Below are 922,746 nucleotides of genomic sequence, written 5' to 3'. Positions count from 1 at the left end.
AACTGAAAGAACGCTTCGCTAAGGCAGAAAAAGAGCTTAAATACGCTCCACAATTTGATATTATACTCAAAAATTACGATCTTGAAACGGCCTGCACAGAGGCAGAGGATTTAGTGAGCGCGTTTATTGGATGACCGTTGGCAGTTGCCTGTTTGCAGTTGGCAGTTTTTAAATGGGAAATTATAAAGATTTACTGCTTTACAAAAAGAGCTTCTCTTTAGCTATGGAGATCTATACGATAACAAAACGATTTCCAAGAGAAGAAATGTTTTCGCTAACTGATCAAATCAGAAGATCATCCCGTTCTGTAAACATTTGTACCATCGAAGCTTACCGCAAACGACGTTTTCCTAATCATTTTGTAAGTAAACTTACAGACGTTGATATGGAAAACAGCGAAACTCAAGGCTGGCTGGAATTTTCGTTGGCTTGCGAATATATCACAAAAGAGGTTTACGATAGATTGTATTTACTATCTGACGAAATAGGAAGACTCGCTCAATATATGATTGATAACCCTGGGAAATTTGGAGCAGGGCTATAGGTTCTTTTCTTATACTTATGATAATAGTTGCCGTTGCCCAACTGCAAACTATCAACTGAAAACTGCTGACTGAAATGAAAATAGGCTTACTGTTTGGTTCGTTTAATCCTATACACATAGGGCATTTGATAATTGCTAATTATATGGCAAACCATACCTCGCTTGATAAGGTATGGCTGGTGGTATCACCCCAAAATCCGCTAAAAAAATATGGCGACCTGATCAACACTTACGACAGGTTGGAAATGGCTCGGTTAGCTACGGATAACGCAACCAATATTACCGTAAGCGATGTGGAACTGAAACTGCCACAGCCATCATATACCATTGATACCCTTGCCCATTTAAAGGAAAAATATCCGGAACACGAGTTTGCCCTGATAATGGGGTCTGACAATCTGGGCACGTTACATAAATGGAAAAACTATAAGCTTATCCTACGCGATTACCGCATTTTTGTATATCCGCGCCCAGGCTACGAAAATGCCGAACTGGCCGATCATCCATCAGTTACCATTACCATGACGCCGCTCATGGAGCTGTCGGCAACATTCATCCGCAAATCCCTCGCCGAAAAAAAGAATGTACAATATTTTGTACCTGACCCGGTGTTGAAATTTATTGAGAGTAAGAGTTTGTACAGGTAGTCGAAGTACATTATCTATAAAATATCCCAGCATCCGTGTCCTCACGGGCGCTTTTTATTACATACAAGTTGACCGTGAGGACACGGCCAAGCGGAGAACGAAAAGCGTCATTGCGAGGTACGAAGCAATCGCGAACTGTACTCATCAACCCATCATTGCGAGGTACGAAACAATCGCGAACTGCACAGGGACACATGCATAGCCGCTCTGTAAAGTCGGGGATTGCTTCGTATCTCGCAATGACGAGTGTATAGAAATACGAAGTAATTTCTTAATCCACAAAGTGATATAAAAACACAACATCGCCGCTAAAGGCAGGTTTACGCTGGTCTTTTATTTCCATTTCGATGCTCATGGTAGCTTTGATCACGCCACGCAGGTTTAACAAACCAGCCAGCTTTACTTTCAGGCGCACCTCACTATCAACTAATACCGGCTGGGCAAAACGCAGGTTTTCGATCCCATAGTTAATTTCCATTTTTAGGTTGCCTATAGTTACGATTTCTTTCCACAGGTGAGGAATGAGCGAAAGCGTAAGATAGCCATGTGCTATGGTTGATTTAAAAGGACTTTCAGTTTTAGCCCTTTCAGGGTCGGTGTGAATCCATTGATGATCAAGCGTAGCATCAGCAAATTTATTGATCTGCTCCTGCGTAATAGTATGCCATGATGATACACCAAGGTCATTGCCTACCTGCTGTTCAAACTCCTGAAAATTATTAATTACAATCATACTGGTTTAATGATAGTTAGGGTGTTCTGTTTTGAAGCCGCAAAGGTATAAAATCTAACCAGTTATTCGCCCAGTAAAGCTTTCAGACTTTCAAGTGTATCGGCTTCTTCTTTGGGCTTATCATGCCGCCATCGCAAGATCCTCGGAAAACGCAACGCTATTCCCGATTTATGCCGGGTTGATTTATTAATCCCTTCAAAACCTATCTCAAACACCAGTTCGGGTTTTACGGTACGTACAGGGCCAAATTTTTCGATGGTGTTGCGTTTGATAAAATAATCAACTTTGTTGATCTCTGCGTCGGTAAGCCCAGAATAGGCCTTAGCGAAAGGCACCAGCTTATCCCCATCCCAAACGGCAAAAGTATAATCGGTATACAGATCGGCCCGGCGGCCGTGCCCTTTTTGAGCATAGATCATTACGGCATCAACCGATAGTGGGTCGATCTTCCATTTCCACCAGTCGCCCCGTTTACGGCCAACCTGGTAAGCAGCACTTTTGCGTTTTAGCATAATCCCTTCGGCTATCATAGCACGCGACTGTTCCCTGATACTGCCCAACTGCTCCCAGGTTTCAAAGCTAATCAACGCGGAAATCCGGAATATTTCGGGGTATTGTGTTTCGGCCTGCAATCTTTCCAAAATCTCCCGCCTTTCAGCTTGGGATTTGTAGCGGATATCTTCTCCATTATACTCCAGACAATCATAAGCGATTACGGCGACGGGGCTTTCCTCCAATATCTTTTTACTCAGGTTTTTCCGACCGATACGGGTTTGCAGCACATTAAAAGGCATAGGTAAACCGTTCTGAAAACTGAGGATTTCTCCGTCAATCACTGTACCATCGGGCAGCGCGTTCAGGAAAGGATGCAGTTCAGGAAACTTTTCGGTGGCGAGATCTTCGCCCCGACTCCAGATAAAAATTTCATCGCCCCGCTTTATCATTTGCGCCCGGATGCCATCCCATTTCCATTCGGCCTGCCAGTCGGCGGCATCGCCAAGGGCAATACCTACTTCCGCGGGCGTTTTTTGTTTTTCTGAGGTTTCCTGTATTGGATAGGCTAAAAAGAATGGGTAGGGGCGTGAAATATTTGCCGCGGCATCCTGCTCTTCCATCAGCTGCGAAAACGGGTAGGTTTCGGGCAGCCAACTGCCCATTACACGATGGGTAAGTACAGCGGGCTCCAACCCGGAGATATCAGCCAGCGCCTTGATCACCAGATTTTGCGATACGCCAACCCTAAAACTTCCGGTGAGCAGTTTATTAAATACAAAGCGCTCCTGGCTATCCAGCATAGCCCACGACTCCATGAGCCACTCCTTTTTTTGCTCCTCTGTTTTATCGTTAAGGGCATTGATCTCGGCTATCCATTCGGTGAGGGTTTTGCTGCTGCTTGTGTTGCTTTGCGGCATCAATAGGGCCATGGTTTCGGCCAGATCACCTACTACATGATAGCTTTCCTCAAAAAGCCAGGCCGGAATATGCGATGCCTCAATAGCCCAGTTACGTACAAGTGTTGAATTGATCTGCCGCTTTGGTCGCCTACCGGTAAAGAGGGCGAGCATGTGCATTTTATCGGTATCTGGCACGGTATTAAAATAGTCTTTTAATACTTTAACCTTTTCATTGGTTTTGTTGGTTTCGTCAAGCGATAAAAAGAGTTGCGCGAATGCTTTCATGAGATACCTCCTACCCCCTCTAAATCTCCCCCGAGAGGGGAGACTTCACTTGAAGATTTATCATAGGTTTCAGGCTCCCTTTCTTCTGATGAAGGTTGAGGTGAGGTATCTTCCTCTTCGCCACCATAAAGCGTATGCACCTCACGTGCGTTAAAACCTATCTCACTTAAATATCTTGAAAAAGTGGCGGTGTAGCCGTGGGTAAGATAAACACACTCACAGCCCGTGGCGTCAATAGCACTGATGAGGCCATCCCAGTCAGCGTGGTCAGAGAGTACGAATCCCCTATCGGCAGCACGGCGGCGTTTGGCTCCACGAATAGCCATCCAACCCGAGCAATAGCCAAAACTATAAGGCTGAAACTTGCGCATCCATGTCGTGCCCACCGATGAGGGCGGCGCTATAATAATGCCTTTCCTCACTTCTTCCTTCGAGCTCTCCTGTGTGATCCGTTCTGTTGGATTTAACAGCACACCATTGCGGCGCAAAGCTTCATTGGTATTTTCGATAACACCATGGGTATAAACCTTGCCGTTAAACAGATCGAGGTTTTGCAAGATTCGCTGCGCTTTCCCTAATGAGTAACCAACCAATACTGTAGCTAATCCGTTATCAAGGTTTTGGCGCCACCAGCTATTAATCTCGCTAAATGTTTGTACCTGCGGTTTCCATTGATAAACCGGCATACCGAACGTACACTCGGAAATAAAGTGATGGCATTTAACCGGTTCAAAAGGTGTGGAGATGCCATCGTTTTCTACCTTGTAATCACCGGAAACCACCCAAACCTCACCTTTATATTCAACCCGGATCTGTGCCGAACCAATTACATGCCCTGCAGGATACAATGATATGCTTACACCATTCTTTAGTACGGTTTCACCATACTCAACCGTTTGAAGATTGATTTCGCCAAGGCGATACAACAACACCTCACGTGAAAGGTGGTGCGCTAAATAGTGTTTATGCCCCCAATAAGCATGATCGGCATGGGCATGGGTTATCACGGCATCATCAACCGGCTTCCAGGGATCGATGTAAAATTTGCCTTGCGCACAGTAAATTCCTCTGTCAGTAAATTCAAGCAGCGGTTTTTTGGCCATGATGTATAAACTACTGATAAGCAAATTGGTTTGCCCCCAGCCCCTAAAGGGGAGTTTAAAAACTCAAAAACGATGTCATTTCGATAGAGCTGCGGGCGGGAGAACGAGCGCCGGGGCGAAAGAGAAATCTTATACGCTTTGCAGGCCACCGTACTTGGCGTATAAGATTTCTCCTCACGCCGTTACACACAACCCTCCCGTTCGTCGAAATGACATTTTTTTAAAGACTGCTTGAGGCTTACTTAAACCACAACCTCGCCTGCTTTTCATCTACCTGCAAGCCAACCTCGCGTCCTAATACTAAACTATTATTATCCGGGATATGCCCTGCCGAGAAATCAAAACATACCGGGTAATCATAGCCTTTTACAATATCCATCACTATCTGTGGCACAGATTGGCCGAAGGGGATATCATTATCTTTAATATCTGTAAAACCGCCCACTACCAAACCGGCAAGGCTTTTTAATTTACCGGCCCTGTCCAACATCCGCAGCATTCTATCTACCGAATAAAGGTATTCGCCCACATCTTCTATAAACAGAATTTTTCCGACATAGTCTAAATCAGATACTGAACCCGCAGATGCTACCAATAAGGATAAATTACCGCCGATTATAATGCCTGTAGCCTCGCCGGGCTTGTTGGTATCGTGTGTTGTAAATTCATAGCTTAACTCTTCGCCAAAGAGGGCCCGCCTTAAAGTATCTATCGAATGTTTGGATGCGTCGGGAATATTAACCGGCATTTGCCCGTGGATGGTTTGCGCTCCATAGTTGGTAAACAGATGAGAATGCAGAATTGTGATATCGCTAAAACCAATGAGCCATTTAGGATTTTGTGCAAAGCGACTGAAATCAACTTTGTCAATCATCCTAACCGTTCCGTAGCCGCCACGAGCCGCTATAATGGCTTTGATACTGTCATCATCAACAAAACGCTGCATATCGGCCGCCCTGAAATCATCATCCCCTGCAAATTGGTGAAACGAAGCTTCCACCGTATCGCCTAATACAACTTCTAATCCCCAGCTTTGCAACAGCGCAATGGCATCTGTCATAGGATTAGGCAGCTTTTTTGCCGGGCAGGTAATGGCAATTTTATCGCCTTTTTTAAGGTAAGGTGGGTGAGTTTGAACCATGATTTTAAAGATTGAACGATTACCTTGATAATAAGAGACAAAAAATCAGGAAATCCTTAAATCATGAGCATCACGGTTCGGGCATTTTTCCCACTTAAATCAATTATCTTTGCACACTATTTACCAAGGCGATATTTAATGTCACAACTCAACAAATATAAACGATTCACCATTACATCGGCCCTGCCTTATGCCAACGGCCCCTTACATATTGGTCACCTTGCCGGTGCATATCTTCCGGCAGATATTTTTGTGCGGTATTTAAGGCTAAAAAAGAAGGATGTAGTGTATATATGCGGCTCGGATGAGCATGGCGCGGCCATTACCATCAAAGCCAAAAAAGAAGATACTACCCCACAGGCTATTATTGACAAATATCACAAGCAAATAAAAGAGAGTTTTGAAGAGTTCGGGATCGCTTTTGATATTTATCATCGTACCTCGTCGCCTATTCATCATGAACTGAGCCAGGAGTTTTTCCTGAACCTGTACGAAAAGGATGAGTTTGTTGAGAAATTTTCTGATCAGTATTTTGATGAGGATTTCCAGCAGTTTTTGGCCGACCGTTATATCATAGGTACCTGCCCAAATTGCGGCAATGAAAATGCCTATGGCGACCAATGCGAACGTTGTGGTACCTCCCTTAACCCAACCGACCTGATCAACCCGATATCAACCCTGAGCGGTAAGACCCCGGTATTGAAATCGACCAAGCACTGGTACCTGCCGTTAGATAAATACCAGCCATGGTTGGAGCAATGGATTGACGAGAAGGAAGGCAGCTGGAAAGTGAATGTTTTTGGCCAGTGTAAATCATGGCTAAAATCGGGCCTGCAACCACGCTCCATGACCCGTGACCTTGACTGGGGTATTGATGTACCCTTAGCCGAAGCTAAAGGTAAAAAGCTTTACGTGTGGATGGATGCACCTATCGGCTACATTTCGGCCACCAAGCAATGGGCTATTGATAATAAAAAAGACTGGAAATTATACTGGAAAAAGCAGGCTGACGAGCAGGATGATGCTTGTCTGCTGCATTTTATCGGCAAGGATAACATCGTTTTCCACTGTATTATTTTCCCTTCTATATTGCACGCTCACGGCGAATATATTTTGCCTCAAAACGTGCCGGCCAACGAGTTTTTGAATTTGGAAGGTGATAAACTTTCTACCTCGCGTAACCACGCCGTTTGGCTGCATGAATACCTGGAAGAGTTTCCGGGCAAACAGGATGAACTGCGCTATGTGCTGACATCAATCCTGCCCGAAACCAGCGACAGCGAATTTACCTGGAAAGATTACCAGGCCCGTGTAAATAATGAACTGGTGGCTATTCTGGGTAACTTCGTGAACAGGGTAATGATACTGATGCACAAGTTTTACGACGGTAAAATTGAGGCGGATGCCGACAGGATTGAATTTACCGACGAAAGCCTCAGCACCGGAATTGGCGAATATTACGATGAGATAGAGAAGAACCTTGAAGCTTACCGTTACCGCCAGGCGTTGCAGGCCGTAATGGATATGGCCCGCTTAGGTAACCGCTACCTGACCGAAAAAGAGCCATGGAAAACTATCAAAACAGATCCTGCCGCCGCCAAAGAAGCGCTGCACAACTGTTTGGTGCTGATTGGTCATTTAGCTACTGCAGCACAGGCGTTTTTACCGGCTACAGCTAAAAAGATCATCACCATGCTTAATCTGCCTAACGAGCCGATAGCTTATGATCAGGAAATGTATTTCAACAATGGTCACCAGTTAAACCCTGCGGCTTTGTTGTTTGAAAAGGTAGAGGATGATGTGATTGAAGCTCAGCTTAAAAAACTATCAGATAAAAAAGCCGCTGCCGTTCCGCCAAAATCGGCAGATGTGCAGCCTGCAAAGGAAAACGTTAATTACGAAACCTTTGCTACCATGGATATCCGTACCGGTACTATTTTAGCCGCTGAGAAAGTTGCAAAAACCAAAAAGCTGCTGAAACTGACCATTGACACCGGCATTGACGAGCGCACCGTAGTATCGGGCATTGCCGAATACTACGAACCGGAAAACATCATCGGGCAAAAAGTGAGTATCCTGGTAAACCTGGAGCCAAGGGAGATCAAAGGCATTGTATCGCAAGGTATGATCCTGATGGCCGAAAACAGCGAAGGCAAACTTAGCTTTGTTGCCCCAACCGAAGATTTCCACAACGGCGCGGTAATTCGCTAAATGTGCAGGTTTCAAATGTGCAGATGTGCAAATGAAGTCTGTTTTAAATTTTGAATTTTAAGGTGTGATTTTTCAATGAAAAATTGCACCTTTGCAAACTAAATAAAAGATCAGCCTTTTTAAGGTTGATCTTTAAACGGTCCCGTAGTTCAACGGATAGAATAGGAGTTTCCTAAACTCTAGATATGAGTTCGATTCTCGTCGGGACCACATTTTAAGTCAAAAGCCTTTAGACGGAAGTCTGAAGGCTTTTTTGTGAAAATATTATTGGTTTTTTCGTTTGCATGGGAAGAAAGCAACTCTTAAATTGCTTTGAAATATCTATATAATTGGCTATTTTTAAGTTAAAACACTTTATTGGACAGAATAAGCTACAGATATTCTTGTATTAGAATTGAAGAAATGCTATGATTAGTTTCTTTAATGAGTCCATATTTTTTAGTTCGCACTCCCATAAGATAAGGACTTTCCAGCCATCCTGTTCGAGCAGTTTGAGTGCTAGATTATCACGGGATCTATTTTTTTCAATTTTTTGAACCCAGTATTCTGTGTTGCTGGCAGGTATCCTATTACCCCCTGCACAATAATGACCATGCCAAAACATCCATGAATAAATATCACTTTTTTCCTTTTGGTAAATATGATATCCGGCTTGCCTGGTAAACTGACGTTATGGAGGCGATATCTATAGCCCAGTTTGTAAATAAGTTTCCTGACAAGTATTTCTGGGGCAGTGTTTTTAGATTTGACCGCCCGCATGATGCGACTTCTTTTTTCCTTCGTTTCCTTCACTTATTGAAGTTCGATAAGCAAACTTGGATCAGTTTCAAATTGCATAACAATCTCGTTATACTTGCCTACAAGATCACTAACCGCAATAGTTCTACCTCGCTCATCAAACTTCGCAAACTCATAAAGATTAAGTGCAATAAATTGTTCGATTTCAAAAACATCAATCCTGGCAGCCAGATTCGCGTTTTCTGCAAGTCCCTCGGCTAAGGTTATTCCTCTTTTGGTAGTCACTATTATAGGACGATGTCCCCTTTCTAAGTTATCCTGACAGCGAGAAATGATCGATTCTGTAGGAGAAGTTGTTACATGTAAAGCGACATTGCCAATAAAGAAATCACCATTTCTTCCGGTCTGCGCATCCGAAGTGGAAAAACTGTTATGAGAAAAATGCCCGATACCTAAAGCACAATCTAATTTTGCTCCAACAAGGTGTTGCAAAATAGCACCCACATAATATACACCCTGCGAATCTTTTTGACGAGATTCCGCCTGTTGAATTAGATCCCTAATCATACTTCTCAAGCTTTGAGAATTGTCTAGTCTAATCTTGAGAGGTTTACCTGAGAAAAATATTTTTACCTTTTCGATCCAAAAACGTTCGATAACCTCGAGTTCATTCTCCGAAAATGTGTTCAGAAACCCTACATATTCACGCATATTGCCAATACTACCACGGCTGGTTCGGCCTCCCTCTTGCGCCAATACTTTATCGATACCATGTCTTGCCAATATACTTTGAACCGCACCTTTTCCTAATCCGTAAACCTGTCCCCCTCCTTCTGTCAATAGCAATTCTGCATCTAATGGTAGCCCTCTTTTTTTTGCATGCTCTGTTATCACCAAAGCGACGCTAAGTTTTCCTTTGGAATTAAATTTATGATCTACGTAAAACCTATCCAATTCGCTATTTAGTGTTGACATGCTCAAGCTGCTTTTTGGGATTTCTTAAGGTTTAAAAGAATCGGTTCTAAAACATGTCGACTTAAAAAACTAACAACAGGTACAACCACACCGTCACCTGTTAAATGATAAGCGTCATTATATTTTGGGGGAAGCCTATAGTCATCCGGCAATCCCATTAACCTTGCAGTTTCTCTTGCCGAAATTAACCTAGATTGAACAGATTCGTTATCAACAAAGATCATTATTTGGCGACTAGACCCACCTGAGGGTGTTCTCAAGCATCCCGAAATATTATCAAATCTTACTTCAGCACGTTGTACTTTATTCCCGTTCTCGTCTTTTCTTGTGCGCTTATATATAGTCCCTATTTTGGGCTTTCCAAATTCTTTAACCTTTTGCAGCTTAGATAGGTTAGCGCGGCTCATTAAACTAATCAATCGTTGTGTTTCCGCAGGAGAATGCCACTTAACACTTTCAGGGTTTTCTTCTATGCAATCTAATAAAGTGCTTTTTCTCTTTGTAGGATAAGGAATATTCCACCAAATCCATGATTTTTTTGCAGCCTCTTCCAATTTTTTTTGTGCGTTAATTAGCGCTTTTGTATGCCATTTCGAATCAGGCTCTGTCCTTGTCAGAAATGAAACATCAATCAAATCTTTTTGTACGCCTATAAAGAACAATCTAGGCCTTGACTGTGGCAGAAAGTCAACTGCGTCTACGACCACAGCCCCAAAAAGATAATTTTCTTTTTGCATAGCACTGCAAATTGCGGAGAAGTCTTTACCCTCATGTGAAGTTAAAGCTCCACAAACATTTTCTAAAACTACGATTTTGGGCACTCTGTTCTCCAGACGCAATTTTTTAATAAGATTCCAAAAAGGCCAGAATGTTCCAGACCTAGCACCTTCGAGACCAGCCCCAGCACCAGCAGAAGATAAATCCTGACAGGGAAAAGACGCCCATGTCAGGTCAGCCAGATTACTTAGATTCTCTGTTTTTATATTTGCTATATCGTCAATTTTTATTTCACCCTCGCCCCAATTAGCTTTATAAGTTTCGGCTTTTTTTTCATCAATATCATTAGCAAAAACGCATTCCCAGTTATCTCCTAAGCCAGCCCTTGCCATCCCTCCGCCGCAAAAAAACTCATAAAATTTGAAAGGTTGATCCATATATCTTTTTAAAGCTTGAAAATATTGATATTAGGATAATAAATATCCAAAGAATAATGTGGTAAATTTAGATAATTCTATTCATTTTACTTTACACCACGCTGTGTTTCTATTGACATATCGTCAAATTGGGGAGCGTTTCTGCTATAATGCTTACCACGGGCTAAACGGTACCATAGTTCAGCGAATAGAATCGGTGTTTCCGAAACTATAGATCTCTATTCGATTCTCGTCGGAAGTACTAAAAGACAAAAAGCCTGCAAATATTTGCAGGCTTTTCTTTTTCACGCGAAATGCACTTATCTTACCCCTGCTCAATCTGCTTCAAGCTATCCATCTTTTTATAAGCTAAAAATCCTTTGATATCCTCAAAATGTTCGCGGACGCGTTTATTGCCAAACTCAAATACTTTTTGTACCAGACCGTCAAGGAAATCACGGTCGTGGGATACCAGGATCAGCGTTCCATCAAAATCTCTTAGGGCATCTTTGATGATATCTTTGGTTTTCATGTCCAAATGGTTGGTTGGCTCATCCAGGATCAGCACGTTTACAGGTTCCAACAGCAGCTTGATCATGGCCAAACGGGTTTTCTCACCTCCTGAAAGTACTTTTACTTTTTTGGTAGTATCATCGCCGCTGAACATAAACGCGCCCAAAAGATCTTTGATCTTTACTGTGCCATCACTCAATGGGATCTGGTCGATGGTATCAAATACGGTTAAATTCTCATCTAACAACGATGCCTGGTTTTGGGCAAAGTACCCAATCTTGGCATTGTGACCAACTTTTAGGCTACCTTCAAAATCTATTTCGCCCATGATGGCTTTGATCATGGTCGATTTACCTTCACCATTTTTACCTACAAAAGCCACTTTTTCGCCGCGCTCAATCACCATGGCCGCGTTCTTGAACACCACGTGATCGCCGTAGGTTTTTGTCAGGTCTTCAACCATTACCGGGTATTGGCCGGAACGTGGCGATGGCGGAAATTTCAATCGCAATGCCGAAGTATCAACTTCATCAATCTCGATGACCTCAAGTTTTTCAAGCATTTTCACGCGCGATTGTACCTGCAAAGTTTTTGAGTAAGTACCCCTGAAGCGGTCTATAAACTCCTGGTTATCGGCTATAAAACGTTGCTGCTCCTCGTAGGCTTTCAATTGGTGTACCCTACGCTCGGCACGCAATTGGAGATAATGTGTGTATTTGGCCTTATAATCATAGATCCGGCCCATGGTTACCTCAATGGTACGATTGGTGATATTATCAACAAAAGTACGGTCGTGGGAGATAACCATTACTGCCCTGGCCGAGTTAACCAGGAAATCTTCCAGCCATTGTATACTCTCAATATCCATGTGGTTGGTGGGCTCATCCAGCAAGATCAGATCCGGTTTCTTTAACAGAATTTTGGCTAGCTCAATGCGCATGCGCCAACCGCCCGAAAACTCGGAAGTTTGGCGGGTAAAGTCTTTACGTTCAAAACCTAAACCTTTCAATACCTTTTCTACCTCTGCATCATAATTCACTTCTTCCTGCGAATAAACTTTCTCGCTCAGTTCCGATACCTTTTCAATCAGCTTCATGTAGTCGTCACTGTCATAATCGGTGCGAATGTTGAGTTGCTCATTTACTTCGTCCAGCTCCTTTTGCATCTGGTTGGCCTCATCAAAAGCTTTCATCGTTTCCTCAAAAACGCTTACGTTATCGTGAGTAAGCAAATGTTGTGGCAAATACGCAATTACGGCATCCTTAGGGCCGGTTACGTTGCCGGTAGTAGGTTTAGCCGCACCGGCAATAATCTTGAGGATGGTAGACTTGCCGGCGCCATTTTTACCCATCAGGGCTATCTTATCATTCTCGTTTATTGAGAAGGTTACGTCGCTAAATAGGGTGGTTCCGCCAAATGAAACGGAGATGTTATTAACATTAATCACTGTATTGTAATATTGAATTTTTCGCAAAGATAAGTGAAAGACACAGAATTACGGCAGGAGAATGAAGGGATGCGATATGAGAGCGTTAGAGGAAACAACGAGGGAATATTTAACTCTGGTTCTCCAATTTCAAATAGTTATATGTAAGGAAGAATAGCAATAAAAATATGAGGTAATATCTATAAAGAACAGGAATATGCTAATTCTCTCCTTCAAAAGATTTTATCTGTTTTAATGCTTGCTTAGCGGCCGACATAAATCCTTTTGATGAGAAATGAATTCTTTGCCAATCTCCTTGTAAACCACCGTAATCAGTTACGCCTTCTTCAATTAAAAGTACTAATTTTTTATTTGAGGCTAATGCAACACCTTTTTCTTCAAGAAGCCAGGGGCTGGTAGTAAATGTACCATCTTTTTTTTCTTGATGTTTTGTCATTAGGCATAAAAAGAATTCACATTGTTTTATTCTGGCAATTATCGCGTCACTGATATATTGATTCGATTCCATTCCTGTTACCACAGAATATCCATTTTCTATCAAATGATCAGCCAAATCCTTCTTATATTCAATTTCAGTAAATCTATATGAAATAAATATTGATTTTTTTGTTACAGTTTCTGCTTTGGGTGTTGTTTGTCTTCGGAGCTGATCTAATTGATCTCTCAATTCTTCTAAAACTTTAGGAATTTCGCTTTCTGAATTAGGGTTTTTATTTATCAAATCTTCAGATTGCTGAATGAGTGTTTTAATGTTTTGATCCGACATTCTCCATCTCAAATCACTTTGTATTTTTTGAAATATATAAACCATCTCATCTTGAAAGTTTTCAATTGGCGTTTGCTTATTCAGTTTATAATAATGAGTGAATCTGCTTCTTTGTCCTCTATAAAATTCAGAGGACCTTTGTTCCGCTTTGAAGTAATTATAAAATAAAACGAAAACAATTTCAGGTAGCGTCCCTCGTACATTAAAAATAAATTTTGAAGCCTCATCTAAATCAAAAGACAATGGATCAATAAAAACAACATTTATATGCTTTGAATTTAATTCGATTTTTGCGTTTTTAATTGAAGTTGATACGTAAGTTTTTAATACATCCTTATTCAATTGCAACCGATTTTTTAACAACTCAACAGTATCGGTTTCTGCATCAATGATGAGAATGTTTAAGGGGATGTTTTCTTTCATTTTTAGATTGTCCGTTAGTATACCACCATATGCAACATAAAAACAAAATACTGTTTTTCAAACACATAGCATAAATATACTCGCGATTTTTGCACAAATGAAATCTATCTGAAAAATTAACTTCCAACGTCCGGAGTAAGGAAAAACAAGCATAACGGAAATCACGCTCTGGTATAAGGAAAGACTCAATAACTTCAAACGTTCGGAATAAGAAATTATTAAGTTTTTTGCCGAAATACTCAGTCAAAGCGATTTTCAGAGCAGCTTCAACTTCATCGTCCTCAAACTAAAATTTAATTTTTTTTGTATTTTGCCAAATGGTCTACATGCCGCCAATCCCGGCCTGCCCGTACAAGAAATAATCAGCGGTTTACAACTATCTCGACATTAAAAAATTAAGCGCTTTTTGGTTTGAGCTAACGGGAGAAACGTCAAGTTTCAGTTTAGAGAGCAGGATATTTCATTCTATAAGTATCTGTGCTATAGTTTTGGCTTGCTTTTATATACCTTATAATATTTTCGCAGGGTTGTATGTTGCAGCGCTATCCTGTTTGGTAATTGCCTGCTTCTTTTTCTATCAATATTACTATTCCCGGTATCACGGTAAAAAGCATAACAATATTGTATTTGGCTTAACTGGTCTGCTTCTTTTTTCTGTTAATTATTTTGCCAATTCGGGCATCAATGGCTCTACCGATTTAATATGGCCTGCTTATTTGTTGATGCTATTCGCCATTTCGCCTTACAGGCACTATTTAACCTGGTTAGTGATCTATATAGCGGCCTTCGTGATACTGCACATGGTGGAATACCAATATCCCGCTTTGGTTCAATATCCCTTTACTGCAGGCAAAGGCCAGTTTATCGACAGGATTACCGCATTTCCGTTACCTGTAATTGCCATTTATTTCATCATCAGCTTCATTAAGCGCAGTTATGATAAAGAAAGGGTTATTGTTGAATTAAAAAACAACGAGATCCTGCTACAAAAAGGCTTGCTGGAACAAAGTAACGCGGAGAAGAACAAACTGATGTCGATCATTTCGCATGATATGCGGGCACCACTTATTAATATACAGGGTTACCTGGAATTGCTTAACGAACACGAGCTTGACAATACTCAACGAGTGGTATTAGAAAAAGATTTGCTTGCCGCCACCAACAATACCATGCAAATGCTTACCAATCTGCTCTATTGGACAAAATCGCAAATGGAATACCCTACGGTAAACTTACAGGAGGTAAACCTTGCTTCGGTATTAAAGAGTACGCTTGACCTGGAAAAAATGCTGGCGATAAAAAAGGGTATAACTTTGACTTACGATATTAATGAAAAAATAATTGTAATTGCCGATACCGATATGCTGCAACTGGTGGTACGCAACCTCGTGAATAACGCCATCAAGTTCACCCCAAAAGGGGGCAACATCACTATAAGCGCTCAGGCATTAGCCCATAAAGTTAAATTGACTGTTAGCGATAATGGAAAAGGTATAGCCGAGGCTGAACAACAGCATATTTTCCGCGTAACATCAGATCCTTCATTTGGCACCAACAATGAGAAAGGTGTTGGCCTGGGTTTATTGTTGTGTAAAGAATTTATAGAACGCCAGGGCGGTAGTATTGGCTTTGGAAGCACATTTGGACAGGGCTCCAGCTTTTTTATTTTTATTCCGGCGAAGGTGGAATAATTTAATCGTATACAATATAAATTAAGAAGAGCTTAGCAGCATAATTTCATAAGATACCTCTAAATCTCTTCTTCAGAAGATACAAACTATATTGGATGATGTAATTAACTATACTTCTATGGACACGCTGAATAATCACACAATAAATATAATACAATGTTATAATTGCTCTAATGAGGCAAAGCGTTAGCCCTCTTCAACTCTCTATCTAATTCATTACTCCCCAATCGCTTATACAAACTCAAGAAATACTGTGAATTCCTGGCCCTGGTATTTAAAAGCTTAATACCCGCTTTTTTATTGATAGTATCTCGTTTTTGAATATGGATAAACACAGAAGTAAAATCCTTGCTTCTCCCATTGTCTAAAAACGTTTCGGGGCCGACCGAATTATATACTATTTTTAAATCCGCAGTTCTTCTTACCCTCATCGATAAAGAATCCTTATCTCCTCGTCTTAAGTACGCTATGCAATCAGAATTTGGATTAAACCGAAAAAAATATTTTCCATAAATAGTTGTATTTTTTATACGTGACGGATCGGCTATCAATTTGTCTACTTCAGTATATTTACCGGTTTTTAGATCAGTCAAAAATAACAGAGCGCTTGTATCAGGTAAGCTTTTAGTTGCGTTTTCAATAGGATATCCTGAACTCGGCGCAACTTTTTTGTCATCGATTCGCTCTTTAACGAATAGAATATATTTTCCATCATCTGATATATCATATATTGAATCTGTAAAAAAAGTTATTGGCTTGGCCGTTTCGGCAATTCTATCAACGAGATATATTTGTTTGCTATTGGCCCGAACAATACATTTTTCATAATCCTTACTAATCGAAAACTTGTCAATAACCTGATCTTTTAAAATTTCATAAATATGTTTATCTCCTATTCTGTAAAACGCCAAGTGGGCATATTTACCAGCCACAACCTTTTTCAACTTATCGGTATATGGCGTTTTCAAAAGTAATATATTGTTCGACACCTCGTTAATTTGCGTATAATTTGAAAGGTCTGCTTTCAATAAAAGCTCTTGCTTATTGTTTTCAAGATTTTTAATCTCAAGCCCATTTTTGGTAAGAAATATAATTGAGTCTTTGTTAATAGAGCACCATCCTATTGCGCTACTTTTGAGGATGCCATTTACATCTAATTCCATAATGCCCTTTCTATTCTTCACCCAACGGGCCAGGTAATTTTCTATCTTGCCATAGATAACGCTGTCTGACATATAAATTATGTCTTTTACATCGCTTATACTGGTTTTATAAAAGGATTGATCGAATCTGTATTTTTTTGATTTTAGGCTATCAGTAAGGGCGTACACCCATACAATGCTATCTCTTATACAGCTAAAGTAATCAGAGTTATACGAAAATCCGAAACCAATATCTTTGGAGATACTCTTTAGCAAAATAGAATGATGGTTTGTTTGTGCATCATATAGATTTATTTTCTGACCGGATAAGATGCCTACATAACGCCGATTTGGAGATAGTGCCATTAAACGTTTGTTGTGTATAACACATGAACGTGAGATACTGTCCTCTAATCCTATTTTCCAAATTTGGGCCGTCTTGCCGGAATCAAGTATTGAAAGGATACGATTATTGCTTAAAGCATATATAGGATTTCCGGGTAAATCTGTATAATTCAGCCTTTTAGTTTTATCATCTATCTGCTTTTTAAAATAATCGTTACTGTTATAAATATAGCCATATATACCATATGCTTTTTCAAGGTCTCCATTGTCGAGGTAACTATTTGCAACATTTAACTTAATGAAATCCTTTATCATGTTTTGCTGGCTATCACTCTTCCACAGATATAGCGCTATGAAGATACCGGCAGCAACCGTAATCAGGGCACCTATTTGGATTCGCCTTTTCTGATGAACTTTGGCTTTTTCTTCGTCTTCTTTGTTTTTTCTTGCCCGATAGCTTTTAGCGACTGCGTCGACATATTTATCTTCGCTGATTTCTAAAGCACCATCCTTCAACAGTAAAAACTCCTCTTTTATGAGATATTGTATGGCATCTTCTCTCATATGTGGCAGTTGCAATACCTTTGAATAATCTATGGCAACCCGAATAAGATTATTTAGTAACAGTTCTTCAACAAGCACCTCTATCGCCCGGGTTTCTTTATTAGTCAACTCATATGTATCAACAGCATTTCTAAGTAATTTACTATAAAGTTGGTTGGCCTTTTCTAAATCCTCCTCATCTTTCTGCTGTTTATAAAATTCTAATATTGGTTTCACAAGCCTGTCATGGCTAAGCTCATAGTATTTACCTTCATAGGCACTATGATCTTCCCTGATCAAACCTTCCTGTACAAGGGCTTTTAAAACCAGGGGATGTAGAAAATTATTTTCATATGTTTTGATTCGTATTTTGTTATCCTGATCGATAAGCTTTTCTGCTAATATTTTTTTATAAAGCGGAACATTTTCCAAAAAACCTGACGGAACAGAAGACCATACGTTATCAAAATACTCCTTTTCTATTATGCCTTTTTGCGGGATGTCTTCCTTATCAATTAAAACTTTGCCCTTCATGGCCAAAGAACGCTCAATATAACTACAGCTTAATTGAATCGTATAAGGATCAAACGTATTATCGTCCTCTACCAGTATTTGCAATAACTGCTCTATCCCTTCCGCTGTAAAATCAAACTTAGGCGACAAAAAGGCACCTTCTGCGCAAGCCGGCAACAAGATTGCTTCCCTGGCTTCCGTTTCTTCAAGAGGTTTTAAACGGTAAGTGTTTTTTAAAATATCAGGAAAGAAATCCGAGAATAAGTCAAAATAACCAAATTTGTCTTCTCTTATAACGAATAAAATTTTAACATTAAGCTGTTTATAAATAAAATCAAGATCGCTATCAATTTTATCGGTCTCCGCCACATCACCTGACTGGTCGTTATAACTACTTAAATAACTGGTGATTCTTTTATTTAGATAAGAAGGTAGGTGATTGGATAAGATCGTGTAAAGCTGTTCTTTAAAAAAATCTATCTGTCTTTGACTGTATGTAAAAAGTTCCTCAGCCTGGTCAAATATCAGTAGCAGTTTAAAATTGTTCATCTGGAATTTTTTAGCCTCATGCCATAGATCAGACCGATCTGCGTCTGCAAAAGGCAATATTATAGATGCCAGTGATTTGTTTGCTTCATTTAACTGCGCTACCGTTTTTAGCAATAGTACTCTTTCATCCTCACCTAATTTGTTTGCAATTCTATTTTCATTGGCCAAAAACCTTACTTTCACCGGAAAATAACTCTCCTTGTTTGAGGATTGGAACAACGGTATAAGCCCGGCATTGATTAGGGAGCTTTTACCTAAGCCTGACTCCGAATAAAACACAATCATGCTTTTTTTTTGCAGCAGGTCATAAAGTCGGTGAATACTTTTTTTACGGCCTTCAAATATATCCTGGTCTGTTAAGCTAAACGGTTTCGTCCCGGGAAACCTATACCTTTGAATTGTCATTACTCTTCTGTCAATTTTTCTAAAACAGTATCTATATAACCCTTAAATATTTCTTCATTAGCCAGCTGATGTTCTTCTATATTATTTAATATACGCGGCCAAATTCTATCTGTCAGAATATTTAAGAATTGGTTTATAAACAATAGGATGTAAAAATTATTCTTGCTGGCTGTCATGAACTGGTCGAAAGCCAGATAGTCATTATGAAAATCATTTTCAAGTTTATTTCTAATGGTATTTGTTTTAGATTGCCAATACTCAATGTACTTCTCTTTGTTTGTAAAATCCACATCTGGCAAAATCAATATAAAGGCCCTGTCCAAAAAGTTGTCATTTTTAAAAATGCTCCAGGCCTCATACATACAATATTCAGAAAATAAATATTTTTCGCTAACTACTATAGAAATTACCCGGCCTTGCCCTATTCGGTTCATAAAAGCCTGAATGCTGTCTTGTATAGTCAGGACACTTTTATCTCGTGAAAACTTTACTCCTGCGTTTCTAAATCGCCTATCGATTCGATCTACCCAATATTCACGCCCAGGATCCTGAGCGTCTTCCCAGGCGTAAGAAAGATATGCCGAAGTAGAAGTTTTAATTGTGGAGGTCCGCAGATGCTCAGGATAAGCTTGCAGCGCTTTATATATTTTACTAATAAACTCAAGGGAGTTAGACTTTGTAAAATTTATCCTGAAATACTTATCCATTATACTAACAGTCTCATCATCGATATCTTTCGGGGCTCCAAGTTTTATAGACTCTGATATTTCTATGTCAAAAATACTTAGCAACAATTGATAATACCAGGTTTCAAAACGCATTCCTAAAAAGATAAAGCATCTGGCCTGCTTTATTGTATTCACTATATTTTCGGGAATGGTATCCTCCTGCATTAGATTTTTAATTGTCTTAAAAAGCTCCTCATGAGTGAGTATGATAGATTGCGGCTCTTCAATGCTGCCAAATATGTTGTAAATGACGGGGCGCGCAGTTGTTGGCTTTTCTACGCCGGAAAAGGAAGGGTCTGGATAGTAACCTGGGCGAACGGAGAAATTATTCTTGGTAAAAATCTTATTGATGGCATTATCGGGCGCTACATTAATAATTAGCGGAAATGGAAGTTGCGAAATCAGATTCAAGATTACATCGTCTCCACCTGTTTCGTAAAACTGTTTTATCTCATTTCTAATCTTGGTTTCAAACAGGATATTCCCAACATGACTATTTGACTTTTGGAATGCAAATACATTATCCCTTGAAAAATATTTATAAATAAATTTCGGATATTTTTTTGCTATCTCTTTAAAATAGACCTTATAGTGCTTTTCCTCAGAATCATTAATCAACAATTCGGGCCCCAGAAACAGGATACATTTACCTCCTATTAGGGAGTCTACAATGAAATCAATCGTTTCCTGATCAATATTCTGATAAACAGGCTCTTCTGCAAAATTTTCCATAACATCACTTTTCCTGATTTTTAAATTGGTTATTTATTAATTCAGATTTATATGGGTGTTAAAATTTATTTTTAGTCACATTTTAAAGCACAATAAAAGAGCAATAATATTCCTATTGGTTTTGAAGTTAAATTAATAATATCTGATTTGCAACACATTACGAATAATTTATCAATAAAACATTTACAGTTTGACAAATACTAATTTCTATTAACTAATAGTATTGGTAGAATGATTTTTTTCAATTTTCAAGAATTAATATTTGTTGATCAAAATATTATTCTGCTTAAAAGAACAACTATTACCCTCTTCTTTCTTAAACTAAATCCCTGTAAATTAGATAACCAATTTCACCGAGTATTAAGAACCCTCTTCCTGGCACCACCACTTATAAACCGATAATTTTAAGAAAATGGAACAGCAACCTAACCAACCATCACCAGAAAATATTATGAAAATCGGCACCGGCTTTTGGGCCTCAAAAATCTTGTTAACTGCCGTTAGCTTTCAATTATTTACTACTCTTGCCCAAAAGAAATCCATGACGGCCAAAAACGTTAAAGACCTTTTAGGGCTTAAATGTACCGACAGAAATGTTTATGATTTTATGGATGCCCTAACCGCGTTTGGTTTTTTAAAGCGCGAAGGTATTTTGGATGCTGCCACTTACTCGAACACTATAGATACGGATACATTTTTGGATAAAAACAAGCCATCTTATATCGGAGGCATTCTTGAAATGGCTAATAATCGCCTATATACATTTTGGGGAAGCCTGGGTGAAGGGCTCCTTACCGGATTGCCGCAAAACGAGGCGAAAAGGAGTGAAGACTTTTTTGGTTTGATATACCAGGATCCCGAAAAACTAAAAGAATTTACGGGCGCTATGAGCGGCATCCAGATGGGCAACTTTATGGCATTTGCTCAAAAGTTTGATTTCTCCCAATATAAAACACTGATTGATGTGGGCGGTTCGGCCGGGTTGCTTTCAATTATGGTTGCCAAGCATAATGAACACATGCACTGTACAACTTTCGATCTGCCGCCTGTTGAACCCGTGGCAAGTGCTTCTATACAGAAATTTGGGTTGGAAGACAGGGTAAATACCGCCAGTGGCGATTTCTTTAGCATGCCAATACCCAGCGCCGATGTGGTTGTAATGGGAAATATCCTGCATGACTGGGACGAAGAAAACAAAATAGCCTTAATGCGAAAAGCATATGACGCGCTCCCTGCCGGAGGTGCGTTTGTAGCCATCGAGAACGTTATAGATAACGAAAGGAAACAAAACGTTTTTGGGTTGATGATGAGTTTGAACATGCTTATTGAAACCGGAACCGGGTTTGACTACACCTTTGCCGATTTTAATAAGTGGGCGAATATTGCCGGGTTTAAATCAACAACACTACTACCCTTAACCGGACCATCAAGCGCGGCTATCGCTTATAAATAATATCGCGTAAGCACGTTTTACAATTCGTAAACATGCTTCATGTTTACTGTTTAATCTATTTGGTTAGCTTTGCTCACCATGTTTGATGTCTTCGAAAAGTACTTACGCCAATGGGTTTCTATTTCTGACGAAGAGCTGGAGTTGATCCGTGCTGCAAGTATGGAAAGAAAGTTACGTAAATGGCAATCTATCCTGCACGAAGGCGAAGTTTGGAAAATCACATGCTTTATTACTACCGGTTGTTTTCGCCTGTATAGGTTTAGTGCCGATGGAACAGACCATACGCTTAGATTCGGAGTAGAGAATTGGTGGATTAGCGACCAGGAGAGCTACAATCATGAAAAACCTTCTGAATACAACATTGAAGCATTAACTGCCAGTACTGTTATCATCTGGACTAAAGAGAAATGGGAAGAGCTAAGAGAAACCATTCCCGCGGTAAAATTATTTAATGAGAAGCTTTTAGCACGTGGTTACGAAACCAGTCAGCAGCGCATATTTTCATTGATCAGCAATTCGGCAGAAGAAAAATATCTCGAGTTCCAAAAAACATATCCCAAAGTGTTTAACAGCGTTCCCCTGCATATGGTTGCCTCTTACCTGGGAATCTCGCGCGAAACCTTGAGCCGCATTCGAAAAGACTTTACACGCCGCGATTAAATAAGGGACTATTCTCCCCCAAACATTCTCTTTCTGTTGCAAAAAGCGTGACAAATGTCAACGCCATTTTGCGTCATATGGCTTCTTTTCCGAAGGCCATTACCTCTCACCTTTGTTTTGTAGCCCGGTAGTTCGGGCAAATAATTCAAACATTTTTTTTTATCATGAAAACTAATATCGAATACACTGCATCAACTGTTCCTACTCAGTTTATATCTATAAATGGCACTTCGTTCGCTTACCGTCGTTTCGGCAACAAAGCGGGCTTGCCGCTGGTGCATTTGCAGCACTTTACCGGCACCATGGAAAACTGGGACCCCAGGGTACTGGACGCCCTGGCGCGGGACCGTGAGATCATCATTTTTAATAACAGGGGAGTAGCGAGCACCGGCGGAGAAACACCCGACAATATAGCGGCCATAGCTAAAGACGCGGAAGCATTTATTGACGCGCTTGGTTTGGAAAAGATAGACCTGCTGGGTTTCTCTATGGGGCGCATGGTAGCTCAACAATTTACGCTTGATAGGCCCGAGCTCGTTAATAAATTGATCTTACTGGGTACGGCTCCACGTGGAGGACACGAGATTGATGATTTTACGCCTGAAGTTTGGGCCATTTTTGCCAAAGAATTTCCTTCAGAATATGAGATCTTACTGGAAACCCTGTTTTCACCAACAACAACCAGTCAGCAAGCCGCTTATAAATTTCTGAACCGCGTAAAAAATGGCAGAGTTGAAAATCGCGACAGCAAGATCAGCGAACAGGTAGCACCTGCACAGTCGGCCGCAATTAAAGGCTGGGCCAATATCAACCCTGGCGATTATACTTATTTAAAGGCCATTAAGCAGCCTGTGTTTGTGTTAACCGGCCACAATGACATTATATTCCCAACGGTCAACTCCTTTTTGCTGCAACAAAATCTGCCCGACGCGCAGCTGATTATTTATCCGGATTCAAACCATGGAGCACAATATCAGTTCCCCGACCTGTTTGTTAAACAGCTAACTGACTTTCTTAATGGCGTAAAATAATTGCGAACATCAATTTAGCCTTTTACAAGGCCACATTCTGTTGCAATTGCTTTTGAAAGCAATAATTCTATGACCATCCCGGGGCCTTCAGATTAATTCTAAAGGCCCTTTTTTGTGGGGACGATACTACCAATGTCAACAAAGAAATTTGCCTAATATTTCATTAAAGGTTTCTGGCTTTTCCATCATCGGCGCATGCCCACATTCGGGAATCATAACAAGTTTTGAATTGAGTAAATGGGTGTTAAATTCATTTGCGACATGAGGCGGGGTAATTTGATCGTCCTCGCCCCATATCAATAAAACAGGTACCCATATTTCAGGAAGACGCGAAAGCACATTATCTCTTTGAGCCGACCTGGCAGTTCTGACAGCGCACTGGCATTTCAACGGATCTGTAGTGATTTGCATCACCTCAGACACAAGCTCATCGGTTGCAATGGTAGGATCATAAAATGTAGCAGCCACTCTTTCCTTAATATATGTATGATTTCCCCGTTTAAGGTAACTGCCCACCTGGGTGTTTTCATAAAGTCCGGAACTGCCGGTCAATATCAATTTAGCTACGTTATCAGGGTGACGATGAGTATAAAGTATAGCAATATGTCCACCAAGTGAATTACCTACCAGGATAACATTTTTCAGGTCTGCCGATGCGATCATCGTTTCAAGAAAATTAAGGAGATGCTCCAGGTTGTTTTTAGGGTTTTCGTATATAGGCAGTTTGGGTATATAAATATCAAATCTATCTTCAAAATGCTTAACAACTCTTGTCCAGTTGCTTAGGCCTCCAAATAACCCATGGAGTAATATCATGCTTTGCTTCATCTGTTTTTTAGACAAAGCTATTCCCCATAATAAACCTATTTTGTGATTCTGGTCACAAAAGCCGCCAGGTTATTTTAGTAGGTATAACCTTGCCCGGCTTAAGGCTTCCCGGCTGATATAGAGGTAGCGGGCAATATTGGTAAGCGAAATTTTTTGTATAATGGCAGGGCGGCGCTCCAGCAGGTACCGGTAACGCCTCGCAGGGCTTTTTAACGACAGGATATGCTCGTGCTCTGATTGCTGTTCAAGTATCTCCTGGTATAACTGCAAGTTTACATGCAGCAGGTTTATATGCAGATCATAAAGAGGCTGCATTTTTTTGATATTGATCTTCAAGATCACCGCGTCTTCAAGTGCCGTAATACTTACCGCAGAAGGGGCCTTTTTATTATAGCTTTCACAATTTGCCAGAAAATCATCGGGGAATCCGAATTTGATGATCTTCTCGTTACCGTCGTCATCAAGAATAGAGAATTTAAACAACCCGGATATAACAAAGGCCGAAAAGCGGGCCACCTTCCCGTACTTTAAAAACGAATCGCCTTTTTTAATATGTTTAACAACAGCCATTGAATGCAGTAACTGCCATTCCTGGTCGGTTACTATTGGATATTTTTTCTTGAGCTGCCCATACCATTGTGGTAATTCGAGTTTCATTAAAATATGTTTCCGTTAATATGCTAAAAAATAAACAGACACTTTGTACCTGTTACATAAATTCCCGTAAAAAGCATCCTGCTTCATTCTACAAATCAAGTATAAAACAATTATTGTTTTGTAGTTTCAGCGCCATAATTATTCTTTACAATCACTGAATATTTTGAGATGTATGTTAAATGTCTAATTTGGCCGTATACAGAAATGATTATGACAAAAGAAAAACCCGAATTTTGGGAGAAAAGCTTTGTGGAAAAGCAGGAAATGTGGGGATTTGAACCATCAAAGTCTGCTGTATTGACAAAAGAGTTTTTTGTTGAGAAATCTGTAAAAAACATGCTCATCCCCGGCATTGGTTATGGCCGGAATGCACAGATCTTCAGAGAGAACGGCATTAACGTGACCGGAATTGAAATATCAAAAACAGCCATTGAAATGGCCAGAAAGCATTATAGAACTGATATGGCTATCTATCATGGCTCCGTAACCGATATGCCATTTGATCATAATCAATACGATGGGATATTTTGTTATGCTTTAATTCATTTACTTGACAGCGACGAACGAAAGAAACTGATAGCCGACTGCTATAATCAGTTAACTGATAATGGCTACATGGTTTTCACGGCGATATCAAAGGAAGCCCCAACCTATGGACAAGGAAAACTGATCAGCGATGATCGTTACGAGATTTTTGAAGGAGTCAGGATGTTCTTTTACGACCGTGAATCAATCGCTGCCGAATTCGGTGGAGCCGGTTTGTTTGAGATTGTGGAAGTAATCGAAAACTTCCCCTTCTTTTTAATTAAATGCCGCAAGAACAAATAATAGATATTATCTATACAAAAGCCCCCACAATATAAGCGGAGGCTTTTTCCCAATCAATCCGCAATATCAAATACCTATTTCGGTGGTTACAAAAACCTCACGGCTCTCCAATAGCGGAACAATTTGCCCTACAACAATGGTTTGAAAGTGTACTGATCCGCGATGATCCGCAACAGCCGCTTCATCTTTATAAGCTTCAAATAATAGCAGCGTATTGGCATCGGTAGTGCTTTGGTTGATTTTATAAAACAGGTTGCCTTCTTCTGCCCGGCTTTGTTTGGCAACCCCGGCAAGTAAGTCGAGCACTGTGTTTAACTTCCCTTCTTTAACTTGCCATTTGGCAAAAACATTAATGGTTTGCTGGTTCATTTTTTTATGTTTTAAAATATCTTCTCCTTTTATCTAAAATAAAAGGAGCGGGCTTAATTATGCTTCTAAAATTTTAATTACGCTTTCGGCTACACCTTTTGCCGATGCCGGGTTTTGGCCGGTAACCAAACGCCCGTCGGTAACTACATAAGCCTGCCATGGGGCGGTAGCACTGTAATTAGCACCACGCTGTTTCAGGGCATCCTCCAATTCAAACGGAACATCTTCTTTGGCGTAGTTTTCTTCTTCGGCTTTGCTGAAACCGGTAACATTTTTACCGTCAATCAGGTAGCTGCCATTGTTCAATTTCACGTTGATCAACGCCACCGGACCGTGACAAACTGCGCTTACTACACCACCTTTTTCGTACATACCCGATAAAATGTTTTGCACTGCAACATTCTCAGGCATATCTACTACAGGAGCTAAACCGCCGGGAACAAATACCGCGTCATAACCGGCTATTGACACCTGGTCTATTTTTTTTGTATTTCTCATAGCATCGGCACCCTCTCCGTTCAGGAAAGCAACGTTCAGTTCATCGTCCAGTTCAACCATATCTATCGGGGCTTCGCCGCCATTAACGCTGTATACATCAATATCGTAGCCCTGCTTTTTAAACGTTTGGTAAGGGTTGGCAACTTCGGTAAGTAAATTTCCGGTAGCGCGGTTGTGTGGACCAATTACACTTGCACTTGATACTACAAATAAGATTCTCTTTTTCATGGCTTTAAAATTTAAGTTGTTAATAATGGATGTTTGTTTTGTTGTTTGATTTACATAACAAATGTCCAAAATTGGGGAGCCCCGATACAAGGAAGCAAGTCACAGAAAAAGTGTGATCCGGATCACACTTTCGAGAGACCTACGCAGGCAACAACAACTTAAAATATTTATTAACAGATAATTAAATACAGAATCCAACAAAATCGAATCGCATGGCCGCTATTAAACTTTACTGTTGGAATAAAGCCTGCTTAAAGTTTCGCGGCTAACACCGAGATACTCGGCTATATACTTTTTAGGGATCCTTTGCATCAGGTGTGGATAAAGCCTGCCGAACTCTTCATACCGTTGTTGCGGCGAGCTGGAAAGCAATGATATGATCCTTCGCTGCAACGCTACATAACCATTTGTAAGCTTTACCCTAAAAAAATGTTCCATTTTGTGCGATTCGACGGAGAGGGTTTCACGGCCGTGCAGGGTGAGGCAGAGTACCTCGGCATCTTCCATACATACAATGTTGAGCGTGGCTTTTTTATCTTTAAAATAAGCCTGGTAATCTGCCATCCACCAGTTTTCGCCGGCAAATTGCACAATGTACTCCTTGCCGTCGTTATCCAGGTAAAACATCCTGAAAACGCCCGATAGGATCAGGTATTCAAATGTAACGGTATCGCCCTCCTGGGTAAGGTATTGATGTTTCTTTACTCTTTTATAAGTAAAAAAAGGTTTTACAAATTCAAACTCCTCATCACTGATCGCGATTATTGCTTCGATATGCTTGCGGAGTTTATCCATTAGTGAGGTAGTTCTATAAATATTGCCTATGATGTATCGCTGCCCGACGCAAGGGATTTAAATATAGGCAAATTCAGGCATTTGGGCACATCGGCACCCACAATTACAGATCAAGCAATTGGCACGCTTACCCCTTTGTTTTGCTTAACCTTCTTCTAAACCTGGAGGCCAGCGATTCCAAATCCCGTTTTTGAATATCCTCAGGCCTGTTAAATTGAGATAAAACAAGAGTTCTGGAAAGTTGAATGGAGCCGTTAGTGGTTCTAACCAGAACCTCATCCCCACGTTCGGTATGGTTCTTATAATTTCCGATTTGAGCGTTAATACCGGCAAGACGCATCAATAATTCAACTATAGCATAGAGCGGCAGTTTGCTTTGCGACATATATTACCAATGTTGTTTAATACTAAGTTAAGTATATTTTAACAATTAGTAAATACCGAAGCTTACAATGCTATAATTTAACATAAAATTTATATGGCTCCGAAAAATGGAAAGTCCTTGTTGTTATTCTTTATAATCGGCAAAATAAAAGATGTTGCCATTGTTATCCACAACAGCAAATTGCCGCAAACCCCAGGGCATCATTCGCAACGGGCCGTTTGGATGGATGAGGCCCAGTTGCTGATATTCCTCATAAAGCTGCTCGATATCGGTCACATAAATATAACAGCCCATATTACGGCAAGCTTCCTTATCATCGCAGGGGAATAAATGCACATTAATACCATCCCGGGTAAATATTAAATATCCGTTATGGCTATCACTAAAGGTAAAGCCTAACTTTTCAGTATAAAAATCAATTGTTTTAGCTTCATCCAGCGAGGCCAATATAGGTGTCGAGCGTTTAAACATTACCGTAGCTTTCGAATTACACAGCCCAATTTACAACTCTCACAGCAATCAACCAATAATCTCTAAATGATGCTTCCTATACCCCAAGGGGCTCTTACCTGTAGATAGCTTAAATATCTTATGGAATGATGCCACATCGCTAAACCCCGAATCAAAACTGATTTGGGTAGCGTTTTTATCTGTTGATATCAACTGCTGCATGGCATATTGCAGCCGGTAGTAGGTAATGGCTTCGGTCAGTGTTTTTCCGGTTGTTTTTTTATAAAATTTGCAGAACGCGTTTTTGGTCATGCTGCCTACCTCGGCTACTTCATCAAGGCTTATCTTACTCCTGAAATTATCAATAATAAAACTTTGCACAAGTTTTAGCCGCTGATGCTCTATCCCCTGCGGGCTGTAAATCACCGGCTCGGCATTTAAGTACCGGTACGATGCATGGCCGGTTAAATTATCAAGAATATTTAGCAACAGGATAAGCTTTTTAAACGGATCATCCACCTTAACGAGCGCCAGCATCAGATCAATAATTGCCGTTGTGTCCTCGCCACTAAAGTGGATGCCGTGAAAACTTTTATTGAGCAACTGCACAACCTTCCAGGCCGATTGGTTCTCAAAGAAATTGACCCCTAAAAAATCGATATTGAACTGGATCACTACCGATTTCGCGTTGATCTCCTCGTTATGTAAAGTCGTTTTCCAGCAATGCGGCACATTGCTGCCAATCAGCACCAGGTCGCCCTGTTGATAGGCCGACATGTTATTGCCCACAAACCGGTTGCCTTCGCCTTTCAGAATAGCCGTTAACTCATATTCGGGATGAAAATGATAGGGTGACTCAAACTCATGTTGCTCAAACAACCTGGCCAGAAACGTGTTTTTGTCATGACTGTTTAGAGCTTCTAAAGTAGGCTTGATCATCGGTGCCGGATAATTTTGATATACAAAGTAACCAAATTATCCTATTTGTGCTGATGTTCACTGATATATTCGGCGCTTTTGGATCTGTCGATGAACAACTTTAACGAGTCAATTTCGGCGGATTTGTATGGTTTAAAATCACCACTGTAAAGGTCATGCTGCCATAGTTTTTGCTCCGGATCGCCGGGGCGGTGGCCCCATGGTAAATTAGTTTGCGTTTTGCCGTTAACCAGTCCCCACAGGTTACATCCTACCTTATACTGATAAAACACTGGTACAATTTCGCTCACGGTAGATTTCCATGGCCGGTTCATCCACTCGGTATTGATCATAGGGCGATTGTATTGCTTAAGCTCTTCTATGGTTTTGGTAACATGTTCCTTATCGCCATAGTCATGAAAAGTGATCAGGTCTACATTGTCGGTAATGATCTTGTTCAATCGTGGATTTTGATCAAAAATGCCAATGGTTAGCGGCTGCGAAGGATTTACTGCCCTTGCCCAAACAATAGTTTTTTTAAGCAGGGGAAAGGTAGCTGTGCCTAAACCACCGTTTGTAGGTTCATTATACAAGTCCCACATTAAAATGCGTTTGTCGTTTTTAAACCTTGCAATTACCTCGGTTACATATTTCTTGAGCTTTGGATGTGTGGCAGAATCAACCACCATGCTATGCCCCGGGCTTGGCGACCAGGCCCAGGCATACCAACCCATCAATGGCTCGGGCTGTTTGCCTGTTTTAGGATCGTTGGTAATACCGAATGAACAATCATCAAACAAAGCCGGGATAAATTTGATATGATGTTTATCGCATATCGCCATAAATTTATCTAAAGTGTTTATGAAATATTTAGGATCATCGGCGTATACGGCATATTGCAGCACGGCCCTTAACGAGTTCATACCCGATTTTTCGGCCAGTGCCAGCTCCTTATCAATAGCCGCTTCATTAAAAGTTGTTTTATCCCACATGGCGGTATAATTGATGGCATAAGCCGGGATATAATTAAAGCCGCAATACCAGGGCTGCTGGTTGTACCAGGCCCAGATACGGGCTTCCGGCCAGCGTCTATCCGGGCTTTGTGCAAAGCAGTTTGAAATGCAAACGATTAATATTATCTGTAAAAAAAGCTTTTTTATCATTTTAAAACGGTGATCAGGTTTATCAGTAAGCTAAAGGGTTTAAGTGTGACTGGGCTGCGTCGCCTGCGTTTAAGCCGCCGAGCCAGCGATGCCGGTCGTTTTCCTGGTGTTTGTTTTGCGGCTCGGTTACGTGAGCACCATCGGCATAATAAATAATGGTCATCACCTCGCGGGTGGTATCTTCAGAACTATTACCCGGCGCGTTATGTAAAGTCCAGCCGTAATGCCAGGTAGCATCGCCGGCCTGCATGGTTTCGGCGCGGGTAATAGGATAGTTCTTCTCCCTGATGTGTTTTTGCAGCGATGTTTCAGATTCATCCGAGATCGGAATATTTTCTGCAAAGCCATTTAGGTGCGATCCTGAGGCGAAAGTGAGCATGCCCAGCTCAACATCAATATCCATTAGCGGCATCCACATGGTAACCGTTTTACTGGTATCCAGCGGCCAGTAATACTGATCCTGATGCCATGGTGTAAAGCCACCGCCTGCCTCTTTAAACAAAGCCTGGTCATGATAAATACGCACATGTTCAACACCCAACAAATCCGCGGCAATTTTTGCAAAGCGTTTGGCGAGGGTAAATTCCTTCACGTTATCATCAACTTCCCACAGGTTCATGATCTGGAGGAAAGCTTTGCCATAAGTATCCCTGTCTTGCATGGCCCGGGTTTCGGTATTATAGCGGTTTACAGCCTTGTTAATCACGTCGCGGTAATGGGCTACCTCATCGGCCTGTAATATGTTTTTGATAAGCACATGCCCCTGCTGCCTGAAATCATTAATGAGCTCCGCATCCACATTAATAGTGCCGTTAAGCATCGGTTTTTCTGTCTGGATCATGGGAATAAATTAGGTTATAATTGGTTAGCGTGACTGATACCAAGAATCAGCATGACAAAAAAAGCGGATTTAATGCGGTAGGGATATGTTTAAATTATTCAATCAGTATTGAATATTATCCAACATTCATTTTTGATTGATTTTTCAGGCTAATATCAATAACTATGTAGTGTAATTATAAACCAGCGATTTCATAAACCGGCAATCCGGCTAAGTAATAAAACCATGAGAAAAATATATCAGGCTATAACGTCAATCATGTTATGCGGCTTAATGCCCAACACGGCATCGGCACAAACAGGTTATGTGGTGAAAGATAAAGTAGCCAAACAGGTAAGCCAGTTTAATTTGAGTGATGTGCGGCTACTTGATGGCCCCTTTAAACATGCCATGGAGAAGGATGGGGAATGGCTGCTTAGCCTTGAGCCAGACCGTTTTTTACACCGCTTCAGGGAAAATGCCGGACTAAAACCCAAAGGCGAGATTTATGGCGGCTGGGAGTCAAGGGGCGTATCTGGTCATTCACTGGGGCACTACCTGTCGGCTTGTTCCATGATGTATGCAGCCACCGGCGATGTAAGGTTTAAACAAAAAACCGACTATATAGTTACCGAGCTTGCCGAGTGTCAAAGGGTGCGTAAAACAGGATACGTGGGCGCTATACCCGGTGAAGATAAACTTTTTGACGAGATAGCCGCGGGGGATATCCGTTCGCCGGGCTTTGACCTTAATGGTGCCTGGGTGCCGTGGTATACCGAGCATAAAATATTAGCAGGTTTGGTTGATTCCTATTTATATACAGGCAATCAGCAGGCTAAACAGGTAGCCATTAAATTTTGTGACTGGATAGATACCAAGTTTAAAGACCTTACCGAAGCGCAATTTCAATTGATGCTGGATTGTGAGCACGGCGGCATGAATGAAGCGCTGGCCAACGTTTATGCCATTACCGGCGATAAAAAATATCTCGATCTATCAAACCGTTTTCATCACAAACGCATCCTTGATCCGTTGGCGCAACAGCAGGATGATCTGGCAGGCCTTCATGCCAATACCCAGATCCCTAAAATAATTGGCTGTGCCCGCCAATACGAGCTTACCGGCAACCCGGCCGACCATGCCATTGCCGATTTCTTTTGGAATACTGTAGTACATCATTACAGTTACGTTATCGGTGGCAACAGTGATCATGAACGTTTCAGCGATAAGCCCGACTATTTATCAGTTCATTTAAGCTCTACCACTACCGAAACCTGTAACAGTTACAACATGCTGAAGCTTACTGATCATTTGTTTGGCCTTGATCCGAAAGCTGTTTATATGGATTATTATGAGCGCGTGCTTTATAACCATATCCTGGCTTCGCAAAACCCCGAAAATGGCATGGTGCTGTATTACCTGACACTGGCATCAGGTACGCAAAAGCAGTTTGGTACACCTGATGATTCCTTTTGGTGCTGCACCGGTACCGGGATGGAAAATCACAGTAAGTATGGTATGGATATTTATGATAAAGACAATAATGGAGGCCTATACCTTAACCTCTTTATCCCATCTACCTTAAACTGGAAAGAGAAGGGAATGCTATGGACCATGGAAACAAGTTATCCCGAAAGCGGAACCATTAACTTTACCCTTACACAATCTGCCCGGAACCAGCAAATACCGCTGCACATCCGCTATCCTAAATGGGCGGTTAACGGCGTAAAATTATCTGTTAATGGGAAAGCCATTGCAGTAACCGCCAAACCGGGGAGCTATATTACCGTTAACCGCACGTGGCGAAAGGGAGATAAAGTTAAACTCGTTTATCCTATGAGCCTGTACACCGAAAGCATGCCCGATAACGCCAATATGAAAGCTTTCCTGTATGGCCCACTGGTTTTGGCGGGGCAGTTGGGTAAAGCGGATATTAAAAAACGCGACATCCCGGTATTTGTGGCCTCCGATCCAGATTTAAACCAATGGATTAAACCGGTTGCCAATAAACCAACCATATTTTATGCCAGTAACCAGGGCAAACAGGTAATGCTTGAACCACTTTACAAAGTATATGATCAGAAACAGGCTGTTTACTGGGACTTTTTCAACAATGACGAATGGAAGTTAAAACAGCAACAGTTTGATGCCGAACGCAAGGCCGAAGATGAACTGGCCGCCAACACACTCGACCTGATCCGCGTAGGTGAAATGCAACCCGAACGCGATCATAACTTTAAAGGTGAACATACCAACACCGGCGAAATTGACGGAACCCATTGGCGCGATGCCACAGATGGCGGCTGGTTTTCTTTCCAACTGGATACCAAAGGAATTACAACCGCTCAACTTCAATGCCGGTATTTTGGCGCGGATGGAGAAGGCCGGGAGTTTGAAATCTTGGTAGACGGGCAAAAGATAGCTACAGAAAAACTGGTTAAAAAAGCCGCTCCTGAACTTTATTCAGTAAACTATACTATACCGCCAGCTTTGCTTGTGGGTAAGCAAGGCATCGCTGTAAAATTTCAGGCTTTACCAGGAAAAACAGCGGGCGGCATATTTGGATGCAGATTATTGAAGGTGAAATAGGGGTATTAAACGGTTTATGACGGTCAGCATAATGAAAACTATTTAAGCGTGGGTGTCATGTTCTATTATCATAAATTTACCGCCATGAAAAAACTAACCTTTTTAACCTTATTTGTCCTGCTCAGCAAATTTGGTTTAGCGCAAAATTTAAACAGTATGCAATGGTACAGTAAACCCCAAAAATCATCAATAGAAGGCAGTACGCTACACATGACCGTTGACCCGGCAACCGATTACTGGCGGGTAACACATTATGGCTTTATCAGGGATAACGGCCCTTTCTATTTTACCGAACAGGATGGCGATTTTGAGGCAAGCGTAAAAATTACCGGTGCCTACAAGGAGCTGTTTCATCAGGCCGGCCTAATGGTGCGGATAGATAACAAAAACTGGATAAAAACCGGGATAGAATATGTTGACGGTGTTCAAAACGTAAGCGCAGTAGTTACCCGCGAAGTATCAGACTGGTCGGTAGTGCCAAGGCATGACAGTCCTAAATCTGTTTGGCTGAAGTTGTTACGCAAAGGCGATTTTGTGGAGATCAAATATTCCTTTGATGGCGAAAAATATGACATGCTCCGCCTGGCTTATTTCCCGTCAAATGTAAAAGCGATGATAGGCATGGTTGCAGCAGCACCCGGCAAACAAAGCTTCGATGTTAAATTTGAAGATTTTAAAGTGGAGAAGGTAACGAAGTAGTTTAAAAAAACAAGATGTTTTATCCTTTTTAAGCAGGAGGCTCCTATGGAGCCTTTTTGCCGTTATGTATTGGGACTATAAACATGGTACTCCTACGGAGTTGTAAAATTCAAATAAACTCCATAGGAGTACCATGTTTGTAGCAATAAAGCACATAGTAAAAAACGGCTCCAGCGGAGCCTCCTATCAGCTATCTAATTGATTTTCGTAATCAAGGAAACTAAATTTGATATAAAATACTACCTTTGCCCCGGTAACCAACCACTCCCTCTATGTGATAAATAATTTCTTTCAGGACAAATAAACCAGTGCCGTTGCTACAACGCCCCGCTGTAATTATTCACCTTTTTCAAGAAAGAAATTATGCTTATTCTTCACGATATTACCTATATACACTCTAACCGTGATCTTTTATTTGCCGGTATTGATCTCGTAGTTAACAAACATGATAAAATAGCCCTGATAGGCAACAACGGCACCGGAAAATCAACCCTGCTTAAAATCCTGGCCGGAAATTTAAAACCAGCCACCGGCGTGGTTAAAACTGATTCGCGACCTTACTTTGTTCCGCAGATCTTCGGGCAGTATAACGACTTTACCGTTGCCGAAGCACTGCAAATAGCTGATAAGCTGCATGCCTTGCAACAGATCCTCGACGGTAATGTAACCGACGAGAACATGATCATCCTCAATGATGACTGGGCCATTGAAGAACGCTGCACCGAAGCGTTTATTCATTGGCAGCTTACCGATATTGATCTGGCGCAGAAAATGGGTTCGCTTAGTGGCGGGCAAAAAACAAAGGTATTTTTGGCAGGTATAGCCATTCATCGTCCGGAAATAGTTTTACTGGACGAGCCAAGCAATCACCTGGATAGTGCCGCGCGTGAGCTGCTTTATAACTACATCCAAACAACAAATAACACACTGCTGGTGGTTAGCCACGACCGTACCCTGCTTAACCTGCTCAATACCGTTTGCGAACTCAGCAAACGCGGTATAACCGTTTATGGCGGCAACTATGATTTTTATGCAGAGCAAAAAGATATCGAAAGCGAAGCCCTGAACCAGGATGTAAAAAGCAAGGAAAAAGCGCTTCGTAAAGCCAAAGAAACAGAGCGGGAATCTATGGAGCGGCAGCAGAAACTGGACGCCCGGGGCAAAAAGAAGCAGGAAAAAGCAGGTGTGCCCACCATCATGATGAAAACCCTGAAAAACAGCGCTGAAAAAAGCACATCAAAAATGCAGGGAGTGCACGCCGAAAAAACCGGTACTATAGCACAGGAACTGAGCCAACTGCGTACCCGCCTGCCCGATATCGATAAAATGAAGATGGACTTTGATAATTCCGCTCTTCATAAAGGAAAAGTACTAATAACCGCAAAGGACCTGAATTTTGGATATGCAGGTGAAGTGCTGTGGAATCCGCCGCTCAGCTTTCAGATCACCAGTGGTGAAAGATTAGTGATCAGAGGGGCAAACGGTTCGGGCAAAACTACGCTCATAAAAATGCTGCTGGGCCAGCTGGAACCACAATCCGGCATGATGGAACGGGCAAAAGTTAAGGCCATTTATATCGATCAGGATTACTCGCTGATCAATAATAAATTCAGCGTTTACCAACAAGCCGAAGAATTTAATTCCGGCGCACTGCAGGAGCATGATATCAAAATCCGCCTCAACCGGTTCCTGTTTACCCGCGAGGATTGGGATAAACCATGCAGCGCCCTTAGCGGCGGCGAAAAAATGAGGCTGATGCTTTGCTCGCTAACCATCGGCAACCAGGCCCCTGATATGATCATCCTGGATGAGCCTACCAATAACCTCGATATTCAAAATATCGAGATATTAACCGCGGCTATTAGTGACTATCGCGGTACGCTGATCGTAGTATCTCACGATGAATATTTTTTAAAGCAGGTAAATGTGGAGCGGGAGATTTTGATAGGGTGATAAAAAAAGGAGGGCTTGTGCGATTCCCCTCTTGAGAGGGGCGGAGGGGTGTGTTTTCGCGCTGATAATTCAATCGCACAAACACACCCCTGCTACCTCTCTTTCCTTCGCTCCCCCTCTCAAGAGGGGATTTGAAAGTTGTGGTTCAATTATTAAATTTTCCTAATTAATCACCGCGCCATCCTTAATCTCATCACTGGCGTTCTTAAGGATGGTATCATTAGCTTTCAAATTACCGAACACCTCGGTCGAGTCATGCCTTGTAAGCCCTTCCTTGATATCGGTTAAAACGGCTTTGCCATTTTTTACGGCGACCACATATTCCCGCTCGGTAGAGCGGATGATAGCATTATTGGGAACCAACAGTGATTTTGCACCCGACAACATCGGGATCTTTACTTCGGCGTACATGCCCGGTTTTAATATCCCCTGATGGTTTTGCACATCTATTTCAATAGCTTCGGAACGCATACTTCCAAGGGCATTGGCCGAGCGACTGATCTTTGCGGTTTGTTCCTGTCCGGGCATGGCGTTAAAGGTAAATTTCACCTGTTGTTTCAGGTCTACTTTATCTACATAATCCTCGGGGATATAAACCTCCAAACGTAGTTTACGGGTATCCTGCAAAATAAGCATAGGCAGGTCTGTACCCTTACCTGGAGCTACCAAAGCACCCGGCGATACGTTACGCTGAATGATCATGCCGTCAAACGGGGCACGAATGTTCAGGTAATCCTGCATGGTACGCACAGATGCTACGATAGAGCTTTCTGAACGGGCCATGGCATCATCAGCCTTCATTTTTGACAGCGCGTTATCGAGCTCAAGCGGCGATACCGAGCCAGGCTCTTTAGCGGCTTCTTTTAAGCGCTGATATTTTTCCTTGCTGGCAACGGCATTTTCCTTGGCCTGCATATACCTTGAGTCGGCAGCCTGCAGTTGTGATTCCATTTCCGGCGCCTCTAAAGTGACCAATAATTGTCCCTTTTTAACCAGTGTACCACGATCAACAAAAACAGTTTTAACAAACCCGTTTACTTTCGGGAACAGGTTAACTTCGTTATAAGGCTTTAACTGGCCGGGCAACCGGGCTTCGCTTGACAGCGCCTTTTCAGATACCTTCCCGGTTTCGTATTCAGTTGCTTTTGGAGTGGATTTTTTGTTTTCTGTAAGGTCCACCGGTTTTTGATTGCCTGCACATGCGGCCATCAGGCTGATACTGCTTAGCAGTATGATATATTTTAGTTTCATGATATTAGCTATTGGAAGTTTCAAGTTGTTGCGGTTGGTTAACGTTTACATCCTTTAACAGGGATGGAGAATCATAGGTAGTTTTTTGCTGAACCCAGGCAAATACCTGCGGCAGTATAAACAGTGCGGCCAGGGTTGAGGCAAACAAGCCACCTATTACAGCACGGCCTAACGGTGCGGTTTGCTCTCCGGCTTCGCCCATACCCGATGCCATCGGGACCATGCCGGCCATCATGGCCAAACTGGTCATGAGGATTGGCCTTAACCTGATAGAGGCACTGGTAATGGCCGCCCTTGTGGAGTCCCTGTAATCGAGCCTTAATGTTTCGGCATTGGTTACGATCAGGATGGCGTTTGCTACAGATACCCCTGTAGACATGATCATCCCCATATAACTCTGCAGGTTAAGCGTCGACCCGGTAAGCAGCAATGCTGTTAACGAGCCTAATATTACCGCAGGTACTGTTGATAATACCGTAAGCGATAATTTGAACGACTGGTAATTGGCAGCCAGTAGTAAAAAGATCACCAAAATGGCAAACATCAAACCGTTCTGCAAGCTGTCAAGTGTTTCTGTCAACAAGCTCGACATCCCTTTAACTTCTGCTATCAAACCTTTAGGAGGCGCACCAACCGATTTAATTACTTCCTGTACGGCCGCGGTAGCTGTACCCAAATCCTTCTTATAAATATTAGCGCTCACGGTTAAAAAACGGCGCGGACCTGTACGGTCATATTCGCCGGGAACATAGTTAACCTTAAAACTGGCAATATCACCAAGTACGGGTGTGCTTTGACCTTTTACCAGCGGGATCTCCTTCAGCTCATCCATGGTGTTCATCACATACTCCGGAATCTGAACCTGCACCTGGTAGGTATAGGCCGATTTATCATCAAGCCAAAGGTTCTTCTCGGTAAAACGACTTGATGAGGTACTGGCCGTAACCGAACGGGCAACATCTTTAATATCCAGTCCTAACTGGGCAGCTTTCAACCTGTCGAGCGTTATAGCCACTACCGGGAATTTTAATGGTTGGGTGATCTGCACGTCCCGCAGATAGTCTATCTTTTTAAGGCCAGCTAACACTTTATTCGCATAACCCTCTATCTGCGCCATATCTTTACCCGCTACCCTTATTTCGATAGGAGTAGAGGCACCCTGGCTCATGATCTTCTCCGTCATGTCTATAGGTTCAAACGTAACGCGGAGATCGGGGATCCTCGATGCTATATTTTTACGCAGGGCATCTTTAAGCTCATCCATATTGATGTGATAATCTTCATCAAGGTTAACCTGTAATACGGCTTCATGCGTACCGGTATTAAACACATAAAGGTTACTGGTACCGTAGCTACTGGGCACAATCCCCACGTATCCGGATGTAATAGCCACATGATGATTAACCGTACTATCAATGATTTGCAATACCTGTTTCAGTCCATCTTCGGTACGTTCAAGCCTTGTACCATCCGGCTCTTTGATCCTGATCTGGAACTGCCCGTTATTAAGTTTCGGCATCATATCCTTACCAATGGTAACAAAGCAAATACCGGCGAGGGCAAGCACCACAACAAGGTAAACAGGCACTATTATGCGTTTATTAGGCATCCATTTTTTGAGAATGTTCATGAAGCGCATTTTTATCTTTTCAAACAGGTCATTTTTTTCAGGATGCTCTTCTTCCTGCTGCAGGTGATGGTTCACCTGTCCTTCCTCTGGCCTATCCATAGCTTCGCCTGCATGGGCATGTAGTTTGCCATGCTCGTAATGCTGATAAGTTTCGGCTTTGATGAGCCAGTTGGACATGATGGGCACCAGCGTTTGCGCTATGATATATGATACGATCATGGTTAAGCCGATGGATAACGACAGCGGCAGGAACATGGCCTTGGGCACGCCGTTCATCATAAATGATGGCGCAAACACAGCCAGGATACAAAGTAGGATCAGCAACAGCGGGAACGAGATTTCCTCACAAGCATCAAAAATTGCCTGCGCCTTGCTTTTGCCCATTTCCAGGTGCTGATGAATATTCTCAATGGTCACGGTAGCCTGATCAACCAGGATACCGATAGCAAGTGCCAGACCGCTCAGGGTCATGATATTGATAGTTTGACCGAATAAGCCGAGTAACAATACCCCCAATAAGATAGATACCGGGATGGTGATCACCACAATCAAGCTGCTTCGCCAGTCGCGCAAAAACAGTAATACCATCAGGCCTGTAAGTAAGGCGCCTAAGCCACCCTCGGTTAACAAACTTTTTACGGCGTTTATTACGAATATAGATTGGTCAAACTCGTACGAGATCTTAACGTCATCAGGCAAAAGGCCCTGAATTTCCGGGATTTTCTTTTTCAGGGCCTGTACCACGCTCCAGGTACTGGCATCGGCGGTTTTTACCACCGGCAAATAAACGGAGCGTTTGCCATTGATCAGGGCATAGTCAACCGTAACGTCGGTAGCATCGGCAACACGGGCAACGTCTTTTACTAAAATGGGCACGCCGTTTTTGGTTACTACAGGTATGTTGCCAAACTCATCGGTTTGGTTAATCAGCGTGTTAACCGTAGTTACAAACATGGTGTTGCCTAACCTCAGGTTACCCGACGGCGACATCACGTTAAACTTAGCCAACGCGCTCACCACCTCATCGGGGGTAAGGCCATAACTTCTGAGTTTGTTAGGGTCAACGTTTAGGGTGATCGACCTTGCGTTTGAACCAAACGGCGGCGGAGCCGATAGCCCCGGAACTGTTGCAAACATTGGCCTCACCTTGGTGGCCGCCATATCGTAGATATCCTTCAAACTGCGATTGGGAGCAGATAGCACCAACTGACCTACAGGCAACGAGGAAGCATCAAACCTTACCACTTGCGGGGGCAATGCTCCTGGAGGGAAAAAGCTCATTACACGGCTTACCTGCAAGGCTACCTGGGCCTGTGCTTCGGCCATATCGGTGCTTTCGTAAAAGCTCAGCTTCACCATGGTTAAGCCCTGGATGTTTTTACTGGTGATGCTCTTGATACCGTTTACGTACAGAAACTGATCCTGCAAACGGGTAGAAAAGAAGCCCTCCATTTGCTGGGGCGACATGCCCCCGTATGATTCAATTACATAAATGGTGGGGAGGTTTAATTTCGGGAAAATATCTATTGGTATATTGATAGCACTAAGCACCGCGAAAATGAGCAGGCTCAAGGTAACCACCACCGTTGTGATGGGCCTTTTAAGTGCGGATGTGACCATTGACATAGCTAAATTATTTTAAAAGGTTTAATACAGAACTTACCTGGTTTTCGGTAATAGCTTTCTGGAACAGCGCGTTCGCGTAAGCATATTTAGCCTGTACATAATCTGTTTCGGCGCGGTAAAGGATGTTTAGCGCGGCATTGAGTTCGATAATATCGGTTAAGCCGTTTTTATACAACGACAGTTTTTGGCGATAGCCATCTGTCGCGGCTTTAAGCTGGTGGGGGATCTCCAGCAAACGTTCATGCGCAGTTTGCAGCTCAACATTTGATTGGTTGGCGCTCACTGCAAGCAGTTGTTTCTGCTCTTCCAGCTTTTTCCGGGTATAATCGGTATTGGCGCGTTGCGTTCGCAATTTTAGCTGACGGCGACGGATATCAAACAGATTATAGGAAACGCCTATACCTACCAGGTAATTGTTCCTGTCGAAACCCCAGCCGCTACTCAAACTGTTAAAATGATCGTTAGCATCGACGCTTGAACCACGACCCCAAACAGCGCCCTCCAACATTATTTTAGGGTTATAGCTTTTCTTCACCAGTTCCTCGCGTTGCAGGCTATTTTGGTATACAGATTTATAGTAGTTGATGAGCGGGTGGTTAGCTGTATCGACTTCTGAGGGTTGCAAACTATTTTCTGTACCGATGAGGGTCTGCTCAAAAGTAGTATCGGGTACAATGGTTTGATAGGGTAAGCCGCTGATAGCCGATAGCTGCAACTGAACCTGTTTTACCTGGTTATTGAGTTCGATATAGTTTAACCGGGCTTTTGACAGCTCGGCCTCCGCTATACTGGTATCAACTCCGGCACGTACACCGCTTTTGGCAAGCGATTGCACCGAGCGCCGGATTTCCTGATTGCGCCTGATATTGCGGGCCTGGATAGAAAGGAAATTTTCCAATCTTAACAACATCAGATAATTACCAATGGTGTATGCTTGCAGCTGATACTTTGAATCGGCAAACTGGTTTTGCTGTACCTGGATATCGGAATTGGCCACTCTATTCTGCGCGCCGTAAGCGCCAAAGTTATAGATCTCCCAATCGAGCGCGGCAACACCTACATTGGCCGATACCGTGGTGGTATTGCTTTCGGGCCGCACACCTCGCGAGTTTGAAGGGATAATACCAAAGCCAAAATACGGACCAGCAACGTTGTTGTTGGTGCCATAGTCGGCCTGGTAATTTAATTTAAGGTTGGGCAGCCAGCTGTTGCGGGTTTCGGTAGCCATCGCCCTTTTTATGGCTATCGCTGCCGAATCGGTTAGCAGGGTTGGAGCGTTTTGGCTTACGCTGTTGAGCAACGTTTTTAAGCTAACCGGAGTACTATTTTGCTGCTGCTGGGCATAACTGCATGCGGTTATAAACAAGCCCAGCAATAGGCAGCAACTTTTCTTTGAAATTAACATATATAAATTCCGAAAAATGCTTACCAACATTTACGGGTATAAGAGGCTAATTATAAATAATCAGCAAACCCATTACAGGCTGATACCAGTAAATGATGGAATGAATTAATTAAAAAATGAATAAGCAGGATGTAGCTATGGAAGGGATGTCCACCGCTTAATTACATCAGATCCGGAAATTACAAAGGGAAAGGTAAACGTATTGACGGTCTATCAGCAACCTAAGCGCCCTTACATAGGGTTTAGGACTTAGCTTCCATAACTGTAATATAAAAAACAGCAGGGTGAAAGACCCTATAACTGCGGTAAGCCAGTCGGCAGCTGATTTTTTTTCTTCAAAAGTGTATCTGTCAGGCCGCTGGATAGAGTTTCTTTCTGACAGGCTGCTGCGTAAGTTCTCGGTTTTACGCTTAAATATAGAGTTATAGCCGGGAGGCAGTTTAATAGCCGAATGTGTTAAACGCGGCACAAAAAAGATATGAGAGCAAGAGATAAGCAAATAAATAGCCGTTACCGATAAAATCAGCGCCGCTTTTAAATATGCAAGTTTGCTCTTTTTCAATTCTTTAACTATATACTATGCAAAAATGATAAAAAATGTGAATTTGTTTTGCAACACTATTGTTGCAATCAGCTTTTAAGGTTTAATCCTATTGTGCTAAAGCTTCCAGTTTTTTGATATCCCTATATAAAATATATAAAGGCATGATCCCGAAAATACCAAAACAGCAATCAATAAACCGCCAGTAAACAGGAATACCGCGGATAGGCCCGGCAATAAAGGCCAGCGGAAATACCATAACGCAGGCTATCATACCAAACTGTATGATCCAGATATTTTTAACCGGATCTTTCAGCGGACCAACAAACGCCATCGCGATTACCAGATGGCCAAAAGCCAGCCAGTCGGTACCATAGGCCAGGTAAGGATAGTTTTGATTGGTGACTTTTACAGCGAGATATACTTTGGTTATCCAATCCTGTAAAAATCCAGGAAATGCGGACGCGTGATTTGCCAGCCAGGCTAATTCGGTTTCAATAGGGAAGGCGGTTACGCCACTTAACACCAGGCCTATAATAAATACTACAACCCAGGTTTTTATTTTTTTGCGAAGTTCAGGTTCGGTTTTCATAAACGTAGCAAGGTAGGAAATTTATGGGAGGAGGGGGTAAGATCTCATTTGTATTGGGGCAATAAAAACCTTGTTTAAAATCATGCCTATTGCAAACGAGTGCAATTTAAAAACATGTCATTGCGAGGCACGAAGCAATCGCACGGAAGCAAGGCGGCCCTGTATAGCATGCGATTGCTTCGTCGTTCCTCCTCGCAATGACATAATTTTCTACGCTCAAAAAAGCTTCTTGCGCTCATTTATAATGAGTGCTTAAAATGGGCTTGCGTTTGTAACGCAAAGACGATGCAAAATCATTCCCCTTTAGGGGTTAGGGGCACAATACTTTTTAATAAAATTATCAGCCTTATCGCTGCCTATATTGCGGATAAAGTTCCAGTCGCGGCAAGCGCCTTCTTTATCGCCTTGTTTAAATTTTTCGTTGGCCTGGCTTAGCACGTCGGTTATAAAATCATCGTCATAGCCAAGCTGTTTTTTAAGGTTGATAATGATTGCCTCTTTAGTAGTATCGGCCTTACCTTTGTATTTGTTGCTGTAATAATTGGTTACCGCGTTTTCCAGTTCCTGCTGCGCTTTGTAGCTGGCAATGGCGCTTTGCATATCGCGGATGTTGGCTGGTCCGCAGCGTGCGGCATCAGGATCAAAACGAATGGGCTGAATAATATTGGTTGCCAAATTATACCCTGCCGGGATAACCCATTGCCCGGAGCTGAGTTTAATAACCCTTAAAGCTTCATCATCAAGGTCGATACCCGGGCCATCCTGTACTTTAGCGTCACGTACAGTACCATCTTTATCAACTTTAAACGAAACATGGATAGTACCCGAAATACAGTTTTGCCGGGAGTATTCCGGATAAATGATCTTTGCTTTCAGGAAATCATCAAGTGCCTGTGCTCCGCCTTTAAACGTGGGTTGCTGGGCAAGTACATTACCTGCCATAAAAATGAGCAATGCGATTTTGATGTACAGCGCTTTTAGCATAGTATAAATATCGACAATAAATTGGGGATTATGTTTGGCGGACTGTTTTACAATCCCTTTTTTGACATTTTCATAAAAAACAAACGCCCATAGCCCGGCAAAAACCAGGCTACGGGCGTTTCAATAATTTGAGTAAAAATTTATTCCAGCGTTATCTGCCTCCTGATACTTTCTTCAAGCGAGATGAAGGTTTCGGTACGTTGTATACCTCTTACACCCTGAATCTGCTCGTTCAAAACTTCGCGCAGGTGAGTGGTATCATGACATACTATTTTAGCAAAAATGCTCCACTCGCCGGTGGTGTAATGCAGCTCAACAATCTCTTTAATTGTTTTTAACTGCTTTACCGCTTCATTATACTGTGATCCTTTTTCAAGGTAGATGCCCAGGAACGCGGTGATATCGTATCCTAATTTTTGTGGATCTACCTCAAGGCTGGCCCCTTTTATTACACCCATCTCCTCTAACTTTTTCATCCGCACGTGTATGGTTCCGCCAGAAACAATCAACTCTTTTGCTATCTCGGTGTACGGAGTAGTAGCATTCTTCATTAATATTGATAAAATCTGGATGTCAAGATTATCAATTTCTAAATTTTGAGCTTTTCTGTGGGACATAAATTTGAATATCTATATTGAAATACAAGTTTAATTAAAATTCGATTAAAAATAAAATATTTTTGTTGAAATATTTGCAAGAAATGGATAGTCCTATTAAATTTGTATCAAGCAAAAGGGAAATGCTTAATGTTCTTTAAAAGAAAAAACAATGTTGGGTGGTGAAATTTTTGGCAGACACACCTCCTTGTCCCGGTGGCGGAGAACTTGGGAAACCCGTAAGGGCTAACCACTCTGTGAAGGTTCGAATCCTTCCCCAACAGCAAGTTTAAGATACGAAGCTTAAAGTGATAAGTTAAAAAAAAGACTTAGAACCGAAGACTTCAGACTTGAAACTTACAATACTGTAGGATGGTGAAATTTTTGGCAGACACACCTCCTTGTCGCGGTGGCGGAGAAATTGGGAAACTTTTAGCAATAAAAATAACCACTCCGTGAAGGTTCGACTCCTTCTCCTACAGCTCTTCTCATAATTTAGGTTTATAATTGGTTAGTAAAGGCCCCTGCCCATCAGGGGCTTTGCTGTTTTTATAGGTTTTCTGCATCAGCTCCCAAATTGAAATATCGTAAATTAGTGCACCAAACCAATCCACATGACACCATCCGGCTATATTCTTGAACAATCAGAAGAAAGAAAAACACTATTAACAAACCTTCACAGTATAATAATCGGCATCGATCATTCTATTGTGCCTGGTGTTGAAAGCATGATGAGCAAGGAAATGATCCTTTATAAAGAAAGGGGCATTATGAAATACGGGCTTGCGGCTGTTAAAAATTATATGTCTTTACATTGTATGCCTATTTACATGAACCCAGAGCTGCATGCCAAATACGCCAAGCTATTACCTGCGGCCAAATTCCAAAAAGGCTGCATCAACTTCAGCAGTTACGGAGAAGTCCCGCCTGATACAATTTCAGCATTGATCACAGACTGCTCCGGAATCAGTATTGCCGATATGCTCGAAAACCGAAAGAGGAAATAATCTTTCCTGTACCCATTCTCAAAAAACCGTCAAAATCACAGCAAAAAATATTGTGTCATTTTTACACATTGCATCTTGTTTCGTAAATATTTAGTTATAAATTTGGTTAGCAGCAATTTATTGCAATCGATTGAGTAGATTGCGGCTGAAACCCTGAATTCAATAACATTAAAACCAATTAACCCAAAACCCACAATAAGTCGATATGAAAAAAATCGTCCTGATGGTTCTTGTGGCAATTAGCTGCATTTACTTATCCTGTAACAAAACACGCCCCAATAAACCGCGGGTACTTATCTTTTCAAAAACCATGGGCTTCCACCACGCATCTATCGATGCCGGTATCGTAGCTATCAAAAAACTCGGAGAAGAGAATGGTTTTGATGTGGATACCACAAAAAACTCGGCCATGTTTAATGAAGATACCTTAAAAAAATACTCTACTGTTATTTTTTTAAGTACCACCGCCGACGTGCTTGATTACAGGCAGGAAGCAGCTTTTGAGCGTTATATACAAGCTGGAGGCGGTTTTGTAGGCATCCACGCTGCAGCGGATACCGAATATGATTGGGGCTGGTACGGCCGCCTGGTTGGCGCCTGGTTTTATGACCATCCCGGCATTCATGATAAAAACCCCAATGTACAACCAGGTACTTATAATATAGTTGATGCCAATAACGACGCGACTAAAGACCTGCCTAAAGTTTGGAAACGTACCGACGAGTTTTACAGTTTCCGCAAGCCATTGGCCAGCGATGTACATGTGTTGATAACGCTTGACGAAAGCACCTACAAAGGCGGTAAACGTATGGGGCTGCACCCGGCTACCTGGTATCATGACTTTGACGGCGGTCGCGCATTTTATACCGCTATGGGCCATACCGACGAAACATATAAAGAAGCCGGTTACCTGAAAATGCTGCTTGCCGGTATTAAATACGCCATAGGCGAAAACAAAGAACTGAATTACAGCAAGGCTAAAACCCAGCTGCCTCCGGATGAAGACCGCTTTAAGAAAACCCAGCTTTCAACAGGCGAGTTTTTTGAGCCTACCGAAATGACCATATTGCCCAACCTGGATATCATGGTTATCCAGCGCCGTGGCGAGATCATGTTATACAAACATGACACCCAAAAGGTAAAACAGGTTGGCTTTTTTGATGTGTACTGGAAAGCCCACGTACCAAACGTGAATGCAGAAGAGGGGATGCTTGGCCTCGCCAAAGACCCGCAGTTTGAAAAAAACAACTGGATCTATATTTACTATAGCCCTGCCGACAGTTCAGTTAACCGCCTTTCGAGGTTTACCTTTAAAAATGACACGCTGGATAAAAAAACCGAAAAAGTTATTTTGGAGGTGAAAGCCCAGCGTGATATCTGCTGCCATACCGGTGGTTCAATTGCCTTCGGCCCGGGACCGGATAAAACCCTCTTCTTCTCGGCCGGTGATAACTCTACACCGTTTGATGAAAAAGGTCAGAAATACGTAAGCAGCGGTTATGCTCCACTTGATGACCGACCAGGCCATTTACAATTTGACGCGCGCCGTTCAGCAGGTAATACCAATGACCTGCGTGGTAAGATTATGCGTATCAACCTTAAAGACGACGGTACATATGAAATCCCTGAGGGCAACTTGTTCCCGAAAGGTACACCAAAAACCCGCCCCGAAATTTATGTAATGGGCGACAGGAACCCGTACCGTATTTCGGTAGATCAAAAAAATGGTTACCTGTATTGGGGCGAAGTTGGCCCGGATGCCCATAATGACAGCCTGGACAACCGCGGTCCAATGGGTTATGATGAAGTTAACCAGGCTAAAAAAGCAGGTAACTTTGGCTGGCCATATTTTGTGGGCGATAACAAGCCGTACCATCTTTATGATTATGCCACAGGTAAATCAGGCCCGGCGTTTGATCCTAAGCACCCGGTTAATAATTCGCGCAATAATACCGGCTTAACCGATCTGCCACCGGCTCAACCGGCGTTTATCTGGTACCCTTATGGCCCATCTGCCGATTTCCCGCAGGTTGGTACAGGCGGTCGTAACGCTATGGCCGGTCCGGTTTATTATACCGACATGTTCCCGGAAGAAACCCGCCTGCCTGATTACTATAACGGCAAATTCTTAGCATACGACTGGATGCGCGGCTGGATAAAAGCCGTTAGCCTTACTCCAGAAGGCGACTTTGACAAAATGGAGCCCTTCTTCCCTAAACTGAAAGTAAACTCCATGATTGATATGGAAGTTGGCCCGGATGGCAGACTTTATGGTTTAGAGTATGGCAGCGGCTGGTTTTCGCATAACCCGGATGCCGGCTTGTTCCGCATAGATTATATTGGAGGAAACCGCCCGCCTGAAATTTCATCTTTCAAGGCTGATAAAACATCCGGCGTGTTACCGTTTACCGTTAAGCTTGCTGTTAAAGCTACCGATCCGGAAAAAGACAATGTATCCTATACCTGGAACCTGGGTAATGGCGTAACCAAGGAAACAACAACGCCATCACTTAGCTATACTTACACAACAATTGGCGATTACAAAATTACTGTTGAAGCAAAAGACGATAAAGGTGCATCGAGCAAGAGCGCACCGGTTAGCGTTTACGCAGGTAACGAGCAACCAACCGTTAGCATCAATATCAGCGGTGGTAATAAATCATTCTACCTGCCGGGCGTACCGTTCAAATACACGGTTAACGTAACCGACGGGCCGGATACCAAAGCAGTTGATCCAAAACGCATATATGTAGGCCTGGATTATATTGAAGGTTTTGACAAAGCCCAGTCTGCAGCACAGCACGAACAAGGCGAACCTGAAAACCGTGGTAAAACACTCATGCTTACCATGGATTGCAAAAGCTGCCACAAGGAAGATGGCAAATCAATAGGCCCATCATTTGTACAGGTTGCAGCCAAATACAAAAAAGACCCTAATGCAATGGCCAAGCTTACCCAAAAGGTAATCAAAGGTGGCGCCGGTGTTTGGGGCGAAACCGCGATGTCGGCACATCCAAACATTAAACAGGGTGATATTGACCAGATCATTAACTGGGTGCTTTCGCTTGATAACAGCGATCAAAAGCCATCGTTAGCAGCATCAGGTACTATCATGCCTGCTCCGCCAGAAAAACAACAGTCGGCAGCGCTGGTATTATCGGCCAAATACACCGATAATGGTGGCAACGACATCAAAAAACTAACCGGAAGCGCTATAGTATCATTAAACAGCAGCACATACCTGTTTAAAGGCACCGAGAAATTCAACCAGTTTACCGCCTTTAAATATAATGGCATGAACCTGATGATCTATCCTGGTGCTGATGGCTGGTTTGAACTGGAAAATATCGATTTAACCGGCGTACGCTCTATCAACCTAACCAACTTCTGGCAGGCTCCACCAACCGCTCCGCTTAATTTTGAGTTGAGGCTTGATTCAGAAACCGGCGCACTTGCAGGTAAAGGCAGTATGCCGGTGCCGGCCAAAGATGCCAAAGGCGGAGCTGTTCACATAGTACTTACACCGGTAACAGATGGCAAAATGCACAAACTGTTCTTTGTATATAAACCGGCAAGTAAAGCCGCTATGACAGCCGGGGTAACTTCGGTAGTATTTAGCGCGAAGTAGGTAAAATGTCATTGCGAGGAACGCAGCAATCCCCAAAAAGCAGAGAGGCTATGCAAGTAGCCCTGTATAGTTCGCGATTGCTTCGTTCCTCGCAATGACGAGTGAATGTAGATAAACAAAACGGCCCGGCAGGTTAACCTACCGGGCCGTTTTACTTTCCCCAAGTTCGTGTCCTCACGAACTTAAACTAATTATGTCACCACGAACTTCAAGCTTAGAAAATCTTAAAGCCTACGCTCAACGCCCAAAGGTTTTGGCGTTTGGCAAAGCTGTCGCTTACTTTGGTTAAGCCGCCTTCATAGCGCAGGTCTGCAGTAATGGAACCAATATCAACACCCGCGCCGGCCTGGAAACCAAGGTTGCTTTTATTAAAATCGGTTGCCGCGTTGCTGATGTTATTACCCAGACTGGTACTATGATCAAGTTCGTACGTATAAATAGGACCAGCCATGATCCGGAAATTCAGATCTTTTTCGCCAAATGATTTACCTATCAGCAAGGGTACGTTTAAGTTAGTGAACCTTACCTTACCACTAAAAGCGGTATTATTATCGTTCGATTCAAATTTACCACCGGTACCGCTCAGGTAAAGCTCCGGTTGCAAATAAACACTGTTACCTACACGGGCAAATAAACCAGCCTGGTAACCGGTGAGGTTTTTGTCGCTGAAATTATCGGAGCCGATCTTTGAAAAATTGACGCCACCTTTCACACCTAAAGAAAACTGTGCTTTGGTACTGATGCTTACTGCAATCAGTAATGCCACACTTAATAGATACTTTTTCATGTTTTTCGTTGTTAAATGTAAAGCCGTAACGCACGTAATCCTTAAAATTGTATACAGCTCTACGTTATTAATTTAGTTTGGTTTATAACCCGGCCTATATTAAGGCCGTAATAGGCAATATCAATACACGAGCCAAACATTTAAACAGTAGCAACTTGGTATTTTTTATATTTTTGCTGAAAATAAATTAAACATGGCTGAAATCAGTATTACAAACAAAGACTGGGAACGCGTAAAAATTAAAATTCAACGTAAATACAACCACCTTACAGACGAGCAGTTGAAATACAGCGAAGGACAGGAAGAAAGCCTGATTACCAAACTGATGGACCTTGTAAACCGGGATCGTAAGTATGTGGTTTTCACCCTAAAAAAGGCCCTGGTTAATATTGATACCAACCGACTGTAAAATAGACACTACGTTTATACAAACTGGATAGCTTTTTTGTATTTTTATTTTTTTCGAGGATAAATGATGAAACAGGGTTTAGTGTTCAAAAAAGGATACAAAAAAGCAGGCTTATTTGCAGGTATTGCATTGTTGGCCGCGGGCATAGTGGGTTTTAATGACGACCTGTTTCAGATCTCGAAGAACCTTGATGTTTTTGCCTCGGTTTATAAAGAGGTTAATGTTAACTATGTCGACGATATCAATTCGGCCAAACTGGTAAAAACAGGCGTCGATGCCATGCTCGATGGCCTTGACCCTTATACCGAGTTTGTACCCGAATCGGAAATTGAGGATTATAAGCTTCACTACGTAAGCACACAATACGGGGGCATTGGTGCCAGTATCTTTGTTCGTAATGGTAAAGTATTTGTATCCGAAGTTTTTGCTGGCTTCCCCGCCCAGAAAGGCGATGTACACCCTGGCGATCAGCTCCTAAAAATCAATGACGTTGACCTGAACGGTAAAGATAACGACCAGGTGAGCCAATTACTTAAAGGTTCTAAAGGCGCAGCTATCAAACTGTTTATCAAGCGCGACAATACCCCTCAACCTTTTGAGAAAAATCTTGTCCGCGATGAGATCAAACAACCCAACGTATCCTACTATGGAATGGTTGAGGGTAATATGGGCTATATCAAGCTCGATAAATTCCTCGAAAACTCGGCCGCTGAAGTTACTACCGCACTTACCGAACTAAAAAAGAAAAACCCGAACGGCATCATCCTCGATCTTCGGTCAAATGGCGGAGGCATTTTACAGGAAGCTGTTAAGATCGTGAACCTTTTTGTGCAGAAGGATGTAGAGATCGTATCGCAAAAGGGAAAAATAAAAGAAAAGAATTTTACCTACAGTACCATCAGTGCTCCGCTTGAGCCTAATTTACCATTGGTGGTATTGGTTAACAGCCATTCGGCATCGGCAAGTGAAATTGTTGCCGGCTCGCTGCAAGACCTTGACCGCGCGGTAATTATCGGCCAGCGCAGCTATGGCAAAGGACTGGTGCAGCAAACATTCAATTTACCGTACAACAGCCTGGTAAAAATCACCATTGCTAAATATTATGTACCATCGGGCCGTTGTATCCAGGAGCTGGATTATACCCACCGCAAGGATGATGGCAGCGTGGTGAAAGTAGCCGATTCGCTTATACACGAGTTCAAAACAAAAAATGGCCGCTCTGTTTATGATGGAAGTGGAATTTACCCGGATTTATTTATCAAACAGGAAAAATTTGCCAATGTTACCCAGGCACTGGTGGGCAAGCTGCTGATATTTGATTACGCTACTGTTTACCGGGATAAGCATTCCAAAATCAATGACGCCCGCTCATTCTCTCTATCAGACGGAGAATACAATGATTTTGTAAAATACCTGGCCGATAAAAACTACAGCTACACCACCGCGTCTGAAAAATTGTTGGACCGTTTAAAAACCGAAGCAACCAAGGATAAACAGTTCAATGATATCCAGGGCGAATACGAAGGCCTGAAGACCAAATTGATGGCCAGCAAAAAGAACGATCTTATCCAGCATAAAGACGAGATAAAGCAGGTACTTGAAAACGAGATAGCATCCCGCTATTATTATGAAAAAGGCCGCTACGAAACCAACTTTAAATACGACAAGGAACTTGCCCAAGCCGTAAAAACCATGCAGGATAAAGCCCAGCTGGCATCCATCCTTAAAGGCGAAGGCAGCTATAAAGTTATAGGCAAACCGGTATTGGCCATGGCAGGTAAAAAAGCCGCGGATAAAGATAGCGACGACGAATAAACTGAATATCAATCAGTTTAACATTTCACTCAACATTGTAACCAATTAGTTACCCGTTACAACATGTAACGGGCTAAACTTTTATGATTTGTTATTGTCATACTTGCAAACAAAACAATAACACAACATGAAAAAGATAATTTTAACTGCTGCCATTTTAGTAAGCAGTTTAACTGTAAAAATAGCCAGCGCTCAAATAAGCTTAAGTATTAACATTGGCAGTCAGCCTGAATGGGGTCCTGTAGGTTATGATCATGTGGATTACTACTACCTGCCGGATATTGATTCTTATTACGATATCAACGCTCATCAATATGTATATTTTGATAACAATGCCTGGGTACACGGTGCAATGTTGCCTCCACGCTTTGGAAACTATGACGTTTATCACAGTTACAAAGTAGTGGTTAATGAACGTAACCCTTGGGTTAGAAACGATGTTTACAAACGTAAATATGCTTCATACCGCGGCCGTCACGATCAAGTTGTAATTCGCGATAGCCATGACGAAAAATACCGCAATCATTACGTTGAACGTAAAACCGTACGCAGGGTTGATGTAGTAAAACATGATAACCGCGGCCATGGTCACGATGACCATGATCACGGCCGTGGCCACCGCGACTAAGTTTTTGTATTGTTATAATTTTGATTGTTTTTATGAAGGACTGTCCCCCAAAAAGGACAGTCCTTTTTGGCTTAAAATCCCTGCTATTTCGCTATGAGGGGTATTGACTTCCTTCGGCACAAAACTTGCCCACATATGTCACATTTAGGTTAACTTTTATAGTTTGTTTACTTAGGTTTAGCTATAAACAAACATTATATTCGTTACTTAGTTAACCGATTTATTGTTAAACGATTTAAATCAAATTACACTTATGAAATATCGAATATCCATTTTGGCGCTGCTCGTAGTAGCAGTATTAGGCCAAAGCTGTGTTAGCAGCAAAAAGTACAAAGAATTGGATGCTAATTACACTCAATTGCAAAACAGCACCAAAGACCTAAGCATTAAATACCAAACCAGCGAACAGGCACTTGCCGTGGCGCGCAGCCGCAACAAAAGCCTTGAAGAGCAAATTGATCAGCAAAAAGCAAACGTAACCGCTTTGCAGGACGCCTTGAACAAGTGTTTAAATTCAAGCAGCCAGGGCAATGTCAACATCTCAAAACTGGTTGATGAGATCAATAGCTCAAACCGCTATATTCAACAATTAGTTAATGCTAAAAACAAAAGCGACTCGCTTAATATGGTGTTAACCAACAACCTTACCCGCTCATTAACCCCTCAGGAAACTCAGGATGTTGATGTTAAAGTGTTAAAAGGTGTTGTTTACATCTCTCTGTCTGATAATATGCTGTACAAATCTGGCAGCTATGAAGTATCTGACAAAGCAGGTGCTACTTTAAGCAAAATAGCCAAAATTATCATGGACTACAGCACTTATGATGTGCTGATTGAAGGTAACACCGATAACGTGCCTATCTCACAGAAAAACATCCGTAATAACTGGGATTTAAGTGCTTTACGTGCCTCATCTGTAGTGCAGGCATTGCAGACTACTTACCAGGTTGATCCTAAACGTTTAACTGCCGGCGGCCGTGGTGAATACAACCCGATTGCCGATAATTCAACCCCAAGTGGTAAAGCCCAAAACAGGCGTACACAGATCATCATTACACCAAAACTTGATCAGTTCATGGACCTGATTGGTAAAGCACCGGCAGATCAGCCAGCTGCACCTAAACAATAATTTGATTAACCATCATATTCAGGCCACCTCTCTTCAGAGGTGGCTTTTTTTGTGCTGTTATTATTGTCTGTTTTTACATACAATCTGCAAAAGCTATTTTCTTGTCGCATGGGAACGGCACAATGATTTATCCAATCTTTTATTTCTAATTGCCGATCATAAAATACAGGTTTTTTAATTACCAGCGCCCTTCATTTAATTAATACAACAACAACCTGTAGTAACTAAATTATACCTACCTAAATTCAGTTCATTACACTAAGGCAGTGATGATAGTGGCATTTATTTTGAATAAATAGCGCAACAGGTATTGAAACAAGTTAAACCATGGGCTTTAACCATAGTCATACCTACATAACTTATTACACACATCATGAAAAAGATTATTTTATCGGCTGCTATATTATTAAGCTGCTTCACTGCGAAGATGGCTTCGGCACAGGTTAGTATTGGGTTAGGTATTAATATAGGCAGTCAGCCAGATTGGGGTCCGGTAGGTTACGATCACGTTGATTATTACTACATGCCAGATATCGATGCTTATTACGACGTACCAACTCACAATTATGTTTATTTTGAAAACAATGTGTGGGTACACCATAGATATTTACCGGTAAGATACCGGAATTATAACGTTTACAATGGCTACAAGGTTGTAGTTAACGAACGCAATCCATGGATCCGAAACGCTTACTACAGGGATCATTATGCCGGCTATCGCGGTCGTCATGACCAGGTTATTATCCGCAACAGCCGCGATGTAAGATACGCCAATCACTGGCGCGGAGGAGATCGTGGATGGCGTGGCGATAACGGCTGGCACGGTGGCAACCCAAACAGGGGAGGCTGGCATGGAGGTGGTGACCGCGGCGATCACGGTCATGGTGGCGAACACGGCCATGGTGAAGGTCACGGCGGAGGTCATGGACACCATTAATATACAATATATAAGTAAAGGACAGGCTTCCCCAAAAAGGAGGCCTGTTTGTTTTTTAACAGGTATTTACAATCAAATAGTAACGTTTAGCCGGTAACAGGCGTCCTGCTTTTGCTTATGTTTGTATTTTATCAAAGTAACCACTGATGTACACGCTTTCGGAAGAAAACTATTTAAAAGCTATTTATCGACTTGCTTCGCAGGGAAAAGATTTTAAAATAACACCTACCGCCATAGCCGATGCACTCAGCAATAACCCGGCATCGGTAGTGGATATGATCCGTAAGCTTACCGAAAAGCAACTTATTGAATACGATAAAAAGAAGGGCGTAAGGCTAACACCGCAGGGCTTAAAAGACGCTGTATTGATTGTGCGCAGGCACCGCCTCTGGGAAGTTTTTTTGCTGGAAAAATTGGGCTACCATTGGGATGAGATCCATGATATAGCCGAAGAACTGGAGCACATTAACGATGCCACCCTGGCCGATAGGTTAGAGAAATTCCTTGGTTTCCCCGAATACGACCCCCACGGCGATCCTATCCCCAAAGCCAATGGCAAAGTACCCAAATCATATTCTGTAACCTTATCTGAGCTTAAACCCGGCTCCCAAAGCAAGGTTGCCGCCGTACGTGATACCAGCAGCTCGTTTCTGCAATACCTGCAAAAACTGAATATCGGCATCGGCACAAAAATTCAGCTGATAGAAAAAATCCCCTATGATAACTCGCTGGTCATAAAAATTGAAGACCGGGAGGACACTACAGTTTCCCAAAAGTTTGGGGAGAATATATTAGTGGATTAATTGAGGTGAAAGGTGAAAGGTGAAAGGTTTTGCTTCGCAAAACGATAATGAAGCTACCTTTCACCTTTATCCTTTCGCCTTTTACCTCAATTAGGGTTTCCCTGTTACTCTTGATGATTCGGCAAGCTCTCCATCTACGTCTACGTCAAAGTAGAGACGATAGATCTCCCACTCGTTTTTAGGTTTGTAAAACATAAAGGTGATGCGCGCAGGTTGACTTTCGTGTTTAAGCAGGTAACTGTACAATACCAGGCTGTTTGAGGCTTTACGCTGCATGATGAGGTCTTTGCCAAGGTATTTGCCTATAACACTCCTCATAGAGTCTATTTTAACAATAAGCCCGGTTAGCCGGGTAGAATCCATCAGTTTATTGGTTTTAAAAATATCAATTACAGCGCGGGCTGTGCTTTGCTTATCGTATTCTTTAAAAAACTTATCAATATGAGTTTGTACCCCAGCAACAGCGGCCACGGGTGCCGCTGTAGTAGCGGCGGCAGGCTGAGCTTGAGCGGCGGCATTTCCCGCAATAATCAGGGCCGATACTATGAAAAATAACGGTTTAAATGCTTTAAAGTAGGTGTATTGCATGTTCAAAAAAGTTAATTTTTAAAAGTAGGTATTTTTACAAAAATATTTTTGGCGGCAACGTAAAATTTTAGTCAGGCAACACCATAGCGGCCTTTTCAAATTCAAGAAAAAAATAATCCTCCTTTAGTTTTTTATCAAGCACGGCTTTATCATTACTGAATGATGGGGCGCCCGATTCAAAATGCCATTTACCAAGATAAGTAAGTGTATTATTCTCAACTTTAAAAACAATCCGGTGAAGGTCTTCCATTTTGACAAGGCCACTGTCTATCTTATTTTTTACGTTAACCTCAAAATCAATTCCTCTAAAAACCGGTCTTGTATTATCCTCCGTTCCATACCATTTGGCTTTTGAATAGTAAAAGTTTACCACTTCATAAGTGCCTGGTTTTATAAAGAAACAGAATGGGTTCTCTTTTCTTGTTCTGGTTGCCGGTTTTACCTCAAATGAAAATAGCTCATTGGTTTCCAGGTTTCTGATCCTGATCCTTTGGTCGTAACCATTTTGCCAAAAGGTAAGGCGTTGAATAAAACTACCATAAATAATGGCCTGGTTTTCTTTTAAAATAGTACCGGCATCCACGTATTCTAATGGGGTTATTTTTTGCCCATAAGCCCACAAGCCTGTAAAAAGAAAAACACAGGCAATAAAATACTTCATATTGATAAGGCTGTTAAAGTTAGGTTTAGGGAATAGGTTAACGCTTTTTCAGAAATTCGGTCCTGAGTACTATGCTCATGCCGTCAACCTTGCAATCAACCTCTTCATCATTATCTGTAAGGCGTATCTTTTTAACAAGTGTACCTTGCTTAAGCGTAACACCTCCACCTTTTACTTTCAGGCTTTTTATTAGCGTAACCGAGTCGCCATCTTTCAGGATGTTACCGTTACTGTCTTTTACTATGAGTTCGTCCATTATTTTAGGGGGAATAGAAAAAAGAAAGAGCCCGATATTTTCATAGCGGGCTCAATTGATATTTTATTTAATAAAACGATTACTTGGTAACGTACATTACTTGTTTAACCGCTTTGATCACCCTTTCAGGGTTTGGCAGGTACTCCTGGATCAAAGTTGGAGCGTAAGGAAGCGGAACGTCGCCACCGGTAATACGCAGGATAGGAGCGTCAAGATAATCGAAAGCGTCTTTTTGTACCTTGAAAGCAACCTCGGTAGCAATTGAACCTAAAGGCCAGCTTTCTTCAATAATTACCAAACGGTTTGTTTTCTTAACAGATTCAATAACTGTAGCGTAATCAATAGGGCGTACAGTACGCAGGTCGATCACTTCGGCGTGGATACCTTCTTTTTCAAGTTCGGCAGCAGCAGCAACAACCACTTTCATGATCTTGCCAAAGCCAACTAAAGTAACATCGGTACCTTCTTTAACAACTTTTGCTTTACCCAGTGGGATATAGTATGTTTCTTCAGGAACTTCACCTTTATCGCCATACATTAATTCCGACTCCATGAAAATAACAGGATCCGGATCAAGGATAGCTGATTTTAATAAGCCTTTTGCATCATAAGGATTTGATGGAACAACCACTTTCAAGCCAGGGCAGTTAGCATACCAGTTTTCAAAACACTGACTGTGCTGTGAGCTAAGCATACCAGCGTTACCGGTAGGGCCGCGGAAAACGATTGGCACTGAGAACTGGCCACCGCTCATTGACATCATCTTGGCAGCGCCGTTGATGATCTGGTCGATAGCTACCAGCGAGAAGTTGAAAGTCATGAACTCGATGATAGGGCGTAAGCCGTTCATTGCCGAGCCGATGCCGATACCGGCAAAACCCAATTCAGAGATAGGCGTATCTATAACACGTTTTGCACCAAACTCGTCCAGCATTCCCTGGCTTACTTTGTATGCACCGTTATATTCGGCAACCTCTTCACCCATCAGGTATATATTCTCGTCGCTGCGCATTTCTTCGACCATAGCCTCTCTTAGCGCTTCTCTGAATTGTATTTCTCTCATTATCGTAAAATGATGTTTTTTTGCGAACGCAAATATAAACACTAATGTGTTAAATGCAATTAACCGTGGTATTGGTTTGATTTTTAATACATATATTTTACATTTTAAATCTCCAAAAACCTAATAGTGTCCATTTCATTCAAAAATTAACAATGGCTTATTCTAAAAATGGCAATCAAATAACGTTTTCCAACGGCAACAGCGTCGATTTTGAATATCCGGTCGACGAGATTTTTGAAATTGATGACATTTTAGTAGTTATATTGAGAATACCCAGCAATGTTCGTGATCGTCGTAATGTTTTTGCATTTAGCAGAACCGGCGATTTTTTATGGCAGATAAATGATGTGCCGCTATATCACAACGGCGATTTCTGCCCCTTCGTTGGAGCACTTATCAATAAGGAAAACGAATTTGTACTATTTAACTGGTGCGACACCGCTGTCATTATAGACCCACAAACCGGCGATGTAATGAGAAGATACCAAACAAAGTAACTTTGCTTAGATTTTGATCCGGATATTGATCTTATCAAGCAAACCGGTAAGCCATACCATTACAAACGCAAATACGATACATTTGATGAGCCCTCCGGTACCCTGGCTTAAGTATTCGGGGTAACCAATCCTGCTCATTTCATATATGGGATAAAACAAGAAAGGGACTATATAACAGGTAAATGTGTTGGTGCCCGCAGGCTCAATCACCTTAAACCAATTGTATTTATTTTTAACATCAACCAGGAAAATAAAGAAAGCATATACCACCAAACTTATACCGGTACAAATGAGCACCCATGATGGGGTATCGCGTTCTTTGGAAATACCGCCACTGAAATAGCGCACGATAAAGCCCAGGTTAAACAGGATAATGGCTATCAGGATCATGGCCACCCAAAGCATCTTCATTTCGTTATTGGCTTTGAGGCGCATGTACAATACCGAAATAAATACCCCTGCCATGGTGAAGGATTGCATGGCACCATTGCCGGCTATCCAGATATAGCCCTGCAGCCTGTCGATAAAATCAAGAAAACCGAAATGAACATCCAAATTAAAGAACATGAAGAACATCCATGCAGCCAACTGAATCCATAAGTGTCCCTCCGAATAATAGTAAATAAGGGCGCAAAGCATGTACGACCAGCCTATCAAACCTAATATGCCCCACCATGTAAAATGCAACCAGACATGCCCGGGGTCGCTGGTACGATAAAGGGCGGCCATACCGGCCAGTAACAATATGCCGAAGCCCTGCAATAAATAGCGCCTTCTTGGTGGCGTATCCTTGCTGTAATCTAAAAAGATAAAGAAAAAGCTGAATGTTACCAGGCTTTCCCAAACGGGCTTGGGCAGCAGGGTAGTGGCCTCGTTGTAGGTTTCCATATTGGCATGGAAAAACCCTATAAAAATGAGCGCGAACGAGCGGCTTACGATCCGCGACAGCAGCTTGAAATTATCGCCCTGCTTTAACCTGTTTTGAAAAGCAAACGGGATTGAAAGGCCTACGATAAACAAAAACGCGGGGAAAATAGTATCGGCCAAACCCAGCGCATCAACATTTGAGCCCGCGTGTTTTAGCCAGTTTGGGGTATTCGGAATGCCATCCAGGTCATTCACAAATATCATCAGAAACATTGTTACAGCACGGAAAGCATCAATTGAACGTATACGACTCAGAAAATTACTCATTCAGTCATGTAAATGCGCATAGCGCCGTAAATGTTTTAATTTAACGGCAATTAAATTGAAACATTACTATTACATACCTTTTTTTAGTCCCTGTCGCGGCTCAGCTTGCTAAATAAAAGTGGGTTTTCGTTAAGCTCCAGGCCCTCCCTGCGGTTTTTTACGATATGAATAGCAGTAAATAAAGCCTCGCGGAACGAGATCTCAGAAGCCTGATTTTTACCGGCAATATCATATGCGGTACCATGATCTGGCGAAGTGCGCACAAAGTTTAAACCGGCGGTAAAATTAACGCCCGATTCAAAGGCGATCTGCTTGAAAGGGATCAGGCCCTGGTCGTGATACATGGCCAGCACGGCATCAAACTGCAGGTAAGTACCATTGGCAAAAAAGCCATCGGCCGAGTATGGGCCAAATGCCAGGATATTATTTGAGCGGGCTTCTTCAATAGCCGGTATAATGATATCTTTTTCTTCGCTGCCTATCAGCCCATTATCGCCCGCATGTGGGTTAAGGCCCAATACCGCGATTTTTGGCTTGCGGATCCAGAAATCGGTTTGCAGGCTGTTGTTCATCAGCTTCAGCTTGGCCAGGATTTTTTCGGCTGTAATGCTTTCGGCAATTTTTGATACCGGGATATGGCCGGTAACCACGCCAACTCGTAAAGTATCGCTCACCAAAAACATCAGCGATTCGGCAGCGCCATCATATTGCTGCAAATATTCGGTATGTCCCGGAAACTGGAATTTTTCGTTCTGGATATTATCCTTGTTGATAGGTGCCGTCACCAGGGCGTCGATATAACCTTCTTTCAGGTCGTACACGGCACGCTCCAGCGATTTAAAGGCATATTTGCCACCTGCTTCGGTAACCTGGCCCAACTCTATTTTTACATCTTCTTCCCAGCAGTTGATCATGTTGGGCTTGCGAAAATGAGTTTGCGACGGATCATTGATCACTAAAAAATTAAGCTCATTAACCTGGGTTGCACGACGGTGAAATGAAGCCACTTTGGTATGCCCGTAAACAATAGGCGTACAATACTCATAAATTTTATTATCGGCCAAAGTTTTAATAATTATCTCTAAACCGATACCGTTCACATCGCCAATGCTGATCCCAATTTTTAATTTATCGCTCATTCTCTGTACTGATTCCACTGATAAGTTTTGATTTCACCCATTTATTGAGGCGATTCTATGAACTTTAACAGTGATGATTATTAATGATTTATAAAAGCTTAATGTTTAAAGCAAACCTTTTACCCTTAACCTTTGGCCTTTAACCTATCTTTGCACCTGCAAATAAAAGATTTTAAGCTTACAGTTCCTGATAAAAGCACAAATATGATTTAATTTGCTCAAATATTTGATTAATAATGACATTGGTAAGGGCAAAAAAACATTTAGGGCAACATTTTCTTACTGATAAAAACATAGCAGCAAAGATAGTTGACAGCCTGAAACCCGAGAGGCGTTTCGGTCATGTGCTTGAGGTAGGGCCGGGGATGGGTGTGCTGTCTGATTTCCTGCTGCAAAAAACCGAATACGAAACATCGCTCATTGATATCGATACCGAATCGTACGATTTCCTGAAAAAGAAATATCCGCAACTGGGCAACAGGCTCATCAATGCCGATTTCCTGGAACTTGATTTTAAAAGCATTTTCCCCGAAAGCTTTGCCATTATCGGTAACTTTCCCTATAATATCTCATCGCAGATCCTGTTTAAAGTACTTGACAACCGCCAGCAGGTGGTAGAAGTAGTGGGCATGTTTCAGAAAGAAGTTGCGGAACGCTGCGCGGCTAAAGCGGGCAGCAAGGAGTACGGTATCCTGAGCGTATTCTTACAGGCTTATTATAAAGTAGAATATTTGTTTACCGTAAAAGCGGGCGTGTTCAACCCACCGCCAAAAGTACTTTCGGCAGTGATCAGGCTTACGCGCAACGAAAAGCAAACCCTTGACTGTGATGAGAAGTTGTTTTGGCAAATTGTAAAAGCCGGCTTTAACCAGCGTCGCAAAACCTTGCGCAACGCCATCTCATCACTTATTAATAAAGAGAAATTAACCGACGAACCAATGCTCGAACTACGGGCTGAAAGGTTAAGCGTAGCAGATTTTGTAGCGCTTACCAACAAGGTATCGGCAACAAGGTAATTTTTTATATCTCTTTCTGCAAGGACGCATAATCGCCTCTTTACAAAATTCATCATCCGTAGATCTCTTTCAAATAAAAGAAAATGTCATTTCGATAGAGCTGCGGGCGGGAGAACGAGCGCCGGGGCGAAAGAGAAATCTTATACGCCATGCAGAATGCCCCTACACGGCGTATAAGATTTCTCCTCACCAGCCCCGCACGCCCCCAATCGGGTTCGTTCGAAATGACATGCGGTTGATTGATAATCATTAACAGGACAGCACTCCACATTATAGGCTATTTCCACCTCCCGCCTGACCAATAGCTCGAAGCTTTCTACCAACTCCCCAAAATTCCCGACCAACTCCCAAAACTTCGACCAATTGTGCCTTTTTAGCGTTTGCAGAGCACTTTCAGGGCTTTGTCTATTTATATCCATGGCTGGTATAACTCTTTTTAGCAGTCAAAATATATGTTGTTCATTTGATCATTGAAAACAACAACACAACATATTTAAAAACATTAAAACCTTAACGCCATGAAAACCTCAATAAAATTATCAGCCTTATTTGTATTATTAACTGCAGGAGTATTTGCTACCAAAGTAGCCAAAGCCGACGAAGGCAATGCCGATGTTAATCCTAAAGCAAAAGAAGTAGTAAGCTTTAAAGCCCTTGATCATGATCGCGGTTTAAAAATAAACTTTGCAAAATCTGAAAACGGAAAATCAGTTGTAAAGGTTTACAATAAAGACAATGAACTTTTATTGAAAGACATTGTGCCCAGCAAAACCGATGTGAGCAAAGGCTACGTGTTAAACGGTTTGGCCGATGGTGAATATACCATGGAGATCTACAGCAATAACCAGGTGGTTAAAAAATCAATCCACGTTTACCAGGATGGCGATCAAAAATCATTTTACATCGCTCAATAATAAAAATCACTAACTCAATATATAACAAATGCCCGGTTGATTGAACCGGGCATTTATTTTTTTATTAAAAGCTCAACTGCTACTGCAACTAAAACCTGCTACTAATTAAGTGAACCGGGCCTTTATTTTTTTTAAACAGCTCCGCTGCTACTGCAACTAAAACCTGCTACTAATTAAAATCAGTGTTTATTTCCAAACCCAAACTCCCTATAGGTATTCGGGGTATCGTCAGTATTGCTGAACGCGAAAGTGAAGGTAGCGGTCCAGTTTTCGTAATCGGCTTTTTTGTCCTGTGCCGGTTCAACGTGGGTTGAGCTGATCATATAAACCCCTTCGCGGCTTAGTTTAAAAAACACCAGGCCGTTATTATCACTTAAAAGCTTTTGCGGTATAATAGTACCATTCAGCGTACGTACGTATTGAATTACCGCGGCATCCTTCATCGGCTTGCCTTTAAACAGAATCTGTGCGGTAACATCATCTCCGTATGCCGACTTATAGGGATTCTGCTGTATCACAATCTCGTAATCTTCGCCCAGCGGTTTATCAAAGTCTTTTCCATTGGCCTTATCAACAGAGATCAGCGTTTTGGAGGATTGGTGATACCTTTCAACAAAGTATTGCTGACTGCTGGCACGGGCTTCTTCGGCCATTTTATCAAGGCCTTCGCTTTCAAGCGCCCTTATAAATTTATTCCTTTCCGATTCTGTTTCATCCTCCCTCACCAGTTCAAAAAGCGCAAGACCCGAGTTCTGAAGCTCATAGGTAAGTAAACTACTGTCGGCAGGATTGCTGCTTTTTGAAAGGTCTGTTTTTTTAGAGCCCTCATACAGCATAAACTTAGTTGCCTTTGCTTTAGCGTAAATAAATTCATTTTCAGGCTTAAACTCATTACCGCTCAGTAAATGCAGGTTCAGCTTATCGCCTTTATGCACGTAAAAATTATGTGGCAATAAGAAAAAATCCTGTGAGCTGGCCGCGAAACCGATCAGCAACAGTAACACCAAGAGTAAAATCCCCGTACGTTTCATAGTTTTTTGATAGTATCATCAAACATACAAAGTTTTAAAAACTTCAGTAGTTTTACGTTATGATTTTTGACAGGAAAAACCTCGATAATGATACTTTGCTGGCATTTTACAAAAAATTGCTATTCCCACGCATGGTTGAAGAAAAGATGCTGATCCTGCTGAGGCAGGGGCGCATTGGCAAATGGTTTTCGGGCATTGGCCAGGAAGCCATAGCAGTTGGCAGCGCCCTGGCCATGAATCCAGACGAATATATTTTGCCCATGCACCGCAACCTGGGTGTTTTTACATCCCGGGGTATTCCCTTATCAAGGTTAATGGCACAATGGCAGGGCAAACCTTCGGGCTTTACCAAGGGGCGCGACCGCTCTTTCCATTTCGGTACCCAGGAGTATAAGATCATCGGGATGATATCGCACCTTGGCCCGCAGCTTGCCCTGGCCGATGGAATTGCCCTGGCCGATGTATTATCGGGCAAAAAAAAATCGACACTTGTTTTTACCGGGGAAGGAGCTACCAGCGAAGGCGACTTTCATGAAGCCCTTAACATAGCTTCCGTTTGGAAATTACCGGTAATATTTTTAATCGAAAATAATGGCTACGCCCTTTCTACCCCAACCAACGAGCAATATAATTGCCGCGAACTGATTGATAAAGCCATAGGTTACGGCATGGAAGGTCGCCGGATTGATGGCAATAACCTGCTTGAGGTTTATAATACCATCACCACACTTAATAAAGCCATTCGTGAAAACCCACGCCCCATCTTGCTGGAATGCATGACCTTCAGGATGCGTGGCCACGAGGAGGCATCAGGTACCAAATACGTCCCCAATAATTTATTTGAATGGTGGGCAGGAAAAGATCCGGTTGCAAACTTTGAAAAGTACCTGCTTACCGAAGGGGTTTTGCTTAAAGATATGATCCCGGCTATCCGCAAGGAGTTCGCCGCCATCATCGAAACCGAAATTGAAAAAGTTTACGCCGAGGCAGATATTATACCTGATATTGCCACAGAAGTACAGGACATGTACAAGCCCTACAGCTTCCCGGCTGCAAAACCACAACCTGCAGCAGTTACTAACAAGCGCTATATAGATGCCATTAGCGACGGGCTTAAACAAGCTATGCGCAAACACCCTAATCTCGTAATCATGGGGCAGGATATTGCCGAATACGGCGGCGCTTTTAAAATTACCCAGGGCTTTGTGGAAGAGTTTGGCAAAGCCCGCATACGCAATACGCCCATCTGCGAATCGGCAATTGTAGGTGCAGGCATGGGGCTTGCCATTAATGGTTACAAAGCCGTGGTCGAAATGCAGTTTGCAGATTTTGTCACGTGTGGCTTTAACCAGGTTGTTAATAACCTGGCCAAAACGCATTACCGATGGGGGCAGGGCGTTGATGTGGTGATCCGGATGCCGACGGGCGCGGGCACCGGTGCAGGCCCCTTCCACTCGCAAAGTAACGAAGCCTGGTTTACCAAAACCCCCGGTTTAAAAGTGGTTTACCCGGCCACCCCAGCAGATGCCAAAGGCCTGCTGCTTGCCGCTATCGATGACCCCAATCCTGTAATTTATTTCGAACACAAATATCTTTACCGAAGCATTAGTGCCGATGTACCCGATAATGAGGTAATGATTGAGATTGGCAAAGCCAATGTCATTAAACAAGGCGAAAAGGCCAGCATTATTACATTTGGCCTCGGTGTACACTGGGCTTTAGAGTATGCAGATAAACATCCGGATCAATCCATCGAGATTATCGACCTCCGCAGCCTGCAACCCTGGGACCAGGAAGCAGTTGAAGCGAGCGTTAAAAAAACAGGCAGAGCGTTGATCTTACATGAAGATACCCTTACCAGTGGTTTCGGTGCTGAAATTGCAGCTCACATTGCCGAGCATTGTTTTAAATACCTCGACGCCCCGGTAATCCGTTGCGGCAGTCTGGATACTGCCATCCCCATGAATAAAGCTTTGGAAGATCAGTTTATGGCAAAGGCAAGGCTGGAGCAGACTATGGAGAGGTTGTTGGCTTATTAAAATAAACGGAATATTAAAAAAGCATCATTGCGAGGCACGAAGCAATCCCCGATTTGCAGGGCCGTCCTGTATAGTTTGGGATTGCTTTGTGCCTCGCAATGACATGATGAAGCGCTTTTCTATCAATTACTTAAAACCCAATTCGCTTCTTCATTCGCCGCTAACGTAATTACAGCATCCGGGCTTTCTATTCTCAACTTACCAGCCAATTTCAATTGCTTCCCTTTAAATACCGATGATAGATCCACAGCAAAACGCCTTGGCTTGTTGGACAGGTTCTTTAGCTTAAACCCTTTTGCAGTAATTGTATAACGAATATTGTATAGCGGATTTGTAAATTCAATTGTGCCATATCCGTTAACCTTGGGCTTAATGCTTAAATCGGCATTTAAGGTGTGCTGAATTCCTAAATAATTATCTATCAAAATGGATGTATAAACGCAGGGATATTCATAATACATATCTGCACCGTGCCAGTCTTTATTGTCAACGTAGTAAACATGGTTCATATCGTACCTTTCGCCCATGTAATAAGAATCTTTAACAGCCTCGGCAGCAACGGTTTTAAGTTGATTATACAGCATCTCGTTGTTGTTAAGCCATTTCCAGTATGAAGCATCCCACCACCAGTAACGTCCGGCGGCGCAAAGATCATAGGGGCCGCCATCGCCTATTTCATTTTTGTCATAGGCTGCTACATCTGCCGAGATAAAACTCGGGAACCGTTGAAATTCGGCCAGGTTTGAGTTAACCAGCTTGGCAACCGCCTGGGTTTGAGCTTCTGTCGTATAACCAAACATGGCAGGCAAAATATTGGCCAGTAAGTGAATGTGATTGTGTTTTACGCCGCTTCTGTCTACCCAATCCACAAACCGTTGTTCCTGCTCATCCCAAAAACCCTGTGGTAATGGCTGAACCAATTGATGGGCTATCTTTTTTGAAAATCCAGCATAGTAATCTGATTTATTTCCCCGGTTCAAAATGCTTTCCATTTGTGCCAGCAATTGAAAAGTATAAGCTGCCAACGCGCCCGACATTGTTTCCCGGCCATCTTTCATTACCTGGTCTTCATAATATACGTCAGACCATACACGCCCATACTGATCTGTGTTTGCAATAGTAAGCGCGGCGGCCTTTTCAAGGTTTTCGATGTTTTTACTGAGCCATGCAGAATCTTTGGTGGCTTCAAAATAATGGAATGCCTCTTCCTGAATTTCCATATTGCCGGTTAATAAAAACATATTGGCATTTACCTTATTATTTTGACTGTTCCTGCGGATATGATATTCGCGTTCGCCACTGGGCTGTACAGAACATGGATCTCTAAACAAACCTTCTGGGTCATCCTGCATCAATTTAAACTGAAGTTCCATCATGCGCCTTACTACGTCAATATCAAGATCAGAGGCAAAAGCCAGCCGCCCCTTTATCTGAAATTCGTGATCAACATCCGGGTATGAACCGGCATAAGCCTTAGGATTTAAGGTGCTGATAACATACCCACTTGAATAAGGATAATTTTTGGCCTTAGTTTTTTCAATTACCGATTGCAACATGGTTCCCCAGTAAAAACCGGCCAGGGTGTTTGCAAAAGCATCGCCGCCTTGTATGTTGAGGGCATAACGGTTATTAAAACAATCGCTATGCGGGCGGGCTTCGGCGGTATACAACTCAAATTTTTTGGAGTATACATTTACCTTTAACCGGTCGTTTTCAGAAACGGCCGTAACCGAGTCGCTTCCTGATAATTTGATCAAATATGAGTTGTCCTTGGAAAGCGCGTTCTGCGGCAGGATCCACAAATTTGTATTTGCGCTGATTTTACCAGAGGCGTCATTTAAAGGCAGAACGTACCATTTATTATCTTCCCGGCTCACGCCAACGCAAGTATGAGTTTGAAAAGTTAATTCAACCGGATGATTGCTATCTGAAGCAGATACTACCGAAAATTCCTTAGCGGTTTTGACCCGGGCATTTTTATCATTTAACAGAATACCCGAGGGCTTAATTTGAGCCTGACTTACAAAGCCATTTAACAAAAGGAACGCGATTAAAAGTTTTCTCATATGATTATAAATTGGGGGAGCATCTTAAAATTTGCACGTCATTTTAGACTCGCCAAATAATGCACAATCAGATAATGTCAGCTTTACAGTTATTTTACTGGTTAAAAAATAAGGCATAAGTACGCAACTTATTGCCTTTCTATTTCAGGTTTATTTGGTAACGAATATAAATGTTTATCTCTGTAAAGCAGCTTTTTGGGAAAGATTATGACAGCACCTATAGTTAAATGCTTTTACGCCGCATTAGAGATAAACTTCACCAAACTCCTTTTAGCCACAGGCAACAGCGTTTGCTCAAGTGGGAAAGTAATATCACTGTGTACATAATAAACAGCCGGGTTGGGTATAAATTTATTACGGTTAATGAGGTGCAATTTGATACTTTCGGGAGTATTGGCTATGCTTTGCTCATAGGTATCAACAAAAGATATATTGATGCCGCGGTATTTATCGTCCTTGCCCTCAAAAATAGTAATCTGGTATTCATATATCCGGTTGGTACTTTCCTTGCCGTTACGCAGCGAGAAATAGCCATGGTAAGGCATTAAAGGGATAATACCCACAGGATCGATATTAACATGCCTTTCAACAAAATCATAAATATCCCTGCCGGTTTTTATAGCCGGATCTATTTTGCCGAGAGCATAGGTAATGATATGCTCTATCTCCTGCATGCTCTGATCATCGGTGATGATCTTTTGATAGGTAAGCTTTACGGCATCAATATCGGCCTGGGATAAGCGTTGCGGAAAAGCCTGCTGTAACAGTGATTTATTCGTTTTGAAATCGATGAGGTTATTATAGTGGAAAATCAGGTCGGCCAGGTTAGGGTATAAGCGGCTGTTATCGAAATGGCTGTTAATTTCCTGCAGATAGCTTAACAGGATATATTTTTTGTATTCAAAATCAATATGACCTTCAATAAACCAATTTGCACCTAACTGTCTCATTTTTCCGCCTCCTTTTGATAGCTTAATTTAAACAAAAAACACCAACTTTGCAATATGCCCTATGGAACCCTTTATTTAATTCCCGTACCATTGGCCGATGACGCGGCCGCTAAATCATTTACGCCATACCTGGTTGATACCATAAACAGTATCAAAGAATACATTGTGGAGAACGAAAAAACCGCCCGCCGCTTTTTAAAAGAAGCCGGACTGAAAACCCCGCAAAGCGAACTCGTTATTCACGATTATGGCAAACATAACCGCGATATGGGCAACGCCGACTTTTTTAAAGGCCTGCAAGCCGGTAATGATGTCGGCCTGATGAGCGAAGCCGGCTGTCCTGGCGTAGCCGATCCGGGAGCTGAGATTGTGGATAAAGCCCATCGCATGGGTATTAAGGTTGTGCCTTTAGTTGGCCCAAGCTCCATTTTACTGGCGCTGATGGCTTCGGGCTTTAGCGGTCAAAGTTTCGCCTTTCATGGTTACCTGCCTATTGATAAAGTGCTTCGCGCCAAAAAAATCAAAGAACTGGAAAGTACGGCAATAAAGCTCGATCAAACCCAGATGTTTATTGAAACACCTTTCCGCAATAACCCTATGCTTGAGGAGATTCTGAAAAGCGGTAACCCTAAAACCAAACTCTGTATAGCCTGCGATCTTACAGCCGCTACCGAGTTGGTACAAACCAAAACCATTGCCGATTGGCAAAAGAAGGTGCCCGATCTGCATAAACGCCCAACCATCTTTTTACTCTATCACGGCAATAAATGACCATAAGCCAGCAGCATACCCCGGTTGTAATTGTAGGCGCCGGCCCATCGGGTTTGATGATGGCCGCCCAGCTTTTGCGCTATGGTGTGCAGCCGGTAATTATCGATAGCAGGCAGGGCCCAACTTCGCATTCAAAAGCGTTGGCAGTCCAGGCACGGTCTATGGAGATTTACAGGCAAATGGGCATTATAGATAAGGTGCTCATCGATGGCAAACGTGGTGGCGGTGTTCAATTTAACCAGGAAGGGGAAGAGGTAGCCGGTCTTTCACTTTCAAACGTTGGCGAAGCTCAAACAGCTTTTCCTTTTATCCAGATGTATCCACAGAGCAAAAACGAGCGGTTATTGCTGGATTTTATCACACTCAATTGCTGCCCCGTTTACTGGAATACTTCGCTGCTATCCTTAAATCAAAATACCGAAAAAGTAACCCTGCAGCTGCAAAGTGGCGAGGATAAACAAACCATTACCTGCGATTGGCTGATTGGCGCCGACGGCGCGCACAGCACCGTACGTAAGCAGCTGAACATTCCTTTTAACGGCGATACCTATCAGCACCAGTTTTATTTGGCCGATATCAAAATAGATGCAGATTTTGGCGATAAAGTAAACCTGTTCCTGTCAAAAAAAGGGTTCGCGGGCTTTTTCCCAATGCCCGATGAACGGAGTTATCGCGTGGTAGGTAACCTTCCCGATGCGTTTGATAAGAAAGATGAATTGCAAATTGAAGAAGCACTACCGCACCTGCGGGAAGTAACTAAACAACAGATCATTGTTGAGCAAACCAACTGGTTCACCACTTATCGCCTGCACCACCGCATGGCCGATAAATTCAGGGAGCAACGCTGCTTTTTAATTGGCGATGCCGCACATATCCATTCGCCGGTTGGCGGGCAGGGTATGAACACGGGCTTGCAGGATGCCTATAACCTGGCCTGGAAACTGGCCGGCATTGTTAATAACCAGCTTAAAGCATCGGTTTTAGATAGCTACGCGCAGGAAAGAATGCCGGTAGCTAAAGATCTGCTCAATACCACCGACCGTATTTTTAAAATGATCCTGTCGCGCAACTGGTTTATTAATTTGCTGAAGAAGTATTTACTGCCCGTAGTTTTAAAATGGGTATGGAGTAAACCTCATTTGCGCGAGGCATTTTTTAAACGCGTGTCACAAACCGGCATCGCCTATCGCGATAGCAGCATAAACCTTAACCTAAGCCATGCCAGCCAGATCAAAGCAGGCGACAGGCTGCCTTATCTCAAGGTTTTCGACGAAAAACGCCAGCTGGAAACCGATCTGCATGAATGGTGCAGCAAACCCGGCTTTACGCTCATTTGCTTAGGCAAACTCAAAGAGATCGACCTGTTTACCTTAGCCAAATGGATCACTCAGAACTACGGGGCCAGCCTCAACTTTTTTTACCTGCCCCCATCAACCAAAAACCAACACATTTTTGATGCTTTCGACGTCAAGGAAAATCAAAAGAAAGCACTCATCATCCGGCCCGATATGCACATTGGCTTTTTAAATGATGTAGTGGATATTGATATGATGGATAATTACCTGCTGAATGTAGCGGGGGTAGTTCATGGTTTATAGATCATGGTTCATGGTAATGGTCACCTTTGTTCACTTTGCAATTCGGCTGTTGACTATCAAGCTAAAAGCCATCCGCCCTGCAATTCAGCCATGAACTATGAACTATCATCCATGAACCAAAAATCACCTCATCACCATCACCCAGCCGCTCATCACATTGCCATTTTTTAAATCTATTACGTAATAGTATGTGCCCGATGGGATATCCTGACCGCTGTATTTGCCGTCCCAGGCTTTGGGGTAGCCGGTACTTTTAAATACCAGTCCGCCGTAGCGGTTAAATACTTGTGTAGTTGAAGTTGGATAGGTGTCCAATGCTTCAATGTTCCAGGTGTCGTTAACACCATCGCCATTGGGTGTAAAGGTATTTGGGATCACCACTTTTTTGTAAACACGCACAAATACTTCGTCGGTAGCTTCATCGCCGCAGCCGGAGTTTGATACCACGTGCAGAGTATAGGTAATGTCTTCAAGCGGTGACGCTGTTGGCTTCAGTTCAAGGCTGCTGCTCAGGTTATCGGTCGGGGTCCAGTAATAGCTTACATTTGTTCCCTTGGCACTGCCGTTTAACGTAACTGACTGTCCATGGGTAATGTGCCTGTCGGGACCCGCATTAGCTACCGGCTTTTTAAGTACGTTAACCTGAACCTGAGCGGTTGAAGTACAGGTTCCGTTACTTACGGTAACCGTATAAAGCGTGGTATCTGTGGGGCTTGCTACCGGATTGGCAATACCTGCATCAGAAAGACCTGTAGTGGGCGACCATGAATAGGTTGAGCCACCGCTGGCATTTAAGGTTACCGAACTGCCTTCGCATATTGGCTCAACCGGCGCTACAGCTGCAACAGGCTGGGCATTCACAATCACCGATAACGGAACTGTAACCTCGCATCCCGATGACGATTTAATGGTAACCGAATAATTTCCGGCAGCCGCGGCCGTCACATTATCGATGGTTGGGTTTTGAAGTACCGATGTAAAACCATTTGGCCCCGTCCATTTATAGCTTACTCCGGTTGATGCATTTAGCGACAATGTTGTGCCCGCGCATACCGGCGTATTGGCTGTTGCTGTTGATGAAGGCGGCGCCCCGACAGTCAGCGTAAGCACATTTGATGCCGACCTGCAAAGTGCCGAATTGATGTTCCCTGCCTGTGCCGTTACGGCGCGATAATAATAAGTTCCGGCCACTGTTGGTGATACGATCTGGTAGGTCGAACTGGTGCTATTTGTCCCGGTAAGATCTGTCCAGGCGCCATTGCCGTTTTTAGACTGCCATAAAACCGTATACCCGCTGGGGATAGTAGTGCTAAGCGTATAAGTTTGAGGAACATCAGAACAGGCCGCTGCGGTTAAGGTTGAGCTTGAACTGCTGAAACTTGCCGCTATGACCGGCCCGTAGGGGCGAAAAACGATATCGTCAATAGCCAGGTCGTTAGCCGGAGCACCTCCCGCGCTGTTATTGATCATCTTGATCACCACATCGCCAACACCTGCAGGCAGGGTAAAATTAAATGACTCCTGTACCCATTTATAAGTGCCACTGGTACGGGCAATGGTACCAGTATTATAACTTTGAATAGTTGTCCCATCGGTCTTTTCTATGGCGAACGTGATGTTTGGCGGACTGATATCATTGCTCCTCAACAGGTTCACCACCCAGGCCGAGAATTGGTAGGTGGTATTAGAGCATAACCCGGTAATCGTCCGTTTATAAAAATAATCGGTTAAGGATCTACTGGCATTTACTACCATCATGTACCCTCCTGTATTACCTGTATGATCTGTTGCCGACCACCAAACATTGCCCGCACCAGCAGTAGTATTTTCAATGGTATAATAACCATCACTCGGAAAATCGGCACTACTGTAAGGATAGCTCGTCGACCCAGAGTCGGCAGGCAACGCGCCAGAGTGTGTTGAGGTTCCGGAACCAAAAGTGATACTCACAACCGGATCGCCGAGGCTTTGCGCATTTGTTTTACGAACTAATAAGATGAGAAAAAAGCTGATTAGGGGGAGTAACTTTTTTGCTTCCAACGGAATACTGTTTTTAAAAAAGCGCCTGCATGTACTACTAACACACAGACGCTACTATCGCAACTATTATGAAAAGGGGTACTAATAAACCATTTATGGGGTTATAATTGGTTTATGACATAAATATGCGGGCATGGCAGCTATTCATCAATATTGTATCGATGAATCACAGTTTTGTATAGGCGAACTTAACGGGACTGATAATTTACCGGCAAATAAGGTAAACGCTCTGAAATACTTTCACTTCTGCTTTGCCCAGTTGCGCGCGAAATCGTTATAACTTTCGCTTATCGGCAACTCAACATCGGTTAGCTGAACTTTGCGGTTTTGGATGGAACGGATCTTGTTTACAGGTACGATATAGCTGCGGTGGATGCGCTGAAATTTGCTTGCGGGGAGTTTTTCCAATACCTTTTTCATAGGCATCAGTGTAAGGATGGTTTTCTCGTTGGTGATGTGGATCTTGATATAATCCTCCATGCTTTCTATATATTCAATAGTACCCAGATCTATCTTAACCATACGGTATTCGGAGTACACATACAGGCTTTCCTCCGCCGCTTCTTCGGCGGGCTTGCTTCTGTATTTGTAGTAATCGACAGCCTTTTCAACAGCTTTGGTGAAGCGCTTAATATCAATGGGCTTTAAAACATAATCAAGGGCTTCCAGTTCAAAGCCTTCATACGCGAAATTTTTATGGGCTGTGGTAAATATCACCATAGGCTTCACATCCAGCGAACGTACCAGGTCGATCCCGGTAATGTCGGGCATGTTGATATCAACAAAAAGCAGGTCTACCGGATTGTGCTTTAAAAATTCCGCGCCGGATATGGCGTCTTCAAAAGTATTAACCATTTGCAACGCCGGAAAACGGGACACATAATCGTTTATGAGCCTTAAGGCCAGCGGTTCGTCATCAATGGCTATACATTTAAGCACCATATCATTTAAGCTTGTAAAGTAAGTTGAACAATATACTCATTATTCAGACTGCTTATGCTTAATAAATGTTTGTTGGGGTATAAATGATCCAGACGCTTTTTTGTATTGTTGATGCCAATTCCCGTACGCTGATAATCGCTTTTTTGTACACCGAAGATGCGGTTTTTGCAGTAAAACGAGATTTTTACCCCCTGGATATCTACGCTGATATCAATATCAGATGGTTCATGTTTACTCACCCCGTATTTAAAAACATTTTCAACAAAGGTCATCATTACCAATGGGGCTATCTGTTTATGGTCGATATCGCCTTTAACTTCAAAATTAACTTTGGTGTTTTTGCCGATACGAAGACGCTGCAGCTCGATATAGTCGCTGATACAATCTATTTCGCTTTGCAGCGGAACAAAATCTTCGGCAACATCATCGGTAACATAACGCATAATGTTTGATAGCTTCATGATGCTATCTGCCGCGTTATCATCTTTAATAGCCGCAAGGGTATAGATATTATTCAAGGTGTTGAACAAAAAATGCGGATTGATCTGCGCTTTCAGAAACGACAGTTCGGCATTGGTTTTATCGGCCTCGGCCCGGGCCGCGCGTTGCTCCGTTAGTTGCCATTGCTGCACTGTTTTTATTGCCATGCTCAGCGCCATGATCATCAGGAAGATGAACAGGCTGGTGCTATCGAGCGGCCGCATGCGGTGCCGGCGCCACTGAGACTGCGCTTTAAAATAAGCTGAGTCAGAGCGGAAGGGCGGGCGGTCAAACGCGGCGGCGGTATCGTCCGGAGGAACACCAAAAGAGCCATTACCAAAACGCTCGCCACCAAACGGAGGGCGATGCCGCATCATCATGCCGTTCATCATTCGCCAGCCATCGGTACTGCGCATTAACTTGTCAAAAGGGCGAAGCAGGTAAACTCCGGCTAATAATACCACAACTATGACGCTGTAAATAGCATATTTCTTTTTCAGAAAAAACCTTGGAATGAAAACGTATGCGTTTGAATAAAAAAGCACCATATAGGTAACGCAAAACACCCAGTAGGCCGGCTTCTGTAAAAAAGTGGTAATGGAAGTATTGTAAAAAGCCCGGCTATTTAAAAACACCAGCGGAAAGGCCATGAATAGCAGCCATCCCGCAATATGTATCACAACCGAAAATGCTTTAAAACGCGACATTATGTAAAATAACGCATTATGTTACAGCAATAAAAGCAAGTGTCGGTATTTTACAGAATTGTGTGGATGAGTTTGGGGCTAACTAATAACAAGATAGGCACAAAACGTCATTGCGAGGAACGAAGCAATCCCCGATTTGCAGGTCATCCCTGTATGGTTAGGGATTGCTTCGTTCCTCGCAATGACGCATTTTTATTGAAACTTACCCATGAATGGTCTCGCCCTTGCCGTAATTCTGGATCACATGGGCTTCATACTCCAGGAATTGCTTCCAGCGGGCATCAACATCTATTTCTTCGGCGTATTTTTTGGCTAGGCGAATGAACATGGAGTAGTGGGTTGCTTCGCTTATCATCAGCTCGTGATAAAAGGCAGCTAATTGTTCATCATTAATATTCTCGGAGAGCACCTTAAAACGCTCACAGCTGCGGGCCTCAATCATGGCCGAAAACAACAGCCTGTCAATCAACTGAGCTTCGCGGCCACCACCCACAATAATAAATTTTCTGAGCTCGTTTACGTAGTTATCCTTACGCTCACGGCCAAGGATATAGCCACGCTCAAGTATAATATCATGCACGCGTTTAAAATGATCCATTTCTTCCTGCACCAGCAGCGCCATCTCCTGTACCAGCTCGCTCAGGTTAGGATTTTGGACAATAAGGGTAATAGCATTACTTGCCGCCTTTTGTTCGCAAAAAGCATGATCGGTCAAAATCTCTTCGATATTGCTCTCCACCACGTTCTTAACCCAAAGCGGATCGGTAGGCAGCTGCAGTTTTAAAATGGTTTTCTCGCTCACGGTACAAAGATAGTTGTTGGAGGCGAAAGGTTAAAGGCGAAAGGCAAAAGGTTGTCACTACGAAGGGTAAAAAAATAAAGGCCATCCTTTACGGATAGCCTTATTTCACTTTTTTATTGCTCTATTTTTTTGAGCTTGATATCAAAGATAACGATAGAGTTAGGCGGGATCTGGCTGGTGCCATATACGCCATACGCTAAGCGGGAAGGAGCAATAAGCAGGATCTCGCCTCCGGCAGCAATCATCGGGATACCGATTTGCCAGCCTGTGAGCAGCACATTGAGTTTATTGCTGTAATCTGTTTGCCCATTTATACTTACGCCACTAAGCAATTGCGCCGAGTAGTCGATAGTAACCGTTGCATTTGGCCCGGCATGAGTACCTGTTCCCGGTGTAATAATCTGATAATAAAGCCCTGAAGTATCCTTCGTCGCGCTGATTTCGGGATGTGCTGCAAGGTAAATTTTGATATTGCCGTCCTCGTTCAAAACGTTTTGCTGCGGATCGGCCGATTTATCTTTAAAACATGCAGACAGCACCAATAGCGGCGCCAATAACAACAGCAACAGGTTTTTTCTCATTTCAGGCTTTGGTAATTGAATTAGCTAAAACTAAGCAGATCAATTGTAAATATCAAAACCGAATTTGCAGGGATACCATCTTTAGCAGTGTTGCCATAGCCCTCCCTTGAAGGGATCACTAAAATTATGCGGCCGCCTGCTTTTAAGTAAGGCAGACCAGATTGCCAGCCAGCGATAAGGCCGCTGAGGCTTTGGTTGATAGTACCTGAATCAAATGTGGTTCCGGCCAATAGTTTCCCGGTATAGGTTACCTTAACTGTTGATGACGCGGTTGGCTTTGCGCCGGTGCCCTGTGTTACAATTTTATAATAAACACCAGAACCATCGGCGGTAGCATGAAAAGCAGTATCGGTACCGATGTAAGCTTTAATAGCGGCATCATCTGCAGCTGCCTGTTTTGAAGCGTCGAATTTGTCTTTTGAGCATGAAGCGAGGATCACCAGAGGGGCGAATACGAATAATAGAAATTTCTTCATTGAGTTAATAGTTCTGTTTTAGTTAATTTGACGGGTAAAAGCTACAGAACGCTACAACATTCAACTTATTTTGGCCGATTTACTTAAATTCTGTTAAATCTACAGTAAACACCAATACCGAGTTTTCAGGAATCCGGCCTACGCCATTAGCACCATAAGCAAGCCCCGAGGGTACAATGAGTAATATGGTACCGCCCTCTTTCACCAGCGGAATGCCTATTTGCCAGCCTTTAATTAAATGATCCAATGGACTTGAAAAGCCACTTGCCTTATCAACCACCATATCATTTAGTAAAGCCGCGGTATAATTTACCGTAACCATCGAGCTTTCGGTCGGGTGCTGGCCTTTACCTTCAGATAAAACCTGGAAGTAAATGCCCGACGAGTGTTTCTGCACTTTAAGCTGCGGATTAGCTTTCAGGTAAACGCGGATCAGCGAATCATCTGTTTTAGCCTGTTTTTCCTGATTCAGTTTAACGGAGTTATCGCATGACATCATCAGCGTAATGATAACCGCGCTTAGCAATAAAAGGTATTTTTTCATGATGGGTATCCAAATAAAAGCCCCCTTTGCAATAAAGGGGGCTTAGTTTATGTTTTGGGTTGATTAAACCGTTGTTTTAATTTTCAGCTCGGTCATTTGCGCTTCGGCAATAGTTGATGGCGAATCGATCATCACATCGCGGCCCGAATTGTTTTTAGGGAAGGCGATCACATCACGGATAGAATCCAGGCCGGCAAATATTGATGCCAGGCGGTCGAAACCAAACGCGATACCACCATGTGGAGGTGCGCCGTACTCAAAGGCATCCATCAGGAAGCCGAATTGTTTTTGTGCTTCCTCTGGCGAGAAACCAAGATGCTTGAACATCAGTGATTGCAAACCACGGTCATGGATACGGATAGAACCACCGCCAATTTCGGTACCATTGATCACCAGGTCGTATGCATTGGCGCGTACTGCTCCGGGTTCGGTATCCAGAAGATTAATATCCTCCGGCTTTGGCGACGTGAACGGGTGGTGCATGGCATGGTAACGGCCGCTCTCTTCATCCCATTCCAATAACGGGAAGTCAACTACCCATAGCGGAGCGAATGTGTTTTTATCTCGTAGGCCTAAACGGCTACCCATTTCCAGGCGAAGCTCGTTCAATTGCTTACGTACTTTATCAGCACCACCGGCCAAAATCAGCATTAAGTCGCCTTTTTCAGCACCGAATGCGGCTGCCCAGTTGGTTAGCTCATCTTCATTATAGAATTTATCTACTGACGATTTCAGGGTACCATCTTCATTGTAACGGCAATAGATCATGCCTGTTACGCCAATTTGAGGGCGTTTTAACCATTCGGTTAGTTCATCAACCTGTTTGCGGGTATAGCTTGCACAACCTTTTGCGTTGATACCAACAACCAGTTCAGCATTATCAAAAATGCTGAAGCCTTTGCCTTTTACAATATCGCTCAGCTCAACAAACTCCATCCCAAAACGCACGTCAGGTTTATCTGATCCGTACAGGCGCATCGCATCCGAATACAGCATACGCGGAACCTCGCCCAGGTCAATACCTTTTACAGTTTTGAACAGGTGACGGGTAAGGCCTTCAAAAATATTCAGGATATCTTCCTGGCTTACAAATGAAAGCTCACAGTCAATCTGGGTAAATTCAGGCTGACGGTCGGCACGTAAGTCCTCATCCCTGAAACATTTTACAATCTGAAAATAACGGTCGAAACCGCTTACCATTAGTAACTGTTTAAAAGTTTGAGGCGATTGCGGCAAAGCGTAAAACTCGCCCGCGTTCATGCGGCTTGGCACCACAAAGTCGCGCGCACCTTCCGGGGTCGACTTGATCAATACTGGGGTTTCAACCTCAATAAAATCAAGCTTATCTAAATATTTACGCACTTCCTGGGCCATTTTGTGGCGAAGTACCAGGTTGTTGCGGATAGGGTTACGACGCAGGTCGAGGTAACGATATTTAGCACGTAATTCCTCGCCGCCATCTGTTTCGTCTTCAATCAGGAAAGGAGGCAATTTGGCCGCGTTAAGCACTTCAATATCCGTAACAACAATTTCAATTTCGCCGGTTGGGATCTTGGTATTTTTACTGGCACGCTCAATTACATTACCGGTAACTTTGATCACAAACTCGCGACCAAGTTCACGGCTTTTTTCGCGCAGCGTAGCATCTGTATCTGTGTTAAATATCAATTGGGTTAAACCATAACGGTCGCGCACGTCGATAAAAGTAGTACCGCCCAAATCGCGCGATTTTTGTACCCAACCGCATAAAGTAACGGTTTGGCCTAAATGGCTGATATTTAATTCGCCGCAGGTATGAGTTCTAAGCATAGCAATGTTTTATAAAAGTTTGCTAAAGTAGGATTTTGATTTCGGATTTCGGATTTTGGATTTCGAATTTAGTAACCTGTTAATTTAAAAGTCAATAAAGCCTTATAAAACATATTTAGGCATAAAGAGATTAATAAGATTTGAAATTTTAGGAAATACTCAAATCGTAAGTTCTGAAATCATTTGAAAGCTACAGGCTAATTTACAAATTGAACTTTTTAGGGTCTCTTCGGCTATCTCTAACCGTTAAAATTTCGATATTTTCTGGAGTAATTCGATAGTAGACAATGTAATCACGAATGATTTTTATCCGGACATGCGGAAAGTCAGTAGGCCTTCCTATTTCGGGTGATGTTGCGATAATCGCGAAACTTGCTTTAAATAAATGGTCGAGCTTTAAGCTATATATGTTTGATTTATTTCTTTCTATCCAATATTCTAAAATTTCTACCCATTCCTGAATAGCTCTTGTTGACCATTTTATCTCCCTAAGCATTTATCAATCAAATTATTTGCTGCTTCATTTGTTAAAAAATTGCCGTTTTCAACTTGATCAATTCCTTCTTTAACTGCTTTAATTTCATCCGCACTCAATATGTAGATATCATTAGCTTCAGTATCAAGATTAATAACCCTTGAAATTTGATTTAATAACTCAACATCATCTGTATGATTGATTTTATCTATAAGCTTTTCCTTTAACTCAACTGCTGTCATTTTAATCCTCGCTTTTACCAAAAATACGCATATAGTTTCAATATTTTGAAACATTAAGTCCCAATTCCCGAAATCAAAACATATCTTTGCCCCAATACAATTCTCAAGGGGTGCCTTGCTTTGGTTGCAAAACAAACTACAGATTGTTTTACCAAACTGAAAGACGGGCTGAGATCATACCCAGGGAGTAAGTCATAAGTACTAAGTTCTAAGTTTTAAGTCAATCACGACTTCCGGCTAACAACTTCCGACTCACGACTTCCCCCCACACCTGATCCGGATAATGCCGGCGTAGGGATAAAGGTAAATAAGTTAAGTGTACTGCTGCTTCTCCCTGGCGTGCAGATGGTTTAACTCAAATTTTTGTTTTACACATTTTGAAAAATTTATTTGTGGCCATAATGGCCCTGCTGTCGCCTGTTTTGGCATCGGCCCAGCTTTCCATTTCGGGGAAAGTGACCAATCAATCAGGCGAAGCACTGCCCGGCGCTACTGTTACTATTTTAAATCCGCAGCAAAATAGCATTACAGATGCTGCCGGTAAGTATCGTTTCAATAATTTAAAAAACGGAAACTATACGCTAAAAGTCAGCTATATAGGATATAAACCCGTAACCATAACTGAAGCCGTCAATGCAAATAAAATTCTTGATTTTACATTAGGCTCAGGAACATTAACTACCGACGAAGTAACGGTAATTGCCACCCGTGCGGGCAAAAACTCACCAACGGCATTCACCAACCTCAGTAAAAAAGACCTGGAAAAGAACAATTTCGGCCAGGATTTGCCTTACCTGTTAAACCAAACGCCATCGGTTGTAGTTAGCTCAGATGCGGGTACAGGTATTGGCTATACAGGCATCCGGATCAGGGGTTCAGACGCGTCACGCATCAACGTAACCGTTAACGGCATTCCATTGAATGATGCTGAAAGCCAGGGCGCATTCTTTGTCGACCTGCCCGATTTTGCTTCTTCTATCAATAACCTGCAAATTCAGCGTGGCGTGGGTACTTCAACCAATGGCGCGGGTGCTTTTGGCGGTAGCATCAACGTACAAACAGCAACCCGCCGTGACACCGCCTATGCCCAGCTTGATAATTCAGCAGGTTCATACGGTTCGGTAAAAAACACAGTGAGTATGGGTACAGGTTTACTTGGCGGCAGGTTTAGTATTGATGGCCGCTTGTCGCGAATCCGTTCCGACGGCTATATCGCCCGTGCATCAGCCCAGTTAAAATCATTTTTTGTGAGTGGTGCCTATTATGGCGATAACAGTACTTTAAGGTTAAACGTATTCTCGGGCCATGAGCGCACCTACCAGGCCTGGAACGGCGTAGCCGATTATGTGATAGGCGATGATACCCGTTCGGATAACCGCACCTATAACGAATTGGGCTATATGGGCAACAACGCGTTTTATAAAGACGAAGTTGACGACTATCTGCAAAACCACTACCAGTTATTGTACGATAAAAAGTTTTCGGATAAACTATCATTCAGCGGGGCCTTACACTATACCCATGGCGAAGGCTACTATGAGGAATATAAAAAAGACGACGACGTAAGTAACTACGGCTTAACGCCTGTTATTTATGGCACCGATACCATTAAAACCACTAACCTTGTACGCCGCCAGTGGCTCAATAACGATTTTTATGGTGTTACCTATGCCTTAAAATATCAGCCTACCACAAAACTAAACTTCAACCTTGGCGGTGCTTATAACGAATACAAAGGTGCGCACTATGGCAATATTATTTCTGCCGAGGAAAGCATAGGTGTTGGCCCTAACTATCAATATTACCGTGATGATGCCAAAAAGAAAGACTTCAATATTTTTGGCAGGGCTGAATGGCATGTAGACAAGTTTTTGCTGTATGCCGATATGCAGTACCGCCATATTAATTATTCGTTTTTTGGTATCGACAAAAACCTTAACAACGCCCAGCAAACGGCGCAGTTAAACTTCTTTAACCCTAAAGCGGGCGTAACTTATCAGTTTAACGAACATAGCAATGTGTACGCATCCTTTGCGGTAGGTAACCACGAACCTAATCGTGACGACTATGTACAATCGCCTCCGCAAAACCGCCCGAAAGCTGAAAACCTGAAAGATTTTGAGGCCGGTTACCGTTTTAGCTCACCTGTTTTCAGCGGCGAGTTGAATGGTTTCTATATGTTATATAAAAATCAATTGGTATTAACCGGCTCGCTGAATGACGTAGGCAGCCCGGTGCGCACCAACGTAAAAGATAGCTACCGTGCCGGTTTAGAGTTTAGCGGAAAAGTGAAAATTACCAGCCAGTTAAACTGGGGCGTTACTGCTACTTTAAGCACCAACAAGATCAAAAACTATCAGCAGTTTTTCTCTAATTATGATAACGGGGCCCTTGTTGAAGAAACTTTTGCCAAAACAGACATTGCATATTCTCCATCGCTCACCGGGTCAAGCGTAATTAGCTACAGCCCTATCAAAGGCGGCGAGATCGCTTTTATCAGCAAATATGTAGGCAAGCAATACCTGGATAATACGATGAACCGCAATCCTGAAGGTTTTGGTATCGCACCGGATAATGCCGCTAACCCTTATGCTGCCAACCGCGTGTTGAATAGCTTTTTCGTAAACGACGTGAGGTTGAGGTACAGTTTCAGCGTACGCTCGGTTAAAAACATAACTGTCGGCCTGCAGGTTAATAATATCTTCAGCGAGAAGTATGAAAACAACGGTGCTACCTATCCGGATATTGAGGGCGGGCACGTAATTAACTATAACTATTACTTCCCTCAGGCGCCGCGAAACTTTATGGCTTCGTTAAGTTTAGGGTTTTAATTAAGCAACAATGAATCATTGGATAGACTTATTCATTGAACAAATAAAGGAAACTACCTGGCCGCAATGGCTTGCCGTGGCGCTGGGTGTTACCGAAGTGCTGCTTGCCCGCGTAAATAACATATGGCTGTACCCGGCAGGTATCCTGGGGACAGCCATATCCATATACCTGCTGATGGACGTTCACTTATATGCCGAATCGTTATTAAACGGATACTATATTGTGATGAGCGTTTACGGCTGGATCTACTGGATAAAAAAACGCAATGAGCCCCCGGTAAAAATCACTTACTCCACAAAAAACGAATGGATGATAAGTATAGCCATAAGCGTTATAGGCTGGGTGGTATTTTATTTCCTGATCAAAAACCTGCCTGCCAAATATTTCACACCTTCAAACGTACCGGTTTGGGATGCATTGGTATCTTCAACCGCATGGGCAGGCATGTGGCTATTGGCCCGCCGTAAAATGGAGAACTGGATTTTCCTGAACATTTCCAACTTTTTCGCTGTTCCGCTATTGTTTTATAAAAAACTACCCCTATTTGCCATGCTTACCATCTTCCTGTTTATTATAGCCATATGGGGATATTTTGAGTGGAAGAAACAGGTAGAGCAAGAGAGATTAGTGGTTGGAGATTAGAGGTTAGGCGGTCTACTTAAAAACAGGGATTTACAATGCATCCATCACAAAACTTAAAACCCGAATGGGTTGATATAATCAGGAAAGCAGCCCCGGCAGCCGAACAGGCAGGTAAGCTGCAGCCAGATCAGTTGGCGCTTATTTATGAGCAGGGTTGGTTTAAATTTTTAGTACCTCAGGCTTATTCCGGCTTGCAACTGGCTTTACCACAAATGGTACGATTGGAAGAAAGCCTGGCCTGGGCTAATGGCAGTTTGGGTTGGGTTGTAACCTTGTGTAGCGGAGCTGGCTGGTTCGGCGGTTTCCTTAATACTGATTTCGCGGCCGGGATCATGACTAACCCACAATTATGCTTTGCCGGGAGTGGCGCATCAACCGGAACAGCTACCATCAGCGGTGATGGTTACATCATCAATGGTACCTGGAAGTATGCCAGCGGCGCGCATCATGCAACTCATATTACCGCAAACTGCATCATCAAAAACGGCGATGAAACCGTTCTGAATGATGAGGGCGAGCCGCTGATATTACCTTTTGTTTTCGACAGGAAAGATGTGCGTGTTTTTCCGGCATGGAAGTATATCGGCATGATGGCCACCGGAAGCGATGCCTATGAGGTAACAGATCTTTACGTTGATAAAAACCGTTGTTTCAGGATCGATCCGGAGTATACGGTTGTCAACGAACCTTTATATCGTTACCCGTTTTTACAATTGGCCGAGGCAACACTGGCCGCCAACCTTTCGGGCCTGGCGGTTCATTTTCTTGACCTCTGCGCACCAGCCTTTGCTGAGCGCATAAAAAACCCAAGGTTAACCGATCCTCAAAAAGAATATATCCAACAATTACTGGCTGAACAAACCACATTGGTTAATGAAATCCGCGCCGCGTTTTATAAAGCTGTTGATAACTCATGGGACAACTTTGAATCTGTCGGTGGTGAAAATGGCTTGCAGGAGGTTAGTGTCATGAGCCGTAAACTGGCCAAAACATCAAGAGATAGCGTAGATAAACTTTATACTTATTGCGGATTATCGGCGGCGAACCCGGATACAGAGATCAACCAGGTATGGCGGGATCTTCATACGGCAGGGCAACATTCGTTGTTAACGTTTGAAGACTAAAGATATTCGCTCAGCACATTTCTTAAAATAGCTACCAGTTCGGGATCATTGAACTGGTAGTTATCTTCAATATCAAGCACAATTAGTTGTTTGCCATTTATGCTGAAGCGTTGTTTCAGTATTTCCTTATGCTTCTGTTCCATCACGAAGATCACATCAGCCCGGTCAATCATTTTTTGATTTATCCTCACGCGCGCTTTATCACTCGTACCCGCCGATGAAGCTTTGTGCTCAGGGTGGTTTCGGAATAAAGCCTCAGCCGTTGGGCTTCGCCACTGGTTTTTACTGCAAATGAAAAGGAGGTTGGGCATAGGGGATTAAATAAAAATGTCATTGCGAGGAGGAACGACGAAGCAATCGCACGGAAGCATATTCGCCCTGTATAGCATGCGATTGCCACGTCGCACCTCGGGCTCATCCCGTTTCGCTCCTCGCAATGACATGGGTTACTAAAGGACAATTAAAATACCCACATCGTTCAAAAGCTTTTTGCTTTGAGCCTTCGGCTTTCAGCTCACCTTCACCAACCTCTTAACCGTTTCAGTTACATGTGCCAGGTGGTGGTTACTGTGCCAGGCATACGTAGCAAGGCCTTTTTTTAGCGATATGGTTTCGCCCGAAGCCGGGTGTATAAATGTGCGGGGCCATTCGTTTTCGGTAAAACTTTCAAACAGGGCTACAAAATGCTGATGGATGCCCTCAAGCATCTTTAATGAGGGTTCAACCGGCAGGCGATAATCGGGCAGTAACGCCCAATCGGCCTCTTCATAGGGTTTTATGGTTGGGTTATCTTCGGTAAGGGCAAGCTTAAAACGGGTGATAGAATTCATATGACTATCGGCCAAATGGTGGATTACCTGGCGTATTGTCCAGCCCCCGGTACGGTATGGCGTATCCAGTTCCTGATAATTAAGACCGGTAATCGCGTGCCTTAACTTCCCCGGCAAGGTGGCTATATCTTCGATCCAACCGCGCATATCTTCGGCGGTGTATGAAGCCGGGGGCGCAAACTTCCCGATTGGGTATCTCATTTGTTCATCTGTCATCATAAATGTTAAAAAAATTTAAATTAGTTATTATTTTATAGTACCACAAGCTTTTGGCCTATTTTAGCGTTCTGTAGATTGTTTAATTTAACTGATGATAAAAAAGCTACTGGCTGTACTCTTAGTTTTTAACTGTACGCTATCCTTTGCACAAACCATTAAAACCGACATATTAGTAATAGGCGGAGGCGCAAGCGGTACAGCGGCGGCCATACAAGGCGCACGAAGCAAACTTAAAACCTTGCTGGTTGAACAAGGCCCCTGGCTTGGAGGCAGCATGACCGCGGGCGGCATGTGCATCGTTGAGGGCAACCGCAATTTACCAACAGGCATCTGGGGCGAATTCAGGCGCAGGGTAAGGGATTTCTACAGTAAAACACCAGGCTACGATACCGCTTATAACGCCACTTTAAGATTTGAGCCTTATACCGGCGCGGCCATCCTCAAAAAAATAACCGATACGGTAAAAAACCTCACCGTAAAATTAAACACTCCATTTACAGGCATAAAAAAAGACGGTACCGGCTGGGATGTGAGCATTTCGCTCGACGGAAAAACAACCACGGTAAAGGCCAAAGTTGTTATTGATGCCACCGAAACCGGCGATGTTGCGGCCAAAGCAGGCGAAACTTTTGTTTATGGCTTCGACAGCAAAAAACAAACTACCGAAGCCCTGGCACCAGATAATGAATCGGCACAATTACAGGATTTAACATGGATTGCCATTTTGAAAGATTTTGGCGCTTCGGCCGATAAAACTATTCCCCAGCCCGAAGGCTATGATGCCTCGGCTTATGCCTGCCTTAAAGGAAAAAATATTAAGCAAATGCTTACCGATGGCAGACTGCCCAATGATAAATACATGATCAAATGGGCCGAATGCGGGAACCAGTTCCCCGTTACTGCCGATAATTTAAAACCAGAAAACCGGGAAGCCTTTTATGTCAAAGCCCGCCTGCACACTTTGGGATTGATCTACTATCTGCAAACCGAACTCGGCTATAAAAACCTTGGAGTAGATGACGGTTTTACCACGCCCGATCATTTACCCTATATCCCGTATTTGCGCGAAGCCGGTCGTGTTACAAAAGGCCTGGTGCGGATGATGTTGGATGATGTGTACAAACCTTATAACCGCGAATCAAAACTTTATCGTACTGCAATTGCCGTTGGCGATGCTTATCCGGGCCAGCACTACACCGATGCAGGAGCTCCGAAAGTAAACTATCCGCCTTTCCCGGCTTATGGTGTGCCGCTTGGGGCTATTGTGTTAAAAGATCTCGACAATTTGCTGGTGACCGAAAAAGCCACGTCGGTAACGCATCTGGTAAATGCAAGCACCATGTACCCATCCGTACAGATGGCGATAGGGCAGGGGGCCGGTGCTACAGCAGCCTATTGCGCGTTTTTTAAAACCACTACTCAAAACTTAAACGTAAGGATAATCCAGGGCGAACTGCTCGACTTTAAAGCATGGCTTATACCTTTTACCGATATTAAGCCTAACGATCCCTATTTCAGGGCGATACAACAGGTGGGAGCGTCAGGATTATTAAAAGGAGTACAAAAAACAGAGGGTAATTCTACCCGGCTACTTTTCCAGCCCGATTCATTAGTTGCAACGGCCGAAATTAAACCTACACTGGAAGAAACCTATACCCGTGGCTTTCTATGGTTCAACAAAGAAAAGCCTGGCGCTGTATTTACTGTAGGCAACCTACTATCCTTCATCAGCGAAACCACGCTAACCGACCCGCACACGCTGGAAATTGCTATGCAAAAAGCCTGGAGAGAGCAGTATAAATTCAATTCACCTTTTGATATGAAACGCCCGGTAACCCGCCGCGAGTTTGCTATACTGGCTAACAGGTTTTTCAATCCGTTTGCACGATCGGTAGATATTGCAGGAAGAATGATGAATTAGAAGTATTTCCGAACAATTAAGCTTTTTTATTTCGCTTTGCCAGTTCAGTCTCAACATGAGCGTTAAAAGCTCTGCCTTGAGATGCCTTTTCCTTATCAAGGATATATTCCACAATCAAACGTCCCAGTTTTTGTTTACCTACAGTTGAAAGGTGGCCTGTATTACGGTATAGTATTTTATGCTTTTCGTAATCATCACATACAAGGTTAAATGGCACAACAATAGTAGAATCCTTCAGGTGGGTGTCTTTCAGCATTTTATTGGCCTGTTTACGGTATCCATCCAGGTTATGGGTGCTGCCATTATCAATAAGCAGTGAGGCAAGCTCATTACGTACTTTCTTCAAAATATCAAGGCTGTCCGTTTCTTCTTTAAAACCAAACTCGGGCATGGTTACAAAAACCGGCTCGATATTATTACGGGCCAGATCACTGATAATGAGCGAACAATAATAGGCATAAAACTTAGCGCCCATTTCGCCCTCTGCATCACTGGTGCCGGCCAAAACAATGCAATAGTCTAAGTTATGGTGCAGTATTTCGTTACTTGAAAATGGTTGACCGGGATTGGCGTACAGGTTATCGTAAATCTCTTTTGTTTTTGCTTCCGGCTGACCAAAGGCTATCACGTCTGTGTTGATGCCGCGTTTTTTAAATTCATCTCTGATAATGGTATCTATGGTAATGCCGGTGGCCCAGCTGTCGCCGATGATCCCAACACGTAAAGTATCGTTCTTATGCTTTTTTTCGGGCACAAGCACATGCCGTTTCTCAAGCGAATAACGTTGGTACAGGTAAAAACCAAAACCGGTTGTTACTATCAATAAAAATAGTAGCAGAAGCCTTAATTTTAATTTCATTCAGATATAAATTCCAATTATTGGGGGCGATAATGAAACCTCTTTTCAGAGCCACAGGATGTAAATCTACAGCTTTGAACTTTCACTTTCTACGATAAAAACAACTAAATGTTAGCTGAAAATCTCTATTTATCGCTTATATGCTTTTTCCTGTTTCTTCTTCAAATAAAGTTTCTTTTTAATGAGTATGTAAAAACATTTATACAAAATGTATGAACATTAAGTTTTTCATCCTATATTGAGCCCGGAAAATCGATTTGGGATACAAATATGTATTTGCAAATTGTAGTACAAATTACATAACTTTAATATCTGCTTAACCAATTTTAAACCCATGTACCGGAAGTTGTATTATGTGTGGCTCACAATAGCCATTTGCATGCTGTACACGCTTTACTCCTGCCATTCATCGGGCGGGGTGGCCGAAGAACAGGTTCCCGACACCATCAGCTACAACTTTAACATCCGGCCTATCCTTTCAGATAAATGTTTCAAATGCCACGGCCCCGACGCATCTCATCGCGAAGCAGATTTAAGACTGGACATTGCCGAAAGCGCTTATAAAGCTTTAAAAGATAATCCATCATCGCATGCCCTCGTTCCCGGCGAGCCCATGCAATCTGAGGTTTATCGCCGTATCTCAACTAAAGATACAACCGAGCAGATGCCCCCGGCGTCATCAAACTTGAAAAGGTTATCGCCTTACGAGGTTGAACTCATTCACAAATGGATAAAACAGGGCGCTAAATATGAAAAACACTGGGCTTTTGTTGCTCCGCACAATTACCCCGTTCCACAGGTAAAAAATACCACATGGCCTAAAAACGCCATCGATAATTTTGTGTTGCAAAAAATGGAGCGGGCTAACCTTGAACCTAATCCCGAAGCCGATAAAGAACGCTTGTTGAAACGTATCTCGCTTGATCTTACCGGTCTGCCGCCATCTATAGCATTAATGGATGAGTTTTTAGGCGATAAAAGTCCGAACGCTTATGAAAAAATGGTGGACAAGCTAATGGCAACCCCGCAATACGGAGAAAAAATGGCGCTGCACTGGCTGGATGTTGCCCGCTACGCGGACTCGCATGGCTACCAGGATGATAACTACCGCACCCAATGGCCATGGCGCGACTGGGTGATCCATGCTTACAACGAAAACCTCCCTTACGATAAATTTATTACCTGGCAGCTGGCCGGCGATCAATTGCCTAACGCTACCAAGGAGCAATTGCTGGCCACCGGCTTTAACCGCAATCATAAAATAACCGAAGAGGGGGGCGTAATTGATGAGGAATACCGTGTAAGCTATGTAACCGACCGCACCAATACATTTGGAAAGGCCATGCTGGGCGTTACGCTTGAATGCGCCCATTGTCATGATCATAAATATGATCCTTTTTCGCAAAAAGAATATTACCAGGTTTATGCCTTTTTTAACAACGTGAAAGAAGTTGGCCTGCAATCAACCGTGGGCGGGCCCGAAACCTACGCCAAAAATCCGATGATGCAGATCAGTAACGACGATGTTAAAAAGATCCTGACCTTCGTGAACAAGCGCGATACGGATAAGCTCATCGTATCTATCATGACCGATAGCGACAAGGTTAGGCCAACTTATATCCTTAAACGAGGCAACTATGATGCTCATGGCGACCAGGTAGAAGCCGGCACACCTAAGTCGATACTGCCATTTACCAATAACTATCCTAAAAACCGCTTAGGTTTGGCCGAGTGGCTGTTCAATAAAAACAATCCGCTTACCGCACGTGTGTTTGTAAACCAGATGTGGCAGGAGTTTTTTGGAAAGGGTATTGTAAAAAGCTCCGGCGATTTCGGCATGCAGGGTGATTTACCATCGCATCCCGAACTGCTGGATTGGCTTGCTATTGATTTCCGTGATCATGGCTGGAACATCAAACGACTGGTAAAACAGATCGTAATGTCGGCCACCTACCGGCAATCGGCAATTGTAACACCAGAAAAACAGAAAGAAGACCCTGATAATACCTTATTAGCCCGTGGCCCACGGGGTCGTTTGCCTGCAGAGTTTGTTCGCGATTTGGTTTTAGCCAGCAGTGGTTTGCTTAACCCAACCATTGGCGGGCCAAGTGTGAACCCTTATCAACCACCCGGTTTGTGGGAAAACGCCACATCGGGCAGGGGAATTTTGGCAAATTACAAGCAGGTGCATGGCCCTAACCTGTACCGCAGGGGGATGTATACCTTGATCAAACGTACGGTTCCACCGGCATCATTGGGTATTTTTGACGCCAGTAACCGCGACCAGTGCGAGGTAAAGCGCCTCCGCACCAATACGCCATTGCAGGCTTTGGTTATGCTCAACGACCCGACCGTATTGGAAAGTGCAAGGGTTTTGGCAGCCAAGTTGTTGCAGGATAAAAGCACATCGGCAGAAAAGATCACAAAAGCTTTCAGGCTTATCCTGAGCCGCCATCCGCAGCAAAAAGAACTGGCTATTTTAACTTCATACTATGCAGATGAGTTAAAAACCATGAAAAAGGCCGATGCTGAAAAACTACTGACTGTAGGCGAGTACCCGGTACCGCCCAATCTGGATAAAGTAACGCTGGCAGCCATGATGAAAGTGGTTGACACCATGTATAACCTGGAAGAAGCAATAACAAAAACCTGAGCTCATGGAAAAAGATTTTTTAGAAAACAGGCTTAACATTAACAGGCGCAGGTTCCTTTCAAGACTTAGTTTGGGTATTGGCAGCGTGGCATTGGGTTCGTTGCTCATCCCGGATCTGTTTAGCGGAAAAGGTGATGAAGCCGAGGCGGATTTTATCCCCGGCATACCCAACTTTGCGCCAAAAGCCAAACGGGTAATCTACCTGTTCCAGGATGGGGCACCATCGCAGTTAGAGTCATTTGATTATAAGCCCAAACTGCGCGAAATGATGGGACAGGAGTTACCGGCATCTGTCCGCGGCAACCAGATTCTCACCGGTATGACAGCCAAACAGGCTTCATTTCCACTGGTAGGTTCGTTTTATGATTTTAAACAATACGGTGAATCACGGGCCTGGATCAGCGACATGTTTCCGCATATAGGTAAAATTGCTGATGATATTTGCATCATTCGCTCGCTGAACACTGATGCCATCAATCATGATCCCGCGCTTACTTTTTTTCAGACAGGGGCGCAGCAGGGCAACCGCCCAAGCATGGGCTCGTGGGTAAGCTACGGCCTCGGCAGCGAGAATAAAAATTTACCTGCCTTTACGGTATTGCTATCTAAGGGAAAAGGAAACGGACAGGGGGTTTACTCCAAACTGTGGAGCAACGGCTTTTTAGATTCTATTCACCAGGGCGTACAGTTCAGCAGCGGCGAAGACCCAATATTGTACCTGAATGATCCTGAAGGGTTAAACCGCCACGAGCGCCGCAAAATGCTGGATAAACTGGCTGAACTTAACGACATGAACTACAAAGAGTTTGGCGACCCGGAAATAAACACCAAGGTGCAACAGTATGAAATGGCTTACCGCATGCAAACCGCCGTACCCGAAATTATGGATGTAAGCAAGGAGTCGGATGATATTGTGAAGATGTACGGGCCGGAGTGTCTCATTCCCGGCACCTATGCGGCTAACTGCCTACTGGCCCGTAAGCTATCTGAAAACGGAGTACGCTTTGTGCAGCTCTACCATCAGGGCTGGGACCAGCACAGTAACCTTCCGCAGGAAATGGCCGGACAAGCCAAAGATGTAGACCAGGCATCGGCAGCATTAGTTACCGATTTAAAACAAAGAGGCCTGTTGGATGAAACCTTAGTTATTTGGGGTGGCGAGTTCGGCCGCACCAATTACAGCCAGGGCAAACTGGAAAAAGCCAATTACGGCCGCGATCATCATCCGCGCTGCTTCAGCATCTGGATGGCCGGCGGCGGTATCAAACCCGGTATAGTTTACGGCGAAACAGATGAGTTTGGCTATAACATTGTAAAAGATCCGGTGCATGTTCATGACTTCCATGCCACCATTCTAAATCAATTAGGTATCGATCATAAAAAACTGACTTTTAAAAGCCAGGGCAGGAGGTACAGGCTAACAGATGTGGCGGGCAATGTGGTGAAGGGTATCATAGCGTAAGCCCCACCCAAACCCTCCGCTAAAGGGAGAGGGCTTTTAAAAAAATGACTGCCGCGGGATACGCTACGTCAATCCCGCGACAGCAATTAATAAGCAAAATATAAATTTAACCGTCATTGCGAGGTACGAAGCAATTCCCAAAAAGCAGAACAGCTAAGCAAATCCGCCCTGTAAAGTTCGCGATTGCTTCGTTCCTCGCAATGACATATTAGGGGTACAAATCAACGCAATCAGAAAATCAACGGTATGGAAAGAAGAGAATTTATCAAGCACACTTCAGTTTTATCAGCAGGCTTTTTTATAGCTAAAGACATGTTAGCAAAAGATAACGGGCCAATTTACGGTCATGGTAATATGCGCTACCGCATGGATAAAAACTGGAGCAAGGCCGATTCGCAGAAAAACCCGGTGAACGATTGCCACGAAATGGTGCAGGATTCAAAAGGCCGCATTTTACTGCTTACCAATGAAACCAAAAACAATGTACTTATCTACAATAAATCGGGCAAATTATTGACTACCTGGGGTCACGATTTTCCCGGCGCACATGGCCTAACCCTGTTTAATGAAAACGGCACCGAAGTATTGTTCATAACCGATACCGTAAAACACCAGGTTTATAAAACCACACTTGATGGCCGTATTTTAATGACCATTGATGTACCGCTGGAAACCGGCGTTTACAAAAAGGCCGAAGAATTTGTTCCTACCGAAACCACGATCGACAGCAATGGCGATATTTTTATTGCCGATGGTTACGGTGCGCAATACGTTACGCATTACGATAAAGATGGTAAGCTGAAAGGTTTCTTCGGTGGCAAAGGCGAGGGTGACGAGCACCTGGATAATGCGCACGGCATTGTGATTGACAGGCGTTATGATACTCCTACTTTGCTGGTCACTGACCGTACCCGCAACTGTTTTAAACGCTTCAGCATGGATGGCAAACTGCAGGAAGTGATCAAACTGCCGGGAGCATGCGTTTGTCGCCCGGTGATTAAGGGAGATCATTTGTATGCAGCCGTACTTCGTTCACCAGACCTGAGCAAGGAAAATACCGGCTTTACCACCATTTTAGATAAGAACAATAAAGTAGTATCAAACCTTGGCGGTACCGAACCCGTGTATACTGATGGCGTACTACAACCCATGAGCCAGGCCGAAAAGATTTTCCTGAACCCGCATGATGTATGTGTGGACAATGATGAGAATTTGTATGTAGCGCAATGGGCATCGGGTAAAGTGTACCCTTATAAATTCACAAGGGTTTAATTAACTGATACAGTCCGGCGTATATGAAAAGCAGCCATAAAGGTATTGCAGAGGGGGCATTGTTTGCCCTCAATATTTTCGTTATAGTACTACTCATAGCAGGCGACAGCCTGGTTGTGCCGCGCTGGCTGCAACCGGTTGGCCGCATGCACCCGCTTATCCTGCACTTTCCGATAGTGATACTGATGCTGGCTATGGTGATGGAATTTTTCCGTTACCGGGAAGAGTTTATTAATGAAAAACTGTACCAAACTTTTACAAGCTACCTGCTGCTTTTAGGTGCGCTGTTGTCGTCAATAACAGTGATCATGGGCCTGTTCCTCTCGAGAGAGCCGGGGTATGAGGGCGATACCTTGCAATGGCATAAATGGTTTGGCGTAAGCGTGGCTTTTGCCGGCTATGGCGTATATCTTATTCGTCATACCTCAAAGTATACCGTAAGGCTGGCTAAAGCCGGGGCGGTAATAACTGTTTTTTGCCTGATTATTGCCGGACACCTTGGCGGTAACCTTACCCACGGGCAGGATTTTGTTTTAGGGCCGGTGATGGATAACAGCAAAAATACCGTGCCTATTGATCAGGCGCTGGTATATAACGATGTCATTCGCCCCATATTTGAGGTAAAATGCCAGAGCTGCCATAATCCCGATAAAATGAAAGGCGGCTTAATGCTTACCGATTCGGCGGCCATTATGAAGGGCGGTAAAAATGGCAAGCTATTTATAGCCGGCGACCCGGCCATGAGCCTCTTGCTGCAACGTGTACACCTGCCCGAGACCGAAAAGAAACACATGCCACCAACCGGTAAAACCCAGCTTACCGACGATGAAAAAATGCTGCTTTACCTGTGGATAAAAAGCAAAGCCAGTTTCAGCAAAAAAGTGATTGACTTGCCAGCTGCCGATTCCTTACGGATGATAGCCGCTGCCCGCTTAAAACCCGCTGAAAGTACCGAAGAAGAATATGATTTCTCGGCTGCCAGTGAAAAAGACATCCAAAAGCTCAATAATAATTACCGCGCGGTGTATCCGTTGGCCAATGAATCACCGGCACTGGCGGTTAATATCTACAATAAAAGCACCTACAATGTTAAAGTGCTTGACGAATTAAGCCCGGTTAAAAAGCAGGTAGTTTCGCTTGACCTGAATAAGATGCCTGTAAAAGATGTCGATCTAAAAACGATCTCCAAGTTTGAAAATCTGCGCAGGCTAAATCTCAACTTCAGTGATGTTACCGGGAAGGGGTTAAAAGAACTATCCGGTTTAAAATACCTCAAAAGTATTTCGTTGGCAGGCGTTAAGCTTACTGCAGCCGAGGTAAAACAACTCATCGCCATAAAAAGCCTTAATGAGCTTGCTGTTTGGGATAGCGGCTTAAACCCGGTCGATCTGCAATCGCTTCAAAAACAAAACCCGAAACTCCGCTTGCTGACGGGCTTTAAGGATGATGGTAAAGTAATGAAGCTTACCAGTCCGCAGTTAAAAAATGCTTCGGTCATATTTAAGCAGAGCTACGCTTTGCAGCTTAGCAACCCTATAAAAGGGGCCGATATCCGTTATACTACTGATGGTTCTGCACCCGATAGTATCAAAGCAATCTCCTTTAAACCGGGCGTTGTATTTACCCAAAGCACGGTGATCAGGGCGAGGGCGTTTAAAGCCGGCTGGTTAGGTAGCGATACGGTACAGTTTAATGTTTACAAATGTGCTTACACGCCTGATAGCATCAGCTTTATCCAATATCCGGACAATAAATATAAAGGCGATGGTGCCAAAACAATTATTGATAAAGAATTAGGCGGCGGTAATTTCGGTAATGGCAAATGGGTTGCCTCACAAAAAGATCTGGCAGTTATCATGTGGTTCAATAAACCTATCGATCTGCAGTCGGTTAGTCTTAATGTAATGCGTAATATAGGTTCGCAGATATTTTTACCCGCAGCAGTTGAGGTTTGGGGTGGGGCAGATCAAAATCACTTAAAGCTACTCAGTACCCTCAAAACCGGGACGCCTGCCAAAACTGATCCGTTTGCGCTGATCCCGCTGGAGTGTAAACTAAAATCAGCTCAACAGGTATCCTGCATAAAATTGGTTGCACAACCACTTAAAATCGTACCTGACTGGCATCCGGCTAAAGGCAAGCCAGGCTGGGTGTTTTTGGATGAAGTGTTTTTGAATTGATACGGGACAGACTGTTTCCTTTCATTGGTTGAAGTTTAGCAGTAGATTTCTTCTTTATGTCATTGCGAGGCACGAAGCAATCGCACGGAAGCATAGCCGCTCTGTATAGCATGCGATTGCTTCGTCGTACCTCCTCGCAATGACATACTTTTTTTCTCCTCAAAAAAACATGTATGTCACATGCTTCAGCACCTGGCGCAATTTTTCAAGGGCAATGCTCATCTGGCGTTCAACGGTTTTTGGAGAGATATTTAACTGTACGGCAATCTCCCTGTACTTCATATCACTAAAACGGCTTAGCACAAAAATTTCGCGGCATTTTTCGGGCAGAGTGGCTATAGCAGCTTCTATTTGTAAGGCGAGCTCTTTTTCCTCAAGTCCGTTTTCAAGCGTATTACGCAACTCATCAAACAGGTTGTTTTTTTCCAGATAGTTAACGTAAAGGTTTTCTATTTTCTGGCGCTTGAGGTAATTAAGGCTCCGGTTTTGCACCATTTTGAAAAGGTAGGAACTTACCGATGCGCAAAAGGCAACCTCATGTCCGCGTTCCCACAGGTGAGTAAATACATCGGCAGTAATTTCTTCGGCAACGGTTAAATCATTTACAAAGCGGTTAGAAAACAAAGTTAACCGGGTATAATATAGCCTGAACAGGGTTTCAAACGCTTTCGCGTCACCCTGAGTAAATGAGGTTATAGGTAGTTTGTTTTCTTGGATCATTAATCCTGCCTTTAATTAATCCGAATACTTTTTAAAAAACTTTAACAAGTTACAAAAATTTTCGCTCCGTATCAAATTTAATATGGAAATAATAAAAAGCTAACCCTAAACATTCTGTAAAAAAACGGTTACGCGTAATATGAGGGGTGCATTTAGGCCGCTTACCGAATAAAATTGAAAAATATTTTATACGGTTTTGAGGGTATCTGTTTTTTCGATTGTCTTAACGATAATAATACAAATGGATAACGAAGAAGTAAAACTACTGTTGGTAAAATACATAACCGGCGAAGCAACTGTACAGGAGCTTGAGCAGGTTAAACAATGGATAAGTGCGCATCCCGAAAACGAACAGTATTTTGCACAACTGTACGAAACCTGGCACAACATGCTTTACCTGCAACCCGCGGTTGTAAATAAAGACAATGCCTTTAATAAGCTTTCAGCAGATATAGAGCCGAAGCAACCATCACGCTATGCAAGGCTCATAACCTGGGGTAAAGCGGCTGCGGCAATTGCGTTGCTAACGGCTGTTACTGCTACCTTATATACCAGGTATTCAAAAAATGTGGAGAGTGTAAGGCAGATAGCCGCCAATCCTGGCGCCATTAAAAAAATTGTTTTGAGCGATGGCACACAGGTTTGGCTTAACGCGGGCAGCAAGCTTAACTACACTGCCGATTTTGGCAAAACAACCCGCACCGTTTACCTTGAAGGAGAGGCCTTTTTTGATATCGCACCGGGCAAAAAGACGGTCCCATTTATTGTCAACACAAAAAACTATACCATACGGGACATCGGCACCAAATTTAACCTTAAGGCTTATGCCACCGATCCGTTTTTTGAAACTACGGTAGTAAAGGGGGAGGTATCTGTTGAGGGCAATATTGATAACAACGTCCACGAAATGAGCCGCATCTACGTAAAGCCGCGGCAGGTGCTCAGGATCTATTATCACCCTAAAAAAGAAAGCTACAGCTACACAGCGCCTGATACCAAAAACCTTAACGAGATCCAGGTATCGGAAATTGATTCGGCAAAGCTTGACCGCTACGACGGCTGGAAGGAAAACCTGCTGGTATTTGACGGCACTACCCTTAGCGACATAGCTAAAGTGCTTGAGCGAAGGTACAATGTAACCATAAACATGACCGATGCCGAATTAAGCAGTATCCGGTATTCTGGCAGTTTTAAAAACATTCCGAGTATTGAGAAAGTGCTGGCCATTATAAAAGCCAATACCGCCATCAATTATTCGGTAAGCGGCAATACGGTAAACATTACACGAAACAACAATAATGATTAATCTAACTAAAACAAAAAAGCAAACTATGATCAAAAACTAACATTCTCTTTTACATAAAAAACCCGGATGTGCTACCAACACGCCCGGGCCTAAAGCAATCAAAGCTAATACCCTACGCTTGGGGAAGCATCGTATTAACTGATTAACAAACAAATTTATGATTAATTTTTACAGAAAGTCCGCTCTGGCCGCCGGCCCGTGGCAAAAAACGATCAAAATTATGAAGCTGGTAACCGTTCTGCTCTTAACGGGCATTATGCAAATACACGCTGCCGCTTATTCACAAAACGTTTACAACTTTAGTGTAAACAATGTTTCTGTTAAGCAAATGTTTAAGCAGATTGAAAAAAGCAGTAAATACACTGTTTTTTACAGGCTTGACCAGGTTGACGTTGATAAGAAAATAAATGTGGACGTGCAGGATGCGCCTATTGAAACCGTAATGCAGAAGGTGCTGCAAAAACAGCCTTTAACTTTCCAGGTGGTTGATGATATCATTATCATAAAACCGACCGACGACAAACCGATTGTGACATTGACCGTAACAGGTGTGGTTAAAGACATTAACGGACAACCCTTACCGGGCGTAAGCGTAAAACTCAGGGGCAGTAACCTGGGCACAGTTACTGATGTAAATGGTAAGTATACCCTTACCATGCCCGACGGAAAAGGTACGCTTGAGTTTGGTTTCCTGGGCTTCACTGCGCAAGCCGTGCCGGTAAACGGACAAGCCACCATCAACATAACCTTGCTTGAAGAATCAAAAGCATTAAACGAGGTGGTTGTGGTTGGTTATACCACTCAGAAAAAGAAGGACCTTACCGGCGCCGTTGCCGTAGTTAACGTTAAAGACCTTAACAAACAGGCTTCATCATCAGTTATTAACCAGTTACAGGGCCAGGCATCGGGTGTTACCGTAACCGGTTCGGGCCAGCCGGGTGAAGAGCCACAGATCCACATTCGTGGTTTCAACACCTTCGGCATTAATACACCGCTGTATATTGTTGATGGTGTGGAAACAACCGATGTGAGCACCGTTAACCCTAATGATGTTGAGTCGTTCCAGGTGTTGAAAGATGCAAGCTCCGCTTCAATTTATGGTTCAAGGGCTGCCAATGGTGTTATCATCATCACTACCAAAAAAGGTAAAGGCAAAGTAAATATCCAGTATGATGCTTACTATGGCACGCAAAAACCTAAAGGCGGCAATGTTTGGGATATTTTAAGTCCGAAAGATATGGCGACCCTGAAAATGACCGCTCAGAAAAACTCCGGCATCACCGATTTCCAGGATGATCAGTACAATCCCGACGGAACCGGTTCAACTTATACACTGCCTGATTACATCACGCCGGCAGGTGCAAAAGAAGGCGATCCGGCTGTTGACCCGAAATTGTATTATGTGAACCCAAATTATACATCGCCTAACGACTATAACAGCTTTTACCGCATCACCAAAGCCAATAAAGCCGGTACCGACTGGTATCATGCCCTTTTTAAAAATGCGCCTATCACAAGTCATAACCTGTCTATCAGTGGCAGTACAGATCAGGCCAGCTATTTATTCTCTTTAAATTACTTTAACCAGCAGGGTACTTTGATAGATACCTATCAAAAACGCTACAGCCTGCGTTCAAATACAACCTTCAATTTAACAAAGCATATCCGCGTTGGTGAAAACCTGGCTTATACCATCACCAAAAACCCTAAGGTAAGCACCAACGATCCTGACGGTGTTATCACCATGGCTATTCGTGAGCAACCTATTATTCCGGTTTACGATATAAAAGGCAACTATGCGGGCAGTTACGGTTCTGGCCTGGGCGATGCCAATAACCCGGTTGCCATACAAAACCGTAGCGCTGTTAACGGTGCTATCGACTACAGGATCCTGGGAAATGTTTTTGCCGAAGCAGATATCATCAAGGGCCTTACTTTACGCACCAGTTTTGGTGGCGATATTGCTAACGGGCACGATCATTATTTCTCGTACCCAACCTACGAAAACGTTGAAAACTCGTTAACTAACAGCTACAGCGAAGATTCATACAGCAACTACAATTACCTGTGGACAAATACGCTGACTTACCAGCGCGAATTTGGCAAACATAGTCTCAAAGCGTTGGTAGGTACCGAAGCTGTTTCTTACTACAACTCAAGCCTTGGCGCAAACAGTAAAAACTATTTCTCGTTTGATCCCAACTATGTGAACCTTTCAACAGGTACACCGGGCAGCAATTACAGCAACAAAAGCTCTCACTCGCTTTTCTCTGAGTTTGCTCGTCTTGATTACGCTTATGATGATAAGTATTTGTTCAATGCAACAATCCGCCGGGATGGCGCTTCTGAATTTTCTGAAAGCAATAAATACGGTTATTTTCCGGCGCTTAGTGCAGGCTGGCGTATCTCGCAGGAAAGCTTCCTGAAAAATACCCAATGGATCACCGACTTGAAGATCAGGGGCGGCTGGGGTATTATGGGTAACCAGATCAATATCAATCCGGAAAACGCCTTCACTACATTTAACACCGCTATCGGCCAATCTTACTATCCAATAAACGGCGGACCGGATATTGTTCCTGGTTTCTTCCAGGCCCAGATAGCTAATCCTAACGCCAAATGGGAAAAAGATATCAATACCAACTTTGGCTTTGATGCCACATTATTTGCCGGAAAACTTTCTATCACTGCCGATTATTATCGTAAAGATATCCGCGACTTGTTATTTAACGCGCCCCAGTTAGGAACAGCGGGTAACGGAGCGGTACCGTTCATAAACGTGGGCAAAATGAAAACCGATGGTTTGGACATATCGGTAACAGGTAACTTTAAAGCCAGCAGCGACTTGAGCTTTACTACTACGGGTACATTTACCACTTACAGCAACAAAATTAAAACCGTATCAACCGGTGCCGATTATTTTTATGGTAGCCACTTAGGCAGGTTTGACAACTTTATTAGCCGTAACCAGGTTGGCCACTCATTAGGCGAGTTTTATGGTTACCAGATAGATGGCTTCTGGAATTCACAAGCCGAAATAGATGCAGCTAACGCATCTGCGCAAAAAATTACCGGTAACCCCGATGACGTTTACCAGAATGACGTAAAGGTTGGCCGTTTTAAATACAAAGATGTCAATGGCGACGGGCTCATCACCGATGCCGACCGAACTTTTATCGGTAACCCGAACCCTAAAGTTACTGCAGGCTTAAACCTGAGCGTTAACTATAAAAACTTTGATGCAAGTGTGTTCCTGTATGGTTCATTCGGAAACAAGATCTGGAACAGCGTAAAATACTGGACAGACTTTTACTCATCGTTTGAAACAGCTAAAAGCCATACCGCGCTGTATGATTCGTGGACACCAACCAACCACAATGCTAAAGCGCCTATCCAGGAGCTTGATGCCTCTACCAGCAGCGGCTCAACACCAAACTCATATTTTGTTGAAAACGGCACTTACGTACGTATGCGTAACGCGCAGATTGGCTATTCATTTAACCTGAACAGCCTTAAGAAAATAGGGGTACAAAAACTGAGGATCTATGCTTCGGCAACCAACTTGTTTACCATTACCGGATACAAGGGCGTTGACCCTGAACTTGGTGGCTCTACCAGCACTTTTGGTATTGATGAAGGCAGTTACGGCAGCGCCCGTACATTTTTATTCGGTGTTAACTTTTCATTATAACAGATTATTCAAGAAGGATTACGATGAAAGCATTAAAACATATTACAACGATACTGCTGGGGGCCTTAGCACTTAGCGCATGTAAAAAATCATATTTAGAGAAGCCGCTTACGGGTGCGCTTGAGCCGCAGTTTTTACAAACAGAGGCTGGCGCCAATGAGCTACTGATAGGAGCATACGCTGTTCTTGACGGACAACAGGGCGGTGACGCCGCTGTTGGCGGCGGTGGCGCGTGGGAAGCAGCACCAGATAACTGGATCTATGGCGGCGTAGCAGGTGGCGATGCATCTAAAGGAAGTGTAGCCGGTGACCAAACTCCGATTGAGCCCATCATGAAATACAACTCGGATGGTAGCAATGGCTTTTTTGATAGTAAATGGCGTGCCGATTATGAAGGTGTTTCGCGCTGCAATAACACCATCAAATCAATCATGAGCGTTCCTAAAATATCTGATGCCAATAAAGCTAACCTGCTTGCACAAACCCGTTTTTTAAGGGCGCATTATTATTTCGACCTGAAAAAAATGTTCAACAATGTGCCTTACCTTGATGAAACCACTACTGATATCAACCAGCCAAATTCAGGCGTTGATATCTGGGCCAAGATTGAGGATGATTTTAAATTTGCCTACGCCAACCTGCCAACTACACAGCCAGACGCTGGCCGTGCCAACAAGTGGGCAGCAGGTGCTTACTTGGCCAAAACATATCTTTTTGAGCACAAGTACACCGATGCCAAGCCAATTTTTGACGCGGTGATAGCTCAGGGGGTAACTGCCAAAGGGCAAAAATATGCCCTTAACGCTAAGTTTAATGATAACTTCCGTACGGCTACCAACAACAGCGCTGAATCTGTATTTGCGGTGCAGGCTGCTGCCAATGCCGATCCTAACGGACCATCACAAGCTAATAACGGCGATATGCTGAACTTCCCTTATGGCAACAGCAGTCCGTTCAGCTGCTGTGGTTTCTACCAGCCATCTGTTGATTTGGCAAACCACTTCCGTACTAATCCAACAACCGGCTTGCCTTACCTTGATGATTACAACAGCCATGCCATCAAAACCGATATGAACTTATCGTCGTCAAAAGATTTTACCCCTGATGACGGCACCATCGATCCGCGCTTAGACTGGACTGCCGGTCGCCGTGGTATTCCATATCTTGACTGGGGCTTACACCCGGGTGCGGACTGGATCCGCGACCAGGATTACGGCGGCCCGTACTCGCCGCTTAAAAACGTTTATGGCCAGGCCGAGCAGGAAACCAATGGTGATAATACTTCATGGGCCCCCGGTTCGGGCATCAACTACAACCTGATCCGTTATGCAGATGTACTGCTGATGGCTGCCGAAGTTGAGGTGCAGGTTGGTAGCCTGGATAAAGCAGAAAGCTATGTAAACATGGTACGTAACCGCGCCGCAAATCCGGAAGGCTTTGTACACAAATATGCAGATGACGGAAATCCAACCGGCGGCTTTACTGATGAGCCTGCTGCTAACTATAAAGTAAGCCCATATCCGGGAGGCGCCTTCGCCAGTAAGGATTTCGCTTTAAAGGCAATATACTTTGAGCGTAAAATTGAGCTGGCGATGGAAGGTCACCGCTTTTTCGACCTGGTACGCTGGGGAATTGCCGATACCGAGCTTAACGCTTATATCAGCTTTCAAAGCACCATTACCAATGATGTTAAGGGCGGTAAATTCCTGAAAGGTAAAAACGAATATTATCCTATACCTCAAAAAGAAATTGACCTGAGTGTAAAAGGTGGTTCGCCGGTATTGAAACAAAACCCGGGTTACCATTAATTAAATACCTCGCTATAAATAAACTTACCGGGCTATATGTTTCCCGGTAAGTTTATTATCTTGCCTTAACACCCCTGCTTTTGATAAGCTGATTATAAACTTTTTTAAACCCATTTATGGACAAATCATCATCGCGGTTTTTATCGCTGGATGTGTTTCGTGGCATGACTTTATGCTTCATGATCATTGTAAATACGCCCGGCAGTGGGGCAGCCCCTTTTTCGCCGCTTGAACATGCCGCATGGCATGGTTTCACCCCAACCGATCTTGTATTCCCTTCATTCCTGTTTGCTGTAGGCAATGCCATGAGTTTTTCAATGAAACGTTACCAGGAAATGGGTAACGCGGCAGTACTAAGCAAGATCTTCAGGCGTACGCTGCTCATATTTTTAATAGGTTACCTGATGTATTGGTTCCCTTTCTTTTCAACAAACGGAGGCTTTCATTTAAAACCTATTGCACATACCCGCATCATGGGCGTTTTACAACGCATCGCGTTATGTTACTGCTTTGCCTCGCTCATGATACATTTCCTGTCTAAACAAACGGTTTTTATTTTATCGGGACTGTTCTTAGTGATCTATTGGATCATTCTGCTCGTATACGGCAACCCGGCCGATCCGCTGAGCATGACCGGCAATGCAGGCATTTATCTCGACAAATTTTTATTCGGCCCTAATCATTTGTATCATGGCGAAGGCATTCCTTTTGATCCGGAAGGCGTATTGAGCACTTTACCTGCCATTGTCAACGTAGTGATTGGCTATTATGCCGGAAAATTCATCCAGCAAAAAGGGAAGGGCTATGACACCACTACCAAATTGCTGTTAACCGGCTGTCTGTTTATCTTTTTGGCCTTGTGCTGGAACATGGTTTTCCCAATCAACAAAAAACTGTGGACAAGCTCATTCGTACTGGTTACAACCGGTCTTGATCTTGTAATCCTATCGGCGCTGATCTACACCCTGGAGATCAACAATTGGAACAAAGGCAACTGGGCTAAATTTTTTACCACCATGGGTAAGAATCCGCTGCCAATCTATGTGCTTTCCGAAATATTACTGATCCCGGTAAGCATGATCATGATAGGCGGCACAAATGCCGTAGACTGGATAAACACGGCTTTTTACCAGGCCATAGCGCCCGGGCCAATAGGCTCATTGCTGTTTGCCATCAGCTTTATGCTGATCTGTTGGCTGGTTGCTTATATACTTGACAAGCGGAATGTTTATATCAGAGTGTAATGCGGAATGTCGAATTTCGAATATTCGATTTCGGATTTTTTTATCCTCCAGCGGCCGTGTCCTCACGGCCGCATGCTGGTGTTTTTGTCTGAACCCGAATTTTAAAGAATCAAGTAATTACCCAAATGCCCTGCAAATTCAAAAAATCCCAACAATCCCTTAAAATTCGGATTCAGACAATATCCTGCCTATCTTTAAATCATAAAAATCATGGTTTATAAATTACTTCTTAATATTATTTAAAAAGTTTAATTTGCGTACATCCAATTAAATAACAATTCTTTATGAAGAAATTATCCTTATTGCTTTGCGGCTGTATGGCGCACCTGCTTTCTGTAGCCCAAACAACCAAGCCTGCTCTCGCGCTTATCCCGCAGCCGGTAAAAGTAACCCAAACAACCGGCGAATTTGTATTGCCAAAAACCGTTGTTGTGGAGGCAAGTTCATCTGCCGATGTAGCCAATGTTACTGCCTATCTTAAACGCAAACTATCTACTGCTACAGGCGTATTCGTCACTGTAAAAAGCACCGCGCCAACGGCACCAATCAGGTTGGTTTTAAATAAAACAGCTGATACTCTCATTAAAACTGAAGGTTATAAACTATCGGTAACACCTAAAAAAGTAGTGATCCGCGCTAATGATGCTGCGGGTTTATTTTATGGTGTACAAACATTTTTCCAGTTGCTGCCTAAAGAAGTTGAAGGCTTAGAAGTAGCCAAAGGTGTAAAATGGGCTGCACCGGCAGTCGAAATTACCGACTACCCAAGGTTTGGATGGAGAGGTTTGATGTTTGACGTATCACGTCACTTTTTCACCAAAGCCGAGGTTAAGCAATACATCGACGCTATGGTTAAATACAAATTTAACCTACTGCATTTGCACTTAACTGATGATGAAGGCTGGCGTGTGGAAATCAAGAGCCTGCCAAGATTAACCGAGGTGGGATCGCACAATGTTAAAAAAGTAGGCCAGTTTGGTACGTTTACGCCACCAACCGCTGATGAGCCACGCACTTACGGTGGTTTTTATACCCAGGAAGATATCAAAGAACTGGTACAATACGCCAAAGACAGGTTTGTAAATATCCTGCCCGAAATTGATGTGCCGGGCCATAGCCTTGCCGCGGTGGTAGCTTATCCCGAACTTTCATGCACACCCGGCGCCGATAAATATGTAGTGAACTCGGGCGAGCCTTTCATGGATTGGAGCGGGCCGCATAACCGCGCTATTGTTGATAATACCCTTTGCCCGGCTAACGAAGCTGTTTATACCTTCATGGATAAAGTAATTACCGAAGTTGCTCAACTGTTCCCATTTGGCTATATCCATTTAGGCGGCGATGAGTGCGCTAAGAATTTCTGGGAGCAAAGCGATGCCATAAAGGGATTAATGGCTAAAGAAAACCTGAAAACCATGAGTGAGGTACAGGCTTATTTTGAAAAACGATTGGAAAAAATTGTTGAGTCAAAAGGCAAAAAATTTATGGGTTGGGATGAGATCATTGAAGGCGGTTTGGGCCCTAACGCGGCTGTAATGAGCTGGCGAGGCATTCAGGGTGGCATTACCGCTGCCAAGGCCGGTCACGAGGTTGTCATGAGCCCTACAACCTTCGCTTACCTTGACTATATGCAAAGCGACCGTGTGAATGAAACTAAAATTTATGCTTCTCTTCGTTTAAACAAAACCTACTCATGGGAGCCGGTTCCAGATAGTGTTGATGCTCACCTGATCAAAGGCGGACAGGCTAACTTATGGACAGAACAGGTATATAACATTCGCCAGGCCGAATATATGACCTGGCCACGTGGTATGGCCATTGCTGAGGATGTATGGTCGCCAAAGGGAACTAAAAACTGGGACGGATTTTTCAGCAGGGTAGAGAAACACTTCCCCCGCTTTGACGAAGCCGAGACTAAGATAGCACCAAGCGTATATGACCCGGGATTTGATGCTACGTTAAACGCGGACAGCACACTGAAAATCACTCTGACTAACGAAGTGAACGGGCTGGACACCTATTACAGCTTTGATAACTCGTTCCCCGACAGGTTTTACCCGAAATACACAGCGCCTATAGATGCCCCTAAGGATGCTACTACGTTAAGGGTGATCACCTATCGCGGTAAAAAATCAATCGGCCGTATGGTTACCATGCCATTAGCCGAGCTTAAAAGCAGGATCAAGAAATAAGATAATTATTAGTTAACCAAAGCCCTCCGGATTAAATTTCGGAGGGCTTTTTATTTCCCATAATTTAGAGGAGATACTTCAATCGCCTTAAAGATATTCCCTCCGCAGTTTTATAATTACGAGTCACCATCCTCCCGCCGAAGCTGCTGTGCACTTCTATCTTTTTTATCATCAAAGTGTTAAAAAATGTAAAAATCAGTCAATTACGTTAATCAAAAAGGCTTTTTCATCTCAATTTCATAAAGCGCCGCTACTTTAGTTTTTGTAAAGGAGTGATGTAGCGTAATTGATTTACTCTGCGTAAGGTAATTACAATACATTGTGTGTTCATTTTTAGATACTTAAAACTAATTTTATGCTGGCTATAAAAACTTTAACCGATAATTTAACAGTCTACAAACGTGAAGTACGTTTAATGGGCGATAAATTTGAGATTAGTGTGGTGGGTAACAACCCATTACTGGCCGATGAGCAAATTGACATTGCCATTGATGAGATTAACAGGGTTGAAAAACTGCTTTCGGCTTTTAGCGATGACAGCAGCATCAACCAGATAAACCGTAATGCAGGTATTGCCCCGGTTAAAGCCGACGGCGAAACCTTCAGGCTTATTGACCGGGCATTACAAATATCAGAACTTACTTACGGGGCTTTTGATATCACCTACCTGGCTGATAACGCGGTTAACGATGACGCCGCTGAATCAGCGTTGGTAAAAACAGCTAAACGTACACTGGCCCTTGCCAGCTACAAAAACATAGCGCTTGACGCTGCAAACCAAACCGTATTTCTGAGAGAAAAAGGAATGCGCATAGGTTTTGGCGCCAACGGTAAAGGATATGCTGCCGACAGGGCCAAATATGTATTGCAAATGAATGGCGTAAGCAGCGGCGTAATTAACTTTGGCGGCGACCTGCTTGCATGGGGCTTACAGCCCAACCTGCAGCCATGGACTGTGGCCGATGCCGATAGCACCCAGCAAAACCAGCCATTTGCCGATCTGGAGATCAGCAATCTTGCTTTTGCCACCTCGGTTAATGCCGAAAAATATGCAAGCATTAGCACAAAAAAATTCACCAGCGTATTTAACCCTAAAAAAGGTTTTCCGGTTAGCGGCATCACCAGCGTAAGCATTTTAAGCCCTACTGCCGAATTTGCTGACGCTTTGGCAACTCCAATACTCTCCATTGGTGTTAACGCGGGCCTGTACATGATCAATCAGCTTAACCAGGTTGCCTGTGTTATTATTGATGATCAAAACAGGGTTTATCCGTCAAAAGATATAGTTCTTTAATTTTTAGCAATTAAAGTTAATTCATAAACCTTTCATCATAATTTGTGAACCGTATTATTCAATTGCATCGGCATTTTTACAAGTGCCCCTGCAATTGAATTGTTATTATTGTACCTTTCTCATTTTGGTGTAAACATTTAATTTGACCGTTATTTGAGCCTTATTTTTACCTTTTCCTCTCCTCAATGATAAAGTGGTTTGCGTATATTGTCCTGTTTTTGATATTTGCAACACGTATATCATCTGCCAATGCCCTTACAAAAAACATTGATGTGCATGCCTGTACCGGTAACAACAAGCTGGTAATGTTGTCGTATACGCTATTAAAGACCGATACAACCAAAACAAAAAAGCAACAGGAGGAAGAAAAGAAAAAAATCAAAGAGATAGCCAAAGCAAAGCGGCAGGTTAAGCCGGCAACCGTTGATGACGACCAGGTGCCGCCTAAGCCCAAACCAAAAAGGCAGCGCCGGCCCGAAGGCATGGAGCGCCCGCCCGAAATACCGAGAAGGAATGGTAATTAAACAGGTTAAACAGTTAAATATATTGATGAAATACCTTTGCTTACTTTTATTTATAGCTGCAAGCAGTTCCGTATTTGCCGCGGATGCTGATTTGCACCTTTTTGCCGGTAAGCATTCTTTAGTAGCCGACTCAGATACCATTATCCGCAAACGCTCTGTTTCGGCAGGGGTGAGTTATGGCAGCGATGTGCTGTTTTTTGGCCGGACCGGGCCTGTGAAGTACCCTTTTGTAACAGCTGATTTGATCTATAATACTAAATCGGGCATATTTTTATATAGTTCGGCTTTCAAGGTTTTGGGCTATGCCCCTGTTGATGAAGTTGATGTGGGCGGCGGCTATTTTTATAAATTTTCAAAGGCTTTTTCAGGATCAGCAAGTTATACCCGGTTCTTTTTTGCCCGGGATGCGGCGCAGGTTATTAAATCGGCCTCATCAAACGATATCAATTTCAAAAACTCATACGATTGGAAATATCTGAAAACGAGCGCGGTAGTTGATTACCTTTTCGGTAAATCGAACGATATTTTCCTGACGGTTAGTAACTCCAAATACTGGGAAAGCAGCTGGAGCATTTTTGATGACCAGGATTTCCTGTCATTTAATCCATCGTTCAATTTTATCCTGGGTACACAAAACTTTGTGCAGCGTTATTCGCTCGATCATCATTTCAGGGACGAAGCTGCCAATATATCTATCGAGTATGATCCGCGTTACGCCAGCCGCAACCGCCGGTTCAATATGCTTAATTATAGCTTCAAAATCCCGGTGGCTTATAACCGGCCACATTACACGTTTGAATTTTCATATAAATACTCTATCCCCGTTAACGTAGAAGGAGTATTGCTCAATCGCCGGGAGTCGTTTTATAACTTAACTTTTTATTACGTTTTTTATTAACCATAATTCATGAATGTTTTAGTAATAGAAGACGAAGAAGCACTTGCCCACGAACTGAAGATCTTTCTTTCAAATTATAACTACATCTGCGAGGTTTGTTTTGATGGCACTTCGGCATCCGAAAAGATCGCTACCAACCTGTACGATTTTATATTGATCGACCTCGGTTTACCCGATTATGATGGTCTTGACCTGCTCCGCGAATCAAAAAAAACCAACTCGGAAGCAGCCTGCATCATATTAACTGCCCGTGCCGAAATCAACGACCGCATTAAAGGCCTTGACCTTGGTGCCGACGATTATCTGCCTAAGCCCTTCTCGCTGCTTGAGCTACAAAGCCGCATGCAGGCCATCATTAGGCGTAAATTCGGGGTTAAAAACAACATTGTTGAACTGGGTGGTTTCCTGATTGACCTTACCGCACGTACTATATCTTACTACAACAGCGTTGTTAATACCATCACCAAAAAGGAGTTCGACCTGATAGCTTATCTCATTTTACATAAAAACCGTACGCTTACCCGTATGCAATTGAGCGAGCACATCTGGGGCAGCGTGGTGAATAACGACTACGACAGCAATTACATCGACGCGCATATAAAAAACATCCGCAAAAAATTAAATGCTTATGCCCCGCCCGATTGGCTGGAAACGGTACGAGGTTTGGGCTATAAAATAAAGATCAACGCCTGAGTATTTGAAATTAGGAACAAAACTTACGCTTTTTAACGCCATCTCCAAGCTGGTTATCGTGATACTGTTTGTATTGCTTGTTCCTGTATTGATCAAAAACATCAGTCGAAATTATGTTGACAGCAAGCTCATCAAGCAAAAGAATAAGCTGCTGCAAATTGTAAAAAGCAAAGGCATTGAAACCTATATCGAAAACGGGGAAGCTTATGGCAGCTACCTGCCGCTAAAGGACGAATACATTAGTTTAGATGAGGTTGACCCTGATTATTTCCTGGATACTATAAAAAGAGGCAAGCGCCTTTTTAGTGAGGGCGATACCTTAGAGTATCGCATACTAAGCCACACCTTTAAAGTTAAAAACAAAAATTACCTGCTGGAGATAGGCAAAAGCGTGGACACCCTGGACGAAACCAGCGTGCCGCTGCAAAATATAGCCTTCCAGGTATTGCTGGGGATGATCCTGCTTACTGTACTGGCCGACCAGGTATATTCAACCTATGTACTTAAACCATTACGGCTTATTATCAAAACCAAGCTTGTAGGCCAAAAGTTCCCTAATTTTCATACCTATCGGCAGGTTCGCACCACCACATCCGACTTTCAGCATCTGGATATCAGTATCCACAACATGATTGAAACCATTGCCGATAAGTTTCATAAAGAGCGCGAATTTATCTCCAATGCTTCACATGAGCTCATGACGCCGATCTCAATCCTCCAGTCAAAAATTGAGAATATGTTTGAGGAGGAGGATATTAATGATGAGCTTAAAGTCCGGCTGCTGGAAATGCAAAAAATCCTGAACCGGCTAAAAAGCATCACCAAAACATTGCTGCTCATTTCCCAGATAGAAAACGAACAATTTTTAAAGGAAGACAGGGTTTCGGTATCCGAACTATTGCAGGAGGTTTACGACGAAATTTCGATCCGCCTGCAGGATAAAAATATAGAGTACGAAATGTCCATGCCCGAAAACTGGCATTTTGTCAATATCAATAAGTTTTTGCTCTTTAACCTGTTCTTCAACCTTATTAACAACGCCATTAAATATAATAATGAGGGTGGCAGTATCAGGGTAACCGGCGTAGCGGTGAATCATAAATACATGATCAGCATAACCGATACCGGGATAGGCATTGATGAAGACGCAATCCCGCTGATCTTTAACCGCTTCAAAAAATTCAGGCAATCGCTGCAGCAGGATAGCTTTGGACTGGGATTGCCTATTGTAAAATCAATCGCCGCCTTTCATGATATTGAAATTGATGTAACGTCTGAAAAAGATAAGGGAAGCACCTTCAAATTGATATTCCCAGCTACGCTGATTGTGGTAAGCTGAGGTGTGAAATTAGCTGTCAAATTGTACTGTATCAAAAATTTTACTACCGCTTTGTACTAAAAATCGGGCAGTAGCTAAAAAATCCTCAATTCAGCATTCTTTACTCCGTTGAAATTAACTTTACTAATCATTAAAAAAATGTTGCTCTGATTGATGGGGAACATTCTTTTAAAGAATGTGCTTATTAAAACTGCCATCGCCCTTTTTTGGCATCTGCTTTGTAAAATGCACGGTATACATAATTATATACAAGTACAATGAGAACGCTTAAATTAAAAGTAGCCACCCTTGGCATAGCATTAGCAACAGCAGGCATATTAGGCTCAGGATGTAATTCACTTACAAAAACACAAAAAGGAGCTGCCATTGGCGCAGGTGCCGGAGGTACAGTGGGTGCATTTATTGGTAAAGCCGCAGGTAATACTGCTTTGGGCGCTATCATTGGTGGTGCTGTTGGTGGTACCGCGGGCGCTTTTATTGGCCGTAATATGGACAGGCAGGCTGCCGAAATTAAACAAACGGTACCTGGCGCAACAGTAACCCGCGAGGGAGAGGGTATTTTGGTGAAATTTGATTCGGGTATTTTGTTTGATACCAATAAATCAGATCTGAAACCTGATGCGCAAACAAACCTGCAAAACCTTGCAGCTTCATTGCAAAAAAATCCGGAAACTAATATTAGCATCATCGGACATACCGATAATACCGGCCCCGATAGTTTCAATCAAACGCTTTCAGTAAAAAGAGCCGATGCTGTAAAATCATATTTAGCTGCAGGTAATGTGGCTTTATCACGCATGACAGTTACCGGAAAAGGCTCAAGCGAGCCAATTGCTGATAATACTACTGCGGATGGCCGCACAAAAAACCGCAGGGTTGAAATAACCATTACAGCTAATGATAAAATGAAGGAGCAGGCTAAGCAGGCTCAATAATTAAAGAAGATAATAAGATCAGTTAATAGTTTAATGAGGAAGTCCCCGGCGCAAGGCCGGGGCTTTTTTGTATATGCAAAAATCACTATTTGCACATTTGTTAAACTATCTGTTACCCAAACTGATAAAAACATTTTGTAATCAACAAGTTAATCGCCTATTTTTGCGATATGGTAAAAAGATCAGGAGCAATATTACTCACTATGCTGTACACAGTTACAGTGTTGGGCTTTGCTCTTAATTTCCATATCTGCGGCGACTATGTAGCATCGGTAAAAATTGATGCCCCGGCTGTTAATTGTAAAATGGACAAGCAGGGCGGCAAAATGAAATGCTGCAAAGACAAGCAGGTTGAAGTAAAGGTGAAGGACGCCCACCAGGGTGAAAGTACTTCATTTTTGGCAAAAATATTCGGGTTTGAACTGCCAAGCTGGTCGTTTGATAGCTTGTTCCCGGCATTGCCAACTTCTTCTTCCGACAAATTTTATCACCGCGGCCCGCCAGATCCTCCAGTGCAGGGCATTGCCTCATTTATCCGCAACTGTATCTTCCGTATTTGATCTGTTAATTGTTAACCCGATAAACCTTATCTTCAGTTTATTATCCAACAATTAATTATACGATCAACATGAAATCTTTAAAAATATTCATCCTTATATTTTCGCTTTCTGTAACCGCAGCAAAAGCTCAATTCACCAAAGCCGAACTACAGGTTAGCGGCCTTACCTGCGCCCTTTGCGCCAAATCAACAGAGAAAGCATTACGGGCATTGCCTTTTGTTGGTGATATCAAAACCGACCTGATCCGCAATACTTACCTCATTACCTTTAAAAATGATGTGCCCGTAAACTTTGAGCAGATCAGCAAAAAGGTTCAGGGTTCCGGATTTTCGGTTAACAGTTTAAAAGCCACTTTTAACTTCGCTAACACCAAGGTTGCCGAAAACACTTTCAACTATGGAGGCGATACCTACCGCCTGCTTAACGCTGCCGACAAATCATTTACCGGCGATGTAAACTTTACTGTAGTTGATAATGGCTTCGCTCCAAAATCAGTATCCAAAAAATATCTTGGCCAGGTTACCGATGCTGCCCCTGCAAGCGGTCGCGTTTATCATTTAGCTATATAAACTCTTCAGTTAACATCATTTTTTATGAAGAGGATAATATTGGCTATTTGCCTTATGGCAATGGCTTGCCCGCTATTTGCGCAGGAGCTGTATGTAAATACAGAGCCTGCCAGCAATATGGCAACCAGTTCGTTAGGCATTCGTGTTGAAAACCAGGGATATTTTTCGCCAACTTATAAAAACCGGAGCACAATTGAAGCCATGTACGGCGTTAGCCGCCACCTGATGGTTCACGGCTCAGTTTACATGTCTGATTATTACAGCAACAACCAGCATTTTGAAGGAGGCAGCGTGTACGCCAAGTACCGGTTTCTATCTATCGATACCGTTCAACGCCATTTCAGGGGAGCGTTTTTTGCCAAACTATCAAGCATCAACAATCCAATAGTTAACCGGGAAATTACTTTAGAGGGCGATAATAGCGGCGCGCAGGGTGGTGTAGTTTTCACGCAGCTGCTGCATAAACTGGCCCTTTCCGGGTCGGCAAGCTATTTGCGGGCTTTTAACAATAGTGGAAACTATGAGGTGCCAGTAGATAGGGTGCGTGATGCCGTGGCCTATACGCTATCGGGAGGGTATCTGCTACTGCCGCGAAATTACCGGGATTACAAGCAGGTAAACTTAAACCTGTATTGTGAGTTGCTTGGTAAAACTAACCCGGGGCATGGTGAAAGCTATCTGGATGTTGCCCCGGCCCTGCAGCTGATCTTCAACAGTGCCTGCCGCGTGGATTTCTCGTACCGTACGCCTATCTACAATGATATGCAGCGGAACACCAAAAACATGTACCTCATCAGACTGGAGTACAACTTTTTTAATCTGTAACCCCTACAACAACTATTACTATGAAAAAATATATTTTGTTCATCGCCATATTTTTGGCTGCTTTCAGCGTATCTGCTCAGCATCACCATGATATGCAAATGAGCGATACCACAAAGAAAAACCTGCGCATGAACAGCACCAAACCCATGGTTATGGACGGCATGGACATGAGCGGCATGAAAATGGATACCCCTATGCATCATCATATGATGATGACCAGCCAGTTCTCACGTGATCTACCCATGAACCGCGACGGCTCCGGAACTTCATGGGTACCGGATGAAACACCGATGTACGCCTACATGATCCATGGTAAAAAATGGATGAGTATGGTACACGGTAGTTTTTTCGCCCGGTATAATAACCAGGACCTGTTTAACTCCGGCAAACGCGGAGGCAGCAACAGGATTGATGTGCCTAACTGGCTCATGTTTATGACCCAACGCAAAGTTGGCAACAATGGCCTGTTCTCTATCAACACCATGTTCTCGTTCGATCCTTTTTTGGTAGGTAATGGCGGCTATCCGCTGCTGTACCAAACTGGTGAATCATACAAAGGGCGCAAACTGGTTGATAAACAACACCCGCACGACCTTTTTGCCGAACTGAGCGTAGCTTATACCCAGCGCGTAGCAAAGGATGCCGATATCTCCCTTTCGTTCGGATATCCGGGGGAGCCTGCTTTAGGTCCGCCGGTGTTTATGCACCGCCTTTCGGCCATAAATGATCCCGATGCCCCGCTTGGCCACCATTACCAGGATGCAACACACATCACCTTCGGGGTAGCTACCTTAGGCTTCCGCATCAAAAATGTAAAACTGGAGGGTTCGATATTTACCGGTCGTGAGCCCGACGAGCACCGTTATGATTTTGATAAGGCGAGGTTTGATTCATATTCGGCCCGGTTGTCCTATAACCCATCCAAAGAGTGGGCATTGCAGGTATCTGATGGGTGGATCCATAGTCCTGAAGAAGCCGAGCCCAGCCAAAACGTGAACAGGTTTACGGCATCCGCCATTCATACCAAAATGTTAGGCAAAAACAGTTATGTAGCAACCACGCTGGTTTATGGGCAAAATCATTATTCAGATAACAAAAAAACACAGCCCTCCGTTTTGCTGGAGAATACTTTCCAACTCAACAAAACAGCTGTTTACGGCAGATATGAATTTGTGCAGAAAGATGCCGAAGAGCTGGATATGCATGATGCCTATCCGCTTAACCCCAACTTTAATATCAATGCTTTAACATTAGGGGTTAACCATATTTTAAGCAGCTTTAAAAACACCAACGTAACAGGTGGGGTACAGGCTACACTCAATGTTTCACCATCGGCATTGAAACCTCTTTATGGCAGCGCTCCCGTGGGGTTTGAAGTTTATTTAAGGATAAGCCCGGTGCTGATGAGAATGTAATCGGCCGGTGTAAATTAGGCAGAATCTTATACGTCATCTCTGCTAATTGAAATGACGTATAAGATTTCGCTGATACTTTTTAAGCAGGCGTACATATTATTCTTATTTACCAAACATATTGCCAAGGCCGCCCAGGCCACCAAACATACTTTGGGTCATGGCAGCCATTTCACTTTGGCTAATGTTTTCTGCTTGTTCAATGGCTTTGTTAATGGCAACAACAAGCAATTCTTCCAGTTCTTCCTTATCTGCGTCAGCCAAAAAATCTGGATCTATCTGTACCGATTGAATTACTTTATTGGCATTAGCGTTAACAACTATTTTACCGCCTTCGGCCGCGCCTGATACACTGAAGGCATCAAGGCGTTTTTTCATTTCGCCAGCCTTTTGCTGGGCTTCCATTAATTTATCAAACATGATTTTTTGATTTCAGATTATAGATGTGCAAATATGCAGATGAGATTTCAATGTGCAAATTTCAAATGTGCAGATGATTGTTAATTCGTCTACCTAATAAGCCTCAATTTTCATTCCATCTTACTAATTTGCACATCTGCACATTTAAAATCTGCACATCGAACAAATTAATCATCACTGGTATCACCATTGCCGTTATATGCACTTTTACGTACAACGGGCATGCCAACTGTATTAAACAGATCGTCGAGCTTGAGCAAACTGCCATTGGCCAGGTTGGTAAGCAGCACAACGGTGATATCATTCTTCATATCGCGCAGGTAAATATGCCTGAACCCGTGCCACCAGCCAGTGTGATAAATCACTTCCTGCCCCGGGGCAGTAAAAGTCCGCCAGCCATAACCATAGCTAAAATGCCCGTGCACCATTGGGTTGCGCGGCACATAGGCCGAATCAAGCGTGGCGGGTTTTAACAATAAGCCGGCACGCAGGGCACGGTCAAACAGGAATAAATCGCCTACGGTGCTGTAAATACCTTTATCACCTACAGGACCATCCAAAAAGTTTTGCACTACCGAGTAGCGCCACTGGCCGCGATCATGACCAACAACATCAACCGGAATTTTATCATATACCGCTTTTGAGTAAACATGGGTATGCGCCATGCTGGCCGGCTTAAACACATTTTCCTGCATAAATTGGGCATAGCTCATTCCGCTCACTTTTTCAATGATAGAGCCCAGCACCATAAAGTTGGAGTTGTTATACAGGAAGCGCTTATTAGGCTCGTTGAAACGTGTCGGCTTATTATCGGCAATCATTTTCATGGCCTCGGCATTGGTAAGCCCTTTGCGCTGGTTCAAATGATTTTTTCGGTATATATCATCGATAAAATATACATAATTCATCATGCCCGACCGGTGTGTGAGCAACAGGCGAATAGTTACGCCATCGTAAGGAAAATCGGGAAAAAACTTTTTAACGTCGTCGTCGAGTTTGAGTTTGCCGCGCTCCATCAGCATCAAAATAGCTGTTGAAGTCATGGTTTTAGTAACTGAAGCCAGCTCAAACTGCGAGCCTATCTTCAGGCTATCCCGGTGCAGGTAATCGGCCCAGCCAATCGCTTTTTCATACACTATTTTACCTTTTTTTGCCACCAGCACATTGCCGTTAAAACCGCGGGTGCGGTGCAGTTCCTGCATTACGGCATCTATCTTTTTATCGGCATTTTTGGGATTATAGGCCAACAGCGCCGCGGTATCGAGCGGCTTGGCCGTAACCTGCGATTGCGCATGGTCTTTATTTTTATTTTTTGATGAACAGGATAACAGTAACAGGGGGGCAGTAAGCACTACCAGGCTTTTGTACACTAATCTCATAAAGCAATTTATCTCACACTAAACGAATGCGAAAATTAGAAATTATACAGCAGGTATTAATTAAAATTTTAAAATTTTCTGTTAGTTAGCACAATTAGTATGTTTAAGTATGATTTTGTTGAAAAAAGGATTGCTAATTATCGCTTTTATGCTTGCCGCCGGATTAACGCAGGCTCAAAATACTGACATAAACAGCATTATAAAAGAGGGTATAAAACTTAACAGCGAAAAAGATTATACCGGGGCTATCACAAAATATAACCAGGCCCTGGCTGCCGATCCTGAAAATGCCCAGGCCAATTACCAGATGGCCTACACCCTCAATGCTGCCGGAAAAGGGACAGAAGGTATACCTTACCTAAATAAAGTTATAAAAACCGGAGGCGACCTAACCGGCCCCGCCTATGAACTCATGGGCAGTATTTACGATGCCTCGCATCAGCCGCAGCAAGCCATTGAGGCGTACCAGCAGGGAATTAAGTTAAAACCTGATTATCAGCCCCTATATTTTAATTTAGGGATAGCCTATTTCCGTGCGCAAAAATATGCCGATGCAGAGCAGGCAGCCATTGAAGCCATTAAGCTTGATCCAAAGCACGCCAATAGTCAGCGCCTTTATGGACTGGTGACTTTCCATCAAAACAAAAGGGTACCGGCATTAATGGGCTTGTGCAGCTTCCTGCTCCTTGATCCCGAAGGCCCTCGCGCAGACGAAGCCTATACCAACCTGCAAAGTTTACTCAAAGGCGGCGACCTGAAAGCAGGAAAAGCAGATGCCGAAACGTTGCTGCTCAACAAAACCTTAAGTACTGCGGTTGCCGTGCCGGGCGGTCAATTGGAAACCCAATTGAAAAATATTTTTCTTACCGTTGGCAAACTCGGAGAAAAACCGGGCAGGCAGTCCTTTTTCTGGAATTACTATGCAGCCTTCTTTTATAAACTATCCCAATCGCCCAATTTTTCAACCGCTGTTAAGTTGATTAGCCTGAATGCCTATAAAGTGGGCGTTGTTAACTGGCTGCAAAACAATGCCGATAAACGTAAGGCCTTGGATGAATGGATGGCATCTGCCGAAAGAAAATTTTAGGTCGGTTATTGTTTTTTGCAAAACAGGTTTCGTAAATTTCGGTATGAAAACCTATCACAAAATCCTTTTGCTGTTTATAGCAGTCGCCTTGTCATTTAAAGTTAAAGCGCAAACCAACCAGGAAGCCGTTAATCTTGTAAAGCAGGGTGTTGCCCTTCACGATGAGGGTAAATATGCCGAGGCTATTGAAAAGTACCAGGCCGCGCTAAAGCTCGATCCTAATTATCCCACTGCCTATCACGAAATGTCATATACGCTGTTTAGCAGTGGCAAGGGAAAGGAGGCTATTCCTTACCTTGAAAAGTTAATGAAGCTGGATCCTAAAAGTGGCGGCGCGTATGATATGCTGGGCAGCATTTATGATGACGACAATCAACCCGAAAAAGCCATTGAGCTGTTTCAAAAAGGTATTTCGATAGATCCGGATTATCAGCGCCTCCATTATAATTTAGCCATAACCTATTACAGGGTAAAAAAATACAAGGAAAGTGAAGATGCCGCTGTAGATGCTATTAAGCTTCAGCCCAAACATGCCAGCAGCCAGCGGGCGTATGCGATGGCGCTTGCGATGGAAGGCAAACGGGGTTGTTCCCTGTTGGCTTGGTGCAGCTTTTTGATGCTCGAACCCCAAACTAAAAGATCGGCCGGGGCCTACCAAAGCATCCAGGCCATTTTACATTATGGCATTAAGAAAACCGGCGAGAAAAGCATTAATATGACGATTGATAAAAATGACCTCAATACCGGCAACCTGATTTTACCTATGGCCATCGTTAACGCAACATCGGGTAAAACTAATCTCTCTGTTACCGACTCGCTTAAATTTCAGCTTATTGAAGCATTTAAGGTTTCTTCCAGTTTTTATGGCGATCAGAAAAATGATTTCTATACCCGCTATATGGCCGATTATTTTAAACAACTTGGTCAAAGCGAAAACATGGACGCGTTTGCACACCTGGTATCATTAACGGCTAACCAGGAAGAAAATGCCAAATGGTTTAAGGAGAACGAAAAGCTACTAACCGCACTGGATACCTGGGTAACCAACACTAAACGCGAGTTTTAAAACGGACAAATATATTTCCGATAAATCATCACTATGACATATAGAAAATGATGATTGCATAATTTACATATCCATAATTGCGAAAACCAAAGTTTTACTATTTTTGAGCACACAAAATTTAACGACATGAATTTTCCAGCTGAATTAAAATACACCAAAGATCACGAGTGGATTAAGGTTGAAGGCAATGTAGCTACCGTAGGCATCACCGAATTTGCTCAGGGCGAGCTGGGCGACATTGTTTATGTTGATGTTACTTCATTAGGTAAAGAAGTTGCTAAAGACGAGGTTTTTGGCACTGTAGAGGCAGTAAAAACTGTATCTGACCTGTTTATGCCTGTTACCGGTACTGTAACCGAAGTTAACCCGGCCCTAAACAACCAACCCGACCTGGTAAATAGCGATCCATATGGCGAAGGCTGGATGGTAAAAATCACCATAGCTAATGCTGCAGACGTTGACGCACTTTTATCGGCTGACGATTATCAAGCGGTTATCGGCGCATAAAATGAAGCTGTTTTTAAAATATCATGGGCCCGCTATTTTGTGGGCCCTATTTGTTTTGGTTATTTGCTCGGTACATCTCGACTCGGTTGATAAATCGCCATTGTTTTTTGAAGGTTTTGATAAACTAACGCATTGCGGTTTGTTTTTTACGCTGATTGTACTGGTTTGCTTTGGCGTAATAAGGCAACAAAAACCCAGGCGGCTTACGTATACAGGCGTGTTCATCATTTGGATTGTCAGCATAATTTTTGGAGGGCTTATTGAAATACTGCAGATCTCCATTTTCACCTGGCGCACCGGCGATTGGAACGATCTTTTTTGTGATGTACTGGGTGCCTGTATGGGCGTTTTTAGTGTTATGCTGACTATTGAGGCGATTGGAAAAAATGAAAAAAAATAAACTGGTTATTTTATTAGGCGCAGTGCTGTTAATGGCAACATCATCATGCGGTATTTTTCATAAGGGATGCGGCTGTCCGCATTTTGGGAAAGTTAAAGCAGCAGATTCAAAAGGTACTGTGCAAATGATGGCGTAGATGTGCAGATGAGCAAATGATCGCTTAACCTACCGGCAAAGCACAATTACTATTCAATTTACAGGTGTTCAATTTTTTAAAGTGTAAACACTTGCAATTATTTTCAAGAAAAACATCACTGATAATCAGCGCCTTAATTCCAACAACGATCAGCAAATCATCAAACATGAACAAATTATAGCTGACAATCAAAGACTTGCATCTTTTTAGAAATTAAAAGTTGAACACTCGTTTTTAAAAAATTGAACACTGACGTGATCGTGTCAGTAAAAGCAGAAAAAGCAAAATCGATAGCATCAAAAAGTCATTTACACATTTGAAATCTGCACATCTGTAATCTGTCGCATTTCCCTCCAAACTTCACACTAAAGTCATTTGCACAGCTGCACATTTAAAATCTGCATATCATTACCCGTCTTATTTGGATTTAATATAAATAAGCTTACATTTGCTACGTTTTATATTATAAATGATGAAGCTGTCACAACTGGAAGTAGGCGAAACTGGTATCGTAAAGGAATTTACCGATCTCGAAATGTCGGTAAAACTGATGGAGATGGGTTGTTTACCCGGCGAAGAGGTGCGCATTTCGCGTATTGCCCCTCTTGGCGATCCTATTGCCATCAGCGTATCAGGCTATCAGCTTAGTTTACGCAGGTTTGAAGCGTCTACCATCATTTTGCAGTAGTTTTGTAAGCATTGAAAGCCGATATAAGAGTTGCACTTGTAGGAAATCCCAACACCGGTAAATCAACTCTCTTTAATATATTAACCGGGTTAAATCAAAAAATCGGAAACTTTCCGGGGGTTACTGTTGATAAAAAAACAGGCGTTTGCACCCTACCCGACGGTCGCATGGCCGAAATCATTGATCTTCCCGGTACCTATAGCATCTACCCAAAAAGTAAAGACGAATCCATTGTATTTTCGGTATTGGCCGATAAGTCAAAAGGTATGGTGCCCGATTTGGTGGTGGTGATCCTTGACGCGTCAAACCTTAAAAGAAACCTGCTGCTTTATACACAGATAGCCGATCTGAAGATCCCCGTTGTGGTGGCACTTAACATGATCGATGTATCTGAAAAAGCAGGCATCAAAATAAACATCGATCTTTTTGCCAAAAAGCTGGGCGTGCCGGTTGTGCCTATCTCTGCCAGGAAAAATACCGGCATTGATAAGCTCAAAAGTGCTATTGCCTTCGCCAACAAGGTAGCATTACAGCAGGATACCATTGATATTGAAAGCCTTGCCCCGGGCATAATAGCGCAGATAAAAGGGGAGATGCAGATTGAAAACCCTTATGTAGCCCTACAGCTTGCCCACCAGCATGAAACACTGAGCTATCTGTCAACAACTGAAAGCGACCGTATTGAGCAATTGGAGCAGGAGCACTCCTTTCACTCGCAAAAGGCGCAGGCTACAGAAACCATTGCCCGCTATAATTTTATTAATGACCTGCTTTACGATACGGTCACCAAGCCCGAAGCGGCCCATGATGAAACCATCAGCAACAAAATAGACAAGATCCTTACGCACAAAGTATTTGGCTTTGTGATCTTCTTCGCTATTTTATTGTTCATATTCCAGGCTATTTTTTCATGGTCGGCCTACCCGATGTCGCTCATCGAAGATCTGTTTATCTGGTTACAGGCCGGGGCTGCTAAAGTATTGCCTGCCGGACCGCTGAGTAGTTTGATCATTGATGGCGTGCTTGCAGGCCTGAGTGGGGTATTGGTATTTATACCGCAAATAGCCATCCTGTTTGCCCTTATCTCTATTTTGGAGGATACGGGCTACATGTCGCGTGTTACGTTCATGATGGATAAGGTAATGCGCAAGGTGGGATTGAACGGAAAATCGGTAGTGCCGCTTATCGGCGGTTTTGCCTGCGCGGTGCCATCTATCATGAGTACCCGCACCATCGAAAACTGGAAAGACAGGATGATCACCATCATGGTTACGCCATTGGTAGCCTGCTCTGCCCGCTTACCGGTTTACACGTTATTGATAGCGTTGGTTGTACCTAACCGCAACGTTTGGTGGATATTTAACCTGCAGGGCCTGGCGCTTACGGCCATGTATGTGCTTAGCATCTTTTCGGCTATCATCGTAGCCTTTGTGATGAAATTTATCCTGAAAGCCCGCGAGCGTGGTTACTTTATCATGGAGCTGCCTGTTTACCGAATGCCAAGGTGGAAAAACGTGATATTTACCATGTATGACCGCTCAAAAACCTTCGTACTGCAGGCCGGTAAAGTAATCATAGCTGTATCCGTGATATTATGGGTAATGAAATCATACGGCCCTGGCGACAGGTTTGCCCGGATAGATAAGCAATACGCCCAGCCTCAATACACCAAAACCATGACCCCGGACAGCCTGACCAAAGTCATCGCGTCAGAAAAACTGGAAAACTCTTATGCCGGTGTATTTGGTCATGTTATCGAACCCGTTATTAAGCCGCTTGGCTTCGACTGGAAGATAGGCATAGCACTCATCAGTTCATTTGCCGCGCGCGAGGTATTTGTGGGTACCATGGCTACCATTTACAGCGTTGAGGGCGATGCGGATAAGCTGCAATCGGTACAGGAAAAAATGCACGAGGCTAAAAATCCGCAAACGGGTCAACCTGTGTTTACACTGGCGGTGGCGTTTTCGCTCATGATGTTTTATGCCTTCGCCATGCAATGCGCCAGTACAGTAGCCGTTGTTTACCGTGAAACAAAAGACTGGCGATGGCCGGCTGCCCAGTTTGCCTATATGACGGCACTGGCGTATACAGCGTCTTTTATTGTATATCACTGGCTGAAGTAGCTTTTTGTTCATGGATCATAGTTGATGGTTCATGGTAGAAGCTTTTGGCATCCCCACTTAATTTTTTGCTTAAGTCATAGAACAATAACAAAAAAGCTATGAACCATGATCTATGAACTATACGCCACAAAAACCTTATATTTGTGTTGAGGTAAAAATTGGATAAAGTAAAAGTTTTAGAGAAATATTTACCGGCAGAAGCGGCCCCGCTTATTGCCCGGTGGATTGACTACTTCAAATGTGAATTTAAAATTTCGCGTAACCGCAACAGCAAATTTGGCGATTACCGTTCGCCTTACGGTGGTAAGGGTCACCGGATCTCGGTTAATTATGACCTTAACCCCTATGCTTTTTTGGTAACTACCGTGCACGAGTTTGCGCACCTGCATACCTGGAACGAGCATAAACAAAATGCCAAACCCCACGGAACCGAATGGAAAAATAATTTCAAAAAAATGATGCAGCCATTTTTTGAAAAGGAAATTTTTCCGCCTGATATTAAAAAGGCCATCGTAAACTACCTGGATAATCCGGCCGCGTCAAGCTGCTCGGATTTGAACCTATACCGTTCACTGCGCAAGTATGATCCGCCAAAAGAATCGGAAGCCATTTTAACGGTAGAAAAGGTCCCGCTTAAGGCATTATTTAAGCTGAAAGATGGCAGAGTGTTCCGCAAGGACGAAAAGCTGCGTAAGCGCTTTAAATGCACCGAAGTGGCTACCCGAAGGGTTTATCTGTTTAGTCCGGTAGCCGAGGTGGAGTTGATTGAAGGTGCAACGGCAGCGTAGTTATCGGAGCATTTATAAAAACGTCATTGCGAGGAACGAAGCAATCCCAAACTATACAGGGCGGACCTGCTTATAGGGGATTGCTTCGTTCCTCGCAATGACGTAGTGGAGGTGTCATTCCTCCTTCACAGATCTCTATTTTCTCCCACTCAGGATGACAAAAAAGCTAATGGCATTGTTCTCTTTTAGATATCCCGATCTTCTCTCACTCAACATGACGCTCGTTTAATCTCTCAATTTTTCATCCCCCAACACCCAATCAATTTATTCCGTACTTTTACCGCATGGCAAAAGTTATATCATTTGTAAATAACCCTTACCAGGAAAATACCTACATTTTGTACGATGAAACCGGCGAATGCGTGATCATTGACCCGGGCATGTACACAGCACCGGAGCAAAATACGGTGGTTAGTTTCATCAAAAACAACAATTTAAAGCCCGTTATGCTGCTCAATACCCATTGCCATGTTGACCATGTATTGGGCAATAAATTCGTATTTGACCAATACGGACTTAAACCCCGCTTCCACGTTGGTGAGTCAGAAACATTGGCCGCTGTTGTGGCTTATGCGCCATCTATGGGTTTCCGTTATGATGTATCACCTATGCCCGACGAGTTTTTGCCCGAAACAGGCACTATTCTGTTCGGCAATACAACGCTGCATTTGATCTTCGCGCCAGGCCATTCACCGGCCCACCTTTGTTTTTACGACAAGGAAGATAAAATCTTGATAGGCGGCGATGTATTGTTCAGAAACAGTATTGGCCGTACGGATTTACCGGGTGGTAACTTTAGCTTACTTATCGACAATATCGAAACCAAGCTGTTTACCCTGCCCGATGATGTTACCGTTTATCCTGGTCACGGCCCCGAAACAACTATCGGCTACGAAAAACAAAACAATCCGTTTTTAACTTAGTTAACAGCTTAATAACGTTTATCGACTAAAGCAAACCTGAACGCATAATCCCCCGCACAATTGAACACGTCCATTTACATAGCAAAACGTTACCTGTTTTCGGGTAAAAAGATGCATGCTATCAATATCATTTCGGGCATTTCTATGCTGGGGGTGCTTATTGGCAGCGCGGCTTTGCTCATCATCCTTTCGGTGTTCAATGGCTTTGAAAAAGTTATCCTTTCGTTATACAGCAACTTTACGCCCGAATTGAAGATAGAGGCCAAACTGGGCAAAACATTCGACCCTAATACGCCCTACTTCGCCTCATTGCATAAAGACGCCCGCGTTTTTTCTTTTACCGAAGTACTACAGGAAAAAGCCCTGATCAAATATGGCGACAACCCATTTTTGGGGACGGTAATGGGCGTGAGCGAAGATTTTTTAAAAAATCCACAGCTTGATAGTACCATTGCCAGCGGCTCGTTCACGCTTAAAAGCGGGAATCAAAACTTTGCGGTAATTGGCGCCACCATACAACGTACTTTAGGCATTAATGTACATGACGGGCTTACGCCGATACAGGTATTCTCGCCTCGTCGCGATGCCGAAAATTCGGCCAATCCGTTAAATGAGTTTGTTGTTCGCAGCATCAATCCATCGGGCGTATTTGCCATACAGCAGGAGTTTGATGATATAACCGTAACGCCTATCGAGTTTGCCCGCGACCTGCTCGATCAACCGGTAAATGTATCATCGCTCCAGATAAATTTTAAACGCGGCACCAATATCGATGCTGTTCAAAAAGACATTATTGATAAAATCGGCAAGGATTTTAACGTAAAAAACAGGAAGGAACAAAACAGCGAACTTTATAAAACCCTCAATTACGAAAGCTGGGCGGTTTACATGATCCTTACCTTTGTGCTTATTATCGCAATATTTAATATCATTGGCTCGTTAACCATGCTGGTTATCGACAAGCGAAAAGACATAGCCATTTTAAGCGGATTAGGCGCCAATAAAAACATGATCCAGGGAATCTTCTTTTTCGAAGGGATGATGATCACCGCCGTTGGCTGCGTTATCGGTATTATATTGGGCACCATTTTCTGTCTGTTGCAGCAACATTATGGCTGGATAAAAATGGGTGCTAAAATGTCGGTACTGGATGCGTACCCTATTGATATTAAGGTTAAGGATTTTGGCCTTGTGCTGTTAACCGTTGGTGGTATTTCGGTAATTGCGGCCGGTATAAGCGCCCGTTTAAGTATTAAAGGTTTGGATGAAATCAAACAGGATTTGTAAATTTGTTAAATGGGTATGAGGTACATCAAAGTTTCTATTTTCTTGCTTGTTGTTATTGCTGTTTATGCATGCAATAACGATGCCCATAAAAAGGATCAGGTTACGCTGTACAAAGGTTTATATAGCGCCGGCCCCGAAATAAAATCATTCAAAGATTGCGACAGCGGCCAGGAGTTTTGGGCTGTTGACAGTTCGGCCCAGTTGGAGCTCCAGTACTCACAGCTTAATTTCGAAAAACCTTACGAGCCCGTTTATGTAGAGGTGGAAGGCATCAAATCAAAATCGGGCAAAGCAGGAATGGGGTCTGAATATGACAGCACCCTTGTTGTAAAAAAAGTAGTAAAAATAACCAAAGAGATACCGCAGGACGTGTGTAATTAACACCTTGCCATCATTGTTAATAAAAGCCAAAAACAATAACTTAGGCTTTTGCATTAAGCATTAAACACTCATCTGCCTTATCGGCGTTAACTAATAACCAATGGAATCAAAACGTCAGCAAAAATTTGCCGGAGTAATACAGGAAGACCTTGCAGCTATTTTTCAGCGCGAAGGCATGAATTATTTGCCTAATACACTGGTAACCATAACTAAGGTGCGCGTAACGCCCGATTTGGCCATAGCCCGTATATTTTTAAGCTTTTTAGGTAATCCTAATGTGCAAACGGCTTTGCATACCATCAAATCGCACGCTTCAGAGATCAGGTATAAACTGGGTGCACGCATTAAAGATCAGGTGAGGATCATTCCGCAGCTTGAGTTTTTTGTTGATGATACCAGCGAGTACGTTGAACGCATGGACAAGATTTTTGATAAAATAAGCAAAGAAGAACGCCAGCCCGATACCGAAGAAAATTAATTGATGGACCGGCACGCGTTGTTAACAAACTTTATCAACAATCACCCGGAAGCCATTGGCAAAGTGGTTGATTTTGATCATGAACGCGACCACCTGTACCAGCTTGACCTTACTGCCGCCAACAATGAACTGACGGCAGAGGTCATTAATAATACCCCGCTATTCAGCAGCTGGGTTAATTCAAAGTTGCGCGATAATAATTGCCGCTATGGCATTGGAGGCTATATGGAGCACCGCACCATTTATGCTTTCAGCAGCCACTTTGATACCGATGATGAGCCCCGGCGCTTACATTTAGGTGTTGATATCTGGGGCGATGCCGGCACTCCGATTTATACCCCGCTTGATGGACTGGTGCACAGCTACCAGGACAATAACAACATTGGCGATTACGGCCCAACTATCATTTTACAACACGATTTAGACGGCTTAACCCTTTATAGCCTATATGGCCATTTAAGCCGTAAAAGTTTGGAAGGGCTTTTAGTTGGCATGCCTGTTTTTAAAGATCAGCAGATAGCAACCCTGGGGGATATTAACGAAAATGGCCAGTGGCCACCGCACCTGCATTTTCAACTCATGTTTGATATGGCAGGCAAACAAGGCGATTACCCCGGTGTTTGTAAATTTTCAGAAAAAGAGATCTGGCAAAAAAACATTCCTGATCCGGGGTTAATTTTGCGTTTTCCGGACGCGGTGAATGTGGAGTAACTTAATTTCCCAACACAGATAAATCATTATTAAACATAGCGAGAAAACTAAATGTTTCCCCGCTATGTCAAATTTATTCTGATTAAGCTTCTATTTCAGTTCCGGGAACTTAGCCGCTTCAAAAATACTTTTCTCGGTTGCTGCTTTTTCCACATCCTGCCATTTACGTGGCGCGTCGATAGATAGTATGGTACCACCATCTTTACCAATCTGCACATCATCTTCAATACGTACGCCGATATTCCACCATTTTTTATCACATGGGCTTCCGGCTGGGATATAGATGCCCGGTTCAACGGTGATTACCCAGTTCTCTTCCAAATTACTACGACCGCCCTTGTCATGCACATCAAGACCTAAGTGATGTGAACATCCGTGTGGATAATACCTGCGCACCTCCGAAGCGTTTTTGATGATACCCAGTTTAATCAATCCGTCGGCTAATACCTCTGCCGATTTTTGCTCAAGGCTGGCATACGGAACGCCTGCTTTACATAACTTAAAAATCTCCTCCTGGGCATCGTACACCAGTTGGTAAATAGCCTTTTGCTCTTCAGTAAATTTGCCGTTAGCCGGTACCGTACGGGTAACATCGGCAGAGTAACCATGATATTCGGCACCAACATCCATCAGCAACAACTGGTTATTGATTTTTGTGGCCGAATTTTCTTCATAATGCAGGATACAACCATTACCACCTGCGCCTACAATTGGCGGATAACCTTCGTCTTCCGCACCATATCTTTTGTGTACGTAGGTCATGATGCCTTCAACCTCGCGCTCGCTCATAGTTGGTTTCACCGACTTCATTACCTCTAAATGTGCAAGGCTTGATATTTGAACGGCTTTCTTTAATACAGCCAGTTCCTCGGTGGTTTTTACGCCGCGCAGTTTGCTTGTAAAAGTGCTGAAACCTACATTACCTCCTAAAGTATTGCCTATTTTGGCTTTAACCGCCATCAGTGTAACAGAATCGGGCTTGGCTAACAGTTCCTGTACCAACGGGCTTGCCTTTGTTATATCGTTATTATACCTGCTTTTAAAGAAGGTAACCATACGCGATAAGTTTTGCGGCGTTGTACGATTGGCAATCAGGTTCATATCGTTCACTGCCTGCCTGTCAACATCGGGGATACCGGCCTTTGCTTTAAAAGCAGCTATCAGTTTTTTTAATTCTCCTGTCGATCCATCACCCGTAACATCTTCGGGCAAGGTGTCATAATATACATTGGCAAACTTTTTAAAATCAACCGGAAACTTCGCGAAATCCTCGCTGTTATAAGCGCGTTTAAAGCCCAATTGTGATTTAGCTCCTTCAACGCCTAAACGCCTGCCTGTCCACTGTTCGCGGCCGGCATCCCGGTGGCGCACAAACAACACCTCGTTATAGCTGCTGTCGCCATCGGCCTGCGTATCTTTAAACACCAACAATACCGAATTTGGCTCTTTATATCCCGAAAAATAATACAGGTCGGGGTTAGGGTGATAAACGTAATTAACATCATTTGAAAACACCTGCTCTGGATAGGAGAAGATCACCGTTACCGAATTAGCGGGCATCAGGTCACGAAGCGCCTGTCGCCTGCCGGCATGAAATTCTTTACTTAAATAGTCGGTGGGTAGGTTTTCGGCGGCTTGCCCAAAACAGTGGCTGCTGCCGGCAAGGGCAAGTAAAAATACCAATGCCCGAAAAAATGATCGCGTCATAATGATAAAGGAATAAATGTCAGTCAAAAAAAACGGTTTAAGATACTAAATATCAGGAATTATCTAGCTCACCCTTTTAGGGGGAAATAAAGATTGATGTGCAGATGGCAAGATTTCAGATGTGCAGATTGAGAAACTTACGAAATTTTTGAAACTTCGTAAGTTTTGCCGGAAATTATATCAAAATATGTCATTGCGAGGAGCAGGCCAGGGATATCGGCAGGGGCGACGTGGCAATCTCGTAGCTGTGCATTTCGAAAATGCATTGGCTACGAGATTGCCACGCTATCGCTCGCAATGACATAAATTAAAAGTTTTTGAAACTTCATAAGTTTTCCGGGGAGTTACGTACACTGCAAACTCCCCCTTTAGGGGGCTGGGGGGCTATTTAATCTTCCTTGCCGTTACACCTTCGTTGGTGATTTTAACCGGCAGGATCTTGCCATCCTTGTCAAAATACATTTTGTCGATACAGGTTACACGGTGGTTGCCGTCTGTTTCGGTTAACGGGCGTCGGTGGTAAACGATGTACCATTCATCCTTACCCGGTACCTGGATCACCGAGTGATGACCTGCACCTGTTGCTATACTGGCATCCTGTTTTAATATTGTTCCAATGCGGTTAAACGGACCAAACGGCGAGTCGCCGATGGCGTAGGCCACGCGGTAATCCGGACCTGTCCAGCCGCCTTCGCTCCACATAAAATAGTATTTGCCTTTACGTTTAAACATTACCGGACCTTCAACATAATCTTTCGGAGTGATCAGCTTGTAGGTTTCGCCATCTTTAAACGGCTCGATGCCAGTAAAGTCGTTTTTTAACCTTACGATATTGCATTGGCCCCAGCCACCATAGATCATGTAGTACTGGCCATCGTCATCTTTAAAAACAAATTGATCAATAGGTTGAGCTTTATTGATGATCTGCCCGATAAGCGGTTTACCTAAAAGGTCTTTGAACGGACCCTCGGGTTTATCGCCAACAGCAACACCTATACCGCCAACTTCATTATTGTTCTGGATATCGTTAGCGCCAAAAAAGATATAGTATTTGCCATCTTTTTCGGTCACGGCCGGCGCCCACATAGCGCGCTTAGCCCATTTTACAGCGGCAGTATCAATAATGCGCGGATGCTTTGTCCAGTTAACCAAATCGGGCGATGAAAAGGCATCCATAAATACCTGGTCGTTATATTTAGCCGAGTAGGTAGGATATACCCAATACTGTTTGTTAAAGATCTTAGCTTCAGGGTCGGCATACCAACCTTCCACAATGGGATTGCCGGATGTTTTTTTCTCCTGCGCTACAGCCTTATTAGCTATTGATGACAATGCCAAACCAGCGCCCAGCAGGAACATGATTTTTCTTGAGATAAACATGGTGATACAGATTTTTGGTTCTAAAGATATAGAAATAGATAAAACGTTTTAGTTTATTTCAAAAAAACAACACCGGCCGTGTTGCTTATGCTTTTTGGTTACCGGTGTTTTGCTGCTTTGGTTTCTTTTTTCCCCAGCGGCGATTAGGTTTCTTTTTAGCATCGCCCTGTACGGGCTCTGGCTTAAGTGGTTGTATGGTGGCCAGTTCGTCAGGCAATACCATCAATTTGATAGGCTTTTCTATCAGCTTTTCAATGTTCTTAAGCTTACGTTCGTCGCGGTGGTTTACAAACGTAATAGCGGTGCCGGTTGTTGCTGCGCGGGCTGTACGGCCAATACGGTGGATATAATCTTCCGGATCGCCCGGAACATCGTAGTTGATCACCAGGTCTATACCTTCCACATCAATACCCCGCGAAAGGGCATCGGTACCAATAATAACCGGCAATTGTTTGTTTTTAAACTTAAGAAGGATTTCTTCACGCTCTTTCTGCTCCAGATCGGAGTGGAATGACATGGCGTTGATCTTGATGGCCTTAAGTTCTTTGTATAATGATTTAACTATCTCCTTGCGTGAGGCAAAGATGATGATGCTTGTAAATGCCGAATCTTTCAGGATATGTTGCACCAGCGGCGTTTTTTGCTGATCATGCACCCGGTAAACCTGCTGATCGATACCGACAGCCGGCTGCGAGATGGCGATATTGATCTGTTCAGGATCTTTCAAAATAGCTTTAGCCAATGAACGGATCCGCCCCGGCATAGTGGCCGAAAACAACAGTGTTTGCCGCTCTTTAGGCAGGTAGCTGATGATCTTCATAATATCATCCGAAAAACCCATGTCCAGCATACGGTCGGCCTCATCAAGTATCAGGTGGGTAAGGTGATTAAGCTTTAACACGCCTGAAGTAAGATGGGCTATAAGCCTGCCCGGAGTAGCCACAATGATGTTTACATTATTCTGGATACCACGACGCTGCTGTTCATAAACAATACCATCGCCACCGCCAAAAACGGCGATAGAGCTGATACCGGTAAAATAGGCAAGGCCTTCAACCTGCTGATCTATTTGCTGGGCAAGCTCGCGGGTAGGAGCAAGTATAAGGGCGCTGGTATGGTGTTTATTGGTTTTGCTGATGCTGTTTAAAACAGGCAGCAAATAGGCGCCGGTTTTGCCGGTACCAGTTTGAGCACAAGCTATCAGGTCGCGCCCCTCCATAATGGCCGGGATAGCCATAGATTGAATGGGGGTTGGGTTTACAAAACCCATACTCTCTACACCTTCAAATAATTGCTCGTTAAATTTAAAATCCTGGAAAGTCACTATATCTTATAAGTAAATTATGCAAGGTATGCATTTTTAATGGTAAATATTCTGTTTGGCCTTAAATGAACTACGGTTAAAGGCCGTGATAAAATCATCGTGTAAATACAGGAGGCACCTACGGAGCCAAAAGGATTTGTTTCATTTCTATAAACATGATACTCCTATGGAGTTTAAAAAGCATGCATAGAACTCCATAGGAGTATCATGTTTATAGTCAAAAAAAGGCAGATATTGAGGCTCCGTAGGTGCCTCCTATTACATTTCAAGACCGTGCGCCGCAAAATCGCCTGTGAAACTCATTAATTGACATATGTTTTACCTAAGTAATGTACAACACAGGTTCAAAAAATATATTTTTGAATACCTATGAATATTATCACTCAAACACCACGCTTGCTCATCCGTGAACTTACAGCCGAAGACGAAGAACTTTTGCTCACAATAGACGAAGACGACCGGCTTACCCAATATGTAAAGAAACGCACTCCGCAGGAGAGTAAGCAGGTTTTTAAAGATACTTTGAAAGAATACAAAAACGGTTCGGGCCTGGGCAGGTGGGGAATATTCAACATTGCCGACAATGATTTTATAGGTGTATGCGCCCTCAAACCCAGCGATTACGACAGGAGCCGGATTGAATTAGGCTACCGCCTGCACCTCAAATACTGGGGCCAGGGCGTTGCAACCGAATTGGCAGAGGCCTTGGTTAGCTACGGCTTAAATAAAATTGGCCTAAAAGAAGTTTGTGCCGTTACCCACCCGCAAAACGTGGCATCACAAAGGGTACTGATCAAAGCCGGGTTTGCAAAGGAAGGAATTGTATTCTGGTACGGCGAGGATGTGCCGTTTTTCAGGATTGAGCGGTAGAAAATAAAAGAGATGTCATTGCGAAGCGCGGCAATCGTATGCTATACAGGGCGGTTATGCTTCCGTGCGGTTGCCACGCTACGCTCGCAATGACATAGCTTGAATGTTTGATTAAACTTATCTCAAATCCTTGATAATGTCCTTACACCCGCTTTCAATCAGCTCAAAAACGGGCTCAAACTGGCTGTCATCATAATAAGGATCCGGCACTACTTTATCGCCTAACAGGAGTTTTACTTTTGCTGCCTGTTCTTCGTTACGGGCCATATCAAGCACATCGCTCAGGTTATTGCGATCCATTACAAAGATGTGGTCAAACTCGTCAAAATCACTGCGTTTAAACTGGCGGCAAACTTGTTTGCTGATATCAATGCCGTGGTTCCGCGCAGCACGGATGGAGCGTCTGTCTGGAGCTTCGCCTATATGCCATCTGCCCGTACCTGCCGAATCAACATCCCAGCCCAGGCCGTTTTCATCTGCCAAATGCTGCATAATTCCTTCGGCCAACGGCGAACGGCAGATATTGCCGAGACATACCATTAGTATTTTCATTTTGTTGAAGGTTAAAGGCAAAAGGTCAAAGCTGAGAAGGAGCCTTTTACCTTTCAGCTTTAACCTTTCGCCTCAAAAATTATCCAAAAATTTGATTCAATACACCAGCCAAACGAACGCCGGCTTTTACCATCTGGTCGTTTAGGATACCAATGTATTTGAAGTTGTATTTGTAGCTCAGGTTTTCACCTGGTTTAACATCTGTGTAGAGTTTTTCGGCAAGCTGGTTGCTTTCATACAGCCATTGGCTTATCGGGTCTTTCTGTAATTTGGCGCGCTGGGCAGCAGTAGTATGGTTAATCATGGTTGCATACTCTGTATAGCTCAACTGCTGAAAATCAATCAGCTGGCTATCCCAAACCGAGTGCAGGTTGCTGTCTTTTCCAAACCACTGAACTTTTACATCGTTACCGCCTTTATCGCTGGTATGGCCGGTATGAAGTGGCTGGTGTACGTCTTCAACGATGTGTATCAGCATCCGTAGGTAAAGCAGCTTGTTAGTTTTGGTGGTAGTTTTCTTTTTAAGTTCAGCAATCAAAAAGTTCATTTTAGTATAAGCATCAACAGCAGTATCCGCTTTTAAGTAGCCTTGCAGTTCGGGATAGGTGTAAGCTTTATCCAGATCAATAAAATGCCAGTTATACAGATAACCGTAAGCCGGATCTGATTTAATAAAATCGGCCCAGTTACTGGTGATCGCTACTGATTCATTTCCTAAAATAGCCTCTATGGCCTTGCGGGCTTTAGGTGTAAGGTAGCTGTCGGCAACCTGTCCGCAAATACGGTGACCGTTGGTGCCCCAGGCCATACTTTGCAGGGGGATATAAAATATAGCCACCAGCAGTAAAAGTTTCTTTAAAATTTGTGTTTTCATTACAATGGTTTTGGAATACAGCTTGTTCTTTTAATTAGATGCGCGTTGATAGGTATCACGTTGGATGTACTTACAAACCTGATGAGCGAATCGCCCGTGCGGTGAACTTTAAAATATTCTTCATAATCGCCAAACCTGAAACAGCCCTGTTCATTTTTATATGAGCCGTCGGCGTTACAAAACTGACCTTTAATGTGCAGCGTATCCTGTCTTTGCGAGTAAGTTCCCCGTACATATTCGGCCCAATGTCCTTTACTCATGCAGGTATCGGCACCGTAATTAACCTTGCTCACGGTACTAATCTTCAAAAGAAATGAATCGCAGCTGAATTTAATATCGTATAGCGAATATGTTACCAGGCTTTTTTGCGCCGGTACCGAATCCTGCCGCCACTCACCTTGCAGTTTACTATCTCCCGGCTCCTGCATATCAGGGTTCCTGCTGCAAGAAGCTACGATTAGGCAAAAGGCGAAAGGTAAAAGGCGAAAGGCTTTCTTTGAGCGAAAAGCGGGAAGCGGAAGGCTTAAAGCGAAAAGCCGAAAGCTGAAGGAAAAAAAGAGAAAGCTATAGCGTTTTTGCATAAGCGAAAATTAAAAAAGCCCCTCTCCAAAGGAGAGGGGTTGGGGTGAGGCTACTATTTTAAGCTGCCTATCATATTTTCAGGGCGTACCCACTCGTCAAACTGCTCGTTGGTTAGTAAACCTAAACCAATAGCTGCTTCGCGTAGTGAACTGCCGTTTTTAAGTGCTGTTTTAGCTATTTTAGCCGCGTTTTCATAACCGATATGCGGATTAAGCGCTGTCACCAGCATTAATGAATTTTCAAGGTGTTTTTTGATGCCTTCATAGTTTGGCTCAATGCCTACCGCGCAATGATCATTGAATGATACGCAGGCATCACCAATTAACCTTGCCGACTGCAGGAAGTTAGCAGCCATAACCGGTTTAAATACATTCAGCTCGTAGTGGCCGTTTGAGCCACCGATAGAAATAGCCACATCATTACCCATAACCTGTGCGGCTACCATGGTAACAGCCTCATTTTGGGTTGGGTTAACTTTACCCGGCATGATAGATGATCCCGGTTCGTTATCCGGAATATGGATCTCACCAATACCCGAACGCGGACCAGAAGCCAGCATCCTGATATCATTAGCAATTTTCATTAATGAAACCGCAATTTGTTTCAATGCGCCATGGCTTTCAACAATAGCATCGTGAGCGGCAAGGGCTTCAAATTTATTTTCGGCAGTGATGAACGGCAAGCCGGTGAACTGAGCGATATACTCAGCCACTTTTACATCATAACCTTTAGGTGTATTGATACCTGTACCTACTGCAGTACCACCAAGGGCAAGTTCCGACAGGTGGTCAAGCGTGTTACGTAATGCTTTTAAACCGTGGTTCAATTGTGAAACATAACCTGAAAACTCCTGACCTAAAGTAAGCGGGGTAGCATCCATCAGGTGGGTACGACCGATTTTTACTACCGATTTAAATGCCTCAACTTTAGCCTGCAAGGTATCGCGCAGTTTTTCGATACCCGGGATGGTTACATCAATCAGGATCTTGTATGCCGCGATGTGCATGGCAGTAGGGTAAGTATCATTTGATGATTGTGATTTGTTCACGTCATCATTGGGGTGGATGAAGGTTTTACCTTCGCCCAGTTTATTGCCTTGTAATACGTGCGCGCGGTTAGCAACAACCTCGTTCACGTTCATGTTTGACTGTGTGCCCGAGCCTGTTTGCCAGATCACCAGCGGAAACTCCGAAGCCAGCCCGCCAGCCAGGATCTCATCACACACCTGTGCAATCAAATCGCGTTTTTCTGCCGATAATACACCTAAATCGGTATTAGTAAAAGCGGCAGCCTTTTTCAGGTAAGCGAAAGCGTCGATAATTTCCTTTGGCATTGATGCTTCCGGACCAATTTTAAAATTATTGCGTGAGCGTTCGGTTTGCGCTCCCCAGTATTTGTCGGCAGGTACTTGTACCTCGCCCATGGTATCGTGTTCGGTTCTGAAACTCATGGTATTAAATTTTGCAGGGGCAAAGTTATGTTTTTATATGATGCGGGGGAACGCGGGGTGTAAACTTTTTGATAGGAATTGGATTGTTCGGAATAGGGAGTTATCTCCATTGTTGGTGACAGCAGCACAGTTGTTCGGAAAGTGACATTATACCTTTAAAAAAGTATGTCATGCGCAGCGTAGTGCGGCAATCTCGTAGCAATACAGGACGGAAATGCATAGCTACGAGATTACTTCGTCGTTCCTCCTCGTATGACATGTTTAAAAACGTCTGTCATCCTGAGCGAAAGCGAAGAATCTTCTTCAATATACAGAGCCGCCATGCAGGGCGAAGAAGATGCTTCGTTCCTCAGCATGACAAGCGATTAAAACCGGTTTTTCACAGCAGATCAGCTTCGGGTGAAAACGGGCAGAACAATGCGGGGAATGTGCGGCTGCAGGGGGCATAGCAAGTTTTTGCAGAAGCTGGGGATAGGGCGAATCGGGGCAAAATAATTGCAGCCCGTGGTTCTGTTCGTTTTGCAGGGCAAAGGCCGGGCGGTGGACTTAGGGTTGGATGTGCGCAAAGAAGCCTTTCTGCTGCAAGCCTTTTTGGGTACTTTTGTGGCGACAAAAGTACCTGGCCCGCGCGCGGCCAAGAGCGCGACGATGCAAGTTCATTACAACAATAGTCATTACCTGCCTCTGTGCGATTGCTTCGTGCCTCGCAATGACGTGGCGGATATGTCATTTGACCTTCACAGATTTCTATTTTCTTCCACTCAGCATAACAATTAGGGCTGATGTCATTTGACCTTCAAAGATTCCGATTCTCCCCACTACCACTTCACATCTTCAATTTTTACTACCTTATAATCAAAACCCAGTCTTTTGGCATTTTGTTCAACAGTTTGATCAAAGCCGGCTTGTTTACGGCGTTCGTTCACTTTAGCGGCATCTTTGATGGGCCAAACATAGTAACCCACTTTTTGACCGTTGCGTAATGGCTTTGATGTGGCCTGCGAACCATAGATCTGTTCTTTGCCCTCATACATCAACTGCCTGTCGAGCATCATGGCGTATAGCCTGAAAGGCATTTCTTTATTTTCCGCAGCGGTTTTTATAGCCGGAAGGTATTTATCTATTTTAGGCGAATGCTGCACCACCGACCATACAGCCTCATTGGTTGGCTCGCCAACAAGCGATTTACCGGGATAGCCGTATTTTGCAACTACGTTCTCAATAAAAACAAGATTGGTTGAATCGGCCTGGGTTTGCAATTTCCAATAGTAGCCTGTTGCTTCTTCAGGTTTAACGGGCAGCGTTTTCAGTATCGAATCCTTTTTACCCGGATCCATTAAATAAGTTAGTATTTCGCGGTATTTTTGATCAAGGGCCAGCACACTGTCAAGCTGCTTTTTTAAAACAGGATTAAACTTTTGCTGCGCAGATGCTGTGCAGGCCATCAAAAGCAACAGGGCGAGGATCAGGTTTTTCATAGTAAATAAGGTTTAAGCAAATAAACGCACAAACCTGTGTTACAAGTATAAGCTATCGGCCTTTTCAAACAATTTCCTGTTGCATTCCGTAGCGCCTAACGAGTAATTAAACCTTGATAAGGCATATAACAGCGGCAGTTTGGCCGGCGCTATCTCATTTTGCTGCAAATCGGTAAGCCAATCGGCACCGTCAAACTCGTTACGGTATTTTTTTTCAAGGCGTTCATAAATCCTGTAGGCGTCATCATGATCAAGCCATTCTGGCTTAATGTAAAGGCCGGTAAGGTCGCCCATCTTTTTACGCTCCTCGGCTTCTGCCGTATCAGCGCTACCAAAAACAAAATAAAAGTACAGCCATAACAATAAACCAGCCCCTCCAATTATAGAAGCGGTTGAGTCGCGCTCGATAAAAAACAATATAAAAGCTATAAAAGCGATGATCAGCGAAAACATGCGGGCATAACCGGCAATAATGCTTTGATAATTCAGCGGGATATTAAACCCGTTACGGCTTCGCCAGGCCGATCGGGTTACCAACATAGAACTGGTTGGGAACAGCGGAATGCCAATAACCACAAATTTGGTCTCTATCCACTGCCCATTTACTTCATGCACCTTGCCCAAAAACAATGATCCTATTAACATATCAGGTATAATTTAGTCGCGTTATTATAAACCTCAACTTATAAAAGTGCTTTTAAACAATTGTTAAATATTCATTAATATGTGAATAAGAGGGTTGAACAGCGCTTGGGCATTAGTTATTAAATTTTACAAATAAGAAAATCAAACTTAATTAACTATAAAGTGTTATAACTGACAAACAAACACAAAAAACACCTACTATGAAAAAGTTAAGTTTAATAGCGATGATGGCACTTGCGGCCTTATCGTTTCAGGCGTGTAATGGCGGTGCTAAAAATGGCGCCGCAGATAGTTCGGCAGCTGTAAAAGATACTGCCGACAGCGCTAACAAAGTTAAAGACACCACTACAACCGGCGCTACAGGCATCGCGGTTACTGCCGACGACGCCAAATTTGCTACCGGAGCAGCCAATGCAGGCTTAGCCGAAGTGGCAATCGGTCAGTTAGCCAGCGAAAAAGCCACCAATGCCAAAGTGAAAGACTTTGCCAAAATGATGGTTACCGACCATACCAAAGCCAATGACGAGCTAATGGCGCTTGCCAAAACTAAAAACATCAGCCTGCCAACTGAGCCGGATGCCGATCATCAGAAAAAGAAAACCGAGCTTGCCGCTAAATCAGGCGCCGACTTTGACAAAGCTTATGTTGATGCCATGGTTGACGGCCATAAAAAAGTAGCTTCAATGTTTGAAGATGCTTCAAAAAACTGCAAAGATCCTGACCTGAAAGCGTGGGCAGCCAAAACCTTGCCTACCATTCAGCACCACTTAGCCGAAATTGAGGCGATACAAAAAGGCATGAAATAATCAGCTATTGATTAATTCAGAACGGAAAAGGGAGATGTAACAATCTCCCTTTTTCTTTTTTATAACTTGTACGGGTGTAGCTAAAACGATACTTTTAACACAGTAAAATCTACTTTAAACATTATGTCGAAACCAATAGTAACCGGCCTCATGGCCTACGGAATGTCGGGACGGATTTTTCATGCCCCGTTTTTAACTACCAATCCCGGTTTTACTTTTAAGGCCGTGGTTGAGCGCCATGAAAAAAAGGCCGGTAAAAAATATCCGGATGTAATTAGCTACGATACTATCGATGAATTGCTTAATGATGATGAATTAGAACTTATCATTGTTAACACACCAAACAATACCCATTTTGATTATGCCGTACAGGCCCTGAACGCGGGCAAGCATGTTTTGATCGAAAAACCGGCTGCGGTAACTTCTCATGAGGTAAAAGCGCTGTATGATCTGGGCAAAAAGCTCGATCTGAAAGTGATGATTTACCAAAACCGCAGGTATGATAGTGGCTTCCTATCGGTAAAAGAAGTAATTGAAAGCGGCAGGTTAGGGGAGTTGATGGAGGTTCATTTCAGACTGGACAGGTACCGCATGGCCATAGGCGTTAAAAAATTCAAGGAAACCGCAGGCGTTCCGGGCGGTGGCCTTACTTATGACCTTGGCGCGCATTTGGTTGATAACGCAATCAGCATTTTTGGCCGGCCATTGAGCTATGAAAAAACCACAGCCGCATACCGGCCAGGCTCGCAGGTTGATGACTATTTTAACATTCACCTCAAATACCCTAACCAGCTTAATGTTTTCCTAACATCGGGCTTGCTGATTGCTGAGCATACCTACGGCTTTGTAGTTCATGGTACCTTAGGGAGCTTTGTTAAGATGCGCACCGATGTTCAGGAAGCTCAGCTTGATGCTGATATGATGCCTACCGACGAGGGCTTTGGTATTGAACCGGAAGGCAGCGACGGCAAACTGGTACTAATGGGTGCCGATGGACAAAAAACTGTAGAGTGGATAAAGTCACCAAAAGGTAATTATAACGGGATATTTGATGCCGTATATCATACCGTGCGCGAAAATGCGTTATTCCCGGTAGCCGAAGAGCATGTTGCCTGGCAAATTGAATTGCTTGAAAGCTAAAAATGTTGTAACTATGCTTATTAAACGCTAATTAAAATAATGAAGAAACTGTATTTACTGCTTTGTCTGATTATTGCCACCGGGTGCAGCCAGGCACAAACGCCACCTGCAAACTCGGGCTTACCGCCATATCACATCCTCACTACAGACAGTGTTTACGTTACTCCTGCAAACCTCAAAAAAAACAAGCCGGTAATGGTGATCTATTTTTCGCCTGATTGCAGCCATTGCCAGCACCTGATGTACGATCTTAAACCCGAACTGCCTAAATTAAAAGATGTGCAGATTGTGATGATCACCTTTATGCCTATGCTTAAAGGCATCCAAACTTTTCAGCGCGATTTTGACCTGGCCAAATACCATAACATCACCATTGGTACCGAGGGTTATACATACCTTGTGCAAAGGTTTTACGCCGTACAAACCACCCCATACATTGCTATTTATGATAAGTATGGTAAACTATTCCAGTCGTATCCCAAAGTGCCAAAAATTCCGGTGCTGATGGAAACGCTTAAAAAAGTATAAAGTATTTTAATGCTGATAGAAATCCGGTTAAACTTCGTGAAGTTTAACCGGATTTATTGTTTAATGAGCCATCAGGGTCTCTCGCTGAATACCCTGATGCATAAGCCCCGCAGATTCGCGGTTCTGAATATCTTGTTAGATGTTCAGAATGCTGTGGCGTCCAAACAATAAAGCGTCATTGCGAGGAACGAAGCAATCCCAAACTATACAGGGAGGATCTGCTAATTGGGGATTGCTTCGTACCTCGCAATGACGTGGAGTAGATATCATTTTACTTTCAGAGGTCACGATTTTACCCACTCGCAGCAATGACGATCTTATTTTTTCCATTTTTTATCAACATAATCAAAACCAATGAGGGGTACTGATTACGATTCAGAATAGTTACCTTTGCGGCCAATATTTAAGTTGACGATGAAGAATACCGCATTAACCGATATCCACGTAAAAACCGGTGCCAAAATGGTTCCATTTGCCGGTTATAACATGCCAGTTCAATACGCCGGAATTAACGCCGAGCACGAAACCGTACGCAAGGCTGTTGGCGTTTTTGACGTGAGCCACATGGGCGAATTCATTTTAAAAGGCGATAACGCGCTTGACCTGATCCAGCGTGTTACCAGCAACGATGCCGCGAAATTATACGATGGTAAAGTGCAGTATTCATGCCTGCCAAATGAAACCGGCGGTATTGTTGACGACCTGTTGGTTTACCGCATTGACGAGAAAACCTACATGCTGGTTGTTAATGCTTCAAACATTGAAAAAGACTGGGATTGGATCTCTAAATACAACACCAACGGCGTAGATATGAAAAACATATCTGATCGTACCTCGCTATTAGCAATCCAGGGACCAAAGGCAGCCGAAGCTTTACAAAGCCTTACCGAGGTGGATTTGGTGTCGATGGAATATTACACTTTCCAAAAAGGAACTTTTGCAGGTATTGATAACGTATTGATATCAGCTACAGGCTACACCGGAGCTGGTGGCTTCGAGATCTATTTTGAAAACCAATACGCAGAGCAGATTTGGGACGCCATTTTCAAAGCCGGCGAGCCATTCGGTATCAAACCAATTGGTTTAGGCGCACGCGATACCTTACGTTTGGAAATGGGTTTCTGCCTTTACGGTAATGATATTGATGATAACACCTCACCGCTTGAAGCCGGTTTAGGTTGGGTAACCAAATTCAACAAAGAATTCACCAATGCCGAAGCCTTACAGGCTCAAAAACAAGCAGGTGTAAGCCGCAAACTGGTTGGTTTTGAAATGATTGACCGCGGTATTCCACGTCATGATTACGCTATTGTTGATGCCGATGGTAACAATATTGGTAAAGTAACTTCGGGTACGCAGTCGCCATCATTACAAAAAGCTATTGGTATGGGCTATGTAGATACCGCTTTCGCTAAAGAAGGTACCGAAATCTACATCAGCATCAGGGACAATAAAATCAAAGCGCAGATTGTAAAACCTCCGTTTTATAAATAGTCATTCCTTCGGGTCATTGGGTCATTAAGTCATTTTATCAGCTTGCCCAATGACCCGTTTGGGTTAATGACACAATGACTTAATGATTTAATGAAAAAAGATTTACACGTTTGCCTTACCCCCGCATTGCTGCCACTTTTTAATGTGGAAGATTATATTGTAGTGGTTATTGATATTTTCAGGGCAACATCATCTATATGTTATGGTATTGAAAACGGTGCTGAGGCTATTATACCGGTATCACAAGTTGAGGAGTGTGCCGCGTATAGAGAGAAAGGGCTGGATTACCTTCTTGCCGCCGAGCGCGACGGATCGGTAGTTGATGGGTTTGATTTTGGCAACTCGCCATTTTCGTACACTAAAGAAAAAGTAGCCGGTAAAACAATAGTGCTAACTACCACCAATGGCACACATGCCCTGCATTTATCGCGCAGTGCAAAAAAAATTGTTATCGGTTCGTTCCTGAACCTTAATGCCTTAAGCAACTGGCTTAACACGCAAAACGAAAACATCCTGCTGGTATGTGCCGGCTGGAAAAACAATTTCAACCTGGAAGATACCCTGTTTGCAGGTGCTGTGGTTGACCAGTTAAAAGATAAAGGTTTTGTACTTGACGACGCCGCGATTGCTGCAAACGATCTTTTTCAGGCCGGTAAAAACGATATCAACGTTTATCTCAAGAAAACATCCCACGGCGAACGCCTTAAGAAATTAGGCATCGAAAAAGATATTGAGTTTTGCTTACAGATTGATTTTACTACGGCTATTCCTATTTTAGAAGGGGAGAAGCTGGTGAAATTGGCGGTGTAAAGAAATTATGTCATTGCGAGCGAAGCGTGGCAATCTCGTAGCCAATGCATATTTGATATGCTAAGCTACGAGATTGCTTCGTCGTTCCTCCTCGCAATGACATATTTATATGTATCAGGCGGTAAACGCTACAAGCGCCTTTTCAATCCTGCTGATGGTTTCTTCTTTACCAAGCAGGGCAACGATATCAAATACATGCGGGCCAAACTTACCGCCTACCAGCATAATGCGGAATGGCAGCATCACATCGCCCACCTTTAAGCCTTTTTGCTCACTAAGTGCTTTGAACTTAGCCTCCAGTTCATGCGCATCGATAGTAGATTCATTATTTAACAGGGCGATGAACTCACGATAAAACTCTGTTTTGGTATCAGTCCACTTAGGTTTTACCGCGTTAAGATCATACGCCGCCGGTTGCTCAAAAAAGAAGCCTGCCTGCTGATAAAAATCAGGTAATAGCACACAGCGATCTTTGATCAGGCCAACAACTTTTGCCAGGTACTCATCGTCGTTAACAGCAACTCCTTTATCAGCAAACACTTTCTTAACTGCCAGCTGCAAATCGCCTACTGCCAACTTCTTAATCCACTCGGCGTTGAACCATTTGGCTTTTTCAAAATCAAACTTAGCACCTGATTTATTAACACGCTCTATCGAGAATTTTTCAATCAGTTCGTCGAGCGTAAAAATTTCCTGCTCGGTACCGTCGTTCCAGCCTAAAGTAGCCAGCAGGTTCAGGAACGCTTCAGGCAAAAAGCCCAACTCGCGGAAACCCTGTGTTAATTCGCCCGATTTTGCATCAAACCAGTTCATAGCATAAACCGGGAAGCCCAACCGTGCGCCATCGCGCTTGCTCAGTTTGCCGTGCCCGTCTGGTTTTAATATCAGCGGTAAATGTGCCCACTGCGGCATATCAGCTTTCCAGCCCAAATACTCCCATAACAGCAAATGAACCGGGGCAGATGGCAACCATTCCTCCCCGCGGAAAGCGTGAGTGATCTTCATCAGGTAATCATCAACCACAACAGCCAAATGGTAAGTAGGCATACCATCGGCTTTTAACAATACTTTATCATCAACCTGGCTGGTTTCAAAGCTCACGTGGCCGCGGATCATGTCGTTAAAATTAACGGTTTCGCCCTCCGGCATTTTAATGCGGATCACGTGCGGTGTTCCGGCAGCAAGCAGTTCATCAACCTCGTGTTGAGGTAATGAAAGCGAGTTTCTTAAAGTATGACGATAAGCTAAGCCGTACTGAAAATTGGGAACTTCCTTACGGTTCTTGTCCAGCTCTTCGGCAGTATCAAAGGCATAATAAGCATGGCCTTCCATCACCAGGCGTTCGGCATATTCGCGGTAAAGCACTTTACGCTCGCTTTGGCGGTATGGCGCATACGGGCCTCCGGCAACCGGGCTTTCATCCGGGTGCAGACCGCACCATTTAAGGCAGTCTAAAATATATTCTTCCGCACCTTCCACATAACGGGTTTGGTCGGTATCCTCAATTCGTAAAACAAAATCGCCGCCATGTTTTTTGGCGAATAAATAGTTGAACAATACGGTGCGCACACCACCAAGGTGTAAACCACCGGTCGGGCTCGGCGCAAAACGGACTCTTACTTTTTTATCGGTCATGATGGGGGCAAAGATAGGTTATTAAGCGGAAAGCTTATAGTTCATAGATCATGGTTCATCGTATTATAGCAGAAATGGCGCAACTATGAACAATGAACCATCAACTATGAACCACTAACAAAAATTATATTTTACAAAGCAATTTTACGTTATTTGGGCTGTGCCCAGTATGAACCCATATCAACAGAAAAAACGTTGGAAATATTTACTCCTTACGTTTGCCGTAGTAATTGCAATTGGCTCATTGGTTTATACCCGTTACCTGGTAAAAAACATCGCCCGCTCCGAGCGTACACGCGCCCAGGTTTGGGCCATGACTATGAGGCAGTTACTCAATTCGGACGATGACGATTTTTTTAATTACGTAATTGCTGTACGCGATAGCTTAACGGTACCGGCTATTATTACCGACGAAAAAGGGGAGATCATTTTAAGTCGCGGATTGGACACCTCAAAAGCCTATACCAAGCTGGAAGCCGAGTATAAAAAGAAAAAATACGACCCGAGCTACTTTAAGGAAGAGCTTGCTTATATGAAGGAGCAGCATGCGCCTATCAAGTTTAAAGTTTTGGGCGACGACAATTATGTTTACTATAAAGATTCGGCCCTGCTCACGCAGCTTCGCTTGTTCCCCTACGTCCAGCTCACGGTAATTGCCATATTTTTATTGACGGCCTATACGGCTTTCAGTTCCTCGCGCAAATCGGAGCAAGACCAGGTTTGGGTTGGTTTGGCCAAGGAAACCGCTCATCAGTTGGGCACACCCATATCATCGCTCATTGCATGGATTGAGTTGATGAAGGAGAAATTTAACGCCGAAGACGATGTGCTGATAGCCGAGATGGAGAACGACGTAAAGCGTCTGGAAATTGTGGCAGATCGTTTTTCTAAAATAGGCTCCAAATCAGTTCTGGAAGAGCATGGCGTTTATGCCGTAGTGAAAGATTTTGTTGATTACTTTAAAGTCCGCGTAAGCAAAAATATCAGCTTTGAACTTACCGGTAACCCACACTTAAAAGCCGGACTTAACATTCCGCTGTTTGATTGGGTGATAGAAAACATATTAAAAAATGCCGTTAACGCCATTGAAGGCAAGGGCAGCATCAAGGTGGAGATCAGCGGAAACAAGGTAAAAAACCAGATCTTTATCGATATTACAGATACCGGCAAGGGGATTCCACGCTCTAAATTCGATACCGTTTTTCAACCCGGCTATACTACGCGCAAGCGGGGCTGGGGACTGGGCTTATCGCTTACCAAACGTATAGTGGAGAACTACCATAACGGGCAGATTTTTGTGAAGGATTCGGAAGTAGGGAAGGGAACAACTTTCAGGATAGTATTAAAAAACACGCGCAATGATAACAAAACCAAAACCAGGTGATTATTCGCCGTTTGCAGCGGGATATGTGGGGCTTGTTGGCGACAATAATGTAATTAACATGCTTGAACAGCAAATGGATACCAGCTACAAGCTGTTCAGCAATTTAACCAACGAGCAGGGTTTATATGCCTACGCTCCGGACAAATGGACAGTTAAACAGGCTTTGGGGCACATGATTGATACCGAGCGAACCTTTGCCTACCGCGCCCTGGTATTTTCACGCAACTATACCGAACTGCCTGGTTTTGATCAGGATGTATATGTTAACAATACCGACTTTAATAGCCAGGATATAAAAGACCTTGCCGAAGAGTTCCGGGCCTTACGCCAGGCTAACCTGTACATGGTTAAAGCTTTCACCGATGAACAATTAGCCCGTACCGGGATAGCCAGTAACCATCTGTTTACCGTTATATCATTTGTATATATGCTGGCCGGACACGAACGCCACCATTTAAATTTATTTAAAGAGCGGTACGGGATTGAGTAAAACACTCAAAACTCTTCGTATCCGGCAATCAGCAATCCGGTCTTTACAGCGATAATAGTCAACAAAAAAGCCCCTGTTTTGCAGGGGCTTCAATATTGCCAGGAGTGTTCGTTACTTTTCAAAAACCTTTTCTTCTTTATCCAGCACTTCCCTTTTTTCGATGCGGTATGATAAAAACAGACCGGCTCCTCCAAAAACAGCTATCAGCGATACATATAAAAAGAAAACATCGTCATCAAAACTATTGAATATACCACGGTTTAAAACATAGGCTAAAAACAAGCCGATACCTGAACCGATGAGCAGCAAGCCCCATTTTAAATTTTGATAAGGAGCCGATTGCGGTTTATAACTCCTTGGATCCATGTTTCTTTCGATCATTGCTAATTTCTCCCGTTTGTTTAAATAAACGATCCCGAAGATCATTGCGAATAAGCTGAGGGGTATTATTATTCCTGCTAATACACCCAATTCACCTGCGCCCATAATATTTGTTTTTTTAATTAAGTTAATATTGTTCTTTATCTCTGCAAATACCCCGTTGTGGTGTATTTGTAAACTATGACCACACGTTTTTTAAACAGGTTACACCCTAAATAAAAAAATATTTCCACTCCCCCTTTAGGGGGCCGGGGGGCTTGTGTACCTTTGCCTTAATGATTAGTGCGGCTACTTCTTTTAACCTGCTGGGGCAGGATCTTTTATTATTACCACAAAAAGCTATTTACTGGCAACAACAAAACGCCCTGATCATTGCAGATGTGCATTTGGGCAAGGTTGGGCATTTCCGAAAGGCGGGCATAGCAGTACCGCGCGATATGGAGCAAAGCGACCTGGCCGTACTGTCGGACCTGATCTACGAACACAGACCGGAGAAGTTAATTTTTCTGGGCGATCTGTTTCATAGCGATATGAATAATGATTGGGATTGGTTTATTCTCTGGAGAAGCCAGTTCCCGGCATTACAGATTGTGCTGATCCGGGGCAATCATGATATCATTGCAGATAAACATTACCACAACCTGAATATCGAACTACACGACGAACTATTGATTGGCCCTTTCCTGATGATGCACCATCCGCTGGCCAATGACCAGGAGGAAAAAGCCGGTTACGTTTTTTGCGGGCACATCCACCCCGGGGTAAACCTGAGCGGTAAGGCGCGTCAAAGTATAACCTTGCCTTGCTTTGCTTTTGGCGGCAAACAGGGGATCTTGCCATCCTTCGGGAAATTTACCGGCCGGGTTGCTATCCGCAGCGTTCAAACCGACAGGATCTTTGCCGTTTTAAAAGACAAAGTTGTGCCTATCGCTTAAGGATGCTTTTTTAAATACTGCTGAACCTCTAAATAAACCTGGCTAAAAGTAATGTCCCGCTCAATAATATGCCAATTGCCATCAACCAAATCATAGCGTGGCAGTCGGGTTAAGCTCCAGTTTTGAGTATTGGGCGAATCATCGCCTTTCAGGTCTGATACCTGTGTCCAGGTTATTTTATCTTCATCAACGGCGGTTGTCCACCAATCCCGTTTGGTATCCATCGATACGCTGATCACTTCAAAGCCACCTTTACCAAGGTCCTTAAGCATGGTTTTAATTTCGGCATGGTTGATCCGGGCAATCTGGTTTCCAGCCCTCCAAAAATCAATCAGGAAAATTTTCTTATGCATGCCTTTAGGATCAAACGGCTTGCCGCTTATCAATTTGCCGGCAATAGGCGGCGCTTCGTGGCCGGGTACCAATTTTATCAGTTTACTTAATTTATCACCAATCTCTTTGCCATCTTCGGTAGCTTTAACTACCGGGCTAAATTTCTGGTAAATCTTATTATAAAAAACAGGATCGCTTTCATAATCCTGTCTCAGCATAACATGCGCGCCAATGGTATTCTGTGGGTTTTCGGTTACATACTTTTCAAATGCCCGCTCCACTATACCATACTTTTTACCCTCCAGTTCAGATACCGAATTAAGCAGTGCATTAAACTGATCCTTGGGTAAGGCATCAGATGCTTTACTGTTAACTTTAGCGTTTAGCTCGGCCAGTTTTTGGTTCAGGTCGCCATTCATCTGGTCAACCATGGTATAAAATGCTGTTAACTGCTGTTGCGTAGCAGATGAGGGGGCGGTTATTTTGGGGTAATTTGCAAGCTTATCCGCTTCGGCCTCAATGGTATATTTCCCGTCTTCCAAATAAATCTCAAAGGGATTGTGCTGCTCCCGCGAATTGGCATCATCGGTTATATCCATCACATAATAGCCCGGCACTTCAAGCACCTTGCTTTCTATATGAAATTTGCCATCTTTAATATTTACCCCGTAAAGCGAGTTTTTTGAATGGTCTTTAACAATAAATACGCCGCTTTTAACCCCTTTAGCGGTTCCATCAAACTCAACATGAGCGTATTTGGTAGTGCATCCGCTGATGGCAAGGGCAAGTAAAACAACCGAAAAACTTTTCATAGATAAAATTTAGACAGCACTAATATAGTACAACAGGCATAATTGGCATAAAAAAAGAACGCATTGCTTTAGATTGATTCTAAATAGATTTTTGGTCTTCAATAAGCCAAAACCTCTTCTATGTTTTGTTATTTAATAAATACTTTTGCCTTATAAATCCAATTCATAATGAGCGAATTCAAACAAACCTTAAACTCGTCGCTGGGCAAAAAGCTGATCATGGCTTTAACAGGCTTGTTTCTGTGCACGTTTTTAATTGTGCACGTAGGCGGCAACCTGCTATTGTTTAACAACGATAACGGTTTCAGTTTTAACGTGTATGCCAACTTCCTTACGCATTTCCCGCCTATTGAAGTTATAGCATACCTGTTGTACCTTTCTATTTTGGTGCATGCACTATACGGCCTGATCCTGACTGTCAAAAACCGTAAAGCCCGCCCGGTACGCTATGCAGTAGCGGCAAAATCTGATGCCTCATGGTCATCAAAAAACATGGGCCTTTTAGGTTCAATCATGTTCCTGTTTATCGTTATCCACATGGGCGATTTCTGGTTTCGTTACCACAACGACAAAACCATGGGCTTTAAAGAGTACCGTACCGATCTGGCAACAGGCGAAACAAAAGTTAGTGATTATACTCCTGCTAACGCTGAATTCAGCCACTCGGTATCAACCGAAAACAATGTGGAAGTTGTTAGGGTAAAGGACTTGCACGCACGTGTTGCTTATAGCTTCAGCAACCTTATTTACGTTATATTTTACGTAATAGCTATGGGTGCTGTAGCATTTCACTTGTTACATGGTTTCCAGAGCGCGTTCCGTACGCTGGGCTGGGTACACCGTAAATATACTCCGGTAGTTTATTTTATTGGCACATGGCTGTTTGCGGTTATTATTCCGCTTGCTTTTGCCGCCATGCCGGTTTATTATTACTATTTATCAACCCAGGGAGCTCACTAAGTTTAGCTGGCCAAAAGCCATAAACATAAATACAAAGAAGAGATGACATTAGATGCTAAAATTCCTCAAGGCCCATTAGCCGAAAAATGGAGCAAGCATAAATTTGATCTGAAGCTGGTTAACCCCGCCAACAAGCGTAAATACGATATCATTATTGTAGGTACCGGTTTGGCCGGCGCTTCGGCAGCTGCCACCTTGGGCGAGCTGGGTTACAACGTTAAGGCATTTTGTTTTCAGGACAGTCCCCGCCGTGCGCACTCTATTGCTGCACAAGGTGGTATCAATGCCGCTAAAAACTACCAGAACGACGGCGACAGCGTTTTCCGTTTATTTTACGATACCATTAAAGGTGGCGATTACCGTGCCCGCGAATCAAACGTTCACCGTTTGGCCGAAGTTTCGGTAAACATTATTGACCAGTGCGTAGCACAAGGCGTACCTTTTGCCCGCGAATACGGCGGCTTGCTGGATAACCGTTCATTCGGTGGTTCACAGGTATCCCGTACTTTCTACGCAAGGGGCCAGACAGGACAGCAGCTTTTATTAGGCGCATACTCCGCCCTTAACCGCCAGATCCATGCCGGTAAAGTAAAAATGTACACCCGCCACGAAATGCTTGACGTGGTAACTATCGATGGCCATGCCAAAGGTATTGTTACCCGTAACATGCTAACCGGCGCTATTGATACCCATGCTGGTCATGCGGTATTGTTATGTACCGGTGGCTACAGCAACGTATTCTACCTGTCAACAAACGCTATTGGCTCAAACGTAACGGCAGCCTGGAGGGCACACAAACGCGGTGCTTTCTTCGGTAACCCTTGCTATACTCAAATTCACCCAACCTGTATCCCGGTAACCGGCGATCACCAGTCTAAGCTTACGCTGATGTCTGAGTCGCTGCGTAACGACGGTAGGGTATGGGCTCCTAAAACTGTTGAAATTGCCGAGCAATTACGTAAAGGCACATTGAAAGCAGACCAGGTTAAAGAGGACGATCGTGATTATTTCCTTGAGCGTAAATACCCGGCTTTCGGTAACCTTGTTCCGCGCGACGTGGCTTCACGTAACGCAAAGGAAATGGTTGAAGAAGGTAAAGGTGTAGGTGGATCTGGTTTCGCAGTATTCCTTGATTTTGCCGATGCTATTAAGCGTTTAGGCGAAGAAACCGTTAAAGCCAAATACGGTAACCTGTTTGATATGTACATCCAGATCACGGATGAAAACCCATATAAACAACCAATGCGTATTTACCCTGCGGTTCACTATACCATGGGCGGTCTTTGGGTTGATTATAACCTGAGCACTACAATCCCCGGCTTATATGCTTTGGGCGAGTGTAACTTCTCTGACCACGGTGCTAACCGCCTTGGTGCATCTGCACTGATGCAGGGTTTATCAGATGGCTACTTCGTGATCCCTTATACCCTTGGTGATTACCTGGCTAAGATCGGCCCTAAAAAGGTTGACACTAACCACCCAGCTTTTGCAGCCACCAAAAAAGACGTAGTTGACCACGTAAATAAATTACTGGCCCTTAAAGGCACTAAAACTACTAACGAGTACCACCGCGAGCTTGGCCACATTATGTGGGAATATTGCGGTATGGCCCGTACCGACGAAGGTTTGAGAAAAGCAAAAGGCCTGATCCAGGCATTGAAAGCTGATTTCTGGAAAAACGCTATCGTAACCGGCGAGAACGAAGAAGTAAACGCTTCGTTAGAAAGAGCTGGCCGCGTAGCCGATTTCATTGAACTTGGCGAGCTGATGATCGACGACGCTTTGATGCGTAAAGAATCATGCGGTGGCCACTTCAGGGTTGAATCACAAACTGCAGATGGTGAAGCATTACGTGATGACGAAAACTTCGCGTTTGTAGCTGCCTGGGAATTCAAAGGCGAAAATCAGCCGGAAGAATTACATAAAGAGCAATTGACATTTGAAGCAGTTCACCTGTCTCAAAGAAACTATGCTTAATCTTAGATATGAGATATTAGATGTGAGATTTGAGACAATAAATAGTTCTGGATCTCTCATCTAAAACCTCGATTTTAATATTTGAAGAACATGCACAATTTAAAAGAATTGAAAATTTGGCAAAAGGCCATTGATTTAGCGGTTTTGGTTTACAAGGCAACCGCAAATTATCCGCCCGATGAACGATTTGGCTTAACAAGTCAAATAAGACGTGCAGCTGTTTCAATTCCTTCAAATATTGCCGAAGGAGCAGGACGAAATTCAAACAAAGAGTTTTCCCGTTTTTTAGGCATTGCTAATGGTTCTTCATATGAGCTGCAAACACAATTAGTTATATCAAATAAATTAGGCCTTTTAAAAGACGACGTATTAAATGATCTACTTAAGCAGATCGAAGAATTGCAAAAAATGAACTATGCTTTTCAAAAAATGCTGTCAAACTAACTGATAAAAAGTCTCATGTCTCAAATCTCATATCTCAAATCTAAATAGAATGAACGGAAATATGAACCTGACGCTTAAAGTATGGCGTCAAAAAAATGCTCAAACCTCGGGTAAATTTGTAAGCTACAAAGCTGAAAATATTTCGCCTGACATGTCGTTCCTTGAAATGCTCGACGTGGTTAACGAAAGCCTTACCCATAAAGGTGACGAGCCAATTAACTTTGACCACGACTGCCGCGAAGGCATCTGCGGTATGTGTTCATTATATATCAACGGTCACCCACACGGACCAAAGCGCGGTATCACTACCTGCCAGCTGCACATGCGTACCTTCCACGATGGCGAAACTATCACCATTGAGCCATGGCGCGCCGAAGCATTCCCTATCGTAAAAGACTTGGCGGTTGACCGTTCAGCTTTCGACAGGATCCAGCAGGCAGGCGGTTACGTTTCGGTAAACACAGGTGGTGTACCTGATGGTAACGCAATCCCAATTCCTAAAGTTATTGCTGACGAGGCCTTCAACTCAGCTACCTGTATCGGTTGCGGAGCATGCGTTGCAGCTTGTAAAAATGCTTCGGCTATGCTGTTTGTATCTGCTAAGATCACCCAGTTAGGTTTATTACCACAAGGTCAGCCAGAGCGTTACCGTCGTGTGCAATCAATGGTTGCCCAGATGGATGAAGAAGGATTTGGTAGCTGTACCAACACCGGTGCCTGCGAAGCTGAGTGCCCTAAGGAAATTAAATTGACCAACATTGCCCGCATGAACAACGACTATTTCAGCGCGAAACTGTTCAGGGAAGATGAAGTACACGAACAAGGTCATTAATTGATCTTTTGTTTAAGATATAGTAACGGCCCGGTTTCACCGGGCCGTTTTTGTTTTAGGAGTGATATAACAGATAAAACCATGTCATTGCGAGGAACGAAGCAATCGCACGGGAGCATAGCCGCTCTGTATAGCATGCGATTGCCGCGCTACGCTCGCAATGACATAATTTTACCTTTCATCATTTTTATAATAACATTGTTAATCTTTTACTTACTTATGTTCCCAAAATCATAAATTTAATTCACGAAAATTACAAGCCCAGCCTCCACATGCAAATCGACCCTGAAAACCACGTTAACAAGCTTTGCGGGCAAGGAATGTTATTAGAAGGCGAAGGTAAACCAAATGAAGCATCGGCCCTGTTCCATCAGGCATGGGATGAAGCTACAAATGCTACTGAAAAGTTTATTGCAGCACACTATGTTGCCCGGCATCAGCAAAGTGTTGCCGATAAACTAAAATGGGATGAAACAGCTCTAAACCTTGCGCTTGGTATAGAAGGGGACGAGGTAAAACCGGTTTATCCCTCACTTTACCTTAACATAGCTAAATGCCATGAGGATCTGAAGAACCTTGACAAGGCGCTTGAAAACTATCAATTGGGATTAAGTTTCACCCAGTTTTTGCCCGATGATGGTTATGGCAATATGATCAGGGCAGGGATTAACAATGGGATAGAGCGGGTAAGCATCCTCTAAGAGGTTAAAAGCGATTCTAAAAATCACGTTATTTAAAAGACACGAAGCAGTTACGCAATGGACATGGCGTTTGTTTCAGTCCTTTTATTTTGTATATTTTTGCAGCATGACTAAAATCTACAATAGTCCCGCTATGCTAAGTTCAGTTAAGCATGCTTTTTATTTACGTCACAAAAGCTTGTCAACCAAAAATCAATCGCTTAATAACTTAGGATGAAGCCCTCTTTACGTCTTTTCGACTTTTCGCAAAAAATCAATTATAAAAACGAGATCCTGGCCGGATTAACGGTAGCCATGACCATGATGCCCGAATCATTATCGTTTGCTATCCTTGCCGGCTTTCCGCCGCTGATGGGATTGTATGCCGCCTTTATCATGGGCTTGATAACTTCTATATTTGGCGGCAGGCCGGGACTCGTATCCGGCGGGGCAGGGGCAACCGTTGTGGTACTTATCGCCCTCATGAAATCGCACGGGTTGGAGTATGTTTTCGCGGCGGTGGCCTTGGCTGGTGTAGTACAAATTCTGGTTGGCTTGTTTAAACTGGGCAAGTTTATCCTCCTGGTGCCGCAGCCGGTAATGTACGGCTTTGTTAACGGTCTCGCCGTTATCATTTTCATGGCCCAGCTGGAGCAATTTAAAACCGTAGTTAACGGACAGGAAACCTGGCTTAGCGGCACGCCGCTACTGATCATGGCCGGGTTGGTAGCTCTAACCATCGCCATAGTAATTATTTTACCTAAGTTCACCAAAGCTGTTCCTCCATCGCTTGTGGCTATTATTGTTGTGTTTGCACTGGTTTTGGGTTTCGGGATCCATACCAAAACAGTAAGAGATATCGCGGCAGTAAGCGGGGGCTTTCCTCCGTTTCATATCCCGGCTATCCCACTTAGTATCGATACATTAAAAATCATTTTCCCTTACGCACTCATCATGGCAGGAGTTGGCCTTACCGAAGGCTTGTTAACCTTAAACCTTGTTGATGAAATGACTGCTACCCGCGGCAACAGCAACCGCGAATGTATTGCCCAGGGAAGCGCAAACATCCTCAATGGTTTCTTTTCGGGCATGGGAGGCTGCCCAATGATTGCTCAGACGCTGGTTAACCTATCTGCGGGCTCACGGGCGAGGTTATCAGGTATCATAGCATCTCTGACTATCCTGTTCATTATATTCTTCGGTGCGCCGGTTATTGAAAAGTTACCTATGGCCGCGCTTACCGGGGTAATGATCATGGTGGCCATTAGTACTTTTGAATGGATCAGTTTCCGTATCATTAATAAGATGCCTAAACAGGATGTATTTGTTGGAATCCTGGTAGCACTAATTACGATATGGCTGCACAACCTTGCCCTTGCGGTATTGATAGGCGTTATTATTTCGGCGTTGGTTTTTGCATGGGAGAGCGCCAAACGTATCCGGGCGCGCAAATACATTGACGAAGCGGGCGTAAAGCATTATGAAATATACGGTCCATTGTTTTTTGGTTCGGTGATGGCTTTTAACGAAAAGTTTGACATCGCGGGTGATCCGGAAGCAGTAGTGATCGACTTTAAAGATAGCCGCATCGCGGATATGTCGGGCATTGAGGCGCTAAACAAACTCACCGAAAAATATCGCCAGGCCGGCAAGAAACTACAGCTAAAACACGTAAGCGAAGATTGCGTAACACTGCTTAAAAACGCCGAAGGGATCATCAACGTTAACATCCTCGAAGATCCCTCTTACCGGGTGGTGGTTGAAAAATAGCGACGATTTCTCCATAAAAAAGACCCGGAAAATCCGGGTCTTTTTAGTATAATCTATTTAAGATCGCAGGCAAATTATGCCTTTTCTCAATTTTATTTAGGCCCGTAAGTAACCACGGGTACAATCATTTCCTCTAACGAAATGCCTCCATGCTGGAAGGTTTCATTATAGAAATTAACAAAGTGGTTGTAGTTGTTCGGGTATACAAAATAGCTGTCTTCCTTAGCAAAAACAAAGCTTGAGCTAATGTGCAACCTTGGCAGCATAGCATCATGCGGGTTGCGGATATGGAACACCTCTTTGGCATTATAATTCAGGTTTTTACCTTGTTTATAACGCAGGTTAGTGTTGGTGTTCCTGTCGCCCACAATTTTGCTTGGATTTTTTACGCGGATGGTACCGTGATCGGTAGTGATCACTACACGTACCTGTTTCTGCGCTAAATATTTTAACAGATCAAACAATGGCGAATGCTCAAACCAAGATAGGGTTAATGAACGGTAAGCAGCGTCATCACTCGCCAGCTCGCGGATCATCTGCATGTCGGTACGGGCATGCGATAGCATATCCACAAAGTTATAAACGATCACGTTAAGCTCATTGTTCATGAGGTTATTTACCGACTCGTTCAGGGCACGGCCTTCGTCAATGTTCAGGATCTTGTGGTATGAATGTTTACAATCTTTACGTAATACACGCTTCAGGTGATCGGCCAAAAACTCGGCCTCGTAAAGGTTTTTACCACCTTCATCCTCATCGTTTTGCCACATGGATGGATAGCGTTTTTCCATATCCAAAGGCATCAGGCCAGAGAAGATGGAGTTACGCGCATATTGTGTTGCCGTTGGCAGGATACTGTAATAAGTATCTTCTTCCTCCAGCCTGAAATATTCAGAAATAATGGGGTTAATGATCTTAAACTGATCATACCTCAGGTTATCTATCAAAATAAAAAATAGGGGGCCCTTGCCATCCAGCTTAGGAAATACCTTCTTCTTAAATAGTTGAGGCGATGAGGTTGGCGCGAGGTCTGGATTTTTGATCCAGTTCAGGTAATTGCGCTCCACAAACTTGCAAAACTGCATATTGGCTTCGGCCTTTTGCAGCGTCAGGATTTCGTGCATGCCAGCATCTTCCAGCTTTTCAAGCTCAAGCTCCCAGTAAATAAGTTTCTTATAAACATCAACCCATTCCTGGTGGCTCAGGTTATCGTTAAGCGTCATGCCCAGTGTCCGGAAATCCATCTGGTAAGCCATGGTGGTCTTCTCGGTAACAAGGCGCTTGTTCTCGGTAAGCTTTTTAATGGTCAGCAATATCTGCTTAGGGTGTACCGGCTTAATCAGGTAGTCGTCTATCTTGGAGCCGATGGCATCTTCCATCAGGTATTCTTCCTCGTTTTTAGTGATCAGCACAATAGGTACATCATTATTGATGTTCTTGATCTGCTGCAGGGTTTCCAGGCCGGTAAGGCCGGGCATGTTTTCATCAAGAAAAACCAGGTCGAAATAGTTGCTCTTGAACGAGTCAACAGCATCGTAGCCATTGGTTACGGTAGTTACTTTATAGCCCTTTTCGCCCAGGAAAAGTATATGTGGTCTTAGCAGGTCAATTTCGTCATCGGCCCATAAAATGGTGGTGTCTTGCATGGTATGTATATTAAATATTCTGAATCAGAATTTACAGAATTCAAAAATTTTCAGAATACTTGAGTGTAAGGTTAAACGTATTCAAATATCGGCTTTTTTGCCGGGCATTCTGCAAATCCTAAAATTCTGTAAATTCTGATTCAGATAGTTTTTGTTCTGAAAGTAAACCCCAAAGAGATGTATTTGTTGTTGCACAGTAAAGGTATTAACAAAATTTAACAAACCTGACGCTCTTATTTTACCTTTGTTTTACATTTTTGCATTTACACAAGCAACATTGAATAAAAAGAAAATAATTAACGACCCGGTTTATGGTTTCATCAGTATCCCCACCGAACTGATATTTGACCTTATATCCCATCCATACTTTCAGCGGTTACGTTATATCAAACAATTGGGCATGACCCACCTGGTTTATCCCGGCGCGCTGCATACCCGTTTCCATCATGCATTAGGGGCAATGTACCTGATGGATACGGCACTCGAAACATTAAGAAGCAAAGGCCACCAGATCTCGGCCGAAGAGGAAGAAGCCGTAACGATTGCCATACTGCTGCATGATATAGGTCACGGCCCATTTTCGCACGCTTTGGAAAATACCATAATTGATGGCATAGCCCATGAGGATATTTCATCAATGCTGATGAATAAGCTTAACGCGAGGTTTGAAGGTAAGCTCACCATGGCTATTGATATTTTTAATGATACCTATCCGCGTAAATTTTTGCACCAATTGGTATCCAGCCAGCTGGATATGGACAGGTTGGATTACCTTAACCGCGATAGTTTCTTTACCGGGGTATCCGAAGGTGTGATCAGCTCCGAGCGTATCATCAAAATGCTTAATGTTAAAAACGACCACGTGGTGGTTGATGAAAAAGGCATTTATTCGATAGAAAAATTTCTGATTGCCCGCAGGCTGATGTACTGGCAGGTTTATCTGCATAAAACAGTAATAGCAGGAGAGGAGGTACTCACAAAAATTTTCAGGCGTGGCCGGGAGCTGATATCGCAGGGCGAAAACCTGTTCGCGACACCGGCGTTGATGCATTTTTTAAAGAACCGCATCAGCCTCGATGCTTTCATGAATGAAGATCGCCACCTGGAAACTTTTGCCTGTTTGGATGATACCGATATTATGGCCTCGGTAAAAGTGTGGGCCTATCATCCGGACCTGGTACTTTCCCAGCTCTGCAAAAACCTGGTACAGCGTAATCTCTTCAGGGTTGAAATCACTAATGATTGCCCGGACGAAGCCTTTGTTGAACAGCTTCGCCAAAAAGCGGTGCAAAAATATGGTATAAGTTATGAGGATGCCGCGGCGTACTTTGTGTTCACCACATCCATCCGTAATAATGCTTACAACCAGAACGATGGCAACATTTGCATATTAATGAAAAATGGCCAGGTAAAGGATATTGCCGAAGCCAGCGATAACTCAAACCTGGTTGCTTTAGCTAAAACAGTGAAAAAATATATTCTTTGCTATAATAAGGAGTTGCTTAACAGTTAGTTCATAGTCGGAAGTTAAAAGTCTTAGGTCAAAAATAAACGACGAGATTTAGACCTTACGACTTGTGGCCTGAGACTTCACAGATGAAGATATAATGAAAAATAAAACGCATTGACAGTCAAAACTTTTTAACGCGTGTTCATAACTCATTAATAATTTGTTGCTTCAATTTTAACATTTAAATTTGCCCGATGCAATTTACCGCTCATGATATAAGTTTACTGCTCAACGGAACTGTTGAAGGCGATTCTTCGGCAACTGTTAGCCAGCTTGCCAAGATAGAGGACGCCAGCCTAGGCAGTCTTTCTTTTTTGGCCAACCCTAAGTATGAGCAATTTTTGTACACTACCAATGCCTCCATTGTTATTGTTAATAACGATCAGCAATTAACAGGCCCGGTAAAGGCTACGCTTATCAGGGTTGAGAACGCGTACAGCTCATTCACCATTCTGCTTGAAAAGTATAACACCTTCAGGCTTGATAAAAAAGGTATTGAGCAGCCAAGCTTTATCCATCCAACCGCGCAGGTTGGGGCGGGGGCATATGTTGGCGCTTTTGCTTATATCGGCCAAAATGCAACCATCGGCGATAATTGCAAGATCTATCCTAACGTTAATGTTGGCGATAATGTAACCCTTGGCAATAATGTAACCCTGTTTGCAGGCGCTACAGTTTATTTTGACTGTGTAATCGGCAACAATGTGATTGTACACTCGGGCGCGGTAATTGGCAGCGATGGCTTTGGCTTTGCACCTAATCCGGATGGTACATATACCAAAATTGCACAGATTGGTAATGTAATTTTGGAGGATGATGTTGAAGTGGGTTCAAACACCACTATAGATAGGGCAACCATGGGCTCAACCATAGTACGCAAAGGTGCTAAAATTGACAACCTGATCCAGATAGCGCACAATGTTGAAATTGGCGCAAATACCGTAATTGCAGCGCAATCCGGCATATCGGGCAGTACTAAAATTGGCGAAAGAGTTGTTATAGGCGGCCAGGTAGGTTTTGCAGGGCATCTAAACATAGCCAACGGGTCTCAGTTTTCGGCCCAGACAGGCGTAAACGGCTCTATCACAGAAGAGGGTAAGGTATGGGGCGGTACACCATATATGCCATATAAAGACTACCTTCGTGCCCACGCTAAGCTGCGAAAGCTGCCGGAGCTTGACCGTAAGGTTTACGAGCTTGAAAAATTGATTGAAGAACTACGTAAAGGCAAGGCGAGCGAATAGCCTTAGCCTGTAATTTTAAATATGAACGTTAAACAAAGAACTATTAAAGCGCCGGTTTCGGTATCAGGAACAGGCTTGCACACCGGACAAAGCGTTACAATGACCTTTAATCCTGCCCCTGAAAACCACGGTTATAAATTCAGGAGGGTTGATATCCCCGGTGCTCCAATTATTGATGCCGATGTTGATAACGTAAGCGATACATCCCGCGGAACCTCTATCAGCCAAAACGGTGCTACTGTAAATACAGTTGAACACGTACTTGCCGCTTTGGTTGGCCTTGAAGTTGATAACGTACTGATTGACCTCGATGGCCCCGAAACACCGATCATGGATGGCAGCTCGATTCAGTTTGTTGACGTAATTACCGAAACAGGCCTTGTTGAACAGGATGCCGATCGTGAATATTACCACATCCCATATAACATTCACTACTCTGAAACCGACCGTAAAGTGGAAATGGTGGCTATGCCATTAGATGATTACCGCTTTACCTGTATGGTTGATTATAACTCGCAGGTGTTGGGTAGCCAGCATGCCAGCATCTCAACCATCAGCGAGTTCAAAAAAGAAATTGCCTCATGCCGTACCTTCTGCTTTTTGCATGAGTTGGAAATGTTGCTAAAGCACGACCTGATCAAAGGCGGTGATTTGAATAACGCCATCGTGGTTGTTGATAAGGATGTTGATGAAGAAGAACTTAATCACCTGGCCAAGCTGTTTAACCGTAAGGATATCAGCGTTGCCCCGCAGGGTATTTTAAATAACATTGAACTTCGCCATCAAAATGAGCCGGCACGCCACAAGCTACTGGATATGATTGGCGATTTGGCCTTAGTTGGTGTTCCGCTTAAAGGCCATATCATGGCTGCAAGGCCGGGCCACGCGGCTAACGTAGCCTTCGCTAAAAAAATCAAAGCTTTAATCAAGAAAGAAAAAAGCCGCAAGCAGGTTAAAACTTATGATCTGAATGCCAAACCTCTTTTTGATACCGTTGATATTATGGGGATGCTGCCTCACCGCCAACCGTTCCTGATGATCGACAAGATTCTGGAGCTTACCAAAAACCATGTTGTTGGCTGTAAAAACGTAACCATTAACGAAGAATTTTTCAAAGGGCACTTTCCAGGTGCACCAATTTTCCCGGGTGTATTGCAAATTGAAGGCATGGTTCAAACTGGCGGCATCCTGGTATTAAATACCGTTCCCGATCCGCAAAATTACCTTACCCTGTTCCTGAAAATTGAGAACGCGCGCTTTAAAAGCAAGGTTGTACCCGGCGATACCATTATTTACATATGTGATCTTACAGCCCCAATCCGCCGTGGTATAGCTACCATGAAAGGCGTTGGTATGGTAGGCGACCGTGTTGTTGTTGAAGCCGAACTGATGGCTCAAATTGTTAAAGTAAAAGAAACAGAAGCATGATCCAGCCATTAGCATATATCCACCCACAGGCTAAAATTGCCGACAATGTGGTAATTGAACCCTTCGTTACCATCCACAAGGATGTTGAAATTGGCGAAGGTACCTGGATCGGCTCCAACTCCGTAATTATGGACGGTGCCCGGATAGGTAAAAACTGCCGTATTTTCCCCGGCGCGGTAGTATCTGCACCGCCACAGGATTTAAAATACAAAGGCGAGCAAAGCACCGTAACCATAGGCGATAATACCACCATCCGCGAGTGTGTTACTCTTAACCGCGGTACCGCGCTTGATAAAAACACTACCACAATTGGCAGCAATTGCTTACTGATGGCTTATGTGCACGTAGCACACGATTGTGTTATTGGCGATAACGTTATTGTTGCCAACGCGGTGCAGCTGGCCGGTCATATTACAGTTTATGATTATGCGTTTATCGGTGGTTCATCTGCAGTACACCAGTTTGTTGAGATTGGAGCACACAGCATGATCTCGGGAGGCTCTCTGGTACGTAAAGATGTGCCTCCGTATACCAAGGCCGGTCGCGAGCCATTATCTTATGTAGGTATCAATTCTGTAGGTCTACGCCGCAGGGGCTTTTCGGCGGCTACAATAGCTGAGATCCAGGAGATCTACCGGATCATATTCCTTAAAAAATATAACGTAACCAAAGCGCTTGATATCATCGAGGCGGAGTTTACCCCAAGCGTGGAACGCGATGAGATCATCAACTTCCTGCAAAACTCGCAACGCGGTATCATGAAAGGTTTTGGGAATACTTAAATGGTTGATGGGTTATAGTTCATGGTTCATAGCCGGATGCTTGTCCGCTTTGTATATGACCATGAACTATAATTCCAAAACAGCATTCAACCATAAGCTATAAACAGGTTCTTCGGCTATGAACTATGAACCATCAACCATAAGCTCCCTATGATCATCACCCTCCAAAACATCGGCCGCCGCTTTAACCGCGACTGGATTTTCAAAGGGGTGGATTATACTTTTACCTCCGGCGAGTCTTATGCCATCCTTGGGCCCAATGGCTCCGGGAAATCAACTTTATTACAGGTTCTAAACGGCAGCCTTTCGCCTTCTGTTGGGAAGATTGATTTCGCCAATGATGGTAAAGCGGTTGAGATAGACACTGTATTTACTCATTTAAGCCTTGCTGCCCCTTATCTGGAGCTTATAGAGGAGTTTACCATGAGTGAGATGGTCGACTTCCATTTCAGGTTTAAAAGCTTTAAACAGGGGATGGATAAAGCCCAACTGATCGAACTGCTTAATTTGCCTAAAAGCACCAATAAACTTATTAAATACTTTTCGTCGGGTATGAAACAGCGCCTTAAGCTTGCCCTTGCTTTTTGTGCCGATACCCCCATGCTCATGCTTGATGAGCCAACCTCCAACCTGGATACCCAGGGTGTCGACTGGTACTTGGGTCTTGTCCAGCAATTTGCCGCCGGTCGCCTCACTATAGTATGCTCCAACCAGGAACATGAGTACGGCTTCTGTAATCACCGGCTGAGTATTGTGGATTATAAGGTTTAGATTTGAGATGTTAGATATGAGATTTGAGACCAAATAAATCGCATATCTGTTTTATACATAGTTCTTTAAACAACGGCTATAGCCAGAAAATCTCAAATCTAACATCTCAAATCTCAAATCAAATTCCTAAGTTTGCGCCTCAATATTATTTTATGGCTAAGGCATCAGATGTTAAAAATGGAAATGTACTTCGCTTCAATGGCGAATTAGTTCAGGTAGAAGAGTTTTTACACCGTACCCCGGGCAACTTACGCGCGTTTTATCAGGCCCGTATGCGCAACGTTAAATCAGGTAAATTGGTTGAATACCGTTTCCGTACAGATGAAGAGGTTGACATAGCCCGCGTTGAAACCAACGATTATCAGTATTTATATGACGAAGGTGATTCATTAGTAGTAATGGACAACGTTACCTACGATCAGCATAACGTGCCAAAAGCATTATTTGGCCCGGCAGTTAAATTTTTAAAAGAAGGAATGAACGTAATTGTTGCCTTTGAAAGCGAAGAGCCTATCATGGGTTCAATCCCAGGTTCTGCGGAATTGGAAATTACTTATACAGAACCAGCCGTTAAAGGCGATACTTCAAGCGGTGCCATGAAAAACGCTACAGTTGAAACCGGCGCGGAGATCCGTGTACCATTGTTCATCAATATTGGCGATAAGGTTAAGGTAGATACTGCTACCGGCGCTTACGTTGAGCGCGTGAAAGGTTAGCCCCCCGGCCCCTAAAGGGGAGGAATAAGCTCTTAAAACAAAAAGAGGTTTCGTTAATGAAACCTCTTTTGTTTTTTTACCATTTCAAACCGTCATTGCGAGGCACGAAGCAATCCCCGATTTGCAGAGCAGCTATGCAAGTCACGCTGTACAGTTAGGGATTGCTTCGTGCCTCGCAATGACGTGATGGAGAAATCGAGTCAAGGAAAATCCCGGTTAATCCTCTAATCCCCCCAAATCCCGGTTCAGTTTCGCCACAATCTCATCCGCGGTTAATTTTTCCTGTACACCGCTGGTCATATCTTTGAATGTCAATAAGCCGGTTTGCATTTCATCGCCGCCGACAACTACCACATAAGGGATGTTTTTGTTGTTGGCATATTCCATTTGCTTTTTGATTTTCGCGCCCGCCGGATAAAGCTCGGTGTTGATATTATTGCGGCGAAGCGCCTGTAATAGAGGCAGACTATAAAGTTCACCTTCTTCATCGAAATTACATATAAGCACCCGGGTAATTTGGTTGCTGCCCGCAGGGAACAGGTTAAGCTCCTCCAGTACATCATAAATCCTGTCGGCACCAAAGGAAATTCCCGCACCTGTAAGTCCTTTTAAACCAAACATACCTGTAAGATCATCATAACGACCGCCACCGCCGATGCTGCCCATATTCACTTCGTTAGTTTTCACCTCAAAGATAGCGCCGGTATAATAGTTCAAACCACGGGCAAGCGTAATATCTAATTCAAGCTTGGCAGTTTGCAGCGGGCAACGCTCTATATAGCCAAAAACAGTTTCTATTTCGTCACAGCCTTTTAAGCCGATCTCTGATTGAGCTAATGCCTCCCTAAGACTTGCCAGCTTTTCAGTATTATTACCTTCAAGTAGGATTACAGGTTTCAATTTATCGACATCCGCATCCGTAAAGCCTTTTTCAAGCAGCTCCTTAATCACACCATCAAGGCCTATCTTGTCCAGCTTGTCAATAGCTACGGTCAAATCAATAATATTATCAGCTTTGTCTATAACCTGCGCAATTCCGGATAGTATTTTTCTATTATTAATCTTAATGCTAAAATCTTTAAGGCCAAGATTGGTTAAAGCCTCGTCATAGATCATAATAAACTCCGCCTCGTTCAATAATGAATCGGAACCAACCACATCCGCATCGCACTGATAAAACTCGCGGTAACGGCCGCGCTGAGGCCTGTCGGCACGCCAAACCGGCTGCACCTGGAAACGTTTAAACGGAAAGGTGATCTCATTTTGGTGCTGCACTACATAACGTGCGAAGGGCACGGTAAGGTCGTAGCGCAGGGCTTTTTCAGAAATAGCAACCGCAACAGAATTTGAGTTACGCTCAATAAGTTTTTGCTCATCAACTTTGGCAAGATAATCACCACTGTTAAGCACTTTAAATATCAGTTTATCACCCTCTTCACCATATTTCCCCATTAAGGTTGATGAATTTTCCATGGTCGGTGTTTCTATCTGCTGATAGCCGTATTTGCGAAAAACAGATTTAATAGTATCAAAAATATAGTTGCGTTTCACCATTTCGGCCGGTGAAAAATCGCGGGTGCCTTTGGGTACAGATGGTTTAATGGATGCCATGCCGCAAATGTACAAAAAAGCGGGTTATGCGTGTTGGGATGAGCGGGGTTGCGTAATGTGTTACCTGACCTGCGGGCCACAAGCCACAGGCTTGCGGCAGCAATTAAAAAGTTATGTCATTGCGAGGAGGGACGACGAAGCAATCTCGTAGCTATGCAGATCGGCCATGCATTGGCTACGAGATTGCCACGCTGCGCTCGCAACGACATGGTTGTGATTTGTTTTTCCAGATAACTTTACTCTTTCCAACACTTGTAAGCTGGAACCGAGCAGCGGCGACGATTTAAAACAAAAAAAGAGGGTTCGAAAACGAACCCTCTTTTTTTGTAATCCTATTCAATGATGAGCGATAATACTACCGCTTATGCGCGTTAAAAGTCAAGCTACTTGCAAAGCCAATGGTAACATAACCATAGCTATCTTCAAAAAACTGGTTATAATCATCCTGACCACGATAGCCGCCGCCAATCATAAGGGCAGCATCGGGCATAAACGGAAACTGGTAGTAATATTTCAGGCTCACGTTTAAACGTTTCTTGAAATCAAAACTCGAGTAGTTATCATACTTATCGGCAATATATGTAAAGTCGAACCGGATCCGCTGCCAGTTTTGATAGATCTTTTTGCTTTTATCTGTCGGATCTTCATAGGCCTTGGCAAAGTTGTACATACGGCTGCCGTTAATGCGGATAAAGCCGTAATGATCTTTCAATCCTTCAGACAAGCCCAGGTTAAACAAACCGGCGTGAACCTCTAAGCCCAGGTTATCATAACGGTTAATGATCAGGTCTTTTTTATCGAAGCGCTTACCACTGTAATAAGTTAAAGTATAAAAGTTGGTGGTGAACTTTCCGCTATCGCGATTAAAGCTGCCATCAGGGTTAAGCGACGGGCCGCGTACCCCGTTAGAGTGGTGCGAGTATCCGAATGAGAAGAATTTTGGATTGTAGGTATCCTCGTTCACCCTGAAATACAGGGTAGCGCCCGGCATAAAGCTTGGCGATTTTACCGGTGCACCTTGCGAGGCCAGCAAACGGATCTTCACCCTTGCCGTAAACACAAAGAAGAAACGTGATTTTGGCGTACTGAATAAAACGAAGTTCGGTGCCAGATCGGCAGTGAGCTGTGTTTTTATTTTGTTAAAGTAATCGTTGCCACCTTCGGATACACGCAGGTTTTGCTCATAAATATGATCGAAAGCCTGGTTAATCAAGCGCTTTTTCATCAGCGTGCTATCGGCCAATGAGTCTGCCGGGGCAGGGGTGTTAATGCCGGCAACGGCCTTTGAGTTATCAATTGCGATAAAAATGAGCAGCGCACAAATTGCTTTTAACGCAAACGTGAAATTAGAACGGAGTGTTAAAGCGGACTTCTTAAAATCCGGTTTTATAAAATAAAAATTGATCAATGTAGTAAGTATTGTTTTACCGATAATGCCTGGGTTATAGCTGCTTATGGTTAACCCTATGTGTTAACATACGGTTAAGAATAACGGCGCAATATTACTTATTATAAGTTTTTGTACAATCAGGAATATGTCAGGCCTAAGTAAATGTATCTGCAGTTTGTTTCTTATGACATTAGCCGGAAATTATACACGTTTGTTGGCGGTTTATATGACTAAACGGAAATTGTAACCAAGCTTTTACCTCTGTTTTCGCCGGCTTATACTTTATTTTTGCGATAATCGTTTTAGCATTAAAAAAAAGCCAATATATTTATCGCAACCTAAAAAATGTTCGCTTAATTTGTAATTAAAACGTTTTATCAAAATATAGTTCTTAAACAGTTTTAAACTTTTTAAGTCACATACCTTGTACAGAGCAAATACTATGAAACCAACAGGAGCCGCTTCAACCAACCAAAGCTATTTACATGGCGGTTCCGATACTATAAAAAACAATTATAACTTATGAAAAAGATCATGCTTGGCCTTATGGCCATCCCAGCCTTTTGCCTGTCGGTATCGGCGCAGACCAAACTTTTCGACGGGAAAACCACCAAGGGCTGGCACACCTACTTAAAAAAAGAGGTAGTAGGCTGGAAAGTTGTTGACGGTGCTTTACAACTCGATCCTAAAGCAGCAGAAGGCCATGGCGACCTGGTTACCGACGGCGAATACGAAAACTACGAACTTACCTTAGAGTGGAACATCAGCAAAGAAGGTAACAGCGGTATCATTTTCGGCGTGCATGAAGACCCTCAATTTGGCGCAACCTACCTAACCGGTATGGAAATGCAGGTATTGGATAACAAAGAGGCCGAAGACAACAAAAAAGCAAACCACCTTGCAGGCTCATTATACGATATGATTGCCCCATCAAAAGATGTATGCAAACCTGCCGGCGAATGGAACAAAGTAAAGCTGCGCAAAAAAGATGGCCAGATTACTTTTTGGCTTAACGGCACCCAGATTGTTGATGTAAAAATTGGCAGCGACGAATGGAACAAAGTATTGGCTGACAGCAAATTCAAAAACTGGAAAGGTTTTGCTCAATATCCTAAAGGCCACATCGCTTTACAGGATCATGGTCACCTGGTTAGCTACCGTAACATTAAACTTAAAGAGCTTTAATATTTTTCATGAACAGGGCACGTTTATAGCGCCCTGTTCATATATTTATACCTTAACTTAAATTGTGTTTAACATGCCCAGGCATGTGTAATTTCCTCTCCATATAAGAATAGAAGGATACTTTGATATAATATGAGCGATCTGCAAATTAAAAAATCATCAGCCACCTATGACGTGGTGATTGTTGGTTCGGGTGCCGGTGGGGGTATGGCCGGTTACGTTTTGGCCAATGCCGGTATAAAAGTTTTAATGCTTGAGGCCGGTGCCTACTTTGACCCTGCTAAAGATTCACAACAATTAAAATGGCCATGGGAATCACCACGCCGCGGCGCGGGAACAACCCGTCCGTTTGGCGATTTTGACGCGGCCTTTGGCGGCTGGCAAATTGATGGTGAGCCTTACACCACTAAAGATAAAACCGAGTTTTTCTGGTTCCGCTCGCGTATGCTGGGCGGTCGTACCAATCACTGGGGCCGTATCTCATTAAGGATGGGCCCGCGCGATTTTCAGGCCAAAGATGGCCTTACCGACGATTGGCCAATCACCTATGACGATGTAAAACCTTATTATGATAAGGTTGACCGCATGATTGGTGTTTACGGTACCAAAGAAGGTTTGGAAAACGAGCCGGATGGTATCTTCTTACCTCCGCCAAAACCAAGACTTAATGAGCTGTACATTGTACAGGGTGCTCAAAAAGCAGGTGTTAAAATTATTCCGGGCCGTGGTTCGGTTTTAACAGAAGCTTTACCGGGCAATAAAGATCGTGGCGCCTGTTTCTTCTGCGGTCAGTGCGGTCGCAGTTGTAAGGTTTATGGCGATTTCTCGGCTTCTTCTTGCCTTGTTATCCCGGCTATTAAAACCGGTAACTTAAAAGTGATCACCAATGCCATGGTGCGCGAGGTGATAACCAATGCCGAAGGTTTGGCTGTTGGTGTATCATACATTAATAAAGAAGATTTGCAGGAATACCAGGTTAACGCCAAAACGGTTATCCTCGGTGCAAGCGCGGGCGAATCTGCCAGGATCCTGCTTAACTCAAAATCGGCTCAGCATCCGGGCGGTTTAGCTAACAGCAGCGGTGTTGTTGGCCGTTACCTGCATGACTCAACCGGTTCAAGTGCGGGCGGTTTCCTTCCGCAACTGGTAGACCGTAAACGTTACAACGAAGATGGTGTTGGTAGTGTGCATATCTACTCGCCATGGTGGCTGGATAATAAAAAACTGGACTTCCCTCGTGGTTACCATATTGAATACGGCGGTGGTTTACACATGCCATCATACGGTTTCAGCGGCGGTATCCAAAATATGAACGGTGTAGTGCCCGGTCGCGATGGTAAAATGAAAGATGGCGGTGGTTATGGTGCATCATTGAAAGACGATTATCGTCGTTTTTATGGTACCCAGTTTGGCATGGCCGGTCGTGGTACTGCCATTGCCCGTTATGATAACTATTGCGAAATTGATCCTAACGTGGTTGATAAATACGGTATCCCGGTATTGCGTTTCCATTATAAATGGGCTCCTGAAGAAATTAAACAGGCCAAGCACATGCAGGAAACCTTCCAGGAGATTATGCATAATATGGGTGGAGCCATTTACGGTCCGCCGCAAGGCCCGGAAACCAATTACGGTTTGGAAGCCCCAGGTAAGATCATCCACGAAGTTGGTACTATCCGTATGGGTAACGATCCTAAAAAATCGGCCCTTAACAAATGGTGCCAGGCGCATGATTGTAAAAACCTGTTTGTAGTTGATGCAGCTCCTTTTGTTCAACAGGGCGATAAAAACGCTACATGGACAATCCTTGCGTTATCAATGCGTACTGCAGAATACATTATTCAGGAAAGAAAAAAACTAAACGTTTAACAAGCACATCCATAAAATATCATGAACAGACGTGATTCCCTTAAAGCATTAGGCTTTACCACACTTTCGGCAGGATTATTACTGGAGGCCTGTAAAACCGATACCAAAAAAGGCGCTGAAGAAACAACCACCGCTGCAGCGGGTGACGAAACCGGTCGCCAGCCGTTTGAGGTTGAGCGTGACAAAAAACTGCACGCCGATAAATTCTTTACCGCCGCAGAAATGGCTACCATCACCGTACTTGCCGATATTATTATCCCTAAAGATGATAAATCGGGCAGTGCCTCTGATGCTAAAGTGCCCGATTTCATCGAGTTTATCGTAAAAGATATTCCGGATCATCAAACACCAATGCGCGGCGGCTTACGCTGGCTGGACTTGCAGTGCCTTAACCGCTTCGGCAAGCCATTTACCGACTGCACCAAAGATCAGCAGATTCAATTGGTTGATATGATCGCTTACCCAGCTAAAGCTAAGCCAGAAATGGCCCAGGGCGTAGCTTTCTTCAACCGCATGCGTGACCTTACCGCATCTGGCTTTTTCACCAGCGAAATTGGCGTAAAAGATATTGGTTATGCAGGTAACCAACCCGGCAAATGGACAGGTGTTCCTGAGGATATCCTGAAACATTACGGCATGGAAAACGTGAAAGCATCGGCTTCGATGTAGGCCACCACTCGTTTCAATAATGTCATTGCGAGGAGGAACGACGAAGCAACCGCATGCCATACAGGGCGGCTACGCTTCCGTGCGATTGCCACGCTTCGCTCGCAATGACATGAATAAACAAATAAAATGGGGCTTGAAGCCCCATTTTATTTTAGCTCCCAGGCCGCAACGCCAAAAGCAGGCAAAGTAACCGCCAGTTTTCCCTCTTTCAGCACCGGTCTAACATCGCCAATAATACTAACCGGGTTCCCACCGGCATCAACGCTTGCCCCGGTTTCTTTATCCGACAGATTTATGGCCACCAATATCGTTTGCCCGGCACCTTTTCTCATAAAAGTAAAAACATGGTCGTTATCATTACCGATGGTTTTGTAGCTGCCATCAACAAAGGCTGAGTTCGCTTTATGAATGGCGATCATCTTTTTGTAGTAATGCCATAATGAATTAGGATCCTGCTGTTCTTCCTCTAAAGAGATACCATCGTTAGGTTTATCGCCATTGAATTGATCTTTCCATGGGCCTGTTTGCTTATACCATAGCGCCATGCCTCTGCCGGTATCACTTTTATACCATTCAAAGGCTTGCCTGTCGGGAATTTCATTGGCATCGGTAGCGCCAAAATTTGCCGGAGTACCCGTCATGCCTAATTCCTGCCCATAGTAAATGGCCGGGATGCCGCCCATCAGCAGGTTAAAAGCACAGCCCACCTTCATCTTTGCCAAATCTCCCTTCACTGCATAGCTAAAGCGGGGAACGTCATGATTTTCGATAAAAACCACCTGCTGTTTTCCAGGCGGCAGCATAGCCAGCGTTGAATCGGCATTGGCTAAAAGCAACTTCTTATCAAACGACCGGATAGCGAAGCACAACCTCAGCCCAAACACCCGGTCAACGCCGCCATGTTCCAGGTATTCGTTACCCAGGCTAAACCAATTGGCTTGCTCGGCAACTATTTTTATTTTAGGGTTGATGGCCCTTAATTGAGCTAACATCGGGTTCCAAAACGTATCAAACAGGTGGGGGAGCCGACCTTTATTATCCAGATCGTCCATCATATGATCAAGCCGGAAACCATCTACACCATCATCAAATTTGCCGTCGCCATTAGGATCAATCCAGTAGCTGAACAATTTAAGATTATACGCCTTTGATGCCTCGCTATTGAGATTAGCCGTGGTTATTTTGCGCGTTATGCCGTCGTAGCCTTTCAATGCGGTGAGGTTATATACTATGGTCGATGGCTTTTGATTATCCTTATCATCCCATAAAATATAGTCGCTATATGGCGATTTTGGATTGCCGAAAGCTTCCTTCCACCAGCGGGAATCCTCAGTTACATACTGGGTTTCCATATCCATATAAAACTTCATTCCACGGCGGTGCAGTTCTTTAATCAGCTTAAGATAATCGGTAAGGGTACCGTACTTTGGATCGATATTTTCAAAATCGATAGCGAAATAGTTATGATAAAAAGCAGATTCATAAAGCGGGGTTAACAAGATAGAGGTCACCCCGAGGTCCTGCAAATAATCCAACTTTTGCCGGATGCCATTCAGGTCGCCATGATAATCGCCATTGCTGTCATAAAAACTTCGCTGAAATATATGATAAATGATTTCGTCGTTGTCTGCAGCCTTAGGCTTTGCGCTAATTGTGGTGAAAATTAACCCAAACAACAAATAGCTGAGGATAAATTGCCTGTTTAGTTTCATAAAAGTTACAATCGGTTTTTAAAGTAACGTAAAGCCCTGATAATTAACAATTACTATAAGTGAGAAAAAGTGGCATATTTTATCCTGTGCTATTTTAAACAAGTGGCAAAATTACCTAAAAACAAGGACAGGGATAAAATAAGCCACTTTTTGGACAATTTGCTAAAGTTTTAAAACCAAGTGTTAGTATATTTTTGTTCTAAAAGTTAAGCATATTTCAGCTACGCCGGTATGCTACTTTAATGACATCTATATTGTTTAGCGGGGCCAATGAAACAACCTCAATATATATCACGATTATGGCTATAACGTGCAAGGCTGCTATTGCCAATGGCAACGGCGGGTTTTCGATACAGGATATTGTGGTGAACGAGCCCAACGACGATGAAGTGCTGGTTAAGATAAAAGCGGCAGGGCTTTGCCATACCGATCACGATTCCCTGAATTGGGGGAAACAGCTTATTATAGGCCATGAAGGTGCCGGCATTGTGGTTTCTGTAGGGAAAAATGTTAGCAGTGTATCGGCCGGCGATAAGGTGATCCTGAACTGGGCTATGCATTGTGGCAAATGCTTTCAGTGCCTTGAAGATAATCAGCATTTGTGTGAAGTAGCCTCGCCGGTTGCAGCCGGCGGCAACGGCTACACTCCGGGCCATGCCGAACTTGAAGGCACAACATTAAACGGCGAACCTGTTTTAAGATCATTCAACATTGGCACTATAGCCGAATATACCCTGGTAAAAGAATCGGCAGTGGTAAAAAACACCTCCGATAGCATGTCGTTCCCGGCGGCAAGTATTATCAGCTGCGGGGTAATGACGGGCTATGGCTCTGTTATAAATGCCGCTAAACTAAAAAAAGGCTCATCGGCCGTAGTGTTGGGCACCGGCGGCGTGGGCCTTAATGTGATACAAGGCACAAAGGTTGCAGGCGCAGGAAAGATCATCGCTGTTGATATTAACCCAACACGGCTTGAAATGGCTGTTAAATTTGGCGCCACGCACACTGTTCTGGCCTCAAAAGATGATACCGGCCTGCTTAATGCAGCGCAGGAAGTAAAAAAACTTACTGATGGCCGCGGTGCCGATTATGCTTTTGAATGTACCGCCATCCCCGAGTTAGGAGCTGCACCGTTAGCTATGGTTCGCAACGCGGGTACGGCCGTGCAGGTAAGCGGCATTGAACAGGACATTACCATTGATATGCGTCTTTTTGAGTGGGATAAAATTTACATCAATCCACTTTACGGCAAATGCCGCCCGCAAATTGATTTCCCGGATATAGTACAACACTATACCAGCGGGCACTTATTACTTGAAGAAATGATTACACGTACATACCCTATTAACGAACTTGATAAGGCTTTTGACGACATGCTGAAAGGCAGGAACGCCAAAGGTGTTATCGTGTTCGACTGAACAAGCTCATGCCATTTAAAACCACAGAAATTTCCAACCCGCAATATGAAAGCAATCATCTACGGTTTATAACTGTAAAAACCCCAAACCTGAAGGGCAGGGGAGATATTTGCGTATACGTTCCGCCTGGGAACAATAAAAATGAAGTACTGCCCATTGTGATATTATTGCATGGCGTATACGGGAGTGCCTGGAGCTGGGCCATGAGTGCCGGCGTTCATTTAACAACCAACGAACTCATTAAAAAAGGCGAACTGCCAAAAATGATCCTCGCTATGCCGTCAGACGGGCTTTGGGGCGATGGCTCTGGCTATTTACCGCATAGCGGCTTCAATTTTGAACAATGGATAGCCGACGACGTGCCTACCGCAATAATGGAAAACATTCCCGGTGCAAAGCAAGATTCGCCTTTGTTTATTGCAGGCTTGTCTATGGGGGGATTTGGCGCTTTAAGGATAGGTGCAAAATACGGGCATAAGTTTAAAGCCATTTCGGGGCTTTCATCTATAACAAGCCTGCCACAGATCAAACTTTTTGCCGGAGAGCCATTGAAAACCTACGCGCAGGATATCATAGCCGACGAAGACGTATTTGCAACATTTAAAAAATATAGGGACCAACTGCCTCCCGTGAGGTTTGATTGCGGCACCAACGACCTGCTCATTAACTACAACCGCGACCTGCATAAAAAGCTGATTAAGGAAAAGATAGAGCATATTTATGAAGAAAATACGGGCGGGCATGAATGGCTGTACTGGGCAAAGCATATTGTATCAACCCTTAAGTTTTTTGCAGGCAAGCTGTAAGCGAGGCCTTTAATATAAACTAACAGTTGTATCATAATATGCGAATATCATTATTTTGTCAGATTTGATTAGTCGAACATACCATTATCACTATTAGTAACGTTTACCTACTTTGTAGGTTAACACCTGCAAATAGTGATAAGGTTTAGGTTTAAAGCCCCCAAGCAGCGAGTGCAAGGGGGCTTTTATTTTTTCCGGCCTGTTTCTCTGCCCATATGTATTGATCTTTTCTTCTATTTTAGTTTTTTGTTTGATATTGAAAATGGGCGATCTGAAGAAAGAATTACATCAACTATGTGTTAATCATGTACGCAAAATCATGGAAGCTGCCGAGCTTGCCATAGCCGACGCGCAAAAGGCATCAACCGATGATACCAAAAGCAGCGCGGGCGATAAATACGAAACCGGGCGCGAAATGATGCAACAGGAAACTAACCGCAATATGGCCCAGCTTAATGAAGCCAACAAGTTGTTGGTGGCCTTAAACCGCATTCCAACTACCGGTATATCAACACATGCCGAACCTGGCAGTGTGATAATTACCAACAACGGCAATTTTTATCTGGCCATAAGCGCGGGGAGCTTAGCGCACCAAGGCAAAACCTATTTCGCGGTATCGCCGGCATCACCGATAGGCAATATGCTTAACGGTAAAAAAGCAGGTGATGAGTTTACACTGAACGGAAAGCCTTATAAAATAGCGTCAGTTGCTTAATTTTTGCCGCCTGTTATGTCCGAAAAATAATTTTTTTGTTACGTTAATATTAAAAAAATATGGTTGCACGTGTTTTCCATATTTATTTTACAAAAACACCTTGTTTTTAAAACAAAATGCATATCCCTTTGTACTAATGGGTTGCCTAATGCCAATTAGGCGCTCAAAACCTGAAAAAAAATAATTTTTTTTAAAATAAAAGCACTCATTCACATAAACATGCAGTAATCATCAAATATCTATTACTATATTTGATGTTAACAAAACGTGGGTAATTAACAAGCATGCCCATTAAAAACTAAATATTAATGAACATATTCGTAGGAAGTCTTCCTTTTTCTTTAGGGGAAGCCGATTTAAAACAGCTTTTCGAAGCTTATGGTGAAGTTAACTCAGTAAAAATTATTATTGACAGGGAATCAGGAAGAAGCAAAGGGTTCGGATTCATTGAAATGGCAGATGATGAGGCAGCACAACAAGCTATAAGCGGCCTAAACGGTTCTGAAGTTAAAGGAAGGTCAATTGCAGTAAGCCAGGCAGAAGAGAAAAAACCAGGCGGCGATCGCAGAAGCAGCGGTGGCGGCTACGGCGGTGGTAACCGTGGTGGTGGCGGTTATGGTGGTGGCAACCGCGGCGGCGGTGGCGGCGGCTATTCAAGAGACAATCGTGGCGGCGGCGGCAAAAGCTGGTAAAAATATAACCTAAATTAAAATACCGGGTTCCTTTGATCCGGTATTTTAATTTAGATAATGCACTGTAAATCTACCTTTCCGGAAAACAATTTATTTAAGGATATTTTGCCTTACGCAAATCTCTATGTCCTGAAATTTCCATTTAGTTAGATTTTTATTATTGTATTTTTTGTGGCAGCCTTACTTCAAATACGGCTCCCTGGCCATGCTTTGAGTAAATATTTAGCGATCCTTTAAGCGTTTCAATAAGGTGTTTTACCAAAGCCAGTCCAAAGCCAAATCCGGCTTCGCCGGTTGTTCCTGTTGTTGAGGCGGCATTGCCTTTCAATATTTTCTCGATACCTTTTTCGTCAATGCCAACCCCGGTGTCTTTAACCAGGATCTGCAATATGCTGATGTGATCATTTACCTCAAGGCTCAGGTCAACATCAACAGTACCACCGGCAGGGGTAAATTTTATGGCATTTGAGATCAGGTTGCCGGCAATTTGCAGTAGTTTATTACGCGCAATGGGAATTTGTTCCGATTCGGACGAAGTTTTAACTGTAAGCAAAATGTTTTTGTTGCGGGCTTGCGGGATAAACAACCGCTCAATCTTATCCTTAAAAACAAGCAGATTGAAATCGGATCCGTTGGATATGGGTTTGTGATCTCTTTTATCGGCACTTAAAATCTCATCTGCAAGCTCCAGTATTGATCGCCCGCTTTTATGGATCAGGTTAATAAATTCCAAAACCTCTTCTATCTGGTTTGCCTCACCCTGTTCGCTGATCAGCTGGGCCAGACCTATAATACCACTTAACGGCCCGCGGATATCATGGGCAACCTTCTTTTGTGCCTCATTAGCTTCAGAAAGCTTATTTTTTAACTTGCCTATTACTTTCAGGTCTTTTAACCGGTTCACTATTTCATCGGCAATGATCCTTAAAAGCTCAACCTTTTCGGGCGAGAGCTCTTTAACGTTTTTATCGAGCACGCATAAAGCACCGATATTGTGATCATCGCTCGTTTTTAACGGAATCCCGTAATAATACCTCAGTTTCGGCTCATCCGTAACATAAAACTTATTCTTGAAGCGCTCATCCCTTTGCAGGTCTTCCACCTCAAAATATTCGCCGTTTATGATAGTATACTGGCAAACCGAGTCTTCACGGGGCATTTGTTCAATCTCGAGCCCATGGCCGCTAATACTCCATTGAGTATAGGAGTCAATCAGGTTTACTAACGAAATTTCGGTGCCGGCAACCTTGGCGGCCAGCTTGGCCAAATCTTTAAAACTGTCTTTATGTTCGGCATAATCAAGATCAAATTCCGACAGGCTAAAAAGCCTTTCCATTTCATTATCGGGAATTGGCGGGACAGGCATATTATATAATATATTGGTTATTATTATATACGTGTTTTTAATTCATAAGGTTCCATGAATAATAAACAGGTATGCATTAATTTTAGATAATTGTAGATTACATTATCATAAATTTATGCTGGCTAATTGCAGTGCCGTTGACAACCAAAACCGCGATACAGCCGTATTTGTTTTAAAACAAACCCCAGGCTTTAACTAACATTAAACTTTTACCCATGAAAAAACTATTTCTGTTAACATTATTTATTGGTTTAGCTGCCATAACTTTTGCTCAACGCAAAGTAGTTTGCTGCAGCAATCCATCGGCAACGCAACAGTTTGCCATGCTGGCCTCAAACCCTCAGTTTAAAATGTCGCACAAAAATCCTTTGCCATTTCGCTTTCAAAGCAGCATAGGGGAGACCATCACCTACAAAACATCAGATGGCAAACAGGCTTCGGCATTTTTTATGAAAGCCAAAAAGCCTACTAATAATTATTTACTGGTGATCCACGAGTGGTGGGGCCTTAATGACTATGTAAAAAAGGAGTCAGAAAAATTATATAACGACCTGGGCAACGTAAACATCATCGACCTTGATTTGTACGACGGCAAAGTAGCCACTACCCGCGAAGATGCCGGCAAATTTATGCAGGCCGTAAATGACGACAGGGCACGCGCCATCGTAAACGGAGCTATTGCCTATGCCGGTACTGGTGCACATATTGCGACTATTGGCTGGTGCTTCGGCGGCGGCTGGAGCCTGCAAACCAGCCTCCTTGCAGGTAAAAAGGCTGTAGCCTGCGTAATGTACTATGGCATGCCCGAGCAGGACATAAATAAATTAAAAACCTTAAACACCGATGTATTGGGCAACTTCGCCAATAAAGATCAATGGATCAATCCAAAAGTAGTAGCTAAGTTTGAGGCTGACATGAAAGCCGCCGGTAAAAAAGTTTACCTGCACCAGTACGATGCCGACCATGGCTTTGCTAATCCAAGCAATCCTATTTACAATAGCGAGGCTACAAAGGATGCTTATGCCAATACATTAACGTTTTTAAAAGCACGATTGAAGTAAACAAAACTAACCGTGTAGTGTTGTATGGGGCAAGTTAATCCTTGCCCCATTTTTTTGTAACATTGCATAAAATTTATCTACTTGACAGGTTCTACTAAAAAGGTTGTTTCTTATCTTCTTAAGGCTGGTATATTAATAATTGCGGGCTGGTTTATTTACCGGCAATTCAACAAAAAAAATAACGACCTAAAGCAGTTTGAACATTTTGCATCGCAAATAAGTACTACCCACGTTGTTATCGTGATGGGACTGGTAGTTTTATTGATGTTTTTGAACTGGTTTTTAGAAGCGCTGAAGTGGCGTTATGTAACCAAAACGCTTATTAATATTTCGTTGTGGGAAGCTGTTGAAGCCGTTTTTTGCGGACTTACATGGGCGGTAACCACACCTAACCGCCTGGGCGAATATGGTGGCCGGGTTATGTTTTTACCTCCCCGTAAACGCGTGCCGGGAATTTTTGCCATGGGCGTAGGCTCATTTAGCCAGGGTTCGGTAACCAATGTTTTAGGGGTAATAGCGATGGCCTGGTTTGTGGCCACCTACATTCATACCAATTTGGTATTGGCATGGAGCGTAACTGGCGTTTGTGCTATAATTGTCGGTATTCAGCTCATTTTTTACTTTAATATTAATTGGGCCGTAACCTTGCTCGACAGGGTTCCGTTCATCAAAAAGTACCATCGTTTTTTTGAAGTAATGGGGCGGTACCATACCCATGAACTTATAAAGATAATGGGGTTCAGCATAGCCCGTTACCTCACCTTTTCGTTCCAATATTTCCTGGTATTCCAGATGCTGGTACCTAATATGAATATTGGCCCCATGATGATGATGCTGACATTGTTTTTCCTGGTGTCGTCGGCTATACCATCGCTTGATCTTTTTGATATTGGCGTTCGTGGCTTTACCGCTTCGCATTTATTTGTGTATGTGACAGATCAAAATATCGCCGTAATAGCCGGGGTATCATCAATATGGCTTATTAATTTATTTATTCCTGCTATTTTAGGATCGTTATTCGTTTTAAAACTGAAATTCTTTGACCGCGCTGATTAGTATTATTTCGTTGTTTTCTATAGGGCTTTATGTGGTATTGCTGATTTATCTGCGGATAGGCTGGGCAAAGGTCACCACGCCGCCCATTGTTACTGATGCTGTCAGTACAAAAGTAACTGTGCTTGTCGCGGCGCGTAACGAGGAAGAAAAGATCAGCCTCACCATTAAAGATATTTTAGCCCAGGACTATCCCAAACACCTTGTCGAGATCATTATTGTTGATGATCACTCGACGGATAATACTGCCGCCATTATAAGCAGCTATGCGCCGCAGGGAGTAAAACTGCTGAAGCTTAGCCTTGGCGAAACGCTCAACTCCTACAAGAAAAAAGCTATAGCCGAAGCCATAAAACTTTCAACAGGTGATTTGATGGTGGCAACCGATGCCGATTGTCGTATGGGCAAACAGTGGTTACGCAACATAGTTGGCTTTTATGAGCAAAACGATTTGGTGATGATCTCATCGCCGGTAACTTACTTCCAGGAGCAATCGGTATTTGAGCGGATGCAAACGCTTGATTTTTCGTCGCTCATATGTATGGGAGGTTCGTTTTTAGGGCATGGCTTTGCGGCCACCTGCAACGGCGCAAATTTTGCCTACCGTAAAGATGTATTTTATGAAGTTGGAGGCTTTACCGGCATCGACGACCTGGCCTCGGGCGATGACGAACTTTTATTGCATAAAGTAGGGGAGCGCTACCCAGGCAGGATAGGCTTTTTAAAGCGTCGCGAAGCGATTGTATACACCCATGCTAAACCAAACTTAAAAGAGTTTATGCAGCAAAGGCGTCGTTGGGCATCAAAATCAACCAAGTACAAAAACAAAAAAATGGTGGCCTTTGCGCTTAGCATTTGGCTGTGCAATTTCATGTTGCTGTTTACAGCTGTGCTGGGGATTTTTAATATCTATTTTCTGAAACTGTTTTTGTTTACTATCGGGATTAAATACGCGATAGACCTATTTTACATGACCCCGATCATGAATTTTTTAAAACGGCGCGAACTGCTATTATATGTAAGCTTTGTTTTACCGCTTAACGTCCTCTATTTCGTGATCATTGGCTTTTTAGGAAAAAACAAAAAATACGCATGGAAAGGCCGTGTAGTTAGATAAGCTTGAGGCTGAAAGCGGAACGCTAAAAGCTAAAAGCCCAAAGTAGCAACTTCTTAAGCTTTAGGCCTTGCGCTTTAAGCTTTCAGCTATATAAATGTAAAGAAACCGCCCCTTATTGCTAATTGCACCTAATTAAGCGATATTTAGCCAATACACATGAACTATTAACACATTGGCCGAAATTACACCAGCAAAACGCACCTGGCGTGTTTTTAAGCGTAATAAAACTGCTATAGCCGGACTGGCATTTATCCTGCTTACCTTACTGGTTGCCATACTGGGCTATCTCATTATGCCCGACGATACCCCGTTGGCCAATAACATGATCATCCAGCTCAGTATCAAAAAACCCGGATCAACTTACTTGATGCTGAAACTCCGGAAAGCAGAACCTGTTGATACCGTAAATGTGTTTACTAAAATGCTGTACGGCCAGCCATCCTTCTATAAAGATGTCCCCATAACCGGCTACCGTTTTGTTAAAGATTCCATTTATGTAAACGGCTACATCGGCGATGAAGACAAACCCGAAAAAAAAGCATACAATATTTTTGAGGTATTATCCGGACAAAAGCCCGTTTATAAAAACGGTAATGTTACTTTCAATGATAATGGCCTGGTGACAACAGTACACGCTTCTGCCGCTATTTATCAAAAATATGATGCCCGGATCAGGGATGAGAACATTGGCTTTAAAACTTTTTGGCTTGGTACTGATGGCTATGGCCGGGATATGCTGAGCAGACTGCTCTTAGGTACCCGGATTTCGCTTGCGGTAGGCTTAATGTCGGTTATCATCAGCATGTTGCTGGGGGTAACCGTTGGGGCTGTTACGGGTTACTTCGGTGGCTGGGTTGATGCATCGTTAAGCTGGCTCATGAATATTTTGTGGGCGCTACCGGCGCTGTTGTTGGTAATTGCTATATCATTTGCATTGGGCAAGGGGCTTTGGCAAATATTTATAGCTGTTGGCCTATCCATGTGGGTTGAAGTTGCGCGCCTGGTGCGCGGGCAGGTAATGGGCCTTAAGCAGGTGGAATACATTGAGGCGGCAAGGGCCCTGGGCTTTAGCAACAAGCGCATTATAGCTAAACATATTTTACCCAATATCACCGGGCCAATACTGGTACTGGCATCATCAAACTTCGCATCGGCTATACTTCTGGAGGCCGGGCTTAGCTTTTTAGGCTTTGGCGCACAACCACCTACGCCAACCTGGGGCGGCATGATCAAGGAGCATTACGGTTATATTGTTATGGATTCGGCTTTTTTAGCTATAATTCCGGGAGTTGCCATTATGCTGCTGGTTTATGCTTTTAACCTGGTTACCGTTGGCCTGCGCGATGCCTTTGATATAAAATCACAAAGTACTCGTATTTAAAAATTATTTCTTCTATTTTAGTCAGCGGACTTATATCAATATGCTGAATATAGACGACGGTTCCGGCGAAGACGAATTGATCAGGCTTTTGCTCAAACGGCAGTCGGAATTAAATTCTTTATTGGAAATTACGCGGGCGATAAACAAAAACACCGCTACTCCTATCCTCATTCAAATGCTGGAGGTTATTCTGCAAAACTATTTGCAGGTAGGCAAGCTCCGTTTTTTGATTGAGAAGGATAATAAATTTGCCTGCATAGCCAAATATGGCGGTGATATTGAGTCGTCGGTAGTGCTTGCCCGTGCCTGCAAAAAACTAAGCAAGGTTAAGGCGCCAACTGCCATATCCGGCCATCACGATCCCATACTTAAAAAATACAACTATTTCATCCCGGTATATCATAAAAGTAAAGCGCTGGCCTACGCCCTCATAGGCGATTTCAACACCTCGGGCGAAATGCTTAACAACGATCTTAACTTCATCCAAACACTGATGAACGTGATCATTGTGGCGCTTGAAAACAAAAAGCTTTTCCGCGAGCGCTTACAATCCGAACGTTTTCAGCGTGAAATGGAGCTTGCGGTAGAGGTACAGAACATGCTGATCCCTATGCGCGAGCACAAGGACGATAGTGTGGAGATTGGCGCTAAATACCTTCCGCACCAAAACATCGGCGGCGATTATTTTGATTTTATCCGCCTTAATGAGCATGAATTTTTATGGTGCATTGCGGATGTATCAGGCAAAGGAATTTCGGCGGCATTACTGATGGCTAATTTCCAGGCCAGCCTGCATGCCTGGGCAGCCGTTGATGGCGATTTGACCAATATTGTTGACCGGTTAAATAAGATAGTGCTCAACAACACTAAGGGCGAGCGGTTTATTACCCTGTTCCTGGCGCGTTATAATCAAAAAACCCGCAGGCTTAACTATATCAACGCGGGGCATAATCCAACAATATTATATTCAGAAGGAGGGGCCATCCCCCTTAAGCTGGGCACTACGATGATTGGTGTTTTTGAAGATCTGCCTTTTTTAAACGAGGGCGAGGTTGATATTGAACCCGGCAGCCTGATCTTTAACTATACCGACGGGCTCATGGATTTTGAATCGCCAAGTTCCAAAATATGGAATGAGGACAAGCTGCTCGATTTTGTACTGGCCCACGGCGAGCTATCGCCCGATAATTTCAACCAGGCATTGATGGATTACCTGAGCAATGTGCATAAAAGCAAGCCCATCGACGATATTACATTGCTTACTCTTAAGATTTTTTAACGCCAAATAGAAGAAAACGCATGTGATGCGTCTCTACAAAAAACAATTCCGTTTAGGCCTTGCAGTCCTCTACTGTTGAAAAACGGATAATACTAATTACTTCACCAACCCGTTTATTACACTTATTATATTTGCAGGATGTTATCAGCCAGGTACCAGTACGAATTTTTGGAAGCAGGATGCGACGAAGCAGGACGTGGATGCTTGGCAGGGCCGGTATTTGCCGCGGCTGTTATTTTGCCGCCCGATTTTGACCATCACCTGCTGAACGATTCCAAACAGCTTACCGAAGAGGTGAGGTACCAGCTTCGTGCCGAAATTGAGGAGAAAGCTGTAGCTTTTGCTGTAGCCTCTGTTGATAACCTGGAGATAGATGAGATCAACATCCTCAATGCCTCTTTCCTGGCTATGCATCGTGCCATTGAAAAACTACACCTCGAACCACAGTTTTTGATCATAGATGGTAACCGCTTTAAAAAATATCGGAGTATTCCGCATGAGTGCATCATCAAGGGTGATGGAAAATATTTCAGCATAGCGGCTGCATCCATATTGGCTAAAACCTACCGGGATGATTATATGATGCAAATAGCGGCTGAACATCCGGAGTATGAATGGCATACCAATAAAGGCTACCCAACAACCAAGCATCGCCAAACGGTAATGAAAATTGGTTTTACGCCATATCACCGCCGCACGTTCAGGGTAACCGATCCGCAGTTAAGTATTTTTTAATGAAGTTTTGAATACCACCGTCAGGATGGTATTTTTGTTAAAAACCCAATCCACCGTTTGAAGATCCTAATTTTAACACATCGTGTACCATTTCCGCAAAATGGCGGCTATGCCATTGTGGTTTGCAATACCATTAAAGGGCTGATTGCTCTTGGGCACGAAGTTGCGCTGGTAGCTTTAAACGGAAAAAAATATCACGGCAGCGTACAAACTACCGAAGATGAGTTGTTGCAAAAAATCCAATACACATCCTACGATATCAACATCAACGTATCTGTACTTGATGCCATAGGCAACCTGTTCAGCAAAAAATCAAACGATGTCGACCGTTATTACGATGCCGAATTTGAAAAACTGCTGCTGCGCGAATTACGCCAAACCGCATATGATGTTATCCAGTTTGAAGGCCTGTTTGTAACGCCTTACCTGGCCGCTGTCCGTAAGCATGCCAAAGCCAGGTTGATTTACCGGTCGCACAATATTGAACACCAGGTGTGGATGCGCCTCGCCCAGCAAAAAAGCGACTTGTTTAAGAAATGGTACCTGCATTTGCTGGCCCGCAAGGTAAAGGACTACGAATTGCAACAACTCAATAAATTTGATGCCATAGCGGTATTTACCAATGAGGATAAAAAAACGCTGTTATCATACGGCGCCACTATCCCCGTTGAAATTTTTCCTGTTGGTATTTCCCTGCCCGATTACAAGCCCAACTACAACAAAACAGAATTTCCGAGCTTGTTTTTTCTTGGTTCATTGGATTGGATGCCGAATAGGGAAGGAATCGAGTGGTTTATTGAGAGCTTTTATAAAGACCTTACCGACGGCGACCTGCGCGTAAAGTTTTATGTTGCCGGCCATAACATCCCCGATAGTTTTGATGATTACGAGGTAATGGGTAAAATTTTTATCCAGGGCGAGGTTGACGATGCTTCGGAATTTGTAAACAGCAAAGCTATCATGGTGGTGCCACTGCTTTCGAGTGGAGGTATGCGTGTCAAGATAGTAGAAGGTATGGCCATGGAAAAATGTATCATCTCCACCTCATTAGGTGCCGAAGGCATAAACTTCACCAATGGTTCAAACATCCTAATTGCCAATAACCGGCAGGAGTTTTATGATGCCATTGAACGCTGCATTACCGACGAGGAATTTTGCCGCAACATAGGGCTCAACGCCCGTCGCCTGATTGAAGAACAACACGACGTGCATGTTGTAGCCCCCAAGCTGGTTGCTTTTTATCAGAGCGTGGAACCTTGATTGGCTTGATTTAAATTTCCCCTTGTCATTTCGACGAACCGGTAGAGGAACGCGAGAGGGGGTGAGGAGAAATCTTATACATCAAGCTTCTACGCCGTTGTTGGTGTTGTCACCAACAACTTTTTTTTCCTTTATTATTATAGGAACGACATTTCTATTTGTCGATGCATTGTATAGCGCAGAGTTGTTGGTGACAACACCAACAACGGCGAAGAATGACATCTTTTAAAAAACATCCTGCAAACTGCCACTGCCAACTGAAAACTGCTACTGCTACTGCTGCTGCTGTTGTTGCTGCTGAATGATCTCCATATATCGCTGATAGCTGTTTTTAGGGAACTCTGTTACCGCGTGCATAGCCGGCGCTTCATGGGTTTTATCTTCAAAAACAATGGTATCGGCATCATCTACAACAACTGATACTTCAAGCTTATGACCGTATGCGCCTTTGTAAACGCCTTTAACCGGCGAGCAATCGGAAAAATTACGACCTACAGCTAAACGCACATGGGTTTCATTAGCGATGCAATTGTTGGTTGGGTCGATGCCAAGCCAGCCGTAGTCGGGTACGTATACCTCGGCCCAGGCATGGGTAGCCCCTTCACCGCGCATGGCGCTGCTATGGGTACAGATATAGCCACTTACATACCTCGACGGGATTCTAAGCTGGCGAAGCATCACCATCAAAATATGGGCAAAGTCCTGGCAAACGCCGGCTTTGAGTTTCCAAACCTCATCAAGCGTGGTTTCAACTGTGGTTACGCCTTTGATGTATTCAAAATTATTGTACACCCAGCCACAAAAACGCAGGGCGACCTGAAAAGGAGTTTCATCCTTACGCCGCTCTTGTTCAACTATTTCCTGCAACTCGGGTAGGCCTTCAAAATATTCCTGTTTTAAAAAATCAATGTAAGGCACCATGTATTGCAGGCGCTTTAGGGCTTCCCACTGCTGCTCCGGAAAAATATCGTTCACGGGCAATGGACGTTGACGCGTAACAACAACCAGTTTTGAATTAATCACCAGCATGTTGTGCTGATCGCTATAAGTAAAACTGCCAACCTCATTGCCATAATAATCAATATGAGTATCAACCACTGGATTTCCGGTTATGGTCAGCTCTTGTTTTATCACCTCCTGGTATTCATCTTTTATCGGAAAAAGAATGATCTGGTTAGCGCTGTCACGAACAGGGCCCGCATAAGTGTATTTGGTGATGTGTTGGATCTTAAATTCAGGCATCTTTTTAATTGGTTAATTTATTGATTTGAAAATGACGTTGAGTGAACATCTTCAAATTTTCAAATCGACACATTTTCAAATCGTTTTTATGAATTAGCAAAATAGTGCTGATTCAATGAATTACCCACACCGTATAGCTCGCTCCTGATCTGGGTAAGAAACAGGTGCAAACCTTCCTGTTTAATGCTTTTTACCGAACTGTATTTAATACGGCTTTGCAGCCTGCCTATCTGGAACGACATCTCCCGGTAATCATCTGCATTACTGTCGTTTTTTAACCTGTCGAAATAACGCTGGATATTGTTTACCGAATAGATAACCGAGCGTGGAAAGTCGTTATTAAGCACAACCTGCTCCAGTACGTTTTCGGCCTCGAATCCTTCGCGGTAGGTTTTTAAATATAACTCATAACCACCAAGGGAAAGCAACAGGTGTTTCCAGTAGGTGGTATCTGTAAGCAGGTCGGGGTTATCACTTATCGAACTGAATTTGGTATCCAAAATATCAACCGACTGGATGGCCCGTTCCAAATACTTACCAATATTCATAAAGGCCCTGCCCTCGCCGCGCTCCATGGTTATTTCAACTGTGCCGTAATAAAGCATCACCTGTTTTATTAAAACATCGAGTACGCCTATCGGATCTTCCCGGTGCAGGGCGCGCTCCAAACGCACATCTTTTACGGTGTGGTAATATTCATTAAGGCATTGCCAAAGGTCTTTGGTGATGTGTTCCTGTACCCCCCGGGCATTTTCGCGCGCGAGCGTGATAATGTTGAGTATGGAATTGGGATTGCTCTTCCCCGTAACCATATACTTTAAAACCGACCGGCTGTCATTTTCCAGCTTTTCGGCCTCAACGGCATCCAGGCCTGCAAAAATCCTCATAACAGGCTCCCAAGTAAACTCCTGTACTGTATCCTGCGATGAGGCATAATTAATTTTGAGCATCCGCAGCATACCATCGCTGCGCTCAATGTAACGGCTTAACCAATAAAAACTTGCTGCAACCCTGCTTAACATAATGCCCCCTAACCCCCTAAAGGGGGAATGATTATGCCGGCGGTAAAATCGCCGGCCTTGTTAATTATACTTTTGTACTTTATTCAAAAAACGCGGACTTGTGCGATTCCCCTCTTGAGAGGGGTGTAGGGGTGTGTTTATGGTTGTAATAAACTCATCCCAGAAACACACCCCTGCTACCGCGCGGTCCTTCGCGCCCCCTCTCAAGAGGGGATTTTATTCGCTATTCCTTCCTCTTTCACCTCAGGCTAATACCCACGTATCTTTACTACCACCACCTTGCGAGCTGTTAACCACCAGCGAGCCTTCTTTTAAGGCCACACGGGTTAAACCGCCCGGTACTATTTCAATACCATCGGGACCATAAAGGGCGTAAGGCCTTAAATCAACCCGGCGGGGCTTTAACTCGCCCTGCATATAACATGGAGCTGCCGAAAGACTAATGGTTGGCTGCGCTATGAAATTACGGGGATCTTTAAGGATCTCTTTTTTATAATCATCTATCTCCTGATCACTTGCCGCGTGGCCCATCAGCATCCCGTAGCCTCCGCTGCCGTTGGTTTTTTTAACCACCATATTATTGAGGTTTTTAAACACCATTTCGCGCTCATCGGGGTTTCCCAACTGGTGGGTCGGTACGTTTTTGAGGATCGGTTCTTCATTCAGATAATAACGGATCATATCGGGCACATAGGCATAAACCGCCTTGTCGTCAGCCACACCTGTACCTGTCGCGTTTACAATGGCCACATTGCCTTTACGATAAGCCCCCATCAAACCCGCTACGCCCAGCATACTTTCCGGGTTAAACACCAGCGGATCAAGAAACTCATCGTCCACACGGCGGTATATCACATCAACCTGCTGCAGGCCGATTGTGGTTTTCATGTACACCTTATGATTATTCACTACCAGGTCGCGCCCCTCTACCAGTTCAACACCCATTAAACGGGCCAGCGTAGTATGTTCAAAATAGGCCGAATTATAAATGCCCGGCGTAAGTAAAACAATAGTTGGGTTATGGATTTGCCGTGGCGATAAGGCCAGCAGGTTTTTATATAGTATCGACGGATATTCGGTAACGCTGCGTACGCTGCATTGCGGCAGCAGATCGGGAAATAACCGCTTGGTGATCTCCCTGTTCTCGAGCATATAACTTACACCCGACGGGGTACGCAGGTTATCTTCCAGCACATAAAAAGTACCATCCTCATCGCGGATCAGATCGATACCCGAAATGTGCACATAAATATCATAAGGTACCTGGAGCTGGTACATCTCACGCAAAAAATGCGGGCACGAATAAATGATATCAATGGGTACTATACCGTCTTTTACAATAAACTGATTGTGGTAAATATCTTTCAGGAAAAGATTAAGCGCGTTAAGGCGCTGCTTAATGCCACGCTCAACAAATGCCCATTCGTCGGCAGTGATAATACGGGGGATGATATCAAAAGGGAAGATCTTTTCAATGCCTTCGCCGCTGTTGTAAACGGTAAAGGTAATGCCCTGGCTCATGAAAAGTCGTTTGGCAAGTTCTTCCTTTTTATTCAGATCGTCTGCCGATTCTTTTGAAATGTAGTCAATAACTTTACGATAATGCTCACGAACATTAGCATCAAGGCCATACATTTCGTCCCAAACATTGTCAATTGGGCTATATTTATCAAAATAAGCTGATTCTTCCATGAAAAATTACAATAGTTTAAAAATTGACAATCAGTTATCTTTAAGAATTGTAATTTATGAAGTGTTTTTGATAAAAAAGCAAATTATTTTGAAATTTTTGAATTTATTTTAATCAAATTTTCAATTTTATATAATTTTCGGAATAAAATCTGTGATTTCATAGACCGAAAGATGTAAAAAAACGATAAAAACCGCTAAATAGTAAAAGACGACTCACCCCCAATCTTTCTAAACTCAGAAGGATTGACATGCCGGTACTTTTTAAAAATTCGGTTCAGGTGGCTTTCATCGTTAAACCCAAGCTCATTGGCTATTTCAACCATGCGCATATTACTATGCAACAGGCGATTTTCAATCAATTTAAGTTTGCATTTAATAATGTATTGTTGCAGGGTTTCGTTAGTATGCTTTTTGAAATAACGGCCCGCATAGGTTTCTGAAACACCCATTTTATCGGCAATAACATCAACCCTGAGCTTTTCGGGGGAGTAGATATTGGTCTGGATATACTGCAGAATATCGAGTACTTTTTCTTCTGTATTTTCATCTACCTCGTCGGGCATGCTCATGGCCACGTTACGGGCAACTATTACAATAACTGTATTGATATATTGCTGCAAAAGCTCTTTACTGTAAAGGCCGTTTTTTTGATGTTCGCTGATGATGGCCTGCATAATGGGCTTTACAACAGCGCTATCTTCCTGGTTTTTTAACACACACCCTGGTGCCTGCGCGGCGTTTTTCAGGATAAACTCAAGGTGCTTAACCGCGTTACCGGGAAGCTTATAATCTTTAATATAAGCCATATTGAACCGGATAAACAGAAATTGCGTAAGGGTTGCAATTTCAAAATAGTGGGAGTCGTTAGGAGTAAGTAAAAACAGGTGGCCTGCCTTATAGGTAAACTTGCTGTTGTTGATACATTGCTTACCTGTTCCGCTAACGATGTAAATAAATTCAAAAAAGCTATGTGAATGTTCATTGCGGGGGCAAGCTTCGAGAGGTTCGCGCAATACGATCTCAAAGGGCTGGTATAAATTATCTTTAACCATAGTGTAAATGTACAATTATTACGAGGATTTGTACAAGAGACTCATCCTGTGGCCGGTATACCTTTGCATTGTAATTAAAACCAAGCAATACTATTATGAACACTCAAAATAAAACCATCATGCAAGCACTGATAGCTCCCGAGGCGAACGCCCCTTTTACCCTTACGGAAGTTGAACGCCCGGTAGCCGCCGCAGGCCAGGTACTGGTACGCATTATAGCCAGCGGCGTAAGCGTGCTCGATAATAAAATCCGTACCGGCAAAGGCGCTCATGCCAAACAACCACTACCGGCCATTTTAGGGATGGATTTTGCCGGCATTGTTGAAGCAATTGGCGATGGTGTTAACCGCTTTAAAATTGGTGATGAAGTATACGGACTTGCCGGTGGCATAGGTGGCCTGCAGGGCACCTACGCACAGTACGCTGCTTTCGACGCCGATCTGCTTGCCATAAAACCATCAAGCCTGAGTATGCGTCAATCAGCTTCTATGCCGCTTAATTTCATAACCGCCTGGGAAGGCCTGGTTGACAGGGCAAATGTGCACCAAGGTCGGAAAGTACTGGTTCACGGGGGGGCAGGGGGTGTTGGCCATCTTGCCGTGCAGATAGCAAAAGCTTTCGGAGCAGATGTTTATGCCACCGGAAGCGCGGCTCAACAACAATATATAGAAAACATTGGCGCTACATTTATTGATTACCGCGAAAAAACAGTTGAACAATATGTTAACGAGTATACCAATGGCGAAGGCTTTGATATTGTGTATGATACTTTAGGCGGCGCAACCTTAGATGCTTCTTTTACTGCTGCTAAATATTATACCGGCCACGTGGTAAGCTGTCTTGGCTGGGGCGAACACAAGCTGGCGCCACTATCATTCCGCGGGGCTACTTATTCCGGCGTGTTTACCTTAATGCCAATGATCACAGGCCGGGGCCGCAAACACCATGGTGAGATTATGCAGGAAGCAACCAAACTTGCTGAAGCTGGCAAGCTTGTACCACTGGTTGATGAACGCAAATTTACTTTAGCAACCGGTAGCCAGGCCCACGATATACTGGAAAACGGCAAAGCAAATGGAAAACTGGTGATTGATGTAGCGGAGTAATGCCGGACAAGAAACTTTAAGAGGATCGATCTTAGTTTAAAACAAGCGAGCCGGGGATACGCAATCTCCGGCTCGCTTGTTTATTTTATAAATTAACATTTTAAAACTCCAGTTCAAGTAACACCGGACAATGGTCAGAGTGTTTGGCCTCGGGCAATATTGCCGCGCGGCGGATCTTATCTTCAAGCGGTGTGCTGGCCATGGCGTAATCAATACGCCAGCCCAGGTTTTTACCGCGGGACCCGGCACGGAAACTCCACCAGGTATAATTATGAGGTTCTTTATTTACATGACGGAAAGTATCAATAAACCCGCCTTCAATAAAGTTCTCCATCCATTCGCGCTCTTCCGGTAAAAAGCCCGATGAGTTAGCGTTTGATTTTGGATTGTGGATATCAATAGGGCGATGGCAAATGTTATAATCACCGCATACTACCAGGTTTGGATACTCTACTTTAAGCAGGGTGAGGTATTTGCCAAACTCATCCAAAAAACGATATTTAAAAACCTGCCGCTCATCGCCGCTTGACCCGGATGGGAAATAAACACTCATTACCGATACCTCATCAAAATCTACACGGATACAACGCCCTTCACGGTCAAAATCAGGAATACCGCAGCCATATTCAATATGCTTAGGCAAAATTTTGGTAAAAATGGCTGTACCACTGTAGCCCTTTTTTTCGGCCGGAAACCAGTAATGCTGATAGCCCATCTGGTCAACCAAACCAAGGTCGGTCAGCACATCGGGAGTCGCCTTAATTTCCTGCAAACAAACAACATCAGCATCGGTAGCCTGCAACCAGGCCAGCCAGCCTTTGTTTATTGCCGAACGAATGCCGTTTACGTTATAGGTAAGTATTTTCATGTGAGATTTCGAATGTTCGATTTCGGATTTAATTTGAATTACGAAACTACGACAAAATTGTCATTTCGGCTGAGCTGGGGAAGGAAGAGGGAGGGAGAAACAGAAATCTTATACGAGCGGCATGCATAGCGAATTTGCATGTTGGCTGTGCGAGGCGTATAAGATTTCTCACTCGTCCCTCGTTCGAAATGACATTTTTTATGGATTCGCTTTCGGAAAAAGAATTTTATCTAACTGCTTACATTCCTTTTTACTCAGCAACTCAACCGTCATGGGTACATCTGCTGCCGGGCGATCATTTCCGTCTTTTTTAACGGCGGCGATGCGGTCTACCATATCGATACCCGATACTACTTCGCCAAAGGCGGTATAGTTTTGATCGAGGTGCGGAGAACCGCCAACCGATTTATACCACTCCCGTTGCGACACCGGAATCTTACGGCCTTTAAGCCGGGTATTTTCCAGCGTATCCAGCTTACCATCGGTGAAGCGCTTGCCCTCTACAATATAAAACTGACAACCGCTTGATTCTTTTTTAGGGTTATCGTCACGCGCCGCGGCAAGCACCCCGCGCTTATGAAAAATACTGTCACGAAATTCGGCCGGAATGGTATAACCAACATCACCGTTGCCCAATTCGGCACCCGGTTTGGCTTTTATCGGATCTTTCGAATCCGGATCGCCACCCTGGATCATGAAATTCTGGATCACCCGGTGAAACAGCGTACCATTATAAAACCCTTTTTTGGTAAGCTTGATAAAATTATCCCGGTGCAAAGGCGTTTCATTATACAGGCGAAGGATGCAATCGCCATAAGTAGTATGGATGCGTACATACTGATTTTTAGGCGGTCCGGCAAAGGCAGCCGTAAGGGTTAATAGCAGAACGCTTAAAGTAAAAAGTTTCTTCATAGACCGTTGATTGTTTTTGATTTCGCTGATTGCGTTGATTTTTTCCTGATTTCAATAACCCTTATTGTTAATATAGATAAATTATAGGTATTCGAATATTTTAAGTTCCCTCCCTCGGGAGGGGTGCGGCTGTCAAGTGTGTTGGCAGGGAGGGGTTTATACGCATTGCCAATTAACAAGTATAGTCGAGAAACCCCTCCCTACACCCTCCCAGGGGAGGGAATCGCACGTATCCCCAGCTCAAAAGTCTTTTACAAATACATTATCCGTCTCCAACCATTCACCTAATCAACCAATAAACCACTCACTAATTCTCTCCATCCATCTCCTCAAAGTAATTTACGATGAGCGATTTCATGAGCATTTCCTGCTCAAGCAGGGTATAATTAGGGATCACTTTTATGCGTTTCCAGTGCGGCCAGCCATCCTGGTCAAGGCCTTCAAGTTCGTAAAAGCCCATCATACTCATTAAGCGGCAGGTAGCAATATGCATCAGTTCTTCCTTTTGGCGCTTGCTAAACTTCCGCGGGCCTTGCCCCAACTCCTGGACCCCGATCAAAAAAAGCATCACTTTAATATCGGGCTTTTCGTTGTCAAAGTCCTCAGCTATCCGCTGCTGCAGCACATCCCATTTTTTATTGATCTCGGCAGGTGTCATAATTGGCAAAGATAGATTATTCATTGGGTCATTGCGTCATTAGGTCATTGGTTAATCGCAATACCGATACATGACCTACATCCCCTAAGCAAAAAATGACTTAATGACCAAATGAAACAATGATCAGACTATCATTATTGTTACAATGTTGCATTAATATTCCCGTTTTAATACTTACTTTTGCCGTATTCCGTTATATGGAATGTTGACTGTGAAAAAAAACCGCCTACATATTGTATTCGCGTGGCTGCTGCTTATCTGCTTTGTGGCCGGGCAATATATGGTTTATTCGCACCAGCATGCCCTCATTAAGGGAATCACCAAACACAACCACCTGGCAGAGGGCCGGCAAACCATTAAAGAAAAATGTTTAATGTGCGATGCCATGCACCATACCGATGCGGTGGCAGTTAGCAATACCTCATTTTTAATACCCCTCGTAACATCCGATCATGTTTTTAAGCCTGGCGATTATGACTTTATAAGCATTGCGCTTATTCTTTCGGCCGGGAGGGCACCTCCGGTTAGGGCATAACGCTGTCTTATATTTTTTTCTTAAAAACAACTCCGTTATCATTAAACGGTAATTATCGATTTTCTTAACTTTTCATCATGAAATTAAAGCTTATAAGCTTCATTATATTGTTGTTTGTGCAGATTTCTGCATTTGCTAACAAGTATACTACTACTATAAATAATAAAACCGAAGATGCAATCGGCAGTCTTTCGGGTACTATCACCGATAAAGCCGACGGCAAGCCGATCATCGGCGCTACAGTAAACATTCCGGATTTACGCAAAGGTGCTATTACCGACGTGAATGGTAAATATAGCTTTGGCAGTGTGCCTAAAGGCGTTTTCCTTGTTCAGGTAACTTATATCGGTTATTTAACCGTTAACCAACGGGTCGACTTTTCAAAAACGAGTGTATTTGATGTTAAAATGCAAACCTCATCGCTTGAAGCCGGTGAAGTTGTAATTACCGGTGTAAGCAAAGCCACCGAAATAAAGCGCAGCCCTGTACCAATGGTGGCCGTAGGCAAAACTTACCTTGAGCAGCGTGCGGCATCCGGCAATATTATTGACCAGATAGCTACATTGCCTGGTGTAAGCGCCGTTACTACCGGCCCTAACGTTTCAAAACCTTTCATTCACGGCCTGGGCTACAACAGGGTGATCACCCTGCAGGATGGCATACGCCAGGAAGGCCAGCAATGGGGCGATGAGCATGGTATAGAAGTAGATCAAAACTCTATCGACAGGGTTGAGGTAATTAAAGGCCCTGCAAGTTTAACCTATGGCTCGGATGCAATTGGCGGTGTAGTAAACCTGATATCACCGGCTCCGGTACCCGAAGGCAAGATCCTCGGCTCGGTTCAGGGATTATATGGGACCAATCAGGGACTGTATAACGGATCGTTCAGGCTACAGGGAAACCAAAACGGCCTTATTTGGGGTACCGTGATCTCGGCCAAAGGCAGCAAAGACTATCAGAATGAGCACGACGGCCGTGTATATGCTACCAATTATCGCGAAAAAGATGCCCGTGTAATGGTGGGCCTAAATAAATCGTGGGGATACTCATACCTGCATGCATCGGTGTTTGATGATGAGCAAGCTATTCCGGACGGTAGCCGCGACTCACTTACCCGCAAGTTTACCCGCCAAATTACCGAGGACGACGCTTTCAGGCCAATTGTTCCGCAGTCTGTTTTAAACTCGTATAGCATCCCTACTTTGCACCAGCATGTACAACTTTACCGCATTTACAACAACAGTAACTTTATTTTAGGCAACGGAAACCTGGCAGTTAACCTGGGATACCAATATAGTCACCGTCGTGAGTTTACTCACCCCGAAGCCGGTGACATTGCCGGGCTTAACCTGCACCTAACTACTTATACATATGATGTTAAGTATAATTTCAACATTGGTAACGAGTATGAAACAACCTTCGGCATTAACGGCCAGTACCAAAACAACACCATCGGCGACGCGACGGATTTCCCTATACCAGCTTACCACCAGTTTGATGTAGGCCCTTTCTTTGTAATAAAAAAGAGTTTCGGCAAACTTGACCTTTCGGCAGGCGCAAGGTACGATACCCGTTCGTTCAGCAATAGCGCGGCGTATGTTGACACCCTTGGCCGCAACGGATTCCCGCAGTTATATACCGGCAGCAATCCAGAAACAACTGCAAACGTGACCAAACAGTTTGACGCCTTTAACAAAAGGTTCAGCGGATTTTCAGGCAGTTTCGGAGCAACTTATAATGTGTCAGACGCGTTCCTGATCAAAGGAAATATTTCACGCGGATTCAGGGCACCAAGTATAGCTGAAATTTCGGCCAACGGCCCGGATCCCGGCTCACAGATCTACCACATTGGTGATAAAAATTTTAAACCGGAGTTCAGCTTACAGGAAGACATAGGTACTTTCCTTACCCTGCCTAATATTTCGGCAAGTGTTGAGGTATTTAACAACAACCTGTCAAACTATATTTACCAGCAACAGGTATTAGCCGCCGATGGCAGCCCGGTTTACACACAGGGTTATACCACGTTTACTTATGTACAAAGCAAAGCCCGCATTTATGGCGGCGAGGTAAATGTAGATCTGCACCCTATATCATGGCTGCATTTTGAAAACGCCTTAAGCTTAACCTATGGCGAAAACAAAGGCAATGGCGGCCCGGTTGCGGACAGTTTAAAATACCTGCCTTTTATACCTCCTTTGCACACACATTCCGAATTGCGGGGTACATTTAATGGGGGCTTTGGTAAAATCAAAAGCATTTATGCCTTTGTTGGGTTTGACCACTATAGCGCTCAAGACCGCTTTTTCGCTGCATACGGCACAGAAACCTATACAGCAGGCTACAACCTGTTAAGCGCAGGTTTTGGAGGCAACATTGTTAACAAAGCGGGTCAGCCGGTTATCAAACTTTTTGTTGAGGGCACCAACCTTGCCAATGTTAACTATCAATCAAACATGAGCAGACTTAAATATTTTGATAACCCTAACGTACCTGAAGGTGTACACCCGGGCATATTTAATATGGGCCGCAATATCAGCTTCAAGGTGGTTGTTCCTTTTGGCTTCAATAGCAATAAAAAATCCTGATAACATTTAAACTATTAACTGAAAGTCCTGCCGTTTGGCGGGACTTTTTTTGTTTACATACCGGACACCTTTTCCACTTTGTCATCCTGAGTGGAAGAAAATAGAGATCTGTGAAGGTCAAATGACATATCCGCCGCGTCATTGCGAGGCACGAAGCAATCGCACAGGGGCAGGTAACGACCATTGTTGTAATGAACTTACATCGTCGCGCTCCTGGCCGCGCGTGGCCAGGTACTTTTGTCGCCACAAAAGTACCCAAAAAGGCTTGCAGCAGAAAGGCTTCTTTGCGCACATCCAACCCTAAGTCCACCGCCCGGCCTTTGCCCTGCAAAACGAACAGAACCACGGGCTGCAATTATTTTGCCCCGATTCGCCCTATCCCCAGCTTCTGCAAAAACTTGCTATGCCCCTGCAGCCGCACGTTCCCCGCATTGTTCTGCCCGTATTCACCCGAAGCTGATCTGCTGCGAAAAACATCCGGTTTTTATTATGTCATGGGTAGGGACGAAGGATGACAAAAAGTTCAGCAATCGTCACCTCCAGGTCAAACTCCCTTTTTAGGCAGCAGGGGAGCAAACATTTAATTCTGTCTCCTGTATCTTCTATATGCGTAAAATACTGTTACTTCTCGCTCTCGTATTGGCAAACATTGTTGTAAAAGCTCAGTCCGATACCCTTTCAATCACACTCGAAAACGTAAAGTATCCATATCCGGTAAACTTTATGCCCATCAAAGTGGAAGGGCAGGATCTCCGCATGGCATATATGGATGTAAAACCGGCTGCCCCAAACGGTAAAACTGTTATGCTTTTTCACGGCAAAAACTTTGGTGGTTACTATTGGACGGATGTGATCAAGGTGCTAACCGGAAAAGGCTATCGAGTTATAGTCCCCGACCAGATAGGTTTTGGGAAATCCTCGAAAGCGTTTATTCATTATAGCTTTCACTTGTTGGCCCGGCTTAATAAAAACCTGCTGGATAGTTTAGGCATACAGAAAATCACACTAATGGGTCATTCCATGGGAGGGATGCTGGCTACCCGCTTTACGCTGATGTATCCCGACAGGGTGGAAAAACTACTGCTTGAAGATCCTATCGGCTTAGAAGACTATCGCACCTTTGTCCCTTATAACAGTGCCGAAGATGATTACAAAGCCGAGTTAAAAACCAGCTACGAAAGCGTTAAGAAATACTATCAAACATCCTACTTCACATCCTGGAAACCCGAGTATGAATACCTGGTTAACATTGGCGCTGGGGTGAGTAAAAGTGCCGATTTTCCGCGTTATGCTAAAGTAGCCGCGTTAACATTTGAGATGATCTACGAGCAACCTGTCTGTTACGAGCTTGGACTGATTAAAGTGCCTACTGTATTATTCATAGGGAAAGAGGATAAAACAATAGTTGGCAAAGCGTTGCTGAGCGACGAAGAGAAAGCTAAACATGGGCAGTATAAAATATTAGGCCCGGAAACCGCTAAAAAGATTCCCGGCTGCAAGCTGATTGAATTTGACAATTGCGGGCACATCCCGCATATTGAAGCTAAAGATGCCTTTTTTAAAGCACTTACGGCTAATTTATAATTTAGGGATTTTGAGTATTTTTGGATATAGAACAACATCATTACACGTGCAACTATCTGTAAATTCACTATCCCAGTTACCGCAGGCTGCCGAAGCCGTCCTGGCCAATTCGGCGGGGAACAAAATCTTTCTTTTTTATGGCGAAATGGGGGCCGGGAAAACCACGCTCATCAAAACCTTGTGCGAGCAGTTGGGGGTAACCGAACAGGCTACCAGTCCAACGTTTTCTATCGTTAACGAGTATATTGGCCGGGATAGCCGGATCTTTCACTTTGATTTCTATCGCCTTAAAAACCAAACCGAAGCACTGGATATGGGCTATGAAGAATATTTTTACAGTGATGCCTACTGCTTTATTGAGTGGCCCGAAAAAATTCCGGACCTGCTTCCCATCCATTATACCACTGTCAGGATCGAGGTATCAGACGCCAATTCGCGCCTCATCAGCATCGAAAATATTTAGTTTTATCATCCATCGTTTTTTATTATCTTCAACAGCCTTTAAAACAATACATCATGAGTTCAGGGATCTATAGCGGGTTTTCGGATATTGCCAAACAAGCAATGATGCAACCCCAGGAATCGTTGCTGGAGGTAAAAAGCAAAAAAAACAAGCTGTACATCGGCATTCCTAAAGAAGTATCCTTCCAGGAAAACCGGGTGCCTTTAACACCGCTGTCGGTAGCTTTATTGGTTAACAATGGGCACGATGTATTACTGGAAAGCAATGCGGGTCAGGCCGCTAATTTTTCGGACAAGGACTATAGCGAACAGGGGGCCCAGATAGTTTATGATACCAAAAAGGTTTACGAAGCCGATATCATCATCAAAATAGCCCCGCCAACCGCGCAGGAAATTGAAATGATGAAGCCGGGACAGCTCCTGATCTCCACCCTGCAAATGGCTACGCTCAAAGCCGAAAATATTCAAGCCCTCATGGCTAAAAAAATCACGGCCTTAAGCTTTGAACATCTTCGTGATGAAGGCAATATTTTGACCGTAGTAAGGGCCATGAGCGAAATTGTAGGCGCGACCTCTATCCTCATTGCTGCCGAATATTTGAGCAATGTTTTTGAAGGCAAGGGCCTGATGCTGGGCGGCATAACCGGTGTTCCACCTACAGAAATTGTGATTCTTGGCGCTGGTACAGTCGGGGAGTATGCCGCACGTACCGCCATATCACTTGGTGCAGAAGTTAAAGTGTTCGACCCCTCAATATACAAGCTTCGTCGCCTGCAAAACAATATTGGCAACCGGGTTTTCACCTCTGTTGTTCAGCCTATTGTATTGGAGAAAGCCATTACCACCTGCGATGTTGCCATTGGCGCGCTCCGTGCCGAAGACGGTCGCAGCCCATGTATTATCTCAGAGGCTACCGTTAGCCGTATGAAACGCGACTCGGTGATTATCGACGTAAGTATTGACCAGGGTGGCTGTTTTGAAACATCCGAGGTAACTAACCATACCCATCCGGTTTTCCGTAAGTATGATGTAATCCATTATTGTGTACCTAATATCGCTTCTCGGGTTGCACGCACGGCTACTTATGCGCTTACCAATATTTTTGCGCCTATTCTGCTTGATATCGGCGATATGGGCGGCATCAAAAACCTGATTTGGGAAAAATCCGGCGTGCGGAACGCGGTTTACATTTACCACGGCCAGCTCACCAATAAACACATCGGCGAGCGTTTCTCCATCCCATGTAAAGATCTTGACCTGCTGATCGTATCTCACAGATAATATGCTTCGCAGATATTTGATCTTATTGGTATTTGTCGCCGGCTCATTGCATGTTAGCGCGCAGCATTATAAGTATATCGACAGTACAAAAATATGCGGCGTTGCCCGTTATAAAGTACAGGTTAAGGCCAATCCAGATAAGCAGCTTGTCGAGATCAAAAAATATATTCCGGAAATAGTTTTAGACCTCCGGTATGCTACCAACAACAATTTCATGCACCGTCGCATGTATACTACCGCAAAGGCATTTGCACGGTTACCAGTAGTGAAAGCATTGCAGCAGGTGGAGGCCGAATTAAAAACACAGGGCCTTGGCCTTAAAATTTACGATGCATACAGGCCATACTCGGTAACCGTTAATTTTTATGAAATGGCACCGGATACCAATTTTGTAGCCGACCCGCGCAAGGGATCAAAGCATAACCGGGGCTGCGCTATCGATCTTTCTCTTATCAACCTTAAAACCAGGAAGGAACTGGATATGCCAACAGGTTTTGATAGTTTCAGCCGTAAGGCCGGTGCAAACTACATGGATTTACCGGCACGGCAAATTTCCAATCGTGAGCTGTTAAAAACCGTAATGGCCAAATATGGGTTCAAGGTGATATCAACCGAATGGTGGCATTATGATTTTACCGGCTGGCCCGAGTACGAATTGCTGGACATTCCGGTTCAGGCGCTGTAACGCTTTTGATACCTCCATTTAAAACTTACACCTTTTATTACAAACACCTTACAAAAGGCATCAATATTGTATAATCTTTCGCAAACAGATGTTAACCTTTAATCTACCGGCATGAAGTTTTTTAGCAAAGAACATTTTAAACAACTATGGAAGGTACTCCTGGCGTCCTTCACTGGCTTTTCAAAAGATAACGGCTTAAAATTAAGTGCTTCGTTGGCTTATTACACAGTATTTTCAATCGCCCCCTTATTAATCATTGTGATATCGGTAGCCGGGCTTGTTTTTGGGCAGGACGCGGCAACAGATCGTTTATATCCTGAAATTGTTCACTACGTTGGCAAAGGGCCGGCAGCTCAAATTCAGGACGCCCTAAAACACCTTGCATTGTCTGGAAAATCGGGCATTGCGGTTGTTATTGGCATTGTGACACTGTTATTAGGCGCGAGCAGCATTTTTATTGAGATCCAGGACTCGCTTAACATGATATGGCGGGTTAAGGCTAAACCCAAAAGCGGCTGGGTGCAATTGCTAAAAAATCGTTTCGTATCATTTTCACTGATCATCAGTCTCGGGTTTTTACTCCTCGCTACACTTATTATCAACATTGTGATAAGCGCCGTGCAGGACCAGATTCAACGCTTTTTCCCGCAGATAGATTCTATAACACAAATCCTTGTTAAAGGCATAAACCTGGGCATCACATTAGTGGTGATTACTACCCTGTTTGGTATCATATTTAAGTTTCTGCCCGATGTTAAGATCAAATGGCGCGATGTACGCAGCGGCGCGGTATTTACAGCTATCCTGTTTATGATCGGGCAATATCTCATTAGCCTTTATATCCAATACACAGCCCAGGGCTCGGCTTACGGAGCCGCGGGTTCCATCATCGTAATATTGGTGTGGATCTATTATACCTCGGCAATATTATATATCGGTGCCGAATTTACGCAGGTTTACGCCGAGGCCAGCGGGAGCCACATCGAGCCGGCTGATTATGCGGTTCATGTTCAGCAAACCGAAATTGAACACAGGGTAAAAACACTTCCAGCCCAAAACCCACAACTTGAAGGAAATTTAAAAAAGGACGGGGAAGGAAAAGGTTAAATACAGGCGGGGCACAAGTGAGCCCCGCACAATCCATCGCGCAACACTTGCGCCAGAAAGGGGAAGAAAAGGGATAGGAAACCCAAAAACAACATGCCATGCTGAACTTGTTTCAGCACCCCACTTGCTAAGTATTACCATGCTAAGCAAGACGCCAACTAATCACATGAGGGCCCGAAACAAATTCGGGATGACGAAATGATGTTTAAAACTCCTCATGAATATACGTCATAATCCTTACCATTTCATCTCTTATTTCGCGGGTTGAGCGGGTAAAGTTATTGTTCATGAACGCGAAAGCCAGGCGCTTGCCTTTGCGGGTAACAATGTAGCCGCTTTGGTTATGGTTATTACTTAACGATCCGGTTTTAGCCCACACAAACGGCTGCCCGTTATCGGTTTTATAAGCGCTTTTGATGGTACCGGCTACGCCGCCTATCGGCATCATACTGTGCAGCAGGTTTTCATCTTTCACCTCATCCTGAATTTTAAGCAGCAGGGCTACAATATCCCGTGGTGTAAACAAATTAAAGCGCGATAGGCCTGAGCCATCAACCCATTGCGGCACATCGGGCAAATCATTTAAAAAATGCGCTTTTGAATAATTGATCACCGAATCGGTGTTAAGGGTACTAAATTTTAATGATGAGCATACCAACAGCAATTGTTCGGCAATAAAATTATCGCTGGGCTGGAGCATCCGCCGGTAAACCGAATCGGCTTTGGTATTGTAAACAGTTTTGGCGTCGGCGGTCATGGGTTCCTGTAATAGGGTCACCTGCTTTTTCAGTGTATCCTGCAGTAATGCCATGGTTAGCTGCAAGCTCGTTTTCCATGGAATTTCCTGTTTATAATTTACCGGAATATCACCGGCGGGGTACACAAAATTATTGCTGATAACATCGCGCTTTACTTTAAACTGTTTGGGGCGATAGTTGATATCGGCATTCAAAAACCTTTTTAAATAATTAGGCCTTACCTGCATATTGCCGTCCTGATCTGCATAAAGCAGGGCGACGTTATCTTCAACGGGCAAGGCTGTAATTTCGGCCTGGTAATAGTCGTTATAATCATCCCAGGCCCAACCGGCGCCAAAAAGTTCGCCCGTATAATTCCCTGGCGAATAAAACAGCTGTTTATTGCTATTCTTTAAAAAGTTAAGCCCGTTAACCCCTTTTAAGTCACTATGTAAAAAAGAGGGATCGCCTGTACCCCAGAATATCAGCGAATCGCCGCGCGTTTGGTAGCGCAATGCAGGGATAGAATCACCGAGCATTTTCAAGCACGTATAAAAGGTAAAAAGCTTGGTATTAGATGCCGGCGTGAAGTATTTATCGGCATTTAATTCATATATCATTTTATGCTCGTCAAGATCATAAAGGGCAAACCCTGTAAAATGATCATTAACAATCTGCGAACGCTTAAACAGCTTTTTTACCTTTCTTTTTTTTATTGAACGGGCATAAATAGTATCATGACAAAGGGATAAAACACAAACAATTAACAGAAATGAAATTGTTGACTTTCGCATAATAAAATAATTATTTAACAAATAAATCTCGTAAATTTAATACACCAACTATAACCGATTTGTTACACAAGCTATATTATAATTTACGCCTCCCGGGGGCATTGTGGCTTGCATCCGTGTTAACATTTTGCTTTGCAACCACAGCCCGGGCTCAGTACTTTGATCTTGATGTGCATAAAAAAAAGGTGACTATTCCGTTTAAATTGGAGCGGAACCTGATGATCATCCCACTCAAAATCAACCATAAAGGGCCCTTTAATTTTATATTGGATACAGGCGTAGGCCTCATGATCATAACCGATCCTAAATTAGCCGATTCTATCAGCATTCCTAACAAACGTATATTAAAAATCCCCGGTCTTGGCGAGGGGGAGGATTCTGAAGCTTATGTAACCTCAACTTTAGATGTAGCTATACCGGGCCTTGTTAGTTACGATGTTGCCGCGGCTATTTTAAGGAAAGATATATTTAACCTTTCGGGTTATGCCGGCATGCCTATCCATGGCTTGCTTGGTTATGAATTTTTTAACAATCTCGCAGTGAAAATCAGTTTCCAGGACAGCACCCTTACCATTTGCAGGCCTAAAGACCTTAAGCCATTCCGGAAATCAAATAAGATCCCGATGTCGGTAGAAGACAGGAAAGCATATGTATATGCTAAGGCCTTTATGCCAGGCATCGCCCCCATAAAAACCAAACTGGTTGTTGACCTTGGTGCAGGTCACCCGGTATCCATTGAGCGTTATATCAAAAACTACGGGCTTCCGCAAAAATTTATTTCTTCAGCCAATCTTGGTATTGGTTTAAACGGCCCCATAAACGGCTTTATAAGCAGGATGGAGGAATTTGACCTCGGTAAATTCAGGATGAAAAAAGTAATAGCTTCTTTTCCGGACGATGGCAATAACCAAACCCACCTGGCTGTTCCGCGCGATGGAAACCTGGGCGTGGGCATTCTGAAACGCTTTACCGTTATTCTGGATTACCCTGATAGCGCCATGTATTTAAAGCCCAACTTTACCTATAATGATCCGTTTGAGCATGACATGAGCGGCCTTGAATATTATGCGGCAGGCGATCATTTGGAAAGGATCATCATCAGCCGGGTTGAACCGGGCTCGGCCGCCGACGAAATTGGTCTTGAACGTGATGATGAAATAATATCGGTAAATTTTAAGCCGGTTTCAAGAATGAGCCTCCAGGATATTGATGAACTTTTTAAATCAAAGGATGATAGGAGCCTGCTGCTTGAAGTTTATCATGATAAACGGGTTGATAAAGTTGTGCTAACCTTAAAACGCCGCATATAATCAATAATACTTGTAAATTATTAATGATAAAACGCTTTATCGGCAAAAAAAGACCTGCTTTTTATATAAATTTACGGTTAAAACTATTGTAATAAATGAAAAAACATTCGCTGCCGGGTATTTATTTACGCGGCTCAGTACTGGCACTTGCTGTTTTGGCTGGCTCATGCGCTACCAAAAAGCAAGCTGCAAACCAAAGCCTCACACTAAAAACCACTACTACAGCTAACGGAACTGTTGCTACCGCGACAACCGGTGCCCCCAAAAAAGAGGGAATTAAAAAATTCAGCGACCTTATTCCGGCAAAAACCAAGGCCGATAGCGGACTTTTTAATACTTATAAAGTTGATGGCAAATATTATTATGAAATACCCGATTCGTTAATTAACCGCGAAATGCTTGTGGTTACCCGCTTTGTAAAAACACCAGGCGGCTTAAAGACATTTGGCCAGCAGTACGGCGGCGAAGAAATTAACGACCAGGTTTGGAAATGGGAAAAGCACGATAAGCAGGTATTTATCCGGGTTCCAAGCTATTCGTTACGTGCCGATAGTACCAGCGATATGTATCAATCGGTTAAAAACTCCAACCTGGATGCAATATTGGCCTCTTTTGAAATAAAAGCTTTTAACAAAGATACCACCGGTGTTTTAATTGACGTTACCGATTTTTATAATGGCGATATCGCCGCTATCGGTCTGTCTGACGATATCAAGAAAGCCTACAAAACCATGGGCGTTGATAACTCTCGTTCATACATCGACACCATTAAAAGCTTCCCGATAAATATTGAAGCGCACACCTTAAAAACTTACCGCGCCGGCGAATCGCCAACCGATAACAGCATCGCCGCGGTAACATTTGAACTGAACACCTCCATGCTGCTGTTACCTAAAGTTCCGATGAAGTCCAGGATCATGGACCCGCGCGTAGGATTTTTTGGCCAGCGCCAAACGGATTATGGCACCAATGCACAAAAAGCCCTGGTTACTGCCTACATCCACCGCTGGAAACTGGAGCCAAAAGACCCAATTGCCTATGCAAAAGGTGAGCTGGTTGAGCCTAAAAAACAAATTGTATTTTATATTGACCCAGCCACCCCTAAAAAATGGGTGCCATATTTAATACAAGGTGTAAACGATTGGCAAAAAGCCTTTGAAGCAGCAGGTTTCAAGAATGCAATTACTGCTAAAGAAGCTCCAACAGCCAAGCAAGACCCTCAATTCAGTACCGAAGATGCCCGCTATAGCGTGATCAGGTATTTCGCATCGGACGTTGAAAACGCTTATGGCCCTCACGTAGCCGACCCACGTAGCGGCGAGATCCTGGAAAGCCACGTTGGCTGGTACCACAACGTAATGCAATTACTGCGCGACTGGTACCTGATCCAAACAGCGGCAGTAAATCCTAATGCCCGCCATGCACAATTTTCTGACGATCAAATGGGTGAACTAATCCGTTTTGTATCATCTCATGAGGTTGGCCACACCTTGGGCTTACCACATAACTTTGGTTCAAGTTATGCTTACCCGGTTGACTCGTTACGTTCAAAAACCTTTACCGACAAACACGGTACCGCGCCATCTATCATGGACTATGCCCGTTTTAACTACATTGCCCAACCCGGCGATGGCGTTACACACCTGTACCCACAAATAGGGGAGTATGATGACTGGTCGATTAAATGGGGATATACCTGGTTCCCGGGTAATAAAACTCCGGAGCAGGAAAAAGAAATATTAGCCGTATGGACCAACAAGAATGCAGGTAATCCAGTTTACTACTTCGGTCGCCAGGGCACTTCTATCGACCCTCGTTTACAAAACGAAGACCTGGGCGACAATGCCATGAAAGCCAGCGCTTACGGTATCGCCAACCTGAAACGCATTTTGCCGAACCTCGAAAAATGGTCGTACAAAAAAGATGAAGATTACAGTGACCTTAACGAATTATACAACGAGGTTTTAGGACAGTTTTATCGTTACATGGGCCATGTAACCACCAACATTGGCGGCATGAACGAAAACTTTAAAACCTATGATCAAAAAGGTGCTGTATATGATTTTGTCGGCAAAGCCCGTCAGCGTGAAGCTGCATTATTCTTAAATCAGCAATTATACGCTACACCGTCATGGCTTATCAACAAAACCGAACTGGCCAAATTTGATAACGGCGTTATCATAAACCGAATTAAAGCTATGCAGGTTTCATTATTAAGCAACGAGTTGAATCCGTCAAGGTTAGCACGCATGTATGATAACGAGGCTAAAAATGGTGCTAACGCATATACTGTAGCTCAACTATTAACAGACCTACACACCGGTATCTTTGGTACCGCTAAACCCGATGGCTATCAGCGTAACCTGCAAAGAGGGTACATTGAAAATCTGAAAAACCTGTTAAACACAGATGCAAGCTTTTCGTTCCCGGGTGTATCAAGCGCGCAACTGGCAAGCTGGGGCTTTACCCCAATCAACATTGTGCTGTCTGATATCAGGCCGATGGTACGTGCCGAGTTAAAGAAAATTGATACCGGTTTGCCAAAAGGCGGCGATGCGATAACAGCAGCTCATTATGCCGACCTTCACCTCAGGATAAAGGAAGCCCTTAACCCTACAAGACCGGTTGTAAATATCGGCGGAGGAATGGTTAGGGGTATAAATACCGCCAACCAGGATATACTGAATGAGAAAACAGGAAGTATGAATTGCTGGCCACGCACCAATGTTGAAAACTAATTTGAGGTAACCCTTCAAAAATCCTTCTTAAAATCCTGCCTTATTTTTAGGGCGGGATTTTTTATTTTAAGGGCATATTAAAAACCCCGCCAAATTGCTTAATACTATAAGGAATAGGTGTCAGAAAAGGCCCGCCTGCTATTTAAGCTGACTAATATTGTCAAAAAAGGCAACCTGCAAATCAAGCAACGACTTTACATTTATCTTTTCACCGTAAGCATCGAAGCACAAAAACTTAGTGGCCTCCGGTTTATTTTTCTTTGATTTTTCGAAAAAATTAAAGGTTTCAAAAAAATAATGATTGGTTGTAATATGACTTTTGCTGTTGGTTTGCGATGTGTTGAGCCGGAACCCGATCGTGTCTATCCATTTGTGCACTTTTGCGTGCAGCGTGTTTCCAATATTGTTCATAGGTTAATGTTTGGTTAAGTATTACGAAATACTGTGCCACAATGTTACTATTATATCAACGGATTTTAAACAATAGTTTATTTCTTGTGTGAATTACTTAAACGTATCAGGATCATTATTGGTATATCTCACAACAATTAATGAAACTAATTTTCCACATTTTCGTAATAATGCTTAAAGTCCGGAATCATTAAATCCCGGCTTTGCTCAAACCCGAATCTTATTACATGATTACGGTACACACTTAGGTTTTGCAACACTTAACCGGCTATAAAACTTAAAACACAACCGTATTCGCCCTCATTCCTGCCCGAAATTGACTGACTGATCTTAATAACAACCTCAAGGCCGGAAAATTCCGGCCTTTTTCATTTAATATTTTGTAACATTAATATGATTGATAGGCCTTTACGGGCTTTATGTGTAACAATAATATATTGATTTGACTTTATGTATATTTTAAGTTGAACATTTGTAGTTCATATTACGTCTATATACCCAAATACAACAATCGTACGCTGAAAAAACATTTATGAAACCCCTACTTCTTATCTTGAGTTTTATTCTTTTATCTGCCTTTGGCTCCTACGCCCAAACGGGGCGGGAGGTAAAGGGAACTGTCGTTGATTCTACAAAGCTATCCTTACCAGGGAGCAGTGTTAAGCTGGTTTCAAACGGCGGTGATAGCACCATCGCTATTGCCGATGCTGCCGGTAAATTTTCGTTCCCGGTGGTAAAGGGCAACAAACTAACCATTACCATTTCATCAATAGGTTTCACAGCCATAAAAAAACATTATTCGCTTGATGCCGGCACCCAACCGGTTGATCTTGGCGCGATAGTGTTAAAGGCCGAAACCAATATGCTTAACCAGGTTACCATTGTTGGTGTTAACCCGGTAATACTAAAAGAGGATACAACCGAATATAAGGTAAGCGCTTATCCCGTACGTGAAAACGCCCCGGTTGAAGACGTATTAAAAAAACTACCCGGTGTTGATGTGGATAAAGACGGCAACGTTACGGCCCAGGGTAAATCGGTTACCAAAGTGCGCGTTAACGGAAAGGATTTTTTTGGAGGCGATGTTAAAACCGCTACCAAAAACCTGCCTGCCGACGTAGTAGAAAGCATCCAGGTAATTGACGATTATGGCGATCAGGCCAACCTTACCGGTATTAAAACCGGTGAGCCCGACAAGATACTGAACATCACCATCCGTAAAGACAAAAACCACGGCTACTTTGGCCAGGCTACAGCAGGAGATGGCGAAGACTTTTTACCGAAAGACCAGGGCATAGCCAACGCCAACCGCTACATCGGCGACCTTAAGTTCTTCAACTTTAACAATGAGCAACAGATAGCCGTGTTGGGTACAATCAACAACACCAACGTAAATACGTTCACCTATGGCAGCGCAACATCCGGCGGTGGCGGAGGCGGTGGTTTTGGCGGCGGGGGCGGCGGCAGGGGCAACGCGTTGCGTGGTTCCAGCAGCTCAACTACCAGCGCAAACGGTATCACCAATGCACATGCCATCGGTGCCAACTTCCGCGACCAGTGGGGTAAAACCTTATCTGTTTATGGCAGCTACAGTTATACCGATAACACCACCAACACCCTTAGCTCGTCTATCCAAACCAACAACGTTCAAACGCCAAGTATCAGTACACAAAAAAGTGATCAAACCGATAACCCAATCAATCATCGCTTTAACTTTAATCTGGAGTGGAAACCTGATACAATTAACTATTTAAAGGTTGTACCAAACTTTACTTACTCAAGTACCAATACAAATGCAAACGAGTCGGTATCGTCAACCATTGGCGGGATAACAAACTCATCGTATACGTCATTGTCCCACAGCGATGGCACCACGCCAAGCTATGGTATTAATGCTTTGTATAATCACCGTTTTAACGGACATGGCCGTAATTTAAGCATTAACATCAGCGCCAATACATCAAAAACATCACAGTTCGATAATCCGACCTATGATTATGCCGATGGTGCGCCACGCCAGGCACCCGCAAATCAGCAAACCAATACTGATAGCCGTGTAACCACTTTTGGTACAAACCTCTCATACATTGAGCCAATAAGCAAACGGGGTTACCTGGAATTGAATTATGCTTTTAACCGATCAAACACCACAAGCGATAAGGAAACCGATACGCTTAGTACAGGCAATACATACGATCATTACGACAGGCTGAGCAACAACTATAAATACAATTTCACCACAAACCGGGTTGGCTTAAACTATCGCTTTATCGAGAAAAAATACAACCTTACCTTAGGGATTGGCGTACAGCCGGCTACCTTAAATGGCCTCAACCTTAAAAATGATTCGGCTACCCACGTAACCACCTTTAACGTAATACCAACTGCACGTTTCAGTTATAATTTCTCAAGGGGCAAGGCGTTAAACTTTTTATATAGTGGATCAAGCAACCAGCCTTCATTCACTCAGCTGCAGCCGGTAATTGATTTCTCAAACGCACTTTATCCGGTACAAGGTAATCCTAACCTGCAACCAGAGTTTGCCAACAATTTTTCGTTGAGATATAATAATTTCAGCTTCCAAACCGGCGATATTTTCTTTACTAATTTCAACTTTACGGCAACGCAAAATAAAATAGTACAAAACACTATTTCGTATCCCCGTAAATTTGACAAAGCCGTGTTAGCAGCAAATCCATCGCTAAAAAGCTTTGAAGGTACAAACCTTACCAACTATTTAAATGCAGGCGGCTATTATACCGGCGGTGCTAATGTGGTGTATGCTAAACCATGGGCCCAGCGTAAGTTTACCCTGCAATTTAATGGCGCCTTAACGTATACCAATGGCGTTGCATTCTCTAATACTATCGACAGTAACAATGTTGCCGCATCTGCCGCGCCTTTAAAAAACATCGCTAAAAACCTCAACTTTACTCCGGGCTTAAAATTCAGGGTAAATATTGTTGATATTATCGATGCAGAAGCCAGCAGCAGCTACGGTATCAATAAAACAACCAACTCTATCCACAGCACACTTATTGATGGCAGTTCAAACTTCCGCACATTGAATTTAGGCTTAGCCGGTAAAAACTATTTCTGGAAAGACTGGACCCTGAGCTACGACTTTACCCGTACCGTAAATTATGGTTATGACGCCAGCCTGGATATTAAAAACCCTAATATCCTGAATACTTATGTTGAGCGCAGGTTTTTGAAAGACCACCGTGCCACTATCCGCTTAGCAGCATATGATTTGTTTAACCAAAACACCGGTTATACCTCTGTTGTAAACGGAAACATCACCACGCAATCAACGGTAAACAGGCTTGGCCGTTATTACCTGTTAACATTCACACTTCGTTTACAAAAGTTTGCGGGCAAAGCTCCAAGTCAGGATCCTGGTCAACGCAGATTTAACCGCGATGGCGGAGGTCCCGGCGGGCCAGGCGGCGGCCCGGGTGGGGGTGGACCAGGCGGTCCTGGCTCTTTCTAACGTGTAGCTCCGGACTTAAAAGCATAAAAAAGGCTGATCGTAATAGATCAGCCTTTTTATTTAAGCCTGTTTTAAATCCAACCGCGTTTATCTTCCATATCGCAACGTGTACGGAATAGGTGTAATCTTCTTTTTAGCGATGTTATCCGGGGTTACATATACAAAATCAAGCTTCCTGCCACCTTCTTTTTGAAAATATTCTATCCGCAATGGATAAAACCCTTTTTTCAACGGAACGATGTATGAGCGCTCAATATCACCATCGTGCAAGCCATCCAGATCAATGATGACCTTATCATTCAGATACACTTTACAACCATCGTCCGATCCTAATCCAAAAATATAATAGCCATCCTGTTCAACTTTGAATAGCCCGTCTATAACTAAGCCAAAATTGTTTTGACGCGGAAGTTTATTAATATTGAAGAGGCTATCTTCGGTACCTTCTTTAACCGGTTTTATTGCCTTAAAGTCGGGCAGTTTATCCCATTGGCCTTCGTAGTAAGCATAATGAAAACCGCCGGGTTTATAGTTTTTCCTGAGTGATGATGCGGGCAGATAAGCCCCTCCTTTAAATTCTCCGCTGGAGGTTTTATCAAATTTAGGCCGACCGGCAATCTGCCGCATGGTAACCGTTGCAGGACCGGCTAATTCAATCTCGGGTTTTACAAATGGCGATGTCATTAACGGCAGCGAACCATCAAAAGTATAATGCACCTTAGTTGTATCATCAAAGTACCAGATCTTTATCGGCTTATTTTTTAGCACAATCCCCCGGGACGGGTGAAACTCCAATGGCTTGCCTCCATAATCATTATAGGCAAACCTCAGGCCATCATAAAAGTTTTTCAATCGTACCGTACCATGCGATTCTTTAGGGTACGCTTTAACCACCCATTCAAACCCGGCCGGCGCGTCTTTTTTTAAGAGGCTATCCATCGGGGTAATCCTCATTTCTTTCATACCCTGCCCCTCGCGGCCACCTATGTAAAGCGACTTTTGCAAGCCGGCAAGTGACGGCAATTTCTCTTTAACCTGCTTAAGCATAACACCGTTATCCCACCAATAACTCGGGTCGCCGGCAACGTAATTATTAAAAAGCTGCGGCTCGTTCAACAAGGCGTAAGTAACAAACACACCACCAAAGGAGTGGCCGAAAAGTGTGTTATCACCATCAGATGGATAGGTCTTATTGATATAAGGGATCAGCTCATCCTTAAAAAACTTCAGAAATTTATCGGCTCCGCCCGATGTTTTATTGCCACTGTTATGCGTTGGCAAAAAATCTTTGTCCCGGTCGGTATTTAACACGCCTACAATTATCATTGGCGGCATCGTGTGCTCGTCAAAAATAAAGTGCTGTATATCGCGCCCCAATTTTATATTCCAATCGTCAAGGATATACAACACATTGTATTTAGTTGTTGAGCCTGCTTTATAACCATCGGGCAGTATTACCTGTATCACACGTTTCTCATTCAATACAACCGAATTGATAGAGTCACGTTTACCGGGCATGTCCTGAGCATTTACACGGCCCAATAGGCCGAATGATAGCGCCATAGTAGCAGCTAAAAAAAGATAGGTCCTGGTTTTCATTATGATGGGCATTTTGGTTGTAAGTAAGACTACCCCTTAATCAAGATAGTTACAACAGCCTCTTAAAAAGTAAAGAGGCTGCATCTTTTAACTTTGATACAGCCTCCTTGCTTTTTACTTTAATATCAGTCTACTTTGTGCTCAGCTTATTAAACTTAATGCTGTAAGTAACCATAAAATAGCGTTTCAATGTATTGTTTTGCACGTCGTTAACCGAGTTGCTGTTGATGTAACGGTACACACTTACGTTTTGATTAAAGATATCATAAACAGAAAACTTCAACTCGCCCCTGTCTTTTTTAAGCATTTGCAGGGCCAGTGATGAGCTCACTACGTTAACGCCTTTTTTAAAGCCTGCCGCAACCTGGCCATTGTAATTAAAATCCTGCTTGGTTTCCCAGATTATCTTTTTAGGGAACCTCACCACCAGGCTATTGCTTATGTTATAGGTACCCACTCTTACGCTCCTGAAATCATCATAATGGTATTTGGTATTTGATTGATTAAAGCCCACGCCGGTATTCAGGTCAATTACATCTTTCCAGTTTACGCCAATGTTTTCATGTACCCCATACGAAACCGTGTTTTGCCAACCTTCAACATTATTAAGCAGGTTAAGGCTTTGGTAATAGTTACCATAAAAATTGGTTGATGTGTTAACCTGCCACTCTTTAACCTTTTTAAACCGTTTAAACACCCCAACCGAAAAATTATAGCTTGGCCGGCCATCGCGGTTAACCGTTGTATTGGTTTGCGCGCCATCTGAGCTAATGGCTTGCTGCGTAACCGCCATGTTTTTTTGCGAAGAGATGTTGCCGTATGAGTAAATCCCCAATTGGCTGTCATTAAAGTATTTAAAAAAGTTAATGTAATAGTTGTTGTTTATGCTGGGCACAAGGTTAGGATTACCCGTATAGCTATACAGCGGACTGTAAACTATAGTAATAGGCTGCAAATTTGATATCCCCGGCTGGTTAACCCGGCGCTCATAGCTAAAGGATATCCCATAAGCCTCGATACGGATAGTTGGCAGCAGGAAAAAATAATTTTGCATAAGCCTGCTGGTTACAAAGTTATTGTTGATTTGCTGCCATTGGGTATTAAGCCCTGCGATGATCTGTGTTTTTTTATTAAGCTGATAAGTAATACCCGGCTTAATGTTCTCCGTCCACTGATCACGCTTAAGGTCAGAACTTTGATTGCTGATCAGCGAATCGAGGCCCGTTTTACGATCATAGGTAAAAACCTGGTCACTGGTTTTGTTGTATATGCCCGATGTGGTTACATCAACAATAAGGTTTTTTGTTACCGGGTAGCGGTAACTAAAATCCAGATTGCCCGAAACATTATTTGATGTACGGACAGACAGCCTGTGCAAACTATCTGACAAGTCGGGCCGCTGGTAGTTAACCACATCATTATTGTTGAAATTGTTGCTGTGGTTAGGGTTAATACTCAGGTTATGTGATATGGTAAACGATTCCTTGCTTTTGTTTTTAGATCGCTTATGAAAGTAAAAGCTTTGATTAAACTGCGTTGAATGCCAATCGCCCAGGGAATTTGATACCGACTTGTTTACCGGCATATCAAAATTATTTGAAGTATTGCCCAACGCCGAGGAGCCGCTGTTATTAGAATTATAGCTTAACGATGGATTATAGCGCAGGTTTCGGACAGTATCCGGCTTCCACTCCACAAGCCCGCTAATAGTGTGTGTATGATTGTTTGCATACCTGTTGCTTGAGGCTCGTGTTAACAGGGTAGTATCTTTCAGAAACTGCTGCTGAAAATTGGCTGATTCAATTGTGTTGTTCCGCTGTGTATAAAAATATTGCAGGTTAAGTTTTAGTTTTTCGCCATAGTTCTGGTTAAGGTTAAAGCCTCCAGAGGTGATCTTCTCAATACCACCACCCCAGTTACGGCCACCGTTAAATGAGGTGTTGCCGCCACTGCGGTCAAACCCACCTTGCTGGTTAAGCTCCTCGCGCGAAAAACCCGTATGATTAAGGTTATTACTTAAGCCAATAAAACTCACCTGCAAAGTATCACGGAACATATTGAACAACCCTCCGGCTTCATACCTGTCGCGCGAACCAGCGCCGCCGAACACCTTACCGAAAATGCTCTTTTTAATGGCCTTTTTAAGTTTGATGTTGATAATCTTTTGTACCTGGGTTTCGCTCACCAAATGATCAGGATCGTTTTCGCGGTCATCATAAACCTGTACCTGGGCTACGATTGCCGCATCAAGGTTTTTGGTAGCGATTTTGGGATCGGAGCCAAAAAACTGCTTGCCATCTATTAAAAGTTTGCTGACCTGTTTGCCATTAACGGTAATTGTTCCGTCGCCATCAACCTGTACACCGGGAAGTTTTTTCAAAAGTTCTTCCACAGCGGCATTGGGCCGGGTTTTAAAAGCGGCGGCATCAAACTCAATGGTGTCCTTTTTTACTTTAATAGGCACCCGCTCGGCACGTACCACAACCTCGCTCAGCATTTTGCTGTTGAGCGCAACGGTGCCTAAATCAACGATATCGCCTTTTTTAAAATTAAACCGGCGGATATAACTTTTATATCCGGCAAACGAAATAACCAGGCGCACTTCTTTATCAACAGGCAGGCGCTGCAGTTCAAAGTCGCCATTTTTTTTACTGAGGGTATAAGCAATAAGCGAGGTATCCTTCAGATCAACCATCGCGACGGTACTTAATTCAAGAGGTTGCTTATTTAGTGAGTCGGTGACTTTGCCTTTAATAGCAGCCCGGTTTTGGGCAAAAGACGCCGAAAACAGGCATAGCAGGATCAGTGAAAGAAAAATTGTTTTCATCCAGGTTTAGGTGCAGATGTTATAAGGTTAGATTAATTTATAGGTAGAGATGTAGGGCCGTGGTACTGTTAGGAAACTTAATTCATGAGGTAGTATAGGGTTTAGATGTTAGTGCTCTGGTTAATTATTTTGTTGATAAACGCGCGTCCTGCAAATATCAACTGTAAAGGTTTAAAGCATAAAAAACCATTCCTCTACTTATCCACTACACTACAACCCTACACGGCTGCATTATATGCTATAAAGATGCCCTTATAACAGCAAATTAACGCAAATATTGCGTTGTCTGCGTTCAAAACAGCCTTTTGACGTCGTAATCCGGGATTTGTAACATTTGTTTTACCAAAAATTTCTCTTTTTTCATCAATACGGCAAAAAATAAGACTATTCCCTTCGGTACGATATTTTTTTGCGATATAAGCATCAAACCAAATAAATGAATACAAAAACGATAAAAATCAAACACAATCGCAATAAAATTTTGCCGATTCCGTTTTTAAACCAATATTGTGCAAGTAATATTATTTTGCACCGAATTAATTACCTAAAACCATAACATTATGAAAGCAGCAGAAACCTACAAATCCATTTATGTAACGTTTTACAGGTGGAATGTTAAAAACTTTGGTCACGGCGGATTGCCAAAAGCCAACGCGCTTTTTGGGGCGAGTTTTTTAATGATCATTTTGCTGGCCATTTTAGTAAGCGTGGCGCAATTATTTTTAAACGCCGGTTGGTTTCAGTTAAGCCCGCTATCTGGCCTAATGATATTAATGGGGGCGACAGGTGCGTTTATACTTAACTATTTTGTGTTGTTGAACAGCCGTTTTTTCAAAAAAATTAATACCGCGTTTGCCCGCATCAGCAAACACAACCCTAATACATGGTCAATAATGCTGATGGTTTGCGTAATAGTTTCCTGCACCATGCTATTGATTGTTTGTGAAGCAGGCGCATTTTTAAGATAGGATTGAATTATATGATTATAATAAAACCCGCCGGCACCGGCGGGTTTTTTGTTTTATACCCGAGGAAATCGCTTTAAACTACGAGCCACCTAACGGAGCCTTAAAATTAACTTGAGATTTGCTATAAACACGTTACCCCTCTGGTGTATTAATACTGCTCCCTTAGGAGCTCCTTGTTTATAGTCAAAAACCATGGCAAACTGGCGCGATCGGAGCCACGTATCAGCGATTCGTTTTGAAAGCGATTTCCCGGATTTTATACCGGCGCTGCTTTATCACCTCATCAAAATTCTATATCTTTCGCTTTAAATAAACTTTTATCACAGTGTTGGTTAAAACCTTTGGAAGCGCGGTTTATGGAATACAAGCTATTACCATAACAGTTGAAGTGAATATCAGTGGCGGCAAATTAGCTTATTTTGTTGTTGGGTTACCTGATAATGCAGTGCGCGAGTCTATGCAGCGTGTAGAGACCGCTTTACAAACCAATGGCTTTCGAATGCCTCGCCAGCGTATTGTAGTTAATATGGCCCCGGCAGATATCCGCAAAGAAGGTTCGGCATATGATCTTACTATTGCCGTTGCCATCATGGCGGCTTCAAACCAAATAGATATTGAAACCCTTGATAAATTCATCATCATGGGCGAGCTTTCGCTTGATGGAAGCCTGCAGCCGATAAAAGGTGCTTTACCTATAGCCATACAAGCCCGTAAAGATGGCTTTAAAGGCTTTATCCTCCCTAAACAAAACGCCCGTGAAGCAGCCATTGTAAATGATCTTGAGGTTTACGGCGTTGAAAGCATTAAAGATGTTGTTGAATTTTTTAACGGCACATCTCAACTAAAACCCGAAATAGTAAACACACGAGAAGAATTTTACGACAGCCTCTGTAATTACGACAGCGATTTCAGCGAAGTAAAAGGTCAGGAAAATATCAAGCGTGCACTGGAAATAGCCGCGGCAGGAGGTCATAATGTGATCCTGATCGGTCCGCCGGGGGCTGGCAAAACCATGCTGGCGCGCAGACTGCCATCTATTTTGCCACCTTTAAGTTTATATGAATCATTAGAAACCACCAAGATCCATTCGGTAGCAGGTAAACTTGCCGCCGCAGACGCGCTGGTGACTATCCGCCCGTTCAGAAGCCCTCACCATACCATCAGCGATGTGGCTTTGGTAGGAGGGGGAAGCAACCCTGCCCCCGGCGAGATTTCGCTGGCACACAACGGTGTTTTATTTTTGGATGAATTGCCTGAATTTAAACGCAGCGCGCTGGAAGTTATGCGTCAGCCATTGGAAGAGCGTCGCGTCACCATATCGCGCGCTAAGTTTACGGTTGATTACCCCAGCAGCTTTATGCTGGTAGCCAGTATGAACCCGTGCCCGTGCGGTTATTATAATCACCCCGAAAAAGAATGTATCTGCCCTCCCGGTATGGTACAAAAATACCTGAGCAAAATCTCGGGCCCGCTGCTGGACAGGATTGACCTGCACGTGGAGGTAACGCCCGTTAATTTCAGCGAACTATCATCTGACAGGGCGGCCGAAAAAAGCGAACTCATCCGTGAACGGGTGATCCGGGCAAGGGAAATCCAGGTAGAGCGCTTCGGAAACCGGCCCGACCTGCACGCCAACGCGCAAATGAGCTCCCAAATGGTTCGCGACCTTTGCAAAATTGATGCCGCCGGTCAAATGTTGCTTAAAAAGGCAATGGAAAAGCTCGGCCTCTCGGCCCGGGCTTACGACCGCATCCTCAAAGTGTCCCGCACTATCGCCGACCTTGCGGGAAGCGAGGAGATCAAATTGGAACATTTGGCAGAGGCCATACATTTCAGGAGTTTGGATAGAGAAGGCTGGGCCGGGTAAAAACCAATCGTACTTATGGGGCTTTTAATATTTGTTCCCTGGCGCAAGTATGATGGGCGAGCCATGTGTGTAAAGGCTACTTGTGCCAAATAGAACGCTATGAGTAACAAATATAAATTTCACGATCAGGACAAATTATACTTTGTAAGCTTTTCTGTTGTATACTGGATAGACCTTTTCATAAGAAACGAATACAAACAGATATTGCTTGAAAGCTGGAAACATTGCCAGAAACATAAAGGGCTCGAAATATATGGATGGTGTATCATGACCAGTCACGTTCACATGATTATTGGAAGTAATGGCGACAAAATGGAAGACATTTTGCGGGATATAAAAAGGCATTCTGCAGCCGCACTTAGACAGGCAATCGAAAATAACCCCTTTGAAAGCAGGAAGGAATGGATGCGGTGGATGATGAAGCGCGCCGGAACAAAAAATAGCAATAATGAAAGATTTCAATTGTGGCAGCAGGACAATCATCCTATTATGTTATTCAATCATAACGTATTACATCAAAAATTAGACTACATTCATAACAACCCGGTTGAAGCCGGCTTTGTAGAGAACCCTGAAGATTATCTATATAGCAGCGCCCGGAATTATTATGACTTACCCGGCCTGTTAGACATTATATTAGTTGATCCGCTGCTAGCCGAATAAATAGGCACAAGTAGCCATCGCTATATCCAACCCTTCATACTTGCGCCAGGGAAAGTAAAACAGCCTGTGCAGCATTATTTCTTCAGAATTTAATTTCTTTTAAATAATATTTTCAAAATTAAATTCTGATTCTGTTGTTTTTATGTATGCTAAATTCTAATTTAGCATACATCAGCCGGTGCAAACACGGTTTTAAAACCCAACCTATGAAAATCTTAAGCAAATCATTAATCCTCCCCCTGCTGTTATTTATACAGCTGTCTGTTCTCGCGCAAAACAATACTCAGGATAAAATCAAGCAAGTAGAGAACGGCTTGGTTGGCAATATCCAGATTGAAGGCGAACAGCCAGGTAATCTGTTAAACCGGATGGCTTACTATAAAATTCCGGGACTAAGTATAGCCATTATTCAAAACTATAAAATTGCCTGGGCCAAAGGTTATGGTATGGCAAACGATAGCGCCAAAATTCCGGTGACCGCAAAAACGCTTTTCCAGGCGGCATCTATCAGCAAATCCCTTAACTCGGTTGGGGTGCTTAAGCTGGTGCAGGATAAAAAACTCGATCTTAATACAGATATCAATGTTTATCTTAAAAGCTGGAAGTTTCCTTACGATAGCGTATCCAAAGGCAAAAAGATCACCATAGCAAACCTGTTAAGCCATAGCGCCGGTTTAACGGTGCACGGCTTTGGCGGATATGAACCGGGAGTTCCATTGCCTACCATTGTTCAAGTGCTTAATGGTGAAAACCCGGCCAATTCACCTGCCGTTAAATCTATGTTTGAGCCAGGGTTGCGCTATGAGTATTCGGGCGGCGGCACTACCATCACACAAATGATTGTGATGGACATAACCCATATGCCTTACGCCGATTATATGAAAAAAGAGGTGTTAAAACCGCTCGGCATGACAGGTAGTACATACGCTCAGCCGCCTTATGATGTGGATCAGAACCTGCTTGCTGTTGCCTACAGCCCTGATGGCAAACCTAAAAAGGGGAACTATCACATTTACCCGGAGCAAGCTGCGGCAGGCTTATGGACCAACCCAACCGACCTGGCAAAATACATTATTGAAACCCAGCTGGCCTATGAGGGTAAATCAGCAAAAGTTTTAAACCAGGAAACCACTAAGATCAGGCTATCTGTTCATGCTGGGAATGATGTGGGTTTTGGCGCATTTATAGATAAAAAGGATAGTGTTTTATATTTCAGCCATAGTGGGGTAAACGAGGGCTTCCGCTGCATTTATTATGGAAGTATGGAGGGCGGCAATGGCGTAGTCGTAATGGTTAACAGCGATAATGATAACGTTATCCCGGAACTGATCAACAGCGTGGCTAAGGTTTACAACTTTAAAGGATTGTTCCATTCCAACATCAAGAAAGTTGCATCGGTACCTGCTGAGGTTTTAAAAAGCTACGCCGGTAAATTTTATATCGGTCCGCCAAGAACTTTAACTATAAGCGAAGATGGGGGTAAACTTTATGCCCTGGCCGCCGGCGAGGGTAAGCGGGAACTTTATCCGCAATCAAACAATCGCTTTTTCATGAAAGATTTGCCTTACGAGCTGGAGTTTAACAAAGATGCCGATGGCAAAATTCACGTTACACTTATTGATGGTGGCAATAAGATGGAACTGAAACGGGCGGAGTAAAGCATCTAAGAAATTTTTCTTCCGACGCTTTTAAATATGAATAATTATGAAAGAAGCATCAACACATAGAGAAATGTGCCTGTTATTGGTTTCATTGTCGATTATATTGAGTGCTTGTCATTCATCTAACAAGAAAAATGACAGTGGGCGTGATAGCATAAAAACCGAACTACTTTCTAAGAAAAGGTTTCAGGATTCGATACAAAGAGGACTCACTCCCACAATAATCGATACTGCGCATTATTTTGATATGGATAAGATCCCGAATTCCAAACCCGATTCGAATCAGAAAATGCCAGTGGTTCGTATTGACTCATTAAATAAGTATTTATGAGATCTGCGGTTTGATAGCCTGTATGCAACAAGCAATCCTTATTTAATTCATTACAATTGGCTGGCGTGGTGTTACCAGCCTTACTTTATGGCTTATATATCCCTCCCTCTTCGTTTTTTCAACGATGTAAAAAATATATAACGTTTGTGCAGTTAAATCGGTAGTTGTTTTTGCAAGATCAATAAGTGAGCCGAGACTAATAAATTTGATCTTGGTTATTTGATCCTTATTTATCTTACGCCCCTGCTCCTTTACATCAAATAGAAATGTAGGATAATTATTAAATTTAAGACAAGGGCATTTAATTGTATAATATTTGTATTTCGATTCGATGCCAATATCCCACATACGATCATTTAGCGGCGTATTAGCAGTATCCAAAAGATAATTCACCGTATCGATATTGTTCACACCCTTTTGAGCATATGTCGTAAAGAAAGTGAAGCACAAACATATTATTAAGATGGCTTTCATGTTATTTTACGATGCAATTTATTTATAATATGTGCAAATGTTAAATATCTGCCCTCAAATGTTAAATCCAACACTCAGATATATCTTTTCCCCAGGTAAATACGTTTTCATGATTATCATTTAAACCTATACCATGTATCTGAAATATCTCTGTTTATGCTTAGTTATACTATTTTCCTACAAAAGTAGAGCGCAGGAAAAGCAAAACTTCGCCCAACCGCTTCACATAGCCGACTCCCTATTTGCAGCAAAGCAATACAAAAAAGCGGCCCCGGTTTATGCTAAGGTGCGTGAACTCAATTATGGCGTGTTGGATACCGCGCATTTGTATAAAGCGGCTGCCAGCTGGGCTAATATCGGTAAACGGGACAGCGCGTTTTTATACCTCGAATTTATAGCCGGCCGTGGTTTTGAAAATGAAAGGATGCTATCTGCCGATCCGCTTTTTATCAGATTACACCGCGATAGTCAATGGGAGACCATTGTGGCCGCTATTCATCAAAACAGGGTTAAACTAATTCCCTCGGTAGCGATGGAGCTATCTCAAATGCTTAAAAATTATAAGGAAGATTTTGAGCAATACCAGCAACTGGTTGATCAGCATGGTAAAACATCCAAAGAGGCAACATCATTTAAACTCCACCTCCGCGAAACGGATTCGGTTAATTATATCAAAATAACATCCATAGTTAACACTTATGGCTGGAAAGGCAAGGAATATTTTGGACCCGATGGGCCGGAGGCCCTGATCACAACCTTGCTACATGCCAATATTGCCAACCAGAAAAAATACTTTGCCATAGTGCGGATTGCCGCGCTCAACGGATCACTCCCGGCCGAAGGTTTTGCTATCCTGGCCGACAATATCGCGTTGTATGAAAATAATACACAAATCTATGGCACACATCTGCGGCTCAACAATGGGCAATACGAAGCTTATGCCATTGCCGACGAGACCGGCGTTGATACCCGGCGAAACCAGATTGGTTTATGTACGTTAGCGGTTTACCTGCAAAACTTTAGGTCTTACAGTGAATTGTACTATTACATAAAATAACCCGGCTAAACCGGGTTTAAAAAAAGCATGGCCCGCGGCTGCTGCCAATTGGAAACTTGTTAACCCTGCCGTGCTGGTGATCGCAATGCGTATGATCACGATACATTTTTTGATGCGGCGGCTGGCAATTTACGGATAATGGATGTGTAGTCTCAGTCTTATCAGGCTGACAAACTATGTTAGCTTGTTTTTTCATAACGAAATCCCCTGTTTACTGTTTAGATTATACTGATAATTGGTATAATAAATTTAACTATAAAAACAGTTAATTACAATAGCTTTTATAAGAAAAATAATATTATGCTTTTAGCTCCTCAAACGTTGTTACATTAGGTCAACGATACTTAAAAATGCAAACAGCCGGTACATTATTCTTTGCACCGGCTGTTCAATATTGTTTAGCGTTTAAATATTATTTGCCCTTCCAAAACTGCAGGTAATGCAGGTTATACCCGCCATTGTTGGCCAATACTTTTATTTTGTTTGTACCCGCTTTTAAAACAATGTTTTTAACGGCAATAACCTGCCATTTTTTTAATCCGCCGGTGTTAGGTACAGCCACTTCTTTTGCCTGGGTGGTGTTGTTAACCAGTATCGATAATTTACTATCATCAGTTGCCGCGGCTACTTTCAGGCTAATGGAATAAACGCCTGCTGTTTTAACCTGAACGGTGTATTGTGTCCACTCGCCGGTTTCAATATGATCTACATAGTAACTGTTATATTGGGTTGAATCCTTGCTGATATCAACGCCATCGTTGCGGTAAACATGCCCTTTGTTGCCTACACCTGGCTTTCCAGATGTATGATAGTCGGCAGTGTCGGTATCAAAATAAGCGTAACCATTGCGGCCAAGATCATAATCTACCGCGTTGATGGTAGTTCCGTTACCTATTTTATTGGCCTTAAACGGCTTGGTAACCGTGGTATGAGGCTGGCGGAAAATGGCATCTATCACATCATGATGAATGATGGTGTTTTCTAATTTGGCATAAGTGGCCAGCTCCAGGGTTCCGCTATACACGTTACTTTCTTTTGGTTTATGCCTGCCGGTATTCAGGTATTTGGCCACATCATCGTAGTTCAGGTTTGAAACAATTTCCATCGGGTTATTATTACCCAATTTTTTTAACGGCCATAACGACCAGCCAATGTTGTTTTTCTCCAACAAACCAATAGCCTCGGTTATCCAGGTATTGGAGTTTTCGCCGGTTTCGCCCAACCACACCGGGACGTTATACTGGTCGCGGACTTTTACGATGTGGTCAACAGACTTTTGATCATTAAAATTCCAGTATTTATGGAAGCTCAGCACCATGTTTTTATCCCACTGAGGTAAAATACCATTGTAGTTATTCCCCCAGCCGTTGCCTTCAATAATAATGATGTGTTTTTTATCTACCTCGCGGATAGCAGCGGTAATATCAACCATCAGTTTTCTTAACGGACCATTGGTTTTTTCCTTCAAACCATTCTTGTCATTCTGCGGATCGTCAAAGCCCCAGTTTGGCTCGTTGATGATATCGTAAGCACCAATGTTTGGCTCATTCTTATAGCGCTCGGCCAGTTTACGCCAAAGGGCGATGGTTTTTTGCTTATTGGCCTCGCTGTCCCAAAGCGACGGTTTATCGGGGTCACGATCGGAGATATTCAGGTCGTTTCCCTGCCCGCCGGGTGTAGCATGCAGGTCAAGGATCAGGAACATGTGGTTTGCTTTACACCAGGCCAGCAAATCATCGGTCATTTTAAAGCCTTTATCCAGCCAGGTGTTTTGCCCGGCTACCGGTTCTTTATCAACAGGAAGTGTATACAGGTTGTAATGCATCGGCAGGCGGATAGAGTTAAAACCCCAGCGTTTCATCGAGTCCACATCAATTTTGCGGGTATTGTTGGCCAGCCAGGTATCATAAAACTCTTTAGTTTCGGCGGGGCCCATCAATTCTTCCAGGCGTTCACGGATGCGGTACTGACGGCTGTCTTTATTAATGTGCAGCATATAGCCTTCCTGTAGCATCCATCCGCCCAAACCCATACCGCGCAGCAATACGTTCTGGCCTTTTTCATCAACTATTTTTTTGCCGTCGGCCTTTAAAAAGCCGGTTTGCGCATTACCTTGCAATGAAACAAATAGGGCAGGAGCCGCGGCCAGCAAGACTTTAATCCCTGATTTTAACTTTATATTTTTTATTAACGATGTTAACATGTTGTTGTGCGTTTAATTTTTCTGAACCTGTTTATACTACCAGATATATGTTCCTACCGAGCCTTTATCGAGCTTAACAGCCAATATTTTACCCTCGTATTTGATGTTGAAACCCTGCGTACCTTCGCCGGTATTAGCCACAATCAGCACTTTTTTGCCGTCGGGCGTTTTGAAAGCCACGTTAGGCAACGTCTCTGAACTGTTTGAAGCTATACGTACCGAGCCCGGACGCACAAATTTGGAAGCATGGGCAACTGAATAATAAGCCACATTTTTCTTAACCTCATTTTTATCAATAGTAACCGCACCCTGACACATCGGGCAGCCTCCTCGATCTGTATATGGTTTATATTCCGGATCGGCAGCAAGGTTCCACTCCAGTACATTGCGGCTCCAGTTGCGGGTAGCGCCAATTATCAGGCTTTTAACGGGCCATGCTATATTGATTGTGCTTTGGTTTTCCGGCTCAACGGTCATTTGTTCGGTGAAATAGATGTTTTTGTCAGGATGGGCATTATGCACATCGGTAAGGGCCGAAATATCACCACCGTACAGGTGGAAGCCTGAGCCATCCACGTATTTACGGGTTGCAGGATCATTCAGTATCGAGATAGGGTAGTCGGGCCTGTCGGCATTATGATCGTATAGAATGATCTTGGTTTTAATGCCTGCGGCTTTAAATGCGGGGCCAAGGTTGTTTTTGATAAAATCGCCTTCATCTGGTGCAGCCATCAGCAAACTTGGGTTATTGCCCGGGTGCAATGGTTCGTTCTGAATGGTGATCGCATCGATATTAATCCCATTAGCTTTCATAGCCTGGATATATTTAACCAGATATTTAGCATAAACCGGGTAGCAATCGGGTTTTAACCTGCCGCCACGGGTATCGTTATTGGTTTTCATCCATGCCGGTGGCGACCATGGAGAACCCAGTATTTTAATAGCAGGATTAATAGCCAGGATCTGTTTCATTACAGGGATCACATCAGTTTTATCCGGACCAAGATCAAAATGCTTCATCGTTGGGTCGGTTTGACCTTCGGGCATATCATCGTAGGAGAAAACTTTTTCGTTCAGATCCGACGCACCGATACTTAGCCTTAGATAGCTGATGCCAATATCGTTCCCGGTTACAGCAAAAAGGTTCTTCAATAAGGCGGCCCTACTCTCAGCGCTCATGCGGATGATGTGCATAGCGCTGCCTCCGGTTAGTGCAAACCCAAATCCATCTATAGGCTGGTAGTGCTGCTTATCGTCAACGGTAATAGTGGTGCCGTCGGATTCGCCAGTTTTAAAGGTAAGCGGGTCTTTTTGCTGTTCAAAAAGCACCGACCTATCGGCCTTTGTGAGCCATAGGCTTGCCTTTGTTGCTTGTGCGTTTGCTGCCGCGGTAGTGCCCAGCAGCATAGCGCCCAATAAAATCGATTTGATTTGCGTATTCATGAAACAGAATTTACAGGTGTTTATTGGTATAACAGGAATTAATAAAGGGTTAATGAAATTGGATAGGTAAAAATATTACTGTTTTCAGTAAAACGCCGTAATTAATCGGTTACAAAATCAATTATCAGGCTTTGTAGTGGTTAAGAAGTGGTATTTATTCTGATAATTTGAATCAAAAAGAGAGAAAAACCCGTTTAAACACGCTAAATTTAATTAGGAATTTAAAACATTTGGTTTAATGAAAAGATGTTTATAAATTCACGTACAACTATCTCATGAGTACTTCACACAAAAAGATTGTCATATTTGATGACGACGAGGATATCCTGTCTATTTGCAGTTACATTTTAGAAGAACAGGGATGGGAAGTGCATACCTTTAGCGATTGCAATAACATCATTGAAAAGGTTTCGGGCATTTTACCTGATGTGATCATGATGGATAACTGGATCCCCGACTCGGGCGGGATCATCGCCACACAAACCCTCAAAAAAACAGAAGGCCTTAAAGATATTCCTGTTATTTATTTTTCGGCTAACAGCGATATTCAGATCCTGGCCAACCACGCCGGCGCTCAAACTTATTTAGCCAAGCCTTTCGATCTGGAAGACTTGGAGAAGGTAATTAGTACGGTTATCGCCGCGTAGCTTTAAATAGATTTTCACAGCCCAGCGATAGAGCGGAGGTCGGTGCGATTCCCCTCTTGAGAGGGGTGGAGGGGGTGTGTCTTTGCGTATCGCCTTTTATAATAACACACCCCTGCCATCGCTCTTTCCTCTACGCCCCCTCTCAAGAGGGGAATTAAACGTTCCTTAATAATTATTAATTTCCCGGAAGATCCTTGTTATTTATTCTCTTCAAACGTTGCCAGCAGGTTTACGTTCGGGTCGATCTTTACATCCGCAGGCCTTGCTTTTAGCTGAAAACGCGCTGTAGCAGATTTTTCTTTTACAGGTATTGTCAACACCTGGCCATCAACAGAAATCTCCAGCGCCAGGTTGTAAACATTTTCCTGGGTTTGGGTTACATTGATAGTGATATTATTATCCTTTTCATCAAACTTCCAGCTAACAACCAAATTTGGATGCCCTGCAGTACGCAGCCATTGGGTAAAAAACTGTTTAAGGTCTTTTCCGCTGGCTTGCTCCATCACACGCCTCAAATCATCGGTATTGGCATTGCCTCCCTGGTATTTTGAATAGTAGTTTCTTATACCTCTCCAAAAAATATCATCGCCCAGTTTTCGCCTCAACATGTGCAGCACCCAACCGCCTTTTTGGTAGCTGTTGGCATTAAGCAGTTGCATATATTGGGTTTTAACGGCAGTATCCACAACCGGCGATAATCTCGACTTTTCAAACTTAAGCACCGTTTTACGGTCGGCCATTAAGCGGACTTTTAGTGTATCCGGGCCATATTTGTTTTCGAGGTACAGGTTAGTCATATAAGTGGCAAAGCCTTCGCTTAACCATAAATGCCCGAAACTTTTTTCACTTGCTCCGTCACCAAACCATTGATGTGCTATTTCATGCGCCATCAGCTCTTCTATTTCAGGACTTTTAACCGATTCTTCAAAATAGAATATGGCGCTGGCATTTTCCATGCCGCCAAAAATGGTTTTGGATTGTACGTTAGCCAATTTCTCATAGCTGTAAGGGCCTACGTTTTTTATAAAGTAGGGGAGAATGTCTTTGGCCACCGCGTAGCTTTTAAAACCAGCCTCTTTGCTTTCCGGAAAAACATATGTAAAAACAGGGATGCCATTAACATCACCCGGACGATCAACAGCAAATTCGGCTACACCAATTACCATTACTTTGGTTGGCAGGGCAACGGTTTCAACCCAATGGGTCAGCTTTAGTTTTCCGTCGAGCTGTTTTTCTTCAGTTTGCAGGCCATTTGATACCACCTGGTAATGATCAGGCGCAGTTACAATAAAATCAACCGGGGCTTTGTCGGCAATATTATCAACGCAAGGCAGCCAGTTATGCGCACGGTTTGGCCAGTTGTCACCAAAAAAAGTACGGTGACCAAAGGCATTGGTTGATATGATAAGTCCATCAGCAGGTACGCCACTATAGCTTATGGTATAGTCGCGGGTGTTGCCTTTATAGGCGCGTGTACTTATTTTTAGTTGTTCATCTTCCTGGGTAAATTTTAGCGGCTTTCCGTTTTCAGTTACCGCTGATACCAGCATCCCTTTGCCCGCTGCATTCTTTTTCACCAAATCAAGGTTAAAGCCGTCCGCAGCATTCAAAAACCTTACTGTAACGGTGGCCTTTCCTTCAATATTATTATCGGCATCGTTCAGTTTTATTTCAAATGTATAGTGCTTAACATCAATTGGCGCCCCGGGAGCCTGGGCAAATGTTGGCGTAGTAAATAGGGTAGGTAACGATAGAAGAACTAAAAATATCCTGCGCATAAGCTTCCTGCTGTTTGTTGTGTTCTGCAACAAAGCTAATAAAAAAGCCTCCTCTTTTTTGCTTCGTGATGCGCTACTTTAACAATGCCTTAACAGCCGTATCAAAATTTGTTTTATTGATATTGATCAGGCTGTTTACTGCTGCCAGATAGTTATCATCGCCCTTGCCACAATTGATCAGCGCTATAATTCCTGACGTACCTCTTTGTCGTTCCACTTCATCGCATATAACACCGGAAATAACCGACCTTACTTTGGCCATAGAATTAAACACCACCGGATTTTTCGAGAACATATCATATAAACCGGCGCTGGGGTGTTGCTGCAGATACAATCTTAATTGTATCACCAGGTCCTTTTGCAATATCATTTCACCCTTTTCATCGGTGTAATATGCATTTCCCCAACTATATGCAATACCTTCTTCCGCGGCTGTGTTTCTTGGAACCTTACGTACCTTGGCTGCATAATAGTGAAATAAATCATGCGAAAAATCTTCGTTGTGCATCACGGAGAAAATGCAATTAGCATCAACACCATAGCCATTCCTGGTATTTCCGTTAGCTTCTGCACTATACCCTAAACCCAACAATGGTAATATCTCCTGGTAGTTATTACATAAATAAAAATCCATGCTTTCGGGTTGCAGGCCTAATTTGGTTGGAATAAGCGTGTTCTTTTTATCGAATTTCTTAGCCCGGTCTATATTGATCTCATCCGGAGAGTGATAAATGATGTTGCCTACCTTTCGGGTCTTCCACAAACGGGTGAGATAATTTAGCGGCAAGGCAAAGGTTATTTTCCCGCCGCTGTCATTTCCTATCAAATTAATGATCTTTTTTAACAAGGGCGAAGTGCCGTTTGAGCCCATTATTGCTACCGAAATAAAATATTGCCCCGGCGCAACGGGATACAGATTAATTAACTGTTTTGGACTTGTAGTATCATTTATATCCGCTTGCTGGTCTTTTAAAATGGATACCGTTAACCCGCCTTTATCTTGCTCAACATCATTAATATTTAGCTTACCGGACCCTATTTTATATACAAGGCTATCCAATGCATTAATTATCTGCTGTTTAGTTACATCCGGGATATCTGTATGAATGTTTTTGCCAACCATAACAGATTGCGCGTTTATTTGAGCAGCAATAAATAACCCAACAACAAATAGCAGTTTCTTCATTGTATTAAAAATAAATATAACCCCATCAATACCAATGCATACGTACGTTCATATTTGAAAATATTTTGCGATACAAAAAATGCCCCTTGTTTCGCAAGGGGCATTTTATAATTCAGATAAAAGTTGCTTTACATCTTCGGCATCCTGCGCATCATGTTGGCCATGGCTGCAGGGTTACTCATCTGCTTCATCACCTTTTTCATATCATCAAACTGCTTCATTAAGCGGTTTACTTCCTGTATATCGGTACCCGAACCTTTGGCTATACGGTTGCGGCGACTTTGATTGATTGTTTCAGGATTTTCTTTTTCAAAAGGGGTCATTGATTGGATAATAGCCTCGATAGCTTTGAAAGCGTTATCATCAACCTCAACATCCTTCATCATTTTGCCTACACCAGGAATCATGCCCATCAGATCTTTCATGTTACCCATTTTCTTGATCTGCTGGATCTGGCCGTAAAAGTCATTAAAGTCGAACTTATTTTTGCGGATCTTCTTTTGTAGTTCGGCTGCTTCCTTTTCATCAAACTGCTGCTGTGCGCGTTCTACCAGCGATACCACGTCGCCCATGCCCAGGATCCTTGATGCCATACGATCGGGGTGGAAAACGTCAAGCGCTTCCATCTTTTCGCCGGTACCAATGAACTTAATAGGCTTGTTAACAACCGATTTGATAGATAATGCAGCACCACCACGGGTATCACCATCTAACTTGGTTAATACAACACCCGTAAAGTCAAGGCGATCATTGAACACCTTGGCAGTATTCACCGCATCCTGACCGGTCATGGAGTCAACTACAAACAGGATCTCGTGTGGCTTCACCGCATCTTTTACCTGCTCAATCTCCACCATCATGGCCTCATCAATAGCCAAACGACCGGCGGTATCTATAATTACCACGTTTTGGCCGTTTTGCTTTGCCTGTGCTATACCTTCGCGGGCAATGGCAACAGGATCTTTCGATTCGCGGTTAGCATAAACCGGGATGCCTATTTGCTGTCCCAATACTTCCAGCTGATCAATAGCCGCAGGGCGGTAAATATCATCAGCAACCAGTAATGGCTTTTTGTTGCGTTGTGTTTTTAAGTAGTTGGCAAGCTTACCGGTAAAAGTTGTTTTACCTGCACCGTTCAAACCTGCAATCAATATAACAGTAGGAGTGGCCGGAAAATTCAGATCGGCAGTGGTACCACCCATCAGGCTGGTAAGCTCATCGTTCATGAGCTTGGTAAGCAACTGTCCCGGCGAAATAGATGTTAATACATTATTACCAAGCGCCTTTTGCCTAACATCATCTGTAAATGCTTTGGCGGTTTTATAGTTTACGTCGGCGTCAAGAAGGGCCTTGCGGATCTCCTTCATGGTTTCGGCCACGTTTATTTCTGTAATTGTTCCCTGACCCTTCAGGACCTTGAACGCCCTGTCGAGTTTATCCGAAAGATTTTCAAACATTATATTAAAAAACTTTAATCTTTTTTATAAGGATACAAAGGTATGATTTTGAACTATATTAACTCAATTACTTGGCACATTAACTTATAGCCCAATTGCACTTTCTGCAAACAAAACAGGCTCCATAAATATGAAGCCTGTTAATGTTATTAATATTTTACAAAATCCTTTACGGGAACCTATACAGCATCCCCAGTCCAATACCTTCGTAGCCCTGGGCTGCGGAGGCGGTGTGTTTATCGTAAAGCAAGGTTCCGTTAACTGTTGCACTAATGAGCCTGTTAACCTTTGCCGATAATACCAAATCGACACGGTGCGTGATAAACTTGGGCGATTGCGCATAGGGGATAAACAGCGCGTAACGCGTATTAAGGTGAATGTTTTTAGCAATATCCTTATCAAACAGGGCAACAATCTGGAATGCCAGATCATTCTTCACCGTTTTTAATGTATCCACACCATAGTTATCTGTTTGGAATTTATGAATGGCGTGATCAAGTACAAAAGTTTGTCTTGCGGTACCGGTACCTAAACGCAAATCGAACCAACTTTTTGGCTTATACTCAAAACCGACAGATTCGGTTAAGTAGCCCGGTGACATGAAATTGGATATATACTGCGGTGTAAATGTTCCGTTGCCATTATCAACATAATTAAACCCTTTATCAAACTGCGACTCGAAGGTTAACGCACCGAAAAAGTACCAGCTTTTTGATAATTGAGAAGCTACTTTGTTATCAAAATAAATACGGTCCTGCGTTTTACGCTTGCCCTGGCCTTTGTTTTTTGATACACCGTAGGTGAGGTTTAGCTCGGATACATAACTGAATGGAGCCTTGTTATATTCTGTATGGTAAATAAAGTTTGAGCCCAAAGCTACCGCGCTTACACCACCCGCCGCGTAATTGTTACTAAACGCCGACTGGCTAAAATTGAGGCCAAATGTAACGGCCTTTTTCCAGTAGTTTACTTTGTAGTCGAGCATGGTTACCGGTACCATTTCGCGTTGAATTTGTATGGGCCGAACCCGGGTTGGGATAGCGTTTTTGCGGGAATTTATCCGGTATTTATTGAGTACCGCGGTGTCTATTTTAACAGTGTCTTTTTTCAGGGAATCCGTTTGTGCCCTGGCTGGCAAAATACACGTGACTAATAATGCAAGTAATAGAAATCCAGGTAGTGTTTTAAACATAGTAAACAAATTAAAGCAAAAAATCTTCTTTTTTACCTACAATAAACAAAATTGTTGCCCCATGGTTTAATCAGGTTAACGACTTTGACGCAAAAATATTGGAATTATCGGATATTAAAATGAACCTTTTATTAAGGTTTATCAAAGTTAATCCTTACCCAGATCCTTCTTGCTGTCTTCTGGAGTAACAAGAGGGGTAAGCGAATACGGGCGTTTTTTATACTTTAAAAAACGGTTAAGGTTGGTTTTGATAGAGGCTATAAACTCATAATCGCTCGCGGTTTTTACCAGGTAATAGCCCGGGCGATAACGTAACATAAAATCGGTAAGCTGCTGATCTTTCAGGTTAGTTATAGCCCCAACGTAGGTACGGTTAAAGCGGTAGTCGATAACACTTTGCTGGTAATCTTTTTCGATAGTTTCACGAAGCTTGGCGGCATTCCGTCCGCTGCGGCTTAGCGCATTATAAATGGCATCAATGCTTAAACCAGCTCCACCGGGGCCAAAGCTCAGCAAATCTTTATTATTGAGCGGACCGAAGATCTTGGTATAGTCGTTCTTGGTAGCCGCCAGTCGCTTTTGCGGGTTAAGCAAAGTATCGCGTACAATAACTTCCTTAAGTTGTATGGCCGTACGCTTCATATACACAGCCAGCGATTCGCCGCCTTGAATTTTTAAGGTATCGGGATGATGGTCGGATTTTGTAAAAACAAGTACATCGCCGGGCTGCGCCTCAATTTTAAATTCGCCTTTAAAAGTGTTGTAAATGGATTTGCCGGTTGTGATGTTCTGTACATTTACCTTGGCTATCCGATCCTTGCTGTCTTTATCAAACACAACCCCGTCAACGGTTTTTTGCTGGGCAAAAACGTTAGCTGCAGGCAGCACAAAACATATCAAGAGCGTCCACAATTTCATTGAGGAGGCAAAAATACGTGTTGCACAACGGGTAGTCATATAATTTAACAACAATTAACTTTTAGGGGGCTGCGAGAGTCAAGATGTCAGGAATCAAAATACAAGACTACTTCGGAGATACTAATCTCCTTTTCTCTTGATTCATGGTTCTTGCTATCTCACTTCTTTATTTAACTACAACAAGCTTCTGGCCAATTTTAATGCTGTTGTCGTTCATACTGTTTAACGCCCGCAGGTCGTCGACAGTTATTCCAAAACGTTTAGAAATGTTGTATAGTGTATCGCCCTGTTTAACGGTGTAGATCTTATCGTCGGGCGGGGTTTTGGATAGGGTATCCTGTGCGGGTTTATTGATGTTGTTATTGATCTGGGTTAAAACACGGTCTTCCCGTTTAATTTTGGCTATTTCACCTTCAGGGCGATCGTATTGGGCCAGGTTGTATTTTTCAATGATATTGATCAGCAACTGCGGATAATTAGGATTGGTTGCATATCCTGCTTTTTTCAAGCCATATGCCCAACCTTTATAATCATCCTTATCCAGCTCAAAAAGCTTGGCGTAGTTTTTACGTTTTAAAAAGTTAGAGTGGTCACGGAAAGAATCCTCGGGGTTATCATAAACGCGGAAACAATCGTTTACATTGTCGTCGTCCTTATAATAGCTTTTGCCTGTCCAGTCGCTGGTGCATTTTATACCGAAGTGGTTGTTAGCATATTTAGCCAGATCGCTGCTGCCGGCACCCGATTCAAACAGTCCCTGGCCAAGAGTAATACTGGCCGGGATACCATACTGGTTCATTTCCTGTATGGCAATAGCTTTAAAACGTTCAATGTATTCTAAAGAAGTGTATGATTTGTAGTTAGCAACGGCATCTTTATTTGCTTTTTGAATGCTGTTGTTATTCCGTCGGGCATCGCGGTTTGATACAGTCGACGTTTTTTTACGGGCAGAGCACGAACTAAAGCAGGCTACAGCAATAAACAGGTATATAATTTTTCGCATTATGCTTAAATCTTATTGAGTGGCATATAAATAGGGGCCAAATTAAGATTTATAAACGTAAATATTATTGTTTAGTTGTCGCGTCGGCCAGTTGCGTTTGGGTTGCCGGGTTTTCGTCAAGTTCGTTAAGGTCATATTTATTAATAATACCTAATACCTGCGCGGCCCATTTGCGGCTGCCTGCATAACCGGCACGCTGAATACCTTTTGCCCATCCTTTATAATCATAATGGGTAAGCGCGTCGGCCAGGTGGCTGAACTGTTTACGCTCGGTCATGATACGGGCAAAGTCCTGGAATGAATCAAAAACCGAATCGTATTTTTTATATGAAGTACGAACTTTTTTGTTGTGTTTGGTATAAACTACAGTGTTGTAACCTTTTACTCCAAATTGGTTATTAAGGTTTTGTGCGATGGTGCTGTTGCCACAACCAGATTCGTGCATGGCTACACCTAAAACGATGCTTGCCGGGATCCCGGTTTCGTGCATGATGCGAATGGCATCATCTTTGAATTTATCAATGTACGATAATGAGGTATTTTTCTGTGCTGAAGCAGCTAATGTTGAAATCAACAGTGTTGTAATCAGTAAGATTTTCTTCATAATTTATTTTTTTCTGATAACCAGCAGCCCGTCGCGTACTGGCAGGATCAACTTTTCTATCCTGCTATCAACAGCTATCTGGTCATTTAGTTTGCGGATTCCTTCAGTATCGGCATCTTTTTCGGGGCCGTACACCTTTCCTTTCCACAAAACATTGTCAATTATTATTAATCCTCCGGATCTGACTTTGTCAAAAACTAATTGAAAGTAAGTATAATTATTCTTTTTATCCGCATCTATAAACACCAAATCGAAAATATCTTCCTGTAAATCAGCAATAATGGTCTCTGCAGGCCCAAAATACAGTTTTATTTTATTTTCAACATCTGTTAGTTTAAGGTGTGAATTTATGATTTCCTCCATCTCGCGATTAACTTCAATGGTATGGAGGATGCCGTCTTCGGCTAAACCTTCGGCCAGGCAAATAGCAGAGTAGCCTGTGTAGGTACCTATCTCCAGGATGCGCTTAGGCTGTACCATTTTGCTCAAAAAACTGAGCAAACGGCCCTGGTAATGTCCGGATAACATGTTAGGTTTTAACACCTTGATATGCGTTTCGCGGTTGAGCTTTTTAAGCACTTCCGGCTCCGGGTCGCAATGGTCATCTAAGTAAGCCAATAAGGCATTAGGGAGAATATCCATGACGCAAATGTACGGAATTTATTTTTAGTGGGATTTAAATGAGATTTATGCATTGATTAACAATATGTTAAATACAAAAAACGATTTAAAGACTAAAAAAAAACGTCATTGCGAGGTACGAAGCAATCCCAGACTATACAGGGCGAATCTGCTACTCGGGGATTGCTTCGTACCTCGCAATGACGCTTCAATATTTTTATCATTCCAGAGTCGGCATACCAGCTACCTGCTCCAAAATTATCTCCGGCAAATAAGGCCTTCCACCGGCTGAGATACAGGTGCCGGTAAATACGCCGGTGGTCATAACCTTACCGCGACAGGTAATGGTTTGTTTAAAATGTAAGCGGGGCAGGCCTTTGGCATCACCGAACAAATCGCAGCTTACGGTAAACTCATCGCCGCTTTTTAGTGAGCGTACAAATTTTATTGAATACTCAGACAGTACCATGTTCACACCCAAATGTGCCTGTTCTTCAAAATCAAAGCCAAGTACTTCACGAATAAAATCATGGCGGCACCATTCCATATAAAAAGGATAGTATAATCCATCCATGATATTTTGAACATCAATATGTTCTTCTTTTACAGTATAAGTTTTAGTAAAGCTCATTTGAGGCTTGTTTTTAAAGGTTGATTAAAGGCTATAGTAACGGAAAATAGCTTTATAAATTACAGTCTGTCAAAAAATCCTGTAATCAAGCAAATCATGGTTCAGAACCTTGTCCCCATCCAGCTTTGCAGTAAAATCACGGCCGATATGGTATCTACCAGCTCCTTATTTTGACGGTTCTTTTTGTTCATGCCGCTTTGGGCTATAGTTGCCGATGCCATTTTTGAGGTAAAACGTTCGTCAACCATTTCGATAGGTATTTCCGGGAAAGTTTTCTTTAACAAGTTTACGAAGCCCTTTACGTGCACGGCCGATTGTGAAGGGGTATTATCCATCTGCTTGGGTTCGCCCACAATAAAACGCTCTACCTGTTCGGTTTGAAGATATTTTTTTAAAAACTCGATGATACTGTTGGGGTGGATATTATCAAGGCCTGTCGCGATGATCTGCAGGGGGTCGGTAACCGCTATGCCGATGCGCTTGGTGCCATAATCAAATGCCATTACTCTCATTTAGTTCTTAGATTTTAGACGTGAGATATGAGAAGTGAGATTTCATCCGGTAAAGATAGTAGAAGTAATATGAATCTTGCGAGAAGCGCTATCGGTAAAGATTGTAAACAGCCCTGCAACCCGTCTCATATCTCACATCTAAAATCTCATATCTTTTTCAAAAAATATATCCCTCTCATATCTCACATCTAAAATCTCATATCTAATTACTATTTTGCACCAAATGCAGTTTAAAGAAATAGTAGGACAGGAAGCAATTAAGCAACGTTTACTTAACACGGTGAGCGAGAACCGGGTAAGCCACGCGCAATTATTTTTAGGCCCCGAAGGTTCGGGCAGCCTGGCGCTTGCTGTTGCCTATGCTCAGTATCTGTCCTGCGAAGATAAACAGCCCGCAGATTCATGCGGTGTATGCTCTTCTTGCAGAAAGTATCAAAAACTTATGCATCCGGATCTGCATTTTTCGTACCCGTTCTTTGCTAAACATAAGGATGATACGGCACTTACGTTTATTGAGCAATGGCGCGGAGCTTTAACCACCAACCCGTATTTAAGCCTCGATACCTGGCGCGGATACCTTGATGCCGAAAACAAACAGGCCAACATCAACATTGCCGAATGCCACCAAATCATCAAGAAATTAAGCTTCAAGCCTTTTGAATCAGAATACAAGATACTGATACTTTGGCTGCCTGAGTACCTGGATAAGGAGGGTAACTCACTGCTTAAAATTATTGAAGAACCGCAACCAAACACCTTGTTTTTATTAGTTGCCCAAAATCAGGATCAAATCCTGAATACCATATTATCACGTACGCAACTGGTTAAAATACCATCGCTCGAGTACGATGAAATTAAAGAATATTTAATAAGCGCCCATCACCAAACAGAAGAAGCCGCTGCCGAAATAGCCTACCTGAGCAACGGCAACATGACCGAAGCTTTGGCCATGCTACAGCAAGATAACAAAAGCTATCATGAGCTGTTTGTACAATGGTTGCGCTATTGCTTTGGCAATAAAGGTATTGAAGTAATGGCCTTTGTTGAGCAGTTTGCCAAAATGGGGCGCGAAAACCAAAAGAATTTTTTGCGTTACGGCACAAGCTTTATCCGCGAATGCTGTTTACTGCTTGCCGGAGCCGGTAGCTTGGTACATTTACCTGCAAGAGAATTGGATACAGCGCAAAAAATGAGTAACGTGCTGAGTATTGGCAAATCGCAAATGATTATTGATGAGCTGGAAAAAGCGCATTATCACGTGGAGCGAAACGCTAATCCTAAAATCTTATTTTTAGATGTATCTTTACAAATTATTAAAATACTAATTAATAAAAATGTCCCTGCGGGGAATCAATATATGCCAAGTTAATTATGGGATGTGGAAGTTGCTCAACAGGTGGCGGATGTACGCCTGCGGGCTGCAAAAGTAACGGCAGTTGCCTTACTAATGGTTGCAGCAAATTAGATGTTTACGATTGGCTGTCGCATATGGACATGCCGACTAACTATAAGCCTTTCCAGGTTATTGAAGTTAAGTTTAAAGGCTCGCGCAAGGAGTTTTATTTAAACAACGATAATATTTACCTCGAATCAGGAGAGTTGGTAGCTGTTGAAGCTACTACCGGTGGTTATGATATAGGCCACGTTTCGCTTACCGGCGAACTGGTGCGCATGCAGATGGTAAAACGCCATGTGAAGGAAGCTGATGTGATTAAAAAGATCTACCGTAAAGCTACCGTTGCCGATGTTGACAAATGGAAAGCCGCCAAGGATATGGAATGGGAAACCATGCATAAATCGCGCAAGCTGGCGCTTGACCTTAACCTGAGCATGAAGCTGAGCGACGTGGATTACCAGGGCGATAAAACCAAAGCTACATTTTATTATACAGCCGAAGGCCGCGTTGATTTCAGGGAACTGATCAAGAAGATGGCCGAAACCTTCCGCATCCGTATCGAGATGAGGCAGATAGGTATGAGGCAGGAGGCGAGCCGCCTGGGCGGCATAGGCTCATGTGGGCGCGAACTGTGCTGCTCAACCTGGCTTACCGATTTTAAAACGGTATCAACCTCGGCTGCCCGCTATCAAAATCTTTCCTTAAATACCCTGAAACTGGCTGGCCAGTGTGGTAAGCTGAAATGCTGCCTTAACTATGAGCTGGATACTTACATGGATGCATTAAAACACATCCCCGATAATGTAAACATACTCAGAACCCAAAAAGGTGATGCCCGTCTGCAAAAAACCGACATCTTTAAACGGATGATGTGGTTTAGCTATCCTGGAGAAGAATCATGGGTTCCGCTGCCAATAAAAAAGGTTAAAGAGATCCAGCAGCAGAATAAAGATGGTGTGCTCCCTGAAGATCTGGGCGAAATTGTTGTGGTTGAAGCGGCACCGGCAAAAGTGCTTGATTACGAAAACGTAGTTGGTCAGGACAGTCTTACCCGTTTGGATGAGCGCCGTAACAACAATAAAAAGAAGAACAAAAACCGCAATAAAAACCAAAAACCCGGAGGCCAGGCACAAGCGGCAGAAGGAAAACCCGCCAATCAGCAGCAACCACGCCCGCAACAGCCTCAGCAGGGTTCAGGCAATCTGCAGGAAAAACCGGCGCAACAACAGCAACGTCCTGAGGGAAATCGCCAGCAACAAAACAACAAACCACAGGGAAACCGTCCTCCTCAGCAAAATAAACCGCAAGGAGAAGGAAAACCACAGGGTGAGGCTAAACCACAAAAAGAAGGAAGGCCACAAGGAGAACCAAGACCTCCGCAAGGTGAGGGGAAACCACAAGGTGAAGGCAGCGGTAATAATAACAGGCGCCGCAGGCCAAACCGCCCAAACCGGAATAATAATAACAACAATCAACAGGCAAAACCTGAATGAAACGGGCATTAAACATCATTTACCCGGCAGCATTGTTACTGATAACGATGTTTGCCGGGTCGTGTACCGATCCTAACAGCATTATTGATACCAACACCGAAATTGCCGACCACAACTGGTCGTATGTTAACCGCGTAAATTTTGATGTTAAAATTAATGATGAAAAAGCAGCCTATAACCAGTACCTCAATTTGCGGGTAACAGGCAACTACAAATACTCCAATATATTCGTGCTGGTTTACCAGATCACGCCTGATAAAAAAACACAAACCACCCGTTTTGAAGTAAAACTGGCCAATCCCGACGGCGAATGGCTGGGCAAAGGATCGGGTAATTTATACAGTTACCAGGTACTTTTACGTAAAAATTATCACTTTCCTTCAAAAGGCGTTTACCGGTTCCAGATAGAGCAAAACATGCGCGATAACCCGCTGCATGAGATCAGCGATGTGGGTTTACGGGTAGAAAAGGCTCAATAATTAGCGTTTAAGGAATATCATAGCTAACCGAAACTGAGCTATGGGTAACTATCTCCCTGTCGGTATCCTGTACCACTATCTTATCGTTATCCGAAATTTTGTAGGTTACCGTATTGGAAACATCTGAGGCAATAACCAATGTTACTTCGTCATTTTGGTTCAGCGTAGTGCTGTAACTATATGAAGATCCCTGCGCAACAGCTTTTGTATCGACAACCTGGGGGCTGCTATCCGTTGTTTTATACACAGATAATGAAACGCTAAAAGCATCCGATCCACTTACTGTAACTTTTATGGTATGTGGCTGCGGTGGTTGATCCGTGCTCTTTTTTGAGCATGATACAAATAGCACGCTTATTAGTAGCCCGTAAATCAGTTGCTTCATAATTGGTTTTTATTTGTGAATATGCTTAATTTATACCAGTCAACAAAATTTGCTTTAATTACGATAACAAAACTGAGCTATTTAATAACCGTTAAACCGTAAGCGTCACCCATGAAAAAATTCGTTTTTCTTTTTTTAATCACTGCCACAATAGCCTTTACAGCCTGCCACAGCAACGATAAAAGCCCTAACCGTACAAATGATACCAGCGCGGCGAAAGGTAGCGGCGGCCCTGCCGATTCATCCAAAACTGCAACACCCGGGAACAGTGCATCTACACCTAACTCATCAGACACTACGACACTTGGTGCAGATACAGATTCGGCTGTGCATCCGGTGCATTAATTTATTAGCATTTATTAAATTTAATACTTTACTTTGCTAATATTTTTATCAAATAAATGACTGGTATTATATTAGTAATTGTATCCCTGATCATCCTGCTGATTGCTGTTTTTTTATTCCTGAAAAAGCCAAAAGCGGTTGAGCTGATCTCTGCCGAAGAGTTGAGTAAACTTCGTTATGATCATGATCAGCTTAAAATTTCATTGGCCAAAGCCGAAGAAAAATCTAACGGCTTAGCTGCTGAAAAAGAAAGTATTACCAACTTTTTAAAGGAGGAAAAGAACCGCCTGATTGACGAACTTTTATACGAACGTACCCAGTTGGCGCAGGCCAATCAATCCTTAGAAAGTGCCCGTGCTTATTATAAATCACAGCAGGAAAAACTGCAGGAGCAAAAAGTCGAGATAGAGCAGATCCGCACGCAGTTTCAGCGCGAATTTGAAAACGTAGCCGAAAAACTGCTAAAAGAAAAATCGAAGGAGTTTACCGATATCAACCGTAGTAATTTGGATGTTATCCTTAACCCGCTAAAGGAAAACCTGAAGGCTTTTGAGGATAAAGTAGAGAAAGTTTATAACATGGAAGCCGCAGAACGAAACACGCTTAAAGGCGTAATTACCCAGCTGATGGACCTGAATAAACAGATCAGCGATGAGGCTCAAAACCTAACCAAAGCACTCAAAGGCGATAACAAAAAACAAGGTAACTGGGGCGAGATGATACTGGAGCGGATACTGGAACGCTCAGGCCTGGTTAAAGACCAGGAATACCGGATTCAGGCCGCTATGCAGGCTACCGATGGTACAAGATATCAACCCGATGTCATTATCGATTTACCGGATGATAAGCACCTGATCATCGACTCTAAAGTATCGCTGATTGCCTATGAAAAACTGGTTAATGCCGATACGGAGGATGACCGCAAGCTCTTCGCCAAGGCTCATATTGAATCTATCCGTGGCCACGTGGCCGGCCTTTCTGCCAAAAAATATCACGATTTGTATAAGATCAATTCCCCTGATTTTGTGTTGCTTTTTGTGCCGATAGAGTCCTCATTCAGTATAGCGGTACAGCTTGATAATGAATTGTTTAATTACGCCTGGGACAGGAAAGTAGTAATCGTTAGTCCGTCTACATTATTGGCAACGCTGCGTACAATTGCCAGTATGTGGAAACAGGAACGTCAAAACCGTAATGTACTGGAAATAGCCCGCTTGAGTGGTGATATGTACGATAAATTTGTCGGCTTTTTAAGTGATATGGATAGCATTGGCAAAAACATTAATCAAACACAATCCGCCTATAATAATGCTGTCAATAAGTTATCGGAGGGTAGGGGTAACCTTACCATTACCGCCGAAAAGATCAAGAAACTTGGCGCTAAAGCGGATAAGCAAATAGATCAGAAGTTTATTGGTGAAGAGTAAATAAGTAATAAAATTGCCACATAAAAACCATGTCATTGCGAGGTACGAAGCAATCGCATGCTATACAGAGCGGCTCTACTTCCGTGCGATTGCCACGCTTCGCTCGCAATGACATAAAATATTTCGGAGCCGAGCGGTGGCTAAGTTTTCTTTTTTAATTATTCTTCCGTTCAAACCACCAATCTGCCTGCTTGGTAAACATCAGGGCCCATCCCCATAGCTCAACAATAATCTCGGCGAAGGTTAAAACGATGAGGTAAACCGGCATTTGGATAGCCTTTTTTGGAACGCCGCTATCATGCAAAATCCCAAAACTATACAACAGCGATGATCCCAGGAAAAATACATTCAGCAATATCAAAACAGAAAGGATGATCCTTGCCCATTTTTTTCCTTCACCAGTTACAAAAACCAGGAAGCCAACGGCAAAAAATACAAACAGGATAGCCGAAAAATTAAACCCATCGAGGTAATTGTTAACCGTTTGGATCAGTAAGCCCAGGTAAAGCAATAAAATTCCCTTTACAAATATCATCGGCGGCTTGCCATCGGGATGGTTGTTGAGGTAAAATTTATCAAATGCTCCCTGTAACATTATTCTGCTTTTTTAAACGCGTTCCAACCCTGGGCTTTCAATTCATGAACAGTGCCACTTTTGGTGATCAGGTTACAACCGGCCGATGGTTCGGTGATATACCCGATAATGCTGATATCCATTTTAAATTTGATCTTATCGTAATCGGCCTGCTTTACGGTGAACAATAATTCATAATCCTCACCGCCACTTAAGGCACAAATAGTGGGGTCGAGGTTAAATTCGCGGGCGGTTTCAAAAGTCATCGGATCAAGCGGTATTTTTTCCTCGTACAGGTTACAACCCTTATTGCTTTGCTTGCAGATGTGCAGTAACTCAGAAGCTAAACCGTCGGATACATCGATCATAGCAGTAGGTTTTACCTCTATACTTTTCAGCAATTCAACCACATCACGGCGGGCCTCCGGTTTTAGCTGCCGTTCAACAATGTAATCCTTACCTTCCAGATCTGGCTGAATATTAGGATTTTCCAGGTAAACCAATTTTTCACGTTCCAATAATTGCAAACCGGTATAAGCACCACCCAAATCTCCGGATACACAAATCAAATCGCCTTCTTCGGCACCGTTACGGTACACAATATCAGCTTCATCGGCATAGCCAATTGAAGTTACACTAATCACCAAGCCTTGTTTTGACGATGTTGTATCACCGCCAATCAAGTCTACATTATATTTTTCACAGGCGATATAAATCCCCTGGTAAAGCTCCTCAATGGCTTCGAGCGGAAATTTGCTCGACATGCCGATAGATACAGTAACCTGCGACGCTATGCCATTCATCGCGTAAATATCACTCAGATTTACCTGTATCGCTTTGTAACCCAAGTGCTTAAGCGGCGTGTATGCTAAATCAAAATGGATTCCTTCCAACAGCATATCGGTACTTACCAGCACTTGTTTGCCGCCAAAATCAAGCACCGCTGCATCATCGCCAACTCCCTTTTTCGAGCTTTCGTTGGTGAGCTTGATATTTTTGGTGAGATGACCGATAAGGCCAAATTCGCCAAGCTCCTCTAAATTGGTTCTATCCTGATTTTCAAACATATTTAACCCTTTAAATTTCACCGCCGAAGGCGGAAAAACTTTTAAATTTTTAATTCTTTATATTTTGGGCCGCAACCCGGTTTACTCCATCCGCCGAAGGCGGGAAAAATTTTTTGGCTTTTTAGACTACTTCAAGCTTCAGACCTCCAATTACCCGAAATTGGGCTACAAATATATCGACGCCTTTCCCTGTTTGCAGCTTATCCCCACCTTATACTTTTTAACAATAATGTGGATAACCCAATTTTCCGGGCCGCAACCTGTCTACATTATATCCGCCTATGGCGGAAAAATTTTTTACGATTTTTAGCCTTTTTACCAGCCTGAAGGAACTTTTCCAGTAAAAATACCTTCATTTTAATACCTACGGGTTTTCCACAATTACCCGGTTTATAAGTTTTACCCAGAGGCAATCTCACCAACAAAAAATCAGTTAAATCAACCTCTATATTTTCAGACTTACGAAGTTTTAAAACTTCGTAAGTCTTTATTCTTCTACAATCCCAGCTGGGCCGAAATTTCAAGCATGCGCTCTATTGGTTTTACCGCTTTTTCAATGATATGCTCTGGTACAATTACCTCAGGCGTTTCATTTTTCAAACACAGGTATAATTTTTCCAATGTGTTACGCTTCATATGCGGACAATCGTTACATGCGCAGTTGTTATTTGGCGGCGCCGGAATAAATATTTTATCCGGATTTTCCTTCTGCATCTGGTGTAAAATACCCGATTCTGTTGCTACAATAAATTCCTTATCCTGGCGGCTGCCGGCATATTTCAAAATACCGGTTGTTGAACCAACATAATCGGCCATTTCCAGGATAACATCCTCGCACTCAGGGTGCGCCAGCAGTTTTGCTCCCGGATGCCTTTCTTTCAGCTTAGTGATTTTTTCTCTCGAAAATATCTCATGCACCATACAAGCACCGTTCCACAATACCAGGTCGCGACCGGTTTTCTTGGCTACATACGCGCCAAGGTTTTTATCAGGACCGAAAATGATCTTCTGATCCTTCGGTAAGCTCTCCACAATCTGTACGGCATTGCTTGATGTACAAACAATGTCAGTTAAAGCTTTCAGTTCGGCCGTACAGTTTACATACGTGATCACCAGGTGATCGGGATAGTTTTCCTTAAACTTTTTAAACAAGTGAGGCGGGCAACTATCTGCTAATGAACAACCTGCCTTCATATCCGGCAGCAAAACCTTCTTTGTTGGCGACAGGATCTTGGCTGTTTCTGCCATGAAATGTACGCCTGCAAAAACAATGATGTCGGCATCCGTTTTGGCAGCTTGTTGGGATAATCCCAAACTATCGCCAATGTAATCGGCAATATCTTGTATATCACCGTCCTGGTAATAGTGCGCCAGGATCACCGCATTTTTTTGCTTTTTTAATTTTTCAATTTCCGCGAAAAGATCAAGCGTCGGATCAATTTCTTCATCCACGTATCCTTTCAGATTTATTTCTTCGAAGGTATTCATTTCCACAATTCAATTAATAACAACTAATTTTTAATATAAAAAGACTTATTGTTTATTGGGGTGTTGGTAATGTGCAAAAGTCGGAGTAATTTTTGTTTTAAAAGTTAGTTTTCACAATTTATTAACACTTATAAACATTTTTCCACCAAAAAGTATGCTGATTTTTAGATATCTGTGACAATCAATTTTTATTTGAAAAAGTTTTATGTTAATATTTTCAGGGTTGACAAAATGTTAGCTTTATGACTAAAGTGTCGGAAAAGTCGATCAAAAAATATTGATATTCGACCTGAGAAAGGGAGTTATACACACTGTAAACTATTTTTCACTTTTTGTTTACATAAACTTAACAGGTTTTACAGCTGTTATTAACATTAGTACTACTTTTACACACATTTCATATAAAACATGACCCGAACTGTTGATTTCCTTGTAGTGGGTTCAGGAATTGCCGGATTAAGTTTTGCGCTCAAGGCCGCGAAGCATGGTAAGGTTCTGATAGTTACAAAATCTAACGAAGATGAATCCAACACCAAATATGCCCAGGGAGGCGTTGCGGTTGTTGTGGATAAAAAAGAGGATTCTTTTGAAAAACATATCCAGGACACCTTAATAAGTGGAGATGGCCTTTGCGACCGTGAAGTTGTTGAAGCTGTTGTTAAAGAAGGTCCGGCGCGTATTAACGAAATAATTGATTACGGAACCAATTTCGACAAGACTAATGAAGGTGTTTATGACCTGGCCAAAGAGGGTGGGCATTCCGAGTTTCGTGTATTGCATTATAAAGATGTAACTGGCTGGGAGATAGAGCGTTCGCTTTTGGAGGAAATTCATAAAAACCCTAATATTGAGATACTTACGCATTATTTTGCTGTCGACCTGATCACACAGCACCATTTAGGTGAGCTGGTGGGTAAATCAAGTACCGATATTACCTGCTTCGGGATTTATGCCTTTAATACAGAGACCAAGATTGTTGAAAAGATTCTTTCGAAGGTTACCGTAATGGCTGCAGGTGGGGCAGGGCATATTTATGCGGTTACTACCAACCCAACCATTGCTACCGGTGACGGCATCGCTATGGTTTATCGTGCAAAAGGTAAAGTACGTAATATGGAGTTCATGCAATTCCACCCTACAGCCTTATATAATCCTGGTGAATATCCATCATTCCTGATATCTGAAGCTGTACGTGGTTTTGGAGGTGTGTTGAAACGTACCAATGGTGAAGAATTTATGCACGAGTATGACGAGCGTAAATCATTAGCGCCCCGTGATATTACTGCAAGGGCTATTGATGCCGAAATAAAAAAATCAGGTGAGGACTTTGTTTATTTAGATGTAAGGCATCGCAGTAAGAAAGATATCCTGAACCATTTCCCTAATATCTATGCTAAATGTTTGGAAATTGGTATTGATATGACTAAGGATATGATCCCGGTTGCGCCGGCTTGTCATTATATGTGTGGCGGTATTTTGGTTGATCATGTTGGCCAGTCATCTATATTAAGATTATATGCCTGCGGCGAATGTTCGTCAACAGGCCTGCATGGAGCAAATCGTTTAGCTTCAAATTCGTTACTGGAGGCGCTGGTTTTTGCGCATCGCATTTATGAAGATGCCATCAAACAATTTGAAAATAATGTGATCCCGGATAATATTCCTGACTGGGATGAGAAAGGTGTTCAGCTGTCAAATGAGGATATCCTGGTGACCCACAACGTGCGCGAAATGCAGAAGTTAATGAATGACTATGTGGGTATTGTCCGTTCGGATTTCAGGCTGGATAGGGCCTTGCGCAGGTTGAAATTATTATATGAAGAGACTGAAGATTTCTATAAAAAAACAAAGCTTTCTGTAAAACTTTGCGAGCTACGTAACCTGATCCAGGTTTCATTTATTGTAGTAAAATCGGCTATGCTACGTAAGGAGAGTAGAGGATTGCATTACACTACTGATTATCCTGAACATGCTGATAAGGTACAGGATACGGTATTTTAAAAAAAGTAAATATATAAACCGTCATTGCGAGGTACGAAGCAATCCCCTACAAGCAGGTCCGCCCTGTACAGCTCGCGATTGCTTCCTACCTCGCAATGACGATTGTTTAAGGAAAATTTTGTGAGTGAGCGAAAAACGGGATTCGAACCCGCGGCCTTCAGTTTGGGAAACTGACGCTCTACCGACTGAGCTATTTTCGCTTATTTTATATTCAAACATAACTAAAATTTCGGATTTCGGAATTTAGATTTCGGATTTTTAAATTACCATTTAATAATTAATCTATGCCTGTTATTTTGCCTGTAAAAGATAAAAGCCCTGTTTGGGGTAATGATTGTTTTATTGCCGAAAACTGTACTATAGTTGGGGATGTGGTGATGGGTGATAATTGTTCGGTATGGTTTAACGCCGTGATCCGTGGCGATGTCCATTATATTAAAATAGGTAATAATACCAATATTCAGGATGGCGCGGTGATCCATGCTACTTATTTGAAAGCCCCAACCAATATAGGTAACAGTGTTTCTATAGGGCATAACGCGCTTGTACACGGCTGTACTCTGCACGACCATACTTTGGTAGGCATGGGTGCTATTGTGATGGATCACGCGGTTGTAAATGAGTTTGTGATCATAGCTGCAGGTGCTGTGGTGTTGGAAAATACCATCTGTGAGTCAGGGTATTTATATGCCGGTATTCCTGCAAAAAAAATAAAGCCCCTTACTGATGAGCAAAGGGCTATGTTGAAGCAATTGCCTCAAAATTATATTATGTACTCCGGCTGGTTTAAGGAGTAACTTTTTCTTTTGGAATAGTGACCGTTTCTTCGGCTTCCCAGTTTGGCCGCAGGGTGATGAGTTTTTCGTTCAGCCAGATATTTTCGGGTTGCCGTTTTAGCTTTACGTTACCGCTATCCCATTTACCGTTTTTGTTTTCATCATAAATGATCCTGACGTAATATTTGGCTGCCAAAATACCCTTATAAACCAGCGAGGTACTTTTAGTAATGGCATCACTTTGAATAAGCTTTTTGTCTTCGCTTAAAAGCTCAACGACATATGCTTTTGCCGTATCGGGAACGGTTAGCTTCACAGTAAGCTGGCTATAATTGTCGAGCTTATTGATTTGGAATTTTTTGGATAAGCGTTTATTCTTATCGCCGTAAATATCGGTTAAAGCGCCATCGTTAATTATCAACTCGTATTTACTTGCTTCCCGCCAGCGGTATTTTATGTTAAGCAGTTTATAATTTCCCGTATCTTTTTGAATGGTATAATCGCTTGTGGCAACCGAATCCTCATTTAAAGTAATTTGGGATTGGTCGAAGCTTTCAATAGGAATGCTTGCAGTGACTACCAGGTTGCTGCCGGGTTTTAGTTTGCTATCGTTACCAATATTGTAACTTGCCGTTAAAGTGCGTGTAAAGCTTTCGTTTTTACGCTTTAATTGGTAAATAGTATCTATCGCTTTACCCTTATCAAATATGGCTACCCTTAACGAATCAAAGTTCATGTTGCGCAGGTAAACAGATGCGGTATCCTTGGTACGGGAAAAGGATACTTGTTTCCGGTTATCTACGTCAGAAGGGTAGAGGATCTTAACGGCCGGCTGCGTTAAACCTTTATTGAAAACCAACAGTAATTTTCCGTCGGTATCAAAACGCTTTTCTGATACTCTGAATTTTTCAGGATCCTGCTTAAATAAGTTTAATTGAATGTTTGAAGTATCGGCCCTAAGATGGATCGGTTTTTTAAGGAAGGCGATCAGTTCGTCATCGCGGTTAAATATTTTATCCGGGCTTGCTTCTTTTAAGGCGTAGATCCGATAGTCGTCTTCACGCAGATTATTCAAAGCAAAATTTCCTGATGAATCCGTAAGTGCGAAAATGGATGGCTTCTTTTTTCCGAAGAGTGTATCCTGTTTCACCGGGAAAATAAATACTAATACGTCTTTCTCTTTTTCCTGGGTGAGCGTGTTGGTGACAGAACCGCTAATGCTCAACGAGTCGATATGACTGCCTGTCGAAAAAACGTAAGTGAAATTTTTTAGGATGTTACTTTCGTTCACATCTTGTATCGCCTTCCCAAAATTGATAACGTAAGTTGTATTTTTCAGAAGGGTGTCTTTAAACTCGATTTTTAATTTTCTTTTGTTGGATGAGTACTCGGGTTGTTTTTCCATAGCCGGGCTCATGCTAATCTCCTGGTAAGCGTTGGTGAGTTTGATAAACTCATCAAATTCAAGGTCGATTTGTTTGGCATTAAAATTCCTGGTTTTATTTCCGGGAATTGCCTTCACTAATTTGGGCGGAGTCTGGTCGCGCGGCCCTCCTTGCGGTGGTTGTTGGGCCGCGCATCCAAAAATGAATAAAACGATAAAAATCAGTAACGAATTTTTGTAAAAAATAGCCGATTTTGTATTTAACATGGTTTTTAGGCGATATAAGCGATTTTTATGTTTTTATAACAAGTACTATTAAAAATTAAAAATAATCGATTTTAAAGGATATTTTATAATCAATTAATTATCAGTTATTTACGTGTTATCTTGATACGTGAACCATTAAAACAGAGATATCGGACGGCGAAACGCCTGATATGCGTGATGCCTGACCTAAAGTGCGCGGTTTTATCCGCATCAATTTTTCACGGGCCTCTTTTGACAACGACACCAAAGTGTGATAATCAAAATTTGGATTGATCTCACGGTCTTCCATTTTTTTCATCTTGTCTACAATCTCCATCTCTTTGATGAAATAACTCTCATATTTGATTTTTATTTCAGCCTGCTCAATAGTTTCTTTATCATAGGCCGAGAATAGTTCTGCCAAAGGAGCGTCTGCTTTTTTAAGATCATCAAAAGTAACCTGTGGGCGGCTCAATAAATTGAATAGCTTATTACTTTGTGTAAGCGCGCTGGTGCCTAATTCTTCTAACAGGCCATTTACCGTTGAAGGATCGATTGACTTGCTTTTGGTATAAGCTACAATGTCGTCGGAGTTTTTTACTTTTTGGTTTACCTTTTCCAAACGTTCATCACTAATCAGGCCTAACTCATGACCCATAGGAGAGAGCCTGATATCAGCATTATCCTGGCGTAATAACAAGCGGTGCTCGGCTCTTGAAGTGAACATGCGGTAAGGCTCTTCCGTACCTTTGGTCACCAGGTCGTCTATCAAAACACCTATATATGATTCTGATCTTTTCAGGATCAACTCATGTTTATCATTGATTTTTTGGTGCGCGTTGATACCCGCAATAAAGCCTTGTGATGCCGCTTCCTCATAGCCGGTAGTGCCATTGATTTGCCCGGCGAAGTATAGGTTGCTGATCTGTTTAGTCTCCAGCGTTAAGCCTAATTGTGTAGGAGGGAAGAAATCGTATTCGATAGCATAGCCTGGCCTGAACATTTTCGCATTTTCAAATCCCGGGATTTTGGTCAGTGCTTTGTATTGTACATCCTCAGGCAGGGAGGTAGAGAAACCATTTACGTAGATCTCAACTGTATTCAATCCTTCCGGTTCAACAAAAATTTGGTGACGGTCACGCTCAGCAAAACGGTTGATCTTGTCTTCAATTGATGGACAATAACGCGGGCCTAAACCTTTGATGCGGCCGGTAAACATCGGCGATTTTTCGAAGCCTTCTTTCAAAGTTTCGTGTACATCAGTGTTAGTATAGGTAATCCAGCAGCAGCGTTGCTCTTCTATAAAAGGTACATCGGTGAAGGAAAATTTACCCCTTATAGGGTCTCCCCATTGCTCTTCCATCAGGCTATAGTTAAGACTGCGGCCATCTACACGGGGTGGGGTACCGGTCTTCATACGGCCTGCTTCAAAGCCTAACTCCACCAATTGCTCGGTTAAACCGGTAGCTGCTTTCTCACCTGTACGGCCTCCGCCAAACTTTTTTTCACCAATATGGATCACACCATTCAGGAAAGTCCCGTTGGTTAATACTACTGCATCCGCTTCAATTTCGATACCTATGGAAGTACGTACACCACAAACGGTGTTGTTTTTTACCAATAATGAGGTTACGGTATCCTGCCAAAAATCGACATTAGGAGTACGCTCTAAGGATAAACGCCACTCTTCGGCAAACCTCATGCGGTCGCTTTGAGCGCGTGGGCTCCACATCGCAGGGCCTTTTGACTGGTTAAGCATCCTGAATTGGATAGATGTTTTATCAGTTATAATGCCCGAATATCCTCCCAACGCATCTATTTCACGTACTATCTGTCCCTTGGCTACACCGCCCATAGCAGGGTTGCAGCTCATCTGAGCAAGAGTACCCATATTCATGGTTATCAGTAATACTGATGAACCTAAGTTGGCAGCAGCAGCGGCAGCTTCACAGCCCGCATGCCCCGCACCAACTACAATTACATTATATTTCCTAAACATTTTATCCTCCTTGTTCCACGTGGAACGTTGCTTTTTTAAGTCTTGAGTCGGTAGTTCGGAGCCGTAAGTCTAATTTTATACTTGACTTAAAGTTTGAACCTTTGACTTTGAAAAACGTTCCACGTGGAACGTTTTGTTATAATATATATCAGAATTTTGAATGAAGACTTTAAGCGTTAGGCTTACTACTTCATGTTTAAACTACAAAATTACCTCATCTAAGCAGATGTTCCACGTGGAACCCTGAATAATGATATTAAAGCTACAATTGCCCAAATGCTTTCTAAAACCACAAAAGGGTAGAAGCCTATCATGTACGAAGCATAGCCGCAGGTACCTGCTCCTATAAAATTCATTAAGCTGTACAGCTTGCTCTGAGCCGATAATTTACCGGCTAAATTCAATAAGAATGCAATCAAAAGGATGATTACACCCGTTGTAGCTATGATATCTGAAGTTTTCATTATCCTTCGTTTAGCTCGGTTAATTCCATCCAGCGGGCACTTTTGTCGTCCAGTTGCTTATTTAAAACCTCTATTTGCTTTAATATCTCATCAAGCTTTTTAGGATCGATGCCTACTGTATCAAGTTGTGCAGTTTTATCCTTTATGCTTGCTTCAATAGTATTGATTTCTCCTTCAATGTTTTCTAATTCCTTTGCTTCTTTAAAGCTTAACTTGCTTTTTTTAGCTGCCGGTGCAGTGGTTTGAGCTACTGGAGCAGGTTTCTTAGCTTGTTGTTTGGCTTCTTCCAATTCCAAACGATATGACGAATAGTTACCATTAAAGATCCTTACATGGCCTTTTTCTTCCATGATGAATAGCTGATCAGTTAGTTTATCCAGCAAATACCTATCGTGCGATACCATCATTAATACACCGCCGTAGTTGGTTAAAAACTCTTCCAGCACGTTTAATGTGTCAATATCCAAATCATTGGTGGGCTCATCCAGTATCAGGAAGTTCGGGTTCTTCATCAGGATGCTCATTAGCTGCAAACGTTTCTTTTCGCCACCACTTAGCTTTGATATAAAACCATATTGCTTGGCAGGAGGGAAGAGGAACAAGGTAAGCAGTGCAGAAGCCGAAATAGTTTTACCATCGGCCATGGTAATAAACTCCGCAACGTTCTTTACGATATCAATAACACGCTCATCATCCTTAAAAGTGATACCAGCCTGGTGAAAATAGCCTATTACAGTTGTTTCTCCCTTCACTACAGTTCCTTTATCTGGCTGTAAAGCGCCTGTGATTATATTTAAAAGGGTCGATTTACCGCTACCATTACGGCCAGCTAAACCAATCCTGTCGCCTTTTTTAAATATATAGCTGAAGTTATTGATATAGGTATTACCATTGAATGACTTGTACAGGTTGTCCATCTCCATGATCTTGTTGCCCTGGCGCGCTGTTTTAACGCTCAATTCAACCTTATCACGGATGCCGCCATTCTTGGTTTTCTCTTCCAGATCATAATAAGCATCAATACGGGCTTTTGATTTAGTACCACGGGCCTGGGGTTGGCGGCGCATCCATTCAAGCTCTTTCCTTAACAAGTTTGAGTTTTTCTGAAATGCTGCTTCATCTGCTGCTTCACGTTCAGCTTTCTTTTCGAGGTAATAGCCGTAGCTGCCATTATAAGGCTGTATCTTGCCACGATCAATCTCTAATATCTCATTACATACGTTATCCAGGAAATACCTGTCATGCGTTACCATCAAAATGGTTTTGTTTCCCTCGGTCAATAATTTCTCCAGCCATTCAATAGTATCAATGTCCAGGTGGTTGGTAGGCTCATCTAAAATGTAAACTTCAGGGTCTTCAATTAGTAGCTTGGCTAAAGCCAAACGTTTCTTTTGCCCGCCCGATAGGGTAGTGATGTGTTGATTGAGATGATGGATATCTAAGCGGCCTAAAATGGTTTTGATCTTGTACTCATATTCCCAGGCATCAACCTCACTCATCTCTTCCATTACCTTTTCAATGGCTTTGGTATTTTCAGGATCGTTCTCCATCAACTCCTCATACCTGCGGATCAGCTGCTGCTGCACATCATCGGCATGAAAAATATAATCGCTGATGGTAACCGCGTTTTTGAAGTTTGGATCCTGCTCCAGGTAACCCATATTAAGGTCACGGGCCTGTACTACTTTACCTTCGGTAGGTTTTATAGTACCACCCAATATTTTTAAGAGGGTTGATTTGCCGGCACCATTAACGCCTACAAGAGCAACCTTACGGCCGCGATTAATACCTATGGTTACATTTTTAAATAACCAGTTGTCATGAAATTGATGGCCAAGGTTCTCGGCAGAAAGATAAGTACTCACGATAGTTGTTTTATGTTATCCGACTCGTATATAAATACACCAGCCGCGTTTTTTATTGATTGTTGATACATGGCCGTAGCAACCGTAGATGCCGCTATGCTTCGGTATTTTTTCCAGCTGCCAAAAAGCAGTGGGTTTACCACTTTCATTAAGCCATTAACAAGTTTTTCCATTGGCCTGCTTTCTTGCCTGTCACCCACTAAAAAGGATGGCCTGTAAATATGTACCGCAGGTACACCTACGGCGCTGATATCAGCCTCGGTTTCACCTTTGGTTTTAGTATAGAAATTAACCCCGTTTATATCGGCTCCTATTGATGAAACTAAATGATATTGCTCAATACCGTTTTGTTTAGCTAATTGTGCCAGTAATAACGGATAATCATGATCAATCTTGCGATAGATAGTTAAATCGGGTGTTTTCTTTTTGGTTGATCCTAAACAACAAAACAAAGCATGGCCGGTCAGCTCTTTTTGGTATGTTTCGGGCTGTTCAAAGTCAATAACAAGCTGCGTTAATTTATGATGCTGAAGTGGTAGTTTTTTTCTGACCAGGATCAATACTTCATCAAAATAGGCTTGTTCCAATAAAATTTGCAGGAGATGACTGCCAATAAGTCCGCTTGAGCCTGCAATCACAGCTTTTTTTGCCATTACTTATTGATTTTCCGCAAAAATACGCATAATTAAATTGTGGAATAAATATTGTGTGTTTAAACATATATTTTAAATAGCATGAAAACAATATTTTATCCCGAAGCAGAACGGGGACACAACGATATAGGATGGTTAAAAGCAAACTTTTCATTCAGCTTTGCATCCTATTACAACCCTGAGAAAATGAATTTCGGCGCATTGCGCGTATTAAATGATGATATCATTGCAGCCGGTCGTGGTTTTGGCAGTCACCCTCATGATAATATGGAAATTATCACTATACCTTTAAAAGGAGGGTTGGAGCATAAAGACAGCATGGGCAATGCCGGTGTAGTTAACGCGGGCGAAGTACAGGTAATGTCGGCCGGGACAGGCGTTTATCATTCCGAATATAATGCTTCGCATAAAGAAGCGGCTAATACCCTGCAAATTTGGCTGTTTCCTAAAGAAAGAAATATCCAGCCCCGTTATGATCAGATGAATTTTAAAGACAGGTTTAAATTGAATGAGCTAACCACACTGATTTCTCCCGAAAAAAGCAACGATAAACTCTGGATAAACCAGGACGCTACATTTTCAATGGGAGAGTTTGAAGCCGGGCAAACCATTAACTATGATATTAAAACTAAGGGCAACGGCGCTTACGTATTTGTATTGGATGGAGTGGCTAAAATAAACAACCAGGTTTTAAACAAAAAAGATGCGCTGGGCGTTTATGATACAAGTTCACTTACAATTATAACCGAAGAGCCCTCCAGTTTCCTGATCATTGACGTACCAATGTCGTAATCAGTATTTACCTAAGTCCAGAAAGTGAATATTACTGAAAGTTCAAAAACAATTGAGCCTTGCTTTGTTGTAGTTAACAATTATTTAAGATTCACTGATGGAAGCACAGCAGGAACTAAGCGGATGGAGAAAATGGCTTGAAGGCATAGGCGACTATGTAGTATTCTTCACGCGGTTTTTTCGCAACATATTTGCCGGCGGCTTTGAATGGTCAGAGTTTGTGAGGCAATGCTATGAAATAGGCTACAGATCCATGATGCTGGTGGGCATTACCTCCTTCATCATGGGCCTGGTGCTTATTTTGCAACTCAGGCCATCACTCATTACACTCGGAGCCGAGAGTATGTTACCCAAAACACTTTCGGTTGCGCTTGTTCGTGAAATAGGGCCGGTTATTACTGCCATTATCTGCGCCGGCAAAATAGCATCAAGTATTGGTGCCGAGCTGGGCAGTATGAAGGTTACCGAGCAGATTGATGCCATGGAAGTATCTGGCGCCAACCCGGTGCAATACCTGGTGGTTACACGGATATTGGCTACCAGTTTCATGATCCCATTATTGGCCATTATAGGTGATGCTATCGGCCTGTTTGGTGGTTTCCTGGCGTTAAACTTTACCGATAGTATCAGTTTCTCTCTTTACTTCAATAAATGTATTGCCTCGCTTGATTTTACCGACCTGCTGCCCGCTGTAGCTAAAACTGTGCTTTTTGGCTTTGCGGTGGGCTTTGTGGGATGTTATAAAGGTTATCACTCCGATAAAGGTACCGAAAGCGTAGGTGTTGCGGCTAATTCGGCCGTAGTGACTGCCTCGTTATGGATCTTCATTATTGATGCGATAGCTGTCCAGATCACCAGTTTGTTATTTTATAAATAAAGATGAAAAAAGCAGACGAACATACCGAGGCTAAGAAAAAGGAACCTGAACAAAAGCAGGAGGTGGTGATACATGCTAAAGGCATCAAAAAATCCTTTGGTAAAAAGAAAGTGCTTAAGAATATCACTTTCGACCTGAAGAAAGGCGAGAACATTGTGGTGCTGGGTAAATCGGGCCAGGGAAAATCTGTGACTATTCAGTGCGTGGTTGGTATGCTGCAACCCGATGGTGGTGAGTTGGAAGTTTTTGGTGAGAATATAACTACCATGAACGATGACGAGCTGAAGCAGTTAAGAATGAAGATAGGCTTCCTTTTTCAGGGAGGGGCATTGTATGATTCCATGACAGTGCGTGATAACCTGGAGTTTCCGCTTACAAGGGTGTTAAAACTGAAAGATCAGAAAGAGATTAACAAAAAGGTTGAGGGCGTACTGGATGCCGTTGGTTTGTTAGACGCGATAGATAAAATGCCTTCCGATTTGTCAGGAGGGATGAGGAAGAGGGTAGGTCTGGCCCGTACGCTGATCGTTAACCCAGAGATTATGCTTTACGATGAGCCTACTACAGGGCTTGATCCCATTACATCCCGCGAAATTAGTGAGCTCATTAATCGCCTGCAGCGCAAATATGAAATATCATCTGTCATTATCACCCACGATATGGAATGTGCCCGTATCACGGCCGACCGGATCCTGGTAATGGATGATGGCGAATATATAGCCGAGGGCTCCTATAAAGAGCTTGAAAAATCGGATAACGAAATGGTTAGATCTTTTTTTAATGAACCTTCATGAAAACTACGTCATCTCAAAAAATAAAAATAGGCCTGTTTACCTTTTTGGGGTTAGCTGTGCTGTTGGTAGCTATATTTTTAATAGGTAATCAAAAAAGTCTGTTCAATTCAACCTTTCATGTTTACGGGCGGTTCAAAAATGTAAGCGGCTTACAGGTAGGTAATAATGTGCGGTTTGCGGGTATTAACATAGGTGTAGTACAGTCAATTAATATTGTTACCGATAGTTCGGTACGGGTTGACCTTACACTGAATAAAAGCGTTAAAAAGTTTATCAAGAAGGATTCGAAGCTAAGTATAGGCAGCGATGGTTTAATGGGGGATAAGCTGGTGGTAATAGCGCCTGGAGGTATTGTAAGCCACGAGGAGGTTGAAGATGGTGGAAAGTTAGGGTCGATAAACCCGGTTGATGTAGACAGGATTATCAATAAACTTACCCGAGTAGCAGATAACGCTGAATCGCTGACCGAAAACCTGACCGGCATAGTTGCCAAGATTAATAATGGGCAGGGGAGTATAGGTCGTTTGCTTAACAGCGACAAAATGGCCCGCGACCTGGAGGGTACCGTTAAACAAGCCCAAACTACCATTAAAACAGTTCACAGCACAACCAATACCCTTAATGAAGACCTAACTGCTGCCCAGCATAACTTTTTGCTGAGAGGTTTCTTTAATAAGAAAAAGAAAATGGAGCAAAAGCGTCAGGACAGTATTAAAAAAGTAAAGGAGCAAATTCAGGAGGATAAAGAAAAGGCAGCCAAAGAAGCCCAAAAACAAAAGGAAAAAGCGGCTAAAGAAGCTGCGGATAAGCAGAAGGAGAGTAATTGATTGAAAGCGGGGGAATGCGTGGTTCCCCTCTTGAGAGGGGTGGAGGAGTGTGTTTCTACTCTGGTAATCGCTCGTACAAACACACCCCTGCTTTCGCTCATTCCATCGCGCCCCCTCTCAAGAGGGGATTTGTAATTTTATTTTCTATTGACTGTAAATCAAGTACTTGTATTAAATTTAATTAACTTTCTCCAATCTCGCTGCCCAGCCTCCTCCGGAAGCCAGTTTAATATTCAGCTTATCTTTTGAGGTTAAATTAACCACAGTTCGCTTATAATCAGTACCATCCCTGTCGGCGTTGATGCCATCTTCAAAAATTACGGCCTTGTAAGTGCCTTCGCCTAAAAAGGAAAGATCGATAGCTAATTCACGTGCATCCCAATTAGTCATTGCGCCAATGTGCCACGTGGAACTTTTTCTGCGGGCGATGGCTACGTATTCACCTACTTTCCCGGTGAGGGCTACAGTTTCATCAAAAGTTGTAGGCACGGCTGCTATGAAATCGGTGCTTTCCTGTTCTTTTTGATAAGCGGTTGGGTTATCGGCCATCATTTGCAACGGGGCTTCAAAAATGGTATACATGGCCAACTGATGGCAGCGCGTTCCCTGGCTAATGGGGTTACCATTAACCGGGCGAAAATTGGCTTTACTGGCATTACGCATAGCTCCGGGAGTATAGTCCATCGGACCGGAAAGCATCCGGATAAAGGGAATACTTACATCATAAACAGGATGATCTTTAACGCCCCATTTTACGTTTTCCAGGCCTTTAACTCCCTCAAAATTAAGGATATTAGGAAAAGTACGCTGGATGCCGCTGGGTTTATACATACCGTGATAATCTACAATTAAATGATTATCAGATGCTTTCTGCGCTATTTCATATAATGAAGAAACCATTTTTTGATCATCACGATCAATAAAATCTATCTTGAAACCTTTAACGCCCATTTTTGAAAATTTGGCCATAGCCGCATCCGTTTGCCGGGTGAGGGCGTACCAGCTTGTCCACAAAATAAGGCCAACATTTTTTTGTTTGGCGTAATCTATCAATTCCTGTAGATTAATATCCGGCGAAATCTGGTTCAGATCAACAATGTTCGACCAGCCTTCATCCAATACCACATACTCTACTTTATTGGCCGATGCAAAATCGATGTAATATTTATAGGTTGGGTTGTTGATGCCCGCTTTAAAATCAACATGGGTGATATTCCAATCGTTCCACCAGTCCCAGGCTACTTTACCTGGTTTTATCCAGGATACATCTTTAACCCGCGATGGTTCGGATATTTTTTGAACTATATCATTGTTAACCAGTTGTTTATCATCTGTACTAATGATCACAACCCGCCACGGAAAGCTGCGTGTACCTTTAATTTTAGCGATATAATCGGCGCGACCATCAACCACATAATTCATATTGGCATACCCGCCGGTAGTTTCAACTGTAGGATATTTTGCGAACGCTCCCTGCAAACTTTGCTCATTTCCGGTTAAATACATTCCTGGATAATCCTGCAGATCAGCTTCCAGGATAGCGGCTTTTTTACTGCTGCCGACATCTACCAAAACCGGTAAAAACGCCAGGCTGTCTTTTGTTACTTCCGAAAGTTTAAGCTTGCTATACAATGCTTCGAAAGAAGTTGTCCATTTATCCTTATTACGGTAATCATTTACAAAGGGGAGGTACGCCTTATCATCATCCTTAAAATTGAAGTTTGCTTCTTCGTTCATAATGGTGATATTGCCTTTTTTCTGTGTATTGAAGCGATAAGCCACACCATCATTATAAGCCCTGAATATCAGCGAATAATCTCCTTTTAAATTGATAATGAGCTGATTGTATTGATCGTGTACTTTGTCTTTTTTATAGATAGGTGTATTGAAATACTGATCGATAGATGTAGCTTTTGTATTTTTTACCATGGGTGATTTTCCCAAAACTTCGCCACCCTGAAGCGTCATAGATATATCCGACGGCATGATAATCTCGGTATCCTCGTGTTTCACCGACCATGTTATTTTATCGCCGGTTGCTACGCTCAAATCTATCTTGCCATCAGGCGATTTAATGTGATAGTTTTTTGTCGTTTGGGCAATCGAAATTGACACGAAAAAGCAAAGGAAAAGCGCGAATAACAGTTTAATCTTCATCAGGAATGTTATTAAGGGTTTAAATGATGGTTTACAGCAATCTAAACTAAGTAATAATCAATTCAATGAGTGATGATTTTATGACGATTTGTGGTGAGATATATACTAAAACTATGTCATTGCGAGGAGGGACGACGAAGCAATCGCATGCTATACAGGGCGGTTATGCTTAGGTGCGGTTGCCAGCGTCTGAATCAGAATTTACAGAATTAGAGAATTTGCAGAATAGAAGAAAAAACGCATGCCGACGCTCGGCTGGAGCCCACAGGTGTTGGGAAGAGAAATAGAAATTGTATTTTTAGTGGCATATGCGTGTGCCCGACTTGTTAAAGTTAATTCCAGAGGAGCGTCTTGCGTTTTTGGCTGACTATCATAAAACAGACCATAAGGTAAAGAAACTACCGGTCTCAGTCCTTTTTAAGCTATTACTTTACAGTCAGTTCGAAGTAAAGCACAATAGCCTCAGGGTAATGGAGAATATCTTTAATTCGTATGCTTTCAGTCATTTATCTGACAAATCCGAAGCGCAAAAGATACATTACAGTTCAATCAGCGAACGCCTAAGCCGTGCGGACGCGGTTTTTTTTGAAGCTTTATACCAGGATTGTATTGAACGTTTTTCAGCCCAATTACCTTCGAAAGATAATAAACAGCATCAGTTGTTGCGTTTTGATTCAACGCTGATATCACTTTCATCCAAGCTGATCAGGATCGGATTTCGTTCCGGAGGAAGCCAGGAACATGTAAAACAGCTTAAATTTACTATAGGCTATTCAGAAATACCTGAGTATGTGGCTTTTCATCATCAGGCTACATTTAACAGTGAGAACGTAGCTTTGAAACAAGCCATTGTTGGCTGTCCTGCATCTAATAAAAGTATCGTTATAGTCGATGCCGGCCTACAATCAAGAGACGCCTATGATGAGCTCTTTGACCAGGGAATCAATTTTATTACACGAATCAATCCGAACCCACGTAGTGTAGTTGTTGAAGAGAATAACTTATTTGAAGCTACTCCTGATGACTATAAGCTTAGGCTGGTAACAGACCGTAAGCTTTACCTATATAACAGGAAGGGAAAAAAGACAAAGAACGTTTATCGATATATCGAAGCAGTCAAACCCAATGGAGAAGTACTCGCTTTTTTGACCAATATCTTTGATTTTCAAGCTTATGAAATAACCGCACTGTATAAGAAAAGATGGGATATAGAAGTGTTCTTCAAATTCATCAAACAAGAACTTAACTTCTCACATCTACTATCCAGAAGCATAAACGGCATCAAAGCCGTACTGTATGTCAGGATGATCCTATCGCTGTTAATAATAACTTACCAAAAGTTAAATCGAATTAAAAGTAGTAAGTCTGCTAAACAACAGTTTGCCTTGGAAATGGAAGCCGAACTCATGAAATTTATTGTAAGACTTTATGGTGGAGATCCCGATAAACCTCCCACAAATGGACACATCCCTTTTTGGTAACTCTTCCCAACACCTGTGGGCTCCTGCCGAGTGTCTGTTATTGTCCGGCCCCCAGGCCGGTGTATGCTGTAGAAAGGCCAGAGGCCTTGGGATAGTTACCACTCGGCAGGAGCCGAGCGGTGGCGAAACTGAAGTCGAAGAAGAATACTACAGTGAAACTATCACCCCTCCAAACACCTTGAACCCGTTCCTGAATGCGCCATTCATCTGGGTTTTATCAACCTCACCGCTGCTGAGATAAAGTTCGTCAGTACCGTTACCGGTTTGCCAGTGCAGGTACCCGCCGCCGGCTTGTATAGCTATAAGTTTGCTGATGGAGTAGGCCAATGTGCCATTCATATTTAAGCCATAGCCGTTGGCATGGTGGTGGTAACTAACCGGATGCTGAAAAGTTGTGATCAGGTTCCAGTTACCCAGGGCATTATAACTTACCTGGTTATAGGTGATATCACTATTGAATCTTAATTTTTCGATCAGTTTAAATGAAGCGATGGCCTTAATAAATGCACCTTTCCATTTTGTTTGGTAGCTACTATTTAAACCCGGAAAGCGGTTAGCATCATCATATAAATATAACGATTGCCTGTTATCACTGTAACCGGCATAAGGAGTAAGCTTAAGCCAATTGTTATTAATTAATTGATATCCAATGCCTAACGACCAGCCTTGTGTATGACCTTTGCCGGCATTAAAAGTTTCGTTATAAGTATTGCCGGTGCGGTTATCACCACTGTAATCCGAATCCTTTACTGAGCCTGATGTGATAAATTGGCGGGTATAATCAGCATAAACACTAAACTTTTGATATACATTCCATTGCAGGGATGCTCCAATACTTTGTCCGCTGAGTTTTGTCCATTTCAGTTCTGAAAAAACATTAGGGTTTTGCCCATTGCTGTTACCGGCTATCGACCAGTGAAAGCTTTCACATTGGTAGCCATCGGTAATATTAAACAGCAATTTGTTATTATCAGATTGGGCATATAACACAGGAGTGCTTATCATCAGCCAAAAAAAACAAAAGCCGGTAAGTTTTTTCATGGATAGGTTTATAAAACAGAAGCCTGCTCTTAATTACAAGAGCAGGCTAAATATATCATTTTAAATTATTGATTTACACCAAAAGCTTCCCAGCCCGATGCTGTTGCACGGGTACAGGTCATCGGTTGTGTGCCGTTTTCGCTTGATATAAACTTGCCATTATTACCCCTGAAGGTAACTTTACCATCGGCAGTTGGCACCCAGTCAAATTTTTCCCAGTCGCCTACGGTAGTGCGGTTACAGGTGATGGCTTGTGTTCCATTTTCACTTGATACATATTTACCCATAGCCTGTAGCGCTACTTTGCCTCCGCCGGCATCAACTACAGTAAATTGTTCCCAGGCCGACGCAGTAGGGCGGTTACAATTCATGGCTTGTGTGCCGTTTTCGCTGCTAACGTATTGGTTGTTAAATCCTTTTAAGGTAATGGTTTGACCAATAGGAGGGTTAGTACTGGTACCTGAAAGGTCATAAACCCGTACGTAGTCAACCACCATATTACAAGGTAACGCGCCATCGTTAATGGTATTACCAGGCAAATCGCCACCAATAGCCAGGTTAAGGATGATAAAGAATGGATTATGGAACGCACCGGTATTGTTAATGTTATTGGCAATGTTACCGGTTACATACAAGGTATTATCCACATACCAGCGGATAGAATTAGCATCCCATTCAACCGCGTAGGTATGGAAGCCGGTTGGCGTTGTGGTAGTGCTGCCTCCATATTGTACGTGCCCCCCGTTATTATACCAGTGCATGGTACCTAAAATAGTATTGGAGGTGTTTACCTGCTCCATAATATCTATTTCGCCGCATTGTGGCCAGCCTACGGTGCCGATATTTGCACCCAGCATCCAAAATGCGGGCCAGGTGCCCTGTACGCCCGGAAGTTTGATGCTTGCCTCAATACGGCCTGATGTTGGTTGGTATTTACCGGCAGTAGTCAGTTTGGCCGATGTATACGGTTGACCACCAACTGTTTGCTTACGTGCTGTAATGGTGAGGAACCCTCCTGATACAGTAGCATTTGCTGATTGATAATATTCTTTTTCATTGTTAACCCCGGGGTTGCCGTTATCAATGTTCCAGTTAGCTGTGTTAACACTGGTTCCGTTAAATTCATCGCTCCAGAGCAGCGTACCGGCCCTTGGTGTGGTGCTTGAGCCGCTTGTTGTTTCATCGGCTGTTTTAATGGCAGGTGCCGGCCTGTTCAAATCCTTGCTGCAGGATGAAATTAAGAGCATGAACGCCGATGCGGTAACGGCACTCTTCGCAAAGTTTAAAAGTTGTTTCATAATGATGGTATTGGTGAATAATTAATTGGTTTCGTTAAGTAATTATTGGTTTACACCAAATGCTTCCCAGCCCGATGCCGTAGCACGGGTACATGTCATGGCCTGCGTGCCATTCTCGCTGGAGATGAATTTGCCGTTATTGCCCCTTAAGGTAACCTTGCCGTCTGTTGTAGGTACCCAGTCAAATTTTTCCCAATCGCCATAGGTTGTGCGGTTACAGGTAATAGCTTGGGTGCCGTTTTCGGAGGATACATATTTACCCATCGACTGCAACGCTATTTTGCCGGCTCCTGCATCAACAACAAGAAATTGCTCCCATGCAGATGCTGTAGGGCGGTTGCAATTCATGGCCTGAGTGCCATTTTCACTGCTTACATATTGATTATTAAAGCCTTTTAGGGTGATGGTTGAGCCAATAGGCGCGCCAGAGCTTGAACCACTTGATTGTGTGCCTGTCCATTTAAAGGTTACTACGGCACCCGCGGCTAAAGTGTAAGTGAAAGATTCGGCACCCCATTTTACTTTAAAGCTGGTGCTTGACGAGCCATTGTTAAGGGCAATAAGCACTTTGCTACCATCCGAATTTTTGAAAGCCACGTTTTGGATACTACCCGATAGGTTTGAGGCAATACGCACAGCTCCCGGACGTACAAATTTTGAGGCATGGCCGATAATGTAATAACCAACGTTGCGGGTAATAGATGTACCGCTAACGGTGATGCCGCCTAAACAGGTGCTGCAGCCTCCCGCTGTATGCGGGTTATTGTTGGGATCGGCAGCCAGGTTCCATTCAAGCACATTACGGCTCCAGTTGCGGGTAGCGCCGATGATCAGCGTGTTAACGTGCCATGACAGATCGCCGCCAAAATTGCTTGGCGCACCAACCCATTGCTCGGTGAAGTAAACGTTTTTGTTAGGATAGGCATTATGCACATCGGTTAACGAGCTGATATTGCCTGCGTACAGGTGAAATGCCGAGCCGTCAACGTAAGGATTAGCACCACCATCGGCCAGTACAGTTTCGGGATAATCTATCCTGTCGGTATTATGGTCATAGGCAATGATCTTAGTCTGGAAACCGGCTGCCCTGATTTGCGGACCGAGGTTGTTTTTGATAAAATTAGCCTGCTCATTGGGCTGCATCACCATACTGGGGTTATTGTAAGGGTTAAGCGGCTCATTCTGGGGTGTTATAGCATCTATAGTAATGCCCTGTGCCTGCATAGCCTGCAGGTATTTTACAAAGTAGCGGGCGTATGCATCATAATAACCGGCTGCTGTGTTCAAGCTACCGCCGGTGTATCCGTTATTGCCGGTAGTATTCACTTTCATCCAGGTAGGGGCTGTCCATGGGGTAGCTATGATTTTGATAGATGGATTTATGGCGATGATCTTTTTCAGGATGGGCAGCAGGTCCTGGTTTTCGGCACTGATGCTGAAATTGTTCATGTTAAAGTCGCCGGCGGTTTGGTTGTAGGTAAAATCGTTGGCGCTGAGGTCGGAAGCACCAATACTGATACGGATATAGCTGATACCAATTTGTCCGTTGGCTGTACCAAAAAGTTCATTAAGTACATTGGTTTGGTTGGCTCCGAGGCCGTTAAGCAGTCCGGCGCTGCCGCCGGTTAAGGTGAAACCAAAGCCATCAATACCCTGGTAGGTTTGGGTTTCGTCTACCGTAATGGTTGTTGCGTTGGTACCGGCATCGGCGGCAAAGTTAAAGCTGGTTTGAGCCTGTAGAAGCTTAGACTGATCGGCAGTAGTAAGCCAGGCGTTTACTACTTCGTTGGCTGCGCGGGCCACGGTACCGCTTTGCTTTTGATCAGGTGCTTCAGGGGCGTTAACATTCTTTTTACAGGAGTAAAAAGTAGCGGCAGAGAGCAGGGTGAGGACTGCAATCCGCATTAATTTGTAATTGATTTTCATTTAGTTATTATTTAGTTGATTGATTTGATATTCAAAAAATAACACATAAGCTGCTATACCACAGCTAAATACATATAATGATATTTAACTGTCGCTTAAGAATATCAAAGCATTGTTTTGGGACTAATGCACCCATACAACACTGTTTTCCATAAAGCAGAGCTATGTATAGCTTAAAATTGGTTGTAGCAAATCTACAGGAATTTAAACGGATCAATCAAGTAAAATGTTCATAAATAATTGATTTATAGTGTATTATATAAATTTTAATACGCTTGCATCACATGATTTGAAACAGTAAAAATTACTTTAAATGGCCTGCGCAACGTTTTTGTTGCAATAAATTTTTTTTTGTGATACGCTTATTTCGCAATTGCTTTTAAAGAAAAAAGGAGTAAGTATAGCTTTGAGCTATAAATAAATAGGAGGAGAGGGGGTGGGAGTAAAAAATAGATGCTATCGAAGAAACTTAAAAAAGGCTTTTTTTTACTGGCGCAAGTATGAAGGGTCGGCAATATGGGCAAAGGCTACTTGGGCCTTTTTTTAGCAAGGCAAAGGCACAAGTAGCCTTCGCGCACCCGCTCGCTACATACTTGCGCCAGTCAAGAGCAAGTATGAAGGGCCGGCAATATGGGTAAATGCTACTTGGGCCTTTGTCGAGGCACAAGTAGCCTATGCGCAACCCTCGCCACATACTTGCGCCAGTCAAAACTTAAAAAAGACTTCATTGCGAGTGGAGTGGAAGTTAAGGATTCGTGCTGTTATCAATCACCAATTTGCTCCATCCTTTATCACCGGCATTTTTGATCTCTTTTTTGCGTTGCTCCATTACTTTTTTAATGCGCGAGCTATATGCCCAGCAGGTGCTTTGGCGAATAGAGAGGATTTCGGAAAGTTTATGTGATGAGATCTTGCCCTTGGTTGAGTACATCAGGAAGATCATATAAAAAGCTTTATTGATAGGGATGCGGGTATTTTGCAGAATGGTGTAGGCTATCACCGATTCTTCATAACCACATTTTGAACATCTGCGACTATAGGGGAGATGCCCGCTGCCATAGTGGGTATTGCTGCATTTACGGCAGGCATAACCATGTTCCCATTTCAGGTCGGAAAGGAATTTGAAACAGGTTTCCCTGTCCGGATAGATACGGCTGAACTCTTCAAAATCAACTTCGGTAAGCATCACCCTGTCGTGGGTTACTTTTTCAATATCGTTGTGCAGTATAATATTGTCTTTCTCCAGCAGCACATTCATGCGCGAGATCTCTTCGGCTTGCTGCTGCAGCAATTCGTTAACTGATTTTAGTTCTTCATTTTGCTCGGCAATCATCGATGATTTTTCGACCAGCTCGCGGGTACGTTCCTGCACCTGGGCTTCAAGGCTTCGGTTAAGCGTATCTTTCAACTCCTCATTTTGCTTCATCTGCGCTATGATATTTTGCTGGGCAACGTCTTTTTCCTTTTTCAGAATTCGAACCTTATCGCCAATAGCAAAAGAGATGAACAGCATCTCCATAATAAAACAAACACTCAGACTATAATAATCAAACTCGGTAACAGGTAACCACCAGATATTTAGTGCTATGCAGGTTTTAATGATAAAGCCCGTAAGCAGGAATGTATAACCGATAACAAAGAAGCGTGCCGGTTTATAGCCTTTGATCAATACATAACAACCGGCATAAAAGGAGATGCATAGCGGTAAAAATTCAATGATCTTGTAATTGAACCAGGCCATATTAATGGTTATACAGGCCAGGAAATAAAGACATCTGAAAACGATAACCCCTTTTATCACTTTGTTTAAACGAGGGGCGTTCACTTTTAAATTAAGCAATTTTTGCGCGAAAAGAATGGCGAAAATACTGGCCGAAAACAAGGCTATACCGTAAGCATAATTGTTCCAGGCAGGGTAATCCGGCCAGATGTATTGGTAGGCTATCCCATCGGCGCACATTTCATAAAGGCCGATGCTGAGGTTATAGATAATGTAGTACAGGTATTGTACCTGGCGCATGGCTATGAACATCATGAAATTATACAGGCCAAAAACCAGGATCATCCCGTAAAAAACACCGAAAAAGAAATATTCGTCAAGCGCATAGCCGATAAACCGGCTTACCGTGCGTAAAACCATGATCACATTAACCGAGTGCCCCGAACGGATGCGGATGTAATAAACATCATCGGGCCCATGGTTGCTGTTTATGTTTACACTAAAGTTTTTGTGTTTGTAGAAACGGGCGGAAAAAGGATGACTACTGCCTAATGAAGTTGCCCGGTAAGTATCGTTAACCGGCGAGTAAACGGTAATGCTATCAATGGTTTGATCAAAAAACTCCAGGATCCAATTGTTATTGGTGGCATTGGCCTTCCCAATTTTTATGCGGTACCAATAGGCCGAGTTATTATGCTGGGTAACGGGGGTGGGTTGCGGATTTGTCTGAAATTTACCCGCGAGATAAGCGGCGTGGATGCCATCCAGACCAAGCTTTCCGGTTGTATCCTCAAAATAAATGATCTGCTTATATTCAAAAATGTGCTGGTTTACATTATCATTTATTTGAACGGTAGTTTGAGCCTTGATGCCTGTTGAAAAGCATAAGCAAAACACAACAATACCGATAAATGATCTCAGTAGCAGTTTAAACATAGGCTCAGCAAAAAGGATGTTTTTCGCACCTGTAATGTTGGATTCATTACAGGCGCGAATGAAATGGTTGTTTGGTTAGCGTCAGGCCGGATACAATTATAATATTTTTATTTTTCTATTCCTATTAAAAGTACGATATACAGTTATTTAAATTGTTAATTTTTAGCTATTTGTTGTTAATATACGGTTTTTACCACACATAAGTGGCTACCGAACCGTTGGCTAAAGTGCTTGAGGCTGTTTTTCCATCTATCTTAAAATTAAAGGTTTGCTGACTTCCGCTTGAATTTAGCACTATTAAAACTGTGCTGCCATCGGTATTTTTGAAGGCCACGTTTGGTAAGCCCGCTACGTTATCAGAAGAGATCCGGACAGCGCCTGGTCTGACAAATTTTGAGGCATGTGCAATGATATAATACGACACATTTTTTGTTACTGCCGATGAAGAAGTAACGGTTAAAGCTCCGCGGCAGGTTGTACAGCCTCCATCCGTGTGTGGACCGTATTCTGGATCGGTAGCAAGGTTCCACTCCAGTACATTGCGGCACCAGTTACGTGTTGCGCCAATAATGAGGTTGCTTACATGCCATGACAAATCGCCGCCGAAGCCGCCGTTCGATGGAGTATATTGTTCGGTAAAATAAAGGTTTTTGTTAGGGAAGGCATCATGCAGCGGCCCAAGCGCGTTAATATCGCCATTATATAAGTGGAAGGCCGATCCATCAACAAAAGGGTTAGCTGCGGCATCGCTGAAAATATCTACGGGATAACGGGTATTATCGGCATTGTGATCATAAATAATGATCTTGGTGGTAATACCAGCCGTTTTAAATTGAGGGCCAAGGTTGTTTTTGATAAAGTTAGCCTGCTCGTTTGATGGCATATACATAGCCGGGTTGTTATTTGCGTTCAGCGGCTCGTTTTGCGGTGTTATGGCATCAATTGTAATGCCCTCAGCTTTCATGGCCTGGATGTATTTTACAAAGTAGCGGGCGTATGCATCGTAATATGCTGTATTCAGACTGCCACCTTTAAAGCCATTATTGCCAAGGGGGTTAACTTTCATCCAGGTAGGGGCCGTCCAGGGGCTGCCTAATATTTTAATGTTCGGGTTGATAGCAAGGATCTTTTTCAAGACGGGAATGAGATCGGCTTTTTCGGCATCAATAGAAAAGCTTTTCAGGTCGACATCCGTTTGACCGGGCGTTACTTCATCATAAGTATAATCGGTAGCACTCATATCAGATGCGCCTATGCTAATGCGGAGATAACTTACGCCAATGTGGGTATCATCAGTCTGGAAAAGATCTTTTAGCACCTCATCCTGTTTTTGGGCGGTAAGTTTATTAAGTACCATAGCGCTGCCGCCGGTAAGGCAATAACCAAAACCATCAATAGTTTGGTAAGTAGTGGCTGCATTGATATTAATAGTTGAGCCACTGGCCGCTGTTGTGCTAAAATTAATAGCTGCATTTTGTTTAGCGAAAGCAATGGTCTGATCGGCAGTAGTGAGCCACATAGCAACATCGCTTTTTACAGGTGTTACTACCGGTGGCGTAACGGGCGGAACAGTGGGCGCTGGCGTAACGGTTGATTTTTTGCCGCAGGCCTCGCCACTAAAAACACCAACAGTAATAAATGAGGCTAACAGAACTCTTGTAAAATTATTTTTCATTCAGGGGATACGTTTAAAGCCGGGTTGACTGAAGTTTAGCGGCTTTATTTTTGTTAAAAATTGGTTTATTTGATAGCTTAACATTACTAATATATGAACCGCTTATGGCTATAACAAGCGTATATTTGTGGTGCTATGGTATCAAAGAGCCGTTTTTAAGAAATTATGATACGCTTCAATACCAAACGAAACTATTGCCTGCAAGGCAAAAAACTATAAAAGCTATGCAAAGCGAACAATACAATACCAATTCAAAAAAAGTAATATTTTTTTTATTTGCCCTGCTGTTTACGGCAGGTTTAAGTGTAAACGCGCAGAATATCCGGGTTGCGGCAGCAGCCAACCTGCAGCCGGTAATGGAGGTTTTGCAAAAAAACTTTAAGCAAAAAACGGGAATTAGTATTGACGCCGTAATAGGCTCGTCGGGTAAGTTGGTAGCACAGATTAGTAACGGAGCGCCGTTTGATGTGTTTTTATCTGCCGATATGAGCTTTCCGGAGACATTATTTAAAAACGGTTTCGCTAAAGAGAAGCCGGTAGTGTACGTCTCCGGTAGCCTGATTATTTGCAGCACACAAAATATCGGGTTTGAAAACTGGGAGCGGTTGCTGCTTTCGGCTCGGGTAAAAAAGATCGCGGTAGCTAATCCTGCTATTGCTCCTTATGGTAAAGCCGCCGAGCAGTCCCTTCAGGATAAAGGCATTTTAGATGATGCCAAACCTAAAATAGTTTATGGCGAAAGCATCTCGCAGGTAAATACTTATATCACCACGGGAGTGGCCGATGTTGGTTTCACCACACAATCGCTGGTGAAGGAACTCGGAAATAAAACGACATTATATTATAAGGTTATCGATCCCAAAACCTATGAGCCGATACAACAAGGTATCGTGATCCTGAAACATGGGGCAGATAACCCATCGGCAGATAAATTTTATCGCTACATTTTAAGCCCGGCCGCGAAAAGTATTTTCAAAGCGTATGGTTACCGGGTACAATAATTTGTATTTTTATTGATGGACCTATCGCCCATATGGCTTACTTTAAAATTAGCAGGCATTACCACGCTGCTGCTGTTGCTTATCGGTTTGCCGTTTGCCTGGTGGCTTTCGCGGGGCAGATCATTTATTAAGCTCATCATCGAAGCAATTATTACCATGCCTTTGGTGCTGCCGCCATCGGTACTGGGCTTTTATTTGCTGCTGGCTTTTAGTCCGCAGCATGGTTTGGGGAAATGGCTTCATGATACTTTTGATGTACAGCTTGTTTTTTCTTTTCCTGGGCTAATTCTTGCCTCAGTGATTTACAGCATGCCTTTTATGGTGGGCCCGGTAAAATCAGCTTTGCAGCAAATACCGGCGTCATTTGCAGAAGCTTCATACACATTGGGAAAAACCGAATGGCAAACTTTCCGGTATGTGTTGTTACCCAATATCAAACCATCATTATTAACCGCGACAGTATTAACTTTTGCTCATACTTTGGGCGAGTTTGGTGTGGTGCTGATGATAGGAGGGAACATTCCCGGTGTTACAAGGGTGGCATCTATTGCTGTGTATGACTTGGTAGAAAAGATGGATTATGCCTCGGCAAATAATTACTCGCTCATTTTATTTTCCATTACGTTTATCTTAGTGATGACTGTTTTTATATTCAATAAATACCAAGCGAAGGGTCCTTTAGCATGATCAGCGTAGATATCGAAATAAAACTAAAGACCTATCACGACAGGCAGTTGCTAAAAATTAAAAGGCAGTTTGCCACGGGCAGTATCACTAAAATTTTAGGGCCATCCGGTTCGGGAAAAACTACTTTGCTGAAAATGATAGCCGGTTTGGCATCGCCCGAAAACGGGACAATTGTAGTTGATGGCATTACATGGTTTGATGCTGTACGGAAAATTAGCCTGTCGCCTCAAAAAAGGCATACCGGGTTTGTATTTCAAAACTATGCCCTGTTCCCAAACATGACTGTACAACAGCACCTGGAATATGCCACAACTGATGCGGGCTGGATAAATCAATTAGTAAAACTTGGGCAACTGGATAAATTTGTTGATCATAAACCCGACCATCTGTCCGGAGGACAACAACAGCGGTTGGCCATTTTGAGGGCCTTAGCTATCAAGCCCAAGCTACTTTTAATGGATGAACCATTTTCGGCACTGGATAGCAAAATGAAATCGTTGCTTATATCGGAGCTTAAATCTTTAATTAAGAAATTGGATATTACTACAATCATAGTAAGCCATAATTTGCAGGAGCTGGAATTGTTTGAAGGGGAGGTAATGGATTTTGAAGGGTTAGTTTGAGGGTGATTCAGCTATGTGGATGCTACCAACTACAAGAAATAAAAAACTATGTCATTGCGAGCGCAGCGTGGCAACCGCACGGAAGCATATCCATCTGTATAGCATGCGATTGCTTCGTCGTTCCTCCTCGCAATGACATAGATTTTTACACCAATATTTTCAATTGATCCGGAGCCGAGCGGTGGCGTTTTATTTTCAAATTCGTTATGCAGCTGTTATTGTCACCAATAATAACATAGAGGAAAATCCTTAATTATTTACTATTGCTCTTATCCCCGTCAGATATTGATTTGATGAGGCTGCCCCAAGCAAGCGGGTTTAGCAGCGGGTTAGGGGTAAGCGAGTGCGAGTTCAGGATAGTGGTGTGCATGCTTTGCGCATTGGCCGATTGTATTTCCTGGGCATCGCGGGGTAAAGTATTGTACAGTGCCGATAAAGTTGCTTTGCTGATGTTTTTGCGGGCTATTTCCAAATCGTCATCAGCAAGTTTTATAGCCAGGAAGTCTTTTTTAAACTCATCGGTAGTTGCCCACGGAAACACGTGGAACGTAGGCAGGTTAATGATCTGCGCCTTAAGGGATACCTGGGTGGTATAGCTTTCATTCGGCAGGTTTGACGGGATAACAACCGTAACCGGCGCATAGCCAACACAGGTAAAACGCAAGGTATCGCGTTCGTGTACCACAAACGAAAAGTATCCCTTGTAGTTGGATACGTTAATAATGTTATGTGCTGTAGTATTGGTTATGGTTACGTAAGGGATAGTGATCTTGACACTATCGGCATTATGTGTGATGCCTGTAAACTGCACAACAGGGCGGTCTTTGCTTTGTGCAAAAGCTCCCATTGATACAAACAGAAATAACAGGCCAACTAAATACTTCATAAAACCATTAACTACTTACCTCAACATATATTACGCTGACAGGGTTAAAATAGTTTTTAAACTTCATCAAAAGTAAGTCATATCCCCAAATTGAACCGGGGATTTAACATTACTTAACAATTACCTTAAATTTTCCGGAAGCACGGCATTAGGGTCGTCAATGTCCGTTAGGTTAATGGCCTCAATGGCGGTAACTTCAGGCACGGCTTTTTTAATGGCCTGCTCAATACCGGCCTTAAGGGTCATGATGCTCATTGGGCATGATCCGCATGAACCCAATAGTTTTAGTTTAACTACACCTTCAGGAGTTATCTCCTCAACAGAAACATTCCCCCCATCAGCCTCCAAATACGGACGGATAGTATCTAAAGCTGCTTCAACCTGATTTAATAAACTCATTTTTATTAATTTATAACGTTATGTAAAGTTATTAATTATTTACAATATTTTCTGCACTGAGTGCTTTGGCGTTTGATATGGCAACCTGCTGGGCAACGCGCTCTGCCATTTCAACAAAGGCGGCTGTCATTGGGCCATCCTCTTCAAGCACAGTAGGCTTGCCGGCATCGCCCGAATCACTGATCCCTTTAATTAATGGGATCTCACCAAGAAAAGGGACTTCCAATATCTCGGCCAGTTTGTGGCCACCGCCTTTTCCAAATATATAATATTTATTTTCCGGCAGTTCGGCAGGGGTAAAGTACGACATATTTTCAACCACACCTAATATAGGCACATTGATAGCCGGCATCATAAACATACCAATACCTTTTTTAGCATCGGCAAGCGCTACGTTTTGCGGCGTAGTAACAATTACGGCACCTGTTACCGGGAAACTTTGTGTTACTGTGATATGGATGTCGCCGGTACCCGGAGGCAGGTCGATCACTAAATAGTCAAGGTCGCCCCAGTCGGCATCATTAAACAACTGTTTTACCGCGGTTGATACCATCGGCCCACGCCATGGTACGGGTTGGTTAGGATCTGTAAAGAAACCTATCGACAGTAATTTGATGCCATATTTTTCAATAGGCTCAATGCGTGTTTTGCCATCAACCTGGCTGGCCATAGGGCGTGCGCCCTCTAAACCAAACATGATAGGTACCGATGGGCCATATATATCGGCATCAATCAAACCAACTTGTGCGCCCGATTTTGCCAGGCCTAAAGCCAGGTTTGCAGCTACCGTTGATTTACCAACGCCGCCTTTACCAGAGGCTACAGCAATTATATTTTTTACACCCGGAACGCCAGTGTTTTTTTGCGTTGTTACCTGCGAGGTCATGTTGATATTAATAACGGCCTCTTTGCTCACAAAATGGAGGATGGCATTGCGACATGCATTCTCGATCATGGCCTTTAACGGGCATGCCGGTGTGGTAAGCACAACCGAGAAGCTTACGTTGTTGCCATCGATACGGATGTCCTGGATCATGTTAAGGGTTACGAGGTCTTTTTTCAGATCCGGTTCCTCAACATTGCCCAGCGCCTGTAATACTTGTTCTTTAGTAATTGTCATAATATGAGGCAAATTTATGAAAACAGGTCGTTGATTAAGTTTATTGGGAAACAATTTGCATAAACAACCGTTTGCAGGGGATAAGATTTAGTTTAGTTTTGGATAAAATTAACAAATGAAGCGCCTTAATCCTAAATATATACGCATAGCCGCATACATTCTCGTTCCCTTAATTCTTATTCTGCTTATCGGCGGATATATTGCCTACTCAAAACGCGGAGCACTGCTCGAAAAAGCCATTGACAAAGCTAAATTAAAAGCCAAAAGAGATTATAATTTAGATGTAAAAATAGGATCGGCCCAATTTACCGGACTAAGTACCGTTTCATTTTCGGATATCAGCATTGTACCCGACGGCCGGGATAGTTTGTTGAACATCAAAAACTTTGTGGTGAGTGTAAGGATTATGCCGCTGGTGTTGGGTGAGGTAAAACTATCGGATGTGGTATTACAGGACGGCTTCATTCACCTTATCGATAAGAATGGGGTTAAAAACTTCGACTTCCTGTTTAAAAAGAAAAAGGATTCGACGGCTACTGATACCAAAGCTGATTTGAGCAATATAGCCCATAACCTGATTAACGAAGTACTTTATAAGATCCCGGATAACTTAGCCCTCAACAATTTCATGATCAGCTTTAAGAGCGACAGTGCGCAGCTTAAGCTTTTAGCACAAACAGCCCTGATCAAAGATGGACAGCTAAGCTCAACCATAAAAGTAAACGATGGGGAAGCTAACTGGCATTTTGCCGGTAAAATGCATCCATCGGATAAAGATATCGACGTAATGCTTTATGCCGATAATCGCCAAAAAGTGGAGCTGCCTTTCATCGAAAAGAAATTTAACCTGAAGCTTAACTTCGATACGCTGCAAACCAAACTAACCAAGGAGGATCACAGCAGCGGTGAAACATCTATTTCGGGCTCATGGTCGGTGAAAAACTTGCTGATCCATCATCCTGGCATTTCATCTACGGATATCGTATTCCCGGAGGCGGCTATTGACGCCGATGTTAAAGTAGGTACCAATTATGTATCTATCGATAGTACCTCCACCATCCATGTAAAAAAATTAACAGCCCATCCATTTATTAAATACACGCTTAACCCGGTAAAAATTTATGAACTGAAGCTGAACACCGGATGGCTTAACGCCGCCGATATGTTTGATTCGTTCCCTACCGGGATGTTTGACGCGCTTGATGGTATCCAGGTTGCCGGTAAGCTGAACTATCACATGAACTTTTTCATGGATACTTCAAAACCTGATGATCTGATATTTGATTCGGGGATGGATAAAGACAACTTCCGGATCCTGAAATTTGGTCGCACTGATTTAACCAAATTGAACAGCCCATTCATTTATACGCCATACGAAAAAGGCAAGCCAATGGCACCGCATTTGATTGGCCCGGAAAACCCTGAGTTTACCCCGCTGCAGCAGATTTCGCCTAATTTGAGAAACGCGGTGATGACAGCCGAGGATCCTTCATTTTACACCAACCATGGTTTTGTGATGGAGGCTATCCGTAAATCGATAGCTACCGACTTTAAAACAAAAAAATATAAACGCGGTGGTAGCGGTATATCACAGCAGCTGGTTAAAAACGCTTTCCTGAGCCGTGAAAAAACCATGGCCCGTAAAATAGAAGAGATCCTGATTGTTTGGCTTATTGAGAATAACCGCATCATGACCAAAGACAGGATGCTGGAGGTTTACTTTAACATTATTGAATGGGGAAAGAATATTTATGGTATTGCCGAAGCTTCACATTATTATTTCGGTAAGGCTCCGTCCGAACTTAGTTTGGGCGAAAGTATTTACCTGGCCAGCATTGTTCCTTACCCTAAAGGCGGATTATACGCGTTTCAGCCGGATGGCAGTTTACGACCGGGACTGCATGGCTATTTTAACCTGATAGGAAAGCTGATGGCGATAAAAGGTTATACCGCTCGCGATACCAATGCCTATGGTTTTTACGAAGTGCGCTTAAGAGAGAGCCTGCGTCGCCAGATTGCACCTGTTGATACTGCAACTGCCGATAGCCTCATGAAACAAGGCGGAGCAGACGATGACAGCATTTTACCTGTTGTTGAAGAGCCAGTAAAAAAACCGAACTTTTTCCAGCGCCTTTTTGGTAAAAAAGATACTACCGAACAAAAGGCTGAAGAAAAACAGAAACAAAAAGAACAGACCATAAAGGAGCAGATCAAAGCTCAGATAGAAGCCCTAAAAGCCGAATACAAGCTCAAGATTGACGCAGTGGATACCACCGGAGGCCGGACCCGAAAAGAAGTGCGGCAGGAAAAACGACGGTTAAGGAATGAAGAGGATGAAAAGGAGAAGGAACTGAAGGATAAAATGCCGTAATATCCCTATGTAATTGCGAACGAAGCGAGGCAATCGTACGGAAGCAAGGCCGCCCTGTATAGCATGCGAGATTGCTTCGTCGTACCTACTCAATGACATATGGTAATAAACAAAACGGGCATTCTGTAAATCAGAATGCCCGTTTTGTATTTAATAATACCCGAAGAAATTATCAATTTACAATTACATGGCTAAACTTATATGTTTAAACATATATATTTGTTTCAACAATTGAGATAATCATGTCATTAGTAGAAAAATTACAATGGAGATCGGCTGTTAAAAAATTCGATCCCAGCAAAAAAATAAGTGCAGAACAATTAGATGCTTTAAAAACAGCTATCCAGTTAGCACCATCATCATTAGGTTTGCAATCATATAAAGTGATTGTTGTACAGGATGCCGAAACCAAACAAAAACTACGTGCGGTTGGGTATGACCAGGCACAAATCACCGATTCATCGGCCCTGTTTGTATTTGCTTCATTAACAAATCTTGATGAAGATTTCGGCAAAAAATTCATCGACCTTGTTGCCTCAACCCGCAGCATAGCCCGCGAAAACCTTGCAGGTTACGAGCAAATGGTATTAGGAACTTTGGCCAGCCGTACAGATGCGCAAAAAGTTGAATGGTCGCACAAACAGGCTTATATCGCCTTGGGCGTTTTATTGGCCGAAGCTGCAGAGCTTGGTGTTGATGCCGCTCCGATGGAAGGTTTTGACGCTGCAAAATTTGACGAGATCCTTGGCCTTAAAGAAAAAGGGTTAACCACCACAGTAATTGCAGCGGTAGGTTTCCGTGCGGAAGATGACGCATACAGCAAAATGATAAAAGTACGCCGCCCACAAAGCGAGCTTTTTATTGAAGCGTAAGTTTTTAGTTCATAGATGATGGTTCATAGTTCATAGCCATCTTGTAAAACAGGCGATAGAATTATTTCTATCGCCTGTTTTTTTATGTATCCTACTTTCTTACTATGAACCATCAACCATGAACTATGAACCCGAAGATGACTTCCTGATAAACAGTTTCGACTTCAGCACATGCTCCTTTTTGGAAGCATTGCCGTTATTTTCGAGCACATCGAACAATAACGTTGCTGCTTTTACACCCATTTCGTAGGCTGGTTGCGTAATGGTTGAGAGGGGAGGGCACAATAGCGGGGCTACCCTCAAGCTCGAAAAGCTGATCACCTTCAGATCATTGGGTATCGAAATACCAAGGTCATTGCAAACATAATAGGTGGCGAAAGCCAAACGCTCTACCGAGCTGAAAATACCATCGGGCTTAATTTCCTGCAGGGACTTTTTAAGGATTTTATAATTCACCTTTTCGTCGTTACTGCAGTCGATAACGAGGTTATCATCAAACGCGATCTTGTGTTTAGCCAGGGCGTCCAAATACCCTTGCATCCTCACCTTACCAATAGAAATGCTTTTATTAACCACCAGGTAGGCTATTTTTTTGCAGCCGGTTTTAATCAGGTGTTCGGTAGCCGAAAAACTGCTGTCGTAGTCATTGGTGGTTACTTTTGCAGCCTCAATATCCTCATAAACACGGTCGAAGAAAACAACCGGAACGTGTTTTTTTTCCAGTTGACCTAAATAATTATGATCATTAGCCTCTCCGGATACAGACATGATAATACCATCGGCCTTGCCATTGTTAAGATAGTTTACAAACGAAACCTCTTTTTCAAAAACATCGTCGGTACGGTAAAGTAAAATATAAAAGCCTTTTTTACGGGCAACCTCTTCAATTCCGTTTATAGCCTGCGAAAAAAAATCATTTGCAATTTCAGGAACAATAACGGCCAGGGTTTTGGTCTTTTTATCTCGAAGGTTGCTGGCGTAGTGGTTAGGTAAATAATTATGCTGCTTGGCGTAGGCCAGGATGCGCTCTTTGGTATCTTTATTAATATCAGTATTTCCGTTAAAGGCCCTCGATACAGTTGATGTGGATATGTTGAGCTCCTTTGCCAGTTTCTTGATATTAATATTATCCATTTTTACCTGCTAAATCTATTTACTACATGCCAAATGTAATAAAACAGATCAATTGTGTTTAATAATCAAGGCGATAAATGTTAAAATCTCATTAGAAAAACAGACACTGTTTGATATAGGGTTTTGCCGCTTAACTGTAAGTTAATCAATGGCATGTGCTTTGCATTGCTATTATGACCTTAAGAAGGGCACGGATATGGCGAAACGAATTTTGATAGTTGATGATAACGAGCTGATGATAGAGGTAATGACCTACATTTTGCTCGGTAAAGGTTACCAGGTAGCCTCATCAACCCGTGTCCAGGAAATTTTTAAGATCATTAAAGCTTGTCATCCAGACCTGGTGATCCTGGATATTGTTAATGCGGGTATGGACGGGCGGGAGCTTTGCCGGCTTATTAAATTGAACTCGGCCACCAAAAATCTGCGTGTAATTGTTTGCTCAGAAAGTGAAGAAACGGATGCAATTATACCACAAAAAGGAGGTCCGGACGACGTTTTGCACAAGCCATTTGGTATGAATAGCCTGATCCGCAAGGTTGAATTACAGCTGGCCGCGTAATCGGGTTTGTAAAATAATTCACTGTAACAAAGGAAGTTAAGATATTAATTGAAGCCATAAACCAACTGTTGTTGTTTTTATAACATGGGATATGTATGTTTACCGGAGAGAAGATAAAGATGGGATTGCCACTAAGAATAACTTTTAACGATACCGATTACGTGTATCAAATCAACACCTCGCCAATTACCCCGGCCACCAGCGAACTTGAAATTTTACTGAACGGAGAAAAGATACTTCTTCAAAAAGACGCCCGCCGTGTATGGGTACAAACCGGCGAAGGCCCCGTGATTGAACCCGATTTTGCCCAAGCTTTAGGACGCTCTGTGGCTTTGCGGTTCAGAATGTAATAGCTTTAATTACAGATAAATTTTTGCCTCTTAATTTGGTAAGTGATGAAAGCATATCACCTTGATTGTTTGTGTCCAATATCAATCCAATAAAGAACGCATTGGGCGTTCTGTCGCCAATTTCTACGCTTTTGATTTTAATTACTACTTCATCAAGACAGATATAATCGCCCGAATTAATCTGCCCTTCAGTAATCTGGCCAGCTATCACTAATCCGCGACCGCTGATATTGAACCAATCCTGTAAAAGAAATAGGGCTGTGTTATGCATGGGTTTTAAAGTAAGAAAAAGTTGCAACCATTTGCATCAGGTAACAACTTTCTCTGATTTAATATTACATCAATCCCAACATCACAACCCCCATTAAAATCATCAGGCCATCTTCAATAATGGTTACGGTGCTCATGGGCAGGTTAAACACAGCGCCAAGGCATGCGCAACGGATCTGCCTTTTATTGAAAACGCTTTGCAGTACACCAATAAGACTTATAGTCATTACTATAACCATGATAGTGTTGACTGCTACCGGCGCTATATTCAATGCAAAGGCAAGGCCCAGGCCCAATTCAACAAAAACATAAATGTAGCCCCATCCTCGCCAGCGTTTGGCTACTACATCGTACATACTGTAGCTATCGGCAAAGCCACCAATATCCAGCAGCTTGAAAAATGAAAACACCAGGAAAAAGCCGCTCATGAATACGCGCATCATGGTCATGATGTTAAATGCACTGCTATATCCAGCAATTAATGATGCCGCCAGCAGATATCCGAATATAAGCAGGATGGGTTTATAAGTTTGAAGCCATGTGCGGTTTTCGGTATCATCATTGATGCTCATCGCATGGTGGTGCGGCTCCGCTTCACTAAGTTGGTATTTGGGATAGGTGGCAAGCGCCTGCTGAAGATCGGCTGTTGATACGTGCTTTTTCATGGTGATATCGGCGGTACCTTCGGCCAATGAGATATCAACCTTTTCAATATTGGGAACCTGCTGTAGCAGGCCTTGTACCTTGGCAAGACATCCGGTGCAGGTCATTCCGGTAATGTTATATGTATGTGTCATGATAATTTGTATTTGTTGATACAAAATTACCATGAGGTTGTGCCCAAGCTGTTACAGTATTATAGTTATGATTTATGATATTTACAGTTGAGGAAGAAAAGGGATGATAATAAGATAAGCTAATAAGTACTTGTCATCCTGAGCGATAGCGAAAGGATCTTCTTTAATATACAGAGCCGCCATGCATGGTGAAGAAGATGCTTCGTTCCTCAGCATGACATAATTAAAACCGGTTTTTCGCAGCAGATCAGCTTCGGGTGAAAACGGGCAGAACAATGCGGGGAATGTGCGGCTGTAAGGGCATAGCAAGTTTTTGCAGAAGCTGGGGATAGTGCGAATCGGGGCAAAATAATTGCAGCCCGTGGTTCTGTTCGTTTTGCAGGGCAAATGCCGAGTGGTGGACTTAGGGTAGGGTGTGGGCAAAGAAGCCTTTCTGCTGCAAGCCTTTTTGGGTACTTTTGAGGCTACAAAAGTACCTGTCCACGCGCGGCCAGAGCGCGACGATGTAAGTTCATTACAACAATAGTCGTTACCTGCCTATCGGGGATTGCTTCGTGCCTCGCAATGACGCCGCGGATATGTCATTTGACCTTCACAGATCTCTATTTTCTTCCACTCAGGATGACAATTGTTGTACACGCATTTTTCTTTTATAATGAATAAAGGTCGCAGGGTTAGATATCCTCCAGATTCCTTCGTTTACTGCCTTGTAAGACTTTAAAAGCCGAAGGCGTCATCCCGGTTACCTGTTTAAACTGGCTGGACAGATAGGCAACGCTGCTATAGCCTAACTGAAAGGCTATTTCAGAAAGGTTGAGCTCATTGTAAATCAGCAGCTCTTTTACTTTTTCAATCCGTTGGGCGATGTGGTATTTTTCGATAGTTGTACCTTCTACTGCTGAAAACAGGTTGCTAAGGTAGCCGTAATCATAATTAAGCTTCGATGTAAGTAGCGCCGAAAGTTTTAAGGGCGATTGCGTTTCATTATAGTGAACGTGCTCAATGATGAGCGTTTTGATCTGCTCAATAAGGCGGCTTTTTTGATCATCTATTAATTCAAACCCGAGTTCATTAAGCGAACTTTCCAATTCCTTAAGCTGTGATGTGGATGGGGCTTCCTTAACTTCTACTTCGCCAAGGTCAACAGATAGGGGCTGTAACCCTACTTTTTCAAGTTCGGTTTTCACCATCATTTTGCAGCGACTGCAAACCATGTTTTTAATATACAGCTTCATGCCTGCAAAACTACTACTTTACGGCTTCATCCACCAGTTGCTTCAATTCCTTGTAGTGTTGCTGCCGACCGTCGTTTTTAAGATAGAAAGTCATCATAAAGGCGGCATATTTTTTATCCTTGTCAATCCAGGGGAAACTCCCGAACAATCCCGGACTGCTTACTGTGTGCTCATCAAATACCCACTCGCCATATCCGTAACCTAAACCTCCGGCTTCGGCAGGGGAGTAGGCTATCTTTACGTCGGGCGTGATCCTGTTTATTTGCATCTGGGCTATACTGTTCTCGCTCAGTATTCGCTTGCCGTTAAAAACGCCCCGGTTCATGATCATGGTTAAAAAATTCAGGTAATCTTCGGGTGTACTATAAGCCCCGCCAGCGGGTAAGGCCACTTTGGCGTTACCAAAATCTGTATGAAGCATATTCAGCGGACGTGCAATGCGCTCGGCAAAAAGGGTTTCGAAACTTTTGCCGCTGATCTTCTCAATGATGGCACCGGCAATCTGCAAACCGGCGTTGCTGTAATGAAAAACTTTTCCGGGTGTGCCTTCCATTGGTAAGGCCGCGATATCGGCAATGGCATCGTCCATCGAGTTATCCTGGCGCATATCTTCCAGGCTTTCTTTTAATGGAGGGGTTTTAATCCCTGTTTGATGGGATAGGCATTGCCCTATGGTGATGCTGCCTTTTCCATGTTGGGAAAGCACAGGCAGGTATTTGCCAACGGTATCGGTAAGTTTTAGTTTACCCTCATCAACAAAGGTCATTACCAATGCGGCACTTAGCCATTTGCTGCAACTGGCTATAGCAGCCCTTGAAGTAGAGGTGTAATCATCCAGATCGGCCTTTTTACCTTGTTTGCGGGCAACCATCCGACTTACAAATTTTTGCCTCATGTTCATATCATTTGCGGCGTGGTTATAAACGATCTTGCCATCCTTATAAACAACAAGTACCACCCGGCCACCCATTTCTGAAGCGTGGTCGTTCAGCCAGGTGTCGACTTTGCCAAAATTGTATTGCGCATCCGCTTTAATAGCGCAAAGGGAAATAAGCAGTAAGAGTAAGATTGATCTTGTTTTCATTTGTTTGGATGATTTATGCGCGTGTTTGACTGCCAAGCTAATTTAAAGTTTATTCGGATATGTTAATTAGATCGTTGATGCTGAAAACATTGCAAATGAATAATTAAAAAGCGGAGCCTGGTGCGATTCCCTCCCCAGGGAGGGTGTAGGGAGGGGTTTCTGACAGACTCCCGGTGTTATAAAATGTGTATAGACCCCTCCCTGCCATTACGCATCCCCGCCGCACCCCTCCCAAGGGAGGGAATAAAAATGGTGCACAAAAACAACCCGTTTTGTAGTTTCAACTTCCTTTTTTACCCGTTTAACGATTGTTTTCACCTGCTCAACTAATTGTAATATTCATTGTTAATGATTGTACTTTTCTTTGTATCACAAAACCGAGAGGCTATGAGAACCAACAGAAAACCTTTATATCAACGAAAAGCATTCATCATTATCATGATTTTATTCCTGGGCTTTGTGGGCATCCAGTTTGTACGCCCTGATGTTCCCAATCCACCCGTAACCGGCGATCTGGAAGTCCCTGCCGATGTGAAGGCCATTGTTCAGCGCGCTTGTTATGATTGCCACTCTAACAACACCAATTTACGCTGGTACGATAAGATAGTCCCGGTTTATTGGGGAGTAGCATCACATATCAAGGATGGCAGGGCTGATCTTAATTTTTCGGAATGGAATAAACTCGCTCCCGCCGATCAGAAAGCAAAACTTTGGGAATCTATCAATCAAATTATTTCAGGAGCCATGCCTTTGCCAAGCTATACGGCGGTCCATACCGAAGCCAAGGTATCTCCAGCCGATCTGGCTGTGCTTAAAAATTATCTTGCAAGTATGGTTCATAACAAACCTGCCGATACCGCTGCTATCAACGCGGCAGATAAGCAATATCAGCATTGGGAGAAAAATGAAACAGCGATCGCCAAATTGCCAACAGCTGCCAACGGTATTGCTTATATCCCCGATTATAAAAACTGGCAGCCCATCAGCACAACCGAGCGTTTTGATAATAATACCTTACGCGTAATTTTTGGTAATGACATAGCTGTAAAAGCCATCAAAGAAAACAATATCCACCCATGGCCAAACGGAGCCATTTTTGCTAAAGTTGCCTGGGCACAATTACAGGATAAAGACGGAACAACCCATACCGGCGAGTTTAAACAGGTTGAGTACATGATAAAGGATGATAAAAAATACGCGTCGACCTATGGCTGGGGATGGGCGAGGTTTAAAACTCCGAAAATGGTTCCGTACGGAGGCGCGAATGTATTATTTACAAATGAGTGTATGAATTGCCATAAGCCAATGGCCGCCGAAGATTTTGTATTCACCCTACCCATTAAACACTAAACCCATGAAAGCATTATATAGTTTACTTGCAGCATGCACACTAATGTTGGCGGCCTGCTCAGATAATAAACCGGTTGAATTGTACAACAACAAAGCCGCGCTGCCTTCGTCGCCAAAATATAACCTCGACGGACTTAAAGTAATTACCTCCTTTGTTAATAAAACAAAAGGAACGGCTTCAACGCTTTATGGTAATGACCTGGCATTAAAAGCAGCAATAGAAGGGAATAAGATAATTGCTGCGAAAGAGGTTTTTACATTGGTAACCTGGAAACAGCAGGATGATGACCACTGGTTTGGCGCAAAGATCCCATCAGATGTTGAATCGGTGGAAGTGATCAAAACCGCTTCGTCGGGCAATAATGTCGCTGTTAATTATGAGCAGTTAGAAGGTAGAAACCTCGACTTAAAAACAGATACATCAGGCCAGGCCGAAAGGATTAAATACATCCTTGGTCAAAAACCTTCAGTTTTGCCGTAAAAAAACGAACGGGAGATTATTAGTTTCATGAAATAAAAAAGCATGGGCTGCGGGATTCCCCTCTTGAGAGGGGTGGAGGGGTGTGTTTCTGCTTTGATAAGCTAATTACATAAACACACCCCTGCCAACACACATTCCTTCGCGCCCCCTCTCAAGAGGGGATAAAGAATGGATACTCAATCTGCTTTTAGCTTTTTAGGCGATATCAATCTCTGTACGATCTCCATCCGCAGGAGGCACATCAAGTGCTTTTGCCGGCTCCAATCCGGAAGCATAGCCAAACAGGCGCCGTTCTTTGATAATAGAGGCAACTTCTGCAGGTACAAATTCTTCCCAACCGGTGGCGCCCAGTTTTATCAACTCCAGCACATTGTCGGTTTCAACGTTAAGGTTGTTTTCGTTATAATGCCTGATATCTTCTATTTTATTATTGGCTATCAGGTAGCGGTACAAGTCTATCAGGTGCGGCGGCAGATAAAAACGTAAACAGTTCCAGATTACGCCATCGCGCAGGGTTGGGTATATGAATAATTTTACCTTACGGCTGAATAATGTAGCGAACGATTCCAAAATGCCGCCCGGCAGGTCTTTATAATGCTCTTCAGAGAAGATATACTCCAGGTTAGGGAAACCAAGTACCACGCCCATTTTAAGTTTGGTGATCTTTGACAGGTAGGCTACCAGCTTATAATACTCGTGGAAGTTAGAGATCATTACCGTTTGCCCCAGTGAGCCAAGGATGTCTACCCGGTCAAGGAAGTCCTTTTCATCAATATCGGCGTTGATATCGGCATTACGCTCCTTAAGGGCTTGTAGTGTGAGCTCGGTAACTACCACTACATTTTCTTTGTCAACATCCGATTCCTGCAGGAATTGTTTAACACCGGTGTTCAACATGTCCATATGCACGTTAATGACCGGGCGGAAACGGCCGCGCACCATTACAATGTGCTTTTTGTACAAAACTTCTGAAGGCTGCAGGTTTTTACCATCCGGCCCGAACAGCGCGGCGTCCGAAAAGCCATATTTTACCAGGTGAAGGCTCATCAAGCGGTTATCAACCTTGGTAAAGTTTGGCCCCTCAAAGCGGATCATGTCAATCTGGATTCTATCGCGCGAGAGGTTATCCATTAGCGACAGTAGGAATACCGGCGGGATCTCATTGTAATAAAAGCAGGCATACATCAGGTTTACACCCAAAATACCTACGGCCTGCTGCTGCAGGTTATTATCGTTATCCAGCAATTTAACGTGAATGATCACATCGTTGTACTGCCCGTTAGGTTCCAGCTGAAAGCGTACACCCATCCAGCCATGACCTTCGTTGGTTTTGTTGTAGTTGAGGGCCGATACCGTATCCGCGAAAGCAAAAAATGTTGATGTATCGCCGCGCTGAGCACCAAGACGCTCAATGATAAGACCGTATTCGTGGCTAAGCATAGCCATTAATCGCGGTTCGCTCACATAACGGCGGCTTTGCTGTACCCCATAAATGGCATCTGAAAAAAGCATGTCATAAGCCGACATGGTTTTGGCTATGGTGCCGGATGATGCCCCGGCTTTAAAAAAGTTTGCTGCTACGTCCTGTCCTGCTCCAATTTCGGCAAATGAGCCATAAATTTCGGGGTTAAGATTAATGGCCAGTGCTTTTTGCTTGGTCCCAATATCTTTATTGTGAATGGCATTCATACCCATAAATTATTATAGTTTACTGTTACCAGTAGTATAACCTAAGAAGACCTAAAATTACACTTTTTTAAGCGAAGGCGTGTTAAGAATGTATTACAAAATAAGTAATGGCCCATTTTATTACTTTCAGAAAATAAATTAATGTGTTTTTGACAGGTTATCGCGGCGTGCGGGAAGGTTTGTGGATCAATAAGATATCTTCATGCAGCAGCGCTGAACAGGCGGGTTTGCCCTAATCAAAAACTGAACAATCTGAACAGCCCTCTTTTGGCACTCATATGTTTAAATTTATATGAATGCAAAAGTTTTAAATCATAGGTTATTTAAATCCCTTTCAGAAATGGATCTAAAAAACGGACAAATCGACGTTTCGTTCATGCCTATCTCCAGCAGGTGTGGTACAGCCGTATTTGAGAATAAGGTAACGAAGCAAGTGTATCATTGTAAATTTGTTGAGATAGGTTCAACATACCGCATAACGGCAGTAATGACAAACGGAAAATCATGGTTTGGGCCGGAAAGCCATTTGATGGCTGCCAGAATGCTTACTTCTCCGTTGGTGGATGTACCGAAATTAAAGGTTATCACCAATTAAACTACCCTTTCCCTGAAGTACTAAGTCGTCTGTAAAAAAATGTTAAAAACATTTGCGTAGTTAAATGGCTACATTTATATTTGTAGCCAAATAGCCACATGATGAATTTAAGACGAGACGTATTCCAGGCCATAGCCGACCCAACCAGGAGGGCTATCCTTTTGCTTGTGGCCACCCAAGCCATGACTGCCGGCGTAATTGCATCCAATTTTGACACTGCCCGGCCCACAGTTTCCAAGCACCTTCAAATACTTACCGAGTGCGAATTGCTTAAACAGGAGCAAAACGGCAGGGAGATCTATTATCATATTAATGCTGAAAGAATGAAAGACGTAGCCGACTTTATTGAGCCCTTCCGCGCTATGTGGGAAGAGCGGTTCAACAAATTAGAAGATATCATGAAAAATTATAAAGGCAAATAACATGGAGAAGAAAACCAAAATTGACGCCGAAAATGGCAAACAGGATTTAACCATAACCAGGGTATTTGAATTACCTGTGGAACTGCTTTTTAAAGCCTATACCGAGGCCGAAATTGTTGAGCAATGGATGGGAACCAAGGTGCTGAAGCTGGAAAATAAAAAGCACGGCAGCTGGCAGTTTGAAACCAAAGACCCGCATGGTAACGTGGTTTTTAAAGCCAACGGAACTGTTCATGAGTTTATCCCGGATCAAAAAATTACCCGCACGTTTGAAATGGACAACGCGCCATTTGATGTACAGTTGGAGTTCTTGGAGTTTGAAAAACTTACCAACGATACCAGCAGGCTTAATATGCATGTGGTGTACAGAACGCCGGAGCTCAGGGATCAGATGCTGAAACTGCCATTTGAATATGGCATAAACATGGCACATAACCGCCTGCAGGAAGTATTAAACAAATTAAAATAGTAGCCTGTTATGAAAAGAAATAAAATTATTTACTGGATTGCTACCCTTTGGCTTGCTTTAGGGATGGTATCAACTGGGGCGGTACAGTTAATGAAAATGAAATCGGGGGCGGGAGGGGCCGATAGTGTGGCTCATTTGGGTTATCCCGCTTATTTTCTGACGATATTGGGTTTCTGGAAAGTTCTGGGTGTCATAGCGGTACTCGTTCCTAAATTTCCGGTGGTGAAAGAATGGGCTTACGCTGGTTTCTTCTTTGCTATGTCGGGAGCGATTTTTTCGCATCTTGCGGCGGGTAACGCGGTGAATGAGATATTTCCTGCTTTGCTTTTACTGGTACTAACAGTAATTTCGTGGTATTTCAGACCGGCAGACAGAAAGATGAGCCCGGTTAACCAATAATAAACAACATGAACCCTAAGGTTGATTTTTATTTTAACGAAGCCGAAAAGTGGCGGGAAGAAATAGAGCAATTGAGATTAATTGCCCTTGATTGCGGATTGACCGAAGAATTGAAATGGGGTTGCCCATGTTATACCTACCGCGAAAGCAACATTGTTTTAATACACGTATTTAAAGAATACTGCGCGTTTTTATTTTTCAAGGGCGCGTTGTTAAGCGACACACATCAGATCCTGATCCAGCAATCGGAAAATGTGCAGGCAGCACGGCAGATCCGGTTTACCAATGTTGAAGAGGTAACCGAACAAAGGAGTATTCTGAAATCCTACATTTATGAAGCCATTGAGGTGGAAAAGGCAGGCTTAAAGGTAACCCTGAAAAAGACGGAAGATTTTGCCGTGGCCGACGAGTTTCAACGCAAATTAGATTCGATTCCGGCATTGAAAACCGCATTTGAAGCCCTGACGCCAGGCCGCCAAAAGGCCTATCTGCTGCATTTTTCGCAACCCAAACAATCATCAACCCGGGAGGCCAGGGTTGAGAAATGGATGCCACAGATTTTAAATGGCAAGGGATTGAATGATTAATTATATAACCCGAAAAGGCGGGGCTGCGCGATTCCCCTCTTGAGAGGGGTGTAGGGGTGTGTTATTCTGGAGGTCATGAACGCCGAAGAAACACACCCCTGCCAAGGGAGGGAATGAATAGGATTATCAACGAATAAACCATAATCAACAATAACATGAAGCTATCACCAGAACAACAGCAGGAACTTATTGGAATATTGAAAACCCGCTTTGAAAAAAACATGAACCGCCATACCGGCGTGGAGTGGGCCAAAGTACAGACAAAGCTGGACGCCAGTGCTGAAAAGCTATGGTCTCTTAATGAGATGGAAATAACCGGCGGCGAACCGGATGTTGTTGCTTATGATGAAAATACCGGCGAATATATTTTTTATGATTGTGTTGCCGAAAGCCCCAAAGGCAGGCGGAGTGTTTGTTACGATCATGAAGCGTTGGAAGCCCGTAAAGAATATAAACCTGCAAACAGCGCCGTTGAAATGGCCAGGGATATGGGTATTGAGCTTTTAAATGAAGAACAGTACCGCGAACTGCATAAGCTGGGAAAGTTTGATACCAAAACATCAAGCTGGATAAAAACACCTACAGCTATCAGGAAACTTGGCGGGGGCATTTTTGCCGATTATCGTTACGATACTATTTTTATTTACCATAACGGTGCCGAGTCGTACTATGCTGCCAGGGGTTTCAGAGGAGCGTTAAGGGTTTAAAATCAAAAACTCCCGAAATTGAAATCAGATGGCCGGGTGGGGGTAAATAAAGTAATGCGTCGTGATTTGGCGGATGGATTAAACAGGCTTTCTCCCAGTGTTTTTATTTCCTGCTCTGTAAGAATGCCGGTTTTACCTTCCCATTGTGAACAGCGCTTTTCCTGAAAATCAACGCGAAAGCTGCCTAAGTAATATTTTTCAAAGTCCTGACCTACGTTAATGATAAATTCATCCGTTTTAAACCGGTCGCTCAGTTCTTCTTGTTCCAGTGCTGCTTTATAGCTATCATCTTTTAATTCTATATAAAAGAATAATTTCTCAATATTGCCTGATTTGAGATTGGGTGGTATTTTGGATTGCAGCAAAAATGGACTTATAAAAATTTCCTTTTCTCCGGCTTCTGTTTGAAGGTTGATCGTATACGAATTGAGCATTTATCGGTTGTTATGTAATCAGAGTTTCTGAGTAGGGTGCAAAAAGCAGAGTATTCAGAAAGATTTCGTAAATCATTCTGAATGACCAAGCTACATAAAATCAGGAATATTGCAATAAGATGAAAACGTTTCGCCACATCATCTGTAGTTAGTTTATTTACTAACATGGTGGCAGAAAATACTACTCTAATTGTAAGCGCATTTTCAGGACTTGCCGGGGCGTTGATTTCACAAACGCTTACCGGCCTGTTTGCCTATTTGGGCGATAGGAGGAAAGCAGATATCGACCTGAAAAAACGCTATCGGAGCAAACAGGTAGAAATAGCCGAAAGCTATTATTACGTCACCGGCGAAACGATGTCTATCCTCAAAAAAAGCGTTCAGCTATGGAAGGGGCGGAGCATTCCCCGGAGCGAAGCCAGCTACCGTTCAATGACCGAAAGTTTGAAGGAGGCCGATGCTCAGCTCAAAAAAATGAACATCGACAACTGGAAACATAACCTGATCGGTTTGTACTTTAACGTATCGCTATCCTATGATGAACTGATTGCCGCCAATAATAAATCGCATGAGTTGTATCTCAACGTGCTAGACCTTGCCGATAAAATAAAAAACTCGAATGATGAAGAATCCCGGGAAAGATATATCGGCCAGTACAGCGTTGGCATTTTTGATTTGTGCAGCCAGTATGATACGGTTTACAATATTCTTGCCGGTGATATGGAAAAAGTTAAAGTGGAATTAATGAAGAGTTTTGAGTTATAAAGAGCGGGCTGGCAAGCGAGTTTATTCATAAATAGCGGCACCCTTTAACATATCGGCAAACACCCGCCAAGAAGCCGTGTCGGCATTAATGCTCAGATCAAGATTATCGTAGTAACCTTGAATATCTTCGGCATAAGAAGCCAGGGCGTCAAGGAAACTTGCTAAATCTATATTTTCCCAGGAATTTCCCTTTGTCTCAAGATCTTTCTTCAATCCAAGGACAAATTTTATAAATGAATCACGATCATTGACATCTGCTGGTGTTATATTATTGCTCATGATAAGGCTTTGTCAAAGATACTATTTGTGACTAAAGCTATTATTTATTTGACTGTAATTTTCCGTTGATATTATCGCTGACATGAACTACAGACATGCTGCATTTGGTCAGCGCCTCCCGCACCCTTTCCAGTTCGGCTTTCATGCCATCTAAATGGAAATTATATTCTGTTTCCAACTGCTGAATAGCCTCTAAAATGCGTCGTTCGCCTGCTAATAAAATGTCATATTCTGTTGGCTTCATAGTGGTAATGTTTGTAATCGCTACAATCAACCAACATTTGACATTCACATATAGGTTGCTGTAACAGGATATAATTGCGCATGCCGCTTTCTGGGATGTGATTAAGGTGCGGCATGTTTAACAAATGAAAAGTTTTGAATTTCAATATCAAAACAGAATCGACGATTAGCGTGAATGTGTCGATGAATGTGGATAACCGGAACTTGAATGTTTTATTGTGTTTAAAAGACGCAATAAATGTAACCCTGTAACGGAATTATCGTAATAGGCTTAAAATCAGTAAAGAAGGCGGGCGGTGTTTAAACATTCTGAAGAAGAAATTGAGTTATTAAAGAAACAAGTTTTGATTAATGCAGATATATTCCCGGCTATTGAGGCCGACATGGAGGCTTTAACCGACAAGATTAGGCAAGTTACACGTAAAGAGCTAAGCCCAATCTCCTTGTGCAAATTGTACGGGTTTAAAGAAACAAAGTTTAAGCCATCATTACATACACTTAATGTGCTGTCAAACTTCTGCGGATACAAAAGCTGGAAGAAGTTTTGCGAATTAACATAACCGTAGGAAATGGATACCGGTGTAAGTTCTTCTCTTAGTCGACTCTTTTTCCCAGAATTTTTAACCCTCTTTCCTGATTGTCCAGGATAGCTATATTGGGGAGGTTTCCCCATTCTTCGAACCCAAAGTTTTTGAATAGCCGCAAACTGGGCTCATTATGCGCGAAAATGAAACCGATCAGGGTTTTTATTTGAAGCGATGGAGCAGCAGCAATACAGTGTTCAAGTAATTTTTTTCCAAGCCCTTTGCCCCGATGGGTGGCATCGATATAAATGCTGATCTCGACGGTTGCATTGTAGGCCGGTCGCCCGTAAAAGGATTGAAAGCTGATCCAGCCAACAACATTATTGTTGCCATCCTCCGCTATCCATAAAGGCCTGGTATGACCATGCTCATAAAACCACTTTTTTCTGCTTTCAACAGAAACGGATTCGGTATCAGCCGTTGACATCCGTGATGCAACGGTTGAATTATATATTTCAACTATTTTGCTTAAGTCGGCTTCCGTAGCATCTCTAAACTTTATCGGCTCCATAACATGTCATTTAAAACGTCTTTATCCAAAGTTAGGAGGATAATATATGTGAAAAAATGCCGATTTGTTATCTGTTAATGCGCGGGTTGCATTAGTTGTATTTGTGAAAGACGCGTTATAAGTTAGGCATCCGATTGGTTTTATAAAATATTGGTGCTCGAAAGGAATTACTTGCATTTGATTTGAACACTAAAAAATAAACACGGGCGACAAGTCTTGATTAAAATTAGTTGCAACTCGCTCTTCTACTTCTCTTTTTTTCTTCTTAGTTGAAATTTATAATTATCTAATTCCTGCTTCGGATTTATTCTGACCATTTTATAACGCCCTTTCGTCAATTCACCACCAGAATCCTGATGGTAATGTCCTTGAAAAGAATCAATTTGATTGGAACCACTTCGGGCTTCAACCTTTCCATAAATAACACCTATTATATTACGATCTTCCGTTTCGATCTTATAATTTAGTATGAATGATCTATCATGAAAAATAATTGCTTTTTGTGTGTCCCATTGATATGGAGGTTTAAACAACTGCAACGGCATCAACTTACTGGCTTTCATCCAGCATCTTCTTCCCTGCAATTGCCAATCTATAAGATTGCCGAAGGAATTGACCATCGTAATGTCACACAGTCCCCCATGACTGTAACCGACATTAGTGCGATAGCAAATATATTCATAAGTCCCTTTAATGTTGAATGGCACACCTCGCTTTACCTTTAGATAGTTCTCGTTGCTCAAATAGCTGGTTAGAGGAGACAAAACAGGAGAATCTGAATCGTATGCTATTTTCATTTTTACCAATTTCTTAAGTAATGTATTATGAAACAATAGATATTCAGGCTGGCTTTCTTCAAGGGACTCGATTTCGTCTGGGTAAATGACATGATTATAGGAGCTTAAATCAAACTTAAATTCGGTTGATTTATCCTTTATAATCAACACAGGCATGTCAAAACCTACACGAAGTCCAAGTTCGAATAATACATTAGGATTATATCCACTAACGTCACAAATCACAATTGGGATAGTAAAAATATTATTAAAAATAGTTTCTTTTATATTTAAGCTAACAGGGTCGTAACTGACAATCTCTGCCTCTCCAAAACCCGCCTCGCCCACTATCTTGTCTAACAGTTTTTTAATAAACTGCCAATGCTGTTCAGTATATTTTCCAAGCCCCGAAATGGGCATTATATAACCACAAATCTTTTCGTTCATCGATCAAATTTATTATAGCGTTAATATATAATATAAAAGAAATATATAGACATTTTTTCCAGTGAAAATACACATATCTTGCAATAAAACAATCGATTAGGATTATTTGCATATTGTATATGCAACCAGATAAGCATTAATTAGATTCGTTTCGAATGGAATACATATTTAGATGAAAAGTTTTATATTATAATAGTAGCACTTTTTATAAATTCAATGTTGAGAGGATTAAGCATAAACGCAGGAAAAGGGGGCTCGATTAACAATACAAACACTCAGGTATAATCTAATTATTTCTGTAAATCCACTTGCCTGGATTCAAACTCATAACCACCGGCGATAACGATTGAACCTGTAAGATGAGTTCTGGCTGTGCAATACAAAATGCAACAGGTATTTGAAGGAAAACCATTATAGGATTTCATTAAGTCGAAACGGCTGATCTGCACGTGTGATCAGCCGTTTTGCATTACTACGAAAACTCGATGTTTAATTTGTAAAATGGACTTCAACACGCCTGTTTTTCTGACGGCCGGCAATTGTTTTATTTGACGCTACAGGATGGGTATAACCATATTCGGTAGCTGCAATACGTGCTGAATCGGCGCCGTTTTGTACAAGATATGTTTTGACAGCTTCGGCCCGTGCTTTTGATAGCATCCAGTTGTAAACGTATGCGCCCCTGTTATCGGCATAGCCACCCAGCTTGAGTGAGGCATTGTTGTCTTTCATCAGTTTAGCAACATTTTTCAAGTTGTTGTGGGCGTTATCCGGGATGGTTGATTTGTTAAACCCAAACTCGATGTTTTTGATTTTCATGTTGGCCAATGCTTTCGGCGATAGTTTTTTGGGAGAATCGTCTTTTTTTGTGCCTGGTTTATCCGGATTCCCTGCCATTGCGGCGAAGTTTAGCAAACAAAACAATACGGCTAAAGCCGTTGTGATTGGTTTTAAATAATTCGTTTTCATGGTTTTAATGTTTATATTTTTAATTGATATTCTTCATTTTAAGATTGTTTTTAATGAGCGGTCTCTCTTTTAGATATCAAATGTTCATTGAATGCCAGCAACAAAGAGGGCAATATCAAACCTGCCAACAGTGCTAAAAGATATATTAACAGTGATCTCGGAACCGTCGATTCCCGGGTGTCCGACTGTTCAATTACAGTAAGGCTTAAATCAGCCGCCTGTGTACCTGATCCATGTATCAGCCTGGTATATTGTTGCTGCTTGTTTTTGATAACAGCGTCTACGAAGGTCAGGGAGTCGTTTAATTGTTTTGATAAAAAGGCCCCTACAGATCTTGTCCATTTAGGCTGGCTGCTGTCCCTAATCCGTTTGTCCCTGAACGTTATGGCATTTAAAAGTTTTTTCTGTAATGATCCGATCTCCAAATTGAAAGCAGATGCGTTTGTATCTGAATCCTGTAACTGTCGCTGCTTTTCAAGTTGCGCGTTGTTAAAATCCGTTATTAGTTTTTCGATATGACTGTCGCCAACATCATAGCCGTCGGGGATTAAAACAAAAGTGTAGAGGGGTTTGGTGAGATAAGGTTTAATGGCGTCAAATGCATCTAAAGCAACCTGCTCTTTTTCGGATGTAACTGTTGGTATCGTTTTTCTTATGTGGTTCAGCACGTTCTGCTGCTGCCGGTATTTATTTGCAATTCCCTTATAATATGTTATGCTATCATTTAACTCAGGGATTAATGATTTGTCAATAGCTGTTTTGCCGGTTAAGCTTGTTTTCGCGTATCGGTTGTTTATAATTTCTATCAGCTTATTTAAAAAGGCCTGGCCCTTTTGAGCATTATTTACATTTATACTCAGTTCAAAACTATTACTGCTTAAAACTTTTGCATTCAAATTTTTACTAAACAGTTCAGTCAAATTAGCAAAGGGTGTGATTTTAAGCGTTAGCGGCGGTTGCGTTGGTTTAAAAGCAGGACCTTTTATTATGGTATAACTTAAAGAACCATATTTAACAGGATGGTACAATGGCACATCTGTAAGGACATTGTTTTGATCGATCCTGCAGACGCTGCCATTGATTAAATTAATAGTAATTTCAGTAGGAGAATTATAGGTACTCCCTTTGCCAAGCATAAATTTAATGGGTAACGAATCTCCATAGAGTTCCGTTGTTTTAAAAGTACCTTTGCGATAGTAGCTTACCTGAAGCTTTAGCGCTTTAACGGCATTTTTTATCGCAGCTTCAGACCGTAGTTCGTTGATTGCGGTAATCGGTAATTGCCAATTGTTGGATATGGCCACTTCTACCCGCACTTTGTATTTGGGTGATGAAAAAAGCAAATAAGCAGAAGCCGCTAACACAAATACTGTTACAGAAGCAATAATGAGATATTTGTTGCGGAATAAAAGACCTGAAATATTCCTTCCCGGCCCTTTGTTGTGAGCATCGTTCATAGAATATATTGATTTTGTTAATTATAAATAGCTGTAATGTAGAATGTTATATATTTGGAACAGGTGCATTAAAGGTTTGTTTCTTTGGGGAGTGTTGACTTCCTGATTTTCGTAGTGCTTCACATCTTTGTTATAGCTAAACTTCACATTTCTACCTCAAAAATTGTAAAGTGGTGGAAGCAACATATAGTGGTCAGTTTACTGATGATTTTTCACTTAAAGCGATGCTTTTTGCGTGGTTATACCCAAGGCTTTAATGGTCCTGGGTATTGATGTGTCTGGTAATGAGGCTTTAACAGGTGGCTGTTTTTGCTTGGAACCAATTGACCATTTGCCGTACCTTTGGCGATGGAGAGCGGGCTTGTTTTGCAAAAATGCGTCCCACTTTATTGAATAGCCAAGCTTAATGCAAGCATTGGATTAGTACTAACATAAACCCGATACACGAATGCAACCTGCTGTGACTAAAGCATTATACGGAACTTTTAATATAGATATGTTGCCTGCAGAAACTATTGATGTTTCTGAGAAAATCAATGATTATGTAGATGGTGACTTTATACGGATACCTAAAGATCTCGTTTTTCATAAGGCCTTTGGGCAAGTTAGTGGTAATGATAAAAAATATCTGCAAATATCAATAGGTGATCGGGTTTACAACATCCTCGAAGATCAGTATGCAGAAGATATAACCATTTCGATCGCGCAAAAGGGCAGTACAATAAAGATCATATATTATTTTTTTACCAGTCCGCATTCAAACTGGCGCGCCATCCTCGCAGGGCAGCTATTTCAATTAAAGGGTTATGGGATTTTATCCGAAGCGGAGTTTTATATTCATGTAACCGATACCAACAACTATACAGCAGAAATAAAGGAGATCATAGGCAAAATTACTCCTTCGGCAATAGTAAGCGTTTCTATAATCAATCAATTTGAATATCCTGCATTTAAATTAATGCACGATTTAGCAAAACAGGATCCAAAGAGCACTTTTTTATACTTTCATAGTAAAGGAATGACACATAACCTGCATTCCCGCTCACTTGAAGAGATCCTTTTGTTTACAAAAACGTTTGAAAACTGGAGGAAAAACATACAGTTATTAAATAAAGAAGATAAGCAAAAGGCGGGACTATTCCCGTCGGAAGAAGGGTGGATCTGGTTTAACTTCTGGTATGCAAAAGGGGCGTATCTGGCTAAATGTGAAGAGCCGGAAATAACAGATTACCGATATTATTATGAAGCCTGGCTCGGCCGCGCTAATCCCGAAAAAACAGTACCACCAACTGATTGCCTTAGTCTTTATAAAATTAAAAATGCATCTAAGTATTACTTCTCGCCTGCCGAAGCTAACATATATAAGGGAAACCTTATGGAAAAATTCTTTTCAAAGGATAAAGAGTTTAAAATTGTACGAACACCAGCTATGATACATACCCAGCTAACGATAGATTCATTTTTTAAACAGTTTAAGAAGTTGGTTAAAAAAGGCTAACGGTCTTTAAATTAGGAACCACCATAGATAGCTCTTAGTGTTATAGTATATAAAAAGGGAGATTTCATCACATACCATAACTTTTAAATAAAAAAGAGCATATCTTATCGGTAAAATTACCGCTCAATATGCTCTTCAACGATGGTTTCAAGTCGGGATGGCGGGATTCGAACCCACGACCTCCAGCACCCCATGCTGGCGCGATACCGGGCTACGCTACATCCCGATTAATGTATGGCCGGATTGCAAATATAATTGTTGTGAGTATTATTCAAAATGCAAGCATCAAAAAGGACGCTTTTGATTTTTTACCGGATAACAAAGTGCGATACCCCTACTTTTTTGCCGGCAACTCGCTATAAGTAAACGCGAATTTTCCGGATAGTTTTAATGGGATTCCAAGCTCGTTGTATTGTACATGGCCTATTGCTTTTATCTCTCTTGGCCGGCTGCCATCTAAAGGGTTAATGAGGTAAGTCATTGAAAAATCGGCCCCGGTATTAAATGAGTTTTCAATAGCATCTATTACTGCCTGGCGGTACCGGGGATCAATAACCGTAACGGCTTCGTCAAACGCGGGCTTGTCATCTTCTGAAAAACCGCGGATCCGCAAGCCATACGCTGAAAGTGTAACCTCCCGACTACTGTAATCCAGCGACCAGTCCCAGGGGTTATGATCATAAATTACAGTTAGTTCAAGGCAGTCCAGTATTTCTGATAGCTGATCATTAAGCCTGTCAGATTTCATGTACGAAAGTTCTAACTCTTCGCCCAATGCCAATAGCTCTTTTTTAAGGATAGCTATTTCTTCGGCATTTGTTTTATATAAGGCCTTGGCTGAAGTGTCTGCAGTGGATTGATTCTGTTCCTCGTTTTCGGCAGGTATATCGGTAACAAGCTGTAGCTTATATGTTTTCTTTCGCCGGGTTAAAAAAAGGTTAATATATAAAAGGCAAATAATAATACCATAAAACACAATGTTTTGCCAAACGCTACCCACACTAAAATAGTTCAATATAGAAGGATCAAGGTGATTAGGTGTAGTCATGATAGGGGGTGTCGGCTAAGTGAATGCAAGGTAATAATTAACTATACGCTTAACAACCCGTTAAATCACCTATTTTACGTTAATTTAATACATTGAAATTAATTGGTGGTTAATGATTATGGAGGGAGGGTAAATGAGTCAGTTACGTTATTTATTATGAGTCTTTACTTCTTTTAGTCAGAGATAGGGTTCAGGTTAGCAGTCCTTATCTATAAAAGAAAAAAATCAGTTGATGCAGAGATAATTTTTAATAAAAAAAACAGTTTTATAATTTACCAATAAGCCTGTTAAAGCGTTGTATTGCTTTTAAATTATTATTGTTTTATAACTATTAAAAATAGCATCGCTATTTATACATAAAGCAAATTGCCTGCAAGTAGGGGCTATTGTTATTTTATTGCTTGCTATGTATATTGTTGGCGCACTTAATAAATTATGAACAGGTCATTTACATATAGCTTAAAGGTTTGGCTGATGCTGGTTATTGTGGCACCTCTGCTGCAATTGGTTCTATCGTGGTTTATTATTCAGAATCCTCAAATAAGCCTTGTTGATGAGATCAGGAAAGATTACATCATTTTTGCCGATATGATTTTGCTGGTCACTATTCCCTTTGCCTTTATATTTTGGATGGCCGTTTATTATTTATCAAAAAAAAGAGATCCGCTTTATATCAAAACCGGTTTAACCACAGCAATTCTCATCATTACGGTACTCTCCTTTTTTGAACTACTGTTCGAAAAAAAAGTTTCGGCCATATCTTCTGTTGCGGTAATTATATTCCCATATTCAATTACAGGTATAGCTGGCATCTGGCTGCATAAGCTCGAACCAGAAATGGTTGAGGAAGAAGAAAGGGCGTAGAACAAAAAAGCGGAATTATCCTTAAATTGCTATGTTATCCCGGTTTGTAGCCGTATCTATCCCGGTAATGCGGGCCAATCATTTTTTATTGTCATAAAACAGTTAACATTTTATTATTATTGCTTTAATTTTTTAACTTAAACCAACACGTATATATTTAATACATTGCTTTTGCGTTTAACCAGGGAGTGTATTTGACTTTTTTTTACCTGTACCATGGCCTCGACAGAAAACTATGAAATTTTGCTTGGCAAAATCAATACTTTCACCCGGAAGTATTATTTCAATAATTTTCTGCGTGGGTTAATATTTTTAGGCGCTGGTCTTTTCACAGCTTACGTGGTTGTAACCCTGAGCGAGTATTTTGGCAATTTCAGCATTCTGCTGCGCACCATACTTTTCTACTTTTTTATCCTGCTTAATACCGTATTGGTTTGCTGGTTGGTTTTACCCTCATTACTGGCCTGGCTTAAATTGGGCAAAACATTAACGCATGACGAAGCGGCCGAAATTATAGGCAGGCATTTTAACGATGTTCATGACAAACTGCTTAACACCCTGCAGCTAAAAAAACTGGCTGCCGAAGATGACAATCACCGCGCCCTCATCGAAGCCAGTATCGACCAAAAGATAGAAGCCCTTAAACCGGTAAGTTTCCCGTCGGCCATCAACCTTAAGGAGAACACCAAGTATTTAAAATGGGCGCTTGGTCCGCTGGGGGTAATCGCTATTATAGCATTGGCTGCGCCATCGGTACTAACCGAAAGTACTAAAAGGCTCATCAGGCATAATGAATACTTTGTGCCAGCCGCCCCGTTTAAATTTATTATGCTGAACAAAACCCTATCGGTTGTTCAGGGGAATGATTTAAAGGTTGATATTAAACTGGAAGGAGATAAGCTGCCGGCCGATGTATACGTTGAAACCGGAGAGAATACCTTTAAGCTGGATAAGGATAACATCAGTCGTTTTCATTACCAGTTTAGCAACCTACAGCAAAATACCCGGTTTAAATTATCGGGTAACGGATTTAGTTCGGTGGTTTACGAGATCAAGGTGAACCAGAAACCGGCATTGCTTCATTTTGATGTTGAGCTGAATTACCCGGCATATCTGCATAAAAAAAATGAGAAGCTGTTAAATGCCGGCGATTTAACTGTCCCGGCCGGTACAACGGTGAATTGGCAGCTGCATACGCAATATGCCAGCGCGCTCTTGTTTGATATGAATGGCCAAAGCCGCCCGACAGTGCAAAACGGGGCTGATTTGTTTGAGCACCGCGAACGGGTGCTTAAAAATTCTGTTTATAAACTTTTACCGGTTAACGCACAAGTAAATCAAAGCGATTCGGCTTCGTATCGTATTAATGTTATTACTGATGAGGCTCCATCTATCATGGTTGATGAAAAGCCGGATTCGGTAAGTATGAAAGCCTTCTATTTTAATGGCAAGATCCAGGATGATCATGGATTTTCGTCGCTAACGTTTCATTATACTATTGAAGCTGCCGGTAACAGCAAAGCAAAAGAGTTTACCAAAAAGGTTAATGCTGATTTGGCCCAGACACAAACAGATTTCTTTTATTACTGGAACCTGAAGGAAATGGGCATCAATCCGGGCGACCATGTGAGCTACTTTTTTGAGGTTGCCGATAACGACGAAGTGACCGGCCACAAAACAGCCCGTACAGCAAAACATACACTAAATGTCCCTGACAGCAAGGAGATTAACCAACAGTTAAACGCGGGGTCAAAAGCTATAAAAGAAAAAATGCAATCGGCCATTAAATTAGCCGGCCAGGTTGAGCGCGATGCGCAAAAGCTGAACCAGAACCTGTTGAATAAAAATACGCTCTCCTTTGATGAGAAAAAGCAGGTGGAAGATCTGATGCAAAAACGTAAAGACCTGGAAGATTTAGTAAAGGATATCCAGGCCGATAACAAAAAGAATTTATACAACCGGCAGGAAAACCAACAGCAAACGGACGAGATCATGGCTAAGCAAAAACAGATAGAGGACCTGTTTAATAATGTGCTTGATCAGAAAACAAAGGAGCTGCTTCAAAACCTGCAGCAAATGCTTAATGAGCAGCAAAAAGATGCCACCCGAGATGAATTATCTAAAATGCAAATGGATAATAAATCATTGAAAAAGGAGCTGGACAGGGTGTTGGAATTGTATAAGAAACTGGAGTTTGAGCAAAAGCTGAATCAAAACCTCGACCAGCTGAATAAACTGGCAGATCAACAGCAAAAGCTATCCGAACAAACCAAACAGTCCGGAGCCGATCAAAAGAATTTGCAGCAGCAACAGGATAAGCTGAAACAGGATTTTCAGGATGTGAAGAAAGGCTTTGACGAATTACAGAAAGCCAACGATCAGGCCGAACGTAAATCCGACTATCAGAACCCCGAAAACGAAACAAAAGATATTGAGCAGCAGATGGATCAAAGCGCCGGCGATCTGCAAAAAAAGGATAACTCAAAGGCTTCAAAATCGCAGCAGCAGGCTGCAAAACAAATGAAAGAGCTTGCCGCCAAAATGCAAAAAGACAGCGACGAGGGCGAATCAAAAGAGAATGCCGTTGATGCGCAGCAGTTAAGGGAATTGTTGAAAAGCCTCGTTAACAGCTCATTTAACCAGGAAAAGCTGATGCAAACGCTTAAAAACACTAATCCTACAGATCCGTCTTACGTTACTTTATCGCAAAGCCAGAAGGATATCAAGGATAACCTGAAAACGGCCGAAGATAGCCTGTATGCCATCAGCAGGAGGGTGCCGCAAATCCAATCGACTGTAAATAAAGAGATAGCCAGTATCAACGAGCATATTGATCAGGCCCTTGAGCAGTTGGGCGACAGGCGGACGCTTGAAGCAAACCGCAATCAGCAATATGCCATGACATCTATGAACAACCTGGCCCTGATGCTGAGCGAAGCGCTTGAGCAAATGCAAAAAATGATGAACAAGGGTGGTAAAGGGGGCAAAGGGAAACAACAGTCGATATCACAGTTGGCCAAGATGCAGCAGCAGCTTAGTCAGAATATGCAAAAGGCACGTGAGCAAATGCAGCAACAGGGCAATCAGGGTAAAGGCCAGCAGGGCAATAGTGGCAACATGAGCGAACAGTTTGCTAAAATGGCACGTCAGCAGCAGATGATACGGCAGGCTTTGCAACAAATTGACAGGGACGAAAATAAAGACGGGACCGGCGGATTGGGCAATTTGGATAAAATTTCGAAAGAAATGGAACAAACGGAACGTGATCTCGTAAACAGGAGGATTACAGATGACGCGCTAAAAAGGCAGCAGCAGATACAAACCCGATTATTAGAGGCCGAAAAGGCCGAGCAGCAACGAGATCAGGATCAGCAACGGGAGAGCAATGCGGGCAAGGATTTGCCACCGGGTTATATAAAAGCACTGCAGGGGTACCAGCAACAAAAAGCGAAACAAACGGAGCAGATCAGAACAGTATCTCCGGCACTTAATTTGTATTATAAACAAAAAATAAAATCTTACTTTGATCAACTTAACGCCAAATAATATGGAAGAGGCAAATGTTCAAACCAGCGAGCTATACACGTTGCAGCTACCGTCAAAACCGGAGAGCATAGCGTTGCTTGAGCAGCTGATAGAAGAAATTGCTGATAAATATCATGTTGAGGAAGATACCTTCGCCAATATGATGACCTGCCTTAATGAAGCGGTTATTAACGCCATCATACACGGTAACAAACAGGATGAGACTAAAAAGGTGATTGTTAATGCGGAAGTAGAACCGAAACGTATTATCTGGACCGTTACCGATGAAGGCCCCGGCTTCGACTATAATAACCTTGCCGATCCTACTGCCCCCGAAAACCTGGAGAACCTTACCGGCCGCGGCGTGTTTATCATTAAACACCTTGCCGATCAATGTATTTTCAACGCCTCGGGTAATGAAATTGAACTTCACTTTAAGATCTGATGCCCGCTATTAATTTTTTTGAGGAAGACACTACTTTTAAGCCGAAACAAAAAGCACAATTAAGACAGTGGATAAAGGACACGGTAATTGCTGAAGGCTTTAAATTGAAAGAGCTTAATTATATTTTTTGCTCAGACGCGTACCTGCTGCAAATAAACCAGCAATACCTTGATCATGATACTTTTACCGATATCGTAACTTTTGACAATTCGGAAGTTGAGGGCGATATTGTTGGTGATATTTTTATCTCGATTGACCGCATCCGCGAGAATGGATCCAAATTTAAAACTGGCGAAACCAACGAGCTGCACCGTGTTATTATTCACGGGGCATTGCACCTTTTGGGTTACACCGATAAAAGTGTTGTTACAAAAGAAAAAATGACACAAAAAGAAGATGAGTACTTAGCTAAAAGAAATTTTTAGCTTTACTTTTATGCTGGATTATTAACAATCAATTGTAAAAACCATGAAAACACTGGCACTCATCATCGCCTTATTATTTGCTGCCGCACCATCTTCAGTATATGATTTTAAACTGAAAACCATCGACGGCAAAGATTTTAGCTTAGCTAAATACAAAGGCAAAAAAGTATTGATCGTAAACACGGCCTCAAAATGTGGCTTCACTAAACAATACGCCGATCTGGAAAAACTGTCTGAGCAATACAAAGGCAAGCTGGTAGTAGTAGGCTTCCCGGCCAATAACTTTGGCGGCCAGGAACCAGGTACAAACCAGGACATCAAAACCTTTTGCAAAGAAAATTTCAACGTGAAATTTCCGATGAGCGGAAAGGTTAGCGTTTTAGGTTTGGATATCGATCCCTTGTTCCAATACCTTACAACTGCTCCAAACCCAGATTTTACCGGCGACATTAAATGGAACTTTGAAAAATTCCTGATAGACGAAAATGGCAAACTAATCCACCGTTTCAGGTCACAAACAACTCCGCTATCTGAGGATATCACTAAATATCTGAACTAAACGTTTTGTTATTGAAGAAATGCAGGCCCCGGCAATAGCCGGGGCTTTTTTATTAACAGAAATTAAAAAAGCCGATGTCATTTCGATAGAGCAAGGGAGGAGCGGTGCGTAGGGGCGAAAGAGAAATCTTATACGCCAACTGCTTGCGAGGAAAGGACAGTTTGATCCGATTTTTAGTGTCAAAACAACACAATGTATTGGCGCAATAAAACTTTTTCCTATCTTTGGCCCATCAACAAATGATGACAGCAAACATTAAATATGGCACTAAAGGGAATCTCAAATCTCTTATCCGGACATTTTTGGTCTCGGAGCCTTTTTTTAATGATCCACCATTCTTTCTTTTTTGCTAATCAAAACCGGTTGTAGTGCAACTGTATTTGATCCTTTTTCAACACTATTTTCAAAACAAATTAATTAAACGCGGGCAATCATATGCATCGTTGTGTGCCCGCTCAATCTTATTTTAGCAAAAAATGAAAAAAACATTTGTTCTGTTACATATAGCTGTAGTTCTTGCCGGTTTTACCGGCGTGTTCGGGAAACTTATCTCTTTAAATGAATATTTACTTACCTGGTACCGCACCCTGTTTTCTTTTTTATTCCTTGTAGTTATTGTTTGGATTCAAAGGGCGCAGTTTAACCACTCACGGGTCAACATTTGGGAAATGGGGAAGGCCGGGTTATTGATAGCCTTTCACTGGGTGTTTTTTTATGCCAGTATCAAATATTCAAATGTATCTGTAGGCGTAGTTTGTTATTGCCTTACCAGCTTCTTTACCGCGTTCCTGGCCCCGCTTATCAACAGGAAGCCGTTTAACATAACCGAGCTGCTGTTGAGCACGCTTACATTGGCTGGCATTGGTTTGATCTTTCATTTCGATACCTCGTTCCGCACCGGTATTGTACTGGGGGTAATATCATCTTTCCTGGCATCGCTGTATACCATTTTTAATGAACGACTGGTTAAAAAGTACGATGCCACGGTGATGAATATGTACCAGATGCTGACCGGAAGCGCTGCCTTAACTATAGTGTTACCAGTATATCTGTATTTCTTCCCGTCAAAAACAATATTGCCGGGCACTTTGGATATATTTTACCTGCTAATTTTGGCGCTTTTTTGCACCGTTGGGCTATATGTAATGGTGGCTGAGGTTTTAAAGAAGATTTCTGCCTTTACGGTCAACCTAACCTTTAACCTGGAACCTGTTTACAGCATTTTACTGGCGATGGTTTTATTCAATGAATCCCGCCAGCTTAATGTGTCTTTTTATGCGGGGCTGTTAGTGATCATAATTTCGGTTGTTTTGCAGGCGGGATTAAGTAGAAGGAAAAGAATAGAGGTTATTTAATATTTATGTCATTGCTGTAAGGAACGAAGCAATCTCGTAGCCAATGCCTGTTCGATCGAATAGCGACGAGATTGCCACGCTTTGCTCGTAATGGCATTTCTGTTTTTGCAATTCAACCCTGCTCCGAAACCCTGGCCGCGGCCTTCGCCGGTAAATCCATATTACCATCCTGCTTAATGAGGTTAAGCTTATGCTTGGTGATGATCCATTTGCCATCCGTTTCAATAAGTTCGGTATCATAAGTGCCTTCCACAATCCATAGCTCGTCGCCAATAAAATGATCAGCCTTGCCATAATAATGCACCAGGGCTACCGTGCCGTTTTGCATCACATAAAAATCTGCCAGTTGATGATGTGTCCTGTCGAAGCCGGGCAAGAAGCCCCGCCATGCGGCAATGATATCAGCGGATGATGCGATGCTGGCCGGGTTTCCGGTCATGGAGCTATAGTCAAGTTCTACATTTTCGGCAAATGCGTTTTTTACTTTGGCCCAGTCCCGTTCATCGGCTCCGCTAAACAGGGCAGTTACTGTAGCAATTATTTGATCTTTCATAGGTTCGGTATCGATGTTTTTATAACCAAATATCAATTATCCGGCTCATTTTACATATTAACAACAATCTTTTATATAAACTTGTACTGTTAATGGTTGTTTTCCCAAAACAGCCCACCATAAAACATGAGTCAGGATTTTTATCAACATATTTTTGCTAAACAGCAAAACCTGGAGGCTGTGCCTTCAAACCGTGAAATTACGGCCTGGGCGCTTAAAGTGATTCATTTACTGTACCCCGAGCAAACCGGCAAACAGTTTGCTTCGGTGGAGGAACTGAAGGATGAGTTTTTGAGGCTTGAGAATGAATTGTGCGAAATTATGCATGCCACCAAGGCTTGCAGCAATTGCGATACCTCAAAACTGTCAAAAAAATTCTTTGAGGGGCTTCCCGAATTATTTCGTGTGCTGAATACCGACATCCAGGCCATTTTTAACGGCGACCCTGCTGCCCGCAGCGAGTTTGAGGTGATCCGCACTTATCCGGGCTTTTATGCCATTTCGCTTTATCGTGTGGCGCATAGCCTGTATGTTGATGATATTCCTTTGCTGCCGCGCATCCTTACCGAATACGCGCATTCAAAAACGGGAATCGACATCCATCCTGCTGCCAAAATAGACGAGTATTTCTATATAGATCATGGCACCGGTATTGTTATTGGCGAAAGCTGCGTAATAGGCAAGCATGTAAAACTATATCAGGGTGTTACACTCGGGGCCTTGAGCGTAGATAAAAGCATGGCAAATACCAAAAGACACCCTACAGTTCAGGATAATGTAGTAATTTACTCAGGTGCTACTATTTTAGGCGGAGAAACCATTATTGGGCACAATAGCGTAGTAGGAGGGAACGTTTGGCTTACCAAAAGTTTGCCACCCAACTCAAAGGTTTACCACGCCCCAAATCATAGGATCTTGAAAAGGCTGAGCATAAAACTGTTCGGGCACAAAAAATAAAATTTACCTAATAAAAATATACAATGGCTGGATTAATAGACCTGATAGGCAATACTCCTATGGTAGAAATAAAAAAGCTGAATCCGAATCCCAAAGTGCAGATCTTCGCCAAGCTGGAGGGAAATAACCCCGGTGGCAGCGTGAAAGACCGCGCATCACTCAATATGATCAGAAGCGCCATTGAGCGTGGTGATATCAAACCCGGTACCAAGCTGATTGAAGCAACAAGCGGTAACACGGGTATTGCGCTGGCGATGATAGCCCGTTTATTTGACCTGGAGATAGAACTGGTCATGCCCTCAAACTCCACCCGCGAGCGTACACTTACCATGGAAGCCTTTGGTGCTAAAGTTACTTTGCTGGAAGGTATAGAGCTTTGCCGCGATTATGCCGAAGAAAAAGCCGCTACCGGCGAATATTTTCTGTTGAACCAGTTTGCTAACCCGGATAACTATATGGCCCACGTGAAAACTACAGGTCCCGAGATCTGGAAGGATACGGAAGGCAAGATCACTCACTTTGTAAGTGCTATGGGTACAACCGGTACCATTATGGGCTGTTCGAGATATTTGAAGGGGCAAAATGCCAATGTGCAGATTGTAGGCTGTCAGCCCGTTGAGGGTTCATCGATCCCGGGTATCCGCAGGTGGCCGGAGGAATATTTACCTAAGATTTTTGATGCCACACGGGTTGACCGGGTTATGGATATCTCACAGGAAGATGCAACTCAAATGGCACGCCAGATGGCCAAAGTGGAAGGGGTATTTGCGGGGATGAGCAGCGGCGGAGCGCTATCGGCAGCAATAAAACTGGCGCAGGAACTGGAAGAAGGCGTGATCGTATTTATTTGCTGCGACCGTGGCGACAGGTATTTGAGCAGTGAATTGTTTGGATAATAAATTATCTTAATTATGGAGCCTACAGAAGACCTAAGCAATTACAAATACGGCGTGTTTTACTACAACAAGGATGACAACCGTATAATCGTACCCAAAAGAATTAAATATCTCGGCTGGACACTGAATTTTGCCCGGCCGGTTAGCTATTTGATTATGGGAATATTATTGGCGCTGGTAGTTGTAGCATGGATAATAGCGCCAAGCAAGTAAGTTTATTTTCAACCGCAGGCCGTGTCCCCACGGCCGACCTGCGATTTTTGTCCCTCCCGGCCCCCGTGTCCCGGCTTGAAATGCTTTTATAATACCTCCAAGCCTTTCAACGCTGTCTCCAAAGCCTCTGCCGATGTAAAGTGAATGCTTTTAATCCCCATTTTTTCGGCAGCTAAAATATTACGGTAATTATCATCAATAAATAAAGCTTCGTTGGCTTTTACATCATAACGATCAAGCAGAAGCTGATAAAAAGCCGGTGATGGCTTACGCATTTTTTCGGCACCGGACATTACAATACCATCAAACCAGTTTAAAAAATCATAACGCTCTAAAGCAAATGGGAAAGTCTCGGCCGACCAGTTGGTTAAAGCATAGACCTTGTACCTGCCGCTCGCTTTTAATTGTCTGAAAATTTCAACGGTACCATGAAGAGGTTCGCCCAGCATCTCTACCCAGCGGGAATAAAAGGCACGAATATTAGCTTCATGCTCCGGGTATTGAGCAACAAGCAAATCAGTACCTTCTTGTAACGACCGGCCGGCATCCTGTTCTTCATTCCAGTCGGATGTACAGATATTGGCCAGAAAATCTTTCATTTCCTGCTCATCGGTAAACAGGGTGTGATATAAATAATGCGGGTTCCAATCAATCAGGACAGCGCCCAGATCAAATATTATGGTGTTGATCATGCTATGTGAAAACTTAAAGCTAATAAACACTTTAAATTTTAATTAGTAAATTTAGATTATTAAATAGTTAATGATGTTGACGAAAGAAGAAGTGTTGAAAACGGTAAATGAGCTGCCCGGAGAATTTAGCTGTGAGGAAATATTAGACCGGTTAATGCTGTTGAATAAAATCGAAATTGGTATTGAGGAATCAAACAAAAACGAAATACTTTCAACGGAAGAAGCAAAGAAAAGTCTGGGTAAATGGTTGAAATAAACTGGACTAAACAGGCTGTTAAAGACATTGACAACATAGCCGAATTTATAGCCAAGGATTCAGAGCATTACGCCCAAATACAGGTTCAACGCTTACTATTAAGCGTTAAGCCATTGGAACGATTCCCGAAAAGAGGTAAAGTTGTTCCCGAAAAACAAGATCCTTCAATAAGAGAGGTGCTTGTTGGTAGTTATCGGGTGATTTATAGAATTGTAAGCAAAACCAGAATAGATGTGCCGTTCATCACAGCAAACGATTACTTAAAAACAGCCCTGCCTTCAAAACAAAATAATCATTTCTTCTTCGGATGGGTTTCATGAACCTCGGCCTTGGTAACCACCGAATCTTTCAGGAAAACAACAAGTGTTTGAGTGTAAGTTAATACACCTTTGTCGTATTTCCTGTCAAGGTCATACACCATACTGTCCTTGCTGCTTAACTGCGGCCGGTGAAGCAGGTGGATCACCTGTTGATATTTAAGATTGTTGAGCTGCTTGCTGGCTATCAGGTCATCAACCAAAGCTGGCCGGTAAGCAAATGTAATACCGTCCCCATCGTCCCATTTATCACGGTCGAACTTTTGTTTGCGGCTGCAGGCAGTGAGGCAAACTGCCACAAGGTAGCTAAATATCAGGGTTTTGTTAAGCATTTTATATTTCGGTATTGAATCAGACGCTGGTTGTGCCTACCCAACGATGTCATTGCGAGGAACGAAGCAATCGCACGGAGGCAGAGCGGATCTGCACAGTTTGCGATTGCTTCGTTCCTCGCAATGACATGTTGGTGACGGCCTCCTTTCTTGCAGAAGCCTATTTCCAGCATCTAAAAATACTGAAATTAATCAACCCCTAAAAGGTAGCCTTTAAAATCAGCAAAATCTTTACTGATGGCTATAGCCAGCTTTGTTTTTGATTCCAGTTCTTTTACCTGTTCCGGTACGTCAATTTTAGCTGCAACCTCTTCACTAAAAACATCAGGGAATTTACAAGGATGCGCGGTTGAAAGGAATACGCCTGCAGTATCAGTGGCGGCGTGATCTTGTTTATAATCAGTTAGTGCCTGCCATGCAATAGCTGTATGCGGGCAAACTACGTAACCATAGTTGTCAAACACCCAGTTAATGGCCTTTACGGTTTCTTCATCATCATATTTAAAGCCTACAACCAGTTCCTTAAGAGCTTCGGTATCGTTTTTAAACAGGTCGGCAATACGTACCCAGTTGCTTGGGTTACCTACGTCCATCGCGTTTGAAAGCGTGGCTACCGATGGTTTTGGTTCATAAACGCCGGTTTTTAAAAACTCGGGCACAGTATCATTAGCATTGGTGGCTGCGATAAATTTCTCGACAGGCAAACCCATTTTCCAGGCTAACAAACCGGCGCCGATATTGCCGAAGTTACCGCTTGGTACCGAGAAAACAACTTTTTTAATGCCTTGTCTTAACAACTGTGCGTAAGCATTGAAGTAATAAAAAGTTTGCGGAACCAAACGCGCTATATTAATAGAATTGGCCGATGTAAGGCGGAACTTCTCGTTCAACTCATCATCAACAAAAGCTTGTTTTACCAGTGCCTGGCAATCATCAAAAGTGCCGTCAACTTCTAATGCGCGGATATTTTGACCGTTGGTAGTTAGTTGCTGCTCCTGTACGCCGCTCACTTTGCCTTTTGGATATAGGATAGTTACCCGGGTATTTGGAACGCCTAAAAAGCCAAGGGCAACAGCGCCGCCGGTATCGCCGCTGGTAGCAACCAGAACATCCAGTTGTTTTTCGCCTGGCTCAAGGAAATAGCTCATAACACGGCTCATAAAGCGTGCACCAAAATCCTTGAACGCCAATGATGGTCCGTGGAAAAGCTCAAGAACGTATACGTTGTCTTCCAGTTTTACAATTGGGGCAGGGAAGTTAATGGCCTCATCAATCAAGGCTTTCAGGTCAGCCTCCGGGATGGAGTCACCAAGCAGGTTTTGGGCTACTTTAAAAGCAATTTCGGGCAGGGTATATTTATCAATGTTATTGATAAACTCATCATCCAAGCGAGGGATGGTGTATGGCATGTAAAGGCCTTTATCCTGCGGCATGCTGTTAAAAACCGCGTCTTTGAACGATACTTCGGATAGGGTATTATTGGTACTGTAGAGTTTCATTTTTGATTTCGGAATTCGGATGTTCGATTTCGGATTTAATTTCAATTTGTGGATTTCTCCACCTCGTCATTGCGAGGTACGAAGCAATTGCGAACTATACAGGGCGAACCTGCTAATCGGAGATTGCTTCGTACCTTATAATGACATGGCTTTTATTGGGTTGACTTAAAACTTATAACTCAAAATTTCAGACTTAGGACTATCCCAAAACCTTAGGCCCTGCGTCATTAATGGTTGATACGTAACTGTTTGAGCCGATCTTAAGACCGGTTAAATGTTGTTGTAGCTTTTGGGTGATGGCGCGGGCGGTTGCTTCATCTTTAGTAAAGGCAAATACCGAAGGACCTGAGCCCGATATACCAAAGCTTACAGCGCCGAGCTCCATGGCCATTTCGCGCATTTTATAAAAGTCGGGGATCAGCATAGAACGTACAGGTTCAACCAACACATCTTTCATGCTGCGGCCAATCAGGTCGATATCCTGCATAAACAAGCCGCTCACCAGGCCGGCGATATTGCCCCACTGGGTTACGGCATCCTTCATCTGGATATTTTTGCGGATGATCTGACGGGCTTCCCTTGTTGGTACATCCACATCCGGGAATACGATAGCGCACCACAGGTTTTTAGGATGCGGCAGCCTTACCACATCAAGCGGCTCATAACTGCGGATGAGCACAAAACCACCGAACAGGGCAGGGGCAACGTTATCCGCGTGACCATGACCGCAGGCCATTTCCTCGCCTTTCATAGCAAAAGGCAACAGTTTTATTGGATCGGCATCATCACCTAATAATGTTTTGATGGCAAACAAACCGGCAACAGTACTGGCCGAGCTTGAGCCCAAACCACTACCGATAGGCATTTTTTTATGTAGCTCGATATCCAAACCAATATCGCTACGGCCAACACTTTGTAAATAATGCTGAACACTAACACTTACCGTGTTTTTTGCCGGATCAAGCGGCAGGCGACCGTCATCGCCGGTAATTTTGCTGATGGTGATGCCCGGTTTGCCGGTCAGGCGCATGATTACCTCATCACCAGGCTCATCAACCGCGAAACCCAGTACATCAAAACCGCAAACCACGTTGGCCACAGTTGCCGGAGCAAAAACCTTAATTCCCCCCCCGCCCCCTAAAGGGGGAGCTGATGGAGTTGGCTTCTTTAAATCATTTACTGTATTTTCCATTATTCAAAATATCAAACTTTAGTTCCCCTTCAGGGAAACAGAGGATTAAACTATTTCACCCCCTTTAGGGGGCCGGGGGGCTCTTAATTTGCACCCACGTTTATTAAATCAGCAAATACGCCGGCGGCGGTTACTTCGGCACCTGCGCCAGGGCCTTTTACAACTAGTGGGCGCTCGCGATACCTGTCGGTAGTGAAGGATATGATGTTATCACTGCCCGACAGCATGTAGAACGGATGGTTTTCATCAACCATTTGCAGGGTGATGCTTACTTTGCCATCCTCCAGTTTACCAATATAGCGTAATACTTTGCCGTCTTTTTCGGCTGCATCTTTTAGTTTGGCAAAATGCGCATCTTCAGTTTTTAGTGTCGCGTAAAAATCTTCAACGCTTTTTGCTTCCAGACTTGCTTTTGGCAGTACGCTTTCAATTTCTACATCACTTTCTTCGAGCGCATAACCGGCATCGCGGGCAAGGATGAGCATTTTGCGCATAAAATCCTTTCCGCTCAGGTCGTCGCGCGGATCTGGTTCGGTATAGCCCTTGTCTTGCGCCTCTTTTACCACATCGTGGAAATTGGCATCACCCTTAAAGTTATTAAAGATGAACGATATAGTGCCCGAAAGTATTGCTTCAATGCGTTGCACCCTGTCGCCGCTGTTCATTAGGTTTTTAAGGGTATTGATGATTGGCAGACCGGCACCAACATTGGTTTCATAAAAGAAATCGACGCCATGGGCGCGGGCGGTATCCTTAAATGTACGGTATTGCTGATAGCTGCCAGAGTTGCCTATTTTATTACAAGTGATCACCGAGATATTGGCTTTAAAAACCTCTTCGTAAAAACCAATCGGAACCGGGCTTGCAGTGTTGTCGATAAACACACAGTTTGGCAGGTTCATTTCTTTCATACGGTTGATGAATGATTGCAGATCGGCCTCATAAGGAGATGCCTGCAAATCATCCTGCCAGGTATCTAACGAAATACCATCACTGTTGAATGTCATTTTGCGGGTATTGCTGATACCGGCTATTTTAACCTGGATGCCGTTATTGTCTTTCAGATACTCGCTGTGGGCGTTAAGCTGGTTAAACATAGTTTTGCCGATGTTGCCGGTGCCCAGGCAAAACGCGTGCAGGGTTTTGGTAAGCTGCACGAAGAAAGCGTCATGTACGGCGTTCAAGGCTTTTGATAAATCGTTGGCCGAGATGATCACCGAGATATTATATTCTGACGAGCCCTGAGCAATAGCCCTTACGTTAACACCATTACGGCCAAGCGCATGGAACAATTTGCCCGACATGCCAGGCGTTTGTTTCATGTTTTCGCCTACGATAGCCAGGATAGCCAGATTTTTTTCGATTACTAAATGCTCCAGTTTTTTGGCGGCAAGTTCCAGTTCAAACTCCTGCTCTATGACTTGTTTAGCCTTTTCGGTATCCTGTGGCTGAACAGCAAAGGTGATGCTATGCTCAGATGATGATTGGGTGATCAGGATCACGTTGATCTGCTCGCGGGCAAGCAGGGAGAATAAGCGGCCGCTAAAGCCCGATTTGCCTACCATGCCGCTACCTTCTAAATTGAGGATGCTAATATTGTTGATAGATGAAATACCTTTAATTGGCAGGGTAGAGGCCTTGCAATCATGACGGATTACGGTACCTGCAAACTCGGGCTCAAAAGTGTTTTTGATAACGATAGGGATCTTCTTTAAGAACGCCGGGATCATGGTTGGCGGATAGATCACCTTGGCACCGAAGTAAGAAAGCTCCATAGCTTCGGTATAAGTAAGCTCGGTTAAAGAGAACGCTTTTTTAACCATGCGCGGATCGGCGGTCATCATGCCGTTAACATCTGTCCAGATCTGGATTTCCTGCGCGTTTAGTGCCGCGCCAAAAATGGCAGCGGTATAGTCAGAACCACCGCGACCTAAAGTTGTGGTTTGCCCGGCATCGTTTGAGGCGATGAAACCGGTAACGATTAATGTTTTGCCTTTATTTTCGGCATACAGGCCCTGTACCAGTCTTTCGGTAAGCTCGGTGTTTACCTTGGCATTGCCGAAAGCGCTGTCGGTTTTGATCACGTCGGCAGCATCAACAAACAGTACATCGCCAAAATGCTGGGCGGCAACTTTGCTCACCATAAGGGTTGAGCAGCGCTCACCGAAGGCCAGCACCTGATCGCGCGTTTTCGGGGTAAGTTCGCGAAGAGTAAGCACGCCCTGTAAAAGTTCTTCCAGTTGGTTGAAGTGAATTTTTAAACGGGTAAGCGCCGGGTTTTGGTTTTGAACATCCAAAAGGGCTTTTACCGTATCAAAGTGGCGTTTTTCCAATTCGGCCAAACCGGCGGTGAACTCTTTACCGTTTGCCGCGTCTTCGGCCATAGCCGAAAGCAGGTTGGTTACGCCGCCCATGGCAGATAATACTACCACCGGCTTCTCTTCATTTTTTACTTCATCCTTCAGGATGCTTAACAGGGTTTGGATACTGGCTGCCGATCCAACGGAAGTACCTCCGAATTTTAAAACTTTCATTTATGGGTTAGTAATCGTTCTATAACAAAAAAACCTTCCTCTTTGCGGAGGAAGGTTTTTCTTTTGGTTTTCATTTTATGTTTTTACACCATACGATTATCTTCCTCCGAGGTTTATGCCGGTGGTAATAATAATTGTAGTAATGGTGTTGTTAATTGTCATATATAATGTCTGTAAAGTAAGTAGATTATTTTTTAATAAGCAAGGATTATTTTACAAATTATGATTTTCGCAATAATTATCAGGTAGTTGGGTAGGTAAATGATGGATTTGATAATGAGGGCGATAAGTAAAAGGTTTTATCATGGGCTATGTGTTACTGGAGGTTGACAAAGGGGACTGCGGAGCTATCGAGCTTTAAATAAAAACGCGTCATTGCGAGGTACGAAGCAATCCCCAATTCGCAGAGCGGCTAAGCAAGTCCCCTATAAAGTCGGGGATTGCTTCGTGCCTTACAGCAATGACGATAGTATAAGAGTCTGATCCCAGAATCTGCAATAAATTTAATTTGCTACTTTTGAGGCTCGATAATATGCAGGGATTAATAACAAAATCAACCGGAAGCTGGTACCAGGTACAAACCCCCGATGGGCAAAAGATAGATTGCCGCATTAAGGGCAAGTTCCGTATAAAAGGTATTACTACGACCAACCCTATCGCGGTTGGCGACGTGGTTGACTTTGAAATGGAGCCAGATCGTGAAGACGGTGTGATCACTAACCTGCATCAACGCAAAAATTATATCATCCGTAAGGCAATTAACCTGAGCAAACAGGCGCAGATCATAGCTGCCAATCTTGATCAGGCCATACTGGTGGTAACACTCGCGTCACCGCGCACCTCCCTCGGTTTTATCGACCGTTTTTTGGTAACCGCCGAAGCCTACGATATCCCGGCAAGGTTGGTATTTAACAAGCTTGACCTTTTCAGCGACGAAGGCCTGGAGATTTTAGCCGATTATAAGGCTATTTATGAAGATATCGGCTATCCCTGCTATGAAGTTTCGGCGCTTCAGGGAACTAATATCAGCCAGGTACAGGACCTGCTTAAAGATAAGGTAACCCTGTTTTCGGGTCACTCCGGTGTTGGTAAGTCAAGCTTGATCAACGCGCTGCTGCCCGAGCTGGAGCTACGCACCCACATGATATCCGATTGGAGCGACAAGGGTATGCACACCACTACCTTTGCCGAAATGTTTGAGCTGCCACAGGGCGGCTTCATCATTGATACCCCCGGCATCCGCGAACTGGGCGTTATCGACATTGAAAAACCGGAGCTCGGCCATTTCTTCCCAGAAATGCGCGAACGCATGAACGAATGCCGTTTTAATAATTGCCGCCACATTAACGAACCCGGCTGCGCCGTGCTTGAAGCTTTGGAAGAAGGCGAGATTTCGCCGACACGTTATGATAGTTACCTGAGTATTTACAACGGGAACGACACAAGGGCTTAGCGAGAGGCAAGACTGTTAGAGTCAGGAAGCAGGAAAAAAGAATCAGGACTGTTAGAATCAAGAGCCAGGAAAGCAAGCATTTTTTAAGCAAGGCCTCGTTAAAAAATATGTCATTGCGAGCGCAGCGTGGCAATCTCGTAGCCAATGCATGACCGATCTGTATAGTTACGAGATTGCTTCGTCGTTCCTCCTCGCAATGACATTGTTTTTTAGGCTGATGATCACCTCGCTATTTTTAGGTTTACTTACTTCTTCGCCGCCTCCTTCACCAACACATCAACAATAGCCTGCTTATTAGGCAGATATTTATTAGTTAGGAACAAGCCTCCTTTGCCAGTTGTGGTATTAAAAAACAAAAAGGTTCCAATGCCCGGATCATCGCCATCATGACCAATGGTGCCATTGGTGTACAGGTTCCAGAAAATGCCCTTATTGCGGTAGGTTAAATTGATGTTTTTGGGCGGATGCTCTTTACTGAACTGCGCCGTAAACATGGCCTGATATGATGCTTCGGTTAGCAGTCTTTTGTCATGCCTGGCAATCGCCATTAAATACTTGCTCAAATCTTCAGGCGAAGTCTTGAGGCCACCGTCGGGATAAGTAACCAGGTCATATAACGGAAACCGGTTCTTGAGGTCGAGATATAAATAAGCGTGATTTTTTAAATCCATATCTGGGATATGCCAGTCTGAATGATCCATTTTTAACGGTTTAAGAATATATTTCCTGGTGAAATCCGCGTAAGTAAATCCCGATTTAATCTCGATAAGATATGCCACCAGCGCCGAACCGATGTTGCAGTATGAGGACGTGCTTCCCGCGGGCCCTTCGCCAAAATTGGCTTTGCTGTAATACTGGCCTTGTGGCGATAAATAGTTAAAAAAGAATTGAGCCAGGGTAGTATCCCTTAGTTTATCGCCAAAGCCCATCTGATTCAGGGTGTTTATCGAAACACTGTCATAAGCCCTTAGTTTAGGATAAAAGTGATAGCTGTAGTGATAAATTTCGGGGTTATCAACAATGCCCGATGTGTGGTTGGTTAATTCCCTGATGGTTATTTTTCCGTTGGGATCATTAGGATTGGTTACTTTAAAAGGCAACACATCGTTAATGTCTGTTTCCAATGTAAAATACCTTAACTCGATAGCTTTCATCAAAGCAACGGCTATAACTGTTTTGCTCACCGAGCCAATGTTTTGAATAGTGCTGGCCGAATAGGGGACCTGGTTGGCAACATCGGCATAGCCAAAACCATGCGAGTAGGTAATTTTACCACCATCGGTCATGATCACATACATGCCGGGCAGGCTTTCCGTCGTAAAGGCCTGCTGCAATTTAGTTGTTAAAGAATCTGGGTTGGTTTGTGCTGCAATGACGTTTGACAGCAGCACGAAGGTCAGAATGGAAAGAAGTGTTTTCAAGGTTTTATAGGTTTTCATATGTCTATATTACAACAAACAGAATATAAACCCCTATTGGTTATTGAAAATTATTTTGCATGCTGATAAGATAGTTTTGCCAAATAATCATTCAATAAAAAAGGCCTTGTGAATAACACAAGGCCTCAGTATTTATTCGCCTAAAGCGGTTTTGAAATCTTCAAGTAAATCGTCAAGGTCTTCAATACCTACCGACAGACGGATCATACTTTCGGGGATGCCCATTTCGGCGCGGCGTTCGGCACCAAGCTCAAAGAAAATGGTTTGAGCAACCGGGATAGCCAATGTGCGCGTATCACCAAGGTTGCTTGATTTTACTACCAGTTTCAGTTTATTCAAAAATGCAAGGCAATCGATACTTTCATCCAACTCGATGCTCATCAAACCGCCGTAGCGGGCGAAGAGCTCGCCTGCCAAAGCATGCTGTGGGTGCGACTCGATGCCTGGATAAAACACCTTTTTAACCATCGGGTGATTATCAAAATATTTAGCCAGCGCCAAAGCATTGCTGCAGGCACGGTCAAGGCGTAGAGCTAATGTTTCGGCACCTACAGAAATGCTGTGCGCAGCCTCTGGCGATAACGTACCACCGCCGTCACGTAAACCTTTCTTGCGGATCTGGGTCATGCCCAGATTCTCTGGTTTAACAGTTGCTTTAAAGCCGGGGAAAATGTTTGGATAATTTGCCCAGTCAAACAAGCCGGTGTTGGTTACCGCGCCACCAAGGGCATTGCCGTGACCGCCAATGTATTTGGTAAGCGAGTTAATTACCAAACTGGCTTTAACGTTTATCGGGTTAAACAAATATGGCGAGGTCATGGTGTTATCAACCACGTACATAATGCCTTTCTCTTCGCACAGGTCGCCAATGTTTTTAAGATCGGCAATTTGAGTGGCGGGGTTGGCAATGGTTTCAACAAACACCATGCGGGTATTTTCTTTTACTGCCGCGCGTACATGATCAACGTTGGTAGCATCAACAAAATCAATGCTGATACCCATATCAATAAAGGTTTGGAAAATGCTGCGGCTGTTACCAAACAGGAATGAGCTGGCTACAATATGATCGGTACCTTTAATAAGCGCCATTACCGTTGCCGAAATAGCCGCCATACCGGTTGAGAAAGCGATACTTGACACACCATTTTCCATTTGGGTTACCTTTTGCTCTAAAGCGGTAACGGTAGGGTTACCCTGGCGCGAATAAGCGTAGCCGCTTTTTTTGTTCTGGAAAATATCAACCAAATCCTGCACATCTTCGTGTCCGTAGGTTACCGAGGTGTGAATGGGTTTATGCAATGAACCGTGTTCGGGTTTGCCCAAACGGTCGGCATGTAATATGGTGGTAGTGAAGCCTCTTTTGGTACTCATTTTTTATCCTATTAATTAGATATACATAATAGCGGTTGCGAACTTAATTAATTACGCCCTAATTAAACGAATGATGGGCTACGAAAATTCATTAACCGGCCGAATTGACACTAATGTTATCAAAATAGTACCCGGAAATTTGCGAAAATCGTTTTATTCGTAAAAAATTAATGTTCGATAAGATATGAGAGCTGTTCTGCAACGCGTTACCCAGGCAAGCTGTACTGTTGATGGAAAAGTCACCGGTGAGATAGCCGCCGGCTTTTTGGTTTTATTAGGCATTGAAGATGCAGATACCGCCGAAGACCTGCAATGGCTGGCCAATAAGATAGTAGGCATGCGTGTTTTTGGCGACGAGAACGGCCTGATGAACAAAGCCCTTGCCGATATTGATGGCGATATTTTGCTCATCTCCCAGTTTACGCTTTTTGCCCAAACCAAAAAGGGCAATCGCCCATCGTTTTTGAGGGCAGCTAAGCCCGATAAGGCCATACCCATGTATGAGCAGATGATCCAAACGCTTGAATCGCTAACCGGCAAAAAAGTAGCCACCGGTATTTTTGGCGCAGATATGAAAATCAACCTGCTGAACGATGGCCCGGTCACGATTATCATGGATACCAGGGATAAGGATAATCATTAGAAATGATCACTGTTGGGTGGCTACAAGTGCTACAAAAAAATAAAAATATTAACGTATAAGTTATATTTTTATAGCTTATTGTAATCCGACTTAAACCAATTCAATGAGTAAAATTAAAGTTGAGGGGATTGAGATTTCTTTTTTTTCTGTTAATGAGAGTGATTTTATCTCTTTGACGGACATGGCTAAAAGCCAGCATGAAAATATTATTATCACAAAATGGCTTAGTTTAAAAAACACGATTGAATATTTGGGCGAATGGGAGATCCTTTACAATAAAGATTTTAATTATACCGAATTCGGTATAATTAAAAATGCGGCAGGTAGTAACAGTTTTGTATTGTCTGTAAAAGAGTGGATACAGAAAACAAATGCAGTTGGGATAACTGCCAAAGCCGGAAGATATGGGGGCACTTATGCTCATAAGGATATAGCCTTTCAATTTGGAATGTGGATAAGTCCTCGATTTCAACTATTGTTGGTAAAAGAGTTTCAAAGATTAAAGGAAGAAGAACAAAAGCGGCTTGGATCAGAATGGGATTATCGTCGCTTTTTATCAAAGGCTAATTACACTATACATACTGCCGCAGTTAAAGATTTTGTTATTCCAAAACTAAATATTGAAAAAGAGAAAGAATGGCTGATTTACGCAAGTGAGGCCGATTTATTAAGTGTTGCCGTATTTGGTTATACTGCGAAGCAATGGCGTGAAGCAAACCCCAAGCTTCATTTGAAAGGGTTAAATATGCGAGATTTAGCAGATGCCCATCAATTACTTGTTCTTTCAAATCTTGAAGGCTACAATGCTATATTAATTGAGCAAGGGATTGAAAAACTCCAACGCCTGCTTTCATTAAAAAAAGCAGCAGAACAGCAGATCAAAGCATTAAGAAACTCCATTTATACGGAGGAAAAAATTCAAAGCCCGTTTTTACCGGATAGAAAAATCAAGAACGAGTAATAAAGATGCCCTCTGCAGCCTCATTAAAAAAAATACGTCCGATACAGCTTGTCGCTGTTATTTTCTTTACTGTATCCGGTGGCCCCTACGGCCTCGAGCCGCTGTTAAGCTATGCCGGTGATCATGGGGCATTGATCATTCTGCTGATAACCCCTTTAATGTGGGACGTGCCGGCCATTTTTACAGTGCTTGAACTGAATAGCATGATGCCGATAACCGGAGGCTATTATAAATGGGTGAAATATGCACTCGGCACACATTGGGGTTTTATTGAAGGCTGGTGGACCTGGCTTTATACATTTGTAGACCTGGCCATTTATCCCGTGCTGTTTGTACAATACGCCGGTTTCTTTTTCCCCGAGCTGTTAAACTTTCAGATCCCGGTTTGTTTGGTGATCATCTGGGCATCGGCAGGTTTAAACATTTTGGGTATTATGCCGGTGGGCAAGGTTTCGGTATTTTTAAGTGCTGCTGTACTCGCGCCAATTATCTTGCTGATAGCATTGGGCATATACCATTATAGCGGAGCAATGCATATTCCGGCAACTTCACTAAAAGGGTTAAGTTTTCCATCATTCGGGATGGCATTATATACTGTAATGTGGAACTGCCTTGGCTGGGATAACGTCACTACCTATGCCGAAGAGGTTGAAAAGCCGGTGCGCTCTTACCTGGTTTCTATTTTTACTGCTTTTGCCCTGGTGATGGTGGTATACTTTTTTGCCATTTGGGTTGCCCAGCAATCGGGCATTAATCATGATACCTTAACCGATAGCGGATTCCCGGCATTGGGTGTGCTTATTGGCGGGCATTGGCTGGGGATAGTGGTGGCAGCGGGTGGCATGGCCAGCACTTTGGGTATTTACACCGCGGTATTGTTATCCGTATCGCGTGTGCCGCAGGTAATGTCCGAAGATAATTTATTGCCCAAAGGGCTCAACAGGCTTCACCCTCGTTTTAAAACCCCCTTTATTTCCATCATTATCTGCTCTATAGTGGTAAGCTTTATGGTGTTGTGGACTTTTGCCGACCTGCTCATCATCGATGTAACGGTTTATGGCGCCGGGCTTTCGTTAGAATATATCGCGCTTATAAAACTCCGCGTTAAAGAGCCGTTAAAAGAAAGGCCATTCCGCATCCCGCTTAGCGTTACGGGGTTATGTTTGGTTTTACTGTTGCCATTTATTGTTTACAGTGTGGCGCTTGGCGGGGCATTAAGCTCGACGCCAAAAGCGCTTTCTGCTGCCATATTCGCGTTGGTAGCTTTATCAAGCGCGGAGGTGGCCTGGCAACTGATCAAGCTAAGCAGGCCCGAGTTGAAGCTTAAAAAATAACGGTAAATGAATAATTCCGGCTAAAATCCTCCTCGTGGAGGGTGCCCATTGGATAATTGCCGGGGATTTGTGTAAATTCGGTTCTTTCTCAAAAATTTCTCATCAATATGAAAATCAAACACAGATACCTAATGCTCTTAGGCGGTCTTGCTATTTTTGCAGGCTGCCAGAATAACAAAAACGTACCCGCCGAAAAAGCCATTACCGCTGCCGAAATCAAAAAGTATATCTCGGCTTTAGCTAATGATTCGATGATGGGCCGCAAGCCTTTCACCGCCGGGGAAGACAAGGCTATCAAATACATCTCCGAGCAATTTAAGGCAGCCGGACTTGAGCCGGGTAACAACGGAAGCTATTTTCAGGATGTACCCATGGTGCAAATCATCAGTACGCCATCGCCTGTAATGGAGATCACCGGCGGTAAAACTCCGCTAAGCCTTAAAGCTACTACTGATTTTGTGACGTTCAGTCGCCGTGAGGTTGATTCGGTAACGCTTAAAAACTCGCCGCTTGTTTTTGCGGGATATGGCGTTGTTGCGCCGGAATATCACTGGAATGATTATGCCGGCCTTGATGTTAAAGGCAAAACTGTGGTGGTGTTGGTGAACGACCCAGGATTTAAAAATGGTGATCCTACATTTTTCAAAGGCGATACCATGACCTATTACGGCCGCTGGACTTATAAGTATGAAGAAGCTGCCCGCCAGGGAGCAGCGGGAGTGCTCATCATTCACCAAAAAGAACCGGCAAGTTATGGCTGGGAAGTAGTGGCTAACAGTAATACCGGCGCCAAACTTTACCTGCAGCAAAAAGATAAGCATATGAACCGTTGCAAGGTTGAAGGCTGGATCACCGAAGATATGGGTAAAAAGCTATTGGCTGAGGCCGGCATCACAGGCGATTTTCGTGCGCTGGCCCGCAAAAAAGATTTTAAGGCTATCCCGCTAAAACAGTCTGTTAACCTCACTATTACCAACCAGTTGAAGTACTCTACATCGCACAATGTTATAGGTACACTCAAAGGCAGTTCCAAACCGGATGAATATATCTTGTACACAGCCCATTGGGACCATCTTGGGGTAGGTAAGCCCGATGCTAAAGGCGACAGTATTTATAATGGCGCTGTTGACAATGCCGATGGCGTTGCAGCTATCATAAGCGTAGCAAAAGCTTTCAGCAAGGCAAAAGAAAAACCAAAACGCTCTATCGTGTTTTTAGCAGTTACTGCCGAAGAGCAGGGTTTGCTGGGTTCAGAATATTATGCCACTCACCCAATTTACCCGGTTAACAAAACCGTTGCCGACCTGAATATGGACGCCTTGGGTGATTATGGCGAAACCAAAGATATCGCCGTAACCGGTAAAGGCCAGAACGAACTGGAAGATTACGTTGATGAGATTGTTAAAGCGCAAGGCCTGAGCACGGTTGGCGACAGGCATCCCGGTTCTGGCAGTTACTACCGGTCAGATCATTTTAACTTTGCTAAAGTGGGGATCCCGGCACTTGATATTAACAATGGAAGCATCAGCGTAATACATGATGGCAGTTATGGCGAAGCCAAACAAAAGGACTATGGCGATAACCGATATCACCAGCAGGCAGATAATTATTCTGACACCATGGATGCCACCGGTATGGCGCAAATAGCTAATATTCTGTACGAGGTTGGCACCAGGCTGAGCAACGAAACAACTTTCCCCGGTTGGAAAAATGGTTCGGAATTTAAAGCGATAAGGGAGAAATCGATGAAATAAAGGTACAGATGTCATTGCGAAGCGAAGCGTGGCAACCGCACAGGAGCACAGCCGCCCTGTAGAGCATGCGATTGCTTCGTCGTTCCTCCTCGCAATGACATGATTTTGGTTGTTTATGTTCAATATAAAAAAATCCACCCCGTAACAGAAGGTGGATTTTTTTATTGATATATAGTGAAACTATACCCTTAAAGGGATTTAGTTGCTCATTTTAGCGATGTTGAAGCTTTCATAGGCCATTTGCCTGTTGTAATCGTTGGCGATGGTTTTATAGTTGATCAGGTCGACAATGGTACCGATGAAACAGAAACCGGCGGTGAAAAAGTAAAGGATCCCCATACCAATCTGATCTGTCATGAAGCGTTGTACGCCGGATACACCAAGGAAGCCGGCAAGGGTAGCGAACATGATATCTTGCGGGTTGCGCCTTTTACTGGCATAAAATGACATAAAAGTACGGGCCTGGTCTTCTGTTAGTGAGGCAGTAGCCTGTTGCAGAAATGTATATTCTTCGGAAGTGATACCGTCGAATGACATATATGGATTTTGATAAGCGTTCATCTCAGTAAGTTTTAAAGTTTGCGATTGTTTTATGATATAAAGGTACGGCGGTACCCATAAAACGCCTACGGGAGATAGGTTAGCGGAGATAAGTAGTCGGTGAAATGAAGGGTTTTGACGGTGAAAAGTATCGGGGAAATCTTACCGATGGGTAACTAAAGATGTGTCATTGCGAAGCGAAGCGCGGCAATCGCAAGGAAGCAAATCCGCTCTGTACAGCATGCGATTGCCACGTCGCGCCCATGCGCTTTCCCGTCGCGCTCCTCGCAATGACATGTTTTTTGACTTTAAGTCCGTGCCGGCGTTAACAACATACCCAATAAGAATCAAGTTAAGCTTTTAAACTGACTTCTCTCCATCAACCTCGCCTTGGTGAGTACATAAATGCGGTTGAAGATCACGGCTACGGCAGGGATGCCAAGCCAGTGTGCACGGAACGAATTGCTGATATCGCCGTGAAAAAGATAAATAATACTATGCCCCAGGCCACAGCCAGGGCACCAGCCAATGCCCATTAGCTTGAGGGGGCACAGCGTAAAGTGCGACGCCTCCGTTGGCGAACTCATAGCCAACGAAAGCATCGCTGCTGTCCAGAACAATAGTTCGAAATATTTTGAAAAATAACGCTTAATCAAGTTTATTTGCTTTGTTGGCGAACAATAATGATACCGCGAAGGCGAGCAGTACCCCAACTATCAACGCACCAAAAATCCGTTCAGAAAAATCCTTTATGTTATCGCCCGATGATGATACATAGCTGATATAAAGGATAGAACCAAAAACGGCTATGATACCGCCTACTATTAATATTTTAAAGCTTTGAAAAAGGGCCTCTAAAAACCCCATCTGGCCGTTACAGTCGTTTTTTCGATAACTCATGATACCGAAGAAAAGCCCGATGGCCGGTATTATAAATGAAAAGTATTCGGCCGGGGATACCACATCTTTTTGCGGCATAACGCCTAAACGCGGCATGGCAAAAATCCAGATAATACTTAGTATGCCAATAATGCCCCCTGATAAAACTGCATTCTTCATAATTATAAATTTATATAGGTTTATAAGTGCGTCTATGCTTGTTTACACGCATAAATTTATCATTAAAAAGTAAATAAGTCTGCATATTGTTTTCATTAATTTTTACCATAACGCTTTTTAATTTGGTTTTTCTTTTTTACTTATCTTTGCGCCGATTTGAATATCCGTGATATATTAGACAGATACAAAGCTGATGACCGGATCAAAGCGTTAGCTACCGCGCTTAACGCGTCAAAAAATCCGAGAGTGCAGTTACGTGGTTTGGTGGGATCAAGCGATTCGGCCATGGCGGTAGCATTGTATTTTCTGCAGCATAAACACATGGTGTTTGTACTGCCCGACCGTGAAGAAGCGGGTTATTTTCAGGCCGACCTGGAAAACCTTACCGGTAAAGAAGCTTTATTATTTCCTTCATCGTACCGTAAGCCATTTGAATTTACCCAGCCAGATAGCAGTAATGTGCTTGCACGTGCCGAGGTTTTGAATGAGCTTAACCATAGTACAGAGTACGGCCAGCTGATTGTTACCTATCCCGAAGCCCTGGCCGAAAAGGTGATAGATCGTTCCTCGCTCGAAAAAAACACACTTGAAATAGCTGTTGAAAATAAACTCAGCATCGATTTTATCAATGAATTTTTAATAGAGTACGATTTTGAGCGGGTTGATTTTGTGTATGAGCCGGGGCAATTCTCCATTCGCGGTGGTATCGTTGATATCTTCTCGTTTTCGCACATGCTCCCTTACAGGGTAGAGTTCTTCGGCGATTACATCGAATCCATCCGTACGTTTGAGATCGAAAGCCAGCTATCGGCAGAGCGGGTTAAAAGCATTACCATTGTACCTAATGTACAATCTAAGTTTTTAACCGAAAATAATATCTCCCTGTTGGAATATGTTGAGCCTGGTACGCAGGTGTGGATAAAAGATGTTCAGTTTACGCTGGATATTATCCAAACCGGGTACAAAAAAGCGGTAAACCTGTGGAAGGCTTTATCTGCCGATGAGAAAGCTCAAAACCCGGAATGGATTGACCCTAAGTTTGGCTTCACCGACGAAAAGCTGATTGCCGATCAATTACATGATTTTCCGGTGGTGGAGTTTGGTAAGCAGTTCTTTTATCATGATGCTATCGTTGTCAATTTTGATATGCGGCCGCAGCCATCGTTCAATAAAGACTTTACGCTGCTCATCCACAACTTTAAAAACAACGAGGCCGAAAAGATTGAGAATTTCATCCTGACCGATTCGGCCAAGCAGGTTGAGCGTTTATATGCAATTTTAGATGATCTGGATAAAACGGTAAAATTTACGCCCATAAGTATTTCGGTACGCGAAGGTTTTATCGACCAGGAACAAAAACTGGCCTGCTATACCGATCACCAGATTTTTGACCGTTACTATAAATACAAAACCCGGAAGGGCTATCAGCGTTCACAAGCTATCACCCTTAAAGAACTTCGTGACCTTAAACCCGGCGATTACGTTACCCATATAGATCATGGCATAGGCAAATATGCCGGATTGGAAAAGGTTGATGTAAACGGCAAGCAACAGGAAATGATCAGGCTCATTTATGCCGATAACGACCTGCTGTATGTGAACATCAACTCGCTTAACCGCATTTCTAAATTCAGCGGCAAAGAGGGCTCTGTTCCCAAAATGAATAAGCTGGGGACTGATACCTGGGAACGTCTTAAGAAAACAACAAAAAAAAAAGTTAAGGACATAGCCCGAGATCTGATCAAGCTTTACGCCCTCCGTAAAGCCCAGCACGGTAATGCCTTTTCGCCCGATAGTTATCTGCAAACCGAATTGGAAGCATCGTTCCTTTACGAGGATACGCCCGATCAGGAAAAGGCCACTGCCGATTTCAAAAAAGACATGGAATCGCCACACCCTATGGATCGCCTCATTTGTGGCGACGTAGGCTTTGGTAAAACCGAAGTGGCTGTTCGTGCTGCATTTAAAGCTGTTGCTGATAGCAAGCAGGTGGCCATACTGGTACCTACAACTATCCTCGCGGCACAGCATTATAAAACTTTTACCGACAGGCTCAAGGGCTTCCCTGCTAACATTGATTATGTTAACCGTTTTAAGTCAACCAGGCAGATCAAGGATACCTTAGAGAAACTGAAGGAAGGCAAGGTTGACATCATCATAGGCACCCATCGTTTGGTAAGTAAGGATGTGAAGTTTAAAGACCTTGGCCTCATGATCATTGACGAGGAGCAGAAGTTTGGCGTATCAACCAAAGAAAAGCTGAAACAGATGCGCGCCAATGTGGACACACTTACGTTAACTGCAACGCCTATCCCACGTACGCTGCACTTTTCGTTAATGGGTGCACGTGACCTTTCTATCATATCAACGCCGCCGCCAAACCGTCAGCCGGTTGTTACCGAGTTGCACGTGTTTAATGATAAGCTCATTAAGGAAGCAGTAGAATTTGAAATAGACCGTGGCGGACAGATCTTCTTTATTCATAACCGTGTGGCCGATCTGCCGCAATTGGGAGGGATGATCCGCAAATTGGTCCCTAAGGCCCGTATTGGTATAGCGCACGGGCAACTGGAAGGTGACGATCTGGAAGACGTGATGTTGAAGTTTGTGAACCACGAGTATGATGTATTGGTTGCCACAACAATTATTGAGGCCGGGTTGGATATTCCTAATGCCAATACCATCATCATCAACTACGCCCACATGTTTGGCCTGAGCGATTTGCACCAGATGCGTGGCCGTGTAGGGAGGAGCAATAAAAAAGCATATTGTTATCTGTTAAGTCCGCCATTGTCAACACTTACCAGCGAGGCCCGTAAACGTCTTAGCGCCATTGAAGAGTTCAGCGACCTGGGCAGTGGTTTCAACGTAGCCATGCGAGATTTGGATATCCGCGGAAGCGGTAACCTGCTTGGCGCCGAGCAAAGTGGTTTCATTGCCGAAATAGGCTTTGAAATGTACCACAAGATATTGGACGAGGCTATTCAGGAGTTGAAGGATGATGAATTTAAAGAGGTATTCCCTGAAGATAAACCTCGGCCATACATTTCTTTCACCCAGATAGATACCGACCTGGAGATCCTGATCCCTGATGAATATGTGACTAATCTCTCTGAACGATATAACCTGTATACCGAGCTTTCTAAACTGGAAAACGAAGTTGAGCTAAACGCTTTCAGGCAAAAACTGCACGACCGGTTTGGCCCTGTTCCGCCGCAGGTTGACAGTTTGCTGAACACCATGCGTTTGCAATGGCTGGGCAAGGCTATTGGATTTGAAAAAATCTCGCTTAAGAAAAACGTGTTGAGGGGTTACTTTATCACCAACCAACAATCAAGCTATTTTGAAACGGAGGCTTTCCGCAATGTGCTCGATTTTGTAAAAAATAATCCAAGGCGTACTAATTTAAAAGAGGTTAAGAACACGCTTCGTTTGGGCATTGAGGGTATTGATAGTGTTGATGAGGCGGTGAGGATGCTGAGTGAAGTGGCGGGGATAGCGTAATTATCCTTTCATACTTTTTCCCGTTGCCGTGCCCTCACGGCAACATCGCTTTCAATAAAACGAGTTAGCGTGGGGACACGCCAACGGGGACTAAAAATGTGCCTTGATACCTCCACCTCCGGTTGCCGTGTCCTCACGGCAACATGCACACAACGCAACGTAATTCACATTGCATCCATATAATGCGTTAGCCAATCAAATTTCATATCGTCCTGATCATAAAACGAACATGATGAAAAATAATAATCATTAGGATCATCGGCCAAATTCCAATGGGCTTGCAGCGGATTGAGGTGAATATAGTCTAACTTTTGTTCTAACATTTTCCGATCAAGCACTTTTATAGGCAATGAGTTGGTTTGCCAGAAGAGGTAATTTCTATTTTTTAGGTTAGTTTCGAATTTTGTCAGGAATTGTTGATCTGTTGTTCGCAGTTCGTTTAAAAATTGATGACCGGTAAACTTCATGAAACTTGCAAATGGCTTTTCTTTACCATTCATCTTTGAGCCCGACCAAATGAGGTGAATATGATTTGGCATGATCACAAAACCATAAATTTCGATTTTTTTCTGCTTAACAAGATGAATCAGGCTGTTTAAAACAATGTGCTTAAATTTATCTGATTGCAATAGTGGGATCCAATTGTTAATTGTAGCAGTATAAAAATAGACCTCATCAAATTCCATTAAATAAACATAATAAGAATTGAGGGAATACCGTGGCCCAATAATTTAGTTTATCAGGTATGTTGTCGTTAGGGCACGACAACCTGGGCGGAGAGGGGGCATGGTGAATTTAATAAAAAAGCTATCGGATTTATCCGATAGCTTTTTTATTATTTTATCCTGTTGCCGTGTCCTCACGGCAACTTTAAACTTCTTAATAAACCGCGGTACTGTAAGTTAGCGTTTGCCCTGATTCCAGGAACAAGAGCGGCGCATGCGTTTTGTCCGAATCATTAATAACACCATCGCCATTAGTATCTTTAAACTTTACCGAACCTATTGTTGCAGCCGGAGTTTGCTTTGGGCTTGCGTCGATATCCGATTGTGTTTTGAAAATTCCTATCGGAATAAGGCCGCCGTAATAGCTTTTGCGGGCGCCGTTTTCAGCAACAACGTAATAGCCGCCAATATAGGCAACCGGTGCAGATATTTTTCCTGAAGCATCTGCAGTAAGTGTATATGCAGGGGCTTCACCGGTGTTGGGTTTATTTACGTCGTCGTATAATTTTACAGTCGCCCCGGCTGATCCGGCTCCGGTTAAGCCATCGGTTACAGTAATAGCAACATTTGAGGTTGTTGACGTTTCTTTATCACATGAAGAGAACAAGAACGATGCTGCTACGCAGCCTGATAAAAGTAAAGATGTATATTTCATAAACCCTAAAACGGCATAGGCCGGTCTTTGTTTTAATCGGGTGTTAAAAAAATTGCGCGCAACTTCCTATAAACCAATCGAAATGCCGGATTGCTTTATCCTACTTTTTTGTAAATATCGGCCAGGTTCCTGCCCATTTCTTTATAGTCGAGCCCGTAACCCACAACAAATTCGTTTTCAATTTCGAAGCCTATATACTTAAGTTCTTCTATTTTCTTTTGCAGGGCGGCCGGTTTTAGTAGTAACGAACACATTTTTAATGAGGCGGGCTCCCTTTCTTTTAATTTCTCAATTAAATAATGAGCGGTATTGCCGGTATCAACAATATCTTCAATAATAAGCACATCGCGGCCTTTTATATCAACGGTTAAATCAATATCCTCTCTTATTTTTAAAGTACTGGTGGTACCTCCATAATAGGAAGCCAGCTTGGTAAAATTGATCTCGCAGGGAATAGATACTTTTTTAATTAAATCGGCAATAAAAAGGAAGCTGCCGTTAAGTACGCCTACTAAAACCGGAACGGTGTCTTTAAAATCTTCGCTTATTTGTGCGCCAATAGCTTTCACCCTTTCTTCGATCTGTTGGGCGGTAATCATTGGTTCAAATTCAAGGTCGGCAATTTGTTTTTTCATTGGGGTCAGTCTTTTTGTTTTTCAATGTGTTAAATATTGCTATTTAACGGTAGATGTAGTTGGATTTAAGCGCCTAAAATACCATAAATCACTTACAATAGCGTGAAAAATAATTATGACTTATAAGCGTATCTTTGCAGCCGAATGATTGACTATCAACTTTATACTTTGCCCAATGGCATTCGTATACTTTACAAACACTGGCCATCGGCAATTACACATTGCTGTTTTATAGTAAATACAGGTTCGAGAGACGAGCTTCCGGGACAGGAGGGGCTTGCACACTTTATTGAACACCTGCTGTTTAAAGAAACCGAAAGGCGCAATACCAGCCAGATCCTCAACAGGCTTGAGCTTGTTGGTGCCGATCTGAATGCGTATACCACTAAGGAATATACCTGCATCCATGCGTCGCTGCTTAACCAGCATCTCGACCGCACGATGGATCTGTTTGAGGATATTTTATTTCATTCCACCTTTCCGGATGATGAGCAGGAAAAGGAGCGGGGTGTTATTTTAGATGAAATAGCATCTTATCTTGATCAGCCGGAAGAAGCTATCCAGGATGATTTTGAGGAGCTTTTGTTTAAGGGCCATCCAATGGGGCAAAACATTCTGGGAACTCCCGAAACGGTTGGCAGGCTTAATGGCGATGATATCCGCAACTTTATCTCGGCCAATTACAACACCACAGAAATGATTTTTGCTGTTCATGGCAATTATGATTTCAAAAAACTGGTGGCCATGTCCGAAAAATATTTCGGGCATGTACCTTTCAATCAGCTTCAGAAAAACAGGGTGCAGCCGGTGTTAAGCCCGGCCGGTATCCATCTCGTTAATAAACCTATTTCGCAAACGCATTGCATTATTGGTACGCAGGCTTATTCAACGGCACATGAACACAAATGGGGTTTGTTGTTGCTTAATAACCTGCTGGGCGGCGTTGGCATGAGCAGCCGCTTAAACCTCGAGATCAGGGAAAAGTACGGAATAGCCTATACTGTCGAATCAAACTATACCCCGTTAACCGATACCGGGATCTTCTCGATATATTTTGGTACCGATGCCGAAAAGGCGGCCAAGGCCTCAAAACTGGTGCATAAAGAGTTGAAGAAGCTGAGGGAGCAAAAGCTGGGTACATTACAGTTGCACCAGGCCCGGCAAAAATTTATAGGGCAAATAGCCCTGGCCGAGGAAAACCGCATGAGCCTTATTATAGCCATGGCCAAAAGCATGGTTGATTTTAACCGCATTGATACACTGGAAGAGATCTTTGCTAAAATTAACCAGGTGAGTGCCGAGCAATTACTGGAGATCAGCAATGAAATTTTTGATAATAACCGCTTGATAACTTTGCTATTTGAGCCTAAGCAATAATCCGTTATTTTTGCACGATGAAGTATCCTATCATTGCCTACGGTGATCCTGTTTTAAGAAAAAAAGCTACGGCCATTGAGCCCGACGAATACCCGCATATAAAAGAATTGGTTGAAAACATGTTTGAAACCATGTATGCTGCCCGCGGTGTTGGTTTGGCTGCTCCGCAGGTAGGTATGTCTATGCGTTTATTTGTGGTTGATGCTACCCCATTTGATGATGATGAGCCGGAATTGAAAGATTTCAAAAAGGCATTCATTAATGCTACTATTTTGGAAGAAACAGGTGAGGAGTGGGGCTTTAACGAGGGTTGCCTGAGCATTCCGGATATCCGCGAGGATGTATACCGCAAACCGGTTGTGCGCATGTCATACTATGATGCCGACTGGAAACACCACGAAGAGACTTTTAAAGGTATGGCAGCACGCGTTATTCAGCATGAGTATGACCATATTGAAGGTAAGCTGTTTACCGATAAGCTAAGCCCGCTGCGCAAGCGCCTGATCGAAAAAAAGCTTAACGATATTTCAAAAGGTATGGTTGATGTAGATTATAAAATGAAATTTCCGAACGTTAAAAAAGGAAGATAATTTTAAAAATATTGAATTAGAAGGCCGCTTTAGCGGCCTTTTTTGTTGAGCCTAATCCTGTTTGTATTATTTTTATTGGATACGGCATTAAACCAATCAATGTTGTTTGTGTCTTTGAATTGGCATTTTTAATGTGTTATATTTACACAACCAATCAAAAAACATAACCAATGACTACCAGACGCTCTTTCCTTAAAACCTCGGCGCTACTTTCAGCAGGCTTGCTGGCAGCTCCTAATTTGTTTGCTTATGATAAAAAATACATTGGCTTACAATTATATACTGTACGCGATGCTATGGCTGTCGATCCGGTTGCCGCGTTAGCAAAAGTTGCCAAAACAGGCTTCACATCTGTTGAAGGTGCAACCTATACCGGTACCGAATTATTTTATGGCATGCGTCCAAAGGATTTTGCCAATGTTTTAAAACAGAACGGCCTGATTATGCCAAGCGCGCACTATCGCTTAGGCGAAGAACTTGTTAATGGCGAACACCAGAAAGGTACCATCATGAACGACTGGAAAAAGGCTGTTGACGATGCTGCCGAAGCAGGTGTAAAATACATGGTTTGCGCTTATCTGTCGCAATCTGAGCGTGGCAACCTTGATCATTATAAAAACGTTGCCAACATGCTTGATATAGCCGGCGAAACCTGTAAAGGTGCAGGCATCCAGCTTTGCTACCATAACCACGATTTTGAATTTATCCAGGAAAACGGAAAATACCCTTATGAGATTTTGTTGGATAGTACCGATAAAAGCCTTGTAAAAATGGAGATGGACCTTTATTGGGTAACCAAAGCCAACCAGGACCCTATCGCGTTGATCAACAAGCATCCGGGCCGCTTCCCGTTATGGCATGTTAAGGATATGGATAAAACACCTGAAAAGAAATTTACTGAGGTAGGTAACGGTACTATCGACTTTAAAAAGATCTTTACCCAGGCCAAAAAATCAGGCCTTCAGTATTTCTTTGTTGAGCAGGATGTTTGCCCTGGCGATCCTTTCGATAGTATCAGCCAAAGTATCAGTTACATTAAGAAGAATTTGGTGTAATATTGCTTTTACACACAGATATAAGGGCCTGCAATTAAAACAAATTGCAGGCTTTTTTATTTCATAAGTACAAATCGCTGTGTGACACATTTAACGTAAGTAAGGAAAATGAGCCCAACCATGATCAAATACCTCATTGCCGTTTTACTGGCTTCGTTTCTTTTTGCCTGTGCCGCCGAAGCGCAAAGCAGCAAACAGCTTGTATCCGGCGATAAAATACCCACATTTTCGCTTACCGACCAAAACGGCAAAACCTTTAACACTGACGATTATGTAGGTAAAAAGGTATTGGTAATTTATTTTTATCCTAAAGATGAAAGTATGGTTTGTACAAAGGAAGCCTGCGCGTTTAGGGACAGCTTTGATAAATTTACCAAAGCTGGCGCTATGGTTATTGGCATAAACAATGGTACCGTAGCAAGCCATAAGGCTTTTGCCGATCATTATAAATTGCCTTTTACCGTTTTGAGCGATCCCGACAATAAGGTTTACGATATGTTTGGTGTAAAGAAAAAGTTCTTCATGTCTGGCCGGGAAACTTTTGTAGTTGACTTGAAGGGTAAGATAGTTTATACCCATGAGGCTATGTTACAAGGTAAAGAACATGCCGATGATGCTTTAGCGTTTATCAATTCGGCTAAAGCAAAATAGGTGGTAAGCTTTCTGAAAATATTATTCAGTATTGTGTTTGTATGGATGTGTTACGCTGTTGTAAACACAAGCCTGGAGCATAACCTTTTTAAAGAGTGGGATTATTTAGGTGCTGTAGCCTGGATGCGGGCCACGCTTTGGGATTTTTATGCCAACATCCTGGTTATTTACGTATGGATTTGCTACAAAGAGAAAAACTGGCTTTGGAAAATAGTTTGGCTCATATTACTTATTACTTTGGGTAGCCTGGCCAGCTGTGCTTACGTACTTATCCAGCTGTTCAGACTAAAAGATAAAGAAGGTTTAAAAGAATTTTTCGGCCGGCAAAATGGATAACTCAGTTTGGATGTTATTGGTATATTGCCTTATCGTCTGCTGCGGTATCATGGCCCTGGTGTGGCTATGGGCTTACAAGATCAGGAACGCCGGCGTGGTTGATATTTTTTGGTCATATAATTTCCCCGTCATAGCTGTTGTTTTATTTTTTCTTGCTCCTGGTTATCATGACCGGAAGGTGCTCATTTGCGCAATGGTGATTATTGCGGGCGTACGCCTCGGTACACATTTGGCAAAGCGCGTTATTACTCATTTGCATGAAGAGGAGGGGCGCTATCTGCAGCTTCGTAAAGAGTGGGCGCCAAATGCCGAAAGAAAGTTTTTCTTCTTTTTTCAGTTTCAGGCCATGTCAAATGTGCTGCTGGCCATCCCGTTTTTTATAAGCTGCATGAACACCAAAAACGCACTGTCGCCCCTTGAATACATGGGTTTTATCCTTTGGTTCATCAGCGTAACAGGTGAGGCTATCGCCGACAGGCAACTCGCCTTCTTCAAAAAGAACGCGGCAAATAAGGGCAAGGTTTGCAATACTGGTTTGTGGAGCTATTCGCGCCACCCTAATTACTTCTTTGAATGGCTGATGTGGGTTTCCTACTCCATCTTTGCTCTGGCATCGCCCTATGGTTATTTAGCGCTCATCAGTCCGGCAATCATCCTTTATTTGTTATTAAAAGTAACCGGTATCCCTGCTACCGAAGAGCAGGCTATCCGTTCTAAAGGTGAGGCCTATAAACGCTACCAGGAAAGCACCAGTGTTTTTGTGCCCTGGTTTAAAAAACAGTAGCACTCAAAATCCATAGCACTCTTCTTAACGTATAACCATAAAATACAAAATACATTCAGCGTAAAACGTGCTGCGTAATACGTTCAACCTAAAATTATGTGGTACGATAAACTAATAGAACAAGGTCGCGTTCCTGATTTTTTATTGCGGAAAGGTATCCGCAAACTGTTGCAACAACGCCTTGCCGACGAAAACAAAGGCAATGTTGAAGCGCAACAGGCCCATTTAATGAATCTGATAGCCGAACTTAAGGCATCGCCAATTGCTGTAAATACCACCGATGCCAATGAACAGCATTACGAAGTTCCCACTCAATTTTATCAGTACTGCCTGGGTAGAAACCTCAAATATTCAAGCGGGTATTGGAAACCAGGAGTAACCGATATAAACACCTCCGAAGATGATATGCTTGAACTTACCTGCCTGCGGGCCGAGCTTAAGAGTGGGCAGGATGTATTGGAGCTGGGTTGTGGCTGGGGATCGCTGTCTTTATATATGGCAGCTAAGTTTCCGCAAAGCAATTTTAAAGTTGTATCCAACTCGCGCACCCAAAAGGTTTACATTGATGAGCAGGCTCAAAAGCGGGGTATTAGCAACCTGACGGTGATTACTGCAGATATGAACACATTTGATATTGAAGAAAAGTTTGATAGGGTGGTATCTGTAGAGATGTTTGAGCATATGCGTAATTATGAGTTGCTGCTTAAAAAAGTGGCATCATTCCTGAAAGCAGACGGCAAACTGTGGATCCATATTTTTACGCATAAGGAGTACACTTATAAGTTTGAGGTAATTGACGAAACCGACTGGATGAGCAAATACTTTTTTACAGGAGGTATTATGCCCAGCGATGACCTCATGTTTTATTTTAATGATGACCTGGTGGTTGAAAAACACTGGCACGTGAGCGGCAACCACTACAGCAAAACATCAGAGGCATGGCTAAAAAATATGGACAGCCATAAAAGCCAGATCATGCCGCTGTTTGAACAAATCTATGGTGCAGATCAAGCTGTAAAATGGTGGGTATACTGGCGCTTATTTTACATGGCTTGCGCCGAGCTTTGGAATTTCAACAATGGCAACGAGTGGATTGTAAGTCACTATTTATTTCATAAAACCACTGCATGATCCGTCTGGTTATTATCATTATATTATTCCTGGTATCGCTGCTAACTGTTTTTAAAGCATTTGAATACTACATGTGGATGTTTGCCATTATTGCAACTGAGTTTTCCTGGTTTTTTATTTTGTTAACACTAATAGCATTAGGAAGTGGCTACTACACCAATAAATATCAACTTGCCGGCACCATTTTGGGTTTGATTGCCTTGCCGTTTTTTATTTCGCCGATTGTACGGGCCTACACTGTAGCTGGCAGCCTGAAACAAGATTTTACTAAAGCATTTGGGGCCGGGAGTACCATTATCAACGGAGATAATAACCAGAAGTCTTTTAGCTTTTGGAAAATGTTTTCGGGCAATAAAACAGTGAATTACAAACAGCTTAACTATGTTTCGTATGCTGATGGCACAACGCTTTCCATGGATTTCTATCCATCACAAATTGTGGGTAACAGGGCTTGTGTAATTGTAGTGCACGGAGGCGCGTGGAACAAAGGAGATAACAAACAACTCCCCGAACTAAACAGCCATTTGGCGCTGATGGGCTATAATGTAGCTGTGATCAACTATCGGCTTGCACCTCGATATCAAAATCCAGCCCCGGTTGAGGATGTCAATGCCGCTCTTGCTTTTTTAAAAAAACGGGCTGCGGATCTGCATATCGATGCTGGCAGCTTTGTGTTACTTGGCCGTTCGGCCGGAGCGCAGATAGCTTTATTGACTGCTTATGCAGGTCATGATAAAAGCATTAAAGGTGTGATTGATTACTACGGGCCGGCAGATATGGTTTGGGGATATTCTATACCTTCAAGCCCGCTTATTATGGATTCACGCCAGGTAATGCGCGACTATATCGGCGGCTCGTATCAGCAAGTTCCTGAAAAGTTTGCAGCAAGCTCGCCATTGGAATTCATTGATCATCAGTCGCCGCCAACGCTTATTATTCATGGCGATAATGATGTATTGGTATCACCTGAGCATAGCAGGCGCATGAACGAAAAACTGGCTGAGAACGGCGTAAAACATTTTCTGCTTAAGCTTCCGTGGGCAACCCATGGTTTTGATTTTAATTTGAACGGTCCCGGCGGGCAGCTGGCTACCTATACTGTCGAACGCTTTTTAAACACGGTAACCAGATAATATGTTAAAAACAGCCATCATAGGTACAGGCATAGCGGGTATGGGTAGCGCCCATTTCCTCCACAAAACACATGACATTACCATTTACGAGCAAAACGATTACATTGGTGGCCATACCAATACCGTAATTGTTGATGAAGATGGCAGCCCCGTTTACATTGACACCGGCTTTATGGTTTTTAATTATAAAACCTATCCCAACCTTTGCCGCCTGTTTGCAGAGATTGGAGCGCCCGTGAAAAAAACCGATATGAGTTTCAGTGTTCAGCATGTGCCAACAGGCCTGGAGTATTCGGGTTCAAGTGTTAACCATCTGTTTGCCCAGCGCAAAAATATCTTCAATATTAAATATCTAAAAATGCTGATGCAGATCAAGCGTTTTAATGAAGAAAGTATCAAAATTTTGGATGATCCAAAGTATGCCGATTACTCCATCGGGCAATATATCGAGGAGCTTGGCTTTGGCAAGGATATGCTTTGGAAATATCTTGTTCCCATGAGTTCGGCAGTATGGTCTACCCCAATGGAGCAGATGCTTGATTTTCCGGCGGTAACGCTCATCCGTTTTTTTCAAAACCATGGTTTTTTAGGGCTTGATACGCAGCACCAGTGGTATACACTGGATAGGGGCAGCCAAAGCTACCGGGAAATTTTGATCCGGCCGTTTAAGGATCGTATCCACATCAATCGTAAAGCGGTGAAGGTAACCCGCGCAAATGGTAAGGTTACGGTGTATGCTTCAGACGGCACGGCAGAAGCATATGACAGGGTAATCATCGCCACCCATGGCGATCAGGCCCTGAATCTTTTGGAAGCGCCAACCATTGATGAGCAACACGTGCTTTCGTGTTTCAAATATCAGTATAACAAAGCAACCCTGCATACCGACGAAAGTATTATGCCCAAAGCTAAGTTAGCATGGAGCAGCTGGAACTACCGGATACAACAACAAAACGGACAACTTGCGCCAAGCACCATTTACTGGATGAATCAGTTGCAGGGTGTGTCTGATAAAAAGAACTATTTCGTATCCATCAATCCGCATGATAATATCGACTCAAAAAAAATCATCAGGGAAATAGATTATGAACACCCTTTGTTTGATGTACCGGCAATAAATGCCCAGGCCCAGCTGCATAAATTAAACCAAAGCGGACCTGTATATTTTTGCGGCAGTTATTTTAAATATGGTTTTCATGAAGATGCGTTTGCCAGCGCGGTGCAGCTTAGCTCTCAGTTGTTAGGAAAAGCTGTTTATGATCATACACTCATCCAGCCGCCGGTATAACCCGTATATTAACAAAATGGCAAATACGGCTATCAATTCATGCTTATACAAAGCCAAAGTGATGCACCACAGGCTTGCTCCCAAAGAGCATAGCTTTCACTATAATGTTTTCATGTTTTATCTTGACCTGGATGAGATAGACATGCTGGGCAAAAGGCTGAAATTCATGAGCCGAAACCATTTCAACCTGTTTAATTTTAGGGATAAAGACCACTTGCAGTTACCCCGCGAAAACCCGGATATCACGAAAAATGTGCGCCGGCATATTGCTGCTTACCTGCAACAAAACGGGGTATATATTGGAAATGGTCGTATCATGGTACTTACCAATCTGTGTACGCTGGGCTACCAGTTTAACCCGGTGTCGTTTTATTTTTGTTATGACGAGGCCGGTTTGCCGGTTTGCTCGGTTGTTGAGGTTTGCAATACTTTTTTGGAGATGAAGCCCTATTTTTTAGGCCCGGATACCCGGCAGGGAGAGGGATTTAAACTCAATACCGAAAAGTATTTTTATGTGTCGCCCTTCATTGATATGGATACCAATTTTGATTTTGACCTGGGCATTCCGGGTGAAAAGCTAAATGTTAAAATTGACGATTACGATAAACAAGGCAAGCTTTTTTTTATCAGCACACTTCTTGGCGTTAAAAAGCCACTTAGCGATAAAAACCTATTATTATATTTTATTGGTTTTCCGCTCATCACAATAAAAGTGATCGCGCTTATCCACTGGCAGGCATTTAAGCTTTGGCTCAAGAAAATCCCATTTCATAAAAAAGACAGTAACAAGGAGCTACAAAAAGAGGTTTACCGGCCTTACTCATAAAATGAATAGTTCTGCTTAAAACTATCAGGCCGCCTAATTCGTAACTATGGTAATTCAATTATATATCAGCAAATTATGGCAGGCACCTTGTCCGTTGTTAAAAAAAGCAGTTTTTACCAGTATTTAATTCTGAAGTTTTTATCTAAAATGGATAAAGGCACATTACACTTAACGCTTCCCCATGGCGAACAAATTGCTATTGGTACCGGCGAGGGCAATATCAGCGCGAATATCGTGGTAAACGATGAGGATTTTTACAAACGCCTTATCCTGTTTGGTGATATCGGTTTTGGTGAAGCTTATGTTGACGGCTTGTGGGATACCAATAACATTACCAATGTGATAAAATGGGTACTACTTAATATTGAAAACGCTCCCGGCGTATCAGGCAGCAAAACGCAGGCGCTATCATTAAACTTGCTCAGGTTTTTTAACAAGCTTTCGCATTTTAAAAGAGCTAATACGGTAGATGGCTCGCGCAAGAATATATCTGAACATTACGACCTCAATAACGATTTTTTTGCCAGTTTCCTTGATCCCACTATGACTTATTCGGCCGCATATTTTTATAAAGACGGACTAAGCCTGGAGGAAGCACAGCTGGCTAAATATGAAAGGTTATCCCGACAACTACACCTCAAACCCAGTGATCATGTACTGGAGATTGGCAGTGGATGGGGCGGCAACGCCATTTATATGGCCAAAACATACGGCTGTAGGGTAACATCGCTAACAATATCTGAAGAACAACACAAACTGGCAGTTGAACGTGTTGAGGAAGCCGGTTTAGCCGACAAGGTGAGCATTGAACTTAAAGATTACCGCCAAATGGAGGGGATGTTTGATAAGATCGTATCGGTAGAGATGTTGGAAGCCGTGGGACATAATTTTATGGATGTGTACTTTAAAAAATGCCACGACCTGCTTAAAAAGAACGGCATCCTGGCCATACAAGTTATTACATCGCCCGATTCGAGGTATGTCGCGCTTCGCAAGGGGGTAGATTGGATCCAGAAGCATATCTTCCCGGGTTCGCTTTTGCCATCGGTAGGGGCTATCAACAACTCTATCAACCGAACAGGTGATATGACCATGGTAGACCTGAAGGATATGGGCCTGGATTACGCTACAACGCTCAAACTTTGGTTCAATGCATTTAACGCCAATCTGCCAACTGTACGGTCTTTAGGTTTTGATGATCGTTTTATCCGCAAGTGGAATTACTACCTTTGCTACTGCGAAGCAGCATTTGAAATGCGCAATATTAACGTGATGCATTTGGTTTACACAAGGCCCAATAATATTGGCAGATAAATAACCATAGCGGCTAATTAACTACTTACCCGCTTCTCGTCTTCCCTAAACCTGCTGAAGAACACGATTGCCAGCAGGCATAGCACACAGCCGCAAATACCATTTAAACGCAGTCCGTAATCATTGCCCGGATCTTTACCATACACCGTCAGGAAAGCAAACAATGCTATCCCCAGCGTTTGGCCGAGTTTTACAAACAGGTATTTTACCGCGAAGAACATGCCCTCCCGGTTTTCACCGGTTTGTTGGGCGTCGTTTTGGGCTATTTCGGCAAGAATAGCGTTGGGTAATATACCTAACGAAGCCAGCGGAAAAGAGGCGCTGAGTACCAAAGCATAGATCTGTACTTTTGGTGCCATAGGAAATTTTCCCAGGAAAAATATGGCTATAAAAACGAGGCTCAGCAAACCAAAAGAAAATATCACAATCGGTTTTTTTCCTATTTTTTTACTGAGATAATTTACCAGTGGATAAAACACCAGGGATACCAGAACCATGGAGCCCATCAATTCGCCGCCCAGAGATTCGGGCAGTCCCAGCAACGATTTTAAAAAGAATAACAGTCCGCTTGATATGATGCTGAGCGCCATATAAAACGAAAAGTCTGAGATGAGATAATATTTAAAATTGCGGTTTGCGAAAGTTTTTTGAATAGCAGGCAGCAATGGCAGGTGCGATGGCTGACTGTTTGAATATCGTTTTTCATCAATGGCAAACACAGGTACGAGCATCACCAGCCCTGCAAAAATTGCAAGTCCCCAAATGGTATATTGTACCGCGGTATCACGACTGGTAATATGTGTGAAACTTTGTAACCAATCGGCAAAGTTGTTTACCATGGCCGACAGGATAATGCCTATCACAAAACCAACCTGTTGCAAGGATGATAATTCAACCCGTTCGGCGCCGGTGCGTGTAAGCTCGGGGAGCAGCGCATTATAGGGTATAATGTAGGCCGTAGCGCCCATAAAAAAGCAGATAAGGGTAAAAACGAGCCAGTATGCGTTGTGGATGCTTTCGCCCTTTACCAGCGGGCAAAAAGTAAGGGAGCAAAAAACAACAGCCGGAATAATGGCCCATTTCATATATGGGATTCGCCTGCCTTTGCGGTTTTCGCTTTTATCGCTTAGCGAAGCAATAAAAGGATCAAAAAAAGCATCAACCAAACGCCCCGAAGCAGTTATGGCCGACATGATATTAAACACCCCGAAAAGCAGCAGCTGGGGAACTAAGGGAGTAAGCCGGGCATTACTTGGCGGCAAATAAAAGTAGGGCAGCATCACAATAATAATATTGGTCATGATGCTCCAGCCTATCATTCCGCAGGCATAGGCAAGCTGTTTGGAAAGTGGTGGTTTATCCGCTGGCATCTAATGCAATATGCAAATATTACATCAGATATCTCAAAGGTTTAACGGGATCTTTACAACCCGGCGTAATAATCATATCCCTGTTCGGCCCAGTAATCGGGGGGGCGGGTATTGCTAAAGTTGATACTCCCAATCCGCTTCAGGTTTTTGATGCCATATTTAACCGGAATAATGAGCCGTAACGGCGCGCCATGTTTAGGCGGCAGCGGTTTTTCATTTACCTCATAGGCCAGTAAGGTTTGCGGGTGCATAGCGCTCGGCATATCAACCCCCACATAATATTCCTTATCGGGTGTCTCCATGCCAACATATTCAAATTGAGTTTCGGCGTCAAGCTTAAAATGCGCTATAAAATCGCTGAATTTTACACCGCCCCAGTGCGAGATCTGGTCCCAGCCCTCAACACATTTAAAATCATAAATGATTTCGGTTTTGGGTAGTTTCCTTATTTCGTCGATACCAATATTCAGCACCTCGCCGCTATTTTTTTTGACTGATAATTTCCAGGCATCTACATCAATTAGTCCTTCCGATCCTATATCGCTGTTATGGCGCACCACTTTGGCTGCCATTTCTTTTGGATAAGTTTTTACAAGGTTGTGATTGCTGTATAACTGGCGCACTACTTTTTCGTTGGCGTTAAGTACGTCACGTAATGGGCCATGGGCACCTGCGGTTATGCCGCCTGTTTCTTCGGGCGAAGTGTACAGCCAGCGCCAGCCGCCATAAGCCGCGCTGCCCAAAGCCAGGAAACTACCGAAGGCGATAAAATTGCGGCGACTTATCTTCTGCTCAACAGTAAGCTCCTTTTTGGGGGCTTTATTTTTGCTGAAAACCTTACTCAGCTTTTTCGTTAATTTCATCGTTTTGAATTTGAATAGCGGGTTGCGGTTTTTCGTCAATCACCTCAAAGCCCGAAATAACCGATCTGAAATTGTTCCAGCCGGCAAGTACAACCTGTACAACATGTACCAGGAAAAACAACACATAACCAATGGTGAGTACAAAATGCCATATGCGCGCTAAATGGTAACCGCCGCAAAGCCAGGCCAGGTAATTAAACTGTACCGGCTTGTATATGGCCAGTCCTGTAATTAACGAGCCAAAGCCCATTACAATTATGGCGGTGTAGGCAATACGTTGGGCGGCGTTGTATTTGTTTTGAGGTGGCGCCATTTTACGGATATGCAGGTCGTGCAAAATCACCAGCCAGGCTTCTTTAAATGAATGTTTATTGGGCACCAGTTCCCGCCACTGACCGGATATAATGGTGTATGATACGTACAGAAACCCGTTCAGCGCGAAAAACCACATAAACAAAAAGTGGAAAGCCATACCCTCGGCCAAACGTTTTGGGATATGCAAGGCGTCATAAAACTCCTGCGGAAAAAACCGGATAAAAGTAACGCCAAAAAGCGTGAACGTATAGGTGTCGTTAGCCCAGTAAATAAGCAGCCCGCTCCAGATCATGATGGTCAGGATAGGGAAGTTTACCCAGTGTGTCCAGCGCATTAACAGCGGGTGTTTTTCTTTAATCACTTTCATTTAAATGGCCGTTTTAGTTTTTGCACAAACCGTGTTTAACTATTGTATGTTTTTAGCTTCCCCTGGGCCGCCGCTATCTGCCGATACTTTAAATGAGGTCTTTGCCGCGCTTAAAATATTTCCGTTACCGGTATTTTGCACAAAGCCTATTATTTCCCATCCCTGGGTATCAAACCCTGCGGGTAAGGCGATGTTCGCGTTGCCGCTTGTGTTGTTTAAAGGGATTGTTTGCAGGTTGCGTACAATTTGGGTATGTGCCAGTGTGCGGCCGCCATTTTCGCCACGCTCAACTTTTACAACAGCTTGTTTTTGAACCAATGCGAGGGATATTACACTGTGTGGGTTATCTGTTTCTCCTTCAATTTTATATTGTACCGAAGCTGAATTGTTGGCATTGCGTGTAGCGTTGAGCATTAACCTTGTACTGCTGTTGCCTTGCAGCCCGGCTTTGATGGCGTTGCGTAAAGCGCCTTCCTGCGAACCTACAAATTCCGTTTTGCCATTAACCACAATCTGCGGGGTATATACCTGCGACAGGTTCAACCAATTAGCGTACTCATTTTGCCGTTTCGAATAATCGGCACTGCTGAAAACATCTTTCCAGCCAAGACGGTTCCAATAATCAACATGGTAGGCTAAAATATAAATGGGCTTATCGCCAATTTCTTTCTGCACTTTGGCCACCAGGTTATCGGCCGATGGACAGCTTGAGCATCCTTCAGAAGTGAATAGCTCTACCAATGCAAAGCCTTTACCATCAAACACCGGCGTTTTACTATTTCCTTTGGCTGTATTTTTACAATTAGTAAAAGCGACTGAAAGAGCTATCGCGCCGATTAAAAGCGGCACGAGCGCGATTACTTTGATCTTTTCCATATTATTTAGATTAAATGATATACGTTTTTACTGCTTTGTCGGGTTTACGGGGATAACCTTACAATAAATTTTTTCTTTTTTGGCTGATATAAATATCGGCATAATAAGCTCATTATCAATGAGGATAATGCAGGGTGTAATAAATGGAATGGCTTGGTTTAAAATAAACCTAATTTTGAGTTTAATTTGTAAGGATTAGCGCCTGCGCCCGACTAACGTGGTATTGTATCAGCTTAAGCATTCATGATATCCGAAACTAATGTATTAAACCCGCACAAATGGGTTGCCACCTATGCCGATTACCTGTATATGTATGCCATTGTGCGTATCAATGACGAGGACCTGGCTAAAGACCTGGTGCAGGAAACTTTTTTAGCAGCGCTTGAAAGGGTTGACAGGTTTGAGGGCAGGAGCACCGAACGAACGTGGCTTACAGCAATTCTTAAAAATAAAATTATTGATGTGTACCGGAAAAAATCGTCAGGCTTGGCTATAGCTGCTGCAAATAAAGCCACACAGGAGCAGGATGAATTTTTTGATGAAGGGAATGGTCATTGGAAACCTGAGTATGCGCCGCAACCCATTGCCGGGATGGATGAGCAGGATCCATTATTGAAAAAGGAACTGAACAAAATTTTACAATTATGCCTGCAAAAGCTCCCTGCACTGTGGAACGCGGTTTTTACCATGAAGCACATTGATGATGCCGCAACCGAGCATATTTGCACCGAACTTCATGTTACCCAGGCTAATTTCTGGGTAATTATTCACCGGGCAAAAGTTAACCTGAGGGCTTGCCTCCAAAAAAACTGGAATTAAAAATGAGTTACCTGAAAAAAGTCATATACAACTGTAAACAAGCTACTTTCCTTATCGAAAAAAAGCAGCTTAAACGGCTTAGCTTTCGCGAGGAAATAGAGTTGCGCATTCACCTGGCGGGTTGCGGCATGTGTGTGTTATACAATAAACAAAGTCGCATTATCAATAATATGGTAAAGCAACTTTTTCATGATTCGTTAAAGAATGAGCTGAAATTGGACGAGGATTTTAAAGCAGAGCTGCAAGCAAAGATTGAGGAAGGGTTGGGTAATAATTAGATCTTATTGTGAAGACATATATACCACACCTTTGACGCAAGTGTTGTGTGGCTACCTGCGGGTATTGCTCCCTTGTGCCTGCCCACGAGCGTTAACGGGTATCATGCTGAGCCAGTCAAAGCATAGTGGGTAGGGCCTCTGCGCGCGTTCTTCGACTGGTTCAGGGTGACAGTCCCTATACATTTAATGTCACTTCACTTTTTAAAAGTTTAATTTTCTCCTTCCCCAGGAATAACAAGTTTTCAAACGAAAAAAGGGCCAGCTTTTCAGCCGGCCCTCCATTATTAATAAAACATATCTTATATACTCAACCACTTTTTCCTTACAACCAGTTGCTGTTCGGTTGGGTTGTCAATTGTAGCAATGTTGTATTTAACGCGGTTGCTTTTCAGCAGGGTAACCGGCAGGATAATGGCTTGTCCGTCGCGGGTTACAGTAACCTGGATCTTATCTCCCGGGTTTTTATCTTTGATCATGGTTGCCGCGTCGGTAACGGGATTGCCATCAATAGCGGTGATTTCGTCGTTAACGTTAATGCCGTCTATATAGGCTGCAGTGCCGCGTTGTACTCCGGTAACAATAATTTTTTTGGCGGCGTTTGTGGCTGTAGTGATTCCTAAGGCCGCATCGTTTTTGCCAGCCAGTTCATCAACTATCTTGTAACCCGCATAGCCCAAGTATTTGCTATAATCTACAGGAGTTAAGCCATTGATGTATTTAGCATAAAAGTCATCCAGTTTTTTACCAGCAAATTTTTCAAAGGCGGCTTTAAACTCTGCATCGGTATAACCGCGTTTTTTTGTTTTGTAAAACTGGGTATACATATATCTCATCGCATCATCTAAGGAGTATTTGCCTTTGCTGTCGTTAATGATCTGCAGGTCCAGCATCATACCAATAATCGCTCCCTTGTTGTAGTACGATATGGTGCTGTTGTTTGAGTTTTCGTTAGGGCGATATGCCTTGATCCAGGCGTCGAAGCTTGATTCGGCAACGGTTTGTACATCCTTGCCCGGCAGGTTTTCAAGGATGTTGAATTCGCCCTCCAAAGTGTCAAAATAATTTTCGACAGGGAACAATTGCGTACGGCGAACAATAATGCCCTGGTAATATTCGGTAAAGCCTTCGGCTATCCACAGGTTGGTGGTATAGTTTTCATTATCATAATCAAACGGACCTAAAACAATTGGGCGCAGGCGTTTTACATTCCACAAATGAAAATGCTCATGCGCAACCAGGCCTAAAAAGCTTTGGTAGCCTTTATCGTTAGCGTAATTGTCGCGCGAAGCGCCTAAAACAGTCGAGCTCAGGTGCTCCAAACCACCACCGTTGCGTTGGCGATTATGTACTATAAATACATAGTGCTTGTTAGGGTTTTCACCAAATACAGCAGTTTCCTGGTCAACAATTTTGTGGATATCGGCTTTTAGCTTCTCCCTGTCGTAGTTGCCACCGCCATACATGCAAATTTCATAATGAACGCCAGATGCGTCAAAGCCAAAAACATCCTGGTTACCCACTTCAATAGGCGAATCAAACAGGATATCGAAATTGGGCGATAACCGGGTAAAAGGATCATTATTTACCATATCTAAGCTGGTGGAAACCTTATCCCAGTTTTTATAAGGCTTAATATGGATGGTAGCCGGCGAATGCAGCATGTTGGCCGGATAAATAAAGATGCCGGTAGTTGAAAGGAATGCATGTGACGCATCAATAAAGCTGGTGCGTACCGAAAGCTCAAAGGCATAAACGCGGTATTTTACTGTTACCGATGAAATTCCTTTTGTAACAATTTGCCAGGTGTTCTTATTGATTTTGGGTGCTGCAACCGGCTTGCCGCTGGTTTCGGCACTTAATGATTCGATGTTTTTAGCGAATTCGCGGACAAGGTATGAACCGGGTGTCCATACCGGCATTTTCAGTTCAAGGGTGTTTTGCTGAAGCCCGGTAATATGCATTTCGATATCGGCATAATGGGCCTGGGCTTCTGGAAACGAAACATTGTAGGTAATCTGAGCGTTGGCGGCTGCCTCGCTGATGGTAGTACTCATAATTAAAATCGTTAGAAAAAATAACGTGCGTAGGTTGGTCAGTTTCATGCACGCAATTTATAAAAATTATATAATCAGTTAAATATCTGGCATTCCTGTGCCCAAAACGCCGTTGTAAAATGGTTGATACATGCAACTATTGTTAATATTATGCTATTAGTTTTACAACGATTTTAAGTAAAATGGAACTGATTGAACCTATTTCGCGCAAGCTGCTCCGCTTGGGTAAATTGTACCTGGATGTACTGGTAAAGCAAACCGCTCATCTGGAAGTTACAAGGTACCATTATATCCTTTCGCTCATTTATGTTCATGACGGACAGCTTACGCAAAACGCGCTGGCGCATATGCTGGGCAAGGATAAATCGGCCATGGTGAACATCATTAACCTGCTATCGTCAAGAGGATTTGTTTACCGCGAAAATAACCCGAACGACAGGCGCCAACAATTACTACGGGTAACCGAAAAGGCTAAACTGGCCGTACCCCAGATACTCGAAACATTTGAAAACATAAACACTGATATTACCGATGGCATATCTGAAGCCGATATGCAGGTGTTTGAAAGTGTACTTACCCGGATGCACAAAAATTTAAAACCATTAATATCACCCGAAACAACCCTACAAGCTAAACCACACACGGATTAAACAAAGTATGAAAACGAAATATATTATTTACACGGCGCTGGCCCTGCTGGTTGCCTATTTAATTTACAACAAATTTTTTAGCGAGGGGGCAAAAAAATCGGCCGCGGCTATGGCTTCGGGCAAGGGTGATAAGAAAAAAGGAGGCGGCCCCGTAGGTGTTAACGTCATGATAGTTAAGGATACCGCCGTAAATAATATCATTGATATAACCGGTACTATTGATGCTAATGAAAAAGTGAGCCTGATAAGCCAGACAGCGGGGAATATCACAGGCATATATTTTAATGAAGGTAGTAAAGTAACAAAGGGACAGTTGCTGGTAAAAGTTTACAACCAGGACCTGGAAGCATCCCTGCAACAAAACCAGTACCAGGTAGCATTGGCAAAGCAGCAAGAAAGCCGTAACCGTCAGTTGCTTCAAAAAGAAGCTATAAGCCAGGAAGAATATGATACTTCATTAACCGCATTAAACTCGTTAAAGGCGGCTGCCGATGTAATCAAGGCGCAAATTGCGCGTACCGAGATCCGTGCACCATTTTCAGGTATTATTGGTTTAAGAAATGTGAGCCCGGGCAGTTACCTGTCGCCGTCGTCGCCAATAGCTAATTTGGTTAATATCGATCCGGCTAAAGTAACTTTTTCTGTTCCTGAAAGATACCTTTCTATCCTTGGTCCGGGCAGCAAGATCAGGTTCAGGACAGAAAGCTCGATGGAGAATTTTACAGGTACAGTGTACGCTATCGACCCTTCAATTGATGCCAGCTCACGTACCATTACCGTACGTGCTAAAGCGCCAAACCCTAAGGGAATACTTACAGCAGGCAGCTTTGCCAAAATCAACCTGACATTAGATCAGATTCCAAAAACTATTTTGCTGCCAACAGAGGCGGTTATCCCCGATTTGAAAAGTAGCCTGGTGTGGATTTACCATAACGGCATCGCGGTGTCAAAACCGGTTAAAACAGATCTGCGTACCGATACCAAGATCCAGGTTATTGAAGGTTTACAACCCGGCGATAGCGTGGTAGTATCAGGCTTGATCCAAATGCGACCAAAAGTGCCTTTGAAAATTTTAAAAGTTATTAAATAAACCAGATATGAGTTTATCCTCAGTAAGTATTAAACGGCCGGTATTGGCAACAGTAATGTCTGTGGTTATTGTTGTGTTTGGTATTATCGGTTATAAGTTTTTAGGGGTGAGGGATTTCCCTTCGGTAGATCCGCCTATTATTTCGGTATCAACCAGTTATTCTGGTGCCAATGCCGATGTAATTGAATCACAGATAACGGAGCCGCTTGAAAAATCAATCAACGGTGTGCCGGGCATCCGTAATATATCGTCAACCAGTTCTGTTGGTCAGAGTAATATTACGGTTGAGTTTGACCTTGATGCCGACCTGGAAACGGCCGCTAACGACGTGCGCGACAAAGTGAGCCAGGCCCAGCGCCAGCTGCCACAGGATATTAACGCCCCGCCGGTAGTAACTAAAGCGGATGCCAGCGCCGACCAGATCATTACCCTTACCGTAAGCAGTAATACCCGTAACATAAACCAGCTGGATGATTACGCGGAGAACGTGCTGCTGGAAGGTTTGCAAACCATCCCGGGGGTAAGTACCATCAACGTACAGGGACAGCGCCAGTATGCTATGCGCCTTTGGATTGACCCAAAGAAACTTTCGGCGCTTGGGGTTACAGCCACTGATATTGGGGCCGCCCTGGCCAAAGAGAACGTGGAATTGCCTGCCGGTAAAATTGAAGGTAATAATACCGAGGTTACCATCAGGGCATTGGGTAAACTGGCAACCGAAAAAGATTTTAACAACCTCATTATTCGTGCAGATAGCAGCAGGGTGATCAGGCTGAGCGATATTGGTTATGCCGTATTGGGTTCGGCTAATGAGGAAACCATATTTAAAGAGTCGGGCGTACCGATGGTTGGTTTAGCCCTTGTGCCGCAGCCTGGTGCCAATTATGTGCAGATAGCCAAAGATTTTTATGCCCGTTTGGAGCAGATCAAAAAAGATCTTCCGCCAGATATTTCAGTAAAAGTAGCTTTGGATAATACAAGGTTCATTAACCAGTCGATATCTGAAGTGCAGGAAACACTCATCGTGGCGTTTGTGTTGGTGGTAATTATCATTTACCTTTTCTTCCGCGACTGGCTTATCGCTTTCCGTCCGTTGATAGATATCCCGGTATCCCTGATCGGGGCCTTCTTTATCATGTATATCTTCGGTTTCTCCATCAATATATTAACCCTGCTGGGGATAGTACTGGCAACAGGCCTGGTGGTGGATGACGGTATAGTAGTAACGGAGAATATCTATAAAAAGGTGGAGGCTGGTATGGCTATCCGCAAAGCGGCTTTTGAAGGCTCGGCCGAGATCTTTTTCGCGGTGGTATCCACATCGGTTACGTTGGCCGCTGTGTTTTTACCCATTGTGTTTTTACAGGGCTTCACCGGTCGTTTATTCCGCGAATTTGCGGTGGTGGTAGCGGGGGCGGTGTTGATATCAGCGTTCGTGTCCCTGTCATTAACACCGATGCTTAACGTTAAGCTGATCCGTAAAAATCAAAAGAAATCGAAGTTTTACGAAAGAACAGAGCCATTCTTTGTAAATATGATCAACTCTTATTCAGAGTCGCTTGTTAAGTTTATGAAGCGTAAATGGGTATCGTTCGTTATTCTGGCGGCATCACTTGTTATTATTGGCATTCTGGTAAAAGTTATCCCATCTGAGCTTGCTCCGCTTGACGACCGCAGCTTACTCCGGTACAGCGTTACCGGATCGGAAGGTGCAACCTATGAATACATGACCCGCTACATGGATAAGGTATCCAACCTTGTTGCCGACTCCATTCCTGAGGCTAACGTTAACCTTGAAATTGTTTCACCGTCATTTGGCGGTGGCGGAGCTTCAAATACCGGCTTTGGTAGGGTAGGGCTTGTTGGCCCGGAGGAGCGTAAGCGTACCCAGCAGGAACTTGCCGACTGGTTGAATGGCAAACTGCGTAAAATGCCTGATGCCCGTGCTATTGTGGTGCAGGAGCAAACCATCAGCGGCGGCGGTTCAGGTTCAAAAACATCGTTACCGGTTCAGTATGTTATCCAGAACCAGGATTTTGAAAAGATCCGGAAGGTGCTGCCAACTTTTTTTGCCGAGGTATCAAAAAGCCCGGTTTTCCAGGGGACAGACGTTAACCTGAAATTTACCAAGCCTGAGCTGCGCGTGGTTACCGACCGTGAGCGCGCCCGCGATTTGGGTGTTTCGGTTGATGATATAGCTCAAACGCTGCAATTGTATTACAGCGCCGGCCGTTTGGATTACTTCCTGATAAACGGTAAGCAATATCAGGTAATAGCACAGGTTGACCGTGCCAACCGCGATCAGCCGCTCGATCTGCGGTCTATTTACGTACGCAGCTCAAAAGGCACTTTGGTGCAGCTGGATAACGTAGTTAAAACTACCGAAGGAGCAACGCCGCCCGCTATTTACCATTTTAACCGCTACAAATCAGCAACACTCTCGGCCGGGTTGGCCCCGGGTTATACTGTTGGGGATGGTATCAAGGAAATGGACAGGATTTCGAAAAGTCTGCTCGATGATACTTTTAGTACTGCGCTAAGCGGTCCTTCGCGTGACTACGCCGAAGGTTCATCAAACATTCTCTTTGCATTCGGTTTCGCGTTGTTGCTCATCTACCTGGTGCTTGCAGCCCAGTTTGAAAGCTTTATGGATCCGCTTATTGTGATGCTTACCGTGCCGCTGGCTATCTCTGGCGCATTTTTATCACTGTGGCTGTTTAACCAAACCCTTAATATTTTCAGCGAGATCGGGATCATTACCCTCGTGGGCTTAGTAACCAAAAATGGTATTTTGATTGTGGAGTTTGCCAACCAGCGTATGGAGCAGGGCGTAGCCAAATATGAGGCTGTTGTTGAAGCTGCCACGGCGCGTTTACGCCCGATATTAATGACAAGTTTGGCCGTGGTGCTCGGTGCCGTACCTATCGCGTTTGCATTGGGTGCCGGTGCAAAAAGCCGTGTATCATTAGGTATTGTTATTATGGGTGGGATGTTATTTTCACTGGTGCTAACCCTGTACATTATCCCGATGATGTATTTGCTGCTGGCCGCTAAATCCCGTAAAGATCACGACCATGACCCAGAGGATCTGGCTGCCGAAGCCGAAATAGCTGAGGCCGCCCGTCACCCACATCACCACGAACCTAAACTGATCGAAAACCTGTAATATAATATGATGATCAAGAAAATAGCTTGCCTGGTTTTTACTTTCGCGATGGCATCGGCCATCGCGAAAGCCCAGCAGCCGGCGCAACCATTGCTATCCCTTAAAGACGCGGTGGAAATAGCCCTAAAGAATAACTATAATATTAAGTTGTCGCAAAACAATTCAACCATCGCGTCAAACAACGTTAGTGCGGGTAACGCGGGTATGCTGCCACAACTTAATGGTAGCTTTACCGATAACAACAGCCGCCAGTCAACCAAACAAACGCTTAACACTGGCAAATACAATAACATTAATGCCCATAACTCTAACAACAGCTATGGCGTAAACCTTAACTGGACAATTTTTGACGGCTTTGGTATGTTCGCCAACTACGATCAGCTTAAACAGCTGGATAAGCTTGGTGTTTTAAGGTTACAGGATACCGTACAACGTACCGTTGCCAGTGTGATCAATACATATTACGACCTCATTAGTCAAAACGAACAGGTTAAGGCATTGAAAGGGGCGATAGACATATCCAGGACACAGCTACGTATTGCTACCGATAAATTTAATGTAGGTCGCGCCTCGAGGCTTGATGTATTAAACGCGCAGGTAAATTTGAATACTGATACCGGTAATCTGATTATCCAGTACCAGTTATTTAAATCAACCAAAATACAGCTTAACCAGTTATTGATCCGCGATCTGCAAACGGATTTTTCGGTGGCAGACACCATTGTGGTTGATGATAAACTTATTTTGGCCGATGTACTTAACAACGCGCAGCTGCAAAACCCGGGAATCTTATCGGCACAAATTAACCAGCGCCTGGCCGAGATCAATCTGAAACAGGTACGCTCGACACGTTACCCGCAGGTTGGTTTAACGTCTGGCTATGTGTTTACCAATAGCAAAACACCCGCAGGTTTTACCATATCACAAAATGCACACGGGCTTAACTACGGACTAACCGCAAGCATTAATATTTTTGACGGCTTTAACCAAAACAGGCGCGAAAAAAATGCTAAGATCCAGATTGATAATGCCGGTATTGCTGCCAAACAAACCAAGCTGAATATTGAAAGCCAGATCAACAGTTTGTTTGTTGCCTACCTTTCGGGGCTCGACCTGGTAAAACTGGAAGAAGCTAACGTGAACCTTAACAAAAAGAACCTGGATATTACGCTTGATAAATATAAGCTGGGCAATATTACGCCACTTGAGGTAAGGGAAGCACAACGCAATTACCTCGACGCGCAATCAAAATTTTTTGCCGCGCAGTACCAGAGTAAACAGGCCGAGATCATGTTAAAACAAATCACCAATAGTATTAACATCCAATAAAAAATATTTTAAAAATAGGTTTAAAAGCCTACTTTTGAGATATGACTACCCCTTTTAAAACCTGCCTGCTTATTGATGATAACTACATTGATAACTTCATAACGCGGCGGGTTTTAGAGAGCAGTAATTTTGCCGAGAACATCATTGTGCGTCAGTCGCCGATGGAGGCCATTGAATCATTAAGGGACGGATCGGTAGATCCCGACGTTATTTTTTTAGATATCAGGATGCCAATGATGAGCGGTTTTGAATTTCTGCACGAATATGATGGGTTAGAAATAGCTAAAAAAGGAATTAAAATATATATGTTATCGTCATCGCTTGATCCTACAGATATGAAGCAGTCAAGTGATAATAAGCATATTACTCAGTTTATTCATAAACCACTTACCGTTAAAGTGCTCGAAGAAATTTGTCAATGATATTAGTTGCAGATAGCGGGTCATCAAAAACCGACTGGCTGCTGACCGTTTCAGACCAGGAAACCCGCTCGTTCCTTACAGCCGGGTTAAACCCTTATTTTTTAACCGAAAAGGAGATTGCCCGTATTATTCTTGAACAGGCACCTGAAATGGTAGCGTTTGCGGCCGAAATTTCTGAAGTATACTTTTTTGGCGCTGGTTGCAGCAGCCCGGATAGGCATGAGGTTGTATCTAATGCCCTAAGCCAGCATTTTGGCAAAGCATATATTAGTGTCGACAGCGATTTGCTGGGATGCGCCTATGCAACCTGCGGCCATGAAAAGGGTATCTGCTGTGTGTTAGGTACCGGCAGTAATATTTCCTTTTTTGACGGCGAAGATATCTACGATGGCCAGCACGGCCTTGGCTTTGTTTTGGGCGATGAAGGTTCAGGTACCTGGTTCGGCAAAAAACTGATCACCGATTTTTTATACGGCAATATGCCGCATGAGATCAGCCAAAAATTTGATAAGGCTTATCACCTGAATAAGGAAATCGTGATCAAAAATGTATACCAGAAACCTAATGCCAACACTTATCTGGCATCGTTCAGTAAGTTTGTAAGCGAGATCAAGGAAACCGAATATGGCCACTCCATGCTGGTTGATGGTCTGGTAGAATTTATTGAGAGCAACATTAAATCATACCCCGAGTACCATAAATACAAATGTCATTTTGTAGGTTCCATAGCCTACTCTTTTGCCGATGAATTAACCGCGCTTTGCACGCTGCATGGAGTAAAAACCGGCAAGATCATCAAGCAGCCAATCAACGATCTGATGGCTTTTGTGCTCAAGCGCAATGAAATGGCTACTGAGGAGTAGGGTTTTTCATACAGAGCATCTTTATTGCAAACCAATAACCCCGTTTGTCATTTCGAACGAACAGTGGGATGGAAAAGCGCAGGGAGTGAGGAGAAATCTTATACGCTCGCCTTTAAAGCATGAATGATGGATATACAGGGCGTATAAGATTTCTCTTTCGCCACCGGCGCTCTATGCCCAATGGGCTCTTTCGAAATGACATTCTTTATTTAACTGTCCGTTTTTTAGTCCAAAAAACATAAGGTGCTTTTGTCATCCCAGCCTAATAAAAAATAATTACGGAACGTTTATTCCAAAATGGATTTACCTTTACGGAACGATTGATCCAAAATAAAATTAATCTTCCAGAAAATGAAAAAATTAGAGAACAAAGTTGCAGTTGTAACAGGGGCATCAAAAGGTATTGGCGCAGGCATAGCTAAAAGCCTGGCTTCAGAAGGTGCAGCAGTAGTGGTAAATTATGCATCAGACAAAACAGGTGCTGATAAAGTGGTTGCTGAAATCACAGCAAATGGTGGCAAAGCCATCGCGGTACAAGGTAGCGTAGCAGTAAAAGCAGATGTTGATCGCCTTTTTGCGGAAACCCAGGAAGCTTTTGGTGGCGTTGACGTTTTGGTAAACAACGCAGGTGTATATCAATTTACACCGATAGAAGCAGTTACTGAAGATGAGTTTCACCGCCAGTTTAATACCAATGTGCTTGGTTTATTACTTGCATCACAAGCCGCGGTTAACAGCTTTGGCGATAAAGGTGGCAGTATAATTAACGTAAGCTCGACTGTAACCCGTATCACTCCGCCGCAAAGCGCTATTTATACAGGTACCAAAGGCGCTGTTGATTCTATCACACAGGTATTATCTAAAGAACTTGGTCCCAAAAAAATCCGCGTAAACGCTATCAATCCCGGTATGGTTGAAACTGAAGGAACGCACACTGCAGGCTTTATAGGTAGCGATTTCCAGATAGAGATAGAGAAAACTACACCGCTTGGCCGTATTGGTCAGCCGGATGATATCGCTCCAGTTGCCGTGTTCCTGGCTTCTGACGACTCTCGCTGGTTAACCGGCGAAATTATCATTGCCAGCGGCGGTGTAAGATAATTAGGCTTATAAATAGGATGCGGAACGAGGCTCCTGCGTAGCCCCAGAATTTATTTTATAAAATAGCTATAAACACGATACTCCTAACGGAGTTCTAAAACATATAGAAAATACCCCGGAGGGATAACGTATAGCAAATTAGATGCATATTTTGGGCTCCGTAGGTGCCTCCTGAAGTTTGATGGGCTGTAAGCTACAGACAACATTAACAATTAATTAAAAATGAATAGCTTTGCCCACAAACGGGTAAAGCTTTTCTGTTATGGCACGAAGTAAAGATTTTGATGAAGCCGAGGTACTGAGCAAGGCCGTTTGCATTTTTTGGCATAAAGGCTACAATGGCACGTCTATGCAGGACCTGGTGGAAGGTTTGGGTATAAGTCGTTCCAGTTTGTACGATACCTTTGGCGATAAGCATGCTTTATATATTAAAGCTTTGGATAGTTATCAAAAGTCGGGGGGCGACCAGATGTGCAGCATCATAAAAGATGAAGCATCGGCCAAAGAAGCGATAAAAAAACTTTTGGAGCTCACCACGCGCGATTTGTTAAATGACGAACAGCGCAAAGGCTGCTTCATGGTAAACGCCGAAATTGAACTTGCCGCGCATGATGCCGAGGTAAAGGAGATGATATGCCGCAACGAGCAGCAGTTTGAAAAGGCCGTTTACCTTGCCGTAAAAAAAGGGCAGGACAGCGGCGAGATCCATAACCGTCAGGATGCCCTGGCGCTGGCCCGGTTTATCATTAACGCCGTGCGTGGCATGCAGGTATCGGCCAAGGCAACTGCCGACAAGGCATTTTTTGATGATATTATAAAAACGACCCTGTCGGTACTTGATTAAGCGGTTAGCGTCTGTTTTTTCCTCAATCTCATCCCCAGTAAAAATATCATTCCAATTCCTGCCAGTATGCTACCTGCTTGCGGTATGTAATCGCCGTGTTTAACGTAAAAGGTAAGTTCGCTGTTAAGGTTAATATCTTGTTTGATGGCCGTTTTGGTCCACCATTCGGTATGTTTAACAACATCTCCGCGTTGATTGATGAAGCCGGAGATACCGGTATTTGCCGATTGACAAACCCAACGTCGTGTTTCAATAGCTCGAAGTTTGGCGTATTGTAAATGCTGGTCTTTACCCGACGTGTTTTCCCACCAGCCATCATTGGTGATAATGGCGATAAATTGTGCCCCTTTTTTAACGGAGCGGGCAATATAGCCTCCCCATATCGATTCGTAGCAGATAACGGGATCAACGCCGATGCCGCTTTGCGAGTAAAGCACTTTCGCGTCTTTGTCGGGAGCATAGTTACCGGTAGCACCACCTAAATGCTCAAATACAGGTTTCAGGAATGAGAGCGCTTCGCCAAAAGGCATGGATTCGGCCCCGGGCACAAAGCGCGATTTATGATAGGTTTGGATCCTGTCGCCATTCTCTAAGTTAAGCGCTGTGCTGTAAAAATCAGCAAACTGGTCGCCGCCAAATGGTGAAGGTATAGCTGTTGGGGTAGCCCTGTTGTTATAAAGCCTGTATGTTTCGGCACCGGTAACCAGGTTGCCATTCGGATATTTGCGTAAAAAGAATTGGGCTTGCTTGATGAAAGTGTTTTGGCCTATCTGTTCTTCATTAATATAAACAGGCGCAGGGATAGCTGTTTCCGGCCAGATAAAAAACTCGGTATTGGGTTGTGCTACCTGCCTGGAAAGGTGGATGAGGATATCAACCTGCAAAGCAGGAGGAATGGTGCCATCCTTCTCATAAGGATCGATATTGGGCTGGGCAACAACAATATTTGAAGGGTTTACTTCCTCAACATAATTGCTGTAAACAGATAATGAATAGCCGATAGGAGCTATGATAACAATCAGCAAAGCTCCGGACAATGCCATTCGGTTTTTTTTTGTCTGAGCTTCGCGGAAGCCAATGTAAATTAAAAAGGCCAGGATATTGGCAGCCCAAATCCATACAGTACCTCCGTATACACCTGTGTATTCATACCATTGTATCCACTGATGCGCTACGGCAAAGCCATTGCCGAGTGTCATCCACGGAAAATAAAGGTCCCAGCTTTGATGTAGATATTCGTACCCGATCCAGAAACAAACCAGGCCAATGAGCGCTACCCAACGGGGCGCGACCAGCCTTAACCGGTAATATAACCAGAAGGCAGCTGCCATCAACAAGGGCCCAAGCGAATAGGGGATGAGCGTGATAGGAACAGCTACAAGCTCGCCCACTATTTTAAGCGCGTTATAAACCCAGTAAACAGATAATGAGTTCCAGATAAAAAAGCCAATAAAAGTTACATTAAATACCCGCCTGCCTTTTTTAGGCTTATCATCATTAATGATGTTTTCGACAGCCAGCAGCATAGGCACAAAGCCAATGAAAAGTAAAAAGGTAGTATAAGGAGTAGGCGGCCAGGCTATCCACAAAAGCAAGCCCGATAGTATGGCTAATGGTAGGTTTTTTTTCATGTAGAGTGATATTCACATGCGTCATTGCGAGGAACGAAGCAATCCCCGATGAGCATGACAGCTCTGCAAGGTTTGGGATTGCTTCGTTCCTCGCAATGACGGATTTTTATTTAGTTATATTAAAATATGTCATTGCGAGCGAAGCGTGGCAATCGCATGCTATACAGAGCGGTTCTGCCTCCGTGCGATTGCCACGCTTCGCTCGCAATGACATGGTTGTGTTTACCGGCTATTCCTCCTCCTCGTCCCTGTCATATTTCCCTTTAGCAGGTTTAGCAGTTGCCCCGGCCACGCACATTACGAATTCGCCTTTCATGGGGTGGGTTTCAAAGTATTGTTTTACTTCGATAACAGTGCCCCGTACGGTTTCTTCAAACATTTTGGTAAGCTCGCGCGATACCGAGATCTGCCTGTCGGCACCAAAATAGGTAGCCATCTCATCCAGTGTTTTTAACAAACGGTGGGGCGATTCATATAGTATGATGGTGCGCTCTTCTTCGGCCAAAAACTTGTACCTGGTTTGGCGACCTTTTTTCAGCGGTAAAAAACCTTCAAAACAGAATTTATCTGTCGGGAAACCAGAGTTGACCAGGGCCGGTACAAAGGCCGTAGCTCCCGGAAGGCATTCTACCGCGATGTTAAACTTTAAAGCCTCGCGTACCAGGAAAAAACCCGGATCGGAAATAGCAGGCGTACCCGCGTCCGAAATAAGCGCGATGTTTTTACCTTCCAGCAAAAACTTAACAATCTCGTTACTTGATTGGTGCTCATTATGCTGATGATGCGCGAATACTTTTTGATTGATCTCAAAGTGTTTCAACAACGGGGCGGAAGTACGGGTATCCTCGGCCAGTATCAGATCCACCTCTTTTAGTATCCGGATAGCCCTGAAGGTCATATCCTCCAGATTACCTATCGGGGTGGGGACTAAGTATAGTTTGCCTGTTTGTGTTTGGTTCATGAGTTTTTAGTGGCAGTTGCAGTGGGTAGTTGCAGTTATCAGGCTATGTTCTAAAAAAAACTGCCGCTGCTACTTAAAACTGCTACTTAAAAAATATCTTTGCCTAAAAAATAAAATAATGCTGCAAGTTAGTTATATCCGTGATAACCGGGAACAGGTTTTGGAACGTTTGGCTGTAAAAAATTTTAAACAGCCCCAACTGGTTGATGAAATAATTGAACTGGACGACAAACGTCGCTCCACTCAAACCAGTATGGATAATGTTTCGGCCGAGGCCAATGCAGCTGCAAAACAAATTGGCGAGTTGATGCGCGCCGGTAAAAAAGAAGAAGCCGAAGGCCTTAAAGGTAAAACAGGTGCATGGAAAGAAGAAATCAAAAAACTTGGTGATCTGCTTACCATTACCGAAGAAGAACTATATCAGAAATTAGTATTGCTGCCTAACTTGCCACACAGCTCGGTACCTAAAGGCCTTACGCCTGAGGATAACGAAGTGGTTTTGGAAAACGGTGACAAACCGGAACTGCCTGCCGATGCTTTGCCGCATTGGGAGCTGGCAGCAAAATATAACCTCATTGATTTTGAACTGGGCGTTAAAATAACCGGAGCCGGATTCCCTGTATACAAAAACAAAGGTGCTAAGCTGCAACGCGCTTTGATCAATTATTTTATTGACGAAGCAGAAAAAGCGGGCTACAGCGAAGTAAGCGTACCATTAATGGTGAATGAAGCATCAGGATTTGGTACTTCACAATTGCCGGATAAAGAAGGGCAGATGTACCATGTAGGTGTTGATAATCTGTACCTGATACCTACTGCTGAAGTGCCTATTACCAACCTGTACCGCGAAGTAATATTAAAAGAAGATCAGTTACCGGTACGTAACTGTGGCCATACCCCATGTTTCCGTCGTGAAGCAGGTTCTTATGGCGCGCACGTGCGTGGCCTGAACCGCTTACACCAGTTTGATAAGGTGGAGATTGTAACCATTGCTCATCCCGATAAATCATACGAGATATTGGAACTCATGAGCAGTCACGTACAAGGATTGTTGCAAAAATTAGGTTTGCCTTACCGTGTATTGCGTCTTTGTGGTGGCGATATGGGTTTTGGCTCTGCCTTAACTTATGATATGGAAACCTGGAGCGCTGCACAACAGCGCTGGCTGGAAGTATCATCAGTATCAAACTTTGAAACTTTTCAAAGCAACAGGCTTAAACTGCGTTTCCGTAATGCCGATGGTAAAACACAGTTGGCACATACGCTGAATGGTAGCGCGCTGGCCTTGCCACGTATAGTAGCTACGCTGTTAGAAAATAATCAGACTGAAAAAGGCATTAAAGTACCGGAAGTGCTTGTGCCTTATACCAAGTTTGAGTGGATTGATTAAGTTTTTTAATCAGCTAATAACAGAAACGCGCTATTGTGATATCCTCATAATGGCGCGTTTTTATTATAAAGCGATGCTATTATATCCGTGTCCCATCAGGGTCTCTCGGAGAGGACCCTGATGCTCTGCGCCATGCTATTGCAAAGCTTCGTTTCGTCACAACATATCTATTGGCTAATCAATCCAAATCTCCATTGCCAAATGTGTCCCCCTGGTTAATATCCCCGGTTTCGAACCCTTTTTTAAACCAGTACATCCGTTGGGCGCTGGTTCCATGGGTAAAGCTATCCGGCTCAACATGCCCCTGGGCTTGTTTTTGCAGCCGGTCGTCGCCAATGGCATTTGCGGCATTCAGGGCTTCTTCTATGTCGCCTTTATCAAGCACGTTTTTCATGCTTTTTTCGTAATGTGCCCATACGCCGGCATAAAAATCGGCTTGTAACTCCAGCTTTACCGATAGTTTATTGTATGCACGTCCGCTAAGTCTTGATCGTGCAGCATCCATTTTTTGCGAGATCCCCAATAGGTTTTGCACGTGATGCCCAACTTCATGCGCAATCACATAAGCCTGGGCAAAATCACCCGCCGCGCCAAAACGGTTCTTAAGTTCATCATAAAATGAAAGATCAATATAAACCTGCGAATCACCCGGGCAGTAAAACGGACCGCTTGCAGAGCTGGCCCTCCCACAGGCCGACTCAACATAGTCATTAAATAACGTTAGCTGAGGTTTTTCATAGGTGCGGCCCATATCGTTAAACAGCTTTGTCCAGATATCTTCAGTATCGGCCAAAACAACACGTACAAAATGCTTTCCGGCATCTTCGGGGCCTTTGTTGGCTGTTTGCTCCTGCCGGGCGGACTGATTGGTGGACACCTGGTTAAGCAGAGCAGAAGGATCAACCCCGGTAAAAAAATAAATAGCAGCGGCTATAAGGCCAAGCACCCCGCCACCTATGGCTAACCTGCCACCACCACCGCCGCGTTCATCATTAACGTTATCGCTTTCGCGTCTGCCAAACCATTGCATATTTGCCCCGGCTCCCTAAAGGGGGAGCCATAATCAAGAAAATAAAAAAAGCCTCTGTTTGTTTTAACAGAGGCTTCAGATTTTTTCGCTCCCCTTTAGGGGGACCGGGGGCCAATTACTTCACAATCTCAAATACTGCCTGGATCTGGAAGTTTAGCTTGATGGTTTTGAAGCTGATATCCGAATCACCAACATTGGCATCAGCCGAAGCTTTGAACATCATGGTGTTGGCATAAACACGTGGCTGAGGGAAACTGCTGTTATCACTTTCGGTGATGTTAATGGCGCCGCCTAATTTTTCGCCAAGGGCAGCAAGCAGATAAGTCGCTTTATCGCGGGCGGCAAGCAGGGCTTTAATTTTAAGGTCGCGTTTCAGATCGGCCATTTTTGAATAGTCGTAGCTTTCAATATTGGTAGACTGGATACCTTTAGGATCAATTTTCGACATGATCTGGTTAAACTTGTTCAAATCGCGCACACGTAAACCATATTGTTTGCTGGCCAAAAAATCAGGTGCTTTTTTCTTTTGATAGGTGTTGTTCCAGGCCGATACATTGTTCACTGTAAAATCAGAAGATGGAATGCCGGCATCTTTAACGGCTTTTTCCAGTTGGTCTTCCAGGTCATTAATGGCGATGTGTTTTTTGCCATCCATGTATTCCTGTAGTGATATGGTTACGTTTATAATATCAGGAGTAACTTCCTGTTCGGCAATGCCGGTAACTTCAATTTTACGCCTAAGGTCAACGTTTTGGGCAAATGCTCCAACAGTAGTTGCTAATAGTGCGGCAAGGATAAATAGCTTTTTCATGTGTATTTTATTTGATGTTATGACTAAGGTAACGTGTATTTAGTTTAATATGTAACAGGAAGGCTACAATTATTTCCTAAAGCATTGGTATGCTTGTAAATAAATGAGGGGCTGGTTTTGTTTGGGGGATAGTCGATTATAAGAAATAAAAGGCCATTGGGGGATTTTGAGTGGGTTGGGCCGTGCGATTCCCTCCTCTGGGAGGGTGTAGGGAGGGGTTTTGCCTGCTACCTCTGCTTTTGCTGCTCCGAATTTCCAAACCCTTTACACCCTTTATGGTTATATTACAATACATTAAGTTATTGGGCTATGAGATCAATATGGAAAGGTTCGATAGGGTTTGGGTTGGTGAGCATCCCGGTTAAATTGTATTCGGCAGTACAAACGAGCTCGCTTGATTTTGACATGCTGGATAGTCGTGATCATGCACGCATCCGTTATCAGCGGGTTAATGAAAACACCCATAAAGAAGTACCTTATGACAAAATTGTAAAAGGTTATAAGCTTGATGAGGAATATGTGATCATGGATGAGCAGGATTTTGAAGATGCCGCGCCCGAAAAAAGCAAAGTAATTGAAATAGAAAGCTTTGTTGATATTGCCGATGTAAACCCCATGTTTTACGAAACCTCTTATTACACCGAGCCAGATACCAAAAACAATAAAGCCTACGCCCTGCTTATCCAGGCCTTAACGCAATCAAAAAAAGCCGGGCTGGCGCGTTTTGTATTGCGCAGTACCGAAAGCCTTTGCATTGTCCATCCGTTAAAAAATGTATTGGTAGTAACCCGCATTCGTTTTGCACAGGAAATTCGTGATACGGAAGATCTTAACCTACCCGATAAAATTGACGTGAGCAAAAAGGAGTTGGATATGGGGCTTACGCTGATCAACCAGTACGCTGAGGATTTTGATGTATCCAAATTTAAAGATGAATACAACGATGAGTTACTTAAGATCATCGAGGCTAAATCAAAAGGCAAACGTGCGAAGGTTAAGAAACTTAAACCACGCAAAACCGGCAGCGACGATTTGTACGACCAGCTGATGGCCAGCTTAAAAACCAAGAAAGGGGCTTAGGTAAGTCTTAAGCCGGGAGTTGGAAGCCCTAAGTCAACCTGGTGAATTCCTTAAAACCGGGCATGCTGTATATTTTTTAGAACTTGTAGTTGTAAAACAAGGAGATCGAAAACACCTTATTCAGATAGAAATTTAAGTTAAAATTATCCTAATAATTAATTTACTTATTTAAAATAATAAAATTGGCTTTGTGTTTGTAGATGTTATATCACAAAAACATTAAAACATCTACCATGGCAACAACTAAAGTAAAATCACCCGAACAAACCAACAATGTGCAGGAATCGGCCCTGAACGAATTGTTTATTGATGAACTGAAGGACATTTACTGGGCCGAAAAGCACCTTTCAAAGGCATTGCCTAAAATGGCCAAAGCTGCAACTTCAGACGAGTTGCGTTCGGCTATTGAAAATCATCAGGCCGAAACTGAGCGCCAAATCATCCGCCTGGAGGATGCTTTCGCTTCTATAGGTCAAAAAGCTGTAGCTGTAAAATGTGAAGCGATGGCCGGGCTTATCAAAGAAGGAGAGGAAATTGTGGCTGAAACCGAAAAAGGCAGCATCACCCGTGACGCCGGTATTATTTCGGCCGCGCAAAAAATTGAACATTATGAAATTGCTTCGTATGGTACGCTCCGCACATTGGCCAGTGTATTAGGTTATGAGCATGCCGCCGAACTGCTTGATTCAACCCTGAATGAGGAAAAAACATGCGATAGCCTGCTTACCCAAATTGCCGAAGCAGGCATTAACCAGGCATCGAAAATTGAAAAAGCTTAACCGTTTATTAGTTTTTTAAGAGCGGTCGTGAGGGAGCTATTCCTCGCGGCCGTTTTTTATTAAAAATTCTAATGCCAAATTGGGGCCTTGCGCGATTCCCTCCCCTGGGAGGGTGTAGGGAGGGGTTGCTTCGATAGGTTTATAACAAAAGTAGAAACCCCTCCCTGCAACCCCTACTGCCATCACACCCCTCCCAAGGGAGGGAATTGAGCTTCTCATCAACATTAATTGCATATTAATTAAAACATTTCCACAAACAATAGTTGGCAAATGCGGTTTATCGACAAAAAACCGACGCCCTATGAAACAATTCAGCCTGGTACTATTTGCCTTGTTATGTTGCTTTTACGATCATGTTTTTGCCCAGGATAAGTTAGATGGCGTTTATGCCGGATGCGAGTTTTCGCCAAGCCCCATATTTGGCGGTGGAATGAACAGGCGGGATGTTTCCGTATTGTTCAGGCCCGATGGTACGTTCAATGATTTGCTTAACCGGAACGACTGGCAAACCAATGTAAGCGGCAGATATACAATAAACAAAGGGGAGGTAACGCTTAAATATACCAAAAGCTCGTCTGTTTATACCATAACCAAGTACGGGAGCCTTTCTAATTACGCGCATGAGTTGTTCAAACTTCAGGGTAACATTATACCGGAAGGTTACTATTCATTTATCAGCGCTATGGGTGGCGGCGGTGCGGCCTATGGTACAACTTATGTTGGCGCTTTGAGTACACAGGGATTAAATTTTGATGGTAAAGGACATTTCAGCAATTCGCGCTATTCGGGTTCCGTTGTAGCCGGTGAAAATGTTGGTGGCGGCAGTTCAAGCAGCAAGGACGGTAGTGGTACCTATAAAATAAACAAGGGTGTACTTACGCTTACCTATACAGATGGCCATACCGAATTGCACAGCTTTTTTTGCGACATGGGCGGTAAAACCCGCATGGCCGTAGTTGATGGGCGGGTGTTTTTCGTAGATAATAATGATAACGCCGCTTCTAATAATACAAAGTCGCCAACTGCGGCAAAAAAAGCTTCAGGTAATTCTACAACTGCAGATAATACCACCGCGCCCGATGGTAAAACACTACTTTTAAAAGCTAATGCCGCGCATGGTGGTGATAAATTGAACGCTTTGAAAACAGCGCGTTTAACCGGTTCGGTTTCGGGATTAAAAGTTGTGGAGCTGATTGATATTCCAAATAGTAAGGTGCGTGTTGAAATATGGAAAAACGGCAAACCTGTTTCGGTGCAGCAAACCGAGGGTAATACCGGGTGGCAGTGGAGCAGCGGCAACAAATCTGAATTGCCGGCCAATAACGTAGCCGAGGTAAAAACTGCCCTGTACACTGGCGTTATCGGCTTACGTAAATCATTGCTTGATCAAATGCAGATTATGAATACGCAAAAAATCCCCAACAATAACATGTACACGGTTCAATGCAAGTTAAACGGCAACGAATATGTGTTTGCTATAAATGATCAAAACCAACTGATGGCTTATGGCTATAAAGTAGGCGACAAAACGCTTTTTTCCATGTTGTCAGATCTTAGGCCGGTACAGGGTATCACCATTCCCTATCGTGAGGCAACCACAAGCGGTCAGCAAAAGCTCAACATTCAGTATGATAATATGGACGTAAACCCCGTTTTAGATGGGCAAAGCTGGGCGGTACCAGCTGGAAATTAAAGCGTCAATTGGTCCGATAATTTGCATGTAATCATTAACCGTTGACTTTAGTCAACGGTTAATGAACTGAGATAAGAGGCTTTAGCCACAATACAACTTGCTTAATTAAGCTAAAGCCAAAACGTTCTATTAATTTTATCCGTCGACTAAAGTCAACGGCCATGAAGCGTTTTAATTTTTACAAAGCTTCTAAAGCTTTTTTATTCAGCTCGATAGCTTATTTGGCTTCAAATACACGTAATCATTCTTAAAATCGAGGATCATATTAAACCGTTTTAAAAGGCCGTTGCCCAGATAGTTGATTTCAAAACCAAGCGGATTCTTATTGCTCAAAATAAGTGTAGGTATATTGGCAGCAGGGAAGCCATTGAGCCTGAACAGCGGGGCTTCCACTATTTTCATTTCATATTTTACGCCACGCGGATCGCTGATGGTTGAGGATTTGATAAGTTTTAAGTCTGTGGGGAAATTGTTTTTAGCTACCCAGGCGCTATCCAGGATCAACGACTGATCGGAACCCGTATCCATTGTAAAATTGCCGGTGTATTTTTTACCAGCTATTTCAAATGTTCCGGTAGCATAAGGAAACGACTTGATAAAGCCGATTTTCGACCGTTCGTAGCCTTTCAATCCTTTTGGCATTTTGTTATAAATGATCATGCGGTTGTTGTCGTAATCAACTTCTACCTGTTTGCCTTCAAACAGGTTCCAGGCAAAGCGGCCATCCATTTCGTACGAGGTTAGTCCGGTGGGCAGTATCTCCTGGTTAAGCCAAACCGCGGTTCCCATCTGTAGCTTTTGGGCTTTATTCATCCCGTTAAAATTAGGCTTGGCTTTGCCTGCCAGTACATCGGCCTGGTTGGGGAGCAGCTTTGTCTTTTTTATAATAGCATCTCTTGTTAAATGAACATCGAACGAGCTTGCGTCAAAATGCAGGTTTAAAGTATCGGTATCATTCAGTATGGCCTTTACCGCTATGGCATTATAGGCTGAAAGTTTGAAAGGAATGGTATCGTTTTTAATTGATACCTGGTGTTTATCTACCGGTGGAATAGCGCTTGCTACCTGCGTATAGCAGGAGTCTTTCCCGTTAAGCAGGATGATGAAATCATATCGTGTACCAGGCTTAACTTTCACCTTTATCGAATCTATATCGGTATAAAAAGTAACCCATTTGGTTTCCCGCGTTCTGTCGGCAGTATAAATATCGGGCCTTGTTTTTGGCGAAAGCGACCAGGCATTTTTATCCAGAAAGCCACCATCATTAATAGCAACACTTTTTGATGTGGCACGGATAACCGGCAACTTTGATTGAGCATTGACAACAGTGGCGACAGTTAGCAGGCACGCAGACAGAAAAATATATTTCATTGTTTTCATGGGTTAGGAGCCTAAATATACATCAGGAATAATTCTCACCCAAACGCAGCTGTAAATGAGCTCTATCTGCGATGAAAATTACAAAACTTAAAACTTTTGGGCGGCATTAGCTATTATACAGATATCTATGAAAATCATTAATTAAAAACAATTATTATGAACTCACTCCTGTATATAATTGCAGTCATCCTGATTATAGGATGGGCAATTGGCGTATTCTTTACAACTGTAGGCGGCCTTATTCATATTTTACTGGTGATAGCCGTTATCGCGCTTTTATTAGGCGTAATAAGGCGGTCGACAGCGATATAAGGTTGACAGAAATATAAAGCTGAATAGGCTATCTCAAAAAGGAACCTTGATACGCTTGATTTACGGATTTCCCTGACTAAATCAGAATGTCTTTAAATCAAATGCATCAAGGTTTTTTGTATACTTGTTTTAAATCATCAGTGTAAATCCTAAAATCAAGCAAATCAAGGTTTGAAAAATAGATACATTTTACTAATAACCGCTTCGATAGCTGCCATCAGCGCATGCTCGCCTAAAGTACAGCCCTATGCCGCTACCAATAAAGTATATCATACACAAACCGACTCGTTAGTTGAAGTGATTAGCCGGGAGCCGCCCGCTATGCTGGTTGACAGCGCCGGCGGAGCCATCCCATCGGAATGGGTGGGCACCGTGAACTTTAACCTGCGTAAGCCTAATTATGTGATCATTCACTATACCGCACAGGATTCTGTTAAACAAACCCTAAATACGTTTACTTTGGTAAAACCACAGGTGAGCGCGCATTATGTAGTGGGTAAAGACGGCAAAGTTTACCACATGCTTAATGATTACCTGCGGGCCTGGCATGCAGGCATCAGTAAATGGGGGAGCATCAGCGATATGAACAGCTGCTCTATCGGTATCGAAATTGATAACAACGGGCACGAGCCTTTTAATGATATACAGGTTAAAAGCTTGTTGGCGCTGCTGGCACAGCTCAAGAAAACCTATAATATTCCGCAGGCCAATTTTATAGGGCATCAGGATATAGCGCCACTGCGCAAACCCGATCCGGGGCCATTGTTCCCCTGGAAACTGTTAGCACAAAAAGGCTTTGGCTTTTGGCGGGAAGAACTGCTTGAGCTGCCGCCGGATAATTTTGATTATGCCACAGCGCTTAAGCTAATAGGTTATGATATCAGTAACCTCCCTGTAGCTATTGTTGCTTTTAAACGCCATTTTGTTCAGACTGACGAAACACCAACAATGACACAATTGGATTTGAATATTCTTTATAACGTGTATAGGAAATATTAGCCCGTAGCCCTAAAGGGGGAGTAGGAAATGGTTTATCAGGTAAAATAATGATTACCTTTATCAAGCCTTTATAATATCATGCAAATAGCACCACACCCTTTGCTCTCGGGTATTGTTAAGCACTATTTAATTATAGCGCATGATAAGCGTACTGCCATAAATTACCGCCTGTTTTCTGACGGCAATCCCGGAATGGTGTTTCATTTAAAAGCGCCGTTGTTACAGTACGATCAGCATAGCACGGTTGCCAGCAAACAGCCGGATAGTTTTGTTTATGGGCAGATAACGCATTACAACGATATCATGTCGGTTGATGAGTTGGCCATGCTGATAGTGGTTTTGCAGCCCAACGCGTTATTAACCCTCCTTGGTGTGGCTGCTTATGAACTTAATAACAATACTGTGCCCTTAAAAGATTTTTTTGGACAGGATGCTGCCGATCTTGAAGATCGGATTGCAAACGTCACGGATCTCTCCACAGCAGCATGTATTACCGAACAATTTTTATTGAGAAAAATGGCTTTTAAAGATAGGGGAGTAAGCATTACAGACCGCGCTATAAGCATTATTCATAAGCACAGCGGTATTATCAATGTTAAAGGCTTGCTGGATGTGCTACCCGTAACCGAACGACAGCTCGAGCGCAGGTTCAATGAGGAAGTAGGGATCTCACCTAAAAAATTTATCGATGCGGTTAAATTTCAAAATTATCTCAAACAGCTTCAAAAGCTCAGTTCTATAAAAGATGTAGGCAGCCTGAGCTATGCTTGCGGGTACTACGACCAGGCACATCTTAACAATTTTTTCCGGAAGCACACGGGCGTCACGCCTCTGCAATACAAAGCCAATCATAACCTGCTGGCTATAAATTTTATGCCCCTCGCTTAAAATACGTTTGTCGGTTTTTTACAATGCCTTTCGTTATGTTCCTGATAGTTTTGGAGTGTTAAAACAAGATCAGAGCATATGGAAAACTTAACGATAGCCACGGCGCAGTTTGAAAATAAAAGCGGGGATAAAGCCTATAACCTGTCAATCATTGAGCAAATGGCGGCCGATGCTGGGGCAAAAGGGGCCAAAGCCATAGCATTTCATGAATGTTCGGTAACGGGTTATACGTTTGCCCGGAATCTGGACAACGCACAGATGCTTGACCTTGCCGAAGAAATCCCCAACGGACCGAGCATCATAGCACTGACCGAATACGCCCGGCGGTATGATATTGCCATACTGGCCGGTCTGTTTGAAAAGGATCAAGACGATAACCTATTTAAGGCTTATGTATGCGTTGATAAAACAGGGCTGATTGCCAAACACCGCAAATTACATCCTTTTATTAACCCACATCTTTTACCGGGAACGGCCTATACCGTATTTGATTTATACGGATGGAAATGCGGTATACTTATCTGTTATGACAATAATATAATTGAAAATGTACGCGCAACTACTTTGCTTGGCGCCCAGGTAATTTTTATGCCGCACGTTACCATGTGTACACCATCAACCCGGCCTGGAGCAGGTTTTGTTGACCCAGAGCTATGGAAGAACAAAGAAGCCAATGCGCAACTGCTGCGGCAGGAGTTTGACAGCCTTAAAGGCAGGCAATGGTTAATGAAATGGTTGCCCGCCCGGGCGTATGATAATGCCATTTATGCCGTAATCTCTAACCCAATTGGGATGGACGATGATCAACTAAAAAACGGCTGCTCCATGATCATTGACCCTTATGGTGATATTATGAGCGAATGCAGATCATTAGAAAATGAGTTTGCAATGGCCGAGCTAACGCCAGATAAGCTGACCAAAGCAGGCGGCTATCGTTACATCCAGGCCAGAAAGCCTGAGTTATATCGGGATATCATTGGCCAGGAGCATCAAAGCTTTCAAAAAGTGGTTTGGTTGTAAAATTAGGGTACCTGAGTAGGCTACAAACACCCCGTTGTAAATAAACTGGGCAGCTGTGCTTCCGTGCGGTTGCTTCGTTCCTCGCAATGACATGGTTTTGATGGCTTATCGTGTTGCTTCCTGACTCTAATAGTCTTGTTTCTTTCCCCAACTCCGTCAGCAGGTAAGCTTCGGGCGAAAGCGGGCAGAACGATGGTGGCTTGCGCGGCTGCAGGGGCATCGCAAGTTTTTGCAGAAGAGGAGGGCTATGAGCGAGCGAAGCTGGGCAAAATAATTGCAGCCCGTGGTTCTGTTCGCTTTGCGGGGTAAAGGCCTGTGCGGCAAAGAAGCCTATCTGCTGACTTGATTTTTGGTTCTTTTTATCAAGAAAAAGAACAAAGCCCTCCCGCGGCGATTGAGCGGGCCAATGATTGTTAAATACAATAAAGGGTACTTTAAAACAGATTAATCCCGAAACTCCATCCAACCCAACCAGTCCAGTTACGATTATCACGGATAAAAGAATGGTGCAGGTCCCGGACATAAGCATAGCCATCAACCGGACTGCGCTGATCTGAATACAGGAAATTTAATGATGGTCCGGCGAAAATGGAAAACTTGCGGCTTACCTTGTAAGTAAAATCCAGGTTGAATTTGTTAAGCTGATTGGTTTTTAACCATGTGCCCTGGTACAGATAACTTGAACCGATTTCGGTATTGATAGCCAGATGCTGGCCTAACCCAAATTCCCGGCCGAAGCCTAATCCGAATGAATAGAGTTTGCTGTTCTCATCCACCCGCATACCACCCTGCCAAATGGTGTATAGCTTATTATTGCCATTTTTAAAGGTGAGGTTGATATTCTGCGTTTCGTTGGTGGAGATAGCCAGTTTGTGGTAACCGCTATTGATAATATTCAGCAGACCAATACTAAACCCAGACGAAGTATCGGCAATGTTCACCAACGCAAGCTGTACGCCGCTAAGATGTTTGGCATAATTGAACAAGCCCGCCACCTGCAGCCCGCCAAACTTTTGTTGGGCGATATTACCAATGCCGCCAATCTGCAGCGCGTCGGAGTTTTTACCGGCGATGTTACCTATCGCCCCTAGCTGAATCCCCCGGACTGAGCCCCGGGTATGATTATATAGTGCCGATAGCTGCAAACCATTCATGTTTTGTTTTACGCTGTTATGCAGCAGCGCCAGTTGAATGCCCCGCATATTGCCTAATACATTGTTGTATAAACCACCAACCTGGATGCCATTGACAGAGCCGCCGACAACGTTAAAAATCCCAGCTATTTGTACCGCACCAACATCACCTTTATCTAAATTGAAAATGATACCCATTTCAAAACCATCTACACCGGCATTATACCCGCCAACCGCGTTTAGGGAAACAACGTTTACCACCTGTCCGCTGAAATTGCCGTGAGTACTTACACCCGGTATGGCCGAAGCCTGGAATGGCGCCTGCGCAATCAGTCCGCCGAGATTAGCAGCCTGGATCTGTTGTTTGGTGGAGAGGAATAGCTTGCCCAGTGCAGTATTTTCAACGCCCGAATAATCATCGCTTAGTATATAACCCAACAGGCTGCGTTTTTTCTTCAGGGTAGTATCGGTACTTCTTACATTAACATCTGCCAGGAAAGTAACCGTGGTATCTTTATAAAACTGCCTGCTGATGGTGAGGGTGATTGGCTGACCTTCGTTGCGGAGCGTCATATCAAAATGGCCCTCTTTATCAGTGAGTACCGATTGCAATTGTTCGTGCGAGTACACGCTGGCGTTCGGTAGTTTGTAGCCGGTCTGTTCATCGGTAACCGTACCGCTGATGCTATAGCTATCGCCCTCGGTTGCGGCTTTGTCGGTAACTATGGTGAGTTGGAGGGGCGCATATCTCAGGATGATGAAATTCTTCGTCTCGCGGTATTCAAACCGGTAGCTGAGCATATGGTCCAGCACTTCCTTTATCGTCCAGTTATCGGCATTAACGGTAACCAGGCTATCTGTTTTTACGATACTGCTATTGTACGAGAAGTAAAAATTCCCTTTTTGTTCGATGGTTTTAAGCACCGTTCCCAGGCGCATTTCGGTTACATGGACGGATATGTTTTTTGATAGGATAGAATCGGCATGGGCGGTTAAGGCCGTGAGGAGGAGCAGGCAACAGGTATAGTTTAGGTAACGATGTAGTTTATACAACATAAATATCTAAAATTATGTCATTGCGAGGAGGAACGACGAAGCAATCGCATGCTATACAGAGCGGCCCTGCTGCCGTGCGATTGCCACGCTTCGCTCGCAATGACATGGTTTTATAGTAATGCCCGTTTCTATTTATAGTGCAGTGCTTACTTCAACACAATCCCCTTTTTACCGTGCTCCACTTTAATCTTAAAGGTCTCAGAAATCACCAGCAACGTTTCATCTAACGACTGATCTTTGAACACCGTGGTAATAGGCAGGTTATTAATAGCCTTGTTGCCGATAACAATATGTGATCCGTAAATCTCATTCAGCGAACCTACCAGCTCATGCAGCGGGGTTTCGTCGCAAACCAGTTCGTGAGTTGCATAATAGTTATACAAACGCCCTTTAATAATCTCCTTGGCCTGTAAGCCGTCCTTTTTGGTAACTAATACCTTTTCGCCGGGGTTAAGGTTTACATTCTTGCTCTTCTCGCTAACGTTAACAATGCCTGTTTCCACAATTACCTGCGTTTTATCATCGCGGCTTTTCACATTGAATGACGTGCCAACCACCCTAACCGTTACGCCGTTCACCTTAATTATAAAAGGTTTTGTTTTATCTGGCGTTACCTTGAAGAACGCCTCGCCCAGCATGGTAACCGGACGGATGGTACCTGTAAACTTTTCCGGGTAAATAAGGGTACTGTGACTGTTCAGTGTAACTACCGAACCATCGGGCAGGGTTTGCATACGGGTTTTAGCTTCGCTATCTATCTTAACAAAAGCAATAGCACGGTTATCGTAATAATGGCTGATTGTTAGCCAGGCCACGGTACAAATCAATAATAACGATGCCGCTATGCCAAGCCACCAGCTGGGTTTCATTTTGCGGACTTGCGCTGATCGCGCTTCAACGTTCGGTGTTGTGTTGTTTAGCCTTTTTTGCAGGCGGAGATAGGCGGCATCTTCATCCAAGGCTTTGGTAGAGGCGATATGCTGGCTCTCATCCCAAATCAGTTTAAAATTATCAAACTCCTGCCTGTTAGCAGGCGACGCGACAATCCAGTTCTGTATAGCTTCCGCCTCGGCAGGCGTAGCTTCGCCAACCAGGTATTTCACCAGCAAATCATCATCTATGGGCATACCGGTATAGCTCATACAAACCAATTAATAAATAACAATAAAATAATGGGTAAAAACTCCGCCAGTTTTTGGCGCATTACCCGTAGCGCCTTGCCCATCTGGTTTTCGATGGTTTTGATCGAAAGCCCCATCTGATCGGCAATTTGCCGGTACTTAAGTTGCTCAAACCTGCTTAGCTGAAAAATGATGCGGCACTGCTCGGGCAGCTCGCTTAGGGCTTTTTCTATATGCTTTTGCAGTTCGGCCGTGAGCAGTTTTTTTGAAGCCGAATCATCGTTGCCTGCCTGCTCCATTTCATCGGCATAATAAACGCCGAAATTGGCACGTACCTTCTGGTGTTTTAAGTAGTTCAAACTTTCGTTATGTACCGAGCGGTACAGGTAAGCCTTGATACTACCATCGGTTTTAAGCTGATCGCGTTTTTCCCAAATGCGGCAAAAAACATTTTGTACTACCTCTTCGGCCATTTCATCATCCTTTAAAAAAGTGTAGGCATAGGCGTGCAGGCTTTTAAAGTGATCTTTAAAAAGTCGCTCAAAAGCCTTCTGGCTTCCCTGTTTAATTAAACCAATGGCCGTGCTATCGCTATATTCCACTTTAAGAGGGGAGATGTTAGCGCTAAAGATAGCTTGTTTGGCCGTTAAATTCATAGAGCCCAAATGTTAAAAATCAATCAGGCCAGCTGGATCTGGATGGTGTACAACGTGTGGTGAATGTCAACCTTACTGCACACACCGTTGGTATAGCTGTAGAAATTGTAGTTACCATCGGGCAAGTCTATCCGGTATACATGCGGACTTACCTGTTTAACCTGCAAAAACTGCTGAAAATTATCAGAATATACCTGAGCCTGGTTTTCGGGTTCGCGGCAGTAGAGCAGCATCAGGTTGGCGGCAATTTGTTTTTGATCAACAGTCTTGCCGCATTTGCCTTCGGCGATGGTTTGGTAGCCTGAAGCGATGGCTTTAGTTTGGCGATTACACTTCTCAGTTCCGTTAACATTACGGCATACCTGCGAACTGATGAGCTTGCCATTATTAAAAGTGCTCTCTTCCTGGATATCAACCTTAACGCTGAAAATGAAGCGCATTTTTACCTCGGAGATCATTTTGAGGTATAGCTCATCGCCCTGGTGTTTTTGGTACAGGTTCATGTGGCCAACCACCTTGCCGCTGTGCAGCACGTTGTACTTAACTGTTTGTTCCTGCGCCAAGGCTCCCACAGCAAGGCACAATAAAGCCACAACCATAGCAGCCCATTTGAGCGGACCGAATACATTTAACGTTGGGAAAGTTTTGTTTTGGAGGGCAGGCCGGATATATTTTTTAAATAACCAAATTATTAAAGCGGGTATCATGGGTAATTATTTTAAAGTGATTGAATAAAGCTTTTAACGCGTTTACTTTATTACAACACTCTAAACTTTTACCCCTATGCCTTTGCATTATTTTGTTTGATTAATTAAATACTACTATGTCTATGTGAATTATATAGATTGTAAATGTAGAAAAATAAATGGAAAGAAAAGAGAAACTTAACTCTCCATATAATATTTAACAATTGCCACATCCGCCTCCGCCCAATCCAAAGCTAACAATTCATCTTTAGCAACCCATTTAAAATCAAGATGCTCTTTAAGAATAATCTCGCCAGAGGTAATTCTACAAACAAAAGGGATCAGTTGTATGGTCACATTAGGATACTGATGTGTGTTAGCGGGTAGGGGTGCTACAATCTCAATATCCACATGAAGCTCTTCTTTAATCTCGCGGATGAGGCAGGCTTCGGCGGTTTCGCCGGGTTCAATTTTACCGCCGGGGAATTCCCACTTTAGCGGCAGGCTCATGGTTGCGTTTCGCTGGGCAGCGAGAACGAGTCCGTCGGCATTAACAATAATAGCGCAGGTTACTTTAATCACGTTTCTAAGATATGAGTTTGGAAGAAGAAACAAGACGGCAAGAGTCAGGAAGCAAGACCGTAAAGTTTATAAAGAACAGAAGGCATTATTATCCCCAAAACAAAAGCGCGCCGGCCCGACAAAAAAGCGGGCCTGGGAGTATAGCCTGTGGGGGGAAGCATTTTTTTGTCTTGATGTTTGGTTACTTTGCATCTAAGGTAAAGTAACTGGCCTCCGCGGCCAAGAGCGGACGATGTAAGTTAAAACTCCGAGAATTTCAACCATCCTCCAAAACCAACAAAGAAGCGGGTTGACTATCGCAGAAACACACCCCTCCGCCCCTCTCAAGAGGGGAGTCGCGCAAGGCCACGCTTTTTATAAATCTCTATAAAAAGAAAGCCCCGATCCTAAAAGAACCGGGGCTTCATATATAAAATCACTTAAAAAACTTATTGCGCCGGGAACGCGCTGCTGAAGTGCGAACCATCAGGGTAGATACCGGCAATAATAATGTTGCCTTGTATCGGTTTTACAATTGCCCTGTCAATATCATCAATACTGCCGATAGCTATTTTATTGATGCTGGTGATCACCACACCTTCAGGAATTTCGGCAGCATCAAATAAGCCACCTTCGCGTACCTGGGTTACCAGTACACCACCGTTAACATGCAGTTTTGCTTTTTCGGCCGGGGTTAAAGCGTGGAAGCTTGCGCCCAGTTTGTTAAACAGCTCTTCGGCCGATTTAGATGTGGCTGTAGTACGGTTAGTTGCCGGTGCCGCGTCGCCTTTAAGAGTTACCGCGAAATCTTTATCCTTGCCATCGCGCAATACGGTGACGTTAATCTTGTCGCCAGGTTGCAAACGGCCTACGCGTTCCTGCAAGTCGGATGATTCATAAACCTGCTGACCTTCAACTTTAACAATGATATCGCCTTTCTTTAAACCAGCCTGTTCGGCGCCACCGCCCGGTACCAGATCGTTAACGTATAAACCGTTGGTGGTTGTTACGTCAAGTTTCTGGGCTACATCCGGGTTAAGTTCGGTGAAAGTAACACCTACAAAACCGCGTTTCACAGTACCGAATTTTTTGATATCGTTCAATACTTTTTTAGCCAGGTTAACCGGGATAGCAAAACCATAACCTTCGTATGAGCCGGTGTGTGAAGCAATAGCGGCGTTAATACCGATCAGCTCGCCACGGGTGTTAACCAACGCGCCTCCGCTGTTTCCAGGGTTAATGGCCGCGTCTGTTTGAATAAACGACTCGATAGCTTTATTCAATTTTGGAGCTGTTTGCTGACGGGTACGGCCGAACGGATTTTCGTCCGAATTATCTTCGCTGCCTATGATGCCAATGTTACGGCCTTTAGCGCTAATGATACCTGCTGTAACGGTTGAAGTTAAGTTAAAAGGGTTACCAACGGCTAAAACCCATTCGCCAACTTTAGCGTCGTCGCTGTTGCCTAATTTTACAATAGGCAGGTTGGTAGCGCTTACTTTAATCAGGGCCAGGTCGGTGCTTGGATCGGTACCGATAACTTTGGCGCTAAATGTACGGTGATCATTGGTGGCAACAGTAATTTTGTCGGCCTTTTCAACCACGTGGTTGTTGGTTACGATATAGCCATCAGGCGAAATGATAACGCCCGAACCAGATGCCATTTGCGGACCTTGCGGACGCGAACGCTGACCAAACATATCGCCAAACATTTGCTCCAGCTGATCCTGACCGCCACCGCTGGCTTTGCTGCTATACGTGGTGCGGATGTAAACCACCGCTGGGGTAGCTACGGCAGCTGCTTGTGTAAAATCCAGATCGCCGGTTGATGATACCGGGGCCGACGGATTACTGGTAAAATATACTTTCTGTTTGTCCTCAAAGCTCATGTTGTCTGAGTACTTGTTTTCGATAACCTTGTATACCCCTAAGGCCATCGCCCCTCCAACAAAAGCGGTTAATAGTGTTAAACCTATCTTTTTCATTTATAATTTGCCTTTCTTATTATTAAGTTTACTTATTTTACAAATCAAATTTAATACCATATAGACGAGATAATCAACGATAAGTTATTGCGTTTTATGTTAAAATTTGTTAAATAGATCAACATTGGCTTTTTTGATTGTTAGCATGGGTTTTGCTAATACTAATAAGCTGACATTAAATAGTATAATAACGTGAATTTACATTTTTATAAGTACCAGGGCGCCGGAAATGATTTTATTTTGATAGACAATCGCGATAACAGCGTTGATCATCACAATCCTAAGCTAATTTCAAGCCTTTGCGACCGCCGTTTTGGTATCGGGGGCGATGGCCTCATGCTGCTGCAGAATAAAGAAGGGTACGATTTTGAGATGGTTTATTACAATGCCGATGGTCAGCCGAGCAGCATGTGCGGCAATGGCGGACGTTGCATTGTAGCTTTTGCCAAATTTTTAGGCGTTATTGAGTCGGAGACTGAATTTTTGGCCGTTGATGGTCCGCATTATGCCAAAATTTCAGACGAAGGTGATTGGGTGAGCCTGCAAATGACAGATGTAAACGATGTTAGCAAAGATGCCGAAGCCTACGTGCTCAATACCGGCTCGCCACACTATGTAAAACTGGTTGACGGCCTGGCCGAGCGCGATATGTATACCGAAGGCTATGCCATCCGCAATAATGAAACCTATCATGAAAAAGGCATCAATGTAAACTTTGTTGAACCTGCCGAAGACGGTTATTTTGTACGCACTTTTGAGCGCGGGGTAGAGGATGAAACTTTTGCCTGCGGTACGGGTGTTACAGCGGTAGCATTAGCCATGGCCCAACATAACGAGCAAACCGGGCACATCACCACCCCTATAAAAGTATTAGGAGGTAACCTCAATATCCGCTTTGATTATGATGGCAAAGCTTTTACCGATATCTTCTTAGAAGGTCCGGCTGTTAAGGTTTTTGAGGGAGAAGTGGTTATTTAAGAATCAGGACTGTTAGATTCAGGAATCAAGAGTTTTGGAGTTGAAAAACGGGGGCAAAAAACTATGTCATTGCGAGCGAAGCGTAGCAACCGCACGGAAGCAGAGTAGCTCTGTATAGTATGCGATTGCTTCGTCGTTCCTCCTCGCAATGACATGAAATAATAGCGCGGCTCTTAATGTACCGGTTTTAGTAAGTTGAAAAACGTCCCATCCATTATAACGTCGCCAATGGCTTCAAAGGCGGTTTTGCGTGAGGCTTCCTGCTTCATGTCTTCAGCGTAAAAAATATGATCAACGCCTAAGGTTTTCAGGAAAGGATCAATTTTAGAATGCCATTTGTTTTTGTAGCAACAGATCTTAATGTTTCTGTATGCCGGGTTTGAACTTATGCGACGAAGGATTTTTTCGATATCCTGAACAAGATAGTCGTAATCGAGTATGAGCAGGTTGGGTTTGATATCATGTATGACCGGAAAGATAGCCGCGGTTGTTGAAATATGTTTAAAAACCTTGTTATTAGGCAATACCTCAAGCCCAACTACATGTGGGGCAACCAACAGTACAACTTTAGACCGTACACGGATCATGATCAATCAATTAGGATGCTTAAAATTAGCGTTAAATTTCTACTTGTCAAGCATTTATTAATTAATTTAATAAAGATTCTACTCTTATAATTAAATCTTCATAAAGTAATACCTTTTATCATTTTCGGTTTTTATAATTTTAATATTAAATTAACTTTTGCGATAATTTTTACACCTCGCTTATAATATTTGCTTTTCTCCGCCTTTTCCAACGCCTGATCAGCAGCAGAAGGATGACAGCGCCTATCATTAAAGGCCACAATGCTATAAGCGCGAAAAACAGGTTTTGTAAAACTTCCCAGCCTTCGCCAAGTGCGGTTTTAAATTTATAACCAAAGCCGTTGCCAGTGTTTACTTCTCCTGTATGACGGGTATAAAAGCTGATATCAAGCGAGCTGTAACTAACCTGGCTGCTCAGGTAATTAAGTTGTCCCTGGGCCGAATCGATGGTTGTACGGATACTGGCCAGTTTATCTTCTATCGCCAGCAGATCGGTCATTTTGGTTGCTTTGGCTGCCAGTTGCAGATAACGTTGTTCTAACTGTTTGTTATTGCCGATCTCGGCGCGAACATCTATAAACTGCGTGGTTACATCGCGGATATGGATATTCTTTGATTCGATATGGTCTGCACTGGACGTTAAATTGTTTAAAAATACATCGAAGTTTTTGGATGGAACCCTGATCTTGAGGCTATACTCTTTTTGATTGGTTTCGCTGCTGGTGGTTTCGTTTTCTTCGGCAAGATAACCGCCTAACTTTTTTAGTGAAGAGACGATATTTTGTTTAGCCGCCTTTGGGTTACCCGTTTCAAAGCGAATATCACCTTCCTTAATGATCTTTTTGGCGGTATCGGCAATGGCAGGATTAGGCGCGGCCGGTTTAGCTATATTGTTATCTTCCAGCTGATCAGCAGCTGCAATGCTCTTTTCTTCTACAGGAGGAGGTGGCGCTAACACTACGTCTTGCACCTTTACTTTTTGTTCTGTATTATGTTTGCATGAGGTTAGTACAAGCAAAAAACTTATTGACAGGAAAAAATAGGTTTTCATAATAAGGCTGTTTAATTGTTTTAGATTAAACGGCTTTTGCCTTATTAAATTGTATTAAAATTAATTTTTAAAGAATTTAATTTTGTTTTCATGAAATAAATAAAATTAAATTTTAGTTATTTCAGTTTTTCATTGTTTTTATGCCGCTCAGCATCTCGGATACTTTTTTTCTGCATGTTTTTTTCAAGAGCTTCGGTAAGGTCGATGCCGGTTTGATTGGCCAGGCAAATGAGCACGAAAAGCACGTCGGCCATTTCATCGGCAAGGTTAACTTCGGTATCTGATTTTTTGAATGATTGCTCGCCGTATTGTCTGGCCATGATGCGGGCTACTTCACCAACCTCTTCCATTAAGATGGCGGTGTTGGTGAGTTCGTTAAAGTACCGGATCCCCATTGTTTTTATCCAGTTATCTACCAGTTTTTGTGCTTCGCTGATCTCCATAAAACAGTTTTATTGTGGCCTAATTTCATGAAATTTTTTGGAATGAGGCGAATAGGCATCTACCGAAAACAAAATGAAAATACATTGTAAGGTTTCGTTGCCCGGCACGACTAAGGAGCAAACAACTTAAAAAATCAAACATGAAAACCAGATCAATCATTTCAGGCACACTTGTCGCCATTTTTGCTGTTGCCGGCCTTACAGTTAATGTACAGGCTAAAACATCGGCTCCTTTGCATAATACCGTTTTACTTAGTGATACCGGTAAAATGAAAAAGGATAAGATGAGTAAAGACAAAATGAGTCATGATAAAATGGCTTCGGACAAAATGGGCAAAGACAAGATGGGTTCGGACAAAATGAGCCACGATAAAATGGCATCAGACAAAATGGGCGCTGATAAAATGTCAAAAGACAAAATGGGTTCAGATAAAATGAACCACGATAAAATGTCTAAAAGTAAAATGAGTAAAGGTAAAATGGGCAAAGACAGCTCAGGTAAAATGTAACCTTGCTTTTGTTTTGTGATTGTTTAAAGGGAGCCCGCAGGAGCTCCCTTTTTGCTTTTAATGGATCCTGCCTTTCTCGTCCTGGTTGCCGGTATCCTGTTTCTCTGCCTTAGTTAAGCTATTCCCAAAACGATAGCTGATGCCCACCAGGGCATACCTGTTGATCTGGAAGTTGGTATATTTTTGCCGTACACCATTAACAACGGTAGTAACTGCCGAAGCGCTGCTCCTGAAAACATCATTCATCACAAATGAAACATCTACCTTCTTTTTAAAAACGAAGGCCTTAATACCGAGATCAAGTTTATAATAGGCATCACTCCGGCCAATATGGTCAATCTCCGGGAACTGGTACCAGAAATTCACCGCTCCTGAAAAACTTTTATCCGCATTAAAATAAATATTATTGTTGGTAGCGATATAGACCCCGAACCCGCTGATCCCTTTTACTGCCGCTAATGCCGATTTTGCATCGGTATGGTAAAAGGTGAACTGGTTATTATTATCCAGCCAGCTCAACAACTGCATCGAATAATTTTCGGAGATGCCAAGCCGGTAAGTTTTAATAAAGTTGAGCGGCGTAGTATAAACCAGGTTGGTATCTGCCCGGGCAATGGTTACGTTGTTGAAACCGTTGTTGGTGACGTTTAAAAATATGGCCGATGTAAGCCTGTTTTTGTAGGTATGCGAAAGTTCAAAATTGGTATTGTATTCGGGCTGGAGGTAAGGATTGCCCTCGCCATAACTGTAAGCCGTGAACAGGCTCTTGAATGGGTTTAGGTTCCAGAATGTTGGCCGGTTAACCCGCCTGCCGAAATTTAGCGCAAGGCTGTGGTCGACTCCGGCCTGGTAACTAACTGTTGCCGAGGGGAACAACCGGGTGTAATTGTTAATGGTAGTTTGATTAAGCGTATGCGAAAAACCTTTGGTTTCGGTACGTTCAACACGCAGGCCGGCCTGGTATTTCCATTTACCATCTTCGCGGTTGATACTGCCATAAACCGATTGAGTGTTTTCGGTGTAAGTAAACTCGTTACTCAGGTTACGGTCATAGCTTAAGGAATCATTAGCAGCTTTTTTATAGTAAAAGGCATTACTGTAATTGTTGATAAAGCTCAATTTACCGCCAAAAGCAAAACGGGCGTATTTGGTAGGCAAAAAGGCATCGGCTTTAAAAGTGTAAATATTGATATCCTGTTTATTGGTATCGTGATAGCGGTTGCGACTGGCGGCATTCAAAGTGCCATCGGCAAGGTAGGTGTTGCTTTCAAAATCAGATCGGTCGGTGCGGTAGTAATTAAAATAGTCGGCATTAAGCAGCAGTTTTGCGCCGGAGGTATCCAGGCTGATGGTGCTATGCAGGTTCACCGCGTTGCTGATGGCTACCGGGTGATAGGTGGCGTAGGTTTTCAGCGTTGAATCGATAGCGCCGCTGCCGTTGTTGATGATAGGGTTATTCACATGGTCCGACCCATCATAAGTATTTTTTCCGCCCTGGTAATTTATCCCTGCGGTAACCTTGGGACTAAACCGGTAATCGGCCCCGGCAATAAAATTTAAATTATGATAGCGGTAATTGCCGGTATCAGTTTGCAGCCAGGTTTGTTTGGGATAATAAATATCGGTTTCAAAACCTTCCAGCTCGTGGTCATGATCAACATTTACACTGGCATAAGCCGATAGTTTGGCCGTGTTATAATTGATGTCGCCACTTGCGTTAAGCCACCAGTAATTGCTGGTGCCATAAACCGAGGCCGGATTATGCAACCATTGTTTTTGATTTACCTGTACACTGCCCGAATAGCCCTGCTTTTTGCTATGTTTTAAAGTGATATTGATAAGCCCGGCGTTTCCTTCGGCATCATAAGCGGCCCCCGGATTTTTAATCAGTTCGATGGTGCCAACCTGGCTTGCGGATAACGACCGCAGGTAACGGAGCAGATCGGCACCCGCCAATTGCACCAACCGTTCGTTTACCATAACTTTAACACTGCCTTTGCCAACAATACTTAAATCGTTATCGCCAACTTTTACACCCGGTACACGGCCAATAACTGTGAGCGCATCCGCCCCGGCAGATGTTGCACTTGTAGATACATTGTAAACCAGTTTATCGCTTTTATTTTCGACAGAGGCTTTGCTCGCGGTTACTTTTACTTCATTTAACTGTGTGGTATTATCCACAAGGGTAACGGATAAGGTAGTATCCTGCTGCAGGCTTAATTTAAGCACGGTTGTTTGATAGCCGGTATAAGTGACGGTTAGGTTGTAATTGCCTTTATCAACAGCAGTAAAACTGAATATACCAGCCGAATCGGTTTGTACCGCCCGGGTTTGCTCGGAGTCTTGCTGTTGCAGATTAACAACGGCAAAGACTAAGGGATTTTGGGAGACGCCGGTTACTTTACCGGATACTTTTACCTGGGCAAACAGGCCGCTATAAATCAAACTGAAAAACAGAACGCTGTAGATATGTTTCAAACGGGGGCAGGTTGTGGTTTATAATGTTTGTAAAATAAATAAAAAACCGTCGCTAATTGTTTAGCGACGGCTCTATTTTATTTTCAGATATGTTTCGGGAGGCTTGGCCTGGTATTAGATTTCGCTTTTTACATGTTCCAATCCCCCGTTTTCGGTAACGTAATATTCAGAACGCAAATGCGCGTCCGGATTGATGTTACTGTCTTTCTTTTTGCTTTTTCGGGGACCCGACACGGCCAGGATAATGGCTGCCAGGAAGAGGGTTATCTCTATCAAACTCACTAACATGGGGAGATGTATTTATTTTCTTCATGATGTTGATTGATTGGGTGATTGTTTTTTGTTCAATTTAGTTTGATTGTAAAATAAGAAAATAAAACCTCATGTTATTAACCCAGGTGAAAATTACTGTGGTTTTTTGTGCCGATATTTGGAATGATTACGCTTTGTTAACAGTATGGAATCAAAACAGGAAGTATTGAACGATTTGCTTGGCAAGTTTGCCGAGCTATCGGCAAACGATGTCAACGTCAGTTTGCCTTACTGGCGCACCCGTAAAATTGAGAAGAGCGATTTTTTTAACATGCAGAACATTGTATGTACCGATCTGGCGCTGATTACCAAAGGCCTGTTCCGGATCTACTATGTACATCCCGAAACGCAGGAAGAAAAGAATATCTACTTTTTCTCTGAGCGGCAGTTCCTGGTATCCTTCCGGAGTTTTGTCAATCAGTATCCCTGCGCTTATTATATCCAGGCTATGGAAGATGCCGAGATCATCTCCATCAATTACAACGACCTGCAGTATCTTTATGGCACGCCAACCGGCTGGCCACGCTTCGGTCGCCTGATAGCCGAATTATTCTTTAACCAATCGCAGGCCCGTACCGAAGAATTTATGTTCAATACCGCCGAAGAACGTTATTTAAAAATGATAACCCAGCACCCCAATATTGTAAGCCGTATTCCTGCATATCACATTTCATCCTACCTCGGCATAAAAAACCCATCGCTTACCCGCATCAAAAAGCGGTTATCGCAGCAAAAGCCCTAAAAACGAAATTCCGCTGACAAATGCCCTCTGTAGTTTTCACCCAGGTGAAAATTACTGCTTCGTTTTGTGCCCAACTTTGCTTCATCAAACAAGACACAAACAAAAAATTGAAAATCATGTCAGCAAATAAAACATTGATCATAGAAACATCAGCCGCGGCTAATACAGCGCGCGAGCTACGCAAACTTTATTTTATCAGGGTAGCATTTTCAGTTACCTGGGTATTATTGGTAGCCTTGTTAGCCAAAACGTCTTACACAGCAGCTGTAGTACTGTTGGTGATCTACCCGCTGTGGGATGTTGTAGGTACATTCCTCGATATCCGCGCCAATAAGGGTAATGGTACATCCTTAACACCGCAGTATGTCAATGTTGCCATCAGTATTGTTACTACCTTGACAGTAGGTTTTGCTATAACCAAAGGCGTACCTGCGGCCTTAATTGTATTTGGGGCCTGGGCATTATTAACAGGGTTGATCCAGCTGGTATTGGGTTTAAAAAGACGGAAAGAATTTGGCGGCCAGTGGCCAATGATACTGAGCGGCGGCCAGTCCATGCTTGCTGGCGTATCATTCATCGCCATGGCACATTCGCCTAATATGGGTATTGTGAATTTGGCAGGATATTCGGCCTTCGGCGCTTTTTATTACTTATTAGCGGCTATCAGGTTAGGTAAAAGTGCGAAAGCGGTTGGGCAGAAATAATAGTTAACATTAGCCAACGAGAGCGGGGGATGTGCGATTCCCTCCCCTGGGAGGGTGTAGGGAGGGGTTTCTTCAATATGCTTATTCGGTAAATAAGGCGGATAAACCCCTCCCTGCCACTACTCGTTTCCTTCGCACCCCTCCCCAGGGAGGGAATTAAGGAGTGGCATATTTCTATTGAAAAATTCCCTTAAATTTCAAAAATACAACTCCTTCATTCACCAACTGCGCATCCGCTTTAAGCTGCTCATCAAGCAAGCTGATCTTGATCTCCAACCCAACCTGCTCGTGTTGATTAGGATCAATGAACGATAGAAACTTGATGTTATCGGCCTTAATAAGCTTTAGCTTTTTATTCGAAGAGCTCTCCAATATCTCTTTAATCATCTGCATCATGCATACGCCCGGCACAACAGGGTTGCCCGGAAAATGCCCTTTGAAAATATCATGCGCCGGGTTAAGGGTAATGGTGGTTTTAATCAAACCGCCATCAAATTCAGGAGTGCTGAAAGTAAAAAAGGTATCTTTGAGCATTATCGTTTAAGGCGTTTGAGGCCAATATTAAATTTAAAGTTTTTATGGCTGATGCCTATGGTATCGGGAATGCCATCATGAAAATCATGCATAATGGCCTGCACTACAGGTTGCCTGTCGGATGAGCGCTCCATACGGATGAGTTCTGTTCCTGCTTGGTTGGTAATGTAATAATTAGCGCCTTTTTCTTGCGGGAAAACATAGTATAATAAACTATCATCCTTACGCATATAACCTATTTCCGGGTTTTGTTTACGCATCATTATCAGTTCAAAATCTTTTTGCAGGGTGATGATCACCGGACGTTTATCCATCTGCTTAATGATGTAGTATACCTTAAAGCCGCCGGCGGGTTTAAACTCAAAATCGAAGAATTTGAAGCCCATCTCATTACTGAATACCATGCGTACGCTTTTATCGGGCAGGGTTTTAATAAGCAGAAGTCCGCTCAAATGGTGACCGCCTACAACATCTACCTCGGTTTTATAAAGTACGTTGGTGAAATCGGGCGCGAATTTTTTGATCTCACGTATGTTGCCCTCTGCCGGTTTCAGGTTTTTGTAAACCGATGAGCAGCCGGCCAGCACGAGCAAGCAACTACTTAATAGCAAAAAGCGCATCCGGAATATTGGCATTGATCTCTTTATTAGTGAAATGCAGGATGGTGCTATCGCCCGAGCTTTCCAGCATTTCGATGGCGTTTACCGAATAATCTTTTTTATCTACGGTGATTTCAATGGTTTTGAAAAAATCGCTCAGTTGTTTGTTAACCGGCGAAAGCGAAACCAGGTACGTGCCCTTGTTTTCATAAACCGCCGATTTGAAATCGCCGCTGTTAAGGGCTGTGCCCTGGATGCAATCGACCACAATTTTATTGATCTGTTTAAAAACTTTATTTGAACGGGTGGATACCTTGTTTTCCTTTTGACCGTCTTTAATGTATACATTATCCTTATTCAGGATCATGAGGTAACTGAATGGCTGGGTATATTCCATCCGCAGCATATTGGGTTTCCGGTACCAGAATTTTCCTTTTGAGGTAATCTTTTCCGATAGCATGCTCAGGTTTTTTTCCTGGGTGAAATCGCTTTTAATGCTGTTTGTTTTCGCGGCAACTTCGGCAAACTGCTGTTTGAATTTGGTGAGATCAGAGAGTTGGGTGTAGCCTGCGTGTTGAGCCTGGGCGTTAAAAGTCAGACAAATAACAGCAACTAAAATCATTGCCAATTTAAAAAGCAGGGGCCCGCGCGATTCCCCTCTTGAGAGGGGTGTAGGGGTGTGTTTCTGCTTTGATAAGCCAATCGCAGGAACACACCCCTGCTGCCGCTCGTTGCCTTCGCACCCCCTCTCGAGAGGGGAGCTTGGTATCGTTATTTCTTTACACATAAGCCTGTAAATTTAGCATTTTATCCAGTCGCACTATCTCGTAGCCCTTTGCTTTGGCCTGTTCAATAAACAGGGGCAATACCAAAATTGTTGCGGTTCCCGTATCATGAAACAGGAAAATTGCTCCGGGGTTTAAGCGGCGGGTGATCTTTTTTAATAGTTTTTCAGGATCACTAATAACGGTGTCCATTGATCGTACGCTCCAGCCAATAGGTATCGCCCTGCTTCTTAAAATTGCTTTTTTAAGGTTGGGGTTGATCACTCCGTAAGGTGGCCTGAACAATAGCGGGCTTAAATTGATGGTCTGCCTGACCAGCTGGTTGGCCTGAAGCAGGTCATCGAGCATTTTGGCTGAAGAAAACAGATCGAACCAAAAATGATGTGAAAAACTATGGTTGCCGATAATGTGGCCCTGTTCATGAATTTGTTTTACAATAGCTTCATTGTCCTGGATCCTATTGCCGATGCAAAAAAATGCTGCCAGGGTGTTATGCTGTTTTAAAATATCCAGGATCTGAGGGGTAGCCGCGGCATCCGGCCCGTCATCGAAAGTAATGGCGATGATTTTTTTGTTTGTTTTAAGCGAACACATCACCCGCATAAAAAAGTTGGAGCCAATATAATAGCATCCGTAAAACAATATCAGCGAGTAAACAAAGATCAGCACCGGGTAACTCCACCATGATACCCCTTCTGTAATGTGCTGCCAGATTATTAACCCCAGCAGGCCAATAAAAAGGATATTGGTATTCCTGAAGTTTAGCATGCCGAAAGCAGGATTAACGAGTGGTGGATATTTTGATAGTGATTATAAATGAGCACTTTCTTTAACGGAATTTCTTCGCTTTCTGGTACAAATGAACAGGTGCCATTTTTAATTTCATGGGCAGCCAGCCACATTGCAAACGCAGAAGAGGTTGGGTATTCGCCACAGAGGGCTTTGTAATTAATCGCGGGCACATTCGCAAAATCATATTGCTGCAATTGCCCGTAAACAGCATCATTTTTTAAATCCCCGTTATTGCCGGTTATTACCAGGTCTATCTCATGGATATTGGTGTTTTGGCTTTGCAAAAAGATGCTGATCTGTTGCTTTATTTCAGCAGTATTACGCGGTTTATAAAAGCTGGATACACCATCAATTTTAGCCCAATCAGCACCGGAGGCTTCCTTGCTTAAGATAAAAAACGCTGAACCTTCGCCTGCCATGGTTCCCTTACCGGGAGTATTAAGCAGTTCAAAGTTTGAGACCGGTTGTCTGCGATATAAGCCCGTGCGCTTTAAAATGGCGTGGCTGTTAGCGGTAATTTCGTCTATGCCACCAACTAATACGTTGGAGGCCTCTCCCTCGTACAAAAGCATCATGGCATCAAGTAACGCGTTTTCAAATGATGCTCCGCCATTTACAAATGTGTTGTTGTATTGATGGCATTGCAGTAACAATGCTATCTGCGCGCTGATGGTATTATGAGTTGATTGGATGAACGCGGTAGGGGCAAGCGCTTCTTCGTTTTGCTGCACCATTTTACCCAGGAAAGTATTGGTATCTTCCAAACAGCCATAAGCAGTTCCGGTGATGATGGCATCGGGTATTTGGATCCCGGCTTGATGCAAACAATCCATTCCGGCGGCTACGCCCATTTTAATGATGCGGCTCATGCGGCGGATGAGTTTGGGATCGATCAGGGCTTTATAATCCGGTTCGATACAGCTAAGCCTGTCGCCGTTGTATTCGGCCAGGTCCTGAAGGAACGGCTGATTACCGAAAGTGTTTTGTGGCGATATATTACTTGCTGCCCTGATGTACATCGCCTATAGTTTTGAAAATATTAATGATGAACAATTGCCGCCAAACCCGAACGAGTTGGATAGTACATGTTTTATTTCCGGCTGTGATGAAAAGCGGGTTTCTGGCGTAAAGGGAAATCCTTCAATAGGAGTTTCAAAACGAAGATTAGAGTATACCCAACTACTCTGTACCGACAGAGCCGAAAATACGGCTTCAATACCACCGCTGGCTCCAAGCGTATGCCCGGTAAAAGCTTTGGTAGAGCTCATTTTGGGAGTATGCCCTGCAAACAGCTTGCTGATAGCCGCCCCTTCCGAACTATCATTATTTTGTGTGCCTGTACCGTGTAAATTAATATAACCGATATCAGCAGGTTGCAAACCACTTCTTTTTAATGCCCCTTCCATCGCCAGTAATGATCCTGTTCCCGTAGGCGATGATGCTGTTTGATGATAGGCATCATTGGCATTGTGATAGCCGCTTAAAGTACAATACAATTCTTTTTTAAGCGATGCCGCTATTCGCTCAGACACCAGTACTACATAGCCTGCACCTTCGCCGAGATTAAGGCCACGGCGATTGGCATCAAATGGTTGACAAGGCTGCTTATCCAATATCATAAGGGTATTAAAGCCATTAAGCGTAAAACGGGTTAGGGCATCTGTACCTCCGGCTATCACCACATCGAGCATGTTATTTTTGATGAGCCTTGCACCGTACATAATGGCGTTGGCCGATGAAGAACATGCCGTGCTGATGGTACTCACATAATGCCGGATTCCCAGTTGATCTGCAACTAAATTGGTAACTGCTCCACATTCGTGGTTAACTACGTTGCGTAACCTGCCTTTGGCATTATCGCTTAAAAAATCCCTGAAAAAATCTTCGGTTTTATCCATGCCGCCAACGGTATTTGCAGAAATGAAGCCTGTTCTTAAGCCTGCAAGATTGGCGATCCCTGCATCGGTTAGAGCCTCCCGTACGGCGATTAAACTCAGCATAGCCGTGCGGCTGATTCCGGGTTTAAATCCCGACAGTTCCGCAAGCTCATCATTGCTTAGTTTAACCTCGCCAACCGGAAATTCATCCCGGTGTTCGGTATCCAGGTACCGGATAGGGGCAATGCCCGTTTTTTCCTGTTCAAGCGACAGCAGGTTTTGAGCCACAGTATTACCTATGGCCGAAATTACCCCTAAGCCGGCTATAAAAACAGGTTGATCCATTGCTTAGGCGTTCGGGATCTTGTTACTTTCAATAAACTCGGCAATGGTACGTACCGAACGGAAGATTTTCGGGCCGTCCTCTGCATTGGAGAGTTTTACTTTGTATTTCTGCTGCAACAATACAATTAGCTCCAGCGCGTCTATCGAATCAAGTCCCAAGCCATCACCAAAAAGCGCCTGATCATCACCGATATCCTCTGGCTTCACATCCTGTAAGTTCAACTGTTCGATGATCTGCTCTTTCAGATCGGCTATTAATTTATCCATTTGCTGTACTGTAAATTTTATTAATATTTTCTGTTGTGAAGTCCATTAGACTTCGTCTTTAGTATCATCTGTTATTTAATTCATTGCCGTTGGTTTTAACCAACGGAGTATTTATCCGGAACAAAAGGGCTTTAGCCAAAATACCGCTTTAATAGTGCGGCTAAAGCCGGGGTTTTTCAGTTCTTTTTACCGTTGGTTAAAACCAACGGCAATGAACAGCTTTTCTATGCTTACCGCATCGAAAAGTATCGAATTTTCTTTTTCGTCTTTCTCCACCAAAAACAAAACGGCTTTATAGCCTGTGGCAGTCATTTCCACCCAGCCGCAGATGCAGGCTTGTAGTTGCCCTGGCTCCAGTAAAACCGAAACATAGCTGCTTATGAAATCGGCATTGAACCGCTCAAAAATATAAAAAGCGTTTTCGCCTTTAAAATGATGACGGATGCAGATCTCTCCAATAACAATATTGGGCAAGGTATAAACAAACAATGCCGGACTTGCAATATCCTGTACCGACTCAAAATACCGCTTATCGGCATCAAGGCTCGAACTTGCATTGGTTAATACCACGCCGATGTCAGTCGGTAAATATTTAACCTTATCGAAATCCTTCAGCAAAACCTCGGCGGCAAGCCAGCCCAGTTTTGACAGGTTATCCATTTTATAAAACTTGGGATATTTTATCCCAAGGTGCTGGTAAACCGACAACAAAAAGGCGGGAATATCACCCTCTATACCCTCAAACACAACTTCGCTATTATAACGAACAAGGTTATTGCTGATACTACAATGGGACGATATGTAATATTGTTCCGGCAAAATTTATTCGGCTTTATCGGCTGCTACCAGATCCCTTAACGTAATGGTGCGGGCCAGTTTATGTAATGCTGTTTCGTGATTTTTAACATACGGGTTATCCAGGTCCCAAACATAACCAGCCAATACCGAGCAGATCTGACTTTTAACAAGCGGGTCCTGGTTGTCTGCAAAAAATATGGTATCCAGCACGCCCTCATACCATGAGGTAACATATGAGCGGAAGGTATTTACACCCTGCATCATATGCTGCATGTATTCTTTGTCCCAATCCACGGTTTCTCCGTTCAATTTGCGGATCACCAGTTTGGCTGCTGTCTGGCTCGACACCGTTGCCAGCGTTACGCCTGACGAAAATATCGGATCAAGGAACTCCGTAACGTTGCCCGTGAGCACAAAGCCATCGCCATAAAACTTATCAGTAGTGGCCGACCATGACTCCAAAACCCTTGGCGCAAAGACAAACTCCACATCCTCAAAACGCCCGGCAAAGTAAGGCTGCGACGCGATTAAGCCACGCAGAATTTCCTCGTCGGTACCTTCGTATTGTTTAAAAAACTCCGGATTGCCCACAAAGCCAAGCGAGGTAATGCCGTTGGCAAAAGGGATGATCCAGATCCAAACGCCGGGCTGATGAACCACGATGGTAATGCGGTTTGGCTCATCGGCCATTGATCGTTTTTTATCAACCGTATGCACGAAAAGCGCTTTGCGTGGAACCTGGGTTGACGGCCTGTCGAGGTTAAACAGTTTGGGGATCACCCGGCCGTAGCCGCTGCCGTCGATAATAAAACGGGCGGAGATTTCAGTTGGGTTACCCTCTTTATCTTCAACAGTAGTTACCGAATCCTGACCGTTAAAAACGATGTTGGCAACGGTAGTTTCGTAATGAACAGGCACACCCATCTTTTCGACTGTATCGGCCAATGTTTTATCAAAATCGGCGCGGGGCACCTGCCAGGTCCAGTTCCAACCGGGAGTGAATTGATCGGCAAATTGATAATCGCAGATCTTGCTCTCTTTCACAAATTTGGCACCTGCCTTTTGCTGAAAGCCTTTTTCGCTTACGGCATCTACAAAACCTGCTTCGGATAATGCTTCCATGCAGCGTGGCAGTAAGCTTTCGCCAATTACAAAGCGGGGGAAAAGCTGTTTCTCTACAATTTTTACCTTAAAACCTGCCTGGTGTACAATGGATGCGGCTACCGTTCCCGCCGGACCGGCACCTATTATCAATACGTCTACCTGTTCTGTATTCATGTTATGAAATATCCTGTTGTGATTTGGTTAAAATTATAGCCGCGTTACAGCCCCCAAAGCCCGATGCTATTTTAAGGCAATTGCTGAGCGGCTTTGACATCAATTGACTGCAAACATTTACCGGGTTAGCATCGCCCTGCTTGCTAAAGCCCTTTGTTGGTATAATAGTATTTTGCCTCAGCGATTGCGCTGAAATAATAGCTTCTATCAAGCCCGAAGCCCCTAACGTATGCCCATAAAATCCTTTCAGGCTGTTGAGCGGAACATTTTGCAAACCCGCCAGCGTTACGGCCTTTGCTTCCATTTCGTCGTTATAGAGGGTCGCGGTGCCATGGGCCGATATAAAACCAATTGCTTCCGGCTTTAAGCCTGCCGTATCCATCGCTTTATTGATGGCATAATATAATTCCTCGCCGGTGCGCGATGGGCCTGAAATATGGTTGGCATCGTTGCTCACCGCACCGGAAACTAATTCAATAGCTTCCCCTTTGGGTTTTTCAGCTGATAGAATAACAGTAGCCGCACCTTCGCCTAGGTTGATCCCATCCCGGTCGGCATCAAAAGGCTTGCACAAGCCTGGACTGACAGCCTGGAAAGATTGAAAACCAGATAATACAAATTTTGAGATCACATCGGCCCCGGCAACAACAACATGGTCGTATTGCCCGGATTGGATTAACCGCATTCCGGTGATCATTGCAGCTAAACCCGAGATACAGGCATGCGAAATAACTATAGGTTCATTTACAAAACCAAAATGCCGGGCTATTTTTTTTGCTGAAGTATGCAGGGCAATGCGCGCATCTAATTCCGGGCTTGGTTCTTCAGTTTCCAACAGCCTGATATTGCCTTTGGTGGTAGAAATGATCAGAACAGCTTTTTTGTCGGATATATTTTTATCGACTCCATACAAGATTTCGGTTAACGAAGCGATAAGGAGATGCTCGAATTTTGTCCAGCACTCATCAGTTTGAAAATATCCTTTTTCAAATAACGATGCGAAAAAAAGCTCATCAGACATGGTTTTATCATAATGTTGCCTTACGCCCGTAATGTCGTTAACCAAGTGCTCAAAGTTTTGCGCAGTCGTAGTGCCCAGCGGCGAGGTAATATTATCGGCAACAAGGAAAACCTTCTTCATCGTGGAGTTGTGTTATATCAATCCTTGTTTTTGTTTCCAGTCCAAAAAGAAATCCGGATTGGTGAGTTGTAGTTCAAAATTTTCGCGGCGTACAAATACCTGCACGGTTGAGCCTTTAACGATCAGCTCGCCGGTTTGAGCGTTGAGCAGCCGGTAGGTGAAATTGATCTTCGCCGATTCGGTAGGGGTATAGCTGGTTTCGATGATCACCTTATCCTCGTAGCGTAAAAAGCGTTTATAATCGCAGTTTACGTTAACTATAGGTACAACATAGCCAGCGTTATACACATCCATATAACCCAGGCCATATTGCTTGCCGAAAGCCTCGCGGCCATCTTCAAAATAGCGGATATAGTTGCCATGCCAAACCACACCCAGCATATCCACATCGCTGAATTTGACCTCTATTTCGATAGTATTTATTAAAGATTGCTGCAAAACGCTATTGGCTTAGTATCTTTTGAAAAGGTCGAAATCTTTACCAAAATCTTTCAGGATCTCATACCATGGGTGTGCCCAGTAATTTTTAAAGCCAAAACCAAAGCTGCTGCCGGTACGGTATACGGTGTACAGTACGGTTTTGTCGTTCATATTAACGAAAGTTACCCAGGCGCCGGCTTCTTTACGGCCTTTGTCCATGCCCTCAACAATCAGCAACATACCAATACCTTTATTACCCATGAAATCGTAGTTTTTAACCAGGGCATCAATGTCTTTTTCGGTGAGTACTTTAAAGTCGTTAGGGTTGGTATCAAAAAAGTTTTTGGTAAGCGCGTTGTTCACCTTTTCGGTAACGTTCATGGCAAAATGAACAGAGTCGCGATGCACTGCTTTGGCCGGATTGTATTTTTTAGGTTCGATGATAAAGAAATTGGCCCAGGCCGGGATGTATTTGCCAACAAATTCGGCATTGATCACCTCGCCTTTGTAAGCAGCCTCCGAACCAATGAATTTCATCTGCGAAAAATCCAGTCCCAGCCAGGTAACGGGTGTTTTTTTGTCGAAGACTTCTGCCTTGGTTTGGGCTGATGTAGGTTTTAAGAAAGCGGTTAGTAAAACTATAAGTAAACTCAGTTTAATTGCGGTTTTTTTCATGGTTGATATTATTGTTGGGGTTGAATAAATATTTTCATTTCGCATTGGGCCAACGTACAGCCTTTGCAGATAACTCTTCCTTTGATGATGGTAACGTCAAAAACCTGGTTCTCAATTTTTACTTCGGTTGCTATGATGTCGCCAACTTTTGGCAAAGCAAAAACTTCCAGGTTTTTTACAGCGCCAATAAAGCCTGGTTGCACAGGTTTGCCCAATTGCTGTGCGGCATATCCGGCGCCTGCCGCAGCCGTTTGGGCAATGTTCTCCACCAGGCCGGCTTCGCTTAGTTCACCGTCACTTACCAATACATTTTCTGATAGTATCAGCAGCGAGGTCAACGTGGTATTATCAGATGAAGACACCAGTGTATCAACCATCACAAATGGTGGGCGTTGCGGAATCAGGGATAAAATATCCTGTGTTGGTAAGATCATTGCCAAAAATTATAATAGTTGTACCACTGTTCGGGATACGTTTTTACCTTATTTTCAAAGCTGGTGATAAAATCATCTGCAAGCTGCTCCATCCCTTTACCTCTTGGTAAATCTGAATAATCTTTTACCGGACTCGAAAAAAAATGATAGTGCAACGCGCTTTCTTTAAGGGCGTAAACAAATGTTACCGGCACTTTAAATTTTTCGGCCATTACAAAAGGGCCTGCGGGAAATTTCGCATCCTCACCTAAAAACTCCCGTGTTATGGTTTTATTGCCCTCGATATACCTGTCGGCGTGCATGCAAACCAGTTCATTGTTCTGAAACGCCGCATTGATCCGGAATATGTGCGACAGATCATTTTTGATCACAATGATATTTATTTTCCGCTCGCCGGTTACCGAATCCATGTACTGTTTGATCTGCCTGTCCTCGCCATCAAACATCACAATGTTAATGCGGGTATTGATATGGTCAAGCAGTTCGCCTGCTATTTCCCAGCTGCCAATGTGCGAGCTAAGCAGCAGACCTCCTTTGTTCATGGCGGCTATCTGCCTCAGGTTATCTATCCCATCAAAATTAAAGGTAAACTTGTTGGGAATGCCCGACATGATCACCACCTTATCAATAATACTTTGCCCAAACAGGTAGTAATTACGATAGAGCTTGAATATTGATTTTACCTTGCCGTAACCGAGCCGCTTATGGAAATAGTAATACGTGCCTTTGGATGTTTGCCACGAAAACAGGAAGTAGTAAAGCGCTACAAACCTCAGCATAAAATAAGCCGGCATTACACCGGCAGTTTTTAAAACGCTTACAAAAATGCGATAGCCAAGGGTGTTGCCTTTAGACTTTCCCTGCCAGGCGGGCATTATGCAAGCTCCTTAGGTTGTACGCGTGATACTACGTAATCGTAAAAATCCTGGAAGGTAACAATGCCCGTAAAATCCTCGGGTTTTACTTTGAACCCAAAGTTGCTTTCAATCACAACAACAAGGTCGATATAATCAAGGCTATCCAGGTCGAGGGTCTCTTTCAGGTTTGCTGTGGGTACCATTTTATCTGCATCAACCTCAAATTCTTCGGCCAGGAAGCTGTTGATTCTTTCAATGATCTCTTCAATTTGCATAATGGCTGGTTTAAATATACTTTTTAATAATCAGGGACGAATTGGTGCCGCCAAACCCAAACGAGTTTGACAGGAATGTATCTATATTTTTCTCGACGGTTTCGGTAGCGATATTAAGCTTAGCCGAATCTTCATCGGGGTTTTCAAAATTAATGTTGGGTGCCACGAACGAGTTTTGCATCATCAGCATCGAGTAAACGATCTCGCTCGCGCCTGCCATCCAGCATTCATGGCCGGTCATGGATTTGGTAGAGCTTACTAATGGCTTATAATCGCCAAAAACCTCGTCGATAGCCTTGGCCTCGCTTGCGTCGCCGGCAGGGGTGGAGGTAGCGTGGGCGTTGATATAATCAATTTCAGAGGCCTGTATACCGGCATCCTTCAGCGCCATATTAAGCGAGCGAACAGGGCCTTCAACCGTTGGGTTTGAGATATGGCCCCCATTTGATGAAAAGCCGTAACCTACAATCTCGCCCAAAATGGTAGCCCCCCTTTTCAGTGCAGAGTCCAAACTTTCCAGGATTACGGTAGCTGCGCCGCCGCTCGGAACCAGTCCGTCGCGGTCACGATCGAACGGGCGAGAGGCTTTGGCGGGATCTGCTTCGTGTACCGAAAATGCCGAAAGCGCGTCAAAACTGCCCATAGAATAATGGCTCAGTTCCTGCGCGCCGCCGCAAATGATACAATCCTGCATGCCGCTTTTGATCAGGTGATAGCCCATGCCTATAGAATGCGAACCGCTGGCGCAAGCCGCGCTGATGGTAAAATTAACCCCGCGAAGCTTAAATATGGTAGCCAGGTTCATGGTAACGGTAGAATTCATGGTTTGAAACACCGCACCTGAACCAATAAGCATGGTGTCTTTTTTCTCGCGAATGATATCAGTAGTTTCAATAACAGCTTTGGCTGTGCTATCGTTACCATATAAAATACCCACATCGGTTTGGGCGATGTATTCAGCGTCGATACCGGCCTGCTGTAATGCTTCGATAGTGGCTATGTAGGCGTATTCGCCTTGTTCGGGCAGCATAATGCGAGCCCGGCGGTCAAGCGTACCTTTCAGGTTGGGTTTTTCAACCGCGCCGGTTAAGCCTGAGCGGTAACCAAAATCTTTACGGATAGCATCGTATACAATGCCTGAACGGCCGGTATAAAGGGATTCTTTAACTTCATCAAGATTTTTCCCAATACACGAATAGATACCCATCCCTGTTATCACAACCCTATTCATATTTGAGCAAAAACTGATAATACATAGTCAACAAAATATGATAAAAATACAAAAAAATTAAACTTCAATGCTTTTGTATGTATCGCGTTCCTTTAGTGTTTCAAATATAAGCGGTTAAAATACCTGTATGTTAATAGCTTATAATTAAGTTAATATTAAGAGTTAATTATTCTAAATCAATTTGCCACCGCTCGGCTCCAGCCGAGTGGTAATTATTTCCAGGCCTCTGGCCTCCTTTGCTTCGGCGGCCAGAGGCCGCTTGATAGTTGCCACTCGGCTGGAGCCGAGCGGCGGCTTTTTTCTTGCAAACGAGCGCAGGGGCAAAATATGTCATTGCGAGGAGGAACGACGAAGCAATCGCATGCAATACAGAGCGGATCTGCTTCCGTGCGGTTGCCACGCTTCGCTCGCAATGACATGGTTTTTGTTTGTTTTCCAAGCGACTTTTATCCGCCCCATGTCCCTCGGTTGCTTTCTTTACGAATACAATCCCCCATTTATCGAAAGCACCTCGGCAGTAATATAAGCGGCTTCCGGCGAAGCCAGAAAACCTACCGCATGGGCAACCTCCTCCGGTGTGCCGAATCTTTTTAGCGGCACCATCGCTTTCAATTCCTTTTCATCAAGCCCGGCAGTCATATCCGTAGCTATAAAGCCCGGGGCTACAGCATTTACTGTTATACCCCGGCGACCAACTTCCTGCGCTAATGCCTTGGTAGCACCAATAACCCCCGCTTTGGCGGCCGAGTAATTTACTTGTCCCGGTAAGCCTTTCAACCCCGAAAGCGAAACCACATTAACAATGCGACCGTATTTTTTAACCAGCATGCTGTTTAACACCAGACGGGTAACATAAAAGAAACCGTTTAAGCTGGTGTTCAGCACGCCATCCCATTGTTGGTCCGTCATCCACATCATCAGGCCATCGTCTTTAACGCCGGCGTTGTTTATTAAAACTTCAATGTACTTTTCGGTATTGGTTTCTATCCAGCTACCTAATTTTTGTTGGATATCGTTCTTGTCGGCCACATTAAATTGCAACAGTTCTCCATCGCCGCCATTGGCTTTGATCTCGGCGAGGGTGTTGTCGGCTTCATCAATGTTGCCTTTATAATTAACAAGCACATAATAACCCATGGCGGCCATTTTGTAGCAAATGGCCCTGCCAATTCCTCTTGAGCCGCCGGTTACTAATGCACATTTCATATGATATTTTTGGTGTTAAAAGGTTTAATAATTCAGGAAATAAGTTCGGCCGATTCAAAATAGGCTTTCACTTGTTGCAGGTCCTGGTATTTGGGTTTATCCTCAATAAATTTAGGAAAAATAGCCCTTAAGTCTGTATAAACTTTGTTGGTTTGGTTTGATAGCCTGTTGGCGCAATCAAGATAATCGACGGCCTGTAGCAGGGTCATAGCCTGTATCGCCAATACCTCGAAACTATTATCGATCACCTTTTTGGTTAATAACGCCGCGTTACAGCCCATGCTTACAATATCCTGGTTATCATTATTGTTTGGGATACTGTGTACGTACATTGGGTACGAAAGGGTTTGATTTTCGGCAACAGTTGAGGTGGCCGTAAACTGCATGCCCTGCATGCCGAAGTTAAAACCGAGCACCCCCAGGTTTAAAAACGGTGGAAATTTCTGATTTAGTTTATCGTTGAGCAGGTAATTGAGCTGCCTTTCGGATAACATGGATACGCGGGTAACGGCTATTTTTAGTTTATCCATCTCCAGCGAAACATAATCGCCGTGGAAATTGCCACCGTGAAAAATATTATGATTTTCATGATCGATAACCGGGTTATCATTTACCGAGTTAAGCTCATCTACAACCACATGTTCGGCCTGGGCAATGGTGTCATAAACCGGACCGAGGATCTGTGTAACACAACGGAGCGAATAGTATTCCTGTACCTTATCCTCAAATACTTCCTGATCGATATTTTCGGGATTGTACAAATGCTCTGACCGGCTGCGGGTCATTTGGCTGTTTTTCAGGATTTCCCTCAGTTGTGACGCTACAGCGTTTTGCCCGGTATGGTGTTTTACCCTGTTCAGTTCGTGTGAATAATGATCATCAAAAGCGCCCACAACCTCGTTGATCATAGCCGAGAGCATTACCGACCAGCCGAGTAGTTTTTTAGCACGGATAATATTCAGCAAACCAATCCCTGTCATGGCCGATGTACCATTGATAATGGCCAATCCTTCACGGATATGGATCTGCAAGGGTTTAATATTCAGTTGCTCAAAAACAAAAGCAGTTGATTTTACTTCACCATTGCAAATCACTTCGCCTTCGCCTATGAGTACCAGGGCAAGGTGGGCTAACTGCACCAGGTCGCCGCTGGCACCTACGCCGCCATGTTCAAATATGCAGGGGATAACGTTTTTGTTGATAAGTTCGGCAAGGAGGTTCACCAGTTCGGGATGCACACCTGAATGTGCCTGCATAAAGCTGTTAAGCCGTGCAAGCATTAAAGCTTTTACCAGTTGGGGCTGCATTAAATTGCCACCGCCCGAGGCATGACTGCGGATGAGGTTGTACTGTAATTGCAACCGGTTTTCATCGCTCACCTTATATTGTGCCATGGGGCCAAAGCCGGTATTGATACCGTAAATCAACTTATTGGATGAAAAATTGCCAAGAAAGTTAAAGCTGGCCTCTACCTTTTCGAGCGCCTGTTCGTTGGGAACAATCGCGGTGTTTTTAAAAATTACCTGGTAAAAATCATCCAGTGTAAGGGCTTTTCCTCCAACCTGTAGTATGGGCACAGCAGTTTTATTTAATAAGGTTTGATTATTCTTTTCCACAAAATCAGGGCGAAAATAAGGTAAATGTTCGGATTTGAAAATAACACAGTCACCGCCCGGCTCCAGCCGGGTGGCAACTATCAAACGGCCTCTGGCCGACGGGTATTGTATGAATCTTTACGCTTTGTCATGCTGAATGGAAGAAAATAGAGATCTGTGAAGGTAAGATAACATTAGGTGTGGAGGGATTGTCATCCTGAGGAACGAAGCATGACAAAATACTTTTTAATAAACAACATACTTCCACACAAAAATTTAACGTTTAATTTAACCCGAAAGAATAACTTTGTAAAGCATTAAACGTAAACCCACAAAACCCATTGATAAAAACCTGGACTGAAGCCGGTACGTGCGATTGATTATATGACGGATAACTTACAACTTATACAGGCAAAGTTTAAACAATTACAGGTATGCGTTATTATACCCACCTATAATAACGAGGGCACGCTGGCCGCTGTTATTGCCGATGTTTTAGCTTATACTGATCAGGTTATTGTAGTAAACGATGGCTCAACCGACAGCACACAGGCCGTTATCCAATCATTTCCGCAGGTTAAATCCGTAAGCTATACCCAAAATGTAGGCAAGGGCTGGGCTTTGCGCAAAGCTTTTGAGTTTGCCACAGAACATGGTTATCAGCACGCCATCACCATTGACTCGGACGGGCAGCATTTTGCAGCCGACCTGCCCGCTTTTATTGAAAAGCTGGAACAGGAACCGGATTCGCTGATCATTGGTTCGCGCAATATGGAGCAATCATCGGTGCCGGGGAAAAGCAGTTTCGGACATAAGTTTTCTAATTTTTGGTTTTGGGTGGAGACCGGGATCAAATGCCCGGATACGCAATCGGGTTACCGTTTGTATCCAATTCATCTGCTCAAAAACACTAAATTCATCACCCGTAAATACGAGTTTGAGATAGAGGTAATAGTGCGTGCCGCCTGGAAAGGTATCAAGATAGATTGGGTGCCGGTAAAAGTTTACTATGCCCCGAAAGAAACCCGGGTATCGCATTTTCGCCCCTTTCAGGATTTCTCGCGCATCAGTGTGCTTAACACTGTATTGGTGATCATTACATTCGCTTACATCAAACCCCGCGACTTTTTCAGAACCCTTTTTGATAAAAAAAAAGCGAAGCAGATGCTCAAAAACCTGTTCTTTAACCCCGAGCATTCACCGCAGCTTAAAGCTAGATCTGTAGCCTTTGGCGTTTTTATGGGGATTGTGCCCATCTGGGGTTTTCAGTTGCTGGTGGCTATTTCACTGGCTTTTATATTCAGGCTTAACAAGGCTATTGTAATAACCGCGGCGCATATTAGTTTTCCGCCAATGATCCCGGTCATCATTTTTTTGAGCTATAAAACAGGTAGTTTGTGGATGGGCAGCGGTAATGTGGAGATCCCTTTGGATAAAATTTCGATCAAAGCCATCGGCGAACATCTGGAACAATATCTTTACGGCAGCATTTCGCTGGCAATTTTTGCAGGTATTATAGCAGGATTGCTCACTTTTGCGTTACTAAAGCTGTTTAAGCGGAGGCCTGTCCCCGCGTTGTAATTCATGGAAAAAATCCTGGTAGGCATCTATAATTATTTTAATGCCCGCAAGCCGCTGTTTTATACGGTGTTTGCGTTAAGCTTTGTGCTTGTAGGTTTTTTTGCTTCGCGGATAAGGTTTGAGGAGGATATCTCCAAAATACTGCCCAGGGATAAAAAGATAGAAAAGCTTAACTACATTTTCCAGAACTCCAAATTTGTTGATAAGCTGGTGGTGATGGTGTCGCTTAAAGATTCCGCACAGCAGCAACCCGATAGCCTCATCGCTTTCGCTGATAATTTTACGGAAACCATTCAGCAAAAACTGCTACGGTATATCAGTAAGATAAATTCCAAGGTTGATGATGGGCTGGTGTTGGAGCTGTTTGGCACTATTAATAAAAGCCTACCCATTTACCTCACCGAACGTGATTACCTGAACATCGATACGCTCATCCACCCGGATAAGGTCAAAGAAACCCTGGCCCGCGATCTGCGTACGCTTACCTCACCCGCCGGACTTGCACTGAAAAGCATGATCAGCAGCGATCCTGTTGGTATTTCATACCTCGGCTTAAAAAAACTACAGCAGCTACAGTACGACGAAAATTTTGAACTGTATGATAGCTATGTGATGACTAAAGATCACAAGAACCTGTTGCTGTTCATCACGCCAAAATACTCACCTAATAATACCGGCGAGAACGCGGTAATGCTCAAGGGTATCGACCAGGTTATTGATAGCCTGGAAGCTAAAAGTTTTAAAACCGTCAATTGCAGCTACTTCGGCACTACAGCCGTATCGGTAGGCAATGCCCTGCAATTACGCCGCGACTCCATGTTTACCCAGGGCATTACGGTGGTGTTCCTGATCGTGTTTCTGGGTTTTTATTTCAGAAAAAAGCGAGCCCCGGTTGTGATCCTGGTGCCGGTGTTGTTTGGCGCGTTGTTTTCGCTGGCGGTAGTTTATTTTGTGAAAGGCAGTATTTCGGTAATAGCTTTGGGCACAGGCTCGGTAGTGTTGGGCATAGCGGTTAATTATTCGCTGCATGTGTTTAACCATTACCGCCATACCCGCAGCATTGAACAAGTGATCCGTGATTTAGCCATGCCGCTTACTGTGGGCAGTTTTACAACTATAGGCGGTTTCTTTTGCCTGGAGTTTGTACAATCCGAAATGCTGAAAGACCTTGGTCTGTTCGCGGCCTTTAGTTTAATCGGCGCTTCGTTTTGCTCGCTGGTGTTCCTGCCGCATTTCATCGCCTCAAAAAAGGAGCAGCATGAGCATATCGCGCAGCTTTCCTGGATCGACAAGCTGTCGGCCTACAACCCCGAGTATAATAAAATTATTATTTCGGCTATTGTGGTACTTACGGTGGTATTTAGCTACACAGCCCGCAACGTGAGTTTTGAAACGGATATGAACCGCATGAATTTCATGACCGATAAGCTCAAAGCATCCGAAGCCAAACTGAACGCCATTAATAAATATGCCCTGCAATCGGTTTATCTCCTGGCCGAGGGCAAGACACTGGATCAAGCTCTTCAGACTAACGAAAAACTCTCGGCCCGGATAGACTCATTGAAAGAAAAGAATATCGTCAAAAAATACTCCGGAGTATCATCGCTTATCATATCTGATTCGCTGCAAAAAGCCCGAATTGCCCGGTGGAACAGTTACTGGACACCCGCTAAGAAACAGCAATTGATGGCGGTATTGATTAAAGAAGGAACCGCGTTAGGTTTCAAACCATCCGCTTTTGATCATTTTCAGGAGTTGATCAACAAAAACTTTAAACCGGTTGGACAGCAGGAAATGGCCGGTATCCGCAAAAGCTTGCTGGATGATTATATCACCGAGCGACCGGGCCGGGCCGGCGTGATCACACTGGTTAAAATATCCCCGGAGGATAAAACCAAACTGTACAACCTGTTTGAGAATTCAACGAATGTTACTGTAGTTGATAAGCAATACCTTACCAATAGATTTGTGGGTATCATTAACAATGATTTTGCAAGCATCGCCATCATGTCGTCGCTGCTGGTGTTTACCGTGCTGTTGCTTACGTATGGGCGCATTGAGCTTACGCTGGTTTCATTTATACCGATGTTTATTTCCTGGATCTGGATATTGGGTTTAATGGGATTGCTGGGCATCCAGTTCAATATCGTAAACATCATCATATCGGCCCTGATATTTGGTTTAGGCGATGACTATAGCCTGTTTATTATGGATGGGCTGTTGCAGGAGTATAAAACAGGCAAAAAAAACCTGTCGTCGTACAAGTCATCTATATTCCTGTCGGCCATTACTACGGTAGTAGGTTTAGGCGTGTTGATATTTGCTAAACACCCGGCTTTGCGTTCCATCGCGTTGATCTCCATCATCGGGATAGTTTGCGTGGTGGTGATGGCCCAGATCCTGATCCCGTTTTTGTTTAACCTGCTGATCAGGAATAGGGTAAAGGCTAAACGCTTCCCGTGGACTATAAGCGGTTTTGTGATCTCGGTTTTCGCGTTCACATATTTTGTGAGCGGTTGCCTGTTATCAAGCCTTATTGGTTTACTGCTAATCAAGCTTAATCCGTTTAAAGGCGAAAGAAGCAAATATGTTTATCATGTTATCCTGTCGAAGTTTTGCTGGTCGATGATGTACATTATGCCCAACCTGCGTAAGCGCGTGGTTGATAAGGATAGCTTTGAAAAGCCTGCCGTTGTGATCAGCAACCATCAATCGTTTTTGGATATTTTGGTGCTGATCATGCAGCATCCTAAGCTCATCCTGTTTACCAATCATTGGGTATGGAATTCGCCGGTGTTTGGGGCTGTAGTGCGGATGGCAGGCTACTTCCCGGTGGCCGAAGGAGTGGAGCAGAACATTGATGAGCTGGCCGAAAAGGTGAAACAAGGCTACTCGATGGTGATCTTCCCCGAAGGCAGTCGCTCACCCGATGGTAAAATGAAACGTTTCCATAAAGGTGCGTTCTTTTTAGCCGAGCAAACAGGAATGGATATCCTGCCTATTGTGCTGCATGGTACAGGCTACAACATGACCAAAGGCGATTTTCTGTTGAAAAACGGAACCATCACCATCAAGTACCTGCCGCGTATAGCAGCTGATGATGCTTCATTCGGTACCGGCTATACCGAGCGGACTAAAATTATCAGCCGTTATTTTAAAGAAGAATACCAGAGATTAAGCGCCGAAATTGAGCAGCCTGCTTATTTTAAGGAGCAGCTGATATACAACTACCTGTACAAAGGCCCGGTGCTGGAATGGTACATGCGTATCAAGCTAAGGCTCGAAAAAAACTACCAGGTATTTCATGATCTGCTGCCTAAACAGGGCAAAATGCTTGATATGGGTTGTGGGTATGGCTTTATGCCTTACATGCTGCATTTTGTAGCACCAGGTCGTGAGTTTACCGGGGTTGATTACGATGAGGAAAAAATAGAGATGGCTGCAAATTGCTTCGGTAAAACAGACGGTATCAATTTTGTTTATGCCGATGCCCTTGCCTTTGAAATGCAGCATTACGATGCCATTATCATGGCCGATATGCTGCACTATTTACAGCCCGATGATCAAACGCGATTGATTGAAAAGTGTATCGCCAATTTAAATCCTGCGGGTACGCTTATTATTCGCGATGGGGATGCTGATTTGCAGCAGAGGCAAAAGGGAACAGCTTTAACCGAGCTTTTCTCCACCCGTTTATTGGGCTTTAATAAAACAGGGAAAAAAGGTTTGTCGTTTATTTCGGGGAAAGCGCTCCGGGAGCTGGCCGCGGCGCATGGTATGTCATGCACTCAGGTTGACAATAGCCGGTACACATCAAATATTATTTTTGTGATGAAAAAGGAAGGGAAGCAGGTTTAAATGGACGATAAGTTTGATGTACTGATCATTGGCAGCGGCATGGGCGGGTTGGTTTGCGCCGATATGCTCGGCCGCGAAGGTTACCGTGTTTGCGTTGTTGAAAAGAACAGGCAGCTTGGTGGCTCATTGCAAACCTATGTGCGCGATAGGGTGATCTTTGATTCGGGGGTGCACTATCTTGGTGGACTTGATAAAGGCCAGAACTTATACCAGATTTTTAAGTACATCGATATTATTGATAACCTGAAGCTGGAAAAGCAAAATCCCGATGCCTTTGACAAGATCATGATCGATAACGATCCTGTTGAATATCCGCAGGCGCAGGGCTATGATAATTTCATCAAACAACTGCTGGTTTATTTTCCGGATGAAGAGCATGCTTTGCGTGCTTATTGTGACAAGTTGAAGGAGGTTTGTGATAAATTCCCGCTGTATAACCTGCGCTCGTCGGATGATTTTTATGAAAAGGCCGATGTGCTGGAGGTAGATACTGAAGCATTCCTGGCATCTATCACCAGTAACAAAAAACTACAGCAGGTGCTGGCGGGTAATAACTCTTTATATGCCGGGGAAGCCGATAAAACGCCGCTATACGTGCACGCACTCATCCTCAATAGCTATATTGAAAGCTCCTGGAAATGTGTTGATGGCGGTTCGCAGATTGCTAAACTCATTGCCCGCAATATCCGCGACAGGGGCGGCGTTATCATCCGGAATAAAGCCGTAAAAAAATTGGTGGAACAGGATGGTAAAATAGCGTATGTTGAATTGCAGCACGGCGAAAAGCTGTATGCCGGTCATTTTATATCCAACATTCACCCGGTAAAAACACTGGAAATGACGGATTCGGCAGTAATCAAGAACGTGTACCGTAATCGCTTGAAAAGCCTGGAAAACTCGGTATCATCGTTCACCATTAACATTGTATTTAAAAAAGATACGTTCAAATATTTTAGCCACAACGTTTACAGTTTTAAGGACGGACAGGTATGGCATATGGCCAATTACACCCAGCAAAACTGGCCGTTGGGTTATGCCGTATTCATGACGCCATCGTCGAAAAATAAAGAATACGCCGATGGCATGACCATCCTGGCATATATGCGCTATGAGGAAGTAAAGCCCTGGGAGGATACTTTTAATACTGTATCTGACGAAGCATATCGCGGAGAAACCTATGAGCAATTTAAAAAGCGTAAAGCCGAAGTTTTACTGGATGATGTGGAACTGAAGTTTCCGGGTTTAAGGGATAAGATCTATTCATACTATACCGCCACACCGCTCTCGTACCGCGACTACATTGGCAATGACGATGGCTCCCTTTACGGCATTGCCAAAGATTATAAACACCCGCTGAAAACGTTTATTTCGCCACGCACCAAACTGCCTAATTTGTACTTCACGGGGCAAAACCTTAATTTACATGGCATTTTGGGGGCAGCCATGAGCGGGATAGTAACCTGTTGCGCTTTGCTGGGTAATGATGATCTGATAGATAAAATAAGAAATGCGTAACAGGAAATTCAGCTGGAAGCGGTTTGGGAAACGGTTGCTGTACACAGGCCTGGTGTTTGTGGGGCTGCTGCTTATTGGCTTTATTTACCTGTATTGTGTAGCTATTGATTATCCGCCCAAACCTGCCGATTTGAGTAGCTTGCAGTTACAGCGCAAGCAACCTTCGCCGGGCTTTTATACCATCAATAATAACTGGTTCAGGAAAAGTAAAAGCGGTTTGTTTGAGATGTATGTAGAGGGTAAACCTTTTGAACGTGGGGTGATTAACGGTAAACTGAGTAAAGAACTGGTGGTTAACCAGGAAGTCTACTTTACCGACCAGATCAACAAGATCATCCCTTCAAAATCATACCTGTCATTCCTGAAATATTTTATAGCCTGGTTTAACCGCGATCTGGCCAAGAATGTGAGCGAGGAATATAAAGAGGAGATTTACGGCATCTCTAAATCGGCCTCGGATAAATACCAGTACATCGGGTCAAATTATCAGCGGATATTGAATTACCATGCCGCGCATGATATCGGGCACGCTTTGCAGAGCATGGCCTTGGTGGGCTGTACCTCCTTTGGTACCTGGAATGATCGCTCGGCCGATGGTACCATGATTGTAGGCCGCAATTTTGATTTTTATGTGGGCGATAATTTTGCGCACGATAAAATAGTGGCGTTCTTTAACCCATCCGAAGGGCATAAATTCATGACCATAACCTGGGGCGGTTTTGTAGGGGCGGTATCGGGCATGAACGAAAAGGGCCTGAGCGTTACCATCAACGCCGATAAAACCAATATCCCATCAGGTTCGGCTACGCCGGTATCTTTAGTGGCCCGTGAGATCCTACAGTACGCCCAAAACATTAATGAAGCCATAGCTATCGCCAAAAAACGCAAGATGTTTGTGTCCGAATCATTCCTGGTAGCCTCGGCAGAGGATAATAAAGCGGTGGTGATCGAAAAAACGCCCGATACGCTGGATGTGTATGACCCGCACCAAAACTATATAGTTTGCGCCAACCATTTTCAAAGTAAGGGACTGGCACATTCAAAAGAAAACCTGGTACAGCTAAGCAATAGCGCCTCGCCGTACCGTTATCAGCGTTTAATGGAACTGCTGAACGCCGAGGGCAAAAACACCGTGCAAAAAACGGTTGATATTTTACGCGACCGCCAGGGTTTACACGGCGAAGATATTGGCATGGGCAACGAGAAAGCGCTTAATCAGCTGATCGCGCACCATTCGGTAGTGTTTGAACCGCAGAAGCTGCTGGTTTGGGTATCAACCTCGCCATGGCAGCTGGGGCAATTTGTGGCTTACGATCTGAAAAAGATTTTTGCCATGAAAGGCATGCAAACCGATCATGAAGTTATCGACAGCGCCCTAACCATTAAACCGGACCCGTTTTTAAATACCAGGGCTTATCATGATTTCATAACTTTCCGTACACTGAAACAAAAAGCTTTTGATGGCGGCAAGATCAATCCCGATAGCGTAGTAGCCAGTAACCCGCAGTTTTACCACGCGTACGTAATAGCCGGCGACTACTTGTTTAAGCACAACGATTATAAAAAAGCCCTGGGGTATTATAAAACGGCTTTAACCAAAGTTGTTGCTACCGTAAATGAGGAAAACTATATTAAAAAGCAAGTTGAAAAATGTACTAAAAAGCTAAGTTCATGACGGTAGCAGGAGTAGGTATTGATATGATAGAGGTGGAGCGTGTGCAAAGCAGCATTGCCAAAGAACAGGGTTTTCGTGAGCTGGTTTTTTCGGCAAGGGAAATTGCTTATTGCGAAGGCAAAGCCAACAAGTATCAGCACTACGCAGCCCGCTTTGCCGCTAAGGAGGCTTTTTTTAAAGCGCTGGGCACAGGTTGGCTAAAAGATACCGCCTTTAACGAAATTGAGATCAGTAATGACGAGAACGGGAAACCATATCTTGAACCTATTGGTGAAAGCGCCATAGTGATCAATCGTGATGGCCCGCTGAAAATCTCCGTATCATTAACCCATTTAAAAACAATGGCATCAGCCGTGGTAATTATCGAAAAGTGATAGCATATCCACCTAAATCATTAGCATACCAACCCAAACAAGAGGTTGTTGAAATACAAGAGCAAAAATTGCAGGAATTGCTGGCTTATCTCAGCCTCAACTCGCCGTTTTATAAAGACCTTTTTGTTAAGCATCATATTGATGTCAGTCAGGTCAAAACACTTGATGATCTGCGGCTGATCCCGACAACGACCAAAGAAGATTTGCAAAAGCATAACGATGAATTTTTATGTGTAGATAAGGGGAGGATCATTGAGTACAGTTCTACATCAGGCACGCTGGGCAGCCCGGTAACTATCGCGCTTACCGAAAATGATTTGGAACGGTTGGCCTATAACGAATATAATTCTTTCACATGTGCCGATGGATCGCCTGCCGATTTGTACCAGTTGATGCTCACGCTCGACAGGCAGTTTATGGCTGGAATGGCTTATTACTCGGGAATCCGTAAGATAGGCGCCGGTATTATAAGGCTGGGGCCGGGCGTGCCCTCATTGCAGTGGGAAACCATTTTAAGGCTGAAACCTACGGCTATTGTAGCCGTGCCATCATTCATTTTAAAGCTGATCCAGTTTGCGCAGGAGCACAATATCGATATCAGTGCTTCGTCGGTTAAAAAGGCGGTTTGTATAGGTGAGAATATCCGCAATACCGATTTTAGCCTGAATATCCTCGGCCAAAAAATAACCGAAGCCTGGGATATCAAGCTGTATTCCACCTATGCATCAACCGAAATGCAAACCGCCTTTACCGAGTGCGGTGAGGGCAGGGGCGGGCATCACCAACCCGAGCTGTTAATAGTGGAAGTATTGGATGAGCATAATAATCCGGTTGCTCCCGGCGAATCGGGCGAGGTGACCATTACTACGCTTGGCGTGGAGGGCATGCCATTACTGCGGTACAAAACCGGCGATATCTGCCATTGTTTTGATGAACCCTGTGCCTGCGGACGTACAAGTATCAGGCTGTCATCCATCGTTGGCCGTAAAAAGCAGATGATCAAATTTAAAGGGACAACCCTTTACCCGCCGGCATTGTTCGATCTGCTGAATGGTATGGAAGAGATCAAAGATTTTGTAGCCGAAGTATACTCTAACGAAATAGGAATGGATGAAGTGCTACTGCATCTGTTGCCACTAAACTACACCGATGAGTGCGACCGGAAGATCCGTGCAAATTTACAGGCCCGACTGAGGGTGAGCCCGCACATCACTTATTTAAAACACGATGAAATGCAGAAATTACAATTCCCTGAGGCGGTACGTAAGCCGGTTAAATTCATCGATAAAAGAAAGTAAGTGATTATGTGCTAACTTTGCGGCATGCATAATGCCGATATCCTGGGCCGGTTAACGCAGCAGTTTGAATTGCCGTTTAGTAACCCGGTACTCGTTTTCTCGCTGATACTTTTGATCATTTTACTTGCTCCTATTGTTATGGGCAAGTTCAGGTTTCCGGGCATAGTGGGTTTTATTCTGGCCGGAATCGCAATTGGTCCACACGGGTTAAACTTGCTCAAGAAAAATTCGGCTATTGATTTGTTCTCGACCATCGGTTTGCTGTACATTATGTTTATTGCCGGTGTTGAGCTTGACCTGAACGAGTTTAAACAGAAAAAGCACCGCAGCCTGGTGTTCGGCTTTTTTACCTTTTGTATTCCTATACTCATTGGCTTCCCAATATGTTATTACCTGCTGGGTTATCCGCTCATCACATCGGCGCTTACAGCAAGCATGTTTGCTACCCATACACTGGTAGCTTATCCTATTGTGAGCAAATATGGTATGGCTAAAAATGAGGCCGTGGCCATTAGCGTTGGCGGTACTATCCTCACCGATACCGCCGTACTGATATTGTTACCCGTAATTATGGGTGCTAAAAACGGCGGGTTGGGTTTCAGCTTTTGGTTACAGCTGATGATCTCGCTGTCGATATTTGCCTTTATCATGTTTGTGCTGATCCCGCCGCTGGCGCGCTGGTTCTTTAACCGCTATCGCGACAGCAAAACATTGCCTTATGTATTTGTGCTGTTCATCGTATTCCTGTCGGCCTTTCTTTCGCAGCTGGCCGGGGTTGAACCTATTATCGGGGCCTTTGTGGCCGGGTTAGCGTTGAATAAAGCGGTACAGCAATCGCAGCAATTAATGCACCGGATTGATTTTGTAGGTAATGCCATATTTATTCCATTCTTCCTCATCAGCGTGGGCATGCTGGTTGATCTGCGGGTGCTTACGCGTGGTCCGCAGGCTACTATTGTAGCCCTAAGCCTTACGCTTGGCGCTTTGTTAGGGAAATGGCTGGCGGCACTATCTACCCAAAAAATATTCAAATATTCGGCAACACAGCGTACGCTAATATTTGGCCTAAGCAGTGCCCATGCCGCCGCTACACTGGCAATTATATTGGTTGGCTTTAAGGCACAAATCATAGATGATAATATTTTGAACGGCACCATTATCCTGATCCTGGTTACCTGCGTGGTGGCTTCATTTGCTACCGAGCATGCCGGTAAGAAATTGGTTAAGCGTTTAGAAGAACCGCCCGTTTTAACAGAAGAAGAACAAACTATCGGCTAAAACCGATGACAATATGAGAAGAAGGATACACAGGCACATACGTACGGCGAAATACATTGTTTACAAAGAAACCCTTGTTGATTTCAGGGAACACTTTTGGACATTCATCAGTTCGTTTTCGGGGATAGCGCTTATCGGCTTGCTAAACAGCAGGTACTTTACCGCTTCCGATAATCTATTCCTGATAGGTTCGTTCGGCGCCTCGTCTGTATTGATATATGGGGTTATTAACAGCCCGCTGGCACAGCCTCGCAACCTGATAGGCGGACATGTGCTTTGCGCTTTGGTTGGCGTTACCATTCATAAGCTTGTTCCCAATGAGTTGTGGCTGGCAGCGGCGCTTTCGGTATCCATAGCGATAGTGCTGATGCAGGTCACTAAAACCCTGCATCCGCCGGGAGGCGCTACAGCATTGATAGCCAATATCGGTTCGGAAAAAATAAAGGCGCTGGGTTATATGTATGTATTTAGCCCGGTTTTTTCGGGAGCGCTGATCCTGCTGCTGGTGGCGTTATTGTTTAACAACATGACTAAGCACAGGCATTATCCCAATAATAAAAAGTGGCTACAGGTTTGGAGAAGATACCAGCGGTAATAATTGTACATCATTATTGCCTGTGCTCCTGCTGAAACAGCTTTTTGATAAGGTTCATAAACTAATTAGTTTTAACCTGTGTTGTTAAAGATACCGGCAAACAAACTGTTGTTCCTGCTTTGATTTTAAATTCAAGCGATTTCAATTTAATTGGTCGCGGTGTATTATTACCCTCGGTGATTTGTAAAAACTGGTTGGGTGCTATATTTCTGAAATATTGCTTTTCCGTGGTTCCAGCCCATTTTATCTCTATTTCGGCAATTGATTTGGCTTGGCCTATCCCTATCTCCTGCCGCAGGGGCGACGAGCCAAAACTACCGCCGGAGTTTACATCCTTGTAAACGCTGCGTTTTACGCCGTTCTCCATAAATGTTAGTTTAATGCGACTGCCAATAGCCGATTTATTGGCTTTGGTGCCCTCCAGTTTCAGGCCGATCCAATTGTTGTCGTTTTGGCCAGGATTTACGTATAGTGGGTTAGCATACGAGTCGCCGTTATAAGTTCCACCCATTTCGGCATAAATATCTTGTTTGCCAATGTTCCTGAAGTCGGCAAAAGCAATGCCATGACCTTTTTGCAGGTTGCCAACCCGGGCCGATGTAGTTACATCAGCAAAACGTTTCCCACTCATATTACGAAACAATTTGTTGGGCACCAGCGAACGGAAATCGGGGTTTCCGGTGCCAAAATACATATCGGGATAGCCATCGTTATCAATATCGCCAAAGTTGCAGCCCATGGCAAATACTACCCTGGTTAGCCCGGCCAGGTCGGTTATATCGGTAAAAGTGCCGTTCTTGTTATTTCGGAACAGAAAGATGTTACCGGCTCCTTTTACGGGTTTACCGAGGGCTTCGGAGGCGGCAAAGTAACCTAATGTGGTGGTATAGCTTTTAAAGTTGAAATTACAGGCTACCAGGTCAAGGTAACCATCGTTATTGTAGTCAAAAAACCAGGTGCCAAAGGTTGGGTTTGTATTATTTGCAAAACCGGCCTTGTCGGTCACGTTTTCAAAATTTACATTTTTTCCGGGCTGTGTTGTGTTGTGCAGCAGGAATTTTTTTCCGTCGATGCAGGATACAAAAATATCGGGTTTACCGTCGTTGTCATAGTCGCCGGAGGTAACGCCTTTTACAAAACCAACCACATCACAGTGGGCCTGTTCAGCCACGTTAACAAAGCCTTCGCCATGGTTGTTGATGTATAGCGCACATTTTTCAATGTCATCGGGCGTTTTGCTTTCGTAGCCTATAAAAACATCCAGCCAACCATCGTTGTTAAAATCGGCCCAGGTAGCGGTTTGGGTGGAGTGATAAAAGAGCAGGCCGCTTGGTATAGTTACATCCGTAAATGTGCCATCGCCATTGTTGCGAAGCAGGGAACTTGGCTGGTTGCCAAAGCCCTTATCAAGCCAGGCTCCCCGCAAAACAAAAATATCGGGTTTGCCATCGTTATTATAATCGGTTTGTTGAATGTTTAAGCCGCCGGTTATGCCTTTCAGTCCGGCGGTTTCCGCAATATCAGTAAATGTGCCATCCTTATTGTTTCTGAAGTAATGCATAGCATCATCAAAGCCCATACCCGATGTTATGAGGTCAATATAGCCATCACCATTAAAATCATCCGCAATAACGCCGCCTGCTTTGTTATTAACACTTAAGTTAAGACTGGGGCCTGCATCAACAAATGGTTTTACTTTAAAACCGGTATCGGCGTTGAGGTTGGGAATAAGCAGGTTATGAGGTACTTCCTGCGGATATTTACCCAAAGTCATAAACGCTATATTCAGCAGCCATCTTGATTCCAGATCACCGGGGTTTTGTTTCAGGATCTGTTCATAAATTTCGATGGCTTTGGTTGATCCTGTTTTAATTACATGTACACCTTCGTCCCGGATAGGAAATACACACGATGAGCCGGTATGGTTAAGCATACAATTATTGCGCTCCCCAACACGCATATAGGCTATGGCCACTTCGGGCAGCATTTGCTTGCTCACTTCGGGATCCATCCTGTCCAGCAGATTTTGATATATAGATACCGCCTTTTCTTCCTGGCCAACCCTTACTAACAACGAAGCCTTCGCATAATTCAGGAAATTGATATTACCCTGGTCTGTAACGGTATGCAGGTCCGAATCGCAATGCAGTAACTGAGCTTCCGGGCAATTTGCATTCAGCCTGCTAAAGGTTCGTTTACTCTCGTTATGAAGAATATCTATCATATCCTGGTGTGATGAACCGCCGCATGACGCAATTAAGCATGCTAAAAACGTAATTGTCAAAAAAAACAAATAGCCTTTTATAACGCTGATATAGATGTGTTGCAAACGCATAATTGAGTTGAACAATGGTAGAAATTGGTGTGCGCCGGCTGTTTAGTAAATATAGGCCGGACTAAATTTGTAGCCTTTCTTTAAATGTGTATAAAGTGCTGATTATAAAGATACTGTTTTAATGCCAAAGGATATTGTAACATCTGCGTGAGGCTGAAATAATCATAAAAGTTTTGTAAGGAGATTTTTATAATGTATATGATTTACATAACTTTATAAGTGTTTTTTGACACCGTTTTATAGATGGCCCTTGACCATCCCTTCCTAATCAAATCAATACTAACCCTTAAATTATGTGTCATGAAAAAATTTGTTATTGAACGGGAGTTGCCCGGTGCGGGTAACCTTTCGCCCGAAGAATTACAGGCCATTTCACAAACTTCATGTTCGGTTGTAAATGACCTGGGCAAGCCATACCACTGGATCCAATCGTTTGTTACCGCCGATAAGATCTATTGCATCCACATTGCCGAAAGCGAAGATGTTATTCGCGAACACGCTATGAAAGGCGGTTTCCCGGTAACCAGTATTGCCGAGGTTAAAGCCGTCATCGATCCCACAACAAGTACCGTTACAGTTTAATATCACACAAAAGAAAAGGCCTGTAGTCAACTACAGGCCTTTTCTTTTTGCGTTTTGTATAGATCAATTTCCAACAGAATCTTGTGATCCGGTTTGAAACAGTGGATCGGGTTTAAAATACGTACCGCCATTAAAGCTGATCACGTAATCAGAATTAAAATGGGTGCTTTTTTTATAATAATCGGTACTGATGATCTGCGCGCCGGATTTTTGTGCCGCTTCAAATGAACTCATGTCATTAGCACGGGCTTCCTGGGTATCCGAATCGGCACGGGTACGGATGATGTAACCTTTCTTTACCAGTTTTTGAATAGCTGCCAGGTCTTTTTTAGCATCGTTCATGATGTGTATAGCCGCTTCCGGTGTTCCCGGCAACGCGTCGGCAAATAATACACGGCCTTTTAATGAAGGGTGGCCAACTATGTAAGTCGCCCTCTTTTCGCCTTTTTCATCAAGAATAAAAATGAACTTGCCTTTAGCCGCTTTTAGTGTTGGCCAGTTGTTGTGCAATACAGCCGCTTCGAGGGTTTTGTATGATCCGCGCACATCATCAGGAGTAATTAAATACTGTTTGCCAAGGTAGGTCAAAATTTCTTTGTCTAAATCGGCAAAGGTTTGGGCTGTAAATTTTTCAGGAACGGTAAAGCCGGGTTTGTCCATGGGCTCATCCTTCGCGTTCATGGTGATATAGATGGGGTTATGATCCGGGTGTTCATCGCTCCATTTTTTCAACTCCTGCAAGCAAAGCTTAAAAGTGGCGCAATTGCTGCGGAAGTCGATATCCTCGATATGGAAAACCTTAAAGCCCGGCTCCTTCATTACGCCCTGGGTATCAAATGCCGGTTGGCCCGGTACCCAGTCTAACCCCTTTGGATGAGCATATTTACCCCCTTTTGGATCGGCATACACATCAATCTCCAAAGCGTTCAAACCTAAGTTTAGTTGATCACTAAGACTGATGTGCTCATAATCTATCTTGCTCATGCCAACAGAATCGCGCTGCTGCAAAAAACGGAACAGCTTGGGGTTAATAGCCTGTTTGTAGCTATTGTGCGATCCTATCACCTGGAAGTGGTTCATTTTCTGATCGTCGGGGTTGTTCAATAACGCTGATGCTGAAAGAACAATGCCTGCGATTAATCCGCCTGTAAATTTCATTTTGATAGAAATATTATTGGTTTAACGAAATAAAGCGCAAAAGGATTCCCTTTTGCGCTTTATAAAAAATGTTAATGATTAATAACCCGGGTTTTGTTTCAGGTTAGGGTTAGTTTTTAATTCGGTTGAAGGAATTGGGTATAACCTGCGGGTTGGGTCGGTGTTCATTTTCAGATCATCGGTTTTGCCACCCATAACCGGCAGCGAATATTCTTTCTCGAATAAACCGTAACGGATCAGGTCATTACGACGCCATGCTTCCCATGAAAGCTCACGGGCACGCTCGTCCAATAAACCATCCAGGTCAATTGAGGTGGCGGCCTGTGCGTGGGCACGGGTGCGTAGTTTGTTTACCAGGGTAAGCGGAGTTTGCGCATCACCGTTGATGGTAGTAGGCGCGGCACCACGTAAAATAGCTTCGGCTTTCATCAGGTAAATATCGGCCAAACGGAATACGGGTACGTCGTTACTGTTTAAACGGGTTGCCTGGATAATGTTAACATCCGGGTAGTATTTAATTGAACGTACACCTTCTGATTGTGCGTTAAGTACATCGTTACCTAAGTCCATTGGTTTTAAACCGGTAAGTATCAGATCGGGTTTAATGTTGATCTGTGTGTTAGCCGGAACGCCTGCGGTGCCGGTAGGATAGTAAACAGGCTGACTGGTAAAGCCGCCGTTGCCATCTGGGTAATATTGCGGACCTGCTAACCATGTTTTGGTACGGTCGTCACCAGGGATATTAAAACGGTTATAGAATTCAGGCGTAGTACTCATAGCGATACTTAAACCTACGTTAAATCCGTAAGCTTGTGCCAGGTAGTAAAAGAACCCGAAACGGGTGAACTGATTACCCGGAATTTGCTGATCATAAGGAACCGCGAAGATAGTTTCATTGATTTGTGGACCGTTTGTCGGCAAAAATATATCACGGAACTTAGCGTCAAGGAAATAGTTGGTGTTAGTCTGTACGCTATCGCACATGGCAACGGTTTCCTGATAACGGTTAGTACCGATATAAACACCAGAGTTAAGGTACATTTTTGCAAGCAGGGCAAACACCATACCTTTAGTTGGGCGACCGTATTGACCTACGTTTGTTGCCGCGTTGCTGCTTTTAGCTGGCAATAAAGGTAAAACGGTTTTAAGCTCGCTTTCGATAAACTCGTACACTTTAGCACGTGGCTGATTGGCTGGTTGTGTAGTTACCGGGAAATCGGTAATGATTGGCACGTTGCCATACAGATCCATCATGAAATAAAGGTACAGGGCGCGCATGGCTTTAACTTCGGCAACAGACGAAGCTTTTTTAGCCGCTGATGATGACGACGCGTTAATAACGCTGATGATACGGTTACAGGTATTGATACCACCGAAACCCCATTGCCATACGCTGATAACGTTTGGATGGTCAAAGGTCCAGCTGTGGTAGTGTAACTGGCGGTACTGGCCACCATCGTCAAAGTTACCATCGCGGGCAGGCAGGATAGCCTCATCTGTAGACATATCCTGCATACGCCAGTAAGGTACGGCATAGCTTGACGAAAGGTTTGAGTAAATAGTACCCAGCAATGCAGTATAATCGGCATCGGTAACCGGGAAGTTTGATGTTACGTATTGTGACTCAACGGGTACATCTAATTTTGTACATGAATATGTGCCGATCATGGTAGCGAAAGCGGCACATGCTAAAAATATCTTTTTCATCTTTTGTCTTTCTGAGGTTTATTAGAATTGTGCAGTTATACCTAAGCTGAACGTGCGTGTTTTAGGATAGTAATCGCGGTTATCGATACCCGGGGTTAAGCCGCCGATGTTAACTTCGGGATCAACACCACGGTATTTGGTAATGATGAAAATGTTATTGCCCGAAGCATAAAAACGTAAGCTTTTGATAGCCTGGATATGCGGTTTAATGGTGTAACCTAAAGTAGCGTTATCCAAACGCAGGTATGAGCCGCTTTCAAGGAAACGATCAGAGATCAGGTAAGCGTTGATATCCTTAAATGATTCGCCTAAGGTAAACCTCGGGATATTCTGCAGTTTTGAATCGGCAGGGTTGTTCAATGAAGCAAGGGTTGCATTCAATACCTTGTTACCATAAACACCACGAACCAGGAAGTTTAAGTCGAAGCCTTTGTAGAAGAAACTGTTGCTCCAACCGTAGATCAGCTTAGGCTGCGCGTCGTATTTAATAAACTGATCAGTAGTAAGCGGCTGTGTAGCTGTTGTTGAGCCATCTGCTTTTTCATAGGTACTTACGCCGTTACCGTTTTTGCCCAGGTAATGCCATAAGTCAAACGTACCGATAGCATAGCCTGGCTGAATGATCTGACTGTAGTTACCTGACTGGCCTTTACCACCCAACTGTGCAGTTTGGATAAAGTTAAGGCCGAACTGGCTGTTTGATAAGCTTTCAACTACGTTTTTGTTATGCGAAACGTTGAATGAAGTGCGCCATGTAAAGGCTTGTGATTTTACCGGTACAGCGTTTAAAACAACCTCGATACCGCTGTTTTTAATTTTACCTACGTTAGCAGTGTAAAAAGGATAGAAGTAAAGTGTGGTTGATACCGGGTAGGTATAGATCAGGTCAGATGTTTTCTTGATATAATAATCTACCGAACCGGTTAAACGGTTGTTGAACAAACCAAAATCCAAACCGATGTTTGTAGTAGCAGTACTTTCCCATTTCAGGTCAGGGTTATCGTTACGTACCGGGCCAATAGGGTTTACAATGTTACCATTGCTCAGGAATTTACCACCACCCGGAGGCACACCGTAAATTAAACGTGCAGTAAAGGCATCAAAACCTAAGCTGTTACCAGATACACCGTAACCAGCCCTTAATTTCAGGTCGCTGATTACAGGAATTGATTTCATGAAATCTTCGTTGATGATTTTCCAGCCGGCAGAAGCTGCAGGGAAGTAACCGTGACGTTGGTTGATACCAAATGCTGATGAACCGTCTTCCCTTAACGAAGCTTGTAACAGGTATTTATCTGAAAACTCATACTGGGCACGAGCGTAGAACGATACGAACCTCAATGTTGAGATATAGGCAGGGTTAAATACTATCTGTGATAATTGGGTTGGGTTTGAAAGCGCCAGGTAGTTGTAAGTTAAAGCATCATTTGAAAAGCCTTGTGTTTGTACGCCAAAACCGTCGTTGTTACGATCCTGCTGGTAAGAGTAACCACCTAATAATTTCAGTGAGTGTTTACCAAATACACGATCATAATTAAAGTAAGCTTCAACAACGTTGCTGGTATTGGTATAAGCGCTGCGTACAGCTACACCACCGGCATTAACATAAATACCAGATTGGCTGGTAGAGTAGGTGTTAACGTTATTTTGCTCTTTTTGGGTTGATCCGGATACGGTGAACTTTAAGCCTTTCAAAATGTCCAAAGATGCAAAACCATTGATCAGGGTTTTGTTATTCTCTGTCCTGGTAAAGTTGTTATTGATCAATGACAACGGGTTTAAAGGTCCACTACCTGTACGGCTGTAGTTTTCTTTATAGGTGCCATCTGCGTTATAAGGGCCAACCGTTGGCAGGTAAAATAAAATACCTGATAATACCTGGCTTTGGAAAATGTCGTTGTTTTTGGTAGCACTGTTGGTAAGGGTGATACCTAACTTTAAACGGTCATTAAAAAAGCGCTGGTTGATATAGCCTTTGTAGATGGTACGCTCAAGGCTGGTATTGTTCAGGATACCATTGTTTTTCATGTAGTTTACGCTTGCGCCGTACTCTGAGTTAGTGCCCGCGCCACCATATGAAAGGTTATGGTTTTGAGAGTAACCGGTTCTTTCGGCCAGTTTTTGCCAGTTGGTATTTGAACCGTCATCATCGGCCGCGCTTAATTTAGGCACGCCATTGTCGGTTAAATATTTACGCAGTTCATCGCCTGTAAGTACGTCGATGTTTTTTGATACGTTTTCAACAGCAGCGTAAGCGCTGTAAGTTAAACGGGTTTGGCCGGCTTTAGCCCTGCGGGTTGTAACAATGATTACACCATTAGCAGCACGTGAACCGTAAATAGCAGTTGAAGACGCGTCTTTCAGTACGTCGATGCTTTCGATATCGGCTGGCGCTAAAAGGTCAATAGAAGCGCCCGGCACGCCGTCAATTACATAGAATGGTTGCTGAGCAGCACCTTCACGTAATGTAGACGGGCCCCTTAATATAGTAGCCGGTTGTTTGTTAGGGTCGCCGCTTTTGGTGATGTTCAAACCTGCAACCTTACCTTGTAATAACTCGGCAGGTGTGGTTAATACACCGGCGTTAAAATCTTCGGCTTTAACCGAGGTGATAGCGCCTGTTACGTCTTTACGGCTTGCGGTACCGTAACCAATAACCACAACATCTTTAAGTTGTTTAGTATCGGTTACCATGGTAACGTTAACAACTTTTTTGTCACCAACGGTAACTTCTTTTGGTAATGAGCCTAAGAAAGTAAATTTGATTACGTCTTCAGGTCCGCTTACTGTAACCTGATAAATACCGTTAGCTGTGGTTGAAGTGGCTTTACCTGTACTTTTAACCGTTACTACTACCCCTGGTAATGGTAAGTTTGTTTCGTCGGTAACGGTACCCCTGATGGTACGTTGCTGCGCGAAAGCCATTGATGTGGCCATGAACATCAGCATAAAAAGACAAATCGTTTTACTCGACCTGTGGCATAGCCTTAAGATAGATCTGTAATGTTTTTCCATAGTTTTTAATTAATGATAAACCCCTTTTAATAGTTGCCCAAGTTGAGAATAGGAGGGCGATAAATTGCTGCAAAGCAACGGTTGTTTTATTATCGGGAAATAAATGTGGGGTTAACTTATCTATTAATTAAAATTGATGTTGGTTTTTTAAAATGTGCTATTTTGGGTTGATTCTCAGTCTTTTGCCACCTGCAAACAAATTAGCTCTGTTAACAGAGGGTTAACCGGTTTTAAACTTTAGCGTTTTGTAAAAAGCCTGTTGTCGGGCAACCCGCAAAACACAAATAGAATTTTAGGCTTTTTTCAATCGATGGAATATTGGGGCATGTAAACGGAAGCACCATGAAAAATTACCGGTAGGCCAGCGAGATCATGGTATAATCTGCATTGGTTTGAATGGTGAACATGAATTCGTCGTTTTGAAAGATCTTACTACCGGGTTTAGTATAAATGATATCTCTGAATTCGTGATTTTCGAGATAATCCTGGAATGAATGGTCGTGCAATACGGGGCACATGTACAGGAGTTGTTCCAGCCTGATGGCAAGGGCTGTTTTTCGCTTATTGTTTTCCCATCGGTCTTTATCCTGGTTAAATGTCCATCCGGCATTGATCTTGTTGAGTTCAGTTGTATAAACGCCGGGGCCGTCTTTCATAAGTCGGATCATATCGGCCGGGTTTATTTCTCTTTCTGCAGTGCCTGATGATTTACGCCATGAGTGAAAAGCTAATAATGACACCAATGCTGCAACAATCAGCAAGCCGGCCCACAGGTAGGCGCGGTTACTTTTAGGCTCAATGATTAACGGATATTCGTCGGGAAACAATTCGTTTTTGACCACAGACAGTGTGTATTTTGCTTCGGCCCGCGCAACACCCTCTCCAACCAGCAGGGCTTCAATTTCATGGTCCGCGTTTCCATCGGCAATCATCCATTTAATCTGATCAATAATTTGTTGTTTTTCCATAGGTGATGAGGTTAGGTTTGTTTTGGAAATTCAAGATACATTTTTTGTGAAAACAACGCAATAGGAAATAAAATTGCGAACGATATCGCTACTATAATTAGGAGGCACCTATCGGATATTGGCTCCGTAGGCGCCCCCTCTCAAAATGGAAGATTCGGAAAAAAAGACAGCTTTCTTAAAGCACAGTTTATAACTATTATTGTGCACATTAATCAACGCGTTAAAACGTTTGATAAAACCCAATGACACGTATCCTCCCGGTAATTGTACTGTCTCAATTTTTTTGCACCTCATTATGGTTTGCAGGTAACGCGGTTATGGGCGATATCGCCAAACAATTACAGCTTGAACCTTCCTATCTGGCTTATTTAACAAGCGCCGTTCAATTGGGCTTTATCACCGGAACCTTGGTTTTTGCTATCCTGAGCATTGCCGACAGATTTTCGCCCGTGCGGGTATTTTTTATCTGTGCGCTTATTGCCGCAGCTGTTAACGCCCTGGCCTGCTTGCCGGGAACGGATGCCACGATCATTTTGGTGTTGAGATATACAACAGGCTTTTTCCTGGCCGGAATTTACCCGGTGGGAATGAAGATAGCGTCCGATCATTACCCGCAGGGATTAGGTAAAGCTTTGGGTTTTTTGGTGGGTGCTTTGGTATTAGGCACGTCGTTTCCGCATTTGCTTAAAAGCCTGATGGCAGCACTGCCCTGGCGTTACGTAATATTATCAACTTCAATATTGGCTGCCATAGGCGGTTGTGCAATGGTATTGCTTGTGCCCGATGGCCCCGCAAGAAAACCGGGCGCTGCACTGAACCCGGCCACCTTTTTGAAAAATTTTGGCAACAGGCAATTCAGGTCTGCTGCTTTTGGATATTTCGGGCACATGTGGGAGCTTTATGCGTTTTGGGCTTTTGTGCCGGTTATGCTAAGCGCTTATAATAGCCGTTACTCAGATGCTAATTTAAACGTTCCGCTCTTATCCTTTCTTATTATTGGCGTTGGGGCGTTTGCCTGTGTGGGCAGCGGGATCATTTCAGGCTATATCGGCGTAAAGAAAGTAGCCACGATGGCATTGACAATTTCCGGTGTATGTTGTTTAGTATCGCCGCTGTTTTTGTTCGCCGGTTCAGCGTGGATATTGATTGTGTTTTTATTGGTTTGGAGCATGGCTGTTATTGCCGATTCTCCATTATTTTCAACCCTAATTGCACAAAATGCCGATCAGCAATTAAAAGGTACCGCGCTCACTATTGTTAATTGCATTGGCTTTGCTATTACCATTGTAAGTATTCAACTTATCACCGCTTTACGGACGGTTGAAAACGCGCGATATATTTATATGCTGCTGGCTATAGGCCCGTTACTGGGTTTACTGGCATTGTTGAAACGTTCCCAATAGCTAACCGGCATTATTATGCCAATGTTATTAAATAATATTGATGTAGGGTATTTGTGAATAATTGGTAGCTTTATAATGATTTATAAACCTTATGACATGAAAAAATCTTACACCTTATTAGTATTTATATTATTTATTGGCATTTCTATCTGTAAAGCGCAAGATTACCAACCAGGCTATGTAATAATGAATGATGGCACACGTGTGGGTGGTGTAATAGCCCTTAACGAAGCCGAGCCCTGGTATAATCAGCGCTATATCCGGGTTAAAGATTCAGTCGCTTTTGCTAAAGATCCGAATGTAAAGCCAAAGCGGATCAAGGCCGATGATATGAAGTTTTATGTGGTTGGTACCCGTTTGTTTGATAAAGTGCATTATGTTGACCTGCAAAACCTTCAACTTAAAAGTATGGGCACTAACGACCATATGATGGAACGGCTGGCTGTTGGCCGGATCACCGCACATCGTTTTTATGAATATCCCGCTGATGTTGCCGTTTATGTAGCCAGCGAAGAAGAGATAGAAAGAAGAGAGAAAGAGAAAAAGGATGCTTTGATCCGCGGGTATTTTATTTTGGCTCAGAAGGATAATGATAAACTGCGAAATGCTTTTGATTATGACCTTCAGAAATATTTTGAAGATACGCCGGAGGTGCTGGAGAAATACAAAAGTGGAAGCTACGGAAATCAGCCCGTTAAAAAAGGATTGGCTGCCCGTATGGTAGCAATGGCCAAAAAGACCGCTTTTAAACAGGAGGAAGCAGATGGTATAGTAGCCGCGTTTAATGACTACAATTCGAAAAACGCAACTAAATAGATTGCATTATAAAAAAGAAAGAAGCCCGGGTAAATTTACCCGGGCTTCTTTCTTTTATGCGTTATCGAATTATCTGAATTTAATATTAACGCTACCGCCGGATGCCTCGGCTTTAACCGGGATGCCGCCGCCGTTGTATTTGCCGTTAACCCGTTCTTTTTCCCATTGGCCGTTAAATTTGGCAACCGATGATGGAGATACACCTTCGCCCCTGAGGTCAAGATCATAGCCCTGGTTTTGAGGAAGCTCGATATCGACATTGCCCGCGCTTGATTGCAGTTTAAGGTATTTACCAACTTTAAGCATTTGCGCGTACAATCCGCCACCGCTTGTTTCAGCGCTAACACTGGCCGCCATACGTTTAAGATCAATGCTGCCGCCTGATGTGCTGGTGATCAATTCGCCGGTGATGTTATTGCCGTTAACGCCGCCACCGCTGGTTTCGGCATTGATGGTGCCTTTAAGGTTTTCTAAAGTGATGCCGCCGCCGCTGGTTTCAAGTCTGATTTTTCCGTTGCAGTTTTTCGCCTCGATGCCGCCACCGCTGGTTTCAAGAGAGATATCATCGCCTGAGTTAGAAACATGGATGCCGCCGCCCGAGGTATTACCGCGAATAACGCCATTGAGCCTGTCTATCTGTAAGCCGCCGCCGCTGGTGCTAAATTTCTCGTTACCTTTTAAATTATCCAGACCAATACCGCCGCCACTGGTTTCCAGATCGGTTGAGCATTGCTGCGGCACATAAATGCGGAACGAGATGCTCAGTGAGCTTCTCCAGTTAAAAAAGCTTTGGCGTTTACTTTTGGCTATGGCTTTCACTTCATGTCCGGTTACCGAAATATCAAGGGTATAATCTTTATCCAGGCGTTTTTTGATCTCTTCTTTTGAAAGTTCGTTGCCGTTATTGCCTTTAATATAAACTTCAACACGCGGTGCCTGTCCGGCTTGTCCGCTAACTACAATGCCACCTGCCGATGTGCGTACTACAGCACTGGTAATGGCATCGTTGGCTAATGACCTGGTGAGGTATAATGAACGGCTATCGCCATCCTGCGCGGCCGCAACAGCAGTTTGGCCGGCAAGTAGAAGGAGTAAAATATAATTCTTCATAAAAGGGGTTTTTAATAGTGATACAACTATGACCACATATTACCCCTATACGTTACAGGTGTTTTAAGTTTTATTTATTATACGCCAATTGCAAGTTTTTATGTGGCCTTTTCAGCGGTAAAGCGGTAAGCATAAATTCAACCCAGCAAGTCCCATAAATTACCAAAGGGATCTTTAAAAACGGCAACTGTGCCATATGATTCAGCCTTGGGTTCACGTACAAACTCTATGTTTCTGTTCCGCATTGCATGGTAGTCGCGCCAGAAATCATCGGTTCTTAAAAAAAGAAATACGCGGCCGCCCGTTTGCCGGCCTATTCTCTGTTGTTGTTCTTCTCCTACAGCCTTTGCTAATAGCAAACTGCATTCCGATGAACCCTTCGGCCTTACTAAAACCCATCTTTTATTTTCATTGATCAGCGTATCTTCAATTAAGTCGAAATTCAATTTCTCCGTGTAAAACTGAATTGCTTCATCGTAGTTGCTGACAACTACCGTAATATGTGCTATAAATTGTTTCATGAATCAGATTATGGCCGCCATTTGAACGACATACTATCGATGGCGCGCATGGTGCACAAAATGCCGTTTAAATGATCATTCTCGTGCTGCATCAGTTCGGACAGGGCATCGGTCATTGCCCATTGTTGCTGCTGCCAGTTTTCGTCAAGATAGTTTACAGTGATAGTTTTATGCCTCTTAACTTTTACCAGCAGGTTTGGAAAGCTCATACAATCGTCCCAAAGTTCAAAAAGTTCATCGCTGACATCCTGTATTTCCGGGTTGATGAAAATAACCGGGTTGTCGATATTCATGTAAACCAGCCGCTTCATAATACCCAACTGCGGCGCTGCAATAGCCCGGCCGAAGTTGTATTTCTGCCTGATCTCCTTCATTACGTTATGCATATCGGCTATCCAGCCATTTAACAAAGGGAGTTCGTTTTGCATTACCGGATCACAAACCTGGTAAAGGCGCTCATCGCCCAGCAGCAAAATATCATTCAGTTTTTTCATGCTATAGTAAAAGTAAATTTTTTATGGCCGGTAATGTTGCAACAAAATATAATTGACTTAATTTTACTTAAACCAATTGTACCTGCTATTTCTGCAATGGCGAAACTAAAATAAGCGGAAGCCGTATAAACGAGAAAGTTAAGCGTTAACTTCCTTGTCCAAATTTGAGTTTTTGTAGTTATTTTATATATCATGCAGCCTAAAGAAATTTTAAAAGAACACGTAAGCAAAACCATTACTTTAACCGACGAACAGTTCGATTATTTCTTTTCGCATTTTACCTACAAAACCTTTAAAAAAGGCCAGACTATAATAGGCGAGGGTGATAAGGTAGACTGTGAGTATTTTGTGCTTTCAGGCTATCTGAAATCGTTTTTTATTAACGATGATATGAAAATGTTCATCCTGCAGTTTGCCATGCCAACCTGGTGGGCTTCGGACTACAACGCCCTTTACAGTGGTGAGCGCGCTACAGTTAACGTAGACTGTATTACTGATGCCGAAGTGCTTTGCCTCACCAGCCAGGACCGTGAAAAACTTTGCAGGGAAATTCATGAAGGGGAGCACTTCTTTCGCTGGCGTACCAATAAAGGTTACGTGGCCACGCAAAAAAGGCTTTTATCGTTCATGAATAACGATGCCAAACACCGTTATGAAGAGTTACTGGCACAATATCCAACATTGTATAATATAGTTCCAAAACAACTAATAGCCTCTTACTTAGGTGTTTCAAGGGAAACGCTGAGCCGTTTATACCATTCCTGAAATGTGATGCAGATCACATAAATAAGGCGGCGTTTCAATTGTGATGTAGGTCACACAGTTTCCAGGCTATTTGCCCCCAACTTTGTATTGTCATTAAAGACAAAACAAAATGGAAACTCAAAAATTTGAAATCATCAGCGCAAAAAGTAACATCGACTGGGTTGGTCGGAAGGTTACAGGCGCACACAATGGTACCATCGCTATAAAAGAAGGCTCTTTAAATTTTGCCGATGGACAATTAGCCGACGGTAAATTCACTATCGACACCACTTCTATCAAAATACTTGACGTAACTGATCCGGCTACCAACGCCCAGTTTGCAGGTCACCTCGCTTCTGACGACTTCTTCAATTCTGACAATTACCCTGAAGCTCAGTTTGTAATTACAGCTATCAGCAAAGAAAGCAATGATACTTATCGTATCATCGGTAACCTGACTATAAAAGGTATTACTCATCCTGTAAGTTTTGACGCACAGGTTACCACCACCGCTGACATTGTAAGCGCAACAGGTAAGGTTGTAGTTGACCGTACCAAATACGGCATGAGGTTCCGTTCCGGAAACTTTTTTAAAGACCTGGGCGATACCCTGATCTATAATGATTTTGACCTGAATGTAAACATAACCGCTAAAGCTGTTTAATCAACAGCTTTAGCTTAAAAACCAAAGCTATGCCATACGTAAAAATTGAACTGACCCGCGAAGGTGTTACCCGCGAGCAGAAACAAACCCTGATAAAGGGTGTAACCGATTTAATAACCAATACCCTGAATAAAGATCCGCACTTAACCCATGTGGTGATCAACGAAGTTGAACTGGATGATTGGGGTTATGCCGGCGAACAGGTATCGGTATTAAGAGAAAAAGGCATTACTGCCGATAAAAAGTAAGACAATGAAAAAGCAAACCATAATAGTTACCGGTGCATCATCTGGTATAGGTAAAGAAATAGCCCGTTATTTTTTAGAAAAGGGCGATAATGTAGTTATTAACTCAACAACTGCCGATAAGCTGGAAGCAGTTTACCAGGAACTTGGCGCAGGCGATAACCTTGCCGCAGTTGCCGGAAACGTAAGCGATAAGGCAACAGGCGAAAAGCTGGCCCAAATAGCTATTGATAAATTTGGAAGTGTAGATGTTTTAGTGAACAACGCCGGTATCTTTGAAACCAGGCCATTCCTTGAGGTTGACGAAGCATACCTTGACCGTTTTTTAGATACCAATCTTAAAGGCACCTATTTTACCACCCAGGCCGTGATCCCGCAAATGATTAAACAGCACGATGGGGTAGTGATCAATATTGGCACGCCATTGGTTAACCATGCGCTTAGCGGAGTTCCTATTACAGCGCAAATGGCTTCAAAAGGAGCGGTACACGCGCTTACCATACAACTGGCCGGTGAGTTTGGCAAAGACAACATCAGGGTAAATACAATTGCTCCCGGTACCATTCGTACGCCAATGCACGGCGATAATGCAGATCAAACTGCAGGCCTGCACTTGCTTAACCGCGTTGGTGAAGTGGAAGACATAGCTCAAATGGCTTACTCGGTTGCTAAAAGCAATTTTATTACCGGGGCTATTATCAATGTTGATGGCGGCACAGCAGCAGGCCGTAATTTAAATTAAGTGTAAAAATTTATAGTAACCGCATTATGCCTCGCTAAATGGCAGGCATAATGCTTTAATTTATCATCAAAATGGAAACTAATAATCAAGCTAAAGCAGCCATTGAACAGGCGCTTGAAAATTATTACTTCAAAGGGATTTACGAAGGTAATTTGGATTTGTTAAACCAGGTAATGAATGCCGGTACCTTGCTTTTTGGCGATGTAAAAGGCGAGCCTTACGCTAAAACATTGGATGTTTACCTCGATGGTGTAAAAAACAGGGTAAGTCCTAAGGATTCGGGCAAACCATTTGAAGGGAAAATTATTTCTGTTAAGGCGGTAAATTCAATCGCGGTTGCCGAAGTACAGGTAAAAATGTACGATTTCAACTACCATGAGTTTCTATCGTTCCATAAACTTAACGGTAAATGGCTCATCGTAAATAAAATGATCAGCGATACTAATTAATCTCTTTGGTCTAAAGTTGTAAGTTCCAAGTAAAAAGGGAAAATCAGACTCATGACTTGCGACTTAGTACTATCGACTTAACAAAATAATATTAAAGCCATGTGGTATAACACAAAAGCAACAGAAATACTGGGTATTGATTACCCGATTATGCAGGGGCCTTTTGGCGGTAATTTATCCTCGGTCGAGTTGGTATCAACCGTATCAAACGCGGGAGGGTTAGGCGGCTACGGGGCTTATACCCTTAGCGGCTCAGAAATTGTCGAGATAGACAGGCGGATCAGGGCGGCGACCAACAAACCTTACAATATCAATATCTGGGTTTCGGAAACCGATGCGCCAAACGGCGAGGCAACAGATGAGCAGTTTGAACATGCGGCACAGTTGTTTAAACCTTATTTTGATGAGGCCGGGATTCCACTCCCTCCTAAGCCTGCACCTTTTAAATTGCGGTTTGAAAATCAATTACAAGTTATCCTCGACCTGCGCCCGAAGGTATTCAGCTTTATGTTTGGTACACTACCTGCCGATGTGATGGAACAATGCCGCAGACTGGGCATAGTTACAGTAGGCGCGGCTACTACCTTAGATGAAGCTATTGCATTGGAGGCAAGTGGTGTAGATATGATCATAGCTTCGGGCTTTGAAGCGGGTGGTCACAGGCCATCATTCCTTGCACAGGCAGAAGCGTCAACTACCGGTACTTTTGTGTTGCTTCAGTTGATAAAGGAAAAAGTTAAAACGCCTGTTATCGCTGCCGGAGGTATAGCTAATGGCAGGGGAGTAGCAGGGGCCCTGATACTGGGTGCTGATGCAGTGCAAATAGGTACAGCCTTTTTAGCCTGTGATGAATCGGGTGCGCTTCCTGTTCACCGACAAATGCTTTTTTCTGACGCGGCAAAATATACTACACTGTCACGGGCATTTACAGGAAGGCTTGGCCGGGGGATCACCAGCCGGGTAGCTAAAGACCTGATAGGAAAAGAAGCCGGTTTTTTGCCTTTCCCATTGCAAACAACCTTTATGTCGCCATTACGCAAAGCGGCTCTTGAGCAACAAAAGTTAGATATGGTTTTGTTTTGGGGCGGACAGATTGCGCCTGTATTAAAACATACCAAAGCCGCAGAGCTGATGCAATCCATCATAGCAGATACAACCAAAATTATGAACCCATGAAAAACGAAGTTAATGTAACCTACATTGGTGGCCCGACCGTTATTTTAGAAATTGGCGGCTTACGGTTCATGACCGACCCCACGCTTGACCCGGTCGGCGAGCAATTCATGATCAATGATAAACCCGCATATCACAAAACAGAAGGCCCGGCGACTACTGATATTGGTAAGATTGATGTAGTTTTGCTAAGCCACGACCAGCACGGCGATAATTTGGACAACGCGGGCAGGGAGTTGCTGAAACAGGTATCTAAAACATTAACCACAAAAATTGGGGCGGAAAGATTAGGTGGTAATACCATTGGCCTGGCCCCATGGGAAAGTATCTCTTTAAACGATAACGTAGTGATTACCGGCACGCCTGCAAGGCATGGCCCCGCAGGAAGTGAAAAGCTAACCGGAGATGTAACGGGTTTTATTGTAACTGTTGCAGGGTTCCAGATCTATTTTACAGGCGACACCGTTTTTTATGATGGCATAAAAGAAGTAGCGGAGAAATTTAAGCCTCAATATGTGTTCATTTTTGCAGGTGCAGCCAAACCGCGAGGGCCATTTAATGTAACCATGGGCACCAACGACGCTATAGACACCGCGTTTGCTTTTCCTGATGCCACTATTATACCGGTGCATTTTGAGGGCTGGTCGCATTATACCGAAACCGGGGAAATGCTGCAGCAGTCATTCAACGCGCTTGGTATTGGCGGGCAGCTTAAGATTCTTGCGCCTGGCATAAAAACAAGTTTATAAATAATTACCTGCGTGAGTTTATGGGCTGCTAAAAAATGCGGACTGAATGGCTCATGCCTAAAACGTTTCAACCATGAACTCAACAAAAGTATGGTATGTAACCGGGGCGTCCCAGGGATTGGGACTTACCTTGGTGAAGAAATTATTGGATAACGGCCACCGTGTAGCAGCCACATCACGCAACGCGCAAACCTTAAAACAAGCGGTTGGTTTAATAGATACAGACAGGTTCTTGCCATTGGCTGTTGATTTAAGCAACCCGGATTGTATTGAAGAGTCCATCCGTGAAACACTTAAAGCATTTGGGCAGATTGATGTACTGGTAAATAATGCCGGTTATGGCATGGCCGGTACGGTTGAAGAAATTGAAGGACAAAAGATCCGTGATATATTTAATGTAAACGTGCTGGCTGCTATTGATGTAACTAAGGCTGTGCTTCCTGTTATGCGGGGGCAAGGCTCCGGTTATGTTATCAATATTGGTTCAGTTGCCGGTTTTGTTGGCGCGCCTGGCTGGTCGGTTTACTCGGCTACCAAAGCTGCTATTGCCGCGTTTTCGGAAGTGTTGGCGCTTGACGTTAAGGAGTTTGGGATTAAGGTAACTGTGGTTGAACCTTCGGGTTTCCGTACGGGGTTTTTGACTACAGGCTCGTTGGCTTTTACAGAAAGTAATATAGAAGGATACCAGGCCGTTAAAAATGCCCAGCAACGTTACCTTGCCGCTGATGGTAAACAACCCGGTGACCCAGAAAAGGCTTCGGAAATAATCATGAGTTTAATAGATATGGACGAACCGCCGCTGCATCTTTATCTTGGAGAGGATGCCTATAAACGTGCCTCTGAAAAGCTCAGAATAATGACCGCGGAATTGGAAAAATGGAAAGAGTTTACCATATCGGCCGATTTTAAGTCGTGATTTGGTTTAAACTTATGCCGGTTTAACCGGCTCAAGGCCATGCTTTTTCATAATGACAACTACCTTTTGCATATCTGGCGGGCCTCCGGCATTGATCACCTCTGCAATTTCACGAAAATAAGCAGGGCCGATAGATGCGGGAGAAAGGGTACAGAGCGCCCTTGCTGTGGATTCATGCAGGTTATTAAAACCATGAATGGTGCCTCGCTTTATAAAACAATGATCGCCGGGATGTAGCTCCAGGGTTTCTGTACCAACTAATTGTGTAAGCGTGCCTTCCAGTATGTATAGGGTTTCATCTACTTCAACGTGAAAATGAGGTGCCGGTACCTTTACGCCAGGCGGAACAACAAGCTCAAATTGTACAAGCGAGCCATCGGTATCATCGCCATCAAGTAAAAAATTGATTTCAAGGCTGCCAAAGCTGATGCGTTCTTTAAAATGAGGAAACATGCGTGGTTGGGTTTACGATTGGTGTGGTAATAAAGCTATGTAATTTGCAATGTAAATGCAAGCCACAAATTCGTATCGGTAAGGTATTTAACCTGGAAGATATCGCTGAGGCTTGCCGCCTGATGGATAGCAATGCGGCCAACGGTAAGATTGTTGTGCTGGCCTGAGACTTCGCTCAATCATCCAAAGGATCATGCCACTTTGCGAAGCCGTTTACCGCGCTTTCAGCGTTTAGGTCTGAAATGATGCACCCTTGTATAGTCTCAATCTTTGGCTTTTCGGCGTAAACCGTCTTTATCCATTTATCGATGGTTTTATGGTTTTTGAAGCGTTCCGGATGACGGTAATAATATTCAATTGCGGTTAATCTTGAGGTAGGATTGATACTGTACATTAAAGTTACAATCTGATCGGGCGACAATCTTTTGATGATTTCGTTAAACATCGTCCGGTTTGAGGTAAGACTTATCGGCAGCCCCCCATAATGACCATACAAAGTACCGGATAAGGGCGACATATATTGCAGCATTTGAAGCGGAATGGCTTGGTTTTTATAAGCAGAATGTGCAATATCGCTTAGGGAAGCGAAAATGCGATCTTCACCGAATTTGTAATATAAACGGCCAGCAGAATCAACAGGCAGCGCTTTACGAAGTAAGGAATCATATTTATTCGTCAGCGTTTTTCTGTTGGAAGGTTGCGAGGAAAGGGCATAACTAACAACCTCGCCGTTGTGTGTATAATATTCGAGGGTTACCGAAATATACCCAGCTGCCTTACCCGTATAAATATACGTCCATCCGAAACCCAAAGTATCTTGCCGGGGACGACTATCTACCGGTGGGGCGAAGAAATCGACAATGGCCTGGGGATTACTTTTATCTAATGCGACAACCTGGTTAATTAATTTGATATCGTTATTAACCCAGTCGGTATGAAGTGTATCTTCTTCTATCCCTTCTACCCATTCTGTTTTGTAAGCAGCCATCCGCAAAAAATTAAACAGATAGGTGTATGGCTCAATTTTATGGGCATGTTTAACACTTGTAGGCAATTTAATCTGTACAGATGATTTGATCATCGAGTCTATTACCATCAAATCTTCGGGGGTAAGGCTGGTGTTTTTTGCAATTATAAACTTCACATCGTCTACACGGCCGGCGGTATTAAACTGGAGCAATAGTGTCATATCCGGGTTGCGGGCGAGCGCTATGGACCGTTGGCGCGAAATTGCTTTGATATATTTGCGTGCAAATTCTCCGCGGTTAATAAAATCGCCATTGATATACGCCGCATCGTTTGTTAGTGTTTTGTTTTCTTCTCCTGAATGTAGAAACGCCTTGTTGGTGCTTATGCTGTAGGTGTTTTTAGATGGCGTGATATAAACGACTTTCCCTCTGACTATCAAAGAGTCTTTATCAAATACCGATTGCGCAAAGCAGCGAGAGGTGCCTGAAATAAATACTAAAAAGAAAAATAAGGTATAGGTAGCTTTAAGCGTCATTTTGTAGTCCCCGGAAGTTATAAGCCCTTAAAATTAAAAAATAAGCCTGATAACTTACCGGGGACAGATGTTTAAACAATGTATTTATATTTTTAGTACGCCTAATCATTCACTCCGTAAACTCTTCACCGGGTTTGCTTTTGCTGCTTTTATAGCCTGGAAGCTTATGGTGGCCAGCGCTATAACTGTCGCGGCAAATCCGCCTGCGGCAAATAACCACCAGCTGATTTTAATGCGGTAAACATAATCCTGCAGCCATTGGTGCATGTAATACCAGGCAATAGGCGTGGCAATAGCAAAGGCAATGGCTATGAGTATGATAAACTCTTTTGAAAAAAGATAAACGATACTGCCCGAGGTAGCGCCGAGCACTTTACGAATACCAACTTCTTTTATCCGTTGTACGGCCATAAACGAGGCTAAGCCATATAAGCCAAGGCAGCTCAAAAATATCGCGATAGCCGCGAAGATTTTATACAATTGTGCCAATTGGTTTTCCTGTTTGTAAAAGCCCGCGATTTTATCATCAAGGAATTTGTACTCATAAACAAAATCGGGAAATGTTTGCTCCCATACCTTCTTAATGGCTTCCAGTGTGGCCGGCATGTTTGTAGTCGACAGCTTGATCCCGGCCTGGTTGTACATTACGTTGTCCGTAGTAATAAGCAGTGGTGCCAGTTCCTGGCGGAAGGATCGGTCGTTAAAATCTTTCAATACACCCACAACCGGGCATTCGATCAGGCCGCCCCAGATGCTTATTTCTTTATTTAGGATATCTTCAGGCTTTTTTATGCCTAAGCTTTTCAGCAGCGACTCGTTGACTAAAAACTCCCTCGTCATAGCGGATGGTTTCAGGTTTCGTCCGGCTATCAATTGTAGTTTATAAGCAGGGACATAATCCTGGTCGGCAAATTTGGTAATGGCCTTAAAGTCTGTTTCTTTTTGTGCGTGATCGTATTTGACAGCGCTCCAGGTATCGTTGCCATTTTCAATGGGTGTATTGGAACTGAAGCTAACCGATCTTACTTCGTTTATTGATGTGAGCTGGTTCTTTAAATATTCCATTTTGCTTAGGCGGAGACTATCTACCCGGAAAGGAACATTGATAATGGCCTCTTTATCGAAGCCTAAGGGCTGATCCATAAAGTAATTCATCTGCTTTACAATGATGAGCGTTCCGATAATGAGCGCCTGCGCAATGATGAATTGAAATACTACCAATCCTCTTCTTAGCGAAATCCCATTTGCCGGGTCTGTTGAAAGTTTGCTTTTTAAAGCATTAACAGGGTTGAAACGCGATAAAACGATGGAGGGATAAAAACCAGCCAACGCCGTTACCGCAACCGTTACAACCAAGAGAAATACAACAATTGCCGGATTACTGAATATGTTGAACGACAGCGATAGTTCCAAAAGCGCCCCGACGTAGGGTAGCGCAAGCACAGTAATGATAATTGCGAATAGCACAGCGCTTGCCACTATCAAAAATGTTTCGACGATGAACTGGAGTTGTAATTGAGATTTATTACTTCCCAACACTTTCCTTACGCCAACTTCTTTTGCCCGGTTAACAGCCTGCGCCGTGGAGAGGTTAATGAAATTTACACAGGCAATTAACAGGATGAACGCGGCGATAAGCCACAATACATTAAGTAGTTCATGGCTGATTGTTTTGTTGCTGTAATTGCCTACCTGGGTATCATAATGTACTGCGTTTAATGCCTGTATGGTATGGCTGTCTTTATTATCGGCAGATTTTACCTTTTGTGAGAAGGCGCTTAGCTGCCGGTTAAAATTACCGGCAGAAAGGTTTTGAGGCAATAAGATGTAGCAGCCAAAATCGGCTATCGTTCTGTTCCAATCGGTAGATTTTGCTAAATAATCGCCGGTAAATCCTGTGCCAAAGCTAACAACAAGTTTCAGTTGAAAGTCGGAGTTTGCCGGGATGTTTGCCAGGATTCCCGAAACTCTTAACACATCTGTGCCGTGCTCAAACATAAAGCCGCCCATTTCCAGTTTAATGGTTTTGCCCATCGCGGATTTCCAGTCGCCAAAATATTTTTCGGCAACTTCTTTGGTAAGCAATACATTGTCCGGATCTTTTAACGAAGTATACGAACCGGCAAGCAGCGGAAAGTCGAATATTTTAAAGAATGAGGGATTGGTATAAAACAGTCCCCTTTGTTCCTTGAACATTTTTACGGTAGCCCCATTTTCGTCGGGGATGATCAACTGGTCGTTTTGACTTGCAAAAATTGGGGCTACCTGTTCTACTTGCGGGAAGGCGGTTTTTAATCCCAATGGAAAAGGGAAGGGGACGTCTTTGCCATAAGTAATATTGCCCGTTTCGGCATGATGGTATTCAGTTAAGACGCGAAAGATGCGGTCTTTTTTGGAGTGAAAATTATCAAAGCTTGTTTGAAATTGTATAATGATAAAAATCACCATACAGACGGTAATACCCACAGCCAGACCGGTGATGTTAATGACGGCGTAGCTTTTATTCCGGGTTAAATTACGCCATGCGATTTTAAAATAATTCTTAAACATAAAGTTGCGGTTAAATTTGTCATGAAACCATTTACTGGTGGTTTCATGATTTAAAATTACCGGCGCAGCCTGTGCCCCACTTCTCAAATTATAAGATGGCAACTCTTTTTTAAGCTCATTTTTAAACTCTACAGGGCTTTTGCCCGTTATTTGTTTAAAAATACGGTTAAAGGAACTTTGTGAATTAAACCCGGATTCATAGGCAATTCCCAACAGAGTGATATGGTCATAAGCGGCATCCTGCATTTTGCGGATGGCCGATTGTACGCGATATTCATTGATAAAATCATTAAAGCTTTTTTTAAGTACGGTATTAAAGATCCGGGATAGCTCATGGGTAGTTAAGCCAAGTTTTTCGGCAAGAGAACTTAGACTCAATTCTGAATCCTGATAATACAGATTTTCTTTAATCACCTTTTTTAGCCAGATCCCTTTTTGCCTCAGATCCTCCGGTAGTAATGGTTTTAAAACGGGGGCAGTAATTGGCAGGGCCGTAATTTCGGGCTTTAAAAAAGTCCGTGCTGCCATCCAGATGATCATCAGCATTAAGAGCAGGTACAGGGGATAGTAAGCCTGAGCGCCTAATAGCTGATTGTAATAATAATAATCAACCGCTACAAATGGGATCCACAGGACCCATAACAGGCCGAAAGCCAATAGTAGATTATTTATCCACCGTAATTCGTGCCGGTACCGGTCGCCTCCGTTAAATTTTTGCCGCTGATAGAAATTTTCGATTAGCGTTCGGCACAGGTATAAATAGACAATCACCGAGATAAATGCCAATACCTGGAATGTTGGATTTACCCGTTGAAATATTACTGTATTATAAGTAGGAGCACCTGTTTTTATACTTTCTATAATTGTGGAGATCTGGACACTTACCTCAAGGAGCAACGGACTAAAATGCAGCAGATCCTTACGCCTGAATTTATATTCGGGCCGGGTTACTTTGAGTACATAAAAAAACAGGAGCGGGCCTATGGCCAATGAAAATTGCAGCGGCAGCCGATTCCAGGAAGGGATATAGGCCGACAGTTGGATGTCAATTGCAAGTATCCGCGCTATCCACAAAACGGCAGTGGCCAATGCCATAGCCAAAAAGCGGTTTGCCGACCTGTTTGCTTTCCCGGCGAACCATAAAAGCAAGATAAAGTTGAAGCCGATAAAGAGCATCCCAAAAAACGCAGCATCATAAAGGGAAATATGGAATGTATACGGTTTCAAATTGGTTAATTCAATAAATCATCACTCCAAATTAGTAAAATACTAATAGATAAAATGTTAACGAATTAATTAAAATGGATGATATACTAAAGCAGAATAGAGTAACGCCTGTTTGGGACAATGATAATCCGGATATTTAGCGTATTTTTTTAAAAAGCATTACCATGCCTAAATCAGGGTCGTCAAAAGTAACTATCAATCCGTAAGGTGCTTCGCTGCCTGTAAAACCAATGTTTGTTAAACTTTCATCAATAGATGTTAAGGTAATTCCCCAGTTTGGTTTGGGATGTCCCAACCCGGTATCAACTGAGCCAATTGTTTCAATTTTCCATGTTCCTTTGGCAGAAATGTATTTATGATTTTCGGCGGCGGCGGCACCAAAAACATTGGGTATGTCCTGGGCCTGGTACGTACCGTCTGGTTTTAGCGTGATTGTTGCTTTTACTCCGCGTTTGTCTATCGGGATTTCGGAAATTGTTTGCTCTTTAAATTGATAAACGCCTACAATATCTTCCCTTTTAGGTTGTTCTGTGGTCATGTCGCCAGCATATGGGTCAGACTGGCAACCCAATATGAGCATAGAACACGCTAATGAGAAAATAATTAGGATAAGATTTTTCACTCATTAAAAATAAAGCCTTTGGATAAACATCCAAAGGCTTGTATATGATTTTCAGAAACCTCGTCGTTCTGTTTGATTACTTCAGCGTGCGTACTTGACAGAATTAATCCCAAATGCCATTCTGTGAAGTAAATATTACCGGTGCGCCACCGGTTACCATAATGGTGTGCTCGTGCTGTGCAACAAAACCGCCTTTATTTCCTTTTAGTGTCCAGCCATCGGCTTGTGTATCGGCGATGGTTGATTTTGTAGAAATGAATGTCTCTATCGCCACTACCGAATTTTTTTTAAAACGTGTGGTATTATACCTGTCGCAAAAGTTGGCAATCTCGTGTGGTTCTTCATGCAGGCTGCGGCCAACACCATGACCTGTCAGGTTTTTTATTACCGTATAGCCAGCTTTTTTTGCTTCAGTTTCAATCAACTTACCAATTTCCGAGATCCGGACACCGCCTTTAATATTGCTGATGGCTTTTTTTAAGATCTCTTTAGATGCCTCTACCAGTTTGCCATGGCCGTGAATATCCTCTCCGAGGATGAAAGAACCGCCGTTATCGGCCCAGTAGCCATTTAGTTCTGCCGATACGTCGATATTTATTAAATCGCCTTCTTTAAGAATCTGATCTGCCGAGGGTACACCATGCGCAACCTCATCATTAACGCTTATGCAAGTATAGCCGGGAAACTTATAAGTAAGCAAAGGGGCCGACTTTGCGCCCAGTTGCGTGAGTAATTCGCCGCCATATTCATCAAGCTCTTTGGTAGATATACCCGGTTTAGCGTAATCACGCATTTTCTTGAGCGTAATGGCTACGGCGTCACTTGCCTGCTGCATGCCGTTTCTTTCGTCTTCGGTACTTATCGACATCTTTTAATTTTTATCTGCTGCAAAATTAACAATTAATATACATGGCTCCATTTACCCAGTGTCAGTTTATAAGCAGCACATCAAAAAAACTGAGTAATGGTTCATGGTTTTTTCATGGATTATCTGTGAAAAACCGTTCAATTGCGGGTAATATGCTACGATTTTTCCAACAACTATACGTTGTGTTCGTAAAGCGGTAGCTTTGCTTTATGAATGTAGCCTTTTGTGTTAACAAGCTTGCACTCATTGGTTTGGGTGTAACTTTGAACTCCCTCGCTCAAAATTGTTTCCGCGCAAAATCCTTAAATATCTGGTTTTTGTGTGCCGACTTGAGCGATGCTGATAAATCAAACATCAGCCATTTATTAAAAGAAGCCAACTATTCCGGAAGCTGGCATTTTATTGATTTTGATCCCATAAAACATTTCGGACAACTCCGGTCATTACATGGCGACTGGACACCTTATGGCAGATTGCTGCTCCCCGAAATTTTAACCACCGAGAAGACAGTATTATATCTTGATGCCGATTTGGTTGTTGATTTGGATGTCACCGATTTAGAAGATTTTGATATAGAAAATTCGGCTATCGCCGCCGTGGCAACAGGCACTGTTGAATATGCGATAGAGCATAAGTTCCTGATCAGGGAGTTTAATTTATCACCCGAGTCGCCATATTTCAACTCGGGTGTATTGTTGATGAACCTTGATGTTTGGAGGCGTGATAATATTAAACAGGCTTGTTTGGATGTTGGAAATAAATTCCCCTCAGAACTGCTTGCGGTAGATCAGACAATTTTAAACGCCTTATTCAGCAATAAATTTAAAACCCTTCCCCGCAGGTTTAATTGTGCCTGGTATGCGAATTTCGAAAGACCGGATTTAGCCGAGCAGATGATATTTCATTTCGTGGGTTCGCCCAAGCCCTGGGATTTATTTGCTTTTGCCTTACATCAAGGCTATGCAGAATGGGAAAAGTATTTAACGAGATTTTGGGCTTCTAAATACAGAAGAACAACGTATGGCGACCTGGTAAGGGCATGGAATATCCGGCGCTCATACGGAAGATTGATCAAACATAAACTCAAAACCCCAACCTCAAAGTAAGAGGGTTGAGTGCTTCTTTTATCAGTCTATAAACGTCAAAAAGCCGCTCTGGATTTTCAGAGTGGCTTTTTTATCCTCCTTTATGAGGTTATTAGATACCTGATTTAATTGCTATCAATTAGCACGTGTGCTGTATGAAAGATCAAAATGAAGGCGTAGGTAACCATTGTCCAATTTTTTCTGGTGACCGGCAGCATCAAATACAAGTGCGGTAAATTTTGCCTCCAGGTTGTAATGACCGCCATCTTCAAATGCTGATTTGGTAAAGCTTGTGATTTCGAATGTGGAGTTTTTTTGGAACCCGGGAGGAAGTTCAACCGTATTCAGTCCATTATAAGCATTATAAGATAAATAGTCTTCGTTATTGGTTGATACATTGATGGCAATACCATTCTGTGAATTTTTCCATTCAAAGTCTTCTGCTAAGGGGTGTTTGCCGGTAGTGAATAATTTAAGCACATCACTTAGCCCCGGCATCCAGGTAGTGCCTGCTTTGTTCCGGATATATTTTTTTAAAAAGAACACCTGGATATGCACGTCGCTGGTAGCTATTGAATTTTTTTGATAATACATTACAGAGTCCGGAGCGCCAACAAGGGAATACACGTGTTTATTGGTATTATCAGGATAAATAAGCTTCCGGTTTGCATCCTGGCCACCGGCCGAAGATGAATTAATGTTTACACCACCGGCCGAATATGTTTTACCGTCAATAGTATAAGAAACCGAGTCTCTGATGGCTGTTGTTGCTGGAAGAGCGGGCTTGTTTGGAGTAGTTTCCTGGTTACTGTCTTTTTTACATGATACAAATGCCGAAAAAAGTAAAAAGGCATAGATAAGGTTAAGGTTTTTCATGAATTTAATTAAAACGCAAATAAAAGCATTTTAATTGACTCTTTTTGTTGTTGTTCAAACTAAAGGCTACAGTTATTAACTATAAGGGGGGATTTATTTACTGATTGTTTTTTATCTTGTAATATTAAATAGGGGGGAGTTATTTGTTGATAAACAATGTCGGCAGAGAAAGAGAACGTCAACATCTTGTCGCGATTTCCCCCTTAACTTGTCGTTTTTACACAGGACAAAATACTGAAATGCCATAGATATTTGTATTGTCAATCAAATCGAAACAATTAAAAAACGTCTTATGAAAAGAGTACTTAAAGGATCTAATATCCTTCGGTCTGCATCAATAATTGCTGTGCTTCTTTTTACCACTGTACTTCGGTCAAAAGGGCAACAGAGCAAACCTGCTGAAAGCGGCTACGCACCAGTTAATGGCATTAAGGTTTATTACGAGGTTTATGGTACAGGCAAGCCGGTAATTTTATTGCATGGCGCTTTTATGACTATTGAAGGTAACTGGAGCCAGTTAATTCCCGAGCTTTCTAAAACGAGGAAAGTAATTGCCATTGAAATGCAGGGGCACGGGCATACGCAATTTTCAGAACGAAAATTATCACATGCTGCTATGGCAAGCGATGTGGAAGGTGTAATGGATCATTTGAAAATTGACAGTGCCGATGTGGTTGGTTATAGCATGGGCGGTTCTATCGCCTATAAGTTTGCTATCCAAAGCCCTAAACGCTTAAAAAAATTAGTGATCATTTCGTCTACCTATAAGAGCAATGGCTGGCTCCCCGAAGTAACCGCCGCTTTTAAATCATGGAAGCCGGAATTTTTTACAAACACCCCTATGAAAACCGCGTATGACGCTGTGGCGCCCGATAAAACCAAATGGACAAAGTTCATAGAACAGATGATCGTTTTCGCCGCGGAACCATTTGATTTTGGCGATGACAATATTGCTAAAATTACAGCCCCTGTTTTGATCATAGCCGGCGACAATGACGGGCTTGATAAAGTTGAGCTGGCAAAAACATATAAATTATTGGGCGGCGGTGTTATTGCCGATATGGGCCCGATGCCAAAATCGCATTTGGCTATTGTTCCGGCGCAAGGGCACGTGAGTCTGATGATGCAGACGAACACGATATTGGGTTATTTGAATGGGTTTTTGAAGTAAGCCGCTTTTAATAGGCAATGTGATATTATTTAGCGCTAACTTAGGCGATATGAGTTATCACATCATCGTAAACAAAAATCAGAACGTTACATATGGGCAACTGCTCAAGAATCGTTTCGTTCGTGATGATGTTTGCATAAGCAGAAAAGTTGAGGCTGCTGCTATTGTCGTTGGCTATAGCAAGTTCTATTTACATAACGAGTCGTCGCGCGGCGTGGCACTCACCGTTAATGATGAAGTATATGATGTAGAATTGAATATTTGTGCAAGTGCAGCTGATTATATGCTGGCAGCTAAACTTGCCTTGGCGATCGCCGAAATCAATAATGCAACTATTTCCCCCGAATTTGATGATGAGCTTTCATTAGATGAATTTGAAGCCCGATACGACGCTCGTTGGGCGCATTCATCTCGGTTAAATGGTGCTGACTCGCTGAAATTTCTTTTACAAGAAAGCGATGAGGTCAAGTTGCCGGGCTGTGTTCGGCCATTTTATTTCGGAAATTATGTTCTTGATAAAATTTCGCAGGATCAGCCCAATGAAGAGCAGTTTGCCGACCGTGTTATAGATGAGATTAAAAACATACAGTTTATTGAACATACGGTAGAAGGGTTGGAAGTGCCAACCCTTATAGACGGAAGTTTTCCGGAAGGAGTGCAAACGGTTCAAGTTATATTACCGGAATATAGACTGTTACTTCAAAAGTCGGATTGGGTTATCCTGAAGGTGGGTAGCGAAATATTAAAAGTCGACCGAGAGCAATTCATGCGGCACCCATCCCTTGAGCTAACAAGGCTTGACGAATCGCAATATGTACTTCAGCCGATTGAAATGAAGCTGTATTTAGAGATCGTAAAACATTTTTCTTTGCTTGAAAGTCCCCCGGATGAAGTAATGCCAGTCGGACAGAAGTTGATAGAAACGAATGTTCAAACAACTGCTGCTAACGGTAAATGGTGGCAATTTTGGAAACAGTAAACTATTTATAGGGTATTGCTATAATGCCACCCATTTTAGAGGTATAGATATCACATCAATGGAACAAAAAGACTTATCACAACTAACAAGCGAAGAATTATTACAAGAGGCAAAAAAAATTAAATCGGGCAATATTTTAGATGCAGCAATCATCGGTTTTTTAATTGGGGTTGCCGTTTACAGTACTGTTAGGAACGGTTTTGGTTTCCTGACTTTTCTTCCGCTCGTCTATTTACCGATAGCAACTAAAAATAAGTTGAGAAATAAGGAAGTAGAAAAACTGGTAAAAGAAAAAGGTTTAAAATAGGCGCACCAGCCCGCTAATAAAGCACACTACATACACATCTTTCAATGCGCCGTTAGGCGCTACCTGTTTGTAGAAAAATTAAGATTGCCTTTTGCCTCGTAGAGACTACCCTTTTAACAATGTTCATTTCGACTAAATCAAACGCAGATTTGGATAAATCCAGCAATTGATATCGCCCCATCTTTGTATCAACAAAAAGATACAAAATGAAAGTATTTGTTACAGGAGCCACAGGCTTCATCGGAACTGCCATTGTGCAGGAGTTAATCGGTGCCGGTCACCAGGTATTGGGATTGGCACGTTCGGATGCATCGGCCCAAAAGTTGATCGCGGCAGGTGCCGAAGTTCACCGGGGCGATCTGGAAGATTTGGAAAGCCTGCGCAGCGGCGCTGCCGCTGCTGACGGCGTAATTCATGCCGGATTTGTTCACGATTTTACGCGTTTACAGGAAATCTGCCAAATAGATAAAACTGCCATTGAAACCATAGGCGATGTACTGGCCGGTTCTAACCGTCCGTTCATTGTTGCTTCGGGTACGGCATTGGTGAGCCCTGGAAAAATAGCCACTGAAGATATTATTCCACCGGTTAGTCCGGGTTGGCCGCGCGCTTCCGAACAAACAGCAGATGCTGTAGCCACGAAAGGTGTTCGTGCTGCAGCCGTTCGCCTGTCGCCATCGGTACATGGCAATGAAGATAAACACGGTTTTATTCCCATACTCGTGAATATTGCCCGCGAAAAAGGTGTTTCGGCTTATATTGGAGAGGGCGCTAACCGATGGAACGCGGTACATCGGCTGGATGCGGTTAGTCTTTTCCGCCTTGCGTTAGAAAACGCTGCGCCTGCAGCCCGTTATCATGCCTCGGCCGAAGAAGCAATCCCGGTCAAAACAATAGCCGAAGCTATAGGCCGGGAGTTGAACTTGCCGGTAGTTTCCATCTCTCCGGAAGCCGCTGCCGAACATTTTGGTTGGTTTGCGCATATGGCGGCCATTGATTGCCCGGCATCAAGCGAATGGACCCAGCAAACTTTGAACTGGAAGCCAACCCATAGTACTTTGCTCGAGGATATTACAAACGGTGTTTATACCAAATAACAAGCCATGAAAATTATTGTGACTGGTTCGTTAGGTAATATCAGCTTACCGCTAACGCAGGTTTTAGTTGCCGGATGGCATAACGTAACGGTAGTAAGCAGCGATCCGGCTAAGCAAACGGCTATTGAAAATTTAGGAGCAACAGCCGCCATCGGCTCCATGTCGGATGGTAGCTTCCTTGCCGATACCTTTAAAGGAGCCGATGCAGTTTATGCCATGATCCCGCTGAGCTTTACTGAACCCGACCTTGGCGGCTATATGCACCGGATTGCACAAAATTATGCTACCGCCCTTCAGTCGGCAGGGGTAAAACGGGTTGTGTTATTAAGCGGCTGGGCGGCAGATTTGGTTAAAGCCGAAAATGTTGAGCATTTGTTTGACGGGCTAAACGCATCTGTTACCATCATGCGGCCTGCTGCTTTCTACACTAATTTTTACCAGTCTATCGACCTTATTCGGGGCAAAGGTTTTATCGGCAAATTCCTCACCCTGCGTTATTCGGGCCTTTGGGGATTGCTAAGCGGCAAAACAGGCCTGTTAATGGGCAACTATGGCGGGGATGACCGTATTGTTTTCGTATCGCCAAAAGATATTGCCGATGCCGTTGCAGAAGAACTGCTGTTGCTGCCACAGGAAAAAACGGTCAGGTATGTAGGCAGCGAAGAAATGACCTGTAACGAAGCTGCCCGGATCATCGGCATTGCGGTAGGGAAATCCTGGCTAAAATGGGTGCGGCTTTCAGACAAAGAAATGTTGCAGGGATTGAAGATGGCTAAAGTGCCCGAGAAATTGGCGGAAACGCTTATTGAAATGGGGGCAGCAATGCACAGCGGCAAAACGCTCGAAAATTTTCATAAAGCCAAACCGAAGATGGGTAAGGTAAAACTCGCAGACTTCGCGAAGGAATTTGCGGTGGTTTATCAGCAGAAATAACGATCTTTAAGAAGATATGAATAATCAACCTTTATATCGGTTCCATTCAATCACGGAATATCACCGGGCTGCGGGCCTGCCTGCGCCCGCACATCCGCAGATTAGTCTTGTGCGCATGGAGAACCTGACCCGCCCATTGGCAGAGGGTTCCTTTAGCCTGATCTATGATTTTTATTCCATCTCGATGAAAAGGGTGAAGAATATCAAGTTCAAATACGGACAACAAGCCAGTGATTTTGATGAAGGCGTACTGTTCTTCATGTCGCCCGGCCAGGTGTTTGGTGTAGAAATAGAGAAAGGCCGTGAAATGCACCACCCAGAGGGATGGATGCTGCTCATTCACCCGGATTTTTTATGGAATACGCCGCTTGCAAAAAGCATCAAACAACATGAGTTTTTTGGTTATTCGGTTTATGAGGCGCTTTACCTGTCCGATAAAGAGGAAGCGATGCTCAATATCATCACGCAAAATATCGAGCAGGAGTATAATGCCAATATCGACCGCTTTAGCCAGAGTGTGATCATTGCCCAGCTTGAATTGCTGCTGGCCTATTCAGAGCGGTTTTACCAGCGGCAGTTTATCACCCGAAAAATCGCTAACCATGAAATATTGGCCAAGCTGGAAAATCTGCTTGCCGGTTACTTTAGCAGCGGCGAGCTTGCCAGGAAAGGACTGCCAAGTGTTACCTATATTGCCGAAAGCCTGAACATTTCGCCCGGATACCTGAGCGGTCTGCTTAAATCTTTAACCGGGCAAAATACTCAGCAACACCTGCACAATAAACTGATTGATCTGGCTAAGGAAAAACTATCCACAACAAACCTTACTGTAAGTGAGATTGCTTACCAACTGGGTTTTGAGCACCTACAATCCTTCAGTAAGCTGTTTAAAACCAAAACAAACCTGTCGCCATTGGAGTTTCGACATTCTTTTAATTGAGGGTAAATGGCAGCGGCAATGTAGTTTTCTTTCTGAAATTTATTGTATTTAATTATTTGATATATAGTTATTTACTGGTATATTTATTTGCCTTGTCGCAAGTTTTAATTTCATGTTTATGTTCCGTGTTATAAAACGAAAACCCAAAGGTTTTATAATATTGTTATTTTCCGTTTTCTCTCTGTGATTATGACAATTTCGGTTATCAAACGAGTTATCCTTTGCGCTTGATAAATCGAATGTTATGTCAATACTAACTTTTATAAAAAAGATAATTTTCGGGTACGACATTTTTGTTTCCTATTCGAGGCTCGACGGGTTAAATTATGCTTATGCAGTTGCTCAGCATTTTCTGGCTTTAGGCTATGAGTGTTATATAGATCAACTATCGAGCTCAGCCCCAGGCGAAAAATTACCACTTAGTATACGATATGCTGTGAAAAGGTCAACTTCATTTGTACTCATTGGCAGTGGAGGCGCTCAAAACTCAGTACCAATCGCAGACGAAATCAAATTGTTTCTTGAGAACAATAAAAATCTCCCGCTGATTCCGATCACAATTGATGGGGCTATAAACGGCAAAGCAATATGGTATAAACAAATAGCCGGCTTGGCTCTTATAGATGACTCAATCCAAAATCTAAGCGATGGAATACCAGCGCCAGCAGTCCTTGAAAGAATTAAAAACGCGTTGAAATTTACAAAGAAAAGCGTAAGGTTAAGAAATATCACATTGGCCATTTTAGCAGGAATTATAATTATATCTGCTATAGCCGGTTATTATTCATATATCAAAACATTGGAAGCGAAGAGAGCAATAGATGACAAAGAGAAGGCGACTGTTACAATGGCTAAGGCATTACGTGCAAAACGGGTAGCAGATTTATCGAAGAGCGAGGCGGATTCTCTAAGGAAAGAAGCTGATAGTGCCAGGGGGATTGCACTACGAGATAAAGATTTTGCACAACATTTAGCTGATTCGGCCCGGCACGAGGCGGAAAAGTCGGGATTAATTGCAAAATCTAACTACCTGATTAACTTATCGAACAATTTTTCAAACAAATATTTTGCTTTGGATACTGCATTAAAAGCAATAAAATTGAATCCTACGTCTTCATCGGAAAATAACCTGATTCAGTTGTTTCTGAAGTACCCTTTTGTGTATGGTACTGACCTGCATTATCTCGATATTCCTAATAAATTGCTGAGTCGTAAACAAAATTTGATCTATTATCTTGATGGTTCAATAAAACAGCACGATATTACAAATCCTCGGCAAAGCGATGTTGTTAAACAAAAGATAGAAGGATATCCCAATATTATAAAGGACAGCATTATTCTTGTTTTTAATGGTAAGCAGGTCATTAAACATATAGTTCATGCCCTTTCAAATACAGTTGGCACAAGTAAAATTAATTTTGATCCTCCTGTTTATTTATCCGGGGCTAATTTATTAAATGGCAGGATCATACATGAGCAGGGTAATTTCGGCAAGCCAATAGATAACACTATTAAAATTACAGAGTACAATGGAAAAAGTTTAGACTTGATTACCGTGCCTTTAGGATTGAGTAATGAAGACAAGATCGAAAACACAAAAATGTTTTATTCTGACAGTAACTATTTTTTGGCTGTTGAATTAGCTGCGAATGATAAGGATATTAGTAATAAGGAAGTTAGGATTGTGATATATGCTCTCACGGAAAAGTTTCAATATATCGGAAAGAATATGATTTCAATTGGTAAGGTGCTTTTTCCAAACTATGACTTTACGGATTTTAACGATATAGTTCGATATACCGATGACGGAGACACTCTTTTGCTTCTTTTTTTTAACCAAAAAATTTGCCGCTATAGTCTAACTGAAAACCGTGAAAGGAATGGTATTAAAGTTTCACAAGACAGTTATGTTGAGGATAGAGCTTTCATTCCGGAAAAGAATGTAATGGTTGTTAAAAATGGTCCAAATCTGATTGTTGAATACCTCAAGGATCTTGAAAGGTCCGACCCTTTTTCAACACAGAGCTACGTAGTTACTCTTCCTGAGAATGGGTTTTCTTTTTTGGTTGCGGGAGATTACATCCTTATTTTGACCCAATCAGGTTGTTTCTACGTGCTTGATATCAAAATCAACCCAAACGTTCCGAATAATTATTTACCCGTCGATGAAATCTTGGAAACCCGGGCAAAAAGTAGGGGAGAGTTTTTTAAATATATCCTGTCAAACTAACTTACCCCTTTTTATTTCTATTTCATGAAGCTGGTTGATAGGCTATATATAATCAAGCTTCTGTTTGAATGAACTGGTCTTTTAACGCTCGCGCATCCACGATAGCTATTAAAGCCCCTTGCAAGTACTAACAAAAATAATTGCAAATAAATTTGCGCAACTCAAAAGTTGCATATATATTCGTATATGCAACTTTTGAGTTGCGCTTTTTGACATGAAACAGGATATATTCCAGGCCATAGCCGACCCAACACGGAGGGCTATTTTAACTTTAATTGCTATTCAGGCATTAACGCCGAATGCAATGGCCGAAAAATTTGACATGAGCCGGCAAGCGGTATCGAAACATATTAAGGTATTGTACGAATGCGATTTAATTAAACCCGAACATTCTGGCAGGGAAATTTATTACCATTTCAACGCCAAGAAAATGCAGGAATTTGATAATTGGTTAGCTCAATTCAGGCAAAGCTGGGAAACTCAATTTAATCAACTGGATAAAGTATTATCAACAATTAAAAAACAAAAAAAATGAACAACGATTTGCTATTTGATTTTACTGTTGACAAAGCAGCGCAAACTGTTTATATAACCCGGGAATTTGATGCGGAGCTCCCGTTGGTATGGGATGCCTTTACCAAGCAGGAAATACTGGATCAATGGGCGGCACCGGCACCTATGCGCTGTAAAACCAAATACATGAATTTTGAAGTTGGTGGCCGAAGGTTTTATGCCATGATAAGCCCCGATGGACAAGAGCGCTGGCTGCTTCAAAAATATACTTCTATCACACCCAAAACCAATTTTAAACTATATAACTCTTTTGCCGATAAAGACGAAAATCCTGAATTACCGGGCTCTGAATGGGACTACAACTTCAGCGAGCAAAATGGCATAACCAAAGTGAATATTTCCATTTATAATGAATCGCTTGAACGAATGGAAAGGTTGACGGATGGTTTCAGCAAAGGATTTACTTTGATGTTAGCAAATCTGGACGACCTGCTTATAACCTTATCGCGAAAATCATAAAAAATCACCGTTTGTACTAATAACCAAATAGATAAACAGAAGAACATACAATTTAAAAACTAAAATTATGAGAGCAATTAATCCCTGGATCAACTTCAATGGCAATGCCCAGGAAGCATTCAATTTTTACAAATCAGTTTTTGGCGGAGAGTTCACCAAGATCATCCGTTTCAAAGATTTGGCAAGCGCCGAGTTTCAGGTGGCAGAAAGTGAAGAAAATAAGATCATGTACATTGGATTGCCTATCGGTAAAAACAATGTGCTAATAGCCAACGATGTTCCTGAATTTATAGGACGGGTAAGCGAAAATGAAAACCGGTCTAAAATATATGCCAGCACTGAAAGCCGTGAAGAGGCCGACAAAATATTTAACGGACTATCGGCAGGAGGAGAGGTTGAAGGCCCGATTGGCGACAGCCCATGGGGGACCTATGCAGGAATGTTCAGGGATAAGTATGGTATTGAATGGATTGTAGAATTTGATCCAAGTTTATAAGGGGTAAAATTTCTAAATTGTCCCACGTAAAAAGCCGCCTAACGAAAGTTGAGCGGCTTTTTACGCATTCGGGATTTAGGCTTCTGCTCTAAAAATTCATGCTTACTATGGTTTACTGGTTTGCGGTAATAGGAATAGGATATAAGATGAATTATTGATTATTTAGCTTTACAAATATTTATATGGACGCTAATAGTAATCAAATAATAAGATCGGACCAGGTAACACACGCTTTTGTTATTTACGAGATTAAAAGGTGTCTTTTTAAACCTAATGATCACTTTAAATGGGCAAGGTTTTATGAAAGCAATTCGAAATTTGTACAACTCAGCCCCGAAATGCAATTAGATCTGGAAGAAGATGAGTTGATCATTTGTTCAACCATTATCGATACAGACAACTACAGTTTATTAACAACCCAGCGCATTGTTACCAAAGAAAATGGCATTGAAGATATTGGTGATATGACAGGTGCAACGCATCATGATTATGGCATAAAAGTTAAACTTGAAAAGTTTAATTATGTTGTTGGAACCGTTTTGCTGCAAAACGGAAATGAATTCAGGCATTTTATAGAAGCAGGAAAAGCTGCTGCGGTAATGATATACGGAATCAAGACCTTGGTTTGGTCTCAGGAACTTACCGACAAGCAAATGTTAAACCTGATGAGGATTTGGGATAAAAAGAGAGAAGCTTTAAACAAGGCCTTATATGAGCAACGTAAAAACACAAAAGTCGATTAACCCCTGCGGGATGCTTGTATGACAGGGATTATCATTTATAGAAATGTGTAATAATAAACTGGCAAATAGTGTAACTTAATCGGGTTGAGTTTTTCCTGAAGAAATTATTTTATGAGCTATATCACCTACAACCTAATTGCTAAAATTGAAAATAATCGTGACGCCTTAATAGAGGCCCTTACCAAGAATTTAAGATATCAATATGTGCATGAATTTTTCACGCCATTTCATGGGGTTGTTTGCCAAACGAACGATAATCTGAGAGAAATTCCATTTACCCGGTTTACCGAAGAGAATTTCAACAACGAGGCGGATAAGATTTATAAAGTGGAGAATCAATTAAGAGATTACAGCATCGAGCTTTCGAAAAGTTTTGCCGATACAGAAATCGCATTTATAAATGTTGACTGTTTTGGCGGTAAATGTTCGTCAAATGGGTTTGTTGTTAAAAACGGGCAGAAAATATACGAGAATGATGGTCATCACTCTGCGCACATGGATGTTTTAAAAAAAATATCTGCCGATTATTCAGGCTGGCATTTCCACCCCTTCACCAGGAATTTTTACTCCCGCAAGGCCGGAGTTAAGGGAGGTATCGTGGGTGATATTGTCAACTTCACGTTGCCCGCGATTTGGATGTCTTTTGATATAGAGTTTGGCAAAAATCCAGCTTATCGGATCGTAATCGCAAAAAATGAACTATTGGTAGAAAAGGCGAATTTTTTTGAATTCTACTTTATGAAAATTGATGATAATTGGCTGAAGGTTTTAGGTACCATATTTGATGATTCTGCGGAAAATTTGGCTGATATGGAAAACACGATGTCAGAAAATTTATCGGGTCTTGAATATCAGGTACAATTTGATTTGTTTGATGGCTCATTTCAAAAAAAGATTGGAACGCTACCTGTTGAACGTGGGTTTGAAGTTGCTCAACAGAGTTACAGATATAAGGCTTTCAATGAAAGGCCTTTCCAGTTTCAGCCCCCTGGAAATAATTCACAGCAAACAGGTTTAAAACAAGACGAAAATGCCGGGGGATTTTCTAATGATAAGAAAGGTTTTTTCAGCAGGCTGTTTCGGAGGAAATAGTATGTTGGAAACAGAAAGCCGCTTTTTACTATCGAACGAAAAGCGGCTTTTTACTTATAAAGGATTGGCTTTAAAAAAAAAGATTGAAAATAGCTATCAATTTTTGTTGCCGTCTGTAGTTGTGATTATTACAATTCCATTTTGGGTTTTTGCCTTAATTCCCGGCCTCTTCATATTGAATGGTCCAGCCATGAGATTTTATGTTATCGGGTGCAACTCAATAGAAATATCCTGATCGAGAGCCTTCAAATCACCTCTTATCGTATATTCTATTACACCAGAAGGAGCGCCGGTAATATAGTAGGTACTGAGAGCGTTGCCTATTGGATGGTTATAATAAAACTCAATCTCGATTTTTCCTCCATCGGTTTCATAGGTTATAGTTCCTTTCGGGCCAGGACCTCCGTTGGACTGGGAAGTACAAGTCCAACTTCCCGATTCCTCAATTGTCAATGGAGGATCAATAGCAAATTTTCCATGCAAGGGCTTTGACATTTCTGGCTTCAACCTTAACACCTTACCTGTATTATTGCTTACCGTTATTTTAACTCGTCTCATAATTTAAGTAGTTAGTTTGGATTTGATGTGGTTAATGGCCCGTTACACTAAACTATTATGCCTGTCATCACTTTTTATTTTCTTTTATAATAAGGCATAAACTCTTGTATATAACAAGATTTATCCGTTTTAAATATTCCTTTCTCGAATGCCCTTTTATGTAATTCCGATACTTTCTTAAATCTTTTCATTCGAAGTTTATCTATCCGCTTTAGAGTTATAAAATCATAAGTACTGCTTAGCATCATTACAACCTCTACTTCATTGCATTTATCCGCAAGCTTTATAGTTGCGGGCTCTATTCCAACAGTGCTAAATGTTATTTTTTCCACGGAAATAGGAATATCTATATGGAAAAAACCATTTAAATCTGTTTTGCCAACCTTAACTGTGTCATTAATCAAGATTGATACGTATGGTAAAGTTTCCAAATCATCATCAATTAGCCGTCCTTTAATTGTTTTATTCTGAGAATAAAGACTGGATGTTGAAAAACTCAGGAAAATAAAAATGGTTAGTAATTTCTCCAAATTGTTGTCATTATTGGATGACTAAATATTAGTGAGCATGACTCAATTAGCCGAAACTCTCAATTTCCACTAAAAATATCTGAAGTTTTTAACTTCCGCAAAGCACAGACAACAAAAAAAGCCGCTCTACTTTCGTAAAGCGGCTTCGTAGCCCGTAGGGGAATCGAACCCCTGTTTGAAGAATGAAAATCTCCTGTCCTAACCCCTAGACGAACGGGCCATTCTTATTTTATTTCCCATGGCTGGGATGGTGTAAATGCTTAATCGCAACTATACGAACGATTAAGGTATTAAAAAACCCCAGATCTTTCGACTTGAGGTTTGTGTCTTGGTAGCCCGTAGGGGAATCGAACCCCTGTTTGAAGAATGAAAATCTCCTGTCCTAACCCCTAGACGAACGGGCCTTTTTTATTTTGTTTCCCTTGATTTGGGATTGCAAAGATAGAGTTTAAGTGATAAAATTAAAACAAATAGTAAAAAAAAGTTTAATATTTCATGAAAGTGTCTGTTTGTCAGCGTGATAAAATAAAATTTGGGGATGGGGCTTGCAATCTTTGTTGGGTTAAGGCTATCTTTATTCCATAAATCAATCATCTTTTTATGAAAGCTATCTGGAATAACCAGGTCATTGCCGAAAGCAATGACACTATTGTTGTTGAAAATAATCATTACTTCCCTAAAGAAAGCGTTAAGGCCGAGTATCTTAAAGAAACCGATATACACACCACTTGCCCGTGGAAAGGCAAGGCATCATATTATACCCTCGACGTTGATGGTAAGGAAAACCAGGATGCCGCATGGTATTATCCTGAGCCCAAGGAGGCCGCTAAAAACATTACCAACTATGTGGCGTTTTGGAAAGGTGTAAAAATTACTGAATAAGAAACTATGAAAACATACGATGCCATCGTTATAGGCGCCGGTCAGGCCGGTGCCCCTTTAGCCAAAAGACTGGCTAAGGCCGGGAAAAAGACTGTTATAATTGAGAAGCGATTTTATGGCGGTACCTGCGTTAATGATGGCTGTACACCCACTAAAACCATGATTGCTTCGGCAAAGGCGGCTTATATGGCTGGTAAAAGTCATGAACTGGGTGTGCCTGTAAAAAAGTTTTCGGTTGATCTGGCTGCCATAAAAAAGCGCAAGGATGAAATTGTACTGCGCTCACGTAATGGTGGACTTAAAGCTGCCGAAAAAACACAAAACCTTGATGTGGTATTTGGTGAGGCTGTTTTCACAGGCGAGAAAACAGTGGAGGTAAAGCTTAACAGCGGCAAGATCCAAACGTTTACTGCTGATCTTGTCTTTTTAAATCCCGGCGCATTGCCTTTAATCCCCGAGATTGAAGGTCTGAACGAGATTCAATACCTTAATTCAACCACTATACTTGATCTGGAAGAGGTGCCGGAACACCTGCTGGTACTTGGTGGAAATTATATCGGCCTGGAGTTTGGGCAGATGTTTCGCCGCTTTGGCAGTAAGGTTACTATCCTGGAAAAGTCTGAGCGGATAGTATCACACGAGGATCTGGATATTTCAGAAGAGATGCAGAAGATCCTCGAATTGGAATCTATTAGTATCCATTGCAATACGCAGGCTATTAAGTTTAAACAAAAAACGGGCGGCAAAATAACAGTGACCACTTCGCGAAAAGGAGAGGAGCATAAGATCAAGTGTACCCATGTATTGGTAGCTATAGGCCGCAAACCGCAAACGGAGGCTTTAAATTTGCCCGCCGCCGGGATCGAGACTGATGAGCATGGCAATATTAAAGTGAACGATACGCTGGAAACTACCGCTACTGGTGTTTATGCGCTTGGTGATGCCAAGGGCGGTCCTGCATTTACACATATTTCCTATAACGATTACACTATTGTTTACCGTAACCTTTTTGAAGGTACCGATTATACCATAAAAGATCGCCCGGTGCCTTACTGTATGTTTACCGATCCGCAGTTGGGCCGTATTGGGATCGATGAAACTGAGGCCAAAAAACTGGGCATCAAATATAAAGTTGCCAAGCTGCCCATGGCCCATGTAGCCCGTGCCATTGAAACCGGCGATACTCGAGGCTTTATGAAAGCTATTGTCGATCCGGATACAAAGAAAATATTAGGTGCAACCGTACTTGGCCCTGAAGGCGGCGAGATCATGACCGTGCTGCAAATGGCCATGGAGGGTGGTATTACTTATGACAGGATCCGTTATTGTGTTTTTGCCCATCCGCTATATTCCGAATCGCTGAACAACCTGTTCATGACCCTTGGCGACTAAAACCAACGCGCATGATAAAAGTTGACAATGTAAGTAAACATTTTGGCGGGGTTAAAGCGGTTGACGGCGTATCGTTTGATGTGGCAGATCAGGAAAACCTGATCCTGTTAGGTACAAGCGGCTGCGGCAAAACCACCACGCTGAAAATGATCAACCGGCTTATTGAGCCAACAAGCGGCACTATTTATATCGATGGTAAAAATATCATGGAGCAGCCACCCGAGGCCCTGCGCCGTGGAATTGGCTATGTGCTGCAAAATAATGGCTTGTTCCCTCATTATACGGTTGCTCAGAACATTGCAGTTGTACCCAACCTGTTAAAATGGGATAAGCAGAAAACAGAAAAGCGCACAGCCGAACTGATGGAGAAGCTTCATCTTGATGCATCATATTTAGATGTTTATCCAAATGAACTAAGCGGTGGTCAGCAGCAGCGTATCGGCCTGGCAAGGGCATTGGTATCCGATCCGCCGGTGTTGCTGATGGATGAGCCTTTCGGGGCGCTGGATAATGTTACCCGCTCAAAAATTCATGCCGAGTTTAAAGCGCTTGACGAGTTGAAGCGTAAAACCATCATCATGGTAACGCATGATGTACAGGAGGCTTTTGAACTGGGCGATAGGATTTGCCTGATGGATAAGGGTAAAATTATCCAGTCGGGTACACCTGCTCAATTACTGTTTAACCCGGTTAATGATTTTGTAAAAGATTTTCTGAAACATCAGCGCCTGCAATTGGAGTTTAAAGCCATTAAACTGACCGACCTATGGGAGCTGCTGCCTGAACTGAATAAAGAAGCAAAAGCATCATCATTTAATGCAGGTAGTAACCTTTGGGAAACACTTGAAAGCTTTAAGTTTAATAACGGCGAAACTGTTAACATCAGCAAGGATCAAAATGAGTCAAAAACTGTAAGTTTTGAGCAGCTAATGTCGGCTTTTTATCACTATAAAAATCACCAGGCCCATGAATGAGCAGCAGCAAACGTTATGGCAGTTTATGCAGCAGCAGTCGGGCAAGCTACAGGAGCAAACCCTGCAGCATATCGGGCTTACCTTTATTTCGCTTTGCATAGCCGTATTGGTTGGTTTGCCTCTGGGTATCTTCATTGTTCGGAAAAAACAACTTTCGGGATTAGTATTAGGTATTGCCGGGGTATTGCAAACTATTCCCAGCATAGCACTGCTTGGTTTTATGATCCCGTTACTGGGCATCGGCCCCAAGCCTGCTATCGTCGCCTTACTGCTATACGCTTTATTGCCGATAATCCGTAATACATACACGGGTATTTTAGGAGTTGATACTGCGGTTAAGGAAGCGGCAGTTGCTATGGGCATGAGCAAATGGCAGATCTTGTTTAAGGTAGAATTGCCCTTGGCTATGCCCATAATATTTGCAGGTATCCGCACCGCTACGGTCATTAATGTGGGGGTTGCTACGCTGGCCTCGCTTATTGCTGCTGGTGGCTTGGGCGAGTTCATTTTCGGCGGTATTTCGCTTAATAATACCAATATGATATTGGCGGGCGCCATTCCTTCGGCGCTGCTTGCCATTATATTTGATTTGTTGTTGTCGATGGTGCAGAAGATCAGCTTTAAAAAACTGAAACGTGTTGTATATGTGTTTCCGGTATTACTGATATTGTTGTGTCTGTTTTATATAGTCCCCGCCAAATCAGAAGGAAAGCTTACCGCGGGTTTTACGCCCGAGTTTATGGGGCGGCAGGATGGTGATCTGGGCCTCAGGAGTAAGTACGGTTTAAAGATCCATACCATAGTCATCAGCGATGCGGTGATGTACAAAGCCGCGTTTGAAAAACACCTGGACGTGATTAGTGGTTACTCAACCGATGGCAGGTTAAAAGCTTATGATTTAGTTGTGCTGGACGATGATAAGCATATTTTTCCGCCATATTACGCAGCGCCCATAGTGCGTGATGATGTCCTGAAAAAATTTCCTGACCTTGAGCCGACATTGAACCTGCTCGCAGGCAAAATAAATGATTCAGTTATGACGGTTTTAAACTACCGCACCGACTATCTTCACCAAAGTCCGGAAAAGGTGGCTAAGGATTTTTTGGTTGCCAGTAAATTATGGCGAGCAGAGCGTGGTGGGAGCGATGGCGTAGTGCGCATAGGCTCAAAGATATTTGGTGAGCAATACATCCTGGCCAACATATACAGCATGCTGATAAAGGGATATACCGATCATGATGTATCAACAAAAACAGGCCTCGGTGGCACTAAAATATGTTTTGACGCGCTAACCAATAACCAGATAGATTTTTATCCTGAATATACCGGGACTGGTTTGCTGGCTATTTTGCAGGCATCGCCAAAAACAGTTAACGAGGTAACGGAAAACAGGGATAGCACATACAACTATGTACAACGCCAGTTTGAAAGTAAGTATCAAATTAAATGGCTTAAACCAATAGGTTTTAATAATGCTTATGCTTTAATGATGAGGCAGCAGCAGGCCAAGCAATTGGGTATTAAAACAATTTCAAACTTAAAGCGGTTTTTGGATAAGAAATAACTTAGATGGATTTAATTACCCGGTATAAAGAAGTACGCCAGCGTACAGAAAAAATTTGCTCCTACTTGCAAACGGAAGACTATGTAGTACAACCCGTGGTTGATGTTAGTCCGCCTAAATGGCATATTGGTCATGTCACCTGGTTTTTTGAAACCTTTATTCTTAAGCCGTACTTTATGGGCTACCAGGAGTATAATCCCGATTATAATTATGTTTTCAACAGCTATTATGAAACTGTTGGTACACGGGTGATCCGTACCGATCGTGGCAACTTGAGCCGCCCTACGGTGGTTGAAATTTACAGTTATCGTAAATACGTTGACGAGGCTATGGAAAGCTTTTTATGCGGCGATATAAGCGGCGATGTTAAAGAATTGCTCATCCTCGGCTTTAATCACGAGGAGCAGCATCAGGAACTTTTAATGACCGATATTAAGTTTATTTTAGGACATAACCCTTTATTCCCGGCTTATAGTAAAAGTTATGCTACGCCTCATATTGATGAGGGGGAAAGTGACGCTTTTATTAGCATAGATGAAGGTATTTACGAAATTGGTTTTACCGGAGTAGGCTTTTGCTTTGATAATGAATTAAATCGGCATAAAGTATATCTTAACCAGTACGAAATAAGCCCGAAGCTGGTAACCAATGCCGAGTACCTGGAGTTTATCAACAGTGGCGGTTATCATGATTTTCGTCACTGGCATGCCGAAGGCTGGGATTGGGTTAAAACCAATAAGGTTGAAGCGCCATTGTACTGGCATTTGATAGATAACAAATGGTATAGCTACACTTATCGTGGTTTAGAGCCTTTGCATTTAAAAGGTGCTGTTACACATATCAGTTATTTTGAAGCTTATGCTTACGCCTCATGGAAAGGTTTAAGATTGCCTACGGAATTTGAGTGGGAAGCCGCATCCGGAAAGTTTAATTGGGGGCGCCGTTGGGAATGGACAGAGAGCTCGTACCTGCCTTACCCGGGTTTTGCCAAGGCGCCGGGTGCAATAGGCGAATATAATGGTAAATTTATGGTTAACCAGAAAGTGCTGCGCGGCGCGTCGGAAGTTACGCCTCCGGGTCATAGCCGTGCAACTTATCGCAATTTTTTTCAGACAAATTTACGCTGGCAGTTTACTGGCATAAGACTTGCGAGGTAAATTGTCACAAAACCACCACCACCTATGGATCAAGTTTTTACACCAACAACCGTCAATTGTACCATAAGCGAAGAAAACAGGCAGTTTTATGCTGATGTTATAGCGGGGTTACAAGCGGAGCCAAAGCACCTTAACTCAAAGTATTTTTATGATGCTAACGGCGATAAGCTGTTCCAGGAGTTGATGAACTGCCCGGAGTATTATCCAACCAATTGCGAACTGGAAATATTTTCGGAAAAAACAGCCGAGATCTGCGACGCGTTGATTGCTGATGGAGATGCTTTCGATTTGATAGAGCTTGGTGCCGGTGATGCAACCAAATCAACTTACCTGCTTAAGTATCTGCTGGATAAAAAAGCTGATTTTACTTATCTGCCCATTGATATATCCGAAAATGTTATATCCTATCTCAACATAACCCTGCCAGTAACCTTGCCGGGCTTAAAAATTACCGGACTTAACGGCGAATATTTTGAAATGCTGAAGAAGGCTGCAGCTATTTCGCCAAGGCGTAAGGTGGTGTTGTTTTTAGGTTCAAATATTGGTAATATGTCGCTTGACGGAGCTATTGAGTTTTGCCGTGAATTAAGAAATAACCTGTCGGAAGGGGATATGGTGCTGATTGGGATGGATCTGAAAAAAGATCCGCGGGTTGTACTTGCCGCTTATAATGATAAGGAGGGCATTACCCGCGAGTTTAATCTCAATCTGCTCCGTCGTATCAATCGTGAGCTGCATGGCAATTTTGATGTGAGCAAGTTTGAACATTATCCAACGTATGATCCCGCAACCGGGGCCTGCAAAAGTTACCTCATCAGTTTACAGGATCAGCAGGTTGCTATCGGCCACGAAAAAATAGATTTCAAAAAGGATGAGTACATCTACATGGAGATTTCCCAGAAGTTTACCATCATGCAAACCGATCAGATAGCCATTAACACAGGCTTTCAGCCGGTAGGCCAGTTTTTTGATACTAAAAAATGGTTTATCGACGCGGTATGGGTGGCAGCGTGACCTAACCATGATTTGCCTGATTTTAGGATTAAAGGATGTTCTTGTTATCAAGTCATCCTTTAATCAAGCTAATCAAGGTTCTGTTTACAATACCTTCGGATTTAATTCTGAATCTATCAAGCCACCAATGGGCTTACTCATGAGCCATTTATGGTGATCATTTTTTTGCCATTCGTTTTTGTAGGGGGTAACGCGGGCGCCATCGGCTACGTAAATAATGGTCATTACCTCGCGCATTTTATCCGAGTTGTTACCGGGGGCGTTGTGGATGGTAAAACCACGGTGCCATGTCGCGTCGCCGGCTTTCATGGTTTTGGCCCGGGTTATTTCAAATCCTTTCTCCTTAACATATTCATCAAATGCCGATTCAGATTCGTCGGAAATTTCGGTGTTAAACACAGCTCCGTTAACGTATGAGCCCGATGCAAAGGTTAGCATACCCATGTTTACATCAATATCAACCAGGGGCATCCAAAGGGTTACGGTGTTGTTGGTGTCAATTGGCCAGTAGTATTGATCCTGGTGCCACGGGGTTGGTCCGCCGCCGGGTTCTTTAAATAGTGCCTGGTCATGATAAATGCGTACATTTTCAACACCCATCAGGTCGGCGGCAATTTTGCCGAGGCGTTTGGCCATTACAAAGGTTTTAACATCTTCATCAACCTGCCATAAATTCATGATCTGTAAAAAAGCTTTACCATAGGTGTCGCGCTCTTCCAGTTTACGTTTTTCGGTATTGTACCTGTCGGCCGCCCCAACAATGACTGGGCGATAAGCTGCAATCTCGTCTTTTGTAAGCACTTCGTGCACAAGGGTATGGCCTTTTTCGCGAAATTCATTAATATTGTGGTTAGATATTTTTATGAAATTTTCGAGCGACGGAAGGTGAGCGATCTGTGTATTCATAGCTTTTAGGTTTATATTTCAAAGTAAACTCATCTTTTGTTGAAAAAAAATGAAATGAATGGTACATTTATGGGTGATTTTATCCGTAATTTGATTTGAAATAATATTTACGTTAATATATGCAATGATAAAGGCCTCGTACGAAATTCTTCAACCTACCAATACACAGTCGTTTCTGATAAGGAAATTTGATAAGCTGGCATTTGATGCGCCTTATCATTTTCACGAAGAATATGAACTGACGTGTATTATTAGCGGCTCCGGCAAACGCTATGTTGGCAGCCATATGGAGGATTTTGCCTCGGGCGATCTGGTTTTGCTCGGCCCCAATTTGCCGCACTGCTGGAAACTTGAACACAATGAAGTAGTGCTGCGCGAGGCGAGCGCCGTGGTGATCCAGTTTAACGATGCTTTTTTGGGTGAAGAGTTTTTTAACAAGTTTGAGCTGCAGCTTATCAAAAAGCTTTTTCAACAAAGCGGATGCGGAGTGTCGTTCTATGGAGAAACCGGAGTTGAAGTAAAAAAATTATTGCTTAACCTGGTTAATGAAAAAAGCAATTTCAGAATGCTGATAGGGTTGCTGGAGATCTTGCACCGGATGGCTTCGTCGGATGAATATGTGCTGCTCGATCAGCATCGTATTATTGGCGAACGTACCAATACCGAGCGGGAGCGGATCAATCCCGTGTTTGCTTATCTGGTTGAAAATTTCAGAAAGCATGTATCGTTAGATAAAGCTGCCAGTATTGCCAACATGACCCCAAATGCCTTTTGCAAATACTTTAAAAAAGTTACCCGCAAAACATTTATGGAAACCATAATTGAGTACCGGCTTAATTATGCTATACAGCAGTTAGTACAAACAGATAAGCCTATTTCAGAGATTTCGTTTGAGAGTGGCTTTGGCGATGTATCGCACTTTTACAAAATGTTTAAAGCAAAAATGAACCTGAGCCCGCTTAATTACCGCAAAAGGTTTATGCGTAATTTGGCAGGGGATAAGAAGTTATCGGCGTAGTTGTTAAGTACAAAGTCTTGAGTCGGAAGCCCAAAGTCGGAAGTCAGGTTCTTCTCCTTTAGACTTAGAACTTGTGACTTAAGACTAAGTAACATTAATAATGCCGCGTTTAATGGCATATATAACAAGCCCTACTAAATTCTTGGAACCGGTTTTTTCAAATAACCTTGCACGGTAGCCTTCAACGGTACGCACACTCAGAAAAATCTTATCCGCAATTTCCTGGTTGGAGCATTCCTGGCAAACCAGCTTAAGCACTTCAATTTCGCGTTCGTTAAGATCAGTTTTGTTATTGGGGATATTATCGGCCTGGTCATTACCTACCAGTTGTTTGATGAGCGTTATAGAAAGGTGCTCGTTAAAATAAAAGCCTTTGTTGTGAACGGTTGATACCGCCTCAATGATCTCTTCCGGCTCGGCATTTTTTAGCAGATATCCCGATGCTCCGGCTTTCATCATATCCACAATATATTTGTCTTCGTTAAACATGGACAGTGCCAGGATTTTGATTTCCTTAAAATGCTGGTGAACATAGGCGGCTGTTTGAATGCCATCCATCTCTGGCATTTTAATGTCCATCAATATAACGTCGGGGGTTTTGTCGGTTAATAAGCCTATCAGCTCTTTGCCGTTTGAAGCTTCGAGTAACAGTTCAAAATCCCCGCAATCTTCAAGCGTAGCTTTTAAACCATTTCTGAAAATTTTATGGTCGTCTACTATACCTAATTTAATTGGGCCCATTGGTTGCTTTCAAAATTCAAATAATCAATAAATATAGGCTATTGATTTTAACTATGCTACTTTTAATTTAATGATTGTGATTGCTCCGCTAAGCGGTTTGCTGTATGTATTTATTTCACCGTTAATGAGTTGCACGCGGCTCTGTAAGTTTTTAAGCCCGAAGCCCTGTTTAACATCGTCCATATTAAAGCCCTTGCCGTTATCCTTAAATTCCATAACCAGGTAACCGGCATCAAGGGCCATATTGAGGTTTATAGCAGTGGCTTCCGAGTGTTTGATGGCATTGCCAAAAAGCTCCTGCGCTATGCGGTAAAATGCAAGTTCAATATCGTTAGGGAAGCGTTTGTCGGCAAAGTTTTTAGTGAACTTAACTTTGATATGGGTATTGTGCTCAACTTTGGTACACAGTGCTTCAACCGCAACAAGCAGTCCGTAATCGGTAAGTATCGGGGGCAATACATTTTGGATGATGTTCCTGATCTCCTGGATACATTCGTCGGCCAGTTTGCGGGTATCTAAAAGCAGGGGTTGGGTAACTTCGTTTACACAATTTTTATCCAACCTGTGCAGGTTAAGCTTTATAGCCGAAAGCACCTGGCCAACACTGTCATGCAGATCTTCGGCCAGGCGCCGGCGTTCACTTTCCTGGGTTTCAAAAACGGCATTCATCAATTCGGTTTGGCGTGCATCATTAAGCTCTCGTAACTCTGCCTGGTTTTTGAGCATCCTCCGCTGGTAAATAATTACGAAGAAGAATAAAAAAATAATTAATACAACAACTACAAGTGTCCCAATAATTAGTACTGGAATTAGTCCGTTTTGGGATATTTGTAAGATAGGGGTGTTGTACATGATTATAATAACGCCGATACGTTTAGACGGTTTTTTGTGGTTTGCAGAATAAACCTATCGAATATAACACGTTAGCGATGATATTGGAAATACTATTTATAATATAATAATTATGTTGGTCTTCAAGTGGTATTTGAGTGAATATCATAAAAAGGAATATATTGACCGCCGAGTAAAACAATACGCCGGCGTTTATCCAAAAAAGACTCTGCTTTTCAATGTTTACAAATGTTAGTGGGTTTAGGAGCTGGTAAAAATAGATCAACGAAAGTAAGATAAGCAAAATACTTAATGCAGTATTAGACTCTGAAGGATACTCGGCAAAGTTTCGATTATAAACCATCATAACAATAAATGTTATGATGGAAAATATTATGGTGATTCTCTTTAGAACAAGTGTTGAAAAAAGGATGCAGTATATTATCGTAAAAAAAAATAATGTTACTATAACATTGATGTGAATAACTGGCATGTTGTTTTTTGATCCGGTTTGTGTTAATATCCACATTAACGGATCGAAAACCGATGAGATAACAAAGAATAAAAAAACAATCTTTAATATATGATCTAATAATTTATAATTATACCAACCGGCAAATACAGGAAAAAAACCTGATGCCCCGGAAATCAATACAAATATTACGTCAATTGGCATATCCAACTAAGCTTACATTATTCGTCGCCTGTTAATTTATTTTTGGGGCAACCAGTTGAACCAGGGCAAGGATAAGATTGATCGCCGATAAAGTTACTTTGATCTCCACCAGAGGTAGTTAGTGAATAAGTTTTGAATGTGACGTTGTCTTGTTTTGGAGGGAGATTAATATTATCACTGGGGAGAAGGTCATTGCCAAGTTCATTAACCGCACTAATGATGAGATGTTTTTCTCCATCTATATTTCCGAGTACTTTTAATATGAAGTTGCTTAAGGAAACACATAGTTTTTGCCAGCCTGTTAAGCTTGTATCATTGGCATAATATATCCGGATACCTTTGCTTCCTTCTAAGTTCAATAAATTATTGAGAATCTCTCTGCCAAAGAAATGTGATATGGTATCATTTGGGTGGCGTTGACGATAATTCTTGGTCCAGTTTGCCGCTTTGTTAAGCTCAATTGGCGCACCTTCCTGCCCCGTAATCGGTGATAGAGGTCTTCTTTCTTGTGTTTCCATAAAAAATAATAGCGTGTAGAGAGTTTTTTACATAAAACTAATACTAATAAGCTACTCTTTCAATGATATCCCCCGGCTATGTAATGTATTTGATGATTTTTGATTTGAGTTAATGTATTGATAATTAGTGTTTTAATTTTATTAATCCGTTTTATTACGGTTTTATTATACGTATTTCTACGTATCAGAAACTGTAATCTTACGTGGCTTATAACGGCAGTTTTTTGTGGGTTTTATATATGAATAAGATGTTTTAAGCTGATCGAAATTTTATATTAGAATATAAATATTATTTATTAACTTGCTTTAAGTAATATTTATATTAAGTGCGGTCTTGTACAGTGCCGGGAGCTATAATCTCGCGGCGGAACCGAGGCCATGCAGTCCTTTACTTAACCAGTAGCAAATCAAAATTTATGGGGCGCGCTTTTCCTTAATCAGGAAGGCGCTTTTTTCTTTGATTGTTATTTCTCTTACGCGTAGTTCTACGCCAGGTTCAATGTTGGTGATACGTCTTTAAATCGCGTACAAGCACAGGTTGTATTAGCGTGGTAGCAACGTTGATTGCCTTTAAGTTTTGCCCAAACTTTGACTCAGCAAATAAGCCGTAATACAGCTTGCTTGTGGTGGAGTATGCTGAAAATCCAGTTTAAAGAGTAAGCCGGTACAAATTCTAACCAAAAACGTATGAACTACATTATTAAAGGAAACCTGCGCGGGCTATTATGTTCTGACTGCGAACTGCCTGTTGCCGGCACATCGGTAAAAGTTTACCGACCATCCGATCAGCAAAATGAAACCCGGCTTGCTGTGGCCGATCCAAAACAAACCTTTCACCAGGTAAATGACGAAGAACTAAAAGCTAAGGAACGCCTGTTTATCACTCAAGCCGACGTACAGGAGAACGGCGACTTTACCATTGAAATAGATGGCGCTAAAGCAGGCTATGAAGGTGGAAGCATTGATGTGGACTGGTATTGTGGCAATGTACCTTTCAAAATTCCACTGCCAAAAAAAGGGCCATTGTTACAGTTTCATATTACTACGTTGCAGCCCCTGTATAAAACTACCCAGGAAAATGCTCAATACGCGAGATTTGATTATAAAATAGATGCCAAGTGGTTTTGCCGGATCCTTACGCTGCTGGATATTTGGGTGGTTTGCGGTTATGTAAACGATTGTGAAACCAAGAAGCCAATTCCGGGAGTTAAGGTTTTTGCCTATGATGTTGACCTGTTGCAGGACGACTTTTTGGGTACAGCTTATACCGATAATAATGGCAAATTCACCATCGTATATCCAGGCGACAATTTCAGAAAAACCTTATTGCCATGGCTTAACGTAGAGTGGCCTGCCGGGCCGGATTATTATTTCAGGATTGAAAGCTCATCGGGCACAGTGCTATTGGCCGAAGACCGTACCCGTGGCCGCCAAAATGACCGCCACAATGCCAATAACTGCTTCTGCGTAAAACTATGCATCCCAGGCGGGGGAATCATCACCAGCGATACGCCATGGTTTACATCGGTAGGTAATTTTAGTATCACATCTGATATTGATGGCAGTGGCAAAACTCTCATCAGTAAATTTGGAGCAGGGGGCACCGGCTTCGGTTTCTTTGGTTCGGTTAAGCTGGGAGGCTATGCTACCAAGAAAGTACCTACAGCGCCCACCAGTCCGCTTTATTACCGCTTTTTGTTCTCGACAGATAATGTGAACTTCAGCCCGGTAACTACCGATCAGATGGAAGCTACTGCGCTTAAAGTTGCTACCCGCCAAATCACCTGGAATGGTACTACGGCATTTCAGGATGTGGTGATTGATATTAATCAGCCAGCATCTGTACCAGACAGCGTACCTGCTGATAATTATCCTAACCCGATACCAGATCATGTACTGCACCCTGACGCCAATGGTTGGGTAAGGGTAGATCAGCCCGCGCTTGATAATGGCTTTTATGGTTCGCTTTTTTACCTGAATACTACAACTATTATTGGCGGGGGAGATGCCAGCACCGGGTTAACTCCAGGTTTGGACGTGCCGGTTGCCAGTCAGAAAAATGGCAAAATGCTATATATCAAATTTCAAACTACAGACGATCCGGCAAATTCTGCATCGCCAAACCTTAACACGCAATCGCTTATCGGCAAAATCTACGTCAATAATTGGAACGAAGTGAGTTTGCTGAAGCTGGAAGAGCTTTTTGCGGGTGGGGGCAGTGGTTGCACCCCGGTAAGTGGAGTCGCCCATGCCGATTATACTGTTGATCATGAACTGATTGCCAGTTGGCAATTGGGGGTATGGTCAAACGCTACCGGCAATGTGAGCGGTTTGCCGGGCGGAACAATTCCGCGTGGTGAGGCTAAGAAATTTAACCTGGCCGCTCCGGCACCTTTTGTTTTAACTCCTCCTTTTAGCGCGTGGCCCTCATGCGCGTATAGCCTAACCCTGACAACTTATCGCAAATTAACCACAGGCGAAAGTAATGACTGGGCAAAAACGAACCAGGTTATCTTTTGCAAGTAACCTGCAATGTGGACGGGGAAGAGGGTGTCGTTGCATGTCGGCACCCTCTCATTTAAGTCGTCAAAACAACCTTAAAATATACGATGTTTCGTACAGGATAAACAGGATCACCAAAACTGCATGAAACTTCCTGTTCTCTACCTTTATGGCTACCATACATAATATGAAGTGGCTGATATTGCGGATGGGGTACTCGATGTTGTAATGATGTACGTAGGTAGGCCCTTTTATTTCGGTATCAATAAGATCAAGCAGATAGCTTGCCCCCAAAATACTAAAGATCCATTTGCGCCGCGAGTAGAAATAATCTTTATAACCCTGATAATCCTTCAGATCGTCGGGATATAGCAGGGCACAAACGCTATAGTAAGTTACTATATAGATGATGATAAAAAAGTACTCGGCAAAAAGCCAATGCTTTATTTCGTGTAGGTTGATCTCCCACCACCAAAAATGCAGCAGTAAAATAAACAGGTAAAGTGTCCACAGATTATGCACCCAATAGGGCTTATCCCGGCCGGGATGCTGAATTTGTTTGGCCGCGCCTTTAAGCAGATGAGTAATGCTAAGGCCCAGTGTAATGCTGATAACAGCCTTGATGTGACTAAAGGTATCCATAGGCAGGCGTTGGATTGATAACTAAAAGTAAATATTTTAATTTGTCAATCACAACAAAACCAGTGGTTTAGGCGTCAGGCATTATAAAAACATGTCATTGCGAGGAGGAACGACGAAGCAATCGCATACTCTACAGAGCGGCTATGCTTCCGTGCGGTTGCCACGCTTCGCTCGCAATGACATTTGATACAGTATGCCTAAAATATCGCCTCAGCAATACGTTTGGTTGGGCCGGCGTTGCTCATGGTATAAAAATGCAGTACGGGCGCTCCAAAGGCAATCAGTTCTTTACATTGGTTTATCATCCATTCGATGCCCACTTCTTTTACAGCTTTTTCGTTTTCGCAGGCGTGGATAGCATCACTCAGATCATCAGGGATATCGATATGGAAGGTTTTTGACAGCGTTACCAATTGTTTAGATGAGGTAATCGGTTTTAGGCCCGGAATAATTGGTACGTTAATACCATTGGCACGACAGCCGTTAACAAACTCTTTGTATTTATTAATATCAAAAAACATTTGGGTTACAATGAACTGCGCGCCCATTTCAACCTTTTGTTTCAGGTATTTGAAATCTGTTTTAAGGTTCGGAGCCTCAAAATGTTTTTCGGGGTAACCGGCAACACCTATGCAGAAATTGGTTTTGGCGGTGTTGCCATGATCTTCATGCAGGTAGATGCCGTTATTAAGGTTTACTACCTGTTGCAGCAACTCGGTAGCATAGCAATGGCCATTAGGTGTGGGTACAAATGACGAATCGCCAAGGCGGGCATCGCCACGTAGTACCAGCACGTTCTCAATACCTAAAAATTCAAGCTCAATAAGGGCGTTCTCGGTTTCATCTTTAGTAAAGCCACCGCAAAGCAAATGGGGCACGGTGTCTACCTTATACTTGTTCATGATAGCCGCGCAGATGGCAATAGTCCCCGGACGTTTGCGATATGATAGTTTCTCGAGCAGTCCGCTTGGGTGCTGCTTGTAGATAAAATCCTCGCGCAGGGTAGTAACATCAATAAACGGAGGTTTAAACTCCATCAACGGATCAATGGCGTTATAAATTCCCTGGATGCTCTGCCCCTTTAAAGGCGGAATCAATTCAAAAGAAAAAAGTGTTTTGCCGTTAGCGTTGGCTATATGTTCAGGTATTTTCATTTGCCCTTTTGGTAGTAGCAGTTGCAGTAGCAGTTGCAGTATTGTAAGCTGCGATTGTTATTGCAGTAGCAAGTTTCTTTTATATTTTATTAGTTTGAAATATTATTTATGCTCAGCTTTTAGGTAGAAATTTTTCAGGGTTTTGAGCCATGCTGTTCAACATCCTGCCTATCTCCTGATATTTAGCCTGGAGAGCAGCATGGATTTGTTGATCGATGTACTCACAGTCTAAAGCGAAGTCGAGCCAAATTGATGTTTCAGTCGCTTCTCCGTCGGCATCAGTCATCTTGGATGTGAAGTGTTTCGGATAAATTCGCTTTCTATATCCCTCACCAATATTGACACAAACAGATCGCGATGATCTTCTTATCTGATCAGTAAGTGAATATCGCTCTTCTTTAGGAAAAGCTTTTGAAAGCTTGAAAATATCGCTCGCTGTTTCAAATGCAAGCTTATAAACTTTTAAATCCTTAAAACTTCCGGTCATGTTAGGGTTAGATAATTGCACTAATTTATAAAATGACTGCTACTAAAAACTGCAACTGCCACTAATAATTAATATTCGGCCCTAACCATCTTTCTACATCCTCAAGCGGCATTTGCTTCCTAACCGCATAATCCTCAACCTGGTCCTTGCTGATTTTTCCTAATCCAAAATACCTTGCCTGCGGATGCGCGAAGTAGAAACCGCTTACCGATGCAGCCGGCAACATAGCCAGGCTTTCGGTAAGGTGCATGTTGGCATTATCTTCAGCTTTAAGCAACTCAAACAAGGTTGTTTTTTCGGTATGATCCGGACAGGCGGGATAACCCGGTGCCGGACGGATGCCCTGGTATTCTTCCTTGATCAGTTCCTGGTTACTTAGCTGCTCGCCTTTCGCATAGCCCCAGTATTCCTTACGTACCAGTTCATGCATTTTCTCTGCAAACGCTTCGGCAAGGCGGTCGGCAAGGGCTTTGGCCATGATGCTGTTATAATCGTCATGATCGCGCTCAAATTCGGCAACCAACTCGTCGCAACCTAAACCGGTTGTTACCGCGAAGCCGCCGAAATAATCAGGCACACCGCTTTCTTTCGGCGCTATGAAATCAGACAATGCATAATAAGGGTCGTTCTTTACCTTTTCGGCCTGTTGGCGAAGGGTATGAATGCGATTTAAAACAGTTGTGCGGCTTTCGTCGGTATAAAGCTCAATGTCATCACCTACGGCATTGGCCGGCCAGAAACCTATTACGCCTTTCGCGGTAAATAGTTTTTCATCAACAACGCGTTTCATCAATACTTGTGCGTCGTCAAACAGCTTTTTAGCTTCGTCGCCTACGTACTTGTCTTCAAATATCTTCGGATAGCTGCCGCGCAATTCCCAGGTATGGAAAAACGGTGTCCAGTCGATATAAGGGAGCAACTCTTCCAGCGGATAGTTTTCAATTACCTTAGTGCCTGTAAATGCAGGTTTCGGTGCCACATCGCCATCAAGGCTGATCTGGAATTTTCCGGCACGGGCCTCTTCAATGGTCACAAAACGCTTGTCTGACTTTTTATTAGCATGTGCTTCACGGGCTTTAGCATATTCATCTTTAATACCCTGGATATAGGCATCGCGATTATCTTTACTCATTAGGCTGCTGCATACCGTAACACTGCGTGAAGCATCCAGTACGTGAATAGCCGCGCCCGAATATTGCGGAGCGATCTTCACCGCTGCGTGGATGCGTGAAGTGGTGGCGCCACCAACAATTAGTGGAATGGTGAAGTTTTCGCGCTCCATTTCTTTGGCAAAATGCACCATCTCGTCAAGCGATGGCGTTATCAACCCGCTTAAGCCAATAATATCAACGTTTTGCTTTTTAGCTTCTTCAATAATGCGTTGCGCAGGCACCATTACTCCAAGGTCAATAACTTCGAAGTTGTTACAGGCCAGTACTACGCCAACTATATTTTTACCAATGTCATGCACATCGCCTTTTACGGTGGCCATTAAAACCTTACCGGCGTTCGAGCGCTGATCGGCACCTGCGTTATTCTTTTTTTCTTCTTCGATGAAGGGCAACAGGTAAGCCACGGCCTTTTTCATTACACGGGCCGATTTAACTACCTGCGGCAGGAACATTTTGCCCGCACCAAACAGGTCACCTACTACGTTCATGCCATCCATCAGCGGGCCTTCAATTACTTCAAGCGGCCTTGCATAAGCCTGGCGGGCTTCTTCCACATCGTTATCAAGGTATTCAACAATGCCTTTTACCAACGAGTGCGACAGGCGCTCCTGAACGGTGCCTTTACGCCATTCTTCGTCACGTACAATCTCTTTGCCTTTACTTTTGATGGTATCGGCAAACTCCACCAGGCGCTCTGTAGCATCCTGGCGACGGTTAAGCAGTACATCTTCAACCAACTCAAGCAGGTTTTTAGGAATTTGCTCGTAAACTTCAAGCATACCGGCGTTAACAATACCCATATCCATACCCGCTTTAATGGCGTGATACAAGAATGCCGAGTGCATAGCCTCGCGCACAGTATTGTTACCCCTGAAAGAGAACGAAATATTACTTACCCCACCGCTCACCTTGGCGTGAGGCAGATTTTGTTTTATCCAGCGCGTAGCTTCAATAAAATCAACCGCGTAGTTATTATGCTCTTCCAAACCGGTAGCTACGGTAAGGATGTTGGGGTCAAAAATGATATCCTGTGGCGGGAAGCCTACTTCGTTCACCAATATATCGTATGATCTTTTACAGATCTCGATACGGCGTTCTAATGAGTCGGCCTGACCAACTTCATCAAATGCCATTACTACGGTAGCTGCACCATAGCTTAGTATTTTGCGGGCTTGCTCTTTAAACTTTTCTTCGCCTTCCTTAAGGGAGATAGAGTTTACTATACCCTTACCCTGTACGCATTTCAAACCCGCCTCAATCACTGTCCATTTAGATGAATCGATCATGATAGGCAGTTTGGCTATGTCCGGCTCAGATGCAACAAGGTTCAGGAACTTTGTCATCACCGCTTCAGAGTCGATCATGCCCTCGTCCATGTTAATGTCGATAACCTGGGCTCCACCTTCAACTTGCTGCAGCGCAACAGATAGCGCTGCCTCATAATCCTCGGCCAAAATCAGTTTAGAAAACTTGGGCGAACCGGTGATATTGGTACGCTCACCCACGTTTACGAAAATGCTTTCGGGCTTAATGGTAACCGATTCCAACCCGCTCAGACGCATATCCGGCTCAATTTCAGGGATAGGGCGCGGGGGGAAGGATGCAGCTTTATCGGCAATGCATTTGATGTGATCGGGTGTGGTACCGCAACATCCGCCTACGATATTTACCAGCCCGGCTTTAATGAAATCATCAACCTGGTGAGCGGTTTCGTGTGGGGTTTCGTCGTACTGGCCAAACTCATTTGGTAGGCCTGCGTTTGGATAAGCCGAAATATATACGCCTGCTTTTTCAGAAAGTTCGGCAAGGTGCGGGCGCATTTCCCTTGCACCTAAAGCGCAGTTTAAACCTACCGATAGCAGGTTGGCATGACTTATCGAGTTCCAGAAAGCCTCAACCGTTTGCCCCGAAAGGGTACGGCCCGAAGCATCGGTAATAGTACCCGAGATCATGATACCACCCGAATCCCTGAAAGCAGGGAAATCCTTTCCGGCAGCTTTACATTCATCCTCATAACGTTTTATGGCGAACAGGGCAGCCTTGGCATTCAGGGTATCAAAGATGGTTTCAACCAGCAGCAAATGCGAGCCGCCGTCAACCAAACCACGCACCTGGTCATAGTAGGCATCGGCCAGATCATCAAACGTAACAGCGCGGTAGCCCGGGTCATTAACATCAGGCGACAATGAAGCGGTGCGGTTTGTTGGCCCGATAGCGCCGGCGACAAAGCGCGGCTTTTCGGGATTGCGTTGGGTATATTCATCGGCTACCTCGCGTGCAATACGGGCGCCTTCATAGCTTAATTCGTATGCCAATTCTTCCAGGTGATAATCGGCAAGGGAAATTACCTGTGTGCTGAATGTGTTGGTTTCAATAATATCAGCCCCTGCATCCAAATATTCGGCATGGATAGCCTTAATAATGTCTGGGCGTGTGATATTGAGCAGGTCGTTATTGCCCTGCAGGTCGCTTTTATGATCGCGAAAACGCTCGCCACGAAAATCCTTCTCCGTGAGCTGGTACCTTTGAATCATGGTACCCATTGCTCCGTCAATCACCAGGATGCGTTTCTGTAATTCTTTTCTAATGTCCATTTTTTGAGATGTGAGATATGAGATGTGAGATATGAGACTGGAGAAAATTCAGCACTCAGATCTTTATCTCATATATCTGATAAAAAGACACTAAACAGACGATCTGAAAAAGCAAAAACTATCTCAAATCTCAAATCTAATATCTCAAATCTAAATAAAAGCTTATCTCGAAAAGTCGGGTGTTATTATGACTTTCGCTTATCTGTCCGGGCGCTTAATTGCTGCCTGGTAGAATGTAGCACCTTGTGAAGCACAGGTTGCTAAGACATCGCAGGGTCTAATCCCTCCGTCTTTCTCCATAAGCACTGCAAATTTGCGCAATAAAGTTGTCATTTGCAAGTGTATAACAAACGCTATATATCATAACTAAGCCACATTGTTAAACAAAAAAAGCTGCCTTTTGCGGAGGCAGCTTTCTGAATAATTTCTTTTGGGTTGATTATCGCCTTCTGCCGCCAAATAAGCGAAGAACGAAAAGGAAAAGGTTGATGAAGTCAAGATATAGAGTCAACCCACCCATTAGCGCCATTTTCTTGGCAGAAGCGTCGCCGTACTCTATACCGGCGCCAATGCGTTTAAGTTTCTGAACATCGTAAGCGGTTAAACCGGTAAACACTGCTACACCAAAATAGCTGATGATGTAATCAAAAGCTTCGCTGTGTAAGAACATATTTACCAGAGAGGCGATGATGATGCCAATCAGCAACATGATCAGGATACCGCCAAAGTTGGTCAGGTCTGTTTTTGTAGTATAACCGGCAATAGCCATTACACCAAAAACCAGCGCGGATACGCCAAAAGCTAATGTTACTTTTGATGCTGTGTATATCAAAAGGATATAGCAAAGGCTCATTCCTGTTGCGGCAGCGTATGCAATAAATAACAGCGCAAGTACAGGATATGACAAGCGGTTTAAGCCAAAGCGCATAATTAAAACAAATGCCAAAGGCAAAAACATAACTATCATGCCCAACCCGGTTGAGTGACCTGTGTTAAAATCAAACAGCAGGTTTAATAATTGAGGTGTACCGGCAAATACAAACGCGCAAACGCTTGAAATACCTAAGGCAACAAACATCCATAAAAATACACTTGCTATAAATTTACGTGATGCATCCTGTTCGTTTAATTGTATTACGTTTTTATAAACGTATTCGGGATCTTTAAATTCCATTTTGTGTTAAAAATTATACTACGAATTTATGAATAAAAAGTGAATGTCAGGTGAAGAATGCGTGTGTGCCTTTCCATCTCGTCATTGCGAGGTGTGTTAGCGTTAGTTTAAACGACGCATCAGCTGCTCTTCTACCTTTTTGAAAACCTGTACGGGTTTTAGGGTGCGCCAACCGAGGTTATCCAATTCGCCACCGAAGTTAATGTAATAGTCGATGTTGCTATTTTTAAACTCATCTATCACATGTTCGCGGAAGTTGATGCCTGCTATCCAGCCATCCTCTACATCCTGAAACCATTCTTCATAATAACAATCATCACTTGAGTGAAAGTTCAAAACGTTTTCACCTATCAGGATAAAATGCGTGATGCCATTATCTATCATGAGGTCAAGTAGTTCGCGCTTTAACAGCATGATGTCGTTGTTGATAGCGTCATTCCATTCGCCAATTAATTCAATGATGGTGTAGCCTTTATCATAGTCGGCAAAAAGCACCTTAAGGTAAAGTGTATTGGAGCCGAACGAATCCCATTGCGGGTGCAGCAGGTAATTATACACCTGCTTATCAAATTCAAACTCGCTGTATTCGGTTGCGTAAAAAGGTGAAAACTCATCTTCCGATGCTACGTAATCATCTCTCCAGCGGTAATATGGTTCAATATCGTGCATGTTTTAATTCGAAATTTGTCTGAACCTGAATTTTTTGAATTTGAAAATTTATCGAATGCAGTAGAGCATTTTCAAATTTCCAAATCAGCACATCTTCAAATTCAGTTTATTTTTTAAAATGATCAACAGCGCTTCGTACGCTGCCGTATTGTTTCAATAGCCCGGCTGCTTCTTCTTCATTCAGCCCGGTTTCGTCCATAACCATGCGGGTGCCCCTGTTCACCAGTTTGTGGTTGCTTAATTGCATATCAACCATCCTGTTTCCTTTTACGCGGCCAAGCTGTATCATTACGCTTGTGCTTAGCATATTTAAAACTAATTTTTGCGCGGTGCCGGCTTTCATACGGGTTGATCCCGTTAAAAACTCGGGTCCGGTAACTACCTCAACCGGGTATTGTGCTGCCGCCGCTACCGGGCTGCCGCTATTACAAACAATGCAGCCGGTAACTATATTGTGTTCGTTGGCCGTTTTTAAGCCGCCAATCACATAAGGCGTAGTGCCCGAAGCAGCAATGCCAACCACTACGTCTTTATCATTTATATTAAAAGCTTCCAGGTCTTTCCAGGCTTGTACGGCATCATCTTCGGCAAATTCAACGGCTTTGCGGATAGCACTGTCGCCACCGGCTATCAGGCCCACAACCATATCAAACGGCACGCCGAATGTCGGCGGACATTCTGAGGCATCAACTACACCTAAACGGCCACTGGTACCGGCGCCTATGTAAAACAAACGACCACCGTTTTTCATCCTTTCGGCGGTAATGGTTGCCAGGGCTTCTATTTGTGGTAGTGCCTTTTCCACAGCAAGGGGAACGGTTTTATCCTCGTTATTAATGTTTTCTAAAATTTCACGTACGGTTTGTTTTTCGAGGTTTTTATAGTGCGATTCCCTTTCGGTGGTGGTTTCCATAGCCTATTTTAAAATATTTTATAACAAAATTCGGTAAAATTCATCAAATGCAAGGATGCAGGTAAAAAATATTGGCCTTGCAATTGTTAACTTTGTGTTATAAGTTATGAAGAGGACCGCGGGTGTAATTTTCCGGACAATGATCCTGCTATTTTTGGGGATAATGATAGGCTTGTTGCTTAACAGGGATTTTGCGACCCATAACCTCGGCCTTTCATTTACAGCGAACAGCAAAATTGCCAAGGTGCTGCAACTGGTCGACCGTAATTATGTTGACAGTGTAAACATTGACAGCATTGAAGGTGTATCGGTTAATAATCTGCTTCAAAACCTCGACCCGCATTCGCTTTACTTACCCAAACAGCAGGCACAATCTATAAACGAACGGTTGGATGGTGGCTTTAACGGTATCGGTATCGAATATCAGCTGCTGCGCGATACGCTGATCATTACGCAGGTTTATGCGGGCGGCCCGGCCGAAAAGGCTGGGTTGCTGGTAGGCAGTAAGGTAATTAATGTTGATGATCAAAAGTTTTCGGGTAGCAAGCTTACAGCAACCCGTATCAATAAAGTTTTTAGGGGCGATAAGGATGAGGAAATAAAACTGACCGTGGTTCCGCCTTTAAGCAATGATTTAAAAGTGCTTAGTGTTAAACGCGACCATGTAGATTTAAGCAGTGTTGATGCCGCATATATGGCCGATGCTAAGACCGGTTATATCAAGATCAGCAAATTTTCGGCTACTACCGATGTTGATTTCAGGAAGGCTTTAACCGAACTGAAAATTGACGGCATGGATAAACTACTGCTCGATCTGCGTGGCAATGGCGGGGGGTACCTCAATGCTGCTACTTCCTTAGCTGATGAATTTTTAACCGAAGGAAAACTGATAGTTTATACCAAAGGTATCCATGAGCCCCGTACCGATTATTTTGCTACCGATTCGGGCATGTTCCAGAAAGGGCAACTTACTGTGCTTATTGATGAGTATTCGGCCTCGGCAAGTGAAATTTTAGCCGGTGCATTGCAAGACCTGGACAGGGCTACTATTGTTGGCCGCCGGTCGTTTGGTAAAGGCCTGGTGCAACAGCAATTTGCTTTTGACGACGGTTCGGCAGTGAATTTAACGGTGGCGAGGTATTATACCCCTTCGGGCAGGTCTATCCAGAAATCATACAAAAATGGGGTTGACAGTTATCGCAATGAGCTGGCCCAGCGCATGCAAAAGGGCGAGCTGTTTTCGGAGCAAAGCAACCTGAATGACAGCGTTTTCAAAGGAACCCCATCATATCATACTTCAAGCGGTCGCAAGGTTTTTAGTGGCGGAGGTATCATGCCCGATGTTTTTGTACCGGCAGATACCAGCAAATTCACTCCGCTTATCCAGGATTTGAGCCAGCAGCAATTGTTTACAGCTTACGTTATCGACCGTCAGCAACCATTGCTAAAGAAATATCCTACCGAAGCGGAGTTTTTAAAACAATATGCCGTTAGCAACGATGACGTGGATAAATTTATCCTGTATGCTTCGCAAACCATTAAAGAGATGGATTCGCGTGAAGTGAAGATTTCGAGGGATCCGATCAAAACTATTCTAAAAGCCCAGACGGCGCGTTTTAAATGGGGAGATAATGCCTACTTTAAAGTGATCAATGCCGATGATGTAACCTTTAAAAAAGGGCTGGAGCAGTAAAGTTCTAATCAAAAATTGTCATTTCGAGTGAGCTGTGGGAGGACCTGGCGCAGGGGCGAAAGAGAAATCTTGTACGCCATAACCTTGTAGATACAGGTCGTACAAGATTTCTCCTCACGGCAGTCACAAAATCCAATGCTTGTTCGTCGAAATGACGACAGTTTGTGAATACTTTCCTTATTCCTTTACAAGAAAAACTTCATCAATCAATTCCAGATTTGCCATAACCCCTGCCATTGTGCCGCTGTTAACCCCGTTGGCTATTGAGCGAATGCCCGAGGCACTGTCGCCGGCAGCGTAAATACCGGGTATCGTTGTTTTTTGCTTTGCGTCAACCTGAATATGACCTTGTTCGGTAAATTGGCAACCCAGCTGCAAGGCGATATCACTATGTTGTGTAAATGGGAGCCTTGCATATAGTGCTTTTAACTTTATTTCGGAACCATTACGTAACCGGAGGGCATTTATTTGGCCGTTGTGCTGGTCAAGTGCTTCTATCTCATCCTCTACAATTTGAATGTCATTGTTATGGATGATGGCTTGCTGCTCTTCGGTTAGCGTTGATTTGCCATTGGTAAACAAGGTGAGATCTTTTGTCCAGTTGGAGATAAGTTTAGCCATTTCGAAAGCGGTTTCGCCATTGGCAAAGATTCCGGTACGCTGATGGCCGTATTCGTAACCATGGCAGTAGGGGCAATGGATAACCGATATACCCCAGCATTCGGCAAAGCCCGGGATATCCGGCATCTGATCTTTGATCCCTGCAGCCAGGATAACCTTTTTTGTGCTGAAGGTTTCTCCTGATCTTGTGCTAACCTCAAAGCCGTTTGTTATTGGGCTGCAATGAGTTGCTTCACTATGGAGGAGTGTAACAGTTGGGTATTTCAATGTCTGCTCGCGGGCTATGGTCAAAATCTCATGCGGGGTTTGACCGTCGCGGGTGAAAAAGTTGTGGGAGTGGGGCGTTTGGCTATTGCAGGGCTTGCCGCTATCGATAATTAATATTTTTCGCATAGCCCGGCCTAAAGCCATGCCAGAAGATAAACCGGCACTGCTACCGCCGATAATGATCACATCAAAATCCTTCATATGATATGGGGTTAATAGCGATAAAGATAAATGCCAAAAACACAAAATGCAACTTAGTTGCATTTTGTGTTTTTGAAGTGACAAAATAAGACAGTCACAAATGCAAGGTATTTGATGGCTTTGATATGATGAAGAGACTTGGGATGGGGAGATTTACGAAGTTTTTAAAACTTCGTAAATCTGAACTATATAAAATAAAAACGTCATTGCTGTAAGGAACGAAGCAATCGCGGACTATACAGGGCGAACCTGCAAATTGGGGATTGCTTCGTTCCTCGCAATGACGAGGTGATGAAACTTTGTAAGTCTGGATTTTATAAGGATAAAACTCAAGTTAATCCTCAAGTCCTAAAAATCAAGGTTCTGTTTCTTATTTCTGCCTGAACCAAACTTGTATTGGCGCGCCTGAAAAATCGAAGTTTTCGCGGAGCTTATTTTCAATAAAGCGGTAGTAAGGTTCTTTAACGTATTGCGGTAAATTGCAGAAAAACGCGAACATTGGCGAAGTACCTGCAATTTGGGTAATGTATTTAATTTTTACGTATTTACCTTTTATCGATGGCGGAGGATAGTTTTCGATAATCGGCAGCATCACCTCGTTCAGTTTTGAAGTAGGTATTTTGCGGGCGCGGTTCTGGTAAACCTGGTTGGCCACATCAATCACTTTTAATACCCTTTGCTTTTCGGTTACCGAAGTAAATACAATAGGTACATCAGTAAAAGGGGCTATCTTATCGCGGATCTGCTCTTCAAAAACTTTAATGGTTTTGCTGTTCTTCTCAATCAAATCCCATTTGTTAACTACGATAACCACGCCTTTTTTATTCTTTTCGGCCAGGTGGAAGATGTTGATATCCTGCGATTCAAAACCTTCGACAGCGTCAATCATCAGGATGATAACATCGGCCTCTTCCAATGCCTTGATGGTACGCATCACCGAGTAAAACTCGATATTCTCTTTAACCTTGGTTTTTTTACGCATACCGGCGGTGTCTATCAGCATAAAATCATGACCATATTGGTTATAATGTATGTGGATAGAATCACGGGTGGTACCGGCTATCGGGGTAACAATGTTGCGGTCTTTACCAATAAGGGCATTGATAATAGATGATTTACCTACGTTAGGACGACCAACAATGGCGTATTTAGGGCGGGTGTTTTCTTCCAGCACTTCATCTTCAAAGTGTTTTACTACTTCATCAAGCAATTCGCCTGTGCCTGAACCTGTCATTGATGATATGGTAAAGATCTCACCAAGACCGAGACTGTAAAATACCATGGCATCGGCAACCTGGTTGTTATTGTCCAGTTTGTTTACTACAACAAAAACCGGTTTTTTGCTTTTGCGCAGGCGGTTAGCAATCTCGTCGTCAAGATCGGTAATGCCGGTGGTAACATCCACAACAAACAGGATCACGGTAGCCTCTTCAATCGCGATGTCAACCTGCTCACGGATGGCCGCTTCAAAAACATCGTCAGAATTGGCAACGTAGCCACCGGTGTCAATAACCGTAAAGTTATGGTTAAGCCATTCGGCAACACCGTAATGCCTGTCGCGTGTAACGCCGCTAAAGTCATCGACAATAGCCTTGCGACTTTCGGTTAAACGGTTATATAATGTTGATTTGCCTACGTTGGGCCTGCCCACAATGGCTACTATGTTACTCATATTGTTTGGATTTGAGATGTGAGATTTGAGATATGAGACCGGGCTTCATATTCATCCAAAATCAACATCAAAATTAATGCTTTATAAACAGGGCGAAAGATTTATCTCAAATCTTTCGCCTCAATATTCTTGTCTTAAACTAGTGGTTTAAAAATTAAGAGTGAGCATTGTCTCCAATCTCACATCTCAATTCTCATATCTATCCCTCGTACCCGAACTGTTTAAGATAGTTCTTCTTGGTGCGCCAGTCGGGGATCACTTTTACAAACATTTCCAGGAATATCTTACGCTGAAAAAAGTCTTCCATGGAGCGGCGGGCATAGGTACCGGTGATCTTGAGCATTTCGCCGCCTTTACCTATGATGATGTTTTTTTGCGATTCACGCTCAACAATGATCTCGGCGCTGATGCGGTATAGCTTTTCTCCTTCAATAAACGCAGTCACGATAACCTCGGTACTGTAAGGAATTTCTTTTTTGTATTGTTTAAACACCTGCTCGCGGATCATTTCTGAAGCAAAGAAGCGGTCGTTACGATCCGTCAGGGCATCTTTTTCGTAATACGCTGCATGCTCCGGCAGGTTTTCGATCACGAAATCCATGATGGCTTTAATGTTATGCCCATGCAATGCCGATATGGCGAAAATGGCTTTAGGGTTTAATTTCTCTTTCCAGAACTCAACCTTCTTTTTAACTGTTTCCTCATCACTCTGGTCAATTTTGTTGATCAGGATGGCAAGAGGGGCAGACGAGCGTTCCAGTTTTTTAAGAACGTCGGCTTCGTCATATTCCTCATAAATATCGGTAACCAATAAAATAAGGTCGGCATCAACAATAGAGCCGTCAACCTGGTGCATCATGCTCTCGTGCAGGGCATAATGTGGTTTAATAACGCCGGGCGTGTCCGAAAATACGATTTGGTAGTTTTCATCGTTCACAATACCCAAAATACGGTGACGCGTAGTTTGCGCTTTTGGAGTGATGATGGACATTTTTTCGCCCACCAGCGCGTTCATAAGGGTTGATTTCCCTGCGTTGGGTTTACCTATTATACTTACAAAACCTGCCTGATGAGCCATAGAAAAATAATTAAAAATATATTTGGACTGCAAAGAAACGAATTATATCTTTGCAGTCCAATTAAAACGGAGTGCAAATTTGCATTTTGATAATTGGAAGGACCTTTCCGGGGTTATGACCGGATCTCAAATATATAGCACAAAATACAGTGCGGGATGGAGCAGTTGGTAGCTCGTCGGGCTCATAACCCGAAGGTCGTAGGTTCGAGTCCTGCTCCCGCTACGAAGAATGAAAGCCTCAAATGAAAGTTTGAGGCTTTTTTGTTTTGCACTACATCTGAAATCTTCCGGTATACCAATTCGTGGAAATTATAAACTTCAAATATTAATCAGCATAACGTTTTGGGAATAAAGTCTTTTCTTTTAATATTGTGTAATCTCTTAGAAAAGAATGCTTTATCATTTAATTAAACCAGTTATGAAATTAAGACTCATTTTGTCATTTTTCCTCTTTGCTACTTGTTTTACTGTATTTGGTCAGGAAAAACAAAACACAGTTACTGTTGAAAAAGGTTTAGTTAAAATATCCATCATGTATCCCTACGCCGAAGGTAAAACCTTTAATATGGAGTATTATGAAACCAAACACATGCCCATGGTAGCACGGTTTTTAGGATCAAATTTGGTTAAATATACTATTGAAAAGGGAATTGCCAGCGGTGTTCCTAACCAACCGTTGCCTTTTATGGCTATTGGTACTTTTTATGTAAAAAGCCTAAGCAAATATCAAGCGGCTATAGCGCCTAATATAGGCACCATTCGTTCGGATTTTGCAAATTACACTAATGTAACTCCTATTATTTTGGTAAGCGAGGTGGTAAAGTAAAGATGGTTGAAGTTCTTGTCAGGTCGCAGATAGAAATTTAACAGCAGTATGTTATAAGTTTCGTATTGTTTGCTAAATTAAATAGCATTTGCTATCTTTGTATCTCTTCACTAAATTTGTAATTATCCTCCAACCATTTATGTTCAGCTCTGAAAACATTTACACTCTAGAACAAATAGATAAACTTGGTAATGCCATAGTTTTTTTGTGCGAGCGTATGGGGGAACTTTCTAAAACAAAATTGCTGAAATTGATCTATCTGATTGAAGAAACTTCAGTTAAAAAATACGGCGTCCCCTTTTTTAATATTCGCTTTGATGCATGGCATTTAGGGCCAGTATCGCGGGACTTGTTTGTGGAGATCACAGGAGAAACGATCCTCCTGGATCGCTACATTGATAAGGTGAACGAAAATGGCACGATCAATGTGGTGGCTAAGCAAGCCTTTTCTGATGACGAGTTTAGTGATAACGAGTTGAAGTTGATGGAACAGATAGCAACGACTTTTAAATATACTGCGGCAGATGAGTTGATACGATTAACACATCGTGAGCATTCTCCCTGGCATCAAACGGCGGCAGAAAACGGTTTGTTAGAGGCATTTGAAAAAAAATTGGCTACATCTTCCAATGCTGAAATTGATTTGAGTCGTATTTTGGCTGGGGATGATGAAAAATTGAAGCGCTATCAAGGTTACAAAGAATTCATGGCTGAAAGCCGCAGCCTGAAACGCTAATGTACCACGCTGGCTCGATTATTTATTTCCCTATATTTTATTTTAAGAACGGCGCCAAGTCGAAAGCCAAGTATTTTTTGGCGTTGAAAGAAATGGAAGCTGATTTGTTACTAGTTAGTCTGCCATCCAGTATTGACCATTTACCGCGTTTTATCGAACAGGTACATGGCTGCCTGGAAATCCCAGAGGGCAATATCTGTTGTTATATTTTTAAAGCCGGTCAGGCTATTTGCGAAAACGCATGGTCGTTCGAACGAGATACTTATCTATATGGTGAGTATCTTGATCAATATGAAATCAGCCTGTTGAATGATATCTACCCAACTGAAAATATCGATTTCGAAATTATTGGTACATTGACCGAAAAGGAGTTAACCGCTGTAACTGTTTGTTTTGCTAACAGCGCCAGTGTTAAACAAAAATATAAACGGTTACTGATTAAATAAATACCCATAACTAAATTTAAAACTCATCGGTTTTCTGGTTCAATAAAAGCCACTTTATTTTTGATTTATGTTTTATCCAATTGCTTAAATGGCGTTATATAAAGACTGTATTTCTGAAGAAAACCAGTTTCGAGTTTAGGTCGAATAGGCTTTTACTTTGATATGCTCCTATTTCTGAAGTAGGTTCTAAGCACTACTAACCCCTTTCGCCCCATTGCTCAATATCCTCCACCCATTGCTGCTTTTTCATGGTTAAGGCAATCAGCAAGGCTGTGCCGCTAAAGGCAAGGGCGTCAAAAGCACTGGCCAGCAAATTTCCCCGGTCGGCGGCTAAGGGTGTAGCTAATGTTCCGGGGACGTGTACCAGCCATACCCAGAGGAAAATTTGAAGCGATAGCAATAAGGCGATAACCCTGATCCTGATACCCAGGATGATTGCGATACCGCTGGCGGAGAGTGTTATCCCGGTAAGCATAACCCAGAAAAGATGATTGGCCATCCATTTAGGAACCATACCCGTTAAGTAGGGAGCGTAAATAATATGCGAAATACCGTAGCTGGTTATCGTGTATAAAAAGAATAAGTTTCCGTACGGTGCCAGCTTTTCTAAAAAGCTTTTCTTAGCAGCAGGGTTTGTGCGGAACGAGTGGGCTACAACGAACGCGCAGCCGGCAAGCGCCAGCTCCTTCAGTGGTGTTGTCCACAGTCCCAGGTGGTATAGTTTATTAGGTTCGGAAATGAGTTCATAAGTTATGTGGGTGCCAAGGAACAACGACATAAAAACGGCACCAAGTATCAGCGAAGCCTTTTTGCCTTTGCCGGGTACCCAAATTAGGATGCCGGTTATAATTAAGTATAAGCCGAACAAATATGACAGGATATTCAAGAACGGCAGCTGCTGCTGGTAAACCGAGAAAAATACGTCTCTAAAAGTTCCGAAGTAAAATTGCTGCAGGCCATATACAATTAACGCCAATGCGTAAAAGGACCTGCCGGTTATAATAAGAATTTTCATGGATTTAGGAATCTGGTCTCTGAATCAAAAATAGAGCTGCAGGGGCACTTAAATAGCTTTCTTCTGCACACAACGGAAATCGTCGGTATCTGGCGTTTACCGAAAAATAAGGTCGTTGGTCGAAAACCGGGCTTGCTTTGTACTCTATCCGAAAAATGGAAACCGAAAATCTATAACTTGCTTAAAAAAGCAGAACCATGACCTTTAATAAGGATATAGCATTCAATGGCATGTTCTGGTCGCTGTATTTTTTATACCAGTGGCTTGGGTTAGCATCGTTGTATGGCGACTACAATGGCTATTTCATCAATGCCTGTATGGCGCTGCCGGTATCATTAGTATTTTCGATACTGGCTGTTCATGTATTTTTCCGGCGATACTATCAAAAGGGTAGGAAAACTGCTTTTTGGCTTGCGGTGATTGTAAGCTCCTGCTTATTACTGCTGATCAGGCGTTATTTCAATTATTATATCATTTATCCGCGCTACTTTCCGATGGCGCTAAATATGCCGCTTTTTTCGGCTGGAAAATTCCTGGTCGATTTTGTAAACCTGTATGCTATAAGCAGCTTGTACGCCTTGTATTACTCGCTGCGTTACTGGTACCAGGAAAAACACCGCGTGCAGGAATTATTACAGCAGCGCACGCTTGCGGAATTGGATCTCCTTAAATCGCAGGTGCAGCCACACTTCGTTTTTAATACGCTGAACAATATCTACGGAACGGCCCTAAAAACAAGTCCGGAAACGGCTGCCCTGATTGCTCATCTGTCGGGCTTTTTAAGCTACAATTTGTACGATGCATCAAAGAATACCATAGCACTTACCGCGGAGATTGATTACATCAAAAGCTATATCGAACTTCAGAAAAACAGGTATGGTAGCAGGGTAGATATAGCCATCAATATTTTGGGGGAAATTGATGATCTACGGTTAGCCCCATTGTTGTTATTGCCGTTGGTTGAAAATTGTTTCAAGCATGGTGTTGGTGATTCTATTGACAAAAGCTGGGTCAGGATCGATGTAGCCAGGCAAGCAGATCGCTTTTCTATCACAATTGAGAATAGTTGTGATGGTGCTACAAAACAGGCGACTTCTGATAACGGGGGTATAGGTTTAGCCAATGTTAAAAAACGTCTTCAGCTGATTTACCCGGGTAAACACGGCCTGAAAATTATTCAGGGGCAAAATTCCTATCTTGTTATATTAGAAATTCAAATTGAAGGTAATGATCAGGTGTTTGATAGTTGATGACGAAGAACCGGCAAGGGAACTGATTAAACTGCATCTGTCGGGTCTTGAAGATTTTGAGATTGTGGCTTCGTTAGGCAACGCGCTCGATGCATTTGTTTTCCTGCAAAAAAATCCGGTCGACCTGGTTTTTCTGGATATTCAGATGCCGAAAGTATCCGGGCTTGAATTGGCAAGGTCATTACAATCAAGCCCCAAAATCATCCTGACTACTGCTTATCGTGAATATGCCGCGGATGCCTTTGAAATGGAGGTGTTTGACTACCTGGTTAAGCCGATTACGCAGGAGCGCTTTATGAAATCAATAGCCAGGTTTATGCATTATTGGAGCGGCAAGGCCGAAATCCCGGAACCGGCGAAGGATAATGATACTGCTTATATGTTTTTTAAGGTAGGCAGAGAACAGGTAAAAATCATGCTCAGGGATATTCTTTACATTGAAGGATTGGCCGATTATATTAAAGTACATACAAAGGATAGATCCTATATCGCTTCCGAAAAGCTCGGCTACATGGAAGAAACGCTTTCCTCAAATTCCTTTGTGCGAATCCACAAATCATTCATCATCGCGATAGACAAAATCACCAGTTTTAACGCCGATCAGGTAATGCTCGATGATAAACCGCTGCCTTTGGGCAGACTTTTCAAAGCCGGGTTTTTAAAAACAATTCAGGCCAAAACACAGGATTGATTTATCCTTCGAAAAGATAATCGAGAAAGCTGTGCCAGTTAAACAGTTACCTACCTACAAGTTCAAGCTGCGAATTCACAGTTATTTCTGCCAGTTGGATTTCAAGAATTACCTTGAAATCAGCCTCCGATCGTTGAATCTCTAACCGATGGCCATCGGGATACAGCAAGTCCAATCGTCGCTGTACATTTTTCAGCCCGATACCTCCGTAATGGATTGCCTGGCGCGAGTCATTGTCGGCCCTGCTGTTCGCGATAACCATTTTCAGGATCTGGCCGTCAATTTTAAGATCCATCCTGATCCAGTTCAAGCTATCTGTATGTTTGGATACATGCTTAAACGCGTTCTCTACAAAAGTCATCAGGATAAATGGCGCCACGCCCAAACACTGCGGATAATCATCATCAATGTTAAACACTGTTTTCAGATCGGGGCGTTGCCTTAATTTTTCCAGTTCGATAAAGTTTTCGAGATAGGTAATTTCCTTTTTTAAGGGTATCAGGCTATCGTTCGATTCATAAAGCTGGTGCCTGAGCAATTCAGAAAATTGGGCCAGCGAAGCGGATGCGATATCGGGATTTTTATGGATCAGGAAAAATATGGAGTTGATGCTGTTGAATAAAAAATGTGGGTTGAACTGGTATTTCAAAAACTTAAGTTCGGTTTCCAGTTTTTCCTTCTCCAGTGCCCGCTGCCGTCTTTGCGTTTCTATCCAGTTTTTGGCCAGTTTAATACTCATTGCCAGGGTAGTAGCTGCCAGTGTGGAGCGGAAGGGGTCTTCCTTGACCAGTTCATAAAGGCTTTTAAAATTGGTAGTAAACCCAAAGGTTTTTTCCACACTGCTGCCGGCGTACCATGCAGTTAAATAATACCCGGGTACAATAAATATAGATGCAATAATGATTGTTAAGAACAGGTAAGCCAGATAAGTAATATACCGGCCGGTTGCCAGGTAACGCGGAACCAGGAAATACAAATTAAAATATACGGCGAATGCCGGAAAAATTACATAAAAGAAGCACTTGATAAAATAAACGGAAAGGAAAATATGCCTGACAGCGTCTGTAGCGCTATCAACCTTCAGGGCCCACAATAAGTAATCGTACAACATCCAGAAAGGAATATGATACAATTTATACCGGATGAACCAGTTTTGCCTCATGGGAGTAAAAGTCATAGTACTAATTTAGTCAATCGGCTGATATTTACCCACATTGCATATGAACGGAGCTAAATAATTGACGAAATGCATTGTACAGCTTACATCCGGCAAATAAGCCCTTTGCATTGCCATTTTTCTGCAAATTCTTCTCGTTGCCGTATTTCATCAATCGGATACAGGTGCTCATCAATCTGTTTTTTCTGTCCGGAATAAGAGCGGTTCTTTTGGCTAAAACATACAATACATGAGATCCTTTGCCATCTCCTTATTATGCCTGTTTGTAGCCATCGGTGCATTTGGTCAGGTAACCGGGCGCATAGCCGATACTGCGGGTAAACCTGTCCCGTTCGCTACAGTAGCATTGTTGCGGATAGCTGATAGCACGGTTGTTAATTCCGCCGCGGTAACTGATGCCGGAACTTTCCGCGTCAACAATATACATCCCGGAAAATACACCCTGCGTGTAACTGCTGTAGGATATCAGGCCTATAAATCGCCAGTTTTTAATATCAGCCCCGGGCAGGAAGCAGACCTGGGCCGCCTGGTAATAAAGCAAACCGGCAGGCAACTGCAGGAAGTGGTGATCCGTGCGGTCAAGCCGCAGGTACAGCAAACGGCCGAAGGGCTGACGGTTAATGTACAAAATAGCATCATGACGCAAGGCAGTTCAGTACTGGACGTATTGCAGCGGTCGCCGGGCGTTATTATCGATCAGCATAACAATACCATTGCCCTCAACGGAAAAACAGGGGTAAAGGTGATGATAGATGGTCGGCTCATGCGAATGTCGATGGATCAGTTGATAACCTTGTTGAATAGTATGAGTGCAGATAATACCACGCAGATAGAACTCATGAATACACCGCCTGCAAAGTACGATGCCGAAGGCAATGCCGGTATCATTAATATCGTAACTAAAAAAAGTAAAAAACGAGGCACTAATGGTTCAATTACGCTTACGGCGGGCTATGGCGTGTTTGAAAAAGCCTCGGCAGGGTTTAACATTAACCACAATACTGGTAATGTTAATCTTTATGGATCGTATTCCTACTGGCACGCTCATGACTATGGCGGCCTTTATGCCACGGGCTCCGAAAACGCGGCGATAATAGGCGGACAAACAGATTTTAGTTATACGGGCATAAACAAGCCTATCGCTAATTTTAACGATGGCACTATCGGGGCAGATATCAAACTTGATACCGGGGCAACTATCGGGGGCAGCATCAATTATTGGGGTGGTGGCAATACCAGTCAGCCTCATAACTATGGCTATTACATTTTTGAGAGTGCGCCCACACTAACCTACAATTCGCTGTTTGATAACTCAAGTCACATCGGTAACGCGATCACCAATTTATATCTCGACAAAAGCCTGAAAGGGCAGCAGAAGATCCGTGCTGATTTTGATTACCTGTATTATAACACCCGGTCGCTGGCCAGTTCAGAAAGTTCATTTACCGATGATAAGGGTAACACGGCAGGTGGCGGCGATAGTCTTTATTCGCCTAAACAGCGCAGCTTTGGCAATACAACAATAAAAGTTTCAATCGGCAAGCTTGATTATTCTGCCAAATTGAACAAAAAAATAGGATTCGAGACCGGTGCCAAAGTTACCTATAGCCGAACTGCGGCTAACTCTGGTATAGAGGATTTTGAAAATGGTGTTTGGGAACCTAATACTGTTGGGGCCGGGAACAACTTTGTCACTTACGAGGCAATTGAAGCGGGTTATGTCACTTTTAATATGCAGCTTGATTCGGTTAGCAGCCTGGTTGCAGGCGGCCGTTACGAGTACTCGCATAACTATACCGATAAATCAACCGATGTTAATTACCGGTTAGACCGCAAGCTTGGAAGATTTTTTCCATCCGTATTTTTCTCAAGAAAATTAAACGATCACTCATCCTGGCAGGCATCGTATACGGAAAGGATCACGAGGCCTTCGTACAGCGAGCTGGCTTCCTACGTAAGCTATAACGACCCGGTATCGGTTTTTACAGGGAACCCGCTCTTAAAACCTGCAATTACCCGGAATCTTAAATTTGGCTATAATTATCACGAATACCTGTTTTCCTTATTGTTCAGCCGCGATGATCATCCCATTCTCGGCATCCAGGGAACGCCTGGGCCGGTAAAAGGAGTGGTTTATCTACGGCCGGAAAATGGCGACTGGCAGAATTCCGTAACCCTACAGGCAACAATTCCGGTTAAGATCAACAATTGGTGGGGTATGACCTATACCCTAACCGGGGGACTAACGCAATACAGGATTTCATTTACCCCTAATCCCCTGGAAAAAATCTTCCTGGCCGGCTCTTTTAACTTTAGCCAGAACTTTAAATTTCAGCATGGCCTCTCGGCCGAGTTATCCGGCTATTATAATTCGCCTTCGTACAGCGCCAACTGGCACTCGTATAGCAATACCATTGTAAACCTGGGCGTCAGGAAAGATTTGGGTAAGGGAAACTTAAAACTTTCAATTTCTGATATTTTCAGGTCCGGTAGCTATCAGAGCGATGTTGGTCTGCTTACCACAGATGCTTTTAACACCAAAGTACACGTGAGGTATAATACAGAATCCCGGCTGGGAACAATTGTAAAACTGAGTTACTATCGCCCGTTTGGGACAACAGGTAAGAGCCGGGAGAAAAGGGACAGCGGCTCAGGCGAAGAGCGGAGCCGGTTGTAATCAGCTTTGGCATCCGGAACCGGACGGGTATATGTCCGGTTTTGTTACGATGTATTTCTATCTAAATAGGTTATCTTTGTGGAGATCAATGTGTTGTATATTTGGAACAACGATTGAGCCATTTAAGCTGATTGAAAACCTATACATTCCATATCAACGCTTATGATATTGCCTTTTTAGGAACTATTTTCCTTGGAGCAGGCTTTGCCATGCTTTTATGGTTCACCAAAAGAGTGAATAAGGCGGCAAACCGCTTCCTGGCCCTGGCGCTGATGGCTGTTGTTTTATACATGGCCCGCATATTGTCTATTGATATTGAATTGACGAACTATATCACACGTTGGAGTTGGTTGCCATTACAGTTTTCGCTGGCATCTGGTCCGTTGATTTTCTTTTACGTGCTTAAATTAACCCATCCTAAGTATAAGATCCAGTTTAAGGACTTATTGCATTTTATTCCGCTATTGTTTGAATTGAGTGTTCAAATTTTGGAAGTTAACGAAAGCATAAGAACAGGTGTGCCTGCCTATAATACAACCATTTTTCAACAGTTAAATCCGGTATTGCAGATCCTCGCGTTTGCTTCGGTCATTACTTACCTGTATTTATCTCACCGGCTTATAGAACGTTTTTATGCGCGTATAAAATTTAATAATGGTGATAGGTACCGGTATGAGATGAGGTGGCTTCATCATTTGTTAACTGGTTTCGGTTTGCTATGGTTATGTTGGACACTCTTTGCTGCTGTCGATTATTGGAGTTATCATCATACATTAAGGGTATATGCTTATTATCCCTTTTACCTGCTTTGGGTGATACTAACCATCAGGACTGCAGCTATTGCTTTTTTAAGACCAGAAGTTGGAGTGCCTGCTGTTGCACCCGTCCTTTCAAAACCTGCGGCACCGGCAGAGTTAAGGCAAAAGGGCACCTGGCTGAAGCGGGTATTAAAAGCTAATCAATATTATCTGGACCCGGGGCTTAGTTTGCGTTCGCTGGCGGAAAAACTTGAATTGCACCCTAACGAACTATCCCGGATCATTAATACCGTGCTCAAAAAAAGCTTTAATGATTTCATTAATGAATATCGCGTAGCTGAGGTAGCCTGGAAAATGCAGGATCCCACTAATGAACATTTAACCCTGCTTGGCATCGCGCTTGAATCCGGCTTTAATTCCAAAACTACCTTTAACCGCGCGTTTAAAGAATTAACAGGTAAAAGCCCCGCAGAATACAAATCTGAACTCAAAAAAGAGCGACCATATTATAATTTGGAGCGCCAGCCCCGTTTTGCGACGGTATTTTTGTACCAGGAAACGGCCCCGAAATGGACCGGTATGAAACCAAATCGCAAAGCAATGATCAAAAATTACTTCAAAATCGCCTGGCGCAATCTTATGCGTAACAAAAGCTACGCTTCCATTAATATTACAGGTTTGGCAATAGGCATTGCCGCCTGCCTGCTGATATTCCTCGTTGTGCAGTATGAAACAAGTTTTGATAATTTTCATGCTAATAAAGACAGGATCTATCGCGTTGTGACAGCGAACAGCGGTCCCGATGGTACGCATGCCAATTCGGGGACTCCTTTACCGCTGGCAGAAGGTTTAAAGCTTGACATCCCGCAGGTAAAACAGGTAGCGAATATCATGAAGAATGATGGTTCGCATTATGCCGTGGGGGACGCGCGAAATGTTGGCGCTATGAAGAAGTTTAAAGAAGATCTGGCTTATTATGCTGATCCGGCCTTCTTTCAGATTTTTGCATTTAGCTGGCTGGCGGGAGATAAAAATACCGCCTTAGCAGAGCCTAATACCATTGTGCTATCCCGTAGCGAAGCCGATAAGTTTTTTGGCGATTGGCATAAGGCCATGGGGAAAATAGTGCGATATGAAAATAGGCGCGATTTGAAGGTGACCGGGATATTGGAGGATACACCGGTGAATACTGATTTTCCGTTAAAACTGGCAATATCCTGGATCACGCTTGTTGACAAGGGGGGCGACCTTAGCGGGAATGCCCAGGATTGGATAAGTACTTTCAGCGACAAGAATTGTTACGTTGTTTTGCCCCTGGGCATGAATGAAAAGCAGCTTAACACCGAGCTTGCATCACTGGCTAAAAGACATATCCCGGCACCTTACAACAAAAACGAGATTTTTCAATTACAGGCATTGGCCGATATGCATTATAACACCGAGGTTAATGTGTATAGCAACCACCCCTTTAGCAAGCAACTCATTAATGTTATCAGTTTGATTGGCTTATTTCTGCTGGTTATAGCCTGTGTTAACTTTATTAATCTGGCTACCGCGCAGGCTGTAAACCGCTCAAAAGAGGTTGGCATACGTAAAGTTTTGGGCAGTAACCGGTACCAACTGGTTCTGCAATTTATTGCCGAAACCTTGATCATTACCTTGTTTGCCGTTGTGTTGGCCGCAATTGCTGCCCTTATCACTTTACCAATGCTGAACAGTTTGCTTGAGGTGCAGCTAAGCGGGGGCTTCCTGGCAGACCCGATGGTGATCTTGTTTTTGGCCGGAGTAGTTATTGGGGTTACGTTTTTGGCCGGGTTTTACCCCGCGCTGGTATTATCCGGGTTTAACCCAATGGAGGCCTTAAGAAATAAGATCAATGCCGGGCGCGCGAGTGGTATATCCCTACGGCGGGTGCTGGTGGTGGTGCAATTCTGCATAGCTCAATTCCTCGTGATCGGAACGCTGGTATTGATCTATCAGATGAATTATTTCAAAAGCAAATCGCTCGGATTTAATAAAGATGCTGTAATTACCGTTCCTTTTCCCGGCGATAGTATCAGCAGGGCAAGAGTGGGGGCACTGAAAGATCAGCTTTTGCAGCAACCGGGCATTAAAGCTGTAAGCGTTAGTTTATACGCCCCATCTGATAATGGTGGTTGGTTTAGCGATTTTAAATTCAATAATGCAGACAAGCAGGTTGATTTTGGCGCATGTTTGAAATGGGCCGATGTTGATTATTTCAAATTATACGATATCCAGTTTTTAGCAGGAGGCCCGTACAATAAAGCGGATACCATATCAGGCTATGTTGTTAATGAAACCTTGATCCATAAATTGGGTATCACCGATCCAAAGCAGGTCATAGGTAAAAACATCATGCTATGGAATAACAAAAATCTAAAAGCGCGAATTACCGGTGTGGTAAAGGATTTTAATACAGGTTCACTGCGCACCGCTATTCCGCCAGTATTGATGGGACCCTGGAAAGCACAGTATTCCAGGCTGAATATTAAGGTTAGCCCTCAAAACCTGAAGCAAACCCTGGCCAGTGTTGAAACCCTGTGGAACAAGACCTATCCGGAAGGGATCTATGAATACCAGTTTCTTGATAAAACCATTGCCAGTTTTTATAACAACGAGGAGGAGCTATCCACACTTTTCAAAATATTTGCCGGTATAGCGATATTCATTTCATGCCTTGGCTTGTATGGTCTTGTGTCATTCATGGCTTTGCAGCGCACTAAAGAGGTCGGTATCCGTAAAACCTTGGGAGCATCCGTTGGGCATATTATTTACCTGTTCTCCAAAGAGTTTACTGTGCTTATTGTTATCGCGTTCGCTATATCAGCCCCTATAGGGTATTATTTTATGCATAAATGGCTGCAGGATTTTACCTACAGGATCACTATTGGTCCCGATATATTTATTGTGGCGGTATTGGCATCGGTAATTATTGCCTGGACAAGCGTAGGTTACAAGGCGATGAGAGCGGCCCTGGCTAACCCTGTGAAGAGTTTAAGGAGCGAATAGCAATTCCCTGTTGTTTTTAGATAAAGCTTTTTCAATAACTTGACCTATCTTTGGCTTCAAAAATTTACAAAGGTATTTTCATGGCAAAGGCATCTGAAATTAAAGTAGGGAATATATTACGCTACAACGGCGAGTTGGTAACTGTTACGGAAGTTTTACATCGCACACCGGGCAAAGGCGGAGCTTTCTATTTAGATAAGTTTCGTAACATTAAAACAGGAAAAATTGTAGAAGCCCGTTTGGCTACTGACGAGCAGGTTGAGATTTGCCGGGTAGAAACTAATGATTATCAATACCTGTATGAAGAGGGCGATTACATGGTGATCATGGATAATACTACTTATGATCAGCATAGTATTCCTAAAGCCCTGTTTGGCCCGGCTGCTAAATTTTTGAAAGAAGGGATGAATGTAATTGTATCTTTTGAAAGTGAAGAGCCAATAATGGCAACCGCGCCAAATCATGTTGACCTGGAAATTACTTATACCGAACCAGCTGTTAAAGGTGACACCTCTTCCGGCGCGTTGAAAAACGCGACGACGGAGAATGGCATAGAAATGAAAGTGCCGCTTTTTATAAATCAGGGTGATAAAATAAAAGTAGATACACGTACTGGCGAATATGTTGAGCGTGTAAAATAAGCCATCAGGAATAACTTTTAAATGAAGTTATCTGTATTACATCAAAAAAAGAAGCCTCAAAGCGAAAGCTTTGAGGCTTCTTTGTGAAATCAACATTGTTGAAATGCTCATATCTTATGCTACCTGCCGGCTGTTTTGATCAGTATTTTTGAGTGGTTTCTTTAAATAATCTGATTGTGTTCATTAACAGGATTTAATGTCTTTTATTTAAAGACTTGATATCGTTGCTTGCGGCGGAAACGTAATGAATATTTATTATCACCGGGTATAAGTCTTTTGAAAATTACATGGTAATGGGGTAGTACTTGCGGCGGAAATAATTCCGGATTAAAACCAATACTATGATAAAAGCTTACGCTGAATATTTAACCAAAACGCCAAATCTTGCAGGTAGTAATGTATATAATAATGGGGGATTATTATATTAGCATACTAATCCTTATGCAAGTCATGTTTAAAGTAACTAAACCCAATTATCGAATATGCGTGCTGCTTATACTTTTTTTTATAGCCGCATGCGGGAAATCTAAGGGACCGTTGCCCGTGTCTCCGCCGGTTGTGCGCCCTTCGGTGGTATCTCCGCCTGTCGTAATTCCCCCACCGATTGTAATCCCGCCTGCAGCCCCTGAAACTGATGTTTATGTAAGCGGGAATTTGTTAATTGGATTCAATTCTACCGCCGTGTATTGGAAAGGTAACACGCTTGTTAAATTAGGCGATGGCACTTCAAACACAGTGGCCAAAGCTATCTTTATTAAAGATGACGATGTTTATGTAGCGGGATCCGCAGAGGTCAGCGGGAAAAAGAAAGCTGTTTACTGGAAAAATGGCAGCATGGTTATATTAGATGATGGTGCTGCTACGGATATTGTTGTGCAGGGGCCAGATGTTTACGTATCGGGGAATTTTGATAATTACGTTTATGGAACTTCTGTACCACCTGTTATGGTTGCAGCATACTGGAAAAATGGAGTTATTAATAAGTTGGTAAATCCCATTGGAGATATAAGTGGTGGCCTGCCTAACGCCAATGCATTGGCTATTTCAGTTTCTGGTAATGATGTGTACGTTGGTGGTTTTGGCAACGGTACATATGGTGGCGGTAATATAGTTGCTTTATACTGGAAAAATGGCACAGCAACTAATCTAACAACCTATTCATCAAGTTTTGGTAATTTATCCGCGAAATCTACGGTAAATGACCTTGTGGTTCAGGGAACTGATATTTATATGGCCGGCTTCATTATTCCGGCCACGGGCATCCTGGCGAAACCTACGGACATCGGTGGCGCAGTGTATTGGAAAAATACTATTGGGGTTCAACTATTTGATAATTCTATTTATTCAAAAAGCAGCGTAATTGGCATAAATGGTTCTATCGTTTATACGGCAGGGCCATATGATGCAAGTAACGGTTATTATAAAAAAGATAATGCCGTTGTCATGTTGGGGATGAATGGGCAGGCTCCAAATCCCACGGGGATAGCGTTTTACAATAATGATGTATATATATGCGGATATGGTTCTGCACAGGGTAGTAATAGCGGTATTGCGGGTTATTGGAAAAATGCTTCGTTGGTGATGCTGGCAACATCGGGGGCGCAGGCCACAGGTATCGTGGTAATTAAACACAAGTAGTAGAGGCTTTTTGCGGCGATAAGTTAATATAGGCTTTATGATAGGTAATAGTCAATTTGTGCATTCGCTCAAATTTGATATGTTTGAGGCTATGAACCAGCAACCTAACACCGGAAACCCGGTTAGCCGAATACTTACTGCCAGCCTTATCGGCACTACCATCGAGTTTTTTGACTTTTACATATATGCCACTGCCGCGGTATTGGTATTTCCTAAGTTGTTTTTCCCATCTGCCGACCCCACCTCGGCTACGCTTGAATCACTGGCAACCTTTGCACTGGCCTTTTTTGCCAGGCCTTTGGGCGCGGCGATATTCGGGCATTTTGGCGACAGGAAAGGACGTAAAGCTACGTTGGTTGCAGCGTTATTAACCATGGGGCCATCAACCGTTGCTATCGGGCTTTTGCCGGGCTATGCTTCTATTGGTATTGCTGCGCCGATATTGCTTGCCTTGTTCCGTTTTGGTCAGGGCCTTGGCTTGGGTGGCGAATGGGGCGGTGCGGTTTTACTGGCTACAGAAAATGCACCTGCGCACAAAAAAGCCTGGTATGGCATGTTTCCGCAATTAGGTGCGCCAATAGGTTTCCTGTTATCAAGCGGCACATTCTTCATACTCAGTAAAGCAATGAGCGAAGCTGACTTTTTAAGCTATGGCTGGCGCATCCCCTTTATTGCAAGCGCATTGCTGGTTTGGGTAGGGCTTTTTGTGAGGTTAAAAATATCTGAAACGCCGGAGTTTATGAAGATGGTCAATAAAGAAGAACGTTCAAAAGTTCCCTTTGCTGATGTTTTTGTGAAACATACTGCCGCTATCACATTAGGAACGCTGGCAACTATTACCACCTTTTTGCTGTTTTATTTAATGACGGTATTTACGCTTAGCTGGGGTACTACCGCCTTGCATTATACTAAAAGTTCGTTCCTTATTATACAAATGATATCTATGCTGGCATTTGGGCTGGGAATCCCGCTTTCAGCTGTACTGGCGGATAAATACGGCCGTAACAGCATGCTCATTGTGGCAACAGTCTGCATTATTATATTCGGACTTGTTTTCGCGCCCTTGTTTACTACGGGCAGTTTGACCATGACGGCTGTGTTTTTATCAATAGGGATGTTCCTGATGGGCCTTACTTACGGACCAATTGGCACCGCGTTAGCTGGTATTTTTCCGCCGGCAGTACGCTATACCGGTGCTTCGCTGGCATTTACGCTGGCGGGTATTTTGGGTGCTTCGCTTACGCCGTACCTGGCAACTACATTGGCTCATAAATACGGACTTGCATACGTTGGCTATTACCTAACGGCTGCTGCATTTGTTACGTTATTGGCTTTGCTTGGAGCTAAAAAAATGATGAGGCAGCAGGCAGAGTAGACGGCAAAATCTGGTTGGATGGATAAGATTAAAAGTGGTAGCAGTTGGTATTCATTCGGTGAAGTTTGAATTGTAACTATTGGTTGGTGGCTGTTATGGATTTTGGAACTTCTCTTGCCTGATGGAAAACATTATTTCAAGTTCCTGTTTCCAAAAGCCTTCTTCTGTTATCGCTTTGCTGTCTGCAGCATACATCTTATTTATCAATTCTTCGATCTGGGCATCTGTGAAATTATAACATTGAAAATTATCTTCGGGAGCCTCATCCTGCAATACTTCTGCTTGGAAATCGTGATACAGTATTAAAAAATCCGCTAACATTGCTATCGAACTGTTAAAGTACATTGATGTGAATGAATCTTCGTGATCAAGCTGAACAATTGTGTCGTGGTTGCCGGTGTCAATGGCAATAACATCACCGTCGCGGCAGGAGCCAATAACGACGTATTTATCAAAGCTGTCTTCTTCTTCCAGGTAATCAAATTGCTCAGTCAGTTTGCAAATCCCACTAAAAAGATCGTCGGTATCATTCACGAAAGTGAGGTTGGGTTCACAATAAACAGGTAGCCCGGCTATGTGTAGAAACTCATACGTTTCTTTTCGCAACTTAAATCGATCAAGACGCATTTTGCTCAATGGAGAAAGAGGCTCGTTGGTATTTATCCAACTGTTTTTAAATATCTGGGGTGTCATTATTATTGATAGCCGGTAGCAATAATATGCAATATTTTATAGATACTGGAGCAGCTTCTAAGGCTTGGCTAACAATTTCTCCGCTTTGTTAATGTATTGAATTAGAGTTTATGAATTGATATATTAGATAAACCATTTGTTTACCATGAACCTTACCTTGTCTCAATGCCTTATTTTGAAAATATTCAAAAAATGCATCCTGCGGTGTAGCTTTAGATATGTTATACTGGTTGCGTTTATCACCAATTCCTGTTTTGCGCAGAATGGTAATTTAAAACTATCGGACTTAACCGCCCATCAAAAAAACAGTAAAGTATATCTCCATTTCGACCGGGACAACTATGCGCCTGGCGATACCGCCTGGTTCAAAGCATACCTGGTAGAAGGAGGGAATACGAAATGGAGGTCTAAGAACTTTTATCTCGAAGTTTATACAGGTGATGGACACATGCGGCAACGGATCACAGCCCCAATTTTTGAATCGACAGCTTCCGGGAGCATTATATTGCCAGATACAGGCGGTTTGAAGGGTGTTTATTGCCGTGCCTACACCGCGCAACTTTTAAAAGAAACAGCTGGAAATGGGTACATTACAAGGATACCTGTGATGTATACTGGAACCCATCAGGCAACACAGGATTCAACTGTTGCAAATCCGCATTTCTTGCCCGAGGGAGGTGATTGGATAAACGGGCTCCCGTCGTTGGTTGCATTTAGTTTTACCGATAATAATGATATCCCTGTAAACATTAAAGGTGTTGTAAAATGTGATGATAAAGTGCTTGTTAATTTCGAAACAAGTCATGACGGAATGGGAAACATGACCATGCTTCCGGAAGCCGGTAAAGATTACATTGCTGAATGGAAAACGGCTGATGGATTAAATCATAGCGTCAGGCTTCCCGAGAGGAAATCACGAGGTGTAGCAATGCACGTTAATGACCTCAAAGATGGAAAGAAGTTTTTTGTGTATCGAACAAAGACCGTTGAGGAGAATAACAAGAACCTGGTTATCATAGCTACGATTGACGGAAATCAAGTTTACGAGGCTAAAATTAGCCTGTCTGAGAGTGAAGCCGTGAATGGCGTTATCCCACTTAAAGGATTGCCAACGGGCATCATGGAAATTAAATTATTAAATGCAGACAGGGTGCCAATAGCAGCGCGCCTAACCTTTGTAAATAACTTCAACTACAAATTTGATGTAGATACGCAATTTGTTGCAGTAGATAAGCGAAAGCGCACACTTAATAAGATCCGGTTATTTGTAAGCGATACAATCAGGTCAAATATTTCGGTATCGGTATCTGACTATAGCAGTAGCGGGCATTTCTCCCGGAATGGCGATATCATTTCAAGCCTGCTTTTAACCGGTGACCTGCGTGGTAAAATAATCAACCCTTACTATTATTTCTCGGAGGGGGGAGATAAAGCGAACGAATTGGATTTGGTAATGTTGACGCATGGCTGGAGAAAGTATAATTGGGCGGATTCCGTTGAAAAGCAAAAGATAAGTTCACTTGTCGATCATAATTATTTGACTATAAGCGGAAATGTAAATGCTGCCGCAAAATCACGCGATGGGTTTTCCGGACTGAATATGAATGTAATAGTTCAGGCCGCTGATTCAAGTTCTGTTTTGGTGCCTGTTAAAACCGATAAATCCGGGGCCTTTTTCAAAGACGGCCTTATATTTTATGGGGATGCTAAATTATACTTCAGGCTGCCCGAAAAGTCAATAGAAACAGATCTGCATAGTGCTGTTTTAAATAATGGCTTGATCGATAGCGCCCAAACTTTACGTAAGGAATTAAGGGATGAACAATTCCAACTGATTGGCGATAATAGAAACGTATCTGCCATACCTGTTGTTCATCGTACACATAACAATGTTAAAGCTTTAAAGGAGGTAAAGATTACAGCCAAAGCCATTACTGAAAATCAAAAAGTTGACGAAACATATACATTAGGCATTTTCAGCGGGGGCATTTCCAAAAACTTTAATATTGGCAATGATAAAAAGGCCTTAAACTTCGTTTCCTTGTTTCAATACCTTTTAGGAAAGATACCCGGATTGGAAATTTCAAACCCTGTGTCGCTAACACCAAGTGCATCATGGAGAGGTCGGGTTAGTTTTTTTCTTAATAATCAGAAAAGTTCGGCATCTGATATTCGCAACATAGGGATGGAGGAGTTTGACTATGTGAAAGTATACGATCCGGCCGCCGGAGGGATTTTTGGTGCTTATGCAGGAGTTATTGCCGTTTATACGAAAAAAGGGAAGGGCTATAATTTTAACAACCAGGATAATAAATATAATACGCTTCGGGGATACTCGCCACCCATTGCATTTTACTCCCCGGAATACGCTACCGCAGTTAATCTTGGCGTTCCGGATGTCCGGAAAACTTTATACTGGAACCCAAACATTATTTTTGATAAGCGAGCGAAAGAATATATCATTCAATTCTATAATAATGACCTGGCCGAAAAGTTTAAACTGGTGCTGGAAGGAATAAATTCGGAGGGAAAATTGGCCCATATTGAAAAGGTGTTTTAACATACGCGATATGTTACAAAACTCAGCTAATTAATAATATTATCCCTGATGCTCATTTTGGCTACAAGATCCCCCGGTTAGGCTACTTGCAGCCAGCAGCATCTGCAGACCTTTGATGTATTCAAAATAAAAAATTATGGAACATCAAAATGATAGCTCAAAAGGCACTGGCGCTAAAGTATGGTTTATTACAGGCGCTTCGCGTGGTTTCGGACGTGTTTGGGCCGATGCTGCGTTAAAACGTGGCGATAAAGTTGCCGCTACGGCACGTAAGCTGGAAAGCATTGCCGATTTGAAAGAAAAGTATGGTGAAAACGTATTGACATTACAACTTGACGTAACCAACCCCGATCAGGTAACAACAGCTGTGGAGCAGGCTCACGCCCATTTCGGGCGACTTGACATTGTGCTCAATAATGCCGGATACTCATTGGTGGGGACAATTGAAGAAGGAAGCGCTGACGATGTAAGGGCATTATATGAAACCAATATTTTCGGCACGCTGTCGGTGATCAAGGCAGCGTTGCCTTTGTTGAGGGAACAGGGCGGTGGTCATATATTGGGCACATCAAGTGGGCTTGGCCATGTGACCCTGCCGGTGATAGGCTATTACTGTTCTTCAAAATGGGCGTTTGAGGCAATTCACGAAAGTTTGGCTAAAGAGGTGGAGGCTTTAGGCATTAAAGTGACCATCATTGAGCCTGGCGCTTATGCTACTGAATTTGGCAGCCAGGATTCGTTGAAGTTTGCCGTCGGCATGGATCTCTACACAGATTTTAAAACGAAATTTGTTGACAGTTTAAAAACGATGGAAAGAGGCGACCCGGAGGCTACGCCTGATGCTATATTCAAAATTGTGGATGTGGAGAACCCTCCGCTAAGGTTTTTCCTTGGCAGCCATAATTTACCATGGGTCCGCGCCGCTTATACCGAGCGATTGGCCCTTTGGGAAGAATGGGAATCTGTTTCTAATGCAGCCCAGGGGCAGCCAAAATAAATAATCACAGCTTTGTAAAACACCCATGATAACCGGTATTTAAACATATTATCGGTTATCATTGTATTAAGTTTTGAGATGAAGAAAGAAGAAAGCAGTCCTCATAAATTTGATTCATTATCGGATGTGCACCGGGCTTTTGGTTTACCCAAACCGCTGCACCCGCTGATCAGCCTGATTTCTGCGGCAAACAGCCCGGATACGCCAAGACCGCCGTCCGGCGCTCATGTGCTTAGCTTTTATAAAATCTCATACCGACCAAGACTTAGCGCACCGATAAAATATGGCCAGGATTATTATGATTTTGACGAAGGGGGATTGTTGTTTGCTTCCCCAAACCAGGTTATCGGCGGCAACAACGGGCATAATGAAACCAACTGCGCCCTTTATACCTTGCTGATCCATCCGGACTTTTTGTGGAATTATCCGTTTGCGAAAAAGATCAAACAGTATGGCTTTTTTTCTTACTCGGCCAATGAAGCACTGCACTTGTCGGAAAAGGAAAAAATAACCATTATTTCCATTTTTAAATTTATTGAAGAGGAGTTGAACAGCAGGATAGATGATTTTAGCCAGGATGTTATTATCTCCCAAATAGAATTGCTGCTCAATTACGCCAACCGTTTTTATAAACGTCAATTTATTACGCGAAAGGCGGTAAACAGTGATTTGCTGCTAAAACTGGAAGAAATTCTGGATGAATATTTTGCCGGCGAAAGATCTTCAAGCCAGGGAATCCCAACGGTGCAATACCTTTCCGAAAAGCTAAATATTTCACCGAGTTACCTGAGCGATATGTTACGATCCCTTACCGGGCAAAACGCGCAGCAGCACATCCACCATAAGCTTATCGAAAAAGCGAAGGAAAAATTATCAACCACCAGCTTATCGGTAAGCGAAGTGGCCTACGAGCTGGGCTTTGAACATCCGCAATCTTTTAGCAAGTTATTTAAAACCAAAACAAATCTTTCCCCGCTCGAATTCAGACGGTCTTTTAACTAAAAACAGGGGAGGAGCCCTTTATTAACTTCCCTGTTTATTTCAGATTACCCTCGTGCCAGTAAATCATATACCGGGCATCATGTAATTTGTAAAAAGGGATAAACTCCAGGTTTTTAAACTTGGCAGGACTGATCAGCTCTGGAGCCACAAAAGTTTGCGATTTACCGGCAACTGGTTTCAGGTACTTATCTACATCAGCCAGGTTGCCGGTTATTACAGGAGCTTCGTTTAATGGGTACATTTTCCCACGTGCACGGTAGCCACCAAACTGATCGCCATCGGCAATTAAATTATCAAGATCTGTTGTGTCCGTTTTTGCTGCCAATACAATAGGGCCGTTCAAAAACGCTACATAGTGAGAACTATCCGGCAATGCTTCGGTGCTCAGCTCCATGGGCAAACGTACTTCTATGGCGTCGCCTTTTTTCCAGGCACGGTTAAGTTTTACGTAGGAGCCGGGCTGAGCATCAATTGGTACGTTGGCACCATTGATCCTAATTTGTAGCTTACCGGCTTTCACCCAATGCGGGTAACGAATGTTGATATCAAATTTGCCCGACTTTACCGCTTCTACTGTAAGTTTGGTGGTTTCCTTATCAGGGAATTGGGTTTGTTGTGAAAGCGCAAGCCCTTGCGCTGCCCAGTTTAAGCGGGAGGCGATAAACAGGTTTACATAAATGTTTTTTTGCCGGTAGCTGTAGATAAGCTCGCCGTATTTACCGTGGTTTTCCATCCCCGAACCCACACAGCACCACATATCAACCTGCGGCTGCGAATAAACACGATAATGACGCGGACGCATGGAAGTATAATAAACAAACCCGCCATGACCAGGGTGCTGGCTCGATAGGATATGGTTGTATAAAACCCGCTCGTAAAAATCCATATACTTAACATCTACAGAGTGCTCAAAAAGGTGACGGGTGAGTTTGAGCATATTGTAGGAGTTGCAGGTTTCGGGCCCGGCAATGTCTGTTATCATTTTGGTAAAATTACCCGTCGGGTTAAAATGCTCATTAACACTGTTGCCACCTATCACCACCGAGCGGTTATTGGTTACGGTTTCCCAGAAAAACTGTGCTGCCTTGCCGTAGTCCGCGTCGCCGCCAACTTCTGAAATACGTTGAAAACCTACAGCCTTAGGGATCTGCATGTTGGCATGCAAGCCGTTAAGTTCATCATGCCCCTGGATCAATGGGTTTAAGATCTCTTTATGCGAGAACCTCCGGGCCAGATTAAGGTATTTATCCTGCCCGGTTATAACTGACACATCTGCAAATACTTCGTTCAAGCCGCCCTGCTCAGAAATAAGCATGGTTTGGATCTGCTCATCACTCAATTTGAGCGAAACTCCATAAATATAATCTGTAAGGCGAACCAGTATCGTTTTAGCCTCAGCTTTTCCGGCAATGGTGTAGGCATCCCTCAAGCCAGCAAAAAGCTTATGAATGTTATATAGTGGTACCCATTTTTTATTTAGGGCGAAAGTATCAGCTTCAATTTTACCTGCGGCAATATCCTTCCACATAGCGGTGCCCCCTGGTGTACCACCAAGGTAGCCGCTTCCTGTTTTATTCTGGCAGCGTTTTAGTTCGGCCAGCATATAGTCTAACCTGCGGTTCAGTTCAGCATCGTGTGTAGAGGCATACATGAACGAGAGGGCCGATAAGTAATGACCACCTATGTGCCCGTCCAAGCCGGTGTTTTCCCAGTTTGCATAGCTTTTCTTTTTCGGCTTAAACCCGGCTTCGGTTAAATAGGGGGCCAGTAAACGGTCGGGGTCTAAAGCCAGTATGTATTTTTTATCTGTTAACTGGGCATCCTTAAACACGCCGGGCAAAAGCGTAACCTGTTGCAGTTTAAACGAATGCAGGGCGGATTGGCTTTGCGCTTGAAGGGAAGTATAAAGACACATTAATATCGAAAACAGCGTTAAAAAGCTGCGTGTTACTTTCCTGGTTGTCATGGTTGGGTATTACAATTGGATTAGTAGTACTAAAATAAACAATGATTTTTATAATTGTTATTTCAACACCAATTTTGAGCCTTTTGATCAAGGAAATGAAATAATAGTATCATACCTCCATTATCTTTTTTACAATTTGATTACTATCCCCGGAATTTTTTACCTATCATTACAACATGCATTTTGTAATTGGTTCCAAACTCCTCCTTGTAGCTTGTCTATCACTTATGAAGCCGGTAAAGCCTGCCGTACTTCATGCATCAAAAAAACATAAAGCAAATAAAGCAGCCAAATTGCACAGCCACACCAGGTTAAGGCATCACTACGCTGAAATTGAAACTAATTACGAAACAGGCGAAACCACACCCGACGAACTGGTGGAGTTTGCTCAAACGCTTAAAGGGATCCGGTACAGGTACGGATCAAGCAATCCTGAACGAGGCTTTGACTGTTCTGGTTTTGTGAATTACGTTTTTACTCATTTTGGTATTTCCATTCCTCGCAGTTCTTCAGATTTTGCGCCGGTTAAGGGTATTGATATTAAAGATGCCAAATTTGGCGACCTGATATTATTCACTGGCACCCGCAGTCACAATTACCATAGTGCAGGCCATATCGGCATTGTAATATCACAACCCGGCGAACCGCTGGAATTTATCCATTCTACCTCAGGCGATGAGAATGGCGTTACAATAACTGCTATGAATGACAGGTACCAGCGCAGGTATATTAAAACCATCCGTGTGTTTAAAGGAGATCCACAAGCACAGGAAGAGGATGAAGATGCTGTGCCTGATACCTTACAGGAAGCCCGTTAGTTTTCTTTTTTATTGCAGAGACGCATAATTGCGTGTCTGGTAATTCCCATTACAAGAGCAGCTGCAATGTTCCCTTCGCCGGTTTGCCCATGCCGCGTAACGATTTTTTTAGAGCGGCGGTTTAGCATCGGACAAGTCGTGTTGCGGTTTGATTTTTCAATAATTAAACCAAATGTGCTAACCCATCAGGAAACATCCCTTTAGCTACTATGGCCATATCCAACGCTTCGAGGATCAGTTTGATCTTGCCATTTTCGGCAACCACGCGTCCCATGTAAGTTTGCGGATAAGCCCGACCTGTTGAGTTGACTATGGCATTTACATCGTACTCGCCAAAGGCCTGGTCTGGCGTATCAATATGAACCCTGATGTTTTGAAATTTAAAATTGCCGAATGTATTAGGCAGGTTTTTAAGGAAGTTGTAGATCACTTCGCGGCCTTTCCATTGCCACGGTAAGCCCAGGTTTGCCAGGTAGGGAAGTTCAAAGACGGCATCATCGGCGAATAATTCAATGGCTTTATCTGGATTATTGATATTTTCAAGATAGGCGAGCAATAATTCTTTAGCGGTTTTCATTTTGCTTGTGTTTTATGATCCTGACCGTTCATCGGCGGGGACATCACAAAAGTGCAAAGAGCCCGAAAGCTGCACATTGATGTGTCGTAAGAAAGAAATTGACTTATATCAATGAATTTAACAGGTTAGATGATAGCGTGTTAAGAGATTGTTAACTGCCTGCACCAATTTGTGACACACAGATGTGATAACTTATTGTACATTTGCATTATCAAAACAGTGCGGGATGGAGCAGTTGGTAGCTCGTCGGGCTCATAACCCGAAGGTCATAGGTTCGAGTCCTGTTCCCGCTACGGAACGAGTCAAATCGAACAAGGGCATAGTAAAACCTACTATGTCCTTTTGTTTTTTTAGCGTAAGTTGCTTTAAATGAGCGAGATATAAAAACACAGAATTAACCCGCTCGGTTCGACACTCATCCATTTCCTTGTTGTAGAAGATACCCGAAGGAAAGAGCAGATTTTGTATCCGTTGCTTGGTGAAATAATCGGCCAAAACCCACTTTTTAGCTATGTTAACGGCGAAATCAACCGCAAGGCCGATGCACTCCCGCAGGTTCGACACTTGGGAAGCCTCGGCTATCGCCGTTTCTATGTCGCTTAATTCTTCGTTGTATTTTGCCGTGTATTTATTATAGAGGTCTGCGGTCAGTTCTTCTTCGATAAAGCGCTCTTCCAGCCGTTCTATTTTCTTGTTCAATTCTTGTTGCTTTTGCACAAGCATCATGTGTTCGTCTTGATGACCCTGCATATATTGATTGAAGGTGGCGACAGTTTGTTGTTTGATAAGGTGAAGTACTTCAGGATCGTGGTCAAGTTTGAATGCTTCTAACGCTTCTGCAAAGCGGTCGTTGAGTACCTGTGCGTTGCGGTTGGTGCCACAGCCGATAGTACAGCATTTATAATAGTGTATACCCTTCTTTTTTACGATATATCCGCGCAACGGCTTGTTGCATTTCTCGCACAATAGGAACCGCTTTAACGGGATGTGTTCGTTCTCTTCCTTTATGCTGTAGCCATGGGTATGTGTGTCCATAACGCCATTGACCCGAAGAAACAGTTCACGGGATATTAGCGGTTCATGATTGCCCTGTATGATTTCACCATCCAACATATTATGAGAGAGTAGGCCGCAATAAAAGGGATTGCGCAGCACGGCAGTGATGCGCTGACGGCAAAGCACTACTCCTTTTTGTGCGAGCCGGGCGCGTATGGCATCGTGCGACAAATCTTCTTCAAGCTTCCAAATAAAGGCGTGGCGCAATATTTTTCCGGTTGCGTTTATAACGATCGTTCGCGCGCCATTTTTTTGAATACTGTCATACCCCAGTGGCGGCTTAGTCGGCCAGTCCCCGCGTAAAAGCATTTCCTTCATCCCAGCGGTACATTTCTGACGTCTTAATTCGTTCTCAAACTGATTAAACACCATGACAAGCCGTTGATGCATTTGCCCAGTCGGATTTGTTGTATCCATCGGTTGGGTGACACTGATCACTTCGATATTGAGTTTGCGGAGTTGCGCACTTAGCCAAATCGCGTGTTCGTTACGGCTAAACCTGTCGAGGCTATATACTATTATATGAGAGATGCGTTTTCGGGATTTTTTTACAAAATCAAGCATGCGGGTGAATTCTTTGCGTTCGTCGTTTGTCGCCGACTCGTGCGTTCCTCCAAAACTTTCTACAATTGTGTAATTATGTTTTTTGGCGTATTCGACACAGGCTTTGCGCTGTGTTTCAAGGCTGAGGTTTTCGGTTTGGTCTGGTGTGCTCACCCGTGTATAAATAACGCATTGTGAGCCTTGTACTGCATGTAATTGGCTGCCTTTTCCGAACTGCTGAAAGATTGCTAACTCACTCATAACTAATAGATAATAGATTGTTATTGTGACATTAAGATACGAAAAAGTGCTTGATTTTCAATGGTTTTTGTATTCTTTTTTGAAATAGTCGTAGACGATTTTTGTAAATGTTTTCAGCGTAGCAATGACTTCTTTGGCCTGTTCGTCGGTGAGATGTTCAAACACTGCACATGCTTTTACCTCTTCGATGGTGAGATCATGTTGACGCAAATAATCTATGTGCAAACGCTTTTTCATGGCAGTTGGTTGAGGTATTGAAGTAATGCGACTTCAGCCTGTTGCACTAAACGTAATACCTGTACCCGGTTGGGGTTATTACGGGTGATATGAATACTGGCCATGCTGATGTACTGCAATACCTGTAACAGTGTATCTCGATGAAAAAGCGGTAACGGCTCATTTAAGGAGAGTAGTAAAATTGATCTTGCAAATGTGGTGTGCCGCATGTTGGCGGAAGCGGCTTTTACTTTGATGTCTGCCAATTGCTTCAGGGTAACTTCGATGCGAAGTTCCTTGCGTGGCCGGTGCCGGGCTTTCCATTGCTTCTTGTACAACTTGCGGTATTGCGCTTTTGCCAGCGCAATATCTTCCTTTGAACCGCCGATGACACCAGCGGTAAGGAGATATTGATATAAAGCTGTACTTCGCGTTTTCATTTTAGTTCAATAAGTGGTACTGGTGTATCGGGGATGCTCCGTTCTAAAGAAACGGAAGAGATTTTGCCATAGCTGCTGTAAATTAACGAGCGATAATACGGAGATGTCCGGCCTTTAATGAGCGGTTTATTACCGGAAATGATGACGGAGCGATTTTCGGGTAACAAGCGTATTTCGTCTGTTGTAATCAGTGATTTTACTCGTTCAATCCCTTTTTCATCCGTGTAAATTGATTTTCCACCCAAGGCCTCAATTTCCCGAAGTTCATCCATAGCGGTTTGCCCAGGGAGATACAGTTTAGTGAGGCAATTGGCGGCGATATTTTCCGCATCATCCTTGTAAAATGTTTTAAGCTGGCCTTTGGTCTGCACGGCTATGATATTCCCAACTCGTGCTTTGCGACAGTTGGCTGTCGCTAATGCCAGTAACGGAATGTACATTGATGACGCTTCCTCCAAGATCACAAACAAGTCGAGTTCTTTCTTCGACGGGAGTCGTTGCAAAACGTGATTGTAGAACTGTTCAAAGAATATACTATTGAGGATACTTACATATTTCTGGTCGCCGACGCTGTTATGGAGGAAAATAATCGTCGGAGTTGCCCGTATTTCGTCAAAGCTGATGTTGTCCTGGGCGGTCGTTTTAGCGATCTCTGGATCATCAAACAGTTGTAGTGCTGCCTTTGTCGAAGCAATAATGTTTTGCAAGGTGCGTTCTGGTGTGGAAATGCAAGATTTGTAATCCAGTAACAATTTTTCATCTTTTGAGTTGGCAACAAGTACGTCGATTCTTTCTGGATACGCAGCAAGGGTATGCAGCAAATGAAGAACGTTCGCCATGTTGCGGTATTGCTCCCGTTGGTGCAAGGTAAGGCGTATCAATATGGATAATAAACTTTTAGTGCTAATTGACCAGAAGTCGGAATTGCCTTTGTCTAAACTTGTCGCAACCAAGAGGTGTGCGATCTTATTAACATCGTTGGGCTTCTTAATCCTCGAAAGAATGTTAAACCCGCCAGTGCTTGCCGAAGTGTCTGAGAAGTTAATGGTAAGTATCTTGAAATACTGGCTTAAATAACCGCTTGAACGCATGAATAGTTCGCCGGATGGGTCATTTACAATCAGGCTGCATTTTTTAAGCGCGAATAAATTTTTCAATAAAATTCTCGACGTTTTGCCGGATCCGGTGGGGCCAACTAACAAAAGATTTGAAAATGAGGCCTTGCGTGATAACCGTCTGTTTTTGGAGATAACAAAACCGTTATTAAATCGAGATGCAATTGAGCGCTCGCTGCCGAACTCCGCGTTGAACCCTTTTTGTTTCGAAAATGCATCAACAATGGCACTGAAAAGATCAGCTATTAGTGAGAAAATGAATTGAATACATTTTAATAGGATTGATATGATTTCTTTCATTTGAATATGATTTATTGGAATGCTTTTTTCATGTGTTTAATGATGTCTAACAGCATCATAAGAATGTATTCCGCAACTACGATCACGCTGTAGCAGAGAAACTTTAAGAGTTTTACCAATATTTTCATGGCAATATGAATTGGGTTTCTACATGCACCTCTGCCTGGCGCGCCTTGTATACATGCTCGTAAAAGCGGGCAATCGGCATATAGACATTGTTTTGATGATACGTAGGAGGCGCAAATAAAAACCATACTTGTACACCATTAAGTAAGGGCAACGGACTGTTAGCTGCCAGTTGCTTTTCGATTATTTCCGAATGTTGTTGCAGTAGCGCGAGTGTTTGCGGATTATAGAAGTTGACTTCACTGTTTTCGCGCAGATTGCTGTAAATTAAAAGATACCGATTGCTAAATGATCTTTCTGCCAACAGAGTTGCTTGATGGGCGATTGCCCGAAAAATAATAGAGTGCGAATAACTTCGGGTGCTGTCAAAGCGGATGAGCTCGGCTTGCAGTTCGCTGCTGAACCGTTTCACCTTTTCCCGCCTGATGGCGATGTTGCCGGTAAGCCGGTCTTCCTTCGGCAGTGAGACAATTTGGGTGGCATTGACGTCTTTGTCGGTGATGCCAACCAATGTTATCTGCAAGCCCTGCCAGGGATTTTCTGCAAGCTTAAAGGGTGCAAGCAATGCTTGCGAGGTTGGATAGACAGGCAGTGAATCCGTTTCGTCGATCATCACGGTCATTGTCGTATCATAGGGATTTGACGGCTTTTTGCAGCCAATGAACACTATGCTCATTGCTATTGTTATGCGTAATAGAATCGTTTTCATATCAAGAGTGATGTATCGGTTTGAAATTTCGTTGAAATGCAAAGGGGTATTCGTCATGGTCAAAGCATAGCGGCCTACCATTATCCGTTCTGTGCATCATATTCACCTTTTGCCAGGTGGCGAATCCGGCATACGCATGAGAAATAATCATGTCTTCCAATCTGCCGCCATAGACATACAGAGCACTGTTCACCTGTCGCAATTCCTCCTGTTTTTGCTTCAGCGTTTCTATTTCCTGTTCAATGCATTGCTGTTCGGCTCTGTTATCATCATACTGCTGTTTTGAAGCTTGATATTCGTGGATCGCTTTACGTTGCTCTGTCGTCGGGAAAAAGAAATGCTTTAGTCCGACTGCGACACCGAATAACAATACTGACATTGCCGCAATGGGAACAGCGCTGAGATGGACGTTTGCCGCATCTGGTTCACTTGAGAGATATGAGATACGCGTGTCTGCCAAGTAATAGAATAGAGCAGTTATTAACAGGAAAATTGCAGCCCCAATTGCTCTTTTCTGCCAAACGGATTTCCCCAATGCCACAATTCGACTGAAACAGTGAGCCAGCACCGCGAGGGCTGCGGCAAGCAATACGCTTATGCCCAGAGACTCAATGTAGCTGTACCCGTAGGTTTCAAACGCTGGCCGGTTCAGCATGCTGTCGCCTAACAGGGGTATGCATATGCAAAGCCATATTAAGTATGGATGAAACCAGCCGTCCTCAAACTGTGTATCTTTTAGTGTCTTTTCAAATTCCACCGCCTTTTCTTTCACGGCAACCAGTTTGTTTTGCAAGGTTTGCAGCTTTCGTTGTGTGATTTTTTCGTTTTCAACTACCTCGGACACCAATATTGCAGCTTGTAATTCGGTTGCCACATGTCCTATGATTGCCTGCGCCTTATGGTGATTGCCGATGAGATACGGTTTGATATTCTGTTCCGATAAGGAAGGCTTATCTCTTCCCCCATGATTTTCTGCATCGATGAGGTTGTATTGGTCGAACTGTTTCAGTTGTTCTTGAACAAAGGCCGTTAATTCCGGCCTTTGTTGCATGCTTTTTTCAAGTGTGCTCATCGTTGTTGGGTTTAGTGGTTGGTTATTCGAGCAGGGGCGATAAATTTGCAGTCGCTGTACAGTTTGAAAGGAGAATCATGTTTGGGTAGCTCCGACATTTCCAAGAAGTCGAGAATGATCTTTGCATGTCCTCGGGTCGGGTACTTGCTTGACTTGTGTTTAGTGTTTTGTTGCTTTTTCATCTACTTCGGGTTTTCTGCTGGTTGATTGGTTCTGTTTCATAGGCGGCGTATGGTTCCACTCGTTGAGGAGATCGCGAAAATTGACTTGCCTGCTTTTGGAAATACCGAAGTGTTTAATTGTAATTTCCTCGCTATTATTTGTTTGGATTGTGCTTTTCATACCTTCTGTTTATTTTTACGTAAAGCACTGAATATATTAGCGTTATATCCACCTATTAGATCACCGATTTACACCTATTAGACCACCTACCAGCAATATAAGTATGGCTAAACAACGATCGTCAAGAGAATTATACAAGGCGGGTTACTTGAATGAACTCAGAGAAAAAGTTATCAACAAGTATTTGGATGACGTTAAATCACGAGATAAAATAGTTTTAAAATTTAATAGGGACAAACGTAGCAAGGTCTATGTTGGGCTTAATCTCGTATTTGAAAAAAAGATCGGTCAAGTCTTTGATGGCGATACTCTGATAAGATTTTTTCATAGAACACTTGACAAAAATGGAAATGAGATGCCACTTAAAGAAAATAGGTGGTTTGAAAAAACAACAATCGATTTGTTTGAGAAATATTTACTTGTTAGTATTGAAGAAGACACGGGTAGGTATTTTTTGAGGAACGGTAAAATAGCGGGCTGCGAAGTTATTGATAGAGAGTTTGTGAGCAAGGCAAAGAAAAATACCTTTAACCACGATGTGGAGGATTTTTATTTGGCTAAACAGAAAAACGATTGTCAATGGGTCGGAATCGCAAATGATTGGGCTTGTCCAAGACCAGTGATTAAACAAGTCATTAATCAAATAAAAGAATCATTTGCCTGGGAGCCCCCAATATCCGCCTTAATTCATGGATTGGGCGGTGTCGGTAAAACCACTTTTCTTCGACAGATGACTGTGGCATGTATAAATGAGGGGTTTGTAGTCCTATGGATTATTAGTTTAGAAAGCTTTTTAAAGGATGATTTAAAGAATATTATAAGCAATCTAAAATACATTCTCATTTTAGATGATTTGTCCGCCTATTTAGCACGCCAAGAAAGAATAGAAGATTTATTTGAAAAAGTAGGTCATTTTAATAACGTAAAAGTTGTTGTTTCAGACAGAGTCTCCGAGCACCCCAACATAAGGAAATACTTATTAGGCAACAATTTCTTTGAATTAACTTCTCGAGACAATGTTGAGATTATTAATAAAATACTATTTTTTAAAAAATCTTGGCAACCAATAGTAGATGGTTTTTCCTATAATGAAATTTATAGCACTTCCATATTCAAAATATTATTTATTATAATAAAGGAGAGTGAGGATCAAACACGAACTTTCACAAAAGGAATTCATGGCCGATTTGTTGATATTATTGAACATGATTTAGTCAGATTAAATATTTTTTTTCCAGGTTTATCAAAAGCTCTTTATCATCTCGGATGTCTTTATTGTTTTCACAACCAGACTTTTACCTGGAAGGCTTTGATAAAACTCGCGATCCATTATTCTGGAGGAAGCAATGCGCAAATAGTTGACTTTGACTTGTCCAATCCATCTTGCAAAGTTCTAAACCGCTATTTTTCGCTTGAGCATTTTTTAATGCCATATTATGAAGATGACCAGATCATCTATTTCCATCATGGAATATTGTTGAGTGACGGCTTATGTAAAGTGCATTTAGATGAATTGTACTTCAATAATAATGATATATTATTAGAAATTATTGATGTCTTTCACAAATGCGATGAACCTGAATTGGCATACGACATATTAAATATTCATTACTATTCAGACGAGCCATCTGGTGATATTGCAAAAGATAACTACTTTCAGGAAATCAGAAATACGGTGCCTTTCTTCGATGTATTAACTAAAAACCATACATTAGAACGTTTACTTAAAGAAGCAAGTGTTCCCCAAACTGAATCTTTTTGGCGTGGTCGGCTTGGATCTATACTTCACATATTTGAAAACACTCCGATATACTACCAAAGGGAAATACTGGCCCTTTTAATAGCCTCAGGTTGCGAAGGCATATGTGTTCTTCAAACATATCATTATAGCGAGGAAATTGAGTCACTTATACCCGCTCTAAGGGATAAATTCAAGCAATCACTTATAATAGCTTATAACGGAACACTGCCCGGCCACCTAAACCTTCTTTTTGAAGTGCGGGCGTGCGTTATGGACTTATATACGGAAAGGCCGCCATTTTGGTATTTTACTCTTGACATGTTCGACATCTTCTGATTACATGCGAGGAGTGTTGTTTGGTCGCCCAAGGGTCTGCATTTACTTTTCGGGTCTTAGGGTGACCAAATAAACATACAATGAACACAATTAAATTAAACTCTAAAGCGCTTCTACAACTAACCGCTATTAAAAAGCACCTATCTACTCAAATAACATTAACAGAAGATGACAGAGTATTACTTATTGATTGCATCTCGTCACTTCTTACAGAAACCAGTTTTTTTGATTTTCCTACCGAAATAAAAATATCAGATGTTGGACAAATTGATTCTGTATTAGAAAAGTGGATCGCCCTTTTTAACAATTTGCCTGGCTGGGACTACTGCCCTTTTTGTTTTTTAGCGGATGACGATAATCTTGAGCTGTTACAGAAGAACACAATTATAACGGCTTGGTTTGCCCCTTCATACGCCTATAATTCTATTCGAAGTTCGAACAATCGTGCTTATGAAGTGAGATTGAAAGCTGATGGTACGGCGAAATTTTGGTTCCCAACTTTTGAGGATGCAGAACAATACCCAGAGTTATACAACTTCAAAGGTTCGTGGAAAGAAGCATACTATTTGCTTATCGAAACATTGAAAAAAGGTTGGCCGATGGAAGAGTTCCCAGAAGAACTGCAACAGTTCTTAAAAAAGTAACACAAACACAACCAATGCACTTGCATTGGTTTTTTTATACGCGTATTTTAGCGCAAAGCGAATTTTCGTTATGGCAATCGTCAAAATTCTTGCTCGTCATAGCCCTTCGTATGCTTCCCTGATCCGGTACATCCTGAACGAGGACAAGAGCGACAAGATGCAAGTGTTCACCAACAATCTCCGCTCTGACAATATCCCCGGCTATGTCCAGGAATTTATCGAAAACGAAACCTTCAGACAGCAGTCGCGTACCGATCACGTGTATTTGTACCATGAGATTATTTCGTTCCACGCTGACGAAAACAAGGCCTTGCTGTCGCCGGAGGTGCTGGATGACCTCGTGCAGGAATACATACGCTTGCGAGGCCACACAGGCGTCATGATCGGTGCCGTGCATCACGATCAAGAGCACGTGCACGTGCATTTTTGCGTCTCTGCCTTGCACTTTAGAACCGGCCTATCGTTTGGCCTATCAAAAGCGCAATTGCATGAGTTGAAACACTCGTTTCAGGAATACCACCAACAGCGGTACCCGGGGATTGACAAAAGTACGGTTGAACATGGCAAGGCCATGCCGTATCTGCGGCACGGCCAATGGCATGCGAATCAGCGTGAGCTGATTGCTGAAATGGCACGGAGGTGCTTTGCGGAAGCAAAGTCGCAACAGCAGTTCTTTGAACTGTTGCGAGCACGGCGGTTGGATTATTACGAGCGGCACGGACGACCTGCGGGAGTGGAGGCAAATGGCGTGAAAATGAGTTTTTCACGACTGCTCGCTGATATGCGCCTTGATGCATTGCCTGTAGAAAGGAGTGAAGAGGAGCAGGCATTGCAGGAGATACGGCGCATACGGGAGCGGCAGGCAGGTCGCGACCGGGAAGAAAGAGACTGGGAGGAGAGAGCAAGATAGTGTGTCCCTCCGGGGACACATGGCGAAAAATTTATTTTGCTTTATGTTAGGGCAAAAATAAAAGGCTGCTTTTCAGCAACCTTGGTTGTTACCATCCGAACAATCGCATGATACCGTCGAGGATCGCATATAGGATAAGTAACCACAGCAATGCCCCGAAAATGAATTGAAATAGCCTTTTGTATCTACTGTCGCGAACTGGCATAAAGTGCATTTTATGCAGTATAAATCTGCATGGAAGTCGAAAACAGTATCCAGATTTTAAACCGTTCTTTATGCTGCAATCATTGACGGGCGCATGCAGTATGCGTTATATGAATGCTTTATGCGGATACTGCATAATGTATGCGGTTTTTCATACATTTACTGTTCATTTGTTACAAACACATGTACGGAGCAAAAATCAGAATGATACGGGAGTTGCGCGGCTATTCCCAAGAGAATATCGCGGCTAAGTTGGGAATGACGCAAGCAAGCTATTCCCGCATCGAGAACAACCAAACGAAGCTTGACACTTCCCTGCTTGAAAAGCTTGCGAAAGAGCTGGGGGTGAGTGCGTCGGACATCATGAGCGCCGAGCCTGTAGTGGTGAACTTTTATGGGCCGAATCATGGTTCGGCTCCATTCGGGTCAATTGGCACCATCAACGTTGAACAAAAAGAGCTCTACGAGAAATTATTGTCGACCAAAGACGAAGAGATCGCCCATTTGAAATTGATTATCGAATCGTTGTTGTCAAAAAAGTGACTTTAGGAGCGTAGAACAATTAGTGGTTCTTGTTAGCTTCCTCATGATACTTGTTTTTCCACTCTCCAATAATATCGAAGAGATATTTCGTTAACGCATCGAAGTTATCGAAACCGAAATTGTTCTGATCTTCGGGAATATAATCGGTGAATGTTAGAGCAAAAAACAGTTGCAGACCGATAGAAGCAGTAAGATCAAGATTGAGCTTATATCCCGGATACTGTACATCAACTCTATGTAGGATGCGTTTCAATCGTTCATCAAGATCCGGGTGCTGCCCTCCAAGCGTATGCGCTGGGAATGTGCGAACAAAAAATTCTGATAATTGAGCTACGATTGTACCCAGAAACCTCATATATCGCTCGTGTTCGTCATCAATTGAAATAAGCATGCAATCTAAGGCGTATGAATCAGCCTGGATTTCCATTGTTCTAATTCTACGTTTGTCTTCGTTGGAAAGGACGTAATCGCGACTTTTCGTCATTTTAATAAAATCTTTGGCATCCGCATGCAGTACTAAATGCCCTACTTCGTGATACATCAGATAACAGGTTGCCAAAACAAAGATGTGGTTTGCCTGTAGTACACGCCGTTCAGACTGCGTAGGGTTTGGTATATAGTCAGGCCACGATGTCACCTCATCTTCTTCTCCGAATTTGAGTGATCTGCCCCATCCCAAGGTATTATTGAGCATCATAAACTCATTGTCGTCGCTTAGCCGCACCACCGTTACCGGTTGCTGTGCCCGTTCCTGATAGAGGTCTATCAGTCCAATCATAAAATAGCACACAGTCCACAGGTATGAGAGGAAGCCAGCTTGTAGCACGATGAACTGAGTATTCAAATCTGCATACGGTCCCCTCATCGGATACATTGTTGGTTTTAAATCGAGCCCTTTTACTTTGCCTTTTGCAAATAGCGCCAATAGCTCGTCAGCCATTTTTTTATTGCCCGTTCGAAATGTTTCATCAATGTTTCCATAGAGAGCGTCGATATAAAGAACTGGTATGTCGTTGCTTTTTTCCATACTTTAAAGTACTGATAAATTGGTGTTGTCAAAAATCTATTGAGGGTAATAGCCAAATAAAAAACAGGACAAATGCCCTGTTTGAAAAGACGCTATTTTGTTGTATTTGCTATTTGAAGCGCTGCCATTCCTGGTACGTATGCGCGCTCAGGATCGCTTCGTAGAGTTTTTTGTAGTATCGGTGATCATTGTCTATTCCCCGCTCAAATAGTTCATTTAATTCAGGATAGAGCCGTCTGGTGAACTCGATGATTTCATTGGTTGAGCGAAGATTGTTGACGTGTTTCAATTCGCTTTTGGTTATGAGATCAAATTGGCAATCATACTCCTTGGCCAGCGTATCGATGCGTTTGAGCAGTTGCGTAATCGCGTTGGTGTGCTTTCGCAACGGCGGTATTTTTACCAGGATCGCATGTACGTTGTATTTGTGCAGGTAATGTTTATAAGTGTTGATGATCGCGCGCAACTTTTTCTCTGACCATTGCGCATCAAAGCTGTGTATATGCAGTTCCTCGTCAAGCAATACGCCATCTTTGAGGATGCATACGGCGGTGCGGGACGAGCCGATGCTAATCCCAAATATAGTCATTGGTGTTGTAGACTGATTTGGTAACGATGTTGGTGAAGAGACGGGCGCGCGTGGTGCGAATCGAATGCCCCGGCAAGGTTATCACATGGGTGAGTGTTGCGAGCAGGTATTCTTTTGGGTACTTTTTCGCGCAGGAGATATAGAAAGCAAGGGATTTCTGATCATCCAGTGCTTCGGCGAGTTGATGTGCCAACTCTAATTCTTTGGCTGTGTGCATAGGCTTTTTTTGTTGTCATAAATGAACATAAAGAACTAATAATTAGATTGGTATCGTTCGTAACGGTATATTTTACTAGCGTTTCGAACGTTGCATTTTTTCCAAAAAGCGGGCATGGCAAAGCAGCGTTGCTAAGAACAGCGGTTAAGACAGTATTATATTGTGAAGGGCTGTGTTGCACCCTTAAGTGCTTATATGAAGCGGAAATATCGTTGTATTCGGTTATAATAGTCAGGATAGAGTTCTTGCGGCAGTTTCTCATAGAGCATGCATAGTTTCATGAGGTTCGTTCCGCTTGGCATTGTTTAGCCCATTTCCCAGGCACTGATGGTAACCGTATTGTTGTGCCCCAGCAGCACAGCAACGTGCTGCTGCGTATAACGCGCTTTTCGGCGGATTACTTTCAGTTTATTCGGATACGGTTGCTGTTTGTAATCCACACTCATACGATACCAATTGTCGCAAGTATATCGTAAGTACCCTAAAATTAAACTAAAGTTTATATTGAAAATGTGTGAGGTGATGAGCAATGTTAAGACAATGTTAAAAATCGGAGGCTTTCACATGCAGCGTATTAATTGTTATAAAAGACCGTATCTTATTCAATAAGGCATTATCTTATAAAAATCCCACCTTTTACTTAGTTCTCTGTGTTTGCTGCATGTCTTGTCACGACAAGGATCATTAAATTGTTCTTGATAACCTGCATTTTTATCATTTGCTGCTTTGACCTTTGTATCTAAATACGTGGATGGATTTATTTAAAGAATATAAGAAAGTTCTGTCGTTAGATTCAGTCGAAAATGAACCTCGCCTCGTGCTATTCGTTTGATGTATTTCACCAAACACTGCAATTCTTCTGCAAGTCGTTGTTGAGTCCAATGCTTTTCTCACGCGTTTCTTTTACTTGCGCTCCAATAGCATGTCTTATCCTAAATATCTTCTGTTATTTATCGTTTGTAGTTCATGTAATAAAAAAGACGATTATAGCGTGAAATAGTTGCATCTTCGACAGATACTGCATGTGTATAACGAAAGTGTTTAGATAACTGGCATTTTATTTATGACAAAATCCCGGGTGTAGTCAACATCCGGGATTTGCACAATTAATTATGTACTGGGAAATAAGTGAGAGCGCTTGCGGGGGCAAGTGTTAATTTCATTACTGTATTTGTTTTTTTAATGATTGATATTCATTGATCAAATTGTAATCATAAACAAGACCGTTATCGGTTGTCAAGTAAAACAGGTCGCCACCGTGGTAATTTGATTCGTGTACCATTCTACTGCTTGATTTATATTTAGTTTTACGTTGCTTAGCTTTAACATAAGTAACCCAGCCCAAGTCGTTTGTTATATCCAAAGCCGTTGAAAGTTCTTTTGATGTTAAAACAACTAAATCAGGATTCCATTTTAAAATTAAAAGTTTAATAATTTCTTTTACTTTATTAAGCTGAAGTAATCTTTCTCTTGCCACACCCTCTGTTGGTATTTTAATAAGGCATCGATTTCTTATCTTATTCGAGCTACTTCCAACATTAAAAGAAATTTGACTTGATTCATCTTCATTCTGACCGGTCCAGAGAGATAACCCATAACCTATTTTGCTATAACCATTTTGATCAAGATCTGCTTTTTTTAATCTTTTCTGATAAAGTTCCTTTATATATCCGAATTCTAACGGTATCCTATTTTCAAAAGCTTGTTTTCGACTGGTTCCAAGTTCATAAAAATTATAAAACTGTTCATCCAGTTCACTTAGCTGTTCTAATGTCTGCAACGTTGGTTCAATAACATCTTCGAGTAGCTCTTTTTTCGTTTCCCAATAAGCTCCGATATAAAATGAGTCAATCATTATTTTGCTGGTGTATATTTTAAATTAATACCTTTAATATCATTTTCTCTAAAAAGTGCTTTAGTGGCATCTAACGTTTTCTGACTGGAAAAGTTCCACTCAATAGAAGCACCATTGGCCGCCTCAATCTGACGACTTGCTTGATCCACCAATGCATCCGAACCTTTAAACCAGGATTGAAATTCCCCGGTTTTTTTATTTACGAAGCCATCATAAGAACTTTTAGCTTCAAGTAAAGTGCCATTACGAACACCGTCAAATTTTACACCATTAACTTCGAAAGCGTTACCAGCCTGAACCCCGGTTATTTGTTCTTGGTAAGAAACCGCAGATTTTGACCAGCCACTGGTACTTTCTGTCACCCAAGTACCGGAAACCTTGCTTGCAAATGCCTCTCCCACCATGCCAAATAATTTGCCTCCTAAATAACCTATTGCTAATCCAGTGGCATCCTGTTTGAATTCTTTTTTTGCTTCTTCTCTATATTCCGGTATTTTACTGTTTGCGGCAGCTTGATACTCATCTGCCATTCTCATTGGCAGTGTGACCGTCGCGATGAAAGCTTCACCGGATTTTTGGTTGCCGTTAATGTAAGTAGAAGCGACAAATGCTGTGGCACGTGTAGCAGCACTCTTAGTCTGTTTCCAAAGTTTACCCCAATCTGGCCACATTCCGTCAGGATCAATAAACCTGATAGGATCATCAAGCCCATAAACATATGGCGACCATCTTCTTCCTTTCTCCGCCAACGGATCTACGCTCGTCCACCTGGCTATTACCGGATCATAGAACCTTGCGCCATAATCATACAGCTGGGTTTCTTCCTGTAATTCCTTATGGTTATAAAGATATTCATTTTTAGGAGAAATGGTCTGCTGTGTCGACTGGATCCCATACCCAAAGGCATAGTAATCATTCTGCTGTAGCAGTTTCGCTGTTTGCTGGGCAGCGTCATTCGGGTCAGGCGTTAGCGTTACCCTGGTATTACCTAAATGATCTTTCAGGTCATACTCGTACACATAATTGCTTCCGCTTTTTCTGGCCCGGCCCTCCTCGGTTTGAATGAATGCTACGGTTGAGGTATTGTTATCATATTCGATACCGCTCTCGTATTCTGTGGTCGTTGTATTGCCACCAGCCACTAATATTTTTCTTAGCTTGTTGCCTGCCGCGCTGTACACATAAGTTACCGTACTGCCGTCTGTTTTGGTGATCGTTTGCGGCAGGTTCAGCAGGTTGTAGGTAATGCTGCTGATGCCTTTGTTCTGGTCTTTCAGTTCGTTGCCGTTACCATCATAGGTATATTCATTCGCTACTTTTACCGGGTCCTGGAAACCAAAGGCTCCGGAATAGGTTGAAGCATCATCTACCTGGTTTACCTGGTAATGGTTATAAGTATAGGTCAGCGTATCGATCTGCTTTCTGCCCTGGCCTGGAATATTATCATACCTGCCCAGGTTGGTAATGTTACCCATATTGTCATAGGTCACATTCTCCCCGTACAGGTTATCTTTTGCCGTACTGCTGGTGGATACCGCCGAACGAAGCCGGTTCAGGTTATCATACCCGTAATCATAAGTTTGTTTAACAGGTGTTATGGTTGTTCCGCCGATGATGATTGGTCCCGATTTCCAAACCGCTGTGGCTATATTGCCGCCGTATTGTTTGGCTGCCGTGGTTGCTCCGTCATAGCTCAGCTCCTCGCCAAACTTGTCGTTGTTGTCGTTGTTGGTCAGGCCGCCGTCGCTGTTCAGGTTGGCATTGTTGATACTGCTCAGCCAGCCCCTCGGGTTATAGCGGTAGTCGATAGTTTGCAGGTAGTTCGTCCCGCCGTTCTTTGAATGCAGTCCTTTGGTTTTTAGCTGGGCTACCTCGTTATAATCACTCCGGGTCAGGATCACCGAATCCTGTGCAGCATTACTGCCATCCTGTAACTGGTGAACCGTATTTAGCTTACGGCCCATGTGGTCGTAGGTATAACTGCTCCGTTCGGTGAGGGTAAGCACCCCGGCAGTTCCGTTGGTGTTCTTCAGGTAATGCTTCCGTTGTACCAGCGTGGGCTGTTTGGAAAAGTTATATACCGTACTATCGGCATCATAGTTATACATGCTCAGCGATGGACCTCCGCCCACATAGTGCTGTGTGAATGATTTGACCACCTGCCCTTCGTTATCATAGTACGGTACGCTCCACAAATAGTCTCCGGTGGTGTTCAGCACCAATGTTTTCGAGGCGGTAAGCAGACCAGTGGTTTGTTTGCTGAACGCGGGATTAGCCGTTTGGTCATAGGCCCCGGGAAAGCTTGGGATACCCGCATAGCTGTCATAGTAATTCACACTTAGCGTGGTTGCCAGGTTGGTACCCGGCCAGCTGTTGGTGGTATAACCGTTGCCGGTGTTTACAGGCGTTTCCCATTGCGCCGCCTGGCCATCAACAAGCCCCTGGATCGTGGCATGGATATCCGTTCCCGCTGTACTGCCTGTATGCTGATAAATGCCGGTGAGCACCGTTCTGCCTATCGCGTCATATTTAGTGATCATCCATTCCTGTGGTGATTTCATCCGCTGCACCGAATCCTGGGTTGCAACCGGCTGATCGAGTTTATTGTAGATGATATATTCCCAGCCTTTGCCCGGCACCTTCTTTTGCACCAGCCTGTTCCTGGCATCATAACGGTACTGGTAGCAGCGGTTATCAAGCGTTGCTTGGGAAATAACTGCCGGGGCATCGGGGTTGGCTCCCGGTGGCAATACGAAGCACAGGTTGCCCAGGTCATCGTACACGTAATAGGTCGAGAGCTCTTCGGCTGTTGTGCCCTTGATGTTATACGTGCGTTTCAGCACCACGTGCCCTTCCTTGTCCTTATACTCTTCGGTGGTATTAAAACAACCGTCTGCCGGTTGCCAGTTTTCGTTACGGGTAATGGTAACCGATAGCTGGTTAGGGCTGTAGGTGGCATTGTTGCCTGCCCGGCTTAAAGTACGGCTTTGATTGGTGTTGATGCCTGCTGTATACAACGCTGCTATCCGGCTGCCATTGTTGCCTGTTGTTGCTGTACTAAAAGTGCTGTTCTGGTCATTCGCTGTGTATACCATCCTTACCGAATGGCTGCTGCTGCCGGCATCGGGCGTTGTACTTAGCTGCCAGGCCGCCCCCGGCGCTCCCTGCTCAATCACCCGGTTCAGGGGCGAGGACTCAAAGCCTGTTTGCGCGAATGGATACGATGTATTGGGTATACCATTGGTTTGCTGGGTAGCTCCGGTATTGCCAGGGTTATAAAAAGAGGTCAGCGCCCCGGTCAGGGCATCGCTTTTATAACTGCCGTCGGTTGTTGCAGCCGCGTAAGGCAGGTATTTCATCGCTTCCCGCCCGTACTGGTCATACGCAAAAGCCTGTACAATGTCTTTTTTTAACGGTGAGCCTTTGATCTGTGTGGTTTGCAGGGGTCTGCCCAGTCCGTCTATATATTGTACCGTCTGCATCAGTTCACAGGTCATCCGGCCCGCAAGCATCGCATTGCTGATCAAACCCTTTGTCCTCGGCACCGAGGTCAGGATATAGTTCTGGTTACTGCTCAGCGCTATGGTTTGAGGAACGCAATCTGCGGCTACCACATAGAATTTCATGCCGTTGCCAGCTGTTGCGGAAAACTGGAACGTTGACGTTAACGTAATACGGATATTGTTATAATAAGAGCCCGGTGCTGGTGCGGTAGTTAACGTTACCGGTGACGTAAGGTACGTCTGTGCTGAAACACGCATGTTGAGCGTAAGCAACAACAAGAATATAAATGGTACCTTTAAACGGCCATTGTGATAAGCATTTCTTTTCATGCTTTAGTATTTAGATGTGATAAAGGTTTCGTTATTTTTTTATCTCCTTTTGAACCGCCGTCAGTTGCTCTTTTAGCAAGTCGATCTGTGCCTGGAGCGTCGTAAGTAGTTTGTCTTTTTCCTTATCCTTTTGCTCGTTCTCTATCGCATACAACGTCAGCTCTTCCACTTTCTTCATCAACAACTTGTTCATCTCACCCACATCAAGCCCATTTTTGATCATTTCCGGTTCTGAAGGGATTTCTGGCAAATGCTGGTTTTGATCGATGTAATTTTTGACCTCCGTTAACGGGAGCAACCGATACTCTTTTTTGAACACACAATCTTGCCATCCATTTAGGTCTATCAAGACAACCTTGGAATGAATAGTGCCGTTCACATCCAATTTATTTTGCGGCGTCGTTGTACCAATACCCACATTCCCACTATAATCAACGGTAAGCCTGCGGGTATTAGCTGTAACAAGGCTTAGGGAAGGAATATTGCCATATCCGAGACTGCTTTCCAATATCATTCCACCCATCTTGTTGGATTCGCCTGCAGTACTTTCATAAGATAGCTTCAATAGCAAACCGATTTGCCGCTGAACCGCGTCTACATTTACCCCCGGATGATTAAAAACCACCAGGTCCGTGTAGGCCCCGGTTCCGGTGCCCGTCACTACATTAAACTTGGGTATTGTCGAAGGAAACAATGTTGATGAAGCATTAACTGCCGTGGGGGAGGTTGCGCCAATAACGACATTGCCGCTGTTGGAATTATAAATATCATTCCCGTTTGTATTCCATTGTGCAAAAAGATAGTTCGATATGGAAACGAATAAAATCGTAGCTAAGATTAGTTTTTTCATGTGATTGGTTTTTAATTTATTATTGGCCTTGGTAGTGGTAATCGATGTGTTTAATAATGTTGCCGTCTTTGTCCTTGATGTTTTGTAAACGCTGGAAATTGTCATATTCGAAGTATGTTGTTATTCCTTTCGCGTCAGTGGTACTTGTCATCCCAATGTAGGGAGCATAGGTGTAAGTAGCCATCTTTGCTCCAAGAGGATACAGTCTTAATTCATCGATAACCGAGCTTCCTGTGATTGTCACCGTTGAAAGACCAGAAACAAGATGCTCAAAATAGGTCCAGCCATTGATGGTTGCGCCTTTTAAGGGATATCCGACTTGCGTTCCTGTTATGGTAAGCGGTGTGGTAGTGTTGAGCCAGTATGACACCACGTAACTACGTGTGGCTGTAAGGCCGGATTTAGTGATATTTCCTGCTGATAAGGCATATGATATGCTCCCGGTTTTCGCAACGCTGGTATTTCTGGTTGGTGATCCAATTGTCCAGTGACCACTTCCATCTGCTTCAAATGAAGTATAGGCAATATTTACACTATCAGCATTGATCACTTTTGCTATCGGATACAGTTTTTGATAATCCCAGAGGTAGCTCTCAGACCGTCCGTTGGTTGGAGTCGCGGTTAATAAATTCCCGATGTTATCATAAGCATTGTATGCAAGTTTTGGTTGGTAACGAGAGTCAAGCCCATAACCGCCTAAAGGTGTGCCATAGGGCAATTGTCCGACTGTTTTGTTCGAGAACTTGAATGTTGACAGAGGGACAACACCGGCAGATTCAAAATTATAAACGAGATCTATCAGGTCTTTCCCGCCAGGTTTGTATGTTGTGACTGAACCGGATGCGACATTGGTGCCATACTTATTGCTTTTATATACCACCTGCTCTATCGGTGTACTGATGATGTGATTGGTTTTCATATCATCGATAAACGTAGTGCCGGAGGCATAATCATTGGCATACGTTGTTATTGCGGTTACCTGTGTGGTGTCGCTCTGGTTCGTCACCGTTCTGGTTGGCTGCTGATGAAGCGCGTTCTCAAAGTAGGTGTTTGTTGTTGTGGTAAGAAAACGCGTTGTGTCTGAAGTGTTGAACAACGTTGCATCTGATCGTGATTGATACATCCAGGCGGTAACCACAGGATAGACTTCATATTTAAAGGTGGCAGCAGTCACTTGGTTTAAGTGGGTGAACTCCGGGCTTTCTTGTGTTAATTTCATGCCATACACGGAATATTGATTGGGAGGAAGCGCCGGATTGGTATTGTCTCCCAGGTAGGTTGAATTCAGGTTTACCTTATAGGTATTGGTTACCCGTTTGTTGATAATATATTTTTGGAGTAGACGGTTATACAAGTAATCTTCCTGCTTCAGCTCCATTCCTTGCAACCAGCTTTGGTCGGTGATTTGACTGGTGCCGCTTAAGAAATCTTGCAGGCTGCTTGAGTAATAATGGACAGATTTTCCCTGGGTTCCTAACGAATCAGAGAGTACGGTTACTTTTGTATAACCATAGTTAAAGGGGTCGCCCTTGCCAATTAGCGGAATAGGCGCAGAACGCATTACGTTATATTGGCATGAACTAACTACTCCATCCCTATCGGGATGATAGGTCGTATAGGGATATTTGTAATTTGATGGCGATATTTTTTTATAAAAAAGACTGGTTTCCTTTGATGTATCGGAAATAAGATAGCTATAATACTTTTTTACAGGAATACCAATGCCTGTAGAGTCTATAGTCTGCGCAACGCGTACGCCGCCCATCACATAGTGGTTTTGCACCAGATGCGAATCAAATTGATCCCAAATGATGCCCAAGTGGGTGATACCGGAAGTATAGGTATTTTCCAATGAAAATGTATAGCTGCCCGCCGGAAACGATTGATTCCCCAGTGTCCCGTTTCCCGCAAATTCCAAATGAAGGGAGTTCGGTCCGTCTATTGTCCCTGAGCCATTGTCGTGCTGCCCGGTAATTTGCAAATGGTAGGTGACTGATGCCCCTTGAAGCGAATTACTAAGGGTATAGGTACAGGTGTTTGACGATTGTGCATTAGCGCTACACCCTATTGTATGCTGGACTTTCTCGGTTACTGTTTCCCATTTATAAGTGTCATTGGGCTCGTAGACAATAGTCGTTGAACCACCGGTAGGATAGCGCACTTTAGTGAGCAGGTTGGCCTGCGTGTACAGCGCCGACGGATCGGGCTCCCGGTTGCCGCCAGGGTTTCCTATCGTTGGATCGGCGGGGACGGAGCTTGAGCCCGCATTGCCTTTATAATAGCCCCAATAATCCGCAGTGTACGAAAGCCTGGAAGGAAGATTCTGGGTTTCATTATAGGTAAAAATATATGGTTTCTTTCCTGATTCAGTTACTGCTAGCAGTTTAAGCCGGCACTCCAATGCCCGTTGCCTGCTATTCGGAGCACTCGCATAGCCACTCGTTTTGAAATAATCATGGTCAAGTGTAATGGTCTTAATTGTGGTGCTTCCGGCCGTTACTACCACGCCATCAAGCGAACTGACTACCTTTTCGGAACCAGCCAGAGGTACGACATCCTGACGCGCTGTTGCTGAGTAATTAAATGTCACTGTAATGGAATTGTCCCCGGCGCTAATTGTTTTAATGCGCTTGCCTCCTACGGTCTGTACTTTCACACAGGTACTGTTGTGATCGGTTAATAAAGGACAATTTCCGGTAAGCTGGCTAAAGTATTGCGCTTCTTCAATCCCCTCTGAATAATAATAACTGGTGTTTTCATACGTGAGGTTTACAATATTGCCTTTGGTATCAACAATCTGGGTAAGATAGTACGAGGTTTGACCTGGTGATGTGTCCTGACGCGGCGATGCACCGACGGTGCAGGAATCCTCAACCAGCGATGTCTCGGTAGTGGTAAATAAATAGTTGATTCCTTTTTCGTCGGTAATTGTAAACCCGGAAGCATTTCGGCTTATTTTTACGGTACTCGCCGGAATGGTGTGTCCAACTTGCAAGTCGGTATCGAAGTAAAACTTCCCTGATCGCCCGCAAAAGTTATAGTTTAAAATGTCAGGCTGAAGATCGTATGCAGTATGACTATTCACATACGAACGGGCAAATACATAATCAGGGTCATTGGTATTAGTTGTGTTCGGGTGGAAATTGACCGGATTAATAGGAAGTACCCTGCTATACGAAGAATTAAAGTCGTTTTTATCTGAGACTGAAGATGTGATCACTCCTCCTGCCATCAATGTCCATCCCAAGCCCACGTTAGTCGAAATCTCGTCGACCTTAATGCCACTGGAACTATAGTTGATCGAGATGGGCACCGAAATATCTCCTTTTGCAAGCGTATAAAACGGAATGTCAACATTGGCCATCCCTTTAAATAACCCGATAGGAACATCGCCATATTTGCCCAACGAAGCGGCTTCGGGAGAGGGTGAAATGATAGGCTTGGGCAATGCCGTTTCCGGTTTGTCGTCATCAGTTTTTTGTGCGCGACTGATTGTGCTCATGCAAAGACAGAGTATTGCAAGAGCCACGGGGAGTACATTTTTTTTCATTTGTGATAAGACACTGGTATGTGAATGTAAGGGCCTTTTTTTAGTAGCTAATTATAACAGCCCTGAAATTGGTAATAAGTATGAAAAAAATAAATAGGTGTTTTAACTGAAAAATATACAGTATAAACACCTACTGAAACAGAATTATAATGGAGTAAAATTGAAAAAATACGAAGTTAAAGTATTATCATTTGCGGACTAACTTTGCCGATCCCGCAACTATTTATCTTTCTGAAATATCTTGTCCCATGCCTTGTCCCTTGCTTCTTTCGGTGTGTCTAAAGACGTTCCTTTTGTAACCTCTCCGGTTTTCCGGTTAGTGAGGGTATGCACATGCTCGGTGCCAAACAAGCCAAAGAATAAGGGTTTTTCTTCGGTTTCTTCCTTAAATTGATTTTGTTGTTTCGTTGACATAGTTGATAAAATTTAATTGTTATTGATATAATTATTTTAGTTGTTTCGGCAGTAAGAACTTCCTTTCAAATTGAATTACATGCACTATGTGGCGTATTCATACCCATAAAGCATTTTTTACACCTTCCCTATTGGTTGATTGAAAAACGAAAAGCGCGTTTAAAAGCTTTAAGACATATCTGACTACGCTAGGTTGTGCTACTTATCGAACAAATTGCTATTCTAACTAAAAGCCTCGAACTGAGCATACAGATGCATAATTTGAAATAAGAAATTGATCGGGGGTATCGGTGACAGCATCGGTGCTTAAACACTATGCGTACCCCGCTTCCGTGGCAGTAGAACTCCAAAAATGCCCTGGTGCCAGGCCAAGCGGATTGTCATAGAGATTTTTTTTCATTTGTGATAATTCGTCAATTGATGGTAAATACCAATCGCTATAGCCGTTTTTGTCAAGGCTGTAACTGTACAAAGCTGCATAGCCGATAGCTTGATTCGTGCCGTAGGTGGAAACGATTGTAGTAGTATTTCCATTACCAGTACCCATGGCTTTGCTGGTAGTAAACAAAACGCCTGCGTTGCCATCGCCTTTCCATTTCGGGCCACCTCCGAAGTTATAAACAAGTGCGTCAAGGTCGGCAACAAGGCCATGCTTGCCGGTCTTATCAACATAAAAAAGGATGCCGCCCTGTACAAACTCGCCATATTCCATACTGGGGGCTTTGGTGGTAAAAGAGAGTTCTTTGCCATAGATGAGCGGATCACCAGTAACCGTTTTCGAGGCAATAGCTCGAACGTAGTAGGTAGTGCCTCCAACCAAACCAGCTCGAATGAATTTGAATTTGCCGTTGAACGGCGCACTTGGTTGGCTGTAAAACTTATTAGGATAATCAGCGATGTTGGTGTGTGATTTCGTATCCCAGGCAAACCCGATCTCTCCGTTTGCTCCCAACGGCAGTTCTTTGGTCAATTCTCCTTCAATCGTTGCGTGTCCAGAGGTGACGCCCGAAACGGCAGTAGTTTCTACTTCGCCATTGTTCGTTGGCGGCGGGTCAATATGTCCGCCATTGTTCATGTTGTCTAAATTGCCGGAGCCTTTGCCGCAGGAAAGGAATAGGATCATTGCACCCGTCAGCAGAACGGTGTGTTGAAGCAGAAATAGTACTTTTTTCATGTTGAGTGTTGGGGTTTAGTACAGCACTAAGTTCGTGCGCTCTATTGCCCCATCCAATTCACTTTGTGCATACTTTATGCAAGATTTGCATAAAGTATTATCTTTTGATTAGAGGAAACATTATTGGTTTCCTCTAGCATGTATGTTTGCAGATTTTTGCAAGCATGTGTGGATTGCAGAAGAACTTTATAAATTAATAATGTTAAGGTATTAGAAAAACGCCGGAATTACCGGCGTGTATGTTTAGAGTTCATCAAACAAATTTCCTTGTACTCCTCTTTCTGAGGGCTGTCGCATTGACTCGGAGGGATCGGTAACTGCTTCCTGTGAAAGGTTTTCCTTCGAGCGCAGCCAGATTCTGCTTTGCTCAGGATCAGTAAAGGGTTTGTAGTAGGGATGATGGTGACCATTTAAAAGAACGGTACCGATAACGTATCCCTTGAAGAACTTGTTGGAAAGCGAATCCATGTGCGCAATCTCACCTGTCAACGAATGCAACAGCATATTCATCAGGGCCATTTTGCAACATAGCGGATCAATGTCTGCGCCGTAAAAGAGTTGGTGCCGGTTGCGCTTTGCCGCCGACAACAGCATTCTTCCTGATCCACAGGCTGGGTCAAGTACCATGTCTCCTTGTTTTGCATTGCTGTCGTAAACAAGAGCAGTTAGCAAATCCGTTATTGGGCCAGGAGTGAAGAACTGCCCGTTTCTGCCTTTTGATATTAGGGTTTCATACAGATCTCCTAAAGGGTCATTGAAGTTTTCGGAGAGTTCCCCTACTTCGATCAGCATCTTCGAGAGCAGTTCCCGCTTTGGATGGTTGATGAGTGTTTCAAGTGCCCGTTTCTGCTCTTCGGCTGTTTCGTGATATCGAAACGCTAAGAGAAAATAATCAAGAAAGTCATTAAGGGCAGCAGCTTCGTTTTGCGTGTACGCGAACTGTTCAAAGAGGATCAGAAGTTTGTTGATATTATTCATATTGAGATTATGTGCGATTTGCGTACAGTATCGCACACTTTCTTTTGGAGTGTAATAAAGAATAGCTTATGTGGTGATAGTAAATTGGAGGAAAGTAACCGCATTTAAAGGTGCCATACGTAGGTAAATAACTGGACAACTGACACACTTGCGGATGTTTTTTCAGAGTTCCATAAAGGATTATTTGCAAAGGTTTGAAACTACTATAGTCTAATGCCTTTCTGGTTTGTGCTTCTACTCAATGACGCTCGGCCATTACTCTTAGAAAATCCTGAAATAAACTACGATTCTGATAAAATTAATTAAAACTTTATGGTGGTTGTACATACACAGCAGGACTTGAAAATAGGATTTTGTCTTGAGGAAATAGCTTTTAAGTTGTTGATTTTAAAAGATTGATTTTTAGATTTATAGAAAATCTAAGCCAATGGCAAAAACTAGAGATGAACTGGAACTTGAGGAGCTTCAGGCAAAAATAAATAAACTTAAAAAAGAAATTAAAATTCTTGACAATCAAATTTTGATGCAAGAAGATGATAAAAATGAAGCAAAAAAGAGGATAACTAAGTTAGATAAAGAAATATCCATTCTTGATAATCAAATCCCTAACGTCACCGAAAAAAATGAGGCTAAAAGAAAGATTGATAAGCTTAATGAGGAAATAAAAATACTGGAATATCAGACCTCAAAAAAATATAAAAACCAGGAAAGTCTGAAAGCTTTCGCCAGTATAGCAAGTGCTGCAACAGTTATTGTTTCTTTAGTAGCAATTGGGTTTTCGATTTACCAATATTATCAAACATCAAAACTTACATTAGACTCAAAAAAAGAAGATCGTTTAGCCGCTGCTTTAGCTAATATCGGCGATACAGTAGTTAGAAAAAGGCTTACAGGTGTCATTGCACTGAAATCGTTTATTAGTGTAGGTGATAGCTTGAAAAATACGCAGGCTTTATTATCCTTAGCTCATGCATTAGGAATAGAATCAGATGGTGACATTCGAGGTTCAATATTAGAGGTTTTTTCTTCAGATGATATGAGAAAGGTTGATACTTCTATTTTGAAAGAGGTGACAAAATCTTTGATAATCATAAACAGAAAACTGTATTTAGAAAAGAAATCCGATTTGGACACGATAGTCCACCCAGATTCTTTGCCTATTAGTCGCCTAAAGCTTTATTATGATAAAATAAATGCTACGTCCGATGCAATTGTCGCCTTGCTGTCGTATGGTTTTGAAATAAAAGATATGTCATCGACATATTTCTACAATAAAAAGTTCATAAGGTTAAAAGGTTATAATTTGAATTTATCAAATGCGTATCTTAAATCTTGTGGTTTTTTTGATATGATATGTCAGAAATGCAGCTTCGAAAATGCAAATCTTTTTGGAACCCGATTTATGGGAGGCGACATGAGTGGGTCGGATTTTTCCCTTTATTATCAATATCGGGAGTCTTCTGCTAATTCTCATTACAAGAATTCAGACACTTTCGGCATCTTTTTTTCAGATATTAACTTAACTAATGCCAATTTTGATTGTCGTCCCATGTTCCTCTACGTACCTTCTGACATACAATTTAAAAAAATACCATGGAGTGTTTTTTCATCTTTCGTAAATGTGAATGTTGATTCAGCGGATTTTAGTAGGATGGGGGTTTGGTATTATAAACATAGTGATAGCGTTAGAATTGGTACAGATACTTTAACTTTAGCTTATAAAGAAATGTATTCAGTCCCAGCACTCGTTGGTAACGATAGGTTCTTATTATCCACCTCAAAAACTAATTGGAATAAAGCTATTCTATCAGGAAAATTTTCAGAATACATAAAAAGGAATCCTAAAAAATTCTAATAGTTTACTTATCTTCTTCAATTTTTGAAATATTGGCTTTGAGTTTTATGCAATATCTGTGAAGATTATAAATGACAAAAGGGAATGCATTTCTGGAATGTTGACATTTTGCACTACTGCATGATAGCATTGAATTGTGTTTGGAGGGGTCATTACTCCGTCACGGTTAAAGTCAAACTGTAACCAAGCACACAAAAAGACACCTCTTCGGAGGTGCTTTTTTGTTGTTTAATCTTCATCGAGGCTGCCTGTGTGCAACTTCAGCTCTTTATTGCTTTTCCAATACGGTATGATGCTCAAAAACATTTTTATACCTCCAGTAACCTGACGTATTACTACCTTCACACGTTTGTCGAAATTTCCATCCCTGATAATTGCCACGAATGCATAGTAGTAGACATCCTTTTGTACCTTTTCCTTACGCGTATTCGTCGCTATGTCAATAAATTCCTTCTTAACCTGATACTCTTGCAATGTATAGCTGGATTTGAGCACTGTCGGGGCAATGTGAATGTTTTTCAACCGCATGTATTGATCCTTCCGTTCTCGTGCAAATTTATTTTTCTTGAATTTGAGGTGTGTAAGCCCTTTATCATTGAACGCTATTTTTTCCTTAAAATAAGGACAGTATACTTCGCCGATTGTCTTGTATTCTACTTCTGCCTTTTCTCTGGTTCTTTGAAAGTTTGCGTCAATTGTTAGGTCTATCTCTGGTCTCGTGACAAAATGAAAAAGGATTTCACTCGAAAAGGTTGACTCAAAGTTCTTTTTCGATAATTTATGCTTGCCCCCTTAAAATTTAATTAATATGTGAAGTACGCAAATACACTGCGTACAAAGAATGTTATTTTGTAGAAAAATTTGACGATACATGAAATGGTTTACTGAACCTTTAGGGAAATTCGTTGTTCGGATACCTACAGATTGGCGATACATGAACAAGGCTGCTGACTACGAAGCTAAGTCACCTTTTTGCTTTGAACCTTACAGCGAGGAAGTAAAGAGCAGCTTCCAAATTTCTTGTTACTCTGCGAATGAGGTCAAACAAAATCCCCATGTTCCAATACAAAACGCTGGTACCGCAGGTCTGAAATTTGATACCGCGTTTCTTCCGGATGATGGTGATGGTTTAAGAACCAAGTTGTGGTTTGCGACTGTGGAGGATCATACGTTTATAGCAAAGTTTATATACAACATCGAAGATGAAGGAAGCGAGCGATTTGAAAAAGAGTTAGGCGTTGTTGAGGAATCTTTATCCTCGCTACGCTTAGTGGAAGTTCATGACCGCAAAAAGGCCATTGAAATTGACCGCTACGAAAAATTTATGGCTTCCTTAAGCGCTTCCTTCGATATTAGTACAAAAGCACTTGAGAATGATGCTGTAGTAGAATTCATGGTAATTACCGCTAATCAGATTGATGCCTATTTGAGAATGTCGATTGTACTTAAAAAACAACTCGCCGACAAAACTGACGATATCGATATTGCTTTGCTTTTTCAAGGTGATACCGATTCCCCAGTCATGGAACGCACTATTTATAAGCAAGCACTCTCCTTTAGTATAATCGATCAATCGTTATTTGATGCTCTTGATAGCCTATATAAGGAACGGAACAAGGTAATTCATCGTTACATCATCACAGACCTAAATACACGTGACATTTACTTTATTGCAGGTGATTATTATCAAGTTGCAGAAAGAGTTCGTTTGGCACTTAAGGCAGTGGAAGATGAGCAGGCGGCCTCAAAAATTGGTATCTATAAAAATGGGTTAACTGTCGCTCAAGATATTTCTGAAGAAGACCGATTATTACTTTATTCACAGGTTAACGACAAACATTTATGGAAGGACTTGGCACGTAAAATAAGCAAGTAGATTATATTCTTTTGCAAATAAAAAAATAACGGGGCTTTTTAGTTACTAAATTCCCTTTTGCAATTCTCAAATATAAGAGATTACTGGAAAATGCAGTTGGGTGAGAGAGCAAAAAGTAAACGAAATTGAATGTGTTACTCCCGCTCATTCCCAATATATTGATAATTATTTCCTTCTATATTTACGCGATAAGCAAACAACTATAAGATTACTATATATAACGATGGAAGAAGAAGCGATCATACGGCAAGAAGCAAAAGATTTTCACCGTAAAACAATCGAAGGCTCAAGAAAAGTAGAGGCTATTGATGATTTCCACGAACTTAAGCACCGGTTGTATGACTTCTATTCACCGGAAAGCAAAGCTATTTTTTTGGATGAAATAGAAAAACAGATTGTCTCTGCACTTAAAGCCCACCGCGACAAGGCACATGGTGGATTACCTGGCATAAATTGCATGCATGAGAGAAAACCTGAAAAACTCCTTTTTTACATCAAGCAAGAATTAGATACGCTACCGATTATTGCTCATCAAAAGAATGAAGCAAATCCCACTCAAGTAAGAGATAAAGTATTTGTGAGTTACAGTCATTTAGATAAGGAATTTTTAACCGATATACAAAGGCATTTCAAGCCTTTCCTGAATAAAATTGATTTCTGGGATGATTCTAAAATACTTCCGGGACAAAAATGGAAAGATGAAATCAAAAAGGCAATAGATGCCACTAAAGTTGCAATATTGTTGGTCAGTACAGATTTTTTGGGCTCAGATTTTATCGCAACTGATGAGTTACCTCCATTGTTAAAAGCAGCTGAAGAAAACGGTGCAGTAATATTGATGGTTGTCGTTAAGCCTTGTTTGTTTGAAGAATTTCCATCTTTAAATCAATATCAAGCTATGAACCCTCCAAGTAATCCGGTAATCAAAATGGACTACAGCGATAAAGAGGAATTATTTGTCAATTTGGTTAGGCAAACTAAAAGAGTATTGGACGGCGAAGCTAAATGAGGCAGATTAAGTTAAAGTTTTTTCATAACTCAAAAATAGATATTCTGAAATAGTTTTCGATAGATTGATGGTCAAGATGGCGTGTCGTTCGTCAATCTTATAGCTGGTTTTTGAAGGGGCAAGCCCATGTGCATCGCTATAATCGTTTCTTAGACTTGAAACGCCATTTATAATGCTAAAAACACCTGATAAGATTTGCTTTAGGTTGGAATCCTCATAATCTCCCGGTGACATTTTCAACAGTAAAGCTACCTGTTTGTAAAGCTTAATCAGATTACCATCGTATTCTACTTTTTCCTTTTTGATATTTTCAACAATAAAAAGACTGACTGATTCGATAAGAGATCTTGCATTCGTAACGGCACCGTCAAAATCTTTCTCGGCAATTTTATTGTTGCACTTTTTGATCTGTTGATGGATGAATTCAAAAGATATTCGTTCTAATTCTTTAACCTCAACGACATTTTCCTCTTCACTATCAAAATCTGGCAAATATTCAACATGCTTTATTTCAGGTTCATTGTCACCCAATGGGTATACTAATAAAACGGCATTAAATATTTCACTTTTGTCGTCTTCTGACAGTTTTTCGATATTCTTCTGTTTTGAGGGTGGAGAAAAAATAGTAAAAGTACTCAAACGCGAATACAAACGGCTACCATACGTACTCGACTCGTCAAGAGTGGATTTAGAATACCGTATGAGGTCGGCCAAATCATCACGCCCCTTGTAGCTTAAAACCTTTCTTATTTTCCTTATATCATTATCTTCCATAGCTTTCTAAATGCAAATGTAAATTATTTAGAGTTGGGCGACATTTAATTACAATCTTAGTTATGCTACACCGAAGGGATGAATTATAATCTTGATTTGCAATGTTGACCGTATCATAATGTAAAGATAATTGGCAGTGAGTAAATCGCTATCACTAAACATTTCTCATAATAGCTGCAAAATAAATATTATTTTCAGATCAATCATATCTGAAGGCTTTTCATAGCCTGGTTGCAGTTTAACACGAAAGCGATGTTGGAGAAGACTTGTTATTTTTTGAAGATATAAACCCGTAATCTACCCCTCGTTTCTGCGGCGGCGGCAGTTTTATGACAAAGGAGAACGGGATAACCTTATCATAATTATGTTGAGGTATTTCTTTGCCGTACCTATCGTTAAGTTTGACATTGATATTTTCTATCGGAATAAATCCGCTAACTACTAAATGTTCCTGATTTCCGACGATCTTATCTATAACAGAGCGTACTATGCCTTGTTTTTCAATAAAATTCAAGCCTGCAAGCCCATCCATCACTTCCGTGGCAAAATCTCGTATTTCATTCTGATCTGGTATATTCAGTGTTTCCAACTCTCGTTTTGCCTCCCTTGCTTTTTGTATTTGCATTTCCAGTTTTAGAATATGAGCTTTTACTGGTTCAGAATATTCCTGCAATTGTTCTATTGTAAAAAGTCCTTGGCCGTAAGCTTTTGTGTATCGTGACTGTTCTTCTTTAAGTTTGCCAATCTCCTTGATTAAAGGCTCAACATTATCTACAACAGATACTGCTTTTTCTCGAGTATTATTTAGGCAATCTTCGATCTGCTGTTTAAGCAATTCCGGCGACGTCATGAGAGCAGTTAGCTCATCCCACACGAGTTTATCGGCAATGCGAGCATTAACGCCGCCCACCAAGCATGTTCGTGGTAGCGGGTGTTTTAACACCCTATCAGAACAGCGATAATAAAGGTGTTTGCCATGCTGAGGACCTTCTCCTGTTCTTGTCTGACCACACGTACACCGTATTATACCGGCCAACAAATAGTCATTTTTCTTATTTCGCTGTGACATACGGGAGTTTATTGACAATTGCATTTGTGCACGGTCGAAAAGTTCCTGATCGATAATAGGAGGGATAGGGATAATGAACCATTCTTCTTTCGGCTTGACTATTCTGCTGCTTTTTAGCACTCGCTTGTATTTCTGCACTTTGAGCGGTTTTTTAGGCACAACCGCTGTCGTGCTTCCCCATTTTCCCTCGCCGATATATCCGCGGTGACGTAGTAAGGTGGTAAGGGTGCTGGTATTCCATACCCCGCGCTTGCTCTTACGCGGCTTAATACCAAGTTCCTGCAATCGCGCCGTCACTTTTCTTACCGTTAATCCTTCATTGGCGACCATTGAAAAGATAAGCCTCACCGTATTTGCTTCTTCTTCGTTGAATATGTAATACCCATGTTGAAGCTCTTTTTTGGGAATATAGGTATAACCATAGAGCGGCTCACTTACTAAGATATGGCCCCCTTTTACCTTGCGAAGCTTCCCCAACCGAAAGCGCTCGGTAATTTTCGCTCGTTCATATTCTGCAAACAAACCGCGCACCCCATACAAGATTTTATCTTCACTATTCTCCGGAGTAGTGACGGTTATAAACATGACCTCAATTCCCGCTTCTTTGAGTTCATCAATCACCAGTTCCTGATAGGAGTATCGTCGTGCCAATCTGTCGGGATCATAGATTAAGACGCCTTGCCAAAGGTTAGCTTTGGCATCTTGGCGCAACTGGTCGAGTGCGGGGCGCTTCAATGTATCACTTGTCCAAAACTCATCGAGATATTCTTTGACAATGATATAGCCGTTGTCTTTTGCATATTCATGCATGACTAAAAGTTGATTTTCTATGGTCTGTTCTTTCTCTTGATTTAGTGTTGATACGCGTGCATATACTGCTATTAGCTTTGTTGTACTCATAGTTTGCTGCCTCGTTTATTAATGATTGCTTCAAAAAGTATAGCATAGGCTTTCGCCAATTTTTCAACGTCTTCTACGTACACGTATTCAATGACGGGCTGTTTGAGTTTTGGCCCTCTTTTCGACTTGGGGTGAGATGTCGCGGGTGTTGATTTTGCGAATTGAGAATTTGGCATAGGCGAAAATTGAGTTCATATGATGCAGGTATCATCTCAATTTCAGTCGCAATTTTTCAGTCTCCCGTTTTTAAAGAAGCGTTTATGAAAAGGACACTAACGAGCTATTGATGATTTGTATACGCTTAACGCATGTACAACTTCAAACCATTCACCCCAATCGGCGTCACCAATTGGCGCAACCACAATCAGCTTTTTGGAATTAAGCCGAACGACAAATTAAGTCACATTTTTGTGATTGGAAAATCAGGTACCGGGAAAAGCCATTTGCTCATCAATATGGCATGCGATGACATATACAAAGCGCAAGGCATCTGCGTGTTAGACCCTCATGCCGATACAGTCAAGGCAATATTGCGTCAAATTCCTGAAAATAGGAAGAGCGATTTGGTGTATTTTGATGCAACCAATACCAGCGGATTGCCTGGGTTTAATCCCCTTGCCAACGTGCCGGAACACCAACGGCAACTGGTCGCCTCTGAAATGATCACGACGTTTAAAAAGCTGTTTTTGGAGTCTTGGGGCAACAGGATGGAATATATCTTACGGTTTGCCATCGTGACGTTATTAGAATATCCCGGTGCGACATTGCTTGATATCAATGCCCTATTAACAGACAAGTCATTCCGGGGCAATGTGCTGCAAAGTATCAAAAATCCCTATATCCGCGCCTTTTGGGAAACGGAATACGAAATGCAGTCTGCAAGCACGCAGGCCAACACCATCTTGCCGATCTTGAATAAGATAGGCGTATTGCTTGCGAATGATACATTGCGCGGCATTTTCGGACAGCAAAACGGTATCTCGTTTGAACAGTGCATGAATGAGGGCAAGATAGTGTTATGCAATCTGTCAAAGGGCGAGGTGGGCGAAGACGTGGCAACCGTGCTTGGCAGTTTCATTACTACCGCCATACAAAATGCCGCAATGCGAAGAGCCTCTATTCCCGAATCACAGCGAAAGCCGTTTTACCTGTACATAGACGAAGCGCAAAATTTCGTGTCAACATCCTTCGCTACCATGCTTCCGCAGGTGCGCAAATTCGGACTGGGATTGTTTTTGGCAAATCAGCATCTTAGCCAACTTGATACCGAAACGCGAAGTGCTATTCTTGCAAATTTTGGTTCCTTAATTGTTTTTCGTATCGGTTTGGAGGATGCCAAAGTGATGGAGCGGGAGTTTTACCCTGTGTTTACTTATGATGATTTTATCAGTTTGCCAAAATATCACATCTACATAAAATTACTGATTGATGGTGCGGAGAGTAAGGGTTTTAGCGCGGTTACTTTGAATGATTTCCTTGGACATTCCGGTATACGTTACCAAGCTGCTTTGCCATCGTTAGAGGAATAAGGTTCGTTTCTAAATAAAATTTTCTAAATATTTTTAATCAGTTAGTTAGAATGCTAAAAGTATAATTGAAGCGCCCAGATCTTTATTGAGAACTCGGTGACTAATGCAGCCAGAATGTCCGCCTATCCTGCGAATTTGTTGATATTTCTGCGATAGAGGCAGGGAGAATCATCACTTTTTGAGTGAAAATAAGTTATCTTCGTTGAATATTTGAATAATTAAATAATGAGTGAAGAGATTGTCGCAGACGATTTAGTAATAGCATCAAAAATCCCGCACGTCCTAAAGTATATGGGTTCGAAAAGGGAAATTTTGGATTTTGTGATGGATGCCATTGCGGACTTGAAAGTTGAAAGCGATTGGTTTTGTGATTTGTTTGGGGGTACCAGCGTAGTAGGTGCCTCCCTGAAAGGTAAATATAACATCCATTCAAATGACATACAGGCTTATTCAGGGGTTTTAGCGAGAACTTATTTGAGTGATTTAAAATCCAATATCAATGTCACAGATATTGATATTATAAAAAAAGAGGCAACGGTTTTGGTCGAAGAATTCAAATTAAAGTTTCCGGAACTTATTTTTGACTATGCAGGCACCAACCAGATAGATGCGATAATTACAATTGAAAAAGCACAACAGGAACTGATAGATAAAGACTTCGATATTGGATTTCATTTATTTGCCAAATACTATTCCGGGACGTATTGGAATTTTGAACAATGTATTTGGATTGATTCCTTAAGATGTATAGCAGAAAGGCATAAAGATAAGCCTCTTTATTATGCAATAATGTCATCCCTGATCTCGGCTATGTCTTACGTCTCACAAAGTACAGGACACTATGCTCAATACAGAGATATTTCATCAAAAAATCTGGAAGATATACTAATCTACCGCAGAAGGAATCTTTGGTACTATTTTGAAAGAAAATTTAAAGAATTAACCATTAGCTTGAATGGTACGGCGACGAAAGATTATCGGGTTACAACTTTGGACTACCTTGATTGCTTACGTGTTGTCGAAAATGGTTCAATAATTTATGCCGACCCGCCGTACCAATCGGTTCATTATTCCCGGTTTTATCACGCTTTAGAGACATTGGTGCGTTACGATTACCCTTCTGTTTTGCATAAAGGACGGTACAGAGAAGACCGGCATCAGTCTCCATTTTGCAAGAAAACAACCGTACAGGGCGCCTTTGTTTCCTTGTTCAATGCAGTTAAGAATAAAAACGCGCATTTAGCATTGAGTTATAGTGACACGGGCATGATTACCTTAAAACAAATTACCGATTTAGCTGATACCGTATTTAACGGGCTTTATTCGGTTTTTGTATTGGAGAAAAATCACATGCATAGCAAAATGGGTAGAAGTGACGAAAAAGAGCAGGAGGTAACTGAATATATTATCTTATTCAAAAAAAGATAAATGAGCCTGAATATCGATTTTACTAAACTTAAAACATCATGGACTAAATATGATATTGTCCAAGTTATGGATGTTATTTCGAGTGAAGATAGAATTGACCGTTATTTAAAAAGGAAAATAATCATTGATATCCCCATTCTACGATCATTTTTAGGAATAAAGTCTTTAACAGAACCGGTTCCGACATATTGGAGCGAAATTCAAAATTACCCCGAAGAAAAAAGACTATTTGCCCTACTCGCAGTAATTTTCACTCATGGTGAAATAGTAAAGTGGTTCGCGGAAAAATTTTCAACGGGTTTTATGCAAGGAATATGCATAGTTTCTGGAGGAAAGCTCTTCACAAATATCCGAAGCGCGTTGGTAGAATCTGGTGCCGCCAAGTCAATCTACAGGCGAGCAGAAGAGGTGCCTTATGATTTCACGCCGATATATAAAAATGGTGAAGTCGGAAAATTATTCAAGCAAGTATTAATAGAACGTCTTAGTCGCGTGGCTAAACGACAGATTACTACCGAGGAATTTTATCAGGCAAGCCGGGATAATAACTTTCACCGCGCGCTTAGCCTTACGGAATTTCAATACGAACGTTGGCTGGAAGGCAGTTCCTTATTGGAATTTATGCAGAAAGATACCTTTGTAATTACACCTGCCGAATTCGACAGAAAATTTAAGGAATATATTGAAGAGCGGTTAACAGCCAATAATCTTGATCTGCTTTATGATTTTATTTACAAGAACAAGGCTTTTTATTTAAAGCAAAAACCACGATTTGATTCGCTTCGTGAATTTTTTCCTGGTATAAAAACTGTCACTTTTCATCTTGAACAAATTAGTGATACTGCTTTAAAATTACAATACGATCAGATTTTAAATAGAAAATCTGATGTGCCCAGTATTGGGAATGATGTATTGCGTATATACCAACATGTCTTTTCAATTGATTTAGATACGTTATTGCAGGATGACCTATTTATTAATGTTAATAAATATCTGGCGGCAAATTACGTTACAAAAATTGATGCCGTAAGGATTGAAAATTTCTATTCAATAAAAGAAATCAATCTTACGGGCTTATCCTCTACTAATGAAATATACCTGCTTGGTGAAAACGGAGATGGTAAGTCTCTTGTTCTAATGGCTATTTATTTAGCGTTTAATCAATTCTATATTACAGAGAATACCGAACAGGAAAGGACAGGGAAAATAAAAGATCTTATACAGGATAATAGAAATCTTTTCTTAATCGGCAGAGATGAAAACGGTGTTGTTTACGGCAAAAGAAAACATTGGTTAAATCAATTTTTTGCTTACGGCGCTCACCGTGGTCGGCACGGCGCCGATAATACAGAGAAATATGGTTTTATGAGCCTTTTTGATGGTGATCAGGTTTTAATAAGTCCGGTCTTATGGCTGAAAGACAAAAAGTTGGAAGAACTTCAGACTCGTCCATCTGCTATTAGTGATCCATCACAGGCTCAATCTCAATCTCTTGTACAGCTATCCATTTCATCAATTCAGGAGATGCTCTATGATATTCTTGAAAAAAACGTTTCAATTACTTTTGAAGGCAGCGAAATCTTTTTTTTAGAAAAAGGCAGTCGTTTGAAATTTGATCAGCTTTCGGAAGGTTATAAAAGTGTAATTATATTTGTTTGTGACCTTATATTTCGTTTAATACAAAACCAACCCTGGGCGCAATCTATTCAGGAATTAAAGGGAGTTGTATTAGTAGATGAAATTGATCTCCATTTACATCCAAAATGGCAATTTATCATTATTAAAAAATTACGTGCATTGTTTCCCAATGTGCAGTTTGTTTTTAGTACCCATAGCCCAGCTATCATCCAAGGAGCATCTGACGATGCGATTATCTACAGAGTTTACAGAAATGAAAAGGACGGTAAGACCAAACTGAGCGATGTTTACTATCGAAAAAATTTAGACCACTTGATGATCAATTCATTGGTTACTTCACCGCTATTCGGTATGGATTCGGCGCGTATGAATTCCACAAATGATAATTCGGATACTAGTGATAGTTATCTTTTATATAGAATCAATCAAAGAATACACTCGGAATTGGAAGCTCGAAAAAATAGTGGCCAGGTGTTTATAACTGAATCTGAAATTGATGAATTAATCGACAAATTGCTTAGGGAAGATTTAGATAGCAATGATTAAAATAAATAAAGACCTAAACCAAATTCCGGAATCATTAAAGCCTGCAACAACGGAGTACTATAATCCGTTATCGTCAGTACCAGTACCTACAAAGACGACTCATCTACACAGGATGAAAATGATAAATGATGGTAAGTACACCGATGAAACAAAGTACAATAAGCGTTATAAGTACGACGACATCCGAACCGCTTTGGGCGCGATATATTTAAGTAAATGTGCTTATTGCGAACAAAAGATAGAACTATCCCATGTAGAACATTACAGGCCGAAGGACATCTATCATTGGCTGGCGTTTTCATGGGATAATCTCATTTTAGCCTGTCCGCATTGCAATGAATATAAAAGTACTCATTTTGAGCTATCCGGGACTGCCGTAACATTTACTAATACCGCGGCCAATATTCGCAGTATTAATACTCTTTCAGCATCTTATTATTTCAGGGAACTGCCCAAGATGATAAACCCTGAAATTACTGATCCATTGCCACATATTAAGTTTAAAGTTGATGGTGCAATAGAATCAAATGAAATTCGGTTTAAATACACTATTGAAAAATGCAAGATCTCCAGAACATACTTAAAGGATGAGAGAAGAAAGTTATTAAATGACTTCAAAGATGATATTGCGGCGGAATTACTAAAACCAAATAAAGCAGGACAAATAGCCGGAATAGGAGCCCTTGTAGACAAGTTTAAACGGGATTCAAAAAAGATGACTAATCCATATATCGCGTTTCGACGGTACGCTATAAGACATAATTGGCTTAAGGAAATAATTAAAGAGTTATTATAGCTGTAATCTTTTCAATTTCCATTCATGGTGGCCGCCGAAATCGCTTTTAAATCCTCCAAAAAGTTCGACATTTGGCATGTTCCCGCTACCTTAAAAATCAAAAGCCTCAAGTCGAAAGATTTGAGGCTTTTTTGTTAATGGCTTGTCGCGGGGGGCATCAATTTTTTCTTTCTCATGTCAGCTGCCAAAAGTAATTGCCTTGATATTGCGCTTAAATCCCGGCATGGCCACCATTACCACATGAACTGGCAACAGTAATACCGCCGCAAAAAAAATCTATGGTGCGGGCCGACTGGTGCCCGAAAAATATTTTCAATAAAAAAGGATAGGATGCAGTAATAGCCGGCGACATCGTAACCCCGGTTGATATAACCACCGGGAACAGGAGGAAAATAATGAACAGGTAGCTGGGCTTCTGCAGCAAACCATATTTACCGGTGTAGTGCGTTTGCCGGTGCAAAAGTATATCAGCTCAATCATTCATAAAAACTTCATTATCAAGCACGAGCTTCGTTGCTGTCAATATGTTGAAATACTTTGAACAGTAGCGGCTATATCGGCATGCAGGCTCTCTCTGCTTTAATACGCTTTAAATAATACCTCCCGTTAATGCACATATTAGTAATAGAGGACGAACCAAAGGTTGCGGCGTTTTTATTAAAAGGACTCCGGGAATGCCAATATGATGTTAGTTTGGCCAAAGATGTTTTTGATGCAAAACAAGCGCTCCAGGCAGATGATTATCACCTTATTATTATAGATGTATTGCTTCCTGACGGGAATGGAATGGACCTTTGCCGGTACATCCGCAAGCAGGATGTGCTGACGCCGATACTGATGCTCACTGCCTTAGATAGTATCGATAATAAAGTTAGTGGCTTACAGGCCGGAGCAGATGATTATCTTGTTAAACCATTTCATTTTAACGAATTACTTGCACGGATTGAGGCGCTATTGCGCAGAACGGCAAGGCTGCAAACCGAACCTGGGATACTCTCATTTGCCGATTTGAAATTGAATACCGCGAGTAAGTTAGCCGAGCGCGCGGGAGCCGAAATTATCCTAACCGCAAAGGAATATGCGTTGTTGGAGCTTTTTATGCAACACCCTAATAAAACCCTTTCGAGGGATTATATTGCCGAAAAAGTTTGGGGGATAGACTTTGATACCAAAACCAATTTTATCGATGTATATGTGAATTATCTCCGTAAAAAAATCGAGAAAGGTTTCCATGGTAAATTGATCCATACCAATATCGGCATGGGCTATATCCTGAAAGAAAAAGCTGGCTAATGAAGATCAAGAACAAGTTGGCCCTTAATTTTTCGCTGATAACCGCAGGTATATTACTGCTTATTTTATCGGCCATCTTTTTAGTGTTTTATTCGTTTGTGCGGAATGATTTTTATGAACACCTGAACGACAGGGCAAAAGTTGCCGCGCAATTATATCTCGAAGCGGATGAAATATCTTCGGATTCACTGGGGCATGTCAGGGAGCGTTATCTTGCCAAATTACCTGAAGAACGTGTAGGCATTTATAATGAGCATAATGAATCTTTTCTGGCTCATAAAAACTCGTACTGGACAGATAAAGTGATTGATCGTGTTCGTAAAAAAGAGCATTTGCAGTTTGCAGAAGGTAGCCGGCAAACTGTAGGCATTTATTACCGGGACAACCAGGGCAATTTTGTGATCCTGGTATCGGCTGTGGATTCGGGTAATAATGACCAGTTGCTTGATATTGCCCGTATTATGTTGGTGGCTTTTATCGTGCTCAACGGCGGCGTATTTTTTATCGGCCGCTGGTTTGCGCAACGATCGTTGTCTCCTATAAATGATTTGATCCGTCAAATGCAGCGGATCACCGTAAATGACCTGCACGTCAGGGTGCATGAAGGCGAGGGCAGAGACGAGATTACCGAGCTTGCGCGTAATTTTAACAGGTTGCTGGAGCATTTATATAATGCATTTGAGCTTCAGCAAACATTTGTAACCAATGCGTCGCATGAGTTACGTACCCCGGTAACCAGCATCATGGGCGAAATTGAAGTCGGCCTCAACCGGGAAAGATCTGCAGCTGAATATCAGCAGTTATTGGTATCTGTACTCAGCGATGCCGAAAACTTAAACGATACCATAAGCAGTTTAATGGAACTGGCGCAGTCCGACCTGGAATATACGCGCGCAAAGCTGACCCCCGTTATGATAGATGAACTGGTATGGGACATGCATCACTACTGGAACAATAAAAAGACGAAAGGGAAGCTTATTGTAGAAATGCAGCAGATGCCTGAAGATGCAAACCATTTGGTAATGATGGTTAGTAAGCCCCTATTGATCATTGCTTTAAATAACATCATTGGCAATGCCTTTAAGTTTTCGGGCGGTCAGCCGGTGGTTTGTACACTTAATGTTGACGATAGTTTTATTAAAATAGATATCAGGGATTCCGGAATTGGCATTCCGACTGAAGATGTCGATAAGATATTCAACTCATTTTACCGCAGCCCTAACGGGAGGAGTTTTAAGGGTAGCGGCATTGGTTTGTATGTAACCCAGAAAATCATCCAGCTTTTTGGCGGTACAATAACAGTGTTACCGGCACAGCCCGGAACCATCTTTTCATTGACGTTTCCACAACCCGAAATCTAATCCCGTTCTAATCCGGTTTTAATTCTTCTCTAATCTGGCCTGTATAGTTTTGGATAAACAAATAAACTATGCACCGAAAATTTGTTATCGTTCTTTCTTCAATTCAACTATGGTGTATGGCTGTTTCAGGTGCTTGCGCTCAGGCGCAAGCGCCCAACAGTGATACACTAAAGGTCAATATTAAGCAAATTGAAGAACAATTTCTAAAAAATAACCTTACGCTTATCGCCGAAAAGTATAACATAGATAATGCTGAGGCTCAAATTATAACTGCAAAGCTTTTCGCCAATCCCGATTTTAATTTCCAGAACGGGATCCTTAATGATACGCATGATGCCTACAAGAATCAATCGGTAGGTATTTCGCAATTATTTACAACGGCTGGTAAACGAAATAAAAACATACGCCTGGCTCAAATTGGGGTAGACCAGGCCAGATACCAGTTTTTTGATTTGCTGCGCACACTCAGATTTACCGTACGGACTGATTTTTACACGATTTACTACAATCAGCAGTCGGCTACGGTGTATGACCTCGAGATCGGATCTTTAAAGAAAACGCTAACCTCATTTAAAGAACAGTTTGCCAAAGGTAATATCGCTCAAAAAGAGGTGTTGCGTATTCAATCGCAGCTTTATTCCCTACAGGCGGAGTACAATGGCCTGGTTGGAGGGATTGATGCTACAGAAAGCGAGTTGAAAATGCTGATCAAGGCCTCACCTCAAAGTTATATTGTGCCACTTGTGGATCCTGGTTTTGCCAATACAATTTCGGCAACCTCAGTTCCTTATAGTAAGTTATTGGACTCTGCCTATGTAAACCGTTATGATCTTAAAAACGCCCGGATCACGGTTGATTATAATAAAACCAATCTGGCCCTGCAAAAGGCCACCGCGGTACCTGATGTTACTTTTTCGCTCGGGTATGATAAATACGGTTCATTTAATAACAATTACGTAGGCGGGGGTATTGAGTTTAACCTGCCTGTATTTAACCGTAACCAGGGGGGCATTAAGCAGGCCCGTATCGCGATAGATCAAAGTAAGGTGCAACTGGAGAACCAGCAAAATCAGGTAGCAATGGACCTTGCTACTTCCTACAAAGAGGCATTACGGTCCGAAGAGCTGTATAATAGTTTTGATCCAGCCTTTAAATCAGATTTCACCCACCTTATTAACGAAGTATATAAAAACTATTTGCTGCGAAACATCGGTTTGCTGGAGTTTATTGATTTTTATGATTCTTTCAAAACAAATACCATTCAGTTCAATAATATCCAGCTCAACAGGATCACCTCGCTCGAACAATTAAATTACGTTACAGGCACTCCTTTCTTTAACCAGAATTAAGATGAACTATTTATTAAAAAAGCATTGCCTGAAATGTATGGCAGCCGCATTATTGTTGATCAGCATTAGCTCATGCCACTCTGATGAAAATACCGAACAGGCAAGGCAGCCTTATACACTGTCTGATTCGTTAAAAAGAATATTAGATATAGATACAGTTAAGATTCGGAATATCACCTATGCTATAAAGTTTAACGGCGTTGTTGATTTTAACACCGATAAGGTATCTAACATCTTCCCTCTGGTAAGCGGCGTAGTGCAAAACATCCACGCCATGCCGGGCGATTTTGTTAAAACCGGCGAGGTACTTGGCATGGTAAAAAGCAGCGAGATGGCCAACTATTCTTCTTCGCTCAGTTCATCAGAAGCCGCCGTACGCTTGGCCAAAAAACAGCTGGAACAGCAACAGGACCTTTATAAAAGCGGTATGGCATCCAAAGTAGATATTACCGCGGCCGAGGTTAATTATGAGCAAGCCGTAGCTGCAAAAACAGCCGCGCAACGTGTGCTGATGGTGAATGGCAACAATACTGGTGGCGATTACTTTATAAAATCGCCCATTGATGGCTTCCTGGTACAAAAAAATGTGACTAACGGCATGGCTATCCGCCCCGATAATTCGGCTCCTATGTTTACGGTATCAAACCTTAAAAATGTATGGGTAGAGGCTAACGTGTATGAAGAGAACGTAAGCAAAGTTCACGAAGGTGACGAGGCCGATATTTCAACCATATCTTATCCTGATAAAATTTTTAAGGGAAAGGTGAACAGGCTGATGAATGTAATTGACCCCAACACCAAAGTAATGAAGATGAGGGTAATTATAGATAACCCCGACTTTATGCTAAAACCGCAAATGTTTGCAACCGTAACCATCAATAATACCGAAAATGACAAGGCAATTTCGGTAGCCAGCAGCGCACTCATCTTTGATCACAGCCAATATTATGTTGTTGTTTTAAAGGGCGATAAAAATGTGGAGCTGCGCCAGGTAGAAGTTATCAGCACAAACGGAAAAACGGCATTTATTAAAAATGGTGTTAACGTTGGCGAAAGGGTAATTGCTTCAAAGGCAATCCTGGTGTACGGATCATTAAACAGTTAATTACCAATTATTCCCCAAGATGACTAAGCTCCTTAAACGGATCATAGGGTTCTCGTTAAAAAACAGGATCCTCATATTATTTCTTGCTGTTGTACTTGTTGTTGCCGGCATTATTACATTTATTCAAATGCCTATCGAGGCGTTTCCCGATGTAACCAATACCGAAATAGATATCATTACACAATGGCCCGGACAAAGTGCCGAGGAAGTGGAAAAACTCGTAACCATCCCCATTGAGATAGCGCTAAACCCGGTACAGAAAAAGGTAAGCCTGCGCTCAACTTCCATTTTTGGCTTAAGCTATGTGAAGGTAATTTTTGACGATGGTATCAAGGATCCGGAAGCAAGGCAACAGGTGATGTACCTGCTAAATAATGCTACTTTACCCGCAGGTATAACGCCCTCGGTACAGCCGCCGGTTGGGCCGACCGGGGAAATTTTCAGGTATACGCTCAGGAGTAAGGTACGTGATGTAAGGGAGCTTAAAACTATTCAGGACTGGCTAATTGATAGGCGACTGCGGTCTATCCCGGGCATTGGTGATATCAATAGTTTCGGCGGCAAGACCAAGACCTATGAAATTACTGTTGATCCTGAAAAACTGGCAACGCTGAATATTACACCATTAGATGTTTTTACTGCCGTTCAGAAAACCAATATCAACGTTGGCGGCGATATGATCATCCAAAACAACCAGGCTTTTGCCGTAAGGGGTTTGGGCTTGCTTAATGATATCAATGAGATCCGCAATATTATTGTAAGCAACAACAACGGTGTTCCGGTACTGGTGAAGGATGTGGCACATGTCGAGATTTCAAATTTGCCAAGACTGGGATGGGTGGGCCGAAGCGACGCTGTAATTAAAAATGGCAAACGCACCATTACCGATGATGCAGATGCCGTTGAAGCTATTATTGTTATGCGTAAAGGCGAAAACCCAACAGAAGTGGTTAACGCGCTGAAAGCTGAGGTTGATAAACTGAATAATGATATACTGCCTGCCGATACCAAGATAGTACCTTATTATGACCGTACCAACCTGATTGATTATGCCACCCACACGGTGTTGCATAACCTTATTGAAGGAATTTTACTGGTAACCTTGCTGGTATCGCTGTTTATGTTCAACTGGCGTACCACACTTATAGTATCTGTCATCATTCCATTGGCGTTGTTGTTTGCTTTTATCTGCCTGCACCTGATGGGTATGTCGGCCAATTTACTATCCCTGGGTGCTGTTGATTTTGGGATCATTATTGATGGGGCCGTGGTGATGGTTGAAGGGATGTTCGTAATTCTTGATCACAAGGCTGTTGAACTGGGCATGGACCGTTTTAATAAGATTGCTAAACTGGGCCTGATCAAAAACAACGGTGCAAATTTGGGTAAAGCAATCTTTTTTGCCAAGCTGATTATCATAACCGGCTTATTACCGGTATTTGCCTTTCAAAAAGTTGAAGGAAAGCTGTTTTCTCCATTGGCCTACACGCTTGGTTTTGCCTTGCTGGGCGCTTTGATCACTACGTTAACACTGGTTCCGGTACTCATCAGTTTACTGTTGCGGAAAAATGTTCACGAAAAGCATAATCCCTTTGTACATAACCTAACTGCATTCATGTTGGGTGGTTTCATTAAATCCTTCAAATTTAAAGAGATTGTAGTGACGTTATCATTGATTGCGATGGTGGTTGGCCTGTTCTCGTTCAAATTTTTAGGCAGCGAGTTTTTGCCTGAATTGGATGAAGGTGCGATATGGTTACGGGTACAGCTGCCATACAGCGTATCTCTTGACCAGTCGATTGAAACGGCCCGGCAGGTACGCAAGATATTAATGGAGTTTCCGCAGGTGCAGTATGCGGTTTCGCAAACAGGCCGGCCGGATAATGGAACCGATGTGGCGGGCTTTTACAATAATGAATTTGATGTGTTAATGTATCCCGAAGAAGATTGGAAACCTAAAATAACGAAGGAGCAATTGATTAAGCAGATGAACGCGCGATTATCCAAACTGCCGGGAGTTGATCTGAATTTCTCGCAGCCCATTAGCGATAACGTGGAAGAGGCAGTATCGGGCGTAAAAGGATCCATTGTTGTAAAAGTTTATGGCGATTCGCTTAACTATATGGAATCTAAAGTGAATGAAGTTTACCGGATATTGAAAGATGTAAAAGGTATTGAAGATTTGGGTGTACTTAAAAGTGTTGGTTTGCCTGAACTGGATATACAGCTCAATCAGCAAAAAATGGCGCAATACGGCGTGGCAACTGCCGATGCTAACTCGGTTATTGCTATGGCCATTGGCGGACAGGCGGCTTCCACTTTATATGAAGGTGTACGAACGTTTGATATCCGGGTACGTTTTCCGGAAGCTTTCAGGCGTACACCTGCCGATATCGGCAACCTGATGGTACCAACGCAAAGTGGAGCTAAAGTGGCAATTAAGCAAATTGCGGATATTACACAGAAGACAGGGCCCTGCCTGATATTCAGGGACGAAAATGAACGTTACGCTACCCTTAAATTTTCTGTGCGCGGTCGGGACATGGGCAGCACCATTGCCGAAGCCCGGCGCAAGGTTGACGCGCAGGTGAAATTGGATCGTGGCTATCATATGGCCTGGCAGGGAGATTTTGAGAACCAGCAGCGTGCTCAAAAAAGGTTAACGCAGGTGGTACCCGTAAGCCTGATACTGATCTTCGGTTTATTGTTCATCATGTTCGGTAATGTAAAAGATGCCGCACTTGTATTTCTTAATGTGCCCTTCGCCATTGTGGGCGGGATCATAGCCCTGTTTTTAACAGGAACCAATTTCAGTATTTCTGCGGGCATTGGTTTTATAGCCCTGTTCGGGATCTGTATCCAGGATGGTGTACTACTGATCAGTATTTTCAAACAAAACCTCGAAAACTTGAAGGGGAGGACTCAAACTGACTTGTATACGGCTATCAAGCTCGGCGTAAACTCCAGGATCAGGCCGGTAATGATGACCGCTTTAATGGCTGCCATAGGTTTGTTCCCTGCAGCTATATCACACGGCATAGGTTCTGAAAGCTCCCGGCCATTGGCGCGTGTTGTTATCGGGGGCATTTTATGTGCTATGCTATTTAGCTTATGGGTTTTTCCGTTAATTTTTGGCTGGGCCTATCGTAAATTGAAAAATTAAGAGCGGGCACATTGCCGTCTTAATAACTTGTTGCTAAAATCCATAACATAATAATCAAAAAGGGCATAGTAAAATCTACTATGCCCTTTGGCTTTTCAAGTCTGGTAAACCCAAAACTTACTCAGAGCGCAGACTTTTAACCGGATTGGCCAATGCCGCCCTAATGGCTTTATAGCCTACCGTGAGCCAGCCTATCAATAGCGAAGCCGTGATAGCTGCTATAAATGCCCATATACCTGGCGAGATGCGATAGGCAAAAGTTTGCAGCCAGCTTTTCATGATGTACCAGGCGGCGGGCGCGCTCAACATAAACGCGATGGCAATAAGCGCGATGAATTCTTTCGAAAACAGGTACACGATACTGCTTAACGGGGCACCTAAAACTTTCCTTATACCCACTTCGCGGGTACGCTGCACTACCATGAAGGATACCAGTCCGTATAAACCAAGGCACGAAATAAAAATGGCAATCAGTGAAAATATTTTGTAGATCAGCTCGAGCTGGTTTTCCTGTTTGTAGAAACTGGCAATACTTTCGTCAACAAAAAAGCCACTGTAAACATATTCCGGGTAGCGGTTTAACCAGAGGCTTTGTAAGCCGGCTACGGTTCTGGTCAGTTTGCTGCCCTCAATTTTTATGGCTATTTCCTGTTCAAATGCTTTTTGCGGATAGATCACAAGCGGCTTAATTTCCTCCCGCATCGAGTTGGTTTTGAAATCGGCAACTACGCCGGCTATCGGCAGCCAATTGCTATCGCCAAACCGCATGGTTTTCCCGAGTGCGTCCTGAGCGCGGTTGATGCCAAGTTTGTGCATCATGGTTTCATTGATCACTGCCTGGTGCAGGATCTCACTTTGGTCGTATCCCTGTCCGGCTACAAAATGAAGTCCGAAGGTTTTAAAGTAGTCGGCATCGGCTGTTTTCATATAAACGTTGAAACCGGGGTCTTTATCTGAATGATCAAAGTTGAAATTGGTAGAATTGTTATTATCTGATGATGGTACGTCAGACGCGAAGCTGGCGGCCTTTACGCCCGGCATGGTCAGTACCTGCTGCTTAAAACTCACTGCGCGCGATAAGCCAACGCTATCTGCAGGGCATGGGAGCACCAGCACGGCATCTTTATTGAACCCGAGGTCGGCATTGTTTACAAAATCCATTTGTTTAATGGCGATCACCGTGCCTATGATGAGCACTTGCGAGATGGTAAACTGTGTAACCACCAGAACCCGGCGGAGGGATATACCGCCTACAGACGCCGCGTTTATCTTGTTTTTTAACGCCACGATAGGTTTAAAGCCGGAAACGATCAGGGCAGGGTAAATGCCCGAGAGTATAATCACCACGACGATAACACTGCCAAGAAAAAGCGCCGTACCAGTATTGAACAAACCTATGGTTGCAGGCACGCTGGCTATATTTTGCAGGAATGGTAAAGCCAGTTGAGCAATAAACAACGCAATACCTGCCGATAACAGCACTATAATAGCTGTTTCGCCCATAACCTGCCCAATCAGCTGCAGGCGTGTACCACCAAGTACTTTACGCACACCCACTTCTTTCGATCTGCCAACGGATTGAGCGGTGGATAGATTAATAAAATTAATAGACGCCATAACAATGATGAGCGCGGCTATCAATGATAATGTGCGCAAGGTTGTTATGCTGGTAAGATGATCACCTAATGTATTGCCGAAACGGGTGTCAAAGTGTAGGTCTGTTAAAGGTTGTGCTGTCAGGTATTTTTTGTGGCCCAGGCGTTTAGCGTTATCAAATTGCTGATCCGAAAAACTTGTCAATTGTTTTTGAATATTGCTTTGCGATACATTTGCCGGAAATTTAATGTACACCTGGTAGTTGCTGCTGGTTTCGCCCCAGTCGTTAAAATAACCATAGCTTTTGGCATTCTTCTTCCAGGTAATGTATGAAACCAGCAATTTCAGAGGGATATCTGTATTGGCCGGTGCGTCCTTAATTACACCTGCCACTTTTAAGGTTAGCAGGTTGTCCATCTTCAATGTTTTACCAACGGCCGAATGCCAGTCGCCAAAATATCTTTCGGCACTGGTTTGATCTATTACTACCATATTGGGCTCTTTTAAGGCCGATGAGCCGCCCGCGAGCCATGTTGCCGGAAAAACATCAAAAAGCTGAGGTTCAGCAAACATGATACCCGTTTTCTCGATAAACTTTTTATCGTTAACAGGATTGCCACCGGCAGACGAGGCCATGATTTGGCTGCCGTATATGGCGTCGATACCTGCTACTGTTGCCTGTGGAAAAAGCAGCCGCAAAGCGTCGACAGCAGGAGCTGCAACGCCACTGCTATAATTAATAGTCCCGGACCTGTCGTGTTTGGTAACTATCCTGTAGGTGCTTTTATAACCCGGCTGGAAAGTATCAAAGCTGAGCTCGTACTGAACAACTACAAATATGAGCAGGCAAGCCGCTATCCCCACCGAAAGTCCGGCAATATTAATGGCCGAATAGCTTTTATTGCGAACAATAGTGCGCCAGGCAATCTTAAAGTAGCTTCGTATCATATGGTTTGGGTTTAAGTAGGAAACTTTTTGCTAAGAACTCAGCATAAATGTTGTGCCATGTTTTTAAGTTGTTGATTTTTAGATTTTTGTAAGGTGTTTGGGTTTGAAAACTGTTCGTGAGTGGAACAATAGCTGTCTGTATCCGGACGGTTAATGCTTTGAAATTAAGCGGGGTGTAGACTAAGCAGGGGACTTGCTTTATTTTAGGCCATAGTTTAACGAAAGCATGATTTCGACCATTGAAGGAGGATGTTATCTTAAGCTATTAAGAAAGGTTTCCAGATTGCGAGCAATAAAATGAATATTACCTGCCCCATTATGATCTGCATTGATCATTTCTTTCTCATGATCCCAATAATAAATCTTCTTATCCACACATGAAATACATATTAAATTGCCGCCTGGGTCATGTGCGATGGGGATAAAAGAATCAGGTATCCTTGCCTGATCTTTTTTAAATACTTTTATATACTGCTCTAAACTATCATATCTACCATCATAGATCGCCAGAAACCAATCAACATTTGACTCTGTAAGCTGTCCGTTTTCTATAAATTCAAAAACATTAGGATGGCATTGCCCGCCATTGTTAATGAGTAAATGATCTACATATTCATCGGGAAATACCAATTGATACTTTGATGCGATCAATCTTATCTGCTCTACTGTCAGATTATTTTCGGTATTAAAAAATTCTACCATGTTGCCAAAGTTTAATTGTGGGAAGAGGGCTTTCCCGGGTGTTGGCTAAGGAAGCTATAGGGGCATAGCTGCAATCAATTACCTGCCTGCCTATTTATAATGTTTGTTTCATCCTATACTTGCCATACCTCACAAGCAAGATGCTTGCTTTATTTTAGGCCGAAGCCATAAATTTCGACCGGTTCTGGAATCTTAAACGGTGCCAACTATTGCTGAGACATCCATGTTTTGTTTTCGGAATAATACACCATGGATTTAAAAGGCGCAATCTCAAAACCCACCAAATAATTCGAACTATCCTTTGTTAGGGCATAAGAGAAGGGATAATCATCGGGTAAATTAAGCTGCATGTCATCTATATACTTTGGAAGTTGATGGTGTTGTCTTTTATATTCTTCAACCTTTTTAATAAGGTAACCTGCCTGCTCCTCCATATTACCTATTTGTCTGGTCCGGGTAAATAAAGATAAGTAAGCGATTACACCGACAATAAAAACAATACCTATTACCGCTATTAATAACATTTTGCGTTTCATTATGGATTGAATTTTATAAAATTAGAACAGTTGTTTTCTTCTTTGCAGAAGAGTTTCGAAGATACGTAAAACTCATACACGGCCTTCCTATACCGTGTAATTGTCGATACTGTCGAAAAGTGGCTGTCAAACTGGTTATAATCGAAACCCAATATTTCATCATATAAGATTAGCAGCTTTTAGGCATATTTCAAAACCGAACAACCGATGTCCGGTATCATTACAAAAGAGCAATATTGATTTTCGATAAATTAATGTAAATCAATGTGTTGTTATTGTGGAACAGGAGTTGAGCCCCAATGTACTAATGACTCTTAATCAGTTCCATATCAACATATTTGATCTGCTCTTGCTGGCTGCTATATTCATCGGGCTGATTTCCAGTCTGCGGTTATGGTTTTCCAAAAGATATGTCAACCGCTTGCTTAGCCTTATCCTGGTTACGATGATGTTGTGGTTGCTCAGAAACTTCTGTATTGATATTCAATTAAGCAGGAGTTTTCCGCGATGGAGTTGGGTGCCGCTGCAGTTTCTGCTGACACTTGGCCCGCTGGTGTTTTTTTATGTTCGTGGTATAGTTAAACCGGAAGAAAAATTTACAGCCAAAGATCTGGTACACTTCAGCCCTTTGTTATTGGAACAGGGGATGCATGTGCTGGCCGTTCTTCAAAGCATGCACACCGGGCTTGCTACCTATGATACCCCGGTGTATAAACACTTGCAGTCGGTATTGCAATTGCTGGCCTTCATTTCTATTACAACTTATTTGTACAGGTGCTCAAAACTGGTTAAATATCCCGCGCAAAAAGAGGTCAATAAAATAACCGGAAAACAGTTTATGCCTGCAAGCCCGTCATCGGCAGATAGATTGATACAACGGGGTTATTGGCTGAGGCATCAAATGAAGGTTAATAAGTTTTACCTGGACGCGGAGTTAAGCTTAAACTCGTTGGCCAAGGAGCTCGGTATTTCCATCCACGAATTGTCGAAGATCATCAATACTGGCCTGCGTAAAAACTTTAACGATTTTGTAAATGAATTCCGGATACAGGATGTAACCCGGAGAATGCGGGATCCTGCTTACAACCGGATAACACTTTTGGGTATAGCGTATGATTGCGGGTTCAATTCCAAAACTACTTTTAATCGCACGTTCAAACAAATCACCGGCAAAAGCCCGGCGGAATATAAGAGCGGACTAAAAAAAGAGCGCCCAAATCATGATTTGGAACTTCTATCAGTATCCGCAGCGATAATTTCGGGTCACAAAACCATTCCTGTATGGTCTGGTAAGAAATTAAATCGCATTCATATGTTTCGTAATTATTTAAAAATTGCCTGGCGCAATATGCTGTACAACAAAGTTTATAGCGCGCTGAATATTGTAGGATTGGCGGCCGGTATGGCCGTCGCACTCCTGATTGGTTTATGGGTGACCAATCAATACTCCTATGACCGTTTCCTGCCTGATTATGCCCGCTCGTACCAGGTAGAAATGAACCTGACCTCGCAGCATAACGGCACATCTACCCAAACATCTATAGCGCTTCCTCTGGTTGATGTGTTGCGGAAGGAGATCCCGGGAGTACAATATGTGGCCGAAGCTGATAATATCGGCCGGATGAACCATGATCTATTAGTGGGCGATAAGAAACTGTACCTGGGCGGGGGAGCTGCCGGGCCCGATTTCTTTAAAATATTTCAATATCCGTTTATTAAGGGCAACGCTAACTCGGCGTTGACTGATATCTACTCCATTGTGCTGACCGAATCAACCGCCAAAGCGCTATTTGGCGATGCCGATCCGATGGGGAAGGTTGTGCGTTTTGATAACATTCAAAGTATGAAGGTTACCGGGGTTATTAAGGATATCCCCACTAATGCTACTATGCAATTCAGCTATCTAACTCCCTTTGCTTACTCTGAAGCAACACAAGGCTGGATCAGGGATGGGCGCACCAAGTGGACCTACAATTCATTCTCTGCTTATGTTTCGCTGGAGCCGGGTGTAAGCTATGCACAAATAGCACCCAAGATCAGGGATATTGTAGAGAAAAGAAGCCCGGAAATGAGATCGCTGAAACCAGAAGTTTTTATGCACCCTTTAAAGGATTGGCATTTATACAGCAATTTCCAGAATGGAAAGGTGGCAGGTGGCTTTGTAGATTATGTGCGCTTATTCGGCGTCATCGGTATCCTGGTATTGGCGATAGCCTGCATCAATTTCATGAACCTTTCAACCGCACGGTCCGAAAAACGCGCGAGGGAAGTGGGCGTTCGCAAAGCGATAGGCTCTGGACGTGTCGACCTGGTTTACCAGTTTTTGCTTGAGTCGGTTTTGATCACGTCTGTGTCGTTTTTGCTTTGCATGCTTTTTGTCCAGCTGGCACTGCCTTCATTTAATGCTTTAACGGGGTCATATATCCAGGTGCCGTATAATAACATAGGTTTCTGGGCCATCATGATTGCTTTTGTGCTGTTAACAGGTTTGGCCGCCGGAAGCAGGCCGGCGTTTTACCTGTCGTCATTCAACCCGGTAAAGGTGCTGAAGGGAAGCATCCAAATGGGCAAAGCTGCAACACTACCGCGGAAAATATTAGTGGTTGTACAATTTACCTGCTCGGTTGCGTTGATCATCAGTACTGTTATTGTTTACCAGCAAATACAGTTTGTGAAAGACCGGCCAACAGGTTACAATGCCGACAGGCTGGTGATGACCGACATGAACGGTGATCTTTCTCAGCATTTTGACGCTTTAAGAAACGATTTGCTATCATCCGGATTGGTTGAAAGCATGGCATCATCTACATCGCCGGCAACGCAGGTGTATAGTCATTTTTCGTTAGAGAAATGGCCTGGCAAAAATGCAGGAGAAGAAGATGTGAATATTGGCGGGATCTGGGTATCGGATGATTATTTCAAAACCATGGGCATGACCTTTGCCGCCGGCCATAATTTTATGGGCGACTGGAAAAGCGACTCTCTGAATGTGATTGTGAATGAAGCCATGGTGAAGCGCATTGGACTTAAAGATCCGGTCAATCAAATTATAAAAGTCAATTTCGGCAATACGCCGGTTAAAATTATCGGAGTGGTCAAAGACGCTCTGATGGAATCGCCATATACTCCCGTAGCGCCTGCTGTTTTCGGCCACAATCCTTATGGTTTCGTAATCACTTACCGCCTGCCCAAAAACGTCGATACACACGTTACTATCGAAAAGATAGGCAAGATATTTCAAAAATATAACCCGGCTTTTCCTTATCAGTATAAGTTTATTGACGAGGAGTATGCGAGCAAGTTTAACCTGGAAGTGCTTTTAGGCAAACTGGCTGGTGTATTTGCAGCCCTGGCTATATTTATTTCCTGCCTGGGCTTATTCGGTCTTGCCGCTTACGTGGCCGAGCAGCGCACCAAGGAGATCGGTATCCGCAAGGTATTAGGCGCGTCCATAGCGCAGGTTTGGCTGTTGCTATCGCGGGATTTTGTGGTGCTGGTTTTGATCAGTTGCCTTATTGCTTCGCCGCTGACGCTTTACTTCCTGGAGCACTGGCTGGAAAAATATGCATATCGCGTTAGCATTGGTTTGGGGGTATTTATCGTGTCGGGGATTGCGGCACTTGTTATAACCCTCTTGACCATCAGTTTTCAGGCAATAAAGGCCGCGTTAACAAACCCGGTTAAAAGTTTGCGGAGTGAGTAATTTAATATCTTTTAAGGCAGGCTGATTCCAGCTTGCAAAAAAAAATCGGGCAAGCTTAGTTTTCAAGTTTGCCCGATTTGTTATTGTTATCTATATTATCGCTTCGGAGATGTAAGAAGGTACAATAAATAGTACCTTAATTTGTCGTTTTGCCCATCTGAAGGCAGATAGGATAACTAAATCACAAGAAATTCATTAATTTCAATCAACTAAGAAGTTAATCATGGATATACCATTTAGTAATTATAAAGGTGGTTTAAAACAGCTTAATACCGATTTTAAGTTTCCTTTTATGCGGGATGTTTTTGATACAATCTTTTCAAAGTTTAATGACTTGCATGATATGTATGAAAAGCTGAAAAAGGAGGGGGTTAATACTATTGTAACTGCAGCTGGTACCGAATTTAATTTTGGAAAGAGAAACAGAAGATTTGCCGGCGGCGGTGATCTTCCTTCAAACCGGTATTTTACTATTTGTTCAGAAGCCGATTTTAACGATTTTGGAACCCTAAGAGACGAAATGTACGCTTATTATAGCGGAGCATCGGGTATTATTCCCGAGATTTTTGATCCGAAGGTAGATGCCTGGCTAACGGATTATCTAATAGCCGAAAAGTTTTTTACAGAAGAAGATGCCAGGTATCCGTATTATTTCTGTACCTGCTTATTGGAAACGGAAACGGACAGCAATAAAAAATTATTGCACGATTATAACGACTTGTCACTGAATACGAAATCAGCTATTACCTACGGTATAAGACAAATTATTGCAGATATCGACAAGATAATAGATTTGAGATTGCCGGATACTCAAGACTGGTTTTTCAAAACCTTTGTAAACCTGGAGTTGGAAAATACAGAGGCCGCAGCAAAAAAGTCGGGCATTCATTATCTGGGGAAGGGAACCGTAAATAGTTTTGAAGAGCTCTTGCCTTCCATTATGAGTTTGGAAATAGGTGGCGGCGATATATTTGGTCAGGCCGTTGGCGCATGGCTTCGAAGCAACGGTGCCAATGGGTTGATATTTCCGAGCGCAAGATCAACCTGTGAAAATAAAGTGTATAACGGAACTGTAACTGATTATAAAGGATGGATATTAGTGTTATATAAAGATGCGCCACCGCCTGAAGAGAAAAATTTATTTGGAAATAAAGCTACCTGGAAGGATAAGGATCACGACCATATAAAAGTAAAACATATTGCCAACGGAGAAGAAAGGGGAAGTATATCTATCCGGGGCGCTAAAGAATGGAGTTTATTGAATTTTGATCTTGAAAAGCAGATTGCGAAAGGGAAGCAAATATCACCGGCGGCCCGAATGACAGGCTCAATAAATTTCGAGATAACACAGGCAGTAAATTATATTTTAGATAACCAGGCAAAAGAAAAGCAACTTTGGTTTCATGATACGGATACAGTAGATTTTATAAGGTGGTGCGAAGAAATCGGCCGTAGTTAAAATCATCTGGCAGCATAAAATAATGACATACTTTAATTAGGTGTTTTTGCTGCAAAGCACTCTCTTCCATAACAGATTATCTCAGGTTTGCATTTTCATTGATCTCTCTAACTACGCCGTCCAGTTTGGCTATGGTTTCCTTTAGATAATGCAATATCTGCCGATTATGATCACTTGTCACCGCGTGTTCTTCAATCAAATCAACCAGGCCAATAATGCTTGACACGGGCCCGCGCAACAGATGGGAGTTTTTATAGGAGATTGCTTTGAGCTGTTCAACTTTTTCTTCCAGATCGCCCTGAAGTTCAACCAGGCGAGTAACATCCTCAACTTCCCTTATAATGGTCAGCGTGCCATTAGCGTGGTTTCTTTGATAAATCATTTGTCTTGAATAAAGCCAAATATACGAGCCATCGATCCGGCGCAGGCGCACAGTCATTTCTATTACATCGCCACTTTTTGATTGAATGGTTTTGTTGATGGTTTGCTGTACTTTTTCGTAATCATCAGGGTGAATGATACTTCGGTAAAATTCATTGCTCAGGTTAACATATTCACTTTCTGAATATCCCAAAAGCTGACGGGTTACTCCGCTCGAAAACAGAACCTTTTGATTGGAAAGGTCATAAGTTTGAAATTCAACGTGTGCTACTTCAAAAAGAGAATGTAAAAATCTGGTCCCGGGTTTCATGACATAAATATACAGCCTGACTTAAATTTTAAGCGCTTTAAGCGTTTGGTTATTAGTCAGATAAAAGCAACAATAATGACCGGGCTTTTACTAAATGTTTATTTATAAAAATGGTATCTTTAATTTCACGCCAAAAAACCTGAATGAGCACAATTTTAAAAAACCGGATAACCTCGATAGATTTTCTCCGTGGTACTATCATGATCATTATGGCCCTTGATCATGTAAGGGATTATTTATACTCCGGTTCGTTTTATTATGATCCGCTTGATCTTACGAAAACGAGCGGCGTATTATTTTTCACGCGGTGGATCACTCATTTTTGCGCGCCGATATTTATGTTGCTCGCTGGAACATCGGCATGCCTCATCGGGCAAAAGAAATCTAAAAAGGAATTATCTATTTTCCTGGTAAAGCGGGGTTTATGGCTCATTTTTCTCGAAATGTTTGTGGTTAACTTCGGCTGGAACTTCAATATTGCGTTCCCCATGTTTTTCTTTATCACCATTTGGGCATTGGGTTTAAGTATGATCATATTGGCTGCGTTGATCCATTTGCCCAAGCAACTGATCCTGGGGATCAGTCTTGTAATTATATTTGGCCATAATCTTTTAGATGGTGTGCATGTTCCCGGAAGTTCCCTGGAGGCCTTTGGTTGGTCGCTGCTGCATGACCAGCAATTTTTTATGTGGCATAAAGAAATTTTACTGGTAGGATATCCCATTGTGCCGCTAATGGCTGTTATGTCGTTAGGCTATTGTTTGGGTGGATGGTATACCACCGGCTATGATGTTGTCAAACGACAAAAAAACTTATTGATTGCAGGCAGTTGCTGCCTGGTTGCGTTCATCGTGCTGCGTTATACCAATGTATACGGCGACCCGGTAAAGTGGACAGCACAAAAAGATGCGTTTTATACCTTCCTGTCGTTCATTAAAGTGAATAAGTATCCGCCATCGTTGCTGTACCTTCTGCTAACGTTAGGATCGGCTTTCCTGTTCCTGTCATTTACTGAAAAGTTAAAGGGCAAGGTTGTGGATGTGGTTTCGGTATATGGCAGGGTGCCAATGTTCTATTATCTTATCCACATTTATATTATACACCTCATAGCAATCATTGCTTCGGCATTAACACCTGGCCAGGACTGGGCAATCTGGTTCCTGAAACAACCTATCTGGTTTACCCGCGATCTGAAAGGCTACGGATTTTCATTGCCGGTAGCTTACCTCACCTGGATTTTAATAGTAGCAGGCCTATATCCTTTATGTAAACGTTATGATACTTACAAGCAGGCCAATAAGGCAAAATGGTGGTTGAGTTATTTGTAAAAGGTTAATAGCTTTTATTGTTGAGGTTTTGACTTGCCGATAAATTAAAGCATATTTATAGCCGTGGTGTTGTGGCTGGTTTGCTATGCCCGGTGCCTAACTTCAATTAACCAATTTATCATATTTGTTTTTTCCTGCTAATGAGTAAAAACGCTACGTACCTTGAAACAAAAGGGCATTATCAAATTCTTGACGGGCTTCGCGGAGTAGCATCGCTTTTTGTGGTGGCTTTCCACATTCTTGAAACTTATTCCGGAGATCGTTTTCATCAAATTATCAACCACGGCTATCTCGCGGTTGATTTCTTTTTTTTACTGTCAGGTTTTGTAGTGGCTTACGCTTATGATGACCGCTGGGGGAAAATGACCCAGTGGGATTTTTACAAGCGCCGCCTTGTCCGTTTGCAGCCCATGGTTATTATGGGGTCTATAATCGGTGCTGTGTTTTTTTATACGCAGGGATGCGCCATGTTTCCGCTTATTAACCAAACGCCCGTTTGGAAAATGCTGCTAATAATGTTAATTGGCTGTACCTTGATACCAATACGGCCTTCATTGGATATCCGTGGTTGGCAGGAAATGCACCCATTGAACGGACCGGCCTGGTCGTTGTTTTTTGAATACGTAGCCAATATACTTTACGCGCTGGTGATCCGTAGATTTTCAAAAACGCTGCTTGCTATTTTTGTGTTTTTATCGGCCTGCTTACTAATTCATTTTACGGTAATGGGGCCGCAGGGCGATGTAATTGGTGGTTGGACAGTAGACAAGCCACAGCTCTATATAGGCTTCACCCGCCTGTTATATCCGTTTTTTGCCGGTATGTTATTGTGCCGCCTGGGCAAGCTTATTCATATTAAAGGAGCTTTTACAGTTTGTAGCATTTTAATTGCCGCTATACTGTGCGTACCAAGGATAGGTGGCCCTGACCACTTATGGATGAACGGTATTTACGAATCAGTTTGTATCATTATCCTTTTCCCTTTGATAGTAGCCATTGGGGCAGGGGGCACTTTAAAAAGCCAAAGCTCAATCAGGGTTTGCAAATTTATAGGCGATCTTTCCTATCCGCTTTATATTACACACTATCCTTTAATATACTTTCATATAGCCTGGGTACAAAATAATAAGGTGCCGATGGCTCCGGGCTTGTTTGCCGGCCTGGGTATTTTTGTAGCGAGCATTGCTATTGCCTATGCCTGTCTTAAACTATATGATGAACCCGTTAGGGAATGGTTAAAGAAACGTGTTTTAATAAAAAAGTAATAGAACTAAATATATAGCGACATACAGGTCGTTATGCTTAATCCCCTCTCTGCGTGAGCGTAAAGAGGGTTTTTTTTACCATTTTTATGCCAAAGGCGAAGAAATGGAGATCCAGCGGAGTGCAGCCTGGGTGAGTCAACTCTACACCTCGATATTAGCTGCTTTAGCGTTTTCTGATATTATGAAATAGCGCTATAAAAAAATAAAGCTTGAAAATGTGGTTTATAAATCTCATCTTTAGGTTATTATAAACCGCTTGAAAAAGATCGTTGCCTTAATATTGCTGAATATTTACCTGCTTAATATTAGCGGGCAGCTTATCCTACATCAATATTTGGTATATAAATCGGATAGATTTTTTAAAGAACAGATCAGCAAAGGTTTATATAATGTCAATGACCTTACCGAAATTACCATTCCGGTTGATTTGCCAGCCATACATGATTGGCAGGCGTTTGAAAATATATCTGGTCATATTACCTTCGGCAGCGCTACGTATAACTATGTAAAAATACGGATGACAAGGAAGGCCCTTCACCTGATGTGCATCCCTAACTACGAAACTACCCGCTTTGCTGATAGCAATGTACTTGATGCCAAAGGGATAAGAGATATTCCTGTTTCGCCGAAAGAACATGTTCCTTTTGGTAAAATAGCCTTGCAGGATAACCTGACATTTTCATTTATACAATTTGAATTTTTTTGCCCGGTAAAGTATTTGCCCCAGATCATTATAAGGCACGGGCAATCACCAATAAGCCACCATCTGGATATTCCTGAGCAACCGCCAAAAGCATCCTGCTAACTTTCCTCGTTTAACTTATTTGCTGGCTGCACGTATGTGTTGTGCCTGATAAATTCTGTTGTCTCAAATTTCTACTAATACAATTTAATGCCACATCTGTCGCGGTTAATTTGCTTTGGCATTTTATCCGCGCGTGTAAATGTATATCCTATGATCAAGAAAAAAATCACCGCCGCGCTCGCGCTGCTATGCGGTTTCACCATAATAGCGTCTTGCCAAAACTCATCAAACGAAGAGATGGCGCAGGTGCTAAAGCAACTATATAAAAGGAATAACATCATCTCCAATCCGTTTAACCCGGAAATGAAATTAGCTTACTGCGATTCGCTGCTTAAGACTAAGCGGCTTGCCAAAAGCCCGGAGGTTTTATTTTCAAAGGCGGCCCTGCTGTTAAAAGCTGGCGAGGAGCAGCAATCGGTAAGCATTTACAGTAATCTTATAGAAAACATCGATTTTATGTCGACTGATGAAATGCTGCCCGAGCAGGCCATAGCTTACATGCGTTTGGGCGAGCGAAGCAATTGTATGCTTAATCATACCGGTTCGTCATGTATATTTCCTATTAAGGACGATGGTGTACACAAGCTCCAGACAGGATCAAGAAAAGCGATTGATGTTTACAAAACACTATTGAAACTTCATCCCGATGATTATGAATCACGATGGCTGGCCAATATAGCGTATATGACCCTGGGCGAATATCCACAGAAAGTACCTAAAAATATCCTGATCCCGAACCTGAACGTCGATTCGGATACCGCCAACCAGGTTAAGCCTTTTGTTGATGTAGCCGCCAGCCTGGGCCTTAACATTCATGGCCGCGCAGGTGGGGTAATTGTTGATGATTTTAACAATGATGGCTATCTGGATATCATGACATCGGGCTGGGACCTGTCAGATCCTATGCATTATTTTCAAAACAACCAGGATGGTACATTCAGCGACCGCACGGAAGCCGCCGGTTTAACCGGTATTACCGGCGGGCTTAACATTCAGCAAACCGATTATAATAACGATGGTAAACTGGATATTTTTGTTTTACGTGGTGCGTGGCTCACCAGGGGCTTCGGCAACCAGCCAAGCTCATTATTACGTAATAATGGCGATGGTACTTTTACCGATGTAACTGCTATAAGCGGTTTATTTATGCTTCACCCTACGCAAACAGCAACCTGGGCCGATTTTAATAATGATGGCTGGCTGGATGTGTTTGTAGGTAATGAAAACTCCGAATCAATGAGTTATGTTGATGAATCAACATGCCAGTTATATATCAATAACCGCAATGGTACATTCACTAATATAACTTCTGCTGCACATTGCGGTATCAAGGCCTATGTAAAAGGGGTAACATCTGCCGATTATGATCATGATGGCTTTGTGGATGTGTTTATTTCTACCATGGATGGGCGTAAATACCTGCTAAAAAACAAAGGCAAAACCGAAGCCGGGGTAGATTTTGAAGATGTAACGGCGAAATCAGGTCTCGATCAAATTAAACAACGCACCTTTACCACCTGGTTTTACGATTACAATAATGATGGCTGGCCCGATGTGATGGTGGCAAACTATAATTTTGAACACACTTTAGGGTATTACAGTGCCGCCGCGGCGCTGGGCAAAGCTATTCCCGAAGCCGGTAATATCTACCTGTACAAGAACAACCATGACGGCACATTTACTAACGTAACTAAAGAAGCCGGATTGGATAAAGTAGTTTACAGTATGGGGGCCAACTTTGGCGATATTGATAACGACGGTTACCTTGATATGTATTTTGGTACGGGCAATCCTGATTTTAAATCGTTGGTGCCTAATAAGTTTTTCAGAAACATTGGCGGCAAGAGGTTTGCTGATATTACCTCGTCATCACGCATGGGGAACTTACAAAAAGGACATGGCGTAGCATTTGCCGATTTGAGAAATGTTGGCCGCCAGGATATTTTTGCTGAAATGGGCGGCGCTTATATCGGCGATTCATACACCAGCTCATTGTATATGAACCCTGGGTTAAGCAACAATAACTGGATCAGCTTAAAACTAACCGGCACAAAAGCCAACAACGCGGCCATAGGGAGCAGCATTAAACTCACTTTTATCGAAAATGGCGTTAAGCGTTCTGTTTATAAAGATGTTAATTCGGGTGGAAGTTTTGGCTCATCGCCTTTGCGGCAGGAAATAGGCATTGGGCAGGCAAAAATGATTGATGAAATTGAAATAAAATGGGCAGGCAGCGGCGCCGTGCAGCACTTTAAAAATGTTGAACCTAACCGGTTCTTAAACATTACGGAAGGTGAGGCGCAATATAAAACCACCCAGCTAACTAAATTGATGTTTCGGGGTAAAAGCATGCCTGTTTGTATGCCTATGCAAATGGCTGCTAAAACAAATTGAGCTGTGTTTTGTAATAGAAAATATTAGCACCAATTTCGGACCGAAATTGTTACATTTATAACAATTAAATTAATCTTAAACCATGAGAAAACTCTTATTACTTTGCTGCATGTTCATTGGATTGGCGGCAGCAGTTAACGCGCAAACCAAGCCAGGTGAAAAACCGGTTGAAAAATCAAAAGAGCTGCAAAAAGCATTGAAGCTCAATGATAAGCAAACCGAAAAGATTGCTGCTATATACCAGGAGTCATCTGATAAATTTGAAAAGATCAAAGCGGCAGACAAGGGGGATAACACTAAAATGATGGTTGATATTAAGCCTTTGAGGGCAACTACCATTTCAAAAATCAAAGCTGTTTTAACAAAACAACAAGCTGTAAAATATGATAAGCTTTTAAAAGGCGCAAAAGCAACCGGCGGCAGTGGCTGGGGCGATGGCTGGAGCGCCACAAGCGGCCAGTAAGCTGTTGGAGCAATAAAAAGACGAGGGCCTGTTTCGGAAGAAACAGGCCCTCGTCTTTTTAGGGATATTAAATTTATTTCAACAATTGTAAAGCTTTGTCTTTGGCGGCGTCAATGCCATTTAAAACGTCTTTGATGGTTGGTTTTACGGTGATATCGGGATTAATGCCAACACCAACAAATTCTTTCCCATCGGGATAGGTATCATGTTTGCCGCAAACCCTTGCCTGCCCGCCACCCGGCAAGTTAAATGACACCGGTTGCCCTGTACTGCCACCCGTAGGCATGCCTATTAGCTTACCTCGCTTCATATAGTCAAATGCTACGGTAAAATCTTCGGCTGCTGAAAACGTGCGGGGGCCTATCAATACCATTACCGGTTTATCATAAAATATTTTTCCGTTGGCATTCCAGGTACCAAAGCCGTTGTCAATCCATGATGGTTCCGCTCCCGGCATCGATATTAGTGATATGTTTTTTGACGCGGAACTTTTGAAAGGCTTATCGGTTAGCTTACTGATAATATCATATCCTATGCCGCTGCTGCCTCCGCCATTATACCTTACATCGATAATCAAACCTTTAGTTTTGGATATCTCTGCGGTATAAAGTGAATCAAACTGTTTGCCGATACTACCATCTTCAAAATTATTAATGGTGAGGTAGCCAATGCTGTTGATGGTTTTATAATCCAGTGTTTTTAGGCCCTTTACATCATGGTAACCCGTACGGGCTATGGTTTTGCTGATGATCTTGCCTTTAGCCGTTTTAAACTCAATATTGATAGGGTTATCTTTAGCGCCGGCTAACAGGGCATAACTAAATTCACGCACCTGCATATCCTGCGGGGTTGAACTGCTTTGATATGGTTTTATATTTTTCTCGGCGTAGTCTATTACCGGTTCTCCATCTATTTTTAATATTTCCAATCCGGGTTGTATGTCTGTTTTGAAAAGACTGTCGCTAAAAACCTGGGTTACAAATACCCGGCCTTCAACTAATTCGGTACGGAAGGGTGGGCGGGAATAAAACTGGCCGGTTAAAGCGTTCGGAACATATACGTTGGTATGCCCGTCTTTTAATTGCGCATAAAAAGAGATCAACACTTTATAGTATTCGGCAGTGGTTTTGGTAGCGGTTACTTTAGGGATATAATCAATGTATGTTTGGTTCCAGTCGATACCTGCATGATCAAAATTTACAAAGTTATACTTGGCTTGTGACCACAGGAGCGATAGGCCCGCGACCTTTTCCGCATCGGTCAGATTATCTTTATAAGCTGTTTTAAAAGCCTCGTTTTGCCAGAATGACGATTGCTTTTTCATTTTCTCCACAATAGCCAGGTACCCCGGCTCCTGGCGGATTGGGTTCAATAAAGGAAAGTCGCCTATATAACTGGCGGCGCGACTTGAGCCTCCCTCGGCAAACCTTTTCTCGAGCATCATTATCGCCGAATCTTTTTTACCGGCTACCGTATATGACTGGGCCATATCCAGGTAAACGTCATAAGCACGGGCTTTTAAGTAGAAATTGCCATTGGCCAGCTCCTTTATCGGCAGACTGTCCAGAAATACAAGCGTATGCTTTAAAATGCGGATGCTTCGGTCGAGTTCGGCGGGTGTAGGATCTTTTTTTTCCCAGAGGTCATTGGCATCTGAGCGGTCTTGCTGGGCTTTGTCGTAGGCCTGCGAAGATGATAAATGCTGTTGGGCTACAGCGTTAAATGTGAAAGTAGAAGCCAATACGGCGACCAGCAGTAATTTGTGAATTTTCATAGTTGTTTGGTTTAGGAGGTGGATAGTTGTTTTAGCTTACATTAATTGAATGAATTTTTAAGATTGATGTATTTGCGCAGGTCTTTTGAATTGAGGCCTTTCTGTTTCATGGAGCTCACATACTCCGGGGTAACGTCCGACGTTTTAAGCAGGATTAGATCCTTTACCGGCACATTCTTAAACCCGAGGTCATTAAATCCTTTGATAAAGCTGGGTGTAATATTTTCGTGCTTCATGCTGATGATGTCGGCCAGTTCGATATCGTTATAACCCAGGCTTTGAAAGCTCTTAATATAATCAGCCGTGATACCCCGCATTTTGATAAGAACCAGTTCTGAGGCTTTAATATCCTTGTAGCCCATGTTTTGATAACTTTTAATGAACTCAGGAGTGATATTGTAATATTTAAAGCTTGATAGATATTCTGCCGGGATATCATTGAAGCCAATGGCTCTGTATTGCTTTATGAAATCTACAGTAACGTTTTGACCGCGCAGGCCTATCGTATTTGCGAACGAAAGATTGCTATAGCCCATTGTTTTAAGGCTATCAATAAACTGAAGCGTTATATTGAATGCTTTAAAGGAATGAAGTTGCGAACCTGTAAGGTTATACCCGGCGCTTATTAAACCTCGAATGTATGCGCTGTCAACCTTAGCGTTCCTTGCCGATAAAAGCTCATCGGCCGGAGGAAGTAAACTGGTTGTATCGCCCTGTTTTCGTCCCGCTTTACGGGCGCTTGCAATGCTGCGAATGTAATCGGGTGTTATTTTTTGTAGTTTAAAGCTTGTTAATTGCTCTATGGTTAGGTTCGGGTATCCGGCATTACGCATTTCAGATACAAATGAGCTGTCCAGTTTATTTATTTTGATGCGGGTGAGATCGCTTAGCGTGATGTCCTTGTATTGCGCCCGCCAAAACCTCATATCATTTTCATCGCCGCCAAAATATCGTATCGCGGTTAAATCATGAACTTTTGTGGCGGTATAGCCATACTTTTGAAGTTTTTCAAGGTAATCTTTCTGTACGTCGGTTAATAACAGGTCAAGGAGCTCATGGATTTCTATTTGTTCGATTCCTTCTTTTTGTAGTAGGTCTACATAAGCTTTATTGGGCTTAAGTTTAAAGCGGCCAAGACCTTCATCTCCGTCAAATTTACCGTTGAACAGAATGGTGCCCGCATCACGGGTTAGCGTAAAATCACCTTTTTGTTTTCGGGGCATCGACGAAAGGTCTTTCATAGGAACATTAAATGAATTATAGTTCCAGTTGTGGCCTTTGGTAGTGACTTTGAAATCCATATTCATATTGTCACCATCGCGGGCCGCAAACCAATAACCTTCCACTTCGGCATCAAAGTTTTTATATGCTGATGCATTATTGGCCGCTGGTTTGATGAAAGATGCCGAACTGTTAGTTGACTGGGCGCTGTTAGCAGGCTGATTAAGCGCGCAAATAAATAGGCAAAACAGCGGGATCAAGGTGAAATACTTCCATAAAATATGCAGGTTTGATCGTTTGGCGTTCATCATGGCAATACGTTTTTTCAGAAGCGATTGATTGTAATTGGTAGCTATCCGCAGGGAAAACTCAGGTGCGGATACTTTAAGCAAACTCAGCTGATAAGCAGCCCTGTCCGTATCCGCATGGTTTAAAACGGCCGTGTCTGTAAGGTATTCGAGGTTGTTCTCAATTTCCTTGCGGTACAACCAGGCAAGCGGGTTAAACCATTGAAATATAATGCAAAGCTCGGCCAGCATGATATCCAGGCTATGCAGCTGCTTGGCATGAACTTTTTCATGCAGCAGGATCTGGCTGTAGGTATCCCAATCGTACGCGGCCGGATTGATGAAGATATAATTGAAAAAGGAACAAGGCACCTTATTACCGTTGAGTTCGACAATGCGATACCGTCCGTCAGTAATAAATGGATTGGTAAATGCCTGGTATAAGGTACTGCCAATCTGTACCAAAAGATTTAAGCTGAATATAGCTACGCCTGCCCAGTAAAGTATCAACAGCCATTTGATAACTTGTGCTGCCGATAAGGTAAATGAGGGCGTGGGTTTAGCGGTGATGGTTTGTGCGGGTTTAGGTTGTTCGGGAGTTAAGGTCGTTTTCAGTGTTGGGCCGTCTTCTAACCCGACTTCAGATATTGGAGGTTCTTGTACTTGCTGTATCACAACAGGCTGGCTAATGGGCTTTTCGGCGTTTTGTGCCGACCATTGAGCAGGCGGGTGTATAAGTGGGATCAGAAAGCAGAATCCTAAACAACATAGCAGCGTGTACCTATTTAAACGGTAAAACGTTTCGCGTTGCAGCAATAGTTTGTAAAACAATAAACAAACCGCCAGCAGCAGGGCTACATACAGCAGATAGGGTATCATTTTTTGTTGGATTTGATGATGGTTATAATATCATTCAGTTCATCTTCGGTGATCTTTTCTTCTTTGGCGAAAAAAGCCAGCATCCGTGGATAGGAATTATCAAAATACTGGCTCACGATGTCTTTCATGGCATGTTTCTGATATTCCTCTTTTGATATGGCCGGGTAATACTGGTAAATATTACCAATGGTATCATGGGCAAGAAATCCTTTTTCCTCAAGGATCTTGACCATGGTTGCCACCGAGTTGTAATGAGGTTTAGGTTCGGGAAGTTCCTGTATAATGTCTTTGATCACTGCTTTTTCCAGGGTCCATACGGCCTGCATGATCTGCTCTTCGCGTTTGGCTAATTTTTGCATTGGTTATGAGGTATAAACAAACTTAATACTAATAAATTAGTATTGCAACTAATTTATTAGTATTTGTACTAATTTGTTAGGAGTTGTGGTTTAAAACATTGGAAAGTATAGAAGTTTTTGCCCTTTTATGGTTAATATTTTATCTTCATTGCCAACTTAAATACTATCATGAATAAAATTTTAATAGCAAGGTTCTCTCTTGTTGCATTGCTTTCGATACTTACAGCCACGCAGTTACTTGCCAAAATGAGGGACGGAGTAACAAGAAATATCAACATAGCCGGTTTGGTTGTTGATTCAAAAACGCTGCAGCCAATTGAAGCCGCCGCCATCTATGGAGCCGATGAACAGCTGCTGGGCAAAACAGATGCGAATGGTTACTATAAGGTTACGCTTAATTTCCCGGCCGATGGCGAGATGAAATTTAAATTGAAGATCTCAAAGAAGGGTTATAATAATATCATACAAAGCGAACACTGGGGAAATTTATCGAACGGTGCAAAAGCTCTAATGTATTTTGGACTGGATAAAACAGGCGCTTCAGGATCAGATTCTTTTTCAAAGCTGATAAACAATTTAGTTACCGATCTGGGCTATAGCAATGTGCTGAAGAATTTTGATTCGGTTAAAGCGGGAAAAACGTTTGCCGATAAACTAACTGAAGCAAAATCAGGTAACCAGGATGTATTGATCAGGATTGATGATAAGCTTTATATTGTTGATAAAACGGGATGGATAGCAATTTCATCGGCTAAGGATTCGATATTGATCAACAATAAACAGTTGGTAATAGCTGATCAACTAAACAGCGCCATCAAAAGGAAAGACATTAAGTCGATGACGCCGCTTAATCTTAAAAATACAAAGTTTGCTATTTATACTAAGTAGGTTGTATCAGGACATTTAACAAAACAGCCTCCGGTCATTAACCGAAGGCTGTTTTGTTTTAAAATGCCTCATTCAAGCCCAAAAAGAACCCTTTTGAACCATACCTGCCAAAGGCATAATCAAGGCAAAGGTTAGTACGGGTAGCTTTGTTAAATAATACCCGCAAACCGCCGCCATAGCCCGGCTGCCACACCTGAAATATTTTAGTGCCCGACTCATCATTGGTGGTTTGCAGGTTGGCAAATGCCACGCCGCTTATAAACTTGTTCCGCAGTATCGGGAAACGGTATTCCACTTCTGAGTAGTTGTATTGCGTGCCTTTAAAGTATTGTACAACATAGCCCCGGCCACTCCTGAAACTTGGATCTTTACCTGTACCAGGCAACTCCAGATAAGGGATATTGCCACTAATGAGGTATGAGCCCCAGTTCCAGAAAGCTACAACATGCTCAGGGTTTGTTTCTGACAGGCTGAAATACTTCCTGAAATCGGTAGTAAATTGTACCGCGTTTTTTGAGCTACCCATCCAGCTTTGGTTAACGCGGAAGCCCGCATCTACATAAATGCCACGATATGCCCGGTTTTGATTATCACGGGTGGTGTATTGCAGGTTAAAAAGCAGGCCGTTTGCAGCGTAGTGATCGCGGGCAAAGCCATGCCGGTCGCTGTAAATGTTGTAGGGTGTAAAATCGGTGGTTGATTTGGTATCCTCAATTTTTCGCCTGATATCAAAAGACGCGCCTGCACCCAGGAACAGCCCCTTGTCAATTTCTTTATATACCTTTTCCCTGATATTGTAGTATTGCGAATGCAGGGCCCGGCCTTTACGCTCGGGATTGGCCAGCACCTGATCGGCTTCGCTGCCGCTTGATGCCTGGCCAATTCCCAAACCATAATCGGGCGATACCGTTTTGGCTGCAACCAAATTGCCCTGAAAATTCCATTTATTACCCGGTGTATATATGTTGTGATTGATATAAAAGTAAATGATCCCTTTGGTGGTAATAGAGGCTGAAGTAGCCGCTACTGATAGCAAGGTATTGGGATCGGTCCCTAATTTTTTACCGGCCACAGCTTTAATGCCAATTTGCGACCCGATAGTAGGGTTAGATGCTACATTGGGAATAATAGTAATGCCCGATGATTTTTTATTTGGCGCGTCTGCCGGTCGGCCGGGATGCAGTATGTTGCGCACAAGGTCGCCAAAGTCATATTGTTTGTATAAGGTATCGGTAGGTTTTGCCGGCTGTACCTCCTTTTCTTTAATGCGGAGAGAATCGGCCTTAACCGAATCGGCAGGTACCTGTACCTGGGCAATACCATGTGCCGCCATACCTGTAAATAGTATCAATAAAGCTGTCTTTAAAAGCAGGATAGAAATTTTATGTAGTGGTTTGTGATGCACGCTAACTTGTATAAATATTTAAAGTTCAATTTATTAACTGTTAATTGTGATGGGTGTTAGCTCAATTTAAACCCTCAAACAGTCATAATGTTTGAAACTTAAATTTCCGGGCGCGTTAAGCCGATGGCTTTAGCTGCGTTATTTGATGTTTCGGTTAAATATTACTACCTTAATATGCTCTTGTTATAAACCGCAGAAAATCAGTTCTGTCCCGCTAAATTCTTAAACCGATTATGATCATGAACGTACTTTACATCCGTTTTATGGCGCTTGCTATTTTTATGCTTGGCGCCTTTTCAGGATATGCCCAGAATAAGCCGGGGGCAACAGATACTATCGACCGCAAATGGTGGAAAGAAGCAGTAGTTTACCAGGTTTATCCGCGCAGCTTTAAAGACAATAACGGGGATGGCATCGGCGACCTGAAAGGTATCATCTCCAAGCTGGATTATATCAAAAGCCTCGGGGTTGATGTGGTTTGGCTTAATCCCATTTATAGCTCGCCCAATGATGATAACGGGTATGATGTAAGCGATTACCGCAACATCATGAAAGATTTTGGTACCATGGACGATTTTGATGCTTTGCTTAAAGGCATGCACAGCCGTGGTATAAAACTGGTTATGGACCTGGTGGTAAACCATAGCAGCGATGAACACGAATGGTTTAAACAAAGCAGGAGCTCACGAACCAGTCCATACCGCGAATATTATCACTGGTGGAATGCGGAGAAAGGTAAGCCGGCATACCGTTATAGTTTGTTTGATGTGAACCATGATGCCTGGCGGTACGATTCGCTCACCAACGCCTATTACCTGCATTATTTTTCGCGTAAGCAACCCGATCTTAATTGGGAGAATCCTAAGCTCAGGAACGAAGTATATGGCATTATGAAGTTTTGGGCCGATAAAGGGATTGACGGTTTCCGGCTGGATGCTTTCCAGTTTGCCGCAAAGGATACCACTTTCCCGGCTTTTCCAAAAGGGTATGAAAAAAACTTTACCCAATATTACGGGGTACAGGGCAATTTGCATGGTTACTTGCAGGAAATGAACCGGGAAGTGCTCAGCAAATACAATGTAATGAGCGTGGCCGAAGGTGCAGGCAATACATTTGAAGACGGGCATAATTTAGTTGACGCCGACAGGAATGAATTGAACATGGCTTATGCCTTTGAAGGGGTAGATATTGCCAAGCCCGAAGGTTACAGCATAACGCATTTAAAACAGGTATTTACCAAATGGGATAGTGCTTTTGCGGCAAAGGGCTGGCTTTCGATATTTCTCGCTAACCATGACCAGGCGCGGTTGGTAAGCCGCTTCGGGAATGACAGCCCCGAGTTTAGGGCGCTATCATCAAAAATGCTGACTACCTTTTTAATGACCATGCGTGGCACGCCTTACTACTACAATGGCGACGAGCTGGGCATGACCAATGCCGGTTTTACCACAATTGAGGATTACCGCGATGTGCAAACGTTGAACGAGTACCAACGTCAGAAAAATATCGGTGCCGATTTACCTGCATATTTAAAACGGATAGCTTTTGAAAGCCGGGATAATGGTCGTACGCCATTTCAATGGAACAATACCGCAAATGCCGGATTTACTACAGGAACTCCCTGGATAAAGGTAAATCCCAATTACAAAAACATTAACGCTGCAGCACAGGAAAAAGATGCCAACAGCATTTTAAATTACTTTAGACGGGTAGTAAAACTCCGGAAAGATAACCTGGTGCTGGTATACGGAAAGTACACCCTGCTCGACGCGCAAAACCCCGATACTTATGCCTACACCCGAGAGTTGAACGGAAGGAAGTTGTTGGTATTGCTTAACTTCACCAATAAGGCGGCCTCAACACAAACGGGCATCGATCTGAACAACGCGAACGTTTTAATAGGGAATTATCAAAAACCATCAAAAAACGGTACGTTACTGCCGTATGAAGCTGTGGTTTATGAGGTGAAATAGGAGGATAATAAAAAGCCGTCATTGCGAGGCACGAAGCAATCCCCGATTAACAGAGTCGTTAAGCAAATCCGCCCTGTATAGTTTGGGATTGCTTCGTGCCTCGCAATGACGTTTATGGAGTGGATTTTTGAAATATTAATCTTACCTCACCACCAACGAAATCCGCAGCACCCTCGGTTGATCTCCAATTGCGGGGCCACCCCAATCAGTTTCATCGCCATTAAGGATGCGAAGCGATTTAAAAATACCATCGCTATACCTGCCTTCTTCAACTTTAAGGTATTGCCATGCCCTGCCGGTATTGCCGCCTGCGGGATGGAAGGTAATCCTACAGTTTGTCCCGGTCATGATGAATTTGTTTTCGTCAAGGGTAACTATCATAGCTTTGCCGTTATGGTCCCTATTCGGCTTAAGTTCACCGCCGCGGCCATTGCCGAATTTTATAATCGCATCCCATTCGCCAAGTTTAATGGTTTGCTCCGCGCCGTCTTCATGTTCAACAACGGCTTTGATCTTACCTTCAAAGGCCCATTGAGCCAGTTCCCGCATCATTGGCCTTGCTACAGCATATTCCTGTGCAAAAGGAGCAAGGCGTTCGGCCAAATGTTCATCGTTTGAAGCATCGCCATTATCATCTATCCCGAAAGGAGAGAAACCTATGCCGCCATGGGCTAAAACATCATAAAAGTATTTGGCGTTATCTGCAATTAAACCGGCTTCGGGTACAAACAGGGTGTTATCTGCACGGGTATACAGGTCGATCACTTTTAGTACCCTTTCGCTGCCGGAGAGGTAAATATCAGGAGCAAGCAAATCGATAGACGGTGCCGCCGCTTTCCAGATCGGGATCACGTTATCTGTAGCGCCGCCGCTTTCATAATGGGTTGCAGGTGGATTGGTGAGCGGATCGCGAAGTGCCACATTCACATACAACGGTAACGGATATTCAGCTTTACCGGCAGCCGCAACTCGTTCAATGAAACGGGCAATAGACCAGGCCTGGAAATACTCATCGGCCCTGTCGCCAAAAACCTTGGCCCATGTACCTTTTGAGTTTTCGGGTACATTTAACGCTTTTAGTATAGCTGGTTTTAACAGTCCCGCGGGGACATCTGCTTCGAATAATTTTTGCGCCACAGCCGAGTAATCACGAACAGTGTCCCATGAGCCGGGCTCATTTTCAACCTGAACCATAATAACGGTATGCTGCGCGTCGGCCTGTTTCAGATATCGCATCACTGCCGAAAACGCTTTAACATCAGCCTCCAATGTAGCCTTTGAATGCGGGGACGGCGAATCAATTGCTTTGCCTGTTTTACCCGTAATGTTTGGGTATTTCCCGGCATCACGCTTCATCCATTCGGGGATGTAATGGTTGCTGCCGTTTTTCCAGGTACCAAACCATAGCAACACCAAATGAACGTTGTGCTGCCGGGCCTGGGTGAGCAGCGTATCTACCAGCGAAAAATCAAACTTTCCGGGCTGAGGTTCTATCTGTTCCCAGTAAATGGGCACTTCAAGTGTGTTGAGGTGCATCGCCTCTGCCGATTTCCATACCCCTGGCATCAATGTCGGCCATGCGCTTGAGTTATGCGCCTGGCCGCCAAGCATCAAAAACGGTTTGCCATCAACTAAAAACGCGTGCCTTCCATTTTTTTCGATAAGCTTGGGTGACGATGGATTATTGGTTTGGGCAAGGGCTTTATCACCTGCAATCAATATTAAAGCAAGCAGGAAAATGTTCTGCGCTGTTTTGCTAATTATTTTAAGCATGATATCAAAGGGTTATGATCAGGCCAAAATAATTACAAAACAGCGCTTAAGGTAATACTAAATAAACCGATTATGGTTGAAAATATACCAGCTATCGCCTTTACTTATTGAGTTCCAGCTTGGCAAAAAAATCATTAAACATCAGGTTAATATCCAGCCTGCGATAAACGCGGATGTTGCGGCCATGTGCATTATAATCGTACCCGCCCTGCGCATTAATGAGCGGACAAGGTTTTAATATATACTCGCTCGATGAAGGATCGGCCTCAAAGGATGATTGCAAGGCGGTAAGCAAAACCAGCGGACTATCGCCTAAGATATAAGTTTCACCGAGGTTAAAATGATATTGCTGCAGGCGGCCCATCAACGTTTCGAGTACGCCGGCCAGGTATTTGCCCGCTTCGCCCTGAGGTTTTATTTTGAGCTGTAATTCGGAGTATGGCAATATGGCTTGGCGATACCCATCTCTTGGGATTTGCCAAAGCTTTAATTGCGAGTGGTTGAACACCGCCCTTGCGGCGTTGATATCGATATTAAGATTGTACTCGGGGCTGCTATAGTTTGGTGGAGGCAGGGCAAGATCGCTGTATTCGGGGCCGCCAATCCATACGAGTGTAAGTTTATCGGCAATTTTAGGTTCGGTTAATATTGCCGAAGCAATTTCGGTGAGTCCGGCGCCGCAAAGGATATATAGCGGTAATGAGGTATCTGTGCGTGATGCTTCTTTAATGATCAGGTCGACTGCTTTACTTTTAACCGGGGTACTATCGTTTAGCATTGCCGTGTTAGAACCGGCTATAACGGGGAATTGGTCTTTGATCTTTAAAACAGCCAATAGCTCGGCTGCTTTTTTTGCAGCATTATCGGCCTGGGTTTTTGACCTGTCGAATCCATCGGCAGCATTCAGGTGTGAGCCGATGATGCCTCTAACTTCGACAGATGGAGACAGTACCAAATGTGTAAGTGCAAACAAGCCATCCGGGTCGCCACTGAAATCATTATCCATAATCACCCTGATGCGCGGCGAAACGAGTTTATTGGTTGGGGCTGATTGTCCTTTTGAAACAAAGGAGAAAACAAAAAGCAGGAGCAGTAATGATAAAAACTTGCTTTGGGTCATAGCTTAAAGGTCAATTGGTTACAGCACACAATATAAGTGTTTTGCCATCAAATAGTATAGTTGAATTGCGGATTAAACAGGTGGTTTCCTCCCCGGGGAGGGGTGTGTTAGAATTGAGTGTTGGCAGGGAGGGGTTTATACGTCTTACTCCTATCGGACATCTCGAAGGAACCCCTCCCTACACCCTCCCAGGGGAGGGAATCGCACAGCCCATACTTTTAAAACCTCCTGACCGTCTGCTCATGGGCTATTACTTTCAAGAGAGGATTGAGGATCTGTAGTTTAATAGCTAAGGAATTTAACCCGAAATACTCTCAAAAGCAGCGAGATATTTATCAATATAAAACTGCTTGCTTGCCGTTTTATATTGCATAATAAAACGGGGATGTTCCAGTGCTATGATCTCGCCGAAGAAATGATACTCATCATTCAGCTTGCGCAGGAATGTTTCATTCTTACCGGTACCAAAGCAAAAGCATTTATCCGTATTAACTCCCAGTGCGATCTGCTTGCGGATGTTTTCGATCATAAACTGATAAACAGCTTTGGTTAGTTCCTTGCTATCGTAGTAATTGTAATTCTTTTCCTTGCCCTTGGCATCAATACTGGTAAAACCCAGCGGGCAGGGCGAGTTAATGTAGATCTGTTTATAAAAAGCTTCCGGGCCGCCAAAGGCGTTGATCACCTCGTAAACAAATACCGATGATGGCTCGTGCGACATTTTACCCTCATAATTGATGTGGCATTCTGAGATTAGCCGTTTAGGATCGGTAAATGGGATGCCGGTTAAGCCCCCGCCAAACCTGCCCGGATTAATCCCCAAAATGATATGCCGTTGCTGGTTATCGTTGTAATATTTATGATAAAACTCATCAACAATGCGCATGGTTTGCGGATGCTCCTTAAACGGGTTCATGATGCGGATGCCTTCAGGTAAAGGTTCGCCGGTATAGGTTAGCTGTTCATTGAATTGGATGATCCGGTCTGCGAGTGTCATAACTCAAATTTAGCATTTTTATAAATTTTGAAGATAATCATATTAGCCGGTCGCTTTTTACCAAATGGTAAGTGGAACCGGTTTTTTACGGGGGAAATTTGTGGTGTCTAAAAAAAGAATAAACATCATGAGCAATCAAATTGAAAACAGATCGTCATTAAATGGCAAACGGGTAATTATATTGGGCGGCAGTACTGGTATCGGCTTCGCTACAGCAAAGGCCGCCGCCGCCGAGGGTGCCAAAGTTGTCATAGTTTCGGGTAATCAAAGTAAGATCAATAACGCATTAAGTCAATTACCTCAGGATGCTGAAGGTTACGCTGTAGATCTATCGCACGAAGAAAATATAAAAGTATTTTTTGAGCAGGCCGGTAAGTTCGATCACCTGATTTATACCGCTGCTGAAAATCTTAACCTGAATAATATCGATCAAACCGATATTGAAGCTGCCCGTAAATTTTTTAATCTCCGTTACTGGGGAGCGTACGCTGCCGTTAAGTACGGCACACCTTTTATCAACGAAGGAGGTTCGGTAAACTTAACTGGCGGTACGGCGGGAACAAGGCCTGCCGCGGGCTGGTCAATAGCAAGTAGCATTTGTGGCGCTATGGAAGGTTTGGTAAGGGCCCTTGCTGTTGAATTGGCGCCTTTACGCGTAAACGCCGTGATCCCGGGTGTAATTGATACCAACCTGTGGGACAGCATGCCAGCTGAAGATAAAGAAGGTCTTTACAATTGGGCAAAAGATACACTACTGCTCGGTCGGGTTGGCCACGCGGATGATGTTGCCTTTGCTTTTTTGTATCTTATGAAACAGAGCTTTGGCACCGGCCTCAATTTAGTGGTTGACGGTGGTACTTTGCTGGCCTAATGGTTTATAGGAGGTATTAAAAAGGATTGCGAGTGGAGGAAGTGCGATTCCCCTCTTGAGAAGGGTGGAGGGGTGTGTTGGCCAAGAGAATGCGCGTCGACGAGCACACCCCTGCAGCCGCACTTTCCATTGCGCCCCCTCTCAAGAGGGGAACCGCACATTTTACATTTCGTTTCAGGGGACTGACTATTTGCTGCACTCCCCATCTTTTGTATCTTGGGCCATTCATCAATCATTAACAAAATTGACAAGCGCCCCGATACATTTTAATAAAACCCGCATTGCGCCAACGCCAAGCGGGTTTTTGCATGTCGGCAATATCCTGTCCTTTTCCATTACCGCGGCGCTGGCCCGCAAACATGGCGCTAAAATTTTATTGAGGATTGATGACCTTGACCGTGCAAGGGTTAACCAAGAATATTTGACCGATATTTTTGACACACTTCGGTTTTTAGGGATTCCCTGGGATGAGGGGTCACGGAATGCGGATGATTTTGAAGCTCGTTTTTCACAAATGCACCGGATGCAACTGTACAACGATGCTCTTGAGCAATTAGCCGCCAGCGGTTTTGTTTTTGCCTGTACCTGCTCGCGGAAGCAACTCATCGAAGCCGGAAACTGCGTCTGTTTAAATAAACAGATCCCGTTAAACACTCCCGAAGCAAGCTGGCGTTTACGTACCGATCAAGCAGCAACATTGCGGGTGAAGAATTACGACGGCGCCATAATTCAAGCACCACTACCTGCCGAAATGGAAAGTTTTGTTGTGCGAAAGAAAGACGGCTTTCCGGCCTATCAGCTCACTTCGATCATTGATGATTTGTTTTATGGGATCGATCTGATCGTAAGGGGCGAAGACCTGTGGGCTTCAACATTGGCTCAGATTCAGTTGGCTGCTATGATGGGTAAAGCGACTTTTAGTAATACCGTATTTTATCATCACCCTTTGTTGCTTGAAGGGGATGGAAAAAAACTATCCAAGTCGGCGGGCTCAACATCGGTTAGGTATTTAAGGCAGGAGGGCAGGAGCGTGGCCGATGTATTCGGGCTTATTTCAGCGCTGTTGATGCTTCCTGAAAAAGCCAATAACTGGCAACAGCTTGCCGGGTTCATTCTTAGCTAATCTTTATAGCTTATTAACACCTGTTTATAAAATGCAGATTTAATGTGAATCAGCCTTAATCGAAAAGTGTCGATTTGTATATTTTAATGTGATGAAAATGTTAACTCATTTACAAAAAATTAAAACATGAAGTGGTTTTACTTTACCATGACATAACTGCCTGTACATATCGGAGGGTTAAATTTGCATCAACAAATACAAATTACGATGCAAGCAGCATTTTGCCACAAGCACCTGAAATTTCTGTTTTTTGTTATCCTTGCCTTCAGAGCCATTACTTGCCAGGCTCAAAATAGTCCCCTCTCCAAAGGTTTCGCCCATAATGATTACTGGCACAACCGGCCTCTGTATGATGCCCTGGATAACGGTTTCCAAAACGTTGAGGCTGATATTTACCTGCGCGACGACGAATTGCTTGTTGCACATATGCTGCCCGCCTTTCAAAAAAAGCGTACCCTGGAGCAGTTGTACTTAATGCCATTGTTTAACTGTTACGAGGGTAAAAACAGGGAGGTGGTATACCCGCTTTCGCCAGTTACGCTGATGATCGATATTAAATCCGATGCCGAAAAAACCTACGCAAAGCTATCTGAGGTGTTAAAGCGTTACGCGCCGATGCTGTCGAGCTATAATAATGGCGAGATAACCGAAGGGAGCGTAACTATCGTCATTACAGGCAACAAGCCTTATAAAATGCTTCAGGCGCAAAAGCAACGCTACGCTTTTATTGATGAAGACCTGATGCAGGTACATACCGATACGCTTTCAAATACCATTTACAAAACTGCCAGCTGCAAATATTCACGCCTCATCAGCTGGACAGGCAAAGGCCCTATGCCTGAAGACCAGAAACAACTGCTCCGTGATTACGTAACAGCGGCGCATCACCATAAAAAACGGGTCCGCCTCTGGGCTTCTCCTGAAAATAAAGAAGTATGGCGCGCCCTGCTTGAATGCGAGGTAGACCTGATCAATACCGATAAGTTAGCTGAGTTAAGGGAGTTTTTGATGACAGGGCCGGAGCCGGGATACGCAAAAGTGAATACCAGGTAATAATAACCTCTAATCAGTCAATAAGATGAAAAAGATCAGAATAGCCTTTTTTGCCGAGATACTTATTGAAGATTTTGACGGTGCCGTGCGCACCATGTATCAGCTCATAAAACGTATAGATCGTAATATTTTTGAATTCCTGTTCGTGTATGGTGCCGGTCCCGACAGCATAGCTGGTTTTGAATCCTTAAAAGTCCCGGCTTTAACATTGCCTATTAATACCGGGTATACCATGGCCATACCAGCCTTGGTAATGAGCGAATTAACCGAAGACGTAAATAATTTCTCACCCGATATAGTGCATATTGCCACACCATCGCTGTTGGGCAATTTCGCGCTAAGATATGCTACCCAGCATGGTTTGCCGGTTATCAGCATTTATCACACTCATTTTATTTCCTATATCGATTATTATCTGAAACATACCCCGTTCCTGATCAATAAGGTTAAGCAGATGATGACCGACAGCCATAAGGCTTTTTATAACCAGTGCGACCAGGTATATGTGCCTTCGGTTACTATGAAGGATGAGCTGATTGATATGGGGGTTGATACCTATCGCATGAAACTTTGGCAAAGAGGGATAGATACCCGCCTGTTTTCGCCCCTGCAAAAAAAAACTCTGCGTTCGATAACAGGAAATGATAATCCCACCATTTTATTTGCAAGCCGCCTGGTTTGGGAAAAGAATCTTGAAACGCTGTTTGAGATCTATACGCAGATGCAAGACCGCCACCCTGAGGTTAACTTCATAATTGCCGGCGATGGCGTTGCCCGCAAAGCCTGCGAGACCAGGATGCCGAACGCGGTATTTACCGGCAAGGTAGATCATAAAAGGCTTTCGGTTTTATACGCATCGTCAACTTTGTTCCTGTTTCCTTCCGTATCTGAAGCTTATGGCAACGTAGTGCTTGAGGCCATGGCATCGGGATTACCGTGTGTTATTGCCGATGGTGGCGGGTCAAAAGATTTTATAGAGCAGGGTATTAATGGTTTTAAATGTGAGCCTTATGACGCCGCCTGTTACTTGGAGAAAATAGAACTACTGCTTAAGAGCAATAGCCTGAGGGAACAATTTATTGAAGAAGGCCTGCAATACAGCAGTCGCTTAAGCTGGGAGCACCTGGCATCCGTATATTTTGATGATCTGGCTGAAATGGCGGGTGCAGATGTGTTGAGCACGGTATAAATTGATAAAATTCTTAAAGTGATTTCCCTGTCACAAAACAGATAACTTCTTGTACACAAAATCCTATTTCTTACATTTGCCGTTTGTTTTAATAATAAAGGCTGAGTATCAAATCATAATAGGGGAATTTTCATGTACGATATTTGTTGTGTAGGGCATATTACGTTAGATAAAGTGGTGACACCGCAAGCGGTAAAACACATGGCTGGCGGTACTTCTTTTTATTTTTCAAACGCCATTCGTAATATGGATGTGAGTTACACGCTGGTTACTTCGCTTGCTTTAAGCGAGATGCCAGTGGTTGAAAAACTGCGCGGCAAAGGTATCGAGGTACATGCAACAACAGGCGGCGAGACGGTTTACTTTGAAAATATTTACTCTGCTAATCAGGATCACCGCACTCAGCGCGTGTTGCAAAAAGCCGACCCTTTCACTATTGAGCAACTTGACGAAATTAAGGCTGACGTTTATCATTTAGGTCCTTTGCTGGCCGATGATATCTCTGTAGATTTTATAAAAGGGCTTGCGCAACGAGGCAAGCTTTCGCTTGATGCCCAGGGCTACCTGCGCAAAGTAGAAGATAAGAACGTGGTGCCTATCGACTGGCCCGAAAAGCGTGAGGCCCTGCAACACATCCACATCCTGAAAGTGAACGAACACGAAATGGAAGTACTTACGGGGATCACTGATATCCACGAAGGTGCCAAAGTTTTGAACGAATGGGGGGTTAATGAGGTTGTGGTTACACTGGGCAGCATGGGGTCGGTTATTTATACCGATGGTGTTTATTACCAGATCCCGGCATATAAACCATCAGAAGTAGTTGACGCTACCGGCTGTGGAGATACTTATATGGCCGGTTATCTTTATCAGCGCGCTAAAGGTAAAGGCTTCCAGGAGGCCGGCGAGTTTGCAGCGGCTATGGCCAGTTTTAAAATTGAATCATCAGGTCCTTTTACAGGTACTGAAGATGATGTATTGGAGTTGCTGGAAAAAAATAGGGTTTAAGAAGCTGAAAGCCGAAGGCTTAAAATAAAAAGCAAATCTGGTTCAAGTTTAGCGACAGCGTAACTTGGACCTAAAATAGGTTAAGCTTTCAGCTTAATTCCAATAGCTATAATATAATTGATAATCCACGGAAGCAGGATGCTTCCACGATTTTAGGACGAAGTTACGCTATCGCTAAACTTCGACCAGTGGCAGCCTATAGTTGCAAACTACAGGCATATTGAATCCGTAGACAGAGTCTACGGACAGCAATTACATGGTGTTAGATTGATTGAGGTAAGGAAAACCTTTCGCCTTTTACCTTTATCCTTTCGCCTCTTCCAATCCTTTCACCTCCTCCAAAAACTATATTTCCTTAGCATCCGAAGCATTGATCCAGCCTTCGTTGCCGCTGGCCAGCCTGATCTTCATCCAGCCGTTGTTATCTTCCAGAATTTCAACTTTTGTTCCGTCGTGGATCAGGAACAGATTTTTGGCGTTAAGCGTTGGAGCGCTTTTTACATTTACCGATGTGCTGAAAATGATAGCGCCATGGTGCGCGTCAAAATATTGATCCTGGCGGCTTGCCACAAACATGCTCGCAAAGCCTAAAAGCAGCACCACTAAAGCCGAATAAAACGACCATTTTTTAATGCTTACCGAATTGGTGAACCTGTAAACTATTAGCAAAGCAGAGCCGGCAATAATCAGCAAAATGGTTAGTACAGATAAAGTTGTTAACGAAAAGCGGAGGATAAACGAGTGCCACCATTTAGTGATGAAAAACTCGGTACCGGCTTCTATCTTATCGGTTGTTTTTTGATTGGCAAACTGGATATTGAAATTGATATCCTCATCGCCGGGCGAAAGTTTATGCGCCTTTTCATAGTAAAGCAGTGCCGAGGGCACATCTTCATTCTTAAAATAGGCATTGCCCAGGTTATAATAAACCAACGCCGATTGGTGCCCGTCATCCACAATTTTTTGGTAGGTGGTGATGGCTTCCTTGTACTGGCCTTTGGCGTATTGGTCATTTCCTTTTTTTAACAGGACGTTAGCTTCATCGTTAGCTAATGCACATATAGGCATAACGATGATGAGCAGTAAGTATATAATGCGCTTCATCATGTTATATTTTATTTTCAATGTTATTGATCATGTTTTGTGCCTTATCAAACACCTGTTGCTCGGTAATGCCCGATACCGGCGCATAACGTGCCATTTCGCAAAGGTCAAGCGTGTCAAGCATCTCGTTAATCAGGCTTTCGTCAAGCGAACGGGCTTTTAGTTCCTCGGCTATTTTTTCGCGGTTAAGGTCGGAGTAAGGGATATTAAGCTTATCGCTCAGATAGCCGTACAGACCACGGAACAGGTTTTCGTAAAACGCTTTTTTATCGTTTAGTTGTTGTTTGGCACTGGCCAGGTGTTTGGCTGCCACTTTTCCCGCCTTGCGGCTTTTCAAACCTACCACATCGGCATTGTTTTTATCGCGCCATTTGCCATAAACCAAAGCCCCCAGGAAACCTGCCGGACCTAATATCAACAGGAAATAATACAGACCAGATCCGTAAAAGTCGCTGCCTACGTCGTTTAATTCGGTGCCGGTTTTAATGTAGCGGATATCATTACTCAGTACTTTAACATCCTGCTTACCCGCGTTTGAAAAGGCGGTAACATTGCTGCCATCGCCCGTGCCTTTGGCTACCTTGATATGGAATGCCTGGGTAGTTAAACTAACATACCTGCCGGTGGCCGGGTTAAAATAAGCAAACTTAATAGGGTCGATAGTGAAATCGCCCTGGTGCCTTGGGATAAGCAGGTAAGTGTATTTCCTGTTACCTGATGAACCGCTGGCATTTTCAGTAATGGTATCGGTGATTTTGGGTTCGTACTTCTCAAAATCAGCCGGGAAATTCGGGCTTATCGGTTTAAGCAATTTCAGGTTGCCCGTACCGCTTATCTTTATAGTGTAGTTGATAGCATCGTTAGCTTTAACGTCATTTTTATCAAGAGAGGCTTCAATGTTAAACTTACCTACGGCACCGGTATATTCAACAGGTTTCCCTGCCTGTGGCAATGGTTTTACGTGGATAACAATCGGCGTACTTTTAACTTTATACTTTACATCTTCATAGCCGCCAAAAAAAGCGTCGAAGGGATCGCCGGATGATGAAGCAGCCTGTTGCCTCACTATAAAGTTCATGATAGATGGCTCGATGGTTATATTGCCTTCGTGCTCGGGGAACAGGATAGTTTGCTTAACATCGGTAACATTATACCTTACGCCGTTAATAATCTCGGTACGCCATTGGGTATTAGGGTTATTGCTTTTAATGTCGCGGCTGTAAAATCCATTAAGATCAGGAATTTTTTCAGGCTCGCCATTGGCAATGTTAACCCGGGTATAAAGGCGTAGGTTCATCATGATCTGCTGACCCATGTAGGCAGTTGTTTTATCAACCTCGGTGCGTAAAAACAATGATTTGGAAATATCTGTTACACGCCCTTTTTGAATATTGCGGCTATCCGGACCATTGCTGCTTTGTTGCTGAGCCTGTTGATTGGACTGCCCACCCTGGCCTTTAACTACTTTAATTTTTATAGGAGTGGTGCTGTAAGGTCTGCCGCCCGACATAATAGTAGCCGGACCAATGGTTATTTCACCCTCCCGGGTTGGTACAAGATCATATCCATAAGCTATGCTTGCGGAGGTAACCCCGTTAACCATGGAGATACTGTTGGATACATTAGGCCCGCCAACTACCTGGAAACCGGCAAAAGCAGGAGGTGCAAAACGATCGGCATTGGCGTTGATGGAAAAGGTAACCTCAAGTACCTCACCTGTGCCTATGGTATTTTTATTTACCGATGCCGTGAACTTTACCTGCGCGAACACAAGGCTTGAGCAACACAACAGCAGCGTTAATATGGAAAGTTTAATTTTCATTAGTATCTACAAAACAACAAGATTTACCAATCTTTTGAAATAGGCACTTTAGCACCTTTTAATTTTTTATTCTTCAGCTTATCCTGGGTTTGTTTTTCATCATTGTTCAAGGCGTCAAGCATACGCTGGGCATCATCTTTTGAAAGCTGGTTAGGCTGCTGTCCCTGCTGATCTTTCTGATCCTGATTTTGTTTGTCCTGGTCTTTCTTGTCCTGATCCTGCTTGTTTTTATCCTGATCTTTTTTGTCTTTATCCTTGTCCTTGTTGTCTTTATTCTTATCGTTCTTGTTTTTATCCTTGTTCTTGTCTTTATTATTATTGCCCCCGCCGCCTTTATTCTTGTCCTGTTGGTTTTTCAGCATTTTTTGGGCATAAGCAAGGTTATAGCGGGTTTCATTATCCGCCGGATTATTAACAAGCGCTTTTTTATAGGCGTCGATACTTTCCTGGTATTTTTTTTGGGTCAGGAACGAGTTGCCTACGTTATGATAAGCCCCGGATTTTACATTTTTATCTGTTGATGAAGCCGCCAGTTTATTAAACTGTTCGGACGCCTGATCAAACTTTTGCTGTTTGAACATGGCATCACCGAGGTTGAAATTACTCTCAACAGTTTTGTTCTTTTGCCCCATGGCCTGGCGATAGCTTGCTTCGGCCTCTTTGTATTTCTTTTGCTGGTAAAGCTCGTTACCTTTATTGATAAGTCTTTTTTCCTGCTGGGCAAAAAGAAATGAAGCCTGCAGCATTAAAATAATGACTATGATATATTGCTTCATGTGTTTTTTACTTCAAATAATTTGATCTTGCTCAGGCGCATGTTTTTACGGATAGAGATAAAGAACTCGGCCAGTAACAGTACAAAGGCAATGGCCAGGAAAAACTGGAACCGGTCTTCAAAATCTTTAAACTGTTTAGTATCGGTCATTTTGCGCTGCACTTTGGCTATCTGATCCATAACGATATTAAGGCCGCTGTTGGCATTATTAGCACGCACGTAAACGCCGTTTCCGGCCGCTGCTATTTCTTTGCCCATTTGCTCGTCCAGCTTACTTACTACAGGATGGCCGGTGCTATCGTTATGAAAGCCAGTTTGCTTGCCATCCTGGTAAATAGGTACCGGAGCACCTTCTTCCGAGCCCACACCCACAACATTAACAGTTACGTTTCTTGATAAAGCAGATTTGGCGGCGGCAACGGCATCATCCTCATGGTTTTCACCATCGGTAATAATAATCATGGATTTGCCGGTACCGTTTTTAAAATCAAACGACTGCATGCCCAGGTTAATTGCCGCGCCAATAGCTGTACCTTGTGTTGGCACCATATCGGTGTTAATGGTATTGAGAAATAGCTTGGCCGCCGAATAATCGGTAGTTACCGGAAGCTGGACATAAGCCTGACCAGCGAATACTACGATACCAATACGATCGTCATGCAGCTTATCTATCAACTGGGCTAACGCGCGTTTGGCGTTTTCCAAACGGTTAGGGGCAAGGTCCTGCGCCAGCATACTGTTTGATACGTCGAGCAGGATCATCAGGTCGGCTCCTTTGCGCTTTACCTCTTCGGTTTTTGAACCCAACTGCGGATCTGCTATACCTATCACAACCAGAGCGTAGGCCAAAATGAAAAAGATAAACTTAATCCAGGGGCGCGAAAAGGAAACCTGCGGCATCATCTGCAGCACTATCTCTTTATTGCCCAATGAGGCTATGGCTTTGCGTTTCCACCAGTTAACCCTTAAAAAAATAAAGAGCAGCAGCGGAATAGCAAGCAATCCCCATAAATATTCTGTATTTGCAAAACGTAGCATGCTGTTATGTTAAAGCTCCCTTAAGCAGGGTGTTTCTTGTTAAAAATTCTAACGATAAAAGTGCCAGCGCAATAATGGCGAACGGCAAAAAGCGTTCGGTTTTTTTGCGGTACTGGGTAACATCTATCTTGGCTTTTTCCAGTTTGTCAATCTGTTCGTAAATATCTTTCAGGGCGCTGTTATTGGTTGCCCTGAAGTATTTACCACCGGTAATGGAAGCGATTTTGCCCAGTGTACCTTCGTCAATATCAACTTTCATGCGCTGGTATTGTACGCCCATTGGCGTTTGAACAGGGTAGGGCGCATAGCCGTTGGTACCAATGCCTACTGTATAAACCCTTACACCAAACTGTTTGGCAATTTCGGCAGCGGTAACCGGTGGGATAGAGCCCGAGTTATTGGATCCGTCGGTAAGCAGGATCACTACTTTACTTTTGGCTTCGCTATCTTTTAAACGGTTTACGGCCGTAGCCAAACCCATACCAATGGCGGTACCATCCTCAATCATCCCGTTTTTGATATCGGCATAAAGGTTTACCAGTACCGAATGATCAATAGTGAGCGGGCATTGCGTAAAGCTTTCACCGCTGAAAACTACCAGACCAATCCTGTCATTAGGGCGGTTTTGGATAAAATCAATGGCGATGTTTTTGCCGGCCTCAAGCCTGTTCGGTTTAAAATCCTCGGCAAGCATACTGCCCGAGATATCCGACGCGATAACGATATCGATACCTTCAGTAGTAGTATCCTGCCAGCTTAATGACGATTGCGGCCTTGCCAGCGCCACTATAAGTGCGGCCATGGCTAATGAGCGCAAAACGATACCCAAATGCCTGAAATGCGGCAGCTTGCTTTTGGTGATCATGGCAAAGCCTCTGATGGTAGGCATAGCCAGATTGCCCTGTAGTTGCTTTTGTTTCCAGATGTACCAGCCCACCATAAGCGGAATGCTGATAAACAGCCAGAAAAAGCCCGGATGTGCAAATTCTATTCCTTTAAACCAAATCATTTTGCCTCATCTCCCTTCGCGTTTACATCTGCAGGCTTAACATAGTGGGGTTGTGTATCTTTAATGAAAGTAACAGCGTTATCCATGCTCTTTTCATTTTCATGAGCCGCGGGCTTCTCTTTGGCAAACTTCACCATATCCGAAAGTACCAATAGCTGTCTTAAGAGGTTCCTGTCTTCGCTGGCTATATCCATGTTTCTTAAGCTCGCAAAAATCTCTTCGGTTGTTTGCTCCAGCGCTTGAATAGTATACCGTTTTTCAAGGTACTCACGTACCACATCGCTCAGTTCAATATAATATTGCTTAACCTGGTCGTGTTGCCAAAGCTGTTTGCTCTTGATCTCTTCAAGCTTTTGAAGCGCCTGGATATGCAGTGGCACATCCGGTTTAACTTCTTCAACAACCACCTCTTTTTTAGGTCGTTTAAGCAGGTAGTAAATTGCGCCGGCTATCGCCATTAAGCCAAGCCAGATGCCTATAACCAATTTCCAGTTATCATGCAGCCAGTCCCAAAAAGTATAATGAACAGCCAATGGCTGTTTAATATCATAAAAGCCCTTGGTGGTGTCAACGGCAACTGTTTTTACATCAAGGGTCAACGTTTCGGTAGGCAAATCGCCTACTGCCGATTTGAAAACATAAGATGGAATAGCGTACCGGCCGCTATCAAAAGCAGTGATAGTATAATGCCTGGTGATAGTTTTGATGGATAGGTCGCTTTTATCGGAAACCGTATCCGCTTTAACTTTCACTACCTGAATTTTACCTATGCTATCGGGCACCTTTGGAAAAGTGACATTATCCTGGGTATGAAAACGGACGCTTAAGTTAAGCTGTGTTTGTTCGCCTATAAGGATAGTGTTTTTATTCAGCGTAGCTTTTGCCCCAAAGTTTTGAGCCCTGCCTGTTTGGTAAAAGCCTGCAAGCGTTACCAACATAGCCAGGGTGTATTTGATGTACCTGTTCATATATTTTACCGCCGGCCTTCCCGCTTTTTAAATAATGTCATTAATGGTTTAACGTATGATTCGTGTGTGCCGATAGTAGTATAATCAACCCCCGAACGGCGAAAAGTATCCTGAAGCGCGGCATTGCGTTTCACGGCATCCCATTTAAAGGCGTCGCGTACGGCTTTATCACCGGTGTTTACCCACATGATTTGCCCGCTTTCTTCGTCTTTAACGGGAATAAGCCCAAGGTTTGGGAATTCTTCTTCGTGCTTATCGTAAAGTTTTAAAGCAATGATATCGTGCTTTTTATTGGCGATCTTAATTTCATTTTCAAAATCAGAGGTGATGAAATCCGAGATCACAAAGGCTGTGCACTTCTTTTTGATAACACTGGTGAAGTATTTTAAAGCTTCGGCCACGTTGGTGCCCTTGTTTTCGGGCTGAAACGCGATCAATTCGCGGATGATCATCAGGATATGGCTGCGGCCTTTTTTAGGCGGAATAAATTTCTCGATCTTATCGCTGAAAAATAGGATACCTACCTTATCATTGTTCTGTATGGCCGAAAATGCCAGCACAGCGCAAAGCTCGGTAGCCAGATCCTGCTTTTGTTGGTTTTGTGTGCCGAAGTTTTCAGAACCACTCACATCCATCAGTATCATAACGGTAAGTTCGCGTTCCTCTTCAAATACCTTTACGTAAGGCGCGTTAAAACGGGCCGTTACGTTCCAGTCGATAGTACGGATCTCATCGCCAATCTGGTATTCGCGCACCTCGCTGAAGGCCATACCACGCCCCTTGAAAGCAGAATGATACTCGCCCGAAAATAAGTGGTTACTTAAGCCACGGGTTTTGATCTCTATCTTCCTAACCTTTTTTAGCAGATCCTTGGTGTCTTTAGCCATGTACCCCTCCTAAATCCTCCCCAGGGGGGAGGACTTTAAAAGAATTTTAGTTGAATAATTAAACTTTTTATTTAACTCCCTCTCCTTTGGAGAGGGCCAGGGTGAGGTTTACGGTACCTCAACCGCGTTTAATATCGCTGTAATGATATCCTCGCTGGTGATGTTCTCAGCTTCGGCCTCGTAGCTTAAGCCAACGCGGTGCCTTAATACATCATGGCAAACAGCGCGCACATCCTCAGGGATCACGTAGCCACGGCGTTTGATAAACGCATAAGCTTTTGCAGCCAGCGCCAAACTGATACTTGCCCTTGGCGAAGCACCAAAGGTGATCAGGGTTTTGTACTTGGCAAGCTTAAACTGATCAGGGAAACGGGTAGCGAAAACAATATCGATAATGTATTGCTCAATTTTTTCGTCCATATAAACCTCGCGCACTATTTTACGGGCCTTGATGATTTCCTCGGGCTTGATAATGGCGTTTGGTTTATTCATGCCCGAAGGCGAAATATTGGCGCGCATGATCTTTTTCTCATCCTCTTTGTTAGGATATTTGATCACCACTTTCAGCATAAAACGGTCAACCTGTGCTTCGGGCAGGGGATAAGTACCTTCCTGCTCAATAGGGTTTTGGGTTGCCAGTACCAGGAACGGATCGGGCAGTTTATAGGTAGTATCGCCAATGGTTACCTGGCGCTCCTGCATGGCTTCAAGCAATGCACTTTGCACTTTAGCAGGCGCACGGTTAATCTCATCGGCCAAAACAAAGTTAGAGAAGATAGGGCCTTTACGCACAATGAACTCTTCTTTCTTTTGGTTATAGATCATGGTACCAAGCACGTCGGCGGGGAGTAGGTCCGGTGTAAACTGGATCCTGCTAAAATCTGCCTGGATTGCTCTTGAAAGTGTGTTGATGGCCAATGTTTTTGCCAATCCCGGTACACCTTCCAATAAAATGTGGCCGTTGGCTAATAAACCAATCAGCAAACGTTCAACCATGTAACGCTGACCCACGATCACTTTATCCATCTCCAGGATCAGCAGATCGATAAACGCGCTTTCCCTTTGTATCATTTCATTCAGCGCCCTGATATCGGTTGAGTACGATGTTGGAGCGGCCGAAGTGACATTTCCTGTATAGCTATTTTGTTCTTCCATTAAATTTTTTCGTTTCGGTAGGCAAACTTAAACACCCGGCCAATTTTTCGCCAACTAAAATCCTTGCATAAATGTTAAAAAGTGTTAAATCGTAAGATATCGCGGTTGATATATCTGTTTAACACTCAAAATGTTCGATGATAATTGTTAAATCCGGTGCTCGTAAATCTCCAATATACACTATTTAGCGGTTTTTGTACAATATAACGTGGTAAAAGGCATTTTATTGAATGATGCAAACGAACGCAAGGGTGTGCAAATAAAAAGCTATGTCATTGCGATCAACTCTCGCTCGTTACAAACGAGCGCAAGATTGTTGTTTTGTCATCGCTCAAATCAACTTACCCCAATATCTCCTTAATATCCTCTGCTGTAAGCGACTTAATAAAACTTTCTTCAGTGGTAATAAGTGCCCTTGACAGGCTCAGTTTGCGTTGCTGCAAAGCCAGGATCTTTTCTTCAACCGAATCTTTGGTGATGAATTTATAGATGAACACGTTTTTGGTTTGGCCAATGCGGTGGGTACGGTCAATAGCCTGTTGCTCAACCGCCGGGTTCCACCATGGATCCAGGATGAAAACATAATCAGCTTCGGTGAGGTTGAGGCCTACACCACCTGCTTTTATCGAGATCAGGAATACGCGTGTTTTCTCATCCTCCTGAAACTGTTTTACCACATCTCCACGGTTTTGGGTACTACCATCGAGATATACGTACGGAATGCCAACGCGGTCAAAATGATCCCGGTAGATGCTGAGCTGTTTTACAAACTGCGAAAATATCAGCACTTTATGGCCGCCGTCAAGAACATTGTTAAGGGTGTGAACCACGTCCTCAAATTTGCCGCTATCGCCCTCATAATCTTTATCAATCATGATAGGGTGATTGGCAATTTGCCTTAGTTTGATCAAACCCTGCAATACCTGAATCTGCGTTTTGGCAAATGTGCCATCCTCCAGGCTTTTCAATAGCTCGTTACGGTATTCGGATTTGATCTCTTCATAAACAGACGATTGCTCTTCGGTCATCTGAGAATAGAAAAGGTTTTCTGTTTTTGGCGGAAGCTCGGTGGCCACCTGCTCCTTGGTACGGCGCAAAACAAAAGGTTTGATCAGTGCCTGCAACTTGCGGGCCTTGTCTTCGTCCTTTTTCTTTTCTATCGGGGTTACAAATTCGTTTTGGAAAAACTGTTGCGCGCCCAGCAAGCCCGGATTAATGAACGACATCTGCGTCCACAGATCGTTAACCGAGTTTTCAACCGGGGTACCGCTCAAGATCAGTTTAAAGCGCGATTTAAGCTGTTTAACCGCCTGGTACGATTTTGACGACGGGTTTTTAATGTTCTGACTTTCGTCAAGGATTACGTAATCGAAAAAGAAATCCTTAAACATTTCAATATCGATACGACTGATGCCATAGGTGGTGATCACCACATCGTAATTGGCAAAAACATCGGCACTGCGATAGCGCATAGTACCTGTATGTACCATCAGTCTTAATTGAGGCGCAAACTTGCGGGCCTCATTAAGCCAGTTATAGATGAGTGAGGTAGGCATAATCACCAGCGATGTAGCTTTGCCGCCCCCGTTTTCAACATCTTCTTTATGCTTTTGCAGCAATGATAAAGTTTGAATGGTTTTACCCAAGCCCATATCATCGGCAAGGCAACCACCAAAATGATATTGCTTTAAAAAGTGGAACCAGTTATAGCCCGCTTTTTGGTATGGCCTCAATTGGCCTTCAAAATTAACCGGCATTGGTGCATCCTCAAGCTCCTCAAAATTGGTGAGCTTTTGAAGTTTGCGGGTCATGGTAACGCTGGCCATTTCACCCTCGGCAAGGTCTGTAACCAAACCAATATGATGACGGCGAAGTTTAAGTTCATTGCTGCCTTCGGTAAAATGCAGCAGGTTGCCATATTGCGAAAACCATTGTTCGGGAATTACTGCAATCTCGCCAGATGGCAGGATAAATTCCTTTTTGTGGTTGAGGATATGATTTTTTAACTGGATAAAAGGTATACGGTACGGGCCGAAGCTTACCATTGCGTTGATATCAAACCAGTCGTTATTTTCGGTTACAACCAGTTCAATTTTGCTGCTGCCAAAAACGTAGCGCTTTTGTCCTTCAGGTTGTTCCAGTTCAAAACCTTCTTCAATGAGCTGGTCATGGTGCTGGTTAAGCCATTCAAAAACCGAGAATGAATGGTCGGCATCATCATCGCGACCGGCAACTTCAAGATTTTGAAATAGCGACGAAGCTACTTTAAGGCCCATTTGTTCCAGCTGATGCATTTTGCCTTTTTCCCAGGTGGTTGAGCGTTTAATGCGATGAAATAGGTAATCATCGCCGTTTTTTTCCATCCTTACCGATATATGCCTGCCATCGCCATAAGGGAAAACATAACCGGCATATTTAAACGAAAGTTGCAGCTGCGATGTACCGCCTTCAATGTAAATTGGTTTAAGCACCGGGCGGGCATCATACTTTTCGGTATTAATGGTGAACCCTTCGGCATAAACATTATGCTTTTCGATAAGCGGCGCAACAAACTTTTCAAAGTACGATTGCTCGGACGATTTGGGTATGGCGATGAAGCGCTTGTTCAGGAATGGCTGTAGTTTTTTACCCTCAATTTCTTTGTCGAAGTAATACAAAGTATCATCAAGCAGCATCCAGGCCGGGTGGTTACAGATGATCTCGGCATTTTTAAACATGAACTCGATGCGCATGCCCTGGTACTTGATGGTAGGGAAATACCTGATCTCCTCCTCGTTGCGCCTGAAGTGAAATAACACTGATGCGGCTTCAGTAGCAAGCTGTAATTTGCGCTCGCCGGGGTAGCCCTCTTTGCTCATCTGGTACACCTGCTTGCTGCAAAGCAATGATAATGCTTCGGCTATGCGTTTCTCCAGTTTCGGGCGGATCATGTCAAACATCTGCTCGTTGAACACTTTCGAGAAAAATTCGAACGGGCGGATAGGCTTTTTGTAATACCTTTTGATCACGTTACCCTGTTCCATCTCCTCCAGCAGTTTGATAAGCCTGATATCCGTATCATCCAGAAATTCACAAAACTCTTTGGCTGTATTGGAAAACAAACGCTGGTGGGTTAAGGAAAATTCACCGTTGGGGTTAAGCTGAACTATGTGTGGTTCAATTACATACGACAGGTAATCATGCCGGGCAATGGCATATATAATTTGGCATGGTTTGGAACTGTCGACGCGTAACATGTGCTTCAGGGTAAAAAATTATTTGAAGCTACATCAAGAAAAAATTCAAACGTAAATAGAATTTACCTTAATTGAAAGAGTTTTATATTAAAAAATTGTTAAAGTATTGAAATTGACATGGTTTTGATAACATTGATCACATTTTTGACGGTTGGGAATGCCTCTTCTGAGTTAAAGACTTACGAAGTTTTTAAAATTCCGTAGGTCTGGGTTCTGAAGTGAAATAATGTAATAAGATAGCTGTCATGTTGAATTTGTTTCAACACCTCATTTGCTAAGCCGCTTGCCAATCAAATCGCCCACTTGTTTCGTGGGGGTGCTGAAACAAGTTCAGCATGGCCGAGCGATGTAGTGCGCTTTCAGGAAGGAATAGTGCAAGAGATGACAATTCCCTCCCTTGGGAGGGGTGCGTTAGGAACGTGTGTTGGCAGGGAGGGGTTTATACGCCTTTGCGACAACTTAGCATGTCGCACAAACCCCTCCCTACACCCCTCCCAGGGGAGGGAATCGCACAGGCCATGCACTAAAAATCCTCTAACAGCCTTTAAAAAGACTGTTAGAGGATCGTAATATAATAAAGGAGCAAAGCCCGATCTACCAGATCTTCACCCTTTTATCCGGATCAATCCACATTTTATCTCCCTTTTTGATATGAAAAGCCTGGTAAAACTCAGGCACATCACTAAACGGGCCGTTTACCCTTAAAAAACCGGGGGCGTGTACGTCCGTAAGGATCTGGTTAGCTAATGATTCATCGCGCTGCTGACCGAGCCAGCCGAGGGCGTAGCCTAAAAAGAAGCGCTGCATTGGGGTAAGTCCGTCAATGAGTTTACCTTCTTTGTACTGTTGAGTCTTTTTAAAGGCATCAATGCCTAATACAATTCCACCCAAATCGGCAATGTTTTCGCCTAAGGATGCTTTGCCGTTAACATGCAGACTATCCAGTACCACATAGCTGCTAAACTGATCGGCAAGCATATTAGCACGTTTGGTGAATTTTGCCGAATCGGTTGGTGTCCACCAGGCCCTGAGATTGCCTTTGGCATCAAACTGCCTGCCTTCATCATCAAAACCGTGGGTAATTTCATGGCCTATGGTTGATGCGGCTACGTATCCATAAGCAACGGCATCATCAACCTCGCTGTCTTTTACGCCCGGAATGCTGAACTGTGCCGCAGGTAAAGTGATTTCATTATTTGAAGGGCTGTAGCTGGCATTGTAGGTTTGCGGTGTCATGCCCCATTCGGTATGATCAACCGGTTTTCCGAGTTTGTTGATATTGAACAGGTAAGCCCAGTGCCTGGCCTGCATTACATTGCCGGCATAGGAGTCACGGCTGATCTCCATGCTCGAAAAATCTTTCCATTTGTCGGGATAGCCAACTTTGGGGTGAATGGCATTCAGTTTAGCCAATGCCTTTTGCTTGGTTTCGGGACTCATCCAATCCAGTTTGGCAATATGCTCACGATAAGCCTGACGGATGGCCTCAACCATATCGGTGTAACGTTGCTTGGCTTCGGTAGGAAAATATTCTTTCACAAAAAGTTGCCCAAGCAGTTCGCCCATTAAGCCATTTTCGGTATCCAGTACCCGTTTCCAGCGGGGCAATTGTTCTTTACGGCCGGATATTACTTTTCCGCTGAACCGGAAACTTTCGGCATCTGCAGCCGAATTCAGATATGGGGCATACGATGAGATCAGTTTCCAGCGCAAATAAGCTTTCCATTCATCAACCGAAAATGTGGAAAGCGCGGTATTAACCGCCCTGTAATACTCCGGCTGACCAACAATTACGGTATCTATTGGCTGTTTATATTCCAGCTTGCTGAATATGACAGGCCAGTTGATGTTAGGCGTAAGCTTGCCCAACTGGGCAATGGTCATTTTGTTGTAGTTGTGATACGGATCGCGCAGGTTTTCAAGCTTGCGGCTGCTATCGGCCAAAAACTTCTCAATTTTAAATACGCTTGCTGCTCCCTGTGTCGCCTTTTGCTCATCCCAGCCCGAAAGCTTTAACATGGCGGGCAGGTGGTTGGTCATATAATCGGTACGAACTTTAGTAGTGCGGGCATCCGTTTTAAAATAATAATCACGGTTAGGTAAACCCAGTCCCGACTGGCTTAGTTGCACAATGGTTTTAACGCTGTTTTTAGCATCCTGCCGTACGCCGCTACCTATGATGTTACGGGTGCCGGTAGTAGTTAAAACAGCTGCAGCATTCAGAATCCCGGCTATATCGGTTGCCTTGTCAATAATATCCAGTTGCGCTTTTATCGGGTTAATACCTTGCTTTTCGATGTTAACGCTATCCATCCCTGTATAATAGAAATCGCCTATTTTTTGGGTGGATGAACCTTTAGGCGCATTGGCTTTCAAGGCATCTTCATTGATTTTTTTGAGCCTGTCGCGCAGCTCTTCAGAAACTACATTGCCGATACCCCAGCTTGAATAGGCAGCCGGTATCGGGTTGCGTTTAAGCCAGCCGCCGTTAGCGTATCTAAAAAAGTCGTCACCCGGTTTTACAGATTTATCAAGATTATCATAAACAGGGTCGGCGGGTTTATCGGCAGTTTTTGTTTGGTAGGCGCTGAGGGCAAATAGAGCCAGGGCGACCCCGCCAAAGAGGGTTGCTTTGTAAAGTTTGGTCATGTCAACACGTTTTGAACAAATTTAATAAAAACAAAGGCCTTTAAATAAGGCCTTTGTAACAATATGGAATATGTTTGGGGTTAAAATATGCGGGAATCACCGGGAATTAATAACATCTCCATGTCATTGCGAGCGAAGCGTGGCAATCTCGTAGTCAATGCAAATTCGACATACATAGCTACGAGATTGCTTCGTCGTTCCTCCTCGCAATGACATTTTTTGAAAATAATGCCTACCAAATTTTCACCCTTTTATCCGGATCAATCCACATTTTATCGCCCTTTTTAATATGAAATGCCTCGTAAAATTCAGGTACATCTGTAAACGGGCCGTTAACACGCATAAATGCCGGTGCATGCTCGTTGGTCAGGATCTGGCTTGATAATGATTCTTTTCTGTCCTGTGTAAGCCAGCCCAGCGAATAACCTAAAAAGTAGCGTTGCAGTGGTGTTAGGCCGTTTATGAGTTTGCCTTCTTTGTATTGCTGGGTTTTCTTGAAAGCATCAAGCCCAATTACAATGCCACCAAGGTCGGCAATGTTTTCGCCCTGGGTGGCTTTACCGTTTACGTGCAAACCATAAATGCTGTAACCGTTAAACTGGTCGATAAGCATTTTGGCACGTTGGCTAAATTTTACCGAATCCTGTGGTGTCCACCAGGCTTTCAGGTTTCCGGCGGCATCAAACTGGCGGCCCTGGTCGTCAAAGCCGTGTGTCATTTCGTGACCGATAGTTGAAGCCGCGGCGTAGCCGTAAATAATGGCGTCGTCAATATTCTCATCCTTGTAGCCGGGGATGGTAAAAATACCGGCAGGCAATACAATCTCATTGTTTGATGGGTTGTAATAAGCATTATAGGTTTGCGGGGTAATATCCCATTCCGTACGGTCGACAGGTTTGCCCAGTTTGGCCGCGCTGAAGTTGTGCCACCATTCATTTGCCCGCAATACATTAAGAGCATAGGGGCCACGGTTGATCTCCAAAGTCGAAAAATCTTTCCATTTATCCGGGTAGCCCACTTTGGGATTAACCTTTGATAGCTTATAATAGGCTTTTTCCTTTGTCGCGGGGCTCATCCAGTCCAGCTTTTCTATGTGCTCTTTGAAGCTGGCGCGCATTTCTTCAACCAGTTTCACATAGCGCTCTTTTGTTTTTTCGGGGAAGTACTCTTTCACGAAGATCTGCCCTAACACTTCACCCATTAGGCCATTCTCTGTATCCAGAACCCGTTTCCACCTCGGAAGCTGAGCGGTACTGCCTTCAATAACCTTATCATAAAAGCGGAACACCTCTTCATCAAATGGTTTGCTCAGGTATGATCCAAAAGCTGTGATGAGGTTGTTACGCAGGTAATTTTTCCAATCGTCTATCGTATAAACTTTTAAAGCTTTATTTAAAGCCCTGTAATATTCCGGCTGACCTACAATTACCGTGTCGGCATTTTTGTAGTCCATTTTTTCAAATGTGGGCTTCCAGTCAATGTCCGGGGCCAGCTTACTCAGGGCAGCAAGCGTCATTTTGTTATAGTTATGGTACGGGTCGCGCAGGTCTTCCAGTTTACGGCTGCTATCGGCCAGGAAAGTTTCGAGCGAGTAAGTTTTTTTCGCGGCGGCGGCAGCTTTATCGGCAGTTAAGCCTGTCAGTTTAAACATGGTAGGCAGGTATTTATTTTGATAATCGGTACGGATGGCTACGCTATGCTCGTCCTTATTAAAATAATAATCACGGTTAGGCATGCCTATTCCCGACTGGTATAAGCCCAATGCCATTTTTGAACTGTTTTTAGCATCCTGGCCAACGTATGCACCAATGGGTTGTGTAACGCCAATCCTTTGCAGATGGGCAAATTCCTCAACCAGGCTTTTGATATCTGTTATCCGGTCTATTTTATCCAGCTCATCCTTTAACGGAGACAGGCCCTGTTTTTCAATGTTAACGGTATCCATCCCGCTGAAATAGAAATCGCCTATTTTTTGGGTATTGCTGCCTTTGGGTGCGTTGGCCTTTAGGGCATCTTCGTTGATTTTCTTCATCCTGTCGCGCAGCTCATCCTGCACAACATTGCCTATGCCCCATGAGGCGTATGCCGCCGGAATAGGATTTTTGCGCAGCCAGGTGCCGTTGGCGTATTTAAAAAAGTCGTCGCCTGGTTTTACGGTAGTGTCCATATTATGGATCACGGGATCACCGGCTTCGTACGCTTTTGTCTTGTCTTCATGGCTGCAGGCACTGAGTAAAGTGCCGAACGAAATGGCAATTATGGATAAGGAGCGGATTTGTTTGTTCATTTTTTAGGTGTGTGTATGAATTAAAATACAACGACTGTATGTTATAATAGAATTTAGGACAGCGTTTTTTTCTAAATATGATAATTTAATATATCCCCTGGAAAAAACCTGCTAACGAAACGTTAAAATAATAACAAATTTTACGAAGTGTTTCTAATCTGATATCAATAATACCTGATTCGAGCCTTGCAATATTTATGCGTGTTTCTTTAAAAAACTTCTCTTGAGTAACCCGGTTTTGCTTGCGTAAAGCCTTAATCTGTAAGGCTACTTTTCGTTTAAACGCGTTATCGGTGTCGTTAAGGTATTCAAAATCAGTTAAAAGCATGGGTGGATCGGCTTATTTAATATTTTATGTTTTTTTTGTAAGCTAAAAATAAAATAACATCAATACATTTTATATGCAGATATTATTCTTTTATAAAAATGAACAACTAACGTTTAAACATGAAATATTAATGCCACAATTTTATAATTATGGCAAAAGATTTGTATAGAATTACACGCCCTGTATCATCTGTGAAAAAATAAGAGATTTAGTAACATCTACCTGTGAAAAATTAAAATTGAATTCTCAGACGCCCAAGTTGAGATTTTTTGTTCTTTGTTTTGGGTTTAATCAATAGTTTAAATTAATTAGGGGAAAGGGAGCTTCAAAAAAGCTCTCTTTTTTTGTTTATAAAATTTACTATGCATGCATAGTAAATTTTATATATTTAGGCTTTAATTATACCCATGTATTTTGAACTGACCGAAGAACAAAAAATGATTCGCCAGGCTGCGCGCGATTTTGCGCAAACAGAATTAAAACCTGGTGTTATAGAACGCGACGAACTGCAAAAATTTCCCGCCGAACAAGTAAGGAAGCTTGGTGAACTTGGTTTCCTGGGCATGATGGTATCACCGCAATATGGCGGGGCCGGCCTGGATGCCATATCGTACGTACTGGTGATGGAAGAGCTTTCCAAAATTGATGCTTCCACCTCGGTAATTGTATCCGTAAACAATTCGCTGGTATGTTATGGGCTTGAGAAGTACGGGAATGAAGAACAGAAACAGAAATACCTGGTACCGTTAGCCAAAGGCGAATGTATTGGCGCGTTTTGCCTTTCGGAACCCGAAGCCGGATCAGATGCAACGTCGCAAAAAACAACCGCCATTGACATGGGCGATCATTACCTGCTCAACGGTACCAAAAACTGGATCACCAGTGGCAGTACGGCCTCTACATATATTGTCATTGCCCAGACCGACACGAGTAAGAAACACCATGGCATTAATGCCTTTATTGTTGAAAAAGGTATGCCCGGTTTTACTGTTGGTGCTAAAGAAAATAAAATGGGCGTGAGGGGATCAGATACCCATTCGCTGATGTTTACCGATGTTAAAGTGCCTAAGGAAAACCGTATTGGTGAAGACGGCTTTGGGTTTAAGTTTGCGATGGGATTGCTGGAGGGTGGCCGGATCGGGATTGCCTCGCAGGCTTTGGGGCTGGCTTCGGGTGCTTATGAGCTGGCGGTGCAATATGCTAAGGAACGTAAAACGTTTGGCAAAACACTGGCCGATCATCAGGCTATCCAATTTAAACTGGCCGATATGGCTACCGAAATTGAAGCTGCCCGGTTGATGTGCCTTAAAGCTGCCTGGCTTAAAGACCACGGGAAACCTTATGTGCAGGCCTCGTCAATGGCTAAATTATATGCCTCAGAAGTGGCCATGCGTACCACCACCGAAGCGGTTCAGATCCATGGCGGCTACGGTTATGTGAAGGAATATCATGTTGAACGTCTGATGCGCGACGCTAAAATAACCCAGATTTATGAGGGAACATCTGAAATTCAAAGAATTGTCATTTCGCGCGGATTGTTGAAATAACGGTACTGTTTTTATACCTTTGAAAGTATATAGATTAAGTAGACTATATATTTAAGTATGACTTTCAAAAATATCGCGGCCGGTGTTTGCGGATTACTATTTCTGCAAACCGGCTTTGCTCAAACTAAGCTAAAAACCGGCGAATGGCGCGGCGCGCTTAAAACCAAATCGGGTACCGAGATTCCTTTCAACTTTGAGGTTAATAACACCGGCGGCAAACCACAATTAGCTATTATTAACGGTGCCGAGCACTTTAAGGTGACCGATGTTACCACCAAAGGCGATTCTGTTTTTATCCACATGCCTTTGTTCAATTCTGATTTTAAATTGAAACTTAATGGCGATAGTCTGACTGGCAATTGGGTGAGGCACCTGGCCGATAATGATCTTCTGGTTCCGTTTAGCGCGGTGCCTAATACTTCATGGCGCTTTTTCAAAAGCCCCGAAAAGCCCGCATTTAATATTGGTGGCCGCTGGTCGGCAGTGTTTGGCGAAGGCCAGGGCCGTGATACAACCGTTGGCGAGTTTAAACAGAATGGCAATAAACTTACGGGTACCTTCCTAACTACCACCGGCGACTACCGGTACCTTGAAGGTTCGGTAAGTGGTAACAAACTTTACCTGTCTACTTTTGATGGCGGTCATGCTTATACCTTTACCGCTACTATCAGCGACGATAAAACGATAACCGACGGTAAATTTTACGCAGGGTATTCTTCAGTACAGGCGTGGACAGCAGTAAAAGATGAAAACGCCAAATTGCCTGATGCATATTCTCTCACGTCATTAAAGCCGGGCTATAAAAAATTAGCTTTCAGCTTTAAAGATCTTGATGGTAAAACCGTTTCACTGGATGATTCCAGGTTCAAAAATAAAGTAGTTATTGTTCAGATCCTGGGCTCATGGTGCCCCAACTGTATGGACGAAACCGCTTATATGGTTAACTACTATAAAAAATACCACAATAAAGGCGTTGAAGTAATTGGTCTGGCCTACGAGCGCAGCACCGATTTTGAGAAATCAAAGAAAGCGTTGCAACAGGTAAAAGACAGGTTTAAGGTAACCTATCCGCTATTGATAACAGGCTACACCAGCGACAAAAAGCAAACAGCTCAAAGTTTGCCTATGCTATCAAAAGTAGTTGGTTTCCCTACTACCATCATTATTGATAAAAGCGGCGATGTACAAAAGATCCATACCGGTTTTAGCGGTCCGGGAACCGGTGAGCATTACACAGAGTTTATCAGTGAGTTTGAAAAGCTGACGGATGACCTGTTAGCCGCCGTTCCTGCTCCTTAATAAAATAGTTATGTCATTGCGAGCGAAGCGTGGCAACCGCACGGAAGCAAAACTGCTCTGTATAGCATGCGATTGCTTCGTACCTCGCAATGACATAGTTTTATTAAATGCCTTTCTCTTCGGAAGGGGACATTACCCCAAAATATGCCTCCAACTCATTCAACGTTGATGAACTGGTAGCGATATCCTTAATGATCACACCCTTTTCCATCAGCAGAATCCTGTCACAAACATCGGTGATGTGGTTAAGGTCATGGCTGGATACTATGGTGGTTACACCTTTATTTTTATTGAGATCTTTCAGCAGGTTTTTAAGTCTGAACTGGGTACTTGGGTCGATGTTGGCGAAAGGCTCGTCGAGCATTAACAATTCAGGTTCCTGCAGTAAGCACGCTGCTACACCAACCTTACATTGATTACCTTTTGAAAGGTCTCGGATGTATTTGCCTTTTTTCAGGATCTCGCCGTTAAAAAAATCGGTGAGGCTGGTTAATACTTCGTCAACGTGCGCTTTGTTGAGATTGTGCAATCCACCTATGAAATAAAAATACTCTTCGGGGGTGAGATAGTCTATTAAAAAACCTTCATCGAGATAAGCGGCGGTGTAATCTTTCCATTTTTCATGACCGGCTACAACCTCGCCATTGGATAAGATCTCGCCGCTTTCGGCCCGGATCAAATCAAGCACCATACGAAACAGGGTGGTTTTTCCTGCGCCGTTATTGCCCACAAGGCCAACGCTTTCACCTTTATTGATTTGCAGTGCTGGTACATCTACAACGGTAATGCCGTTATAAACCTTTTTTAAATTTCTTACTTCAATCATGATTATTTATTTCTGAAGCCTTCGGCAATGGTATAACGTTTTTGTATAAAATCCTCTTCCAGTTTTTTAACCCAAAAGTCGCGGGTTAAAACAAAGATGACCCCTATGGTGGCAAGCATGGCCAGGCCAATATCGGCATGCTTAAACAGGGAGAAGGGGAGGTAAATAATGTATGGCGTAAGCATAAGCGGGAACGAGATGAGCATCTGCGTAGCGCCCACGCCTTCCCAGTTAAATGAAGCGCCTTTTGACAGGTTGATGCTTTTTGCATTGCGATTAGCAAAAAACAGTACAATGGTTGTATTAACGCCGATGTTCCACAGGTACATTACAAAATGCACCAACACAATGTGCCAGCCAAAATAGGCGTAAGGTGTAGTGAGGATAAAGGCTACCGTTGATACCATAGTAAACAATAGGTATTTAGCCTTCAAAAAATCGCGGAAGTTGATCTTGCTCACCAACAAACCATCAAAATGCGCGGCCTGCCAGCTGTACATGAACTGACCGTAGTTAATGATGAAAATACCCGTCATGAACATGCCAACAAAAATGTACCAGGTTTGTCCGTAATGGCTGTTGGTATAAAATATGAGCCCATAAAACATAAAGAATAAGCCCATAACCAGTGCCGAGCGTGGGCGCTTGTTGCGGAAGATCAGTTTTAGTTCATTAGCTACCAGATCGCCAACCTTTCCAAACCGGTTTAACAGCGGAAACTCTGTACTGCTTTTATAGGCTGATGCCTTGCGTGAACTCAATTCTTCGAGGTAGAGGTTTTGTTTTAAGTAGGCAAAATTGATGTAGTACATAGCTACAGCAAGTATTATGGGAAGTAGTACCAATACCGGTTTACTGAGCAAATGCCCGAAATACAGGTAAGAAATATTACGGACTGAGTACAGGTGGAATTTAAAATCGCCAGTGATGATTAGTCCCAGTGTTGCTATGAATATCAGAAAGACCCATCCGTTTAAATTGGCCTTGCGCTTAATAAATAAGGCCAGGTAATTATTGAAGAGCATGAAACCTAAAATTGCCAATACAAAAGCAAGCGCCGGTAAAGCGCCTGAATCGGTCAGGATCACCTTTAAAACAAAGGGAATAAAAAGTATGATGGGCCACAGGTTAAAAACCGAGAGCATAGCCGTAAAAGCAAGGTATGATACTACGGTATTGCGTTTAACAGGTAAATGGAGATAGGGCTGCACCCTTAAAGTAGGCAACTCCTGTAACTGCATACGCATGATAAGGTCAAACAAAAAGTACAGCAGGATAATGCCGCAAAAGGAGATCACTACATCGTCATTTGGAAAAGATTCTTCCAGAATTTTATTTAAAAATAACCCTGCAAACAAAATACAGGCAAAAAGATAAAGGATAAGTAAGGCCATTACCACGCGGATAGCAATACTTTTACCTGTATTTTTTGACCGCCAAAAAGCTTTGAGCTCGTGCCCGAGGAAGGTAGTGATCATAGATATAGACAGTTAAGGGTTAAGGTATAGGTTTAGTTAAAGATATACCTTTTGAAAGCAAGGCTTAAATTAGTATTTATACCTGTCGCCCCAAAGTTTTCTTAACTTTTCTTTTGATTCATTTTCGCGCGCATTGTTACCGGGATCATAAATTTTTGTTCCGCGAAGGGCGTCGGGCAGGAAATCAAGATCGGTAAAATTGCCTTCATAGCTGTGGGCGTATTTGTAATCCTTACCGTAGCCTATATTTTTCATAAACTTGGTTGGCGCATTCCGCAAATGCAGCGGCACAGGTAAATCGCCGGTTTGGCGCACCAGGGCTATGGCTGCACCTATGGCTGTAGTGGCCGAATTGCTTTTGGGTGATGTTGCCAGATAAATGGCCGTTTGCGATAAAATAAGCTGCGATTCGGGCATGCCTATTTTGTTAACGGCTTCAAAGCAGCTTTGCGCAAGCAGCAAGGCGTTTGGATTAGCGTTGCCAATATCTTCGGAGGCGAGAATGAGCATACGGCGGGCGATAAACAGCGGATCTTCGCCGCCAACTATCATCCTCGCCAGCCAGTAAACCGCGCCGTTGGGATCAGAACCCCGCATAGATTTGATAAAGGCCGAGATAATATCATAATGCTGCTCACCGGTTTTATCATACAAGGCCATGTTTTGCTGAACATGTTCCAGTACAACTTCATCGGTTAATACTATTTCCTTGCTGTCGAAAGCATTAATCAGCAGCTCAAAAATATTGAGCAGCTTGCGTGCATCGCCTCCCGAAAGGCGCAGTAAAGCTTCGTAATCTTTTATGGTGATGTTTTTTTCCTTCAAAACCACGTCTTCCTGCATGGCTTTGTTCAAAAGATCGATCAGGTCGGTTTCGGAAAGTGGTTGTAGTATGTAAACCTGGCATCGCGATAGCAAAGCCGAGATAACCTCGAAGGATGGATTTTCGGTAGTAGCGCCTATTAGGGTAACTATGCCCCGTTCTACTGCACCCAGCAGGGAATCTTGCTGGGACTTGGAAAAACGGTGAATCTCATCGATAAATAATATCGGCAGTACAGCACCCTGTTCTTTTAACAGAGAAGCTTTTTCTATCACCTCCCGTACATCTTTAACCCCCGAATTGATAGCGCTCAAAGCAAAGAACGGACGGAACAAGGATTGCGAAATGATATAAGCCAACGTTGTTTTACCAACGCCTGGCGGCCCCCAGAATATCATTGATGGCAACGAGCCCGATTCGATGGCTTTCCGCAGAACAGCTCCCGGCCCAACAAGGTGCTTTTGCCCAACATAATCATTAAGCGATTTGGGGCGCATACGTTCGGCTAATGGCGGGAGGTTATTCATAAAAGTAAAATTCAGAAAAGAAAACGCTAAATCCTAAAAAAATTAGTAATTAATAGATTCTATTTACCCCCTTTTAGAAAAATAGACAATAGAAAAATGTCATTTCGATAGAGCGGCGTCGGGATAAGAGCGCTCGGGCGAAAGAGAAATCTTATACGCATTGTTTAAAAGACTTGTACTTCGGCTTTACAGGGTGTATAAGATTTCTCCTCGTTCCTCGTTCGAAATGACAATTTTGCGATTTCTTACTGAAAGCATTGAATTACGCCTCAACAAAAAAGGCTGCCTTCATTACGGAAGCAGCCTTTACTATATATATTCGAATTTTTATTAATTACTGTTGGTTAGGATTTTGATCGCTGTTGTTATCTTCAGGATCATCTGACGGAGTGCCTACAATTTTGTAAGCTTTGTTGTCGCCGTTTTGAGTTTCCTGGTAGTAATAACCGTCAGGAGATACAAATAGCTTTTCGCCATTGATTTTGATCTTCCTGCAATCCGGAGGCAATTGGGTTACAATGTCGCCAATTTGCGGGCCCTGATCAACACTGCTGCCATCGCCGTTACCCTGATCGGTATTTAACTGACCGTCTTTACCGGCAATCACGTAAACTGTTGATCCATCGTCTTTAGTATATGGCTGATAGTAAACACCATTCAGCTCATAATACTGCTCGCCGTTGATCATGATTGATTCCGCACCTGATGGCAAGGTTTTGATCTCGGCACCAATTGGAGGCTCAACAACGGTATATTGATCGTTGTACTGACGATAGTACAAACCATCGCTGTAGTAGTATTGGTAATCGCCCCACCAGAAAGGATAGTAGCCGTAAGGCAAGAAACCTATGCTAAAACCTAAACGTGGATAATAGAACGAGTTATAATAGTTACGGTACGGATAGTAATAGTGGTTGCCAAAGTAACCGCCGCGGCCACCATAAGGGTAAGTGCCAGGGTAAACCCTGCGACCACCATAGGCGTAACCACCGCCTCTGTAATAGGTACCACGACCGCCATTGTAAACTCTTCTGTCTACAGTGGCATAACCACCACGGGTGCCATTGTATACACGGGCAGTGTTGCCATAGCTACGTTGTGGCGCTATTGATGAGCTGTTTGGCCTGATACCACCATAGCTACGTTGTTGCGGAGTGCCATAGCTGCTGCGTGAATCGGTTCCATAGCTACGTTGTGGTGCCGCTATCGCGGTACGGGTGCTACCGTTAAACGAGGTTGAAGGGCGTGAAAAACTGCCACCTGAAGGACGGGAAAAACTACCGCCTCCGCCACCACCGCCGCCTGACGATCTTGAGCCACCGCCTCCTCCGCCACCGCCGCCACGAGAACCACCGCCGCCACGTTGTGCATCAGCATTGAATGCTAAAGACAGGCTCAACAAGCCTCCTAAAGCAATTGTTAATAGATTTTTATATGTCCTTTTCATGATGAAAGAATTTTTAACTGATCAGCATAATATTTTTTGCTGATATAAATATATAGACTATTAAATGTTTAAACGGTTTAACGCGTTTTAAATTATTTTTTACTCAAAAAGCGAACCAATACTATCTATACGTACGGGTCGCCGGTTTCGCTACGCTATATCCTCGGCAATGAACAAAAAAGATTGCTCAAACTGAAGGGTAAAAAAGCCATCGTGTGTGGTTTTATACCTGTTGCCGCCAACGGCTTCAAGCCCGCTTAATTGCAAGCCCGGAGGATGTGAAAGCAATTCAATGAACTCGCCTGCCGGTTTCCACTTACTGAAACCCGAATTAACCGGGTAGATCTTTTCTTGCTCCCTGAAAATTACCAGGTTTATTTTATCAGCATAAAACAAAAAATCTTTCAGTTCCGGCGCATCAGTTATCACATTAACTGCCGGGTAATTATGCCTTACCAGGTATTTTAAAGCAGCGCCGGCCGAGTTATCATCGCCGGTTGGTAGCAGCTTTACATCCGATTGCAAGTCACCTGCGTCACCGTCGCTAATTATCCAGTCAACCTTGATGCCCGAGGCGTTCAGCTTTTCGGCAGTATCGGTTGTACAGATCACCGTAGGGCTCCACTCCAACAGCTGACCAAGCATTTCCTCGTCAAAAGTATCCATACTTAAAACCAGTAAAGCAGGCTCCTGTTTTTCGCGAACTATATGATGTGATGACATTGCTAATGTAGATGGAACAGATGAATATTAAATGAAAATATAAAGATGAGGTTTTTATTGTGATATGAGGTAGAGGCTACATTTTATGACCGTAGAATAGTATTAACGGTCACCTTTTTTATTTATTGAGTATTAACGGTAAACCTATCATGAAAAGGAAGCTTTTATTGTTTGCGCTTTTGTTTTTTACAGGCTGCATTATGGATTATTACGACAATCGGCTGTGCGTTATTAATCAATCTCCGGTTAGCATCGCCGTAGAGGTCGTCAACGATACAACCAAATACACAGCAAATAACATCGCATATTATCAATCACATGCAATAGCGCCTAATGACACCGCTTTTATAACAAAAGCGGGCAAAAATGCCTGGCTTGAGTATACTAATGAAGGGAAAGCTAAAGCGTTATATGTATATTTTTTTAATCTCGATAGCCTAACCAAATATGAAAGAGGCGGAGCGGATATGAGCTATCTGATCGGGAACAAAAAGTATTTGAAAAGGCTGGATTATTCGCTTGATGAATTAAAGAAGACCAATTGGCAGATCAAATACAGATAGGGGCTACTGTTAATTCCATGACACTCCAAATCAAGCCTCACTTAAATAGCTTCTTACACGGCTCGTAACCCGGAATTTAGTATTGTTTTCTTCGGGGGGTAAATTGCCAAATGCCCAATATTGTAATAATGCAAGATGTTCTTGTTTCTCTGGCTCGATTATTCTTTTTATAGATGTCCAATAAAAATCATCATCGTCAGAATCGTATTGCAATAGATCGTCATAGGATGCGATTATTAGAGCTAAAAAAGCTTTTTTAAGAGATAGTGTTAGATCATACGCCCTAAATGTCGCTAAAAATTCGCTTAACCTTGCCGGATCGGCCAATTCAATATCCCAATCTTGTTCATCACCTCTTGCAGGCAGGTTTAACAACTTATTGAGATAATCAGTATCCTCTTTATATAAAATATACATCAGGAAATTTAATACATCTTTCTGTAAAACTCCTTTACCTGTTCTGCCGGATCAGCAACAAGGTTTATTGCTGATGATACCGCGATGCCATCTATCCCCGTTTGAAGCAAAGGCTCTACATCATCCAATTGGATGCCGCCGGCCGCTATCACAGGAATACTTATGCCCAGCTTTTCCAGTTTGCGATACCCGTTAAAGCCAAGAGGGACACTATCGTTCGAGTCATCGGTTAAAGTAGATGAAAACGGGCCATAGGCGTAATAATCAACTACGCCGGTACTTTGTAATTTTAGTAGCTCGTCAGCGTCATTAACAGATGCGCCAAGGGTTTTATCCGCGCCGATAATTTTTCGTATAGTCGGGAGATCAGCGTCGATATCATCAATATGTACACCTTGTGCGTCAACCCGGTCAATCAAATCATAATGGTTGGCGATAATAAGGGTTGCTCCCCAATCGTCGCAAATTTCGGCTATCTCGTTTATTTCATCAATCAGTTCGTCTTCGGGTTTGCTCATGCAATGATATTGCACCCAGTTGGCGCCTGCCCCGCAAGCAATTTGTACCTGCTGCACATGGCTCCGGCCCGGCATATCCTGTGTAACGTAATGAAATCTGGAGATATATTTTTTCATCGCTTTTTTCCAAATTAAAAAGTCCCGAGCCAAACAAGGCCGTTTGGCTGTGCTTTAACTCAGGACTTTGTACGAAAAACTTACAACTTAGTTCTTCAACGCTTCGCTAACAGTTTTTCCTACGCAGCCGTTAGGTGCCTGGATATGTAGTAACGATGCTATAGTAGCCGAAATATCAGTCATATGTGTTTGGCGGGTAAGGTTGCCATGTTTAATGCCCCAGCCCATAAATACCAGCGGAATGTGCGAATCATACGGGTTCCAGGTACCGTGTGTGGTACCGGTTGGGCCACGGTCATTAGTGCCATGACCTGTATACCATGCCGGTTTCAGGATAATCTGGATAGCTCCGCTATGCTCGGCATTATAACCGTTAATGATCATGCTGCGCAAATCGTCAGGAATGTTAGCTTCCTGAATTTTTTGCAGGTCGATTGCATAAGCAATACCTTGTTGCTTTTTCAGGTAATCGATACAATCCAGTTTTATAGCATCTTCACTAACGCCTGCTTTTGCAAGGGCCGCGTTGTTGAAGTTAACCTGGTAGTTATCCATGCTGATGATCAGGTTATTCACCTTGTATTTATCGCTGATCATGGTGTTCATTTCTTTGGCGGCTTTGCTATCGTCCCAAACACCTGCGGGGATGTTATGATCTTTCAAAAAGTTAGGATTGTGGGCAGCGCCATGGTCGGCACTCAGGAAAACTGAGTAATTGCCTTTGCCAACAGTGGCATCTAAATAATTGAAAAAAGCCGCCAGGTCTTGGTCGAGCCTTAAATATGTATCCTCAACCTCAACTGAGTTAGGGCCAAACTGGTGACCAACATAATCTGTTGATGAAAGGCTCACTGCTAAAAAGTCGGTTACGGTATTTTTACCCAGCTTTTCACCTTCGATGGCTGCTTTTGCCAGATCAAGGGTCATGGTATTACCGAAAGGAGTAGAGCGGATCATGCCGATGCGGCCTTTATAAAGCTCAGAAGTTTTTACCGGTAGGGTCGGTGTAGCAGCACCTGGAAATTTGCCTTCATAACGGTCGCTATTATCAGGGGCGCTTTGTACGTAAGTATCAATAGGGTATAATGGGTTCCAATCCTGTTTTAGGTATTTTTCAGCAATTTTTTGATTGTTAAAAGTTTTAACCCATGCAGGCAGGTCATTCATATAATAAGTACTGGTGATCCAGTTGCCGCTGGCATCGTCAAACCAGTAAGCCGCATTTGCCGAGTGACCTGCAGGTAGGATACCGCCGCGATCTTTCAATGCTATGCCGATAACTTTTGAACGGAAATTGGTAGCCAGCCTTAACTCGTCGGTAACGGTGCTAACCAATAAGTTGCGAGGCGACATCTGGCCCGCCTTTGAAGTGCTGCCAACAGCAACAACAGTGCTGTCATCGGTACAATACATAGATTTACCGGTAGCCTGAATAATAAAATCGTTACCAACTATGCCGTGCAGGGCAGGAATAGAACCGGTATAGATACAGGTATGACCAGCGGCCGTAACAGTGGGGATATAGTCAATATTAGTGTTTTCGCATGTAAAACCTTCATTAAGCATGCGCTTAAAGCCACCGGCTTGGTAACGGTCATAATAGCGGTACAGGTAATCCCAGCGCATTTGGTCAACCACTAAACCCACAACCAGTTTTGGGCGGGGAATTGATGCAGACGCAGCGGGCGTTGTTGGAGTTTTCTTTTTTTGTGCCGATACCGAAACGGTAGCGAAAGAGAGGGAAATAAGCAGCAGATGTTTAAACTTCATCGCGGGAAAAGATTTTTGATTGTGCCAAATATCAACAAAGCATTTAAAATGCAATATGATGTTTTTGTTAATTATACAGATTGTTACAAAGGCATTTTAAAAGCGTAAACGGTTTAAGGAAAACTTTGTAAGTTTAACAAACCAATCATTAAACCTATTTAAATGAAACGCATCCTTTTACTTCCGCTTTTGCTGCTGGTAAGTTCTGTTTTTGCTCAAAATAAAAACCTTGATGTTGTGGCTATCGATGCAGGCAAAGTATCTGGTTTCGCCAATCAGGCTGGCGATGTGCATATTTATAAAGGAATCCCCTTTGCAGCACCACCTGTTGGCGATTTACGCTGGAAAGCACCTCAACCGGTAAAGGCTTGGGATGGCGTAAAAAAATGTACCGAATTTGCTGCCAGCCCCATGCAGGGTAAGCCTGATGCATTTGGTGTGTACACACGGGAGTTCCTGATTCCTTACGAACCTATCAGTGAAGATTGCCTTTATTTAAACGTATGGACTGCCGCTAAAACATCCGCAGAAAAACGACCTGTATTGGTATATATTTATGGTGGAGGATTTGTAAGCGGCGGCGCGGGTGTGCCTATTTATGATGGCGAAGCGATGGCAAAAAAAGGGATCATATTTGTGGTTATCAATTACCGCGTAGGGATCTTCGGTTTCTTTGCCCATCCTGAATTAACAAAGGAGTCGCCGCACCATGCCTCAGGAAATTATGGTTTGATGGATCAGCTGGCCGCACTTAAATGGGTAAAGCAAAACATAGCTGCCTTTGGCGGCGATCCGGATAAGGTTACTATCGCTGGCCAGTCGGCAGGTTCCATGAGTGTAAATTGTTTGGTGGCATCACCATTAGGAAAAGGCCTGTTTAACGGTGCTATAGCCGAAAGCGGGGCCAGCTTTATCAGTCCGCGTGGATACGGCGGCTTGAAAGAAGCGGAAGAAAACGGCATAAAAACGGCAACTACATTAGGTGCAAGTTCTCTTGCGGAATTGAGAAACAAACCTGCTACCGAACTGGTTGGCAAAGGCCAAAGCCGCCCGGTTATTGACGGTTATGTTTTACCGGAAAGTATTGCCGATATTTTTAATGAGCATAAGCAAAATGATGTACCTATACTTACCGGGTGGAATGAAGATGATGCCTTTGTTGGCCCGCCAAAAACGGCCGAAGATTATAAGAAAATGATAAGCACTCAATACGGTGCCGATGCCGATGAACTTTTAAAATTGTACCCGGCAGGTTCGGATCAGGAAGCAGCGACTTCTCAAACCCGGATCAACCGCGATCAGATTTTCGGGATGCAGAATTATACCTGGGCCAATGTACAAAGCGAAAAAGCGAAATCGAAAATTTATGTTTACCGTTTTACCCGCCGCTTGCCGGCCACTGCAGATTTTGTTAAATATGGCGCTTTCCATACCAGCGAGGTGGCTTATGCTTATGATAACCTTAAATTCCTGAACCGCCCATGGGAGCCTGTTGATCAGCAATTGGCCAATACCATGAGCACCTATTGGGCAAATTTTGCTAAAACCGGTAACCCTAATGGGAAAGGTGTACCAACATGGCCTGCCTATACAACAAGCGATAATAAAATTATGATCCTGGGCGAAAAACCGCTGGCCGGGCCATTGTCTGATAAGGCAGCTTTGGATTTTATGGTGAAGCGGGCAAACGGAAAATAGTTTTTAGCAAAGGGTTTCGGGATAACTTGAACAGCGTGAAAAATGTGGTAATTGTAAGTTGGCATATTAATGCCTAACTTTCTGATCTATACATCGCTGATGAAAAGATATTTGTTAAGCCTAACCCTTTCCCTGATAATAACCGCCGCTTACAGTCAGCACAAGGCAGTTGATAGGGTGATTGACTCCTGTATCAAAAAACGAAATTTTAACGGGGCGATTTTAATAGCCAAAAATGGCAAGCCTGATTATTTAAAATATACGGGTTTAGCTAACCGGCATTATAATATTAACTTTTCTCCCAAAACAAGGTTCCAGATTTTTTCTGTTACCAAAACGTTTACAGCCGTGCTCATTATGCAGCTATATGAGCAGGGTAAGATCAACCTTGACTCAACTATATCGGCCTACTATCCCGAATATAAAGGAGAAGCTTCACATAAAGTAACCATCCGGAATTTGCTTACTTATAGCAGCGGGAGGTATTTAAAAGAAATGGATCCTAAATTTATTCCTGAAGCTTATGATCAGAATTTATGGCCTGTAGATACCTTCATTAACAAGTATTGCTCCGAAAAACTGATTGATACACCGGGAACGAAATTCAATTACAGCAATGGCGATTTTATTTTGCTGGGCAGGATCATTGAGAAAATTTACAATCAGCCGTTTGACGTTGTTTTACGGGATAAGATCCTGATCCCCCTTAAAATGAATAATACCAATTACCTGCACCATGAGGATATTGTTGCTGATCTTGATGAAGGCTATTACAACAAAGCGGGCAGTGTGGATTCCTTAATTATGCCTACTTACCACTATATCGATAATCATTTCTCGGCAGGGGCCATGTATTCAACGCCGCACGACCTGCTTATTTTTGACCAGGCCATATTTAATCACACCTTGTTAAAGAAAGCCACTGTTGATTTAATGCTGACGTCGTATCCCAAGCTTGGCGATGTGGCCTTTGGCTTTTGGGTATATCCGCGAAAGATTGGAAAAACAAATACCATTTTTGCCGAGCGGCAGGGCGGTGGATACGGTAACGAATCAAACTGGGTGCATTTGATCAACAAAGGCGTAACCCTTATCCTGCTATCCAACACAGAAACGGCCGATCTGAATAAAATGCGTTTAGATATTCTGGATGCTTATCTAAATTATAAATGAAATTAGAAAGAGCCATACGGAGCTTTAAAAACTCCGTATGGCTGAATCAGAGCAGGCTTTAAATAAGGGGCAACTTTATAACCTTAACCGGGTTGCCCCGCTCAAGCGAGTGATGCTCCTGCCACTGGCTTTGCTGATGGCCCATAAGTTTACCGGTTTGAAGCGCGGTTATCCTTTCCTGAAGCCTTGTCAAACACAATTTTTTGTTTTGTAATTGCGAACGGCTATCCATAACCACCACCTGTATACCGGTAGGTTTGTGGATACCGCGTACGGCTGTTTCAACCTTATTTACATTTTGCCCGCCCGGTCCCGATGACCGGATGGTTTCAAATACCACATCTGCAGGATCAAAACCTCTTTGTTCCGGAATATCGAATACTTCAACACCTACAAACCAGTTTTTACGTTTATGCGCGGGTCGATAGGGGCTTTGCGCTGTCCATTGTATGGTGCCTTGCCATTCTTTTATCAGGCTCTCCAGGTGGTTACTTTCAGCTATTAAAGTAGACGACAAAAGAGTGCCTTTTTGCGGTCCCGGTTTATCTTCAGCTATAGCTATGCTTATGTTTTGTGCCTTTGCGTGTTTCATGAGCAGGTCTCTAACCTGCACTACGACAAGGCAGCATTCCGCCGGACCTTTGCCGGCGGTTATTTGTATGATCTTCTTCATTATTCTTTATCCATTCTTACTATACGCGGGTAAAACTTACCCTGTACTTCAATTAATTGTTGTTGGGCAGCTATCACCGTTTCTATGTTTTTATAGGCCAATGGATTTTCTTCCAGACTGCCGCCTATCAGTGTTACACCTGCATCTGCCAACATTTTTTTAACTGCTGAGCCTGTTGTACTTTCCCGTGCCTCCTTACGGCTCATGGCCCTGCCCGCGCCGTGCGATGCAGAGTATAAGGCACTATCATTTCCTTTGCCCATTACTAAATAAGCGGGAGTAGCCATGCTGCCGGGAATAATACCCAGTTCACCAACATGGGCCGGTGTAGCTCCCTTACGATGGATAATTGCCTCAGTCCCGTTTGCTAATATATCTTTCCAGGCAAAATTGTGGTGGTTTTCAACTTTGGCCAGAGCTTTTAAACCCAGTGCCTTTAGCAAATTAGCATGGATACGGTCATGACATGCCTTTGCGTAATCGCCTGCGAGGTTCATGCTTAGCCAATATTCTTGACCGGCTTCTGTATCAAGATCAAGCCAGGCCAGCGGCTGTGCTTCGCGCGGAAGTTTGCAGGTTTCCATAGCTATCTGTGTATAATGCCGGGCGATATTGGCCCCCAAGCCACGACTGCCCGAATGTGACAGCAAAGCCAGGTATTGCTTGGGTGGAAGCCCGAGGGCATTGCATTCGTAAATCTCCATCAGCCCAAACTCCACAAAATGATTTCCACTGCCAGATGAGCCTAATTGTTTAACTGCTTTGCCATGCAGCTTTTTTAGCAAAGGTGTTTGATGGAATTGGGGGCTGTCAAGCACTTCGTGATCTTGAGAAGTGGTTAAACCTCCATCAATACCAAAATGTGTATGGTCATTTATAGCTTGTTTTATTTGATGGGCATAACGGTTTAAAAATCGTTCATCGGCATCAATAATGGATAGGGCCATCCGACAGCCGATATCCATGCCTACACCATAAGGGATCACCGCGTTTTTAGCGGCGAGTACACCGCCGATGGGCAGGCCATAGCCGCTATGTGCGTCGGGCATCAATGCTCCCTGTAAGCTAATCGGTAGCTTAAGTGCAAGTTCCATCTGTTTTATGGCGGATGGTTCAATGTCTGCTTCGCCGAAAATGTTTAACGGCGCGTGTTGATCTTTTAATTCGTAAGATGTGCTTATCGCTTCGTGTATATTGCTGATAAATGTTTCGGCTATTTTTCCGGTTATTTCATTGTTCAGAAAAGAATCCGGTTGCAGCGGGATACTGGTTAATAAATTAATTGCCTCTGCTTTGCTGTAATGCTTAAAGTGTTTGGCTATCATATTCACGGCGAGGCTACGCTGTTTGTTGTCAGTGTAGCCTATCTGTGTTAATTCTTTTGTTTTTAAATTGCCCATGAGGGTATTGTTAATAGGCGGAGTATGCCTCTTTTAAAGAGTACTTCGGTTTGTTTTTAAATTCGTTAATGTATTTGGGCTGTTCGAAAAAATTCTCTTCCAATATTTGTAGACAGCAAATCATGTATGTCCATCGGACTTTACGTGTTTAATTCTTTAAAATCTGTTGTGATTTTTAAAAAATCATCCCCGGGTTAGGGATATACCCATTTTGAAATTGCAGTTAAAGCCGTTAACGCGTAAATCCGCAGACAAACAAAACCAATCACCGGTTAAACACACCGGCAAAAACATTTAAATAAAGACACAAGGATTGTTGTCCACCTGTTAAAGGTGATGCATTAATGGGATATGTATGAGATACTCTGTAGCATAGTCCTTAAAATATTAAAGGGTTAACAATTAAGGAATTGGTACAAAGATGCAAATATTTTTTGATTGAGGAGTGTTTGGATAAATAAAAAGCGTCATTGCGAGGTACGAAGCAATCCCAAACTGTACAGGGTGGACCTGCTAATCGGGGATTGCTTCGTACCTCGCAATGACGCTCGGTTGGGCTTTAAACGCTCTCTACAATATAAACTTAGTGCTCAGGAAATTGGAATCGTTGTCATTCACAATTTCGTTGATGATGTTTTTATTGGTTTCGGTCATTTTGGTGGTAACCAGCGAGCGGATAGAGAACGACCTTAAGGCATCATGCACCGAAAGGGTTCCCTCGGCACTGTCCTTACGGCCGGTGAATGGGAATACGTCCGGGCCACGCTGGCATTGGCTGTTGATGTTTACACGGCTCACCAGGTTCACAAACGGATCTATCAGCGATGAAATTTCTTTAGCATCATTACTGAAAATACTCACCTGCATGCCATGCGGCGAATCTATCTGGTACGTGATAGGTTCCTCGATATCCTCAAACGGAATAACCGGGATCACCGGGCCAAACTGTTCTTCGCGGTACAGCTTCATGTTTTCGTTAACCGGGTATACAATGGCCGGGAAAAAGAACGAAGCGGATGTTTCGCCGCCATTTTCGTTAATCACTTTTGCACCGTTGGCTAATGCATCGTTTACAATATCGGTTAAATAGGCAGGTTTATGCGGCTCAGGGAGTGGCGTAAGTTTTACGTCTTTTTCCCATGGCAAACCGAACTTAAGTTTGGCGACAGCTTCGCTTAACAGTTTTAAAAACTCGTCGGCGACTTCTTTATGTACAAATATTACTTTAATGGCCGTACAACGCTGGCCGTTAAATGATAGCGAACCTAAAATACATTCGCTTACCGCTTGCGGCAGGTCGGCGTGTTTGGTTACAATGGCCGCGTTTTTGGCATCCAGGCTTAAAACGGCCCTTAAACGGTTAATTTTAGGGTGACGTTTTTTCAGATCGTTAGCCACTTTGCTCGAACCGATGAAAGCCAGCACGTTCACCTTGCCCGATGCCATTAAGCCTGGGGTTACGACAGCACCGCGACCATAAATGGTATTCACCACACCTTTAGGGAACGATTCCTGGAATGCTTTTAATAATGGGTAATGCAGCAGCGTACCATGTTTAGGTGGTTTAAATAAAATGGTATTGCCCATGATCAGTGCGGGGATCAGGGTAGTGAAAGTTTCGTTCAGCGGGTAGTTGAACGGGCCCATACAAAGTACCACACCTAAAGGCGAGCGACGGATCTGCGCTACCAACCCTTCGGCCATTTCAAAGCGAGACGACTGGCGGTCGATATCCTTCAATGCATCGATAGTGGCATTGATGTACTCGATGGTACGGTCAAATTCTTTAGCCGAATCGGCATATGATTTACCGATTTCCCACATCAGGAGTTTAACTACCAGTGTACGCTGTTCGCTCATTTTGTAAATGAAGCGTTCCATGCATTTAATACGGTCGGCAATGCTCATGGTTGGCCATTCGCCGCGGCCATTGTCATAGGCTTCAAGGGCTGCATCCAAAGCTTCAAATGCTTCTTTTTCGGTGCAAACGGGGTAGGTGCCAATCAGCTTGCGGTTAAAAGTGCCATCCTCGGCCCAAAAGCCAACCGGCGAGTAAACTTCGCTTACTTCGCCGCTCCATGGTTTCATTTCGCCACCGCTCAGGTATTCGCGCTGGTGTACTTCTTCAATCTGAAATTCGGGGGGAATATTATTTTCATCAACAAAAATTGAACTGAGCTGGGTTTTAAAACTCATATTTTTTCAAGGGTTTGATTCCCCTAAGATAAAAAAAGCCTGCTTTAACAAGCAAGCTTTTATGTGCTAATAATGTTTACTGATTTTATTGTAGCACAAAGGGGGCATTTTCAAAACTCCCCTCTTGAGAGGGGGCGCGGTGAAAATGAGCGGGAGCAGGGGTGTGTTTATACGATTAGCTTATCAAAGCAGAAACACACCCCTGCGCCCCTCTCAAGAGGGGAATCGCACGGGCCCCGTTTTTATATTGATTTATCACGCCGTTTGCTTAACCAAAACCATTCCGGCGTAATAATATACACCATCCCTGAAATCGCCTTCGGCGGTGAAGCCGGTATCGTCAAGGTATTCAACGTGGTTGCCTAACACACTATAGTAGCCTGAGTAGGCATTTTGTTTATCGCCGCGGGCTTCGGTGTAACGGCCGTTGGGCAAAAATTCGTGACGGATCAGCCCATCGCGGGTAGCCCATACACCTATATAATGATTTGAATTTATTGTTGTATTGCTGTTGAAAGCGTTAGTTCTTTCCATGTTGCTAATTCGTTTTGAACGAATGCCAGCTTTTTCTCAACCAAGCCGTAAGCATCCTCGCCTAAAAATAAATTAAGGGGCGGGTTAGCTTCGTTAGTTATGCTGATCATGGCCGCGGCTGCTTTTTCAGGGTCGCCGGCCTGTTGCTGGTCCATATCGTTTTGGTGAAAATTTACTGTGTCCCGTACATTCTGATAGTCTGCTATCTGGTTTTGAGGTACTGCCAATGAACCTGCCGACAGAAAGTTTGTCCTGAAATAACCCGGCTGCACAATGGTGACCTTTATGCCAAATGGCGCTACTTCGGCCGATAATGTTTCGGAGAAACCATTAACGGCAAACTTGGTGGCGCAATAAATACCGCCGCCTGCAAACGCACCGGTAAAGCCACCTATTGACGAAACGTTTAAAATATGACCTGATTTTTGAGCACGCAGATAAGGCAGCGCCTTGCGGATCACATTTAATGAGCCAAATACGTTGATTTCAAAGTTATCACGGGCTTCGCGGTCGGTCAGTTCCTCAATGCCGCCCAATAAGCCGTATCCGGCATTGTTGACAACTACATCAATTTTTCCGAAGGTTTTTACCGCGAGCTCAACGGCTTCCTGTACACTGTCTTCGTTGGTTAAATTAACGGCAAGCGGTAAAAACTGCTCACTGTTTGCGTCAACTGCTTTACTCAAATCGCTTAAATTGCGTGATGTGGCGGCTACCTTATAGCCCTCATTTAATAGTCGTTTGACTAAGGCAAGTCCCAGTCCCTTAGAGGCCCCGGTGACAAACCATACTTTGTTGTTTTCCACAGTTTTGTATGTTGATAGATTTTGTTTTTACTGATTTGTTACGCTTTTGGCGATTGTTTTTGATTTTCGCTTATTTTGATGGAAAAGATGGTCCGGATTAACATTATCGGGTTTGGCCGAGCGGGCGTACCACAACTTCGTTAACGGTAATATTGTCCGGCTGACTTATCGCGTAGATCACCGCGTTGGCAATAGCTTCTTCATCAAGCTTGGGCATATTGGTCAGGTTACCATAGAGGCCTTTTATCTTCGGGCTGGTAATGTCATGACCTAACTCCGATTTAGTAGCGCCCGGATATATGGTAGTTACTTTAATAGTTTGGGCAACTTCCTCGCGCAGGGTTTCCATAATGGCCTTAACCGCGAATTTGGTACCGCTGTACACACCAATACCTGGCGAAGTTTTTAAGCCACCTACCGATGACGTAGAAAGGATGTGCCCTTCGCCCCGTTGAAGCATATGTGGTAGCACGGCATTGATGCCATATAATACACCTTTAATGTTGATGTCTATCATTTTATCCCACTCATCCACATGGCCTTCTTCAAAAAAGGAAATGGGCATGATACCGGCATTATTCCACATCACATCAACATGGCCAAATTTGGCTATGGCTTGTTGAATAAGATTGTCGAGGTCGGTACGTTTGGCAACATCCGTAACTACATACATGGCATTTTCGCCAATTTCAGTAACCAGGGTTTTCAGCTGATCTTCGCGACGGGCAGCCAGAACCACTTTTGCTCCGAGCTGTGTCAGTTTACGGGCGGCAGATGCACCGATGCCACTGCTGGCACCGGTTATCACAATCACTTTATCTTTAATACTTTGCATTTTATTGTTTTTATATAGGTAGATATAGGGTAACGGAATAAAATTTAGAAATCGGTTGAGCAGGTTATATCCTGCCACTGGCGGATTTCATTGTGTAAAGTATCAAGCTTAGCTAAAGCGCGATTGTATGCATCACCACCTAATAAAAGGTATAATGGCGGGTTTTCTTCGTAAGCTACATTGATAATAGCGGTTGCCGCTTTTTCCGGATCGCCTGCCTGGTTGCCATCCATTTTAAGGTATTTGTTATGAATAGCGCGAACCTCTTTGTAATCATCAATTTTATTATCGGTGATTGAAAGTGAACCGGCAGTAAGGAAGCTGGTGCGGAAGGCGCCTGGTGCCACCACGGTAACTTTAATGCCCAGTTCTTTAACATCGGCGGCAAGTACTTCCGAAATGCCGATTACGGCATATTTCGATCCTGCATAAATTGCCCAGCCGGCGTTGCCGGTAATACCCGCGATGGATGAAATGTTGATGATATGGCCCGAGCGTTGTTTGCGCAGGTAAGGCATTACCGAGCGGATCACGTTCAGGGTGCCAAATACGTTTACGTCAAATGCCATACGGGTTTCGGCATCGCTAAGCTCTTCAATTGCGCCGCCTATACCATAACCTGCATTGTTGATCACTACATCGATACAGCCAAAGGCTTCATTGGTGTGTTGTAAAGCCAGCGACACGCTGCTTTCATTTGCCAGATCAACCTGTAGGGGTAAAAAATTATTGCTTGTTGTATTAACCGCTGTGGTTAATTCCTGTAAATTTCTGGAAGTAGCGGCAACAAGCTGTCCTGCTTCCAGTAGTTGTTTTACCAGGCTCAGGCCAAAGCCTTTCGAAGCCCCGGTAATAAACCATACTTTGTTGTTGTCCATAAAAGTTGTTTGCTTTGTTATTAAGATAGAACAAAGTTACAGCGACAACAAAGGGAGGACATTACATTAATCAAACCAAAGGTTACGAAATTCAAACATTTCGGAACGAGCTTGGCGTTTGCTGGGTTTGTTTCTTGAAAAAGTTATTGAAATGGGTGGGTTCTTCAAAGCCCAGGCAGTAACCAATTTCTGAAATGTTCCAGTCGGTATGCCTTAATAATGATTTGGCTTCGCTAAGCAACCTGTCGGCAATGTGATCGGTAGTGGTTTTGCCTGTAGTTTCGCGGATGGCCCTGTTCAGGTGGTTTACGTGTACCGAAAGTCGTTGCGCAAAGTCATTGGCCGAACGAAGCGCAAACCGCTGAGACGGAGTTTCAATAGGGAATTGCCGCTCCAGCAGCTCGGTAAATACCGACGTGATGCGTGATTTGGCATCAACATGCTTATATACGTTTTCAGAAGGTTCTGTCTTTAACGCGTAGTATGCCAGCTCGGTAACATAGTTACGGATCAGATCATATTTAAAAGCATATTCGGTATTGATCTCGGTAAGCATCTTTTGGAAAAGACCTGTCACATAGGCATCCTGCTCTTCATTTAAAGCATAAACGGGCTTAGCATTGATGCCAAACATCGGGAACTCGCTCAAGCCTGTCCTGAATTTCTCCAGAAAAAACTCTTCGGTAAAAATACAGAAGAAACCGGTGCGGTCGTCAGACATGTGCTCAAAGGTATATGGCACCATCGGACTAAAGAACATCAGCGTAGAGCCTGAAAGCGTAATGCTTTTATCGGCATAGTGAATGATATTATCGCCACGCATCAGGCTGATCTTATAAAAGGTACGGCGGCTGTAAGTTACCTGCTTTGCATTGGGGCCAATGCAGTCTTCAATCCTGAACACGTTAAAGTGACCAATGCTTTGTTGCAGGTTATTGGGTAACCAGTTTACCTTTCTTTGATAAAAATCTTCAAGTGTTTCTGCTTTCGACATAAAAACAAAGTTACAAAAATCAAACCGGGTGTCAAGTAGTAGGATGGGGATAAGGTAAGTATGACAGAATGGTGTATAAAAAATAAAAGCCTCCCAACCTTGCGTCGGGAGACTTTCAACCTAAACCTTATCACAATTAAACCGGTAAGTTTACCAGTTCGTTGTCTGTATTACAATCACTGTGCCAAAACCAAAAACTTTTTAAAATTTTTGTTAATGTATCAACAAGGATACATTAACAATAGGTTAAAGGAGAGTTTACTTTACAAAAAGTGTATAACTAAGTGTCAAAAAGACACTCTTGCGATATTTGGCATTACAGAAAAGTGAACACTTTATGCCTCTTTTGCAGCTTTTTTTCTACGCAGGTAACTGTCAGTTAAAAATAGCGCCAAAATTACATCAAACACGAAAAAACTTTTCATTAAAGTGCTGTTGAAGATACTGCTTGCCGAAGGTAATTTAACGTTTGAAGGTAGTTTAAGATCTAAACCACTGAATAAATTGCCCGAAATTTTGATGCTCGAGAGGGTTATACCAAGTAAAATCAGGATGCTCAATACGAAAAATGCAGCTATCCCTAATATTATTTTTTTATTAATAGTTGATTTTAATGGCGCTAACTGCTCGGCCCTGATGGCCTCCATTACATTATAACTGAATGCCATCGACGGTTCGTCAAGATCCATGTCGGCAAATTCCTGGTTTAGCTCAAGCAGTTCTGTGTACTTTTGTTTGTACAAAGCATCTTCTTCAATAAGCCGGGCAATGGCTTCCTGCTCTGCTGGAGTACAGGTACCATCAATATAGTTCCAAAGTTTTTCTTCGATGGTGTTCATATCAGTTCTTTCACCTCGTGTTTTAAATTGCGCTCCAGCTTTTCTTTCAAACGCTGGCGTGCTCTAAATAGTTTAACCTTAACGGTATTTGTTTCAATACCCATTGTTTGGGCAATCTCCTCTAATGATTGCTCGCCCTTGTAAAACAGGGTAATAATGGTGGCGTCATCGGGTAGTAATTGCTCAATCGCCTGGTTCAGGTAGTATGACCGTGATTTATTTTCTACATTATTGGTATCGTATGCCGATTCGTGGCTTTCAACCTGTACAAATGTGCCCTCATCATCAATCGAATCGGTGTCTACCCGTTTCTTTCTTAAAAATGTCATGGCTGTAGTATAAACTATACTATACAACCACGTTGTAAATTTCGACTGCCCCTGGAACGATGCCAGCGAGCGGTAGGCTTTCACAAAACAATCTTGTGCAATTTCTTCAGCATCTTCCCGGCCTTTGGCAAAGCGCATAGCCAGCGTAAAAACAAAACGCTGGTGCCGCTTAACCAAATCTGCATAGGCAAATTGGTTACCCGCCAGGGTTTGCTCAATAAGTTCGATATCTGAAAGCTTGCTTTGCATTATATAACCGCTGTGACTACGCGTTTGCAGATTGGGTTACACCTGTATGTAAATATAATTTATTTTGATGGGAATAGGGAGGGGGCTATTATAGGGTGTTTAGGATAGATGTTCAGAAGATAAAAGAAATGTCATTGCGAGGAGGAACGACGAAGCAATCGCACGGAAGCATGACCGCCCTGTATAGTATGCGATTGCCACGCTTCGCTTCGGCAATGACATATTTTTACTTATATCCTCCAGCCCGTTAATCATTTATAGGCGTTCCCGTCAGCTGACGGGCCGGGCTTTACGCTCATACTGCGCAGGCTTTATCCCTCAGCTGACGGACGGTATCCGCTTCTATCCCTAACGCAAATTGCGGTTTCATTGATGACACGTATTCTAAATACACTCCTTTATTCGTAACATAAGCCAAAACTTTCCATCTCATAATTTTGTACTTTTACATTTAATATAAAGGGACATTGCACGTTGATGGATGAGAACAGGTTAAATATTTTGAATGAGTCTAACAGGATGCTCAGCAAGCTTCAGTTGCTGTCGGTATTTTTTGAAGAGGACCTCATTTACAAGATCTACCTGCGTACCCAGGTTATTCATAAGCTTTTTGAAACCAATCCCGAGATCGATATCAATAAGCTGGAGCTTTTCCATGTACAGTTTACAACCAGTCTGGTAGACCTGCTCCGGAAGATCAAAAAGAACAATGAAAACAATGTGAGCCTTGTGCTTGATGAGATCCAGCTTACCAAAGAGATGATTGATAAGATGGACGACAACATGCTCACCGAGCAGGATTTTAAGATTGACCGGCAAAGGCAGGCGCTGAAGGTAAACCTTTCGCTGCGGAAACTTTACCAGGTGCTTTCTGATAACTCATCCGATTATCCGTTCTCAAAAAATATCAACGCGTTTAGTCTGCGCTACGGTTCCGATTTCTTTTACAACATAACGCCGGAACTATATAACGAATTGGTGCAGTACAACTATAACGATACCTATCACAATACCAACGCTATTATTCAGCGTAAATTGATGGGTGTATTATTAAAACGCGAGTTCCGTACCGAGTTTTACTGCGGACTGAAAGCCGGAAACCTGATACTGGAGGTGTATAAGTTTATGGATGAAGACCGCTACTTTTTGTTTTCGCCTGCCAATAATTTATTCCTATTTTGCGACGTAACAAAGCTTTCGGGCGTAGAGAATAATAGTAGTCTGTCTAAAAAGGAAAAACTGGCGCATGAACTGCAGGATAAAATAGATAAGCTGCAAAGTGATGTTGTAACCATGAAATCATACATGCCGGCCGAAATAAAATCCCTGTTAGCCGAAAACTATAAAAAAATAGCCGACATCAACTTTTTACAAAGCCTGAGCGATGTTGATGTGCAGGCCAATATTTTAAAAGCAATGCTTAATACCGATATCATATAATTTATGGAGTTTTTACATTACATCCTCGGCCCCGACCTGAAGGCCGGTGTCCTGATCATTTTAAACCTGATTGTTATCGAGAGCTTGCTCTCTGTTGATAATGCTGCCGTACTGGCAACCATGGTGCTCGACCTGCCTCCGCACCAACGGAAAAAGGCCTTACGCTATGGCATCATGGGCGCATACATTCTGCGCGGTGTTTGTTTGTTTTTAGCTGCCTGGCTGGTATCTGTTTGGTGGTTAAAACCACTTGGCGGCTTGTACCTCATCTATTTATGCTTTAACTATTTTAAAGGGAAATTATCTGCCGGTGATGGCGATGGCGAAGAGGAATCTGTTGATAAAAATAAAAACTGGCTTTACCGCTCAACCGTTGGCTTGATTGGTAATTTGTGGGCAACTATAGCTTTGGTTGAGTTGATGGATCTTGCCTTCTCTATAGATAACGTTTTTGCCGCGGTGGCTTTCACCGATCATAAAATGTTGATCTATATAGGCGTGTTCATCGGCATCCTGGCTATGCGTTTTGTGGCTCAGGCTTTTGTTAAATTGATGGAGAAATTTACTTTCCTGGAAACTGTAGCTTTTATAGTGATTGGTGTGTTGGGGATTAAACTGTCATCATCATTATATGTTCACTTTTTCCCGGAAGCCGGCTTTTCAAAACTAATGGAAGGCGAAAGCGCTGATATTTTCACTTCGGTGTTTACCGTAGCTATATTTATTATCCCTGTACTTACCTCGTTGTTGTTCAACTTCCCTAAAAGGCATACCATTGAGCCTGAAGTTGCCGAAGCTGCCGAGGATGTATTGGATAAACAGTAGCGTTCAGTTGGCAGTTTTGAGTTTGCAGTTAATAATAAAAAAAGCAGGGATCTGTGCGATTCCCCTCTCGAGAGGGGCGGAGGGGTGTGTTTAACCAAGCGAAAACAACGCAGAAGAAACACACCCCAGCTATCACTCATTTCTATCGCGCCCCCTCTCAAGAGGGGAGTAGGAACTTCGCTCTTTCAGAGTAATTAAATTGATTATTATTAAACAAATGTTCTTAAATAAAACAATAGCGTCCATTTTCGGCATTGGTTTTTTAAAAGGTGGGGGTACTTATGCCGCCATTGTTACCTGTGGCTTTATCTGGTTGCTGTGGCAAAGTCCGGCCTTGCAAAACCCCTGGTATTTGCTGGCTATTACCATATTTATTACCGCGCTTGGTGTTTATGTTGGCAACAAAGTTGAACCAGATTGGGGTGAGGATAGTTCGCGCGTGGTAATTGACGAAGTTGCCGGGATGCTGATAGCTATGCTTTTTATTCCTGCTAATTTGTACTTCCTTTTAGCCGGACTGGTGTTATTCCGCTTTTTTGATATAGTTAAGCCACTTGGCGTGCGTAAAATGGAAGACCTTGGCGGTGGCTTAGGTGTAATGATGGATGATGTGCTGGCCGGCGTTTACTCCAATATCCTGCTTTGGGTAGGATATTTTGTGTGGATGAAGTTTGGAGTCCATTAATTACCAACGTGTTACGCCGTCGTCCCGAACTTGTTTCGGGATCCCACATGCAGATCAAACTATGCATGCTGCTCAGTATGTGAGTTGCTGAGACAAGTTCAGCATGACGGTTATTATAGATAAATATCCCCCTCTATTCCTGTAACAAACACAGCCCTTCCCCGTCTTATTTATGTGTAGACAAATTTTACAATATCACCTCGATAAAACATCTACCTTAGATTAAATGTTTAATTGCCGGTTTGTCACCGGCCAATACCTGCAATGCCGCGTAAAACCCAATAGGCGATACAGGTTTCACCTAAAAATAACACATACTAAAATGGCTATTAACTTACAAAAAGGGCAGAAAATAGATATCGGCCTTTCAAAAATGACAGTTGGTTTGGGCTGGAACCCAAACGAAGGTACTGGTTATGATTTCGATCTTGACGTATCGGCCATCATGATCGATGCTAACCGATTGGTACCGCAGGATGAATTTTTTGTTTTCTATAATAATGTCGATTCGCCCGAAGAATCGGTTCACCATACCGGAGATGATCCAACAGGCGGTAACAGTGATGGCGGCGACGATGAATCTATCATAGTAGACCTGACTAAAGTTGACGCTCGCATTCAGGAGATCCTGTTTGTGGTAACTATTCACGAAGCGCAGGCACGCCGTCAAAATTTTGGTCAGGTGCGTGATTCGTACATTCGTATATTAGATAACCAAACAGGTGCCGAGGTTTGTAAATACGAGTTGGGCGAAGATTTTTCTATCGAAACGGCTATCGAATTTGGCAGATTATACAAACGTGGCGGCGCATGGAAATTTGAGGCATCGGGCGTTGGTTATAAAGAGGACCTGGCCTTCTTTTTAAGTAAATATTTCAAAGGGCAAATAATCAAATAAGGCAATGGCTATAAATTTGGTAAAAGGTCAAACTATCGACCTGCGTAAAAATGATAAAGGCGAAAGTTTCGACCTGTCGTCGGTTACTATTGGTTTAGGCTGGGATGTGCGTAAAACGCACGGCGGCGGCTTTTTAGGCAAGCTGTTCGGTGGGGGCGAAGAAGCTGAATACGACTTGGATGCGATAGCGTTTTTGTTAGATAAAAATGGTAAAGTAGCCAATCGTGGTTATGCCAAGCAAACGGCTAATGGGCGCACCATTAATATGTTTGAAGGTGATGTGATCTACTTTAACTCTATGCGCCATCCATCGGGCCATATTTGGTTAACGGGAGATAACCGTACCGGGGCAGGAGATGGTGACGATGAGCAGATCATCGTAAAGCTTGATTCGCTCGACCCGAAATATGATCGTATCCTGTTCCTGGTAGCTATTTACCAGGGCCGCAAAAATAACCAGCACTTTGGTATGGTAGAAAACGCTTTCATCCGCGCGGTTGATAGTCACGGCAAAGAGATCGCTAAATTCAGTCTTTCTGGTGATTCAACTTATAACGGCATGTGTTCCATGACCTTCGCCGAAGTTTACCGTAAAGACGGCACCTGGAAGTTCCGTGCTATTGGCGATCCGCATACAACTGATAGTCTTTCGGAGTTGTTAAAAGGCTATTAATATAAAACCATGTCATTGCGAGAAACGAAGCAATCGCACGGAAGCAAAGCCGCTCTGTATAGTATGCGATTGCCACGCTTCGCTCGCAATGACATGGTGGTTATTTATTCATCTCCCTAAAAAAATAAATGTACCAGCATTATTCATTTGACCTGTGGCTTACGCTGATCAAATCAAATCCGTACTTTAAGATAGAACGTACCAAGGTTTTTCACCGGGATTTTAATCCGGCGGGTAAAAGTATCGATGACGTTGCAAGGGCTTTCCGCCAGGTTGACCTGATGTGTAATGCCGTGAACGAGCGCACCGGCAAAAATATCGATGCTGATGAAATGTATCTGATGGTGATCAGCACCATCAATGATAACCAGTATCCGCTTGCCGATGTTAATATTGATAAGCTATATGCCGATATGGAAACGTTGCTGTTCTATTACCTGCCGGTGCTTTACTCGCCTGTAACAATTGAGGTGCTACAGCATCTAAAACAAAAAGGCGATTGCTCATTGAGTATATTAAGCAATACGGGTTTTATAAAGGGGCAGACGCTTCGCAAGGTGATGGTTAAGCTGGGCTTAGATGTTTTTTTTAATTTCCAGATCTATTCGGACGAGGAAGGGATGTCGAAGCCTAACCGGGAATTGTTTAACCTGATGGTGCAAAAAGTTAAAGATTGTAATAAACCAAAGCAAATAGACCCATCGGGTATTATACATATAGGCGATAACCCGGCCGCAGATATAGCAGGGGCTAATGATGCAGGCCTCAACAGCCTGCTCATCAATTCAAACAACTTATCTATTTTAACCTTATTAAGTTTATGAAAGCTACCTACTCTTTACATCACATCAACAGCGCTACTCATTTCGGTTTTGATGCGGATGATTACAGTCGCTTTAAATTTGGCGATGCTGAAGTATCCCGCTATTTCGGTACCGACCTGGCCGATGGCTTCATTAATGAAGTCCTTGCCAAACAGCCAATAGAGAAACAGATCGTAGTGATATCAAGCCCGTACTCGTTTATTCCTACGGCTACTTTTGCCATGAAAAATCATTTTGTGTGCAGACTTAACCGCTGGCAGGCCCATCATGGTTACCCTGTAGTGCAGGAAACCAAAGTACATCGTACCATAACCTATAAGGAAGATTATGGCGAACTGGATGCCGAGCAAAGGATTAATTTGATCGGTAACGATTCGTTTCATATTGATAAGGATTTTTTGATCGGCAAAACGCTGCTGTTTTTGGATGATATCAAGATAACCGGAAGCCATGAGCGCATGATCATGAAAATGGTAGATGAGTATGGCTTACAGAACGACATTTACATGCTGTACTTTGCCGAACTGGTGAACAAAAACATTCATCCTAATATTGAGAACTATCTCAATTATCATCATGTCAAAAACATCTTTCATTTAAATGATATCATTAATGGAGCCGATTTTTGTATCAACACCCGCATAGTGAAGTACATCTTAAATTATGATCATGAAAGTTTTTGCATTTTTATACACGATCAAGAAAGCAATTTCATAAACTTGTTATATGATATGGCTTTGGGTAATGGTTATCACACCATTGAAGCCTATGCGCCTAACTTAAACTTTATTAAACAAAACCTATTAATAAACAACAATAAACTAATTCAGCATGGCAATTAACTTGCAAAAAGGCCAACGGGAAACCATTGGTGCCCCTAAATTTACTATAGGCCTTGGTTGGGATACAAACAGCTCATCAACAGGCTCGGCCTTTGACCTCGACGCTTCGGTGTTCATCATGGGCGATAACAAAAAAATACTGGCCGACGAATTTTTCGTTTTCTATAATAATCCAAAATCTCCGGATGGTGCCGTGGAGCACACCGGCGATAACCTGACTGGTGCCGGCGATGGCGACGATGAGCAGATCATTGTTGACTTGTCAAAAATTGATTCGCGTGCTACCGAAATTTGCATTGTGGTAACTATCCATGAAGCCGAAAGCCGCCGCCAGAATTTTGGGCAGGTACGTAACTCTTTCGTTCGTATTTTTGATTCGGCTACCAATGTCGATATTTTGAAATACGAGCTGGAAGAAGATTTTTCGATAGAAACCGCCGTTGAGTTTGGCCGCATCTACAAAAAAGATAATAACTGGAAATTTGAAGCTGTAGGAGCTGGCATGAAAGGTGGCTTGCAGGATTATTTAAACAAATACAACTAAAAATTATGGCTATTAATCTTCAAAAAGGGCAGCGTATCAGCCTTGAAAAAAGTAACGGCAGCAAATTGCAGAATGTATGCGTTGGTATAAACTGGGGTGCTATCGAAAAGAAAGGCCTGTTTGGTTTTGGTACCACAAAAGAAGCGGTTGACCTTGATGCCAGCTGTATTTTATATGATGAAAGCAAACGCCTGGTTGATGTGATCTACTTTGGTAACCTGCGTTCAAAAGATCATTCTGTAAGGCACAGCGGTGATGATTTAACCGGCGATATGGCTGGTAACGACGGGTTGGACAACGAAGTGATCACGGTAGATTTTGGTACTTTGAGCCCAACTGTTACCTATGTGGCCTTTGTTTTAAACAGTTTCCGCGGGCAGGATTTTGGTACTATCCCTTTTGCCTCTATCCGTATTTATGAAGGTACGCCAACCCGGGTTAACGAGATCTTCGCTACCTATGATATTGCGCATAGCAAGGATTTTGCTGGCCATGTATCTATGGTGATGGGCGTGTTTTACAAAAAGAACGGCGAGTGGAAATTTAATGCCATTGGTGAGCCAACGCGCGACCGCAAGCTGGAAGAAACCGTGAAAACCGTAACTGCAACCTATTTATAATAGTTTAAAGTCATTTGTCTTAAGTCGGATGGCTTTTAACATGAACAAATTAAGTACTACTAAATAATTAAAATAAGATTATGGAAAGTGCACCAAACAATGATGAACTAAATCTGAATATACCACCGCTGATCACTCCAACAAACCTGGATATTCCAGCGGCAGCTTCACCGGCCAGCAACGTGCCTATGAAGGTAGATAAGCAGGGTAATGTAAACCTTGATGCCATACCAAACCAGGATCTGCAAAAGTATGGCGAAATGGGTAAGGATATCAATCCGGCTGATGTTAACTCAATACTGAACTACGGCGTTGAGGTACAAAACTCAATGGAGAAATACAGTAACAACTTCCTTACTTCGGTACGCACCTATAACTCGGGCGAAGTAGGCGGGCTTATTAATGAATTACTTACCGAGCTTAATTATATTGATGTTGATGAGCTTAACCAAAACGCGTTTACCTCATTTATATCACATATCCCCTTCATGAAAAAGCTGGTTGTTGATACCAAAAAGCTTTTCCAGAAGTATGATACCGTGGTTAACAACATTGATAAGATCACCAATAAGATCAAAGCCGGTCGTGTTAACTCGTTAAAGGATAATAGCTCGCTGCAAACCATGTTTGACAGCAACATTACCTATATTAAACAAATGGAAGACCTGATCATTGCCGGGCAGCTCAAATACAATGAGCTTAACGAAAAGCTGGCAGTGATGGATGGTAACCCAACAGGTTACCAGGATTATGAAATAGCCGATCTGCGCGATTTTGTGAACCGTTTGGATAAGCGTCTTGCCGATCTGAAAGTGGTACGCTTTATTATGCTGCAATCGCTGGCCCAGATCCGTGTGGTGCAAAATAACAATACCACCATTGCTGAAAAGGCGCAATCAATCGTATCAACCACCATCCCGGTGTGGAAAAACCAGCTTACCATAGCTGTGGCGCTTAACCGCCAGAAAGAAAACGTGGAGATGCAGAAAAAGATCTCTGATACTACCAACACCATTTTACAAAAGAATGCCGAAATGCTGAAACAAAACAGCATTGACGTAGCCCGCGAAAATGAGAAAACAGTAGTATCATTAGATACCCTGAAAAAGACCACTTCATCGCTCATCGAAACCCTTACCGAGGTAAAACGCATTCACGACGAGGGCACAGCCAACCGTCGTACGCTGAACACCGAGCTTCAAAACCTGGAAACAGAGTTGAAGAAAACGGTAACCAGTGTGAGTTAAACCCCACCCAACCCTCCCCAAAGGGGAGGGCTTTAAATTATACCCGTCATTCGAGGTACGAAGCAATCCCCGATAAGCAGAGTCGGTCTGTATAGTTTGGGATTGCTTCGTACCTCACAATTGACGTTTTTAATATAGTATCACTATCATTTTTCTTGTCATGCTGAACGGAGTGAAGCATCTTCTTCGCGCTGTATTTTTACTTGCATGTCCGCTTAGCACAGCGAAGAAGATCCTTCGCTATCGCTCAGGATGACAAATAAAAATCATCCAACCTCAACCACTCTTTCACTATACCTGTTTATAGCCTCAGCCAAAATCAAATTAGGTACCCAGCTTAGAAAGGCAATAATGAGGTAGTTATTTTCAAAGTTTACACCGTTACCCAAAACGGTAAACAGCCAGATGTAAAAACGCAGGGTAACCGCGCCGAAGGCGAGTGCATAGCTCCGGTTTATCATTTTGATATGCTCGTCAATCCTTCCTTTTTTAACCAGCAGAAACGCCGCCAGAGTGAAAGCGACCCACAAGGTATTTTGCAATAAAAAAGATATGAATACGCCTGTGCCCCGATTAATAAACAGCGTCATGACATAAGCACCCGGTGCAGCGAAAAACAGCACACCGAATACATAAAGCTTACCCAATGCGCGGTGCAGCGCTTTGTTGTTATACACCTTTTTTGAAAACTGGAAAAAACCGGCAAGCAGGATTACGCTGCTACCAATAATATGGCAATAAAAGGCAGGCAGGTACCATCCGGTTTCAACGGCTTTTTGTTTGATATGCAAAAAATAGGAATCATGATTAAAATTCCAATACTGGATAAATGTGCCCATGCAGAGCACAAATACCCAGAAAAAAGCAAAACATCTTAATATGCGGCCTGTGACACTCATTTAGCGGCAAGTACCTTTGGTTGTATAACCGGCATGGCTTTCAATTTCTGATCAATCCACTGGATATTATACTTATCAATCTCGGTAAGTGAATCCTGGACGCTGATGTTTTGTCCCTCTTTGCCTTCGCCATATCTTGCGTAAAAAATTTCGTTCCACCTTTTGTCTTTAAACTTATACTTGTAATCGGCATAGATTTCATTTTTCATATACCGTAAAATATCAGGAGTAAGTTTATCGGATAGCTTTTCGTTCCAATGATGGGCCCCGTCGTCTACCAGGTAGGAGTAACACCCTTCCAAATAGCTTTGGTCCATCTTTATGTGTTTAGTGAACGCGAACAAACGCGATGTTCTTAGTTCAATTAATTTTCCATCCTTTAATGTGAGGTAATGATATACAGGCATTTCCCGTAACTCGCTTTTATCATCATATGTTGGTATCCCGGCAACAGCAGTTGCCTTTAATTCAAATAACGAATCGGTGAGTGTGCGGAAGGTGTATTCGTTACATGATCCGGAAAGGTCTTCTGCTTCTCCTATTTCGCTATAGTCAATATCAAATCGCTGGCTGTAAATACTGTTATGTTTCTTATCAACCAATACCAGGTTTTGTTTGGTGTAAAATTCGGCCCGGCCGCCAATAAAATAGTCACGGATGGAGTAAAACGCGCTTTGCAACCAGTTATCGCCATTGCCTGAACTTTGTGCAGGTAATGACTGGGCTTTTACCATATACTGTGTGCTTGATTCTTCAAAATCAACATGGTTACGTAAAGGGTTTTTGAACTGCACAACCTGTGGTAAAATATCAAGGTCAACCAGGTACGAAGCCGGAAGGTAAATACTTCCATGATCGTCGCGCGAGTTAAATTCTGTTATATCGCCGGTGGGGCTTTTGGTTAAAGTAAATGAAGCTGGCTGCTTAAGCTTTGGAAATATATCGGCAACATTGATGTCGGCTTTTTCGGAGATGGTGTAATCGTTCTTCAGCCAGAACATATCATCGCCTTTTTTGAGGGCGGCAAGGTTTTCGCTGTCATTAAGCGGGAATATCTGGTCGTACTCCACGGGCACCACTATTTTACCCTCGATATCATAAAAGCCCCGTTTGTGCTCCTTTTCAACTTCTATAAGATTGGGGAAGATGCCGTTGATATTATGAACAAGATCATACTCTGCAGGGATCACTTCTTTATAATCTGGACCTACAAGTCCCATTTTATAGGTTTTGGCAGTATCTTTTTTGGGCCTGAAATAATCGTTTAGCGCATCAAAAAGCTCCCACTTACCTTTTACCACATAAAAGTATGTTTGATCTTTTACATGGCCGAACCATATCACGCTATCATACTTTGCATATAAATTACTGGCATCTGTAAAAGCTTTCAGGGTAGAGGGGCTATAAATTTCCTTATCGGTGTATTGAAGTTTCACCGCGTTGTTCTTATAGCTTATATAATCGGTCATAAAATCGCGGGCATCAACCTGATAGATCTTGTATTGGTGTTCGGCTATTTTCTGGATGGTGAATGTAATGGTCGAAAATTTGCTTTCCAGGCGGTCGCCCCTGAACGTTACCGGTATAACAGCTGTCGCAAGCTCGGGATTGATAAATGAAATATTGCCCTTAGCTATATCAAGATCAACGTTAAATACGATATCAACATATTCCCCTTTCTCAGGTTTGTTGAGCAGTGCGTTAAGCAGGCGGTTTATAGGCTCAGTTTTTTGTTTGTCACCAAAATAGTTTAGCAATGAGTCTCGGTGGCCTTTGGCAAGCTGTGTTTTAAAATTGCTTAGAAATTGACTTATCTCGTTTTGTTTTGGTGATGATACGTTTTTGCGGCGAAGCAGGAAGTACCCGCCAATGGCTAAAACAATAACAGAAACTGCTATAATGAGGATAGGTTTGGTTTTCATGCAACCAAGATAAACCATTTTTTGAAATAGCAAAACAGGGTAAAGTGCTTATAAATAGTCGAATAAATATTGTTTATATTATGTGTTAATTATATAGCTAAAATCTATACATCATCAATTATTAGTATTCGGGAGAGAGGTTTAAATTTCTATATTTGCATAAACATTAAAAGAAATATCAAAATATGTTAACCATAGGACAAAAATTCCCCGAATTTTCTAAAACAGCAGTAGTAAGCCTTGAAAAAGGTAAAGAGTTTGAAACCCTTACTTCTGAGTATTTAACCAACGATGATAACGTTTGGACTGTAATGTTCTGGTGGCCAAAAGACTTTACTTTTGTTTGCCCTACTGAAATTGCTGAATTCAACAAAAACTTTGGCGAATTCCGCGACCGTGAAACCCGTTTGATCGGTGCTTCTACCGACTCTGAGTTTGTTCACGCTGCCTGGAGAAGAGATCACGACGATCTGCGTGACCTGAAATTCCCTATGCTTGCTGATACTTCTAAATCATTAGCTGAAGATTTGGGTATTTTAGAACCAACTGAAAAAATTGCTTACCGTGCTACTTTCATCGTTGACCCACAAGGTATCATCCGTTGGGTATCAGTTAACGACCTGAGCGTTGGCCGTAACGTAAAAGAAGTATTACGTGTACTTGACGGTTTACAAACTGACGAGCTTTGCCCTTGCAACTGGGAAAAAGGTCAGGAAACTTTAACTGTATAATCGTATAACAGATAATTGTCCCCGTACTGTATTCCGGTGCGGGGATTTTTTACACCCTTTTTTAAGCTGAAGATCAATAGTTAAAAACCTAAGGCAGAAGCTGTTTTGATGTAGAGACGCATCACATGCGTCTCTCCCAAGGACAAACAACTTTATTTAGCGATATTGATTTTCATGCAGGAGACGCAATTATGCGTCTCTACAATAAAAAAATAACCCCGAAAAACATGAACGAAAGTACCGAAGTAATCCAGGAGATACTCCAGAGTATCGGATTAGATATTAATTACCGCACCGCAAGCCTTACACTATTAGAAACAGGCGACTCACGCTATCTGCGCGACCTTAAGCTGAATTTTACCAGCACCCTTACCTCTGCACATTTAACTAGTAAAGAATGCGCCCTGCTGGGTTTGGCTACCGCTGTAAATAATAATAACGTGCCACTTACCAACTTCTTTACCAAATACGCCAAAGAAAACGAAGCTACCGACGCCGAAGTTGGCGAAGCTGTTGGTTGTGCTTCATTGCTTGCATCAAACAATGTGTTTTACCGTTTCAGGCACTTTACTCAAAAAGAAAAGTATACCCAGATCCCGGCACGTATCCGTATGCAGTTGATGATGAAACCTGTTACCGGTAAAGAGTTTTTTGAACTGGCCAGTTTAGCCGTGTCTGCAGTTAACGGTTGCGAAATGTGCGTGAACGCTCACGAAGATTCATTGATTAAATTAGGCACTACCGAAGAGCGTATTTTTGATGCGGTACGTATAGCATCGTTAATAACAGCTACAGGGAAAGTTATATTTTAACAAGCTTAACTTGTTTTAAAAGTAAAAAAGGCATGAAACATTAAAATTTCATGCCTTTTTCATAAATAGTATTTTATTGCCCAATAAAATTTGCGTTTATTAATTAAAAACCAGTAAATTTATACCTTAAGATTAAACAAACCCTGGTCGCGATATTTAAATATGTTGTTTATGCAGGGCGAGTAACTTAAATTTTAATTGTTAATTTTTTTTGGGGAAAGCCGTTCCGGTAATAGTGGAACGGCTTTTATCGTTTTAGTGCGAATCCGCAACGGCTTTGAGCTTTTTGAACGGCTGCAAATAAAGCAGCGGTATCGAAAACAACATCACCAATCCCGAAATCCAGTAAGCATCGTCATAAGTTAACAACAGCGTTTGCCTTGTAACCATGCCCTCAATAGCCTGATAAGCCATGTGGGTAGCATCGATCATTGATTTACCTTTAGCCATGAAGCCCTGGGTAAGCATATTCAAACGATCATTGAAAGGGTTGTTGTACTGGTTGATGTTTACCAGCAGGTTACTGCGGTGTACACCCTGACGAATGTGGATGATTGTAGTAAGCGTAGCAATACCAAATGAACCACCCAACTGACGCATCATGTTGTTCAAACCAGATCCCTGGCCTAATTCAGGGCCTTTCAAATCGGCCATGGCCAGTGTGGTAAGCGGCACGAATAATAAGGCCATACCTACACCACGGATCAATAGAGGTACTAATACATCTTTTTCGCCTGTAGCAAGTGTTGAGCCGCTCAGCATATGTGTAAATACATAAAACAGGAACATGCCAGCTGTGGCCATAAATTGGGCCGGTATGCCTTTGTTGAGCATCTTGCCTATAAATGGCATCATTACAATGGTACACAAACCACCCGGGAACAACAACTCACCGGTTTGCTGGGCATTAAACCCAAGCAGGTTTTGACAAAATACCGGGAACACAAACACCGATCCGTACAAACCAAACCCGAGTATGAAGGATGTAAACATCCCTACCGCAAAACTTCGGTGCCGGAGAATGCTGAAATTCACAATCGGGTGCTCCGTGCTCATTTCGCGCCAAATAAACAATATGGTACCTAATACAGCCGAAATGGTTAACACCAGGATGTATGGTTTTGCAAACCAGTCTTCACTCTCGCCTTTTTCAAGTACGGTTTGTAAGCTGCCTACCGCGATGGCAAGTAGTATGATACCCCACCAGTCAACAGGTTTACCTTTGGCATCCTTGGGGGTTTCCCTCACAAAGGTATAAGTACAAAATGCCGCTAAAGCACCTACAGGGATGTTTACATAAAATATCCATGGCCATGAGTAGTTTTCAACAATCCAGCCGCCAATAGTAGGGCCTACTGTTGGGCCTACAACCGCTCCCAAACCAAATAACGCGGTTGCAGTACCTATTTGCTCACGAGGCCAGGTTTCAAGCAATATAGCCTGGGCGGTTGAAATTAAACCGCCACCGGCTATACCCTGTAATATCCTGAACAATACCAGTTCATCCATACTGTGCGCGTTACCACATAAAAAGGATACAATGGTAAACACGATGATAGATGCCATGAAATAGTTTTTACGCCCAAAACGGCCGCCCAGCCATCCCGACATGGGCAATATGATCACGTTTGCTACCGCATAGCCGGTAACTACCCAGGCCACATCCTCAAGGGTTGCGCCAAGGTTACCCTGTATGTGAGGCAACGCTACGTTAACGATAGTGGTATCAATCAGCTCCAGTAGCGAAGCTGTGATCACCGTAATGGTGATGATCCACTTTTTAAAGCCAGTTTCAGCCATAATATTATTCTTTAATTACTGATACGTTTACGCTCATACCAGGGCGTAATTTTGCAAGCTCTTCTTTAGTGCCGTTAATTTTGATTTTTACAGGCACACGTTGTACAACTTTTACGAAGTTACCGGTAGCGTTATCCGGAGGAAGCAGGGAGAATTTAGCGCCTGTAGCAGGTGAAAAATTGTAAACCTGGCCTTCCAGTTTCATATCAGGATAAGCATCAACTTCAATCTCCACTTTTAAACCGTTTTTGATGTTGGTAAGCTGAGTTTCTTTGTAGTTGGCAGTAATGTAAAGGCTGTTGTCATTCACAATTGAGAACAAAGTTTGACCAGCTTGTACCAGCTGACCTAACTGTACATTCTTTTTAGATGCTAAACCACTTGCAGGTGATTTAACTAAAGTATAGCTCAATTGCAATTTTGCATAATCAATATCAACCTGCCTTTGCGATACACCTGTGTGTGTAACTGCTAACTGGCTGCGGGTAGTACCAATTTGCTCAACAGCAGCTTTATACTGGTCCTGTGATGCTTTGTAGTTAGCTTTAGCAACATCAAGATCGGCTTTGGCCTGGTCAAATTGTTGTTGGGTTACTGATCCGTCTTTTACCAGGTTGGCATAGCGGTCGTAATCTTTTTGTACTTTCTCTAAGTGAGCAGCGTTTGATGCAACCTGAGCTTTAGCGCCTGCAGAGTTTGCTTCATTAGCGAATATCTGTGACTGGTTTACATTGATACCAGCGCTTGCGCCAACTTGTGCAGCCTGGGCCTGCTCTAATTTTACTTTATAGTCGCGGTCATCAATTTTAACCAGCGGCTGACCAACGTTTACGTGGGTGTTTTCTTCAAAATAAATTGAATCAACATATCCGCCAACGCGGGCAACTACAGGGCTGATATCGCCATCGATCTGAGCGTCATCAGTATCAATGTGTTTGCTAAAGTAGATGTATTCTTTTATACCGAAAATTACGCCGCCAATAAGTACAATGCCTAATATGATGGGGATAACTTTGTTTTTCTTTTTCGGTTGTTCCGGTGTTTCTTGTTCCTTTGCCATTTTATTTAAAAGGTTTGGTATTATTATTTGTTGATTTTTCCAGTTGATTTTTGTAAAGTATAGTAAGCCAGACCAGCATCGGCTTTAGCCAATTCTAAGTTGATCTGTGCCTGGTAAAGCAATGTTTCTGCATCGGCCCTGTCTGTAGCTGATGCTATGTTGCTTTTGTATTTTGATTCGAGGATCTTGTTGTTTTCACCCGCCTGATCAATAGCTGTTTGTAAAAGTTTGATCTTCTCCAATGCCTGGGTGTAGTTCTGATAGCTTTGGTTAACCTCGTCTTTTACACGGTCGGTAGTGATGCTTTTGTTGATATCAACCTGCTGGCTCTGAATCTGGGCTTCTTTTACCTTGTTTTTGTTTGTCCACAATGAGCTGAAGTTCCATGACAGTGTTAAGCCGGCCGATAGTGGAGTGATGAAGTTACCGCTTTTAGGGATAGGATTGGCGTTAACATCAACATAATAACCTGCAACTGAAGCACCTAAGGTTGGCAATTCATTAGCTTTAATGCTTTTGATATTGGTTTCGGCAACACGGCTGCGTAGCGCGAATTGCTTAAACTCAGGGCGTACCGCCATTGCTGTATCAAGGTAAGCCGTAAGCGGAGCTACCTGCCTGTCGGCTTCGGTAATCTGGTCGATGTTTAACTGTGTACCTTCAGGTAAACCTAACAATACGTTAAGGTTGTAGTTAATGATACGACGGTTAGTTTCAAGATCAACGCCATTAACTTCAATGTTTGAGCGTTGTAATTGAAAACGCAATACATCGTTTTTAGTTACTAAACCTTGTTCAAAAAAGCGTTGTGCCTGTTTAATCTGGCCGTCAACGGTGGTTAAGTTTTGTGTTACTACTTTTTTGCTTTGCAATACTTTGTACAGGTTGTAATACGAGCTGATGATGTCGTAAACAATCTGGTCTTTATCATTCTCTATATCCAAACGGGCCACCTGTGTAAGCAGATCTGTTGACTGACGCGCATATTTCAATTTACCGCCGGCAAATATGGTTTGGTTTAAAGTAAGGATACCAAGGTACGCGTCGGCACGGTTAGGCAGGTTAAAGCTTGATTCGCCTAAAGCAAGCCTGTTGGCCGGAATTTCGGCGTGGTTGTAACCGTAGCTTACTTTACCTGTTGGCAGTGCTTCATCTTTAGCCTGGTTGTATTCAGAAATAGCCTGCTCAACCTTTGAATTTGATAGTTTTAGCGTTTTGCTGTTTTCAAGGCCAAGTTTAATAGCCTCATCAAGTGTTAGTGTCCTGTCTTGCGCGCTGGCTGCAAAAGGCAGGCTTAAAACTATGAGGGCGATACTGCCACGCAAAAGGGGCCGTAACACCTGCTTTAATAGTTTAAGGTGATTGGTTTTGTTATTTGGAGTTGTCATGTTCATTAACTAAATAAGCTTTTAAAAGTCTTTTCATGTATGTTTTAACACGTGGTTTCAGTTCATTTTCCATAAACTTTTCATCACGAATATCATGTCCCAGTATTAATGATGATAGCTGTGGCATGTTAACGATATAATTTTTTGTACCGAATAGGGTGGCTATTACGAGGGGCACATCAACATCTTTATAAAACAGGCCGTTGTTTACGCCCTCCTCCATAATCCGTTTTACCTCGTACACGTTTACCATTAATATTTCGATGATCTTATCGGTAAGATCACCACGTTTATTCATGGATACTTCTCTGTTTATGAGCTTTTGAAAACAGTTATTGGCGATAATGCGCTCAACGTAATTGTCAATGCATTTATCCAGTTTATCCCAGGCGTTCATGCTTTCATCGCTGCCAATATTTTGCAGCAGGGTGCGGAACGAATCGATCTTACGCTTAAAAACTGCCAGGAAAAGCCCTTCTTTTGATCCAAAATAGTAATTGAGCATAGCCATGTTTACACCGGCTTCGCCCGATATGGTACGGGTGGAGGCACCGTCATAACCAAGATCCGCGAACACCTTTTCGGCTACGTCGAGGATATGGTCTTTTTTATCTATTTTATCTTTTTCCATTGTTTTAACGGCACAAAATTAATCAAACGATTGATTAAGCGTATCGGATTGAAGCAGAAAAAGTTAATCAGTAGATTAAGATTACCATCGAATGACAGATTTGTTTGACATGGCTTAAGAAAATTATAAAAATTAAAAGTGTTTGTTGAAACATTTAATAACTATGGCCAAAAATCTTAACAGATTGATGCTCATAGTAATGGTTTTGTTATATTGTTGATACAGCAAATGCAGAATATTTATCTTTCAATATATTTGTTGCTATGAAGCGTATCTACCTCATTGCATTATTGCTGTTTGCAACTGTTTTATCAAATGCCCAAACCAACCCGCCAACTGATCTTGGCACTATTCAGCAAAATTTAAAAAAGCTTGATGTGCTGGGCAGCGTGCTGTATGTGGCGGCCCACCCCGATGATGAAAACACCCGCTTGCTTGCTTACCTGGCGCAGGAAAAACATTATCGCACCGGGTATTTGTCGCTTACCCGTGGAGATGGCGGCCAAAACCTGATAGGCAATGAGCAAAGCGAATTGCTTGGGCTGATCCGTACACAGGAACTGCTGGCCGCCCGCCGGGTTGACGGTGCCGAGCAGTTTTTTACACGTGCTAATGATTTCGGTTTTTCAAAAGGACCGGAAGAGACGCTGAAGATCTGGGATAAAGAAAAAGTATTGGGCGATGTAGTTTGGGTAATCCGTAAGTTCAGGCCCGACGTTATTATTTGCCGTTTCCCTACAACCGGCGAAGGAGGTCACGGTCACCATACTTCATCGGCAATATTGGCTCAGGAGGCATTTACAGCCGCGGCTGATCCCAACCGTTACCCCGAACAATTAAAATATGTAAAACCATGGCAGGCCAAACGCCTGATGTGGAATACCTTCAATTTCGGCAGTACAAATACAACCGCCGCCGATCAGTTTAAAATAGATGTTGGCGTTTACAATACCACCTTGGGCAAAAGCTACGGCGAAATAGCTGCCGAAAGCCGCAGCAACCACAAAACCCAAGGCTTCGGTTCAGCTAAACAGCGTGGCGAATCGTACGAGTTTTTCAAAACCATTTTGGGTGATGCCCCCCAGGAGGACTTGATGGATGGCGTTAACACAACCTGGAAACGCGTTAAAGACGGTGATGCGATTGCTGCTCTTGTAAATGTTATCAGGCGAAACTTTATAAGCGAGGCTCCCGAAAAATCATTGCCGGCCCTGGTTCAGCTTTTAATGAAGGTTGAGAAAGTTCCGGATACTTACTGGCGCGAACAGAAAACTAAAGAACTGAATAACCTGATTGCTATCTGTGCCGGTTTGTGGTTTGAAGCTTACGCTACCGAACCAACTTACTCGCTTGGTGATAAAATAAATGTACGTGCGCAGGTGATTAACCGTTTTAATTATCGTGTTAAAATAAATAGCATTGAGGCTAACGACAGCTCGTTAGCGTTGCAAAGCAAAGAGCTGCCGTTTAATCAGGTGCAAACTTTTGAAACCACTACAGCGGCATCTGCCTTAACGCAGCCTTACTGGTTAGCAGCACCGCACCCCGTTGGCGTTTATACGCTGCCCGATAATACGCTTGCAGGTAACCCGGAAAATCCTGACCTGCCAAAAGTTACTTTCCAGTTTATTGTGGAAGGTAAGCCGGTAAATATCGACCGCCGCATTATTTATAAATATGTCGACCCGGTTAGGGGAGAGGTATATCAACCTATTGAAATTACCCCGCCGGTTACAGCGAACATCGACAATAAGGATTATATCTTCAGTACACAACAGGCGCAAACGGTGCTGTTAAACCTGAAAAGCTTTACTAAAGCAAGCGGAACCATCAGCCTTAAACCGGTAACAGGTTTTAAAATAAGTCCGGAGAAGATTGATTTTACCAATAAAGATAAAAATGACGAATGGTCGGTAGCGTTTACGGTTACACCTACTGATAACAAGCAAAAGGTAGTTGAACTGGAAGCCGTTGTTAATGCCAATGGAAAACCGTTTTCGCTTAGCCTTCGCCGTATCAGGTATGATCATGTGCCGGCTATAACCTTGTTCCCACCCGCGCAAACTAAACTCGTTTACCTCGACCTGAAGGCCAATGGTAAAAAGATAGGTTACATTGCCGGAGCCGGCGATCAAATGCCGGAAGCTTTACGCCAGGTAGGTTACGAAGTGCATTTACTTACCGAAAACGAAGTGATGAACGGTGATTTATCGGTATACGATGCCATTGTAACCGGGGTTCGGGCCTACAACGTGAATGAGCGCCTTGCTTATCAGCAACCTAAATTATTGGAATATGTAAAAAACGGCGGCAACCTGGTGGTGCAGTACAATAACAACAATGGTATTGTGGTAAAACAAATAGGCCCTTATCCGTTCACTGTAGTAAACAGGAGGGTTACCGATGAAAACGCTGAAATAACCGTTTTAGATAAAGAAAACCCGGTTTTAAACTATCCTAATAAAATTACCAACGATGATTTCAGCGGTTGGATCCAGGAGCGTGGTTTATACTATGTAACCAACATCGATCCGCAGTATAAACCCATTCTGCAAATGCATGACAAAGGCGAAGAACCGCTTAACGGCTCATTAATTGTTGGCGATTACGGCAAAGGCAGGTTTGTGTACACCTCGCTGGCATTTTTCAGGGAGTTGCCTGCCGGTGTGCCTGGAGCATATAGGTTGTTCATCAACTTATTAAGCAAGCCAAAACCATCAACCGGGACAAATTGATTTACCACTATCGTCATTGCGAGGCACGAAGCAATCCCAAACTGCACAGAGCGAACGCGCCAATCGGGGATTGCTTCGTGCCTCGCAATGACGTTTGTTGATAATTATTATAAATTGCCTACCAACATAATCCTTTTACAAAATAAACAGTTGGTAAAATTCAATTAATCACCTATTTTTGCCGCAATCATATTCATAACATCATGGGACACCATAAAGAAGAAAAAGAAAACTTTGATTTCATATACTACCTGGTTGGATTAGTGACCGGCTTATTCGTTGGTTTTATTATCGATAAAGGCTTTACCTGGATTTTTGTAGGTGGTGTTTTAGGCTTGTTAACTGCTGCTGCATATATCGCCGTGTTAGTTCGTGGCCGTAATGAAGAGGCCTGATCCTGACCTCCCTTCATTTATAAAAAATTGGAACCAGTTTTACGGCATTGTTGCTGCATGGCTGGTTTTTTTAGTTTTAATATTCTGGCTCATTACCAAATTCTTTGAATGAGTTTAATCGACTGGATTGTTTTAGGGCTTACCATATTCTCTATAGTGCTGTATGGCATATGGAAAAGCGGCAGCAATAAAAATATCGACCAGTTTTTAATGGGCAACCGGTCGTTGCCCTGGTATCATGTGGGCTTATCGGTAATGGCTACGCAGGCCAGTGCTATTACCTTTCTTTCGGCACCGGGACAAGCTTATTCTGACGGGATGCGCTTTGTGCAGTTCTACTTCGGGTTGCCGCTGGCCATGATTGTGCTTTGCATCACCTTTGTTCCCATTTTTCACCGTCTTAAGGTTTATACTGCCTACGAATTCCTGGAGCAGCGTTTCGACCTGAAAACCCGCGCGCTTACCTCATTTTTGTTTTTGGTACAGCGGGGCCTTTCAACCGGGGTTACTATTTACGCGCCATCCATTATCCTTTCAACCATATTAAACATCAACACCGTTTATACCACGCTTTTTATAGGTGGCCTGGTGATCATTTATACAGTTTATGGCGGAAGTAAGGCTGTATCATATACGCAACTGCTGCAAATGAGCATCATTTTTATGGGCATGTTTTTGGCGGGCGTATTGGTGGTTTACCTGCTGCCGGGTAATGTAAGTTTCATGAGCTCGCTCAAAATGGCCGGCAAAATGGGTAGGATGAACGTAATAGACTGGAAGTTTGACCCGGATAACCGTTATACTATCTGGAGCGGATTAATTGGTGGTTTCTTTTTACAACTCTCTTACTTCGGTACCGACCAAAGCCAGGTAGGGCGTTATTTAACCGGAAGCTCAGTAGGGCAAAGCCGTTTGGGCTTAATCATGAACGGCCTGATCAAGATCCCGATGCAATTCCTGATCCTGTTGATAGGGGTACTGGTATTCGCGTTTTACCAGTTTAACCGCCCGCCAATGTTTTTTAACCAGTACGAGGTTAAGCAAATTCAAAAAAGCAATTACGCCACACAATACAATCACCTCGACCAGCAATACACCCAAGCTTTTGAACAAAAAAAGATCAAGGCAGATGAGCTGATCAAAGCCATCGACAGTAAAAATGAAGACCGCATCAACCATGCGCAGGGTGAGCTGAAGGTAGCCGATATGCAGGCCCACACCATCAGACAAAATGCCATCGAACTGATGAAGAAGAACAACCCTAAGGCCGATGATAATGATACCAACTATGTGTTCCTGACCTTTGTAACGCAGTATCTGCCCAAAGGATTGATCGGCTTGCTGATGGCCATTATTTTTCTGGCATCTATGGGCTCAACTGCGAGCGCCTTAAACTCGCTGGCTTCTACGAGTGTGGTTGATATTTATAAGCGCATTGTTAACCCGAATGCCACAGATCAGAATTATCTGAACGCATCACGACTGGCAACTGTATTTTGGGGAGTGGTTTGTATCGGCATGGCCTTGTACGCCAGTCGTATAGGTAACCTGCTGGAGGCGGTAAATCAATTGGGTTCTTACATTTATGGCACTATTCTCGGCGTATTCATCGTGGCTTTTTATTTGAAAAAAATAAAAGGCACTGCCGTGTTTATAGCAGCTATTATAACCGAAGCAATGATTTGCGTTATGGGTTATTATAATGTGATAGCCTATCTCTGGCTAAATGCAATAGGAGCTCTTTTGCTCATCGTAATAGCATCGATTATAAGTGTGATGATACCTGATAAATTTTCTCCGCTTACAAAAGCCAATTAAAATGGTTCTTTTAGCAAAAAGGTGTCGTTTCATTATAAAACGACACCTTTTTGCTAAAAGAGTTCCTTATATTGTATTTAGCTAAGATCCTAAAATCCCCTCTTGAGAGGGGGAGCGAAGACAAGAGCGTTAGCAGGGGTGTGTTATCCGAGTGGCTTATCAACGCAGAAACACACCCCTCCACCCCTCTCAAGAGGGGAATCGCACATCCCCAATCACCTTACTGCTTAGCCTGATCCAGCGCTTCCTGGTTCAAACGGGCGTATTCTTCATCTTTATCGGCGTTAGCTAAGGCTATGCCCGCTTCTGCAGCGGCAATGGCACCGGCTTTATCGCCTTTACGTAATAATAAGCGCGATTCCCATAGTTTGTACCACGGACCTTTCGGCTCGATTTTTTCGGCTTCGTAAACCCAGCCTAATGCCTTATCAACATCTTTATGGTTTTCGTAATAGTACTGGATGGCATTAAAATAATATGGTTTACGATCGCCTTTCATCAACTCGTCAATATTGGCTGTGATCTTGGCATCATCGTCGGTTTCCATGTGGATATAGGCCGCGGTTTTGTCCCAAACCAAAACCATGTCGGTTGATTTAGTGGTTGAATTAACAAAGGCCATGGTAAAGGTTTCGCGTTTTTCGCTTACGCGGATAGGTTTTACAGTAAAACGCAGAAAATCCTGGTCTTGCTTGTAGCTATAAGCACCCCATTGTTTTACTGTTTTATTAAGGATGATCGTCCACTCGTTTTTATTAGGGATACTAAATAACGAATAAGTACCTGCGGGCACGGGATTGCCTTCAATTATAACTTTCTCGCTAAAGGTGATTACAGTTGCAGCATTGGCTCCGGTGCGCCAAACTTCGCCGTAAGGGATAATGCCGCCAAATATTTTGCGGTCTTTAACATTTGGACGGGAGTAAGTAACGGTTACTTTTCCTAATCCGAAATCCTGGATAATGGTTTGGGTTGAGCTTGCTTCAGGTATGCGGGGAATCTGAGCGTATGATTTTGAACTGAAACAACAGCATGCTATCAGCATACTGAACAGGAGTACGTAAGTTTTTTTCATGATTATAGTTTTCGAATCTAAGATACCAAATGTTTTAATGCGGATATTATTGTGTATGACGTAAAAATATTTTCAAGGTTTAGAAGCCTCATCATAAATACGCGACAAATGGATGGAACGTTTCCACAAGGCCAAAATTACCAGCGCTTTATTACCTTTGCACCCATGATTGACGTGATATTAAAGAAGGGTAAAGAAAAAGCCGTGCTGCAAAGGCATCCCTGGGTGTTTTCAGGAGCGATTGAAAAAGTAAAGGGTAAGCCCGCCAATGGCGATGTGGTACGCCTGATAAATACGCAAGGTGAATTTATGGCCTATGGTTTTTATAACGATCAGTCGAGGGTTACGTTACGCCTGTTGGAGTGGAACAAAGATGTTCAGGTAAATGAAGCCTGGTTCCGTGAAAAAGTAGCTACTGCCGTAAAAAGTCGTGATAGTATCCTGGCTAACGGTACCAATACCTGCCGACTTATCTTCAGCGAATCTGATTATTTGCCGGGACTTATTGTTGATAAATATGCCGGCCATTTGGCAGTACAGGTACTTACCTCAGGTATTCAAAATGTAATGCCTGTTATTATAGATGAACTAAAAAGGCTGCTTAACCCTGAAAGCATCTCTGATAAAAGCGATAATGCTTCCCGTGCTCACGAGGGTTTGGCCGAAGCGGAGAATAAAGTGCTTGCCGGTAGTCCTCCACCCGAACTGGTAGAGGTTTTGGAGAACAACGTGGTTTATGGCATCAATATCACCGAAGGTCAGAAGTCAGGCTTCTATTGCGATCAGCGTGATAACCGCCACGTTTTGGCCATGCACGCGAAGGATAAAAAAGTGCTGGATTGCTTTTGCTATACCGGCGGTTTTACGCTGAACAGCCTCAAAGAAGGTGCGGCATCAGTGACCAGCGTGGATAGCTCAGCCCTGGCCATTGAAACTTTAGCGGAAAATATCAGACTGAATAAATTGGATGCAACCAAACATACAGCCATTAAATCCGACGTGAATGTACAGTTGCGTAAATTCAGGGATGAGGGCGAAAAGTTTGATGTTATCGTACTCGATCCGCCTAAATACGCGCCATCGCGCTCGGCACTCACCCGGGCGTCGCGGGCTTATAAAGATTTAAACCGTTTAGGGATGCTGCTGCTTAATGAGGGCGGTTTGCTGGCTACTTATTCCTGCTCTGGTGCTATGGATATGGAAACCTTTAAACAGGTTATTGCCTGGGCCGCGCTTGATGCCGGTAAGCAGGTTCAGTTCATCTACCAGTTCCATCAACCCGAAGACCATCCGGTACGTGCTTCCTTCCCTGAAGGTGAGTACCTGAAAGGTTTACTTTGCCGGGTGTTTTAGCCCCCTAACCCCCTAAAGGGGGAATTTTAGCCGAAGGCCTGTTTTGCGCAGCAAAACAGGCCTTCGGCATTTAATACTAAAACATAGTTCCACCCAATAGTTGTTGAGCAGATAAAAATCATGTCATTGCGAGGAGCAGAACGGGAATGAGCGTGGACGCGACGTGGCAATCGCACGCTATACAGAGCGGCGGTCATGCTTCCGTGCGATTGCTTCGTGCCTCGCAATGACATGTTTTTATACACCTCGTTAAAAGCCACCACAGGTTACGCTATCGCTAAATCTGCGGCGGTTTTTCGTTATTATCCTTCTATCCGCTTAAAAAAGCGGTTAATTTTTGCACGGTTAATAAAATTTTAGCCGAATTAACCCCTTTTTTAACCCTTGTTTTAATACCACCCGCTATATCATTGTCCCGCCAAATGGAAAACATGATAAAAATTAAGCGGGTTTAACCATCCCCGTTTAATGGTTTTTGCTTCCCTTTTTGGCAAGAGTTATAAACCCATTAACCAATTATTTATGTACGAAAATTTTACCAATTATGATGGATGCCATCGCATCCGTTATCGTGCTAAAATTAAAGGGATGCTTCAATGCTGCATAACCGCCCTTTTATTTTTAGCCATGTGTACTTCGGCTTTTGCTCAGGGTAGCAAAATAACCGGTGTAGTAAATGACGAGCATGGGCAGCCCCTGCCCGGTGTAAGCGTTAAGCTCAAAGGCACCCCCAACGGTACAACCACTAATGTTAACGGACAGTTTAACATTACTGCCGAGCCAAGCCAAACGCTGGTATTTACTTTTTTGGGTTACGTTGCCCAGGAAGTAAACGTAGGTAGCCAAAAAACAATCAACGTTAAGCTGCAGCCAAACGCTACCAACATGAACGAGGTGGTAGTGGTAGGTTACGGTACCCAGCGTAAAGCCACCGTTACCGGTTCGGTTGCATCGGTTACCAACAGTGAGATCGTGACCACCAAAAACGAGAACGTGCTGAATATGCTTGCCGGTAAAGTTGCGGGTGTACGTATCACGCAAAACACATCTGAGCCGGGCTCATTCAGCAATGCTTTCGATATCCGTGGTTTTGGTAACCCGCTGGTTGTTATTGATGGGATCCCGCGTGATAACATTACCCGTCTTGATCCAAACGATATCGAAAGTATTTCGGTACTGAAAGACGCTTCGGCGGCCATCTACGGTGTGCGTGCTGCAAATGGTGTGGTTATCGTAACAACCAAAAAAGGTAAAAAAGGCGCGGTTGACCTTAACTATTCTGGTACTTACGGATGGCAGATCCCATCGTATATGCCAAAACCTGTTGGCGCTGTTGATTTCATGACCCTTGTTAACGAGCAGCTCTTGCACAACGTTAACGGCGGACAGGTGAAATATACCGATGCTGATTTTGCAGCTTACAAAAACGGCACAAAGAAAAGTACTGATTGGTATAGCCCTGTTTTCGCTAACAGTGCGCCGCAACAACAGCACAACCTGAACGCTACAGGTGGTACCGATAACAGCAGCTACTTTGTGAGTATGGGTATTACGGATCAGGATGGCTTTTTCAGAAGCGGTGATCTTAACTACAAGAAATATAACCTGCGCTCGAACCTTACCACTAAAATCAATAAAAACCTTACGGTTGATGTTAACCTGAGCGGTACAATTGAGCAAAAAAATCAGCCTTACCAGGATGCCTGGTGGATTATCCGTTCATTTTGGAGGCAGGTACCTACTCAAAGCATCTATGCCAATAATAACCCGGCATATTTGAACAATGGCGAGGTTGATGGTTCAAACCCTGTTGCAATGGCCGATGCAAGTGTTGATGGTTACAAACAAATTGCCAACAAATGGTTACAATCTTCGGTATCTGCAACGTACAATGTCCCTTTTGTACCGGGTTTAAGCGCTAAAGGCTTGTATAACTATGATTATTATTTTTCAAGTAACAAGATCTATCAGCGTTCATACAACCAGTATAACTATGATGCCAACAGCAGTACCTATCAGGCTATAGCCAATCAAACTCCGGGGTCGCTTACCCGCCAGTTTTATGAAAAACCAAGCACGTTGATGCAGCTGTCGTTAAACTACGCTAAGCAATTTAAAGGTGGTCATAACATTACGGCATTAGCGCTTTATGAAGAAGGTGAACAAAAAGGCGATAACTTCAACGCGCAGCGTCAGCTTTCATTGCCTGTAGATCAGCTATCGGCAGGTAACGCTTTAAACCAGACTGCTACGGTTGACGGCGGATGGCCTTATGATTATGTAAATAAGTCAGTTGTTGGTCGTGTAAACTACGATTACAAGTCAAAATACCTGGTTGAGTTTAGCTTCAGGGATGATGCGAGTTCAAAAAACTCTCCGCTTAAACGTTGGGGCTTCTTCCCGGGTGCGTCTGCAGGTTGGAGGGTATCACAAGAGGGTTTCTGGAAAAATGCTAAAGCCCTTTCATTTATCGATGACTTGAAGATCCGTTTGTCATACGCCAAACTGGGTGATGATGCCGGTCTTAATGCTTATCAGTATCTTACTGGTTATAACTACCCTGCTAATGGTGATAGCAACCGCCTGCCTCCTGGTTCGGTATTTGACGGTACATTTGTTAACGGTGCACAAAGCCGTGGCATTGCCAACCCTTACATTTTCTGGTATGTTGCAAAAACATATAACGCCGGTATCGACTTACAGGCCTGGAATGGTTTGTTAGGTTTAACTGTTGATGCTTTCAGGCGCGACAGAAGCGGCTTGCTTGATACCCGTGCTGATAACCTGCCGGGTGTAGTAGGTGCCGGTTTACCACAGGAAAACCTCAACAGCGATCGCGCTCAAGGTTTCGACATCGAGTTAAACCACCGTTACCATATCGGCGACTTTAATTATATTGTTAAAGGCACATTCGGTTATACCCGCACCAAGTGGATTAGCAAAATACATTCTGCCTATGGCAACTCACAGCTTAACTGGCATAACAATAACGACAACCGTTATAACAATATATTCTGGGGTTACGGAGCCGATGGTCAGTTCCAAAACTATCAGCAGATCCTGAACAGCCCGCAGTTTGTATCACGTAACGCCGTTGTTGGTGACTATATTTTACAGGACTGGAATGGCGACGGTGTAATCAACGACCAGGACGTGCACCCAATTGCCCAAAACGTAAGTAACAACAATTACAGCACGCCATCAACCACATTTGGTTTAACACTGGGCGGTTCATACAAAGGTTTCGACTTTAATACCGTATGGCAAGGCGCTACAGGTATCAATGTATCATACATCGAACAATTGAACATTCCGTTGTGGGGTGGCGGCAGCGCGCTTTCAATGTTTATGGACAGGTACCACCCAACCGATCCGAAAGCAGATCCTTATGATCCGAATACTGTATGGACTCCGGGCACATTCGCACTTACAGGTACAACTGCTAACACTAACTCGTTGTCAAATATCCACAGCGCGGCTTACGTGAGGTTAAAATCTGCCGAGATTGGCTATAGCATTCCTGCAGGAGCCGCCAAAAAGATTGGTATTAAAGGTGCCAGGATCTTTGTAAACGGGTACAACATTTTAACCATTACCGGTTTGAAATATCTTGACCCAGAGCACCCATCAGCAAACTACGGTTATTTATACCCATTAGATAAGATTTATTCAATTGGTGTAAATGTTAAACTATAATCAATAACAGATCATGAAAAAATACACATATACGATATTGGCTTTTTTACTTTGCTGGACAACGGCATGTAAAAAGCTGGATACCCTGCCTCCAAGCATCGTTAAAGATGCCGACGTTTTTTCGACCGCTGCGGGAATTCAGGCCTACATGTCCCGCCTGTACAGTGAATTGCCTATTGAAGATTTCAGGTATTCGCCCGAAAGAGGTTTAAATATGTTCTGGATCATCAGCCCTACCAGTGCGACTACCGGTGAGGCCTTAAGCCGCGACCAGAACGGATCAATGCAGGAAAACACAGGTCTTTCAACCTGGGGCGATTGCTACAGGGTTATCAGGGATGCCAACTACTTTGCTGAAACCCTGCCTAAATATGCAAGCAACTTTACTCCTGATCAGGTAAATAACTGGTTAGGTGAAGCACGGTTTGTGCGTGCGGCTACTTACTTTGCCCTGGTTAAACGTTACGGTGGTGTGCCACTTGTTGATAAAGTGCTTAACTACCCAGAGCAAAGCATCGAGGAATTAAAGATCCCTCGTACCTCTGAAGAAAAGATCTATGATTTCATAGGCACCGACCTGGATTATGCTTTCACCAATTTGCCTGAAACTAACCAGGCAGGCAGGGCAAATAAATATGCGGCTGCCGGTTTCAAATCAAGGGCGATGCTTTATGCAGGTACAGTAGCTAAATATAATAACATCTCGTTGGTTGACGCCAGCGGCAACAGGCTTTGCGGTATTCCTGCAGCAAAAGCGGTTACCTACTTTAAAGCAGCTTATGATGCAGCGGTGTTAGTAGACGGTAAGTACAGCTTATACAAAAAAGCATGGGCAGCCGGCGATAAAAACGCGCAATACCAAAACTACGTAAACATGTTTTTTGATGCTTCAAGCCCCGAAAACATATTTGTACGCCAGTATCACTACCCTGAATCGGTACACGGCTATGACGCCTATAACGTGCCACGCCAGTTAATGGGGGCTAACGGTTACTCATCAGAAGTTAACCCAACGCTTGACTTTGTGGAAATGTTTGACGGTCTCCCTAAAAACGCTGACGGTACTATTAAAACTACAACCGGTGGCAAATATGATTTGTACACTAATACCATGGACCTGTTTGCCAATGCCGAGCCAAGGTTAAGGGCAACCGTGGTTTTTCCGGGCGATATTATGAAAGGTGTAAGCATCGAAATCCGCAGGGGTATTTATACAGGTTCTTCGGCAGGAGGCATTAGTCCGTTGTTGCCTGCAGGTTCAACTGCTCACTATCCTACAGATAACATTGTACAATCTGCTAATGCCAGTCAAACCCCGTACAAATTGCCAAATGGTACAACCATGAACCCTGCCGGTTTAAGTGGTTATTTTACAGGCGATGGTACCAACTCTGTTTCTGGTTTCTCTATCCGTAAGTACATTGTACCAGACAAACCGACATCCGAAGTACTGGAAAACCGTTCTGATCAAACCTGGATCGAGTTACGTTACGCCGAAGTATTGCTTAACCGTGCTGAGGCTGCGGTAGAGCTGAACGCGCTTGGCCAATCTGATAAGAGCTATGTTCAGGATGCGTTTACTCAGATCAACCAGATCCGTGAGCGCGCCGGTGCCGATCTTTTAACCGGTACTGCAGGTGTAACCATCGACGTGGTACGTAAAGAGCGTAAAAAAGAGCTTGGTTTTGAAAACAAACAATACTGGGATATGCGCCGCTGGAGAGTTGCAGACAAAGAGCAAAACAGCACTATTTACCGTACGCTGATGCCTTTCTATTCGGCTAATGACAATAAGTACTTCTTTGACGCCCGTTTAGATGAGCGTAATTCACGTTACACATTTGATGTGCGCTGGTACTACGAGCAGATTCCGCAGGGCGAGATCCAGAAAAGCCAGAATTTAATTCAAAATCCGGGTTATTAATTTATAGAGAGAGATGAAAAAACTATTTTATAGCATAGCATTAAGTGTATTGGTTGCTGCAGGCAGCTCATGCAAAAAGGTTGATAATTATGCCGCCCCTAATGTTACCTTAAAAGGTACTGTAACTGATGCCGGTACCGGTAAAAGTTTACAAACAGAGCAGGGTTCAGGCACCCGTATCAAATTGTTGGAGATAAGCTGGAGCGCTAATCCTACTCCATTCTACATATCTTCTTACCAGGATGGCACTTATCAAAACACCAAACTGTTTGCCGGCAAAAACGTAATTTCGGCCGAGGGCGCTTTTGTGCCATTGGTACAAGTTGACGATGCCGGTAAAACCATTGTTGATAAAAGCCAGACGGTTGACGTTAAGGACGTAACTACCGTGAATTTTTCGGTTGAGCCGTTTTTAAGAATAGAATGGGTAGGCGATCCTGTTTTAAATGCCGATGGCACCATCACCACCAGCTTTAAAATTACCCGTGGTACTGCCGATGCTAATTTTCAGCAAAACGTGAGTGACGTTGCGGTATTTATTAACTCAAACAACTACGTTGGCAATAATAACTACGATAATCGTTATACGCCTAAATTGAGCGGTAACGATGCAAATAATACCATCGGAAAAACGGTTAGCCTTACTACGCTTGGCGGGGCGCTGCCAGGTAAAAGGAGCTATTTTGTACGTGTAGGTGCAAGGATCTCTTATGGTCTTAATTATTACAACTATACCGACGTTAAAGAGGTAAAGGTTCCGTAAAAATAAATAATACCTGTGTGAGGGAGGGGCCGTGGGAGTGGTTCTCTCCCAAACACAGTTTTAACAAAACACAACTATGAAAAACACGCTACTTTTTTGTTGCGGACTTGCATTTGCTGCCGGGGCTTTTGCACAGGAAACTAACCCGAAGCCGGCATCGCTGAAAGAGAAAACAGCTTTTCAAACCAGCAGCCCATGGCGGCCTGAGATTGATGTGCGCTCGGATATTGCTATTGTTTATGGCACTAATGATCATCCTAACATGACCTTTGAGCAACGCGTTAAATCATGGCGCGACCGCGGTTATGATGTAAATTTCATGACCGGTATTGCCTGGGGCGATTACAAAGATTACTTTTTGGGTAAATGGGATGGTAAAAACCATCTTGGTGTAGGACAGGTAACACAAAAAGGGGATACCATTTTCCATGGTAAGGATATGCCTTATGTGTGTCCCGATGATTCGTTTATCGAATACATGAAAACCGCCGTGGTAAAAAGGGTGATTGACGTAGGCATCACCAACATTTTTTTAGAAGAGCCTGAATTTTGGGCCCGTGCAGGTTACAGTGCAGGCTTCAAAGAGCAATGGCAAAAATATTACGGCTTCCCGTGGAAACCACAGGATGCATCTGCTGAAAATACATACCTATCAAATAAGCTAAAATATAACCTGTATTACGAAACTATAAAACAGGTATCATCATACGCCAAAGAGTACGGCAAAAGCAAGGGCATGAAAATTAAAGTGTTCATTGCAACGCACTCGCTGGTAAATTACTCGTCATGGCAAATTGTTAGTCCGGAAGCAAGTTTGGCTTCATTACCGGGTATCGATGGCTATATTGCCCAGGTATGGACAGGCACCTCACGTGAGCCTACATATTTTAACGGCGAAAGAAAAGAACGGGTATTCGAGAATGCGTTTCTGGAATATGGTTCGGTGGTATCAATGACCGCGCCAACAGGCCGCAAGGTGTTTTTCCTTACCGACCCGATTGAGGACCGTGTGCACGACTGGAGCGATTACAAGCGTAACTACCAGGCTACCTTTACCGCCAAATTGTTGTACCCAATGGTTGCCGACTATGAAGTAATGCCATGGCCGGAGCGGATCTACACGCATCCGTACCCGGTATTGGGAACTAACGAAAAAACACTGATCCCGCAGTTTTATTCAACCCAGATGCAGATCATGGTGAACGCGCTGAATGATATGCCCGTTTCATCAAACAAAGTTTCCGGCGTTAATGGCATTGGTGTACTGATGAGCAATACATTGATGTTCCAGCGTTTCCCTACGCATAACGGCTTTGAAGATCCGCAGTTCTCCAACTTTTACGGCCAAACCCTGCCGCTGGTAAAACGTGGTGTTCCGGTGCAAACCGTACATATGGAAAACCTTGGCTACGCGGCATCGCTAAAGAACATCAAAGTTTTGGTGATGAGTTACTCCAACATGAAACCGGTATCGGCCGAGGTTCACGAGCATTTGGCCGAATGGGTTAAAAACGGTGGCGTATTGATCTATGCCGGCCGCGATGACGATCCGTACCAATCTGTAATGGAATGGTGGGATACTAAAGGCAATAATTTTAAAGCTCCATCCGAGCACCTGTTTAAACTGTTAGGCATTAACCCAACCGGCGATGGTCAGCGTTTTGCCGTAGGTAAAGGCGCGGTTTATGTATTAAGGCAAAACCCTAAAGAGTATGTAATGCAGGCCGGTAACGATGATAGCTTCATCAAAACTGTAAAACAAGCTTACGAAAAAGATGCTAAAGGCGGTACCCTGCCATTTAAAAATAGCATGTACCTGGAGCGTGGCCCTTATGACGTAATTGCCGTCATGGACGAAAATGCAGATAGCAAACCATATACTGTTAAAGGCCCGGTTATTGATCTTTTCGATCCGAAGTTGCCGGTACTTGCCGAAAAAACTATTAATCCTGGTGAGCAGGCTTTATTATATGTGGTGAACCGTGTACCTAACAAAAAGCTGCCGAAAGTGCTTACGTCTGCTTCAAGAGTTTATGATGAGGCAACCACTGCTCACAGTTACTCTTTTGTAACCAAAAGCCCAATCAATACATTAAACAGCGCCCGGATTTTGTTACCGGCGCAACCAAAGGCAACAGTAGTTACCGATAATACAGGAAAAACCATTACTGATGTAAAATCCTCATGGGATAAATCATCAAACACATTGTACCTGGGCTTCGCCAACAGCCCCGATGGTATTAAGGTGAGCATTAAATGGTAAAAGATTCTTTTTTGAGAGAGAGTTGGTTTATGCTTCCGTACATGAAATTTCATGTGCGGAAGTTTTTTGATGTTTGGTCTGTACATTCGCTCAAAAAAATTGTCCTTGTATTGAACATCGGTTATTGAGAAAAGAAAAATAGTTCCCTCCCTTGGGAGGGGTGTGTTAGGATGTGAAGTGGCAGGGAGGGGTTATATGTCTCGCTAAGCGAATATGCATAGCAGTTAACCCCTCCCTACACCCTCCCAGGGGAGGGAATCGCGCAATCCCCCACTTTAAATTTCTTTGAGTACTAAATCATGTAATGATTTGAAAATAAAGCACCCAAAATAATAAATGAAAAAGTTACTTCTCCTGGCGTTTGCCTTTTTACCGGCAGCACTTTCGGCACAAGAAAAGGTGTCGTCACCTGCCGATCTGATCAACCCGCTCATGGGTACACAATCAAAGCCGTCGTTATCCAACGGTAATACTTACCCGGCAGTAGCACTGCCATGGGGTATGAACTTCTGGACACCACAAACCGGAACCATGGGTAACGGATGGCAGTATACCTATGATGCCGATAAGATCCTCGGTTTTAAACAAACGCACCAGCCATCGCCATGGATGAATGACTACGGTATGTTTTCTGTTTTCCCGGAAACGGGCAAACTAAAGCTCGATGAAAAAGATCGCGCCAGCTGGTTCTCGCACAAAGCCGAAACTGCAAAACCATATTACTATAGCGTTTACCTGGCCGATTATGATGTAACAACAGAAATTACACCTACCGAGCGTGCTGCAAGTTTCCAGTTCACTTTCCCTAAAAGTGACAGTTCGCACATTGTAATTGATGCTTTTGATAAAGGCTCTTATGTAAAGATCATCCCTGGAGAGCAAAAGATCATCGGTTATAGTGCTAAGAACAGCGGTGCTGTACCGGCTAATTTCAAAAACTACTTTGTTATTTATGTAGATAAACCATTTGCGCTGGCATCAGCATGGCACGACTGGAAGAAAGATGCAGGCCAGTTGGAGTATACCGGCGATCATGCCGGCGCGGTGATCACCCTGAAAACTGCCAAAGGTGAAAAAGTTCATTTGAAAGTTGCTTCGTCATTTATCAGCATTGAGCAGGCCGAACTCAACCTGAAACGTGAATTAGGTAACGATGATTTTGCTGCAACCTGCCAAAAAGCTAAAGATACCTGGAACAAAACCCTGAGCCGTTTGAACGTTGAAGGTGGCACCATCGATCAAACCCGTACTTTTTACAGCAGCCTTTACCGTATGCTGTTTTTCCCTAACAAAATGTACGAGGTTGATGCTAACGGACAAAATGTACACTACAGCCCGTTCAATGGAAAAGTTGCACCGGGATACCTTTTTGCCGGTACCGGTTTCTGGGATACTTTCAGGGCGCTTTATCCTTTCCTGAATTTGGTTTACCCATCTATCAGTAAGGAGATGCAGGAAGGCCTGATCAATGATTATAAAGAAGGCGGTTGGTTGCCTGAATGGTCGAGCCCTGGTTATGCAGATTGTATGATCGGTAATAACTCGGCGTCGGTAGTTGCTGAAGCTTACCTGAAAGGCCTGCGTGGTTATGATATCGAAACTTTATACCAGGCGCTTAAACACGGTGCTAACAACGAAGGCCCTAATGCAACCGGTCGTCGTGGGGTTCAATATTATAACACTTTAGGTTACGTGCCATACAACGTAAAAATCAACGAAAATGCTGCCCGTACTTTAGAGTATGCTTATGACGATTTTGCGATTTATCAGTTAGGTAAAGCCCTTGGCAAACCTAAAAAGGAAATCGAAGTCTACAAAAAACGCAGCCAGAACTACCGCAACCTGTTCGACCCACAAACTAAATTGATGCGCGGTAAAAACCAGGATGGTACTTTTGAAACTCCTTTTAATCCGTTTAAATGGGGCGATGCCTTTACCGAAGGTAACAGCTGGCACTACAGCTGGGGCGTGTTCCATGATATTCAGGGTTTAATAAACCTGATGGGCGGCAAGCAACAATTTGCAGCCAAACTGGATTCGGTATTTGAAATGCCTCCGGTATTTGACGATAGCTACTATGGCGGCGTGATCCATGAGATCCGTGAAATGCAGATTGCCGGTATGGGCCAGTACGCTCATGGTAATCAGCCAATTCAACACATGATCTATCTTTACAATCACGCAAACCAGCCATGGAAAACTCAATATTGGGTTCGTGAAGCCATGAACAGACTTTACAGGGCTACACCAGATGGTTATTGCGGTGATGAGGATAACGGTCAAACATCTGCATGGTACATTTTCTCGGCCATGGGCTTTTACCCGGTAACCCCGGCCAGCGACCAATATGTATTAGGTGCCCCGCTATTCAAAAAAGTGACTGTTAATTTAGAGAACGGTAAAACCATAACCATCAACGCGCCAAAAAACAGCGACGAAAACAGGTATGTAAATACACTTACAGTTGACGGTAAACCATACAGCAATAACTGGTTAAGCCACAAAGGTTTGTTAAACGGCGCCGTGCTTGATTTTGATATGCAGGCCACTCCGAACAAAGACCGCGGTACAAAAGATGCCGATGTGCCTTATTCAATGAGCAACGATAAAGAGAAATAAAAATTTCCCCTCTTGAGAGGGGGCGCGGCGGGAATGAGCGATAGCAGGGGTGTGTTTGTACGATTTAAGTATCATCGCAAAAACACACCCCTACACCCCTCTCAAGAGGGGAATCGCGCATTCCCGCCTTTTTTATTTATATAATCCTCACTCCGCCTTTTTCCTGAATGCCGCCCAAACATAAAACGGGATCCCTGCCAGTAATAATAAAAAGCCATAATAAACAGCTTCCTGTCCGGCACCGGCTATAGCCCAGAGTGAATATCCGAATGCCAATATAGCCAGCATGATAGCGCCAGCCCAACCGCCTGCCTGCGGGGTTTTTCTTACCCTTATAACAAGGTAAGCCGCTGCCGACAACAAGTAAGGGATCAACACACTTAGTAATGAAAGCAGCAGCAGAAATTTAAACTGTGCCACCAGGCCCTTGGTGTAATTCATGGTCATGAACAGCGATACCATAATACTGCTGATAATGATACCCATATAAGGTACGCCCTTTTTATTAGTCCGGCTGAAAATGGGAGGGAAGAGCTTGTCTTTTGAAATGGCATAGGGCACTTGTCCCTGCAATAATGTCCAGCCGTTAAGTGAACCAAAAGCGGCTATGGCAATACCGGCGCTTACCCAATACCGGGCATTGCTGCCATAAATGATCACGGCGGTATCGGCATATGGGGTAAGTGATTTTTGCAACTGTGCCGCCGGGATAATACCAATAACACTTACACTACCCAGGATATAAATAAATGTAGTGATGAGCAGCCCGAGCATGGTTGCCCTGGCTACCGTTTTTTCGGGATTGGCTACACTTCCTGACGGCACGGTGGCGCTTTCAATGCCAATGAACGCGAACATCGTCATTGTAGCTGTAGCCTGTAACGCGCTTATGATGCCGCTACCGCTGGTGTTAAAAGGGCTGAAGTTTGCAGCTTTAATAAAAAACAAGCCGCCAATAGCCACTAACAATAAAGGCAATACTTTTAGAATGGTGGTAACAAGTTGAAGTTTTCCCCCTGCTACAACACCCAAAGTGTTAATATAGGCCAATAGCCATATAGAACACAAACCGGTTGCTACCGCGATAAAACTGCTGCTGCCCAACACCGGAAAAAAGGTACTTAAAGCGCTAACAAAGGATATGGTGATAGCAGCGTTGGCGCAGGCTACCGCAAGATAATATCCCCAGGCCACTAAAAAACCTATAAAGTCGCCCAGGCCATCACGGGTATAGGCGTATGGACCGCCGGTAGCATGCGGTAGTAATTTGCTCAGGTTACTGAAAACTTTTGCCAGGAAAAATGAACCTATTGCCGAAAATACCCAACCCAGCAAGCCAATACTCCCAAATGACGCCATAGCAGCCGGCATCAGGAAAATACCTGCACCTATCATGTTACCAATCACCAGCGAGGTGCTGGTCCACAGGCCTAATTTGTTTTTTTCGGAGAGCGTTTCGGGCATGAATATCTGTTTTGTGAAAAGATAAGATTTTTACCGGTGCGAATATCAAAAAAGATTTCGAGGCCGGAATGTTGGATTAAACCGGTGTTGCCTGCTCTTGAACCTTATTCAGCATAAAAAATAAAATCTTACCTAAACATTTACCGTCGAAATTGCTTTTATAGCAGGATGTTGCTTTTTAAGCGATGGCTCCGTTTTTGCATTAACCTGTTCGCATCAAAAATGAAAAACAAAAAAACAGTGACCGGCGTGATGCTGGTGCTCTGCGCGCTTTTAGTGATCAGTTTTAAAAACGTCGGCAAAAAAAGTGTTCTGCCTGCCAAGGATACCGCTAATGCCGGTTTGTTCCTGCCCGGTAAGTTTAAAGCTGTAACCGTAGTTGATAGTTTAGAAGGTCGCGCCCGCCATATCGCCGTTAATACTAATGGCGATGTTTACGTAAAGCTCCGTTTTCCTGATTCTGTTGGTGGCAACGTTGCCCTGCGGGATACTAATGGGGATGGCCATGCTGATATCATTAAAAAATTTGCCAATTATGAAGATAAAGGCCCGTATGGTACCGGGATGCGGGTGCATAAAGGTTATCTGTATTTTAGTTCGGAGGTTAATGTCTATCGCGTAAAACTAAATCCGCGAACACTGGTACCAGATGCTCCGCTCGAACTGATATTGCATGACGCCACAGCTCCGCATGAACATGATGCCAAACCGCTCGCTTTTGATAATGCAGGGCATATGTACGTAGCGTACGGTGCGCCATCAAATGCCTGCCAGGTGCAAAACAGGGTTCCTGGTTCAAAAGGGATTAAAGGCTGCCCGTTATTGAAACAGTACGGCGGCATCTGGCAGTTTGATGAAGCTAAACCCAATCAAACACAGGCTGATGGCATTCGGTATGCCACAGGTTTGCGAAGCGTAGTGGCTATGGATTGGAATACCGCCGATAGTTGTTTGTATGTTGTAGCCCACGGTCGCGATGATCTGCGTTTACAGTTTCCTAAAATATTCAGTGCCTGGCAAAGCGCGGTACTGCCTGCCGAAGAGTTCATCAAAGTAAAAAAGGGTACCGATGTAGGCTGGCCATATTATTATTATGACCCTATTAAAAAGAAAAAACTCCTGAACCCGGAATATGGTGGTGATGGGATAAAGGCAGGCAACGGCGCAAAATATACGCAGCCCATTATGGCTTTCCCGGCGCATTGGGCCCCCAACGATTTGTTGTTTTATACCGGCAATCAGTTTCCGGCGAGGTATAAGAACGGGGCTTTTATCGCTTTTCACGGCTCAACCAATAGGTCGCCTTACCCGCAGGCCGGTTTTTTTGTATGCTTTGTGCCTTTTAAAAACGGAAAGCCCTTTGGGCCTTGGGAGATATTTGCTGATGGCTTTACCGGGAAAAATACAGTAGTGAGCGTAAGCGATGCTAAGTATCGGCCAATGGGTTTGGCCATGGGGCCTGATGGTTCACTGTATATCAGCGAAACGGAAGAAGGTAAGATTTGGAAGATCTCGTACACGGGTAATAAAGCGTCATTCGGTAAAGCCGAGCTTGCCAAAATGGAACTGCGTAAAAAGCTGCCCGGCTTCAGGCTTCCTGATGTTTTAAAAAGCGATTTGCAAACAGGAATGCTGAAAGGCGGCGCTAAAGTATATACCACCTATTGCGCCAGTTGCCATCAAAAAAATGGTAAAGGCGATGGCAATATGATCCCGCCGCTCAGCGGGTCGGAATGGGTTACCGGTGGTAAGTTTATGGAAAAAGACCTGGCTATAAGAGTGGTGCTGAATGGCCTGGAAGGGCCCATAAAAGTGAAAAATCATCCTTATAACAGCGCTATGCCTAAGCATAATTTTTTAAGCGATGCTGATATTGCGGCGGTGCTAACTTATATCCGCAATAATTTTGGTAATAACAGTAGCCTGGTTACTGCCGCCGAGGTTAAAAAGGTGAGGGAAGAGAAGTAAATAAATCAATACATAAGCCAAATACCCGCGGACTTATTGCTATTAAAGCTATTTTAGGGCCGGGCAACCATTGTTTGCTTTAACCTTTAATAAGCCATGAAAAGTTTTGTCCATTCAGTAACCGCTTTCGTTTTTTTGCTGGGTATTGTCCTTGCATTTGATAGTAGTGCGCAAACAGTTGCAACCAGGGTATCGGGTGGATGGATCAGGGGCATAGAGGAAGGGCCGACCTTAGTATTCAAAGGTATTCCGTATGCCAAGCCTCCTGTTGGTGCGTTACGTTTTATGCCGCCGCAACCCATGACCTCGTGGAAAGACACGCTTTCGTGCGAAAAGTTTGGCAGTCCGGCATCACAAGGCGGCGGTCAGGGCGGATTGAAAGGGAGTGAAGATTGCCTGTCTTTAAATGTATATACACCTACAACATCAAAGGAAGCCAAACTTCCGGTACTGGTTTGGGTGCATGGTGGTTCGCTTACGGGCGGTTCGGGTATGGGTATGAATGGTCACGCCTTTGCCGATGACGACAGCGTTGTAACGGTGACCATCAATTACCGCCTCGGTGTTTTTGGTTTTATGTATTTGGGGGATGTAAACAAAGCTTATCAATCATCGGGTAATAACGGCCTGCTTGATTTGATCATGGCCCTTAAATGGATCAAACAAAATATTGCCGCTTTGGGGGGCGATGCCGCTAAAGTTACTGTAATGGGCGAATCGGCCGGTGCTAAACTTACCAGCGCTTTGTTGGCAACACCACAAGCTAAAGGCTATTTTAACCAGCAGATTTTGGAGAGTGGCGCGGTGCAATGTATCCGCGATTCGGTCACTGCTAAAGGCATCAGGCAGCGGCTAATGACCCAGTTGGGTGTTACCAAACCTGCCGATCTGCTTAAAATATCCGCCGAAAAACTTATTGCAGCACAGGCAGAAATTAGCAATGGGGCACAGGGTACCAATTATTTTGGCCCGGTGATAGATGGCTCGGTTATTTCAGAAGATCCGTATCAATATATCCGCAAAAACAAGAATGATAAAGTACGCTTCCTGATAGGTACCAATAAGTTTGAGAGCAAAATGTTTATGGGTTTTGATAAACGACTTAACCATCCTGATAGCACGGTGCTGTATGGTTGGTTTGGCGATAACTATCGCTACGTTTTATCGAACTTTGAAACTGAAGCAAAAAAACAGGGTGTTGATAGCGCTGCCATAAAAGTACTTACCCAATATATGTACCAGATGCATAGTTACCGGTTGGCTAATGCGCTGTCGAGGGCGGGTAATCATACCTGGATGTTCCGCTTTGATTATAAGCGCGATGGTACAGGCGCTACCCATGCAGATGAATTAGGCTATGTATGGTTTTTACCCGGAAAGAATAACTTTAACCCGGCAGAATTGAAACTGGCACAACAGATACACCAAAACTGGGTAAACTTTATCAAAGGCAAAGCTCCCGGCGATGTAAACGGTGCGCCATGGCCGCATTTTGTAGCTGGCGAAAACAATATCATGGTTTTTGATTCCGCTTCGGGCCCGGCACAGCTCAGCAATGTTTATAATGATAAAACCAGTCCTTCCTCATGCTTTGTTTTGAAGTAAGGATTGTTCTCTGGTAAGCTCAGACTTCCTTCGCTCCAATTATAAGTTAGGCAAGCGTCCATGACAGCGGACTGGAGGATTTAGTGTAACCCTGGCTTGTGTTTAATGATTTGATTGTCAGGTGTTTGCTTTGAATGGAGCGAATTTCTGTTAACCCTGTTAACCCCCTATTGTTGGTCTAAGTCAGCGGCTATGGAGCCCACGCTTACTTATTAAAAGTATTACGTGGGTATAGGCCTCAATCAAAGTTAACAGTCAGGCATCGACGCTTGGCTGTATGCGCTATTATAAACAATTAATGACGTAATATGGGCTTTTAAAACCCACTTGTGAATATCGTCGTATACAGCCTTGAACTGTTGATAAAAACATAGCCTAATTAAAATCTGGTTAATATATTAATAACGTATATGCAAGATGCTTAAAGAGTTTCATAAATTTTGTGAGATAATTTGAGTATTATTGCTGTTACTTAATGACACCCCTACGTTAAATGGCTGATCCAAATTTCACGGCATATTACGGCCGTATAAAATATACCCTGACCTTTTTTTTGCTGTTTATTTTAGGGGCTTCGCTTAATTTATCTGCACAGATCTCCGATTCCCGATTCAGGCATATCAGTAATGAACAGGGGCTTTCAAATAGCACCATCAATTGCATTTTTCAGGATAGTCGCGGCTTTATGTGGTTTGGCACCCGCGATGGCTTAAACCGTTATGATGGGTCAAAGGTGATCATCTACCAAAATAATCCTGCCGATAAGGCAAGCATAAGCGATGGCTTCATTAATTGTATTTATGAAGATGCTGATCACAAGCTTTGGATAGGAACCAATTATAATTTGAACAAGTTTGATCCCATTACCAATAAGTTTTCGGCAAGTGGGTTTAAAAATATAACAGTTACCGCTATTACTGCTAAAGATGACAGTCATTTATGGATCGGTACACAAGGTAATGGCATCAGTTTGCTTGATACACGTAATGGTAAAGCTGTTCGCGTAAGCAATGCCGGGCTTAGCTGCGATACTGTTAATACGCTTTATAAAGACGCTAAGGGCAACTTATGGGTTGGTACGCGCCATGGCCTTTGTGTATATGATGCTGCCAAATCGGTATTTAAACCTTTTGCAACTAACACTCCGGTTGCCGGCTGTGATATTACTTCCATCACTGCCGATAAGGCCAATAACATTTGGATAGGCACTAACGGACAGGGCGCAGCAACATTCGATGCGCAGGGTAAGCATTTCAAATTATTTGTTCATAATGACATGGACAACGGCAGTCTGTCGGGAAACATGGTGCTGCAAGTACTTTGCGACAGGGATGGCGAAATCTGGATAGGAACTATTAACCAGGGCATGAACTGGTATGATGCCAAAACCAACAAGTTTGTAAAATATTTCCCACGGCCCGAAAATACTGGCAGCCTTTCAAATACTACCGTTTCGGCAATTTATGAGGATGTGCAGCACGATCTTTGGATAGGCACACATCGCGGCGGTATAAACCTTTATACCGCCGAAACAGATAAGTTTAAACTGTACAGGCAGGGCATCAATGAAAGTACCTTAAGCTATAATGATGTTAAGGCCTTTTTTGAAGATAGCCGCGGCAACATTTGGGTCGGTACCGATGGCGGTGGGCTGAACCTGTTTAATCGCAATACTGAGCAGTTTCGCCAGTATAAGTTTAACCCGTATAATGCGTCAAGTATCTCAAGTAATGCCATACAGGATATAGCCGAGGATGGGCAGGGCAATATCTGGGTTGGTACCTGGGGCGGAGGAATCAACCTGATGGACCCGGCAACCGGTAAGTTTACCCGTTTTAAAGCCAACCCGGCTGATCGAAATGCCGTAAGCTCAGATTTTATGCAGCGGATGCTGTTGGATAGCCGTGGCAATTTTTGGGTAGCCACTTATTTTGGCGGTCTCAATTTACTGGATACCAAAACGCACAAGTTTGCCCGGGTGCTTAAAGATCCGGATGGCAAAACCTCATTTGAAGGGAACAACGTTGTTTCGGTAGGGGAGGATAAAGATGGTAATGTGTGGTTTGGTACCGATGATGGCGGCCTTAATTGCTATAATCTGAACACGCGCCGCTTTTCTCATTATTTTGATCACGAAAAAAAGAAAACGGATTCGCGGGTAATTTTTACTGATAGCAAAGGCCGGGTTTGGATAGGTATGGCAGGCTTATACCTGTTTGATAAAGCGCACAATAAATTTAACCTGTTTACTGATAGAGGTAATTTAAGCACTGATTTTATTAAAGGGATCACCGAAGATGAAAAACATAACCTCTGGATTTCTACATCAACAGGGATCAATCGCCTAAATCCTGAAACCGGCGACAATAAGCAATTTAATACTTATGACGGCCTGCAGGGTACCGAGTTTGAAGCCAATGCCTATCTTAAAACCCGCGATGGGGAAATGTACTTTGGCGGCGTAAAGGGCTTCAACAGGTTTTATCCCGAAAAGATAAAAGCCAACGCGTTTATCCCACCGGTTTATCTGACCGATTTTCAGTTGTTCAATAAATTGGTATTGCCGGGCGGCAAAGATTCTTTACTGAAAGCAGATATCGGCTTTACCCATAAAATAACGCTTAACTATGATCAATCATCTGTAGCTTTCAACTTTGTGGCGCTTAATTACATTGTAAGCCGCAACAACCTGTATCAATATAAATTGGATGGCCTGGATAAAGAATGGGTAAAAGCAGGAATGGAACGAAGGGCTACTTATACCAACCTTGATCCGGGAACATATACTTTCCACGTAAAAGCATCTAATAACGACGGCGTTTGGAACAATACCGGAGCATCAGTAATGATTGTGATCACTCCGCCGTTTTGGGTTAGGTGGTGGTTCAGGCTATTGGTGGTGTTATTAATCATATTAGCCGCATATAGCTTTTACGCCTATCGTATCAATACTATTCAAAAGCAGAAAGCCCATCTCGAAAAACTGGTGCAGGAGCGTACGCGCGAGGTAGTTCAAAAAGCAAGCGAACTCGAGGTAAAATCAAATGAACTGCAGGATGCTTATGAGGAACTGCAGGCGCAGTCTGAAGAGTTAAAAACCCAGTCGGAAGAGTTGCAGGTACAGTCTGAACATTTACATGAACTTAATGGCCAGTTAGTTGAGCAAAAGGAGCAGGAGCAGCAAGCTCGTGAAGAGGCTGAAAAAGCCAACCAGGCCAAGAGCATTTTCCTGGCTACCATGAGCCACGAGATCCGTACGCCAATGAATGGGGTTATAGGTATGGCCTCGTTGCTTGCCGAAACCAAACTTGATTATGAACAGCGGGAGTATACCGATACCATTATCAGTTGCGGCGAAGGCTTGCTGAGCGTGATCAACGATATCCTTGATTTTTCAAAGATCGAATCGGGTAAGATGGAGGTGGAGCATGAAGATTTTGACCTGCGCCATACTGTTGAAGAGGTGATGGATATTTTTGCGCAAAGGGCCGCCCAGCAAAAAATAGACCTTATTTATCAAATTGATGCTGATGTACCGCTGTATATTGTAGGTGATAGTCTCCGGATTAAGCAGGTGCTTATCAACCTTATCAATAACGCCATCAAGTTCACATCAAAAGGCGAGATCTTTATCAAAGTATTTTTGATAGAGCAAATTGGCCAGGAGGCAGAGATTGGGTTTAGTGTTAAAGATACCGGCATTGGTATTCCCGAAGAAAAGATCTCGCGCCTGTTTAAAGCATTCTCTCAGGTTGATTCATCAACTACCCGTAAATATGGAGGTACCGGCCTTGGTTTGGCTATTTGCCAAAGACTGGTGAATTTAATGGGAGGTGATATTTCGGCTGCGAGTATCTATGGTGAAGGATCGGTGTTTAGTTTTTCTATCAAAACCGTTAAGAGTAAAAATCCTGTACGGACACCATTGGTTTGTGACTTGGCGGCTTTAGCAGGCTCACGTATCCTGATAGTTGATGATAACAATACAAACCTGTTCATCCTTAAAACGCAGCTCGAACATTGGAAGCTGGAACCTGTAACGGCATCGTCAGGCCCCGAAGCTTTGGCCGTACTTAATAAGGATAACAGTTTTAAGCTGTTGATAACCGATATGGAAATGCCTGAAATGGACGGCGTTGGCCTCGCAAACCAGGTGAAAGTCAAGTATCCGCAACTGCCTGTTGTGATGCTGAGTTCCATTGGTGATGAAACCAAAAGCAAATTTCCTGGGCTGTTTTCATCCATATTGGTTAAACCAGTTAAGCAGCACCACCTGTGCATGAGTATTCAGAAAGCGTTTAACCAGGATAACACAGCAACAACCGAAGTTGCAGCTAAGAGTGTATTGTCGGCCGATTTTGCTAAGGATTACCCGCTCCGGATTTTGGTGGCCGAAGATAACCCGATAAATCAGAAACTGATAGAGCGCGTATTGGGTAAATTAGGATATCAGCCCGATATAGCTTCCAATGGTGTATTTGTACTGGAAAAACTTGACGAAAAATATTACGATATCATTTTAATGGATATCCAGATGCCCGAATTAGACGGCCTGGAAACCACAGCCCAGATTCGCGGACGAGGCGGAAATCAGCCATACATCGTGGCCATGACGGCCAACGCTATGCAGGAAGATCGTGAAATCTGCATGCAAGCCGGTATGGACGATTATCTTTCAAAACCAATGCGTCTGGAAGACCTGGTAACGATATTGCAAAAAGTACAGGTTACTGGATAAGCTGTGAAGGGTTTACTGCATAATGTCGTAGAGTTGACTCACCCGGTCTGTGCTTCGCTGGACCACCCTCTCTATCCTTCGGATAAAGAGGGTAGAAAAAAATAAAAAATCCCCTCTTTACGCTTAGCGTAGAGAGGGGATGACGAGCGCAGCGATTTCGGGGTGAGCCAACGCAATTTAATCGTCGAGCAGCTCGCATAAATAACCATGCTTTTTAAGTAACTCAATAACCAATTGATGCGAAACATCGGTGCCCTCTATCCTCAGAACTTTATCGCAATCGTCCAGATCAAAATTTACATGACTATTGGTGATCCGCTTTTGAAGCAAGGCGACTAACATCGCTGCAGCTGCCGTGGTATGAACGTTTGTTTTAAAAACCTCGACTGTTGAGTTCGTGATTGCTTCCATGGCTTAGTTTGATTTAAAACCGGTAGCTTATTCCTGATTCTACAGTGATACCTGTTTTCTTCAACTCTGTTAGCGGAACACGTTTGTTCAGGTCATTAAATGGTGCCCAGTTAACTTTTTGATCTTTGTTATACAGGTCAAGCTTCTGCACAAAATTGTAACCACCGCTTATCTGTACCGAAAAGTTTTTAGCTAACTGATAGTTATAAAAAAGTGTGTTTTTATATTGCTGAACCTGCAAATAGTTAGAGCCCGTTTTTTTCGATAAACGATATGAGCCTCCGCCAATACCAAAATCACTGCTGAAGCCGATAATGCTTTTATCGCTTAACTGGTATTTCAATTTTTCGGAAACGGGTAGTGTTCCGCTTAGGCTTAGTTTTTCGCTGATCTGCCAGTCGATACCGATAACAGGGATCAATATGCTGCCAAAAAACTGACGGGAATAGCCTGCGCCAACTGAGTAAGAAAAGTTTTTTGATGTACGGATCTTAAGCATGGCGAAAGCAGAATATGAAATGTCTTCGCCCGAAACATCTTTCAGATCAGATGACAGGGTAGGTATTGCCGATACCAATAAGGCATACTTTTGCGAAAATGATTTTTGAAAAGTGATAGGTACTGAAATAGCGTAAAACTCTTTTTCACCAAATGATTGCTCCATGCCTGACAAGGTAAGTCCGCTGTAGCTAACTCCGGCAAGGAGGAAATCAAGCTTGCCGTCTTTAAAGTTATTGATCAGCGGCACACTTACCGACGCGGTAGACTGCTGTATATTCATTTTTTTATGATTAACAGTAAATGGCGAGTAAGAGTAACCGATATCGAATGAGCCGATTTTGGGTTTAAATGTAGTATCGGTGGCCTTGTTTTGCTGGGCGGTGGCGGTAAACTTTAATGATACTAAAAGGATGATTAGATAAAATGAAGATGTTGCTTTCATAGCAATTGTGTTGTTAAGACTATTAAGTGAATTTGCCCCTTAAACACGGCTGAAGCATTTTACCCCTATTGTGATCAATGATATTTTTTATGATCACGTAATCTTGAACCGTATAGTCAAATTTTTTGAACGAAATAGAAAAGCTTATTTGCCAATTATCCTGTAGTTTTGCATATTAATTGAGATGATAGAAAAAGCAGTTAAAGTACCCGACGAGTTGGTTTGCGCCCCGTATCACCACAGGGATATTAAGCTAAATGGCTTATCCATAGTAGAATCATGTACGGTTACGCATCGTAGCCGTGGCTCCATGTTCCTGGAAGATCATATGCTGCTTGTTGTTTTAGAAGGTACAAACACCATCACACATGGTAATATGGACTATGTTGTGTCAAAAAATGAGATGGTGCTGTTAAAAAAAGCCATTCAAATCAATTACGATAAGGTGGGCAACCCCGAAAAGGGAGCTACCTACAACAGCCTGATGTTTTTCCTGAAAGATGAGTTTTTGCGTGATTTTGTTAAGATGGCTAAAATTGAATCAGTGGAAACTGTTGAACCCGCAAAAGTTGCTGTAAAGCCTGTAAAGGAACGTCTGCGCAAATTTTTTGAATCGGTAGTGCCGTACTTCGAAGAACCTGAAAGTATTGATGCATCATTGATGCGGCTAAAAATGCTGGAATTGCTTTATGATCTGGTGCATGTAGATAAAAATATGCTTCAACAATTATTGCAGCTAAAGCAGCAAGTGCATGGCGATATCCGTAACGTAGTGATGGACAATTATGCCTCACCGGTATCCATTACCGAACTGGCCTATCTGTCCGGGCGCAGCTTATCCAGCTTTAAGCGCGATTTTTTTGCCATTTACCAGGTTACTCCGGCGCAATGGATCCGTGAAAAACGTTTGGCTAAGGCAAAAGAAATGTTAACGGCCGATATGGCGGTAACGGATGTTTGCTATTCGCTTGGATTTGAAAACCTTGCTCATTTTTCGCGCCTTTATAAAGCCCACCACGGTTGTTCTCCATCGGCACATCGCCCAACCGTACAAATGCAGTAAAGTGATTTGGACAGAATAGTCAAATAACTTGAACTTTATAAAATAACGCCCGCTTATTATAGTCCGCATCTTTGTATCATAAAACATTTTAATATGATACAAACAAAAGCATACGCTGCACAAACCAAAGACACAGACCTTGCACCATGGACTTTTGATCGCCGCGAAGTTGGCCCTCATGATGTTCAGTTCGATATTTTATTTTGTGGTGTTTGCCACTCCGATCTGCACCAGATTAAAGACGAATGGGGCGGCTCAATATTCCCAATGGTTCCTGGTCACGAAATTGTAGGCCGTGTAGTTAAAGTAGGCGATCATGTAAAGAAATTCAAAGTGGGCGATTTGGCCGGTACCGGTTGCTTGGTTGACTCTTGCCGTGTTTGTGATAATTGTAAAGATGGCCTGGAGCAATATTGCACCAACGGTCACTCTCAAACTTACAATGGTTATGAGCAAGACCATAAAACACCAACTTATGGTGGTTATTCAAACACTATCGTAGTTCACGAAGATTTTGTTCTCCGTATATCTGATAAGCTTGATCTGGCTTCGGTAGCGCCATTATTGTGTGCCGGTATTACTACTTATTCACCATTACGCCACTGGAATATTGGCAAAGGCCATAAAATAGCGGTTGTAGGTTTGGGTGGTTTAGGCCACATGGGTGTTAAATTTGGCGTAGCCTTTGGCGCAGAGGTAACTGTATTGAGTACTTCTGCTAAAAAAGAAGAAGACGCTAAAAAATTAGGCGCTCATCACTTCGTGGTAACTTCAGATGCGGAACAATTGAAAGCTGTTGCCGGTACTTTTGATTTCATCCTGGACACTGTATCTGCCGAGCATGACCTGAACGTATATCTTGGCTTACTGAAAACCAATGGTACACACGTATGTGTTGGCGTACCTACCAAGCCAGCCGAAATTGCTGCCTTCAGCATTATTGGCGGCCGTAAAAGCCTTGCTGGTTCTATGATTGGTGGCTTGCCCGAAACTCAGGAAATGCTTGATTTCTGCGCAGAGCATAACATTGTTTCTGATATCGAACTAATTGATATGAAAGATATCCACGCTGCTTATGATCGCATGCTGAAAGGCGATGTGCGTTACCGTTTCGTAATTGATATGGCTACTATCTAATCCAGGAACATAGGGCTTAACAAAAGGCGGTGGCTGATAGTCATCGCCTTTTTTACGTTGTGTACTGACAGAAAAAAAGGCGTTGCGGGATTTCGCGGGGCCTTTCCTGTTTTTAAAACCTACCATAAATTATCCTGTTCAATTAAATTCCGGCTACTTGTAGTTGTTTTGCCTTTATTTCTTGTCTTGCTTCAGGGTTGGATCAATTTTTACCCCAATTGTGTTTAATATGTTGATTTTAAGTGTTATATGTTTTTAAAACCTTTTAAAAAGGTGTTTAATCTTTGGTATTTAAAATATAACTCTTTAAATCTTTTTAAAAAAATTATAAAGTTTTAAGTTTTTTTCAAAAATATATTTAAGTTTAGCCAATCAATTATGAGCGTTCAAATGAAGCAGCAATTACTGCGCAACGAACTGATCAAGTTTTTTTATTACGACAACAGGCTTACGTTGGCCGAATTAAGTCGTCGGTCGCACAAAAGTTTACCCTTGATAACCAGTACGGTTAACGGGCTTATTGAGGATGGTTATATACAGGATAATGGCCTGGCAGCTTCAACCGGTGGGAGAAGGGCCTCGTCGTTTCAGTTAAATGCCGAAAAGCAGCGCTATATAGTTGCGGTAGCGGTAGATCAGATGGTGACCCAGGTGGTTATCTACGACCTGATGAACAATGTTAAGATTGGGCTTCAAAAAAAGGAGCTTGTGTTGCATGATAACCCGGCCCTAACGGAAACGTTCATCGTCTTTTTAAAGGATTATATATCCGGTTCGGGGATTCCGTTGAGCCAGATACTGGGAATAGGGATTGGTATGCCGGGGTTTGTAAGCGCCATAAAAGGTGTAAATCACACCTTTTTTAAGCTTGGGGGCAATGTGACTTTAAAAGACCATCTGAGCAAAGAGCTGGGTTTACCGGTTTTTATTGATAACGACTCCAGCTTAATTGCTTTAGCAGAGCTGAAGTTTGGTGCCGGGAAAGATTTGAAAGATGTGCTTGTTGTTAACATTGGCTGGGGTATTGGTTTGGGGATGATTGTTAACGGCGGCTTGTTCAGGGGGCATAGCGGATATGCAGGTGAGTTTAGCCATATCCCTTTATCGCAAAGTAATAAAATGTGCTCATGCGGAAAAAGAGGGTGTTTGGAGGTGGATACCTCGCTGGTGTTTATGATTGAGCGGGCCAAAGCCGAGATGGATTCGGGCGCAAGTTCAAGCATGGAGCAGGTTTATAAAACAACCGGGAAGTTACCGGCCGATCTGTTCCTAAACGCGGCAAAATCGGGTGATCCGCTGGCTGTTTCTGTTCTTTCTGATGCTGCTTTTTTGGTTGGTAAGGGGATATCAACATTGATTCATATCATGAACCCGATGCTTATCGTGTTAAGCGGGAGAGGAGCAGTAGCCGGAAAGATACTGATGGCTCCCATTCAGCAGGCAATCAATGAGTTTTGTATTCCCTGGTTGGCAGAGCAGACAGAGATACAGGTATCAACAGTAGCAACAAACGCAGAGCTTTTAGGAGCGGCTACACTTGTAATAGAGAACTGCGATTTTAATTAGGATTTACAACAAAATCAAAATAAACCAACACAATTTCTATACTTAAAACAAAACAAATGAGACAAATCTACTTAAGGTGTTTCGCTTTCTTGTTGTTTAGTGTGATCACAATGACAGCGTATGCACAAAAAACAGTTACAGGGACAGTAACTGAGAAATCCGGCCAGGTATTACCCGGTGTAAGTGTTGCCGAAAAAGGCACCTCTAACGGAACAACCACCAATGCCGATGGTAAGTACAGTATTAGAGTTAAGCAAGGCGCGGTACTTACTTTTTCATTCATCGGTTTCAAATCAGCAGAAGTTACTGTAGGCACACAGGCCGCAATTAATGTTACGCTTGACGAAAAAGAAAACGCGCTTACCGAAGTTGTAGTAACGGCACTTGGTATCAAAAGAGAGAAAAAATCCCTGGGTTATGCCGTTCAGGAAGTTAAAGGTGAAACTTTAGCTGCCACAAAAGAATCCAACTTTGTAAACGCATTATCAGGTAAAGTTGCCGGTTTACAAATTACCCGTTCAGGTAACGGTCCGGGTGGTTCGTCAAAAATTACATTGCGTGGTAACAACTCTTTAACGGGTTCAAACCAACCGCTGATTGTAGTTGATGGTGTTCCGTTGGATAACTTTACAGGTGCGACAAATAATGATTACTACAACCCGTCGCTGGATATGGGTAACGGTTTGTCGGATATCAATGCTGAGGATATTGAAAGCATGAGCGTTTTGAAAGGCCCTTCGGCAGCGGCTTTGTATGGTTCAAGGGCAGGTAACGGTGCCATTTTGATCACCACCAAAACAGGTAAAGCACAAAAAGGCCTGGGCATTACCATTTCATCATCAATAGGTGTCGAAAGCATTTTTGCACGTCCGGGTTTACAACAGGATTTTGGCCAGGGCAACAACAATGCTTATTCAAGTACAGTAGCCAGCAGCTGGGGCCCTAAGGCAACCGGACAGGATGTGAAAAAATGGGACGGTACAACTGCTCCTTTGCATACCTATGATAACATTGCAAACTATTTTGCTAAAGGCTTAAGCTCAAACCAAAGCATCTCGTTCCAGCAGCAGTACAAATCAACATCTGTTTATACTTCATACAACAGGCTTGATGATAAAAGCATTATCCCCGGTGCCAAGCTGATCAGGAACAACTTAACAGGCCGTACCGTAAGTAAATTTGGTGAAGGCGATAAATGGACTGTTGATACCAAAGTGCAATATATTAACGCTACTGCCCTTAACCGCCCGCAGGGAGGTGCAAACAATAGCAATACCTTTAATGCATTATCATTATTGCCAACATCTATTGATGTAAGAGATTTTAAAGGTCGTACTGATAACGCCGGTAATATGATCTGGTGGCGTCAAAACAACGAGATCAACCCATACTGGGCCGCGAAGTATAACCTTAACCAGGATATCAGGAACAGGTTTTTACTCAATGCGTCTATCAAATACCAATTCAACAGCTGGTTAAATGCTGAGTTAAAAGGCGGTGCTGATACTTATACTACTAATACCGAAAGCCGTACCTATGCAGGTATTACACCAACATCAACCGGCTCTTACGGCTTAGGCAAAAGTAACTTTACCGAAACTAACTACAGCGGTTTATTAACAGCAAAGAAAGATAACATTTTTGGCAAATGGGGAGGTACCGCTACATTGGGTGGTAACTTGATGAACCGTCAGGCATCTTCATTAAGTGCAAATGCAAACCCACTGCAGGTTCCTAACTTATTTTCAATCAATAACGGTACAACCAACCCTACTGTTAACCAAAGTGTGGCAAATCACGATATTTATTCAGTTTACGGTTCGTTAGGTTTAAATTATGATGGATATTTCTTTCTTGACGGAACATTCAGAAACGACTGGTCATCGGTATTAAATGCTGCTAACCGTTCTTATTTCTACCCGTCAGTTAGTACCTCGTTCCTGTTTACCGAGTTGATGACTAAAAATGGTAGTACTTTACCTTCTTGGTTAACCTATGGTAAAATCAGGGGATCGTTTGCCTCTGTAGGTAATGACATGGATCCTTACCAGTTATATAATGTTTATACCATTGGTAAAGACCCTAACGGAAATACAACCGCAAGTCGCGGTGATGTGCTTTTTGATCCTAACGTACGTAGCGAGCTGATCAAATCATATGAGGCCGGTTTGGAAATGCGCTTCTTTAACAGCCGTTTAGGTTTTGACTTTGCCTTATACAAATCAAACGCTACAAGGCAGTTAATTAACCTGCCTATGGATGGTTTAAGTGGTTACACAGCCAGGAAAATCAACGCCGGTGATATCCAAAATAAAGGTTTGGAGTTAATGGTTGACGGAAAGATCCTTACCGGTCAGGGTTTCAATTGGAATACCACTGTCAATTTTTCTATCAACAGAAATACCATTAAATCTCTTACTTCGGACGTTACTCAGTATGCTTTGGGTGGTTTTGATGATTTGTCTGTGGTTGCTCAAACCGGGCAGCTTTACGGCGAAATAATTGGCTCGCGTTTATTGAGGGTAAAAGATGCAAGCAGCCCGTATAATGGCCAATTATTATTGGACGCTAACGGCTTACCACAGGTAGATCCGGTAAAAACCAAATTAGGCAATCAGCAGGCATCAAGCTTATTGGGCGTTACCAACACCTTCTCATACAAAAATTTTGATCTTTCATTCCTGGTAGATGCCCGTTTTGGTGGTCAGATTTTTTCAGGAACAATAGCACACATGGAAGCTACCGGTACATCTAATAAAACAGTTATAAACGGCGACAGGCCAGAAATGCTGGTTGATGGTGTTGTGCTAAATCCAACTACCAATCAGTACGAAAAAAATACTGTTAAGGCTTCTGCGCAAAACTACTGGGCTGTAGTAGCGGGTCATGGTAACATGGGTGTATCTGAAGCTAACCTTTATGATGCATCTAATATCCGCCTCAGAAACGTGCAATTAAACTATAACCTGCCGCAAAAATTTGCACATAGCATCGGTATGCAAAGGGCAAGAGTAGGTGTATCTGCCAACAACGTATGGCTTATTTCAAGTCATATGAACGGCATGGACCCTGAGTCGTCATACGCAACAGGTACTAATGCAACCGGTTTCGAAAACGGCAGTTTCCCTACAACCCGTACCATTCTATTCAATTTAACGGTAGGTTTTTAATTTAACAGGTAAGAATAATTCATAACAAAATATGAAAACGATATTAAAAAAATCAAGCCTGATGATTGCAGCTGCTGTGCTTGCCGCGTCATCGTGCAAAAAATTTGATGATCTTAACACCGATCCGCTCAAAGCAAGCGGTGATCAGGTACAAACCGAATATTTTATCAATAATTCGATCATAGGCGCGCAGCAGGATCCCGGATTATCCGAACGTGTATTTATTTTATACTGGATAGTTGGTGGTCACGGTTTGCAGGATGAGGATGGTGAAACATTTTCGCGCGGTTCATACAGCGACGATTGGACATCTGAATACTACAGGCAATCATCACAATGGATGAATGCCGCAAATAGTGCAATCCAAATTGGTAATGATCAGATAACTAAAGGAACCTCTAAGGCTTACACTAAAAACCTGATCCAGGTTGCAAGGATCTGGAGAGCTTATTTAATGAGCGAGTTTTCTGACAGCTTTGGCCCGATGCCGGTTGATGGTTTTCAGGGGGTAAATCCGGAGTTTAAGGATGTTAAGACAGTTTATTATTTTTTACTTGATGAGTTAAAAGATGCAAGCGCTAAACTTGATCTATCAATAGTAAACCCTGCAAATGTAACTAACGAAGATCCTGCATATAAATACGATTATGCTAAATGGCGTAAATATGCCAACGCTATGCGTATGCGTTTAGCTATGCGTTTGTCTGAAGTTGATCCAGCTAAAGCTAAAGCAGAATTTGAAGCCGCCGCTGCTACCAATGATTTCATTACCGATGCTTCCCAGACCTTCAGTGTGCAGGAATCGCACGGATGGGACCCGCTGGCCAGTGTGTTCAGGAAAGAATCATCATGGATGGGCCTGCCTATGTCCGCAACCTATAACAACCTGGTATTTGGTTTAGGTAGTGTTAAATCTGCCGATCAGCTGGACGCTTCGTTCGCTTCGGCTATTAAACCTGCCGATTGGATGGGACAGCGCTTCTTCGATCAGTTTGCAACCAAGACCAATGACCCGGCTGCCGGATATTGGTTTAACGGTTTGCCAAACACCATCGACCCTCGTGCTTACAAAATATTCAGTATCCCGGGCAACATTACCGATCCTAATTACCCGGCTATTGGCGGAGCCTTTACTGCAACACAAGAGGATTTGAAGGATGCATCTGGTAAAGTAGTTAAAACGCTTACTTCAACCAATACCTGGAATACCAAGGCTGATGGTAACTGGGGAGCTAAAGCATCTATGAATGATGCGATAACTACCAACGGCTTTAAGCCGCTGTTAAACCTGGTATACAGGAATGGTGATAACAAACGTGTATTTTTTGGTCCGTGGGAAACTTATTTCCTTTTAGCAGAAGCTGCAGTACGTGGCTGGACAGTACCTGTTGACGGCAAAACGGCTTATGAAACCGGTATTGCAAAAAGCTTTGAATACTTTGGTACTACAGCAAATTTAGCCACATACCTTGCTTCAACCGATTATAACAGGGTTGGTACCTCGGTTAATTGGGGACATACCACTGAGCCGGCTGCGTCACATACTATGAACTATGAAGATGGTTTGACCGGTGCGGCAGGAACTGTAGCTATTAACTACCCTAAAAATGATCTTTATAAATCAGGTACCGTAAGGAACGATCAGCTGACCAAAATCATCACCCAGAAATACCTGGCGCAGTTGCCGTGGTTACCATTGGAGACCTGGAACGATCACAGAAGACTTGGATTGCCATTCTTTGAAAATCCTGCCGTTGAAGATATCATGCCAGACCTTCCTGCTTTAACCAGCGGAAATTATATGACCAGCAGCGTTAAGTTCTTCCCTCAGCGTTTGAAATATCCATCAACCCTGAGCAACAGTAATATCACTGGTTACAACCAGGCAGTATCCGCCCTTGGCGGCGCCGATGTTGTGTTGACACCGCTTTGGTGGGCTAAACACTAATTCAGGAGCAGATTAAATAATCTGTTCTAATTATAAAAGGGGATGAGTTTATTGCTCATTCCCTTTTTTGTTTTAAAGACCTGGATGACTGGATTGCCGAGTAACAAAAAAGGCTCTACGAGTTTTCGTAAAGCCTTGATTTTTCAGTGTGGAGAATATCGGAGTCGAACCGATGACCTCTTGCATGCCATGCAAGCGCTCTAGCCAGCTGAGCTAATCCCCCGTGGTGGGCTGCAAATATATGATTTTAGGTAATTAACATAAAATTTAAATCTAAACTTTTTTTAGCAGATAAATTGGGGCGAAAAAAACATGGCCGGGCCAATTAATGATTATACTCACCAGTGCATGACACTGCCTCTTGGTTTTATTTATCTCATTAGCGGTGTATTATTTGTTTTACAAACTATCACTTGATTAATTAAACTTTTAATACATAAATTTGCCTCGCTTTTGGTTCACGGATAATTAACGCCCGTGATTAAAAGGGAACCCGGTGTAAATCCGGGACTGTCCCGCAGCTGTAAGCTCCATAACGCCGAAGCCCATTCTTATTGTCACTGTTAGTCGTTTGACTGGCGGGAAGACAGGGCCGGGGGGAGTAAGTCAGAAGACCTGCCACCAGCACATATTAATTCATAGCTTTCGGGGATTGAAGCTGGAATGAGGATACCTTTCGTGTATTTCATTTTTTGTAATTCGTTCTGTTTGCTGTGAGGTTTTTTTAACCCACAACACTCATGAAATTAACTGTGCGCCATACGTTCGCAACGCGTAATGGCTGTATTAAAGGTTTTCTGTGGTTTGTTTCCTTTGGGATAACAACTGCTTGCTGTTGCTTACAGGTTTCAGCGCAATCCCCGGTTCATAAGAAAGATACTACCCAAACAGATTCTACCAGGATCAGGCATCTTAATCAGGTAGATATTCGCGCTGCCAAAACGGATCTTCGCAATACCTCGCCAACGCCGGTACAAGTATTAAAAGGCGAACAATTGCAGCGCCTCAACAGTTTTTCGGTGGCTGATGCCTTGCGCTTTTTTACAGGCGTACAGCTTAAAGATTATGGAGGAGTTGGCGGCTTAAAAACGGTTAATGTACGCAGTTTGGGTACCAATCATGTTGCTGTATTTTATGATGGCATACAATTGGGCAATGCGCAAAACGGGCAGGTTGATCTCGGCCGATTCTCGTTAGATAACATTGAAGAGGTTGATCTTTATAATGGCCAGCGAAGCGAGATTTTTCAATCTGCCAAATCATTTTCGGCAGCAAGCACTATATACTTACAATCAGCCAAACCTAAATTTGAGCCGGGCGAACATACACACATCCGCCTTAATTATAAAACCGGCTCGATGGGGTTAGTGAACCCATCAATACTCTGGCAGCAGAAGTTAAGCGATAAAATAAACAGTACCGTTAGCGCCGAATATATCCAATCAAATGGTCACTATAAATTCAGGTATACCAACGGTGTTTATGATACAACGGCGGTACGCAACAATGGAGATATCGAAGCTTACCGGATAGAGGCGGGGCTTAGGGGAAGTACGGCCGACAGCGCCGCGTGGTCGGTTAAGGGATATAGTTACATTTCAAACCGTGGTTTGCCGGGAGCCATCGTAGCCAATAAATTTAACTATTCGCAAAGGCAATGGGATCGTGATCAGTTTATCCAGGCTAATTATGAAAGCAATACACGTAGCCGTTATAGCTTTAAAGCGATTGCTAAATACAGTGATAATTACGAGCGTTATCTTGATCCTGAGTTTGTAACCACCACAGGCTTCCTGGATAATCGGTTTTATCAACATGAGCTTTATGCTTCCGTAGCTAATCGATACCGTATTTTGCCGGTTTTGGATGTGGCGCTCTCTGCTGATTTTCAATTGAATAACCTCGACGCTAATTTATACCGGTTCCCTTACCCAACCCGCTATACCGAGCTGATTTCATTGGCTTCCCGGCTCAAGTTAGGTCGACTTAACCTGCAGGTGTCTTTGCTGGGCACTTTTGTTAATGATAAGGTGAAGGAATACACAGGTGCCGGGCGTAAAACGGCTTATACCCCAACTGTAACAGCTGGATGGCAAGTGTTGAATAATGGTGATCTGATGCTTCGCGCTTTTTATAAAAATATTTTTCGGCTGCCAACCTTCAATGACTTGTATTATACACTGATTGGCAACACTCAGCTTAGGCCCGAATATGCTAAGCAATACGATGTTGGTTTTACTTATAATCGTCAGTTTAAAAACCGGCTGCTTCAACAGTTTTCGGTACAGGCCGATGTTTATTATAACCAGGTAAACGATAAAATTGTAGCTATTCCGGGGCTCAATTTATTCAGGTGGGTGATGTACAATGTTGGTGATGTACATATAAAAGGAGCGGAGCTTAATGTACAATCCGGTTGGAATGTGGCTGATGAAGTGGTTATCACAGCCGGACTTAATTATACATATCAGCAGGCATTTTATAAAGATGGAGGCATCACCTATCGCTATAATATTCCGTACGTACCTATGCACAGCGGTTCCTTTATTTTGGGGGCCGATTACCGCAGGTTTCAATTCAATTACAGCTATATCTACACGGGGCTCAGGTATAATGAGTTGAGTGACGATACTAATCATGGGTACAATACTGTAGCGCCCTGGTATACGCATGATCTTTCAGTCGGCTATCTCGCCAAAATATATCAGCATAAAACAAGGTTCGGCATTGAGGTAAATAACCTGCTTAACCAGGATAGGGAAATCATTTCCAATTTTCCGATGCCCCGTCGTTTTTACCGCTTCAAAATAAGCTACAATATTTAACCATGAAAAAACTAAAAACAGCCCTATATCTACCCGTTGCCCTGTTTATGGTATTGCTTGCGACATCATGCCGCAAGGCACCGCAAGTAATACCCGAACAGGTTGAAACAATCTTTGCACCCGATCCCTCAAGTACCATCAAGGGCATGTATCTGCTTAACGAGGGGAATATGAACATGAATAAGGCTTCGCTGGATTTTGTAGACTTCCGTACCGGCGTTTACAAGCGTAATATTTATAACGAGGCCAATCCATCGGTCACCAAAGGTTTGGGCGATGTTGGTAACGATATCGGTATATACGGCTCGAAAATGTATGTGGTTGTTAACATCTCCAACAAGGTAGAAGTACTGGATGTTAAAACCGCTAAGAAATTGGCCCAGATAGATATTACCAATTGCCGTTACGTAACCTTTCATAAGAATAAGGCATATGTTAGCGCATACCTCGGTAAGGTTGGTGACCCCAAAGCCCCCAATGGTATAGTTGCCGAAATTGATACCACCAGTTTACAGATTGAACGAAAAGTTACCGTTGGCCGTCAGCCTGAAGAAATGGCCATTGTTGGCGAAAAGCTATACATAGCAAACTCAGGCGGTTATAGTCCGCCGGATTATGAGCGTACAGTTTCGGTGATTGACCTAACTTCCTTTACTGAGCTTAAGCGGATAGATGTAGCTATCAACCTGGATAGGTTAAAGGCCGATAAATACGGTGATATCTACGTTACCTCGCGCGGCGATTATTATACCATTCCTTCTAAGTTGTTTGTCATCGATACCCAAACAGACACTATCAAAAAAACATTCGATATAGCTGCAAGCAATCTTTGGATAGATGATGATACGGCCTATATCTACAGCACCGAATGGAGCTATCCGCAGCAAAAAAATACCATTAGCTACACCATGCTCAACGTTAAGGACGAAACCGTGCTGAGTAGCAAATTTATTACCGATGGTACCGATAAAAAAATAGTAGTTCCTTATGGCATAGCCGTTAACCCAGTCACCAAGGATGTTTTTGTGACCGATGCGGGTAACTACGTTGCTTCAGGCACGCTTTATTGCTTCGACAAAAATGGCCACCTGAAATGGCAGGTCCAGGCAGGTGATATCCCCGCCCACGTGGCCTTTGTTTACTAATTCAATTCAAATTTCAAATACAAACAAATCTTTATGAAGAAACAACAACTTAAATCATTATTGCTATTGGGTGTCCTTTGCGCTTTTGCCTGGGCGTCCTGTAAAAAAGATAAAGTTACCGCTGCTGGTCCGCAGGAAGCGCCTATTCGCCCTACAACAGCATCGAGTAATGCATATGTAACCACACTTTTTGATTTTAATCCGGCCCCCGGGCAATTTACTAATACTGGTTTGGGTGATACTACTGCTGCCAAAGGCACACTAAAAACCGATCAGGGGCTTGTAAGTCTCGGCGGTTGGGGAGGCTATATTGTTGTAGGTTTTGACCATACTGTATTAAATGCTGATGGCAAAACCGATTTTGTTGTTTATGGTAACGCCTTTGCCCAGTTTGCCGAGCCAGGAGTGATTTGGGTGATGCAGGATAAGAATGGCAACGGCCTGCCTGATGATACCTGGTACGAGATCAAGGGCAGCGCTTTTTATAAGGATGGTTATACGCGCAATTATTCGGTAACCTACACCCGCCCGGCATGTGATACCTGTAGCGTGCCATGGAAAGATAACAAGGGTAATACCGGCGTAATCCAGACTAATATGTTCCACTCTCAGGCTTATTATCCTATCGGTCTTAAAACCAATACCTATACTTTAACAGGAAGCCTGCTGCCATCAAGTAACATCAATATGGATGATCCTACTTACATCACCAGCGCGTCGTTTGATTATGGCTACGCCGATAACACTGGCGGTGGCGACAAAATTGACATCAGTAGCGCTATGGATGATAAAGGCAATAAGGTAAATCTGAAGGGGATCGATTTTATCAAAGTGCAAACCGGCATCCTGGCCAATATGGGCTGGCTGGGCGAGCAATCTACTGAATTTACCGGCGCTGCCGATCTGAGTCTGCTCAAATAATCTACTACGCACAATCAAATAACTATTATAAAAATCATCATCATTATGAAAAAAACAATTACAACTAAGCTTGGCGCGGTTGCATTTTCGTTACTGGTTTTAGTGGCTTCGTCATGTAAAAAAGACGGGGTAGGGGTAAATAATAATAACAAGCCGCTCAAAACCCAGTCCTTAGGTAAGTATGATAACGGCTTTTTTTTAATTAATGAAGGCTGGTATGGTCACGGAACCGGAAGTGTAAGTTTTTATAGCTTTGCTACTAATACCAAACAGGATAGCATCTTCACTAAAGAAAATCCGGGTAAAACGCTTGATCCGGCTACTTCTACCTTAGAGTATGGAACTATATTCAGTAATAAGCTGTTCCTGGTATCAAAAGTTGGCGGCCCGGTTGTAGTTACTGATCCTTATTCGCTTAAAGAGCTTGGTCGTATTGCAGCGGTTGGCGGTAACAATTGGCAGGCTTTTGTTGGTATAGATGCAACTAAAGGCTTATTGAGTTCGGCAAGTGGTATCTATCCGTTCGATTTAACTAACTATACAACCGGCGCCAAGTTAACCAGCGTAACCGGCAGCGTTGGCGATATGATCAAAGCTGGTAACTATATTTTTGTACTGTCGCAAAGCAAAGGTGTGGTAGTACTTAATGCAAGCGATTATTCGGTTGCTAAAACTATATCGGGCATGGTAGTTGCATTTACTAAAACTCCGGATGGTTCGGTATGGGCCGCGGGTGGCACTTCGTTAATTAAGATTAACCCTGCTACTTTGGCTGTAACAACCGTTACCTTGCCATTTACCGCAAACAGCACCTGGTTTGCATGGCATCCGGGATCTATTACTGCATCAACACAAAATAACACGGTTTATATAGCTAATAACAGTACGTTTAGCGGAGCTACTACTATTTACAGGTATATAGATGGTAATGCGGCTTCATTAACAAGTCCGTTTATTACTATCCCGGCAGGTAAGGAATTATATGGCTCGGGCATTGGTTATGTGCCGCAAACCAATCAACTGGCGGTTACTACAGTAAAATCGGGTTTCGGCGTAAATTATGGTGTTAACGACCTGTATTTTTATGACCTGAACGGTACACAGGTAGGTGATCTGAGTTATTCTGGTTACTATTTCCCGGCTATTCCGGTGTTTCATTAATATTGGAAGTTTATAAAACAGAAGAGCTTAGGTCATGATCTAAGCTCTTCTGTTCTACTGTTTATTCTGCGTGTTTCTTCATGATATGATGCAGCTCCAGTATGTTACCTGAAGATACAGTATTAACAAGTTCCCATCCCTGGCCCGACATGTAATTTAACGCATCTACTACGGATGTGAATTTTGTAACCGTTTCAAACTCCTGGCTGAAGTTAATATCCATGCCGTAGTCGGTGGTGACATCAACCTTGTTTGAAAATGCATGTTTTATGGTTTTAATAATACAATATCTGTTTGGGGAAGATGGCATAGGTGAGTTTGTATTTAAAATGGTTTAGTTATATAAATATACAACGTCTGCTGAATTGAAAAGGATGTTTGCAGGCGATTAAATGAAAAGCTTATAAAAAAGTAAAGCCCCTGATGGGCAGGGGCCTTTACTAACCAATTATAAACCTAAATTATGAGAAGACTATTTTATGTGGTGTTATCTTTAACACGGTGTAAAAGTAACACTAAGTTTTGATATTCGGAAAATATTTTTTGTAATTTTTTTGTAAGTTTAATCAATTACTTTCCTGTCCGATATCTTATTGTCAAAAATAAGAATAAAACATTAAAAATTTACTAATTTTTTGAAAATCATTTTTAATAATTACTTGCTGCTGTTTTTTCAAGCAAAAAATTGACGTTTTTTCTTTTAAAGTTTACAAAAAATTAATTTTAAGTGATTTTTAAATTAAAATTAAGATTTAAAGAGGCTTTAAAATCAAAAACTGGGTAAGAAAAGACTTTAAAAGTTAATTGGTGGTTTGTTTTTTGGAAAAAAACAACAAAATTCAATGAGATTTTTCTATTTAACTCGTTTTTTAAACCGTTTAAAGAACTTCTGATTGCTAAATCAATTTATCTCCTAAACGTATTAGCGTTATAAAAATTACTTTACAAAGGCTTTTTTTTAAAGATGCTTTGGCACTTTTGCAGCAAAAACATACTGCTCTTTAAAATATGTCTTCAACTCATACTGAAAAACAACATCCGCACCTTACGCCATTAACCTTATGGATCATGACCATAGCTACAGGTTTAGTGGTGGCAAACATATACTACAACCAACCTTTACTGGCCGATATGGCGCACGATTTTGGCGTAAGCGACAAAAAAGCGCAGCAAATATCGCTTTTTACACAGATAGGTTATGCTACAGGACTATTATTTATAGTGCCCCTGGCGGATATGCTTAAGCGTAAGCGACTTATTTTGATAGATTTTGTGTTGGTGATCCTGTCTCTATTGGGCAGTGCCCTTGCTCCATCGGTAAATATAGTTATGATAGCCGGTTTCCTGGTGGGTGTATCATCTGTAATTCCGCAGTTGTTGATCCCTATGGCTGCGCATCTGGCTAAACCGCACGAACGGGGAAAGAAGATAGGCTTTGTGATGAGTGGTTTATTGATAGGTATTTTACTTTCGCGTACATTAAGTGGTTTTATAGGCGAGCATTTTGGCTGGCGAAGCATGTATTATATAGCCGCAGGCTTAATGTTGCTTATTTGGCTGATGATTTTTTTGTTTTTGCCCGAATTAGAACCCGATTATAAAGGAAATTACGGCAAATTGATGAAATCATTGATCCATTTGGTGAAAACTCAACCTAAATTGAGGCTTGCCGCTTTTAGAGGTGCTTTGTGCTTTGCCTGTTTCAGCGCGTTTTGGACAACCCTGGTGTTCCTGCTAAAAGAGCCGCAGTTTAACGAAGGGAGCGCGGCAGCAGGGATGTTTGGCCTTGTAGGTGCCTTCGGCGCGGTGGCCGTTGGTTTTATGGGAAGGTTGAGCGATAAAATGGATGCTTATAAACTATCTATCTATACGCTGTCCCTCATCCTGATCTCATTTATTGTATTCTATTTTTCAAGTCATAGCATAGTAGGCCTAATTATCGGAGTTATTTTGCTGGATATGGGCGTACAGGCTACGCATATCTCCAACCAGTCTATCATTTTTGCCTTAATTCCCGAAGCCCGTAACCGGATCAATACAGTATACATGGTGTCTTATTTTATAGGCGGGGCTTTAGGTACATTTTTCGCCAGCCTGGTTTGGAAAAACTATGCCTGGAATGGGGTGTGCGCTATAGGTGTAGTACTATCGGTAATAGTGATCATAGTGCATTTGTTAAACTACAGGAAACCGTCCGCTGATGTAACTGATGTTCGCTAACGCATACCTGTTTATGAGCGTCCAGTGGCCGTTTTGATTGGATCGATCAAAAAAAGTAGAAATTTTTATAAAAAAATTAGTATTGAATTTCAGGTATTTACATTTTTTTGTAAAATAAATCTGAGGTTTTGATGACTTTTTATGCCGCTTGACAAAAGTTTGGCATTGATTTGGAGAAGTACTGATCAAACGCAGCTGTTATGAAAGCAAAAGACAAAACGGTTAAGCCTGAAGAAGAGAAAGAGTGGGAGAATCCGGTAGAACCGACCAAGACTTCAGACCCGCGCGACGAGGAACAGATGTTGAGGCAGTACAAAGAAGCTAAACGCCGCCACGACAATCTTACCGAGAACGAGGACGAAGAAAAGAAAGACTAAAACGAAGACATTAAAATATTAAAAACATCAAAAACCTACAACATGAAAACTCAAAAACAAACATCAACCACCAAACTGATAGCAAGTTTTGATAACGCGCTTAAAAATATCATCATGAGCGATCTGAAAGCTATTAAAACTAAAACACCATACTTAACACCGGCTGCTTAAAAACTAAACATAAACCCTACACTACCTACAAAAACATCTACCTATGAAAGCATATAAACCAACACCAGCAATATCTAAATTACTTGCACGCTTTGACGCCGAATTATTGGAGCTGTTAAGGGAAGATTTAAAAAACTACAGGGCTAAAACCCAATTCATGAGCAACAACAAGCAGGTAGCAGCACAGCAAACGCTGTCTGCCGCTTGATCAACATATATCATATCTACCTATCGAGTACTAACATCACCTATGAAAACGTGGAGCCCTGCAATAAACAGGGCTCTATTTTTTTGCGGTGTGCCTGATGTCTGTTTAATGTTGTGTTAAGTTTGTATGTTATTAAATAATAATATGTTAACATTTGCATCACTTAAAGGAAATGACTGAAACGGTTCTTTGAAACTAAAGCGGCAGGCGAAACTTATTCGCCGGTCATAAACAAAGTTTTATGCATTTTTCAATCCCCGCGGTTATACTCCCCTTCCTTGGCCAGGTGGATCTGAGTGGTTATCTGCTCACAGTTTTTCTTCTTTGTATCCTGGCAGTTATTGGTTTTGAGTTTGTAAATGGTTTTCATGATACAGCCAATGCCGTAGCTACGGTTATTTATACCAAGGCTCTTCGGCCAATTTACGCTATTCCGTGGTCGGGCTTCTGGAACTTTTTAGGGGTTTGTCTTGGCGGTGTTACCGTAGCCATGGGTATTTTAAAGCTGGTGCCTTTAGATACGCTGATGACCCTGCCAGTAAGTGTTGGCGCCTGCCTGGTACTTGCGGTACTGTTGTCATCTATTGTTTGGAATTTGGGTACCTGGTATCTGGGGATCCCATGTTCGAGTTCGCATACTATGATTGGCGCCATGATTGGCGGCGGACTTGCCTTTACATTTTACTATAATGGTCCGGGTGTAAACTGGAGTAAGGCCGGCGAAATAGGTTCATCGCTGATCCTGTCGCCGCTAATTGGTTTCGGCGCGGCGGCATTGCTGATGTTGTTCCTGAAGCATGTTACCAAATCGCATTCATTATTTCATATTCCCAGCGGCGAAAACGACAGGCCGCCAATACATATCCGCCTTTTGCTGGTTACTACCTGTACGCTGGTAAGCTTTTTTCATGGTAGTAATGACGGACAAAAAGGTGTAGGCTTATTTATGCTGATCCTGATCGCTTTTTTACCGGCACGTTTTGCGGTAAATCATGCGGTGCCGGATAGCAAGGTTTTATCAACGTTAAACCAAACAGAGCAGGTTGTTAATGCCCGGCTCGCCAATAACAGCGAAAAGAAACCCGTTTTAACCGAACTGAAGACCGCTATTGATCAAACCAAAGCATCCCTGGCCCAAAAAAATGAAAAAGAGGTAGCAAAAACTTACCGTTACCGTAAACAGGTTGAAGGCATTATTAAAGATATAAGAGCGGTAATTAAAGATCCGGCGGCAAGCCTTGAAGCTAAAGATAAAGAAGTGCTTACCAACGCGGCTAATGAGCTTGAGCATGTAACAGATTTTGCCCCGGTATGGGTTATTGCTATTATCTCGCTTTCGTTAGGCGTGGGTACCATGATAGGCTGGAAAAGAATTGTAGTTACCATTGGCGAAAAGATAGGTAACGAGCATTTGAATTATGCCCAAGGCGCAACCTCGGAGATTGTGGCAGCATCAACCATAGGTTTAAGTACAGGTTTTGGTTTGCCGGTAAGTACAACGCACGTATTATCGAGCGGTATAGCCGGGGCCATGGTTGCATCGGGCGGGAAAGGAAATTTAAACAACGGCACGCTTAAAAACATCGCTTTAGCATGGGTACTTACTTTGCCGGTTGCGATAATTTTAGCATTTTTATTATTCATGCTTTTTCATTTGTTTATATAATACAGTAAAATGAAACAGATACTGGTAGCCACCGATTTTTCAAAATGCGCGGCGAACGCGATGGCTTACGCCATGGAACTGGCCAGCATATTAGGCCGTGAAGTTTGCGCTATACATGCCATACACCCAACCGAAGGCATCAACAACAGCACCTATAACGCCATTTTTATTGAAGATTATTACAATAATAAACGAGAGGCCTTAAAAGAGTGGGTGGGCACCTATACCGAAGATAGCAAGTATCAAAACGTAAAAGTAACCACACTTTGCGATGTTGGTTTTTTAAAAGCAGTGATAACCCGCTATGTTGAAAAGCATGAGGTTGAATTGCTGGTGATGGGTATTATGGGTGCTACAGGTATTACCGGAATAGTAGGAAGTAATGCCAGTATGGTGGTAACTAAAATAAAGATCCCTACGCTGATTGTGCCGCTGGAAAGCAAGTTTGATAAGGTGCCGATGATAACCCTTGCTACCGATTTTGAAACACGCCTTTCTGCTATAGATGTTAATGCACTTAATGAAATGATTAAGGCGTTTGGCTCAGCTAAAATGCAGGTGCTTTATGTGGCCGAAAAAACCGACGAACAACAGGTGCAGGTTTGGGAGGCGCGTTTACGCGATTTGATCAAGCATACTGAGCTTGAATTTAATTATATACCGGATAGTAGTGCATTGAACGGCATTATGAATTTTATCCAGTCGCACGAAACGGATATGCTTTGTTTGGTTAAACATCATCATAATATTGTGTACCGTTTGTTTACGCGCAGCACTGTTAACCAGGTAATGAATAAATCGGTTAAGGCGATATTGATACTGCACGAGTAGGGGCTGAAAGCATAACGCCTAAAGCTAAAGGCTGATTGTCCGCGAGATTTATTGCCATCTGTGAATTAATATACTATATATAGATACAAACGTTATGGATCAGGTAAATTATCCCATAGTAATCATTGTAGTTATTGCGGTTATTATATTACTGGTATGGATCATCAGGCGAAACCGGAAAGATGAAAAGCAGCTGGAAAAGGATATCATCCAATCTGAACTGAAGCCGGGAGAAAAGAAAGATGATAAAGAGATAAAGCCTTAAGATCTTTTTGAAAGCAGATAAGATAATGGTATTCAGGGCGTCATTGCGAGGAACGAAGCAATCCCCGATTTGCAGATACGCTCTGTATAGTTTGGGATTGCTTCGTTCCTCGCAATGACGTCTTTTTTAAGGCATTGCTTAACTATGCCTATTTATCAGCCTTAGCGTACTTGACAATCAACCCCGCAGTTTTAGCCGACGCTCCCGGCTGTCCCATACGCACGTCAAGTTCATCGTAATTGTTAAGCATGGTTTGGCGGTAAGCCAAGTTGTTGACAAGCTGATCAAGCTCGCTACTGATCTTTTCCCCAGTGCATTCTTCCTGGATCAATTCTTTTACTACGCCTTTGTCCATAATTAAATTGACGAGGGATATAAACTTGAGTTTTACCAGTATGCGCGCGATGGCAATGGTTAGTTTTCCGCCTTTGTAAACTACTACTTGTGGTACATTAAACAGCGCGGTTTCAAGCGTTGCGGTGCCGGAAGCTACAATGGCTGCGTGAGCCTGGTTTAACAAGTCATAAGTGGCATTGAATACAATTGGGATATTCGCTCCATTTAAATAAGGCGCATAGTAATCAGCTTGAAAAGCCGGTGCGCCGGCAATTACAAATTGATATTCGGGGAAATTAGCTGATGCTTTAATCATGTCAGGCAATAGTCGGCTAATTTCTTGCTTACGACTGCCTGGCAATAACGCGATGATATTTTTACCGGAAAGGTTATTTTTCTGCAGAAAATCAGTATCAGGTTTAAACGCCGAAACGGCATCAAGCAGCGGGTTGCCTACATAATCGACATCCATTCCCCATTCTTTATAAAATGCTACCTCAAAAGGCAGGATACAAAACAAGTGGTCTACAATCCGTTTTATTTTAAGCACCCGCTTTTGGTTCCAGGCCCAAACTTTAGGAGAGATGTAATAACAAACTAAAATGCCCTGCTTTTTGGCATATTCAGCTATTTTGAGATTGAAGCCGGGGAAATCTATCAGGATCAAAACATCTGGCTGGTAAGCGCTGATATCCTGTTTGCATGATTTCATGTTTTTAAGGATGGTCTGCAAATTAGCTACCACCTCAACAAAACCCATAAATGCCATATCGGCATAATGTTTTACCAGCGTGCCGCCTTCGGCCTGCATCAGGTCGCCTCCAAAAAAGCGGAAATCAGCTTGCGGGTCAAGCGCTTTCAGGGCTTTCATTAAGTTAGCTCCGTGCAAATCGCCCGAAGCCTCGCCGGCTACCAGGTAATATTTCATTATAAGGATTGCAGTTTAAAAATGAAAATGGCCAGCATAAACAAAAGCGAAATCATGGCGATGCCGTTCCCGGTTTTCTCGGCCCCTTTACCATAAAAGTAACGGATAATAAACAGGTTGATGGCAAAGGCAACAAAGTAGGGGATGCCCGGCTTGTGCATAAAAACAACCTGGTTTTTTAGCAGGAAGCCAAAAACAAGCAGGCTAATACCCGGTAGTATAGCACCAATGAGCAAGCCCGCGGCTATGTCGTTTTTGTTTAGCATGAGATTATATGTTGAACTTCCAGTTGTTTAAGTAAGGGATAACGTGGTGGGCCGTCATATCAAACTGTACAGGCACAACCGAAGCATAACCTTGTTCTAACGCCCAAACATCGGTATCCTCGCCGCCATCATTAAGTTGAAAGACACCGGTAAGCCAGTAATAAGGCCTTTTATGCGGATCAACACGCTCATCAAATTCTTCGGCCCATTTTGCGGCTGCCTGTCTGCAAATTTTAATGCCTTTAATATTTTTGGTATTCGGGAAGTTTACGTTTAACAAGCTGGCCTGCGGTAAGCCATTGGCCAGTACCTGTAAGGCCAATTCTTTTACAAACTTGATGCAGGGTTCAAAATCGGCCTGTAATGTATAATCATCTAACGAAAAACCAATTGATGGAATACCTTCAATAGCCCCCTCAACAGCCGCCGACATCGTACCCGAGTAAAGCACATTAATGGAGTTATTCAAGCCATGATTGATACCCGAAACGCAAAGATCCGGCTTTTGGCCTTTAAAAATCTTGTTAACCGCAAGCTTTACGCAATCAACCGGGGTGCCCGAGCAGCGGTACATTTCAATACCTTCATAAATGTCAACCTGGTCAAGCCGCAGTGGTTTGCCAATGGTAATGGCATGCCCCATGCCCGATTGCGGACTGTCTGGAGCAACTACTACAACACGGCCAATTTCGGCCATGGCATCCATCAGGGCTTTGATGCCCGGCGCGGTAATGCCATCGTCATTTACTACAAGTATGGTGGGTTTGGTAACTTTCATCAGGCAAAGTTAACAATCCTCAACAATGTAGTTGGTAATAATAGTTTAGGCGTAAATGTGAATAATTGGAAACAAATAGTTTTTGGTTAAATTTAAATATGATAATGGCGGATAAAAAGATTACCCTTGATGAATATATGGCAATGCCAATCGGGGCTCCATATCAGTACATAAATGGTTTTCTTATTGACTGGCCTTCAAGAACGGTTCCTCATCAAATTGCTTTCGGGAATTTTGTTGCCGCCATAATAAATTATGAAGATAAAATACAAAACAGAGGTATCTATCTAATTGGTCCGATAGAAGTGATATTGGACGATAAAAACTCTTATCAGCCTGATTTTATTTATATTGCTAAAGAGCGACGGGACATTCTGAAAGATTATATCTATGGAGCACCAGATTTAGTAGTAGAGATTTTGTGGGAGAAAAATGCATACTATGATCTTCGTCCCAAAAAAGATATCTACGAAAAATACGGTGTAAAAGAATACATCATCATAGATCCTATTCAACAGAATGCCGATTTGTATATGTTGAAAGATGGGGCCTATATTCTTGGGCAAAAGGCACAGCTGGGTGGGGTGCTTAAATCTTTACTGTTGCCTGGTTTTGATATTGAGGTATCTAAACTTTTTCAATAAAAAAGCCCCGTTTCCGGAGCTTTTCAAATTTTATAAACTGTTTATCCACTTCACCAGCTCATCACGGGTTTTGCCCGTTTTTTGTTGGAGTTTGCCAAGTGTTTCATCGTCTTTCCCTTCCTGCCAGGTCAGGTCGTCGTCTGTCAGATCGCCGTAAGCTTGTTTGATTTTGCCTTTTAACTCATTCCAGCCGCCTTTTATTTCTAATTTATCCATGATGTTTTTTATTTAGATGTATTAGAGTAACGGATGGGAGGGAGGATGGTTTTGAAGAGATACGAGAAATCAAGAGTCAGGAAATCAAGAGTCAGGAGCCAAGAAATCGAGAGTCAAGAGTCAAGAAACAAGTTTGGGACTCCAGTTAAGTAGCAAGCTATTCTCCCTTAAAAGTCTTCAATACTTTCCTTCCCTTATCCTCTCCCGGCCAAAGGGTGATCTTATAATGATCGGTCCCCTCATCTTCTTCGGGGTTTACATTTTTAATGGAATAGGAGTAAATACGTACCCTGTATCGACTTGGGGTAACAATAGCTTTCAGGATGATTTTGGTATCCGGGAAGTTCAGGATCTCCATGATGCCCGAACTTAATTTTACGCTGCCTTCAACAACGTGATCGTATTTGCTAAAATCTTTTTCGGGGTCAGGAGTATTGAGTACATCAAGTTCGGCCTTGATGTGGCCATAACTGGCAGTTTTTATGCCGATAATATCTTCGGTAGTACCAAGGCGAGCGTTTTGGGCATCGCTGTTCCAGAAAGTTGTATCACCTGTAGTGCCGGTAAAAGCCGAATCGCACAGGTAAAACTGATTGTGGGTGGTAAAGAAATCGAGATTGTACTTTCCGGAAAAAAAGAAGCAGGAAATCAAGATTAAAGAGCCAAGAAGGGAAAGGGATTTTCCTGTCTTGATTCTTTGTTCCTGGCTTCCTGCCTCATTCATTTTTAATATCTAATCATTGAAAAGGTTGAACAGAGAACGTCATTGCGAGGAACGAAGCAATCCCAAACTATACAGAGCGGACCTGCTTATTGGGGATTGCTTCGTACCTCGCAATGACGTTTTTTTTAAATATAGTGCTTAACGTTATTAATTTACAAAGCCCCTGCCTTAATCTCATCAACTACAGATGGATCAAGCAGCGTGCTGGTATCGCCCAGGTTTGAAGTATCACCCTCGGCTATCTTACGCAGGATACGGCGCATGATTTTTCCCGAACGGGTTTTTGGCAGGCCGGTTACAAACTGGATCTTATCCGGTTTAGCTATCGGGCCAATAATACGTGATACCGTCATGATAATATCCTTGCGGGTAATCTCTTCATCGCCATGTTTATCCGGACTAACCACATAGGCATAAACGCCTTGCCCTTTAATATCATGCGGATAACCAACTACGGCCGATTCAACTACACTGCTATGCATATTGATGGCATTCTCTACTTCAGCCGTGCCTATACGGTGGCCGGATACGTTTAATACGTCATCCACACGGCCGGTAATGCGGTAGTAGCCATCCTCATCGCGGAGGCAACCATCGCCGGTAAAGTACATGTTTTCGTATGTAGCAAAGTAGGTGGTACGGCAACGCTCGTGATCGCCATAAGTGGTACGCAGCATGCCTGGCCATGGGAATTTGATACAAAGGTTTCCGCTAACGCCATTACCTTCAATTACTTTTCCGTTTTCATCAACCAAAACCGGTTGTACGCCCGGTAAAGGCAATGTAGCATAACCTGGCTTGGTAGGGGTAATGCCTGCTATAGGAGAGATCATGATGCCACCATTTTCGGTTTGCCACCAGGTATCAACAATAGGGCAGCGGTTTTTGCCGATGTTATCGTCAAACCAGTGCCATGCTTCCTCATTGATAGGCTCACCTACTGAGCCTAATTTTTTAAGTGAGCTGAGATCTTTGTTCTTAACCTGATCCAGCCCGAAACTCATCAATGAGCGAATAGCTGTTGGCGCGGTATATAATATGTTTACTTTAAACTTATCTACAATTTCCCAGAAACGGCCGCAATCCGGATAAGTTGGAATACCCTCAAACATCAATGTGGTAGCTCCTTGCGAAAGCGGACCATACACAATATAAGAGTGGCCGGTGATCCAGCCGATATCAGCGGTGCAAAAATAAACCTCGCCCTGGTTGTATTGGAACACGTTGGCAAAGGTATAACCGGCATAAACCATGTAGCCGCCGCAGGTATGTACCACGCCTTTAGGTTTACCGGTTGAGCCTGATGTGTACAGGATAAACAGCATATCCTCAGCATTCATCACCTCGGCAGGACAGCTTGGGTTACCCTGCGTTTCAACTTTCTTGATCTCATCTTCCCACCAAACATCACGGCCTTTGATCATGGATACCGGCGTACGGCTGCGGGTAAGTACAATTACTTTTTTAACCGAACGGCATTGCACCAACGCGTCATCAATAACGGTTTTAAGCGGTACTTCTTTATTGCCACGCTTGCCGCCGTCGCAGGTGATCACGATATTACATTCGGCATCATTGATCCTATCGGCAATTGATTGGGCCGAAAAGCCGCCAAACACCACCGAGTGGATAGCGCCGATGCGCGCACAAGCCAAAACAGCAATAGCCAGTTCGGGGATCATTGGCATATATATACAAATACGATCGCCTTTTTTTGCGCCATTGTTTTTAAGTACGTTGGCAAACTGGCAAACTTTATCGTGCAGTTGGCGATACGTTAATATACGATGATCTTCTTCCGGATCGTTGGGTTCCCATATGATAGCCGGTTTATCACCCAGGGTTTCGAGATGGCGATCAAGGCAGTTTTCGGTAATGTTGAGTTTTGCCCCCTGGAACCATTTGATTTTAGGCTCCTTAAAGTTCCAGTCGAGTACAGTGTCCCACTTTTTTTGCCATAAAAAATTATCGGCAATGCCGGCCCAGAATTGCTCAGGTTGCTCAACACTTTGCTGGTAAACTTTTTTGTACTCTTCAAATGATGTAATTTTCATCGGTTGGTTGGTGTTTGGTTGATGAAGCTGTTACGTGCCCAATTGTTTGTTTATTTTAGCTTATAACGCTTTCATACGGGTTTAAATGGTGGGCGTAATTTAATAATTTATGTGCTATGAATAAACTAAAATCATAGCTTTTTAAATTTTTTTAAAAAGTAATTATTGGACGAATGGCAGGCTTGGGGTTTATGATTTTTTTCAGGTTTGTGTGAAGGCCGCGTTAGGGATTGTAGTGGAAAGCCCGCAGCGTGAGGTGGCTTTGGGTTAGAGGCTGTTTTAAAATATATAGAAGCCGTCATTGCTTCGTACCTCACAATGACGAACGTGATATAGCAGTTTTATTTATCGTTTTAAACAGCTTCTTAGCATTCTGGCAATTCATCAAATTCTATAAATTGCGGTTCAGGCAACGAACCTGCCTTGTTTTATTACTGATAGCAATTAAAAATAACCTGTTATTAGCTAAATAGATAGGCGTTCTGCATGGTTATAAATCTTTTTTAAAAATTTTTCAAATCACTGTTGAATATTTGATTTAAAAGTCTGATATTTGCAAACTCTTTTTGGATAAAGGGTTGATAATTAAAAATATTTGTCATGTCAAGAATTTGTGATCTAACAGGAAAAGGATCTATTGTAGGTAACAACGTTTCAAACTCAAACGTTAAAACAAAACGCAGATTTCATCCTAACTTGAAACTTAAAAAGTTTTATATTCCTGAAGAAGATAAATGGATTACCTTAAAGGTATCTACTTCTGCTGTGAAAACTATCAGCAAAAACGGTATTACCGCCTGCATTAATAAATTTGTTAAAAAAGGCTACATTTAGTAGTTGACTTTCAAGTTTAGCAGTATAATAAAATTGAAAAATTACGTAAGCCGTGAGGTGACACGTACAACATAAAAATAAAATGGCAAAAAAAGGCAACAGGGTTCAGGTGATTTTAGAGTGCACCGAACACAAAACAAGCGGTATGCCAGGCATGTCTCGCTATATCACCACTAAGAACAAGAAAAACACTACCGAAAGATTAGAGTTGAAAAAATTCAACCCTGTTTTGAGGAAAGTAACTGTTCACAAAGAGATAAAATAATTGGTTGATGAAGTTGATTGGTTGATTAGGTTAACATGCTAACAACAATTAACTTGCTAATTAAATCATTCACTAATTCAAAAAATTAACAAGAAATGGCAAAGAAAGTAGTTGCAACCCTGAAAGTAGCAGGTAAAGGCAAAGAATATTCAAAAGTGATCACTATGAATAAATCACCTAAAACTGGTGCTTATTCATTCAAAACCCAAATTGTCCCTAACGATTTAGTTAAGGATGCAATTGCTGGTAAAACTATATAATCACTCTTTGATTAAAATATTAAAGCCGTCTTGTTTTTACGAGAGGGCTTTTTTTGTTATGCCAGAACCGGAATTAAACGAATTAATTGAATTGTCAGAATAAAACAATTCTGGCTGCAAATTCTTAGAATTCTATAAATTCGGGTTCAGACAAAAATCTGCACATCTGTAATCTAAAATCCGCACATCGTAACATGGGATTATTTGATTTTTTTAAGAAAAAGGAAAATACGCAGCAGGAGCAGCAGGCGCTTGATACCGGTTTAGAAAAAACCAAGGATAACTTTTTTTCAAAGATCACCAAAGCCATCGCCGGTAAGTCAACCGTTAATGATGATGTGCTTGATGATTTGGAAGAAGTACTGGTTACCTCCGATGTTGGCGTAAGCACTACCCTCAAAATCATCGACAGGATCCAGGCCCGCGTTGCCCGCGATAAATACGTAAGCACCAACGAGCTGAATACTCTGCTAAAAGATGAAATTCAGCAGTTACTTGCCGAAAATAACAGTAACGATTTCCGCAATTTTGAATATGGCGATCATAAGCCATACGTAATTATGGTTGTTGGGGTTAACGGTGTGGGTAAAACCACAACTATTGGGAAGCTGGCCCACAAATTAAAACAGGCCGGTAATCAGGTGGTTTTAGGTGCTGCCGATACCTTCCGTGCTGCCGCGGTTGATCAGATCAAACTTTGGGGCGAACGTGTTGGTGTAAAAGTTGTTGCCCAGGCGATGGGTTCAGATCCGGCTTCGGTTGCTTACGATACCCTACGTTCGGCAGTGGCCAATGGCGATGATGTAGCCATTATAGATACCGCCGGTCGTTTGCACAATAAAGTTGGTTTGATGAACGAACTAACCAAGATCAAGAACGTGATGCAAAAGGTTATCCCCGGTGCTCCGCATGAGATTTTGCTGGTGCTTGATGCCTCAACCGGACAAAACGCCATTGAACAATGCAAGCAATTTACCGAGGCTACCAATGTAAATGCTTTAGCGCTTACCAAGCTTGATGGTACGGCTAAAGGCGGCGTGGTAATTGGTATATCAGATCAGTTTAAAATTCCCGTTAAATATATAGGCGTAGGTGAAGGCATGGACCACCTGCAGCTATTTGACAGGCAGGCGTTTGTAGATTCGCTATTTAAGCAATAAGGAAAATAAATTAGTAACGTCATTGCGAGGTACGAAGCAATCCCCGATAAGCAGGTTCGCCCTGTATAGTTTGGGATTGCTTCGTACCTCGCAATGACGATTTTATAGCGTATGAGGACGAAAGAATTAGATAAGCCCCAAAAGGTAGCTAAACCCCGTGTAAACGTGGTAACATTAGGCTGTTCGAAAAATATTTACGATTCGGAAATATTGATGGGCCAGTTGAAGGGCAACCAGTTTGATGTGGTGCATGAGGCCGAGAAGGTAGGCAAAAATGATATTATAGTAATTAATACCTGTGGCTTTATTGATAATGCTAAACAGGAATCAATAGATACCATCCTGCAATACAGCGAACTTAAGGAGCAGGGTAAGGTGGGCAAGGTTATTGTAACCGGCTGCCTGAGCGAGCGCTACAAGCCGGAGCTTGAAGCAGAGATCACCAATGTTGATGCTTATTTTGGCACCAACGATCTGCAAAACCTGCTGGCTACTGTAGGCGCAAATTATAAGCATGAGCTAATTGGTGAACGTTTGCTGACTACTCCATCACATTTTGCTTATTTTAAAATTGCTGAAGGCTGTAACCGTCCTTGCTCGTTTTGTGCTATTCCGTTGATGCGTGGTAAACACCTGAGCTCACCTATTGAGCAATTGGTTGAGGATGCTAAGAAGCTGGCTAAAAACGGCACTAAAGAATTGATCCTGATTGCGCAGGACCTGACTTATTACGGTCTCGACCTTTATGGCAAACGTAACCTGGATGAATTACTTCGTCGTTTGTCTGATGTGAATGGTATTGAATGGATCAGGTTGCAGTATGCTTATCCTTCAGGTTTCCCAATGGAGATCCTGGATGTGATGAACGAGCGTGAAAACATCTGCAAATACCTGGATATGCCGTTGCAGCACATCACCGATAATATGCTGAAATCGATGCGCCGCGGTATCACCAAGCAAAAAACCATTGATATCGTAAATGAGATTCGTGATAGGGTTCCGGGTATCGCTATGCGTACTACGCTGATCACCGGTTATCCGGGCGAAACCCAGCAAGATTTTGAAGAGATGGCTCAATGGGTTGAGGATACCAAGTTTGACCGTCTGGGTTGTTTCACTTACTCACATGAGGAGAAAACCCATGCCCATAGTTTGGTTGACGACGTGCCTGAAGAAGTAAAACAGGAACGCGCAGATGCTATTATGGAAATTCAACAAGGCATATCTTTTGATAAAAACCAGGAGAAGATCGGCAATACCTACAAAGTGCTGATTGACAAAAAGGATGGCGGTTACTTTGTTGGCCGTACCGAATTTGATTCGCCTGAGGTTGATAATGAAGTTTTGATTGACGCAAGCATTGATTATGCTACCGTTGGCAGCTTTGTTAACGTAAAGATAGACAGCGCCGAGGACTTTGACCTTTATGGACAAATTGTAAAATAATGTTAATTTGCAGTCTGCTGTAAAGCGATTTGCGATTTATAATCTAATTTCGACATCAGCATTTAATTTTATTTGCTGATGTTTTGTTTTAGGGCAAATCCGAAATCGAACATCCCAAATCCAAAATGAAAAATGGACGCATCCTGTATAAGTTATAAAGACACCGGTTTCTTTTCAAACACAGTTGCCGAATACATCGACAATAAACCAGAACTACAACCTTTTTATGGCTACCGCCCTGATATGGCCGGTTTTGCCGATTTTTTGAAAAGCAAAAAGGTTGTTGCCGACCGCGAAGTTCTGGTACGTGTTTTAACTAAACAATATGAATGTTTAGGCAAGGAACCCGGTAAATTATGTACTTACTCAACCGCCCTTACAGCCCAAAACCTGGAGCTGTTAAAGCAGGACAATACTTATACCATTACAACCGGGCACCAGCTAAATATCTTCGCCGGGCCGTTGTATTTCCTTTATAAAATAGCTACGGCCATTAAATTGGCGCAGCAATTAAAAGCCGCTCATCCGGATAAAAACTTTGTACCTGTTTACTGGATGGCCAGCGAAGACCACGACTTTGCCGAGATCAACTATACCAATATAGGCGGTAAAAAAGTACACTGGTGGTACGAAGCTTCGGGAGCAACCGGCCGTATCGATCCGGTGAGCATACGCCAGGCGCTTAACCAGTACAAAGGTGTTTTAGGTATGGAAGGCCACGCGACCGATCTTGCCGAAATTGTTGAAACAGCCTACACCAAATTTGATAAGCTTGCGGATGCTACAAGATACCTGGTTAACTCTTTGTTTGGCCAATACGGTTTAGTGATCATTGACGCCGATGACCATGAGTTTAAAAAGGAATTCGCGCAAATTATTGAACAGGATATTATTGGTCAGCATAGCTTCAAAAATATCAGCGAAACCAATCAAAAACTACATGAGCTTGGTGTACATATCCAGGTTAATCCACGCGAGATCAATTTCTTTTACCTGAAGGATCAGCTGCGCGAAAGGATAGTTTTTGAGAATGACAGCTATCATGTGCTTAATACCGAGATTAGTTTTACCGAAGCTGAACTAAAAAAAGAAATAGCCGAATATCCGGAACGTTTTAGCCCTAACGTCGTGATGCGCCCACTATACCAGGAATGTATTTTGCCAAACATCGCTTATATCGGTGGCGGTGCCGAAGTAGTTTACTGGCTGGAGCTGAAATCGAACTTTGATCATTATAAAATTGATTTCCCGATCCTGATCCTCCGTAACTCTGCATTGGTAATTAAAAAGGAGCAAGCGGCCAAAATATCACGAATGGATTTAGATAGCCTTTCCTTATTTAAAGAAAGTGATGCCCTGCAAACCTACTGGATTAAAAAGCACAGCGATCATAACCTGAGCATTGCCGAAGAATGGCGCGAAATGGAAAGCTTGTTCGAAAAAATAAAGCTGCGTGCTTACAAGATAGATCCTACACTTTCTCCATCAGCAGCGGCTGTACAGGCGCGCCTTAAAAAGGCCATGGATAACCTGGAAAAGAAACTGATCCGCGCCGAAAAAAGAAATTATAGCGTACGTTTAGAGCAATTAACTGCCGTTAAAGCCGAGCTATTCCCGAAGGATAGTCTGCAGGAACGCTCCGAAAACTTTGGCCTCATGTATGTAAAATGGGGACAAACCTTTATTGATGAGCTTATCCGTCTGTTTGAACCATTAGATTTTAAGTTTACGGTGCTGACGGAGAAGTAAAAGCCATTTCCACCACGTCATTGCGAGGCACGAAGCAATCGCGAACTGTACAGGGCGATTTGCAAAGCCACTCTGTAAGTATGGGATTGCTTCGTGCCTCGCAATGACGGGCAAAAAAGCAACAAAACCCCGCTGCCGGAAAGAAAAATAGTAAACCGGCAACAGGGCTCGCACACAAAACACAAGGATTTTTACTCCGACTTAAGACTTTGAACTCAAGACTTCCGACTTCAAATTTTACTCTTCCCCCACCAGCTTAAACACCATCCCGTCCATATCTTCGGTAATCCTGATCTGACATGCCAGGCGACTTGCAGGAGGGGCATAGGGTAAGGTATCCAATACATCCAGCTCGGTATCAGTTGCGGTAAAATATTCTTCAGGGCCTTCTATTACCTGCACATGGCAGGTAGCACAAAGCGCCATGCCGCCGCAAGTAGCCAGGATGTCATACTCAGATGCTTTCAGTACTTCCATCAGGCTCAGGTTAATACCTTCCGGTATTTCGACCGACCTGCTGCCGCCGTCGCGGTCAATTATGGTTAAATTTATCATGGCTAAAAAGCGCTTACACCGTAAACGGTGGTATATTTAAAACTCAGTTTTTGCTCGGGGAAAACATATTTGAAGGCACTTTGCGCCATCAATGCACTCTCGTGGAAGCCGCACAATATCAGCTTAAGCTTACCCAGATAGGTGTTGATATCCCCAATAGCGTAGATGCGCTCGATATTGGTGCTGTAATCAACTGTATTTACCGCGATGGCTGATCGATCTATGTTCAATCCCCAATCGGCGATGGGGCCAAGTTTAGGGCTAAGACCGAAGAGTGGAATAAGGTGATCGGCCTCAATGTGGCTAACCTGTTGGTCGCGGTCAAGCAGGGTGATCTCGCGCAGACGGTCATCGCCCGTTAAGGCAACCACGTTCGATTTCAGGATCAGGTCGATCTTACCTTCCCGTGCCAGGTCAAATACTTTCTCCGCACTGTCAGGTGCTCCGCGGAAAGTATCGCCCCGGTGAACAAGTGTAACCCGTTCGGCTACGTTGCTCAGGAAAACGGCCCAATCCAACGCTGAATCACCACCACCAGCCAACACCACTTTTTTATCTCGGAAATGTTCGGGGTTTTTAACCATATAGGCTACGCCTTTACCCTCAAAATCTGTAAGGCGGTCAATTTCCGGTTTGCGGGGTTCAAAGCAACCAAGTCCGCCGGCAATTACTACTACCTGGCAATGAACAACAGTACCATCATTGGTGATGATGTTGTATGAGCCATCCTCATTACGCTGCAGGTTTTCCACGCGTTCTCCTAAACTGAAGGTTGGGTGAAACGGGGCTATCTGCAGCATCAGGTTATCTACCAGTTGTTGTGCGGTAACATCGGGGTAACCCGGAATGTCATATATAGGTTTATGAGGATAGATTTCAGAAAGCTGACCGCCAACCTGCGGCAGTACGTCAATTAAATGGCAGCGCATTTTGAGCAGTCCGGCTTCAAAAACGGCAAATAAACCAACAGGCCCGGCGCCTATAATGCAGATATCGGTAGTAATGTGTTCCATGTGTGATTGCCTTTTGTTCAGCACTCAAATTTGGAGCTAAACCTATTGGTAATCAAATGATATAAAGTAATATGCGATTACTTTAAGTTATAATTGGCGAGGCAAAAACGTTTAAATAATTCAATCAGTTTGCTGTGTTTCCCATGCAGCTGAATAAATTGAAACGTGCGGAAAATCTCCAATCCTTTAACGTCAATAATGCTGAGCTCGTTGTATTTCAATTCGCTCACTACCGATTGGATGGAGAGGAATGTAGCTGTTTCTGAGTATAAAAGGTATTGTTTTATGGCGATACTGCTCTCCAGCTGAATCTCTATATTAAGGTCTTTGGGATTGATCTGTATGGCCGCCAAGGCATTGAAAATAACATCCAGCGTACCCGATCCTGCTTCTCTTAAAACCAGTGGAATAGCGGGTAATTGTTTTGGGGAGATCTCGGCTTTTTTGGATAACTTATTGTTAGCGCTGGTCACCAGTACAATTTCGTCCTTGATGAAATCGGTATAAGATAATTGCGGCGAATGGGCCGCACCTTCAACTATAGCGATATCTATTTTTTCGGCAAGTACCAGTTGCGAGATTTGGTCGGTATTGGCCTGGATAAAGTTGAAGGTGACCTTAGGGTATGTTTTTTTGAACATAGCCAACAGCTTAGGCAAAATGGTTTGGGCTACGGTGGTACTGGCCCCTATGTGCAGGGTACCGGCTTCTAAATTGTTAAGCTGTGCCAGTTCGGTTTCAAGCTCGGTATAAGTCTGAAAAATCTTTTCGGCATATTTTTCAAGGATCTTGCCAGCGGTAGTGAGGGCGATATTATTGCCGTTACGCTTAAACAGCTGCACGCTAAGCTGCTGTTCAAGTTCCTTGATATGTTTGGTGACAGCAGGCTGGGTAATAAACAACTCAGATGCGGCCTTGGTAAAGCTCAACCGCTGCGCAACTGTATAAAAAACCTTCAACCTGAAATCAAATATCATTGAGCCAATTTAGGAATAAATAGTTGAGATTAATTGCTTCCGATTTTTATGTCATTGCTGTAACAACGAAGCAATTGCTTGGAAGCACAGCCGCTCTGTATAGCAAGCGATTGCCGCGCTTCGCTCAGCAATAACATAAAATTACATCAACCTGTATAGGAACTTTAGTTGGTAACTAATTGTGGATTGGCGTTTTTGCGTTTCAGGATTAAAGCTGCTATCAGCGCAATCACCAGGCCAACGGGCAAAATCTCCATATAAGTAAGCACAATAACGCCAAAAGGGTTTTTATACATGTTAACATAACCGGCCATACTTGCCTCCTGCTGTTTAAGTTCGGCATCCGTTGCGCCGTGGGCTTTGGCTTCCCTTAAAACATGGGCTACATATTTAGTCATAAAATCGGGATAGAAATTGTAGAGCTCGATAAGCCATACAATTACATAAACAGTTGATGTGATGAGCACAATATAAAGGCCAATCATAAAAGCTTTGCCGAAACTGATTACGCCTTCATTGTATTTATCGCGGTAGTTTTTAATAGCTACAAATATCAGTGAGAAAGCCAGCAGCATGGAGCCGTAGCCCACCCACATGTTGCCCTGAAAATTGGGATTGTTATAACACAGGGCCCCCGAAATTCCACCGGTTGCGGCAATGATCAAACCGGAGATTGCCCCAAAAACAAGTACATTCTTTTTCATATCGTTTTATGTTTTGATAGCACAAATTTGACTTGTCAGAAACTTTTCGGGCTCATACTTTAGGGTGATTTTGAAAAATATGCCGTTTTTAGTACCAAAGTATGATGCCGGTTAAGGGATAATGCTTAGCCGTTTGCCCATTTCAACGGCTTGTGTACGGCGTTTTACCTCCATTTTTTCAAACACCCTTGCCGAGTGGGTTTTGATGGTATTTAACGATACAAACAATCGCTCTGAAATTTCCTGGTTGCTCAGCCCTTCGGCCATCAGTTGCAAAACATCCAGCTCACGTTTGCTGAGGCCCAGTTTTTCTACCTCGGCCTGGTTAACAGTAAATTCGGGGCCGTTATTTACATAAACCTGCTTTTCTACTATTACTGTTTTGGGTTTGGTAAGCTTTAATGCCAGCCAGATCCCGAGCGCGGTAAAAAATACGGCAATGGCGCCCATGTATACTTCATAAGCATTGTTAACTATTACCAGTTTTAGTTCGAGCCATTTCAGCAAAAGTAATAACACAGCAAGGCACAGCCCATACAGTATGGTAAGCTTGTTTTTTGCCAGCAGGTTTGGAGCCATGTTGTAATAACCGATTTATCTTAAAATTAGGATATTTTATACAAAGCCCGAAAAGTGTAAAAACAAAAAAACGGGAGAATATCCCGTTTTTAAAAGTAGTTTATAGCATCAAGGAAATCCCCTAATCCTGAAAATCAATGTTCTTTTTTATTGAGCAGCTTTTTTTATCGCGTCTTTTTTAGCTTTCTTTTCGGCTTTCATTTCAGCATAAAGCTTTTTCTGCTCAGGGGTAAAGATCTTGTCGAGCTTTTCGGAAGTTTGTTTTTTGATCTTCTGATCGGCCAGGTGACTTGTCTTTTTGTCCTGCTTTAATTTCTTCAGGCTATCAATGCTTGTGGCTTGTGCCAGTAAAACAGCGTTTACTTTTTTGGTTTGATCGGCAGTAAGTTTCAAATGTTTTTCCAGGTGCTCGGTTTTATTGCCTGCTTTTTGGGCCGGTGTTTTTTCTACTTTCTTTTGCGCGCTTGCGGTGAAGCTTAGTCCGCCGGCCAGGGCCAGTATCATCAGTAATTTTTTCATGGTTCTTATTTTTTCAGATAATTAAAGCTATTGACAATATAGATGGGTTTTAGTTTAAATAGCTAAATATTTAAGTTTGTTTTACAATTAAATTAAACCAAGCTGCCTTTTTGTGGTCATACTGTAGCATGTAAATTAAATTTTTTTAATTAATAACCCGGATACTATGAAAAAGGCTGTTAAGTACTGGTGTGGCTTTGTTTTGTTGTTGTGTGTGTGTACCGTATTTACTGCCTTTTTGCCGGGCTATTCTGCCTACTCCGATTTGAAGTTTCCTTATAAAAAAGCCGGCTTAACTTCCGAACAGGCTGCCGCCCATTTACTAAGTCGTTTTACATACGGTGAAACACCCGGCGAAGTAGAAGAAGTAGTTAAAATGGGCCCGGAAAAATGGTTCGCGGCTCAACTTGATGCCCAAATGCCTGATGATTCCTTAAACCAGCTTCTGGATAAATACGACGCGCTTAAGCTTAGCAATACTGAGGTTGTAGCACAATACCCCAAAGGTGGCCAGGTTTTACGAATGGCCGTAAAGGATGGTGTTGTTAACAAAGATTCGGTAAAAACTGATAGAAAAGCCTATCGCGATCAGCTGCAAAACTATATGCAGCAAAATGGCTTGAAACCCGAGCAGGAGTTATTGCGCCAATTCATCAATCAAAAAATATTAAGGGCTGCTTACAGCAATAACCAGTTGCAGGAAGTGATGACCAGTTTCTGGTTTAACCATTTCAATGTATCTGTTGTTAAAAACGACTGCTCCCAGTTTATTCCCGCTTATGAGCGTGATGTAATTCGCCCTAACGCATTAGGGAAATTTAACGACCTGTTGCTGGCCACCGCCAAGTCGCCGGCCATGTTGTATTACCTGGATAATTTCAGCAGCTCGGGCAATAACGATAATATGCAGGCTGGCAATGGTCAGGTTCGCCGCCGCCTTGCGCTGCAAATGCAAAGCACCGATACCGCGCGTTTTGCCAATATGCCTAAGTTAAACAAGGCAAAAAAAGCCCAGGGACTAAATGAAAATTACGCCCGCGAGGTAATGGAATTGCACACCCTTGGGGTAGATGGGGGGTATACCCAGCAGGATGTTACCCAGGCGGCAAGAGTACTTACGGGTTGGTCGGTGTATCCGATGGGCGCTTACGGAAACGCCGGGCAAAAGTTAATGAACCGTGTAGGTGATGATAAATTGCAAAGTCGGGGTTTTGTACATGACGGTGATTTTCTGTTTAATCCCAACAAGCATGATAATGGCGAAAAGATAGTTTTAGGCCACCAGTTTACTGCAGGTGGTGGTTATGATGAGGGCGTACAATTGCTTACTATGCTGGCACATCAGCAAGCTACAGCGAAATTTATATCAAAAAAATTAGCCACCCGTTTTGTGAGCGATAATCCTCCGCAAACACTCATCGATAAAATGGCCCGCACCTTTATGAGTAAAGACGGTGACATTAAACAAGTATTGATCACCATGGTTGATGCGCCGGAGTTTTGGAATGCAGCGGCTGTAAGGGAAAAAACAAAATCGCCGTTTGAGCTGGCCATAGGTTCGGTGCGTGCACTGCATGCCGACGTTAACCAGCCTTACCAGTTGTTTAACTGGATAAATAAAATGGGCGAAAAAATCTATTATTATCAGGCTCCTACAGGTTTTCCTGATAAAGGCCAGTACTGGATCAATACCGGCGCGCTGTTAAACCGCATGAACTTTGGCCTCGCGCTGGCATCAGGCAGAATCCCCGGTGTAAAGGTCGATCTGGCCGCGCTCAATAACCATCACGAACCCGAAAGCGCCCAGGCGGCGCTTACCACATATAGTAAACTGATATTGCCGGGGCGTCCGCTTGATGAAACCATCAAAAGGCTTACCCCAATGCTTAATGATCCAAAACTCATGGAAAAGGTTGACGAAGCCAGTGCCAAAACTCCTGCTGCAACTATGGCACCGGCAAGCAGCAACGAAATGATGGATCAACAGGCTGGTTTAAAAGGCAAGCGAAAAAATAATTTTACGGCGATGCAAAGCACAGCGGGCAATAATTCAATGCTTGCACAGGTGGTTGGGGTTATCATTGGCTCGCCCGAATATCAAAGGCGTTAACAGCAGGAGGATTTAAAAATGGTATCAAGAAGAGGATTTTTAAAATCGGGCGGACTGGCCCTTTTAGGCGTGGGCTTACTGGGCGGTATTCCCGGCTTTTTGGCCGAGGCTGCTGCAAGCGAGAAGATCTTATCGCCATATAAAAAGAAAAAAACGCTGGTGTGCATTTTTCAGCGCGGGGCTATGGACGGCCTTATGGCGGTTACCCCTTTTACCGATGAATATTTGCAAGCTGCCCGTCCAAACCTGTTTATGTCGGCAGCAAAAAGCGGCACGGGTAATCCGCTGATTGATTTGGATGGCCGCTTTGGTTTGCACCCCGCCATGAAAGCATTTGAACCTGTGTTTCGTGAGAAAAGATTAGGCATAGTGCATGGTATAGGGTCGCCTAATAATACCCGCTCGCATTTTGATGCACAGGATTACATGGAATCGGGCACGCCATTTAACAAAGGTACGTCAAGCGGCTGGCTTAATAGGGCTATAGGTTTGCTCGGCCATGACGCGCTTACGCCTTTTACCGCTGTAAGTATGACATCGGCTATGCCACGTTCTTTTTATGGCGATAACCCATCCGTAGCCATTAGTAACCTGCAGGATTTTGCTATTCAGATGCGTGGTAACCCTACCGGAGCTAATATGGCTGCCAAAAGCTTTGAGGACCTGTATGATCAAACCGCGTCGGGCCTGCTGAAGCAAACCGGGAAGGAAAGCTTTGAAGCCATGAAAATGCTTCAGAAAACCAATATTAAAAATTACACCCCAGCTAACGGTGCCGTTTACCCCAACTCGGCATTGGGTAATTCGTTAAAGCAAATTGCCCAGCTTATTAAAATGGATGTAGGACTGGAAGTGGCTTTTGCTGAATCTAATGGTTGGGATACCCACTTTAACCAGGGTACCGAAAACGGTGTATTTGCCCGTAACGTGTCCGATTTGAGCAACAGTATGATGGCTTTATGGACAGATCTTGGTTCCTATCAGGATGATGTTACCGTAATGACCATGACCGAATTTGGTCGTACTGTTCATCAAAACGGAACTGGTGGTACAGATCATGGCCGCGCCTCCTGTAACTTTATTTTGGGCAATGATGTAAATGGCGGTTTAGTTTATGGTGATATAAAACCGTTAGCTATCGAAAACCTGGAGGATGGCCGCGACCTTGCGGTAACTACCGATTTTAGAAGCGTATTTAGCTCTGTAGCTGATAAACACCTCGCCATAAATAATGACCACATACTATTCCCGGATTGGAAAGGGGATAGGGTGAATGTGATGAGGGGATAAAGTAATTCTTTAATGCTGCCGTGAGTTTAGCGATGGCGTGCAATTGTGCTCTTAAAGACTTACGAAGTTTTCAAAACTTCGTAAGTCTGAAACGAAGGGAAAAACAACTACATAATAGTATAAGTAAGTGTAGTATAATAGAAACCGCCAATTGATGGGCCGCCTAAAAAGGAGTTATAATATTTATTGGTGAGGTTGCTGGCACCCAGTTTTACATTAAGTTTTGTTTTCAGGAAATCATAATTAACCTGCGCGTCAAAAGTGCCGTAATGGTCAACGTTACCATTTACTAAAAAGGATTGCCAGTAATAGCCACTTTGCCATTTGTAGGTTACATTAAACCCTAAGTTACCTGCCACACGGTTACCACCAAAAGAGAAATTAGTGATCCATTGCGGTGTATTGAAACCATCTTCAAGGGCATCCTCATTGGTTGTTCGCTGTAACTTGGCATAAGATGCATTGCCGGATAATTGCAGGTTGGCCGGTAAGTGATAGGTAAGCCCAATGCTACCGCCAATATTGGTAACCTTACTTTGCGAATTAGTCCATACCCGGTAACGGGCCTGTTTATTTTTATCATTCAGATAATAAGGGATCGAATCGGCTTTTTGCGTATTAGGTACATTGACCTCTACCTGGGCAATAAAGTGATCGTATTTGTTGTAGTAAAAGTCCGCGTCGGCACTCAGCTTTCCATCAAAAAATAATGCCTTGTAACCGGCCTCAAATGAGTTAATATGCTCAGGTTGCAAATAGGTGTAAGGGTTCTTTTTCAGCAAGCCCTTTTCTTTTTCGATGGCCGCGTTTGTGGTGATGCCCTGGTTAAAATCATTTTTTACAGCGGTTTGGAAAGCATCTATCGAAGTACGGAGGTACGAGTTTTCAAAAATGCCGTTTGATACCACGCGCAAGCCGCCAATACGTTTTACCCCGCCGCTGTTTACGTTAGAGAAAGCTTCGAAAATACTCGGGAACCGATAACCGCTCTGAAATGATACCCGGATATTATGCTCAACAACCGGCGAAAATACCAATGTAAAACGAGGGTTCAGTTTCAGGTCGAAGTAATCATTCCTGTCGCCGCGCAGTGTGGCCGATAGTTTAAGTTTATTGTCCCAAAGTTCTTTTGATGCTTGTATAAAGCCGCCCGTTTTGCTGTAATCCAAATTGCTGAATTCTTTGCCGGGCACATAATTGATGAAGTAGTTACCATCGGGATGGATGATATAGGTACGGTGGTCAAACCCGGCAAGCAGATCCAGCCCGGTTTGTTTGATAAAATCTTTGGAGATGGCTTTTGAGATATCTGCCTGTCCTTCTATGTGAAACAGATCATCTTTAACGCGCAGGGCCGAACCCACATCCCAGTTGTTAATATCAGCAAGTTTGTTGAGGGTGGCATTAAAGGCGGGTGTTCCGGGTTGGTACCGGCCTGCGTCCGCAAACTGGCGGGCCTGGTTCAGGGCTTGCTGTACATTTGCTCCTGCCGAAGTGGCATTGTTGAAACCTTTTGTAAAATCGGCATACCAGTCGTTATCGCTTTTAAAGTTGCGGTCCTGGTTTTCACCGGCAGAGCGCAGATTGTATGATTTGCCCGTGTTTTCAATAGTGAGGTAAGTGCGTACCTGGAAAATATCATTCTTCAATTCCAGTGCATGTTGCTGTAAAGTGTAACCTTTTAGCCTGAAGCGGTTGGCCCGTTGGTAAATATTATCCAGGTCGCCAAAACGGAAGGTATAGGTAAGCTGTGTTTTAGCATTGAATTTATAAGCCAATGCTGCGTCTAACTTCACGTTATGCAAACCATAACTGGTAAGATCTTTTTCAGCATATCCTGTACGGGCAACCGAATACTGTTTGCCGCCGAGGGTAATTGTTTTTCTGTCGGATGATTCATTGCCATAACCGTTAATGGGGTCATAGGCAGGGTTTTGCGGCCCGCCCGGAATGCCCAGTTTGGCGTTGGCCGCGGCGTTTTGATCAGTTGTATTGTCGGCTATCCAGTCGTACCCAGTGGTATAAGTGCCATTCAGTTTAAAGGCAAATTTAGGCGAGAGTACCTGAGCTATCCTGAAACTGGTTTCTGAAAAACCTTTTACGCCGGTTTCTTTATCGCCTACGTGGTTAATGCCCGTTTTTTGTTGAATGGTAATACCGGGCGAAGTAAATGGATCTTTAGTGATAAAATTTGCGAACCCGTTTATCGCGTTCAGGCCGTAAAGCGCGGATGCAGTACCGGGGATGATCTCTACGCTTTCAATGTCAAGATCACTTGGCCCCAGCGCGTTGCCGATAGGAGCGCCTAAATGTGGTGCCTGGTTGTCAACCCCATCAACCAATTGGGTAAAGCGAACATTGGTGGTATTGGCAAAACCGCGGGTGTTAATGATCCTGAAGCCAAGGCTTGGAGTAATAAGCTGAACGCCCTTTACATTTTCCAGGGCATCAAAAAAAGAGGGTGCTGCCGAAAGCTTAAAGGCAGATGCCCTGATCTTTTCGATACTTACCGGCGAGCGTAAAATACTTTCGCTGATGCGGGATGCGGAGACAACTACTTCCTGCAGTTGCTTCTTTTTAATGGCTGTTGTATCGGCCTGAGTTTTCTTGAGCGTGTCTTGCGCTTTAGCGGCTAAGCACGTGCCCGATAGGGACAAAATTAAAAGTAGTTTTTTGTTCATGTGGTTTTTTAGGTTGCGACCCTTAAAGTGAAATGTAAAAATAACGTTATGTTTTATAAAACATAACGATGGTGCCGGAATTGGAATTTTCATAGTTTATGCCGATGGTCAGGGTTTTGGCGTGTTAGTCGGTCTTGTTGATAAAACCTTACACAGAATTTGCTTGCTTTGATACATATCGACTAAAAACTGAACCAATTTGTATCGTCGCATAGGTTAAAATTACGCTATAAATAAATCTTAGTTGATAAGACTTATTTATTATAATAATTATTCTTCAAAATACTATTTTTATAAAAAGCTAAGAGCAGATTTATAAAATGGGGCATAAATTTTTCATAAGTCATTATAGAGGAGATAGTGCGATAGCGGAGTTGTTTTCTAATGCGTTAGGACGTATAACGCTCGGGCAAATCAACCCATGGTTTTCATCAGATGCAATAGGAGGTGGAGGTCTTCAACCTGGGGATATGTGGTTCAATCAAATTCTTTCAAAAATTACCCAGAGCAAAGCCGTAGTTTCTTTATTGACGCCAAATAGTATTAATCGCCCATGGATATACTTTGAAAGTGGTATTGGACAGGCCTTAGATAATTGTGAAATTATTGTAATCTGCATAGGCTTAAACAAGTCAGATATTTTGCCACCATTAGGTTTATACCAGTGTTATCAACTCAATGACTATCGTTCGGTCGTCGAGTTTTTTTCTAAATTATTAACTCTTTTTGAAATCAAGTTTGACGAAGAGATGTCGAAAGTTGTCATTGAAGGAATAGTAACTGAAATTTCTAAAATAACATTTGCACAGGAAAAAAAAACAAATGAAAATCAAGAAACAATACAGCAACTAATAGAAAATTTTAAAAGTCATATTGATAAAAGATTTCTTGAGGTCTTAGAAAAAAACCAATACTCGATAGTGGGTAACAACTTAAACATAAGTATTGAAGATTTTAAGCCTCAACCAGTACAAGAAGATATTGTTTATTCGGTACAATTCGATGTCGATTTTCCAGGCTTCAAGAATAAAAACTTATTTCTTGACATAAGAAGCAGCGATTCCTTTCAAACTTTGACCAATTCATTGTACTTTATGATTAGTGAACATGTAGGGCCTTTTAAATACTTAGAAAAATGGGTTATCGTGGACCAAAGAACAAATAGACATGTCATCATTCGCGAAATAGCGGATGAGATTCCTGCCACTTCAATATTTAAACCAAATTCTAAATGGACAATTATTAAGTTAAAAACTCCTTATTGCGCAACTGATAGCGGTAAAAGAATGTTTGGAGACTTATCGATTTAAAAAAAAAGACATTAGTAATCATTGTTTAATATGGTTTATTGAAAGCTTGAGTCATGATGGTTCGGAGTTTAGCGATAGCATAATATTTGTCAATAATCGTTTAATCTCTCTTTGATACATATCGACTAAAAACTGAACCAATTTGTATAACAGCTGTTTATGCTTTGTATATAAATTTGTTTAAACCGATATACCTATGAAAAGATTTGCCTGGCTGTTATGTTTCCTGTTGCCTGCTCTTGCCGTTTCGGCCCAACAAATTAAAGGGACTTACGCCATTAAAAATGAGCAAACCGGAATGCTGCTACGCGTTAAAGACGCGCAGTCGGCAAATGGTACTCCGCTGGTGGCTTATTACCCCGAAAACTGGAAATGCATGACCTGGGATTTTCAGCATGTAGAGGGCAATACGTATAAACTGAAGAACCTTTTCACCAACAAAACTTTTCAGCCCGTAGCAGAAGCCAATGCCGGAGTAGCTTTGGAAGAACAACCACTTAATGCAGATAATGCTACACAGCAATACGAGTTTGAGCCGATAGATAAAGATACCTTCCTGATCAAGCTGAAAGGTACCGACCTGTACCTTACCCCATCCGACAAAAAAGGCAGTGTAAATTCAAAGATTATCCTCGCTAAAAAAACTAATACAAAGGATCAGTACTGGGATATCTACCAGCAATCGCCTACCATGTAAAATAAAATTCCTGCTTATGAAATTAAGGACGGTTTGTGTTATTGCCCTGTTGTTTTGCGCCTTAGTGATAAGCGCTTTTATCAGTATAAAGAAAGCCGTTGGTCCCGATACAGCTGTCAGTTTTAAAATAGATACCCTGGTAACCAACGTTATTGTTCCATGGCAAATAACGTTTTTGCCTGATGGCACTATGTTATTTACCGAGCGTGCCGGTAGGGTTAGGATATACCGAAACAATAAACTTTTACCCAAACCGGCGCTAACGGTTAACGACATTACGCTTGATAAAAAGACCGGCTTACTGGGCATGTGCCTGCACCCTGCTTTTGCGCAAAACAAGTGGATTTACATTGCCAGTAATTATACCGAGGATAATCATATCAGGGTGCGTGTGGCCCGTTACGAATTCAGGAACGATTCGCTTATTAATCCATTTACTATTATTAAGAGCATCCCCGGTAACCAGAACCATACCGGCTGCAGGCTGGTATTTGGCCCGGATAAGAAACTTTACATCACTACGGGCGACGCCGACCAACCGGCCCTGGCACAGGACCTGAAAGCTTATAACGGCAAAATACTCCGGGTAAATGACGACGGCAGTATCCCTGCTGATAATCCATTTACTAAAAATGATACTGCACACAAGGAGATCTGGACCTATGGGCATCGAAACCCCCAGGGCCTGGCATTTGAACCCGGCACCGGCGTCTTGTTTAACTCGGAACATGGGCCAACCGGTGGCGATGAGATCAATATCATTAAACCCGGCCAAAACTATGGCTGGCCAGTGATCCATCACCAGGATACCCGGGAAGGGATGATCTCGCCTTTGCTGGAATATACACCGTCCATCGGCCCTTCGGAAGCTGGGTTTTATAACGGGAATGCTTTTCCGGAACTTAAGGGAAATTTATTGGTAGCATGTTTACGCGGCGAATCCATTTTGCGCATAAGGTTGAACAATGATAAACCCGTAACGCAGGAGGTGTTGCTGAAAAAACAGTATGGCCGGATCCGCTCGCTGGTTGTTGGGCCTGATGGTTATTTGTATATATCAACCTCGCACTATGACCCACCGGAAGGTAAAGGTGAACCGCCTTTTGACATGATCTTACGATTGAGGCCATCTAACGAAAAAGTTAAACAGCAGGTGCAAAGTATTGCCATCAATAAAAAGACTACGGTGAAAAAGCAAACGCCAGCGTTTATGTTTCAACAGTTGTGCGCCGCCTGCCATGGGGATCATTTGCAAGGTACCGAAAAAACCAAAAGCCTGCTTGGCCGCAATTTTGCCCACGGAGCCGATAAGGCATCGATAGTTAAAAATATAACTAATGGCATAACTGAAAAAGGAATGCCTGCCTGGCGTGGCGCAATCAGTGCTGCTGATATTAATAAAATTGCTGATTACGTTTGGGTAACATCTAAACGGAAGAAATAAAAAAGGATTTAATGCGGCTTTAAATTATTGATTTTAGTGTTTTAAATGTTTTTTATATTCGGTTTGTAGTTTCTTTAAACCGCGCTTAGTTAAAAAGTCCTGGTTTATGATGAAAAGATCAGGCATTTTCCTGCATCGGCAGCTAAGTAGTCGGTAATTGATAGGCCACTTCAAGTCATGTGTCAAAAAAATGATTGGTTTATCTTACCAGGGTAAATTTTGGAAGGATTTTTACTGACTGAGCCTCAATTAGGTACTTTTATAGTGTAGATAATAAGCTTTTGGTTTCTTATTCTTGCAGCCTTTAAAAGCATAAAGATATTATATGGATAACGTTTTGTTAAAAACGGCCCTGCATCTTCAGTGTTTATTAATCACCATAATTGAAAAACGACATGAGTAAAATTACAGTAAAAGACGGAACCGAAATTTTTTACAAGGATTGGGGAACCGGACAACCATTGGTTTTCCATCACGGCTGGCCTTTATCTGCCGATGATTGGGATGCCCAGATGTTTTTTTTCCTTGAGCAAGGCTATAGGGTTATAGCCCATGACCGCCGTGGTCATGGTCGCTCAAGCCAAACCGCAACCGGTAATGAAATGGACACTTATGCAGCTGATGTTGCTGAGCTTGTTGAAGCACTTGATTTGAAAGATGCTATCCATATCGGTCACTCTACTGGGGGCGGTGAGGTTATTCATTACGCTGCCAAATATGGTAAAGGCCGTATTGCTAAGGCTGTGCTGATCAGCGCGGTTCCACCGATTATGGTGCAAAACGAGAGCAACCCGGATGGCGTTCCGCTTGCTGTGTTTGACGATATTCGTGAAAACACCGCCACTAACAGGAACCAATTTTACCAGGATATCACCTTCCCGTTTTATGGCTACAACCGTGAAGGGGCTAAAGTATCAAAAGGTATCCAGGATAACTGGTGGCGCCAGGGCATGATGGGCGGCATAAAAGCTCATTATGACTGTGTTAAAGCATTTTCAGAAACAGATTTCAGGGAAGACCTTCAGAGTGTAGACATTCCGGTACTTGTTATGCACGGTGAGGACGACCAGATTGTTCCGTTTGCAAACTCGGCGCTGAAGTCAATCAAATTGCTGAAAAACGGCAAACTAATCTCTTACCCCGGTTTTCCGCATGGTATGCCTACAACTGAGGCTGCAACCATAAATAAGGATCTTTTGGCATTTATTAAAGAGTAATGCAAACTCAGGCACTTATTTAAAGTGCGGTAAATAAAAAGCGGTTGTCCCGAAAGAGACAACCGCTTTTTATTTGAGATTATTATACCGGAATTATACAACCGGTTCCATTTTTAATTGATCCTGTGTTTTGGTTTTTATTATCTCCAATATAAGGGTATCTTCTACAATATTGGTTTCATCATTATGCTCGTGAAAGTCGTCCATCTTTCGCACCCTGACCGAGTCGCCTGCGCCGCGGGTGATTTTTTCCAGGTACTCTTCTTCCGACCGGCAGTAATAATGATTTATCAGGATCTTATCCACACTCACATCTGAAAATGCGTCTACCACGGGCTTGAATTTTTCATTGACCGCGAATTTTTTATCCTTGTAATCAAAGTAATGAGGGTTATGGCAGCTATCGGCAAACTTTGGCTGTATAATACATTTGGTGTGCCGGTTTTTATAAAAGTTTGTTTCCGAGCGTAATATAAAGCTCTCCAGTTGCGGTTTGTTGGTCCGTTTTTTATGACCGCTTGAGCCAAAAACAGCCCAGTTAATATTAATGCCTCCATAATCTTTATAATCTTCAAGAAAATCGGGCAGGTGGTAAGGGTATATTTTAGGAACGATATACTCGTCTATATCTATAAATGCTATCCACTGAGCGTGCTCACCAAATCTTTTAACGCAATCGTTATAAGCATTCATTTGTTGAGCCTCGCCCTTTATTTTTCGAACGGTTGCATACTGTGCCAGGCCAAGCGCTTTCAAAGTAGTTTTAACAGGGACTTTACTTTCATTATCATACATGAAAAAATGTTCAACCCCTATCAATAAATGATATTTTATCCATTCTTCAAGATAAGCATTTTCATCCCTGATGATGGCGCAAATAGCCAGTTTGTAGTTCAGTTTGGGCTTTGAAAAATATTTTAACACGCGCATATGGTACAGGTTAGTTGGTGAATAAGGTTTGGTTAACCTTTTGCCTTGCGGCAAATTCTTTTATCAGACATTGTGCTTCATGGCAAATCGCCTGGCAAAATTTATTTTGGATAAGCCTTTACGCTCCTTCGCCAGCGAAAATAAATCATCATAATCGGCAAGCATTATCTGAAACAGTGGAAATGAATATTTATTACGTTTGGTTAATAAAGCCTGGTATAATTTTTCAATATAATCTTTGTCGGCGGGTTTCAGATGGTGGTATTCCCGGAAAACAGAAAGATGGGTGCACATCATTTCATAATGATAATTAGCTAACTGTCCCGGGCTTAAGGTAGCATTATTTGTTACAGCATTGGCATGAAGCCGGTAATGGGTCAGCACCTGGTCAACGTAGGTTATTTTTTTATAGTAAAAGGCAACAAACCCCATCCACCAATCATAAAAACCAATTTTTGGAAAGGGCAAGGCGTATTTTAACAACTCCCGTGAAAACAGCACAGTATGGCCGGTAACAAAATTATTTAGCAACAGGGCCTTAAAATTTCTGTGCGATAGAGAGAAATTATTAAGCAGGTAGCGATCTGTAAGGGAGCCATCGGCGCTCATATACCTTGAGTTTGAACAGATCAGCCAGGAATTCTTGATATGATCGGCCAATACCTGGATTTTATTGGGGAGCCAGATGTCATCCTGATCGCTGATAGAAATGTACTGCCCGGTAGTTAAAGCAATGGCTTTTTCGAAATTCTTATTGAAGCCCAGGTTTGCCTCATTTTTGAAACATTTAATCCGCGGATCACGCTCCTGGTAGCTTTTGACAATATCAAACGTGTTATCTGTCGAGCGGTCATCAACTATAATAATTTCTAAATTTTTATACGTTTGATTAACAATGCTTTCAAGCTGGTCACCAATGTATTTTTCGCCATTATATGTGCAAAGCGCAATTGATATGAGCGTGTTTTCCATCCAAATATGATAATTGACCGTCTGGTATTTTACTTAGCACGGTTAAGCTTAGCCTTTATTTCTTCAAAAGTTTTAATTACCCGCCTGAACAGCCTCGTATTAAATATCGCGTTTTTAATAGGCGAGCCCGAAAGGTAGAAACTTGCAATAGTAGTATTAACGTATCTGCCCCTTAAAAAATGCGTGTATTTGTTTTTTACTACTTTAAATGAGCGTTTGAAGGTTTCATCTACATTACCCAGGCTTTTGTGCAGCAATAAAAAATCAATCACGTAGCATGTATACCCCCTAAACTCGGCCCCCATACAAATATCAAGACCATAAAAATGAAATCCCCCAATGTCTGAAGACAATGAAAGATTAGCACTTTTTTTAATTACGATAAAATTTTCATCAACGCTACATACCTTTTGCGGCAAGTCGCCTTTAATGTCAATTTTTCCGTTGGGGTAGGCTATCTTAAAAACATTCCGTTTATACAACCTGTCAACTGCACCTGCATTCCCCAATACAGCCCATTTAGGGTCAAGCTTGGTCATTTCGGCAATACGCTGATCCAATAGCTGTTTGCTTTCTTTATTGATCAGCAATATATCCTGATGGCACACAATAATATACTCGCCTTGTGCATCTTGCAGGAACAGGTTTATGCCATCATATGCATCTGCCGTATTTCCTTCACTGTTATTGATCATCAGGTACTCGCAGATATCAGTATCAAAACCAGCCTCAATAAATGAACCAAGCATTTCAGCATATTCTTCGTGCCGGGTAACCAGTGTGCAAATAGTGTACCTGAACTTATAAGCTGATGGCCGGATGTTTTTTACAAAAGTAGACAGTATGGTTATAGCCATTGTTGATGGAAAAATATATCGCCTGGTTATTACTTAGGCAGCAATGTCCTGTTTTTGAAGCAGGAAACTATAAATACTGATTTAGTGGGACTGGCAGTTGTTTGTAACACAAATATATTGTTGAGTATAAATCAATATGCCTCAAAGATACAAAAACCATACAATAGTATATACAGCTGGCTTGTGATGTTGTCAGTTACTGTATCTGGTAACGCCTGTTTATCTGTTGGTTACGATGGATGGATGATTTGCTGGTAGAAATGCGGCATCAATATTGTGCCGGTATCCTTTACGGATATATCGTATAGGTTAACACTCAAATGTTAAAAATGTTAAAAAAGGAATGTGCTGTAATTATTCGTTAAAAGTTTACGTTAATACAATGTAATGAACAAAAGTTTACTACCTATGACAGATAACGCTCTTGTTTCTATTGTCCTTTGCACATACAACGGAGAACAGTACCTGCGTCAGCAGTTAGATACGTTGATTACACAAACCTATCAAAACATCGAAATTATTGCAGTTGATGACTGTTCATCAGACAATACCTATGATATTTTGCAGGAATATGCAGCATTATATCCCCGGTTTCATGTTTATAGAAATGCCCGTAATGTTGGCTTTGCAAAAAACTTTGAAATAGCTTTTGGGTATTCAAAAGGGAAACTGATAGCTTTTTGTGATCAGGACGATTTGTGGCACCCCGAAAAGATAGAATTGCAGGTGAAAGCAATAGGCGACAATCAGCTTATCTATCATGATTCGGAGTTTATTGATGAAAACGGACAGCGGTTTTCCTACTATAATTCGGATGTTGTTAATGAAGAGGGTAGCCATTACAATTATAAAATGTCTGATGTTTATAATTTCTACAAGGGGAATGATCCCGAAGTTTTCCTGTTAGAAAATTGCGTTTCTGGACACGCTATCATGGCACAGCGTGATTTACTAAACCATGCGTTACCTTTTAATAAAGATCTGTATCACGACTGGTGGTTAAGCTACGTTGCTTTAAACATCGGCACCATTGATTTTATTCCGAAGTGCCTGGTTAAGTATCGCCGCCATGCCGAAAGCAGTACCGTAAAAGAAAAAAAGGAGGAGACAAAAGGCCTGAAACTAAAACAGGACATTAAGTGGATTGCTCATTGCTTAAAATTTAAAGGAAACAAAAACCCTCAATTTGTAAAACAACTATATGACCTTTACAATGGTTACACCAGCCATTTTTTGTCGCTACGCCTGTGGTGGCTGCTAAAGAAGAATGCACATAAACTATACTACCTCACCAAGCGGAGCCAGGTATCACAACAACGCGATGTTAACCGCTTTATCTGGGGTGTAAAGGCGCGTGATTTTTGGTACAAGAACATCAAAAAGAAGCCCGAAAAAGTATTTAATATTTAAGTGTCATGTTTTTACAGTGCCCGGCTTGCTATTGAAATGTTTATTATTTTTGGATAATGCATCCGGAATTTGAAACATATCTTAGAGCGGGAAACATGGATGAAGAGGCTATCCGCCGGATCAGCGACCTGGCGGTGCAGCGCACATTACGCCGCAACGAGATTCTTTTTAGTGCGGGTGAAGTTTGCCGGCATAAGGTTTTTGTTGCAAGCGGATTTTTGTACACATTCAATATTTCTGCAGATGGGAACCAGCATATCCTCCAATTTTCGCCCGAAAACAGCTGGACACTGGATGTTGAAAGCTACGACAAGCAAATACCATCGGAAGTAAGTATCGCGGCTCTTGAACCAAGCACAATACTCTGTTGGCAGAAAAATGATTTTGAGATGTTACGGGCGGAGATTCCGCAATTGAAAAAATTTGCTGAAGATCTTATAGCCCGCAATACCCATTACAGCCGTAAACGTATACTGCTTTCATTAGGCGCTACTCCCGAAGAAAGATACGAGGATTTTGTACAAACATTTCCCGGCTATTTATCCCGGTTGCCCTTGCGCATGATTGCCGCTTATCTTGGCATCTCTATAAAAACACTTACCCGTATCAGGCACGCACAGCTTCAGCGCTAATTGTAATTATGGTCACATGACCACCTTTAGCAGGATTTTATTGGAGAGTTTTGTATCAAATAAAATCATTGAATATGCGTGTATTTGTAACCGGAGCCTCAGGGTTTGTAGGCTCAGCAATAGTAAAAGAACTTTTAGGAGCAGGTCACCAGGTACTTGGCCTTGTCCGTTCAGATAAGGGGGCCGAACAGGTAACAGCAGCAGGAGCTGAAGCATACCACGGCGATATAAACGACCTTGAATTTATTCAGAAAGGCGCTGCAGCTTGTGATGCCGTGATCCATACGGCTTTTAATCACGATTTTTCCAGGTTTAAAGATAATTGCGAAGATGACCGTAAAGTGATCGCTGCTTTGGGTGATGTTTTGACGGGTACAGATAAACCTTTAGTTGTTACATCAGGAGTAGGGCTTTTAAATTACGGTCGCCTGGTGACCGAAGATGATGTGCCTCCTGCTACATCAAATGTTAATCCGCGTGTAGCTACAGAAGAAGCTACTAAAGCCGTTGCCGAAAAAGGTGTTAAAGCTTATTTGGTACGCCTGCCACCAAGCGTGCATGGCGAAGGAGATCATGGTTTTGTGCCGATGATTATTAACATGACGAAAGAAAAAGGCGAATCGGCTTATATTGGCGATGGCAATAACTTTTGGCCGGCCGTTCATCGTTCAGATGCGGCGGTTTTATATCGATTGATAGTGGAGAAACAGCCCGGCCTTCGTGTGTTCCATGCGGTTGATGAACAGGGTGTTGCCTTCAGGGATATTGCCGAAGCTATTGGTAGTGGTTTGAATTTGCCTGTGCTCAGTAAATCGGGCGATGAGGCAGCTGCTCATTTTGGCTGGTTCCTGCATTTCGCATCTATGAACTGCCCTTCATCCAGCGAAAAAACTCGCGCAACTTTAGGTTGGCAACCCAAAGCAACCGGCTTGATCTTCGATATTAAAAATGCCGGTTATTTGAAATAAGGTACTATTCATATTCTGGTTAACAAAGCCATTTTGCTATTGCGGAGTGGCTTTGTTGCGTTTTAGCCAATTCATAACAACAACTGTCATTCTGAGGAACGTGTTTTTCGTCAGCAGGTAAGTTTCGGGTGAAATCGGGCAGAACAATGCTGGGCTGTGTGGTTGGAGGGCATAGCAAGTTTTTGCAGAAGAGATGGCAATGCGCGGGCGAAGCGGGGCAAAATAATTGCAGCCGTGGTTCTGCCCGATTTGCAGGGCAAAGGCCGGCCGGAGCCATGGGTGGGTTGAGCGAAAAGAAGCCTCCCTGCTGACTTGATTTTTTGGTTACTTTTTTATCAAGAAAAAAGTGACTGGCCCCGCGCGGCCAAGAGCGCGACAATGTAAGTTATAACTGCAAAGCCCCGTCATTTACGTATTAGACGTTTAACGCAGAAGGCAATAATGAATAAAATAAAATTTGTAATTATATAAGTACTTATATAAATTGCATCATGAATTTATATCAAAGTTTGGGCTACCTGGTTTTGGGCAGTCGCTTAAGGCGATTGAGTGAAGCTTTTTTAGCCGAGATTAACAAAGCTTACCAAAACGCGGGGATTGATTTTGATGCCAGCTGGTTTCCTGTATTTTACCTGTTATCAAAAAATGATGCTTTATCCATCAAAGAATTAAGCGAACAGATAGAGGTGTCGCATCCGGCTGCAAGCCAGCTCATCACCAATTTAAAAAAACGTAACCTGGTTACCAGCGATACCTGTAGCGATGACGGTCGCCGCCAGTTAGTAACGCTTACAGAGAGCGGTCGTGAATTATTAGCGCAGATTATGCCTGTTTGGGATGCCATCGGCGATGCCATGACGCAACTGGTTGAAAGCGATGAAACCGCCCAACAGTTACTGCCTGCTGTAACCGCGCTTGAAAAAACTTTCCGCCAAACTAAACTGGCCGATAATATCGTTGAAAAACTAAATACCAATTTAAAACCCGCCGGCAATGACTAATACATTTAATTACGGCACCGATCATTTAACTATTGGCACATGTCTTGATATCGCATCAGGCAAAACCAAAGGAGTTATTAATAATGAGGCCGCTGAGATGATCAAAAACTCCTGGCGCGAGGTGGAAAAGATAGTACACAGCCATCACCCGGTTTACGGGATCAATACAGGTTTCGGCCCGCTGTGTGATACCCGGATCTCGGAGGAAGACACCAGTTTGCTGCAAAGCAATATCCTTAAAAGCCACAGCGTAGGCGTGGGGAAACCTATCCCACAGGAAATTGCCAAACTGATGATGATCACCAAAGTGCACGCGCTGGCACAGGGTTATTCGGGTATTGCGTTAAGTACGCTTGAACGCATCATCTGGCATATCGATAATGATATTATTCCCGTAGTTCCTGAAAAGGGTTCGGTAGGTGCATCGGGTGATCTTGCTCCGTTGTCGCATCTGTTTTTACCGCTGATTGGCTTGGGTTATGTATTTGAGAATGGCGAAAAGGCAACTGCCGGACAGATATTAAATAAACATGGTTTAAAACCATTGTCCCTTGGCCCTAAAGAGGGATTGGCTTTAATCAACGGAACACAATTCATCCTTTCATTCGCTATAAAAGCGGTACAACGGTTGGACGATGCTTTGAACCGTGCCGATTTGATTGGCGCCATGTCGTTAGAAGGATTGATGGGCTCTATCCGTCCTTTTGATGAGCGGCTGCACCAGATCCGCCCGTTTAAAGGCACGCGTATGGTAGCGCACCGTTTGTTTACATTACTGGACGGCTCGGAAATTAATTCATCGCATATCAATTGTGATAGGGTGCAGGATCCTTACTCGCTCCGCTGTATGCCGCAGGTACATGGCGCATCGCGCAACGCCTGGCTGCATTTAAAGGAGCTTACCGAAATCGAGCTTAATTCGGTTACTGATAACCCGGTTATTTTTAATGCCGATGATACCATCAGCGGCGGTAATTTTCACGGGCAGCCTCTGGCCTTACCGCTCGATTATGCCACCACCGCCGCCGCCGAAATTGGGAACATTGCCGACAGGCGCTGCTACCTCATGAGCGAAGGGCGGTATGGCCTGCCGAAGCTGCTTACACATGATGCCGGACTTAATTCGGGTTTGATGATCCCGCAGTATACTACAGCTGCCCTCGTAACCGAAAATAAAACCCTGTGTTTCCCGGCCAGTGCTGATAGTGTGCCTACTTCGTTGGGGCAGGAAGACCATGTATCCATGGGATCTATCAGCGGGCGTAAACTACACCAGGTAATTGATAATATCGAGCATATACAGGCCATCGAACTGCTTTACGCGGCACAGGCCATGGATTTCCGTCGACCGTTAAAGTCAACTCCGGTTATCGAAGCCTGCCATAACCTGGTAAGGCAGCATGTTGAATTTATACAGGACGACCGTGTTTTTGCTGATGATATCAACAGCCTATATCAACTAATCACCGATGGCTTGTTGCTGAAAACAGCTAATGATGCCGCTATTGCTCACCAAATAGATTTAAGTCATGACGAGTTCGGAATTTATTAATACCTACGCTAAACACCCGGTGTACAAAGCGCCGCATGGCATGCAGCTTCATGCCAAAAGTTGGCAAACCGAAGCCCCGCTCCGGATGCTGCTGAACAACCTTGACGGTCAGGTTGCCGAAAACCCCGACGAACTGGTGGTTTACGGAGGCATAGGCCAGGCAGCCCGCAACCCGGAAGCGCTGCGCAAAATAATTGAACTGTTGCTGGAACTGGACGAGTATCATTCGCTACTGATCCAGTCGGGCAAACCCGTTGGTATTATCCGTAGCCACCCGGAAGCACCGCGGGTTTTAATAGCCAACAGCAATTTGGTACCCGCCTGGGCAAATTGGGAACATTTTAATGAGCTTCGCGAAAAAGGCCTGATGATGTACGGACAAATGACGGCAGGCAGCTGGATCTATATAGGTACTCAGGGTATTTTGCAAGGTACCTATGAAACTTTTGTAGAGTGCGGTAACCAGCATTTTAATGGCGATTTGGCTGGTAAGCTCATTGTAAGCGCCGGTTTGGGCGGTATGGGTGGAGCTCAGCCATTAGCCGCAACCATGGCCGGTGCCGTGTTTTTAGGTGCCGATGTGGATGCATCAAGGATTCAAAAAAGGGTTGATACCAAATATATCGACCGGATGACGGAATCGTATGATGAAGCCATTGTCTGGATAAAAGAAGCTATCGTTAAAAAAGAAGCGCTTTCTGTTGGCCTGGTGATTGATGCAGGTGATCTGCTCGAAAAGCTGTTGAAAGATAATCTCATCCCCGATATACTTACCGATCAAACTTCGGCACATGATCCTCTGAATGGTTATGTACCTAATGATCTGTCATTAAATGAAGCGGTTGCTTTGAGAAAAGATGACGCGGTGGAGTATAAACGGCGTTCGCTGAAAAGTATGGCCAGGCATGTGAGTTTGATGTTGGAGCTGCAAAAACGGGGCGCCGTAACTTTTGATTATGGTAACAACCTGCGCGAGTTTGCCCGACAGGGTGGCGAAGCCGATGCTTTTAACTTCTCGGGTTTTACACCGGCTTATATTCGTCCGCTGTTTTGTGAGGGTAAAGGCCCGTTCAGGTGGGTAGCCTTATCCGGCGATCCGGAAGATATTTATACAACTGATCAGGCGTTGATGGAAGCTTTTCCGGAGAATAAACCATTAATTACCTGGCTTAAAAAGGCGCGTGAAAAGATAGCGTTCCAGGGGCTTCCTGCCCGCATTTGCTGGCTGGGCATGGGCGAGCGTGAAAAAGCCGGACTGATATTTAATGAACTGGTACGCACAGGTAAAGTAAAAGGTCCGATAGTAATCGGTCGCGATCATTTGGATTGCGGTTCGGTAGCTTCACCTAACCGTGAAACCGAGGCAATGCTTGATGGCTCAGACGCGGTTTCCGATTGGCCCTTGCTTAACCTGATGGCCAATGCCTCTGGCGGTGCAACCTGGATCTCGTTCCATCATGGTGGTGGCGTAGGTATGGGCTATTCGCAACACGCCGGTATGGTAGTACTGGCCGATGGCACCGACCGTGCGGCAACTTGTTTGAAGCGGGTGCTACATAACGATCCGGCCATGGGTATTTTCAGACATACTGATGCAGGGTACGATAAAGCTGCCGAATGGAGGGATAAGTTTGGGTTAAAGGTTTGGTAAAACGTAAAATATAAAACCGTCATTGCTTCGTGCTTCGCAATGACGCTTCGAGAAGGGAACTCATGAAGAAACTAATTGGTCCGTTTACACAAATATTACCTTTAACGGGGTTGCCTCTTAAGGGTGCGCTGAATGATGAGCAGTTGCAGATCGTTGCCAATGGCGGTATCCTGATCGAAGATGGCGTTATCATTGCTGTTGATGATTTTGAAAAGCTCCGCAGAAATTATCCATCGGCACAAATTGAGGAAATTACCGGCGATCATGTATTACTGCCTGGCTTTGTCGACTGCCATACGCATATCTGTTTTGCAGGGAGCAGAGCTAAGGATTATGCCATGCGTAACTCAGGAAAAAGCTATCTGGAAATTGCGGCATCCGGTGGCGGCATTTGGGATTCCGTTACACAAACCCGTGCGGCTACCGAAGCAGAGCTAACTCACTTGTTAGTACAACGTATCAACAGGCATTTATCAGAAGGTGTAACCACCATTGAAATTAAAAGCGGTTATGGCTTGTCGGTAGCGGAAGAGCTAAAACAGCTTAAAGCCATTCATCAGGCGGCCAATAAAACACATGCTCATATTGTACCCACCTGCCTTGCGGCACATATCAAGCCGAAAGATTTTGATGGAAATGAAAGCGAATATATTAAGCATTTGTTGAATGATCTGCTGCCGAAGATAAAACAGCATGATCTGGCCAGCCGGGTGGATATTTTTATTGAACAAAAAGCTTTTAATACCAGCGACGCGTTATTTTATCTGAGCCGAGCCAAGCAAATGGGTTTTGAAGCCACGGTTCATGCCGATCAGTTTTCGACCGGTGGCAGTGAAGTTGCCGTTAAAGCAGGGGCGGCGTCGGCTGATCATTTGGAGGCCAGCAGCGATTATGAGATAAAATTATTGGCCAATTCAGATACCGTTGCTGTAACTTTACCCGGTGCTTCGTTGGGTTTGGGCATGGGTTATGCACCCGCCCGAAAGTTACTTGATGCCGGGGCTTGCCTCGCTATCGCCAGTGATTGGAACCCTGGTTCTGCGCCAATGGGCGATTTGCTGATGGAAGCCTCCGTAATGGCAGCAACCGAAAAACTAAGCACTGCAGAAGTTTTTGCAGGCTTAACCTATCGGGCAGCACAGGCATTGAAGCTGAATGATCGTGGTATATTAACAAAGGGCAAGCTTGCAGATATGCAGGCCTATCCATGTAACGACTACCGCGAAATACTATATCACCAGGGAAAACTTAAACCGGCCCATGTTTGGACGGGCGACCGTTGATTCGATCAGTTTTATGATTCCGCTGATTATTTATAAATAAAAACTAACCTCTGATCTCTAACCTCCAATCTCTCCAATGAAACTAATAGAATGCGTACCCAATTTTAGCGAAGGTGTAAACCTTGATATCATTAAGCAGATCACCAAGGCCGTGGAAACGGTTGACGGCGTAAGGCTACTGAATGTTGACCCCGGTAAGGCGACTAATCGCACTGTGGTAACTTTTGTTGGCGAACCTGAAAAGGTAATTGAAGCAGCATTCCGGGCTATAAAGAAGGCCGGTGAACTCATTGACATGAGCAAACAAAAAGGTGAACACCCGAGAATGGGCGCAACCGATGTTTGTCCGCTGATACCGATCAGTAATATCACCATGGAAGAGACTGCCGAATATGCAAAGCAGCTGGCGAAACGGGTAGGAGAGGAATTGCAGATCCCGGTTTATTTGTACGAGGCGGCACAGCCAAACAAAAGCAGGAGTAATCTTTCGGTAATCAGGGCGGGTGAGTATGAAGGCTTTTTCAAGAAGATAAAACAACCGGAATGGGCTCCCGATTTTGGTCCGGCTGAGAACGATGTTAAACGTGGTGCAACCGTGATTGGTGCAAGAGATTTTTTGGTGGCTTACAATGTTAACCTGAATACCACATCTGTACGCAGGGCAAATTCCATTGCTTTTGATGTGCGCGAGGCTGGTCGCACCATGCGTGAAGGTGACCCGATAAACGGTAAAATAATATACGACGAAAATGGCAAGGCTAAGACAATTTCCGGTTCGTTAAAAGCAGTAAAAGCTATTGGCTGGTACATTGAAGAATACGGTGTTGCCCAGATCTCCATGAACCTTACCAATATCAATATCACCCCTGTTCATAAGGCATTTGATGAAGTATGTGATAAAGCCGCAGCACGGGGTATCCGGGTAACGGGCAGCGAGCTGGTAGGGCTAATCCCGCTAAAAGCGATGCTTGATGCTGGCAGGTACTTTTTAGAGAAACAGCAGCGCTCGGTAGGCGTAAGTGAAAAGGAGCTGATCAAAATAGCCATTAAATCGATGGGGTTGGATGAGCTTTCGCCGTTTAGATCCGAAGAGCGTATTATTGAATACTTGTTAAAAGATGAAGCCGATAGTAAGCTTATTAATATGAGCCTTACCGATCTGGCCGATGAAACAGCCAGTGAAAGCCCGGCACCAGGAGGTGGTTCAATTTCAGCAGCAGTTGGTGCCTTGGGTGCTTCACTGGCTACCATGGTGGCTAACCTGAGCTCACATAAAAAAGGCTGGGACAACCGCTGGCAGGAATTTAGCGACTGGGCGCAGAAAGGGCAGCAGTTTAAAAATGATCTCCTGGCATTGGTAGATCAGGACACTACTGCCTTTAACCAAATTATGCAGGCTTTCAGTCTGCCAAAATCAAACGACGAAGAAAAAGCAACCCGCGATAAGGCCATCCAGGATGCTACTCGTTATGCCATCGAAATCCCTTTCAAAGTGATGGAGACTGCCCTGAATAGTATGGAAGTGATCAAAGCGATGGTGTTAACCGGTAATCCAAATTCGATAACTGATGCGGGTGTAGCAGCACTTTGCGCCCGCACGGCGGTATTGGGTGCTTTTATGAACGTAAAGATCAATGCTTCCGGGTATAAGGATAAAGATTATGTGATCGATATTATTTACCGTGGCAACGAAATTGAGCGGAAGACTATTGCGCTGGAAGCGGAGATTATTGAGTTGGTGAATGGGAAGATAGGGGTGGAATAAATACTTCTGTTTAGATTTACGAAGTTTTTAAAACTTCGTAAATCTTATTCCGTTAATTGGTATTCTTTGATTAAGGCTGATGCAGGGATCCGGAGCAATGCACTGAATTTCCGGATCATCGTAAGTGAAAGGGCTTGCTTATAATTTAGAACCTTGCTTACTGTACCCTTATCCCCATATTGCTTAGCGAGATCGGCAGATTTATAGCCAAAATCTTCCATCCTGATTTTGATCAACTCTATCGGATCAACATCAGGCAGGGTGCTGTTTGCATTTTCATACTCTGAAATAAGGTGTACTAATAATAGCTTTTCCTTGTGATCTTCAGAATCCCTGACAGCACGTTTAACCTGTTCGTAACGAGCAAGAGCTTTATGATACTCTTGCTCCGTTTCCAGTAAAAACCACTGTGGCTTTGTCATATTCTATTTGATTTAAATAACTCAATTTGTAATCAGATAGTCTCAGCATTAATTTCATCGTATTGGGCATGAGTGCCTATAAACCTGACTTCTACTATTTCGTCTTCATAATCTACTTCGACAATCAGGCGATACCTATTTCCCACGATTTTAAATCGCGCCCTATCTCCCTTAATAATTTTCGCAGTAGGGAAATCGTTTAGTACATCAATACTTTTTTTCCATTTGGTATCAAGCACTATTGTTTTCCAGACTTTTAAACTTTTGGCCGAATCATTATGCTTTTTTGCAAATTGATCGAGTTTTGTTAGATAGATAATTTTCATCTGTTGAAATTTCTACAGTTGTTTTTAAAGTACTTTCCATATACAAATCTTTGAAGTAAAAAAATGATTAGATTCTCCATAAAGAGCCATTACCTTGAGAGCTCTTTATTTTATTATATAACAAAGATATTGAAAAAGTTGTTAAGTTGCCAACTTTTTCAATGAGTTTAAACGTAATGAAAATCTTGACTGAATTGAAAATCGCTGCAGCACGTGAGAAGGGGCTTACTCCCTCTTATAATCCTTATGCACAATCAAAAAGCTGGCGCGTTCTTCTTTATGAAAAGGGATGTTCCAGTTGCCCTGGTAGGTGATTTTGGTTGGTAGTGGCTCGCCGTCAAAATTGTTGAGCTCGATGTTCATCTGTACATTAAAATCGAAGAACATATTGCTGAATTTCATATCAATATAACGGCCCAGGATCTGGAAAGTGCGCTCATCAAAAATGGTGGTCATTTCCTTGATCATGGTATCGCTATCGGATGTGCTGGGTTTGCATCTTACCTTAAAGCGATAAACCGGAATAGTATCAAGGTATTTACCGCGGGCAAACTCATAGTAATAATACTGGCGCATATCACTGCCAAATATTTCTGTTTTGCTGCTGATGAATGGAATCCCCGACACTTTACGCCCCGGAGTAAAGATCAGCGTTTTAAGCTTGCTTTTGTACGATTCATTTTTGCCTCCGGAGCCAGGTAGGGCATCACCCTTGGTAAAATCGGAGTTGTAGGCGTTCATGAAAATAAAATCGAACATTTCTACCGTGTACAACTGGTACTTGCCGTTCTTTTTGTAAACATCGCCACTGTCTTTCTTGGCTACGTATTCAATTTTATGTTTACCGGCGGCGTCACTATGCAGTATTTTACGATAGATTCGTCCGTTTACCTTGTTTTTATTGTCATACGTAAAAATGCGGTTTTCGGCAGTAAAGCCGAACTTTTTCATGTTTTGGAATGCCTGGTAAAAGCCGGTATCTGCTAATACGGCATCAATAAAATCCTGGGCGTTGAGTTTATGAGAACGAATATCAACCAACGAATCAATAACGATAGTGCGAATTGTATCCGGGTTAAAGCGATTGATCTGCTGTGCTTTTACAAACAAGCTTGCAGTAGTAAGGATAAGGATCAGGAAGATTTTTTTCATAGTAAAATTAGGTAAAAGGTTAAAGGCGAAAGGTCAAAGGTAGCTGCACCTTTCGCCTTTAACCTTTTGCCTTTCGCCTCAAAAATTAGTTTCCCAGTTGCTTAACCGCCAAATAAGCCATTAAACCTGTACTTACCTTGAACGCGTCTTCTTCTACATCAAAAGTAGGAGTGTGTACTGATGAAGTAATACCACGCGCTTCATTACGGGTGCCGAGGCGGTAGAAACAGCTGTCAGCTGCTTGTGAGTAATAAGCGAAATCTTCAGCAGCCATCCAGATGTCGAGGTCAAGTACATTTTCTTTACCAAGATAATCTTCGGCGTGACCACGGGTGGCGTGGGTTAGTTTTTCTTCGTTGATCAGGAATGGATAGCCACGCATGATATTAAAATCACAGCTTCCGCCCATGCTTTCGGCAATGCCTTCAGCCATTTTTTTCATGCGTTTGTGGGCTTCCTCACGCCATTTCTCATCCATGGTGCGGAAAGTGCCCTCCAGGTAAACTTCGTTAGGGATCACATTGGTTGCACCGTTGGCAATCACTTTTCCAAATGATAATACCGACGGACTTTTAGGATCTGCAAAACGGCTAACCACCTGTTGAAGGGCAGTCAGGATATGAGCGGTTATAATTACCGGATCAATATTTTGTTGCGGTTGTGCACCGTGGCCACCTTTACCTTTAACCGTAACATAAAGTTCATCGGTTGAGGCCATGTATTTACCCGCACGGAAACCTACTTTACCGGCATCAATTAAAGGCATTACGTGCTGACCTAAAACCGCGGCAGGTTTAGGATTTTCCAACACACCTTCTTTGATCATCAGGCTGGCGCCGCCAGGCAGTTTTTCTTCAGCAGGCTGAAAAATCAGTTTCACCGTACCTGCAAACTGACTTTTTAGCTCAGTTAATATTTTAGCTGTACCCAATAATGATGAGGTGTGCGCGTCATGACCGCAGGCATGCATTACGCCCGCGTTTTGTGACTTATACGGAACATCATTAGCTTCCAGTATCGGCAAGGCATCCATATCGGCACGCAGGGCAACTACGTTAGCTGCATCTGACGGTTTTTCGCCTTTAATGAGGGCCACCAGGCCTGTGTCGGCCATTTTATGGTACTCCAAACCAAGCTCTTCAAGCTTGCGGGCAACATATGCCGAAGTTTGAATTTCATGAAATGAAAGCTCTGGATTGGCATGCAGGTGGCGGCGGTTGGCCACTACCTCGCCGAATATTTTTGCGGATAATTCCTGTATTTGCTCTTTAATCATTATTGGTATCCGTTTTAGGGAGATTTATTTTTTCGGGAATGATGAATATGCTTGTAAACGACTGTCGCAGGTCCTGTACCAGTTTTTCGGCTTCAAGACGGGTACGAAAATCGCCTGCCTTTACTTTAAAATTAGGATCGCGGTAGGTGATATACGTTCGCAGTTCGGGGTGTTGTTGTTGCAGGCGGTTTTGCGCGTTGTAAGCATCTTTACGGTTTGAGCCGCTAAAGAATTGCACCCGATAACCGTAGGATGAACCGGCAGCGTCTGTACCGGTTGTGCCATTAAGCGAAAAACGTTTGGCTATCAGCGTGTCAAGCAGTGGATCTTTTATTACCTCAACTTTGCCACGGGTTTGAGCAAAGGTCTGGCTTGATGCCAGTGCCGCTAAAATAAAAAAGCAACATTTGATCATTAAGCTAAATCGGCTAAAATCAAACGTTGCTTTTTTCATTGGTAAATTCGTTTTAAACCGTCATTGCGAGGTACGAAGCAATCCCCGATAGGAAGAGCAACTATAAAAATGCCCTGTACTGTTTGGGATTGCTTCGTACCTCGCAATGACGTGATTTTAAATTGCCCGCCAAAGGCGGGCCTTATATTAATTCTGCCCTACGCCGTGGCAGTTTTTATATTTTTTACCGCTACCACAAGGGCAAGGATCATTACGACCAACTTTATTTTCAGCCCTTACCGGGGTGATTTTTTGTGGCTCCTGGAATTCATCCATAGGCACGCCGTTGCTTTCGCTAACTACTTCGGCCTTGGTTGTTTTCATTTTGCGCAGGTCAAGTTTTGGTTCAGGCTTTGCTTCCCTTACCTCTTCGGCCTGTTGCTGAACCGGGATACCACCACGGAACAGGAAGCTTACAATTTCCTTGTTCACATTGGCCAACATGCCCCTGAACAATTCAAACGCTTCGAACTTGTAAACCAATAACGGATCCTTTTGCTCATAAACCGCGTTTTGTACCGATTGTTTTAACTCGTCCATTTCGCGCAGGTGTTCTTTCCAGGCATCGTCTATCAGGTACAGGGTAACGTTTTTCTCGAAAGATTTGAATACCTCATGACCATGATTTTCAACCGCCTTTTTAAGCGGAACGGCTACCTGGATACCGTGGATACCATCGCTGAATGGAACAACAATGTTTTCAACATACTGACCACGGGTTTCATAAACGTCTTTAATAACCGGGTAAGCCTGTTGTGCAACAGCATCCTGTTTACGTTTATAGAAATCCATTACCGTTTGGAAAGTTAAGTCGGTAAGTGCTGTAGCTGATTTTGAAGCAAACTCGTCAGCGCTTAATTCGATATCAACAGAGAACAAGCGGATCACTTCTAAGGTGAAACCTTCGTAGTTGGCGCTTTCTTTATATTCGGTAACGATGTCCTCAACCACATCAAAAATGGTGTTGCTCAGGTCAACGTCTAAACGCTCACCAAACAAGGCATTTTTACGTTTAGTGTAGATCACCGTACGCTGTGAGTTCATCACGTCGTCATACTCCAATAAACGTTTACGGATGCCGAAGTTATTTTCTTCTACTTTTTTCTGTGCACGCTCAATTGATTTGGAGATCATTGAGTGCTGGATCACTTCTCCTTCTTCAATACCCATACGTACCATCAGGCTTGAGATACGCTCTGATCCGAATAAACGCATCAGGTTATCCTCTAACGATACGAAGAACTGTGAAGAACCCGGATCGCCCTGACGACCAGAACGACCGCGTAACTGCCTGTCAACACGACGTGACTCGTGACGCTCGGTACCCACGATAGCTAAACCGCCCGCATCTTTAACGCCTGGGCCTAATTTGATATCCGTACCACGACCAGCCATGTTGGTAGCAATGGTCACCGTACCTGCCTTACCAGCTTCTGCCACAATATCGGCCTCTTTCTGGTGCATTTTGGCGTTCAGTACGTTATGTTTGATGCCGCGCAGTTTAAGCATACGGCTCAGTAATTCAGAGATCTCAACCGAAGTTGTACCAACCAGTACCGGGCGACCGGCCTGGGTAAGCTTCACAATCTCTTCGGCTACTGCATTGTATTTTTCACGTACTGTACGGTAAACCAAATCCTGGCGGTCATCACGTACAATACCCGAATTGGTTGGAATTTCAACCACATCCAGTTTATAAATTTCCCAAAACTCACCGGCTTCAGTAACAGCAGTACCGGTCATGCCGCAAAGCTTGTGGTACATCCTGAAGTAGTTTTGCAGGGTGATAGTAGCAAAGGTTTGGGTTGCATCCTCAACCTTAACATTTTCTTTAGCCTCAATAGCCTGGTGTAAACCATCAGAATAACGGCGACCGTCTAATACACGACCGGTTTGCTCATCAACAATTTTTACTTTGCCTTCGTCAAGGATATACTCTGTATCTTTTTCAAATAGCGTGTAAGCTTTCAATAACTGGTTAACCGAGTGGATACGCTCAGATTTGATAGAGAAATCGCGCATCAACGCATCTTTATGTGCAATCTTATCTTCTGCGCTTAATGCTGATTTTTCAATTTCAGCAATTTCGGTACCTACATCTGGCATCACAAAGAAGTGCGGATCTTCGCCAGATGCGGTGATCAGCTCGATACCTTTTTCTGAAAGTTCAACCGAGTTGTTTTTCTCGTCGATAACGAAGAAAAGCTCAGAGTCAACCTTTGGCATTTCTTTGCTTTGATCCTGCATGTAGTGGTTTTCAACTTTTTGCAGGATGGTACGGTTACCGCCTTCGCTCAGGAATTTGATAAGCGCTTTATTTTTAGGCAAACCACGGTATGCACGTAATAAAGCTAAACCACCGCCCTCAACATCGGCATTGCCATCATTAATGGCTTTCTTAGCTTCGTTTAATACGCCGTTGATGTAGTTTTTCTGTGCATTAACCAAACGCTCGATGCGTGGTTTTAACTCATAAAACTCGTGCTCATCACCACGTGGGATAGGGCCTGATATAATTAAAGGCGTACGGGCATCGTCAATTAAAACGGAGTCAACCTCATCCACCATTGCGTAGTGTAGTTTGCGTTGTACCAGCTCTTCAGGGCTGCGTGTCATATTGTCACGCAGGTAGTCAAAGCCAAATTCGTTATTGGTACCAAAAGTAATGTCTGCTAAGTAGGCGGCGCGGCGCTGCTCAGAGTTTGGCTCATGTTTATCAATGCAATCAACAGAAAGGCCGTGGAATTCATACAGCGGGCCCATCCATTCGCTATCGCGTCGGGCCAGGTAATCATTCACCGTTACGATGTGAACACCCTGACCTGCAAGTGCGTTAAGGTATGCAGGCAGCGTGGCTACAAGCGTTTTACCTTCACCAGTCGCCATTTCCGATATTTTACCCTGGTGTAATACGGTACCGCCAATAAGCTGTACATCGTAGTGAACCATGTTCCAGGTAACCTCGTTACCGGCTGCAATCCAGGTGCTGCTATGAAAAGCTTTGTCGCCTTTAATAGTAACATTTGGTTTACGGGCAGCAAGTTCACGGTCAAACTCAGTAGCAGTAACTTCTAATGATTTATTGGCAGAAAGGCGGCTTGCTGTTTCTTTAACTACAGCAAACGCTTCCGGCAATATATTCATCAATATATCTTCAAGCTCTTTGTTACGATCTTTTTCAAGCTTATCAAGCTGAGTATAAAGCTCAACTTTTTCGGCTACATCCATATCAAGTTCGTTTTCTGTACGATCCTTAATGGCTTGTATCTCACTGTCGATGCCTGAAAGGCCTTCGGCAATGGTCTCTTTAAAATATATGGTCTTAGCCCTAAGCTCATCATTACTCAGGGAGCCAAGCTTAGCATATTCAGCCTTAATTTTCTCAACTATAGGCTGTATACTTTTTACATCCCGTTCTGATTTGCTTCCGAAAAGCTTACTGATAAAATTTAACATATTATTTTATTATGATTCAACCGGGTTCAACAATTGCGCCATAGCGGCCAATAGAGCCAAATTGACAGGCAAATGTAAGATTTTGTGCCGAATGCCGAAAGGTTTAAGGCCTAAAGCACTGCCGCCGGGTGAAAGATTGACATTGAACTGTTTGTATTTGTTTTTAATTATTGAATTATGCGGTTATTAGATGTCTGAACTCGAATTTATCGAATTAAGGGAATTGACAGAATGCTTGGCAAATTATATAGATTCTTTAACTTGATAAACTCTGGCTAAGAAAAATCCGAAATTGAACATTCGAAATCCGAAATCAAAATACCTTGGTTTATTTATCGTTGTTGTTTTTGTCGTCATCTCCGTCCTCATCATAGGTGTCATCGTCATCAAGGTCTTCAAAATCTTCTATGTCTTCATCGTCCTCATTAAATTCACCGAAAAACCGGTCCTCATCAAACATCAGCTCTTCCAACTTTTCCTGCTCTGGTGTACTTGTATCAAAGCGAATGGCCCAGTTATCAGGAATATCATAGGTTTTATCAAACCCGCGGATCCAGTCAACAAACACAAGCCGGAACTCTTCTATTTTGTCGCGCATCAGGTTTACATAGTCTTCCTGGTTAATTTTCACCATCGATGCAAAAGAAACAGCGTTGAACATATCCTGCACGGCCAGCTTAATGAGCACGGCATTCTGCATGCGCAGTGAATAAAGGCTACCACCTTCGGCACCGGCAATTTTTGCCTGGATGAGGGCGGCATTGCTGCACATCTGCACTGCCAGATGTTCTTTCATGCTGTCCTCTTTTAATGATTCGGCAATAACATCTGCCAGGTCAAACAGTTCCTGTGATTTTTGATATACCGGAAGCTTTTCAAACTTTTCAAGTCTACGGGCCATGTGGTAAATTTACTACTTATAACACAAGTAGCCTCATATATAGTATCAAAGCCTTGTTAAAAAAACTATCTTTGCCGCATGAATATCCTGATTCTTGGTTCGGGTGGAAGGGAAAGTGCCTTCGCCTGGAAAGTAGCTCAAAGCCCGAAATGCGAAAAACTTTTTATTGCTCCCGGTAATGCCGGTACTACACAGTATGGTACCAACGTAAATATTAAGGTTACCGACTTTGAGGGCATCAAAGCGCTTGTTTTAAAAGAGGCCATTGATCTGGTGCTTGTTGGGCCGGAAGAGCCGTTGGTAAAAGGTGTTCATGATTTTTTCCTGGCCGATGAGCAATTGAAAAACATCCCGGTTGTTGGTCCGCAGCAGGAAGGTGCACAGTTAGAGGGTAGCAAAGATTTCTCCAAAATATTTATGGAGAAGCACAACATCCCAACGGCCGCCTACAAAACTTTCACTAAAGATACCCTGGAAGATGGCCTTACCTATTTAGCAACAGCCGGTTTACCAGTAGTGCTTAAAGCTGATGGCCTTGCCGCGGGAAAAGGTGTATTGATTTGCCTTACTTTAGAGGAAGCTCAAACTGAATTGAAAGCGATGCTGGCCGATGCCAAATTTGGCGAAGCAAGCTCGCGGGTAGTTGTTGAACAGTTTTTAACAGGTATCGAGCTATCGGTATTTGTTATGACCGATGGTAACAGCTATAAGATATTACCCGAAGCCAAAGATTATAAACGTATAGGTGAGGGCGACACCGGCTTAAATACCGGTGGTATGGGTTCTATTTCCCCTGTTCCGTTTGCCGATGCCGATTTTATGAAAAAGGTAGAGGAGCGCGTGATTATCCCTACTGTTGAGGGTTTAAAAAAAGATGGCATACCTTATAAAGGCTTTATTTTTATCGGCCTGATGAACAGCAACGGCGAACCATGGGTTATTGAATACAACTGTCGCATGGGCGATCCTGAAACCGAGAGCGTGATGCGCCGTATAGATTCTGACTTTGTTGATCTGTTATTAGGCGTTGCAGAAGGAAATCTGGATACGAAGGAATTAACCATCAGCCCTAAAACTGCTGCTACTGTAGTAATGGTAGCCGGCGGCTATCCGGGCGAATACCTGAAAAATAAAGTAATTACCGGTACCGAGAACGTGCGTGATTCTATCGTGTTCCACGCGGGTACAGCAATGGATGGTGAAGATGTAATTACTACCGGCGGCCGTGTACTGGCTATTACTACGGTACAAGATAATATGTTCAGCGCTTTGCAGCAAGCTACTGCCGATGCCAGCCGGATTTATTATGATGGCATGTATTTCAGAAAAGATATCGGATTTGACCTTTTATAGGAAAACCCTCTAAATCTCCCCTAAAGGGGAGACTTAAAAAAGCTGCTGTTGATTTAAATAACGGCAGCTTTTTTTATAACATGAGCGAAGTACGAGCACAGCGGCCGGAGGCCGTGAAATAGTTGCCACTCGGCAGGAGCCGAGCGGCGGCGTTTTGGGCGAGCATCTCACTAACCTATGATCTCTAATCACCAGCCTCTAATCTCTACAATCGCTTTACAACCCTCTTAAGCACCAATAAATTCTGCCCGTTTAAGCTGTAACCGCTGATGTTATTTTGATACAGGTTCACCAGTTTATCATAGTATAATACCACAACTGGCGATTGCTCCATCATCAGGTTGTCCATCTGGCGGTAGATGGCGAAGCGCTTTTCATCGTCTTTTACCTGGTAGGTTTGCTCAAAAAGCTCGTCGAATTTTTTATTGTTAAAGCCGGTATAGTTTGGGCCAAAAGGGATCTTGTTTTTGGAGTAGAACACCGAAAGATAATTTTCGGCATCGGGATAATCAGCTATCCATGAACCATAAAAAAAGTTAATGCCATTTTTGGAGATCAGTTCACGCAGACTGGCACCCTGCGTAATCTCCACGTTTGTTTTTATACCCACACGTTCCAGCTGACCTTGCACATATTCTATTAAACTACGATAGCCAATGGTAGTGGCCAGCGTAATTTCGGGCATGTTTTTACCATTAGGATAACCGGCGTCTCGAAGCAGGCAGCGGGCTTTTTCCGGGTCATAAGTATAACCTTTAACACCGGTGCCGTTAAAGCCTGGCATACCTTCGGGCACAAAGCCCTCATAGCCCGGTGTTCCCATACTGTTACGCAGGTATTTGATCATTTTTTCGCGGTCGATGGCATAGTTAATAGCCTGCCTGATCTTTAACAGTTTTAAAGGCGATTTTTTGACGATGGGCAAAGTAGTATCGACCAGCATACCGAGGTAAATGGTATTGAGATAAGGGGCAGTGTTAAGGATGAACTTGCCCTTGTATTTTTGCGTGATTTTGCCCGATTTGGTAAGGATATCATCGCGATAACTCCCATCGATATCATTCAAAAAGTCGATATTCTTTTTTACAAACTCCAAAAAGGAGGTTTGTTTATCAGCAATAAAAGTGGAACGGATCGCATCGAGATAGGGAAGACGGTTGCCTTTATTGTCTTTTTCCCAGTAATGTTCGTTTTTTAGAAATACCAGTACTTCGCCTTCTTTCCAGTATTTAAACCTGAAAGGGCCGGTGCCCACCGGATGGCTCCTGAAATCTTTACCGTAAAATTCAACCACCTCTTTAGGTACCACCGAGCAATACTGCGCGGTGAGCAGACTTAAAAAAGGAGCAAATGGCTGTTTAAGTTTGATCTGGAACGTACTGTCATTCGGCGCCAGGAAAGCGCTTTTATCTTTTACCTTATCGCTAAAGATCCATGACCCGGATGAGGCTACTTTCGGATCGATCAGTCTGCCGAAGCTGTAAGCGAAATCCGATGCAATTGTTCTTCGCCCTTTGCCACCTACAAAATGCGGATCGTCGTGAAAATAAACATCATTACGCAGGTGGAAAGTATAAAGCAAGCCGTCGGCAGATGTTTCCCAGCTTTTAGCTATGCAGGGAATAGTTTTTAAACTATCGTCAATTTGTACCAGGCCATTATAAAGCTGATTATCCATCCAGATGGTATAATGGTTACGGCAAAAAGCCGGATCAAGCGAGGTTAGACCTTCTTCAAGGTTAATATTAAAAACCGTTTTATGCTGATTGGAAGAAGTGTTGGTATGGCAGGAGCAAAGCTGAATAGCAAACAATAGAAAGAGGTAAGTGATCAGCTTATTCATTCAGGCTAATATATCAATTATCGGTGAGCGTTATGAATGGAGGGGCGATTATTACCCGGGGATGATGGATTTTCTTGTCAAAAGTTAAAACAGAAAAGTAAATCCATTTCCTTTTGATGGCTTTTTCATTTCCTCAAACTTTGTAATTTCCTGTTTAAGCAAAAAAGCGTATTCGCCAGCCATAAATTCACGGAATACTTCAATGTTTTCTTGCTGACGGGTATCAATTAAGGCCTGAATATAAGCGGCTTTATTGTCGCTTCGCACAATTGCTAATGGGAGATGGAAATAAGCCTGGATGTAGTTCATCAATAGCCTTGAGGTTCGGCCATTCCCATCATAATAGGGATGTATGCTGACAAGATTGAAATGCGCATCGAAAGAAAGATTAAGCTGCTCAGCTGCAGATAATGAAGAATTAATAGCTTCACGAAGCTTTTTTATTAATTCGTTGGTTAAGCGCTCTACTTTATCAAAATTGGGAAAGTATGAAATTCCTGCGGTTACATTACCTTTTCTGAATGCTCCGGTTCTGGAATCAACAGTGCCAAGCATGGTGTTATATACCTTGCCGGTATTTTTCATGACCAGGGCGTTAATCTCTTGTAAAAGAGATATTGATAGCTTTTTTTTTGCTTTTGCGCTTTCGATGGTAAAAAGAAGTGCCGCATGATGATCGGTAACCATTAAGCTTTCTTCCAGCGGTTTGCCATTAGGGGTTCGGCCCTCATTGATCAATACTTGTGCTTCTACTTCGGTTAAGGTTGAGCCTTCTATCCGTGTGGAGTGATGGTCGATAGAGATCAGGTTAAACCGATCATGATCGATCACATCGGCAATGCCAAGATCATTGTATTTTTCTATCAGGTTAAGTATTTCCATCATTTCGCTCATGCGAAAATACTTATAAGTTTTTATAAGTAAGGGCTGAGTTGTCCGGTTGGAAAACCCGGACAACTCAGTTTAGTTTCTTTACGCATCAATTCCAGTCAATCCCTTATAGAAGTTTTTGGCATATCCGGCTATCAAAGTATCGCAGTCATTACCGTTAATAATGCGGCGGGCGTTTATCCAGTCGGCATGGGTATCATCAAAATATTTGCCTAAGCCAACGCCGGTAAACATACCTTTGGTCATGCCATCAATCATGATCTTTGCGGCTATATCTGGTTGTAAGGCCAGTTCGGGGTGGTTAAGCAAATCAACATTTAAATGCCTGCCAATGGCCTCATAGTTTTCGTACCAGGTCAGCTGTACAAAGCCGCGACCGTAATACAACTGATCGGGCGTGGTATAAGGTACCCGGTGACCAGGTCCGGAACCCATTTTAAATTTTTCGCCATAAGGATGGCCTTTGCCTTTGCCGTTTTCATTTACCGGTTGCATGGTGCCGGCGCATTCATGATAAACAGTACCCAGCATATAGGCAACCTTACGCTGATCTGTCATGCCCGCATTTGCGGCAGCACTCAAAATGGTTTCAATGCCATCAACCTGGCTTTGTGAAAGGTGACCTTTAAATACGGTGTCACGAATGGTGTCATAAAATTGTTGTGTTCCTGGCATAGCCTTAAAATTTAGGTTTTAGAAATATATAAGATACTGTAAACGAACGTTTCAGATTAAATAGGTGTGAAGGACTGAATAAAGGTAGATATTCGTGTTTGGAATATCAATGTTGATTTTCAAAGACTTGCGGGGAATTCGCGTTCGTGTTTACAGGCGAAATATACCTGTCGGGGGAATTATAGAGCACCCGCTTTTAAACGGGTGCTTTGAGTTTTAGAACCGGTCTTTCAAAAACTTACCGGTATAGCTGTCTTTTTGTTTTATGAGGTCTTCGGGTACGCCTTCAAACACAACTTTACCACCCCGGTCGCCACCTTCAGGGCCTATGTCGATAACCCAGTCGGCACACTTGATCACATCCATATTGTGCTCAATAACAATAATGGTATTGCCATGATCAAGCAGGGCGTCAAATGATTTCAGCAGTTTTTTAATATCAGCAAAGTGGAGGCCGGTGGTAGGCTCGTCAAAAATAAACAGCGTTTTGTTGGTGTTGTTGCCCTTCACCAGGAAAGATGCCAGCTTAATACGCTGCGCCTCACCACCTGATAAAGTATTTGACGATTGACCTAACTGGACATAGCCCAAACCAACATCAACCAGTGGTTTTATTTTAGCGATGATCTTAGGCTCTTTTGCAAAAAACTCAACAGCCTCATCAATGGTCATGTTCAGGATATCCGATACGTTTTTTTCTTTGTACTGGATATCTAAAATGTGTTGTTTAAAACGATGGCCACCGCAGGTTTCGCAGGTTAGGAAAATGTCTGCCATAAACTGCATCTCTATCTTAACCTCGCCTTCGCCCTGGCAAACATCACACCGGCCACCCTCAACATTAAATGAAAACGCCGAAGGTTTTAAGCCTGCTGCTTTAGCGGCTGGTTGGGCAGCATACAGGTTACGGATCTCATCCCAGGCTTTTACGTAAGTAACCGGGTTGGAACGCGACGAACGACCGATAGGGTTTTGGTCAACCAGTTCAACCTGTTCAATTTTACCGTAATCGCCATCAATAGCATCGTATGAACCTGTTTGCTCGCCCGAGTAATTGCCCAAAGCTTTTTGAACGGCAGGCGCAAGAATGCGTTTCACCAAACTGGTTTTGCCCGAACCGGATACTCCGGTAACAACCGTGAGCACACCTAATGGGAATTTGGCATTTACATGCTGAAGGTTGTTTTCGCGGGCACCTTTTATTTCAATAAAATCATGCCATTTACGACGGCTTGCCGGGATTGCTATTTCTTCGCGGCCGCTCAGGTATTTGCCGGTTAAACTTTTGTCGTCCTTTATTATTTCATCATAGGTACCGGTAAATACCAGTTCGCCGCCATGCGTGCCGGCTTCCGGGCCAATATCGATAATATGGTCGGCAGCTTTCATGATCTCTTCCTCGTGCTCCACAACCAATACGGTATTGCCAACATCGCGAAGCGATTTTAACACGGTAATTAACCGCTGCGTATCACGCGGGTGCAAGCCTATACTTGGTTCATCCAGTACATAAACTGAACCCACAAGGCTACTGCCTAAAGACGTGGCCAGGTTGATACGCTGAGATTCACCACCGGATAAGGTATTTGACAAACGGTTAAGCGTTAGGTAACTTAAACCTACATCATTTAAGAAGCCGAGACGATTGGTAATTTCCATCAACAAGCGTTTGCCAATTTTGGCATCGGTTTCGTTCAGTTCAAGTGATTTGAAAAACTCATATGCTTTATCCAATGGCATCAATACCACATCGGTGATCGACTTTTCGCTGATCTTCACATAAGAAGCATCTATCCGTAAACGACTGCCCTTACACTCCGGGCAAGTAGTTTTGCCCCTGTATCGCGATAGCAAAACACGGTACTGGATCTTATACGTTTGCTCCTCCATCTCCTTGAAAAACTCATCAAGGCCACGGAAAAATTTATTGCCCGTCCATAACAGGCGCTGTTCTTTTTCGGTTAGCTGGTTATATTGACGATGGATAGGGAAATCAAATTTTAGCGCATGTCTTACCAGGGCATCATTCCATTCGCGCATTTTTTCACCACGCCATGGAGCGATGGCACCCTCGTAAATAGATTTGCTTTTATCCGGGATAACCAGATCTTCATCAATGCCAATCACCTTACCATAGCCCTCGCATTTTTTACAGGCACCGTAAGGGTTGTTAAAACTGAAGAAGTTTGGCGTAGGTTCTTCAAACTTAAGCCCATCAAGCTCAAAGCGGTCGCAGAAGAAACGTTCGTGCTCTGTTTCGCCATCAGGCTCCTGGAAACGGACAAAGCAATCGCCTTTACCTTCAAAAAAGGCAGTTTGTATCGAATCGCCTAAACGGCTAACGGTTTCATCCTCTTCATTTTTGGTAACGCGGTCAACAACTATACGTACAGCGGTCTGCTGATCGGCTTCCACAGTTTCCGCTGCGGCTTTTTTTGCTTTCGTTTTTTTGATCTCGACTACCGGTTCGGCTGCCATTAAAGGAACGTTTTCTACTGTTTCGTCCTCTAATAAAGACTCGATGCGCGAAAGTTTGCCATTGTATTCCACACGTACAAAGCCTTTTTGCATTAAAACGGCCAGCTCTTCTTTAAGGCTTCTGTTGTTATGGGGGTGTAGTGGAGCCAGAATGGTTACCTGGGTTTCATTGGGCAATGAAAGCACAAAGTTTACCACATCGGTAACCGAATCTTTTTTTACGATGTTGCCGGATATCGGCGATATGGTCTTACCAATACGCGAGAACAGCAGTTTCAGGTAATCATAAATTTCGGTTGATGTACCAACTGTTGAACGCGGATTTGAGGTAATTACCTTTTGCTCAATAGCTATTGCAGGTGCAATACCTTTAATATAGTCGACATCGGGTTTGTTCATACGGCCCAAAAACTGGCGGGCGTATGATGAAAGGCTTTCCACGTAACGGCGTTGACCTTCGGCATACAAAGTATCGAAAGCGAGCGATGATTTGCCCGAGCCCGACATGCCGGTAACTACCACCAGTTTGTTTTTGGGGATAGCCACATCAAGGTTTTTAAGGTTATGTACCCTTGCGCCTTTTATGATAATATGTTTTTGCGGATCTTTTTCTGCTTCTTTACTCATTCTTTTGAATTAGTTCGTAGTTCGCGGTTGATAAATCATAGCCTGTTTTGTGCGGTTTACAACAAATAAAATACCATGAACTATGATCCGTTATCCATGAACTTTTTGCGAATGCAAAAATCCTAAAATATTTAGCAGAATCCAAATGAGTTTTACTTGTTTATTGGATTAAACTACGTGAAATATTGGAGTTTACAGTTTGTTGACTTTTTAAAGTTTAATGATGATTTAACAACTACTTTTTAAAAAATTTATTTTGGTGAATGATTAAACCTTCGGTATTAAAAGTCAGTCTAAAGGAAGCTAACCAAATAAATGATTGTTTAATGAGTGGTTTTGCCGATTAAATAGTAAAGTTGAGCTTTGAAAAAAAATTTTATTTGTTTTTTTGTCAATAATTTATTTTATTTGAGGAAACAAATCTTTAACCCCTAAGGAGCAAGCTATAGAATACACTTTACTTTAAAAGGTTTTAACTAAAAATTAAGTTTAAGTAGTACTTTCTATGGATTTTCAATTGAAAAGTGATCAGGATCTAATCCATCTATACGTAGCCGGCGACGAAGCAGGCTTAGTAGAATTGATAAGGCGTTACCAATCAAAAATATACACTTCTATTTATCTGCTGGTAAAAGACGAATACCTTGCTGAAGATATTTTTCAGGATGCTTTTATTAAAGTGATCAATACACTTAAAGCCGGCAAATATAACGAGGAAGGTAAATTTTTGCCTTGGGTAACTCGTATTGCGCATAACCTGGTGATTGACCATTTCCGCAGGGAAAAACGTGCGCCAATGATCAGTAATGGCGATGATTTTGACATTTTTGAAGTGCTTGGTAATTATGATGAAAGTACCGAGGACAAAATGGTCAGGGATCAAACCCATAAAGATCTTAAAGCGCTGATCCAGTTGCTTCCATCCGAGCAGAAGGAAGTATTGATCATGCGTCACTTTGGCGATATGAGCTTTAAAGAGATTGCTGATATTACCGAGGTTAGTATCAATACCGCGCTTGGCCGTATGCGTTATGCGCTCAATAATCTCCGCAAAATGATGCAGAGCAAAGAGCTTAGCCTTAAAAATTAAGGTTAACTAAACCTACATAGAAGGTTAGAATATTATTGTTTAGGTTAAATTGAACAATAATATCCTAACCTTATTTTTTACCCTAAATTTTGATAAGTTTTCATTAACTGTTGATATAAAGTCGCTTACTGTCGCAAAAGCGTGATCCCAGTCTCTCAGGCCTGAATTTCTCGAAATAAAAATTTCATTTAATTTTCATTTAACAAAATATTATCTTTAAGCCACCGTTATAAACCATATAAAAATTATAGTAAAATAAGCTTATGGATGAAACCTTTACAAAAACGTTGAATGCATTAGCTAACGAAGCTGAAATGAACAGGAATGTACAAGAAAATCTGGATGCCGACGAAGTGATTTTTTACAATTCAATTCGTGCTGATTTGGACCTGCTGATCAGGAAACCCAAAGTGCAAACCATACACCAGATCCTGGACTATTCGAAGAGCTTACGTTAGTAGTTATTGCGGATTCCCCCACTGGTTCATAGATCATGATTGTTGAAAAGGTTACCGATGCGAATCGAAAAACCGAAACCCAATGAGTGATTTATGAACCTTTCTATTTTAAAGGCAGCCTATAGTTGATAGATCATAGTTCATGGTTTTTTATTGCGTTAATATCTATACTTTTGGAAATGGATTATGATTGCAGTAAGCCTGAAGTGTTTTTACTATGATCCATGAATTATCAACCATGAACTAAAAAATGCTAAAAGCCGAACGCTACCGCCATTTTGTTGAATATTTTTCTAAAAATCAGCCTAATCCCGTTACCGAGCTGCATTATAATAACCCGTTTCAGTTACTGGTGGCTGTGATACTTTCGGCACAGTGTACCGATAAACGTATTAACCAGGTAACCCCCGCATTATTTGAGCGTTTTCCCACGGCACAAGACCTGGCTGCGGCAACATCCGACGAGGTTTTTTCTTACATCCGTTCCGTAAGTTATCCTAATAATAAGGCTAAACATCTGGTAGGCATGGGCAAAATGCTGATAGATGTTTTTAATGGCGAAGTGCCATCAGGGATAGAAAACCTGCAGAAATTACCCGGCGTAGGCCGTAAAACAGCAAATGTAATTGCCTCGGTTATTTTTGAAGAGCCGGCCATGGCTGTTGATACCCATGTGTTCAGGGTAGCCAACCGCATCGGTTTAACAAATAATGCGCGTACGCCGCTTGCTGTTGAAAAGCAATTAGTTCAAAATATCCCGAAAGAATACATAGCCGTAGCGCATCATTGGTTGATATTGCATGGCCGGTATATTTGCCTGGCGCGCAGCCCCAAATGTGATGTTTGTCCGCTAACATGGTTTTGCCGGTACTATGAACGTAACAATACTGAAGCCGCGCTGCAAAGGGCAGAAGCCGCCAAGGTTAAAAAGGCCAAGGAAGCAAAAAAGAAAAAGGCACTGAATACTATAAGTAAGGAACTGAAGAAGAGGAGTGTGGAGAAAGATATTTGATTGATAAGGTAATGGTGGTTAACTTTCCTTATTAAATCTAAAAGCGTCATTGCGAGGTACGAAGCAATCCCCAATTTGCAGGTCCGCTCTGTATAGTTCGCGATTGCTTCGTACCTCGCAATGACGACAGGGGAATAAATAAATTACTAAAAAAATTAGTAATTGTAAAAAATGTAATTATATTTGCTGAAGGAAATAATACGATGGCTACTACAGATAAAAATAGCGATAAATTAAAGGCATTACAGCTTACGTTAGATAAGCTGGAAAAATCATACGGTAAAGGCACCATCATGAAACTGGGCGAATCCGTAGTTGAACAAACCGAGGTGATATCAACCGGCTCTTTGGGGCTTGATATAGCTTTGGGTGTTAACGGCTTGCCTAAAGGAAGGATCATCGAGATCTACGGTCCGGAATCATCAGGTAAAACAACTTTGGCTATTCATGCCATTGCTGAAAGCCAAAAAAACGGTGGTATTGCTGCCTTTATTGATGCTGAGCATGCTTTTGATCGTTTTTACGCTAAAAAGTTAGGTGTAGATGTTGAAAACCTGTTGATCTCTCAGCCCGACAATGGTGAGCAGGCGCTGGAAATTGCCGACAACCTGATCCGCTCGGGGGCTATTGATATATTAGTTATTGACTCTGTTGCCGCATTGGTTCCTAAGGCTGAGATTGAAGGCGAGATGGGCGATTCAAAAATGGGTTTACATGCGCGTTTGATGTCACAGGCTTTGCGTAAGCTAACCGGTACCATCAGCAAAACCGGATGCTGCTGTATCTTCATCAACCAGTTGCGCGATAAGATCGGTGTTATGTTTGGTAACCCTGAAACTACAACTGGTGGTAACGCCTTGAAATTTTACGCTTCGGTACGTTTGGATGTACGCCGTATTTCACAAATTAAAGATACCGACGAGGTTTCAGGTAACCGTGTAAAAGTGAAGATCGTTAAAAATAAAGTTGCACCTCCATTCCGTATAGCCGAGTTTGATATCCTGTTTGGTGAAGGTATTTCAAAAGCAGGCGAAATCATTGACCTGGGTGTTGAATACAACATTATCAAAAAAGCAGGTTCATGGTTCAGCTATGGCGAAACCCGCTTAGGCCAGGGCCGTGATGCTGTTAAACAATTGATCCTTGATAACCCCGAACTGATGGAAGAATTGGAAAGCAAGATCAAGGAAACCGTAACCGGCGAAAGCATGGAAGAAGTATAACCTCGATCGAGTATAATATTTTATAAGTGATTTAAATCTATCTATGAGACGAGCCTCCCGAAAGGGGGGCTTTTGTTTTTTAAATTATAAATACGATAGCTGCCGCGGGTTTAGCGCAGCGTAACCCGTGGCAGACATGCAGTTTCCCAATTTTCCGCAAAAAGAATATCTTTATCACCGCATAAATCGGGAGATAAGAAATTATGGGATCATCAAAAGAGATTGTTACAAACACGTTTGCCGCAGGAGGAATAACCATGAATGGTTCCAATCCCTGGGATGTACAGGTACACAATCCTAAATTGTATGATCGCCTGCTGGCCGGTGGTTCATTGGGCTTTGGTGAAGCCTACATGGAAGGCTGGTGGGACTGCGAAGCCTTGGATGAATTCTTTTTTCGCGTTCAATATCACCGGGTTGATAAAGCCATTCCCCGCGATTTAAATACGCTTAAATATTTTCTTAAAGCGAAGTTTAGCAACCAGCAAACTAAATCAAAAGCTAAAGAGGTTGCTTATAAGCATTATGATATCGGTAACGATCTGTTTGAGCAGATGCTTGATAAACGGATGATGTACTCTTGTGCTTATTGGGAAAATGCTGAAACTTTAGATGAAGCCCAGGAGGCCAAGCTTGATCTGATCTGCCGTAAATTAAAACTGGAACCCGGCATGCGCATGCTGGAGATTGGCTGTGGTTGGGGTGGTTTCGCCAAATTTGCTGCTGAAAAATATGGCGTGTCTGTTGTTGGTTTAACCATTTCTAAAGAACAGGCGGTACTTGCACGCGAAATAAACAAAGGCTTACCGGTGGAGATCAGGCTGGATGACTATAGGGATGTAAATGAAAAGTTCGACAGGGTAGTGTCCATTGCTATGCTGGAAGCTGTAGGGTATCGCAATTACAGAACATACATGGAAACCGTTGCCCGGAATTTAACCGACGATGGTATTTTTCTGCTGCATACCATAGGCGGCAACTATTCTACCAAAGTTACGGATCCATGGATTGATAAATATATCTTCCCTAATGGTATGCTGCCGTCTGCGGCGCAGCTTTCAACAGCGTGGCAGGGTTTATTTGTTCTTGAAGACTGGCATAACTTCGGTGTGTACTATGACCGAACCTGTATGGAGTGGCTCAAAAATTTTGAACAAAGCTGGCCTAACCTGAGCGCCAAATACGGCGATACATTTTACCGTATGTGGCGTTACTACCTTAATGCCAGTGCCGCGTCGTTCCGTTCAAGAAAAAATCATCTGTGGCATATCGTATTAACAAAGCCTAAACATTTGGGCCTGTACAAATCAATAAGATAAGCGGCTTTTTATATCGATTTACAAAAGACGTAAAAATACGTAATCAATAAACGTGTTTTTACTTATCTGAAAATCAAGTATTTGGATTTACTTTAATTTATTTCAGTAAAATCCTAAATACTTGCCCTATGCTGCCATCATATTTAAAGCGGTCTGCCCGTTTTTATCGGAACAGTGTATCCGCCCTGCTGCTCTCGTTACTATTAAGTAGTTGCTACACCGCCCGCGTCGAAACCAAAGCACAGGCTGGTTCTGAGGTATCCCATCAAAACGTTAACTTCTTTTTTTGGGGAGCTATTCAAAGCCCCAAACGGATAGTTACACCCATATGTGATTCCCTTGGTAGTAACGGCATGGCCGAAGTTACTGTGAGGAATAATTTTGGTTATTCGTTGCTCACCGTTGTGACCCTGGGGATCTGGAGCCCGGCAAGAGTGGAGTGGAAATGTGGTAAACCCTGTGCCAAGGAAGGCACTATAAAATAGGCAGCTATGAAAGTTATCAAAACAGGAGTTAGCAGCTGGGAAAATCGTCACGAAACTTTTATTGAGCAAATAAAAGATCTGTACGAATTAGGAAACGAAGATAACCTCGACGCGCTTGATAGTTATAACGATGCTACCAAAGGGCTGCAAAATCTGATTAAGGAAGCTATTGAAACCGATACTCCATTACGATCGTTAGGCGCGGGTTGGTCCTGGACAAAGATAGCCACCGTTAAAGACGGCGTTATGCTGGATACCAAACCACTTAATACAAGGTTTACGGTGGCAGAAACAGCGGTTAACCCGGCTTATGCAGGTAATAAAGATCAATTACTTTTTGCCCAGAGCGGCAACGGTATTTGGGAACTTGGCGCGTTTCTGAAAAACAGGGGATTGTCGCTCAAAACTTCCGGTGCCAGTAACGGGCAAACGATAGCCGGGGCAATGGGGACGGGGACTCACGGCTCGGCCTTTGACTTTGGCGCAGTGCCGGATTTTGTGGTAGGCTTACATATTGTAGTAAGTCCGGATAGGCACATTTGGCTGGAAAGAGCTTCGGCTCCCGTAGTTGCGCAACGCTTTGTCGACCTGCTACAAACCGAGTTGGTTCAGGACGATGAACTTTTTAATGCTGCTGTGGTAAGTTTCGGCAGTTTCGGGATTATTCACGGGGTGTTAATGGAAACAGAGCCTTTGTTTTTATTGGAAACATATGTGCAGCGGTTACCTTATGATGCAGAGTTGCAGGGCATGATGGAAACCCTGGATTTTAGTAATACCATTAAGCTGCCATGTGGCAACGAACGTCCGTTTCATTTTTCGGTACTGCTTAACCCTTATGATCTGGATAAGGGAGCTTTTGTAACCACCATGTATAAGCGGGCATATCGTACCAACTACCAGCCACCGGTTGATAACGCGGCAGGGATTGGTCCAGGAGATGATGCAGCCAGTTTTATAGGCACTATTACTGATGCTATACCTGCGCTGATTCCTGTAGTAGTAACCAAGGTGCTAAACACCAGCATGACAACTAATACTGACCCTCACTTTGGTACACTGGGCGAAATTTTTAGTAATACCACCTTAAGAGGCAAATTGTTGAGTTCTGCAATCGGCTTCCCCGCCGAGCTTTCGCCAAAGGTTGCCGATTTGATGCTGAAGATCAATAAAGATATTGGCCCGTTTAGTGGTGTATTTTCATTCCGGTTTGTTAAGCAAACCAAAGCAACATTGGGTTTCACCCGGTTTGGCCATACCTGTATTATGGAATTAGATGCGCCACTATCGGACAAAGCATACAACTTTTATACCCAGGTGTGGCTGATGCTTGAGCATGAAAATATTCCGTTTACTTTTCATTGGGGCAAGGCTAACGAGGTTACGCCGGAGCGCATTCAGAGAATGTACGGAGAGGCTGCCACCCGTTGGATCAACGCACGTAAAACATTACTCAACGCCGACTGCCAAAAAGTTTTTACTAACCAAATTACGCAGCAATGGGGGCTTGCCTGACATATGTGCGCTTTTTAAAAGCTGTATTATGCTGTCTGCTGTTTTCGTGTGGGTTGATAATACCGGTACGGGCACAAACCAGCGGGCAGATCATTGATGAAATTAGAGCTGTAAACCGTAAAGTAACCAATTGGCCAAACAGCGGGGGGCAGGGGATGCTGATCTCTAACAAAGCCATGAATATTTTCCTGTCCAATAAGGTAAGTTCTTACCTCTCGGGTAATGAAGATCTTTCGCTTTATAAAAACTATGTGAACATTAACGCGGCCGAAGGGATGATCAGCATCAATCATAATTTTCACCAGCCGGTAGATAGTGATGATTGGGTAAGATCTTTTGTAGTAATAGGCGCACGCGTAAATATCGCTAACGCTTATGCCGCAAAGCTTGTAAATAAATATTACGATAACCAATTGGGCTTCGCTATTCAAAAAACGTGGATGGGGAAGCCGCGAACTTATTATGCTGCCAATGGCGATTTTAAAAAGCAAATGGATGCCGCCCGGGCTTTAATGGTAAACACGCTTGCTCAAAGTATCAATAAAAAAGCCGAAGCGTTTGAACAATCACTCAATGCTTTGAAACAGGATGAGGTGCCGGGGCAAAATCTGAATGAGGTAAAAAGTAAGCTCAGGAAAACTTTCTATGCTTCGTTCAGGGCAGATTACCTGCAGCAATTTTCCGAACAGCAATCGGAACTAATGGTAAACACTGCTAATTTTAACCTCGTTGCCGATAATTGGACAACCTTGGGTATTTATATCCCAGTTATCCCTCAAAAGTTTATGGTAAGCAGCGATGTTAATACACCTGTTGATAAACACTATAATTATCCGCTCGAATTATTTATAAATCATACCCGCTTCTGGGAGAGCCCCAAATTGGGCAGGATCTTTTTAACTTTTGCAGGCAAAGGTTTTGTGAATAATTCGGTGGGGAGCGGTTCGCTTTGGAATGCCTATATAAACGGGCAGCAAGGTCAGGACGGGACAAATACGGTTATAATAAATAAAGGCGACCGGTATATTGGCCAGTATAAAAACTTTATAACACCTGTGGCGGCAGGTAAGCTGGTATATATTCCTTCAACTTCGCACGTGGGTGTCAGTTTCCGGATAGAAAAAAATTGGGGAACATATAAGGCGCTTAACTCCATTATAGGTATCCCCATTGTTTTGATTGATAAAAAAGGTGTGCCTGCTATCAATTTTGAAGCGCAGCTTTTGCTTCAGGATATGAATAACTCTTTAAAAGATACCTATCTGCCATACAATAAAACCGCAATAGGTTTAACGGTAGGCATACCTTTTAGCAAAATAGTTTATTAAACAGGGTTGCTCATTTCTTCCAAGACCGCCCTTTTTAAGGCCATGATATAACCCGTATGCAAGCCATCGTGAAATGGCACAAAGCGGATAGCCTCTTCAATATTGCTTAACGTAACACCATAGCGGGTGGTCATGGGTTGATAATTAGCAAAAATGCCTGTATGATAATCTTCCTCAAACTTATCAATAGTTGAAATAAGCAGCTCTTTTACCTCGGCTATGTCATCGGCATTAATAAAACCCTGCGGTTTGGTTTCGGGGCGATAGGGCGTATAATATTTATCATCTACCACAATTGGTACACCCGCACGGGTATAACAAATGCCTTGCTGGCCCGAAATCATATGCGCCAGGTTCCAGATCAGGTTATTAATATATCCGGCCGGGATATGGTTAAGTTGTTCAGGGTTAAGGTCTTTAACAACATTAAGCAGCGTCAGGCGTGTTTTTTTGATAACCTCAAATTCTTGTTTCATTTTATTTTAAGGAGGATTAAAGCTTTACAGCTACGCTAAATTATGAAGATTGTGGTATAATTTCGTCAAATTATCATATCACTGCTGCCTAACGTTTTATGGCTTATATCTTTTATCATACCTTTGCCCATTCATTTACTCATCCATTTTAATGCAGGATACCTCTTTAAATAGCACGCCGGTAAAATATAACAAGCCAATAATTTATTTTTTACTGTTGTGGGCCTTACTGAATGCCGTACAGGCATTTACGCTTGAGATTCATGCCGATGAAGCTTATTACTGGGTTTATTCCCGTTTTTTAGATTGGGGATATTATGATCATCCGCCTATGGTGGCCCTTTTTATCAAGATGGGCTATAGCTTGCTGCATAATGAATTTGGGGCAAGGCTTTTTACGGTGATAGGTACCACAGCATCCATATACCTGATGTGGGTGATGCTGAAGCGATATAAGGTTGATGCCATAAACTTTATACTGGTAATATCGGGCATCTTTGTATTCCATATTTATGGTTTTACCACTACGCCCGATGCGCCGCTATTGTTTTTTACGGTGCTGTTTTTTTATTTTTATCAGCAGTATATTGAAAAGGACAGCTTTAAGCTGGCTGTGATATTGGGTGTTGTAATAGCCTGTCTGCTGTATAGTAAGTACCATGGCATTCTGCTGGTTGTTTTTACACTGGCATCTAATATTAAATTACTAAAGCGCGGGACTTTTTACGCCATTGTACTGCTGGCCCTGGCTTTATATGCACCGCACATTATCTGGCAGGCTAACCATGGTTTCCCATCATTAAGCTACCACTTGTCCGAACGCTCAAATGAGCAGTACAACTTTGAGTATACTTATGTATACCCGTTGGGGCAATTGCTGATGGCTGGTCCGCTGATTGGTTGGTTGTTGTTTTATAAAGGGTTCACTGCAAAAGTGCAGGATACTTTCACCAGGACATTGTTGGTTAATGCCATCGGCATACTGGCCTTCTTTTTCCTTACCTCGTTCAAAGGCGAAGTTCAGCTGCACTGGACGCTTATCGCTTACGTGCCGCTGGCCATGATGGTGCTTATCCGTTTTACCCAGCCGGGCGCAAAGCCTAAATGGTTCAATCGTTTGGCTATCATCAATATTGTAATGATAGTTATTTTGCGGGTTGCTATCATTATCGCTTTCCCGCCATTGTTAAAAGTCGACGCCATCCGGAGCTTTTTCGGTTTTAAAGAGTGGGCGCAGCTTATTCAAAAAAAGGCAGGGAATAATTATGTGATTTTTAACGAAGGTTTCCAAAACCCATCGAAATACAATTTCTATAATAACACCACACACGGGTTTGATTATGATGCCCGCTACTATCGCCGTACACAATATGATATCTGGCCTATTGAAGATAGTATCCAGCATAAAAAGGCTTACGTGGTAATAAACGGCGTGTGGGATCCTGCCATCACTACCGATACCCTTAAAACTTATGCGGGTGACTGGTACGGCGGTTGGGTTGATGATATCCGCACCTATCAAAAAATTGATTTCCAGGTATCTTCTTATAAAGAAAGCGTATCGCCTGGTCAGAAGAAGGATTTCGATCTCACGTTTACCAACCCTTATCCTTTCCCAATCAGTTTTACAAATGTTAATCAAAAGCACAAAGTGTTTTTGGAGGCCTGCTTTTTTAAGAGCATCTACCAAGTGGGCATGCAAAAATCTGATGATAGCTTCAACAATATTTCATTAAAAACCGGCGAAACCGGGCATTTTAAATTTAACGTGACCATGCCGGCGAAACCGGGTAAGTACGAACTGATCTTTTCCATCCGTACCGAACCGTTTCCGGGAGGCCGCAACAATAAGATCATCAATATTACAGTAGAATAATAAAATCAGCTATGTTTAAACGCATATACCTTTTAGTCTTTTTTTCGATCATAACCACTACCGCCGCCCTTGCACAAGGCAGCCTTGATATCCATTTTAACGGTTTAGGCTTTATGGATAACCGCGAGTACAAAGATTTTGTAGCCCGCTCACGTACCTACTCGGGCGTGCGTACCGCACTTGACCTGGGCCTTAACCTTGATAGCGTGAATCACTTTATTGTGGGTGTTAACGGTATTCATGAATTTGGCGCAAAGCCATACTTTTTAAAAGTTAACCCTGTTGCTTATTACAGCTTTACCGGCAAAAACTGGTTGTTTAACGCAGGTGCTTTTCCGCGCGAAGGTTTGCTGGATGATTATCCACGGGCTTTATTGAATGACACTTTACGCTATTACCGTCCCAATGTAGAGGGCTTGCTGACGCGCTTTCATAACGACCACTTCACCGAAACTGTTTGGATTGATTGGGTGAGCCGCCAAACCGTTACCGATCGTGAGCAGTTTCTGTTTGGTTTTTCGGGTAAGTACAGGCCAAGCTTAACCGGGCCGTTTTACTTATCGCATTACTTTTTGTTGATGCATGATGCCGGTGCCGAAGTACTGTTGCCTAACGACCATATCCAGGATAATGGCGGCGGACAAATAAGATTAGGTTTAGACTTCAGTCATAAAACCATTTTAGATTCGTTATCTATAGAGGCCGGCGCTATGACATCATTTGAGCGGGTACGTGGTGTTGATAATTTCAGGACCCCTACCGGTTTTGTGGCTAACGCTTATTTAAGCTGGAAACGCTTTGCCTTATTTGATGAGTTTTACAAAGGGCAGGGCAGCCATATTATTTATGGCGACGCGTTTTTTGAAAAGAAAACTTACAACCGTTTGGATATCATTTACACGCCGTTTTTATACAAGCGTGTAAAAGGGCAGTTTATATTGAGCCTGCACCAAACACCGGGCTATAGCAGCAACCAGGAAGCCTTCAGGGTAACCGTTGATCTGGGTCGCCGGACGTTGGTACGGTTTAAAGATTAGTGAATGGAGAGTAGGTTGATTAGGTGAATGGTTGCCTGTCAGCTATCGCTCACAAATGTTTTTCCGGGCAGATCCTGCAACTTTCTGTCGCAAAAAGAGACGCATGTAATGCGTCTCTACAATAAATGTTAACCTTTATAACACACATATATCATCCATGCAATTAAAAAAACAACTATTAATTTTTGTTGTACTGTTGCTTGCGGCACCTGCAAGGCTGCTGGCTCAGGACAACCAGTTTTCGGGTTGGGCGGCTATATTTCATAGTCACAAATTATCCGAGCATTGGGGCTACTCTTTTGACGGGCAATTGCGCTCGCACGATGAGGTCAGTTACCTTAAGCACATCCTGCTTCGGCCTTCGGCTAACTATTATTTTGCCAAAAACAAGGTAGGGGCTTTAGGTTACGCCTATATCGCTACTTACGGCCGTACTCCCGATAACGAAACAACATTTCGCCCGGAACACCGCATTTGGCAGCAATACACTTATACCCATAAGCTGACCAAACATGTACAGCTGGCACATCGTTTACGACTGGAACAACGCTTTTTAGGCAACACGGCGGATAATAAAAACGACCGCTATTTCGCCCAGCGTTTCAGGTACTTTGCCCGTGCGGTGATCCCGATGAAACCAGACTCTGACGTATTTACGGAAGGAACATTCCTCGCCCTGCAAAACGAGGCCTTTGTAAACGTACAAAACAAAAACAAAGTAAATAAACACTTCTTTGATCAAAACCGGGCTTATGTAGCGGTGGGTTACCGTTTCAGTAAATCATTTGATGCCGAAGCTGGTTATCTTAATCAATATATTAAACAAGCCGATGCTTACGTGGTAAATCATGTAGCGCAGGTGGCTTTTTATACGAGGTTTTAACCTCTCCTAAGAAGATCCCCTCTTGAGAGGGGGCGCGAAGGAATGTGTGGTAGCAGGGGTGTGTTTCTGCGATTGATTTGCGAAAGCAGAAACACACCCCTCCACCCCTCTCAAGAGGGGAATCGCTCAACCCCCTAAAATCTTGCTTAAAACAAAAAAACCTTGCCAATATCACTGGCAAGGGTTTTTTGTTAACGATGATAGGCAATTAAAACATCATTTCTTCGCTTGTGCTATTACTTCGTTATTTAAACGTACATACTCATCCGTTTTCATCTCGGTGGCCATTTTCACGCCTTCCTGTGCTGTTGTTATAGCCGCGGCTTTATCGCCTTTTCTTAATAATATGCGGGCTTTCCATAGTTTAGGTACAAATGGCGGAAAGTTCTTATCCTTTTCCAGTTCGGTTGCCCAGGCTAAAGCTTTGTCCATATCTTTATTATTGTTGTAATAGTAGATCAACGCTTCATAGTATGGCTTTTTATCGGTTTTCATGGCCGAATCGATTCGTGCCATTACTTTGGCGTCGATATCGGTAGTCATGTGGATGGTGAAGCCGCTGTGTTCCCACATCATTTGTAAATCGCAGGAAGTAGGCGCTACGTTAGTAAAAGCGAGGGTCATTGTTTCTGTTAAAGCTTTGAGATGCTCAGTTTTAACTTTGAAACGTAAAAAATCATCGGCTTCTTTATACAAATACGCACCCCATTGCTTAGGCTGTTTGCTGAGGATGATCGTCCACTCGTTTTCGCCTGGGATACTGAACAGGCCGTATTCGCCCGCCGGAACCTTATTGCCTTCCAAACTTACCTCGTCGGTAAATTTAATTACCGTGGCCGAATTTGCGCCCGTACGCCAAACGGTTCCGTATGGCTCCATCCCTCCGAATATTTTACGGCCTTTTACATCGGGACGTGAGTAAGTGAGGTTGATTTTTCCGAGACCAAAATCCTGCACAACACTTTGTGTTGAACTGGGCTGTGGGGTTAACTGCGCAAAGGTGTTTGCAGCAGTAAAGGTCATCATGGTGATGACGCTGATGAATAACTTCTTCATGATTTTTAGTGTGGTGGTGATATATAAAATACAGGTATATAATTGGTGTGCTATTTTTTATCCGCAGTAAATGTGCCCGCGTCAACATCTTTCAAAAAGGCGATGAGGTTTTTGAAGTAGTTTTGCTGATCATCATACATACTCATGTGGCTGCCATCCGGGCATAGATAGGTGCGGCTGTTAGGTAGTAAACGCCCTTCTTTCTTCATGTCTTCGGGGTTCATTTCGTCATGCATGCCACCTAAAACTAAGGTTGGTACTTTGATGTCCTGCAGTTTATTCCAAAATTCCCATCCTTTAAAATTGCCGGTTACATGAAACTCGTCAACACCCTGCATTTGGATGTAAATGGTATGATTGGCTTTTTTAAAGGCGCGCCAAAGTGGTTCAGGCCAGTTTTCTATCGGGATCCGGCAGATTACATGGGTATACAGCTTGTTCATCAGCAGGTCGTTATATTGCGGCGAATCATATTGTTTAAGCCTGTCTAATGAGTCAAATACTGCGATATCCCGAGGTGTGAAAAACTTCTTCTTTAATTCGGCGGCATAGGCAACATAGCCTTTGATACCTGCTGTCATGTTTGATAATACAGCCCCTTTAACATGCGACTGGTATTTGTGCAGGTATTCCATCGCCAGCATGCCTCCCCAGGAATGGCCGAGGATATAAAAATTATCGAGCCCTAATCCCTTACGCACTTCTTCAACCTCTTCAACATAACGCGGAATGTTCCACAATGAGGTATCGGCGGGAGCATCAGAATTGCCGCAGCCAAGCTGGTCATAGTAATAAATTTCCATTCCTTCCTTCGGCAGGAAATCATCAAAGCATTCCATATAGTCATGCGAAAAGCCAGGGCCGCCGTGCAGCAACAATACTTTTATTTTGCCATCGCCAACTTTTTTAGTCCATACATTGTACTTTCCGGCAACCTTGATGAGCTTGTTGCCACCTGTTTTAACTTCGTAAGGCTTGTTTGACGCTTCGGCCGAAGTATCTGCTGCTGGTTTTGATGGATTATTGCATGCGCAAACGCAGGCAGCAATCATAATAAAAAATAGCTTTTTCATGTTAGCGATAGGAATGGCTGATTGTTATCTTTTATATAAAGATACTAAGAAGACCATTAAAATTAGTTTGTTAATAACATACAAAAAAACGCTATTGCACCAAACTAAACAATCCCCGATTTATACAGGTAAACTGTGAAAATCGGGGATTGACTTGTGTGTAATAACGCTTCTGTCTGTTTGGAAACAGACCTTTCTATCTAACGAAAAGTGGATATTATATCCGCTCAATATCGCCGCTGCCGGCTTTTGAGCTCGAAATGTTTTTAGCGCCGCCGGTATAATGAACATCGCCTGAGCCGCTTACCGAAGCATCAATTTTATTGCTGGCGTTGATGGTAGCATCGCCTGAACCGGCTATGTGAACTTCGGTATTAACGGTGATCAGGTCGCGGGCAGTAAAATCACCTGAACCCACAACGTTCACTCTTGAGTTATCAGCACGGCCTGATAGTTTCATATCACCAGAACCCGAAATGCTGCTGTCCAGGTTTTTAGCATTTACCTTGCCCAGCATATCACCCGAACCTACTACTTTTAATTTTAACGAGGTGGTGGTGATACCTTCCCTAAAGTAAACATCGCCCGAACCGGCAACGTTAATGCTGGTCATATCTTTTGCTACAACATGAACAATCATTTTGCGACTACGGCCAAAGCTCCAGCTATCCCAGTTGGTACCTTTTTTACTGTAGATCTTTAATACGCCGCCCTGAACTTCGGTAATGATCTTGTCGATCACATCAGATGGAGCTTCAACTTTTACGGATTCGTTCGAGCCCTGGGTAAAGTAAACATCAAACGAGCCAGCCAGGTCAATAGCGCTGAAACCCGATAAATGGCGGTCTTGCGTAGTTTGATCGGCATGTTTAACAATTGGATTTACCGGTTTTGCAGTGCTGTAGCTTGTAGTTCCAGCTGCAAGTACGGCGGCTAATAATATTTTTGAAATTGATTTCATGACGGTTGTTTTAGTTTCGTTTCAAATTAGACGCCGGTAGGGTGAAGAAAGTTGCACCGGATTTGGTTTTTTTGTGGTTGTTTTTTAAGTGAGTAGTTGATTAGGTTGATTGGGTGAGCGGTTGGTTTTATTATGTGAGTAGTTGAATAGGTTGATTGAGCGAGTGGTAAACCATTCACCCATCCACCCAATCAACCACTCACCTAATCAACAAGTTTTTAAAACTTCGGAAGTCTGAATTCTAAAATTTGTTATTCTGGGAAACCAACCATTCACTTAATCAACCACTCACCTAATCAACCATCATTCAACTTTTATATAATAATTGAAAGTATCTACCTCCACATTGTCCTTAGTAATACCATCTATTTTGACAGGGGTAAACTTGGTAGTTGGTTTAATAAATATATAACCGCCGCCTTTAACGCGCACCTTTACAGGCATGTTGAAACCTTCGGCATTGGCAATCCATTTGGAGTAAAGCTTACCGTCTTTAACCACAAATTGCAGGGTCGGGATATCTTTATAGTGCAGGTACTGGTCAAATACCGGGGCCAGGTTCATGCCAGCCTGTTTGCAGATGTAGCCTACAATGTCATCATAAGTAACGGTTTTATGATAAAATGTTTTGTTAAGTCCGCGGAGGATGCTGCGCCATTTTTCATCGTTGTTGATAATGGTGCGAACCATGTTTAACAGGTTACCGCCTTTATAATACATATCTCCCGAACCTTCCATATTTACACCATACGGGCCTACAATAGGCTTATCATTACGAATGTTTTTACGGGTTCCGTTCACATACTCTTGTCCAGCTTGTTTCCCATAATAAGTTTCAATGAATAGGGACTCGGAATAATTGGTGAAACTTTCGTGGATCCACATATCGGCCACGTCTTTTGAGGTGATGTTATTGCCAAACCACTCGTGCCCGCTTTCGTGTACCACAATAAAATCCCATTTTAAGCCCCATCCGGTACCCGAAAGGTCGCGGCCCAAGTACCCGTTTTTGTAATGGTTGCCATAGGCCGTACCGCTTTGGTGCTCCATGCCCAGGTGAGGGGTTTCAACCAGTTTATAGCCGTCTTCATAAAAAGGATAAGGGCCAAACCAGTATTCAAATGATTTGAGCATCCGCGGCGCGTCAAGCTCCCATTGCTTTTTAGCTTTGTCAACATTGTAGCTTAAAGGCCAGTAATCAAGCGTTAGCGGCCCTTTTTCGCCCTGGTAGGTGCCTTCAAAGTGGGCATAGTCGCCAATGTTGGCTTCTATATCATAATTGTTGATAGGGTTTGCCACAAACCAATCAAAACGGGTATAGCCGTTGTTCAGGTCGGTTACTTTGCGCAATCTGCCGTTTGAAACATCTTTTAAACCATTGGGAGCGCTGATGCTGATCAGGGCACTATCTACTTCATCATATTGATGATCTTTAGTAGGCCACCAGATGCTGGCGCCAATACCCTGGCAAGCGGTTGCCACCCAGGGCTTCCCAAGCGAGTCGGTGGTATAAACAACGCCGCCGTCCCACGGGGCACGCTTGGCTATGGTTGGGTTGCCGGAATAGTAAACGGTAAACTCATCCTTGCTACCCTTTTTTATGGTTTTTGGGAAGGTGATAAACACCGCGTTGAACTCTCGGGTAAAAGGTATTTCGGCACCTTCATATACTACCTTTTCTATCTTTAAATTGGCAAACAGGTCGAACTGAAGCTTAGTAAAATTTTGAGTAGCCGTGAATTTGAACAGGTTGCTGCCGCTGATAAACCTTTTATCGATATCGAATTTCACATCCAGGTGATAGTAATTGATATCATAACAGGTGCGCAGCGGCGTTAAGCCACCCCGAAGCGAATCGGCTCGGGTAAATGTTTGCTTGTTGGTACCCAACTGTGCCTGGGTTGGTACTATGCCCGCTATAGTAAGGCCTAAAGCAACTGCGAAAATATTTAGGAACTTATTTTTCATTTGTATTTGGGATTAATCAAGAAGTGAGCCTACGTAGTAGTTCAAATAATCAATTTCGATATTGTCTTTAGTAGCTCCCGCAATTTCAACAGGGCTCATTTGTTTTGTTGGAGTGATGAATTTATACTCGCCGCCCTTTACACGCACCCTGATTGGCATGTTGAAATCTTTGGCCTCGGCTATCCAGCGGCAATAAAGTTTGTTTTCGTGACTGGTAAATTCCAGCACAGGAAGACTGCGGTAGTGCAGGTACTGATCAAAAATGGCCGAAAGGTCCATACCCGATTGCTGGTTGATAAAACCTACCACATCATTATAAGTAACGGTTTTATGGTAAAAAGTTTTGTTAAGCCCACGCAGGATGCCGCGCCATTTTTCATCGTCATTAATAATAGTGCGGATCATGTTCAGGAACACTGCACCTTTAGAGTACATATCTCCTGAGCCTTCCTTGTTCATGTTGTAGATACCAACTATAGGGCCCTCGTTATTAATGGTGAGCCTTAAGCCGTAATTATACTCCTGTCCGGCTTTTTTGCCCCAGTTATCCTCTACAAAAAGCGATTCGGAATAGCAGGTAAAGCTTTCGTGGACCCACATATCGGCCAAATCTTTATCGGTTATATTATTACCAAACCATTCGTGCCCGCTTTCGTGCACTATGATATAATCCCATTTGCTGCCCCACCCTGTGCCTGATAAGTCATAGCCCATATAACCATTCATGAAATGATTGCCATAGGCCACGGCGCTTTGGTGTTCCATACCCAGGTGCGGGGTTTCAACCAGTTTGTAGCCATCCTCATAAAAAGGGTAGGGGCCAAACCAGTGCTCAAAGGCTTTAAGCATTGATTTTACATTGGCGGCAAATTGTTTTTTTGCTTTTTCCAGACTGGTTGGCAGTACCCAATAATCGAGGGTGAGTTTGCCTTTTTCGCCCATATAAGTATCTTCAAAATGAGCGTAGTCGGCAATGTTGGCGGCAACGTCATAGTTGTTGATTGGGTTGGCTACAAACCAGTCGAACCGGGTATAACCATCCTTAAGTGGGGTTACCTTGCGCAGGCGACCGTTTGAAACATCTTTTAAACCTTTAGGCACGCTGATGCTGATCATCATGCTGTCAACCTCATCAGCCAGTTGATCTTTAGTAGGCCACCAAATGCTGGCGCCAATCCCTTCGCAGGCTGTTGCTACAAATGGTTTACCCAATGAATCTTTTTTGAATACCAGCCCGCCATCCCACGGAGCATTTTTGGCAACGGTTGGATTACCGGAATAGTAAACAGTAAACTCATCTTTGCTGCCTTTACTTATGGTTTGCGGGAAGTTGAGGAACACTGCATTGCCATCTCGGGTGAAAGTGAGTTCTTTACCTTTGTAAACAACTTTGGCGATATTAAGATTGGCAAACAGATCGAACTGTAGTTTATTAAAATCCTGCGTGGCGGTGAATTTAAATTGATTGCTGCCGCTAATGAATTTTTTATCGATATCAATTTTAACATCAAGGTGATAGTAATTGATGTCATAACAGGTACGCAAAGGTGTAAGCATTCCGCGCAGCGAATCGGCATGAGTGAATTGCTCTTTTTCTTTCAGGAGCTGGGCGCTGACAGGTTGAGTGAACGTTGCAGCGCTTAATAATGTCAGGGCTGCAAGATATAGTTGTTTTATTTTCATGTACTTAATTGTATCAGGTTAAAAGAATTTATAACCTAAATTTAAAGCTTATTTATAAAAACATTTGCCGGGATATGATGGCCCAACCAATTGTTTTCTAACAGATGTCATTTCGATGAAGCAGAAGGGGCCGGGGCGGAAGAGAAATCTTATACACCCTGTATGCTCGCTTAGCGTGCCTGCTCTTCACTTGTATAAGATTTCTCCCTGCGGTCGAAATGACATCCGAGGTGGTTAACCTCTAATCACCAACCTCTTACTTCAGCACCTGCACATCAATAAAGCTATCATTATAAACCGTTTCGGTTGCTTTGATATAATCGCTTTCATCAGCTTTATACGGGTTTTCCACAAACTTTTGCGGATTACGTGCTACTATAGGGAACCAGGTACTTTGTACCTGGATCATGATGCGGTGACCTTTTTTGAAGGTATGCAGCACATCCTGCAGACGGAAATTCACATCTGTTTTTTGATTGGCTACCAAAGCTTCCGGTTTTTCAAAGCTATTGCGGAAACGTGCCGGCATCACTTCAGAACGTACCATTTGCCAGTAATTGCTCAGGATAATGTTTTTGTTTGGCATGTACGGGTTGTTCGGTTCGTCAGCCGGGTAAACGTCAATCAGCTTCACAACAAAATCGGCGTCGGTGCCGGTGGTGGCAATTTTAAGGTGCGCCATGATCTCGCCGCCAAGGGTAACATCGTCATTTAATACCTCGCTCTGGTAAACCAATACATCCGGGCGGCGACCTGCAAAGCGCTGATCCTCGCTCATGTAATTATGCGGCGTAAAGCCCATAGTGGTGGTATTATCTTCGGTATAAGGAACCGGTTTAAGCGGATCGCTAACATATGATACAGAACCTGCTGTTGCCGGTTGAGTATTAGCAAGCTTGCCATCGGCACCTAAAAACATTTTTTCGTGTACGGCATTGGCCGCAGGCCATTTGTCAAAAGTGGCCCATTCTTTTTTACCGGTGTTAAACATATAGGCATTTGGTAACCCCGAGTTTTTATCACCATTGCCTTTCAAAAAGTGGTTGAAGAATTTAGCTTCGATATTTTTTTGGTAGAAGGTAGCCACGCTATCGCCAAAATAAACATTGCTGTGCATGGTATGCCCGGTTTCGCGCGACCAGCGGCCATGACCAAACGGCCCCATCACAATGGTATTATATGCGTTTGGATCTGACTTGTTAATGGTTTTATAAATAGCCAGCGGACCGGTTAAGTCTTCGGCATCAAACCAACCGCCAACCAGCATCACGGCAGGTTTTACTTTACCGTAGTGTTTCAGCAACCCACGTTTTTGCCAAAACTCATCGTAGTTAGGATGGTTAATAGTTTCCTGCCAGAAGAAATTATCGTGGTAAAACTTATCAGCATTTTTAAGCGGGCCGAGATCTAACAAATACTGATAACCATCTTTGCTATCAGGTTTTAGCATGGTATACCAGGCTTTGCTGGTAGTGTCGGTTTTTTGAACACCAAATACCGGGAAGGTAAAAAAGTAACCTTCAATAAAAGCGCCGTTATGGTGAAAATCATCAAAAAAGAAATCGGAAATAGGAGCCTGCGGTGATGATGCCTTAAGCGCCGGGTGGTTGGAAAGGATACCTGCGGCGGTATAAAAGCCCGGGTAGGAGATACCGTACTGGCCAACTTTGCCATTGTTGTTAGCTACGTTTTTAACCAACCAGTCTATAGTGTCATAAGTGTCGGAACCTTCGTCAACATCTTTTTTGCTTTTCTTGTTGTCTATAACCGGGGTCATGTTGGTCCAGGTACCTTCACTTTTCCAGCGGCCGCGCACATCCTGGTAAACAAAAATATAGCCCTCTTTCATCATAATTTCAGACGGGCCGAGTCTTGCAGGGTATTTGTCCTCACCGTATGGGGCAATGCTGTAGCAGGTACGCTGCATCATCATCGGATACTTGTTTTGCGAAGAAGCATCCTTGGGAGTATAAATAGAAGTGAACAGTTTTACACCATCGCGCATGGTGATGTACACATCTTTTTTGGTAAAATGCTCCTTCACATAATTGCTTTGGGCATTAACGCCGGTATATAATAATACCAGCACAAAAAATAAATTAATTTTCTTCATGAGATCAGTCGTGTTAATTGGGCTAATTTAATAAACAGTTCAGGATAAACCGATTTATCAATTGTTCTGTTACAAAATGGGGTAAAATGCTGTTGGTTTGAGATAAATCCGAACCATGATTTGTGGGATTAAAAGATTGCCGGGATTTTGTATGAATCAAATGAATATTAGAAATTCATTTAATTTGCCTGGTATTCTGATAATTCCTTAACTCGATAAATTCAGGTTCAGACAATAATCCTTAACTTTGCCCACCATAAAATACACACTACTATGCAATATGATGTTATAGTTATAGGTTCGGGCCCCGGTGGTTATGTAGCCGCTATCCGTTGTGCCCAGCTTGGTTTAAAAACCGCAATTGTTGAAAAGTATAATACCCTTGGCGGTACCTGCCTCAATGTTGGCTGTATCCCGTCAAAGGCGCTGCTTGATTCATCTGAACATTACCATAATGCTGCCCATGCTTTTAAAACACATGGCATCAACCTTGAAAACCTGACTATCGATTTTGGGCAGATGATCAAACGTAAACAACAGGTTGTTGACGCTAATACCAGCGGTATCAGCTACCTGATGAAGAAAAATAAAATTGATACCCATTTTGGTGTGGGTTCATTTAAAGATAAAAACACCATTGTTGTTAAAAAGAGCGATGGTACTACTACCGAGATCACCGCTAAAAATGTGATCATTGCTACAGGTTCAAAACCATCGGCACTGCCATTTTTGCCTATCGATAAAAAACGTGTTATCACTTCAACCGAAGCTTTAAGCCTGAGCGAAGTGCCTAAACACCTGGTATTAATTGGTGGTGGCGTTATTGGTTTGGAGTTAGGTTCGGTTTATGCACGTTTAGGTGCCAAGGTATCTGTAATTGAATTTATGGACGGCATTATCCCAACTATGGATAAAGGCTTAGGTCGTGAGTTACAGAAAGTATTGACCAAACTGGGTATGGAATTTTACCTGGGCCACAAAGTTACCGGCGCCACGGTAAAAGGAAAAGAAGTAACTGTGAGCTGCGATACACCAAAAGGCGAAAAGCTGGAACTTAAAGGTGATTACTGCCTGGTAGCTGTTGGCCGTATTGCTTACACCGATGGTTTAGGTTTGGAAAATATCGGCATCACTGTTGAAGAGCGTGGCCGTAAAATTACGGTTGACGAGCACCTGGAAACCAAAGTTAAAGGTGTTTATGCTATTGGCGACGTGATAAAAGGTGCGATGCTTGCTCACAAGGCAGAAGACGAAGGTACGCTGGTTGCCGAGATCATTGCCGGCCAAAAACCACATATTGATTATAACCTGATCCCGGGTGTAGTTTATACCTGGCCGGAAGTTGCCGCAGTTGGTCAAACAGAAGAGCAATTAAAAGCAGCCGGTGTTAAATACAAAACAGGTTCGTTCCCATTCAAAGCAAGCGGTCGTGCCCGTGCAAGCGGTGACCTGGACGGCTTTGTAAAAGTATTAGCAGATGCGACAACCGACGAAATTTTAGGTGTACACATGATTGGTCCGCGTGCTGCCGATATGATAGCCGAGGCTGTTGTAGCTATGGAGTACCGTGCAAGTGCCGAAGATATTTCACGCATGAGCCATGCCCACCCAACTTACACCGAAGCTATGCGTGAAGCGTGTTTAGCTGCTACTGAAAACAGAGCGATACATATTTAATAATTTCGGATATCGGATTTTCGATATCGGATTTTTATGATTTAAAAGCGGTTATCATTTGATAGCCGCTTTTTTAGTTTTAAGTTAGTGGTAAATACCTTCGCTATGAAAGTTATAACCTATTCCTTATTCGCATTTTTAATTTTGTTTGGCTTCATATGCCATGCACAAACCAAAACCATTAAATCAGTACCTGATATTGAAGTTTACGATATCAGCGGAAAACATACTACGCTAAAGCAATTAGGAAAAAATAAAGTGTTGTTTATTGACTGTTGGTTTGTGCCCTGTCCGCCGTGTTTTCGTGAGATGGGTATGCTGCATAAACTTTACGCTAAGTACAAAGACAATAAGAACTTTTGTTTCATAACGCTATGTCAAACCGATAGCGGCATAGTTAAGCGGTTTATAGCACAGGATAAATCGATAGATAATTTTGTTAGAATGTATAAGGATTTTAGTAAACGGCAGGATTTTAAATTACCGGTATACTTTATTCCCGGTTGTAACGAAAAAATCTACACGGGCAAAGTTATAGCTAAATATACACCCGACGACAAAACTAAATGCCCCGACAGGCAGTTTGGTTTTAGGGGATATCCAACGGTTATTATCTTCAATAAGCAAGGAAAGCTGATTTTCAAGAAGACCGGCTATGGGGATAACGAAGATGAAAATACCCTAAAAATGGAAAACCTGATAGCACAGAACATAGCAGCTAAATAATATGAATGTATTGGCCAACATCGGAATTGTATTATTAACCATAGCGTTTATGGAACTGCTCTCCTGGGCTATGCATAAATATTTATTCCATGGGCCATTGTGGTTTATTCACAAAACGCATCATCAGCAAAGGCATGGCTGGTTTGAGTTGAACGACCTGTTTAGCATCGGCTTTGCCGCTTTTGCCTTATGGCTGATGTGGATAGGGCATTTGAGTTTGGATTACCGCTTTTGGATAGGTACCGGTATCAGCATTTATGGCATTATCTATTTTATTTTCCATGATTGGTTTATTCACAACCGGTTCAAGGCTTTTAAAAGCGATAACCGCTACCTGGCCGGTATCCGCAGGGCACATAAAATTCATCATAAATCAACCGAAAAATATCCTTCGGAAGAGTTTGGGTTGTTAGTGGCCAGCAGAAAATGGTTCAGGAAGTAAAATTTAATGTTTACTGAGTTCGGCTACCTTTTTATCTGCTTTCACTTTCGCTTCCTCGTCGCCATATTGTTTTACAAGTTGGTAGTATTTAACCGCGTTTGGCTTGTTGCCCTGCAACTCGTAGCAATAGGCAATGTTATTTAAAACTATATAGTCATGAGGGGCCAGCTTCTCGGCTTTCAGCAGGACTTCCAACGCATTGGTGTAATCTTTTTTAGTAAGATAGCTGATAGAAAGATCGGACAGGCTTACAACGTTATCCGGCTTGTATTTCAAAATGGCGAGAGATACATCGCGGATATAATCCATGTTTTGGTCGCCGGCGTTATATAATTGAATAATGTAAGTCTGGATATTGCTGAGCATAAAATCCTCCGGATTTTCAATGGATTTACCTTCGCTCCAAAGCCATTTAAAACTAATAGTTTGACCATAGTTAACTGCTTTGATGATTTCTTCGGCAAAAGCTTTGTAGTCTTCGGTTTTGCCAAGCAGGTAAACTTTGCCAAAACGGATATCCAGCCTGTTCGGAAATTTGGTTATGCCTGCATCAAGATTGTCGAATGCTTTATTCAGGTAAGTTGAATTATATGCTGGCCTGCCGCCAAGGTAACCGGCAACCTTGCCGGTACTATCTTTAAGCACAAAGCTTTGACCTGCCGGCTGATCTTTTTGAAGGCTCAAAACTTCGGTTAACCCTTTTTTTGCATAATAGTTAGCGCTGGCTATGTAAAAATCAGGATCGTTTGTGCCGGTCTTTTGCCAGCCTTGCAATAGTTTAAATGCAGCTGCGGTATCATCTTTGGCTACAAGGGCCTTAAAATCGGCCATATAGTTTTGGGCGGAAACTGGCCGTGCAAAGCAGACAACAGTCATCAGTAAAAAAGTTAACTTAAGTTTCATTGTGACAGGAATGGATTTTTTAAGTGAATATACTAATCTGTTAAAACTATTAATGCATTTTGTTAAACGCTGAAATAGAATAAGCAGATTATTACCTTTGCCCCAAACATCTATGAATATCCTCATCGTAAACAACACTCAAATTCCGGCAACTAAATATGGTGGTACCGAGCGTATTATCTGGTGGCTTGGCCGGGAATTGAACCGGTTGGGGCATAATGTTACGTATTTGGTAGGGGCTGGATCATCATGCCCATTCGCCAAAGTGTTGATCTATGATCCTGCTGTTGACATAAACCAGCAGGTGCCCGATGATATTGATGTGGTACACTTTCAGTTCCAGGTGAATGGTTTTACAAAGAAGCCATACATCATTACGGTGCATAATAACCCGGGAAGCGCTCAGTTAGATGTTAACTCGGTGTTTGTATCAGCCAATCATGCGGAACGTCATGGCTCAACGGTGTTTATACATAACGCTATAGATACCGCCGATTATCAAAAGCCCGAGCTTGATCATAAACGGACACATACACACTTTTTAGCTAAAGCCGCCTGGCGGGTAAAAAACGTGAAAGGGGCTATTGATGTTGCCACCATGAGCGGAAACAAGCTAATAGTACTTGGTGGCTCCCGCCTCAACCTAAAAATGGGTTTGCGCTTTACACCTAATCTAAACGTTCGTTTCAAGGGGATGGTTGGTGATGAAGCAAAGTCGGTAGTGATGAATAGCTCAAAGGCATTGCTTTTTCCGGTACTGTGGCATGAGCCGTTTGGGATAGCTATTGTTGAAAGTCTTTATTTTGGCTGCCCGGTTTTTGGTACGCCTTACGGATCGTTACCCGAGTTGGTGCCTACAGAGGTTGGCCTGCTATCGGCAAGTAAAGCTGAATTAGCCGCCGGACTTAAAAATGTTGAAAGTTTTAACAAACAATATTGCCACCAATACGCGGCCGATAATTTCAATATCGGTAAAATGGCCACAGCATATTTAGCTTTATACGAACAGGTATTGAATGGACTACCGCTAAATAAAGTTCGGCCTGCGCTTATCAGCCAAAGCCAACCCAAATACCTGCCGTGGAATAATTAAAATTCAGCTATTTTTGGGCATAAATATTTTTAGTGGATAGTTCAGCAGCTTCAATTTTTTCATCGCAAAAACGGCCTTATTTTATAGTGCTGCTATTAGCCATCGTGCTTAATATTGCAGGTATCGGCATCAAATTCTTTACTGATGACGGGGCCCTGTACTCGGCCCTGGCCAGGAGCATGGCGCAAAGCAATAATTTCACCGATTTGATGTATCATGGAAGCGACTGGCTCGATAAACCCCATTTTCCTTTCTGGGTTATCGCTGTCAGCTTCAAAATCTTCGGCGTAAATACCATTGCTTATAAGCTGCCTGCATTGTTGTTCTTTTTTATGGCGGTGGTTTACACCTATAAGCTGGCCAAAAAGTTTTATGGCGATGAAACAGCTATTATCGCTATCCTGATATTACTAACTGCCCAGCATAGCGTAATGTCGAACACCGATGTACGTGCCGAGCCTTATATTATGGGCTTGCTCATGGGCGCTGTTTATCATTTTTATAAAGTAAAAGAGAAATTCAGCATAGCGGATATACTACTGGCATCCATATTTACAGGATGCGCGGTGATGACTAAAGGCATTTACCTGCTTATCCCGATAGGAGCATCTGTTATTGGCGATTATCTGTTTAAAGGAAATATCAAGGGCGTTTTCCATTGGAAATGGCTGCTCTCGTTTATCCTGGTTGTGATATTTACCCTGCCCGAAATCTATTCGGTATATACCCAGTTTGATCTACACCCGGAGAAAGTTGTTTTTGGTCGCACAGGAATTTCCGGCATCCATTGGTTTTTGTGGGATAGCCAGTTTGGGCGTTTTAACAATAATGGCTATATCACCAATAGCCATGGCGATAAACTATTTTTTGTGCACACCCTGCTTTGGGCTTTTGCGCCATGGGCTGTTCTCCTGTTTTATGCGCTTTATGCAACCATCAGGAAAATGGTTAAACGAATAGCTCAACCCGAATACTTGTGCATTTCAGGCGGGGTATTGATGTTGCTGATCTTCTCTGCCTCTAAATTTCAATTGCCGTTTTATACCAACATCCTGTTCCCGTTTTTTGCAATTATTACCGCGGTTTTAATCAGGTCGTTAAAAGTTGGTGCCGAGTTAAAGTTTTTTAAAATTTCGCAATACCTCATTACGGCGCTTTTGCTGATAGCTGTTATCGCGCTTAACTTCGTTTTCGCGCCCGAATGCTGGCTGGTGTTTGTTTTGTTAATAGCAGGATTTGCAGGATTAGCTATCTACATTTACAGAAGGCCAACAACAGTTTATCAACCTGTATTTTTATTTACCTGCGCTGTGTCAATACTGGTAAATGCTTACCTGGTTACTGTTGCTTATCCAACAATAGTCGCTTACCGCGGGGATCTTTCTGCCGCCGAGTATCTCAATCAAAACTATCCGCAGCAAAAAGTAAGCGCGGCGGTTTTATCAAATACTTTCGATTTTTACTACAAGGGGGATGCCACATACACTAACGTCGACGCCATCTTGAAAACCGACAGCCTGAAGAACCGGATCATAGTAGCCGATGAAAAAGCGGTAGCAGAATTGAAGGGCAAAGGAATTGACTATAGTGTTGTTAAATCTTTTCAGGATTTTCCTCATGAAAACCTGAGCCTGCCTTTTATCATCAAAAAGAAGAGGGCCGCTACTTTAGATCAGTTTTATCTTATAAGAATAAAAGAATAGTATTTAATAAGGCAGTTGGCAAAGATCTATTATAGCTGAGAGAAGTAAGCTCGCTATCATCACCAGTACCGATGTTCTGACTAACATCTTCATTGGTTTTAAATATTTGCTCTTTAGTTCAGCCTGCTTATCGGGGTCTTTTATTTTCTTTATTTCCCATGATACATAATTATTGTTTGTAAAAAGAAAGTTAATGGCTGCATGGATCAGGAAGATAAAAAGTATTAATGTGTTACCATGAAGATCCGACTTTTTTAATGGGCCATGGTTTGACTTTATGTGAGGATATGCGAATGAAGTATAGATTACATATGATAAGTAAATAATTAGAAAGGCTATAGGAATGAGTGCATTAATCTTAAAATACAGATCATTTTTATTTGTGGCTTTAATAAATCCTAAGAACATAGTTACCTGACACGCATTTACAAGCAGGATATCGATTATTAAAAGATAATTGGCGATTTCCAAAGCGTTTTTGTGTGAATTGCCTGGAGTGTATCCCAAATCCATGAGTAGCGATGCAACGATGAATGGAGCTAATAATAGAATAACTTTCCAATAATTAAGATTTAGTTGCATAGCGATAGGTTTTCGGTTAAGATATGTATAAATGACTGATGCTTCGCGCTCGCTAAGTGGAGTACCTTCGCTACTTTTGCAAAGTTTGGTACTTATTCCCGTTAGCCGGGTCAAGCTGTAAAAACAAGTTCATGGCGGTTAGGCGCTCCTGGTTATCTGCTTTGCTGTAAATAGAAACCAGCTCATCGCTTTTCGCAGTATAAAATATAAGCGGCAGCATAGCGCCCACGCGCTGGCGGTCTACCTGTTGTAGCAGCGGTAACAGGCCGTCAATAGCTTTTCGACCTTTGTTTACATTGTCAGACATGATATCGAGGCCGTTTCGGTGATAATCATATAGGAAGCTGCGTAGCGGGTTATATATTTTATTGTTCAGGTTTTCGGATAACCAGTAACGGTTCACGTTTCCGTCAAACGCTTTCCAACCGCTGTATGACGATGTTTGCGCATTGGTTACAATGGTTTGAGCTGCCAAAAAATAAGGTGTGCCGCCAAATTTCGAAAACGTATCGTAATCAACTCCAATAATAATGTTGGCATAAAAAGCCATGATGGAACTCAAATTACCCTGAAAGTTTTGATCGGTGTAATCGATAGTTTGACCTTCGGTATAACTAAAGCTGATGTCTTTATCATTGAGGTTTAACAGGGTAGAGGTATAGGATGAACCATACACAGGCCTTGACGACTGCACCTGCAGTTCGCCGGTAAAATTGCTGCTGCCATCCCAGTTGGTAACATTCAGAACAAAATTGCAATCTATTCTTTCCTGCGGCAAGATCGGGTCGGCGCTCCACTTGCGGCCATTCAGGAAATCCTTCATGGCGGTTTCCAGGGTTTGGAAAACACGTTTATTGGCAACCTGGATCTTGGGCGATAATACCTGTACACGGGCATTCAGGTCCTGGCCTATAGCCCGGTAACAACAAACCATCAACACCGTGTAAAGCAGCAGTTTTTTCATCCGTTTATCAGTTGGGCAACTTTATCGCAAATATCGCGGGCAACAGCCTCCTTGCTTTTTAAATCGAAAGAAGTTTGTTTAAGCTCTCGGTCAATAATGGTAATTTTATTGGTATCACCCGCAAAACCGGCACCCGCGTCATTGAGCGAATTTAAAACAATAAAATCAAGATTTTTCTTTTGCAGTTTGGTTATTGCGTTCATTTCCTCGTCGTTGGTTTCCAACGCGAAGCCAACCAGTATTTGCCCTTCGCGTTTAGCCTCGCCCAGGGTTTTTAGTATATCGGTAGTTTTCTTCAGTTCGATGGTAAGGTCTCCATCTTGCTTCTTGATTTTTTGAGTAGCCACATTAGCCGGGGTATAATCGGCCACGGCAGCACTCATGATACATGCTTTCGCATCGCTATAAACAGCGAGGCAAGCCTCAAGCATTTGCGCCGCCGAAGTAACATCTACCCGTTTTATGTTTTGTTGTTTGCTTGTTTGAGCCGTGGGACCGGTTACTAAAGTTACGTCGGCACCCATAGCAGCCAATACATCAGCGATAGCGAATCCCATTTTGCCTGATGAATGATTGCCGATAAATCTAACCGGGTCTATGGCTTCATAAGTTGGTCCGGCAGTTACTAGTACTTTATGACCGACTAAAAGAAGTTTTTTTTTTGATTCGGCTTCCAAAAAAGCAACAATCTCTTCAGGTTCGGCCATCCGGCCTTCGCCATAAAGTCCACTGGCCAGCTCGCCGGTTCCCGGCGAGATCATGATATTACCAAAAGACTGTAACCTGCTTATGTTTTGGCGGGTAACCGGGTGCAGCCACATATCCAGGTCCATAGCCGGGGCAAAATAAACCGGACATTTGGCAGACAGGTATACAGCACTAAGCAGGTTATCGCAAAGCCCATTGGCCATTTTAGCAAGGGTATTGGCTGTAGCGGGAGCAATGATCAGCAGATCTGCCCAAAGACCAAGTTCAACATGGTTGTTCCATTCGCCGGTATCGGCTTTAAAATACTCAACCAGTATTGGATTTTTTGAAAGGGTTGAAAGTGTAAGCGGAGTGATAAAATGCGTGGCATCGGTAGTCATCACTACTTTAACGTTGGCGCCAGCTTTAACCAATAACCTTACCAGTAATGCAGCTTTGTAAGCGGCAATACTACCACAAACTCCTAAAACAATGTTTTTATCTTTAAGCATAAGCTCAGGTTCACCTACAGGCGAAAGAATAAATATAGGCTAAAATAGAAAAAACTCCCGATAGGGGAGTTTTTTCTATTTTATAAATAATTTCCTGCTTCCCGCTTGGGAGCCGGGAAACTAAACTTCTTTAGTTGGGTTACGATAGTAAACTTTACCATCTAAGAACTCCTGAACTGCAACCAATGATGGTTTAGGAAGTTTTTCGTAATGTTTTGAAATTTCAATTTGCTCACGGTTTTCAAACACTTCTTCAAGGTTATCATTTGATGACGCAAATTCAGAAAGTTTCTGGTGAAGCTCTTCTTTTATGTTATTCGAGATCTGGTTGGCCCTTTTTGACATAATCACAAGCGACTCATAGATGTTCTCGGTTTTGGTATCCAGCTCGCGTAAATCGCGGGTTACAGTGCTGCTGGCTGCTGCTGGTTTATTACTGTTGTTAGCTGTCATATCTTAATTTAACTCTTTAATATATCTTAATTAATATGGTATTTTTTGCGGCTGATTTTTCTCAGACGGCGCTGTTGTTGTTACAGTATCTTTTTTAGCAAGCTTTTTAGCAAGCTTTGAGTTGGTAGTAGCTTCGGCAATAAGACGTTGGGCTTGTTTAATGCCTTGCTGGCTATCTTTTACATAAACCTGTGTTTCGTGCAAGTATTTGCTGTTCGGATATTTTTCAGAAAACTGGTCGGCGTAGGCTATTGCTTGGTTAAAACGCTCTTCCTGCTTGGTTTCAAAGCTATGGTAAGCATATTGATATTGTGCTTTAACAATAAGGTATTCCATTTCCTCGCCGTATTTGGTATCAGGGTAATCGCGCAGCGCGTTGTTGAACGCAATCACTGCCGATTGATAATCGCTGATAGTTAAATAAAGTTTGGCGTTGGCATAAGCTTTAGTTTCCAATTTGTCGCGCAGATTCTGGATCAGCTTGCTGGCCTCAGCCACACGATCGCTTTTTGGATAAAGGTTAATGAACAACTGTAAAGCGTCAATTGCTTTTAACGTATTATCCTGGTCAAGTGAATAAATCGGCGAATCAAGATAGTAGCAATAAGCCGAAAAGAAGCGGCACTCCTCAGCCCTTGGGCTTGAAGGATAGGTATCCGCGAATGTTTTAAAGTGATACCTGGCCGATGTATAGTCTTTTTGTTTGTAGTACGTAAACGCGTAATAGTAAAAAAGATCCTCGGCACCTTCACGGCCGCGGTAACGTTCAACCAGTACCTCAAATAGTCCTAAAGCTTTGTTATAGTCCTTTTTATTATAGTACTTAATAGCCTCCTGGTATTTTTTGGCGTAGTCGTTACTGGCTTTTAACTTTTCGTATTTGCTTTTACAACTGCCAAGCGTAATAATTACGATAGCTAAAACACTGGCTAATAACGTTAGTTGCTTTTTAAACATTCTGCAAAGATAGATTTTTAATATAAATCAGTCAATTATTTATTTAGCCGCTAATATATAACGAGGCATTGGCTCGGGGCTTATATACATTATGTATTTAACATCTTTTAACTATTGGCGGTTTTTAACGTTTGAGTTTTAAAATTAACATCAATTAAGCTTGATTTTGTGTGTTGTAAAAGTGGGATGCACAAACACTCATCTTAGTATAGATTTATTAACGTCAATTAAGAAGATTCTGTATCTCGAGACAATGCTATTATATAAGGTATGGATTCGGGTAAAGAAGGTAAGTGTGGTCAAGATTAAATTACTTGACAATAATTGAGAGAATAGCCATAGTTCATCCATCTCTATAGAAGAAATCTTTACCTCCGGGAAATCTATAAATCAAGGTTCAGACAAAAGGGGTAGAAGTTAAATATATAGTTTCTGGTTTTTCTACCTGCTAACTGCCTGCTCTCAGCCGCCAACTGAATGAGGGCGTTACCTTCGGCCCGGGCTATCCGCTGCAAGTCCTCGCTTTGTCGGCACCCGAGGCCAATGCGCGCTGTGGGCTTTACGCTGCTATCCCTAACGCGGGCGCAGTAGTTAGTAATGTACATTCGTTAATAACTATATCCGGTTGCTCAAAACATATAGTATATATATGTTAAACAAGGATAATATAGTGTTGGAGCAAGCAATTGGGAATGTAATGTCGATGTTTTTAACCATTGTTCTAACTTTTTCTCGTTGAGGAATAGTGAGTTAGTGAAAAGACGGGAAGAATACTCAGAAATAATTTGGAAGAGGGTAAAAAGTGACTACCTTTGCAGCCCGCAAACGAGGAAGCGGGGTTGGTTCTTTAAAGGTTGAAAGTGAAAAGGAAAGCGAAAAAAGATTGTTAAAATCTTTTGTGAGACTGGAAAATAATTCACACCTTTGCAGCCCGCAAACGGGGAGAAGAGAGAGGTTGAGCGGGTCCAAAAAAAAGAAAAAAAAGTTTTGGAAAAGAGAAAAAGGTTGTTACCTTTGCAGCCCAAGCGGGAAGAAGTTTAAAAGCTTCTAAAGAGAAGAGGATGAGGGTTTTAGGCCTTTGGAATCAAAACGGAAAGAGAGCGATTCTCACCGGATAAACTGACAAATCAAAACGGTTAACACCGAAAGATTATATAGCTGAACTGAGATGGGGAAGCGAGCAAGTTCTTTTAAGAAATGGAAATCATGTAGCGTAACGGGAGGCGCGTAAAGGCTAAGGCCAATACAAGCTGAAGAGTTACAAAAAAAGCAAGCGAACTGTATAAAGATATAATAATACAGATTCTATTAATTAATAATAGGGTCAGTGAACAAACAAAACATTTTACAATGGAGAGTTTGATCCTGGCTCAGGATGAACGCTAGCGGCAGGCCTAATACATGCAAGTCGGACGGGATTTGGGAGCTTGCTCCCGATGAGAGTGGCGCACGGGTGCGTAACACGTATGTAACCTACCTTAGTCAGGGGATAGCCTCTCGAAAGAGAGATTAAGACCGCATAACATCATTGAATGGCATCGTTTGATGATCAAATATTTATAGGACTAAGATGGGCATGCGCAACATTAGCTAGTTGGTGTGGTAACGGCATACCAAGGCTACGATGTTTAGGGGATCTGAGAGGATGACCCCCACACTGGTACTGAGACACGGACCAGACTCCTACGGGAGGCAGCAGTAAGGAATATTGGTCAATGGACGGAAGTCTGAACCAGCCATGCCGCGTGCAGGAAGACGGCCCTATGGGTTGTAAACTGCTTTTGCAGGGGAATAAACCTCGGTACGTGTACCGAGTTGAATGTACCTTGAGAATAAGGATCGGCTAACTCCGTGCCAGCAGCCGCGGTAATACGGAGGATCCGAGCGTTATCCGGATTTATTGGGTTTAAAGGGTGCGTAGGCGGCCTGTTAAGTCAGGGGTGAAAGACGGTAGCTCAACTATCGCAGTGCCCTTGATACTGATGGGCTTGAATGTACTAGAAGTAGGCGGAATGTGACAAGTAGCGGTGAAATGCATAGATATGTCACAGAACACCAATTGCGAAGGCAGCTTACTATGGTATGATTGACGCTGAGGCACGAAAGCGTGGGGATCAAACAGGATTAGATACCCTGGTAGTCCACGCCCTAAACGATGAACACTCGATGTTGGCGATATACGGTCAGCGTCTAAGCGAAAGCGTTAAGTGTTCCACCTGGGGAGTACGCCCGCAAGGGTGAAACTCAAAGGAATTGACGGGGCCCGCACAAGCGGAGGAGCATGTGGTTTAATTCGATGATACGCGAGGAACCTTACCCGGGCTTGAAAGTTAGTGAATGTGACAGAGACGTCACAGTTCTTCGGAACACGAAACTAGGTGCTGCATGGCTGTCGTCAGCTCGTGCCGTGAGGTGTTGGGTTAAGTCCCGCAACGAGCGCAACCCCTATGTTTAGTTGCCAGCATTTAAGGTGGGGACTCTAAACAGACTGCCTATGCAAATAGAGAGGAAGGAGGGGACGACGTCAAGTCATCATGGCCCTTACGTCCGGGGCTACACACGTGCTACAATGGATGATACAGAGGGCAGCTACCTGGCAACAGGATGCCAATCTCACAAAGTCATTCACAGTTCGGATCGGGGTCTGCAACTCGACCCCGTGAAGTTGGATTCGCTAGTAATCGCGTATCAGCAATGACGCGGTGAATACGTTCCCGGGCCTTGTACACACCGCCCGTCAAGCCATGGAAGCTGGAAGTGCCTGAAGTGCGTAACCGCAAGGAGCGTCCTAGGGTAAAGTCGGTAACTGGGGCTAAGTCGTAACAAGGTAGCCGTACCGGAAGGTGTGGCTGGAATACCTCCTTTCTGGAGCAGATTTGCGAGCAGTGACTCAAGACTGTTACCTACATGATAATTTCTTAAAACACAAAAAAAGACAAAAGGAAACCCAGAAGATGAAGCCATCGATGTGGGCCGGCCGCTGAGGCCAGGACACGAGTGGCAGTAAGCAGTGGCAGCAGCAGTAGGTAGAAAGATCCTGCAAACTGCAACTGATAACTGCAACTAAAAAACACAGTCCTGTAGCTCAGCTTGGTTAGAGCACTACACTGATAATGTAGGGGTCAGCAGTTCAAATCTGCTCGGGACTACAAGGGTAAGCAGCAGTAAGAAGTAGCAGCAGCAGTAATAAGAGAAAAACTGCAACTGCAAACTACAAACTGCGGACTCATCTGAAAGGGGATTAGCTCAGCTGGCTAGAGCACCTGCCTTGCACGCAGGGGGTCAACGGTTCGAATCCGTTATTCTCCACATTGAACCGGAAGTCATTAAATCATCAGGTCATTGAGTCATTGAAAAATGATTTAATGCTAGAATGAAAGAATGACGGAGGATCAAAACGTTCTTTGACATATTGGAAGAAGTAATTGAAAACAAGAGAAAACAACAGATAGAGACGTTGTTGAGTTCAAAAGCTTCAGGAGATCAAAACCGCAAGGTAATGAGCAAATGAAACAATGACTTAATGACCGATCTAAATAAAGACATACCTTGCGGCGCAAAAGGCGCAAGAGTAGAAGAAAGTAAGAAAGGGTACACGGGGGATGCCTTGGCTCTCAGAGGCGAAGAAGGACGTGATAAGCTGCGATAAGTACCGGGGATTTGCAAATAAGATTTGATCCGGTAATTTCCGAATGGGGAAACCTAGTTATTTGAAGAATAACTGCAGAATGCGCTAACCTGCCGAACTGAAACATCTAAGTAAGCAGAGGAAGAGAAAACAAAAGTGATTTCCAGAGTAGTGGCGAGCGAAATGGAAGAAGCCCAAACCTATATTGTTACGGCAATATGGGGGTTGTAGGACCACAACATGAATATTAAAGAGAACCGGAACGGGGTGGGAAACCCGGCCATAGAGCATGAGAGCTGCGTACGGGTAATTGATAATAGGATAGTGGTATCCTGAGTACCGCGAGGTCGGAGACGCCTTGTGGGAATTTGCCGGCACCATCCGGTAAGGCTAAATACTCCTGAGAGACCGATAGTGAACCAGTACCGTGAGGGAAAGGTGAAAAGAACCCCGAACAGGGGAGTGAAATAGAACCTGAAACCGTGTACTTACAAGCGGTCGGAGCCTGGCAACGGGTGACGGCGTGCCTTTTGCATAATGAGCCTACGAGTTACTCTTCCCTGGCAAGGTTAAGTGTTTAAGACACGGATCCGAAGCGAAAGCGAGTCTGAAAAGGGCGTATAGTCAGGGGAGGTAGACGCGAAACCTTGTGATCTACCCATGGGCAGGTTGAAGGTGCCGTAACAGGTACTGGAGGACCGAACCGATAAACGTTGAAAAGTTTCCGGATGACTTGTGGGTAGGGGTGAAAGGCTAATCAAACTGGGAAATAGCTCGTACTCCCCGAAATGTTTTTAGGAACAGCCTGGCGGTTGAGTTATAAAGAGGTAGAGCTACTAATTGGGTGCGGGGGAGTCAAATCCTACCAAATCCAGATAAACTCCGAATGCTTTATAATATACGCTGGAGTGAGGCTATGGGTGCTAAGGTCCATGGCCGAGAGGGAAAGAACCCAGACCATCAGCTAAGGTCCCTAAATTATTGCTAAGTTGAACTAACGAGGTCCGATTGCACAGACAGCTAGGATGTTGGCTTGGAAGCAGCCATTCATTTAAAGAGTGCGTAACAGCTCACTAGTCGAGCGATCGGGCATGGATAATAAACGGGCATCAAGCAGTATACCGAAGCTATGGATTCACAGTAATGTGACTGGTAGGGGAGCATTCTATTATCCGGCGAAGCAGGAAGGTAACTGACTGTGGAGGGAATAGAAAAGCAAATGTAGGCATAAGTAACGATAAGGCGGGAGAGAAACCCGCCCACCGAAAGACTAAGGTTTCCTGATCAACGCTAATCGGATCAGGGTTAGTCGGGGCCTAAGGTGAAGCCGACAGGCGTAGCCGATGGACAACTGGTTAATATTCCAGTACTTTTTAATACTGCGATGCGGTGACGGAGTAGTGACACTGACGCGAACTGACGGAATAGTTCGTTAAAGGCTGTAGGTATAGAGTTTGTAGTTAAGTACGCAAATTTTGCTGAAAGCTGATAGTACACCAAATCTTCGGACGAGGTGATAGTTCAGGTAATCAGACTTCCAAGAAAACCCGCTAAGCTTCAGGTATTAAAAACCCGTACCGTAAACCGACACAGGTAGTCGAGGAGAGAATCCTAAGGTGCTCGAGTGAATCATGGCTAAGGAACTCGGCAAAATGGCCCTGTAACTTCGGGAGAAGGGGCGCTGGCAGCAATGTCAGCCGCAGTGAAAAGGCCCAGGCGACTGTTTAACAAAAACACATGGCTATGCAAAATCGCAAGATGACGTATATGGCCTGACACCTGCCCGGTGCTGGAAGGTTAAGAGGGATGTTAGTCGCAAGGCGAAGCATTGAATCGAAGCCCCAGTAAACGGCGGCCGTAACTATAACGGTCCTAAGGTAGCGAAATTCCTTGTCGGGTAAGTTCCGACCTGCACGAATGGTGTAACGATCTGGGCGCTGTCTCAGCCATGAGCTCGGTGAAATTGTGGTATCGGTGAAGACGCCGGTTACCCGCAACGGGACGGAAAGACCCCATGCACCTTCACTATAGCTTAACATTGATATCGGATACAGGATGTGTAGGATAGGTGGGAGACTGTGATCCAGCTTCGCTAGGAGTTGGTTAGTCAACGTTGAAATACCACCCTTTCTGTATTTGGTGTCTAACTCTACGATGTGGAGAACATTGTTTGGCGGGTAGTTTGACTGGGGTGGTCGCCTCCAAAAAGGTAACGGAGGCTTTCAAAGGTAAGCTCAGTACGCTTGGTAACCGTACGCGGAGTGCAATAGCATAAGCTTGCTTGACAGTGAGACAGACAAGTCGAGCTGGGTCGAAAGACGGATATAGTGATCCGGTGGTTCTGCATGGAAGGGCCATCGCTCAAAGGATAAAAGGTACGCTGGGGATAACAGGCTGATCTCCCCCAAGAGCTCATATCGACGGGGAGGTTTGGCACCTCGATGTCGGCTCGTCACATCCTGGGGCTGGAGAAGGTCCCAAGGGTTGAGCTGTTCGCTCATTAAAGTGGCACGCGAGCTGGGTTCAGAACGTCGCGAGACAGTTCGGTCCCTATCTGTTGTGGGCGTAGGAAGTTTGAGTGGGGCTGACCTTAGTACGAGAGGACCGGGTTGGACTAACCTCTGGTGAATCTGTTATGCCGCCAGGTGTACTGCAGAGTAGCTACGTTGGGAATAGATAAGCGCTGAAAGCATCTAAGTGCGAAACTAGCCACAAGATGAGACTTCCATTGAGGGTCGTAGGAGACTACTACGTTGATAGGTTACAGGTATAAAGGTGGTGACATCATAGCCGAGTAATACTAATTGCCCGAAGCTTTCTTCGTGAAGAAACGTTCACTGGTTCATTTGTTCAGTAGTTCATTGGTAGTAATATTGATGATAAGCAGGATAGATGAGCCGGTGAGAAACACAAAAACAGATAATGAACAACAAGTGCTGTTGTTTTCTCTTAAATTCAATCACTTCTTTCAATAATATGTCATTTATAAAGGCTGAAAGGCCCAAGGATAAAGGCGAAAGGTAATAAACCTTTGAACTTTAACCTTTAAGTTTTCACCTTAATAAAAAGAAATTCAGGTGCCTATATCGGCGGTGTCTACCTCTTCCCATTCCGAACAGAGAAGTCAAGCCCGCCAGAGCCGATGGTACTGCGGTAAAACGTGGGAGAGTAGGTCGGTGCCACCCTTTATCACCTTCAATGGTGCAACATTGCAAAAGCCTTAGCTAACCGCTAAGGCTTTTTGCGTTGATAATACTTTCATATTCCTACTACTCCAACATCGATAACAACCATCCAAACTAATCAACGACTCACCCCTCACTATTCTCCACTCACCTCATCTGATAATGTCATGTTGAACTTATTTCAACACCTCATCTGTTGAGCCGTGTGCCATTCCAATCGTCAACCTGTGCTGTGGGGGGCTGAAACAAGTTCAGCATGACATAGGGGCTTTAAATTATAACAGCGCAACCCAACCACTCACCACTCTCCATTCAACCATTCACCATCAACCCGCGTTAGGGATAGGAGCGGATACCGGCCCGCGCCTAAGGCCCGCAGGCGTATGAGCGTATAGCCCGGCCGAAGGAAACACCCTGATATGAACATCCAAACAATCCAACCACTCACTGCTCTCCAAAGGCGGCTCCATAATTCCTAACAGTTAAAAATTTGCGTATTATAAAATAAATATAACTAACTTTATAATACACAGCCTGTTATCGTCATGCCTGCAGAAGCCAATAAAGCTGTTTCGCCTTTAAGCTGGGTTATCATAACCGGATTGGGTTTTGTGTTGTTTGTAGGGGCTGCGGTAACACTTATGATCTTTAGCAATAAATCTGCAAATATGAGTGCGCAGGTTTATTTCTTTCTTTTGATTTTTGCTGCTCTAATTGCCTCTGGCTTTTTATTCGGAGCATTAAAGGCGCATGCGAAATATAGCGGTCAGTTGCATAACGGAACTTTGGCACTTGGCGGGCCTGCAGTGATCTTTTGCCTCATTATCTATTTTGGACTGAAGCTGTCTCCTACTGCTGATTCATTCGATATTAAATTCATTGTATTTGCCGACGAGAGCAAAAATGAACTGGTAGACGGCGGGGTACTTAAAGTATTATTCAACAAGCCCGACTCGGCGAGAGTTGAGAACGGTACAGTGATTTTTAATGACTTGCCGGCAAGTTTATTAGGCAAAAGGATTACCGTTACTCCCGCGGTAGCCGGCTATTACCGACAAAGCCAGCAGGTAACTATCCCGCTTGACGGGCATACCTCCATTGAACTGCATCTCAAAAAGAAGCCGGATTCTTTAAAGGTGAGTGGCTTGGTTGTAGACATACAAGGACAGCCTGTTCCTGATGTATTGATTGTACTGGCAGACGGACAGTATAAAACCAATGCAGATCAGTTAGGCAATTTTATTTTAATACTACCTATAAAGGACGGAACCGAACTTCCGGTAAGGGTTTACATGGGCAAAAAGCTTCGTTTTAACAGTACACAGATTTTCTCGTCTAAAGTACCGCTTACGCTTCAACTGAATAAGCTATGAAAGCCGTTGTTTGCATAGTATGTCTATGTATGACCGGCCTTAACGGTTATGGGCAAACTACGGTTTTCAAAGGAGAGTTGTTAAACAATAACACTTTAGTTAAAAACTATACCATAACTATCGACGGTAATCCGGCAACTACAAATGAGTCGGGCGTTTTTACTACAGCTATTAACAGCAGCACTACCCAGGTAGAAATAAAAACGTCCGATAAAACTTATATCATACTTTACCCAATAGGAGGAAGGGTGCTGATACCTAAAAATCCAGCGCTGCTAACCCAGATAGTACTGGAAAGCTTTCAATCAAGCGGGCAAATCAAGAGCTATATGGCATCGTTATCGCAATTAAAGGACGCGGCAAAAAAGGGACAAGCCGATACCAAAGCCCTGCAGGTTAAAATAGATTCTATTGCGGCTAATCTTAAAAAGTTGGGCTATTCAAACGAAGATCTGAGAGCAGCCCGAGAGAAACAGGACGGAATCGACCTGTTCTATCCCGAAATCAGCGCGGCCCTGCAAAACTACATCCTGCAGGCGCAAAGTTTAATGATCGCCTTTAAATTTATAGGCGTGTATGCCTTTGTTAATGTTAATGCGCTTACACAATATGCGCAAACCCAGAATGGGTTTAACCAGGCTTTTGAAAAATTATATGTCAATTATCCCACATACTCAAAAAAGATGAGCGATTACTGGGACGATCCGGCGCTTTCCAAAACATTTGGGGAGATAGCTGATACGCTTATTTATGGTATCGGCAAAAACAAGATAGTCCCCTTAAATGATATTAAAAATCAGATCAATCAGTATTTCCAGAACCAGGTGTCCGATAAGGATAAGGAAAAGCTGAAAAAAGAGATCCAATCGCAAATAGAAACACAGGTCCCGGCCATTACAGATCAGCTTGCCGTTATGGAACAACGTGTAAAACTATTCCTAAGCCAGTTAAAAAATTAGTAATCATTAATAACTAAAGCATTTAATCATGAAAAAATTAAATCTCCCCCTCTATGTTATTTTGATCGTTATTGCAGGCTTTTGTACCACAACGTGTGGTAAAAGTAGTGACGGCGGAGGCGGTGGTGGTGGCGGCGTTATTGTTCTTCTGGGCGATCTTATCGGTTTTTGGCAACATGACACCGATTCATTTACGTTTGACGGCCAGGACAACAAGCTCGGCGGCTCAGGAACAGTCGGCGGGCAAACGGGTACGGTCTCGAACAGCAAAATTGACAAATATCAGTTTTCGTTTGATCTTGTTTTTGCCGATAACAGCGTAAAATCTTATACAGGTACCATAGACGACACAAAGAAGGTAATAAAGCTAACCACAGGTTCAACGACAACTACTTTCAACAAGCAGTAGCAATTGATGTTGCCCACGCCCTCGCGCTCAGATAGTGCCATAAGAGCCCTGATTTAATCATTGGGGCTTTTGTGTTTAATAGCCATTAACACGCCTTCGTATTTTGTATTGTTTTCTGATAAAAAGAGCATCGTAAAAAGTCCTCATTGATTTGGCTGATCAATTGATTTTTACGTGGGCTGAGCCGTGAAAAAAATTACCTCAATTCAAAAAAAGTACGCTATATTCACACTGTCTAAATAGGTGTTAATCTCACACTCAATATAAAACCAATTTATGTGCTCATGATGTTTAAACAATTATCTCACAAAAGTGCAAAAGTTACGCAATCGATTGTGTTAATTATTTTGCTGTTAACAGGTATGTCAACTATGCCTGCTTTGGCAGTTATCAAATCGTTTAAAAAAGCTGCCGATGGTGTTACTTTTACGCTCGACAAAGGCTTGATGAAAGTACTCATTCGTAAGGATGATATCATCGAGGTAGAATACACTATATTCGATGCTCTTGAAACCAAACCATCGCTGGTAGTTAATAACAAGTGGCTGCAGCATGTACCCTACCAGGTTACTGATGGGAGAGCTGAAGTTGTAATTACCACATCGAAGTTGAAGGTGAAGATAAACAAAGCCACCAACGCCATTACTTATACCGATTTAAAGGGTAACGTGATTACAGCGGAGGACAACGATAATAAATCGATGACACCTGCTACTATTGCAGGAATCAGTACATACAATGTTACTACGCAATTTAACTCGCCTAAGGATGAGGCCTTATTTGGTTTGGGGTGTCACCCGCTTGATTCCATGTCTATCAATTATAAAGGCCGCAACCAGGACCTGGCCATTAAATATCTTACCGGCGCTATACCTGTAATGTTATCAACCAAAGGCTATGGCTTGATGTGGGATAACTATTCGGCCAGTAATTTTTACGGGGGCGAAGCAGATAATACCAAATTTAAATATGTATCTGAAAGCGGTAAACAGGTAGATTACTTCTTTTTCTACGGACCCGGTTTTGATCACATCATCGATCTGTATCGCACCACTACCGGAAGAGCCCCTATGTTTGGTAAATGGGCTTATGGTTTGTTTCAGTCGCAGGATAGGTACCTGAGCGAAGATGAGATCCTGAGTGTGAAAGATAATTATCGCAATAACCATATTCCGGTTGACGTGATTGTGCAGGATTGGTACTACTGGGACCCATTGCCAATCGGCTCGCACGTGATGAAGCCGGAGCGCTATCCGCATCCGCAAAAACTGATCGACGCTTTGCATGCGGCAAACCTGCATGCCATGATCTCTATCTGGCCGGTATTTGGTAAAGGCACACCCAACTATGATGCGCTGGATAAAATGGGTGGCTTAACTGATATTACCTGGGATAACGTGGTTACCCACACTTTTGATACTTATTACGATGCCCACAATCCTAAAGCAAGGGAATTATACTGGGATCAGGCCCGCGACAGCCTCATTAAACGTTATGGCTGGGATGCCTGGTGGATAGATCAGTGTGAGCCCGATAATGGCGCATTGCTTGATGCCCGCCGGCAAAGTAATTTTGCCATTGGTAAAGGCATTGATTATTTCAATACTTACTCTTTGCAGCATACCAAAGGTGTATATGAAGGCTGGCGCAGGGATATTCCGGGCAAGCGCGCTTTCTTCCTGGTGAGGCAGTCGTTTGCAGGCGAACAGCGTAACGCTTCGACGCTATGGTCGAGTGATATTGAGTGTACGTTTCATGACTTTAAAGACCAGGTGCCGCAAGGTATCAACGCCTGTACATCGGGTATTCCTTACTGGACATCAGACATAGGTGGTTATCACTATCACTGGAAACCAGCCGATTGGTCACAGCCCGATAAGCGTGAGCTTTTTACCCGCTGGTTCCAGTTTGGTACGTTCTGCCCGATATTCAGGATCCACGGTAAAGGCGAACGCGCTATCTTCAGCAAAAACTGGGATGAAAACACAAGGTCGATACTGCTTAACTTCGATAAGTTACGCTACCGTTTGATGCCATACATCTATTCGTTGGCAGGTCGTGTTACCAAAGATAACTATACTATTATGCGTTCGCTGGCTTTTGATTACCGTGGCGATGTCAATGTTTATGGTATTCCTGACCAGTATATGTTTGGCCCGGCCTTTATGGTTAACCCCGTTACCGAGCAGCTTTACACTTCAAGTGATGCCGCTAAAAAAGCCAAGGCCCGCCAGGTTTACCTGCCCGCAGCCAGCAAATGGTATAACTTTTGGACCGGTGAATTGCTTGACGGCGGTCAAACCATCAGCGCTGCTGCGCCTATCGAAATATTGCCGCTTTACGTAAAAGCAGGCTCAATTATACCTATGGGCCCGGATGTTGAATACGCTACCGAAAAACCAAATAGCAATATCGAACTTCGTATTTATCCGGGTGCCGATGCTTCGTTTAAGTTTTATGAGGATGAGAACGATAACTATAATTATGAAAAAGGACAGTCGGCTACGTTCACTTTAAACTGGAATGATAAAACCCATAAGCTGAGTATCTCTGATACCAAAGGTCATTTCCCGGGCCAGTTGAAAAACCGCACGTTTAATATCGTAATGGTTAAAGGCACTCATGGCTCAGATGTGGCTTTAACTGCTAAGGCCGATAAAGTAGTTAAGTATGCAGGGAAAGCGATAGTAGTGGCGCTGTAACGCCGATATAAAATGGATTTTTCTCTATGTCATTGCGAGGAGGAATGACGAAGCAATCGCATACTGTACAGAGGGGTTATGCTTCCGTGCGGTTGCCACGCTTCGCTTGCAATGACATAGATTAAATTTGCAGTGATGAATTCTCTAATTCCTTTTGCTTTCTACCTTCTTCACCCTGTTAGCTTTCATTTTCAAGTTCAGCATCTCTACCAAAACAGAAAATGCCATGGCGAAATAAATGTAGCCTTTCGGGATATGCTGTTCAAAGGCTTCGGCCAGGAGCGAAACGCCTATTAATAACAAAAATGACAGCGCCAACATTTTTACGGTGGGGTGTTTGTTTACAAACGCGGCAACACCGTTTGATGCCCACATCATAATGCCTACCGCTATAACTACAGCCAGTATCATGATTTCAACATGGCTGGCCATTCCGACAGCAGTAATCACAGAATCGAGCGAGAAAACAATATCAAGTATCATGATCTGCAATATGGTACCCCAGAACGAATGTTTTTTTACTGCCCCCTCATTTTCCTCATCGCCTTCAATTTTATGATGGATCTCGGCAGTGCTTTTGTATATCAGGAACAAACCGCCGATGATCAGGATCAGATCACGACCGGAGATGGCCAGTTTTTCTACCCATTCGGCATCTGTAATACTAAAAATTGAACTAAGGTTAAACAAGGGCGCTGTTAAAGTCATTACCCAACTGATAGAAAGCAATAACAGGATGCGGGTGATCATGGCCATGCCTAAACCAACCCGGCGGCCCTGGCTTTGCTGGCTGGCCGGAAGTTTGTCGGATAGGATAGAGATAAACACAATATTGTCGATGCCTAAAACGATCTCCAGTAAGGTAAGCGTGATAAGGGAGATCCAGGATTCGGCCTGTTCAAAAATTTCAAAACTCATAGGTTAGCAGGTATTTGTTTCTTTCCAAAAATAACAAAACCCCTGCCGTTAAGGGCAAGGGCTTGTAAAAATAGATTATCGTTTGGGAATGGCTTATTCAACAGTAACCGACTTTGCCAGGTTACGTGGCTGATCCACATTGCAACCACGCATAACCGCAATATGATAAGCCAATAGCTGAAGCGGGATAGTTGCCACTAACGGAACAAAAGCCTCGTTGGTTTGCGGAATCTCTATTACATAATCGGCCATCCCTTTCACCTCAGTATCGCCTTCGCTAACAATAGCGATAACGTGCCCCTTACGGGCTTTTACTTCCTGGATATTGCTGATCACTTTTTCGTACGACGAATGTTTAGTGGCGATGAACACAACCGGCATTTCATCATCAATTAAGGCGATAGGACCGTGTTTCATTTCGGCAGCCGGATAACCTTCGGCATGTATGTAAGAGATCTCCTTGAGCTTTAAAGCGCCTTCCAGTGCCACCGGGAATGAACTGCCCCTGCCCAGGAACAAACAATTGCTCGAATCTTTAAACCTGGCCGCGATCTCCTTGATATGTTCATTTGTTTTCAGCGTTTCCTGCACAAGGTTAGGGATCTCGTTTAAACCGGTTAAATATTCAACCATTTTGCTTTGCGTAATTTTGCCACGCTGCTGGGCTATATAAAACGCGATAAGTGTTAACACACTTACCTGCGCTGTAAACGCCTTGGTTGACGCCACGCCAATTTCAGGACCCGCATGGGTATAAACGCCGGCATGGGTTAAACGTGGAATGGACGCGCCAACCACATTACAAATACCAAAAATGGTGGCGCCTTTCTCTTTTGCCAGTTCAATGGCAGCCATGGTATCGGCTGTTTCGCCCGATTGGGATATGGCTATTACCAGGTCTTTTTCGGTGATGATTGGGTTGCGGTACCTGAACTCAGAAGCGTATTCTACTTCTACCGGTACGCGTGCGTATTCTTCAATCAGATATTCGCCTACCAAACCGGCATGCCATGATGTACCGCAGGCTACAATAATGATCCTGTCAACGTTTTTAAGCTTCTCGGTGTATTCCTTAATACCACCAAGCTGCACTTTGCCTTGTTGAGGGTAAATACGGCCACGCAGACAGTCGCGGATAGAGCGGGGCTGCTCATAGATCTCCTTCATCATGAAATGGTCGTAGCCGCCTTTTTCCAGCATCTCCAGTTTCAGGTCCAGTTCCTGGATGTATGGAGTTTGTACCGAGTTATCGATATTTTTTACCAGCAGGTTTTCGCGGTGCACATACGCGATTTCGTTATCGTTAAGGTAGATCACGTTTTTGGTGTACTCTACAATAGGGGTAGCGTCAGACGCAATGAAATATTCACCTTTACCTACGCCAATCACCATCGGACTGCCCTTGCGCGCAGCTATCATCAGATCCGGCTCATCGGCGCTCATAATTACAATGGCATATGCACCTATCACTTTGTTTAAGGCTACACGTACTGCATCTTTTAAATCAAGGCCTGTCGCATTCTGGATATCCTCGATCAGGTGTATTAAAACTTCGGTATCGGTATCACTTTTGAAAACGTGGCCTTTGGCAATGAGGGTTTCTTTAATGATGCCGTAGTTTTCAATAATCCCGTTATGGATGATGGTAAGCTTCCTGTCGCCAGACGAGTGTGGGTGCGAGTTTCGGTCGCTTGGTTCGCCGTGGGTGGCCCAGCGGGTGTGGCCCATGCCAATTGTCCCTTTCAGGTCTACGCCCTTTACAAAATTTTCCAGGTCTTCAACTTTACCAGCCTTTTTGTAAACTTTAAGATCCTGGTCAAGCAAGGCAACACCGGCGCTGTCATAGCCACGGTATTCGAGCCTGTGCAGCCCTTTTATAACGATGGGATAAGCATCCCTAAATCCTATATAACCAACAATTCCGCACATAAAATATCAAGTATAAATGTTAAACGCCGCAAAATAAACAGCTATATAACACATATCAGCAATAATTATTTTGATTTTTTGCGAAAAAGGAGAAGTTTTAAAATACTTAGAAAAGTATTTTAAAAAGTGGATTTGCCTTAAACAAAAAAATCCCCTAAGCGGGGATTCTTTTGTTTATTAAGAGATATCTTACTTGTGAATTTTGGTGTAAATGATATTCATGCGGATACTGTAACCCGGTGTGTTTTTATCGCTACCCACTATAATCGAACGGGCTGCCGTTTGTGTTGATGGTGCCACGTCAATACCTGTTGTGGTGTTAACAAGGGTAGTATCAACCGGGGCAATATAAGTACCATAGTCAATGGTTTTCTTGCGGATCAGATCCTGAACAAAAGCCGTAACCAGGAAGTGGTATTCTTTTTTGGTACGATCATAGCGGCCGCCAAACAAGCTGGTTTGTGAACGCGGATCGCTTGCACTTGCATCCTGTATTAATGTCCTTTGTTTGGCTATATCCAGTTTATACATGGTTAGCTTAGGCAATGGCGCATAAGGTACACCTGAACCGGCACGTGGCGTTATAACGATTTCGGCACGGTTTAATACTACCGATGAGTCAACAAGTTTATCCAAACCAGGGAAACTTAGTTTAGCCCTTAAGCCTGCAAGCCCCTGAAGGTAAATTGTATTTTGCGATGTTGTTGTATTATTAAGTGCCGCCTGAATGGTAGTGCTGTAAGTATGCGTAATTTCCGCGGCACGGTTAAAGAATGGCATGGTTACTGAAGCAGTGTCGATGGTACTCGTCGTCGTACTCGTGGCTGCGGTAACAACTTTGTAGAAAACATCAATTTGAGACGAACCAAGGTCAAGCTGTATAATACCACCGGCGTCGCTGGCCTGTGCCCTTTCTAAGCTCAGGTATAAACCTTTTATTGTACTTTGGAAAGTAGTAGGCGATGCCAGTACTGTACCGCTTGCATTAAACAGGTTATTGTAGATGAAGGCTTTGCTCAATGGTACACGCAACTGTGGTGCAACACGCTGTACAGTATCGGTAGAGTCGGCACGGATGCGGGCAATAGTGATACTGTCATGCGTACGCGCAGTGAAGGTTTTAGAACCAAGCAAAGCGCTCAGATCAGCATCCCAGTGGTTATTGCTATAATAGGTTTTGCTCTCAACCTTCTTTTGAAGCTGATAAACGTTTATTTTATAACGTGAAGCCAGTGAGTCGCCATAAAAACCATCAGAATATTTGAGTACAAGTATAGCCGAGTCAATGGTAAGGGTACCTGCCGGAACAGAATATGCTGCACCATTTGGCAAGTTTACGCCCAAAGCAACAATACTTTTTGTTGTACCAAATACAGGGTCAACAAAGTTGGCAAGCGGTGTTCTTGTCATGCCCGATGTTGACGCGGTATCATCAGCAACAGTATTGATAACGATATTGGTATCAACTATGAGGTTACCGTTGATCTCGTTTTGATCATTGATACCCAAACCAATACCATCCTGGCGTTTACAACTATTCAAAATAAAAAGACTTATTAACAGGGTCAATAAGTCTAATCGGAAAAATTTCATATATAATATTAAGTCTTATGCAACATCCACCAATTCGTCGTTGGTAATTTCGTCGTAAAAATTGTAATAATTTTCGAAATCTGCGGTAGAATCAAATTCTAAAACCGATTTATTGCTGTTTTTAACATTATTTAACACATCTGCATCAATGTCAGGGCTGCCCAAAACGATACCGTCTGAGTAGTGGATAGCACCGGCATATAATGCCGAGTTGGTGCCGCCTTTGTAAGGCTCAACATGCTGCTCGTTCATATTGCTCATAATGGCTTTTGTAGTAAAGTCATTGTGCAATTTCTCCTTAAAATCATTTTCATAAATAGAATAAATGATTTTTGAGTGTTTGAAAGTAGGATCGTCTTTGTAGGTTGTTTTAAGATAAGCAGGTACAAGCGCGCTCATCCAGCCATGGCAATGGATCACGTCCGGCGCCCAACCTAATTTTTTAACAGTTTCCAATGCGCCTTTGCAAAAGAAAATCATACGCTCATCATTGTCGGCGTAAAATTTACCTTCTTTGTCTGCAAATACATGTTTACGCTGAAAATATTCTTCATTATCCAAAAAATACACCTGCATACGCGCCGCCGGGATAGATGCTACTTTGATGATCAGCGGGTTGTCATTATCATCAATGATAATATTCATACCCGATAACCGGATCACTTCATGAAGTCTGTTCCTGCGCTCATTGATGTTACCGAAACGTGGCATAAGGATACGAATTTCGTAACCTTTGTCCTGCATGGCCTGCGGGAGTTGGCGTGTTATTTCAGCAATTTTTGTGAGTTCAAGGAAAGGGGACATTTCATGAGTTATAAACAAAAGCTTAGATTTACCCATCACTAAATCAGTATTTAAAATGTAAAGAAGTCAAAAAATTTGAGTTTGCAAATATAACTAATATTATATAAACTGCCAACGAATTATGCAAGTAACTTTTGGTTATTTTTAAGCAATTGTACACCTTTGCCAGATTTTGTAATACCTGTTACATTGAAAATATTCACCACCAAAAAAGAAATATCAGATTACTTTAACCGTAAGCCTGTAAAAGTAATTGGCTTTGTACCAACCATGGGTGCATTGCATAAAGGGCACCTGGGTTTAATTGAACTGGCAAAGCAGCAAAGCACCCAGGTTGTTTGCAGCATTTTTGTAAACCCTACCCAGTTTAATGACCCTAAGGACCTCGAAAAATACCCCCGCCCGATAACCGAAGACATCCGCCGACTGGAAGAGGTGAACTGCGATATTTTGTTTAATCCGCAGGTTACCGAGATGTATGCTGATAATGAGAAATGGCATTTTGACATGGGTGATCTGGAGCACTTGCTGGAAGGAAAATTCAGGCCTGGGCATTACCAGGGCGTTACCCAGGTAGTTAATAAATTGTTCAATATAGTTAAGCCCGATGTAGCCTTTTTTGGCCAGAAGGATTACCAGCAGTTTATGGTGATCAGTAAAATGGTTGAGGCATTGGAAATGCCGGTTAAGCTGGTGATGTGCCCTATTGAACGCGAACCCGACGGCCTGGCCATGAGTTCGAGAAATATTCACCTTACCCCGTATGATCGTGAGCATTCGCTCATCCTGTCCAAAACGCTCAACTGGGTTAAAGAAAACTTCGATATCAATCAAATTGACACGCTACAGCAGCAGGCCGCTCAAATGATCAGCAATGAACCCGGCGTTGAACTGGAGTATTTTGAAATAGCCGATGGCAAGACACTTCATCCCGCCACCCCGGCATCTGAAAGCGTTGTGGCGTTGGTAGCCGCCCGCGTAGGTAAAACAAGATTGATTGATAATGTGTTGATTGATTAGGAGCCTATAGTTCATAGATAATGGTTCATGGTTTTTAGCAAATTTGCCGTTGGCGGGTTGGTTGAAATAATCATAAACTATTTACAACCAGCTAACAAATACTATGAACTATCAACTATGAACCATGAACTAAATATTCCTAACTTTGCGTCATGACAATTGAAATATTAAAGTCCAAAATTCACCGGGTTAAGGTAACGCAGGCGGAGTTGAATTATGTGGGCAGTATCACTATTGATGAAGACCTGATTGAGGCTGCAAATATCATCCCCAACGAAAAGGTTCAGATAGTGAACAACAATAACGGCGCTCGTTTTGAAACTTATGTTATCAAAGGCGAACGCGGAACCGGCACAGTTTGCCTGAACGGTGCTACAGCCCGCCTGGCACAGGTAGGCGATATCGTGATTATTATGTCGTACGCGTATATGGAGGCAGAGGAGGCCCGCAACTACGAACCAATTCTTGTATTCCCCGATTCAGATAATAAACTGATTAAATAGTTTTTGGGAGATGCCCGGCTTAATTGGACGGGTATGATCCTATCCCCAATGATACTTTCAGGCTCGCGTCGGTAGCGGCTGCTTTACGCAGGCGATAAACCATCCTGATACGTACCGAGGGTTCGCGTACAAGCACATCCAAAAAATGCGAGTTATCGATATCCAATACAATGCTGTTACCGGCATTGGGTTGGATATCTTTGCGGATAGCTACCATCACTTCTTCACTGCCATCGCTTTTACCCATGTAAACCCTTAATGAAGCGATATTGCCGATGTTATAATCCGTAGGGTCCTTTGATTCCAACTTGGCCGATATGATGCGTACTTCACTTATTTTATTGGCGTTGTTGCCGTCTTTAGTAAAATCCTGGTCAAAGCTGTTACCCGTACTTACTGCTATTTGAGCTTCATCAACCTTAGCCGACGCCGGGATCACCATAGTAGCCGTGTAGGGGAAAGTTGATTTAACAACTGATTGCAGCATAGCGCAGCTGCCAAAGAATAAAATAGCCACAAGCAATGGAAAAACAGGCTTCTTTATCATAGTTCCTAAATATATAAAGTATTTGCGGGTTGGCGCAATTACAGGTTTAATTGGGATTTTTACAGCCGGGGCTGTAAGTAAATATAGTAAGATTCTACGAAAATAATATGCCTATTGTTTTATGAAAAAGTGCCTTAAAACTTAAAAAAAGCGGGGTGTAATTGCTGTAATGTTAAATCTGAAAAAAAACATGAATGGTGTTTGTTAAAATTCTATCTTTGCACCCCGACGCTGAAGTCGGGATTTCTTGGCTTTCAGCGCATAGGAAAAACCGTTTAAAGGCTTAACTGTCTTTAACTTTTGACTTAGAACTTTTGAATTAAAAAAAAGCCCTATGCCCAAAGACACCTCCATTAAATCCGTTCTGATTATCGGCTCCGGCCCAATCATCATCGGCCAGGCTTGCGAATTTGATTATTCCGGATCGCAAGCTGCTCTCTCGCTAAAAGAAGAAGGCATCTCCGTTTCTATCATTAACAGCAATCCGGCAACTATTATGACGGATAAAGTTATCAGCGACCATGTTTATCTTCTGCCGCTCACCTGCGAAAGCATTGAGAAAATTTTAACTGAACAACAGATTGATGCTGTACTGCCTACCATGGGTGGCCAAACCGCGTTGAATCTTTGTATCGAAGCGTCTGAACGCGGCATCTGGGAAAAGTATGGCGTTAAAGTTATCGGTGTAGATATCGCCGCCATCGAAAAAACCGAAAACCGCGAAGCGTTCCGCCAGCTGATGGTTGACATCGGCGTAGGTGTTGCTAAATCAAAAATCGCCAATTCATTCCTTGAAGGTAAAGAAGGTGCGCAGGAAATCGGTTTCCCGCTTGTTATTCGCCCAAGCTACACGCTGGGTGGTAAAGGCGCGGGTTTCGTTCACAAAAAAGAAGATTTCGACGCTGCCCTTAACCGTGGTTTGCAGGCTTCACCAACCCACGAGGTATTGGTTGAGCAAGCTGTATTAGGCTGGAAAGAGTACGAGTTAGAGTTGCTGCGCGATAGCAATGACAACGTGATCATCATCTGTTCTATCGAGAACTTTGACCCGATGGGTATCCACACCGGCGATTCGATCACTGTAGCTCCTGCCATGACCCTGAGCGATCGCTGCTACCAGGAAATGCGTAACCAGGCTATTAAGATGATGCGCGCCATCGGTAACTTTGCCGGCGGTTGTAACGTGCAGTTCTCGGTAAACCCTGCCGATGAATCGATCATCGCTATCGAGATCAACCCGCGTGTATCACGCTCATCAGCCCTTGCTTCAAAAGCTACCGGTTATCCAATCGCTAAAATTGCTGCTAAGCTGGCGATAGGTTATAACCTTGATGAAATTGAAAACCAGATCACCAAAACCACTTCGGCCTACTTTGAGCCAACGCTGGATTACGTGATCGTTAAAATACCTCGCTGGAACTTTGATAAGTTCAAAGGCGCTAATAAAGAACTTGGCCTGCAGATGAAATCGGTTGGTGAAGTTATGGGTATCGGTCGCAGCTTTACTGAGGCCTTACAGAAAGCCTGTCAAAGTTTGGAGATTGGTCGCGCCGGTTTAGGTGCCGACGGTCGTCAGAGCCGTAACCTGGAAGAAATAATGGCCAGCCTGGAGCATCCAAGCTGGGACAGGTTGTTCCACATTTATGACGCCTTAAGCCTGGGTGTACCTATCGAATCGGTACGTAAAGTAACCAAAATCGACCGCTGGTTCCTAAACCAGATCCAGGAGTTGGTTAACCTGGAAGTAGAGCTTCGCCGCTATTCACTGAATAATGTTCCTGAAGAGTTCCTGTATACCCTGAAACAAAAAGGTTTCTCAGATGTGCAGATTGCCCACATTTTGGGTAACGTAACCGAGGAGGATGTTTACCAGCGCCGCAAAGCCCTGGGTATGCACCGCGTTTACAAAATGGTTGATACCTGCGCTGCCGAATTCCCTGCAAAAACGCCATACTACTATTCAAGCTACGAAGGTGAAAACGAATCTGTAGCATCTGACAGGAAAAAGATCATCGTATTAGGCTCAGGCCCTAACCGTATAGGCCAGGGTATCGAGTTTGATTACAGCTGTGTGCACGGCTTACTTGCCGCTAAAGAAGCAGGCTTTGAGGCTATCATGGTTAACTGTAACCCTGAAACGGTATCAACCGACTTTAACATGGCCGATAAGCTGTACTTTGAGCCGGTATACTGGGAGCATGTACGCGAAATCATCGAATTGGAGAAACCTTACGGTGTAATTGTTCAGCTGGGTGGTCAAACCGCGCTTAAAATGGCTGAGAAAATGCACGAGCACGGTATCCGCATCATTGGTACATCATTCAATAACATGGACATTGCCGAAGACCGCGGCCGTTTCTCTGACCTGTTGAAAGACCTTGACATTCCATATCCAAAATACGGTGTAGCTGAAAGCGCTGAAGAAGCACTTGAAGTTGCCCACAAAGTTGGCTACCCGGTGTTGGTAAGGCCAAGCTACGTATTAGGTGGCCAGGGCATGAGCATCGTGATTAACGATGAGGACCTTGAAAAAGCGGTTGTAAGCTTATTGCGCAACCTGCCTGGTAACCGTGTACTGATTGACCACTTCCTTGACCGCGCCGCCGAGGCCGAGTCAGACTCGATCAGCGATGGTGAGGATGTACACATCATTGGTATGATGGAGCACATCGAGCCTGCCGGTATCCACTCTGGCGACTCGTACGCTGTACTGCCTCCATTCGATTTTTCGGATACCGTTATCCACCAGATAGAAGAATATACCAAGAAGATAGCTACAGCACTTAACGTACGCGGCTTGTTGAACATCCAGTTCGCGGTTAAGGATGACAAGGTTTATGTAATTGAGGCCAATCCACGTGCTTCACGTACTGTACCTTTCATTGCTAAGGCTTATGACGTGCCTTACATCAACATAGCTACCAAAGTTATGCTGGAAGTTAACAAGCTAAGCGACTTCACTATCGAGCGCAAGCTGTGGGGCTACGCCATCAAAGAACCGGTATTCTCATTCGATAAATTCCCTGAGGTTACCAAGGAGCTTGGCCCTGAAATGAAATCAACCGGTGAGGCTATCCGCTTTATCCCTAACCTGCAAGACCCATACTTCAGGCACCTGTACAAAGAGAAATCAATGTACTTGAGTAAATAATTAAAACATTAAATTGCAGCCTTTGTAGTTTAATTGCTAATAACGTGAACCTGCAACCCTAATTGCAGGTTCACTATTGTTGTATTTAGTTACTATAGATTGAAAGTTAATTCGGCTAATGGTCAGGACATCAACCTGAAGAGTGTTGATCCTGAAGATATGGATGGTGTTTTAATGAAAATTGAAAAGTCATTTAACATCAGTTTAAACGACGCATCGGCAAACGATGTACAAAACTTTGGTAAACTTTGCGACGTTGTTCTCGAAAAAGTAAAAAAAACAAACGATGGCTGTACCACACAGCAGGCATTTTACAAACTCCGTAATGCCATCAATGCATCGGCAGGGCACGATAAGGATATCATAAAGCCCCAAACCAAACTTGTTGATCTTTTCCCGCGCGATAGCCGTATTGAGGCTATAGCTGCTATTGAAGAAGAGATGGGTTTCCAGATCAGCTTGCTTCAACCCAAGCAATGGATAGTAAACCTGTTTTCTATGATTTTGGTGGTTAGCTTTGTTTTTGCCTTTTATCACATGGCTATAGGTATTGCCGGTATGGTGGTAGCTGGTGTAGGCTTAAAACTGGCCGGCCGTTTTGGCAAAGAGATGCATGTAAAAACTATCGGCGATCTGGCCGAAAAAATTGCCCGCGAGCATTATATGAAATGCAAACGCGAAGCATCTGCAGTAAATAAAAACGAAGTTTCTGAAAAATTAAGGCAGCTCATTGTAACAAATGCTTAATATTGGTCGTCAGGGTTAATGTATCACATATTAACCCTGACGATTAATTATATCCTGCATTGAGAACTACCTTTATCCTGCTTTTTGTTCTGCTGATAGGTGGGACAATGAAAACTTATGCTCAGGCCAAAAATGCTATCGGTCTTGGCCTTTCCTTAAACACCTCCCGCGAAAATAGTAATGGCTTTGGCGCTCTTTTACAGGGCGAAGTTAAAGTAGCCAAGGCTGTAAGTATAACACCGTATCTGGGCGGCGAAGTTGCCTATGGTGTGCTGGCCGGGTTATCGGGCAGATATTATTTCAGCAAAGAGATTTATACATTGGCAGGTGCTTTTGGGCATCTTGATCCCGACTATTCCGGCTTCGGCGCCACTGCCGGGATAGGCTTTATCATCTTATCAACACGGCATCAAACCCTCGATCTGAATTTTCATGGTGATTATATGAAAAAGGGTAGCCAATCAACGCCAATAGCCGGGCTCAGGCTTATTTATAGCTTTTCTTTTACTAAGCTTGAATAGGCTTATTTATCTACCATTAAACCTTTTATTTCAAAACTAACCTTTCTATTAGAACTGGTATTAGTTTTATGCTGCTTTTTGCCGTTAACCGTGTCTCCGGCCATATGCTGCAGATCATCGGCAATGAACTGTTTGGAAGCTATCCCCGAAATTATTACTGTGCGACCGGCAAGAGCGGTCGGCAAATTTATACCTGCATTGGCGAAGTGAGCCGTAATAACGCGCTTGCTGCCTGCATCCATTTCAAACCAACCTCCTTTTTCTTTAGTGACTTTTATCACCTTGCCTGAAATGGCAGTAGTGATCCGCGTTTTTTTTCCCATAAAGGCTTCCAGTTTGGAGGCCGGCATTAAAGCTACGGTATCGGGTTTCTGGCCAAATATCATTCCATGCGGTAACGGTACTTGCTTTTGTGCTGTGGCCGCATTAACTATCAGGAGCGATATAAACAGCATTATTGTTTTCATGGTTAATTATTAACACATCCGTGCCGAAAATGTTGCTGAGTTTTTGGTTACTTTACGCCCGTTAAAAAAATTGATTAACCGGTTTTGTCGGCAAATGCAGGGCAATACCAGGTTTTGGTACGTAATAAGTATGTTAATATTTGTTAAAATGTTACTTTAAAGTGATTTACTACGTACTGATAAGTTAATTTTGCTTACTTTACTATATAACTTTTAAACAAACTCGTGAAAAAGAGCTTTACTAAAACAATTTTATTTGCCGCGTTTATAGTTGCCGTTGCTTTGGCAGGTGCAGGTTGTGGTAAAAGCGGAAGCGTTACACCAGTAACCGTACCGGATTTAACCACCACGGATGTGGTTACTGCTGAAAGTGGAACAATAGCCTATGCGGGCGGTTTATTTAACGGAACGCAGGATGTGAGCCTTGGTACCTATGGCGTTTGCTATAGCTCAACCAATCAAACACCAACTACGGCTGATAAAAAGACTACAGATACCGTACTTCAATTTGCTTATACAACCAAAATTACCGGTTTAAGCCCTAAAACAACTTATTATGCCCGTGCTTATGCTATAAACAGCGCAGGTACCGGTTATGGTAAGGTTATACAATTCACTACCGGCGACGGTACTACTTATGCTGGTGGTACAGTTAGTACACTGGCAGGTAACGCCGGATCTGACTTTATTGACGGTTTAGGCGGCGCTGCTTTTTTTGACAGCCCGCAGGGTGTAACTGTAGGCGCTGCTGATGGCAATATTTATGTTGCAGATTCATTTAATAGCGCTATCCGTAAAGTCACTACAGCCGGAGATGTTACTACGTTATCTGGCAGTGGCGCTATTGGCTACGTTGATGGCCCAGTAGCTACAGCTCAGTTTTATGCTCCGCAAAGTTTAGTTACAGATGCAACAGGCAATATTTATGTAGCCGATTATGGCAATAACAATATCCGTAAGATTACCCCGGATGGCACAGTAAGCACTTTTGCAGGTAGCGGCGATGCCGGATATGCAGATGGAACCGGTACCAAAGCAACTTTTAACAGCCCGCGTGGACTGGCAATTGACGGTTCCGGAAATATTTTTGTTGCTGATATGGGTAATAACCTGATCCGCAAAATTACGTCGGCAGGTGTTGTTACTACGTTTGCAGGCAGCAGGGGCGCAAGCTACCTGGACAATGCAACCGCTACCAGCGCTACTTTCAACAGGCCTAATGGCATAGCTATCGACGCTAATAACAACATTTACGTTGCCGAGGCGCTTAACCACACTATTCGTAAAATTACTCCGGCTGGCGTTGTTTCTACTTTTGTTGGCGGTAATAAACAAACTACCCTTGTTGGTGGCCCGTCAGCTATCGCGTTTGACAAAAGCGGAAACCTGTTCATAACTGATCAGAATGGCAGGATCCTGGAAATCACTAAAGACAGGGTTTTAAGAACTATTGCAGGCAATGGTACAACAGGTTTTGCAGAAGGTGTTGGAACCGCAGGTATCTTCAATTCGCCGCAGGGCATAACAGTTGATGCCAGCAATAACCTTTACGTGGCTGATTACTATAACAACCGCATCCGTAAGATCGTATTGCAATAAGCGGTTTACTGCTCAGATATTTTCAGCGGGATAATTTTTCTTTAGGGAAAAGTTATCCCGCTTTTTTTATGTGGGATTTTTAGATTTTTATTTCCCCTCTTGAGAGGGGGCGCGAAGGAAAGTGTGTTGGCAGGGGTGTGTTCATGTAATTAGCTTGTCAAAGCAGAAACACACCCCTACACCCCTCTCAAGAGGGGAATCGCACAATTCCACGCTTTCATATTTATGCTTTGGCCCGACAGTTAGCTAACTAAATGCTGTTTCCCTTGCCCTAATTCTTCTTAAAATCATAAGCCCCACGCTCTACAAAATCAGCCACTTTTACACGTACGCCTGTAACCTCGCCGTTTTGTATGGTGAACGGAAATACCGCTTTGCCTAATGTAGGATCGGAAAATGTAACGTAGAACCGGTTGCCACCAAGGGGTTTTAACAATGCATACATTTTGGGGTGATGTTCAAAGCGCATCTCGAGGTTGTTGCCTTCGCCTTGCGTAACTTCCATAGTGCCATAAAACTCGTTGGTGTATTTGCCGAGGTATTTGTTAGGCAGCAACATGGGTTTGGGGTTTAACAGCACAGAGTCTTTCAGTTTTTTGTCCTCAGCTTGTTCAGTAGCGGTATTGGCTTTGTATTGCTTTAAGTAACCTTCACTGTAGTTGCGGAATGGTTGTTTAAAGTAAGCATCCAGGATATCCCAACGCAAGGCTTCAAAGAGTAGGTTTTGATCTGTATTAGTTAATATAACAATGCCCAGGTTATCCTGCGGCGAAAGCGTTACCGACGATAAGTAGCCATTAACGCCGCCATCATGCATTACAAGGCGGTGCCCGGAATAGTCTTGTATAAACCACCCCAGGCCGTAAAGCTCAAAGTTATTTTCACCATTCATGTGGTGAACGCTGCCAACAATGTCCTGTGGTACACGGGTTGCTTCGATAGCTGCAGCAGGGATCACCTGGCGCTGGCCTACCTTGCCATTGTTCAACAAAGCCAATACCCATTTGCTCATGTCATTTACCGATGAGCTGATAGAGCCTGCCGGTGCAATCCCGTCTATCTGACAATAGGGGATTGGGGTGAGCCTGCCATCAACAATGGTATGAGGTACTGTACGGTTTATAGAAGTTGGCAGATCTCTACTTAAAGCTAAAGTATTACCCATGCCCAGTGGTGCAAAAATGGCCTCTTTTACATAAGCCTCCCATGAGTGCCCGTTGGTTACTTTTGGAATGATCTCGCCAGCCGTTAAAAATGCCGCGTTGGTATAACCCCAGCGTGTACGGAACGGATAGGCGGCTTTTAGCCTGCCCAGGTGTGCTATTACATCCTGGCGGGTAAGATTAGTGTTATAAAAAGTAAAATCGCCCTGGAAGGTCTGGAAACCGAGACGGTGACAAAGCAGGTCGCGTACAATCACCTGCTCGCTCGCGTTTTTATCTTCCAGTTTAAACTCGGGAATGTATTTGGTTACCTTATCATCTAAAGATAGCTTTTTATTGGCCTGTAGCATGGCAAGGGCGGTAGCGGTAAAGGCTTTGGTGTTGCTGCCTATCATGAACAGGGTATTTTCATCAACCTTGTTCATGAGGCCAAGCTCTTTAATGCCGTAACCCTTCATCAGCACAACTTTGTTATCTTTTACAATACAAACGGCTACACCGGGCACACGCCAGTTGGTGAGGGCCTTGCTGATGTAAAGATCTAAACTGTCTTTAATGAATTTGCTCCTGTCGGCATGCTGGGCATTTACCGAAGTGAAAAGTAACATGCAGGCAACGAGCAATAGAGGTATTTTTTTCATTACAGAGGGCTTTAGATTTCTTTATTGTGCTAATTTAACGCAAAATTTACAGTGACGTTATCTAATAAATAAAAATAGCGTTGCTCTATTAATTCAAACTTAATGTATATGAAATTTTACCGTTCGGGATTAACTTTCCTTACCGCACTACTGTTAATTATCCAGCAAAATACCGCTCACGCGCAGCGTACCGGTGTTAACTGGACAAAAGACGGCAACCAATACTACCGCATCACCGGCGGACAGATCATCATGATCGACGCGCGTGACACCTCTAAAAAAACTGTTTTTATCACTAAGCAAGAACTGACCCCTGCAGGTAAATCGCCTATCAGCGTTAAAAGGTTTACCGTGAGTGAGGATAACAAAAAAGTGCTTATCAACACCAACACCAAAAAGGTATGGCGCTATGATACCCGTGGTGATTACTGGGTTTATGATTCAAACACTAAAAAACTTTGGCAGTTGGGTAAAAACCTGCCCGAATCATCTTTGATGTTTGCTAAGTTTTCGCCTGATGGCAACAAGGCGGCTTATGTAAGCGGTCATAACATTTACATGGAAGACCTGGCTGACGGTTCGGTTAAACAATTAACCACCGATGGTACTCAAAAGCTCATTAACGGTACTTTTGACTGGGCTTATGAAGAAGAGTTTGGTTGTCGCGATGGTTTCCGCTGGTCGCCGGATAGCAAATCAATAGCATACTGGCAATTGGACGCCAGCAAGATCAAAACTTACCTGATGCTTAACACTACCGATTCGGTTTATCCGTTTGTGGTACCTGTTGAGTATCCTGTAGCAGGCGAAGATCCAAGCTCATGCAAAGTTGGCGTGGTTAACACCGCAACCGGTAAAACTACCTGGATCAATGTTCCGGGCGATGCCGTGCAGCATTATATCCCTAACATGGAATGGGCCGATAACTCAAACGAAATTATCCTGGAGCAACTGAACCGTGCCCAAAACGAAAGCCGTGTATTTATCGGTAATGTATCAAACGGTACAACTCGTTCTATCCGTGAGGAGCACAATGATTCATGGATTGATGTTAAAGCCCGTGTAGCCGGCGGCGACCCTGTGGGTTGGGGCTGGATTGAAAAAGGTAAAAGCTTTTTATGGCTGAGCGAAAAAGATGGATGGCGCCATTTATATAAAGTAACCCGCGAAGGCAAGGAAAGCCTGATCACTAAAGGTAACTATGATGTGATTGGCATCGACATGATTGATGAAGCTTTGGGATATGTATACTTCATCGCATCGCCTGATAATGCTACTCAAAAATATCTGTACAAAATAAAATTAAGCGGTGGTAAGGCCGAACGTGTTTCGCCTGCTGATGAACCGGGAACGCATAGCTATGATATTTCGCCTAACGGCAAAGTAGCGCTGCATAATTTCAACAACAGTTACACCCGTCCGCAAAGCGAGGTAGTTAGTTTGCCTGAACACAAACATATTACCGGTACTGTAATAACCGTTGATAAAGACACTAAAAATAAGCCCGAGTTTTTCAAGGTTAAAACGGTTGATGGCATTGAAATGGATGGCTGGATGATGAAGCCAATCAATTTCGACCCTAATAAAAAATACCCTGTACTGTTTACCGTTTATGGTGAACCAGCAGGACAAACCGTAACCGATACTTGGGGTACAGGCCATAACAGGCTGTATGAAGGCAGTATGGCCGATGACGGGTATATTTACATGTCGGTTGAAGGTCGTGGCGCTCCGGCCCCTAAAGGTACTGCATGGCGCAAAGCTATCTACAAAAATATTGGTATCATCAATATCCGCGACCAGGCGATGGCTGCCAAAGAGATCATCAAATGGCCTTTTGTGGACTCAACCCGTATTGCGGTACACGGCTGGAGCGGTGGCGGTTCGTCAACCCTTAACCTGATGTTCCAGTACGGTGATATATACAAAACGGGTATCGCTGTGGCGGCTGTTGGTTCGCAGCTTACTTACGATAATATTTACCAGGAACGCTACATGGGTGTGCCTACCGATGAGGCTGGTCGTGCGGCATTTATAAAAGGCTCGCCGATTACTTATGCTAAAAACCTGAAAGGTAACTTGCTTTATATCCACGGTACCGGCGATGATAACGTACACTACAAAAACGCCGAGTTGTTAATTGACGAGTTGATAAAATACAACAGGCAGTTTCAACTGATGTCATATCCTAACCGTACACACTCGATATCAGAAGGCGAAGGCACAACAGAGCACTTACGTACCCTGTTTACACAGTACCTGAAAGCTAAATGCCCTCCGGGAGGAAGATAATTGTGAAGATTTGAAAGAAAATTAAAAGGGAGATCAAATGGTCTCCCTTTTTTTGTCAGTCATATTTGCTAGAGTTTGTTGTTGGTGTCGCCATTATAGATGTTTGTGAAATTCTTAATTCCCCGTAGGGGATACCTGTTTGTAGTAAAAGTAACAGGTTATAACTTGTGCACTGTTAGGTGCTACCCCTCTGCATAAGACTAATTGTACGCGTATATTGGGTAGCACCTAACGGCGCAAATGATTCTGCGAAATAATGTTCTACAAACAGGTAGCGCCTAATGGCGCAAATCGGTAAGCCGTTTACAAGTTGTTTCGAGGGGGGATATGATGCTACGCTTATTATAGCTTTTGGATAGTTACCTTAAAGGCATGAACGGCAGTTTAGTGGAACATAAAATTCAAATTACGAAGAAACAGTACAAGGCACAACATAGCATTTACGTACCCTGTTTACACAGTACCTGAAAGCTAAATGCCCTCTGGGAGGAAGATAATTGTGAGGATTTGAAAAATAAATTAAAAGGGAGATCAAATGGTCTCCCTTTTTTTGTCAGTCATGTTTGCGTCTGTTTGGTATTAGTGTCATTATTATATGTGTCTGTGAAATTCTTAATTCCCCATAGGGGATACCTGTTTGTAGCAAAATAATTGTGCACCGTTAGGTGCTACCCTTCTGCATGGCGCTAATGTATGCGCATATCGGGTAGCACCTAACGGCGCAAATGATTATGCAAAATAATGTTCTACAAACAGGTAGCGCCTAATGGCGCAAATTGGTAAGCCGTTTACAAGTTGTTTCGAGGGGGTATATGATGCTACGCTTATTATTGCTTTTGGATAGTTACCTTAAAGGCATGAACAACAGTTTAGAGAAATAATAATATTCAAATTATGAAGTAACGGTGCCATAGCCCTTCCTGAATAGAACCGGCGACGTATCGGTATGCTTTTTAAAGTAATTGCTGAAATGTGTTGCTTCAGAAAAGCCAAGCCTGAAAGCGATCTCCTTAATGGAAAGTTTTGAATTTTGCAGTAGCGCCTTGGCTTCGGAAATGGTTTTTTCGGCTATCCAGGTGCTGATGGTTTTGCCGGTTTTTATTTTGATGACATTACTCAGGTAATTGGGGTGCAGACTTTGTGCATCGGCATAATCCTGCACGCGAAAGGCTTGTTCGGCTATGCCGCTGCTAAGATCGCGGTAGTGTTTCTCGAGTAGGCGTTTAAAGTTCTTTACAATTTCCGAACTGCGGTTTCCTTCATATATCGGGTTATAATCCTGCCAGAAATATTCCTTAAATTTTAACAGCACCACTACAAACAGGTTGCCGATAATGCGATAGCGGTAAGGGCTGTTTGAGTTATACTCTCTCAATATTTGATGATACAAAATATCAAACTCATCAAAAACATCCGGACTAACTACCCGTGCCGGAAATGTTTCGGCCAGCAAAAAAGAGAACTCATCAAAAATATTGGCATAAACGTTTTCCTTCAGGAATGATTCGCTCAATGTAAACAGGTAAACATCGCCTATGTGCTCCCAATTAAAGGAGCGAAAATGCCCCGGATTGGTAAAGTAGATGGCTCGTGGCTGCAGTTTATAATTATGCTCATCAATGGTATAATCACCATCCCCGCTTTTAATAAAGGCAAAAACAAAAAAATTAAGCCTGCTCAACGGCGATTTAAACGGCGTAGGCTGGTTTATATCTTTCAGGTTGAAAACCGTAAAATCGGTATGCTTTATAAGTTCAAGCGGCAAGCCCAGGTGCTTGTATTGATCATAAAGGGTATTAAAGATCTGCTTTTCATTGTCCTGGTGGTGCATAGGGGAGATGTTTGCTCCAAAGCTATGAGGGCTGTGGCAGATTTGCAAGAGCCGGTAAAGCAATAAAAAACGGCGCATTGTTAGATCATAACAATGCGCCGTTTAAAATGGGGTTATTTATAATGTTTAATCAAAGCTTACACTACCATAGCTGGTGCTGATGGTAATAGTTTTATCGCTGCCACCTTTGCCTAAATGGCCCTTGTAGGTTTTAGTGGGGTTAAAGCCACGCTCGCCATCGGCAGGGGTTTTACTGGTGATGTTAACATCATGGCCGTTGTAATTGAAGCTGCCATAGTGTACAGTAATATCGAAATCGGCATTCTGCCCATCGTTTACTCCCAGCTTTACGCTTGAATATGATGAATTAACAGAAAGGTTTTTCACATTTTTATCAACCTCGCCAATATTCAAAGCACCGCTAAACTTTACGTTGATATTGCCTGACGTAGTAATGCGGCCGATTTTTGCTGAGCCATAGCTTACATCGGCATTCAGCTTATCGCAATCGCCAAGACTAAGGCTACCGTAGGCCACATCAAGGTCGCTTCCTGTTAAGGTTTCAATAGTGGCACTGCCGTATCTTACCCTGATTTGATTGCCGGGATTAGTCAGCGCTTTTGCACGAAAGCTTCCATATGAGTTATTGATATTGAGCTTGCCGCTAAGATCAGGTAACTCTGTATTGCCATATTTGTTGTTGATGGTAAGCGGGTTCCTGGCAGGCATATACACCGTATAATTGATCTCCATTTTACGGAACGCATTTTTTTTGCCAAATAACGATCCCCAGATACCACCATCATTGTCGCTATCTCCCTGGTTAATAGATGTTCTGAAAGAAACACCTGAGCCATCTTTGCTATCCTTGATGCTTACCGCGTCCAGCATTTTTTGCACCTTATCTTCATCATTAGCACCTACCACAATTTGTACATCAACCTTTACTTCACTTTTTGCCCAGGTAAACACAGTTACTTTACCATATTTGTTATCGATATTAATTACATCATTGCCATCGATACTGTAACTTTTACTGTAGGTTTTGGTTTTCTCAACTATATCGCCGTTTTGCACCTGCTTTTCATAGCTATCGTCGCCATTGTAACTGTAGCTGAAGTTTTGGTCGAAGTTTTTGAAACCGAAGTTCACATTAGGGCTCAGTTTTTCAAACTTGTCGGCAAATTTCATGCTGTCAAAATCCTTAAACTTCATTTTAAACTTTAAGGAGTCAAGCTTTTTGAACCGCATGCTGTCCTTAAATTTAAAAGCAAGTTGCTTATTAAGGCGCACCATGTTTTGCATTTTAAGCTGGAGTTGTTTTTGCTGCTGCATTCGCAGGTTATTCATCTGTTTTTGCAAATCGCGCATCTTGGCGTTCAGCTCCTTCATTTTCTCCTGGTACTCCTTGCTATTGGTAGCTGGTGTCCAGTCGCCGTTAAGTTCAGCGGCAGGCGGCGGCGAGGGTGGTAATGCCGGTTTTGCCGGAGGAGGAGGAGCTGCAGGACTTACCTGTGCAAAGTTTGCTGTGCTTATGGTTAACAAGCCGATAAGTGTTAGCAGGGCCGGACTAAATATTTTTAGTTTCATTGTTTTGTTCCTTTTTCATCTGGTTAAACTGTTCAATTACATTTAATTGCTGGTTTAGCACCTCGGTTTGTATTTGCAGGTTCCGGATCATTGCACGTAAAACACGTTCCTGGTTAGGGCTGGTGGCTAAATCATTGTTTAGTTTTTTATAGGTGGAATCCATTTTAGCTATCTCGGCGCTGAACTCCTTGTATAGCTGTGGATCGTTTTTAGATGCTGATTTAAGTTCGGTAAGCTTGGTTTCAACAAGCGACGCGTAATGCACCCGCTGTTGCGCATACTCGGGGTTGATGGCTGCAAAGTCAACGCTTTTTACGCCTTTCTGGCTTTGTATATATATGCCGAAGCCTATCCCCATTACGATGATCACCGACGCGGCTACTTTTAGTACGAAGGCCAGCGAAAAAGTCTTTGCTTCGCGCTTTTTGGGTTGCTGATCTTCCTCGTCCAAAAAATTGAGCTGCGCCTCAATTTTACCCCACAGATCTGCCGATGGTTCTATCTCGTTAAATTCTTCGTTATTGTCGTGCATGAAATCTTCAAATCGCTTGCTCATGATACTGTTCCTTTCCTGTTTAAAATTTCAATTAACTTCCTTTTAGCTCTCAAAAACTGGGTTCTTGATGTGTTTTCTGATATGTTCAATATTTGTCCTATTTCTTCGTGGTCATACCCTTCAAGCAGGTACAGCGATAATACAACGCGGTAGCCATCGGGCAGTAGTTTCATGCCCTCTTTTACCCGGGCAACCTGGTATTGTATGTCTTCATCGTCCCAGCTTTCATCGTCGGCAATATTTTCAAGGTGGCCGTCTTCCAGTTCAACCAGTTCAAGCTTGCGCTTGCGCAGCATATTGATTGACCGGTTAACAACGATTTGCTTAAGCCAGAGGCCAAATGTGGTATCCTGCCTAAAATCCTTCAGCTTGGCAAAGGCATCCACAAAAGCTTCCTGCAGCACATCTTCCGCTTCGGCAATATCGCCCACTATCCGAAAGGCCACGTTCAGCATAGCTTTCGAATATAGACGGTAAAGCTCATAGCAGGCCTTTTTGCTTCCCTGCTTGCACTCAATTACCAGGTTGTAATGTTTGTCAATATATATCGCTTCCAAATTTGTGACCAGCTTCAGGATAATAGACGCAACGCATTTTACAACGTTGCACGTATGTGAAAAATATTTTTTTAATTATTGATAATTTTTTTGAAAGTTTTAAGTTGGGGCGGATTTTAGATGTGCAAATTTTTAGATGTGCAGATGTGCAAATTGAAAAGGTGGTATGATGAGCCGAGTCCGGTTATGCGAATAAGCTGTTTGGTGCAAATAATATCCGCATGGATATCTTTATTCAATCTTTAAATCTGAAATTTGCACATCTACAAATCTGCACATCATCCTGGTCATCCTTTAATCCTAAAAATCAGGGTTCAGATACTTATCAATCGCCTTTACGGCATTATCATATCTTTCCTGGCCTAAGCCTGATATTACCAGGTAGTTAGCCTTAAGCGCCTGGAGTTCGCGGTGCCAAATGTTCATGAAATACTCCCGCTTGGTAGGGAAGTTACGTAAGGGATCATCCTGCCAGGGCATGTCGATATCCAGGAGCAGGTATAAGTCATAGGGGTGGCGCGGCAGTTCGTCAAGTACCTCCTGTGGGGCGTTACCAAACATTTCCTCGCTCCAGATTTTTACCGTTAAAAAAGTAGTATCGCAGATCAGAATACCGTTGGCTTGTGGAAGGAGTTTGTTTTCGAGTGCCACCTGGCCGTGGAACATATTCACTTCGTCCTGCCAGGTGCAATCGCCTGTGAGGTTTGCGCAATACTCACGCGAATACTCAGGCACAGCTATTGTATTGTAATGTGCCGCGAGATATTCAGACATGGTAGATTTGCCTGTTGATTCGGGGCCTACAACTGCTATCTTGAGTATTTTGTTCATGTGGGGGAAAACTAAGAAGCGCAGGAATTGTGCGATTCCCCTCTTGAGAGGGGTGGAGGGGTGTGTTCCTACTTTGATAAATCAATTGTAGAAACACACCCCTGCTATCGCTCCATCCTTCGCTCCCCCTCTCAAGAGGGGAACTAAAAAAACTTTTTTGATTCGGACGTTAGCTGCCGTCCAACTAATCTCCAATCACTAACCTCTAATCTCTCTATTCCGTTTTCTTAGGCACTCTTGTCGGTGTATCCTGTCCCGAAACAATAGTACGCGAACTCAACGCTATCGCGCGGATTGTCGAAGTAATGTTATCCACATCCAGTGTGCTAAACTCATCGCCAACGGTATGGTATAGTTTATCTATATCAATCTGGTCGGTTGAGATGGTGTGTGCAGGTACGCCAACTTCGGCCAGCGAGGCGTTATCACTTCGGTAAAACAAGTCCTGGTCCGGGTAGGGGTCCGGGTAAAACTTAAAGGCGGTACCTTCTAAGTTCTTCTGTAAGATCTTACCAAAATCGGATCTTTCAAAACCGGTGATGAATGCGGAGTTAGTACCAAATTTTGAAGCCTTGCCAATCATTTCAATATTGAACATGGCAACTACCTTATCGGCATCTACTTGTTTCGCAAAATACTGTGAACCATATTCGCCAATCTCTTCGGCGGTAAAGGCTACAAAAATCAGGGTACGGGCATTGTTGTCAAGCTTTTTATAGTATTTAGCCAGGCTTAACACTGCTGTTGTACCTGAAGCGTCATCGTCGGCGCCGTTGGCAATACTATCTGTTACTCCTGGTTTATCAGGCTTAATGATACCCAGGTGATCATAGTGGCCCGAAAATACTACGTATTCATTTGGTTTGGTCTTGCCGGGGATGATACCTGCTACGTTAAACAGTGGCAACTCCTGGGTTTTTACTTCGCAGTTTACATCAAATGATGTAACGTTATCAAACTTGCCGGATACAAATATGATTGGCGCTTTTGCTTTGCCTTTGAAATTGGTTGAGCCGGCACCAATATAGCCCTTAATACGGCTAAACAGGCTTTTGAATTTAGGATCGACCAGTAAAAGGGTTTTGGTATCGCTTTTAAACGCTTTACGATATTCGGTGCGGAAATCCTTATCGGGGCCAACCGTAATCACCTGTACATCTTTATCACCTGCCCACTTAAATGAATCGGCGCTGCTGGCAAACGCGCTGTCGGCTGCTATGGCTTTGCCATTGATGCTTACCGTTAAGCTTACCGGGGTTGAACGCACCATGGTGAAATTTTGGCGGTAACCGGTATTGCCCTCCATCGGCTTCAAACCAGCCTTTTTATATTCACTTTCGATGAATTGAGCTGCCTTTTCGATGCCGGGCGTGAAAGTTGCCCTACCCTGCATATCATCTGCCGAAAGCGTTTTGATAATGCGGGTTACGTCATCTTTATTAATCAGTTTATTAACATCCTGCGCAAAACTATAAGCCGAAACGCTTAATAATGCCGCTGTTACTATTGATATCTTCTTCATAGTTATTTGACTTTTGATTGCAGCCAGTTGTTACGGAAGGTTTCCTGTTCTTTGCTTAATTGTTTGCCGGCCTTTTCGAAAGTTACTACCTCGAAGTTTGGATTTTCTTCAAGGGTGATGGTGGTTTCATGAGCACCAGTGCGGTTTTTGTAGTTTACAGTAACTTTATCGCCCGGTTTTTTATCGGCAATAATATCGCTAAAGCCTTTTTGGTCTTTAATGTCTTTTCCGTCAACTTTCAGGATAACATCGCCTGCATCAAGACCGGCTTTATAAACCGGTGTACCTATAGTTGTACTTGAAAGTATTGGCAGACCTTCGGCGTCGGCAGCCAGTACCTGGCCTGCGCGACCACGACCTGGGGTAGCAGCCAGCGGACCGGCCCAGCCTTTACCTGGTTGTACCTTCTGTAAAACCAGGCCTGCTTTAGCCAATAGTTCTTCGTAATTATTTTTGTCGGTTCCGTTGATGTAACGCTTAAAGAAATCGGCGGCGAATTTAGGATTGTTGGTTACTTTGCCTAAATCGCTTTGCAGATCGGGAATGGTATACGGCTTCATTACTTTGCCGCGGTTGAGCCATACGGTACGCATGTAATCATCAAGCGTCATGTTAAAATCGCTGCGCAGGCGAAGGTCAAGCGCTAATGCGATAGCACCACCGTAGGTATAATAGCTGGTAAAATCGTTAACGTTATTGTTAGGGTCGATAGATACGCCCGCATCTGCAAATACAGAATAACGGCTCATTTGCGCGGCGGAATATTTGGCTGCCCCAGGCGTGTTTAAAATCTGGTTAACTAAACCGGCAATAGTTTTAGTGTAATCATCCAATGTGTTGAAGCCGGCGCGGGTAAGCAATAATTCGCCGTAATATTGGGTAAAACCTTCGGCAAACCAAAGCTCACTGCTCATGTTGGCATGCTCAAAGTTAAATGGCTCCAATGATTTCGGGCGGATGCGTTTCACATTCCAGCTATGGAAATATTCGTGCGCGTAGACGCCCATCAGATTGTTTTCAAAGCCTTCTACTTTAGGCGCCGGGATAGTTATAGAGGTTGAATTGCGATGTTCCATACCATCACCGGACACGGCTGGGTTTACATCGCTTACAAAAGTATATTCGCCAAAATCATAGGTTGGCAGTTCGCCAAATACTGCTTTTTCTTCCAATACCAGCTTTTGGATCATTTTCCCGAAATTATCTATCACCGCCTGGCTATCGTCCGAGTGCACGGCAAGGTTTATTTTTTCTTTCTTACCATCGGTATTTACTACATCCCAGCTGCTAACATTGTAGTTAGACAGTTCGGTAGGGCTATCCATCATGTATTGCAAACTTGGAGCACTGTACACGCTTGAACCTTCATGCTTAAGCTGTGAAGCTACTTTCCATCCGTATTTATCCAGGTCATCAAACTGAATGGTAATCGGGCGTTTGTCTTGTCCAACAACCCACATAAAAGTGGCAGGCATATTCAGGTGGGCGTGGCTTGGATCAATAGAAGCGTAAGTACCATCTGTCCAGTTACCGAAAAGCGTATAGTTCACTTTTACAGTGGCCGGATGTTCTCCAACCTCGTAAACATCACCTTCAACCTGTGTTAAAGGCAACTCTTTGCCGTCAACATCGGTAGCTTTAACGTTGTAAATATTTTTGCCAAACTCATGTGTTGCATATCGGCCGGCAGATGAACGGCTCATGCGTACCCTGAAATTACCAACCGGCGCTTGCGGAATGGTCATACTTATTTCGGCCTCATGATGAGCGGCGTTAGGAAATGATATGGAATAGTAAATGGCTTTTTGCGGTTCCTGCTGTGCCATAACGTTGCACGCAAGCGCAGAGGCAGCGGTAAGTAGTAGTAATTTTTTCATCAACTTAAATTATCTGCGCTGAAATTACTATTAAATCGGCAAAAAATTAATATCAATATTATTACCTGCTACGGGTTCACCAACCCTTTTAAATCCCTATTTCTGCCCCGTTCGTTTAATTATCCGTACATTTAAAGAAATTCCCGGCTTATGATCCTTTTTTCAAGAAGAAATTTACATTACACCGATTATAAATGGACTGCTTACATTCAGAATGATCCGCGTGTAAATGGCAGGCCAGATCATACAGTGTTTAATAAAAACGAGGGGAACGAAATGGTGTATCTCATTAACAAATTAATGATGATATGGGACTATCGTTTTGCCAATACCGGCAATAAAATGGAAAAACTGATCCATGATAAACTTCCGGCAGAGATTAGCAGCCAGGAAGAAGTACAGCAATGGCTTAAAACAAATCTCAAGTTTTAAATAAATAATAATAAGGATAGCACGAGGTACAGGGCAATTGTTTTTTGCTTTGAGCCTTCTGCTTTAAGCTTATCTTCTATCCAAACAACAAACTGAATACTTCCTCAATACTGCTTACGATCTTGATGTCGATATCGTAGCGCGAGAGGTCCATGCGCTTTTTATCCTGACCGCTTGCAGGGAGGTTGTATTTGGAGATAAAGATTTGGTTGAAGCCGAGTTTTTGTGCTTCGGCAATACGCTGCTCTACCCGGTTTACCGCCCTGATCTCGCCCGAAAGGCCAAGCTCGCCGGCAAAACAGGTTTTGAAGGGTATTGGCATATCCTCGTGCGATGAAATAATGGCCGCTGCAAGCCCCAGATCAATAGCGGGGTCTTCAACCCTGATGCCTCCGGTAATGTTCAGGAATACATCTTTTGCGCCCAACCTGAAACCGCAGCGCTTTTCCAGCACAGCCAGCAGCATGCTCATGCGTTTGGTATCAAAGCCGGTAGCGGTACGTTGCGGGGTACCATAGGCAGACGCACTAACCAATGCCTGGGTTTCAATCAGCATCGGTCGCATCCCTTCTAAAGTGGCAGAAATAGTAATGCCGCTCAGTGGTGCTTCCCGGTGCGAAAGCAATATCTCCGAAGGATTGGATACTTCCCTCAAACCCTCGCCCATCATTTCATAAATACCCAGCTCCGATGCCGAGCCGAAACGGTTTTTAATAGTGCGCAATATGCGATAAACATGATGCCTGTCGCCCTCAAACTGTAACACGGTATCAACCATATGCTCCAGTATTTTTGGGCCTGCTATCATACCATCTTTGGTAATGTGGCCAATTAAAAATACAGGAGTTGAGGTTTCTTTGGCAAAACGAAGCAGTTCGGCAGTACATTCCCTAACCTGGGATACGCTGCCTGGTGTTGATTCGATATGTGCCGAATGCAGCGTTTGAATAGAGTCTATCACTACCATATCTGGTTCCAATGCCTCTATCTGCTTAAAAATGTTTTGGGTTGAGGTTTCTGTGAGGATATAGGCTCCTTCGCCGATAGGCCCCCCTTCGGGCGATGCTAACCTTTCTGCCCTCATCTTAATCTGTCGTTCGCTTTCCTCGCCCGACACATACAGCACCTTTTGGTTAGGCATGTTGAGGGCAAGCTGCAACATCAGGGTTGATTTGCCTATGCCCGGCTCGCCGCCGATAAGTACTAATGAACCCGGAACAATGCCGCCGCCTAAAACACGGTTAAACTCTTTATCGGGAGTAGGTAAACGATGCTCTTCGGAATAAGTAATCTCCGTAACCGGCACAGGTTTATTGGCCCGCTGCTGACTGGTTGAGGCAGGTTTCCAGGCCGGTACTGATGCATTGCCCTTTTCAATCACCTCTTCAACAAAGGTGTTCCATTGCTGGCATGACGGGCATTTACCCAGCCATTTGGGCGATTCAAAGCCACAGCTTTGACAAAAGTACGCGATCTTGGATTTGGCCATTTTAGATTTGCAGATTACAGATGTGCAAATATGCAGATTATATTTAAAATGCTAAATTATTTAGTAATTTAAATATGGGGCTTTTGGATTTACCGCACTATTTTTTGTCTGAATAGGTCCTGAAATATCCGCATTCTTTTAACGCCTCCTTGTAATAAGCTGTTTGGTTATACTTTGCCTTTAACTCGGCGAAATAGTTATAGTAAGCATCGATTACCGCTTTGCTGATTTTCCCCTCGGAAAGTTTTTCGTAGCCGTTAAAACCAGGATCGTTATAAACTTCATTGAGTGCGCATTTGCTCAACATAAACGTACAACGGGCGCGCTGCTCATCGGTGGCGGCATTTTTACGGGCTAACTGATAATACTTTATAGCCACCTGCATGGAGATCAGTTTATCATCCATGCGTGGTTCGCCTTCATAGTAATAACGGCCGGTTGGGCCGGTAGCTACCACATCCGATTCATAGAACAGCCTTGCATTACCATAGTACGTGATATTGTAATAGGCATTGGCCACAGCATAAGCATTACGGTAAACGTTTTTGCCCTGCTTAATTTCGCTATCAAGGGTATAAAGTGTTTGCAGAAAGCTCAACGGCGTAAACTTTTGCTTTTGCGGTGCTTCATGATCACAATCATGACAGTCGGTTAACCTGCCGGTAAAAGGGTTGCCGGCAAGCAAAAAATTCTCAGGCGTCATCTTTTTAAGCTGGGCAATAGCTTCCGGTAATTTTTGCTGATAAGCCAGCATGATAGCCTGGTGGTAATATAAATTATTTAGCGTTATCGGGTAATAACGAAGCATGGCCTTTTCAAACGCAGTTTTATCCGGTTTGTTCAGCAGATCTATCATGTGCTGCACTCTCGCGCTATCGGCGTAAAAATCCTGTGCGTTATTGTTAAAACATACCTCCCTGATAGTGTTATCCTGTCTTTTATAAAGGCGGGAAATAGCCAGGTTACAAACGGATATAGCGTTGCTAAACCGCAGATCTTTTATTTTAAGCTTATTATCGCGTAGGTTGGCAAGCCAGTTAAGCGGCTCAATTAATTTAACCTCGGCGTTGGCATCCATTTTTTTAAGGCTTTTGATGTAAAGCATCATATCCAGCAATTTGGCCTGCGCCACAATCATTTTGTCACCGGCAGGAAATTGATTTTTTGCTGTTGCATAATACTTTCCGGCTGAGGTATAGTTGCTATCCAAAAAGTTGAGGTAACCGGCGGCAAGATTCCAATAGTAAGGCTTGGCGGTATTGTTTTTTGAGGCGATATCTTCTACCAAACGTTTACCCGCATTGTCAGATTTCTTAACCGAATCAGTTGTTGTGTTGCCCCAACCTGTTCCTACCTCGCGGATATTGATGAGGCGACTTAGCAGCAGATCGAGCTTTTCAGATTTGGGATTGATGGCCGCGATAGTTTTTATAGCCCGGCCGGCATCGTATTGTACGCCCAACATATGCCATAGCGTTATTTTTTCTTCCGGGGTTTTGGCAAGTTTCAGGGTAGCAGTCCAATCACTTTCATTTTGCGGGTGAAAACTCCAGAAGCTCGGGATCTTCAATTTATAGGTGTAGTCGTAGCAAAGGCTGTACAGGTAATTTGATAAGGCATAGTTTTTTTGCCTGTAATAATACCCGGCTACGTAGCCCATTGTACGATAGTAAATGAGGTTTTTGGGAAAATGATCTTTAAACTGATCAAACAGTTTCACAGTTCTGTTCGAAGGTTCATCCAGAAAATAGTAATAACGTACCATTTGAAACCAGATACGTTCTTTAATAAAAGGATCGGTTTCTTTATCATAAGCCCCCACCAGCGCTGGCCCCAGGTTTACCGGCGAATGATTGGGCTTTACTTTATCCCACGAATAATACTGATCGTTTACCGAATAGGCCTCGGCATTTTTGGCCAGCTTCAGGTAGCTGTAAAAGGCGTTAAGCATTTTGGGCGATACATTACCGGTAACAATAGCAGGATATTTAGCAGGCAACACCTTAAGCGCACCGGTAGATTTACGATAGATAGAATCAACGGCACCCGCGCTGGCTTTAAGGAGCAGGTATTGAAGCGACGCTTTATTGAACTGGTGATTAAAATGCTCGTACCATTCGTCAACAATATTGTCGTTATACCAGGTATTGCTACCGTCGGTATAGCCTAAGCCATAATAAACCTCGTTACCGGTGTAAAAGAATGGCGAGTATTGCTTATTAACAAAATATTCGGGTGTAAAAACCGAGTACTCTTCCTCGTATGAGTCGGCGCAGGCCCAGATCACACCTGCTATAGTGAGTGTACATAAACTAAAAACGAGCAGAAATTTGCGTGATGGTTTCCTGGTTAAATTTTGAAAGGTCGATGTTGGCCAGTTCATAGTAGATGATGGTTGTATGTTGTTGTTTAGGCAGATGCTGTATTACTTGCTTGGCGGCGGTGTTCAATGTGTTTCCGTCCGTTTCTTCAAGTTTAAAAATATCATTTTGTTTTACATAAATTCCTTCCATGAAAAAGCTTGCCGTAGCGCGGTAGTTAGCCTGCCCTTCAATTTGTTTAAAATGAGAACGGTCTGTAAGTTGTTGTCTCCCGATTTTTCCGTAAACCTGTATAACCCTGCCGTCGCGAATATGGATGGCCCAGGAAAACAACGGCAAGGCGATATCCAACTTTAAAGGGTACACGCTTAGATAATCGATATACTTACCCGCATCCTCTTCATTGTAAATTGAATTGGGCTGATGCAGGCCGGCATTGAGCTTGCCCATATTGTAAAACATCAACACGCCGCGGTTAACCGGCGGTACACCTGTACGGTCTTTAAATTTAACCTGGTGCAGGCGGATGGTTGCTTCCAACTGCTTTTTGCTGAGTTTTTTAACTGCAGTTAAAAAACTAAAATATTTAAGCCGGGTACTTAACGACCAATCACAGTCAACCTGAACAGTGGTATAGCTGATCTTCTTTTCTGTGGCCAGCTCATTAATCAGCTTATTGCAATGCAACGCAAGGGTAGTTACAGCGGTATCAGCAATGTTTTCAAAAGTTTTATTGGTGATATAGATAACGGGAATAATGTTCAGGCCAGCCGGAATTTCGTTAAGCTGCACAACGGCGTTAGGGTAGGAGCGTTTTTCCTGATCGTTCCAGCTTACATCAAAAAAATGGATGTAAGCATTGTTGCCGGTTTGTTTTAGTAAAGCTGCCTGTTGCCTATTAAGGTTGAAATTTGTTTTCCAGTAGTAAAAAGCGGTTGAAGCATTCCCGGGCTTGCGGCAGGAGGCCACAGGAAGTAGCAAGGCTACTATTATAAACCACCGGAAATATTTAAGCATAGGTAATGCAGCAGGTTTTTTATCGATGGTAAAGTAAGGGAATTTTTGATATATTGTTTGGGAGATCCAGTATTACATTCTATCTGGTCGAAGTTTAGCGATAGCGTAACTTCGATCCCAAAACCGGTTAAGCTTTCAGCTTAACTGAAACAGACCAACTTTTTTTAATATTTCAGGTAGGCAAGCAGAATGCTTGCCTTATTTTAGGACGAAGTTACGCTGGCGCTAAACTTCGACCAGGGGTACGTGGGGATACCCCCGCGTACTGAATAAAGATGCTTATGAGAAACATTGTTTTTTTAGAAGAACCCGATAAATATTTTGACGAAAATGAATTTATCGCTAAACTTCCAGAAGTTGGAGGAGAAGATGAGTTATTAAAAAAACTAAGTGAGGTTCTTGAATTTCCGGACTACTTTGGGAACAATTGGAATGCACTGTATGATTGCTTGCGCGATTTTCATTGGATGGCGAAGAAGGGGATTGTGTTGGTTCATCATGAACTGCCACTTCTTGCCGATGATAAAATAAAGATTTACCTAAATGTACTTTTTGAGGCGGCCGAAGATTGGCTTGATAATGAAGCGCATTATTTCAAAGTAATTTTTCCCGAGAAATCGAGGCGGTTTTTAGAGGCTAATCTTCTGATGTGAGTATCACAGCGCAAAGCGCCCGTATTGTTTCTGCTAACTTACCTTCTGCGTTTAATTGTACAAGTTCAGCCTCCCTAAAAACCCGTTTATGTGTTTTTCCCTCGTGCTGTGCATCTATGGTAATATAGGCTTCTGCATTTAAGCTATCCGGGCCGGATCTTGTTACCGTCAGGAGTTCGAAGTTGGGTTCGAAAACCTCCTTTATTTTGTCAACTATTTCCATATCTCAAAAATAGCGATTTAAATATTGCAATGTATTTGTATCATATTTAACCTGTGTAAGTTACACTGTCGCTAAATTTTGATGAGATATAGAAGAGGGTGGTAAACAAAAAGAGCAGACGCTCATCCAAACATCTGCTCTTTTAAAGATCTTTAATTTGTGCCATTTTCAAACAGTTGCACTTCTGAAAGTTTTACAGTTTAATTTCTTCGTCTTTTGATGAGAAGAAATGGAATTCCGTGATCTGGTAGGATGGGTTGCTTTTAACCTTTATCCATTGGCCATATTTGATAAACCACTTCATTTGGCGGTTATAGATGCCTTTTTTAATGTAGGCTTCAATATATGGATGTACGCACAGGGTAATCCCTTTTTCATTTTGCTCGGTAAGGATATAATTGAAATTGTTTTCAATATCATCCATCAGCAAAATGGTTGGCCTTATAGTGCCGGTTCCGTTACAGGTTGGGCAAACCTCGCTGGTAACAATGTTCATTTCTGGCCTTACACGCTGACGGGTGATCTGCACTAAGCCAAATTTGCTCGGAGGCAAAATGGTGTGCTTAGCACGGTCGTACTGCATTTCAGCACGCAGAAAATCAAAAAGCTCTTTACGGTTTTGAGGTTTGTGCATATCGATAAAATCGATCACCACAATGCCGCCCATATCGCGCAGGCGTAATTGCCTTGCTATTTCTTTGGCGGCTTCCTTGTTAACCTGGTAAGCGTTTTCTTCCTGGTTTTCTTTGCTGGCTGTACGGTTACCGCTGTTTACGTCAATAACGTGCAGGGCTTCGGTATGCTCAATTACCAGGTAAGCGCCACCGGCAAGGTTCACGGTTTTACCAAACGCGCCCTTGATTTGCTTTTCGATACCAAAATGGTCAAATATAGGTTCCTTATGCTTGTGCATGCGGACTATACTTTCCATATCGGGCGATATTTCATGAATGTATGAACGAATTTCTTCGAACATACTGTTGTCATTGGTATAAATGTGCTGAAAATCGGGGTTCAAAATATCCCTGAGGATAGTTGATGTACGCCCAATTTCGCCCAATACCTTTTTTGAAGGCTCAACAGATGGCAGCTTGGTAATAAACTGCTCCCATTTTGAGATCAGATCAAGCAGGTCTTTCTGCAGCTCATCAACTCCTTTACCTTCGGAAACTGTACGGATGATAACGCCAAAATGCTTTGGCTTAATGCTCTCAACTACTTTACGGAGCCTGGTGCGCTCAGTGTTGCTTTTTATCTTTTTCGAAATAGAAATTGCTTCCGAAAAAGGTACTAAAACAACATACCGGCCTGCTATTGACAAGTCGGAACTTAAACGTGGCCCCTTAGTTGATATGGGTTCTTTGGCTATCTGTACCGGGATAAGCTGGTTTTTGGTCAATATCTCGGAGATTTTGCCTCCTTTATTGATATCGGCCTCAAGCTTAAACCCATCCAATAGCTTAGATTGATATCCCCCGCTACGTACCTGTTTGGTCAGTTTAAGCAGGCTTTGTACCTGCGGACCAAGGTCAAGATAATGCAAAAAGGCATCCTTCTCATAGCCAACGTCAACAAAAGCGGCATTTAGGCTGGGCATGATCTTTTTGATACGGCCCAGGTAAATATCACCAACTGTATAGTTGTTGCTTACCTGTTCTTTGTGAAGCTCTACGAGTTGTTTATCCTGTAATAATGCAATGGTAGCCCCGTTGGGGGATGAATCGATAATTAATTCTTTTATCAATTGCTACTCCATTTCTTATAACGGCAAAAACCGTGTGTTAATAAGTGGGTAAAAAAACACTAATAAATAAAAAGTTACCCGCCCCGGTTGGGGGCAGGTAAATTCAGCTTTGGTTAAAGCCGCTTATTTCTTTTTATGTCTGTTTTTTCTTAAACGTTTTTTACGTTTGTGGGTAGCCATTTTGTGTCTTTTACGTTTTTTACCGCTCGGCATAATAATAATTTTTAAATGTGTGTTAGTTATTTAATTCCTTGATATATCCATCAATGCGCTGACTGAATACGGGGTCAGGCATCATTTCTTTGCATTTCTGGTAAGCGTCAATAGCTTCCTTTTTCATACCTAATTGCTTATAGCTTTCGGCTAAATAGAAAGTAGGTTCCAGTTCCTGCTTTTGCGCAAGCAGTGTTTTAAACCTGCCTACCGCTTTTTCATACTGACCCGATTTCATGGCAAACATACCTAAGTTAAGGTTAGCGTTCCAATTGTTCGGGTCTTTTTTAACAACCTCAAGCAGCAGCGCTATACCCTGCATAGGGCCGGATGCGCCGTTAACGTAAGCTATGCCTAACCCGGTTTTGCCTTCAAGGCTTTCGGGTTGTAATTTCAAAGCATTTTGAAATGCTTCGGCTGCATTATTTACAAACGCGGGCTGAAATAAAGTATCCTGTGTAAGTTTATATGCATCATTAAAACGGTTACCTGCATTTATCCAGTCTTGCACCTTGTTTTCTTTACGGGCTACTGCCTGGTAATAGAATGCTGCAGGCGCAGGCTGGTTAACATCGTCCCAGTGTTTGGCCAGTTGCGTTTGCAAAGCTGGTGCATCTGCGTCTGATGCTTTTTTTAACTGGGCTTCAAGGTCGTTGATCTTAGCCGCCAATGCATCCCCAATAGCTGCTTTGGCCGGGGCCGATACCATATCAACGGTAACGTTAGCTGCCGGTTTGGCGGCACCTGCAGAGGTAGCCATGGCCGGTTTGCTGTTTTTATCGTCTTTTGGTTTTACTAAACCTTTTACGGGCAACCAATACAAATAGCCCATAATAACAACTACGGCTGCACTAACGACTATTTGTTTCTTATTCATGATGGCGTATAATTATTTTTTGCTGGTTTTGTTACCTGACTTTACTTTCTCAACAAAAGTTTTAGCTGGTTTAAAGCTTGGCACGAAGTGCTCAGGGATAATGATGGCAGTATTTTTTGAAATGTTACGTGCTGTTTTTTTAGCTCTTTTTTTAACAACAAAACTACCGAATCCTCTTACGTATACGTTTTCGCCGCCAACCATTGAGCTTTTAACAACTTTGAAAAACGCCTCAACAGTTTCCTGCACGTCTACTTTCTCTATACCTGTTTTTGATGAGATTTCAGTTATAATTTCTGCCTTAGTCATATCTTATTTACTTAATTTTATTTTATAAATACTTAACTGTTTTGGGGTTGCAAAAGTATTGCTTTATCCGTTAACAGCGAAATATTTATCCTTTTTTTTTTGTTCAGCCCTTAAAACCTACACTATCGTTACAATTTTGAGTATGAGAGCCTTATAAATCATTGGCAAAATACAGTTTGCCAGTTGTGAAGAGGTGTGAAAAAAAGTGTGCAAATCCACCATCCTGATAGGGCTGGGCAACACTTACCTTTCACACTTTTTTAAGCGGGGCCGGCCCGGATTTCTGAATTTCCTGTGGCAGTTTTCTTAACCTCAGTTTCCATCCCCGGTATTCTTAACTTCTTGTTTCCTGGTTCCCGGCTTCCTGGTGCTGCAATTACTTACTTTTACATCGATGAATTTTACAGACGAAATAGTTCAATGGTATTTAAAGCATAAACGCGATCTGCCTTGGCGTAACACCACAGATGCTTACGTGATCTGGCTTTCGGAAATTATACTCCAGCAAACCCGGGTAGAACAGGGGATGCCTTACTTTTATCGCTTCCTTGAAAAATACCCCGATGTAAGCAGTTTTGCCGCCGCCCATGAAGATGAGATCCTGAAACTGTGGCAGGGGCTGGGCTATTATTCAAGAGGGCGTAATATGCTCAAAACGGCGCGACTGGTGCAGGAGTTTCATAATGGCCGTTTTCCGGATAGTTATAACGAACTGATAAAACTAAAGGGAATTGGTGAATACACCGCAGCGGCAATAGCTTCATTTGCTGCAAATGAAGCAAAGGCTGTGGTTGATGGCAATGTTTACCGTGTGCTGGCGCGATACCTGGGTATTTACGAGCCCATCAACTCAACTGCAGGTAAAAAAACATTCCAGCAGGTAGCGGATGATTTTCTTAATAAGAAAATGCCAGGGCTGCATAATCAGGCCATGATGGAGTTTGGCGCTATGCTGTGCAAACCTAAAGCTCCGGGCTGTAATATTTGCCCTGTACGAATGGATTGTGTGGCATTTAATACTAACGCAGTGGCCGACCTGCCGGTTAAATTAAAAATCCTGAAAGTACGCGAACGCTTTTTAAATTATTTCCTGGTAACCGATGGGGATGCCATTTTAATGAACAAAAGAGGGGATAGGGATATATGGGCAAATATGTATGATTTACCTATGGCTGAAACAGATACGCTTTTAAGTACAGAAGAATTATTGAAACAACCTGCCGTTTTGGCTGTTTTTGGTAATGATATTGAAGCAATAGAAGTTTCGCCGGTACATAAACATATTCTTACTCATCAGCGGCTTTTTGTTAGGTTGATAAAAATTGAGAATCAGCCGCTCAAAATGAATGAAAACTGGGTAAAAATCAAGGTTCAAAACCTACCGGAATTAGCATTGCCGAAAATCATTTTTATATTATTAAAAAATATTTTTAATTTGTAAAATAATTTTGCGTTAATTTAGGGCATGTCAGGAATAAACAAAGTAATACTCGTTGGCCATTTGGGGAAAGACCCCGAAGTACGAAATTTAGAAGGTGGGGTGTCTGTAACGAGTTTCCCTTTAGCTACTTCCGAAACGTTTAATAAGGATGGTCGTAAGGTTGAACAAACTGAATGGCACAATATTGTAATGTGGCGCGGGCTGGCCGAAGTAGCAGCTAAATTCCTGTCAAAAGGGAAGCTGGTTTATATAGAAGGCAAACTCCGTACACGCTCCTTTGAAGACAAAGAAGGGATAAAGAAGTACACTACCGAAATTGTGGCCGAGAACTTTACTATGCTTGGCCGTAAAAGTGATTTTGAAAATGAGCCATTGAAATCACCTTCAAAAAACGGGGATTCGTTTATTGATCATTTAAATGCCGAAGACTATTAATTTGCCGATACTTTACTGAAAACAACCCCGACAAAAAAATCTTACACATCATGCCATACAGTACCTTGTACGCTGCGCATGATGTATAAGATTTCCGATTGTAACCTGAGCTGCTTTCTACACCCCTCCACTACCAGATCTTTTCGCCCTTTTTCATTTGGTCGAGCTGTTTGTTTAACGCTTCGTTTTCTTTGCCATTTATTTTGATCAGCTTTTCAAATGCAGCAATACCCGCTTCTTTTTCTCCTGCTTTGTACAGCAGGCATGAATAAGTGTTCAGGTAATTCAGGTTTTCTTCATTGCCGCCTGTGAGCGTGGATTTTGACCAGTCGGCAGCTGTTTTTAAATAATCTTGATTATCGCTATCAAGATATAAAGACCATGCGTAGGAATTAAGCATATTTATGTCAAAACCTGATGGTCTTGCTGCATAAGCATTAACGGCCGCGATAAATTGCGGTTTGTCTCCGGTCCATTGGTAGTAAGCCGGTTTTGCACAAACAATCATGTCGTTGCCTCGTCCGGGATATCGTGCCTCAATTTTAGACTTAACTGCATCCCAGTTTACATCCGTTATGATATCGCCTGTATAGTAATACATAAACCCATTATCTACTTTCTTACCATCCTTGCGCAGCAGCGGAAGTATGAGTTCGTCAAAAGCGATATTGTTGACAACTATGGCGCTTTGGCCTTTGCCTGCTACCATGTCTACTTTATCGGCATCACGAAGTAACACGGCAAAACCAGGGTCTGTACTTTTTTTAGTGGCAACGGTTATCAACTTTATATTTTCTTCGGTAAGCAAATCTTTTTGGGTACGTAAATAAGCATTTGCCACAACAGGTATAAAGTTGATGTCGCCGGTTTGCTGAGCCGAATGTGTAAGCGTCAACAAAAAGGCCGCGTCTCGTTTACCCTGTTCAAATTGCTTTTTAAGGTGTGTGTATTGGGTTGCCGGGTCAAGGGCAGACTTAGCTTTGGCTATAAAATCGTCGGCTTTAGCTGTGCCGCCAACCACGGTGTGTACTAATTCACCGCTTGGGTTAAAAAATAAAAAAGTTGGATAAGCTGCAATTTTATAGGTACTCGCTAAATACTTAGCGTCCTTATAAAATAGTCTAACATCGGCGTTGTCATTTTTGGTTTGGTCAAACTGAACCGATACGTTAATGAAATTCTTGTTGAAAAAATCCCCTACTTTTTGCTGAGGGAAAATTTCATTCGCCATCATTTTGCAGGGTTCGCACCAGCTTGTAAAGCCATCAACAAATACATACTTGTTTTCTTTTTTGGCTTTCGCCTTGATCTGGGCCCAGGTAAGTCCTTTTTCAAATTTGATTCCTTTTTCGGCAGCTTGCAGGGTTGTGCTTAGTAGCAGCAATGCTATTATCAATACTTTATTCATGGCAGGTTTAATTGGTTAATGCAATTTAAATATTTCGCGATTAATAATCATTTTTTATTTATTGCACTTAATACCGCGTCAATTAAGAGCTCTGCATAAACCAACCTTAGATATTCGTAAGTAATGCTTTGATATGTGTATCATTCAGGGGCCTTGCTCTTGCCACCTTTGTATTGTCAATCAACAACGACAAAAACATAAACAAAATAACAAAGGAAACCATGAACACATTAGCATCGAAAGTAGTATTAGTAACCGGCGCCTCAAGAGGCATCGGTGCAGCAGTAGCCCACAAATTAGCAGCCGAAGGCGCTAAAGTAATTATCAACTACGCAGGCGGTAAAGAAGCTGCCGACCAAACAGTAGATTCTATAAAACAACAAGGCGGTGACGCCATCGCCTTACAAGCCGATGTGAGCAAAGCCGATGAGGTGGCGGCCATGTTTGACGCTGCAATAGCCCACTACGGCAAAATAGATGTACTGGTAAACAATGCCGGCATCATGATCACCAAACTTATAAAAGACACCACCGACGAGGATTTCATCCGTCAGTTTGATATCAACGTTCGCGGTACATTTAACACCATGCGTGAGGCCGCTACAAAACTGGCCGACAAAGGGTCTGTAATCAATTTCTCATCAACCCAAACCCGAGTGTTAACACCTACTTATGGCAGCTATGTAGCAACCAAAGGTGCGGTTGAACAACTGACCCGTGTATTTGCAAAGGAAGTAGGAGCACGTGGTATTAATGTAAATGCGGTACAGCCGGGCCCTGTTAATACCGAATTGTTCACCAAAGGCAAATCACAGGAGCTAATTGACCGCCTCAATTCACTCAACGCCTTTAATCGCCTTGGCGAACCTGAAGACATTGCCAAAGTGGTTGCTTTCCTGGCCAGCGATGACGCCAAATGGATCAGCGGACAAATCATCGGTTTGAATGGCGCAATGGCTTAAGCCCCCTAACCCCCTAAAGGGGGAATCAAGAAGCAAGAAATCAGGAATCAAGATTCAGGAAGAAACCTTGAAACAAGAAAAAATAAGTGTAATCAACAACAATCATCGCAATCAAAAACATAGAAATCATGAACTCATTAAATAATAAAGTAGCAGTAATAACCGGCTCAGCCCGTGGATTAGGTAAAGCAATTGCAGAACGTTACGCAGCATTAGGTGCCGATATCGTAATCAATTACTCACGTGATAAAGCATCTGCCGATGAAGTGGTAAGCAACATCAGCGCAATGGGTGTAAAAGTAATAGCTGTACAGGCCGATATCAGCAAAGTGGCCGATATTGAAAGGTTGTTTAAAGAAGCTAAAGAAGCCTTTGGTAAAATAGATATCGTGGTAGCCAATGCCGGCATTGAGCTGGTGGAAACCCCGGTGGTTGATTTTACTGAAGAACAGTTTGACCGTGTATTCGGTATCAATACTAAAGGCACTTACTTCACCATGCAGCAGGCTGCTAAAAATGTGGAAGACAATGGTCGTATTATTTACATAGCCTCAAGCACCACTTCATTCCCTGTACCCGGAATGGCAGTGTATGGTGGTAGCAAAACCACTCCACGCTACCTGGTTGATATCCTTTCAAAAGAAATTGGTCACCGTGGTGTAACAGTTAACTCTATCATACCATTTGCTGTTGATCATTCAGGTATCTTTGCCGAAGCTGATAGCTACCCCGCATTAAGAAAACAATTGCTTGACAGTTGTCCGATGGGCCGCCTGGCCGAAGTTGAAGATGTGGCCAATGTGGCCGAGTTTTTCGCCAGCGATCTTTCATCATTCGTGAATGGCCAGCATTTGCTGGTAAACGGTGGTGCAACAAATTAATTATCAGTTTAGTAACATACGCCAACAGGTTATAGTCTTAGCTATAACCTGTTGTTTTTATTTAACGGGTAAAAAATATTATTTGATTTATACATCTACTAAGCCATGAAAACGCTTAACCATTATATCATATACGGTACATTAATTACTGCCTCTGTAAACGCGCAGGCTGCAAAAACGCCTGCCTCAACTATACAAAACATCAAAACCATGAATACCGGGAAATTAAGTAACACGGTAGTAAAACAAGCCATTGAAGCCCTGCAAAATGGCGATAAAAAAGCCTGGTTTGCTTTATTCACTAACGATGCCCAACTTTTTGACGATGGTAACAAAATGAACTTTAAAAGCTTTTTTGAAAAGGCTTTGGGTCACGAACGCTTTACCAGTATTGATAAGGTAGAGCAAAACGGGTTACACGTTTACGGTAAATTCCACAGCGACCAGTGGGGCGATTTTAAAACCTATTTTAAGTTTACTATTGATGCTAACAGCAAGATCAGCAAACTGGAAATAGGACAGGCGAGTTATTAAAGCTTAAATTTTATTTGCCCTCATCATCACGTCATTGCGAGGAACGAAGCAATCGCACGGAAGCAGGTCCTATCTGCACTATTCGTGATTGCTTCGTGTCTCACAATGACGTTTAATACAATTTTCCCCGATATTTGTATCATGCAACAGCCACTCATCGCCCGCTTACAGCAGTTAAAACCAATCTCACTTGAGGATCAAGAGCTTATTGTAAAAGCTTTTGAGCCCCTGAAATTCAGGGAAGGGGATACATTATTGCCGCTTGGACATGTGGCAAGGCAATTGTTTTTTATTACAAACGGTGTGCTCCGTATCATGGCTCAAAATGATAAAGGCAATGAGGTTACCTATTTCTTTTTAAAAGACAATCAGTTTTGCACCATCCTGTATAGCTTTAATAATAACATGGTTGCCGAAGAAAGTATCCAGGCTGCCTGCGATACGGAATTGCTGGCTATCAGCAAAAATAATTTGCTGGCTTTGTACGAGAAACTGCCCTATCTAAAAGAAATGATCGATCAGATTTCGCAGAATACGCTTCTGGAGAAAATAAAAACCAGGAATGCTTATCTGGGGCATGATTCGTCCGAACGATACCTGTTATTTTTGGAGCGCCAGCCTGAAGTGGCTATGCGGGTGCCTTTGACTGATATCGCATCTTACCTTGGTGTAACACCTCAGTCTTTAAGCCGGATCCGCAAAAACATCCGTTAAGGACAAAATAAACAAACCGCGCTTTTTACCATTTGTTAAATGCCCTGGTTACTTTAGTGCTGAGCTTTGTTTTATCATTAAAACAGAACAAACATGTCAAGAATATTTATAACAGGATCGGCTGATGGGTTAGGGCAGATGGCCGCTCAATTATTACTGAAAGATGGTCATAGTGTAGTATTGCACGCCCGTAATAAAGCCCGCGCTAAAGAGGCTTTGGCCACTGTGCGAGGGGCAGAAACCGTTGTTACCGGCGATTTATCTTCTATTGCTGAAACTATAAAAGTTGCAGAACAGGTAAATAAGCTCGGTTCCTTTGACGCGGTGATTCATAATGCCGCAGTAGGCTACCAGGAAGGGCGACGGATAGCAACCGTTGACGGTTTGCCGCACGTTTTTGCTATCAATAGTCTTGCTCCCTATATCCTTACCTGTTTGATTAACAAACCTAAACGACTTGTATATATCAGCTCGGGCTTGCATAAAGACGGTGATGCTTCACTGCGCGACCTGGAATGGAACATTCGCAACTGGAATGGTTATATGGCTTATGCCGACTCAAAATTACACAATGTGGTCCTGGCCTTTTACGCTGCCCGTAAATGGCCCGATGTGTATTCAAACGCGCTGGAACCAGGTTGGGTAGCAACCAAAATGGGCGGACCAAGCGCTCCGGATAGCCTGGAAGACGGCCCAAAAACACAGGTATGGCTTGCGGCAAGCAATGAGCCTGAAGTGTTGGTAAGCGGGAAATATTTCTATCATAAAAAGCTGCGTTCCGTGCATCCGGGAGGTTCGGATCCGGCTGTTCAGGATAAGTTTATTGCCGAGTGCGAACGTTTATCGGGAATTAAATTTCCTGGTTGAAGGATTCAGTAAATTCGCATCAATAAAATCTATATAAATTAAAAACAAAATAGCTACCATGAATACAGTTAAAATAGGATGGATTGGTTTGGGTAAAATGGGCGCTCCCATGTCGCAGCAATTGATTAAGGCCGGTTATCCACTCAGCGTTTATAACCGCAGTAAGGATAAGGAAGAGGGATTTAAAGCCCAGGGCATCGGTACTGCCGCATCGCCAGCGTTGTTATTAAATGATACTGATGTTGTTTTTGTAATGGTATCTGATGATAAGGCCATCAAGGATATTTTTACCGGCAATGAAGGTTTGCTAACCGCGAAAGTGAGTGGTAAGATCATCATTAACATGAGTACTGTTTCGCCGGCTATTAGTAAAGAGATGGCCGCCGCGTGTAAGACGCAAGGTAATCATTACCTGGATGCACCGGTATCGGGCAGTGTAAAACAGGCAGAAGATGCTATGCTGGTGATTATGGCAGGAGGTGAGGCGGATGCATTTGAGCAGGCTAAACCTATCCTCGAAAAAATGGGCAAACTGGTGATGCTGGTTGGCGATACCGGCGCAGGCAACGTAGCCAAACTGGCCATTAATACTTTGTTGGGTATTGTTGCGCAAGGCCTTGCCGAAACAGTGACGCTGGCACAGCAAAACGGCATCAATGCAGAAGCGCTAACAACGCTGATTGGTAACAGCGCTTTAGGCAGTCCGTTCGTCAAAATAAAGGGTGATGCCATTGTTAATGATAATTATAATGCGGCTTTTGCCCTAAAGCATATCGCGAAAGACCTGCGCCTGGCCAAAGATTTGGGCTTGGCCACTCCACTTGGCGAAACCGCCTATCAAACCTACCAGGATGCGGAAGCCGCGTTTGGTGAAGAGGATATTATAGCGGTGATAAAGCAGGTGAGGAAGGGGTAGAGGATAGAAGCTCACTATTAAAAAAATGTCATTGCGAGCGAAGCGCGGCAATCGCACGGAGGCATGTCCGCCCTGTATAGTATGCGATTGCTTCGTCGTTCCTCCTCGCAATGACATGGTTTAGTCGGAATGATTACCTATTCCAAAACTATCTTCTGATGCTGATAAGGTATTTCAATATGCTTAAATCCATGTTCTTTAAGCTTCCCTGCAAAATGTTGCTGAACGTCATACTCGCCATGAACCAGGAAAACGGTTTTTACCAGTGCGGGATCCTGGCAGGCCAGGAAATGAAGCAGGTCATCATAATCGCCGTGGGCACTCATGGATTTGATGGAACGTACTTCGGCCTTAACCTCGTACATTTCGCCAAAAATATGCACCTCATGATCGCCGCGTAATAAGCGTCCGCCTAACGAATTTGGTTCCGCATAGCCTACCATTAAAATGGTGTTCTTTGGGTTGTTGATATTGTTTTTGATATGATGCTTTACCCGCCCGGCTTCGGCCATGCCCGACGATGATATGATAACACAAGGCCGTGGATCGTTATTCAACGCCTTTGACTCTTCCACGCTTTCAATAAATTTCAGGCCTTTAAATCCAAAAGGATTGGCATCAGTTTTTAAAACTTCCTGCACGTCTTTATTGTAAACCTCAGGGTGGTTCATCAATACCTGCGTAGCCTTTTCTGACAGCGGGCTATCTACATAATAAGGAATATCAGGTAAGGTGCCTTTCAGTTCAAGGCTGTTTAGGGCATACAACAATTCCTGCGTGCGGCCAACGCTGAATGCCGGGATAATTACCTTGCCACCCTTAACCTCGCAGGTTTGCTTAATAACTTCCAGTAGTGATTCCTCGATAGGCCCGAGGTCTTTATGCAGCGAATCGCCGTAGGTTGATTCCAGTAAAATATAATTGGCCTGCTCAAAAGTTTGCGGACTTTTCAGCAACAAATCGCCATAGCGCCCAACATCGCCACTGAAGGTAATGTATGTGTCCTTACCGTTTTCGGTTACGGTGATATGCACTGCGGCGCTGCCTAAAATATGTCCGGCATCAGTAAAATTAAATTTCAGGGCAGGGGTAATGGTAAACTCTTCGCCATATTCAACAATCTTGAACAGGCGCAGAGCTTCCATTACATCATCCTCGGTATATAAAGGCGAAAGCAGGGGCAGGCCTTTGCGGGCGCGATGCTTGTTGCTATATTCAGCATCCTGCATCTGAATTTTTGCAGAATCAAGCAACAGAATCCGCGTAAGGTCCATTGTGGCCGATGTACAGTAGATGTTTCCGTCAAAACCTTCGGCAACTAACCTTGGGATTAAACCGCAATGGTCAATATGCGCGTGCGACAGGATCATGTGCGTTACACCTTTGGGATTAAAACCAAAATGTTCGTTCATTTCTTCGGTTTGTTCGCCAAGGCCCTGAAACATGCCGCAATCTAATAATATGCTGGTACCGTCGTTTAAACGGAGTAAATGCTTGCTACCGGTAACATTACGGGCAGCACCATGGAAGGTTATATTCATGTATAATTGGATGTGATCAACACAACGAATATGGTGATTTAAAGTTTAAGAAATTAATAACTAAAAATTTAGTTGCAAATTTGAAATATGTCCCTTACCTTAGTTTAACCAATTAAATATATTAATACACGAGGTATTAATTTAAAAGTACGCACATGGAAATTAAAGAGTTAACCCGCGCCGAAGAGCAGATCATGCAAGTGCTCTGGCAATTAAAAAAAGGGTATGTTAAAGACGTTATCGAGCAGTTACCTGAGCCCAAGCCCGCTTATAATACCGTGTCGACAATTATCCGGATCCTGGAAACCAAGGGCTTTGTTGGCCATGAGGCATTTGGTAAAAGTCACGAATACCACCCGGTGATCAGCAAAGAGCAGTATCAGAATTTTGCTGCCGATAAATTGCTGAGCGGCTATTTTGATAACTCCGTTAACCGCATGCTTTCGTTTTTTGTAAAGAAAGAAAAGATTGACCTGAAAGAGGCCGATGAGATCATGAAACTGATTGAAAAACTAAAAGAAAAATAATTATGAACTGGTGGCAATATTTATTATTGGTAAACATATACCTGTTGCTGTTTTACGGGTTTTATGTGCTTTTGCTTCGAAAAGAAACCTTTTTTCAGCTTAACAGGCTTTACCTGGTAAGCGCCGCCCTGTTATCATTTATGATACCTGTTATCCAGGCCAGCTGGGTACAAGATCTTTTTATCACCCAGCAGGTAAAGTACACGCTGTACAGTAGCCCGGTAGCTGTTTACAACTTTAAACCGATAGAAGAATCGTCGGTAAGTATAGGCGAGATCCTGTTTTTGGTGTATGTAGCGGGTATTGTGTTTTTGTCGGCAAGATTGGTATGGCAGCTGTTTAAACTAAAAAAGGTGATCAGCCAGCCTGAATCTGCGGTATCTTATTCCTTTTTCAAAACCGTAAAACTAAATGCCGATGGTGAGGCAAACGAAGCTATAGCCACACATGAAGATGTGCATGCCAAACAATGGCACTCGGCCGATGTACTGTTAATTGAGTTGGTGATGATCATCAACTGGTTTAACCCGATAGTATATTTCTATCGCAGGGCTATAAAACATATCCACGAGTTTATTGCCGACAGGCATGCGGTTGAAGCCGGTACCGACAAGGCCGATTACGCCATGCTGCTCTTAAGCCAAACCTTTAATACGCCAACACATGGCCTGGTTAATTCATTTTTCAATAAAAGTTTGTTGAAGGAGCGTATCATTATGCTGCAGAAAAATAAATCACATCGGATAGCGCTGGTTAAATACGGGCTTTCGGCCCCCTTGTTTATTTTGATGATGGTACTTTCATCAGCAACCATCAATAACAGCGACACCATTTCAGTTATCAATATTAAAGCCGACAAGGTTTTCTCGACGCCGGCAAGTAAGGTAACAGAAATTACCATTGACGAGCCACAACCCCGGACTAATGCAAGGATTGTAGCTGCAGCTGATACTACCCCTATTTATACTTCGGTTGAAAAAGTGCCCGAATTTTCGGGAGGACTACAGGCTTTCGGTAAATTCCTTCAAAGTAATCTCAGATATCCTGCTAACGCCCGCGCGCAAAGGATCCAGGGTAGGGTGATCATCACTTTTGTTGTTGAAAGAGATGGTGCACTTTCAAATGAAAAGGTAGTTAGGGGCGTTACCGATGACCTGAACAATGAAGCCTTGCGGGTGATAAAATTATCGCCTAACTGGAAACCCGGTATGCAGGGTAATCGTACTGTGAGGACTCAATATTCGGTACCTATCAGTTTTACACTTGCTCCTAATGAGGATACCATAAAGACTACTACACCTGCAAAATTCTCAATAGCTTCGGCTCAACCCGGTTCCGACCAGGTATTTACAGCAGTTGAGCAGGTGCCGGAGTTTAAAGGTGGGATAAACGCATTTGGTAAGTTTCTGGCAACTAATATCAGGTATCCTAAAGATGCCCGTGAAAAAAATATCCAGGGCCGGGTGGTTGCTACTTTTGTTGTTGAAAAAGATGGTTCTTTGTCTGATTTTAAAGTTCTGAGAGGAATAGGTTATGGCTGTGATGAAGAAGCAATAAGAGTGCTGAAGTTGTCTCCCGAATGGAAACCCGGTACTCAAAACGGTCGTGCTGTAAGGGTACAATATAGCGTGCCAATAAGTTTTACACTGGCCGGCGGCACTCCTACCAAGCCCGGGGAAAATAAAACCGGCGCTGTTGTAACCGGAGATGCAAATACCTCTTCATTGGCGACGCAGCTACAGAAAGATTCAAGCAGGGCTACATTTTCAATACGGGATGGTTTTGAAAATGGGGCACAGCCGTTATATGTTATTGATGGTGTAACCCAGTCAAAATCGTTTGTTCTCAAAAACATTAATCCCGATGATATTTCAAGCATTACCGTCTGGAAGGATAAAAACGCTACCGCTATTTATGGCGAGCGGGGTGCAAACGGCGTTATACAGATTACTACTAAAGCTGAAGCAAAAAGGAAAGTAGCGGAAGCGACTATTAAAGGTTCTGTTATAAAGAGCAATTGATATTGACCGGATAGGGCTGCCTGAATTGAAAAGTGGTTTATTTACAAAATGTTATGCCGGTGGTGGAGGGGTTTTTGAAGTTTTGATGTAAATAGATTTGTTTATATTTGTAATTGAAAATATAACCTTATCACATGAAGAAATTTTATCCTCTATTATTGCTGTTGCCAGCATTTGCTTTCGTGCATACGTCGTGCTCCAAACTTACAGATCAGCCAAAACCGGTAACGGACAGTACCAAAACCCTTAAAGAAATTTCTTTGAGAGATACCCTTACCATGTATACCGATCAGGTTATACAATTGGATGTAAAAGTCAGGCCAATAAATTTTGATACAACAAAGCTTGTTTGGGTGTCGTCAGATACCTCAGTAGTATCTGTTAGCCAATTAGGTCGAATTACAGCAAAGAAAGAAGGCAGTTCAAAGGTTTCTGTTAGTAACGCCGAAAAAACAAAATCAGTAAGTTGCACCGTAACAGTAAAAGATAGCCTTAGAGTGGGTATGATAGCCTATTACCCTTTTGGGGCTAACACTGCCGACGTATCTGGCAATGGTAATAATGGCTTGGGGTACAATTTAGCGCAAGTTGCCGATAGATTTGGAAACGCAAACGGAGCCTATTATTTTAATGGGTTTAACAGCTATATTGTTGTTAAGGATAAACAAACATTGCGACTTTCGCATACCGACTTCACCATTTCCACCTGGGTGAAACTTGATGTTTATAACTATTCATTCGCTTCACAGATCATTGATAAAAGGATTCCTGAATTAGGTAACGGATGGAATGTGTCTATTACAGGATATGATTTTGTTTCAACCGGCCAGGGAGGTTTAGGATTGTTAACATTTAATGAGAATAACAGCCCATTATTAACGCTTAGTCAGGGCGCTATTTCTGTAAACGCCTGGCATTTAATAACCACGGTATATCATTATCCTACCCACACCTTAGCACTTTACATTGATGGTGCAAAAGACATTACATTTGACGGAATTGCTTCGCCCAATATAACGATAACGGCCGATGCTTATATCGGCAGGGATAATCCTGATGTACCTTCTCCGGGATATTTCCTGAAAGGTGCGTTGGATGATATGCGTTTGTATGACAGGGCGCTGTCCGACAAAGAAATTAAAAAACTTTATAAGGCTACAAATTGATACAATTTAGCCAATAGGTTAAAACAGGTTTCCTCATGCGGGAAACCTGTTCTGCTTTAAAACCGGCGCATGAAAAGCTAAGTAAAACTGTTAAATTAGCCGCATGAAAGGTAACGACCGATTATATCCCTCTGTTTTTCACACCCGCTATGTATCCCTTTCACAATTGAGGGATAAAACCATCGAAATAGTAAAACAACTTACCGCCGATAATAAAACATTACTGCTTGCCGATTTTGGCTGCGGTGATATGCCTTACCGTGAACTGATTGATCCGATAGTAGGCAAATACCTGGGTATCGACCTGGAAATGAACCCCAAGGCTGAGCATCATATCGGCTTCGACAGCAAAACTACCCTGCCCGATAATTACTGCGACATTGTACTTAGTAACCAGGTGCTGGAGCATGTAGATACCCCATCAGGTTATTTACAGGAGGCTATGCGTATTTTGAAACCCGGAGGTTCGGCTATTATTACCACACATGGTTACTGGTTTTATCATCCAACGCCTAATGATTACTGGCGATGGACAAGCGCCGGTCTGCGTAAAACCATCGAAGCCGAAGGGTTTAAGATCAACTCTTTTTATGGCATCATGGGTTTGGCGGCAAGTGGCTTGCAGCTCTTTCAGGATGGTATTGCTGTTAAGTTGCCCAAATTTTTGATTCCTCCTTTTGCTTTGGTAATGCAGGCTATGATTGGCTTATTTAACAAAATAAATACACAGGCCCAGCGCGACCGCGATGGCGCTATCTATGTTATTGTTGCCCAAAAGCCCCTTTAATATTATTTATTAACTTTGTACCTGCAAAGCATAGCTTTATATACTCTGTATCTGTAATGATTGAAACTCCGAACCGCGAAAATGTAGTGTCTTATTATGATGAGCACGTTAAAAACAAGCTTAATGATTATATTGTAGTTAACCCCCGTATTGAGTTTGGGTGGGATACCATTAAGCGTTTTACGCCATCAAGCCCGGCCCGAGTTTTAGAGGTAGGTTGTGGTATGGGCAATATTTGTTCGCGGATGCGTAAATACTGGCCTAATGCCGTTATTACAGGTATTGATATCAGCACCATGTCTATCCAGATTGCGCAAAAGCTTTTTGGCGACAGCAAACTAAATTTTAAGGAAAGCATCCTTACCACTGACACTTTTAATGAGCAGTTCGACCTGATCATTTTCATGGATGTGTATGAGCACATTGCCGTTACCGACAGGCCGGCCGTTCATGCCGGGCTTGCTAAAATTTTGCGGAACAAGGGCCGTATTGTTTTAACTGTGCCTACGCCAGCAAACTTAAAATGGTCGTTGGTGAATAAGCCGGAAACCATGCAGCCGGTTGATGAGCATATCTCTTTTGATGTTATTGGCAAGCTGGCTGCAGATACAGGCACCGAAGTGATTTTTTACGAACTTAAAAACGTGTGGAACGTAGGCGACTACGCGCACATCGTATTGGAAAAAAATGACGATTTCGAGGCTGCGTTTTTTCATCCGAAACCGGTAACCGCATCTCAACGTAGCAGGAGGATCTTTAATAAGGCTGTTTATAAATTAGGCAGCTTCTTCCGCCGGTATTATGTGCGCAAAAAGTTAGGTTGATATGAGCGGGTCATATAACTTATGTATCATAAAGCCCAATAAGTCCGCTTTTTCCGAAACCTTCATTCAGGCGCATATTGATGGCCTGGCCGGTAATAAAAAAGTGCTGTACGGCGGTGCCTTCCCTTTGTATGACCATGAGGGAAAAACACTGATCCGTTCAAAACTGGGTCTGCTGAGTTATCTGATCCAAAAGCGGATTTTTAAAAAGAAAAATATTGGGGTACGTACCCGTGCCCTGTATAAATATCTCAAAGCAAATAAAATAGACGCTGTTTTTGCCGAGTATGGTATGGTTGGCGCATCGGTTACAGAAGCTTGCAAAATGGCCGGCGTTCCGCTCATTATCCATTTTCATGGGGCCGATGTTTATCATCGTGATACCGTTGCCGCTTATGCTGAACTTTATCAGCAGGCTTTCAGGTACGCGAGCGCTTTTATCGCTGTGTCGGTTGATATGGCAGCCACGCTGAAAGAAATGGGAGCCCCTGCCGATAAAGTGTATACAGCTTCATGTGGCGTCGACACAGCCGCTTTCCCTTTGCTTGATATATCGGCCTCGGCCAAAGATTTTTTATTTGTAGGGCGTTTTGTAGAGAAGAAATCTCCGCAATCATTAGTGAAGGCATTTAAGATTGTACTCGAACAACATCCGGATGCCAGACTTTGGATGGCCGGCGGTGGTCCGCTGTTTGATGAAACAAAGGCGCTGATTGCGGAACTTGGACTTAATGAGCAGATTACACTTACCGGGGTATTGAAGCCGGAAGAGATCAGGGAATTGATGAAACGCATGCGGGCATTTGTACAACACTCGGTTACTGCTGCTAACGGCGATAAAGAAGGAACTCCGGTTACTGTATTGGAAGCATCATCATCGGGGCTTCCTGTGATTTCAACCCGGCATTCAGGAATTAAGGAAGCTGTTGTTGACGGCAAAACAGGTTTCCTGGTTGACGAGTATGATATAACCGGAATGGCCGAACGAATGATAACCCTGGCAGAATCTGTTGAACTGGCCGTGCAAATGGGTAAAGCTGCACGCAACCACATGATTGATAATTACGATATTAACCTGCGTATGGCTTTGCTTGATAACATTGTTCAGAACAGCATCAATAGTAAAGCGAACTAAATGAACCTATTACAGAAACAGGGATTTTTCAACAGCCTCATACTTTATGCTGGGGTTGCGTTGGGTTTCCTAAATCTTACTATTCTTTTTCAGCGGATCCTTACTACAGAAGAGATCGGTTTCTTTATTTTAATGGGAACCATATCATTGCTTTATGCCCAGTTTGCAGGATTGGGTATAGGTAATATCATCCTTAAATATTTCCCATACTATCGCAGTGATGATAAAAAGCATGGCGGTTTCGCGTCTTTTGTAGCTGTTTGGTGCCTGATTGGTTTTGTGGCCTTTACCGTATTTTTTGTAGTTTTTAAAGATTTAATTATCAGCAATTATAAAGATAAGGATGGCGCCTCGCTGCTCATTAAATATTTTTACTATCTCATTCCCTTATCGTTTTTGGTGCTGGTGTTCTCTGTGCTTGAAAACATGGCGCTTACGGTATTTAAAAATGTACTATCCTCTTTTTTGCGTGAGGTTGGGTTGCGCTTGTTTACAACTGTCGCTATCTTATTAATAGCCGTTAAGCTGATTGATTATCATGTTTTCTTGCAGATCTACATTATTGCCAACCTGGTAGCAGTAGTGGTATTGCTTGTTTATATCGCCAAAGGCAGCCACTTTAAGTTTTCGGCCGTTGGCGCGCAGTTATTGGGCGAGCGAAAGACATTTCTAAGCTATGGCATCTTTACGGTATTAAGCGGCAGCTCATTTGTAATGATCCAGAACCTTGATACCATTATGCTGAGCATGCTCACGAAAGAGTCGTTCAGTTATGTGGGGATTTATGGTACCTTTTTCGCTATTGCCGTAGTTATCAGTTTACCGGCAAAGGCGCTGAGCCGTACTTCGTTGCAGATCATAGCGCAATCGTGGGTTACCAATGACATTGCCAAAATTGGTAAAATCTATTACAAAACTTCAGTAGTGCAGATGCTTATTGGCTGCCTGCTGTTTATAGGCTTAGTTATCAACAGGCAGTTTATAGTAATGCTATTGCATAAACATGATTATGCTCCTTATTTCAACGTGTTTATTGTTGTTGGTGTGGCGTTTTTGGTTGATATGACAGGTGGCCTAAACGGTTACATCATGAATGTATCCAAATATTACCGCCTTACTACTGTTTTTATTGTTTCGGCAGTAGTGCTTTGCGTGGTATCAAACTGGATCCTGATACCACGTATGGGGATGATGGGGGCAGCCGTATCTTACCTGCTTACCATGTTTGTACTAAATTTTGCATATTGGCTGTTTATTAAAATCAAGTTCAATCTGCAGCCCTTTGCAAAAGCGCACCTATATATCTTAATGATCTTTACGGTTTGCCTGCTGATAGGGCTCTATCTTCCGCAGTTAAAAAATGTGGTTTTAGATATGGTTTACCGCTCGGCAATAGTTGGTGTGGTGTATGTATTTTTTGCCTATGTTTTAAAAATTTCAGAAGATATTAATGTTATATTTGATCGCGTACTGAAAAAAGTATGATCAGGACGCGTTGAGTACTAAATAACCTAACCTATCGCAATAAATTACATGAGCAAAACTTTTGCACAAACCTTATTTGTATCCCCTTATATTAAAGCTACGCCGTTTGCTTCATTGGCCAGATGGCATTTGCCGGCTAATGAAAAACAGGCATTACGCAGGCTTCCAACCAGCTTCTTCCTCTTATACTGTTTAAAAGTTTTTGATAAATTGAACATTATAATTAACAATCCCGTAAAAGAGACTAAAATGCCGTTGTGCTTTACCGGTATTTACGAAGCCTGGATTAACAATTTAATATTTTATTGTCCCCTGATTGAGTTAAATCATTTTTGACTGGCTTTAAAATGTTTTTGTTACAGGTTAAAATATTTTGAAAATTTAATAATGTGAAGGATAATTATTATCATTATCCGTTAATTTAAGCTATGCACCCTAATGCCTCTTCGCTTGTGTAAACCTTTTTTAAGGGCAATGTTTTGCCTTTTCTTTTTCCCCTTAGTTGGTTTTAGCCGGGTATCCGCTCCTGGGTCGACAATCAATAAAGAGGGGCGGATTGCGAATTCGCGACTGACCTCTGATAATTTAGCCCCAGCCCCATTGCAGGCCATAACCATTTGTTCTGCTGCAGCGGCTGTACTTAACGGTGATGTGAAAACGCCAACGCCTAATAGTTATCTATGGCAAATAAACCGTGGCGGGAGCTGGGTTAGCGCGCCATCTACCAATACCCTGAAAGATTATATCACATCTTCACTTACCAATACTGGTACAACAAGTATAGTGTATAGTTTGCGCAGGCAAATTACTACCGGCGGCGTAATTGCTTATGATTCGTTTTATGATGTTACAGTAAGGCCTATAAGCGCGGTTACCAATAATACTATTTCGGCACCGGCGGTTACCCAGTTTTGTACTACTGGAGACCCTACTGCTATTACCGGTACCACCGCTGCAGGTGGTGATGGTACCTACGCTTATCAGTGGCAATCATCAACAGATAACATAACATTTACCGATATTACCGGGGCAACATCCAAAAACTACGACCCGCCAACATTGAGCGGTGATATTTATTATCGCCGGGTAGTTACATCCGGTGCATGTACAACATCTTTAATCAGTAATGTGGTTGTATTTAAGGTTTCTCCGGCTCCTCAGCCACCACCTCCTTTAACCAAAGCTATAAGCACTTGTTACGGCACTTCTGTTGTAGTAACGTTAGACTCGCCACCGGGTGCGGCAAAATATTACTGGTACGATTCGCCGGCTAAGAATACATTGGTAGGTTCGGGCACAGCGTTTACAACACCGGTTTTATTTGCAAGTACAAAGTATTATGTTGAAGCATCAAACGGTACTTGCAGCAGTCAGTTAACAACCGTGCAGGTAACAGTTACTCCTGCGCCTGATGTTCCGGCGTTTGCTCAAAGCACAGTTACCGCGTGTACAGGTTCGGCAGCAACACTTACAGTTCAAAACGCGCAAAGCGGCGTTGTTTACAACTGGTATGGCAGCCCAACCGATCCCAATATTATACATACCGGAGCAAGCTATACCCTTAATAATGTAACGGGAGGAATAAAGTTTTATGTGGAAGCTGTTAATACAACAGGTTGTATTTCTGCGTCGCGTGGTACTGTGAGCTTATCTGTGGTTGGCTTACCGGTAGTTACGGTAAACAGTACAGGTACCAGTATCTGCCCCGGCACAACCGCTACATTATCCGCTTCATCTTCAGATGCGGCAGCAGTTTTATCCTGGTATGATGCCCCTACCGGCGGCACCTTGCTTGCTAAAGGCAATACCTACGTTACCGCTATGTTGAGCGCAGCAAAAACTTACTATGTAGAGGCAACAAATACTGCCGGATGTAATACCAATGGAAGAACCCCGGTGCAGGTACAAATGACCAAGCCGCTTGATGCGCCTGTGGTAACTGTTGGTGATGTTACATCATCAAGTGTAACTTTTAACTGGAAAGCGGTAAATGGCGCTACCAGCTACCAGGTAAGTACCGATAATGGTTCAACCTATACTACGCCAAGCTCGGGCAGCGGCGGTTTAACGCATACGATAAGTAATCTTGGTATTAATCAGCCGGTAACTATTACGGTTAAAGCTTTGGGTGCTACTTCATGTACGCTAAGTGAGGCCTCGGCAGCTGTTACGGCTACCACTATCGACAATAACAATATCATATACGTGGCCAATAATTTTACCCCCAATGGCGACGGAAATAACGATATCATCTACGTACATGGCAAAAATATCAGCACACTTTCATTTTACGTATATGATCAGTGGGGCCAGTTGCTGTTTACATCAACCGATGTTAATAAAGGATGGGATGGTTATTTTAAAGGATCATTGATGCCGGTGGGCGTGTATGTATACTATTTAAAAGCAACAATGAATAATGGGGCGCAATTGACTAAAAAGGGAACAATTACGCTATTACGATGAAGAAAGCACTACTTATTATTACCATAGCGCTGCAGTTGGCAGTTGCAGGAAAAGTGAAGGCGCAGGTTGATCCGCATTTTTCACAGTTTTACGCTTATCCGCTTTGGCTAAACCCGGCACTTACCGGTGTTTTTGATGGCGATACACGCTTATCGGCTAACTTTAGAGATCAGTGGACAAATATCAACAACGGTTACCGCACGGCCGGTGTATCTGCCGATTTTAAACCGAATGATAAGGTTGGTATTGGCTTTAATGTGCTTGATCAAAAGGCAGGTACAGCGGGTTACAATTACTTTACGGCTTCCGGTTCATTTGGTTATGGCATAGCATTATCGGGTGATGGTAACCAGCGTTTGCACTTTGGACTGCAGGCTGGTGTTATCAGTCGCAGTTTTGACCCTAATAAGCTTCAGTCAGATAATCAGTATGATCCCAATACCGGTTACGATCCAACATTGCCCAATTATGAAAATTTTGGCTATTCGTCAAAAACGGTATTTGATGCGGGTGCCGGTATCTATTATTACAACGCCGACCCGATGAACAAAGCCAATTTTTTTGGCGGCGTTAGTGTCAACCACATCAATGATGTAACAGATCCTTTTGCTGCAGGCGGCATTAACAGCAAATTGCCTATGCGCTTTACAGCACATGGCGGTATCCGCATCAAGGCTTCTGATTTTTTTGACCTGATCCCTAACATTGTTTATATAAAGCAGGGCAAAGGCGAGATCAAAGCGGGAGGGGTATACTCTGAGCTGAAGTTTTCTGACGATAACGGGCTTGTACTTGGCGGCATGGTACGCTTACAGGATGCTGCTATTGCCAACATAGGCTACCATATACGCCAGATGGTTATTGGTGCCAGCTATGATTTTAATACTTCAGGCCTTCGCGCAGTTACATCTGGCCGTGGTGGGTTTGAATTGTCAATAAGTTACATATTTAGCCGCTATACTGATTCTCCGGCCCCAATTTGCCCAAGGATATAATATGAAAAAACTATTACCTTATTTTTTACTATCGTTTTTTCCGGCAGTTTCATTTGGACAGGCGAAAAATTACAAGACCCTGGCCGATACCGCTTTCAACAGGCATGAGTATTACACTGCTGCATTTTATTACAAGCACATTATTGATGGTACTTCCGCCGAATCAAAAAAAAGCGTGCCTTTAGTATCAAACACAAAAAGCAGCTCTAAAAAGGACGTAGCCAATCAATACATCATCTATCAATTGGCCGAATCATATCGTTTGTATAAAGATTTTACGGATGCTACTATCTGGTACACCAGGATGAGTAATGAAGGATCTGTTGAAAAATATCCTTTAACGCCGCTTTGGTATGGGATCTGCCTGCAGGCAAACGGTAAATATGATGAGGCCCTGCTGCAGTTGAGGCAATTTGCAGGTGTTAACCAGGACCCTAAATATACCAAGCTGGCTAATAAAGAAATCACTTCCTGCGAGTACGCCTTGAAGCAAATGGAGCATCCGCGGGCTGTTGACGTATCACCATTGGTGTTCCTGAATAAAGATCAGGGTGATTACGCACTTACCGTGAATTTAGGGCGGTATTGGTTTACCTCATCACGTATGGTTGATAAGGATAAATTTTATACTAACAGGATCTATAGCTCGGCTATTTTAGACTCGACAAAAGCCCTGGCGACAAACTTTAACGTATTTGATAAAGAAGGCCAGATCGAATATGCCACACCTGCTCTTGACGGCACGGGTACCAAAATGTACCTCACCCGCTGGTATAAAAAGAATGGAAAAACGGTATCTGCTATTTACTTAAGCCAATTGGTAAACAGCAAATGGCAGCAGCCAGTTAGGTTAAATAATACGGTTAACGCCGAAGGTTATAACTCTAAACATCCTTTTGTTAGTGCCGATGGTAAGCGTTTATTCTTCTCGTCAGACAGGCCTGGTGGCGAAGGTGGTGATGACATCTGGGAAAGTAACCTGGATGATGCCGGGCAGCCAAAAACAGTAAGCAATTTAGGCGATGTTGTAAATACGCCTTATGATGAGCAATCACCATATTATGATGGTCCGGATAAGGTATTGTTCTTTAGCTCGAACGGTTTTATAGGCATGGGCGGTTTTGATGTTTACCGCAGCGATGGCGATTTTGGCCATTGGTCGGCACCGGTTAACCTGGGTTACCCGGTTAACTCATCCAAAGATGATCTGTATTACAGCATTGACCCAAGTAATGCGAATAAATTTTACTTGAGTTCGGCCCGTGGTTCCGACTGTTGTTTAAGTTTATTCACCGGTCAGTACCAGTTCTTATACATCAGTGGCCGGGTTATCGACTGCCGTAGTAATACCGGTATGGCAGGTGCAAGAGTGATCTTGAAAGACCCGAATGTGAAAATGGGCCTGGTTGCCAAAGTTACCGATGAAAAAGGCGACTATGTTTTCCAGGTGAAAGAAAAATTGCCAAGCTATAAATTGGAAATCTCACAAAAAGGATATTTCACTAAAGTTGTACCTGCACCAATAGTAAGGCCGGGTATTGATACACTTATTAACCCCGATATCTGTTTGCAGAACTATAAGGTTAACGTGCAGATAGTTATTGATAACATTTACTTTGATTTTGGTAACGCTCATCTCCGGGCCGATTCATACAGCACGCTGGATAAACTGGTAGCTATTATGAACGATAACCCTAAAATAAAGATTGAGCTTGGCTCGCATACCGACGGGATAGGCGGCGATGCATGGAACCTGAAATTATCGCAGGCACGCGCCGAGGCTTGTGTTGATTACTTGCTGTTGCAGGGGATTAAATCATCACGCATCAAGGCTAAAGGTTATGGAAAAAGAATGCCTATTGCGCCTAATAAATTGCCAAACGGCAAGGATAATCCCGAGGGCAGGCAGCTTAACCGCCGTACCACGTTTACTGTAAAATCGGCAGACTAAAAACAAATTATTTTATTTGTTGGCGATGGCGAGGTTATAGTATAATTTTGTCTTTACAATTAGATGCCCTGCTATATGCGGGGCATTTAATTTCAATATCCTGTCTGCTGAAATCAAACCATGCAAAATATTGCTCCGATAGCCCTTTTTGTTTATAACCGGCCCGATCATACCCGCCGTACTATCAGTTATTTACAACAAAATTTACTGGCCGACGAATCGCGCCTGTATGTTTTTTGTGATGCGGCTAAAACTGATGCCGATAAACCAAAGGTTGAACAGGTGAGGCAACTGGCAAATGATGTGAGCGGATTTAAATCGGTAAAGGTTATCGTGCGTGAACATAACCTTGGTTTGGCCGAGTCCATTATTAGTGGGGTAACGCAATTGGTATATGAGTATGGTAAGGTGATTGTGTTTGAAGACGACCTGTTATCATCGCCATACACCCTGCAATATTTTAATGACGCGTTAGCTAAATACGCCAACCAGGAGCAGGTAATGCACATTGGCGCGTACATGTACAACCTGCATGATAAAACCCTGCCCGAAACTTTCTTTTACCGCGCAGCCACCAGTTGGGGCTGGGCAACCTGGGCACGTGCCTGGAAAAACTTTGAACCCGATGTTGACAAGCTGATAAATCAGTTTGATAACCTCAAAATAGCCCGCTTTTCGATAGAAGGAAAAATGAATTTCTGGAAACAGATTGAGCAATTTAAGGCTGGAAAAAATAATTCCTGGGCTATCAGGTGGTATGCCTCTATCTTTTTAAAGAATGGGTTAACGCTCAACCCGTCGCAGTCGCTTATTCAAAATATAGGGCACGATGGTACCGGTGTGCATTCCAATAACGAAGATATGTACCACGTACAAATGGCGCGCAAACAGGTAACGCAATTTCCGGATGTGCTGCAGGAAAATGAGCAGGCCTATAAGGCTATTAAACATTTTCTGGCCAATCGTAAAGGGACGCTGTTACAGCGTGTCAGGCGTTTTGTGAAACAGCAGATGGGCCGCTGAAATAATGTTTTCAAAAGCGGTTAGGAATTATTGTTAAGCTTGATTTAAAAGGTATATTTAAGTCTTAAAAATCAAATTTCCACCATGAAAAAAGTAACTGGTATTGGAGGCATCTTCTTTAAAAGTAAAGATCCAAAACAATTGAATGAATGGTATGCCCAAAAGCTTGGCTTTAAAACCAGTGCTTACGGAACTATGTTTCAATGGCGCAAGGATGATGACCCCGATCAAACCGCGCTCACTGTTTGGAACCCTTTTCCGGAAACTACTACTTATTTTGCCCCTTCAACCAAAGAGTTTATGATAAACTATATTGTTGAAGACCTGGAGGGATTGGTTGCTGAGCTCAAAAAAGATGGAGTTACCATCCTTGATGAAATTGCAGCAAGTGAATACGGCAAATTTGTCCATATCCTCGATCCGGAAGGAAATAGCATTGAGCTTTGGGAGCCGCCTGCTGATGAGGCCTGATTTAAATTATATAGTTGAATCAAATTAAATAGGAGGCACCTATGGAGCCCGAAATATTTTGATTTAATCAAGCTATAAACATTGTACTCCTATGGAGTTGTCTAAAACCTATATTTATAACTCCGTAGGAGTATCATGTTTGTAGCCAAAATATAAATTGTGTTTTGGCTCCGGATGGAGCCTCCTTTTTATTTAAATAGGAAAACAAAACTTACCCATCAACACCGCCGGGTTGGCCCCGATGCTGATTGGCTCACCACATAAAGCTTCGTTGCCCAACAAGGCAAACAATATAGCTTCTTTAGCATCGGGATTAATACCTAACAAACTGCTATCCTCTATTAAAACGCTGGGCAACAGTTTTTTTAATTCACCAATAACAAAAGGGTTTCTTGCGCCACCGCCGCTGGTGAAAATTTGAATATGATCGCCAGAGATATTGTTCTCGATAAAACCTGCTATGGATGCCGCCGTGAAAGCGCTTAAGGTACAAACAAGGTCTTCATTGGTAATTTGCCCGCTGCCGGATTGCTGTTGCGCTTCGGCAACCATGTCAAGATTAAATAATTCTGGTCCGGTGGTTTTAGGCGCTTTCTCTTTAAAAAATGGATGGGCGAGAAGCGCTGTTAACAACCCTTCATTCACATTGCCACTGTAAGCTATAGCTGAATCTTCATCATAAGACTTATCAAAGTACTTTCGACATACGGCATCGATAAGCGTATTTCCGGGGCCGATGTCTGTGCAGAGGACGCGGTTAAAATCGCCATCGCCGGGCAGCCAGGTTAAGTTGGCTATGCCGCCTATGTTTAAAAGCACCCGGTTTTCGCCGGTTTTATTGCCTAATAAAACATCGCCGTATAAAGCCAACGGGGCACCTTCGCCTCCGGCCGCAATATGTTTCTGCCTGAAATCGCTGACGGTTAATATCCCTGTTTTTACGGCGATATGATCGCCATCGCCAATTTGCAGGGTGGCATTAGGATAGTTTTTATGCAGATGTAAGCGTTCAGGGGCATGATAAATAGTTTGGCCGTGACTGGCGATGAAATCAACATTTTGGGGATCGATACGCCATCGTTCAAGAGCCTGCAGTATCAGCTCCGCATGATAGGTGCCAATGTATGCATTAAGCAAAGTAACTTTTTCAAGATCGGCACTGCGCTTTGCAAATACCTGCTGAACTTCCTGCTTAAACTCATCAGGGTAGGGGATGGTGATAAATTGCAGCAACTCAAATTTGGTGTTTAAACCATGCCCTGTAAATTGACACAAAGCAATATCAAGGCCATCCAACGAAGTACCCGACATAAGGCCAATGCCCATTTTTGATGGTTTTTGAGCGATGTTGAAAAGTTGTTGCAGGTTATGGTTCAAGGGTATCATAGGCTTAAATTACAATTTGTATACAAGCTGCAAAAGTTAAAATAATAATGGCGCTATGTAAATATCTGATATATTTGTTTTGAACAACTAACCTCAAATACATTTCCTAAAATTCATGGCACGATTAAATTTATTGGAAGAGACGCGTTACGAGAAGTTACCTGTAAGCGTGTACGGCAACCAGCACGAGGCCTCAGTGGCAGTGGCGAACCGGATAGCAGATCTGATCCGCTCAAAACAAGCCAAAGGCGAAAAAGCGGTATTAGGACTTGCCACGGGTGTAACTCCTATCGGGGTTTACGCCGAACTGGTAAGGTTGCACAAAGAAGCAGGCTTGAGCTTTAAAAATGTGATCACTTTCAACCTGGATGAGTACTACCCGATGAAACCCACAGCTGCGCAAAGCTATGTGACGTTCATGTACGAAAACCTGTTCAGCCATATTGATATAGATAAAGCCAATGTGCATATCCCTGATGGCACACTGGACAAAGACGCGGTAGCCGGCTACTGTTTGGCTTACGAAAAGCAAATTGAAGAGTTGGGTGGCTTAGATCTCCAGATCCTGGGTATCGGTCGTACAGGTCACATAGGTTTTAACGAGCCTGGTTCTGCACCTAATTCAGGTACCAGGATGGTTACTCTTGATGACCTGACCAGAAGTGATGCTTCAAGGGATTTCGGTGGTAAAGCCAACGTGCCAACCAAGGCCATCACGATGGGTATCGGTACCATCTTCAAAGCAAGGGAAATCATATTGATGGCCTGGAGCAAGAAGAAAGCACCAATTATCAAAAAAGCAGTAGAAGGTGAAATCTCCGGTGATGTGCCTGCAACTTACCTGCAACTGTCAGAACATGTAGAATTTGTATTGGATGAGGCAGCTGCATCAGAATTAACCAGGTTTGATACCCCATGGCTGGTAAAAGATTGTATCTGGGATAACCAGTTGAAAAAGAAAGCGGTGATCTGGCTGGCTAATGAAATCAACAAACCAGTACTGAAACTAACCGAAGAAGATTATAACAACCACGGTATGGCGCAGCTTGCGGTAGAACAGGGACCGGTATACAATATCAACATCGATATTTTCAACCAGATTCAGCATACCATAACCGGCTGGCCAGGTGGCAAACCGGATGCTGATGATTCTCAAAGACCGGAAAGGGCATTACCTGCTAAAAAACGCTCAATCATTTTCTCACCACACCCTGATGATGATGTGATCTCGATGGGCGGTACCTTTATCCGCTTGGTAGATCAGGGTCATGATGTACACGTGGCTTACCAAACTTCAGGTAATACCGCGGTATGGGACGATGATGTATTGAGGTATATGGAATTTGCCATTGACTTTACCAACAGCATCGGCGAGGACACCGCCCATCTTCAAAAATCATATGAAGATATGCGTGCTTTCTTCCCAACCAAACAACCTAACCAGATCGATACCCAGGAGATCAGGAACGTAAAAGGTTTCATCCGGAAAACAGAAGCTATCTCAGGCGCACGATATGCAGGTTTGCAGGACGATCATATCCATTTTATGGCCCTGCCTTTTTACGAAACAGGCAAGATCAAGAAGAATTCGGTAGGCGAAGAAGATATCCAACTGACCATCGAACTGCTTCAAAAAGTGAAACCACAACAGATCTTCGCGGCAGGCGATTTTGCGGATCCTAATGGTACCCACCTGGTATGCTTTAAGATCATCCTGGCGGCATTGGACAGGCTGAAAGGTAAAGAGGCCTGGGTAGAAGATTGCTGGTTATGGATGTACCGTGGCGCATGGCATGAGTTTGAAACCTACGAGATAGAAATGGCTGTACCATTGTCGCCACAAGAAGTAATCCGCAAACGCAACGCGATCTTCAAGCACCAGTCGCAAAAAGACAGGCCTGTATTCCCGGGTGATGATGCAAGGGAGTTCTGGGTAAGGGCAGAAGACCGCACCCGCGACACCGCTCAACGCTACGATCGTCTTGGCCTTGCCGAATACGAGGCTATGGAAGCGTTTAAGCGATATATGTTTTAGTGAAATAAATCAATGGCCCGCGAAGAACGCGGGCCATTGGAATAGATAAAAGCGCTGACTTTGTGCGATTCCCCTCTTGAGAGGGGTGTAGGGGTGTGTTTCTCTTCAAGCGATGAAACACACCCCTGCCAAAGCACACATCCTGCCCGCCCCCTCTCAAGAGGGGAGTTTTGAACCTGATCATAGACCAATATGACCTCAACCATAACCGAAAAGCCCAAACGCCTGCTATCTCTTGATGTATTTCGTGGCGCAACCATCGCCATGATGATCCTCGTTAATGACCCCGGCGATTGGGGGCACATCTACGCTCCGCTTGAGCATTCCAAATGGAATGGTTGTACACCTACCGATCTGGTTTTTCCGTTTTTTCTGTTTATGGTTGGCGTATCGGTTATATATGCTATGGAAAGTAAAAAGTCCACCGTATCGCACAGCAAGCTTATTTTGAAAGCGTTGCGCCGTACTGTAATTTTGCTACTCATTCCATGGGTAACCCAATTGATCTTTCATCCCGATGGCGGATTGGCTCATTTGCGCTTGCCGGGTGTGCTGCCCCGTATTGCTTTGGTGTACTTTATCAGCACTGTGCTTTATCTCAAAACATCACAAAAAACACGCGACTGGATCTTTGCCGGTGCCCTTATTGGCTATTTCATTATCATGACCTGCATCCCGGTACCGGGAGTAGGTTATGCCAATCTCGAACCGGAAACCAATATGGGAGCCTGGATAGACAGGCTGGTATTTAGCCCCGATCATCTCTGGCGTGAATCACATACCTGGGACCCGGAAGGTTTGCTGGGAACTATACCCGCAGTAGCTACAGCCCTGTTTGGCATTCGCGTTGGCAGCTGGCTTAAACGTAAAGACCGCGACGACCAGGTAAAAACCAACTGGATGTTTGCATACGGGGTAATAGCAGTTGTTGCCGGCTTGTTTTGGGATTTGTTTTTCCCCATTAACAAAGCCCTGTGGACAAGCTCATTTGTGTTATATACCGGCGGACTTGCCACCATTGGCTTGGCCTTAAGCTACTGGCTGATAGACATACAGGGGTATAAAAGATTTACTTATCCCTTTGTGGTATTCGGTGTTAATGCCATTACGGCTTATGTACTTTCGGGTTTTATTCCGCATTATATGGGGATGATTAAAATTGGCGGCCATTCAATTTATCAAACATTTTTCGCGCCTTATTTTTCGCCGGTAAATGCTTCGCTGGTAAGCGCTATATTTACTGTATTGATTTTATGGATAGTGATGTGGGGATTCTACCTCAAAAAGATTTTTATAAAAATTTAAATATGAACCTAAAACTTAAACTTATCGCGTTTGCCGGTGTAATCCTGTTTTCGTCGTCAAGCTTAAAAGCGCAGACTACAGATCAAACCTTACCACCCTCTCGCATGGAGGCAGCACAGCAAATGTTGATTGCGCTTGGTATTGATAAACAATTTGGGACAATAATTACCAACCAGATCGATGTTGCAAGCAACCAGGTTCCCGACGATAAAAAGGTTGCCTTTAAAAGGGTGATGAATACATTTATGAACAAGTATTTTACCTGGGATTCGCTTAAGAATAAGATGGCTGCCATTTATGCTAATGAATTTACTGAGGACGAGTTGAAACAAATAACAACTTTCTATAATTCGCCGGTTGGGCAGAAAGTTGGTCAGAAATTGCCGGCTTTAACGCAAAATGCAATGATGGTTGGTCAGGAAGCCGTGGCAGCACATAAGGATGAGCTTCAAAAGATGATGGAAGACGAATTTTCTCAAAAAACAGATCCGCCGACAGTAAAACAACAGGTTTCTCCTGCACCTAAGAAAGCGGGTTCAAAAATTCCCGTAAAACATTAAATTTCCCGAACCATACTTTGTAACTAAGATTTTCGTTTTGCATCTTAGTACCCTGATTATTCAAACTTTATAATGAACCTGAACAAATACGTTCCGCTGGCTTTGCTGGCTTTAACTCTTTCGGCAGGCAGTGCCTTTGCCCAGGTTAAAAAGAAACCTGTTCCATCTCCAAAAAATAAACCCGGCGCTCCGGCAATTGCCCCAAAAAGCGATGTTTTACCGGTTGATCAAAGTGTGATCATTGGCAAATTGCCCAATGGTTTAACTTACTATATCCGTGCTAATGCCGAGCCAAAAAGCCGGGCTGAGCTTTACCTGGTTAACAAAGCGGGTTCTGTTTTGGAAAACGACGATCAGCAGGGTTTAGCGCACTTTACCGAGCACATGGCCTTTAATGGTACGCGCGATTTTCCTAAAAACCAGATGGTTGATTACCTGCAAAAAGCAGGCGTGAAATTTGGCGCCGATTTAAATGCCTATACCTCATTTAACGAAACAGTATTCCAGTTGCCTTTACCAACAGATACCGTAGCTGTGTTTGAAAAAGGGTTTAACATACTGGCTAACTGGGCAGGTTATGTGAGCTTTGATCCGGCAGAAATTGACAAAGAGCGCGGTGTTGTTTTGGAGGAGGAACGTCTTCGTGGTAAAAACGCGCAGGAACGTATGCAGCAGCAAACATTACCGGTATTGCTTAATAACTCAAGGTATGCGCTCCGCTTGCCTATTGGTAAAGAAGATATCCTTAAAAACTTTAAGCCGGAAACCATCAAAGCTTTTTACCAGGACTGGTACCGCCCCGATTTGCAGGCTGTAATCGCTGTTGGCGATTTCGATCCTAAACGTGTTGAAGCGCTTATCAAGCAAAATTTTTCGCAGCTTAAAAATCCGGCTGCCGAAAAACCAAGAACAAAATATACTGTACCTGCCACTCCGGGTACCGCGGTTAAAATTGTAACAGATCCGGAAAATCCTTATACCATAGCGCAGATCATTGTTAAACATCCGGGTACGCCTACCAAAACTACCGGCGATTATATGCAGCAGGTAAGGGTACAGCTATTTAACCAGATGCTGAACGCGCGTTTGAATGAGTTGTTACAAAAGCCTAATCCGCCTTTTTTATATGGCCGTACCAACTATGGCAATTTTATAGGCGATCAGGATGCTTATACTTCACTGGTTGTTGCCAAGCCCGGCGAGCTTGAAAAAGCCGTTAAAGCCGTAGTTGCCGAATCAGAACGGGCCCGCAAATTTGGCTTTACCCTTACCGAGCTTGAGCGCGCCAAGCAAGACGCGCTGGTAGGCATTGGTAATGCTTACCGCGAAAGGGATAAAACGCCATCAGTTAATTTTGTGCGTGAATACCAGGCCAACTTTTTAACCGGTGAGGCTATCCCCGGTATCGACTATGAGTACAATTTCTACATAGGCAATATCTATAAAGTTAGTTTATCTGATATGAACGCCATGGCCGGCAAATTTATCAGCGATCAAAATCGCGTAGTGATAGTACAAGCGCCGGACAAAGAGAAAGCCAATCTGCCCGATGATAAAACATTGCTGAACTGGATTGCCACAGGCGGTCAGAATGTTACTGCGTATATTGACAACGTATCGAGCGAGCCTTTGCTGGCCAAAATACCTGAAGGCAGCAAAGTTGCCAAACAGGACACGGATGAAGCCATAGGCGCAACTACCCTTATCCTGGGTAACGGTCTGAAAGTAATTTTAAAACCAACCGAATACCGTAATGATCAGATCCTGATTAACGGATATGCTCTTGGTGGTACATCATTGGCCAGCGATGACGAATTTACATCGGCAAATCTTGCCGCGTCTATTATCAGCGGCAGCGGTATAGCGCAGTTTAACCAAGGTATGCTTGATAAAAAGCTGGCCGGTAAAAACCTGAGCATTTCGCCATATATCAGTGAATTTGCCCAGGGTATTTCGGGAAGCTCTTCACCTGCCGATTTTGAAACCGCCCTGCAGTTGATATACCTTTACTTTACCCAGCCACGTAAGGACAAAGATATCTGGGATGCCAACATTGATCAAACCAGGTCGATATTAAGCACCCGTGGGCTTGACCCGGGAAGCGTTTACCAGGATACGGTATCGGCTGTATTAAGCAATTACAACTTCCGAGGTATGGTTACTACTATTCCGCGGTTAAACGCGGCTACGCTTGATAAGGCTTATGACTTTTATAAAAAGCGTTTTGCCGATGCAAGCGGTTTTACCTTTACACTGGTTGGTAACTTTGATGTGGAAACAGTTAAGCCATACCTTGAACATTATCTTGGCGGCCTGCCATCTACTAACAGCAAAGAGACCTTTAAAAATATGAATATCCAGCCCCCGGCTGGCGTGATCACCAAAACTGTAAATAAAGGCGTTGGCGATAAAAGCACGGTTCAACTGGTATTCAGCGGCGATTATGATTACAACGACGCCAACAATATCCAGGTTGACGCGCTGGAAGAAGTACTGAACATTAAACTGATTGAGCGTTTGCGTGAGCAGGAAAGCGGTGTTTACGCGCCGGGGGTAAGGGCAAGCTACCGTAAAATTCCTGGCGGCCGTTATACTTTTACCATATCTTTTGGTTGTGCCCCCGAAAATGTGGATAAGCTGATCAACGCTACCATGGAAGAAATTGGCAAGATCAAACAGAACGGTGCTTTGCCGGCAGATATCCAGAAATTTATTGCAGAGGAGGCACGTTCAACCCAACAGCAGCTTAAGCAAAACGTTTTCTGGGCCGGATATCTTGCAGCTACATCACAAAATGGTGAAAACCCGGATCAGATCCTGGCCCATGTGAGCAGCCTTGAACAGGTAACCCCACAAACCACTAAAGACGCCGCCAATAAATACCTGAGCGGCAAAAATTTAATCAAACTGATATTGATGCCTGAAAAGAAGTAAGGTAATAGATAATATGGTAAAAGAGGCCTTTCCCATTGGGACAGGCCTCTTTTGTTATGTTGTAGAGACGCATAATTGCGTCTTCCCTTAGGACAAGCGGCTGTGTTTGTCTATAGAGATTTGCATGCGGGAGACGCAATTATGCGTCTCTACATTGAGCCACTACCTCAATGCATATTCAAATAAGCCACAGCAGTATCATTGGCTTTGTGAACCACCACGCCGACACATTTACCACTGCCATCTATTTCAAAAGATATTCCTTTAGCCAAATCGGTATACACCTGCACTTTGCTACCGGCTTTGTTATAGGTTGATGTTGGTTTTAATGTATAAGCTTTTTGTATTTCTTGTTTGGACGACCCTACACCAACGCCATCTCCGGTTTTAAATTTAGGCGAAGTCACCAGGATCTTTTGCACATGACTTACTGACTCATCCTTACCGCCCATGTTATGATGTGTGAAAACCGCGGTGTGATTACTTGTAGGATTATGACCGGCAAACCAAACCAATAATGAGCTGCCCATAGCCGCGTCAGAACTGTCGGGCTTACCCAACTGGTTTATTACATTTTGTACATCATCATTCAAAACAATATGTCCGATACTTTTGCCGGGTGTTATCAGCCAATCAGACTGAGAAGTGTTAGATGCGCCTGTATCCGATGCCATGGTATGATGAGTTGTAGTATCGTTTTTGTCGCCGAGATGCTGGCCTACGGTATCCTTGGGTATTTTATTAGTATCGGCTATAGTAGCCGGTTTATTCTTGTTGTTTCCGCAAGCTAAAAGGCAAATAGCTATGGAAACTATTATTAAGCTATTTTTGATCATATGACTATAACCAATTTAATGGTTATTTTGTTGGCTCGGTTATTCAGGCTATAACTAAACAATAAAAAATTTGTTAAAGGGATAATGACAAGCAAAGGCCAGCAGGTTATACAACAATGGTACAAGGAAAAAAACTGGGAGCAGTTTCCTTTCCAGGCCGAAATGATGGACGCATATCTCGGAGGCTATTCTGGGTTGTTGAATGCCCCGACCGGCAGCGGTAAAACTTTTGCTTTATTTCTGCCTTTTTTAGCCGGTTTCATCAACGCTAATCCTGAGACCTATAAAACCAGACAAAACAATGGTCTGCTGATGCTTTGGATAACACCTTTACGAGCGCTTACCAATGATATCCGCAAAGCCATGCAGGAAGCCTGCGATGAGATCGGTTTGCCCTGGCGCATTGCTACCCGCACAGGGGATACCCCGGCAGCAGAAAAGCAGGCTTTAAAAAAAAAGCTTCCCGAGGTTCTGCTTACCACTCCCGAAAGCCTGCACCTGATGCTGGCCCAAAAAGAATATCCTAAGCTATTTAATCAATTACAAGTAGTAGTTATTGATGAATGGCATGAGTTGCTGGGGACTAAGAGGGGGGTACAGGTGGAGCTGGGGTTGTCCAGGCTAAAAAACCTCGCTTCAGTTGGCAGTGATAACCGGTTTGCAGTTGACAGTTTGCAGTTTGCAGAAAGCAAGGGCGGATCAGGGGGGAATGCGAATGAAAATAAAAACCGCTCACTGCCCACTGCTCACTGCCAACTGAAAATATGGGGCATCTCCGCTACCATCGGCAACCTTGAACAAGCTGCGGAAGTTTTATTAGGTAATGATTTTCCACAGGAGCAGGTAAAAATGGTACGCGCCAACCTGGAGAAAAAGCTGGATATCCGGTCTATCATTCCTCAAAATATCGAAAACTATTCGTGGGCGGGACATATCGGTTTAAAACTGCTGCCCGAGGTGATGGAGATTGTGGCAAAAAGTAAAACCACGCTGATCTTCACCAATACCCGTTCACAATCAGAGATCTGGTACCATGCTATTTTAGATAACTATCCTGAATACGCCGGTATCATGGCTATGCACCACGGTTCGTTGGATAATGAATTACGCAACTGGGTGGAAGCTGCCCTGCATGCCGAGGCATTGAAGCTGGTGGTGTGTACCTCGAGTCTGGATTTGGGAGTGGACTTCCGTCCCGTAGATACCGTGGTGCAGGTTGGCAGTCCTAAAGGTGTGGCCCGTTTTATGCAGCGTGCTGGTCGAAGCGGCCATCATCCGGGAGCTACCTCACTGGCATATTTTGTACCTACGCATTCGCTTGAGTTGTTGGAGGGCGCGGCATTGAAGGAGGCTATTAAGGCAAAGATCTTTGAAAGCCGCGACCCCATGCTGCTTACCATGGATGTACTGATCCAGTACATGGTTACGCTTGCTGTATCGGACGGTTTCAGGGACGAAGAACTTTTTAGAGAGGTAAAAACTACCTATGCCTTTGCCGACCTGAGCCGGAACGAGTTTGGCCAGTTGCTTGATTTCATCACCAGCGGCGGCAAAACGCTTGCGCAATATGATGAATTTTTAAAGGTTGAGGTTGAAAATGGGGTATATAAAGTGAACAGCCGACGGGTGGCCATGCGGCACCGCTTAAGTATCGGTACTATTACCAGTGAACTAAGCATTAGGGTAAAGTGGATTAGCGGCGGGAGCCTGGGTACTATTGAAGAATCATTTGTATCCAAGCTAAAACCGGGTAATACTTTTTGGTTTGCCGGTCGGAGTTTGGAGTTTGTGCGGGTAAAAGAGATGACAGCCTACGTTAAAAAATCAAATTCTACAAAAGGTATCATCCCAAGCTGGAATGGTGGACGAATGCCTTTATCGTCACAACTGGCAGCAGTGTTCAGGCTTAAGCTGGATGAGGTAGCCCACGGCGTTGAACGCGATATTGAGGTTAAAGCTTTAAAGCCGCTTTTTGAGTTGCAGCAAAAGTTATCGCACCTGCCTCAAAGTCACGAGTTTTTGATTGAGTCGTTTAAATCAAAAGAGGGGCACCATCTTTTATTTTATCCTTTTGAAGGGCGCCTGGTTCATGAGGGTATGGCATCGTTACTCGCCTATCGCATCAGTAAAATAAAACCTGCCAGTTTTTCCATCGCCATGAATGATTACGGATTTGAATTGCTGGCTGATGAGGATATCCCTATCGAGGAAGCACTGGAAGATGCAAGCTTTTTTTCGCTGGATAACCTGATAGACGATATTCAGCATAGTTTAAATGCTAATGAGATGGCCCGTCGCCGTTTCAGGGATATCGCGCATATTGGTGGATTGGTATTTACGGGCTATCCCGGTCAGCAGGTTAAAAATAAGCATTTACAGGCATCAACCTCATTGCTGTTTGAGGTTTTCAGCGAGTACGAACCTGATAATTTACTGGTGCGCCAGGCCTATAATGAAGCATTGGCTTTTCAATTGGAAGAGTTCAGGCTAAGGGCCGCCCTGCAACGCATCCAAACGCAGAATATCATTTTGAAAGTTATTGAGCGACCAACCCCATTCGCATTCCCAATTATGGTTGACAGTCTTGGTCGCGAAAAACTCACTACCGAAACCATGGAAGAACGCATAGCCAAAATGGCCCGTAGCTATGGTGCCGAGGGTGTTGCTGAGCCAGCAGAGCGTAAAAGCAGAAAGCCGGGAATAACGAGAAAGAAGGGTTTCTAAACAGTTAACAAATTTGTTACCAGGATCGTGTTAAACTTCTTACGTATTTATCGCTCATACGGATAAACACTTATCCAATATGAAAAACTTAAGACTAAACCATTTCATTGTTTTGCTGTGCCTGTTCCTGACATCATGTGCCACAACCAGTTATCTTGGCGACACTTACCCGGCAACAGAAAAAGTAGACGTATTTTATGATGCCAAAGATGTTAAGAAGGACTACAAAGTAATAGGTCACCTGGCCATCGCTTACACCCCGAATGCGGCCGAAGCCAAAAACGACCTGTCAATTAAAGCCCGTGAAGTTGGGGCAGATGGCATTATCATTTTACAGGTTGATGGGAATAACGAGAAAGCTACTATCAGGGCCGATGCGATAAAATATAATAAGTAGTTAGTCTTTAAATTATAAATTATGTCATTGCGAGCGAAGCGTGGCAACCGCACGGAAGCATGGCCACTCTGTATAGCATGCGATTGCTTCGTCGTGCCTCCTCGCAATGACATATATATGATTGTAACTCTGTCTACGGACTACTATGCCTGTAGTTTATAACTACAGGCATATTTTTTACCTTTGCCACCATGGAAACCATCACCTGGCATGATTTTGAAAAAGTAGAACTCCGCGTAGGCACTGTATTGGAGGCAATTGATTTCCCTGAGGCTCGAAAACCGGCCTTTAAGGTAAGGGTTGATTTTGGCGAGTTCGGCATCCGGTGGTCGAGCGCGCAGATCACCAAACATTACACCAAAGAGGAACTTGTTGGCAGGCAGATAGTAGGTGTAACAAACTTTCCTAAAAAACAGATCGCCAATTTTATGTCGGAGTTTTTGGTTACCGGCTTTGCCGACGAAAACGGTGATATCGTATTAACCGCTGTTGAAAAACCTGTGCCAAATGGCAGCAAACTTATTTAAATGAGATATATCAGTTTTGAGGATGAGGCCTCGATATCGCCCGACGAATATTTCATGGGCGAGGCTTTAAAAGAAGCCCGTTACGCGTTTGAGGAAGATGAGATTCCTATCGGTGCAATAGTTGTTTATAATGGCCGGATTATAGGTCGCGGACACAACCTTACCGAGCGCCTTAATGATGTATCGGCCCATGCCGAAATGCAGGCGCTTACCGCCGCTGCTAATTTAATGGGGGGGAAATATCTACAGGGCTGTACTTTATATGTTACTATGGAGCCCTGCGTTATGTGCGCCGGGGCATCATACTGGTTCCAGGTAAGCAAGATCGTGTTTGGGGCGTATGATAACAAATTGGGATTCGGTCGTATCAATCAAAAAATAACCCATCCTAAAACTGTAATTACCGGGGGCATCCGCGAAGCCGAATGCAGCCAGCTGGTTAAAGATTTTTTTAAGGGGAAGAGGAAAAAGGGTTAATAGTTCATGGATCATAGTTCATGGTAATGGAAAATAGCTATGAACCATTAACCATCAACTATGAACTAAACAAAACATGACAATTATTTAGAACAAATACTTCTGTCAACGCTTATATTTGTTACGTCACAACAAACATTAAACTTTAAAATTAACAACTAAAATTATGGCATTTACACTACCGGCGTTATCCTACGCTACTGATGCTTTGGAACCGCACATTGATAAACTGACCATGGAAATTCACCATGGAAAACATCACCAGGCTTATGTTACCAACTTAAACAAAGCTTTGGAAGGTAAACCGGAAGCCGATAGCAATATCGACGATATCATCAAAAATATCTCTAAATTCCCTGCTGCCGTACGTAACAATGGCGGTGGTCATTACAACCACACTTTGTTCTGGACTTTGTTATCACCAAACGGTGGTGGCGAGCCTACTGGTGCTTTAGCCGATGCTATTAAAAGCACTTTCGGTTCATTTGCCGATTTCAAAACCAAAGTATCTGAAGCTGGTGCAACCCGTTTCGGTTCTGGCTGGGCCTGGTTAATTGTTACTGCTGATAAAAAATTAGCTGTAACTTCAACTCCTAACCAGGATAACCCATTAATGGATATCGCTGAGGTTAAAGGTACCCCAATCTTAGGTATCGACGTTTGGGAGCACGCTTATTATCTGAAATATCAAAACCGTCGTCCGGATTACTTAGCAGCTATCTGGAACGTAATTAACTGGAACCACGTTGCTGAGCTTTACGCAAAAGCAACTGCTTAATTTATTTAAGCGCATAAATTTAAAGCGGCAGGATCTGATGGTCCTGCCGCTTTTTTGTTTTAATCTCCACCCGTCATTGCGAGGCACGAAGCAATCCCCGATGTTAAAGGGAGGCATGCATAGCCGCTCTGCTTATTTGGGATTGCTTCGTGCCTCGCAATGACGGAATGAAGAAGCATATTTTTTACTTCCTAATTATATCCCATCTCCCTATCAATCCCATAATCTACTAACTTTGTGGACTTTTTTATATCATGATCAAAAAGCCCATTGAAACCCTGCTCCGCGAATCAAAGGAAGAAGGCGAACATTCATTAAAACGCTCGTTAGGGCCGGTTAACCTGATTTTAATTGGGATAGGCATCATTATAGGGGCAGGTTTATTTTCCTTAACAGGGATAGCAGCTGGTCAGCATTCGGGCCCGGCGGTAACTATATCTTTCCTGATAGCCGCTGTAGGTTGTGCATTTGCCGCGCTTTGTTATGCCGAGTTTTCGGCCATGATTCCTGTTGCAGGGAGCGCTTATACCTACTCATACGCCACCATGGGCGAGCTTTTTGCCTGGATCATAGGCTGGGACCTTGCACTTGAATATGCCGTGGGGGCGGCAACGGTGGCCATTAGCTGGTCGCAATATCTTACCAAATTTTTATCGTGGTTTGATCTGTATTTGCCGCCGCAACTGACACTTTCGCCTTTTGAAACGGCCAAGGCTGCTAATGGGGATGTTATAAACGGGATTATTAATTTACCCGCTGCCTTAATTGTGATCCTGGTTACCAGCATCATTATCCGCGGTACCAAAGGTTCGGCATTGGTTAATGCTATTATAGTAACCCTGAAAGTAGGGGTGGTGTTGGTGTTTATAGCTGTGGGCTGGTCGTTCATTAACCCGCAGAATTATCATCCATACATTCCGCAAAATACCGGTGTTTGGGGCGATTATGGCTGGTCGGGTATATTGAGAGGGGCAGGACTGGTATTCTTTGTATTTATCGGTTTCGATGCCGTATCAACCGCGGCGCAGGAGGCTAAGAACCCGCAACGTAATATGCCTATTGGTATCATTGGTTCATTACTGATTTGTACGGTATTATTTATCGTGTTTGCGCACGTCATGACGGGGATGGCCAATTATAAAGAGTTTATAGGTTCAGGCGCTCCCGTTGCTATCGCCATCGAAAAAACACATTACCAATGGCTAAGCAAGGCTATTGTATTGGCTATATTGATAGGTTATACTTCGGTGATCCTGGTAGATCTGTTGGGACAATCACGCGTGTTTTTCTCTATGTCGAAAGATGGATTGTTACCCAAAGTATTTTCAGAGATTCACCCTAAATTTCGTACCCCCTGGAAATCGAATATAATGCTTTGCGCTTTTATTGCCCTATTTGCTGCCTTTGTGCCGATACGTGTAGTCGGCGAAATGACCAGTATTGGTACCCTGCTTGCATTTGTAATGGTTTGCGCGGGTGTACTTATTTTACGTAAACAACAGCCCAATATTCACCGACCATTTAAAACGCCGCTTGTTCCATTGGTGCCTGTATTGGGGATATTGACTTGCTTTGCCATGATGACATTTTTACCGGGCGATACCTGGTTGCGTTTGATCATCTGGCTTGCAATTGGTTTGGTTATCTATTATACTTACGGCAAAAAGAACAGTGTTATCCGCAGAATGCTTGAGGATAAGCACCAGCGCTACTAATTGATGACGGAAGATATTTTAAAACTTAAAGTTGAACGCGTAAAATGGGAAACTTCTGATACTGCTACATTTTATTTAAGCAGTACAAAAGGTGAGGCTATCCCGTACACAGCAGGTCAGTTTATCACTCTGATATTTAACCATAGGCAGCAAGAGATCAGGCGCTCGTATTCATTGAGCTCATCGCCTGATGAGGCTTACCTGACAATAACTGTAAAGCGCATTACCAATGGAGAAATCTCCAGGTTTATGCTTACTAAAATAAAAGAAGGGGATGAGCTGACAGCCCTTGCGCCGGCGGGGCGCTTTACCATCACCAATTACCAACAACAAAAAGATATATTTTTATTTGCAGGAGGCAGTGGTATCACACCGGTTTTTTCTCAGCTGAAATATATCCTTGGCCGGGAAGGTAAAAGCAGGTTGGTACTGATCTACAGTAACCAAAATGCTGCTTCTATTTTATTTAGAGATGAGCTTGATCAACTGGCGGCAGCCCATCCTCAAAGGCTTACTATTATTCATTTGCTAAGCAGCGAAGCTAACCGACTTAATACCGATAAGGTGGAAAAGCTGGTTAAGCAACACCTTCGTTTTAGTTTAGCTGATGCCGAATTTTACCTGTGCGGGCCGTTTGCGTATATGCGCATGATCCGCTTTGATCTGGTGTATATGGGGATTGATCAGGCCAAAATCCGCCGGGAAAATTTCGTGCTTGAAACAGTGGCTGTAAAAAGCGGTATCACCAGCTTCCCGCCACAAAACATTAAAATAAAATACCGGGGCGAACTGCATGATATTATGGTGGGTGAAAACCAATCCATATTGCAGGCTGCACTGCAAAACAACATTCCATTACCTTATAGTTGCCGGGGTGGGGTATGTTCAACCTGTATGGTCAAATGCACCGGCGGTAAAGTAGAGATGGTGAAGAATGATGTGCTTACTGATGCCGATCTTGCGCAAGGATGGATCCTTACCTGCACCGGGCATCCGTTGGATGGTGGGGTAGTGGTGGAGGTTTAAAAAACCATGTCATTGCGAGGCACGAAGCAATCGCGAACTATACAAGGCGGATATGCCTCCGTGCGGTTGCCACGCTTCGCTCGCAATGACATAAAAGAGAATGGCTATTTACTTAGCCGGTAAATGCTGCCTTACAGTGCGGCGATGCACTACTGATTTAACCTTTTTTGATTTGGTTTTTTTGCGTTTGCCCAGCCAGATAATGAAGCCGGTAATGGGCAAGCTGGCACAAATTAGACTGGCCAAAAAAGCGATGATCTTACCGGGAAGCCCAAGGATCTGACCTACGTGAATATCATAGTTCATGTTATTCATCTTCATGCCGGCACTTTTTTGCTCGTGCGCTGTGCGGTTCAGCAGCTTTCCGGTGTACTTATCGAATGAGTAGGTATCGCTTTCATAGTAGTGCAGGGCCTGTGCATACGCGGTTACACCAATTGCGCCCGCTTTTGTTGCATCGTCATAAATTAAAAACATTTCGGCCTTTGGTGAAGTTGCTTTAGCAGACAGGTAAGCTTTGTTGATAACCTGGGTAGTATCTATTTTGCCATTCAATAATGAGTCCGACTTGAAAACTGCCTTTTCTTCGGGATGTGCTTTGCCCAGATTAGCGGCTGCGTAAATCCCTTCGCGCATCCAGTCAAATGATATGGAAAGACCGGTTATGGCTAATATGATAGCCACACTTGTTGCATAAAAACCTAAAACGTTATGCAGGTCATAATTCACCCTTCTCCAGCGACCGCCCCATTTAATAGTGAAGCTGCGTTTGCGATCGCTTTTGCGTTTTGGCCACCAGAGTACAATACCGGTAATCATCAGCACTACAAAAATAATTACCGAAATGCCTACCACTAAAGTCCCAATATTGGCTGGTAGCAACAGGTACAAGTGGATATATTCAACAATGATGAAGAAATTTGTAGTTGGGCTTTCGGTATGTATGATCTTACCGGTGTAAGGGTTCTGGTACACAAACAGCAGACCTTCTTTCTTATCGGTTACCAAGACTCCTGCCGGGCGACCGATGCCATAATAATAAACATAACTGGCGGTAGCTCCTTTGCGGCCTTTTAGCGCCTCAGCTTTAAGGATTGATGGCGCTATGTATGGCTTGTTTTGTATCTCAACCTTACGGTAGCTGTGTATGGCATCCTGGATTTCGTCCTGAAAACAGAAAATACAGCCGGTGATACTCACTATAAACACCACAAGCCCGGATATAAATCCGAGCCAGCGATGTATGAATAGTAGTGCTTTTTTAAAAGGCGTCATTCATTAAAATTTATAGGTAGCGCTCAGTGCAAAGCTTCTTAATTTTTGAGGGTTCACGGTGCCGTAACCTACCCAGTATTTCTGGTTATTAAAGTTATCTATCTTGGCGCCGAACCTGTACCTGTTGGTATCGTAAAATGCTGAGGCATTCAGTATAGTATATGATGGCAGTGTAAATACGCCTAAGGTGCGGCTGTTGATAACTTTGTTATCGCTGGCATAATTGCCGCCAATACCAAAGCCTAAACCTTTAACTGCGCCTTGTTGAATTTTGTAGCTTGCCCAGAAGTTAGCCTGGTAAGGTGAACCCGCTGTTGCCGGACGCAGACCTTCAACCGTAGCATCGGCAGTTTTGGTAAGCTTTGAATTATTGTAAGTAAAGCCAGCGGTTAAGTTTAAACCCGGTAGCGGGTTTGCGATTACCTCGGCTTCAAAACCTTTGCTGAATTGCGTGCCATCCTGTACAGAAAGCACCGGGTTTACGGTAGACGGGCGTACAATATCTTTTACCTTGATATCATAGTAGCTTACGGTACTGCTTAATTTGCCATCAAACAGATCCAACTTTACACCACCTTCAATTTGATTGGCCTGCTCAGGTTTAAGTGGTTTGTTGTTTTCGGTAGTACCGGTTTGGTTGTTAAAGCTGTTTTGGTAGTTGGCAAATAACGATACGTGGTCTTTCACCGGCTGATAAACCAGGCCAAATTTTGGAGAGAACGCGGTTTGTTTGTAAGCGCCGGAAGTTTTTTCTGAAACCGGGTCGTAATTGCCTTTATTATCAAACCTGTCTACACGTAAACCTGCAGATGCCATTAACTCATCGGTAATGTTAAATACATCTGAAATATAAGCACTATAAGTATTACGTTTGTACATGGCCGGATAGGTAAAACCTATGTTACCTGCTGCATACATGGCGTCCAGCGCGGCACCGTTAAAATTGCTGTAGTTGTGGTTGCCGGTTACTGATACGGTATCAAGTGTACTGCCGTAGAAATACTGCTGCGAATTTTCCCTGAAGAAATCCAGACCGCCAACAAATCTGTTACGGAACTTGCCTATTTTGAAATCGCCGTTAAAGTTTTGTTGAACCTCGAACATGTCATCCTTGCTGTTGCGGGTAGCCTGATCGTTTCGCGAAATCATATCGCCTGGCAATAGATAATAATAAAGACCATGGCCATCTGAATAGCTATGTGTATAGCTCAGGTTGGTACGTGAGGTCCAGGCATCAGAGATCTTGTATTTTACTTCGCCATAGAAGTTTTTGTTTTGTGATATCTGGGTAAGGCCGTCACCGTGGTAGCTTTGCCTGTAATCAATATTTGACTTATCAGGACTGCTGAAACCCATTTGTTCAACAGTTAGCCCATAAGGGAAAAAGTAGATAGTTTTGCCTACGTTTTTACCGTAAGACAGTTCTGCATCGGCACTGATGGTTAACCTGTCGTTAGCTTTGTAAACGATGCTTGGGTCGATAACCAGGTTGCGGGAAAAACCATTATTCTGGAAACTGCCGTCGTGGTTAAACGCGGTATTTAAGCGGAATAGTACTTTTTTATCTTTATCAAGAGGAGTGTTGATATCTGCGCTACCACGGTAAAAACCGAAGTTGCCGCCCGATAAGCTCACTTCACCACCAAAGGTGTCATAAGGCTTTTTGGTTACACGGTTGATTAAACCGCCGTATGATGTTAATGCATTACCAAACAAAGTACCTGACGGGCCTTTGATCACCTCAATTCTTTCAATATTTGCTGCATCAACGCTGTTGGTAACCTTACCGGCAATGCCGTTACGGATAGAGCTTTGTACTATAAAACCACGGCTGTTGAAATAAGCGCCACCATCACCACCGCGACCGGTTGCATCCCACATTTTTTGTAAACCCGGGGTATTCCTGAGCGCGTCATCAACAGAAAAAATTAGTTGTTCCTGGATCAACTGGCTGCTAATTGTGTTGTAAACCTGCGGATTTTCGAGGTTAGCTAATGGCATTTTAGCTACATCTTCGCTGCGGGTGCGTTTAAATTTATTGGTTTTGTTTGCGTTGATATTTACTTCCTGTAAGCCATGAACGGTATTATCAACGGTTATGGTTTGAAGATTGGTTGTTTGACCTGCCTTTACGCTTACGGATTTTTCCTGGCCTTTAGCGCCAACTTCAGATATAACCAGTGTGTAGTTACCTTCAGGAGCTTTGATTTCGAAGAGTCCATTTTCGTCGGTAATAGTGCCAAACTTGGTGCCTTTAAGTGTTACCGATACGTTTTCGGCCGGATCGTTTTTTATGGTAATAACTTTACCTTTTAGAGTACCCCTTGCTTGCTGCGCCAGAGTAGGGAGTGTATTAATAAGCAGCAATAGCGCTAAAATTGTGAGAGGAAATAGCTTTTTGAAAGCTTGTAGGGGTTGATTCATTGTTATTTAGACTAAATATAAATAATTGCGCAAAAGTAGTCATGCAAGTGTTATAATGCAAATTATTTATAATAAATCTAAATAGTGTGGTTTTATGTGTTGGTATACAGTTGATTACAATAAGTTATTTGCCCTGTAAGATCGCTTGTTTTCAAGATGTTAGTGACTTGAAAGATGTAAAAAGAAAAGACTTACGAAGTTTTTAAAACTTCGTAAGTCTTGGGAAATGATGAGTACACCTTAAATATCCATCACTTCCTTTTTCTTTTTGCTTTTCATTCGTTTAGGTACAAACTCCAGTATCTCAGCTTTTAAAGCTTCAATCATGCGGCGTTTTAAAAAATTGCGCTGTATCACAATGCTTACCTCGCGCGCCGGCTCAGGCGATTTAAAGTAGCGCACTTTATCCAGTTGCTTTTCACTTAGTTCGGACAAGGCCAGTTCGGGTAGGATGGTGGCCCCATTATTTTGGTCGACCATACGTTTAAGGGTTTCAACGCTGCCCGTGTTGTATTCAAAATGTTGAAAACCCCGGGTTGATTTACGTCGCTGGCAAATGTTCAATACCTGTTCGCGCATGCAATGACCTTCGTTTAAGATCCAGATCTCCTCCATATCTATATCATCCGGAACGATGTTTTTCTTTTTAGAAAGCTTACTGTTTTTGGATACATAGGCCACAAAGTTTTCATAAAACACCGGGATCTCCGTAAGGTTACTTTCATGCAGCGGCGTGGAGAGGATCCCGCAATCCAACATACCCAGTTTTAACTGCTGAATGATTTCCTCGGTGGTTTGTTCCCACACAATCAGTTTTACCTGCGGATATTTTTCGATAAAACCATGAATGATTTTGGGTAAGATATAAGGAGATACGGTAGGAATAATGCCAACTCTTAATTCTCCTGAAAGTTCCTTTTGTCTGTCGGAAATGATCTCTTTGATCTTTTCGCTTTCAGACAGCATTACACGTGCCTGGCTAATGATTTCAATGCCTATTTCAGTAGGGACTACCGGTTGTTTGCTCCTGTCAAAAATCTTGACACCAAGTGTATCTTCCAGTTTTTGTACCTGCATACTCAGCGTTGGCTGGGTAACAAAACATTTTTCGGCGGCCAAAACAAAGCTTCGGTAGGTATCAACCGCCACAATATACTCCAGTTGTGTAATAGTCATGTAATATAGATAAATGCTATGCAAAGATAATAATTATTGATTTTTTCTATTGAAATATTTTCGTGAGGTTTGGACTATCAAACGCAACTAAATATGGAAACAAACAAAAAGAAACTAACTACAGCATCGGGCAGGCCTTATGTGGAAGATGAAAACTCAATGACAGCCGGTCCCCGCGGACCTATCCTGTTACAGGATTACATTCTACACGAAAAAATGGCGCACTTCAACCGCGAAAGGATTCCTGAGCGTGTAGTTCATGCCAAAGGTTCCGGGGCCTATGGTACTTTTACAGTTACACACGATATTTCAAAATACACCCGTGCTAAACTATTTAATACTATAGGAAAGCAAACCAAATTGTTTCTGCGTTTTTCGACCGTTGGTGGCGAAAAAGGTTCGGCCGATACCGAACGTGACCCACGTGGCTTTGCCATTAAGTTTTATACCGAAGACGGCAACTGGGACCTGGTAGGTAACAACACCCCGGTATTCTTCATAAAAGATCCTAAAAAATTCAGCGATTTTATTCATACCCAGAAACGCGATCCTTATACTAATTGCAAGAGCGCGACTATGGTTTGGGATTTTTGGTCGCTGAATCCGGAAAGCTTACACCAGGTAACTATTTTGATGAGTGATCGTGGAACTCCTTATGGATACCGTCATATGGATGGGTTCGGCAGTCACACCTTCTCGTTCATCAACGCCCAAAATGAAAGATTTTGGGTTAAGTTTCACTTTAAAACGCAGCAGGGCATTAAAAACTTTACCGATGCCGAGGCTGGTGAAATGCGCGGAAAAAATCCTGATTTTGCACAGCATGATCTATTAACAGCTATCGATAATGGCGACTTCCCTAAATGGACGCTCAAAATACAGGTGATGCCCGAAGCGGATGCTAAAACTTACCATATTAATCCGTTTGATTTAACCAAAGTATGGCCACACGCAGATTATCCTTTGATTGACGTGGGCGTATTGGAATTAAACGAAAACCCGGATAACTATTTTGCCCATGTGGAACAGGCTGCGTTTGCACCGGCGCACGTTATCGATGGCGTAGGCTACTCGCCGGATAAAATGCTGCAGGGGCGGATCCTTTCATACCCTGACGCTCATCGTTATCGCTTAGGTGGTAATTATGAACAGATTCCGGTTAACAAATGTCCTTACCTGGTAAGCAATTACCAGCGCGACGGCCAGATAGCGGTTAACGGTAATGGTGGATCAAATCCTAACTATTTCCCTAATAGTTTTGACGATATCGAAATAGATCAAAGCTATAAAGAGCCAGCCTGGGATTTTGGCAGCCCGGTTGGCGACTGGTATGACCGTAATGCGGAAGGCGAAAACGATCATTATACCCAGCCAGGCAATCTTTATCGCCTGATGGATGCTCAACAGAAAAAAGATCTGATCGCCAACATCGTAAACTCAATGAGTGGTATTGAAGGGCCTAAAAAAGATATGATCATCAACCGCCAGCTTTGCCACTGGTTTAGGGCTGATATCAATTTAGGTATGGCCGTTGCCAAAGGCCTGGAGCTTGACCTGGCCGAAACGATGAAGCAAATGCCTCAAGGTGTTTAATCTCTAACAAAAGAAGGTGTCCAAATACACTGCTTCTAAATGGCGTATGGCTATTGGGAGCAGTGTAACTTTGGCCACCTTTTTGTTTTGATAGATGGGGAAAATTGTCCAAAGGAAGTATTGATAAAATTATCTTAAATTTGTTAAAAGACTTTCTGGTAAAATGACAACGCTAACTATAGATATCCCGGATAATAATACTGAAGAAGTATTGGCTCAACTGGCTAAACTTGGTGTTAAGGTATGGGAATCCAATTTATCCAAGCTTGATGAATTGACAGAAGAGGACTATAAAAGACATTTTCGTCATAAATCTGAAATTACTCGTAAAAATCTTCACAAGCATTTATGAAGATTAGTCAGCGCGATATTGTTGAAATTGCTTTTTATACAGGTAATAAACCAGAGGTACATCCTGCCGTGGTAGTTTCGGTCGATGATATTTTCGAAGCTGAAGGCTTCTTTTATGCTGTGTTATTATCTACCAAAAATATATTTCCTGATTTTACATTTGAAGTAAAGCCCAATATGATCAATAAACCCCGTAACGAAAGGGTTGGCTATGCAATTTGTCACATGATTCAACAATTTTATCAGGAGGATGTAATAAGCAGAACCGGCGCATCTTTAAAAAAAGAAATATTTGAGCAGGTTGTGGCAAAGATTCAACAGGTAGTTTTCGGATAATAGCTCAATATTTTGTTTCATCAATTTCTCCTCAAACAAATCTCATAAATCCTTACTTTAGGATATATGCTTCCTTTATTAATTGCCGAACAAATTCGCAAGGGCGATGCCTATACCATTGTCCACGAACCGATATCATCTGTTGACCTGATGGAACGTGCCTCCAGGGCTTTTGTAGGTTGGTTTGCAAATCGTTTCCCCGATAAAAATGAACCCATAACTTTTTATTGCGGAACGGGTAATAATGGAGGGGATGGCTTAGCCATAGCGCGTATTTTATGCGATCATCATTATAATAACCTGCATGTTATTATAGCCCGTTTTTCGGATAAGGCCTCTGCTGATTTTGATCATAACTTTGAAAGGTTAAAGCAAACCTGCGTAACTATCACCGAACTTGCTAAGGGTAGTAAAATACCTGTTGATAACAGCCCGGTAATAATCGACGCGTTACTTGGCAGCGGATTGAATAAACCTCTTTCCGGTGATTATGAGCGGTTGGTTAATTACATCAATGATCTTGAGCGCACAATTGTTTCGGTTGATGTACCTACAGGCTTTTTTTCCGAAGGGGAGGTGCCCAAAGATACTGTTGCCATAAAGGCCGATTTGGTGATAACCTTTCAGCAGCCCAAGATCAATTTCCTGCTGCCTGAGTCTGCGCCCTATATCAATTGCTGGGAAGCCGTAAATATAGGCATCGACGAAAGGTTTGTGCACAGCTTGAAATCACCATACCAGTTTATTGAAGAAAAAGATATCAGGCAAATGCTCAAGCCCCGTCATCGCTTTAGCAATAAAGGTACTTACGGCCATGCCCTAATCGTAGCAGGTCAGGCCAAAACCATGGGGGCAGCATTGTTAAGTTCGTCAGCAGCGACACATGCGGGGGCGGGATTGACGACAGCCTGTATCCCAGAAAGCGGCTTGACAGCACTTAACAGCTATCAGCCCGAAATAATGGCGATAGTGCGGACCGGCGATGAACTTCCGGAAATTGAATGGGATAAATTCAGTTCAATTGCCGTGGGGCCTGGTTTAGGTAAAGATGTTGATGCTCTGGCATTGTTGAAAGCCATCATCAAAAACTATAAAAAGCCATTAGTTATTGACGCTGACGCCCTGAACCTGCTTGCAGAAAACCAGGAGGTGTTAACTCAATTGCCCGCGGGGAGCGTTTTAACTCCGCACATGAAAGAGTTTGACAGGCTATTTGGCGAACATACCAACTGGTGGCAGCGGCTACAGAAAGCAATAGTTAAGGCAAAAGAACTAAACCTGTGTATCCTGCTGAAAAACGATTATACTATTGTGGCTACACCTAATGGTACAGCCTATTTCAATTCATCGGGCAATGCCGCGATGGCCAGCGGCGGGATGGGCGATGTACTTACCGGCGTGATTGCCGCGTTGCTTGGCCAGAAGTATACTCCGGAACAAGCGTGTATTATTGGTGCCTACATTCATGGTAAAGCTGGTGACGAACTGGCGCTGCCCAATCGCATGCATGTTGTTTTGCCGGGCAAGCTTATTGCACAATTGCCAATCACCATGGCAAAATTTAGGGCATAAAAAAACGGCCGCAAGTATTATACGCCCGTTTTAATTAACTATTAACTGATCTTATAAAGAACTAAATACTCAAATCTGTGGGTTAGGAATTTTAGGTTTTTTCTCTCGTTTATGTCCTAACTAATCATAAGACGCTTACACGTACTTATTAGTTACAAAAAAACTAATAATTGGTTTTGGTTTTCGTTAAAAATATGTTAAATAATTTATTCCGTGAACTTTAGGTTTACACGAAATATAACTACTAACGGATAAAAAACAAAAAGCTTACATCGTTTTCGGAATAAATCTGAAAAAATGTAAGCTTTTTTGTTTTACAGGAGGCCAGGAGGATGCCTTTTTATGCTTTAGTATTTGCCGAGTACTACCATTTCTGATAGTGTTGGGCTTGCGCTGCCGCCTCTTGGCTCAAGTGTCACAGCAAATGCATCGGCTGCGGCTATTGCTTTCATGTTCTTGAAGCCGCTTGAATCAGATGTAGCATCAAATACGCCCAGGTCAACCGGTTTGCCACCCACCAGTGCCCAAAGTTGGTATTGGTGATTTTGATCATTTGCGGGCAGTTTTAGGCCTTCCATATCAATAACCACTTTTTGTTTAGATGGGCTAAAGGCTACAGTCATTATTGATTCAGGCGATTTTGCAGTACCTCTTAAGTGGATCAGTTTGTATGATGTATCTCTTAACAGATTCAGTTCACTATCCTTAGCGCTAACCGTATTGCTAAAATGCTGATTTTGCGCCTGCATGGCACTTAACTGGGTATTGGTGTCGTTAAGGCGGGTATAAAGATTATATAAAGCTATGGCGCTTGCTAATAATAAAGCAAGGCAAGCTGCAAATGCGTATTTATAAAAGTTGGTTCCTTTATCGGCGTTAGGTTGCATGGCTACAACATTTTCATGTTGTACGTGGGTTGGCGTCGGAAAGTTGTTATCGTCGCCAAAATTTGTTAGAAGGCTCCCTAACACGCGGTTACGTAATTGTTCAGATGGTTCTATCGCGTTTTCTTCAGCATATAATTCTATTGACCGCTCAATTTCATCCAGCTCAGCCTTAATAGCCGGATGCTTTGAAGCCATCTCTTCAACTTGTAACCTTTCGGCCGGGGTAACATCCCCCAGAACGTAAAGTTCCAGTATCCCTGATTCAATATATGCTTTTAAATCTTCCACTTTCAATTAAAATGTTTTCTGAGTTCCAGGATAGCCATTCGTAACCGGGTTTTAATGGTTCCAAGTGGCATGCCTAACTCTTCGGCGGCCTCCACATGGGTATAACCTTTAAAATACACCAGCTCTATAATTAGCTTTTGTTCGGGTTTTAGTGTTTGCACTAAATCCTTAACGCCCATTAACTCAGGTTTGTAAACTGTGTTCCTTTGCTCGTCAATGAAAGTTACGTTATTTTCAATCTCCTGGTTTTTGTTTTGGTTCTTAAAATCTTTCGATCTGATCTTATCGATCGCGAGGTTGCGCGCGATATTAACCATCCAGGTAAATAAACGGCCTTTTTCAGTACTGTAGCTTGAAAAGGAATGCCAGATTTTTACAAAAGTTTCCTGTAAAACATCTTCGGCTATAGCGGTGTCATTTATAATGCGTGATATTACCCCGAATAACGAGGCCGAATACATATCATATAGCGCTTCTACGGCAATTTTCTCCCGGTGCTGCAATGACAACACCAGTTCTTCTTCCGACAGCGATATTTTTCGTTTTTTACTCAACTTGGTGAAGATATAAAGGAATTATCACATTTCAAACAGATGTTTTTCTGCGTGATAAGAAGAGCGTACCAGTGGTCCGCTTTCTACATATCTAAAACCCTTGTCAAGTCCAAATTGTTTGTAACGGGCAAACTGATCTGGGTGGATCCAGTCAATTACCGGGTGATGGTTGCGGGTTGGCTGTAAGTATTGCCCCAGTGTAAGTATGTGTACACCGGCTGCAAGCAAATCGTCCATAGCTTCCAGAACATCTTCTTCAGTTTCGCCCAGGCCAAGCATAATGCCCGATTTGGTGCGCAGGCCAGCTTCTGAAATATGTTTCAAAGCTTCAAGGCTACGATCGTATTTTGCCTGGATGCGTACCTCTTTGGTGAGGCGTCGCACAGTTTCCAGGTTGTGAGATACCACTTCAGGTCTGGTTTCCAAAACGCGGGCAAGGTTATCCCAGTTGCCTTTAAAATCGGGCAGCAGGGTTTCTAAAGTAGTTTCAGGGCTTTCGCGGCGGATGGCGTTAATGGTTTCGGCCCAGATAATGGAACCACCATCTTTTAAATCGTCACGATCTACCGAGGTAATAACGCAATGTTTCACCTGCATCAGTTTTACCGAAGTAGCTACACGGTTTGGCTCGTCAACATCAACAGCCAATGGCCTGCCTGTTGCTACGGCACAAAACGAGCACGAGCGGGTACAAATATTACCAAGGATCATGAAAGTAGCGGTGCCGGCTCCCCAGCACTCGCCCATATTAGGGCAGTTACCACTTTCGCATATAGTGTGCAGCTTATGGGTATCAACAAGACTGCGTACGTGAGCATATTCTTTTCCTGTAGGAAGTTTAACCCTAAGCCAATCGGGCTTGCGGACAGGCTGGCTAACAGCAGGAACTACCGGCAATTCAATCATGGTGCAAATGTAGTTAAATATTTAGTTGATGGGGAATGGTTCATAGTTCATAGTGGCAGCAAATGACTGCAAAATGATCATTTGCTGTAACGTACTAACACTAACATTTTATGAACCCATGAACCATGATCCATGAACAAAATTAATTCAATACTTCTAAAGTTTCATCAACGGAGATACCGCTGTGCGATTGGTCAAGAATGCATTCGCCGTTTTTGATGAGAAGTACTTGCGGCGATTCATGATGTACCTGAAACAGTTGTGCTACCTGGTTTGACAGGTCGCGGTGTTTGATCAGGTCTAAAAAATAGAGGGGCATATTTTCAGGAAGATTATCCCAGTCAAGCTCAAATCGCCTTTTTGCCATCATGCTGATGGAACAGCGTGTGCTGTGTTTAAATATAAGGCTATAGCCTTCCTGCTGTTTGATCTGCATAAGCTGATCGGCCGTCTCCAACGAAATCCAGTTCATATTATTATTAATAGTTAAAATGCTATAACGTAATTATAACACAAAAACTCTGCAATGTGTTTAAACAGGTTTAAAAATGACAATTAACTGTTAACGACCTGTTTTAGGATATGAACCGTAAGCTGGGCACAGTTTGTTTGAGCAAGATGATACTGTTGCAATTGCCGCAGCTATAAGTGCTATGTAAACTAATTTTTTCATGTTGAGCTAAATTAACTGCTTTAACGTGTGTTAACTGTTTAATGTTTCGGCAAGTGCAGCCATTTTGATAGCGGTGATAGCCGCTTCATCGCCTTTATTGCCATGTTTGCCACCTGCCCGGTCAATAGCTTGTTGCTGATTGTCGGTGGTTAATACACCAAATATAACAGGTTTTGAATATTTTACAGATACATTGCTAACGCCGTGTGCTACCGCGTCGCAAATAAAATCAAAATGCCTTGTTTCGCCCTGTATTACACAGCCCAGGCAAATTACCGCGTCAAGGTTTCCTTTTTGCAATAACAGGTCGGCTCCTGAGGTAAGCTCAAAGCTGCCCGGTACCTGGTATGAAAAAATGTTTTCGGCTAATGCTCCGTTATTTACCAGGCTCTGGTATGCGCCCTGGTAAAGCGCATTGGTAATTTCTGCGTTCCACTCGGCTACAACAATGCCAAAGCGATACGGTGCTGCCGAAGGTATTTCGGTATTTGAAAAGTCGGAAAGGTTTTTAAGCTGTGTAGCCATTTTGATTTCGGATATTTTTATTTCGAATTTCGGAGCTTCGATTTCGGATTTGCTAAGCGCTGTGATTGACGATTAAAATGTGCTTATAAAAAAAATCGATTCCGGATTTAAAGGTATTTAACTACCTGATAAATCCGAAATCGAAATTCTCAAATCCGAAATAAATTATTGTTTTGCTTCAGCGCGTGCTATATACTCGTCGATATTTTGAGCTTCAGCACTTTCAGGATATTCATTTTTTATCCTTTTATAAGCGTCGGCAGCTTCTTTGTTGTTTTTTTGAGCCTCGTAAGTTAAACCTAACTTTTTAAGGTAAAGTGGCGATAAGAATTTGTTTTTTGCCTTGTCAACCGCTTTGCTGAAATAAGTTTCTGCTTTTTCGTAGTCTTTCAACTCTACGTAAGCATCACCTGTGCTGCCGAAAGCCTCGGCTGCAATCATGTTGTCGTCACCGCGATAGTTAGTCAGGTTGTCAACGGCTTTGCGGTAATCACCTTTATTTAAATACGCTGTACCCAGGTAAAAATAAGCCAGGTTAGCAGCTTTAGTGTTGCTGTAATCGCTGATGATTTTTTCAAAACCAGGGAAACCGGCATCGCCTTTAATGGCTTTGTCCCAGTTTTTTTGCTGCCAGAACTCTTGTGCTTTATACATTTGGTTAGCGGCAGTAACTTCACGCGGACCTAAGTATAATTTAATGTAAATAAAATAGATAGCAATAAGGGCGACGATAGCCCCTACAATAAACAGTAAGCTTTTTTGGTTCTCGCGTACAAAATTGCCACTCTGACCAAAATTGTTTTCTGGTGCTGCAACTTTGGTGTTCGCCTGGGTTTTTGACATTGTTGTTCTAAAATTAAGTTTGCAAAAATACGGTTTTCAAATTTACTGGCAATACCTTTTGTATTAAATCTTTAAAGAGGATGGTTCATAGTTGATAGTTCATGGTTCACAGCCGCTGCAGTTTGTTTTTTCAGGTGTTTGATGAGGCTGATTTGTGCCCGTAGATTCTACTAATGACTATGAACTATGAACCATCAACCACTCACCAAAAAAACGTAACTTTGCCATCCCATGCACCTTCAGCAACTATCAGTTATCAATTTTAAAAATTACGATGAAGCCGAACTGGTTTTCAGCGATGGGGTTAATGCTTTTACGGGTAACAACGGGGCTGGCAAAACCAATTTGCTTGATGCTATTCATTACCTGTCGTTGTGTAAAAGCTATTTTAACCCGATTGATAGTCAGCAGATAAAGCAAGGGGCCGATTTCTTTATTGTTACCGGGGTTTTTAATAAAAATGATCAGCCCGAAGCTGTGGCCTGCTCGGTAAAACGGAACCAGAAAAAGCAGTTTAAGCGCAATAAGAAGGATTATCAGCGCCTGGCCGATCATATTGGGCTGCTGCCGCTGGTAATGATCTCGCCAAATGATACCAGTATTATAACAGAAGGGAGCGAGGAGCGCCGCAAGTTTATTGATAATGTGATATCGCAAACGGATAACCGTTATTTGGATGAGCTGATTACCTATAATAAGATCCTCACCAATCGTAACGCACTGCTGAAGCAGGTAAACGAAACCGGACGGTATGACGCGGGGTTGTTTGAAGTAATTGATGAGCAGCTAACAGATTCGGGCATGCGTATTTTTGAAAGGCGCCGTGCCTTTATGGATACCTTTGTACCGGTATTTAATAAGCACTACGATTTTTTGAGCGATAATGCCGAAAGGGTCGAACTGGTTTATGAATCGCAATTGCTTACGGATAGTTTTGATAGTTTATTAAAGAGAAGCTTTGATAGGGATAAAGCGCTGGAGCGAACTACCGCCGGTATTCATAAAGACGATCTGCAGTTTAATATTCACGGCATGGCCATGAAAAAATTTGGATCGCAGGGGCAGCAGAAGTCATTTTTAATTGCACTGAAGCTTGCACAGTACAGCTTTCTGCATCAGCAAAAAGGTTTTAAGCCTTTGCTTTTGTTGGATGATATTTTTGACAAGCTTGATGACGGGCGTGTTACCAAATTGATGCAGATGGTATCAAACAACGATTTTGGCCAGGTTTTTATAACCGATACCGGGGTTGAGCGTGTTGAAAGCGTTTTTAATAAAATAGGAGTACCCGTTAAATTATTTAAAGTTAAGGGAGGAGCGATTGATGCGTAAAACTAACGACAAAACACTGAAAGAGGCTATTGAGCAAATGCTTAACGTGTACAAGATCAAAAGACGTTTTGATGAAACCGGTGTTGTTACGGCCTGGCCTGACCTGGTAGGTAAATCGGTAGCCAATCGTACCAAGGAGTTATTTGTTCGGGATAAGAAATTATTCCTGAGGATTGAATCGTCGGTAATAAAAAACGAACTGATGCTGATGCGCAGTCAGATCATCGAGAAAATAAATAACGAAGCTAAAAGTATTATTGTAGAAGAGATTATCTTCCTCTAACCATACCGTGGTGCTTTAGCTTAATATCATCAGTAAGCTTTGAGTAAGCAAGGATGAACAAGCCCGGAATTGTAAAAGCAAGTTGCGCTTCAGGGTGAGTTTTATAAAGCAGTATCGAACCGATAACTAAAAGTACCAGCACCAGTACGTAAAATATGTATTTGAATAACGGCTTCATCTTGTTCGATATTTCTTGGTTCGTCTAAATGTAATAATGTTCAGGTAGTGTGTGTAAAGTTAAAAAAAATGTAACCATACTTCCAAGAAAAACGTAAACATTTCGGGCGCAACCCGCTGATTGCCTGATTGCACCCGAAATAAGGCTAATTAAAACCTCTCAAAAGCCGAGAAAAAGAAGTTTCCTTCAATGTCTGCGTTCTCGTCAGAGTCAGAACCGTGAACAGCATTTTCACCAATTGACCGTGCATACAGGTTACGGATAGTACCTTCAGCAGCATCAGCAGGGTTAGTAGCACCAATTAATGTACGGAATTCGGTAATAGCGTTGTCTTTTTCAAGAATAGCCGCTACGATAGGGCCTGATGACATAAATTCAACCAGTCCGGCATAAAAAGGACGCTCTTTATGTACTTCGTAAAACTGTCCGGCTTTTTCTGCAGATAGTTTAGTGTATTTAAGGGCTACAATTTTAAAACCATTTTTGGTAATAATATCTAAAATAGCACCGATGTGGCCGTCTGCAACTGCATCTGGCTTTATCATTGTAAACGTTCTGTTAGTTTTCATTGAAATAATTGTTTCTTTTTTTGGTTATTAATAGACTAAATGCCTTTGTTGGGTTAATTTTAAACAACACTTACATGGTTATTTAAAATTTGCCGCAAAAATAGGCTTTTGTAACTGTATCATAAAGCTTTTTGAATTAAATTAGATGGTTTGTATTTCATTTATTTATTTAGCTTTGCAACTCTTTTTTTAAGAATTGATGTTAGATTTAGCTTCGCTTACTGACCTTTTAACGCAACCTCAAAAGATAGTAATCACTACCCATCATAAACCTGATGGTGATGCTATGGGATCGTCATTAGGCTTATATAATTATTTAATACAGCAGGGCCATCATGCCAGGGTTATTGCCCCTACAGATTATCCTGACTTTTTAAGCTGGTTGCCTGGTAACGAGAACGTTATTGTCTATACCGAGCACCGCGAAGAGGCTGCCGCCCTGATAGCCGACGCCAAGCTGATATTTTGCCTTGACTTTAACGCCCTGAGCCGTATCAATGATATGGGTGAGCTGGTTGCCGAAAGCAGCGCTTATAAGATCATGATCGACCACCACCTGGAACCGGCCGATTTTGACGATTTCAGGCACTGGGATATCAACGCCTGCGCTACTGCGCAACTGGTGTATGATTTTATCGTAAATGAACTTCACCATAAAGAGCTTGTAAATAAGGATGTGGCTACGTGCCTTTACACAGGCATCATGACCGATTCTGCATCGTTCAGGCTTCCTAATACTACGTCCGGGGTTCACCGCATTGTTGCCGACCTGATTGACGCGGGTGCCGTTAACTGGCGCATTCATGAGCTGGTTTATAATAGCGCGTCTGAAAACAGGTTACGCTTTTTAGGGCATTGCCTTGCTAATTGCCTGGAGGTATTACCTGAATTTAACACCGCTATTATTGCCGTAAGTAAACAGGACCTTCAGCGTTTTGATGTTGAAACCGGCGATACAGAAGGTGTGGTGAACTATGCGCTATCAATGGCAAGTGTGCGTTTAGCGGCTTTTATAGTTGAACGTACAGATAGGGTAAAACTCTCATTGCGCTCAAAAGGCGAATTTCCAGCTAATGAAATTTGCAAAAAATACTTTAACGGCGGTGGGCACCGCAATGCGGCGGGCGGTCATTCAGATGATACCCTCGAGCATGTTATCCAACAGTTTAAACAAATTTTACCTGAATATAAAAAACTATTAATACAGTAAAAAAGTAATGATGAAAAGAAAACTGATGTTTCTGTCACTTGCGGCTATAGGATTTGCAAGTTGCAACGGTGGGTTTAAGCAGGGCGATGGTGGCTTGCTTTATAACATCCACACTTCAAAAGGCAATCCTAAAGTTAAGGAAGGTGACTTTATGACACTAAACATGATCCTTAAAACTGATAAAGATTCAATTATCAACAACTCTTATGATAATGGCCAGCCTATTCCAACGCTGATGCCTAAATCACAGATGAAAGGCGATATTGTTTCTGGTTTGGCATTGTTGGGTGAAGGCGATAGCGCTACATTCAAAATCGCTGCCGATTCGGTATTTAAAGGTGGCCAGCAACGTCCTCCGGGCTTTAAAGGCAAATACCTGGTTTATACAATCAAAATTGAAAAAGTTATTGCTAAAGGTGCCCTTAACGAGCAGGTTTTCCGTGACCGTGTTACCCAATACATGAAAGGCCAGACCGATGCGCTTAAAGGTAAAGAGCCTGCAAAAATTCAAGGTTACTTAGATGCTCATAAAGATTTGAAATTTGTGAAAACCGCGTCTGGCTTGAACTATGCTGTTACTACCCCAGGTGCCGGTGCAAACGTGGCCGTAGGTGATACTGCAGTAATTAACTATACTTTAAGACTGGTTACCGGCAAGGTTTTAGAAACCAGCTCTAAAGAAGTTGCTGTTAAAGAAAAAATGCAGATCAACCCGATGAACCCTTACCAGCCAATCCGTATCCCGGTAGGTGAAGGTAAAGTGATCAAAGGCTGGGACGAAGCTTTCCAATTGTTTAACAAAGGCACTAAAGCTGTATTGGTTGTTCCTTCATCATTAGGGTATGGTGACCAGGGTAGCCCGCAAATGCAGCCTTATACGCCGCTTGTGTTTGAAGTTGAACTGGTAAACATTGTTCATCCAAATCCAAACGCGCCTAAACCGGTTATGCCGCAAATGCAAATGCCAACGCCAACTCCGGCAACAAAATAATTATACTATTTTACAAGGCCTTTCCTGCACCAGCAGGAAAGGCTTTTTTATTTATAGCTTATGAAAAAGTACATTCTTTATTTTATAGCACCTTTATTAACCGTATCGGCTTTAACTGCTAATGCGCAAACCGGTGCTGTAAAAAGACGCCCTGCTGCTGCCAAAAGCGGCGCGGTTAAAAAAACTGTTCCTGCAAAAAAAACGGTTACACCGCCACAGGTTGCTGGTATGCTTAAAACATCTAAAGGCTCTTTTTACAAGATCTATACCGCAAACACAGGGGTAAAACCTAAAACCAGTGATGTGATCACTTTTAACTTTATCCAGAAAACGGATAAAGATTCTGTACTTTATAATAGCCTCGCAGCAGGGCACCCTGCACAGGCGCAAATCCAGCCGTCGCGCGGTTTAGGCGATATGATGGATGTTTTCCCGCTTTTGGCTGCCAAAGACAGCGCTTTGGTAAAAATCCCTGCCGATTCGATATTTAAAGGTCATGAAGAAGCACGTCCGCCATTTTTCCCTAAAGGCAGTTTCCTGAGCTTCGTGATTAAAATGGAAAAAATCCAGTCGATAAATGAAGCTATGGCCGAAAGAAATGCCGCTTTGGAAAAGCAAAAACAGGCTGAAGTAGCTGCTGCTAACGCGTATGTAGCTTCACACGGTCTTAAAACCACAAGCACAGCATCAGGCTTACAATATGTAATTACAAGCCCTACTGATAAAGCCAAACCGGCAAACGGAGATACTGTACTGGTTAATTACACAGGTAAGCTGCTTAACGGCAAAGTATTTGACAGCAGCATCGAAGCTAATGCCAAAGCTGCCGGTTTAGATCAGCCGGGCCGTCCTTATGAGCCTATCAGTGTAGTTTTGGGCGAAGGCCGGGTAATACCAGGCTGGGAAGAAGCTTTGCTTTTGCTTAACGAAGGTTCAAAAGCTACTTTCATTATTCCATCGGGTCTTGCCTATGGTGATAGAGGTTCTGGCGCTATCCCTCCTGGCAGCACCCTTTTATTTGATATTGAATTGGTGAAGGTTAACCCTGCCAAAAAGACCAAGTAATCATATTAAAAGATCATAATAATCAACCTCTTGCCCTAAAAGCAGGAGGTTTTTTGTTTATAAGGAGCAATTTTTAGTTGAATGGGTTTATACTTTACGGTTATAAATTCGTTATTAAGTATTCAAGGTTTATTTTTGCAGCATGGTTTTAACCGACACGCATACACATCTATATTACGAAACCATTCCTGAAAAACGCGCGGCATTAATGCAGCGCTGTATCGATAATAACATTACCCGTTTGTTTTTACCCAATGTTGATGCCGCTTCTGTACCGCTGGTTTATGGTTTGGTAAACGACTATCCTCAATATTGTTACCCTATGCTTGGCTTACATCCCTGTGATGTAAAGGAGGCCTGGGAAGACGAACTATCGGCCATCATGGATGCCCATCAGCAAAATAAGATCTATGCCATTGGCGAGATTGGGATTGACCTGTATTGGGATAAAACACATTTGAAAGAGCAGGTAGATGCCTTTGTAAAACAGATCAATTGGGCTAAAAGCCTTGATTTGCCCATAGTGATTCATTGCCGTGATGCTTTTGACGAAGTATACGAAGTGTTGAAACAGGAAGCGGATGAAAAGCTGCGTGGCATTTTCCATTGCTTTGGCGGTACGGTTGAACAGGCGCAAAAAGTAATCGACCTTAATTTTTACCTTGGGATAGGCGGAGTTGTAACTTACAAGAACTCGGGACTTGACAAAGTAATACAGGAAATTGACTTAAAACATATAGTTTTAGAAACAGATTCTCCGTACCTTACGCCCGTTCCGTTCAGGGGTAAACCTAATGAAAGCTCGTACCTGGTGTATATTGCGGAGAAAGTAGCCGAGCTTCACCACACAAGCATTGAAAAAGTGGCAGAGGTCACTACCGAAAATTCCAGGCTTGTGTTCGGAATTTAAAATTGTTTAATATTTTACCACAGCATAAACTTAATTAATGAGCCAAATTTTAATCATCTATACCGGAGGGACAATCGGTATGATGAGTGATCCGGTTACTAAGGTGCTCAAGCCTATCAACTTTGAGCAAATAATGGATAATGTGCCCGAGCTTGAAAAGCTTAACTGCCGTATTAAAGTACATTCATTTGATGAGATCATCGATTCATCAAATATGAACCCCGAAATATGGAGCGAATTGGCAGGACTTATCCAGTCTAACTACCATGATAACGATGGTTTTGTAATTTTGCACGGTTCGGATACGATGGCTTATACCGCTTCGGCATTAAGTTTTATGTTAGAGAACTTAGGCAAGCCTATTATTTTTACAGGCTCGCAATTGCCTATCAGCGCTATCCGTACCGACGCGAAGGAAAACCTGATGACGGCTATTGAAATAGCCAAAGCCAAAAAGAACGATCGTGCCCGTGTGCCGGAGGTTTGTATCTATTTTGATTATAAACTTTTCCGCGGTAACAGGGCTTTTAAATATAACTCATCAAAATTTGAGGCTTTCCGCTCGCCAAACTATCCAATATTGGCCGAATCTGGCGTGCATTTGCGTTTCAGCGTAAATGACATCAGGCAGCCTGAAGATGAAAGCGCCCTTATTATCCACAATAACCTGGTTAGCGATGTTGGTGTGTTAAAACTGTACCCCGGCATAAGCCCTAAGGTGGTAGAAAACATATTAAGCGCCGATGTGCGTGGCATTGTAATGGAAACTTTTGGAGCCGGTAATACCACTACCGATGCCTGGTTTATAGATTTGCTAAAAAACGCTATCGACAGCGGTAAGGTGATCCTTGATATTTCGCAGTGTAAGGTAGGCACCGTAGAACTTGGCCGTTACGAAACCAGCAAGCACCTGAAAGATATTGGCGTTGCCAACGGCTACGACATGACCTTTGAAGCCGCTGTTACCAAAATGATGTACCTGCTTGGTCAAAGTGACAACCCTGCCCAGGTTAGGGAATGGCTGGAAACTGATTTGCGGGGCGAATTGACTGTTTCGTAGATTCTCTAAAATAATCTAAGGAAAGATAAGTTTATAAAAGCGTCATTGCGAGGAACGAAGCAGTCCCCTATTTGCAGGTTCGCCCTGTAGAGTTTGGGATTGCTTCGTACCTCGCAATGACGTTATTTTTTGGATGCTCGTTAGTATGGTTGTTAATTGAGCTATACTTCAGGATTAAACATCGCTACCAAATTCTTTAGCCCATCAGCCGAATGCAATGAATCTGTTTGTTCCAACGTCATAGCGGCGGTTTCGGATGCTCTTGCGCGCATTGCTTTTTCGTAGGCGGCTATAGCATTCCGGGTATGTTCAAACTCATTACTTAATAAGTGTTGGGCCAGTTCCAATGCGTCGAGCATAGCCATGTTAACGCCCTCACCTGCGTAAGGTGGCATCAGGTGGGCGGCATCGCCAAGCATGGTCAGGTTACTAAGGGCTTCCCAGGTTTGGTCTAAAGGCATACAATATTGCGGACGGGGAATAAATACGGGTTCGGCGTTTTCAAACAATTCATCCCAGATATTATCCCAGCCGGCAAACTCCTGCTTAAACCAGGCAAATACTGATGCTTTATCTTTAAAATCAATCCCGCTATCCTGCAGCCATGTTTCTGTTGATTTGATACCTGCATAAAATACCAGGCTGCCATCACCTTTAGAACTTACTATCAGCGTTTTTTCGTCGCCCATGGCAAATATTTTACCGCCGTTCAGCAGTTCGTGAACTTGGGGGCTTGCCTTTTCTGAGTCATAAACTGCTCCTTCTATCACACTCACCCCAGCATAAAATGGTTTAATAGGGGTAATGTATGGGCGGATCTTTGAATTAGCGCCATCGGCGGCTATCACCAAATCGGCCCAGGCGGTTGAGCCGTTTTTAAATTCCAGTTTAATCCTACCGTCCTGCTCATCAAGTGATACAAACTGGCTATCCCACACCACGGTATCTGGTTGCAGGGAATCGAGCAGGATTTTTCTTAATGGGCCGCGGTCAATTTCAGGGCGATTGTACGAGCCGCCGTCGGCTCCATGCTCGTCAAGCACAATGTTGGCGTGTTTGTCTACAACCCTTAGTTTATCGGCGCCGGGGCGATAGTTGGTGTTAAAGGCATCCATCAGCCCGGCTACTTCTAAAGCTTTCAGTCCAGATTCTTCATGTAAATCAAGTGTAGCGCCCTGTACACGTACATCCCGGTTCTCATCGCGTTCGTAAACTTTTACATTTGCGCCGTTCATTTGTAAAATACGTGCGAGGGTAAGCCCACCCGGGCCACCGCCCACTATAGCTATATTTTTGTTTTTAATTGCTTTCATGTTGTTTAATTATTTCATCATGCCTTTTATTACCGCATCACAACAGGCCGCTATCACTTCGTCGGTAATGATTTGTATAGGTCTGTTGAGATGATCAAAATACTCGTTCACCAGATCAAGCAACGGCGAAAACATCAGTGCCCGTTGTGCGTCAAAAGGGAGACCGCGGATTATTCCTGCCTCAACATTTGACTGAATAAAGCGATGGATGGGAGCGAAGAACTGGCCCTGCTGAATATTTTCCCGTTGATAGGCTTTGTTAAGCAAAGGCGAAGATTTACCATAAAGGATTAAGGCGAAGTGTGTGCGGTTATTTTTTAAGTACTGAAAGCCATTGTGCCAAAGCTTTTTGATACCGGTTTCAAAATCCATTTTTTCATCAAACCCCTTCAGAATAGCAGTTTCGTATGCTCCTAAAACTTCGGTGATGAAAAGCTTGATCAGCAGGTCTTCCTTATCCTCATACTTAATATAGATAGTGCGAGGCGATACATTGGCTGCCTTAGCCAGCTTTTGCATACTCAGGTTTTCGAGCCCTTCGTTGGCAATAATATCAAGGGCAATGGTGCGAATCGCTTGTTCCTTCTCTAAATTCTTTGGCCTCATAACACGAGTAATTTGAATTGTTATACAATTATAAGTAAATGTTTATTTACTTATAGTGTTTTTATTTCAAATGACTTTAAGATGATGGGACAAATAGGCCAGAGCCGATGTGCTGAGAGTAAACTAAAGCATTCTAAACAGGTAAGCCGCAACTAAGGTTATCACTCCACTTCAACGCCCTTCGGAAACTTCTTGAATACAGCATCAAAATTCAAGTCAGGATATTGCGCGCTTGCCTTATCCATAATAAATTTCAACTGCTCATATTCGAAAGATGCTATTTGCTGGTTCTCCCATTTTTTTTCGCCGGACGCATAGGGGATAAGCCATTTTACAGCCGCTTTCATTCCCCGGCCATCTGCGGTTTGCTTATGCCACAGGTCGATATTTAGATGGTTTGCTAAAATTGCCAGCTGGCACCAGGCATACAGGTTCATATTCACATAATCCCATGATTTGGTGCGGGCGAGTTCAAGGGGCTGGGCACCTTCAGGAGTGAATTGTTTATCAATGCGGGGGATAGTGGTACTCTGAAGCAATTCTACAGCAGTTTTACTATTGCCTGTAAAAAGCGAGTAATCTATAAGCTGCACATCATAATATGAGCCATGGTTGTTGAGTTGCGAACGTTCGTCATTACCGTTAGGGCTGGTTTGCAGCCAACCGGAAAAAGCTTTAAACCAGTCTTTTATATCATTTATCAATTTCTCATCAATAGCCTTGCTGCCGTTTAACATGGCAATAGCATCGGGTATAGCGGTAAGCTCCCGGCTTTCAATAATACCAATGCCCCGACCGTCATTAAGGCCCGGGATATATTGCGCATAATTTAAGTTGGGGTTCATGCGGGTTGCAGAATCAACAAACCATGTCTGCAATAAACTTTTAGCTTTTACCGCGTACTTTTCATTCCCGGTATAATAATACGCTAAGCCCAACTGCTTAACGGCGGTACACATGTCACCAAGTTGACTGCGGTCATGCAGTAAATAAATTTCGGGATTGCGTTCGCCATCTTTACGGATGTAGGGCAGGCCCTTAGGTTTTGCGGGATCGGCCCACCAGTAAGGTGCCTGGCTTATATAATCGTGCTTATCGTTGCTCGGTGCGGTTTTGGTTTTGTTGAAAGTAACCGAATACGGCTCTTTGGTTAGGGCACTATCTACCCGGTTAATGATCGCGTTGATTTTGGCAGATGCTTCCTTATCGCCTTGTTTTAACAATCCTCGTGATTTGGTCAACAATTGTTCATCGATTAATAGAAAGCTTGCTTTTTGCTGGGCGAAGGAGGAATTATTAAATACGATAAATAACAAAAGGCACAGGCCGGATAATTTTCTGAATTTCATAAGATAGGGTAAAGCCTGGTTCGCTTTACAGAAGCTAAAATATCCTTTTATTAATTATCGCCATAAACCCTTCTTTAAATTTTTCGCTCACCGGGATATGCTTATCAGCTATGTAGATGTGATTGTCCTGAATTTTTGCCAGTTGTTTGGTGTTTACAATATAGGAGTTGTGCACCCGTACAAATGGAGCCGAAAGTTGTTCTTCAATATCTTTAAGCCGGCGATAGATCAGCAATTGTTCCTGTCCGGTAACGAGGCGTACATATTCTTTTTCACCTTCAAAGTACAGGATCTCATCCAGCAGAATGCGGCGTAATACCTTGCCCGATTTTACAAAGAAGTAGCCTTCGTCGGCGGTTTGGCCTTGGGGCATTACTTGATCGATCTTACCAAAATAGGCTTCAATTTTTTGCATGGCCGCCAGGAAGCGTTTTAGGGTGATGGGCTTGAGCAGGTAATCAATAGTTTGATAGGTGTAGCTCTCGGCAGCGTATTCCGAATAAGCGGTAGTGAACACGATTTTGGTTTGCGGGGGTAGCAGACCGGCCAGTTCCATACCGGTTAGCTGTGGCATGTTGATATCCAGAAAGATAAAATCGACCTTGTGGTTTTTCAAAAAAGCCAATGCCTCAAGCGCGTTGTAGCATTTGGCCTTAAGCTGCCATTGGGTACTTTGCTGCACCAGGATTTCAAGCAGGTTTACCGCGTTGGGTTCGTCGTCAATGATGATACAGCTTAAGTTCATGCTACCGGGATCTTTAAAAATGCAGAAAAGGTGTTGTTGCTGTTGTCAATTTTCAGGTCAAAGTCTGCGCCATATAACATGGTTAGCCTTTTGGTTAAATTGGCAATGCCAAAACCTGCAGCGCGCTTGCTTGCAGTCTGAACATGAATGGTATTATTGGTTTTAAAAAACAGGTAACCATCCTGCTGAATCAAAGATATGCCAATAAGGTTTTGCTCGCTCGATTTATCGATGCCGTGTTTAAAAATATTCTCAACAAAGGTCATCAGCAGCATGGGCGGAATCCGGAGATCGGAGTTGAAATTCTTTTCAAAAAATACCACCACTTCATGCCTGATCCTGATTTTTTCTAACGCGATATAGTTTTCAATGAACTGTACCTCGGTGCCAATGGTTACATCATCCTTCGGACTTTCATCAACAAAATAGCGCATGATATCCGAAAGCTTCTCTATCAGTGCTGCCGTCCGGGGTGCTTCGCGATAAGCTTCGTAATAAATATTGTTGAGTGTGTTGAACAAAAAATGCGGCTGTACCTGCGATTTTAACAGGTTCAGTTCGGCCTGGCTTTTTTGTATAATGATCTCTTCGGTTTGTTGTTTCAGCTTAAAATATTCTAATGCTATCCGGAATATCAGGCTTAACATATAAATAAGTACCCCACCCGAAATATAATTGGTAATAGCTTTTATGCTTACTGGCTCCGGCGTTTTTGCAAAGAAGCTGTTGTAGAGTAATAGCGTAATATAGCCGCGGACCGTGCCGGTTGCAGCTATAAATATGATCACCAGCAGTACATACCAAACATATTTGCCTTTTTGATAAAGCAGGGGGTACAAAACCGATATGTTTCCATAGATAATGATGGCATAAAAAGCGGTGGTTACGCTTGCATACATAGCCGATTGGGTTGCGCCATCCATCGGCAAATAAGAAAAAAACAAGAGCAGGCATACCGATATCCATACCAAAAGCTGGAGTTTTTTAATGGATGGCCTGGCTTTAAATAGTTGCATTTTTTAAAATTACTAAGCTTTTTGTTTGTTGATGTCGAGTTTAAACCGTTGCCTGCATTTATTCAATAAATGACGTTAATAGTTCAATAAACGTTGCTACAGACACATTATTGAATAAATACCATATCGGGTTAAAAATAAAGGAGCAGTGGTTTAACTGATTTTATTTGCCGGTTGATAAGGGGCAGCTTTGAACTATTAACAGAAAATTATCCTTATCAAACCATCAAATTATCATGAAAACCGAACATTTGGCCGAAAAGATCATAGCCGTTAGTATCAGCCTGTTGCTGCTGCTATCACATGCGCCTAAAGTATTTGCTCAAACAGATACCATCCGTGTAAAAGATAAGCGCTTGCTTACCTCAACGCTTAAACCGGGCTTAAAGCAATACCTTGTGTATTTCCAAAATACTAAAGACAGCCACAGTCTTAAATTCTGGCTTTGGCTACGCGATATAAACCTTGAAACCCTTAACGGCGAAAAAGTATTTACCGTAACCCAGCACTGGTATGGCAATGATAGTTCATCGTATCGCTCTGTTTATTCTATTAACAAGGTTGCCGATTTCTCGCCTCTTTATCATTCAGAAACTATCGGAAAAAAAACAAAAGCCTTTAACTGGGCTCCTGATAAAATTACAAGTGCCGATACCGTTGCCAATAACGAGGCAAAGAACTTTAAGCTTGATTTTACTTTCCCTAACCTTAACTGGAATTTAGACATTGAAACCTTTGAGATGTTACCGCTGGCCGAAGGCAAAAGTTTCGCTATCCCATTTTACGAGGCCGGAATCCCGGCGCCGCTTTATGTGTTTTATAAAGTAACCGGCAGCGAGGTAATATCAACTTTAGATGGTAATAAAGTAGATTGCTGGAAGCTGTACAATGAAAGCGATTACAATGGCCGTCATTTTACAGAAACGTACTGGATCAGTAAGAAGAACCACGAGTTTTTGAAAGAGGAAGATGCTTTTGGCGGAGGCTATCGGTATAAAATAAAAATGATGGGTGCCGCCACTAATCTGCTGCCGAGGTTTGTAAAGTAAATTTGATGAAAACAAGAATATATACTGTTGTCATTTCGAACGAACAGGTTGGGGGGAGTGTGCGGTGAGGGAGAGGAGAAATCTTCTACACCTTGCATTTGTGCTTATCAAGGCGTATAAGATTTCTCTTTCGCCCCGGCGCTCATGCCTGGTCTGGCTCAATTGAAATGACATTCTTCCTTGATTCGCAATAAAACATTAACACCTATTCCTTTGAAAAGCAGCCGGGGCTATGATTTCAGTATCATAGCCCCGGCTTTTTGTATAAGCAGTTAATAGCTTTATTGGTTTAAGCCAAAAGCTTCCCAACCTGAAGCAGCGGCCCGGTTACAGGTCATGGCTTGTGTTCCGTTTTCGCTGGAGATGAATTTACCATTGTTGCCACGCAGGGTGATTTTACCATCGGTAGTAACTATCCAGTCAAACTTTTCCCAGTCGCCTGGTGTGGTACGATTACAAGTGATGGCTTGTGTGCCATTTTCTGACGATACATATTTGCCCATGCTGCGCAGATAGATTTTACCTCCGCCTGCATCTAATACCGTGAAATGTTCCCAGTCGCCCGCGGTAGTGCGATTGCAGTTCATGGCTTGCGTGCCGTTTTCGCCACTTACGTATAGGTTATTAAACCCTTTGAGCGAAATAACGGTACCAATTGGCGGAGACGATGGCGGTGTTGTGCTGCCATTGATAACAGAATTGATTGCTGATAGCAGGGAGTTTGCGCCTGTAACATCCTGCGATAATTCCCACATCATGATACCGCCGCCCTGGTTAATGGCCAGGGTAGTTTTACTTTTAATGGTTGGGATACCATTGTAGCCAATACCGTTCCAGGTATCCGAATTAGGGCTGCCGCCGCCCGCAAGGATATCGGCATAAGAAGTGTAAGGCTCCCTCCCATAAAACGGAACCCCTAAAATGGCCTTGGCCTTAGGCAACCCGCGACCGATCCAGTAGTTTAATGATGCTTGCGCCAGTGCGTATGGTGAGTGGTTTGAGCCATCACCGTCATAAGCCATCAGGTTCAGGAAATCTACATAACCAAATACGCTGTTCAATACGCTTGAACCATCGTTGGATATTACTGCCGCGGTTAACAGCTTACCCTGGTTGTGAAGCGCTGTGCTTAACTGTGACATTAAGGCTGCGTAGTTGTTAGCAGAAGCGCCGTCATCAGGATATTCCCAGTCGATGTCGATGCCATCCAGGTTGTATTGATTGGCAAAGCTGACAAGGTTGTTTACAAAATTGGTACGGGATGTTGCGTTGGCAGCCAGGGTTTCAAAGGCGCTGTCATCGCCATTGTTCCAGCCGCCAAACGATACCAGGACTTTAACGTTATTGGCATGGCCGGTTGATACCAGGCTTTGTAGTTTAGATACGTTATCTACAGCGCCAATGCCACCCGACGGAGTAGGCGGTACAAAGGCGTAATTGATATGGGTAAGCTTCGAGAACTGAACCGCGCTTACAGCGCCGGCCCAGCTTGGCAGATAGCCTACCACTTTAAAACCGGGAACTGCCTCAACAGCCACCGATTTTTGAGGCGCATTATCAACCGGAGCGTTGGGCTGATTGGCTGAAAAATTATCCTTACGACACGATGAAAGCGCAAAGAAAACTACTGCTATGCACCATAGCAGGCGGGAGTTTAAAGTTGTTTTCATAATTTGGTTTATTGGTAATTGGATATGTTTTTTTGATCCCCTCTTGAGAGGGGGAGCGATGGAATGAGTAGTAGCAGGGCTGTGTTTATCGACATTCATATCGCTTATATAAAACACACCCCTACACCCCTCTCAAGAGGGGAATCGCTCGAGTCCCTGTTCTAAATGTTTCTATTGATTCAGCCCAAAAGCTTCCCAGCCTGAAGCGGTGGCCCGATTACAGGTCATGGCCTGGGTGCCGTTTTCGCTGGAGATAAACTTGCCATTGTTGCCGCGCAGGGTAATTTTACCATCGGTGGTAACTATCCAGTCAAATTTTTCCCAGTCGCTTGGTGTGGTACGGTTACACGTAATAGCTTGTGTGCCATTTTCTGACGATACATATTTGCCCATGCTGCGCAGATAAATTTTACCGCTGCCTGCATCAAGCACCGTGAAGTGTTCCCAGTCGCCGGCTGTAGTTCGGGTACAGGTCATGGCCTGGGTGCCGTTTTCGCCGCTCACATATTTACCGTTGAAGCCCTTCAGCGAAATTACCGTGCCGATAGGCGGCGTATTTGGTGGCGTGGTAGTACCGCCTGTAATAACGGAGTTAATGGCCGAAAGCAATGAATTAGCCCCGGTGGCATCACCACCCAGGTCCCAGATCATCATACCACCGGCCTGGTTAAGCGCCAGTGTGGTTTTGCTTTTAATGGTTGGGATGCCGTTATAGCCAAAAGTTTGGAAGGTATCCGAATTAGGGCTACCGCCTGCGGCCAGTACATCAACATAATTCATGGTCGAGTAATCGTACCGGTTATCCCTTGCGTAAAATGGAACACCCAGTATAGTTTTGGCAACAGGTAAACCGCGGCCAGCCCAATAGCTTAAACAATCAACCGCCGATTGGTAAGTGGAGTGTTGGAAGTTGTTATCATCATAATCCATGATGTTGATCCAATCGAGGATGGTGAACATGTTGTTGGTAACATAAGTTGCGCCAACCGAGATAGAAGCAATGGTACATACCCTGCCGCCGTTGTGCATTGCGGTTGATAACTCCTGTAGTAACAGGTAAAAATTATTTGTTTCGGTACCTGCGGATGGGAATTCCCAGTCGATATCAACACCGTCAACATTGTACTGGTTACAAAAGTTAACCATGTTGTTAACAAATGCGGTACGGTACCCGGCATTAGCAACAATAGGATGGAAGGCATCGCCGCCACCGCCACCACCGACTGATATAATAACTTTAACATTATGACTATGCGCGTTTGATACCAGGGTAGTAAATTTTGAAAGGTTATCAAGCGGGTTTAGTCCCCCGGTGTTTGTTGGGGTAAGGAAAGCGTAGTTAACATGGGTTAATTTACTGTACTGTACCGCGTTTACATCGCCCTGCCAGCTGGGGAGGTAACCAATTACTTTAAATGAGGCAACCGGAACCGCATTGTTAACAGCAACTGTTTTACTACTGTTATCGGCGTTAGCGTCGCCACCGGTTTTAAACTGGTCCATATTATCCTTTTTACAGGATGATAGTGCAGCCATCGCGACCAGGAACAGGCCAAGGAGGTAAGAGTTAGATTTTGATCTCATAAGTTAAGTTTGTTAAGTGGTTTTTGATGTATTATTTGGTTTATAAATAAGCCGGACAATAAAACATAAACCTGTTAACCAAATTCATGATACTTATGAATATCATATACTAATATCAGGAAAGGCGCGTTAATAGGTGTAATAGATGTTTTGGTATGAGTAAAATTATATAAACATCTAATTATAAATACCTAATAATAACCTCAATACGATTCGATCGCAAGCGTAGTAGTGCTTTTGTAGTGCAATCTTAACAGGGAAAATCCTCCTTTTTGGCAAAGAAATATTTTTGTGATACGCTTAACTCACAGTTATATACTATTATAGTAAGGGAAAATGGGTAGTTGGGGTAAATCGCTTACCCGGTTTAAAACCAGATAAGCGGGTGCCTGATAGGTAAATTACGGATAACTTCTTCAACCTGAGGGTTATGATCCAGTTTTTGCCAGATTGTTAACCACGCGTTTTCACGGTAAGCGTTAGCGCCGAACAACAGGAATGGCTGCGCAACCGGCCAGTTATCCCAATACATCACATCGGGCTTTAAAGTCCATTTGCTTTTATCTGCTACAAAAGGATATAAATAAGCTATCCCTTTTTTAATGGATTTGCCATCAGGTGTTTCAAAGTTCCATAAATTATCCTGTGGGCCTGAAAGGATCTGGCATAACATGGTCATGGCATCAAGATTGAAAATGGAGTAACCATAAGGCTTGGTACGCTCTAACTCTAAAGGAAAGCTGCCATCGGCACCCATTTGGCGTGGCAGTAGTATAGTTTTATAGCGTATCCGTACTGAATCGAGCACTGCATTGTTTTGACAAAGTTTTGCAAACGAGGCTACCTGCATAGCCCAGCAGGTGGCATGGTTGTTTTTAACGTCCCTTTCCTGCATACCGGGCTTGCTGGTCATGAGCCAGTTTGTATAGTCGGCAAACCATTTTTTTACTCCCGATTGGGTAGCTGGGTCCATAGCTTTCTCCATCACAATAATACCCTGCGCAACTTCCATCAGGTGAATGGTATCGATAATGCCATAATTGCGACCGGTGAATTGACCTTTAACAGCCTGGGCGAACCACAGGCTCGGGTTCATCATGGTTTCGGGATCCATAAACCAGGCTTTAAGATGGATCACAGCCTGATTTACATATTTTTCGTCTCCGGTTAGTTTATAAGCCGAAGCCAGCGCGCCGATGATCTTGCTGAAACGGATCATGGCTTTGCGGTGTTCAACAAAGTTATCCGGGTTGGTCATACCATCGCGGTTGATGTATGGCCCTTCAGGATTTTTAGGATCTGGCCAGAAATAATCGGCCTCCGAAAAAAAATCGTGCTTACCGCCGGCGCTTCTGGGCGATGATGACGAGGTAACCGTAACCGGCTGCTGCTGCATGGCCCAGGCTGCTTCGGTCATTATTTGTTTTTTGAGGGTTTTTTCGGCGATTTTTTCGGCAGGGGATTTATCGGAATCGGCTTGTTTGGGAGTAAAGGCAAATTGCGAAAGCGTTGTAACGGTAATTAATATTGCGGCAAATAATTTTTTCATGGCGATGGTTTATTATGGTGCGCCAAGATAATAATAGGCCCGGGAATTGGGTTGGTGTTTTTAGCGTGTAGGGGATTTGAAGGGGGATTTTAATATTATTTCCGGTTTTTAGCAGCGATTGCATTTGTCCAGTCATATAAACCATCCTTTTCAAATACACCACCTATTAAAAAGTGCTGGATGAACTCAAAAAATGAAGTGGTTAATACTAATTTGTTTTGATCTTTATCAGTGCACGTTATTTCGTAGTAATTATTTTCAGCTGGATTAATGATCAGTTCCCAAAGATCACTGTAAATCAGGAACTCAGCAATATAAAGAGAGTTGCTGTGAATAAGTTCATTAAGCGGGACAATGCGAAACAAGTCCTCATCCGACATGAAGCCGTTAGTGAACTGGTAAAATTGCCGGATATCGTCAGGTAACTTTACACCTGCGCTGATCTCAAATTCGTATATCTCCAGGTCTGTTGCACCCGCGTACAGGGTAATGTCGGTTTCATGCAGCTGATTTTTTAGATAATTAATGATATCTGTAATTGATTTAATGAGATGCACGGTGTAGGTTGTTTACGCTTTTAAGTTATAGCAAATATAAATTGATTGTATGAGGAAATAGTACTGATAACATTTGGTTTGATGCTTTTTATTAGGCAAATGGCATAACTATTGATTAAATAATCTACATCTGTACGTAAAAAGCTTTATTTAACCATAAAATTATGGTTGGGCACTATAAACATTATGCCAACGTTTTTTATGTTTACGCAAATCATTAGATATGAAAACTCTAAAAACACCTTTATTAGCTCTTGCAATAGCTGTTTTAGCTATCACTACCCAAGCCTGCAAAACCAAAAAAGCCGTGGTGCAAACACCACCGCCGGCTCAGCCAGCACAACCTGCAACGCCGCCGCCAGCTCAAAAGCCGGTGCAAACTCCACCACCGCCGCCAGCTCCGGCTCCTGAAAAACCAGACTATAATTTTACCAATATCCAGTTTGAGTTTAACTCAGCAGTGTTAAAAACTGCTTCTTACCAAACGTTAGATCATATTGTTAAGGAACTGAAATTAGATCCGTCGGCTAAATTCATTTTGAATGGTAACGCTTCTGCCGAAGGTACAGCCGAGCACAATCAGTCATTATCTGTTGATAGAGCAAACTCTGTAAAACTATATTTAGTTAACAGCGGTGTTAACGGCGATAATCTGACCGTAAAAGGTTGGGGCGAAAGCAAACCAATTGCTGATAACTCAACCGAAGAAGGCCGTGTACTTAATCGCCGTGTTGAAGTAAAGTTAGCACAGTAAGTAAAAACTTTTAATAAATGTAAAAGGCAGCCCATTGGGCTGCCTTTTTTTGTTTTACTCAATTATTCGGTACCGTTTACCAGTTGAAAAATGGTGAACAGGTGATGGGCCTCATGCAGTACAAAAAACTCGGTCCATTTTGAAATGGTAAGCCTGCCATATTTTGGGTGTACGCCAATGCGCGATAGTTCCGCATCGTTAAGCCCGGAGAGCAGATCGAAAATTGTTGCTCTGTCTGCTTTTATAATATCCAGTAGTTCAGTTAGTCCCATCGATCTGAAGGGCGTGAACTCGGGATCAAGATCGCCGTTATAACGTTCGAATACGGGGGTATCCTCGTTAAGTATCTGATGTATTCTGCCTATAAATATTTTCTGGTAGCGGGTCAGATGCGCTATATTATCCAAAGCGCTCCATTTACCGGGTGCGGGTGGCGCGCCAAGTTTATCGTTACTTATACCAGCTATCAGTTCCGCTATAGCAAGATGCTGGTTTCTTAATCTTTCGGTGAGTGAATTATACATTTTGACATTTGCGATAGAGCGGAAAGTTAGCATAAAATGCTGTGTTGGTTTTAGTAATAATATTTAATAACTTTATTATTACCATAAACCGACTAAAAGTTTCGGCGCCAGCTGTTTACTTTATTACATACCTAAATCGTTTGCATTATGTTAAAGAAATTGTTTCTGTACTATTTGATGGTTTCACCCTTTTGGTGCCTGGCTCAAACCAGGATAACAGGCAGGGTTGTCAACGCAACAGATAAAAAAGGTATCGCGAACGCAAGCGTATTTTTAAGTAATGCAACTGTTGGGGCAAAAACCACACCCGAAGGAACGTTTACCCTTGCCGACGCCAAAAATGGTAAATATGAGCTGGTAGTTTCCATTGTTGGGTTTGAAACCTATAAGCAAAACATAACGGTAACGGGTGCCGATGTGACTTTGCCCGATATTATCATGTCGCCTAAAACCTATGCTTTAAAGGAGGTAATTGTAAAACAGCACACCGACCCCAATCGTGCGCAGTATTTAACAACTTTTAAAGAGCAGTTTTTAGGCAAATCGGAACTGGCCGATCAATGTAAAATTCTGAATCCGGAAATGCTTGATTTTGTCTACGATGATGACACGAAGACACTAACGGCATCTTCCGTTGATTTTTTGAATGTTGAAAATCGTGGGCTTGGTTACCGGGTAAAGTATCTTATCACAAATTTTATTTATGATGATAAAGACATTTCAAACAGGAAACTGCACTATGAGGGTTCTGTGCTGTTTGAAGAGTTAAAAGGTACGGCATCACAACAGAAAGACTGGCAAAGGGCAAGATTGCAGGTTTATAAAGGATCTGCTATGCATTTTTTACGTGCATTGCAGGCTAAACATTTGGATGAGGAAGGGTTTCGTGTATTGCAGTATGCTAACCCTGAACGACGGGACCTGCCTAAATCACTATTAAGCAAAAGAGGGCGCCCAATACTGATGACCTATCCTTTAAATGAGGATGAAATGATGGTTAAAACCGATCAGATTGGCGTACATGCCCTCGGTTGTGATTTTGATTCGTTCCATATCACTTATAATGAAGATCATCGTTTTACGAAACGCGGGCAAATGAATAATATAAACAGTTCCGCTAACCATGATGTAACGGTTTTGAATTTTAACCTGCCTTACGCCCTGTTTGATGATAATGGGGCCCTGCTTGATCCTAATAGCGTAACATATAGCGGCGCATGGGGCAATAATCGGGTAGCCGAACTTTTGCCTGTTGATTACGAGCCTTTAAACACTCAGGCCGCAAGTGAAAAACCAGGATTGACCGATGTTATAAATAAGCTTAGAAATTACAATGCTTCATATACTGCCGAAAAAGTTTATTTGCATTTTGATAAACCCTACTATGCAGCCGGCGATACTGTTTATTTTAAAGCTTACGTAACCGCGGGCGACCGCCACGAACTATCGGATATAAGCGGTGTGTTGCATGCCGAGTTGATCAATACAGCAAACAGAATCGATCAGTCAGTTAAACTACAGATAACTGATGGTGTGGCCTGGGGGGATTTTGCCCTACCGGATACTTTGCCTAAAGGGAATTATCATATCCGGGCGTATACCAAATGGATGCAAAACCAGGGTAGTAACAATTATTTTGACCGGGAAATTAAAATTGGATCGATCAATAATAAAATAGCCGAAAGCGCTACTAAAGCGCCGTTGCCGGTTGTCGCCAATAAAATTGATGTGCAGTTTTTTGCCGAAGGCGGCAATATGATTACCGGCATTCAATCTAAAATAGCCTTCAAGGCTATTGGTGCCAATGGAACGGGTGTAAATATCAGCGGGATTATTACCGATGATGAAAATAATCAGGTAGCCACATTTGCTTCATCGCACCTGGGGATGGGATCTTTTTACCTGAAAGCCCAACCTGGTAAAAGCTATAAAGCCGAACTTAATTATGCCGACGGAACAAAAAACACTGTCAACCTTCCTACACCTATAGATAATGGAATTAGCTTATCTGTTGATAATAGTGAAATTCCTCGTGCTATTGTTAAAATCAATGCTGCTGATGCTTTTTACAAGCAATATAAAGGACAGGAATTTACATTGCTCATTTATTCCGGCGGCACCGCTTCAACTATTGCCTGCAGGTTAGATAGTCAGACAATAACACGTGATATTTTAAAGCGACGTTTAAAAACCGGGATAGCTACCATTACATTATTTTCTGCTGCTAATGAGCCCCTTTGTGAACGCCTGATTTTTGTGCAAAACTACGACCAATTGAGCCTGGCTGTTAACAGTCCCAAAACAGATTATAAGAAAAGGGAAAGGGTTGATATCAGCCTGAATGTAAAGAACAGAGCGGCTGATCCGTCAGTTGGCCATTTTTCGGTATCAGTTATAGATGAAAGCAAAGTTCCGGTAGTTGAAAATTCCGAACATACTATACTAACTGATCTGTTGTTAACTTCAGATCTGAAGGGAAATGTAGAACAGCCCAACTATTATTTTACCAATGTGAATGACGAAACAACGAAAAACCTGGATCTGGTAATGCTTACTAATGGTTATCGTGGTTTTGAATGGAAGTCTTTATTAAGCAGCTCTTATCCGGCTATAGCATACCAACCTGAAAAGGGTTTGGAAATAAGCGGCAATGTAAAGCATTCAGGAGGGAGCGCCATGCATGAAGGCACTGTTTCTTTAATCTCTTCGCAACCAACAACGGTGTTAAGTCAACCAGTAGACGATAGGGGCGATTTTGCATTCAGTAACTTGTTCTTTACCGATACCGGCAGGTTCATTTTACAGGCTGTTACAGCCAAAGGTGATAACTCAACAAGATTGACTTATAACAAAAACAATCAAAAACTGCCAGTATCGTCATTCGGCTTAAACGTCGTACCCAATGATATTAATTTATCAATGACGAACTACCTTGAAAATAACAAGTTACGGCAAGAGGATTATTTGAAGTATAACAAAATAAAAATGCTGAAAGAGGTGAAGATCAAGGCCGTTAAAAAGAATGAATACCGCTCATCTGCATTAGGGGGGCCGGGTAGTGCCGATCAGGTGATACAACTGGGGCAGCTTCCTGTTTCTGGTTCGTTAACTCAAATGTTAGAAAGCAGGGTACACGGCGGACGAGCGTACGCAATGTTAAAGGGCGATTTTGATGGTTTAGTAATTTTGGATGGGGTGGCAATGGATAGTCATATTACAGCGGGCGGAATACCGGGCGGAGGCCCGCTTGATTTTATAAGTGCCTCGGATGTAGAAACAGTAGAGTTTTTTTACAATGCAAATGCCGCATTATATGGAGTGCGGGGTGGGCATGGAGTAATTGTGATAACCTCAAAATCAAAAGGGGGGCTTACTGAAAAAGAAATCACATCAACCGGGATATTACCAATTTCGGTTCCCGGATTTTATAGAGCGCGTGTATTTTACTCACCTAAATATGAAAATCTTGAACAAGCAGGTAACCGCCCCGATTTGCGGAGTACTATTTATTGGCAACCGGAGCTGGTAACAGATAAAAATGGCCAGGCGTTGTTTAATTATTTCAATGCCGACGGAGCCGGCTCATATCGAGTAGTTATTGAAGGAATTGATGAGGATGGCAATTTGGGGCGGTTGGTGTATCGGTATAATGTTCAGTAATAAATAGGGGTACCTTATAGCTTAGTTAATAATGCAAATTACCGGGTCGTACCGTGTAAATGCCGTTCCTTTAGCCTGATCGGCATTTTGTCTCAAGATTGATACGATTTTACCAAGTATTGAGCCATTTTGTGCAAAAGGATTGTTTTAATTTGGAACGTGCAAAACTGTTCGTTGTGCTGTATGTTCAGGCATAATAGCTCCGGCCATTTTTAACCTTCCTGCATTTATTGAAAACATAAATTTTTACCAGCTCTGGCGCAGGTAATATGATCGCCTATGAATAAATATAAACTATATGCCGGTTTGTTTTTTACCGGTACGATAGCCCTTGTTTCGGGTGCGTGGCAAATAAGGGCAGTCAAACAACCTGAGCCACCAAAAAAACGCCCTAACATTATCGTTATCATGGCCGATGATATGGGTTTTTCTGATCTGGGCTGCTATGGTGGTGAGGTTAATACGCCCAACATCAATTACCTCGCTCAAAATGGCATCCGCTACAGGCAGTTCTATAACACATCACGTTGCTGCCCAACAAGGGCTTCGTTACTTACCGGTTTATATAATCAGCAGGCAGGCATCGGCAAAATGACCGAGGCTGAAGACGAGCCTGGCTATCTTGGTCATATCACCGATAATGCTGTAACCCTTGCCGAAGTGTTGAAATCTGCCGGTTATCACACGGCAATGTCGGGCAAATGGCATGTGTCAAACACCAATGGCCAGCCTAACGCCCAGGATCAGTTAGCCTGGTTAAATCATCATAAAGATTACCCTGAGTTTTCGCCGATCAGCCAGTACCCAACCAGTCGTGGGTTTGAAAAGTTTTTCGGTACCATTTGGGGCGTGGTTGATTTTTATGATCCGTTTAGCTTGGTTAGCGGTACAACGCCTATTAAAACAGTTCCTAAAAACTACTATCATACAGATGCTATTAACGATACAGCGGTAGCTTACATCAAGGGCTATGCTAAATCGTTAAAGCCGTTCTTTTTGTACATTGCCGAAAACGCGCCGCACTGGCCGCTGATGGCAAAGCCTGAGGATATTGTCAAATATAAAGACACGTACAAAGGTGGCTGGCAGGCTATCCGCGAAGCGAGGTACAAAAAAATGGTAAAGCTTGGCCTCATCGATCCAACAAAAACCAAACTGTCCGACCGATGGAAGGGCGATCTGCAATGGGAAAATAATCCTGATAAAGCATGGGACGCAATGGCCATGGCTGTTCACGCCGCCATGATAGATAGGATGGATCAGGGTATTGGCCGTATTATTAAAACACTGAAAGAAATCGGTCAGCTGGATAACACGCTTATTGTTTTCCTGTCGGATAATGGAGCCAGTGCCGAAAATTGTGCCGCTTACGGTCCCGGATTTGACCGCCCGAATGAAACCCGCGATGGCCGCAAAATAGTTTATGCCACTAAAAAAGAAGCATTGCCGGGTCCGGAAACTACTTATTCATCCATTGATCCCCGTTGGGCAAACGTAGCCAACACCCCTTATGAGTATTGGAAAGCCGAATCATACGAGGGCGGCATCCATACCCCGATGATCGCTTTCTGGCCCAAAGGGCTCACTGCCAATAAAGGTGGTTTTAGCGACCATGTAGGCCATGTGATGGATTTCATGAGCACATTTGTTGAACTGGCCGGCGCTCAATATCCTAAAACCTATAAAGGGCATAATATCCCGCCAACTACAGGCATTAGCCTTGTGCCAAGCTTTAAAGGTAAGCAATCGCCCGGTCATGAAGATCTGTTTAACGAACACTTTGGCGCGAGGTACGCGCGTTCAGGAAACTGGAAGCTGGTATCGCTAAGTAATGATACCACCTGGCATTTGTATGATCTGTCGCTGGATAAAACCGAAACTACCGATCTGAAATCAAAACACCCGGAAAAGGTGCACCAGTTGGATAGCCTTTGGCATGTCTGGGCAAATACGCACCAGGTTTTTCCAAAGCCCGGCAATAAGAGTAAATAATAGAAACCCAACAATAAACATTAAAACCAAAAAGTAAAACGTAGTTTATGAATCGCATTTTCAAAAAAACGTACCTCCTTGTTTCCGGACTGGCGGCATCGTTTGTTGCACAAACAGCGTTGGCTCAGGACAAGATGCCATCTTATCCGCTGATCACGCACAACACTTATTTCAGTATTTGGTCAAACACCGATAAACTGAACGAATCAACCACCAAACACTGGACAGGAAAAGACCAGTCATTATTGGGCCTTATTAAGGTTGATGGTAATTACTACCGTTTTTTGGGTGCATCGGCCGTTAATTATAAAACCATTTTGGCTGCTACCGACGAAAAATCATACACCAGCCAGTACCAGGCCGAAACTACTCCGGCAGAAGGCTGGGAAAAACCGGGCTTCAATGACCAGGCCTGGAAAAGCGGTGCTGCACCATTTGGCGACGAGCGCGCAAGCAAAGGCACCGACTGGAGAGGCAAAGACATTTGGGTTCGTCGTAAATTTAATGTTGCTGAATTACCAAAAGGCCGTTTGATGCTGAAAATCTATCATGATGATGAAGCCGAAGTATACCTGAATGGTCAGCAGATTGCTACCGAAGGTGGTGCTAATGGCGATTTTGAAACTGTTGCATTATCTGCCAGTGCAAAATCAAATTTAAAAGTAGGCGAGAATGTTTTGGCTATCCATTGTAAAAACACAGGTGGTGGCTCATTTGTTGATGCCGGTTTGGCCGAGGAAGTATTGAGTAAGGATGATGAAGCCGTTAAACTGGCAGATCAAACCAGCGTTAAAGTTACCGCTACCCAAACAGTGTATAACTTTAAAGCAGGTGAGGTTAACCTGAAACTTACTTTCACTTCGCCGCTGGTTATGAGCGATCTGAAATTGCTTACCACCCCGGTATCATACATTACTTACCAACTAAAATCGATTGATGGTAAAGCACATGATGTTCAGATTTACCAGGGGATCTCAACTAACCTTGCTGTAAACACGCCATCACAAGAAGTTACTGCATCAAAATACAGCCAGAACGGGCTTAAGTTGTTAAAAGCAGGTACTGTTGAACAACCTGTATTGCAGAAAAAAGGTGATAACGTACGTATTGACTGGGGCTATGTTTATGTAGCTTCGTCAACAGCGGGTGCTAAACAATACATCACTCCTGAAGGCGATGCGGTATCATCATTCCTGGGAGCACAAACAGGTGAAGCTACGGCAACAGGTAAACAATTCATGTTAAGCACGGTGTTGCCATTTGGTAAAGTTACTGCTGCCCCGGTTTCTAAATTTATTTCGGTTGGGTATGACGATATCTATGCTATCCAATACTTTAAAAACAATTTAAAGCCATGGTGGAGAAACACCCCGGGCGCTACTATTGAAGGTGTATTAAGCGATGCTACCAAAACTTATGCTAAAGTAATGGGCACCTGCGCAAAAACTGATGCTCAGATCTGGGGCGATGCGGTTAAAGCCGGAGGCGAAAAATATGCTAAACTATGCGTAATGGCGTATCGTCAAAGCATTGCCGCGCACCACGTGGTTAAAAGCCCTGAAGGCGAACTGCTATTCTTATCTAAGGAAAACTTCAGCAATGGCTCAATCAATACGGTTGACATTACGTACCCATCCGCTCCAATGTACCTGATCTACAACCCTGATTTGTTGAAGGGCATGATGAACGGTATTTTCTACTTCAGCGAAAGCGGCAAATGGAACAAACCTTACTCATCTCATGATTTGGGTACTTACCCATTGGCTAATGGCCAAACTTACGGTGAGGATATGCCGGTAGAAGAAAGCGGTAACATGATCATTCTTAACGCCGCTTTGGCAAAGGTTGAAGGCAATGCCAACTACGCAAAAAAACACTGGAAAACATTAACCATCTGGACGGAATACCTTGCCAAATCAGGTTTTGATCCGGGCAGTCAATTGTGTACCGATGACTTTGCCGGTCACCTGGCTCATAATGCCAACTTGTCGGTAAAAGCTATTGTAGCTATTGATGCTTACGGCGAACTGGCCGGTATGATGGGCGACGCAGCTACTGCTAAAAAATACAAGGCGATGGCTAAAGACATGGCTAAAAAATGGCAGGAAAAAGCCGACGCCGGCGACCACTACGGTTTGGTGTTTGACAGCAAAGATACCTGGAGCCAGAAATATAATATGGTTTGGGATAAGGTATTGGGCTTAAAATTGTTCCCTCAAAAAGTATATGATAAGGAGCTTAAATTTTATTTGGCACACGAAAATGAGTTTGGTTTACCATTGGATAGCCGTAAAACCTATACCAAAAGCGACTGGATCCTTTGGACAGCAGCTATGGCGGATAACAAAGCAGATTTTAGCGCTTTAGTTGCGCCGGTTTATAAATTCGCTACCGAAACATCATCACGCGTACCACTAAGCGACTGGCATGAAACTACCAACGGTAAAATGGTAGGCTTCCAGGCGCGCAGCGTAATTGGTGGGTATTATATGAAGACTTTAAGAGATAAATTGGCAGCTAAATAAGCAACTGATTTTGATTAATAGAAAAAGGGAGCCTGCGCAGCAGGCTCCCTTTTTCTATTATACGCTCTGGTCGAAGTTTAGCGATAGCGTAACTTCGTCCTAAAACGATGGAAGCATTCTGCTTCCGCGCCCTTG

General features: G+C 43.1%; 797 protein-coding genes, 11 tRNA genes, 3 rRNA genes and 3 riboswitches (1 of these 814 cut by a window edge). Of the genes, 432 read left to right on the top strand and 379 right to left on the bottom strand.

Going from position 1 to position 922,746, the window contains the following annotated elements; genetic code table 11:
* From gmk to nadD, 3 genes are all read left to right on the top strand, one after another.
* A protein-coding gene (gmk, locus tag DEO27_RS26550; RefSeq protein WP_112574586.1) for a guanylate kinase crosses the window boundary here: on the top strand, positions 1-134 show its 3' end. The gene continues 436 nt to the left of window position 1, outside the view; only the last 134 of its 570 coding nucleotides appear in the window; its start codon lies beyond the left edge, outside the window; it ends in the stop codon at positions 132-134.
* 38 nt (positions 135-172) lie between these two features.
* On the top strand, positions 173-544 hold the full coding sequence (locus tag DEO27_RS26545) for a four helix bundle protein (protein ID WP_112574587.1): 372 nt from the start codon (positions 173-175) through the stop codon (positions 542-544).
* A 74-nt stretch (positions 545-618) separates the two neighbouring features.
* Positions 619-1,191 (top strand): nicotinate (nicotinamide) nucleotide adenylyltransferase, encoded by a 573-nt coding sequence (nadD, locus tag DEO27_RS26540; protein ID WP_112574588.1) that lies wholly within the window; start codon positions 619-621, stop codon positions 1,189-1,191.
* Positions 1,192-1,462: 271 nt separating this feature from the next.
* Here nadD and DEO27_RS26535 read toward each other — a convergent pair whose 3' ends face one another.
* From DEO27_RS26535 to DEO27_RS26520, 4 genes are all read right to left on the bottom strand, one after another.
* Positions 1,463-1,924, bottom strand: a complete 462-nt coding sequence (locus tag DEO27_RS26535) for a MaoC family dehydratase (RefSeq protein WP_112574589.1) — start codon at positions 1,922-1,924, stop codon at positions 1,463-1,465.
* A 62-nt stretch (positions 1,925-1,986) separates the two neighbouring features.
* The gene (locus DEO27_RS26530; protein WP_112574590.1) at positions 1,987-3,603 is read right to left on the bottom strand and encodes an ATP-dependent DNA ligase; all 1,617 of its coding nucleotides are present in this window, start codon (positions 3,601-3,603) and stop codon (positions 1,987-1,989) included.
* Entirely contained in the window at positions 3,600-4,706 is a 1,107-nt protein-coding gene (locus tag DEO27_RS26525) for a ligase-associated DNA damage response exonuclease (protein WP_112574591.1), read from the bottom strand. Before DEO27_RS26525 ends, DEO27_RS26530 begins: the two co-directional genes overlap by 4 nt.
* Before the next feature lie 238 nt (positions 4,707-4,944).
* Positions 4,945-5,847: an LD-carboxypeptidase gene (locus DEO27_RS26520; protein ID WP_112574592.1), complete on the bottom strand. Its 903-nt coding sequence runs from the start codon at positions 5,845-5,847 to the stop codon at positions 4,945-4,947.
* A 138-nt stretch (positions 5,848-5,985) separates the two neighbouring features.
* Between DEO27_RS26520 and metG the strand changes: the two genes are divergently transcribed.
* Both metG and DEO27_RS26510 read left to right on the top strand, forming a co-directional pair.
* Positions 5,986-8,058 carry a methionine--tRNA ligase gene (gene metG, locus DEO27_RS26515; protein ID WP_112574593.1) on the top strand — a complete coding sequence of 691 codons (2,073 nt, stop codon included), beginning with the start codon at positions 5,986-5,988 and terminating at the stop codon, positions 8,056-8,058.
* A 138-nt stretch (positions 8,059-8,196) separates the two neighbouring features.
* Positions 8,197-8,268, top strand: a tRNA-Arg gene (locus DEO27_RS26510).
* A 288-nt stretch (positions 8,269-8,556) separates the two neighbouring features.
* Here the strand turns inward: DEO27_RS26510 and DEO27_RS32050 are convergent.
* The 5 genes from DEO27_RS32050 to DEO27_RS26485 all read right to left on the bottom strand — a co-directional run bounded on the left by DEO27_RS32050 (position 8,557) and on the right by DEO27_RS26485 (position 14,053).
* Positions 8,557-8,817, bottom strand: coding sequence for a hypothetical protein (locus DEO27_RS32050; RefSeq protein WP_410505404.1), 261 nt, complete (start codon positions 8,815-8,817; stop codon positions 8,557-8,559).
* A gap of 33 nt (positions 8,818-8,850) precedes the next feature.
* On the bottom strand, positions 8,851-9,771 hold the full coding sequence (locus tag DEO27_RS26500; protein ID WP_112574594.1) for a DUF4928 family protein: 921 nt from the start codon (positions 9,769-9,771) through the stop codon (positions 8,851-8,853).
* A 2-nt stretch (positions 9,772-9,773) separates the two neighbouring features.
* A complete protein-coding gene (locus tag DEO27_RS26495) occupies positions 9,774-10,925 on the bottom strand; it encodes a DNA cytosine methyltransferase (protein WP_112574595.1) in 1,152 nt (383 codons plus the stop codon).
* A gap of 304 nt (positions 10,926-11,229) precedes the next feature.
* Entirely contained in the window at positions 11,230-12,864 is a 1,635-nt protein-coding gene (locus DEO27_RS26490; RefSeq protein WP_112574596.1) for an ABC-F family ATP-binding cassette domain-containing protein, read from the bottom strand.
* Between the two features lie 199 nt (positions 12,865-13,063).
* The gene (locus DEO27_RS26485) at positions 13,064-14,053 is read right to left on the bottom strand and encodes a toll/interleukin-1 receptor domain-containing protein (RefSeq protein ID WP_112574597.1); all 990 of its coding nucleotides are present in this window, start codon (positions 14,051-14,053) and stop codon (positions 13,064-13,066) included.
* Between the two features lie 551 nt (positions 14,054-14,604).
* On the opposite strand from DEO27_RS26485, the gene DEO27_RS26480 reads away from it, so the two are divergent.
* Positions 14,605-15,744: a sensor histidine kinase gene (locus DEO27_RS26480; RefSeq protein WP_223818060.1), complete on the top strand. Its 1,140-nt coding sequence runs from the start codon at positions 14,605-14,607 to the stop codon at positions 15,742-15,744.
* Between the two features lie 170 nt (positions 15,745-15,914).
* Here DEO27_RS26480 and DEO27_RS26475 read toward each other — a convergent pair whose 3' ends face one another.
* Together DEO27_RS26475 and DEO27_RS26470 are read right to left on the bottom strand one after the other, a co-directional pair.
* Positions 15,915-19,241, bottom strand: coding sequence for a hypothetical protein (locus DEO27_RS26475; RefSeq protein WP_112574599.1), 3,327 nt, complete (start codon positions 19,239-19,241; stop codon positions 15,915-15,917).
* On the bottom strand, positions 19,241-20,701 hold the full coding sequence (locus tag DEO27_RS26470; protein WP_112574600.1) for a toll/interleukin-1 receptor domain-containing protein: 1,461 nt from the start codon (positions 20,699-20,701) through the stop codon (positions 19,241-19,243). The genes DEO27_RS26475 and DEO27_RS26470 overlap by 1 nt, the downstream gene beginning before the upstream one ends.
* 412 nt (positions 20,702-21,113) lie before the next feature.
* Here DEO27_RS26470 and DEO27_RS26465 point away from each other — a divergent pair, with 412 nt between their 5' ends.
* The 3 genes from DEO27_RS26465 to DEO27_RS26455 all read left to right on the top strand — a co-directional run bounded on the left by DEO27_RS26465 (position 21,114) and on the right by DEO27_RS26455 (position 23,845).
* Positions 21,114-22,154 carry a methyltransferase gene (locus DEO27_RS26465; protein WP_112574601.1) on the top strand — a complete coding sequence of 347 codons (1,041 nt, stop codon included), beginning with the start codon at positions 21,114-21,116 and terminating at the stop codon, positions 22,152-22,154.
* Positions 22,155-22,232: 78 nt separating this feature from the next.
* On the top strand, positions 22,233-22,814 hold the full coding sequence (locus DEO27_RS26460) for a Crp/Fnr family transcriptional regulator (RefSeq protein ID WP_112574602.1): 582 nt from the start codon (positions 22,233-22,235) through the stop codon (positions 22,812-22,814).
* A 164-nt stretch (positions 22,815-22,978) separates the two neighbouring features.
* On the top strand, positions 22,979-23,845 hold the full coding sequence (locus DEO27_RS26455; protein ID WP_112574603.1) for an alpha/beta fold hydrolase: 867 nt from the start codon (positions 22,979-22,981) through the stop codon (positions 23,843-23,845).
* Positions 23,846-23,980: 135 nt separating this feature from the next.
* On the opposite strand, the gene DEO27_RS26450 is transcribed toward DEO27_RS26455, so the two are convergent.
* Positions 23,981-24,661, bottom strand: coding sequence for an alpha/beta fold hydrolase (locus DEO27_RS26450; RefSeq protein WP_112574695.1), 681 nt, complete (start codon positions 24,659-24,661; stop codon positions 23,981-23,983).
* Between the two features lie 81 nt (positions 24,662-24,742).
* Positions 24,743-25,330 (bottom strand): Crp/Fnr family transcriptional regulator, encoded by a 588-nt coding sequence (locus DEO27_RS26445; protein WP_112574604.1) that lies wholly within the window; start codon positions 25,328-25,330, stop codon positions 24,743-24,745.
* Positions 25,331-25,540: 210 nt separating this feature from the next.
* Between DEO27_RS26445 and DEO27_RS26440 the strand changes: the two genes are divergently transcribed.
* Positions 25,541-26,158: a class I SAM-dependent methyltransferase gene (locus tag DEO27_RS26440; protein ID WP_223818059.1), complete on the top strand. Its 618-nt coding sequence runs from the start codon at positions 25,541-25,543 to the stop codon at positions 26,156-26,158.
* A 66-nt stretch (positions 26,159-26,224) separates the two neighbouring features.
* Here the strand turns inward: DEO27_RS26440 and DEO27_RS26435 are convergent, their stop codons facing one another.
* From DEO27_RS26435 to DEO27_RS26400, 8 genes are all read right to left on the bottom strand, one after another.
* A complete protein-coding gene (locus DEO27_RS26435) occupies positions 26,225-26,527 on the bottom strand; it encodes a putative quinol monooxygenase (RefSeq protein WP_112574606.1) in 303 nt (100 codons plus the stop codon).
* A gap of 57 nt (positions 26,528-26,584) precedes the next feature.
* A complete protein-coding gene (locus DEO27_RS26430; RefSeq protein WP_112574607.1) occupies positions 26,585-27,253 on the bottom strand; it encodes a type 1 glutamine amidotransferase domain-containing protein in 669 nt (222 codons plus the stop codon).
* A gap of 222 nt (positions 27,254-27,475) precedes the next feature.
* Positions 27,476-28,048: a Crp/Fnr family transcriptional regulator gene (locus DEO27_RS26425; RefSeq protein ID WP_112574608.1), complete on the bottom strand. Its 573-nt coding sequence runs from the start codon at positions 28,046-28,048 to the stop codon at positions 27,476-27,478.
* A 127-nt stretch (positions 28,049-28,175) separates the two neighbouring features.
* Positions 28,176-28,433 (bottom strand): hypothetical protein, encoded by a 258-nt coding sequence (locus tag DEO27_RS26420; RefSeq protein WP_112574609.1) that lies wholly within the window; start codon positions 28,431-28,433, stop codon positions 28,176-28,178.
* A gap of 123 nt (positions 28,434-28,556) precedes the next feature.
* A complete protein-coding gene (locus DEO27_RS26415; protein WP_112574610.1) occupies positions 28,557-28,904 on the bottom strand; it encodes a bleomycin resistance protein in 348 nt (115 codons plus the stop codon).
* A gap of 48 nt (positions 28,905-28,952) precedes the next feature.
* The gene (locus tag DEO27_RS26410) at positions 28,953-29,822 is read right to left on the bottom strand and encodes an AraC family transcriptional regulator (RefSeq protein ID WP_112574611.1); all 870 of its coding nucleotides are present in this window, start codon (positions 29,820-29,822) and stop codon (positions 28,953-28,955) included.
* Between the two features lie 41 nt (positions 29,823-29,863).
* Positions 29,864-30,964: a cellulase family glycosylhydrolase gene (locus DEO27_RS26405; RefSeq protein ID WP_112574612.1), complete on the bottom strand. Its 1,101-nt coding sequence runs from the start codon at positions 30,962-30,964 to the stop codon at positions 29,864-29,866.
* A gap of 22 nt (positions 30,965-30,986) precedes the next feature.
* Positions 30,987-31,805: a phytanoyl-CoA dioxygenase family protein gene (locus tag DEO27_RS26400; protein ID WP_112574613.1), complete on the bottom strand. Its 819-nt coding sequence runs from the start codon at positions 31,803-31,805 to the stop codon at positions 30,987-30,989.
* A 225-nt stretch (positions 31,806-32,030) separates the two neighbouring features.
* Here DEO27_RS26400 and DEO27_RS26395 point away from each other — a divergent pair, with 225 nt between their 5' ends.
* The 3 genes from DEO27_RS26395 to abc-f all read left to right on the top strand — a co-directional run bounded on the left by DEO27_RS26395 (position 32,031) and on the right by abc-f (position 37,025).
* Positions 32,031-34,373 (top strand): glycoside hydrolase family 127 protein, encoded by a 2,343-nt coding sequence (locus DEO27_RS26395; RefSeq protein WP_112574614.1) that lies wholly within the window; start codon positions 32,031-32,033, stop codon positions 34,371-34,373.
* An 84-nt stretch (positions 34,374-34,457) separates the two neighbouring features.
* The gene (locus DEO27_RS26390) at positions 34,458-35,072 is read left to right on the top strand and encodes a DUF1349 domain-containing protein (RefSeq protein WP_112574696.1); all 615 of its coding nucleotides are present in this window, start codon (positions 34,458-34,460) and stop codon (positions 35,070-35,072) included.
* A 363-nt stretch (positions 35,073-35,435) separates the two neighbouring features.
* Positions 35,436-37,025, top strand: coding sequence for a ribosomal protection-like ABC-F family protein (abc-f, locus tag DEO27_RS26385; RefSeq protein WP_112574615.1), 1,590 nt, complete (start codon positions 35,436-35,438; stop codon positions 37,023-37,025).
* 162 nt (positions 37,026-37,187) lie between these two features.
* On the opposite strand, the gene DEO27_RS26380 is transcribed toward abc-f, so the two are convergent.
* The 7 genes from DEO27_RS26380 to DEO27_RS26350 all read right to left on the bottom strand — a co-directional run bounded on the left by DEO27_RS26380 (position 37,188) and on the right by DEO27_RS26350 (position 45,671).
* Positions 37,188-38,276, bottom strand: coding sequence for an efflux RND transporter periplasmic adaptor subunit (locus tag DEO27_RS26380; protein WP_112574616.1), 1,089 nt, complete (start codon positions 38,274-38,276; stop codon positions 37,188-37,190).
* A gap of 4 nt (positions 38,277-38,280) precedes the next feature.
* Entirely contained in the window at positions 38,281-41,526 is a 3,246-nt protein-coding gene (locus DEO27_RS26375; protein ID WP_223818058.1) for an efflux RND transporter permease subunit, read from the bottom strand.
* A gap of 13 nt (positions 41,527-41,539) precedes the next feature.
* Entirely contained in the window at positions 41,540-42,937 is a 1,398-nt protein-coding gene (locus tag DEO27_RS26370; RefSeq protein WP_112574697.1) for a TolC family protein, read from the bottom strand.
* Between the two features lie 166 nt (positions 42,938-43,103).
* Complete coding sequence (locus tag DEO27_RS26365) at positions 43,104-43,499, bottom strand: hypothetical protein (RefSeq protein ID WP_112574618.1); 396 nt, start codon at positions 43,497-43,499, stop codon at positions 43,104-43,106.
* Between the two features lie 88 nt (positions 43,500-43,587).
* The gene (locus tag DEO27_RS26360) at positions 43,588-44,070 is read right to left on the bottom strand and encodes a hypothetical protein (protein WP_112574619.1); all 483 of its coding nucleotides are present in this window, start codon (positions 44,068-44,070) and stop codon (positions 43,588-43,590) included.
* A 303-nt stretch (positions 44,071-44,373) separates the two neighbouring features.
* Positions 44,374-45,054, bottom strand: coding sequence for an energy transducer TonB (locus DEO27_RS26355; protein WP_112574620.1), 681 nt, complete (start codon positions 45,052-45,054; stop codon positions 44,374-44,376).
* A 140-nt stretch (positions 45,055-45,194) separates the two neighbouring features.
* Positions 45,195-45,671: an Lrp/AsnC ligand binding domain-containing protein gene (locus tag DEO27_RS26350; RefSeq protein ID WP_090532141.1), complete on the bottom strand. Its 477-nt coding sequence runs from the start codon at positions 45,669-45,671 to the stop codon at positions 45,195-45,197.
* A 152-nt stretch (positions 45,672-45,823) separates the two neighbouring features.
* On the opposite strand from DEO27_RS26350, the gene DEO27_RS26345 reads away from it, so the two are divergent.
* The 3 genes from DEO27_RS26345 (at position 45,824) to DEO27_RS26335 (ending at position 50,285) form a co-directional block, all read left to right on the top strand.
* Positions 45,824-45,934 (top strand) — tRNA-Asp (locus DEO27_RS26345).
* Between the two features lie 330 nt (positions 45,935-46,264).
* Positions 46,265-46,657 (top strand): DUF1801 domain-containing protein, encoded by a 393-nt coding sequence (locus tag DEO27_RS26340; RefSeq protein ID WP_112574621.1) that lies wholly within the window; start codon positions 46,265-46,267, stop codon positions 46,655-46,657.
* Positions 46,658-46,862: 205 nt separating this feature from the next.
* The gene (locus tag DEO27_RS26335) at positions 46,863-50,285 is read left to right on the top strand and encodes a ThuA domain-containing protein (RefSeq protein ID WP_112574622.1); all 3,423 of its coding nucleotides are present in this window, start codon (positions 46,863-46,865) and stop codon (positions 50,283-50,285) included.
* Between the two features lie 214 nt (positions 50,286-50,499).
* Here the strand turns inward: DEO27_RS26335 and DEO27_RS26330 are convergent, their stop codons facing one another.
* Positions 50,500-51,072: a porin family protein gene (locus DEO27_RS26330; protein WP_112574623.1), complete on the bottom strand. Its 573-nt coding sequence runs from the start codon at positions 51,070-51,072 to the stop codon at positions 50,500-50,502.
* A gap of 193 nt (positions 51,073-51,265) precedes the next feature.
* On the opposite strand from DEO27_RS26330, the gene DEO27_RS26325 reads away from it, so the two are divergent.
* From DEO27_RS26325 to DEO27_RS26300, 6 genes are all read left to right on the top strand, one after another.
* Positions 51,266-51,481, top strand: a complete 216-nt coding sequence (locus DEO27_RS26325; RefSeq protein ID WP_090532134.1) for a hypothetical protein — start codon at positions 51,266-51,268, stop codon at positions 51,479-51,481.
* 63 nt (positions 51,482-51,544) lie between these two features.
* Positions 51,545-53,296: a S41 family peptidase gene (locus tag DEO27_RS26320; RefSeq protein ID WP_317132973.1), complete on the top strand. Its 1,752-nt coding sequence runs from the start codon at positions 51,545-51,547 to the stop codon at positions 53,294-53,296.
* Between the two features lie 127 nt (positions 53,297-53,423).
* A complete protein-coding gene (locus tag DEO27_RS26315) occupies positions 53,424-53,924 on the top strand; it encodes a hypothetical protein (protein ID WP_112574625.1) in 501 nt (166 codons plus the stop codon).
* A gap of 253 nt (positions 53,925-54,177) precedes the next feature.
* Positions 54,178-55,053 carry a flagellar motor protein MotB gene (locus DEO27_RS26310; RefSeq protein WP_112574626.1) on the top strand — a complete coding sequence of 292 codons (876 nt, stop codon included), beginning with the start codon at positions 54,178-54,180 and terminating at the stop codon, positions 55,051-55,053.
* A gap of 373 nt (positions 55,054-55,426) precedes the next feature.
* Entirely contained in the window at positions 55,427-55,990 is a 564-nt protein-coding gene (locus tag DEO27_RS26305) for a hypothetical protein (protein ID WP_112574627.1), read from the top strand.
* A 146-nt stretch (positions 55,991-56,136) separates the two neighbouring features.
* On the top strand, positions 56,137-56,793 hold the full coding sequence (locus DEO27_RS26300) for a metal-dependent transcriptional regulator (protein WP_112574628.1): 657 nt from the start codon (positions 56,137-56,139) through the stop codon (positions 56,791-56,793).
* Positions 56,794-56,883: 90 nt separating this feature from the next.
* Here the strand turns inward: DEO27_RS26300 and DEO27_RS26295 are convergent, their stop codons facing one another.
* From DEO27_RS26295 to DEO27_RS26280, 4 genes are all read right to left on the bottom strand, one after another.
* Positions 56,884-57,381: a hypothetical protein gene (locus DEO27_RS26295; RefSeq protein ID WP_112574629.1), complete on the bottom strand. Its 498-nt coding sequence runs from the start codon at positions 57,379-57,381 to the stop codon at positions 56,884-56,886.
* A gap of 67 nt (positions 57,382-57,448) precedes the next feature.
* Positions 57,449-58,042, bottom strand: coding sequence for a hypothetical protein (locus DEO27_RS26290; RefSeq protein WP_112574630.1), 594 nt, complete (start codon positions 58,040-58,042; stop codon positions 57,449-57,451).
* A 37-nt stretch (positions 58,043-58,079) separates the two neighbouring features.
* On the bottom strand, positions 58,080-58,298 hold the full coding sequence (locus tag DEO27_RS26285; RefSeq protein ID WP_112574631.1) for a zinc ribbon domain-containing protein YjdM: 219 nt from the start codon (positions 58,296-58,298) through the stop codon (positions 58,080-58,082).
* 79 nt (positions 58,299-58,377) lie between these two features.
* Positions 58,378-59,361, bottom strand: coding sequence for a pyruvate dehydrogenase complex E1 component subunit beta (locus tag DEO27_RS26280; RefSeq protein ID WP_112574632.1), 984 nt, complete (start codon positions 59,359-59,361; stop codon positions 58,378-58,380).
* Between the two features lie 152 nt (positions 59,362-59,513).
* On the opposite strand from DEO27_RS26280, the gene DEO27_RS26275 reads away from it, so the two are divergent.
* The gene (locus DEO27_RS26275) at positions 59,514-59,858 is read left to right on the top strand and encodes a hypothetical protein (RefSeq protein WP_112574633.1); all 345 of its coding nucleotides are present in this window, start codon (positions 59,514-59,516) and stop codon (positions 59,856-59,858) included.
* Between the two features lie 6 nt (positions 59,859-59,864).
* On the opposite strand, the gene DEO27_RS26270 is transcribed toward DEO27_RS26275, so the two are convergent.
* Both DEO27_RS26270 and pdxA read right to left on the bottom strand, forming a co-directional pair.
* Complete coding sequence (locus DEO27_RS26270) at positions 59,865-61,052, bottom strand: DUF5009 domain-containing protein (RefSeq protein ID WP_112574634.1); 1,188 nt, start codon at positions 61,050-61,052, stop codon at positions 59,865-59,867.
* A gap of 83 nt (positions 61,053-61,135) precedes the next feature.
* Positions 61,136-62,191 carry a 4-hydroxythreonine-4-phosphate dehydrogenase PdxA gene (pdxA, locus tag DEO27_RS26265; protein ID WP_112574635.1) on the bottom strand — a complete coding sequence of 352 codons (1,056 nt, stop codon included), beginning with the start codon at positions 62,189-62,191 and terminating at the stop codon, positions 61,136-61,138.
* A 236-nt stretch (positions 62,192-62,427) separates the two neighbouring features.
* On the opposite strand from pdxA, the gene rsmA reads away from it, so the two are divergent.
* Complete coding sequence (gene rsmA / locus DEO27_RS26260; RefSeq protein WP_112574636.1) at positions 62,428-63,207, top strand: 16S rRNA (adenine(1518)-N(6)/adenine(1519)-N(6))-dimethyltransferase RsmA; 780 nt, start codon at positions 62,428-62,430, stop codon at positions 63,205-63,207.
* A gap of 518 nt (positions 63,208-63,725) precedes the next feature.
* Complete coding sequence (locus DEO27_RS26255) at positions 63,726-64,121, top strand: hypothetical protein (RefSeq protein ID WP_112574638.1); 396 nt, start codon at positions 63,726-63,728, stop codon at positions 64,119-64,121.
* A 179-nt stretch (positions 64,122-64,300) separates the two neighbouring features.
* On the opposite strand, the gene DEO27_RS26250 is transcribed toward DEO27_RS26255, so the two are convergent.
* Positions 64,301-65,152, bottom strand: a complete 852-nt coding sequence (locus DEO27_RS26250) for a DUF4198 domain-containing protein (protein ID WP_112574639.1) — start codon at positions 65,150-65,152, stop codon at positions 64,301-64,303.
* Positions 65,153-65,211: 59 nt separating this feature from the next.
* Between DEO27_RS26250 and DEO27_RS26245 the strand changes: the two genes are divergently transcribed.
* Positions 65,212-67,191, top strand: coding sequence for a thiamine pyrophosphate-dependent enzyme (locus DEO27_RS26245; RefSeq protein WP_112574640.1), 1,980 nt, complete (start codon positions 65,212-65,214; stop codon positions 67,189-67,191).
* Positions 67,192-67,313: 122 nt separating this feature from the next.
* Here the strand turns inward: DEO27_RS26245 and DEO27_RS26240 are convergent, their stop codons facing one another.
* On the bottom strand, positions 67,314-69,257 hold the full coding sequence (locus tag DEO27_RS26240) for a hypothetical protein (protein WP_112574641.1): 1,944 nt from the start codon (positions 69,255-69,257) through the stop codon (positions 67,314-67,316).
* Positions 69,258-69,490: 233 nt separating this feature from the next.
* Positions 69,491-70,207 carry a hypothetical protein gene (locus DEO27_RS26235; protein WP_112574642.1) on the bottom strand — a complete coding sequence of 239 codons (717 nt, stop codon included), beginning with the start codon at positions 70,205-70,207 and terminating at the stop codon, positions 69,491-69,493.
* A 54-nt stretch (positions 70,208-70,261) separates the two neighbouring features.
* Here DEO27_RS26235 and DEO27_RS26230 point away from each other — a divergent pair, with 54 nt between their 5' ends.
* Together DEO27_RS26230 and DEO27_RS26225 are read left to right on the top strand one after the other, a co-directional pair.
* A complete protein-coding gene (locus DEO27_RS26230) occupies positions 70,262-70,978 on the top strand; it encodes an SAM-dependent methyltransferase (protein WP_112574643.1) in 717 nt (238 codons plus the stop codon).
* On the top strand, positions 70,975-72,576 hold the full coding sequence (locus DEO27_RS26225; protein WP_112574644.1) for an FAD-dependent monooxygenase: 1,602 nt from the start codon (positions 70,975-70,977) through the stop codon (positions 72,574-72,576). Before DEO27_RS26230 ends, DEO27_RS26225 begins: the two co-directional genes overlap by 4 nt.
* Before the next feature lie 123 nt (positions 72,577-72,699).
* On the opposite strand, the gene DEO27_RS26220 is transcribed toward DEO27_RS26225, so the two are convergent.
* From DEO27_RS26220 to DEO27_RS26175, 10 genes are all read right to left on the bottom strand, one after another.
* The gene (locus DEO27_RS26220) at positions 72,700-74,616 is read right to left on the bottom strand and encodes a gliding motility-associated C-terminal domain-containing protein (RefSeq protein ID WP_112574645.1); all 1,917 of its coding nucleotides are present in this window, start codon (positions 74,614-74,616) and stop codon (positions 72,700-72,702) included.
* A gap of 240 nt (positions 74,617-74,856) precedes the next feature.
* The gene (locus DEO27_RS26215) at positions 74,857-75,558 is read right to left on the bottom strand and encodes a LytR/AlgR family response regulator transcription factor (RefSeq protein ID WP_112574646.1); all 702 of its coding nucleotides are present in this window, start codon (positions 75,556-75,558) and stop codon (positions 74,857-74,859) included.
* A 5-nt stretch (positions 75,559-75,563) separates the two neighbouring features.
* Positions 75,564-76,745, bottom strand: coding sequence for a sensor histidine kinase (locus DEO27_RS26210; protein ID WP_112574647.1), 1,182 nt, complete (start codon positions 76,743-76,745; stop codon positions 75,564-75,566).
* A gap of 202 nt (positions 76,746-76,947) precedes the next feature.
* Positions 76,948-77,547 (bottom strand): tRNA-(ms[2]io[6]A)-hydroxylase, encoded by a 600-nt coding sequence (locus tag DEO27_RS26205; RefSeq protein ID WP_208645606.1) that lies wholly within the window; start codon positions 77,545-77,547, stop codon positions 76,948-76,950.
* A gap of 113 nt (positions 77,548-77,660) precedes the next feature.
* Positions 77,661-78,128: an FKBP-type peptidyl-prolyl cis-trans isomerase gene (locus DEO27_RS26200; RefSeq protein WP_112574648.1), complete on the bottom strand. Its 468-nt coding sequence runs from the start codon at positions 78,126-78,128 to the stop codon at positions 77,661-77,663.
* 20 nt (positions 78,129-78,148) lie between these two features.
* Complete coding sequence (locus tag DEO27_RS26195) at positions 78,149-78,604, bottom strand: FKBP-type peptidyl-prolyl cis-trans isomerase (protein WP_112574649.1); 456 nt, start codon at positions 78,602-78,604, stop codon at positions 78,149-78,151.
* Between the two features lie 79 nt (positions 78,605-78,683).
* Positions 78,684-79,148 carry an FKBP-type peptidyl-prolyl cis-trans isomerase gene (locus tag DEO27_RS26190; protein WP_112574650.1) on the bottom strand — a complete coding sequence of 155 codons (465 nt, stop codon included), beginning with the start codon at positions 79,146-79,148 and terminating at the stop codon, positions 78,684-78,686.
* A gap of 63 nt (positions 79,149-79,211) precedes the next feature.
* A complete protein-coding gene (gene aspS, locus DEO27_RS26185; RefSeq protein ID WP_112574651.1) occupies positions 79,212-80,957 on the bottom strand; it encodes an aspartate--tRNA ligase in 1,746 nt (581 codons plus the stop codon).
* Positions 80,958-81,159: 202 nt separating this feature from the next.
* On the bottom strand, positions 81,160-81,453 hold the full coding sequence (locus DEO27_RS26180) for a type II toxin-antitoxin system RelE/ParE family toxin (protein WP_112574652.1): 294 nt from the start codon (positions 81,451-81,453) through the stop codon (positions 81,160-81,162).
* Positions 81,438-81,674 carry a hypothetical protein gene (locus tag DEO27_RS26175; RefSeq protein ID WP_146750103.1) on the bottom strand — a complete coding sequence of 79 codons (237 nt, stop codon included), beginning with the start codon at positions 81,672-81,674 and terminating at the stop codon, positions 81,438-81,440. Before DEO27_RS26175 ends, DEO27_RS26180 begins: the two co-directional genes overlap by 16 nt.
* A gap of 96 nt (positions 81,675-81,770) precedes the next feature.
* A riboswitch (TPP riboswitch) is annotated at positions 81,771-81,989 on the top strand.
* 62 nt (positions 81,990-82,051) lie between these two features.
* Between DEO27_RS26175 and DEO27_RS26170 the strand changes: the two genes are divergently transcribed.
* The 3 genes from DEO27_RS26170 to DEO27_RS26160 are packed head-to-tail and all read left to right on the top strand — an operon-like array spanning position 82,052 to position 86,272.
* Positions 82,052-84,505, top strand: coding sequence for a TonB-dependent receptor (locus DEO27_RS26170; protein WP_317132972.1), 2,454 nt, complete (start codon positions 82,052-82,054; stop codon positions 84,503-84,505).
* A gap of 10 nt (positions 84,506-84,515) precedes the next feature.
* A complete protein-coding gene (pnuC, locus tag DEO27_RS26165; protein WP_112574655.1) occupies positions 84,516-85,148 on the top strand; it encodes a nicotinamide riboside transporter PnuC in 633 nt (210 codons plus the stop codon).
* A 35-nt stretch (positions 85,149-85,183) separates the two neighbouring features.
* A complete protein-coding gene (locus DEO27_RS26160) occupies positions 85,184-86,272 on the top strand; it encodes an acyl-CoA dehydrogenase (RefSeq protein ID WP_112574656.1) in 1,089 nt (362 codons plus the stop codon).
* On the opposite strand, the gene DEO27_RS26155 is transcribed toward DEO27_RS26160, so the two are convergent.
* Positions 86,269-86,583: a low molecular weight protein tyrosine phosphatase family protein gene (locus DEO27_RS26155; protein ID WP_112574657.1), complete on the bottom strand. Its 315-nt coding sequence runs from the start codon at positions 86,581-86,583 to the stop codon at positions 86,269-86,271. The two genes, DEO27_RS26160 and DEO27_RS26155, sit on opposite strands and share 4 nt — an antisense overlap.
* A gap of 198 nt (positions 86,584-86,781) precedes the next feature.
* Entirely contained in the window at positions 86,782-87,303 is a 522-nt protein-coding gene (locus tag DEO27_RS26150; RefSeq protein ID WP_223818057.1) for a YfiT family bacillithiol transferase, read from the bottom strand.
* A 109-nt stretch (positions 87,304-87,412) separates the two neighbouring features.
* Here DEO27_RS26150 and DEO27_RS26145 point away from each other — a divergent pair, with 109 nt between their 5' ends.
* A complete protein-coding gene (locus DEO27_RS26145; protein WP_112574659.1) occupies positions 87,413-89,242 on the top strand; it encodes an FAD-dependent oxidoreductase in 1,830 nt (609 codons plus the stop codon).
* A gap of 16 nt (positions 89,243-89,258) precedes the next feature.
* Here DEO27_RS26145 and DEO27_RS26140 read toward each other — a convergent pair whose 3' ends face one another.
* Positions 89,259-90,101 carry a hypothetical protein gene (locus DEO27_RS26140; RefSeq protein ID WP_112574660.1) on the bottom strand — a complete coding sequence of 281 codons (843 nt, stop codon included), beginning with the start codon at positions 90,099-90,101 and terminating at the stop codon, positions 89,259-89,261.
* 334 nt (positions 90,102-90,435) lie between these two features.
* Between DEO27_RS26140 and DEO27_RS26135 the strand changes: the two genes are divergently transcribed.
* The 4 genes from DEO27_RS26135 (at position 90,436) to DEO27_RS26120 (ending at position 97,668) form a co-directional block, all read left to right on the top strand.
* The gene (locus DEO27_RS26135; RefSeq protein WP_112574661.1) at positions 90,436-92,754 is read left to right on the top strand and encodes a PSD1 and planctomycete cytochrome C domain-containing protein; all 2,319 of its coding nucleotides are present in this window, start codon (positions 90,436-90,438) and stop codon (positions 92,752-92,754) included.
* Between the two features lie 4 nt (positions 92,755-92,758).
* Entirely contained in the window at positions 92,759-94,216 is a 1,458-nt protein-coding gene (locus DEO27_RS26130; RefSeq protein WP_112574662.1) for a DUF1501 domain-containing protein, read from the top strand.
* A 246-nt stretch (positions 94,217-94,462) separates the two neighbouring features.
* Positions 94,463-95,488 (top strand): 6-bladed beta-propeller, encoded by a 1,026-nt coding sequence (locus DEO27_RS26125; protein WP_112574663.1) that lies wholly within the window; start codon positions 94,463-94,465, stop codon positions 95,486-95,488.
* 23 nt (positions 95,489-95,511) lie between these two features.
* Positions 95,512-97,668, top strand: a complete 2,157-nt coding sequence (locus tag DEO27_RS26120; RefSeq protein ID WP_112574664.1) for a c-type cytochrome domain-containing protein — start codon at positions 95,512-95,514, stop codon at positions 97,666-97,668.
* Positions 97,669-97,827: 159 nt separating this feature from the next.
* Here the strand turns inward: DEO27_RS26120 and DEO27_RS26115 are convergent, their stop codons facing one another.
* Positions 97,828-98,388: an RNA polymerase sigma-70 factor gene (locus tag DEO27_RS26115; RefSeq protein ID WP_112574665.1), complete on the bottom strand. Its 561-nt coding sequence runs from the start codon at positions 98,386-98,388 to the stop codon at positions 97,828-97,830.
* A gap of 241 nt (positions 98,389-98,629) precedes the next feature.
* Between DEO27_RS26115 and DEO27_RS26110 the strand changes: the two genes are divergently transcribed.
* The 15 genes from DEO27_RS26110 to DEO27_RS26040 all read left to right on the top strand — a co-directional run bounded on the left by DEO27_RS26110 (position 98,630) and on the right by DEO27_RS26040 (position 117,681).
* Positions 98,630-99,694, top strand: coding sequence for a FecR family protein (locus DEO27_RS26110; RefSeq protein ID WP_112574666.1), 1,065 nt, complete (start codon positions 98,630-98,632; stop codon positions 99,692-99,694).
* Between the two features lie 220 nt (positions 99,695-99,914).
* The gene (locus tag DEO27_RS26105; protein ID WP_223818056.1) at positions 99,915-103,385 is read left to right on the top strand and encodes a TonB-dependent receptor; all 3,471 of its coding nucleotides are present in this window, start codon (positions 99,915-99,917) and stop codon (positions 103,383-103,385) included.
* A gap of 23 nt (positions 103,386-103,408) precedes the next feature.
* Entirely contained in the window at positions 103,409-105,193 is a 1,785-nt protein-coding gene (locus DEO27_RS26100; protein WP_112574667.1) for a RagB/SusD family nutrient uptake outer membrane protein, read from the top strand.
* Between the two features lie 116 nt (positions 105,194-105,309).
* On the top strand, positions 105,310-106,437 hold the full coding sequence (locus DEO27_RS26095) for an acyltransferase family protein (protein WP_112574668.1): 1,128 nt from the start codon (positions 105,310-105,312) through the stop codon (positions 106,435-106,437).
* Positions 106,438-106,721: 284 nt separating this feature from the next.
* Complete coding sequence (locus DEO27_RS26090; RefSeq protein WP_112574669.1) at positions 106,722-108,629, top strand: beta-N-acetylhexosaminidase; 1,908 nt, start codon at positions 106,722-106,724, stop codon at positions 108,627-108,629.
* Positions 108,630-108,984: 355 nt separating this feature from the next.
* Positions 108,985-109,923 carry an FAD:protein FMN transferase gene (locus tag DEO27_RS26085; protein WP_112574670.1) on the top strand — a complete coding sequence of 313 codons (939 nt, stop codon included), beginning with the start codon at positions 108,985-108,987 and terminating at the stop codon, positions 109,921-109,923.
* Between the two features lie 185 nt (positions 109,924-110,108).
* Positions 110,109-110,447 carry a hypothetical protein gene (locus tag DEO27_RS26080; RefSeq protein WP_112574671.1) on the top strand — a complete coding sequence of 113 codons (339 nt, stop codon included), beginning with the start codon at positions 110,109-110,111 and terminating at the stop codon, positions 110,445-110,447.
* Between the two features lie 25 nt (positions 110,448-110,472).
* Positions 110,473-111,345, top strand: a complete 873-nt coding sequence (locus DEO27_RS26075; RefSeq protein WP_149301885.1) for a hypothetical protein — start codon at positions 110,473-110,475, stop codon at positions 111,343-111,345.
* A 9-nt stretch (positions 111,346-111,354) separates the two neighbouring features.
* Positions 111,355-112,038 (top strand): response regulator transcription factor, encoded by a 684-nt coding sequence (locus tag DEO27_RS26070; protein ID WP_112574673.1) that lies wholly within the window; start codon positions 111,355-111,357, stop codon positions 112,036-112,038.
* A gap of 4 nt (positions 112,039-112,042) precedes the next feature.
* Entirely contained in the window at positions 112,043-113,377 is a 1,335-nt protein-coding gene (locus DEO27_RS26065; protein ID WP_112574674.1) for a sensor histidine kinase, read from the top strand.
* 257 nt (positions 113,378-113,634) lie between these two features.
* Positions 113,635-114,312 carry an OmpA family protein gene (locus tag DEO27_RS26060; RefSeq protein ID WP_112574675.1) on the top strand — a complete coding sequence of 226 codons (678 nt, stop codon included), beginning with the start codon at positions 113,635-113,637 and terminating at the stop codon, positions 114,310-114,312.
* Between the two features lie 170 nt (positions 114,313-114,482).
* The gene (locus tag DEO27_RS26055; RefSeq protein ID WP_112574676.1) at positions 114,483-114,872 is read left to right on the top strand and encodes an HYC_CC_PP family protein; all 390 of its coding nucleotides are present in this window, start codon (positions 114,483-114,485) and stop codon (positions 114,870-114,872) included.
* A gap of 68 nt (positions 114,873-114,940) precedes the next feature.
* A complete protein-coding gene (locus tag DEO27_RS26050) occupies positions 114,941-115,441 on the top strand; it encodes a heavy-metal-associated domain-containing protein (RefSeq protein WP_112574677.1) in 501 nt (166 codons plus the stop codon).
* Between the two features lie 24 nt (positions 115,442-115,465).
* A complete protein-coding gene (locus DEO27_RS26045) occupies positions 115,466-116,266 on the top strand; it encodes a hypothetical protein (RefSeq protein ID WP_146750104.1) in 801 nt (266 codons plus the stop codon).
* Positions 116,267-116,286: 20 nt separating this feature from the next.
* Positions 116,287-117,681 (top strand): hypothetical protein, encoded by a 1,395-nt coding sequence (locus DEO27_RS26040; protein WP_112574679.1) that lies wholly within the window; start codon positions 116,287-116,289, stop codon positions 117,679-117,681.
* Between the two features lie 102 nt (positions 117,682-117,783).
* On the opposite strand, the gene DEO27_RS26035 is transcribed toward DEO27_RS26040, so the two are convergent.
* Positions 117,784-118,098 carry a YbaB/EbfC family nucleoid-associated protein gene (locus tag DEO27_RS26035; protein WP_112574680.1) on the bottom strand — a complete coding sequence of 105 codons (315 nt, stop codon included), beginning with the start codon at positions 118,096-118,098 and terminating at the stop codon, positions 117,784-117,786.
* A gap of 167 nt (positions 118,099-118,265) precedes the next feature.
* Positions 118,266-119,477: a serine hydrolase domain-containing protein gene (locus DEO27_RS26030; protein ID WP_112574681.1), complete on the bottom strand. Its 1,212-nt coding sequence runs from the start codon at positions 119,475-119,477 to the stop codon at positions 118,266-118,268.
* Between the two features lie 118 nt (positions 119,478-119,595).
* On the opposite strand from DEO27_RS26030, the gene DEO27_RS26025 reads away from it, so the two are divergent.
* The 13 genes from DEO27_RS26025 (at position 119,596) to DEO27_RS25970 (ending at position 130,055) form a co-directional block, all read left to right on the top strand.
* Positions 119,596-120,564, top strand: coding sequence for a tetratricopeptide repeat protein (locus tag DEO27_RS26025; RefSeq protein WP_190295246.1), 969 nt, complete (start codon positions 119,596-119,598; stop codon positions 120,562-120,564).
* Positions 120,565-120,607: 43 nt separating this feature from the next.
* A complete protein-coding gene (locus tag DEO27_RS26020; protein WP_190295244.1) occupies positions 120,608-121,630 on the top strand; it encodes a tetratricopeptide repeat protein in 1,023 nt (340 codons plus the stop codon).
* Between the two features lie 126 nt (positions 121,631-121,756).
* Complete coding sequence (gcvH, locus tag DEO27_RS26015; protein ID WP_112574684.1) at positions 121,757-122,137, top strand: glycine cleavage system protein GcvH; 381 nt, start codon at positions 121,757-121,759, stop codon at positions 122,135-122,137.
* 1 nt (position 122,138) lies between these two features.
* Positions 122,139-122,537 (top strand): VanZ family protein, encoded by a 399-nt coding sequence (locus tag DEO27_RS26010; protein ID WP_190295242.1) that lies wholly within the window; start codon positions 122,139-122,141, stop codon positions 122,535-122,537.
* Positions 122,524-122,673, top strand: a complete 150-nt coding sequence (locus tag DEO27_RS31625) for a hypothetical protein (RefSeq protein ID WP_190295241.1) — start codon at positions 122,524-122,526, stop codon at positions 122,671-122,673. Before DEO27_RS26010 ends, DEO27_RS31625 begins: the two co-directional genes overlap by 14 nt.
* Before the next feature lie 472 nt (positions 122,674-123,145).
* Entirely contained in the window at positions 123,146-123,361 is a 216-nt protein-coding gene (locus tag DEO27_RS26005) for a ferrous iron transport protein A (RefSeq protein ID WP_110586276.1), read from the top strand.
* Between the two features lie 11 nt (positions 123,362-123,372).
* Positions 123,373-125,487: a ferrous iron transport protein B gene (gene feoB, locus DEO27_RS26000; protein ID WP_112574686.1), complete on the top strand. Its 2,115-nt coding sequence runs from the start codon at positions 123,373-123,375 to the stop codon at positions 125,485-125,487.
* 158 nt (positions 125,488-125,645) lie between these two features.
* Positions 125,646-126,275 (top strand): SprT-like domain-containing protein, encoded by a 630-nt coding sequence (locus tag DEO27_RS25995; RefSeq protein WP_112574687.1) that lies wholly within the window; start codon positions 125,646-125,648, stop codon positions 126,273-126,275.
* 284 nt (positions 126,276-126,559) lie between these two features.
* Entirely contained in the window at positions 126,560-127,198 is a 639-nt protein-coding gene (locus DEO27_RS25990; RefSeq protein WP_112574688.1) for an MBL fold metallo-hydrolase, read from the top strand.
* Between the two features lie 60 nt (positions 127,199-127,258).
* Positions 127,259-128,485, top strand: a complete 1,227-nt coding sequence (locus tag DEO27_RS25985; protein ID WP_112574689.1) for an FtsX-like permease family protein — start codon at positions 127,259-127,261, stop codon at positions 128,483-128,485.
* A gap of 15 nt (positions 128,486-128,500) precedes the next feature.
* Positions 128,501-128,866 (top strand): hypothetical protein, encoded by a 366-nt coding sequence (locus DEO27_RS25980; RefSeq protein WP_112574700.1) that lies wholly within the window; start codon positions 128,501-128,503, stop codon positions 128,864-128,866.
* A gap of 100 nt (positions 128,867-128,966) precedes the next feature.
* Positions 128,967-129,344, top strand: coding sequence for a 30S ribosome-binding factor RbfA (rbfA, locus tag DEO27_RS25975; protein ID WP_090532309.1), 378 nt, complete (start codon positions 128,967-128,969; stop codon positions 129,342-129,344).
* A gap of 3 nt (positions 129,345-129,347) precedes the next feature.
* The gene (locus tag DEO27_RS25970; protein ID WP_112574690.1) at positions 129,348-130,055 is read left to right on the top strand and encodes a peptidoglycan DD-metalloendopeptidase family protein; all 708 of its coding nucleotides are present in this window, start codon (positions 129,348-129,350) and stop codon (positions 130,053-130,055) included.
* Positions 130,056-130,145: 90 nt separating this feature from the next.
* Here the strand turns inward: DEO27_RS25970 and DEO27_RS25965 are convergent, their stop codons facing one another.
* The 3 genes from DEO27_RS25965 to DEO27_RS25955 all read right to left on the bottom strand — a co-directional run bounded on the left by DEO27_RS25965 (position 130,146) and on the right by DEO27_RS25955 (position 134,466).
* Complete coding sequence (locus DEO27_RS25965; protein ID WP_112574691.1) at positions 130,146-131,762, bottom strand: aminopeptidase P family protein; 1,617 nt, start codon at positions 131,760-131,762, stop codon at positions 130,146-130,148.
* A 384-nt stretch (positions 131,763-132,146) separates the two neighbouring features.
* Positions 132,147-133,142 (bottom strand): glycoside hydrolase family 43 protein, encoded by a 996-nt coding sequence (locus DEO27_RS25960; protein WP_112574692.1) that lies wholly within the window; start codon positions 133,140-133,142, stop codon positions 132,147-132,149.
* A gap of 85 nt (positions 133,143-133,227) precedes the next feature.
* Entirely contained in the window at positions 133,228-134,466 is a 1,239-nt protein-coding gene (locus DEO27_RS25955) for a DEAD/DEAH box helicase (protein ID WP_190295239.1), read from the bottom strand.
* Positions 134,467-134,835: 369 nt separating this feature from the next.
* Between DEO27_RS25955 and DEO27_RS25950 the strand changes: the two genes are divergently transcribed.
* Positions 134,836-135,336 (top strand): GNAT family N-acetyltransferase, encoded by a 501-nt coding sequence (locus DEO27_RS25950; RefSeq protein ID WP_112575586.1) that lies wholly within the window; start codon positions 134,836-134,838, stop codon positions 135,334-135,336.
* A gap of 117 nt (positions 135,337-135,453) precedes the next feature.
* Here the strand turns inward: DEO27_RS25950 and DEO27_RS25945 are convergent, their stop codons facing one another.
* The 6 genes from DEO27_RS25945 to DEO27_RS25920 all read right to left on the bottom strand — a co-directional run bounded on the left by DEO27_RS25945 (position 135,454) and on the right by DEO27_RS25920 (position 140,917).
* Entirely contained in the window at positions 135,454-135,888 is a 435-nt protein-coding gene (locus DEO27_RS25945) for a low molecular weight protein-tyrosine-phosphatase (RefSeq protein WP_112575585.1), read from the bottom strand.
* 79 nt (positions 135,889-135,967) lie between these two features.
* Positions 135,968-136,762 carry a S1/P1 nuclease gene (locus tag DEO27_RS25940; RefSeq protein ID WP_112575584.1) on the bottom strand — a complete coding sequence of 265 codons (795 nt, stop codon included), beginning with the start codon at positions 136,760-136,762 and terminating at the stop codon, positions 135,968-135,970.
* Positions 136,762-137,190 (bottom strand): fumarate hydratase, encoded by a 429-nt coding sequence (locus DEO27_RS25935; protein WP_112575583.1) that lies wholly within the window; start codon positions 137,188-137,190, stop codon positions 136,762-136,764. Before DEO27_RS25935 ends, DEO27_RS25940 begins: the two co-directional genes overlap by 1 nt.
* A gap of 206 nt (positions 137,191-137,396) precedes the next feature.
* Positions 137,397-138,794 carry a class II fumarate hydratase gene (gene fumC, locus DEO27_RS25930; RefSeq protein ID WP_112575582.1) on the bottom strand — a complete coding sequence of 466 codons (1,398 nt, stop codon included), beginning with the start codon at positions 138,792-138,794 and terminating at the stop codon, positions 137,397-137,399.
* 818 nt (positions 138,795-139,612) lie between these two features.
* Positions 139,613-140,272: a DUF6624 domain-containing protein gene (locus DEO27_RS25925; RefSeq protein WP_112572736.1), complete on the bottom strand. Its 660-nt coding sequence runs from the start codon at positions 140,270-140,272 to the stop codon at positions 139,613-139,615.
* Positions 140,273-140,311: 39 nt separating this feature from the next.
* Positions 140,312-140,917: a hypothetical protein gene (locus DEO27_RS25920; protein WP_112572738.1), complete on the bottom strand. Its 606-nt coding sequence runs from the start codon at positions 140,915-140,917 to the stop codon at positions 140,312-140,314.
* A 200-nt stretch (positions 140,918-141,117) separates the two neighbouring features.
* Between DEO27_RS25920 and DEO27_RS25915 the strand changes: the two genes are divergently transcribed.
* The 5 genes from DEO27_RS25915 (at position 141,118) to DEO27_RS25895 (ending at position 145,695) form a co-directional block, all read left to right on the top strand.
* Positions 141,118-141,723 carry a DUF4142 domain-containing protein gene (locus DEO27_RS25915; protein WP_112572740.1) on the top strand — a complete coding sequence of 202 codons (606 nt, stop codon included), beginning with the start codon at positions 141,118-141,120 and terminating at the stop codon, positions 141,721-141,723.
* 123 nt (positions 141,724-141,846) lie between these two features.
* Positions 141,847-142,863 (top strand): Gfo/Idh/MocA family oxidoreductase, encoded by a 1,017-nt coding sequence (locus DEO27_RS25910; RefSeq protein ID WP_112572742.1) that lies wholly within the window; start codon positions 141,847-141,849, stop codon positions 142,861-142,863.
* 39 nt (positions 142,864-142,902) lie between these two features.
* Complete coding sequence (locus DEO27_RS25905) at positions 142,903-143,391, top strand: TlpA family protein disulfide reductase (RefSeq protein ID WP_112572744.1); 489 nt, start codon at positions 142,903-142,905, stop codon at positions 143,389-143,391.
* Between the two features lie 414 nt (positions 143,392-143,805).
* Positions 143,806-144,885 carry a glycine cleavage system aminomethyltransferase GcvT gene (gene gcvT / locus DEO27_RS25900; RefSeq protein WP_112572746.1) on the top strand — a complete coding sequence of 360 codons (1,080 nt, stop codon included), beginning with the start codon at positions 143,806-143,808 and terminating at the stop codon, positions 144,883-144,885.
* A 90-nt stretch (positions 144,886-144,975) separates the two neighbouring features.
* Positions 144,976-145,695: a 2-phosphosulfolactate phosphatase gene (locus tag DEO27_RS25895; protein WP_112572747.1), complete on the top strand. Its 720-nt coding sequence runs from the start codon at positions 144,976-144,978 to the stop codon at positions 145,693-145,695.
* 114 nt (positions 145,696-145,809) lie between these two features.
* On the opposite strand, the gene gltX is transcribed toward DEO27_RS25895, so the two are convergent.
* Positions 145,810-147,330, bottom strand: coding sequence for a glutamate--tRNA ligase (gltX, locus tag DEO27_RS25890; RefSeq protein ID WP_112572749.1), 1,521 nt, complete (start codon positions 147,328-147,330; stop codon positions 145,810-145,812).
* A gap of 169 nt (positions 147,331-147,499) precedes the next feature.
* Between gltX and DEO27_RS25885 the strand changes: the two genes are divergently transcribed.
* Positions 147,500-148,714, top strand: a complete 1,215-nt coding sequence (locus DEO27_RS25885) for a sensor histidine kinase (RefSeq protein ID WP_112572751.1) — start codon at positions 147,500-147,502, stop codon at positions 148,712-148,714.
* The gene (locus tag DEO27_RS25880) at positions 148,689-149,204 is read left to right on the top strand and encodes a DinB family protein (RefSeq protein WP_223818055.1); all 516 of its coding nucleotides are present in this window, start codon (positions 148,689-148,691) and stop codon (positions 149,202-149,204) included. Before DEO27_RS25885 ends, DEO27_RS25880 begins: the two co-directional genes overlap by 26 nt.
* A gap of 111 nt (positions 149,205-149,315) precedes the next feature.
* Here the strand turns inward: DEO27_RS25880 and DEO27_RS25875 are convergent, their stop codons facing one another.
* Entirely contained in the window at positions 149,316-149,630 is a 315-nt protein-coding gene (locus DEO27_RS25875) for a DUF6249 domain-containing protein (RefSeq protein WP_317132989.1), read from the bottom strand.
* Positions 149,631-149,860: 230 nt separating this feature from the next.
* On the opposite strand from DEO27_RS25875, the gene pdeM reads away from it, so the two are divergent.
* Entirely contained in the window at positions 149,861-150,520 is a 660-nt protein-coding gene (gene pdeM, locus DEO27_RS25870) for a ligase-associated DNA damage response endonuclease PdeM (protein ID WP_112572755.1), read from the top strand.
* Here the strand turns inward: pdeM and DEO27_RS25865 are convergent.
* Entirely contained in the window at positions 150,517-151,665 is a 1,149-nt protein-coding gene (locus tag DEO27_RS25865; protein WP_112572757.1) for a hypothetical protein, read from the bottom strand. The genes pdeM and DEO27_RS25865 overlap by 4 nt on opposite strands.
* Before the next feature lie 168 nt (positions 151,666-151,833).
* Between DEO27_RS25865 and DEO27_RS25860 the strand changes: the two genes are divergently transcribed.
* The 6 genes from DEO27_RS25860 (at position 151,834) to DEO27_RS25835 (ending at position 158,328) form a co-directional block, all read left to right on the top strand.
* Positions 151,834-152,625 (top strand): succinate dehydrogenase cytochrome b subunit, encoded by a 792-nt coding sequence (locus DEO27_RS25860; RefSeq protein WP_112572759.1) that lies wholly within the window; start codon positions 151,834-151,836, stop codon positions 152,623-152,625.
* A gap of 42 nt (positions 152,626-152,667) precedes the next feature.
* Positions 152,668-154,602, top strand: a complete 1,935-nt coding sequence (locus DEO27_RS25855; RefSeq protein WP_112572761.1) for a fumarate reductase/succinate dehydrogenase flavoprotein subunit — start codon at positions 152,668-152,670, stop codon at positions 154,600-154,602.
* Between the two features lie 90 nt (positions 154,603-154,692).
* Entirely contained in the window at positions 154,693-155,046 is a 354-nt protein-coding gene (locus DEO27_RS25850; RefSeq protein ID WP_112572763.1) for a four helix bundle protein, read from the top strand.
* A gap of 49 nt (positions 155,047-155,095) precedes the next feature.
* A complete protein-coding gene (locus DEO27_RS25845) occupies positions 155,096-155,878 on the top strand; it encodes a succinate dehydrogenase/fumarate reductase iron-sulfur subunit (RefSeq protein ID WP_112572765.1) in 783 nt (260 codons plus the stop codon).
* A gap of 272 nt (positions 155,879-156,150) precedes the next feature.
* The gene (locus tag DEO27_RS25840) at positions 156,151-156,579 is read left to right on the top strand and encodes an rRNA adenine methyltransferase (RefSeq protein ID WP_112572767.1); all 429 of its coding nucleotides are present in this window, start codon (positions 156,151-156,153) and stop codon (positions 156,577-156,579) included.
* 213 nt (positions 156,580-156,792) lie between these two features.
* Positions 156,793-158,328 carry a SulP family inorganic anion transporter gene (locus tag DEO27_RS25835; protein ID WP_112572769.1) on the top strand — a complete coding sequence of 512 codons (1,536 nt, stop codon included), beginning with the start codon at positions 156,793-156,795 and terminating at the stop codon, positions 158,326-158,328.
* 92 nt (positions 158,329-158,420) lie between these two features.
* Here the strand turns inward: DEO27_RS25835 and DEO27_RS25830 are convergent, their stop codons facing one another.
* On the bottom strand, positions 158,421-159,974 hold the full coding sequence (locus DEO27_RS25830) for a bifunctional response regulator/alkaline phosphatase family protein (protein WP_112572771.1): 1,554 nt from the start codon (positions 159,972-159,974) through the stop codon (positions 158,421-158,423).
* 277 nt (positions 159,975-160,251) lie between these two features.
* On the opposite strand from DEO27_RS25830, the gene DEO27_RS25825 reads away from it, so the two are divergent.
* The 6 genes from DEO27_RS25825 (at position 160,252) to efp (DEO27_RS25800) (ending at position 166,425) form a co-directional block, all read left to right on the top strand.
* Positions 160,252-161,487, top strand: coding sequence for an HD domain-containing protein (locus DEO27_RS25825; RefSeq protein WP_112572839.1), 1,236 nt, complete (start codon positions 160,252-160,254; stop codon positions 161,485-161,487).
* A 191-nt stretch (positions 161,488-161,678) separates the two neighbouring features.
* Positions 161,679-162,728: a UDP-3-O-(3-hydroxymyristoyl)glucosamine N-acyltransferase gene (gene lpxD / locus DEO27_RS25820; RefSeq protein WP_112572774.1), complete on the top strand. Its 1,050-nt coding sequence runs from the start codon at positions 161,679-161,681 to the stop codon at positions 162,726-162,728.
* 21 nt (positions 162,729-162,749) lie between these two features.
* Positions 162,750-164,156, top strand: a complete 1,407-nt coding sequence (locus DEO27_RS25815) for a bifunctional UDP-3-O-[3-hydroxymyristoyl] N-acetylglucosamine deacetylase/3-hydroxyacyl-ACP dehydratase (RefSeq protein ID WP_190295238.1) — start codon at positions 162,750-162,752, stop codon at positions 164,154-164,156.
* The gene (gene lpxA, locus DEO27_RS25810; protein WP_112572778.1) at positions 164,153-164,938 is read left to right on the top strand and encodes an acyl-ACP--UDP-N-acetylglucosamine O-acyltransferase; all 786 of its coding nucleotides are present in this window, start codon (positions 164,153-164,155) and stop codon (positions 164,936-164,938) included. Before DEO27_RS25815 ends, lpxA begins: the two co-directional genes overlap by 4 nt.
* 150 nt (positions 164,939-165,088) lie before the next feature.
* The gene (locus DEO27_RS25805; protein ID WP_112572780.1) at positions 165,089-165,709 is read left to right on the top strand and encodes an ABC transporter ATP-binding protein; all 621 of its coding nucleotides are present in this window, start codon (positions 165,089-165,091) and stop codon (positions 165,707-165,709) included.
* A gap of 152 nt (positions 165,710-165,861) precedes the next feature.
* A complete protein-coding gene (gene efp / locus DEO27_RS25800; RefSeq protein ID WP_112572781.1) occupies positions 165,862-166,425 on the top strand; it encodes an elongation factor P in 564 nt (187 codons plus the stop codon).
* Between the two features lie 216 nt (positions 166,426-166,641).
* Here the strand turns inward: efp (DEO27_RS25800) and hisS are convergent, their stop codons facing one another.
* Positions 166,642-168,036 (bottom strand): histidine--tRNA ligase, encoded by a 1,395-nt coding sequence (gene hisS, locus DEO27_RS25795; RefSeq protein ID WP_112572783.1) that lies wholly within the window; start codon positions 168,034-168,036, stop codon positions 166,642-166,644.
* A gap of 355 nt (positions 168,037-168,391) precedes the next feature.
* Positions 168,392-169,444, bottom strand: a complete 1,053-nt coding sequence (locus DEO27_RS25790; RefSeq protein WP_112572785.1) for a hypothetical protein — start codon at positions 169,442-169,444, stop codon at positions 168,392-168,394.
* Between the two features lie 504 nt (positions 169,445-169,948).
* Between DEO27_RS25790 and DEO27_RS25785 the strand changes: the two genes are divergently transcribed.
* From DEO27_RS25785 to DEO27_RS25775, 3 genes are all read left to right on the top strand, one after another.
* Positions 169,949-170,611: a DUF1080 domain-containing protein gene (locus DEO27_RS25785; RefSeq protein WP_223818054.1), complete on the top strand. Its 663-nt coding sequence runs from the start codon at positions 169,949-169,951 to the stop codon at positions 170,609-170,611.
* Positions 170,612-170,743: 132 nt separating this feature from the next.
* Entirely contained in the window at positions 170,744-172,480 is a 1,737-nt protein-coding gene (locus DEO27_RS25780) for a GMC family oxidoreductase (protein ID WP_112572788.1), read from the top strand.
* Between the two features lie 21 nt (positions 172,481-172,501).
* The gene (locus DEO27_RS25775) at positions 172,502-173,149 is read left to right on the top strand and encodes a gluconate 2-dehydrogenase subunit 3 family protein (RefSeq protein ID WP_112572790.1); all 648 of its coding nucleotides are present in this window, start codon (positions 172,502-172,504) and stop codon (positions 173,147-173,149) included.
* Between the two features lie 146 nt (positions 173,150-173,295).
* Here the strand turns inward: DEO27_RS25775 and DEO27_RS25770 are convergent, their stop codons facing one another.
* Positions 173,296-174,861 (bottom strand): alpha-amylase family glycosyl hydrolase, encoded by a 1,566-nt coding sequence (locus tag DEO27_RS25770; RefSeq protein ID WP_112572792.1) that lies wholly within the window; start codon positions 174,859-174,861, stop codon positions 173,296-173,298.
* A 299-nt stretch (positions 174,862-175,160) separates the two neighbouring features.
* Between DEO27_RS25770 and DEO27_RS25765 the strand changes: the two genes are divergently transcribed.
* The 4 genes from DEO27_RS25765 to DEO27_RS25750 all read left to right on the top strand — a co-directional run bounded on the left by DEO27_RS25765 (position 175,161) and on the right by DEO27_RS25750 (position 178,492).
* A complete protein-coding gene (locus DEO27_RS25765; protein ID WP_112572844.1) occupies positions 175,161-176,279 on the top strand; it encodes a Zn-dependent alcohol dehydrogenase in 1,119 nt (372 codons plus the stop codon).
* A gap of 8 nt (positions 176,280-176,287) precedes the next feature.
* Positions 176,288-177,085: an alpha/beta hydrolase gene (locus DEO27_RS25760; RefSeq protein ID WP_112572794.1), complete on the top strand. Its 798-nt coding sequence runs from the start codon at positions 176,288-176,290 to the stop codon at positions 177,083-177,085.
* 262 nt (positions 177,086-177,347) lie between these two features.
* A complete protein-coding gene (locus DEO27_RS25755; protein ID WP_112572796.1) occupies positions 177,348-177,800 on the top strand; it encodes a 3-oxoacyl-ACP synthase in 453 nt (150 codons plus the stop codon).
* Positions 177,801-178,108: 308 nt separating this feature from the next.
* The gene (locus DEO27_RS25750) at positions 178,109-178,492 is read left to right on the top strand and encodes an RNA recognition motif domain-containing protein (RefSeq protein ID WP_112572798.1); all 384 of its coding nucleotides are present in this window, start codon (positions 178,109-178,111) and stop codon (positions 178,490-178,492) included.
* A 157-nt stretch (positions 178,493-178,649) separates the two neighbouring features.
* Here the strand turns inward: DEO27_RS25750 and DEO27_RS25745 are convergent, their stop codons facing one another.
* Positions 178,650-179,858, bottom strand: a complete 1,209-nt coding sequence (locus DEO27_RS25745; protein ID WP_112572800.1) for a GAF domain-containing sensor histidine kinase — start codon at positions 179,856-179,858, stop codon at positions 178,650-178,652.
* Between the two features lie 215 nt (positions 179,859-180,073).
* On the opposite strand from DEO27_RS25745, the gene DEO27_RS25740 reads away from it, so the two are divergent.
* The 7 genes from DEO27_RS25740 (at position 180,074) to DEO27_RS25710 (ending at position 187,744) form a co-directional block, all read left to right on the top strand.
* Positions 180,074-180,919 (top strand): dienelactone hydrolase family protein, encoded by an 846-nt coding sequence (locus DEO27_RS25740; RefSeq protein ID WP_112572802.1) that lies wholly within the window; start codon positions 180,074-180,076, stop codon positions 180,917-180,919.
* An 81-nt stretch (positions 180,920-181,000) separates the two neighbouring features.
* The gene (locus DEO27_RS25735; RefSeq protein ID WP_112572804.1) at positions 181,001-181,975 is read left to right on the top strand and encodes a lysylphosphatidylglycerol synthase domain-containing protein; all 975 of its coding nucleotides are present in this window, start codon (positions 181,001-181,003) and stop codon (positions 181,973-181,975) included.
* Positions 181,959-183,089, top strand: a complete 1,131-nt coding sequence (locus DEO27_RS25730; RefSeq protein ID WP_112572806.1) for a glycosyltransferase — start codon at positions 181,959-181,961, stop codon at positions 183,087-183,089. The genes DEO27_RS25735 and DEO27_RS25730 overlap by 17 nt, the downstream gene beginning before the upstream one ends.
* Before the next feature lie 172 nt (positions 183,090-183,261).
* Positions 183,262-184,470, top strand: a complete 1,209-nt coding sequence (locus DEO27_RS25725; RefSeq protein WP_112572808.1) for an ABC transporter permease — start codon at positions 183,262-183,264, stop codon at positions 184,468-184,470.
* A 40-nt stretch (positions 184,471-184,510) separates the two neighbouring features.
* Complete coding sequence (locus DEO27_RS25720) at positions 184,511-185,749, top strand: PP2C family protein-serine/threonine phosphatase (RefSeq protein ID WP_112572810.1); 1,239 nt, start codon at positions 184,511-184,513, stop codon at positions 185,747-185,749.
* Between the two features lie 138 nt (positions 185,750-185,887).
* Positions 185,888-186,484: a ribonuclease HII gene (locus DEO27_RS25715; protein ID WP_112572812.1), complete on the top strand. Its 597-nt coding sequence runs from the start codon at positions 185,888-185,890 to the stop codon at positions 186,482-186,484.
* A gap of 57 nt (positions 186,485-186,541) precedes the next feature.
* A complete protein-coding gene (locus DEO27_RS25710; RefSeq protein ID WP_112572814.1) occupies positions 186,542-187,744 on the top strand; it encodes a glycosyltransferase family 4 protein in 1,203 nt (400 codons plus the stop codon).
* 273 nt (positions 187,745-188,017) lie between these two features.
* On the opposite strand, the gene DEO27_RS25705 is transcribed toward DEO27_RS25710, so the two are convergent.
* The 4 genes from DEO27_RS25705 to DEO27_RS25690 all read right to left on the bottom strand — a co-directional run bounded on the left by DEO27_RS25705 (position 188,018) and on the right by DEO27_RS25690 (position 192,752).
* The gene (locus DEO27_RS25705) at positions 188,018-188,986 is read right to left on the bottom strand and encodes a transglutaminase domain-containing protein (RefSeq protein WP_112572816.1); all 969 of its coding nucleotides are present in this window, start codon (positions 188,984-188,986) and stop codon (positions 188,018-188,020) included.
* Between the two features lie 86 nt (positions 188,987-189,072).
* Positions 189,073-190,008: an alpha-E domain-containing protein gene (locus DEO27_RS25700; RefSeq protein WP_112572818.1), complete on the bottom strand. Its 936-nt coding sequence runs from the start codon at positions 190,006-190,008 to the stop codon at positions 189,073-189,075.
* Between the two features lie 243 nt (positions 190,009-190,251).
* Positions 190,252-191,700 carry a circularly permuted type 2 ATP-grasp protein gene (locus DEO27_RS25695; RefSeq protein ID WP_112572820.1) on the bottom strand — a complete coding sequence of 483 codons (1,449 nt, stop codon included), beginning with the start codon at positions 191,698-191,700 and terminating at the stop codon, positions 190,252-190,254.
* 194 nt (positions 191,701-191,894) lie between these two features.
* Positions 191,895-192,752 carry an AraC family transcriptional regulator gene (locus DEO27_RS25690; protein ID WP_112572823.1) on the bottom strand — a complete coding sequence of 286 codons (858 nt, stop codon included), beginning with the start codon at positions 192,750-192,752 and terminating at the stop codon, positions 191,895-191,897.
* A gap of 95 nt (positions 192,753-192,847) precedes the next feature.
* Between DEO27_RS25690 and DEO27_RS25685 the strand changes: the two genes are divergently transcribed.
* Positions 192,848-193,858 carry a zinc-dependent alcohol dehydrogenase family protein gene (locus DEO27_RS25685; RefSeq protein WP_112572825.1) on the top strand — a complete coding sequence of 337 codons (1,011 nt, stop codon included), beginning with the start codon at positions 192,848-192,850 and terminating at the stop codon, positions 193,856-193,858.
* Between the two features lie 100 nt (positions 193,859-193,958).
* Here the strand turns inward: DEO27_RS25685 and DEO27_RS25680 are convergent, their stop codons facing one another.
* From DEO27_RS25680 to DEO27_RS25670, 3 genes are all read right to left on the bottom strand, one after another.
* Complete coding sequence (locus DEO27_RS25680; protein WP_112572827.1) at positions 193,959-194,726, bottom strand: exodeoxyribonuclease III; 768 nt, start codon at positions 194,724-194,726, stop codon at positions 193,959-193,961.
* A 198-nt stretch (positions 194,727-194,924) separates the two neighbouring features.
* A complete protein-coding gene (locus tag DEO27_RS25675; RefSeq protein ID WP_112572829.1) occupies positions 194,925-195,638 on the bottom strand; it encodes a peptidylprolyl isomerase in 714 nt (237 codons plus the stop codon).
* A 307-nt stretch (positions 195,639-195,945) separates the two neighbouring features.
* Positions 195,946-196,296, bottom strand: coding sequence for a hypothetical protein (locus DEO27_RS25670; protein ID WP_112572831.1), 351 nt, complete (start codon positions 196,294-196,296; stop codon positions 195,946-195,948).
* A 211-nt stretch (positions 196,297-196,507) separates the two neighbouring features.
* Between DEO27_RS25670 and DEO27_RS25665 the strand changes: the two genes are divergently transcribed.
* The 7 genes from DEO27_RS25665 (at position 196,508) to DEO27_RS25635 (ending at position 204,538) form a co-directional block, all read left to right on the top strand.
* Complete coding sequence (locus DEO27_RS25665; protein WP_146750055.1) at positions 196,508-196,831, top strand: hypothetical protein; 324 nt, start codon at positions 196,508-196,510, stop codon at positions 196,829-196,831.
* 77 nt (positions 196,832-196,908) lie between these two features.
* Complete coding sequence (locus tag DEO27_RS25660) at positions 196,909-199,419, top strand: TonB-dependent receptor (protein WP_112572835.1); 2,511 nt, start codon at positions 196,909-196,911, stop codon at positions 199,417-199,419.
* 606 nt (positions 199,420-200,025) lie between these two features.
* Positions 200,026-201,003 carry an alpha/beta fold hydrolase gene (locus DEO27_RS25655; protein WP_112574220.1) on the top strand — a complete coding sequence of 326 codons (978 nt, stop codon included), beginning with the start codon at positions 200,026-200,028 and terminating at the stop codon, positions 201,001-201,003.
* A 46-nt stretch (positions 201,004-201,049) separates the two neighbouring features.
* Positions 201,050-201,466: a tRNA (adenosine(37)-N6)-threonylcarbamoyltransferase complex ATPase subunit type 1 TsaE gene (tsaE, locus tag DEO27_RS25650; RefSeq protein WP_112574219.1), complete on the top strand. Its 417-nt coding sequence runs from the start codon at positions 201,050-201,052 to the stop codon at positions 201,464-201,466.
* Positions 201,467-201,519: 53 nt separating this feature from the next.
* Positions 201,520-202,746, top strand: coding sequence for an alanine dehydrogenase (locus DEO27_RS25645; protein WP_112574218.1), 1,227 nt, complete (start codon positions 201,520-201,522; stop codon positions 202,744-202,746).
* Between the two features lies 1 nt (position 202,747).
* On the top strand, positions 202,748-203,431 hold the full coding sequence (locus tag DEO27_RS25640; protein WP_112574217.1) for a M15 family metallopeptidase: 684 nt from the start codon (positions 202,748-202,750) through the stop codon (positions 203,429-203,431).
* A gap of 111 nt (positions 203,432-203,542) precedes the next feature.
* Positions 203,543-204,538, top strand: a complete 996-nt coding sequence (locus DEO27_RS25635; protein WP_112574216.1) for a YihY/virulence factor BrkB family protein — start codon at positions 203,543-203,545, stop codon at positions 204,536-204,538.
* Between the two features lie 205 nt (positions 204,539-204,743).
* Here DEO27_RS25635 and DEO27_RS25630 read toward each other — a convergent pair whose 3' ends face one another.
* Entirely contained in the window at positions 204,744-206,069 is a 1,326-nt protein-coding gene (locus tag DEO27_RS25630) for a D-alanyl-D-alanine carboxypeptidase/D-alanyl-D-alanine-endopeptidase (RefSeq protein ID WP_223818053.1), read from the bottom strand.
* A 218-nt stretch (positions 206,070-206,287) separates the two neighbouring features.
* Here DEO27_RS25630 and DEO27_RS25625 point away from each other — a divergent pair, with 218 nt between their 5' ends.
* The gene (locus DEO27_RS25625; protein ID WP_146750085.1) at positions 206,288-207,379 is read left to right on the top strand and encodes an aspartyl protease family protein; all 1,092 of its coding nucleotides are present in this window, start codon (positions 206,288-206,290) and stop codon (positions 207,377-207,379) included.
* A gap of 95 nt (positions 207,380-207,474) precedes the next feature.
* A complete protein-coding gene (locus tag DEO27_RS25620) occupies positions 207,475-210,117 on the top strand; it encodes a zinc-dependent metalloprotease (RefSeq protein ID WP_112574213.1) in 2,643 nt (880 codons plus the stop codon).
* 138 nt (positions 210,118-210,255) lie between these two features.
* On the opposite strand, the gene DEO27_RS25615 is transcribed toward DEO27_RS25620, so the two are convergent.
* Entirely contained in the window at positions 210,256-210,528 is a 273-nt protein-coding gene (locus tag DEO27_RS25615) for a hypothetical protein (protein WP_112574212.1), read from the bottom strand.
* Between the two features lie 532 nt (positions 210,529-211,060).
* Between DEO27_RS25615 and DEO27_RS25610 the strand changes: the two genes are divergently transcribed.
* On the top strand, positions 211,061-214,021 hold the full coding sequence (locus tag DEO27_RS25610) for an outer membrane beta-barrel protein (protein ID WP_112574211.1): 2,961 nt from the start codon (positions 211,061-211,063) through the stop codon (positions 214,019-214,021).
* Between the two features lie 87 nt (positions 214,022-214,108).
* Here the strand turns inward: DEO27_RS25610 and DEO27_RS25605 are convergent, their stop codons facing one another.
* On the bottom strand, positions 214,109-215,620 hold the full coding sequence (locus DEO27_RS25605; RefSeq protein WP_190295236.1) for an alpha/beta hydrolase-fold protein: 1,512 nt from the start codon (positions 215,618-215,620) through the stop codon (positions 214,109-214,111).
* Between the two features lie 130 nt (positions 215,621-215,750).
* On the bottom strand, positions 215,751-218,447 hold the full coding sequence (locus tag DEO27_RS25600) for an outer membrane beta-barrel protein (RefSeq protein WP_112574209.1): 2,697 nt from the start codon (positions 218,445-218,447) through the stop codon (positions 215,751-215,753).
* A 560-nt stretch (positions 218,448-219,007) separates the two neighbouring features.
* Between DEO27_RS25600 and DEO27_RS25595 the strand changes: the two genes are divergently transcribed.
* The 5 genes from DEO27_RS25595 to DEO27_RS25575 all read left to right on the top strand — a co-directional run bounded on the left by DEO27_RS25595 (position 219,008) and on the right by DEO27_RS25575 (position 223,937).
* Complete coding sequence (locus DEO27_RS25595; protein WP_112574208.1) at positions 219,008-219,415, top strand: hypothetical protein; 408 nt, start codon at positions 219,008-219,010, stop codon at positions 219,413-219,415.
* Between the two features lie 325 nt (positions 219,416-219,740).
* Complete coding sequence (locus DEO27_RS25590; RefSeq protein ID WP_112574207.1) at positions 219,741-221,282, top strand: YifB family Mg chelatase-like AAA ATPase; 1,542 nt, start codon at positions 219,741-219,743, stop codon at positions 221,280-221,282.
* Positions 221,283-221,381: 99 nt separating this feature from the next.
* Positions 221,382-221,945: an REP-associated tyrosine transposase gene (locus DEO27_RS25585; RefSeq protein WP_112574206.1), complete on the top strand. Its 564-nt coding sequence runs from the start codon at positions 221,382-221,384 to the stop codon at positions 221,943-221,945.
* Between the two features lie 206 nt (positions 221,946-222,151).
* Positions 222,152-223,603 (top strand): serine hydrolase, encoded by a 1,452-nt coding sequence (locus DEO27_RS25580; protein WP_190295235.1) that lies wholly within the window; start codon positions 222,152-222,154, stop codon positions 223,601-223,603.
* Positions 223,604-223,649: 46 nt separating this feature from the next.
* A complete protein-coding gene (locus tag DEO27_RS25575) occupies positions 223,650-223,937 on the top strand; it encodes a hypothetical protein (protein ID WP_112574204.1) in 288 nt (95 codons plus the stop codon).
* 42 nt (positions 223,938-223,979) lie between these two features.
* Here the strand turns inward: DEO27_RS25575 and DEO27_RS25570 are convergent, their stop codons facing one another.
* Positions 223,980-224,411: a hypothetical protein gene (locus DEO27_RS25570; protein WP_112574203.1), complete on the bottom strand. Its 432-nt coding sequence runs from the start codon at positions 224,409-224,411 to the stop codon at positions 223,980-223,982.
* 133 nt (positions 224,412-224,544) lie between these two features.
* Here DEO27_RS25570 and DEO27_RS25565 point away from each other — a divergent pair, with 133 nt between their 5' ends.
* Positions 224,545-225,468, top strand: coding sequence for a DUF6624 domain-containing protein (locus DEO27_RS25565; protein WP_112574202.1), 924 nt, complete (start codon positions 224,545-224,547; stop codon positions 225,466-225,468).
* A gap of 412 nt (positions 225,469-225,880) precedes the next feature.
* Here DEO27_RS25565 and DEO27_RS25560 read toward each other — a convergent pair whose 3' ends face one another.
* Both DEO27_RS25560 and DEO27_RS25555 read right to left on the bottom strand, forming a co-directional pair.
* Positions 225,881-227,671, bottom strand: a complete 1,791-nt coding sequence (locus DEO27_RS25560; protein WP_112574201.1) for a cellulase family glycosylhydrolase — start codon at positions 227,669-227,671, stop codon at positions 225,881-225,883.
* Between the two features lie 36 nt (positions 227,672-227,707).
* Entirely contained in the window at positions 227,708-229,114 is a 1,407-nt protein-coding gene (locus tag DEO27_RS25555; RefSeq protein ID WP_112574200.1) for a glycoside hydrolase family 30 protein, read from the bottom strand.
* Positions 229,115-229,389: 275 nt separating this feature from the next.
* On the opposite strand from DEO27_RS25555, the gene DEO27_RS25550 reads away from it, so the two are divergent.
* Entirely contained in the window at positions 229,390-229,761 is a 372-nt protein-coding gene (locus tag DEO27_RS25550) for a response regulator (RefSeq protein WP_112574199.1), read from the top strand.
* Between the two features lie 197 nt (positions 229,762-229,958).
* On the opposite strand, the gene DEO27_RS25545 is transcribed toward DEO27_RS25550, so the two are convergent.
* The 10 genes from DEO27_RS25545 to ruvX all read right to left on the bottom strand — a co-directional run bounded on the left by DEO27_RS25545 (position 229,959) and on the right by ruvX (position 239,663).
* On the bottom strand, positions 229,959-231,539 hold the full coding sequence (locus tag DEO27_RS25545; protein WP_112574198.1) for a M1 family metallopeptidase: 1,581 nt from the start codon (positions 231,537-231,539) through the stop codon (positions 229,959-229,961).
* 73 nt (positions 231,540-231,612) lie between these two features.
* Positions 231,613-232,725, bottom strand: coding sequence for a hypothetical protein (locus DEO27_RS25540; protein WP_112574197.1), 1,113 nt, complete (start codon positions 232,723-232,725; stop codon positions 231,613-231,615).
* 128 nt (positions 232,726-232,853) lie between these two features.
* On the bottom strand, positions 232,854-234,182 hold the full coding sequence (gene ffh / locus DEO27_RS25535) for a signal recognition particle protein (RefSeq protein WP_112574196.1): 1,329 nt from the start codon (positions 234,180-234,182) through the stop codon (positions 232,854-232,856).
* Between the two features lie 169 nt (positions 234,183-234,351).
* Positions 234,352-235,374, bottom strand: a complete 1,023-nt coding sequence (locus DEO27_RS25530; RefSeq protein WP_223818052.1) for a DUF3078 domain-containing protein — start codon at positions 235,372-235,374, stop codon at positions 234,352-234,354.
* Between the two features lie 147 nt (positions 235,375-235,521).
* Positions 235,522-236,292 (bottom strand): hypothetical protein, encoded by a 771-nt coding sequence (locus DEO27_RS25525; RefSeq protein ID WP_112574195.1) that lies wholly within the window; start codon positions 236,290-236,292, stop codon positions 235,522-235,524.
* Between the two features lie 166 nt (positions 236,293-236,458).
* Positions 236,459-237,295, bottom strand: a complete 837-nt coding sequence (locus DEO27_RS25520) for a glucosaminidase domain-containing protein (RefSeq protein ID WP_112574194.1) — start codon at positions 237,293-237,295, stop codon at positions 236,459-236,461.
* A 64-nt stretch (positions 237,296-237,359) separates the two neighbouring features.
* Positions 237,360-237,899: a glycoside hydrolase family 73 protein gene (locus DEO27_RS25515; protein WP_112574193.1), complete on the bottom strand. Its 540-nt coding sequence runs from the start codon at positions 237,897-237,899 to the stop codon at positions 237,360-237,362.
* A 3-nt stretch (positions 237,900-237,902) separates the two neighbouring features.
* Positions 237,903-238,541 carry an O-methyltransferase gene (locus DEO27_RS25510; RefSeq protein WP_112574192.1) on the bottom strand — a complete coding sequence of 213 codons (639 nt, stop codon included), beginning with the start codon at positions 238,539-238,541 and terminating at the stop codon, positions 237,903-237,905.
* Positions 238,542-238,740: 199 nt separating this feature from the next.
* Entirely contained in the window at positions 238,741-239,151 is a 411-nt protein-coding gene (locus DEO27_RS25505) for an acyl-CoA thioesterase (RefSeq protein ID WP_112574191.1), read from the bottom strand.
* Positions 239,152-239,252: 101 nt separating this feature from the next.
* Complete coding sequence (gene ruvX, locus DEO27_RS25500; RefSeq protein ID WP_112574190.1) at positions 239,253-239,663, bottom strand: Holliday junction resolvase RuvX; 411 nt, start codon at positions 239,661-239,663, stop codon at positions 239,253-239,255.
* 223 nt (positions 239,664-239,886) lie between these two features.
* On the opposite strand from ruvX, the gene DEO27_RS25495 reads away from it, so the two are divergent.
* Genes DEO27_RS25495 through DEO27_RS25485 form a run of 3 tightly spaced genes read left to right on the top strand, consistent with a single transcriptional unit; the run spans position 239,887 to position 243,031 of the window.
* Positions 239,887-241,032: an ATP-binding protein gene (locus tag DEO27_RS25495; protein ID WP_112574189.1), complete on the top strand. Its 1,146-nt coding sequence runs from the start codon at positions 239,887-239,889 to the stop codon at positions 241,030-241,032.
* Between the two features lie 2 nt (positions 241,033-241,034).
* Positions 241,035-242,552 carry a regulatory iron-sulfur-containing complex subunit RicT gene (ricT, locus tag DEO27_RS25490; protein ID WP_112574188.1) on the top strand — a complete coding sequence of 506 codons (1,518 nt, stop codon included), beginning with the start codon at positions 241,035-241,037 and terminating at the stop codon, positions 242,550-242,552.
* Complete coding sequence (locus DEO27_RS25485) at positions 242,549-243,031, top strand: gliding motility lipoprotein GldH (protein WP_112574187.1); 483 nt, start codon at positions 242,549-242,551, stop codon at positions 243,029-243,031. Before ricT ends, DEO27_RS25485 begins: the two co-directional genes overlap by 4 nt.
* Positions 243,032-243,038: 7 nt before the next feature.
* On the opposite strand, the gene DEO27_RS25480 is transcribed toward DEO27_RS25485, so the two are convergent.
* Complete coding sequence (locus tag DEO27_RS25480) at positions 243,039-243,416, bottom strand: hypothetical protein (protein WP_112574186.1); 378 nt, start codon at positions 243,414-243,416, stop codon at positions 243,039-243,041.
* A 111-nt stretch (positions 243,417-243,527) separates the two neighbouring features.
* Between DEO27_RS25480 and DEO27_RS25475 the strand changes: the two genes are divergently transcribed.
* Both DEO27_RS25475 and DEO27_RS25470 read left to right on the top strand, forming a co-directional pair.
* Positions 243,528-243,761, top strand: a complete 234-nt coding sequence (locus tag DEO27_RS25475; RefSeq protein WP_146750084.1) for a hypothetical protein — start codon at positions 243,528-243,530, stop codon at positions 243,759-243,761.
* A 56-nt stretch (positions 243,762-243,817) separates the two neighbouring features.
* A complete protein-coding gene (locus DEO27_RS25470) occupies positions 243,818-245,188 on the top strand; it encodes a DNA recombination protein RmuC (RefSeq protein WP_112574184.1) in 1,371 nt (456 codons plus the stop codon).
* Between the two features lie 154 nt (positions 245,189-245,342).
* Here DEO27_RS25470 and DEO27_RS25465 read toward each other — a convergent pair whose 3' ends face one another.
* From DEO27_RS25465 to nadA, 3 genes are all read right to left on the bottom strand, one after another.
* Positions 245,343-245,783, bottom strand: a complete 441-nt coding sequence (locus tag DEO27_RS25465; RefSeq protein WP_112574183.1) for a hypothetical protein — start codon at positions 245,781-245,783, stop codon at positions 245,343-245,345.
* Positions 245,783-246,829 (bottom strand): thiamine-phosphate kinase, encoded by a 1,047-nt coding sequence (gene thiL / locus DEO27_RS25460; RefSeq protein WP_112574182.1) that lies wholly within the window; start codon positions 246,827-246,829, stop codon positions 245,783-245,785. Before thiL ends, DEO27_RS25465 begins: the two co-directional genes overlap by 1 nt.
* Before the next feature lie 495 nt (positions 246,830-247,324).
* Positions 247,325-248,317: a quinolinate synthase NadA gene (gene nadA / locus DEO27_RS25455; protein ID WP_112576082.1), complete on the bottom strand. Its 993-nt coding sequence runs from the start codon at positions 248,315-248,317 to the stop codon at positions 247,325-247,327.
* Positions 248,318-248,725: 408 nt separating this feature from the next.
* On the opposite strand from nadA, the gene nadB reads away from it, so the two are divergent.
* Positions 248,726-250,318 (top strand): L-aspartate oxidase, encoded by a 1,593-nt coding sequence (gene nadB, locus DEO27_RS25450; RefSeq protein ID WP_112576081.1) that lies wholly within the window; start codon positions 248,726-248,728, stop codon positions 250,316-250,318.
* 127 nt (positions 250,319-250,445) lie between these two features.
* Here nadB and DEO27_RS25445 read toward each other — a convergent pair.
* Positions 250,446-250,518 (bottom strand) — tRNA-Gly (locus DEO27_RS25445).
* A gap of 84 nt (positions 250,519-250,602) precedes the next feature.
* Here DEO27_RS25445 and DEO27_RS25440 point away from each other — a divergent pair.
* Positions 250,603-251,115 (top strand): gamma carbonic anhydrase family protein, encoded by a 513-nt coding sequence (locus tag DEO27_RS25440; RefSeq protein WP_112576080.1) that lies wholly within the window; start codon positions 250,603-250,605, stop codon positions 251,113-251,115.
* Here the strand turns inward: DEO27_RS25440 and DEO27_RS25435 are convergent.
* From DEO27_RS25435 to DEO27_RS25415, 5 genes are all read right to left on the bottom strand, one after another.
* Positions 251,105-252,745, bottom strand: coding sequence for an Ig-like domain-containing protein (locus DEO27_RS25435; protein ID WP_112576079.1), 1,641 nt, complete (start codon positions 252,743-252,745; stop codon positions 251,105-251,107). The genes DEO27_RS25440 and DEO27_RS25435 overlap by 11 nt on opposite strands.
* A gap of 115 nt (positions 252,746-252,860) precedes the next feature.
* Complete coding sequence (gene mnmG, locus DEO27_RS25430; protein WP_112576078.1) at positions 252,861-254,723, bottom strand: tRNA uridine-5-carboxymethylaminomethyl(34) synthesis enzyme MnmG; 1,863 nt, start codon at positions 254,721-254,723, stop codon at positions 252,861-252,863.
* 218 nt (positions 254,724-254,941) lie between these two features.
* Positions 254,942-255,187 carry a CBU_0592 family membrane protein gene (locus DEO27_RS25425; protein ID WP_112576077.1) on the bottom strand — a complete coding sequence of 82 codons (246 nt, stop codon included), beginning with the start codon at positions 255,185-255,187 and terminating at the stop codon, positions 254,942-254,944.
* Complete coding sequence (locus DEO27_RS25420; protein WP_112576076.1) at positions 255,187-257,052, bottom strand: ABC-F family ATP-binding cassette domain-containing protein; 1,866 nt, start codon at positions 257,050-257,052, stop codon at positions 255,187-255,189. Before DEO27_RS25420 ends, DEO27_RS25425 begins: the two co-directional genes overlap by 1 nt.
* Positions 257,049-257,705: an oxidoreductase gene (locus DEO27_RS25415; protein ID WP_112576075.1), complete on the bottom strand. Its 657-nt coding sequence runs from the start codon at positions 257,703-257,705 to the stop codon at positions 257,049-257,051. The genes DEO27_RS25420 and DEO27_RS25415 overlap by 4 nt, the downstream gene beginning before the upstream one ends.
* A gap of 81 nt (positions 257,706-257,786) precedes the next feature.
* On the opposite strand from DEO27_RS25415, the gene DEO27_RS25410 reads away from it, so the two are divergent.
* The 4 genes from DEO27_RS25410 to DEO27_RS25395 all read left to right on the top strand — a co-directional run bounded on the left by DEO27_RS25410 (position 257,787) and on the right by DEO27_RS25395 (position 260,995).
* Positions 257,787-258,497: a pirin family protein gene (locus DEO27_RS25410; protein ID WP_112576074.1), complete on the top strand. Its 711-nt coding sequence runs from the start codon at positions 257,787-257,789 to the stop codon at positions 258,495-258,497.
* Between the two features lie 97 nt (positions 258,498-258,594).
* Positions 258,595-259,374 carry an MlaE family ABC transporter permease gene (locus DEO27_RS25405; RefSeq protein ID WP_112576073.1) on the top strand — a complete coding sequence of 260 codons (780 nt, stop codon included), beginning with the start codon at positions 258,595-258,597 and terminating at the stop codon, positions 259,372-259,374.
* Between the two features lie 2 nt (positions 259,375-259,376).
* Positions 259,377-260,168 (top strand): ABC transporter ATP-binding protein, encoded by a 792-nt coding sequence (locus DEO27_RS25400; RefSeq protein ID WP_112576072.1) that lies wholly within the window; start codon positions 259,377-259,379, stop codon positions 260,166-260,168.
* Complete coding sequence (locus tag DEO27_RS25395; protein WP_112576071.1) at positions 260,165-260,995, top strand: MlaD family protein; 831 nt, start codon at positions 260,165-260,167, stop codon at positions 260,993-260,995. The genes DEO27_RS25400 and DEO27_RS25395 overlap by 4 nt, the downstream gene beginning before the upstream one ends.
* A 177-nt stretch (positions 260,996-261,172) precedes the next feature.
* On the opposite strand, the gene DEO27_RS25390 is transcribed toward DEO27_RS25395, so the two are convergent.
* Positions 261,173-263,152, bottom strand: a complete 1,980-nt coding sequence (locus DEO27_RS25390; protein ID WP_112576070.1) for a glycoside hydrolase family 97 protein — start codon at positions 263,150-263,152, stop codon at positions 261,173-261,175.
* Positions 263,153-263,460: 308 nt separating this feature from the next.
* Here DEO27_RS25390 and DEO27_RS25385 point away from each other — a divergent pair, with 308 nt between their 5' ends.
* Positions 263,461-264,633, top strand: coding sequence for an IS4 family transposase (locus tag DEO27_RS25385; protein WP_112576068.1), 1,173 nt, complete (start codon positions 263,461-263,463; stop codon positions 264,631-264,633).
* Between the two features lie 147 nt (positions 264,634-264,780).
* Here the strand turns inward: DEO27_RS25385 and DEO27_RS25380 are convergent, their stop codons facing one another.
* From DEO27_RS25380 to DEO27_RS25360, 5 genes are all read right to left on the bottom strand, one after another.
* Complete coding sequence (locus DEO27_RS25380; protein WP_112568174.1) at positions 264,781-265,674, bottom strand: hypothetical protein; 894 nt, start codon at positions 265,672-265,674, stop codon at positions 264,781-264,783.
* Between the two features lie 65 nt (positions 265,675-265,739).
* Positions 265,740-266,972, bottom strand: coding sequence for a family 16 glycosylhydrolase (locus DEO27_RS25375; RefSeq protein WP_223818051.1), 1,233 nt, complete (start codon positions 266,970-266,972; stop codon positions 265,740-265,742).
* Positions 266,973-267,014: 42 nt separating this feature from the next.
* Complete coding sequence (locus tag DEO27_RS25370) at positions 267,015-268,898, bottom strand: glycoside hydrolase family 30 beta sandwich domain-containing protein (RefSeq protein ID WP_112568176.1); 1,884 nt, start codon at positions 268,896-268,898, stop codon at positions 267,015-267,017.
* 745 nt (positions 268,899-269,643) lie between these two features.
* Positions 269,644-271,554, bottom strand: a complete 1,911-nt coding sequence (locus DEO27_RS25365; RefSeq protein WP_112568178.1) for a 7TM diverse intracellular signaling domain-containing protein — start codon at positions 271,552-271,554, stop codon at positions 269,644-269,646.
* A 190-nt stretch (positions 271,555-271,744) separates the two neighbouring features.
* Entirely contained in the window at positions 271,745-273,229 is a 1,485-nt protein-coding gene (locus DEO27_RS25360; protein ID WP_112568180.1) for a glycoside hydrolase family 30 protein, read from the bottom strand.
* Between the two features lie 104 nt (positions 273,230-273,333).
* Here DEO27_RS25360 and modA point away from each other — a divergent pair, with 104 nt between their 5' ends.
* From modA to DEO27_RS25345, 3 genes are read left to right on the top strand one after another with little or no spacing between them, the layout of a single operon-like run.
* Positions 273,334-274,230 carry a molybdate ABC transporter substrate-binding protein gene (modA, locus tag DEO27_RS25355; RefSeq protein WP_223818050.1) on the top strand — a complete coding sequence of 299 codons (897 nt, stop codon included), beginning with the start codon at positions 273,334-273,336 and terminating at the stop codon, positions 274,228-274,230.
* A 15-nt stretch (positions 274,231-274,245) separates the two neighbouring features.
* Positions 274,246-274,917, top strand: a complete 672-nt coding sequence (gene modB / locus DEO27_RS25350) for a molybdate ABC transporter permease subunit (RefSeq protein ID WP_112568182.1) — start codon at positions 274,246-274,248, stop codon at positions 274,915-274,917.
* A complete protein-coding gene (locus tag DEO27_RS25345; RefSeq protein ID WP_112568184.1) occupies positions 274,914-275,540 on the top strand; it encodes a sulfate/molybdate ABC transporter ATP-binding protein in 627 nt (208 codons plus the stop codon). Before modB ends, DEO27_RS25345 begins: the two co-directional genes overlap by 4 nt.
* A 253-nt stretch (positions 275,541-275,793) precedes the next feature.
* Here DEO27_RS25345 and DEO27_RS25340 read toward each other — a convergent pair whose 3' ends face one another.
* The 3 genes from DEO27_RS25340 to DEO27_RS25330 form a co-directional block, all read right to left on the bottom strand.
* Positions 275,794-276,426, bottom strand: coding sequence for a hypothetical protein (locus tag DEO27_RS25340; RefSeq protein WP_112568186.1), 633 nt, complete (start codon positions 276,424-276,426; stop codon positions 275,794-275,796).
* Positions 276,427-276,546: 120 nt separating this feature from the next.
* Positions 276,547-276,825: a NifU family protein gene (locus tag DEO27_RS25335; protein WP_112568188.1), complete on the bottom strand. Its 279-nt coding sequence runs from the start codon at positions 276,823-276,825 to the stop codon at positions 276,547-276,549.
* A 31-nt stretch (positions 276,826-276,856) separates the two neighbouring features.
* Positions 276,857-277,945: an Mrp/NBP35 family ATP-binding protein gene (locus DEO27_RS25330; RefSeq protein ID WP_112568190.1), complete on the bottom strand. Its 1,089-nt coding sequence runs from the start codon at positions 277,943-277,945 to the stop codon at positions 276,857-276,859.
* Between the two features lie 115 nt (positions 277,946-278,060).
* Here DEO27_RS25330 and DEO27_RS25325 point away from each other — a divergent pair, with 115 nt between their 5' ends.
* Together DEO27_RS25325 and DEO27_RS25320 are read left to right on the top strand one after the other, a co-directional pair.
* Positions 278,061-280,316: a transglycosylase domain-containing protein gene (locus tag DEO27_RS25325; protein WP_112568192.1), complete on the top strand. Its 2,256-nt coding sequence runs from the start codon at positions 278,061-278,063 to the stop codon at positions 280,314-280,316.
* 242 nt (positions 280,317-280,558) lie between these two features.
* Positions 280,559-281,188: an NAD(P)H-dependent oxidoreductase gene (locus DEO27_RS25320; protein ID WP_112568194.1), complete on the top strand. Its 630-nt coding sequence runs from the start codon at positions 280,559-280,561 to the stop codon at positions 281,186-281,188.
* A 123-nt stretch (positions 281,189-281,311) separates the two neighbouring features.
* Here the strand turns inward: DEO27_RS25320 and DEO27_RS25315 are convergent, their stop codons facing one another.
* Entirely contained in the window at positions 281,312-282,322 is a 1,011-nt protein-coding gene (locus DEO27_RS25315; protein WP_112568196.1) for a LacI family DNA-binding transcriptional regulator, read from the bottom strand.
* Positions 282,323-282,518: 196 nt separating this feature from the next.
* Between DEO27_RS25315 and DEO27_RS25310 the strand changes: the two genes are divergently transcribed.
* Both DEO27_RS25310 and DEO27_RS25305 read left to right on the top strand, forming a co-directional pair.
* Positions 282,519-282,884: a PleD family two-component system response regulator gene (locus tag DEO27_RS25310; RefSeq protein WP_190295233.1), complete on the top strand. Its 366-nt coding sequence runs from the start codon at positions 282,519-282,521 to the stop codon at positions 282,882-282,884.
* A 95-nt stretch (positions 282,885-282,979) separates the two neighbouring features.
* Positions 282,980-283,234, top strand: coding sequence for a hypothetical protein (locus DEO27_RS25305; protein ID WP_223818049.1), 255 nt, complete (start codon positions 282,980-282,982; stop codon positions 283,232-283,234).
* On the opposite strand, the gene DEO27_RS25300 is transcribed toward DEO27_RS25305, so the two are convergent.
* The 4 genes from DEO27_RS25300 to DEO27_RS25285 form a co-directional block, all read right to left on the bottom strand.
* On the bottom strand, positions 283,224-283,505 hold the full coding sequence (locus DEO27_RS25300; protein ID WP_112568200.1) for a hypothetical protein: 282 nt from the start codon (positions 283,503-283,505) through the stop codon (positions 283,224-283,226). The genes DEO27_RS25305 and DEO27_RS25300 overlap by 11 nt on opposite strands.
* A 64-nt stretch (positions 283,506-283,569) precedes the next feature.
* Positions 283,570-284,301, bottom strand: coding sequence for a heavy metal translocating P-type ATPase (locus DEO27_RS25295; protein WP_112568202.1), 732 nt, complete (start codon positions 284,299-284,301; stop codon positions 283,570-283,572).
* A gap of 674 nt (positions 284,302-284,975) precedes the next feature.
* Complete coding sequence (locus DEO27_RS25290; protein ID WP_112568204.1) at positions 284,976-285,536, bottom strand: AraC family transcriptional regulator; 561 nt, start codon at positions 285,534-285,536, stop codon at positions 284,976-284,978.
* A gap of 13 nt (positions 285,537-285,549) precedes the next feature.
* The gene (locus tag DEO27_RS25285) at positions 285,550-286,620 is read right to left on the bottom strand and encodes a serine hydrolase domain-containing protein (RefSeq protein ID WP_112568206.1); all 1,071 of its coding nucleotides are present in this window, start codon (positions 286,618-286,620) and stop codon (positions 285,550-285,552) included.
* A gap of 387 nt (positions 286,621-287,007) precedes the next feature.
* Between DEO27_RS25285 and DEO27_RS25280 the strand changes: the two genes are divergently transcribed.
* Together DEO27_RS25280 and DEO27_RS25275 are read left to right on the top strand one after the other, a co-directional pair.
* Positions 287,008-287,970: a heme-binding domain-containing protein gene (locus DEO27_RS25280; RefSeq protein ID WP_112568208.1), complete on the top strand. Its 963-nt coding sequence runs from the start codon at positions 287,008-287,010 to the stop codon at positions 287,968-287,970.
* Between the two features lie 4 nt (positions 287,971-287,974).
* Positions 287,975-288,451, top strand: a complete 477-nt coding sequence (locus tag DEO27_RS25275) for a hypothetical protein (protein WP_146749973.1) — start codon at positions 287,975-287,977, stop codon at positions 288,449-288,451.
* A gap of 195 nt (positions 288,452-288,646) precedes the next feature.
* On the opposite strand, the gene DEO27_RS25270 is transcribed toward DEO27_RS25275, so the two are convergent.
* Complete coding sequence (locus DEO27_RS25270; RefSeq protein WP_112568212.1) at positions 288,647-290,140, bottom strand: TonB-dependent receptor; 1,494 nt, start codon at positions 290,138-290,140, stop codon at positions 288,647-288,649.
* A gap of 340 nt (positions 290,141-290,480) precedes the next feature.
* On the opposite strand from DEO27_RS25270, the gene DEO27_RS25265 reads away from it, so the two are divergent.
* The 6 genes from DEO27_RS25265 (at position 290,481) to DEO27_RS25240 (ending at position 293,319) form a co-directional block, all read left to right on the top strand.
* Positions 290,481-290,735 (top strand): hypothetical protein, encoded by a 255-nt coding sequence (locus tag DEO27_RS25265; RefSeq protein ID WP_146749974.1) that lies wholly within the window; start codon positions 290,481-290,483, stop codon positions 290,733-290,735.
* Between the two features lie 101 nt (positions 290,736-290,836).
* Positions 290,837-291,157 carry an ArsR/SmtB family transcription factor gene (locus DEO27_RS25260; RefSeq protein ID WP_112568216.1) on the top strand — a complete coding sequence of 107 codons (321 nt, stop codon included), beginning with the start codon at positions 290,837-290,839 and terminating at the stop codon, positions 291,155-291,157.
* A gap of 1 nt (position 291,158) precedes the next feature.
* Entirely contained in the window at positions 291,159-291,626 is a 468-nt protein-coding gene (locus tag DEO27_RS25255) for an SRPBCC domain-containing protein (protein ID WP_112568218.1), read from the top strand.
* A gap of 9 nt (positions 291,627-291,635) precedes the next feature.
* Complete coding sequence (locus DEO27_RS25250) at positions 291,636-292,025, top strand: DoxX family protein (RefSeq protein WP_112568220.1); 390 nt, start codon at positions 291,636-291,638, stop codon at positions 292,023-292,025.
* A gap of 8 nt (positions 292,026-292,033) precedes the next feature.
* Positions 292,034-292,612: a YdeI/OmpD-associated family protein gene (locus DEO27_RS25245; protein ID WP_190295231.1), complete on the top strand. Its 579-nt coding sequence runs from the start codon at positions 292,034-292,036 to the stop codon at positions 292,610-292,612.
* Between the two features lie 155 nt (positions 292,613-292,767).
* Positions 292,768-293,319 (top strand): DUF4256 domain-containing protein, encoded by a 552-nt coding sequence (locus DEO27_RS25240; protein WP_112568224.1) that lies wholly within the window; start codon positions 292,768-292,770, stop codon positions 293,317-293,319.
* A gap of 2 nt (positions 293,320-293,321) precedes the next feature.
* On the opposite strand, the gene DEO27_RS25235 is transcribed toward DEO27_RS25240, so the two are convergent.
* Positions 293,322-293,753, bottom strand: a complete 432-nt coding sequence (locus DEO27_RS25235) for a hypothetical protein (RefSeq protein WP_112568226.1) — start codon at positions 293,751-293,753, stop codon at positions 293,322-293,324.
* A gap of 165 nt (positions 293,754-293,918) precedes the next feature.
* Between DEO27_RS25235 and DEO27_RS25230 the strand changes: the two genes are divergently transcribed.
* Complete coding sequence (locus DEO27_RS25230) at positions 293,919-294,518, top strand: hypothetical protein (protein ID WP_112568228.1); 600 nt, start codon at positions 293,919-293,921, stop codon at positions 294,516-294,518.
* Positions 294,519-294,539: 21 nt separating this feature from the next.
* On the opposite strand, the gene DEO27_RS25225 is transcribed toward DEO27_RS25230, so the two are convergent.
* The 6 genes from DEO27_RS25225 to DEO27_RS25200 all read right to left on the bottom strand — a co-directional run bounded on the left by DEO27_RS25225 (position 294,540) and on the right by DEO27_RS25200 (position 299,784).
* Positions 294,540-294,797, bottom strand: coding sequence for a hypothetical protein (locus DEO27_RS25225; protein WP_112568230.1), 258 nt, complete (start codon positions 294,795-294,797; stop codon positions 294,540-294,542).
* A gap of 40 nt (positions 294,798-294,837) precedes the next feature.
* Positions 294,838-295,041 carry a hypothetical protein gene (locus DEO27_RS25220; RefSeq protein WP_112568232.1) on the bottom strand — a complete coding sequence of 68 codons (204 nt, stop codon included), beginning with the start codon at positions 295,039-295,041 and terminating at the stop codon, positions 294,838-294,840.
* 593 nt (positions 295,042-295,634) lie between these two features.
* Positions 295,635-296,135 carry a GNAT family N-acetyltransferase gene (locus DEO27_RS25215; RefSeq protein WP_112568236.1) on the bottom strand — a complete coding sequence of 167 codons (501 nt, stop codon included), beginning with the start codon at positions 296,133-296,135 and terminating at the stop codon, positions 295,635-295,637.
* Between the two features lie 245 nt (positions 296,136-296,380).
* Positions 296,381-297,358: a hypothetical protein gene (locus DEO27_RS25210; protein WP_112568238.1), complete on the bottom strand. Its 978-nt coding sequence runs from the start codon at positions 297,356-297,358 to the stop codon at positions 296,381-296,383.
* Positions 297,359-297,847: 489 nt separating this feature from the next.
* Positions 297,848-298,327: an OmpA family protein gene (locus DEO27_RS25205; RefSeq protein WP_112568240.1), complete on the bottom strand. Its 480-nt coding sequence runs from the start codon at positions 298,325-298,327 to the stop codon at positions 297,848-297,850.
* Positions 298,328-298,377: 50 nt separating this feature from the next.
* Positions 298,378-299,784, bottom strand: coding sequence for a Wzz/FepE/Etk N-terminal domain-containing protein (locus DEO27_RS25200; protein ID WP_112568242.1), 1,407 nt, complete (start codon positions 299,782-299,784; stop codon positions 298,378-298,380).
* 448 nt (positions 299,785-300,232) lie between these two features.
* On the opposite strand from DEO27_RS25200, the gene DEO27_RS25195 reads away from it, so the two are divergent.
* Positions 300,233-301,282, top strand: coding sequence for a hypothetical protein (locus tag DEO27_RS25195; protein ID WP_112568244.1), 1,050 nt, complete (start codon positions 300,233-300,235; stop codon positions 301,280-301,282).
* A 152-nt stretch (positions 301,283-301,434) separates the two neighbouring features.
* Here the strand turns inward: DEO27_RS25195 and DEO27_RS25190 are convergent.
* Together DEO27_RS25190 and DEO27_RS25185 are read right to left on the bottom strand one after the other, a co-directional pair.
* Positions 301,435-301,508 (bottom strand) — tRNA-Pro (locus DEO27_RS25190).
* A 108-nt stretch (positions 301,509-301,616) separates the two neighbouring features.
* Entirely contained in the window at positions 301,617-302,330 is a 714-nt protein-coding gene (locus DEO27_RS25185; RefSeq protein WP_112568246.1) for a hypothetical protein, read from the bottom strand.
* Positions 302,331-302,765: 435 nt separating this feature from the next.
* On the opposite strand from DEO27_RS25185, the gene DEO27_RS25180 reads away from it, so the two are divergent.
* From DEO27_RS25180 to DEO27_RS25155, 6 genes are all read left to right on the top strand, one after another.
* Positions 302,766-303,194 (top strand): hypothetical protein, encoded by a 429-nt coding sequence (locus DEO27_RS25180; protein ID WP_112568248.1) that lies wholly within the window; start codon positions 302,766-302,768, stop codon positions 303,192-303,194.
* Between the two features lie 216 nt (positions 303,195-303,410).
* On the top strand, positions 303,411-306,740 hold the full coding sequence (locus DEO27_RS25175; RefSeq protein ID WP_112568250.1) for a DUF4175 family protein: 3,330 nt from the start codon (positions 303,411-303,413) through the stop codon (positions 306,738-306,740).
* A gap of 1 nt (position 306,741) precedes the next feature.
* On the top strand, positions 306,742-307,164 hold the full coding sequence (locus DEO27_RS25170) for an ATP-binding protein (protein ID WP_112568252.1): 423 nt from the start codon (positions 306,742-306,744) through the stop codon (positions 307,162-307,164).
* A complete protein-coding gene (gene ybeY / locus DEO27_RS25165) occupies positions 307,164-307,589 on the top strand; it encodes an rRNA maturation RNase YbeY (protein WP_112568254.1) in 426 nt (141 codons plus the stop codon). Before DEO27_RS25170 ends, ybeY begins: the two co-directional genes overlap by 1 nt.
* A gap of 43 nt (positions 307,590-307,632) precedes the next feature.
* Positions 307,633-308,148, top strand: a complete 516-nt coding sequence (locus DEO27_RS25160; RefSeq protein WP_091210258.1) for a glutathione peroxidase — start codon at positions 307,633-307,635, stop codon at positions 308,146-308,148.
* A gap of 476 nt (positions 308,149-308,624) precedes the next feature.
* Entirely contained in the window at positions 308,625-309,503 is an 879-nt protein-coding gene (locus tag DEO27_RS25155) for a DMT family transporter (protein WP_112568256.1), read from the top strand.
* A gap of 112 nt (positions 309,504-309,615) precedes the next feature.
* Here DEO27_RS25155 and DEO27_RS25150 read toward each other — a convergent pair whose 3' ends face one another.
* Positions 309,616-310,056 carry a nuclear transport factor 2 family protein gene (locus DEO27_RS25150; protein WP_146749975.1) on the bottom strand — a complete coding sequence of 147 codons (441 nt, stop codon included), beginning with the start codon at positions 310,054-310,056 and terminating at the stop codon, positions 309,616-309,618.
* A 126-nt stretch (positions 310,057-310,182) separates the two neighbouring features.
* On the opposite strand from DEO27_RS25150, the gene epsC reads away from it, so the two are divergent.
* The 3 genes from epsC to DEO27_RS25135 are packed head-to-tail and all read left to right on the top strand — an operon-like array spanning position 310,183 to position 312,122.
* Entirely contained in the window at positions 310,183-311,013 is an 831-nt protein-coding gene (gene epsC, locus DEO27_RS25145; protein ID WP_112568260.1) for a serine O-acetyltransferase EpsC, read from the top strand.
* A gap of 23 nt (positions 311,014-311,036) precedes the next feature.
* Positions 311,037-311,909, top strand: coding sequence for a cysteine synthase CysM (gene cysM / locus DEO27_RS25140; RefSeq protein ID WP_112568262.1), 873 nt, complete (start codon positions 311,037-311,039; stop codon positions 311,907-311,909).
* 15 nt (positions 311,910-311,924) lie between these two features.
* Positions 311,925-312,122, top strand: a complete 198-nt coding sequence (locus DEO27_RS25135; protein WP_112568264.1) for a DUF5808 domain-containing protein — start codon at positions 311,925-311,927, stop codon at positions 312,120-312,122.
* Between the two features lie 86 nt (positions 312,123-312,208).
* On the opposite strand, the gene DEO27_RS25130 is transcribed toward DEO27_RS25135, so the two are convergent.
* Positions 312,209-312,814: an HAD family hydrolase gene (locus tag DEO27_RS25130; RefSeq protein WP_112568266.1), complete on the bottom strand. Its 606-nt coding sequence runs from the start codon at positions 312,812-312,814 to the stop codon at positions 312,209-312,211.
* Positions 312,815-312,884: 70 nt separating this feature from the next.
* Between DEO27_RS25130 and DEO27_RS25125 the strand changes: the two genes are divergently transcribed.
* Both DEO27_RS25125 and DEO27_RS25120 read left to right on the top strand, forming a co-directional pair.
* Positions 312,885-313,070, top strand: coding sequence for a hypothetical protein (locus DEO27_RS25125; protein ID WP_223818048.1), 186 nt, complete (start codon positions 312,885-312,887; stop codon positions 313,068-313,070).
* Complete coding sequence (locus DEO27_RS25120; protein ID WP_112568268.1) at positions 313,058-313,390, top strand: type II toxin-antitoxin system RelE/ParE family toxin; 333 nt, start codon at positions 313,058-313,060, stop codon at positions 313,388-313,390. Before DEO27_RS25125 ends, DEO27_RS25120 begins: the two co-directional genes overlap by 13 nt.
* Here the strand turns inward: DEO27_RS25120 and DEO27_RS25115 are convergent.
* The 4 genes from DEO27_RS25115 to thrA all read right to left on the bottom strand — a co-directional run bounded on the left by DEO27_RS25115 (position 313,363) and on the right by thrA (position 318,944).
* Positions 313,363-313,719 carry a hypothetical protein gene (locus tag DEO27_RS25115; protein ID WP_112568270.1) on the bottom strand — a complete coding sequence of 119 codons (357 nt, stop codon included), beginning with the start codon at positions 313,717-313,719 and terminating at the stop codon, positions 313,363-313,365. The genes DEO27_RS25120 and DEO27_RS25115 overlap by 28 nt on opposite strands.
* A gap of 188 nt (positions 313,720-313,907) precedes the next feature.
* A complete protein-coding gene (thrC, locus tag DEO27_RS25110) occupies positions 313,908-315,218 on the bottom strand; it encodes a threonine synthase (protein ID WP_112568272.1) in 1,311 nt (436 codons plus the stop codon).
* A 199-nt stretch (positions 315,219-315,417) separates the two neighbouring features.
* Positions 315,418-316,410 (bottom strand): homoserine kinase, encoded by a 993-nt coding sequence (locus DEO27_RS25105; protein ID WP_112568274.1) that lies wholly within the window; start codon positions 316,408-316,410, stop codon positions 315,418-315,420.
* An 83-nt stretch (positions 316,411-316,493) separates the two neighbouring features.
* Positions 316,494-318,944 carry a bifunctional aspartate kinase/homoserine dehydrogenase I gene (gene thrA, locus DEO27_RS25100; RefSeq protein ID WP_112568276.1) on the bottom strand — a complete coding sequence of 817 codons (2,451 nt, stop codon included), beginning with the start codon at positions 318,942-318,944 and terminating at the stop codon, positions 316,494-316,496.
* A 532-nt stretch (positions 318,945-319,476) separates the two neighbouring features.
* On the opposite strand from thrA, the gene rsgA reads away from it, so the two are divergent.
* Entirely contained in the window at positions 319,477-320,397 is a 921-nt protein-coding gene (rsgA, locus tag DEO27_RS25095) for a ribosome small subunit-dependent GTPase A (RefSeq protein WP_112568278.1), read from the top strand.
* Positions 320,398-320,642: 245 nt separating this feature from the next.
* Here the strand turns inward: rsgA and DEO27_RS25090 are convergent, their stop codons facing one another.
* Positions 320,643-321,836 carry a serine hydrolase domain-containing protein gene (locus DEO27_RS25090; protein ID WP_112568280.1) on the bottom strand — a complete coding sequence of 398 codons (1,194 nt, stop codon included), beginning with the start codon at positions 321,834-321,836 and terminating at the stop codon, positions 320,643-320,645.
* A 132-nt stretch (positions 321,837-321,968) separates the two neighbouring features.
* Entirely contained in the window at positions 321,969-323,207 is a 1,239-nt protein-coding gene (locus DEO27_RS25085; protein ID WP_112568282.1) for a cystathionine gamma-synthase family protein, read from the bottom strand.
* A 184-nt stretch (positions 323,208-323,391) separates the two neighbouring features.
* On the opposite strand from DEO27_RS25085, the gene dtd reads away from it, so the two are divergent.
* The 4 genes from dtd to DEO27_RS25065 all read left to right on the top strand — a co-directional run bounded on the left by dtd (position 323,392) and on the right by DEO27_RS25065 (position 327,899).
* Entirely contained in the window at positions 323,392-323,850 is a 459-nt protein-coding gene (gene dtd, locus DEO27_RS25080) for a D-aminoacyl-tRNA deacylase (RefSeq protein WP_112568284.1), read from the top strand.
* A gap of 103 nt (positions 323,851-323,953) precedes the next feature.
* The gene (locus DEO27_RS25075) at positions 323,954-324,811 is read left to right on the top strand and encodes a KilA-N domain-containing protein (RefSeq protein WP_112568286.1); all 858 of its coding nucleotides are present in this window, start codon (positions 323,954-323,956) and stop codon (positions 324,809-324,811) included.
* A 5-nt stretch (positions 324,812-324,816) separates the two neighbouring features.
* On the top strand, positions 324,817-326,145 hold the full coding sequence (locus DEO27_RS25070) for an APC family permease (protein ID WP_112568288.1): 1,329 nt from the start codon (positions 324,817-324,819) through the stop codon (positions 326,143-326,145).
* A gap of 107 nt (positions 326,146-326,252) precedes the next feature.
* Positions 326,253-327,899: a M28 family metallopeptidase gene (locus DEO27_RS25065; protein WP_112568290.1), complete on the top strand. Its 1,647-nt coding sequence runs from the start codon at positions 326,253-326,255 to the stop codon at positions 327,897-327,899.
* A gap of 198 nt (positions 327,900-328,097) precedes the next feature.
* On the opposite strand, the gene DEO27_RS25060 is transcribed toward DEO27_RS25065, so the two are convergent.
* The 3 genes from DEO27_RS25060 to DEO27_RS25050 form a co-directional block, all read right to left on the bottom strand.
* Complete coding sequence (locus DEO27_RS25060) at positions 328,098-328,460, bottom strand: TM2 domain-containing protein (protein WP_112568292.1); 363 nt, start codon at positions 328,458-328,460, stop codon at positions 328,098-328,100.
* Positions 328,461-328,786: 326 nt separating this feature from the next.
* Positions 328,787-329,095 carry a DUF2752 domain-containing protein gene (locus DEO27_RS25055; protein WP_223818047.1) on the bottom strand — a complete coding sequence of 103 codons (309 nt, stop codon included), beginning with the start codon at positions 329,093-329,095 and terminating at the stop codon, positions 328,787-328,789.
* The gene (locus DEO27_RS25050; protein WP_112568296.1) at positions 329,088-329,498 is read right to left on the bottom strand and encodes a DUF4199 domain-containing protein; all 411 of its coding nucleotides are present in this window, start codon (positions 329,496-329,498) and stop codon (positions 329,088-329,090) included. Before DEO27_RS25050 ends, DEO27_RS25055 begins: the two co-directional genes overlap by 8 nt.
* A 156-nt stretch (positions 329,499-329,654) precedes the next feature.
* Between DEO27_RS25050 and mfd the strand changes: the two genes are divergently transcribed.
* Positions 329,655-333,002 (top strand): transcription-repair coupling factor, encoded by a 3,348-nt coding sequence (gene mfd / locus DEO27_RS25045; protein ID WP_112568298.1) that lies wholly within the window; start codon positions 329,655-329,657, stop codon positions 333,000-333,002.
* A 164-nt stretch (positions 333,003-333,166) separates the two neighbouring features.
* Here the strand turns inward: mfd and DEO27_RS25040 are convergent, their stop codons facing one another.
* From DEO27_RS25040 to hpt, 3 genes are all read right to left on the bottom strand, one after another.
* The gene (locus DEO27_RS25040; RefSeq protein WP_112568300.1) at positions 333,167-333,688 is read right to left on the bottom strand and encodes a transposase; all 522 of its coding nucleotides are present in this window, start codon (positions 333,686-333,688) and stop codon (positions 333,167-333,169) included.
* Positions 333,689-333,881: 193 nt separating this feature from the next.
* Positions 333,882-334,382: a hypothetical protein gene (locus DEO27_RS25035; RefSeq protein ID WP_112568303.1), complete on the bottom strand. Its 501-nt coding sequence runs from the start codon at positions 334,380-334,382 to the stop codon at positions 333,882-333,884.
* A gap of 95 nt (positions 334,383-334,477) precedes the next feature.
* Positions 334,478-335,017: a hypoxanthine phosphoribosyltransferase gene (gene hpt / locus DEO27_RS25030; protein ID WP_112568305.1), complete on the bottom strand. Its 540-nt coding sequence runs from the start codon at positions 335,015-335,017 to the stop codon at positions 334,478-334,480.
* Positions 335,018-335,164: 147 nt separating this feature from the next.
* On the opposite strand from hpt, the gene DEO27_RS25025 reads away from it, so the two are divergent.
* The 11 genes from DEO27_RS25025 (at position 335,165) to DEO27_RS24975 (ending at position 345,502) form a co-directional block, all read left to right on the top strand.
* Entirely contained in the window at positions 335,165-336,394 is a 1,230-nt protein-coding gene (locus DEO27_RS25025) for a M16 family metallopeptidase (RefSeq protein WP_190295442.1), read from the top strand.
* Between the two features lie 17 nt (positions 336,395-336,411).
* The gene (gene def, locus DEO27_RS25020; protein WP_112568308.1) at positions 336,412-336,984 is read left to right on the top strand and encodes a peptide deformylase; all 573 of its coding nucleotides are present in this window, start codon (positions 336,412-336,414) and stop codon (positions 336,982-336,984) included.
* Between the two features lie 170 nt (positions 336,985-337,154).
* Entirely contained in the window at positions 337,155-338,039 is an 885-nt protein-coding gene (locus tag DEO27_RS25015) for a sugar phosphate isomerase/epimerase family protein (protein ID WP_112568310.1), read from the top strand.
* Between the two features lie 108 nt (positions 338,040-338,147).
* Positions 338,148-338,690 carry a peroxiredoxin gene (locus DEO27_RS25010; protein WP_223818046.1) on the top strand — a complete coding sequence of 181 codons (543 nt, stop codon included), beginning with the start codon at positions 338,148-338,150 and terminating at the stop codon, positions 338,688-338,690.
* A 45-nt stretch (positions 338,691-338,735) separates the two neighbouring features.
* Positions 338,736-339,026 carry a DUF1475 family protein gene (locus DEO27_RS25005; RefSeq protein WP_146749976.1) on the top strand — a complete coding sequence of 97 codons (291 nt, stop codon included), beginning with the start codon at positions 338,736-338,738 and terminating at the stop codon, positions 339,024-339,026.
* A complete protein-coding gene (locus DEO27_RS25000; protein ID WP_112568314.1) occupies positions 339,019-339,810 on the top strand; it encodes a DUF1295 domain-containing protein in 792 nt (263 codons plus the stop codon). Before DEO27_RS25005 ends, DEO27_RS25000 begins: the two co-directional genes overlap by 8 nt.
* Before the next feature lie 96 nt (positions 339,811-339,906).
* The gene (locus tag DEO27_RS24995) at positions 339,907-340,941 is read left to right on the top strand and encodes an SAM-dependent methyltransferase (RefSeq protein ID WP_112568316.1); all 1,035 of its coding nucleotides are present in this window, start codon (positions 339,907-339,909) and stop codon (positions 340,939-340,941) included.
* Positions 340,938-342,074, top strand: coding sequence for an alpha/beta hydrolase (locus DEO27_RS24990; RefSeq protein WP_112568318.1), 1,137 nt, complete (start codon positions 340,938-340,940; stop codon positions 342,072-342,074). The genes DEO27_RS24995 and DEO27_RS24990 overlap by 4 nt, the downstream gene beginning before the upstream one ends.
* A gap of 1 nt (position 342,075) precedes the next feature.
* Complete coding sequence (locus DEO27_RS24985; protein ID WP_112568320.1) at positions 342,076-343,362, top strand: NAD(P)/FAD-dependent oxidoreductase; 1,287 nt, start codon at positions 342,076-342,078, stop codon at positions 343,360-343,362.
* 16 nt (positions 343,363-343,378) lie between these two features.
* A complete protein-coding gene (locus DEO27_RS24980; protein ID WP_190295229.1) occupies positions 343,379-344,188 on the top strand; it encodes a DUF1365 domain-containing protein in 810 nt (269 codons plus the stop codon).
* 75 nt (positions 344,189-344,263) lie between these two features.
* The gene (locus DEO27_RS24975) at positions 344,264-345,502 is read left to right on the top strand and encodes an SAM-dependent methyltransferase (RefSeq protein ID WP_112568324.1); all 1,239 of its coding nucleotides are present in this window, start codon (positions 344,264-344,266) and stop codon (positions 345,500-345,502) included.
* Positions 345,503-345,519: 17 nt separating this feature from the next.
* Here DEO27_RS24975 and DEO27_RS24970 read toward each other — a convergent pair whose 3' ends face one another.
* From DEO27_RS24970 to DEO27_RS24955, 4 genes are read right to left on the bottom strand one after another with little or no spacing between them, the layout of a single operon-like run.
* Complete coding sequence (locus tag DEO27_RS24970) at positions 345,520-346,872, bottom strand: MFS transporter (protein WP_112568326.1); 1,353 nt, start codon at positions 346,870-346,872, stop codon at positions 345,520-345,522.
* A 53-nt stretch (positions 346,873-346,925) separates the two neighbouring features.
* Positions 346,926-347,735, bottom strand: coding sequence for a molybdopterin-dependent oxidoreductase (locus tag DEO27_RS24965; protein ID WP_190295227.1), 810 nt, complete (start codon positions 347,733-347,735; stop codon positions 346,926-346,928).
* A complete protein-coding gene (locus DEO27_RS24960; protein ID WP_190295226.1) occupies positions 347,710-348,417 on the bottom strand; it encodes a cytochrome b/b6 domain-containing protein in 708 nt (235 codons plus the stop codon). Before DEO27_RS24960 ends, DEO27_RS24965 begins: the two co-directional genes overlap by 26 nt.
* A gap of 39 nt (positions 348,418-348,456) precedes the next feature.
* Complete coding sequence (locus tag DEO27_RS24955; protein WP_112568328.1) at positions 348,457-349,293, bottom strand: DUF1223 domain-containing protein; 837 nt, start codon at positions 349,291-349,293, stop codon at positions 348,457-348,459.
* Between the two features lie 243 nt (positions 349,294-349,536).
* Between DEO27_RS24955 and DEO27_RS24950 the strand changes: the two genes are divergently transcribed.
* Positions 349,537-350,112, top strand: a complete 576-nt coding sequence (locus DEO27_RS24950; RefSeq protein WP_112568330.1) for a sigma-70 family RNA polymerase sigma factor — start codon at positions 349,537-349,539, stop codon at positions 350,110-350,112.
* Between the two features lie 2 nt (positions 350,113-350,114).
* On the top strand, positions 350,115-350,390 hold the full coding sequence (locus tag DEO27_RS24945) for a hypothetical protein (RefSeq protein ID WP_112568332.1): 276 nt from the start codon (positions 350,115-350,117) through the stop codon (positions 350,388-350,390).
* Between the two features lie 299 nt (positions 350,391-350,689).
* Here the strand turns inward: DEO27_RS24945 and DEO27_RS24940 are convergent, their stop codons facing one another.
* Complete coding sequence (locus DEO27_RS24940) at positions 350,690-352,444, bottom strand: M61 family metallopeptidase (protein WP_112568334.1); 1,755 nt, start codon at positions 352,442-352,444, stop codon at positions 350,690-350,692.
* 182 nt (positions 352,445-352,626) lie between these two features.
* Here DEO27_RS24940 and DEO27_RS24935 point away from each other — a divergent pair, with 182 nt between their 5' ends.
* From DEO27_RS24935 to DEO27_RS24900, 8 genes are all read left to right on the top strand, one after another.
* Complete coding sequence (locus DEO27_RS24935) at positions 352,627-353,094, top strand: MarR family winged helix-turn-helix transcriptional regulator (protein WP_112568336.1); 468 nt, start codon at positions 352,627-352,629, stop codon at positions 353,092-353,094.
* 7 nt (positions 353,095-353,101) lie between these two features.
* Positions 353,102-354,184 carry an efflux RND transporter periplasmic adaptor subunit gene (locus DEO27_RS24930; protein WP_112568338.1) on the top strand — a complete coding sequence of 361 codons (1,083 nt, stop codon included), beginning with the start codon at positions 353,102-353,104 and terminating at the stop codon, positions 354,182-354,184.
* A gap of 7 nt (positions 354,185-354,191) precedes the next feature.
* Positions 354,192-357,350: an efflux RND transporter permease subunit gene (locus DEO27_RS24925; RefSeq protein ID WP_112568340.1), complete on the top strand. Its 3,159-nt coding sequence runs from the start codon at positions 354,192-354,194 to the stop codon at positions 357,348-357,350.
* Between the two features lie 6 nt (positions 357,351-357,356).
* A complete protein-coding gene (locus DEO27_RS24920) occupies positions 357,357-358,679 on the top strand; it encodes a TolC family protein (protein ID WP_112568342.1) in 1,323 nt (440 codons plus the stop codon).
* A gap of 41 nt (positions 358,680-358,720) precedes the next feature.
* Positions 358,721-359,101, top strand: a complete 381-nt coding sequence (locus DEO27_RS24915) for a response regulator (protein ID WP_112568344.1) — start codon at positions 358,721-358,723, stop codon at positions 359,099-359,101.
* Positions 359,098-359,964 (top strand): N-acetylglucosamine kinase, encoded by an 867-nt coding sequence (locus DEO27_RS24910; protein WP_112568346.1) that lies wholly within the window; start codon positions 359,098-359,100, stop codon positions 359,962-359,964. The genes DEO27_RS24915 and DEO27_RS24910 overlap by 4 nt, the downstream gene beginning before the upstream one ends.
* Before the next feature lie 351 nt (positions 359,965-360,315).
* On the top strand, positions 360,316-361,065 hold the full coding sequence (locus DEO27_RS24905) for a glucose 1-dehydrogenase (protein WP_112568348.1): 750 nt from the start codon (positions 360,316-360,318) through the stop codon (positions 361,063-361,065).
* A gap of 262 nt (positions 361,066-361,327) precedes the next feature.
* Positions 361,328-361,909, top strand: coding sequence for a TetR/AcrR family transcriptional regulator (locus DEO27_RS24900; RefSeq protein WP_112568350.1), 582 nt, complete (start codon positions 361,328-361,330; stop codon positions 361,907-361,909).
* Here the strand turns inward: DEO27_RS24900 and lnt are convergent.
* Positions 361,906-363,540 carry an apolipoprotein N-acyltransferase gene (gene lnt / locus DEO27_RS24895; RefSeq protein ID WP_112568352.1) on the bottom strand — a complete coding sequence of 545 codons (1,635 nt, stop codon included), beginning with the start codon at positions 363,538-363,540 and terminating at the stop codon, positions 361,906-361,908. The two genes, DEO27_RS24900 and lnt, sit on opposite strands and share 4 nt — an antisense overlap.
* Positions 363,541-363,769: 229 nt before the next feature.
* Entirely contained in the window at positions 363,770-364,501 is a 732-nt protein-coding gene (gene rsmI / locus DEO27_RS24890) for a 16S rRNA (cytidine(1402)-2'-O)-methyltransferase (protein WP_112568354.1), read from the bottom strand.
* Between the two features lie 118 nt (positions 364,502-364,619).
* Between rsmI and serS the strand changes: the two genes are divergently transcribed.
* A complete protein-coding gene (serS, locus tag DEO27_RS24885; RefSeq protein WP_112568356.1) occupies positions 364,620-365,891 on the top strand; it encodes a serine--tRNA ligase in 1,272 nt (423 codons plus the stop codon).
* A 178-nt stretch (positions 365,892-366,069) separates the two neighbouring features.
* Here the strand turns inward: serS and DEO27_RS24880 are convergent, their stop codons facing one another.
* A complete protein-coding gene (locus DEO27_RS24880; protein ID WP_112568358.1) occupies positions 366,070-366,921 on the bottom strand; it encodes a neutral zinc metallopeptidase in 852 nt (283 codons plus the stop codon).
* Between the two features lie 115 nt (positions 366,922-367,036).
* On the bottom strand, positions 367,037-367,732 hold the full coding sequence (locus DEO27_RS24875; RefSeq protein WP_112568360.1) for an SIMPL domain-containing protein: 696 nt from the start codon (positions 367,730-367,732) through the stop codon (positions 367,037-367,039).
* A 309-nt stretch (positions 367,733-368,041) separates the two neighbouring features.
* Here DEO27_RS24875 and DEO27_RS24870 point away from each other — a divergent pair, with 309 nt between their 5' ends.
* The 3 genes from DEO27_RS24870 (at position 368,042) to DEO27_RS24860 (ending at position 371,284) form a co-directional block, all read left to right on the top strand.
* A complete protein-coding gene (locus DEO27_RS24870) occupies positions 368,042-368,812 on the top strand; it encodes a Ku protein (protein WP_112568362.1) in 771 nt (256 codons plus the stop codon).
* A gap of 233 nt (positions 368,813-369,045) precedes the next feature.
* Positions 369,046-369,591, top strand: a complete 546-nt coding sequence (locus tag DEO27_RS24865) for a ferritin-like domain-containing protein (protein ID WP_223818045.1) — start codon at positions 369,046-369,048, stop codon at positions 369,589-369,591.
* 301 nt (positions 369,592-369,892) lie between these two features.
* On the top strand, positions 369,893-371,284 hold the full coding sequence (locus DEO27_RS24860; protein WP_112568366.1) for a hypothetical protein: 1,392 nt from the start codon (positions 369,893-369,895) through the stop codon (positions 371,282-371,284).
* A gap of 204 nt (positions 371,285-371,488) precedes the next feature.
* On the opposite strand, the gene DEO27_RS24855 is transcribed toward DEO27_RS24860, so the two are convergent.
* Positions 371,489-372,655: a hypothetical protein gene (locus DEO27_RS24855; RefSeq protein WP_146749977.1), complete on the bottom strand. Its 1,167-nt coding sequence runs from the start codon at positions 372,653-372,655 to the stop codon at positions 371,489-371,491.
* 165 nt (positions 372,656-372,820) lie between these two features.
* Here DEO27_RS24855 and DEO27_RS24850 point away from each other — a divergent pair, with 165 nt between their 5' ends.
* The 4 genes from DEO27_RS24850 (at position 372,821) to DEO27_RS24835 (ending at position 375,883) form a co-directional block, all read left to right on the top strand.
* On the top strand, positions 372,821-372,976 hold the full coding sequence (locus DEO27_RS24850) for a lmo0937 family membrane protein (protein WP_112568370.1): 156 nt from the start codon (positions 372,821-372,823) through the stop codon (positions 372,974-372,976).
* Between the two features lie 171 nt (positions 372,977-373,147).
* Positions 373,148-373,975, top strand: a complete 828-nt coding sequence (locus DEO27_RS24845; RefSeq protein WP_223818044.1) for an N-acetylmuramoyl-L-alanine amidase — start codon at positions 373,148-373,150, stop codon at positions 373,973-373,975.
* A gap of 78 nt (positions 373,976-374,053) precedes the next feature.
* The gene (locus DEO27_RS24840; RefSeq protein ID WP_112568372.1) at positions 374,054-374,863 is read left to right on the top strand and encodes a helix-turn-helix domain-containing protein; all 810 of its coding nucleotides are present in this window, start codon (positions 374,054-374,056) and stop codon (positions 374,861-374,863) included.
* Positions 374,864-374,941: 78 nt separating this feature from the next.
* Entirely contained in the window at positions 374,942-375,883 is a 942-nt protein-coding gene (locus DEO27_RS24835) for a nitrilase-related carbon-nitrogen hydrolase (protein ID WP_112568374.1), read from the top strand.
* A 434-nt stretch (positions 375,884-376,317) separates the two neighbouring features.
* Here DEO27_RS24835 and DEO27_RS24830 read toward each other — a convergent pair whose 3' ends face one another.
* The 6 genes from DEO27_RS24830 to DEO27_RS24805 all read right to left on the bottom strand — a co-directional run bounded on the left by DEO27_RS24830 (position 376,318) and on the right by DEO27_RS24805 (position 383,081).
* The gene (locus DEO27_RS24830) at positions 376,318-378,072 is read right to left on the bottom strand and encodes a carboxypeptidase-like regulatory domain-containing protein (protein WP_112568376.1); all 1,755 of its coding nucleotides are present in this window, start codon (positions 378,070-378,072) and stop codon (positions 376,318-376,320) included.
* Positions 378,073-378,218: 146 nt separating this feature from the next.
* The gene (locus DEO27_RS24825) at positions 378,219-379,214 is read right to left on the bottom strand and encodes a FecR domain-containing protein (RefSeq protein ID WP_112568378.1); all 996 of its coding nucleotides are present in this window, start codon (positions 379,212-379,214) and stop codon (positions 378,219-378,221) included.
* The gene (locus DEO27_RS24820) at positions 379,211-379,849 is read right to left on the bottom strand and encodes an RNA polymerase sigma-70 factor (protein ID WP_112568380.1); all 639 of its coding nucleotides are present in this window, start codon (positions 379,847-379,849) and stop codon (positions 379,211-379,213) included. The genes DEO27_RS24825 and DEO27_RS24820 overlap by 4 nt, the downstream gene beginning before the upstream one ends.
* Before the next feature lie 23 nt (positions 379,850-379,872).
* Positions 379,873-380,556 (bottom strand): DUF6134 family protein, encoded by a 684-nt coding sequence (locus tag DEO27_RS24815; protein ID WP_112568382.1) that lies wholly within the window; start codon positions 380,554-380,556, stop codon positions 379,873-379,875.
* 177 nt (positions 380,557-380,733) lie between these two features.
* Entirely contained in the window at positions 380,734-381,117 is a 384-nt protein-coding gene (locus DEO27_RS24810; RefSeq protein WP_112568384.1) for a (deoxy)nucleoside triphosphate pyrophosphohydrolase, read from the bottom strand.
* 428 nt (positions 381,118-381,545) lie between these two features.
* Entirely contained in the window at positions 381,546-383,081 is a 1,536-nt protein-coding gene (locus tag DEO27_RS24805) for a Do family serine endopeptidase (RefSeq protein WP_112568388.1), read from the bottom strand.
* Positions 383,082-383,273: 192 nt separating this feature from the next.
* Between DEO27_RS24805 and dapF the strand changes: the two genes are divergently transcribed.
* A complete protein-coding gene (dapF, locus tag DEO27_RS24800; RefSeq protein ID WP_112568390.1) occupies positions 383,274-384,059 on the top strand; it encodes a diaminopimelate epimerase in 786 nt (261 codons plus the stop codon).
* 173 nt (positions 384,060-384,232) lie between these two features.
* Here the strand turns inward: dapF and DEO27_RS24795 are convergent, their stop codons facing one another.
* The 3 genes from DEO27_RS24795 to DEO27_RS24785 form a co-directional block, all read right to left on the bottom strand.
* A complete protein-coding gene (locus DEO27_RS24795) occupies positions 384,233-384,646 on the bottom strand; it encodes a hypothetical protein (protein ID WP_112568392.1) in 414 nt (137 codons plus the stop codon).
* Between the two features lie 169 nt (positions 384,647-384,815).
* Positions 384,816-385,697, bottom strand: coding sequence for a DUF4349 domain-containing protein (locus DEO27_RS24790; protein WP_112568394.1), 882 nt, complete (start codon positions 385,695-385,697; stop codon positions 384,816-384,818).
* Positions 385,698-385,813: 116 nt separating this feature from the next.
* Positions 385,814-386,140 carry a nucleotide pyrophosphohydrolase gene (locus DEO27_RS24785; RefSeq protein ID WP_112568396.1) on the bottom strand — a complete coding sequence of 109 codons (327 nt, stop codon included), beginning with the start codon at positions 386,138-386,140 and terminating at the stop codon, positions 385,814-385,816.
* 140 nt (positions 386,141-386,280) lie between these two features.
* On the opposite strand from DEO27_RS24785, the gene DEO27_RS24780 reads away from it, so the two are divergent.
* A complete protein-coding gene (locus DEO27_RS24780; protein ID WP_112568398.1) occupies positions 386,281-386,649 on the top strand; it encodes a pentapeptide MXKDX repeat protein in 369 nt (122 codons plus the stop codon).
* 57 nt (positions 386,650-386,706) lie between these two features.
* Here DEO27_RS24780 and DEO27_RS24775 read toward each other — a convergent pair whose 3' ends face one another.
* A complete protein-coding gene (locus DEO27_RS24775) occupies positions 386,707-389,130 on the bottom strand; it encodes a TonB-dependent receptor domain-containing protein (RefSeq protein ID WP_112568400.1) in 2,424 nt (807 codons plus the stop codon).
* Between the two features lie 114 nt (positions 389,131-389,244).
* Positions 389,245-389,418, bottom strand: a complete 174-nt coding sequence (locus tag DEO27_RS31620; RefSeq protein ID WP_190295223.1) for a hypothetical protein — start codon at positions 389,416-389,418, stop codon at positions 389,245-389,247.
* 169 nt (positions 389,419-389,587) lie between these two features.
* Between DEO27_RS31620 and DEO27_RS24770 the strand changes: the two genes are divergently transcribed.
* Together DEO27_RS24770 and DEO27_RS24765 are read left to right on the top strand one after the other, a co-directional pair.
* Complete coding sequence (locus DEO27_RS24770) at positions 389,588-390,184, top strand: Crp/Fnr family transcriptional regulator (protein ID WP_112568402.1); 597 nt, start codon at positions 389,588-389,590, stop codon at positions 390,182-390,184.
* Between the two features lie 116 nt (positions 390,185-390,300).
* The gene (locus tag DEO27_RS24765) at positions 390,301-390,888 is read left to right on the top strand and encodes a DUF308 domain-containing protein (protein WP_112568404.1); all 588 of its coding nucleotides are present in this window, start codon (positions 390,301-390,303) and stop codon (positions 390,886-390,888) included.
* 174 nt (positions 390,889-391,062) lie between these two features.
* Here DEO27_RS24765 and DEO27_RS24760 read toward each other — a convergent pair whose 3' ends face one another.
* The 18 genes from DEO27_RS24760 to hutH (DEO27_RS24675) all read right to left on the bottom strand — a co-directional run bounded on the left by DEO27_RS24760 (position 391,063) and on the right by hutH (DEO27_RS24675) (position 406,018).
* Positions 391,063-391,422, bottom strand: coding sequence for a 3-hydroxyacyl-ACP dehydratase (locus tag DEO27_RS24760; RefSeq protein ID WP_112568406.1), 360 nt, complete (start codon positions 391,420-391,422; stop codon positions 391,063-391,065).
* Positions 391,422-392,057 (bottom strand): hypothetical protein, encoded by a 636-nt coding sequence (locus DEO27_RS24755; RefSeq protein WP_146749978.1) that lies wholly within the window; start codon positions 392,055-392,057, stop codon positions 391,422-391,424. The genes DEO27_RS24760 and DEO27_RS24755 overlap by 1 nt, the downstream gene beginning before the upstream one ends.
* Entirely contained in the window at positions 392,020-392,643 is a 624-nt protein-coding gene (locus DEO27_RS24750; RefSeq protein ID WP_112568410.1) for a LolA family protein, read from the bottom strand. The genes DEO27_RS24755 and DEO27_RS24750 overlap by 38 nt, the downstream gene beginning before the upstream one ends.
* 157 nt (positions 392,644-392,800) lie before the next feature.
* Complete coding sequence (locus tag DEO27_RS24745) at positions 392,801-393,574, bottom strand: polysaccharide deacetylase family protein (RefSeq protein ID WP_112568412.1); 774 nt, start codon at positions 393,572-393,574, stop codon at positions 392,801-392,803.
* Entirely contained in the window at positions 393,568-394,617 is a 1,050-nt protein-coding gene (locus DEO27_RS24740; RefSeq protein WP_112568414.1) for a beta-ketoacyl synthase chain length factor, read from the bottom strand. Before DEO27_RS24740 ends, DEO27_RS24745 begins: the two co-directional genes overlap by 7 nt.
* 3 nt (positions 394,618-394,620) lie before the next feature.
* The gene (locus DEO27_RS24735) at positions 394,621-395,820 is read right to left on the bottom strand and encodes a beta-ketoacyl-[acyl-carrier-protein] synthase family protein (protein ID WP_112568416.1); all 1,200 of its coding nucleotides are present in this window, start codon (positions 395,818-395,820) and stop codon (positions 394,621-394,623) included.
* Positions 395,821-395,823: 3 nt separating this feature from the next.
* Complete coding sequence (locus DEO27_RS24730; RefSeq protein WP_112568418.1) at positions 395,824-396,087, bottom strand: phosphopantetheine-binding protein; 264 nt, start codon at positions 396,085-396,087, stop codon at positions 395,824-395,826.
* Positions 396,088-396,273: 186 nt separating this feature from the next.
* The gene (locus tag DEO27_RS24725; protein WP_146749979.1) at positions 396,274-396,906 is read right to left on the bottom strand and encodes a hypothetical protein; all 633 of its coding nucleotides are present in this window, start codon (positions 396,904-396,906) and stop codon (positions 396,274-396,276) included.
* A 3-nt stretch (positions 396,907-396,909) separates the two neighbouring features.
* Positions 396,910-398,163 (bottom strand): NAD(P)/FAD-dependent oxidoreductase, encoded by a 1,254-nt coding sequence (locus DEO27_RS24720; protein WP_112568422.1) that lies wholly within the window; start codon positions 398,161-398,163, stop codon positions 396,910-396,912.
* Position 398,164: 1 nt separating this feature from the next.
* Entirely contained in the window at positions 398,165-399,304 is a 1,140-nt protein-coding gene (locus DEO27_RS24715; protein WP_112568424.1) for a beta-ketoacyl synthase N-terminal-like domain-containing protein, read from the bottom strand.
* Positions 399,305-399,316: 12 nt separating this feature from the next.
* Entirely contained in the window at positions 399,317-399,742 is a 426-nt protein-coding gene (locus DEO27_RS24710; RefSeq protein ID WP_223818043.1) for an acyl-CoA thioesterase, read from the bottom strand.
* A gap of 12 nt (positions 399,743-399,754) precedes the next feature.
* Positions 399,755-400,399: a hypothetical protein gene (locus DEO27_RS24705; RefSeq protein ID WP_112568426.1), complete on the bottom strand. Its 645-nt coding sequence runs from the start codon at positions 400,397-400,399 to the stop codon at positions 399,755-399,757.
* 8 nt (positions 400,400-400,407) lie between these two features.
* A complete protein-coding gene (locus DEO27_RS24700) occupies positions 400,408-400,833 on the bottom strand; it encodes a 3-hydroxyacyl-ACP dehydratase (RefSeq protein WP_112568428.1) in 426 nt (141 codons plus the stop codon).
* The gene (locus DEO27_RS24695; protein ID WP_112568430.1) at positions 400,830-401,708 is read right to left on the bottom strand and encodes a lipid A biosynthesis acyltransferase; all 879 of its coding nucleotides are present in this window, start codon (positions 401,706-401,708) and stop codon (positions 400,830-400,832) included. Before DEO27_RS24695 ends, DEO27_RS24700 begins: the two co-directional genes overlap by 4 nt.
* On the bottom strand, positions 401,708-401,965 hold the full coding sequence (locus DEO27_RS24690; RefSeq protein WP_112568432.1) for an acyl carrier protein: 258 nt from the start codon (positions 401,963-401,965) through the stop codon (positions 401,708-401,710). Before DEO27_RS24690 ends, DEO27_RS24695 begins: the two co-directional genes overlap by 1 nt.
* Positions 401,966-401,975: 10 nt before the next feature.
* Positions 401,976-403,196, bottom strand: a complete 1,221-nt coding sequence (locus DEO27_RS24685) for a beta-ketoacyl-[acyl-carrier-protein] synthase family protein (protein WP_112568434.1) — start codon at positions 403,194-403,196, stop codon at positions 401,976-401,978.
* A gap of 477 nt (positions 403,197-403,673) precedes the next feature.
* Positions 403,674-404,402 carry a 3-oxoacyl-ACP reductase FabG gene (gene fabG, locus DEO27_RS24680; protein ID WP_112568435.1) on the bottom strand — a complete coding sequence of 243 codons (729 nt, stop codon included), beginning with the start codon at positions 404,400-404,402 and terminating at the stop codon, positions 403,674-403,676.
* Positions 404,403-404,434: 32 nt separating this feature from the next.
* The gene (gene hutH / locus DEO27_RS24675) at positions 404,435-406,018 is read right to left on the bottom strand and encodes a histidine ammonia-lyase (RefSeq protein WP_223818042.1); all 1,584 of its coding nucleotides are present in this window, start codon (positions 406,016-406,018) and stop codon (positions 404,435-404,437) included.
* A gap of 363 nt (positions 406,019-406,381) precedes the next feature.
* Here hutH (DEO27_RS24675) and DEO27_RS24670 point away from each other — a divergent pair, with 363 nt between their 5' ends.
* Genes DEO27_RS24670 through DEO27_RS24635 form a run of 8 tightly spaced genes read left to right on the top strand, consistent with a single transcriptional unit; the run spans position 406,382 to position 418,171 of the window.
* Positions 406,382-407,578, top strand: a complete 1,197-nt coding sequence (locus tag DEO27_RS24670) for a DUF2062 domain-containing protein (RefSeq protein WP_112568437.1) — start codon at positions 406,382-406,384, stop codon at positions 407,576-407,578.
* A 3-nt stretch (positions 407,579-407,581) separates the two neighbouring features.
* Positions 407,582-411,436 (top strand): trifunctional MMPL family transporter/lysophospholipid acyltransferase/class I SAM-dependent methyltransferase, encoded by a 3,855-nt coding sequence (locus DEO27_RS24665; RefSeq protein ID WP_112568439.1) that lies wholly within the window; start codon positions 407,582-407,584, stop codon positions 411,434-411,436.
* Positions 411,437-412,951: a phytoene desaturase family protein gene (locus tag DEO27_RS24660; RefSeq protein ID WP_112568441.1), complete on the top strand. Its 1,515-nt coding sequence runs from the start codon at positions 411,437-411,439 to the stop codon at positions 412,949-412,951.
* Positions 412,944-414,626 carry a C45 family autoproteolytic acyltransferase/hydolase gene (locus tag DEO27_RS24655; RefSeq protein WP_112568443.1) on the top strand — a complete coding sequence of 561 codons (1,683 nt, stop codon included), beginning with the start codon at positions 412,944-412,946 and terminating at the stop codon, positions 414,624-414,626. The genes DEO27_RS24660 and DEO27_RS24655 overlap by 8 nt, the downstream gene beginning before the upstream one ends.
* Complete coding sequence (gene acpS, locus DEO27_RS24650; protein ID WP_112568446.1) at positions 414,623-415,000, top strand: holo-ACP synthase; 378 nt, start codon at positions 414,623-414,625, stop codon at positions 414,998-415,000. The genes DEO27_RS24655 and acpS overlap by 4 nt, the downstream gene beginning before the upstream one ends.
* On the top strand, positions 414,997-416,298 hold the full coding sequence (locus DEO27_RS24645; protein WP_223818041.1) for a phenylacetate--CoA ligase family protein: 1,302 nt from the start codon (positions 414,997-414,999) through the stop codon (positions 416,296-416,298). Before acpS ends, DEO27_RS24645 begins: the two co-directional genes overlap by 4 nt.
* A gap of 24 nt (positions 416,299-416,322) precedes the next feature.
* Positions 416,323-417,576: a cation:proton antiporter gene (locus tag DEO27_RS24640; RefSeq protein ID WP_112568448.1), complete on the top strand. Its 1,254-nt coding sequence runs from the start codon at positions 416,323-416,325 to the stop codon at positions 417,574-417,576.
* Positions 417,577-417,589: 13 nt separating this feature from the next.
* Positions 417,590-418,171, top strand: coding sequence for an HPP family protein (locus DEO27_RS24635; RefSeq protein ID WP_112568450.1), 582 nt, complete (start codon positions 417,590-417,592; stop codon positions 418,169-418,171).
* 61 nt (positions 418,172-418,232) lie between these two features.
* Here DEO27_RS24635 and DEO27_RS24630 read toward each other — a convergent pair whose 3' ends face one another.
* Positions 418,233-420,506 carry a CRTAC1 family protein gene (locus DEO27_RS24630; protein WP_112568452.1) on the bottom strand — a complete coding sequence of 758 codons (2,274 nt, stop codon included), beginning with the start codon at positions 420,504-420,506 and terminating at the stop codon, positions 418,233-418,235.
* A gap of 300 nt (positions 420,507-420,806) precedes the next feature.
* Here DEO27_RS24630 and DEO27_RS24625 point away from each other — a divergent pair, with 300 nt between their 5' ends.
* Complete coding sequence (locus DEO27_RS24625) at positions 420,807-421,088, top strand: DUF4242 domain-containing protein (RefSeq protein ID WP_112568454.1); 282 nt, start codon at positions 420,807-420,809, stop codon at positions 421,086-421,088.
* Between the two features lie 63 nt (positions 421,089-421,151).
* Here the strand turns inward: DEO27_RS24625 and DEO27_RS24620 are convergent, their stop codons facing one another.
* From DEO27_RS24620 to DEO27_RS24605, 4 genes are all read right to left on the bottom strand, one after another.
* Complete coding sequence (locus tag DEO27_RS24620) at positions 421,152-422,246, bottom strand: phosphatidylinositol-specific phospholipase C1-like protein (protein ID WP_112568458.1); 1,095 nt, start codon at positions 422,244-422,246, stop codon at positions 421,152-421,154.
* A 78-nt stretch (positions 422,247-422,324) separates the two neighbouring features.
* On the bottom strand, positions 422,325-423,953 hold the full coding sequence (locus tag DEO27_RS24615) for a RagB/SusD family nutrient uptake outer membrane protein (protein WP_112568460.1): 1,629 nt from the start codon (positions 423,951-423,953) through the stop codon (positions 422,325-422,327).
* Between the two features lie 21 nt (positions 423,954-423,974).
* Positions 423,975-426,968 (bottom strand): SusC/RagA family TonB-linked outer membrane protein, encoded by a 2,994-nt coding sequence (locus DEO27_RS24610; protein ID WP_112568462.1) that lies wholly within the window; start codon positions 426,966-426,968, stop codon positions 423,975-423,977.
* A gap of 350 nt (positions 426,969-427,318) precedes the next feature.
* Positions 427,319-427,936, bottom strand: a complete 618-nt coding sequence (locus DEO27_RS24605) for a hypothetical protein (RefSeq protein ID WP_112568464.1) — start codon at positions 427,934-427,936, stop codon at positions 427,319-427,321.
* A 242-nt stretch (positions 427,937-428,178) separates the two neighbouring features.
* Here DEO27_RS24605 and DEO27_RS24600 point away from each other — a divergent pair, with 242 nt between their 5' ends.
* Positions 428,179-429,339 (top strand): MFS transporter, encoded by a 1,161-nt coding sequence (locus tag DEO27_RS24600; protein WP_112568466.1) that lies wholly within the window; start codon positions 428,179-428,181, stop codon positions 429,337-429,339.
* Between the two features lie 96 nt (positions 429,340-429,435).
* A complete protein-coding gene (locus DEO27_RS24595) occupies positions 429,436-430,155 on the top strand; it encodes a hypothetical protein (protein WP_121808191.1) in 720 nt (239 codons plus the stop codon).
* Between the two features lie 69 nt (positions 430,156-430,224).
* Here the strand turns inward: DEO27_RS24595 and DEO27_RS24590 are convergent, their stop codons facing one another.
* From DEO27_RS24590 to DEO27_RS24580, 3 genes are all read right to left on the bottom strand, one after another.
* Positions 430,225-431,265: a DUF4097 family beta strand repeat-containing protein gene (locus DEO27_RS24590; protein ID WP_112568470.1), complete on the bottom strand. Its 1,041-nt coding sequence runs from the start codon at positions 431,263-431,265 to the stop codon at positions 430,225-430,227.
* A gap of 137 nt (positions 431,266-431,402) precedes the next feature.
* Positions 431,403-431,786 (bottom strand): VOC family protein, encoded by a 384-nt coding sequence (locus DEO27_RS24585; protein WP_112568472.1) that lies wholly within the window; start codon positions 431,784-431,786, stop codon positions 431,403-431,405.
* A gap of 8 nt (positions 431,787-431,794) precedes the next feature.
* Positions 431,795-432,280: a peptide deformylase gene (locus tag DEO27_RS24580; RefSeq protein ID WP_112568474.1), complete on the bottom strand. Its 486-nt coding sequence runs from the start codon at positions 432,278-432,280 to the stop codon at positions 431,795-431,797.
* 192 nt (positions 432,281-432,472) lie between these two features.
* Between DEO27_RS24580 and DEO27_RS24575 the strand changes: the two genes are divergently transcribed.
* The 8 genes from DEO27_RS24575 to DEO27_RS24540 all read left to right on the top strand — a co-directional run bounded on the left by DEO27_RS24575 (position 432,473) and on the right by DEO27_RS24540 (position 437,962).
* Entirely contained in the window at positions 432,473-433,045 is a 573-nt protein-coding gene (locus DEO27_RS24575) for a Crp/Fnr family transcriptional regulator (protein ID WP_112568478.1), read from the top strand.
* A 109-nt stretch (positions 433,046-433,154) separates the two neighbouring features.
* A complete protein-coding gene (locus DEO27_RS24570) occupies positions 433,155-433,688 on the top strand; it encodes a YceI family protein (RefSeq protein WP_112568480.1) in 534 nt (177 codons plus the stop codon).
* Positions 433,689-433,717: 29 nt separating this feature from the next.
* Entirely contained in the window at positions 433,718-433,936 is a 219-nt protein-coding gene (locus DEO27_RS24565; RefSeq protein ID WP_112568482.1) for a tautomerase family protein, read from the top strand.
* 4 nt (positions 433,937-433,940) lie between these two features.
* Complete coding sequence (locus DEO27_RS24560; RefSeq protein WP_112568484.1) at positions 433,941-434,675, top strand: SDR family NAD(P)-dependent oxidoreductase; 735 nt, start codon at positions 433,941-433,943, stop codon at positions 434,673-434,675.
* Positions 434,676-434,746: 71 nt separating this feature from the next.
* Positions 434,747-435,124, top strand: a complete 378-nt coding sequence (locus DEO27_RS24555) for a nuclear transport factor 2 family protein (protein WP_112568486.1) — start codon at positions 434,747-434,749, stop codon at positions 435,122-435,124.
* Positions 435,125-435,223: 99 nt separating this feature from the next.
* A complete protein-coding gene (locus tag DEO27_RS24550) occupies positions 435,224-436,300 on the top strand; it encodes an NAD(P)H-dependent flavin oxidoreductase (protein ID WP_112568488.1) in 1,077 nt (358 codons plus the stop codon).
* A complete protein-coding gene (locus DEO27_RS24545; RefSeq protein WP_112568490.1) occupies positions 436,297-437,046 on the top strand; it encodes an MBL fold metallo-hydrolase in 750 nt (249 codons plus the stop codon). Before DEO27_RS24550 ends, DEO27_RS24545 begins: the two co-directional genes overlap by 4 nt.
* 73 nt (positions 437,047-437,119) lie before the next feature.
* A complete protein-coding gene (locus DEO27_RS24540; protein WP_112568492.1) occupies positions 437,120-437,962 on the top strand; it encodes an SDR family NAD(P)-dependent oxidoreductase in 843 nt (280 codons plus the stop codon).
* Between the two features lie 12 nt (positions 437,963-437,974).
* Here the strand turns inward: DEO27_RS24540 and DEO27_RS24535 are convergent, their stop codons facing one another.
* Positions 437,975-438,415, bottom strand: a complete 441-nt coding sequence (locus tag DEO27_RS24535; protein ID WP_112568494.1) for a cupin domain-containing protein — start codon at positions 438,413-438,415, stop codon at positions 437,975-437,977.
* Between the two features lie 44 nt (positions 438,416-438,459).
* Between DEO27_RS24535 and DEO27_RS24530 the strand changes: the two genes are divergently transcribed.
* The gene (locus DEO27_RS24530) at positions 438,460-438,582 is read left to right on the top strand and encodes a zinc-binding dehydrogenase (RefSeq protein WP_223818040.1); all 123 of its coding nucleotides are present in this window, start codon (positions 438,460-438,462) and stop codon (positions 438,580-438,582) included.
* 8 nt (positions 438,583-438,590) lie between these two features.
* On the opposite strand, the gene DEO27_RS24525 is transcribed toward DEO27_RS24530, so the two are convergent.
* The 4 genes from DEO27_RS24525 to map form a co-directional block, all read right to left on the bottom strand.
* Positions 438,591-439,919: a hypothetical protein gene (locus tag DEO27_RS24525; RefSeq protein WP_112568499.1), complete on the bottom strand. Its 1,329-nt coding sequence runs from the start codon at positions 439,917-439,919 to the stop codon at positions 438,591-438,593.
* 105 nt (positions 439,920-440,024) lie between these two features.
* The gene (locus tag DEO27_RS24520) at positions 440,025-443,696 is read right to left on the bottom strand and encodes an ABC transporter permease (RefSeq protein WP_112568501.1); all 3,672 of its coding nucleotides are present in this window, start codon (positions 443,694-443,696) and stop codon (positions 440,025-440,027) included.
* Positions 443,697-443,832: 136 nt separating this feature from the next.
* Entirely contained in the window at positions 443,833-444,234 is a 402-nt protein-coding gene (locus DEO27_RS24515; protein WP_146749980.1) for a hypothetical protein, read from the bottom strand.
* Between the two features lie 187 nt (positions 444,235-444,421).
* Positions 444,422-445,186: a type I methionyl aminopeptidase gene (map, locus tag DEO27_RS24510; RefSeq protein ID WP_112568505.1), complete on the bottom strand. Its 765-nt coding sequence runs from the start codon at positions 445,184-445,186 to the stop codon at positions 444,422-444,424.
* A 209-nt stretch (positions 445,187-445,395) separates the two neighbouring features.
* On the opposite strand from map, the gene DEO27_RS24505 reads away from it, so the two are divergent.
* Entirely contained in the window at positions 445,396-446,292 is an 897-nt protein-coding gene (locus DEO27_RS24505) for a glycosyltransferase family 8 protein (RefSeq protein ID WP_112568507.1), read from the top strand.
* Positions 446,293-446,406: 114 nt separating this feature from the next.
* On the opposite strand, the gene DEO27_RS24500 is transcribed toward DEO27_RS24505, so the two are convergent.
* Positions 446,407-447,147: a hypothetical protein gene (locus tag DEO27_RS24500; protein WP_112568509.1), complete on the bottom strand. Its 741-nt coding sequence runs from the start codon at positions 447,145-447,147 to the stop codon at positions 446,407-446,409.
* Between the two features lie 292 nt (positions 447,148-447,439).
* Between DEO27_RS24500 and DEO27_RS24495 the strand changes: the two genes are divergently transcribed.
* The 12 genes from DEO27_RS24495 to DEO27_RS24440 all read left to right on the top strand — a co-directional run bounded on the left by DEO27_RS24495 (position 447,440) and on the right by DEO27_RS24440 (position 458,167).
* Positions 447,440-448,318 (top strand): alpha/beta fold hydrolase, encoded by an 879-nt coding sequence (locus DEO27_RS24495; protein ID WP_112568511.1) that lies wholly within the window; start codon positions 447,440-447,442, stop codon positions 448,316-448,318.
* Positions 448,319-448,367: 49 nt separating this feature from the next.
* Entirely contained in the window at positions 448,368-449,297 is a 930-nt protein-coding gene (locus tag DEO27_RS24490) for a hypothetical protein (protein ID WP_112568513.1), read from the top strand.
* A gap of 58 nt (positions 449,298-449,355) precedes the next feature.
* Positions 449,356-449,604 carry an FUSC family protein gene (locus tag DEO27_RS24485; RefSeq protein WP_112568515.1) on the top strand — a complete coding sequence of 83 codons (249 nt, stop codon included), beginning with the start codon at positions 449,356-449,358 and terminating at the stop codon, positions 449,602-449,604.
* Positions 449,605-449,810: 206 nt separating this feature from the next.
* Positions 449,811-450,701: an SDR family oxidoreductase gene (locus DEO27_RS24480; protein ID WP_112568517.1), complete on the top strand. Its 891-nt coding sequence runs from the start codon at positions 449,811-449,813 to the stop codon at positions 450,699-450,701.
* A gap of 6 nt (positions 450,702-450,707) precedes the next feature.
* Positions 450,708-451,634: an NAD(P)H-binding protein gene (locus tag DEO27_RS24475; RefSeq protein ID WP_112568519.1), complete on the top strand. Its 927-nt coding sequence runs from the start codon at positions 450,708-450,710 to the stop codon at positions 451,632-451,634.
* A gap of 16 nt (positions 451,635-451,650) precedes the next feature.
* The gene (locus DEO27_RS24470) at positions 451,651-452,574 is read left to right on the top strand and encodes a helix-turn-helix domain-containing protein (RefSeq protein ID WP_112568521.1); all 924 of its coding nucleotides are present in this window, start codon (positions 451,651-451,653) and stop codon (positions 452,572-452,574) included.
* Positions 452,575-452,818: 244 nt separating this feature from the next.
* Positions 452,819-454,804 carry a toll/interleukin-1 receptor domain-containing protein gene (locus tag DEO27_RS24465; protein ID WP_112568523.1) on the top strand — a complete coding sequence of 662 codons (1,986 nt, stop codon included), beginning with the start codon at positions 452,819-452,821 and terminating at the stop codon, positions 454,802-454,804.
* Between the two features lie 214 nt (positions 454,805-455,018).
* Complete coding sequence (locus DEO27_RS24460; RefSeq protein ID WP_112574961.1) at positions 455,019-455,339, top strand: ArsR/SmtB family transcription factor; 321 nt, start codon at positions 455,019-455,021, stop codon at positions 455,337-455,339.
* Complete coding sequence (locus tag DEO27_RS24455) at positions 455,336-455,836, top strand: SRPBCC domain-containing protein (RefSeq protein ID WP_112574960.1); 501 nt, start codon at positions 455,336-455,338, stop codon at positions 455,834-455,836. Before DEO27_RS24460 ends, DEO27_RS24455 begins: the two co-directional genes overlap by 4 nt.
* Positions 455,837-455,903: 67 nt before the next feature.
* Positions 455,904-456,332 carry a VOC family protein gene (locus DEO27_RS24450; RefSeq protein ID WP_112574959.1) on the top strand — a complete coding sequence of 143 codons (429 nt, stop codon included), beginning with the start codon at positions 455,904-455,906 and terminating at the stop codon, positions 456,330-456,332.
* Positions 456,333-456,670: 338 nt separating this feature from the next.
* On the top strand, positions 456,671-457,075 hold the full coding sequence (locus DEO27_RS24445) for a hypothetical protein (protein ID WP_146750117.1): 405 nt from the start codon (positions 456,671-456,673) through the stop codon (positions 457,073-457,075).
* A 111-nt stretch (positions 457,076-457,186) separates the two neighbouring features.
* Complete coding sequence (locus tag DEO27_RS24440) at positions 457,187-458,167, top strand: hypothetical protein (protein WP_112574957.1); 981 nt, start codon at positions 457,187-457,189, stop codon at positions 458,165-458,167.
* A gap of 198 nt (positions 458,168-458,365) precedes the next feature.
* Here DEO27_RS24440 and DEO27_RS24435 read toward each other — a convergent pair whose 3' ends face one another.
* The 4 genes from DEO27_RS24435 to DEO27_RS24420 all read right to left on the bottom strand — a co-directional run bounded on the left by DEO27_RS24435 (position 458,366) and on the right by DEO27_RS24420 (position 459,659).
* On the bottom strand, positions 458,366-458,725 hold the full coding sequence (locus DEO27_RS24435; protein ID WP_112574956.1) for a hypothetical protein: 360 nt from the start codon (positions 458,723-458,725) through the stop codon (positions 458,366-458,368).
* 74 nt (positions 458,726-458,799) lie between these two features.
* Positions 458,800-459,255, bottom strand: coding sequence for a carboxypeptidase-like regulatory domain-containing protein (locus tag DEO27_RS24430; protein WP_112574955.1), 456 nt, complete (start codon positions 459,253-459,255; stop codon positions 458,800-458,802).
* A 148-nt stretch (positions 459,256-459,403) separates the two neighbouring features.
* Positions 459,404-459,475, bottom strand: a tRNA-Glu gene (locus DEO27_RS24425).
* A 109-nt stretch (positions 459,476-459,584) separates the two neighbouring features.
* Positions 459,585-459,659: transfer RNA gene (locus DEO27_RS24420), tRNA-Glu, on the bottom strand.
* A 196-nt stretch (positions 459,660-459,855) separates the two neighbouring features.
* On the opposite strand from DEO27_RS24420, the gene DEO27_RS24415 reads away from it, so the two are divergent.
* Genes DEO27_RS24415 through DEO27_RS24390 form a run of 6 tightly spaced genes read left to right on the top strand, consistent with a single transcriptional unit; the run spans position 459,856 to position 466,238 of the window.
* Positions 459,856-460,137, top strand: coding sequence for a DUF427 domain-containing protein (locus DEO27_RS24415; protein WP_112574954.1), 282 nt, complete (start codon positions 459,856-459,858; stop codon positions 460,135-460,137).
* Positions 460,138-460,143: 6 nt separating this feature from the next.
* On the top strand, positions 460,144-461,529 hold the full coding sequence (locus DEO27_RS24410; RefSeq protein WP_112574953.1) for a mercuric reductase: 1,386 nt from the start codon (positions 460,144-460,146) through the stop codon (positions 461,527-461,529).
* An 11-nt stretch (positions 461,530-461,540) separates the two neighbouring features.
* Positions 461,541-462,503 (top strand): ABC transporter ATP-binding protein, encoded by a 963-nt coding sequence (locus DEO27_RS24405; RefSeq protein WP_112574952.1) that lies wholly within the window; start codon positions 461,541-461,543, stop codon positions 462,501-462,503.
* Positions 462,496-464,067 carry an ABC transporter permease/substrate-binding protein gene (locus DEO27_RS24400; RefSeq protein ID WP_112574951.1) on the top strand — a complete coding sequence of 524 codons (1,572 nt, stop codon included), beginning with the start codon at positions 462,496-462,498 and terminating at the stop codon, positions 464,065-464,067. The genes DEO27_RS24405 and DEO27_RS24400 overlap by 8 nt, the downstream gene beginning before the upstream one ends.
* 5 nt (positions 464,068-464,072) lie before the next feature.
* Positions 464,073-465,224, top strand: a complete 1,152-nt coding sequence (gene egtB / locus DEO27_RS24395) for an ergothioneine biosynthesis protein EgtB (RefSeq protein ID WP_112574950.1) — start codon at positions 464,073-464,075, stop codon at positions 465,222-465,224.
* A 24-nt stretch (positions 465,225-465,248) separates the two neighbouring features.
* Positions 465,249-466,238 (top strand): L-histidine N(alpha)-methyltransferase, encoded by a 990-nt coding sequence (locus tag DEO27_RS24390; protein WP_112574949.1) that lies wholly within the window; start codon positions 465,249-465,251, stop codon positions 466,236-466,238.
* A gap of 84 nt (positions 466,239-466,322) precedes the next feature.
* On the opposite strand, the gene DEO27_RS24385 is transcribed toward DEO27_RS24390, so the two are convergent.
* A complete protein-coding gene (locus DEO27_RS24385; protein ID WP_112574948.1) occupies positions 466,323-467,144 on the bottom strand; it encodes a phytanoyl-CoA dioxygenase family protein in 822 nt (273 codons plus the stop codon).
* Positions 467,145-467,268: 124 nt separating this feature from the next.
* Between DEO27_RS24385 and DEO27_RS24380 the strand changes: the two genes are divergently transcribed.
* Positions 467,269-468,162 carry an AraC family transcriptional regulator gene (locus DEO27_RS24380; protein WP_112574947.1) on the top strand — a complete coding sequence of 298 codons (894 nt, stop codon included), beginning with the start codon at positions 467,269-467,271 and terminating at the stop codon, positions 468,160-468,162.
* Positions 468,163-468,246: 84 nt separating this feature from the next.
* On the opposite strand, the gene DEO27_RS24375 is transcribed toward DEO27_RS24380, so the two are convergent.
* The 3 genes from DEO27_RS24375 to DEO27_RS24365 all read right to left on the bottom strand — a co-directional run bounded on the left by DEO27_RS24375 (position 468,247) and on the right by DEO27_RS24365 (position 470,928).
* Positions 468,247-468,903 (bottom strand): response regulator transcription factor, encoded by a 657-nt coding sequence (locus tag DEO27_RS24375; RefSeq protein ID WP_112574946.1) that lies wholly within the window; start codon positions 468,901-468,903, stop codon positions 468,247-468,249.
* 51 nt (positions 468,904-468,954) lie between these two features.
* Positions 468,955-469,629: a sensor histidine kinase gene (locus DEO27_RS24370; protein ID WP_162996711.1), complete on the bottom strand. Its 675-nt coding sequence runs from the start codon at positions 469,627-469,629 to the stop codon at positions 468,955-468,957.
* A gap of 798 nt (positions 469,630-470,427) precedes the next feature.
* Positions 470,428-470,928: a hypothetical protein gene (locus DEO27_RS24365; RefSeq protein ID WP_112574943.1), complete on the bottom strand. Its 501-nt coding sequence runs from the start codon at positions 470,926-470,928 to the stop codon at positions 470,428-470,430.
* Positions 470,929-471,615: 687 nt separating this feature from the next.
* Between DEO27_RS24365 and DEO27_RS24360 the strand changes: the two genes are divergently transcribed.
* Positions 471,616-473,454, top strand: coding sequence for a hypothetical protein (locus DEO27_RS24360; protein WP_112574942.1), 1,839 nt, complete (start codon positions 471,616-471,618; stop codon positions 473,452-473,454).
* Positions 473,455-473,514: 60 nt separating this feature from the next.
* Here DEO27_RS24360 and DEO27_RS24355 read toward each other — a convergent pair whose 3' ends face one another.
* The 7 genes from DEO27_RS24355 to murQ form a co-directional block, all read right to left on the bottom strand.
* Positions 473,515-474,072, bottom strand: a complete 558-nt coding sequence (locus DEO27_RS24355; RefSeq protein ID WP_112574941.1) for a hypothetical protein — start codon at positions 474,070-474,072, stop codon at positions 473,515-473,517.
* Positions 474,073-474,269: 197 nt separating this feature from the next.
* Positions 474,270-475,226, bottom strand: a complete 957-nt coding sequence (metF, locus tag DEO27_RS24350) for a methylenetetrahydrofolate reductase [NAD(P)H] (RefSeq protein ID WP_112574940.1) — start codon at positions 475,224-475,226, stop codon at positions 474,270-474,272.
* Positions 475,227-475,338: 112 nt separating this feature from the next.
* Entirely contained in the window at positions 475,339-475,713 is a 375-nt protein-coding gene (locus tag DEO27_RS24345; protein WP_112574939.1) for a four helix bundle protein, read from the bottom strand.
* Positions 475,714-475,774: 61 nt separating this feature from the next.
* Complete coding sequence (metH, locus tag DEO27_RS24340) at positions 475,775-479,479, bottom strand: methionine synthase (protein WP_112574938.1); 3,705 nt, start codon at positions 479,477-479,479, stop codon at positions 475,775-475,777.
* Positions 479,480-479,674: 195 nt separating this feature from the next.
* A riboswitch (SAM riboswitch) is annotated at positions 479,675-479,784 on the bottom strand.
* 134 nt (positions 479,785-479,918) lie between these two features.
* Positions 479,919-480,653, bottom strand: coding sequence for a Bax inhibitor-1/YccA family protein (locus DEO27_RS24335; protein ID WP_112574937.1), 735 nt, complete (start codon positions 480,651-480,653; stop codon positions 479,919-479,921).
* A 102-nt stretch (positions 480,654-480,755) separates the two neighbouring features.
* Positions 480,756-481,322, bottom strand: coding sequence for a hypothetical protein (locus DEO27_RS24330; RefSeq protein WP_112574936.1), 567 nt, complete (start codon positions 481,320-481,322; stop codon positions 480,756-480,758).
* 106 nt (positions 481,323-481,428) lie between these two features.
* The gene (gene murQ, locus DEO27_RS24325; RefSeq protein WP_112574935.1) at positions 481,429-482,235 is read right to left on the bottom strand and encodes an N-acetylmuramic acid 6-phosphate etherase; all 807 of its coding nucleotides are present in this window, start codon (positions 482,233-482,235) and stop codon (positions 481,429-481,431) included.
* A 106-nt stretch (positions 482,236-482,341) separates the two neighbouring features.
* On the opposite strand from murQ, the gene DEO27_RS24320 reads away from it, so the two are divergent.
* A complete protein-coding gene (locus DEO27_RS24320; RefSeq protein ID WP_112574934.1) occupies positions 482,342-483,928 on the top strand; it encodes a S41 family peptidase in 1,587 nt (528 codons plus the stop codon).
* 177 nt (positions 483,929-484,105) lie between these two features.
* On the opposite strand, the gene DEO27_RS24315 is transcribed toward DEO27_RS24320, so the two are convergent.
* From DEO27_RS24315 to era, 3 genes are all read right to left on the bottom strand, one after another.
* The gene (locus DEO27_RS24315) at positions 484,106-485,017 is read right to left on the bottom strand and encodes an NAD(P)/FAD-dependent oxidoreductase (RefSeq protein WP_112574933.1); all 912 of its coding nucleotides are present in this window, start codon (positions 485,015-485,017) and stop codon (positions 484,106-484,108) included.
* A gap of 370 nt (positions 485,018-485,387) precedes the next feature.
* On the bottom strand, positions 485,388-486,689 hold the full coding sequence (gene der, locus DEO27_RS24310) for a ribosome biogenesis GTPase Der (RefSeq protein WP_112574932.1): 1,302 nt from the start codon (positions 486,687-486,689) through the stop codon (positions 485,388-485,390).
* A gap of 199 nt (positions 486,690-486,888) precedes the next feature.
* Positions 486,889-487,767 carry a GTPase Era gene (gene era / locus DEO27_RS24305; RefSeq protein WP_112574931.1) on the bottom strand — a complete coding sequence of 293 codons (879 nt, stop codon included), beginning with the start codon at positions 487,765-487,767 and terminating at the stop codon, positions 486,889-486,891.
* A 150-nt stretch (positions 487,768-487,917) separates the two neighbouring features.
* Between era and DEO27_RS24300 the strand changes: the two genes are divergently transcribed.
* The 4 genes from DEO27_RS24300 to DEO27_RS24285 all read left to right on the top strand — a co-directional run bounded on the left by DEO27_RS24300 (position 487,918) and on the right by DEO27_RS24285 (position 489,775).
* A tRNA-Met gene (locus DEO27_RS24300) sits at positions 487,918-487,990 on the top strand.
* A gap of 195 nt (positions 487,991-488,185) precedes the next feature.
* On the top strand, positions 488,186-488,593 hold the full coding sequence (locus DEO27_RS24295) for an EthD family reductase (RefSeq protein WP_112574964.1): 408 nt from the start codon (positions 488,186-488,188) through the stop codon (positions 488,591-488,593).
* Between the two features lie 139 nt (positions 488,594-488,732).
* The gene (locus DEO27_RS24290) at positions 488,733-489,329 is read left to right on the top strand and encodes a Panacea domain-containing protein (RefSeq protein ID WP_112574930.1); all 597 of its coding nucleotides are present in this window, start codon (positions 488,733-488,735) and stop codon (positions 489,327-489,329) included.
* On the top strand, positions 489,329-489,775 hold the full coding sequence (locus tag DEO27_RS24285) for a hypothetical protein (protein ID WP_112574929.1): 447 nt from the start codon (positions 489,329-489,331) through the stop codon (positions 489,773-489,775). The genes DEO27_RS24290 and DEO27_RS24285 overlap by 1 nt, the downstream gene beginning before the upstream one ends.
* Positions 489,776-489,971: 196 nt before the next feature.
* On the opposite strand, the gene DEO27_RS24280 is transcribed toward DEO27_RS24285, so the two are convergent.
* Positions 489,972-490,790 (bottom strand): hypothetical protein, encoded by an 819-nt coding sequence (locus tag DEO27_RS24280; protein WP_112574928.1) that lies wholly within the window; start codon positions 490,788-490,790, stop codon positions 489,972-489,974.
* Positions 490,791-490,987: 197 nt separating this feature from the next.
* Here DEO27_RS24280 and DEO27_RS24275 point away from each other — a divergent pair, with 197 nt between their 5' ends.
* Positions 490,988-492,040: a sensor histidine kinase gene (locus DEO27_RS24275; RefSeq protein WP_112574927.1), complete on the top strand. Its 1,053-nt coding sequence runs from the start codon at positions 490,988-490,990 to the stop codon at positions 492,038-492,040.
* Positions 492,018-492,731 carry a LytR/AlgR family response regulator transcription factor gene (locus DEO27_RS24270; RefSeq protein WP_112574926.1) on the top strand — a complete coding sequence of 238 codons (714 nt, stop codon included), beginning with the start codon at positions 492,018-492,020 and terminating at the stop codon, positions 492,729-492,731. The genes DEO27_RS24275 and DEO27_RS24270 overlap by 23 nt, the downstream gene beginning before the upstream one ends.
* Before the next feature lie 46 nt (positions 492,732-492,777).
* Here DEO27_RS24270 and DEO27_RS24265 read toward each other — a convergent pair whose 3' ends face one another.
* Entirely contained in the window at positions 492,778-493,908 is a 1,131-nt protein-coding gene (locus DEO27_RS24265) for a sensor histidine kinase (RefSeq protein WP_112574925.1), read from the bottom strand.
* Positions 493,909-494,137: 229 nt separating this feature from the next.
* Here DEO27_RS24265 and DEO27_RS24260 point away from each other — a divergent pair, with 229 nt between their 5' ends.
* The 5 genes from DEO27_RS24260 to DEO27_RS24240 all read left to right on the top strand — a co-directional run bounded on the left by DEO27_RS24260 (position 494,138) and on the right by DEO27_RS24240 (position 504,027).
* Positions 494,138-496,585: a TonB-dependent receptor domain-containing protein gene (locus DEO27_RS24260; RefSeq protein ID WP_112574924.1), complete on the top strand. Its 2,448-nt coding sequence runs from the start codon at positions 494,138-494,140 to the stop codon at positions 496,583-496,585.
* A 131-nt stretch (positions 496,586-496,716) separates the two neighbouring features.
* A complete protein-coding gene (locus tag DEO27_RS24255) occupies positions 496,717-500,373 on the top strand; it encodes an ABC transporter permease (RefSeq protein WP_112574923.1) in 3,657 nt (1,218 codons plus the stop codon).
* Positions 500,374-500,453: 80 nt separating this feature from the next.
* Positions 500,454-501,014, top strand: a complete 561-nt coding sequence (efp, locus tag DEO27_RS24250) for an elongation factor P (protein ID WP_112574922.1) — start codon at positions 500,454-500,456, stop codon at positions 501,012-501,014.
* A gap of 681 nt (positions 501,015-501,695) precedes the next feature.
* The gene (locus tag DEO27_RS24245; RefSeq protein ID WP_149301884.1) at positions 501,696-502,652 is read left to right on the top strand and encodes a hypothetical protein; all 957 of its coding nucleotides are present in this window, start codon (positions 501,696-501,698) and stop codon (positions 502,650-502,652) included.
* 37 nt (positions 502,653-502,689) lie between these two features.
* A complete protein-coding gene (locus tag DEO27_RS24240) occupies positions 502,690-504,027 on the top strand; it encodes an MFS transporter (RefSeq protein WP_223818039.1) in 1,338 nt (445 codons plus the stop codon).
* Between the two features lie 93 nt (positions 504,028-504,120).
* Here the strand turns inward: DEO27_RS24240 and DEO27_RS24235 are convergent, their stop codons facing one another.
* A complete protein-coding gene (locus DEO27_RS24235) occupies positions 504,121-504,720 on the bottom strand; it encodes an SUKH-4 family immunity protein (RefSeq protein WP_112574920.1) in 600 nt (199 codons plus the stop codon).
* 145 nt (positions 504,721-504,865) lie between these two features.
* Between DEO27_RS24235 and DEO27_RS24230 the strand changes: the two genes are divergently transcribed.
* From DEO27_RS24230 to DEO27_RS24220, 3 genes are all read left to right on the top strand, one after another.
* Entirely contained in the window at positions 504,866-507,280 is a 2,415-nt protein-coding gene (locus DEO27_RS24230) for a hypothetical protein (RefSeq protein ID WP_112574919.1), read from the top strand.
* Positions 507,281-507,416: 136 nt separating this feature from the next.
* Complete coding sequence (locus tag DEO27_RS24225; RefSeq protein ID WP_112574918.1) at positions 507,417-508,277, top strand: SDR family NAD(P)-dependent oxidoreductase; 861 nt, start codon at positions 507,417-507,419, stop codon at positions 508,275-508,277.
* Between the two features lie 78 nt (positions 508,278-508,355).
* Positions 508,356-509,279: a helix-turn-helix domain-containing protein gene (locus DEO27_RS24220; protein ID WP_112574917.1), complete on the top strand. Its 924-nt coding sequence runs from the start codon at positions 508,356-508,358 to the stop codon at positions 509,277-509,279.
* A gap of 34 nt (positions 509,280-509,313) precedes the next feature.
* Here the strand turns inward: DEO27_RS24220 and DEO27_RS24215 are convergent, their stop codons facing one another.
* Complete coding sequence (locus DEO27_RS24215; protein ID WP_112574916.1) at positions 509,314-511,245, bottom strand: glycoside hydrolase family 127 protein; 1,932 nt, start codon at positions 511,243-511,245, stop codon at positions 509,314-509,316.
* Between the two features lie 227 nt (positions 511,246-511,472).
* On the opposite strand from DEO27_RS24215, the gene DEO27_RS24210 reads away from it, so the two are divergent.
* Positions 511,473-512,063, top strand: a complete 591-nt coding sequence (locus DEO27_RS24210; protein ID WP_190295222.1) for a C40 family peptidase — start codon at positions 511,473-511,475, stop codon at positions 512,061-512,063.
* 163 nt (positions 512,064-512,226) lie between these two features.
* Here the strand turns inward: DEO27_RS24210 and DEO27_RS24205 are convergent, their stop codons facing one another.
* On the bottom strand, positions 512,227-512,640 hold the full coding sequence (locus DEO27_RS24205; protein ID WP_112574914.1) for a nuclear transport factor 2 family protein: 414 nt from the start codon (positions 512,638-512,640) through the stop codon (positions 512,227-512,229).
* Positions 512,641-512,860: 220 nt separating this feature from the next.
* Between DEO27_RS24205 and DEO27_RS24200 the strand changes: the two genes are divergently transcribed.
* A tRNA-Met gene (locus DEO27_RS24200) sits at positions 512,861-512,933 on the top strand.
* Here DEO27_RS24200 and DEO27_RS32045 read toward each other — a convergent pair.
* From DEO27_RS32045 to DEO27_RS24165, 7 genes are all read right to left on the bottom strand, one after another.
* Entirely contained in the window at positions 512,893-514,500 is a 1,608-nt protein-coding gene (locus DEO27_RS32045) for a recombinase family protein (protein WP_223818267.1), read from the bottom strand. The two genes, DEO27_RS24200 and DEO27_RS32045, sit on opposite strands and share 41 nt — an antisense overlap.
* Positions 514,501-514,557: 57 nt before the next feature.
* A complete protein-coding gene (locus tag DEO27_RS24190) occupies positions 514,558-514,737 on the bottom strand; it encodes a hypothetical protein (protein ID WP_112574913.1) in 180 nt (59 codons plus the stop codon).
* A complete protein-coding gene (locus DEO27_RS24185) occupies positions 514,734-515,156 on the bottom strand; it encodes a hypothetical protein (protein ID WP_112574912.1) in 423 nt (140 codons plus the stop codon). Before DEO27_RS24185 ends, DEO27_RS24190 begins: the two co-directional genes overlap by 4 nt.
* Complete coding sequence (locus tag DEO27_RS24180) at positions 515,153-516,571, bottom strand: type IV secretory system conjugative DNA transfer family protein (RefSeq protein WP_112574911.1); 1,419 nt, start codon at positions 516,569-516,571, stop codon at positions 515,153-515,155. The genes DEO27_RS24185 and DEO27_RS24180 overlap by 4 nt, the downstream gene beginning before the upstream one ends.
* Positions 516,572-516,695: 124 nt before the next feature.
* Positions 516,696-517,406: a hypothetical protein gene (locus DEO27_RS24175; RefSeq protein WP_146750115.1), complete on the bottom strand. Its 711-nt coding sequence runs from the start codon at positions 517,404-517,406 to the stop codon at positions 516,696-516,698.
* Position 517,407: 1 nt separating this feature from the next.
* Complete coding sequence (locus DEO27_RS24170) at positions 517,408-518,478, bottom strand: hypothetical protein (protein WP_112574909.1); 1,071 nt, start codon at positions 518,476-518,478, stop codon at positions 517,408-517,410.
* Between the two features lie 159 nt (positions 518,479-518,637).
* Positions 518,638-518,820, bottom strand: a complete 183-nt coding sequence (locus DEO27_RS24165; RefSeq protein WP_112574908.1) for a hypothetical protein — start codon at positions 518,818-518,820, stop codon at positions 518,638-518,640.
* Between the two features lie 103 nt (positions 518,821-518,923).
* On the opposite strand from DEO27_RS24165, the gene DEO27_RS24160 reads away from it, so the two are divergent.
* The 4 genes from DEO27_RS24160 to DEO27_RS24145 all read left to right on the top strand — a co-directional run bounded on the left by DEO27_RS24160 (position 518,924) and on the right by DEO27_RS24145 (position 523,198).
* The gene (locus DEO27_RS24160; protein WP_112574907.1) at positions 518,924-520,897 is read left to right on the top strand and encodes a hypothetical protein; all 1,974 of its coding nucleotides are present in this window, start codon (positions 518,924-518,926) and stop codon (positions 520,895-520,897) included.
* 80 nt (positions 520,898-520,977) lie between these two features.
* Positions 520,978-521,541 carry a hypothetical protein gene (locus DEO27_RS24155; RefSeq protein ID WP_112574906.1) on the top strand — a complete coding sequence of 188 codons (564 nt, stop codon included), beginning with the start codon at positions 520,978-520,980 and terminating at the stop codon, positions 521,539-521,541.
* A 70-nt stretch (positions 521,542-521,611) separates the two neighbouring features.
* Entirely contained in the window at positions 521,612-522,451 is an 840-nt protein-coding gene (locus tag DEO27_RS24150; protein ID WP_112574905.1) for a relaxase/mobilization nuclease domain-containing protein, read from the top strand.
* A gap of 387 nt (positions 522,452-522,838) precedes the next feature.
* A complete protein-coding gene (locus DEO27_RS24145) occupies positions 522,839-523,198 on the top strand; it encodes a helix-turn-helix domain-containing protein (protein ID WP_190295221.1) in 360 nt (119 codons plus the stop codon).
* Positions 523,199-523,217: 19 nt separating this feature from the next.
* Here DEO27_RS24145 and DEO27_RS24140 read toward each other — a convergent pair whose 3' ends face one another.
* The 11 genes from DEO27_RS24140 to DEO27_RS24095 form a co-directional block, all read right to left on the bottom strand.
* On the bottom strand, positions 523,218-524,225 hold the full coding sequence (locus DEO27_RS24140) for a phage exclusion protein Lit family protein (protein ID WP_112574903.1): 1,008 nt from the start codon (positions 524,223-524,225) through the stop codon (positions 523,218-523,220).
* A gap of 109 nt (positions 524,226-524,334) precedes the next feature.
* On the bottom strand, positions 524,335-524,814 hold the full coding sequence (locus DEO27_RS24135) for a hypothetical protein (RefSeq protein WP_112574902.1): 480 nt from the start codon (positions 524,812-524,814) through the stop codon (positions 524,335-524,337).
* Positions 524,795-525,031: a hypothetical protein gene (locus tag DEO27_RS24130; protein ID WP_112574901.1), complete on the bottom strand. Its 237-nt coding sequence runs from the start codon at positions 525,029-525,031 to the stop codon at positions 524,795-524,797. Before DEO27_RS24130 ends, DEO27_RS24135 begins: the two co-directional genes overlap by 20 nt.
* Positions 525,032-525,336: 305 nt before the next feature.
* Positions 525,337-525,477, bottom strand: coding sequence for a hypothetical protein (locus DEO27_RS31615; protein ID WP_190295220.1), 141 nt, complete (start codon positions 525,475-525,477; stop codon positions 525,337-525,339).
* A 716-nt stretch (positions 525,478-526,193) separates the two neighbouring features.
* Positions 526,194-526,886 (bottom strand): Imm52 family immunity protein, encoded by a 693-nt coding sequence (locus tag DEO27_RS24125; protein WP_112574900.1) that lies wholly within the window; start codon positions 526,884-526,886, stop codon positions 526,194-526,196.
* Entirely contained in the window at positions 526,886-530,719 is a 3,834-nt protein-coding gene (locus tag DEO27_RS24120) for a DUF6443 domain-containing protein (protein WP_112574899.1), read from the bottom strand. The genes DEO27_RS24125 and DEO27_RS24120 overlap by 1 nt, the downstream gene beginning before the upstream one ends.
* A 31-nt stretch (positions 530,720-530,750) precedes the next feature.
* A complete protein-coding gene (locus DEO27_RS24115) occupies positions 530,751-531,569 on the bottom strand; it encodes a hypothetical protein (protein WP_112574898.1) in 819 nt (272 codons plus the stop codon).
* Positions 531,570-531,588: 19 nt separating this feature from the next.
* Entirely contained in the window at positions 531,589-535,071 is a 3,483-nt protein-coding gene (locus DEO27_RS24110; protein ID WP_112574897.1) for a hypothetical protein, read from the bottom strand.
* Between the two features lie 267 nt (positions 535,072-535,338).
* A complete protein-coding gene (locus DEO27_RS24105; RefSeq protein ID WP_112574896.1) occupies positions 535,339-535,533 on the bottom strand; it encodes a hypothetical protein in 195 nt (64 codons plus the stop codon).
* Between the two features lie 313 nt (positions 535,534-535,846).
* Positions 535,847-536,707 carry a hypothetical protein gene (locus DEO27_RS24100; protein ID WP_112574895.1) on the bottom strand — a complete coding sequence of 287 codons (861 nt, stop codon included), beginning with the start codon at positions 536,705-536,707 and terminating at the stop codon, positions 535,847-535,849.
* Between the two features lie 243 nt (positions 536,708-536,950).
* Positions 536,951-537,685 (bottom strand): class I SAM-dependent DNA methyltransferase, encoded by a 735-nt coding sequence (locus tag DEO27_RS24095; RefSeq protein WP_146750114.1) that lies wholly within the window; start codon positions 537,683-537,685, stop codon positions 536,951-536,953.
* A gap of 427 nt (positions 537,686-538,112) precedes the next feature.
* On the opposite strand from DEO27_RS24095, the gene DEO27_RS24090 reads away from it, so the two are divergent.
* The 3 genes from DEO27_RS24090 (at position 538,113) to DEO27_RS24080 (ending at position 542,425) form a co-directional block, all read left to right on the top strand.
* Positions 538,113-539,540, top strand: coding sequence for a hypothetical protein (locus tag DEO27_RS24090; protein WP_112574893.1), 1,428 nt, complete (start codon positions 538,113-538,115; stop codon positions 539,538-539,540).
* Between the two features lie 934 nt (positions 539,541-540,474).
* A complete protein-coding gene (locus DEO27_RS24085; RefSeq protein ID WP_146750113.1) occupies positions 540,475-541,416 on the top strand; it encodes a hypothetical protein in 942 nt (313 codons plus the stop codon).
* A gap of 223 nt (positions 541,417-541,639) precedes the next feature.
* On the top strand, positions 541,640-542,425 hold the full coding sequence (locus tag DEO27_RS24080) for a toll/interleukin-1 receptor domain-containing protein (RefSeq protein WP_112574890.1): 786 nt from the start codon (positions 541,640-541,642) through the stop codon (positions 542,423-542,425).
* A 6-nt stretch (positions 542,426-542,431) separates the two neighbouring features.
* Here DEO27_RS24080 and DEO27_RS24075 read toward each other — a convergent pair whose 3' ends face one another.
* Entirely contained in the window at positions 542,432-543,199 is a 768-nt protein-coding gene (locus tag DEO27_RS24075) for an abortive infection family protein (protein ID WP_112574889.1), read from the bottom strand.
* A 238-nt stretch (positions 543,200-543,437) separates the two neighbouring features.
* A complete protein-coding gene (locus DEO27_RS24070) occupies positions 543,438-545,168 on the bottom strand; it encodes a recombinase family protein (protein WP_112574888.1) in 1,731 nt (576 codons plus the stop codon).
* 308 nt (positions 545,169-545,476) lie between these two features.
* Between DEO27_RS24070 and DEO27_RS24065 the strand changes: the two genes are divergently transcribed.
* The 4 genes from DEO27_RS24065 to DEO27_RS24050 all read left to right on the top strand — a co-directional run bounded on the left by DEO27_RS24065 (position 545,477) and on the right by DEO27_RS24050 (position 551,105).
* Positions 545,477-546,697: a type IV secretory system conjugative DNA transfer family protein gene (locus tag DEO27_RS24065; RefSeq protein WP_112574886.1), complete on the top strand. Its 1,221-nt coding sequence runs from the start codon at positions 545,477-545,479 to the stop codon at positions 546,695-546,697.
* A 225-nt stretch (positions 546,698-546,922) separates the two neighbouring features.
* Positions 546,923-548,125 (top strand): DNA adenine methylase, encoded by a 1,203-nt coding sequence (locus tag DEO27_RS24060; protein ID WP_112574885.1) that lies wholly within the window; start codon positions 546,923-546,925, stop codon positions 548,123-548,125.
* Positions 548,126-550,309, top strand: a complete 2,184-nt coding sequence (locus DEO27_RS24055) for an AAA family ATPase (RefSeq protein WP_112574884.1) — start codon at positions 548,126-548,128, stop codon at positions 550,307-550,309.
* A 112-nt stretch (positions 550,310-550,421) separates the two neighbouring features.
* On the top strand, positions 550,422-551,105 hold the full coding sequence (locus tag DEO27_RS24050; protein ID WP_190295219.1) for a retron system putative HNH endonuclease: 684 nt from the start codon (positions 550,422-550,424) through the stop codon (positions 551,103-551,105).
* Positions 551,106-551,316: 211 nt separating this feature from the next.
* Here the strand turns inward: DEO27_RS24050 and DEO27_RS24045 are convergent, their stop codons facing one another.
* On the bottom strand, positions 551,317-551,565 hold the full coding sequence (locus tag DEO27_RS24045) for a hypothetical protein (protein WP_190295218.1): 249 nt from the start codon (positions 551,563-551,565) through the stop codon (positions 551,317-551,319).
* A gap of 149 nt (positions 551,566-551,714) precedes the next feature.
* On the opposite strand from DEO27_RS24045, the gene DEO27_RS24040 reads away from it, so the two are divergent.
* The 5 genes from DEO27_RS24040 (at position 551,715) to DEO27_RS24020 (ending at position 559,376) form a co-directional block, all read left to right on the top strand.
* On the top strand, positions 551,715-552,398 hold the full coding sequence (locus DEO27_RS24040) for a response regulator transcription factor (RefSeq protein WP_112574881.1): 684 nt from the start codon (positions 551,715-551,717) through the stop codon (positions 552,396-552,398).
* Complete coding sequence (locus DEO27_RS24035; RefSeq protein WP_112574880.1) at positions 552,398-553,759, top strand: ATP-binding protein; 1,362 nt, start codon at positions 552,398-552,400, stop codon at positions 553,757-553,759. Before DEO27_RS24040 ends, DEO27_RS24035 begins: the two co-directional genes overlap by 1 nt.
* 68 nt (positions 553,760-553,827) lie before the next feature.
* Positions 553,828-555,108 (top strand): TolC family protein, encoded by a 1,281-nt coding sequence (locus DEO27_RS24030; protein ID WP_112574879.1) that lies wholly within the window; start codon positions 553,828-553,830, stop codon positions 555,106-555,108.
* Between the two features lies 1 nt (position 555,109).
* Positions 555,110-556,213 carry an efflux RND transporter periplasmic adaptor subunit gene (locus DEO27_RS24025; RefSeq protein ID WP_112574878.1) on the top strand — a complete coding sequence of 368 codons (1,104 nt, stop codon included), beginning with the start codon at positions 555,110-555,112 and terminating at the stop codon, positions 556,211-556,213.
* 19 nt (positions 556,214-556,232) lie between these two features.
* Complete coding sequence (locus tag DEO27_RS24020) at positions 556,233-559,376, top strand: efflux RND transporter permease subunit (RefSeq protein WP_112574877.1); 3,144 nt, start codon at positions 556,233-556,235, stop codon at positions 559,374-559,376.
* 117 nt (positions 559,377-559,493) lie between these two features.
* Here the strand turns inward: DEO27_RS24020 and DEO27_RS24015 are convergent, their stop codons facing one another.
* The 3 genes from DEO27_RS24015 to DEO27_RS24005 form a co-directional block, all read right to left on the bottom strand.
* A complete protein-coding gene (locus DEO27_RS24015; RefSeq protein ID WP_112574876.1) occupies positions 559,494-561,920 on the bottom strand; it encodes an ABC transporter permease in 2,427 nt (808 codons plus the stop codon).
* Between the two features lie 252 nt (positions 561,921-562,172).
* A complete protein-coding gene (locus tag DEO27_RS24010; protein ID WP_112574875.1) occupies positions 562,173-562,622 on the bottom strand; it encodes an SMI1/KNR4 family protein in 450 nt (149 codons plus the stop codon).
* 206 nt (positions 562,623-562,828) lie between these two features.
* The gene (locus DEO27_RS24005) at positions 562,829-563,158 is read right to left on the bottom strand and encodes a hypothetical protein (protein WP_112574874.1); all 330 of its coding nucleotides are present in this window, start codon (positions 563,156-563,158) and stop codon (positions 562,829-562,831) included.
* Positions 563,159-563,465: 307 nt separating this feature from the next.
* Here DEO27_RS24005 and DEO27_RS24000 point away from each other — a divergent pair, with 307 nt between their 5' ends.
* Together DEO27_RS24000 and DEO27_RS23995 are read left to right on the top strand one after the other, a co-directional pair.
* Positions 563,466-566,861, top strand: a complete 3,396-nt coding sequence (locus tag DEO27_RS24000) for an ABC transporter permease (RefSeq protein ID WP_112574873.1) — start codon at positions 563,466-563,468, stop codon at positions 566,859-566,861.
* A 223-nt stretch (positions 566,862-567,084) separates the two neighbouring features.
* Entirely contained in the window at positions 567,085-568,320 is a 1,236-nt protein-coding gene (locus DEO27_RS23995) for a hypothetical protein (protein WP_112574872.1), read from the top strand.
* 76 nt (positions 568,321-568,396) lie between these two features.
* Here the strand turns inward: DEO27_RS23995 and DEO27_RS23990 are convergent, their stop codons facing one another.
* Positions 568,397-569,011 carry a PAS domain-containing protein gene (locus DEO27_RS23990; RefSeq protein WP_112574871.1) on the bottom strand — a complete coding sequence of 205 codons (615 nt, stop codon included), beginning with the start codon at positions 569,009-569,011 and terminating at the stop codon, positions 568,397-568,399.
* A 143-nt stretch (positions 569,012-569,154) separates the two neighbouring features.
* Here DEO27_RS23990 and DEO27_RS23985 point away from each other — a divergent pair, with 143 nt between their 5' ends.
* The 5 genes from DEO27_RS23985 (at position 569,155) to DEO27_RS23965 (ending at position 575,266) form a co-directional block, all read left to right on the top strand.
* Positions 569,155-570,339, top strand: coding sequence for a DUF1624 domain-containing protein (locus DEO27_RS23985; RefSeq protein WP_112574870.1), 1,185 nt, complete (start codon positions 569,155-569,157; stop codon positions 570,337-570,339).
* 140 nt (positions 570,340-570,479) lie between these two features.
* The gene (locus DEO27_RS23980; RefSeq protein WP_112574869.1) at positions 570,480-571,604 is read left to right on the top strand and encodes an acyltransferase family protein; all 1,125 of its coding nucleotides are present in this window, start codon (positions 570,480-570,482) and stop codon (positions 571,602-571,604) included.
* Positions 571,605-571,860: 256 nt separating this feature from the next.
* A complete protein-coding gene (locus DEO27_RS23975) occupies positions 571,861-572,409 on the top strand; it encodes a hypothetical protein (RefSeq protein WP_112574868.1) in 549 nt (182 codons plus the stop codon).
* A gap of 150 nt (positions 572,410-572,559) precedes the next feature.
* Positions 572,560-574,803 (top strand): CRTAC1 family protein, encoded by a 2,244-nt coding sequence (locus tag DEO27_RS23970; protein WP_190295217.1) that lies wholly within the window; start codon positions 572,560-572,562, stop codon positions 574,801-574,803.
* Between the two features lie 82 nt (positions 574,804-574,885).
* On the top strand, positions 574,886-575,266 hold the full coding sequence (locus DEO27_RS23965) for a hypothetical protein (protein WP_146750112.1): 381 nt from the start codon (positions 574,886-574,888) through the stop codon (positions 575,264-575,266).
* A gap of 73 nt (positions 575,267-575,339) precedes the next feature.
* Here the strand turns inward: DEO27_RS23965 and DEO27_RS23960 are convergent, their stop codons facing one another.
* From DEO27_RS23960 to DEO27_RS23950, 3 genes are read right to left on the bottom strand one after another with little or no spacing between them, the layout of a single operon-like run.
* On the bottom strand, positions 575,340-577,040 hold the full coding sequence (locus DEO27_RS23960) for a S41 family peptidase (RefSeq protein WP_112574410.1): 1,701 nt from the start codon (positions 577,038-577,040) through the stop codon (positions 575,340-575,342).
* 41 nt (positions 577,041-577,081) lie between these two features.
* Complete coding sequence (locus DEO27_RS23955; RefSeq protein ID WP_112574411.1) at positions 577,082-579,427, bottom strand: M56 family metallopeptidase; 2,346 nt, start codon at positions 579,425-579,427, stop codon at positions 577,082-577,084.
* Entirely contained in the window at positions 579,424-579,786 is a 363-nt protein-coding gene (locus DEO27_RS23950) for a BlaI/MecI/CopY family transcriptional regulator (protein ID WP_112574412.1), read from the bottom strand. Before DEO27_RS23950 ends, DEO27_RS23955 begins: the two co-directional genes overlap by 4 nt.
* Positions 579,787-579,954: 168 nt before the next feature.
* On the opposite strand from DEO27_RS23950, the gene DEO27_RS23945 reads away from it, so the two are divergent.
* The gene (locus DEO27_RS23945; protein WP_112574413.1) at positions 579,955-580,674 is read left to right on the top strand and encodes a hypothetical protein; all 720 of its coding nucleotides are present in this window, start codon (positions 579,955-579,957) and stop codon (positions 580,672-580,674) included.
* 58 nt (positions 580,675-580,732) lie between these two features.
* On the opposite strand, the gene DEO27_RS23940 is transcribed toward DEO27_RS23945, so the two are convergent.
* On the bottom strand, positions 580,733-582,025 hold the full coding sequence (locus tag DEO27_RS23940) for a BamA/TamA family outer membrane protein (protein WP_223818038.1): 1,293 nt from the start codon (positions 582,023-582,025) through the stop codon (positions 580,733-580,735).
* 293 nt (positions 582,026-582,318) lie between these two features.
* Here DEO27_RS23940 and DEO27_RS23935 point away from each other — a divergent pair, with 293 nt between their 5' ends.
* Complete coding sequence (locus tag DEO27_RS23935) at positions 582,319-584,052, top strand: glycoside hydrolase family 13 protein (RefSeq protein WP_112574473.1); 1,734 nt, start codon at positions 582,319-582,321, stop codon at positions 584,050-584,052.
* A 141-nt stretch (positions 584,053-584,193) separates the two neighbouring features.
* Here the strand turns inward: DEO27_RS23935 and DEO27_RS23930 are convergent, their stop codons facing one another.
* The 3 genes from DEO27_RS23930 to DEO27_RS23920 all read right to left on the bottom strand — a co-directional run bounded on the left by DEO27_RS23930 (position 584,194) and on the right by DEO27_RS23920 (position 587,942).
* Positions 584,194-585,825, bottom strand: a complete 1,632-nt coding sequence (locus DEO27_RS23930) for a DUF5597 domain-containing protein (RefSeq protein WP_112574415.1) — start codon at positions 585,823-585,825, stop codon at positions 584,194-584,196.
* 100 nt (positions 585,826-585,925) lie between these two features.
* On the bottom strand, positions 585,926-586,945 hold the full coding sequence (locus DEO27_RS23925; RefSeq protein ID WP_112574416.1) for a nucleoside hydrolase: 1,020 nt from the start codon (positions 586,943-586,945) through the stop codon (positions 585,926-585,928).
* Positions 586,946-587,243: 298 nt separating this feature from the next.
* Positions 587,244-587,942, bottom strand: a complete 699-nt coding sequence (locus tag DEO27_RS23920; protein ID WP_112574418.1) for an SMUG2 DNA glycosylase family protein — start codon at positions 587,940-587,942, stop codon at positions 587,244-587,246.
* A 127-nt stretch (positions 587,943-588,069) separates the two neighbouring features.
* Between DEO27_RS23920 and DEO27_RS23915 the strand changes: the two genes are divergently transcribed.
* The 5 genes from DEO27_RS23915 to DEO27_RS23895 all read left to right on the top strand — a co-directional run bounded on the left by DEO27_RS23915 (position 588,070) and on the right by DEO27_RS23895 (position 593,186).
* Positions 588,070-588,813: an SDR family oxidoreductase gene (locus DEO27_RS23915; RefSeq protein ID WP_112574474.1), complete on the top strand. Its 744-nt coding sequence runs from the start codon at positions 588,070-588,072 to the stop codon at positions 588,811-588,813.
* A 244-nt stretch (positions 588,814-589,057) separates the two neighbouring features.
* A complete protein-coding gene (locus tag DEO27_RS23910) occupies positions 589,058-589,936 on the top strand; it encodes a glutamate--tRNA ligase family protein (RefSeq protein WP_190295216.1) in 879 nt (292 codons plus the stop codon).
* A gap of 207 nt (positions 589,937-590,143) precedes the next feature.
* Entirely contained in the window at positions 590,144-590,989 is an 846-nt protein-coding gene (locus DEO27_RS23905; protein ID WP_112574420.1) for a phosphatidylinositol-specific phospholipase C/glycerophosphodiester phosphodiesterase family protein, read from the top strand.
* A 25-nt stretch (positions 590,990-591,014) separates the two neighbouring features.
* Positions 591,015-592,178 (top strand): glycosyltransferase family 4 protein, encoded by a 1,164-nt coding sequence (locus DEO27_RS23900; RefSeq protein WP_112574421.1) that lies wholly within the window; start codon positions 591,015-591,017, stop codon positions 592,176-592,178.
* A 132-nt stretch (positions 592,179-592,310) separates the two neighbouring features.
* The gene (locus tag DEO27_RS23895; RefSeq protein ID WP_112574422.1) at positions 592,311-593,186 is read left to right on the top strand and encodes a PfkB family carbohydrate kinase; all 876 of its coding nucleotides are present in this window, start codon (positions 592,311-592,313) and stop codon (positions 593,184-593,186) included.
* A gap of 345 nt (positions 593,187-593,531) precedes the next feature.
* Here the strand turns inward: DEO27_RS23895 and DEO27_RS23890 are convergent, their stop codons facing one another.
* The 12 genes from DEO27_RS23890 to DEO27_RS23835 all read right to left on the bottom strand — a co-directional run bounded on the left by DEO27_RS23890 (position 593,532) and on the right by DEO27_RS23835 (position 610,444).
* Positions 593,532-594,293, bottom strand: coding sequence for a tetratricopeptide repeat protein (locus DEO27_RS23890; RefSeq protein WP_223818037.1), 762 nt, complete (start codon positions 594,291-594,293; stop codon positions 593,532-593,534).
* A 1-nt stretch (position 594,294) separates the two neighbouring features.
* A complete protein-coding gene (locus DEO27_RS23885; RefSeq protein WP_112574423.1) occupies positions 594,295-596,112 on the bottom strand; it encodes a BatD family protein in 1,818 nt (605 codons plus the stop codon).
* A gap of 23 nt (positions 596,113-596,135) precedes the next feature.
* On the bottom strand, positions 596,136-596,888 hold the full coding sequence (locus tag DEO27_RS23880; RefSeq protein WP_112574424.1) for a tetratricopeptide repeat protein: 753 nt from the start codon (positions 596,886-596,888) through the stop codon (positions 596,136-596,138).
* Positions 596,885-597,925, bottom strand: coding sequence for a vWA domain-containing protein (locus tag DEO27_RS23875; protein WP_112574425.1), 1,041 nt, complete (start codon positions 597,923-597,925; stop codon positions 596,885-596,887). Before DEO27_RS23875 ends, DEO27_RS23880 begins: the two co-directional genes overlap by 4 nt.
* A gap of 4 nt (positions 597,926-597,929) precedes the next feature.
* Complete coding sequence (locus DEO27_RS23870) at positions 597,930-598,934, bottom strand: vWA domain-containing protein (RefSeq protein WP_208644765.1); 1,005 nt, start codon at positions 598,932-598,934, stop codon at positions 597,930-597,932.
* Positions 598,931-599,902: a hypothetical protein gene (locus DEO27_RS23865; RefSeq protein WP_112574426.1), complete on the bottom strand. Its 972-nt coding sequence runs from the start codon at positions 599,900-599,902 to the stop codon at positions 598,931-598,933. The genes DEO27_RS23870 and DEO27_RS23865 overlap by 4 nt, the downstream gene beginning before the upstream one ends.
* Before the next feature lie 5 nt (positions 599,903-599,907).
* The gene (locus tag DEO27_RS23860) at positions 599,908-600,789 is read right to left on the bottom strand and encodes a DUF58 domain-containing protein (RefSeq protein WP_112574427.1); all 882 of its coding nucleotides are present in this window, start codon (positions 600,787-600,789) and stop codon (positions 599,908-599,910) included.
* A 108-nt stretch (positions 600,790-600,897) separates the two neighbouring features.
* A complete protein-coding gene (locus DEO27_RS23855; protein WP_410505403.1) occupies positions 600,898-601,857 on the bottom strand; it encodes an AAA family ATPase in 960 nt (319 codons plus the stop codon).
* A gap of 428 nt (positions 601,858-602,285) precedes the next feature.
* Positions 602,286-605,180, bottom strand: coding sequence for a DEAD/DEAH box helicase (locus tag DEO27_RS23850; protein ID WP_112574429.1), 2,895 nt, complete (start codon positions 605,178-605,180; stop codon positions 602,286-602,288).
* 594 nt (positions 605,181-605,774) lie between these two features.
* Positions 605,775-607,829, bottom strand: coding sequence for a M13 family metallopeptidase (locus DEO27_RS23845; protein WP_112574430.1), 2,055 nt, complete (start codon positions 607,827-607,829; stop codon positions 605,775-605,777).
* Positions 607,830-608,061: 232 nt separating this feature from the next.
* The gene (locus tag DEO27_RS23840; protein WP_112574431.1) at positions 608,062-610,116 is read right to left on the bottom strand and encodes a M13 family metallopeptidase; all 2,055 of its coding nucleotides are present in this window, start codon (positions 610,114-610,116) and stop codon (positions 608,062-608,064) included.
* An 85-nt stretch (positions 610,117-610,201) separates the two neighbouring features.
* Positions 610,202-610,444 (bottom strand): helix-turn-helix domain-containing protein, encoded by a 243-nt coding sequence (locus DEO27_RS23835; protein WP_112574432.1) that lies wholly within the window; start codon positions 610,442-610,444, stop codon positions 610,202-610,204.
* A 407-nt stretch (positions 610,445-610,851) separates the two neighbouring features.
* Between DEO27_RS23835 and DEO27_RS23830 the strand changes: the two genes are divergently transcribed.
* The gene (locus tag DEO27_RS23830; RefSeq protein WP_112574433.1) at positions 610,852-611,991 is read left to right on the top strand and encodes an acyl-CoA dehydrogenase; all 1,140 of its coding nucleotides are present in this window, start codon (positions 610,852-610,854) and stop codon (positions 611,989-611,991) included.
* 57 nt (positions 611,992-612,048) lie between these two features.
* On the top strand, positions 612,049-613,290 hold the full coding sequence (locus DEO27_RS23825; RefSeq protein ID WP_112574434.1) for a peroxiredoxin family protein: 1,242 nt from the start codon (positions 612,049-612,051) through the stop codon (positions 613,288-613,290).
* Between the two features lie 103 nt (positions 613,291-613,393).
* Here the strand turns inward: DEO27_RS23825 and DEO27_RS23820 are convergent, their stop codons facing one another.
* From DEO27_RS23820 to DEO27_RS23790, 5 genes are all read right to left on the bottom strand, one after another.
* The gene (locus tag DEO27_RS23820; protein WP_112574435.1) at positions 613,394-614,116 is read right to left on the bottom strand and encodes an ABC transporter ATP-binding protein; all 723 of its coding nucleotides are present in this window, start codon (positions 614,114-614,116) and stop codon (positions 613,394-613,396) included.
* A gap of 2 nt (positions 614,117-614,118) precedes the next feature.
* Positions 614,119-615,594, bottom strand: coding sequence for a DUF5687 family protein (locus DEO27_RS23815; protein ID WP_112574436.1), 1,476 nt, complete (start codon positions 615,592-615,594; stop codon positions 614,119-614,121).
* 69 nt (positions 615,595-615,663) lie between these two features.
* A complete protein-coding gene (locus tag DEO27_RS23810; RefSeq protein WP_112574437.1) occupies positions 615,664-616,944 on the bottom strand; it encodes a replication-associated recombination protein A in 1,281 nt (426 codons plus the stop codon).
* A 334-nt stretch (positions 616,945-617,278) separates the two neighbouring features.
* Entirely contained in the window at positions 617,279-618,391 is a 1,113-nt protein-coding gene (locus tag DEO27_RS31610) for a DUF6515 family protein (RefSeq protein WP_190295215.1), read from the bottom strand.
* 150 nt (positions 618,392-618,541) lie between these two features.
* A complete protein-coding gene (locus DEO27_RS23790) occupies positions 618,542-619,114 on the bottom strand; it encodes a thiamine diphosphokinase (protein ID WP_112574439.1) in 573 nt (190 codons plus the stop codon).
* A 149-nt stretch (positions 619,115-619,263) separates the two neighbouring features.
* On the opposite strand from DEO27_RS23790, the gene DEO27_RS23785 reads away from it, so the two are divergent.
* Positions 619,264-619,677, top strand: coding sequence for a hypothetical protein (locus tag DEO27_RS23785; protein ID WP_112574440.1), 414 nt, complete (start codon positions 619,264-619,266; stop codon positions 619,675-619,677).
* 30 nt (positions 619,678-619,707) lie between these two features.
* Here the strand turns inward: DEO27_RS23785 and DEO27_RS23780 are convergent, their stop codons facing one another.
* From DEO27_RS23780 to pafA, 3 genes are all read right to left on the bottom strand, one after another.
* Positions 619,708-620,094, bottom strand: coding sequence for a hypothetical protein (locus tag DEO27_RS23780; RefSeq protein ID WP_112574441.1), 387 nt, complete (start codon positions 620,092-620,094; stop codon positions 619,708-619,710).
* Positions 620,095-620,102: 8 nt separating this feature from the next.
* Positions 620,103-620,729: a thiamine phosphate synthase gene (locus DEO27_RS23775; RefSeq protein ID WP_112574442.1), complete on the bottom strand. Its 627-nt coding sequence runs from the start codon at positions 620,727-620,729 to the stop codon at positions 620,103-620,105.
* Between the two features lie 87 nt (positions 620,730-620,816).
* On the bottom strand, positions 620,817-622,499 hold the full coding sequence (gene pafA, locus DEO27_RS23770; protein WP_112574443.1) for an alkaline phosphatase PafA: 1,683 nt from the start codon (positions 622,497-622,499) through the stop codon (positions 620,817-620,819).
* 162 nt (positions 622,500-622,661) lie between these two features.
* On the opposite strand from pafA, the gene DEO27_RS23765 reads away from it, so the two are divergent.
* Positions 622,662-624,197: a carboxylesterase/lipase family protein gene (locus DEO27_RS23765; protein WP_112574444.1), complete on the top strand. Its 1,536-nt coding sequence runs from the start codon at positions 622,662-622,664 to the stop codon at positions 624,195-624,197.
* A 99-nt stretch (positions 624,198-624,296) separates the two neighbouring features.
* Positions 624,297-625,370 carry a serine hydrolase domain-containing protein gene (locus tag DEO27_RS23760; protein ID WP_190295214.1) on the top strand — a complete coding sequence of 358 codons (1,074 nt, stop codon included), beginning with the start codon at positions 624,297-624,299 and terminating at the stop codon, positions 625,368-625,370.
* Positions 625,371-625,428: 58 nt separating this feature from the next.
* Here the strand turns inward: DEO27_RS23760 and prfH are convergent, their stop codons facing one another.
* The 10 genes from prfH to DEO27_RS23710 form a co-directional block, all read right to left on the bottom strand.
* A complete protein-coding gene (gene prfH / locus DEO27_RS23755) occupies positions 625,429-626,043 on the bottom strand; it encodes a peptide chain release factor H (RefSeq protein ID WP_223818036.1) in 615 nt (204 codons plus the stop codon).
* Positions 626,043-627,443 (bottom strand): RtcB family protein, encoded by a 1,401-nt coding sequence (locus DEO27_RS23750; protein WP_112574446.1) that lies wholly within the window; start codon positions 627,441-627,443, stop codon positions 626,043-626,045. Before DEO27_RS23750 ends, prfH begins: the two co-directional genes overlap by 1 nt.
* 570 nt (positions 627,444-628,013) lie before the next feature.
* Entirely contained in the window at positions 628,014-629,639 is a 1,626-nt protein-coding gene (locus DEO27_RS23745) for an NADP-dependent glyceraldehyde-3-phosphate dehydrogenase (protein ID WP_112574447.1), read from the bottom strand.
* A 255-nt stretch (positions 629,640-629,894) separates the two neighbouring features.
* Complete coding sequence (locus DEO27_RS23740; protein ID WP_112574448.1) at positions 629,895-630,173, bottom strand: Atu4866 domain-containing protein; 279 nt, start codon at positions 630,171-630,173, stop codon at positions 629,895-629,897.
* On the bottom strand, positions 630,134-630,979 hold the full coding sequence (locus DEO27_RS23735) for an oxidoreductase (protein ID WP_112574449.1): 846 nt from the start codon (positions 630,977-630,979) through the stop codon (positions 630,134-630,136). Before DEO27_RS23735 ends, DEO27_RS23740 begins: the two co-directional genes overlap by 40 nt.
* 103 nt (positions 630,980-631,082) lie before the next feature.
* The gene (locus tag DEO27_RS23730; protein ID WP_112574478.1) at positions 631,083-631,814 is read right to left on the bottom strand and encodes an SDR family oxidoreductase; all 732 of its coding nucleotides are present in this window, start codon (positions 631,812-631,814) and stop codon (positions 631,083-631,085) included.
* Positions 631,815-631,858: 44 nt separating this feature from the next.
* Positions 631,859-632,692, bottom strand: a complete 834-nt coding sequence (locus DEO27_RS23725) for an oxidoreductase (RefSeq protein WP_112574450.1) — start codon at positions 632,690-632,692, stop codon at positions 631,859-631,861.
* A 91-nt stretch (positions 632,693-632,783) separates the two neighbouring features.
* Positions 632,784-633,686 (bottom strand): helix-turn-helix domain-containing protein, encoded by a 903-nt coding sequence (locus DEO27_RS23720; protein ID WP_112574451.1) that lies wholly within the window; start codon positions 633,684-633,686, stop codon positions 632,784-632,786.
* A gap of 335 nt (positions 633,687-634,021) precedes the next feature.
* Positions 634,022-634,525: a hypothetical protein gene (locus tag DEO27_RS23715; protein WP_112574452.1), complete on the bottom strand. Its 504-nt coding sequence runs from the start codon at positions 634,523-634,525 to the stop codon at positions 634,022-634,024.
* Positions 634,522-635,103, bottom strand: a complete 582-nt coding sequence (locus DEO27_RS23710) for an RNA polymerase sigma factor (RefSeq protein WP_112574453.1) — start codon at positions 635,101-635,103, stop codon at positions 634,522-634,524. Before DEO27_RS23710 ends, DEO27_RS23715 begins: the two co-directional genes overlap by 4 nt.
* A gap of 477 nt (positions 635,104-635,580) precedes the next feature.
* On the opposite strand from DEO27_RS23710, the gene DEO27_RS23705 reads away from it, so the two are divergent.
* The 10 genes from DEO27_RS23705 to DEO27_RS23660 all read left to right on the top strand — a co-directional run bounded on the left by DEO27_RS23705 (position 635,581) and on the right by DEO27_RS23660 (position 643,701).
* Complete coding sequence (locus tag DEO27_RS23705) at positions 635,581-636,543, top strand: hypothetical protein (protein ID WP_112574454.1); 963 nt, start codon at positions 635,581-635,583, stop codon at positions 636,541-636,543.
* Positions 636,544-636,546: 3 nt separating this feature from the next.
* Positions 636,547-637,368: a TerC family protein gene (locus tag DEO27_RS23700; protein ID WP_112574455.1), complete on the top strand. Its 822-nt coding sequence runs from the start codon at positions 636,547-636,549 to the stop codon at positions 637,366-637,368.
* 217 nt (positions 637,369-637,585) lie between these two features.
* Positions 637,586-638,053: a phosphatidylglycerophosphatase A gene (locus DEO27_RS23695; protein ID WP_112574456.1), complete on the top strand. Its 468-nt coding sequence runs from the start codon at positions 637,586-637,588 to the stop codon at positions 638,051-638,053.
* A gap of 322 nt (positions 638,054-638,375) precedes the next feature.
* On the top strand, positions 638,376-638,951 hold the full coding sequence (locus tag DEO27_RS23690) for a TerD family protein (protein ID WP_112574457.1): 576 nt from the start codon (positions 638,376-638,378) through the stop codon (positions 638,949-638,951).
* Between the two features lie 4 nt (positions 638,952-638,955).
* A complete protein-coding gene (locus DEO27_RS23685) occupies positions 638,956-639,624 on the top strand; it encodes a TerD family protein (RefSeq protein ID WP_112574458.1) in 669 nt (222 codons plus the stop codon).
* Positions 639,625-639,752: 128 nt separating this feature from the next.
* Positions 639,753-640,448, top strand: a complete 696-nt coding sequence (locus DEO27_RS23680; RefSeq protein ID WP_112574459.1) for an HAD family hydrolase — start codon at positions 639,753-639,755, stop codon at positions 640,446-640,448.
* Entirely contained in the window at positions 640,445-641,290 is an 846-nt protein-coding gene (locus DEO27_RS23675; RefSeq protein ID WP_112574460.1) for a phosphoribosyltransferase family protein, read from the top strand. The genes DEO27_RS23680 and DEO27_RS23675 overlap by 4 nt, the downstream gene beginning before the upstream one ends.
* Positions 641,280-641,834 (top strand): TerD family protein, encoded by a 555-nt coding sequence (locus DEO27_RS23670; RefSeq protein ID WP_112574461.1) that lies wholly within the window; start codon positions 641,280-641,282, stop codon positions 641,832-641,834. Before DEO27_RS23675 ends, DEO27_RS23670 begins: the two co-directional genes overlap by 11 nt.
* A gap of 5 nt (positions 641,835-641,839) precedes the next feature.
* On the top strand, positions 641,840-642,454 hold the full coding sequence (locus tag DEO27_RS23665) for a TerD family protein (protein ID WP_112574462.1): 615 nt from the start codon (positions 641,840-641,842) through the stop codon (positions 642,452-642,454).
* Positions 642,455-642,534: 80 nt separating this feature from the next.
* Positions 642,535-643,701: a toxic anion resistance protein gene (locus tag DEO27_RS23660; protein WP_112574463.1), complete on the top strand. Its 1,167-nt coding sequence runs from the start codon at positions 642,535-642,537 to the stop codon at positions 643,699-643,701.
* A gap of 266 nt (positions 643,702-643,967) precedes the next feature.
* Here the strand turns inward: DEO27_RS23660 and DEO27_RS23655 are convergent, their stop codons facing one another.
* Both DEO27_RS23655 and DEO27_RS23650 read right to left on the bottom strand, forming a co-directional pair.
* Positions 643,968-644,492 (bottom strand): DUF2306 domain-containing protein, encoded by a 525-nt coding sequence (locus tag DEO27_RS23655; RefSeq protein ID WP_190295213.1) that lies wholly within the window; start codon positions 644,490-644,492, stop codon positions 643,968-643,970.
* Between the two features lie 104 nt (positions 644,493-644,596).
* Positions 644,597-646,522, bottom strand: a complete 1,926-nt coding sequence (locus DEO27_RS23650) for a WG repeat-containing protein (protein ID WP_190295212.1) — start codon at positions 646,520-646,522, stop codon at positions 644,597-644,599.
* A 185-nt stretch (positions 646,523-646,707) separates the two neighbouring features.
* On the opposite strand from DEO27_RS23650, the gene DEO27_RS23645 reads away from it, so the two are divergent.
* Together DEO27_RS23645 and DEO27_RS23640 are read left to right on the top strand one after the other, a co-directional pair.
* Complete coding sequence (locus DEO27_RS23645) at positions 646,708-647,253, top strand: peroxiredoxin (RefSeq protein WP_091172945.1); 546 nt, start codon at positions 646,708-646,710, stop codon at positions 647,251-647,253.
* Positions 647,254-647,480: 227 nt separating this feature from the next.
* Positions 647,481-648,065 carry a carboxymuconolactone decarboxylase family protein gene (locus DEO27_RS23640; protein WP_112574479.1) on the top strand — a complete coding sequence of 195 codons (585 nt, stop codon included), beginning with the start codon at positions 647,481-647,483 and terminating at the stop codon, positions 648,063-648,065.
* Positions 648,066-648,320: 255 nt separating this feature from the next.
* Here DEO27_RS23640 and DEO27_RS23635 read toward each other — a convergent pair whose 3' ends face one another.
* From DEO27_RS23635 to DEO27_RS23620, 4 genes are read right to left on the bottom strand one after another with little or no spacing between them, the layout of a single operon-like run.
* The gene (locus DEO27_RS23635; protein ID WP_112574466.1) at positions 648,321-649,865 is read right to left on the bottom strand and encodes a DHA2 family efflux MFS transporter permease subunit; all 1,545 of its coding nucleotides are present in this window, start codon (positions 649,863-649,865) and stop codon (positions 648,321-648,323) included.
* A 4-nt stretch (positions 649,866-649,869) separates the two neighbouring features.
* The gene (locus DEO27_RS23630; protein ID WP_112574467.1) at positions 649,870-650,925 is read right to left on the bottom strand and encodes an HlyD family secretion protein; all 1,056 of its coding nucleotides are present in this window, start codon (positions 650,923-650,925) and stop codon (positions 649,870-649,872) included.
* Positions 650,926-650,948: 23 nt separating this feature from the next.
* Positions 650,949-652,313, bottom strand: coding sequence for a TolC family protein (locus DEO27_RS23625; RefSeq protein ID WP_190295211.1), 1,365 nt, complete (start codon positions 652,311-652,313; stop codon positions 650,949-650,951).
* Positions 652,297-652,944 (bottom strand): TetR/AcrR family transcriptional regulator, encoded by a 648-nt coding sequence (locus tag DEO27_RS23620; protein WP_112574469.1) that lies wholly within the window; start codon positions 652,942-652,944, stop codon positions 652,297-652,299. The genes DEO27_RS23625 and DEO27_RS23620 overlap by 17 nt, the downstream gene beginning before the upstream one ends.
* 263 nt (positions 652,945-653,207) lie before the next feature.
* On the opposite strand from DEO27_RS23620, the gene DEO27_RS23615 reads away from it, so the two are divergent.
* From DEO27_RS23615 to DEO27_RS23605, 3 genes are all read left to right on the top strand, one after another.
* Positions 653,208-655,679 carry a PIG-L family deacetylase gene (locus tag DEO27_RS23615; protein ID WP_112574470.1) on the top strand — a complete coding sequence of 824 codons (2,472 nt, stop codon included), beginning with the start codon at positions 653,208-653,210 and terminating at the stop codon, positions 655,677-655,679.
* Positions 655,680-655,882: 203 nt separating this feature from the next.
* Positions 655,883-656,074, top strand: coding sequence for a hypothetical protein (locus tag DEO27_RS23610; protein ID WP_112574471.1), 192 nt, complete (start codon positions 655,883-655,885; stop codon positions 656,072-656,074).
* Positions 656,075-656,182: 108 nt separating this feature from the next.
* The gene (locus DEO27_RS23605) at positions 656,183-657,892 is read left to right on the top strand and encodes a sodium:solute symporter (protein ID WP_112574472.1); all 1,710 of its coding nucleotides are present in this window, start codon (positions 656,183-656,185) and stop codon (positions 657,890-657,892) included.
* A 220-nt stretch (positions 657,893-658,112) separates the two neighbouring features.
* Here the strand turns inward: DEO27_RS23605 and DEO27_RS23600 are convergent, their stop codons facing one another.
* Complete coding sequence (locus DEO27_RS23600; RefSeq protein WP_112575697.1) at positions 658,113-658,967, bottom strand: DUF2911 domain-containing protein; 855 nt, start codon at positions 658,965-658,967, stop codon at positions 658,113-658,115.
* Positions 658,968-659,132: 165 nt separating this feature from the next.
* Between DEO27_RS23600 and DEO27_RS23595 the strand changes: the two genes are divergently transcribed.
* The 6 genes from DEO27_RS23595 to DEO27_RS23570 all read left to right on the top strand — a co-directional run bounded on the left by DEO27_RS23595 (position 659,133) and on the right by DEO27_RS23570 (position 671,585).
* Entirely contained in the window at positions 659,133-660,320 is a 1,188-nt protein-coding gene (locus DEO27_RS23595; RefSeq protein ID WP_112575792.1) for a class I SAM-dependent rRNA methyltransferase, read from the top strand.
* A 522-nt stretch (positions 660,321-660,842) separates the two neighbouring features.
* A complete protein-coding gene (locus DEO27_RS23590) occupies positions 660,843-664,016 on the top strand; it encodes a SusC/RagA family TonB-linked outer membrane protein (protein ID WP_190295210.1) in 3,174 nt (1,057 codons plus the stop codon).
* A 13-nt stretch (positions 664,017-664,029) separates the two neighbouring features.
* Positions 664,030-665,940, top strand: a complete 1,911-nt coding sequence (locus DEO27_RS23585) for a RagB/SusD family nutrient uptake outer membrane protein (RefSeq protein WP_112575699.1) — start codon at positions 664,030-664,032, stop codon at positions 665,938-665,940.
* 13 nt (positions 665,941-665,953) lie between these two features.
* Positions 665,954-666,703 carry a DUF3823 domain-containing protein gene (locus DEO27_RS23580; RefSeq protein WP_112575700.1) on the top strand — a complete coding sequence of 250 codons (750 nt, stop codon included), beginning with the start codon at positions 665,954-665,956 and terminating at the stop codon, positions 666,701-666,703.
* A 76-nt stretch (positions 666,704-666,779) separates the two neighbouring features.
* On the top strand, positions 666,780-668,966 hold the full coding sequence (locus DEO27_RS23575; protein ID WP_112575701.1) for a hypothetical protein: 2,187 nt from the start codon (positions 666,780-666,782) through the stop codon (positions 668,964-668,966).
* 336 nt (positions 668,967-669,302) lie between these two features.
* On the top strand, positions 669,303-671,585 hold the full coding sequence (locus tag DEO27_RS23570) for a GH92 family glycosyl hydrolase (protein ID WP_112575702.1): 2,283 nt from the start codon (positions 669,303-669,305) through the stop codon (positions 671,583-671,585).
* Positions 671,586-671,732: 147 nt separating this feature from the next.
* On the opposite strand, the gene DEO27_RS23565 is transcribed toward DEO27_RS23570, so the two are convergent.
* Positions 671,733-673,049, bottom strand: a complete 1,317-nt coding sequence (locus tag DEO27_RS23565) for an amino acid permease (RefSeq protein ID WP_112575703.1) — start codon at positions 673,047-673,049, stop codon at positions 671,733-671,735.
* Between the two features lie 222 nt (positions 673,050-673,271).
* Between DEO27_RS23565 and DEO27_RS23560 the strand changes: the two genes are divergently transcribed.
* The 3 genes from DEO27_RS23560 (at position 673,272) to DEO27_RS23550 (ending at position 681,360) form a co-directional block, all read left to right on the top strand.
* The gene (locus DEO27_RS23560; protein WP_112575793.1) at positions 673,272-675,017 is read left to right on the top strand and encodes a c-type cytochrome; all 1,746 of its coding nucleotides are present in this window, start codon (positions 673,272-673,274) and stop codon (positions 675,015-675,017) included.
* A gap of 96 nt (positions 675,018-675,113) precedes the next feature.
* Positions 675,114-676,622, top strand: coding sequence for a carboxylesterase/lipase family protein (locus DEO27_RS23555; RefSeq protein WP_112575704.1), 1,509 nt, complete (start codon positions 675,114-675,116; stop codon positions 676,620-676,622).
* Between the two features lie 493 nt (positions 676,623-677,115).
* Positions 677,116-681,360, top strand: a complete 4,245-nt coding sequence (locus tag DEO27_RS23550) for a hybrid sensor histidine kinase/response regulator (protein WP_112575705.1) — start codon at positions 677,116-677,118, stop codon at positions 681,358-681,360.
* 177 nt (positions 681,361-681,537) lie between these two features.
* Here DEO27_RS23550 and DEO27_RS23545 read toward each other — a convergent pair whose 3' ends face one another.
* Together DEO27_RS23545 and DEO27_RS23540 are read right to left on the bottom strand one after the other, a co-directional pair.
* Positions 681,538-681,771 (bottom strand): hypothetical protein, encoded by a 234-nt coding sequence (locus DEO27_RS23545; protein ID WP_112575706.1) that lies wholly within the window; start codon positions 681,769-681,771, stop codon positions 681,538-681,540.
* Positions 681,772-681,784: 13 nt separating this feature from the next.
* Positions 681,785-682,714, bottom strand: coding sequence for a DUF6268 family outer membrane beta-barrel protein (locus tag DEO27_RS23540; RefSeq protein WP_112575707.1), 930 nt, complete (start codon positions 682,712-682,714; stop codon positions 681,785-681,787).
* Positions 682,715-682,898: 184 nt separating this feature from the next.
* Between DEO27_RS23540 and DEO27_RS23535 the strand changes: the two genes are divergently transcribed.
* The 5 genes from DEO27_RS23535 (at position 682,899) to DEO27_RS23515 (ending at position 691,598) form a co-directional block, all read left to right on the top strand.
* Complete coding sequence (locus DEO27_RS23535) at positions 682,899-683,777, top strand: helix-turn-helix domain-containing protein (protein ID WP_112575708.1); 879 nt, start codon at positions 682,899-682,901, stop codon at positions 683,775-683,777.
* 93 nt (positions 683,778-683,870) lie between these two features.
* Positions 683,871-684,914 (top strand): NAD(P)-dependent alcohol dehydrogenase, encoded by a 1,044-nt coding sequence (locus DEO27_RS23530; protein WP_112575709.1) that lies wholly within the window; start codon positions 683,871-683,873, stop codon positions 684,912-684,914.
* 378 nt (positions 684,915-685,292) lie between these two features.
* Positions 685,293-686,480 (top strand): ROK family protein, encoded by a 1,188-nt coding sequence (locus tag DEO27_RS23525; RefSeq protein WP_112575710.1) that lies wholly within the window; start codon positions 685,293-685,295, stop codon positions 686,478-686,480.
* Positions 686,481-686,590: 110 nt separating this feature from the next.
* The gene (locus DEO27_RS23520) at positions 686,591-689,650 is read left to right on the top strand and encodes a SusC/RagA family TonB-linked outer membrane protein (RefSeq protein WP_223818035.1); all 3,060 of its coding nucleotides are present in this window, start codon (positions 686,591-686,593) and stop codon (positions 689,648-689,650) included.
* Positions 689,651-689,681: 31 nt separating this feature from the next.
* A complete protein-coding gene (locus tag DEO27_RS23515) occupies positions 689,682-691,598 on the top strand; it encodes a SusD/RagB family nutrient-binding outer membrane lipoprotein (protein ID WP_112575712.1) in 1,917 nt (638 codons plus the stop codon).
* A 149-nt stretch (positions 691,599-691,747) separates the two neighbouring features.
* Here DEO27_RS23515 and DEO27_RS23510 read toward each other — a convergent pair.
* Positions 691,748-691,821 (bottom strand) — tRNA-Ala (locus DEO27_RS23510).
* Positions 691,822-692,035: 214 nt separating this feature from the next.
* Positions 692,036-692,236: riboswitch (cobalamin riboswitch) on the top strand.
* Between the two features lie 102 nt (positions 692,237-692,338).
* Between DEO27_RS23510 and DEO27_RS23505 the strand changes: the two genes are divergently transcribed.
* The 4 genes from DEO27_RS23505 to DEO27_RS23490 are packed head-to-tail and all read left to right on the top strand — an operon-like array spanning position 692,339 to position 697,650.
* On the top strand, positions 692,339-694,423 hold the full coding sequence (locus tag DEO27_RS23505; RefSeq protein ID WP_112575713.1) for a TonB-dependent receptor plug domain-containing protein: 2,085 nt from the start codon (positions 692,339-692,341) through the stop codon (positions 694,421-694,423).
* A gap of 2 nt (positions 694,424-694,425) precedes the next feature.
* Entirely contained in the window at positions 694,426-695,568 is a 1,143-nt protein-coding gene (locus DEO27_RS23500) for a YncE family protein (protein WP_112575714.1), read from the top strand.
* Between the two features lie 33 nt (positions 695,569-695,601).
* A complete protein-coding gene (locus DEO27_RS23495) occupies positions 695,602-696,489 on the top strand; it encodes a cell surface protein (RefSeq protein WP_112575715.1) in 888 nt (295 codons plus the stop codon).
* Between the two features lie 45 nt (positions 696,490-696,534).
* On the top strand, positions 696,535-697,650 hold the full coding sequence (locus DEO27_RS23490; RefSeq protein ID WP_112575716.1) for a DUF5074 domain-containing protein: 1,116 nt from the start codon (positions 696,535-696,537) through the stop codon (positions 697,648-697,650).
* A 61-nt stretch (positions 697,651-697,711) separates the two neighbouring features.
* Here the strand turns inward: DEO27_RS23490 and DEO27_RS23485 are convergent, their stop codons facing one another.
* Positions 697,712-697,960: a hypothetical protein gene (locus DEO27_RS23485; RefSeq protein ID WP_112575717.1), complete on the bottom strand. Its 249-nt coding sequence runs from the start codon at positions 697,958-697,960 to the stop codon at positions 697,712-697,714.
* 698 nt (positions 697,961-698,658) lie between these two features.
* Between DEO27_RS23485 and DEO27_RS23480 the strand changes: the two genes are divergently transcribed.
* From DEO27_RS23480 to DEO27_RS31595, 7 genes are all read left to right on the top strand, one after another.
* A complete protein-coding gene (locus DEO27_RS23480; protein WP_223818034.1) occupies positions 698,659-699,870 on the top strand; it encodes an MFS transporter in 1,212 nt (403 codons plus the stop codon).
* 200 nt (positions 699,871-700,070) lie between these two features.
* Positions 700,071-700,247, top strand: a complete 177-nt coding sequence (locus DEO27_RS31605; protein WP_190295209.1) for a hypothetical protein — start codon at positions 700,071-700,073, stop codon at positions 700,245-700,247.
* 42 nt (positions 700,248-700,289) lie between these two features.
* Positions 700,290-700,418, top strand: coding sequence for a hypothetical protein (locus tag DEO27_RS31905; RefSeq protein ID WP_255485329.1), 129 nt, complete (start codon positions 700,290-700,292; stop codon positions 700,416-700,418).
* Between the two features lie 43 nt (positions 700,419-700,461).
* Entirely contained in the window at positions 700,462-700,626 is a 165-nt protein-coding gene (locus tag DEO27_RS31600) for a hypothetical protein (protein ID WP_162996698.1), read from the top strand.
* A 241-nt stretch (positions 700,627-700,867) separates the two neighbouring features.
* Entirely contained in the window at positions 700,868-702,292 is a 1,425-nt protein-coding gene (locus tag DEO27_RS23475) for an inorganic phosphate transporter (RefSeq protein WP_112575718.1), read from the top strand.
* A gap of 9 nt (positions 702,293-702,301) precedes the next feature.
* The gene (locus DEO27_RS23470) at positions 702,302-703,123 is read left to right on the top strand and encodes a universal stress protein (protein ID WP_112575719.1); all 822 of its coding nucleotides are present in this window, start codon (positions 702,302-702,304) and stop codon (positions 703,121-703,123) included.
* 94 nt (positions 703,124-703,217) lie between these two features.
* The gene (locus tag DEO27_RS31595) at positions 703,218-703,388 is read left to right on the top strand and encodes a hypothetical protein (RefSeq protein ID WP_190295207.1); all 171 of its coding nucleotides are present in this window, start codon (positions 703,218-703,220) and stop codon (positions 703,386-703,388) included.
* 148 nt (positions 703,389-703,536) lie between these two features.
* Here DEO27_RS31595 and lpxB read toward each other — a convergent pair whose 3' ends face one another.
* From lpxB to surE, 3 genes are read right to left on the bottom strand one after another with little or no spacing between them, the layout of a single operon-like run.
* A complete protein-coding gene (gene lpxB / locus DEO27_RS23465; protein WP_112575720.1) occupies positions 703,537-704,652 on the bottom strand; it encodes a lipid-A-disaccharide synthase in 1,116 nt (371 codons plus the stop codon).
* Positions 704,652-704,918, bottom strand: coding sequence for a hypothetical protein (locus DEO27_RS23460; RefSeq protein WP_112575721.1), 267 nt, complete (start codon positions 704,916-704,918; stop codon positions 704,652-704,654). Before DEO27_RS23460 ends, lpxB begins: the two co-directional genes overlap by 1 nt.
* Before the next feature lie 4 nt (positions 704,919-704,922).
* Positions 704,923-705,696 carry a 5'/3'-nucleotidase SurE gene (gene surE / locus DEO27_RS23455; protein ID WP_112575722.1) on the bottom strand — a complete coding sequence of 258 codons (774 nt, stop codon included), beginning with the start codon at positions 705,694-705,696 and terminating at the stop codon, positions 704,923-704,925.
* Positions 705,697-705,800: 104 nt separating this feature from the next.
* Here surE and DEO27_RS23450 point away from each other — a divergent pair, with 104 nt between their 5' ends.
* Positions 705,801-706,340, top strand: coding sequence for a Uma2 family endonuclease (locus DEO27_RS23450; RefSeq protein ID WP_190295205.1), 540 nt, complete (start codon positions 705,801-705,803; stop codon positions 706,338-706,340).
* Between the two features lie 30 nt (positions 706,341-706,370).
* On the opposite strand, the gene DEO27_RS23445 is transcribed toward DEO27_RS23450, so the two are convergent.
* The 3 genes from DEO27_RS23445 to acs all read right to left on the bottom strand — a co-directional run bounded on the left by DEO27_RS23445 (position 706,371) and on the right by acs (position 709,334).
* The gene (locus tag DEO27_RS23445; protein WP_091208858.1) at positions 706,371-706,556 is read right to left on the bottom strand and encodes a CsbD family protein; all 186 of its coding nucleotides are present in this window, start codon (positions 706,554-706,556) and stop codon (positions 706,371-706,373) included.
* Positions 706,557-706,713: 157 nt separating this feature from the next.
* The gene (locus DEO27_RS23440) at positions 706,714-707,280 is read right to left on the bottom strand and encodes a hypothetical protein (RefSeq protein WP_112575724.1); all 567 of its coding nucleotides are present in this window, start codon (positions 707,278-707,280) and stop codon (positions 706,714-706,716) included.
* 152 nt (positions 707,281-707,432) lie between these two features.
* Positions 707,433-709,334, bottom strand: coding sequence for an acetate--CoA ligase (gene acs / locus DEO27_RS23435; protein WP_112575725.1), 1,902 nt, complete (start codon positions 709,332-709,334; stop codon positions 707,433-707,435).
* Between the two features lie 600 nt (positions 709,335-709,934).
* Here acs and rpmB point away from each other — a divergent pair.
* The 6 genes from rpmB (at position 709,935) to bshC (ending at position 715,048) form a co-directional block, all read left to right on the top strand.
* Positions 709,935-710,168 carry a 50S ribosomal protein L28 gene (gene rpmB / locus DEO27_RS23430; RefSeq protein ID WP_022830076.1) on the top strand — a complete coding sequence of 78 codons (234 nt, stop codon included), beginning with the start codon at positions 709,935-709,937 and terminating at the stop codon, positions 710,166-710,168.
* An 82-nt stretch (positions 710,169-710,250) separates the two neighbouring features.
* Positions 710,251-710,433, top strand: coding sequence for a 50S ribosomal protein L33 (rpmG, locus tag DEO27_RS23425; protein WP_022830075.1), 183 nt, complete (start codon positions 710,251-710,253; stop codon positions 710,431-710,433).
* 95 nt (positions 710,434-710,528) lie between these two features.
* The gene (locus tag DEO27_RS23420) at positions 710,529-710,693 is read left to right on the top strand and encodes a DUF4295 domain-containing protein (RefSeq protein ID WP_022830074.1); all 165 of its coding nucleotides are present in this window, start codon (positions 710,529-710,531) and stop codon (positions 710,691-710,693) included.
* A gap of 194 nt (positions 710,694-710,887) precedes the next feature.
* A complete protein-coding gene (gene ftsY / locus DEO27_RS23415; RefSeq protein WP_112575726.1) occupies positions 710,888-711,853 on the top strand; it encodes a signal recognition particle-docking protein FtsY in 966 nt (321 codons plus the stop codon).
* A gap of 111 nt (positions 711,854-711,964) precedes the next feature.
* On the top strand, positions 711,965-713,299 hold the full coding sequence (gene rimO, locus DEO27_RS23410; protein ID WP_112575727.1) for a 30S ribosomal protein S12 methylthiotransferase RimO: 1,335 nt from the start codon (positions 711,965-711,967) through the stop codon (positions 713,297-713,299).
* Between the two features lie 132 nt (positions 713,300-713,431).
* Positions 713,432-715,048: a bacillithiol biosynthesis cysteine-adding enzyme BshC gene (bshC, locus tag DEO27_RS23405; protein WP_112575728.1), complete on the top strand. Its 1,617-nt coding sequence runs from the start codon at positions 713,432-713,434 to the stop codon at positions 715,046-715,048.
* 237 nt (positions 715,049-715,285) lie between these two features.
* Here bshC and DEO27_RS23400 read toward each other — a convergent pair whose 3' ends face one another.
* From DEO27_RS23400 to DEO27_RS23375, 6 genes are all read right to left on the bottom strand, one after another.
* A complete protein-coding gene (locus tag DEO27_RS23400; RefSeq protein WP_112575729.1) occupies positions 715,286-715,603 on the bottom strand; it encodes a 2Fe-2S iron-sulfur cluster-binding protein in 318 nt (105 codons plus the stop codon).
* A 2-nt stretch (positions 715,604-715,605) separates the two neighbouring features.
* On the bottom strand, positions 715,606-716,616 hold the full coding sequence (locus DEO27_RS23395) for an NAD(P)/FAD-dependent oxidoreductase (protein WP_112575730.1): 1,011 nt from the start codon (positions 716,614-716,616) through the stop codon (positions 715,606-715,608).
* A gap of 77 nt (positions 716,617-716,693) precedes the next feature.
* Complete coding sequence (locus DEO27_RS23390) at positions 716,694-717,593, bottom strand: LysR substrate-binding domain-containing protein (RefSeq protein ID WP_223818033.1); 900 nt, start codon at positions 717,591-717,593, stop codon at positions 716,694-716,696.
* A gap of 164 nt (positions 717,594-717,757) precedes the next feature.
* Positions 717,758-718,297 (bottom strand): DUF4199 domain-containing protein, encoded by a 540-nt coding sequence (locus DEO27_RS23385; RefSeq protein ID WP_112575731.1) that lies wholly within the window; start codon positions 718,295-718,297, stop codon positions 717,758-717,760.
* Between the two features lie 111 nt (positions 718,298-718,408).
* On the bottom strand, positions 718,409-718,876 hold the full coding sequence (locus DEO27_RS23380) for a response regulator transcription factor (protein ID WP_112575732.1): 468 nt from the start codon (positions 718,874-718,876) through the stop codon (positions 718,409-718,411).
* A gap of 147 nt (positions 718,877-719,023) precedes the next feature.
* Positions 719,024-719,395 carry a hypothetical protein gene (locus tag DEO27_RS23375; protein ID WP_112575733.1) on the bottom strand — a complete coding sequence of 124 codons (372 nt, stop codon included), beginning with the start codon at positions 719,393-719,395 and terminating at the stop codon, positions 719,024-719,026.
* Between the two features lie 166 nt (positions 719,396-719,561).
* On the opposite strand from DEO27_RS23375, the gene DEO27_RS23370 reads away from it, so the two are divergent.
* Together DEO27_RS23370 and DEO27_RS23365 are read left to right on the top strand one after the other, a co-directional pair.
* Positions 719,562-721,505, top strand: a complete 1,944-nt coding sequence (locus DEO27_RS23370) for a DUF1800 domain-containing protein (protein WP_112575734.1) — start codon at positions 719,562-719,564, stop codon at positions 721,503-721,505.
* A gap of 18 nt (positions 721,506-721,523) precedes the next feature.
* A complete protein-coding gene (locus tag DEO27_RS23365; RefSeq protein WP_112575735.1) occupies positions 721,524-722,795 on the top strand; it encodes a DUF1501 domain-containing protein in 1,272 nt (423 codons plus the stop codon).
* A gap of 107 nt (positions 722,796-722,902) precedes the next feature.
* Here DEO27_RS23365 and DEO27_RS23360 read toward each other — a convergent pair whose 3' ends face one another.
* Positions 722,903-725,476 carry a TonB-dependent receptor gene (locus DEO27_RS23360; RefSeq protein ID WP_112575736.1) on the bottom strand — a complete coding sequence of 858 codons (2,574 nt, stop codon included), beginning with the start codon at positions 725,474-725,476 and terminating at the stop codon, positions 722,903-722,905.
* Positions 725,477-725,796: 320 nt separating this feature from the next.
* On the opposite strand from DEO27_RS23360, the gene DEO27_RS23355 reads away from it, so the two are divergent.
* The 4 genes from DEO27_RS23355 to DEO27_RS23340 all read left to right on the top strand — a co-directional run bounded on the left by DEO27_RS23355 (position 725,797) and on the right by DEO27_RS23340 (position 730,144).
* The gene (locus DEO27_RS23355) at positions 725,797-726,786 is read left to right on the top strand and encodes a toll/interleukin-1 receptor domain-containing protein (RefSeq protein WP_112575737.1); all 990 of its coding nucleotides are present in this window, start codon (positions 725,797-725,799) and stop codon (positions 726,784-726,786) included.
* 196 nt (positions 726,787-726,982) lie between these two features.
* Positions 726,983-727,483 (top strand): RICIN domain-containing protein, encoded by a 501-nt coding sequence (locus DEO27_RS23350; RefSeq protein ID WP_112575738.1) that lies wholly within the window; start codon positions 726,983-726,985, stop codon positions 727,481-727,483.
* 16 nt (positions 727,484-727,499) lie between these two features.
* Positions 727,500-728,927, top strand: a complete 1,428-nt coding sequence (locus DEO27_RS23345; RefSeq protein WP_112575739.1) for a PQQ-dependent sugar dehydrogenase — start codon at positions 727,500-727,502, stop codon at positions 728,925-728,927.
* Between the two features lie 395 nt (positions 728,928-729,322).
* Entirely contained in the window at positions 729,323-730,144 is an 822-nt protein-coding gene (locus tag DEO27_RS23340; RefSeq protein WP_112575740.1) for an alpha/beta fold hydrolase, read from the top strand.
* Positions 730,145-730,237: 93 nt separating this feature from the next.
* On the opposite strand, the gene DEO27_RS23335 is transcribed toward DEO27_RS23340, so the two are convergent.
* The 3 genes from DEO27_RS23335 to DEO27_RS23325 form a co-directional block, all read right to left on the bottom strand.
* Entirely contained in the window at positions 730,238-731,074 is an 837-nt protein-coding gene (locus DEO27_RS23335; protein WP_146750147.1) for a glycosyltransferase family 92 protein, read from the bottom strand.
* A gap of 63 nt (positions 731,075-731,137) precedes the next feature.
* Entirely contained in the window at positions 731,138-732,046 is a 909-nt protein-coding gene (locus DEO27_RS23330) for a glycosyltransferase family 2 protein (RefSeq protein ID WP_112575742.1), read from the bottom strand.
* A 29-nt stretch (positions 732,047-732,075) separates the two neighbouring features.
* Positions 732,076-732,903, bottom strand: a complete 828-nt coding sequence (locus DEO27_RS23325; RefSeq protein ID WP_112575743.1) for an acyl esterase — start codon at positions 732,901-732,903, stop codon at positions 732,076-732,078.
* Positions 732,904-733,311: 408 nt separating this feature from the next.
* Between DEO27_RS23325 and DEO27_RS23320 the strand changes: the two genes are divergently transcribed.
* The 8 genes from DEO27_RS23320 (at position 733,312) to ftcD (ending at position 743,165) form a co-directional block, all read left to right on the top strand.
* Positions 733,312-734,313 (top strand): glycosyltransferase, encoded by a 1,002-nt coding sequence (locus tag DEO27_RS23320; protein WP_112575744.1) that lies wholly within the window; start codon positions 733,312-733,314, stop codon positions 734,311-734,313.
* Positions 734,314-734,369: 56 nt separating this feature from the next.
* Positions 734,370-734,945, top strand: coding sequence for a Crp/Fnr family transcriptional regulator (locus DEO27_RS23315; protein ID WP_112575745.1), 576 nt, complete (start codon positions 734,370-734,372; stop codon positions 734,943-734,945).
* A gap of 74 nt (positions 734,946-735,019) precedes the next feature.
* Entirely contained in the window at positions 735,020-735,913 is an 894-nt protein-coding gene (locus DEO27_RS23310; RefSeq protein WP_112575746.1) for an SDR family oxidoreductase, read from the top strand.
* 491 nt (positions 735,914-736,404) lie between these two features.
* Complete coding sequence (locus DEO27_RS23305; protein ID WP_112575747.1) at positions 736,405-736,914, top strand: MarR family winged helix-turn-helix transcriptional regulator; 510 nt, start codon at positions 736,405-736,407, stop codon at positions 736,912-736,914.
* Positions 736,907-738,466 carry a histidine ammonia-lyase gene (hutH, locus tag DEO27_RS23300; RefSeq protein ID WP_112575748.1) on the top strand — a complete coding sequence of 520 codons (1,560 nt, stop codon included), beginning with the start codon at positions 736,907-736,909 and terminating at the stop codon, positions 738,464-738,466. The genes DEO27_RS23305 and hutH (DEO27_RS23300) overlap by 8 nt, the downstream gene beginning before the upstream one ends.
* Positions 738,444-740,117 (top strand): urocanate hydratase, encoded by a 1,674-nt coding sequence (gene hutU, locus DEO27_RS23295; protein WP_112575749.1) that lies wholly within the window; start codon positions 738,444-738,446, stop codon positions 740,115-740,117. The genes hutH (DEO27_RS23300) and hutU overlap by 23 nt, the downstream gene beginning before the upstream one ends.
* A 62-nt stretch (positions 740,118-740,179) precedes the next feature.
* Positions 740,180-741,400 (top strand): imidazolonepropionase, encoded by a 1,221-nt coding sequence (gene hutI, locus DEO27_RS23290; protein WP_112575750.1) that lies wholly within the window; start codon positions 740,180-740,182, stop codon positions 741,398-741,400.
* 76 nt (positions 741,401-741,476) lie between these two features.
* Complete coding sequence (gene ftcD / locus DEO27_RS23285) at positions 741,477-743,165, top strand: glutamate formimidoyltransferase (protein WP_112575751.1); 1,689 nt, start codon at positions 741,477-741,479, stop codon at positions 743,163-743,165.
* Positions 743,166-743,209: 44 nt separating this feature from the next.
* On the opposite strand, the gene DEO27_RS23280 is transcribed toward ftcD, so the two are convergent.
* The 7 genes from DEO27_RS23280 to DEO27_RS23250 all read right to left on the bottom strand — a co-directional run bounded on the left by DEO27_RS23280 (position 743,210) and on the right by DEO27_RS23250 (position 751,152).
* A complete protein-coding gene (locus tag DEO27_RS23280; protein ID WP_112575752.1) occupies positions 743,210-743,587 on the bottom strand; it encodes a type II toxin-antitoxin system HigA family antitoxin in 378 nt (125 codons plus the stop codon).
* A 32-nt stretch (positions 743,588-743,619) separates the two neighbouring features.
* Positions 743,620-743,913, bottom strand: coding sequence for a type II toxin-antitoxin system HigB family toxin (locus tag DEO27_RS23275; protein WP_112575753.1), 294 nt, complete (start codon positions 743,911-743,913; stop codon positions 743,620-743,622).
* A gap of 225 nt (positions 743,914-744,138) precedes the next feature.
* Positions 744,139-745,065 (bottom strand): hypothetical protein, encoded by a 927-nt coding sequence (locus DEO27_RS23270; protein WP_112575754.1) that lies wholly within the window; start codon positions 745,063-745,065, stop codon positions 744,139-744,141.
* Between the two features lie 85 nt (positions 745,066-745,150).
* The gene (locus tag DEO27_RS23265) at positions 745,151-746,341 is read right to left on the bottom strand and encodes a M20 family metallopeptidase (protein WP_112575755.1); all 1,191 of its coding nucleotides are present in this window, start codon (positions 746,339-746,341) and stop codon (positions 745,151-745,153) included.
* Positions 746,334-746,795: an SPOR domain-containing protein gene (locus tag DEO27_RS23260; protein WP_112575756.1), complete on the bottom strand. Its 462-nt coding sequence runs from the start codon at positions 746,793-746,795 to the stop codon at positions 746,334-746,336. The genes DEO27_RS23265 and DEO27_RS23260 overlap by 8 nt, the downstream gene beginning before the upstream one ends.
* Before the next feature lie 147 nt (positions 746,796-746,942).
* The gene (gene secA / locus DEO27_RS23255) at positions 746,943-750,251 is read right to left on the bottom strand and encodes a preprotein translocase subunit SecA (RefSeq protein ID WP_112575757.1); all 3,309 of its coding nucleotides are present in this window, start codon (positions 750,249-750,251) and stop codon (positions 746,943-746,945) included.
* A 328-nt stretch (positions 750,252-750,579) separates the two neighbouring features.
* A complete protein-coding gene (locus DEO27_RS23250) occupies positions 750,580-751,152 on the bottom strand; it encodes a hypothetical protein (protein ID WP_112575758.1) in 573 nt (190 codons plus the stop codon).
* A 78-nt stretch (positions 751,153-751,230) separates the two neighbouring features.
* Here DEO27_RS23250 and purD point away from each other — a divergent pair, with 78 nt between their 5' ends.
* Positions 751,231-752,505 (top strand): phosphoribosylamine--glycine ligase, encoded by a 1,275-nt coding sequence (gene purD / locus DEO27_RS23245; protein WP_112575759.1) that lies wholly within the window; start codon positions 751,231-751,233, stop codon positions 752,503-752,505.
* A gap of 205 nt (positions 752,506-752,710) precedes the next feature.
* Here purD and DEO27_RS23240 read toward each other — a convergent pair whose 3' ends face one another.
* The 4 genes from DEO27_RS23240 to uvrA all read right to left on the bottom strand — a co-directional run bounded on the left by DEO27_RS23240 (position 752,711) and on the right by uvrA (position 759,019).
* The gene (locus DEO27_RS23240; protein ID WP_112575760.1) at positions 752,711-754,348 is read right to left on the bottom strand and encodes an ABC transporter substrate-binding protein; all 1,638 of its coding nucleotides are present in this window, start codon (positions 754,346-754,348) and stop codon (positions 752,711-752,713) included.
* A gap of 84 nt (positions 754,349-754,432) precedes the next feature.
* Positions 754,433-755,242, bottom strand: a complete 810-nt coding sequence (locus tag DEO27_RS23235) for a Fic family protein (protein WP_223818032.1) — start codon at positions 755,240-755,242, stop codon at positions 754,433-754,435.
* 78 nt (positions 755,243-755,320) lie between these two features.
* Positions 755,321-755,914: a glycoside hydrolase family 19 protein gene (locus DEO27_RS23230; RefSeq protein ID WP_112575761.1), complete on the bottom strand. Its 594-nt coding sequence runs from the start codon at positions 755,912-755,914 to the stop codon at positions 755,321-755,323.
* A gap of 216 nt (positions 755,915-756,130) precedes the next feature.
* Positions 756,131-759,019: an excinuclease ABC subunit UvrA gene (uvrA, locus tag DEO27_RS23225; protein WP_112575762.1), complete on the bottom strand. Its 2,889-nt coding sequence runs from the start codon at positions 759,017-759,019 to the stop codon at positions 756,131-756,133.
* 505 nt (positions 759,020-759,524) lie between these two features.
* Between uvrA and DEO27_RS23220 the strand changes: the two genes are divergently transcribed.
* The 8 genes from DEO27_RS23220 (at position 759,525) to DEO27_RS23185 (ending at position 767,449) form a co-directional block, all read left to right on the top strand.
* A complete protein-coding gene (locus DEO27_RS23220) occupies positions 759,525-760,109 on the top strand; it encodes an RNA polymerase sigma factor (RefSeq protein ID WP_112575763.1) in 585 nt (194 codons plus the stop codon).
* 263 nt (positions 760,110-760,372) lie between these two features.
* Positions 760,373-760,567 carry a hypothetical protein gene (locus DEO27_RS23215; RefSeq protein WP_091174692.1) on the top strand — a complete coding sequence of 65 codons (195 nt, stop codon included), beginning with the start codon at positions 760,373-760,375 and terminating at the stop codon, positions 760,565-760,567.
* 250 nt (positions 760,568-760,817) lie between these two features.
* Complete coding sequence (gene nth / locus DEO27_RS23210) at positions 760,818-761,579, top strand: endonuclease III (protein ID WP_112575764.1); 762 nt, start codon at positions 760,818-760,820, stop codon at positions 761,577-761,579.
* Between the two features lie 203 nt (positions 761,580-761,782).
* The gene (recA, locus tag DEO27_RS23205) at positions 761,783-762,802 is read left to right on the top strand and encodes a recombinase RecA (RefSeq protein WP_112575765.1); all 1,020 of its coding nucleotides are present in this window, start codon (positions 761,783-761,785) and stop codon (positions 762,800-762,802) included.
* A 203-nt stretch (positions 762,803-763,005) separates the two neighbouring features.
* A complete protein-coding gene (cfa, locus tag DEO27_RS23200) occupies positions 763,006-764,121 on the top strand; it encodes a cyclopropane fatty acyl phospholipid synthase (RefSeq protein WP_112575766.1) in 1,116 nt (371 codons plus the stop codon).
* 128 nt (positions 764,122-764,249) lie between these two features.
* On the top strand, positions 764,250-764,606 hold the full coding sequence (locus tag DEO27_RS23195; RefSeq protein ID WP_112575767.1) for a Bor/Iss family lipoprotein: 357 nt from the start codon (positions 764,250-764,252) through the stop codon (positions 764,604-764,606).
* A 6-nt stretch (positions 764,607-764,612) separates the two neighbouring features.
* Complete coding sequence (locus tag DEO27_RS23190; protein ID WP_112575768.1) at positions 764,613-766,121, top strand: FAD-binding protein; 1,509 nt, start codon at positions 764,613-764,615, stop codon at positions 766,119-766,121.
* A complete protein-coding gene (locus tag DEO27_RS23185; protein WP_112575769.1) occupies positions 766,106-767,449 on the top strand; it encodes a hypothetical protein in 1,344 nt (447 codons plus the stop codon). The genes DEO27_RS23190 and DEO27_RS23185 overlap by 16 nt, the downstream gene beginning before the upstream one ends.
* On the opposite strand, the gene DEO27_RS23180 is transcribed toward DEO27_RS23185, so the two are convergent.
* On the bottom strand, positions 767,446-767,925 hold the full coding sequence (locus DEO27_RS23180) for a DinB family protein (RefSeq protein ID WP_112575770.1): 480 nt from the start codon (positions 767,923-767,925) through the stop codon (positions 767,446-767,448). The two genes, DEO27_RS23185 and DEO27_RS23180, sit on opposite strands and share 4 nt — an antisense overlap.
* A 151-nt stretch (positions 767,926-768,076) precedes the next feature.
* Here DEO27_RS23180 and DEO27_RS23175 point away from each other — a divergent pair, with 151 nt between their 5' ends.
* From DEO27_RS23175 to DEO27_RS23165, 3 genes are all read left to right on the top strand, one after another.
* Positions 768,077-769,801: a glycosyltransferase family 39 protein gene (locus DEO27_RS23175; protein ID WP_112575771.1), complete on the top strand. Its 1,725-nt coding sequence runs from the start codon at positions 768,077-768,079 to the stop codon at positions 769,799-769,801.
* 11 nt (positions 769,802-769,812) lie between these two features.
* A complete protein-coding gene (locus DEO27_RS23170) occupies positions 769,813-770,838 on the top strand; it encodes a hypothetical protein (protein ID WP_112575772.1) in 1,026 nt (341 codons plus the stop codon).
* Between the two features lie 157 nt (positions 770,839-770,995).
* Positions 770,996-771,721, top strand: a complete 726-nt coding sequence (locus tag DEO27_RS23165; RefSeq protein ID WP_112575773.1) for a DUF2490 domain-containing protein — start codon at positions 770,996-770,998, stop codon at positions 771,719-771,721.
* A gap of 216 nt (positions 771,722-771,937) precedes the next feature.
* Here DEO27_RS23165 and DEO27_RS23160 read toward each other — a convergent pair whose 3' ends face one another.
* From DEO27_RS23160 to DEO27_RS23135, 6 genes are all read right to left on the bottom strand, one after another.
* Positions 771,938-772,777, bottom strand: coding sequence for a DUF2911 domain-containing protein (locus DEO27_RS23160; protein WP_112575774.1), 840 nt, complete (start codon positions 772,775-772,777; stop codon positions 771,938-771,940).
* Positions 772,778-772,827: 50 nt separating this feature from the next.
* Entirely contained in the window at positions 772,828-773,850 is a 1,023-nt protein-coding gene (locus tag DEO27_RS23155; RefSeq protein ID WP_223818031.1) for a proline iminopeptidase-family hydrolase, read from the bottom strand.
* A 217-nt stretch (positions 773,851-774,067) separates the two neighbouring features.
* Entirely contained in the window at positions 774,068-774,811 is a 744-nt protein-coding gene (locus tag DEO27_RS23150) for a head GIN domain-containing protein (protein ID WP_112575776.1), read from the bottom strand.
* Positions 774,812-775,114: 303 nt separating this feature from the next.
* Positions 775,115-776,779 (bottom strand): M1 family metallopeptidase, encoded by a 1,665-nt coding sequence (locus DEO27_RS23145; protein ID WP_112575777.1) that lies wholly within the window; start codon positions 776,777-776,779, stop codon positions 775,115-775,117.
* 12 nt (positions 776,780-776,791) lie between these two features.
* The gene (locus tag DEO27_RS23140) at positions 776,792-778,462 is read right to left on the bottom strand and encodes a M1 family metallopeptidase (protein WP_112575778.1); all 1,671 of its coding nucleotides are present in this window, start codon (positions 778,460-778,462) and stop codon (positions 776,792-776,794) included.
* A gap of 256 nt (positions 778,463-778,718) precedes the next feature.
* Positions 778,719-780,575, bottom strand: a complete 1,857-nt coding sequence (locus DEO27_RS23135; RefSeq protein WP_112575779.1) for a CocE/NonD family hydrolase — start codon at positions 780,573-780,575, stop codon at positions 778,719-778,721.
* Positions 780,576-780,848: 273 nt separating this feature from the next.
* On the opposite strand from DEO27_RS23135, the gene lpdA reads away from it, so the two are divergent.
* From lpdA to DEO27_RS23120, 3 genes are all read left to right on the top strand, one after another.
* Positions 780,849-782,252 (top strand): dihydrolipoyl dehydrogenase, encoded by a 1,404-nt coding sequence (lpdA, locus tag DEO27_RS23130; protein ID WP_112575780.1) that lies wholly within the window; start codon positions 780,849-780,851, stop codon positions 782,250-782,252.
* A gap of 105 nt (positions 782,253-782,357) precedes the next feature.
* Entirely contained in the window at positions 782,358-782,978 is a 621-nt protein-coding gene (locus tag DEO27_RS23125; RefSeq protein ID WP_112575781.1) for a TlpA family protein disulfide reductase, read from the top strand.
* A 1-nt stretch (position 782,979) separates the two neighbouring features.
* A complete protein-coding gene (locus DEO27_RS23120; RefSeq protein WP_112575782.1) occupies positions 782,980-783,420 on the top strand; it encodes a sterol desaturase family protein in 441 nt (146 codons plus the stop codon).
* 3 nt (positions 783,421-783,423) lie between these two features.
* On the opposite strand, the gene DEO27_RS23115 is transcribed toward DEO27_RS23120, so the two are convergent.
* Positions 783,424-784,323 carry a tetratricopeptide repeat protein gene (locus tag DEO27_RS23115; protein ID WP_146750148.1) on the bottom strand — a complete coding sequence of 300 codons (900 nt, stop codon included), beginning with the start codon at positions 784,321-784,323 and terminating at the stop codon, positions 783,424-783,426.
* 112 nt (positions 784,324-784,435) lie between these two features.
* On the opposite strand from DEO27_RS23115, the gene DEO27_RS23110 reads away from it, so the two are divergent.
* Both DEO27_RS23110 and DEO27_RS23105 read left to right on the top strand, forming a co-directional pair.
* Positions 784,436-785,416: a glycosyltransferase gene (locus DEO27_RS23110; protein ID WP_112575784.1), complete on the top strand. Its 981-nt coding sequence runs from the start codon at positions 784,436-784,438 to the stop codon at positions 785,414-785,416.
* Between the two features lie 32 nt (positions 785,417-785,448).
* Entirely contained in the window at positions 785,449-787,119 is a 1,671-nt protein-coding gene (locus tag DEO27_RS23105; protein WP_112575785.1) for an ArnT family glycosyltransferase, read from the top strand.
* Positions 787,120-787,122: 3 nt separating this feature from the next.
* Here DEO27_RS23105 and DEO27_RS23100 read toward each other — a convergent pair whose 3' ends face one another.
* From DEO27_RS23100 to DEO27_RS23080, 5 genes are all read right to left on the bottom strand, one after another.
* Positions 787,123-787,701, bottom strand: a complete 579-nt coding sequence (locus tag DEO27_RS23100; protein ID WP_112575786.1) for a hypothetical protein — start codon at positions 787,699-787,701, stop codon at positions 787,123-787,125.
* 70 nt (positions 787,702-787,771) lie between these two features.
* A complete protein-coding gene (locus DEO27_RS23095; protein ID WP_112575787.1) occupies positions 787,772-788,665 on the bottom strand; it encodes a DUF4835 family protein in 894 nt (297 codons plus the stop codon).
* Complete coding sequence (gene coaBC / locus DEO27_RS23090; RefSeq protein WP_112575788.1) at positions 788,662-789,864, bottom strand: bifunctional phosphopantothenoylcysteine decarboxylase/phosphopantothenate--cysteine ligase CoaBC; 1,203 nt, start codon at positions 789,862-789,864, stop codon at positions 788,662-788,664. The genes DEO27_RS23095 and coaBC overlap by 4 nt, the downstream gene beginning before the upstream one ends.
* Positions 789,865-789,984: 120 nt before the next feature.
* Positions 789,985-790,317 carry a DNA-directed RNA polymerase subunit omega gene (locus DEO27_RS23085; RefSeq protein ID WP_112575789.1) on the bottom strand — a complete coding sequence of 111 codons (333 nt, stop codon included), beginning with the start codon at positions 790,315-790,317 and terminating at the stop codon, positions 789,985-789,987.
* A 30-nt stretch (positions 790,318-790,347) separates the two neighbouring features.
* The gene (locus DEO27_RS23080) at positions 790,348-791,274 is read right to left on the bottom strand and encodes an outer membrane protein assembly factor BamD (protein WP_112575790.1); all 927 of its coding nucleotides are present in this window, start codon (positions 791,272-791,274) and stop codon (positions 790,348-790,350) included.
* A gap of 1,347 nt (positions 791,275-792,621) precedes the next feature.
* On the opposite strand from DEO27_RS23080, the gene DEO27_RS23075 reads away from it, so the two are divergent.
* The 9 genes from DEO27_RS23075 to DEO27_RS23035 all read left to right on the top strand — a co-directional run bounded on the left by DEO27_RS23075 (position 792,622) and on the right by DEO27_RS23035 (position 803,530).
* Positions 792,622-794,139: ribosomal RNA gene (locus tag DEO27_RS23075) — 16S ribosomal RNA — on the top strand.
* 209 nt (positions 794,140-794,348) lie between these two features.
* Positions 794,349-794,423: transfer RNA gene (locus DEO27_RS23070), tRNA-Ile, on the top strand.
* A gap of 87 nt (positions 794,424-794,510) precedes the next feature.
* Positions 794,511-794,583 (top strand) — tRNA-Ala (locus tag DEO27_RS23065).
* A 265-nt stretch (positions 794,584-794,848) separates the two neighbouring features.
* A 23S ribosomal RNA gene (locus DEO27_RS23060) occupies positions 794,849-797,726 on the top strand.
* A 249-nt stretch (positions 797,727-797,975) separates the two neighbouring features.
* Positions 797,976-798,087, top strand: a 5S ribosomal RNA gene (rrf, locus tag DEO27_RS23055).
* Together the 16S, 23S and 5S rRNA genes with 2 tRNA genes alongside form the textbook arrangement of a ribosomal RNA operon.
* 545 nt (positions 798,088-798,632) lie before the next feature.
* A complete protein-coding gene (locus DEO27_RS23050; RefSeq protein WP_112569029.1) occupies positions 798,633-799,460 on the top strand; it encodes a hypothetical protein in 828 nt (275 codons plus the stop codon).
* Positions 799,457-800,419, top strand: a complete 963-nt coding sequence (locus DEO27_RS23045) for a hypothetical protein (protein ID WP_146749989.1) — start codon at positions 799,457-799,459, stop codon at positions 800,417-800,419. Before DEO27_RS23050 ends, DEO27_RS23045 begins: the two co-directional genes overlap by 4 nt.
* A gap of 28 nt (positions 800,420-800,447) precedes the next feature.
* The gene (locus DEO27_RS23040; RefSeq protein ID WP_112569025.1) at positions 800,448-800,828 is read left to right on the top strand and encodes a hypothetical protein; all 381 of its coding nucleotides are present in this window, start codon (positions 800,448-800,450) and stop codon (positions 800,826-800,828) included.
* Between the two features lie 362 nt (positions 800,829-801,190).
* A complete protein-coding gene (locus DEO27_RS23035) occupies positions 801,191-803,530 on the top strand; it encodes a TIM-barrel domain-containing protein (RefSeq protein WP_190295203.1) in 2,340 nt (779 codons plus the stop codon).
* Between the two features lie 144 nt (positions 803,531-803,674).
* On the opposite strand, the gene DEO27_RS23030 is transcribed toward DEO27_RS23035, so the two are convergent.
* The 4 genes from DEO27_RS23030 to DEO27_RS23015 all read right to left on the bottom strand — a co-directional run bounded on the left by DEO27_RS23030 (position 803,675) and on the right by DEO27_RS23015 (position 808,810).
* Positions 803,675-804,448: a TerC family protein gene (locus DEO27_RS23030; protein ID WP_112569021.1), complete on the bottom strand. Its 774-nt coding sequence runs from the start codon at positions 804,446-804,448 to the stop codon at positions 803,675-803,677.
* A gap of 93 nt (positions 804,449-804,541) precedes the next feature.
* Positions 804,542-806,377, bottom strand: a complete 1,836-nt coding sequence (gene glmS, locus DEO27_RS23025) for a glutamine--fructose-6-phosphate transaminase (isomerizing) (protein ID WP_112569019.1) — start codon at positions 806,375-806,377, stop codon at positions 804,542-804,544.
* A gap of 189 nt (positions 806,378-806,566) precedes the next feature.
* Complete coding sequence (locus DEO27_RS23020) at positions 806,567-807,970, bottom strand: DUF4270 family protein (RefSeq protein WP_112569017.1); 1,404 nt, start codon at positions 807,968-807,970, stop codon at positions 806,567-806,569.
* A 15-nt stretch (positions 807,971-807,985) separates the two neighbouring features.
* Positions 807,986-808,810, bottom strand: coding sequence for a glycogen/starch synthase (locus DEO27_RS23015; protein WP_112569015.1), 825 nt, complete (start codon positions 808,808-808,810; stop codon positions 807,986-807,988).
* 153 nt (positions 808,811-808,963) lie between these two features.
* Between DEO27_RS23015 and panC the strand changes: the two genes are divergently transcribed.
* Together panC and panD are read left to right on the top strand one after the other, a co-directional pair.
* Positions 808,964-809,794 (top strand): pantoate--beta-alanine ligase, encoded by an 831-nt coding sequence (gene panC, locus DEO27_RS23010; protein WP_112569064.1) that lies wholly within the window; start codon positions 808,964-808,966, stop codon positions 809,792-809,794.
* Between the two features lie 152 nt (positions 809,795-809,946).
* Positions 809,947-810,297 (top strand): aspartate 1-decarboxylase, encoded by a 351-nt coding sequence (panD, locus tag DEO27_RS23005; RefSeq protein WP_112569013.1) that lies wholly within the window; start codon positions 809,947-809,949, stop codon positions 810,295-810,297.
* A 19-nt stretch (positions 810,298-810,316) separates the two neighbouring features.
* On the opposite strand, the gene DEO27_RS23000 is transcribed toward panD, so the two are convergent.
* The gene (locus tag DEO27_RS23000; RefSeq protein ID WP_112569011.1) at positions 810,317-810,844 is read right to left on the bottom strand and encodes a hypothetical protein; all 528 of its coding nucleotides are present in this window, start codon (positions 810,842-810,844) and stop codon (positions 810,317-810,319) included.
* A gap of 334 nt (positions 810,845-811,178) precedes the next feature.
* On the opposite strand from DEO27_RS23000, the gene carB reads away from it, so the two are divergent.
* The 3 genes from carB to DEO27_RS22985 all read left to right on the top strand — a co-directional run bounded on the left by carB (position 811,179) and on the right by DEO27_RS22985 (position 815,263).
* Positions 811,179-813,995, top strand: a complete 2,817-nt coding sequence (gene carB / locus DEO27_RS22995; protein WP_112569009.1) for a carbamoyl-phosphate synthase large subunit — start codon at positions 811,179-811,181, stop codon at positions 813,993-813,995.
* A gap of 99 nt (positions 813,996-814,094) precedes the next feature.
* Positions 814,095-814,742, top strand: a complete 648-nt coding sequence (locus DEO27_RS22990; protein WP_112569007.1) for a hypothetical protein — start codon at positions 814,095-814,097, stop codon at positions 814,740-814,742.
* 59 nt (positions 814,743-814,801) lie between these two features.
* Positions 814,802-815,263 carry a hypothetical protein gene (locus DEO27_RS22985; RefSeq protein ID WP_146749988.1) on the top strand — a complete coding sequence of 154 codons (462 nt, stop codon included), beginning with the start codon at positions 814,802-814,804 and terminating at the stop codon, positions 815,261-815,263.
* Positions 815,264-815,265: 2 nt separating this feature from the next.
* Here DEO27_RS22985 and DEO27_RS22980 read toward each other — a convergent pair whose 3' ends face one another.
* Positions 815,266-815,730: a DUF4920 domain-containing protein gene (locus DEO27_RS22980; protein WP_112569003.1), complete on the bottom strand. Its 465-nt coding sequence runs from the start codon at positions 815,728-815,730 to the stop codon at positions 815,266-815,268.
* Positions 815,731-815,955: 225 nt separating this feature from the next.
* On the opposite strand from DEO27_RS22980, the gene DEO27_RS22975 reads away from it, so the two are divergent.
* Positions 815,956-817,329 (top strand): NHL repeat-containing protein, encoded by a 1,374-nt coding sequence (locus tag DEO27_RS22975; RefSeq protein WP_112569001.1) that lies wholly within the window; start codon positions 815,956-815,958, stop codon positions 817,327-817,329.
* A gap of 271 nt (positions 817,330-817,600) precedes the next feature.
* On the opposite strand, the gene DEO27_RS22970 is transcribed toward DEO27_RS22975, so the two are convergent.
* Positions 817,601-819,133 carry a serine hydrolase gene (locus DEO27_RS22970; RefSeq protein WP_112568999.1) on the bottom strand — a complete coding sequence of 511 codons (1,533 nt, stop codon included), beginning with the start codon at positions 819,131-819,133 and terminating at the stop codon, positions 817,601-817,603.
* A 108-nt stretch (positions 819,134-819,241) separates the two neighbouring features.
* Between DEO27_RS22970 and DEO27_RS22965 the strand changes: the two genes are divergently transcribed.
* Complete coding sequence (locus DEO27_RS22965; RefSeq protein WP_410505348.1) at positions 819,242-821,425, top strand: S9 family peptidase; 2,184 nt, start codon at positions 819,242-819,244, stop codon at positions 821,423-821,425.
* Positions 821,426-822,317: 892 nt separating this feature from the next.
* On the opposite strand, the gene DEO27_RS22960 is transcribed toward DEO27_RS22965, so the two are convergent.
* The 7 genes from DEO27_RS22960 to DEO27_RS22930 form a co-directional block, all read right to left on the bottom strand.
* Positions 822,318-823,256: a helix-turn-helix domain-containing protein gene (locus DEO27_RS22960; RefSeq protein ID WP_112569062.1), complete on the bottom strand. Its 939-nt coding sequence runs from the start codon at positions 823,254-823,256 to the stop codon at positions 822,318-822,320.
* 126 nt (positions 823,257-823,382) lie between these two features.
* Positions 823,383-824,846 (bottom strand): hypothetical protein, encoded by a 1,464-nt coding sequence (locus DEO27_RS22955; RefSeq protein WP_112568995.1) that lies wholly within the window; start codon positions 824,844-824,846, stop codon positions 823,383-823,385.
* Entirely contained in the window at positions 824,827-825,402 is a 576-nt protein-coding gene (locus tag DEO27_RS22950; RefSeq protein ID WP_112568993.1) for a hypothetical protein, read from the bottom strand. Before DEO27_RS22950 ends, DEO27_RS22955 begins: the two co-directional genes overlap by 20 nt.
* Positions 825,399-825,959 carry an RNA polymerase sigma factor gene (locus DEO27_RS22945; protein ID WP_112568991.1) on the bottom strand — a complete coding sequence of 187 codons (561 nt, stop codon included), beginning with the start codon at positions 825,957-825,959 and terminating at the stop codon, positions 825,399-825,401. The genes DEO27_RS22950 and DEO27_RS22945 overlap by 4 nt, the downstream gene beginning before the upstream one ends.
* 300 nt (positions 825,960-826,259) lie before the next feature.
* Positions 826,260-826,790, bottom strand: a complete 531-nt coding sequence (locus DEO27_RS22940) for an AAA family ATPase (RefSeq protein ID WP_112568989.1) — start codon at positions 826,788-826,790, stop codon at positions 826,260-826,262.
* 214 nt (positions 826,791-827,004) lie between these two features.
* On the bottom strand, positions 827,005-828,312 hold the full coding sequence (locus DEO27_RS22935; RefSeq protein ID WP_112568987.1) for a M28 family metallopeptidase: 1,308 nt from the start codon (positions 828,310-828,312) through the stop codon (positions 827,005-827,007).
* A 2-nt stretch (positions 828,313-828,314) separates the two neighbouring features.
* Positions 828,315-830,189 (bottom strand): M61 family metallopeptidase, encoded by a 1,875-nt coding sequence (locus tag DEO27_RS22930; RefSeq protein ID WP_112568985.1) that lies wholly within the window; start codon positions 830,187-830,189, stop codon positions 828,315-828,317.
* Between the two features lie 150 nt (positions 830,190-830,339).
* Here DEO27_RS22930 and DEO27_RS22925 point away from each other — a divergent pair, with 150 nt between their 5' ends.
* Positions 830,340-830,621, top strand: coding sequence for a hypothetical protein (locus DEO27_RS22925; RefSeq protein ID WP_112568983.1), 282 nt, complete (start codon positions 830,340-830,342; stop codon positions 830,619-830,621).
* Positions 830,622-830,697: 76 nt separating this feature from the next.
* On the opposite strand, the gene radA is transcribed toward DEO27_RS22925, so the two are convergent.
* The 3 genes from radA to DEO27_RS22910 form a co-directional block, all read right to left on the bottom strand.
* A complete protein-coding gene (gene radA / locus DEO27_RS22920; protein WP_112568981.1) occupies positions 830,698-832,110 on the bottom strand; it encodes a DNA repair protein RadA in 1,413 nt (470 codons plus the stop codon).
* 97 nt (positions 832,111-832,207) lie between these two features.
* The gene (locus DEO27_RS22915; protein ID WP_146749987.1) at positions 832,208-834,493 is read right to left on the bottom strand and encodes a hypothetical protein; all 2,286 of its coding nucleotides are present in this window, start codon (positions 834,491-834,493) and stop codon (positions 832,208-832,210) included.
* Positions 834,423-835,448 carry a hypothetical protein gene (locus tag DEO27_RS22910; protein WP_112568977.1) on the bottom strand — a complete coding sequence of 342 codons (1,026 nt, stop codon included), beginning with the start codon at positions 835,446-835,448 and terminating at the stop codon, positions 834,423-834,425. Before DEO27_RS22910 ends, DEO27_RS22915 begins: the two co-directional genes overlap by 71 nt.
* 281 nt (positions 835,449-835,729) lie before the next feature.
* On the opposite strand from DEO27_RS22910, the gene DEO27_RS22905 reads away from it, so the two are divergent.
* Positions 835,730-836,101 (top strand): barstar family protein, encoded by a 372-nt coding sequence (locus DEO27_RS22905; RefSeq protein WP_190295201.1) that lies wholly within the window; start codon positions 835,730-835,732, stop codon positions 836,099-836,101.
* Here DEO27_RS22905 and DEO27_RS22900 read toward each other — a convergent pair.
* The 4 genes from DEO27_RS22900 to DEO27_RS22885 form a co-directional block, all read right to left on the bottom strand.
* Positions 836,085-836,324, bottom strand: a complete 240-nt coding sequence (locus DEO27_RS22900) for a hypothetical protein (protein WP_112568974.1) — start codon at positions 836,322-836,324, stop codon at positions 836,085-836,087. The genes DEO27_RS22905 and DEO27_RS22900 overlap by 17 nt on opposite strands.
* A gap of 193 nt (positions 836,325-836,517) precedes the next feature.
* Positions 836,518-838,068, bottom strand: a complete 1,551-nt coding sequence (locus DEO27_RS22895) for a ribonuclease E/G (protein WP_112568972.1) — start codon at positions 838,066-838,068, stop codon at positions 836,518-836,520.
* 235 nt (positions 838,069-838,303) lie between these two features.
* Positions 838,304-839,158 (bottom strand): tetratricopeptide repeat protein, encoded by an 855-nt coding sequence (locus tag DEO27_RS22890; RefSeq protein ID WP_112568970.1) that lies wholly within the window; start codon positions 839,156-839,158, stop codon positions 838,304-838,306.
* Between the two features lie 12 nt (positions 839,159-839,170).
* A complete protein-coding gene (locus tag DEO27_RS22885; protein ID WP_090534644.1) occupies positions 839,171-839,467 on the bottom strand; it encodes an HU family DNA-binding protein in 297 nt (98 codons plus the stop codon).
* Between the two features lie 394 nt (positions 839,468-839,861).
* Between DEO27_RS22885 and mutY the strand changes: the two genes are divergently transcribed.
* Entirely contained in the window at positions 839,862-840,908 is a 1,047-nt protein-coding gene (gene mutY / locus DEO27_RS22880; RefSeq protein WP_112568968.1) for an A/G-specific adenine glycosylase, read from the top strand.
* 24 nt (positions 840,909-840,932) lie between these two features.
* Complete coding sequence (locus tag DEO27_RS22875; protein WP_112568966.1) at positions 840,933-841,343, top strand: single-stranded DNA-binding protein; 411 nt, start codon at positions 840,933-840,935, stop codon at positions 841,341-841,343.
* A gap of 130 nt (positions 841,344-841,473) precedes the next feature.
* On the opposite strand, the gene DEO27_RS22870 is transcribed toward DEO27_RS22875, so the two are convergent.
* Positions 841,474-842,751: a thioredoxin family protein gene (locus tag DEO27_RS22870; protein WP_112568964.1), complete on the bottom strand. Its 1,278-nt coding sequence runs from the start codon at positions 842,749-842,751 to the stop codon at positions 841,474-841,476.
* Positions 842,752-842,972: 221 nt separating this feature from the next.
* Here DEO27_RS22870 and DEO27_RS22865 point away from each other — a divergent pair, with 221 nt between their 5' ends.
* The 6 genes from DEO27_RS22865 to DEO27_RS22840 all read left to right on the top strand — a co-directional run bounded on the left by DEO27_RS22865 (position 842,973) and on the right by DEO27_RS22840 (position 847,625).
* A complete protein-coding gene (locus DEO27_RS22865; RefSeq protein WP_112569059.1) occupies positions 842,973-843,713 on the top strand; it encodes an SDR family oxidoreductase in 741 nt (246 codons plus the stop codon).
* Positions 843,714-843,841: 128 nt separating this feature from the next.
* Entirely contained in the window at positions 843,842-844,594 is a 753-nt protein-coding gene (locus DEO27_RS22860) for an SDR family oxidoreductase (RefSeq protein ID WP_112568962.1), read from the top strand.
* 105 nt (positions 844,595-844,699) lie between these two features.
* Entirely contained in the window at positions 844,700-845,128 is a 429-nt protein-coding gene (locus tag DEO27_RS22855; RefSeq protein WP_223818030.1) for a hypothetical protein, read from the top strand.
* A 141-nt stretch (positions 845,129-845,269) separates the two neighbouring features.
* Complete coding sequence (locus DEO27_RS22850) at positions 845,270-845,842, top strand: Crp/Fnr family transcriptional regulator (protein ID WP_112568960.1); 573 nt, start codon at positions 845,270-845,272, stop codon at positions 845,840-845,842.
* A 93-nt stretch (positions 845,843-845,935) separates the two neighbouring features.
* Positions 845,936-846,709, top strand: a complete 774-nt coding sequence (locus DEO27_RS22845; RefSeq protein ID WP_112568958.1) for an SDR family NAD(P)-dependent oxidoreductase — start codon at positions 845,936-845,938, stop codon at positions 846,707-846,709.
* Between the two features lie 58 nt (positions 846,710-846,767).
* Complete coding sequence (locus tag DEO27_RS22840; protein ID WP_112568956.1) at positions 846,768-847,625, top strand: NAD(P)-dependent oxidoreductase; 858 nt, start codon at positions 846,768-846,770, stop codon at positions 847,623-847,625.
* 137 nt (positions 847,626-847,762) lie between these two features.
* Here DEO27_RS22840 and DEO27_RS22835 read toward each other — a convergent pair whose 3' ends face one another.
* Complete coding sequence (locus tag DEO27_RS22835; RefSeq protein ID WP_112568954.1) at positions 847,763-849,166, bottom strand: MBL fold metallo-hydrolase RNA specificity domain-containing protein; 1,404 nt, start codon at positions 849,164-849,166, stop codon at positions 847,763-847,765.
* Positions 849,167-849,321: 155 nt separating this feature from the next.
* On the opposite strand from DEO27_RS22835, the gene DEO27_RS22830 reads away from it, so the two are divergent.
* From DEO27_RS22830 to DEO27_RS22775, 12 genes are all read left to right on the top strand, one after another.
* The gene (locus tag DEO27_RS22830) at positions 849,322-849,693 is read left to right on the top strand and encodes a BlaI/MecI/CopY family transcriptional regulator (RefSeq protein WP_090534685.1); all 372 of its coding nucleotides are present in this window, start codon (positions 849,322-849,324) and stop codon (positions 849,691-849,693) included.
* A 2-nt stretch (positions 849,694-849,695) separates the two neighbouring features.
* Positions 849,696-851,714: a M56 family metallopeptidase gene (locus DEO27_RS22825; RefSeq protein ID WP_112568952.1), complete on the top strand. Its 2,019-nt coding sequence runs from the start codon at positions 849,696-849,698 to the stop codon at positions 851,712-851,714.
* Between the two features lie 134 nt (positions 851,715-851,848).
* Positions 851,849-852,880 carry a LamG domain-containing protein gene (locus tag DEO27_RS22820; protein ID WP_112568950.1) on the top strand — a complete coding sequence of 344 codons (1,032 nt, stop codon included), beginning with the start codon at positions 851,849-851,851 and terminating at the stop codon, positions 852,878-852,880.
* A 103-nt stretch (positions 852,881-852,983) separates the two neighbouring features.
* Positions 852,984-853,667 carry a class I SAM-dependent methyltransferase gene (locus DEO27_RS22815; protein WP_112568948.1) on the top strand — a complete coding sequence of 228 codons (684 nt, stop codon included), beginning with the start codon at positions 852,984-852,986 and terminating at the stop codon, positions 853,665-853,667.
* Positions 853,668-853,723: 56 nt separating this feature from the next.
* A complete protein-coding gene (locus tag DEO27_RS22810) occupies positions 853,724-854,491 on the top strand; it encodes a class I SAM-dependent methyltransferase (protein WP_112568946.1) in 768 nt (255 codons plus the stop codon).
* A 1-nt stretch (position 854,492) separates the two neighbouring features.
* A complete protein-coding gene (locus tag DEO27_RS22805) occupies positions 854,493-855,626 on the top strand; it encodes a glycosyltransferase (RefSeq protein WP_112568944.1) in 1,134 nt (377 codons plus the stop codon).
* Positions 855,627-857,111, top strand: a complete 1,485-nt coding sequence (locus DEO27_RS22800) for a lipopolysaccharide biosynthesis protein (RefSeq protein WP_112568942.1) — start codon at positions 855,627-855,629, stop codon at positions 857,109-857,111.
* A gap of 600 nt (positions 857,112-857,711) precedes the next feature.
* Positions 857,712-859,577, top strand: a complete 1,866-nt coding sequence (locus tag DEO27_RS22795; protein WP_190295199.1) for a gliding motility-associated C-terminal domain-containing protein — start codon at positions 857,712-857,714, stop codon at positions 859,575-859,577.
* On the top strand, positions 859,574-860,572 hold the full coding sequence (locus tag DEO27_RS22790; RefSeq protein ID WP_112568936.1) for a PorP/SprF family type IX secretion system membrane protein: 999 nt from the start codon (positions 859,574-859,576) through the stop codon (positions 860,570-860,572). Before DEO27_RS22795 ends, DEO27_RS22790 begins: the two co-directional genes overlap by 4 nt.
* 1 nt (position 860,573) lies before the next feature.
* Complete coding sequence (locus DEO27_RS22785) at positions 860,574-862,523, top strand: OmpA family protein (protein WP_112568934.1); 1,950 nt, start codon at positions 860,574-860,576, stop codon at positions 862,521-862,523.
* 120 nt (positions 862,524-862,643) lie between these two features.
* Entirely contained in the window at positions 862,644-863,546 is a 903-nt protein-coding gene (locus DEO27_RS22780) for a glycosyltransferase (protein WP_112568932.1), read from the top strand.
* 84 nt (positions 863,547-863,630) lie between these two features.
* Positions 863,631-864,017, top strand: coding sequence for a VOC family protein (locus DEO27_RS22775; RefSeq protein ID WP_112568930.1), 387 nt, complete (start codon positions 863,631-863,633; stop codon positions 864,015-864,017).
* Between the two features lie 192 nt (positions 864,018-864,209).
* Here DEO27_RS22775 and DEO27_RS22770 read toward each other — a convergent pair whose 3' ends face one another.
* A complete protein-coding gene (locus DEO27_RS22770) occupies positions 864,210-865,403 on the bottom strand; it encodes an anhydro-N-acetylmuramic acid kinase (protein WP_223818029.1) in 1,194 nt (397 codons plus the stop codon).
* Between the two features lie 115 nt (positions 865,404-865,518).
* Here DEO27_RS22770 and nagB point away from each other — a divergent pair, with 115 nt between their 5' ends.
* The 4 genes from nagB (at position 865,519) to DEO27_RS22750 (ending at position 872,237) form a co-directional block, all read left to right on the top strand.
* On the top strand, positions 865,519-867,438 hold the full coding sequence (gene nagB, locus DEO27_RS22765; protein ID WP_112568928.1) for a glucosamine-6-phosphate deaminase: 1,920 nt from the start codon (positions 865,519-865,521) through the stop codon (positions 867,436-867,438).
* A 192-nt stretch (positions 867,439-867,630) separates the two neighbouring features.
* Entirely contained in the window at positions 867,631-868,743 is a 1,113-nt protein-coding gene (locus tag DEO27_RS22760) for an acyltransferase family protein (RefSeq protein ID WP_112568926.1), read from the top strand.
* 2 nt (positions 868,744-868,745) lie between these two features.
* Entirely contained in the window at positions 868,746-869,303 is a 558-nt protein-coding gene (locus DEO27_RS22755; protein WP_190295198.1) for a DUF2059 domain-containing protein, read from the top strand.
* 72 nt (positions 869,304-869,375) lie between these two features.
* On the top strand, positions 869,376-872,237 hold the full coding sequence (locus tag DEO27_RS22750; protein ID WP_112568922.1) for a M16 family metallopeptidase: 2,862 nt from the start codon (positions 869,376-869,378) through the stop codon (positions 872,235-872,237).
* A gap of 167 nt (positions 872,238-872,404) precedes the next feature.
* Here DEO27_RS22750 and DEO27_RS22745 read toward each other — a convergent pair whose 3' ends face one another.
* A complete protein-coding gene (locus DEO27_RS22745; RefSeq protein ID WP_112568920.1) occupies positions 872,405-873,073 on the bottom strand; it encodes a hypothetical protein in 669 nt (222 codons plus the stop codon).
* Between the two features lie 84 nt (positions 873,074-873,157).
* On the opposite strand from DEO27_RS22745, the gene DEO27_RS22740 reads away from it, so the two are divergent.
* From DEO27_RS22740 to DEO27_RS22710, 7 genes are all read left to right on the top strand, one after another.
* Positions 873,158-875,797 carry a ligase-associated DNA damage response DEXH box helicase gene (locus DEO27_RS22740; protein ID WP_112568918.1) on the top strand — a complete coding sequence of 880 codons (2,640 nt, stop codon included), beginning with the start codon at positions 873,158-873,160 and terminating at the stop codon, positions 875,795-875,797.
* 79 nt (positions 875,798-875,876) lie between these two features.
* Entirely contained in the window at positions 875,877-876,194 is a 318-nt protein-coding gene (locus DEO27_RS22735; protein WP_112568916.1) for a hypothetical protein, read from the top strand.
* A 191-nt stretch (positions 876,195-876,385) separates the two neighbouring features.
* Positions 876,386-876,721 (top strand): tRNA-binding protein, encoded by a 336-nt coding sequence (locus tag DEO27_RS22730; protein WP_112568914.1) that lies wholly within the window; start codon positions 876,386-876,388, stop codon positions 876,719-876,721.
* Positions 876,722-877,198 (top strand): nucleoside deaminase, encoded by a 477-nt coding sequence (locus DEO27_RS22725; RefSeq protein WP_112568912.1) that lies wholly within the window; start codon positions 876,722-876,724, stop codon positions 877,196-877,198. It begins immediately after the preceding gene.
* A 166-nt stretch (positions 877,199-877,364) separates the two neighbouring features.
* A complete protein-coding gene (locus DEO27_RS22720; RefSeq protein ID WP_091220078.1) occupies positions 877,365-877,976 on the top strand; it encodes a superoxide dismutase in 612 nt (203 codons plus the stop codon).
* 254 nt (positions 877,977-878,230) lie between these two features.
* Positions 878,231-879,691 (top strand): amino acid permease, encoded by a 1,461-nt coding sequence (locus DEO27_RS22715; RefSeq protein ID WP_112568910.1) that lies wholly within the window; start codon positions 878,231-878,233, stop codon positions 879,689-879,691.
* 3 nt (positions 879,692-879,694) lie between these two features.
* Complete coding sequence (locus DEO27_RS22710; protein ID WP_112568908.1) at positions 879,695-880,717, top strand: ferredoxin--NADP reductase; 1,023 nt, start codon at positions 879,695-879,697, stop codon at positions 880,715-880,717.
* 108 nt (positions 880,718-880,825) lie between these two features.
* Here the strand turns inward: DEO27_RS22710 and DEO27_RS22705 are convergent, their stop codons facing one another.
* The 3 genes from DEO27_RS22705 to DEO27_RS22695 all read right to left on the bottom strand — a co-directional run bounded on the left by DEO27_RS22705 (position 880,826) and on the right by DEO27_RS22695 (position 885,592).
* A complete protein-coding gene (locus DEO27_RS22705) occupies positions 880,826-881,992 on the bottom strand; it encodes a PepSY-associated TM helix domain-containing protein (protein WP_112568906.1) in 1,167 nt (388 codons plus the stop codon).
* A gap of 3 nt (positions 881,993-881,995) precedes the next feature.
* Positions 881,996-884,416 (bottom strand): TonB-dependent receptor, encoded by a 2,421-nt coding sequence (locus tag DEO27_RS22700; RefSeq protein ID WP_112568904.1) that lies wholly within the window; start codon positions 884,414-884,416, stop codon positions 881,996-881,998.
* 240 nt (positions 884,417-884,656) lie between these two features.
* The gene (locus DEO27_RS22695; protein ID WP_112568902.1) at positions 884,657-885,592 is read right to left on the bottom strand and encodes a hydrogen peroxide-inducible genes activator; all 936 of its coding nucleotides are present in this window, start codon (positions 885,590-885,592) and stop codon (positions 884,657-884,659) included.
* Between the two features lie 93 nt (positions 885,593-885,685).
* On the opposite strand from DEO27_RS22695, the gene DEO27_RS22690 reads away from it, so the two are divergent.
* From DEO27_RS22690 to DEO27_RS22675, 4 genes are all read left to right on the top strand, one after another.
* Positions 885,686-887,185: a catalase gene (locus DEO27_RS22690; protein WP_112568900.1), complete on the top strand. Its 1,500-nt coding sequence runs from the start codon at positions 885,686-885,688 to the stop codon at positions 887,183-887,185.
* Positions 887,186-887,348: 163 nt separating this feature from the next.
* Entirely contained in the window at positions 887,349-887,537 is a 189-nt protein-coding gene (locus DEO27_RS22685) for a hypothetical protein (RefSeq protein ID WP_112568898.1), read from the top strand.
* On the top strand, positions 887,534-887,872 hold the full coding sequence (locus DEO27_RS22680) for a type II toxin-antitoxin system PemK/MazF family toxin (RefSeq protein ID WP_112568897.1): 339 nt from the start codon (positions 887,534-887,536) through the stop codon (positions 887,870-887,872). The genes DEO27_RS22685 and DEO27_RS22680 overlap by 4 nt, the downstream gene beginning before the upstream one ends.
* A gap of 66 nt (positions 887,873-887,938) precedes the next feature.
* Positions 887,939-889,444, top strand: a complete 1,506-nt coding sequence (locus DEO27_RS22675; RefSeq protein ID WP_112568895.1) for an NAD(P)H-hydrate dehydratase — start codon at positions 887,939-887,941, stop codon at positions 889,442-889,444.
* A 347-nt stretch (positions 889,445-889,791) separates the two neighbouring features.
* Here DEO27_RS22675 and DEO27_RS22670 read toward each other — a convergent pair whose 3' ends face one another.
* From DEO27_RS22670 to DEO27_RS22645, 6 genes are all read right to left on the bottom strand, one after another.
* A complete protein-coding gene (locus DEO27_RS22670) occupies positions 889,792-890,619 on the bottom strand; it encodes an anti-sigma factor domain-containing protein (RefSeq protein WP_112568893.1) in 828 nt (275 codons plus the stop codon).
* A 2-nt stretch (positions 890,620-890,621) separates the two neighbouring features.
* Complete coding sequence (locus tag DEO27_RS22665) at positions 890,622-891,173, bottom strand: RNA polymerase sigma factor (protein ID WP_112568891.1); 552 nt, start codon at positions 891,171-891,173, stop codon at positions 890,622-890,624.
* 24 nt (positions 891,174-891,197) lie between these two features.
* Positions 891,198-892,079: a lipoyl synthase gene (gene lipA, locus DEO27_RS22660; RefSeq protein ID WP_112568889.1), complete on the bottom strand. Its 882-nt coding sequence runs from the start codon at positions 892,077-892,079 to the stop codon at positions 891,198-891,200.
* A 142-nt stretch (positions 892,080-892,221) separates the two neighbouring features.
* Positions 892,222-892,551, bottom strand: coding sequence for a bacillithiol system redox-active protein YtxJ (gene ytxJ, locus DEO27_RS22655; protein ID WP_112568887.1), 330 nt, complete (start codon positions 892,549-892,551; stop codon positions 892,222-892,224).
* 231 nt (positions 892,552-892,782) lie between these two features.
* Positions 892,783-893,277, bottom strand: a complete 495-nt coding sequence (ribH, locus tag DEO27_RS22650; RefSeq protein WP_112568885.1) for a 6,7-dimethyl-8-ribityllumazine synthase — start codon at positions 893,275-893,277, stop codon at positions 892,783-892,785.
* Between the two features lie 165 nt (positions 893,278-893,442).
* On the bottom strand, positions 893,443-894,120 hold the full coding sequence (locus tag DEO27_RS22645; protein WP_112568883.1) for a tetratricopeptide repeat protein: 678 nt from the start codon (positions 894,118-894,120) through the stop codon (positions 893,443-893,445).
* A gap of 231 nt (positions 894,121-894,351) precedes the next feature.
* Here DEO27_RS22645 and recF point away from each other — a divergent pair, with 231 nt between their 5' ends.
* The gene (gene recF, locus DEO27_RS22640) at positions 894,352-895,452 is read left to right on the top strand and encodes a DNA replication/repair protein RecF (protein WP_112568881.1); all 1,101 of its coding nucleotides are present in this window, start codon (positions 894,352-894,354) and stop codon (positions 895,450-895,452) included.
* Entirely contained in the window at positions 895,445-895,735 is a 291-nt protein-coding gene (locus DEO27_RS22635; protein ID WP_112568879.1) for a DUF721 domain-containing protein, read from the top strand. Before recF ends, DEO27_RS22635 begins: the two co-directional genes overlap by 8 nt.
* Here DEO27_RS22635 and DEO27_RS22630 read toward each other — a convergent pair.
* Complete coding sequence (locus DEO27_RS22630; protein WP_112568877.1) at positions 895,722-895,913, bottom strand: hypothetical protein; 192 nt, start codon at positions 895,911-895,913, stop codon at positions 895,722-895,724. The two genes, DEO27_RS22635 and DEO27_RS22630, sit on opposite strands and share 14 nt — an antisense overlap.
* Before the next feature lie 149 nt (positions 895,914-896,062).
* Complete coding sequence (locus tag DEO27_RS22625; protein ID WP_091220172.1) at positions 896,063-896,482, bottom strand: nucleoside-diphosphate kinase; 420 nt, start codon at positions 896,480-896,482, stop codon at positions 896,063-896,065.
* Between the two features lie 199 nt (positions 896,483-896,681).
* Here DEO27_RS22625 and DEO27_RS22620 point away from each other — a divergent pair, with 199 nt between their 5' ends.
* The 5 genes from DEO27_RS22620 (at position 896,682) to DEO27_RS22600 (ending at position 901,718) form a co-directional block, all read left to right on the top strand.
* The gene (locus DEO27_RS22620; RefSeq protein ID WP_112568875.1) at positions 896,682-897,692 is read left to right on the top strand and encodes a DHH family phosphoesterase; all 1,011 of its coding nucleotides are present in this window, start codon (positions 896,682-896,684) and stop codon (positions 897,690-897,692) included.
* A 7-nt stretch (positions 897,693-897,699) separates the two neighbouring features.
* Positions 897,700-898,683, top strand: a complete 984-nt coding sequence (locus DEO27_RS22615) for an FKBP-type peptidyl-prolyl cis-trans isomerase (protein WP_112568872.1) — start codon at positions 897,700-897,702, stop codon at positions 898,681-898,683.
* 60 nt (positions 898,684-898,743) lie between these two features.
* Positions 898,744-899,748: an FKBP-type peptidyl-prolyl cis-trans isomerase gene (locus tag DEO27_RS22610; protein ID WP_223818028.1), complete on the top strand. Its 1,005-nt coding sequence runs from the start codon at positions 898,744-898,746 to the stop codon at positions 899,746-899,748.
* Positions 899,749-899,890: 142 nt separating this feature from the next.
* Entirely contained in the window at positions 899,891-900,658 is a 768-nt protein-coding gene (locus DEO27_RS22605) for a TatD family hydrolase (protein WP_112568870.1), read from the top strand.
* 37 nt (positions 900,659-900,695) lie between these two features.
* Positions 900,696-901,718, top strand: a complete 1,023-nt coding sequence (locus tag DEO27_RS22600; protein ID WP_112568868.1) for an asparaginase — start codon at positions 900,696-900,698, stop codon at positions 901,716-901,718.
* A 161-nt stretch (positions 901,719-901,879) separates the two neighbouring features.
* On the opposite strand, the gene DEO27_RS22595 is transcribed toward DEO27_RS22600, so the two are convergent.
* From DEO27_RS22595 to DEO27_RS22575, 5 genes are all read right to left on the bottom strand, one after another.
* Positions 901,880-903,031, bottom strand: a complete 1,152-nt coding sequence (locus DEO27_RS22595) for an FAD-dependent oxidoreductase (protein ID WP_112568865.1) — start codon at positions 903,029-903,031, stop codon at positions 901,880-901,882.
* Positions 903,032-903,040: 9 nt separating this feature from the next.
* The gene (locus DEO27_RS22590) at positions 903,041-903,637 is read right to left on the bottom strand and encodes a TetR/AcrR family transcriptional regulator (protein ID WP_112568862.1); all 597 of its coding nucleotides are present in this window, start codon (positions 903,635-903,637) and stop codon (positions 903,041-903,043) included.
* 161 nt (positions 903,638-903,798) lie between these two features.
* On the bottom strand, positions 903,799-904,986 hold the full coding sequence (locus DEO27_RS22585) for an alginate lyase family protein (RefSeq protein WP_112568860.1): 1,188 nt from the start codon (positions 904,984-904,986) through the stop codon (positions 903,799-903,801).
* A gap of 34 nt (positions 904,987-905,020) precedes the next feature.
* Positions 905,021-905,731, bottom strand: coding sequence for a LytR/AlgR family response regulator transcription factor (locus tag DEO27_RS22580; protein ID WP_112568858.1), 711 nt, complete (start codon positions 905,729-905,731; stop codon positions 905,021-905,023).
* The gene (locus DEO27_RS22575) at positions 905,728-906,747 is read right to left on the bottom strand and encodes a sensor histidine kinase (protein ID WP_112568856.1); all 1,020 of its coding nucleotides are present in this window, start codon (positions 906,745-906,747) and stop codon (positions 905,728-905,730) included. Before DEO27_RS22575 ends, DEO27_RS22580 begins: the two co-directional genes overlap by 4 nt.
* A 236-nt stretch (positions 906,748-906,983) precedes the next feature.
* Here DEO27_RS22575 and DEO27_RS22570 point away from each other — a divergent pair, with 236 nt between their 5' ends.
* Positions 906,984-907,796 carry a hypothetical protein gene (locus DEO27_RS22570; RefSeq protein ID WP_112568854.1) on the top strand — a complete coding sequence of 271 codons (813 nt, stop codon included), beginning with the start codon at positions 906,984-906,986 and terminating at the stop codon, positions 907,794-907,796.
* Positions 907,797-908,077: 281 nt separating this feature from the next.
* On the opposite strand, the gene DEO27_RS22565 is transcribed toward DEO27_RS22570, so the two are convergent.
* The 4 genes from DEO27_RS22565 to DEO27_RS22550 all read right to left on the bottom strand — a co-directional run bounded on the left by DEO27_RS22565 (position 908,078) and on the right by DEO27_RS22550 (position 913,156).
* The gene (locus tag DEO27_RS22565; protein WP_190295196.1) at positions 908,078-909,466 is read right to left on the bottom strand and encodes a glycosyl hydrolase family 18 protein; all 1,389 of its coding nucleotides are present in this window, start codon (positions 909,464-909,466) and stop codon (positions 908,078-908,080) included.
* Between the two features lie 171 nt (positions 909,467-909,637).
* On the bottom strand, positions 909,638-911,050 hold the full coding sequence (locus tag DEO27_RS22560) for a glycosyl hydrolase family 18 protein (RefSeq protein ID WP_112568850.1): 1,413 nt from the start codon (positions 911,048-911,050) through the stop codon (positions 909,638-909,640).
* A 367-nt stretch (positions 911,051-911,417) separates the two neighbouring features.
* The gene (locus DEO27_RS22555; protein ID WP_112568848.1) at positions 911,418-912,599 is read right to left on the bottom strand and encodes an alginate lyase family protein; all 1,182 of its coding nucleotides are present in this window, start codon (positions 912,597-912,599) and stop codon (positions 911,418-911,420) included.
* Positions 912,600-912,694: 95 nt separating this feature from the next.
* The gene (locus tag DEO27_RS22550) at positions 912,695-913,156 is read right to left on the bottom strand and encodes an SMI1/KNR4 family protein (protein WP_112568846.1); all 462 of its coding nucleotides are present in this window, start codon (positions 913,154-913,156) and stop codon (positions 912,695-912,697) included.
* 223 nt (positions 913,157-913,379) lie between these two features.
* Between DEO27_RS22550 and DEO27_RS22545 the strand changes: the two genes are divergently transcribed.
* Positions 913,380-913,910, top strand: a complete 531-nt coding sequence (locus DEO27_RS22545) for an OmpA family protein (protein ID WP_112568844.1) — start codon at positions 913,380-913,382, stop codon at positions 913,908-913,910.
* Between the two features lie 62 nt (positions 913,911-913,972).
* Here the strand turns inward: DEO27_RS22545 and DEO27_RS22540 are convergent, their stop codons facing one another.
* A complete protein-coding gene (locus tag DEO27_RS22540; protein WP_190295195.1) occupies positions 913,973-914,434 on the bottom strand; it encodes a DinB family protein in 462 nt (153 codons plus the stop codon).
* Between the two features lie 147 nt (positions 914,435-914,581).
* Between DEO27_RS22540 and DEO27_RS22535 the strand changes: the two genes are divergently transcribed.
* The 3 genes from DEO27_RS22535 to DEO27_RS22525 all read left to right on the top strand — a co-directional run bounded on the left by DEO27_RS22535 (position 914,582) and on the right by DEO27_RS22525 (position 922,611).
* Complete coding sequence (locus DEO27_RS22535) at positions 914,582-918,094, top strand: carboxypeptidase-like regulatory domain-containing protein (protein ID WP_112568840.1); 3,513 nt, start codon at positions 914,582-914,584, stop codon at positions 918,092-918,094.
* 279 nt (positions 918,095-918,373) lie between these two features.
* Entirely contained in the window at positions 918,374-920,086 is a 1,713-nt protein-coding gene (locus tag DEO27_RS22530; protein ID WP_112568838.1) for an arylsulfatase, read from the top strand.
* A 47-nt stretch (positions 920,087-920,133) separates the two neighbouring features.
* Positions 920,134-922,611, top strand: coding sequence for a glutaminase family protein (locus DEO27_RS22525; protein ID WP_112568836.1), 2,478 nt, complete (start codon positions 920,134-920,136; stop codon positions 922,609-922,611).
* Positions 922,612-922,746: the final 135 nt, after the last annotated feature.

It is taken from the genome of Mucilaginibacter rubeus, assembly GCF_003286415.2.
GTDB lineage: Bacteria > Bacteroidota > Bacteroidia > Sphingobacteriales > Sphingobacteriaceae > Mucilaginibacter > Mucilaginibacter rubeus_A.
The sequence above is the reverse complement of the archived record's forward strand: the minus strand, read 5'-3'. Positions and strand labels throughout refer to the sequence as shown.

Excerpts from the sequence above, each read along its gene's own strand:
- DEO27_RS26030 (WP_112574681.1), bottom strand. The coding sequence starts at position 119,477 with ATGAGATTAGTGTACAAAAGCCTGGTAGTGCTTACTGCCCCCCTGTTA.
- DEO27_RS25230 (WP_112568228.1), top strand. The coding sequence starts at position 293,919 with ATGGTGGCAGAAAATACTACTCTAATTGTAAGCGCATTTTCAGGACTT.
- DEO27_RS26325 (WP_090532134.1), top strand. The coding sequence starts at position 51,266 with ATGGCTGAAATCAGTATTACAAACAAAGACTGGGAACGCGTAAAAATT.
- DEO27_RS24095 (WP_146750114.1), bottom strand. The coding sequence starts at position 537,685 with ATGAATAATATCAACAAACTTCTGATCCTCTTTGAACAGTTCGCGTAC.
- DEO27_RS24175 (WP_146750115.1), bottom strand. The coding sequence starts at position 517,406 with ATGAAAACGATTCTATTACGCATAACAATAGCAATGAGCATAGTGTTC.
- DEO27_RS24760 (WP_112568406.1), bottom strand. The coding sequence starts at position 391,422 with ATGCTCAAAGATACCTTTTTTACTTTCAGCACTCCTGAATTTGATGGC.
- mnmG (WP_112576078.1), bottom strand. The coding sequence starts at position 254,723 with ATGTTTAGGAAATATAATGTAATTGTAGTTGGTGCGGGGCATGCGGGC.
- DEO27_RS25630 (WP_223818053.1), bottom strand. The coding sequence starts at position 206,069 with ATGCGAAAGTCAACAATTTCATTTCTGTTAATTGTTTGTGTTTTATCC.
- DEO27_RS24980 (WP_190295229.1), top strand. The coding sequence starts at position 343,379 with ATGGCAAATACGGCTATCAATTCATGCTTATACAAAGCCAAAGTGATG.
- DEO27_RS26320 (WP_317132973.1), top strand. The coding sequence starts at position 51,545 with ATGATGAAACAGGGTTTAGTGTTCAAAAAAGGATACAAAAAAGCAGGC.
- DEO27_RS24525 (WP_112568499.1), bottom strand. The coding sequence starts at position 439,919 with ATGACGCTTAAAGCTACCTATACCTTATTTTTCTTTTTAGTATTTATT.
- DEO27_RS23890 (WP_223818037.1), bottom strand. The coding sequence starts at position 594,293 with ATGATGAAGCGCATTATATACTTACTGCTCATCATCGTTATGCCTATA.
- DEO27_RS26545 (WP_112574587.1), top strand. The coding sequence starts at position 173 with ATGGGAAATTATAAAGATTTACTGCTTTACAAAAAGAGCTTCTCTTTA.
- ribH (WP_112568885.1), bottom strand. The coding sequence starts at position 893,277 with ATGGCTACACAGCTTAAAAACCTTTCCGACTTTTCAAATACCGAAATA.
- DEO27_RS22725 (WP_112568912.1), top strand. The coding sequence starts at position 876,722 with ATGAGATATATCAGTTTTGAGGATGAGGCCTCGATATCGCCCGACGAA.
- DEO27_RS25160 (WP_091210258.1), top strand. The coding sequence starts at position 307,633 with ATGAAAACACTGGCACTCATCATCGCCTTATTATTTGCTGCCGCACCA.
- DEO27_RS26140 (WP_112574660.1), bottom strand. The coding sequence starts at position 90,101 with ATGAAATTAAAATTAAGGCTTCTGCTACTATTTTTATTGATAGTAACA.
- DEO27_RS23390 (WP_223818033.1), bottom strand. The coding sequence starts at position 717,593 with ATGATATTTGATTTCAGGTTGAAGGTTTTTTATACAGTTGCGCAGCGG.
- DEO27_RS24070 (WP_112574888.1), bottom strand. The coding sequence starts at position 545,168 with ATGAGTACAACAAAGCTAATAGCAGTATATGCACGCGTATCAACACTA.
- DEO27_RS25175 (WP_112568250.1), top strand. The coding sequence starts at position 303,411 with ATGGCCTCGACAGAAAACTATGAAATTTTGCTTGGCAAAATCAATACT.
- DEO27_RS24630 (WP_112568452.1), bottom strand. The coding sequence starts at position 420,506 with ATGCGTTTGCAACACATCTATATCAGCGTTATAAAAGGCTATTTGTTT.
- DEO27_RS24290 (WP_112574930.1), top strand. The coding sequence starts at position 488,733 with ATGTTCAGCTCTGAAAACATTTACACTCTAGAACAAATAGATAAACTT.
- DEO27_RS24285 (WP_112574929.1), top strand. The coding sequence starts at position 489,329 with ATGTACCACGCTGGCTCGATTATTTATTTCCCTATATTTTATTTTAAG.
- DEO27_RS23150 (WP_112575776.1), bottom strand. The coding sequence starts at position 774,811 with ATGAAATCAATTTCAAAAATATTATTAGCCGCCGTACTTGCAGCTGGA.
- DEO27_RS22930 (WP_112568985.1), bottom strand. The coding sequence starts at position 830,189 with ATGAAAAAATTACTACTACTTACCGCTGCCTCTGCGCTTGCGTGCAAC.
- DEO27_RS24450 (WP_112574959.1), top strand. The coding sequence starts at position 455,904 with ATGAGAGCAATTAATCCCTGGATCAACTTCAATGGCAATGCCCAGGAA.
- acs (WP_112575725.1), bottom strand. The coding sequence starts at position 709,334 with ATGAAAATTACATCATTTGAAGAGTACAAAAAAGTTTACCAGCAAAGT.
- DEO27_RS23185 (WP_112575769.1), top strand. The coding sequence starts at position 766,106 with ATGGGGGCTTGCCTGACATATGTGCGCTTTTTAAAAGCTGTATTATGC.
- DEO27_RS24515 (WP_146749980.1), bottom strand. The coding sequence starts at position 444,234 with ATGACCACAGAACAACCTAAAAGGGAAGATATTGTAGGCGTTTATCAA.
- DEO27_RS23705 (WP_112574454.1), top strand. The coding sequence starts at position 635,581 with ATGGATGAGAACAGGTTAAATATTTTGAATGAGTCTAACAGGATGCTC.
- DEO27_RS25625 (WP_146750085.1), top strand. The coding sequence starts at position 206,288 with ATGATCATCCCACTCAAAATCAACCATAAAGGGCCCTTTAATTTTATA.
- DEO27_RS25120 (WP_112568268.1), top strand. The coding sequence starts at position 313,058 with ATGGTTGAAATAAACTGGACTAAACAGGCTGTTAAAGACATTGACAAC.
- DEO27_RS25875 (WP_317132989.1), bottom strand. The coding sequence starts at position 149,630 with ATGATCTTCGGGATCGTTTATTTAAACAAACGGGAGAAATTAGCAATG.
- DEO27_RS22820 (WP_112568950.1), top strand. The coding sequence starts at position 851,849 with ATGAAGAAATTTTATCCTCTATTATTGCTGTTGCCAGCATTTGCTTTC.
- ruvX (WP_112574190.1), bottom strand. The coding sequence starts at position 239,663 with ATGAGAGTAATGGCATTTGATTATGGCACCAAGCGCATCGGCATAGCG.
- DEO27_RS22745 (WP_112568920.1), bottom strand. The coding sequence starts at position 873,073 with ATGATCAAAAATAGCTTAATAATAGTTTCCATAGCTATTTGCCTTTTA.
- DEO27_RS22675 (WP_112568895.1), top strand. The coding sequence starts at position 887,939 with ATGCTTCCTTTATTAATTGCCGAACAAATTCGCAAGGGCGATGCCTAT.
- DEO27_RS26130 (WP_112574662.1), top strand. The coding sequence starts at position 92,759 with ATGGAAAAAGATTTTTTAGAAAACAGGCTTAACATTAACAGGCGCAGG.
- DEO27_RS26145 (WP_112574659.1), top strand. The coding sequence starts at position 87,413 with ATGATAAAAAAGCTACTGGCTGTACTCTTAGTTTTTAACTGTACGCTA.
- DEO27_RS24910 (WP_112568346.1), top strand. The coding sequence starts at position 359,098 with ATGATATTAGTTGCAGATAGCGGGTCATCAAAAACCGACTGGCTGCTG.
- DEO27_RS25105 (WP_112568274.1), bottom strand. The coding sequence starts at position 316,410 with ATGGAAAATACAGTAAATGATTTAAAGAAGCCAACTCCATCAGCTCCC.
- DEO27_RS23195 (WP_112575767.1), top strand. The coding sequence starts at position 764,250 with ATGCTGCCATCATATTTAAAGCGGTCTGCCCGTTTTTATCGGAACAGT.
- DEO27_RS24260 (WP_112574924.1), top strand. The coding sequence starts at position 494,138 with ATGAGATCCTTTGCCATCTCCTTATTATGCCTGTTTGTAGCCATCGGT.
- DEO27_RS22860 (WP_112568962.1), top strand. The coding sequence starts at position 843,842 with ATGAACTCATTAAATAATAAAGTAGCAGTAATAACCGGCTCAGCCCGT.
- glmS (WP_112569019.1), bottom strand. The coding sequence starts at position 806,377 with ATGTGCGGAATTGTTGGTTATATAGGATTTAGGGATGCTTATCCCATC.
- DEO27_RS25255 (WP_112568218.1), top strand. The coding sequence starts at position 291,159 with ATGGAGAAGAAAACCAAAATTGACGCCGAAAATGGCAAACAGGATTTA.
- DEO27_RS24965 (WP_190295227.1), bottom strand. The coding sequence starts at position 347,735 with ATGAAATTAACGAAAAAGCTGAGTAAGGTTTTCAGCAAAAATAAAGCC.
- DEO27_RS26485 (WP_112574597.1), bottom strand. The coding sequence starts at position 14,053 with ATGAAAGAAAACATCCCCTTAAACATTCTCATCATTGATGCAGAAACC.
- DEO27_RS25040 (WP_112568300.1), bottom strand. The coding sequence starts at position 333,688 with ATGGAATTTGATGAGGTCTATTTTTATACTGCTACAATTAACAATTGG.
- DEO27_RS23305 (WP_112575747.1), top strand. The coding sequence starts at position 736,405 with ATGAATTTATATCAAAGTTTGGGCTACCTGGTTTTGGGCAGTCGCTTA.
- DEO27_RS24940 (WP_112568334.1), bottom strand. The coding sequence starts at position 352,444 with ATGAGTACTACCATCAGCGAGGCAGCCGCCAACGCTCAGATTACCTAC.
- DEO27_RS26250 (WP_112574639.1), bottom strand. The coding sequence starts at position 65,152 with ATGAAACGTACGGGGATTTTACTCTTGGTGTTACTGTTGCTGATCGGT.
- DEO27_RS25715 (WP_112572812.1), top strand. The coding sequence starts at position 185,888 with ATGTTATCAGCCAGGTACCAGTACGAATTTTTGGAAGCAGGATGCGAC.
- DEO27_RS25565 (WP_112574202.1), top strand. The coding sequence starts at position 224,545 with ATGTATCTGAAATATCTCTGTTTATGCTTAGTTATACTATTTTCCTAC.
- DEO27_RS23740 (WP_112574448.1), bottom strand. The coding sequence starts at position 630,173 with ATGGAAAGAACTAACGCTTTCAACAGCAATACAACAATAAATTCAAAT.
- DEO27_RS22750 (WP_112568922.1), top strand. The coding sequence starts at position 869,376 with ATGAACCTGAACAAATACGTTCCGCTGGCTTTGCTGGCTTTAACTCTT.
- DEO27_RS23620 (WP_112574469.1), bottom strand. The coding sequence starts at position 652,944 with ATGGAAAAAGATAAAATAGATAAAAAAGACCATATCCTCGACGTAGCC.
- DEO27_RS23140 (WP_112575778.1), bottom strand. The coding sequence starts at position 778,462 with ATGAAAATAAAACAACTATATCTTGCAGCCCTGACATTATTAAGCGCT.
- DEO27_RS25555 (WP_112574200.1), bottom strand. The coding sequence starts at position 229,114 with ATGAATACGCAAATCAAATCGATTTTATTGGGCGCTATGCTGCTGGGC.
- DEO27_RS23355 (WP_112575737.1), top strand. The coding sequence starts at position 725,797 with ATGGGGCATAAATTTTTCATAAGTCATTATAGAGGAGATAGTGCGATA.
- DEO27_RS26115 (WP_112574665.1), bottom strand. The coding sequence starts at position 98,388 with ATGATCCAAGAAAACAAACTACCTATAACCTCATTTACTCAGGGTGAC.
- DEO27_RS24600 (WP_112568466.1), top strand. The coding sequence starts at position 428,179 with ATGACACGTATCCTCCCGGTAATTGTACTGTCTCAATTTTTTTGCACC.
- DEO27_RS23880 (WP_112574424.1), bottom strand. The coding sequence starts at position 596,888 with ATGAAGCAATATATCATAGTCATTATTTTAATGCTGCAGGCTTCATTT.
- efp (WP_112574922.1), top strand. The coding sequence starts at position 500,454 with ATGGCAAAGGCATCTGAAATTAAAGTAGGGAATATATTACGCTACAAC.
- DEO27_RS24610 (WP_112568462.1), bottom strand. The coding sequence starts at position 426,968 with ATGGAAAAACATTACAGATCTATCTTAAGGCTATGCCACAGGTCGAGT.
- DEO27_RS26090 (WP_112574669.1), top strand. The coding sequence starts at position 106,722 with ATGAAGAAATTATCCTTATTGCTTTGCGGCTGTATGGCGCACCTGCTT.
- lnt (WP_112568352.1), bottom strand. The coding sequence starts at position 363,540 with ATGAAAAAAAACCTACCATTAGCCATACTATCGGGCTTGCTTTTGTGG.
- DEO27_RS24185 (WP_112574912.1), bottom strand. The coding sequence starts at position 515,156 with ATGAAAACGCGAAGTACAGCTTTATATCAATATCTCCTTACCGCTGGT.
- DEO27_RS23720 (WP_112574451.1), bottom strand. The coding sequence starts at position 633,686 with ATGTCGAAAGCAGAAACACTTGAAGATTTTTATCAAAGAAAGGTAAAC.
- DEO27_RS26230 (WP_112574643.1), top strand. The coding sequence starts at position 70,262 with ATGCCCTATGGAACCCTTTATTTAATTCCCGTACCATTGGCCGATGAC.
- DEO27_RS25860 (WP_112572759.1), top strand. The coding sequence starts at position 151,834 with ATGAGCGAATTCAAACAAACCTTAAACTCGTCGCTGGGCAAAAAGCTG.
- ybeY (WP_112568254.1), top strand. The coding sequence starts at position 307,164 with ATGCCCGCTATTAATTTTTTTGAGGAAGACACTACTTTTAAGCCGAAA.
- DEO27_RS23505 (WP_112575713.1), top strand. The coding sequence starts at position 692,339 with ATGAAATTAACTGTGCGCCATACGTTCGCAACGCGTAATGGCTGTATT.
- DEO27_RS23460 (WP_112575721.1), bottom strand. The coding sequence starts at position 704,918 with ATGCTAAACAAAAACGACATAGCCGCGGGCTTGCTCATTGGTGCTATA.
- DEO27_RS22680 (WP_112568897.1), top strand. The coding sequence starts at position 887,534 with ATGAAGATTAGTCAGCGCGATATTGTTGAAATTGCTTTTTATACAGGT.
- nadD (WP_112574588.1), top strand. The coding sequence starts at position 619 with ATGAAAATAGGCTTACTGTTTGGTTCGTTTAATCCTATACACATAGGG.
- DEO27_RS24835 (WP_112568374.1), top strand. The coding sequence starts at position 374,942 with ATGGAAAACTTAACGATAGCCACGGCGCAGTTTGAAAATAAAAGCGGG.
- DEO27_RS25745 (WP_112572800.1), bottom strand. The coding sequence starts at position 179,858 with ATGCCTGTCCCGCCAATTCCCGATAATGAAATGGAAAGGCTTTTTAGC.
- DEO27_RS24765 (WP_112568404.1), top strand. The coding sequence starts at position 390,301 with ATGTCAGCAAATAAAACATTGATCATAGAAACATCAGCCGCGGCTAAT.
- DEO27_RS23080 (WP_112575790.1), bottom strand. The coding sequence starts at position 791,274 with ATGTTTAAAAAGCAACTAACGTTATTAGCCAGTGTTTTAGCTATCGTA.
- DEO27_RS24150 (WP_112574905.1), top strand. The coding sequence starts at position 521,612 with ATGGCAATCGTCAAAATTCTTGCTCGTCATAGCCCTTCGTATGCTTCC.
- DEO27_RS26470 (WP_112574600.1), bottom strand. The coding sequence starts at position 20,701 with ATGGAAAATTTTGCAGAAGAGCCTGTTTATCAGAATATTGATCAGGAA.
- rsmI (WP_112568354.1), bottom strand. The coding sequence starts at position 364,501 with ATGAACCAAACACAAACAGGCAAACTATACTTAGTCCCCACCCCGATA.
- DEO27_RS23970 (WP_190295217.1), top strand. The coding sequence starts at position 572,560 with ATGATCAAGAAAAAAATCACCGCCGCGCTCGCGCTGCTATGCGGTTTC.
- DEO27_RS23875 (WP_112574425.1), bottom strand. The coding sequence starts at position 597,925 with ATGCTACGTTTTGCAAATACAGAATATTTATGGGGATTGCTTGCTATT.
- DEO27_RS25270 (WP_112568212.1), bottom strand. The coding sequence starts at position 290,140 with ATGAATGCCATTCACAATAAAGATATTGGGACCAAGCAAAAAGCACTG.
- DEO27_RS23630 (WP_112574467.1), bottom strand. The coding sequence starts at position 650,925 with ATGGCAAAGGAACAAGAAACACCGGAACAACCGAAAAAGAAAAACAAA.
- DEO27_RS24015 (WP_112574876.1), bottom strand. The coding sequence starts at position 561,920 with ATGATACGAAGCTACTTTAAGATTGCCTGGCGCACTATTGTTCGCAAT.
- DEO27_RS24705 (WP_112568426.1), bottom strand. The coding sequence starts at position 400,399 with ATGAAAAAAACCGCAATTAAACTGAGTTTACTTATAGTTTTACTAACC.
- DEO27_RS25495 (WP_112574189.1), top strand. The coding sequence starts at position 239,887 with ATGCAGTTTAAAGAAATAGTAGGACAGGAAGCAATTAAGCAACGTTTA.
- DEO27_RS22955 (WP_112568995.1), bottom strand. The coding sequence starts at position 824,846 with ATGAAACTAAAAATATTTAGTCCGGCCCTGCTAACACTTATCGGCTTG.
- DEO27_RS23170 (WP_112575772.1), top strand. The coding sequence starts at position 769,813 with ATGTTTAAACGCATATACCTTTTAGTCTTTTTTTCGATCATAACCACT.
- DEO27_RS32045 (WP_223818267.1), bottom strand. The coding sequence starts at position 514,500 with ATGAGTGAGTTAGCAATCTTTCAGCAGTTCGGAAAAGGCAGCCAATTA.
- DEO27_RS24280 (WP_112574928.1), bottom strand. The coding sequence starts at position 490,790 with ATGAAAATTCTTATTATAACCGGCAGGTCCTTTTACGCATTGGCGTTA.
- DEO27_RS25340 (WP_112568186.1), bottom strand. The coding sequence starts at position 276,426 with ATGAAGTATTTAGTTGGCCTGTTATTTCTGTTTGTATCAATGGGAGCT.
- DEO27_RS25700 (WP_112572818.1), bottom strand. The coding sequence starts at position 190,008 with ATGTTAAGCAGGGTTGCAGCAAGTTTTTATTGGTTAAGCCGTTACATT.
- DEO27_RS24745 (WP_112568412.1), bottom strand. The coding sequence starts at position 393,574 with ATGCTAAACTTCAGGAATACCAATATCCTTTTTATTGGCCTGCTGGGG.
- ftsY (WP_112575726.1), top strand. The coding sequence starts at position 710,888 with ATGGGATTATTTGATTTTTTTAAGAAAAAGGAAAATACGCAGCAGGAG.
- DEO27_RS23670 (WP_112574461.1), top strand. The coding sequence starts at position 641,280 with ATGGCAATTAACTTGCAAAAAGGCCAACGGGAAACCATTGGTGCCCCT.
- DEO27_RS25260 (WP_112568216.1), top strand. The coding sequence starts at position 290,837 with ATGAATTTAAGACGAGACGTATTCCAGGCCATAGCCGACCCAACCAGG.
- coaBC (WP_112575788.1), bottom strand. The coding sequence starts at position 789,864 with ATGCTTAAAGATAAAAACATTGTTTTAGGAGTTTGTGGTAGTATTGCC.
- DEO27_RS23710 (WP_112574453.1), bottom strand. The coding sequence starts at position 635,103 with ATGCAAAGCAAGCTTTCAGATATCGAACTTATTGAGCAAACCCTGGCG.
- DEO27_RS24580 (WP_112568474.1), bottom strand. The coding sequence starts at position 432,280 with ATGAAAAAACTGAATGATATTTTGCTGCTGGGCGATGAGCGCCTTTAC.
- lpxB (WP_112575720.1), bottom strand. The coding sequence starts at position 704,652 with ATGAAATATTACCTGGTAGCCGGCGAGGCTTCGGGCGATTTGCACGGA.
- DEO27_RS23870 (WP_208644765.1), bottom strand. The coding sequence starts at position 598,934 with ATGATTTGGTTTAAAGGAATAGAATTTGCACATCCGGGCTTTTTCTGG.
- DEO27_RS23420 (WP_022830074.1), top strand. The coding sequence starts at position 710,529 with ATGGCAAAGAAAGTAGTTGCAACCCTGAAAGTAGCAGGTAAAGGCAAA.
- DEO27_RS24025 (WP_112574878.1), top strand. The coding sequence starts at position 555,110 with ATGAACTATTTATTAAAAAAGCATTGCCTGAAATGTATGGCAGCCGCA.
- DEO27_RS22850 (WP_112568960.1), top strand. The coding sequence starts at position 845,270 with ATGCAACAGCCACTCATCGCCCGCTTACAGCAGTTAAAACCAATCTCA.
- DEO27_RS24080 (WP_112574890.1), top strand. The coding sequence starts at position 541,640 with ATGGAAGAAGAAGCGATCATACGGCAAGAAGCAAAAGATTTTCACCGT.
- DEO27_RS23275 (WP_112575753.1), bottom strand. The coding sequence starts at position 743,913 with ATGAAAATTATCTATCTAACAAAACTCGATCAATTTGCAAAAAAGCAT.
- DEO27_RS23155 (WP_223818031.1), bottom strand. The coding sequence starts at position 773,850 with ATGAAAAAGCTATTTTTTATTATGATTGCTGCCTGCGTTTGCGCATGC.
- DEO27_RS25560 (WP_112574201.1), bottom strand. The coding sequence starts at position 227,671 with ATGTTAACATCGTTAATAAAAAATATAAAGTTAAAATCAGGGATTAAA.
- dtd (WP_112568284.1), top strand. The coding sequence starts at position 323,392 with ATGAGAGCTGTTCTGCAACGCGTTACCCAGGCAAGCTGTACTGTTGAT.
- DEO27_RS24655 (WP_112568443.1), top strand. The coding sequence starts at position 412,944 with ATGCGTAACAGGAAATTCAGCTGGAAGCGGTTTGGGAAACGGTTGCTG.
- DEO27_RS23085 (WP_112575789.1), bottom strand. The coding sequence starts at position 790,317 with ATGACAGCTAACAACAGTAATAAACCAGCAGCAGCCAGCAGCACTGTA.
- DEO27_RS25970 (WP_112574690.1), top strand. The coding sequence starts at position 129,348 with ATGGACCGGCACGCGTTGTTAACAAACTTTATCAACAATCACCCGGAA.
- modA (WP_223818050.1), top strand. The coding sequence starts at position 273,334 with ATGGCTATAACAAGCGTATATTTGTGGTGCTATGGTATCAAAGAGCCG.
- DEO27_RS23495 (WP_112575715.1), top strand. The coding sequence starts at position 695,602 with ATGAAGAAACAACAACTTAAATCATTATTGCTATTGGGTGTCCTTTGC.
- DEO27_RS24660 (WP_112568441.1), top strand. The coding sequence starts at position 411,437 with ATGGACGATAAGTTTGATGTACTGATCATTGGCAGCGGCATGGGCGGG.
- DEO27_RS25465 (WP_112574183.1), bottom strand. The coding sequence starts at position 245,783 with ATGTTACAGGGAGCATTTGATAAATTTTACCTCAACAACCATCCCGAT.
- DEO27_RS22560 (WP_112568850.1), bottom strand. The coding sequence starts at position 911,050 with ATGAGATCAAAATCTAACTCTTACCTCCTTGGCCTGTTCCTGGTCGCG.
- DEO27_RS26330 (WP_112574623.1), bottom strand. The coding sequence starts at position 51,072 with ATGAAAAAGTATCTATTAAGTGTGGCATTACTGATTGCAGTAAGCATC.
- DEO27_RS25510 (WP_112574192.1), bottom strand. The coding sequence starts at position 238,541 with ATGGATATTCTCCCTAATGCCTTATTGGCTTACTTAGATGACCATTGC.
- DEO27_RS26195 (WP_112574649.1), bottom strand. The coding sequence starts at position 78,604 with ATGAAGAAATTTCTATTATTCGTATTCGCCCCTCTGGTGATCCTCGCT.
- DEO27_RS24555 (WP_112568486.1), top strand. The coding sequence starts at position 434,747 with ATGGAAACTAATAATCAAGCTAAAGCAGCCATTGAACAGGCGCTTGAA.
- DEO27_RS23960 (WP_112574410.1), bottom strand. The coding sequence starts at position 577,040 with ATGAAAATTCACAAATTACTGCTGGTCGCCGTATTGGCTTCTACTTTC.
- DEO27_RS24005 (WP_112574874.1), bottom strand. The coding sequence starts at position 563,158 with ATGAAACGCAAAATGTTATTAATAGCGGTAATAGGTATTGTTTTTATT.
- hutI (WP_112575750.1), top strand. The coding sequence starts at position 740,180 with ATGAAGAAACTAATTGGTCCGTTTACACAAATATTACCTTTAACGGGG.
- DEO27_RS23900 (WP_112574421.1), top strand. The coding sequence starts at position 591,015 with ATGAAAAAGATCAGAATAGCCTTTTTTGCCGAGATACTTATTGAAGAT.
- DEO27_RS26290 (WP_112574630.1), bottom strand. The coding sequence starts at position 58,042 with ATGAAGTATTTTATTGCCTGTGTTTTTCTTTTTACAGGCTTGTGGGCT.
- DEO27_RS25775 (WP_112572790.1), top strand. The coding sequence starts at position 172,502 with ATGAACAGACGTGATTCCCTTAAAGCATTAGGCTTTACCACACTTTCG.
- DEO27_RS24390 (WP_112574949.1), top strand. The coding sequence starts at position 465,249 with ATGGATCAAGTTTTTACACCAACAACCGTCAATTGTACCATAAGCGAA.
- DEO27_RS24480 (WP_112568517.1), top strand. The coding sequence starts at position 449,811 with ATGAAAGTATTTGTTACAGGAGCCACAGGCTTCATCGGAACTGCCATT.
- DEO27_RS25290 (WP_112568204.1), bottom strand. The coding sequence starts at position 285,536 with ATGAAGCTGTATATTAAAAACATGGTTTGCAGTCGCTGCAAAATGATG.
- DEO27_RS25635 (WP_112574216.1), top strand. The coding sequence starts at position 203,543 with ATGAAGTTTTTTAGCAAAGAACATTTTAAACAACTATGGAAGGTACTC.
- DEO27_RS24935 (WP_112568336.1), top strand. The coding sequence starts at position 352,627 with ATGGAACTGATTGAACCTATTTCGCGCAAGCTGCTCCGCTTGGGTAAA.
- DEO27_RS26225 (WP_112574644.1), top strand. The coding sequence starts at position 70,975 with ATGACCATAAGCCAGCAGCATACCCCGGTTGTAATTGTAGGCGCCGGC.
- DEO27_RS23690 (WP_112574457.1), top strand. The coding sequence starts at position 638,376 with ATGGCTATTAACTTACAAAAAGGGCAGAAAATAGATATCGGCCTTTCA.
- DEO27_RS26390 (WP_112574696.1), top strand. The coding sequence starts at position 34,458 with ATGAAAAAACTAACCTTTTTAACCTTATTTGTCCTGCTCAGCAAATTT.
- DEO27_RS26460 (WP_112574602.1), top strand. The coding sequence starts at position 22,233 with ATGTTTGATGTCTTCGAAAAGTACTTACGCCAATGGGTTTCTATTTCT.
- DEO27_RS23665 (WP_112574462.1), top strand. The coding sequence starts at position 641,840 with ATGGCTATTAATCTTCAAAAAGGGCAGCGTATCAGCCTTGAAAAAAGT.
- DEO27_RS24030 (WP_112574879.1), top strand. The coding sequence starts at position 553,828 with ATGCACCGAAAATTTGTTATCGTTCTTTCTTCAATTCAACTATGGTGT.
- DEO27_RS23440 (WP_112575724.1), bottom strand. The coding sequence starts at position 707,280 with ATGAATGAGGCAGGAAGCCAGGAACAAAGAATCAAGACAGGAAAATCC.
- DEO27_RS25400 (WP_112576072.1), top strand. The coding sequence starts at position 259,377 with ATGAAAAAAGCAGACGAACATACCGAGGCTAAGAAAAAGGAACCTGAA.
- DEO27_RS22685 (WP_112568898.1), top strand. The coding sequence starts at position 887,349 with ATGACAACGCTAACTATAGATATCCCGGATAATAATACTGAAGAAGTA.
- DEO27_RS24345 (WP_112574939.1), bottom strand. The coding sequence starts at position 475,713 with ATGACCGGAAGTTTTAAGGATTTAAAAGTTTATAAGCTTGCATTTGAA.
- DEO27_RS23220 (WP_112575763.1), top strand. The coding sequence starts at position 759,525 with ATGGATTTTCAATTGAAAAGTGATCAGGATCTAATCCATCTATACGTA.
- DEO27_RS24715 (WP_112568424.1), bottom strand. The coding sequence starts at position 399,304 with ATGAAGAAGGTTTTCCTTGTTGCCGATAATATTACCTCGCCGCTGGGC.
- DEO27_RS25485 (WP_112574187.1), top strand. The coding sequence starts at position 242,549 with ATGAAACGGGCATTAAACATCATTTACCCGGCAGCATTGTTACTGATA.
- DEO27_RS23985 (WP_112574870.1), top strand. The coding sequence starts at position 569,155 with ATGAGCACAATTTTAAAAAACCGGATAACCTCGATAGATTTTCTCCGT.
- pdxA (WP_112574635.1), bottom strand. The coding sequence starts at position 62,191 with ATGAGCGATAAATTAAAAATTGGGATCAGCATTGGCGATGTGAACGGT.
- DEO27_RS26110 (WP_112574666.1), top strand. The coding sequence starts at position 98,630 with ATGGATAACGAAGAAGTAAAACTACTGTTGGTAAAATACATAACCGGC.
- DEO27_RS25365 (WP_112568178.1), bottom strand. The coding sequence starts at position 271,554 with ATGTTTAAACTGCTACTGAGATCATTTATCGGTATTGTTGTGTTTTGC.
- DEO27_RS24990 (WP_112568318.1), top strand. The coding sequence starts at position 340,938 with ATGATCCGTCTGGTTATTATCATTATATTATTCCTGGTATCGCTGCTA.
- DEO27_RS24295 (WP_112574964.1), top strand. The coding sequence starts at position 488,186 with ATGAAATTAAGACTCATTTTGTCATTTTTCCTCTTTGCTACTTGTTTT.
- DEO27_RS26120 (WP_112574664.1), top strand. The coding sequence starts at position 95,512 with ATGAAAAGCAGCCATAAAGGTATTGCAGAGGGGGCATTGTTTGCCCTC.
- DEO27_RS22830 (WP_090534685.1), top strand. The coding sequence starts at position 849,322 with ATGGAAATTAAAGAGTTAACCCGCGCCGAAGAGCAGATCATGCAAGTG.
- DEO27_RS23600 (WP_112575697.1), bottom strand. The coding sequence starts at position 658,967 with ATGAAAAAAACTTACGTACTCCTGTTCAGTATGCTGATAGCATGCTGT.
- DEO27_RS31625 (WP_190295241.1), top strand. The coding sequence starts at position 122,524 with ATGAAAAAAAATAAACTGGTTATTTTATTAGGCGCAGTGCTGTTAATG.
- DEO27_RS23540 (WP_112575707.1), bottom strand. The coding sequence starts at position 682,714 with ATGAAAGCAACATCTTCATTTTATCTAATCATCCTTTTAGTATCATTA.
- DEO27_RS25965 (WP_112574691.1), bottom strand. The coding sequence starts at position 131,762 with ATGACGCGATCATTTTTTCGGGCATTGGTATTTTTACTTGCCCTTGCC.
- DEO27_RS23550 (WP_112575705.1), top strand. The coding sequence starts at position 677,116 with ATGGCTGATCCAAATTTCACGGCATATTACGGCCGTATAAAATATACC.
- DEO27_RS26240 (WP_112574641.1), bottom strand. The coding sequence starts at position 69,257 with ATGAGAAAACTTTTAATCGCGTTCCTTTTGTTAAATGGCTTTGTAAGT.
- DEO27_RS23490 (WP_112575716.1), top strand. The coding sequence starts at position 696,535 with ATGAAAAAAACAATTACAACTAAGCTTGGCGCGGTTGCATTTTCGTTA.
- DEO27_RS25910 (WP_112572742.1), top strand. The coding sequence starts at position 141,847 with ATGTCGAAACCAATAGTAACCGGCCTCATGGCCTACGGAATGTCGGGA.
- DEO27_RS24215 (WP_112574916.1), bottom strand. The coding sequence starts at position 511,245 with ATGACAACCAGGAAAGTAACACGCAGCTTTTTAACGCTGTTTTCGATA.
- DEO27_RS22600 (WP_112568868.1), top strand. The coding sequence starts at position 900,696 with ATGAGCCAAATTTTAATCATCTATACCGGAGGGACAATCGGTATGATG.
- DEO27_RS22805 (WP_112568944.1), top strand. The coding sequence starts at position 854,493 with ATGAGCGGGTCATATAACTTATGTATCATAAAGCCCAATAAGTCCGCT.
- DEO27_RS24125 (WP_112574900.1), bottom strand. The coding sequence starts at position 526,886 with ATGATTGACTCATTTTATATCGGAGCTTATTGGGAAACGAAAAAAGAG.
- DEO27_RS25655 (WP_112574220.1), top strand. The coding sequence starts at position 200,026 with ATGCGTAAAATACTGTTACTTCTCGCTCTCGTATTGGCAAACATTGTT.
- DEO27_RS22915 (WP_146749987.1), bottom strand. The coding sequence starts at position 834,493 with ATGAACTGGCCAACATCGACCTTTCAAAATTTAACCAGGAAACCATCA.
- DEO27_RS22575 (WP_112568856.1), bottom strand. The coding sequence starts at position 906,747 with ATGCAACTATTTAAAGCCAGGCCATCCATTAAAAAACTCCAGCTTTTG.
- def (WP_112568308.1), top strand. The coding sequence starts at position 336,412 with ATGAAGTATCCTATCATTGCCTACGGTGATCCTGTTTTAAGAAAAAAA.
- DEO27_RS24905 (WP_112568348.1), top strand. The coding sequence starts at position 360,316 with ATGAAAAAATTAGAGAACAAAGTTGCAGTTGTAACAGGGGCATCAAAA.
- lipA (WP_112568889.1), bottom strand. The coding sequence starts at position 892,079 with ATGATTGAATTGCCGGTAGTTCCTGCTGTTAGCCAGCCTGTCCGCAAG.
- DEO27_RS25765 (WP_112572844.1), top strand. The coding sequence starts at position 175,161 with ATGGCTATAACGTGCAAGGCTGCTATTGCCAATGGCAACGGCGGGTTT.
- DEO27_RS24320 (WP_112574934.1), top strand. The coding sequence starts at position 482,342 with ATGAAGAGGACCGCGGGTGTAATTTTCCGGACAATGATCCTGCTATTT.
- DEO27_RS22570 (WP_112568854.1), top strand. The coding sequence starts at position 906,984 with ATGAAAACCGAACATTTGGCCGAAAAGATCATAGCCGTTAGTATCAGC.
- thrC (WP_112568272.1), bottom strand. The coding sequence starts at position 315,218 with ATGAAACTCTACAGTACCAATAATACCCTATCCGAAGTATCGTTCAAA.
- DEO27_RS26280 (WP_112574632.1), bottom strand. The coding sequence starts at position 59,361 with ATGAGAGAAATACAATTCAGAGAAGCGCTAAGAGAGGCTATGGTCGAA.
- DEO27_RS23535 (WP_112575708.1), top strand. The coding sequence starts at position 682,899 with ATGATAGAAAAAGCAGTTAAAGTACCCGACGAGTTGGTTTGCGCCCCG.
- DEO27_RS25345 (WP_112568184.1), top strand. The coding sequence starts at position 274,914 with ATGATCAGCGTAGATATCGAAATAAAACTAAAGACCTATCACGACAGG.
- DEO27_RS26050 (WP_112574677.1), top strand. The coding sequence starts at position 114,941 with ATGAAATCTTTAAAAATATTCATCCTTATATTTTCGCTTTCTGTAACC.
- DEO27_RS26405 (WP_112574612.1), bottom strand. The coding sequence starts at position 30,964 with ATGATAAAAAAGCTTTTTTTACAGATAATATTAATCGTTTGCATTTCA.
- mutY (WP_112568968.1), top strand. The coding sequence starts at position 839,862 with ATGAATTTTACAGACGAAATAGTTCAATGGTATTTAAAGCATAAACGC.
- epsC (WP_112568260.1), top strand. The coding sequence starts at position 310,183 with ATGAGTCAGGATTTTTATCAACATATTTTTGCTAAACAGCAAAACCTG.
- DEO27_RS24550 (WP_112568488.1), top strand. The coding sequence starts at position 435,224 with ATGTGGTATAACACAAAAGCAACAGAAATACTGGGTATTGATTACCCG.
- DEO27_RS23995 (WP_112574872.1), top strand. The coding sequence starts at position 567,085 with ATGGATATACCATTTAGTAATTATAAAGGTGGTTTAAAACAGCTTAAT.
- DEO27_RS22695 (WP_112568902.1), bottom strand. The coding sequence starts at position 885,592 with ATGACTATTACACAACTGGAGTATATTGTGGCGGTTGATACCTACCGA.
- DEO27_RS26055 (WP_112574676.1), top strand. The coding sequence starts at position 114,483 with ATGGTAAAAAGATCAGGAGCAATATTACTCACTATGCTGTACACAGTT.
- DEO27_RS26300 (WP_112574628.1), top strand. The coding sequence starts at position 56,137 with ATGTACACGCTTTCGGAAGAAAACTATTTAAAAGCTATTTATCGACTT.
- DEO27_RS24115 (WP_112574898.1), bottom strand. The coding sequence starts at position 531,569 with ATGAAAAAACTAATCTTAGCTACGATTTTATTCGTTTCCATATCGAAC.
- DEO27_RS22710 (WP_112568908.1), top strand. The coding sequence starts at position 879,695 with ATGACGGAAGATATTTTAAAACTTAAAGTTGAACGCGTAAAATGGGAA.
- DEO27_RS24535 (WP_112568494.1), bottom strand. The coding sequence starts at position 438,415 with ATGTTTCCTCATTTTAAAGAACGCATCAGCTTTGGCAGCCTTGAAATC.
- DEO27_RS22580 (WP_112568858.1), bottom strand. The coding sequence starts at position 905,731 with ATGAACTTAAGCTGTATCATCATTGACGACGAACCCAACGCGGTAAAC.
- DEO27_RS25675 (WP_112572829.1), bottom strand. The coding sequence starts at position 195,638 with ATGAAGAAACTTTTTACTTTAAGCGTTCTGCTATTAACCCTTACGGCT.
- DEO27_RS25315 (WP_112568196.1), bottom strand. The coding sequence starts at position 282,322 with ATGGATAATATTAATATCAAGAAACTGGCAAAGGAGCTCAACATATCC.
- DEO27_RS25395 (WP_112576071.1), top strand. The coding sequence starts at position 260,165 with ATGAAAACTACGTCATCTCAAAAAATAAAAATAGGCCTGTTTACCTTT.
- ftcD (WP_112575751.1), top strand. The coding sequence starts at position 741,477 with ATGAAACTAATAGAATGCGTACCCAATTTTAGCGAAGGTGTAAACCTT.
- DEO27_RS26375 (WP_223818058.1), bottom strand. The coding sequence starts at position 41,526 with ATGGTCACATCCGCACTTAAAAGGCCCATCACAACGGTGGTGGTTACC.
- DEO27_RS26285 (WP_112574631.1), bottom strand. The coding sequence starts at position 58,298 with ATGGACGAACTCATAGTAAAAGACAGTAACGGTAACATCCTGAAAGAT.
- DEO27_RS23950 (WP_112574412.1), bottom strand. The coding sequence starts at position 579,786 with ATGCAAAAATTAGCCAAACGCGAAGAGCAGATCATGCAGGCCGTATGG.
- DEO27_RS23235 (WP_223818032.1), bottom strand. The coding sequence starts at position 755,242 with ATGAGCGAAATGATGGAAATACTTAACCTGATAGAAAAATACAATGAT.
- DEO27_RS25405 (WP_112576073.1), top strand. The coding sequence starts at position 258,595 with ATGGAAGCACAGCAGGAACTAAGCGGATGGAGAAAATGGCTTGAAGGC.
- DEO27_RS23500 (WP_112575714.1), top strand. The coding sequence starts at position 694,426 with ATGAAAAAACTAAAAACAGCCCTATATCTACCCGTTGCCCTGTTTATG.
- DEO27_RS23860 (WP_112574427.1), bottom strand. The coding sequence starts at position 600,789 with ATGGCTAAAGACACCAAGGATCTGCTAAAAAAGGTTAGGAAGATAGAG.
- DEO27_RS25335 (WP_112568188.1), bottom strand. The coding sequence starts at position 276,825 with ATGAGTTTATTAAATCAGGTTGAAGCAGCTTTAGATACTATCCGTCCG.
- DEO27_RS26335 (WP_112574622.1), top strand. The coding sequence starts at position 46,863 with ATGAAAAAAATCGTCCTGATGGTTCTTGTGGCAATTAGCTGCATTTAC.
- DEO27_RS22735 (WP_112568916.1), top strand. The coding sequence starts at position 875,877 with ATGAAAAACTTAAGACTAAACCATTTCATTGTTTTGCTGTGCCTGTTC.
- DEO27_RS23895 (WP_112574422.1), top strand. The coding sequence starts at position 592,311 with ATGTACGATATTTGTTGTGTAGGGCATATTACGTTAGATAAAGTGGTG.
- DEO27_RS24135 (WP_112574902.1), bottom strand. The coding sequence starts at position 524,814 with ATGACTATATTTGGGATTAGCATCGGCTCGTCCCGCACCGCCGTATGC.
- DEO27_RS23045 (WP_146749989.1), top strand. The coding sequence starts at position 799,457 with ATGAAAGCCGTTGTTTGCATAGTATGTCTATGTATGACCGGCCTTAAC.
- metH (WP_112574938.1), bottom strand. The coding sequence starts at position 479,479 with ATGGACATTAGAAAAGAATTACAGAAACGCATCCTGGTGATTGACGGA.
- DEO27_RS23240 (WP_112575760.1), bottom strand. The coding sequence starts at position 754,348 with ATGAATAAGCTGATCACTTACCTCTTTCTATTGTTTGCTATTCAGCTT.
- DEO27_RS25950 (WP_112575586.1), top strand. The coding sequence starts at position 134,836 with ATGAATATTATCACTCAAACACCACGCTTGCTCATCCGTGAACTTACA.
- rsmA (WP_112574636.1), top strand. The coding sequence starts at position 62,428 with ATGACATTGGTAAGGGCAAAAAAACATTTAGGGCAACATTTTCTTACT.
- DEO27_RS25385 (WP_112576068.1), top strand. The coding sequence starts at position 263,461 with ATGCGTGTGCCCGACTTGTTAAAGTTAATTCCAGAGGAGCGTCTTGCG.
- DEO27_RS23935 (WP_112574473.1), top strand. The coding sequence starts at position 582,319 with ATGAACGTACTTTACATCCGTTTTATGGCGCTTGCTATTTTTATGCTT.
- DEO27_RS23785 (WP_112574440.1), top strand. The coding sequence starts at position 619,264 with ATGAAAAGGAAGCTTTTATTGTTTGCGCTTTTGTTTTTTACAGGCTGC.
- DEO27_RS24375 (WP_112574946.1), bottom strand. The coding sequence starts at position 468,903 with ATGGGCCCAATTAAATTAGGTATAGTAGACGACCATAAAATTTTCAGA.
- DEO27_RS24435 (WP_112574956.1), bottom strand. The coding sequence starts at position 458,725 with ATGAGACGAGTTAAAATAACGGTAAGCAATAATACAGGTAAGGTGTTA.
- DEO27_RS24000 (WP_112574873.1), top strand. The coding sequence starts at position 563,466 with ATGACTCTTAATCAGTTCCATATCAACATATTTGATCTGCTCTTGCTG.
- DEO27_RS25785 (WP_223818054.1), top strand. The coding sequence starts at position 169,949 with ATGAAAAAGATCATGCTTGGCCTTATGGCCATCCCAGCCTTTTGCCTG.
- pnuC (WP_112574655.1), top strand. The coding sequence starts at position 84,516 with ATGAATCATTGGATAGACTTATTCATTGAACAAATAAAGGAAACTACC.
- DEO27_RS22980 (WP_112569003.1), bottom strand. The coding sequence starts at position 815,730 with ATGAAAACAATAATGCTGTTTATATCGCTCCTGATAGTTAATGCGGCC.
- DEO27_RS23325 (WP_112575743.1), bottom strand. The coding sequence starts at position 732,903 with ATGGCTATAACCATACTGTCTACTTTTGTAAAAAACATCCGGCCATCA.
- DEO27_RS24445 (WP_146750117.1), top strand. The coding sequence starts at position 456,671 with ATGCAATTAGATCTGGAAGAAGATGAGTTGATCATTTGTTCAACCATT.
- hutU (WP_112575749.1), top strand. The coding sequence starts at position 738,444 with ATGACGAGTTCGGAATTTATTAATACCTACGCTAAACACCCGGTGTAC.
- DEO27_RS24130 (WP_112574901.1), bottom strand. The coding sequence starts at position 525,031 with ATGCACACAGCCAAAGAATTAGAGTTGGCACATCAACTCGCCGAAGCA.
- DEO27_RS26080 (WP_112574671.1), top strand. The coding sequence starts at position 110,109 with ATGATAAAGTGGTTTGCGTATATTGTCCTGTTTTTGATATTTGCAACA.
- DEO27_RS25925 (WP_112572736.1), bottom strand. The coding sequence starts at position 140,272 with ATGAAAAACCTGATCCTCGCCCTGTTGCTTTTGATGGCCTGCACAGCA.
- DEO27_RS23825 (WP_112574434.1), top strand. The coding sequence starts at position 612,049 with ATGACTTTCAAAAATATCGCGGCCGGTGTTTGCGGATTACTATTTCTG.
- DEO27_RS25360 (WP_112568180.1), bottom strand. The coding sequence starts at position 273,229 with ATGAAAAATAATTTTACAAGAGTTCTGTTAGCCTCATTTATTACTGTT.
- DEO27_RS22615 (WP_112568872.1), top strand. The coding sequence starts at position 897,700 with ATGATGAAAAGAAAACTGATGTTTCTGTCACTTGCGGCTATAGGATTT.
- DEO27_RS25440 (WP_112576080.1), top strand. The coding sequence starts at position 250,603 with ATGCCTGTTATTTTGCCTGTAAAAGATAAAAGCCCTGTTTGGGGTAAT.
- DEO27_RS25390 (WP_112576070.1), bottom strand. The coding sequence starts at position 263,152 with ATGAAGATTAAACTGTTATTCGCGCTTTTCCTTTGCTTTTTCGTGTCA.
- DEO27_RS22760 (WP_112568926.1), top strand. The coding sequence starts at position 867,631 with ATGACCTCAACCATAACCGAAAAGCCCAAACGCCTGCTATCTCTTGAT.
- DEO27_RS23850 (WP_112574429.1), bottom strand. The coding sequence starts at position 605,180 with ATGTTACGCGTCGACAGTTCCAAACCATGCCAAATTATATATGCCATT.
- DEO27_RS22815 (WP_112568948.1), top strand. The coding sequence starts at position 852,984 with ATGAAAGGTAACGACCGATTATATCCCTCTGTTTTTCACACCCGCTAT.
- DEO27_RS24460 (WP_112574961.1), top strand. The coding sequence starts at position 455,019 with ATGAAACAGGATATATTCCAGGCCATAGCCGACCCAACACGGAGGGCT.
- DEO27_RS24615 (WP_112568460.1), bottom strand. The coding sequence starts at position 423,953 with ATGAAAAAGATATTTTTAGCATGTGCCGCTTTCGCTACCATGATCGGC.
- DEO27_RS22625 (WP_091220172.1), bottom strand. The coding sequence starts at position 896,482 with ATGAAAACTAACAGAACGTTTACAATGATAAAGCCAGATGCAGTTGCA.
- DEO27_RS22780 (WP_112568932.1), top strand. The coding sequence starts at position 862,644 with ATGCAAAATATTGCTCCGATAGCCCTTTTTGTTTATAACCGGCCCGAT.
- DEO27_RS24230 (WP_112574919.1), top strand. The coding sequence starts at position 504,866 with ATGAACCTTACCTTGTCTCAATGCCTTATTTTGAAAATATTCAAAAAA.
- DEO27_RS24085 (WP_146750113.1), top strand. The coding sequence starts at position 540,475 with ATGAACAAGGCTGCTGACTACGAAGCTAAGTCACCTTTTTGCTTTGAA.
- DEO27_RS22905 (WP_190295201.1), top strand. The coding sequence starts at position 835,730 with ATGAGAAACATTGTTTTTTTAGAAGAACCCGATAAATATTTTGACGAA.
- acpS (WP_112568446.1), top strand. The coding sequence starts at position 414,623 with ATGACGGTAGCAGGAGTAGGTATTGATATGATAGAGGTGGAGCGTGTG.
- DEO27_RS25205 (WP_112568240.1), bottom strand. The coding sequence starts at position 298,327 with ATGAAAACGAATTATTTAAAACCAATCACAACGGCTTTAGCCGTATTG.
- DEO27_RS26310 (WP_112574626.1), top strand. The coding sequence starts at position 54,178 with ATGAAATATCGAATATCCATTTTGGCGCTGCTCGTAGTAGCAGTATTA.
- DEO27_RS22545 (WP_112568844.1), top strand. The coding sequence starts at position 913,380 with ATGAAAACTCTAAAAACACCTTTATTAGCTCTTGCAATAGCTGTTTTA.
- DEO27_RS23340 (WP_112575740.1), top strand. The coding sequence starts at position 729,323 with ATGAGTAAAATTACAGTAAAAGACGGAACCGAAATTTTTTACAAGGAT.
- DEO27_RS24075 (WP_112574889.1), bottom strand. The coding sequence starts at position 543,199 with ATGGAAGATAATGATATAAGGAAAATAAGAAAGGTTTTAAGCTACAAG.
- DEO27_RS26010 (WP_190295242.1), top strand. The coding sequence starts at position 122,139 with ATGAAGCTGTTTTTAAAATATCATGGGCCCGCTATTTTGTGGGCCCTA.
- DEO27_RS23395 (WP_112575730.1), bottom strand. The coding sequence starts at position 716,616 with ATGGAACACATTACTACCGATATCTGCATTATAGGCGCCGGGCCTGTT.
- DEO27_RS24240 (WP_223818039.1), top strand. The coding sequence starts at position 502,690 with ATGATAGGTAATAGTCAATTTGTGCATTCGCTCAAATTTGATATGTTT.
- DEO27_RS23525 (WP_112575710.1), top strand. The coding sequence starts at position 685,293 with ATGAGCGTTCAAATGAAGCAGCAATTACTGCGCAACGAACTGATCAAG.
- DEO27_RS24505 (WP_112568507.1), top strand. The coding sequence starts at position 445,396 with ATGAATGTAGCCTTTTGTGTTAACAAGCTTGCACTCATTGGTTTGGGT.
- DEO27_RS26380 (WP_112574616.1), bottom strand. The coding sequence starts at position 38,276 with ATGAAACTAAAATATATCATACTGCTAAGCAGTATCAGCCTGATGGCC.
- DEO27_RS25945 (WP_112575585.1), bottom strand. The coding sequence starts at position 135,888 with ATGAAAATACTAATGGTATGTCTCGGCAATATCTGCCGTTCGCCGTTG.
- DEO27_RS26085 (WP_112574670.1), top strand. The coding sequence starts at position 108,985 with ATGCTGGCTATAAAAACTTTAACCGATAATTTAACAGTCTACAAACGT.
- DEO27_RS23345 (WP_112575739.1), top strand. The coding sequence starts at position 727,500 with ATGAAATTAAGGACGGTTTGTGTTATTGCCCTGTTGTTTTGCGCCTTA.
- DEO27_RS24740 (WP_112568414.1), bottom strand. The coding sequence starts at position 394,617 with ATGTACATCAGGGCAGCAAGTAATATATCGCCACAAAACACTTTCGGT.
- DEO27_RS26475 (WP_112574599.1), bottom strand. The coding sequence starts at position 19,241 with ATGACAATTCAAAGGTATAGGTTTCCCGGGACGAAACCGTTTAGCTTA.
- DEO27_RS24865 (WP_223818045.1), top strand. The coding sequence starts at position 369,046 with ATGGCAACAACTAAAGTAAAATCACCCGAACAAACCAACAATGTGCAG.
- DEO27_RS26495 (WP_112574595.1), bottom strand. The coding sequence starts at position 10,925 with ATGGATCAACCTTTCAAATTTTATGAGTTTTTTTGCGGCGGAGGGATG.
- DEO27_RS25570 (WP_112574203.1), bottom strand. The coding sequence starts at position 224,411 with ATGAAAGCCATCTTAATAATATGTTTGTGCTTCACTTTCTTTACGACA.
- DEO27_RS22565 (WP_190295196.1), bottom strand. The coding sequence starts at position 909,466 with ATGAAAACAACTTTAAACTCCCGCCTGCTATGGTGCATAGCAGTAGTT.
- DEO27_RS24975 (WP_112568324.1), top strand. The coding sequence starts at position 344,264 with ATGGCAGGCACCTTGTCCGTTGTTAAAAAAAGCAGTTTTTACCAGTAT.
- DEO27_RS23375 (WP_112575733.1), bottom strand. The coding sequence starts at position 719,395 with ATGAAAAAATTACTGATGATACTGGCCCTGGCCGGCGGACTAAGCTTC.
- DEO27_RS23515 (WP_112575712.1), top strand. The coding sequence starts at position 689,682 with ATGAAAACGATATTAAAAAAATCAAGCCTGATGATTGCAGCTGCTGTG.
- DEO27_RS22910 (WP_112568977.1), bottom strand. The coding sequence starts at position 835,448 with ATGCTTAAATATTTCCGGTGGTTTATAATAGTAGCCTTGCTACTTCCT.
- DEO27_RS25835 (WP_112572769.1), top strand. The coding sequence starts at position 156,793 with ATGAAGCCCTCTTTACGTCTTTTCGACTTTTCGCAAAAAATCAATTAT.
- DEO27_RS25280 (WP_112568208.1), top strand. The coding sequence starts at position 287,008 with ATGAGAACCAACAGAAAACCTTTATATCAACGAAAAGCATTCATCATT.
- DEO27_RS23965 (WP_146750112.1), top strand. The coding sequence starts at position 574,886 with ATGAGAAAACTCTTATTACTTTGCTGCATGTTCATTGGATTGGCGGCA.
- DEO27_RS25815 (WP_190295238.1), top strand. The coding sequence starts at position 162,750 with ATGAACGTTAAACAAAGAACTATTAAAGCGCCGGTTTCGGTATCAGGA.
- DEO27_RS25410 (WP_112576074.1), top strand. The coding sequence starts at position 257,787 with ATGAAAACAATATTTTATCCCGAAGCAGAACGGGGACACAACGATATA.
- DEO27_RS26395 (WP_112574614.1), top strand. The coding sequence starts at position 32,031 with ATGAGAAAAATATATCAGGCTATAACGTCAATCATGTTATGCGGCTTA.
- DEO27_RS24470 (WP_112568521.1), top strand. The coding sequence starts at position 451,651 with ATGAATAATCAACCTTTATATCGGTTCCATTCAATCACGGAATATCAC.
- DEO27_RS31615 (WP_190295220.1), bottom strand. The coding sequence starts at position 525,477 with ATGAGTGTGGATTACAAACAGCAACCGTATCCGAATAAACTGAAAGTA.
- DEO27_RS23485 (WP_112575717.1), bottom strand. The coding sequence starts at position 697,960 with ATGCCATCTTCCCCAAACAGATATTGTATTATTAAAACCATAAAACAT.
- DEO27_RS25640 (WP_112574217.1), top strand. The coding sequence starts at position 202,748 with ATGCTTCGCAGATATTTGATCTTATTGGTATTTGTCGCCGGCTCATTG.
- DEO27_RS26020 (WP_190295244.1), top strand. The coding sequence starts at position 120,608 with ATGAAAACCTATCACAAAATCCTTTTGCTGTTTATAGCAGTCGCCTTG.
- DEO27_RS24695 (WP_112568430.1), bottom strand. The coding sequence starts at position 401,708 with ATGCCCGCCTGGCAGGGAAAGTCTAAAGGCAACACCCTTGGCTATCGC.
- DEO27_RS23520 (WP_223818035.1), top strand. The coding sequence starts at position 686,591 with ATGACAGCGTATGCACAAAAAACAGTTACAGGGACAGTAACTGAGAAA.
- DEO27_RS24155 (WP_112574906.1), top strand. The coding sequence starts at position 520,978 with ATGAACACAATTAAATTAAACTCTAAAGCGCTTCTACAACTAACCGCT.
- uvrA (WP_112575762.1), bottom strand. The coding sequence starts at position 759,019 with ATGAGTAAAGAAGCAGAAAAAGATCCGCAAAAACATATTATCATAAAA.
- DEO27_RS31605 (WP_190295209.1), top strand. The coding sequence starts at position 700,071 with ATGAAAGCAAAAGACAAAACGGTTAAGCCTGAAGAAGAGAAAGAGTGG.
- DEO27_RS26420 (WP_112574609.1), bottom strand. The coding sequence starts at position 28,433 with ATGTCGCAAAGCAAACTGCCGCTCTATGCTATAGTTGAATTATTGATG.
- DEO27_RS26125 (WP_112574663.1), top strand. The coding sequence starts at position 94,463 with ATGGAAAGAAGAGAATTTATCAAGCACACTTCAGTTTTATCAGCAGGC.
- DEO27_RS24565 (WP_112568482.1), top strand. The coding sequence starts at position 433,718 with ATGCCATACGTAAAAATTGAACTGACCCGCGAAGGTGTTACCCGCGAG.
- DEO27_RS22610 (WP_223818028.1), top strand. The coding sequence starts at position 898,744 with ATGAAAAAGTACATTCTTTATTTTATAGCACCTTTATTAACCGTATCG.
- DEO27_RS26070 (WP_112574673.1), top strand. The coding sequence starts at position 111,355 with ATGAATGTTTTAGTAATAGAAGACGAAGAAGCACTTGCCCACGAACTG.
- DEO27_RS24100 (WP_112574895.1), bottom strand. The coding sequence starts at position 536,707 with ATGAAAAAAGTACTATTTCTGCTTCAACACACCGTTCTGCTGACGGGT.
- DEO27_RS24685 (WP_112568434.1), bottom strand. The coding sequence starts at position 403,196 with ATGAATAGGGTTGTGATAACAGGGATGGGTATCTATTCGTGTATTGGG.
- DEO27_RS25320 (WP_112568194.1), top strand. The coding sequence starts at position 280,559 with ATGTCATTAGTAGAAAAATTACAATGGAGATCGGCTGTTAAAAAATTC.
- DEO27_RS24855 (WP_146749977.1), bottom strand. The coding sequence starts at position 372,655 with ATGAAATATATTTTTCTGTCTGCGTGCCTGCTAACTGTCGCCACTGTT.
- prfH (WP_223818036.1), bottom strand. The coding sequence starts at position 626,043 with ATGAAGAAGATCATACAAATAACCGCCGGCAAAGGTCCGGCGGAATGC.
- DEO27_RS25685 (WP_112572825.1), top strand. The coding sequence starts at position 192,848 with ATGAACACTCAAAATAAAACCATCATGCAAGCACTGATAGCTCCCGAG.
- DEO27_RS25740 (WP_112572802.1), top strand. The coding sequence starts at position 180,074 with ATGAAAAAACTATTTCTGTTAACATTATTTATTGGTTTAGCTGCCATA.
- DEO27_RS25015 (WP_112568310.1), top strand. The coding sequence starts at position 337,155 with ATGACTACCAGACGCTCTTTCCTTAAAACCTCGGCGCTACTTTCAGCA.
- DEO27_RS32050 (WP_410505404.1), bottom strand. The coding sequence starts at position 8,817 with ATGCGGGCGGTCAAATCTAAAAACACTGCCCCAGAAATACTTGTCAGG.
- DEO27_RS26040 (WP_112574679.1), top strand. The coding sequence starts at position 116,287 with ATGAAAAAATATATTTTGTTCATCGCCATATTTTTGGCTGCTTTCAGC.
- DEO27_RS24920 (WP_112568342.1), top strand. The coding sequence starts at position 357,357 with ATGATGATCAAGAAAATAGCTTGCCTGGTTTTTACTTTCGCGATGGCA.
- DEO27_RS25935 (WP_112575583.1), bottom strand. The coding sequence starts at position 137,190 with ATGCAGGAGCCGGGAGATAGTAAACTGCAAGGTGAGTGGCGGCAGGAT.
- DEO27_RS26425 (WP_112574608.1), bottom strand. The coding sequence starts at position 28,048 with ATGGATAAACTCCGCAAGCATATCGAAGCAATAATCGCGATCAGTGAT.
- DEO27_RS23835 (WP_112574432.1), bottom strand. The coding sequence starts at position 610,444 with ATGCTTTTAACTGATTTTGAATACCTTAACGACACCGATAACGCGTTT.
- rbfA (WP_090532309.1), top strand. The coding sequence starts at position 128,967 with ATGGAATCAAAACGTCAGCAAAAATTTGCCGGAGTAATACAGGAAGAC.
- DEO27_RS23145 (WP_112575777.1), bottom strand. The coding sequence starts at position 776,779 with ATGAAAAATAAGTTCCTAAATATTTTCGCAGTTGCTTTAGGCCTTACT.
- DEO27_RS24900 (WP_112568350.1), top strand. The coding sequence starts at position 361,328 with ATGGCACGAAGTAAAGATTTTGATGAAGCCGAGGTACTGAGCAAGGCC.
- DEO27_RS23030 (WP_112569021.1), bottom strand. The coding sequence starts at position 804,448 with ATGAGTTTTGAAATTTTTGAACAGGCCGAATCCTGGATCTCCCTTATC.
- DEO27_RS24235 (WP_112574920.1), bottom strand. The coding sequence starts at position 504,720 with ATGACACCCCAGATATTTAAAAACAGTTGGATAAATACCAACGAGCCT.
- DEO27_RS24850 (WP_112568370.1), top strand. The coding sequence starts at position 372,821 with ATGAACTCACTCCTGTATATAATTGCAGTCATCCTGATTATAGGATGG.
- DEO27_RS24455 (WP_112574960.1), top strand. The coding sequence starts at position 455,336 with ATGAACAACGATTTGCTATTTGATTTTACTGTTGACAAAGCAGCGCAA.
- DEO27_RS23260 (WP_112575756.1), bottom strand. The coding sequence starts at position 746,795 with ATGAAAAAAGCAACGTTTGATTTTAGCCGATTTAGCTTAATGATCAAA.
- DEO27_RS22715 (WP_112568910.1), top strand. The coding sequence starts at position 878,231 with ATGATCAAAAAGCCCATTGAAACCCTGCTCCGCGAATCAAAGGAAGAA.
- DEO27_RS22790 (WP_112568936.1), top strand. The coding sequence starts at position 859,574 with ATGAAGAAAGCACTACTTATTATTACCATAGCGCTGCAGTTGGCAGTT.
- DEO27_RS26530 (WP_112574590.1), bottom strand. The coding sequence starts at position 3,603 with ATGAAAGCATTCGCGCAACTCTTTTTATCGCTTGACGAAACCAACAAA.
- DEO27_RS24700 (WP_112568428.1), bottom strand. The coding sequence starts at position 400,833 with ATGATCTTACCAACACAGGATATTTTATCCCTGATTCCGCAACGCCCA.
- DEO27_RS23125 (WP_112575781.1), top strand. The coding sequence starts at position 782,358 with ATGAAAGTTATAACCTATTCCTTATTCGCATTTTTAATTTTGTTTGGC.
- DEO27_RS31905 (WP_255485329.1), top strand. The coding sequence starts at position 700,290 with ATGAAAACTCAAAAACAAACATCAACCACCAAACTGATAGCAAGTTTT.
- DEO27_RS26400 (WP_112574613.1), bottom strand. The coding sequence starts at position 31,805 with ATGATCCAGACAGAAAAACCGATGCTTAACGGCACTATTAATGTGGAT.
- DEO27_RS25915 (WP_112572740.1), top strand. The coding sequence starts at position 141,118 with ATGAAAAAGTTAAGTTTAATAGCGATGATGGCACTTGCGGCCTTATCG.
- lpxD (WP_112572774.1), top strand. The coding sequence starts at position 161,679 with ATGCAATTTACCGCTCATGATATAAGTTTACTGCTCAACGGAACTGTT.
- DEO27_RS24110 (WP_112574897.1), bottom strand. The coding sequence starts at position 535,071 with ATGAGCACAATCAGTCGCGCACAAAAAACTGATGACGACAAACCGGAA.
- DEO27_RS23905 (WP_112574420.1), top strand. The coding sequence starts at position 590,144 with ATGCAAGCAGCATTTTGCCACAAGCACCTGAAATTTCTGTTTTTTGTT.
- DEO27_RS23400 (WP_112575729.1), bottom strand. The coding sequence starts at position 715,603 with ATGATAAATTTAACCATAATTGACCGCGACGGCGGCAGCAGGTCGGTC.
- DEO27_RS24840 (WP_112568372.1), top strand. The coding sequence starts at position 374,054 with ATGCAAATAGCACCACACCCTTTGCTCTCGGGTATTGTTAAGCACTAT.
- DEO27_RS25515 (WP_112574193.1), bottom strand. The coding sequence starts at position 237,899 with ATGAAGAAAATCTTACTGATTACAACACTGTTGATTTCAACATTAGCT.
- DEO27_RS22875 (WP_112568966.1), top strand. The coding sequence starts at position 840,933 with ATGTCAGGAATAAACAAAGTAATACTCGTTGGCCATTTGGGGAAAGAC.
- DEO27_RS22720 (WP_091220078.1), top strand. The coding sequence starts at position 877,365 with ATGGCATTTACACTACCGGCGTTATCCTACGCTACTGATGCTTTGGAA.
- rpmB (WP_022830076.1), top strand. The coding sequence starts at position 709,935 with ATGTCAAGAATTTGTGATCTAACAGGAAAAGGATCTATTGTAGGTAAC.
- DEO27_RS25035 (WP_112568303.1), bottom strand. The coding sequence starts at position 334,382 with ATGAAATATACATCTTTACTTTTATCAGGCTGCGTAGCAGCATCGTTC.
- DEO27_RS24275 (WP_112574927.1), top strand. The coding sequence starts at position 490,988 with ATGACCTTTAATAAGGATATAGCATTCAATGGCATGTTCTGGTCGCTG.
- DEO27_RS25580 (WP_190295235.1), top strand. The coding sequence starts at position 222,152 with ATGAAAATCTTAAGCAAATCATTAATCCTCCCCCTGCTGTTATTTATA.
- DEO27_RS25595 (WP_112574208.1), top strand. The coding sequence starts at position 219,008 with ATGAAAGCAGCAGAAACCTACAAATCCATTTATGTAACGTTTTACAGG.
- DEO27_RS25905 (WP_112572744.1), top strand. The coding sequence starts at position 142,903 with ATGAAGAAACTGTATTTACTGCTTTGTCTGATTATTGCCACCGGGTGC.
- DEO27_RS23385 (WP_112575731.1), bottom strand. The coding sequence starts at position 718,297 with ATGAAAAAGAATGTACTTGTTTTTGGGGCAATCTCCGGTTTGATCATT.
- DEO27_RS24405 (WP_112574952.1), top strand. The coding sequence starts at position 461,541 with ATGATAAAAGTTGACAATGTAAGTAAACATTTTGGCGGGGTTAAAGCG.
- DEO27_RS25180 (WP_112568248.1), top strand. The coding sequence starts at position 302,766 with ATGAACAGGTCATTTACATATAGCTTAAAGGTTTGGCTGATGCTGGTT.
- DEO27_RS25005 (WP_146749976.1), top strand. The coding sequence starts at position 338,736 with ATGTGTTACGCTGTTGTAAACACAAGCCTGGAGCATAACCTTTTTAAA.
- DEO27_RS24165 (WP_112574908.1), bottom strand. The coding sequence starts at position 518,820 with ATGAAAAGCACAATCCAAACAAATAATAGCGAGGAAATTACAATTAAA.
- DEO27_RS24545 (WP_112568490.1), top strand. The coding sequence starts at position 436,297 with ATGAAAAACGAAGTTAATGTAACCTACATTGGTGGCCCGACCGTTATT.
- DEO27_RS25195 (WP_112568244.1), top strand. The coding sequence starts at position 300,233 with ATGCAACCTGCTGTGACTAAAGCATTATACGGAACTTTTAATATAGAT.
- DEO27_RS23480 (WP_223818034.1), top strand. The coding sequence starts at position 698,659 with ATGTCTTCAACTCATACTGAAAAACAACATCCGCACCTTACGCCATTA.
- DEO27_RS24590 (WP_112568470.1), bottom strand. The coding sequence starts at position 431,265 with ATGAAGAATTATATTTTACTCCTTCTACTTGCCGGCCAAACTGCTGTT.
- DEO27_RS26100 (WP_112574667.1), top strand. The coding sequence starts at position 103,409 with ATGAAAGCATTAAAACATATTACAACGATACTGCTGGGGGCCTTAGCA.
- DEO27_RS23615 (WP_112574470.1), top strand. The coding sequence starts at position 653,208 with ATGAAGCGTATCTACCTCATTGCATTATTGCTGTTTGCAACTGTTTTA.
- DEO27_RS23750 (WP_112574446.1), bottom strand. The coding sequence starts at position 627,443 with ATGGGCAATTTAAAAACAAAAGAATTAACACAGATAGGCTACACTGAC.
- DEO27_RS24620 (WP_112568458.1), bottom strand. The coding sequence starts at position 422,246 with ATGAAATTTACAGGCGGATTAATCGCAGGCATTGTTCTTTCAGCATCA.
- DEO27_RS31600 (WP_162996698.1), top strand. The coding sequence starts at position 700,462 with ATGAAAGCATATAAACCAACACCAGCAATATCTAAATTACTTGCACGC.
- murQ (WP_112574935.1), bottom strand. The coding sequence starts at position 482,235 with ATGGAAACCACCACCGAAAGGGAATCGCACTATAAAAACCTCGAAAAA.
- DEO27_RS25805 (WP_112572780.1), top strand. The coding sequence starts at position 165,089 with ATGATCATCACCCTCCAAAACATCGGCCGCCGCTTTAACCGCGACTGG.
- DEO27_RS26360 (WP_112574619.1), bottom strand. The coding sequence starts at position 44,070 with ATGAAAACCGAACCTGAACTTCGCAAAAAAATAAAAACCTGGGTTGTA.
- ffh (WP_112574196.1), bottom strand. The coding sequence starts at position 234,182 with ATGTTTGAAAATCTTTCGGATAAACTCGACAGGGCGTTCAAGGTCCTG.
- DEO27_RS25000 (WP_112568314.1), top strand. The coding sequence starts at position 339,019 with ATGGATAACTCAGTTTGGATGTTATTGGTATATTGCCTTATCGTCTGC.
- DEO27_RS22840 (WP_112568956.1), top strand. The coding sequence starts at position 846,768 with ATGAATACAGTTAAAATAGGATGGATTGGTTTGGGTAAAATGGGCGCT.
- egtB (WP_112574950.1), top strand. The coding sequence starts at position 464,073 with ATGGATTTAATTACCCGGTATAAAGAAGTACGCCAGCGTACAGAAAAA.
- DEO27_RS24010 (WP_112574875.1), bottom strand. The coding sequence starts at position 562,622 with ATGGTAGAATTTTTTAATACCGAAAATAATCTGACAGTAGAGCAGATA.
- DEO27_RS24330 (WP_112574936.1), bottom strand. The coding sequence starts at position 481,322 with ATGCACGATATTGAACCATATTACCGCTGGAGAGATGATTACGTAGCA.
- DEO27_RS25125 (WP_223818048.1), top strand. The coding sequence starts at position 312,885 with ATGATGTTGACGAAAGAAGAAGTGTTGAAAACGGTAAATGAGCTGCCC.
- DEO27_RS22590 (WP_112568862.1), bottom strand. The coding sequence starts at position 903,637 with ATGAGGCCAAAGAATTTAGAGAAGGAACAAGCGATTCGCACCATTGCC.
- DEO27_RS25615 (WP_112574212.1), bottom strand. The coding sequence starts at position 210,528 with ATGAACAATATTGGAAACACGCTGCACGCAAAAGTGCACAAATGGATA.
- DEO27_RS24815 (WP_112568382.1), bottom strand. The coding sequence starts at position 380,556 with ATGATACCCGCTTTAATAATTTGGTTATTTAAAAAATATATCCGGCCT.
- DEO27_RS25010 (WP_223818046.1), top strand. The coding sequence starts at position 338,148 with ATGAGCCCAACCATGATCAAATACCTCATTGCCGTTTTACTGGCTTCG.
- DEO27_RS24040 (WP_112574881.1), top strand. The coding sequence starts at position 551,715 with ATGCACATATTAGTAATAGAGGACGAACCAAAGGTTGCGGCGTTTTTA.
- DEO27_RS25060 (WP_112568292.1), bottom strand. The coding sequence starts at position 328,460 with ATGAACGCTTATCAAAATCCATATATGTCATTCGACGGTATCACTTCC.
- DEO27_RS24570 (WP_112568480.1), top strand. The coding sequence starts at position 433,155 with ATGGAAACTCAAAAATTTGAAATCATCAGCGCAAAAAGTAACATCGAC.
- DEO27_RS23530 (WP_112575709.1), top strand. The coding sequence starts at position 683,871 with ATGATACAAACAAAAGCATACGCTGCACAAACCAAAGACACAGACCTT.
- DEO27_RS22635 (WP_112568879.1), top strand. The coding sequence starts at position 895,445 with ATGCGTAAAACTAACGACAAAACACTGAAAGAGGCTATTGAGCAAATG.
- DEO27_RS23450 (WP_190295205.1), top strand. The coding sequence starts at position 705,801 with ATGGCGGATAAAAAGATTACCCTTGATGAATATATGGCAATGCCAATC.
- DEO27_RS24860 (WP_112568366.1), top strand. The coding sequence starts at position 369,893 with ATGAAACAATTCAGCCTGGTACTATTTGCCTTGTTATGTTGCTTTTAC.
- DEO27_RS25505 (WP_112574191.1), bottom strand. The coding sequence starts at position 239,151 with ATGAGCTTTACTAAAACTTATACTGTAAAAGAAGAACATATTGATGTT.
- surE (WP_112575722.1), bottom strand. The coding sequence starts at position 705,696 with ATGAAAGTTACCAAACCCACCATACTTGTAGTAAATGACGATGGCATT.
- DEO27_RS23370 (WP_112575734.1), top strand. The coding sequence starts at position 719,562 with ATGAAAAAGGCTGTTAAGTACTGGTGTGGCTTTGTTTTGTTGTTGTGT.
- DEO27_RS26105 (WP_223818056.1), top strand. The coding sequence starts at position 99,915 with ATGAAGCTGGTAACCGTTCTGCTCTTAACGGGCATTATGCAAATACAC.
- DEO27_RS24140 (WP_112574903.1), bottom strand. The coding sequence starts at position 524,225 with ATGGAAAAAAGCAACGACATACCAGTTCTTTATATCGACGCTCTCTAT.
- DEO27_RS23660 (WP_112574463.1), top strand. The coding sequence starts at position 642,535 with ATGGAAAGTGCACCAAACAATGATGAACTAAATCTGAATATACCACCG.
- rimO (WP_112575727.1), top strand. The coding sequence starts at position 711,965 with ATGAGGACGAAAGAATTAGATAAGCCCCAAAAGGTAGCTAAACCCCGT.
- DEO27_RS25885 (WP_112572751.1), top strand. The coding sequence starts at position 147,500 with ATGAACCCATATCAACAGAAAAAACGTTGGAAATATTTACTCCTTACG.
- DEO27_RS25750 (WP_112572798.1), top strand. The coding sequence starts at position 178,109 with ATGAACATATTCGTAGGAAGTCTTCCTTTTTCTTTAGGGGAAGCCGAT.
- DEO27_RS25620 (WP_112574213.1), top strand. The coding sequence starts at position 207,475 with ATGAAAAAACATTCGCTGCCGGGTATTTATTTACGCGGCTCAGTACTG.
- DEO27_RS24370 (WP_162996711.1), bottom strand. The coding sequence starts at position 469,629 with ATGCTCAAAAACCAGGCAGAGTTACGAGAGCTTAATGATGCACGCCAA.
- DEO27_RS24160 (WP_112574907.1), top strand. The coding sequence starts at position 518,924 with ATGGCTAAACAACGATCGTCAAGAGAATTATACAAGGCGGGTTACTTG.
- DEO27_RS24875 (WP_112568360.1), bottom strand. The coding sequence starts at position 367,732 with ATGAAAAAGCTATTTATCCTTGCCGCACTATTAGCAACTACTGTTGGA.
- DEO27_RS25200 (WP_112568242.1), bottom strand. The coding sequence starts at position 299,784 with ATGAACGATGCTCACAACAAAGGGCCGGGAAGGAATATTTCAGGTCTT.
- map (WP_112568505.1), bottom strand. The coding sequence starts at position 445,186 with ATGTCGATAAGTACCGAAGACGAAAGAAACGGCATGCAGCAGGCAAGT.
- DEO27_RS26200 (WP_112574648.1), bottom strand. The coding sequence starts at position 78,128 with ATGAGAAAAAACCTGTTGCTGTTGTTATTGGCGCCGCTATTGGTGCTG.
- DEO27_RS22705 (WP_112568906.1), bottom strand. The coding sequence starts at position 881,992 with ATGACGCCTTTTAAAAAAGCACTACTATTCATACATCGCTGGCTCGGA.
- DEO27_RS26095 (WP_112574668.1), top strand. The coding sequence starts at position 105,310 with ATGGACAAATCATCATCGCGGTTTTTATCGCTGGATGTGTTTCGTGGC.
- DEO27_RS25115 (WP_112568270.1), bottom strand. The coding sequence starts at position 313,719 with ATGCTTAACAAAACCCTGATATTTAGCTACCTTGTGGCAGTTTGCCTC.
- DEO27_RS25695 (WP_112572820.1), bottom strand. The coding sequence starts at position 191,700 with ATGGAAGAATCAGCTTATTTTGATAAATATAGCCCAATTGACAATGTT.
- DEO27_RS25265 (WP_146749974.1), top strand. The coding sequence starts at position 290,481 with ATGGATCTAAAAAACGGACAAATCGACGTTTCGTTCATGCCTATCTCC.
- DEO27_RS26180 (WP_112574652.1), bottom strand. The coding sequence starts at position 81,453 with ATGCTTAGGGAGATAAAATGGTCAACAAGAGCTATTCAGGAATGGGTA.
- DEO27_RS24335 (WP_112574937.1), bottom strand. The coding sequence starts at position 480,653 with ATGGAATTTAAAGATCCCGAATACGTTTATAAAAACGTAATACAATTA.
- DEO27_RS26255 (WP_112574638.1), top strand. The coding sequence starts at position 63,726 with ATGAAAACCTCAATAAAATTATCAGCCTTATTTGTATTATTAACTGCA.
- DEO27_RS22730 (WP_112568914.1), top strand. The coding sequence starts at position 876,386 with ATGGAAACCATCACCTGGCATGATTTTGAAAAAGTAGAACTCCGCGTA.
- DEO27_RS24880 (WP_112568358.1), bottom strand. The coding sequence starts at position 366,921 with ATGCAATGGTTTGGCAGACGCGAAAGCGATAACGTTAATGATGAACGC.
- DEO27_RS22630 (WP_112568877.1), bottom strand. The coding sequence starts at position 895,913 with ATGAAGCCGTTATTCAAATACATATTTTACGTACTGGTGCTGGTACTT.
- DEO27_RS24950 (WP_112568330.1), top strand. The coding sequence starts at position 349,537 with ATGATATCCGAAACTAATGTATTAAACCCGCACAAATGGGTTGCCACC.
- DEO27_RS22935 (WP_112568987.1), bottom strand. The coding sequence starts at position 828,312 with ATGAAGAAGATATCAATAGTAACAGCGGCATTATTAAGCGTTTCGGCT.
- DEO27_RS24265 (WP_112574925.1), bottom strand. The coding sequence starts at position 493,908 with ATGACTTTTACTCCCATGAGGCAAAACTGGTTCATCCGGTATAAATTG.
- DEO27_RS25550 (WP_112574199.1), top strand. The coding sequence starts at position 229,390 with ATGAGTACTTCACACAAAAAGATTGTCATATTTGATGACGACGAGGAT.
- DEO27_RS24960 (WP_190295226.1), bottom strand. The coding sequence starts at position 348,417 with ATGAAAGTGATTAAAGAAAAACACCCGCTGTTAATGCGCTGGACACAC.
- DEO27_RS25585 (WP_112574206.1), top strand. The coding sequence starts at position 221,382 with ATGAGTAACAAATATAAATTTCACGATCAGGACAAATTATACTTTGTA.
- DEO27_RS31595 (WP_190295207.1), top strand. The coding sequence starts at position 703,218 with ATGGATCAGGTAAATTATCCCATAGTAATCATTGTAGTTATTGCGGTT.
- DEO27_RS22825 (WP_112568952.1), top strand. The coding sequence starts at position 849,696 with ATGAACTGGTGGCAATATTTATTATTGGTAAACATATACCTGTTGCTG.
- DEO27_RS23810 (WP_112574437.1), bottom strand. The coding sequence starts at position 616,944 with ATGAATAACCTCCCGCCATTAGCCGAACGTATGCGCCCCAAATCGCTT.
- DEO27_RS26005 (WP_110586276.1), top strand. The coding sequence starts at position 123,146 with ATGAAGCTGTCACAACTGGAAGTAGGCGAAACTGGTATCGTAAAGGAA.
- DEO27_RS25660 (WP_112572835.1), top strand. The coding sequence starts at position 196,909 with ATGAAATTAAAGCTTATAAGCTTCATTATATTGTTGTTTGTGCAGATT.
- DEO27_RS24735 (WP_112568416.1), bottom strand. The coding sequence starts at position 395,820 with ATGGATCAACCTGTTTTTATAGCCGGCTTAGGGGTAATTTCGGCCATA.
- DEO27_RS26455 (WP_112574603.1), top strand. The coding sequence starts at position 22,979 with ATGAAAACTAATATCGAATACACTGCATCAACTGTTCCTACTCAGTTT.
- DEO27_RS26410 (WP_112574611.1), bottom strand. The coding sequence starts at position 29,822 with ATGATCAAGCCTACTTTAGAAGCTCTAAACAGTCATGACAAAAACACG.
- DEO27_RS25170 (WP_112568252.1), top strand. The coding sequence starts at position 306,742 with ATGGAAGAGGCAAATGTTCAAACCAGCGAGCTATACACGTTGCAGCTA.
- DEO27_RS23930 (WP_112574415.1), bottom strand. The coding sequence starts at position 585,825 with ATGCTTAAAATAATTAGCAAAACAGCGCAGAACATTTTCCTGCTTGCT.
- DEO27_RS23815 (WP_112574436.1), bottom strand. The coding sequence starts at position 615,594 with ATGATCACTACCTTCCTCGGGCACGAGCTCAAAGCTTTTTGGCGGTCA.
- DEO27_RS25680 (WP_112572827.1), bottom strand. The coding sequence starts at position 194,726 with ATGAAAATACTTACCTATAACGTAAACGGCATTCGTTCGGCAATAAAC.
- DEO27_RS24400 (WP_112574951.1), top strand. The coding sequence starts at position 462,496 with ATGAATGAGCAGCAGCAAACGTTATGGCAGTTTATGCAGCAGCAGTCG.
- hutH (WP_112575748.1), top strand. The coding sequence starts at position 736,907 with ATGACTAATACATTTAATTACGGCACCGATCATTTAACTATTGGCACA.
- DEO27_RS25235 (WP_112568226.1), bottom strand. The coding sequence starts at position 293,753 with ATGCTCAATTCGTATACGATCAACCTTCAAACAGAAGCCGGAGAAAAG.
- DEO27_RS23775 (WP_112574442.1), bottom strand. The coding sequence starts at position 620,729 with ATGAAAAAATATATCTCCAGATTTCATTACGTTACACAGGATATGCCG.
- DEO27_RS23945 (WP_112574413.1), top strand. The coding sequence starts at position 579,955 with ATGAATAAAATTTTAATAGCAAGGTTCTCTCTTGTTGCATTGCTTTCG.
- DEO27_RS23315 (WP_112575745.1), top strand. The coding sequence starts at position 734,370 with ATGCATCCGGAATTTGAAACATATCTTAGAGCGGGAAACATGGATGAA.
- DEO27_RS24065 (WP_112574886.1), top strand. The coding sequence starts at position 545,477 with ATGTACAACTTCAAACCATTCACCCCAATCGGCGTCACCAATTGGCGC.
- DEO27_RS26045 (WP_146750104.1), top strand. The coding sequence starts at position 115,466 with ATGAAGAGGATAATATTGGCTATTTGCCTTATGGCAATGGCTTGCCCG.
- DEO27_RS24055 (WP_112574884.1), top strand. The coding sequence starts at position 548,126 with ATGAGCCTGAATATCGATTTTACTAAACTTAAAACATCATGGACTAAA.
- DEO27_RS25090 (WP_112568280.1), bottom strand. The coding sequence starts at position 321,836 with ATGAAAACCTATAAAACCTTGAAAACACTTCTTTCCATTCTGACCTTC.
- DEO27_RS23310 (WP_112575746.1), top strand. The coding sequence starts at position 735,020 with ATGCGTGTATTTGTAACCGGAGCCTCAGGGTTTGTAGGCTCAGCAATA.
- DEO27_RS24945 (WP_112568332.1), top strand. The coding sequence starts at position 350,115 with ATGAGTTACCTGAAAAAAGTCATATACAACTGTAAACAAGCTACTTTC.
- DEO27_RS24440 (WP_112574957.1), top strand. The coding sequence starts at position 457,187 with ATGAGCTATATCACCTACAACCTAATTGCTAAAATTGAAAATAATCGT.
- DEO27_RS25865 (WP_112572757.1), bottom strand. The coding sequence starts at position 151,665 with ATGAAAAGTTTTTCGGTTGTTTTACTTGCCCTTGCCATCAGCGGATGC.
- DEO27_RS25295 (WP_112568202.1), bottom strand. The coding sequence starts at position 284,301 with ATGACACATACATATAACATTACCGGAATGACCTGCACCGGATGTCTT.
- DEO27_RS23545 (WP_112575706.1), bottom strand. The coding sequence starts at position 681,771 with ATGGAAGCAATCACGAACTCAACAGTCGAGGTTTTTAAAACAAACGTT.
- DEO27_RS22540 (WP_190295195.1), bottom strand. The coding sequence starts at position 914,434 with ATGTATAATTCACTCACCGAAAGATTAAGAAACCAGCATCTTGCTATA.
- DEO27_RS23250 (WP_112575758.1), bottom strand. The coding sequence starts at position 751,152 with ATGGCCCGTAGACTTGAAAAGTTTGAAAAGCTTCCGGTATATCAAAAA.
- serS (WP_112568356.1), top strand. The coding sequence starts at position 364,620 with ATGCTGCAAGTTAGTTATATCCGTGATAACCGGGAACAGGTTTTGGAA.
- DEO27_RS24780 (WP_112568398.1), top strand. The coding sequence starts at position 386,281 with ATGAAAACCAGATCAATCATTTCAGGCACACTTGTCGCCATTTTTGCT.
- DEO27_RS23270 (WP_112575754.1), bottom strand. The coding sequence starts at position 745,065 with ATGAAAAAAATCTTCCTGATCCTTATCCTTACTACTGCAAGCTTGTTT.
- DEO27_RS24915 (WP_112568344.1), top strand. The coding sequence starts at position 358,721 with ATGACTACCCCTTTTAAAACCTGCCTGCTTATTGATGATAACTACATT.
- DEO27_RS24625 (WP_112568454.1), top strand. The coding sequence starts at position 420,807 with ATGAAAAAATTTGTTATTGAACGGGAGTTGCCCGGTGCGGGTAACCTT.
- DEO27_RS24225 (WP_112574918.1), top strand. The coding sequence starts at position 507,417 with ATGGAACATCAAAATGATAGCTCAAAAGGCACTGGCGCTAAAGTATGG.
- DEO27_RS23760 (WP_190295214.1), top strand. The coding sequence starts at position 624,297 with ATGAAAAGATATTTGTTAAGCCTAACCCTTTCCCTGATAATAACCGCC.
- DEO27_RS25575 (WP_112574204.1), top strand. The coding sequence starts at position 223,650 with ATGAAAGAAGCATCAACACATAGAGAAATGTGCCTGTTATTGGTTTCA.
- DEO27_RS22960 (WP_112569062.1), bottom strand. The coding sequence starts at position 823,256 with ATGCACCACCAGGACAATGAAAAGCAGATCTTTAATACCCTTTATGAT.
- thrA (WP_112568276.1), bottom strand. The coding sequence starts at position 318,944 with ATGAAAGTTTTAAAATTCGGAGGTACTTCCGTTGGATCGGCAGCCAGT.
- DEO27_RS23380 (WP_112575732.1), bottom strand. The coding sequence starts at position 718,876 with ATGGCTCCAAACCTGCTGGCAAAAAACAAGCTTACCATACTGTATGGG.
- era (WP_112574931.1), bottom strand. The coding sequence starts at position 487,767 with ATGGCTCATCAGGCAGGTTTTGTAAGTATAATAGGTAAACCCAACGCA.
- DEO27_RS23575 (WP_112575701.1), top strand. The coding sequence starts at position 666,780 with ATGAAAAACACGCTACTTTTTTGTTGCGGACTTGCATTTGCTGCCGGG.
- DEO27_RS22740 (WP_112568918.1), top strand. The coding sequence starts at position 873,158 with ATGACAAGCAAAGGCCAGCAGGTTATACAACAATGGTACAAGGAAAAA.
- DEO27_RS25475 (WP_146750084.1), top strand. The coding sequence starts at position 243,528 with ATGAAAAAATTCGTTTTTCTTTTTTTAATCACTGCCACAATAGCCTTT.
- nadB (WP_112576081.1), top strand. The coding sequence starts at position 248,726 with ATGACCCGAACTGTTGATTTCCTTGTAGTGGGTTCAGGAATTGCCGGA.
- DEO27_RS25880 (WP_223818055.1), top strand. The coding sequence starts at position 148,689 with ATGATAACAAAACCAAAACCAGGTGATTATTCGCCGTTTGCAGCGGGA.
- DEO27_RS23725 (WP_112574450.1), bottom strand. The coding sequence starts at position 632,692 with ATGGACAACAACAAAGTATGGTTTATTACCGGGGCTTCGAAAGGCTTT.
- hpt (WP_112568305.1), bottom strand. The coding sequence starts at position 335,017 with ATGAAAAAACAAATTGCCGACCTTGAATTTGAACCAATGATTACCGCC.
- DEO27_RS24770 (WP_112568402.1), top strand. The coding sequence starts at position 389,588 with ATGGAATCAAAACAGGAAGTATTGAACGATTTGCTTGGCAAGTTTGCC.
- DEO27_RS24575 (WP_112568478.1), top strand. The coding sequence starts at position 432,473 with ATGCAGCCTAAAGAAATTTTAAAAGAACACGTAAGCAAAACCATTACT.
- DEO27_RS26155 (WP_112574657.1), bottom strand. The coding sequence starts at position 86,583 with ATGCCCAACCTCCTTTTCATTTGCAGTAAAAACCAGTGGCGAAGCCCA.
- DEO27_RS24475 (WP_112568519.1), top strand. The coding sequence starts at position 450,708 with ATGAAAATTATTGTGACTGGTTCGTTAGGTAATATCAGCTTACCGCTA.
- DEO27_RS25830 (WP_112572771.1), bottom strand. The coding sequence starts at position 159,974 with ATGCAAGACACCACCATTTTATGGGCCGATGACGAAATTGACCTGCTA.
- DEO27_RS26235 (WP_112574642.1), bottom strand. The coding sequence starts at position 70,207 with ATGAGACAGTTAGGTGCAAATTGGTTTATTGAAGGTCATATTGATTTT.
- DEO27_RS25770 (WP_112572792.1), bottom strand. The coding sequence starts at position 174,861 with ATGAAACTAAACAGGCAATTTATCCTCAGCTATTTGTTGTTTGGGTTA.
- recF (WP_112568881.1), top strand. The coding sequence starts at position 894,352 with ATGCACCTTCAGCAACTATCAGTTATCAATTTTAAAAATTACGATGAA.
- lpdA (WP_112575780.1), top strand. The coding sequence starts at position 780,849 with ATGCAATATGATGTTATAGTTATAGGTTCGGGCCCCGGTGGTTATGTA.
- DEO27_RS25545 (WP_112574198.1), bottom strand. The coding sequence starts at position 231,539 with ATGCGCAGGATATTTTTAGTTCTTCTATCGTTACCTACCCTATTTACT.
- DEO27_RS24050 (WP_190295219.1), top strand. The coding sequence starts at position 550,422 with ATGAAAATGATAAATGATGGTAAGTACACCGATGAAACAAAGTACAAT.
- aspS (WP_112574651.1), bottom strand. The coding sequence starts at position 80,957 with ATGCTTAGAACTCATACCTGCGGCGAATTAAATATCAGCCATTTAGGC.
- DEO27_RS22800 (WP_112568942.1), top strand. The coding sequence starts at position 855,627 with ATGAACCTATTACAGAAACAGGGATTTTTCAACAGCCTCATACTTTAT.
- DEO27_RS24925 (WP_112568340.1), top strand. The coding sequence starts at position 354,192 with ATGAGTTTATCCTCAGTAAGTATTAAACGGCCGGTATTGGCAACAGTA.
- DEO27_RS25325 (WP_112568192.1), top strand. The coding sequence starts at position 278,061 with ATGAAGCGCCTTAATCCTAAATATATACGCATAGCCGCATACATTCTC.
- DEO27_RS24785 (WP_112568396.1), bottom strand. The coding sequence starts at position 386,140 with ATGGAGATCAGCGAAGCACAAAAACTGGTAGATAACTGGATAAAAACA.
- DEO27_RS24410 (WP_112574953.1), top strand. The coding sequence starts at position 460,144 with ATGAAAACATACGATGCCATCGTTATAGGCGCCGGTCAGGCCGGTGCC.
- DEO27_RS24985 (WP_112568320.1), top strand. The coding sequence starts at position 342,076 with ATGTTAAAAACAGCCATCATAGGTACAGGCATAGCGGGTATGGGTAGC.
- DEO27_RS24690 (WP_112568432.1), bottom strand. The coding sequence starts at position 401,965 with ATGCAAATTGAAGAGATCATTGAAAGAATCAACAGCTTCCTGGCCGAA.
- gltX (WP_112572749.1), bottom strand. The coding sequence starts at position 147,330 with ATGACCGATAAAAAAGTAAGAGTCCGTTTTGCGCCGAGCCCGACCGGT.
- DEO27_RS23135 (WP_112575779.1), bottom strand. The coding sequence starts at position 780,575 with ATGAAGAAAATTAATTTATTTTTTGTGCTGGTATTATTATATACCGGC.
- DEO27_RS23715 (WP_112574452.1), bottom strand. The coding sequence starts at position 634,525 with ATGAACACCATCGAAGAAAAACTTTGGAACTATATTGATGGTACCTGT.
- DEO27_RS24360 (WP_112574942.1), top strand. The coding sequence starts at position 471,616 with ATGAACTACATTATTAAAGGAAACCTGCGCGGGCTATTATGTTCTGAC.
- DEO27_RS24220 (WP_112574917.1), top strand. The coding sequence starts at position 508,356 with ATGAAGAAAGAAGAAAGCAGTCCTCATAAATTTGATTCATTATCGGAT.
- DEO27_RS25435 (WP_112576079.1), bottom strand. The coding sequence starts at position 252,745 with ATGTTAAATACAAAATCGGCTATTTTTTACAAAAATTCGTTACTGATT.
- purD (WP_112575759.1), top strand. The coding sequence starts at position 751,231 with ATGAATATCCTGATTCTTGGTTCGGGTGGAAGGGAAAGTGCCTTCGCC.
- DEO27_RS24090 (WP_112574893.1), top strand. The coding sequence starts at position 538,113 with ATGGCAAAAACTAGAGATGAACTGGAACTTGAGGAGCTTCAGGCAAAA.
- DEO27_RS25940 (WP_112575584.1), bottom strand. The coding sequence starts at position 136,762 with ATGAAAACACAAATTTTAAAGAAACTTTTACTGCTGGTGGCTATATTT.
- DEO27_RS26190 (WP_112574650.1), bottom strand. The coding sequence starts at position 79,148 with ATGAAAAAATACCTTTTATTGCTAAGCGCGGTTATCATTACGCTGATG.
- DEO27_RS24145 (WP_190295221.1), top strand. The coding sequence starts at position 522,839 with ATGTACGGAGCAAAAATCAGAATGATACGGGAGTTGCGCGGCTATTCC.
- DEO27_RS26275 (WP_112574633.1), top strand. The coding sequence starts at position 59,514 with ATGGCTTATTCTAAAAATGGCAATCAAATAACGTTTTCCAACGGCAAC.
- DEO27_RS23625 (WP_190295211.1), bottom strand. The coding sequence starts at position 652,313 with ATGACAACTCCAAATAACAAAACCAATCACCTTAAACTATTAAAGCAG.
- DEO27_RS23190 (WP_112575768.1), top strand. The coding sequence starts at position 764,613 with ATGAAAGTTATCAAAACAGGAGTTAGCAGCTGGGAAAATCGTCACGAA.
- DEO27_RS23115 (WP_146750148.1), bottom strand. The coding sequence starts at position 784,323 with ATGAAACTTAAGTTAACTTTTTTACTGATGACTGTTGTCTGCTTTGCA.
- DEO27_RS22595 (WP_112568865.1), bottom strand. The coding sequence starts at position 903,031 with ATGAAAGCAATTAAAAACAAAAATATAGCTATAGTGGGCGGTGGCCCG.
- DEO27_RS24385 (WP_112574948.1), bottom strand. The coding sequence starts at position 467,144 with ATGAATACACAGATCGCTCACCTTCCGTCGCTCGAAAATTTCATAAAA.
- DEO27_RS23100 (WP_112575786.1), bottom strand. The coding sequence starts at position 787,701 with ATGCAACTAAATCTTAATTATTGGAAAGTTATTCTATTATTAGCTCCA.
- DEO27_RS23675 (WP_112574460.1), top strand. The coding sequence starts at position 640,445 with ATGAAAGCTACCTACTCTTTACATCACATCAACAGCGCTACTCATTTC.
- DEO27_RS22950 (WP_112568993.1), bottom strand. The coding sequence starts at position 825,402 with ATGAGCAAGCGATTTGAAGATTTCATGCACGACAATAACGAAGAATTT.
- DEO27_RS26340 (WP_112574621.1), top strand. The coding sequence starts at position 46,265 with ATGACACCATCCGGCTATATTCTTGAACAATCAGAAGAAAGAAAAACA.
- DEO27_RS25130 (WP_112568266.1), bottom strand. The coding sequence starts at position 312,814 with ATGATCAACACCATAATATTTGATCTGGGCGCTGTCCTGATTGATTGG.
- DEO27_RS24665 (WP_112568439.1), top strand. The coding sequence starts at position 407,582 with ATGGAAAAAATCCTGGTAGGCATCTATAATTATTTTAATGCCCGCAAG.
- metG (WP_112574593.1), top strand. The coding sequence starts at position 5,986 with ATGTCACAACTCAACAAATATAAACGATTCACCATTACATCGGCCCTG.
- DEO27_RS26215 (WP_112574646.1), bottom strand. The coding sequence starts at position 75,558 with ATGGTGCTTAAATGTATAGCCATTGATGACGAACCGCTGGCCTTAAGG.
- DEO27_RS22965 (WP_410505348.1), top strand. The coding sequence starts at position 819,242 with ATGAAATTTTACCGTTCGGGATTAACTTTCCTTACCGCACTACTGTTA.
- DEO27_RS24500 (WP_112568509.1), bottom strand. The coding sequence starts at position 447,147 with ATGAAAAACCTTAACCTTATCTATGCCTTTTTACTTTTTTCGGCATTT.
- DEO27_RS24585 (WP_112568472.1), bottom strand. The coding sequence starts at position 431,786 with ATGAAACAATTTATAGCACATATTACGGTAGTTGTCAGCAACTACGAT.
- DEO27_RS25185 (WP_112568246.1), bottom strand. The coding sequence starts at position 302,330 with ATGACTACACCTAATCACCTTGATCCTTCTATATTGAACTATTTTAGT.
- DEO27_RS25425 (WP_112576077.1), bottom strand. The coding sequence starts at position 255,187 with ATGAAAACTTCAGATATCATAGCTACAACGGGTGTAATCATCCTTTTG.
- DEO27_RS23585 (WP_112575699.1), top strand. The coding sequence starts at position 664,030 with ATGAAAAAATACACATATACGATATTGGCTTTTTTACTTTGCTGGACA.
- DEO27_RS22620 (WP_112568875.1), top strand. The coding sequence starts at position 896,682 with ATGTTAGATTTAGCTTCGCTTACTGACCTTTTAACGCAACCTCAAAAG.
- DEO27_RS23110 (WP_112575784.1), top strand. The coding sequence starts at position 784,436 with ATGAATATCCTCATCGTAAACAACACTCAAATTCCGGCAACTAAATAT.
- DEO27_RS24495 (WP_112568511.1), top strand. The coding sequence starts at position 447,440 with ATGAAAAGAGTACTTAAAGGATCTAATATCCTTCGGTCTGCATCAATA.
- DEO27_RS24210 (WP_190295222.1), top strand. The coding sequence starts at position 511,473 with ATGAAGCCGGTAAAGCCTGCCGTACTTCATGCATCAAAAAAACATAAA.
- DEO27_RS23020 (WP_112569017.1), bottom strand. The coding sequence starts at position 807,970 with ATGAAATTTTTCCGATTAGACTTATTGACCCTGTTAATAAGTCTTTTT.
- DEO27_RS23610 (WP_112574471.1), top strand. The coding sequence starts at position 655,883 with ATGGGACACCATAAAGAAGAAAAAGAAAACTTTGATTTCATATACTAC.
- bshC (WP_112575728.1), top strand. The coding sequence starts at position 713,432 with ATGGACGCATCCTGTATAAGTTATAAAGACACCGGTTTCTTTTCAAAC.
- DEO27_RS22555 (WP_112568848.1), bottom strand. The coding sequence starts at position 912,599 with ATGAAAAAATTATTTGCCGCAATATTAATTACCGTTACAACGCTTTCG.
- pdeM (WP_112572755.1), top strand. The coding sequence starts at position 149,861 with ATGATTAGTGCGGCTACTTCTTTTAACCTGCTGGGGCAGGATCTTTTA.
- DEO27_RS26465 (WP_112574601.1), top strand. The coding sequence starts at position 21,114 with ATGGAACAGCAACCTAACCAACCATCACCAGAAAATATTATGAAAATC.
- secA (WP_112575757.1), bottom strand. The coding sequence starts at position 750,251 with ATGTTAAATTTTATCAGTAAGCTTTTCGGAAGCAAATCAGAACGGGAT.
- DEO27_RS23695 (WP_112574456.1), top strand. The coding sequence starts at position 637,586 with ATGTTCTTAAATAAAACAATAGCGTCCATTTTCGGCATTGGTTTTTTA.
- DEO27_RS24380 (WP_112574947.1), top strand. The coding sequence starts at position 467,269 with ATGATAAAGGCCTCGTACGAAATTCTTCAACCTACCAATACACAGTCG.
- DEO27_RS23555 (WP_112575704.1), top strand. The coding sequence starts at position 675,114 with ATGAAAAGTTTTGTCCATTCAGTAACCGCTTTCGTTTTTTTGCTGGGT.
- DEO27_RS23980 (WP_112574869.1), top strand. The coding sequence starts at position 570,480 with ATGAGTAAAAACGCTACGTACCTTGAAACAAAAGGGCATTATCAAATT.
- DEO27_RS23120 (WP_112575782.1), top strand. The coding sequence starts at position 782,980 with ATGAATGTATTGGCCAACATCGGAATTGTATTATTAACCATAGCGTTT.
- DEO27_RS26135 (WP_112574661.1), top strand. The coding sequence starts at position 90,436 with ATGTACCGGAAGTTGTATTATGTGTGGCTCACAATAGCCATTTGCATG.
- DEO27_RS26415 (WP_112574610.1), bottom strand. The coding sequence starts at position 28,904 with ATGTTTAAACGCTCGACACCTATATTGGCCTCGCTGGATGAAGCTAAA.
- DEO27_RS22925 (WP_112568983.1), top strand. The coding sequence starts at position 830,340 with ATGATCCTTTTTTCAAGAAGAAATTTACATTACACCGATTATAAATGG.
- DEO27_RS24930 (WP_112568338.1), top strand. The coding sequence starts at position 353,102 with ATGAAAACGAAATATATTATTTACACGGCGCTGGCCCTGCTGGTTGCC.
- DEO27_RS23470 (WP_112575719.1), top strand. The coding sequence starts at position 702,302 with ATGAAACAGATACTGGTAGCCACCGATTTTTCAAAATGCGCGGCGAAC.
- DEO27_RS23920 (WP_112574418.1), bottom strand. The coding sequence starts at position 587,942 with ATGACACTCGCAGACCGGATCATCCAATTCAATGAACAGCTAACCTAT.
- DEO27_RS23845 (WP_112574430.1), bottom strand. The coding sequence starts at position 607,829 with ATGACCAAACTTTACAAAGCAACCCTCTTTGGCGGGGTCGCCCTGGCT.
- DEO27_RS23560 (WP_112575793.1), top strand. The coding sequence starts at position 673,272 with ATGAAAAACAAAAAAACAGTGACCGGCGTGATGCTGGTGCTCTGCGCG.
- der (WP_112574932.1), bottom strand. The coding sequence starts at position 486,689 with ATGAGTAACATAGTAGCCATTGTGGGCAGGCCCAACGTAGGCAAATCA.
- DEO27_RS23160 (WP_112575774.1), bottom strand. The coding sequence starts at position 772,777 with ATGAAGAAGTTATTCATCAGCGTCATCACCATGATGACCTTTACTGCT.
- DEO27_RS25250 (WP_112568220.1), top strand. The coding sequence starts at position 291,636 with ATGAAAAGAAATAAAATTATTTACTGGATTGCTACCCTTTGGCTTGCT.
- DEO27_RS22530 (WP_112568838.1), top strand. The coding sequence starts at position 918,374 with ATGAATAAATATAAACTATATGCCGGTTTGTTTTTTACCGGTACGATA.
- DEO27_RS24105 (WP_112574896.1), bottom strand. The coding sequence starts at position 535,533 with ATGTCAACGAAACAACAAAATCAATTTAAGGAAGAAACCGAAGAAAAA.
- DEO27_RS22940 (WP_112568989.1), bottom strand. The coding sequence starts at position 826,790 with ATGAACAAAATACTCAAGATAGCAGTTGTAGGCCCCGAATCAACAGGC.
- fumC (WP_112575582.1), bottom strand. The coding sequence starts at position 138,794 with ATGAGTTTCAGAACCGAACACGATACCATGGGCGAGGTACAAGTACCT.
- DEO27_RS23040 (WP_112569025.1), top strand. The coding sequence starts at position 800,448 with ATGAAAAAATTAAATCTCCCCCTCTATGTTATTTTGATCGTTATTGCA.
- DEO27_RS24180 (WP_112574911.1), bottom strand. The coding sequence starts at position 516,571 with ATGAAAGAAATCATATCAATCCTATTAAAATGTATTCAATTCATTTTC.
- DEO27_RS26440 (WP_223818059.1), top strand. The coding sequence starts at position 25,541 with ATGACAAAAGAAAAACCCGAATTTTGGGAGAAAAGCTTTGTGGAAAAG.
- DEO27_RS22845 (WP_112568958.1), top strand. The coding sequence starts at position 845,936 with ATGTCAAGAATATTTATAACAGGATCGGCTGATGGGTTAGGGCAGATG.
- cfa (WP_112575766.1), top strand. The coding sequence starts at position 763,006 with ATGGGATCATCAAAAGAGATTGTTACAAACACGTTTGCCGCAGGAGGA.
- DEO27_RS24560 (WP_112568484.1), top strand. The coding sequence starts at position 433,941 with ATGAAAAAGCAAACCATAATAGTTACCGGTGCATCATCTGGTATAGGT.
- DEO27_RS25070 (WP_112568288.1), top strand. The coding sequence starts at position 324,817 with ATGCCCTCTGCAGCCTCATTAAAAAAAATACGTCCGATACAGCTTGTC.
- DEO27_RS23570 (WP_112575702.1), top strand. The coding sequence starts at position 669,303 with ATGAAAAAGTTACTTCTCCTGGCGTTTGCCTTTTTACCGGCAGCACTT.
- DEO27_RS25215 (WP_112568236.1), bottom strand. The coding sequence starts at position 296,135 with ATGGAGCCGATAAAGTTTAGAGATGCTACGGAAGCCGACTTAAGCAAA.
- DEO27_RS23840 (WP_112574431.1), bottom strand. The coding sequence starts at position 610,116 with ATGAACAAACAAATCCGCTCCTTATCCATAATTGCCATTTCGTTCGGC.
- DEO27_RS23730 (WP_112574478.1), bottom strand. The coding sequence starts at position 631,814 with ATGCAAAGTATTAAAGATAAAGTGATTGTGATAACCGGTGCCAGCAGT.
- DEO27_RS23640 (WP_112574479.1), top strand. The coding sequence starts at position 647,481 with ATGAACGAAAGTACCGAAGTAATCCAGGAGATACTCCAGAGTATCGGA.
- DEO27_RS24315 (WP_112574933.1), bottom strand. The coding sequence starts at position 485,017 with ATGAAGGATTTTGATGTGATCATTATCGGCGGTAGCAGTGCCGGTTTA.
- DEO27_RS24720 (WP_112568422.1), bottom strand. The coding sequence starts at position 398,163 with ATGAATACAGAACAGGTAGACGTATTGATAATAGGTGCCGGTCCGGCG.
- DEO27_RS24830 (WP_112568376.1), bottom strand. The coding sequence starts at position 378,072 with ATGTTGTATAAACTACATCGTTACCTAAACTATACCTGTTGCCTGCTC.
- DEO27_RS22535 (WP_112568840.1), top strand. The coding sequence starts at position 914,582 with ATGTTAAAGAAATTGTTTCTGTACTATTTGATGGTTTCACCCTTTTGG.
- panD (WP_112569013.1), top strand. The coding sequence starts at position 809,947 with ATGACAATTGAAATATTAAAGTCCAAAATTCACCGGGTTAAGGTAACG.
- DEO27_RS25275 (WP_146749973.1), top strand. The coding sequence starts at position 287,975 with ATGAAAGCATTATATAGTTTACTTGCAGCATGCACACTAATGTTGGCG.
- DEO27_RS22770 (WP_223818029.1), bottom strand. The coding sequence starts at position 865,403 with ATGATACCCTTGAACCATAACCTGCAACAACTTTTCAACATCGCTCAA.
- DEO27_RS25540 (WP_112574197.1), bottom strand. The coding sequence starts at position 232,725 with ATGAAGAAACTGCTATTTGTTGTTGGGTTATTTATTGCTGCTCAAATA.
- lpxA (WP_112572778.1), top strand. The coding sequence starts at position 164,153 with ATGATCCAGCCATTAGCATATATCCACCCACAGGCTAAAATTGCCGAC.
- DEO27_RS23180 (WP_112575770.1), bottom strand. The coding sequence starts at position 767,925 with ATGAAACAAGAATTTGAGGTTATCAAAAAAACACGCCTGACGCTGCTT.
- DEO27_RS25285 (WP_112568206.1), bottom strand. The coding sequence starts at position 286,620 with ATGAAAACAAGATCAATCTTACTCTTACTGCTTATTTCCCTTTGCGCT.
- DEO27_RS26295 (WP_112574629.1), bottom strand. The coding sequence starts at position 57,381 with ATGCAATACACCTACTTTAAAGCATTTAAACCGTTATTTTTCATAGTA.
- DEO27_RS31620 (WP_190295223.1), bottom strand. The coding sequence starts at position 389,418 with ATGTTAGTGAGTTTGATAGAGATAACCCTCTTCCTGGCAGCCATTATC.
- DEO27_RS24270 (WP_112574926.1), top strand. The coding sequence starts at position 492,018 with ATGATCAGGTGTTTGATAGTTGATGACGAAGAACCGGCAAGGGAACTG.
- DEO27_RS26270 (WP_112574634.1), bottom strand. The coding sequence starts at position 61,052 with ATGAGTAATTTTCTGAGTCGTATACGTTCAATTGATGCTTTCCGTGCT.
- DEO27_RS24640 (WP_112568448.1), top strand. The coding sequence starts at position 416,323 with ATGCATAATGCCGATATCCTGGGCCGGTTAACGCAGCAGTTTGAATTG.
- DEO27_RS24970 (WP_112568326.1), bottom strand. The coding sequence starts at position 346,872 with ATGCCAGCGGATAAACCACCACTTTCCAAACAGCTTGCCTATGCCTGC.
- DEO27_RS23745 (WP_112574447.1), bottom strand. The coding sequence starts at position 629,639 with ATGAGTTTTAAAACCCAGCTCAGTTCAATTTTTGTTGATGAAAATAAT.
- DEO27_RS22970 (WP_112568999.1), bottom strand. The coding sequence starts at position 819,133 with ATGAAAAAAATACCTCTATTGCTCGTTGCCTGCATGTTACTTTTCACT.
- DEO27_RS25150 (WP_146749975.1), bottom strand. The coding sequence starts at position 310,056 with ATGAAAGATCAAATAATTGCTACAGTAACTGCCCTGTTTAGCGGAGCC.
- DEO27_RS24870 (WP_112568362.1), top strand. The coding sequence starts at position 368,042 with ATGAGATCAATATGGAAAGGTTCGATAGGGTTTGGGTTGGTGAGCATC.
- DEO27_RS22700 (WP_112568904.1), bottom strand. The coding sequence starts at position 884,416 with ATGAATCAACCCCTACAAGCTTTCAAAAAGCTATTTCCTCTCACAATT.
- DEO27_RS25525 (WP_112574195.1), bottom strand. The coding sequence starts at position 236,292 with ATGAAATTGTGGACGCTCTTGATATGTTTTGTGCTGCCTGCAGCTAAC.
- DEO27_RS23330 (WP_112575742.1), bottom strand. The coding sequence starts at position 732,046 with ATGGAAAACACGCTCATATCAATTGCGCTTTGCACATATAATGGCGAA.
- DEO27_RS25645 (WP_112574218.1), top strand. The coding sequence starts at position 201,520 with ATGAGTTCAGGGATCTATAGCGGGTTTTCGGATATTGCCAAACAAGCA.
- DEO27_RS23645 (WP_091172945.1), top strand. The coding sequence starts at position 646,708 with ATGTTAACCATAGGACAAAAATTCCCCGAATTTTCTAAAACAGCAGTA.
- DEO27_RS24540 (WP_112568492.1), top strand. The coding sequence starts at position 437,120 with ATGAACTCAACAAAAGTATGGTATGTAACCGGGGCGTCCCAGGGATTG.
- DEO27_RS23595 (WP_112575792.1), top strand. The coding sequence starts at position 659,133 with ATGATTGACGTGATATTAAAGAAGGGTAAAGAAAAAGCCGTGCTGCAA.
- ytxJ (WP_112568887.1), bottom strand. The coding sequence starts at position 892,551 with ATGAACTGGATTTCGTTGGAGACGGCCGATCAGCTTATGCAGATCAAA.
- DEO27_RS23780 (WP_112574441.1), bottom strand. The coding sequence starts at position 620,094 with ATGTATATTTTATATAAAGAGGATACTGATTATCTCAATAAGTTGTTA.
- nadA (WP_112576082.1), bottom strand. The coding sequence starts at position 248,317 with ATGAATACCTTCGAAGAAATAAATCTGAAAGGATACGTGGATGAAGAA.
- DEO27_RS22810 (WP_112568946.1), top strand. The coding sequence starts at position 853,724 with ATGATTGAAACTCCGAACCGCGAAAATGTAGTGTCTTATTATGATGAG.
- DEO27_RS22855 (WP_223818030.1), top strand. The coding sequence starts at position 844,700 with ATGAAAACGCTTAACCATTATATCATATACGGTACATTAATTACTGCC.
- DEO27_RS22525 (WP_112568836.1), top strand. The coding sequence starts at position 920,134 with ATGAATCGCATTTTCAAAAAAACGTACCTCCTTGTTTCCGGACTGGCG.
- DEO27_RS24190 (WP_112574913.1), bottom strand. The coding sequence starts at position 514,737 with ATGAAAAAGCGTTTGCACATAGATTATTTGCGTCAACATGATCTCACC.
- DEO27_RS25760 (WP_112572794.1), top strand. The coding sequence starts at position 176,288 with ATGCCATTTAAAACCACAGAAATTTCCAACCCGCAATATGAAAGCAAT.
- DEO27_RS25600 (WP_112574209.1), bottom strand. The coding sequence starts at position 218,447 with ATGAAAACAATTTTTCTTTCACTGATCCTGCTATGCCTGTTTTCGGCG.
- DEO27_RS22775 (WP_112568930.1), top strand. The coding sequence starts at position 863,631 with ATGAAAAAAGTAACTGGTATTGGAGGCATCTTCTTTAAAAGTAAAGAT.
- DEO27_RS25300 (WP_112568200.1), bottom strand. The coding sequence starts at position 283,505 with ATGCATAACACAGCCCTATTTCTTTTACAGGATTGGTTCAATATCAGC.
- DEO27_RS23165 (WP_112575773.1), top strand. The coding sequence starts at position 770,996 with ATGCAATTAAAAAAACAACTATTAATTTTTGTTGTACTGTTGCTTGCG.
- DEO27_RS26210 (WP_112574647.1), bottom strand. The coding sequence starts at position 76,745 with ATGTCGCGTTTTAAAGCATTTTCGGTTGTGATACATATTGCGGGATGG.
- DEO27_RS23925 (WP_112574416.1), bottom strand. The coding sequence starts at position 586,945 with ATGACCCAAAGCAAGTTTTTATCATTACTGCTCCTGCTTTTTGTTTTC.
- rpmG (WP_022830075.1), top strand. The coding sequence starts at position 710,251 with ATGGCAAAAAAAGGCAACAGGGTTCAGGTGATTTTAGAGTGCACCGAA.
- DEO27_RS23765 (WP_112574444.1), top strand. The coding sequence starts at position 622,662 with ATGAAACGCATCCTTTTACTTCCGCTTTTGCTGCTGGTAAGTTCTGTT.
- carB (WP_112569009.1), top strand. The coding sequence starts at position 811,179 with ATGCCCAAAGACACCTCCATTAAATCCGTTCTGATTATCGGCTCCGGC.
- DEO27_RS25690 (WP_112572823.1), bottom strand. The coding sequence starts at position 192,752 with ATGGTTAAAGATAATTTATACCAGCCCTTTGAGATCGTATTGCGCGAA.
- DEO27_RS23000 (WP_112569011.1), bottom strand. The coding sequence starts at position 810,844 with ATGATAAAGAAGCCTGTTTTTCCATTGCTTGTGGCTATTTTATTCTTT.
- DEO27_RS24035 (WP_112574880.1), top strand. The coding sequence starts at position 552,398 with ATGAAGATCAAGAACAAGTTGGCCCTTAATTTTTCGCTGATAACCGCA.
- DEO27_RS22885 (WP_090534644.1), bottom strand. The coding sequence starts at position 839,467 with ATGACTAAGGCAGAAATTATAACTGAAATCTCATCAAAAACAGGTATA.
- DEO27_RS24995 (WP_112568316.1), top strand. The coding sequence starts at position 339,907 with ATGTGGTACGATAAACTAATAGAACAAGGTCGCGTTCCTGATTTTTTA.
- DEO27_RS23230 (WP_112575761.1), bottom strand. The coding sequence starts at position 755,914 with ATGCCAGGAACACAACAATTTTATGACACCATTCGTGACACCGTATTT.
- DEO27_RS24750 (WP_112568410.1), bottom strand. The coding sequence starts at position 392,643 with ATGATTTTAGTTGCTGTTATTTGTCTGACTTTTAACGCCCAGGCTCAA.
- DEO27_RS24020 (WP_112574877.1), top strand. The coding sequence starts at position 556,233 with ATGACTAAGCTCCTTAAACGGATCATAGGGTTCTCGTTAAAAAACAGG.
- DEO27_RS24635 (WP_112568450.1), top strand. The coding sequence starts at position 417,590 with ATGAGAAGAAGGATACACAGGCACATACGTACGGCGAAATACATTGTT.
- DEO27_RS22900 (WP_112568974.1), bottom strand. The coding sequence starts at position 836,324 with ATGGAAATAGTTGACAAAATAAAGGAGGTTTTCGAACCCAACTTCGAA.
- DEO27_RS23265 (WP_112575755.1), bottom strand. The coding sequence starts at position 746,341 with ATGATTAAAGAGCAAATACAGGAATTATCCGCAAAAATATTCGGCGAG.
- DEO27_RS23650 (WP_190295212.1), bottom strand. The coding sequence starts at position 646,522 with ATGAAAACCAAACCTATCCTCATTATAGCAGTTTCTGTTATTGTTTTA.
- DEO27_RS23320 (WP_112575744.1), top strand. The coding sequence starts at position 733,312 with ATGACAGATAACGCTCTTGTTTCTATTGTCCTTTGCACATACAACGGA.
- DEO27_RS24205 (WP_112574914.1), bottom strand. The coding sequence starts at position 512,640 with ATGAAAACCGCTAAAGAATTATTGCTCGCCTATCTTGAAAATATCAAT.
- DEO27_RS25990 (WP_112574688.1), top strand. The coding sequence starts at position 126,560 with ATGGCAAAAGTTATATCATTTGTAAATAACCCTTACCAGGAAAATACC.
- DEO27_RS25850 (WP_112572763.1), top strand. The coding sequence starts at position 154,693 with ATGCACAATTTAAAAGAATTGAAAATTTGGCAAAAGGCCATTGATTTA.
- DEO27_RS25085 (WP_112568282.1), bottom strand. The coding sequence starts at position 323,207 with ATGAGTACCAAAAGAGGCTTCACTACCACCATATTACATGCCGACCGT.
- DEO27_RS24670 (WP_112568437.1), top strand. The coding sequence starts at position 406,382 with ATGACGGATAACTTACAACTTATACAGGCAAAGTTTAAACAATTACAG.
- DEO27_RS22835 (WP_112568954.1), bottom strand. The coding sequence starts at position 849,166 with ATGAATATAACCTTCCATGGTGCTGCCCGTAATGTTACCGGTAGCAAG.
- DEO27_RS23050 (WP_112569029.1), top strand. The coding sequence starts at position 798,633 with ATGCCTGCAGAAGCCAATAAAGCTGTTTCGCCTTTAAGCTGGGTTATC.
- DEO27_RS23790 (WP_112574439.1), bottom strand. The coding sequence starts at position 619,114 with ATGTCATCACATCATATAGTTCGCGAAAAACAGGAGCCTGCTTTACTG.
- DEO27_RS24060 (WP_112574885.1), top strand. The coding sequence starts at position 546,923 with ATGAGTGAAGAGATTGTCGCAGACGATTTAGTAATAGCATCAAAAATC.
- DEO27_RS25225 (WP_112568230.1), bottom strand. The coding sequence starts at position 294,797 with ATGAGCAATAATATAACACCAGCAGATGTCAATGATCGTGATTCATTT.
- efp (WP_112572781.1), top strand. The coding sequence starts at position 165,862 with ATGGCTAAGGCATCAGATGTTAAAAATGGAAATGTACTTCGCTTCAAT.
- DEO27_RS25605 (WP_190295236.1), bottom strand. The coding sequence starts at position 215,620 with ATGAAAACCAGGACCTATCTTTTTTTAGCTGCTACTATGGCGCTATCA.
- abc-f (WP_112574615.1), top strand. The coding sequence starts at position 35,436 with ATGCTTATTCTTCACGATATTACCTATATACACTCTAACCGTGATCTT.
- DEO27_RS25375 (WP_223818051.1), bottom strand. The coding sequence starts at position 266,972 with ATGAAACAACTTTTAAACTTTGCGAAGAGTGCCGTTACCGCATCGGCG.
- DEO27_RS24605 (WP_112568464.1), bottom strand. The coding sequence starts at position 427,936 with ATGGAAAAACAACAAATTATTGATCAGATTAAATGGATGATTGCCGAT.
- DEO27_RS23590 (WP_190295210.1), top strand. The coding sequence starts at position 660,843 with ATGTACGAAAATTTTACCAATTATGATGGATGCCATCGCATCCGTTAT.
- DEO27_RS25840 (WP_112572767.1), top strand. The coding sequence starts at position 156,151 with ATGCAAATCGACCCTGAAAACCACGTTAACAAGCTTTGCGGGCAAGGA.
- DEO27_RS24465 (WP_112568523.1), top strand. The coding sequence starts at position 452,819 with ATGTCAATACTAACTTTTATAAAAAAGATAATTTTCGGGTACGACATT.
- DEO27_RS23280 (WP_112575752.1), bottom strand. The coding sequence starts at position 743,587 with ATGACAAAGCCACAGTGGTTTTTACTGGAAACGGAGCAAGAGTATCAT.
- DEO27_RS26430 (WP_112574607.1), bottom strand. The coding sequence starts at position 27,253 with ATGAAAAAGAGAATCTTATTTGTAGTATCAAGTGCAAGTGTAATTGGT.
- DEO27_RS25075 (WP_112568286.1), top strand. The coding sequence starts at position 323,954 with ATGAGTAAAATTAAAGTTGAGGGGATTGAGATTTCTTTTTTTTCTGTT.
- DEO27_RS23955 (WP_112574411.1), bottom strand. The coding sequence starts at position 579,427 with ATGATACCCTATCTGCTGTATGTAGCCCTGCTGCTGGCGGTTTGTTTA.
- DEO27_RS23360 (WP_112575736.1), bottom strand. The coding sequence starts at position 725,476 with ATGAACAAAAAACTACTTTTAATTTTGTCCCTATCGGGCACGTGCTTA.
- DEO27_RS25470 (WP_112574184.1), top strand. The coding sequence starts at position 243,818 with ATGACTGGTATTATATTAGTAATTGTATCCCTGATCATCCTGCTGATT.
- DEO27_RS23580 (WP_112575700.1), top strand. The coding sequence starts at position 665,954 with ATGAAAAAACTATTTTATAGCATAGCATTAAGTGTATTGGTTGCTGCA.
- DEO27_RS23365 (WP_112575735.1), top strand. The coding sequence starts at position 721,524 with ATGGTATCAAGAAGAGGATTTTTAAAATCGGGCGGACTGGCCCTTTTA.
- DEO27_RS26075 (WP_149301885.1), top strand. The coding sequence starts at position 110,473 with ATGAAATACCTTTGCTTACTTTTATTTATAGCTGCAAGCAGTTCCGTA.
- DEO27_RS23605 (WP_112574472.1), top strand. The coding sequence starts at position 656,183 with ATGAGTTTAATCGACTGGATTGTTTTAGGGCTTACCATATTCTCTATA.
- DEO27_RS24120 (WP_112574899.1), bottom strand. The coding sequence starts at position 530,719 with ATGAAAAGAAATGCTTATCACAATGGCCGTTTAAAGGTACCATTTATA.
- DEO27_RS23015 (WP_112569015.1), bottom strand. The coding sequence starts at position 808,810 with ATGGGTAAATCTAAGCTTTTGTTTATAACTCATGAAATGTCCCCTTTC.
- DEO27_RS25210 (WP_112568238.1), bottom strand. The coding sequence starts at position 297,358 with ATGAACGAAAAGATTTGTGGTTATATAATGCCCATTTCGGGGCTTGGA.
- DEO27_RS25415 (WP_112576075.1), bottom strand. The coding sequence starts at position 257,705 with ATGGCAAAAAAAGCTGTGATTGCAGGCTCAAGCGGACTTATTGGCAGT.
- DEO27_RS25960 (WP_112574692.1), bottom strand. The coding sequence starts at position 133,142 with ATGTTTATCTCAAGAAAAATCATGTTCCTGCTGGGCGCTGGTTTGGCA.
- DEO27_RS25705 (WP_112572816.1), bottom strand. The coding sequence starts at position 188,986 with ATGCCTGAATTTAAGATCCAACACATCACCAAATACACTTATGCGGGC.
- DEO27_RS26305 (WP_112574627.1), top strand. The coding sequence starts at position 55,427 with ATGAAAAAGATTATTTTATCGGCTGCTATATTATTAAGCTGCTTCACT.
- DEO27_RS23445 (WP_091208858.1), bottom strand. The coding sequence starts at position 706,556 with ATGGATAAATTAGAAATAAAAGGCGGCTGGAATGAGTTAAAAGGCAAA.
- DEO27_RS23215 (WP_091174692.1), top strand. The coding sequence starts at position 760,373 with ATGGATGAAACCTTTACAAAAACGTTGAATGCATTAGCTAACGAAGCT.
- nagB (WP_112568928.1), top strand. The coding sequence starts at position 865,519 with ATGGCACGATTAAATTTATTGGAAGAGACGCGTTACGAGAAGTTACCT.
- DEO27_RS23830 (WP_112574433.1), top strand. The coding sequence starts at position 610,852 with ATGTATTTTGAACTGACCGAAGAACAAAAAATGATTCGCCAGGCTGCG.
- DEO27_RS26355 (WP_112574620.1), bottom strand. The coding sequence starts at position 45,054 with ATGCTAAAAGCGCTGTACATCAAAATCGCATTGCTCATTTTTATGGCA.
- DEO27_RS23175 (WP_112575771.1), top strand. The coding sequence starts at position 768,077 with ATGCAGGATACCTCTTTAAATAGCACGCCGGTAAAATATAACAAGCCA.
- DEO27_RS25520 (WP_112574194.1), bottom strand. The coding sequence starts at position 237,295 with ATGCGAAAAATTATATACCTGTTTATTGCTGTAGCCTGCTTTAGTTCG.
- DEO27_RS22585 (WP_112568860.1), bottom strand. The coding sequence starts at position 904,986 with ATGAAATTCAGAAAATTATCCGGCCTGTGCCTTTTGTTATTTATCGTA.
- radA (WP_112568981.1), bottom strand. The coding sequence starts at position 832,110 with ATGGCCAAATCCAAGATCGCGTACTTTTGTCAAAGCTGTGGCTTTGAA.
- DEO27_RS26370 (WP_112574697.1), bottom strand. The coding sequence starts at position 42,937 with ATGTTAATTTCAAAGAAAAGTTGCTGCCTATTGCTGGGCTTGTTTATA.
- DEO27_RS25380 (WP_112568174.1), bottom strand. The coding sequence starts at position 265,674 with ATGAAAAAACTTACCGGCTTTTGTTTTTTTTGGCTGATGATAAGCACT.
- DEO27_RS25780 (WP_112572788.1), top strand. The coding sequence starts at position 170,744 with ATGAGCGATCTGCAAATTAAAAAATCATCAGCCACCTATGACGTGGTG.
- DEO27_RS25310 (WP_190295233.1), top strand. The coding sequence starts at position 282,519 with ATGGCGAAACGAATTTTGATAGTTGATGATAACGAGCTGATGATAGAG.
- DEO27_RS24825 (WP_112568378.1), bottom strand. The coding sequence starts at position 379,214 with ATGAGCTATACCGGTATGCCCATAGATGATGATTTGCTGGTGAAATAC.
- DEO27_RS22645 (WP_112568883.1), bottom strand. The coding sequence starts at position 894,120 with ATGTCAAAAACCCAGGCGAACACCAAAGTTGCAGCACCAGAAAACAAT.
- DEO27_RS23865 (WP_112574426.1), bottom strand. The coding sequence starts at position 599,902 with ATGAACAGGTACATCAAATACACCCTGGCTATGTTGGTAACGCTTGCA.
- DEO27_RS26445 (WP_112574604.1), bottom strand. The coding sequence starts at position 25,330 with ATGAAACTCGAATTACCACAATGGTATGGGCAGCTCAAGAAAAAATAT.
- DEO27_RS22690 (WP_112568900.1), top strand. The coding sequence starts at position 885,686 with ATGGAAACAAACAAAAAGAAACTAACTACAGCATCGGGCAGGCCTTAT.
- DEO27_RS26035 (WP_112574680.1), bottom strand. The coding sequence starts at position 118,098 with ATGTTTGATAAATTAATGGAAGCCCAGCAAAAGGCTGGCGAAATGAAA.
- DEO27_RS25920 (WP_112572738.1), bottom strand. The coding sequence starts at position 140,917 with ATGTTAATAGGATCATTGTTTTTGGGCAAGGTGCATGAAGTAAATGGG.
- DEO27_RS25245 (WP_190295231.1), top strand. The coding sequence starts at position 292,034 with ATGAACCCTAAGGTTGATTTTTATTTTAACGAAGCCGAAAAGTGGCGG.
- DEO27_RS25155 (WP_112568256.1), top strand. The coding sequence starts at position 308,625 with ATGAAAAAAACATTTGTTCTGTTACATATAGCTGTAGTTCTTGCCGGT.
- cysM (WP_112568262.1), top strand. The coding sequence starts at position 311,037 with ATGGCTGGATTAATAGACCTGATAGGCAATACTCCTATGGTAGAAATA.
- DEO27_RS23685 (WP_112574458.1), top strand. The coding sequence starts at position 638,956 with ATGGCTATAAATTTGGTAAAAGGTCAAACTATCGACCTGCGTAAAAAT.
- DEO27_RS26450 (WP_112574695.1), bottom strand. The coding sequence starts at position 24,661 with ATGATATTACTCCATGGGTTATTTGGAGGCCTAAGCAACTGGACAAGA.
- DEO27_RS25980 (WP_112574700.1), top strand. The coding sequence starts at position 128,501 with ATGAGGTACATCAAAGTTTCTATTTTCTTGCTTGTTGTTATTGCTGTT.
- DEO27_RS23635 (WP_112574466.1), bottom strand. The coding sequence starts at position 649,865 with ATGGCTGAAACTGGCTTTAAAAAGTGGATCATCACCATTACGGTGATC.
- DEO27_RS23680 (WP_112574459.1), top strand. The coding sequence starts at position 639,753 with ATGTACCAGCATTATTCATTTGACCTGTGGCTTACGCTGATCAAATCA.
- DEO27_RS24355 (WP_112574941.1), bottom strand. The coding sequence starts at position 474,072 with ATGGATACCTTTAGTCACATCAAGGCTGTTATCAGCATTACACTGGGC.
- ricT (WP_112574188.1), top strand. The coding sequence starts at position 241,035 with ATGGGATGTGGAAGTTGCTCAACAGGTGGCGGATGTACGCCTGCGGGC.
- DEO27_RS23035 (WP_190295203.1), top strand. The coding sequence starts at position 801,191 with ATGTCAACTATGCCTGCTTTGGCAGTTATCAAATCGTTTAAAAAAGCT.
- DEO27_RS31610 (WP_190295215.1), bottom strand. The coding sequence starts at position 618,391 with ATGAAAAGGACATATAAAAATCTATTAACAATTGCTTTAGGAGGCTTG.
- DEO27_RS25065 (WP_112568290.1), top strand. The coding sequence starts at position 326,253 with ATGAAAATCAAACACAGATACCTAATGCTCTTAGGCGGTCTTGCTATT.
- DEO27_RS23990 (WP_112574871.1), bottom strand. The coding sequence starts at position 569,011 with ATGAAACCCGGGACCAGATTTTTACATTCTCTTTTTGAAGTAGCACAC.
- DEO27_RS24805 (WP_112568388.1), bottom strand. The coding sequence starts at position 383,081 with ATGAAAAAGATAGGTTTAACACTATTAACCGCTTTTGTTGGAGGGGCG.
- DEO27_RS25720 (WP_112572810.1), top strand. The coding sequence starts at position 184,511 with ATGCTGAATATAGACGACGGTTCCGGCGAAGACGAATTGATCAGGCTT.
- DEO27_RS23565 (WP_112575703.1), bottom strand. The coding sequence starts at position 673,049 with ATGCCCGAAACGCTCTCCGAAAAAAACAAATTAGGCCTGTGGACCAGC.
- gcvT (WP_112572746.1), top strand. The coding sequence starts at position 143,806 with ATGAAGAATACCGCATTAACCGATATCCACGTAAAAACCGGTGCCAAA.
- DEO27_RS25610 (WP_112574211.1), top strand. The coding sequence starts at position 211,061 with ATGAAACCCCTACTTCTTATCTTGAGTTTTATTCTTTTATCTGCCTTT.
- DEO27_RS25895 (WP_112572747.1), top strand. The coding sequence starts at position 144,976 with ATGAAAAAAGATTTACACGTTTGCCTTACCCCCGCATTGCTGCCACTT.
- metF (WP_112574940.1), bottom strand. The coding sequence starts at position 475,226 with ATGAAAATACCTGAACATATAGCCAACGCTAACGGCAAAACACTTTTT.
- DEO27_RS25135 (WP_112568264.1), top strand. The coding sequence starts at position 311,925 with ATGGAGCCTACAGAAGACCTAAGCAATTACAAATACGGCGTGTTTTAC.
- DEO27_RS25755 (WP_112572796.1), top strand. The coding sequence starts at position 177,348 with ATGGGCGATCTGAAGAAAGAATTACATCAACTATGTGTTAATCATGTA.
- DEO27_RS24730 (WP_112568418.1), bottom strand. The coding sequence starts at position 396,087 with ATGGATAAATTAATAGCCGATCTGAAAGAGCAGATCATCGAACAGTTG.
- DEO27_RS23885 (WP_112574423.1), bottom strand. The coding sequence starts at position 596,112 with ATGAAAATTAAACTTTCCATATTAACGCTGCTGTTGTGTTGCTCAAGC.
- DEO27_RS26315 (WP_112574625.1), top strand. The coding sequence starts at position 53,424 with ATGAAAAAGATAATTTTAACTGCTGCCATTTTAGTAAGCAGTTTAACT.
- DEO27_RS25305 (WP_223818049.1), top strand. The coding sequence starts at position 282,980 with ATGTTTACCGGAGAGAAGATAAAGATGGGATTGCCACTAAGAATAACT.
- gcvH (WP_112574684.1), top strand. The coding sequence starts at position 121,757 with ATGAATTTTCCAGCTGAATTAAAATACACCAAAGATCACGAGTGGATT.
- DEO27_RS23095 (WP_112575787.1), bottom strand. The coding sequence starts at position 788,665 with ATGAAAAAACTGCTGCTTTACACGGTGTTGATGGTTTGTTGTTACCGG.
- hisS (WP_112572783.1), bottom strand. The coding sequence starts at position 168,036 with ATGGCATCCATTAAACCATCTGTACCCAAAGGCACCCGCGATTTTTCA.
- DEO27_RS24790 (WP_112568394.1), bottom strand. The coding sequence starts at position 385,697 with ATGAAAACCTATTTTTTCCTGTCAATAAGTTTTTTGCTTGTACTAACC.
- DEO27_RS22890 (WP_112568970.1), bottom strand. The coding sequence starts at position 839,158 with ATGAATAAGAAACAAATAGTCGTTAGTGCAGCCGTAGTTGTTATTATG.
- DEO27_RS26245 (WP_112574640.1), top strand. The coding sequence starts at position 65,212 with ATGATTTTTGACAGGAAAAACCTCGATAATGATACTTTGCTGGCATTT.
- DEO27_RS25670 (WP_112572831.1), bottom strand. The coding sequence starts at position 196,296 with ATGACACCTGCCGAGATCAATAAAAAATGGGATGTGCTGCAGCAGCGG.
- thiL (WP_112574182.1), bottom strand. The coding sequence starts at position 246,829 with ATGTTTGAAAATCAGGATAGAACCAATTTAGAGGAGCTTGGCGAATTT.
- DEO27_RS25480 (WP_112574186.1), bottom strand. The coding sequence starts at position 243,416 with ATGAAGCAACTGATTTACGGGCTACTAATAAGCGTGCTATTTGTATCA.
- DEO27_RS25845 (WP_112572765.1), top strand. The coding sequence starts at position 155,096 with ATGAACGGAAATATGAACCTGACGCTTAAAGTATGGCGTCAAAAAAAT.
- fabG (WP_112568435.1), bottom strand. The coding sequence starts at position 404,402 with ATGAAATGTGCATTAGTAACCGGCGGCTCAAGAGGAATTGGCAGGGCC.
- DEO27_RS25370 (WP_112568176.1), bottom strand. The coding sequence starts at position 268,898 with ATGAAAATCAATTACAAATTAATGCGGATTGCAGTCCTCACCCTGCTC.
- DEO27_RS22785 (WP_112568934.1), top strand. The coding sequence starts at position 860,574 with ATGAAAAAACTATTACCTTATTTTTTACTATCGTTTTTTCCGGCAGTT.
- DEO27_RS26435 (WP_112574606.1), bottom strand. The coding sequence starts at position 26,527 with ATGAACCAGCAAACCATTAATGTTTTTGCCAAATGGCAAGTTAAAGAA.
- DEO27_RS24365 (WP_112574943.1), bottom strand. The coding sequence starts at position 470,928 with ATGGAAACACAAGAAAGAAGACCTCTATCACCGATTACGGGGCAGGAA.
- DEO27_RS23335 (WP_146750147.1), bottom strand. The coding sequence starts at position 731,074 with ATGCGCGTGTTAAAATATTTTTCAAAGCCCAAACTGAACTACAAACTG.
- DEO27_RS26150 (WP_223818057.1), bottom strand. The coding sequence starts at position 87,303 with ATGAGATACCCAATCGGGAAGTTTGCGCCCCCGGCTTCATACACCGCC.
- rsgA (WP_112568278.1), top strand. The coding sequence starts at position 319,477 with ATGCAGGGATTAATAACAAAATCAACCGGAAGCTGGTACCAGGTACAA.
- DEO27_RS24415 (WP_112574954.1), top strand. The coding sequence starts at position 459,856 with ATGAAAGCTATCTGGAATAACCAGGTCATTGCCGAAAGCAATGACACT.
- DEO27_RS26160 (WP_112574656.1), top strand. The coding sequence starts at position 85,184 with ATGCATCCATCACAAAACTTAAAACCCGAATGGGTTGATATAATCAGG.
- DEO27_RS23820 (WP_112574435.1), bottom strand. The coding sequence starts at position 614,116 with ATGATTGAAGTAAGAAATTTAAAAAAGGTTTATAACGGCATTACCGTT.
- DEO27_RS26500 (WP_112574594.1), bottom strand. The coding sequence starts at position 9,771 with ATGTCAACACTAAATAGCGAATTGGATAGGTTTTACGTAGATCATAAA.
- DEO27_RS26060 (WP_112574675.1), top strand. The coding sequence starts at position 113,635 with ATGAGAACGCTTAAATTAAAAGTAGCCACCCTTGGCATAGCATTAGCA.
- DEO27_RS22865 (WP_112569059.1), top strand. The coding sequence starts at position 842,973 with ATGAACACATTAGCATCGAAAGTAGTATTAGTAACCGGCGCCTCAAGA.
- pafA (WP_112574443.1), bottom strand. The coding sequence starts at position 622,499 with ATGAAGTTTAAACATCTGCTGCTTATTTCCCTCTCTTTCGCTACCGTT.
- modB (WP_112568182.1), top strand. The coding sequence starts at position 274,246 with ATGGACCTATCGCCCATATGGCTTACTTTAAAATTAGCAGGCATTACC.
- nth (WP_112575764.1), top strand. The coding sequence starts at position 760,818 with ATGCTAAAAGCCGAACGCTACCGCCATTTTGTTGAATATTTTTCTAAA.
- DEO27_RS25240 (WP_112568224.1), top strand. The coding sequence starts at position 292,768 with ATGAAGCTATCACCAGAACAACAGCAGGAACTTATTGGAATATTGAAA.
- DEO27_RS23915 (WP_112574474.1), top strand. The coding sequence starts at position 588,070 with ATGAGCAATCAAATTGAAAACAGATCGTCATTAAATGGCAAACGGGTA.
- DEO27_RS24490 (WP_112568513.1), top strand. The coding sequence starts at position 448,368 with ATGAGTTATCACATCATCGTAAACAAAAATCAGAACGTTACATATGGG.
- DEO27_RS25530 (WP_223818052.1), bottom strand. The coding sequence starts at position 235,374 with ATGTTTAAAACACTACCTGGATTTCTATTACTTGCATTATTAGTCACG.
- DEO27_RS22605 (WP_112568870.1), top strand. The coding sequence starts at position 899,891 with ATGGTTTTAACCGACACGCATACACATCTATATTACGAAACCATTCCT.
- DEO27_RS26350 (WP_090532141.1), bottom strand. The coding sequence starts at position 45,671 with ATGTCCCACAGAAAAGCTCAAAATTTAGAAATTGATAATCTTGACATC.
- DEO27_RS24795 (WP_112568392.1), bottom strand. The coding sequence starts at position 384,646 with ATGATCCGTGTACGGTCTAAAGTTGTACTGTTGGTTGCCCCACATGTA.
- DEO27_RS24170 (WP_112574909.1), bottom strand. The coding sequence starts at position 518,478 with ATGAGCACACTTGAAAAAAGCATGCAACAAAGGCCGGAATTAACGGCC.
- DEO27_RS23350 (WP_112575738.1), top strand. The coding sequence starts at position 726,983 with ATGAAAAGATTTGCCTGGCTGTTATGTTTCCTGTTGCCTGCTCTTGCC.
- DEO27_RS25220 (WP_112568232.1), bottom strand. The coding sequence starts at position 295,041 with ATGAAGCCAACAGAATATGACATTTTATTAGCAGGCGAACGACGCATT.
- DEO27_RS24820 (WP_112568380.1), bottom strand. The coding sequence starts at position 379,849 with ATGAATTTAACGGCCAAACAAGCTATCTTTAGCGCTAACATCTCCCCT.
- DEO27_RS26175 (WP_146750103.1), bottom strand. The coding sequence starts at position 81,674 with ATGACAGCAGTTGAGTTAAAGGAAAAGCTTATAGATAAAATCAATCAT.
- DEO27_RS24755 (WP_146749978.1), bottom strand. The coding sequence starts at position 392,057 with ATGCCAATATTCCGGATGCGCTTTTTGCTATTAAGTAGTTGCTTGCTC.
- DEO27_RS22755 (WP_190295198.1), top strand. The coding sequence starts at position 868,746 with ATGAACCTAAAACTTAAACTTATCGCGTTTGCCGGTGTAATCCTGTTT.
- DEO27_RS26520 (WP_112574592.1), bottom strand. The coding sequence starts at position 5,847 with ATGGTTCAAACTCACCCACCTTACCTTAAAAAAGGCGATAAAATTGCC.
- DEO27_RS23475 (WP_112575718.1), top strand. The coding sequence starts at position 700,868 with ATGCATTTTTCAATCCCCGCGGTTATACTCCCCTTCCTTGGCCAGGTG.
- recA (WP_112575765.1), top strand. The coding sequence starts at position 761,783 with ATGGCTACTACAGATAAAAATAGCGATAAATTAAAGGCATTACAGCTT.
- DEO27_RS22870 (WP_112568964.1), bottom strand. The coding sequence starts at position 842,751 with ATGAATAAAGTATTGATAATAGCATTGCTGCTACTAAGCACAACCCTG.
- DEO27_RS24485 (WP_112568515.1), top strand. The coding sequence starts at position 449,356 with ATGGAACAAAAAGACTTATCACAACTAACAAGCGAAGAATTATTACAA.
- DEO27_RS25050 (WP_112568296.1), bottom strand. The coding sequence starts at position 329,498 with ATGAAGAATGCAGTTTTATCAGGGGGCATTATTGGCATACTAAGTATT.
- DEO27_RS26535 (WP_112574589.1), bottom strand. The coding sequence starts at position 1,924 with ATGATTGTAATTAATAATTTTCAGGAGTTTGAACAGCAGGTAGGCAAT.
- DEO27_RS24955 (WP_112568328.1), bottom strand. The coding sequence starts at position 349,293 with ATGGAAAAGATCAAAGTAATCGCGCTCGTGCCGCTTTTAATCGGCGCG.
- DEO27_RS26525 (WP_112574591.1), bottom strand. The coding sequence starts at position 4,706 with ATGGCCAAAAAACCGCTGCTTGAATTTACTGACAGAGGAATTTACTGT.
- DEO27_RS23700 (WP_112574455.1), top strand. The coding sequence starts at position 636,547 with ATGGAGTTTTTACATTACATCCTCGGCCCCGACCTGAAGGCCGGTGTC.
- DEO27_RS25330 (WP_112568190.1), bottom strand. The coding sequence starts at position 277,945 with ATGACAATTACTAAAGAACAAGTATTACAGGCGCTGGGCAATGTTGAG.
- DEO27_RS24595 (WP_121808191.1), top strand. The coding sequence starts at position 429,436 with ATGAAAAAATCTTACACCTTATTAGTATTTATATTATTTATTGGCATT.
- DEO27_RS25855 (WP_112572761.1), top strand. The coding sequence starts at position 152,668 with ATGACATTAGATGCTAAAATTCCTCAAGGCCCATTAGCCGAAAAATGG.